Annotated in this window: 830 protein-coding genes, 7 tRNA genes, 2 other RNA genes, 9 pseudogenes and 2 riboswitches (2 of these 850 only partly in view); of the genes and pseudogenes, 504 read left to right on the top strand and 344 right to left on the bottom strand. The window is 67.9% G+C overall.

Features of this window, described 5'->3' with window-relative positions; genetic code table 11:
• Positions 1-423 carry the 5' end (the start) of a protein-methionine-sulfoxide reductase catalytic subunit MsrP gene (msrP, locus tag IAI54_RS09930; RefSeq protein ID WP_187972189.1) on the bottom strand. Its footprint begins 546 nt before the window's first position, so only the first 423 of its 969 coding nucleotides appear in the window; its start codon is at positions 421-423; its stop codon lies off the left edge, out of view.
• A 159-nt stretch (positions 424-582) separates the two neighbouring features.
• A complete protein-coding gene (locus IAI54_RS09925) occupies positions 583-1,470 on the bottom strand; it encodes a dihydrodipicolinate synthase family protein (protein ID WP_187972188.1) in 888 nt (295 codons plus the stop codon).
• Between the two features lie 333 nt (positions 1,471-1,803).
• Between IAI54_RS09925 and IAI54_RS09920 the strand changes: the two genes are divergently transcribed.
• Positions 1,804-2,196, top strand: a complete 393-nt coding sequence (locus tag IAI54_RS09920; RefSeq protein WP_235679314.1) for a DUF3307 domain-containing protein — start codon at positions 1,804-1,806, stop codon at positions 2,194-2,196.
• Positions 2,197-2,271: 75 nt separating this feature from the next.
• Here IAI54_RS09920 and IAI54_RS09915 read toward each other — a convergent pair whose 3' ends face one another.
• From IAI54_RS09915 to IAI54_RS09895, 5 genes are all read right to left on the bottom strand, one after another.
• Positions 2,272-3,891, bottom strand: a complete 1,620-nt coding sequence (locus IAI54_RS09915) for a TRAP transporter large permease (protein WP_187972186.1) — start codon at positions 3,889-3,891, stop codon at positions 2,272-2,274.
• 10 nt (positions 3,892-3,901) lie between these two features.
• A complete protein-coding gene (locus IAI54_RS09910; RefSeq protein WP_187972185.1) occupies positions 3,902-4,597 on the bottom strand; it encodes a TRAP transporter small permease in 696 nt (231 codons plus the stop codon).
• Positions 4,598-4,692: 95 nt separating this feature from the next.
• A complete protein-coding gene (locus IAI54_RS09905) occupies positions 4,693-5,706 on the bottom strand; it encodes a DctP family TRAP transporter solute-binding subunit (RefSeq protein WP_187972184.1) in 1,014 nt (337 codons plus the stop codon).
• Between the two features lie 338 nt (positions 5,707-6,044).
• The gene (locus IAI54_RS09900) at positions 6,045-7,394 is read right to left on the bottom strand and encodes a sigma-54-dependent transcriptional regulator (protein ID WP_187972183.1); all 1,350 of its coding nucleotides are present in this window, start codon (positions 7,392-7,394) and stop codon (positions 6,045-6,047) included.
• Positions 7,391-9,217 carry a sensor histidine kinase gene (locus tag IAI54_RS09895; RefSeq protein WP_187972182.1) on the bottom strand — a complete coding sequence of 609 codons (1,827 nt, stop codon included), beginning with the start codon at positions 9,215-9,217 and terminating at the stop codon, positions 7,391-7,393. Before IAI54_RS09895 ends, IAI54_RS09900 begins: the two co-directional genes overlap by 4 nt.
• Here IAI54_RS09895 and IAI54_RS09890 point away from each other — a divergent pair.
• The 8 genes from IAI54_RS09890 to IAI54_RS09855 all read left to right on the top strand — a co-directional run bounded on the left by IAI54_RS09890 (position 9,216) and on the right by IAI54_RS09855 (position 18,442).
• Positions 9,216-9,404 (top strand): helix-turn-helix domain-containing protein, encoded by a 189-nt coding sequence (locus IAI54_RS09890; protein ID WP_187972181.1) that lies wholly within the window; start codon positions 9,216-9,218, stop codon positions 9,402-9,404. The two genes, IAI54_RS09895 and IAI54_RS09890, sit on opposite strands and share 2 nt — an antisense overlap.
• A 232-nt stretch (positions 9,405-9,636) precedes the next feature.
• The gene (locus tag IAI54_RS09885) at positions 9,637-11,181 is read left to right on the top strand and encodes a benzoate-CoA ligase family protein (RefSeq protein WP_187972180.1); all 1,545 of its coding nucleotides are present in this window, start codon (positions 9,637-9,639) and stop codon (positions 11,179-11,181) included.
• A gap of 4 nt (positions 11,182-11,185) precedes the next feature.
• A complete protein-coding gene (locus tag IAI54_RS09880; RefSeq protein WP_187972179.1) occupies positions 11,186-12,001 on the top strand; it encodes an alpha/beta fold hydrolase in 816 nt (271 codons plus the stop codon).
• Positions 11,998-12,534 (top strand): DUF309 domain-containing protein, encoded by a 537-nt coding sequence (locus IAI54_RS09875; RefSeq protein WP_187972178.1) that lies wholly within the window; start codon positions 11,998-12,000, stop codon positions 12,532-12,534. The genes IAI54_RS09880 and IAI54_RS09875 overlap by 4 nt, the downstream gene beginning before the upstream one ends.
• A gap of 93 nt (positions 12,535-12,627) precedes the next feature.
• Entirely contained in the window at positions 12,628-14,322 is a 1,695-nt protein-coding gene (gene boxC, locus IAI54_RS09870) for a 2,3-epoxybenzoyl-CoA dihydrolase (protein ID WP_187972177.1), read from the top strand.
• Positions 14,323-14,471: 149 nt separating this feature from the next.
• The gene (gene boxB, locus IAI54_RS09865) at positions 14,472-15,923 is read left to right on the top strand and encodes a benzoyl-CoA 2,3-epoxidase subunit BoxB (protein ID WP_187972176.1); all 1,452 of its coding nucleotides are present in this window, start codon (positions 14,472-14,474) and stop codon (positions 15,921-15,923) included.
• Between the two features lie 293 nt (positions 15,924-16,216).
• Entirely contained in the window at positions 16,217-17,413 is a 1,197-nt protein-coding gene (gene boxA, locus IAI54_RS09860) for a benzoyl-CoA 2,3-epoxidase subunit BoxA (protein ID WP_187972175.1), read from the top strand.
• 156 nt (positions 17,414-17,569) lie between these two features.
• Positions 17,570-18,442, top strand: a complete 873-nt coding sequence (locus IAI54_RS09855; RefSeq protein WP_235679391.1) for a helix-turn-helix transcriptional regulator — start codon at positions 17,570-17,572, stop codon at positions 18,440-18,442.
• A gap of 560 nt (positions 18,443-19,002) precedes the next feature.
• On the opposite strand, the gene pbpC is transcribed toward IAI54_RS09855, so the two are convergent.
• The 9 genes from pbpC to IAI54_RS09810 form a co-directional block, all read right to left on the bottom strand.
• Positions 19,003-21,099, bottom strand: a complete 2,097-nt coding sequence (gene pbpC / locus IAI54_RS09850; protein ID WP_235679312.1) for a penicillin-binding protein 1C — start codon at positions 21,097-21,099, stop codon at positions 19,003-19,005.
• Between the two features lie 182 nt (positions 21,100-21,281).
• A complete protein-coding gene (locus IAI54_RS09845) occupies positions 21,282-26,744 on the bottom strand; it encodes an alpha-2-macroglobulin family protein (protein ID WP_187972173.1) in 5,463 nt (1,820 codons plus the stop codon).
• A 167-nt stretch (positions 26,745-26,911) separates the two neighbouring features.
• Positions 26,912-27,499, bottom strand: a complete 588-nt coding sequence (locus IAI54_RS09840; protein ID WP_187972172.1) for an NAD(P)H-dependent oxidoreductase — start codon at positions 27,497-27,499, stop codon at positions 26,912-26,914.
• Positions 27,500-27,508: 9 nt separating this feature from the next.
• The gene (locus IAI54_RS09835) at positions 27,509-28,090 is read right to left on the bottom strand and encodes an NAD(P)H-dependent oxidoreductase (protein WP_187972171.1); all 582 of its coding nucleotides are present in this window, start codon (positions 28,088-28,090) and stop codon (positions 27,509-27,511) included.
• A gap of 106 nt (positions 28,091-28,196) precedes the next feature.
• Positions 28,197-29,600, bottom strand: coding sequence for an FAD-binding oxidoreductase (locus IAI54_RS09830; RefSeq protein WP_187972170.1), 1,404 nt, complete (start codon positions 29,598-29,600; stop codon positions 28,197-28,199).
• Between the two features lie 4 nt (positions 29,601-29,604).
• On the bottom strand, positions 29,605-30,918 hold the full coding sequence (locus IAI54_RS09825; protein WP_187972169.1) for a cytosine deaminase: 1,314 nt from the start codon (positions 30,916-30,918) through the stop codon (positions 29,605-29,607).
• A 145-nt stretch (positions 30,919-31,063) separates the two neighbouring features.
• Complete coding sequence (locus IAI54_RS09820) at positions 31,064-31,918, bottom strand: ABC transporter permease (RefSeq protein WP_187972168.1); 855 nt, start codon at positions 31,916-31,918, stop codon at positions 31,064-31,066.
• The gene (locus tag IAI54_RS09815; protein WP_235679311.1) at positions 31,915-32,733 is read right to left on the bottom strand and encodes an ABC transporter ATP-binding protein; all 819 of its coding nucleotides are present in this window, start codon (positions 32,731-32,733) and stop codon (positions 31,915-31,917) included. The genes IAI54_RS09820 and IAI54_RS09815 overlap by 4 nt, the downstream gene beginning before the upstream one ends.
• A 74-nt stretch (positions 32,734-32,807) precedes the next feature.
• Positions 32,808-33,812 (bottom strand): ABC transporter substrate-binding protein, encoded by a 1,005-nt coding sequence (locus IAI54_RS09810; protein ID WP_187972167.1) that lies wholly within the window; start codon positions 33,810-33,812, stop codon positions 32,808-32,810.
• Between the two features lie 304 nt (positions 33,813-34,116).
• On the opposite strand from IAI54_RS09810, the gene IAI54_RS09805 reads away from it, so the two are divergent.
• The 5 genes from IAI54_RS09805 to IAI54_RS09785 all read left to right on the top strand — a co-directional run bounded on the left by IAI54_RS09805 (position 34,117) and on the right by IAI54_RS09785 (position 41,234).
• Positions 34,117-34,908, top strand: a complete 792-nt coding sequence (locus tag IAI54_RS09805) for a creatininase family protein (protein ID WP_187972166.1) — start codon at positions 34,117-34,119, stop codon at positions 34,906-34,908.
• A gap of 255 nt (positions 34,909-35,163) precedes the next feature.
• Positions 35,164-36,816 (top strand): ABC transporter substrate-binding protein, encoded by a 1,653-nt coding sequence (locus IAI54_RS09800; protein WP_187972165.1) that lies wholly within the window; start codon positions 35,164-35,166, stop codon positions 36,814-36,816.
• Positions 36,817-36,904: 88 nt separating this feature from the next.
• Positions 36,905-37,939, top strand: a complete 1,035-nt coding sequence (locus IAI54_RS09795; protein WP_187972164.1) for an ABC transporter permease — start codon at positions 36,905-36,907, stop codon at positions 37,937-37,939.
• A 12-nt stretch (positions 37,940-37,951) separates the two neighbouring features.
• Positions 37,952-39,106, top strand: a complete 1,155-nt coding sequence (locus IAI54_RS09790; RefSeq protein WP_187972163.1) for an ABC transporter permease — start codon at positions 37,952-37,954, stop codon at positions 39,104-39,106.
• Between the two features lie 10 nt (positions 39,107-39,116).
• On the top strand, positions 39,117-41,234 hold the full coding sequence (locus tag IAI54_RS09785; RefSeq protein ID WP_187972162.1) for a dipeptide ABC transporter ATP-binding protein: 2,118 nt from the start codon (positions 39,117-39,119) through the stop codon (positions 41,232-41,234).
• A gap of 313 nt (positions 41,235-41,547) precedes the next feature.
• Here the strand turns inward: IAI54_RS09785 and IAI54_RS09780 are convergent, their stop codons facing one another.
• The 4 genes from IAI54_RS09780 to IAI54_RS09765 form a co-directional block, all read right to left on the bottom strand.
• Entirely contained in the window at positions 41,548-41,706 is a 159-nt protein-coding gene (locus IAI54_RS09780) for a hypothetical protein (protein ID WP_187972161.1), read from the bottom strand.
• Positions 41,707-42,012: 306 nt separating this feature from the next.
• On the bottom strand, positions 42,013-42,699 hold the full coding sequence (locus IAI54_RS09775) for a L,D-transpeptidase (RefSeq protein ID WP_187972160.1): 687 nt from the start codon (positions 42,697-42,699) through the stop codon (positions 42,013-42,015).
• Positions 42,700-42,739: 40 nt separating this feature from the next.
• Positions 42,740-43,066, bottom strand: coding sequence for a hypothetical protein (locus tag IAI54_RS09770; protein ID WP_187972159.1), 327 nt, complete (start codon positions 43,064-43,066; stop codon positions 42,740-42,742).
• A gap of 58 nt (positions 43,067-43,124) precedes the next feature.
• Complete coding sequence (locus IAI54_RS09765) at positions 43,125-43,721, bottom strand: transglycosylase SLT domain-containing protein (RefSeq protein WP_187972158.1); 597 nt, start codon at positions 43,719-43,721, stop codon at positions 43,125-43,127.
• Positions 43,722-43,867: 146 nt separating this feature from the next.
• Between IAI54_RS09765 and IAI54_RS09760 the strand changes: the two genes are divergently transcribed.
• From IAI54_RS09760 to IAI54_RS09750, 3 genes are all read left to right on the top strand, one after another.
• Positions 43,868-44,113, top strand: coding sequence for a type II toxin-antitoxin system VapB family antitoxin (locus IAI54_RS09760; RefSeq protein ID WP_187972157.1), 246 nt, complete (start codon positions 43,868-43,870; stop codon positions 44,111-44,113).
• A complete protein-coding gene (locus IAI54_RS09755; protein ID WP_187972156.1) occupies positions 44,113-44,508 on the top strand; it encodes a type II toxin-antitoxin system VapC family toxin in 396 nt (131 codons plus the stop codon). Before IAI54_RS09760 ends, IAI54_RS09755 begins: the two co-directional genes overlap by 1 nt.
• A 200-nt stretch (positions 44,509-44,708) precedes the next feature.
• On the top strand, positions 44,709-46,067 hold the full coding sequence (locus IAI54_RS09750) for an NAD(P)-dependent oxidoreductase (protein WP_187972155.1): 1,359 nt from the start codon (positions 44,709-44,711) through the stop codon (positions 46,065-46,067).
• A gap of 183 nt (positions 46,068-46,250) precedes the next feature.
• Here IAI54_RS09750 and IAI54_RS09745 read toward each other — a convergent pair whose 3' ends face one another.
• Complete coding sequence (locus IAI54_RS09745; RefSeq protein ID WP_210321230.1) at positions 46,251-46,433, bottom strand: type II toxin-antitoxin system HicA family toxin; 183 nt, start codon at positions 46,431-46,433, stop codon at positions 46,251-46,253.
• Between the two features lie 51 nt (positions 46,434-46,484).
• Complete coding sequence (locus tag IAI54_RS09740; RefSeq protein ID WP_187972153.1) at positions 46,485-46,715, bottom strand: type II toxin-antitoxin system HicB family antitoxin; 231 nt, start codon at positions 46,713-46,715, stop codon at positions 46,485-46,487.
• Between the two features lie 84 nt (positions 46,716-46,799).
• Here IAI54_RS09740 and preA point away from each other — a divergent pair, with 84 nt between their 5' ends.
• Positions 46,800-48,113, top strand: coding sequence for an NAD-dependent dihydropyrimidine dehydrogenase subunit PreA (preA, locus tag IAI54_RS09735; protein ID WP_187972152.1), 1,314 nt, complete (start codon positions 46,800-46,802; stop codon positions 48,111-48,113).
• 486 nt (positions 48,114-48,599) lie between these two features.
• Here the strand turns inward: preA and IAI54_RS09730 are convergent, their stop codons facing one another.
• Together IAI54_RS09730 and IAI54_RS09725 are read right to left on the bottom strand one after the other, a co-directional pair.
• Positions 48,600-48,812, bottom strand: a complete 213-nt coding sequence (locus IAI54_RS09730) for an AbrB/MazE/SpoVT family DNA-binding domain-containing protein (protein WP_187972151.1) — start codon at positions 48,810-48,812, stop codon at positions 48,600-48,602.
• A gap of 71 nt (positions 48,813-48,883) precedes the next feature.
• Positions 48,884-49,516 carry a TetR family transcriptional regulator C-terminal domain-containing protein gene (locus IAI54_RS09725; RefSeq protein WP_187972150.1) on the bottom strand — a complete coding sequence of 211 codons (633 nt, stop codon included), beginning with the start codon at positions 49,514-49,516 and terminating at the stop codon, positions 48,884-48,886.
• A 231-nt stretch (positions 49,517-49,747) separates the two neighbouring features.
• Between IAI54_RS09725 and aptA the strand changes: the two genes are divergently transcribed.
• The 6 genes from aptA (at position 49,748) to IAI54_RS09695 (ending at position 55,895) form a co-directional block, all read left to right on the top strand.
• Positions 49,748-51,076, top strand: a complete 1,329-nt coding sequence (gene aptA, locus IAI54_RS09720; protein ID WP_187972149.1) for an omega-aminotransferase AptA — start codon at positions 49,748-49,750, stop codon at positions 51,074-51,076.
• A 199-nt stretch (positions 51,077-51,275) separates the two neighbouring features.
• Complete coding sequence (locus IAI54_RS09715) at positions 51,276-52,526, top strand: Zn-dependent hydrolase (RefSeq protein ID WP_187973093.1); 1,251 nt, start codon at positions 51,276-51,278, stop codon at positions 52,524-52,526.
• Between the two features lie 322 nt (positions 52,527-52,848).
• Entirely contained in the window at positions 52,849-53,286 is a 438-nt protein-coding gene (locus tag IAI54_RS09710; RefSeq protein WP_187973092.1) for an endonuclease domain-containing protein, read from the top strand.
• A complete protein-coding gene (locus IAI54_RS09705; protein WP_187972148.1) occupies positions 53,283-53,924 on the top strand; it encodes a LysE family translocator in 642 nt (213 codons plus the stop codon). Before IAI54_RS09710 ends, IAI54_RS09705 begins: the two co-directional genes overlap by 4 nt.
• Positions 53,925-54,037: 113 nt before the next feature.
• Positions 54,038-55,489, top strand: coding sequence for a dihydropyrimidinase (gene hydA / locus IAI54_RS09700; RefSeq protein ID WP_187972147.1), 1,452 nt, complete (start codon positions 54,038-54,040; stop codon positions 55,487-55,489).
• 7 nt (positions 55,490-55,496) lie between these two features.
• Positions 55,497-55,895, top strand: a complete 399-nt coding sequence (locus IAI54_RS09695) for a hypothetical protein (RefSeq protein WP_187972146.1) — start codon at positions 55,497-55,499, stop codon at positions 55,893-55,895.
• 121 nt (positions 55,896-56,016) lie between these two features.
• On the opposite strand, the gene IAI54_RS09690 is transcribed toward IAI54_RS09695, so the two are convergent.
• Positions 56,017-56,433, bottom strand: a complete 417-nt coding sequence (locus IAI54_RS09690; protein WP_187972145.1) for a cupin domain-containing protein — start codon at positions 56,431-56,433, stop codon at positions 56,017-56,019.
• A 60-nt stretch (positions 56,434-56,493) separates the two neighbouring features.
• Here IAI54_RS09690 and IAI54_RS09685 point away from each other — a divergent pair, with 60 nt between their 5' ends.
• From IAI54_RS09685 to IAI54_RS09650, 8 genes are all read left to right on the top strand, one after another.
• Positions 56,494-57,333 carry an ABC transporter ATP-binding protein gene (locus tag IAI54_RS09685; RefSeq protein WP_187973091.1) on the top strand — a complete coding sequence of 280 codons (840 nt, stop codon included), beginning with the start codon at positions 56,494-56,496 and terminating at the stop codon, positions 57,331-57,333.
• Positions 57,334-57,504: 171 nt separating this feature from the next.
• On the top strand, positions 57,505-57,936 hold the full coding sequence (locus IAI54_RS09680) for an endonuclease domain-containing protein (RefSeq protein WP_187972144.1): 432 nt from the start codon (positions 57,505-57,507) through the stop codon (positions 57,934-57,936).
• Entirely contained in the window at positions 57,933-58,814 is an 882-nt protein-coding gene (locus tag IAI54_RS09675; RefSeq protein ID WP_187972143.1) for an ABC transporter permease, read from the top strand. The genes IAI54_RS09680 and IAI54_RS09675 overlap by 4 nt, the downstream gene beginning before the upstream one ends.
• A 439-nt stretch (positions 58,815-59,253) precedes the next feature.
• Positions 59,254-60,378: an ABC transporter permease gene (locus IAI54_RS09670; protein WP_187972142.1), complete on the top strand. Its 1,125-nt coding sequence runs from the start codon at positions 59,254-59,256 to the stop codon at positions 60,376-60,378.
• A 23-nt stretch (positions 60,379-60,401) separates the two neighbouring features.
• Entirely contained in the window at positions 60,402-61,376 is a 975-nt protein-coding gene (locus IAI54_RS09665; RefSeq protein ID WP_187972141.1) for an ABC transporter substrate-binding protein, read from the top strand.
• A gap of 316 nt (positions 61,377-61,692) precedes the next feature.
• On the top strand, positions 61,693-62,238 hold the full coding sequence (locus IAI54_RS09660; RefSeq protein ID WP_187972140.1) for a hypothetical protein: 546 nt from the start codon (positions 61,693-61,695) through the stop codon (positions 62,236-62,238).
• 552 nt (positions 62,239-62,790) lie between these two features.
• On the top strand, positions 62,791-63,000 hold the full coding sequence (locus IAI54_RS09655; protein WP_187972139.1) for a cold-shock protein: 210 nt from the start codon (positions 62,791-62,793) through the stop codon (positions 62,998-63,000).
• Positions 63,001-63,212: 212 nt separating this feature from the next.
• A complete protein-coding gene (locus IAI54_RS09650; RefSeq protein WP_235679310.1) occupies positions 63,213-64,247 on the top strand; it encodes a fatty acid desaturase in 1,035 nt (344 codons plus the stop codon).
• 31 nt (positions 64,248-64,278) lie between these two features.
• On the opposite strand, the gene IAI54_RS09645 is transcribed toward IAI54_RS09650, so the two are convergent.
• A complete protein-coding gene (locus IAI54_RS09645) occupies positions 64,279-65,220 on the bottom strand; it encodes a helix-turn-helix domain-containing protein (RefSeq protein WP_235679309.1) in 942 nt (313 codons plus the stop codon).
• Between the two features lie 91 nt (positions 65,221-65,311).
• On the opposite strand from IAI54_RS09645, the gene pobA reads away from it, so the two are divergent.
• The gene (pobA, locus tag IAI54_RS09640) at positions 65,312-66,484 is read left to right on the top strand and encodes a 4-hydroxybenzoate 3-monooxygenase (RefSeq protein ID WP_187972137.1); all 1,173 of its coding nucleotides are present in this window, start codon (positions 65,312-65,314) and stop codon (positions 66,482-66,484) included.
• Here pobA and pcaQ read toward each other — a convergent pair.
• The gene (pcaQ, locus tag IAI54_RS09635) at positions 66,463-67,407 is read right to left on the bottom strand and encodes a pca operon transcription factor PcaQ (protein ID WP_187972136.1); all 945 of its coding nucleotides are present in this window, start codon (positions 67,405-67,407) and stop codon (positions 66,463-66,465) included. The genes pobA and pcaQ overlap by 22 nt on opposite strands.
• A 145-nt stretch (positions 67,408-67,552) precedes the next feature.
• Here pcaQ and pcaC point away from each other — a divergent pair, with 145 nt between their 5' ends.
• The 7 genes from pcaC (at position 67,553) to IAI54_RS09600 (ending at position 72,116) form a co-directional block, all read left to right on the top strand.
• Complete coding sequence (gene pcaC, locus IAI54_RS09630; protein WP_420838301.1) at positions 67,553-67,912, top strand: 4-carboxymuconolactone decarboxylase; 360 nt, start codon at positions 67,553-67,555, stop codon at positions 67,910-67,912.
• Entirely contained in the window at positions 67,909-68,667 is a 759-nt protein-coding gene (gene pcaH / locus IAI54_RS09625) for a protocatechuate 3,4-dioxygenase subunit beta (protein WP_187972134.1), read from the top strand. The genes pcaC and pcaH overlap by 4 nt, the downstream gene beginning before the upstream one ends.
• A gap of 62 nt (positions 68,668-68,729) precedes the next feature.
• On the top strand, positions 68,730-68,957 hold the full coding sequence (gene relB, locus IAI54_RS09620) for a type II toxin-antitoxin system RelB family antitoxin (RefSeq protein ID WP_187972133.1): 228 nt from the start codon (positions 68,730-68,732) through the stop codon (positions 68,955-68,957).
• Complete coding sequence (locus tag IAI54_RS09615) at positions 68,941-69,207, top strand: type II toxin-antitoxin system RelE family toxin (RefSeq protein ID WP_187972132.1); 267 nt, start codon at positions 68,941-68,943, stop codon at positions 69,205-69,207. Before relB ends, IAI54_RS09615 begins: the two co-directional genes overlap by 17 nt.
• A gap of 15 nt (positions 69,208-69,222) precedes the next feature.
• Positions 69,223-69,834, top strand: coding sequence for a protocatechuate 3,4-dioxygenase subunit alpha (gene pcaG / locus IAI54_RS09610; protein WP_187972131.1), 612 nt, complete (start codon positions 69,223-69,225; stop codon positions 69,832-69,834).
• Between the two features lie 15 nt (positions 69,835-69,849).
• On the top strand, positions 69,850-70,950 hold the full coding sequence (locus IAI54_RS09605; RefSeq protein ID WP_187973089.1) for a 3-carboxy-cis,cis-muconate cycloisomerase: 1,101 nt from the start codon (positions 69,850-69,852) through the stop codon (positions 70,948-70,950).
• Positions 70,947-72,116, top strand: a complete 1,170-nt coding sequence (locus tag IAI54_RS09600; RefSeq protein WP_187972130.1) for an MFS transporter — start codon at positions 70,947-70,949, stop codon at positions 72,114-72,116. The genes IAI54_RS09605 and IAI54_RS09600 overlap by 4 nt, the downstream gene beginning before the upstream one ends.
• On the opposite strand, the gene brnA is transcribed toward IAI54_RS09600, so the two are convergent.
• The 4 genes from brnA to IAI54_RS09580 all read right to left on the bottom strand — a co-directional run bounded on the left by brnA (position 72,117) and on the right by IAI54_RS09580 (position 76,117).
• Positions 72,117-72,341: a type II toxin-antitoxin system BrnA family antitoxin gene (brnA, locus tag IAI54_RS09595; RefSeq protein WP_210321229.1), complete on the bottom strand. Its 225-nt coding sequence runs from the start codon at positions 72,339-72,341 to the stop codon at positions 72,117-72,119.
• Positions 72,319-72,591 (bottom strand): BrnT family toxin, encoded by a 273-nt coding sequence (locus IAI54_RS09590; protein WP_187972129.1) that lies wholly within the window; start codon positions 72,589-72,591, stop codon positions 72,319-72,321. The genes brnA and IAI54_RS09590 overlap by 23 nt, the downstream gene beginning before the upstream one ends.
• Before the next feature lie 49 nt (positions 72,592-72,640).
• Entirely contained in the window at positions 72,641-74,665 is a 2,025-nt protein-coding gene (paaZ, locus tag IAI54_RS09585; protein WP_187972128.1) for a phenylacetic acid degradation bifunctional protein PaaZ, read from the bottom strand.
• Between the two features lie 231 nt (positions 74,666-74,896).
• Positions 74,897-76,117, bottom strand: a complete 1,221-nt coding sequence (locus IAI54_RS09580; protein WP_187972127.1) for a cytochrome P450 — start codon at positions 76,115-76,117, stop codon at positions 74,897-74,899.
• A 128-nt stretch (positions 76,118-76,245) separates the two neighbouring features.
• Between IAI54_RS09580 and paaI the strand changes: the two genes are divergently transcribed.
• The 5 genes from paaI to IAI54_RS09555 all read left to right on the top strand — a co-directional run bounded on the left by paaI (position 76,246) and on the right by IAI54_RS09555 (position 81,030).
• On the top strand, positions 76,246-76,686 hold the full coding sequence (gene paaI / locus IAI54_RS09575) for a hydroxyphenylacetyl-CoA thioesterase PaaI (protein WP_187972126.1): 441 nt from the start codon (positions 76,246-76,248) through the stop codon (positions 76,684-76,686).
• Positions 76,687-76,720: 34 nt separating this feature from the next.
• Positions 76,721-78,031, top strand: coding sequence for a phenylacetate--CoA ligase PaaK (gene paaK / locus IAI54_RS09570; protein WP_187972125.1), 1,311 nt, complete (start codon positions 76,721-76,723; stop codon positions 78,029-78,031).
• A 73-nt stretch (positions 78,032-78,104) separates the two neighbouring features.
• Positions 78,105-78,707 (top strand): TetR/AcrR family transcriptional regulator, encoded by a 603-nt coding sequence (locus IAI54_RS09565; RefSeq protein WP_187972124.1) that lies wholly within the window; start codon positions 78,105-78,107, stop codon positions 78,705-78,707.
• Between the two features lie 75 nt (positions 78,708-78,782).
• Positions 78,783-79,676 carry a PaaX family transcriptional regulator gene (locus tag IAI54_RS09560; RefSeq protein ID WP_187972123.1) on the top strand — a complete coding sequence of 298 codons (894 nt, stop codon included), beginning with the start codon at positions 78,783-78,785 and terminating at the stop codon, positions 79,674-79,676.
• A 247-nt stretch (positions 79,677-79,923) separates the two neighbouring features.
• Entirely contained in the window at positions 79,924-81,030 is a 1,107-nt protein-coding gene (locus IAI54_RS09555) for an IS4 family transposase (protein ID WP_187972122.1), read from the top strand.
• Positions 81,031-81,266: 236 nt separating this feature from the next.
• Here IAI54_RS09555 and IAI54_RS09550 read toward each other — a convergent pair whose 3' ends face one another.
• Genes IAI54_RS09550 through IAI54_RS09535 form a run of 4 tightly spaced genes read right to left on the bottom strand, consistent with a single transcriptional unit; the run spans position 81,267 to position 82,748 of the window.
• Positions 81,267-81,566 (bottom strand): nucleotidyltransferase family protein, encoded by a 300-nt coding sequence (locus IAI54_RS09550; RefSeq protein ID WP_187972121.1) that lies wholly within the window; start codon positions 81,564-81,566, stop codon positions 81,267-81,269.
• Positions 81,567-81,622: 56 nt separating this feature from the next.
• Positions 81,623-81,982, bottom strand: a complete 360-nt coding sequence (locus IAI54_RS09545) for a HepT-like ribonuclease domain-containing protein (RefSeq protein WP_187972120.1) — start codon at positions 81,980-81,982, stop codon at positions 81,623-81,625.
• Complete coding sequence (locus IAI54_RS09540) at positions 81,982-82,317, bottom strand: nucleotidyltransferase family protein (protein ID WP_235679308.1); 336 nt, start codon at positions 82,315-82,317, stop codon at positions 81,982-81,984. Before IAI54_RS09540 ends, IAI54_RS09545 begins: the two co-directional genes overlap by 1 nt.
• A gap of 14 nt (positions 82,318-82,331) precedes the next feature.
• On the bottom strand, positions 82,332-82,748 hold the full coding sequence (locus IAI54_RS09535) for a PaaI family thioesterase (RefSeq protein ID WP_235679307.1): 417 nt from the start codon (positions 82,746-82,748) through the stop codon (positions 82,332-82,334).
• Between the two features lie 107 nt (positions 82,749-82,855).
• On the opposite strand from IAI54_RS09535, the gene paaA reads away from it, so the two are divergent.
• The 5 genes from paaA (at position 82,856) to paaE (ending at position 86,716) form a co-directional block, all read left to right on the top strand.
• On the top strand, positions 82,856-83,851 hold the full coding sequence (gene paaA / locus IAI54_RS09530; RefSeq protein ID WP_187972119.1) for a 1,2-phenylacetyl-CoA epoxidase subunit PaaA: 996 nt from the start codon (positions 82,856-82,858) through the stop codon (positions 83,849-83,851).
• Positions 83,852-83,942: 91 nt separating this feature from the next.
• Positions 83,943-84,230, top strand: coding sequence for a 1,2-phenylacetyl-CoA epoxidase subunit PaaB (gene paaB, locus IAI54_RS09525; RefSeq protein ID WP_187972118.1), 288 nt, complete (start codon positions 83,943-83,945; stop codon positions 84,228-84,230).
• Positions 84,230-85,003, top strand: a complete 774-nt coding sequence (gene paaC / locus IAI54_RS28815; RefSeq protein ID WP_210321228.1) for a 1,2-phenylacetyl-CoA epoxidase subunit PaaC — start codon at positions 84,230-84,232, stop codon at positions 85,001-85,003. Before paaB ends, paaC begins: the two co-directional genes overlap by 1 nt.
• An 89-nt stretch (positions 85,004-85,092) precedes the next feature.
• Positions 85,093-85,626 (top strand): 1,2-phenylacetyl-CoA epoxidase subunit PaaD, encoded by a 534-nt coding sequence (gene paaD / locus IAI54_RS28810; RefSeq protein ID WP_210321271.1) that lies wholly within the window; start codon positions 85,093-85,095, stop codon positions 85,624-85,626.
• Positions 85,627-85,636: 10 nt separating this feature from the next.
• Positions 85,637-86,716, top strand: coding sequence for a 1,2-phenylacetyl-CoA epoxidase subunit PaaE (gene paaE / locus IAI54_RS09515; protein ID WP_187972116.1), 1,080 nt, complete (start codon positions 85,637-85,639; stop codon positions 86,714-86,716).
• 762 nt (positions 86,717-87,478) lie between these two features.
• Here paaE and IAI54_RS09505 read toward each other — a convergent pair.
• The 5 genes from IAI54_RS09505 to IAI54_RS09485 form a co-directional block, all read right to left on the bottom strand.
• Positions 87,479-89,161: an ArnT family glycosyltransferase gene (locus tag IAI54_RS09505; RefSeq protein ID WP_187972114.1), complete on the bottom strand. Its 1,683-nt coding sequence runs from the start codon at positions 89,159-89,161 to the stop codon at positions 87,479-87,481.
• Positions 89,162-89,168: 7 nt separating this feature from the next.
• Complete coding sequence (locus tag IAI54_RS09500) at positions 89,169-89,498, bottom strand: lipid-A-disaccharide synthase N-terminal domain-containing protein (RefSeq protein ID WP_187972113.1); 330 nt, start codon at positions 89,496-89,498, stop codon at positions 89,169-89,171.
• Positions 89,495-90,235, bottom strand: a complete 741-nt coding sequence (locus IAI54_RS09495) for a glycosyltransferase family 2 protein (RefSeq protein WP_187972112.1) — start codon at positions 90,233-90,235, stop codon at positions 89,495-89,497. Before IAI54_RS09495 ends, IAI54_RS09500 begins: the two co-directional genes overlap by 4 nt.
• Before the next feature lie 81 nt (positions 90,236-90,316).
• Positions 90,317-91,966, bottom strand: coding sequence for a thiamine pyrophosphate-binding protein (locus IAI54_RS09490; RefSeq protein WP_187972111.1), 1,650 nt, complete (start codon positions 91,964-91,966; stop codon positions 90,317-90,319).
• Positions 91,963-93,147 (bottom strand): CaiB/BaiF CoA transferase family protein, encoded by a 1,185-nt coding sequence (locus tag IAI54_RS09485; protein WP_187972110.1) that lies wholly within the window; start codon positions 93,145-93,147, stop codon positions 91,963-91,965. The genes IAI54_RS09490 and IAI54_RS09485 overlap by 4 nt, the downstream gene beginning before the upstream one ends.
• 189 nt (positions 93,148-93,336) lie before the next feature.
• On the opposite strand from IAI54_RS09485, the gene IAI54_RS09480 reads away from it, so the two are divergent.
• Positions 93,337-94,578, top strand: a complete 1,242-nt coding sequence (locus IAI54_RS09480; protein ID WP_187972109.1) for an nSTAND1 domain-containing NTPase — start codon at positions 93,337-93,339, stop codon at positions 94,576-94,578.
• A gap of 28 nt (positions 94,579-94,606) precedes the next feature.
• On the opposite strand, the gene IAI54_RS09475 is transcribed toward IAI54_RS09480, so the two are convergent.
• Genes IAI54_RS09475 through IAI54_RS09465 form a run of 3 tightly spaced genes read right to left on the bottom strand, consistent with a single transcriptional unit; the run spans position 94,607 to position 96,197 of the window.
• Positions 94,607-95,005: a DUF2442 domain-containing protein gene (locus IAI54_RS09475; protein ID WP_187972108.1), complete on the bottom strand. Its 399-nt coding sequence runs from the start codon at positions 95,003-95,005 to the stop codon at positions 94,607-94,609.
• Complete coding sequence (locus IAI54_RS09470) at positions 94,998-95,201, bottom strand: DUF4160 domain-containing protein (RefSeq protein ID WP_235679306.1); 204 nt, start codon at positions 95,199-95,201, stop codon at positions 94,998-95,000. Before IAI54_RS09470 ends, IAI54_RS09475 begins: the two co-directional genes overlap by 8 nt.
• 48 nt (positions 95,202-95,249) lie before the next feature.
• Positions 95,250-96,197, bottom strand: a complete 948-nt coding sequence (locus tag IAI54_RS09465) for an alpha/beta fold hydrolase (protein ID WP_187972106.1) — start codon at positions 96,195-96,197, stop codon at positions 95,250-95,252.
• 207 nt (positions 96,198-96,404) lie between these two features.
• On the opposite strand from IAI54_RS09465, the gene IAI54_RS09460 reads away from it, so the two are divergent.
• From IAI54_RS09460 to IAI54_RS09445, 4 genes are all read left to right on the top strand, one after another.
• Entirely contained in the window at positions 96,405-97,445 is a 1,041-nt protein-coding gene (locus IAI54_RS09460; protein WP_187972105.1) for an ABC transporter substrate-binding protein, read from the top strand.
• Positions 97,446-97,467: 22 nt separating this feature from the next.
• A complete protein-coding gene (locus IAI54_RS09455) occupies positions 97,468-98,256 on the top strand; it encodes an ABC transporter ATP-binding protein (RefSeq protein WP_187972104.1) in 789 nt (262 codons plus the stop codon).
• On the top strand, positions 98,253-99,035 hold the full coding sequence (locus IAI54_RS09450; RefSeq protein WP_187972103.1) for an ABC transporter permease: 783 nt from the start codon (positions 98,253-98,255) through the stop codon (positions 99,033-99,035). Before IAI54_RS09455 ends, IAI54_RS09450 begins: the two co-directional genes overlap by 4 nt.
• 143 nt (positions 99,036-99,178) lie before the next feature.
• On the top strand, positions 99,179-100,210 hold the full coding sequence (locus tag IAI54_RS09445; RefSeq protein ID WP_187972102.1) for a ribonuclease T2 family protein: 1,032 nt from the start codon (positions 99,179-99,181) through the stop codon (positions 100,208-100,210).
• A 283-nt stretch (positions 100,211-100,493) separates the two neighbouring features.
• On the opposite strand, the gene IAI54_RS09440 is transcribed toward IAI54_RS09445, so the two are convergent.
• Both IAI54_RS09440 and IAI54_RS09435 read right to left on the bottom strand, forming a co-directional pair.
• A complete protein-coding gene (locus IAI54_RS09440; protein ID WP_187972101.1) occupies positions 100,494-100,781 on the bottom strand; it encodes a GIY-YIG nuclease family protein in 288 nt (95 codons plus the stop codon).
• Positions 100,782-101,261: 480 nt separating this feature from the next.
• Complete coding sequence (locus IAI54_RS09435) at positions 101,262-103,289, bottom strand: DEAD/DEAH box helicase (RefSeq protein ID WP_187972100.1); 2,028 nt, start codon at positions 103,287-103,289, stop codon at positions 101,262-101,264.
• Positions 103,290-103,523: 234 nt separating this feature from the next.
• Between IAI54_RS09435 and ettA the strand changes: the two genes are divergently transcribed.
• From ettA to IAI54_RS09405, 6 genes are all read left to right on the top strand, one after another.
• Entirely contained in the window at positions 103,524-105,173 is a 1,650-nt protein-coding gene (ettA, locus tag IAI54_RS09430) for an energy-dependent translational throttle protein EttA (RefSeq protein WP_187972099.1), read from the top strand.
• Positions 105,174-105,342: 169 nt separating this feature from the next.
• Complete coding sequence (locus tag IAI54_RS09425; RefSeq protein ID WP_187972098.1) at positions 105,343-105,594, top strand: hypothetical protein; 252 nt, start codon at positions 105,343-105,345, stop codon at positions 105,592-105,594.
• Positions 105,591-105,857, top strand: coding sequence for a type II toxin-antitoxin system RelE family toxin (locus tag IAI54_RS09420; protein ID WP_187972097.1), 267 nt, complete (start codon positions 105,591-105,593; stop codon positions 105,855-105,857). The genes IAI54_RS09425 and IAI54_RS09420 overlap by 4 nt, the downstream gene beginning before the upstream one ends.
• A gap of 627 nt (positions 105,858-106,484) precedes the next feature.
• Positions 106,485-107,264, top strand: coding sequence for a trans-aconitate 2-methyltransferase (tam, locus tag IAI54_RS09415; protein ID WP_187972096.1), 780 nt, complete (start codon positions 106,485-106,487; stop codon positions 107,262-107,264).
• 171 nt (positions 107,265-107,435) lie between these two features.
• Positions 107,436-108,557 (top strand): beta-ketoacyl-ACP synthase III, encoded by a 1,122-nt coding sequence (locus tag IAI54_RS09410; protein WP_187972095.1) that lies wholly within the window; start codon positions 107,436-107,438, stop codon positions 108,555-108,557.
• Positions 108,558-108,564: 7 nt separating this feature from the next.
• Complete coding sequence (locus IAI54_RS09405; protein ID WP_187972094.1) at positions 108,565-109,182, top strand: MOSC domain-containing protein; 618 nt, start codon at positions 108,565-108,567, stop codon at positions 109,180-109,182.
• Positions 109,183-109,192: 10 nt separating this feature from the next.
• Here IAI54_RS09405 and IAI54_RS09400 read toward each other — a convergent pair whose 3' ends face one another.
• Positions 109,193-109,504, bottom strand: coding sequence for a DUF2293 domain-containing protein (locus IAI54_RS09400; protein WP_187972093.1), 312 nt, complete (start codon positions 109,502-109,504; stop codon positions 109,193-109,195).
• Positions 109,501-110,004, bottom strand: coding sequence for a tRNA (N6-threonylcarbamoyladenosine(37)-N6)-methyltransferase TrmO (gene tsaA, locus IAI54_RS09395; protein WP_187972092.1), 504 nt, complete (start codon positions 110,002-110,004; stop codon positions 109,501-109,503). The genes IAI54_RS09400 and tsaA overlap by 4 nt, the downstream gene beginning before the upstream one ends.
• Before the next feature lie 478 nt (positions 110,005-110,482).
• Here tsaA and IAI54_RS09390 point away from each other — a divergent pair, with 478 nt between their 5' ends.
• Both IAI54_RS09390 and metF read left to right on the top strand, forming a co-directional pair.
• Positions 110,483-111,496, top strand: a complete 1,014-nt coding sequence (locus tag IAI54_RS09390; protein WP_187972091.1) for an ArsR/SmtB family transcription factor — start codon at positions 110,483-110,485, stop codon at positions 111,494-111,496.
• Positions 111,493-112,410 carry a methylenetetrahydrofolate reductase [NAD(P)H] gene (gene metF, locus IAI54_RS09385; protein ID WP_187972090.1) on the top strand — a complete coding sequence of 306 codons (918 nt, stop codon included), beginning with the start codon at positions 111,493-111,495 and terminating at the stop codon, positions 112,408-112,410. The genes IAI54_RS09390 and metF overlap by 4 nt, the downstream gene beginning before the upstream one ends.
• Positions 112,411-113,589: 1,179 nt before the next feature.
• Here the strand turns inward: metF and IAI54_RS09380 are convergent.
• Positions 113,590-114,519 (bottom strand): DMT family transporter, encoded by a 930-nt coding sequence (locus IAI54_RS09380; RefSeq protein WP_187972089.1) that lies wholly within the window; start codon positions 114,517-114,519, stop codon positions 113,590-113,592.
• 264 nt (positions 114,520-114,783) lie between these two features.
• On the opposite strand from IAI54_RS09380, the gene IAI54_RS09375 reads away from it, so the two are divergent.
• The 3 genes from IAI54_RS09375 (at position 114,784) to IAI54_RS09365 (ending at position 117,116) form a co-directional block, all read left to right on the top strand.
• Positions 114,784-115,446, top strand: a complete 663-nt coding sequence (locus IAI54_RS09375; protein WP_187972088.1) for a hypothetical protein — start codon at positions 114,784-114,786, stop codon at positions 115,444-115,446.
• A 186-nt stretch (positions 115,447-115,632) separates the two neighbouring features.
• On the top strand, positions 115,633-116,862 hold the full coding sequence (locus IAI54_RS09370) for an alanine racemase (protein ID WP_187972087.1): 1,230 nt from the start codon (positions 115,633-115,635) through the stop codon (positions 116,860-116,862).
• The gene (locus IAI54_RS09365) at positions 116,859-117,116 is read left to right on the top strand and encodes a hypothetical protein (protein ID WP_187972086.1); all 258 of its coding nucleotides are present in this window, start codon (positions 116,859-116,861) and stop codon (positions 117,114-117,116) included. Before IAI54_RS09370 ends, IAI54_RS09365 begins: the two co-directional genes overlap by 4 nt.
• 256 nt (positions 117,117-117,372) lie before the next feature.
• Here IAI54_RS09365 and IAI54_RS09360 read toward each other — a convergent pair whose 3' ends face one another.
• Positions 117,373-118,188, bottom strand: coding sequence for a glycoside hydrolase family 25 protein (locus IAI54_RS09360; RefSeq protein WP_187972085.1), 816 nt, complete (start codon positions 118,186-118,188; stop codon positions 117,373-117,375).
• A gap of 226 nt (positions 118,189-118,414) precedes the next feature.
• On the opposite strand from IAI54_RS09360, the gene IAI54_RS09355 reads away from it, so the two are divergent.
• A complete protein-coding gene (locus IAI54_RS09355; protein ID WP_187972084.1) occupies positions 118,415-119,797 on the top strand; it encodes a serine hydrolase domain-containing protein in 1,383 nt (460 codons plus the stop codon).
• Between the two features lie 245 nt (positions 119,798-120,042).
• On the opposite strand, the gene IAI54_RS09350 is transcribed toward IAI54_RS09355, so the two are convergent.
• The 3 genes from IAI54_RS09350 to IAI54_RS09340 all read right to left on the bottom strand — a co-directional run bounded on the left by IAI54_RS09350 (position 120,043) and on the right by IAI54_RS09340 (position 123,136).
• Entirely contained in the window at positions 120,043-120,699 is a 657-nt protein-coding gene (locus IAI54_RS09350; RefSeq protein WP_187972083.1) for an SAM-dependent methyltransferase, read from the bottom strand.
• Between the two features lie 2 nt (positions 120,700-120,701).
• A complete protein-coding gene (locus IAI54_RS09345; RefSeq protein ID WP_187972082.1) occupies positions 120,702-121,940 on the bottom strand; it encodes a BtaA family protein in 1,239 nt (412 codons plus the stop codon).
• A gap of 254 nt (positions 121,941-122,194) precedes the next feature.
• The gene (locus tag IAI54_RS09340; RefSeq protein ID WP_187972081.1) at positions 122,195-123,136 is read right to left on the bottom strand and encodes an IS110 family RNA-guided transposase; all 942 of its coding nucleotides are present in this window, start codon (positions 123,134-123,136) and stop codon (positions 122,195-122,197) included.
• A gap of 1,628 nt (positions 123,137-124,764) precedes the next feature.
• Here IAI54_RS09340 and IAI54_RS09335 point away from each other — a divergent pair.
• On the top strand, positions 124,765-125,193 hold the full coding sequence (locus IAI54_RS09335) for a hypothetical protein (RefSeq protein WP_187972080.1): 429 nt from the start codon (positions 124,765-124,767) through the stop codon (positions 125,191-125,193).
• A gap of 273 nt (positions 125,194-125,466) precedes the next feature.
• Here IAI54_RS09335 and IAI54_RS09330 read toward each other — a convergent pair whose 3' ends face one another.
• Positions 125,467-129,135 (bottom strand): hydantoinase B/oxoprolinase family protein, encoded by a 3,669-nt coding sequence (locus IAI54_RS09330; RefSeq protein WP_187972079.1) that lies wholly within the window; start codon positions 129,133-129,135, stop codon positions 125,467-125,469.
• Between the two features lie 110 nt (positions 129,136-129,245).
• Here IAI54_RS09330 and IAI54_RS09325 point away from each other — a divergent pair, with 110 nt between their 5' ends.
• The 6 genes from IAI54_RS09325 (at position 129,246) to rnpB (ending at position 133,174) form a co-directional block, all read left to right on the top strand.
• A complete protein-coding gene (locus IAI54_RS09325) occupies positions 129,246-129,767 on the top strand; it encodes a winged helix DNA-binding protein (RefSeq protein ID WP_235679305.1) in 522 nt (173 codons plus the stop codon).
• Positions 129,768-129,892: 125 nt separating this feature from the next.
• Entirely contained in the window at positions 129,893-130,213 is a 321-nt protein-coding gene (locus tag IAI54_RS09320; protein ID WP_187973411.1) for a hypothetical protein, read from the top strand.
• 148 nt (positions 130,214-130,361) lie between these two features.
• Complete coding sequence (locus IAI54_RS09315) at positions 130,362-131,078, top strand: J domain-containing protein (RefSeq protein WP_187972077.1); 717 nt, start codon at positions 130,362-130,364, stop codon at positions 131,076-131,078.
• On the top strand, positions 131,075-131,839 hold the full coding sequence (locus IAI54_RS09310; RefSeq protein WP_187972076.1) for a peptidoglycan recognition protein family protein: 765 nt from the start codon (positions 131,075-131,077) through the stop codon (positions 131,837-131,839). Before IAI54_RS09315 ends, IAI54_RS09310 begins: the two co-directional genes overlap by 4 nt.
• A 191-nt stretch (positions 131,840-132,030) precedes the next feature.
• The gene (locus IAI54_RS09305; RefSeq protein ID WP_187972075.1) at positions 132,031-132,648 is read left to right on the top strand and encodes a lytic transglycosylase domain-containing protein; all 618 of its coding nucleotides are present in this window, start codon (positions 132,031-132,033) and stop codon (positions 132,646-132,648) included.
• A 90-nt stretch (positions 132,649-132,738) separates the two neighbouring features.
• Positions 132,739-133,174: RNase P RNA component class A (gene rnpB / locus IAI54_RS09300), an RNA gene on the top strand.
• Between the two features lie 42 nt (positions 133,175-133,216).
• Here the strand turns inward: rnpB and IAI54_RS09295 are convergent.
• Entirely contained in the window at positions 133,217-134,326 is a 1,110-nt protein-coding gene (locus tag IAI54_RS09295; RefSeq protein WP_187972074.1) for a cystathionine gamma-lyase, read from the bottom strand.
• A 383-nt stretch (positions 134,327-134,709) separates the two neighbouring features.
• Between IAI54_RS09295 and mraZ the strand changes: the two genes are divergently transcribed.
• From mraZ to rpoC, 32 genes are all read left to right on the top strand, one after another.
• Positions 134,710-135,177, top strand: coding sequence for a division/cell wall cluster transcriptional repressor MraZ (mraZ, locus tag IAI54_RS09290; RefSeq protein ID WP_187972073.1), 468 nt, complete (start codon positions 134,710-134,712; stop codon positions 135,175-135,177).
• Positions 135,174-136,196: a 16S rRNA (cytosine(1402)-N(4))-methyltransferase RsmH gene (gene rsmH / locus IAI54_RS09285; protein ID WP_187972072.1), complete on the top strand. Its 1,023-nt coding sequence runs from the start codon at positions 135,174-135,176 to the stop codon at positions 136,194-136,196. The genes mraZ and rsmH overlap by 4 nt, the downstream gene beginning before the upstream one ends.
• A gap of 1 nt (position 136,197) precedes the next feature.
• Complete coding sequence (ftsL, locus tag IAI54_RS09280) at positions 136,198-136,572, top strand: cell division protein FtsL (protein WP_187972071.1); 375 nt, start codon at positions 136,198-136,200, stop codon at positions 136,570-136,572.
• Positions 136,569-138,296 (top strand): peptidoglycan D,D-transpeptidase FtsI family protein, encoded by a 1,728-nt coding sequence (locus tag IAI54_RS09275; protein WP_187972070.1) that lies wholly within the window; start codon positions 136,569-136,571, stop codon positions 138,294-138,296. The genes ftsL and IAI54_RS09275 overlap by 4 nt, the downstream gene beginning before the upstream one ends.
• Before the next feature lie 57 nt (positions 138,297-138,353).
• Positions 138,354-139,808 (top strand): UDP-N-acetylmuramoyl-L-alanyl-D-glutamate--2,6-diaminopimelate ligase, encoded by a 1,455-nt coding sequence (locus IAI54_RS09270; protein ID WP_187972069.1) that lies wholly within the window; start codon positions 138,354-138,356, stop codon positions 139,806-139,808.
• The gene (locus IAI54_RS09265; RefSeq protein WP_187972068.1) at positions 139,805-141,247 is read left to right on the top strand and encodes a UDP-N-acetylmuramoylalanyl-D-glutamyl-2,6-diaminopimelate--D-alanyl-D-alanine ligase; all 1,443 of its coding nucleotides are present in this window, start codon (positions 139,805-139,807) and stop codon (positions 141,245-141,247) included. Before IAI54_RS09270 ends, IAI54_RS09265 begins: the two co-directional genes overlap by 4 nt.
• A 19-nt stretch (positions 141,248-141,266) precedes the next feature.
• On the top strand, positions 141,267-142,349 hold the full coding sequence (gene mraY / locus IAI54_RS09260) for a phospho-N-acetylmuramoyl-pentapeptide-transferase (protein ID WP_187972067.1): 1,083 nt from the start codon (positions 141,267-141,269) through the stop codon (positions 142,347-142,349).
• 1 nt (position 142,350) lies between these two features.
• Positions 142,351-143,751, top strand: coding sequence for a UDP-N-acetylmuramoyl-L-alanine--D-glutamate ligase (murD, locus tag IAI54_RS09255; RefSeq protein ID WP_187972066.1), 1,401 nt, complete (start codon positions 142,351-142,353; stop codon positions 143,749-143,751).
• On the top strand, positions 143,751-144,902 hold the full coding sequence (gene ftsW / locus IAI54_RS09250) for a putative lipid II flippase FtsW (protein WP_187972065.1): 1,152 nt from the start codon (positions 143,751-143,753) through the stop codon (positions 144,900-144,902). The genes murD and ftsW overlap by 1 nt, the downstream gene beginning before the upstream one ends.
• Positions 144,903-144,917: 15 nt before the next feature.
• Positions 144,918-146,060, top strand: coding sequence for an undecaprenyldiphospho-muramoylpentapeptide beta-N-acetylglucosaminyltransferase (murG, locus tag IAI54_RS09245; protein WP_187972064.1), 1,143 nt, complete (start codon positions 144,918-144,920; stop codon positions 146,058-146,060).
• Positions 146,057-147,460: a UDP-N-acetylmuramate--L-alanine ligase gene (gene murC / locus IAI54_RS09240; RefSeq protein ID WP_187972063.1), complete on the top strand. Its 1,404-nt coding sequence runs from the start codon at positions 146,057-146,059 to the stop codon at positions 147,458-147,460. The genes murG and murC overlap by 4 nt, the downstream gene beginning before the upstream one ends.
• On the top strand, positions 147,457-148,422 hold the full coding sequence (murB, locus tag IAI54_RS09235; RefSeq protein ID WP_187972062.1) for a UDP-N-acetylmuramate dehydrogenase: 966 nt from the start codon (positions 147,457-147,459) through the stop codon (positions 148,420-148,422). The genes murC and murB overlap by 4 nt, the downstream gene beginning before the upstream one ends.
• Positions 148,423-148,918: 496 nt before the next feature.
• Complete coding sequence (locus tag IAI54_RS29125; RefSeq protein WP_187973085.1) at positions 148,919-149,131, top strand: AbrB/MazE/SpoVT family DNA-binding domain-containing protein; 213 nt, start codon at positions 148,919-148,921, stop codon at positions 149,129-149,131.
• Between the two features lie 109 nt (positions 149,132-149,240).
• Positions 149,241-149,486, top strand: a complete 246-nt coding sequence (locus IAI54_RS09225; RefSeq protein WP_187972061.1) for a hypothetical protein — start codon at positions 149,241-149,243, stop codon at positions 149,484-149,486.
• Between the two features lie 142 nt (positions 149,487-149,628).
• Positions 149,629-150,555, top strand: a complete 927-nt coding sequence (locus IAI54_RS09220; RefSeq protein WP_187972060.1) for a D-alanine--D-alanine ligase — start codon at positions 149,629-149,631, stop codon at positions 150,553-150,555.
• On the top strand, positions 150,543-151,478 hold the full coding sequence (locus tag IAI54_RS09215) for a cell division protein FtsQ/DivIB (RefSeq protein WP_187972059.1): 936 nt from the start codon (positions 150,543-150,545) through the stop codon (positions 151,476-151,478). Before IAI54_RS09220 ends, IAI54_RS09215 begins: the two co-directional genes overlap by 13 nt.
• Positions 151,475-152,785, top strand: a complete 1,311-nt coding sequence (ftsA, locus tag IAI54_RS09210) for a cell division protein FtsA (RefSeq protein WP_187972058.1) — start codon at positions 151,475-151,477, stop codon at positions 152,783-152,785. Before IAI54_RS09215 ends, ftsA begins: the two co-directional genes overlap by 4 nt.
• Before the next feature lie 67 nt (positions 152,786-152,852).
• Positions 152,853-154,562, top strand: coding sequence for a cell division protein FtsZ (gene ftsZ, locus IAI54_RS09205; protein ID WP_187972057.1), 1,710 nt, complete (start codon positions 152,853-152,855; stop codon positions 154,560-154,562).
• Positions 154,563-154,855: 293 nt separating this feature from the next.
• Positions 154,856-155,806, top strand: a complete 951-nt coding sequence (gene lpxC / locus IAI54_RS09200; protein WP_187972056.1) for a UDP-3-O-acyl-N-acetylglucosamine deacetylase — start codon at positions 154,856-154,858, stop codon at positions 155,804-155,806.
• A 310-nt stretch (positions 155,807-156,116) separates the two neighbouring features.
• Positions 156,117-156,974, top strand: coding sequence for an outer membrane protein assembly factor BamD (locus tag IAI54_RS09195; RefSeq protein WP_187972055.1), 858 nt, complete (start codon positions 156,117-156,119; stop codon positions 156,972-156,974).
• Between the two features lie 16 nt (positions 156,975-156,990).
• A complete protein-coding gene (recN, locus tag IAI54_RS09190; protein WP_187972054.1) occupies positions 156,991-158,655 on the top strand; it encodes a DNA repair protein RecN in 1,665 nt (554 codons plus the stop codon).
• Between the two features lie 556 nt (positions 158,656-159,211).
• The gene (gene ligA / locus IAI54_RS09185; protein ID WP_187972053.1) at positions 159,212-161,389 is read left to right on the top strand and encodes an NAD-dependent DNA ligase LigA; all 2,178 of its coding nucleotides are present in this window, start codon (positions 159,212-159,214) and stop codon (positions 161,387-161,389) included.
• A 129-nt stretch (positions 161,390-161,518) separates the two neighbouring features.
• Positions 161,519-161,594, top strand: a tRNA-Trp gene (locus IAI54_RS09180).
• Between the two features lie 85 nt (positions 161,595-161,679).
• Positions 161,680-161,904: a hypothetical protein gene (locus tag IAI54_RS09175; protein ID WP_187972052.1), complete on the top strand. Its 225-nt coding sequence runs from the start codon at positions 161,680-161,682 to the stop codon at positions 161,902-161,904.
• A 14-nt stretch (positions 161,905-161,918) separates the two neighbouring features.
• Positions 161,919-162,122 carry a preprotein translocase subunit SecE gene (gene secE, locus IAI54_RS09170; protein ID WP_187972051.1) on the top strand — a complete coding sequence of 68 codons (204 nt, stop codon included), beginning with the start codon at positions 161,919-161,921 and terminating at the stop codon, positions 162,120-162,122.
• Positions 162,123-162,149: 27 nt separating this feature from the next.
• Positions 162,150-162,677, top strand: a complete 528-nt coding sequence (gene nusG, locus IAI54_RS09165) for a transcription termination/antitermination protein NusG (RefSeq protein ID WP_187972050.1) — start codon at positions 162,150-162,152, stop codon at positions 162,675-162,677.
• 157 nt (positions 162,678-162,834) lie between these two features.
• Complete coding sequence (rplK, locus tag IAI54_RS09160; protein ID WP_187972049.1) at positions 162,835-163,263, top strand: 50S ribosomal protein L11; 429 nt, start codon at positions 162,835-162,837, stop codon at positions 163,261-163,263.
• A gap of 4 nt (positions 163,264-163,267) precedes the next feature.
• Positions 163,268-163,972, top strand: coding sequence for a 50S ribosomal protein L1 (gene rplA / locus IAI54_RS09155; RefSeq protein ID WP_187972048.1), 705 nt, complete (start codon positions 163,268-163,270; stop codon positions 163,970-163,972).
• A 371-nt stretch (positions 163,973-164,343) separates the two neighbouring features.
• Positions 164,344-164,862: a 50S ribosomal protein L10 gene (gene rplJ, locus IAI54_RS09150; protein ID WP_187972047.1), complete on the top strand. Its 519-nt coding sequence runs from the start codon at positions 164,344-164,346 to the stop codon at positions 164,860-164,862.
• 60 nt (positions 164,863-164,922) lie between these two features.
• Complete coding sequence (rplL, locus tag IAI54_RS09145) at positions 164,923-165,300, top strand: 50S ribosomal protein L7/L12 (RefSeq protein WP_187972046.1); 378 nt, start codon at positions 164,923-164,925, stop codon at positions 165,298-165,300.
• A gap of 198 nt (positions 165,301-165,498) precedes the next feature.
• Positions 165,499-169,635 carry a DNA-directed RNA polymerase subunit beta gene (gene rpoB, locus IAI54_RS09140; RefSeq protein WP_187972045.1) on the top strand — a complete coding sequence of 1,379 codons (4,137 nt, stop codon included), beginning with the start codon at positions 165,499-165,501 and terminating at the stop codon, positions 169,633-169,635.
• Between the two features lie 168 nt (positions 169,636-169,803).
• Positions 169,804-174,003 carry a DNA-directed RNA polymerase subunit beta' gene (gene rpoC, locus IAI54_RS09135; RefSeq protein WP_187972044.1) on the top strand — a complete coding sequence of 1,400 codons (4,200 nt, stop codon included), beginning with the start codon at positions 169,804-169,806 and terminating at the stop codon, positions 174,001-174,003.
• Positions 174,004-174,383: 380 nt separating this feature from the next.
• Here rpoC and IAI54_RS09130 read toward each other — a convergent pair whose 3' ends face one another.
• Positions 174,384-174,665 (bottom strand): transcriptional regulator, encoded by a 282-nt coding sequence (locus tag IAI54_RS09130; RefSeq protein ID WP_187972043.1) that lies wholly within the window; start codon positions 174,663-174,665, stop codon positions 174,384-174,386.
• A gap of 475 nt (positions 174,666-175,140) precedes the next feature.
• Between IAI54_RS09130 and rpsL the strand changes: the two genes are divergently transcribed.
• The 33 genes from rpsL to IAI54_RS08965 all read left to right on the top strand — a co-directional run bounded on the left by rpsL (position 175,141) and on the right by IAI54_RS08965 (position 196,921).
• Positions 175,141-175,512 (top strand): 30S ribosomal protein S12, encoded by a 372-nt coding sequence (gene rpsL / locus IAI54_RS09125; RefSeq protein WP_187972042.1) that lies wholly within the window; start codon positions 175,141-175,143, stop codon positions 175,510-175,512.
• 27 nt (positions 175,513-175,539) lie between these two features.
• A complete protein-coding gene (rpsG, locus tag IAI54_RS09120) occupies positions 175,540-176,010 on the top strand; it encodes a 30S ribosomal protein S7 (RefSeq protein ID WP_187972041.1) in 471 nt (156 codons plus the stop codon).
• Between the two features lie 34 nt (positions 176,011-176,044).
• Positions 176,045-178,135 carry an elongation factor G gene (fusA, locus tag IAI54_RS09115; protein WP_187972040.1) on the top strand — a complete coding sequence of 697 codons (2,091 nt, stop codon included), beginning with the start codon at positions 176,045-176,047 and terminating at the stop codon, positions 178,133-178,135.
• 67 nt (positions 178,136-178,202) lie between these two features.
• The gene (tuf, locus tag IAI54_RS09110) at positions 178,203-179,378 is read left to right on the top strand and encodes an elongation factor Tu (RefSeq protein WP_187971225.1); all 1,176 of its coding nucleotides are present in this window, start codon (positions 178,203-178,205) and stop codon (positions 179,376-179,378) included.
• 70 nt (positions 179,379-179,448) lie between these two features.
• Entirely contained in the window at positions 179,449-179,757 is a 309-nt protein-coding gene (gene rpsJ / locus IAI54_RS09105) for a 30S ribosomal protein S10 (RefSeq protein WP_072606015.1), read from the top strand.
• A gap of 63 nt (positions 179,758-179,820) precedes the next feature.
• Positions 179,821-180,528 carry a 50S ribosomal protein L3 gene (gene rplC, locus IAI54_RS09100; protein ID WP_187972039.1) on the top strand — a complete coding sequence of 236 codons (708 nt, stop codon included), beginning with the start codon at positions 179,821-179,823 and terminating at the stop codon, positions 180,526-180,528.
• Entirely contained in the window at positions 180,528-181,148 is a 621-nt protein-coding gene (rplD, locus tag IAI54_RS09095; protein WP_187972038.1) for a 50S ribosomal protein L4, read from the top strand. Before rplC ends, rplD begins: the two co-directional genes overlap by 1 nt.
• On the top strand, positions 181,145-181,438 hold the full coding sequence (locus tag IAI54_RS09090; RefSeq protein WP_187972037.1) for a 50S ribosomal protein L23: 294 nt from the start codon (positions 181,145-181,147) through the stop codon (positions 181,436-181,438). Before rplD ends, IAI54_RS09090 begins: the two co-directional genes overlap by 4 nt.
• A gap of 18 nt (positions 181,439-181,456) precedes the next feature.
• Entirely contained in the window at positions 181,457-182,290 is an 834-nt protein-coding gene (gene rplB / locus IAI54_RS09085) for a 50S ribosomal protein L2 (RefSeq protein ID WP_187972036.1), read from the top strand.
• Between the two features lie 14 nt (positions 182,291-182,304).
• Positions 182,305-182,583 carry a 30S ribosomal protein S19 gene (rpsS, locus tag IAI54_RS09080; protein ID WP_126701534.1) on the top strand — a complete coding sequence of 93 codons (279 nt, stop codon included), beginning with the start codon at positions 182,305-182,307 and terminating at the stop codon, positions 182,581-182,583.
• Between the two features lie 2 nt (positions 182,584-182,585).
• Positions 182,586-182,975 (top strand): 50S ribosomal protein L22, encoded by a 390-nt coding sequence (gene rplV, locus IAI54_RS09075; protein ID WP_187972035.1) that lies wholly within the window; start codon positions 182,586-182,588, stop codon positions 182,973-182,975.
• Positions 182,975-183,691 carry a 30S ribosomal protein S3 gene (rpsC, locus tag IAI54_RS09070; RefSeq protein WP_187972034.1) on the top strand — a complete coding sequence of 239 codons (717 nt, stop codon included), beginning with the start codon at positions 182,975-182,977 and terminating at the stop codon, positions 183,689-183,691. The genes rplV and rpsC overlap by 1 nt, the downstream gene beginning before the upstream one ends.
• Before the next feature lie 33 nt (positions 183,692-183,724).
• Entirely contained in the window at positions 183,725-184,138 is a 414-nt protein-coding gene (rplP, locus tag IAI54_RS09065; protein ID WP_187972033.1) for a 50S ribosomal protein L16, read from the top strand.
• A gap of 13 nt (positions 184,139-184,151) precedes the next feature.
• Positions 184,152-184,352: a 50S ribosomal protein L29 gene (gene rpmC, locus IAI54_RS09060; protein WP_126701538.1), complete on the top strand. Its 201-nt coding sequence runs from the start codon at positions 184,152-184,154 to the stop codon at positions 184,350-184,352.
• Positions 184,353-184,362: 10 nt separating this feature from the next.
• Positions 184,363-184,614: a 30S ribosomal protein S17 gene (rpsQ, locus tag IAI54_RS09055; protein ID WP_126701539.1), complete on the top strand. Its 252-nt coding sequence runs from the start codon at positions 184,363-184,365 to the stop codon at positions 184,612-184,614.
• A 63-nt stretch (positions 184,615-184,677) separates the two neighbouring features.
• Positions 184,678-185,046, top strand: a complete 369-nt coding sequence (gene rplN, locus IAI54_RS09050) for a 50S ribosomal protein L14 (RefSeq protein WP_126701540.1) — start codon at positions 184,678-184,680, stop codon at positions 185,044-185,046.
• Between the two features lie 12 nt (positions 185,047-185,058).
• The gene (gene rplX, locus IAI54_RS09045; protein ID WP_187972032.1) at positions 185,059-185,370 is read left to right on the top strand and encodes a 50S ribosomal protein L24; all 312 of its coding nucleotides are present in this window, start codon (positions 185,059-185,061) and stop codon (positions 185,368-185,370) included.
• Entirely contained in the window at positions 185,363-185,920 is a 558-nt protein-coding gene (rplE, locus tag IAI54_RS09040; protein WP_187972031.1) for a 50S ribosomal protein L5, read from the top strand. Before rplX ends, rplE begins: the two co-directional genes overlap by 8 nt.
• 27 nt (positions 185,921-185,947) lie before the next feature.
• A complete protein-coding gene (gene rpsN / locus IAI54_RS09035) occupies positions 185,948-186,253 on the top strand; it encodes a 30S ribosomal protein S14 (RefSeq protein WP_187972030.1) in 306 nt (101 codons plus the stop codon).
• Between the two features lie 12 nt (positions 186,254-186,265).
• Positions 186,266-186,664, top strand: a complete 399-nt coding sequence (rpsH, locus tag IAI54_RS09030; RefSeq protein ID WP_187972029.1) for a 30S ribosomal protein S8 — start codon at positions 186,266-186,268, stop codon at positions 186,662-186,664.
• Between the two features lie 41 nt (positions 186,665-186,705).
• Positions 186,706-187,239, top strand: coding sequence for a 50S ribosomal protein L6 (rplF, locus tag IAI54_RS09025; protein WP_187972028.1), 534 nt, complete (start codon positions 186,706-186,708; stop codon positions 187,237-187,239).
• 80 nt (positions 187,240-187,319) lie between these two features.
• Positions 187,320-187,679: a 50S ribosomal protein L18 gene (gene rplR / locus IAI54_RS09020; RefSeq protein WP_187972027.1), complete on the top strand. Its 360-nt coding sequence runs from the start codon at positions 187,320-187,322 to the stop codon at positions 187,677-187,679.
• Between the two features lie 76 nt (positions 187,680-187,755).
• Positions 187,756-188,322, top strand: a complete 567-nt coding sequence (gene rpsE, locus IAI54_RS09015; protein ID WP_187972026.1) for a 30S ribosomal protein S5 — start codon at positions 187,756-187,758, stop codon at positions 188,320-188,322.
• 28 nt (positions 188,323-188,350) lie between these two features.
• Positions 188,351-188,545, top strand: coding sequence for a 50S ribosomal protein L30 (rpmD, locus tag IAI54_RS09010; RefSeq protein WP_187972025.1), 195 nt, complete (start codon positions 188,351-188,353; stop codon positions 188,543-188,545).
• Between the two features lie 19 nt (positions 188,546-188,564).
• Complete coding sequence (gene rplO / locus IAI54_RS09005) at positions 188,565-189,035, top strand: 50S ribosomal protein L15 (RefSeq protein WP_187972024.1); 471 nt, start codon at positions 188,565-188,567, stop codon at positions 189,033-189,035.
• A 121-nt stretch (positions 189,036-189,156) separates the two neighbouring features.
• On the top strand, positions 189,157-190,497 hold the full coding sequence (secY, locus tag IAI54_RS09000) for a preprotein translocase subunit SecY (protein WP_187972023.1): 1,341 nt from the start codon (positions 189,157-189,159) through the stop codon (positions 190,495-190,497).
• Positions 190,494-191,090: an adenylate kinase gene (locus IAI54_RS08995; protein WP_187972022.1), complete on the top strand. Its 597-nt coding sequence runs from the start codon at positions 190,494-190,496 to the stop codon at positions 191,088-191,090. The genes secY and IAI54_RS08995 overlap by 4 nt, the downstream gene beginning before the upstream one ends.
• A 183-nt stretch (positions 191,091-191,273) precedes the next feature.
• Positions 191,274-191,642, top strand: coding sequence for a 30S ribosomal protein S13 (gene rpsM / locus IAI54_RS08990; protein WP_187972021.1), 369 nt, complete (start codon positions 191,274-191,276; stop codon positions 191,640-191,642).
• Between the two features lie 135 nt (positions 191,643-191,777).
• On the top strand, positions 191,778-192,167 hold the full coding sequence (gene rpsK, locus IAI54_RS08985) for a 30S ribosomal protein S11 (protein WP_187972020.1): 390 nt from the start codon (positions 191,778-191,780) through the stop codon (positions 192,165-192,167).
• 103 nt (positions 192,168-192,270) lie between these two features.
• A complete protein-coding gene (locus IAI54_RS08980; protein ID WP_187972019.1) occupies positions 192,271-193,281 on the top strand; it encodes a DNA-directed RNA polymerase subunit alpha in 1,011 nt (336 codons plus the stop codon).
• Between the two features lie 104 nt (positions 193,282-193,385).
• Positions 193,386-193,814, top strand: coding sequence for a 50S ribosomal protein L17 (rplQ, locus tag IAI54_RS08975; RefSeq protein ID WP_187972018.1), 429 nt, complete (start codon positions 193,386-193,388; stop codon positions 193,812-193,814).
• Between the two features lie 187 nt (positions 193,815-194,001).
• Positions 194,002-195,555, top strand: coding sequence for a DegQ family serine endoprotease (locus IAI54_RS08970; protein ID WP_235679303.1), 1,554 nt, complete (start codon positions 194,002-194,004; stop codon positions 195,553-195,555).
• A gap of 13 nt (positions 195,556-195,568) precedes the next feature.
• Positions 195,569-196,921 (top strand): replication-associated recombination protein A, encoded by a 1,353-nt coding sequence (locus tag IAI54_RS08965; protein ID WP_187972017.1) that lies wholly within the window; start codon positions 195,569-195,571, stop codon positions 196,919-196,921.
• A gap of 18 nt (positions 196,922-196,939) precedes the next feature.
• Here the strand turns inward: IAI54_RS08965 and IAI54_RS08960 are convergent, their stop codons facing one another.
• Both IAI54_RS08960 and IAI54_RS08955 read right to left on the bottom strand, forming a co-directional pair.
• Complete coding sequence (locus IAI54_RS08960) at positions 196,940-197,962, bottom strand: AI-2E family transporter (protein ID WP_187972016.1); 1,023 nt, start codon at positions 197,960-197,962, stop codon at positions 196,940-196,942.
• A gap of 220 nt (positions 197,963-198,182) precedes the next feature.
• Positions 198,183-198,256, bottom strand: a tRNA-Gly gene (locus IAI54_RS08955).
• 156 nt (positions 198,257-198,412) lie between these two features.
• Between IAI54_RS08955 and IAI54_RS08950 the strand changes: the two genes are divergently transcribed.
• The 3 genes from IAI54_RS08950 to IAI54_RS08940 all read left to right on the top strand — a co-directional run bounded on the left by IAI54_RS08950 (position 198,413) and on the right by IAI54_RS08940 (position 200,996).
• Positions 198,413-199,189 carry a glycosyltransferase family 2 protein gene (locus IAI54_RS08950; protein ID WP_187972015.1) on the top strand — a complete coding sequence of 259 codons (777 nt, stop codon included), beginning with the start codon at positions 198,413-198,415 and terminating at the stop codon, positions 199,187-199,189.
• Between the two features lie 57 nt (positions 199,190-199,246).
• Positions 199,247-199,447: a hypothetical protein gene (locus IAI54_RS08945; RefSeq protein WP_187972014.1), complete on the top strand. Its 201-nt coding sequence runs from the start codon at positions 199,247-199,249 to the stop codon at positions 199,445-199,447.
• Positions 199,448-199,637: 190 nt separating this feature from the next.
• Positions 199,638-200,996, top strand: coding sequence for an aminotransferase family protein (locus tag IAI54_RS08940; RefSeq protein WP_187972013.1), 1,359 nt, complete (start codon positions 199,638-199,640; stop codon positions 200,994-200,996).
• Between the two features lie 87 nt (positions 200,997-201,083).
• On the opposite strand, the gene katG is transcribed toward IAI54_RS08940, so the two are convergent.
• Positions 201,084-203,300: a catalase/peroxidase HPI gene (katG, locus tag IAI54_RS08935; protein ID WP_187972012.1), complete on the bottom strand. Its 2,217-nt coding sequence runs from the start codon at positions 203,298-203,300 to the stop codon at positions 201,084-201,086.
• A gap of 439 nt (positions 203,301-203,739) precedes the next feature.
• Between katG and IAI54_RS08930 the strand changes: the two genes are divergently transcribed.
• Positions 203,740-204,978 (top strand): AGE family epimerase/isomerase, encoded by a 1,239-nt coding sequence (locus IAI54_RS08930; RefSeq protein ID WP_187972011.1) that lies wholly within the window; start codon positions 203,740-203,742, stop codon positions 204,976-204,978.
• 35 nt (positions 204,979-205,013) lie between these two features.
• On the opposite strand, the gene IAI54_RS08925 is transcribed toward IAI54_RS08930, so the two are convergent.
• Positions 205,014-205,856 (bottom strand): GNAT family N-acetyltransferase, encoded by an 843-nt coding sequence (locus IAI54_RS08925; RefSeq protein ID WP_187972010.1) that lies wholly within the window; start codon positions 205,854-205,856, stop codon positions 205,014-205,016.
• A gap of 132 nt (positions 205,857-205,988) precedes the next feature.
• Here IAI54_RS08925 and IAI54_RS08920 point away from each other — a divergent pair, with 132 nt between their 5' ends.
• The 8 genes from IAI54_RS08920 to IAI54_RS08885 all read left to right on the top strand — a co-directional run bounded on the left by IAI54_RS08920 (position 205,989) and on the right by IAI54_RS08885 (position 216,169).
• Positions 205,989-206,882 (top strand): LysR family transcriptional regulator, encoded by an 894-nt coding sequence (locus IAI54_RS08920; RefSeq protein ID WP_187972009.1) that lies wholly within the window; start codon positions 205,989-205,991, stop codon positions 206,880-206,882.
• Positions 206,883-206,981: 99 nt separating this feature from the next.
• Positions 206,982-207,455: a formate dehydrogenase subunit gamma gene (locus IAI54_RS08915; RefSeq protein ID WP_187972008.1), complete on the top strand. Its 474-nt coding sequence runs from the start codon at positions 206,982-206,984 to the stop codon at positions 207,453-207,455.
• On the top strand, positions 207,452-209,008 hold the full coding sequence (locus IAI54_RS08910; protein ID WP_187972007.1) for a formate dehydrogenase beta subunit: 1,557 nt from the start codon (positions 207,452-207,454) through the stop codon (positions 209,006-209,008). The genes IAI54_RS08915 and IAI54_RS08910 overlap by 4 nt, the downstream gene beginning before the upstream one ends.
• On the top strand, positions 209,005-209,217 hold the full coding sequence (locus IAI54_RS08905; RefSeq protein ID WP_187972006.1) for a DUF4287 domain-containing protein: 213 nt from the start codon (positions 209,005-209,007) through the stop codon (positions 209,215-209,217). The genes IAI54_RS08910 and IAI54_RS08905 overlap by 4 nt, the downstream gene beginning before the upstream one ends.
• Before the next feature lie 67 nt (positions 209,218-209,284).
• A complete protein-coding gene (fdhF, locus tag IAI54_RS08900; RefSeq protein WP_187972005.1) occupies positions 209,285-212,164 on the top strand; it encodes a formate dehydrogenase subunit alpha in 2,880 nt (959 codons plus the stop codon).
• Positions 212,161-212,991: a formate dehydrogenase accessory sulfurtransferase FdhD gene (gene fdhD, locus IAI54_RS08895; RefSeq protein ID WP_187972004.1), complete on the top strand. Its 831-nt coding sequence runs from the start codon at positions 212,161-212,163 to the stop codon at positions 212,989-212,991. Before fdhF ends, fdhD begins: the two co-directional genes overlap by 4 nt.
• Positions 212,981-213,211: a formate dehydrogenase subunit delta gene (locus tag IAI54_RS08890; RefSeq protein WP_187972003.1), complete on the top strand. Its 231-nt coding sequence runs from the start codon at positions 212,981-212,983 to the stop codon at positions 213,209-213,211. Before fdhD ends, IAI54_RS08890 begins: the two co-directional genes overlap by 11 nt.
• Positions 213,212-213,427: 216 nt before the next feature.
• Positions 213,428-216,169 carry a cation-transporting P-type ATPase gene (locus tag IAI54_RS08885; RefSeq protein ID WP_187972002.1) on the top strand — a complete coding sequence of 914 codons (2,742 nt, stop codon included), beginning with the start codon at positions 213,428-213,430 and terminating at the stop codon, positions 216,167-216,169.
• A 223-nt stretch (positions 216,170-216,392) separates the two neighbouring features.
• Here the strand turns inward: IAI54_RS08885 and IAI54_RS08880 are convergent, their stop codons facing one another.
• Positions 216,393-216,671: a nitrate reductase gene (locus tag IAI54_RS08880; RefSeq protein WP_187972001.1), complete on the bottom strand. Its 279-nt coding sequence runs from the start codon at positions 216,669-216,671 to the stop codon at positions 216,393-216,395.
• A gap of 339 nt (positions 216,672-217,010) precedes the next feature.
• On the opposite strand from IAI54_RS08880, the gene IAI54_RS08875 reads away from it, so the two are divergent.
• On the top strand, positions 217,011-217,448 hold the full coding sequence (locus IAI54_RS08875) for a YqaA family protein (RefSeq protein ID WP_187972000.1): 438 nt from the start codon (positions 217,011-217,013) through the stop codon (positions 217,446-217,448).
• 20 nt (positions 217,449-217,468) lie between these two features.
• On the opposite strand, the gene IAI54_RS08870 is transcribed toward IAI54_RS08875, so the two are convergent.
• Positions 217,469-218,419 (bottom strand): LysR family transcriptional regulator, encoded by a 951-nt coding sequence (locus tag IAI54_RS08870; protein WP_187971999.1) that lies wholly within the window; start codon positions 218,417-218,419, stop codon positions 217,469-217,471.
• Positions 218,420-218,507: 88 nt separating this feature from the next.
• On the opposite strand from IAI54_RS08870, the gene IAI54_RS08865 reads away from it, so the two are divergent.
• The 11 genes from IAI54_RS08865 to IAI54_RS08815 all read left to right on the top strand — a co-directional run bounded on the left by IAI54_RS08865 (position 218,508) and on the right by IAI54_RS08815 (position 229,533).
• A complete protein-coding gene (locus IAI54_RS08865; protein ID WP_420838270.1) occupies positions 218,508-219,407 on the top strand; it encodes a dioxygenase family protein in 900 nt (299 codons plus the stop codon).
• 18 nt (positions 219,408-219,425) lie between these two features.
• Positions 219,426-220,373, top strand: coding sequence for a VOC family protein (locus tag IAI54_RS08860; protein ID WP_187971997.1), 948 nt, complete (start codon positions 219,426-219,428; stop codon positions 220,371-220,373).
• Positions 220,374-220,398: 25 nt separating this feature from the next.
• Entirely contained in the window at positions 220,399-221,043 is a 645-nt protein-coding gene (locus IAI54_RS08855; RefSeq protein WP_235679302.1) for an alpha/beta hydrolase, read from the top strand.
• The gene (locus IAI54_RS08850; protein ID WP_187971996.1) at positions 221,040-222,107 is read left to right on the top strand and encodes a maleylacetate reductase; all 1,068 of its coding nucleotides are present in this window, start codon (positions 221,040-221,042) and stop codon (positions 222,105-222,107) included. The genes IAI54_RS08855 and IAI54_RS08850 overlap by 4 nt, the downstream gene beginning before the upstream one ends.
• A gap of 32 nt (positions 222,108-222,139) precedes the next feature.
• Positions 222,140-223,420 carry an ABC transporter substrate-binding protein gene (locus IAI54_RS08845; RefSeq protein ID WP_187971995.1) on the top strand — a complete coding sequence of 427 codons (1,281 nt, stop codon included), beginning with the start codon at positions 222,140-222,142 and terminating at the stop codon, positions 223,418-223,420.
• Between the two features lie 79 nt (positions 223,421-223,499).
• Positions 223,500-224,213 carry an ABC transporter ATP-binding protein gene (locus tag IAI54_RS08840; protein WP_420838300.1) on the top strand — a complete coding sequence of 238 codons (714 nt, stop codon included), beginning with the start codon at positions 223,500-223,502 and terminating at the stop codon, positions 224,211-224,213.
• Positions 224,210-224,920 carry an ABC transporter ATP-binding protein gene (locus IAI54_RS08835; RefSeq protein WP_187971993.1) on the top strand — a complete coding sequence of 237 codons (711 nt, stop codon included), beginning with the start codon at positions 224,210-224,212 and terminating at the stop codon, positions 224,918-224,920. The genes IAI54_RS08840 and IAI54_RS08835 overlap by 4 nt, the downstream gene beginning before the upstream one ends.
• The gene (locus tag IAI54_RS08830; protein ID WP_187971992.1) at positions 224,917-225,780 is read left to right on the top strand and encodes a branched-chain amino acid ABC transporter permease; all 864 of its coding nucleotides are present in this window, start codon (positions 224,917-224,919) and stop codon (positions 225,778-225,780) included. Before IAI54_RS08835 ends, IAI54_RS08830 begins: the two co-directional genes overlap by 4 nt.
• A 7-nt stretch (positions 225,781-225,787) precedes the next feature.
• Positions 225,788-226,882 carry a branched-chain amino acid ABC transporter permease gene (locus IAI54_RS08825; RefSeq protein WP_187971991.1) on the top strand — a complete coding sequence of 365 codons (1,095 nt, stop codon included), beginning with the start codon at positions 225,788-225,790 and terminating at the stop codon, positions 226,880-226,882.
• A complete protein-coding gene (locus tag IAI54_RS08820) occupies positions 226,875-228,629 on the top strand; it encodes an FAD-dependent oxidoreductase (protein WP_187971990.1) in 1,755 nt (584 codons plus the stop codon). Before IAI54_RS08825 ends, IAI54_RS08820 begins: the two co-directional genes overlap by 8 nt.
• Before the next feature lie 10 nt (positions 228,630-228,639).
• Positions 228,640-229,533: an intradiol ring-cleavage dioxygenase gene (locus tag IAI54_RS08815; protein WP_187971989.1), complete on the top strand. Its 894-nt coding sequence runs from the start codon at positions 228,640-228,642 to the stop codon at positions 229,531-229,533.
• Between the two features lie 63 nt (positions 229,534-229,596).
• Here IAI54_RS08815 and IAI54_RS08810 read toward each other — a convergent pair whose 3' ends face one another.
• From IAI54_RS08810 to IAI54_RS08800, 3 genes are all read right to left on the bottom strand, one after another.
• On the bottom strand, positions 229,597-229,983 hold the full coding sequence (locus tag IAI54_RS08810) for a PRC-barrel domain-containing protein (protein ID WP_187971988.1): 387 nt from the start codon (positions 229,981-229,983) through the stop codon (positions 229,597-229,599).
• Between the two features lie 141 nt (positions 229,984-230,124).
• Entirely contained in the window at positions 230,125-230,451 is a 327-nt protein-coding gene (locus tag IAI54_RS08805) for a hypothetical protein (protein ID WP_187971987.1), read from the bottom strand.
• 181 nt (positions 230,452-230,632) lie between these two features.
• Positions 230,633-230,708, bottom strand: a tRNA-Lys gene (locus tag IAI54_RS08800).
• Positions 230,709-231,024: 316 nt separating this feature from the next.
• On the opposite strand from IAI54_RS08800, the gene IAI54_RS08795 reads away from it, so the two are divergent.
• The gene (locus IAI54_RS08795) at positions 231,025-231,768 is read left to right on the top strand and encodes a TetR/AcrR family transcriptional regulator (protein ID WP_187971986.1); all 744 of its coding nucleotides are present in this window, start codon (positions 231,025-231,027) and stop codon (positions 231,766-231,768) included.
• A gap of 12 nt (positions 231,769-231,780) precedes the next feature.
• Here the strand turns inward: IAI54_RS08795 and IAI54_RS08790 are convergent, their stop codons facing one another.
• The 3 genes from IAI54_RS08790 to IAI54_RS08780 form a co-directional block, all read right to left on the bottom strand.
• On the bottom strand, positions 231,781-232,902 hold the full coding sequence (locus IAI54_RS08790; RefSeq protein WP_187971985.1) for a ribonucleotide-diphosphate reductase subunit beta: 1,122 nt from the start codon (positions 232,900-232,902) through the stop codon (positions 231,781-231,783).
• A gap of 102 nt (positions 232,903-233,004) precedes the next feature.
• Entirely contained in the window at positions 233,005-235,920 is a 2,916-nt protein-coding gene (locus tag IAI54_RS08785; protein WP_187971984.1) for a ribonucleoside-diphosphate reductase subunit alpha, read from the bottom strand.
• A gap of 106 nt (positions 235,921-236,026) precedes the next feature.
• Positions 236,027-236,224: riboswitch (cobalamin riboswitch) on the bottom strand.
• 66 nt (positions 236,225-236,290) lie between these two features.
• On the bottom strand, positions 236,291-236,743 hold the full coding sequence (locus tag IAI54_RS08780; protein WP_187971983.1) for a MarR family winged helix-turn-helix transcriptional regulator: 453 nt from the start codon (positions 236,741-236,743) through the stop codon (positions 236,291-236,293).
• Between the two features lie 47 nt (positions 236,744-236,790).
• On the opposite strand from IAI54_RS08780, the gene IAI54_RS08775 reads away from it, so the two are divergent.
• Positions 236,791-237,702, top strand: a complete 912-nt coding sequence (locus tag IAI54_RS08775) for an alpha/beta fold hydrolase (RefSeq protein ID WP_187971982.1) — start codon at positions 236,791-236,793, stop codon at positions 237,700-237,702.
• Between the two features lie 4 nt (positions 237,703-237,706).
• Here the strand turns inward: IAI54_RS08775 and IAI54_RS08770 are convergent, their stop codons facing one another.
• The 5 genes from IAI54_RS08770 to IAI54_RS08750 form a co-directional block, all read right to left on the bottom strand.
• Complete coding sequence (locus IAI54_RS08770; RefSeq protein WP_187971981.1) at positions 237,707-238,108, bottom strand: rhodanese-like domain-containing protein; 402 nt, start codon at positions 238,106-238,108, stop codon at positions 237,707-237,709.
• Between the two features lie 23 nt (positions 238,109-238,131).
• Positions 238,132-238,755 carry a L,D-transpeptidase gene (locus IAI54_RS08765; protein ID WP_235679300.1) on the bottom strand — a complete coding sequence of 208 codons (624 nt, stop codon included), beginning with the start codon at positions 238,753-238,755 and terminating at the stop codon, positions 238,132-238,134.
• 134 nt (positions 238,756-238,889) lie between these two features.
• Positions 238,890-240,509 carry a fumarate hydratase gene (locus IAI54_RS08760; RefSeq protein WP_187971980.1) on the bottom strand — a complete coding sequence of 540 codons (1,620 nt, stop codon included), beginning with the start codon at positions 240,507-240,509 and terminating at the stop codon, positions 238,890-238,892.
• A 101-nt stretch (positions 240,510-240,610) separates the two neighbouring features.
• Entirely contained in the window at positions 240,611-241,927 is a 1,317-nt protein-coding gene (locus IAI54_RS08755) for an alpha/beta hydrolase family protein (protein ID WP_187971979.1), read from the bottom strand.
• A gap of 139 nt (positions 241,928-242,066) precedes the next feature.
• On the bottom strand, positions 242,067-242,792 hold the full coding sequence (locus IAI54_RS08750; RefSeq protein WP_187971978.1) for an alpha/beta hydrolase: 726 nt from the start codon (positions 242,790-242,792) through the stop codon (positions 242,067-242,069).
• Positions 242,793-242,900: 108 nt separating this feature from the next.
• On the opposite strand from IAI54_RS08750, the gene IAI54_RS08745 reads away from it, so the two are divergent.
• Complete coding sequence (locus tag IAI54_RS08745; RefSeq protein WP_187971977.1) at positions 242,901-243,917, top strand: helix-turn-helix domain-containing protein; 1,017 nt, start codon at positions 242,901-242,903, stop codon at positions 243,915-243,917.
• Here the strand turns inward: IAI54_RS08745 and IAI54_RS08740 are convergent.
• Entirely contained in the window at positions 243,910-245,112 is a 1,203-nt protein-coding gene (locus IAI54_RS08740; RefSeq protein WP_187971976.1) for a pyridoxal phosphate-dependent aminotransferase, read from the bottom strand. The two genes, IAI54_RS08745 and IAI54_RS08740, sit on opposite strands and share 8 nt — an antisense overlap.
• A gap of 181 nt (positions 245,113-245,293) precedes the next feature.
• On the opposite strand from IAI54_RS08740, the gene IAI54_RS08735 reads away from it, so the two are divergent.
• Both IAI54_RS08735 and IAI54_RS08730 read left to right on the top strand, forming a co-directional pair.
• Entirely contained in the window at positions 245,294-246,205 is a 912-nt protein-coding gene (locus IAI54_RS08735; RefSeq protein ID WP_187971975.1) for an EAL domain-containing protein, read from the top strand.
• An 11-nt stretch (positions 246,206-246,216) separates the two neighbouring features.
• Positions 246,217-247,092: an EAL domain-containing protein gene (locus IAI54_RS08730; RefSeq protein WP_210321227.1), complete on the top strand. Its 876-nt coding sequence runs from the start codon at positions 246,217-246,219 to the stop codon at positions 247,090-247,092.
• Positions 247,093-247,098: 6 nt separating this feature from the next.
• Here IAI54_RS08730 and IAI54_RS08725 read toward each other — a convergent pair whose 3' ends face one another.
• Both IAI54_RS08725 and IAI54_RS08720 read right to left on the bottom strand, forming a co-directional pair.
• A complete protein-coding gene (locus tag IAI54_RS08725) occupies positions 247,099-248,001 on the bottom strand; it encodes an NAD(P)-dependent oxidoreductase (protein ID WP_187971973.1) in 903 nt (300 codons plus the stop codon).
• Between the two features lie 309 nt (positions 248,002-248,310).
• Positions 248,311-248,520, bottom strand: coding sequence for a cold-shock protein (locus tag IAI54_RS08720; RefSeq protein ID WP_187971972.1), 210 nt, complete (start codon positions 248,518-248,520; stop codon positions 248,311-248,313).
• A 341-nt stretch (positions 248,521-248,861) separates the two neighbouring features.
• Between IAI54_RS08720 and IAI54_RS08715 the strand changes: the two genes are divergently transcribed.
• Positions 248,862-249,182, top strand: coding sequence for a hypothetical protein (locus tag IAI54_RS08715; RefSeq protein WP_187971971.1), 321 nt, complete (start codon positions 248,862-248,864; stop codon positions 249,180-249,182).
• Between the two features lie 18 nt (positions 249,183-249,200).
• On the opposite strand, the gene IAI54_RS08710 is transcribed toward IAI54_RS08715, so the two are convergent.
• The 6 genes from IAI54_RS08710 to IAI54_RS08685 form a co-directional block, all read right to left on the bottom strand.
• A complete protein-coding gene (locus IAI54_RS08710; protein WP_187971970.1) occupies positions 249,201-249,797 on the bottom strand; it encodes a methylated-DNA--[protein]-cysteine S-methyltransferase in 597 nt (198 codons plus the stop codon).
• A 133-nt stretch (positions 249,798-249,930) separates the two neighbouring features.
• Positions 249,931-252,741, bottom strand: coding sequence for an aminomethyl-transferring glycine dehydrogenase (gene gcvP, locus IAI54_RS08705; RefSeq protein WP_187971969.1), 2,811 nt, complete (start codon positions 252,739-252,741; stop codon positions 249,931-249,933).
• A gap of 9 nt (positions 252,742-252,750) precedes the next feature.
• Positions 252,751-253,119 (bottom strand): glycine cleavage system protein GcvH, encoded by a 369-nt coding sequence (gene gcvH, locus IAI54_RS08700; RefSeq protein WP_187971968.1) that lies wholly within the window; start codon positions 253,117-253,119, stop codon positions 252,751-252,753.
• A gap of 5 nt (positions 253,120-253,124) precedes the next feature.
• Positions 253,125-254,237 carry a glycine cleavage system aminomethyltransferase GcvT gene (gene gcvT, locus IAI54_RS08695; protein ID WP_187971967.1) on the bottom strand — a complete coding sequence of 371 codons (1,113 nt, stop codon included), beginning with the start codon at positions 254,235-254,237 and terminating at the stop codon, positions 253,125-253,127.
• Positions 254,238-254,386: 149 nt separating this feature from the next.
• Positions 254,387-254,471: riboswitch (glycine riboswitch) on the bottom strand.
• Positions 254,472-254,591: 120 nt separating this feature from the next.
• Positions 254,592-254,666, bottom strand: a tRNA-Val gene (locus IAI54_RS08690).
• A 118-nt stretch (positions 254,667-254,784) separates the two neighbouring features.
• Positions 254,785-255,474: a phosphoglycolate phosphatase gene (locus IAI54_RS08685; protein WP_187971966.1), complete on the bottom strand. Its 690-nt coding sequence runs from the start codon at positions 255,472-255,474 to the stop codon at positions 254,785-254,787.
• 164 nt (positions 255,475-255,638) lie between these two features.
• On the opposite strand from IAI54_RS08685, the gene rpiA reads away from it, so the two are divergent.
• The 8 genes from rpiA (at position 255,639) to IAI54_RS08645 (ending at position 265,215) form a co-directional block, all read left to right on the top strand.
• A complete protein-coding gene (gene rpiA, locus IAI54_RS08680; protein ID WP_187971965.1) occupies positions 255,639-256,337 on the top strand; it encodes a ribose-5-phosphate isomerase RpiA in 699 nt (232 codons plus the stop codon).
• Positions 256,338-256,353: 16 nt separating this feature from the next.
• Positions 256,354-256,884 carry a DUF2059 domain-containing protein gene (locus tag IAI54_RS08675; RefSeq protein ID WP_187971964.1) on the top strand — a complete coding sequence of 177 codons (531 nt, stop codon included), beginning with the start codon at positions 256,354-256,356 and terminating at the stop codon, positions 256,882-256,884.
• Between the two features lie 220 nt (positions 256,885-257,104).
• Positions 257,105-258,496 (top strand): glutathione-disulfide reductase, encoded by a 1,392-nt coding sequence (gor, locus tag IAI54_RS08670; RefSeq protein WP_187971963.1) that lies wholly within the window; start codon positions 257,105-257,107, stop codon positions 258,494-258,496.
• Between the two features lie 19 nt (positions 258,497-258,515).
• Positions 258,516-259,175, top strand: a complete 660-nt coding sequence (locus IAI54_RS08665) for a gamma-glutamylcyclotransferase family protein (RefSeq protein WP_235679299.1) — start codon at positions 258,516-258,518, stop codon at positions 259,173-259,175.
• A gap of 91 nt (positions 259,176-259,266) precedes the next feature.
• Positions 259,267-260,646, top strand: coding sequence for a class II 3-deoxy-7-phosphoheptulonate synthase (locus IAI54_RS08660; RefSeq protein ID WP_187971962.1), 1,380 nt, complete (start codon positions 259,267-259,269; stop codon positions 260,644-260,646).
• Positions 260,647-261,024: 378 nt separating this feature from the next.
• On the top strand, positions 261,025-263,610 hold the full coding sequence (locus IAI54_RS08655; RefSeq protein WP_187971961.1) for a PAS domain S-box protein: 2,586 nt from the start codon (positions 261,025-261,027) through the stop codon (positions 263,608-263,610).
• 124 nt (positions 263,611-263,734) lie between these two features.
• A complete protein-coding gene (locus tag IAI54_RS08650; protein ID WP_187971960.1) occupies positions 263,735-264,532 on the top strand; it encodes a DODA-type extradiol aromatic ring-opening family dioxygenase in 798 nt (265 codons plus the stop codon).
• Between the two features lie 95 nt (positions 264,533-264,627).
• A complete protein-coding gene (locus IAI54_RS08645; protein WP_187971959.1) occupies positions 264,628-265,215 on the top strand; it encodes a hemerythrin domain-containing protein in 588 nt (195 codons plus the stop codon).
• On the opposite strand, the gene IAI54_RS08640 is transcribed toward IAI54_RS08645, so the two are convergent.
• Together IAI54_RS08640 and IAI54_RS08635 are read right to left on the bottom strand one after the other, a co-directional pair.
• The gene (locus IAI54_RS08640) at positions 265,166-265,786 is read right to left on the bottom strand and encodes a DedA family protein (RefSeq protein WP_187971958.1); all 621 of its coding nucleotides are present in this window, start codon (positions 265,784-265,786) and stop codon (positions 265,166-265,168) included. The genes IAI54_RS08645 and IAI54_RS08640 overlap by 50 nt on opposite strands.
• Positions 265,783-266,361, bottom strand: coding sequence for a DUF1003 domain-containing protein (locus tag IAI54_RS08635; RefSeq protein ID WP_187971957.1), 579 nt, complete (start codon positions 266,359-266,361; stop codon positions 265,783-265,785). The genes IAI54_RS08640 and IAI54_RS08635 overlap by 4 nt, the downstream gene beginning before the upstream one ends.
• Positions 266,362-266,456: 95 nt before the next feature.
• On the opposite strand from IAI54_RS08635, the gene IAI54_RS08630 reads away from it, so the two are divergent.
• From IAI54_RS08630 to IAI54_RS08610, 5 genes are all read left to right on the top strand, one after another.
• A complete protein-coding gene (locus tag IAI54_RS08630; protein WP_187971956.1) occupies positions 266,457-267,170 on the top strand; it encodes a DNA-3-methyladenine glycosylase I in 714 nt (237 codons plus the stop codon).
• 52 nt (positions 267,171-267,222) lie between these two features.
• Positions 267,223-268,896: an NAD+ synthase gene (locus IAI54_RS08625; protein ID WP_187971955.1), complete on the top strand. Its 1,674-nt coding sequence runs from the start codon at positions 267,223-267,225 to the stop codon at positions 268,894-268,896.
• A 653-nt stretch (positions 268,897-269,549) separates the two neighbouring features.
• Entirely contained in the window at positions 269,550-271,169 is a 1,620-nt protein-coding gene (locus tag IAI54_RS08620) for a methyl-accepting chemotaxis protein (protein WP_235679298.1), read from the top strand.
• Between the two features lie 338 nt (positions 271,170-271,507).
• Positions 271,508-272,554, top strand: a complete 1,047-nt coding sequence (locus IAI54_RS08615) for an ATP-binding cassette domain-containing protein (protein ID WP_187971953.1) — start codon at positions 271,508-271,510, stop codon at positions 272,552-272,554.
• Entirely contained in the window at positions 272,551-273,351 is an 801-nt protein-coding gene (locus IAI54_RS08610) for an ABC transporter permease (protein ID WP_187971952.1), read from the top strand. The genes IAI54_RS08615 and IAI54_RS08610 overlap by 4 nt, the downstream gene beginning before the upstream one ends.
• 232 nt (positions 273,352-273,583) lie before the next feature.
• Here the strand turns inward: IAI54_RS08610 and carB are convergent, their stop codons facing one another.
• Entirely contained in the window at positions 273,584-277,066 is a 3,483-nt protein-coding gene (gene carB, locus IAI54_RS08605; protein WP_187971951.1) for a carbamoyl-phosphate synthase large subunit, read from the bottom strand.
• A gap of 166 nt (positions 277,067-277,232) precedes the next feature.
• Between carB and IAI54_RS28805 the strand changes: the two genes are divergently transcribed.
• Positions 277,233-278,252, top strand: coding sequence for an SEC-C metal-binding domain-containing protein (locus IAI54_RS28805; protein ID WP_210321226.1), 1,020 nt, complete (start codon positions 277,233-277,235; stop codon positions 278,250-278,252).
• 403 nt (positions 278,253-278,655) lie between these two features.
• Here IAI54_RS28805 and IAI54_RS08595 read toward each other — a convergent pair whose 3' ends face one another.
• Positions 278,656-280,596 carry an SH3 domain-containing protein gene (locus IAI54_RS08595; protein WP_187971950.1) on the bottom strand — a complete coding sequence of 647 codons (1,941 nt, stop codon included), beginning with the start codon at positions 280,594-280,596 and terminating at the stop codon, positions 278,656-278,658.
• 117 nt (positions 280,597-280,713) lie between these two features.
• Positions 280,714-283,887 (bottom strand): caspase family protein, encoded by a 3,174-nt coding sequence (locus IAI54_RS08590; RefSeq protein WP_187971949.1) that lies wholly within the window; start codon positions 283,885-283,887, stop codon positions 280,714-280,716.
• A gap of 130 nt (positions 283,888-284,017) precedes the next feature.
• On the opposite strand from IAI54_RS08590, the gene IAI54_RS08585 reads away from it, so the two are divergent.
• From IAI54_RS08585 to IAI54_RS08575, 3 genes are all read left to right on the top strand, one after another.
• Positions 284,018-284,206: a hypothetical protein gene (locus tag IAI54_RS08585; protein WP_187971948.1), complete on the top strand. Its 189-nt coding sequence runs from the start codon at positions 284,018-284,020 to the stop codon at positions 284,204-284,206.
• A 282-nt stretch (positions 284,207-284,488) separates the two neighbouring features.
• Positions 284,489-285,400, top strand: a complete 912-nt coding sequence (gene ypfJ, locus IAI54_RS08580) for a KPN_02809 family neutral zinc metallopeptidase (RefSeq protein ID WP_187971947.1) — start codon at positions 284,489-284,491, stop codon at positions 285,398-285,400.
• A gap of 149 nt (positions 285,401-285,549) precedes the next feature.
• Complete coding sequence (locus IAI54_RS08575; protein WP_187971946.1) at positions 285,550-287,124, top strand: pilus assembly protein; 1,575 nt, start codon at positions 285,550-285,552, stop codon at positions 287,122-287,124.
• A 63-nt stretch (positions 287,125-287,187) separates the two neighbouring features.
• Here the strand turns inward: IAI54_RS08575 and carA are convergent, their stop codons facing one another.
• The gene (carA, locus tag IAI54_RS08570; protein WP_187971945.1) at positions 287,188-288,390 is read right to left on the bottom strand and encodes a glutamine-hydrolyzing carbamoyl-phosphate synthase small subunit; all 1,203 of its coding nucleotides are present in this window, start codon (positions 288,388-288,390) and stop codon (positions 287,188-287,190) included.
• Between the two features lie 298 nt (positions 288,391-288,688).
• Between carA and IAI54_RS08565 the strand changes: the two genes are divergently transcribed.
• From IAI54_RS08565 to alr, 4 genes are all read left to right on the top strand, one after another.
• Entirely contained in the window at positions 288,689-289,138 is a 450-nt protein-coding gene (locus tag IAI54_RS08565) for a GatB/YqeY domain-containing protein (RefSeq protein ID WP_187971944.1), read from the top strand.
• A 336-nt stretch (positions 289,139-289,474) separates the two neighbouring features.
• On the top strand, positions 289,475-289,639 hold the full coding sequence (locus IAI54_RS08560; protein WP_187971943.1) for a hypothetical protein: 165 nt from the start codon (positions 289,475-289,477) through the stop codon (positions 289,637-289,639).
• 168 nt (positions 289,640-289,807) lie between these two features.
• The gene (locus IAI54_RS08555; protein ID WP_187971942.1) at positions 289,808-291,061 is read left to right on the top strand and encodes a D-amino acid dehydrogenase; all 1,254 of its coding nucleotides are present in this window, start codon (positions 289,808-289,810) and stop codon (positions 291,059-291,061) included.
• A complete protein-coding gene (gene alr, locus IAI54_RS08550; protein ID WP_187971941.1) occupies positions 291,058-292,170 on the top strand; it encodes an alanine racemase in 1,113 nt (370 codons plus the stop codon). The genes IAI54_RS08555 and alr overlap by 4 nt, the downstream gene beginning before the upstream one ends.
• A 325-nt stretch (positions 292,171-292,495) precedes the next feature.
• Here alr and IAI54_RS08545 read toward each other — a convergent pair whose 3' ends face one another.
• The 4 genes from IAI54_RS08545 to IAI54_RS08530 all read right to left on the bottom strand — a co-directional run bounded on the left by IAI54_RS08545 (position 292,496) and on the right by IAI54_RS08530 (position 296,142).
• Positions 292,496-293,038, bottom strand: coding sequence for a GreA/GreB family elongation factor (locus IAI54_RS08545; protein WP_187971940.1), 543 nt, complete (start codon positions 293,036-293,038; stop codon positions 292,496-292,498).
• Positions 293,039-293,184: 146 nt separating this feature from the next.
• Positions 293,185-293,619 (bottom strand): nucleoside diphosphate kinase regulator, encoded by a 435-nt coding sequence (rnk, locus tag IAI54_RS08540; protein WP_187971939.1) that lies wholly within the window; start codon positions 293,617-293,619, stop codon positions 293,185-293,187.
• Positions 293,620-293,889: 270 nt separating this feature from the next.
• Complete coding sequence (locus tag IAI54_RS08535) at positions 293,890-294,417, bottom strand: hypothetical protein (RefSeq protein WP_187971938.1); 528 nt, start codon at positions 294,415-294,417, stop codon at positions 293,890-293,892.
• A gap of 66 nt (positions 294,418-294,483) precedes the next feature.
• Positions 294,484-296,142 (bottom strand): Na/Pi cotransporter family protein, encoded by a 1,659-nt coding sequence (locus IAI54_RS08530; RefSeq protein ID WP_187971937.1) that lies wholly within the window; start codon positions 296,140-296,142, stop codon positions 294,484-294,486.
• Positions 296,143-296,420: 278 nt separating this feature from the next.
• Between IAI54_RS08530 and dnaG the strand changes: the two genes are divergently transcribed.
• The 5 genes from dnaG (at position 296,421) to IAI54_RS08505 (ending at position 302,171) form a co-directional block, all read left to right on the top strand.
• Positions 296,421-298,352, top strand: a complete 1,932-nt coding sequence (gene dnaG, locus IAI54_RS08525; RefSeq protein ID WP_187971936.1) for a DNA primase — start codon at positions 296,421-296,423, stop codon at positions 298,350-298,352.
• Between the two features lie 295 nt (positions 298,353-298,647).
• Complete coding sequence (gene rpoD, locus IAI54_RS08520) at positions 298,648-300,666, top strand: RNA polymerase sigma factor RpoD (RefSeq protein ID WP_187971935.1); 2,019 nt, start codon at positions 298,648-298,650, stop codon at positions 300,664-300,666.
• 17 nt (positions 300,667-300,683) lie between these two features.
• Positions 300,684-301,079, top strand: coding sequence for a DUF4160 domain-containing protein (locus IAI54_RS08515; RefSeq protein WP_187971934.1), 396 nt, complete (start codon positions 300,684-300,686; stop codon positions 301,077-301,079).
• Complete coding sequence (locus IAI54_RS08510) at positions 301,076-301,450, top strand: hypothetical protein (RefSeq protein ID WP_187971933.1); 375 nt, start codon at positions 301,076-301,078, stop codon at positions 301,448-301,450. The genes IAI54_RS08515 and IAI54_RS08510 overlap by 4 nt, the downstream gene beginning before the upstream one ends.
• Positions 301,451-301,571: 121 nt before the next feature.
• Positions 301,572-302,171 carry a Uma2 family endonuclease gene (locus IAI54_RS08505; RefSeq protein WP_187971932.1) on the top strand — a complete coding sequence of 200 codons (600 nt, stop codon included), beginning with the start codon at positions 301,572-301,574 and terminating at the stop codon, positions 302,169-302,171.
• A gap of 17 nt (positions 302,172-302,188) precedes the next feature.
• On the opposite strand, the gene IAI54_RS08500 is transcribed toward IAI54_RS08505, so the two are convergent.
• Complete coding sequence (locus IAI54_RS08500; RefSeq protein ID WP_187971931.1) at positions 302,189-302,347, bottom strand: YqaE/Pmp3 family membrane protein; 159 nt, start codon at positions 302,345-302,347, stop codon at positions 302,189-302,191.
• Positions 302,348-302,537: 190 nt separating this feature from the next.
• The gene (locus IAI54_RS08495; RefSeq protein ID WP_187971930.1) at positions 302,538-303,314 is read right to left on the bottom strand and encodes an MBL fold metallo-hydrolase; all 777 of its coding nucleotides are present in this window, start codon (positions 303,312-303,314) and stop codon (positions 302,538-302,540) included.
• 325 nt (positions 303,315-303,639) lie between these two features.
• Between IAI54_RS08495 and IAI54_RS08490 the strand changes: the two genes are divergently transcribed.
• From IAI54_RS08490 to IAI54_RS08480, 3 genes are read left to right on the top strand one after another with little or no spacing between them, the layout of a single operon-like run.
• Entirely contained in the window at positions 303,640-304,941 is a 1,302-nt protein-coding gene (locus IAI54_RS08490) for an efflux RND transporter periplasmic adaptor subunit (RefSeq protein ID WP_187971929.1), read from the top strand.
• A complete protein-coding gene (locus IAI54_RS08485) occupies positions 304,938-305,642 on the top strand; it encodes an ABC transporter ATP-binding protein (protein ID WP_187971928.1) in 705 nt (234 codons plus the stop codon). The genes IAI54_RS08490 and IAI54_RS08485 overlap by 4 nt, the downstream gene beginning before the upstream one ends.
• Positions 305,639-306,847, top strand: coding sequence for an ABC transporter permease (locus IAI54_RS08480; protein WP_187971927.1), 1,209 nt, complete (start codon positions 305,639-305,641; stop codon positions 306,845-306,847). The genes IAI54_RS08485 and IAI54_RS08480 overlap by 4 nt, the downstream gene beginning before the upstream one ends.
• A gap of 4 nt (positions 306,848-306,851) precedes the next feature.
• Here the strand turns inward: IAI54_RS08480 and aztB are convergent, their stop codons facing one another.
• From aztB to IAI54_RS08465, 3 genes are all read right to left on the bottom strand, one after another.
• Positions 306,852-307,715, bottom strand: coding sequence for a zinc ABC transporter permease AztB (gene aztB / locus IAI54_RS08475; protein ID WP_187971926.1), 864 nt, complete (start codon positions 307,713-307,715; stop codon positions 306,852-306,854).
• Between the two features lie 8 nt (positions 307,716-307,723).
• Positions 307,724-308,566 (bottom strand): zinc ABC transporter ATP-binding protein AztA, encoded by an 843-nt coding sequence (gene aztA, locus IAI54_RS08470; protein ID WP_187971925.1) that lies wholly within the window; start codon positions 308,564-308,566, stop codon positions 307,724-307,726.
• Between the two features lie 124 nt (positions 308,567-308,690).
• Positions 308,691-310,010, bottom strand: coding sequence for a DNA polymerase IV (locus IAI54_RS08465; protein WP_187971924.1), 1,320 nt, complete (start codon positions 310,008-310,010; stop codon positions 308,691-308,693).
• An 80-nt stretch (positions 310,011-310,090) separates the two neighbouring features.
• Between IAI54_RS08465 and IAI54_RS08460 the strand changes: the two genes are divergently transcribed.
• Positions 310,091-310,681, top strand: a complete 591-nt coding sequence (locus IAI54_RS08460) for a GNAT family N-acetyltransferase (RefSeq protein ID WP_187971923.1) — start codon at positions 310,091-310,093, stop codon at positions 310,679-310,681.
• 37 nt (positions 310,682-310,718) lie between these two features.
• Here IAI54_RS08460 and IAI54_RS08455 read toward each other — a convergent pair whose 3' ends face one another.
• Both IAI54_RS08455 and IAI54_RS08450 read right to left on the bottom strand, forming a co-directional pair.
• Complete coding sequence (locus tag IAI54_RS08455; RefSeq protein WP_187971922.1) at positions 310,719-311,372, bottom strand: hypothetical protein; 654 nt, start codon at positions 311,370-311,372, stop codon at positions 310,719-310,721.
• Entirely contained in the window at positions 311,369-311,689 is a 321-nt protein-coding gene (locus IAI54_RS08450; protein WP_187973079.1) for a DUF3572 domain-containing protein, read from the bottom strand. Before IAI54_RS08450 ends, IAI54_RS08455 begins: the two co-directional genes overlap by 4 nt.
• Before the next feature lie 177 nt (positions 311,690-311,866).
• On the opposite strand from IAI54_RS08450, the gene IAI54_RS08445 reads away from it, so the two are divergent.
• Complete coding sequence (locus IAI54_RS08445) at positions 311,867-312,238, top strand: response regulator (protein ID WP_187971921.1); 372 nt, start codon at positions 311,867-311,869, stop codon at positions 312,236-312,238.
• A gap of 28 nt (positions 312,239-312,266) precedes the next feature.
• A complete protein-coding gene (locus IAI54_RS08440) occupies positions 312,267-313,634 on the top strand; it encodes a PleD family two-component system response regulator (RefSeq protein WP_187971920.1) in 1,368 nt (455 codons plus the stop codon).
• Between the two features lie 466 nt (positions 313,635-314,100).
• On the opposite strand, the gene rpmG is transcribed toward IAI54_RS08440, so the two are convergent.
• The 6 genes from rpmG to topA form a co-directional block, all read right to left on the bottom strand.
• Positions 314,101-314,268 (bottom strand): 50S ribosomal protein L33, encoded by a 168-nt coding sequence (gene rpmG, locus IAI54_RS08435; protein WP_040995604.1) that lies wholly within the window; start codon positions 314,266-314,268, stop codon positions 314,101-314,103.
• Positions 314,269-314,419: 151 nt separating this feature from the next.
• A complete protein-coding gene (locus tag IAI54_RS08430) occupies positions 314,420-315,613 on the bottom strand; it encodes an MFS transporter (RefSeq protein WP_187971919.1) in 1,194 nt (397 codons plus the stop codon).
• A gap of 16 nt (positions 315,614-315,629) precedes the next feature.
• Positions 315,630-316,370 carry an NUDIX hydrolase gene (locus IAI54_RS08425; protein ID WP_187971918.1) on the bottom strand — a complete coding sequence of 247 codons (741 nt, stop codon included), beginning with the start codon at positions 316,368-316,370 and terminating at the stop codon, positions 315,630-315,632.
• Between the two features lie 31 nt (positions 316,371-316,401).
• Complete coding sequence (locus tag IAI54_RS08420) at positions 316,402-316,836, bottom strand: DUF983 domain-containing protein (protein WP_187971917.1); 435 nt, start codon at positions 316,834-316,836, stop codon at positions 316,402-316,404.
• Complete coding sequence (rnr, locus tag IAI54_RS08415; protein WP_187971916.1) at positions 316,837-319,167, bottom strand: ribonuclease R; 2,331 nt, start codon at positions 319,165-319,167, stop codon at positions 316,837-316,839. It lies immediately after the preceding gene.
• A gap of 5 nt (positions 319,168-319,172) precedes the next feature.
• Complete coding sequence (gene topA / locus IAI54_RS08410; RefSeq protein ID WP_187971915.1) at positions 319,173-321,827, bottom strand: type I DNA topoisomerase; 2,655 nt, start codon at positions 321,825-321,827, stop codon at positions 319,173-319,175.
• A gap of 321 nt (positions 321,828-322,148) precedes the next feature.
• On the opposite strand from topA, the gene IAI54_RS08405 reads away from it, so the two are divergent.
• Entirely contained in the window at positions 322,149-322,382 is a 234-nt protein-coding gene (locus tag IAI54_RS08405) for a hypothetical protein (RefSeq protein WP_187973410.1), read from the top strand.
• A gap of 372 nt (positions 322,383-322,754) precedes the next feature.
• Positions 322,755-323,117 (top strand): DUF6481 family protein, encoded by a 363-nt coding sequence (locus IAI54_RS08400; protein ID WP_187973078.1) that lies wholly within the window; start codon positions 322,755-322,757, stop codon positions 323,115-323,117.
• 6 nt (positions 323,118-323,123) lie between these two features.
• Here IAI54_RS08400 and IAI54_RS08395 read toward each other — a convergent pair whose 3' ends face one another.
• Entirely contained in the window at positions 323,124-324,326 is a 1,203-nt protein-coding gene (locus IAI54_RS08395; RefSeq protein WP_187971914.1) for a winged helix-turn-helix domain-containing protein, read from the bottom strand.
• Positions 324,327-324,514: 188 nt separating this feature from the next.
• Here IAI54_RS08395 and IAI54_RS08390 point away from each other — a divergent pair, with 188 nt between their 5' ends.
• A complete protein-coding gene (locus tag IAI54_RS08390) occupies positions 324,515-325,003 on the top strand; it encodes a GyrI-like domain-containing protein (protein WP_187971913.1) in 489 nt (162 codons plus the stop codon).
• A 136-nt stretch (positions 325,004-325,139) separates the two neighbouring features.
• On the opposite strand, the gene IAI54_RS08385 is transcribed toward IAI54_RS08390, so the two are convergent.
• The 5 genes from IAI54_RS08385 to IAI54_RS08365 are packed head-to-tail and all read right to left on the bottom strand — an operon-like array spanning position 325,140 to position 329,021.
• On the bottom strand, positions 325,140-325,487 hold the full coding sequence (locus tag IAI54_RS08385) for a hypothetical protein (protein ID WP_187971912.1): 348 nt from the start codon (positions 325,485-325,487) through the stop codon (positions 325,140-325,142).
• A 15-nt stretch (positions 325,488-325,502) separates the two neighbouring features.
• Entirely contained in the window at positions 325,503-326,345 is an 843-nt protein-coding gene (locus IAI54_RS08380; RefSeq protein ID WP_187971911.1) for a metal ABC transporter permease, read from the bottom strand.
• Complete coding sequence (locus IAI54_RS08375; protein WP_275403617.1) at positions 326,342-327,163, bottom strand: metal ABC transporter permease; 822 nt, start codon at positions 327,161-327,163, stop codon at positions 326,342-326,344. Before IAI54_RS08375 ends, IAI54_RS08380 begins: the two co-directional genes overlap by 4 nt.
• A 38-nt stretch (positions 327,164-327,201) precedes the next feature.
• Entirely contained in the window at positions 327,202-328,140 is a 939-nt protein-coding gene (locus tag IAI54_RS08370; protein ID WP_187971909.1) for a manganese/iron ABC transporter ATP-binding protein, read from the bottom strand.
• Positions 328,137-329,021 carry a metal ABC transporter substrate-binding protein gene (locus IAI54_RS08365; RefSeq protein ID WP_187971908.1) on the bottom strand — a complete coding sequence of 295 codons (885 nt, stop codon included), beginning with the start codon at positions 329,019-329,021 and terminating at the stop codon, positions 328,137-328,139. The genes IAI54_RS08370 and IAI54_RS08365 overlap by 4 nt, the downstream gene beginning before the upstream one ends.
• A gap of 168 nt (positions 329,022-329,189) precedes the next feature.
• On the opposite strand from IAI54_RS08365, the gene IAI54_RS08360 reads away from it, so the two are divergent.
• Positions 329,190-329,621: a Fur family transcriptional regulator gene (locus tag IAI54_RS08360; RefSeq protein WP_187971907.1), complete on the top strand. Its 432-nt coding sequence runs from the start codon at positions 329,190-329,192 to the stop codon at positions 329,619-329,621.
• Between the two features lie 106 nt (positions 329,622-329,727).
• A complete protein-coding gene (locus IAI54_RS08355; RefSeq protein WP_187971906.1) occupies positions 329,728-330,378 on the top strand; it encodes a YiaD family glycine zipper/OmpA-like lipoprotein in 651 nt (216 codons plus the stop codon).
• A gap of 82 nt (positions 330,379-330,460) precedes the next feature.
• Here the strand turns inward: IAI54_RS08355 and IAI54_RS08350 are convergent, their stop codons facing one another.
• Positions 330,461-331,378: a pseudouridine-5'-phosphate glycosidase gene (locus IAI54_RS08350; RefSeq protein ID WP_187971905.1), complete on the bottom strand. Its 918-nt coding sequence runs from the start codon at positions 331,376-331,378 to the stop codon at positions 330,461-330,463.
• A 273-nt stretch (positions 331,379-331,651) separates the two neighbouring features.
• Here IAI54_RS08350 and recA point away from each other — a divergent pair, with 273 nt between their 5' ends.
• The 3 genes from recA (at position 331,652) to IAI54_RS08335 (ending at position 336,817) form a co-directional block, all read left to right on the top strand.
• On the top strand, positions 331,652-332,740 hold the full coding sequence (gene recA / locus IAI54_RS08345; protein WP_187971904.1) for a recombinase RecA: 1,089 nt from the start codon (positions 331,652-331,654) through the stop codon (positions 332,738-332,740).
• Between the two features lie 184 nt (positions 332,741-332,924).
• Positions 332,925-335,594 carry an alanine--tRNA ligase gene (alaS, locus tag IAI54_RS08340; protein WP_187971903.1) on the top strand — a complete coding sequence of 890 codons (2,670 nt, stop codon included), beginning with the start codon at positions 332,925-332,927 and terminating at the stop codon, positions 335,592-335,594.
• 8 nt (positions 335,595-335,602) lie between these two features.
• Complete coding sequence (locus IAI54_RS08335) at positions 335,603-336,817, top strand: cyclic nucleotide-gated ion channel (RefSeq protein ID WP_187971902.1); 1,215 nt, start codon at positions 335,603-335,605, stop codon at positions 336,815-336,817.
• Between the two features lie 69 nt (positions 336,818-336,886).
• Here IAI54_RS08335 and IAI54_RS08330 read toward each other — a convergent pair whose 3' ends face one another.
• On the bottom strand, positions 336,887-338,098 hold the full coding sequence (locus IAI54_RS08330; protein ID WP_187971901.1) for an NADP-dependent isocitrate dehydrogenase: 1,212 nt from the start codon (positions 338,096-338,098) through the stop codon (positions 336,887-336,889).
• 227 nt (positions 338,099-338,325) lie between these two features.
• On the opposite strand from IAI54_RS08330, the gene IAI54_RS08325 reads away from it, so the two are divergent.
• Positions 338,326-339,219 carry an alpha/beta fold hydrolase gene (locus IAI54_RS08325; RefSeq protein ID WP_187971900.1) on the top strand — a complete coding sequence of 298 codons (894 nt, stop codon included), beginning with the start codon at positions 338,326-338,328 and terminating at the stop codon, positions 339,217-339,219.
• Here the strand turns inward: IAI54_RS08325 and IAI54_RS08320 are convergent.
• On the bottom strand, positions 339,212-339,601 hold the full coding sequence (locus IAI54_RS08320) for a TfoX/Sxy family protein (RefSeq protein WP_187971899.1): 390 nt from the start codon (positions 339,599-339,601) through the stop codon (positions 339,212-339,214). The two genes, IAI54_RS08325 and IAI54_RS08320, sit on opposite strands and share 8 nt — an antisense overlap.
• Positions 339,602-339,786: 185 nt before the next feature.
• Here IAI54_RS08320 and IAI54_RS08315 point away from each other — a divergent pair, with 185 nt between their 5' ends.
• The 7 genes from IAI54_RS08315 to IAI54_RS08285 all read left to right on the top strand — a co-directional run bounded on the left by IAI54_RS08315 (position 339,787) and on the right by IAI54_RS08285 (position 346,895).
• The gene (locus tag IAI54_RS08315; RefSeq protein WP_187971898.1) at positions 339,787-341,400 is read left to right on the top strand and encodes a tannase/feruloyl esterase family alpha/beta hydrolase; all 1,614 of its coding nucleotides are present in this window, start codon (positions 339,787-339,789) and stop codon (positions 341,398-341,400) included.
• Positions 341,401-341,455: 55 nt separating this feature from the next.
• Positions 341,456-342,307: an RNA methyltransferase gene (locus tag IAI54_RS08310; protein ID WP_187971897.1), complete on the top strand. Its 852-nt coding sequence runs from the start codon at positions 341,456-341,458 to the stop codon at positions 342,305-342,307.
• Positions 342,300-343,121 carry a glutamate racemase gene (murI, locus tag IAI54_RS08305; RefSeq protein WP_187971896.1) on the top strand — a complete coding sequence of 274 codons (822 nt, stop codon included), beginning with the start codon at positions 342,300-342,302 and terminating at the stop codon, positions 343,119-343,121. Before IAI54_RS08310 ends, murI begins: the two co-directional genes overlap by 8 nt.
• A 302-nt stretch (positions 343,122-343,423) precedes the next feature.
• Positions 343,424-344,209: an SH3 domain-containing protein gene (locus IAI54_RS08300; RefSeq protein ID WP_187971895.1), complete on the top strand. Its 786-nt coding sequence runs from the start codon at positions 343,424-343,426 to the stop codon at positions 344,207-344,209.
• Positions 344,210-344,475: 266 nt separating this feature from the next.
• Positions 344,476-345,093, top strand: a complete 618-nt coding sequence (rpsD, locus tag IAI54_RS08295; protein ID WP_187971894.1) for a 30S ribosomal protein S4 — start codon at positions 344,476-344,478, stop codon at positions 345,091-345,093.
• Positions 345,094-345,202: 109 nt separating this feature from the next.
• Positions 345,203-346,078 carry a tRNA 2-thiocytidine(32) synthetase TtcA gene (ttcA, locus tag IAI54_RS08290; protein ID WP_187971893.1) on the top strand — a complete coding sequence of 292 codons (876 nt, stop codon included), beginning with the start codon at positions 345,203-345,205 and terminating at the stop codon, positions 346,076-346,078.
• Entirely contained in the window at positions 346,068-346,895 is an 828-nt protein-coding gene (locus tag IAI54_RS08285; protein ID WP_187971892.1) for an inositol monophosphatase family protein, read from the top strand. The genes ttcA and IAI54_RS08285 overlap by 11 nt, the downstream gene beginning before the upstream one ends.
• A gap of 16 nt (positions 346,896-346,911) precedes the next feature.
• Here IAI54_RS08285 and IAI54_RS08280 read toward each other — a convergent pair whose 3' ends face one another.
• The 5 genes from IAI54_RS08280 to IAI54_RS08255 form a co-directional block, all read right to left on the bottom strand.
• Complete coding sequence (locus IAI54_RS08280; protein WP_187971891.1) at positions 346,912-348,159, bottom strand: multidrug effflux MFS transporter; 1,248 nt, start codon at positions 348,157-348,159, stop codon at positions 346,912-346,914.
• Between the two features lie 128 nt (positions 348,160-348,287).
• A complete protein-coding gene (gene grxD, locus IAI54_RS08275; RefSeq protein WP_187971890.1) occupies positions 348,288-348,623 on the bottom strand; it encodes a Grx4 family monothiol glutaredoxin in 336 nt (111 codons plus the stop codon).
• A gap of 140 nt (positions 348,624-348,763) precedes the next feature.
• Positions 348,764-348,997, bottom strand: a complete 234-nt coding sequence (locus IAI54_RS08270; RefSeq protein WP_187971889.1) for a BolA/IbaG family iron-sulfur metabolism protein — start codon at positions 348,995-348,997, stop codon at positions 348,764-348,766.
• Complete coding sequence (gene purL, locus IAI54_RS28945) at positions 348,997-351,507, bottom strand: phosphoribosylformylglycinamidine synthase subunit PurL (RefSeq protein ID WP_420838269.1); 2,511 nt, start codon at positions 351,505-351,507, stop codon at positions 348,997-348,999. Before purL ends, IAI54_RS08270 begins: the two co-directional genes overlap by 1 nt.
• 44 nt (positions 351,508-351,551) lie before the next feature.
• Positions 351,552-352,961 carry an aminotransferase-like domain-containing protein gene (locus tag IAI54_RS08255; RefSeq protein ID WP_187973076.1) on the bottom strand — a complete coding sequence of 470 codons (1,410 nt, stop codon included), beginning with the start codon at positions 352,959-352,961 and terminating at the stop codon, positions 351,552-351,554.
• Positions 352,962-353,053: 92 nt separating this feature from the next.
• On the opposite strand from IAI54_RS08255, the gene IAI54_RS08250 reads away from it, so the two are divergent.
• Positions 353,054-353,284: a DUF1127 domain-containing protein gene (locus IAI54_RS08250; RefSeq protein ID WP_235679296.1), complete on the top strand. Its 231-nt coding sequence runs from the start codon at positions 353,054-353,056 to the stop codon at positions 353,282-353,284.
• Between the two features lie 134 nt (positions 353,285-353,418).
• The gene (locus IAI54_RS08245) at positions 353,419-354,678 is read left to right on the top strand and encodes a 3-phosphoshikimate 1-carboxyvinyltransferase (RefSeq protein WP_187971887.1); all 1,260 of its coding nucleotides are present in this window, start codon (positions 353,419-353,421) and stop codon (positions 354,676-354,678) included.
• A 7-nt stretch (positions 354,679-354,685) separates the two neighbouring features.
• Here IAI54_RS08245 and IAI54_RS08240 read toward each other — a convergent pair whose 3' ends face one another.
• From IAI54_RS08240 to purC, 6 genes are all read right to left on the bottom strand, one after another.
• On the bottom strand, positions 354,686-355,096 hold the full coding sequence (locus tag IAI54_RS08240; RefSeq protein WP_187971886.1) for a hypothetical protein: 411 nt from the start codon (positions 355,094-355,096) through the stop codon (positions 354,686-354,688).
• A gap of 122 nt (positions 355,097-355,218) precedes the next feature.
• Entirely contained in the window at positions 355,219-355,860 is a 642-nt protein-coding gene (locus tag IAI54_RS08235) for a hypothetical protein (protein ID WP_187971885.1), read from the bottom strand.
• Entirely contained in the window at positions 355,857-356,525 is a 669-nt protein-coding gene (gene purQ / locus IAI54_RS08230; RefSeq protein WP_187971884.1) for a phosphoribosylformylglycinamidine synthase subunit PurQ, read from the bottom strand. Before purQ ends, IAI54_RS08235 begins: the two co-directional genes overlap by 4 nt.
• A 34-nt stretch (positions 356,526-356,559) precedes the next feature.
• Positions 356,560-356,811 (bottom strand): hypothetical protein, encoded by a 252-nt coding sequence (locus IAI54_RS08225; RefSeq protein WP_187971883.1) that lies wholly within the window; start codon positions 356,809-356,811, stop codon positions 356,560-356,562.
• A gap of 16 nt (positions 356,812-356,827) precedes the next feature.
• Positions 356,828-357,070: a phosphoribosylformylglycinamidine synthase subunit PurS gene (purS, locus tag IAI54_RS08220; RefSeq protein WP_187971882.1), complete on the bottom strand. Its 243-nt coding sequence runs from the start codon at positions 357,068-357,070 to the stop codon at positions 356,828-356,830.
• Between the two features lie 40 nt (positions 357,071-357,110).
• Positions 357,111-357,908 carry a phosphoribosylaminoimidazolesuccinocarboxamide synthase gene (gene purC, locus IAI54_RS08215; RefSeq protein WP_187971881.1) on the bottom strand — a complete coding sequence of 266 codons (798 nt, stop codon included), beginning with the start codon at positions 357,906-357,908 and terminating at the stop codon, positions 357,111-357,113.
• Positions 357,909-358,163: 255 nt separating this feature from the next.
• Between purC and IAI54_RS08210 the strand changes: the two genes are divergently transcribed.
• A complete protein-coding gene (locus IAI54_RS08210; RefSeq protein ID WP_187971880.1) occupies positions 358,164-358,484 on the top strand; it encodes a DUF1476 domain-containing protein in 321 nt (106 codons plus the stop codon).
• A gap of 90 nt (positions 358,485-358,574) precedes the next feature.
• Entirely contained in the window at positions 358,575-359,348 is a 774-nt protein-coding gene (locus tag IAI54_RS08205; protein ID WP_187971879.1) for an HpcH/HpaI aldolase family protein, read from the top strand.
• 15 nt (positions 359,349-359,363) lie between these two features.
• Here IAI54_RS08205 and IAI54_RS08200 read toward each other — a convergent pair whose 3' ends face one another.
• The 3 genes from IAI54_RS08200 to IAI54_RS08190 form a co-directional block, all read right to left on the bottom strand.
• Entirely contained in the window at positions 359,364-360,113 is a 750-nt protein-coding gene (locus IAI54_RS08200; protein ID WP_187971878.1) for a sulfite exporter TauE/SafE family protein, read from the bottom strand.
• On the bottom strand, positions 360,110-360,703 hold the full coding sequence (locus IAI54_RS08195) for an NUDIX domain-containing protein (RefSeq protein ID WP_187971877.1): 594 nt from the start codon (positions 360,701-360,703) through the stop codon (positions 360,110-360,112). The genes IAI54_RS08200 and IAI54_RS08195 overlap by 4 nt, the downstream gene beginning before the upstream one ends.
• Before the next feature lie 114 nt (positions 360,704-360,817).
• Positions 360,818-362,869, bottom strand: a complete 2,052-nt coding sequence (locus tag IAI54_RS08190) for an elongation factor G (RefSeq protein ID WP_187971876.1) — start codon at positions 362,867-362,869, stop codon at positions 360,818-360,820.
• Positions 362,870-363,219: 350 nt separating this feature from the next.
• On the opposite strand from IAI54_RS08190, the gene IAI54_RS08185 reads away from it, so the two are divergent.
• The gene (locus IAI54_RS08185) at positions 363,220-365,076 is read left to right on the top strand and encodes a L,D-transpeptidase family protein (protein WP_187971875.1); all 1,857 of its coding nucleotides are present in this window, start codon (positions 363,220-363,222) and stop codon (positions 365,074-365,076) included.
• Positions 365,077-365,137: 61 nt separating this feature from the next.
• Here the strand turns inward: IAI54_RS08185 and IAI54_RS08180 are convergent, their stop codons facing one another.
• Entirely contained in the window at positions 365,138-365,764 is a 627-nt protein-coding gene (locus tag IAI54_RS08180) for an esterase (protein ID WP_187971874.1), read from the bottom strand.
• Positions 365,765-366,022: 258 nt separating this feature from the next.
• Between IAI54_RS08180 and IAI54_RS08175 the strand changes: the two genes are divergently transcribed.
• The 5 genes from IAI54_RS08175 to IAI54_RS08155 all read left to right on the top strand — a co-directional run bounded on the left by IAI54_RS08175 (position 366,023) and on the right by IAI54_RS08155 (position 371,228).
• On the top strand, positions 366,023-366,289 hold the full coding sequence (locus tag IAI54_RS08175) for a DUF4212 domain-containing protein (protein WP_235679295.1): 267 nt from the start codon (positions 366,023-366,025) through the stop codon (positions 366,287-366,289).
• 13 nt (positions 366,290-366,302) lie between these two features.
• The gene (locus IAI54_RS08170) at positions 366,303-368,159 is read left to right on the top strand and encodes a sodium:solute symporter family protein (protein WP_187971873.1); all 1,857 of its coding nucleotides are present in this window, start codon (positions 366,303-366,305) and stop codon (positions 368,157-368,159) included.
• A 70-nt stretch (positions 368,160-368,229) separates the two neighbouring features.
• Positions 368,230-368,634 (top strand): hypothetical protein, encoded by a 405-nt coding sequence (locus IAI54_RS08165; protein ID WP_187971872.1) that lies wholly within the window; start codon positions 368,230-368,232, stop codon positions 368,632-368,634.
• Positions 368,635-368,705: 71 nt separating this feature from the next.
• Complete coding sequence (locus IAI54_RS08160) at positions 368,706-369,077, top strand: hypothetical protein (RefSeq protein WP_187971871.1); 372 nt, start codon at positions 368,706-368,708, stop codon at positions 369,075-369,077.
• Between the two features lie 138 nt (positions 369,078-369,215).
• Positions 369,216-371,228: an acetyl-CoA carboxylase biotin carboxylase subunit gene (locus IAI54_RS08155; protein WP_187971870.1), complete on the top strand. Its 2,013-nt coding sequence runs from the start codon at positions 369,216-369,218 to the stop codon at positions 371,226-371,228.
• 362 nt (positions 371,229-371,590) lie between these two features.
• Here IAI54_RS08155 and IAI54_RS08150 read toward each other — a convergent pair whose 3' ends face one another.
• Positions 371,591-378,913 carry an apolipoprotein A-IV repeat region-like domain-containing protein gene (locus IAI54_RS08150; RefSeq protein WP_187971869.1) on the bottom strand — a complete coding sequence of 2,441 codons (7,323 nt, stop codon included), beginning with the start codon at positions 378,911-378,913 and terminating at the stop codon, positions 371,591-371,593.
• A gap of 291 nt (positions 378,914-379,204) precedes the next feature.
• Between IAI54_RS08150 and IAI54_RS08145 the strand changes: the two genes are divergently transcribed.
• Together IAI54_RS08145 and IAI54_RS08140 are read left to right on the top strand one after the other, a co-directional pair.
• Positions 379,205-379,570: an Hpt domain-containing protein gene (locus tag IAI54_RS08145; RefSeq protein WP_187971868.1), complete on the top strand. Its 366-nt coding sequence runs from the start codon at positions 379,205-379,207 to the stop codon at positions 379,568-379,570.
• A 97-nt stretch (positions 379,571-379,667) separates the two neighbouring features.
• Positions 379,668-379,988, top strand: coding sequence for a 2Fe-2S iron-sulfur cluster-binding protein (locus tag IAI54_RS08140; RefSeq protein WP_187971867.1), 321 nt, complete (start codon positions 379,668-379,670; stop codon positions 379,986-379,988).
• A gap of 52 nt (positions 379,989-380,040) precedes the next feature.
• On the opposite strand, the gene IAI54_RS08135 is transcribed toward IAI54_RS08140, so the two are convergent.
• Positions 380,041-380,658: a DUF922 domain-containing Zn-dependent protease gene (locus IAI54_RS08135; RefSeq protein ID WP_187971866.1), complete on the bottom strand. Its 618-nt coding sequence runs from the start codon at positions 380,656-380,658 to the stop codon at positions 380,041-380,043.
• Between the two features lie 92 nt (positions 380,659-380,750).
• Between IAI54_RS08135 and folP the strand changes: the two genes are divergently transcribed.
• From folP to folK, 3 genes are read left to right on the top strand one after another with little or no spacing between them, the layout of a single operon-like run.
• On the top strand, positions 380,751-381,626 hold the full coding sequence (gene folP, locus IAI54_RS08130) for a dihydropteroate synthase (protein WP_420838268.1): 876 nt from the start codon (positions 380,751-380,753) through the stop codon (positions 381,624-381,626).
• Positions 381,627-381,640: 14 nt separating this feature from the next.
• Positions 381,641-381,985 (top strand): dihydroneopterin aldolase, encoded by a 345-nt coding sequence (folB, locus tag IAI54_RS08125; RefSeq protein ID WP_187973074.1) that lies wholly within the window; start codon positions 381,641-381,643, stop codon positions 381,983-381,985.
• Positions 381,969-382,487: a 2-amino-4-hydroxy-6-hydroxymethyldihydropteridine diphosphokinase gene (folK, locus tag IAI54_RS08120; protein ID WP_235679294.1), complete on the top strand. Its 519-nt coding sequence runs from the start codon at positions 381,969-381,971 to the stop codon at positions 382,485-382,487. The genes folB and folK overlap by 17 nt, the downstream gene beginning before the upstream one ends.
• Before the next feature lie 41 nt (positions 382,488-382,528).
• Here the strand turns inward: folK and IAI54_RS08115 are convergent, their stop codons facing one another.
• From IAI54_RS08115 to IAI54_RS08100, 4 genes are all read right to left on the bottom strand, one after another.
• Entirely contained in the window at positions 382,529-383,038 is a 510-nt protein-coding gene (locus IAI54_RS08115; protein WP_235679388.1) for a hypothetical protein, read from the bottom strand.
• A 145-nt stretch (positions 383,039-383,183) separates the two neighbouring features.
• The gene (locus IAI54_RS08110) at positions 383,184-384,245 is read right to left on the bottom strand and encodes a YcjF family protein (RefSeq protein WP_187971862.1); all 1,062 of its coding nucleotides are present in this window, start codon (positions 384,243-384,245) and stop codon (positions 383,184-383,186) included.
• Positions 384,242-385,705, bottom strand: coding sequence for a YcjX family GTP-binding protein (locus tag IAI54_RS08105; protein ID WP_187971861.1), 1,464 nt, complete (start codon positions 385,703-385,705; stop codon positions 384,242-384,244). The genes IAI54_RS08110 and IAI54_RS08105 overlap by 4 nt, the downstream gene beginning before the upstream one ends.
• Positions 385,706-385,779: 74 nt before the next feature.
• A complete protein-coding gene (locus tag IAI54_RS08100; protein WP_187971860.1) occupies positions 385,780-386,289 on the bottom strand; it encodes a SixA phosphatase family protein in 510 nt (169 codons plus the stop codon).
• Between the two features lie 297 nt (positions 386,290-386,586).
• Here IAI54_RS08100 and dksA point away from each other — a divergent pair, with 297 nt between their 5' ends.
• Complete coding sequence (dksA, locus tag IAI54_RS08095; protein WP_420838299.1) at positions 386,587-386,988, top strand: RNA polymerase-binding protein DksA; 402 nt, start codon at positions 386,587-386,589, stop codon at positions 386,986-386,988.
• Between the two features lie 369 nt (positions 386,989-387,357).
• On the opposite strand, the gene IAI54_RS08090 is transcribed toward dksA, so the two are convergent.
• Positions 387,358-388,440: a flagellar biosynthetic protein FliO gene (locus IAI54_RS08090; protein ID WP_235679293.1), complete on the bottom strand. Its 1,083-nt coding sequence runs from the start codon at positions 388,438-388,440 to the stop codon at positions 387,358-387,360.
• Positions 388,441-388,683: 243 nt separating this feature from the next.
• On the opposite strand from IAI54_RS08090, the gene cckA reads away from it, so the two are divergent.
• From cckA to IAI54_RS08055, 7 genes are all read left to right on the top strand, one after another.
• On the top strand, positions 388,684-391,266 hold the full coding sequence (gene cckA / locus IAI54_RS08085) for a cell cycle histidine kinase CckA (RefSeq protein WP_187971858.1): 2,583 nt from the start codon (positions 388,684-388,686) through the stop codon (positions 391,264-391,266).
• Positions 391,267-391,589: 323 nt separating this feature from the next.
• Positions 391,590-392,891, top strand: a complete 1,302-nt coding sequence (gene urtA / locus IAI54_RS08080) for an urea ABC transporter substrate-binding protein (protein WP_187971857.1) — start codon at positions 391,590-391,592, stop codon at positions 392,889-392,891.
• Positions 392,892-393,017: 126 nt separating this feature from the next.
• Positions 393,018-394,634 (top strand): urea ABC transporter permease subunit UrtB, encoded by a 1,617-nt coding sequence (gene urtB, locus IAI54_RS08075; protein WP_187971856.1) that lies wholly within the window; start codon positions 393,018-393,020, stop codon positions 394,632-394,634.
• Positions 394,631-395,878 carry an urea ABC transporter permease subunit UrtC gene (gene urtC / locus IAI54_RS08070; RefSeq protein ID WP_187971855.1) on the top strand — a complete coding sequence of 416 codons (1,248 nt, stop codon included), beginning with the start codon at positions 394,631-394,633 and terminating at the stop codon, positions 395,876-395,878. The genes urtB and urtC overlap by 4 nt, the downstream gene beginning before the upstream one ends.
• Positions 395,879-395,882: 4 nt before the next feature.
• Positions 395,883-396,629, top strand: a complete 747-nt coding sequence (gene urtD, locus IAI54_RS08065; protein WP_187971854.1) for an urea ABC transporter ATP-binding protein UrtD — start codon at positions 395,883-395,885, stop codon at positions 396,627-396,629.
• A 4-nt stretch (positions 396,630-396,633) separates the two neighbouring features.
• Complete coding sequence (gene urtE / locus IAI54_RS08060) at positions 396,634-397,329, top strand: urea ABC transporter ATP-binding subunit UrtE (RefSeq protein WP_187971853.1); 696 nt, start codon at positions 396,634-396,636, stop codon at positions 397,327-397,329.
• Between the two features lie 93 nt (positions 397,330-397,422).
• Positions 397,423-397,641 (top strand): hypothetical protein, encoded by a 219-nt coding sequence (locus IAI54_RS08055; RefSeq protein WP_187971852.1) that lies wholly within the window; start codon positions 397,423-397,425, stop codon positions 397,639-397,641.
• Between the two features lie 30 nt (positions 397,642-397,671).
• On the opposite strand, the gene IAI54_RS08050 is transcribed toward IAI54_RS08055, so the two are convergent.
• Positions 397,672-398,301 carry a MarC family protein gene (locus IAI54_RS08050; RefSeq protein ID WP_187971851.1) on the bottom strand — a complete coding sequence of 210 codons (630 nt, stop codon included), beginning with the start codon at positions 398,299-398,301 and terminating at the stop codon, positions 397,672-397,674.
• A 425-nt stretch (positions 398,302-398,726) separates the two neighbouring features.
• Between IAI54_RS08050 and gyrA the strand changes: the two genes are divergently transcribed.
• Positions 398,727-401,537 (top strand): DNA gyrase subunit A, encoded by a 2,811-nt coding sequence (gene gyrA, locus IAI54_RS08045; protein ID WP_235679291.1) that lies wholly within the window; start codon positions 398,727-398,729, stop codon positions 401,535-401,537.
• Positions 401,538-401,630: 93 nt separating this feature from the next.
• On the opposite strand, the gene IAI54_RS08040 is transcribed toward gyrA, so the two are convergent.
• From IAI54_RS08040 to IAI54_RS08015, 6 genes are all read right to left on the bottom strand, one after another.
• Positions 401,631-401,771, bottom strand: coding sequence for a hypothetical protein (locus tag IAI54_RS08040; protein ID WP_187971850.1), 141 nt, complete (start codon positions 401,769-401,771; stop codon positions 401,631-401,633).
• Between the two features lie 399 nt (positions 401,772-402,170).
• Positions 402,171-403,478, bottom strand: coding sequence for an adenylosuccinate lyase (purB, locus tag IAI54_RS08035; protein WP_187971849.1), 1,308 nt, complete (start codon positions 403,476-403,478; stop codon positions 402,171-402,173).
• Positions 403,479-403,535: 57 nt separating this feature from the next.
• The gene (locus tag IAI54_RS08030) at positions 403,536-404,069 is read right to left on the bottom strand and encodes a hypothetical protein (protein WP_187971848.1); all 534 of its coding nucleotides are present in this window, start codon (positions 404,067-404,069) and stop codon (positions 403,536-403,538) included.
• A complete protein-coding gene (locus IAI54_RS08025; RefSeq protein WP_187971847.1) occupies positions 404,066-404,794 on the bottom strand; it encodes a DUF2259 domain-containing protein in 729 nt (242 codons plus the stop codon). The genes IAI54_RS08030 and IAI54_RS08025 overlap by 4 nt, the downstream gene beginning before the upstream one ends.
• A gap of 80 nt (positions 404,795-404,874) precedes the next feature.
• A complete protein-coding gene (locus tag IAI54_RS08020) occupies positions 404,875-405,891 on the bottom strand; it encodes a P1 family peptidase (RefSeq protein ID WP_187971846.1) in 1,017 nt (338 codons plus the stop codon).
• Between the two features lie 6 nt (positions 405,892-405,897).
• Entirely contained in the window at positions 405,898-406,971 is a 1,074-nt protein-coding gene (locus tag IAI54_RS08015; protein WP_187971845.1) for an ABC transporter substrate-binding protein, read from the bottom strand.
• Positions 406,972-407,134: 163 nt separating this feature from the next.
• On the opposite strand from IAI54_RS08015, the gene IAI54_RS08010 reads away from it, so the two are divergent.
• From IAI54_RS08010 to IAI54_RS07975, 8 genes are all read left to right on the top strand, one after another.
• Complete coding sequence (locus tag IAI54_RS08010) at positions 407,135-407,629, top strand: flavin reductase (protein ID WP_187971844.1); 495 nt, start codon at positions 407,135-407,137, stop codon at positions 407,627-407,629.
• 32 nt (positions 407,630-407,661) lie between these two features.
• Positions 407,662-408,591: an AAA family ATPase gene (locus IAI54_RS08005; RefSeq protein ID WP_187971843.1), complete on the top strand. Its 930-nt coding sequence runs from the start codon at positions 407,662-407,664 to the stop codon at positions 408,589-408,591.
• A gap of 94 nt (positions 408,592-408,685) precedes the next feature.
• Positions 408,686-409,960 (top strand): vWA domain-containing protein, encoded by a 1,275-nt coding sequence (locus tag IAI54_RS08000; protein WP_420838267.1) that lies wholly within the window; start codon positions 408,686-408,688, stop codon positions 409,958-409,960.
• A 26-nt stretch (positions 409,961-409,986) separates the two neighbouring features.
• Entirely contained in the window at positions 409,987-410,322 is a 336-nt protein-coding gene (locus tag IAI54_RS07995; protein ID WP_187971842.1) for an XdhC family protein, read from the top strand.
• Between the two features lie 12 nt (positions 410,323-410,334).
• Complete coding sequence (locus IAI54_RS07990) at positions 410,335-411,045, top strand: XdhC family protein (RefSeq protein ID WP_187971841.1); 711 nt, start codon at positions 410,335-410,337, stop codon at positions 411,043-411,045.
• Positions 411,042-412,652 carry an NTP transferase domain-containing protein gene (locus IAI54_RS07985; protein WP_187971840.1) on the top strand — a complete coding sequence of 537 codons (1,611 nt, stop codon included), beginning with the start codon at positions 411,042-411,044 and terminating at the stop codon, positions 412,650-412,652. Before IAI54_RS07990 ends, IAI54_RS07985 begins: the two co-directional genes overlap by 4 nt.
• Positions 412,653-412,719: 67 nt before the next feature.
• Complete coding sequence (locus tag IAI54_RS07980; RefSeq protein WP_235679290.1) at positions 412,720-413,598, top strand: alpha/beta hydrolase; 879 nt, start codon at positions 412,720-412,722, stop codon at positions 413,596-413,598.
• A 32-nt stretch (positions 413,599-413,630) separates the two neighbouring features.
• Complete coding sequence (locus IAI54_RS07975) at positions 413,631-414,050, top strand: DUF1330 domain-containing protein (RefSeq protein ID WP_187971839.1); 420 nt, start codon at positions 413,631-413,633, stop codon at positions 414,048-414,050.
• A gap of 24 nt (positions 414,051-414,074) precedes the next feature.
• On the opposite strand, the gene IAI54_RS07970 is transcribed toward IAI54_RS07975, so the two are convergent.
• Positions 414,075-414,740 (bottom strand): DUF1176 domain-containing protein, encoded by a 666-nt coding sequence (locus IAI54_RS07970; protein ID WP_187971838.1) that lies wholly within the window; start codon positions 414,738-414,740, stop codon positions 414,075-414,077.
• 99 nt (positions 414,741-414,839) lie between these two features.
• Positions 414,840-415,004, bottom strand: a complete 165-nt coding sequence (locus IAI54_RS07965; protein WP_187971837.1) for a hypothetical protein — start codon at positions 415,002-415,004, stop codon at positions 414,840-414,842.
• Between the two features lie 248 nt (positions 415,005-415,252).
• Here IAI54_RS07965 and IAI54_RS28940 point away from each other — a divergent pair, with 248 nt between their 5' ends.
• The 4 genes from IAI54_RS28940 to IAI54_RS07945 all read left to right on the top strand — a co-directional run bounded on the left by IAI54_RS28940 (position 415,253) and on the right by IAI54_RS07945 (position 418,733).
• Complete coding sequence (locus tag IAI54_RS28940) at positions 415,253-415,702, top strand: hypothetical protein (RefSeq protein ID WP_235679289.1); 450 nt, start codon at positions 415,253-415,255, stop codon at positions 415,700-415,702.
• A 97-nt stretch (positions 415,703-415,799) separates the two neighbouring features.
• The gene (locus IAI54_RS07955; RefSeq protein ID WP_187971836.1) at positions 415,800-416,096 is read left to right on the top strand and encodes a DUF2218 domain-containing protein; all 297 of its coding nucleotides are present in this window, start codon (positions 415,800-415,802) and stop codon (positions 416,094-416,096) included.
• 110 nt (positions 416,097-416,206) lie between these two features.
• Positions 416,207-417,256 carry an aldo/keto reductase gene (locus IAI54_RS07950; RefSeq protein ID WP_187971835.1) on the top strand — a complete coding sequence of 350 codons (1,050 nt, stop codon included), beginning with the start codon at positions 416,207-416,209 and terminating at the stop codon, positions 417,254-417,256.
• A 22-nt stretch (positions 417,257-417,278) separates the two neighbouring features.
• On the top strand, positions 417,279-418,733 hold the full coding sequence (locus IAI54_RS07945) for an amidase (RefSeq protein WP_187971834.1): 1,455 nt from the start codon (positions 417,279-417,281) through the stop codon (positions 418,731-418,733).
• 2 nt (positions 418,734-418,735) lie between these two features.
• Here IAI54_RS07945 and IAI54_RS07940 read toward each other — a convergent pair whose 3' ends face one another.
• The gene (locus tag IAI54_RS07940; protein WP_210321224.1) at positions 418,736-419,158 is read right to left on the bottom strand and encodes a TA system VapC family ribonuclease toxin; all 423 of its coding nucleotides are present in this window, start codon (positions 419,156-419,158) and stop codon (positions 418,736-418,738) included.
• A gap of 21 nt (positions 419,159-419,179) precedes the next feature.
• Between IAI54_RS07940 and IAI54_RS07935 the strand changes: the two genes are divergently transcribed.
• Positions 419,180-419,530 carry a hypothetical protein gene (locus IAI54_RS07935; protein ID WP_187971833.1) on the top strand — a complete coding sequence of 117 codons (351 nt, stop codon included), beginning with the start codon at positions 419,180-419,182 and terminating at the stop codon, positions 419,528-419,530.
• A gap of 9 nt (positions 419,531-419,539) precedes the next feature.
• Here IAI54_RS07935 and IAI54_RS07930 read toward each other — a convergent pair whose 3' ends face one another.
• The 3 genes from IAI54_RS07930 to IAI54_RS07920 form a co-directional block, all read right to left on the bottom strand.
• Positions 419,540-419,770, bottom strand: a complete 231-nt coding sequence (locus tag IAI54_RS07930) for a hypothetical protein (RefSeq protein WP_187971832.1) — start codon at positions 419,768-419,770, stop codon at positions 419,540-419,542.
• A 296-nt stretch (positions 419,771-420,066) separates the two neighbouring features.
• Complete coding sequence (locus IAI54_RS07925; protein WP_187971831.1) at positions 420,067-421,599, bottom strand: acyl-CoA carboxylase subunit beta; 1,533 nt, start codon at positions 421,597-421,599, stop codon at positions 420,067-420,069.
• Positions 421,600-421,752: 153 nt separating this feature from the next.
• Positions 421,753-422,193, bottom strand: coding sequence for a VOC family protein (locus IAI54_RS07920; protein ID WP_187971830.1), 441 nt, complete (start codon positions 422,191-422,193; stop codon positions 421,753-421,755).
• A gap of 225 nt (positions 422,194-422,418) precedes the next feature.
• Between IAI54_RS07920 and IAI54_RS07915 the strand changes: the two genes are divergently transcribed.
• The 8 genes from IAI54_RS07915 (at position 422,419) to IAI54_RS07880 (ending at position 429,488) form a co-directional block, all read left to right on the top strand.
• Entirely contained in the window at positions 422,419-423,015 is a 597-nt protein-coding gene (locus IAI54_RS07915; RefSeq protein WP_187971829.1) for a cold-shock protein, read from the top strand.
• A 13-nt stretch (positions 423,016-423,028) separates the two neighbouring features.
• Positions 423,029-423,529 carry a DUF192 domain-containing protein gene (locus tag IAI54_RS07910; protein ID WP_187971828.1) on the top strand — a complete coding sequence of 167 codons (501 nt, stop codon included), beginning with the start codon at positions 423,029-423,031 and terminating at the stop codon, positions 423,527-423,529.
• 21 nt (positions 423,530-423,550) lie between these two features.
• Positions 423,551-424,312: an alpha/beta fold hydrolase gene (locus IAI54_RS07905; RefSeq protein ID WP_187971827.1), complete on the top strand. Its 762-nt coding sequence runs from the start codon at positions 423,551-423,553 to the stop codon at positions 424,310-424,312.
• A gap of 104 nt (positions 424,313-424,416) precedes the next feature.
• Complete coding sequence (locus IAI54_RS07900; RefSeq protein WP_187971826.1) at positions 424,417-424,827, top strand: universal stress protein; 411 nt, start codon at positions 424,417-424,419, stop codon at positions 424,825-424,827.
• Between the two features lie 280 nt (positions 424,828-425,107).
• On the top strand, positions 425,108-426,310 hold the full coding sequence (locus tag IAI54_RS07895; protein ID WP_187971825.1) for a septal ring lytic transglycosylase RlpA family protein: 1,203 nt from the start codon (positions 425,108-425,110) through the stop codon (positions 426,308-426,310).
• Between the two features lie 217 nt (positions 426,311-426,527).
• Positions 426,528-427,682, top strand: a complete 1,155-nt coding sequence (locus IAI54_RS07890; RefSeq protein WP_187971824.1) for a D-alanyl-D-alanine carboxypeptidase family protein — start codon at positions 426,528-426,530, stop codon at positions 427,680-427,682.
• Positions 427,683-427,779: 97 nt separating this feature from the next.
• The gene (tmk, locus tag IAI54_RS07885) at positions 427,780-428,442 is read left to right on the top strand and encodes a dTMP kinase (RefSeq protein WP_187973068.1); all 663 of its coding nucleotides are present in this window, start codon (positions 427,780-427,782) and stop codon (positions 428,440-428,442) included.
• Complete coding sequence (locus IAI54_RS07880; protein ID WP_187971823.1) at positions 428,439-429,488, top strand: DNA polymerase III subunit delta'; 1,050 nt, start codon at positions 428,439-428,441, stop codon at positions 429,486-429,488. Before tmk ends, IAI54_RS07880 begins: the two co-directional genes overlap by 4 nt.
• A gap of 119 nt (positions 429,489-429,607) precedes the next feature.
• Here the strand turns inward: IAI54_RS07880 and rimO are convergent, their stop codons facing one another.
• Positions 429,608-430,921 carry a 30S ribosomal protein S12 methylthiotransferase RimO gene (gene rimO / locus IAI54_RS07875; protein ID WP_187971822.1) on the bottom strand — a complete coding sequence of 438 codons (1,314 nt, stop codon included), beginning with the start codon at positions 430,919-430,921 and terminating at the stop codon, positions 429,608-429,610.
• 254 nt (positions 430,922-431,175) lie between these two features.
• On the opposite strand from rimO, the gene IAI54_RS07870 reads away from it, so the two are divergent.
• Positions 431,176-432,420: an MFS transporter gene (locus IAI54_RS07870; protein WP_187971821.1), complete on the top strand. Its 1,245-nt coding sequence runs from the start codon at positions 431,176-431,178 to the stop codon at positions 432,418-432,420.
• On the top strand, positions 432,417-433,790 hold the full coding sequence (locus IAI54_RS07865) for a glutamate--tRNA ligase (RefSeq protein WP_187971820.1): 1,374 nt from the start codon (positions 432,417-432,419) through the stop codon (positions 433,788-433,790). The genes IAI54_RS07870 and IAI54_RS07865 overlap by 4 nt, the downstream gene beginning before the upstream one ends.
• Here the strand turns inward: IAI54_RS07865 and IAI54_RS07860 are convergent.
• From IAI54_RS07860 to IAI54_RS07845, 4 genes are all read right to left on the bottom strand, one after another.
• The gene (locus IAI54_RS07860; RefSeq protein WP_187971819.1) at positions 433,708-434,955 is read right to left on the bottom strand and encodes a DUF2865 domain-containing protein; all 1,248 of its coding nucleotides are present in this window, start codon (positions 434,953-434,955) and stop codon (positions 433,708-433,710) included. The two genes, IAI54_RS07865 and IAI54_RS07860, sit on opposite strands and share 83 nt — an antisense overlap.
• A gap of 43 nt (positions 434,956-434,998) precedes the next feature.
• Positions 434,999-437,335 (bottom strand): NADP-dependent malic enzyme, encoded by a 2,337-nt coding sequence (locus tag IAI54_RS07855; RefSeq protein ID WP_187971818.1) that lies wholly within the window; start codon positions 437,333-437,335, stop codon positions 434,999-435,001.
• Between the two features lie 113 nt (positions 437,336-437,448).
• Complete coding sequence (locus IAI54_RS07850; protein WP_187971817.1) at positions 437,449-438,252, bottom strand: DUF72 domain-containing protein; 804 nt, start codon at positions 438,250-438,252, stop codon at positions 437,449-437,451.
• An 883-nt stretch (positions 438,253-439,135) separates the two neighbouring features.
• Positions 439,136-440,029 (bottom strand): LysR family transcriptional regulator, encoded by an 894-nt coding sequence (locus IAI54_RS07845; RefSeq protein ID WP_187971816.1) that lies wholly within the window; start codon positions 440,027-440,029, stop codon positions 439,136-439,138.
• A 94-nt stretch (positions 440,030-440,123) separates the two neighbouring features.
• Between IAI54_RS07845 and styA the strand changes: the two genes are divergently transcribed.
• From styA to IAI54_RS07830, 3 genes are all read left to right on the top strand, one after another.
• Entirely contained in the window at positions 440,124-441,374 is a 1,251-nt protein-coding gene (styA, locus tag IAI54_RS07840) for a styrene monooxygenase subunit StyA (RefSeq protein WP_187971815.1), read from the top strand.
• A gap of 75 nt (positions 441,375-441,449) precedes the next feature.
• Positions 441,450-441,752, top strand: coding sequence for an EthD family reductase (locus IAI54_RS07835; RefSeq protein WP_187971814.1), 303 nt, complete (start codon positions 441,450-441,452; stop codon positions 441,750-441,752).
• On the top strand, positions 441,752-442,309 hold the full coding sequence (locus tag IAI54_RS07830; RefSeq protein WP_187971813.1) for a flavin reductase family protein: 558 nt from the start codon (positions 441,752-441,754) through the stop codon (positions 442,307-442,309). Before IAI54_RS07835 ends, IAI54_RS07830 begins: the two co-directional genes overlap by 1 nt.
• Before the next feature lie 174 nt (positions 442,310-442,483).
• Here the strand turns inward: IAI54_RS07830 and IAI54_RS07825 are convergent, their stop codons facing one another.
• Entirely contained in the window at positions 442,484-442,930 is a 447-nt protein-coding gene (locus tag IAI54_RS07825; RefSeq protein WP_187971812.1) for a cupin domain-containing protein, read from the bottom strand.
• A gap of 290 nt (positions 442,931-443,220) precedes the next feature.
• Between IAI54_RS07825 and IAI54_RS07820 the strand changes: the two genes are divergently transcribed.
• Positions 443,221-445,944 (top strand): pectate lyase, encoded by a 2,724-nt coding sequence (locus tag IAI54_RS07820; RefSeq protein ID WP_187971811.1) that lies wholly within the window; start codon positions 443,221-443,223, stop codon positions 445,942-445,944.
• Positions 445,945-446,114: 170 nt separating this feature from the next.
• Here the strand turns inward: IAI54_RS07820 and IAI54_RS07815 are convergent, their stop codons facing one another.
• The 10 genes from IAI54_RS07815 to soxR form a co-directional block, all read right to left on the bottom strand.
• Complete coding sequence (locus tag IAI54_RS07815; protein WP_210321223.1) at positions 446,115-446,321, bottom strand: hypothetical protein; 207 nt, start codon at positions 446,319-446,321, stop codon at positions 446,115-446,117.
• A 4-nt stretch (positions 446,322-446,325) separates the two neighbouring features.
• Complete coding sequence (locus IAI54_RS07810) at positions 446,326-446,649, bottom strand: DUF4258 domain-containing protein (RefSeq protein ID WP_187971809.1); 324 nt, start codon at positions 446,647-446,649, stop codon at positions 446,326-446,328.
• A gap of 1 nt (position 446,650) precedes the next feature.
• Positions 446,651-449,575 carry an excinuclease ABC subunit UvrA gene (gene uvrA / locus IAI54_RS07805; protein ID WP_187971808.1) on the bottom strand — a complete coding sequence of 975 codons (2,925 nt, stop codon included), beginning with the start codon at positions 449,573-449,575 and terminating at the stop codon, positions 446,651-446,653.
• Between the two features lie 258 nt (positions 449,576-449,833).
• Entirely contained in the window at positions 449,834-450,751 is a 918-nt protein-coding gene (locus IAI54_RS07800) for a helix-turn-helix transcriptional regulator (protein ID WP_187971807.1), read from the bottom strand.
• A gap of 1 nt (position 450,752) precedes the next feature.
• Positions 450,753-452,903 (bottom strand): xanthine dehydrogenase family protein molybdopterin-binding subunit, encoded by a 2,151-nt coding sequence (locus IAI54_RS07795; protein ID WP_187971806.1) that lies wholly within the window; start codon positions 452,901-452,903, stop codon positions 450,753-450,755.
• A complete protein-coding gene (locus tag IAI54_RS07790; protein WP_187971805.1) occupies positions 452,903-453,370 on the bottom strand; it encodes a (2Fe-2S)-binding protein in 468 nt (155 codons plus the stop codon). The genes IAI54_RS07795 and IAI54_RS07790 overlap by 1 nt, the downstream gene beginning before the upstream one ends.
• 183 nt (positions 453,371-453,553) lie before the next feature.
• On the bottom strand, positions 453,554-454,270 hold the full coding sequence (locus tag IAI54_RS07785; protein WP_187971804.1) for a Bax inhibitor-1/YccA family protein: 717 nt from the start codon (positions 454,268-454,270) through the stop codon (positions 453,554-453,556).
• Positions 454,271-454,305: 35 nt separating this feature from the next.
• The gene (locus IAI54_RS07780; RefSeq protein WP_187971803.1) at positions 454,306-455,079 is read right to left on the bottom strand and encodes an anti-sigma factor family protein; all 774 of its coding nucleotides are present in this window, start codon (positions 455,077-455,079) and stop codon (positions 454,306-454,308) included.
• On the bottom strand, positions 455,076-455,606 hold the full coding sequence (locus tag IAI54_RS07775; protein WP_187971802.1) for a sigma-70 family RNA polymerase sigma factor: 531 nt from the start codon (positions 455,604-455,606) through the stop codon (positions 455,076-455,078). Before IAI54_RS07775 ends, IAI54_RS07780 begins: the two co-directional genes overlap by 4 nt.
• Before the next feature lie 863 nt (positions 455,607-456,469).
• A complete protein-coding gene (gene soxR, locus IAI54_RS07770; protein ID WP_187971801.1) occupies positions 456,470-456,901 on the bottom strand; it encodes a redox-sensitive transcriptional activator SoxR in 432 nt (143 codons plus the stop codon).
• Between the two features lie 246 nt (positions 456,902-457,147).
• Here soxR and IAI54_RS29280 point away from each other — a divergent pair.
• The 10 genes and pseudogenes from IAI54_RS29280 to IAI54_RS07720 all read left to right on the top strand — a co-directional run.
• A pseudogene (locus tag IAI54_RS29280) lies at positions 457,148-458,209 on the top strand (MFS transporter); the annotation flags it as partial.
• A 397-nt stretch (positions 458,210-458,606) separates the two neighbouring features.
• A complete protein-coding gene (locus IAI54_RS07760; protein WP_187971800.1) occupies positions 458,607-458,933 on the top strand; it encodes a DUF1294 domain-containing protein in 327 nt (108 codons plus the stop codon).
• A 111-nt stretch (positions 458,934-459,044) separates the two neighbouring features.
• A complete protein-coding gene (locus tag IAI54_RS07755; RefSeq protein ID WP_187971799.1) occupies positions 459,045-460,193 on the top strand; it encodes a DUF7986 domain-containing protein in 1,149 nt (382 codons plus the stop codon).
• Between the two features lie 245 nt (positions 460,194-460,438).
• The gene (gene ssb / locus IAI54_RS07750; RefSeq protein WP_187971798.1) at positions 460,439-460,957 is read left to right on the top strand and encodes a single-stranded DNA-binding protein; all 519 of its coding nucleotides are present in this window, start codon (positions 460,439-460,441) and stop codon (positions 460,955-460,957) included.
• A gap of 590 nt (positions 460,958-461,547) precedes the next feature.
• Positions 461,548-461,913, top strand: a complete 366-nt coding sequence (locus IAI54_RS07745) for an NADH-quinone oxidoreductase subunit A (RefSeq protein WP_187971797.1) — start codon at positions 461,548-461,550, stop codon at positions 461,911-461,913.
• Positions 461,904-462,485 carry a NuoB/complex I 20 kDa subunit family protein gene (locus IAI54_RS07740; RefSeq protein ID WP_187971796.1) on the top strand — a complete coding sequence of 194 codons (582 nt, stop codon included), beginning with the start codon at positions 461,904-461,906 and terminating at the stop codon, positions 462,483-462,485. Before IAI54_RS07745 ends, IAI54_RS07740 begins: the two co-directional genes overlap by 10 nt.
• A 4-nt stretch (positions 462,486-462,489) precedes the next feature.
• Positions 462,490-462,741, top strand: coding sequence for a hypothetical protein (locus tag IAI54_RS07735; RefSeq protein ID WP_187971795.1), 252 nt, complete (start codon positions 462,490-462,492; stop codon positions 462,739-462,741).
• Positions 462,738-463,337: an NADH-quinone oxidoreductase subunit C gene (locus IAI54_RS07730; protein WP_187971794.1), complete on the top strand. Its 600-nt coding sequence runs from the start codon at positions 462,738-462,740 to the stop codon at positions 463,335-463,337. Before IAI54_RS07735 ends, IAI54_RS07730 begins: the two co-directional genes overlap by 4 nt.
• Before the next feature lie 15 nt (positions 463,338-463,352).
• Positions 463,353-463,535, top strand: a complete 183-nt coding sequence (locus IAI54_RS07725; RefSeq protein WP_187971793.1) for a hypothetical protein — start codon at positions 463,353-463,355, stop codon at positions 463,533-463,535.
• 76 nt (positions 463,536-463,611) lie between these two features.
• The gene (locus tag IAI54_RS07720) at positions 463,612-464,802 is read left to right on the top strand and encodes an NADH-quinone oxidoreductase subunit D (RefSeq protein ID WP_187971792.1); all 1,191 of its coding nucleotides are present in this window, start codon (positions 463,612-463,614) and stop codon (positions 464,800-464,802) included.
• Positions 464,803-465,902: 1,100 nt separating this feature from the next.
• Here the strand turns inward: IAI54_RS07720 and IAI54_RS07715 are convergent.
• Positions 465,903-467,594, bottom strand: coding sequence for a hydantoinase B/oxoprolinase family protein (locus tag IAI54_RS07715; RefSeq protein ID WP_187971791.1), 1,692 nt, complete (start codon positions 467,592-467,594; stop codon positions 465,903-465,905).
• Positions 467,591-469,669, bottom strand: coding sequence for a hydantoinase/oxoprolinase family protein (locus IAI54_RS07710; protein WP_187971790.1), 2,079 nt, complete (start codon positions 469,667-469,669; stop codon positions 467,591-467,593). Before IAI54_RS07710 ends, IAI54_RS07715 begins: the two co-directional genes overlap by 4 nt.
• 208 nt (positions 469,670-469,877) lie before the next feature.
• Here IAI54_RS07710 and IAI54_RS07705 point away from each other — a divergent pair, with 208 nt between their 5' ends.
• Positions 469,878-470,699, top strand: coding sequence for a ferredoxin--NADP reductase (locus tag IAI54_RS07705; RefSeq protein ID WP_187971789.1), 822 nt, complete (start codon positions 469,878-469,880; stop codon positions 470,697-470,699).
• 109 nt (positions 470,700-470,808) lie between these two features.
• Here IAI54_RS07705 and IAI54_RS07700 read toward each other — a convergent pair whose 3' ends face one another.
• Positions 470,809-471,363 (bottom strand): RBBP9/YdeN family alpha/beta hydrolase, encoded by a 555-nt coding sequence (locus IAI54_RS07700; RefSeq protein WP_187971788.1) that lies wholly within the window; start codon positions 471,361-471,363, stop codon positions 470,809-470,811.
• 103 nt (positions 471,364-471,466) lie between these two features.
• Between IAI54_RS07700 and IAI54_RS07695 the strand changes: the two genes are divergently transcribed.
• The 5 genes from IAI54_RS07695 (at position 471,467) to IAI54_RS07675 (ending at position 476,174) form a co-directional block, all read left to right on the top strand.
• Positions 471,467-471,832 (top strand): phasin family protein, encoded by a 366-nt coding sequence (locus IAI54_RS07695; RefSeq protein WP_210321222.1) that lies wholly within the window; start codon positions 471,467-471,469, stop codon positions 471,830-471,832.
• Between the two features lie 256 nt (positions 471,833-472,088).
• Entirely contained in the window at positions 472,089-472,439 is a 351-nt protein-coding gene (clpS, locus tag IAI54_RS07690; protein ID WP_187971786.1) for an ATP-dependent Clp protease adapter ClpS, read from the top strand.
• Between the two features lie 8 nt (positions 472,440-472,447).
• On the top strand, positions 472,448-474,922 hold the full coding sequence (gene clpA / locus IAI54_RS07685; RefSeq protein ID WP_187971785.1) for an ATP-dependent Clp protease ATP-binding subunit ClpA: 2,475 nt from the start codon (positions 472,448-472,450) through the stop codon (positions 474,920-474,922).
• A 155-nt stretch (positions 474,923-475,077) separates the two neighbouring features.
• Positions 475,078-475,827 (top strand): AzlC family ABC transporter permease, encoded by a 750-nt coding sequence (locus IAI54_RS07680; protein WP_187971784.1) that lies wholly within the window; start codon positions 475,078-475,080, stop codon positions 475,825-475,827.
• The gene (locus IAI54_RS07675) at positions 475,824-476,174 is read left to right on the top strand and encodes an AzlD domain-containing protein (RefSeq protein ID WP_187971783.1); all 351 of its coding nucleotides are present in this window, start codon (positions 475,824-475,826) and stop codon (positions 476,172-476,174) included. Before IAI54_RS07680 ends, IAI54_RS07675 begins: the two co-directional genes overlap by 4 nt.
• A gap of 28 nt (positions 476,175-476,202) precedes the next feature.
• On the opposite strand, the gene IAI54_RS07670 is transcribed toward IAI54_RS07675, so the two are convergent.
• Together IAI54_RS07670 and IAI54_RS07665 are read right to left on the bottom strand one after the other, a co-directional pair.
• Positions 476,203-476,631, bottom strand: coding sequence for an HIT family protein (locus tag IAI54_RS07670; protein ID WP_187971782.1), 429 nt, complete (start codon positions 476,629-476,631; stop codon positions 476,203-476,205).
• Positions 476,632-476,723: 92 nt separating this feature from the next.
• Complete coding sequence (locus IAI54_RS07665) at positions 476,724-477,866, bottom strand: extracellular catalytic domain type 1 short-chain-length polyhydroxyalkanoate depolymerase (protein WP_187971781.1); 1,143 nt, start codon at positions 477,864-477,866, stop codon at positions 476,724-476,726.
• 531 nt (positions 477,867-478,397) lie between these two features.
• On the opposite strand from IAI54_RS07665, the gene IAI54_RS29275 reads away from it, so the two are divergent.
• Complete coding sequence (locus tag IAI54_RS29275) at positions 478,398-478,820, top strand: PadR family transcriptional regulator (RefSeq protein WP_187971779.1); 423 nt, start codon at positions 478,398-478,400, stop codon at positions 478,818-478,820.
• Between the two features lie 218 nt (positions 478,821-479,038).
• Here IAI54_RS29275 and istB read toward each other — a convergent pair whose 3' ends face one another.
• The 6 genes and pseudogenes from istB to IAI54_RS07625 all read right to left on the bottom strand — a co-directional run bounded on the left by istB (position 479,039) and on the right by IAI54_RS07625 (position 484,419).
• Positions 479,039-479,773 carry an IS21-like element helper ATPase IstB gene (gene istB / locus IAI54_RS07650; RefSeq protein ID WP_187969608.1) on the bottom strand — a complete coding sequence of 245 codons (735 nt, stop codon included), beginning with the start codon at positions 479,771-479,773 and terminating at the stop codon, positions 479,039-479,041.
• A pseudogene (gene istA / locus IAI54_RS07645) lies at positions 479,703-481,272 on the bottom strand (IS21 family transposase). Before istA ends, istB begins: the two are co-directional and overlap by 71 nt.
• A gap of 351 nt (positions 481,273-481,623) precedes the next feature.
• Positions 481,624-481,767: a DUF2256 domain-containing protein gene (locus tag IAI54_RS07640; protein WP_235679384.1), complete on the bottom strand. Its 144-nt coding sequence runs from the start codon at positions 481,765-481,767 to the stop codon at positions 481,624-481,626.
• A gap of 62 nt (positions 481,768-481,829) precedes the next feature.
• Positions 481,830-483,005 carry a GNAT family N-acetyltransferase gene (locus IAI54_RS07635; protein WP_235679383.1) on the bottom strand — a complete coding sequence of 392 codons (1,176 nt, stop codon included), beginning with the start codon at positions 483,003-483,005 and terminating at the stop codon, positions 481,830-481,832.
• A 114-nt stretch (positions 483,006-483,119) separates the two neighbouring features.
• The gene (locus tag IAI54_RS07630; RefSeq protein WP_187971776.1) at positions 483,120-483,836 is read right to left on the bottom strand and encodes a glycerophosphodiester phosphodiesterase; all 717 of its coding nucleotides are present in this window, start codon (positions 483,834-483,836) and stop codon (positions 483,120-483,122) included.
• A 118-nt stretch (positions 483,837-483,954) separates the two neighbouring features.
• The gene (locus tag IAI54_RS07625) at positions 483,955-484,419 is read right to left on the bottom strand and encodes a RidA family protein (RefSeq protein WP_187971775.1); all 465 of its coding nucleotides are present in this window, start codon (positions 484,417-484,419) and stop codon (positions 483,955-483,957) included.
• Positions 484,420-484,564: 145 nt separating this feature from the next.
• Between IAI54_RS07625 and IAI54_RS07620 the strand changes: the two genes are divergently transcribed.
• Both IAI54_RS07620 and IAI54_RS07615 read left to right on the top strand, forming a co-directional pair.
• Positions 484,565-485,392, top strand: coding sequence for a cell envelope integrity EipB family protein (locus tag IAI54_RS07620; protein ID WP_187971774.1), 828 nt, complete (start codon positions 484,565-484,567; stop codon positions 485,390-485,392).
• A 4-nt stretch (positions 485,393-485,396) separates the two neighbouring features.
• Positions 485,397-485,681, top strand: coding sequence for a DUF4031 domain-containing protein (locus IAI54_RS07615; RefSeq protein WP_187971773.1), 285 nt, complete (start codon positions 485,397-485,399; stop codon positions 485,679-485,681).
• A gap of 97 nt (positions 485,682-485,778) precedes the next feature.
• On the opposite strand, the gene IAI54_RS07610 is transcribed toward IAI54_RS07615, so the two are convergent.
• Positions 485,779-486,936 (bottom strand): UDP-galactopyranose/dTDP-fucopyranose mutase family protein, encoded by a 1,158-nt coding sequence (locus IAI54_RS07610; protein WP_187971772.1) that lies wholly within the window; start codon positions 486,934-486,936, stop codon positions 485,779-485,781.
• A gap of 386 nt (positions 486,937-487,322) precedes the next feature.
• Here IAI54_RS07610 and rpsB point away from each other — a divergent pair, with 386 nt between their 5' ends.
• The 13 genes from rpsB (at position 487,323) to lpxB (ending at position 500,463) form a co-directional block, all read left to right on the top strand.
• Positions 487,323-488,084 carry a 30S ribosomal protein S2 gene (gene rpsB / locus IAI54_RS07605; protein WP_187971771.1) on the top strand — a complete coding sequence of 254 codons (762 nt, stop codon included), beginning with the start codon at positions 487,323-487,325 and terminating at the stop codon, positions 488,082-488,084.
• A gap of 158 nt (positions 488,085-488,242) precedes the next feature.
• Positions 488,243-489,166, top strand: coding sequence for a translation elongation factor Ts (gene tsf, locus IAI54_RS07600; RefSeq protein ID WP_187971770.1), 924 nt, complete (start codon positions 488,243-488,245; stop codon positions 489,164-489,166).
• A gap of 98 nt (positions 489,167-489,264) precedes the next feature.
• A complete protein-coding gene (pyrH, locus tag IAI54_RS07595) occupies positions 489,265-489,987 on the top strand; it encodes a UMP kinase (RefSeq protein ID WP_187971769.1) in 723 nt (240 codons plus the stop codon).
• 39 nt (positions 489,988-490,026) lie between these two features.
• Positions 490,027-490,587 carry a ribosome recycling factor gene (gene frr, locus IAI54_RS07590; RefSeq protein WP_187971768.1) on the top strand — a complete coding sequence of 187 codons (561 nt, stop codon included), beginning with the start codon at positions 490,027-490,029 and terminating at the stop codon, positions 490,585-490,587.
• A gap of 32 nt (positions 490,588-490,619) precedes the next feature.
• A complete protein-coding gene (locus tag IAI54_RS07585) occupies positions 490,620-491,339 on the top strand; it encodes an isoprenyl transferase (protein WP_187971767.1) in 720 nt (239 codons plus the stop codon).
• Positions 491,340-491,370: 31 nt separating this feature from the next.
• On the top strand, positions 491,371-492,186 hold the full coding sequence (locus IAI54_RS07580) for a phosphatidate cytidylyltransferase (RefSeq protein WP_187971766.1): 816 nt from the start codon (positions 491,371-491,373) through the stop codon (positions 492,184-492,186).
• A gap of 88 nt (positions 492,187-492,274) precedes the next feature.
• The gene (gene rseP, locus IAI54_RS07575; protein ID WP_187971765.1) at positions 492,275-493,417 is read left to right on the top strand and encodes an RIP metalloprotease RseP; all 1,143 of its coding nucleotides are present in this window, start codon (positions 492,275-492,277) and stop codon (positions 493,415-493,417) included.
• A 211-nt stretch (positions 493,418-493,628) separates the two neighbouring features.
• Positions 493,629-496,001 carry an outer membrane protein assembly factor BamA gene (gene bamA, locus IAI54_RS07570; protein WP_187971764.1) on the top strand — a complete coding sequence of 791 codons (2,373 nt, stop codon included), beginning with the start codon at positions 493,629-493,631 and terminating at the stop codon, positions 495,999-496,001.
• A 63-nt stretch (positions 496,002-496,064) separates the two neighbouring features.
• Positions 496,065-497,126, top strand: a complete 1,062-nt coding sequence (gene lpxD / locus IAI54_RS07565; protein ID WP_187971763.1) for a UDP-3-O-(3-hydroxymyristoyl)glucosamine N-acyltransferase — start codon at positions 496,065-496,067, stop codon at positions 497,124-497,126.
• A complete protein-coding gene (fabZ, locus tag IAI54_RS07560; RefSeq protein WP_187971762.1) occupies positions 497,119-497,589 on the top strand; it encodes a 3-hydroxyacyl-ACP dehydratase FabZ in 471 nt (156 codons plus the stop codon). The genes lpxD and fabZ overlap by 8 nt, the downstream gene beginning before the upstream one ends.
• 6 nt (positions 497,590-497,595) lie before the next feature.
• Positions 497,596-498,426 (top strand): acyl-ACP--UDP-N-acetylglucosamine O-acyltransferase, encoded by an 831-nt coding sequence (lpxA, locus tag IAI54_RS07555; protein ID WP_187971761.1) that lies wholly within the window; start codon positions 497,596-497,598, stop codon positions 498,424-498,426.
• Positions 498,410-499,291 carry an LpxI family protein gene (locus tag IAI54_RS07550; RefSeq protein WP_187971760.1) on the top strand — a complete coding sequence of 294 codons (882 nt, stop codon included), beginning with the start codon at positions 498,410-498,412 and terminating at the stop codon, positions 499,289-499,291. Before lpxA ends, IAI54_RS07550 begins: the two co-directional genes overlap by 17 nt.
• Positions 499,288-500,463, top strand: coding sequence for a lipid-A-disaccharide synthase (gene lpxB, locus IAI54_RS07545; protein ID WP_187971759.1), 1,176 nt, complete (start codon positions 499,288-499,290; stop codon positions 500,461-500,463). The genes IAI54_RS07550 and lpxB overlap by 4 nt, the downstream gene beginning before the upstream one ends.
• 55 nt (positions 500,464-500,518) lie before the next feature.
• On the opposite strand, the gene gltA is transcribed toward lpxB, so the two are convergent.
• Both gltA and gltX read right to left on the bottom strand, forming a co-directional pair.
• Positions 500,519-501,808 (bottom strand): citrate synthase, encoded by a 1,290-nt coding sequence (gltA, locus tag IAI54_RS07540; protein WP_187971758.1) that lies wholly within the window; start codon positions 501,806-501,808, stop codon positions 500,519-500,521.
• Between the two features lie 204 nt (positions 501,809-502,012).
• A complete protein-coding gene (gltX, locus tag IAI54_RS07535) occupies positions 502,013-503,434 on the bottom strand; it encodes a glutamate--tRNA ligase (protein WP_187971757.1) in 1,422 nt (473 codons plus the stop codon).
• Between the two features lie 144 nt (positions 503,435-503,578).
• On the opposite strand from gltX, the gene IAI54_RS07530 reads away from it, so the two are divergent.
• Positions 503,579-506,011 (top strand): ComEC/Rec2 family competence protein, encoded by a 2,433-nt coding sequence (locus IAI54_RS07530; protein WP_187971756.1) that lies wholly within the window; start codon positions 503,579-503,581, stop codon positions 506,009-506,011.
• On the opposite strand, the gene lexA is transcribed toward IAI54_RS07530, so the two are convergent.
• Positions 506,005-506,718, bottom strand: coding sequence for a transcriptional repressor LexA (lexA, locus tag IAI54_RS07525; protein WP_187971755.1), 714 nt, complete (start codon positions 506,716-506,718; stop codon positions 506,005-506,007). The two genes, IAI54_RS07530 and lexA, sit on opposite strands and share 7 nt — an antisense overlap.
• Positions 506,719-507,145: 427 nt before the next feature.
• Here lexA and IAI54_RS07520 point away from each other — a divergent pair, with 427 nt between their 5' ends.
• From IAI54_RS07520 to IAI54_RS29120, 3 genes are all read left to right on the top strand, one after another.
• Positions 507,146-509,062: a sensor histidine kinase gene (locus IAI54_RS07520; protein ID WP_187971754.1), complete on the top strand. Its 1,917-nt coding sequence runs from the start codon at positions 507,146-507,148 to the stop codon at positions 509,060-509,062.
• Positions 509,059-509,739: a response regulator transcription factor gene (locus tag IAI54_RS07515; protein WP_187971753.1), complete on the top strand. Its 681-nt coding sequence runs from the start codon at positions 509,059-509,061 to the stop codon at positions 509,737-509,739. The genes IAI54_RS07520 and IAI54_RS07515 overlap by 4 nt, the downstream gene beginning before the upstream one ends.
• Positions 509,740-509,878: 139 nt before the next feature.
• On the top strand, positions 509,879-515,164 hold the full coding sequence (locus tag IAI54_RS29120) for a beta strand repeat-containing protein (RefSeq protein WP_187971752.1): 5,286 nt from the start codon (positions 509,879-509,881) through the stop codon (positions 515,162-515,164).
• A gap of 125 nt (positions 515,165-515,289) precedes the next feature.
• Here the strand turns inward: IAI54_RS29120 and IAI54_RS07505 are convergent, their stop codons facing one another.
• From IAI54_RS07505 to IAI54_RS07485, 5 genes are read right to left on the bottom strand one after another with little or no spacing between them, the layout of a single operon-like run.
• Complete coding sequence (locus tag IAI54_RS07505; protein ID WP_187971751.1) at positions 515,290-516,501, bottom strand: molybdopterin molybdotransferase MoeA; 1,212 nt, start codon at positions 516,499-516,501, stop codon at positions 515,290-515,292.
• Positions 516,501-516,986 (bottom strand): cyclic pyranopterin monophosphate synthase MoaC, encoded by a 486-nt coding sequence (gene moaC / locus IAI54_RS07500; RefSeq protein ID WP_187971750.1) that lies wholly within the window; start codon positions 516,984-516,986, stop codon positions 516,501-516,503. Before moaC ends, IAI54_RS07505 begins: the two co-directional genes overlap by 1 nt.
• Before the next feature lie 3 nt (positions 516,987-516,989).
• Positions 516,990-517,808 carry an indole-3-glycerol phosphate synthase TrpC gene (gene trpC / locus IAI54_RS07495; protein ID WP_187971749.1) on the bottom strand — a complete coding sequence of 273 codons (819 nt, stop codon included), beginning with the start codon at positions 517,806-517,808 and terminating at the stop codon, positions 516,990-516,992.
• Positions 517,805-518,827, bottom strand: a complete 1,023-nt coding sequence (trpD, locus tag IAI54_RS07490; RefSeq protein WP_187971748.1) for an anthranilate phosphoribosyltransferase — start codon at positions 518,825-518,827, stop codon at positions 517,805-517,807. The genes trpC and trpD overlap by 4 nt, the downstream gene beginning before the upstream one ends.
• 11 nt (positions 518,828-518,838) lie before the next feature.
• Positions 518,839-520,728, bottom strand: coding sequence for a SurA N-terminal domain-containing protein (locus IAI54_RS07485; RefSeq protein WP_187971747.1), 1,890 nt, complete (start codon positions 520,726-520,728; stop codon positions 518,839-518,841).
• Positions 520,729-520,881: 153 nt separating this feature from the next.
• Between IAI54_RS07485 and tpiA the strand changes: the two genes are divergently transcribed.
• The 3 genes from tpiA to IAI54_RS07470 all read left to right on the top strand — a co-directional run bounded on the left by tpiA (position 520,882) and on the right by IAI54_RS07470 (position 523,291).
• The gene (gene tpiA / locus IAI54_RS07480; RefSeq protein WP_187971746.1) at positions 520,882-521,646 is read left to right on the top strand and encodes a triose-phosphate isomerase; all 765 of its coding nucleotides are present in this window, start codon (positions 520,882-520,884) and stop codon (positions 521,644-521,646) included.
• A 167-nt stretch (positions 521,647-521,813) separates the two neighbouring features.
• Positions 521,814-522,200, top strand: coding sequence for a preprotein translocase subunit SecG (secG, locus tag IAI54_RS07475; RefSeq protein WP_187971745.1), 387 nt, complete (start codon positions 521,814-521,816; stop codon positions 522,198-522,200).
• 263 nt (positions 522,201-522,463) lie between these two features.
• Positions 522,464-523,291: a L,D-transpeptidase gene (locus tag IAI54_RS07470; protein WP_187971744.1), complete on the top strand. Its 828-nt coding sequence runs from the start codon at positions 522,464-522,466 to the stop codon at positions 523,289-523,291.
• A gap of 93 nt (positions 523,292-523,384) precedes the next feature.
• Here IAI54_RS07470 and IAI54_RS07465 read toward each other — a convergent pair whose 3' ends face one another.
• On the bottom strand, positions 523,385-525,034 hold the full coding sequence (locus tag IAI54_RS07465; RefSeq protein WP_187971743.1) for an isovaleryl-CoA dehydrogenase: 1,650 nt from the start codon (positions 525,032-525,034) through the stop codon (positions 523,385-523,387).
• 220 nt (positions 525,035-525,254) lie between these two features.
• Here IAI54_RS07465 and IAI54_RS07460 point away from each other — a divergent pair, with 220 nt between their 5' ends.
• Together IAI54_RS07460 and IAI54_RS07455 are read left to right on the top strand one after the other, a co-directional pair.
• Positions 525,255-526,883: a CTP synthase gene (locus tag IAI54_RS07460; protein WP_187971742.1), complete on the top strand. Its 1,629-nt coding sequence runs from the start codon at positions 525,255-525,257 to the stop codon at positions 526,881-526,883.
• A 105-nt stretch (positions 526,884-526,988) separates the two neighbouring features.
• Positions 526,989-528,170 carry a TMEM43 family protein gene (locus IAI54_RS07455; protein ID WP_187971741.1) on the top strand — a complete coding sequence of 394 codons (1,182 nt, stop codon included), beginning with the start codon at positions 526,989-526,991 and terminating at the stop codon, positions 528,168-528,170.
• A gap of 55 nt (positions 528,171-528,225) precedes the next feature.
• Here IAI54_RS07455 and IAI54_RS07450 read toward each other — a convergent pair.
• A pseudogene (locus tag IAI54_RS07450) lies at positions 528,226-529,080 on the bottom strand (D-alanyl-D-alanine carboxypeptidase family protein); the annotation flags it as partial.
• A 228-nt stretch (positions 529,081-529,308) separates the two neighbouring features.
• Here IAI54_RS07450 and IAI54_RS07445 point away from each other — a divergent pair.
• Both IAI54_RS07445 and kdsA read left to right on the top strand, forming a co-directional pair.
• On the top strand, positions 529,309-530,178 hold the full coding sequence (locus tag IAI54_RS07445; RefSeq protein ID WP_187971739.1) for a VOC family protein: 870 nt from the start codon (positions 529,309-529,311) through the stop codon (positions 530,176-530,178).
• The gene (kdsA, locus tag IAI54_RS07440) at positions 530,175-531,011 is read left to right on the top strand and encodes a 3-deoxy-8-phosphooctulonate synthase (protein WP_187971738.1); all 837 of its coding nucleotides are present in this window, start codon (positions 530,175-530,177) and stop codon (positions 531,009-531,011) included. Before IAI54_RS07445 ends, kdsA begins: the two co-directional genes overlap by 4 nt.
• Positions 531,012-531,065: 54 nt before the next feature.
• Here the strand turns inward: kdsA and ilvA are convergent, their stop codons facing one another.
• Positions 531,066-532,340: a threonine ammonia-lyase IlvA gene (gene ilvA, locus IAI54_RS07435; RefSeq protein ID WP_187971737.1), complete on the bottom strand. Its 1,275-nt coding sequence runs from the start codon at positions 532,338-532,340 to the stop codon at positions 531,066-531,068.
• Between the two features lie 136 nt (positions 532,341-532,476).
• Here ilvA and IAI54_RS07430 point away from each other — a divergent pair, with 136 nt between their 5' ends.
• Positions 532,477-533,934 (top strand): TrkH family potassium uptake protein, encoded by a 1,458-nt coding sequence (locus tag IAI54_RS07430; RefSeq protein ID WP_187971736.1) that lies wholly within the window; start codon positions 532,477-532,479, stop codon positions 533,932-533,934.
• Between the two features lie 133 nt (positions 533,935-534,067).
• Positions 534,068-535,525, top strand: coding sequence for a TrkH family potassium uptake protein (locus tag IAI54_RS07425; RefSeq protein WP_187971735.1), 1,458 nt, complete (start codon positions 534,068-534,070; stop codon positions 535,523-535,525).
• A gap of 13 nt (positions 535,526-535,538) precedes the next feature.
• On the opposite strand, the gene ade is transcribed toward IAI54_RS07425, so the two are convergent.
• Positions 535,539-537,353, bottom strand: a complete 1,815-nt coding sequence (gene ade, locus IAI54_RS07420) for an adenine deaminase (protein WP_187971734.1) — start codon at positions 537,351-537,353, stop codon at positions 535,539-535,541.
• 84 nt (positions 537,354-537,437) lie between these two features.
• Positions 537,438-537,779: a hypothetical protein gene (locus IAI54_RS07415; protein ID WP_187971733.1), complete on the bottom strand. Its 342-nt coding sequence runs from the start codon at positions 537,777-537,779 to the stop codon at positions 537,438-537,440.
• 384 nt (positions 537,780-538,163) lie between these two features.
• Between IAI54_RS07415 and IAI54_RS07410 the strand changes: the two genes are divergently transcribed.
• Positions 538,164-539,066 (top strand): GGDEF domain-containing protein, encoded by a 903-nt coding sequence (locus IAI54_RS07410; RefSeq protein ID WP_187971732.1) that lies wholly within the window; start codon positions 538,164-538,166, stop codon positions 539,064-539,066.
• A 115-nt stretch (positions 539,067-539,181) separates the two neighbouring features.
• On the opposite strand, the gene IAI54_RS07405 is transcribed toward IAI54_RS07410, so the two are convergent.
• The 3 genes from IAI54_RS07405 to wrbA all read right to left on the bottom strand — a co-directional run bounded on the left by IAI54_RS07405 (position 539,182) and on the right by wrbA (position 541,168).
• Positions 539,182-539,266 (bottom strand) — tRNA-Leu (locus IAI54_RS07405).
• 113 nt (positions 539,267-539,379) lie between these two features.
• Positions 539,380-540,339 (bottom strand): alpha/beta fold hydrolase, encoded by a 960-nt coding sequence (locus tag IAI54_RS07400; protein WP_187971731.1) that lies wholly within the window; start codon positions 540,337-540,339, stop codon positions 539,380-539,382.
• Positions 540,340-540,568: 229 nt separating this feature from the next.
• Positions 540,569-541,168: an NAD(P)H:quinone oxidoreductase gene (wrbA, locus tag IAI54_RS07395; protein ID WP_187971730.1), complete on the bottom strand. Its 600-nt coding sequence runs from the start codon at positions 541,166-541,168 to the stop codon at positions 540,569-540,571.
• 197 nt (positions 541,169-541,365) lie between these two features.
• Between wrbA and IAI54_RS07390 the strand changes: the two genes are divergently transcribed.
• Positions 541,366-542,115 (top strand): competence/damage-inducible protein A, encoded by a 750-nt coding sequence (locus IAI54_RS07390; protein WP_187971729.1) that lies wholly within the window; start codon positions 541,366-541,368, stop codon positions 542,113-542,115.
• Positions 542,116-542,211: 96 nt separating this feature from the next.
• Positions 542,212-543,033, top strand: a complete 822-nt coding sequence (locus tag IAI54_RS07385; protein ID WP_187971728.1) for a universal stress protein — start codon at positions 542,212-542,214, stop codon at positions 543,031-543,033.
• A 46-nt stretch (positions 543,034-543,079) separates the two neighbouring features.
• Here IAI54_RS07385 and IAI54_RS07380 read toward each other — a convergent pair whose 3' ends face one another.
• Complete coding sequence (locus IAI54_RS07380) at positions 543,080-544,048, bottom strand: alpha/beta hydrolase (RefSeq protein ID WP_187973067.1); 969 nt, start codon at positions 544,046-544,048, stop codon at positions 543,080-543,082.
• A gap of 188 nt (positions 544,049-544,236) precedes the next feature.
• Here IAI54_RS07380 and IAI54_RS07375 point away from each other — a divergent pair, with 188 nt between their 5' ends.
• Positions 544,237-545,562 (top strand): MFS transporter, encoded by a 1,326-nt coding sequence (locus IAI54_RS07375; RefSeq protein WP_187971727.1) that lies wholly within the window; start codon positions 544,237-544,239, stop codon positions 545,560-545,562.
• Here IAI54_RS07375 and IAI54_RS07370 read toward each other — a convergent pair.
• Both IAI54_RS07370 and IAI54_RS07365 read right to left on the bottom strand, forming a co-directional pair.
• Complete coding sequence (locus tag IAI54_RS07370) at positions 545,552-546,352, bottom strand: SDR family NAD(P)-dependent oxidoreductase (RefSeq protein WP_187971726.1); 801 nt, start codon at positions 546,350-546,352, stop codon at positions 545,552-545,554. The genes IAI54_RS07375 and IAI54_RS07370 overlap by 11 nt on opposite strands.
• 54 nt (positions 546,353-546,406) lie before the next feature.
• Complete coding sequence (locus tag IAI54_RS07365) at positions 546,407-547,054, bottom strand: ChrR family anti-sigma-E factor (protein ID WP_187971725.1); 648 nt, start codon at positions 547,052-547,054, stop codon at positions 546,407-546,409.
• A 272-nt stretch (positions 547,055-547,326) separates the two neighbouring features.
• Here IAI54_RS07365 and IAI54_RS07360 point away from each other — a divergent pair, with 272 nt between their 5' ends.
• From IAI54_RS07360 to IAI54_RS07350, 3 genes are all read left to right on the top strand, one after another.
• Positions 547,327-548,364, top strand: a complete 1,038-nt coding sequence (locus IAI54_RS07360; RefSeq protein ID WP_187971724.1) for a cysteine synthase A — start codon at positions 547,327-547,329, stop codon at positions 548,362-548,364.
• Positions 548,364-549,107: an alanyl-tRNA editing protein gene (locus IAI54_RS07355; protein ID WP_187971723.1), complete on the top strand. Its 744-nt coding sequence runs from the start codon at positions 548,364-548,366 to the stop codon at positions 549,105-549,107. The genes IAI54_RS07360 and IAI54_RS07355 overlap by 1 nt, the downstream gene beginning before the upstream one ends.
• A 121-nt stretch (positions 549,108-549,228) precedes the next feature.
• Positions 549,229-549,615 carry a MerR family transcriptional regulator gene (locus IAI54_RS07350; protein WP_187971722.1) on the top strand — a complete coding sequence of 129 codons (387 nt, stop codon included), beginning with the start codon at positions 549,229-549,231 and terminating at the stop codon, positions 549,613-549,615.
• 28 nt (positions 549,616-549,643) lie between these two features.
• Here IAI54_RS07350 and IAI54_RS07345 read toward each other — a convergent pair whose 3' ends face one another.
• Both IAI54_RS07345 and IAI54_RS07340 read right to left on the bottom strand, forming a co-directional pair.
• Positions 549,644-550,120: a methyltransferase family protein gene (locus IAI54_RS07345; protein WP_235679287.1), complete on the bottom strand. Its 477-nt coding sequence runs from the start codon at positions 550,118-550,120 to the stop codon at positions 549,644-549,646.
• Positions 550,117-551,115 carry a heparan-alpha-glucosaminide N-acetyltransferase gene (locus tag IAI54_RS07340; protein WP_187971721.1) on the bottom strand — a complete coding sequence of 333 codons (999 nt, stop codon included), beginning with the start codon at positions 551,113-551,115 and terminating at the stop codon, positions 550,117-550,119. The genes IAI54_RS07345 and IAI54_RS07340 overlap by 4 nt, the downstream gene beginning before the upstream one ends.
• Before the next feature lie 207 nt (positions 551,116-551,322).
• Between IAI54_RS07340 and IAI54_RS07335 the strand changes: the two genes are divergently transcribed.
• Positions 551,323-552,522, top strand: a complete 1,200-nt coding sequence (locus tag IAI54_RS07335; RefSeq protein WP_187971720.1) for an MFS transporter — start codon at positions 551,323-551,325, stop codon at positions 552,520-552,522.
• Between the two features lie 3 nt (positions 552,523-552,525).
• Here IAI54_RS07335 and IAI54_RS07330 read toward each other — a convergent pair whose 3' ends face one another.
• The 4 genes from IAI54_RS07330 to IAI54_RS07315 form a co-directional block, all read right to left on the bottom strand.
• Positions 552,526-552,858 (bottom strand): YARHG domain-containing protein, encoded by a 333-nt coding sequence (locus IAI54_RS07330; RefSeq protein ID WP_187971719.1) that lies wholly within the window; start codon positions 552,856-552,858, stop codon positions 552,526-552,528.
• Between the two features lie 95 nt (positions 552,859-552,953).
• On the bottom strand, positions 552,954-554,114 hold the full coding sequence (locus IAI54_RS07325; protein WP_187971718.1) for an aromatic ring-hydroxylating oxygenase subunit alpha: 1,161 nt from the start codon (positions 554,112-554,114) through the stop codon (positions 552,954-552,956).
• 93 nt (positions 554,115-554,207) lie between these two features.
• A complete protein-coding gene (locus tag IAI54_RS07320; RefSeq protein WP_187971717.1) occupies positions 554,208-555,050 on the bottom strand; it encodes a fumarylacetoacetate hydrolase family protein in 843 nt (280 codons plus the stop codon).
• A 31-nt stretch (positions 555,051-555,081) separates the two neighbouring features.
• Positions 555,082-555,861 carry an SDR family oxidoreductase gene (locus IAI54_RS07315; protein ID WP_187971716.1) on the bottom strand — a complete coding sequence of 260 codons (780 nt, stop codon included), beginning with the start codon at positions 555,859-555,861 and terminating at the stop codon, positions 555,082-555,084.
• Positions 555,862-555,978: 117 nt separating this feature from the next.
• Here IAI54_RS07315 and IAI54_RS07310 point away from each other — a divergent pair, with 117 nt between their 5' ends.
• Both IAI54_RS07310 and IAI54_RS07305 read left to right on the top strand, forming a co-directional pair.
• Positions 555,979-556,797: a UDP-2,3-diacylglucosamine diphosphatase gene (locus IAI54_RS07310; RefSeq protein WP_187971715.1), complete on the top strand. Its 819-nt coding sequence runs from the start codon at positions 555,979-555,981 to the stop codon at positions 556,795-556,797.
• Between the two features lie 128 nt (positions 556,798-556,925).
• Positions 556,926-558,131 carry an MFS transporter gene (locus tag IAI54_RS07305; protein WP_187971714.1) on the top strand — a complete coding sequence of 402 codons (1,206 nt, stop codon included), beginning with the start codon at positions 556,926-556,928 and terminating at the stop codon, positions 558,129-558,131.
• On the opposite strand, the gene dgcA is transcribed toward IAI54_RS07305, so the two are convergent.
• Positions 558,128-559,111, bottom strand: a complete 984-nt coding sequence (gene dgcA, locus IAI54_RS07300) for an N-acetyl-D-Glu racemase DgcA (RefSeq protein WP_187971713.1) — start codon at positions 559,109-559,111, stop codon at positions 558,128-558,130. The two genes, IAI54_RS07305 and dgcA, sit on opposite strands and share 4 nt — an antisense overlap.
• Before the next feature lie 84 nt (positions 559,112-559,195).
• Between dgcA and IAI54_RS07295 the strand changes: the two genes are divergently transcribed.
• From IAI54_RS07295 to dnaE, 5 genes are all read left to right on the top strand, one after another.
• On the top strand, positions 559,196-560,371 hold the full coding sequence (locus IAI54_RS07295; protein WP_187971712.1) for an ABC transporter permease: 1,176 nt from the start codon (positions 559,196-559,198) through the stop codon (positions 560,369-560,371).
• Positions 560,372-560,397: 26 nt separating this feature from the next.
• Positions 560,398-561,234 carry an ABC transporter ATP-binding protein gene (locus IAI54_RS07290; protein WP_187971711.1) on the top strand — a complete coding sequence of 279 codons (837 nt, stop codon included), beginning with the start codon at positions 560,398-560,400 and terminating at the stop codon, positions 561,232-561,234.
• Positions 561,234-563,024 carry an MlaD family protein gene (locus tag IAI54_RS07285; RefSeq protein ID WP_187971710.1) on the top strand — a complete coding sequence of 597 codons (1,791 nt, stop codon included), beginning with the start codon at positions 561,234-561,236 and terminating at the stop codon, positions 563,022-563,024. Before IAI54_RS07290 ends, IAI54_RS07285 begins: the two co-directional genes overlap by 1 nt.
• An 83-nt stretch (positions 563,025-563,107) precedes the next feature.
• A complete protein-coding gene (locus IAI54_RS07280; RefSeq protein ID WP_235679286.1) occupies positions 563,108-563,710 on the top strand; it encodes an ABC-type transport auxiliary lipoprotein family protein in 603 nt (200 codons plus the stop codon).
• 127 nt (positions 563,711-563,837) lie between these two features.
• The gene (dnaE, locus tag IAI54_RS07275) at positions 563,838-567,371 is read left to right on the top strand and encodes a DNA polymerase III subunit alpha (RefSeq protein WP_187971708.1); all 3,534 of its coding nucleotides are present in this window, start codon (positions 563,838-563,840) and stop codon (positions 567,369-567,371) included.
• 24 nt (positions 567,372-567,395) lie between these two features.
• Here the strand turns inward: dnaE and hspQ are convergent, their stop codons facing one another.
• A complete protein-coding gene (hspQ, locus tag IAI54_RS07270) occupies positions 567,396-567,728 on the bottom strand; it encodes a heat shock protein HspQ (RefSeq protein WP_187971707.1) in 333 nt (110 codons plus the stop codon).
• 118 nt (positions 567,729-567,846) lie between these two features.
• Between hspQ and IAI54_RS07265 the strand changes: the two genes are divergently transcribed.
• Complete coding sequence (locus IAI54_RS07265) at positions 567,847-568,815, top strand: AEC family transporter (RefSeq protein WP_187971706.1); 969 nt, start codon at positions 567,847-567,849, stop codon at positions 568,813-568,815.
• On the opposite strand, the gene IAI54_RS07260 is transcribed toward IAI54_RS07265, so the two are convergent.
• A complete protein-coding gene (locus IAI54_RS07260; RefSeq protein ID WP_187971705.1) occupies positions 568,786-570,009 on the bottom strand; it encodes a UbiH/UbiF family hydroxylase in 1,224 nt (407 codons plus the stop codon). The genes IAI54_RS07265 and IAI54_RS07260 overlap by 30 nt on opposite strands.
• Before the next feature lie 270 nt (positions 570,010-570,279).
• On the opposite strand from IAI54_RS07260, the gene IAI54_RS07255 reads away from it, so the two are divergent.
• The 7 genes from IAI54_RS07255 to IAI54_RS07225 all read left to right on the top strand — a co-directional run bounded on the left by IAI54_RS07255 (position 570,280) and on the right by IAI54_RS07225 (position 577,523).
• Complete coding sequence (locus tag IAI54_RS07255; RefSeq protein WP_187971704.1) at positions 570,280-570,894, top strand: DUF1326 domain-containing protein; 615 nt, start codon at positions 570,280-570,282, stop codon at positions 570,892-570,894.
• Positions 570,895-570,896: 2 nt separating this feature from the next.
• Positions 570,897-571,664: a phosphatidylcholine synthase gene (gene pcsA, locus IAI54_RS07250; RefSeq protein ID WP_187973065.1), complete on the top strand. Its 768-nt coding sequence runs from the start codon at positions 570,897-570,899 to the stop codon at positions 571,662-571,664.
• Position 571,665: 1 nt separating this feature from the next.
• Positions 571,666-572,643 carry a quinone oxidoreductase family protein gene (locus tag IAI54_RS07245; protein ID WP_187971703.1) on the top strand — a complete coding sequence of 326 codons (978 nt, stop codon included), beginning with the start codon at positions 571,666-571,668 and terminating at the stop codon, positions 572,641-572,643.
• Positions 572,644-572,752: 109 nt separating this feature from the next.
• Positions 572,753-574,312: an ABC transporter ATP-binding protein gene (locus IAI54_RS07240; protein WP_187971702.1), complete on the top strand. Its 1,560-nt coding sequence runs from the start codon at positions 572,753-572,755 to the stop codon at positions 574,310-574,312.
• Positions 574,312-575,439 (top strand): ABC transporter permease, encoded by a 1,128-nt coding sequence (locus tag IAI54_RS07235; protein WP_187971701.1) that lies wholly within the window; start codon positions 574,312-574,314, stop codon positions 575,437-575,439. The genes IAI54_RS07240 and IAI54_RS07235 overlap by 1 nt, the downstream gene beginning before the upstream one ends.
• Positions 575,426-576,400 carry an ABC transporter permease gene (locus tag IAI54_RS07230; protein WP_187971700.1) on the top strand — a complete coding sequence of 325 codons (975 nt, stop codon included), beginning with the start codon at positions 575,426-575,428 and terminating at the stop codon, positions 576,398-576,400. Before IAI54_RS07235 ends, IAI54_RS07230 begins: the two co-directional genes overlap by 14 nt.
• Before the next feature lie 46 nt (positions 576,401-576,446).
• Positions 576,447-577,523 carry a BMP family ABC transporter substrate-binding protein gene (locus IAI54_RS07225; RefSeq protein WP_187971699.1) on the top strand — a complete coding sequence of 359 codons (1,077 nt, stop codon included), beginning with the start codon at positions 576,447-576,449 and terminating at the stop codon, positions 577,521-577,523.
• A gap of 88 nt (positions 577,524-577,611) precedes the next feature.
• Here the strand turns inward: IAI54_RS07225 and IAI54_RS07220 are convergent, their stop codons facing one another.
• A complete protein-coding gene (locus IAI54_RS07220) occupies positions 577,612-578,115 on the bottom strand; it encodes a DUF3833 family protein (protein ID WP_187971698.1) in 504 nt (167 codons plus the stop codon).
• A gap of 101 nt (positions 578,116-578,216) precedes the next feature.
• Entirely contained in the window at positions 578,217-579,035 is an 819-nt protein-coding gene (locus tag IAI54_RS07215) for an alpha/beta fold hydrolase (RefSeq protein ID WP_187971697.1), read from the bottom strand.
• Between the two features lie 197 nt (positions 579,036-579,232).
• Here IAI54_RS07215 and IAI54_RS07210 point away from each other — a divergent pair, with 197 nt between their 5' ends.
• From IAI54_RS07210 to IAI54_RS07190, 5 genes are read left to right on the top strand one after another with little or no spacing between them, the layout of a single operon-like run.
• Entirely contained in the window at positions 579,233-580,486 is a 1,254-nt protein-coding gene (locus tag IAI54_RS07210; RefSeq protein WP_187971696.1) for an ABC transporter substrate-binding protein, read from the top strand.
• 3 nt (positions 580,487-580,489) lie between these two features.
• Positions 580,490-581,227: an ABC transporter ATP-binding protein gene (locus tag IAI54_RS07205; protein WP_187971695.1), complete on the top strand. Its 738-nt coding sequence runs from the start codon at positions 580,490-580,492 to the stop codon at positions 581,225-581,227.
• The gene (locus IAI54_RS07200; RefSeq protein WP_187971694.1) at positions 581,224-581,940 is read left to right on the top strand and encodes an ABC transporter ATP-binding protein; all 717 of its coding nucleotides are present in this window, start codon (positions 581,224-581,226) and stop codon (positions 581,938-581,940) included. Before IAI54_RS07205 ends, IAI54_RS07200 begins: the two co-directional genes overlap by 4 nt.
• Positions 581,941-581,947: 7 nt before the next feature.
• Positions 581,948-582,823 (top strand): branched-chain amino acid ABC transporter permease, encoded by an 876-nt coding sequence (locus IAI54_RS07195; RefSeq protein WP_187971693.1) that lies wholly within the window; start codon positions 581,948-581,950, stop codon positions 582,821-582,823.
• Entirely contained in the window at positions 582,820-583,827 is a 1,008-nt protein-coding gene (locus tag IAI54_RS07190) for a branched-chain amino acid ABC transporter permease (protein ID WP_187971692.1), read from the top strand. The genes IAI54_RS07195 and IAI54_RS07190 overlap by 4 nt, the downstream gene beginning before the upstream one ends.
• A 163-nt stretch (positions 583,828-583,990) precedes the next feature.
• On the opposite strand, the gene IAI54_RS07185 is transcribed toward IAI54_RS07190, so the two are convergent.
• The 5 genes from IAI54_RS07185 to IAI54_RS07165 are packed head-to-tail and all read right to left on the bottom strand — an operon-like array spanning position 583,991 to position 589,019.
• Positions 583,991-585,307 (bottom strand): M20 family metallopeptidase, encoded by a 1,317-nt coding sequence (locus IAI54_RS07185; protein ID WP_187971691.1) that lies wholly within the window; start codon positions 585,305-585,307, stop codon positions 583,991-583,993.
• 46 nt (positions 585,308-585,353) lie between these two features.
• On the bottom strand, positions 585,354-586,100 hold the full coding sequence (locus IAI54_RS07180) for an N-formylglutamate amidohydrolase (protein WP_187971690.1): 747 nt from the start codon (positions 586,098-586,100) through the stop codon (positions 585,354-585,356).
• Positions 586,100-587,434 (bottom strand): type I glutamate--ammonia ligase, encoded by a 1,335-nt coding sequence (locus tag IAI54_RS07175; RefSeq protein WP_187971689.1) that lies wholly within the window; start codon positions 587,432-587,434, stop codon positions 586,100-586,102. The genes IAI54_RS07180 and IAI54_RS07175 overlap by 1 nt, the downstream gene beginning before the upstream one ends.
• Positions 587,431-588,084 carry a cysteine hydrolase family protein gene (locus IAI54_RS07170; protein WP_187971688.1) on the bottom strand — a complete coding sequence of 218 codons (654 nt, stop codon included), beginning with the start codon at positions 588,082-588,084 and terminating at the stop codon, positions 587,431-587,433. The genes IAI54_RS07175 and IAI54_RS07170 overlap by 4 nt, the downstream gene beginning before the upstream one ends.
• Positions 588,081-589,019 (bottom strand): MurR/RpiR family transcriptional regulator, encoded by a 939-nt coding sequence (locus IAI54_RS07165; RefSeq protein ID WP_187971687.1) that lies wholly within the window; start codon positions 589,017-589,019, stop codon positions 588,081-588,083. Before IAI54_RS07165 ends, IAI54_RS07170 begins: the two co-directional genes overlap by 4 nt.
• A gap of 451 nt (positions 589,020-589,470) precedes the next feature.
• Here IAI54_RS07165 and IAI54_RS07160 point away from each other — a divergent pair.
• Positions 589,471-589,560, top strand: a tRNA-Ser gene (locus IAI54_RS07160).
• Between the two features lie 213 nt (positions 589,561-589,773).
• Here IAI54_RS07160 and IAI54_RS07155 read toward each other — a convergent pair.
• The 3 genes from IAI54_RS07155 to IAI54_RS07145 all read right to left on the bottom strand — a co-directional run bounded on the left by IAI54_RS07155 (position 589,774) and on the right by IAI54_RS07145 (position 593,134).
• The gene (locus IAI54_RS07155; protein ID WP_187971686.1) at positions 589,774-589,992 is read right to left on the bottom strand and encodes a hypothetical protein; all 219 of its coding nucleotides are present in this window, start codon (positions 589,990-589,992) and stop codon (positions 589,774-589,776) included.
• A 632-nt stretch (positions 589,993-590,624) separates the two neighbouring features.
• The gene (locus IAI54_RS07150; RefSeq protein ID WP_187971685.1) at positions 590,625-591,461 is read right to left on the bottom strand and encodes an alpha/beta hydrolase; all 837 of its coding nucleotides are present in this window, start codon (positions 591,459-591,461) and stop codon (positions 590,625-590,627) included.
• Between the two features lie 284 nt (positions 591,462-591,745).
• Positions 591,746-593,134, bottom strand: coding sequence for a PAS domain-containing sensor histidine kinase (locus IAI54_RS07145; protein ID WP_187971684.1), 1,389 nt, complete (start codon positions 593,132-593,134; stop codon positions 591,746-591,748).
• 226 nt (positions 593,135-593,360) lie between these two features.
• On the opposite strand from IAI54_RS07145, the gene IAI54_RS07140 reads away from it, so the two are divergent.
• Positions 593,361-593,804 carry a response regulator transcription factor gene (locus tag IAI54_RS07140; protein ID WP_210321221.1) on the top strand — a complete coding sequence of 148 codons (444 nt, stop codon included), beginning with the start codon at positions 593,361-593,363 and terminating at the stop codon, positions 593,802-593,804.
• 17 nt (positions 593,805-593,821) lie between these two features.
• Here the strand turns inward: IAI54_RS07140 and IAI54_RS07135 are convergent, their stop codons facing one another.
• A complete protein-coding gene (locus IAI54_RS07135; RefSeq protein WP_187971683.1) occupies positions 593,822-594,445 on the bottom strand; it encodes a response regulator transcription factor in 624 nt (207 codons plus the stop codon).
• 172 nt (positions 594,446-594,617) lie between these two features.
• Between IAI54_RS07135 and IAI54_RS07130 the strand changes: the two genes are divergently transcribed.
• Positions 594,618-595,571 (top strand): helix-turn-helix domain-containing protein, encoded by a 954-nt coding sequence (locus tag IAI54_RS07130; protein WP_187971682.1) that lies wholly within the window; start codon positions 594,618-594,620, stop codon positions 595,569-595,571.
• 228 nt (positions 595,572-595,799) lie between these two features.
• On the opposite strand, the gene IAI54_RS07125 is transcribed toward IAI54_RS07130, so the two are convergent.
• On the bottom strand, positions 595,800-597,143 hold the full coding sequence (locus tag IAI54_RS07125; protein ID WP_187971681.1) for a hypothetical protein: 1,344 nt from the start codon (positions 597,141-597,143) through the stop codon (positions 595,800-595,802).
• 195 nt (positions 597,144-597,338) lie between these two features.
• Positions 597,339-598,343, bottom strand: coding sequence for a UDP-glucose 4-epimerase GalE (gene galE, locus IAI54_RS07120; RefSeq protein ID WP_187971680.1), 1,005 nt, complete (start codon positions 598,341-598,343; stop codon positions 597,339-597,341).
• Between the two features lie 125 nt (positions 598,344-598,468).
• Between galE and IAI54_RS07115 the strand changes: the two are divergent.
• The 12 genes and pseudogenes from IAI54_RS07115 to IAI54_RS07060 form a co-directional block, all read left to right on the top strand.
• Positions 598,469-598,669 (top strand): annotated as a pseudogene (locus tag IAI54_RS07115) (hypothetical protein); the annotation flags it as partial.
• A pseudogene (locus IAI54_RS29270) lies at positions 598,641-599,270 on the top strand (SWIM zinc finger family protein); the annotation flags it as partial. The pseudogenes IAI54_RS07115 and IAI54_RS29270, both read left to right, overlap by 29 nt.
• A 1,729-nt stretch (positions 599,271-600,999) precedes the next feature.
• The gene (locus tag IAI54_RS07105) at positions 601,000-602,367 is read left to right on the top strand and encodes a DEAD/DEAH box helicase (protein WP_187971679.1); all 1,368 of its coding nucleotides are present in this window, start codon (positions 601,000-601,002) and stop codon (positions 602,365-602,367) included.
• Positions 602,368-602,832: 465 nt separating this feature from the next.
• Positions 602,833-604,443, top strand: coding sequence for a winged helix-turn-helix domain-containing protein (locus IAI54_RS07100; RefSeq protein ID WP_187971678.1), 1,611 nt, complete (start codon positions 602,833-602,835; stop codon positions 604,441-604,443).
• Positions 604,444-604,891: 448 nt separating this feature from the next.
• The gene (locus IAI54_RS07095) at positions 604,892-606,151 is read left to right on the top strand and encodes a DUF1598 domain-containing protein (RefSeq protein ID WP_187971677.1); all 1,260 of its coding nucleotides are present in this window, start codon (positions 604,892-604,894) and stop codon (positions 606,149-606,151) included.
• Between the two features lie 294 nt (positions 606,152-606,445).
• Positions 606,446-607,528 carry a hypothetical protein gene (locus IAI54_RS07090; RefSeq protein ID WP_187971676.1) on the top strand — a complete coding sequence of 361 codons (1,083 nt, stop codon included), beginning with the start codon at positions 606,446-606,448 and terminating at the stop codon, positions 607,526-607,528.
• Positions 607,525-609,549: a VWA domain-containing protein gene (locus IAI54_RS07085; RefSeq protein ID WP_187971675.1), complete on the top strand. Its 2,025-nt coding sequence runs from the start codon at positions 607,525-607,527 to the stop codon at positions 609,547-609,549. The genes IAI54_RS07090 and IAI54_RS07085 overlap by 4 nt, the downstream gene beginning before the upstream one ends.
• Entirely contained in the window at positions 609,546-610,313 is a 768-nt protein-coding gene (locus IAI54_RS07080) for an ABC transporter ATP-binding protein (RefSeq protein ID WP_187971674.1), read from the top strand. The genes IAI54_RS07085 and IAI54_RS07080 overlap by 4 nt, the downstream gene beginning before the upstream one ends.
• A gap of 23 nt (positions 610,314-610,336) precedes the next feature.
• On the top strand, positions 610,337-612,190 hold the full coding sequence (locus IAI54_RS07075) for an ABC transporter permease (protein WP_187971673.1): 1,854 nt from the start codon (positions 610,337-610,339) through the stop codon (positions 612,188-612,190).
• Between the two features lie 32 nt (positions 612,191-612,222).
• Positions 612,223-615,318, top strand: coding sequence for an SUMF1/EgtB/PvdO family nonheme iron enzyme (locus tag IAI54_RS07070; RefSeq protein WP_187971672.1), 3,096 nt, complete (start codon positions 612,223-612,225; stop codon positions 615,316-615,318).
• 64 nt (positions 615,319-615,382) lie between these two features.
• Entirely contained in the window at positions 615,383-617,023 is a 1,641-nt protein-coding gene (locus tag IAI54_RS07065) for a hypothetical protein (RefSeq protein ID WP_187971671.1), read from the top strand.
• Positions 617,024-617,390: 367 nt separating this feature from the next.
• A complete protein-coding gene (locus tag IAI54_RS07060; protein ID WP_187971670.1) occupies positions 617,391-624,560 on the top strand; it encodes an AMP-binding protein in 7,170 nt (2,389 codons plus the stop codon).
• Positions 624,561-624,591: 31 nt separating this feature from the next.
• Here the strand turns inward: IAI54_RS07060 and IAI54_RS07055 are convergent, their stop codons facing one another.
• From IAI54_RS07055 to IAI54_RS07040, 4 genes are all read right to left on the bottom strand, one after another.
• Complete coding sequence (locus IAI54_RS07055) at positions 624,592-625,347, bottom strand: 4'-phosphopantetheinyl transferase family protein (protein ID WP_210321220.1); 756 nt, start codon at positions 625,345-625,347, stop codon at positions 624,592-624,594.
• On the bottom strand, positions 625,344-626,492 hold the full coding sequence (locus IAI54_RS07050; protein WP_187971669.1) for a thioesterase domain-containing protein: 1,149 nt from the start codon (positions 626,490-626,492) through the stop codon (positions 625,344-625,346). The genes IAI54_RS07055 and IAI54_RS07050 overlap by 4 nt, the downstream gene beginning before the upstream one ends.
• A gap of 487 nt (positions 626,493-626,979) precedes the next feature.
• Entirely contained in the window at positions 626,980-627,807 is an 828-nt protein-coding gene (locus IAI54_RS07045) for a transporter substrate-binding domain-containing protein (protein WP_187971668.1), read from the bottom strand.
• A 145-nt stretch (positions 627,808-627,952) separates the two neighbouring features.
• Positions 627,953-628,888 (bottom strand): LysR family transcriptional regulator, encoded by a 936-nt coding sequence (locus IAI54_RS07040; RefSeq protein WP_187971667.1) that lies wholly within the window; start codon positions 628,886-628,888, stop codon positions 627,953-627,955.
• Positions 628,889-629,021: 133 nt separating this feature from the next.
• Here IAI54_RS07040 and IAI54_RS07035 point away from each other — a divergent pair, with 133 nt between their 5' ends.
• The 35 genes from IAI54_RS07035 (at position 629,022) to IAI54_RS06865 (ending at position 666,695) form a co-directional block, all read left to right on the top strand.
• Complete coding sequence (locus IAI54_RS07035; RefSeq protein WP_187971666.1) at positions 629,022-630,194, top strand: NAD(P)/FAD-dependent oxidoreductase; 1,173 nt, start codon at positions 629,022-629,024, stop codon at positions 630,192-630,194.
• The gene (locus IAI54_RS07030) at positions 630,191-630,442 is read left to right on the top strand and encodes a 2Fe-2S iron-sulfur cluster-binding protein (RefSeq protein ID WP_187971665.1); all 252 of its coding nucleotides are present in this window, start codon (positions 630,191-630,193) and stop codon (positions 630,440-630,442) included. The genes IAI54_RS07035 and IAI54_RS07030 overlap by 4 nt, the downstream gene beginning before the upstream one ends.
• Entirely contained in the window at positions 630,435-631,760 is a 1,326-nt protein-coding gene (locus tag IAI54_RS07025; RefSeq protein WP_187971664.1) for an FAD-dependent oxidoreductase, read from the top strand. The genes IAI54_RS07030 and IAI54_RS07025 overlap by 8 nt, the downstream gene beginning before the upstream one ends.
• Positions 631,757-633,160: an aldehyde dehydrogenase family protein gene (locus IAI54_RS07020; protein WP_235679283.1), complete on the top strand. Its 1,404-nt coding sequence runs from the start codon at positions 631,757-631,759 to the stop codon at positions 633,158-633,160. Before IAI54_RS07025 ends, IAI54_RS07020 begins: the two co-directional genes overlap by 4 nt.
• Positions 633,161-633,274: 114 nt before the next feature.
• Positions 633,275-634,207 (top strand): 4-hydroxy-tetrahydrodipicolinate synthase, encoded by a 933-nt coding sequence (dapA, locus tag IAI54_RS07015; protein WP_187971663.1) that lies wholly within the window; start codon positions 633,275-633,277, stop codon positions 634,205-634,207.
• A 67-nt stretch (positions 634,208-634,274) separates the two neighbouring features.
• Positions 634,275-634,940, top strand: a complete 666-nt coding sequence (locus tag IAI54_RS07010; protein WP_187971662.1) for an amino acid ABC transporter permease — start codon at positions 634,275-634,277, stop codon at positions 634,938-634,940.
• Positions 634,941-634,959: 19 nt separating this feature from the next.
• The gene (locus IAI54_RS07005) at positions 634,960-635,736 is read left to right on the top strand and encodes an amino acid ABC transporter ATP-binding protein (RefSeq protein WP_187971661.1); all 777 of its coding nucleotides are present in this window, start codon (positions 634,960-634,962) and stop codon (positions 635,734-635,736) included.
• 10 nt (positions 635,737-635,746) lie between these two features.
• On the top strand, positions 635,747-636,826 hold the full coding sequence (locus IAI54_RS07000; protein WP_187971660.1) for a saccharopine dehydrogenase family protein: 1,080 nt from the start codon (positions 635,747-635,749) through the stop codon (positions 636,824-636,826).
• Between the two features lie 157 nt (positions 636,827-636,983).
• A complete protein-coding gene (locus IAI54_RS06995) occupies positions 636,984-638,240 on the top strand; it encodes an NADH-quinone oxidoreductase subunit E (protein ID WP_187971659.1) in 1,257 nt (418 codons plus the stop codon).
• Positions 638,240-638,494, top strand: coding sequence for a hypothetical protein (locus IAI54_RS06990; RefSeq protein WP_187971658.1), 255 nt, complete (start codon positions 638,240-638,242; stop codon positions 638,492-638,494). Before IAI54_RS06995 ends, IAI54_RS06990 begins: the two co-directional genes overlap by 1 nt.
• On the top strand, positions 638,484-639,788 hold the full coding sequence (gene nuoF, locus IAI54_RS06985; RefSeq protein ID WP_187971657.1) for an NADH-quinone oxidoreductase subunit NuoF: 1,305 nt from the start codon (positions 638,484-638,486) through the stop codon (positions 639,786-639,788). The genes IAI54_RS06990 and nuoF overlap by 11 nt, the downstream gene beginning before the upstream one ends.
• A gap of 72 nt (positions 639,789-639,860) precedes the next feature.
• Positions 639,861-640,442: a hypothetical protein gene (locus IAI54_RS06980; protein ID WP_187971656.1), complete on the top strand. Its 582-nt coding sequence runs from the start codon at positions 639,861-639,863 to the stop codon at positions 640,440-640,442.
• A 155-nt stretch (positions 640,443-640,597) separates the two neighbouring features.
• Complete coding sequence (nuoG, locus tag IAI54_RS06975; RefSeq protein ID WP_187971655.1) at positions 640,598-642,679, top strand: NADH-quinone oxidoreductase subunit NuoG; 2,082 nt, start codon at positions 640,598-640,600, stop codon at positions 642,677-642,679.
• A gap of 10 nt (positions 642,680-642,689) precedes the next feature.
• Entirely contained in the window at positions 642,690-643,736 is a 1,047-nt protein-coding gene (nuoH, locus tag IAI54_RS06970) for an NADH-quinone oxidoreductase subunit NuoH (RefSeq protein ID WP_187971654.1), read from the top strand.
• Positions 643,733-643,924 carry a hypothetical protein gene (locus tag IAI54_RS06965; protein WP_187971653.1) on the top strand — a complete coding sequence of 64 codons (192 nt, stop codon included), beginning with the start codon at positions 643,733-643,735 and terminating at the stop codon, positions 643,922-643,924. Before nuoH ends, IAI54_RS06965 begins: the two co-directional genes overlap by 4 nt.
• A gap of 2 nt (positions 643,925-643,926) precedes the next feature.
• On the top strand, positions 643,927-644,418 hold the full coding sequence (nuoI, locus tag IAI54_RS06960) for an NADH-quinone oxidoreductase subunit NuoI (protein ID WP_187971652.1): 492 nt from the start codon (positions 643,927-643,929) through the stop codon (positions 644,416-644,418).
• A gap of 122 nt (positions 644,419-644,540) precedes the next feature.
• Positions 644,541-645,161, top strand: coding sequence for an NADH-quinone oxidoreductase subunit J (locus IAI54_RS06955; protein ID WP_187971651.1), 621 nt, complete (start codon positions 644,541-644,543; stop codon positions 645,159-645,161).
• Positions 645,162-645,170: 9 nt separating this feature from the next.
• Positions 645,171-645,479 (top strand): NADH-quinone oxidoreductase subunit NuoK, encoded by a 309-nt coding sequence (nuoK, locus tag IAI54_RS06950; protein ID WP_187971650.1) that lies wholly within the window; start codon positions 645,171-645,173, stop codon positions 645,477-645,479.
• A gap of 10 nt (positions 645,480-645,489) precedes the next feature.
• On the top strand, positions 645,490-647,484 hold the full coding sequence (gene nuoL / locus IAI54_RS06945; RefSeq protein ID WP_187971649.1) for an NADH-quinone oxidoreductase subunit L: 1,995 nt from the start codon (positions 645,490-645,492) through the stop codon (positions 647,482-647,484).
• On the top strand, positions 647,484-649,001 hold the full coding sequence (locus IAI54_RS06940) for an NADH-quinone oxidoreductase subunit M (protein WP_187971648.1): 1,518 nt from the start codon (positions 647,484-647,486) through the stop codon (positions 648,999-649,001). The genes nuoL and IAI54_RS06940 overlap by 1 nt, the downstream gene beginning before the upstream one ends.
• A 16-nt stretch (positions 649,002-649,017) precedes the next feature.
• Positions 649,018-650,454 (top strand): NADH-quinone oxidoreductase subunit NuoN, encoded by a 1,437-nt coding sequence (gene nuoN / locus IAI54_RS06935; protein ID WP_187971647.1) that lies wholly within the window; start codon positions 649,018-649,020, stop codon positions 650,452-650,454.
• Between the two features lie 4 nt (positions 650,455-650,458).
• Positions 650,459-651,289, top strand: a complete 831-nt coding sequence (locus tag IAI54_RS06930; RefSeq protein WP_187971646.1) for a biotin--[acetyl-CoA-carboxylase] ligase — start codon at positions 650,459-650,461, stop codon at positions 651,287-651,289.
• Between the two features lie 8 nt (positions 651,290-651,297).
• Positions 651,298-652,971 carry a ribonuclease J gene (locus tag IAI54_RS06925; RefSeq protein ID WP_187971645.1) on the top strand — a complete coding sequence of 558 codons (1,674 nt, stop codon included), beginning with the start codon at positions 651,298-651,300 and terminating at the stop codon, positions 652,969-652,971.
• Between the two features lie 195 nt (positions 652,972-653,166).
• Entirely contained in the window at positions 653,167-653,571 is a 405-nt protein-coding gene (gene mce / locus IAI54_RS06920; RefSeq protein WP_187971644.1) for a methylmalonyl-CoA epimerase, read from the top strand.
• Positions 653,572-653,596: 25 nt separating this feature from the next.
• Complete coding sequence (locus IAI54_RS06915; protein ID WP_187971643.1) at positions 653,597-653,866, top strand: DUF1467 family protein; 270 nt, start codon at positions 653,597-653,599, stop codon at positions 653,864-653,866.
• Positions 653,867-654,433: 567 nt separating this feature from the next.
• The gene (proS, locus tag IAI54_RS06910) at positions 654,434-655,759 is read left to right on the top strand and encodes a proline--tRNA ligase (RefSeq protein ID WP_187971642.1); all 1,326 of its coding nucleotides are present in this window, start codon (positions 654,434-654,436) and stop codon (positions 655,757-655,759) included.
• The gene (locus IAI54_RS06905) at positions 655,759-657,042 is read left to right on the top strand and encodes a lipoprotein-releasing ABC transporter permease subunit (RefSeq protein ID WP_187971641.1); all 1,284 of its coding nucleotides are present in this window, start codon (positions 655,759-655,761) and stop codon (positions 657,040-657,042) included. Before proS ends, IAI54_RS06905 begins: the two co-directional genes overlap by 1 nt.
• The gene (locus tag IAI54_RS06900) at positions 657,042-657,725 is read left to right on the top strand and encodes an ABC transporter ATP-binding protein (protein WP_187971640.1); all 684 of its coding nucleotides are present in this window, start codon (positions 657,042-657,044) and stop codon (positions 657,723-657,725) included. Before IAI54_RS06905 ends, IAI54_RS06900 begins: the two co-directional genes overlap by 1 nt.
• 1,063 nt (positions 657,726-658,788) lie before the next feature.
• On the top strand, positions 658,789-660,318 hold the full coding sequence (gene glpD, locus IAI54_RS06895; protein ID WP_187971639.1) for a glycerol-3-phosphate dehydrogenase: 1,530 nt from the start codon (positions 658,789-658,791) through the stop codon (positions 660,316-660,318).
• 37 nt (positions 660,319-660,355) lie between these two features.
• On the top strand, positions 660,356-661,429 hold the full coding sequence (locus IAI54_RS06890; protein ID WP_187971638.1) for an ABC transporter ATP-binding protein: 1,074 nt from the start codon (positions 660,356-660,358) through the stop codon (positions 661,427-661,429).
• An 11-nt stretch (positions 661,430-661,440) separates the two neighbouring features.
• Positions 661,441-662,535, top strand: coding sequence for an ABC transporter ATP-binding protein (locus IAI54_RS06885; protein WP_187971637.1), 1,095 nt, complete (start codon positions 661,441-661,443; stop codon positions 662,533-662,535).
• The gene (locus IAI54_RS06880) at positions 662,532-663,398 is read left to right on the top strand and encodes a carbohydrate ABC transporter permease (RefSeq protein WP_187971636.1); all 867 of its coding nucleotides are present in this window, start codon (positions 662,532-662,534) and stop codon (positions 663,396-663,398) included. Before IAI54_RS06885 ends, IAI54_RS06880 begins: the two co-directional genes overlap by 4 nt.
• Before the next feature lie 40 nt (positions 663,399-663,438).
• Positions 663,439-664,317 (top strand): carbohydrate ABC transporter permease, encoded by an 879-nt coding sequence (locus IAI54_RS06875; RefSeq protein ID WP_420838298.1) that lies wholly within the window; start codon positions 663,439-663,441, stop codon positions 664,315-664,317.
• Positions 664,318-664,485: 168 nt separating this feature from the next.
• Positions 664,486-664,893, top strand: a complete 408-nt coding sequence (locus IAI54_RS06870) for a DUF2160 domain-containing protein (protein ID WP_187971635.1) — start codon at positions 664,486-664,488, stop codon at positions 664,891-664,893.
• Positions 664,894-664,967: 74 nt separating this feature from the next.
• Entirely contained in the window at positions 664,968-666,695 is a 1,728-nt protein-coding gene (locus IAI54_RS06865) for an ABC transporter substrate-binding protein (protein ID WP_187971634.1), read from the top strand.
• Between the two features lie 222 nt (positions 666,696-666,917).
• On the opposite strand, the gene IAI54_RS06860 is transcribed toward IAI54_RS06865, so the two are convergent.
• Both IAI54_RS06860 and IAI54_RS06855 read right to left on the bottom strand, forming a co-directional pair.
• Positions 666,918-667,685 (bottom strand): Stf0 family sulfotransferase, encoded by a 768-nt coding sequence (locus IAI54_RS06860; RefSeq protein WP_187971633.1) that lies wholly within the window; start codon positions 667,683-667,685, stop codon positions 666,918-666,920.
• Between the two features lie 141 nt (positions 667,686-667,826).
• Positions 667,827-668,900 carry a D-alanine--D-alanine ligase family protein gene (locus tag IAI54_RS06855; protein WP_187971632.1) on the bottom strand — a complete coding sequence of 358 codons (1,074 nt, stop codon included), beginning with the start codon at positions 668,898-668,900 and terminating at the stop codon, positions 667,827-667,829.
• 459 nt (positions 668,901-669,359) lie between these two features.
• Here IAI54_RS06855 and IAI54_RS29115 point away from each other — a divergent pair, with 459 nt between their 5' ends.
• Together IAI54_RS29115 and IAI54_RS06845 are read left to right on the top strand one after the other, a co-directional pair.
• Positions 669,360-674,699 (top strand): hypothetical protein, encoded by a 5,340-nt coding sequence (locus tag IAI54_RS29115; protein ID WP_187971631.1) that lies wholly within the window; start codon positions 669,360-669,362, stop codon positions 674,697-674,699.
• 706 nt (positions 674,700-675,405) lie between these two features.
• Entirely contained in the window at positions 675,406-677,469 is a 2,064-nt protein-coding gene (locus tag IAI54_RS06845; protein ID WP_187971630.1) for an ATP-binding protein, read from the top strand.
• Between the two features lie 344 nt (positions 677,470-677,813).
• On the opposite strand, the gene IAI54_RS06840 is transcribed toward IAI54_RS06845, so the two are convergent.
• Genes IAI54_RS06840 through IAI54_RS06825 form a run of 4 tightly spaced genes read right to left on the bottom strand, consistent with a single transcriptional unit; the run spans position 677,814 to position 682,600 of the window.
• The gene (locus tag IAI54_RS06840) at positions 677,814-678,476 is read right to left on the bottom strand and encodes a TniQ family protein (RefSeq protein WP_187971629.1); all 663 of its coding nucleotides are present in this window, start codon (positions 678,474-678,476) and stop codon (positions 677,814-677,816) included.
• Between the two features lie 9 nt (positions 678,477-678,485).
• Positions 678,486-679,487, bottom strand: coding sequence for an ATP-binding protein (locus tag IAI54_RS06835; protein WP_187971628.1), 1,002 nt, complete (start codon positions 679,485-679,487; stop codon positions 678,486-678,488).
• Positions 679,477-681,849 carry an integrase catalytic domain-containing protein gene (locus IAI54_RS06830; protein ID WP_187971627.1) on the bottom strand — a complete coding sequence of 791 codons (2,373 nt, stop codon included), beginning with the start codon at positions 681,847-681,849 and terminating at the stop codon, positions 679,477-679,479. Before IAI54_RS06830 ends, IAI54_RS06835 begins: the two co-directional genes overlap by 11 nt.
• A complete protein-coding gene (locus IAI54_RS06825; protein WP_187971626.1) occupies positions 681,833-682,600 on the bottom strand; it encodes a hypothetical protein in 768 nt (255 codons plus the stop codon). The genes IAI54_RS06830 and IAI54_RS06825 overlap by 17 nt, the downstream gene beginning before the upstream one ends.
• Positions 682,601-683,948: 1,348 nt before the next feature.
• On the opposite strand from IAI54_RS06825, the gene IAI54_RS29265 reads away from it, so the two are divergent.
• The gene (locus tag IAI54_RS29265) at positions 683,949-684,182 is read left to right on the top strand and encodes an ArsR/SmtB family transcription factor (protein ID WP_187971625.1); all 234 of its coding nucleotides are present in this window, start codon (positions 683,949-683,951) and stop codon (positions 684,180-684,182) included.
• Positions 684,183-684,322: 140 nt separating this feature from the next.
• Complete coding sequence (locus IAI54_RS06815; protein ID WP_187971624.1) at positions 684,323-686,353, top strand: AAA family ATPase; 2,031 nt, start codon at positions 684,323-684,325, stop codon at positions 686,351-686,353.
• A gap of 195 nt (positions 686,354-686,548) precedes the next feature.
• On the opposite strand, the gene IAI54_RS29110 is transcribed toward IAI54_RS06815, so the two are convergent.
• The 6 genes and pseudogenes from IAI54_RS29110 to IAI54_RS06790 all read right to left on the bottom strand — a co-directional run bounded on the left by IAI54_RS29110 (position 686,549) and on the right by IAI54_RS06790 (position 690,959).
• Positions 686,549-686,704: a helix-turn-helix domain-containing protein gene (locus tag IAI54_RS29110; protein ID WP_275403615.1), complete on the bottom strand. Its 156-nt coding sequence runs from the start codon at positions 686,702-686,704 to the stop codon at positions 686,549-686,551.
• An 89-nt stretch (positions 686,705-686,793) separates the two neighbouring features.
• Positions 686,794-686,901: pseudogene (locus IAI54_RS29365) on the bottom strand (hypothetical protein); the annotation flags it as partial.
• 235 nt (positions 686,902-687,136) lie between these two features.
• Complete coding sequence (locus IAI54_RS06805) at positions 687,137-687,682, bottom strand: hypothetical protein (protein WP_187971623.1); 546 nt, start codon at positions 687,680-687,682, stop codon at positions 687,137-687,139.
• A 45-nt stretch (positions 687,683-687,727) separates the two neighbouring features.
• Positions 687,728-688,432, bottom strand: coding sequence for a heparan-alpha-glucosaminide N-acetyltransferase (locus tag IAI54_RS06800; RefSeq protein WP_235679282.1), 705 nt, complete (start codon positions 688,430-688,432; stop codon positions 687,728-687,730).
• A gap of 212 nt (positions 688,433-688,644) precedes the next feature.
• Complete coding sequence (locus IAI54_RS06795) at positions 688,645-689,838, bottom strand: ZIP family metal transporter (RefSeq protein ID WP_420838266.1); 1,194 nt, start codon at positions 689,836-689,838, stop codon at positions 688,645-688,647.
• Positions 689,835-690,959: a multicopper oxidase domain-containing protein gene (locus IAI54_RS06790; RefSeq protein ID WP_187971621.1), complete on the bottom strand. Its 1,125-nt coding sequence runs from the start codon at positions 690,957-690,959 to the stop codon at positions 689,835-689,837. The genes IAI54_RS06795 and IAI54_RS06790 overlap by 4 nt, the downstream gene beginning before the upstream one ends.
• A gap of 158 nt (positions 690,960-691,117) precedes the next feature.
• Here IAI54_RS06790 and mntR point away from each other — a divergent pair, with 158 nt between their 5' ends.
• The 6 genes from mntR (at position 691,118) to IAI54_RS06760 (ending at position 696,623) form a co-directional block, all read left to right on the top strand.
• Positions 691,118-691,564 carry a manganese-binding transcriptional regulator MntR gene (gene mntR / locus IAI54_RS06785; protein WP_187971620.1) on the top strand — a complete coding sequence of 149 codons (447 nt, stop codon included), beginning with the start codon at positions 691,118-691,120 and terminating at the stop codon, positions 691,562-691,564.
• A gap of 120 nt (positions 691,565-691,684) precedes the next feature.
• A complete protein-coding gene (locus tag IAI54_RS06780; RefSeq protein ID WP_187971619.1) occupies positions 691,685-692,074 on the top strand; it encodes a hypothetical protein in 390 nt (129 codons plus the stop codon).
• A gap of 60 nt (positions 692,075-692,134) precedes the next feature.
• Complete coding sequence (locus tag IAI54_RS06775; RefSeq protein WP_187971618.1) at positions 692,135-692,641, top strand: copper chaperone PCu(A)C; 507 nt, start codon at positions 692,135-692,137, stop codon at positions 692,639-692,641.
• Positions 692,641-693,249 (top strand): SCO family protein, encoded by a 609-nt coding sequence (locus IAI54_RS06770; protein ID WP_187973059.1) that lies wholly within the window; start codon positions 692,641-692,643, stop codon positions 693,247-693,249. The genes IAI54_RS06775 and IAI54_RS06770 overlap by 1 nt, the downstream gene beginning before the upstream one ends.
• A gap of 93 nt (positions 693,250-693,342) precedes the next feature.
• On the top strand, positions 693,343-695,721 hold the full coding sequence (locus tag IAI54_RS06765) for a heavy metal translocating P-type ATPase (protein ID WP_187971617.1): 2,379 nt from the start codon (positions 693,343-693,345) through the stop codon (positions 695,719-695,721).
• 2 nt (positions 695,722-695,723) lie between these two features.
• Positions 695,724-696,623: a cation diffusion facilitator family transporter gene (locus tag IAI54_RS06760; RefSeq protein ID WP_187971616.1), complete on the top strand. Its 900-nt coding sequence runs from the start codon at positions 695,724-695,726 to the stop codon at positions 696,621-696,623.
• A 23-nt stretch (positions 696,624-696,646) separates the two neighbouring features.
• On the opposite strand, the gene IAI54_RS06755 is transcribed toward IAI54_RS06760, so the two are convergent.
• From IAI54_RS06755 to IAI54_RS06725, 7 genes are all read right to left on the bottom strand, one after another.
• The gene (locus IAI54_RS06755) at positions 696,647-697,264 is read right to left on the bottom strand and encodes a transglutaminase-like cysteine peptidase (RefSeq protein WP_187971615.1); all 618 of its coding nucleotides are present in this window, start codon (positions 697,262-697,264) and stop codon (positions 696,647-696,649) included.
• Between the two features lie 92 nt (positions 697,265-697,356).
• Positions 697,357-698,427: a flavin-containing monooxygenase gene (locus tag IAI54_RS06750; RefSeq protein WP_187971614.1), complete on the bottom strand. Its 1,071-nt coding sequence runs from the start codon at positions 698,425-698,427 to the stop codon at positions 697,357-697,359.
• The gene (locus IAI54_RS06745; RefSeq protein WP_187971613.1) at positions 698,424-698,981 is read right to left on the bottom strand and encodes a L,D-transpeptidase; all 558 of its coding nucleotides are present in this window, start codon (positions 698,979-698,981) and stop codon (positions 698,424-698,426) included. Before IAI54_RS06745 ends, IAI54_RS06750 begins: the two co-directional genes overlap by 4 nt.
• 11 nt (positions 698,982-698,992) lie before the next feature.
• Entirely contained in the window at positions 698,993-699,847 is an 855-nt protein-coding gene (locus IAI54_RS06740; RefSeq protein WP_187971612.1) for a peptidylprolyl isomerase, read from the bottom strand.
• Between the two features lie 4 nt (positions 699,848-699,851).
• Complete coding sequence (locus IAI54_RS06735; RefSeq protein WP_187971611.1) at positions 699,852-700,481, bottom strand: DsbA family protein; 630 nt, start codon at positions 700,479-700,481, stop codon at positions 699,852-699,854.
• 82 nt (positions 700,482-700,563) lie between these two features.
• Entirely contained in the window at positions 700,564-701,199 is a 636-nt protein-coding gene (locus IAI54_RS06730; RefSeq protein ID WP_187971610.1) for a L,D-transpeptidase, read from the bottom strand.
• 531 nt (positions 701,200-701,730) lie between these two features.
• Positions 701,731-702,705 (bottom strand): L,D-transpeptidase family protein, encoded by a 975-nt coding sequence (locus IAI54_RS06725; RefSeq protein ID WP_235679281.1) that lies wholly within the window; start codon positions 702,703-702,705, stop codon positions 701,731-701,733.
• Between the two features lie 465 nt (positions 702,706-703,170).
• Here IAI54_RS06725 and IAI54_RS06720 point away from each other — a divergent pair, with 465 nt between their 5' ends.
• Positions 703,171-703,362 carry a hypothetical protein gene (locus tag IAI54_RS06720; protein ID WP_187971609.1) on the top strand — a complete coding sequence of 64 codons (192 nt, stop codon included), beginning with the start codon at positions 703,171-703,173 and terminating at the stop codon, positions 703,360-703,362.
• Between the two features lie 2 nt (positions 703,363-703,364).
• Here IAI54_RS06720 and IAI54_RS06715 read toward each other — a convergent pair whose 3' ends face one another.
• Positions 703,365-703,955 (bottom strand): transglutaminase-like cysteine peptidase, encoded by a 591-nt coding sequence (locus tag IAI54_RS06715; protein WP_187971608.1) that lies wholly within the window; start codon positions 703,953-703,955, stop codon positions 703,365-703,367.
• Between the two features lie 156 nt (positions 703,956-704,111).
• Positions 704,112-704,621, bottom strand: a complete 510-nt coding sequence (locus IAI54_RS06710) for a copper chaperone PCu(A)C (protein WP_187971607.1) — start codon at positions 704,619-704,621, stop codon at positions 704,112-704,114.
• Positions 704,622-704,781: 160 nt separating this feature from the next.
• On the opposite strand from IAI54_RS06710, the gene IAI54_RS06705 reads away from it, so the two are divergent.
• The 9 genes from IAI54_RS06705 to IAI54_RS06665 all read left to right on the top strand — a co-directional run bounded on the left by IAI54_RS06705 (position 704,782) and on the right by IAI54_RS06665 (position 713,807).
• Complete coding sequence (locus tag IAI54_RS06705; RefSeq protein ID WP_187971606.1) at positions 704,782-705,195, top strand: MerR family transcriptional regulator; 414 nt, start codon at positions 704,782-704,784, stop codon at positions 705,193-705,195.
• Positions 705,196-705,426: 231 nt separating this feature from the next.
• A complete protein-coding gene (locus tag IAI54_RS06700) occupies positions 705,427-705,765 on the top strand; it encodes a hypothetical protein (RefSeq protein WP_210321219.1) in 339 nt (112 codons plus the stop codon).
• A gap of 122 nt (positions 705,766-705,887) precedes the next feature.
• Entirely contained in the window at positions 705,888-706,289 is a 402-nt protein-coding gene (locus IAI54_RS06695) for a FixH family protein (RefSeq protein ID WP_187971604.1), read from the top strand.
• Entirely contained in the window at positions 706,286-707,725 is a 1,440-nt protein-coding gene (locus IAI54_RS06690; RefSeq protein ID WP_235679280.1) for an efflux RND transporter periplasmic adaptor subunit, read from the top strand. Before IAI54_RS06695 ends, IAI54_RS06690 begins: the two co-directional genes overlap by 4 nt.
• Positions 707,722-710,880, top strand: a complete 3,159-nt coding sequence (locus tag IAI54_RS06685) for an efflux RND transporter permease subunit (RefSeq protein ID WP_187971603.1) — start codon at positions 707,722-707,724, stop codon at positions 710,878-710,880. Before IAI54_RS06690 ends, IAI54_RS06685 begins: the two co-directional genes overlap by 4 nt.
• 113 nt (positions 710,881-710,993) lie before the next feature.
• Entirely contained in the window at positions 710,994-711,716 is a 723-nt protein-coding gene (locus tag IAI54_RS06680; RefSeq protein WP_187971602.1) for a cytochrome c biogenesis CcdA family protein, read from the top strand.
• Positions 711,713-712,147: a disulfide bond formation protein B gene (locus tag IAI54_RS06675; RefSeq protein ID WP_187971601.1), complete on the top strand. Its 435-nt coding sequence runs from the start codon at positions 711,713-711,715 to the stop codon at positions 712,145-712,147. The genes IAI54_RS06680 and IAI54_RS06675 overlap by 4 nt, the downstream gene beginning before the upstream one ends.
• Positions 712,144-712,797, top strand: coding sequence for a DsbA family protein (locus IAI54_RS06670; RefSeq protein WP_187971600.1), 654 nt, complete (start codon positions 712,144-712,146; stop codon positions 712,795-712,797). The genes IAI54_RS06675 and IAI54_RS06670 overlap by 4 nt, the downstream gene beginning before the upstream one ends.
• Positions 712,798-712,835: 38 nt before the next feature.
• A complete protein-coding gene (locus IAI54_RS06665; protein WP_187971599.1) occupies positions 712,836-713,807 on the top strand; it encodes an arsenic resistance protein in 972 nt (323 codons plus the stop codon).
• 4 nt (positions 713,808-713,811) lie between these two features.
• Here the strand turns inward: IAI54_RS06665 and IAI54_RS06660 are convergent, their stop codons facing one another.
• From IAI54_RS06660 to IAI54_RS06645, 4 genes are all read right to left on the bottom strand, one after another.
• Positions 713,812-714,192 (bottom strand): MerR family DNA-binding protein, encoded by a 381-nt coding sequence (locus IAI54_RS06660; RefSeq protein ID WP_235679279.1) that lies wholly within the window; start codon positions 714,190-714,192, stop codon positions 713,812-713,814.
• Positions 714,193-714,967: 775 nt separating this feature from the next.
• Positions 714,968-715,465, bottom strand: coding sequence for a DUF305 domain-containing protein (locus IAI54_RS06655; RefSeq protein WP_187971597.1), 498 nt, complete (start codon positions 715,463-715,465; stop codon positions 714,968-714,970).
• Position 715,466: 1 nt separating this feature from the next.
• Complete coding sequence (locus IAI54_RS06650) at positions 715,467-716,228, bottom strand: glutaredoxin family protein (protein WP_210321218.1); 762 nt, start codon at positions 716,226-716,228, stop codon at positions 715,467-715,469.
• Between the two features lie 68 nt (positions 716,229-716,296).
• A complete protein-coding gene (locus tag IAI54_RS06645) occupies positions 716,297-716,491 on the bottom strand; it encodes a heavy-metal-associated domain-containing protein (RefSeq protein ID WP_187971596.1) in 195 nt (64 codons plus the stop codon).
• 157 nt (positions 716,492-716,648) lie between these two features.
• Here IAI54_RS06645 and IAI54_RS29260 point away from each other — a divergent pair.
• Positions 716,649-717,011 (top strand): annotated as a pseudogene (locus IAI54_RS29260) (copper ion binding protein); the annotation flags it as partial.
• 222 nt (positions 717,012-717,233) lie between these two features.
• Positions 717,234-717,644, top strand: a pseudogene (locus tag IAI54_RS29255) (HAD-IC family P-type ATPase); the annotation flags it as partial.
• On the opposite strand, the gene IAI54_RS06635 reads toward IAI54_RS29255, so the two are convergent.
• The 5 genes from IAI54_RS06635 to IAI54_RS06615 all read right to left on the bottom strand — a co-directional run bounded on the left by IAI54_RS06635 (position 717,635) and on the right by IAI54_RS06615 (position 721,938).
• Positions 717,635-718,090: a DUF411 domain-containing protein gene (locus tag IAI54_RS06635; protein WP_187971594.1), complete on the bottom strand. Its 456-nt coding sequence runs from the start codon at positions 718,088-718,090 to the stop codon at positions 717,635-717,637. The pseudogene IAI54_RS29255 and the gene IAI54_RS06635 overlap by 10 nt on opposite strands.
• A 179-nt stretch (positions 718,091-718,269) precedes the next feature.
• Positions 718,270-718,554 (bottom strand): copper-binding protein, encoded by a 285-nt coding sequence (locus IAI54_RS06630; protein WP_187971593.1) that lies wholly within the window; start codon positions 718,552-718,554, stop codon positions 718,270-718,272.
• An 18-nt stretch (positions 718,555-718,572) separates the two neighbouring features.
• A complete protein-coding gene (locus IAI54_RS06625) occupies positions 718,573-719,058 on the bottom strand; it encodes a cupredoxin domain-containing protein (protein WP_187973055.1) in 486 nt (161 codons plus the stop codon).
• Positions 719,059-719,111: 53 nt separating this feature from the next.
• Positions 719,112-720,473 carry a multicopper oxidase family protein gene (locus tag IAI54_RS06620; protein ID WP_187971592.1) on the bottom strand — a complete coding sequence of 454 codons (1,362 nt, stop codon included), beginning with the start codon at positions 720,471-720,473 and terminating at the stop codon, positions 719,112-719,114.
• A gap of 16 nt (positions 720,474-720,489) precedes the next feature.
• A complete protein-coding gene (locus IAI54_RS06615) occupies positions 720,490-721,938 on the bottom strand; it encodes a TolC family protein (protein ID WP_187971591.1) in 1,449 nt (482 codons plus the stop codon).
• A 490-nt stretch (positions 721,939-722,428) separates the two neighbouring features.
• Here IAI54_RS06615 and IAI54_RS06610 point away from each other — a divergent pair, with 490 nt between their 5' ends.
• The gene (locus IAI54_RS06610) at positions 722,429-722,710 is read left to right on the top strand and encodes a hypothetical protein (RefSeq protein WP_187971590.1); all 282 of its coding nucleotides are present in this window, start codon (positions 722,429-722,431) and stop codon (positions 722,708-722,710) included.
• Positions 722,711-722,740: 30 nt separating this feature from the next.
• Here IAI54_RS06610 and IAI54_RS06605 read toward each other — a convergent pair whose 3' ends face one another.
• The 4 genes from IAI54_RS06605 to IAI54_RS06590 are packed head-to-tail and all read right to left on the bottom strand — an operon-like array spanning position 722,741 to position 726,926.
• Positions 722,741-723,202 (bottom strand): hypothetical protein, encoded by a 462-nt coding sequence (locus IAI54_RS06605; protein ID WP_235679278.1) that lies wholly within the window; start codon positions 723,200-723,202, stop codon positions 722,741-722,743.
• A gap of 28 nt (positions 723,203-723,230) precedes the next feature.
• On the bottom strand, positions 723,231-723,977 hold the full coding sequence (locus IAI54_RS06600; protein ID WP_235679277.1) for a formyl transferase: 747 nt from the start codon (positions 723,975-723,977) through the stop codon (positions 723,231-723,233).
• A 47-nt stretch (positions 723,978-724,024) separates the two neighbouring features.
• Positions 724,025-724,423: a Cu(I)-responsive transcriptional regulator gene (cueR, locus tag IAI54_RS06595; protein WP_187971588.1), complete on the bottom strand. Its 399-nt coding sequence runs from the start codon at positions 724,421-724,423 to the stop codon at positions 724,025-724,027.
• A gap of 19 nt (positions 724,424-724,442) precedes the next feature.
• The gene (locus tag IAI54_RS06590) at positions 724,443-726,926 is read right to left on the bottom strand and encodes a heavy metal translocating P-type ATPase (RefSeq protein WP_187971587.1); all 2,484 of its coding nucleotides are present in this window, start codon (positions 726,924-726,926) and stop codon (positions 724,443-724,445) included.
• A gap of 192 nt (positions 726,927-727,118) precedes the next feature.
• Here IAI54_RS06590 and copM point away from each other — a divergent pair, with 192 nt between their 5' ends.
• The 3 genes from copM to IAI54_RS06575 are packed head-to-tail and all read left to right on the top strand — an operon-like array spanning position 727,119 to position 728,708.
• Complete coding sequence (copM, locus tag IAI54_RS06585) at positions 727,119-727,532, top strand: CopM family metallochaperone (protein ID WP_187971586.1); 414 nt, start codon at positions 727,119-727,121, stop codon at positions 727,530-727,532.
• Between the two features lie 11 nt (positions 727,533-727,543).
• Positions 727,544-728,170, top strand: coding sequence for a class I SAM-dependent methyltransferase (locus IAI54_RS06580; protein ID WP_187971585.1), 627 nt, complete (start codon positions 727,544-727,546; stop codon positions 728,168-728,170).
• Between the two features lie 58 nt (positions 728,171-728,228).
• Positions 728,229-728,708 (top strand): c-type cytochrome, encoded by a 480-nt coding sequence (locus IAI54_RS06575; RefSeq protein ID WP_187971584.1) that lies wholly within the window; start codon positions 728,229-728,231, stop codon positions 728,706-728,708.
• Here the strand turns inward: IAI54_RS06575 and IAI54_RS06570 are convergent.
• On the bottom strand, positions 728,677-729,183 hold the full coding sequence (locus IAI54_RS06570) for a cytochrome b (RefSeq protein ID WP_187971583.1): 507 nt from the start codon (positions 729,181-729,183) through the stop codon (positions 728,677-728,679). The two genes, IAI54_RS06575 and IAI54_RS06570, sit on opposite strands and share 32 nt — an antisense overlap.
• A 215-nt stretch (positions 729,184-729,398) precedes the next feature.
• On the opposite strand from IAI54_RS06570, the gene IAI54_RS06565 reads away from it, so the two are divergent.
• The 3 genes from IAI54_RS06565 to IAI54_RS06555 are packed head-to-tail and all read left to right on the top strand — an operon-like array spanning position 729,399 to position 733,028.
• On the top strand, positions 729,399-729,866 hold the full coding sequence (locus tag IAI54_RS06565) for a (2Fe-2S)-binding protein (protein ID WP_187971582.1): 468 nt from the start codon (positions 729,399-729,401) through the stop codon (positions 729,864-729,866).
• Positions 729,866-732,019, top strand: a complete 2,154-nt coding sequence (locus IAI54_RS06560) for a xanthine dehydrogenase family protein molybdopterin-binding subunit (RefSeq protein WP_187971581.1) — start codon at positions 729,866-729,868, stop codon at positions 732,017-732,019. The genes IAI54_RS06565 and IAI54_RS06560 overlap by 1 nt, the downstream gene beginning before the upstream one ends.
• Position 732,020: 1 nt before the next feature.
• A complete protein-coding gene (locus IAI54_RS06555) occupies positions 732,021-733,028 on the top strand; it encodes a helix-turn-helix transcriptional regulator (RefSeq protein WP_187971580.1) in 1,008 nt (335 codons plus the stop codon).
• Between the two features lie 11 nt (positions 733,029-733,039).
• Here IAI54_RS06555 and IAI54_RS06550 read toward each other — a convergent pair whose 3' ends face one another.
• Positions 733,040-733,339, bottom strand: coding sequence for a hypothetical protein (locus IAI54_RS06550; protein ID WP_187971579.1), 300 nt, complete (start codon positions 733,337-733,339; stop codon positions 733,040-733,042).
• 323 nt (positions 733,340-733,662) lie between these two features.
• Here IAI54_RS06550 and IAI54_RS06540 point away from each other — a divergent pair.
• Positions 733,663-734,171, top strand: a pseudogene (locus tag IAI54_RS06540) (chromate transporter); the annotation flags it as partial.
• Positions 734,172-734,295: 124 nt separating this feature from the next.
• On the opposite strand, the gene IAI54_RS06535 reads toward IAI54_RS06540, so the two are convergent.
• The 3 genes from IAI54_RS06535 to IAI54_RS06525 all read right to left on the bottom strand — a co-directional run bounded on the left by IAI54_RS06535 (position 734,296) and on the right by IAI54_RS06525 (position 737,886).
• The gene (locus IAI54_RS06535; protein ID WP_275403605.1) at positions 734,296-735,630 is read right to left on the bottom strand and encodes a sigma-54-dependent transcriptional regulator; all 1,335 of its coding nucleotides are present in this window, start codon (positions 735,628-735,630) and stop codon (positions 734,296-734,298) included.
• Entirely contained in the window at positions 735,608-737,002 is a 1,395-nt protein-coding gene (locus tag IAI54_RS06530) for a sensor histidine kinase (RefSeq protein ID WP_338021500.1), read from the bottom strand. The genes IAI54_RS06535 and IAI54_RS06530 overlap by 23 nt, the downstream gene beginning before the upstream one ends.
• A 65-nt stretch (positions 737,003-737,067) precedes the next feature.
• Positions 737,068-737,886 carry a substrate-binding domain-containing protein gene (locus IAI54_RS06525; RefSeq protein ID WP_235679276.1) on the bottom strand — a complete coding sequence of 273 codons (819 nt, stop codon included), beginning with the start codon at positions 737,884-737,886 and terminating at the stop codon, positions 737,068-737,070.
• 317 nt (positions 737,887-738,203) lie between these two features.
• Here IAI54_RS06525 and IAI54_RS06520 point away from each other — a divergent pair, with 317 nt between their 5' ends.
• The 13 genes from IAI54_RS06520 (at position 738,204) to IAI54_RS06460 (ending at position 750,507) form a co-directional block, all read left to right on the top strand.
• Positions 738,204-738,728, top strand: coding sequence for an arsenate reductase (azurin) small subunit (locus IAI54_RS06520; protein WP_187971577.1), 525 nt, complete (start codon positions 738,204-738,206; stop codon positions 738,726-738,728).
• A gap of 11 nt (positions 738,729-738,739) precedes the next feature.
• On the top strand, positions 738,740-741,208 hold the full coding sequence (locus tag IAI54_RS06515) for an arsenate reductase (azurin) large subunit (protein WP_187971576.1): 2,469 nt from the start codon (positions 738,740-738,742) through the stop codon (positions 741,206-741,208).
• An 83-nt stretch (positions 741,209-741,291) separates the two neighbouring features.
• The gene (locus tag IAI54_RS06510; protein ID WP_187973051.1) at positions 741,292-741,660 is read left to right on the top strand and encodes a c-type cytochrome; all 369 of its coding nucleotides are present in this window, start codon (positions 741,292-741,294) and stop codon (positions 741,658-741,660) included.
• A gap of 2 nt (positions 741,661-741,662) precedes the next feature.
• Positions 741,663-742,922, top strand: a complete 1,260-nt coding sequence (locus tag IAI54_RS06505; RefSeq protein ID WP_187973050.1) for a molybdopterin molybdotransferase MoeA — start codon at positions 741,663-741,665, stop codon at positions 742,920-742,922.
• A gap of 65 nt (positions 742,923-742,987) precedes the next feature.
• Complete coding sequence (locus IAI54_RS06500; protein WP_187971575.1) at positions 742,988-743,320, top strand: ArsR/SmtB family transcription factor; 333 nt, start codon at positions 742,988-742,990, stop codon at positions 743,318-743,320.
• An 11-nt stretch (positions 743,321-743,331) separates the two neighbouring features.
• A complete protein-coding gene (locus tag IAI54_RS06495) occupies positions 743,332-743,841 on the top strand; it encodes an arsenate reductase ArsC (protein WP_187971574.1) in 510 nt (169 codons plus the stop codon).
• Positions 743,841-744,530, top strand: coding sequence for an aquaporin (locus IAI54_RS06490; protein WP_187971573.1), 690 nt, complete (start codon positions 743,841-743,843; stop codon positions 744,528-744,530). The genes IAI54_RS06495 and IAI54_RS06490 overlap by 1 nt, the downstream gene beginning before the upstream one ends.
• Entirely contained in the window at positions 744,527-744,949 is a 423-nt protein-coding gene (gene arsC, locus IAI54_RS06485; RefSeq protein WP_187971572.1) for an arsenate reductase (glutaredoxin), read from the top strand. Before IAI54_RS06490 ends, arsC begins: the two co-directional genes overlap by 4 nt.
• Before the next feature lie 97 nt (positions 744,950-745,046).
• The gene (gene arsH / locus IAI54_RS06480; protein WP_187971571.1) at positions 745,047-745,778 is read left to right on the top strand and encodes an arsenical resistance protein ArsH; all 732 of its coding nucleotides are present in this window, start codon (positions 745,047-745,049) and stop codon (positions 745,776-745,778) included.
• A gap of 79 nt (positions 745,779-745,857) precedes the next feature.
• Positions 745,858-746,190 carry an ArsR/SmtB family transcription factor gene (locus tag IAI54_RS06475; RefSeq protein ID WP_187971570.1) on the top strand — a complete coding sequence of 111 codons (333 nt, stop codon included), beginning with the start codon at positions 745,858-745,860 and terminating at the stop codon, positions 746,188-746,190.
• Positions 746,191-746,241: 51 nt separating this feature from the next.
• On the top strand, positions 746,242-747,669 hold the full coding sequence (locus IAI54_RS06470) for an FAD-dependent oxidoreductase (protein ID WP_420838297.1): 1,428 nt from the start codon (positions 746,242-746,244) through the stop codon (positions 747,667-747,669).
• Entirely contained in the window at positions 747,666-748,874 is a 1,209-nt protein-coding gene (locus IAI54_RS06465; RefSeq protein ID WP_235679275.1) for an MFS transporter, read from the top strand. The genes IAI54_RS06470 and IAI54_RS06465 overlap by 4 nt, the downstream gene beginning before the upstream one ends.
• Positions 748,875-749,103: 229 nt before the next feature.
• Positions 749,104-750,507 (top strand): tyrosine-type recombinase/integrase, encoded by a 1,404-nt coding sequence (locus IAI54_RS06460; RefSeq protein ID WP_187971567.1) that lies wholly within the window; start codon positions 749,104-749,106, stop codon positions 750,505-750,507.
• Between the two features lie 316 nt (positions 750,508-750,823).
• Here the strand turns inward: IAI54_RS06460 and IAI54_RS06455 are convergent, their stop codons facing one another.
• The 4 genes from IAI54_RS06455 to metG are packed head-to-tail and all read right to left on the bottom strand — an operon-like array spanning position 750,824 to position 754,493.
• On the bottom strand, positions 750,824-751,294 hold the full coding sequence (locus IAI54_RS06455) for a YbaK/EbsC family protein (protein ID WP_187971566.1): 471 nt from the start codon (positions 751,292-751,294) through the stop codon (positions 750,824-750,826).
• Between the two features lie 25 nt (positions 751,295-751,319).
• Entirely contained in the window at positions 751,320-752,141 is an 822-nt protein-coding gene (locus IAI54_RS06450; protein ID WP_187971565.1) for an MBL fold metallo-hydrolase, read from the bottom strand.
• Positions 752,141-752,935, bottom strand: coding sequence for a TatD family hydrolase (locus IAI54_RS06445; RefSeq protein WP_187973049.1), 795 nt, complete (start codon positions 752,933-752,935; stop codon positions 752,141-752,143). The genes IAI54_RS06450 and IAI54_RS06445 overlap by 1 nt, the downstream gene beginning before the upstream one ends.
• Positions 752,936-752,939: 4 nt before the next feature.
• Positions 752,940-754,493 (bottom strand): methionine--tRNA ligase, encoded by a 1,554-nt coding sequence (gene metG, locus IAI54_RS06440; protein WP_187971564.1) that lies wholly within the window; start codon positions 754,491-754,493, stop codon positions 752,940-752,942.
• Between the two features lie 173 nt (positions 754,494-754,666).
• Here metG and IAI54_RS06435 point away from each other — a divergent pair, with 173 nt between their 5' ends.
• Complete coding sequence (locus tag IAI54_RS06435; protein WP_187971563.1) at positions 754,667-755,083, top strand: DUF6455 family protein; 417 nt, start codon at positions 754,667-754,669, stop codon at positions 755,081-755,083.
• A 6-nt stretch (positions 755,084-755,089) separates the two neighbouring features.
• Here the strand turns inward: IAI54_RS06435 and mgtE are convergent, their stop codons facing one another.
• From mgtE to IAI54_RS06420, 3 genes are all read right to left on the bottom strand, one after another.
• Complete coding sequence (gene mgtE / locus IAI54_RS06430; RefSeq protein ID WP_187973048.1) at positions 755,090-756,499, bottom strand: magnesium transporter; 1,410 nt, start codon at positions 756,497-756,499, stop codon at positions 755,090-755,092.
• A gap of 102 nt (positions 756,500-756,601) precedes the next feature.
• Positions 756,602-757,381 (bottom strand): hypothetical protein, encoded by a 780-nt coding sequence (locus tag IAI54_RS06425; protein ID WP_187971562.1) that lies wholly within the window; start codon positions 757,379-757,381, stop codon positions 756,602-756,604.
• 140 nt (positions 757,382-757,521) lie between these two features.
• Positions 757,522-757,710 (bottom strand): hypothetical protein, encoded by a 189-nt coding sequence (locus tag IAI54_RS06420; protein ID WP_187971561.1) that lies wholly within the window; start codon positions 757,708-757,710, stop codon positions 757,522-757,524.
• A 160-nt stretch (positions 757,711-757,870) separates the two neighbouring features.
• Between IAI54_RS06420 and IAI54_RS06415 the strand changes: the two genes are divergently transcribed.
• Both IAI54_RS06415 and IAI54_RS06410 read left to right on the top strand, forming a co-directional pair.
• Positions 757,871-758,341: a CesT family type III secretion system chaperone gene (locus IAI54_RS06415; protein WP_187971560.1), complete on the top strand. Its 471-nt coding sequence runs from the start codon at positions 757,871-757,873 to the stop codon at positions 758,339-758,341.
• 29 nt (positions 758,342-758,370) lie between these two features.
• Positions 758,371-759,165 (top strand): hypothetical protein, encoded by a 795-nt coding sequence (locus tag IAI54_RS06410; RefSeq protein WP_187971559.1) that lies wholly within the window; start codon positions 758,371-758,373, stop codon positions 759,163-759,165.
• A 263-nt stretch (positions 759,166-759,428) separates the two neighbouring features.
• On the opposite strand, the gene IAI54_RS06405 is transcribed toward IAI54_RS06410, so the two are convergent.
• Positions 759,429-759,513: transfer RNA gene (locus IAI54_RS06405), tRNA-Leu, on the bottom strand.
• A 175-nt stretch (positions 759,514-759,688) separates the two neighbouring features.
• On the opposite strand from IAI54_RS06405, the gene lipB reads away from it, so the two are divergent.
• Positions 759,689-760,405 carry a lipoyl(octanoyl) transferase LipB gene (gene lipB / locus IAI54_RS06400; protein ID WP_187971558.1) on the top strand — a complete coding sequence of 239 codons (717 nt, stop codon included), beginning with the start codon at positions 759,689-759,691 and terminating at the stop codon, positions 760,403-760,405.
• Between the two features lie 50 nt (positions 760,406-760,455).
• Entirely contained in the window at positions 760,456-762,222 is a 1,767-nt protein-coding gene (gene ggt / locus IAI54_RS06395; RefSeq protein WP_187971557.1) for a gamma-glutamyltransferase, read from the top strand.
• Between the two features lie 1,379 nt (positions 762,223-763,601).
• On the opposite strand, the gene IAI54_RS06390 is transcribed toward ggt, so the two are convergent.
• The 6 genes from IAI54_RS06390 to IAI54_RS06365 all read right to left on the bottom strand — a co-directional run bounded on the left by IAI54_RS06390 (position 763,602) and on the right by IAI54_RS06365 (position 771,155).
• Entirely contained in the window at positions 763,602-764,054 is a 453-nt protein-coding gene (locus IAI54_RS06390) for a MarR family winged helix-turn-helix transcriptional regulator (protein ID WP_187971556.1), read from the bottom strand.
• The gene (locus tag IAI54_RS06385) at positions 764,051-764,635 is read right to left on the bottom strand and encodes an amino acid synthesis family protein (RefSeq protein ID WP_187971555.1); all 585 of its coding nucleotides are present in this window, start codon (positions 764,633-764,635) and stop codon (positions 764,051-764,053) included. Before IAI54_RS06385 ends, IAI54_RS06390 begins: the two co-directional genes overlap by 4 nt.
• 11 nt (positions 764,636-764,646) lie before the next feature.
• Positions 764,647-765,588 carry a UPF0280 family protein gene (locus IAI54_RS06380; protein WP_187971554.1) on the bottom strand — a complete coding sequence of 314 codons (942 nt, stop codon included), beginning with the start codon at positions 765,586-765,588 and terminating at the stop codon, positions 764,647-764,649.
• Positions 765,585-767,111: a 6-hydroxynicotinate reductase gene (locus IAI54_RS06375; protein WP_187971553.1), complete on the bottom strand. Its 1,527-nt coding sequence runs from the start codon at positions 767,109-767,111 to the stop codon at positions 765,585-765,587. The genes IAI54_RS06380 and IAI54_RS06375 overlap by 4 nt, the downstream gene beginning before the upstream one ends.
• 445 nt (positions 767,112-767,556) lie before the next feature.
• On the bottom strand, positions 767,557-770,295 hold the full coding sequence (locus IAI54_RS06370; protein WP_187971552.1) for a molybdopterin-dependent oxidoreductase: 2,739 nt from the start codon (positions 770,293-770,295) through the stop codon (positions 767,557-767,559).
• Positions 770,292-771,155: an FAD binding domain-containing protein gene (locus IAI54_RS06365; protein ID WP_187971551.1), complete on the bottom strand. Its 864-nt coding sequence runs from the start codon at positions 771,153-771,155 to the stop codon at positions 770,292-770,294. Before IAI54_RS06365 ends, IAI54_RS06370 begins: the two co-directional genes overlap by 4 nt.
• 192 nt (positions 771,156-771,347) lie before the next feature.
• Between IAI54_RS06365 and pncA the strand changes: the two genes are divergently transcribed.
• The 3 genes from pncA to mazG all read left to right on the top strand — a co-directional run bounded on the left by pncA (position 771,348) and on the right by mazG (position 773,946).
• Complete coding sequence (gene pncA / locus IAI54_RS06360; RefSeq protein WP_187971550.1) at positions 771,348-771,947, top strand: bifunctional nicotinamidase/pyrazinamidase; 600 nt, start codon at positions 771,348-771,350, stop codon at positions 771,945-771,947.
• Between the two features lie 511 nt (positions 771,948-772,458).
• Entirely contained in the window at positions 772,459-772,932 is a 474-nt protein-coding gene (locus IAI54_RS06355) for a MarR family winged helix-turn-helix transcriptional regulator (protein ID WP_187971549.1), read from the top strand.
• 186 nt (positions 772,933-773,118) lie between these two features.
• On the top strand, positions 773,119-773,946 hold the full coding sequence (gene mazG, locus IAI54_RS06350) for a nucleoside triphosphate pyrophosphohydrolase (RefSeq protein WP_187971548.1): 828 nt from the start codon (positions 773,119-773,121) through the stop codon (positions 773,944-773,946).
• Positions 773,947-774,304: 358 nt separating this feature from the next.
• On the opposite strand, the gene IAI54_RS06345 is transcribed toward mazG, so the two are convergent.
• From IAI54_RS06345 to IAI54_RS29360, 4 genes are all read right to left on the bottom strand, one after another.
• Positions 774,305-774,463, bottom strand: coding sequence for a hypothetical protein (locus tag IAI54_RS06345; RefSeq protein WP_187971547.1), 159 nt, complete (start codon positions 774,461-774,463; stop codon positions 774,305-774,307).
• Between the two features lie 17 nt (positions 774,464-774,480).
• Positions 774,481-774,810 (bottom strand): DUF5615 family PIN-like protein, encoded by a 330-nt coding sequence (locus IAI54_RS06340; protein WP_187971546.1) that lies wholly within the window; start codon positions 774,808-774,810, stop codon positions 774,481-774,483.
• Entirely contained in the window at positions 774,810-775,034 is a 225-nt protein-coding gene (locus IAI54_RS06335; protein WP_187971545.1) for a DUF433 domain-containing protein, read from the bottom strand. The genes IAI54_RS06340 and IAI54_RS06335 overlap by 1 nt, the downstream gene beginning before the upstream one ends.
• Positions 775,035-775,104: 70 nt before the next feature.
• Entirely contained in the window at positions 775,105-775,356 is a 252-nt protein-coding gene (locus IAI54_RS29360) for a type I restriction-modification system subunit M N-terminal domain-containing protein (RefSeq protein WP_187971544.1), read from the bottom strand.
• A gap of 364 nt (positions 775,357-775,720) precedes the next feature.
• Between IAI54_RS29360 and IAI54_RS06325 the strand changes: the two genes are divergently transcribed.
• The 4 genes from IAI54_RS06325 (at position 775,721) to IAI54_RS06310 (ending at position 780,300) form a co-directional block, all read left to right on the top strand.
• Positions 775,721-776,743, top strand: a complete 1,023-nt coding sequence (locus IAI54_RS06325) for a sugar ABC transporter substrate-binding protein (RefSeq protein WP_187971543.1) — start codon at positions 775,721-775,723, stop codon at positions 776,741-776,743.
• Between the two features lie 70 nt (positions 776,744-776,813).
• Positions 776,814-777,830, top strand: a complete 1,017-nt coding sequence (locus IAI54_RS06320; RefSeq protein WP_187971542.1) for an ABC transporter permease — start codon at positions 776,814-776,816, stop codon at positions 777,828-777,830.
• On the top strand, positions 777,827-779,347 hold the full coding sequence (locus IAI54_RS06315) for a sugar ABC transporter ATP-binding protein (RefSeq protein WP_187971541.1): 1,521 nt from the start codon (positions 777,827-777,829) through the stop codon (positions 779,345-779,347). The genes IAI54_RS06320 and IAI54_RS06315 overlap by 4 nt, the downstream gene beginning before the upstream one ends.
• Positions 779,347-780,300, top strand: a complete 954-nt coding sequence (locus tag IAI54_RS06310; RefSeq protein WP_210321216.1) for an ABC transporter permease — start codon at positions 779,347-779,349, stop codon at positions 780,298-780,300. The genes IAI54_RS06315 and IAI54_RS06310 overlap by 1 nt, the downstream gene beginning before the upstream one ends.
• 11 nt (positions 780,301-780,311) lie before the next feature.
• Here IAI54_RS06310 and IAI54_RS06305 read toward each other — a convergent pair whose 3' ends face one another.
• Positions 780,312-781,202 (bottom strand): GntR family transcriptional regulator, encoded by an 891-nt coding sequence (locus IAI54_RS06305; RefSeq protein ID WP_187971540.1) that lies wholly within the window; start codon positions 781,200-781,202, stop codon positions 780,312-780,314.
• Between the two features lie 208 nt (positions 781,203-781,410).
• On the opposite strand from IAI54_RS06305, the gene IAI54_RS06300 reads away from it, so the two are divergent.
• The 5 genes from IAI54_RS06300 to IAI54_RS06280 all read left to right on the top strand — a co-directional run bounded on the left by IAI54_RS06300 (position 781,411) and on the right by IAI54_RS06280 (position 786,121).
• Positions 781,411-782,364 carry an ABC transporter permease gene (locus IAI54_RS06300; protein ID WP_420838296.1) on the top strand — a complete coding sequence of 318 codons (954 nt, stop codon included), beginning with the start codon at positions 781,411-781,413 and terminating at the stop codon, positions 782,362-782,364.
• Positions 782,361-783,113, top strand: coding sequence for an ATP-binding cassette domain-containing protein (locus tag IAI54_RS06295; protein ID WP_187971539.1), 753 nt, complete (start codon positions 782,361-782,363; stop codon positions 783,111-783,113). Before IAI54_RS06300 ends, IAI54_RS06295 begins: the two co-directional genes overlap by 4 nt.
• A gap of 106 nt (positions 783,114-783,219) precedes the next feature.
• Positions 783,220-784,107, top strand: a complete 888-nt coding sequence (locus IAI54_RS06290) for a sugar ABC transporter substrate-binding protein (RefSeq protein WP_420838295.1) — start codon at positions 783,220-783,222, stop codon at positions 784,105-784,107.
• Positions 784,108-784,194: 87 nt separating this feature from the next.
• Positions 784,195-785,205, top strand: a complete 1,011-nt coding sequence (locus IAI54_RS06285) for a zinc-binding alcohol dehydrogenase family protein (protein WP_187973045.1) — start codon at positions 784,195-784,197, stop codon at positions 785,203-785,205.
• A gap of 7 nt (positions 785,206-785,212) precedes the next feature.
• Positions 785,213-786,121 carry an SMP-30/gluconolactonase/LRE family protein gene (locus tag IAI54_RS06280; protein ID WP_187971537.1) on the top strand — a complete coding sequence of 303 codons (909 nt, stop codon included), beginning with the start codon at positions 785,213-785,215 and terminating at the stop codon, positions 786,119-786,121.
• Between the two features lie 143 nt (positions 786,122-786,264).
• Here IAI54_RS06280 and hflX read toward each other — a convergent pair whose 3' ends face one another.
• From hflX to dusB, 9 genes are all read right to left on the bottom strand, one after another.
• Complete coding sequence (gene hflX, locus IAI54_RS06275) at positions 786,265-787,563, bottom strand: GTPase HflX (protein WP_235679378.1); 1,299 nt, start codon at positions 787,561-787,563, stop codon at positions 786,265-786,267.
• A gap of 90 nt (positions 787,564-787,653) precedes the next feature.
• On the bottom strand, positions 787,654-787,902 hold the full coding sequence (gene hfq / locus IAI54_RS06270; RefSeq protein ID WP_187971535.1) for an RNA chaperone Hfq: 249 nt from the start codon (positions 787,900-787,902) through the stop codon (positions 787,654-787,656).
• A 141-nt stretch (positions 787,903-788,043) separates the two neighbouring features.
• Positions 788,044-788,904, bottom strand: a complete 861-nt coding sequence (locus tag IAI54_RS06265; RefSeq protein ID WP_187971534.1) for a D-amino-acid transaminase — start codon at positions 788,902-788,904, stop codon at positions 788,044-788,046.
• A gap of 53 nt (positions 788,905-788,957) precedes the next feature.
• The gene (gene trkA / locus IAI54_RS06260; protein WP_187971533.1) at positions 788,958-790,334 is read right to left on the bottom strand and encodes a Trk system potassium transporter TrkA; all 1,377 of its coding nucleotides are present in this window, start codon (positions 790,332-790,334) and stop codon (positions 788,958-788,960) included.
• Positions 790,335-790,356: 22 nt separating this feature from the next.
• The gene (gene ntrX / locus IAI54_RS06255; protein WP_187971532.1) at positions 790,357-791,718 is read right to left on the bottom strand and encodes a nitrogen assimilation response regulator NtrX; all 1,362 of its coding nucleotides are present in this window, start codon (positions 791,716-791,718) and stop codon (positions 790,357-790,359) included.
• Complete coding sequence (locus IAI54_RS06250; protein WP_187971531.1) at positions 791,708-794,044, bottom strand: sensor histidine kinase NtrY-like; 2,337 nt, start codon at positions 794,042-794,044, stop codon at positions 791,708-791,710. Before IAI54_RS06250 ends, ntrX begins: the two co-directional genes overlap by 11 nt.
• 63 nt (positions 794,045-794,107) lie before the next feature.
• A complete protein-coding gene (ntrC, locus tag IAI54_RS06245) occupies positions 794,108-795,565 on the bottom strand; it encodes a nitrogen regulation protein NR(I) (protein ID WP_187971530.1) in 1,458 nt (485 codons plus the stop codon).
• Positions 795,562-796,704, bottom strand: a complete 1,143-nt coding sequence (locus IAI54_RS06240) for a two-component system sensor histidine kinase NtrB (RefSeq protein WP_187971529.1) — start codon at positions 796,702-796,704, stop codon at positions 795,562-795,564. The genes ntrC and IAI54_RS06240 overlap by 4 nt, the downstream gene beginning before the upstream one ends.
• Positions 796,701-797,729: a tRNA dihydrouridine synthase DusB gene (dusB, locus tag IAI54_RS06235; RefSeq protein ID WP_187971528.1), complete on the bottom strand. Its 1,029-nt coding sequence runs from the start codon at positions 797,727-797,729 to the stop codon at positions 796,701-796,703. Before dusB ends, IAI54_RS06240 begins: the two co-directional genes overlap by 4 nt.
• A 163-nt stretch (positions 797,730-797,892) precedes the next feature.
• On the opposite strand from dusB, the gene IAI54_RS06230 reads away from it, so the two are divergent.
• Together IAI54_RS06230 and IAI54_RS06225 are read left to right on the top strand one after the other, a co-directional pair.
• Positions 797,893-799,104: a bifunctional 2-C-methyl-D-erythritol 4-phosphate cytidylyltransferase/2-C-methyl-D-erythritol 2,4-cyclodiphosphate synthase gene (locus tag IAI54_RS06230; protein WP_187971527.1), complete on the top strand. Its 1,212-nt coding sequence runs from the start codon at positions 797,893-797,895 to the stop codon at positions 799,102-799,104.
• The gene (locus tag IAI54_RS06225; RefSeq protein WP_187971526.1) at positions 799,101-799,592 is read left to right on the top strand and encodes a CinA family protein; all 492 of its coding nucleotides are present in this window, start codon (positions 799,101-799,103) and stop codon (positions 799,590-799,592) included. Before IAI54_RS06230 ends, IAI54_RS06225 begins: the two co-directional genes overlap by 4 nt.
• Here the strand turns inward: IAI54_RS06225 and IAI54_RS06220 are convergent.
• The 15 genes from IAI54_RS06220 to IAI54_RS06150 all read right to left on the bottom strand — a co-directional run bounded on the left by IAI54_RS06220 (position 799,564) and on the right by IAI54_RS06150 (position 814,125).
• Positions 799,564-800,052 (bottom strand): type II toxin-antitoxin system RatA family toxin, encoded by a 489-nt coding sequence (locus IAI54_RS06220; RefSeq protein ID WP_187971525.1) that lies wholly within the window; start codon positions 800,050-800,052, stop codon positions 799,564-799,566. The two genes, IAI54_RS06225 and IAI54_RS06220, sit on opposite strands and share 29 nt — an antisense overlap.
• Before the next feature lie 22 nt (positions 800,053-800,074).
• On the bottom strand, positions 800,075-801,037 hold the full coding sequence (lipA, locus tag IAI54_RS06215; protein WP_187971524.1) for a lipoyl synthase: 963 nt from the start codon (positions 801,035-801,037) through the stop codon (positions 800,075-800,077).
• A gap of 131 nt (positions 801,038-801,168) precedes the next feature.
• The gene (locus IAI54_RS06210) at positions 801,169-801,420 is read right to left on the bottom strand and encodes a GlsB/YeaQ/YmgE family stress response membrane protein (RefSeq protein ID WP_187971523.1); all 252 of its coding nucleotides are present in this window, start codon (positions 801,418-801,420) and stop codon (positions 801,169-801,171) included.
• Between the two features lie 396 nt (positions 801,421-801,816).
• Complete coding sequence (locus IAI54_RS06205; protein ID WP_187971522.1) at positions 801,817-802,245, bottom strand: hypothetical protein; 429 nt, start codon at positions 802,243-802,245, stop codon at positions 801,817-801,819.
• Positions 802,246-803,662: 1,417 nt separating this feature from the next.
• Positions 803,663-805,117, bottom strand: coding sequence for a dihydrolipoyl dehydrogenase (gene lpdA, locus IAI54_RS06200; RefSeq protein ID WP_187971521.1), 1,455 nt, complete (start codon positions 805,115-805,117; stop codon positions 803,663-803,665).
• A gap of 74 nt (positions 805,118-805,191) precedes the next feature.
• Positions 805,192-805,461, bottom strand: a complete 270-nt coding sequence (locus IAI54_RS06195; RefSeq protein WP_187971520.1) for an HP1242/YdcH family protein — start codon at positions 805,459-805,461, stop codon at positions 805,192-805,194.
• A gap of 93 nt (positions 805,462-805,554) precedes the next feature.
• Positions 805,555-806,193, bottom strand: coding sequence for an SGNH/GDSL hydrolase family protein (locus tag IAI54_RS06190; RefSeq protein WP_187971519.1), 639 nt, complete (start codon positions 806,191-806,193; stop codon positions 805,555-805,557).
• Positions 806,194-806,237: 44 nt separating this feature from the next.
• Positions 806,238-807,608 (bottom strand): pyruvate dehydrogenase complex dihydrolipoamide acetyltransferase, encoded by a 1,371-nt coding sequence (locus IAI54_RS06185; protein WP_420838294.1) that lies wholly within the window; start codon positions 807,606-807,608, stop codon positions 806,238-806,240.
• Positions 807,609-807,647: 39 nt separating this feature from the next.
• Positions 807,648-808,271, bottom strand: coding sequence for a Uma2 family endonuclease (locus IAI54_RS06180; protein WP_187971517.1), 624 nt, complete (start codon positions 808,269-808,271; stop codon positions 807,648-807,650).
• Between the two features lie 24 nt (positions 808,272-808,295).
• Entirely contained in the window at positions 808,296-809,732 is a 1,437-nt protein-coding gene (locus IAI54_RS06175) for a pyruvate dehydrogenase complex E1 component subunit beta (protein ID WP_187971516.1), read from the bottom strand.
• A gap of 30 nt (positions 809,733-809,762) precedes the next feature.
• Complete coding sequence (locus IAI54_RS06170; protein WP_187971515.1) at positions 809,763-810,038, bottom strand: hypothetical protein; 276 nt, start codon at positions 810,036-810,038, stop codon at positions 809,763-809,765.
• Positions 810,039-810,050: 12 nt separating this feature from the next.
• Entirely contained in the window at positions 810,051-811,094 is a 1,044-nt protein-coding gene (pdhA, locus tag IAI54_RS06165; protein ID WP_187971514.1) for a pyruvate dehydrogenase (acetyl-transferring) E1 component subunit alpha, read from the bottom strand.
• Between the two features lie 180 nt (positions 811,095-811,274).
• Positions 811,275-811,601: an FtsB family cell division protein gene (locus tag IAI54_RS06160; protein WP_187971513.1), complete on the bottom strand. Its 327-nt coding sequence runs from the start codon at positions 811,599-811,601 to the stop codon at positions 811,275-811,277.
• Positions 811,602-811,739: 138 nt separating this feature from the next.
• A complete protein-coding gene (eno, locus tag IAI54_RS06155) occupies positions 811,740-813,014 on the bottom strand; it encodes a phosphopyruvate hydratase (RefSeq protein ID WP_187971512.1) in 1,275 nt (424 codons plus the stop codon).
• Positions 813,015-813,141: 127 nt separating this feature from the next.
• Positions 813,142-814,125, bottom strand: a complete 984-nt coding sequence (locus tag IAI54_RS06150; protein ID WP_187971511.1) for an isopenicillin N synthase family dioxygenase — start codon at positions 814,123-814,125, stop codon at positions 813,142-813,144.
• A 409-nt stretch (positions 814,126-814,534) separates the two neighbouring features.
• Here IAI54_RS06150 and IAI54_RS06145 point away from each other — a divergent pair, with 409 nt between their 5' ends.
• From IAI54_RS06145 to gpt, 3 genes are all read left to right on the top strand, one after another.
• Entirely contained in the window at positions 814,535-816,175 is a 1,641-nt protein-coding gene (locus tag IAI54_RS06145; protein WP_420838293.1) for a DEAD/DEAH box helicase, read from the top strand.
• A 152-nt stretch (positions 816,176-816,327) separates the two neighbouring features.
• A complete protein-coding gene (locus tag IAI54_RS06140) occupies positions 816,328-817,515 on the top strand; it encodes an MFS transporter (RefSeq protein ID WP_187971510.1) in 1,188 nt (395 codons plus the stop codon).
• A 79-nt stretch (positions 817,516-817,594) separates the two neighbouring features.
• Positions 817,595-818,092 (top strand): xanthine phosphoribosyltransferase, encoded by a 498-nt coding sequence (gpt, locus tag IAI54_RS06135; RefSeq protein ID WP_187971509.1) that lies wholly within the window; start codon positions 817,595-817,597, stop codon positions 818,090-818,092.
• Between the two features lie 53 nt (positions 818,093-818,145).
• Here gpt and IAI54_RS06130 read toward each other — a convergent pair whose 3' ends face one another.
• Positions 818,146-818,454 carry a DUF2853 family protein gene (locus IAI54_RS06130; protein WP_187971508.1) on the bottom strand — a complete coding sequence of 103 codons (309 nt, stop codon included), beginning with the start codon at positions 818,452-818,454 and terminating at the stop codon, positions 818,146-818,148.
• A gap of 159 nt (positions 818,455-818,613) precedes the next feature.
• Between IAI54_RS06130 and ssrA the strand changes: the two genes are divergently transcribed.
• From ssrA to IAI54_RS06110, 4 genes are all read left to right on the top strand, one after another.
• Positions 818,614-818,973: a transfer-messenger RNA gene (gene ssrA, locus IAI54_RS06125) on the top strand.
• 275 nt (positions 818,974-819,248) lie between these two features.
• Complete coding sequence (locus tag IAI54_RS06120) at positions 819,249-819,779, top strand: SspB family protein (protein ID WP_187971507.1); 531 nt, start codon at positions 819,249-819,251, stop codon at positions 819,777-819,779.
• A 12-nt stretch (positions 819,780-819,791) separates the two neighbouring features.
• Positions 819,792-819,983: a DUF4169 family protein gene (locus IAI54_RS06115; protein WP_187971506.1), complete on the top strand. Its 192-nt coding sequence runs from the start codon at positions 819,792-819,794 to the stop codon at positions 819,981-819,983.
• Positions 819,980-820,210 carry a ribbon-helix-helix domain-containing protein gene (locus IAI54_RS06110; RefSeq protein ID WP_187973043.1) on the top strand — a complete coding sequence of 77 codons (231 nt, stop codon included), beginning with the start codon at positions 819,980-819,982 and terminating at the stop codon, positions 820,208-820,210. The genes IAI54_RS06115 and IAI54_RS06110 overlap by 4 nt, the downstream gene beginning before the upstream one ends.
• Positions 820,211-820,331: 121 nt before the next feature.
• Here IAI54_RS06110 and IAI54_RS06105 read toward each other — a convergent pair whose 3' ends face one another.
• From IAI54_RS06105 to IAI54_RS06085, 5 genes are all read right to left on the bottom strand, one after another.
• Positions 820,332-823,994: an AsmA family protein gene (locus IAI54_RS06105; protein ID WP_187971505.1), complete on the bottom strand. Its 3,663-nt coding sequence runs from the start codon at positions 823,992-823,994 to the stop codon at positions 820,332-820,334.
• A gap of 164 nt (positions 823,995-824,158) precedes the next feature.
• Positions 824,159-824,308, bottom strand: coding sequence for a DUF2474 family protein (locus tag IAI54_RS06100; protein ID WP_187971504.1), 150 nt, complete (start codon positions 824,306-824,308; stop codon positions 824,159-824,161).
• Complete coding sequence (gene cydB / locus IAI54_RS06095) at positions 824,308-825,321, bottom strand: cytochrome d ubiquinol oxidase subunit II (RefSeq protein ID WP_210321266.1); 1,014 nt, start codon at positions 825,319-825,321, stop codon at positions 824,308-824,310. Before cydB ends, IAI54_RS06100 begins: the two co-directional genes overlap by 1 nt.
• A gap of 17 nt (positions 825,322-825,338) precedes the next feature.
• The gene (locus IAI54_RS06090) at positions 825,339-826,787 is read right to left on the bottom strand and encodes a cytochrome ubiquinol oxidase subunit I (RefSeq protein ID WP_187971502.1); all 1,449 of its coding nucleotides are present in this window, start codon (positions 826,785-826,787) and stop codon (positions 825,339-825,341) included.
• Between the two features lie 275 nt (positions 826,788-827,062).
• A complete protein-coding gene (locus IAI54_RS06085) occupies positions 827,063-828,472 on the bottom strand; it encodes an FAD-binding oxidoreductase (RefSeq protein WP_187971501.1) in 1,410 nt (469 codons plus the stop codon).
• Positions 828,473-828,636: 164 nt separating this feature from the next.
• Between IAI54_RS06085 and IAI54_RS06080 the strand changes: the two genes are divergently transcribed.
• From IAI54_RS06080 to IAI54_RS06070, 3 genes are all read left to right on the top strand, one after another.
• Positions 828,637-829,119, top strand: a complete 483-nt coding sequence (locus IAI54_RS06080) for a thioesterase family protein (RefSeq protein ID WP_187971500.1) — start codon at positions 828,637-828,639, stop codon at positions 829,117-829,119.
• 15 nt (positions 829,120-829,134) lie between these two features.
• Positions 829,135-830,766, top strand: a complete 1,632-nt coding sequence (locus tag IAI54_RS06075; RefSeq protein WP_210321215.1) for a chloride channel protein — start codon at positions 829,135-829,137, stop codon at positions 830,764-830,766.
• Positions 830,767-830,941: 175 nt separating this feature from the next.
• Complete coding sequence (locus IAI54_RS06070) at positions 830,942-831,145, top strand: hypothetical protein (RefSeq protein WP_187971499.1); 204 nt, start codon at positions 830,942-830,944, stop codon at positions 831,143-831,145.
• Positions 831,146-831,163: 18 nt separating this feature from the next.
• Here IAI54_RS06070 and IAI54_RS06065 read toward each other — a convergent pair whose 3' ends face one another.
• Positions 831,164-832,039 carry a dienelactone hydrolase family protein gene (locus tag IAI54_RS06065; RefSeq protein WP_187971498.1) on the bottom strand — a complete coding sequence of 292 codons (876 nt, stop codon included), beginning with the start codon at positions 832,037-832,039 and terminating at the stop codon, positions 831,164-831,166.
• A 220-nt stretch (positions 832,040-832,259) separates the two neighbouring features.
• On the opposite strand from IAI54_RS06065, the gene IAI54_RS06060 reads away from it, so the two are divergent.
• Together IAI54_RS06060 and IAI54_RS06055 are read left to right on the top strand one after the other, a co-directional pair.
• Positions 832,260-832,910, top strand: coding sequence for a L,D-transpeptidase (locus tag IAI54_RS06060; RefSeq protein ID WP_187971497.1), 651 nt, complete (start codon positions 832,260-832,262; stop codon positions 832,908-832,910).
• An 11-nt stretch (positions 832,911-832,921) separates the two neighbouring features.
• Positions 832,922-833,440: an OmpA family protein gene (locus IAI54_RS06055; RefSeq protein WP_187971496.1), complete on the top strand. Its 519-nt coding sequence runs from the start codon at positions 832,922-832,924 to the stop codon at positions 833,438-833,440.
• A gap of 111 nt (positions 833,441-833,551) precedes the next feature.
• Here the strand turns inward: IAI54_RS06055 and IAI54_RS06050 are convergent, their stop codons facing one another.
• The 7 genes from IAI54_RS06050 to hemN form a co-directional block, all read right to left on the bottom strand.
• Entirely contained in the window at positions 833,552-834,067 is a 516-nt protein-coding gene (locus IAI54_RS06050; RefSeq protein ID WP_187971495.1) for a hypothetical protein, read from the bottom strand.
• Positions 834,068-834,223: 156 nt separating this feature from the next.
• Entirely contained in the window at positions 834,224-834,682 is a 459-nt protein-coding gene (locus IAI54_RS06045) for a cyclic nucleotide-binding domain-containing protein (RefSeq protein WP_187971494.1), read from the bottom strand.
• A gap of 13 nt (positions 834,683-834,695) precedes the next feature.
• The gene (locus IAI54_RS06040; RefSeq protein ID WP_187971493.1) at positions 834,696-837,461 is read right to left on the bottom strand and encodes an ABC transporter transmembrane domain-containing protein; all 2,766 of its coding nucleotides are present in this window, start codon (positions 837,459-837,461) and stop codon (positions 834,696-834,698) included.
• A 128-nt stretch (positions 837,462-837,589) separates the two neighbouring features.
• Positions 837,590-837,883 (bottom strand): HlyU family transcriptional regulator, encoded by a 294-nt coding sequence (locus IAI54_RS06035; RefSeq protein ID WP_187971492.1) that lies wholly within the window; start codon positions 837,881-837,883, stop codon positions 837,590-837,592.
• Positions 837,884-837,995: 112 nt separating this feature from the next.
• Positions 837,996-838,505 (bottom strand): GNAT family N-acetyltransferase, encoded by a 510-nt coding sequence (locus tag IAI54_RS06030; RefSeq protein WP_187971491.1) that lies wholly within the window; start codon positions 838,503-838,505, stop codon positions 837,996-837,998.
• Positions 838,502-838,924, bottom strand: a complete 423-nt coding sequence (locus IAI54_RS06025; RefSeq protein ID WP_187971490.1) for a secondary thiamine-phosphate synthase enzyme YjbQ — start codon at positions 838,922-838,924, stop codon at positions 838,502-838,504. Before IAI54_RS06025 ends, IAI54_RS06030 begins: the two co-directional genes overlap by 4 nt.
• A gap of 68 nt (positions 838,925-838,992) precedes the next feature.
• Positions 838,993-840,342, bottom strand: coding sequence for an oxygen-independent coproporphyrinogen III oxidase (hemN, locus tag IAI54_RS06020; RefSeq protein ID WP_187971489.1), 1,350 nt, complete (start codon positions 840,340-840,342; stop codon positions 838,993-838,995).
• A 148-nt stretch (positions 840,343-840,490) separates the two neighbouring features.
• Between hemN and IAI54_RS06015 the strand changes: the two genes are divergently transcribed.
• Positions 840,491-841,216, top strand: a complete 726-nt coding sequence (locus tag IAI54_RS06015; protein ID WP_187971488.1) for a Crp/Fnr family transcriptional regulator — start codon at positions 840,491-840,493, stop codon at positions 841,214-841,216.
• 114 nt (positions 841,217-841,330) lie between these two features.
• Positions 841,331-841,759: a DUF7282 domain-containing protein gene (locus tag IAI54_RS06010; RefSeq protein ID WP_187971487.1), complete on the top strand. Its 429-nt coding sequence runs from the start codon at positions 841,331-841,333 to the stop codon at positions 841,757-841,759.
• A 24-nt stretch (positions 841,760-841,783) separates the two neighbouring features.
• Here the strand turns inward: IAI54_RS06010 and IAI54_RS06005 are convergent, their stop codons facing one another.
• Positions 841,784-842,320, bottom strand: coding sequence for a hemerythrin domain-containing protein (locus IAI54_RS06005; protein ID WP_235679271.1), 537 nt, complete (start codon positions 842,318-842,320; stop codon positions 841,784-841,786).
• A 186-nt stretch (positions 842,321-842,506) separates the two neighbouring features.
• On the opposite strand from IAI54_RS06005, the gene ccoN reads away from it, so the two are divergent.
• The 4 genes from ccoN to ccoP are packed head-to-tail and all read left to right on the top strand — an operon-like array spanning position 842,507 to position 845,905.
• Positions 842,507-844,135 (top strand): cytochrome-c oxidase, cbb3-type subunit I, encoded by a 1,629-nt coding sequence (gene ccoN / locus IAI54_RS06000; protein WP_187971486.1) that lies wholly within the window; start codon positions 842,507-842,509, stop codon positions 844,133-844,135.
• Between the two features lie 12 nt (positions 844,136-844,147).
• Positions 844,148-844,879 (top strand): cytochrome-c oxidase, cbb3-type subunit II, encoded by a 732-nt coding sequence (ccoO, locus tag IAI54_RS05995; protein WP_187971485.1) that lies wholly within the window; start codon positions 844,148-844,150, stop codon positions 844,877-844,879.
• 11 nt (positions 844,880-844,890) lie between these two features.
• Positions 844,891-845,040 (top strand): cbb3-type cytochrome c oxidase subunit 3, encoded by a 150-nt coding sequence (locus IAI54_RS05990; RefSeq protein ID WP_187971484.1) that lies wholly within the window; start codon positions 844,891-844,893, stop codon positions 845,038-845,040.
• Position 845,041: 1 nt separating this feature from the next.
• Positions 845,042-845,905: a cytochrome-c oxidase, cbb3-type subunit III gene (gene ccoP, locus IAI54_RS05985; protein WP_187971483.1), complete on the top strand. Its 864-nt coding sequence runs from the start codon at positions 845,042-845,044 to the stop codon at positions 845,903-845,905.
• On the opposite strand, the gene IAI54_RS05980 is transcribed toward ccoP, so the two are convergent.
• The 3 genes from IAI54_RS05980 to IAI54_RS05970 form a co-directional block, all read right to left on the bottom strand.
• Positions 845,875-846,318 (bottom strand): type II toxin-antitoxin system VapC family toxin, encoded by a 444-nt coding sequence (locus tag IAI54_RS05980; RefSeq protein ID WP_187971482.1) that lies wholly within the window; start codon positions 846,316-846,318, stop codon positions 845,875-845,877. The two genes, ccoP and IAI54_RS05980, sit on opposite strands and share 31 nt — an antisense overlap.
• Positions 846,308-846,589: a ribbon-helix-helix protein, CopG family gene (locus tag IAI54_RS05975; RefSeq protein WP_187971481.1), complete on the bottom strand. Its 282-nt coding sequence runs from the start codon at positions 846,587-846,589 to the stop codon at positions 846,308-846,310. The genes IAI54_RS05980 and IAI54_RS05975 overlap by 11 nt, the downstream gene beginning before the upstream one ends.
• A 101-nt stretch (positions 846,590-846,690) precedes the next feature.
• A complete protein-coding gene (locus tag IAI54_RS05970) occupies positions 846,691-846,924 on the bottom strand; it encodes a ribbon-helix-helix protein, CopG family (RefSeq protein ID WP_187971480.1) in 234 nt (77 codons plus the stop codon).
• A gap of 248 nt (positions 846,925-847,172) precedes the next feature.
• On the opposite strand from IAI54_RS05970, the gene ccoG reads away from it, so the two are divergent.
• From ccoG to IAI54_RS05945, 5 genes are all read left to right on the top strand, one after another.
• Positions 847,173-848,750, top strand: coding sequence for a cytochrome c oxidase accessory protein CcoG (gene ccoG / locus IAI54_RS05965; RefSeq protein WP_187971479.1), 1,578 nt, complete (start codon positions 847,173-847,175; stop codon positions 848,748-848,750).
• Positions 848,747-849,247, top strand: coding sequence for a FixH family protein (locus IAI54_RS05960; RefSeq protein ID WP_338021491.1), 501 nt, complete (start codon positions 848,747-848,749; stop codon positions 849,245-849,247). Before ccoG ends, IAI54_RS05960 begins: the two co-directional genes overlap by 4 nt.
• Positions 849,244-851,517 carry a cation-translocating P-type ATPase gene (locus tag IAI54_RS05955; RefSeq protein ID WP_187971478.1) on the top strand — a complete coding sequence of 758 codons (2,274 nt, stop codon included), beginning with the start codon at positions 849,244-849,246 and terminating at the stop codon, positions 851,515-851,517. Before IAI54_RS05960 ends, IAI54_RS05955 begins: the two co-directional genes overlap by 4 nt.
• Positions 851,514-851,657 carry a cbb3-type cytochrome oxidase assembly protein CcoS gene (ccoS, locus tag IAI54_RS05950; RefSeq protein ID WP_187971477.1) on the top strand — a complete coding sequence of 48 codons (144 nt, stop codon included), beginning with the start codon at positions 851,514-851,516 and terminating at the stop codon, positions 851,655-851,657. Before IAI54_RS05955 ends, ccoS begins: the two co-directional genes overlap by 4 nt.
• A 67-nt stretch (positions 851,658-851,724) precedes the next feature.
• Entirely contained in the window at positions 851,725-851,943 is a 219-nt protein-coding gene (locus IAI54_RS05945) for a hypervirulence associated TUDOR domain-containing protein (protein WP_187971476.1), read from the top strand.
• A 17-nt stretch (positions 851,944-851,960) separates the two neighbouring features.
• Here IAI54_RS05945 and IAI54_RS29245 read toward each other — a convergent pair whose 3' ends face one another.
• Positions 851,961-852,743 carry a transglycosylase SLT domain-containing protein gene (locus IAI54_RS29245; RefSeq protein ID WP_187971475.1) on the bottom strand — a complete coding sequence of 261 codons (783 nt, stop codon included), beginning with the start codon at positions 852,741-852,743 and terminating at the stop codon, positions 851,961-851,963.
• A 250-nt stretch (positions 852,744-852,993) separates the two neighbouring features.
• On the opposite strand from IAI54_RS29245, the gene parE reads away from it, so the two are divergent.
• The 3 genes from parE to IAI54_RS05925 all read left to right on the top strand — a co-directional run bounded on the left by parE (position 852,994) and on the right by IAI54_RS05925 (position 856,246).
• On the top strand, positions 852,994-855,060 hold the full coding sequence (gene parE, locus IAI54_RS05935) for a DNA topoisomerase IV subunit B (RefSeq protein WP_187971474.1): 2,067 nt from the start codon (positions 852,994-852,996) through the stop codon (positions 855,058-855,060).
• An 84-nt stretch (positions 855,061-855,144) separates the two neighbouring features.
• Positions 855,145-855,810 carry a hypothetical protein gene (locus IAI54_RS05930; protein ID WP_187971473.1) on the top strand — a complete coding sequence of 222 codons (666 nt, stop codon included), beginning with the start codon at positions 855,145-855,147 and terminating at the stop codon, positions 855,808-855,810.
• Positions 855,761-856,246, top strand: a complete 486-nt coding sequence (locus IAI54_RS05925; RefSeq protein ID WP_187971472.1) for a hypothetical protein — start codon at positions 855,761-855,763, stop codon at positions 856,244-856,246. Before IAI54_RS05930 ends, IAI54_RS05925 begins: the two co-directional genes overlap by 50 nt.
• Positions 856,247-856,505: 259 nt before the next feature.
• On the opposite strand, the gene IAI54_RS05920 is transcribed toward IAI54_RS05925, so the two are convergent.
• The gene (locus tag IAI54_RS05920) at positions 856,506-857,303 is read right to left on the bottom strand and encodes a DUF533 domain-containing protein (protein ID WP_210321214.1); all 798 of its coding nucleotides are present in this window, start codon (positions 857,301-857,303) and stop codon (positions 856,506-856,508) included.
• 210 nt (positions 857,304-857,513) lie between these two features.
• Positions 857,514-858,656, bottom strand: a complete 1,143-nt coding sequence (locus tag IAI54_RS05915; RefSeq protein ID WP_187971470.1) for a DUF2336 domain-containing protein — start codon at positions 858,654-858,656, stop codon at positions 857,514-857,516.
• Between the two features lie 174 nt (positions 858,657-858,830).
• Between IAI54_RS05915 and IAI54_RS05910 the strand changes: the two genes are divergently transcribed.
• The gene (locus tag IAI54_RS05910) at positions 858,831-859,283 is read left to right on the top strand and encodes a MaoC family dehydratase (RefSeq protein ID WP_187971469.1); all 453 of its coding nucleotides are present in this window, start codon (positions 858,831-858,833) and stop codon (positions 859,281-859,283) included.
• Positions 859,283-860,149, top strand: a complete 867-nt coding sequence (locus IAI54_RS05905) for an HpcH/HpaI aldolase/citrate lyase family protein (RefSeq protein ID WP_187971468.1) — start codon at positions 859,283-859,285, stop codon at positions 860,147-860,149. The genes IAI54_RS05910 and IAI54_RS05905 overlap by 1 nt, the downstream gene beginning before the upstream one ends.
• A gap of 10 nt (positions 860,150-860,159) precedes the next feature.
• Here the strand turns inward: IAI54_RS05905 and IAI54_RS05900 are convergent, their stop codons facing one another.
• From IAI54_RS05900 to IAI54_RS05885, 4 genes are all read right to left on the bottom strand, one after another.
• Positions 860,160-860,456: an AzlD family protein gene (locus IAI54_RS05900; RefSeq protein ID WP_187971467.1), complete on the bottom strand. Its 297-nt coding sequence runs from the start codon at positions 860,454-860,456 to the stop codon at positions 860,160-860,162.
• Entirely contained in the window at positions 860,453-861,211 is a 759-nt protein-coding gene (locus tag IAI54_RS05895) for an AzlC family ABC transporter permease (protein ID WP_187971466.1), read from the bottom strand. The genes IAI54_RS05900 and IAI54_RS05895 overlap by 4 nt, the downstream gene beginning before the upstream one ends.
• Positions 861,212-861,328: 117 nt before the next feature.
• On the bottom strand, positions 861,329-861,940 hold the full coding sequence (locus IAI54_RS05890; protein WP_187971465.1) for a pyridoxamine 5'-phosphate oxidase family protein: 612 nt from the start codon (positions 861,938-861,940) through the stop codon (positions 861,329-861,331).
• Between the two features lie 121 nt (positions 861,941-862,061).
• On the bottom strand, positions 862,062-862,415 hold the full coding sequence (locus IAI54_RS05885) for a gamma-butyrobetaine hydroxylase family protein (protein WP_187971464.1): 354 nt from the start codon (positions 862,413-862,415) through the stop codon (positions 862,062-862,064).
• A gap of 168 nt (positions 862,416-862,583) precedes the next feature.
• Between IAI54_RS05885 and moaA the strand changes: the two genes are divergently transcribed.
• From moaA to IAI54_RS05830, 11 genes are all read left to right on the top strand, one after another.
• Complete coding sequence (gene moaA, locus IAI54_RS05880; protein WP_235679270.1) at positions 862,584-863,609, top strand: GTP 3',8-cyclase MoaA; 1,026 nt, start codon at positions 862,584-862,586, stop codon at positions 863,607-863,609.
• A gap of 136 nt (positions 863,610-863,745) precedes the next feature.
• Positions 863,746-864,666: a DMT family transporter gene (locus IAI54_RS05875; protein WP_187971463.1), complete on the top strand. Its 921-nt coding sequence runs from the start codon at positions 863,746-863,748 to the stop codon at positions 864,664-864,666.
• A gap of 10 nt (positions 864,667-864,676) precedes the next feature.
• Positions 864,677-865,924, top strand: coding sequence for a multidrug effflux MFS transporter (locus IAI54_RS05870; RefSeq protein ID WP_187971462.1), 1,248 nt, complete (start codon positions 864,677-864,679; stop codon positions 865,922-865,924).
• Positions 865,925-866,042: 118 nt separating this feature from the next.
• On the top strand, positions 866,043-866,549 hold the full coding sequence (gene mobB, locus IAI54_RS05865; protein ID WP_187971461.1) for a molybdopterin-guanine dinucleotide biosynthesis protein B: 507 nt from the start codon (positions 866,043-866,045) through the stop codon (positions 866,547-866,549).
• A 151-nt stretch (positions 866,550-866,700) separates the two neighbouring features.
• Positions 866,701-867,486, top strand: coding sequence for an ABC transporter substrate-binding protein (locus tag IAI54_RS05860; protein ID WP_187971460.1), 786 nt, complete (start codon positions 866,701-866,703; stop codon positions 867,484-867,486).
• Positions 867,487-867,574: 88 nt separating this feature from the next.
• A complete protein-coding gene (locus tag IAI54_RS05855) occupies positions 867,575-868,288 on the top strand; it encodes an ABC transporter permease (RefSeq protein ID WP_187971459.1) in 714 nt (237 codons plus the stop codon).
• A complete protein-coding gene (locus IAI54_RS05850; RefSeq protein WP_187971458.1) occupies positions 868,285-869,112 on the top strand; it encodes an ABC transporter permease in 828 nt (275 codons plus the stop codon). The genes IAI54_RS05855 and IAI54_RS05850 overlap by 4 nt, the downstream gene beginning before the upstream one ends.
• Before the next feature lie 64 nt (positions 869,113-869,176).
• Complete coding sequence (locus tag IAI54_RS05845; protein ID WP_187971457.1) at positions 869,177-869,392, top strand: ribbon-helix-helix protein, CopG family; 216 nt, start codon at positions 869,177-869,179, stop codon at positions 869,390-869,392.
• Positions 869,389-869,751, top strand: coding sequence for a type II toxin-antitoxin system VapC family toxin (locus IAI54_RS05840; protein WP_235679269.1), 363 nt, complete (start codon positions 869,389-869,391; stop codon positions 869,749-869,751). Before IAI54_RS05845 ends, IAI54_RS05840 begins: the two co-directional genes overlap by 4 nt.
• Positions 869,752-869,958: 207 nt before the next feature.
• Positions 869,959-870,828, top strand: a complete 870-nt coding sequence (locus IAI54_RS05835; RefSeq protein ID WP_187971455.1) for an NAD(P)-dependent oxidoreductase — start codon at positions 869,959-869,961, stop codon at positions 870,826-870,828.
• A 10-nt stretch (positions 870,829-870,838) separates the two neighbouring features.
• Positions 870,839-871,570: a DNA alkylation repair protein gene (locus IAI54_RS05830; protein ID WP_187971454.1), complete on the top strand. Its 732-nt coding sequence runs from the start codon at positions 870,839-870,841 to the stop codon at positions 871,568-871,570.
• Here IAI54_RS05830 and IAI54_RS05825 read toward each other — a convergent pair.
• The 4 genes from IAI54_RS05825 to IAI54_RS05810 form a co-directional block, all read right to left on the bottom strand.
• A complete protein-coding gene (locus IAI54_RS05825) occupies positions 871,560-872,468 on the bottom strand; it encodes a hypothetical protein (protein WP_235679268.1) in 909 nt (302 codons plus the stop codon). The genes IAI54_RS05830 and IAI54_RS05825 overlap by 11 nt on opposite strands.
• A gap of 114 nt (positions 872,469-872,582) precedes the next feature.
• On the bottom strand, positions 872,583-873,077 hold the full coding sequence (locus tag IAI54_RS05820; protein WP_187971452.1) for an Lrp/AsnC family transcriptional regulator: 495 nt from the start codon (positions 873,075-873,077) through the stop codon (positions 872,583-872,585).
• Between the two features lie 97 nt (positions 873,078-873,174).
• Positions 873,175-873,789, bottom strand: a complete 615-nt coding sequence (locus IAI54_RS05815; RefSeq protein WP_338021490.1) for a uracil-DNA glycosylase family protein — start codon at positions 873,787-873,789, stop codon at positions 873,175-873,177.
• A gap of 20 nt (positions 873,790-873,809) precedes the next feature.
• Entirely contained in the window at positions 873,810-874,421 is a 612-nt protein-coding gene (locus IAI54_RS05810; protein WP_187971450.1) for a glutathione S-transferase, read from the bottom strand.
• Positions 874,422-874,545: 124 nt separating this feature from the next.
• Here IAI54_RS05810 and IAI54_RS05805 point away from each other — a divergent pair, with 124 nt between their 5' ends.
• On the top strand, positions 874,546-876,060 hold the full coding sequence (locus IAI54_RS05805; protein WP_187971449.1) for a sensor histidine kinase: 1,515 nt from the start codon (positions 874,546-874,548) through the stop codon (positions 876,058-876,060).
• Positions 876,061-876,079: 19 nt separating this feature from the next.
• Here the strand turns inward: IAI54_RS05805 and IAI54_RS05800 are convergent, their stop codons facing one another.
• Entirely contained in the window at positions 876,080-877,069 is a 990-nt protein-coding gene (locus tag IAI54_RS05800) for a nicotinate-nucleotide--dimethylbenzimidazole phosphoribosyltransferase (RefSeq protein ID WP_187971448.1), read from the bottom strand.
• Positions 877,070-877,238: 169 nt separating this feature from the next.
• Between IAI54_RS05800 and IAI54_RS05795 the strand changes: the two genes are divergently transcribed.
• Together IAI54_RS05795 and IAI54_RS05790 are read left to right on the top strand one after the other, a co-directional pair.
• Positions 877,239-877,481: a DUF1289 domain-containing protein gene (locus tag IAI54_RS05795; protein WP_187971447.1), complete on the top strand. Its 243-nt coding sequence runs from the start codon at positions 877,239-877,241 to the stop codon at positions 877,479-877,481.
• Positions 877,482-877,498: 17 nt separating this feature from the next.
• Positions 877,499-878,179: a TIGR02281 family clan AA aspartic protease gene (locus IAI54_RS05790; protein ID WP_187973038.1), complete on the top strand. Its 681-nt coding sequence runs from the start codon at positions 877,499-877,501 to the stop codon at positions 878,177-878,179.
• Positions 878,180-878,186: 7 nt separating this feature from the next.
• On the opposite strand, the gene IAI54_RS05785 is transcribed toward IAI54_RS05790, so the two are convergent.
• The 4 genes from IAI54_RS05785 to IAI54_RS05770 form a co-directional block, all read right to left on the bottom strand.
• A complete protein-coding gene (locus IAI54_RS05785) occupies positions 878,187-879,020 on the bottom strand; it encodes a sulfite exporter TauE/SafE family protein (RefSeq protein ID WP_235679267.1) in 834 nt (277 codons plus the stop codon).
• Between the two features lie 169 nt (positions 879,021-879,189).
• Positions 879,190-881,097 carry a methyl-accepting chemotaxis protein gene (locus IAI54_RS05780; protein WP_187971446.1) on the bottom strand — a complete coding sequence of 636 codons (1,908 nt, stop codon included), beginning with the start codon at positions 881,095-881,097 and terminating at the stop codon, positions 879,190-879,192.
• A 134-nt stretch (positions 881,098-881,231) separates the two neighbouring features.
• Positions 881,232-882,188, bottom strand: coding sequence for a tRNA dihydrouridine(20/20a) synthase DusA (dusA, locus tag IAI54_RS05775; protein WP_235679377.1), 957 nt, complete (start codon positions 882,186-882,188; stop codon positions 881,232-881,234).
• A 430-nt stretch (positions 882,189-882,618) separates the two neighbouring features.
• A complete protein-coding gene (locus tag IAI54_RS05770; RefSeq protein WP_420838265.1) occupies positions 882,619-883,134 on the bottom strand; it encodes a MarR family winged helix-turn-helix transcriptional regulator in 516 nt (171 codons plus the stop codon).
• Positions 883,135-883,316: 182 nt separating this feature from the next.
• On the opposite strand from IAI54_RS05770, the gene IAI54_RS05765 reads away from it, so the two are divergent.
• The 9 genes from IAI54_RS05765 to IAI54_RS05725 all read left to right on the top strand — a co-directional run bounded on the left by IAI54_RS05765 (position 883,317) and on the right by IAI54_RS05725 (position 895,698).
• Entirely contained in the window at positions 883,317-884,342 is a 1,026-nt protein-coding gene (locus tag IAI54_RS05765) for an ABC transporter substrate-binding protein (RefSeq protein ID WP_187971444.1), read from the top strand.
• A 48-nt stretch (positions 884,343-884,390) separates the two neighbouring features.
• Positions 884,391-885,458, top strand: coding sequence for an ABC transporter ATP-binding protein (locus tag IAI54_RS05760; RefSeq protein WP_187971443.1), 1,068 nt, complete (start codon positions 884,391-884,393; stop codon positions 885,456-885,458).
• On the top strand, positions 885,455-886,306 hold the full coding sequence (locus IAI54_RS05755; protein WP_187971442.1) for an ABC transporter permease: 852 nt from the start codon (positions 885,455-885,457) through the stop codon (positions 886,304-886,306). The genes IAI54_RS05760 and IAI54_RS05755 overlap by 4 nt, the downstream gene beginning before the upstream one ends.
• The gene (locus IAI54_RS05750) at positions 886,303-887,091 is read left to right on the top strand and encodes an ABC transporter permease (RefSeq protein WP_187971441.1); all 789 of its coding nucleotides are present in this window, start codon (positions 886,303-886,305) and stop codon (positions 887,089-887,091) included. Before IAI54_RS05755 ends, IAI54_RS05750 begins: the two co-directional genes overlap by 4 nt.
• 13 nt (positions 887,092-887,104) lie before the next feature.
• Positions 887,105-887,926, top strand: a complete 822-nt coding sequence (locus IAI54_RS05745) for a polysaccharide deacetylase family protein (protein WP_187971440.1) — start codon at positions 887,105-887,107, stop codon at positions 887,924-887,926.
• Complete coding sequence (locus IAI54_RS05740; protein WP_187971439.1) at positions 887,923-888,672, top strand: SDR family NAD(P)-dependent oxidoreductase; 750 nt, start codon at positions 887,923-887,925, stop codon at positions 888,670-888,672. The genes IAI54_RS05745 and IAI54_RS05740 overlap by 4 nt, the downstream gene beginning before the upstream one ends.
• Positions 888,673-888,682: 10 nt before the next feature.
• Positions 888,683-889,438 (top strand): SDR family NAD(P)-dependent oxidoreductase, encoded by a 756-nt coding sequence (locus tag IAI54_RS05735; RefSeq protein WP_187971438.1) that lies wholly within the window; start codon positions 888,683-888,685, stop codon positions 889,436-889,438.
• A gap of 11 nt (positions 889,439-889,449) precedes the next feature.
• A complete protein-coding gene (locus IAI54_RS05730) occupies positions 889,450-890,829 on the top strand; it encodes an amidase (RefSeq protein WP_187971437.1) in 1,380 nt (459 codons plus the stop codon).
• Positions 890,830-890,967: 138 nt separating this feature from the next.
• Positions 890,968-895,698 carry an NACHT domain-containing protein gene (locus IAI54_RS05725; RefSeq protein ID WP_187971436.1) on the top strand — a complete coding sequence of 1,577 codons (4,731 nt, stop codon included), beginning with the start codon at positions 890,968-890,970 and terminating at the stop codon, positions 895,696-895,698.
• A 75-nt stretch (positions 895,699-895,773) separates the two neighbouring features.
• Here the strand turns inward: IAI54_RS05725 and dprA are convergent, their stop codons facing one another.
• The 7 genes from dprA to IAI54_RS05690 all read right to left on the bottom strand — a co-directional run.
• Complete coding sequence (dprA, locus tag IAI54_RS05720) at positions 895,774-896,913, bottom strand: DNA-processing protein DprA (RefSeq protein ID WP_187971435.1); 1,140 nt, start codon at positions 896,911-896,913, stop codon at positions 895,774-895,776.
• Entirely contained in the window at positions 896,910-897,524 is a 615-nt protein-coding gene (gene plsY / locus IAI54_RS05715; RefSeq protein WP_187971434.1) for a glycerol-3-phosphate 1-O-acyltransferase PlsY, read from the bottom strand. Before plsY ends, dprA begins: the two co-directional genes overlap by 4 nt.
• Before the next feature lie 40 nt (positions 897,525-897,564).
• The gene (locus IAI54_RS05710; RefSeq protein ID WP_187971433.1) at positions 897,565-898,869 is read right to left on the bottom strand and encodes a dihydroorotase; all 1,305 of its coding nucleotides are present in this window, start codon (positions 898,867-898,869) and stop codon (positions 897,565-897,567) included.
• The gene (locus IAI54_RS05705; RefSeq protein ID WP_187971432.1) at positions 898,866-899,828 is read right to left on the bottom strand and encodes an aspartate carbamoyltransferase catalytic subunit; all 963 of its coding nucleotides are present in this window, start codon (positions 899,826-899,828) and stop codon (positions 898,866-898,868) included. Before IAI54_RS05705 ends, IAI54_RS05710 begins: the two co-directional genes overlap by 4 nt.
• Positions 899,829-899,911: 83 nt before the next feature.
• A complete protein-coding gene (glpK, locus tag IAI54_RS05700) occupies positions 899,912-901,405 on the bottom strand; it encodes a glycerol kinase GlpK (protein ID WP_187971431.1) in 1,494 nt (497 codons plus the stop codon).
• Between the two features lie 164 nt (positions 901,406-901,569).
• On the bottom strand, positions 901,570-902,334 hold the full coding sequence (locus IAI54_RS05695; protein WP_187971430.1) for a DeoR/GlpR family DNA-binding transcription regulator: 765 nt from the start codon (positions 902,332-902,334) through the stop codon (positions 901,570-901,572).
• A gap of 85 nt (positions 902,335-902,419) precedes the next feature.
• A protein-coding gene (locus IAI54_RS05690) for a pyridoxal phosphate-dependent decarboxylase family protein (RefSeq protein ID WP_187971429.1) crosses the window boundary here: on the bottom strand, positions 902,420-903,732 show its 3' portion. 109 nt of this gene lie beyond the right edge of the window; only the last 1,313 of its 1,422 coding nucleotides appear in the window; the start codon falls outside the window, past its right edge; its stop codon occupies positions 902,420-902,422.

The following is a 903,732-nucleotide window of genomic DNA, read 5'->3' as shown; positions in this document are numbered from 1 at the left end:
GCGGTGGCGGTAGAGCCTTTCTTCGAGCGACATGGCGCGGATCAGTTCGTCGATTCCGATCTCGCGCTCCCGCTCCACCAGCCCGTCGATCCTCACGGTCCACGGACGTGTCTTCAGGCTTCGCGCGGCACCGGCGATCTGCTTGTGGGAGCCGAACTCGTAGAAATTGTTGTACCGGCCAGCGACGTCGGCCGGCGTCAGCGGGCGGTCGATCGTGTAGGCCGCGTTTCGCTTCGCCGGATAGAGGTCGAGCGTCTGGTCGCCCGCCTGCGCCCGCGCGGCGGGCACCGCACCGCCGAAGGCTGCCCCCGCGATCATGCCCCCGAATCCGGCGAGGAGCGCACGCCGGTCGACGAAGACGTGCTCCGGCGTCGCAGCACTCTCCGGCAGAGCCCAGTCTGCCCGTCTGACGATACCGACCATTCCGCCCGTCTCCCCTTGCCGCCGCGAGACCGCGACAGTCTAGCCGCGGCTTCAGGCTTGGCAACGCCCGCCCGTGCAGCGCGGATCAATTCCGCGTGCGGTCGGGGCGGGCAGTGCCCGCCGCGGCCGGGCGGACGGGCGCAGCGCGTGCATGCGTCGTCAGGCCCGCGCGATCGCCGCGAGATCGAGACCCGCCAGCGTCGCCTTCTGCGCCTCCGTCAGGGGCAGGTGCGGCGGCAGCAGCCGTTCGAAGGCTTCGTCGTCGTGCAGGCGTGCCACCATGTGCTTGACCGCGGGAATGAGCGGCACGGCGGAGATGGCCGCGCGTGCATCTCCCGCCGCCTTCAGCAGGGCGGTATCGGCTCGGTTCGCCCAGAGCTTCGCGACGAGCGGGGCGGTGACGCTGACGGTGGCCGAGATGCAGCCGGCATAGCCGTCGGCGTCCGCCTTCGCGAGCGCCGTCTCGCTGCTCGGGAAGACGTCGAAACCATCGATTCGGGCAATCTCGGCGGCATAGGCGAGGTCGCCCGAACTGTCCTTGGCGCCGACGATGCGATCGGGAAAGGCTGCACGCAGCCGTGCGCAGAGATCGGGCGAGAAGCGCAGGCCCGTCATCTGCGGGAAATTGTAGAGGTAGATCGGAGCCGGCGTATCGGCCGTCGCCGCCACCACGCGCTCGAACCAGGCGAAGAGACCGTCGTCGGCGACGCCCTTGTAGTAGTAGGGCGGCAGGATGAGGGCCGCGGCGAAACCGAGCGCGTGGGCGTGCCGCGTCAGCTCGACGGTGGTTGCGAGATCCGGCGTGCCGGTGCCGACCATCATCCTGGCGCGGTCGAGCCGCCCGGCGGCGGCGGCCATCACCGCCTTGCGCTGGGACGCGGAGAAGGAATTCGCCTCGCCGGTGGTGCCGAGCACGTTGAGCGCGTCGCAGCCGTGGTCGAGCGCCCACGCGGCATGGCGCAGGAAGCGGTCGAGATCGGGTTCGCCGCTCCCGGTGACCGGCGTGGGGACGGCGGCGATCACGCCCGTCAGTCTGGATGTCGGCATTTGCTGGTCGTTTCCCTGGTCTGATATGCTCTTGGTGGCCGGCCCGTCCGGCGCGACGGCCGCGGCCGTCGCGGCGACCTTACCGCGCCGGATGCGTGTGAAAGAAGTGTCGATTTGCGCCGGGTGCATTGCCGGGCCGGCATCGTTCGGCTTTCCGGTTTTCGCTGCGGAAGGTCGATTTCGAGGGGAAAAAACGCGCACGGCCGCCGGTTTCGGGGTTGTCGGCCGCCGGATTTGCACTTTCTCTCTTGGCAAGGGTGACGATCACGGCAAGATTGGACCGCAGTCGCGTGATCGCCCGCAATGGTGAGCGCCAAAGGTCGGGGGCATGGATTGAGTGACGTTCTCTTGCTGACGCTGGGCGTGGTGGCCTGCTTCCAGCTCAAGCATTTCGCAGCCGACTATCTGCTCCAGACCCCCTGGATCATCGCGGGCAAGGGACATCTCGACCGGCCCGGCGGCTACGTCCATGCCGGCATCCATGCCGTCCTTTCGGTGCCGGCACTCCTGCTGGCAGGACTGGACCTGCCGAAGGTGGCCGCGCTCTCGGCGGCGGAGTTCGTGGTCCATTTCCTGATCGATCACAGCAAGGCGCTGGTTTCGCGCGGCAGCCAGAAGGGACCGACGACGGCCGCCTACTGGGCGCTGCACGGCGGCGACCAGTGCATCCATCACCTGACCTACCTGGTGATGACGGCCGTCGCCATCGGCTGGGCCACAGCCTGAACATGTCTTCCCCCGAACGCAGAACGGCCGCCCCGACCGGGGCGGCCGCACGTCCTGCCGGTTTCGGCCGGGCCGTCAGCGGGTGACGATCTCCGGACCCATCAGGCTGTAGGGCAGCCAGGTCGACAGGATCGGCACGTAGGTCACGATGATCAGGAAGAGGAACAGCACCGCCACGAAGGGCAGGGCCGCGCGCACCACCTGGATCAGGCTCATGCCGGTGATGCCCGACGTGACGAACAGGTTCAGCCCGATCGGCGGCGTGATCATGCCGATCTCCATGTTGACCACCATGATGATGCCGAGATGCACCGGGTCCACGCCGAGTTCCATGGCGATCGGGAAGACCACGGGCGCGACGATCAGCAGCAGTCCGGACGGCTCCATGAACTGCCCGCCGAGCAGCAGCAGCAGGTTCACGGCGATCAGGAAGGTGAACCAGTTGAAGCCGTAGCCCAGCATCAGGTCGGTGATGGCGTCGGGGATGCGTTCGGACGTCAGGACGTGAGCGAAGAGCAACGCGTTGACGATGATGAACATCAGCATCACCGTCGTGCGCGAGGCATCGATCATCACCTTCCGCGTTTCCTCGTTGAAGAACATGGCGGGGAAGTTCCTGCCGATCAGGACGAGGTTGCGGCTCCAGATCGGCATGCCGGCGAGCACCCGGCCGGGAACCGCCGCCAGCCGCGCCTCCGGATCGCGCCGCAGCGTGTAGGCGGTCAGGACGACCAGCGACAGGACGAGGCCCACGACGGCGCGGCCGCGCCCGGTCACACCCTCCCATTCGGCAGTGACGAAGAAGGACAGGATCATCCAGACGAAGAAGAAGGCGACGGCATAGACCAGAGCCGAGAAGCCGACGCGGGCCTTCGTCGTGTCCTGTGGCTGGATCCAGCGAACGCCCTTCAGCGGCCCCATGTCGCGATAGACGAAGAGCGCGACGAAGAAGGCGTAGACGGCCGCGACAGCCGCTGCCTCCGTCGGCGTGAAGACGCCGCCATAGATGCCGCCCAGGATGATGACGATCAGGAACAGGCCCCAGCCTGCTTCCTTGCCGCCCGCCACGATCTCGCCGAAGCCTTTCCATGGCTCGGCCGGCAGGTTCTTCACCCGTGCCATGACCCAGATGGCGATCATCAGCATCAGTCCGGCCACGAGACCGGGAATGACGCCGGCAAGGAACATGCGGCCGACCGAGACGTCGGTGGCGGCCGAATAGACCACCATGACGATCGACGGCGGTATCAGGATTCCCAGCGTCCCGGCATTGGCGATGATGCCGGCGGCGAACTCCTTGGTGTAGCCGACCTGGCGCATGCCGGCGATGGCGATTGTGCCGATGGCCACGACGGTCGCCGGCGAGGAGCCGGACAGGGCGGCAAAGAGCATGCAGGCCAGGACCGAGGCGATCGCGAGGCCGCCGCGGATGTGGCCGACGCTGGCGATGGCGAAGCGGATGATGCGGCTCGCGACGCCGCCCGTCGACATGAAGGCCGAGGCCAGCACGAAGAAGGGGATGGCGAGGAGCGTGTAGTTCTGCGAGGCGGTGAAGAGCTGCAGCGCCACGGAGGACATGGAGTCCTGCGAGAACAGCGCGATGATCAGGATCGAGGCCAGCCCGAGCGAGACCGCGACCGGAACGCCGAGGAACAGGAGCCCGATGACGAGGACGAAGAGGATTGCGGATTCCATGGCCTGATCCTCAATCCTTCAGCGCGTCTTTGTTCTCGGCGACGAGGTCTTCCGCCTCGTGGCCCGCGATCACGAGTTCGCGTTCCCCGCGCCAGATGGCGCCCATCGCCTGGAGGCTTCGGAAGGCGAGCAGCGCGAGCCCGACCGGCAGCATGAGGTAGGCGATCCAGCGCTGCACGCGTTCCTGCAGGCCGAAGCTCTCCTGCATCCAGACGGGATAGCGCAGGTCGTCGAGCCCTGTGCCGCGGTCGAACATGAAGGTCCAGTAGCCGAGCGCGCCGGTCTGGCGCCAGTTGGTCTGGACGTCGACGCCGAGAAAGACGAGCCAGCCGGCATAGAGGAGAAGGAAGGCGTAGAAGAAGGTCGCGAAGGCGCCGAACAGCGCCACCATCCGGAACGGTCCCGGGGGCAGCAGGCGCACGAAGGCGTCGACGCCGAGATGCATGCCCTGCTTGATGCCGAAGCCCATGCCGAAAAGAATGAGCCAGGCGAACAGGATGCGGGTGAATTCGAGCGCACCGCTCCAGCCGGAATTGAAGCCGTAGCGGGCGATGACCTGGACGAAGGAGACCAGCGTGATGATCGCCAGCAGCGCGGCGAGGAGGTTTTCCTCGAGCCGCGTGACCCTTTCGGGCCATCGTCTTTCGGCGAGGAACAACAGGACGACGATCAGCGCCAAAGACAGCGCCGGCAGGATCAGCGGCATTTCGTGGACTCCCCCAGGAATGAACCGGGCGCGGCCCGCCGCGCCCGCGTCGACGTCCCGCGCGGCAGCGCGCCGCGCGGGACGTCGAGACCCGATCAGTTGCCGGCGCCGACGGCGACGGCGGCGTCGATGAGGTCCTTGCCGATGTCGCCCTCGAACTTCGCCCAGACCGGCTTCATGGCGTCGACCCAGGCCTGACGCTGCGTGGCGTCGAGCTCGCGGATCGTACCGCCGGCGTCGAGGATGTTCTGGCGGCAGGCCGCTTCCTTGTTGGCGACGTCGGCATTGGCGGCCGCGGTCTCGTCCTCGGCGATCGACAGGAACTGATCGCGGATCTCCGGATCGAGGCCCTCCAGCCATTCGGTCGAGGTCACCAGCAGGTAAGCCAGCGTCTGGTGGTTGGTCTCGGTGATGCCGTCCTGCACCTCGAAGAACTTCTGGGTGTAGATGTTGCACCAGGAATTCTCCTGGCCGTCCACGACGCCGGTCTGCAGCGCGCCGTAGACCTCCTTGAAGGCGAGCTTCTGGGCGGAGCCGCCGATGCCCGCGATCATCGCGTCGGCGACGTCGGAGGTCTGGATGCGGAACTTCAGGCCGTTGGCGTCGGCCGGCAGCAGCAGCGGCTTCTTGGCCGAGAACTGCTTCAGGCCCGAGAGCCAGTAGCCGAGGCCGGTATAGCCCTCGTCCTCCATCACCTTGAGCATGCTCTTGCCGGTGTCGGACGAACCGAAGGCTTCGACGTCGGCCAGGCTGGCGAAGAGGAAGGGCAGGTCGAACAGCCGGTACTTCAGCGTATAGGCCTCGAACTTCGACAGCGACGGCGCGGCGATCTGGACGTCGCCGAGCAGCAGCGCCTCCATCACCTTGTCGTCGTCGAACAGCGTCGAGTTCGGGAAGACCTCCATGCAGGCCTTGCCGTCCATCTCCTTGTTCACGCGCTGCGCGAACTTCACCGCGGCCTCGCCCTTGGGGTGGCCCTTTTCGGCGACGACGTGGCTGAACTTGATCACCATCTCGCCGGCGTCGCAGCCTTCGGGACCGGCAAGGGCCTGGCCGGCGAAGAGGGTGAGCGCGAAGGCGGATACGGTACCGAGCAGCAGTCTGTTCATTCTGGTTCCTCCGTGGCGGAGCATGCTTGCCCCGATTGCGATGAGGGAGGAACCGGTCCCGCGCAGCGCCGTCGTGGCGCCGCCGGTCCGTCCGTCTCCTCCCGGGTGGAAGCCGGCATGCCGGCCTTCGGAACATCTTTAGCAAGCGCCGTGCCAGCCCGCGCCGATGCGGCTGCAGCCCGCGAGCAGGCGCATCGGGAAGGCGATGGGGGCGGAAAGGGCGGCCGCGGAAGCCTGCCCGGAGGCGCGGACCGGTGTGCGGCACGCCCCGCGCCGCTGCCGCGCGGCAGAGGAGGGGTAGCATCCTACCCAGATGAGGGCCGTCGATGTGTCGCCGGCTACCCATCCTCCGGGATGGTCAGACCGAGTCGCTGCATCTTGTCGTAAAGGCCCTTGCGCGAAATCTGCAGCGCCTCGTAGACCGGGCGCATGCGTCCGCCGGAGCGGCGCAGTTCCGCCTCGATGACGGAGCGCTCGAAGGCCGCCACCCGGTCCGCCAGCGCGCCGCTCGCGGCCGCCCCCTGCGTTGCGCCTGCCGCCGTGCCGAAGCCGCGCCACAGGCCGAGCACGAAGCGGTCGGCGATGTTGCGCAGCTCCCGCACGTTGCCCGGCCAGTCGTGGGCGCGCAGTTCCGCTTCCAGTTCCGGCGACAGTTCCGGAATCTCGCGCCGGTACCGCGCCCGGGCCTCGCGCGCCAGATGGAAGAACAGGAGCGCCACGTCCTCGCGCCGCTCCCGGAGCGGAGGGATCGCGAGCGTCGCCACGTTCAGCCGGTAATAGAGGTCGGCGCGGAACCGGCCCTCGTTGCCCGCCTGGGCGAGGTCCGACTTGGTCGCGGCGATGAAGCGCACGTCGAGCGCGATCTGCCGGTTGGAGCCGAGCCGCTCCACGCTGCGCGTCTCGATGGCGCGCAGGAGCTTGGCCTGGAGGTCGAGCGGCATGGATTCGATCTCGTCGAGGAAGACCGTGCCGCCCTTGGCATATTCCAGCTTGCCGATGCGCTGGCGCTGTGCCCCGGTGAAGGCGCCGGCCTCGTGGCCGAACAATTCGGATTCGAAGATGTCGGCCGGCAGCGCCGCGCAGTTCAACGCGACGAAATTGCCCTTCGCGCGGTCGCCGAAATCGTGCAGCGCACGCGCCACCACTTCCTTGCCGGCGCCGGTCTCGCCGCGCACCAGCACGTCGATGCCGGTCGAGGCGATGGCCGAGATCTCCTCGCGCAGGCGCATGATCGCCGGCGTACGACCGACGAGCCTGCTCTCGAGGTCCGTCGAAGCGTCGAGCCGCTCGCGCAGCGCCCGGTTCTCCAGCACCAGCCGCCGCTTTTCGATGGCGCGTTTGATGACGGCCGCCAATGCGGAGACGGCAAAGGGTTTGGTGATGAAGTCGTAGGCACCCTCCCGCATCGCCTCCACCGCCAGCGTCACGTCGCCATGGCCGGTGATCAGCACGACCGGCAGGGCCGGGTCGATTTCCAGCGCCCGGCGAAGCATGGCCATGCCGTCGACCCGCGGCATGCGGATGTCCGACACCACCACGCCCGGGAAGTTGCGGTCGAGCCGGGCGAGGGCCGCATCCGCGCCCACGAAACTCTCGACCGCGAAGTCGTCGAGTTCCAGTCCCTGCGCCAGCGCATGGCGAAGGGCCTCGTCGTCCTCGACCAGCATGATCCTGCCTGCGTCGCTCATCGCCTGGCCCCGTCCTTTTCCGCAGCCTCCAACCGCTCCCCGTGCAGCGGCAGGTCGATGGTGAAGCAGGCGCCGCCATCCGGGTTCTGCGCGGCGCGGATCGAGCCGCCGAGATCGCGCACCAGATGCTCGACGATCGCGAGGCCGAGGCCGAGGCCTTCGCCGGCTTCCTTGGTGGTGTAGAAGGGCTCGAAAAGGCGCTCGATGGTGCCGTCGGCGAAGCCCGGCCCGTTGTCGGCGACCGTCAGCACCGCGCGATCGCCGTTGCGGTGCGCCGCGACACGGATGCGGGCCTCGGGCAGGCCGCCGCCCGGGCCCTCCAGCGCGTCGATGGCATTCCCGATCAGATTGACCAGCACCTGCGAGAGCCGCACGCGGCCGGTCGAGAGGATCAGGTCCGGCTCGACGTCGAAGTCGAGCGCCACGCCCGCCTTGCGCGCCCGCGGCGCAGTCAGCAGCGCCGCCTCGTCGGCGACGAGCTTCAGCGCCACCGGCGACAGCCGGGTGTCCGGCTTGCGCGAGAAGGTCAGCAGCGTGCGCGTCAGCGACGCCATGCGGTCGGCGAGGCCGGCGATGCGGGTCAGCGCGTCGCCCACCGCGTCGAGCCGGCTGCGGGCGAGGAACTGGCCGGCATTGTCGGCATAGGTGCGGATGGCGGCGATCGGCTGGTTGTACTCGTGGCTCAAGGCTGCCGACATCTGGCCGATGGTGGCGAGCTTGGCGGCATGCACCAGTTCGGCCTGCGCGGCGCGCAGCCGATCCTCGGCCTGCCGACGCTCCTCAATCTCGCTCGCCAGTTGCCGGTTGGTCGCCGTCAGCTCGGCGGTGCGGGCGCGCACCTGACGTTCGAGCCGGATCGCCTGCGCCCGGTCGCGGCGCTGTCGTCCGAGCAGTGCCTGGCGCCGCCGCAGCAGCAGGAAAACGCCGCCCGACAGGACGACCACCGCCAGACCCGCGATCGTACCCGCGCTCCAACGTGCCGACGCCAGCGGTCGCGCATCGGCCAGCACGTGCAGCGTCCAGCCCAGCAGCGGCATGTCGCGGTTGGCGTCGATCCAGAGGGCGCCGGCCGGACCGCGCACCAGACCGATGCGATCGGGCGAGAGAGGCGCCAGCGGCTCGCCTACCGTCAGGTCGTTGCTGCTCCATTCGCGCTGGCGCCATTCGCGGCGGTTGGACAGGAACACCCGGTCGTCCGCGCCGGTGACGAAGATCGGGTTCGACGACAGCGACCACTGCGCCTCGATCGGTTCGAAAGGCACGAAGACGGCGATCATGCCGAGTGCCGTATCGCCCTGGCGGACATTGGCCGCGAAGGCATAGGTGCGCGTGCCGTCTGTCAGCGTCACCGCCGCGCGGCCGAGCCGCCGCTGGCTCACGGGTTCCTGCAGCGCCGGCGACCTCGTGATCGCGGCGTCGACGAGACCGCGGGCGGCGGCGATCAGGGTACCGTCGGGCTTTACCAGCGCCACCTCGCGTGCGCCGGAGAAGCCGGTCAGTTCGACGAGCATGCGGCGGGTGTCCGCGTCGCGCAGCGGGCTTTCCTGCAGCGCGAAGGCGTCGATCACCTCGCGCCGCCGGGCGAGGATCGGCGGCAGCAGGCGGTACTTCTCGAGCAGTCCCGACAGCGCTTCCGACTGCAGCGCCAGAGCCTCGGTGGCGCGCGCCTTCAGCTCCGTCTCGGCGCGCCGCCCCGCCACCTCCTGCGCCATCCAGACGATCGCCACCGTCAGCACGAGCGACAGCAGCCCCAGCACGAGGCCGAACCGCCAGAACCGTCTCTGCAGCGCGCTGCCGTTCATCCGGTCAGGCGTATCGCGCATGGCCGCCTTCGACAAGTCGGGAGGGCGGGCGGGGGGGCAGCTCAACGGACGCGCACGGCGGCAGCGCGACCGTGGGCGCTTCACGATCGACCGGCTGATGGCGATCCTGTCGCGGCTCGACCAGAAGATCGAGATCACCGTTCGAATGGGACCGCGCGCCAGGAACCTCGATCCGCCTCCGCACTGAACGCACAGGCGCGCTCGTTGCGCGGCCCTCGCGACCGTCCGTGGCCGAGGCCCCTGCGCGTAGCATCGTGGCATCGGTCAGCCGAAGGTGATGCACAAAAATGCACGAGATTCGATTCCTCCGCGGCCGAGCCGCTTGCCTGCCTCGCGCGCATGATGCATGATATCGCATCGCGTCCGGGGAGGAGAGCCCGGGCGCGGCTGCAAGGACAGGCTTCATCGGGGAGGATGAGTTGAACCCAGCGAACGGCAATGCCGCGGCCCATTTCGTCGACCGCCACGCCGGGGAGGGGCGCGGCGACAAGCCTGCCTTCGTGGAATGCGGGCCGGGCGGGCGCAGCATCCGCTACGGCGAACTCGCCACCGAAGCGGGTCGCATGGCCGATCTCTACCGCCGCCACGGCGTCGCGCCGGAGGCGCGCGCGGCGATGATCGTGCTGGACCAGATCGAGTTCCCGGTCATCTTCTGGGGCAGCCTGAAGGCGGGCGTCATCCCGGTGCCGCTCAACACGCTGCTGTCGCCCGATTATTACGAGATCATCCTGAACGACAGCCGCGCCCGCGCGCTGTTCGTTTCGAAGGAACTGCTTCCGGCGGTGGCGCCGCTGCTGCCGCGGCTGAAGCACCTGAAGGCGGTCTTCGTCGTCGGCGGCGAATCCGGCGACCATCTCTGCTTCGCCGACGAGCTGGCGGCGAGCGACACCGGCGGCACGGTGGCGGCCGAGGCCGACGAATGCGCGTTCTGGCTTTATTCCTCCGGCTCCACCGGCCGGCCCAAGGGTGTCCGCCACGTCCACGGGAGCCTGAAGGCCACCGCGGACACGTTCGGCGCGCAAGTCCTCGGCATCCGCGAGGATGACACGGTGCTGTCGGCGGCCAAGCTGTTCTTCGCCTACGGGCTCGGCAACGCCATGACCTTCCCGATGGCCGCCGGCGCGACGGCCCTGCTGTTCCGCGGCCGCCCGACGCCGGCCGACATGTTCGCCGCCATGGCCGAACATCGGCCGACGATCTTCTGCGGCGTGCCGACGCTCTATGCCGGCATGGTCGCCCACATGGCGAAGGAGGCGCCCCCCGGGCTCGACCGGCTGCGGATTTGCGTGTCGGCCGGCGAGGCGCTGCCGGCCGAGATCGGCAACCGCTGGAAGGCGCAGACCGGCACCGACATCATCGACGGCGTCGGCTCCACCGAGATGCTGCACATCTTCCTGTCCAACGCGCCCGGCTCCATCGTCTACGGGACGTCGGGCGTCGCCGTGCCCGGCTACCAGGTGCGCCTCGTCGACGAGACCGGCCGCGAGGTCGGCGCAGGCGAGGTCGGCGAACTCCTGGTCAACGGCCCCTCGGCCGCCGACGGCTACTGGAACCAGCGCGACAAGAGCCGTTCGACCTTCGAGGGGCACTGGACGCGCACCGGCGACAAGTACGAGCGCACCGCCGACGGCCGCTTCGTCTACTGCGGCCGCACCGACGACATGTTCAAGGTCTCGGGCATCTGGGTTTCGCCCTTCGAGGTCGAGCAGGCGCTGGTCTCGCATCCCGACGTGCTGGAGGCTGCGGTCGTTGCCCACCGGGACGAGACCGGTCTCGAGAAACCGCGCGCCTTCGTGGTGCTGAAGAACGGCCATGCGCCCGACGGCCTCGCCGAGACGCTCAGGGAGCAGGTCAAGGCCAAGGTGGGCGCGTGGAAATATCCGCGCTGGATCGAGATCGTGCCGGACCTGCCGAAGACGGCCACCGGCAAGGTCCAGCGCTTCAAGCTCAGGGAAGGAGCATGACGCCATGTGGACAGACGGCCAAGGCCTGACGCTCGACATCGACGGTGTGACGCTGGAGGGACGCTGTTTCGGCCCGGCGCCTGACGCGGCACCGACCGTCGTTCTGCTGCATGAAGGGCTCGGCTGCGCTGCGCTGTGGCGGGATTTTCCCGAGAAGCTCGCCCGCGCCACGCGCTACGGCGTCTTCGCCTATTCCCGCCGCGGCTATGGCCAGTCTGCCCCGGCCGTCCTGCCGCGTCCGCTCGACTACATGACGCGCGAGGCGCTGGACGTGCTGCCCAAGGTGCTCGACGCGATCGGTTTCCGGCAGGGCGTGCTCGTCGGCCATTCCGACGGCGCCTCGATCGCGGCGATCCATGGCGGCTCGGTGCAGGACCACCGCGTGCGCGGCCTCGTCCTGATGGCGCCGCACTTCTTCACCGAGGCGCTGGGCCTCGCCGCGATCGCCAGGGCGCGCGAGGTCTACGAGACCGGCGATCTGCGGGCGCGACTCGGCAAGTATCATGCCGACGTCGACAATGCCTTCCGCGGCTGGAACGACGCCTGGCTCGACCCGGCCTTCAAGAGCTGGAACATCGAAGAGGTCATCGCCTACATCCGCGTGCCGGTGCTGGCGATCCAGGGCGTCGACGACCAGTACGGCACGCGCGCCCAGATCACCGCGCTGGAGACGCAGAGCTACAATCCGGTCGACGTCGCCATGCTCGACTCCTGCGGCCACGCGCCTCATGTCGAGCAGCCGGAGAAGACGCTGGCGCTTGTCGTCGACTATCTGGAGCGGCTCGACCGCATCGAGGCGGCGAAGGCCGAGGCGGCATGACGGCGCCGCTGCGGCCGCACCCGCCGGCGGCGGTCGCCGCCTGGCCGCTGCCCGCGCAGGCCTTCGTGCCCGGCCGCGACCCGCGGCCGGAGGAGGGGCTGTTCATCAGTGTCGCCGACCGCGCGCCGGCGCGCACCGATCCCGCCGCCTGGCGGGCCAACGAGGCGTGGCTCTACGGCTTCCGGCTCTATGGAGGCGGCTTCTTCTGGGAGGCGCACGAGGTCTGGGAGCCGGTCTGGATGGGGGCTGCGCCCAACAGCGCCGAGCGTCATCTCGTCCAGGGGCTGATCCAGCTCGCCAATGCCTGCCTGAAGATCAGGATGGAGCGCAAGCGCGCGGCGCTGCGGCTGGTGCGCGATGCCGGGCTGCGGCTCGCCGAGGCCGGTTCGGCGCCGCTGATGGGCGTGGCCCCGGGCACCGTGCTCGCGGCCGCCTGCGGCTATGCGCTGCGAATCGAAGCCTGGCAGGGCGACGGCCTCGCCCCGCTGCTGTCGCATCGACCTCAGCTTCGATGCACAGATAGTGCATTATAATGCATACAAGTTCCGCACATATGCGCCGAATCTGCGTGAAATCGCCGTTAAGGCGACAATTGAGACTAGGAAACGGCAGCATAGTGCACTAGGATGCATTCCTGTCGAGACCCCAGGGAGTTGGATGTGGCCAAGGTAATCGATTTCCAGACCGACCCGTCGAAGTACCGGCACTGGAAGATCCGCTACGAGGGCGAGGTCGCCCATCTGATGATGGACGTCGACGAGACCGGCGGCCTCTTCGAGGGCTATGAACTCAAGCTCAATTCCTACGATCTCGGCGTCGACATCGAGCTCGCCGACATCGTCCAGCGGATGCGCTTCGAGCATCCCGAGGTGAAGGCGGTCGTGCTGCAGTCGGGCAAGGAGCGCGTGTTCTGCGCCGGCGCCAACATCCGCATGCTGGGCGGCGCCACCCACGCCCACAAGGTCAATTTCTGCAAGTTCACCAACGAGACCCGCAACACCTTCGAGGCGGCGGGCGCCGAATCGGGCCAGTCCTACATCGCGGCGGTGCGCGGCGCCTGCGCCGGCGGCGGCTACGAACTCGCGCTCGCCTGCGACCACATCATCCTCACCGACGACGGTTCGTCCTCGGTGGCGCTGCCCGAGGTGCCGCTGCTCGCGGTGCTGCCCGGTACCGGCGGCCTCACCCGCGTCACCGACAAGCGCAAGGTGCGGCGCGACCATGCCGACGTGTTCTGTTCCATCGAGGAGGGCATCAAGGGCAAGCGCGCCAAGGACTGGAACCTCGTCGACGACGTCGTGCCGAACACGAAGTTCGACGAGCTCGTGGCGCAGCGCGCCCGCGAATTCGCGGCGAAGTCGAACCGCCCGGCGGGCGCGACCGGCATCGCGCTCACCCCGCTCGACCGCCGCTTCGGCGAGGACGGCTCGGTGACCTATTCGAGCGTCGAGGTCGAGATCGACCGCGCCAAGCGCGTCGGACGGATCACCGTGCACGGTCCGAAGGATGCCGGTCCCGACAGCGTCGAAGCGCTCCACGCGCAGGGCGCTTCGGCCTGGACTCTGCGCGTGGCGCGCGAGCTCGACGACGCGATCCTGCATCTCAGGAACAACGAGCTCGAGATCGGCGTGCTGGTCTTCCGCGCGCAGGGCGATCCGGTGCTCGTCGCCGCGCAGGAGGCCTTCCTCATCGCCAACCGGTCGGACTGGCTGGCCGGCGAGATCCTGCTCTACTGGAAGCGCGTCCTGAAGCGCGTCGACCTCACCTCGCGCTCGCTGGTGGCGCTGGTCGAGCCGGGCTCGTGCTTTGCGGGCATGCTGGCCGAACTGCTCTTTGCCGTCGACCGGTCCTACATGGCCGAGGGCGATTTCGAGGGCGACAACCGCCCGGTCGCGACGATCACGCTGACAGAGGGCAATTTCGGTCTCTACCCGATGTCGAACGACCTGACCCGCCTGCAGACCCGCTTCCTCGGCGCGCCGGGGAAGGTCGACGAGGCGAAGGCGCGCATCGGCGAGGCGCTGGAGGCCTTCGACGCCAACGAACTGGGCCTCGTCACCTTCTGCTTCGACGACATCGACTGGGAGGACGAGGTGCGCATCTTCCTGGAGGAACGCGCCTCCTTCTCGCCCGACGCCATGACCGGCATGGAGGCCAACCTCCGCTTCGCCGGCCCCGAAACCATGGAAACCCGCATCTTCGGCCGCCTCACCGCCTGGCAGAACTGGATCTTCCAGCGCCCCAACGCGGTCGGCGAGACCGGAGCGCTCAAGCGCTACGGCACCGGAGTGCGGGGAGAGTATGACATGAAGCGGGTGTAGGGGAGGGAGTGGGCAGTCGGCAGTAGGCAGTCGGGAAAACACTGATCGCCGCGCCGCCGCCGCGCCTCTTCTGAACCGACTGCCGACTGCCCACTGCCGACTGCCGCGCAACCCTTGCACCACCCGCCCACCCCCGGAGGACCCACCCCATGCTCGACCTGATCAACGTCTCCTACGACACCCAGATCCCGAACAATGTCGGGCTCTCCTCCGACAAGCGCGTGCTGAAGGCGCTGGAGAAGTGGCATCCGGGCTACATCAACTGGTGGAACGACCTGATCCCGCGGCAATTCCAGGACTCGCTCGTCTATCTGCGCACCGCGATCTCGGTCGATCCGAAAGGCTGGGCGAAGTTCGACTACGTTCGCATGCCGGAATACCGCTGGGGCATCCTGCTCGCGCCGCAGGTGGAGGACCGCCGCATCCCCAGCGGCGAGCACGCCGGCCAGCCCGCCTGGCAGGAGGTGCCAGGCGAGTACCGCAACATGCTGAAGCGGCTGATCGTCATCCAGGGCGACACAGAGCCGGCCTCGGTCGAGCAGCAGCGCTTTCTGGCGCTCACCGCCCCCTCGCTCTACGACATGCGCAACCTGTTCCAGGTCAATGTCGAGGAGGGCCGGCATCTCTGGGCCATGGTCTACCTGCTGCAGAAGTATTTCGGCGCCGACGGTCGCGAGGAGGCCGACGACCTGCTGCGCCGCTCCTCCGGCTCCGAAGAAGCGCCGCGCATGCTCGGCGCCTTCAACGAGGCGACGCCGGACTGGCTGTCCTTCTTCATGTTCACCTATTTCACCGACCGCGACGGCAAGATGCAGCTGGAATCGCTCGCCCAGTCGGGCTTCGACCCGCTGTCGCGCACCTGCCGCTTCATGCTGACGGAGGAGGCGCACCACATGTTCGTCGGCGAGACCGGCGTCGGCCGCGTCATCCAGCGCACCTGCGAGGCGATGAAGGAGGCCGGCATCGAGGATCCGTACGACATCGCCGCCGTGCGCAATCTCGGCGTCATCGACCTGCCGACGATCCAGAAGAAGCTCAACCTGCACTACACGCTGTCGCTCGACCTGTTCGGCCAGGAGGTCTCCACCAACGCCGCCAACGCCTTCAACGCCGGCATCAAGGGGCGCTACCAGGAGACGAAGATCGACGACGATCACCGGCTGCAGAACTCGACCTATCCGGTCGTCCAGCTGGTCGACGGCAAGGTGGTGACGGTCGACGTGCCGGCGCTCTCGGCCATCAACATGCGGCTGCGCGACGACTACATCACCGACGCCGCGGGCGGCCTCAAGCGCTGGAACGCGGCCATCGCCAAGATGGGCGTACCGTTCGAGCTGACGCTGCCGCATCCGGGCTTCCACCGCAACATCGGCGTGTTCTCGTCCGTCCGGATGACGCCGGCAGGCGATCTCGTCTCGGCGGAGGAGTTCGAGCGCCGCAGGGACGAGTGGCTGCCGTCGAAGGCCGACGGCGACTACATCGCCTCGCTGATGGTGCCGTGCTCGGAGCCCGGCAAATATGCCGGCTGGATCGCCCCGCCGCGGGTGGGCATCGACAACAAGCCGGGCGATTTCGAATACGTCCAGCTGCACATGGCGTGAGGGAGGGGATTTCGCGCAGATCGGCGGGATCCCGTCCTTTTCCGATGAGGCCAGCGCCCACCCCCACCCTTACCCTCCCCTCAAGGGGGAGGGGGCGCCAACGTCTCACGTCCCCCTCCCCCTTGAGGGGAGGGGTAAGGGGTGGGGGTATCGCCCGCCCCGCCGCACGAAGGGTGGGGTAGCCCCCCCGACCTCCGCATGAGGGGGCGGGGCCCGACCGGCGGCGGACGGGGAAGCCAGCCCCCGCATCCGCGCCTGCCGACCGCCGCCATCGACCAACACGAGCCAGTTCCATGAACGCACCCGTCAAGCAGCACCTGATCGATCCGGAAATCTGCATCCGCTGCCACACCTGCGAGGAGGCATGCCCGGTCGATGCCATCACCCATGACGAGAACAACGTCGTGGTCGACGCGTCGCTGTGCAATTTCTGCATGAACTGCATCGCGCCGTGCCCGACCGGCTCGATCGACAACTGGCGCGTGGTGGCGACGCCCTATTCGCTCGAGGAGCAGCTGTCCTGGATGGAACTGCCCGAGCAGGAGGACCTGCCGGCAGCAGGCGAGGGAACGTCGGGCACGATCGAGGCCTTCGACGACGAGGTCGCGGCGCTGCTCGCGGAGGCGCACAAGGGCGCCGGCGGTGCGGCGAAGGCGCCGGCCTCGGCGTCGAAGCCGAGCGTCAACCTGTTCACCAACGCCAACCCGGCCATCGCGACCGTTCAGGGCAACTACCGCCTGACCGCCGAGACCGCCGATGCCGACGTCCGCCACATCATCCTCGACCTCGGTTCCACGCCGTTTCCGGTGCTGGAGGGCCAGAGCGTCGGCATCGCGCCGCCTGGGCTCGGCGCGCAGGGCCGGCCGCACCGCATGCGGCTCTATTCGGTCTCTTCGCCGCGCGATGGCGAGCGGCCGAACACCAACAACCTCTCGCTCACGGTCAAACGCGAGCCGGGGGGGCTCGCCTCCAACTATGTCTGCGACCTCGCGCGCGGCGACCAGGTGCGGCTGACCGGTCCCTTCGGCTCGACCTTCCTGATGCCGAACGACCCGCAGGCCAACATCCTGATGATCTGCACCGGGACCGGCTCGGCGCCGTTCCGCGGCTTCACCATGCGCCGCCAGCGGGCGCTCGCCGGCCCCTCGGGCGGGATGACGCTGATCTTCGGCGCGCGCACGCCCGAGTCGCTGCCCTATTTCGGGCCGCTGAAGAAGGTGCCGGATGCACTGCTCGCCAAGCACCTCGTGTTCAGTCGCGTCGAGGGTCGGCCGAAGGAATATGTCCAGGACCGCATGCGCGCCGAGAAGGACAGGATCGCCGCGCTGATCGCCTCGGAAAACACCCATGTCTATGTCTGCGGGCTGAAGGCGATGGAGATCGGCGTCGAGAGCGCCTTCGAGGATATCGCGCGCGGGGCAGGGCTGAACTGGCGGACGATCCGCGACGGCATGCGCCATTCGGGACGCTACCATGTGGAGACATACTGAGCGGATTCCGTTGCATCTGCGGGCGGAATGTGCATTATAATGCATATTTCGTGATGATGCAGAGTGCAGATGGACGAAATCGTCAGCTTCGACGGCCGGGTCACACGGCCCGAAACCTTCCTTGCCGAGGACGCTGCCAACGCCACGCTGCTGGCGATGGTGGGGGAGCGCGTGCGCACGGCGCGAGCGCGCAAGGGCATTTCGCGGAAGCGCCTGGCGGAGATTTCCGGCGTCTCGCAGCGCTATCTGGCGCAGCTCGAGGGCGGCGAGGGCAACATCTCGATCGTGCTGTTGCGCCGCGTCGCCGAGGCGCTCGACCACCGCATCGAATGGCTGGTCGGTGCCGACGACCCATGGAACTCCGACGTCATGACGGTGATGGGGCTCTACCGCAGCGCCACGGCCGAGCAGCGCCAGAAGGTGCTGGAGATCCTCGATCCCGAGCATCCGTCGCTCCGGCGCGGGCGCCGCATCGCCTTCATCGGGCTGCGCGGCGCCGGCAAGTCGACGCTCGGGCGGCTGGCCGCCGACCGGCTCGGCGTGCCGTTCCTGGAACTCAACGTCGAGATCGAGCAGGCGAGCGGCATGCCCGTCAACGAGGTCATGGCGCTCTACGGTCAGGAAGGCTACCGTCGGCTGGAGCGCCAGTCTGTCGAGCGCATCGTCGCGACCAGCGATTCGCTGGTGCTGGCGGTGGCCGGCGGCATCGTCTCCGAGCCCGAGACCTTCACCTACCTGCTGCGCCACTACCACACCATCTGGCTGAAGGCTGAGCCCGAGGAGCACATGGGCCGCGTGCGCGCGCAGGGCGACACCCGCCCGATGGCCGGCAATCCCGCTGCCATGGAGGAACTGCGCACCATCCTCACCAGCCGCGAGGCGCTCTACCGCCAGGCGTCGATTCACGTCGACACCTCGGGCCGGTTGCTGGAGGAGAGCCTCGCCGACGTACTGGCCGCCATCCGCCAGCGGGGGATCCTGGGAGATAGGGCGGATCCTGCGGGGAGGGTGCAGCGCAAGGACGGCTGAACGGCTGCGTTCGGTGGCGAAGGGGCTGGTCCGGCGTGGCTGGTCCGGTGGGGTCACCCTTCCCCTTTGTCATCCCGGAAGACGTACCGCGCGGAGCGCGAAGCGTCTGTCCGGAATCCATTCCGTGACGCCGATGGTTTCGAGAACCCGTCCGCAGACGTCACGGAATGGATTCCGGATCCGGCCGCCTCCGCTGCGCTCGGCATCCGGTGCGGAATGACGCGGCGCGAGGGGGGTAGCGCTGCCGGGGTACCCCGCCGTCTCGCTCCGCTCGACGCCGCGTTCCGGGATGACGAAAGCGGGGGCCGGCGGCGTGCGAGTGCGGAGGCCGTCTCGGCCGGCCGCTACACCTGCGTCATTCCCGAAGACGTACCGCGCGGAGCGCGGAGCGTCTGTCCGGAAACCATTCCGTGACGCCGATGGTTTCGAGAACCCGTCCGCAGACGTCACGGAGTGGATTCCGGATCCGGCCGCCTCCGCTGCGCTCGCCGTCCGGTCCGGAATGACGCGGCGCGAGGGGGCAGCGCTGCCGGGGCACCCCGGCGCCGGCGCGCCTCGCGCTACTCCACGAATACCCGCACGCTCGCTGCCCGCCCCGCCGCGTCGATGACGGTCAGGGTCTGGAAGCCGGCGCCGTCGGGGGTCCAGGCGGCGGTGCGGCGGCGGCCGGGGACGTCGACGGGGCGGCCGTTGGCGAGCCAGCGGAAGGGCGCGCGGCCGCCGTTGAGCTTCAGCGCTAGCGGCATGGCGGTGCCCCCGCCGGCTCCCCCCAGGTCGACGCGGGCGCCCTGCGGCGGGTAGACGATCTCCGGCGCGGGCTCCGTCGGCGCGCCCGCCACGAGCGTCTGGCCCGGCGGCGCGAAGCGGCGCAGCGCATAGGGAAGCTCGGCGGCGGCCAGCCGCTGCGCGCCGGCGGGCGGCCGGGGCAGGGGCGTCAGCCCGACGCCGGCCTTCGAGAAGGCCGAAAACAGGATCGGCGCGGCGGCGCCGTAGCCGGTCAGCCCCGGTACGGAACCACCGTCGGGCCGGCCGACCCAGACGCCGAGCACGTGGCGGCCGTCATAACCGACCGACCAGGCGTCGCGGTAGCCGTAGGAGGTGCCGGTCTTGTAGGCGATGCCGAGGCGCGGCGCGCCCTGCGGCGTCGTCACGCCCGACAGCATGTCGGTGACCTGCCACACCGCCTGCGGCGACAGGATGCGCTCTGCGGCCGTGGCGGGCGCGTCGGGGAAGAGCCGCAGCGGCGCCACGCGTCCGCCATTGGCGAGACCGGTATAGAGCTGGACGAGCCCTTCGAGCGTCAGCCCCGCGCCGCCGAGGCCGATCGCCAGCCCCGGCGCCTCGCCGGCGGGCAAGCGGGGCGCCGCCCCGCCGCGCCGCATCCGCGCCATCAGCCGGATCGGTCCGACCGCTTCCAGCAGGCGGATCGCCGGGACGTTGAGCGACATCTGCAGCGCCTGGCGGACGGTCACGTCGCCCTGATAGTCCATGTCGAAATTCTTCGGCCGGTAGCCGGCGAAGTTCGCCGGCCGGTCCTCCACCAGGGTCTCCTGCATCACCAGCCCGTCTTCCAGCGCCAGCCCGTAGATGAAGGGCTTCAGCGTCGAGCCCGGGGAGCGCTCGGCCTTCGTCATGTCGATCCAGCCGGCGCTCGCCTGGTCGAAGGCCCCGGCCGAACCGACCCGGCCGAGGATCTCGCCGGTGGCGGCGTCGGCCATGACCATGGCGATCGAGACCTTCGGCCCGAGCCGCCCGGCGGCCTCGCGCGCGACGTCCTCCAGCGCGGACTGGACGCCGCGGTCGAGCGTCACGGCCTGGCGCTGCGCGCCGGGCGCCCGCCGCAGCGCCTCGTCGGCGGCGTGGGCGGCCAGCGCGGGCATGGGCCGGCGCGTGCCGCTCACCGGTTCGTCGGCGGCGCGCTCAACCTCGCCCGAGACGATCACCCCGGCCTGCGCCATGCGGGCGAGCACGCGGTCGCGCGCGGCCTGCGCACCTGCGCGGTTGCGGTCGGGGCGGCGCGCCTCCGGCGACTGCGGCAAGGCCACCAGCAGCGCCGCCTGCGGCAGCGTCAGGCGATTGGGCTCGCGGCCGAACCAGGCCAGGCTCGCCGCCCGCACGCCCTCGACATTGCCGCCATAGGGCGCCAGCGTCAGATAGCGCGTCAGGATCTCGTCTTTCGAAAGCCGCCGCTCGATCTGCAGCGCCCGCAGCGTCTGACGCAGCTTGGCCGGCAGGCTGCGCTCCTCGCGCGGCTCGATCAGCCGGGCGAGCTGCATGGTGATGGTCGAGCCGCCCGAGACGATCCGGCCATGCGTGACCAGCTGCCAGGCGGCGCGTCCGACGGCGAGCGGGTCGACGCCGTGGTGGTCGAAGAAGCGACGGTCCTCGTAGGCGACGAGCATGCGCAGGAACTGCGGGTCCACGGTCTTTATGTCGACCGGCAGCCGCCATCGGCCGTCGTCGGTGGCATAGGTCCGAAGCAGCGCGCCGTCGCGGTCGACCACCTCGCGGGAGAAATCCGTCGCCCGGTCGAGCGGCGGCGGATAGGCGCGGTCGAGCCTGTCGAGCGCGAGGAGGGACAGGCCGGCGAGCGCGGCGAGGGAGAGGGCGATGCGCCAGGCAACCCCCCTCTGGCCTGCCGGCCATCTCCCCCTCAAGGGGGGAGATCGGCTGTCGCGGGCGCTGCGTCCACTCGCCGACGTCGCAGGATGGGCGCCGACACCGGAGCTGCCGATCTCCCCCCTTGAGGGGGAGATGGCCGGCAGGCCAGAGGGGGGTATCGTTCGCTCCCCCGTCTCAGGCGATGCGCAGGTCGAGCCGTCCATCGTCGGCTTACCGCTCACTCGCCCCGCACCTCCATCAGCCCGCTCGCCGTGCGCGCCGACAGCTGCGGGCGGTACATGTCCTCCACGCTCGCCGCCGGGTGCGTGTAGACGCCGGGCGTCACCGCGCGGACCACGTAGGCCAGCGTGACGTCGCGATCGCTCCCGCCGCTGCGGTTGAAGGCAGCGATGAAGCGGTCGTCGCGGAACTCGGTGTGGACGGCGTCGGTCTGCGGCAGCCAGTCGAAATTCGCCAGCGCGGCGCTGTCGACGAGGCGCGGATTGTCGATCTCGAAGCCCGCCGGCAGGAGGTCCGAGACGAGGATGCGCGAAGGCCAGTCGTTGAACTCGCGAACCTTCAGCACCACCACGTAGCGCTCGTTCTGCCGTGCCTCGATGACGTTCGCCGCTTCGCCGTCGAGCGTGTAGTAGGCGCGCTCGATGGAGAAGCCTTCGCCGCCGGCGGGAAGCGGCTGTTCGGGTGCGGCCGAGACCGTGACGATGGCGTCGACGGGTTCCGCGCCGCGGTTGACGAGCGTGACCGGCGTCACCGTCGCCTCCATGCCGTCGAGGCGGCGGGCGAAGGCGCCCTGGTGGGCCGTCCCGTCGACCTCGAGCCGGATGTCGTCTCCGGACTGCTGGATCGCGCGGGCGGCGAGCAGCATCCAGGCCTCGTCCTGCGTGCTCGTCCAGGTCGTCTGGCGACGGGCGTCGGAGACGTAGCCGATCATGGCGGGCATCAGCGCGGGCGCGGGACGGCTCTCGGCCGCCAGCGCCAGCATGGCCGCGCCGTCGCGCAGCTTGGAGCCGTAGTCGGAGCGCGCCGTGTAGCCCGCAGGCACGGATTGGGCGAGCCGGTAGGCCGAGCCGAAGGTCGCCTCCGAACGGACCGCGTCGCCGTAGAGCGCGAGGCTCGCGGCCAGCTGGGCACGGGCCATCGGGCTCTCGAAGGCGTCGATCTGCGTGTCGGAATAGTAGCGCAGGTCGGCCGCCGATGCCTTGCGGTTGCGCGACAAGACGTAGAGCGCATAGGCGATCTCGTTGCCGCGCGAGGCGACGTCGGTGTCGTAGGCGAGCGCGTTCTGCAGGTTCGACAGCGCCTGGCTCATTGCCTGTTCCGGCACATCATAGCCCTGTTCGCGCGCCCGCGTCAGGAAGTCGGTGACGTAGGCGTCGAGCCAGAGATCGCCCGAGCTCGGCCGCCACAGGCCGAAGCTGCCCGACGAGGACTGGTAGGTGAGCACCCGGGCGATCGCCTCCTCGATGCGGCCGCGGATGGCGGGATCCTCCTCGAGGCCCGAGGCCTTCGACAGTTCGCTGACGTAGAGCAGCGGCAGCGCGCGGCTGGTGGTCTGCTCGGCGCAGCCATAGGGGTAGCGGTCGAGCGACATCAAGAGCGCCGGCACGTCGAAGGCGCTCATGCGCGAGACGTTGACGGCGACCGAGGCGCCCTGCGGCAGGGAGCCGGCGAAGAGTTCGCCGTCGAGCCGCAGGCTGCCGCCATTGGCGGCGAGCGTCACCGTGCGGCGCGTCGTCACCGGCATCACGCCGGGGCGGACGGGGACGGTGGCGGTGCGGTTGACGGAGAGGCCGCTCGCATGGGTCAGCGCCACCAGCACCTCGCCGGTGCCCGGAACGTCGGCCGTCAGCGGCACGGTCAGGCTCGTCTTGCCGCCCGCGGGCAGGGACACGGTCGCCGGCACGCCGCCCTCTGTCGGCAGCAGCGAGCCGCCGGTCGTGAGCGCCAGGCGGTATTCGCCGGCCGGGCCGTCGGTGTTGGCGATCTCCAGCAGGAGCCGCGCCTGGTCGCCGGGCGCCATGAAGCGCGGCTGGCTGGTGGTGACGACGACCGGATCGCGCACGATCACGTCGGCCGAAGCGTTGCCGGTGCCGTCCTTCGACCAGGCCACCGCCATGACGCGGACCGTGCCGTTGAACTGCGGGATGTCGAAGGCGACGCTGGCGCGACCCTCGTCGTCCACCCGCACGATGCCGGAGAAGAAGGCGACCAGCTTCTCGGTCGGCGGGTTGCCCTGCGGGGCCGCCGCGCCGCCGTCGCCGCCGGTCCTGAGACGGCCGAAGGCGCCCTGCGATCCGTCGATCAGCCGGCCGTAGATGTCGCGCATCTCCAGCCCGAGCATGCGCTGGCCGAAATACCAGGCCACCGGGTCCGGCGCCTCGTAGCGGGTGAGGTTGAGGATGCCGACGTCGACGGCTGCGACCGTCACATAGGCTTCCTCGCCGGGCGCCAGCCCTCCGACCGAGACCGGCAGGACGAGCGGCTGGCGCGGAAGCGTCTTCTCCGGCGCCTCGACGGCGACGGTGAGCCGGCGCTGGCCGGGATCGACCTTCAGCCATTTCAGGCCGATGGCACGGGCAGGCAGGCGCGATTCCTGCGCCTCGCCCGGACGGAACAGCGTCGCCATCACATAGGCGCCGGCGCCGAAGTTCTCCGTCACCGGGATGTCGATGGTGGCGCCGCCTTCCGGCACCGTGGTGGTGAAGGAGGACAGCACGCTCTCGGCGCCGATGGTGATCAGCGCCTCGCCGGCGAAGCGCGGCGAGAGCTTCAGCTTCGCCGTCTCGCCGACCGCATAGGCGTCCTTGTCGAAGGCCACCTCCAGCGCGTCGGGCGTCTCGGTCGACGAGGCCTCGACATACCAGCCGGCCTCGAAATCGATGCTGGTCGCGGGTCCGTCGGCATCGGCCGTCTCGATCTCCAGCCGGTAGCGGCCCCAGGTCACGGGCACGGCGATCGTCGGCTCGGCGGTCGCAGACGCGTCGACCGTGCCTTCCTGGATGAGGCTCGACGTGGTGATCGGCTCGTAGCTCCAGGAACTGCCGCTGCGGTACCACTGGTAATAGCGGTCGAGCTTCTTCAGCGTCCAGGACAGGTCCTTCAGGTCGATGCGCTGGCCGGTCGGGTCGACGGCGAGCACACGGAAGGAGGCGGTGCCGCCTTCCGAAACGGAGCCGTCGAACTCCGGCTTCAGGCCGAGCATGGCCGTCTGCGGCGTCACGTCGATGGCCACCGAGCGCTCGACGGCGCGGCCGCCGCCTTCCACCATGCGCACCGACACCGTCGCCTGCAGGAACTGCGTGGTGGAGGGCACCGAATCGATCGTCACGTCGAAGGAGGCCTTGCCGTCGCTATCCGTGCTCGGCAGGTCTTCCAGGGTGATGCGGGTGTCCTCGACGTCCTCCTCGTCCTCGAGGCCGAAGACGTAGCCGGGATGGTCCTCCCATTCGCGGACGCGGCCGACCGTGACCTGGCCTTCGAGCGCCAGCCCTTCGGCCGGCGCACCGTAGAGGTAGCGGCCGTCGACGGTCAGCGTCGCCGCCTCGCCGACCGCGACTTCCTCGGCCCGGCTCGCGAGGTCGAACTCGATCCGGTCGGGCACGAAATCCTCGACGAGGAAGCTCTTCTGGGCGATCGGATCGGCCTTCGGATCGGCGTGGACGCGCAGCGACCAGGTGCCGCGCATGGCGGTCGGCGCCAGCGCAAGCTCCACCGCATGGCCGCCGAGTTCGGCGCCGGACGAGACGACGCGTGTATCCTCGACCCCGTCCGGGCGCTGGAAGATGAAGGTCAGCGGCAGGTCGTCGACCGCGTCGGCGCGCGGATCGCGGTTCAGCGCCGCTGCATGCACGGTCTCGCCGGCGCGGTAGATGCCGCGCTCGGTCCACGCATAGACGTCCATCGCACCGGGCGAAGCGCGGCCCTCGACGCCGCGGTCCGACAGGTCGAAGCCGGCACGCGTCATGTCGAGGAACACGAAGTCCGCCGCGCCCTCGCTCGCCATGATCACGGCCGGCGCCATGCCGCCGGTGCCGCGGATCAGGCCGGCGTCGAAGCGGGCGCGGCCGTCGGCGTCGGTGGTGGCGGTGCCGAGCACCTCGTTGTTGCGGGCGACGAGCGACAGCGACAGGCCGGGCTTCGGCTTCGCCGTGTCGAGCGAGCGGGCGAAGACCGACAGGCCGTCCTCGCCGGAGAAGGTGACGAGGCCGATGTCGGAGACGAGGAACCACTGCGTGGCGCGCGCCTCCCAGCTGTCGCTCCGGTCGTTCTCGGGCACGGCGGTCATGACGTAGATGCCGGGCTTGCGGTCGGGCAGGGCCTCGTCGACCGGGAAGGCGGTGACGACCTCCTTGTTGAGTTCCGGCGCCATCTCCAGCGTGCCCTCGAACACCGGTTCGCCGAGTTCGTCGCCCAGCCGCGACACTTCGTAGCCGTCGAGCTGGCGCAGGAACTGCGATTCGGTGAGCAGGCGGGCGAGCGCACGCTCGCCGATGCGGTAGACGGCGATCTGCGCCTTGTCGGTGTTGACGGAGACCACCGGGATGCCGCGGCGCGCGCTGCCCGGCAGGATGAAGTTTTCGCCGGTGAAGCGCAGCGAGGGCGACCGGTCGCGGATGTAGATGTCGAGCGCGACGGGCTCGCCGATCACCTCGCCGATCGCCGAGGGCAGACCGGCACGCACGACGATGCGATACCGGCCGCCGTGGACGAGGCCCTCCACGCACAGTTCGCGATCGCCGCGTTCGACGGCGGTCGTGGGGGCATTGTCGACGCCGACGAAGGAGGCGTAGTCGACGCCAGTCTTCACGAGATCTTCGGAAAACTGCACGCAGACGCGCGGGCTGGCGCTGTCGGAATCGACCGTATGCTCGATGACGCGGAAGCCCTTGGCCCGCTTCAGTTCGGCGTAGAGCGTCTGGATCTGGGGCGAGGAGACGAGTTCGAGGCTCTTCTCGTAGGCGGTGATGGCCGGGCGGAACATCGCCCGCTTCTCCAGTCCGCCGGCGAGCGCGTTCAGCGCCGCGGCGCGCTCATTGGCCGTGCGCGACAGGAGGTAGCCGTTGATGGCCGAGCCGGTGCCGGCGCGCTGGTAGTAATAGGTGTTCTCGCCGCCGCCGGGGCGCACCGCGTTCGCGGCCTCGGCGAGCCCGGTCCACAGGCCGCCGTCGTCGGGCAGGATCGACAGCGCGTTGGTGAAGTTCAGCATGGCGGCGCGCGGATCGCCGTTCGCCATGGCATTGCGCGCGGCCTCCGTCAGCGCGACCAGACCGGCACCGCCGGCATCGGCGCGGGCGAGCGTCTCGTCGCGCCAGCGCCGGGCGTCGTCCACCACGTAGCTCGCGACATAGGTGAGTTCGGCCGGCGCGCCGATGTCGGGTTCGCCGATCATGTCGACCACCTTGCCGGCGACGGCGCCGGGGAAGGGGTTCAGGACGTTGTAGTCGGATTTCAGGAAGCACCAGCTCGCGCGGGTGTTGTAGGTGAAGGCCCGGCAGGACGGATCGCCGAGGCAGACGGCCTTGCACTGGTCGAGCGTCACGTTCTGCTCGGTGCGCAGGTCGAAGCCGAAATAGTCGCCGTCGGCGGAGGTCACGACCTGCCGCGCGGTCTGCGCGAGCCCCGGCGACGCATGGAAAAGAATGGCCGCGAGAGCGACCGCCACGAGACGAAACACGCGCATCCGAAATCCTCCAAAGCCCGTCTGCCGATCCTAGGTCCGGTCCCGCCGCGGGACTGTGACGTGTTCCACAGTTCCGCGACTTGCCGGCAAGCCTTCGGTCGTCCGCCCTTGGCCGCCGCCTCGTGGCGACGGCGTTGACCCGGCGGCAGGGAAATCCCGGATTGCGCCTAAAATGCGGACAGCCGCGCGCGGACTTTCGCGAGATAGGCCGATCGAGAGGCCGGCGTCGACGCGTCCATGCGGTAATGCGCCAGGAACAGGGTCCGGCAGCGCCAGCCGCACAGCGCGCGGATGCCGCGCAGCACCGTGCGGCGGCCGGGATGGCCCATCATGTGCGACCACAGGAAGGAGGCGCCGCAGGTCGTCACCACCGCCACCTTGCGGATGTGGGTCATCAGCGGACGGATGCGCCCGCCGTCCTTCGGCAGCTGGAAGACGATGTCGATCGCCCAGACCCGGTCGAGCCAGCCCTTCATCATGGCCGGCAGGCCGTACCACCAGGTCGGGTAGACGAAGACGAGGCCGTCGGCCCAGCGCAGCGCCTCGATGTGGGGCTGGAGCGCCGGGTCCGTCGGGGCGTGGTCGTTGTAGGTGCGCCGTTCGTCGGTTCCCATCACGGGGTCGAAGCCCATCGCGTAGAGATCGAGCAGCCGGGTCTCGTGGCCCGCCGAGGCGAGCGCCGCCAGCGTTTCGTCGCGCACTGCGGCGCAGAAGCTCTCGGGGACGGGATGGCAGTAGACGACGAGGACACGCACGGCGCTGCTCTAGAATCGATCCATGGCGGAGGATACCTTGTCCATGAAACGCTTTCGCGAGGCGTCCGTCGAGCGGTTCATGTCGTAATGGGCGAGGTACTCGACCTGGGCGCCGGGCTTCACGGTGCCCCAGAGCAGTCGCTTGACCAGCCGGCGCGGCGGGTCGCCAATCAGGACCGCGCGCCAGCGCGTGCCGCCATAGCTCGTCACCGCCGCCACCTTCGTGATGTTGTGCAGCGCGCCCTCGACCCTGCCGTCGACGATGCGGAACGAGACGCCGGGGAGGAACACCCGGTCGAAGAAGCCCTTCAGGATCGCCGGATAGCCGTAGTTCCAGACCGGATAGCACAGCACCAGCGCATCCGCCGCGCGCAGCCGGTCGACATAGGGCCGCACGTGTTCGATGCTCCGGTCGGGATCGTGGTAGTCGAGCCGCTCCTGCCGCGAGAGGCGCGGGTCGAAATCCTCCGCATAGAGGTCGCAGTCGTCGACCACGTGCCCCTTCGCCGTCAGCCGCTCCAGGATCAGCCGGTGCAGCGCGGCATTGAAGCTCGTCTCGACCGGATGGGCGTGGAGGAGGAGGATGTTCATCGCGCGGATCGCCACATCAAGGGCGGAAACCGCGCTCCGTCGCGCGCCCCGGCCGGCAGGCCAGAGGGGGGCGCCGCAAGGCGCCGGCGTCTCCTGACGTCCGACATCACCCGACCTGCTCCAACCCCCTGAACAGAAACGGCTTCGACGTCGAGAAATCGAAATCGGGGCTCTCCCAGGCGATCATCTTGCCGGGGTTGAGCAGGCCCCGCGGATCGGCCTCCTTCTTGAAGGCGAGCTGGACGGCATCCGTCTGCTTCATGCCGCCTTCCTCGAGCGTCACGCGGTGCGGGTTGAAGATCGGGCAACCGGTCTCCTCGTGAACGCGGATGATCTCGTCCAGCCGTTCCTCTGTCGTGTAGCGCACCATCGGCAGGCCGAAGCAGGTGACGTCGCCGTCGAAGCGGACGAATTCAAGGTGGCCGATCACCTCGTCGGGAAACAGGGCGTGCACCTTCTCCACCAGCTCGATCTGGTTCGGGAAGGGGTAGAGCACCTGCAGATAGGTGATCGCCGGGTCGATGCGGATGCCGCGCAGCGTGGTGTGGTTCCACGACAGCTCGGCCACCGGCGGCAGGCCCTTCACGTCCTCCGGGCTCGCGGTCGCGGCATCGAAGACGATGTCGGCGCCCTGCCTGCGGGTGAAGGCGCGGAAGGCGTCGAGCGCATGGGCGGCGACCATCACGAGGCAGACGCTCTGGCCTTCGCGCAGGAATTTCTGGTGGCGCTTGAAATAGTCGAAGGGCGCGGGGGCGGCGATCGGCGAGATCAGCTTGGTCAGGATCCCGTCCTGGCGCGCGAGCGCGTTGCCGTAGCGCGCGGCCGCCACGAAGTCGTCGAAGCCGACGATCACGTCGACCCAGTCGTAGGCCGCCGTCAGCGGCATCTCCACCTCGGTGATGATGCCGTTTGTGCCGTAGGCGTGGGTGACCTTGTGCAGGTCCTCGCCGGTCAGGTCCAGAACACGGGGCGTCTCCTCCATGGTCACGACCCGCAGGCGGATGATGTTGCCGAAGTCGCGCAGGCCGCCCCAGTTGATCGAGCCGATGCCGCCCGATCCCCCGGCGATGAAGCCGCCGATCGAGGCGGTGTGGAAGGTCGAGGGCAGCATGCGCAGTTCCTGGCCGGAATGCGCGCGCGTCTGCCGGTCGATGTCGGCCATCACCGCGCCCGGACCGCAGACGACGCGGCCCGGCGCGATCGTCCGCACGTCGTTCATCTCCGCGAGGCTGAGCAGCACGCCGCCCGACAGCGGCATCGCCTGGCCGTAATTGCCCGTGCCGGTGCCGCGCGGCGTGACCGGCACGCCGTGGCGGAAGCAGGCGGCGAGAACCCGCACGACCTCCGCCTCGTCCTTCGGCGTCACGACGATGTCGGCCGTCACGTCGTCGAGCTGCTTCTTCAGGATCGGCGAGTACCAGTAGAAGTCGCGGCTCTTCTGTTTGACGATGGCGGCGTTGTCCTCGATCCGGATGCCGTCGATGTCGCGTCTCAGCGCTGCGATGTCCATGCAATCACCTCAGGATCGGGTCGAGTTCGGCGTAGTCGGGCAAGGTGGCGTCGCTGCGGGCGCCGTTGCGCAGCACGATGCGGTCGCTCTCGGGGCGCGACAGGAGTTCGGTCCAGGAGCGGCCCCTGAAGATCACGAGATCCGCCGGCGCGCCGACGGCAATGCGGCCGGTCCCCTCCAGCCGCATCACGTCGCCCGGCGTCGCGGCGACCGTCTGCGGCCAGTCGGCCACCGGATGGTCGAAATGGAGGGTGCGGGTGGCCATGCGGTAGACCTCCAGCATGTCGAGGTCGCCATAGGCGTAGAAGGGATCGCGGGTGTTGTCGGAGGCCACCGCGACCGGGATGCCGCGCGCCTTCATCTCGTGCAGCAGCGTCACGCCGCGCCAGCGCGGCGTCGTGCCGTCGTGGCGCCGGTCCTGGAGATACATGTTGCACATCGGCAGCGACACGACCGCGAGGCCGGCGCGTGCCACCTTGTCCAGCGTGTCGAGCACGTCGTCGTCGGCCTGGCGGGCGAGCGAACAGCAGTGGCCGACGAGGATTTTGCCCTCGAAGCGGTGCTCGATCGCCTTCTCGGCGATCCGCTTCAGCGAGACCGCGGCGACGTCGTCGGTCTCGTCGGCGTGGAAATCGAGGTCGAGGCCGCGGTCGATCGCGGCACGGAAGACGGTGTCGAGCAGGTCGCCGAGATCGGGCACCATGTAGGTGACCGCGCCGAGGATGCCGCGCGCCTCGGCGACACGGTCGGCCAGCGCGGCGAAGAAGGCGCCGTCACGCACGCCGTCGATGCCGATCAGGCTCGCCGCCTGCAGCTCGATGCGGCCGGCCCAGCGCTCCCGCAGCGCCTGGAACACCGGCCACGAGATGGTCTCCTGCGGATGGATCGAATCAAGATGCGTGCGTATCGCCTTGGTTCCGTGCGCGAATGCGCTCTTCAGCCCGAACTCCATGCGGGCCTCGACGTCCGCCGCCGACCAGTTGGCCTCCCGGTCGGCGCCCACTGCCTGAAGCGCGCCGGGGAAGGAGCCGTCGGGGTTCGAGCGGCGCGGCCAGATGTGACCCTTGTCGAGATGGGTGTGGCAATCGACGAAGCAGGTCATGACGATCCGGCCGGCGAGGTCGACGCTGCGCGGCGGAACGGGCCGTCCCTCCGTCTTCGGCGCAATGCCCGAGATCGCACCGTCGGCGACGGCGATGTCGGCGAGGACGAAGCCGTCGGCGTCGGCCGGGCCGATCGGCGCGGCGGTCAGCGAGGCATGCACCCGGGCATTGGCGAGAACGTACCAGCCGGAGGAGGGGAGATCGAGCTCAGTCATCGCAACTTTCACCAGGAGAGTACCCCCGCCCCGGCAGGGTGAGGGGTGGGGGTATTGCCGCGATACGGTCTGAGGGACCCGCGACACGGTCCGAAGGAGTTGCCGCCTGCCACCACGCTGCCGAGGATGTCGCGCGCCTTCCCCATCACCGCTCCTGCTTCAGGGCGCTCTCGTGCCAGCGCCGCAGCATCAGGTGCGAGACGAGGGACAGCACGAGGAAGATGACGATGCCGGTGGCCGAGATCAGGATCAGCGCCGCGAAGAGCCGCGGCGCATTGAGGCGGTAGCCGGCTTCGATGATGCGCGAGGCGAGGCCGGAGGACTGGCCGGCGGCACCGGCCACGAACTCCGCCACCACCGCGCCGATCAGCGCCAGACCGCCGGCGATCTTCAGCCCGCCGAGGAAATAGGGCATCGCGGCGGGCAGCCGGAGCAGCCGCAGTTCCTGCCAGCGCGTCGCGCCGTTGAGCGCGAAGAGGTCGCGCAGGTTACGGTCGGCGGAGTTCAGCCCCAGCGTCGTGTTCGACAGGATCGGGAAGAAGGCGACGATCCAGGCGCAGAGCAGCAGCTTGGCCGTCTGGTTGTCGACATAGATGTTGATCAGCGGGAAGATCGCCACGATCGGCGTCACCTGCAGCACCACGGCGAAGGGGAAGAACGACATCTCCACCCATTTCGACTGCGCGAACAGCACCGCCAGCCCGACGCCGCCGACGACGGCGAGCGCCAGCCCGAGGAAGGTGATCCTGAGCGTCACCAGCAGCGAGGAGAACAGCAGCGGGGCGTCGGTCACCAGCGCCTGCAGCACCACGCCGGGACGCGGCAGGATGTAGTGCGGGATCTCGTTCCAGACGCAGATGCGATCCCAGGCCAGCACCGCCAGGCTCATGATGGTGAGCGGCAGCAGCCACCGGCCGATGCGCTCGGCGCGCTCGCGCCGGGCGCGGCGCGTTTCCTCGGCATCGACGCCGACGGATCCGGTCTGGTCGATCGCGGTCATGCACGCCCCCGCGACGAAGCGTGCGAGGCATTGATGGCGCCGAGCAGCGCCTCGGAGGCCTCGCGGCACAACGCCGCGTAGTCGGCCGAGGTCCGGAAGCGCTCGTCGCGCGGGTAGGGAGCGTCGACCATCAGCTCGCCATGCACGCGGCCGGGCCGGGCGGCCATGACGACGATGCGGTTCGACAGGAACACGCTCTCGAAGACGGAATGGGTGACGAAGACGATGGTCAGGCCGCGGTCGCGCCAGAGGTCGAGGATGTCGTCGTTGAGCTTGAAGCGGGTGATCTCGTCGAGTGCGGCGAAGGGCTCGTCCATGAGCAGGAGCTTCGGCCGCGTCACCAGGCTGCGGGCGATCGAGACGCGCATCTTCATGCCGCCCGAGAGTTCGCGCGGCACCGCCTGCTCGAAGCCGGTCAGGTGGACGCGTTCCAGCATCTCGGCGATCTGCGGCGCGGCATCGGTGCGCGAGACGCCGCGCAGCCGCAGTGGCAGCCAGACATTGTCGAAGACCGAGGCCCAGGGCATCAGCGTCGGCTCCTGGAAGACGAAGCCGAGGTCGCGCTGGCCGATCGGCTCGCCGTGCCAGTCGAGCGTTCCCGTCGTGGCCGACGAGAGCCCGGCGACGATCCGCAGCGCCGTCGACTTGCCGCAGCCGGACGGGCCGAGCAGGCTGACGAAGTCGCCCCGGCGTATGGTCATGTCGACACCCGACAGCGCCGTCACGCCGTTCGAGAACGCCTTGCCCACACCGCGCAGCGACAGCAGCGGCGCACCCGTCGCGGATCGTTCGGTCGACGTCTGGAAGGCAAGCACGTCCGGCTCGGTCCCTGGGAATTTGCCCTCCGGCACCGCGGCCGGAGGGACGTGGCTGACGGTCCCGGCGGGGATCACTTCTTCAGGTCGAGGCCGACGCCCTTGTTGACGAAGTCGAGCGTGTAGGACTTCTTGATGTCGAGCCCGTCGGCGACGACCTTGGCCTTCACCATGGAGGCATAGAAGCCGGCGATGCGCTCGTCGGTCATGGCGCCGATGCCCTTGGTCTCGGTGTCGCCGGAATCGACGATGCCGAACTCCTTCATGGTGGCGATCGAGAAGGCGATCTGGTCGTCCGTCATGTCCGGATTGTCCTTCTTGATCGCCTCGTTGGCGGCGGCGTTGTCGCCGTAGAGATAGTTGTACCAGCCCTTGGCCGAACCATCGACGAAGCACTGGACGACCTGCGGCCGCTCGTCGATCGTCTTCTGCATCGTCTCGATGGTGGTGGCATAGGTCTCGAAGCCGTAGTCGGCGAGCAGGAAGAGGTTCGGCTTGAAGCCCGCCTCGCGCTCCACCGCATAGGGCTCGGACGTGACGTAGCCCTGCTGCACCGACTTCGGGTTGGCGATGAAGGGGGCGGGGTTGAAGGTGTAGGGCACCCGCTTTGAGGCATCGAAGCCGAAGTCGGTGATCATCCACTGGAAATAGCTCTGAAAGCCCTCGTCGCCGAGGATGTACTGCTCGGCCTTCTTCAGATCCTCCCAGGTGTCGAGGCCCTGGCCGGGGTGGCTCATCAGCACCTGCGGCTCCTTCTGGAAGGAGGCGGCCACGACGCGCAGCGGGATGTTCTGCTCCACCGCCGAGAAGGCCTGCAGCATGTTGCCGCCCATGTAGAAGTCGATCTTGCCGGCGAGCAGGAGCGGCCGGCCGGACACCTGCGGGCCGCCCTGCATGATCTCGACGTCGAGACCGCAGGCGGCATAGGTGCCGTCGGCGACGGCCTGGTAGTAGCCGCCATGCTCGGCCTGGGCGAGCCAGTTGGTGGCGAAGACGACCTTGTCGGCGGCGTGCGCGGCGAAGGGCGAGACCGATGCGAGCAAGGCGGAGGCGGCTGCGATGCGGATTCCTGACGTCATGACACGACCCCTGTGCTTGGCCCGCCACGGCTGGCGCGGGCGCTGTGTTACCAATGGACGGGCGACGCAAGACGCATGCCACCGGTGCGATCGCCGGCCGGGATACGTCCGGGCGGCGGCGTCTGGATCACCATGTGCGAACGCTGCCGACACCTTGCGCAACCTGCCCATTTTTCCGCCACGAGTCCATCGTTCCGCCCGGCGCATGCGCATTCGCGGCGCGCATGTCTTGATGCGGTTCGCCGCACTGTCCTAGGTGTTCGGCGAGGCCGCGCGGCTGCGGCGACGAGCATGGGGCACGAGGATGCGCAGACTCTGGTGGGGTGACCATCGCACGATCGATTTCGAAGACCTGAATCCGGAGGCGGTAATCGCCGTCGTTCCTGTGGCGGCGATCGAGCAGCACGGACCGCATCTGCCGGTCTCCACCGACACCACGATCATGCAGGGCATGATCCAGACCGTGCTGCCGCTCGTGCCCGAGGATCTCGACGTCCGCTTCCTGCCGATCCAGGCGGTTGGCAAGTCCAACGAGCACCTCCACGCGCCCGGCACGCTGACGCTGCCGGCACCGCTCCTGATCGAGGCGTGGACGGAACTCGGCCTGTCGGTGGCGCGCGCCGGCGTCCGCAAGATCGTGTTCCTCAATTCCCACGGCGGAAATGAGGAGATCATGGGCATCGTGGCCAGGGAACTTCGGGTCAGGGCGCGGATGCTGGCGGTGAAGACCAGTTGGCAGCGATTCGGGCGCCCGGCCGGGATGTACACCGAGCAGGAGGAACGGCTCGGCATCCACGGCGGCGACGTCGAGACGTCGCTGATGCTGCATTTCCGTCCGGACCTCGTGGTCATGGACGAGGCGCGCGACTTCACGTCGGCGACCTCCCATGCGGATGCCGCCTTCGCGCTGCTGAAGCCGCAGGGAACCCATGCCTTCGCCTGGATCGCGAGCGACATCAATCCCGCCGGCGTGGCGGGGGACGCCTCGATCGCGACGGCGGAGAAGGGCCGCGCGACCGCCGCGCACCAGGCGGCCGGCTTCGTCGAACTGCTGAAGGACGTGCGCGCGCTGCGGCTGGACGACTGGCTCGCCTGAGAACCCGCAGATGCCCGCGTTTGGCCGGTCGCGGAGGGCCGAAGCGGGTGCCGGTTCATGCCGCCGGCGGATCGGGCGGGGTGCCACGATTGTCCCGCCTGCGGTCGATTCGGCATCAATCTTGTCGCAATCGCAGCATCTTGCGCGGCCGCAAAGTTGCACATTCCTCAACGATACCGGCGCGGGGCTGTTTTGACATCCCCGGCCGGATGGGGAATGCTAACGGGCGAAAAGCCATAGAAACGGGAGAAGGCAATGAGCTTTTACAGGAGCAACGGCGATCGGGTGCCCGGTCACGTGGAGGCGCTCGCCGAAATGGTGAACGCCGGCAAGGTCGATCGCCGCGAGTTCCTCGCGCTGGCGAGCGCCTTCGGTGCCACCACCGCGATGGCCTACGGCATGATCGGCCTCGCGGCGCCGACGGCCGCGATGGCCCAGGAGCCGAAGAAGGGCGGGGTGCTGAAGGTCGCGATGTGGATCAAGGATCCGAAGGATCCGCGCACGGCCGACTGGTCGGAGATCGCGACCGCGCAGCGCCAGACGCTCGAGCCGCTGGTCAAGTACACCAAGGACTACACGTTCGAGCCCTACCTGCTCGAGAGCTGGGAGGTCAATGAAGACGCCACCGAATACGTTCTCCACGTCCGGCCGGGCGTGACCTGGACGAACGGCGACACGTTCAACGCCGACGACGTGGTCTTCAACTTCACGCGCTGGGCCGACAAGAGCGCCGAGGGCAACTCGATGCCCGGCCGTCTCGGCACCATCGTCGACGAGGCCTCCGGCAAGCTGCGCGAGGGCGCGGTCACCAAGGTCGACGACATGACCGTTAAGATCAGCCTGACCAAGCCCGACATCGCGCTCATCCCCAGCCTGACCGACTATCCGGCGCTCGTCGTGCACCGCTCCTTCGACGAGACCGGCGCCAACTTCGCCAAGGACCCGATCGGCACCGGCCCGTTCGAGCTCGTCTCCTACGACGTCGGCCAGAAGGTGGTCTACAAGCGCCGCGAGAACGGCGCCTGGTGGGGCGGCGAGGCGCTGCTCGACGGCGTCGAGTTCATCGACTACGGCACCGATCCCTCGGCGATGGTCTCGGCCTTCGAGGCCGGCGAGGTGCATACCAATTTCGAGACCTCGGCCGACTACGTGCAGATCCTCGAGGGCGTCGGCGCCGTGACCTCCGAGGCGGTCACCGCCGCCACCATCGTCGCGCGCACCAACGTGGCCAACAAGCCCTACGACGACCAGAAGGTCCGCAACGCCATGCAGCTGGCGGTCGACAACGCCACGGTGCTGGCGCTCGGCTACGGCAATGCCGGCGAGCCGGCCGAAAACCATCACGTCTGCCCGATCCATCCCGAATACGTCGCGCTGCCGAAGGTGGAGCGCGACATCGCCAAGGCCAAGGCGATGATGGAAGAGGCCGGCCAGATGGACTTCGAGCACGAGCTGATCACCGTGGACGAGGACTGGCACAAGAACACCGGCGACGCCATCGCGGCGCAGCTGCGCGAGGCGGGCTTCAAGGTCAAGCGCACGGTGCTCCCGGGCTCGACCTTCTGGAACGACTGGACCAAGTATCCCTACTCGATGACCAACTGGAACATGCGCCCGCTCGGCATCCAGGTGCTGGCGATCGCCTATCGTTCCGGCGAGGCCTGGAACGAGTCGGCCTTCTCCAATCCCGAGTTCGACGCGCTCGTCGGCGAGGCGCTGTCGATCGCCGATGCAGAGAAGCGCAAGGTGGTGATGGAGAAGATCGAGAAGATCATGCAGGACTCCGGCATCCTCATCCAGCCCTACTGGCGCAAGCTCTACAACAGCTCGATGCCGTCGGTGAAGAACCACTTCATGCACCCGACCTTCGAGCACGACTTCGGCAAGGTCTGGCTCGACGAGGCGTGAGCCTGGGATGACGACGGGGAGGGGCCTGGGGCCCCTCCCTTCCTATCCGGAGGGTTAGACGCCCCAACCAGAAGCGGCAGGGGGACCGATGCTTGCTTTCGTCGTACGACGGCTGGGCACCATGGCGCTGACGATGCTGTGCCTCACGCTCGTCGTCTTCTTCATGGTCAATCTCGAACCCAACCTGCGCAAGCTGTCGATCAGCCAGCTCGACATGCGCTCGTCCGACCAACACATCGAAAGCTGGCTGCAGCGCAACGGCTACCGCGACAATTTCTTCGTCCGCTACGGCCGCTGGCTCGGGGTCGTCGAGAAACAGCCGAACGTCAACGCCGAGGGGCAGCCCGTCCCGCGCTTCTCCTACTGCAACGAACCGGCCGAGCCCTATTACGGTGGCATCCTCCAGGGCGATTTCGGCTGCTCGACCAAGTTCAAGACCACCGTCTCGGAAAAGCTCTTCCCGGCGCTCGGCGCGACCGGCATCCTGATGTTCTGGGTGATGGCGGTGATGGTGCCGATCTCGCTGCTGATCGGCATTCTCGCGGGGATGCGCGAGGGCTCGCGCACGGACCGGTCGCTGTCGGTCGCCTCGATCACCACGACGGCCACACCCGAATACGTCTCCGGCGTCATCTTCACCGTCGTCTTCGCTTCCTGGCTCGGCTGGCTGAACGGGTCGGCCGCGTCGGCGACGTCGCAGGGCGTGACCTTTTCCAACTTCACCCTGCCGGTGATGACCATGGCCATCTACGGCATCGGCTACATCGCCCGCATGACGCGCGCCTCGATGGTCGAGGTGATGACGCAGCAATATATCCGCACGGCGCGGCTGAAGGGGCTGAGCTTCGGCGCGGTCGTGGTCAAGCACGCGCTGCGCAACGCGCTGATCGCGCCCTTCACCGTCATCATGCTGCAGTTCCCCTGGCTGCTCACCGGCGTTGTCATCGTCGAGGTGATGTTCCGCTACCAGGGCTTCGGCTACACGCTCGTGGAAGCCGCCGGCAACAACGACATCGACCTCCTGCTCGGATGCTCTCTCGTCTCCGTCGCCGTCGTCCTGTCGACGCAGCTGATCTCCGACGTCGGCTACGCCTATCTCAATCCGCGCATCCGCGTTCAGTAGGGGGCGACACGCATGCAGCTCGAATATGTCGGCGCCTTCCAGATCGTCCTCGGCGTCCTCCATCGCTTCTGGCCGGTCTGGCTGGCCCTCGCCCTCGTGCTGGTGCTCAGCATCACCTACAAGAAGCGGCTCGGCCTCTACGGCCAGCTCTTCGACACCAATGTCGGCATCGCCGGCGTCGTCATCTGCCTGTTCTGGCTGTTCACCGCCATCTTCTCGGGCACCATCGCGCCCTTCGACCCGCTGGCCCAGAACGTGGTCATGAAGGACGCGCTGCCCGGCGCGCTGACGCCGGACGGCGGCGTGTACCTGTTCGGCGGCGACAAGCTTGCGCGCGACATCTTCTCGCGCATGGTTTACGGCAGCCGCATCGTGCTGATCATCGCGCCGGCGGCCACCGCCTTCGCGCTCATGGTGGGCATCACGCTCGGCCTGCCGGCCGGCTATTTCGGCGGGCGGATCGATTCGGTCCTGTCCTTCCTCGCCAATCTGGTGCTCGCCTTCCCGGTGATCCTGCTGTTCTACCTCCTGGTGACGCCGGGCATCATGGACACGCCGATCCCCTATGCCATGGCCGGCGTCTTCTTCCTGTTCCCGATCGTGTTCTTCTGCGTCCTGTTCTACACGCGCTTCAAGAACCGGTCCGACCGGCTCTATCCGCAGCTCGCGGTGACGCTGGTGCTCGGGCTGTGGATCTATTTCGGGCTGGTGTTCGACGCCGATCCGCTCGGCATCATCTCGATCCGGCCGAACGAGCTCAACATCTTCGTGGCGGTGGTCTTCGCCTCGTCGCCCGGTGTCTTCCGCATCGTGCGCGGCCTCGTGATGGACATCAAGACGCGGGACTACGTCGCCGCCGCGCAGACGCGCGGCGAGACGCCCTGGTACATCATGCTTTGGGAGATCCTGCCCAATGCCCGCGGGCCGCTGATCGTCGATGCCTGCCTCAGGATCGGCTACACGACGATCCTCCTCGGCACGCTCGGCTATTTCGGGCTGGGGCTCGCGCCCGAAAGCCCGGACTGGGGTACGGCCATCAAGGATTCGAGCCGGCTGCTGCGCGCCTTCATCCATCCCGCGCTCCCGCCGGTGATCGCGCTGATGTCCTTCGTGCTTGGGCTGAACCTGCTCGCCGACGCGCTGCGCGAACAGTCGCTGAAGGATTGAGGAGGCCATGATGTCCGCGCTTTCCGCCACCGCCCGGCCCGCCGCCGACACCCAGCCGATCCTCGAGATCGAGAACCTCTCGATCTCCTTCTTCACCCGCGCCGGCGAGATCCCCGCCGTGATGGACTTCTCCTGCAGGGTCATGCCGGGCGAAGCCATGGGCCTCGTCGGCGAATCGGGCTGCGGCAAGTCCACCGTCGCCCTCGGCATCATGCGCGACATGGGCAATCGCGGCCGCATCGTCGGCGGCCGCATCAAGTTCATGGGCCGCGACATGGGCGAGATGAGCGACAAGGAGCTGCGCGACATCCGCGGCAACAAGATCGCGATGATCTACCAGGAGCCGATGGCAAGCCTGAACCCGGCCATGAAGGTCGGACGGCAACTGATGGAAGTGCCGATCCTGCACGAGAAGGCGTCGAAGGCGGAGGCCTACAAGCGCGCGCTGGAAATGCTGGCGGCGGTGCGGCTGCCCGATCCCGAACGCATGATGGGCTCCTACCCGCACCAGCTGTCCGGCGGCCAGCAGCAGCGCGTGGTCATCGCCATGGCGCTCCTGTCGAAGCCGGCGCTGCTTTTGCTCGACGAGCCGACGACGGCGCTCGACGTGACGGTGGAGGCCGGCATCGTCGAACTGGTGCGCGACCTCGGCAAGAGGTTCGGCACGTCGATGCTGTTCATCTCGCACAATCTCGGCCTCATCCTGGAGACCTGCGACCGCATCACGGTCATGTATTCGGGCGAGGCGGTGGAGGAGGGCACGGTCGGCGACGTCTTCGACCGCATGCGCCATCCCTACACGCAGGGGCTGTTCCGCTCGATCCCGCTGCCCGGCGCCGACAAGAACGCGCGGCCGCTGATCGCCATTCCCGGCCAGCTGCCGCTGCCGCACGAGCGGCCGCGCGGCTGCAATTTCGGTCCGCGCTGCCAGCACTTCGTGCAGGGCCTGTGCGACGCCCGCGAGATTCCCATGTATCCGGTGAAGGGGCATCCGGACCACCTGTCGCGCTGCGTCCGGTTCGAGGACGTCGACTGGACCGCGCTGCCGGCGGGCATCCGGCGCAACGAGCCGGTGAAGCCGGGCGCGACGGTGCTCAGGATCGAGGACCTGCGGAAATACTACCGCGTCGCGGCCAACGAGATCTTCGGCGGCGCCGAGGCCCGCACGGTCAAGGCCAACGAATCGATCAGCTTCGAGGCGCGCGAGTCCGAGACGGTGGCGATCGTCGGCGAATCGGGCTGCGGCAAGTCGACGCTGGCCAAGGTTCTGCTCGGTCTGGAGACCGCGTCCTCCGGCAAGGTGATGCTGGGCAATTCCGAGATCCAGGACACGCCGATCGAGGATCGCGACGTCGACACCATTTCGTCGATCCAGATGGTGTTCCAGAACCCGTTCGACACGCTGAACCCCAGCCATTCGGTCGGCTCGCAGATCGTCCGCACGCTGGAGAAGTTCGGCGTCGGCAAGACGCAGGCCGATCGCGAGAAGCGGATGCTGGAACTGCTCGACCTCGTGAAGCTGCCGCGCGCTTTCGCCACCCGCATGCCGCGCCAGCTGTCGGGCGGCCAGAAGCAGCGCATCGGCGTGGCGCGCGCCTTTGCCGGCAATGCCCGTGTCGTCGTGGCCGACGAGCCGGTGTCGGCGCTCGACGTCTCGGTGCAGGCGGCTGTGACCGAGCTTCTGATGGACGTGCAGCGGCAGAACAAGACGACCATGCTGTTCATCAGCCACGACCTGTCGGTCGTTCGCTACCTCGCCGACCGGGTCGTCGTCATGTATCTCGGCTACATCGTCGAGCAGGGGACGACCGACCAGATCTTCGCGCCGCCCTACCACCCCTATACGGAGGCGCTGCTGTCGGCGATTCCGATCGCCGACACGAGCGTGGTCAAGAAGCACATCGTCCTCGACGGCGACATCCCGTCGGCGATGAACCCTCCGACCGGCTGTCCCTTCCAGACGCGCTGCCGCTGGAAGAGCCGGGTGCCGGACAATCTCTGCGAGACGAAGGTGCCGCCCCTGAAGAACCTCGGGAATGGCCACCAGAGCCTGTGCTGGCTCGACGATGCGGAACTCGCCACGATGGAGCCCGTGATCTCGTTCGCCAAACCCGAACCCGGGGCCTGACCCCCGACGGGGCGGACCCGGACGGCGGTAACGACCCGGATCGCGGCGACGACCGAGGCGGTCTCGGCATCCACACCTTCCTGCGCGAACGCCCCAACACGCTGCGTCGGCCAGGCACGGTGAGACGTCGGGCGGATCGGAACCGGTTCTTCAGACGGTGCACGGCCGCCATGGACGGGGTAGGGGAGGCCGCGTCGCAAAATGCAAGGGCACGCCCGTCATCTGACGACGTGGGAAACGCGCCGCCTTGTGGGGCGCTTGCCCCGCCCGGCCGCAGTGGGCCGCGCGGTGCGAGCAACCGATGCGCGGCGGTTCAGGAACTGACGGGATCGCTCTTCGATCCGTGGCAGCCGCCACTCGACTGATCCGACTGCGTGCAGTCGGCACCGGTGCAGCCGGTCGCCGAGGCGACGGAGGGGAGGGCGGAGGCCGCGACGGCGGCGGCGAGAAGAAGGCTCTTCACGAGGCGCATGCTGTGATCTCCCGGGGCCTGAATGACCCGAGGGAACCGTAGACGAGCGTCCCTTCGGTGAAAACTGCCGCGATGCTCCGGGCCGATCACACTTGCTTGTCCGCGGGCCGGGCGGACGACGCGCCCTGACCGCTCGCTTCGCACTGCCCTTGCCCCGCGGGCCTCGGCCTGCGTCACGGTGTTGCCACCTCGCGCGCCACGTCATTCCGGGTTCCGCTGCGCGGCCCCGGAATGACGCCGATGGGAGGTCGCGTGGCTGTGCAGTCTGTCCTCATCTCGAGATGCAACGCCCGCGCCGCGCGTCTCTCAGGCCAGTGTCGCCGGCATCGAGGACGGCCGTACCACGACTTTCGAACCGTCTCGGACACGGTCGTGCAGGTCGATGATGTCGTGGTTGAGGAGCCGGATGCAGCCGGAGGATACGGCCTGGCCGATGGAGTGGGCCTCCGGATTGCCATGGATGCGGTAGATCGTGTCCTCGCCGTTCTGGAAGAGATAGAGCGCGCGGGCACCGAGCGGGTTGTTCAGGCCGGGATCCATGCCGCCCGCCGCGACCGAATAGGGCGCGAGCTCCGGCTGCCGCGCCACCATCTCGTCGGGCGCCCTCCAGCGCGGCCAGCGGCGCTTGTACTGGACGACGGCGTCGCCGGACCAGGAGAAGCCCTGCCGGCCGACGCCGATGCCATAGCGCATGGCGGTTCCGTCGGCCTGAACGAGGTGGAGGTAGAAGGCGTTGGGATCGACGACGATGGTCCCCGGCGCATGCTCGGGGAAGGGATTTTCGACCTGCTGGCGCCAGTATTGCGGCGGCACCACGCCCCGGGGGACGGCCGGGATGGGGAAGGGCTCGTCGAGGATCGGACCGTAGAAGAACGGCATTTCCGGCGGGGGGGATGGTGGCGGGGCGGCGGGGCCGGCACGCCCGCCGATGCTGGTGCAGCCGGAAACGAAAGCGGCGGAGGCCGCGCCGAGGAAAGCGCGTCGGGTAAACATGGGGAATTCCTTGAATTGCTGATCTGCGGGTCGGGGTGGATCAGCAGGATCGGGGCGGTCCGAGCAGGCAGCCGGGCGATATGCCGGCCTTCGCGGGGGAGAAGGGTTCGAAGCCGTCAGCGGCGCCGGCGGCTGTCGCAAGAACGATGGTCACCGGCAGGCCGATGTCGGCGCTGCAGGAGAGCCACGGAAGCGCGCCCCTCATGCAGCGCTTGCTCACGCCCGCCGCGGCCGTCGCGGCAGCCGGTCCCGGCGCGGTCGCGACCGGCTGCCCGGCGGCCGGATGGAACGGCGCCCGCGGTCCGGCCAGAAGGCTGGTCGGCATCAGGACGAGCGCGAGGAAGACGGCGAGACAGCGAAACAACATGGTTCCGCCAGACCATCCAAATGCGGTGATTTGACGTCGGTCCAGTGTCTGAACCGGGTCACCGGCACCGCTGAAGCTGCGCCTCATAGCCGCGGGCCATGGCATCGGTCTCGCGCGCGTAGCGCTGGATGGCGGCATTGCCGCGCCACGAACCGCTGCGGTAGCCGCCCCAGCCCGAATAATAGGCGAGATAGAGATTGTAGGCGTCGTTGCGGGCAATGCCGAGCGTGTCGGCGGATCTGGCATGGAACCAGCCGACGAAGTCGACGGCGTCGCCGAAACTCGTCCGCCGGGCGGCGAAATTGCCTGTCTCCGCCTTGTACTGCGCCCAGGTTCCGTCGAGCGCCTGCGAGTAGCCATAGGCGGTAGACTGGTGCTTCCAGGGGATGATTCCGAGGAGCTTGGTGCGCGGCGGCCGCGCGTTCTGCCGGAAGCCGGACTCCTTGCGCACCGTGGCCATCAGGATGGCGACCGGAATGCCGTGTCTGCGCTCGGCGGCGCGCGCCTCGCGCTCCCAGTTCGTCAGCCAGCCATCGTTCTGGTCGAAGACGGCGCAGACGTCGTTGATCTGCCGAGGCGGAGACGCGCAGGACGAGAGGCCGAGCGCCAGGGGGATGCCGACGAGGACGACTTTACTCACACGCGACGCGAACATGGCTCTTGATTAGCGCGAAAGAGTTGAGCGAATCTTGAGGCCGCCGTTAACCCCTCGTCCGTGCCGCCCCCCGCCAGACCGCACTGTGTACCCTTCGCCCCGCTTGCGCTACCATGTGTCCGTCCGGGCTTGCGCGAGGTGAGGTGATGGGTATCCACATCCAGGACGAGGAGACCGCGCGGGTGGTGCGCGAATTCGCAGCCCGCCGCGGCCTCGACGTGACGGCGGCCATCCGCGCTGCGATCGCCGAGGCGGAGGCGGCTACCGCTCCCGCGGCGAGCAATATCGCCGCCAGGATCGAGCCCATCCTCGCCGAAATCCGGGCGCGGCGATCGAAGGAGCCGTTCGACGAAAAGGCTTTCATGGACGAGATGTGGGGCCAAGACGACTGATGTTCGTTGAAACCTCGGCCCTCGTCGCCATTCTGCTGCAGGAGCCGGAAAAGGACTTCTTCCTTCAGCGGATCGCGACTGCTGTCGTTCGAAAGACGTCGGTCGTCAATGCGTTCGAGGCAGCACTCGCGGTCGGACGCGTCATCAAAGACTATCGGCGGGCGAGCGAACTCGTGACGCGGTTCCTGCGCGAGGCCGGTATCGAGATGATCCCGCTCGACCGCGACAGCTACGAGATCGCCGTCGATGCCTTCGCGCGATTCGGACGTGGGACCACGCATCCGGCCAGGCTGAATTTTGGCGATTGCCTGTCTTACGCGGCAGCCCGGCGCACCGGCCTTCCCGTTCTGTTCAAGGGCAGCGATTTCGAGCGGACGGACATCGCGAAAGCCTGACCGGATCCTGGGCCCCGCTTGATCGATCAGCTTGATGGCTTTGACCCGCCTTCGTACCTCCTGTACCCGCCGCCTCTGGCAATAACATGACATTTATCGTCATATTTCCAATCACTTGCGCGTCGATTTGAAAAATTGACCAATTGATAAAAAAACTTTTCTGCGCTAGCGTTTCCCGAAACCAAGAATGGGGAACAGGAATGGCTGCAGGCCTTTTCAAGGATGGGATCGCCCCCGGCAGGCTCCCGGCGACGCAATATGCCGACAATTTCTCCGACCTGCATCCGCCGCTCGACCGGCACGAGGCGGTGGTCGAGGCCGATCGCTGCTATTTCTGCTACGACGCGCCCTGCATGCAGGCCTGTCCGACATCGATCGACATCCCGCTGTTCATCCGCCAGATCGCGACCGGCAATCCGCTCGGTTCGGCCAAGACGATCCTGGAGCAGAACATCCTCGGCGGCATGTGCGCCCGCGTCTGCCCGACAGAGACGCTCTGCGAGGAAGTCTGCGTGCGCGAGGTGGCGGAGGGCAAGCCGGTGCAGATCGGCCGCTTGCAGCGCTACGCCACCGACGTCGCCATGGCGCAGGGCAAGCAGTTCTTTCCACGCGCGGCGCCGACCGGTAAGCGGGTCGCCGTCGTCGGCGCCGGCCCGGCCGGCCTCGCCTGCGCGCATCGCCTGGCGGTGAAGGGCCACGACGTCACCATCTTCGAGGCGAAGCCGAAGTCCGGCGGCCTCAACGAATATGGCATCGCCGCCTACAAGGCGGTCGACGGCTTCGCCCAGGCGGAGGTCGACTACATCCTCGACGTCGGCGGCATCACGGTCGAGAACGGCAAGGCGCTCGGCCGCGATCTCTCGCTCTCCGAGCTCGCCTCGACCCATGACGCCGTGTTCCTCGGCATGGGACTTGCCGGCGTCAATGCGCTGGGCGGCGAGGGCGAGGAGGCCGAGGGCGTGCGCGACGCGGTCGATTTCATCGCCGAACTGCGCCAGGCGAGCGACCTCGCGTCGCTACCGGTCGGCCGGCGCGTCGTCGTGCTCGGCGGCGGCATGACTGCCATCGACGCGGCGGTGCAGGCCAAGCTGCTCGGCGCAGAGGAGGTGACGATCTGCTACCGCCGCGGCAAGGAGAGCATGAACGCCTCGACCTACGAGCAGGATCTGGCCGCCGCCAACGGCGTCACCATCCGCCACTGGCTGCAGCCGAAGCGCATCGTGGGCAGCGACGGCACGACCGTCGGCATCGAGCTCGAATACACGACCGTCTCGGACGGCAGGCTCGTCGGCACCGGCGAGACCGTGACGCTCGCCGCCGATCAGGTGTTCAAGGCGATCGGCCAGTCCTTCGACGCCGCGCCGCTGAACGGCTCGGGCGCGAAGATCGCCCTCGAGCGCGGCCGCATCAGGGTCGACGCCGAAGGCCGCACCTCGATGCCCAAGGTCTGGGCCGGCGGTGACTGCGTGGCCGACGCCCGCGAGGACCTGACGGTGGCAGCCGTCGCCGCAGGGCGAGATGCGGCGGAGAGCATGCACCGGGTGCTGGCGGGTGGCTGAATGGCCACGCAGACCAGAGCCCGGGCATGGGGCGTCGGCACGGACCTTGACGTCTCCGCGACAGTCATCGGTTGGAGAGAACCAACCATGGGTAGCCTTCGAGGCGACCGGACCGACCATGGTTCCACGAAGGCCAGCAATGCGGTCTCGTCTTCGAGTGCCGGCACGATCCGTCGCGCGGGCCTAAAGCAGGTCGACGAGGTCCTCGAGGGTGATTCCGGCCTGTTTGAGAATGCCGGCCACGGTCGCGCGCTTGAGTTCCTGATTGCCGTGCACCGGCACAGTGACGCTGCGGGGAGGCGGTCCGGGATGCTTGAGGATGTGGTGACTTCCGCTCGTGCGGTCGATCGTGAAACCAGCCCTCATCAGGGCTCTGACCAAGGCCTTCCCGCTCAGGGCCGGCGACTTGGCCATGCCTCACGCGGCGATGGTCAGTTGCACCGTTACGGTCGGCACGTCCTCCGGAATGGTCCGGCCCTCGGCCCGGTACATGTCGAGGACGAGTTCGATGGCGTCGCGCGCGTTGGCGAGCGCTTCCTCGCGGGTGTCGCCTTCGGTCACCACTTCCGGCAGCGCCGGGACGAGCACGGTAAAGCCACCTTCGGGCTGCGGGTGGAGATTGATCGTGAAGCTCCGTTCCGCTGCCATGGCGTCCGTCCCTATCACGTCCGTTTTCATCTTGTGGCAGCCTAGCAAATAGACATCCCGTCCTCAATCCTTGGAGGAACATCCATGGCAGACCTTTCCAGCACCTTCGTCGGCATCAAGTCGCCCAATCCCTTCTGGCTGGCCTCGGCGCCGCCGACCGACAAGGCCTACAATGTCGAGCGCGCCTTCAAGGCGGGCTGGGGCGGGGTCGTGTGGAAGACGCTCGGCGAGGAGGGGCCGCCCGTCGTCAACGTCAACGGCCCGCGCTACGGCGCGATCTGGGGCGCCGACCGGCGGCTGCTCGGCTTGAACAACATCGAGCTCATCACCGACCGCGACCTCTACGTGAACCTGCGCGAGATCAAGCAGGTCAAGAAGAACTGGCCCGACCGGGCGCTGGTCGTGTCGCTGATGGTGCCCTGCGTGGAGGAGGCCTGGAAGGCCATCCTGCCGCTGGTCGAGGAGACCGAGGCCGACGGCATCGAGCTCAATTTCGGCTGCCCGCACGGCATGAGCGAGCGCGGCATGGGGGCGGCGGTCGGCCAGGTGCCCGAATATGTCGAGATGGTCGTGCGCTGGTGCAAGGCCAACACGCGCATGCCGGTCATCACCAAGCTCACGCCCAACATCTCCGACATCCGCAAGCCCGCGCGCGCCGCCCATGCCGGCGGCACCGACGCGGTGTCGCTGATCAACACCATCAATTCCATCACCGGCGTCAATCTCGACACCTTCTCGCCGGAGCCGATGATCGACGGCAAGGGCACGCATGGCGGCTATTGCGGCCCGGCGGTGAAGCCGATCGCCATGAACATGGTGGCCGAGATCGCGCGCGATCCCGAAACCGCAGGCCTGCCGATCTCCGGCATCGGCGGCATCACCACCTGGCGCGACGCGGCCGAGTTCATGGCGCTCGGGGCGGGCAACGTGCAGGTGTGTACGGCGGCCATGACCTACGGCTTCAAGGTCGTGCAGGAGATGATCGCCGGTCTGGAAGCCTGGATGGACGCCAAGGGCCACCGCCGGCTCACCGACATCATCGGCCGGGCCACGCCCAACGTCACCGACTGGCAGTATCTCAACCTCAACTACGTCGCCAAGGCGAAGATCAACCAGGATCTCTGCATCAAGTGCGGCCGCTGCCACATCGCCTGCGAGGACACGTCCCACCAGGCGATCACGGCGCTGGTCGACGGCGCGCGGCATTTCGAGGTGATGGAGGAGGAGTGCGTCGGCTGCAACCTCTGCGTCAACGTCTGCCCGGTCGAGAACTGCATCACCATGGAGCCGCTGCCCGCCGGCACGCTCGACAAGCGCACGGGCGAGGTGGTCAAGCCCGTCTACGCCAACTGGACGACGCACCCCAACAACCCCTCGGCCCAGGTGGCGGCGGAGTAGGGGGCGCCGCGACGCCGTCGCCCAGCGCAGCAGCCTTGCGGGCGACGGCCTTCGTCATCCCGGAACGGCGTCCGAGCGCAGCGCAGGACGGCGCGCGGCGGATGAGCTGGCCGATCTCCGACAGCGGCAGCCAGTGCTTATCCCTGGCCGCCAGCCGCATGATCCTCCGCACGGCCTCGCCATCCTGCCGGGACGCTTCCGGTCCGGCTGCGGGCGGCTGCGGTCTGGCCGCTACCGGCTTGGGTGCCGGCGCCGCGGCGCGGAGCGCAATCGCCGTGTCGAGGTCGATGACGATGCACTGGGTCGAGAACGCGATCAGGCTTTTCGCAAGGTCCTGCGGCGCTTCCCGTGCGAGCCACTTGGCCAATTCGAACTGCACGATCGTCGGTACCACCCAGCGATCCTTCGGCGGAAACTCCGACCGGAGCCTCCCACGCCGCCCCCTGATGATCCCCTCGATCCGGGCGGACGTATCGACGACCCGCATCAATAGCGGTCGTTCCGGTCGCGATAGCCGGACGGGTCTGCGTCGGGAAGGATGCCGAGAAGATCGTCCAGTTCCGGCACCGGCACCAGCATGACGCCGCCGCCCTGGGGAACGAAGGCGAGCTTCTGGCCGGGCCGCCATCCCCGGGCGTCGCGCACGGCTTTGGGAATCGAGATCTGGAACTCGGTCGAGATCGTTGCTGTCGCGGACATGTCTTGCGGCTCCGGAGGCGATGCCGGCAATCTAGGATCTTCCGGCCGCTCCGACAATGTCTTCGGCGCCATCACCCCTTCACCCGCAACCCCTCCACGAACAGCTGCTCAAGGAATCGCGCCGCGTCCTCGAAGCGGCCCTCGCCGTCGCGGGCCGGCCCCAGCACGGCGCGGACCTGGACGTCGAAGTCGGCATAGTGCTGCGTCGTTGCCCAGATGGCGAAGATCAGGTGGTAGGGGTCGGTGCGGGCGATCTTTCCGGAGCGCATCCACCCCTTGATGACCTGCACCTTTTCGTCGACCAGCGTCTTCAGCTCGCCCTCCAGCATCGGCAGCACGCGCGGCGCGCCCTGCAGGATCTCGTTGGCGAAGAGGCGGCTTTCGCGCGGATAGTCGCGCGCCATCTCCAGCTTGCGGCGGATGTAGCTGCGCAGTTCGGTGACGGGGTCGCCGACGTCGTCGATCTCGCGCAGCGGCGCCAGCCAGGTGTCGAGCAGGCGCTGGATCAGCGTGCGGTGGATGTCGTCCTTGCTCCTGAAATAATAGAGCAGATTCGGCTTCGACATGCCGGCCGCCTCGGCGATCTGGTCGATGGTGGCGCCGCGGAAGCCGTGCTGGGCGAAGATCTCCAGCGCCGCCTCGAGGATGAGTTCGCGCTTCTCGATCTGGATGCGCGTGCGAGGCTTGCGGGCCGCCTGTTCCATTCCGCCGTCCTTTCGATGCTCACGTGTGGCCCAATCGGCTGGACCAGTTCGTGGCCCGCCCGTGGAGGGCACCCGGGACCGTGGCTTTAGGCTATTCTTCCCTTGACCGCTCATGTGGCGATGCTAACGTTTGTCCAATCGGTCAAAAATTGCAAGCGCTCAGGCGCGCAATCAACCAAGCGTTGGCCGGCACCGGGCGAGGGGAAACAAGCAAAAAGCGAAAGGCTTGGTATGTCGAACCGTCTCAATGTGGCGCCGAACGATCTGTCCGCGTTCTGGATGCCATTCACGTCCAACCGCCAGTTCAAGCAGGCGCCGCGCATGCTGGCGTCGGCCAAGGACATGCACTACACCACCACCGACGGCCGCAAGGTTCTCGACGGCACGGCCGGCCTGTGGTGCGTGAACGCCGGGCATTGCCGGCCCAAGATCACCGAAGCGATCCAGCACCAGGCGGCCGAGCTCGACTATGCGCCGGCCTTCCAGATGGGGCATCCGATCGTCTTCGAACTGGCCAACCGGCTGGTCGACGTGGCGCCGGAGGGCATGGATCACGTCTTCTTCACCAATTCGGGTTCGGAATCGGTCGAAACCGCGCTGAAAATGGCGATCGCCTATCACCGCGCCCGCGGCGAGGGCGCCCGCACGCGGCTGATCGGCCGTGAGCGCGGCTATCACGGGGTGAATTTCGGCGGCATCTCGGTCGGCGGCATCGTCACCAACCGCAAGATGTTCGGCACGCTGCTCGGCGGCGTCGACCACATGCCGCACACCCACCAGCCGGCGAAGAACGCCTTCACGAAGGGCGAGCCGGAGCATGGCGCGGAGCTCGCCGACGAGCTGGAGCGCATCGTCACGCTGCACGACGCCTCGACGATCGCCGCCGTCATCGTCGAGCCGGTCGCGGGCTCCACGGGCGTTCTCATCCCGCCGAAGGGCTACCTGAAGAAGCTGCGCGACATCTGCACCAAGCACGGCATCCTTTTGATCTTCGACGAGGTCATCACCGGTTTCGGACGTCTCGGCACGCCCTTCGCGGCCGATTATTTCGACGTCGTGCCGGACATCATGACCACCGCCAAGGGCGTCTCCAACGGCGTCATCCCGATGGGCGCGGTGTTCGTGAAGAAGGAGATCCACGACGCCTTCATGACCGGCCCCGAGCACATGATCGAGTTCTTCCACGGGTACACCTATTCGGGCAACCCGATCGCCTGCGCGGCCGCTCTCGCAACGCTCGACACCTACAGGGAGGAAGGGCTGCTCACCCGCGGCGCCGAGCTCGCGCCCTACTGGGAAGAGGCGCTGCACTCGCTGAAGGACGCGCCCAACGTCATCGACATCCGCAACATCGGCCTCGTCGGCGCCATCGAGCTCGCCCCGATCGCCGGCCAGCCCACCAAGCGCGCCTTCTCGGCCTTCGTGAAGGCCTTCGAGAAGGGCTGCCTGATCCGCACCACCGGCGACATCATCGCGCTGTCGCCGCCGCTGATCATCGAGAAGGGCCAGATCGACGAGCTGATCGACTGCGTGCGCACCGTGCTGCACGAGGTCGACTGACGCGCCTTACCCCTCCCCCTTGCGGGGAGGGGCCAGGGGTGGGGGTCGCCGCGCCGCGCGCCTCCGCCTCCGAACCAGCACTTGCGGCGTGACGGTGGTCGGACGGGCACAGAATACCGCGTCCCGCCGAGCCCGGCGGAACCACCCCCACCCCTGACCCCTCTCCGCAAGGGGGAGGGGAACTCCGGAGAGACTGATGATGCCCGCACCCGGCGAGAATCTGCGAATCAATCCCGATCGTTTGTGGGAATCCCTCATGGAGATGGCGAAGATCGGTCCGGGCGTCGCGGGCGGCAACAACCGCCAGACGCTGACCGACGAGGACGGCGAGGGGCGCCGCCTGTTCCAGTCCTGGTGCGAGGCGGCGGGGCTGTCGATGGGCGTCGACCAGATGGGCAACATGTTCGCCCGCCGCGAGGGCACCGACCCGGAGGCGCTGCCGGTCTATGTCGGCAGCCATCTCGACACCCAGCCGACGGGCGGCAAGTATGACGGCGTGCTCGGCGTGCTGGGCGGTCTGGAGGTCGTGCGCACGCTGAACGATCTCGGCATCCGGACGAAGCACCCGATCGTCGTCGCCAACTGGACGAACGAGGAGGGCACGCGCTTCGCCCCGGCCATGCTCGCCTCCGGCGTCTTCGCCGGCATGCACGAACTCGACTGGGCCTATGACCGCAAGGACGCCAGGGGCAAGCGCTTCGGCGACGAGCTGGAGCGCATCGGCTGGAAGGGCGAGGAGAAAGTCGGTGCGCGGAAGATGCACGCCTTCTTCGAGCTGCATATCGAGCAGGGTCCGATCCTGGAGGACGAGGGCGTCGACATCGGCGTCGTCACCCACGGCCAGGGCCTGTGGTGGCTGCAGGTGACGCTCACCGGCAAGGACGCCCACACCGGCTCGACGCCGATGCCCAAGCGCCGCAATGCCGGGCTCGGCATGGCCCGCGTCACCGAACTCGTCCACGAGATCGCCATGGAGTACCAGCCGGACGCCGTCGGCGCGGTCGGCCATGTCGAGGTCTATCCGAACTCGCGCAACGTCATCCCGGGCAAGGTCGTCTTCACCATCGACATCCGCTGCCCGCACAAGGACGTCCTCGACGAGATGCGGGCGCGCATCGAGGACGGCATCGCCACGATCTGCGAGGCGCTCGACATCTCCTTCGAGGTGGAGCCGGTCGGCCATTTCGACCCGGTGACCTTCGACGAGGGCTGCGTGAAGGCGGTGCGCGACGCTGCCGAGCGGCTCGGCTATTCGCACCGCGACATCGTCTCTGGCGCCGGCCACGACGCCTGCTGGATCAACCGCGTCGCCCCCACCGCCATGATCATGTGCCCCTGCGTCGACGGCCTGTCGCACAACGAAGCCGAGGAGATCTCGAAGGAATGGGCCGCCGCCGGCGCCGACGTGCTGTTCCACGCGGTGGTGGAGACGGCGGGGATCGTGGAGTAGGCGAAGGGCCGTGGACTTCGGCAACAGCGCGGGGCAGCCTTGCCCGATCTGAACAAAGGTGCGGCAACACAGGCAATTTATCTTTCTCCGACCCTGGCCATCTCCAAGTGCTGCAAAACCGGAACAACAACGAGGGGGCAATGATCAGAGGGACCGAAACCGTCCGCTTCACTCTCCTCCGTCCTTCTCGAGGCGATGCCACGCGGCGCCGCCTCGGAATCCCCCTCCCCCTTGAGGGGAGGGGTAAGGGGTGAAGGTAGCGACGTTGCCAAGCCTGGTGCCTCATTCAGCCATCGATCGCGCACGCCGCCTGCGCCGGACGATGACCGGCGGAGAGCGTCGATTGTGGTCCGAACTGAGGCAGTTTCGCCGTTGGTATGGCGTCCACGTACGCAGGCAGGCGCAGATCGGTCCCTACGTCGTCGATTTCGTCGTTCAGGAGCATCGGTTGATCATAGAGGTCGACGGCGAGCATCATTTCACGGCCGAGGGGAGGGCGCGGGACGCGCGCCGGGCCGCCTGGCTGGCGGGGGTCGGCTACAGGGTGCTACGGTCCGGCGAGCTCGTCGACAGTTTTGATGGGTGCATCGAAGAGATACTTGGAGTGCTGGGTCTGGCGGCATCACCCCCACCCCTTACCCCTCCCCTCAAGGGGGAGGGGGATTCTGATGCGTCTGCGCGCTCCTCCGCCTTGAGGGAAGTGATAAGAGGTGAGGGTAGCCTGACTTCAGCGATTTCCCAGAAGGACGGTGCCGCATGACCCTCGCCACCGTCCTCGCCTTCGCCGCCATGGCCGCGCTGCTGATCATGTCGCCCGGCCCGAACGGCGTGCTGATTGTCAGGACGGTGCCGACGTCGGGCCGCGCGGCGGGGTTTGCCACCATCGCGGGCTTCGTGGTCGCCTTCTTCGTCCACGGCAGCTTCGCGATCTTCGGCCTGTCGGTGCTGCTGCTGCAGTCGGCACACCTCTTCATGGCGGTGAAGCTCGTCGGTGCCGCCTATCTCGTCTGGATCGGCCTGAAGGCGCTGGTCGAGGCCTGGCGCGGCGCACCGGCGAAGCTGGCGCAGGTCGCGCCGGCAAGGCGGCGGCGCACGCTCGCCAGGGCCTTCGGCGAGGGGTTCCTCACCAATGCGCTCAACCCGAAAGTGGCGATGTTCTACGTCGCCGCCTTCCCGCAATTCGCACCGCCCGACGTCGTCTCCCCGCTCGCCGCCTACCTGCTCGTCCTCGTCCTCGTCCACGCCTGCCTGAACGTCGCCTGGTTCGGGCCGATCGTCCTCCTGTTCGACCGCCTCTCGGCGGCGGCCCGCGCCGGGCGCGTCCAGCGCGCGGTTAAGGCGGTTACCGGCGTGGTCTTCGTGGGCTTCGGCCTCAAGCTCGCGACGTGGCGACCGTGAGCCGGGCGGGAGTACGAGGCACCGGGATCCGAGCCGTCGCCGCGGGAGCGGACCGGCTGGTGCCGCCCGAAATTTCATCCAAGTCCTAGTCGACGCCAAACACGGGGAACACCATGTCCACAGTCATCAAGAACGGAACCATCGTCACCGCCGACCGCACCTTCAAGGCCGACGTGCTGATCAAGGGCGATACCATCGCCGCGATCGGCCAGAACCTCTCGGGCGACCACGTCATCGACGCCACCGGCTGCTACGTCATGCCCGGCGGTATCGATCCGCACACCCATCTCGAAATGCCCTTCATGGGCACCTATTCCTCGGATGATTTCGAGAGCGGCACGCGCGCGGCGCTGTCGGGCGGCACCACCATGGTGGTCGACTTCTGCCTGCCCAACCCGGGCCAGTCGCTGCTCCAGGCCATCGACATGTGGTCGAACAAGTCGACGCGCGCCTGCTGCGACTATTCCTACCACATGGCCATCACCTGGTGGGGCGAGCAGGTCTTCGACGAGATGCCGAAGGTGGTCGAGAAGGGCATCACCTCCTTCAAGCACTTCATGGCCTACAAGGGCGCGCTGATGGTCAACGACGACGAGATGCTGGCCTCCTTCCAGCGCTGCGCCGAGATCGGCGGCCTGCCGCTGGTCCATGCCGAGAACGGCGACGTGGTGGCCGCGCTGCAGCAGAAGCTGCTGGCCGAAGGCAATGACGGCCCCGAGGCGCATGCCTATTCGCGCCCGCCGGAAGTGGAAGGCGAGGCGACCAACCGCGCCATCATGATCGCCGACATGGCCGGCGTGCCGCTCTACGTCGTCCACACCTCCTGCGAGCAGAGCCACGAGGCGATCCGCCGGGCGCGGCAGAAGGGCATGCGCGTCTATGGCGAGCCGCTGGTGCAGCATCTGGTGCTCGACGAGAGCGAATACGCCAATCCCGACTGGGACCACGCGGCACGCCGCGTCATGAGCCCGCCCTTCCGCAACAAGCAGCACCAGGATTCGCTCTGGGCCGGCCTGTCTTCGGGCTCGCTGCAGGTCGTTGCGACCGACCACTGCGCCTTCACCACCGAGCAGAAACGTTTTGGCGTCGGCGACTTCACCAAGATCCCGAACGGCACGGGCGGGCTCGAAGACCGGCTGCCGGTGCTGTGGACCTACGGCGTCGGCACCGGCCGGCTGACCATGAACGAGTTCGTGGCCGTCACCTCCACCAACATCGCCAAGATCCTCAACATGTACCCGAAGAAGGGCGCGGTCGTCGAAGGCGCCGACGCCGATCTGATCGTCTGGGATCCGGAAGCGACCAAGACCATCTCGGCCGGCAGCCAGCAGTCGGCGATCGACTACAACGTCTTCGAGGGCATCACGGTGAAGGGCCTGCCGAAATACGTGCTGACCCGCGGCGCGGTCGCCGTCGACAACGGCGCGGTGCAGGCAAAGCCCGGGCACGGCCGGTTCGTCGGCCGCGAGCCCTTCATGGCGGCCAACAAGGCCCTGTCGACCTGGAAGGAACTGGTCGCGCCGCGCAAGGTGGAGCGGTCGGGGATTCCCGCCAGCGGCGTGTGATCGGCCGATGCGGCCGCTCCTCGCCGCGTTTCTCAGCCTCTCGACGTCGGCGGCCTGCACCGCCGACGGACCGGCCGTCGCGGCATCGGACGGCCCTTGGCTCACCGGCGTCTGGGGCAACGCAGCGGGCTGCGCCTACCACCAGGGCGGATCGCGCGACGCCGACGACACGCTCGTCGTGCTGCGGCCGGACGGGCTGGAGACCTATGTTTCGGACTGCGAATTCCTGTCGGTGCTGCGCGGCAGCGGAGCCTCGGTCGTCACGGCGCTCTGCGGCCACGAGGGCGAGGACGTGCTCACCGCCGAAACCTTCATCGTCCGCGATCCCTGGGAGCCGGAGGCGCGCACGAAGCGGATCACCGACGGCGACGGAAACCTGCGCGACGAGGTGGCGCCATGCGACTAGGCCGCGCGGTTCGGCAGGTCGATGGCGGTTCCACTCCGGCGCACGGCCATCGCGCGAGGCCGGCTGCCGCCAAGCCGGCATTGCGCGAGGGGAGGCGGCATTCTGCCGCGCGGCTGCCGCGTCAGACGGGAACCAGCGCCTCCAGCTCCGGCAGCAGCGTCACGCTTTCCTGCTCGCTGGGATCGGTGCGCGCGATCACCGCCGTGACCGGCTCGGACGAGCGGTTGACCGGGAGATGCGGCATGTTGGCGGGGATGTACACCATGTCGCCGGCCGCGGTTTCCATGCAGTTTTCCAGCCGCTCGCCCCAGTACATGACGGCGGTGCCCGACAGCACGTAGATGGCGGTCTCGTGGCTGTCGTGCTTGTGGGCCTTGGCTCGCCCGCCCGGCGGCACGGTCAGAAGGTGCATGCAGATGCCGGAAGAACCGACCGTCTCGCGCGCCACGCCCTCGAAATAGTCGAAGCCCTGCTTGCCGCCATAGGTCTTGCCGGGGCGAAGGCGGCGGCATCCGTCAGGGGCAATCGGCGTTGACATCGGTGTTCCTCCACATTTTTCGCATCGGCCTTGCTGCACAGCCGAAGAGTCCCTTCTATGATGACAGTGCAACGGGGGTACAGTCTTGAGACGTGTATTGGGGCAGAGGCGGATTTGACGGCGGATTCGGTGATCAGGGCCAAGGGGCTCAACCTGACCTTCCAGACCGGCGACGGTCCGGTTCATGCGCTCTCGAATGTCGATCTCGACATCGGCCGGGGCGAGTTCGTCTCCTTCATCGGCCCGTCGGGCTGCGGCAAGACGACGTTCCTGCGGGTCATCGCCGATCTGGAACGGCCGACGGGCGGCACCATCAGCGTCAACGGCATGAGCCCGGAGGAGGCGCGGCGCCGCCGCGCCTATGGCTACGTCTTCCAGGCCGCCGCGCTCTATCCCTGGCGCACGATCGAGAAGAACGTCGCCCTGCCGCTCGAGATCATGGGCATCCGGGCGGCCGAGCAGCGCGAGCGGGTGAAGCGCACGCTCGACCTCGTCAACCTCTCCGGGTTCGAGAAGAAGTTTCCCTGGCAGCTCTCCGGTGGCATGCAGCAGCGCGCCTCGATCGCCCGCGCGCTAGCCTTCGACGCCGACCTGCTCCTGATGGACGAGCCCTTCGGGGCGCTCGACGAGATCGTCCGCGACCACCTCAACGAGCAGCTGCTCGAACTCTGGGCGCGCACGAACAAGACGATCTGCTTCGTCACCCATTCGATACCCGAGGCCGTCTATCTCTCGACCAAGATCGTGGTGATGAGCCCGCGCCCCGGCCGCGTCACCGACGTCATCGTCTCGACGCTGCCGAAGGAGCGGCCGCTCGACATCCGCGAGACCCCCGAATTCCTGGCGATCGCGCACCGGGTGCGCGAAGGGCTGAGGGCAGGGCACAGCTATGAGGATTGAGCGAAGGATCCGACCCTCCCCGCAGCGCGCGCCTCGACCCTCCCCCTTGCGGAGAGGGTGGCCGCGCAGCGGCCGGGTGGGGGTGGCGGCGCGAGGCTGGATGTTGGAGACTGGTCGCGGCGTTTGCGTCCCCCTCCCCCTTGTGGGGAGGGGTGAGGGGTGGGGGTTCTGATGTCGCCGAGTTCGATCAATCCCATCACGAGGGTACGTGCGCGACGCCTGCGGCGAAACATGACCGAGGGCGAGCGGCGACTCTGGTCCGAGCTTCGCCAGTTTCGCAGGCTCTATGGCATCCACGTACGGCGTCAGGCTCCCCTTGGTCCGTTCATCGTCGATTTCGTCGTTCATGAGCATCGGCTGGTCGTCGAAATCGACGGCGAACACCATTTCACGCCGGAAGGTATCGACCGGGATCGCAAGCGCGACGCGTGGCTGGCGAGCCAAGGCTACCGGGTTGTTCATCTGAATACAGGTGAATTGGCATCGGCGTTCGACGGGTGCCTCGCGGAGATTCTGCGCGAACTCGGGCTCATGGACGACGCGCTGCTACCCCCACCCCTAACCCCTCCCCACAAGGGGGAGGGGGATCGGTGCCACCCATGACCGACCGTCTCATCGACAAGATCATCCCCGTCACCGCCATCCTCGCCGCCATCGTCGTGGCCTGGTATGTCGGCGCCTATGCCATGAACGCGCCGTTCCAGCGCGATCTCGACCGCCGGGCAGGCGAGACGCCGACGACGTGGGAATTCGTGGTCAAGACCATGTCCCAGCCCAAGCCGACCCTGCCGGCACCGCACCAGGTGGCGACGAACTTCGTCGAGAACACCTTCTTCCGGAAGGTCTCGTCGAGCCGCAGCCTCGTCTACCACGCCGCCGTGACGCTCTCGTCCACCGTGCTCGGCTTCGCCTTCGGCACCATCCTCGGAATCGCGATCGCGGTCGGCATCGTCCACGTCGTCACGCTCGACCGGTCGCTGATGCCCTGGATCATCACCTCGCAGACGATCCCGATCCTGGCGCTGGCGCCGATGATCATCGTGGTGCTCGCCGCCGTGGGCATCACCGGGCTGATCCCAAAGGCGCTGATCTCGACCTATCTGTCGTTCTTCCCCGTCGCCGTCGGCATGGTGAAGGGCCTGCGCTCGCCCGAGCTCACCCATCTCGATCTCATGCACACCTATCACGCCAGCCCATCGCAGGTGTTCTGGAAGCTGCGCGTGCCGGCCTCGGTCCCGTTCCTCTTCGCCTCGATGAAGGTCGCGGTGGCCGCGAGCCTCGTCGGCGCCATCGTCGGCGAACTGCCGACGGGTGCCGTCGCCGGCATCGGCTCCAAGCTCCTCAGCGGGTCCTACTACAGCCAGACCATCGACATGTTCGCCGCGCTGGTGGCCGGCTCGGTGGTCGCGGTGCTGCTGGTCAGCCTCGTGGGGGCGGCCGGTCGGATCACGGAGCGGATGATGGGAGGGCGGCCGGCATGAGCGGGGTGATGGCGCGTCTGGGCGGCAGGATAGTGGGAGTTGGCGGAGGGACGGTGGCTCTGGACGGTACGATGGTCAGCGCCGCTACCCCCACCCGTTACCCTGCAGGGGCGAGCCACTCGTCTCGCCCGTCCTTCGGACCCCCACAAGGGGGAGGGGGTCGCCGGCGTCTCACGTCCCCACAAAGGAGAACAAGGCGCAGGCGTCTCAAGTCCCCCTCCCCCTTGAGGGGGTCCGAAGGACGGGCGAGACGAGTGGCTCGCCCCTGCAGGGTAAGGGGTGGGGGTACGGCGCCAAGGCCTGAGAATGTGGCGCCAAGGCCTGAGGGCTCCGCTTCAGGATGTGGTGTATCAGCCGGCGCAAAGGCGACGTCTTCGGCAACGCCCGATTGTCCAGTGGGCAGGACCCCGCAATCCTCTCCCACCCCGAGCGTCACGTCATGACGTTCCTCCGCATCCTCCCCTGGCAGTCCATCCTCGCGCTCATCCTCTGCGCCGTGGCGCTGCTCAGCCTGCCGGTCGTCGTGACGGACGCGGGCGCCGCCTATGGCACGGCGTGGCCCATCCTCGCGCTCCTCGCGGCCGGCGCGCTCGTGCCGCTCCTGCGTCTCGCCGCGGTCCTCGAAGCCGCGCTGCTCTTCATCGCCGTGCATGCTGCCGCCTGGCTGCTGATCGCGGCGATCGCCGGCAACGAGGGCGGGGCGACGGCGTCGTTCTTCGCGTTGCTCTGCGCCGCCTGGCTCCTCGCCTGGCGGCTGGTGACCGTGCTGTCGCGGATGCGGCCCCGTGCCCGCGGCCTCGACATCCTCGTCCGGCTCCTCGTGCCGGCCCTCTTCGGCGTCTGGCTGCTGATCCTGTGGGAGGCGATCGTGCGCGGTGCCGGCATCCCGTTCATCCTGCTGCCGCCGCCGTCGCTGATCGGCCTTCGCATCGCCAGTTCGCTGCCGATCCTGGCGGCGGACGTGCAGCAGACGATTTTCAAGGCCGTGCTGGCGGGCTACGTGCTGGGATGCGGCGCCGGCTTCGCGGTCGCCATCCTCGCCGACCGCTACCTGTTCCTGCGACGCGGCCTGATGCCGATCGGCAACATGGTCTCGGCGCTGCCGATCATCGGCGTCGCGCCCATCATGGTGATGTGGTTCGGCTTCGACTGGCCGTCGAAGGCGGCGGTGGTCGTCATCATGACCTTCTTCCCGATGCTGGTGAACACCGTCGCGGGCCTCGCCGCCGCCGGCGCGATGGAGCGCGACCTGATGCGCACCTATGCGGCCGGCTATTGGCAGACGCTGTGGAAGCTGCGGCTGCCTGCCGCAGCCCCGTTCATCTTCAACGCGCTCAAAATCAACTCCACACTGGCGCTGATCGGCGCTATCGTCGCGGAATTCTTCGGCACGCCGGTGGTGGGAATGGGCTTCCGCATCTCCACCGAAGTCGGCAGGATGAACGTCGACATGGTGTGGGCGGAGATCGCCGTCGCCGCGCTGGCGGGGTCGATCTTCTACGGAGTTCTGGCCCTGATCGAAAGGGCCGCAACGTTCTGGCATCCGTCTGTCCGTGGTGGATAGACAAACTTCAGAGGGATAAAAACATGAAGAAGACGATCGTTTCCATGCTGGCCGGCGCGCTGTCGCTTGCCGCTTCGCACATGGCCATGGCCGCCGACGCGGTGACGCTGCAGCTGAAGTGGGTGACGCAGGCGCAGTTCGCCGGCTATTTCGTCGCGAAGGAGAAGGGCTTCTACGAGGAGGAGAACCTCGACGTGACGATCAAGCCGGGCGGTCCCGACATCGCGCCCGAGCAGGTGATCGCCGGCGGCGGCGCCGACGTGATCGTGACCTGGATGGCGGCGGCGCTCGCCGCGCGCGACAAGGGCGTGAACCTCGTCAACATCGCCCAGCCCTTCAAGAAGGCCGGCATGCAGCTCGTCTGTCCCGCCGACGGGCCGGTGAAGACCGAGGCCGACTTCAAGGGCCATACGCTCGGCGTCTGGTTCTTCGGCAACGAATATCCGTTCTACGCCTGGATGAACAAGCTCGGCCTGTCGACCGAAGGCGGCGCCGACGGCGTCACCGTGCTGAAGCAGAGCTTCGACGTGCAGCCGCTGATCCAGAAGCAGGCCGACTGCATCTCGGTCATGACCTACAACGAGTACTGGCAGCTGATCGACGCCGGGTACAAGCCGGAAGACCTGATCGTGTTCAACTACTCGGCCATGGGCAACGACCTGCTCGAGGACGGCCTCTACGTCCTGCAGGACAAGCTCGCCGACCCGGCCTTCGAGGACAAGATGGTCCGCTTCGTGCGCGCCTCCATGAAGGGCTGGAAATACGCCGCCGAAAACCCCGACGAAGCCGGCGAGATCGTGGTCGACAATGGCGGCCAGGACGAGAATCACCAGAAGCGCATGATGGGCGAGGTCGCCAAGCTCATCGACAATGCCGACGGCAAGCTGATCGTCGATGCCTACGAGCGCACCGCCAAGGCGCTCCTCGACCAGAAGATCATCTCCAAGCCGGCCGAAGGCGCCTACACCACCGCCATCACCGACAAGGCGATCCAGTAGGATCCTGCATCCTCGCGGACGGGAGGGGCGGGCGGTTGTCCGCCCCTTATTCTTTGACGTCGTGATGCCTTATTGAGATCGTAAGTACTATTTCCAAGACGGCTCCCACATGATATGAATATCATGTGCGTAATGATATCATGAGCACTCGCGACTAGTTGAAGACGGAGCTTTCATGTTGCGGGCGGTTTTCTTCTGCATTGGAATCGCAGTTTCATTAGATTTCGCTCATGCTGGGCCGGACAAGCCTATGAATGATATATGCATGACATGCCCTAATTGCTGTGGGGTCCAGGAGAAGTAGAGGCCGGTAGACATGGCGAACGAAAAAAAAGGTCCCGTGTCCCGGATCGCCTCCGGATTCCAATTTTTCGGGTCGATCGTTGCAACGATAGTGGTGGTCGTCGCGGCTTTCGAATACTTCTCGGGCGTGGCGATATTCTCTAATCTTTCTAAGAGTTTTGAGGCGCGATACGGTGGGGAGGTACTGCCGGCCATGACCCTTGCCCAGCAATACCAGTCTGAACATGGCATCGCGCTCAAGAGCAACAATTCCCTGCAATTTCACGCCGATCTCGTGAAGAAGTTCCTTGAAGAGAAATCGGCGCTCCCGACGATCGTTGTTGCAACCGAAATCCTTGATGACATGGTTAAGTGCCACGAAAGCATGTTGTGCCGAGTGGAGAATTTCTTTACCTATGAGCAGCGAATTCGTCGGTTCTGGTTCACCTTCCAGCCAGCTATCATCGATCTTCGGGCCAGCGAGCTCGTACCTGCGGATTTTGGCGCTGCCCTGCAAGCCAAGGCGATCGAGATACTTGAGGCTGAACGAGCCGAGAACCGACTGCCGCCGGCTGGCTAGCCGGCGAACAGGTCTCCACAGTGCTCCTGAAGCAATACAGAATTTTGACCTGCGACGACCCTTTCCTTGGCCTTCGGGCCGACGCTCGACTCCTCCGTGAAGGGGATTGCCGACGTCCGCTGGCGTATCGGATTCGGTTGGTTTTGGTGTCGTGCATCGCAGGCGCGACCAGTTTTGCGCTTGCATAATCTCCCTTGGGATCGGGACCTGGCAAGTCGCATGTTACCTTCGGCTGACCCCTGAACTATCAGCGCGCATCCCCCGACGCGGAGCGGGCGACCGCCTCTTTCCTCTTGTCGGACAAGGATTCTTTGGATCTCGTTTATGCCACTCGCAGGACGCCGGGCGAAATTTCTCGCGCTCGGTTCGGTCCTTGCCTTGTTTCGGACACCGATTGCCCCTATGTAGAGCCCATCGATCTTGTTGTTGAACTTTGTTTTTCGGTGCGGCGACGCACCACGGACGATCTTCCCGCTCAAAGTCGATCTCTGGACATTGCCGTGCATTCGGTGCGGCAAGTCTTCAAACGTGACCGATTGAAAGGAAATCGTCATGACCATTGGCACCGTAAAGTTCTTCAACGCCACCAAGGGCTTCGGCTTCATCCAGCCCGAGGACGGCGCTCAGGACGTGTTCGTCCATATCTCCGCCGTCGAGCGTGCCGGCATGCGCACGATCGTGGAAGGCCAGAAGCTCAGCTTCGAAGTCGTCCGCGACAAGCGCTCGGGCAAGAACGCCGCGGAAAATCTCCAGGCGGCATAAATCGCACTTCCGTTCCGTGACCACGGATGAACTGGCACGGAACGTCGAGGTGAACTGAGAGGTCGGGCTAGCGCCCGGCCTTTTTGCTATGGAGGGGCCGCCGGGAGTGATTCGGCGCGGCTCCGGGCATGGGCTCCCGCCATCGCTCCTCCCCGAATGCCGGCCTTCCGCGGTCGAGTGTTCGCCTTCCCTTTCGAGAATCCGGAGACAATGTGACTGCAATCCTTGCCGACGCCCCCGAACAGCAGAGCAGAAAGCCGTCCTGGAGCCTGCTCCTGGCGAAGTATCGCGAGCCGAGCGCATTGCGCAGCTGGTTCGAAATCGCGGTGACGGCCATCCCTTTTGTCGGGCTTTGGGCGCTCGCGGCTGTCGCGGTGCTCGACGGCCACTGGTGGGGCCTGGTTCTGACCATTCCCGCCGCCGGCCTCCTGGTGCGGCTGTTCATCCTGCAGCATGATTGCGGCCATGGAACGCTGTTTGCGCAGCGCGGCCTCAACGACTGGACCGGGCGAATCCTCGGCGTCTTCACCCTGACGCCCTATGATTACTGGCGCCGCACCCACGCCGTGCATCATGCGTCGGCCGGCAATCTCGACCGGCGCGGCATCGGCGACGTCGACACGCTGACGGTGCGGGAATATCAGGCGCTGTCCCGGTTCGGGCGCTTGCGCTACCGCCTCTACCGCCACCCGGTGGTGATGTTCGGTCTCGGCCCGGCCTGGCTGTTCCTGTGCCAGTACCGTCTGCCCATCGGCCTGATGCGCGCCGGCGCGCAGCCCTGGGTCTCGACCATCGCCACCAATCTCGCCATCGCCGTTCCGGTCGCGGCGATGATCTGGCTGGTCGGCCTGGTTCCGTTCCTCGTGGTGCAGGTGCCGATCACGCTGATGGCGGCGACGGCGGGCGTGTGGCTGTTCTACGTCCAGCACCAGTTCGAGGAAACGCACTGGTCGGAGGAGGGCGAGTGGAGCTTCCAGCACGCGGCCCTGCACGGCAGTTCGCATTATGATCTCCCGCCGGTGCTGCGCTGGTTCACCGGCAACATCGGCATCCACCACGTCCACCACCTCGCGGCGAAGATCCCGTTCTACCGCCTGCCCGAAGTGCTCCGCGACCATCCCGAACTGCGCGACATGGGCCGGATCACGCTGCTCGATAGCCTGAAATGCGTCCGGCTCGTTCTGTGGGACGAGAAGGCGCGGCGCCTTGTGTCGTTCAGGGACGCGCGCGGGCTCGCCATCGCGTGACGTCTCCGGCGCCGCGGCACGGGTCGCCCCGTCACAACCTCAGCCGCGCCCGTTCCCGCGCGCGGTAGGCCGACGGGCTCTCGCCCGTGTGCCGGGAGAAGAAACGGCTGAAATAGGCCGGATCGGAAAAGCCGAGGTCGTGCGCGATCGCCTGAGCCGGCAGGAAGGTGAAGACGAGGCTGCGGCGCGCTTCGTCCAGCAGGCGTGCCGCGATCAGGTCCTGCAGGCTGCGGCCGGTGCGCGCCCGGGCGATGCGGTTGAGATGAGCCGGCGAGATGCCGATCCGCTCGGCATAGAAGGCGGCAGGCCGGTGTTGTCGAAAATGCGCGTTGATCAGCGAGGCCAGCCGTTCGAGGCGCTGCTGGTCGCGGCTCTGCGGATCCGGAGCCGGGTCGGCGCGTGCGCCGCACGCCCGGGCGAGGTCGATCAGCGCCGCCGTCACCAGAGCCTCGGCGAGCATCATGCGGCCGATGCCGTGACCGGCGATCTCTGCGGCGATGCGGTGGAGCGAATCGACCGCCAGCCGCGCGCGCGCCTCGGCGTCCGCGACGATCCGCGGTTCGGCCGCGAAGGCCGCCAGATGCGGGCTCGCCCCGGCCGGCAGGTCGAGCCGCTCGCGCAGGACCGTGACGACGAGCCCGCCGATGTCGCGCGAGAACCGGAAGCCATGAACCACGCCGGGCGGGATGAAGATTACCGTGTCGGCACCGAAGCCGCGATAGGCGTCGCCCACCAGGACGTCTCCGGTTCCGTCCGAAATGTGCAACATCTGGAAGAAGGCGTCGTGCCGGTGCGGCCGGATTTCCCAGTCGTGCAGGCGGCTGCGCTCGGGAATCGTCTCGCAGTGCAGCCAGAAACGGCCTTCCCGCTCGATCTCCTCGCCGTAGAGCTGATAGGTCGGAACGTAGCGGTTCATCGGCGGCACGATGCCGGAGATGTTCGGATCGTGCAAGAGATTGCGCGAAGCGTCCATTGAGACGGGCCAGCGCGCGGGACAGATAGCAGAAGGACATCAACGCCGTGTCCGGCGAAGCCGCCGGGCGGGCATCACGCGGGAGGACACCATGCGCACCCAGGTCGTCATCATCGGGTCCGGGCCGTCCGGCCTGCTGCTCGGTCAGCTGCTCTCCAACGCCGGCATCGACAACGTCATCCTCGAGCGATCGACCCGGGACTACGTCCTGTCGCGCATCCGCGCCGGAGTGCTGGAGGAGGGCACCTGTGCCATGCTCGAGGAAGCCGGCGCGGCGCAGCGCATGCGGGCCGAGGGCCTGCCGCATGACGGCTTCGACCTGACCTTCGGCGGGCAGCGTCACCGGATCGACCTTTTCGGCCTGACCGGCGGCAAGCGCGTGATGGTCTACGGACAGACCGAGGTGACGCGCGACCTGATGGACCTGCGCGAGCGGACCGGCGGCAGGACCGTCTACGAGGCGGCCGACGTCGCACTGCATGATTTCGATCGCGACACGCCCTTCGTCACCTACCGGAAGGACGACGTGGAGCACCGGATCGACTGCGACTTCATCGCCGGCTGCGACGGCTTCCACGGCGCGTCGCGCAAGGCCGCTCCGGCCGCGCTGCTCAAGGTCTACGAAAAGATCTATCCCTTCGGCTGGCTGGGCATCATCGCCGAGGTTCCGCCGGTCAACCACGAGCTCATCTATGCCAACCATCCGCGCGGATTCGCGCTGTGCTCGATGCGCTCGCATACCCGCAGCCGCTACTACGTCCAGGTGCCGCTCGACGACAAGGTCGAGAACTGGTGCGACGATCGGTTCTGGGACGAAATCCGCCGCCGCCTGACGCCGGATGCCGCGGAGACGATGGTCACCGGTCCCTCGATCGAGAAGTCGATCGCGCCGCTGCGCTCCTTCGTGGCCGAGCCGCTGCGCTTCGGCCGCATGTTCCTCGTCGGCGACGCCGGCCACATCGTGCCGCCGACCGGGGCCAAGGGTTTGAACCTCGCCGCCAGCGACGTGCGCTACCTGTTCGACGCGCTGCGGGAGTTCTATGCAGAGAAGTCCATGGCCGGGATCGATGGCTATTCTGCCAGAGCGCTGCGCCGCATCTGGAAGGCGGAACGCTTTTCGTGGTGGATGACGTCGCTGATGCACCGGTTTCCCGACGACGGCGAGTTCGGCCAGAAGATCCAGGAGGCGGAACTCGACTACACGGTCAATTCGCGCGCGGCGTCGATGGCGCTGGCCGAGAACTATGTCGGTCTGCCGTACTGACCGTCGCTGCGCGGCGAGTCCCGCTCGCCGGCCGCGACCTCGCGCAGCACACGGGTGAAGCGGTCGAGGGCCGGGGAGGGGTCGCGGTCGGCCCGCAGCGTTATCCCGACGGCGCCGCGCGTCTCGGACGTGTCGATCGGCAGTCGGGCGAGGGTGCCCGCCGCGATCTCGTTGGCCACCACCCCCTCCGAGATGATCCAGATCGCGTCGGTCTCGCGCAGGAAGGCGCGGCCGAAGCTGTCGGAGACGCTTTCGATGCGGGCGCGCAGGTCGGCCAGCCCGTGCGCGACCAGCAGCCGGTCGACGAAGGGGCGGATGACGGCCGACCGCGTCGGCATCACCACCGGATATCCGCGCAGGTCCGGGAAGGCGAAGCTCGGCGCTTCGAGCAGCGGGTGGCCGCGCCGCACGACGAAGACCACCTGTTCCGAATAGAGGTGCTCGAAGGTCAGCCCCAGCATCCGCTCCGGCGCCGCCAGCCGGCCGACGACGACGTCGAGATCGCCGCGGGTGAGCTGGTCGAGCAGGACCGCGTTCTCGCCGGTGACGATCTTCAGCCGGACGTCGCTCGCCTGCAGCAGCGCGCGCACCGCTGTCGGCATGATCCGCGCCGAAACGGTCGGAAGCGCGCCGATGCGCAGCGGCGGGCTCTCGTCGGCGCCGACGCGGCGGACCGCGTCGACGCCCTTGCGCAGCGCGGCGAGGCTCGCGCCCGCGTGGCGTCGGAACTCCCGGCCCGCCGCCGTCAGCCGGATGCCGCGCCCGTCGCGCTCGACCAGGGCGCAGCCCAGTTCCTCTTCCAGCTCGCGCAGCGTCCGGGTCACCGCCGGCTGCGAGACGTGCAGCGTCTCGGCTGCACGGCCGACGCTGCCATGCCGGGCCACTTCCAGGAAGGTCGTCAGGTGGCGGGTCTTGACGTGCATGGCTGAACCATACCGGAAAAATTATCGGTTCCACCGAAATCCGGATTATTCTTAACAGCGGGCCCCTGCTATGTATACACTGACAGCCCCACGGGAGGATTCTGTGGCCGACGAAGAAGCAAAATCCGCGCGTTACCAGGAGGGCATGGCGACTCGCCGCAGCGTGCTGGGCAACGACCATGTCGACCGGGCGCAGGCGAAGAAGACTGCCTTCGACGAACCGTTCCAGGACCTCATCACGGAAGCGGCCTGGGGCCACGTCTGGTCGCGGCCGCACTGGACTAAGCGCGAGCGCTCGATGGTGACGCTCGCCCTGCTGGCAGCCCTCGGCCACCATGACGAGGTCGCGATGCATGTGCGGGCTACCGCCAACACCGGCGCGACGCCGGACGACATCCGCGAGGCGATGCTGCACGTCGCCATCTATGCCGGCGTCCCCGCCGCCAACCACGCGATCAAGATCGTGAAACAGACCCTTGCCGAGATGGAGGAGGCCAGCACATGACCGCAAGCAACGGCTTGTCCAACCAGAAGCCCGAGACGGGCTCGTTCTTCCAGCGCGACCGCGAGTGGCATCCGCCGGCATTCACGCCGCAGTACAAGACCTCGGTGCTGCGCTCGCCGCAGCGGGCGCTGATGTCGCTCGACAACACCATCAGCGAGATCACGGGACCGACCTTCGGCCACAACATTATCGGCGAGCTGGACAACGACCTGATCCTGAACTTCGCCAGGCCGGGCGAGAGCGCCATCGGCGAGCGCATCATCGTCTACGGGCGCGTGCTCGACGAGCGCGGCAGGGGCGTGCCGAACGTGCTGGTGGAGTTCTGGCAGGCCAATGCGGGCGGCCGCTACCGCCACAAGAAGGACGGCTATCTCGCGCCGCTCGACCCGAATTTCGGCGGCTGCGGCCGGACCATCACCGGCGAGGACGGCTCCTACTCGTTCCGCACCATCAAGCCGGGTCCCTATCCCTGGCCGAACGGCGTCAACGACTGGCGGCCGCGCCACATCCATTTCTCGGTCTTCGGCAACGGCTTCGCGCAGCGCCTGATCACGCAGATGTATTTCGAGGGCGACCCGCTGATCTGGAAGTGCCCGATCGTGTCGACCATCCCCAGCCGCGAGGCGATCGAGAGCCTGATCGCGCCGCTGGACATGGAGTACACGATCCCGATGGACGCCATGGCCTACAAGTTCGACCTCGTGCTGCGCGGCCGCCGCTCGACGATGTTCGAGAACCGCGTGGAAGGGAATTGATTCGCCATTCCGAACGGCGTTGAATACATAGACTACATGTATTCAACGCCGGAGACTTCGCCATGCCGACCTCGATCCGCCTCGAACCCGAAATCGAAGCCCGCCTGGATGCCCTCGCCGCCCGCACCGGACGGACAAAGGCCTATTATCTGCGGCAGCTGATCACCGAAGGGCTCGACGACCTGGAAGACTACTACACCGCGGTCGAGGTTTCGGAACGCATCCGCCGCGGCGAGGAGAGGACCTATCCACTCGAAGAAGTGATCCGCGACCTTGGCCTGGACGATTGAGCTTTCCGATACGGCGAAGAAGTCGCTGCGCAAGCTCGACCGTCAGGTCTCGAAGCGGATAGCGGAGTTTCTGCGCGGCCGTGTAGCGCTGCTCGACAATCCCCGTACCCTGGGGAAGGCGCTTCACGCGTCGCTCGAAAACTACTGGTCCTATCGCGTGGGCGACTATCGCCTCGTCTGCGAGATCAGGGACAAGACACTCGTCGTCCTGGTGGTCGAGATCGGCCACCGATCGGACATCTATCGCTAGCTCGGGAGAAGAACCATGCAATCGCTCGGCCGCCTCAAGGAAACCGCCTCGCAGACCGCGGGACCCTATGTCCACATCGGCCTGACGCCGAACTTCTGCGACATCGGCGGCGTCTATCCGGAGGACCTCGGCATCCGGATGGTCAACGACAAGACCAAGGGCGAGCGCATCACGGTCAAGGCACGCGTCATCGACGGTTCCGGCACGCCGCTGCGCGATTCGCTGATCGAGATCTGGCAGGCCGATGCCGACGGGCTCTACAATTCGCCGTCCGAGATGCGCGGCTCGGCGGATCCCAACTTCACCGGCTGGGGGCGCTGCGCGGCCGACATGGACAGCGGCGAGTTCGTCTTCCACACGATCAAGCCCGGCCGCGTGCCGTTCCGCGACGGCCGGCCGATGGCGCCGCACATCACCTTCTGGATCGTCGCGCGCGGCATCAACCTCGGCCTGCACACGCGCATGTATTTCGGCGACGAGGTGGAGGCGAACGCGCAGGATCCGATCCTGCAGCGGGTGGAGCACAAGGTGCGCGTGCCGACCCTGATCGCCCCGCGCGACGGCGACGTCTACACCTTCGACATCCACCTGCAGGGTGACCGCGAAACCATCTTCTTCGACATCTGAGACCGCGTGTCCTTCATGTCCGCATCGCCCTTCGAGCACCCATTCCTCAGCGGTCTGCTGGGCGATGCGGACATGGCGCCGTTCTTCTCCGTCGAGGCGGACGTCGGCGCGATGCTCGCCTTCGAGACGGCGCTCGCCAGGGCTGAAGCTGCCGAAGGCATCGTCCCCGCCGCGGCCGCGCACCGCATCATCGATGCGCTCGCGGGCTTCGAGCCCGACCTTGCGGCGCTCCAGGCCGGCGTCGCCCGCGACGGCGTGGTCATTCCCGACCTCGTGCGCCAGCTCCGGGCGGCGGTCGGCGACGAGGCGGCCGGCTTCGTCCATCTCGGCGCGACAAGTCAGGACGTCATCGACACCGGCCTCGCGCTGCGCCTGAAACCGGCGCTCGCCCTCCTGGGCCGCCGTCTCGACGCCGTCGTCGGTGCGCTCGACGCGCTGCAGGCGCGGGACGGCGCGATCGAGGTGATGGGTCACACCCGCATGCAGGCGGCGATCCCGGTGCCCGCGGCGCGCAAGATCGCGAGCTGGCGCGATCCGCTCGCCCGCCACCGCACGCGGCTCGATGCCGTCGCGGCCGGCGTCGCCATCCTGCATTTCGGCGGCGCGGCCGGAACGCTGGAAAAACTCGGCGACAAGGCCGGGGCCGTGACACGGCGGCTCGCGGATCTGCTCGACCTTGCCCCCGTCGACCGCCCACGCCACAGCGAGCGGGACGGCGTCGCGGAACTGGCGTCCTGGCTGTCGTTCGTCACCGGAAGTCTCGGCAAGATGGGCCAGGACGTCGCGCTCGCCGCGCAGAGCGAGGTGGGCGAGATCAGGCTGTCGGGCGGCGGCGGCTCGTCGGCGATGCCGCACAAGGTCAATCCGGTCGGCGCCGAGACGCTGGTCACGCTGGCGCGCTTCAACGCGACGCTGCTTTCGGGCATGCACCAGTCGCTGGTGCATGAGAACGAGCGTTCGGGTGCGGCCTGGACGCTGGAATGGATGCTGCTGCCGCAGATGGTGATGGCCGCGTCCACCGCGTTGCGGCATGCCCGGGCGCTGGTCGGGCAAGTCGCGTTCAGGCCCTTGGAGAACGGCGCCGTCGGTGCGCCCGCCAGGGACGCCCGCTCGTGAAGGAGCGCTGGATCGTCGCCTATTGCGGCGTGCTGATGTCGATCTCGTCCTTCTCGGTCGACATCACGCTGCCCTCCTTTCCTGCCATGGTGGGCGACCTCGGTACGCGGTTCGAGCTCGTGCAGTGGACGATCACGTCCTACATGATCGGCGCCGGCATCGGCCAGCTGTTCTGGGGATCGGCGTCCGACCGGTTCGGCAGGCGGCCGGTGCTCGCTTCCGGACTGGGGCTCTTCCTGCTCGGCTGTCTCGGCGCAGCCTTCGCCTCTTCGATCAGTCTCATGCTCGCCTGCCGGGTGCTGCAGGGGCTGGGCGCGGCTGCCGCGATCGTGTCGTCGCGCGCCATCATCCGCGACCGCTTCGCGGGCGAGGATCTGGCACGCAACCTCGCGCTTGCGACCGCCATCTTCGCCGTCGGCCCCATCTTCGCGCCGCTGCTCGGCGCCGGCGTCGCGGCGCTCGCCGGCTGGCGCTTCATCTTCCTCGGCCTGTCGGTCTTTGCCGCCGGGCTGCTGATCGTGCTCGTGCCGCTGCCCGAGACCCTGCGAACGCGGGCGCCCGATGCGATGCGGCTCACCGTCTTCGCGCAGCGGTCGCGGCGTCTGCTCGCGCATCCGCAATCGCGCTACTTCGTCTTTCTGTCGGCGGTCGTGATGGCCTCGATGCTGCTCATCCTGGCCTCGACGCCGCGTATCTACGAACATGCCTTCGGGCTGAGCGGGACGACCTTCGCCGTCTATTTCGCGTTCCACGGGCTCGGCATCGTCCTCGGGCAGGCGGCGAACCGCCGGCTGATCCGCAGCGTCGGCATCGTCAACGCGATGATCCTCGCCAATCTGGTCCTCGTTGCCTCGGTGGCGCTGATGCTCGGCTTCATCGTCGCCGGGATCATCAGCGCCGTCCTGATGACGGCGCTGATCACGCTCTTCGCCACCAGCTACCTGATCGTCTATTCCAACGCGGCCGCCATGGTGCTCGACCCTCATGGCGACATCGCCGGCTTCACCGCCGCCTTCTACGGCTTCGTCAGCCAGATCGGCTCGGCGCTGCTCGTCTCGGCTCTGGTGGTGCTGACGGGCGACAGCGTGGCGGGCTTCGCCACGGCGCTGCTGGCGATCTGCCTCGTCAGCCTGGCTGCCCTGCTGGCCTGGCGTCCGCGGGGCTGATCACTTCAGCTTTTCTTCCAGCCAGGTCCTGATCAGCGCCTGCCGGGTGATTCCCAGCCGCTGCGCTTCGATGTCGAGACCGTTCACCATCCAGGTCGGAAGCTCGACGTCGACAAGCGTGGGCTCGCGGTTCGGTCGTCGGGCGGTGGACCAGTCGAAGTATTCGGACACATCCTCGCCGTCGTCGAATTTCTTGTCGAGTTCAGTCGCTGATATTCGTTTCATAGGCCTTGACCTCTGTCGTCCGCGACCGGCGGACCGATATCAACCGCAACCGGCCGTTCCGGATCGTGCAAACCGCAGTCCAACTGACGCCGCCGATCCGGCCGATGGCAAAGAAGCGATTTTCCTCACCGGATCTAGCTTCGATCTCCAAAAGGTCATCGTCCTTCCCGAGAGCCTTCGCTTCCTCGAAGTCGATGCCGTGCTTGTCCTTGTTCGACGCGCTCTTGGCGGGATCGTACTCGAATTCCATGACGGCGAACCATACCATTGAGATGGTATGGCCGCCATCCGGCGTCCAGTCAGACCGCGTTCATCGTCAGCAGCTCGTAGGTCGCCACCTGCTCGCCGTTCTGGTTGGTCACTGCCACGTCCCAGCGCACCTCGCCATGGCCGGGGTTGCGCAGCGTCTTCTCCTTGGCCGTCAGCCGCACCTTGAGCGTGTCGCCGGGCGAGACCGGCTTGGTGAAGCGCAGGTTGTCGAGGCCGTAATTGGCGAGCACCGGCCCCGGCGCCGGGTCGACGAAGAGGCCGGCCGCGAAGGAGAGGATCAGGTAGCCATGCGCCACCCGGCCGGGGAAGAACGGGTTCGCCTTCGCCGCCTCCTCGTCCATGTGGGCATAGAAAGTGTCGCCGGTGAACTCGGCGAAGTGCTCGATGTCGGCCAGCGTCACCGCGCGCGTCGCGGTCTCCAGCGTGTGGCCGATCTCCAGTTCGCCGAAGGACATGCGGAACGGGTGAACGTCCTTCCTGAGCGTCGTCGAGCCCTTCACGAAGCTCCTGGTGATGCCGGCGAGCAGGTCCGGGCTCGCCTGGACCGCGGTGCGCTGCATGTAGTGCATCACGCCGCGGATGCCGCCCATCTCCTCGCCGCCACCGGCGCGGCCGGGGCCGCCATGCACGAGATGGGGCAGGGGGGAGCCGTGCCCGGTCGCTTCCTTGCCGGTGTCGCGGTTGGCGAAGTAGAGCCGTCCGTGGAAGGCGCCCGACGCGATCACCACCTGCCGCGCCACCGCCGGGTCTTGCGTGAACACCGAGGCGACCAGCGAGCCCGCGCCGCGGTTGGCGAGCGCCGTCGCATGGTCGAGGTCGCGATAGGCCATGACGGTCGAGACCGGGCCGAAGGCCTCCACCGAATGCACCTTCTCCGCGCCGTCCGGGTCGTCGCAGGCAAACAGCATCGGCGACACGAAGGCGCCGGCCTCGACGTCGACGCTCGCGGGCGCGAACCCGTCGCCGCCGAAGACGCAGCGCGCCTCGGTGCCGATCAGCCGCGCCTTCTCCAGCACGTCCTCGCGCTGCGCGAGGCTCGCCAGCGCGCCCATCCGCGTGCCTTCCGCGCGGGGATCGCCCACCGGCGTCTTCGCCAGCTTCTCGCTGATCGCAGCGATCACCGCCTCGCGGTGCGCCGCCGGCACCAGGATGCGGCGGATGGCCGTGCATTTTTGGCCGGCCTTGGCCGTCATCTCGCGATGCACCTCGCGCACGAAGGTGTCGAACTCGGGCGTGCCCGGTGCCGCGTCGGGGCCGAGGATCGTCGCGTTGAGCGAATCCTGCTCGGCCACGAAGCGCACCGCGTTGTCGAGCAGATTGCGGTTGCCGCGCAGCATGCCGGCGGTCGCCGCCGACCCGGTGAAGGAGACGACGTCCTGCGAGCCCAGCCGGTCGATCAGGTCGCCGGTGGAGCCGGCCACGAACTGCACGGCGCCCTCCGGCAGCAGGCCGGACTCGATCATCATGCGGAAGGCGGCCTCGGCCAGCCAGGCCGTCGCCGAAGCCGGCTTGACGATCGCGGGCACGCCGGCCAGCAGCGTCGGCGACAGCTTTTCCAGCATGCCCCAGACCGGGAAGTTGAAGGCGTTGATGTGGAGCGCCACGCCCTGCAGCGAGGTCGCCACGTGCTGGCCGAGGAAGCTGCCGGTCTTGCCGAACTGTTCGATCCCCGGCTCGACGTAAATCACGTCGTCGGGAAGCTCGCGCCTGCCCTTCGAGGCATAGACAAACATCGTGCCGATGCCGCCGTCGATGTCGATCATCGAATCGGCCTTGGTGGCGCCAGTGTCGTAGGACAGTTCGTAGAGCGCCTCGCGCCGCTCGTTGAGATACTGCGCCAGCCCCTTCAGCATCGCCGCGCGCTGATGGAAGGTCATCGCCCGCAGCGCCGGCCCGCCGACGCTCCGCGCATGCGCGGTCATCGCCGCGAAATCGAGCTCGGCGCCGAGCCGCGCCACGACACGGCCGTCGACGGCGCTCTTCAGGTCGGTCAGCCGTCCGGACGGGGCGACCCAGCGGCCGGCGGCATAGCTGTTCAGGGCGAGGATGGTCATGATGCGGCTCCTGGTATCTGGTGATTTGTGGCCCTACCGGGCCGTCTGCACTCCGTCGCACCCCCCTCTGCCCTGCCGGGCATCTCCCCCTCAAGGGGGGAGATCGGCAGCTTTGGCGTCACCGCCGCTCCTGCAATGGTGGCGATCGGGCGAAGCCGGTGGTGCGCGTGATCCCCCCTCTTGAGGGGGAGATGCCCGGCAGGGCAGAGGGGGGTGTCGTAGAGCACGGACCTAACCCTGTCCCACCCGCCCAGGCAGGCTCGCGAACCCGCGAAACCGCACCCGCCCCGTCCGCTTCGGCGTCCCCGCCAGCGCGAAATCCGGAAGCCGCGCGAGGAAGCGCGAAATCGCGATCCGCCCCTCCATCCGCGCCAGCGAGAAACCGGCGCAGAGATGCGGTCCCTGCGCGAAGGCGAGGTGGCGATTGGGCTTGCGCGACAGGTCGAGCCGGTCGGGATCGGCGAACTGGCGCGGGTCGCGGTTGGCGGCCCCGATCGCCAGGTGGATACGCGTGCCGGGCTCGATCGTCTCGCCGTGGAAGGCCGTGGCCTCCACGCTCATGCGGTTGCCGAGCTGGTTGGGGCTCTGGAAGCGCAGGACCTCGTCCACCGCCGTGTCGATCAGCGCGGGCTCGGCGATCAGCCGGCGCCGCTCGTCCGGCCACTGCGTCAATTCGTGCAGCGCGTTGCCGATCAGGTTGGTGGTCGTCTCGTGGCCGGCATTGAGGATGAAGATGCAGTTCTGAAGGAGCTCGGTGTGGGAGAGCAGTTCCCCGTCATTGCCGGCGATCAGCCGGGTCAGAACATCGGTGGCGGGATCGCCGGGCCTGGCCCTGCGGCGCGCCGCGAGGTCGCCGAGATAGGCCTTGAACTCGCTCACCGCGCGGTTGCCGCGCTCGACCTGCTGCGGGCTCAGCACCGGCTCCAGCGCGCCGAGGATCGCCAGCGACCAGTCGCGCAGCGGCCCGCGCTCCTCGTGCGGCATGACGAAGAGGTTGCCGATCACCTCGAGCGGGATCGCGGCGGCGAAATCCTCGATCAGGTCGGCCTCGCCCTTCTCCTCAAGACGGTCGAGCAGGCCGTCGACCAGCGCCACCAGCCCCGGCTCCATGGCCGCGATCGCCCGCGGCGTCAGCGCGCCCATCATGATCTTGCGCACCCGGGTGTGCAGCGGCGGGTCGTTGAAGACGAGGCTGGTCGTGTGGTGCTCGTAGAGCGGCGTGCGGCCGAATTTCGGCAGGAATTCCACCTTCTTGTCGGACGAGAAGGTCTTCGTGTCGCGGTAGACGCGGTCGAGGTCCTCGTGGCGCGACAGCATCACCGATCCGTCGGCGAAGCGCTTCAGCGGCGCGTGCTCGAGCAGCGCGCGATAGACCGGAAAGGGATCCTCCGCGAAGCCCGGCGGCATCGCGCCGATGTCGAACGCCTCGGCGAGGCTCCTGTCCGCCTGCATGTGCTCCGCTCCTCCCAGCGTGCGGAAACGCTGGCCGCGCTTCCACCGCGAGTATTATTGACCGGCCGGCCGGTTTATGCAAGTCTTCCCGCCATGCGCTCGGGAGGAGCGCGAGCGGGGAGGCTCCTATGGCATTGTCGGCAGACGAAATCGCCAGGCGCTCGGCAGACGCCATGTGGGCGCGCGACGACGCTTCGAAATGGCTCGGCGCCAGCCTCGATGCCGTCGGTCCTGGCACAGCCACGCTGTCGATGACGGTCGAGAAGCATCACACCAACGGCCACGACATCTGCCATGGCGGCTTCATCTTCACGCTGGCGGATTCGGCCTTCGCCTTCGCCTGCAATTCCTACAACCAGCTGGTCGTGGCGCAGCACAACGTGATCACCTTCCTCGCGCCCGGCCAACTCGGCGACCGACTCACGGCGACCGCCCGCGAGGTCGCTCGTTCCGGCCGTTCGGGCCTCTACGACGTCACGGTACAGAACCAGTCCGGCCGCCTGATCGCGGAGTTCCGCGGCGCGTCGCGCGCCATCGAAGGCCGGCATTTCGACGAGAACGCAGGTTGAGCGCGCCTCGCGGGGCCGCGCCGGGGAGGATGGGATGAAGGACCTGACACCGAGACGAGAGGACCTGGATCCGATCGAGATCGCCTCGCGCGACGAGATCGCCGCGCTCCAGCTCAACCGCCTGAAATGGTCGCTGAAGCACGCCTACGATAACGTGCCGCACTACCGCCGGGCCTTCGACGCGGCGGGCGTCCACCCGGACGACCTGAAGCAGCTCTCCGACCTGAAGAAGTTCCCCTTCACCACCAAGCACGACCTGCGCGCCAACTACCCCTTCGGCATGTTCGCCGTCCCGCGCGAACAGGTGGCGCGCATCCATGCCTCGTCGGGCACCACCGGCAAGCCCACCGTCGTCGGCTACACGAAGAACGATCTCGCCGTCTGGGCCGACTGCGTGGCGCGCTCGATGCGCGCGTCCGGCACGCGTCCCGGCGACATCGTCCACATCGCCTATGGCTACGGCCTGTTCACCGGCGGCCTCGGCGCGCATTACGGCGCCGAGCGGCTCGGCTGCACCGTCGTGCCCGTCTCGGGCGGGATGACCACGCGCCAGGTCACCCTCATCGAGGATTTCAAGCCGACCACCATCATGGTCACGCCGTCCTACATGCTGTCGATCCTCGACGAGTACCGCGCGCAGGGTCTCGACCCGCGCCAGAGCCCGCTTCAGGTCGGCATCTTCGGCGCCGAACCCTGGACCAACGCCATGCGCGCCGAGATCGAGGATGCCTTCGACATGCATGCCGTCGACATCTACGGCCTGTCGGAGGTGATGGGCCCCGGCGTCGCCAACGAATGCGTCGAGACCAAGGACGGGCTGCACATCTGGGAAGACCATTTCTATCCCGAGATCGTCGACCCGATCACCGGCGACCCGGTCGAGGATGGCGGGCAGGGCGAGCTCGTCTTCACCTCGCTCACCAAGGAAGCCTTCCCGATCATCCGCTACCGCACGCGCGACCTGACACGACTTCTACCCGGCACGGCGCGCAGCATGCGGCGCATGGAAAAGATCACCGGCCGCTCCGACGACATGATGATCCTGCGCGGCGTCAATGTCTTCCCGACCCAGATCGAGGAGCAGATCCTGGCGATCGAGGGGCTTGCGCCGCATTTCCAGGTCGAGCTGACGCGCGAGGGCCGCATGGACGAGATGACGGTGCATGTCGAGGCGACGATCACGCATGGGACGGACGATGCGCGCAAGGTCGCCGGCCATGCCCTGCGCGAGCGCATCAAGGACGTGGTCGGCGTGACCGTCCGGGTCAACGTCACGGCGCCGGAAACCGTCGCGCGCAGCCAGGGCAAGGCGCAGCGCATCGTCGACAACCGGCCGAAGGGTTGAGCGTGGCGCCGGCCATGCACTACCGCGCGGACAGCCGGGCAAGCGCGCTTTCCACCGTCGGGTCGGCGTCCTGATGGCGCGCACGCGGGCCAGGGACTACGACGAGAAGCGCCTGTCGCTGCTGCGCCAGGCCGCCGCCGTCTTCGCGCGCGACGGCTACGACCGCGCCTCGATGGCGGGTCTCGCCGCCGAATGCGGCGTGTCCAAGGCGCTGTTCTACCACTACTACGCCTCCAAGGAGGCGCTGCTCTTCGACATCATCAGCACCCATCTCGAAGAGCTCGTCGAGGCCGTGGAGGCGGCCGACGATGCCGGACTCGATCCCGAACTCCGGCTGGCGCGGCTGGTCGGCGCGCTGCTCGAGGCCTACCGCGATGCCGACGCCGAGCACAAGCTGCAGATCGGCACCATGCAGATCCTCCCCGAGGCCGAGCAGGCGCAGCTCAAGGCGCTGGAGCGCCAGCTCGTCGCCCGCTTCGCCGAGGCGATCCGCGCCGTGGCCCCCGAAGTCTTCGAGCACGCGCCGTTGCTCAAGCCCGTCACCATGAGCCTCTTCGGCATGACGAACTGGTTCTACATGTGGTTCCGCGAGGGCGGACCGGTCAGCCGGGCCGACTACGCCCGGCTGGCGACCTGGCTCCTCGTCGGCGGCGTGCGGGACCTCGCCGGCCGCTAGCCCGGGATGCGGCCCTGCCGCTCGGTGGCCGCAGCCGCCTTGCCATGGCCTTCGCCGCCATGGCATCTCAGGGCCATGGATGCCACCACCGACCCGGCCAGGACTGCGCTCGAGCGGATGATCGACCGCCTGCACGCGCGCGGACGGCTGCGCGTCTGGTCGCTGGTCGTCACCGTCTTCGGCGACGCGGTCGCGCCGCGCGGCGGCCAGGCGCCGCTGTCGCTGCTCCAGGACCTGTTGCTGCGGCTGCGGATCGAGCCCGGCGCGGTGCGCACCGCGATGTCGCGGCTCGCCGCCGACCATTGGGTGCTGCGCGAGAGGGAAGGGCGCAACAGCTTCTATCGGCTGGCCGAAGAGGGTCGCCATGCCTTCGATCTCGCCACGCGCCGCATCTACGCCGCCGGTCCGCCGGCATGGGACGGACGCTGGATCGTCGCCGTGTCGCCATCGGCCGGCGAGAGTGCGCGCCGCAGCGACCGCGACCGCACCATGCGTGATCTCGGCTTCGTGCCGACCGGAACAGACAGCTGGATCAAGCCGCACACGGAGGCTGGCGATCCCGCCACCGGCCTGCCGTCCGGCCTTCTGGTGATCGCGGGTGAGGCGCAGCGCATTCCCGAGGGCGTCACGCGGCTCTGGTCGCTCGACGGCTGCGCCGCCGGCTACCGCACGCTCTGCGCCGACCTGTCGCCGCTCGCCCGCGCGCTCGCCGGCGGTGCGGCGCTGTCGCCGCTCGACGCGACGGCCGCGCGCATCCTCGTCAACCACGGCTGGCGCCGCCTCGTGCTCCGCGATCCCGGCCTTCCCGCGGCGCTGCTGCCGCAGGACTGGCCGGGCGAGGAGGCGAGGGCGCTGGTGCGCGGACTCTACGGCCGCCTGGCAGCGCCCAGCGAAGCCTGGCTCGACGCCGCCGGCCTGCCCGCCCAGGCGCGGCCGGAGCGGTTCAGGGGGCGGTTCGGGGGGATCTGAGGGGAGGGCGGCGCGATCGCCGGTCGCATTTCGCGCGTCTTTCCCGCTCAGCGGGCGGGTGTGCCACCCGCGGCCGACATTCTCGGGCTTGTCCCGAGGATCTGCGGACCTTGGAGCCGGAGCATTGCCGACGTCGCATGCGGCAGTAAGACCTGCCTGACCTCGAACTCCGGCAGATCCTCGGGACAAGCCCCATACGCGCTAACATAGCGTTGACGGTGCATTCGGCGCGTGATTCGTTTGGCGCATGAATGATTCGCTGCACGCCATGAATTGGGACGAGCTGGTCGCGCGACTGGGCTCGGAGGAGGAGTTGACGAGGAGCGCGCGGGAGGCGGGTGCGCTGCTTCGAAAGCGGCAGGTGTCCAGCGCCACAATTCTGTTGCGGTTGTGTTTCGCCTATGTGCTGGGGCGGTTTTCGCTTCGCACGCTGGCGGCCTGGGCCGAGCAGCGAGGCCTGGCGTCGATGTCCGACGTGGCGATGCTCAGGCGGCTGAAGGCCAGTGCCGACTGGGTGGGCGACCTGGTCTCGGACCTGCTCGCCGAGCGCTGCCCCGAAGCCCTGGCCGGTTCGAGCGGCGGACTGCGGATAATGGCGGTCGACGCCACGGTGGTGGCGCCGCCCGGACCCAAGCGGGCCTATTGGATGGTGCATACGGTGTTCGACCTCTCGAGGCTCAGGCTGTGTTCGGTGGACGTGACCGATCGGCATGATGCCGAGCGGTTGTCGCGCGGCGTCGTCCAGGCCGGCGAATTGCGGATCGCCGATCGCGCCCACGCCAGGGCGGACGATCTGGCTCGGGTGGTCGAGGCTGGCGGCGCGTTCCTGGTTCGCGCCCCTTCGACCCATCCGCGCCTGCTGGATGGGGAGGGTCGGCTGCTGGATCGTCTGGCGCTGTGCCGCGAGGCGGGCGAGAAGGGCGTGCTCGATCGGCCGGTGAGGGTCCAGGACCGCAAGTCGAAGGTCGAGGTGGCCGCCCGGGTGGTGATCCTGCCCCTGCCGCCCGAGGCGGCGGCGAAGGCCAGGCGCGCGGCGCGCCGTCTGGCCGCCAAGGCGGGGTACGAGCCCAGCGAGGCCGGCATCGAGATGGCCGGTTGTCTGGTGCTGCTGACGTCGCTCCCGTCGGACGGCTGGCCGCCCGAACGGCTCGCCTCGACCTATCGGCTGCGATGGCAGGTCGAGCTGGCGTTCAAACGGATGAAGTCGCTGGTGGGCCTGGAAGACCTCCGCGCAAAAGATCCCAACCTGGCGCGCCTGTGGATCAACACCGCCCTTCTGGCCGCCCTGCTGACCGAAGACGACCTGCCGGCCCTCGGTCCCGAGGCGCCGGACTCTCTCCCCCTGGCCGCCTGAACCGGGCCGCCCTGCCGATCTGGCGTCTCGCAGCCATGGCGCTCGCCAACATCTCCCTGGCGGTCTTGCAGGGACCAACCAGACGGATCCCCATCGACCGTCTGCTCCACCGACTGCGCGAGCCACCGCGACGACGGCGCGCAATTGCACATCGGCAGCTATGTTAGCGCGTATGGGGACAAGCCCGAGGATGACGGCCCTGGAGCCGCGGCGGCTGCGGAGGTTGGCAGAGGTTGTCAGAAAACCAGGATCGCCGAATCCTCGATGTCGCAGCGGTAGCTGTCGACGAGCCGATCGTGCGTGCTGAAACCGATCTCGGTGCCGGGAAATGCGTCTTCTATGTCCTGGCACGGTCCGAGAAGATCCATGATGTCGTCATCGCGGCCGCGCTCGAAATCGGCAAGCAGATCGATGTCGCTGTCCGGCCGCGCCTCGTCGCGCGCATGGGAGCCGTAGAGATAGAGCGCCACGACCCCGCTGTCGCGCAGCGCGGGTTCGAGGCTCTTCAGGCGCGCGATGACGGCATCCCGGTTCATGGGCTCGACTTTAGGCGCATTTCCCCGTCGCGTCACGCCGCCTGCGCGCCGCGCTGTCACCGGGGAGCCTCCGCAAGGCGCCGCTCCATCCTGTCGATGGCGGGAAGCAGCCCGGGGAGGTGGACGCGCAGGATGCTCAGCATCGTGGTGTCGTCGATCCGGTAGTATTCGTGGCGAAGCAGGTTTCCGATCCCGATGATGTCCTTCCACGGCATGGTCGGTTCCGTCTCTCGAAGTCGGTCCGGCAACGACTTCGCTGCTTCCGATATGATCTCCACGGATCGTTCCAGGGCACGGCGGTGAACATGGCTCGCAAGAATCGCGTCGTCGCCGAGCCCCTCCACCGACGAAACTAGAGCGGTGATCTCATGCCTGATATGGCGAAGCCGAACGACCGGGGACTTCGCCGAAGCCATCAGAACACCCGGATCGCTTCGCTTTCGATCGTGGCCCGGTAGGCGGGAACGATGTTGTCGTGCGTCCCGTAGCCGATCGCCACGTCCGGCAGTTGCTGCTTGAGGATATGCAGGGGGGTCATGTAGCTGCCGAGGTCGCGCTGCCGTCCCGGCGCGAATTCGACGATGACGTCCAAGTCGCTGTCCGGCCGCGCTTCGTCGCGCGCATGGGAGCCGTAAAGATAGAGCGCCACGATGCCGCTGTCGCGCAATGCGGGCTCGAGGCTCTTCAGGCGCGCAATGACGGTATCCCGGTTCATGGGATCGACTATAGGCGCATCGTCCTTCGCCGTCACGCCGCTTTGCGCCCTCACTCCTCCAGATAGGCGAAGGCGCTCGTCGCCGTCACGGCAACCTTCGTCTCGCCCTTGGCCCGCATCTCCACCTTCGTGTAGGCCATGCGCTTGCCGTTGGAGAGCACGTCGACGCGGATCTCGACGTCGCCGGGCTTCAGCGGCCGGATGAAGTGGGTGGTCAGGTCCACCGTCGTGCAGATGCGGAAGCGGCCGTTCAGCGCCGCCAGCGCCACCACCGCGCAGGTGTCGGCAGCGGCCGCCGTCGCCTGGCCGCAGATGATGCCTCCGACATGCACCAGCGCCCGGTTCTCCGGCAGCAGGAAGTCGCCGCCCGCCGCGTCGAAGGCCACCGGCTTCAGCCCCATCTCGACGATCCATGGCGCAAACACCCGCGCCAGCGTCTCTTCCGCTTCCGTCACGCCGAATTGCACCGGACGCTCCTCCCTCTCGTGTTACGAAACATTGCCAATGACGTTCGATTTTGTTACATATGCCCCAAGGGGCGGATATGTTACGATCCGACCACGGAGGAGACGTCATGTACAGCCAGGGACTGATCGGCGCAAAGACCGAGACCAACGAGGACGAGGCTTTCCTCGCCGCCTTCCAGGCGCGCATCGACGCCGAGGAGAAGATCGAGCCGAACGACCCGATGCCGGAGGGCTACCGCCGCACGCTGATCCGCCAGATCGGCCAGCATGCGCATTCCGAGATCGTCGGCATGCTGCCCGAGGGCAACTGGATCACGCGCGCCCCGTCCCTGCGCCGCAAGGCGGCACTGCTCGCCAAGGTGCAGGACGAGGGCGGCCACGGTCTCTACCTTTATTCGGCCGCCGAGACGCTCGGCGTCTCCCGCGAGCAGATGACCGAGGAGCTTCTGGCCGGCAAGGCGAAGTATTCCTCGATCTTCAACTACCCGACGCTCACCTGGGCCGACATCGGCGCCATCGGCTGGCTCGTCGACGGCGCGGCGATCATGAACCAGATCCCGCTCTGCCGCTGCTCCTACGGCCCCTATGCGCGCGCCATGATCCGCGTCTGCAAGGAGGAAAGCTTCCACCAGCGCCAGGGCTACGAGATCATGATGACGCTGGCGCAGGGCACGCCGGAGCAGAAGGAGATGGCGCAGGATGCGCTGAACCGCTGGTGGTGGCCCTCGCTGATGATGTTCGGCCCGCACGACACCGAGAGCCAGCACGGCGACCAGTCGATGAAGTGGAAGATCAAGCGCTTCACCAATGACGAACTGCGCCAGAAGTTCGTCGACGCCACGGTGCCGCAGGGCACGTATCTCGGCCTGACCTTCCCCGATCCCGAGCTGAAGTGGAACGAGGAGCGCGGTTCCTACGATTTCGGCGCGATCGACTGGGACGAGTTCTGGCGCGTCGTCAAGGGCGGGGGCCCGATGAACCGCGAGCGCCTCGCTGCCCGCAGGAAGGCCTGGGACGACGGCGCCTGGGTGCGCGAGGCGGCGCTGGCGCATGCCGGCAAGCGCAAGGCCCGCAGGGAGGCTGCGCGGCTCGCGGCGGAATAGTCTTCGACGCACCGGCCGCGGGCTTGCGGCAATCGGATACATCGCAGGACGTGAATCTGTGCGGCCACGGCTGCGCGTGAGGAGAGTAACCATGGCAAAACACGAGATCCCGCTCTGGGAAGTCTTCATCCGGCCGCGCAACGGCCTGGCGCACAAGCATTGCGGCTCGGTGCACGCCGCCGACGAGGTGATGGCGCTGCAGGCCGCGCGCGACGTCTACACGCGCCGCGGCGAGGGCGTGTCGATCTGGGTCGTGCCGTCGGCGGCGATCGTCGCCTCCGATCCGGCGCAGAAGGAGGAGAATTTCGAGCCGACGGCCTCGAAGATCTACCGCCACCCGACCTTCTACACCGTGCCCGAAGACGTGGGGCACATGTGATGGCAACCGACGTCGCGATCGACCGCGAGACGCTGGTCACGCTGCTCGTCCGGCTGGCCGACGACCATCTGGTGCTCGGCCACCGCCTGTCGGAATGGTGCGGCCACGCGCCGATGCTGGAAGAAGACCTCGCCATGCCCAACATGGCGCTCGACCTGATCGGCCAGGCGCGCGCGCTCTATGCCCATGCCGCGGAGGTCGAGGGCCGGGGCCGCAGCGAGGACGACTTCGCCTATCTCCGGCGCGAACGCGAATACCTCAACTGCCTGCTCGTCGAGCGCCCCAACGGCGACTTCGCGCAGACCATGCTGCGCCAGCTCTACTTCGCGGCCTTCATGGAGCCGTTCTGGAAGGCAGCCTCCGGCTCGTCCGACGCCACGCTCGCCGGCATTGCCGCCAAGGCCGTCAAGGAGGTCGCCTACCACATCCGCCACGCCGGCGAATGGGTGGTGCGGCTGGGCGACGGCACGGAGGAGAGCCGGCGGCGCATGGAGGCCGCGATCGAGGACCTGGCGCCCTACATCGACGAGATGTTCGACGACGACGCGGTGACGGCGGCGGCCGCACGGGCCGGCGTCGCGCCGCAGCCCTCGTCGCTGCGCTCCGCCTTCGACCGCATCGTCGGGCCGATCTTCGCCGAGGCGGGGCTCACCTTCACGACGCCCCCCTACAGCCAGCGCGGCGGCCGCAAGGGCATGCATGGCGAGGCCATGGGCTTCCTGCTGGCCGACCTGCAGCACATGCAGCGCACTTATCCGGGGGCGACGTGGTGAACGAGCATCCGCTCCCTTCCTTCTCCCCGCTTGCGGGGAGAAGGTGGCCCGAAGGGGCGGATGAGGGGCAGCGCGAACCCGTCCGATCCCTGCACCGCCCCTCATCCACCTGCCGGGACCTTCTCCCCGCAAGCGGAGAGAAGGGGGAACGCCAGCACCGCGCCTGGGCTGCCGCCGCCGCCGTCCCCGACCCCGAAGTCCCCTGCGTGACCGTCGCCGATCTCGGCATCCTGCGCTCGGTCGAGATCATCGACGGCATCGCGGTGGCCAGGGTGACGCCCACCTATTCCGGCTGCCCCGCCGTGCTCGCCATCGAGCTCGCCGTCGAGGCGGCGCTGCGCGACGCCGGCTTCGAGGCGCGCGTCGAACGCGTCGTGTCGCCGGCCTGGACCACCGACTGGATCACGCCGGAAGGCCGCGACAAGCTGCGCGACTACGGCATCGCCCCGCCGGAAAAGACCTCGTCCTCGATCCGCTCGCTGTTCGGCGAGATCGAGGTCGCCTGTCCGCGCTGCGGCTCGTCTGACACCGAGCGCCTCTCCGAATTCGGGTCCACGGCCTGCAAGGCGCATTGGCGCTGCCTGGCCTGCCGCGAGCCCTTCGACTACTTCAAATGCATCTGAGGCATCCCGCATGGCGCCCCGCTTCCACGATCTCGTCGTCACCGACATCGAACGCCAGACGCCCGAGGCGGTGGCCGTCGCCTTCGCCGTCCCCGATGACTTGCGCGAGGCCTTCGCCTTCCGCCCCGGCCAGTACCTGACGCTCGCGGCCACCGTCGACGGACAGGACGTCCGCCGCTCCTATTCGATCTGCTCGGCCCCCGGCGATGCGGTGCTCAAGGTCGGCGTCAAGAAGGTCGCCGACGGCCGCTTCTCGCGCTTCGTCAACGAGATGCTGTCGGTGGGCGACACCATCCGCGTCATGCCCCCCGAAGGCCGCTTCACCGCGCTCACGGGCACCCGGCACGACTACCTGCTGATCGCGTCGGGCTCCGGCATCACGCCGATGCTGTCGATCGCCCGGACGGTGCTGTCGCACGAAAAGGACAGCACGGTCACCCTCGTCTACGGCAACCGCTCCACCGACACGATCATGTTCCGCGAGGATCTTCAGGACCTGAAGGACGCCCACATGCGGCGCTTCTCGCTGGTCAACCTCCTCTCGCGCGAGAAGCAGGACGTCGACCTCCTCAACGGCCGCGTCGACGGCGCGCGCATCCGCCGTATGGCCGATCTCGGGCTGATCGACCCGCTTTCCAGCGACGGCGTCTTCCTGTGCGGCCCGGGCGCCATGATCGACGACGTCGCGGCGATGCTGAAGGACTACGGCGTCGACGCCGACCGCATCCGCTACGAGCGCTTCACGCCGTCGGGCGAGGCGCCCGCACCGCGCGCGCCGTCGGAAGCCGCGCGTAAGGCGGTGGCCGAGGGTGTCGCCATCGAGGTCGTGCTCGACGGGGTGCGCCGCGCCTTCCCGATGGGCGAGGCGGCCGGCACCGTGCTCGACGCCGCCCATGCGGCGGGGCTGGAACTGCCCTATTCCTGCGCCGGCGGCATGTGCTGCACTTGCCGCTGCCGCGTCGTGGAGGGCCAGTCCGAAATGGCGGTGAACTTCTCGCTCGAACCCTGGGAGATCGAAGCCGGCTTCACCCTCGCCTGCCAGACCCGTCCGCTCTCGGACCGCCTGGTGCTCGACTTCGACGCGGCATAGGGGGCAGGCGCCGGACGGACGGACGGCGCACCACCCTACCGCTTCGTCATCCCGGAACGCCGTCCGAGCGCAGCGCAGGACGACGTATCCGGGATCCATGCCTCGGCTGCCTCGCCCCGCGATCCGGTGCTGGACGGGGCACGCGCCGTCACCGTTGGCGCCGTCCCTCCACCGCTCCCGTCGTCACCGTCGGCGCCGTATCCTCCAGCGTCGCGCCCCCCTCCGTCGTCGCTTCGCGACGCCACCTCCGCCCCCACTTCGTGGGGTGGAGGATAGCCCGCCGCCAGCGCTGACGCCCATCCTCCAACCCCACGAAGTGGGGGGGAGGTGCCGAGCGCAGCGAGGCGGAGGGGGGGACCCCGCTGCCCCGAGCCGGTACGGTCGAAGTCTGGCACGACCGGCATGGAGAGGTCTCACGCAATGCTTCCGCGCATCGACGGCCCGACGAGGCCCGGCACGTCCGGCACGGCCAGGCAGACCGCCACCCTCGCGCCGATCTGAAACCGGCGGGCTCGTAGCACCGCCGCCGTCGCGCCGTCCCAACCTTCGTCATCCCGGAACGGCGTTCGGGCGCAGCGCAGGACGACGTATCCGGGATCCATGCCTCGCCGTCCATGCCGGCGATCCGGTCCATGACGAGGCACGTGCTGCCGCCGCCATGTCTCAGCCGACCAGCCTCTCGACGTCGGCCGAGGCATGGATCCCGGATCTGCCCTTCCGCTGCGCTCCGGCCACGCCCGGGGCGACGGGCGGTCCCCTGCCTTACGGCTTCATCCGAAAAAACCGCAGGAACCGCTTGGTTCCCTTCGAGTAATTGATCCCCTCGACGGCGCCGACCTCCTCCACGCCTGCCAGCCCGCCGGGCAATGCGGCGGCGAAGCGTTCCATCGCCCGCTCGTCGATCATGGCGATCGTGCAGTCGGGGTTCGCGGCGAGTTGAGCGGCCGCATCGGCGGCATCGGTCAGCAGCGTGTTCGTCGCCGTCAGGAAGACGAGGCTCGGCTCGTGGTAGCCGACGGCGATGAGGCGCGACTCGGGGCAGGTCTTCACCCGGGCGAAGGTATCGGCCAGCTGCGGCGACAGCCAGACCGGCTTGAGGCCCGGAACCACGGCGACGGTGAGCACGGCGAAGGCTGCGGCCGAAGCCAGCGTCGCCGGCAGCACGGCGGTGCGGAAGCCGGCGCCGGCGCGCAGGCCCGAGCCGAACCAGGCGGCGGCGAGCAGCAGCACGGCGGCCAGCAGGCCCCAGACGGAGAACGCGCCGGTGAGATAGGGCGTCGCGCCGACGGAAATCGCAGCCAGCGCGAGCGCCACGAGCGCGAAGCCGGCGAGCGTCAGGCGCCAGAGCCAGACCTGCCAGCGCGGGAGATCGTCGGCCTGTGCGGTGGCGTCCGTCAGCGCCCAGCTCATGGCCAGCAGGATCGCCGGATAGGCCGGCAGGGCATAGTGCGGCAACTTGGTCGGGATCAGTTCGATCATCAGCCAGTAGGGAACGTACCAGCAGACGAGGAACAGGAGGGCGGGGTCGGCGCGCCGCCGGTTCAGGGCCTTCAGGCCGCTCCGGAGCGCCAGGGGGGCGAAGGGAAACAGGAAGAGCACGTAGATCGCCGCGTAGTAGCCGGGCGGGAAGCCGTGCGATTCCTGACCGGAGCCGACCTTCGAGATGAAGTCCTTTCCGAGCGATTCCTGCCAGAATTCGGCGCCGCTCTTCCAGGTGATCAGAAGCAGCCAGGGCGCGGCGATGGCGAGCATCAAAAGCACGCCGCGGCCGACACGCAGGCCCTTGAGCCAGGCGCGGTCGCGGTCGAAGAGGGAGAGCGAGGCGACCGTCAGGGCCGACAGCGCCGGCACGACCGGTCCCTTGATCAGGATCGAGGCGCCGAGTGCCGCCCAGAACACCCATGGCGCGGCGGCCGACGGCTCGAGGCGTCCCCGCGCGGTGAGATAGACGCGCGCCAGCGCCGCCTGCGCGACGACCGCCGTGGCGAGCAGCGTCGCGTCGGTCTTGGCGATGCGCCCCTCGAACAGGAGCATGACGATGCCGGCGAGCGCGGTGCCGGCGATCAGCCCGGCCAGGGGGCCGAACAGCGCAGCCCCCAGCCGCGCCGTCGCCAGAACCGCGATCGTGGCGGCCAGCACCGAGACGAGACGGTAGGCCCAGATCGGCGCGTCCGCGCCTTGCCCGGTCACGGCGAGGGCTGCCGACTGCAGCCAGTAGATGCCCGCGGGCTTCTTGTAGCGCGGCTCGTCCTGGAAGCGGATGTCGACATAGTCGCCGCTCGCCACCATCTGCTTCGTCGCCTGGACGAAGCGCGATTCGTCGCGGTCGGTCGGCGGCAGCGTCGATATTCCCGGAAGGAAGGCGAACAGGCAGAGCACGACCAGGAGAAGTTGCTGCAGGGCACCGAGGCGGCCCGCCGTGCCGCGGGGTCCCGTCACGCTCATGGCCTGCTCACTCCGTCCCGGCCGAAAGCCTGCGCCGCTCGTTGAAGATCAGCTTCAGGTTGCGGATGTAGATGAAGAGGCCCATGGCCTGGCCGGCAATGAAGACGGGGTCCTGCCGCTGGATGGCATAGACGAGCAGCAGGGTGCCGCCGCCGAGCGAGAAGAACCAGAAGGCGATGGGCACGACCGAGCGCTTCTCGCGCTCCGAGGCGAGCCACTGCACGACGAAGCGCATGGTGAACAGGGCCTGCGCCACGAAGCCCAGAATGATCCAGCCGTCGAACTGGGCCACGAAGACGTCATGCAGCCAGTCGCCGAGAGCCTGGAGCCAGATCATCGCTTCACCTCCGAGACGCGCGGAACCGTCCTGCGTCGCCGCCGCAGCCACCAGACGCCGAACAGGTCGAGCGCGCCGCGCAGGCCGCGGTCGAGGATGCCGTAATTGGACGTGCCGAAGCGCCGCGGCCGATCCGTGACGTCGATGTGGGTGACCGTGTAGCCCTCGCGCAGCACCAGCGCCGGCAGATAGCGGTGCCAGCCGTCGAAATAGGGCAGCTGCCGGAACAGCGCCGTCGGCACCGCCTTCAGGCCGCAGCCGGAATCGCGCGTGTCGTCGCGCAGAATCGCCTGGCGAAGCCCGTTGGCGAAGCGCGAGGAGAGCTGCTTGAGCTTCGTGTCCGTCCGCTTCAGCCGCTGGCCGGCCGCGATGCCGCAGCCGGGGCCGGCGGCGATCAGCGCATCGGCGAGATCCGGCAGGTAGGCCGGGTCGTTCTGGCCGTCGCCGTCCATGGTGACGACGACCGCCTTGGCCGCGTGCCAGACCCCGGAACGCACCGCTGCGCTCTGCCCGGCGGAGCGGTCATGCCGGACGAGGCGCAGCCGGCCGTCCACGCCGGCCATGCGGGCGGCGACGACGTCGGCGGTCCGGTCCGTCGATCCGTCGTCGACGACGATGATCTCGTAGTCGCGTCCGGCGAGCGCGCGGTCCACTTCCTCGAGGAGGAAAGCCAGGTTCTCGGCCTCGTTGCGGCAGGGGATGACGACCGAAACGGACGCCGTCGACGCGGAGTTCATGGGAGCGTTTCCAACAATCGCGGTCCCCTTATCATCGTCGCCGGTCGAGCGCCACTCGGCATGATGCGCTGCAGCGTGGCGTCAGCGCTTCTCCCGGATCTGCGTGAGCGTGCGGGTCGGCGTGATCGCCTCCGGGTCGAGCCGGATCTCCACGATCGCCGGGCGGCCGGCGGCCCGCGCACGCTCGAAGGCGGGCGCGAAGTCCGCCGTCTTCTCCACCGTCTCGCCATGGCCGCCATAGGCGCGGGCAAGCGCCGCGAAGTCGGGGTTGACGAGGTCGGTCGCGACCGGCCGGCCGGGATATTCCCGCTCCTGGTGCATGCGGATGGTGCCGTAGATGCCGTTGTTGACGACGATGACGACGATCGGCAGGCCGTACTGCACGGCGGTCGCGAATTCCTGGCCGTTCATCAGGAAGCAGCCGTCACCGGCGAAGGCCACCACCTCGCGGTCGGGGAACAGCGCCTTGGCAGCGACCGCGGCCGGCGTGCCGTAGCCCATCGAGCCCGACGTCGGCGCCCCCTGCGTGGCGAAGCGGCGGAAGCGGTGGAAGCGGTGAATCCAGGTGGCGTAGTTGCCGGCGCCGTTGGTCAGGATGGCGTCGTCCGGCAGTACGCTTTCGAGGTGGCGCATGATCGGCCCCATGTGGACGGCGCCGGGGCCGCTCTCGGGCGGCGTCGACCAGTCGAGATAGGCGCGGTGCAGCTCTTCGGTCCGGTCGGCCCAGGCGGGAAGCGCCTTCGGCCCGCGCCCCGCGAAGGCGGCGGCGAAGGCCTCGGGCGAGGCGTTGATGGCGATCGTCGGGCGGTAGACCCGGCCGAGTTCGCCGGCGTCCGGATGGACGTGGATCAGCGTCTGGTCGGGGTAGGGGCTCTTCAGCAGCGAATAGTCCGACGACGGCATCTCGCCGAACCGCCCGCCGATCAGGAGCACGACGTCGGCCTCCCGCACGGCCGCGGCGAGCTTCGGGTTCGGCCCGATGCCGATGTCGCCGGCATAGCAGGGGTGGAGATGGTCGAAGAGCATCTGGCGGCGGAAGGAGCAGCCGACCGGCAGCGACCAGCTTTCCGCCGAGCGCTGGAAATCGGCCACCGCGCGCTCGCTCCAGCGCGTGCCGCCGAGGATCGCGATCGGCCGCTCGGCCGCGGCGAGCAGGTCGACCGCCCGCTGCACCAGATGCGGATCGGGCGCGGTCTCCACCGGCGTCCAGGGGAGCGGCGCGACCGTCTCGCATTCCGCCGTCAGCATGTCCTCCGGCAGCGAGATCACCACCGGTCCCGGCCGGCCGGACGTGGCGACGGCAAAGGCGCGGGTGACGAATTCCGGCACCCGTGCGGGATCGTCGATCTCCACCACCCATTTGGCGATCGAGCCGTAGAAGGCCTTGTAGTCGACCTCCTGGAATGCCTCGCGCTCCAGGTTCCCGCGCGCCACCTGGCCGATGAACAGGATCATCGGGACCGAATCCTGTGCGGCGATATGGATGCCGGCCGAGGCGTTGGTGGCGCCCGGGCCGCGGGTGACGAAGCAGATGCCAGGCTTGCCGGTCAGCCGTCCGGCGCAGTCGGCCATCATCGCCGCGCCGCCTTCCTGGCGGCAGACGATGGTGCGGATGGCCGAATCGTGCAGCGCGTCGAGCACGGCGAGGTAGCTCTCGCCCGGCACGCAGAACACGGTCTCGACGCCGTTCGCCTCGAGGGCGTCGACGATCAGCTGGCCACCAGTCTTCATGACGTCTTCTTCTCCAGTCCATCCAGTTCGGCGAGGATTTCGGCCGTGTGCTCGCCGAGCCGCGGCGAGGGGCGTTCGTAGACGGGCGGCGTGGCCGACATCAGCATCGGCGCGCGCACCGAGGGCAGGCGCGTGCCGTGGCCGTCGTCGAGATCCATGCGCATGCCGCGCGCGACCGTCTGCGGATCGGAAAACATCTCGGCAATGTCGTTGATCGGCGAAGCCGGCACTGCCGCGGCATCGAGCTTCGGCAGCAGCTCGGCCTTCGTCCAGCCGGCGAGCGCGGCGATCAGCCGTTCGCGCAGGCGCACGCGGTTGCTCACACGCGCCGGGTTGGTCGCGAAGTCCGGGTCCGCCGGCAGCGCGTCGAGGCCCACCACCTTGCAGAAGCGCTGGAACTGGCCATCGTTTCCGGCCGCCAGGATGAAGTGCCCGTCCTTCAGCGGCAGCACCTCGTAGGGCGCGATGTTCATGTGGGCATTGCCCATCTGCACGGGCGGCACGCCGGAGACGAGATAGTTCAGGTTCTGGTTGCCGAGCACCGAGATCTGGGTGTCGTAGAGCGCCATGTCGATCCACTGGCCCTCGCCGGTCGCCTCGGCATGGCGCAGCGCCGCCTGGATGGCGATGACCGAATAGAGGCCGGTGAAGATGTCGGAGATCGCCACGCCCGCCTTCTGCGGCTCGCCGCCCGGCGCGCCGGTGATCGACATCATGCCGGCCATGCCCTGGATGATGAAGTCGTAGCCCGCGCGCGGCGCATAGGGTCCGGTCTGGCCGAAGCCGGTGATCGAGCAGTAGACCAGTTTCGGGTTGATCGCCTTCAGGCTCTCGTAGTCGAGACCGTACTTCTTCAGCCCGCCGAGCTTGAAGTTCTCGATCATCACGTCGCTGGAGGCGGCGATACGGCGCACGATGGCGGCGCCCTCCGGCGTCGAGAAGTCGATCGCGATGGAGCGCTTGCCGCGATTGGTGGAGTGGTAATAGGCGGCCGACAGGTTCTCGCCATCCGCGCCCTGCACGAAGGGCGGGCCCCATTTGCGCGTGTCGTCGCCGCCGTCCGGATTCTCCACCTTGATCACGTCGGCGCCGAGATCGGCCAGCAGCTGTCCGGCCCAGGGACCGGCCAGGATGCGGGCGAGCTCGAGGACGCGGATGCCGGCGAGCGGTGGCTGGGACATGGACAAGGCGGTTCCTGCGACGAAGTCGCCGGGTGCCTAGCAGATGGAGGCGGGTGGTGTCACGCGCGTGCAGTGGCAGGAAACTCCCGAATGAGCGGAACCCGCTCCGCACCTTTTTCCTATTTAGTCAGCCCTTCTGTCATGCTAGTCATATCTTTATGGGTAGATTTGCAGCGGAGATGACGCGGTATGGCAAAGGCGCCTGCAATGGATGCTGAAGACTGGCTGGTTCTGGAGTTCGAAGTACAGCGGCTTTTTGATGGCGCTCCGATTGACGAAGAACAGATGTTCGCCGGCAGATCGTCAGAAGTCACTAAAATGCTGCGTACCGTATTCGAGCGAGCGCGTCACGTCGTTCTTTTCGGCGAGCGTGGCGTCGGGAAGACTTCACTTTCCAACATATTCTGGAAGAGATATGGCAAAACCTTACAGAATTTCATAGTCGCTCGCGTCCAGTGTGGACCACATGACGACTTTTCCTCGATCTGGATCCGAGCGTTGGAGGAGCTACAAGCCACTGGTGTCTCGAAAGGGAAACCGGAATATGTTCCGTTTGAAGTGAACTTCGATTCCCTTACACCGTCTCAAATCAGAAGAGAACTTCAGAAAATTAACCCAAATGCGCTTCCAATAATAATTCTTGATGAGTATGACAAGATTGTTGATGCGAGCGCGAAAACCCTTACTGCAAATCTTATAAAAGAACTTTACGACTTCGCCGTTCATACGACTGTTATATTGGTCGGCGTTGCCGACAACATCTCCGAGCTTGTTGAAGATCACGCTTCGATTAGCCGTGCACTTGTAGACGTGCCGCTGGGCCGAATGTCCGAAAGTGAATTACGCGAGATAATCGAGCAGCGATTGCGGCAGACACGGATGAACTTCACCGCCGATGTCATTTGGACGATTGTAATCCTCTCGCGTGGACTTCCATTTTTTACTCAAACGCTCTCCAAGCTTGCAGCCATAAATGCGATCGAGAACCGAAGACTCACTGTCGACAATAGAGATGTTGAAGTCGCCATGAAACGGTTCGTTGAAGACACGGCGGTGGCGTTCCGGGACGCTTACCGAGCAGCGACACGTACAAATCAGAAAAGTAACCTTCAGGAGACGCTTCTCGCCTGCGCACTTGCGAAGTGTGACGATGAAGGCTTTTTCAAGGCGACCGATCTGGTGGAGCCGCTGAGCGCAATTATGAAAGACAAGCGGAGGATTGCCCATTTCGACAAGCATCTTCGACGCTTTAGTAGCGAAGATGGTGGGAACATCCTCGCCAAACGTGGAGGGGAGCGTCAGCAGATATTCCGCTTCAATGACCCAATGATGCAGCCTTATGTCATCATCCGTGGTATTCAGAGCGGAATGATAGACGAGAGTTCAAAGACTATACTTTTTCAGAAAGCTCAAAGAGAATTACCTATCTAAAGCGTATTCCCGCGTCGGCCGGCAGCCGTCACGCGCGCTTGCGCGGCCTTCCACCCTTCGCGCCGTTGGCCCGCGCCGCGTCGGCCTTCGCGGGAGAGGTCGCGCGGCCCGCCCGACGCGCCATCCACGCGGCGGTACCAAAGACGCCTGCAAGCAGCCCCTGAACCGAATAGTCGACGTCGAGCCGCTCCCAATGCAGGCCATAGCCGTCGCCGAGCGGTTCGACCTCGGCGAGTTCCGCGTCGTCGGCGTCCGCCAGACCCTCGACCAGGGAGACGGGAAAGGCGAAGGTGCAGCCGTTCGTCAGGTCCACGATCACCCGCCGCGTTCCGGCGTCGAATCGCGCAGTGGCCGCTCGCGGTTCCTGTGAAAGCGCCTTTCCCCGCTTCTCGGCGGCCGCAATGATGTCGTCGTCGATGTCATCCATGGATCGCCCACCACCGGGCCAGAAATTCGTCGCGGCGTTCAGATACGATCGCCATCGCCTTCCGAAGGTCACCTCGTTTGAATCCAGCGAAGGCGACGAGTTCCGGACGCCCTCCCGATCCGGAGAGATTGTTCTTGGCATGCCCATCGCCGAACACGTGAACATGGGCCGGCTCGTGGTCGTCGAGGAAGATCACGATCCTCAACCCTTCCGATGGGTATATCGTGACCATCCAAATAACCTATCAAGCTGGGTTTTTCAATCCGACGACCCCCTCCACCCAGGCCACGAAATCCGCCGTCACCGCGTCCCGGTTCACCTCGTTCAGGCTTTCGTGGCGGGTATCGGCGTAAACCCTTGATGTGAGATTCGAAAAGCCGAGCCGGCGCATCCTCGCCGCCAGCTGCTCGGTCGCCTTGCCGCCGTCCGTCGCCGGGTCCTTCTCCCCGCCGACGATGCTGACCGGCAGGTCAGGGCGGATGCGGGCGAGGTTGCCGTCGTCGGCGCCGAAAAAGATCATCCTGAACACGTCCTGCCACATCGACACCGAGGCGTCCCAGCCGCAGAGCGGGTCGGCGACGTAGGCGTCGACCTCGGCCGGGTCGCGCGACAGCCAGTCGAAGGGCGTGCGGGCCTGCGGCACCTGCTTCGCCCAGGTCTGGAAGGTGAGCTTCGGCACGATGCGCGAGGGCACGTCCGAGCCCAGCCGGAACCGTTCCCAGGCGAGCAGCCCCTGGCCGATGCGGCCGAGCAGCCCGGCGGAGAAATTGGCGTTCCAGATGGCCGCACCGGCGACCCGGTGCGAGGCGGAGAACAGCGCGTTCAGCGCGATCAGCCCGCCCATCGAGTGGCCGAAGAGGATGACCGGCACGCCCGGCCAGCGCTCCGCGAGGTGGTCATGCACCGCCAGCACGTCGGCCACGACCTTCGCCGCGCCGTCGCCCCGTGTCGAAAACGACCGCGCCGGCGCGTCGGGCGCGGTCGTGCGCCCATGGCCGCGGTGGTCGTGCGCCACGCAGGCGATGCCGTGCACCGCCAGCGCGTCGGCGAAACGGCCGTAGCGCGCCGCATGCTCGGCCAGGCCGTGGTTGATCTGGACCACGGCGCGGGGGCGGCCCTCCGGCTCGCGGACGTAGAGATTCAGCGCCGCGCCCGAAGACGCGACGAGACGGGTGCCGCCGTCGAATGGCATGTTTTTCTCTCCCATGGCGCGACGCCGACCATTCCGCCTCGTCGGGGGCAAGGTCAAGCGCCCATACCCGGGATCCTCCACTCGTCGTTGCACGTCACTTGGTCAGAGCGGAAAAATGCCGATGGATTGTGCAGTCCCGTCTTGCCAAGCGTCGGACGGCATAGTTTGATGACCGGCGTGCAACAATTCTTGCCGGAGAGAGCAACAATGCATCTGACCAGACGACTCTTCTCGCTTGCCGCGGCAGGCGCGATGTCCCTGGCCGCGTTCGGCGGTGCAGGCGTCGGGGCCGCCATGGCCGAGACCGACATCAAGTTCACGCTCGACTGGAAGTTCGAGGGACCCGCGGCGGGCTTCCTGCTCGCCATCGACAACGGCCATTTCGCCGCCGAGGGGCTGAACGTTACGATCGACACCGGTGCCGGTTCGCGCGAGTCGATCCCGCGGGTGGCCACCGGCGCCTACCAGATGGGTTTCGGCGACATCAACGCGCTGATCAAGTTCCTCGACGAGGATCCGGCCCAGAAGGTCAAGGCGGTCATGATGATCTACGACAAGCCGCCCTTCGCCGTCATCGGCCGCAAGGCGCAGGGCATCGCCGAAGACCCGAAGTCGCTCGAAGGCAAGAAGCTCGGTGCGCCGCCGCCGGACGCCGCCTTCGGCCAGTGGCCGGCCTTCGTGCAGGTCGCCGGCATCGACACCTCGAAGATCGTCATCGAGAACGTCGGCTTCCCGGTGCGCGAGCCGATGCTGGCACAGGGCGCGGTCGACGCGATCTTCGGCTTCTCCTTCTCCAGCGTCCTGAACCTGAAGGCACAGGGCATTCCCGCCGACGACATCGTCACCATCCTGATGGCCGATCACGGGCTCGACCTCTACGGCAACGCCATCATGGTCAACGAGGACTTCGCCGCCGCCAATCCCGACGCCGTCAAGGGCTTCGTGAAGGCGCTGGCCAAGGGCTTCGCCGATGCGGTGGCCGATCCGGAGGCGGGCGTCGCCGCCGTCATGAAGCGCAACGAGATCCTGACCAAGGAGATCGAGGTCGAGCGGCTGGGCATGGCGAATTCGATGAACATCAGGACGCCTTACGTCGTCGAGAACGGCTTCGGCGGCGTCGACGAGGCGAAGCTCGCCAAGTCGATCGACCTGCTCAAGGTGTCGATGGGGCTCAAGGGAGCGGTGACGGCCGCCGAGGTGTTCGACGCCTCCTATCTGCCGCCGAAGGAAGAGCGGATGCTGCCTTAGGCATCGGGGCGGGGGATCCACGATGCAGCCGCTCGTCACCATCAACAAGGTGGAGATGCGTTACGGGGGAGCGGAAGGCCTGCTGGCCGTCCGCGACCTCACGCTCTCCGTCGCCAAAGGCGAATTCGCCGCCGTGGTCGGCCCGTCCGGCTGCGGCAAGTCCACGCTGATGAAGCTGGTGACGGGGCTCTACATCCCGCAGCAGGGGGTCGTCACGGTGGCGGGCGCCCGCGTCACCAAGCCGGTCTCGATCGTCGGCATGGCCTTCCAGAACCCCACCATGCTGCCCTGGCGCACCACGCTCGACAACATCCTGCTGCCGCTCGAGGTGGTGGAACGCCACCGCGGGCGGCTCCGGGCCAACAAGGCCGAATACGTCGCCAAGGCCGAGGCGCTGCTCGAAACCGTCGGCCTCAAGGGCTTCGGGCAGAAATTCCCCTGGCAGCTCTCCGGCGGCATGCAGCAGCGCGCCAATCTCTGCCGGGCGCTGATCCACGAGCCCGACCTCCTGATGCTCGACGAACCGTTCGGCGCGCTCGATTCCTTCACCCGCGAGGAACTCTGGTGCGTCATCCGCGACCTCCATGCCGCGCAGGGCGTCACCATCGTGCTGGTCACGCACGATCTGCGCGAGGCCGTCTTCCTGGCCGACCGCATCTTCGTGATGAGTTCGCGGCCAGGCCGCATCATCGAGGAGCGGCACGTGCCCTTCGCGCGGCCGCGCGATCTCGAGATCATGTACGATGCCGCCTTCACCGACATCGTGCACGAACTGCGCAGTTCCATCGCCGACGCACGGAAGGCCGCATGAACACGCCCGCCAAAGGTTTCGACTGGGTGAAGGCCGCGCCCTGGCTCTACACCGCAGCCCTGTTCCTGCTGTGGGAAGGCGCGGCGCGCGGCTTCCAGCTGCCGCAATACATCCTGCCGGCGCCGACCGTCATCGCCCAGGCGATCGTCCAGTACTGGTCGGCGATCTGGAAGAACTCGCTGCAGACGCTCTACACCACGCTCGCCGGCTTCCTGCTCGCGGTCGTCGGCGGGCTGGCGCTCGGCATCCTCGTCGGCTGGTCGCGCTTCATCTATGCCGGTCTCTACCCGCTGATGGTCGGCTTCAACGCCATCCCCAAGGTGGCGCTCGTCCCGGTGCTGGTCATCTGGTTCGGCATCGGCACGGTGCCGGCGATCCTCACCGCCTTCCTCATCGCCTTCTTCCCGATCGTGGTGAACGTCGCCACCGGGCTCGCCACCATCGAGCCTGAGATGGAGGACGTGCTCAGGGCGCTGGGCGCGAAGAAGATGGACATCATGCTCAAGGTCGGCATTCCGCGCTCGATGCCCTATTTCTTCGGCTCGCTGAAGGTGGCGATCACGCTCGCCTTCGTCGGCTCGGTGATTTCCGAGACGGTTGCGGCCAATTCCGGCCTCGGCCACATGATGCTCGGCGCGCAGTCGCAGTTCAACGTGCCGCTGGTCTTTGCCGGGCTGGTGATGCTCGCCATCGAGGGCATCGTCATGTACGCCATCATGGCCTGGATCGAGATGCGCATGACCGGCTGGGCCCACCGCAGCCAGACCATGGCGGCCTAGGCGCCGCAGGGCAGCAGGCGGGGCGCGCCGCGGGGATCACCCGGCGCGCGCTCGCGGCACCCCTGAATGTGCGCCGCGTCACAGTTCCGACGGGCGAAGCGGGCTAGGATCGCAGCGATCCGTCGTCTCCGGGAGGAACCGCCATGCGCCTGACCGCCGTCCACGGCCTCGCTGCCGTTCTCGCTTCGCTCGCCGCCGTCCCCGCCGCCGCCGAGGTGCGGCTCGAAGGCTATTTCATCGCCAGGGACGAATGCGCCGCCACGCAGTCGATCCGCACCGGCGCCAATCCCGGCACCATCGTCACCGAGATCGGCCGGGCTTACGACATGCTCGCCGGCAACAAGCCGGCGCCGAGCCACTACCTCATCCGCGTCCCCGGCGCGACGCCCGACCGGCGCTGGGTCAGCACCGGCTGCGGCGTCCATGCGATGGACGCCGGCGGGACGCCCGCGCCGGTGACGCCGCCGGCTGGCGGTGGGCAGGGCGGCGGGGAGGCCACGGCGCCCTCCGGCCGGCCGGACCACGTGCTGGCCGCCAGCTGGCAGCCCGGCTTCTGCGAGACCAAGCCGAACAAGGCCGAATGCGTCAGCCAGACCGACGATCGCTTCGACGCCAGTCATTTCGCGCTGCACGGGCTGTGGCCGCAGCCGCGCAGCAACGTCTTCTGCCAGGTGTCGCCCGACATGGCGGCCGCCGACAAGGCCGGCCGCTGGGAGGACCTGCCGGAGGTCGTCCTGCCGGCCGAGCTTCGCGCCGACCTCGACCGCGTGATGCCGGGCACGGCCTCGCTGCTCGACCGCCACGAATGGATCAAGCACGGCACCTGCTACGGCGACACGATGGAGGAGTATTATTCGGATTCGCTCGCGGTGATGGCCGCGCTCAACGCGTCGGCGGTGCGCGACCTCTTCGCCGCCAGCATCGGCGCGACGCTGACCTCGGGCCAGATCCGCGACGCCTTCGATGCCGCCTTCGGCCCCGGCGCCGGCTCGCGCGTGCGGGTCGCCTGCGTCACCGATCCCTCGAACGGCCGCCGCCTGATCGGCGAACTCACCATCGGCCTGTCGGGCGAGATCGACGGCGAGACCAGCCTCGCCGACCTGATCTTCGCCGCCGCCCCCACCGCCGACGCCGGCTGTCCGCAAGGCATCGTGGATGCGGCGGGGTTGCAGTAGAGGCGTTACAATGGAACTTGGCCGCGACGGCAGCAGCCGATCTGCGGCGCCAGCCGGCCTGCGACGGGAGCCGGGGGCTGCAATGGCGCGGACGGTGGCGGCCGACCACGCGCACCCGCGTCATTCCGGAAGGCGAGACCGCGCGGAGCGCGGTGGCGCCTGTCCGGAATCCATTCCGTGACGTCGACGGTTTCCCCGTCGACCGCCGGTGTCGCGGAATGGATTCCGGCTCCGCCCGCCTCCGCTGCGCTCGGCGTCCGGTCCGGAATGACGCGGGGAGGGCTCACCAGCCCTGGCCGCTGTACAGTTCCCGCCACTCCGGGTTCATCTCCTCGATCAAAGCGATCTTCCAGGCTCGGTGCCATGTCTTCAACCGCTTCTCGAAGACGATCGCTTCGCCGATCTCGAAGAACTCACGATACCAGACGAGGCGGAGGGCGCCGTACTTTGCCGTGAAGCCTGGGGTCGACCGCTGCTTGTGCTGCCATACACGTCCGCCGAGATCGGACGTGACACCGACGTAAAGGGTCCCGTTCCGCTTCGACGCCAGGATGTAGACATATCCAGCCATAGCGCCCGATCATGCCACGCAACCGCGTCATTCCGGAAGGCGGGACCGCGCGGAGCGCGGTGGCGCCTGTCTGCAATCCATTCCGTGACGTCGACGGGTTTCCCGTCGACCGCCAGTGTCGAGGAATGGATTCCGGCTCCGCCCGCCTCCGCTGCGCTCGGCGTCCGGTCCGGAATGACGCGGGGAGGGTTCACCGGCAAGGTCAACCGCAAAGCCCCGGTTCCCGACGAATGTTCCGATCCGCGTCGATGCGGCCATGCCCTCGACGGCCGCCCACCACGCCTGCGTCATTCCGGAAGGCGAGACCGCGCGGAGCGCGGTGGCGCCTGTCCGGAATCCATTCCGTGACGTCGACGGTTTCCCCGTCGACCGCCGGTGTCGCGGAATGGATTCCGGCTCCGCCCGCCTCCGCTGCGCTCGGCGTCCGGTCCGGAATGACGCGGGGAGGAAGGGGCGCCCGCGTCCGCCGCCGCCCACCCCTCAGCCGTCGGTGTTCCTGCGCTTCGCCTTCTTCTCGGCCTTGCGGGCGAAGTCGGGCTTGCCCTTGTCCTTGGCGGGCTTCTTCGGACCCTTGCGGAACGGCGGCCGGTCCTCGCCGGGCCGTTCGGCGGGGGCGGCGTCGCGCCGCGCCCAGCTGCCCTCCGGCTTTGCCGGTTTTTCGGGCCGCTCGGTCCAGCCCGGGCGATCGGTCCGCTTCTTCCGGTCCGGACGGGCCGGCGCGTCGTCGCGGTCGGCCGGCGTGTCGGGCCTTGCGTCCCGCGCGGGCTTGTCCTGCCAGCCGCCATGCTCCTTGCGCGGCCGGTCGTCGAAGCTCTTGCGCGGACGCTCCGTCCGCGGCTCGCCGCTCCAGGCCTTGCGCGGCGACATGTCCGGCGTGCCGGACAGCCGCGTGACGCGGATGTTGTTCTGCAGCGTTCCCTTCGAACCGATCGCCGCGACCAGCGCATCGGCGTGGCTGGCGGCGATCTCCACGAAGGTCTCCTCCGGCTGCATCTTGATGGCGCCGATCTGCGACTTGGTGATGGCGTCCGACCGGCACAGCATCGGGATCAGCCAGCGCGGCTCGGCATTCTGCTTGCGGCCGACCGACAGCGAGAACCATACCGTCGCACCGATGTCGCGGTCGCGCGGGCGCGGGCCGTCGAGCGGTGCCCGCTCGTCGCGATCGCGCCTCGGACGCGCGTTCGGGTCCACCGGCACGTCGGCGAGTTCCTCGGGCGCCGAGCGGCCGGCGCGCCACAGCCGCAGGAAGGCGGCCGCCACCTGCGCGGGCGCATGGCCGGCGAGCAGCTTCTCCACCGTCTGGCCTTCCTCCTCGGTGACCGGCTCGGTCAGGGCCGCGTCCGACAGGAGCCGCTCCTCGTCGCGGGCGGCGACGTCGTCGGCGTTGGGGGCCGCGGCCCAGACCGCGGTGATGCCGGCCAATTGCAGCGTGCGCTCGATGCGGCGGCGCGCCGGCATCGGCACGATCAGCGCGCTGATGCCCTTGCGGCCGGCGCGGCCGGTGCGGCCCGAGCGGTGCAGCAGCGCTTCCGGGTTGGTCGGCAGGTCGGCATGGACGACGAGGTCGAGGTTCGGCAGGTCGATGCCGCGCGCAGCCACGTCGGTGGCGATGCAGACGCGGGCGCGGCCGTCGCGCATGGCCTGCAGCGCGTGCGTGCGCTCCGACTGGCTGAGCTCGCCCGACAGCGCCACGACCGAGAAGCCACGGTTGTTCAGCCGCGCCGTCAGGTGGTTCACCGCCGCGCGGGTGTTGCAGAAGACGATGGCGTTGCGCGCCTCGTGGAAGCGCAGCACGTTGACGATGGCGTTGTCGCGGTCCGGCACCGCGACCGGGTGGACGCGGTACTCGATGTCGGCATGCTGCTCGCGGCCGGTCTCCGTGGCGACGCGCACGGCGTTCTTCTGGTAGTTCTCCGCCAGCGTCGCGATCGGCTTCGACACGGTCGCCGAGAACATCAGCGTACGGCGGTCGGCGGGGGCGGCCTCCAGGATGAATTCGAGGTCCTCGCGGAAGCCGAGGTCGAGCATCTCGTCGGCCTCGTCGAGCACCACGGCGCGTAGCGCGCTCATGTCGAGCGCGTAGCGGGTGATGTGGTCGCGCAGTCGGCCGGGCGTGCCGACCACGATGTGGGCGCCGCGCTCCAGCGCACGCCGCTCGGTGCGGATGTCCATTCCGCCGACGCAGGAGGCGATCTGCGCGCCCGCCCCGGCATAGAGCCATTCCAGCTCGCGTTTCACCTGCAGGGCGAGCTCGCGGGTCGGCGCGATGACGAGGGCGAGGGGGGCTGCGGCCGGGCCGAAGCGCTCATCGTCGGGAAGCAGCGTCGGCGCCAGCGCCAGGCCGAAGGCCACCGTCTTGCCGGAACCGGTGCGGGCGGAGACCAGCGCGTCGGCGTCGCGCAGCGCCGGCGCCAGCATCGCCTCCTGCACCGGGGTCAGCGTGGTGTAGCCGCGTTCCTGCAACGCGGTGGCGAGCGCCGGGACGACGCCTTCGAATAGAGTCATGGTCAACTTTCGGGGTACTGTGTCGCTTGAACGCGGTCCGCCGGCCGGCCGCGTCGCCGCGGCGCTCGGCCATGCCGGTCCATCCTGCGCCTCTCCCTACCGCCTGGGAGGCCGAATGTACAGGCCGCGTCCGCGCATGGCTGCCCGGCGGCATTGCCCCGCGCGGCGGTTTCGCCTACATAGCGGCCACAATCACCGCCTTTCCCTCTCAGACGACGGAGTGCGACGCGCCCCATGGCACGCCAGTTCATCTATCACATGTCGGGCCTTTCGAAGGCCTACGGCGCCAAGAAGGTGCTCGACAACGTCCACCTCTCCTTCTACCCCGATGCCAAGATCGGCATCCTCGGCCCCAACGGCTCGGGCAAGTCGACGATCCTGCGCATCATGGCCGGGCTCGACAAGGAGTACCAGGGCGAAGCCTGGCTCGCGGAGGGTGCGACCGTCGGCTACCTGCCGCAGGAGCCGCAGCTCGATCCGGCCAAGACCGTCTTCGAGAACGTCATGCTGGGCGTGGCCAAGAAGACCGCCATCATTGAGCGCTACAACGAGCTGATGATGAACTATTCCGACGAGACGGCCGACGAGGGCGCCCGCCTCCAGGACGAGATGGACCGGCTCAATCTGTGGGATCTCGAGCAGCAGGTCGAGATGGCCATGGAGGCGCTGCAGTGCCCGCCGCCGGACGCCGACGTGAACCCGCTGTCAGGCGGCGAGCGGCGCCGCGTGGCGCTGTGCAAGCTTCTGCTCGAACAGCCCGACCTGCTGCTCCTCGACGAGCCGACCAACCATCTCGACGCCGAGACCACGTCGTGGCTCGAAAAGCACCTGCGCGACTATCCGGGCTCGGTGCTGATCATCACCCACGACCGCTACTTCCTCGACAACGTCACGGGCTGGATCCTCGAACTCGACCGCGGCCGCGGAATTCCCTACGAGGGCAACTACACCAAGTATCTCGACGCCAAGGCCAAGCGGCTGATCCAGGAGGGCCGCGAGGACGATGCCCGCCAGAAGGCGATCTGGCGCGAGCGCGAGTGGATCGGGTCGAGCCCCAAGGCGCGCCAGGCCAAGTCGAAGGCCCGCATCAAGGCCTATGAGGATCTCGTCGAGCAGGCGCAGAACCGCAAGCCGACCGACACCCAGATCGTCATCCCGGCCGGCGAGCGGCTGGGCAACGTGGTCATCGAGGTCGACGGCCTGACCAAGGGCTTCTCCGACGAGCTCCTGATCGAGGACCTGTCCTTCCGGCTGCCGCCCGGCGGCATCGTCGGCGTCATCGGCCCGAACGGCGCCGGCAAGACCACGCTGTTTCGCATGTTCACCGGCCAGGAGACGCCCGACAAGGGCTCGATCCGCATCGGCGAGACCGTCAAGCTCGGCTATGTCGACCAGAGCCGCGACGCGCTCGACCCGAACAAGACCGTCTGGGAGGAAATCTCGGGCGGTGCGGAGGTCATCAGGCTCGGCAAGCACGAGGTCAACAGCCGCGCCTACTGCTCGTCCTTCAACTTCCGCGGCGGCGACCAGCAGCAGAAGGTCGGCAATTTGTCGGGCGGCCAGCGCAACCGCGTGCACCTCGCCAAGATGCTGAAGAACGGCGGCAACGTGCTCCTCCTCGACGAGCCGACCAACGATCTCGACACCGAGACGCTGGGCGCGCTGGAAGACGCGCTCGAAGCCTATGCCGGCTGCGCCGTCATCATTTCGCACGACCGAATGTTCCTCGACCGCATGGCCACCCACATGCTCGCCTTCGAAGGCGAGGCCCATGTCGAGTGGTTCGAGGGCAATTTCGAGGAATACGAAAAGGACAAGATCCGCCGCATGGGCCCCGAAGCCGCCAAGCCGCACCGCATGACGCACAAGAAGCTGACGCGGTAGGGGGCGGCGCGGTTCCGGCGGGGCGGCGGGCGGGCGTTTCGCGGAGACGCTGCGGGCCGCCCGAAGACCTGACCTTGCTGAATGCCGGATGTCTGGGCCGGCGCTCAGCCTATACGGACGTCCCTGGTCTGGATGTGCTATGATCAACGGGCAGGATGAGGAGACGACGATGATAATCTCATTCGATTTGCCCGACGAGCTGCGCGATCTTCTCGCGGCGCTCTGCTGCGACGAGGATACGTCCGCGGAACAGCTCGCCCGCCGGCTGCTGCTCGACCGGCTGGAGGACTTCGAGGACGTTCGACTTGCCGAGGCTCGGCTCGAGGCGTCCGGTGGTCACGGCATCAAGCTGGAGGACGTGATGCGCGACTTCGGCCTCGTCGACGAGAAGGGGGAGCGGATCAGGCCGGCTGCCGAGTGAGCTGGGAGATCGAGATCGATCCGGAGGCGAGGCGCGATCTCGATCGGCTGTCGAAACGCGACAGCGAGTGCATCCTTGCCTTCCTCCACGGACGCGTCGCGCAACATCCCAATCCGCCCGACCTCGCCACCCGCCTGTCGGGTTCGAAGGAAGGGCTTTCCCGCTTCCGTGTCGGCGATTATCGGATCGTCGTGAAGTTCTACAAGAGCCGCCTCGTCGTCCTGGTGATCGAGATCGGCCACCGCCGCGAGGTCTATCGGTGAGTCGGCGATGCGGCCAGCATGTGTTGTGGCGGCCGATTACCCGTCGGCAGGTCGCAGGTGCGCTGGAACTCGCCTGCCGTAGCCGCGCGCCCCTTGCCTTCGTCATCAACGCTGCTGCACCGGCGGGTCGTCACGTCCGTCCAGGCTCTCCTTAGCCAGGCTCGCGATCGCGTTGCGGAGTCCGCCGAAGCGACAGCGCACCTCGGCGCCACACCCCCACCGCGTCATTCCGGACCGGATGCCGAGCGCAGTTGAGGCGTCCGGATCTGGAATCCATTCCGTCACGTCGGCCGGAAAGACCTGGACATGATCGGCGTCACGGAATGGATTCCGGACAGACGCTCCGCGCTTCGCGCGGTTTGTCTTCCGGAATGACGCGGGATTGGCGGCCGGCGTTGGCCGTCGGATATGGCGAGCGTGTCCTTGGCGCGACTGCCATCCCAGACGATGCGGTGCGACCGGCCCCGACATCACTGGCGGCAGCCTCGATCTGCGGTGTCGATCATCCAGGCCGCGTTTCGCTCTTCCCGTTTCGGTCCTCAGCGACTATCGGATCATCCTGACGGTCGGCGACCGTCGGCCATCGGCGCCGGCCATGGCGGTCGCCCAGCCCCGCGAGGTCCATCGATGAACCCCTCCCGCCCCGACTGGTCCGCCGCCCAGTACCTCAAGTTCGAGGACGAGCGCACGCGGCCGGCGCGGGATCTGCTCGCGCAGGTGCCGGTGGCCGCGCCCCGTCGCGTGGTCGACGTCGGCTGCGGGCCGGGCAACTCCACCGAGCTTCTGGCCGAGCGCTGGCCGAACGCCGACGTGTCCGGCTTCGACACCTCGCCCGACATGATCGAGAAGGCAAGGCTGCGCCTGCCGGGGCTCGCCTTCTCGCTCGCCGACGCGGCGACGTGGCAGCCGGATGGGCCGGTCGACGTGATCTTCGCCAATGCCGTGTTCCAGTGGCTGCCGGAGCATCCGGCGCTGCTCGCCCGCCTGATGGGGTTCCTCGCGCCGGGCGGCGTGCTCGCGGTGCAGATGCCCGACAACCTCGGCGAGCCGACGCACCGGCTGATGGTCGAGACGGCACAGGCGATGCCCTTCGCGGCGAAGATGGCGGGGGCCGCCCGCGCGCCGCTGCCGCCGGTCGGGCTTTATTATGACGTGCTGAAACCCGTCTCTTCGCGGGTCGACCTCTGGCACACGATCTACAATCATCCGCTGGCCGGCATCGACGCAATCGTCGAATGGCTCCGCTCCACCGGGCTGAAACCCTTCTTCGACCCGCTCGACGATGACGAGCAGGCGGCGTTCCTGGACGCCTATCGGACCCGAATCGCGGCCGCCCATCCGCCGATGGCCGACGGGCGGGTGCTGCTGCGCTTCCCGCGGCTGTTCATCGTCGCCACCAAGGGCTGACCGGTCCGGGCCAATATCGGCAGGTTCCAGGGTTTCTTCCATCCCACGCGGCTTTGTTGCGGCGCATGATCAGGTTTGCACCGCGCCGACGCGCGATATACGATGCCTGCGTTACTGCGCGAGAGGAATCCCGGTCCGCGGCAGTGCCCGAGGACAGGAAAGACGACAGGCATGAAGCGCGTCATCATCAGCGGGACGGGGGCGACCATCCCGCAGGCCGTCATCGGCAACGAGGAACTGGTCGAGAGCTACAACGCCTTCGTCGAGCGCGAGAACGTCGTGCGTGCGGCCGAGGGGCTCGAACCGCTGCCGTCCTCCAGCGCGAAGTTCATCGAGCACGCGTCGGGCATCCGTCGGCGCCACGTCCACACGCCCGACGGCATCCTCGACATCGACCGCATGGCGCCGCGCATTCCCGCGCGAGACGACGACGACCTGTCGGTGCTGGCCGAGTTCGGTGCGTCGGCCGCAAAGGCGGCCATCGACGACGCGGGCGTCGATCCGGCGAGCGTCGACCTCGTCGTCTGCGCCTCTTCGCACCTGCAGCGCATGTATCCGGCGATCGGCATCGAAATCCAGAAGGCGGTGGGTGCGGAGGGCGCGGCCTTCGATCTCAGCCTCGGCTGCTCGTCGGCGGCGAGCGGGCTGCACGTCGCGTTCAACCTGCTGCGCGCCGGCGCGCATCGCCGCGCGCTGGTGGTGACGCCGGAACTGATCACCGCGCATCTGAATTTCCGCGACCGGCAGACGCATTTCATCTTCGGCGATGCGGCCACCGCGCTGCTGCTCGAGGCCGTCGACGACGACCGGGACGTGGCCGGCCGCTTCGAACTGGTCGACACGCGCAACTGGACGCAGTTCTCCAACAACATCCGCTCCAATTTCGGCTATCTCAACCGCGCGGCGGAGGAGGATGCCAGCCGCGTCTCGATGGACGACAAGCTGATCAAGCAGCAGGGCAACAAGGTGTTCAAGGACGTGACGGTGGCGAGCCACCGCTTCATCGTCGACTTCCTGGCCGACCACGGCCACACGCCGCACACCATCCGCCGCTTCTGGCTGCACCAGGCCAACGGACGCATGAACGCGATGATCCTGAAACTCGCCTTCGGCGAGGAGGTGGGGCAGGATCGCGCGCCGATGGTGCTCGACGAACTCGGCAACACCGCCGCCGCCGGCGCTGTCGTGGCCATGCATCGCCACCACAAGGACATGAAGGCCGGCGAGTTCGGCCTTCTCTGCACCTATGGCGCGGGCTACTCGATCGGCGGCGCGCTGGTGCGGATGATGTAGGCCGCGAATGCAGCTCCCCCTGATGCGCCTCGACGACGAGCCGGAGATCCACCCGGCCCGCAAGCTGCTCGGCACGGTCGAGGCGGTGCTGGTGGCGGGCGGCCGCGACTTCGTCACCGCGCGCACCGATGCGCTCGACCTCGGCTTCGACGGCATCGCCGGCGATCACCATCGCGGCGCCACGCGGCGGTCGGGCGGCCGTGAGCCCTGGTATCCGCGCGGCACCGAGATGCGCAACGAGCGCCAGCTGTCGATCGTGGCGCCCGACGAACTCGCCGTCGTCGCCGGCCGGATGGATCTCGCCGAGGTCCGGCCGGAATGGATCGGCGCCAATCTGGTGCTCGGCGGCGTGCCGTCGCTGTCCATGCTGCCGGCCGGCACGCTGCTCTTCTTCGCGGGCGGCGTGACGCTCAAGGTCGACGGCCAGAACGTGCCCTGCCGCATCGCCGGCCGCTCGATCGCCGACCATGCCCGCATGCCCGACCGGGAGGCCGGCGCGCTGCTCTTCCCCAAGGTCGCGCGGCGCCTGCGCGGCCTCGTCGCCTGGGTGGAGAAGCCGGGCCGGATCGCAGCCGGCGAGAAGGTCTCGGTGCGGATTCCGGAGCAGTGGATCTACCGGCCCTGAGGGGCGGCCGTCATTCCTCGTCGTCGGGATCGAGCAGCCGCGTCGCACGCCAGCGCGTCAGCACCGCGTTGGTCTCGTCGATGACGAAGAAGCGCGCCGACTCGCGGTCGTAGCCCTCCGCCAGCAGGGCCTCGTAGCCGGTATGGGCGTGGCGGACATGGGCGACGGCGGCGAGCCAGACGGCGGTCGAGGCCGGCAGCGTCTTCATGTGCGGCTTCATGGCGTCGGCGCGGATCGCCTCGATGTCGGCATAGGGTGCTGCCGGCAGCAGCAGGGTCAGCGCCTTGGCTACGGCGCGGGCGCGGCCGGTGCGGGCGATCACGCGCCGCTTCGCTCCGACGGGCGCGTCGCCTCCGGAAAGGCGTCGATCGAGGCGAAATAGGGCTTCAGGTCGACGACCGGCGTGCCGTCGAGCACGTCGATGGCATCGATGGCGACGACACCCGAGGCGACGTCCACCGAGACGATCGCCGCCACGTGCAGGCCGATCGGGTTCGGCCGGGCAGGGGAGCGCAGCGCGAACGTGCCGCGCGGCGCGGCGGCATGGCGCGGGAACTGCACGATCAGGTCGCGGTCGGAACGGTCGAGCCAGGTCAGCACGACGACATGGCTGAAGCCCGAAAGGCCCTCGAGGCCGTCGCGATAGGCCGCGGCGATCTCGATCGTGGCCGGCCGGCCGCGCTCGCGGGCCTGCGCCATGTTCTTCGGGCAGTCGCTCCGCTCGGTCCAGGGCGAGCGCACCGAACCCACGAAGACGACGCCCGCATCGGCGGGCATTGCCGCCGGATCGAAAGGCAGCTGCCGCTCACCCTCGCGTCTCATGCTCTCGTCTCCAACGTTTCGAGCGGCGGCTCAGGGGAGGGATCGATCCGCCGCTCCGAAGACCGCCCGATCGCCTCTCTTTCGACCTTCCGCGGCCGGCAGGCAAGTGCGATGTGGTCCGGCCGTCGTCGGCTCCGCTGCATCACCGCCAGCGCCCTCACTCGCGCCGCGTCATTCCGGACCGGACGCCGAGCGCAGCGAAGGCGGCCGGATCCGGAATCCATTTTGTGAGGAATGCAGGGAAGCCCGACACTCGGTGACGTCTGCAGGAACGACCCCGACACGATCGTCATCGCGGAATGGAGTCCGGACAGCCGCTCCGCGCGGCCCGCCTTCCGGAATGACGCGGGCACGCCGTCACGGCCGCCGCGCCGGCCGGGCACCGGCACCCTCGGCACCGCGCACGGCGCTTGCGATGAGTGGTTGCATCGTCGCTTCGCTCGATATAAACATATCTTTATATCGTTTGGAGTTGCCGATGCTGTCCCGTCCCCTGACCGATCTCGCGGCCCTCGTCGATCGCCTGAAGGCGGTCGCCGAATCCAGCCGGCTGCGCATTCTCTACCTGCTGTCGCGGGGCGATCTCACGGTCTCCGACATCACTGAAATCCTCAACCAGTCGCAGCCGCGCGTCTCGCGCCATCTCAAGCTGCTGCTCGACGAGGGCCTGATCGGCCGCTACCAGGAGGGCTCCTGGGCCTATTTCCATCTTGCCGAAGAGGGGTTCGAGCGCGACCTCGTCGCCGGCCTCATCGCCCGCATCGATCCGGCACAGCCACCGGTCGACCGCGACCTGGAACGCCTCGCGGCGGTCAAGCACCGCCGTCAGGAGCGGGCGGCGGCCTATTTCGGTGCCAATGCCGAGAGCTGGGACCGCATCCGCTCGCTGCACGTGCCGGAGGAGGCGGTCGAGACGGCGATCGTCGAGCTCGTCGGCAGGCGTCCGTTCCGCAGCATGCTCGACCTCGGCACCGGCACCGGCCGCATGCTCGAGATCCTCGCGCCCTTCTACCAGCATGCGATCGGCGTCGACCTGTCGCGCGAGATGCTGGCGATCGCCCGCGCCAATCTGGAGCGGGCCGGCATCGGCCATGCGCAGATCCGCCAGGGCGACCTGCTCGCGCCGCCGGTCGAACGCGGCCAGTTCGACCTCGTCACCATCCACCAGGTGCTGCATTATCTGGAGCATCCCGGCGCCGCGATCGCCGAGGCCGCGCGCCTGCTGCGCCCGTCCGGGCAACTGCTGATCGTCGACTTCGCCGCTCATGCGCTCGAGTTCCTGCGCGACCAGCACGCCCATGTCCGCCTCGGCTTCTCCGACCGGCAGATCGCCGAGTGGTTCGACGAGGCGGGGCTCGATCTCGCAGAGCCGATCGAGTTCGAACCGAAGGGCGTCGAGGGCGAACACCTGACGGTCAAGCTCTGGCTCGGCCGCGACCGCCGCCTTCTCATCGCAGACACCGACACCACAGCCACGGAGCAGACCGCGTGAACCAGTTCCGCTTTTCCCGCCGTCCCGGCATCGGCGACCGCATCAAGGTGTCCTTCGAGTTCTTCCCGCCGAAGAACGACCTGATGGAGGCGCGGCTCTGGGAGACGACCGACCGGCTGCAGGCGCTGGCGCCCGACTTCGTGTCTGTCACCTACGGCGCCGGCGGCTCGACGCGCGAGCGCACGGCGCGCACCGTCGGGCGCCTGCTCCGCGAGACGAGCCTCGTCCCGGCGACGCACCTGACCTGCGTCGACGCCTCGCGCGAGGCGGTCGACGAGGTCATCGACGCCTTCATCGGCATGGGTGTCACGCGCTTCGTGGCGCTGCGCGGCGACCCGGCCGAGGGCGTCGGCGCCCGCTACCGGCCGCATCCGCAGGGCTACGCCAATGCCGCCGAACTCGTCGGCGCGCTGAAGGCGCGCGGGGCCACCGACATCTCGGTCTCGGCCTATCCGGAGAAGCATCCCGAGAGCCCGGACTTCGCCACCGACATCGACATGCTGAAGCGCAAGGTCGACGCCGGCGCGACGCGGGCCATCACCCAGTTCTTCTTCGACAACGACAGCTACGAGCGCTACGTCGAGCGCGTGCGGCGCGCCGGCCTCTACGTGCCGATCGTGCCGGGCATCCTGCCGATCCACAATTTCCGGCAGGTCGCGGGCTTCTCCGCCCGCTGCGGCGCCCATGTCCCGGCCTGGCTCGCCGAACGCTTCGAGGGGCTCGACGACGATCCGCAGACCCATGCGCTGGTGGCCGCCGCGGTCGCGGCCGAGCAGGTGCTCGACCTGATCGAGCGCGGCATCACCGACTTCCACTTCTACACCATGAACCGCGCCGACCTCGTCGTCGCCATCTGCCACATGATCGGTATCCGCAGCACCGCCGCCGCCGAGCCGCGGACGGTCGCGGCCTGACGGCGGGACGGCAAGGCGCCGGTTCCGGCCGCGATCCGGTCGATCGACCCCCGTAGCCGCCCCTCATCCCCCTGCCGGGACCTTCTCCCCGCATTGCGGGGAGAAGGGGCCATCATCGACGGTTCCGCTCATCGCAGACGGCGCCGATGAAAAACCGGCGTCGCGGCCAAGTCCTCTTCTCGCCGTTCACGGGGAGAAGATGCCGGCAGGCAGATGAGGGGCGGCGCCGACGCTCCAAGCCGGGCGCAACCGGCCGAAAGCGCACCGGGAGCAGGACACGCCGTGCGGACCGCCGTTTCGTCCGCTCGACCCTCCGCGCCGCCCCTCATCCCCCTGCCGGGACCTTCTCCCCGCAAGCGGGGAGAAGCGCGCCGTTACCGACGGCTCCGCTTGTCGCATATGTCGCAGACTTGGCGCCGGCGTCGCGGCCAGGTCCTCTTCTCCCCGTTCACGGGGAGAAGATGCCGGCAGGCAGATGAGGGGCGGCGCCGACGCTCGAAGCCGGGCGCAACCGGCCGAAAGCGCACCGGGGCAGGACACGCCGTGCGAACCGTCGGTTCGTCCGCTCGACCCTCTGCGCCGCCCCTCATCCCCCTGCCGGGACCTTCTCCCCGCAAGCGGGGATAAGAGGGCAGTCACCGACGGCTCCGCTTGTCGCATATGTCGCAGCCCTGGCGCCGGCGTCGCGGCCAGGTCCTCTTCTCCCCGTTCACGGGGAGAAGATGCCGGCAGGCAGATGAGGGGCGGCGCCGACGCTCGAAGCCAAGGCCCACCGGCCGAAAGCGCACCGGGAGCAGCGCGCGCGCGGAAAAAGCCCCCGAACGCAGAACGGCCGGGCGAGTGCCCGGCCGTCCGTTTGTCTCTGCTACCCGTCGGGCCGGCGGACCGGCCCCTGGCTCAGGGGATCACCCCGACGATGAGCGCTCCGATGAAGGCGAACGCACAACACACCATCAACGCGTTGATCGGTTTGGTCAGTCCCATGCCATAGCCTCCTCTGCAGACTATGCCAGAAGTGTAGGCGCATTTGTGCCACTGGCAAGCGAAATGTATGCTGCAGCGCACAGTGCGTGTGGAACTTCCATCGCCGGCCAAGGCATTTCCCGTTGAAAACATTCGCCGAAATTCCGCTGTCGCGCCGATCGCCTTGGTTAGCCGGCCGCCGGTCCGCGGCCCATCCTATCGCGTTGCGGCGCGGTTCCTGCGGCGGTGCGGCAGCCGCCCGTCGATCACCAGCAGTCCGCATGCGATGATGGCCATTCCCGCCAGTTCGAAAACGTCCAGCCGCTCGCCCAGAAAGACCGTGCCGAGCAGGACGGCGCTGGCCGGCACGATCAGCGTCACCAGCGAGGCGTTGCCGGCGCCCGCGGCCGCCACGATCCGGAAGAAGAGGATGTAGGCGAAGGCGGTCGCGACGAGCGCCAGCGAAAGCACCGCGCTCCAGGCGCCGCCCGAGGCTTCCGCCACGCCCCCGCCGCCATGCACCAGAAGCGCCACCGGCAGCATGATCAGCGTCGAGGCGGTGAGCTGCCCCGCGGCCATCAGCGGCGGCGCGAGGCCCTCGATGCGCTTCGCCACCACGAAGGCGAAGGCGTAGGAGAGCGACGCGCCGACGAGCAGCAGCTTCGCCCAGGCCGGCCCGCCGAGCCCGGCGACGAGCCCCGGCGCCAGCATCACCGCGGTGCCGGCGATGCCGACCAGCACGCCGGCGACCTTGCGGACGCTCAGCCGCTCGCCGGCGATCAGCCACGCCGCCACCAGCGCGGTCCAGAACGGAGTCGTGGCGTTGAGCACCGAGGCGAGCCCCGCGCCGAGTTCGGTCTGGCCCATGAAGATCAGCGAGAAGGGGATGGCGTTGTTCAGGAGCCCGAGCAGCAGAAGCCGCGGCGCCTGCGCCAGCGCCGGCCCGAACCGCGTCCCCGTCGCCGCCAGAAAGACGTGCAGGGCCATTGCCGCGATCGACACCCGCAGCAGCACCAGCATCAGCGGCGCGATCTCCTGCACCGCGATCCGCGCAAAGAAGAACGACCCGCCCCAGATCGCCCCCAGAAGCAGGACCTGCGCCCAGACGGCGGCCGTCATCGGGGCGGCGGGGGAGGGTGTTGTCATGGCGATTCGCTCGTCCTGGTCGCGGCGGGATGCGATAGGACGGGCGGGAGGAGGAAGCCACCCGATTTCGGGGGTTCGTCCCGTTTGCCGTCAGGCAGGATCACGAACACCCCGTCCCGGAACGAAAAAACCCGCCATCTCTGGCGGGTTTCTTCCGATGACGATGAGGGGGGACTTGCGCCCGCGTGTCTCAAGGCCTCTGATTGGTTAAATATCCATCACGGAAGAAATGTCAAGGTTGGCGCGGCTATCCAGGAGGCATCGTTGCCGTTCTCTTCGGTCGAGTTGAAGGACCTCCCGCACGTCATTTCAGCGCCACGGTTCGCAACCTACCTGCAAGCAAAAGGCAATCACAGAGCGGATGCTCTGGCCCTCTACCAGTGGAATCTCGAACTTTCGGCCGCTTTCATCGTGCCGCTGCAGGTCTGTGAAGTGGCGGCCCGCAACGGCGTCACCGAAGTGCTGGAAAAGGTTCATGGCGCCAACTGGCCGTGGTCGAACGGTTTCATCCGAAGCCTGCCGGTGGCCAGGACGAACTGGCACTACAATCCTCAGACCGATCTGCGAACCGTCGCAGCACGCATGCCGACTGCGGGCAAGGTGGTTGCGGAGCTGAAATTCGCCTTCTGGGAGAAGACGTTCACGGCGGGGCAGGACACCCGGCTGTGGATTCCCCACATGAACGCCGCCTTCCCGGGCATCCCTGCCGGCACACCCGTTCCAGCGGCGCGCGCCGATGCGTTCGCCGCCCTGCAAGCGATACGGCAGCTGCGCAACCGCATTGCGCACCACGAGCCGATCTTCACGCGCAACATAGCGGACGAGTATCGACGGCTCCACGACGTGATTGGCTGGCGCAATCCGACCGCGGCGACTTGGATGGACAGAGTGCAGAAGGTCACGGCGCTGATTCCGCTTCGACCGTGAAGCGGAGTTCTCAATTTCGGCCGTGAAGCGGAGTTCTCAATATCGTTTGGTGCGGCATCACGACTTCCTGTCCCGGAGGCTTACCCAACCGTCCGACCGGAATACGCCCCCACCCCCGCCCTCCGCATTTCCACATTCATGCCCTACTCTCCCCCCATCCGAATCGCCGGACACGGGAGCCGCGCCATGCAGACCTTCGAAAACGCCCGCGAGGCGGCGCTCAGCCTGCGGCCCGACGTTCCGGTCTATTGCTTCCGCCCGGCGGTGCTGAAGGCCGACGCGCGGCGGTTCATGGAGATGTTTCCGGGGCGCACCGCCTATGCGGTGAAGACCAATGGCGAGCCGATGGTGCTGCAGGCGCTGGCCGAGGCGGGGGTGACGGCCTTCGACGTCGCCTCGCCGGCCGAGTTCGCGGCGGTGCGCGCGGTCGCGCCGGAGGCGGAGATGCTCTACATGCACCCGGTCAAGGCGCAGTCCGACATCAGGCTGGCGCTCGAGACCTACGGCATCCGCGTCATCGCCGTCGACCACGAGGACGAGGTGACGAAGCTCGCCCGCGTCGTCCAGGCGCTCGACATCGATCCGGGCACGCTGACCGTCTTCGTGCGCATCCAGACCAAGGGCGGCGCCGCCTACGAACTGTCGAAGAAGTTCGGCGCCGGCCCGGCCCACGCGGTCGAACTCCTGCAGCGGCTGCACCGCAACGGCTACCGCGTCGGGATCTGCTTCCACGTCGGCAGCCAGATCACCGATCCCGACACCTACGAGCGGGCGCTGCGCAGCGCCGACTGGGTGCGCAACCGCGCCGCCGTGCCGCTCGCCGGCCTCGACGTCGGCGGCGGGTTTCCGGCCGAATACGGCCACGACCCCAACCGCAAGGCGCCGGAGATGCCGTCGCTCGGGCAGCTGATGTCGCGGCTCCGTGCCGACATCGTCGAATGGGGCTTCGGCGACGTGCCGCTGGTGGCCGAGCCCGGCCGCGTCATCTGCGCCCACGCCTTCTCGCTGATCGTGCGGGTGCTGCTGCGAAAAGGCCGGCGCATCTACATCAACGACGGCATCTGGTCGTCGCTGTCGGATTCGTGGACCGGCAAGATCACGCTGCCGGCCCGCTTCATCCCCGATCCGGCGATCCGCAGCCGCAACGGCGACGAGAAGACCATCGTGCCGTTCAAGGTCTGCGGCGCCACCTGCGATTCGGTCGACATCCTGTCGCGGCCGTTCTGGCTGCCGGAGACCGTCGACACCGGCGACTGGATCGAGATCGGCCACATCGGCGCCTATTCGCTGTCGCTGCGCTCGCGCTTCAACGGCTTCTATCCCGATACCTTCGTGGAGGTGACGACGCCCTTCGACGAGGGCGGCGCACCGGAAGGCTTCGCCAGCCTCGAGACCATGGCGGGAGCCGGCCAATGACCCCGCGCGTCCCCAGGCTCATCCGCTTCGTCGTCGTCAATTCCGCGGCCGGCGTCGTGATCGGCTGGCTGGTGGCGGCCGGGCTGATCTGGTTCAACGTCGGCGGCTTCGGCGAGCTCGTGTGGCATTCCAGCCAGCGCGGCGTCGCGCTGTTCATCCTGGCCCTGTCCTTCGGCGTCACCTTCGCCTTCGCCTTCCTCGCCACCGCGCTGATGCTGCTGCCCGGCGACAAGGACCATTTCGACCGGGTGTGAAACCAGGCCGGACTGGCCCCGGCCGCTCGGCCGGCGCGCCGTCGCGGGCGGCTCCAGCGCCGTCATCCTCGGGCTTGTCCCGAGGATCTGCCAAGCCTGGAGAGTCTGGCGCGGCCAGCCCACGGCGGACCCATACCAGTGCGTCGCAGATCCTCGGGACAAGCCCGAGGATGACGGCGAGGGCCTTCGGTCTGCCATCCCGCCGACCGACCACGGCCGGCACACGACGCGCGTTCCGCCCGTCTGGCCGCGTCGTTCAGCCCGCGGTGGCCTTCAGCCAGCGCTGCCAGGCCGACACGCTGCCGGAGAAGACGTTGATGTCTGCGTCGCCGCGGATGCCGGGCACGATGCCGGTGCCGGTGTACTGCCAGAACAGGAAGTTCTGCCGGCCGTAGCGGGTGTCGGGATGGTCGGCGACCGAGCGCAGCCACCAGTCGTAGCCGCTGAAGCCCGACAGGCCGTTGTCTTCCCAGAAGTCGATCGAGGTGTAGATGATCGGCCGCTTGCCGTAGTGTTTTTCCACCGCGTCGAGGAACACCTTCATCTCGGCGCGCACGGTGGCGGCGGGCGGCCTGAGCTTGCAGGACGGCGACAGGTGGTTCCATTCCATGTCGAGCACCGGGGGCAGGGCGGTCCGGTCGCGCGGCACGTGGCGGATGAACCATTGCGCCTGCTCGATCGCCGGCCGGCAGAAATAGAAGAAATGATAGGCCCCGCGCGGCACGCCGGCGAGCTTGGCCGCGTTCCAGTTGCGGTGGAAGAACTCGTCGACCCGGTCGCCGCCCTCCGTCGCCTTGATGAAGGCGAACGAGATGCCGCTCGCCCGCGCCTTCTCCCAGTCGACCGGCCCCTGGTATTTCGACACGTCGGTGCCGTGCACCGGATAGGCCCACGGCGCCCGGCCGGTCCAGGCATGCGGGTCGCGATCGCCGTAGCGCGGGTTGGTCACCGCCACGCCGGGCGCCGCACCGGACGTCGGCGCGAGGTCGGACAGCCGGATGCCGCCCGAGGTGCAGCCCGCCAGCATCGCCACGGCACAGGCCGCCAGGGTCGCCGCCGCCCATCGGCGCATCTCGTCCTCCTTCCGTCCGGGGCCCCGAATCGGGCCGCTCCGCGTGGAGCTGGATAGACCAGGCCTCCTGCCCGGTCATCGCGCGAAGGTCCGGCGGACGACCACGAATTGGTGATTGCCTTTCGCGCCGGCCCGCCCGATTGTGCCGGCCAGCAAGCGGGGGATGGCGGCAATTCCATGGCCGCGGCCGTCCCCGCCGCACCGACCGGACAGGACGACGCCGCCCATGCGCATTCTCGCAACCCTCGTGAAATGGCTCTTGATCCTCGTCGTCGTGGCGGTGGCGGGTCTCGCCGGCTGGCTGTTCCTGGCGCCGCCGGAGCTGATCCGCGTCGGCGCCGGCTACACCGCCAAGATCGTCTGCTCCAACGTCTTCGTCGCCGGCCGCGACGCCGACGCGGTGCTCGCCGTCGACGTCCAGGCGCCGGGGCACCCGCTGCTGCGCTGGCTCGAGGTCGACGTCGACCCCTCCGCCGGCACCGCGAAGGCTACGCTTCTCGGCCTGTTCGGCCCCGGCCTCGCCGCCCACCGCGACGGCCTCGGCTGCGCCTCCGTGCCCTCCGGCGACCGCGCAGCGCTCGCCGATCTCTCGGCGACGCCGGGCAGCCCGGCCGCCCGCCCCGGGCTCTGGCCTGCGGGCGACATGGTGGAGCCGGCGCAGGCGCAGGCGGTCGCTGCGATCCTCGCCGACGACGCGCTCACCGGTCCCGGCCTGCGCGCGGTCGTCGTCGTCAAGGACGGCCGCATCGTCGCCGAGCGCTACGGCGAGGGCTTCGACGCGACGTCGCCGCTGCTCGGCTGGTCGATGACCAAGACGGTGAACGCGGTCCTCGTCGGCACGCTGGTGCAGGAAGGCCTGCTCTCGCTCGACCAGTCGGGCCTGTTTCCCGCCTGGACCGACGCGCGCGCCCGCATCACGCTGTCGGACCTGATGGGGATGCAGAGCGGGCTTTCCTTCAACGAGGACTATGGCGACGTCACCGACGTCACCCGCATGCTCTATCTCGAGCCCGACATGGCGGGCTTCGCCGCGTCCAGGCCGCTCGCCGGGCCGCCCGGCACGATCTTCAGCTATTCGAGCGGCACCGCCGTCCTCCTGTCGCGGCTCTGGCAGGACACGCTGGGCGAGCCGCAGGCGGCGATGGACTGGCCGCGCGAGGCGCTGTTCGATCCGCTCCGCATGGAGAGCGCGGTGCTGGAGACCGACGCGTCCGGCACCTTCGTCGGCTCGTCCTACCTCTACGCCACCGCGCGCGACTGGGCCCGCTTCGGCCTGTTCATGCTGGGCGACGGCACGGCGGCCGGCCGGCAGGTCGTGCCGGCGGACTTTCTCGCCTGGATGCGCCAGCCGGCGCCGGCCTCGAACGGCGAATACGGCAACGGCCAGCTCTGGCTGCACGGTCCGCAGGGCGGCACGCCCGACGGACAGGACCCCGACGCCGGCTTCGACCTGCCCGCCGACGCGTTCTGGGCGCTCGGCCATGACGGCCAGTCGATGGCGATGATCCCCTCGAAGGGCCTCGTCGTGCTGCGGCTTGGGCTCACCCCGTCCAAGCTCGGCTGGAAGTCGCAGGGGCTGGTGGAAGCCGTGGCGAAGGCGCTGGAGTAGGGCGGGCGCTTGTTCATGCAGGCGGTCTTTTCGAGCGACGTCGGCGCTGCCCCTCATCTGCCTGCCGGCATCTTCTCCCCGTCAAACGGGGAGAAGAGAGCCTCAACCGAGAGCTTCGTCCATCGCAATGGTCGTAGGCTTCGCGCTGCCATCGCAGCCGCAGCCCCTTCTCCCCGCTTGCGGGGAGAAGGTCCCGGCAGGGGGATGAGGGGCGGCGCCGAGGCCCGAAGACGATCGCCGCCCGCTCAGCCCCTGTGCAGCACCGCATGCACCGCGTAGCCGCAGTAAAGCGAATCCATCGAAAGGCTTGCGCCGGTCCGTTCGCATTCCGATTCAAGCACGCGGCGCAGGTCGTCGCGCGGGCTGACGTGGAATTTCGCCAGCCACGCCCGCAGGACCGACCGGAACCAGTCGGGCAGCCGTTCCTGGCCGCCGAAGTCGACGATGTGCAGCGCGCCGCCCGGCGCCAGCGCGTCGAGGCCGAGCGCCACCGTCCGCTCCCCGCCGGGGATCATCGACAGCGCGTAGGAGACGAAGACGCGGTCGAAGCGGCCGGTGCCGAACAGGTCGCGCGGCTCGAAGCGGGTCGCGTCCGCCCGCGCCAGCGTCACCCGGCCCGCCAGGCCGGCGCGCTCCACCGAGGCCTGCGCGGTCGCCAGCATCTCGGCCGAAATGTCGAGGCCGAAGAACTGCGCGCGGGGATAACGCCGGGCGGCGAGCACGAGGTTGCGGCCGGTCCCGCAGCCGAGTTCCAGCACCGTGCCGCGGTCCGGCACGTCGAGGCCTTCGATCATAAGGTCGCGGCCGAGCAGGTAGTATTTGCGAGTCGCGTCGTAGACATGGCGCTGGAGGCGGTAGACGCCGTCCATCAGCGCGGCGTGGTCGGCTGCGGCGCGCTCCATCGTCAGCCCCGCTTCACGTAGAGGTGGAAGCCGCCATAGATCGCCGAGCGGTCGCGGGCGGTGAACTCGGCCGAGGCGTCGGCCTCGTAGCGCCACTGCGCCAGCGTTCCGTCGGAGACGCGGCCGGGCAGCAGCGTCGGCACCGCGGCGGTGCGGAAGATGACGCGGGCGCCCGGTGCGGCGGTGCGGGTGATCCCGGCCCACAGCGCGTTCAGCTGCGCGTCGCTCATCCAGTCCTGTGCGTCGAGCAGCACGTAGCGGTCGACCGAGGCGGCGGGCTTCTCCGACAGGAAGTCCGTGAAGTTCGTCTGGTGCACGGCCACGCGCGCGGCACCCGCGCGCACCGCGTCGAAGTTCCGGGGCTCGAGATAGGGCGGCAGCGCCGCTTCGCCGGGCTTCGGATAGCGGCGGGCGAAGGCCTGCCAGGCGAAATAGTTCGCCTTCAGCGGAAAGTCGCAGGCGAGCTTGCGCACGCGCTCCGCCAGCACGTCGGCCATGGTCTCGCCGCCGGCCAGCGCGTCGTACTGCGCGGGCGGGATGCCGAGGCCGAACAGCGAGGCCTTGTTGGACGCGGCCCAGCGGATCAGGCGGCGGCGAAACAGCGGCGCCAGCTGCTCGGAGAAGAAGATGCGCTGCGCGCGCAGGTCCTCCGCCTGCATGATCTCCTTCGGATCGACGCCGTGCAGCCGCGCCACGCCGTGCACCATCGAGATGCAGAGGCCGAGCAGGCCGGTGCGGTAGAAGTCGCGGTCGAAGACGGCGATGCGGCGCCGGCCGCGCCAGTCCCGCGCCTCCCAGTAGCGCCGCGCCGCGCGGTCGAGATGCGGGGCCACGAAGCGGTCGTAGGCCAGCGCGTTGTGGCCGGTGCGGGCGGCGCCGAAGAAGCGGAAATAGTCCTCCTGCGACGGCAGCCGCCGCGCCGCCTCGAGCTTCAGCCGGTTCAGCGCGACATGGGCGCGGTTGAGGTCGACCGCATCGATCCGGGCCGGGCCGCGGGTGAGGTACGAGAGCACGTTGCAGCCGCCGGAAGCGATCGTGACCACCCGGTGCCCGTCCCCCAGCGCCATCGCCTCCATGTCGATCTCGGGATCCTCCCAGATCTGCGGGTAGACCAGCCCGGAAAAAGCCAGCGCGAACAGCCGCTCCGACAGGCCGGCCGCCGAGAACGGCCCGTTCTGGTAGACGGCCTTCCGGATGTGGCGGCGGGGTTCGAGCGCGATGTCGGCGGACAGGTCGGTCATGATGGCGAATCCGTCACGGTTGGCGTTCCGGTCCGGGTAGTCGAGGGCGATGACAGGGCCGTGACAGGGGCGGGGCGAATGGCGAATGGCGAATGGCAGACTGGGAGAAGGGGGTAGAGAGTAGGGAGAAGGGAGAAGGGAGTAGGGAGAAGGGAGAAGGGAGAAGGGAGAAGGCAGAAGGAACTGGACGGTAGAGCGCGGGCAGCCGGAACCGCGCAGGCCTGCCTCGCCCGGCCTGCCCGCCACCTTCGTCATCAACTCTGAGCCGATTGTGCGTCTCTGAGCCTTGCATTGAGGGTGACGATGATCTTTCGCATGACTGCGGCGATTGCGACGATGGGGCGTTTTCCGTTGTCGACGAGGCGTTTGTAGAAGGATGCGAACTCGCCTCTGCCGGCGGCTGCGCGCAGGGCCGGCATGAACAGGGCTGTTCTGATCTGCGGCCTGCCGCCGCGTTGCCGCCGCTGGCCGGTTGCGGTTCCGCTCTCGTTGGGGTGGGGAGCTGTCCCGGCCAGGGCGGCGGCCTGCCTGCGCTGGAGGGAGCCGAGTTCGGGCATCTGGGCGATGAGGGTTGCGGCGCATGTGAGGCCGATGCCGTTCATGGCGGTGCACACGGCGATGCGTTGGCGCAGGCTCTGGCTGCGTGCGACGAGGGCGGCGATCGCCGCGTCGAGCTTGTCGATCTGTTGCTCGATGGCGGCCAGCATGGCCTTGAAGGAGGCTGCGAGTGCCTTGGCGCCGGGCGCCCTGGAGCGGTTGCGCTCGGCGACCCTGAAGGCGACGAGGTCGGCCCTACGCCGCACCAGGACCTGCAACTGCCTCTCGTCGGCGTCTTGCGCCTGCCATAAAGACAGCTTGGCCCAGCGCTCGCGCGCATAGGCGGCCATTTGGGCGGCGTCGATGGCATCGCTCTTGCCGAGCGTGCCAAAGGAGCGGATGAAGCTCTTGAGCTTCAGGGTGTCGGCACGGTGGCAGGCGATTCCGGCCTTGAGGCATTCCTCCAGAAGCAGCAGTTCGTAGCCGCCGGTAGGCTCGCAGACGACGAGGTCGGGCCGGGCTTTCTTGAGCATGGCGCGAATGGCGGATCGGCTGTTGTCGATGGTCGCGGCGGCCTGGCGGCCGTTGCTGACGGTGAGACTGTCCTTGGCGACATCGACGCCGAGGCAGCAGGCGGGCGGGTGGTGCAGAAAGGCCATGAGGGTGCTATCCTTTGCGGGCTTCGGATTGTTTGCGGGCGTGACGGCGCGTCAGGGGCCCGATCAACTCTCCAAGCGGTGGTGCAAAGGCGGCAGGGAGCCTTGATGACGTCGGGTGTCGGCCCGATCCCGGAAACGGTCGCCTGCCGCCGAGGCTGCGGGAGTTCGAGCCCGCAGCCTCATCCAACACTACCCCGTTCGGCTCAAACAATCCCGGAACGACGTCCAAGCGCAGCGCAGGACGACGTATCCGGGATCCATGCCTCGCCATCCGTCCCCGCGATCCGGTGCAGGACGAGGCACGCGCCGTCGCCCGCCAGTGCCGCTCCCGGTCGGTGCCGTCCCTCCGCCAGCGCCGCTTCCCTCCGCCGCCGTCGTCACGGTCGCCGCCGCATCCTCCGGCGCCGCGCCCCCCCCTCCGTCGTCGCTGCGCGACGCCACCTCCGCCCCCACTGCGTGGGGTGGAGGACAGCCCGCCCCAAGCGCCGCCGCCCATCCTCCAACCCCACGAAGTAGGGGGGAGGTGCCGAGCGAAGCGAGGCGGAGGGGGGGACCCCGCCGGACCAGTCCGGGACGACGGACGGTCGGCACGACGGACGTGGCCAGGCCGTCCATCACGCTCCCGCGCATCGACGGCCCGAGGATCCGACCCGTCGCGCCGTCCCCTCCACCTTCGTCATGCCGGAACGGCGTCCAAGCGCAGCGCAGGACGCCGTATCCGGGATCCATGCCTCGGAGCAGGTCATCGAGCGGGACGATGGAGAAGGACCGGTGGGTCGCCTGCACCGCCCCGCCTTTCGACGACCGCCGAGGCATGGATCCCGGGTCTGCGCCTCCGCTTCGCTCCGGCTTCGCCCGGGATGACGACGGTGAAAGCAGCGCTATCCCCTTCACCTTCGTCATCCCGGAACGACGTCCAAGCGCAGCGCAGGACGACGTATCCGGGATCCATGCCTCGCCGCAGGTCATCGAGCGGGACGATGGAGAAGGACCGGTGCGTCGTCTGCACCGCCCCGCCTTTCGACGACCGCCGAGGCATGGATCCCGGGTCTGCGCCTCCGCTTCGCTCCGGCTTCGCCCGGGATGACGACGGTGAAAGCAGCGCCATCCCCTTCACCTTCGTCATCCCGGAACGGCGTCCAAGCGCAGCGCAGGACGACGTATCCGGGATCCATGCCTCGGCGCAGGTCATCGAGCGGGACAATGGAGAAGGACCGGTGGGTCGCCTGCACCGCCCCGCCTTTCGACGACCGCCGAGGCATGGATCCCGGGTCTGCGCCTCCGCTTCGCTCCGGCTTCGCCCGGGATGACGACGGTGAAAACACTGCCGCCCCCCACCTTCGTCATCCCGGAACGGCGTCCGAGCGCAGCGCAGGACGACGTATCCGGGATCCACGCCTCGCCGGACATGCCCGCGATCCGGTCCACGACGAGGCACGTGCCGCCGCCGCCCCCGTCGCCGCTACATCCTGCGCTGCCACCCTCCGTCGTCGCTTCGCGACGCCACCTCCGCCCCCACGGCGTGGGGTGGAGGACGGGCCCTGCCGGCGAAATCAATGCCTTGCGAAAATTCTGTCCACACCCCTGCCGGTCCACAACAGACTGGCCGCAGCTGAAGGAGGGCGGATATGGGCGGGGCGGGACTGAACGGGCGGAAGCTGCGGGAGACGATCACGCTCCTGCTGTCGCTCGCCGCGCATGCCGACGCCGCCGCCGGCCGTTGCTTTGCCGTGCGCTGGCTGGTGCTGTTTTTCCTCCGCCGCGGCGAGCGGGCCGCGCGGGTCAGCGTCGCCGACGCGCTGCGGATCGACGTCGCCGTGATCGAGGACGAACTCGCGGCCGCCGCGGGACCGGACGACGCCAGCCCCTTCGATGCCGCGCTGGTCGCCTGGCGCTACCGCTGGTGCGCGGCCGTGCTCTCGGCGGTGCTGGCTGCCCTCGGCGGCACCGCCTGGGCGCCCGGCCGCGACGCGGTCCCCGGACGCCGCGCGTGCCGGGCCGGTGCTTGTCCCGTCCTGCCCGGCCTGCCGCTGCCGCAGGTTCACGACACGTCCTGACGCCGACGCCGCGCCGATCCCATCCCGATGTCCCGCAGGCCGGGCGGCAGCGCCGCTTCCCGGCCCGCCCGTGCTGGCGGAAGTGCGGGGACAGTCTGCTTCATTCGACCTGAAACCGACCGCGAAAGGGCGGCGACCGGTGCCGAATGACCGCCCCGGATTTCCGGCGGTCGCGCCCCTCGCGACAGCGCGGCGACCAGTGCCGAATCAGGGAAACCGTCCCCGGATCTCCCGTCTCCCGATTCCCGCTTCTTCGCCCGTTCTGCCCGGCGGTCAGCGCCGGCCGTATCCGCCGCTGGTCGGCGTCGTCACGATCACCGCCTCGCCCGCCTGCACCACCGTCTGGTCGCAGGCCTTCAGCGTCTCGACCGTGCCGTCGAGGCGGCGCACCTCGGTGCGGCCGACCTCGCCGTCGCCGCCGCCGTCGAGGCCTTTGGGCGGGCGGCCGCGATGCGACGACAGGATCGCGCATTCCATGGTCTCGAGGAAGCGGATGGTGCGGCGCGTGCCGTCGCCGGCGTTCCACCGCCCCTTGCCGCCGGAGCCTGCGCGGATATGGAAATCCTCCAGCAGCACCGGGAAGCGCAGCTCCAGGATCTCCGGGTCGGTCAGCCGCGAATTGGTCATGTGGACGTGGACGCCCGACGTGCCGGCAAAGCCGCGGCCGTCGTTCATGCGGCCGGCCGGCGAGCCCGAGCAGATCGTCTCGTAATACTGGTAGGTGGCGTTGCCGAAGGTCAGATTGTTCATCGTGCCCTGCGCGTTGGCGAGCGCCCCCAGCGCCCCGAACAGCGCGTTGGTGACGTGCTGCGAGGTCTCGACATTGCCGGCGACGACCGCGGCCGGGTAGCTCGGCCGCAGCATGCAGCCCTCGGGGATGACGATCTCGATCGGCCTGAGGCACCCCGCATTCATCGGGATCTGGCCCTCCACCATGACGCGGAAGGCGTAGAGCACGGCGGCGCGCGCGACCGGCTCCGGCGCGTTGAAATTGTTCTTCATCACCGGCGAGGTGCCGGTGAAGTCGACCTTCGCCGTGCGCGCCGCGCGGTCGACGGTTATCCTCACCCTGATCACCTGGCCGGTGTCGGTCGGGTATTCATAGGCGGATACGTCGGGCAGGCGCTCCAGCACGCGGCGCACGCTCTCGGCGGCGTTGTCCTGCACGTGGCCCATATAGGCCTCGACGACCGGCAGGCCGAAATGCGCGACCATCTTGCGCAACTCCGCCACGCCCTTCTCGTTGGCGGCGATCTGCGCCTTCAGGTCGGCGATGTTCTGGTGCGGGTTGCGCGCCGGCCAGGGATGGTCGGTCAGGAGATGGTGCAGCTCCGCCTCGCGGAAGCGGCCGCGCTCGACCAGCCGGAAATTGTCGAACAGCACGCCCTCCTCGTCGACGGTCGTGGCGAGCGGCGTCATCGAGCCGGGCGCCGTGCCGCCGACGTCGGCGTGATGGCCGCGCGAGGCGACCCAGAAGAGGATCCTCGGCGATCGGCCGATCTCCCCCACGAGGGGGGAGATCGGCAGTTCCACCGTCTCGAACACCGGCGTCACCACCGTGATGTCGGGCAGGTGCGTGCCGCCATTGTAGGGCGCGTTGAGCGCGAACACGTCGCCGGGATACACGTCGCCGGCGTTGAGCCGGATGATCGTCTCCACCGAGCGGTCCATCGAGCCGAGATGGACGGGCATGTGCGGGGCGTTGGCGACCAGCGCGCCCTCGGCGTCGAAGACGGCGCAGGAGAAGTCGAGCCGCTCCTTGATGTTGACCGAATAGGCGGTGTTCTGCAGCGTCACGCCCATCTGCTCGGCGATCGACATGAACAGGTTGTTGAAGACCTCCAGCATCACCGGGTCGGCCGCGGTGCCCAGCGCCGCCTGGCGCGCCTTGCGCTCGACGCGGCGCAGCAGCACGTGGTCCCTGGCGGTGATCTCGGCGCGCCAGCCGGGCTCGACCATGATGGTCTGGTGGCTCTCGACGATCAGCGCCGGGCCGGCGACGGTCGCGCCGGGGAACAGGCTCTCGCGGCGGAAGACGGCGGCGTCGCGCCATGCGCCCTCGCAGAAGACCGGCACGCTGCCGGCGGGTTCGGCGGTGCGGTCCTCGAGCGGCAGGTCGGCCTCGTCGCGGCCGGCGTCGCGCATGTCGATGCCTTCGACGCTGATCGCCTCGACGATCATGCGCTTGTTCTCGTAGACGAAGCCGAACTGCGCCCGGTGCGCGGCCTCGAAGGCGGCGACGGCGTCTTCCACCGAGAAATCGTCGAAATCCACCGGCAGCGCCGTGTCGGTGCCGTCGTAGCGGACCTGCAGCACCGGCCGCCAGGCGATCTCGGCGTCGGCGATGCCCTGGCCGTTCAGCTCGGCATAGACGGCCTGGCGCAGCCCCTCGGCGAGCATGCGGATCTCCGGCAGGGTCTCCTCGGCCAGCGGCTTCAGCAGCGCGTGCTGGCGCGAGGCGTAGACGGCGGCGAGACCGATGCCGTAGGCCGAGAGCAGGCCGGAGAAGGGGTGGACGAGCACGGCCTCCATGCCGAGCGCATCGGCCACCAGGCAGGCATGCTGGCCGCCGGCGCCGCCGAAGCAGTTCAGCAGATATTCGGTGACGTCGTAGCCGCGCTGCACCGAGATCTTCTTGATCGCGTTGGCCATGTTCTCCACGGCGATGGTGACGAAGCCTTCCGCCACCGCTTCGGCCGAGCGCCCGTCGCCGATCGCTTCCGCCATGGCGGCGAACTTCGCCTTCACCACGTCGCGGTCGAGCGGCTGGTCCTGGGCGGGGCCGAAGATCGCCGGGAAGAAGTCGGGCTGCAGCTTGCCCAGCATCACGTTGGCGTCGGTGACGGCGAGCGGCCCGCCGCGGCGGTAGCAGGCGGGGCCGGGATTGGCGCCGGCCGAATCGGGACCTGCCTGGAAGCGGCCGTCCTCGAAATGGAGGATCGAACCGCCGCCCGCCGCCACCGTGTGGATGCGCATCATCGGCGCGCGCACGCGCACGCCCGCCACCTCGGTGTCGAAGGCGCGCTCGTAGGCGCCGTCATAATGGGCGACGTCGGTCGACGTGCCGCCCATGTCGAAGCCGATCACCTTCTCGAAGCCGGCGAGCCTGGCCGTCTCGACCATGCCGACGACGCCGCCGGCCGGGCCCGACAGCAGCGCGTCCTTGCCCTGGAACAGTTCGGCCGCGGTCAGCCCGCCCGACGACATCATGAACATGAGGTTGGGGCCGTCCGGCTGCGCCGCCCCGGCCCCCAGCTCCGCCGCCACCCGGCTCACATAGCGCGACAGGATCGGCGAGAGGTAGGCGTCGACGACCGCCGTGTCGCCGCGGCCGACGAGCTTGATCAGCGGCGAGGTCTGGTGGCTGACCGAGATCTGGGTGAAGCCGGCATGGTGGCAGAGGCTCGCCGCCATCAGCTCGTGGTCCGGGTAGATCCAGGAATGCATGAAGACGACGGCGACCGCCTCGATGCCGTCGGCGCGCGCCTGCTCGATCAGCGGCTTCACGTCGTCGAGCCGGGGCATCGTCTCCACCGAGCCGTCGGCGCGGACGCGCTCCTCGACCTCGATCACCCGCTCGTAGAGCTGCTCGGGCAGCACGATCTCCTTGGCGAAGATGTCGGGCCGCGCCTGGTAGGCGATCTTCAGGGCGTCACGGAATCCCCTGGTGATGAGGAGAAGGACGCGGTCGCCCTTGCGCTCCAGCAGCGCGTTGGTGGCGACCGTCGTGCCCATCTTGACGTCGCCGATGCGGTGCGAGGGGATCGGTGCGCCGGCCGGAACGCCGAGCAGGTCGCGGATGCCCTGGACGGCGGCGTCGCGGTAGGCTTCGGGGTTCTCCGAGAGGAGCTTGCGGGGATGCAGGCTGCCGTCCGGATCGCGGCCGATGACGTCGGTGAAGGTGCCGCCGCGGTCGATCCAGAAATCCCACCGTCCGTCCATACGCCGTCACCTCCGGTCTCGTTTGAAGATTTGCGCGTTTCCGGCTATAAGGCAAACGAAGACAAAACGTCAACGAATCGTCGATATTTTGTCAATGAATGGAGGGCGGAGTGGAAGGCGAGGGGAAGGGGTTCGGACCGGTGGTCTCGGCGGCGCATCTGGCGGACGGCGCGATGCCGTCGCTGTCGGAGATGGAATTCGCAATGACCATCCTCAACAACGCCTTCCAGCGCTGGATGGTGCGCTGCATGGGGGCGGCCGGCATTCCGGGGCTCGGGCCACTGGACGTGCAGATCCTGCATTCGAGCAACCATCGCGGCCGCGAGAAGACGCTGGCCGACCTGTGCATGATGCTCAACATCGAGGACACACACGTGGTCTCCTACGCGCTGAAGAAGCTCGAAGGCGCCGGACTGATCGAAACCGGGCGGCGCGGCAAGGAGAAGACCGTCAGGGTCACGTCCGCGGGCGCGCAGGCCTGCGCGCGCTACCGGGAGGTGCGGGAGGCGCTGCTGGTCGGAAGCGTGAAGGCGCTGCACTTCGAGGACGGCCAGATCAGCGAGATCGCGGCGCTGATGCGGGCGCTGTCCGGCCAGTACGACCAGGCCTCTCGCAGCGCGGCCAGCCTCTGAGGCCGGGCGGCGGCTGACGCATTGTTGCGTCCGGTCATCCGAATTGAGGCAACTGCCGCAGCGTCCGCGCATTCATCTCCCGACGGTGCGCCGCAGCGGTGCACCCTGCAACAGGAGAGTGCATCATGAAGAAGATCATCATCGCTTCCGTGTCGTCGCTCGCTCTGCTCGGCCTCGCCGCCTGCAGCGACACCGACACCACCACGACCCAGAGCGTCGAGCCCGAAGTCCAGGAGACCGCTCCGGTCACCACCCCCGGCACCGATACCAACGTGATCGTGGTTCCGGAGACGGACGAGGCGACGCCGGCCGATGGCACGACGACGCAGAGCATCGCGCCGGAAAGCGACACGATGGGGACCGATGGCACGACGGGCGCAGCGCCCGACAGCACCGTCGGCACCGACGACGTCGAGCCGGCGGACGACGTTCCGGCGGTCCAGTAAGCGATCGTCTTCAGCATCCGCAGCGGAAGGCCGGGCTCGACCCGGCTTTCTGCGTTTTGGGGATGCTGCGGAAACCGGGGTTCGGCCGTGACCATCATTTGACACGGCCGTGCTCGCCTTTTCGCGCGAAGCGCTTTAGACAGGCAACATGTCGATCTGGGCCCGCATTGGCGAATTCGTCGCCCGCATCTCCGCAAGCGCGGCCAGTGGGGTCGCCGATCTCGTAGAAGCCGTGCGCACGGTGTTCGAGGGCGACCCGGACCTGCGCCGACGCGTGGCCTTCTCGGTCGCGATGATCGCCCTGTCGGCGAAGATGGCCAAGGCAGACGGCATCGTCACCCAGAACGAGATCCGTGCCTTCCACGACATCTTCGCGATGCCGCAGGAGGAACGGCGCAACGTCGAGCGGCTCTACCGCATCGCCATGGCCGACACCGCCGGCTACGAGGTCTATGCGGCCCGGCTCGCCGGCCTGTGCGGTTCGGGTCAGCCCGACTGCCGCATGCTGGAGGACATTCTCGACGGACTGTTCCACATCGCCAAGGCCGACGGGCTGATCCACGAGAAGGAACTGCGTTTCCTGCGCCGGATCGCCGAGATCTTCGCCATCGGCGAGCGGCGCTTCGAGGCGATACTGGCACGCCATGCCATCGGCGAGAAAGATCCCTGGGCGGTGCTCGGGATCGACCGCGGCACGGCCTTCGACGAGGTGCGGCGCCACTATCTGCGGCTGGTCTCCGACAACCATCCCGACCGGATGATGGCGCGGGGCGTGCCGGAGGAGTTCCTGGCGCTCGCCAACGACCGCATGGCGGCGTTGAACGCCGCCTACGAGACCATCGAGCGGGGACGCGTCGCCGCATGAGCGGTTTTCCCGCCGACCAGACCGGCGCGGCGATCAGGGTCTCGCCGAATTTCGGCCCCCGTGTCGGTGTGGCCGCACCCGACATGATCATCCTGCACTACACCGGCATGGACAGCGGCGCGGGCGCCGAGAACTGGCTCTGCGATCCGCGCAGCGAAGTCTCCTCCCATTACCTCGTGCACGAGGACGGCCGCATCGTGCAGATGGTGCGCGAGGCCGACCGGGCCTGGCACGCCGGACGCAGTTCGTGGAAGGGCGTGACCGACGTCAACTCGCGGTCCGTCGGCATCGAGATCGTCAACCCCGGCCATTTTCTCGGCTATCCGGCCTTTCCCGATGCGCAGATCGAGGCGGTGATCGCGCTCTGTGCCGGAATCCGGGGCCGGCACGGCATCCCCGCGGACCGAATCCTCGGACATTCGGATGTGGCACCCGGTCGCAAGATCGATCCGGGTGAAAAATTTCCGTGGGACCGGCTCGCGGCGGCGGGCCTCGCCGCGCGTCGACCGGAACCGGGGTCCGAAGGCGGGCCGTGGATCGGTCCCGGCGCTGCCGGCCAAACCGTCGAGGACCTGCAGGCGATGCTCGCGCTGCACGGCTACGGCGTTGATATCACGGGCCGTTTCGACCCTCTCACGCGGGTGGTGGTGGAGGCTTTCCAGCGCCGTTTTCGGCCGCGGCGGATCGACGGCATCGCCGATGCGGCAACCCGCTCGATCCTGCGACAGCTGGTGTCGAACGCCCGGAGTGACGCAGCGTAACTCAATCGGATCAAGCGGTTGATGTAACGGCCTGTCACCAAAGTTGAGGCGGTCGGCCATTTTGGCCTCCCATTCCGACGTCACATGCGGCCCCGTTCCACCACCGGCGCGCCGACCCAGGACGGTCGCCGGACTTATCGGGAAACCGCTGTCCGGGACGACCGGGCGCCCAGTAGAAGAACCAGGATCGAATGAAGAGAACTCTCCTCGTCGCGGCGGCGCTTGCCGCCGTCGCAGTGAATTCCGTTGCCCACGCCGAGAGCGACCGGAGGCAGGACGCCGGCAAGGCCGCCGCGACCGCGGCTCGAACCGAAGCCGAAGCGCTTCCCGGCGTCGACATGACCCGGACCGGGTCGATCGCCGGCGGAAGCGGCAAGGCGCTGATGGCAAGGCTCGGTGGCGGCAAGCCGGCCGGGGAGGTCGACCTGAAGGCGGTGAAGGGCGGGCTGCCGGCCATCGTGACGCGCTATGCCAAGGCCTACGGGGTGCCGGTGGCGCTGGCCCATGCCGTCGTGACCGTGGAGAGCAATTTCCGGCCGCACGTGACGGGCAGCGCCGGCGAGATCGGGCTGATGCAGATCAAGCCCGCGACCGCACGGATGATGGGCTATTCGGGCTCGGCGAAAGGGCTCTACGACCCCGAGACCAACGTCAAGTACGGCATGAAGTATCTCGCCAAGGCGCACGAGCTCGGCGGCGGCGACACCTGCGGCACGATCCTCAGGTACAATGCCGGCCACGCGGCCAAGCGCATGAACCGGATTTCGTCGGCCTACTGCACCAAGGTGAAGCGCGTCATCGGCAGCTGACGCATCAACTTCGGGCGGGCGGCGGATCCGTCGCCCGAAGGCCGCCGCCGAGGCTTGCGTTTTGTCGCGCGAAGGCCTTTATGCGTCCTGCCAGCTGGCCGGGCGGCCGCGGGCGCAAGCGTCGAAAGACCGCGTCCGAGGAAAGTCCGGGCTCCATGGAAACACGGTGCCGGTTAATGGCCGGCGGGGGCGACCCCAGGGACAGCGCCACAGAGAGCAGACCGCCCCGCCTGTCTTCCGGCCCGCCGAGCCTTCGGCGGACCGGAGCACCGGCGGGGTAAGGGTGAAAGGGTGGGGTAAGAGCCCACCGCGCGACCGGCAACGGAAGCGGCACGGCAAGCCCCACCGGGAGCAAGACCGAATAGGGATGGCGCGGGAGTTCGCTCCCGGGCAGTTTCCGGCCCAGCCATCCGGGTAGGTTGCACCAGGCGGACAGCAATGTCCGCCGCAGATGAATGGCCGCCACGTTCCGGAGCAGCGATGCGCCGGGGCCATACAGAACCCGGCTTACAGGCCGGCTGGCAGTTTTTGCTTCCGAGGCCGCAAACCTGCGACCCCGGAGTATGTGTCACCCAACCTTCTCCAGCGCTTCCTCCAGTGCCGACCACAGCTCTTCCGCCGGCTCGCAGCCGACCGAGAGGCGCACGAAGCCAGGCGCGACGGCGTCGCCCCAGCGGGCGCGGCGTTCGGCGGAGGAGTGGGTGCCGCCGAAGGAGGTGGCGGGCTGGATGAGGCGGCAGGCGTCGATGAAGGCCTCGGCCTTCTCGGCGCTCTCGAGCGTCAGGCCGATCAGGAAGCCGAAGCGGTCCATCTGCACGCGGGCGAGGTCGTGCGCGGGATCGTCGGGGAGACCGGGGAAGCGGACGGTCTGGACGGCCTTGTGGGCGCGCAGGCGCGGCGCCAGCAGCGCGGCGGTGGAGCACATGCGGTCGAAGCGCAGTTCCAGCGTCTCGAGGCCGCGATGCACCTGCCAGGCCTCGAAGGGGCCGGGGATGGCGCCCGACAGCTTGCGCCATTCGGCGATGGTCTTCATCAGCGTCTCGTCGCGGCTCGACACGTGGCCGAACAGGGCGTCGGAATGGCCGTTGGCGGCCTTGGTGTCGGCCGAGACGAGGATGTCGGCGCCGAGATCGAGCGGGCGCTGGCCGAAGGCGGTCATGGTGGTGTTGTCGACGACGACGAGCGCGCCCGCCGCATGCGCAGCGCTCGCGATCGCGGCGATGTCGCAGACGTCGAGGCCGGGGTTCGACGGCGTCTCGACATAGACGATGGAATAGCCCTCGAAGCCGCCTTCCATGAAGGAGGCGGTCGGGCGCCGGTCGGCGGCGATGCCGAGGCGCGACAGGAAGCGGTCGGCGAAGACGCGCACCGTGTAGTAGCCGTCCGAGGGCAGGAGGATGCGGTCACCCGCCTTCGACAGCGCGGTGAGCACGGCCGAGATCGCGCCCATGCCGGACGGAAAGGCGAGCGCGCGGCCGCCGTCGAGATGGCCGAGCGCCTCTTCGACCGCGTCCCAGGTGGCGTTGTCGAAGCGGCCGTACTGGGCGAAGCCGGCGGGATCGCCCGGCAGGTGGAACATCGACGTCATGGTCAGCGGCAGAGCCACCGGATCGCCCTTGGCCAGATGGCGGCGGCGCAGGTGCAGGAGGTCGGCGGCGCGGGCTGCAAGATCGGTCATGGCGAGGGTCCTTCTCGGTTGCGGCCCGTCTATTCGACATGCCGAAAGAACGCCAGAGGGTGCCCTCCGGCGGGGGCGATCTCAACTCTTCGTTAGGCCTAATGAACGATAAAGGAGGAATCGGTCGGCTTGCGGGACTCACCCGGCAATCCCGCCCGGTGGAGCTTCGTCCCGTTGACGCCCATGAGTGCCCATGTTATCCCTCAAACGTAATCACGTCTCCGTCAGACGGGCGCGTCATGCGTCCGATTTGGCCGCGGCCCCGGGGGTCGCGGAGCGATCGCCGTTCGGCCTCGCGGGGAGCGGATGGGTGCCGGCGCCGCGACACGTCGCGATCCGGAGAATGAACGATTGCGCTGCGGCGCGGGCGGCATTGGCGGGTGATGGATCGCTTCCTTTCCAGCGCGGTGAACCGGATCGACCAGAAGGGTCGTGTTTCCGTTCCCGCGCATTTCAGGGCGGTCCTGGCCAAACGCGGCGAGGGGGATCTCTACGCGCTGCGGGCGCTGGACATGCCGGCGCTCGACGTGGGCGGGCTCGACCTGCTCGACCGGTACGAGCAGCGGATCGCGCAGGAGGATCCCTTCACGCAGGCTGCCGACGACATGTCGTTCTTCTGCCACGGGGACGGGGCCTTTCTGAAGCTGGACGGAGACGGGCGCATCACCATGACGGACTTCATGCGCGAGCATACGGGGATCGAGGGCGAGGTGGCCTTCGTCGGCCGCGGACCCTTCTTCCAGATGTGGGAGCCGCAGCGTTTCCAGGCTTACCGGGACGAGGCGCGGGCACGGCTCTCGCGGCTGCGCGGGAACCAATCCGGCGCCCGGGCATTGGGAGCCACGGAATGATGGCGGGCAACGGCGGCCGCGAGGACGCCGGTGGCGGACCGGCCCGCCACATTCCGGTCCTTCTCGACGAGGTGATGACGGCGCTCGCGCCGGTGCCGGGCGACGTCGTCGTCGACGGCACCTTCGGCGCGGGCGGCTATACCCGTGCCATCCTGGATGCCGGGGCAAGCGTCGTCGCCGTCGACCGCGATCCGGACGCGATCCGCGACGGCCGCGCGCTGGAAACCGCGTCCGGCGGTCGGCTGCGGCTCGTGCAGGGCGCCTTCTCGCAGCTCGACATCCATGCCGGCGGGGGCGTCGACGGCGTCGTGCTCGACATCGGCGTCTCGTCGATGCAGCTCGACCAGGCGGCGCGCGGGTTCTCCTTCCGCTTCGACGGACCGCTCGACATGCGCATGGCGCAGGCCGGGCCGACGGCGGCCGACGTGGTCAACACGGTGAAGGCGGGGGACCTCACCCGCATCTTTGGCATCCTCGGCGAAGAGCGGCATGCCGGCCGCATCGCCCGCATGATCGAAAAGCGGCGCACCGCGCGGCCGTTCGAGCGCACGCTCGACCTCGCCAACGCCATCGAGGCGCTGGTGGGGCGCCATCCCAAGGACCGCATCCATCCGGCGACCCGCGTCTTCCAGGCGCTGCGCATCTTCGTCAACGACGAGCTCGGCGAACTGGCGCGGGCGCTGTCGTCGGCCGAGCGGGCGCTGAAGCCCGGCGGGCGGCTGGTGGTCGTCACCTTCCATTCGCTCGAGGACCGCATCGTCAAGCGCTTCATCGCCGATCGGTCGGGCACGAGCGGCGGCTCGCGCCACCTGCCGGAGGTCGTCGTGCAGGCGCCGACCTTCGAGCAGGCAGGCAAGGCGGTCGCCGCGTCGGAGGCGGAGGCGGAGCGCAATCCGCGCGCGCGCTCGGCCAAGCTGCGCGCCGCCATCCGCACCGGTGCGCCGGCCCGGCGCGAGGACCATTCGATCTTCGGATTTCCGCGGCTGCCGGACATCCGTTCAACAGGCGAGGAGCGCTGACGTGTTCCGTACCACCGACATCGTGCTGATCGCGGTCATGGTCTCGGCCGCCGCCTTCACCTACCAGACCAAGCATGCCGCGGAGGACGAGCTGCGTGCGCTGCGCCGTCTGGAGAGCCAGATCCGGTTCGAGGAGGAGACGGCCGACCTGCTGCGCGCCGACTGGAGCCTGCTCACCCAGCCGGCGCGCCTGCAGGCGCTGGTGACGACCTACCAGGCGGAACTCAACCTCCAGCCCATCGACGCGCGCCAGATCGCCGATCCGTCCGCCATCCCGATGCCGGCGGTCGATCTCGACGACCCGGCGCAGGCACCGCCCGACGGGCTCGCCGCCAGCGGCACCGACGCAACCATCACCGGGAGTACACCGCGATGAAAGGCTGGCTGAAGGCAGGGACGGCGCTCGGCCGTCTTCGGCGAACCAAATCGCAGGACGACGCGCAGCAGATCGTGGTCGAGGGCCGGCGCAAGGCGAATGGCGGGCGCTCGCGCGTGTTCATCACCATGGCGGTGTTCTTCGGGATCTACGCCACGATCACCGGGCGGCTGGTCTATCTGGGCATGCAGGAGCCGGAGACCGGGCAGTTCTTCGGCGGCGGCCGGATGGCCGCGTCGCGGCCCGACATCCTCGACCGCAACGGCCAGGTGCTGGCGACCGACATCAAGTCGGCTTCGCTGTTTGCGGAACCACGCCGCATCGTCGACCCCGACGAGGCGGTGGAACTGCTGTCCACCGTGCTGCCATCGCTCGACTACGAGCAGACCTATCGCAAGCTGACCAGCGGCTCCGGCTTCGCCTGGCTCAAGCGCGAGATCACGCCGCGGCAGCAGAACGAGATCATGCAGCTCGGCATTCCCGGGATCGGCTTCCGACCGGAGAAGCGGCGCTTCTACCCGGGCGGGCCGACCGCTTCGCACATCCTCGGCCTCGTCAACATCGACAACGAGGGCATCGCGGGGATGGAGAAGTACGTCGACGGGCAGGGGCTCGCCGACCTGCGCGCGACCGGGCTCGTCTCCGCGTCCTCGCTGGCGCCCGTGAAGCTGTCGATCGACCTGCGCGTCCAGCACATCGTGCGCGACGAGATCGCGTCCGCGATGGAGCGCTACCACGCGATCGCGGCCGGCGCGGTGGTGCTGGACGTCAACACCGGCGAGATCATGGCGATGGCCTCGGTGCCGGACTTCGACCCGAACAACCCGTTCAATGCGCACGAGAAGGATCGGCTGAACCGCATGTCGGCCGGCGTCTACGAGATGGGCTCGACGGTCAAGAGCTTCACCACGGCCATGGTTCTCGATGCCGGAAAGGCGACGCTCAACAGTTCCTACGACGCGTCGCGGCCGCTCTCGATGGGCCGCTTCACGATCCGCGACTTCCACGGCAAGGGCCGCGTGCTGACCGTGCCGGAAGTCTTCATCTATTCGTCGAACATCGCGTCGGCGCGCATGGCCATGGACGTCGGCATCGCCGGTCACCGCGACTTCCTGAAGCGGCTCGGTCTGCTCGACCGCATGCAGACGGAACTGCCCGAGGTGGCGTCGCCGACCGAGCCGAAGGAATGGAAGCAGCTGAACTCGATCACGATCTCCTTCGGCCATGGCTTCGCCACGACGCCGCTGCAGACAGCGGTCGCGGCGGCGGCGCTGATGAACGGCGGCAAGCTGATTCCCCCGACCTTCCTGCCGCGGACGCAGGAGGAAGCCGACCAGGTCGCGGTGCAGGTGCTGAACCCGCGCACGACCATGGACATGCGCTATCTCTACCGGCTCAATGCCGAAAAGGGATCGGGCAAGCGCGCCGAGGTGCCGGGCTACCGGGTCGGCGGCAAGACCGGCACCGCCGAGAAGGTTGTGAACGGGCGCTACGCCAAGGACAAGCGCTTCAACGCATTCCTGGCCGCCTTCCCGATCGAGAACCCGCAATACGTGGTCCTGTCGGTGATCGACGAGCCCAAGCCGGAAAAACCGGGCATGGGAGCGACGGCCGGCTCCAACGCGGCGCCGATCGTGGCCAACATCATCCGCCGCGCCGCGCCGCTGCTTGGCGTCAAGCCGGAATTCGGCCATGAAAGCGGGGCCCTCCTGGTCTCGAACTGATGATTCTGATCGACGCGCCGTGGGGATGGCGCGCCAAAACCCCGAAACAGTGAACGTATGAAGCTCCGCGATTTCGCAGATATCGTCCCCAACGGTCCCGCCGCTTCAGGCGAAATCTCCGTCGAGGGTATCACGTCGGATTCCCGCGCCGTCCGGCCGGGTTACGTCTTCGCGGCGCTGAAGGGCACCAGGAGCGACGGGATGGCCTTTGCGGCCGATGCCGTCGCGCGCGGTGCGGTCGCGGTGATCGCCGCCGAAGACGCGGACACCTCGGGGCTCTCCGTTCCAGTCCTGCGCTCCGGAGACCCTCGGCGGGCGCTGGCGCTGGCGGCCGCGCGGTTCCACGGCCGCCAGCCCGAGACCATGGTGGCGGTGACGGGGACCAGCGGCAAGACCTCGGTCGCCGCCTTCGTGCGCCAGATCTGGGCGCATGCCGGCAAGGCGGCCGCGAGCATCGGAACGACGGGCGTCGTTGCGCCGGGCCGCAGCGAATACGGGTCGCTGACGACGCCGGATCCCGTGGAACTGCACCGGCTTCTGGCCGAACTCGCCGCCGCCGGCGTGACCCATGCCTCCATGGAGGCGTCGAGCCACGGGCTCGACCAGCGCCGGCTCGATGGCGTGCGGCTCGCCGCCGCCGGCTTCACCAATCTCGGCCGCGACCACATGGACTACCACCCGACGGTCGAGGACTACCACGCCGCCAAGATGCGGCTGTTCACCGAACTGCTGCCGAAAGGAGCGCCGGCGGTCATCTTCGCCGACGATGCCTGGTCGGACGCGACGATCGCAGCGGCCTCAGGCGCCGGCCTCGACGTGCGCACCGTCGGCCGCAAGGGGACCTTCCTGTCGCTCAAGCGGGTCGAGCACGAGCGGCGGCGGCAGCGGGCGGAGATCGAGGCGGGCGGGGCCATCCACGAGATCGTGCTGCCGCTGGCGGGCGACTTCCAGATCGCCAATGCGCTCGTGGCCGCCGGCCTCGCGATCGCGACGGGGATCGACGCGGCGACGGCGCTGAAGGCGCTGGAGCACCTCGAAGGCGCTCCGGGCAGACTCGATCTGGTCGGCTCCACCGCCGCCGGCGCGCCGGTCTATGTCGACTATGCGCACAAGCCGGAGGCGCTGGAGAACGTGCTCGCCGCGGTGCGGCCCTTCACGACCGGCCGCGTCGTGGTGGTGTTCGGCTGCGGCGGCGACCGCGACACGGGCAAGAGGCCGATCATGGGCGAGATCGCCACGCGCCTCGCCGACGTCGCCATCGTCACCGACGACAATCCCCGCTCGGAGGTTCCGGCCGAGATTCGAGCCCAGATTCTGGCAGCCGCACCCGGCGCGATCGAGATCGGCGATCGCCGCCAGGCGATCCGCGCGGCCGTCGGCATGCTGGCCGCCGGGGATACGCTGGTGATCGCGGGCAAGGGACACGAAGTGGGCCAGACGGTCGCCGGCCGGACGCATCATTTTTCCGACCACGAGGAAGCGCTGGCGGCACTGGCGGAGGTCGGACGATGAACGCTTTGTGGACCAGCGAGGCGATGATCGCCGCGATGGGCGGGCGGCCGTTCGGCACCATGCCGCAGGGCGTGACCGGCATCTCGATCGACACCCGCACGCTGAAGCCGGGCGACGCCTTCTTCGCGATCAAGGGCGAGAATTTCGATGGGCACGACTTCGCCACCGCCGCGATGGCTGCGGGTGCGAGCCTGATGGTGGTGGCCGACAGCAAGCTGGCTGCGCTCGGCCGCCTGACGATGCCGATGATCGTGGTGGAGGACGTGCTGGCGGCGCTGGGCATGCTCGGCGCGGCCGCCCGGGCGCGTTCGAAGGCGAAGGTCATCGCCGTGACGGGCTCGGCCGGCAAGACCTCCACCAAGGAGGCGCTGCGGCTGGCGCTGTCGGCTTCCGGCACCGTGCATGCGGCGGAGAAATCCTTCAACAACCACTGGGGCGTGCCGCTGACGCTCGCCCGCCTGCCGTCGGACGTCGATTACGCGGTCTTCGAGATCGGCATGAATCACGCCAACGAGATCCGGCCGCTGGTGAAACTCGTGCGGCCGCACGTCGCCATCGTGACGCTCATCGCGGCCGCCCATCTCGGCAACTTCCATTCGCTCGACGACATCGCCCGCGCCAAGGCGGAGATATTCGAGGGCATCGTGCCCGGCGGCCACGCGCTGATCAACCGCGACGACCACCGCTGGCGCATCCTCGACAAGCGTGCGCGCGAGGCGGGCGTCGAGCACATCGTCGGTTTCGGCGAGCATTCGCGGTCGCAGGTCAAGCTGCTCGCCTGCACGCTGGCGGCCGATCATTCGACCGTTTCCATCAAGGTCGCCGGCGAGCCCTTCGAGGTCCGCATCGGGGCGCCGGGGCGGCACATGGTCCAGAACGTGCTGGCGGTGCTGGGGGCCGTGCATCTGGTCGGCGCCGACGTCGGGATGGGCGCCGAGGCGCTCGGCTCGCTGCAGGCCGAGCGCGGGCGGGGCGCGCGGGCCGTGCTGATGCATCCCGACGGACCCTTCACCCTGATCGACGAGAGCTACAACGCCAATCCGGCCTCGATGAAGGCAGCGCTCGACCTGCTGGCGCGGTCGCAGACGACCGGCGGCGGCCGGCGCATCGCCGTCCTCGGCGACATGCGCGAACTCGGCGCCCATTCCAACAAGCTGCATGCGGCGCTGGCCGAACCGCTGCGCGAAGCCGCGCCCGACCTGGTCTTCCTCGGAGGCGCCGAGATGGCCGCGCTCGAGGCGGCCCTCGGCGACGGCCTGCCGGTGGAGTATCGCGAGACGGGCGCAGACCTCATTCCGCTCCTCGCCGCCACGCTGAGGGCCGGGGACGTCGTCATGATCAAGTCGTCGAACGGAACCGGCTTCTCGAAGATCGTCGACGCTCTGACCGCACGCTTTCCGGCGGCGGGTGCAACGGGTCCGGCGGGGACCGACCAATGAACCAGGGGAATCCCATTTCATGCTGACCTGGCTTGCGGGCGCGGCCGACGACATCTCGGTCTTCAACGTCTTCCGCTACATCACCTTCCGCACCGGCGGTGCGCTGATCACGTCGGCGCTCATCGTCTTCATGTTCGGGCCGGCGATCATCAATTCGCTGCGCATCCGGCAGGGCAAGGGCCAGCCGATCCGGGCCGACGGCCCGCAGACGCACTTCAAGAAGGCCGGCACGCCGACGATGGGCGGCCTGATGATCATGACCGGCATCGTCGGTTCGACGCTGCTCTGGGCGAACCTGTCCAGCGTCTACGTCTGGGTGGTGCTGATGGTGACGCTCGGCTTCGGCGCGATCGGCTTCTACGACGACTACAAGAAGGTGACCAAGCAGAGCCATCTCGGCATTTCGGGCAGGACGCGGCTGGGGCTCGAATTCCTGATCGCGGGGCTGGCCTCCTACATCATCATGCAGAACGGCCAGGCGCCGTTCTCGTCGTCGCTGACGTTCCCCTTCGTCAAGGACCTGCTCATCAACCTGTCGATCTTCTTCGTGCCCTTCGCCGCCTTCGTGATCGTCGGCGCGGGCAATGCCGTCAACCTGACGGACGGGCTCGACGGGCTGGCGATCGTGCCGGTCATGATCGCCGCCTCCTCCTTCGGCGTGATCGCCTACCTGTCGGGCAATGCGGTGTTCGCCGACTACCTGCAGATCCACTTCACCCCAGGCACGGGCGAACTCGCCGTCGTGCTCGGCGCGGTGATCGGGGCGGGGCTCGGCTTCCTCTGGTTCAACGCGCCGCCGGCGGCGATCTTCATGGGCGACACCGGCTCGCTCGCACTCGGCGGGCTGATCGGCGCGGTCGCCGTCGCCACCAAGCACGAGATCGTGCTCGCCATCATCGGCGGACTGTTCGTGATGGAGGCGCTGTCGGTGATCATCCAGGTGGCGGTGTTCAAGATGACGGGCAAGCGGGTGTTCCTGATGGCGCCGATCCACCATCATTTCGAGAAGATGGGCTGGACCGAGAGCCAGATCGTCATCCGCTTCTGGATCATCGCCGTCATCCTCGCCCTCATCGGCCTCTCCACGCTGAAACTCCGCTGACATGATCCCCGCCAGCACCTTCTCCGGCAAGCGCGTCGCCCTGTTCGGTCTCGGCGGGTCGGGCATCGCCACGGCGCATGCGCTGATCGCCGGCGGCGCCGACGTGATCGCCTTCGACGACAATCCCGAGAGCGTGGCGCGTGCCGCCGCGCAGGGCGTGCCGACGGGAAACCTGCGCAGCGCGGACTGGGCCTCGCTCGCCTCCTTCGTGCTGTCGCCCGGGGTGCCGCTGACCCATCCCAAGCCGCACTGGACGGTGGAGCTGGCGCGGGCGGCCGGCGTCGAGGTGATCGGCGACATCGAGCTCTTCGTGCGCGAGCGTGCCGCCACGGCTCCGGAGGCGCCGCTGGTCGCCATCACCGGCACCAACGGCAAGTCGACGACGACGGCGCTGACGGCGCACATCCTCGCTTCGGCCGGCCGCGACGCGCAGATGGGCGGCAACATCGGCCGCGCGGTCATGACGCTCGAACCGCCGGCGCCGCGGCGGGTCTACGTCGTCGAATGCTCCTCCTACCAGATCGACCTCGCGCCCTCGATCGATCCGACCGCAGGGGTGCTGCTCAACCTGACGCCGGACCATCTCGACCGGCACGGCACCATGCAGCACTATGCCGAGATCAAGGAACGGCTTGTGGCCGGCAGCGGCACGGCGATCGTCGGCATCGACGACAGCTGGTGCGCGCAGATCGCCGACCGGCTGGAGCGGACCGGCAAGCCGGTGCTGCGCATCTCCAAGCGGCTGGCGCTGACGGACGGCCTGTTCGCGGAGGGCGGCACGCTGAAGCTCGCCAGGGCCGGCCGGACGAAGACGCTCGCCTCGCTCGACGGCATCGGCTCGCTGCGCGGCCAGCACAATGCCCAGAACGCGCTGGCGGCGGTGGCGGCCTGCCTGACCGTGGGGCTGAGCGCGGCGGAAATCCAGGCGGGACTGTCGAGCTTTCCCGGCCTCGTCCACCGCATGGAACAGGTGGGGCGCGTCGGCAAGGTGCTCTTCGTCAACGATTCCAAGGCCACCAATGCCGAGGCGGCGGCGCCGGCGCTGTCGAGCTTCGAACGCATCTACTGGATCGCCGGCGGCCTGCCGAAGGAGGGCGGCATCGAGCCGCTCCGGAACCTCTTCCCGCGGATCGCGCGGGCCTACCTGATCGGCGAGGCCGCCCCCGCTTTCGCGGCGACGCTGGGCGAGGACGCGCCCTACCAGATCTCGGGGACGCTGGAGGCGGCGGTGCGGCAGGCCGCGGCCGATGCCGCCCGCGATCCGGCAGCCGAGCCGGTCGTGCTGCTCTCGCCGGCCTGCGCGAGCTTCGACCAGTTCAAGAATTTCGAGGTGCGCGGCGAGGCCTTCCGGGCCGCCGTGAACGCGCTCGAGGGAATCCGACCGATCGGAGGGACGATCTGATGGCAAGCCGTGTCGACAGGGGACCGGTCGCGACGTGGTGGTGGACGGTCGACCGCTGGTACCTGGCCGCCTTCCTGAGCCTGATGGTGCTCGGCGTGGTGCTGTCCTTCGCCGCCAGCCCCGCCGTGGCCGAACGCATCGGTCTCGACAGCTTCCACTTCGTGGAGCGACAGATCCTGTTCATGATTCCCGCCCTCGCGGCCATGATCGGCGTATCGTTCCTGTCGGCGCGCAACGTGCGGCGGCTTGCGCTGCTGATCCTGGCCGGATCGCTGCTGCTGATGCTGGCCGCCCTTTTCATCGGCGTGGAGGTCAAGGGTGCGCGGCGCTGGGTGGCGCTGGCCGGCGTGTCGGTGCAGCCGTCGGAGTTCATGAAGCCCGCCTTCGTCATCATCTGCGCGTGGCTCTTCGCCGAGCACCGGCGCCAGCCCGAGATCCCGGGCAACCTGTTCGCCATGATCCTGCTGGTGCTGGTGCTGGCGCTTCTGGTAGCCCAGCCCGACCTCGGCCAGACCATGCTGGTGGCGGGCACCTGGTGCGTGATGTTCTTCATGGCCGGCATGCCGTGGCTCTGGATCCTGCTGCTCGGCGCGCTCGGAATCGCAGGCGCGCTCGCCGCCTATACGGTGTTCCCGCATGTCGCCGGCCGCATCGACCGCTTCCTCACCGGCGAGGGCGACACGTTCCAGGTCGACACCGGCCGCGAGGCGATCATCCGCGGCGGCTGGTGGGGGCAGGGTCCGGGCGAGGGCACCGTCAAGCGGATCCTGCCGGACAGCCATACCGACTTCATCTTCTCGGTCGCGGCCGAGGAGTTCGGGATCGTGCTCTGCTTCGTGGTGGTCGCGCTGTTCGCCTTCATCGTGCTCAAGGGCCTGCGCTTCGCGCTCCGGGAGGAGGACGACTTCACGCGCTATGCCGTCTCCGGCCTCGTCATCCTGATGGGCTTCCAGTCGGTCATCAACATGAGCGTGAACCTGCAGCTGATGCCGGCCAAGGGCATGACGCTGCCGTTCATCTCCTATGGCGGCTCGTCGCTGGTGGCCATGGCGATCTCGATGGGCATGGTGCTGGCGCTGACGACGCGGCGCCCCGAACGTCGCAGGACGTCGGACCTGATGTTCCCGCCGCGCATCCTGCCGGCTGAGTGATCGGAAGGCATTGCGATGGAGAGCGGCGGCACGACGAAGGGCATCATCCTGCTCGCGGCCGGGGGAACGGGCGGGCACGTGTTTCCGGCGGAGGCGCTGGCGCACGAACTGACCGCTCGCGGCTTCAGCATCCACCTCGTCACCGACGGGCGGGCGGAGCGCTATGCCGGAAGGTTTCCAGCCGATGCGATCCACACGGTGCCGTCGGCCACGATCGGCTCGCGCAACCCGGTCGCGCTCCTGCGCGCGGGATTGAGGATCTGGTCCGGCGTGCAGGCGTCGACGAAGCTGATCAACCGGCTGAAGCCTAAGGCGGTCGTGGGCTTCGGAGGCTATCCGACGCTGCCGCCGCTCTTCGCCGCGACGCGGCGCGGACTGCCGACGCTGATCCACGAGCAGAACGCGGTGATGGGCCGCGCCAACAAGGCGCTGGCGCGGCGGGTCACCGCGATCGCCGGCGGCTTCCTGCCGGAGGGCGGCAAGACGGTGGCGACCGGCAATCCGGTGCGCCCGGCCGTGATCGAGGCGGCGCGCACGCCCTATTTCGCGTCGATCCCCGACGCCCGCTTCAACCTGCTCGTCTTCGGCGGCAGCCAGGGTGCGCAATTCTTTTCGCAGGCGGTTCCGCCGGCGATCGCGGCGCTGCCCGAGAATGCCCGCAAGCGGCTGCAGATCACGCAGCAGGCGCGGCCGGAAGACGAGGATGCGGTGCGTAGCGCCTATGCCGGGCTCGGCGTCCAGGCCGAGATCGCGCCGTTCTTTTCCGACATGGCCGAGCGGATGGCAGCGGCGCATCTCGTCGTTTCGCGTGCCGGCGCCTCCACCGTTTCGGAAATCGCGGTGATCGGACGGCCGTCGCTGCTGGTGCCCTATCCGTATGCGCTCGACCACGACCAGGCGGCGAATGCCGCCGCACTCGCCTCGGCCGGGGGAGCAGAGGTCCATGCCCAGTCCACGCTCACGACGGACCGGCTGTCCGCGCTCATCCTGAAGGCCATGACCGAGCCCGATCGGCTGGTCGCCATGGCCGCAGCCGCGCAGAAGACGGGAAAACCCGACGCCGCGCGCGTGCTCGCCGATCTCGTGGAAGCACTTGCCTCGGGCAAGACCGCGGCAGCATCGTCGCGCCGACAAGAAGACATCAGGAGACTGCCATGAAGATGCCGGAGACGATCGGCCTCGTCCATTTCATCGGGATCGGCGGCATCGGGATGAGCGGTATCGCCGAGGCGCTGCACAGCCTCGGATACCGTGTCCAGGGTTCCGACCAGTCCGACGGCGCCAACGTGCAGCGGCTGCGCGACAAGGGCATCGCCGTCTTCGTGGGCCATGCTGCCGAGAATCTCGGCGAGGCGGAGGTGGTCGTGGTCTCGACCGCCATCCGCAAGACCAACCCCGAACTGCTCGCCGCCCGCGAGCGGCTGCTGCCGGTCGTCCGGCGGGCGGAGATGCTGGCCGAACTGATGCGCTTCCGCCAGGCGGTGGCGATCGGCGGAACCCACGGCAAGACCACGACCACCTCGATGGTAGCCGCGCTGCTCGACGCGGGCGGGCTCGATCCGACCGTCATCAACGGCGGCATCATCAACGCCTACGGCACCAATGCGCGAATGGGCGCGGGCGACTGGATGGTGGTGGAGGCCGACGAGAGCGACGGCACCTTCCTGAAGCTTCCCGCCGAGATCGCGGTCGTCACCAACATCGACCCGGAGCATCTCGATCACTACGGCAGCTTCGACAAGGTGCGCGAGGCCTTCCGCCAGTTCGTCGAGAACGTGCCGTTCTACGGCTTCGGCGTGATGTGCATCGATCATCCCGAGGTGCAGGCGCTGGTCTCCCGCATCGAGGACCGCCGCGTCGTCACCTATGGCGGCAATCCGCAGGCGGCGGTGCGCTTCCGCAACATCGAGACCGATGCCAGCGGCTGCCGGTTCGACGTGACGATCCGCGACCGCAAGACCGGCGCAGTGGCCGAGATCGAGGGCCTGAAGCTGCCGATGCCGGGGCACCACAACGTCTCCAACGCCACCGCCGCCATCGCCGTCGCCCATGAGCTGGGTATCTCGCCGGAGGCGATCCGCAAGGGGCTGCTCGCGTTCAGCGGCGTCAAGCGACGCTTCACGCCGACGGGCGAATGGAACGGCGTGCGCGTCTTCGACGACTACGGACACCATCCGGTGGAGATCAAGGCGGTGCTGCGGGCCGCCCGCGAATCGGCGCCCGGCCGCGTCATCGCGATCGCCCAGCCGCACAGGTATACGCGGCTGCGCGACCTGTTCGACGACTTCTCGTCGTGCTTCAACGAGGCAGACACGGTGATGGTCGCGCCGGTCTATGCCGCCGGCGAGGAGCCGATCGAAGGCGTCACGTCGGAAGCGCTGGTCTCGCGGATCCGCGCGGGCGGCCACCGCGACGCGCGCTTCATCGCCGGGCCGGAGGCGATCGCGCCGGCCGTTCGGGACATGGCGAAGGCGGGCGACTTCGTCGTGTTCCTCGGTGCCGGCAACATCACGCAGTGGGCCTATCAGCTGCCCGGGAACCTCGAGGCGGGGACATGAGGGGCGGGGCTTCGCTTCTCGATCGGCTGGGCGACCGGCTGTCGGGCCTGCGCGGCCGGCTGACACCGGACGCGGCGATGGACAAGATCACCTGGTTCCGCGCCGGCGGCACGGCGGACGTGCTGTTCCAGCCCGCCGACGAGGAGGATCTCGCCGGCTTCCTGCAGGCGGTGCCGGACGACGTGCCGCTGACGATCGTCGGCATCGGCTCGAACCTGCTCGTGCGCGAGGACGGCATCCGCGGCTTCGTGGTGCGGCTCTCGGCCAGGGGCTTCGGCGAGGCGGAAGCGATCTCGCCGACGCGGATCCGGGTCGGTGCATCGACGCCCGACAAGCGCGTGGCGCAGGTGGCGCTCGACACCGGGATCGGCGGCTTCCATTTCTATCACGGCATTCCCGGGTCGATCGGCGGCGCGCTGCGGATGAATGCCGGCGCCAACGGAGTCGAGACGCGCGAGCGCGTCGTGGAGGTGCGGGCGCTCGACCGTGCCGGCAAACTGCACGTGCTCGACAATGCGGCGATGGGCTATTCCTATCGGCATTCGGCGGCACCGAAGGACCTGATCTTCACCTCGGCGGTCTTCGAGGGCTTCCCGGCCGACCGCGACGAGATCCGCAAGGCGATGGACGAGGTGCAGCATCACCGCGAGACGGTGCAGCCGATCCGCGAGAAGACGGGCGGCTCGACGTTCAAGAACCCGCCCGGCACGTCGGCCTGGAAGGAGATCGACAAGGCCGGCTGCCGCGGCCTGATGATCGGCGGGGCGCAGATCTCGCCGATGCACTGCAACTTCATGATCAACACCGGCAATGCCACCGGCTACGATCTCGAATATCTCGGCGAGACGGTGCGGGCGCGGGTGCTGGAAACCTCGGGCATCCGGCTGGAATGGGAGATCAAGCGCATCGGTTCGTTCCGGACGGGACACGAGGTGCAGCCCTATCTGGGGCAGCTGCTTTAGTTCCATATTGAGCACCGTCGGGAAGACCGAGCAAACGGCGTATCTTTTTTCCTTCAGCCACCAGACCTGCCTGACCCATCCGGCCCGTGACGTCGCCTTCGTCGACGAGGCGCTCCCGGACCGGATGCCGTCGCGGCTCCGCCTCCGGCCGAAGCGGGCCTTCGCCGTGGCTGACGGTATCGCGACCTTCGCCGGCTCGGCCATCGCCACGAAGCGGCCGGAGCGACGTCTCGCCGACAGTCTCGCGGCGCCGACGGCCTGGCACGTGGGAAGGCCGACCTCGATCGATGTCGAGGGCAGGGCCTGCGGGCCAGGGACGAAGGTGTGGCCGTTGGCGCCGCCGTCGAGCGTCGCGAGCGGGATCGGGCCGTTTGAAGCGTCTTCACCGCCGCGAGGATGGCCTCGCGTTTCGAAGCCGTGCCGGTCGCCCTTCCTTCCGAGACGGTCTCACGCTAATTTCTTACCAGAACTGGATCGATCGAAAATGGCCAGGCCCATGTCCGATACAGCAACGCTCTCGGCAAAGTACCAGATCTCGATCCCAAAGGCCTTGCGCACCGAGCAGCAATGGAGCGCTGGTCAGGAATTCGTCTTCATTCCCAAGGGAAAGGGCGTCCTCCTGATGCCAGTTCCGAGCCTTGACGATCTGAAAGGACAGGCAGAAGACGCGGACCCCTCGGACTACCGAGACCGCAAGGACCGCTATTGATGCTGGTTGTCGACTCTTCGGCCTGGATCGAGTGGCTCATCGACGGGCCGTTGACCGCAGAGCTTGCTCTGAAAATGCCGCGGACGTCGATCGTATCGGCGGCGAGGTCGTGCCTGATCTCGAGTTCGACGCGGTCGACCTCGGACCCGACGCGCCGATCGAGGAAGGGCTCGGACCGGCCTTCGAGGCGGCAGTCTTCGATCGTGTCGATGGTCGCCGGCTCGGCCATCGCCAGCAGCACCTGACCGCGACCACCGCACCGCGGCAACGGCCTTTGCGGGTTGCAGGAGGGGTGGGGCGACAACCTCTCGCATCGACGGCACGTTCAGGGGTTGCCACGTTATCCATCCTCTGATTCCTATGGTGCCACAGCGTTTCCGGGTTTGATTCGTGCACGCGTCGATCGCGTAGCTCTGGGGCTTACGTATCCCCGGAGAGGAACGATTCATCCCGCGATACGCTCCTGTGCGGCCCGCGAGAGAGGGGAATTCGGGGCTATGTCGAAGAAGCATGTCGCCGTTCTGATGGGAGGATTCTCGTCCGAACGGCCCGTGTCGCTCTCCTCCGGGAATGCCTGCGCGGATGCGCTCGAAGCCGAAGGTTACCCCGTCACGCGCGTGGACGTCGGGCGCGACGTCGTGGAGGTTCTCTCGCGGCTGCGTCCCGACGTCGCGTTCAATGCCCTGCACGGCCCTTTCGGCGAGGACGGCACGATCCAGGGCGTGCTGGAATATCTGGAGATTCCCTACACCCATTCCGGCGTGCTGGCCTCCGCGCTCGCCATGGACAAGGAGCGGGCCAAGAAGGTCGCGCGCGCGGCGGGCATCCCGGTCGCCGAATCGCGGGTGATGAACCGGTTCGAGATCGGCCACGAGCATCCGATGAAGCCGCCCTACGTGGTCAAGCCGGTGCGGGAGGGGTCGAGCTTCGGCGTGGTGATCGTGAAGGAGGGGCAGGCCCATCCGCCGCAGGTCATCGGGTCCGCGGACTGGAAGTACGGCGACGTCGTGATGGCCGAGCGCTTCGTGCACGGCCGCGAGCTGACCTGCGCGGTGATGGGCGACGTGGCGCTCGGCGTGACCGAGATCGTGCCGCTCGGCCACGCCTTCTACGACTACGACGCAAAGTATGCGGCGGGCGGCTCAAAACACGAATGCCCGGCAAAAATTTCACCGAATATTTACCAAAAAATACAGACACTGTCCCTTAAGGCGCATCAAGCCATGGGCTGTCGCGGCGTGAGTCGATCCGATTTCCGATATGACGACCGCTTCTCCGAAAACGGGGAGGTGATCTGGCTGGAAATCAACACGCAGCCCGGGATGACGCCGACATCGCTGGTGCCCGAGATCGCCGCACATGCCGGCCATCGATTTGGTGAACTCTTGAGTTGGATGGTGGAGGACGCTTCGTGTTTGCGCTGAGAACCGGACGGGATCTGCAGGCACCGCTCGCGCGGTCGTCCGGTGCGGCGTCCGCACGGTCCGGCGCGGGCGTGCTGCCGCGCTTCCTGCGGCGGCCGGCGCGCCTGCTCGGCCGGCTGACCTCGGGAGAGGTCGAGGCGCCGCGCTTCGCCGGCCTGATCCTCTCCGGCGGCCTCTTCGCGGCGACGGCCCTCTACGGCATGGCGCTGGGCGGACATTATCCGCAGGTGGTGCAGACTTTCACGGCCCACAGCGGTTTCGCCGTCGACGACGTGCGTGTTTCGGGGAATCGGGAGGTGTCCGACATCGACGTCCTGCAGGTGCTGTCGCTCGACGGCTGGACGTCGCTGATCGGTCTCGGTGCCGACGAAGTGCGCGAGCGCGTCGTGGCGCTGCCCTGGGTCGAGAGCGCGACCGTCCGCAAGATCTATCCGACCACCCTGGAAATCGCGCTCGTGGAGAAGCAGCCGTTCGCGATCTGGCAGCACGGCGGCGAGTTGTCGGTGGTCGAGCGTTCCGGGGCGCCGATCGTTCCCTATACCAGCGAGCGCTTCGCGTCGCTGCCGCTGGTGGTGGGCGAGGGCGCGGCGCGGCAGGCGGGCGCCATCGTCGCGCTCGTGGCCGATCATCCGTCGCTCGCCAGCCGTGTGCGGGGCTACGTTCGCATCGCCGACCGTCGCTGGGACCTGCGTCTCGACAACGGCGTCGTGCTGAAGCTGCCGGAGACCGGCGAGGCGCGGGCGCTCGACTGGCTGATGTCCGTCGAGGAGAGCGATTCGCTGCTGTCGCGCGACATCGCGGCGGTGGACCTGAGGCTTTCGGACCGGCTCGTCGTCCAGCTGACGCCGGAAGGGCTGAAGCAGCGGGAAGCCGACGTCAAGGCGATGCAGAAGGCCGAGAAGGCAGCGGGGCGGCGCACATGAGCTGGCTTGGCGGAAACGGTCAGACGACGTCGCGGCGCTCCGGCATCGTGACGGTCCTCGACATCGGGTCGAGCAAGATCTGCTGCATCATCGGCAAGCTGAAGCCGATCGAGGCTGGCGAATCGCTGCGCGGCCGCACCCACCAGGTGCGCGTCATCGGCATCGGTCACCAGAAGTCGCAGGGCGTGAAGTCCGGCATGATCGTCGATCTCGACCGGGCCGAACAGGCGATCCGGCTGGCGGTCGACGCTGCGGAGCGGATGGCCGGGCTGACGGTCGATTCGCTGATCGTCAACCTGTCGGCCGGCCGGATGAAGAGCCAGATCTCGACGGCGACCATCAATCTCGGCGGCCATGAGGTGGACGCCTCCGACATCACCAAGGTGCTGGCGGCGGGCGCCAAGCAGGCCCTGCAGGTCGAGCGAGAGCTCGTGCATTCGCTGGCGACCGGTTTCTCGCTCGACGGCGAGAAGGGGATCCGCGACCCGCGCGGCATGCTGGGCGAGACGCTCGGTGTCGACATGCACGTGCTGACGGGCGACGCCGCGCCGATCCGCAACATGGAGCTCTGCATCAACCGGTCGCATCTGTCGGTGGAGCGCATGGTGGCGACGCCCTATGCGAGCGGGCTTGCCGCGCTCGTCGACGACGAGGCCGAACTCGGCGCCGCCTGCATCGATCTGGGCGGCGGAACCACGACCATCTCCGTCTTCTCCGAGGGCAAGTTCGTCCATGCCGATTCGCTGCCGGTGGGCGGCATCCACGTCACGCTCGATCTCGCGCGCGGGTTGTCGTCGAGCGTCGAGACGGCCGAGCGCTTCAAGGTAATGCACGGGTCGGCACTTCCGACGGGCGCCGACGACCGCGACGTCGTCAACGTCCCGCCGGTGGGTGCCGAAGACGGAGACATGCCGCTGCAGGTCCCGCGCGCGGTCATGACGCGCATCATCCGCGCCCGCGTCGAGGAGACGCTGGAACTGGTGCGGGACCGGCTGGCGCAGTCCGGCTTCGGGCCGACCGTGGGCAAGCGCGTCGTGCTGACGGGCGGCGCCAGCCAGCTGTCGGGCCTGCCGGATGCGGCGCGCCGGATCCTCGGCCGAAACGTGCGCGTCGGGCGTCCGCTCGGCGTCGCCGGGCTGCCCGAGGCGGCCAAGGGGCCGGCCTTCTCTTCGGCGGTGGGTCTGATGATCTATCCGCAGGTCGCTTCCTTCGAGAGCGGCCGCGTGACGGGTTTCCTGCGTATGCGCTCCACCGGCACGGGGGGACGGCTGGGGCGCGTGGGACAGTGGTTGAAAGACAGTTTCTAGAATCGAGGGGCTTGCCCCGGGCGGCCGCGGCGGCGTTGCGGCAAGACAAGGCGAAAAGGACGAGGACATGACGATCAATCTTCAGAAGCCGGACATCACCGAGCTCAAGCCGCGCATCACGGTCTTCGGCGTCGGCGGCGGCGGCGGCAATGCCGTCAACAACATGATCAACGCAGGGCTGCGCGGCGTCGAGTTCGTCGTCGCCAACACGGATGCGCAGGCGCTGACGATGTCGCGGGCGGAGCGGCTGATCCAGCTCGGCGCTCATGTGACGGAAGGTCTCGGTGCCGGCTCGCAGCCCGAGGTCGGACGCGCGGCGGCCGAGGAATGCATCGACGAGATCGTCGACCATCTGGCCGGCACGCACATGTGCTTCGTCACTGCGGGCATGGGCGGCGGCACCGGCACCGGCGCGGCGCCCGTCGTGGCGCGCGCGGCGCGCGAGAAGGGCATCCTCACGGTCGGCGTCGTCACCAAGCCCTTCCACTTCGAGGGTCAGCGCCGGATGAAGACGGCCGACATCGGCATCGAGGAACTGCAGAAGAACGTCGACACGCTGATCGTCATCCCGAACCAGAACCTGTTCCGCATCGCCAACGACAAGACCACCTTCGCCGACGCCTTCTCGATGGCCGACCAGGTGCTCTATTCGGGCGTCGCCTGCATCACCGACCTGATGGTCAAGGAAGGCCTCATCAACCTCGACTTCGCCGACGTGCGCTCGGTGATGCGCGAGATGGGCAAGGCGATGATGGGCACCGGCGAGGCCTCGGGCGAGGGCCGCGCGATGGCAGCCGCCGAGGCCGCGATCGCCAACCCGCTTCTCGACGAATCGTCGATGAAGGGCGCGCGGGGGCTGCTGATCTCGATCACCGGCGGCCGCGACCTGACCCTGTTCGAGGTCGACGAGGCGGCGACCCGCATCCGCGAGGAGGTCGACCAGGACGCCAACATCATCCTGGGCGCGACCTTCGACGAGGAACTGGAGGGCGTGATCCGCGTGTCGGTGGTCGCCACCGGCATCGACAAGAAGGCGCACGAGATCTCGGCCGCGCCGATCGAGATCCGCCAGGCACCGAAGCCGCAGCCGCGCCCGGTGCAGCAGGCCGAGATCCGGCCGGTTCCCGTGGCCGTTGCGCCCGCGCCGGCACCGGTGCAGCACTACGAGGCTCCGGCTGCCCCGCAGGCGATGGACAACGACCCGGTCGCGGAGGCGATTCGCGAGGCCGAGCGCACCAGCCTGCGCCCGGCGGCCCCGGCCGACGACTTCGTGCCGCAGAACCGGCTCTTCCGCGCCCCGGCTCCCGAGCCGCAGCCGCAGCCGCGGCCTCTGATGCAGCCGGCCGCCCAGGCGCCGGTGCAGCGTCCCGATCCGGTCATCCAGCAGCCGCGCATGCCGCGCGTCGAGGATTTTCCGCCGCTGGTGAAGGCCGAGATGGATGCGCAGCAGAACGCCCGTGCCGCCGCCGCCGCAGCAGCAGCTGCCGAGCCGGTGGAGGATCGCGGACCGATGAGCGGGCTTCTCAAGCGCCTGACCGCGGGCCTGTCGTCGCGCCGGGACGAGGACGCCGTCCGTGCCAAGCCGGCAGCGCCGCGCGAGCCGCAGTTCGTTCAGCCGCAGGCCGAATCGCGCCGCCTGTCGGGCCCGGACGCCCAGCTCTACGCGCCGCGCCGGGGCCAGCTCGACGATCATGGGCGGCTCGTTCCGGCCCAGCGTGCCGTCAACGAGGACGATCAGCTGGAGATTCCGGCTTTCCTGCGGCGCCAGGCCAACTGACGAGCGCGGGCGCTCGCCGGAATTGCGTTGTCGCGTGCGCGGAACGGCCGGAACACGGCCGTTCCGCTTCTGCATAAAGGCGCGTGAAATCATCGGCTTGCAGCTGGACGTTAGAGCGAGACAGGCGTAACAGAAGGTAAGAAACCGTGATTTGGCGACTCCCGACGGCATCTTTATCTTCGCGGCCAATCGAGAGCTTCCGGCGTGTGGGTTTGGGGATACCGGCAGCTCGTAACCTTGCGAGACAAGAACCGCAGCCGATCGGCACAAGCGGTCCTGAACGGGGCGGGATCATGGGGATAGAGTTGCACGACTATCAGACGACCCTCAACTCGCGTGCCACCCTTTCGGGCGTCGGCGTCCATAGCGGCAAGCCCGTCACCCTTCATCTCAATCCCGCCGATGCCGATACCGGCGTCATCTTCAACTGCAGCGTCGACGGCGAGGAGTATCGCGAGATCAGGGGTCTCGTGTCGGAGATCGGCGGAACCGATCTCTGCACCGTGCTGGGCGACACCGACGGCGTCCACGTAGCGACGGTCGAGCATCTGATGGCCGCCCTGTTCGCGCTGGGCGTGGACAACGTCAGCATCGACATCGACGGTTCGGAGGTTCCGATCCTCGACGGGTCGAGCGAGCTGTTCGTCGAGGCGATCGAGCAGGCCGGTCTGCGCCAGCTCGGCTCCAAACGCCGCTACATCCGCGTCATCAAGCCGATCCGCATCGAGAAGGGCGGTTCCTGGGCCGAGTTCCTGCCCTATACCGGCACGCGTTTCGAAGTGGAGATCGATTTCGAATCATCCTCCATCGGCCGCCAGCTCTATGCCGGCGACATCACGGCGGAAGCCTTCAAGCGCGACATCGCACGGGCTCGCACCTTCGGCTTCATGAAGGATGTCGAACGGCTGTGGGCGGCGGGGTATGCGCTCGGTTCGTCGCTCGAGAATTCCGTCGTGATCGGCGACGACGATCGGGTGATCAACCTCGAGGGCCTGCGCTACGAGGACGAGTTCGTCCGCCACAAGACGCTGGATGCGATGGGCGATCTCGCGCTGGCCGGCGCCCGTTTCATCGGCTGCTTCCGCTCCTATCGCGGCGGCCACAAGCTGAACGCCACGGCGCTCCGCCGCCTTCTCTCCGACCGCAGCGCCTTCGAGATCGTCGAGACGACCCGCCGCGAGCGCGGCCGCGCCGCCGAACTCATCGCCGTCAACGCTCCCGTCTTCGCGCCCTGGGCGCTCTGATCGCCGGAAGGCGCTCTGATCGCCTGAAGGCGCTCTGATCGCCTGTAGGCGCTCTGATCGCCGCCCGGCCGGACGTGCCGGGTACGATCCGTCTCGTTCTGCGGCCTCCGTCTACGCACGCCGCGACAGGCGCCGGCCCGTCCGGACGCGACCGATCCGAGCGCCGGCGCATCGTCGAATGTGACCTGACGGGGATGCCGTGCCACAAAAAAGCGCGAAAGAACCGTGATAGCGTTGTTCCTACGGGACGGGTATGATTTATGGCCACGGGTGCCCGCCAGCGCTCGCGCCAGAGGGAATTGAGCCAACGATGATCTACAAGCGGACTGCCGGACGGGCTCGATCGATCATGCTCGCAGCGCCGATGGTGGCGGCGGGACTTCTCATGTCGGGCTGCATGTCCGAGAAGGATCTCGACCTGACGAGCTACGTCGAGGACGTCGAGCCCGCGGACGTTCTCTACAACCAGGGCCTCGCCAACCTCGAAGCGGGGCGTCTGAAGGAAGCGGTCGCCAAGTTCCAGGCGATCGACCGGCAGCATCCCTATTCTGAATTCGCGCGGAAATCCCTGGTGATGACGGCCTTCGCCCAGTACCGCCAGGGCAATTACGAGGACTCGATCGCCAACGCATCGCGGTTCGTCAACCTGTACCCCTCGCATCCGGATGCCGCCTACGCGCAGTACATCGTCGGCCTGAGCTGGTTCCGCCAGATCCGCGACGTGACACAGGACCAGAAGGAGGCCCGTCGCACCGTCGAGGCGATGGAAGAGGTGATCACCCGCTGGCCCGATTCGCAGTATGTCGAGGATGCGAAGGCCAAGAAGCGCTTCGCCCGCGACCAGCTGGCCGGCAAGGAGATGCAGATCGGTCGCTACTACCTGGAGCGCCGCGAATATATCGCCGCCGTGAAGCGGTTCCGCTACGTCGTCGAGGTCTATTCCGACACCCGCCACGTCGAGGAGGCGCTGGCCCGCCTGACGGAGACGTATTACGCCATGGGCCTCGTCTCGGAGGCGCAGACGGCGGCGGCCGTGCTCGGCCACAATTATCCGGACAGCCAGTGGTACCGCGACTCCTACAAGCTGCTGCAGACGGGCGGTCTCGAGCCGCGCGAGAACCGGGGCTCGTGGATCTCCAAGGCCGGAGCCCTGCTGGTCGGCAGCTGACCGGCGCGGAACGCGCATGCTGGTCCAACTGTCGATCCGCGATATCGTCCTGATCGAGAAGCTGGACATCGAGTTCGCGCGCGGCCTGTCGGTGCTGACTGGCGAGACGGGCGCCGGCAAGTCCATCCTCCTCGATGCCCTTTCGCTCGCCCTCGGCGGGCGCGGCGACGCTTCGCTGGTCCGTCACGGTTCGGCTCAGGGGCAGGTGACGGCCGTCTTCGACGTGCCTCCCGGCCATCCGGCCCGCCGCCTGATCGCCGACAACGCCATCGAGGACGAGGGCGACATCCTGCTTCGCCGCGTCCAGAACGCCGACGGGCGGTCGCGGGTCTTCGTCAACGACCGGCCGGCGAGCGTGGCGCTGATGCGCGACATCGGCCGGGCGCTGGTCGAGATCCACGGCCAGCACGACGAGCGCGCCCTGGTGGACACGGATGCGCATCGCGACGTGCTGGACCAGTTCGGCGGCCATGGCTCTGCTGTCGCTGCGGTGCGCAAGGCTTTCGCCGACTGGCGGCATGCCGAGCAGGAACTCGCCCGGCACCGCGCCCGCGTCGAGGCCGCCGCCCGCGAGGCCGACTATCTGCGCGCTTCCGTGGCGGAGCTGACCAAGCTCGATCCCCGCGAGGGAGAAGAGACGGAACTCGCCGGCGTGCGCGGCCAGATGATGAAGGCCGAGAAGATCGCGTCCGACATCGGCGAGGCGCAGGAGGTGTTCTCCGGCAACCAGTCGCCGGTTCCGGTGCTGGCCGGCCTGTTGCGGCGGCTCGAGCGCAAGGCGCAGGAAGTGCCGGGTATGCTCGACGACGTGGTGAAGTCACTCGATGAGGCTCTCCTCTCGCTCGACGCCGCGCAGACGGGCATCGACGCTGCCATGCGCGCCTCCGAATACGATCCCCGCGTGCTGGAGCAGACCGAGGAGCGGCTGTTCGCGCTGCGCGCGGCCGCCCGCAAGCACAACGTCGCCGTCGACGCGCTGCCGGCGCTCCGCGACCGAATGACCGCGGACCTCGCTGATCTCGACGCGGGGGAGGAGCGGCTTGGCGGACTGGAGAAGGCTGCTCGGGAGACACGGTCGGCCTATGATGCGGCGGCCGCGTCGCTGTCGGCGCAGCGGCGCGAAGCCGCGGCGGCGCTGGCCGGCGCGGTGATGGCCGAGCTGCCGGCGCTGAAGCTCGAGCGCGCGGCCTTCCTCGTCGAGCTGGCCACCGAGCCGGACGACCGACGCGAGGAGGGGATCGACCAGGTGGAGTTCTGGGTCAGGACGAATCCGGGCTCGCGGCCCGGGCCGATGGCCAAGATCGCCTCCGGCGGCGAGCTGTCGCGCTTCCTGCTCGCGCTCAAGGTGGCGCTGGCCGACCGCGGCTCGGCGCCGACGCTGGTCTTCGACGAGATCGACACGGGTGTGGGCGGCGCCGTCGCGGACGCCATCGGCGCGCGGCTGGCGCGGCTCGCCGAGCGCGTGCAGGTCTTGTCGGTGACGCATGCGCCGCAGGTCGCCGCGCGCGCCGCGACGCATTTCCTGATCTCGAAGTCCGGAGGCACGGACCGCGTCGCCACCGGCGTGGCGCAGCTGCCGCGCCCGGCGCGGCAGGAGGAGATCGCCCGCATGCTCGCCGGCGCGACGATTACCGACGAGGCCCGCGCGGCAGCGGGGCGGCTGCTGGCGGAGACGGAGTAGGGGGGGCGGACCGAGACATTCTTCCGGCTCGTCGCGGGGCTGTGGCGCCAGAGGCCACCAAATAGGCGGGCCGCCGACGTACATCTCGAACGTCTGCGGGTTCCCCGGACAGGTCCGGGTGTGGCGAAGGTGAGGAGGCGCGAGAATCTCCAGCCCGTGGGCCTCAGCCTGCGTCACGATCCGGCCACCGCACGCGCCACGTCATTCCGGGGCCGCATAGCGGAACCCGGAATCCAGAGTTGCGACCGAGGCGGAAATGCGCGGCGCTCGCGCCCCACCTTGCGTCCCCGGCGCTCTGGATTCCGGGTTCCGCTGCGCGGCCCCGGAATGACGCCGACGAGGGGGGCGCTCGCAGGAGCCGGTCCCGTGCCATCCGACACCACTCGGACCGTTCGTATCCGGCGCAGCGGTGCCGACGATTCCATCTGCGTCCTTGTGCAGGCTGCCGCCGGGACGGAGAAGGAACCCGCTGGCAGCATCCTCCTTGCGGCCTCTTGAACCCATCGCCCGTGGCTGCACATAGTCGATCCCTCGCAGACAATCCGGATTCCCCGCCATGACCCTTTCCGCCAAGCCGGTCGAGACGCTGACGCTCGAAGAGGCCGCCGCCGAGGCGAAGCGGCTTACGGCCGAGGTGGCGCGCCACGACGCGCTCTATCACGGCAAGGACGCGCCGGAGATTTCGGACGCCGACTACGACGCGCTGCGCCGCCGTCTGCTTTCGCTGGAGGAGGCCTATCCGGAACTGGCGAGCGAGGCGTCTCCGACGCGGACCGTGGGTGCTGCGCCGTCCGGCACCTTCTCGGAAGTGCGGCACGCGCGGCCGATGCTGTCGCTGGACAACGTCTTCTCCGACGAGGACGTGGCGGATTTCGTCGGCTCCGTGCGGCGCTTCCTGTCGCTGTCGGCCGAAGCGGAACTCGTCTTCACGGCCGAGCCGAAGATCGACGGCCTGTCGATGTCGCTGCGTTACGAGAAGGGGCGGCTGGTGGCGGCGGCAACGCGCGGCGACGGCACCACGGGGGAGAACGTCACCGCCAACATCCGCACCATCGACGAGATTCCGGACGAACTGCCGGCCGGCGTGCCCGACGTGATCGAGGTGCGCGGCGAGGTCTACATGCGCCGCGACGATTTTCTGGCGCTCAACGCCCGCATGGTCGAGAACGGCCAGCCGGCCTTCGCCAATCCGCGCAACTCGGCCGCCGGCAGCCTGCGCCAGAAGAATCCGGAGGTGACGAAGTCGCGGCCGCTGAAGTTCTTCGCCTATGCCTGGGGCGAGACGAGCGCGCCGCTGGGGACGACGCAGTACGACGCCGTGCAGACTTTTCGCGACTGGGGTTTTCAGACCAACGACCGGATGGCGCGCTGCGCGTCGCTGGGGGAGATGCTGGTGCACTATCGCCGCATCGAGGCCGAGCGCGCGGCGCTGCCCTACGACATCGACGGCGTGGTCTACAAGGTCGACCGGCTCGACCTGCAGGAGCGGCTCGGCTTCCGTTCGCGCTCGCCGCGCTGGGCGACCGCGCACAAGTTCCCAGCCGAGAAGGCGACGACGGTGGTGGAGCGGATCGACATCCAGGTCGGCCGCACCGGGGCGATGACGCCGGTGGCGCGGCTGGCGCCGGTGACGGTCGGCGGCGTGGTCGTCACCAACGCCACGCTGCACAACGAGGACTACATCCGGGGGATCGGCAATTCCGGGGAGCGCATCCGTCCGGAGGGACACGACATCCGCGAGGGCGACACGGTGATCGTGCAGCGGGCGGGCGACGTGATCCCGCAGATCCTCGACGTGGTGACGGACAAGCCGCGCGGACCCGTTCCCTATGCCTTTCCGCACACATGCCCGGTCTGCGGCAGCCATGCCGTGCGCGAGGAAGGCGAGGCGGTCTGGCGCTGCACCGGCGGGCTGATCTGTCCGGCGCAGGCGACGGAGCGGCTGCGCCACTTCGTCTCGCGCAACGCCATGGACATCGAGGGGCTCGGCGAAAAGCAGATCGAGTATTTCTTCACCACCGACAAGGCGGCGCAGAAGATCGCGACGCCGGCCGACATCTTCACGCTGCGGAGGCGGCAGGAGGAACTGCCCGACACTCTGGAGGGCTCGCTGCAGCGGCTGGACAAGGTCGAGGGCTTTGGCGAGGTGTCGGTGCGCAAGCTCTTCGCGGCCATCGACGAACGGCGGCTGGTGGCGCTGTCGCGCTTCCTCTTCGCGCTCGGCATCCGCCATGTCGGCGAGACCAACGCCAAGCGGCTGGCGCGGCATTTCCTGTCCTTCGCCCGGCTGCGGGAAGCGGCGGAGAGGGCGGTGGCGCCGCAGGGCAAGGGCGACCCGGGCAGCGAGGACTGGCGCGAGATCGTCGGCGTCAACGGCATCGGCGACGTCGTCGCCCAGGCGCTGGTCGACTTCTTCGCCGAGGACCACAACAGGAAGGCGGTCGACGACCTGATCGGGGCCGGCGTGACGCCGCTCGACGAGGAACCGGTCGGTGCGGTGTCGTCGCCCGTCGCCGGCAAGACCGTGGTCTTCACCGGGGCGCTGGAACGGATGTCGCGCGACGAGGCCAAGGCGATGGCCGAGCGGCTGGGCGCCAAGGTCGCGGGCTCGGTATCGAAGAAGACCGACCTGGTGGTGGCCGGGCCCGGCGCCGGTTCGAAGCTCAAGCAGGCAACCGACCTCGGCATCGAGGTGATCGACGAAGACGCCTGGTTCGAACGCGTCGGCGGGTGAGGGGGAGAGGGCTCGTTCCGGACACTCGAGGGAGGAGCGGCGCGAGACGCCGGCGAATCGATCCGACCCGGACGGCAAAAAACGGCGTTGCACGCGGGCCGGCGACTGTGTATGAAGCCGCTCGCGCCTAGGGGTATAGCTCAGTTGGTAGAGCGGCGGTCTCCAAAACCGCAGGTCGCAGGTTCGAGCCCTGCTGCCCCTGCCAGCGCCAGGCGCCGGTTAGGTGGCCGTCGCCGGCACATGCGATCGTCCGGAATGCGAGCCGCATCGTCACGCTGAGCCGGGGCCGGATGTCGCTGCTGTCCGGGAACAATTTCCACATCCGCCCTTGCGTGCCGATGGAATCGGCTTTATATCGCGACATCCAGACAAGCGGTGCGTGGAGCCACGATCGGCTTTACGTGCCTTTATTGCATGGGCGGATGATCGCTTTCCGGCAAGTGGTTGTTCCTCATGAAAAGGCAGGTTTCCCGTTTCGCGGGACGATCGAGAAGACCCGGTCCACGGGTTCCTGAAAGCAGAGCGGCAGATGGCGTCGAAGACTTCGAATCCCTTCACCTTCCTCCAGCAGGTGCGTCAGGAGACGGCGAAGGTCACGTGGCCGTCGCGCCGCGAGACCCTCATTTCCACCATCATGGTCCTGGCATTCGCGTTCATCGCCGCGATCTTCTTCTTCGCCGCGGACCAGATCATGGCTCTGGGCGTCGAGCTGATACTCGGCATCGGTCGATAACGCCGGCGACTAAGGAGAGCACCTGACATGACTGCGCGGTGGTACATCGTCCACGCCTATTCGAATTTCGAGAAGAAGGTCGCCGAGGACATCGAGCATCAGGCCAAGCGCAAGGGCCTGTCCGACCAGATCGAGCAGATCGTGGTCCCGACCGAGAAGGTCGTCGAGGTCCGTCGTGGCCGCAAGGTCGATTCGGAGCGCAAGTTCTTCCCCGGCTACGTGCTGGTGCGGGCGAACCTGTCCGACGCCGTCTTCTCCCTGATCAAGAACACGCCGAAGGTCACCGGGTTCCTCGGCGATTCCCGTCCGGTGCCGATCACCGATGCGGAGGCCGACCGCATCCTGCACCAGGTGCAGGAGGGCGTGGAGCGGCCCAAGCCCTCGATCACCTTCGAGATCGGCGAGCAGGTGCGCGTCTCCGATGGCCCGTTCGCCTCGTTCAACGGCTTCGTCCAGGAAGTGGACGAGGAGCGTTCGCGCCTCAAGGTCGAGGTGTCCATTTTCGGCCGCGCCGTGCCGGTCGATCTGGAGTTCGGTCAGGTCGAGAAGGGCTGACCACAGGGATCCCGCCCGGCTGCCGCCGGCGGGTGAAGCGGGGCCTTCGCCCCGATTCGAATGGGTGGGAGGAAGACGGTGGCTGAAGCCGGCCCCGGATCCGCACCACCCGACTGCAACCGCCGGATGAGGCCGGCACAACAAGGGCAGAAGAGAAATGGCTAAGAAGATCGTGGGCCAGCTCAAGCTCCAGGTCAAAGCGGGATCGGCGACTCCGTCGCCCCCGATCGGCCCGGCGCTCGGTCAGCGTGGCATCAACATCATGGAGTTCTGCAAGGCGTTCAACGCCCAGACCCAGGAGATGGAAAAGGGTCAGCCGACCCCGGTGGTCATCACCTACTACCAGGACAAGTCGTTCACCTTCGTGATGAAGACGCCCCCGGTGAGCTACTTCCTCAAGAAGGCCGTCAATCTGCAGTCCGGCTCCAAGGAGCCCGGCAAGGTGAAGGCGGGCGAGATCTCGCGCGACAAGATCCGCGAGATCGCCGAGAAGAAGATGAAGGATCTGAACGCCAACGACGTCGATGCAGCGATGCGCATGGTCGAAGGTTCCGCCCGTTCGATGGGCCTCGAGGTGGTGGGGTAAGATCATGGCCAAGAAGATCGCCAAGCGCGTCGCCAAGTCCCGCGAGGGCGTCGACGTCAACAAGGCCTACGACCTCGCCGAAGCCGTGAAGATGCTCAAGGAGCGCGCCACGGCCAAGTTCGACGAGACCATCGAGGTCGCGATGAACCTCGGCGTCGATCCGCGCCACGCCGACCAGATGGTCCGCGGCGTCGTCAACCTGCCGAACGGCACCGGCCGCACCGTGCGCGTGGCCGTGTTCGCCCGCGGCGCCAAGGCCGAGGAAGCGACCAAGGCCGGTGCCGACGTGGTGGGTGCCGAGGACCTCGTCGAGATCGTGCAGAAGGGCGAGATCAATTTCGACCGCTGCATCGCGACCCCGGACATGATGCCGCTCGTCGGGCGCCTGGGCAAGGTGCTCGGCCCGCGCGGCATGATGCCGAACCCGAAGGTCGGCACCGTGACGATGGACGTCGCGGCGGCCGTCAAGGCGTCCAAGGGCGGCGCCGTCGAGTTCCGCGTCGAGAAGGCCGGCATCATCCATGGCGGCGTGGGCAAGGCCTCGTTCGAGATCGACAAGCTGGTCGAGAACGTTCGTGCCTTCGCTGACGCGGTGATCAAGGCCAAGCCGGCGGGCGCCAAGGGCAACTACGTCAAGCGCGTGGCCCTGTCCTCGACCATGGGCCCCGGCCTGAAGATCGATCCGGCGACGCTCACCGTCGCATCCTGACGGGTCGAGGGAGGCGGTACGGCCTCCGGCAAAGCGAATTCCGGGCCCCAGGGCCCGGATGCGCGGATGGAAAACCATCCGCATTCCTGTCCGAGATTGCAGGCGGACCGGTTCACGCCGGTCCTTAATCCGATCGGGTCTGCATGAGACGGGGTCGAGCCGACGAGAGAGCGAACGCGTCGCTTTCGAGAAGGTTTCGAACCGTGTGTGCCTTTTGTCAGCACGTGCGTCCGGATCACGGTCCGGCGGGCGAGGCGAAAGGGGACAGGATCCTCGAGCGCCGCTCGGGCGATCCTTCTGGATCGTCCCGGCCGGCAAAAGGCAACCCGGCAGTTCCTCCCCCCGGAGGGGCCGCCAACTGGAGATAGGCAGTGGACAGAGCGGAAAAACGCGAACTCGTCACGGACCTGAACGGAGTCTTCCAGACTTCCGGCTCGGTGGTCGTGGCCCACTATGCCGGCATCACCGTTGCGCAAATGAACGATCTTCGCACGAAGATGCGCGCAGCCGGCGGTACCGTCAAAGTCGCGAAGAACCGTCTCGCCAAAATCGCTCTTCAGGGCACGCCGTCAGAATCGATCCAGGGCCTGTTCACCGGACAGACCCTGATCGCCTATGCGGAAGATCCGGTCGTCGCGCCGAAGATCACATCCGAGTTCGCCAAGGGGAATGACAAGCTGGTCATTCTCGGTGGCGCGATGGGTGCGACCTCGCTCGACATCGAAGGCGTGAAGACGCTTGCGACGCTCCCGTCGCTCGACGAACTCCGCGCCAAGCTGGTGGGGATGATCTCCACGCCGGCAACCCGGATCGCCCAGGTCGTCAATGCGCCGGCAGCGCAGCTTGCCCGCGTGTTCGGCGCCTATGCCCGGAAGGACGAGGCGGCATGAGGCCGGTCCTCGGACATACAAACACACGTTCGAACACATTCTCACTGAAGGAACACAACAATGGCTGATCTCGCCAAGATCGTAGACGACCTTTCCAGCCTCACCGTCCTCGAGGCGGCCGAGCTGTCGAAGATGCTCGAAGAGAAGTGGGGCGTTTCCGCCGCCGCTCCGGTGGCCGTGGCGGCTGCCGGCGGTGCCGCCGCCGCTGCTGCTCCCGTCGAGGAGAAGACCGAATTCGACGTCGTGCTGGTCGAGGCCGGCGCGCAGAAGATCAACGTCATCAAGGAAGTCCGCGCCATCACCGGCCTGGGCCTCAAGGAAGCCAAGGATCTGGTCGAGGGCGCGCCGAAGCCCGTCAAGGAAGCCGTGTCCAAGGCCGACGCCGACAAGTTCAAGGCCCAGCTGGAAGCAGCCGGCGCCAAGGTCGACCTGAAGTAAGCGACCGCGTGAAGGCGGACGGGCCCGTCCCGTCCGCCGACCCCGCCCGAGGGGAACTCTCGTCGGGATGCGTCCGGGAACCCATTTCCTGACGGCCGGAAACCGGCCTTCCGGAAAAGGGTTTTCACCTGTTTAGACTACCGCCGCATCTTCGGCGCGGCGGCGAACGACAAGCCAGTATGGCAGCAAGGAGCGACGATGGCCCAGACCCACACGTTCAACGGTCGCAGGCGCGTACGCAAGTTCTTCGGAAAGATTCCGGAAGTTGCGGAAATGCCGAACCTCATCGAGGTTCAGAAAGCATCCTATGACCAGTTCCTCATGGTGGAGGAGCCGGAGGGCGGGCGGCCGGACGAGGGACTGCAGGCCGTCTTCAAGTCCGTGTTCCCGATCTCCGACTTCTCGGGCGCCTCGATGCTGGAATTCGTGAAGTACGAGTTCGAGCACCCGAAGTTCGACGTCGACGAGTGCCGCCAGCGCGACCTGACCTTCGCCGCGCCGCTGAAGGTGACGCTGCGCCTGATCGTGTTCGACATCGACGAGGACACGGGCGCGAAGTCGATCAAGGACATCAAGGAGCAGGACGTCTACATGGGCGACATGCCGCTCATGACGTCGAACGGCACCTTCATCGTCAACGGCACCGAGCGCGTCATCGTTTCGCAGATGCACCGGTCTCCTGGCGTGTTCTTCGACCATGACAAGGGCAAGTCGCATTCGTCGGGCAAGCTCCTGTTCGCCGCGCGCGTCATTCCCTACCGCGGGTCCTGGCTCGACATCGAGTTCGATTCCAAGGACGTCGTGCATGCGCGCATCGACCGCCGCCGCAAGATTCCGGTGTCGTCGCTCCTGATGGCGCTCGGCATGGACGGCGAGGAGATCCTGGCGACCTTCTACAACAAGATCGCCTTCGAGCGCGACGGCGACGGCTGGCGCGTTCCGTTCTCCGTGGACCGCTTCCGCGGCCGCAAGGCGGTGACTGAACTCGTCAACGCCGACACGGGCGAGGTCGTGGTCGAGGCCGGCAAGAAGATCACGGCGCGCCAGGCGCGGCAGCTCGCCGAGAAGGGCCTCAAGTTCATCCGCGCGACCGAAGACGACGTCTACGGCAGCTACCTGGCCGAGGACGTGGTCAATCCCGAGACGGGCGAGATCTTCCTCGAAGCCGGCGACGAGATCGACGAGAAGTCGCTGAAGGTCCTGCTGGGTGCCGGTCAGGACGAGATCCAGGTGCTCGACATCGACCACGTCAACGTGGGCGCCTACATCCGCAACACGCTCGCCGTCGACAAGAACGAGAGCCGCCAGGACGCGCTGTTCGACATCTACCGCGTGATGCGTCCCGGCGAGCCGCCCACGCTCGAGACCGCGGAGGCGATGTTCAACTCGCTGTTCTTCGATGCCGAGCGCTACGACCTGTCGGCCGTCGGCCGCGTCAAGATGAACATGCGCCTCGAACTCGACTGCCCGGACACCGTGCGCGTGCTGCGCAAGGAGGACATCCTGGCCGTCGTCCGCACCCTGGTGGAGCTGCGCGACGGCAAGGGCGAGATCGACGACATCGACAATCTCGGCAACCGCCGCGTCCGCTCGGTCGGCGAACTGATGGAGAACCAGTACCGCGTCGGCCTGCTGCGCATGGAGCGCGCGATCAAGGAGCGCATGTCGTCGATCGAGATCGACACCGTCATGCCGCAGGACCTGATCAACGCCAAGCCGGCGGCGGCTGCCGTGCGCGAGTTCTTCGGCTCCTCGCAGCTGTCGCAGTTCATGGACCAGACCAACCCGCTGTCGGAGATCACCCACAAGCGCCGCCTGTCGGCGCTCGGACCCGGCGGCCTCACCCGCGAGCGTGCCGGCTTCGAGGTGCGCGACGTGCACGTCACGCATTACGGCCGCATCTGCCCGATCGAGACGCCGGAAGGCCCGAACATCGGCCTGATCAACTCGCTCGCCACCTTCGCCCGGGTCAACAAGTACGGCTTCATCGAGAGCCCGTACCGCAAGATCATCGACGGCAAGGTGAGCCACGAGGTCGTCTACCTGTCGGCGATGGAGGAGGCCAAGCACTACGTCGCGCAGGCCAACGCCGTGCTCGACGCGGAGGGCAGCTTCACGGAAGAGTTCGTCATCTGCCGCCACGCCGGCGAGGTGATGATGACCCCGCGCGAGAACGTCGACCTGATGGACGTGTCGCCCAAGCAGATGGTGTCGGTGGCCGCCGCGCTGATCCCGTTCCTCGAGAACGACGACGCCAACCGCGCGCTGATGGGCTCGAACATGCAGCGCCAGGCGGTGCCGCTCGTCCGTGCCGAGGCGCCGTTCGTCGGCACCGGCATGGAGCCGATCGTGGCGCGCGATTCGGGCGCGGCGATCGCGGCGCGCCGCACCGGCATCGTCGACCAGGTGGACGCGACCCGTATCGTCATCCGCGCGACCGAGGATCTCGATCCCGGCAAGTCGGGCGTCGACATCTACCGGCTGATGAAGTTCCAGCGCTCGAACCAGAACACCTGCATCAACCAGCGTCCGCTGGTGCGCGTGGGCGACCGGATCGAGAAGGGCGACATCATCGCCGACGGTCCGTCGACGGATCTCGGCGATCTGGCGCTCGGCCGCAACGTGCTCGTCGCGTTCATGCCGTGGAACGGCTACAACTACGAGGATTCGATCCTGCTCTCCGAGCGGATCGTGTCGGACGACGTGTTCACCTCGATCCACATCGAGGAGTTCGAGGTCGCCGCACGTGACACCAAGCTCGGACCCGAGGAGATCACGCGCGACATCCCGAATGTGTCGGAAGAAGCGCTGAAGAACCTCGACGAGGCCGGCATCGTCTACATCGGCGCGGAAGTTCAGCCGGGCGACATCCTGGTCGGCAAGATCACGCCGAAGGGCGAGAGCCCGATGACGCCGGAAGAGAAGCTGCTGCGCGCGATCTTCGGCGAGAAGGCGTCGGACGTGCGCGATACCTCCATGCGCATGCCGCCCGGGACCTTCGGTACGGTCGTCGAGGTTCGCGTCTTCAACCGCCACGGCGTGGAGAAGGACGAGCGCGCGATGCAGATCGAGCGCGAGGAGATCGAACGCCTCGCCAAGGACCGCGACGACGAGCAGGCGATCCTCGACCGCAACGTCTATGCGCGCCTGGTCGACATGCTGAACGGCAAGGAAGCGATCGCCGGCCCGAAGGGTTTCAAGAAGGGCAGCGTCCTCTCGAAGGCGGTGCTCGACGACTATCCGCGGTCGCAGTGGTGGCAGTTCGCGCTGGAGGACGAGAAGCTCCAGGGCGAGCTCGAGGCGCTTCGGGCACAGTACGACGATTCCAAGAAGGCGCTCGAGCAGCGCTTCATGGACAAGGTCGAGAAGGTGCAGCGCGGCGACGAGATGCCCCCCGGCGTCATGAAGATGGTCAAGGTCTTCGTCGCCGTGAAGCGCAAGATCCAGCCGGGCGACAAGATGGCCGGCCGTCACGGCAACAAGGGCGTCGTGTCGCGGATCGTGCCGGTGGAGGACATGCCGTTCCTGGAGGACGGGACGCATGCCGACATCGTGCTCAATCCGCTCGGCGTGCCGTCGCGCATGAACGTGGGCCAGATCCTCGAGACCCATCTGGGATGGGCCTGCGCGGGCATGGGCCGCAAGGTCGGCGACCTGCTGGAGGCCTATCGCAGCGGCGGAGACATCAAGCCGCTGCGTGCGACGCTCGAGGAGCTGATCCCCGACAACGACCGCAACGAGCCGGTGCGCCGCTACGACGACGAGAGCGTCGTGCGTCTCGCCGACCAGATGAAGCGCGGCGTCTCGATCGCCACGCCGGTGTTCGACGGCGCCAACGAGGCCAACATCAACGCGATGCTGGAGCAGGCGGGCCTGCATTCGAGCGGCCAGTCCGTGCTCTATGACGGCCGCACCGGCGAGCCGTTCGACCGCAAGGTGACGATGGGCTACATCTACATGCTCAAGCTTCACCACCTCGTGGACGACAAGATCCACGCGCGTTCGATCGGGCCCTACTCGCTCGTCACCCAGCAGCCGCTGGGCGGCAAGGCGCAGTTCGGCGGCCAGCGCTTCGGCGAGATGGAGGTCTGGGCGCTCGAAGCCTACGGTGCGGCCTACACGCTGCAGGAGATGCTGACGGTCAAGTCGGACGACGTGGCCGGGCGCACCAAGGTGTACGAGGCGATCGTGCGCGGCGACGACACGTTCGAGGCCGGCATTCCGGAGAGCTTCAACGTTCTCGTCAAGGAAATGCGCTCGCTGGGCCTCAGCGTCGAGCTGGAGAACAGCCGGTTCGAGGACGGTCAGGCACGTCTGCCCGACGCCGCGGAGTAATTGCTCCGGGTGCGCCGGTCGCGGCGCACCTTCCCGCCGTCCATCGCGGGCGGCGGGCTGGGTTCAGGGTGACGAAGGGCCGCGGCCCTTCGTCCTACGGCAGTCCGGGCCTGACGCCCGGAGAATTTCGAAAAGGGGACCGGCGGCGGTTCCCAACAGGAGAACGGCATGAACCAAGAGGTCATGAATCTCTTCAACGCGCAGGTTCCGGCGCAGACGTTCGATTCCATCCGGATCTCGCTCGCGAGCCCGGACAAGATCCTGTCGTGGTCCTACGGCGAGATCAAGAAGCCCGAGACGATCAACTACCGCACGTTCAAGCCGGAGCGTGACGGGCTGTTCTGCGCCCGCATCTTCGGGCCGATCAAGGACTACGAATGCCTGTGCGGCAAGTACAAGCGCATGAAGTACAAGGGCATCATCTGCGAGAAGTGCGGCGTCGAGGTCACGCTGTCCCGGGTGCGCCGCGAGCGCATGGGCCACATCGAACTGGCGGCCCCCGTCGCGCATATCTGGTTCCTGAAGTCGCTTCCCTCGCGCATCGGCACGCTGCTCGACATGACGCTGAAGGACATCGAGCGCGTCCTCTATTTCGAGAACTACATCGTCACCGAGCCGGGCCTCACCGACCTGAAGCAGCACCAGCTGCTGTCGGAGGAGGACTACATGGCCGCCGTGGACAATTTCGGCGAGGATTCCTTCACCGCCATGATCGGTGCGGAGGCGATCCACGAGCTTCTGGCGTCGATGGAACTCGACAAGATCGCCGTGCAGCTGCGCGACGACCTCGCCACGACGACGTCCGACCTGAAGCAGAAGAAGCTTCTGAAGCGGCTGAAGGTGGTCGAGAACTTCATGGAATCCGGCAACCGTCCGGAGTGGATGATCATGAAGATCATCCCGGTCATCCCGCCGGACCTGCGCCCGCTGGTGCCGCTCGACGGCGGCCGTTTCGCGACGTCCGACCTGAACGACCTCTACCGCCGCGTCATCAACCGCAACAACCGCCTGAAGCGGCTGATCGAGCTGCGCGCGCCGGGCATCATCATCCGCAACGAGAAGCGCATGCTGCAGGAGGCCGTCGACGCGCTGTTCGACAACGGCCGCCGCGGCCGCGTCATCACGGGCGCCAACAAGCGTCCGCTGAAGTCGCTGTCCGACATGCTGAAGGGCAAGCAGGGCCGCTTCCGCCAGAACCTGCTCGGCAAGCGCGTCGACTATTCCGGCCGCTCGGTCATCGTGACCGGTCCGGAGCTCAAGCTGCACCAGTGCGGCCTACCCAAGAAGATGGCGCTCGAACTGTTCAAGCCCTTCATCTACGCCCGCCTCGACGCCAAGGGGTATTCCTCGACCGTCAAGCAGGCCAAGAAGCTGGTCGAGAAGGAGAAGCCGGAGGTCTGGGACATCCTCGACGAGGTGATCCGCGAGCATCCGGTGCTGCTCAACCGCGCGCCGACGCTGCACCGCCTCGGCATCCAGGCGTTCGAGCCCACCCTGATCGAGGGCAAGGCGATCCAGCTGCATCCGCTGGTCTGCACGGCCTTCAACGCGGACTTCGACGGCGACCAGATGGCGGTTCACGTGCCGCTGTCGCTCGAAGCCCAGCTCGAAGCCCGCGTGCTGATGATGTCGACCAACAACATCCTGCATCCGGCGAACGGCGCGCCGATCATCGTGCCGTCGCAGGACATGGTGCTGGGGCTCTACTACCTGTCGATCGTGAACCAGAACGAGCCGGGCGAGGGCATGGCCTTCGCCGACATGGGCGAACTGCATCATGCGCTCGAGACCAGGGCGGTGACGCTCCACACCAAGATCCGCGGCCGCTTCAAGTCGGTGGACGCGCAGGGCAAGCCGACCTCGAAGATCTACGAGACCACTCCCGGCCGCATGATCATCGGCGAACTCCTGCCGAAGAACGTCAACGTGCCGTTCGACATCTGCAATCAGGAGATGACGAAGAAGAACATCTCCCGCATGATCGACACGGTCTACCGCCACTGCGGCCAGAAGGAGACCGTGATCTTCTGCGACCGGATCATGCAGCTCGGCTTCGGCCACGCCTGCCGGGCCGGCATCTCGTTCGGCAAGGACGACATGCTGATCCCGGACGCGAAGGCCGATCTGGTCGCCAAGACAGAGGCGCTCGCCAAGGAATACGAGCAGCAGTACAATGACGGCCTGATCACGCAGGGCGAGAAGTACAACAAGGTGGTCGACGCCTGGGCGAAGTGCTCCGAGAAGGTCGCCGAGGAGATGATGGGCCGCATCAAGGCGGTCGAGTTCAACCCCGACGGGCGGCAGAAGCCGATGAACTCGATCTACATGATGTCGCACTCCGGCGCGCGCGGGTCTCCGACCCAGATGCGCCAGCTCGCCGGCATGCGCGGCCTGATGGCCAAGCCGTCGGGCGAGATCATCGAGACGCCGATCATCTCGAACTTCAAGGAAGGCCTGACCGTTCTTGAGTACTTCAACTCCACCCACGGCGCCCGCAAGGGCCTGGCCGACACCGCGCTGAAGACGGCGAATTCGGGCTACCTGACGCGCCGCCTCGTCGACGTGGCGCAGGACTGCATCGTCAACGCGGTCGACTGCGGCACCGACAAGGGCCTGACCATGCAGCCGATCGTGGATGCCGGCCAGGTGGTGGCCTCGCTCGGCCAGCGCGTGCTCGGCCGCACGGCGCTCGACGACATCAACCACCCGGTCTCCGGCGATCTCATCGTCAAGGCCGGCACGCTGATGGACGAGCGCGACGTGGAGGCGATCGAGAAGGCGGGCATCCAGACGATCCGCATCCGCTCGGCGCTCACCTGCGAGGTGAAGGTCGGCGTCTGCGCCGTCTGCTACGGCCGCGACCTGGCGCGGGGCACCCCCGTCAACCAGGGCGAGGCGGTGGGCGTCATCGCCGCGCAGTCGATCGGCGAGCCGGGCACCCAGCTCACCATGCGCACCTTCCACATGGGCGGCACCGCGCAGGTGGTCGACAGCTCGTTCCTCGAGGCCTCCTACGAGGGCACCGTGCAGATCCGCAACCGCAACGTGGTGCGCAACTCGGACGGCCATCTGGTCGTCATGGGCCGCAACATGGCCATCGTCATCCTCGACGAGGGCGGCAAGGAGCGGGCGGTCCACCGCGTCACCTATGGTTCGCGCATCTTCGTGGACGAGGGCGACAAGGTGAAGCGCGGCCAGCGCGTGGCCGAGTGGGACCCCTATACCCGTCCGATCCTCACCGAAATCGAGGGCCGGGTGGAGTTCGAGGACCTCGTCGACGGCATCTCCGTGCAGGAGACCACCGACGAATCGACCGGCATCACCAAGCGCGAGGTCATCGACTGGCGGTCGACGCCGCGCGGCTCGGACCTCAAGCCGGCGATCACCATCCTCGACGCAAAGGGCAAGGTCGGCAAGCTCGCCAAGGGCGGCGATGCCCGCTTCATGCTCTCGGTGGAGGCGGTGCTGTCCGTCGAGCCGGGCTCGCAGGTGCGGCCGGGCGACGTCGTGGCGCGTATCCCGATGGAAAGCGCCAAGACCAAGGACATCACGGGCGGTCTGCCGCGCGTGGCGGAACTGTTCGAGGCCCGTCGTCCGAAGGACCACGCCATCATCGCCGAGATCGACGGTACGGTGCGGTTCGGACGCGACTACAAGAACAAGCGCCGCATCATCATCGAGCCGCACGAGGAGGGCGCTGAGCCGGTCGAGTATCTCATCCCGAAGGGCAAGCCGTTCCATCTCCAGGACGGCGACGCGATCGAGAAGGGCGACTACATCCTGGACGGCAACCCGGCGCCGCACGACATCCTGGCGATCAAGGGCGTGGAGGCGCTGGCCTCCTACCTCGTCAACGAGATCCAGGAAGTCTACCGGCTCCAGGGCGTGTTGATCAACGACAAGCACATCGAGGTGATCGTCCGCCAGATGCTGCAGAAGATCGAGATCACGGAGCAGGGCGACTCGGTCTACATCCCGGGCGACCACGTCGACGTGATCGAGTTCGACGAGATCAACGAACGGCTGGTCGAGGACGGCAAGAAGCCGGCGCAGGGCCAGCCGGTGCTGCTCGGCATCACCAAGGCCTCGCTGCAGACGCCGTCCTTCATCTCGGCCGCCTCGTTCCAGGAGACGACCCGCGTGCTGACGGAGGCTGCCGTCGCCGGCAAGACCGACACGCTGCAGGGTCTGAAGGAGAACGTCATCGTCGGCCGCCTCATTCCGGCCGGCACCGGTGGCACGATGAGCCAGATCCGGCGCATCGCCAAGGCCCGCGACGAACTCATCCTCGACGAGCGCCGCAAGGCGTCCGGCGTGGAGATGGCCGAGCCGATGCTGGCCGACATGTCGCGGACGCCCGCCGAGTAGGCGGTCGATACCCATATACGGAAAAGGGCCGCCGGATCGCTCCGGCGGCCCTTTTCATGTCCGCAAGGACGGCAGGTCCGGGTGTGCAGGTCATCAGGTCTGCCGACGAAGGCCGGACCAGTCATGGTCGGAAGCCGAGCGGCTCCGGGCCGTTCGCGGCAGGCCGGTACGCTCGATGGAACGCTTTCGCTCTAAGTGAAGTAGCTCACATACGGCGTGACAACAGCCGCGCTAGAGAAGAAGCCGCGGCAGTCGATCGGGTCTATGACCTCCCAGCCGCATTCTGGCCGTCCGGACAATGCCCCGCCGGACGGCCTTTTTTTTATCCGGCGCGGGAGAAGGCGGGCCGATTCGCGAATCGGCGGAAGACGCGTGAGGCGTCAGGCCTGTTCGTCGAACGTCACCACGGAGACCTCGCCCTCGATCGCGCCCTGGTAGGCGGACAAATGCGGTTCGTCGTCCGGAATCCCGTCGAGGTCGCCGATCTGGTCGAACTCGGCTTCCGCGTAGCCCTCGCGTGCCAGCGATTCGAGCGCGATCCGTACCGCGGTGTCGTCGTCCGGCGCGACCAGCAGCACGTGGACGCCTTCAGAATCGCCACCCTTCCGTCGCCAGACCCGGCCGGTTATGATGGTTACGGGGCGAGCTTCGTTGTCGTTCATCTATATATGCTTCCGAATCGCTATGAGTATGAGGATCGATTGCCCCCTCATTGTTATATTCGCATCGATAAGGCCGGCGGGACAGGTCGCGGGCGGTCACATTCCGTTTCGTTGAGGCGCGATCACGTAAGAAACCGCCCTTGTCGGCCACCTGCGGCGTCCCGTCCCTGGCCTCGGAGCGAAAACTCACGCTGCGGGGTTGACGATGCCGGGCGTTGCAGGTAGAAGCCACCTCGTCTGAGCCGATGTGAGACTTGGCCTTTCGGAGCGACGCGCTCTGAAGTTCGTCTCAAACAGGGTTCGTTTTACGAGCGACGACATTTCCGGCGTGCACGAGGCGCATTGCGCTTCCTCTGCTTTTTGTTCGGGCAGGACCGCGATGGCGGTTTTTGGCCCGAAATTGCGTATGGAAGCGGCGCTTCTGACGGCCCCGAAACGGGCTTTGGACACGGATTTGAACAAGAGGGAAGGTTGAATGCCTACCGTAAACCAGCTGATCCGCAAGCCGCGCGTTGCGCCGGTGAAGCGCAACAAGGTTCCGGCCATGCAGGCCAACCCGCAGAAGCGGGGTGTCTGCACGCGCGTCTACACGACGACGCCGAAGAAGCCGAACTCGGCGCTCCGCAAGGTGGCGAAGATTCGCCTCGTGAACGGCTTCGAAGTGATCGGCTACATCCCCGGCGAGGGTCACAATCTTCAGGAGCACTCCGTGGTCATGATCCGCGGCGGTCGCGTGAAGGACCTTCCGGGCGTGCGTTACCACATCATCCGCGGCGTGCTCGATACCCAGGGCGTCAAGAACCGCAAGCAGCGCCGGTCGAAGTACGGCGCCAAGCGTCCGAAGTGACCAGAGCTTAGCGAGGCAGAGAGACCCATGTCCCGTCGTCACAGTGCAGAGAAGCGTGAGATCAACCCGGACCCGAAGTTCGGCGATCTGATCGTCACCAAGTTCATGAACGCCGTCATGTATCACGGCAAGAAGTCGGTCGCCGAGACGATCGTCTACGGCGCGCTGGACCAGGTCCAGGCCAAGACGAAGCAGGAGCCGGTCACGGTCTTCCATCAGGCGCTCGACAATGTCGCTCCGCACGTGGAAGTGCGTTCGCGCCGCGTCGGCGGCGCCACCTACCAGGTTCCGGTCGACGTGCGTCCGGAGCGCCGCCAGGCGCTGGCCATCCGCTGGCTGATCACGGCCGCCCGCGGCCGCAACGAGACCACCATGATCGACCGTCTGTCGGGCGAGCTCATGGATGCCGCCAACAACCGCGGCACCGCCGTCAAGAAGCGCGAAGACACGCACCGGATGGCGGAAGCCAACCGCGCCTTCGCTCACTACCGCTGGTAATCCCAGGTCGAATAGCAAGCGAGAGGCACCTCCCATGGCCCGCGAGTACAAGATCGAAGACTACCGAAATTTCGGTATCATGGCGCATATCGACGCCGGCAAGACCACGACGACCGAGCGCGTCCTCTACTACACCGGCAAGTCCCACAAGATCGGCGAAGTCCACGACGGCGCCGCGACCATGGACTGGATGGAGCAGGAGCAGGAGCGCGGCATCACGATCACCTCGGCCGCGACCACGACTTTCTGGAAGGGTCGTGACGGCACGATGCGCCGCTTCAACATCATCGACACGCCGGGTCACGTCGACTTCACCATCGAGGTCGAGCGCTCGCTTCGTGTCCTCGACGGCGCCATCGCGCTGCTCGATGCCAATGCCGGCGTCGAGCCGCAGACCGAGACCGTCTGGCGTCAGGCCGACAAGTACCGCGTGCCGCGTCTCATCTTCTGCAACAAGATGGACAAGATCGGCGCCGACTTCTACCGCTCCTACGAGATGATCGGTTCGCGCCTCGGTGCGCAGGCCGTCGTCATGCAGCTGCCGATCGGTGCGGAGAACGATTTCGCCGGCGTCATCGACCTGATCGAGATGAAGGCGCTGGTCTGGAAGTCCGAGAATCTCGGCGCCGAGTGGGACGTGCTGGAAATCCCGGCCGACCTCAAGGCGCGTGCCGAGGAGTTCCGCGAGAAGCTCATCGAGGCTGCGGTCGAGATGGACGAGGGTGCTCTCGAGCGCTACCTCGAAGGCGAGATGCCTGGCAACGACGAACTGCGCGCGCTGATCCGCAAGGGCACGATCGCGGTCAAGTTCTTCCCGATGTTCTGCGGCTCGGCCTTCAAGAACAAGGGCGTGCAGCCGCTGCTCGACGCCGTCGTCGACTATCTGCCGGCGCCGAACCAGGTTCCGGACATCAAGGGCGTCGATCCGAAGACGGAAGCCGAGATCACCCGCAAGTCGTCCGACGACGAGCCGCTGTCGATGCTCGCGTTCAAGATCATGAACGATCCTTTCGTCGGTTCGCTCACCTTCTGCCGCATCTATTCGGGCAAGCTCTCCAAGGGCATCTCGCTCGACAACACGGTGAAGGGCAAGAAGGAGCGCATCGGCCGCATGCTGCAGATGCACTCCAACTCGCGCGAGGACATAGAGGAGGCGTTCGCAGGCGACATCGTCGCGCTGGCCGGTCTCAAGGACACGACCACCGGCGACACGCTCTGCGACCCGCTGAAGCCGGTCATCCTGGAGCGGATGGAGTTCCCCGATCCGGTCATCCAGATCGCGATCGAGCCCAAGACCAAGGGCGACCAGGAGAAGATGGGCCTCGCGCTCAACCGCCTGGCCGCTGAGGATCCGTCCTTCCGCGTCAAGACCGACGAGGAGTCCGGCCAGACGATCATCGCGGGCATGGGTGAACTGCACCTCGACATCATCGTCGACCGCATGCGTCGCGAGTTCAAGGTCGAGGCGAACGTGGGCGCGCCGCAGGTGGCCTATCGCGAGACGATCACGCGTCCTGCGGAAATCGACTACACCCACAAGAAGCAGACCGGCGGCACGGGCCAGTTCGCCCGCGTCAAGATCATCTTCGAGCCGAACCCCGAGGGCGAGGACTTCGTGTTCGAGTCCAAGATCATCGGCGGTTCGGTGCCGAAGGAGTACATTCCGGGCGTCCAGAAGGGCATCCAGAGCGTCATGTCCTCGGGTCCGGTCGCCGGCTTCCCGATGCTGGGCGTGAAGGCCACGCTGATCGACGGCGCGTTCCACGACGTCGACTCCTCGGTTCTCGCCTTCGAGATCGCCTCCCGCGCGGCTTTCCGCGAGGGTGCACAGAAGGCGGGCGCGCAGCTGCTCGAGCCGATCATGAAGGTCGAGGTCGTGACGCCGGAGGATTACGTGGGCTCGGTCATCGGCGACCTGAACTCCCGCCGCGGCCAGATCCAGGGCCAGGAAGCGCGCGGCAACGCCACCGTCATCAACGCGATGGTGCCGCTCGCCAACATGTTCAAGTACGTCGACAACCTGCGCTCGATGTCGCAGGGCCGCGCCCAGTACACGATGCTGTTCGATCACTACGAACCGGTGCCGAACGCCGTGGCGCAGGAAATCCAGAAGAAATACGCATAAGATCCCGCGGGATTGGCAGTAAACCGAATTCAACGCCCCTCGCGGGCTCGAGAAATGGAGACCTCACATGGCAAAAGGTAAATTCGAGCGCACCAAGCCTCATGTGAACATCGGCACGATCGGTCACGTCGACCATGGCAAGACGTCCCTGACGGCTGCGATCACGAAGTACTTCGGCGAGTTCAAGGCGTACGACCAGATCGACGCCGCTCCGGAGGAGAAGGCGCGCGGCATCACGATCTCGACGGCGCACGTGGAATACGAGACGGCGGCGCGTCACTACGCCCACGTCGACTGCCCGGGCCACGCCGACTACGTGAAGAACATGATCACCGGTGCCGCACAGATGGACGGCGCGATCCTGGTGGTTTCGGCCGCCGACGGCCCGATGCCGCAGACGCGCGAGCACATCCTGCTCGCCCGCCAGGTCGGCGTTCCGTCGATCGTGGTGTTCCTCAACAAGGTCGACCTGGTCGACGATCCGGAGCTTCTGGAGCTGGTCGAGCTCGAGGTTCGCGAGCTCCTGTCGATGTACGAATTCCCGGGCGACGAGATCCCGATCGTTCCGGGCTCGGCCGTGTGCGCGCTCGAGGACAAGCAGAAGGAGATCGGCGAGGACGCGGTGCGCAAGCTGATGGAGGCGGTCGACGCCTACATCCCGACGCCCGAGCGCCCGGTCGACCAGCCCTTCCTGATGCCGATCGAGGACGTGTTCTCGATCTCTGGCCGCGGCACGGTGGTGACGGGCCGCGTCGAGCGCGGCATCGTGAAGGTCGGCGAGACGGTCGAGATCGTGGGCATCCGCCCGACGACGTCGACGACGGTGACGGGCGTGGAGATGTTCCGCAAGCTGCTCGACCAGGGCCAGGCGGGCGACAACATCGGCGCGCTGCTGCGCGGCGTGGACCGCGAGGGCGTGGAGCGCGGCCAAGTGCTGTGCAAGCCGGGCTCGGTGAAGCCGCACACCAAGTTCAAGGCCGAGGTCTACATCCTGACCAAGGACGAGGGCGGCCGCCACACGCCGTTCTTCACCAACTACCGTCCGCAGTTCTACTTCCGCACGACCGACGTGACGGGCGTGGTGACGCTGCCGGAAGGCACGGAGATGGTGATGCCGGGCGACAACCTGGCCGTGGACGTGACGCTGATCGTGCCGATCGCCATGGAGGAGAAGCTGCGCTTCGCCATCCGTGAAGGCGGCCGCACCGTCGGCTCGGGCATCGTCGCCACCATCGTCGAGTAACAAGAAGAAGAAACGGTCTGTCGCGGGCGGGCATCGCCCGCGCCCGCGAAAGATCTGAAGGAATTGACGCATGAACGGTCAGAACATCCGCATTCGCCTGAAAGCGTTCGACCATCGCGTTCTCGACGCTTCCACGCGCGAGATCGTCTCGACGGCCAAGCGTACCGGTGCCAGCGTCCGCGGCCCGGTGCCGCTGCCGACGCGGATCGAAAAATTCACGGTCAACCGCTCGCCGCACATCGACAAGAAGAGCCGCGAGCAGTTCGAGATGCGTACCCACAAGCGGCTCCTCGACATCGTCGATCCGACGCCGCAGACGGTGGACGCTCTCATGAAGCTCGACCTCGCCGCCGGCGTCGACGTCGAGATCAAGCTCTAAGCAGCGGGCAAAAGGCAGGCAGGGGTTACCCGGGCCTGGAACCCTGAAAAGGAATTCGAACCGATGCGTTCAGGTGTTATCGCACAGAAAATCGGGATGACGCGCATCTACAACGACGCGGGCGAACACGTGCCCGTCACGGTCCTCCGGATGGAGAGCTGCCAGGTCGTTGCACAGCGCACCCAGGAGAAGAACGGCTACACCGCCGTGCAGCTCGGCGTCGGGCTGGCCAAGGTGAAGAACACGTCGAAGTCGATGCGCGGCCATTTCGCCACCGCATCGGTCGAGCCGAAGTCGAAGGTCGCCGAGTTCCGCGTCTCCCCCGAGTACATGCTCGAGGTCGGCTCGGAGATCACCGTCGACCACTTCGTCGCGGGTCAGAAGGTCGACGTGACGGGAACCACCATCGGCAAGGGCTTCCAGGGCGTCATCAAGCGTCACAATTTCGGTGGCGGCCGCGCGACGCACGGCAACTCGGTGTCGCACCGCACGCACGGTTCGACCGGCCAGCGCCAGGACCCGGGCAAGGTGTTCAAGGGCAAGAAGATGGCCGGCCACATGGGCGACACCCGCGTCACCACGCAGAACGTCGAGATCGTCTCGACCGACGCGGATCGCGGCCTGATCCTCATCCGCGGCGCCGTTCCCGGTTCCAAGGGTGCCTGGATCCTCGTTCGCGACGCGGTCAAGGCCTCTCTGCCCGACAATGCGCCGAAGCCGGCTGCGCTGCGGGCCAAGAATGAAGCTCCGGCCGTCGAAGGAGCCGCGTGATGGACATCAAGATTACGACGCTGAGCGGCGGTGACGCCGGGCAGGTTTCGCTCTCCGACGAGATCTTCGGTCTCGACCCGCGTGAGGACATCCTGCAGCGCGTGGTGCGCTGGCAGCTCGCCAAGAAGCACCAGGGCACGCACAAGGCCAAGGGGCGTTCCGAAATCGCTCGCACCGGCGCCAAGATGTACAAGCAGAAGGGAACGGGCCGCGCCCGCCACCATTCCGCCCGCGCACCGCAGTTCCGCGGCGGCGGCAAGGCTCACGGCCCGGTCGTGCGCAGCCACGAGCATGATCTTCCCAAGAAGGTCCGCGCCCTCGGCCTCAAGCACGCGCTGTCGGCGAAGGCGAAGTCGTCGAGCCTGATCGTCGTCGACGAGCTGGCGCTGAGCGAGGCCAAGACGAAGGCGCTGATGCAGAGCCTGTCGTCGCTCGGCCTGTCGAACGCGCTGATGATCGGCGGTGCCGAAGTCGACGCCGGCTTCAAGCGCGCCGCGGCCAACATCCCGAACATCGACGTGCTGCCGATCCAGGGCATCAACGTCTACGACATTCTGCGCCGCGGCACGCTCGTCCTCTCGAAGGCGGCGGTCGAGGCACTCGAGGAGCGCTTCAAATGACTGACCTTCGCCACTACGACGTGATCGTCAGCCCGGCGATCACCGAAAAGTCCACGATGGCCTCCGAGTTCAACCAGGTGGTCTTCAACGTCGCCCGCAAGGCGACGAAGCCGGAGATCAAGGCCGCGGTCGAGGCGCTGTTCGGGGTCAAGGTGCGCGCCGTCAACACCCAGGTCCGCAAGGGCAAGGTGAAGCGCTTCCGCGGCACCGTCGGTCGTCTGAGCGACGTCAAGAAGGCGGTCGTGACGCTGGCCGAAGGCCACTCCATCGACGTCGCAACCGGTCTCTGAGAGGCTTGAGGTAACGATATGGCACTCAAGAAGTACAATCCGGTGACGCCCAGCCAGCGCCAGCTGGTGATCGTCGACCGCTCCGGCCTCTACAAGGGCAAGCCGGTCAAGGGCCTCACCGAGGGCCTGACCAAGTCCGGCGGGCGCAACAATTACGGCCGCGTGACCGCCCGCTTCATCGGCGGCGGTCACAAGCGCACCTACCGCATCATCGACTTCAAGCGCCGCAAGTTCGACATGGTGGCGACGGTGGAGCGGCTGGAATACGACCCGAACCGCACCGCCTTCATCGCGCTGATCCGCTACGAGGACGGCGAGCTCTCCTACATCCTGGCGCCGCAGCGCCTGGTGGCGGGCGACAAGGTGATCGCCGGCGAGAGCGCGGACGTGAAGCCCGGCAACGCGATGCCGCTGTCGGCGATGCCGGTCGGCACGATCGTCCACAATGTCGAGCTGAAGCCGGGCAAGGGCGGCCAGATCGCCCGTTCGGCCGGTGCCTACGTCCAGCTGGTCGGCCGCGACCAGGGCATGGCGATCCTGCGCCTGAACTCGGGCGAGCAGCGCATCGTCCACGGCTCGTGCATGGCGACCGTCGGCGCGGTGTCGAACCCCGACCACGGCAACATCAACGACGGCAAGGCGGGCCGCAGCCGCTGGCGCGGCAAGCGCCCGCACAACCGCGGCGTGTCGATGAACCCGGTCGACCATCCGCACGGCGGCGGCGAGGGCCGCACCTCCGGCGGTCGTCATCCTGTCTCCCCGTGGGGCAAGCCGACGAAGGGCAAGCGGACGCGGTCCAACAAGGCGACCGACAAGTTCATCATGCGCTCGCGCCACGCGCGCAAGAGCTAAGAAGAGGTAGAGACGTGACCCGTTCAGTCTGGAAAGGCCCGTTCATCGACGGCTATCTGCTGAAGAAGGCAGAGAAGGTCCGTGACAGCGGCCGCAACGAGGTGATCAAGATGTGGAGCCGCCGCTCCACCATCCTGCCGCAGTTCGTCGGCCTCACCTTCGGTGTCTACAACGGCCAGAAGCACATCCCCGTCAACGTGTCGGAAGACATGGTCGGGCACAAGTTCGGCGAGTTCTCGCCGACCCGGACCTATTACGGGCACGGCGCCGACAAGAAGTCGAAGAGGAAGTAATCATGGGCAAGGCCAAAGCTCCGCGCAGGCTTGCTGACAACGAAGCGCGCGCCGTGCTGCGCACGATCCGCGTCAGCCCGCAGAAGCTCAATCTCGTCGCCGCGCTCATCCGCGGCAAGAAGGTGGCGACCGCGCTCGCCGAACTGGAGTTCTCGCGCAAGCGCATCGCCGAGACCGTGCGCAAGACGCTCGAGTCGGCCATCGCCAACGCCGAGAACAACCATGACCTCGACGTCGATTCGCTGGTCGTCGCCGAGGCCTATGTCGGCAAGTCGATCGTCATGAAGCGCTTCCACGCCCGTGGCCGCGGCCGCGCCAGCCGTATCGAGAAGCCGTTCTCGCACCTGACCATCGTCGTGCGCGAAGTCGAAGAGCAAGTGGAGGCTGCCTGATGGGCCAGAAAGTCAACCCGATCGGCCTGCGCCTCGGGATCAACCGGACCTGGGACTCGCGCTGGTACGCCAACACCGGCGAGTACGGCAAGCTGCTCCACGAGGACATCAAGATCCGCAAGTATCTGATGAACGAGCTGAAGCAGGCGGCGATCTCGAAGGTCGTGATCGAGCGTCCGCACAAGAAGTGCCGCGTGACGATCCATGCCGCGCGTCCGGGCCTGATCATCGGCAAGAAGGGCGCCGACATCGAGAAGCTTCGCAAGAAGCTGATGGAGATGACGAAGTCCGAGACGCATCTGAACATCGTCGAGGTGCGCAAGCCCGAGATCGACGCCACGCTGATCGCGCAGTCGATCTCGCAGCAGCTCGAGCGCCGCATCGCCTTCCGCCGCGCCATGAAGCGCGCGGTGCAGTCGGCCATGCGTCTCGGCGCAGAAGGCATCCGCATCAACTGCTCGGGCCGCCTCGGCGGCGCGGAGATCGCGCGCATGGAGTGGTACCGCGAGGGTCGCGTTCCGCTGCACACGCTGCGCGCCGACGTCGACTACGGCACGTCCGAGGCGAACACCGCCTACGGCATCTGCGGCGTCAAGGTGTGGGTGTTCAAGGGCGAGATCCTCGAGCACGACCCGATGGCGTCGGAGCGGCGCGCGACCGAGGGCGAAGCGTCTTCGGGTGGCGGCGGTCGCCGTCGCGAGCGCGAGCACGCCTGAGCGGCAACTGGATTGAATTCGGAGTAGACAGAGATGCTGCAGCCAAAGCGCACGAAGTTCCGCAAGCAGTTCAAGGGCCGTATCCATGGCGCTGCGAAGGGCGGGACGAACCTGGATTTCGGCGCTTTCGGATTGAAGGCGCTGGAGCCCGAGCGCGTCACCGCGCGCCAGATCGAGGCGGCCCGCCGCGCGATCACGCGTGAGATGAAGCGCCAGGGCCGCGTCTGGATCCGCGTGTTCCCGGACGTTCCGGTGACCTCGAAGCCGACCGAAGTCCGCATGGGCAAGGGCAAGGGTTCGGTGGATTACTGGGCCTGCCGGGTGAAGCCGGGTCGCGTGATGTTCGAGATCGACGGGGTCTCCGAGGTCATCGCACGCGAGGCGCTGCGCCTCGGCGCCGCCAAGCTGCCGGTCAGGACGCGCTTCGTACAGCGCATTGCGGAATAGGGAAGGGCGACAGATGAAAGCCTCCGACGTCCGGGCCAAGTCGCCCGACCAGCTCAACGACGAACTCGCCAGCCTGAAGAAGGAGCAGTTCAACCTGCGCTTCCAGAAGGCCACCGGCCAGCTCGAGAAGACAGCGCGCGTGAAGGAAGTCCGCCGGGACATCGCGCGCATCAAGACCATCGCCGCCGAGAAGTCGGCCGGCAAGAAGGCTTAAGGACAAGACCATGCCAAAGCGCATCCTGCAGGGCACCGTCGTCAGCGACAAGAACGACAAGACGGTCGTCGTCAAGGTCGAACGCCGCTTCACGCATCCCGTGATGAAGAAGACCGTTCGCATGTCGAAGAAGTACAAGGCGCACGACGAGACCAACGCCCACAAGGTCGGCGACCAGGTGTTCATCCAGGAATCGAAGCCGATTTCGAAGGACAAGTGCTGGGTCGTCCTGACCGAGGCGCAGGCCGAAGCGCAGGCATAACGAAAACAATGGACGGCCGTCGGGCGGGCGCCCGCGAGCCGGTGAAGAAGAAGGCGGCCAGTCATGATTCAGATGCAGACTAACCTCGACGTTGCCGACAATTCCGGCGCACGTCGTGTCATGTGCATCAAGGTGCTCGGCGGTTCCAAGCGCAAGTACGCTTCGGTCGGCGACATCATCGTCGTGTCGATCAAGGAAGCCATTCCGCGGGGCAAGGTCAAGAAGGGCGACGTGATGAAGGCGGTGGTGGTTCGCACCGCCAAGGACATCCGCCGCGCCGACGGCAGCGTGATCCGGTTCGACAAGAATGCCGCGGTCCTCGTCGACAACAAGAAGGAGCCGGTCGGCACCCGTATCTTCGGACCGGTTCCGCGCGAGCTGCGCGCCAAGAACCACATGAAGATCATCTCGCTCGCGCCGGAAGTGCTGTAAGGAGCCCGACCAATGCAGAAGATTCGCAAGGGCGACAAGGTCGTCGTGCTCGCCGGCAAGGACAAGGGCCGCACCGGCGAGGTCCTGCGCATGATGCCGTCCGAGGACAAGGCGATCGTGCGCGGCATCAACATCATCCGTCGCCACCAGAGGCAGACCCAGACCACGGAAGGCGGCATCATTTCCAAGGAAGCGCCCATCCACGTCTCCAACATCGCGATCGCCGATCCCAAGGACGGCAAGCCGACCCGCATCGGCTTCGAGGTGAAGGACGGCAAGAAGGTGCGCGTTGCCAAGCGTTCGGGAGCCTCGATCGATGTCTAATACAGCCTACGAGCCGCGCCTGAAGGCCGTCTACCGCGACACCATCCGCAAGGCGCTGCAGGAGCAGTTCAAGTACGAGAACGAGATGCAGATCCCGCGTCTCGACAAGATCGTCATCAACATGGGCGTGGGCGAGGCGACGGCGGATTCGAAGAAGCCGTCCGTGGCGGCGGCCGATCTCGCCATGATCGCCGGCCAGAAGCCGGTGGTTACGCGTGCCCGCACGTCGATCGCCGGCTTCAAGGTTCGCGAGAACATGCCGATCGGCGCGAAGGTGACGCTTCGCAAGGAGCGCATGTACGAGTTCCTGGATCGCCTGATCACGATCGCGCTGCCGCGCGTTCGCGACTTCCGCGGTCTCAATCCGAAGAGCTTCGACGGCCGCGGCAATTTCGCCATGGGCGTCAAGGAGCACATCGTGTTCCCGGAGATCAACTACGACAAGGTCGATCAGATCTGGGGCATGGACATCATCGTTTGTACGACTGCCAGGACGGATGACGAGGCCCGGGCGCTGCTCAAGGCCTTCAACTTCCCCTTCCGGCAGTAACGGCGGCGATAGAAGGATTTAACGAGAATGGCAAAGACCAGCTCAGTCGAGAAGAACAACAAGCGGCGCAAGCTCGTGGACCGGTATGCCGCCAAGCGCAAGGCGCTGAAGGCGATCATCATGAACCAGGATCTTCCTCTCGAGGACCGGTTCCGCGCCCAGCTGAAGCTCGCCGCGCTGCCGCGCAATTCCGCGCGCAACCGCATCCGCAACCGCTGCGAGGTCACGGGTCGCCCGCGCGCCTATTATCGCAAGCTGAAGATGTCGCGTATCGCACTGCGCGAACTCGGCTCGCTCGGGCTGGTCCCGGGCCTGGTCAAGTCGAGCTGGTAAGGAGCACGAACCATGTCCATGAGCGATCCTCTCGGCGATATGCTGACCCGCATCCGCAACGCGATCGGCCGCCGCAAGACCAAGGTCTCGACCCCCGCGTCGAAGCTGCGCGCCCGCGTTCTCGAGGTGCTGAAGAGCGAAGGCTATATCCGCGACTACAGCCAGACCGACTTCGACAACGGCAAGTCGGAGATCGAGATCGAGCTGAAGTATTTCGACGGCGTGCCGGTGATCCGCGAGATCGCCCGCGTCTCGAAGCCGGGCCGTCGCGTCTACGTCTCGGCCAAGACCATTCCGCAGGTCGCGAACGGCCTCGGCATCTCGATCCTGTCGACGCCGAAGGGCGTGATGGCCGATCACGAGGCGCGCGAGCAGAACGTCGGCGGCGAAGTGCTCTGCCGGATCTTCTGATCCGGCGGGCATGAGATAGGAACAGGAACGAGGACAGGACCATGTCTCGTATTGGCAAGAAACCCGTATCGGTGCCGCAGGGCGTGACCGCCTCCGTCGACGGTCAGACCGTCACGGCGAAGGGCCCGAAGGGCGAGCTGAAATTCGTCGTCAACGACGAAGTGCTGGTGAAGATGGAAGACGGCTCGATCGCCGTCGATCCGCGCGACCAGTCGAAGCTGTCCCGCTCGAAGTGGGGCATGTCCCGCACGCAGATCGCCAACATCCTGGCGGGCGTGAAGGACGGCTTCGAGAAGAAGCTCGAGATCACCGGTGTCGGCTATCGCGCCAGCATGCAGGGAAAGAACCTGCAGTTGGCTCTTGGCTTCAGCCACGACGTCGTCTACCAGACGCCCGAAGGCATCACCATCGCGACGCCGAAGCCGACGGAGATCGTCGTGACCGGGATCGACAAGCAGAAGGTCGGCCAGGTGGCGGCGGAGATCCGCGAGTATCGCGGCCCCGAGCCCTACAAGGGCAAGGGCGTCCGCTATGCGGGCGAGAAGATCGTCCGCAAGGAAGGCAAGAAGAAGTAACGCCGCGGGCAGCGGTCGCGGGAGGCATGGGCCTACCGCACGGGGCCGCACCCGTCTTTTGAAGGCAAGGACGAAGACACATGGCTTCCAAGGATTCCACGACGCGGCGTGCCGCGCGCATCCGCAAGCAGATCAAGAAGGTCGCGAACGGCAGGCCGCGCCTGTCCGTGCATCGGTCGTCGAAGCACATCTACGCGCAGATCATCGACGACACGAAGGGCCATACCCTGGCCTCCGCCTCGTCGCTCGAGCCGGATCTGAAGGGTTCGCTGAAGACCGGCGCCGACACGTCGGCCGCCGCTGCCGTCGGCAAGCTCGTCGCCGAGCGTGCCGTCAAGGCCGGCGTGACCCAGGTCGTGTTCGACCGCGGCGCCTACATCTACCACGGCCGCGTCAAGGCGCTGGCCGATGCCGCCCGCGAAGGCGGTCTGAGCTTCTGATCTTTCGCCGCCGTCGGGCACAGATCCCGCGGCATTCATCAACCCGTGCTCCCGGAAAAGAACAAGGAACGAGGATATGGCACAGGAACGCAGGGACGGCGGCCGCGGCCGCGACCGCGAGCGTGAGGAACGCGACGACGGCATGGTGGACAAGCTCGTCCACATCAACCGCGTCGCCAAGGTCGTCAAGGGCGGCCGGCGATTCGGCTTCGCCGCACTCGTCGTCGTCGGCGACCAGAAGGGCCGCGTCGGTTTCGGCCACGGCAAGGCGCGCGAAGTGCCGGAGGCGATCCGCAAGGCCACCGAGGCGGCCAAGCGCGACATGATCTTCGTGCCGCTGCGCGGCGGTCGCACGCTGCATCACGACGTCGCCGGCCGCCATGGCGCGGGCCGCGTGCTGCTGCGCACGGCCAAGGCCGGTACCGGCATCATCGCGGGCGGCCCGATGCGTGCCGTCTTCGAGACGCTCGGCATGCACGACGTCGTGGCCAAGTCGATGGGGTCGTCGAACCCCTACAACATGGTGCGCGCGACCTTCGATGCCTTGAAGCACCAGATGCATCCGAAGGACATCGCGGCGCAGCGCGGCATCAAGTATTCCGCGATCCAGAGCCGCCGCGGCGCGGCCGTCGCCGACGAATAGTCCGCGGACGGCGAGAAGGAACACGCACATGGCTGAGAACAAGAAGACCGTCACGGTCGAGCAGATCGGCAGCCCGATCCGCCGCCCTTCCGAGCAGCGCGCGACGCTGGCCGGCCTGGGCCTGAACAAGATGCACCGCCGCCGGACTCTCGAGGACACTCCTTCGGTCCGCGGCATGATCGCGAAAGTGCAGCACCTCGTCCGCGTCGTGGACGAGGCTTGACTGACGCGGGAGAAAGATCATGAAACTCAACGAACTCCGCGACAAGGACGGGGCGACCCACGCCAGGAAGCGCCTGGGGCGCGGCATCGGCTCGGGCTCCGGCAAGACCGCAGGCCGCGGCGTCAAGGGTCAGAAGGCGCGTTCGGGCGTCGCCATCAACGGCTTCGAGGGCGGCCAGATGCCGCTCTATCGCCGCCTTCCCAAGCGCGGCTTCAAGAACGTCTTCGCGAAGGACTACAACGTCGTGTCGCTCGGTCGCGTTCAGGTCGCCATCGATGCCGGCAAGCTCGACGCGTCGGAGACCGTGACGGAAGCATCGCTGATCAAGGCCGGCGTCCTGCGCCGGGCGAAGGACGGCGTCCGCCTCCTGTCGGACGGCGAGCTGAAGGGGAAGGTCGCGTTCGACGTGGCCGGTGCCTCCAAGGCCGCCATCGAGAAGGTCGAGAAGGCCGGCGGGTCGGTGAAGGTTCCGCAGAAGGCCGCCGAGTAAGGTGGCTTCGCGGCTCTCGCCGTCGCTTGCATGATGGCGGGCCGGAGCCTATTTCCGGACTTCGCAGTTGCGCGCCGCCCCTTCGGGCGGCTCGTCTGCGTCACGAAGCGGAGAATTTTCCATGGCATCTGCTGCTGAGCAACTCGCCTCCAATCTGAATTTCTCGGCCTTCGCCAAGGCCGAGGATCTGAAGAAGCGGATCTGGTTCACGCTCGGCGCCCTGCTGGTCTACCGCCTCGGTACCTACATCCCCATCCCGGGCATCAATCCCGATGCCTTCGCGCAGGCCTTCTCGCAGCAGGCGGGCGGCGTGCTTGGCATGTTCAACATGTTCGCGGGCGGTGCCGTCGAGCGCATGGCGATCTTCGCGCTCGGCATCATGCCCTACATCTCCGCCTCCATCATCATGCAGCTCATGACGTCGGTGATCCCGACGCTCGAGCAGCTGAAGAAAGAGGGCGAGCAGGGCCGCAAGGTCATCAACCAGTACACCCGTTACGGAACGGTGCTGCTCGCGACCGTCCAGGCTTACGGTATCGCCGTCGGCCTCGAAAGCGGCGCCGGCATCGTCACGGATCCGGGCTGGTTCTTCAAGGTTTCAGCCGTCATCACGCTCGTGGGCGGCACGATGTTCCTGATGTGGCTCGGCGAGCAGATCACCGCGCGGGGCATCGGCAACGGCATCTCGCTCATCATCTTCGCCGGCATCGTGGCCGGCCTGCCGAAGGCGATCGGTGGAACGCTGGAACTCGGCCGCACCGGTGCGCTGTCGACCGGCATCATCCTGGCGATCATCATCATCGCCATCGCCTGCATCGGCTTCATCGTCTTCTTCGAGCGGGCCCAGCGTCGGCTGCTGATCCAGTATCCGAAGCGCCAGGTGGGCAACCGGATGTTCCAGGGCGACACCTCGCACCTGCCGCTGAAGCTCAACACGGCCGGCGTCATCCCCCCGATCTTCGCCTCGTCGCTTCTCCTCCTGCCCGCGACGCTCGCCGGATTCTCCGATTCAACGACGCTGCCGTCCTGGGCGAATTCCGTGCTCGCCACCCTCGGGCACGGCCAGCCGCTGTACATGATCCTGTATGCGTCGCTGATCGGGTTCTTCGCCTTCTTCTACACGGCGATCGTCTTCAACCCGAAGGACACCGCCGACCAGCTGAAGAAGCATTCCGGCTTCATTCCGGGCTACCGGCCGGGCGAGCGGACCGCGGAGTACATCGACTACGTCCTGACGCGCATCACCGTCGTCGGCGCGATCTACCTCATCCTCATCTGTCTGCTTCCGGAATTTCTCATCTCGGCGACTGGCGTTCCGTTCTACCTTGGTGGTACTTCGCTTCTGATCGTCGTCAGTGTTACCCTCGATACGGTGGCGCAGGTTCAGGGTCACCTGATCGCGCACCAGTACGAGGGGCTGATCAAGAAGTCGAAGCTCCGCGGAGGAAAGAGAGGGAAATGAGGCTGATACTGCTCGGCCCGCCGGGGGCGGGGAAGGGGACGCAGGCGCAGCGGCTGGTGGAGAGGCACGGGATACCGCAGCTTTCCACGGGTGACATGCTGCGTGCGGCAGTGAAGGCCGAGACCGATGTCGGCAAGCGCGCCAAGGCGGTGATGGATGCGGGCGAGCTCGTGTCCGACGACATCGTGAACGCGATCGTTTCGGAACGGATCGACGCGCCGGACTGCGCGAACGGCTTCATCCTGGACGGCTATCCGCGGACACTCGCCCAGGCGGACGCCGTCGAGGCGATGCTGTCGGCCAAGGGGATGGGCCTCGACATCGCGATCGAACTCGTCGTCGACGACAAGGCGCTGGTCGGGCGCATCGTCAAGCGTGCCGACGAGGCGAAGGCGGCCGGGCTGCCGGTGCGCAAGGACGACAATCCGGCGGTGTTCGAGGAACGCCTTCGCGAGTATTACAAGAAGACGGCGCCGCTGATCGGCTACTACCATGCGAAGGGGCTGCTCACCGGCGTCGACGGCATGGACGAGATGGACTCCGTCACGATGCAGATCGAGCGCCTGCTCGACGGCGTCGCCCGGAAAAACTGAGTTCGGCCCGTTGACGGGACGTGCGCGCTGGACTATAGCGCCACGTCTTCCGCTCGCACAGGCGTCCAGCCGGGCCGCACAGGCTCGGCTTCGTCGTTGGAAGACAACACCCGCAGGGGCCGGCCTCCACCGGACGCGGGGCAACAACAAAGCGCCGGTCCGCCGGCCCAGATGGAGAGAGACATGGCCCGTATCGCTGGCGTCAACATTCCGACCAACAAGCGCGTCGTCATCGCGCTGCAGTACATCCACGGCATCGGCGCCAAGTTCGCCCAGGAGATCGTGGAGAAGGTCGGTATCCCGGCCGAGCGCCGCGTCCATCAGCTGACCGACGCCGAGGTGCTGCAGATCCGCGAGACCATCGACCGCGACTATCGCGTCGAGGGCGACCTGCGCCGCGAGACGTCCATGAACATCAAGCGGCTGATGGATCTCGGCTGCTACCGCGGCCTGCGTCACCGCCGCTCGCTGCCGGTCCGCGGCCAGCGCACGCACACCAATGCCCGCACCCGCAAGGGTCCGGCCAAGGCGATCGCCGGCAAGAAGAAGTAATTCAGCGAGTAGCGAATGAGCGAATAGCGAATAGTTGGGCAGAGCCTTTCCATTCGCCATTCGCCAGCAATCATTCGCTCCTCTGGTGTAGCCGCTGGCATTACGGCGGCGTCGATATCGAGAGAAAGGACCAGCATGGCCAAGGAAGCCGCCCGCGTTCGTCGCCGCGAACGCAAGAACATCTCGTCGGGCGTTGCCCACGTGAATTCGACCTTCAACAACACGATGATCACGATCACCGACGCCCAGGGCAACGCGATCGCCTGGTCTTCGGCCGGGGCGCAGGGCTTCAAGGGCTCGCGCAAGTCGACCCCCTTCGCGGCCCAGATGGCTGCCGAGGACTGCGCCAAGAAGGCGCAGGAGCACGGCATGCGCCAGCTCGAGGTCGAGGTGTCGGGGCCCGGTTCGGGCCGTGAGTCGGCGCTGCGCGCGCTTCAGGCCGCAGGGTTCACGATCTCGTCGATCCGCGACGTGACGCCGATCCCGCACAATGGCTGCCGGCCGCGCAAGAAGCGCCGCGTCTAACGGTGTTTTTCGATTGCCGCAAGGGCGCCCTCCCGCGCCCCTCTACGGTTCTCCAGATCGCCCGCCACGATTGGATGGTGGCGGGGAAACGGAAGGACAGACCATGATCCAGAAAAACTGGCAGGAACTGATCAAGCCCAACAAGATCGAGTTCTCGTCCAAGAAGAAGACGCTCACCACGCTCGTCGCCGAGCCGCTGGAGCGTGGCTTCGGCCTGACGCTCGGCAACGCGCTGCGCCGCGTGCTCCTGTCGTCGCTGCGCGGCGCCGCCGTGACGGCGGTGCAGATCGATGGCGTCCTGCACGAATTCTCCTCGATCGCCGGCGTGCGCGAGGACGTGACCGACATCATCCTGAACATCAAGGAAATCGCCATCAAGATGGAAGGCGACGGGCCCAAGCGCATGGTCGTGCGCAAGCAGGGTCCGGGCGTCGTCACCGCCGGTGACATCCAGACGGTGGGCGACGTCGAGATCCTGAACCCCGACCACGTGATCTGCACGCTCGACGAGGGCGCCGAGATCCGCATGGAGTTCACGGTCGACACCGGCAAGGGCTACGTCCCTGCCGAGCGCAACCGCGCGGAGGACGCCCCGATCGGTCTCATTCCGGTCGACAGCCTGTATTCGCCGGTCAAGAAGGTCTCCTACAAGGTCGAGAACACCCGCGAGGGCCAGGTGCTTGACTACGACAAGCTGACCATGTCGATCGAGACTGACGGGTCGATTTCGGGCGAGGATGCGGTCGCGTTCGCGGCGCGGATCCTGCAGGACCAGCTCGGCCTCTTCGTCAACTTCGACGAGCCGCAGAAGGCCCAGCCCGAGGAGGCGGTCACCGAACTCGCCTTCAATCCGGCGCTGCTCAAGAAGGTGGACGAACTCGAACTCTCTGTCCGTTCGGCCAACTGCCTGAAGAACGACAACATCGTCTACATCGGCGACCTGATCCAGAAGACCGAGGCGGAGATGCTGCGCACCCCCAACTTCGGCCGCAAGTCGCTCAACGAGATCAAGGAAGTTCTCGCCGCGATGGGGCTCCATCTCGGCATGGAGGTCCAGGACTGGCCGCCGGAGAACATCGAAGATCTCGCCAAGCGTTACGAAGACCAGTATTGACCGCGAAGGGTGAGTAGCGGGTCGCGTCGAAGGATCGTCGCCCGCCGCTCACCATTCGCTTCCCAGACACTTGGCGCCGAGCGCCGAAACCCAGGAGACAAGCCATGCGCCATGGACGTTCCGGCCGCCGGCTGAACCGTACGTCGAGCCACCGCAAGGCCATGTTCACCAACATGGCCGCCTCGCTCATCGAGCACGAGCAGATCACGACCACGCTGCCCAAGGCAAAGGAGCTTCGTCCGATCGTGGAGAAGCTCGTTACGCTCGGCAAGCGCGGCGACCTTCATGCCCGCCGCCAGGCGATCTCGCAGGTCGGCAGCGCCGTGCTGGTCAAGCGCCTGTTCGACACGATCGCGCCGCGTTACGCCGAACGCAACGGCGGCTACCTGCGCATCATGAAGGCCGGCTTCCGCTTCGGCGACAACGCCGCGATGGCCGTGATCGAGTTCGTCGACCGCGACACGTCGGCCAAGGGCGCTGCTGACCGCGCCCGTGCGGAGGCCGAAGCGGCCGAGGCCGCCGAAGCAGCCTGATCGCTGCCTGCGATGTGATGCTCGAGAGGCCCCGCGGCGAAAGCCCGGGGCCTTTCGCCGTTCGGGGGAGCATTGGCGCGGCCCTGGCGTGCGCGCCGGTCCGGGAAGCAGGCGGCCGACGCCTTCCTATCCCCACAATGCTCGCCCTAAAGGACTATCGTTACCAGACGACGCGGAGAGAATCGCTATGGCAGCCATGGTTCCGGCTTTCGCACGCATCGCCCTTGCGGTGCTGTTGGTGGCGTCGCCAGTGACGGCGCCGCCGGCGATGGCCGAAGGCGGCCTGCGCGGATTCCTGGAAGACATCCTGCCGTTCGGCGGCAGCGACAGGCAGGCGCAACCGCCGCAGGCACCGGACGCGGTCGTGCCGCAGAGGGTTCCCGCGGCACCGGCGGCGCCGACGCAGACCGATGCCGTGCAGCGCCGCGTGCCCTTCGGGCAGGCGGAAGTACAGCTTTCCTTCGCGCCTCTCGTCCGCGAGACGGGTCCGGCCGTGGTCAACGTCTATGCCAAGCAACTCGTCCAGTCGCGCTCGCCCTTCGCCGGCGATCCCTTCTTCGAGCAGTTCTTCGGCCGCCAGCAGATGCCGCCACGGGTGCAGTCGTCACTGGGATCCGGCGTCCTCGTCGATCCCAGCGGAATCGTGGTCACCAATTTCCATGTCATTCGCGACGCGGACGAGGTGAGGGTGGCGCTGTCGGACGGGCGCGAGTTCGAGAGCGAGGTGCTGCTGAAGGACGAGTCGCTCGACCTCGCCGTGCTGAAGATCAACGGCAGCGAAGCCTTCCCGGTCGTGCCGATCGGTGATTCGGATGCGCTCGAGGTCGGCGACCTGGTGCTCGCCATCGGCAATCCCTTCGGCGTCGGGCAGACGACGACCAGCGGCATCGTCTCGGCGCTCGCCCGCAATCACATCGGCGTGTCGGACTTCGGGTTCTTCATCCAGACCGACGCGGCGATCAATCCCGGCAATTCCGGCGGCGCGCTGATCGACATGGCCGGGCGGCTCGTCGGCATCAACACCGCGATCTTCTCGCGCAGCGGCGGGTCGATCGGCATCGGCTTCGCTATACCGTCCAACATGGTCCGCGCCTTCGTGGAGGCCGCCAGGGCCGGCGAACAGAGCTTCGAGCGGCCGTTCCTCGGAGCGGAGTTCGACCAGGTGACACCGCAGATCGCCGAGGCGCTCGGCATGCCGCGGCCGCAGGGAGCGATCGTCACGGCCATCTATGCGGACGGTCCCGCGGAAGCGGCCGGCATCGAACCCGGCGACGTCGTGCTTGCGATGAACGGCGTGCCGATCCAGCACGTCGACGCGCTTGGCTACCGGCTGGCGACCCAGCCGCTCAACGCGACCGTCACCTTCGACGTCCTGTCGAAGGGCAGGCAGCGGGCGGTGTCGCTGACGCTCGTGCGCGCTCCGGAGGGGGCGTCCGCAGCAATGCTCGACATATCCGGCCAGAGCCCGTTCACCGGCGCGAAGGTCGCGGAGCTTTCGCCGCGACTCGCCCGCAAGCTCAGGCTGCGCGACGACACCCGCGGCGTCGTGATGGTGGAGGTACCGCGCAATTCGCCCGCGGCCGGCTTCGGCTTCCGCCCGGGCGACATCGTGCGCGAGGTCAACGGGACGGCGATCGACAGGCCCGAGACGCTGCAGAAGGCGGCCGCGGAGCGGACCCGGTGGTGGCGATTCACGGTCGATCGCAACGGCAACGTCATGCGACAGATGCTTCGCTACTGAACGGACGGGCGGGATGGCTGACCTCTTCGGCGGGAATGACGGACCCGCGGCACGACACCCTGCGCCGGGGGAGGCCGAGTCCTCTGCGCCGAGGCCGCTCGCCGAGACGCTGCGCCCCCGGCGCCTGTCGGAGGTCGTCGGGCAGGATCACCTGCTCGGAGCCGATTCGCCGATCAGCCGGATGATCGCGGCAAAGAAACTGTCGTCCTTCGTCCTGTGGGGTCCGCCCGGCACCGGCAAAACCACCATCGCGCGCCTGGTGGCAGCAGAAGCGGGGATCGAGTTCCTGCAGCTGTCGGCGGTCAATGCGGGCATCGCCGACCTCAGGAAGGTCATCGAGGCCGCGCGCCAGGTCCGGTCCGCGCTGGGGAAGCAGACGGCGCTCTTCATCGACGAGCTGCACCGCTTCAACCGCACGACGCAGGACGCGCTGCTGCCGCATGTCGAGGACGGCACGGTGGTGCTGATCGGCGCCACGACCGAGAATCCGAGCTTCAGCCTCGTGTCGGCGCTTCTGTCGCGGGCGCGGGTGCTGGTGGTCAACCGGCTGGAGCGCCAGGCGCTCGGCCTGCTGCTGGACCGCGCCGAGCGCCACCAGGACCGGCGGCTGCCGCTCGACGCGGACGCACGCGACGCTCTGATCGACATGGCCGACGGCGACGCGCGCTATCTGCTGAATCTCGCGGAGGACCTGCTCGGCCTGGCCGGCTCCGAAATCCTCGACGTCGCCGGGCTGGCGAGGACGGTCCAGAAGCGGGCGGCCGTCTACGACAAGGCGCAGGAGGGCCACTACAACCTGCTCAGCTGTTTCCACAAGACGCTGCGCGGCAGCGACGTTCAGGCGGCGCTCTACTGGGCCGCCCGGATGATCGCGGGCGGGGAAGATCCTGCAACCCTCTTTCGGCGCCTTGCCTGCGCGGCGTCCGAGGACGTGGGCATGGCCGATCCGCAGGCGATGCCGCAGGTCCTGTCGGCCTGGGATGCGTTCGAGCGGGTGGGCTGGCCCGAGGGACGGCTGTTTCTCGCCCAGGCGATCACCTATGTCGCCACGGCACCGAAGTCGAACGCAGCCTATCGCGGCTTCGATGCCGCGCTCGAACTGGCGCAGCGGACCGGGTCTCTTCCGCCGCCGAAGCACATTCTCAACGCGCCGACGAAGATGATGCGGGAACTCGGCTACGGCGCCGGATACCGGTACGACCACGACTTCCCGGATGCCTATTCGGGCCAGGAATATTTCCCGGACGAACTGACCGGCGCCGCGCGTCCGGAGTTCTATCGCCCGAACGAACGAGGCTTCGAACGCGACATCCGCAAGCGCCTCGATTTCTGGGAAAAGGCGCGGGCTCAGCGCAGGCGCGACTGACCGCGCGGGACGCGCGGACTACTTGCGCGCGTCCGCGGTCTCCGCCGGGCTCTCGCGCCCCAGGTAGTCCTCGACATAGGCGAGGCCGACGATCGTCATCAGGGCGGCGGCGATCGGTGTCGCCAGGGCGAGGCCGAGGATCCCGAAAAGCACGCCGAACAGCAGTTGCGCCGAGATGACGAGTGCGGGCGGCAGCGAGACCTTCTCCTGCTGGATCAGCGGCGTGACGACATAGCTCTCCAGGGCCTGCACGCCGAGATAGATCGCCAGCACGATCAGAACCATGGACAGACCGTCGGGGAGGGCGAGCAGCAGGGCCGGCGCGATGGCGAGCACCGGCCCGATGTTGGGTATGAAGGCCAGGAGGCCGGCGAGCAGCCCGAGCGCGAAGGCGAGCGGCACGCCGGCGAACCAGAGGCCGAATGCCGTCAGCACGCCGACCACGGTCATCGCCATCAGTTGTGCCGTGAGCCAGTTCCGCAGGGTCGCGGCCGTCGCGCGCAGGATCTCGTCGCCGCGCCTGCGGATCGAGGGCGCCAGCAGCAGCGTCAGCCCCTTGCGGTAGACCCCCGGATCGAGCGCGCCATAGAGCCCGATGAACAGAATGATCACGGCATTGCCGAGTGCGCCGAAAGTCGAGGAGACGGCCGTCAGGGCGGCACTGCGGCTTTCCGAAGAGGCGAGCGCCTCGGGTGACAGCCGGTCGAGAACGGCCGAACCCCACGAATAATCCGCCAGACGGTCGCGGAGCGTTTCGAAGGCCTGGGGTATCCGGCGGGTCAGTTCGTCGACCTGCGCGCCGATGGCGGGCGCCACCGCAAGCCCGAAGACCACGAGCGCCACCACGATGCAGAGCAGGAAGAGGCCGACCCCCCAGCCATCCGCAAGACCGAGCCTGGCGGCGAGCCAGTGGCCGCCGCCCTGGAGGAAGACGGCCAGCAGGATGCCTGCGAAGACTGTGAGGAGCACGTCGGGAACGAGCAGCAGCAGGATGGCAAGGACTGCGGCAAGCACGAGCAGCGAGATGGTCTGGCGCGACATGAAACCCCCCGTATCCTGCCGATAACGGGCGGCGGCGCCTCGGGTTGCTGCCCACCGGGAACAATCGCAGACGCGTCGCGCCTGCGCGCCGGGAGATTCCCGAAAGAGGAGCGGCGGCTGCGGATCGGGAGTTCGACGGCCTTTCGCCGGTCAGCCACCGCTTCGTGCCGCAGCCGGAATGCGAACGGCGGGGAGAAGGCTCTCGGAAGGTTCAGACGGCTGGAGCGGGTAGCGGGAATCGAACCCGCACCAAGAGCTTGGAAGGCTCATGTGATACCATTTCACCATACCCGCGGCGGCTGTTGTCCTACTCGACCCGTCGGGTGCGGTCAAGGACGGACATGGCTGCAGGCGCATCCTGGCGAAAGGCGGCAGCGCCGCCGGCAAAGAGAATCATTCCAATCCGCTCGTGGGTCGCGTTAGAGTGTTGGTCGAGGGCGGGTGGGGACCATGTCGGCACTGATCGCGATACCGACGCACGAGCGGGCGTCGCTCCTTCGGCACTGCCTGTCGACGGTCGCCGAGCTCGCGCTGCCGCCGGGCAGCGAAATCGTCGTCTTCGACGATGCGAGCCCGACCCTCGACGTGCCGGTGCTCCTGCGCGAGGCGGGGCTGCCTGCGCGATGCCGTCGCAGCGCGATGCGGGTCGGGCCGTCGCAGACGAGCTGCGCGATCTGGCGGCACTTCCTGGAAGGAGACCATCAGCATCTGCTGATCCTCGACAGCGACATGATCGCCAACCGGTCGGCCGTGATGGACGGGCTGAGGCTTCGCGATTCTTTCGGCGGACTCATCTCGCTCTACAATTCGCGAAATCATCCCGGCGTGCCTGACGGCGAGGACCGGCTGGCAAAGCGGACGGTCGGCAACGCCGGAACCTTGTGGACGCGGCCGCTCGCCGAACTGGTGATGGCCGAGCTGGGCAGCGACCCCGGGATCCTGAACGTCGACGACGCCTACAGCACCCTCTTCGGCCTTCGGAACGTGCCGATCGTCACGTTCGAACGCAGCCGGGTGCAGCACCTCGGGATCGTCGGGACCAACAACCGCTACTTCGGCGCGATGGAGCACGGTCTCTTCTTCCGGCCCGATTCGGAACGGCAATCTCTCGCCATCGTGGCGGTGTACGACGAGCTGATGAGCCGGCAGCAGCATTACGTCCGTCCGCCGCGGCAGTCGCTGTCGCCGGCGGCAAAGCTCGCACGCTGGCTCTCGCGGACCACCTAGTGTCGGCGGGGAGGGAGGAACGGACCGGGCGGACGCACGTTCATGGGCGAACCAACGATGGAGTTCGACATGCGCATGTTGCTTCTGGTGGCCGTGATCGCTCTGGGCGTCGATGCGGTGAAATTCGACGGAGCTTACTCGCAGACGGCCTGGCGGGAAATCAGCACGCAGTTCGCGAAGCTGCAGGCGCGGGTCGACGACGGCGACCTGCTCGACCGCAAGGTCACGGTCGAACGCACCGCAAACGTGTCGAACTGAGACTGCGGCCCTCGTCGCTCCGGGAGACCCGGGACAGGCTCCATGTCCCCTGCGGCTCCATGGCCCGGAGCCGCGCCGCGCCTCACGACGGCGCATGATCCAGCCGCGCCGGATCGTCCTTCAGGCCGTTGACAGCCGGGTCTGCCGGCGCGCTACTCGGCAGGCGCATGATGCGCGGCCGGGGGGATTCATGACGGGAAGCGATGCACGGGCCTCCAACCTCTTCTACCAGACGCGGCAACGGCGTCCGCTGGCAGCGGAGGCGCGCGGAATCTACATCCACGACGTCAACGGGAGACGCTACGTCGACGCCACGAGCGGCGCGATGGTGTCCAACATCGGCCATGGCAACGAGACCGTGCTCTCGGCCATGCGAGCGCAGATGGACAAGGCGACCTTCACCTACCGGCTGCATTTCGAAAACGAGCCGGCGGAGGAACTGGCGCGGCTGACGGCGTCGCGGATGCCGGAAGGGCTCGACCGGGTGTTCTTCGTGTCGGGCGGGTCCGAAGCGGTGGAGAGCGCCGCCAAGCTCGCGCGGCAATGGGCCGTCGCCACCGGGCAGCCGGAGCGCTGGAAGATCATCTCGCGCTATCCGTCCTATCATGGCTCGACGCTCGGCGCGCTGGCTCTGACCGGCATGGAGCTGATGAGCCGTCCGTTCGAGCCCATGCTGCGGGCCATGCCGAAGATCCCGGCTCCGACCTGCTACCTCGACCGCGACAATCACAGCCTCGAGGAGCGCGGCCTGCGCTATGCCGAGATGCTGCGCGAGGAGATCGAGCGGCAGGGGGCGGAGACCGTGCTCGCCTTCATCATGGAGCCTGTCGGCGGCGCCTCGACGGGGGCGCTGGTGGCGCCGGACGGCTATTATGCCCGCGTGGCCGAGATCTGCCGCGACTACGGCATCCTCCTGATCCTGGACGAGGTCATGACCGGTGCCGGCCGCACGGGGCGCTTCCTCGCCGCCGAGCACTGGGGCCTCGCGCCGGACATCGTCGTGATGTCGAAAGGGTTCGGCGCCGGCTATGTGCCGCTCGGGGCGATGGTCGCGCATCGCCGGCTGGTCGAGCCGGTGCTCGCGGCCGGCGGCTTCGTGCACGGCTTCACCTATGCCGGCAATCCGCTGGCCTGCGCGGCGGGGCTGGCGGTGCTCGGCGAGATCGACAGGCTCGACCTGTGCGGCAACGCGCGCGCCATGGGGGAGGTGCTGATGGCCGGTCTCTGCCGTCTGAAGGAGCGGTATCCCTTCGTCGGCGACGTGCGCGGCAAGGGCCTGCTCACGGCCTTCGAACTGGTCTGCGACCGGGAGACCATGACGCCGCTGCCGAAGGCGATGGACGCGCATGTGCACCTCGTCGAGGAAGCCTATGCGCGCGGGCTGATCCTCTATTCGCGGCGCACCCGCGGCGGGCTCGAAGGCGACCATTTCATGGTCTGCCCGCCGCTGATCGTCACCCGCGAGCAGATCGGCGAAATCATGGATCTTCTGGTGCAGAGCCTCGACGCCTTCGCTGACCGATTCGGCCTGCCGCGGCAGCGCGACTGAGGAGCGACCGAGCGCGCGGACGAGGAGCCACAAAAAAGAAAACGCGGCCGACGAGCGGCCGCGTTTCCAGGTTCGGATTAGTTCCGATCAGGCGAGATCGAAACGGTCGGCGTTCATGACCTTCGTCCAGGCGGAGACGAAGTCCTTCACGAACTTCTCGCCGCTGTCCTGCTGTGCATAGACCTCGGCCAGGGCGCGCAGGAGGGAGTTGGAGCCGAAGACGAGGTCGACGCGGGTGGCGGTCCACTTGACGTCACCGGTCTTGCGGTCGCGACCCTCGAACACGTCCGCATGCTCCGTCGTCGGCTTCCACGCCGTGCCCATGTCGAGCAGGTTGACGAAGAAGTCGTTGGTCAGCAGGCCCGGACGCTTCGTGAAGACGCCGTGCTGCGAACCGCCGACATTGCCGCCGAGCACCCGCAGCCCGCCGACCAGCACGGTCATCTCCGGCGCGGTCAGCGTCAGCAGCTGCGCCTTGTCGATCAGCAGTTCCTCGGGGGAGATCGTGTAGGCCCGCTTCTGGTAGTTGCGGAAGCCGTCCGACACGGGTTCGAGGAACTCGAAGGACTCGACGTCGGTCTGCTCCTGCGTGGCGTCGGCGCGGCCGGGCACGAAAGGCACGGTGACGTCGTGGCCGGCTGCCTTCGCGGCCTGCTCGATGGCGGCACAGCCGCCGAGCACGATCAGGTCGGCGAGGGAGACCTTCTTGCCGTCGGTCTGCTCGGCGTCGAAGGCGGCCTTGACGCCTTCCAGCGTCGCCAGGACCTTGGCCAGCTGTTCGGGCTGGTTGCCCTCCCAGCTCTTCTGCGGCTCGAGACGGATGCGCGCGCCGTTGGCACCGCCGCGCTTGTCCGAACCGCGGAAGGTCGATGCCGAGGCCCAGGCGGTCTGGATCAGCTCGGCCGGGGTGAGGCCGGCACCGAGCAGACGCGCCTTCAGCGCCTCGACGTCGGCGCCATCCACCAGCGGATGGTCGACGGCCGGGATCGGATCCTGCCAGATGAGGTCTTCGGCCGGGACCTCGGGGCCGAGGTAGCGCGACTTCGGACCCATGTCGCGGTGGGTGAGCTTGAACCAGGCGCGGGCGAAGGCGTCGGCGAACTGGTCAGGGTTCTCGTGGAAGCGCTTCGAGATCGCCCCGTAGATCGGGTCGAGCTTCATGGCCATGTCGGCGGTCGACATCATGATCGGGACCTTCTTGCCCGAACCATCGACTTCCGGTGCCATGTCCTGCTCTTCCAGGCCGATCGGCCGCCAGATCCAGGCGCCCGACGGGCTCTTGGTCTTCTCCCACTCATATTTGAACAGGACGTCGAAATAGCCCATGTCCCAGCGGGTGGGGTTCGGCGTCCACGCACCCTCGAGGCCCGAGGTGATCGTGTCGACGCCCTTGCCGCTCTTGTAGGTCGACAGCCAGCCGAAGCCCATCGCCTCGATCGGAGCGCCCTCGGGCTCGCGGCCGACGTGCTCGACCGGGCCGGCGCCGTGGGTCTTGCCGAAGGTGTGGCCGCCGGCGGTGAGCGCGACCGTCTCCTCGTCGTTCATCGCCATGCGGGCGAAGGTCTCGCGGATGTCCCGGGCCGAGGCCAGCGGATCGGGATTGCCGTCGGGACCTTCCGGATTGACGTAGATGAGGCCCATCTGCACCGCCGCCAGCGGGTTCTCCAGCTCACGGTCACCGGAGTAGCGGGCGAGGTCGTGGTCGCTGCGGGCGAGCCACTCGGTCTCGGAGCCCCAGTAGGTGTCCTCCTCCGGCTCCCAGACGTCGGCGCGGCCGCCGGCGAAGCCAAAGGTCTTGAAGCCCATCGATTCCATCGCGACGTTGCCGGCGAGGATCATCAGGTCCGCCCAGGAAATCTGGTTGCCGTATTTCTGCTTGATCGGCCACAGCAGCCGGCGGGCCTTGTCGAGATTGCCGTTGTCCGGCCAGGAGTTGAGCGGAGCGAAGCGCTGCTGGCCGGTGCCGCCGCCGCCGCGACCGTCGGCCGTGCGGTAGGTGCCGGCGGAGTGCCAGGCCATGCGGATGAAGAGACCGCCGTAGTGGCCGTAGTCGGCGGGCCACCAGTCCTGGCTGTCGGTCATCAGCGCGGTGAGGTCCTGCTTCAGAGCGGCGAGGTCGAGCTTCTTGAACTCCTCGGCATAGTCGAAGCCCTTGCCCATCGGATCCGACAGCGGCGAATTCTGATGCAGCATCCGCACGTTGAGCTGGTTGGGCCACCAGTCCCTGTTCGTGCGCATCGACATGTTGGTGGTGCCGTGTGCCACGGGGCATTTGCCCGTGCCTGAAACCTTAAATCCGTCCATTGCTCTCTCCGTTCGTGGCAGCGTTCTGCTTCGTAGGTGAAGTCGATGAAGGGCCGGCGACATGGGCAAACCCAAACGCCGGCACGAACCGCATCCGCATCAACGGAACCGTCGTCATCGCCCTTGTGGCTCATCGGCATGCCTACGGTTCCGCGCAGCGGCCGGCTCCCGGGGGAGACGATGCGCATCGCGGACGACCGGAGGCCGTTCCTCGAGCTTCTTCTTGTTGTCCCTTCCTACCGCACTGCGGCGATAGCAGAAAGTTGAAAGTTCCGATTGCGACGATAAGACCAGCCTATTGAAGCGGCTTGCCGGCGCAGGCATCCGAACGCCTTCAAGGTCAGGTCCGGAAGGCTGGCGGCGGCGGCCGCTTCGTGCTTTCGTGCCTCTACGGCCGCGCGCAGACGCGGACTGTAAAGCGGCATGACGGAGAACCGGAATGGCGGACCGCCTGGCGGAGGGAGCGAGCGGCGCGTGGCTCGGTGATCGGGCGCACCGGCAATGGCTGGCACGGGAGGCGTCCCGCCAGATCGGTTTCTTCCGGCGGAGCCTTCGCGCCGATGGCGGCTTCGACGTGCTCGACTACGACGGCTCGCGGCTGCCGCGGGGGGCGCAGGAACTCCACACGACGACCCGGCTCGTCCACTCCTTCGCGCTGGCCAAGGCTGCCGGCGCGAGCGGCTGCGACGAATTCATCGATGCGGGCTTGGCGTTCCTGTGGGACCGCCACCGCGACCCGGTCCACGGCGGCTACGCCTGGTCCGTGTCGGGGGAGGGCGCGGCCGACGCAACGAAGCTCGCCTATGGCCATGTCTTCGTGCTGCTCGCGGGGGCGAGCGCCCGACAGGTGGGGCATCCGCGCGCCGACCGGCTGATCGTCGACATCGCCGATGTCCTCGACCGTCATTTCTGGGACGAGGCGCATGGCCTCTTCAGCGACGAATTCGCCGCCGACTGGTCGCCGTTCTCGACCTATCGCGGCATGAACGCCAACATGCATGGCGTGGAGGCCCTGCTGGCGGCCTTCGAGGCGACCGGCGAGCCGCTTCATCTCGAACGGGCAGGGCGTATCCTCGACTTCTTCACCCTCCGGATCGCGCCGGCCACCGAGTGGCGCCTGCCGGAGCACTACACGGAGGCCTGGGCGGTCGATCCGGACTATGCCGGCAACCCGATGTTCCGGCCGGCCGGCACCACGCCCGGCCATTCGCTCGAACTCGGCCGGCTTCTCCTGCACTGGTGGGACCTTGCGGGCCGGCCGGCGGGTGACGCGCCCGTACGGGCGCGCCGGCTGATCGAACGGGCGCTTTCGGATGCGTGGCGCGAGGATGCAGGGCTGGTCTACACGCTCGACCAGCATGGCCGCCCGTCGGTGCGGGACCGCTACTGGTGGCCGGTGACGGAAGGCATCGGGGCGATGGCGGCGCTGCTCAAAATCGATCCGCAGCCCACGGACGAGGAATGGTACCGACGGCTCTGGCAGTTCGCCGACGCGCACTTCATCGATCACGCGTGGGGCGGCTGGTATCCCGAGATCGACGAGCAGGGCGTGCCGGTGGCCCGGCAGTTCCAGGGCAAGCCGGATCTCTACCACTCGCTGCAGGCCGCGCTGCTGCCGCTGGCACCGGGGCTCGCGCGGCCGTTCGACGGGCTGCGGGCGCTGCGGCCGCTGGCCTGACGCTGCGATCCGCCCGGCCAGCGCCGCGCCGCCGGTCAGCCCAATTCAAGCGTCGTGATGCCGAAGACGCGGCTCCTGTCGATGCGCGGCGCGGGGCCGCGGTACATGCGCGCGGTCCGGAAGCCGGGCACCAGGCCCGCCGCGAGAATCCGAGCCGTGAAGGACGGCTGGCTCGCCGGGACGTCGATGTGGACGGCGCCGTCGCAGGCGCCGGCGAGGGCGCGAACGATCCGAATCGCCGCCCCGTCGTCGTCAGCGAAGAGCGGGCCGATCTTCCAGCCTTCCCGGCAGGGGCGGACGACGCCGAAGCCGGTCAGCGTCTCTCCTGCCGTCGATGCCATCGCGATGTGCGGCCGGGCGAGCCATGTCCGCAGGAAACCGTCGCGCCTTGCGGGAAAGCAGCGGTGATCCAGCGCCACGGCCTGCTCGACGAGATCGGGCGTCAGCGGCCGGACGCCGGAGCGATCGTCATCGCATGCAGGCAGTCGGCCGCTGAACCGTACCGTCTCGTGGTCCGCGACGAATCCAGAGGCGCGATAGTTCGCCTGCTGCTCCGGAACGCCGTCGAGACCGATCGTCCGTCCGCCGAGACGTGCCATGCCCGCGTCCCAGACGGCCTTGCCGAGGCCGCGGCCGCGCAGGTCGGGCCGGCAGATGTAGAGCCCGACGAAGCTGAACGAATCATCATAGGCGACGGCGGCGATGCCGGCGGCCAGTTCGCCGTCGACGAAGCCGCCGAGCAGACCTTCCTGGTCGGCCGCGCGGAAGACCGCGGCGTCCGAGAGGCCGGGGTTCCAGCCTTCGGCCGCCGCCCAGTCGATCAGCGTTGCCGTTTCGCTGGCCGAAAGCGGCCGGATGACGGGCGGATGGTCGGGCATGGCAGAGAACCTCACGGTCGACGGGACGTGCGCGATGCACGATAGGTCGATCACCGGGTCCGGTCGAGCCATCACCAACCATTGCCGATGCCCGGGGAAAGGGCTTTAACTCGGTCGGAGGAGGGGCCGGATTTGCTCGACAAGCTCGAATGGTTCATCGCGCTGGCGCAGGCGCAGCATTTCGGCAGGGCGGCGGCGGAGTGCAACATCGCGCAGCCGACGCTCTCGGCCGCGATCCGCCAGCTCGAGGAGCAGCTCGGCGTCATGCTGGTCAAGCGCGGTTCGCGCTACCAGGGCCTGACGCCGGAGGGCCAGCGCGTGCTGGAATGGGCACGCCGCATCGTCGGCGACGCGCGCACCATGCGCGAGGAGATGCGCGCGGTGCGGCAGGGGCTCGCCGGGCACATCCGCATCGCGGCCATCCCGACGGCGCTGGCGATGGTGCCGGAGATCACGACGCCGTTCCGCGAGAAGCATCCGGAGGTGACCTTCTCGGTGCTGTCGCGCAATTCGATCGAGGTGCTGACGCTGCTCGACAATCTCGAGATCGACGTCGGCATCACCTATCTCGACAACGAGCCGCTGGGGCGCGTGACCGCCGTGCCGCTCTATTCGGAGCGCTACCAGCTGATCACGGCCGCCGGAAACCGCTTCGCCGACCGGGACAGCGTGACCTGGCGGGAGATTTCGGAACTGCCTCTCTGCCTGCTGACGCCGGACATGCAGAACCGCCGCATCATCAACCAGCATCTGCGCGAAGCCGGCGCCGAGGCGCGGCCGACGCTGGAATCGAACTCGATGATCGTGCTGTTCTCGCACATCCGCACCGGCAAATGGTCGAGCATCATGCCGGTCAACCTCGCCCAGACCCTGGGCTTCACCGATCCGATCCGCGCCATCCCGATCATCGAGCCGGACGCGCGCCATCTCGTGGGCATGGTCGCGACGCATCGCGACCCGCAGACGCCGCTGGTCTCTGCGCTGCTGCACCAGGCCGCCGCCATGGCGTTGGCGCACGAACGATAGAAGAATCCTATCGTCCGACGGAACACCGGTATTGAATCCGCGCCGCATTCCCGTGCATGGCTGCCGCCATAGGCCAAGTACGGAGGAGGCTGCGTTTCCATGCGGAACGATGCAGGCCGGACGGAAGAGCGACTGATCGACATCGTCAACGGCTGGAGCGCGCGGGAGGCGCCGCTCCTTCCGATCCTCAACGAGGTGCAGGCGAGTTTCGGCTACATGCCGGAGAATGCCGCCGAGGTGATCGGCCGCGCGCTCAACCTGTCGCGCGCCGAGGTGCACGGCGTCATCTCCTTCTACCACGATTTCCGCAAGGAGCCGGCCGGCCGCCACGTGCTGAAGGTCTGCCGCGCCGAAGCCTGCCAGGCCGTCGGCGGCCGCGAGATGGCCGACCATCTCAAGCGCCTGCTCGGGCTCGACTGGCACGAGACGGCGGCGGACGGCTCGGTGACGCTGGAGCCGGTCTACTGCCTCGGACTGTGCGCCTGCGCGCCCGCGGCCATGCTGGATGGCGAATTGATCGGACGGATCGACGCTGAACTGGTCGAGGACATCGCGCGCGAGGTGCGGACATGAGCGTCACCATCTGGGTTCCCGCCGATTCCGCTGCCAAGGCGGTCGGGGCCGACCGCGTCGCCCGGCGAATCGCCGAGGTGGCCGCCGCGCGCGGGCTCGACGTGACGGTGCGCCGCAACGGCTCGCGCGGCATGATGTGGCTTGAACCGCTGGTCGAGGTGGAGACCGCCGAGGGCCGCATCGGATACGGTCCGGTGAAGCCCTCCGACGTCGAAGGCCTGTTCGACGCGGGTCTGCTCGCCGGCGGCGCGCACGGGCTGTGCATCGGCCGGCCGGAGGGACATCCGTTCCTGGCGCGCCAGTCACGGCTCACCTTCGCCCGCTGCGGCATCATCGATCCGGTCGATCTCGACGGCTACCGGGCGCATGGCGGGCTCGCCGGGCTGGAGCGGGCGGCGGCGATGCCGGCCGCAGAGATCGTGCGTGAGGTCACCGAGTCCGGCCTGCGCGGCCGCGGCGGCGCCGGTTTCCCGACGGGCATCAAGTGGAAGACCGTGCTGGAGGCCGAGGGGCCGCAGAAATATATCGTCTGCAACGCCGACGAGGGCGACAGCGGCACCTTCGCCGACCGTATGATCATGGAGGGCGATCCCTTCGTGCTGATCGAGGGCATGGCGATCGCCGGTCTCGCGACGGGCGCGACCAAGGGCTACGTCTACACCCGTTCGGAATATCCCGATGCGGCGCGCGTGATGACCCAGGCGATCGACGTGGCGCGGTCGGCGGGCATCCTCGGCCGCTCGGTGCTGGGCTCGGGCAAGGCGTTCGACATGGAGGTGCGGATCGGGGCCGGCGCCTATGTCTGCGGCGAAGAGACGTCGCTGCTCAACAGCATGGAAGGCAAGCGCGCGGTGGTGCGCGCCAAGCCGCCGCTGCCGGCGCTGAAAGGCTTTCTCGGCCGCCCGACGGTGGTCAACAACGTGATCTCGCTCGCCTCCGTGCCGGTGATCCTGGCGAAGGGCGCCTCACATTACCGCGACTTCGGCATGGGCCGGTCGCGCGGCACGATCCCGATCCAGATCGCCGGCAACGTCCGCCATGGCGGCCTGTTCGAGACCGCCTTCGGCCTGACGCTGGGCGAGATCGTCGAGGAGATCGGCGGCGGCACGCTGACGGGCCGGCCGGTGAAGGCGGTGCAGGTGGGCGGGCCGCTCGGCGCCTATTTCCCGCCGTCGCTGTTTTCCACGCCCTTCGACTACGAGGCGTTCGCGGCCAAGGACGGGCTGGTCGGCCATGCCGGCGTCGTGGTCTTCGACGACACGGCCGACATGCTGGAGCAGGCGCGCTTCGCCTTTGAGTTCTGCGCGGTGGAATCCTGCGGCAAGTGCACGCCCTGCCGGATCGGCGCGGTGCGCGGCGCCGAAACGATCGACCGGATCGCGAAAGGCATCGAGCCGGAGAAGAACCGCGCCGTCGTCGCCGACCTCTGCCAGACGATGAAGTTCGGTTCGCTCTGCGCGCTGGGCGGCTTCACGCCCTATCCGGTGATGAGCGCCATGACGCATTTCTCCGCGGACTTCGCACCGCGCCCGGTGCGGGAGGCGGCCGAGTGAGCGCCGGGACGGTCAAGGGACCGGCCTCCTACTTCCCGTCGATCGAGAAGACCTACGGCCAGCCGATCGCACACTGGATGGCGCTGGTCGACGGACAGGCGGGGAAGAAGCACATGGAGATCGTCAACTGGCTGAAGGTCGAGCACGGGCTCGGCCACGGCCATGCGAACGCGCTGGTGGCGCATGCGCTGGCCGAGGTGGGACGGTGACGCCCTACAGGACAGAGGGGGGCGCGACGGGACGCGGCCTCTCAAATCATTTCAAGGGAGCCTTCTGATGTCGCTCGTCCATGAAATCGACTACGGCACGCCCGCTTCGAAGTCCGAGCGGATGGTGACGCTGACCGTCGACGGCTTCGAGGTATCGGTGCCGGAGGGCACGTCCATCATGCGGGCGGCGATGGAGGCGGAGATCTCCGTCCCGAAGCTCTGCGCGACCGACATGGTCGACGCCTTCGGCTCCTGCCGGCTCTGCCTCGTCGAGATCGAGGGCAGGGCGGGCACGCCGGCCTCCTGCACCACGCCGGTGGCGCCGGGCATGGTGGTGCACACGCAGACCTCGCGGCTGAAGCAGATCCGCAAGGGCGTCATGGAGCTCTACATCTCCGACCATCCGCTCGACTGCCTGACCTGCGCGGCCAATGGCGACTGCGAATTGCAGGACATGGCGGGCGTGGTCGGGCTGCGCGACGTGCGCTACGGCAGCGAGGTCGACAACCACTTCAAGCCGCGCGACGGCGTCGACGCGTTCAACGCGCGCTGGATGCCGAAGGACGAGTCCAACCCCTATTTCACCTACGACCCGGCCAAGTGCATCGTCTGCTCGCGCTGCGTCAGGGCCTGCGAGGAAGTGCAGGGCACCTTCGCGCTGACCATCGAGGGCCGCGGCTTCGACAGCCGCGTCTCGCCCGGCGCGCACGAGAGCTTCCTCGGGTCCGAATGCGTGTCCTGCGGCGCCTGCGTGCAGGCCTGCCCGACGGCGACGCTGCGCGAGAAGTCGGTGATCGAGATCGGCCAGCCGGATCGCTCCGTCGTGACGACCTGCGCCTATTGCGGCGTCGGCTGCTCGTTCAAGGCCGAGATGCGCGGCGACGAGCTGGTGCGCATGGTTCCCTACAAGGACGGCAAGGCCAATCGCGGCCATTCCTGCGTCAAGGGCCGCTTCGCCTGGGGCTACGCCTCGCATCGCGACCGCATCCTCAATCCGATGATCCGCGAGACGATCGACGAGCCGTGGCGCGAGGTGTCCTGGCAGGAGGCGCTGAGCTTTGCCGCCGACCGAATGCGCGGGATCCAGAAGAAGTACGGCAAGGAGTCGATCGGCGTCATCACGTCGTCGCGCTGCACCAACGAGGAGACCTACCTCGTCCAGAAGCTGGCGCGCGGCGTGTTCGGCAACAACAACACCGACACCTGCGCCCGCGTCTGCCACTCGCCGACCGGCTACGGGCTCGGCCAGACCTTCGGCACCTCGGCCGGCACGCAGGACTTCGATTCGGTGGAGGATACCGACGTCGTCATCGTCATCGGCGCCAACCCGACCGACGGGCATCCGGTCTTCGCCTCGCGGCTGAAGAAGCGGCTGCGGCAGGGTGCCAAGCTCATCGTCATCGATCCGCGCCGCATCGACCTCGTCCGCTCGCCCCACATCGAGGCGGCGCACCACCTGCCGCTCAGGCCCGGTACCAACGTCGCGGTCGTCACCGCGCTGGCGCATGTCATCGTCACCGAGGGCCTGTTCGACGAGGCCTTCATCCGCGAGCGCTGCGACTGGGACGAGTTCCAGGACTATGTCGAGTTCGTGTCCGACCCGATGCGCAGCCCCGAGGCGGTGGAACTACTCACCGGCGTCGACCCAGAGGAACTGCGGGCGGCGGCACGGCTCTATGCGACCGGCGGCAACGGTGCGATCTATTACGGCCTCGGCGTCACCGAGCACAGCCAGGGCTCGACCACCGTCATCGGCATCGCCAACCTCGCCATGCTGACCGGCAACATCGGCCGGCGCGGCGTCGGCGTGAACCCGCTGCGCGGCCAGAACAACGTGCAGGGCTCCTGCGACATGGGCTCGTTCCCGCACGAACTGCCGGGCTATCGCCACGTGAAGAACGCCGACGTGCGCCAGATCTTCGAAGACCTCTGGGGCGTCCAGATCTCCGACGAGCCGGGCCTGCGTATTCCCAACATGCTGGACGCGGCCGTCGACGGCACCTTCAAGGGCCTCTACTGCCAGGGCGAGGACATCCTCCAGTCCGATCCGGACACCAGGCACGTGTCGGCCGGTCTGGCGGCGATGGAGTGCGTCATCGTGCACGACCTGTTCCTGAACGAGACGGCCAACTACGCCCACGTCTTCCTGCCGGGCTCGACCTTCCTGGAGAAGGACGGCACCTTCACCAATGCCGAGCGACGCATCAACCGCGTCCGCAAGGTGATGGCGCCGCGGAACGGCTACGCCGACTGGGAGATCACCCAGATGCTCGCCAACGCCATGGGCGGCAACTGGAGCTACGCGCATCCCTCGGAGATCATGGCCGAGATCGCCATGACCACGCCGTCCTTCGCCAACGTCACCTACGAGCTGCTGGAGGAAAAGGGCTCGGTGCAGTGGCCCTGCAACGACCGGACGCCGGACGGCTCGCCGATCATGCATGTCGACGGCTTCGTGCGCGGCAAGGGCCGTTTCATCCGCACCGACTATGTGGCGACGGACGAGAAGACCGGCCCGCGCTTCCCGCTGCTGCTCACCACAGGCCGCATCCTGTCGCAGTACAATGTCGGCGCGCAGACCCGGCGCACGGCCAACGTGATGTGGCACGACGAGGACGTGCTGGAGATCCATCCGCACGATGCCGAGAATCGCGGCATCAAGGACGGCGACTGGGTCAAGCTCGCCAGCCGCTCCGGCGAGACGAGCCTGCGGGCCAAGATCACCGACCGGGTGTCGCCGGGTGTCGTCTACACCACCTTCCACCACCCGACGACGCAGGCCAACGTCATCACCACCGACTATTCGGACTGGGCGACCAACTGTCCCGAGTACAAGGTGACGGCGGTACAGATCTCGCCGTCGAACGGGCCGACCGACTGGCAGATGGAGTATGCCGAGCAGGCGCGGCAGTCGCGCCGGGTGGCGGTGCCCGAACCGGCCGAATGAGCGTGACGGCGTTCCCCTCCCGCCGGCTCGTCGACCGCGTCGCGCGGCGCGATGGCGCGCGGGTGGAGGACAGCCGCGCCGTCCCGGAGGAGACGCCGGTGGCATTTTCCTATGGCGGCTCGACCCATGCGGTGATGATGGCGACTCCGGACGATCTGGTTGATTTCGCATACGGCTTCAGCCTGACGGAAGGGATCATCGGTTCGGCCGGCGGCATCGACCGTGTGGAGGTCGTCGAGGCGGGAACGGGCATCGACCTGCAGATCCGGCTCGCGCAGGACGCGGGGGCCGCGCTCGCCGCCCGCAGGCGGCATCTGGCGGGACCGGTCGGCTGCGGGCTCTGCGGCATCGAGAGCATCGAGCAGGCCCTGCGCGAGCCGCGGCCCGTCGCCGATCCGGGCATCCGGATCGCTGCCGCCACCGTTTCGGCCGCAGTCGCCGCGCTGGAGGGCGAGCAGCCGCTCAATTCGGCGACACGCGCGGTGCATGCCGCCGGCTTCTACGCTTTCGACACCGGCATGGTCGCCGTTCGCGAGGACGTCGGCCGCCACAACGCGCTGGACAAGCTTGCCGGCGCGCTGCTGCGCGGCGGCGTCGATGCCGCGCGCGGCGCCGTCGTGGTGACCAGCCGCATCTCGGTCGAGATGGTGCAGAAGACGGCCGCGCTCGGCGCGTCCTTCCTGTTTGCCGTCTCCGCACCGACCGCGCTCGCCGTGCGCACGGCCGAAAGCGCCGGCATCACTCTGGTGGCCGTGGTGCGCGGTGCCGAGTTCGAAGTCTTCACCCATGCCGACCGAATTGCCGGAGGGATCGCCGATGTCGCCTGACAAGCTCGTCTACATGGCCAACCAGATCGCCACCTTCTTCCAGACGCGCAAGCATGAGGAAGCGGTCGCAGGCATCGCGGAGCACATCAACAATTTCTGGGAACCCCGCATGAGGGCACAGTTTTTCCAGCTTGTCGATGCAGGTGGCGGCGGGCTGAAGCCGCTGGTGATCGAAGCGGCGGCGCGGATCAGGCGGCCGAAGACCGCCCCCGTGGGCTGAGTCTCTTCGGCAGGGACCCAGCCGTTCCATCGTCGGGCCAAGACTGCGCCGAGTCCTCGCCACCATGGCGTCGGCCGATCCGCGGCTGCTCGCGCCAACCATGACGTAAACTGACGAGGATCAAGGCGCGCTCTGCGGTTGTGCTCCAATTGGCGACCTTGCCGCGGCGCGCGCCCATCGCCCGTTGCCGCGGCAGGACCGAGCATCGGAGACGCCATGATCCAGCCGACCACGCCGTTTCAAGCTGCGGATGCCCCCCTGGAACGCCTGCCTGCGGGTGCATGGCATGCCGAGGACGTGCAGGCGGCGCACGCGGCCCTGAAGGTCGCGCCTGACGGGCTTTCGGATTCCGAGGCGGCGCGGCGGCTTTCCGCCTTCGGCCCGAACCGGCTGCCGGAAGGCCGGCGGCGCGGCGCGCTGGTGCGGTTCCTCGCCCAGTTCCACAACCTTCTGATCTATGTGCTGATCGCGGCGGGAGTGATGGCGGCGGCGATCGGGCACGTGACGGATTCGCTGGTGATCCTAGCGGTGGTGCTGGCCAATGCGGTCATCGGTTTCGTCCAGGAGGGGCGGGCCGAAAATGCACTCGCGGCCGTGCGGGGCATGATCGACCCGCATGCCTCCGTGTTGCGCGGCGGCCGGCGGGTGACGATCGCGGCCGAAGACGTCGTTCCGGGCGACCTGGTGCTGCTCGAGGCCGGAGACCGCGTCCCGGCCGACCTCAGGCTGGTCAAGGCGCGCAATCTGCTGATCGACGAGGCGATCCTGACCGGCGAATCGGTCCCGACCGACAAGGCCACGCGGCCGGCCGGCCTGAACGCGTCGCTTGGCGACCGGACCTCGATGGCCTTCTCCGGGACATTCGTGGCGGCGGGGCAGGGCACCGGCATCGCCGTGGCGACCGGGCGTGCGACCGAACTCGGCCGCATCTCCTCGATGATCGGCGCGGTCGAGCAACTGGCGACGCCGCTGGTGCGGCAGATAAACCAGTTCGCGCGGCAGGTGACGATCGCGGTGCTCGCCGCATCGGTCCTCGTGTTCGCCTATGCGCTCTACGTGCAGGGCTATGCGATCGACGAGGCCTTCATGACCGTCGTCGGCCTCGCCGTCGCGGCCATCCCCGAAGGGCTGCCGGCCGTGATGACGATCACGCTCGCCGTGGGCGTGCAGCGCATGGCGCGCCGCAATGCCATCATCCGGCGGTTGCCCGCGGTGGAGACGCTGGGCTCCGTGTCGGTGATCTGCTCGGACAAGACGGGAACGCTGACACGCAACGAGATGATGGCCGGCGTGCTGGTGGTGGCGGACGGTAGCGTCGCGGTGAGCGGCGCCGGCTACGAACCGAGAGGCTCCTTCGAAGACGTCGAGGGCAAGGCGATGGCGCCGCTGGCGGATCCGGTCCTTGCCGAACTGATCCGCGCAGCGTTCCTGTGCAACGACGCCGCCTTGCGCGAGGCGGATGGCCGCTGGGCCGTCGACGGCGATCCGATGGAGGGAGCCCTGATCTCGCTGGCGCTCAAGGCAGGGCTCGATCCGGTCGAAGCGAGGGAGGCCTCGCCGCGCCGGGACGAGATCCCGTTCGATTCGCGTCACCGCTACATGGCGACCCTGCACCAGCCGGCCGAAGGCGACGCGCTGGTCTACGTCAAGGGCGCGCCTGAACGCATCATCCACATGTGCGGCGTCATCGCCACGCGGGACGGCGAGGCGCCGCTGGACCGGGCGACGTGGGACGATGCCGTGCACCGGCTGGCCGGAGACGGGCGCCGCATCATCGCGGTCGCGCGGCGACAGATGCCTGCCGGCGCGACCGACATCGAGCCCGCCGATGTCGGGGCCGGGCTCACGTTCCTCGGGCTCGTCGGGCTGATCGACCCGCCCCGTCCCGAGGCCGTGGCGGCAATCGCCGAATGCCGGCGCGCCGGGATCAGCGTCAAGATGATCACCGGCGACCATGCCGCGACGGCGCGCGCCATTGCCCGCGAACTGGGGCTCGCCGACGATCCCAAGGCGTATACGGGACAGGATCTCGACACGGTCGACGGCCCGCAGTTCGGCAGGCTGGCGCGTGAAGGTTCAGTGTTTGCGCGGACCAGTCCCGAGCACAAGCTGCGGCTCGTCGAATCGCTTCAGTCGACCGGCGACGTCATCGCCATGACCGGCGACGGGGTGAACGACGCGCCCGCGCTGAAACGCGCCGACGTCGGTGTCGCCATGGGCCGCAAGGGCACCGAGGCGGCGAAGGAGGCGAGCGAGATGGTGCTGGCCGACGACAACTTCGCCTCGATCGTGGCCGCCGTGCGCGAGGGCCGGACGGTCTACGACAATCTCACCAAGGTGATCGCCTGGACGCTGCCGACCAATGGCGGCGAGGCCTTCACCATCATCCTGGCCATCGCCTTCGGCCTGACCCTGCCGGTCACGCCGATCCAGATCCTGTGGATCAACATGGTCACCGCGGTGGCGCTGGGGCTGACGCTCGCTTTCGAGCCGACGGAGGAGGGCGCCATGGCGCGGCCGCCGCGGCGTTCGCGCGAGGCGCTCCTGTCCGGCCGGCTCCGGTGGCGGATCCTCTTCGTCTCGGCGCTGATGGTCGCCGGCACGATGGGGGTTTTCATGCTCGCACTCGCCGAGGGACATACGGTCGGCACGGCGCGGACCATGGCGGTCAACGCGATCGTTGTGATGGAGATCTTCTACCTGTTCAGCGTCCGCTACGTGCATGGACCGTCGCTGACGTGGCAGGGCGTGCTCGGCACGCCCGCGGTCCTGACGGGTGTGGCCATCGTGGTCGCGGCGCAGTTCGCGTTCACCTATGCGCCGCCGCTGCAGGCCATCTTCGGCTCCGAGGCTCTGCGGCTGAACGATGGACTCGTGGTGGTGGGAGCCGGGGTCGCGATGCTCCTCGTCGTGGAACTCGAAAAGCGCCTGGCAGCGCTCTGGCTGCGCCGGGGGTGACGATCGGTACCGCGGCGACGGGCGACTGCGGAAAACGGCGGCTGCCATGGAACCCGATGGGCTCTCGCACCTTCAGGCGGAAGACCTGTCGCGAACGAGGAGCCTTCGCCATGCTGCCTGCCGTCGTGGTTCTTTCGATCGGAGAAGACGTCGTCGGGCTCGGCCTGATCGCGTTCGCAGCGCTCGGCGCCATCCATTGGAGCCGGGCTTTCGGCGAAGAAGGCTAGGCTGAGGCCGGCGGTGTCGCGAGAGCGCGGCGCACGTCGGTTTCGGTGATCTCGGCGACCGGCTTCAGGACGCGATAGGTGGTGAAGTTGAAGCCGGGCTTCATCACGCCGATCACCGTCTCGAGGTCGGGGCATCCGGCTTCCCGGCAGGCCACCTGCGATACCGAGACGGGAACGTCGTCCGACAGGGCAAGCGCCGCGCGCGCCCAGCGCTTGATCGACGTGGTGTCGAGGCGGGGCTTCGGCGGCAGGGGATTGAAGAAGAAGCGGCTCATCTGGGGTCGGTCTCCGGGGCGGCGCAGGAAGCGGGGGCGCAGGCCGATCGCGATATGTAATAACATAACGACGGCAGGTTTAGCACGCCGCCGCGGCGGGTCAAGCAGAGTGCAGCGGCTTGCGCGAAATGGTCGCCAGAGGGACGCACGCCTCGCGGCCCGCGTCCGCCGATGAGGAGGGGACGGGCTGCCGAGTACGGGCGCCTTAAAACTTCCTTGTCCGGGCCGGGGCTATCACCTCTGCAGGCGCGCAATCGGGCGAGCGACGACGAGGCAGGGCGGCGCGGATGCGCATCGAGGATGGAGATCGGGGCTCAGGCCCGACAAGGCGCGGCGGACGTGGCTGACCTTGCCGTCTATGCCGGTCTCTTCGCCGTCGCCTTCGTCGCGGCGACCATCCTTCCGGCACAGTCGGAGGCAGCGCTCGTCGCGCTGCTCGTCGCCGATGCGCAGCCGGCGGCGCTGCTGGTTCTGGCAGCGAGCGCTGGCAACACCTTGGGCGCGGTCGTCAACTGGGCGCTTGGTCGCGGTGTCGAACGCTTCAGCGGCCGGCGCTGGTTCCCGGTCGAGCCCCGGCATCTCGACCAGGCGACCGGCTGGTACCGTCGCTGGGGCCGGTGGAGCCTGCTGTTCAGCTGGGCGCCGGTCGTCGGCGACGCGCTGACGGTGGCGGCGGGCGTCCTGCGCGAACCGTTCTGGAGCTTCCTCCTGCTTGTGGCCATCGCCAAGACAGGGCGTTATCTCGTGCTGGCTGCCGCCACGCTCGGCTTCGTCTGAGGACGGAGGCCCGTCGCGGGTCAGGCGCCCCAGACGACGGCCTGCTCGTGCCGCTTGATGAGATGACGCAGCGTGTCGAAGCTCTCCTTCACATGGCCGGCGAAGGCTTCCGCCGCCGGCGAGCGCGGCGCTTCGGCGAGCCTGAGCAGGCCGAGCGCGCGTTCGGGATGCGGCAGGCCGATCGGAAGGGCGGTGATCGCCTTCTCCTTGCGGAATGCGAAGACCACGCCATGCGGCAGCACGGTCAGGGCATCGGTGCCCTTCAGGTAGGTCATCGCGCTGGTGAGCGAGCCCCCCGAATAGCGGACCTTGATCTCGGTCGCGCCGAGCGAGAGCAGCAGGCTGCGCAGGTCGGCCAGCAGCGGGCTGCCGGGCGGCGGCGCGATCCAGGGGTAGTCGAGCAGGTCCGGCGCCCGGATCTTGCGCTTCAGCAGAAGCGGGTGGGTCGAACGACAGGCGACGACATTGCGGCCGGGCAGGATCTCCTGGAAGCGCAGCCCTGAGCCCTCGTCGAGGATGTCGACCGGGCAGACCGCGAGGTCGAGCCGGCCGGCGAGCAGTCCGGCCTGGAGTTCCGGCAGATAGCCGTAGCTCTGGTCGATGCGCACGTCGGGGAACTGGTTCTGGAACTCCGCGATCGTTCCGGAGATCAGCGCGTCCATGAAGAAGGGCGTGCCGCCGATGCGCACCAGCCCGCTCCTGCCGTGGTGGAAGCTGGTGACGAGGTCGGACGCCTTGCGCGAGGCGATCAGCATCGCCTGCCCATGCTCGGCCAGGGCACGGCCGAGCGGGGTGGGCTGCAGCGGGCGGCGTCCCTTGACGAAGAGCGGCTCGCCGAGCCGCTTTTCCAGCATCGCCAGCGTGCGCGAGACCGCCGGCTGCGCCAGGCCGAGCGAGGCGGCACCTTCGGTCACGCCGCCGCTCTGGACGACCGCTGCAAGCTGTATCAGGTGTCGCTCGTCGAGCTTCATAACCGATCGTTATACCGATCAGCGAAGAAATCATCAACCTCCGCGTCTGCGGCTGCTAGGCTGCAACTGTTCTGGGAGGAGCGTGATCGTGGGAAGCATCGCCTTCAGCGAGGGGAGTTCGTCCGACATCGTCGGCGAGCGCCTGTCGCGTTGCGGTCAGGACGATCTGATCCGGGGGTTGACCGCGGTGGTGACGCATCTGCACCAGGTGGTGCGGGACGTCCGGCCCAGTGCCGGGCAGTGGCGGGCCGCGGTGGATTTCCTGACCGAGGTCGGCCACGCCGCCGACGAGCGGCGCCAGGAATGGGTGCTCCTGTCCGATCTGCTCGGTGTGACGGCGCTCGTCGAGGAGATCAATTCGCAGCGGCCCAAAGGAGCGACGCCCAACACGCCGCGCGGGCCCTTCTACCGCGCCGACGCGCCGCGCCTGCCGCTGGGCGCCGACATCTGCCTCGACGGCAAGGGAGAGCCGCTCGGCGTCTCCGGCCAGATCCGCGATCTCGACGGACAGCCGATCGGCGGCGCGACGATCGAGACCTGGCAGGCCAATCCGCAGGGCTTCTACGAGAACCAGCAGCCCGACCTGCAGCCGGAGTTCAACCTGCGCGGCGTCTTCCAGACCGGGGCGGACGGGCGCTTCGCCTGGAGGACCGTCAAGCCCGCCGGCTACCGGGTGCCCGACGACGGTCCGGTCGGACAGTTGCTCGGCCGCATCGGCTACCCGCTGCGGCGCCCGGCGCATCTCCACTTCCTCGTCAGGGCCGCGGGCTTCGATACGGTCACCACGCAGGTCTACGATCCTGCCGATCCGGACGTCCACGAGGATGCGATCTTCGGGGTGAAGCCGGAGCTGATCGGCGATTTCCGCCCCCATCGCGACCCGGGCGGGTGCCACCTCTGGTCGCTCGAGTTCGACTTCGTCCTGGTCCGCACCCGGCCGGGCAACCGCCGTACCGGCGACGACACGACATGCATGCAGAAGCTCTGACATCACGGGAGGAACGAAATGGCACTGATCAGCGGATACCACCACGTCACCATGAGCGTCGACGGCGCCCAGGAGGATTTCGATTTCTTCACCGGCACGCTCGGCATGAAGTCGATCAAGAAGACCGTTCTCTTCGACGGCACCACGCCCGTCTACCACCTCTATTACGGCAACGACGCCGGCGATGCCTCCACCATCGTCACCACCTTCCCCTTCCGCAAGCCGGGCGTGTTCGGCCGACGCGGCACCAACCAGTCGAAGATCATCCAGCTCTCCGTCCCGCGCCAGAGCCTCGACTTCTGGGAGGACCGGCTCAATGCCGCCGGCTTCAAGGCCGGGCGGACCGAGCGCTTCGGCCTGCCCCGCGTCGCCTTCGCCCATCCGAGCGGCATCCCGCACGAACTGGTGGCGGCCGAGAAGGACGACCGACGGTCCATCGTCTCCGACGGCATTTCCGCCGAGAACGGCATCAAGGGCATCTACGGCGTCGGCATCGCGGTGTTCGACCGCACCTCGATGGACGACTTCATGAGCGTCGGCATGGGCATGGAGAAGCTCGGCGAGGACGGTGCGAACCTGAAGTTCACGCTGCCCGGCGCCGAGGCGACCACGGCCGTGGAGGTGCTGCACGAGCCCGACACGCCGCAGGGCACCTGGACGCTCGCCGGCGGCACGATCCACCACCTGGCGCTGGATACCGGGAACGAGGAGAACCAGCTGAAGCTGAAGGCGCATCTCGAAGGGCTCGGCTTCACCGACGTCTCCGACCAGAAGGACCGCAACTACTTCAAGTCCTGCTACGTCCGCTCGCCGGGCGGTGCCCTGTTCGAGATCGCCTGGACGGTGCCGCAGGGCTGGGCGATGGACGAGCCGGCCGGCCAGACCGGCCGCACGCTGGTCTTCCCGCCCTGGTTCGAGGATCGCAAGGCCGAGATGATCGCCGGGCTCGAAGAGTTCCGCTGGTAGGCGGGCAAGGCGGGAGGACCAGACCTTGGCGCAGCTCCACGACACGCCCCTGAGGTTCGGCGTCCCGGCCCGGGAAGCTGCGCGGCTGTGCGTGTTCGTCCATGGCCGCGGACAGACGCCGGAGGAGATGGTCGCCCATGTCCTCGGGCGCCTGCCCGACGACGACACGCACTTCATCCTTCCGCGCGCACCGGGCGGAGCCTGGTACGATGCCCGCGCCGTCGATCCGGCCTCCGCGACGACGCTGGCGCAGCTCGAGGCGGCGCTCGACGCCGTCGACGCCTGCATCGCGATGGCTTCGGCGGACGGCGTGCCGGCGGAGCGGCCGGTCCTCGCCGGCTTCTCGCAGGGTGCCTGCGTGGTCATCGAGCATGCCATGCGGCGCAACCGCCCGCTCGGAGCGCTGGCCGCGCTGACCGGCTGCCGGGTCGGACCGCCGACGGAAGCCTCGCCGCGGCGCCGGCTCGACGGCCTTCCCGTCTATCTGTCGGGCAGCGACGCCGACCCCTGGATCCCGGCTTCCGCGGCCTTCGCGGCGGCGGCCGATCTCGCCGCCTGCGGGGCGCGGCTGCGGGCCGAGAGTTTCCCGGGCCGCGACCATGCCGTGTGCGACGCCGAGATCGAGGCTTTCGCCGTGCTTCTGACACAAGTCGACGAGGCGATGCCATGACTCCGATCCGGCCCTTCGTCTTTCCCGGCCTGCGCTCGCGGGTGATCTTCGGCGCCGGCAGCATCGGGCAGGCTGCAGCCGAGGTGGAGCGGCTCGGCCGTTCGCGCGCCCTCGTGCTGTCGACGCCGAACCAGGAGGCCGACGCCGGCGCGCTCGCCGCGCGGCTCGGTCCGCTCGCGGCCGCGAGCTTCTGCGAGGCCGCCATGCACACGCCGGTCGAGGTCACAGAGCGGGCGCTCGCCGTCTTCGACGCGGCGAAGGCGGATTGCGTGGTTGCGCTCGGCGGCGGCTCGACGATCGGGCTCGGCAAGGCCATTGCGACGCGGACCGGCGCCGATCAGCTCGTCATTCCCACCACCTATGCCGGCTCCGAGATGACCGACATCCTGGGTGAGACCGCCGGGGGCGAGAAGATCACCCGCCGGGACCCCTCGATCTTGCCCGAGACCGTCATCTACGACGTCGACCTGACGCTGACGCTGCCCGTGGCCATGACGGTGACGTCCGGCCTCAATGCGCTCGCCCATGCCGCCGAGGCGCTTTACGCGGTCGACCGCAATCCGGTGATTTCGCTGATGTCGGCCGAGGCCGTCCGGGCGCTGGCCGAGGCGCTGCCCACCGTCCTGCGCGACCCGTCCGACGTGGAGGCCCGCGGTCGCGCGCAATACGGCGCATGGCTCTGCGGCATCGCGCTCGGCGGTTCGGCAATGGCGCTGCACCACAAGCTCTGCCACACGCTGGGCGGCAGCTTCGGGACGCCGCACGCCGAGACGCACGCGATCCTGCTGCCGCACACGGTCGGCTTCAACGCGGCCGCCGTCCCCGGACTGCTCGCTCCAATCGCCGACGCCTTCGGCGACACCGCCGGGCGCGGCCTGTTCGGCTTCGCGCAGGCGCTCGGCGCGCCGACGAGGCTCGCCGATCTCGGCCTTTCGGAGGCCGACCTCGACCGCGCGGCGGAGTTGGCGACCGAAAGACCTTATACCAATCCCCGGCCTTTCGACCGGCAGCAGATCCGATCGCTCCTCCAGGATGCCTGGGCGGGGCGGTCGCCGCCGCACTGACAATGCAGTCACGTCAACAGGGAGGAGACGACATGATCACCAGAAGAACATTGCTGCGAAATGCAGCCGCGACCGGGGTACTCGCCGGCACCTCCGGCCTCGCCATGCCGGCGCTGGCCCAGAACCGGGCGGTCCGGCTCGGCTATGTCAGTCCGCAGACCGGCCCGCTCGCCGCCTTCGCCGAGGCGGACAAGTTCGTCATCGACAGCTTCATGTCGGCCACGAAGGCTGCCGGTCTGAACATCGAGGTCATCGTCAAGGACAGCCAGTCCAACCCCAACCGCGCGGCCGAAGTGGCCAATGAACTCATCGTCAGCGACGAGATCGACCTGATGCTCGTCGCCTCGACGCCGGAGACCACCAACCCCGTCACCACCACCTGCGAGGCCGAGGAGATGCCCTGCATCTCGACCATGGCGCCGTGGCAGCCGTGGTTCATCGGCCAGCAGGGCAATCCCGGCGATCCCGCCTCCTGGCAGCCCTTCGAGAGTTCCTTCCACTTCTTCTGGGGACTGGAGGACGTCATCGCCGTCTTCACCAACATGTGGGCGCAGGTCGAGACCAACAAACAGGTCGGCGGCCTCTTCCCCAACGATGGCGACGGCAATGCCTGGGGCGATCCGAACGTCGGTTTCCCGCCGGTCCTCAAGGAGAAGGGCTACACGCTGACCGATCCGGGCCGCTACCAGAACCTGACGGACGACTTCTCGGCCCAGATCAACGCCTTCAAGGCCGGCGACATCCAGATCGTCACCGGCGTGATGATCCCGCCGGACTTCACGACCTTCTGGAACCAGGCCAAGCAGCAGGGCTTCACGCCGAAGGTCGCCTCGATGGGCAAGGCGATTCTCTTCCCGCAGGCGGTCGAGGCGCTCGGCAATGCCGGCCACAATCTGTCGTCGGAAGTCTGGTGGTCCCCCAGCCACCCGTTCACGTCGTCCCTCACCGGGGAGACTTCCGCGCAGGTCGCCGCAGGGTTCAGTGCGGCCACGAGCCGTCCCTGGACGCAGCCGATCGGCTTCATCCACGCGCTGTTCGAGGTCGCCGTCGACGTCGTCAAGCGGGCCGGCGATCCGACCGACCGCGACGCGGTGGTAGCGGCCATCGCGGCGACGAAACTCGACACGCTGGTCGGGCCGGTCACCTGGGACGGCGCCAACCTGCCGCCCTTCGCCCAGAAGAACGTCGCCAAGACGCCGCTGGTCGGCGGCCAGTGGCGGCTGAAGGACGGCGGCGGCTACGACCTCGTCGTCGTGGACAATGCGACCGCGCCGAACATTCCGACCGGCGGCCGCATGGAAGCGATTTCCTGATCGTTGCGGGGGCGGCCTTTGCCCGCCCCCTTCCTTTCTGAACCGGTTCGTGGCGAGGAGGCCCGTCGGCGTGCAGCCCGTGCTCGACATTACGGCCGTCAGCAAGCGCTTCGGCGCCCTGACGGTGGCCGACGGCGTGACGTTCTCGCTCGCGCCCGGCGAAGCGCTCGGCATCATCGGGCCGAACGGCGCCGGCAAGTCGACGCTGTTCAACCTGATCACCGGCAATCTGCGGGTCGATGGCGGGCGGATCGTCTTCGACGGCAGTGACGTCACGACTGCTCCGCCGATGCAGCGCTGCCTCATGGGGATCGGTCGCACCTTCCAGATCCCGCAGCCCTTCGTGAAGCTGACGGTGTTCGAGAACCTGCTCGTGGCCGGCGCCTTCGGCTCAAGCGCGCGGGAGACGGAGGTGGCGGCACGCTGCGCCGACATCCTCGAGAAGACCGGACTGATCGGCCGTGCCAACGTGCCTGCGGGCCAGCTCTCGCTGCTCGAGCGCAAGCGGCTGGAACTGGCCCGCGCGCTCGCCACCGATCCGAAGGTGCTGCTGCTCGACGAGATCGCCGGCGGCCTGACGGAGGGCGAATGCACGGCGCTGGTGGCCACCATCCGCGACATCCACGCCGCCGGCATGTCGATCATCTGGATCGAGCACGTGCTGCATGCGCTGACCTCGGTGGTCGAGCGGCTGCTCGTGCTCGATTTCGGCAAGGTGATCGGCATGGGCAGGCCGGACGACATCATGGCGTCGAAGGCGGTCCACGAGATCTATCTGGGGCTGGAGGCATGACCGCGCTGCTCGAGACCCGGGGGCTGACCGCGCGCTACGGCGACTTCCAGGCGCTGTTCGGCGTCGACCTCTCGCTCCAGGCCGGCGAGACCGTCGCCATCATCGGCGCCAACGGCGCGGGCAAGACGACGCTGATGCGCTCCATCGCAGGCGTGCTCTCCAATGGTCCGGACGAGGTGACGTTCGACGGCCTGCCGATCGGCGCGCTGCCGGCGGCGCAGGTGATGGCGCTGGGCATCGCCATGGTGCCGGAAGGGCGCAAGCTGTTTCCCTCGCTGTCGGTAGAGGAAAACCTGCTGATCGGCGCGTACGGGCGCAAGGTCGCGGGACACTGGCGGCTGGAAACGGTCTACGACCTCTTCCCGATCCTGAAGGAGCGCCGCAACAATCCCGGCACGGCCTTGTCAGGCGGCCAGCAGCAGATGGTGGCGATCGGCCGGGCGCTGATGTCGAACCCGCGCGTGCTGCTCTGCGACGAGATCAGCCTCGGGCTCGCGCCGGTCGTGATCCGCGACATCTATGCGGCGTTCCCGCAAATCCGCGCGGCCGGCGCATCGCTCGTCATCGTCGAGCAGGACATCGGCCAGGCGCTGAAGGTGGCCGACCGCGTCACCTGCATGATGGAAGGCCGCGTGACGCTGACCGGACGTCCTGCCGAACTCTCTCGGGAGGACATCCACGCCGCCTATTTCGGGGTGCTCGCATGATCTCAGTCGACACCATCGTCCAGGGCGTGCTGCTCGGCGGGCTCTACGCGCTGTTCGCGGCGGGCCTCAGCCTCGTCTTCGGGGTCATGCGGCTGGTCAACCTCGCCCATGGCGACCTGATCGTGCTCGGCGCCTTTCTCATCCTCGTCATCGTCTCGGCGCTCGGCCTGAACCCGTTCCTGGCCGCGCTGGTCGCCATGCCGGTGATGTTCTGCCTCGGCTGGGGGCTGCAATATGTGGTTCTCAACCGCACACTGGGCGACGACATCCTGCCGCCGCTGCTCGTCACCTTCGGGCTGTCGATCGTCATCCAGAACGCGCTGCTGGAAGGCTTTTCGGCCGACAGCCGCCGCATTCCGGTCGGCGGACTGGAAGCTGCCTCCGTCGACCTCGGGCCGGTCGCGGTCGGCGTCATGCCGCTCCTGACCTTCCTGTCGGCGGTCGCCGTCATCGTGGCACTGAACGCGCTGTTCTACGGCACCGCGCTCGGCCGTGCCTTCCGCGCGACCTCCGACGACCCCGTCACCGCCGGGCTGATGGGCGTCGATCCGAAACGGCTCTTCGCCACCGCGACCGGCATCGCCATGATCGTCGTGACCATTGCGGCGCTCTATCTCGGCACGCGGTCGAACATCGATCCGACCATCGGCCCGGCGCGGCTGATCTACGCTTTCGAAGCAGTGATCATCGGCGGGCTCGGCTCCTTCTGGGGCACGCTCGCCGGCGGCGTCATCATCGGGGTGGCGCAGACGCTCGGCGCCGCGATCAATCCCGAATGGCAGATTCTCGCCGGGCACGTCGCCTTCCTGCTGGTGCTCCTGTTCCGCCCGCGCGGGCTCTTCCCGCGCGCCAACGACTGAGGCCGCGATGTCGGACCCTGCTTCCTCCGTCTGGCGGGTCGAAACGCGCACGCGTGCCGCGACGGTTTTTCTCGCGGTCGCCGCGCTGGCCGTCGCGCTCGCCTTCGCGGCGCCGTTCTTCGTCTCGCGAAGCCTGCTGCAGGACCTGTTCCTGATCCTGACCATGCTGGTCCTGGCGCAGAACTGGAACCTGCTCGCCGGCTATGCCGGACTGGTCTCGGTCGGGCAGCAGGCCTTCGTCGGCTTCGGCGCCTATGCCATGTTCGCCTGCGTCAGCCTCGGCGGGCTCGATCCGATGCTGGCCATCCTGATCGCGGGGATCGCCGCGGCGCTGCTGTCGGTGGCCACCGGCTTCTTCGTCTTCCGCCTGCATGGCGCCTATTTCGCGATCGGCACCTGGGTGGTGGCGGAGGTCGTGCGACTCGTGCTCGCGCAGTGGCGGGCGCTCGGCGGCGGCACCGGCACGTCGCTGCCCAACGCCGCCATCCGCGACATGGCGGCGGTTCAATGGATCGCCGACGCCTTCTCGGTCCGCGCCTCCCAGGCGGCCGATATCCTGACCTACTGGCTGGCACTCGCCTTGTGCTGCGCCACGATCGGCTTCATCTACTGGCTCCTGCGGACCCGCCAGGGGCTCGGGCTCTCGGCGGTGCGCGACAACCAGGAGGCCGCGCGGTCGATCGGCGTCGACGCGCGGCGCATCAAATGGGCGGTCTATGTCTCCGTCGCCTTCGTCACCGGCATGGCCGGCGCGCTGATCTACGTCCAGAAGGCGCGCATCTCGCCGGATGCGGCCTTTTCGGTCATCGACTGGACCGCCTATGTCATCTTCATCGTGGTGATCGGCGGCATCGGCACGCTCGAAGGTCCCATCATCGGCGTCATCGTCTTCTTCCTGCTGCAGAAGTCGCTCGCCGATTTCGGCTCCTGGTACCTGCTGGTGCTCGGGCTGATCGGCATCGCCGTCATGCTGTTTGCGCCGCGCGGCCTGTGGGGCCTGTTTTCCGACCGCACCGGCATCCAGTTCTTTCCCGTCCGCCGCATCCTGAAGGGCGGACCATCCATCGATCGTCAAGGCACAAGGGGAGGGCCGCATGGCTGACATTACCACCGACGTTCTCATCATCGGCACCGGCCCCGCCGGCTCGGCGACGGCCGCGCTGCTCTCGACCTACGGCATCGAGAACATGGTCGTGAACCGTTACCGCTGGCTGGCCAACACGCCGCGCGCCCACATCACCAACCAACGCACCATGGAAGTGCTGCGCGACCTCGGTCCGGAAGTGGAGAAGGAGGCCTATCTCCATGCCACGCATCAGGACCTGATGGGCGAGAACATCTTCTGCACCTCGCTGGCGGGCGAGGAGATCGGCCGGATGAAGAGCTGGGGCAAGCATCCGCTGTCGCGTGCCGAGCACCAGCTGTCGTCGCCCTCGCACATGAACGACCTGCCGCAGACCTTCATGGAGCCGATCCTGTTCAAGACGGCCTGCTCGCGGGGAACCCAGGCGCGGATGTCGACGGAATACGTGTCGCACGAGCAGGATGCCGACGGCGTCACCACGACCTGTCTCGACCGGCTGACGAAGCGTATGTTCACGATCCGCTCGAAGTTCCTCGTCGGCGCCGACGGCGGCAATTCGCTGGTGGCCGAACATGCCGGCCTGCCCTTCGAGGGGAAGATGGGCGTCGCCGGCTCCATGAACATCCTGTTCAGGGCCGACCTGTCGAAATACGTCGCCCACCGTCCGTCGGTGCTCTACTGGGTGATGCAGCCGGGCTCCAACGTCGGCGGCATCGGCATGGGCCTGGTGCGCATGGTGCGGCCGTGGAACGAGTGGCTGATCGTCTGGGGCTACGACATCAACGAGCCGGCGCCGGCCGTCGATGCCGCGATGGCCACCAAGGTCGCGCGCGACCTCGTCGGCGACCCCGATCTCGAGATCGAGCTGATCTCGGCCAACACCTGGACCGTCAACAACATGTACGCGACGCACCTGCAGAACGGGCGCGTCTTCTGCATGGGCGACGCCGTGCACCGGCATCCGCCGTCGAACGGGCTCGGCTCCAACACCTCGATCCAGGACGGCTTCAACCTCGCCTGGAAGCTCGCCATGGTGGTGAAGGGGCAGGCCGGCCCGGGCCTGCTCGACAGCTACAGCGTCGAGCGCGCCCCCATCGCCAAGCAGATCGTGACCCGCGCCAACCGGTCGATCGAGGAATTCGGGCCGATCTTCAAGGCGCTCGGCCTGCTCGACTCGATCGATCCCGTGAAGATGCAGCAGAACATGGACGCGCGCTGCGACGACGGCGCAGAGGCCGAGGCGCAGCGCGAGGCGATCCGCCAGGCGATCGCCTTCAAGGTCTACGAGTTCGATGCGCACGGCGTCGAGATGAACCAGCGCTACGTCTCGGACGCGGTGGTCACGGATGGCGCAGCGGAGCCTGCCTTCGAGAAGGACCGCGAGCTGCACTACCAGCCGACCACCTGGCCCGGCGCCCGGCTGCCGCATGTCTGGCTCTACGACGATCACGGCGCCAGGGTCTCGTCGCTCGATCTGGCGGGGCAGGGGCGTTTCACGATCCTCACCGGCATCGGCGGACAGGGCTGGGTCGACGCGGCGAGAACAGTCGGTATGGAACTCGGAATCGAGATCGCCGCCCATGTCATTGGACCGCGCCAGCGGTGGCAGGACTTTACCGGCGACTGGGCACGCGCCCGCGAGGTGCGCGACTCAGGCGTGGTGCTGACCCGGCCCGACCAGCACGTCGCCTGGCGCAGCGAGACGATGGCGGCAGACCCGGCAGCCGAGATCCGTCGCGTCCTGACCCAGATCCTGGCGCGCTGAGGAGGCCGGCATGCACGAGCACGAGAAGGGCTACTTCACCGAGGAGAACTCGGTCGCCGTCGTCACCGGCCGCAATGCGCTGGCGAAGGACGAGCGGCTGAAGTTCGCCATGGAGGTGATCACCCGCAAGCTGCACGAGGCAGTAAAGGAAATCGAGCCGACGCAGGACGAATGGATGGAGGCGATCCAGTTCCTGACGAAGACGGGACAGCTGTGCAACGAATGGCGGCAGGAGTTCATCCTGCTGTCGGACGTGCTCGGCGTCTCGATGCTGGTCGATGCGATCAACAACCGCAAGCCTTCAGGCGCTTCCGAAAGCACCGTGCTCGGCCCCTTCCACGTCGCCAACGCGCCCGAACTGCCGATGGGCGCCAATATCTGCCTCGACGCCAAGGGCGAGGACATGGTGGTGTCGGGCCGCATCCTCGATACCGAGGGGCGGCCGGTCGCCGACGCCGTCATCGACGTCTGGCAGGCCAATGACGAGGGGTTCTACGACGTCCAGCAGAACGGGATCCAGCCCGACTTCAACCTGCGCGGCATCTTCCGCACCGGCGCCGACGGCCGCTACTGGTTCCGCGCGGTGAAGCCGAAATTCTATCCGATCCCAGACGACGGAACGGTGGGCAAGCTGCTCGGCCGCCTCGGCCGGCATCCGTTCCGGCCGGCGCACCTGCACTACATCGTCAAGGCGGGCGGCTTCGAGACGCTGACGACCCACATCTTCGATCCGCACGATCCCTATATCGGGACCGATGCGGTGTTCGGGGTCAAGGAGAGCCTGCTGGCCGATTTCGTCCGGGTCGACGATGCGGCGCGGGCGAAGGAGCTGGGCTTTTCCGGCTGGTTCTGGTCGGTCGAGCACGATTTCGTGCTGGCACGGGAAAGTCCCCCGGAACGCTGACCGCCCCGCCATCCCAGGCCTGCGGCGGCGCGTTCAGCCCAGACTCCCTATTCGGTCGCGCGATCAGTCTGCCCGGGCGGGCAGCGCCTCGATCTGCTCGCGCGTGCGGTCGAGGGTCAGCCGCAAGCCCTGGACCTCGATCTCGTCGAGGTTGATGACCACTTCGCGCTCGCCGACGCCGAGGAAGCCGCCGACCTCGAGCGTCACCGCGGAAGGCTGGCCTGCCGCGTCACCGAGCACGTCGTCGATCTCGCCGATCTCTTCGCCATTGGCGCCGTAGATGCGCATGTCCTCGAGTTCGCCGACCGAGATGCCGAGGCCTGGAACGGGAGTGGCATCGCGGTCGATCTCGACGAGGACGGCACCGGTCGCGGGGGCGGTCCCCTGCTGCGCGAGAGCCGGCGCGGCGACGAAGGTGGCGGCGATCAGGAGTGCGGCGGTGGACTTCATGCGGTCTTCTCCGTCAGGTTGAACGTTCCCCTCCAATTCCCAGGCCCCGCTGGAGGTTCCGACGGGCGAGAAGGCTCCGATGGCTCGGTGCGCCCTTTCCCGGCCACCGCGAGACGGGCAGCCGGGGCGGGCGCCGCGCCATCAGCGTGCCGGCTTCACCGGCGGGCGTTCATCCCCGTCACGCCGCGTCTGCCGCGCCAGCGCATCCGCCTGAGTCTCGGTCGCATAGGGCTGCGGATTGGCCTTGCCGAGGTCGCCGGGGTCGGCGACGCGCCCCGGCATACCGGTCGTCCCGCCGTCGGGACGCGGACTGGTCTGCGAATCGGCCCAGACTTCCTGCGGGTCGCGCAGGTCGCCTGCGTCAGGCTCGGCGCCGCGGCGCTCGTTGCGGTTCTCGGCGCCGCTGCCGGAGGAAATCGACGCGTGGTCGGAGGCGCGCGGCCCCGTCGTCCTTCGATCGTCCTGCATGATGCTGCTCCCTGGTCGGTGGTCCGGACGCAACCGACGGGATCGCGCAATGTTCCCGGTCCATGGCGAGGCGATGCCTTCTGACCTCGCGCGCGTTGCGACGACGTCATCCCGCCGCTCAGGTGCGACGGCGAGCAAAGGTTCCGGCAGCCGGATCAGGTCGGGAGGAAGGGGAGGAGGATGGTGGGTGATGTAGGGATCGAACCTACGACCCGCTGATTAAGAGTCAGCTGCTCTACCAACTGAGCTAATCACCCACGGGGTTCTCGGCCGGTCCGGGCCTCGAACGTGGCGGGTTCATAGCGGGTCGATCCGCGGCATGCAAGCCTTGATCGTGACAAAAACACGTCTGCCTTCCCGCCCTGCCGGCGCAGGCGCGTCGCTCCGGGGTCGGAGTCGATCGCTGCAGGTCACCGGGCCGGATGACCAGCCGGGGTGGTCCACCCGTCAGCCCCCCTGATCCCCCATGCGCGGGAAAGCCGCTGCAAGAATCTCTCCACGCATTCTCCATAATGTGAACAATTCGCCCCACATGCGTTATGCTGGCCTTGGACCGGAAGGAGAGGGGAAGACGTGGGTATCGACAAAGGACAGGGCGCCAAGGCGGAGAAGCGGCAGACGCGGGCCAGCCCGCGCACGCCGTCTCGCGGTCGCGGCATCCTGCGCTACGAGGGGTTGCTGGACAGTCTCGAGGCGTTGCTCGTGGATCACGACCTCGAAGACGTCGGCCTCTCGCAGATCGCCGAACACGCGCGCGTCCCTCCCGCTTCGGTCTATCACTTCTTTCCCACGAAGGAGGCGGCCTTCATGGCGCTCGTGCAGCGCTACGTGTGGGAAATCCGCAGCATGCAGAAGCGCCGGCCGGTGCCGCATTCGGCACTGCGCAGCTGGCAGGAATTCCTCGCCCAGGAACTGCGTGAGGCCGTCGACTTCTTCCGCACGACGCCACAGGCCATGAAGCTCTTCCTCGGCCGCTACGGCGGGATGGAGACCTGGCGGGCCGAACTCGCGCAGAACGCCGCTGCGGCGCATCTGCTGTTCCGGCGGCTGAACAGCGCCTTCCATCTGCCGCTGATCCGCGACGCAGAGGCAAAGTTCCTGACCTTCATCGAAGTGGTCGATGCCGTCCTGGGAATTTCCTACGCGCGCGACGGCGACATCACCGACGAGGCACTCGAGGAGGCGCACCGGGCGAGCGTGGCCTACTGCAAGCTGTTTCTCCCGGAACAGATGGAACTTCGGGAGGACGTCGCGGCGCGGGTGGCGCGCGGCGAGCCCGTCATCCTCGATCCAGGCGACGGCCCTCCCTGCGCGTGAGGCGTGCTGCGGTCAGTCCCAGGCGAGCGCGCCGCCGTTCTGGTATTCGATGACGCGGGTCTCGAAGAAGTTCTTCTCCTTCTTGAGATCCATCGCCTCGCTCATCCACGGGAACGGATTCTCGGTCGTGGCGAAGACGGGCGCCAGTCCCAGCTGCGCGCAGCGCCTGTTGGCGATGAAATGCATGTATTGCTCGCACAGCGCCGCGTTCAGCCCGAGGAAGCCGCGCGGCATCGTGTCCCGGCCGTAGGCGGCCTCCAGCCGGGCGCCTTCGGCCAGCATGCCGCGCACCTCGTCCTGGAACGATGCCGTCCACAGGTCCGGGTTCTCCACCTTGATCTGGTTGATGACGTCGATGCCGAAATTCAGGTGGATGCTCTCGTCGCGCAGGATGTACTGGTACTGCTCGGCGATGCCGACCATCTTGTTGCGCCGGCCGAGCGACAGGATCTGCGCGAAGCCGGTGTAGAACCACATGCCCTCGAAGACGACGTAGAAGGCGACGAGATCGCGCAGGAAGCGCTGGTCGGCGGCCTGCGTGCCGGTGCGGAAGTCCGGGTCGTCGAGGCTCTGCGTGTGCTGCAGCGCCCAGGCGGCCTTGTCGGTGATCGACGGCACCTCGCGGTACATGTTGAACAACTCGCCCTCGTCGAGGCCGAGGCTTTCGACGACGTACTGGAAAGTGTGGGTGTGCACCGCTTCCTCGAAGGCCTGGCGCAGCAGGTACTGCCGGCATTCCGGGTTGGTCAGATGGCGGTAGATTGCCAGGACGATGTTGTTGGCGACGAGCGATTCGGATGCGGCGAAGAAGCCGAGATTGCGCTTGATGGCGTGGCGTTCGTCCGGCGTCAGCCCGTCGCGCGATTTCCACAGGGCGATGTCGGCCTGCATGGAGACCTCGGTCGGCATCCAGTGGTTGTTGCAGGCCGAGAGATATTTCTCCCAGGCCCATCTGTACTTGAGCGGCAGGAGCTGGTTCACGTCGGCGCGGCAGTTGATCATCCGCTTCTCGTCGACGGAGACGCGGCCGCCGGCGCGGTCGATGTCGCCGAGGCCGGTGGGGTCGGCAGCAGGTGCGGGAGTGGTCTCGAGGGCGGCGAGGGGAGCGGATCTGGGTTCTGACCAGTCGAGCATGGTGGAAACTCCTGAAAAGGATTGTGGCGCGGGCGAGACAAGCGGCTCGACCTGGCAAGGTGGCGCGGGCGGAGCCATGGGTGTCGAGGGGGGCGGCGGTCTCTACTGGCAGGCCTCGCAATCGGGATCGTCGATGGCGCAGGCCTTGCCCCAGGCCGCCATCGCATCGCTCACGACCGCATCCGGGACCGGCCGCGCGGGCGCGGCGGTGACGGGTGGCGCCGAAACCACGGCCTTCACCGCGTTGAGCTTGCCGTCGGTGCCCTTCAGCGTCGACTTCTCGACATGCGTCGCCGACAGGGCGCGCAGGTAGTAGGTCGTCTTCAGACCCAGCCTCCAGGCGAGCCGGTAGGCCTCGTCGAGCTTCCGGCCGGAGGGTTCTGCCATATAGAGGTTCAGCGACTGCGCCTGGTCGATCCATTTCTGCCGGGCTGCCGCGGCGCGGATCAGCCATTGCGGCTCGATCTCGAAGGCGGTGGCGTAGAGCGCCTTCAGGTCGTCGGGCACGCGGTCGATCCCGCTGACCTTGCCGTCGAAATATTTCAGGTCCGACACCATCACCTCGTCCCAGAGGTCGCGCGCCTTGAGGTCGCGCACGAGATCGGTGTTCACCACGGTGAAGTCGCCCGACATGTTGGCCTTGACGTAGAGCTGGCTGTAGGCGGGCTCGATCGACTGCGAGACGCCGACGATGTTGGAGATGGTGGCGGTCGGCGCGATCGCCATGCAGTTGGAGTTGCGCATGCCGGTCGCCTTCACGCGCCGGCGCAGGGAATCCCAGTCCAGCGTCGACGACCGGTCGAAGACCACCGCGCCGTCGCGGGCGTCCTGCAGCAGGTCGAGCGAATCGATCGGCAGGATGCCCTTCGACCACAGCGAGCCCTCGAAGCTCGGATAGCGGCCGCGCTCGGCGGCGAGATCGACCGAGGCCGAAATCGCATGATAGCTCACCGCTTCCATCGAGGTGTCGGCAAAGGCGACGGCGCCCTCCGATGCCGCCGAAAGGCGCAGGGTCTGCAGCGCGTCCTGGAAGCCCATCAGCCCCAGCCCCACCGGGCGGTGGCGCAGGTTGGAGCGGCGCGCCTCGGGGATGGTGTAGAAGTTGATGTCGACGACGTTATCGAGCATGCGCATGGCGGTCGCCACCGTGCGCGCCAGACGCGCCTGGTCGATGCCGTCGGCGGTGACGTGGGCTGCGAGGTTGACCGATCCGAGATTGCAGACCGCAACCTCGTCGGCGCTCGTGTTCAGCGTGATCTCGGTGCACAGGTTGGAGGAGTGCACGACGCCCGCATGCTGCTGCGGCGAGCGCAGGTTGCAGGCGTCCTTGAAGGTGATCCAGGGATGTCCGGTCTCGAACAGCATGGTGAGCATGCGCCGCCACAGGTCGACCGCCGCCACCCGCCTGAACACCTTGATCTCGCCGCGATCGGCCTTCGCCTCGTAGGCCTCGTAGGCCGCCTTGAACGGCTTGCCGTAGAGATCGTGCAGGTCGGGCACCTCGTCGGGGGAAAACAGGGTCCACTGGGCGCCCGCCTCGACGCGCTGCATGAACAGGTCGGGGATCCAGTTCGCGGTGTTCATGTCATGGGTGCGGCGGCGATCGTCGCCGGTGTTCTTCCGCAGGTCGAGGAACTCCTCGATGTCGACGTGCCAGGTCTCGAGATAGGCGCAGACCGCGCCCTTGCGCTTGCCGCCCTGGTTGACCGCGATGGCGGTGTCGTTGGCCACCTTGAGAAACGGCACGATGCCCTGGCTCTCGCCGTTGGTGCCCCGGATGTGGGCGCCGAGGCCGCGCACCGGCGTCCAGTCGTTGCCGAGGCCGCCGGAGAACTTCGCCAGCAGCGCATTGTCCTTCACTGCCTTGAAGATGCCGTCGAGATCGTCGGCCACCGTCGTCAGGAAGCAGGACGAGAGCTGCGGGCGCAGCGTGCCCGAGTTGAACAGGGTCGGCGTCGAGGTCATGAAGTCGAAGGAGGAGATCAGGTCGTAGAACTCGATCGCCCGGGCCTCGCGGTCGATCTCGCGCAGCGAAAGCCCCATCGCCACGCGCATGAAGAAGGCCTGCGGCAGTTCGAAGCGATGGCCGCGGACATGCAGGACGTAGCGGTCGTAGAGCGTCTGGAAGCCGAGATAGTCGAACTTCAGGTCGCGCTCCGGCTTCAGCGCGGCGGCGATGCGGGCGAGGTCGAAGCGGGCAAGCTCCGGATCCAGCCGCTCGTTGGCGATGCCGGCCTTCACATAGGCGCGGAAATAGTCGCCGTAGCGTTCCGCCATCTCGGCCTGCGTGGCCTGCTCGGGCCGGCCGGCGACGAAGCTCAGCGCCTCGCGGCGCAGCTTGTCGAGCAGCAGCCGGGCGCTGACCTTGGAATAGTTCGGTTCGGTCTCGACGAGGGTCCGCGCGGCGAGGATCGGCGCCTGCGCCAGTTCGTCGAGCGAGATGCCGTCATAGAGGTTGCGGCGGGTCTCGACGAGGATCGCATCGGCCGCGACGCCTTCGAGACCGGCGCAGGCCTCGCCGATGACGGTCGCCAGGCGGGTTTCGTCCAGGGGCGCCCGCGTGCCGTCGGCCGTGGTCACGTGCAGCAGCGGGGCAGGGGCAGACTTCGCCGCCGAGGCGTCCGCGAGCCTGGCGCGTTCGCGCGCGCGCTCCTCGCGGTAGAGGACGTAGGCACGGGCGACCTTGTGGTGCTCGCCGCGCATCAGCGCCAGTTCCACCTGGTCCTGCACGTCCTCGATGTGGAAGACCCGTCCGGCATCGGCGCGGCGGGCGAGACCGGCGACGATCTGGGCCGTCAGGCCGGCGACGATGTCGTGGATGCGGCGCGAGGCGGCGGCGGACTGGCCTTCCACGGCCAGAAACGCCTTCGTCAGCGCTACCGCGATCTTCGAGGCATCGAACGGCGTGACCGAGCCGTTGCGCCGGATGAGGCGATAGCCCGGCTCGTGCGCCCGGGCTTCGGTGGCGGGAATCGGCGCGTGGGTCGCATAGGCTTGTCGTTCGGCAGTCGCAGTCATCATCATCCCCGATGGAGTTGGGGACGGAGAGCAGGCGGACGCATGCACGACGCCGATCGGCACGGGCCGACCGGAGCAAGCGAACCACCGGGACACCCCGCCCGTGGACGTTCATGATGTCGCGGCAGGTCTCCTGGCTCACAGGTCGCCGCTGCCGTCGGCCTTCCCAGCACACGATGGCGCCAGTGGCACTGCTTGACGGCAGCTCTCTGCTTACAGTTGCGGGGGCAGCGCCGGCTTTGAACCGGCTTCCCTCTTAGCCCTCGATCTTGCGATTCGAGAGACCGTGACCACCAAGTCTTGTGTCCTGGAGGGGGTGACTGTCAATCGCTTGCGTGCGTGCATCTGTGGATTGCACCCGGACGCGCCGTCAGTCCTCGGCGAGGATGGTCTCGATCCGGCGCATCTGCTCGCCGAGCATGTCGCAGTCGCGCGGCGAGGACTGCGCCATCACCTTGTCGATCAGTGCCGTGTAGACAGCGAGCGCCTCCATCAGCAGCGCCTCGCCCTCAGGCGTCAGCGTCAGCCGCATGACGCGCTTGTCGCTCGCGTCGTTCTCGCGCCGCAGCAGGCCCTGCTTCTCCAGCTGCGGCAGCAGCATGGTGATGTTCGACCGTCCGACCAGCAGCTTTCGCGCCAGATCGTGCTGCGACATGCCGGGGTGGCGGTAGAGATTCATCAGCATGTCGAGCTGCGCCAGCTTCAGGTCGAAGGGCGCCAGCGCCTTGGTCAGCGCGCGCACGACCGCCTTCTCGGCCCGCACCACGGCGATCCAGTTGCGAAAGCGCGGGTTGTCCCACGGCAGGTCTTGTTTTTTGTTCATGCTTGAACTAATAATGTTCACGGTTGAACGAATTTCGGATTCCCACCATGGCATCATTTCCCGCAAGTGTCATCCGCTCGACGTTCCGGCTGGCCGACCATCTGGCGCCCGTGCTCGCCGGCCGCGCCGCCTTCGAGCTGTTCTGCCGCACGCCCAACCCGGCAAAGCTTTCGGAGAAGGAGCGCGCGGCCGTCGCGCAGGCGGCCTCGTTCATGGCGGAGGCGCGGCACCACCGCCTGCCGATCCGGGCCGGCCACGTCATGGCGCATGATTTCCGGCCGCCGGAGGGCACGCCGTTCCGCCGCACCGTGCTCGTCCTGCATGGCTGGCGCTCGCGCACCGAGCACATGGCGGCGCTGGTCGACGCGCTGCGGCGCGGCGGCTCGCGCGTGGTGGCGCTCGACCTGCCGGGGCACGGCGCCTCGTCGGGGCGGCGGCTGACCATGGCCAACGCCGTCGAGGCGGTGAGTGCCGCGGGCGACTGGTTCGGTCCTTTCGCCGCGGTCGTCGGCCATTCCTTCGGCGGGGCGGTGGCGGTCAATGCCGTCACGGGTTCGATCCCGCGCTTCGCGCCGGTCGGCGCCGACCGGCTGGTGCTGATCTCCGCGCCGAACTCGCTGCCCGCCTTCTTCGCCGATTTCGGCCGCATGCTGTCGCTGGGGCCGCGGGCGCAGACGGCGCTGTTCGATCACGTCGAGCGGGTGGCCGGCCGACCGCTGGAGCGGTTCGTCGGTGCCAGCCAACTGGCCGAAGTCGAGGTTCCGACCCTCGTCATCCATGCGCCCGACGACAAGGAGGTCTCGGCCGAAGACGCGAAGGCCTATGCGGCGGCCGGACGGCACGTGCGGCTCGTCTGGGCGCCGGGGCTCGGCCACAGGAGGATCGTGGCGGGGCCGGGCGTGCTGGCGGAACTCGCCGGTTTCGTGGCCGGCGCGGCGGATGCGTCCGCCGTGCATTGAGATGTCAGGGCTTCGGCTTGCCCGGTTCGTGCGGCAGGCCGGCTTCCTTCCAGGCCGAGAAGCCGCCCTCGACGTGGCTGACGCGCTCGAGCCCCATCTCGAGCGCGGTCCTGGCGGCGAGCGCGGAGCGCCAGCCGCCGGCGCAGAAGAACACGAAGTGCTTGCCGGAGGAGAAGATCTCCTTGTGGTATGGGCTCTCCGGATCGATCCAGAACTCCAGCATGCCGCGCGGGCAGTGGACCGCGCCGGCCATGCGGCCCTCGCGGTCGAGTTCGCGCGGATCGCGCAGGTCGATGAAGGCGACGTCGTCGCGGCCGAGCAGGGCCGCGGCATCCGCGGGCGCCAGCGTCTCGACCATGGCGTTCGCCTCTGCCAGCAGATCCTTGTAGCCCTTCCTCGCCGTCATGCGTCTTCCCTTTCCGCGTCGCGTCAGTGGCGGACGACGACCCTCGTGCCCACGTTCACCTGGCCGTAGAGGTGGACGACGTCGTCGTTTGCCATGCGGATGCAGCCCGACGACATTGCCTGCCCGATCGTCCAGGGCTGGTTGGTGCCATGAATCCGGTACATCGTCGAGCCGATGTAGAGCGCCCGGGCGCCGAGCGGATTGTTGGGCCCGCCGGGCATGTAGGCCGGCAGCTTGCGACCCTTGGCGGCCTCGCGGCGGATCATCTGCGGGGGCGGCGTCCAGCCCGGCCACTCGGCCTTGCGCGTGATGCGGTTCGTGCCCGACCAGGTGAAGCCGTCGCGGCCGACGCCGACGCCGTACTTGATCGCCCGGCCATTGCCCAGCGTGTAGTAGAGGCGCCGCTCGGAGGTGTCGACGATGATGGTGTTGGGGCCGTGCGGACCGTCGTAGCGCACGGTCTGGCGCGGGATCGGCGACTGGTTCGACATGCGCTGCGTGCCCGCACCGGGGCGCTCGTGGCCGCCGCGGATCACCCGCTGCCAGAAGGTTTCGGCCTCAGCGGGTGCGACCGCCAGCGGCAGGCCGAGGCTCAGCGTCATGACCGCCGCGAAGACGGCGGCAAGTCGAAATCCGATCTGTCTCATTGTTTCCCTCTCTCGTCGTTGTCCGGAGATTATCAGTCGAGCGCGAACGCTCAACAGACATTAAACCCGGTAACGGAAGGGTTACTGCGAGATACTTCACGCGCTCGGTGTGCGGCCGTCCGGACCGCCGACTGTCAGCCGAGGTTCAGTTCCTTGAAGAAGTCGTTGCCCTTGTCGTCGATGACGATGAAGGCGGGGAAATCGACCACCTCGATCCGCCACACCGCCTCCATGCCGAGTTCGGGATATTCCAGCACCTCGACCTTCCTGATGCAGTCCTGCGCCAGCCGCGCGGCCGGGCCGCCGATCGAGCCGAGGTAGAAGCCGCCATGCGTCCCGCAGGCCTCGCGCACCTGGCGCGAGCGGTTGCCCTTGGCCAGCATCACCATCGACCCGCCGAAGGACTGGAACTGGTCGACATAGCTGTCCATCCGGCCGGCCGTCGTCGGCCCGAAGGAGCCGGAGGCGTAGCCGGCGGGCGTCTTGGCCGGGCCGGCATAGTAGACCGGATGGTTCTTCATGTAGTCGGGCATGCCTTCGCCGCGCTCCAGCCGCTCGCGGATCTTGGCATGGGCGATGTCGCGCGCCACGACGATGGTTCCCGTCAGCGACAGGCGCGTCTTCACCGGATGCTGCGACAGCGTGGCGAGGATCTCCGGCATCGGCCGGTTCAGGTCCACCTGGACGACGTGCGAGGTCAGCTTCTCCTCGTCGATGTCGGGCATGTAGCGCGCCGGATTGGTCTCCAGTTCCTCGATGTAGACGCCGTCCCTCGTGATCTTGCCCAGCGCCTGGCGGTCGGCGGAGCAGGAGACGCCGAGGCCGATCGGCAGCGAGGCGCCGTGGCGGGGCAGGCGGATGACGCGCACGTCGTGGCAGAAATACTTGCCGCCGAACTGCGCGCCGACGCCTATCTGCTGCGTCAGGCGATGGATTTCGGCCTCCATCGCCACGTCGCGGAAGGCGTGGCCGTTCTCCGACCCCTCGGTCGGCAGGCCGTCGAGGTAGCGGGTCGAGGCGAGCTTGACGGTCTTCAGGTTCATTTCGGCAGAGGTGCCGCCGATGACGATCGCGAGGTGGTAGGGCGGGCAGGCGGCGGTGCCGAGCGTCAGGATCTTCTCCTTCAGGAAGTCGATCATGCGGTCATGCGTCATCAGCGACGGCGTGCCCTGGTAGAGGAAGGTCTTGTTGGCCGAGCCGCCGCCCTTGGCCACGAACAGGAACTTGTAGGCGTCCTCGCCCTCCTCGTAGAGGTCGATCTGCGCCGGCAGATTGTTCCTCGTGTTCTTCTCCTGGAACATCGACAGCGGCGCGAGCTGCGAATAGCGCAGGTTCTTGCGCTCGTAGGCGTCGAGCACGCCCCGGCCGAGCGCCTCGGCATCGCCGCCCTCGGTCCAGACGCGCCGGCCCTTCTTGCCCATGATGATGGCCGTGCCGGTGTCCTGGCACATCGGCAGGATGCCGCCGGCGGCGATGTTGGCGTTCTTCAGGAGGTCGTAGGCAACGAAGCGGTCATTGTCGGTCGCCTCGGGATCTTCGAGGATCGAGGCCAGCTGCCGCAGGTGGCCGGGGCGCAGGAGGTGGTTGATGTCGGCGAAGGCGGTCTCGGACAGGAGCCGCAGCGCCTCCGGCTCGACCACCAGCATGTCCTCGCCCCTGAAGCGGTCGACGGCGACGAACTCGGAGGTGAGCTTGCGATAGGGCGTCTGGTCTGGCGCCAAGGGAAAGAGGTCGGCGAGAACCGGCTCGGTCACGTTCGGGCTCCTGGCTGGAACGAAAAGGCAGCGCCGTTGTAGCGGCGCTGCCTGAAAAGTCCATCAATAGGAGGCAGAACGCTCCGCCGCCGGTCGTAGCATCACTGCGCGGCCGGCTCCGCGTGCATGAGGCTCAGGCCCTTCGCCGTGCGGTTGCCGAAACCCTTCCAGTAGCTGTGCTCGGGCTTGAGGCTCTTGTCCTCGTTGACCGCCCAGACGCCGTCCTGCGCGTTCTCGACCAGGTCGAGATAGGGATCCATCGCCGCATCGCCCTTCAGGTGCCTGCCGAGGAAGGCGGTGGCGAAGTGCTGGGCGATGTTGTTCATGCGCACCGTGTCCCAGACCGGGTCGGCATAGTGGTCGAAGGGCGCCCAGCCGAGCTTCTCCGAGACGGTCCAGGATTCTGCCGGCGCCGGCATCGGGGCAGCGGCGTTGTGGTTGGCGTTCTCGAAGGTGAGCAGGTAGCGGTCGGCATTGACGGCGCCCTCGTAGATCGCCTTGACGCCCTTCTCGTAGCCCGACACGTCGTCCACGCTGCCGGCCACGAAGAACATCGGGATCTCGATGCCCTTCAGCCCTTCGGCGTCCCAGAAGCCGCGCTCCATGCCCCAGGGGGCGAAGGCGATGGCCGCCTTGTAGCGCGCGTCGGGCAGCGCCTCATGCGTCTCCGACCCGGCGCGGTGGATGCCGAGCGTGCCGTCGGGCGCGCCCCAGGCGAAGTCGACGGAGGCCTGCGTGACGCCGCCGCCGGCGGTGATGACCGCGCCGTAGCCGCCCATCGAATAGCCGACGAGGCCGGCATTGGAGGCATCGACGACGCCGGAGAGGAAGCTCGACGCGTCGGCCGACAGCCGCGCCATCTCGTTCAGCACGAAGATCTGGTCGAGCGAACGGTTGACCAGCGTCGAGCCGAACTTGCCCTGGTCGTTGTAGGTGGAATCGGTGTGGTCGATCGAGGCGACGACATAACCCTTGGTGGCAAGGTTCTCGGCCAAATGGCTGAGCAGGAATCGATTTCCCGGATAGCCGTGCGAGATGACCACCAGCGGCCAGGCGCCGCCGTCGGCCTTCTTCGGCGCGGCGTCGCGCACGGCGCGGCCCTTGAGCGAAACCTGCGTGACGCCATCGCGCAGGAACACGCCCTCGTAGGTCCCGCCGACCGCATCGCCTTCGGCCGGGTACCAGATCTCGACGGTCAGGGGCCGGTCGTAGCGCGGGTGGTCCTTCCCGGCCTCGACGTTGAGGATGTCGACCTGATCCTTGTGAACGAGATCGAGCGTGCGCACGCCGACGGCGTTCGGGCCCGGGGCGGCGAGTTCCGGCGCGTCGGGGCGCAGCTGATCGATTCGGTTGTCCTGTGCCATGGCGCCCGTGCCAAGCACGCAGGCGGCCGCTGCGGCAAGCCATATCGTCTTCATTGTTTCTTCTCCCGTTCGCCGAGGTGCGCAGTTGCCTATCGACGTGCGGGTAGCGTGCGTTTTCGACAGGTCGATGACAAGCCGGAAAACGCACGCCGTGCGGGGCAGGCGTGGCTGCGGCGCGCCGTCTCCGGCTTAATCAGTCGCGGCCGGCGATCATGATCGCCTGCGCCAGCCCCTCCGGATCCGAAAAGCACATTTCATGGCTGCCCGGCGTCTGTACGAGCCGGAACAGGCCGAGCTTTTCCGACAGGCGCGGATGCCAGCCGCGGCTCTGGGGCAGGGCGGTGTCCTCGGTCGCGTTGATGTAGGACTTCGCCACGGTCATCGCCGCGGGATTGGTCTTCAGGCTGATCCTGTCGGTGAAGGTCGCGTAGGGATGCGGGTTGAGCCTGTCATAGGACGACCGGGCGAGGTCGGCGTCGCCGTCGTTGATGAAGGCCTCGCGCCAGATCGGGTAGGGCAGCACCACGGAGTTGTCGCCGCTCTGAGCGCTCATGGCATCGAACAGCGCCACGTAGTGCGGCGGCACCATGTCATTGAGGCATTCGCCGTCGTTCGGCACGAAGGCGTTCCAGTAGATCAGCCGCCGGATGCGCTCGGGCACCGCGTCTGCCACGCCGGTGATGATCATGCCGCCGTAGGAATGGCCGAGCAGCACGACGTCCGACAGGTCGTTGGCGGCGAGATAGTCGACGATCGAGGCGATCGCCTCCGCCAACCCGGTGGACTTGACGTCGCCCGGGCGGTTGCCGGCGATGGTCGGCAGGTGGACGACGTGGCCGGCGATGCGCAGCGGCGCCGCGACGTCTTCGAAAAGTTCGCCCGTATGCCAGGCGCCGTGGACAAGCACGTATGTGGTCATGGTCTCCCCCGTGGGCTATGGTGACGCCTGGCAGTTGAGCGCGTGGGAGGGCTGCGGACCATGGCCCGGAGCGCACCATCGACTGCTCAGCGCGCACAGGGGAGGCTCATGCGCCAGCCCGTCCCGTCCCGACCGTCACCTGCGCCGAGTGCGGCTGCCGGCCGCGTGTGGGATACGCGCGACGTCGCGGCGCGCGAGGCCTTCGGCTACTATCGCGAGGGCATCTGCGAAGCCTTCATGGACCTGGTGCCGGAACTCGACGCGCCGGTTCGCGAGCGTTTCGCGGCCCGTGTCGAGCATCAGCAGCTCGGCGAGGGGGCGGTGAACCGCGTGCGCGCGACAGCGCATGAGGTGGTGCGCACGCGCGCCGAAATCGCGCATTCGCCGGAGGAGTGCTTCTACCTGAACTATCAGACGGAGGGGCTGTGCGAGATCGAGCAGGCCGGTGAACGGGTCTCGCTGCCGGCGGGAAGCGTCGCCATCTTCGCGTCCGGAGTGCCCTTCACCCTCGAGCACCGCCGCCGGCCGACGCTCGGCGTCGCATCCTTCTTCGTGCCCACGCGCCTTCTGGACGCGCGCGTGGCGGCGGGCGCCCCGCGGCGGCCCGTGGTGCTGTCGGCGGATCCCGCGGTCGGGCATCTGATCGTGGAGACCGCGCGCACGCTCGGCGGCGCGGCCGCGCTTGCACCGGCGACCTCTGCGCGGCTCTTCTCGATCCTGGTCGATCTGGCGGCGCTGGCGGTGGGCGGCCCGGCCGCCGCGTCGGTCGACCGAGTGTCGGCGCGAGGAGAAGCGGCCTTCCTGCGGCTGAAGAACCACGTCGCGCAGCACATGTGCGATCCGCGGCTGGACGTCGCAAGCGCTGCCCGCGCAACCGGGATCTCGCCGCGCTACCTGCACCGGCTGTTCGAGCGCGCGGGGACGAGTTTCGGTGCGCACCTGCTCGAGCAGCGGCTGCTGCTCGCCGCGTCGCTGCTGCGCGATCCGGGCAGAGCGGGCCTGACGGTCGCGAGCGTCGCCTTCGCCTGCGGCTTCCGCGACCTTTCCCATTTCGGCCGCGCCTTCAAGACGCGCTTCGCCGCGACGCCGGGAGAGTGGCGCCGCGGCGAGGCCGGTCTCAGCTGAGCGAGGCGGTGAAGCGCTGGATACGCATGCAGGACTCCTCCAGCAGTTCCTCCGACGTCGCATAGGAGATGCGGAAGTTGGGGCCGAGGCCGAAGGCCGAGCCGTGCACCACCGCCACGCCCTCGGCTTCGAGCAGTTCGGTGACGAAGTCCTGGTCGGTCTCGATCACCTTGCCCGAGGGTGCCTTGCGGCCGATCGTGCCCTGGCAGGACGGGTAGACGTAGAAGGCGCCTTCCGGCACGGGGCACTCGATGCCGCGGGCCTGGTTGAGCATCGAGACCACGAGGTCGCGACGGCCCTGGAAGATCGCCTTGTTCTTCATGACGAAGTCCTGCGGGCCGTTCAGCGCCTCCACCGAGGCCCACTGCGCGATGGTGCAGGCGCCCGAGGTCTGCTGGCTCTGGATGGTGTCCATCGCCTTGATGAGCGGCAGCGGTCCGGCGGCGTAGCCGATGCGCCAGCCGGTCATGGCATAGGCCTTCGAGACGCCGTTCATGGTCAGCGTCCGGTCCATCAGCGCCGGCTCCACCTCGGCGATCGTGCGGAAGACGAAGTCGCCATAGGTCAGGTGCTCGTACATGTCGTCGGTCAGGGTCCAGACATGCGGATGCTTCAGGAGGACGTCGGCGAGCGCGCGCAGCTCGTCCCAGGTATAGGCGGCACCCGACGGGTTGGACGGCGAGTTCATCACCAGCCACTTCGTCTTCGGCGTGATCGCCTTCTCCAGCGCCTCGGCGGTCAGCTTGAAGCCGTTCGCGATGGTCGTGTCGGCAAAGACCGGCGTGCCGCCGCAGAGCAGCACCATCTCGGGATAGCTCACCCAGTAGGGCGCCGGGATGACGACCTCGTCGCCGGGGTTCAGCGTCGCCATGAAGGCGTTGAACAGGATCTGCTTGCCGCCGGTGCCGACGATGGTGTGGGCGGCGGTGTAGTCGAGGTTGTTCTCGCGCTTGAACTTGGCGGCGATCGCCTCGCGCAGCGGCACGATGCCGGAGACCGGCGGATACTTGGTCTCGCCGCGGCGGATCGCCTCGATGGCGGCGTTCTTGATGTTGTCGGGCGTGTCGAAATCCGGCTCGCCGGCGCCCAGGCTGATCACGTCGCGTCCCTGCGCCTTCAGCTCGCGCGCTTTCTGGGCGACCGCGATCGTTGCGGAAGGCTTCACGCGGGACAGGGCGTCGGCAAGGAATGCCATGGTTCAGGTCTCCTGAGGTGACGATGGATCGCCGTTTCGGCGGCTTCCTAATGTCCGAACGGCGTGCGGATCGCAAGGGAAGTCGCGGCGGCGCGCGGCCGAATCCGGAAAAATTCGGTCGTTAACCCGCCACGAAACCTTTACTGGCATACCGGGAGCCGGGAAAACTTCGGGGTTATGAATGGCGCGCAGTGCGGGCCTGGCGCACATCGTTCGCAACGACGACGGAACGTCCACCGGCGTGTGGGGCGTCCACGCGCTGAAGAGCGCCTTTCAGCCCATCTTCGCCTTCGAGGAAGGACGGCTGCGCATCGCGGCCTTCGAGGGCCTGATCCGCGCCTTCCGCGACGGCGAGCCGGTGTCTCCCGGCAGCTTCTTCCACGGCGTACCGGCGGTCGACCGCTTCCACGTCGAGACGCTGACCCGGACGCTGCATCTCCTCAATGCCGGTGCCTGCCTCGATCCGAAGGCGCTGCTGTTCGTCAATTTCGACCCGTCGCTGTTCTCGGACCGGGCCGTGGTGGAGGTCGCGCTGCGCGACACGCGCCTCGTCATGCACGAGGCGGGCATCCAGCCTGCACGGGTCGTCTGCGAGATGACGGAGCAGAAGTCGGGATCGCGGGCGGCGCTCTTCCACTTCGTCGGCATGCTGCGCACGCACGGATTCCGCATCGCGGTCGACGATTATGGCGCGGATGATTCAGACATCGCCCGCATCGACGAGCTGCGCCCGGACATCGTCAAGTTCGACGCCAAGTGGATATCGCGGCTGATGCTGTCCGGGCCTGGCTTCGCGCTGCTCAGGACCATGGTCTCGACCTTCCGGGATCGCGGCATCGCAACCGTCTTCGAAGGGATCGAGGAGACCTGGCAGCTCGAGATCGCCGAGCGCTGCGGCGCCTCGATGGTGCAGGGCTTCGTGCTGGCGCGACCCGAACTTGCGCCCACCAGCTTCTCGGTCTTCTCCCGCCCGGCGGCGGCCGGGGCCATCGCTCCGGAGGACCCGGCCGTGCCGGCCGGTCGGCCGGTCGCACCTCCGGTCCGCCCGCAGCCGGCGCTGCGGCCCTTCGGCCGCCGCAGGTCATCCCGATGAGGCAGAAGCGCATGTCGAAGGGCACTGCACCGCTTCGAAAGATCGAGGCCGTGACGGCACCGGAGGAACCGGGTGCCGCGGCCGATACGGTCGTTCTGGAGTTCCTGGTCGACGAGGTCGGCATCGCCTATGGCCGCTACGGCGACATCGTGATGAAGAGCAGCTACCAGCCGCTCTATAGCCTGGAGGGAGACTGGCTCCAGCCGTTCGCCGTCGAGGCGCTGGTCACCGGCCTGCGCGACGGCGTCGGGGTGGGGGCAGAGGAGATCCTGGGCCGGGCGCGGGGCGGGAGGCGGGAGGCGCTGGAACGGCTGTGCCGGACCCTGCACGTGCGCAACCACCACGCCATGGGCCTGCCCGGCATGCAGCTCTTCTTCAACGCCGATCCGGGCTTCTCGCCCGCCGACGTCGAGCATCTCGCCTGGATGCTGGCGGAGGAGGGGATCGCTCCCGAACTCGTCACCTGCGAGATCACCGAGCAGGCCAGCGACGACGACCGCCTGCGCGCCCTTGCCGCCGATCTGCGGAGCATCGGGATCCGGCTTGCCGTCGACGACTTCGGCGCCGGCCATTCGACCGCCGGGCGGGTGCGCACCTTGCGCCCCGATACCGTCAAGGTGGACGCGGGCTGGTTCCGATCGGTGGTGGCGCGGCCCGACGCGCTGCGGCTGCTGCCGTCGCTGTTCGCGCAGCTCTCCGATCTCGGCTGCACCATCCTGGTGGAGGGCATCGAGACTCCACGGCACCTTCTCGCCGCCGTGGAGGCGGGGGCCGACCTGCTGCAGGGCTACCTGCTCGCGCGCCCCGCGCTGGCCGGCACCATCGTCGACGAGGCACCGCTCCAGATCCGCGACCTGGCGGCCGGCGGCGCGACGCGACGCGCCTGAGTCCTCCTACTCGCCCCGCTTCGCGGTGACCCCCGACAGGTCGGCGATGACGTCCGACAGCATCGGAACGTAATCCTCTCCGTGCCCCGTTCCGACGGCGAGCGCGAAGGAGTTGCGCACGGCCGCACCGACGGGATTGGGCGTCTGCGTGGCGTTGGCGAAGGCCGAGAGGTAGCTCAGGTCCTTGAGCCCGTTGGCGAGGGCGAAACGGTGGGCGTCGCGGTCGCGTTCGAGCACGTACTTGAAGAAGGTCTGGTAGAAGCCGCAGTCCATCCGGCCGCCGCGGATGACGCCGTCGAAGACCTGCGGCGTCAGCCCCGCCTTGGCGCCGAGCGCCAGCGCCTCCGCATAGATCGCGGCATAGCCGAGCGAGACGAAATTGTTGAGGAGCTTCATTGTGTGGCCGGAACCGACGGGCCCGGTGTGGACGATCTTCTGCGCGAAGGTGGCCAGCACCGGCCGCGCGCGGGCGAAGTCCGCCTCGCTGCCGCCGGCCATGACGTCCAGCGTGCCGGCCTCGGCCTCCTTCGGCGTGCGCGACAACGGCGCGTCGACCAGCGCGATTCCCTTGGCCGCCAGTTCGGTCGCCAGGCGAACCGTCGACGACGGATCGGAGGTCGAGCAGTCGCAGATCAGGATCGGCCGGCCGGCGCTCGCCAGCCCGTCCGGTCCATGCACGATGGCCTCCACCTGAGGGCTGCCGGTGACGCAGAGGACGACGACGTCGCAGCGCTCGGCGAGTTCGCGGGCCGAGGCGGCTTCGCTGGCGCCCAGCGCGACCAGTTCCTCGGCCGCCTCGCGGCGGCGGTGGGCGAGAATGGTCAGGTCGTAGCCCTTGGCGAGGACGTTCTTGGCCATGCCCCGCCCCATCAGTCCGATGCCGACGAAGCCTACTCGTTCCCGTGCCATGCTGCTTCTCCCTCTGGTCCGGATCGCAGGATAGCGCAGTCTTCCGGCTTTTGGGGAGGAAGTTCGCGTCGAGCACGCAAGCCGAGCGGACGACGGCAGTGCCGGGTCCCGGCCGGAGAGAATGCGATTCGCCCTTAGCCGGGCGATGGGCCGTCGCTCGCGTCGGCGCAGGACCCGAGCCTCTCTGGCGGGCCTACGCGAATCAAAAAAGGCGGGGACCAGCCCCGCCTTTCGATCCGCCGGAAGCGGAATGTCGTTCTGTCCGTCGCGGGGCCAGCCTGGTGGCGGCACGCGCCGGAAGGGTCGCGATCAGGCCGCGGCGAGCTTGCCGGCGGCGGACTTGCCGGTGCGGCGGTCCTGCTCGATCTCGAAAGAGACCTTCTGGCCTTCGTTGAGGCTGGTCATGCCGGCGCGCTCGACGGCCGAGATGTGGACGAACACGTCAGCGCCGCCATTGTCGGGCTGGATGAAGCCGTAGCCCTTGGTCGCGTTGAACCACTTTACGGTGCCAGTTGCCATGTGGATATTCCTTGCGTTTGCAACTTCGGTTGACCCCCACGAATGGCGGTCGGGGATATCGAGATTTTGGAGATAGAACCGAGCAAACGCGAAGATCGCGGGCAGCCAGATCGATCGGCCGAAAATTTCAACGGGGTAAACATATACGCTGCGGGCATTTGAGACAAGATACTGGAAGTGAGAGTTTTTTCGCAGCCTTCGGCGCGCTCGTGCGGCATCGTGCCGGCGGAACAGGACGGCGATCGGTTCGTTCGGCTCGCGGAAGGAAGGACGTGGAATGCCGCGAGCCCGCCGCAATCCCGGCGCTGGTGTTCCACCACGCCCCTGCCACAGGAGGAATCATGACGAGACTTCTGACGATCGCGCTGGCCGCCACGACGCTGGCCGCGCCGGCGCACGCCATCTCGCGCTACAATGCGCAAGGCATGAGCTGCAACGCCGTCCAGGCGGCCGTGCAGCGGGAAGGGGCTGTGATCCTGCGCTGGCGATCGCCACGCAACCCGAGCCTGCCACTCTACGACCGCTATGTCAGCGGCGGGCGCTTCTGCGCCGTGGGCGAGGTGGCCGTCGGTTCCTCGGTCCCGACCAGGGACGACCAGAGCTGCTACGTCCTCAAGTGCAGGTCCTACGAGCGGGAAAACGTCTTCCCGTTCCGCGACTAGCCGGAACGCCGCGCTGCCTCAGAAGCCGAAGCTCGCCTGCGCGGGATCGGCTGCCTCCAACCTGATTCCCTCCAGCGCGAGAAGGCGCATCTTGGTGTCTATCCCGCCGGGCGCCGAAAAGCCGCCCGGCTTGCGGTCGGCGGCCAGCACACGGTGGCAGGGCACCAGCAGCGGCACCGGGTTGGAGCCCATGGCGGATCCGGTCTCGCGATAGGCGCCCGCATGGCCGGCGCGGTCGGCCAGATCGCCGTAGCTCAGCACCTCGCCATGCGCGATCCGCCGCGCCGCGCGATAGATGTCGCGGCGGAAGTCCGACACGTGCGGCAGGTCGACCGGGATGGTCGCGAGATCGACCGGCTCGCCGGTCGCATAGCGGCGCAGCAGGTCGACGGCTGCGGCGATCTTCGGCGGCAGCAGCCGTTCAAGCCGCACCCGGGCGCTGACGGCGCATTCGGGTCGGGGAAAGCCGTTGCGGATCGCCGTCAGCAGGCGCTGCGTATCCGCCGGATCGCGACCGGGCAGCTGCAGCCGCGTGATCCCGCGCGGCGTCCACGCGATGCCGACGACGCCAAGCGCGGTCTCGAACAGGAAATGGCCTGCCGCGGTCGCTTCCATGATGGGTCCGCCACTATCCAATGCCGCCGGATGATACGGGACGACCTGGAACGTAGCAAGAACAACGCCGCCGCTTTCAGTCCTTTTCCACCGCCGCGAGCAAGCGCGCGACGAGGGACGAGAACCTGCCGCCTCAGCTCGCCAGCGCCTCGATCGGCGGACAGGCGCAGACGAGGTTGCGGTCGCCGGCGACGTTGTCGACGCGCGACACTGGCGGCCAGTATTTGGCGCCGGCGCCGTCTCCCGTTCCGAGCGGGAACGCGGCGATGCTGCGTGGATAGGGGTGCGGCCAGGCGTCGGCCATGGTCTCTTCGGCGGTGTGCGGAGCGTTGACCAGCGGGTTGTCGTCCTTTGGCCATTTCCCTGCCGCCACGGCTGCGGCTTCAGCGGCAATGGCGATCATCGCCGCGCAGAAGCGGTCGATCTCGGCCAGCGGCTCCGATTCGGTCGGCTCCACCATCAGCGTGCCCGCCACGGGCCAGGACATGGTCGGCGCGTGGAAGCCGTAGTCGATCAGGCGCTTGGCGATGTCCTCGACGCCGATGCCGGCCGTTTCCTTCAGCACCCGCGTGTCGAGGATGCATTCATGCGCGACACGGCCGTTGCGGCCCGAAAACAGCACCGGATAATGCTGCTTCAACCGCGCGGCGACGTAGTTGGCCGACAGGATCGCCGTCTCCGTGGCGTGCTTCAGGCCGGCCGCGCCCATCATGCGGACGTATATCCAGGTGATCGGCAGGATCGAGGCGCTGCCATAGGGCGCGCCCGCCACGGCATGGCCGCTGCCCCAGGCGACGTGGCCCGGAACGTGGGGCGCCAGATGGGCCTTCACCCCGATCGGTCCCACGCCCGGCCCGCCGCCGCCATGCGGGATGCAGAAGGTCTTGTGCAGGTTCATGTGGCAGACGTCGGCGCCGATGTCGCCCGGCCGGGCGAGGCCGACCATGGCGTTGAGGTTGGCGCCGTCGAGATAGACCTGGCCGCCCTGTGCGTGGACGATGGCGCACATCTCCTTCACCGCTTCCTCGAAGACGCCGTGCGTCGACGGATAGGTGATCATCAGCGCGGCCAGCCGGTCGGCATGCTCGGCCGCCCGGGCGCGCAGGTCTTCCACGTCGATGTCGCCCCCGTCGGTGCACTTCACCACGACGACTCGCATGCCGGCCATGGCCGCGCTCGCCGGATTGGTGCCGTGCGCCGACGACGGGATCAGGCAGACGGTACGGTCGGTCTGCCCATTCGCTTCGTGGAAGCGGCGGATCGCCAGCAGCCCGGCATATTCGCCCTGGCTGCCGGCATTGGGCTGCAGCGAGACGGCGTCGAAACCGGTGATCTCGGCGAGCCAGCGCTCCAGGTCGTCGGTCATCGCCTTGTATCCGGCGGAATGGGCAGCCGGGGCGAAGGGATGCAGGCCTGCCACGCTGCCCCACGACACCGGCATCATCTCGGCCGCCGCATTGAGCTTCATGGTGCAGGAGCCGAGCGGGATCATGGCCCGGTCGAGGGCGAGGTCCTTGTCGGCGAGCCGGCGCAGGAAGCGCATCATCTCGGTCTCGGACCGGCTCTGGTGGAACACCGGCTGCGTCATGAAGCCGTCGAGGGTTCGCTGCGCGGGCAGGGCGGTCGGTGCCGTCGAGGGCACCACGGCACCGAACAGCGCGCCGAGCGCGGCGAGTTCGGCGTCCGTCGTCGTCTCGTCGAAGGTCACGCCGATGCGGTCGGCATCGACGACGCGCAGCAGCATGCCGTGCGCCTGCGCCTTTGCTGCGATCGCCTCCGCCTGGCCGCGCGTGCGGACGGTGACGGTGTCGAAGAAGCGGTCGCCCGCCGTGCCGAGGCCTTCCGAGGACACCGCCGCGGCGAAGCGCGCCGCGAGGCCATGAATCCGCGCGGCGATGGCACGCAGGCCTTCCGGCCCGTGCCAGATCGCGTAGCTCGCGGCCATGTTGGCCAGCAGCGCCTGGGCGGTGCAGATGTTCGACGTCGCCTTGTCGCGGCGGATGTGCTGCTCGCGGGTCTGCAGCGCCAGGCGGTAGCCGGGACGGCCGTGGCGGTCGACGGACTGGCCGACGAGGCGGCCGGGCATCAGTCGGGTCAGCGGCTCGGACACGGCGAGATAGGCCGCATGCGGCCCCCCGAAACCCATCGGCACGCCGAAGCGCTGCATCGAGCCGGCGGCGATGTCGGCGCCGAGGCTCGCCGGCGAAGCGGTGATCGTCAATGCGAGCGGGTCGGCGACGAGGATCACCAGCGCGCCGGCCGCCTGCGCCGCGCGGATCGTCTCGCCGTGGTCGCGGTAGACGCCGTGGGTGTCGGGCCAGGGCACGATCAGCGCGGCCGTCGCCGCGTCGGCCTCGCCCGTCTCCACCGTCACGCCCAGCGCGGCGGCGCGGGTCTTCACCACGTCGAGCACCTGCGGATGCAGGGCGCCGGCGAGCGCGATGCGATGGCGCCTGTCGCGATGATGGCGCAAGGCCACGCCCACGGCCTCGGCCACCGCGGTCGCCTCGTCGAGCAGCGAGGCGGATGCGACCGGCAGCCCGGACAACTCCGCGACAAGGGTCTGGAAGTGGAACAGCAGTTCCAGCCGGCCCTGGCTGATCTCCGACTGGTAGGGCGTATAGGCCGTGTACCAGGCGGGATTCTCGAACAGGTTCCGCTGGATGACAGGCGGAACGAATGTGCCGTGGTAACCTTGGCCGAGGAAACTGCGGGCGACGGTGTTCTTCGCCATCATGGCCGACAGCTCGGCGAGAGCTTCGGCCTCGGAGGCCGGCGCGGGCAGGTCGAGCGGCCGGTCGAGCCGGATCGAGGCCGGGATCGCCTGGGCGACCAGCGTCTCGCGCGACGTCAGCCCGAGCGTCTTCAGCATGATGCGTTCGTCGTCGGGGCCGGGACCGATGTGCCGGTCGGCGAAGGGAAGAATGCGTTCAGCGGCGGTCATGGCGGGGTCCTAGGCGATGTGCTTGTCGTAGGCGGCGGCGTCCATCAGCCCGTCGAGCTGGGACGCGTCCGCGAGCTTCATCGTCCACAGCCAGCCGTCGCCGGTGGCCGCCGAATTGACCAGCGCGGGGGCGCCCGACAGCGCCTCGTTGACGGAGAGGATCTCGCCGTCGCAGGGCGCATAGACGTCCGACGCGGCCTTGACCGATTCCACCACGACGGCCGCATCGCCTTTGGCCAGGTTGCGCCCGACCTCCGGCAGTTCGACGAAGACCAGGTCGCCCAGCTGCTGCTGGGCATAGTCGGTGATGCCGACGGTGGCGGTGTCGCCCTCGACGCGGATCCATTCGTGGTCTTCGGTGAAGTAGGTGGCTGCCATGCTGGTCATCCTCTGCGGTAGCGATGCGGCGTGAAGGGAAGCGGGTGGACGGCGAGCGCGATGCGGTTGCCGCGGATGTCGGTGTGGAGCGCGGCCTCGGCGCGGCCGGCGCGCACATAGCCCATGGCGACGGGATGGCCGGCCGAGGGGCCGAAGCCGCCCGAGGTGACGATGCCGATCTCCGAGCCGTCCTCGTCGAGGATGACCGCGCCGGCGCGAACCGGCTGGCGGCCTTCGGGCTTCAGGCCGACGCGGCGGCGGGCGGGTCCCGCCGCCATCGCGGCCGCCAGCGCCTCGGCGCCGACGAAACCGCCGCGCTCGCGCACGGTTTTCGGGATCGCCCACGTCAGGCCGGCCTCGACCGGGTTCGTCTCCGGCGTGATGTCCTGCCCGTGCAGGCACAGCCCCGCCTCGAGCCGCAGCGAATCGCGCGCGGCAAGCCCGATCCAGGCCACCGAGGGGTCGGTCAGAAGCGCCGCCACCAGCGCGCGGGCGTCCGCCTCCGGCAGGCCGATCTCGAAGCCGTCCTCGCCGGTGTAGCCCGAGCGCGACAGGAACCAGTCCGCGCGGGGCTCGGTGCCCTGCATGAAGACGAGACCGTCGACCGGCAGGCCGGCGCGGATGGCGGCCGCTTCGGCGCCGGGGCCTTGCAGCGCCAGGAACACCCCGTCGAGCGGCTCGATGGCGACGGCGAGCCCGGCCGCGCGCGCCTTCAACTCGGCCTCGTCGGCCTGCGCGTTGCCGGCATTGGCGACCACCATGAAGGCGTCCGGCCCGAGCCGGGTGACGATCAGGTCGTCGACGATGCCGGCGCTCTCGTCGAGCAGCAGCGTGTATTTCGAATGGTTCTGCGCGATCGCATCCGGATCGAGCGGGCAGGCACGGGCGAGTGCCGCCGCCGCATCGGGTCCGGTCAGCCGGAAGAGCTTCATGTGGGAGATGTCGAAGAGGCCAGCCTGTTCCCGAGTGTGCAGGTGCTCCTTCATCACGCCGAGCGGGTAGGTGATGGGCATCGACCAGCCGGCGAAGCCGCCGAAGCGCGCGCCGGCCGTCTCGTGCAGGTCGCGAAGCGGAAGATCGCGAAGGGGGAGGGGGTTCAGCTCGTCCTTGCCGGTCATGACTTCTCCAGAGGCGCACGTCGTCGACCGCCGCGAAGCGGTCCCTGTCGTGCCCCTCTGTCTGAAGCCTGAGAGACTCGCGCGGCCAGACGATGGCGGCTGCGCTTACACCTTCGGCGCGGGGTTGCCCCCGACTTTCCAGAGCGTCCTTCCGGCAAGCGGTTCTTCTGCCTGAGAGATTTCGGGCGATTTCCCCTTCGGCGACCCTTTCGGGCTCTCTCCCGCGAACCGGTGGGCGATTGAGCCCCGGACGAGTCGGACCCTAGCGGAAGCGGCGGCGGTTGTCACGCGGGCATGCGAGGCATTCCCGGCGCGCGGTCGAAAGGGAAATGATTGCGGAGCTGAAGCCAGAAATGGTGGGCGCGACAGGGATTGAACCTGTGACCCTTCGCGTGTGAAGCGAATGCTCTCCCGCTGAGCTACGCGCCCGCCGGGGGCTGTGACGCCCCGGACAGTGGCGGCGATATACGGGCGGCTCCGGGCCGGTGTCAAGGACCGTTTCGGCCGTCGTCGCAGTTCCGCCGCTGCGGAGCGGCAAGCCGCGACCTCATCCCCGTGCCGCCCGCATCAGCCGTTCCGCGAGGTCGACCGTCAGGTCGTCCAGGTGGTCGATGACGATGCTGGGACCCAGCTCCTTCACCGGCACGTCGGAATAGCCGAAGGAGACGGCGACGACGGGGATGCCGGCGTTGCGGGCGGTGTCGACGTCGGTGCGCGAATCCCCGACCATCAGCGCGTGGCCGGGGTCGCCGCCGGCGCGCAGGATCGTCTCGGTCAGGTGGCGCGGGTCGGGCTTGCGGAAGGGGAAGGCGTCGGCGCCGCAGATCGCGGCGAAGCGTGGCGCGAGCCCCAGCGCGCCGATCAGACGGTCGGCGAAGGCCTGCGGCTTGTTGGTGCATATGGCGAGCCGCGCGCCGAAACCGGTGAGGCGGTCGAGCGCGGCCACCGCGCCGTCGTAGGGCCGCGACACGCCGGGAATGTTGTCGGCATAGTGGTCGAGGAAGAGCCGCACCAGCCGGTCGGTCGTCTCCGGCTTCAGGATGCGACGCTCGAGGGAAAAGACCCGCTCGATCATGGCTCTCCCGCCATGGCCGGCATAGGGCCTGAGCCAGGAGGAATCGGCCGGTCGCATGCCCTCGTCGGCCAGGGCATGGTTGATCGCGGCGATCAGATCGTCGGCGGTGTCGACGAGCGTTCCGTCGAGGTCGAAGACGATGGTCGGCGCTGTCCCCGTCATTCCGCGTTCCCGTCCGTTGAGCATTCCTGCCCCGGCGATAGGCTTTCGGGCGCCGGCCTGCAAGGCGCCCGCTTCCGAGAAAGCCTTTGCCGTGCCGGGCAGAAATGATAGGAGCAGCCGCGAAAAACGCAGGATGCGGGGCGAGGGAGGCTGACGGGCCGTTCATGGATGCCAGACTGCTGAAGATCGAAGCCGCGCGCGCCGCGCTTTCCCATGTCGAGAGCGGCACCGTGATCGGCATCGGCACGGGATCGACCGCCGAGGAGTTCGTGCGGCTGCTGGCGGCGGCGGTCGCAGGCGGCATGACGGTGACGGGCGTGCCGACGTCGGAGCGCACCGCCACGCTCTGCCGCGAGCTCGGCGTGCCGCTGACCACGCTCGACGAAAATCCGCATCTTTCGGTGACGATCGACGGCGCCGACGAGGTCGGTCCCGGACTGGCCCTGATCAAGGGCGGCGGCGGCGCGTTGCTGCGCGAGAAGATCGTGGCCGCGGCGTCCGACCGGATGATCGTCATCGCCGACGAGACCAAGCTGGTCGCCACGCTCGGCCGATACCCGCTGCCGATCGAGGTCAACCGCTTCGGTCTGGCCGCCACGCGCCGCGCCATCGACGCGGCCGCCGGAGCGCTCGGCCTCGCCGGCACGACGACCTTGCGCATGGCGGGCGGCGAACCTTTCGTCACCGATGGCGGACACCTCATCCTCGATGCATCTTTTGGCCTCATTCCCGATCCAAGAGCACTGTCGAATGCGCTCCATGCGATTCCAGGCGTGGTGGAGCACGGTCTTTTCCTCGATCTCGCGAGCGTCGCGATCATCGCCGGTCAGAACGGCATCACGACGCTTCCCGTCACCCGATAGAAGGGAGTTCTCTCGCATGTTCCTCACCCCGACCGCGCGGCGCCTCACGGCTGCCTTCGCCATGGCCGCCTTCATGGCCGGCGCTTCCTCCGCCGTGGCGCAGACCGTCCCCGACACGCATCTGAAGGCCGCGCGCGAGGCGATCGCCGCGCTGAACGCGACCGAACAGTACGACATCATCCTGCCGTCGGCGGCGGCCGCGCTGAAGAACGAGCTGATCCAGAAGGATCCCAACCTCGAGGAACTCATCAACACGACCGTCGACGAGAAGGCGCTCGAATTCGCCAGCCGCCGCGGCGACCTCGAGCGCGAGGCCGCGCTCGCCTATGCCCGCACCTTCTCGGAGGAGGACCTGAAGGCGATCGCGGCCTTCTACAATTCGGAGCCCGGCAAGGCGCTGCTGAAGAACGGCTCCAACATCATCCGCGAAGTGGCGCAGGCCGCCGAGATCTGGCAGCGCGGGCTGGCGCGCGACCTCGCGCAGGCCGTGGGCGCGGCGATCCAGGCCAAGGTTGCCGCGCAGCCGGCCCCGGCGCCCGCCCAGTAGCCTGTCCTCCGGTCACAACGTGGTGAAGGCCCGGCATTGCCCGGGCCTTCTGCCGTTCCGAAGGCCGGTGCAGCGCGGGCCGCGCTCGGACCGGCGGTTCGCGTTCTTCCGCCCCGGCCGTTCCTGTTCTAAGGAGAGCGCGCGGCGCCGCGCCCCGAGGCTTCTCGACGACCGGGCGCGCCGGCGCAGGCTCAAGGCAGGCAGGACGGGAGCGGACCACATGGCTCACTACGACTACGACCTCTTCGTGATCGGCGGCGGCTCCGGCGGGGTGCGAGCGGGCCGGGTGACGGCCGCCATGGGCAAGCGGGTCGGCATCGCCGAGGAGCACCGCTACGGCGGCACCTGCGTCATCCGCGGCTGCGTGCCGAAGAAGCTGCTCGTCTACGCCTCGCAGTTTCCCGAGCATTTCGAGGATGCGGCCGGCTACGGCTGGACGGTGCCTGCGGCCACCTTCGACTGGCGCACGATGATCGCCAACAAGGACGTCGAGATCGCGCGGCTGGAGGCGATCTACCGGCGCGGGCTGACGAATGCCGGTGCGGAGCTGTTCGACTGCCGCGCCGAACTGGTCGACCGCCACACCATCCGCCTCGTCGGGCAGGACCGCACGGTCACGGCCGACAAGATCCTCGTCGCCAGCGGCGGCCGGCCGAACCCGCACGCGGCCCTTCCCGGCCACGAGCTCTGCATCTCCTCCAACGAGGCCTTCTATCTCAACGACCTGCCGCGCTCGATCGTGATCGCCGGCGGCGGCTACATCGCGGTGGAATTCGCCAACATCTTCCACGGGCTCGGCGTCGAGACGACGCTGGTCTATCGCGGCCGCGAGATTCTCGGCCGCTTCGACATGGACCTGCGCCGCCAGCTGCACGAGACCATGGAGAAGAAGGGCATCCGCATCCTCTGCCACACGATCTTCGAGAAGATCGAGAAGCGCGCCGACGGACGCCTCGACGCGCATCTGTCCGATGGCAGCGTCATCGCCACCGACCATGTCATGCTGGCGCTCGGCCGCGATCCCAACACGGACGGGCTCGGGCTCGAAGCGGCCGGCGTCGAGCTCGGCCCCAAGGGGGAAATCAGGGTCGACGCCTATTCGCGTACGAACGTCGAGAACATCTATGCGGTCGGCGACGTCACCGACCGCGTCGCTCTGACGCCGGTGGCGATCCACGAGGCGATGTGCTTCGTCGAGACCGCCTTCAGGGACAACCCGACCGCGCCAGACCACGATTGCGTGGCAACGGCCGTGTTCTCACAGCCGGAGATCGGCACGGTCGGCCTGTCCGAGGACGACGCCGCCAAGCGCTATCCCGACGTCGAGATCTACCGCGCGCTGTTCCGGCCGATGCGGCACACGCTGTCGGGCCGTGACGAGAAGATGCTCATGAAGCTGGTGGTCGACGGCCAGTCGAAGCGTGTCGTCGGCGCGCACATCCTCGGTCCCGATGCGGGCGAGATGGCGCAGCTGCTCGGCATCGCGGTCAAGGCGAAGCTCACCAAGGCCGATTTCGACCGCACCATGGCCGTGCATCCGAGCGCGGCGGAGGAACTCGTGACCATGTACCAGCCGACCTACCGGCTGAAGGACGGCGAGCGCGTCTCCTAACCGGACGGAGGGGACCGACATGACGACCATGGCTCCCGGAGAACTCGCCTCGCTTCATGCACGGGGCGGGGTCGTCGCCTATTTCGGCTACGGCTCGCTGGTCAACCGCGCGACGCACCGCACCGCGATCCTGCATGCGGTGCCGGCGCGGCTGAAGGGCTGGCGCCGGGTCTGGCGGCCGCGGCCCGACATGCCGGGCTTTCCCGCCGCCCTGCTCAGCGTCCGGCCGGAGCCGCAGTCTGCATGCGACGGCCTGGTCGTCCTCGACCGGACGGAGAACCTCGCCGCCGTCGACGCGCGGGAGGCGCGCTACCGGCGCGTGGCGATCGCGCCCGGCAGTCTCGAGACGGCCGAGCCCCTGCCGGAGGGGCTGCCGCTCTACCTCTACGTCGCTCAGACCGACATCCCGCCGCATCGCGAGCCGCCGATGATCCTGCGCTCCTATCTCGATGCCGTGCTGCAGGGTTTCCTGGCCGAGCACGGGGAGGGGGGCGTGCGCCGCTTCGTGGCCGAGACCGAGGGTTTCGACACCCCCGTCCACGACGACCGGCCGCAGCCCATCTATCCGCGCGCGGTTGCGCTGGCCGCTCACGAAGCCGCGCTCTTCGATGCCCTCATTGCACGGCCGGGTGCCGCGAAAGCCTTGCGCCGCGCGCATCCGCCCGGGACGCAGGGGTAGAATCGGCCCCCTTGTTCCTGTATAGGACCGCATCCCGGACCTGCCGGGGGTGAAATCGCAAGATTTCAGCGAGCCATCATTGGGTGCTGTCATGTCGAAGAAGTGGTCACCGAACTCCTGGCGCAACCTGCCGATCAGCCAGGTCCCGTCCTATCCGGACCCGGCTGCCGTCGTGGCCGTCGAAAAGCAGCTCTCGACCTTTCCGCCGCTGGTTTTTGCAGGTGAGGCGCGCAAGCTGAAGAAGCAGCTCGCGGCCGTCGCCGAGGGCAAGGCCTTCCTGCTGCAGGGCGGCGACTGCGCCGAGAGCTTCGCCGAGCATGGCGCCGACAACATCCGCGACTTCTTCCGCGTCTTCCTGCAGATGTCGGTCGTGCTGACCTTCGCCGGTTCGCAGCCGGTGGTGAAGGTCGGGCGCATCGCGGGCCAGTTCGCCAAGCCGCGCTCGTCGGATTTCGAGACCAAGGACGGTACGACGCTGCCCAGCTATCGCGGCGACATCATCAACGGCATCGAGTTCGACGAGAAGTCGCGGCTGCCGGATCCGGCACGCCAGGAGATGGCCTATCGCCAGTCGGCGGCCACGCTCAACCTGCTGCGCGCCTTCGCGCAGGGCGGCTACGCCTCGCTGGAGAACGTGCACAAGTGGATGCTGGGCTTCGTCTCCGACAGCCCGCAGGCGGAGCGCTACGAGGCGCTGGCCAACCGCATCACCGAGACGATGGACTTCATGCGTGCCGTCGGCATCACCTCGGAAACGCATTACGCGCTGCGCGAGACCGATTTCTACACCAGCCACGAGGCGCTGCTGCTCGGCTACGAGGAGGCGCTGACCCGCGTCGATTCGACCTCGGGCGACTGGTACGCGACGTCCGGCCACATGATCTGGATCGGCGACCGCACGCGCCAGCCCGACCATGCGCACATCGAATACTGCCGCGGCATCAAGAACCCGCTCGGTCTCAAGTGCGGTCCCTCGCTGACCGCCGACGGCCTGCTCAACCTGATCGACCTGCTCAATCCCGAGAACGAGCCCGGCCGCCTGACGCTGATCGCCCGCTTCGGCGCCGAGAAGGTCGGCGACCATCTGCCGGCGCTGGTGCGCGCCGTCGAGAAGGAAGGCCGCAAGGTCGTCTGGTCCTGCGATCCCATGCACGGCAACACGATCACGGCGGCCGGCTACAAGACGCGGCCGTTCGACCGCATCCTCAAGGAAGTGCGCAGCTTCTTCGACATCCATCGCGCCGAGGGCACGCATCCGGGCGGCATCCACATCGAGATGACCGGCAAGAACGTCACCGAATGCACCGGCGGCGCCCGCGCCATCCGCGACGACGAGCTGCAGGATCGCTACCACACCCATTGCGATCCGCGACTCAATGCGGACCAGGCGATCGAACTCGCCTTCCTGGTCAGCGAACTCCTGAAGAACAGCGGCGTCGGCGGCGCGCAGAAGCAGGTTGTCAACGGCTGAACGGCCGGGCCTCGTCGAGGTCGCCTGATGGTCCCGCCCGGCGCTGCCGAAAGGAAGCGCCGGGCTTCTTCTTGCCGGCATGCGCCAGCCGGACGCGCGGGCGCCGGCGAAGACGGGGGACGGTTCCTGCACCCCGCGCCGGTGCGAGGCCAACTCCGGTCGGGCGCGGGTCGATGAGGAATTCCGTCTGCTTCGTCCAGCCGGCTCAGGGAGGCGACCAGAGCCCCCCGGGAACGAAAAGCGGCACGGCGTTAACCGCTTCTTTGCCCTTCGTCTCGCTTTGCCGTGAACGTCAACGGCAGCAATCGACCATTAATCTCCCCATGCGATCGTCCTCCGTCACGAGGATTGGGCACCGGAGCGGGGAGCGGGACTATCTTGACGACGTCGCCACGCCGATCGAGGGAGTGGACCCGGCCGTGGGTCGGCTACGTCCTCGCGGCGTGCGTCTCGCTCTGGTTCGGAAGCGGCGCGGACGCCCCGATCGGCATCTGGTTCGCGAATGCGCTCGCCCTGGTCCATTTCGGCCGCTCCGAAGCCCGCGGTGCCCTGCCTTTCGTGACGGTGCTGACGGCGGCGTTTCCCGTTCTTCTGATCGCCGGCGTGCCACCGCTTGCTTCGGCCGTGCTCGCATTCGCGCATGCGGCGCAGGTGTCTGCCTCGCTGTGGATGCTCCGGGTCTGGCTCGGGCCGGGACTGCCGCCGATCCATTCCCCGGAATGCCAGATCCAGTATTTCGTCCTCGCGGCGCTCGGCATCCCGCTCGCCTTCGTGCTCGCCTCGGTGCCCCTGGTCGCGCCGCTCGCCGGATGGGACATTTCCGCGACCATCCACGAATTCATCACCGGACAGCTGTTCGGCTCCGCAGTGGTCATGCCCGCGGCGGTCACCGGACCCCCGTTGCTCGCGCGCCTGCGCGCGCAGCGCGCCGGGCGGCTGGCTTTCGGCGAGGCCGTCGCTGGCCTGGCCTTCGCGACCTGCGTCGCCCTGACGACGCTCGACTATCCCGCCGCCCTCATCTGCCTCTGCCTGCTGGTCGTCGCCTTCGTGCGTCCGCTCGACGAGACGGCCGTCATCGCCTCGGTCAGCGGCGCCATCGCCGTCGTGCTCGCTTTCTTCGAGCTGGTGCCGGGTTTCGAAGGAGGCGGGACGATTTCGCCCGTCCTCCGCAGTTCGCTGGCTTTCGGGATCGTCCTGCCGATCTTCTTCGCCATCGTGCGCGAGCGTGCGGCCCTCGACCGGCTCGCCCGCGACGAAAGCGAAGCGGTCTTTCGCCGCTCGATGGAGGATTCGGCGATCGGCATGGCCATCCTCGACATCGGCGGCCGTATCCAGAAGGCGAACCAGGCGCTCGCAGACATGCTGGGCCATCCGATCGAGGATCTCCAGGGACGTATGCTCACCGATTTCGTCCATCAGGACGACCGGGCGCATGCCTTCGAGCAGGGGCGGCAGGCCATCCGGGACCGGCGGACCTCGGCACGCGTCGAAAAGCGCTACCTGCGCAAGGACGGCAGCCTGGTCTGGGGCCAGGGCTCGATATCGGCCGTGTTCGACCGGGCCACGAACCGTGCCACCCACCTGATCTGCCACATCGAGAACGTCGACGATCGCCGCTGCGCGATGGAAGCGGTCGCCGAAGCGGAGAACCGCTGGAACTTCGCGCTGTCGAGCGCGCGGCAGGGCGTGTGGGACATCGATCTTCGCAGGAACCGCGCCTACCATTCGGCGATCTGGAAGGAGATGCTCGGCTACGCCGAAACCGAGCTCGACGATGCCCCCGACCTCTGGCTGCAGCTCGTCCATCCCGACGACCTCGACATCGCGCAGGGGCTGGACCGCGCCAACCGCGAAGGCACGAACGCCTATTTCGAGGCCGAATTCCGGATGCGCCACAAGGACGGCCACTGGGTCTGGGTGCTCGACCGCGGCCGCATCCTCGAGCGCGGACCCGGCGGGTCGATCCTGCGGGCGATCGGCACCCACACCGACATCACGCGCCAGAAGGAAGCCCAGGAGCGGCTGGCGGAAACCGCGCGCGCGCTGCAGGCCGAGAAGGACCGTCTGCGCGTGATGCTGCGGTCGATCGGCGACGCCGTCATCTGCACCGACGCCGAGGGCCGTGTCGCCTTCATGAATCCGGTGGCCGAAACCCTGACGGGGCACCGGCTGGAGACGGCCATCGGCGTTCCCCTCGCCGGCGTCCACGCGCCGCTCGACGAGGACACCCGCGAGCCCATCGCTTCCACCTTCCGCGACGCGGGAGCGGAGGGCGATGCCGTCCAGCACCGGGCGATGCTGGTGCGCCAGGACGGCACGCGCAGCTTCATCCGGCAGGTCGCCTCGCCGATTCTCTCGTCCGAGGGAGAGTACGAGGGCACGGTCATCGTCTTCCAGGACATGTCGGATGCACGCGCCGTGCAGCGCCAGCTCGCCCACGCTGCCAGCCATGATTCGCTCACGGGTCTGGCGAACCGCAGCCGCTTCATGGAGGCGCTCCAGGATCTGACCCAGGGACGCGACGACGTCTTCGGGGAGGGCAACCATATGCTCTTCATCGACCTGGACCGTTTCAAGCTGGTCAACGACACGGCCGGCCACGTCGCCGGCGACGCTCTGCTGAAGCGGATCGCCGCGACCATGCAGGACTGTATCCGCTCGAGCGACATCCTCGCACGGCTCGGGGGCGACGAATTCGCAGTCATCCTGCGCGGATGCCGGTCGAGAGAAGCGGAAGCGATCGCCCGGCTGATCGTCCAGGCGATCGGCGGTCTCGCCTTCGAGTGGGAGGGCAGGGTGCACCGCGTCGGCGCGTCGATCGGCATCGCGGCGGTGGTCGCCGGACGCGATCCGGCGGACGTCGTGGCCGATGCCGACAAGGGCTGCTATGCCGCCAAGGCCAAGGGGCGCGGCATGGTCTGCGCGCATCGGCGCGCCGGCGACACGGCGCAGCTCAGCGCGTGACGTCTGCCTGGTCAGGCTGAACGGGACCGGAAAAGTCGTTCTCCTTTGCTGAACGCTCAGTCGCACGCACGGGCCCTGCCAAAGCTCGCCGGGTGGCCATATGTTACCGGCAAGGAGATCGCCGATGACAACGCTTCCCTCGCTCTTCATCTCGCATGGCGGACCCAACATCGTGCTCGACGACATGCCCGCGCGGCATTTCCTCGAGGGGCTCTCCGGACTCGTCGGGCGCCCCGAGGCCATCGTCATCATGTCGGCCCATTTCGAGACCCACGGCGTGACCGTCGTGACAGACCCCAGGCCCGCCATGATCTACGATTTCGGCGGCTTCGATCCGCAGCTCTACCGCATGGTCTATCCCGCCCCCGGCGAACCGCAGCTGGCAGAGCGCGTCGTGGCTCTGCTCGACGCGGCCGGCCTGTCGCCCGCGCGGCTCGGCCGGCGCGGCTACGATCATGGCACCTGGACGCCGCTGAAGCTCGCCTTCCCGCGGGGCGACATCCCGGTCGTGCAGATCTCGATCGATCCGAACCGTGACGCGCGCTGGCACTACGCCGTCGGCCGTGCGCTGGCGCCGCTGCGCGACGAAGGCATCCTGTTGATCGGCTCGGGCCACATCACCCACAATCTGCGTGCCGTCATCGGCGTGATGCGGTCGGGCGCGGCGATGCCGCCGGAGCTCGGCGCCCGGTTCGACGCCTTCGTCGCCTGGTTCGCGCAGAAGATGGAGGCAGGCGACGTCGAGGCGCTGCTGGACTGGCGCCGCCAGGCACCCTTCGTGGCGGAAAACCATCCGACGGACGAGCATCTCATGCCGATCTTCTTCGCGCTCGGTGCTGCCGGAGATGCGGCAAGGGCGGAGCGGGTGCACGACTCCCGGGAATTCGGCTTCTTCGCCTATGATTCCTATCTCTTCCAGTAGAAGCGGTTTCGCGAGCGTGACCGAGGCAGCCGGAAGTGCCTCCTTCCGCCCGGGACGGACGGACCTATATAGGGGGCGCACGAAGGACCTCCCCGATGACCGACCGATCCGATACCGACCTCAAGCTGCGCGCCGGCCTGCCCGACGATTTGCGCTTCCTCGTGGAAAAGTATCCGCGCAGCGACTGGAGCGTTCACGACAACATCGGCGGCATGGCCGGCTTCTGGCTGCAGCGGCACGGCATGTTCCGCGAGGTCGGCGCGATGCTGACGACCGGCATCGCCGACTACCGTGAAGGCCGCAAGTCGGCGTCCGACTTCGCGCAGTGGTTCGCGCCGCGGCTGAACTTCTTCCTCGGCAATCTCGACGGGCACCACAACGTGGAGGACCAGCACTATTTTCCGGCCTTCGCGAAGGCGGAGGCCCGGCTGAAGCGCGGCTTCGACATTCTCGACCGCGACCATCACCAGATCCACGAGGCGCTCGGCCTCAACGCCGAGACGGCGAATTTCTTCCTGCGGACCCTGCGGGAGAGCGAGGACCGGCAGCGCTTCGCCGCCGATGCCTATGCGGACGCCAACCAGTCGCTGGTGGCCATGCTCGCACGCCACCTCGACGACGAGGAGGATCTGATCATTCCGCTGATCCTCGACCGGGGAGACGCCGTGCTCGAGCCGCACTGATCCAGGCCGGGCGGTAGCGGACCACCAGGAACCGCGCCGCCACCAGCGTCACGACGCCGATGGCCAGTGCGACGAGGAGACGCTCATGCCGCGCGATCTCCTCGCCGAGGAGGCGTTGGGCGCCGAGGCCGAAGACGTAGCCGCCGCCGGCGAAGACGATCGCCCAGACGGCGGCCGATACCGCGTTGAGGACCAGGAACCGTCCGGTGCCGATCGAGGACAGGCCGGCCGCGACCCCTCCCGCGGTGCGGAACCCGTAGAGGAAGCGGCTGGCAAACACGAAGAGGTCCGGGTGCCGCTCGATCCAGGCGAGCGCCTTGCCGAAGCCCGCCGTCGACCGCAGCCTCTCCACCCGCGGATGGTCCGCGAAGCGGCGACCGATCACGAAGAAGACGAGGTCGCCGAAGAAGGAGCCCGCTCCCGCAGCGACGAGGACCTGCCAGACCGGAAACAGCGCCTGATGGGCGAAGAAGCCGCCGAGCACGGCCGCGGTCTCGCCCTCCGCCATGCTGCCGAGGAAGACCGCGGCGACGCCGTACTGCTCGATGAGGCCGTGGATCGTCTCGCTCATGCCGAAGGCCCCGCACCTGGCGCGCCTCTCGCATCGAGAAGGTCTCGCGCTGCACGCAGTTCGGCCGTCAGCAGCGCCACGTCCTCGCGCAGCAGCGCGATTTCGGTTCGGCGCAGATCGTCGAGCTTCTCGTGCAAGGCGAGGATCTCGATCTCCGCCTTCAGGTTGACCTCGTAGTCGTGCGCGGCGTCGATGCGGTCCCGCGCCGCCTGCCGGTTCTGCGCCATCATGATGATCGGCGCCTGCAGTGCGGCCACCATCGACAGCACGAGGTTGAGGAAGATGAAGGGGTAGGGATCGAAGACGTCCCTGCCGAGAAGCAGCGTGTTGCCCGCCGTCCAGAAGGCGAGGAAGGCGATGAAGCCGAGGATGAAGCTCCACGACCCCCCGATGCGGGCGATCCGGTCGGCCAGCCGGTCGCCCAGCCGGGCCTGGTCCGAGACCGCCGCGTTGACGTCGCGCGCAACCGTGCGACGCTCCACCGCGCTTTCCAGCACCCGGTTTTCGGCAGAGGAGAGCGTCTCCCTGCGCCGGCCTAGCCAGCGGTGCGCCAGTTCGGCTACGGTCCTGTTCATCGCTGCCTCCGTTGGCGCGGCATGTCCCGCCGCGCGCCGCCATTGAGCAGAGCCGGCGCCAAGTCGCAAGCGGGAGCGGACAGGGGAGGGAATGCATGACGCGCTTCGAGGAGATCCGGGCTCGCGCCGCCCGCCGCAAGGGCGGTGAGGCCGTGCTGGCGACGCTGCTGCCGGTCGCGCCTGACAATGCGGCGCTGGCGGACGTCCCGGACCACCGCGTCCTGTCGGCCATGGCGGCCCGCGTCTTCTCCGCCGGCTTCGTCTGGCGCGCGATCGAGCAGAAATGGCCGGGCTTCGAGGAGGCCTTCCTCGGCTTCGAGCCGAAGCGGCTCCTCTTCCAGCCGGACGAGTTCTGGGAAGGGCTGGCCAGCGACACACGCATCGTGCGCAACCCGCAGAAGATCCGTTCGGTGCGCGAGAATGCCGTGTTCGTCGACCGCGTCTCGGTCGGGCATGGCGGCTTCGGCCGCTTCCTGGCGACCTGGCCGGCGGACGACCAGGCGGGCCTCGTGGCCCTGCTTGGCAAGCAGGGCAGCCGCCTCGGCGGCGCGACCGGCCAGTACTTTCTCCGCTGGATCGGCTTCGACGCTTACGTCGTCTCGCCCGACATGGCCGCGGCGCTGCGCGACGCGGGGCTGTCCATCGCCGAGACGCCGACCTCGAAGAAGGACCTCGCCGCCATCCAGGCGCAGCTCAACGCCTGGCGCGCCGAGACCGGCCTTCCTTACGTCCACCTCTCGCGCATCCTCGCCATGTCGATCGGAGAAAACCGCGCTGCGGAGGATCTCAGGGCGTATGTGGGGGAGTAGCCGCACTCGCCACGCCATTGCCGCGCCCCAAGCCTCGCGCTAAACCGGCGCCATGACCACGCCCGACACGCTCCGCATCGCCGTCGCCCAGCTCAACCCCGTGATGGGCGACATCGCCGGCAATCTGGCGAAAGCCCGCGCCGCCCGCGCCGAGGCCGCGCGCCATGGGGCTGAGCTGGTGCTGTTCACCGAACTCTTCATCTCCGGCTATCCGCCGGAAGACCTCGTGCTGCGCGCCTCCTTCGTGGAGGCCTGCGAGGCGGCGGTGGCCGACCTCGTCGCCGACACCGCCGACGGCGGGCCCGGCGTCGTCATGGGCACGCCGCTGCGCCGCGCCAGCGGGCTGCACAATTCCGTCGTGGTCGCCGACCGAGGCAAGGTGCTTGCCGAGCGCTACAAGCTCGACCTGCCGAACTATGGCGAGTTCGACGAGAAGCGCGTCTTCCAGCCCGGTCCCGAGATCCAGGGTCCGGTCAGCTTCCGCGGCGTGCGGCTCGGCATTCCCGTCTGCGAGGACATCTGGGGCGAACTCGGCCTCTGCGAGACGCTGGCGGAGGCCGGCGCCGAGATCCTGCTCGTGCCCAACGGCTCGCCCTATTACCGCGGCAAGGTCGACGTGCGCCACCAGGTCGTCATCCGCCAGGTGATCGAGAGCGGGCTGCCGATCCTCTACGCCAACCAGCTCGGCGGCCAGGACGAGCTCGTCTTCGACGGCGCGTCCTTCGCCATCCAGGCCGACAAGTCGCTCGCCTTCCAGATGAGCCAGTTCGAGGAGGCGGTCGCCGTCTCCACCTGGACGCGCGGGGCCGACGGCTGGCGCTGCGCGGCCGGCCCGATGTCGCGCATCCCCGAGACCGAGGAAGCCGACTACCGCGCCTGCATGCTCGGCCTGCGCGACTACGTCAACAAGAACGGTTTCAGGGACGTGGTGCTCGGCCTGTCGGGCGGCATCGATTCCGCGCTCTGCGCGGCCCTGGCCGTCGATGCGCTCGGCGAGGAGCGGCTGCACGCCGTCATGCTGCCCTACCGCTACACCTCGAAGGAATCGCTGGCCGACGCGGAAGCCTGCGCGAGGGCGCTCGGCTGCCGTTACGACGTCATCCCGATCGCCGAGCCGGTGGAAGGCTTCATGGCCGCCCTCGGCCCGCTGTTCCAGGGCACGACCTCCGGCATCACCGAGGAAAACCTGCAGAGCCGCGCGCGCGGCACGCTGCTGATGGCGCTGTCCAACAAGTTCGGCTCGATGGTCGTCACCACCGGCAACAAGTCGGAGATGTCGGTCGGCTACGCCACGCTCTACGGCGACATGAACGGCGGCTTCAACCCGATCAAGGACCTCTACAAGATGCAGGTCTACAAGCTGTCGGCCTGGCGCAACACGACCGTCCCGCCCGGCGCGCTCGGCCCCTCGGGCGAGGTCATCCCGCAGTCGATCATCGACAAGGCGCCGTCCGCGGAGCTGCGCGAGAACCAGACCGACCAGGACTCGCTGCCGCCCTATCCGGTGCTCGACGACATCCTGGAATGCCTGGTGGAAAACGAGATGTCGGTCGACGCCATCGTCGCCCGCGGCCACGACGCCGCCACCGTCACCCGCATCGAGCACCTGCTCTACATCGCCGAATACAAGCGCCGCCAGGCCGCCCCGGGCGTGAAGATCACGCGCAAGAACTTCGGGCGCGACCGGCGGTATCCGATCACGAACAGGTATCGCGACGGGGCGTAGGGGGTAGAGTGCGGCGAATGGCGAGTGGCGAATAGTTGGTAGCAACCAGGGCCGCGGGTCGGGTTCCCGTCCGCAACCTCGGGCAGGGGGGCCGAAGGTCGGGCGAGACCGGCGGCTCGCCCCGGATCGGCATCACGCGAAGCGTGAGGAGAGGGAGGCATACCCGCGGCGCGATGGCTGCCGAGGCCAGACGCGCCGTTCCAGAACAGACCGACGCCCGCCGCCGGGCATCGCGCGGCCGAGCAGCGTGGCGATCGCCAGGGCCGGAGCATCACCCCCTCCAGACGATGTCCGCGAGTTTCTAGAGGAAAGTCGGTTCGTCCTGCCCCCACCCTCCAGGCCGGACCTGTCGTTTCTTGCCGGATTTTGCTGCCCGTTTCGGGAAGGATTATAACGATTCTGTGAGTGTAAGGTCCCGTTAACCTGCGGAATTGAGATATCTTGCTGCCTGCAGAAATGCGGGCGGGCATCGTTCTGCGCGCGAACGAGATGCGGCGGCTCCAGGGCCCCATGCTCGTCGATGGACCGGTTGCTCGATGCGACGTCCGTCCCGAATACATCCCGGGACTCGTTCTTCAACCTCCGAACGTGTGGTGCTGGAAGCCGATGGTTTCCAGGGCGGGAAGCACTTTGAATCCAAGGGGACCAAACGAATGAAGGATACCGAAATCTCGGCACTCCAGGACCGTCTGGAGTTCCTCGGCCTCGACGAGAAGGCGCGCGAATCGCTGCGGGGCGTGGCCCCTCTGATCGGCGAAGCGCTGGCGCCTGCGATGGCCTCATTCTACGCGAAGGTCAGGGCGACACCGTCGGTGTCGCGCTTCTTCGGCAACGGCCTGCAGATGGACAGCGCGCGCGCCCGGCAGGAAGAGCACTGGAAGCTCATCACCTCCGGAGCCTTCAGCCGTGAATACGCCCAGGCCGTCCAGACCGTCGGGCACACCCATGCGCGGATCGGGCTGGAGCCGCGCTGGTACATCGGCGGCTATGCCATCATCCTGGAGGAGCTGCTGGCGCAGGTCATCGCCCGCCGCTGGCCCGCTGCGCAGCGCGGCTTCTTCGGCCGCAGGCAGCCGGACGTCACCGCCGAGGCGCTGTCGGCCGAGGTCGGTGCTCTCGTCAAGGCTGCGATGCTCGACATGGAACTGGCGACGTCGATCTATCTCGAGACGCTGAGCGCGCGGCGGGCCGAGGCCGAGCGCGAGCAGGTGCGGTCTCTCGACCACATCGCCGCATGCCTCGACGAGATCGCCTCCGGCAACCTGACCGTCGAGGTCGACGCGTCCCTGGCAGAGAAGTCCGGCAAGCTGTCGGACGCCTTCGGCCGGGCGGTCGGGAGCCTGAAGGAGATCATCGGGGCCGTCCGCGAGGCGGCTTCGCAGGTCCAGCTCGGTGCCTCGGAGATCACCCGGGCGTCCGACGACATGTCGAAGCGGACCGAGCAGACGGCGGCGAGCATCGAGCAGACCGCGGCATCGCTGAACGAACTGACGGAAACGGTCCGCCAGACCGCCGACCGTGCGCGCCAGGCCGACGGCACCGTTTCGGCCATGCGTGCGGACGCCGAGAAGAGCGCGGACGTCGTGCGGCAGGCGGTCGCGGCGATGGACCAGATCGAGAAGTCGGCCGGCCAGATCGGCCAGATCATCGGCGTGATCGACGAGATCGCCTTCCAGACCAACCTGCTCGCGCTCAACGCCGGCGTCGAGGCGGCGCGCGCCGGCGAGGCCGGCAAGGGCTTCGCCGTCGTCGCCCAGGAGGTGCGTGCGCTCGCGCAGCGTTCGGCGGAGGCAGCCAAGGAGATCAAGTCGCTGATCTCGACCTCCTCGCAGCACGTCGAGACCGGCGTCGCGCTGGTCGGTGACACCGGCGCGGCGCTCTCGCGCATCACGGCGTCCTTCGCGGGCATCGGCCAGCTCGTCGGGGAGATCGCCGCCTCCGCCGCCACGCAGGCCACGGGCATCGCCCAGATCAACGTGGCCGTCGGGCAGATGGACCAGTCGACGCAGCAGAACGCCGCCATGGTCGAAGAATCCACGGCGTCGGCCTTCTCGCTGGAGAAGGAGGCCACGAGCCTCGCCACCATCGTCGGTCGCTTCCGCACCGGATCGGCTGCGAACGGCAATGACGGCCGGCGATCGGCGCGGTCTGTCGCCGCTCCGGCCGCGCCGCAGAGAATGCAGCCGCGCGGCGGCCGTGCCTATCCCACCAACGGCTCCGCTGCGCTGAAGGTCTCGCCGCAGGAGGATGCCGACGGCTGGGAGGAATTCTGAACCCGGACGCGCCGGCCTCGCCTCCGCGCGGTCCCGTCATCCAGGGGCCGCGCGGCGGCATCCGTCGCGCTCCCCTTGCCGGAACGCGTCGAGCAGCGGACGCGGGAGGAGTTCCGGACGGTCGCCGGCGCCGTTACGGTCTTACCTCCCGTCCAGGGGCAGCGGTTCTACCGGACGCTGCCGGCGGCGGCCATCATCGTCGGACCGCCTGCCACTCCGGGGACACCCGGGCGGCTGGCAGCGTCAAGCCCTTTGTCAGCATTCCTCCCGCCTCGACCTTCAACTCGCGCCCGAAATCCGCTATTGCGCGGCTCCCCGGGGGGGACAGGAAGGTTGCGATGAGCGAGACGGTCACGCGGGCGCACCCCGCGGTAGTCCTGGAGTCGACGGCGCCCGATCCGGCGCTCGCCATTTCCGCGCGCGGGCTCGTCCGCCGCTTCGGTGCCGTGAAGGCGGTCGACGGCATCGATCTCGACGTGCCGCGCGGCATGATCTTCGCCGTGCTCGGGCCGAACGGTGCCGGCAAGACGACGCTGATCCGGATGCTGGCGACGCTGCTTGCGCCCGATGCCGGCCGTGCCACCGTGATGGGCCACGACCTCGTCGCCGATCCGAAGGCCGTGCGCGCCTCGATCGCGCTCACCGGCCAGTTCGCCTCGCTGGACGAGGACCTGACGGGCCGCGAGAACCTGATCCTTCTGGCGCGCCTCTGGGGCTTCCGCGGGGGCGCCGCCCGGGCGCGCGCCGACGAACTGCTCGCCGCCTTCGATCTTTCCGATGCCGGCCGGCGCCAGGTGAAGCACTATTCCGGCGGCATGCGTCGCCGGCTCGACATCGCCGCCTCGCTGGTGGTGACGCCGGGCGTGCTGTTCCTCGACGAGCCCACCACCGGGCTCGACCCCAAGGCGCGCCAGGGCGTCTGGCGCCTGATCCGCGAGCTCGCGGCCGGCGGCGTCACCATCCTGCTCACCACGCAATATCTGGAAGAGGCGGACCAGCTCGCCGCGCGCATCGCCGTCATCGACCATGGCCGCAAGATCGCGGAGGGCACCAGCCGCGAACTCAAGGCGGCGGTGGGTTCCGGCTTCCTGCACGTGGCACCGGCCGATCCCGCCCGCCTCGACGAGGCTGCGGCTCTGCTCGCCGCCCGCCTCGGTGCCGTCGTCCAGCGGAATGCGGAAGGGGCGCAGCTCTCGGTGATGACCGCCTCGGCAGCCGAGGCCAGCGCGGCCGTCGCCGCGCTGATTGGCGCCGGCATCGAACTCAGCGACTTCTCGATGGGTTCGCCCAGCCTCGACGAGGTCTTCTTCGCGCTCACCGGCGCTCCGGCGGCCGAGGCACCGGGCGGCGAGGGCGGCGCCGCTTCCGGGGAGGACAACCGATGACCCCTTCGCCCGCAACGCTCACCACCGTACGCCGGCCGCCGCCGCCGGGCCCGCTCTCCGACGCGCTCGCTTTCGGCTGGCGCGCGGCGCTGAAGTTCCGCCACGTGCCCGAGCAGCTCTTCGACCTGATCATGACGCCGCTCATGTTCACGCTGCTCTTCACCTTCGTCTTCGGCGGCGCGCTCGCCGGCTCGCCGGGCGACTACCTGCAGTTCTTCCTGCCGGGTATCCTGGTGCAGACGGTCGTGTTCAACTCGGTCTATTCCGGCATGGGCCTGTCGACCGACCTGTCGAAGGGCCTGTTCGAACGCTTCCGCTCGCTGCCGATCTGGCAGCTTGCGCCGTTCGCCGGGCTGATGGTGGGCGACGTGCTGCGCCACTTCATCGCGGGGCTGATCGTCCTCGGCGTCGGCCTGGCGCTCGGCTACCGGCCGGAGGCGGGCCTCGTCGGCGTCGTCCTCTCCTTCCTGCTCCTCTTCGCCATCGGCTTCGGCACGGGGTGGATCTTCATCGTTCTCGGCCTACTGATCCGCACGCCCATGACCGTCATGACCATCGGCTTCACGGCGATCTTCCCGCTGGTCTTCGCTTCCAACATCATGGTCAGCCCCGAAACCATGCCGGCCTGGCTGGAAGGCTTCGTCGCCCGCAACCCCGTCTCCCACATGACGACGGCGCTGCGCGGGCTGATGGCGGGCACGGCGAGCGCGAGCGAGGTGCTCCTCGCGCTCACGGCCCCGGTGCTGCTGACCATCGTGCTGGCCCCGGTGACGCTCCGGCTCTACCGGAGGAACTGAGGGCAGGGCGAGGGGACTTGGTCTCTCCTCGCCGCACCGCTCCTGGCGCGAGCCCACACACGACGATGGCGGCGCGGTGCAACTCGAGCGGGCAACCCTTGGCGGACGCGTCCGCCGACCGCGACGGAACGCGACGCAGGTGCTTGCGCCACCGCCGACTTGCCGCGATCTTCTCCGACTGCCGACTGCCGACTGCCGACTGCCGACTGCCGACTGCCGACTGCCGACTGCCTTACGAGAAATACCCCTGCAGCGGCCGCACCTCGAGGCTCCCCGCCTTCAGCGCGGCGATCGCCTCGGCGACGGCTGCCGCGCCGGCCATGGTGGTGTAGTAGGGCACCTTCTGCATCAGGGTCGCGCGGCGCAGCGACTTGGAGTCCGAGACAGCCTTCTGGCCGTCGGTGGTGTTGAAGACGATCTGGACCTGACGGTTGCGGATCGCATCCTCGATGTGCGGGCGGCCTTCGAGAACCTTGTTGATCTTCTCGGCCTCCACCCCGTTCTCGCGCAGGAAGCGGGCGGTGCCGGAGGTCGCGAGCACCTTGAAGCCGAGATCGGCCAGCCGCCGCACGGAGGGCAGCACCGCGGCCTTGTCCTCGTCGCGCACGGAGACGAACAGCGTGCCCGAGCGCGGCAGGTCGACGCCGGCGCCGAGCTGTGCCTTGGCGAAGGCCAGCGCATAGTCGGTGTCGAGCCCCATCACCTCGCCGGTCGACTTCATCTCGGGGCCGAGCAGCGTGTCGACGCCGGGGAAGCGGGCGAAGGGGAAGACGGCTTCCTTGACCGCGATGTGGCCGAGCGCGCGCGGGTCTGGCTTCGTCCCGTACTGGCCGAAGGCATCGTCGAGGCTCTCGCCGGCCATGATGCGCGCGGCGATCTTGGCGATGGGACGCCCGATGGTCTTGGCCACGAAGGGCACGGTGCGCGAGGCGCGCGGATTGACCTCGAGCACGTAGACGTCGCCGTCCTTGATGGCGAACTGCACGTTCATCAGCCCGCCGACGTGCAGCGCGCGGGCGAGGGCCGCCGTCTGCCGCTCCAGTTCGTCGACCAGCGAGGGCGAGAGCGAGTGCACCGGCAGCGAGCAGGCACTGTCGCCCGAATGGATGCCGGCCTCCTCGATATGCTCCATGATGCCGGAGACATAGGTGGCCTGGCCGTCGCACAGGCAGTCGACGTCGACCTCGATCGCGCCCGACAGGTAGGTGTCGAACAAAAGCGGGTTCTTGCCGAGCAGCGTGTTGATCTGGCCGGTCTTGTCGTTGGGATATTTCTGCTTGATGTCCTCGGGCACCAGGCCCGGCACGGTGTCGAGCAGGTAGGACTGCAGCATGCCCTCGTTGTGGATGATCTGCATGGCCCGCCCGCCCAGCACGTAGGAGGGGCGCACGACGAGCGGGAAGCCGAGCTCGCCCGCCACCACACGGGCCTGTTCGACCGACCAGGCGATACCGTTCTTCGGCTGCATCAGGCCGAGCTTCGTCAGGAGCTTCTGGAAGCGGTCGCGGTCCTCGGCGAGGTCGATCATGTCCGGCGATGTGCCGAGGATCGGGATGCCGGCCTTCTCCAGCGCGTCGGCGAGTTTCAGCGGCGTCTGGCCGCCGAACTGCACGATGACGCCCATGAGCGTGCCCTTCGCCTGTTCGGCGCGCAGGATCTCCAGCACGTCCTCGGCCGTCAGCGGCTCGAAATACAGCCGGTCGGAGGTATCGTAGTCGGTCGACACGGTCTCGGGGTTGCAGTTGACCATGATCGATTCGTAGCCGGCGTCGGCCAGCGCGAAGGCGGCGTGGCAGCAGCAATAGTCGAACTCGATGCCCTGGCCGATGCGGTTCGGACCGCCGCCGAGGATGACCACCTTCTTCCGGTCCGAGACCTGCGCCTCGTCGGCCGGCGCGCCGGCGAACGGGCTCTCGTAGGTCGAGTACATGTAGGCCGTCGGCGAGGCGAACTCGGCCGCGCAGGTGTCGATGCGCTTGTAGACCGGGTGCACGCCGAGCCGCCGGCGCAGCGCCGCGACGTCGTCGGCGTCCTTGCGAACCAGCGAGGCGAGGCGGGCGTCGGAGAAGCCCATGGCCTTCAGCATCCGCAGGTTGGCCGCGTCCTGCGGCAGCCCGTGCTCGCGCACGCGCGCTTCCATGGCGATGATGGCGCCGATCTGCTCCAGGAACCAGGGGTCGATGGCGCACATGGCATGCACCTCTTCCAGCGAGGTGCCCATGCGGATCGCCTGTGCCACCATGCGCAGCCGGTCGGGCGTCGGCGTGCCGAGGGCGGCACGGATGGCGTTCTTGTCGTCGCCGGCACCGATGCCGGGGATCTCGATCTCGTCGAGACCGGTCAGCCCCGTCTCCAGACCGCGCAGCGCCTTCTGCAGCGATTCGGCGAAGGTGCGGCCGATCGCCATCACCTCGCCGACCGACTTCATCGCCGTCGTCAGCACCGGATCGGCGCCGGGGAACTTCTCGAAGGCGAAGCGCGGGATCTTGGTGACGACGTAGTCGATCGACGGCTCGAAGGCGGCGGGCGTCGCGCCGCCGGTGATGTCGTTCTCCAGTTCGTCCAGCGTGTAGCCGACGGCGAGACGCGCGGCGACCTTGGCGATCGGGAAGCCCGTCGCCTTGGAGGCGAGCGCCGAGGAGCGCGAGACGCGCGGATTCATCTCGATGACGACGAGGCGGCCGTCCTTCGGGTTGACCGCGAACTGGACGTTCGAGCCGCCGGTCTCCACCCCGATCTCGCGCAGCACCGCGATCGAGGCGTTGCGCATGATCTGGTATTCCTTGTCGGTCAGCGTCAGCGCCGGCGCCACCGTGATCGAATCGCCGGTGTGCACGCCCATCGGATCGAGGTTCTCGATCGAGCAGACGATGATGCAGTTGTCCGCCCTGTCGCGGACGACCTCCATCTCGTACTCCTTCCAGCCGAGCACGCTCTCCTCGATCAGCACTTCGGTGGTCGGCGAGGCGTCGAGGCCGGAGCGGACGATGTCGAAGAACTCCGCCTGGTTGTAGGCGATGCCGCCGCCGGTGCCGCCCATGGTGAAGGAGGGGCGGATGATGGCGGGGAGGCCGACCACGTCGAGCGCCTGGGCGGCGACGCCCATGGCGTGGCTCATGTAGCGCTGCTTGCGGTCGCCCTCGCCGAGGTTCCAGCGGGTCTCGAGCGCATCGAGCGCGGCGTCGAGGTCGTCGGGGTTCGACGCCTTCAGCGCCGCCCTCTCGGCTTCGTGGCGCTTGCGGTCCTCGTCCTTGACGGCGCTGGCATTGGCGAGCCAGGAGCGCGGCGTCTCCAGCCCGATTCGGGCCATCGCCTCGCGGAACAGCGAGCGGTCCTCGGCCATGTCGATGGCTTCGGCGTTCGCCCCGATCATCTCGACGCCGTAGCGCTCGAGCACGCCCATGCGGCGCAGCGAGAGCGCGGTGTTGAGCGCGGTCTGGCCGCCCATGGTGGGCAGGAGCGCGTCCGGCCGCTCGCGCGCGATGATCTTGGCCACCACCTCGGGCGTGATCGGCTCGATGTAGGTCGCGTCCGCCAGCTCCGGATCGGTCATGATCGTGGCCGGATTGGAATTGACCAGGATCACCCGGTACCCTTCCGCCTTCAGCGCCTTGCACGCCTGGGTACCGGAATAGTCGAACTCGCAGGCCTGGCCGATCACGATGGGTCCCGCGCCGATGATCAGGATGGAGGAGATATCGGTGCGTCTTGGCATGGTGGGTCCGCTCGTCGTGCTCTGCGCGAAGCGCCGGACGCGGGGCGAGGCCCGGCCGGTGCGCAAGGGAGAAGGGTATCTGGCTAGGCGGGCCTTATAGGGGAGGAAGACGGGGGAGGGAACCCCTGAAAACGGCCTTCGCCTTCAGCCCGGCGCGCGGAGGGATATGGCGCGCAACCTCGACGAGGCCCGTGTCGAAATAGTCTTGGATGACCTCTCGCGCGAGGTTGGCCGGCAAGGCCAAACGGTCCAGTCTGGCGGACCAGGGAGCAAGACCATGACGTTCGACGACATCATCAGGGACTTCGCGGAATCCGACACGGTTCCCGAAGCGGCCATCCGGGCGGCACTCGCGGAGCCGGCAGGCTTCGTCGATGCGGCAATCGCGCTGATGGAACGCGTCTCGGCTGCAGACGCGTCCGACAGCGAACTCGAGGCGCTCTGCGTGCTGGCCCACGTGCTCGGCGAGATCGGCGACCGGCGCGCATTCCTGCCTCTCTTGCGTCTGGTGGCGGATCGCACCCGCGTCGATCCGTTCGGCGACTCTCTCACCGAGACGATTCCCGCCGTCCTGAGTTCGCTGATGGGCGAGAATGCAGCGGCGCTCGAAGGGCCGATGCTGGATACCGACGTCAACCAGTTCGCGCGTCATGCCTGTTTTCGGGCGTGGACGCATGCGGCGGTGACGGGTGCGATCGACCGCGCGCACGCCCATGCGTTCCTCGCCGCCTACCTGGAGCGAACCCGGCTCCCGCGCGGCGACTACGGTTTCTCGTCCTGGGCCAATGCCGTGACGGCGCTGCGGTTCGGAGATCTGGAGGACCTCGCACGGCGTCATCTGCCAGTGCGTGTGCCCGGCAAGCCGGCATGGCTACAGCCGGGCACGACGTTCGGGGATTTCCAGGCGATGCTCGCAGACGCCGAGGCCAATCCGGAGAAGGCCGAAAAAGATGCGACCCTCCAACCGTTCGGATCGACCGTCGCCGAGCTGTCGACGTGGCACGGCTATTCGGAGGAGTTTCGGCGGAGACGCGCCGAGGCCAATCAGCGAAAGATCCTGGACCTGCTCGAGAGCACGCGGCCGGCGGTGCAGGCCGCACCGGAAACGTCGCACCGCCATGTCGGCCGCAACGATCTATGCCCCTGCGGCAGCGGCAAGAAGTACAAGAAGTGCTGCCTCCGATAAAGGCGGCGGTCTTGTCGCGGACCGAAGCGTCGCCCTCCGGAGCGGTATCGCGATCCGGGTGACCGCTCCGCTCGCCGAACTGCCAGCGACTGGCCGACCCAAGGGCCGGACGCGCGGGCCATGCTGCACCCTGGCCGCCAATGCCGAAGCGCGTCAGGCCGGACGGCCGAGGGCATCTGACGAGGGGCTTGCGCGCACGCCTGACGGCGCATCTTCCACCGGCGCTCCTGCCTCGGCCGCGGCTGCGCGAAGCGGCGTCTTCGCCATGGCGACCTTGCCGGCGCCCGCGTCATCCAGCTGATCTCCTGATGAACGCCCCGCTGCGCCGTGCAACCGCATACGGCGGCAGGCCGGGGCGCAGCGGCGTGAGGAAGCGGGTCGGAGGGTTCGACGATGCGGCCTGCTACTCGGAGAACGGCACGGCGTCGAGGATCTCGAAGCGTTCGCCGGAGCCGATGCGGATCAGGTTCAGCTCGGCCTCGCGGGTGAAGCGGAATTCGCCCCGCGTGTTGGTGCCGTCCGGCCGCCCGCCGCGGAAGCGGATCAGGCGCTCGCCGCCGTCGGGCCAGAATATGGTGATGTCGGCATCATTCGGGCCGAGGCGCAGGATGCGGACCTCGCACCGGGTCATCGGCTGGCCGACATAGCGGGCGCAGGGGACTTCGGCCGTCTCGCCCCCGGCAGGCGGGGGGGCGGGCTGCGTCGGCTCCACCGGCCGTGCCTGCGCGACCGTGTCGACACGCCGGGGTTCGTCGCCCGGCCGCGGCGCGATCGGCATCGGCGCGGGCACGGCGGCCGGCGGTTCGGCCGTCGCAGCCTCGGCGACAGCCGTCGCAGCGCCGTCGGAGGGCGGGGGGACGGCCGCGGCCTGATCGACGGCCGGCGGCGTGCCGGCGGCGTCTGCCTCGTCTCCGGAGCGAGCGGAGCCGGTTTCCGCGCCGGCTGCCGACGGTACCGCGGCGCCTGCGGACGGTTCAGCCGGTCGGACGGCTGCCATCTGGTCGGTGCTCTCGTCGGAGGCTGGTGCGGCGGCGGCCTCCGCGGTGTCGCCGTCGGATGCGGCCGCCGCCGGTCCGGCCGGAGTGGCGTCCCCGGGCTGCGTTTCCGGCACAGGCCCCGCGCCGTCGCCGGCGGGCGGGCGGCTCCAGGCGGGAAGGAGCGCGGCAAGCTGTTCGCGCAGCGTGCGCGGGGCTTCGCCGGTCTCGTCCGGACCGTCGGCGGGCTCGGAAGAAGCAGTCGCTGCGGGAGCCGGCGAGGTGCCGGCGGCTTCGGGCTCCGGGACGACCGGAGACGCGGGCGCGGGATCGCCGGGGGCGGCCGGCGGCAGCGCCAGTGCGGCGGCAGGCTGCTGCGCGGGAGCGGGAACCGCGGGCGGCTCGGCTGCGGGCGCCACATCCGGCGCCGCGGACGCGGCCGCCTCGGGCGCAGGAAGGGTGGCCGGCGGCTCGACCGCCACGGGCGCCTCCGGTTCGAGCGCCGCCGGGGCTGCCTGTCCCGCCGGCGCGGCGGGCTCCTCAGTCGTCGCCGTGTCGGCCGGCGAAAGGGCCGCGACCGCCTCGGCCGGCACAGCTTCCGTCTCGTCGGCGCGGGACGGACGGGGCGATGGCACCGGCACGGCGAGGGCCGTTTCGGAGGTCGTCCCCGCTGCCCCGGCGCCGGGCGCCGCTTCGGCTCCGTACGCGCTGTAGACTTCCGACGAAGCCGGGTCGGTGCGCGTCGCGAAGGCGAGGGCGAGTTCTGCGGCGGCGCCCTCGACCTTCGCCGCTTCGCGCGCGGCGTCGAGGGTCGGCGGCCCGCCCGGCGCCGGTGCGAGCAGCACCGTCTGGATGTCGGTCCCTCCCGCGAGGCCGCCCGAGGCAAGGTCGGCCAGAGGATCCTCCGGCATCGGCAGCGGATCGGGCAGGATGCCGATCGTGACCTGCGACGGGTCGACGACCACGGGACGGGGCGGCGCGGCCGGCGCCTCCACCACGTCCTCGTCGTCGCGCGGCGACAGGAGGTAGCGGGACGGCGCCCAGCCGACGAGCCCGTCGAGGTCCGGCACCTCGATGCGGCACCATTCGGCGCTGCGGGACATCGAGCATTCCAGCCGCGTCACGATGGTGCCGTTGGGAATGCGCGCGAGCACCAGGCCGATCGGAGACGCCGTCGCCCGCACGTTGAGGAGGTCGTTGGCCGACACGCCGTACACGACGGCGGCGACCGTCTCGATCACGTCGCTGCTCGCGGGCGTGGGCGCCGCGACGCCGCCGTCCTGGGCCTGCGCCGCAGCCAGGCCGAGGGCGAGCAGCGCGCCGGAGGCGAGGAGCGTTCTGGTCAGGGACTGGCGAAACCGGATCATCATGAGCCGCACTTGACGTCGAGCCGCTTCCTTAGGCGAGAGCGCCGGCCGAGAACAGGCCGAAAACGCCGCAGGCGGCGCCTCTGCCCCGCGACCGTCTCCGGCTCACCTGCGCAAGCCTCACCGGTCGAGGTCCAGCACGAGTGCGCCGGCGCGGGCCGCGCTGGCCTCTGCCACGGGGATCGCCGCGTCCTGTCCGGAGCGGGAAAGCAGGGCAAGCGCTGCACGACAGCGGTCGAGCGCGGCGCGTGCGAGCGAACGGTCGCCGGTCCGGCGCGCCCGCTCGGTGTCGATCTCGCATGCCGTGTTCTCCACATAGCCTTCGAAATCCGGCCACAACGCGATGCCCGCGCGTGCCGCGTCCACGAGCTTTTCGGCGCGCTCCAGCCGGTCCTGATCCTGCGTCTGCCGGGCCGAGAGCATCAGCACATAGGCGAGGCCGTTCGACGCGACTGCCGCTCCGGCCGCATGCCCCGATGCCTCGTAGAGCCCGAGCAGCCGCGCCTGCGCCTCGATCGCGGTCTCGATGTCGTCCGTCCCGCCCGCTTCGACCGCAAGGGCGGCCGCGGAGCCGGCATAGTCGCCGTAGACGTCGAGGAAGGGACCCGGATTGGCATCGTCGGAGCCCCATGCCTCCCACGCCTGCACGGCGTCGGCGAGCAGGCCCGTGCCTTCGCGCAGCAGGGCCGCGTCCCTGGCGGCCTCGCCCGCGGCGGCGAGCGACCGGCCGAGTTCCAGCCGGATGCGCTGCCCCTGCGGGTGCTCGGGCGGAAGCTGCGACTGCAGCGCGCGGAAGGCGGCTGCGGCTTCGCTCAGCGCGGACGCGTCCCGGGCCATCCGCGCCGCGATGGCCTTCGTCCGCGCCTGCTCGAACGCGACCTGCAGCGCGAGCTCCGGGGTCCCGGCGACGTGCGGATCGGCAGCGAGGCGGTCGAGGACGGTCGCTGCCTCGTCGAGTGCAGCCTCGTCCGCGGACCGGCGGCCGATGGCGATCAGCGTCAGTGCCAGATGCCACTCCGCATCGCGCGCGGCGGCGGCGTAGCCGGCCAGGCGGAAGACGTCCAGGGCGGCGCGCTGCATGTCCCGTGCAGCGGGAAGGGCGGAGGCGTCGCCAAATCGCTCCGCCCATTCGAGCGCGATCCGCGCGCGCAGGCTGCCGATCTCGGCGCCGATGAGCGGAAACCGGTCGGGGTCGAAGATCCCGGCGGCCATCTCGGCGATCTCGCCAGCCGCCGAGAGGGCGCCCGTCGTGTTCTGGCGCTGGGCGGCGTCGAAGGCGATGGCGACCGAGCGGACGACGTAGCGGGCGGCCAGCACGTCCGTCTCCGCGCGGTCCAGAGTGGCGATCATGGCGGCCAGATGGCCGACGAGTTCGGCCATCAGGGCCGGATCGGGCGCAGCCGCCCACATGAAGTAGAGCGCCTGGACCATGCGGAACCGCGCCTCCGCCTCGAGCGCCGCGTCGCCGGCCTGGCTCGCCAGTGCGCCCGCACGTTCGAAGGCTGCCTTCGCCGCACCGAGGTCTCCGACCCGGTTCGCCCGCAAGGCGGCTTCTCCCCGGGCGCGGCCGAGGTCGAGCGCCACCCGCGCAGCGATAGAAGGTTCGCGCCCGGCGTCGTCCGCCGCTGCCTGATCGAGCAGGGCGACCGCCTCGGCCAGCGGGGCGGCATCGCCTTCGCGCTCGGCCTTCAGCATCAGGACGAGGCCGAGCTTGTGGCGCAGGGACGCAAGCCCGCCCGAGGACCGCAGACCGCCGCCGGTCAGGGCAGCGCGGGCGAGTTCCTCCGCCTTGCGCAGCGAGCCGGGCGCGCCGGCGATCTCGGCGTGCACCAGCCAGGCGCCGATCTCCTCTTCGAGCAGGCGCCCGGCGCGCGCCGTATCGACCTCGCCGGCGATCTGTCGCGCCTCGCCGAAGTCGCGCGCGGCGTCGTCGAAGCGGAACAGCAGCTTGCGGGTCTCGGCGCTGCGGACGAAGACCTCCGCATCCTCCAGGATGCGCGCGCGCAGGGCGCGCAGCTGCTCCTGACGCGTCTCGCGCAGCCCCGCCACGCGGGCCTTGGCCTGGTCGCGAAACGCGCTGGCGGCATTGAGCGCGCCCTCGAGCTCGGCGGCGTCGGCGAGCGCCGAGAGGCGCCGGATCTCCGGATCGGGATCGTCGAGCGCCCGACGGTCGCGGCTGAGCGTCGCGAAGCGTTCGATCTCCGTCTTCAGGCGCGCTTCGACCCGGTCGGGATCGTCGGCGGGATCCACGCCTGCCGCCTGCAGCATGGCGTAGACGAGGCTCATAGGCACGTTGCCGGTATGCGCCAGGTTCTCCGCACGCGCGCGCTGCGGATCGGGCAGGTCGGCGATGGTCACCAGCAGCCGGCGGCGTTCGCCAAGCACCGCCGCCTCCGCGGCCTCGCGTTCCGGCGCGGGGGCGCCGAGATAGAGCAGGCGGCGCAGGCTCTCGTTGACCCAGGGACGCTGGCGCCCGCCTGTCCTGAGATAGACCTCCTCGGCGACCATGCGCATCACCGTGCCGAATTCCTCGCCCCCCATGGCGTCGATGTGGCGCAGCAGGGCTTCGGCATAGGGGCTGTGGCCGCCTTCGACGCCGTCGAGGGCCGGCCGGCCGGGTTCTGCGGCGAAGCCGATCACCATTCCCAGATTGTCGGCCGGGGCATCGCGGTCGCCGATGGCGCGGGCGCCCCGCGTTTCCGATAGGCCGCCGGCCGATACCGGTTGCGCCTGCGAACCCGGAGTTTTGCGCAGCACCGCGCCCGGCGGGAACGGGTTGTCGCGGCAGGCATCGAGCAGCAGGATCGTCACCGCGACCGACCGGCGCAGGCGCTCCAGCACCTCCGACAGGGGCACCAGGCGCTCGTCGGCAGCGTCGAGCGCCGCGAGATCGGCGTCGATGGGGACGAGGAAATTCTCGCCGCCGGCTTCGATGCCGTGGCCGGCATAGTAGAGCACGGCCACGTCGGCGCCTTCCACATCCTCGGCGAAGCGTTCGAGGTCGCGGCGCATGGAGCGGCCGTCGCGATCCGTGCGGCGGATCGAATCGAAACCGAGATCGGCGAGCAGGGCCTCGATGGCGTCGGCGTCGCGCATCGGATTGGCGAGCCGGGGCAGGGCCCGATACGCACCGTTGCCGATGACGAGGGCGACGCCGCGCAGCGTTTCCGGTTCCGCCGCCGCCGCCTGTCCCGGAAAGGCGAGGAGAGCCAGCAGAGGGAACAGCAGCCGCAGGGCGGCGCCGATGTCGTATGGCATGAGCGGCCGGAACGGCCCGCGCCGTCTCGGCGTCATGTCGTCGCTCCTTCGGCCCGAACGACCTTCACAAAGGATTCCGGCAAGATCAAGAGCGCCTGCGGCGGAACCCGGACGACGCGACGCACGTTTCCGTGGCCGGCGCCGGTGCGCCGAAGGAGGTGCGACCATGGATACCGACAGGACACCCGGCCATGCCGGCCGCGAAGCTGCTCGCGATCTGCACGAGAGCGCCAGACGCGAGGAGCGTCGGGTGGAGGAGCGCAAGGGCGACCAGCTGAAGAAGGGCGAGGAGCGCGTGGAGGAGCGATCGAGAAGCTCCGACGGCCGCAGCGTCGAGGACAAGCAGCGCGACTGACCCGCCGAACGCACGGCTTCGGCGGCGGCCTCCCCGTCGCCGCCGCCGCCGTGCACCGCAATGCGAGGCCGCCCGAATCCCCCTCGGACCTGCCTCAGCCGGAGCCCGTGCCCCGCCACGGACGAGGCTCTAGACCCTTTGCCGGCTCCTCGCCTTGCGCTCGATCAAAGCCGGCGGGACGGCGGAGATTCCCTGTGACACCCGGCGGGCGCCGGGCTATCTGTTTTTCAGGCTGGCCCGCCTCGGAGCGTCGGGGGGCGGCGGGCTCGAGGGAGAGGACCAATGCGCTGGAAGGGCAGGCGTCAGAGTTCGAACGTCGAGGACCGGCGGGGCGGAGGCGGCGGCATCGGCCGCGGCCCGACCTTCGGCCGCGGCGGCGGGATGCGGATACCGGTCGGGCGATCGGTCGGCGGCGGCGGACTGTCCGGGATCGTCATCCTGGTCGTCGTCTTCTTCGCACTGCGGGCCTGCGGCATCGATCCGCTCGAGATCCTGGCCCAGATGGACGAGGGCGGCGGCGCCGGCGGTGGCACGCAGGTGACCACCAGCCAGGGGTCGGACGAACTCGCGCAGTTCGCGGGGGTGGTGCTGGCGGAGACGGAGGACGTCTGGCACGGCATCTTCCAGGCCGGCGGTTCCACCTACAGGGAGCCGACGATGGTGCTGTTTTCGGGCCAGGTGCGCTCGGCCTGCGGTTTCGCCTCCGCCGCGAGCGGACCTTTCTACTGTCCGGGCGATTCCAGGCTCTATCTCGACCTCGATTTCTTCGGCGAACTCGAGCGCCGCTTCGGTGCCTCCGGCGATTTCGCCCAGGCCTACGTGATCGCCCACGAGGTCGGCCATCACGTCCAGAACCTCATCGGGGTGCTGCCGGAGTTCAACCGGCAGCGCCAGAGGATGAGCGAGGTGGAGGCCAACCGCATGTCGGTGCGGGTCGAACTTCAGGCCGACTGCTTTGCCGGCATCTGGGCGCACTACACCGAGCAGAAGGGCCTGCTGGAGAGCGGCGACATCGACGAGGCGCTCAACGCCGCCAACCAGATCGGCGACGATACGTTGCAGCGGAACTCCCAGGGCTACGTCGTGCCCGACAGTTTCAACCACGGGACCTCGGCCCAGCGCCGCGAATGGTTCGGTCGCGGCCTGGAATCGGGCCGGCTCGACGCCTGCGACACGTTCAATGCCGCTCTCTGACTGCGGCGGGTACCCGCCATCGCGTGGAGGGACAAGGCGGGCTGCAACCGCCATGACGTCTTCAACCTTCGTTAAGCCTGCGGTTTAGGCTGGGCTTAATCGGCTCGCGCTATGGTTTCTGCTGCCACGATACGGGCAGAGGGCATGGCATGATCCGAAATCTGCTGGCGCAGCTTCCAGCCGACGAGCGCGGGAACTTCGCGATCGTGGCGGCCGTCGCGATGGTCCCGCTCGTGCTCGCCGCCGGCGTCGCCATCGACTTCTCCTCGATCAGCAATCGCCACACGGAACTGCAGAACGCTCTCGATTCGGCCGCGCTCGCGGTGGCGCGCGAAGGCGACACGATCAGCGACGACGAGGCGATCGACATCGCGCGGTCCTTCCTGGCAGCGAACTTCCGCATCGAACATGGCGGCCTCAAGGTGTTCCGGACCGGCACGCGCGTCACCGTCGAGGCGACGGCGCGGCAGGACCTGCATTTTGCCGGCGTGCTCGGCTACGAGGACTGGCAGGTCACGGCGTCGTCGTCCGCCGACATCGCCTTCAACCGGTACGAGATCGCGCTGGTCCTCGACACCACGGGCTCCATGGCGGGCGGCAAGCTCTCCGCGATGAAGGACGCCGTGCTCGGGCTGGTGGACACCATGGCGTCGCAGATCAAGGACACGGAGAAGCTCAAATTCGCCGTCGTCCCCTTCGCCAACTTCGTCAACGTCGGCAGCCAGCATGGCCCGGCGTTCAGGAAGAACGGCAAGATGAAGAACAAGACCGGCGCCGACTGGCTCGACCTCAAGGGCAAGGCGGATTTTCCGCAGACCGAGCTTCCGACGGGCCTCAGCCGGTTCGAGCTTTTCCAGCATCTCGGCCAGACCTGGAAAGGCTGCGTCGAGACGCGTGCCTCCGACGGCGAGGATCTCGACGTCTCCGACGTCCCGCCCAATCCCAGGAAGCCGGAGACGCTGTTCGTGCCGGCGTTCTCGATCGACGAACCCGACGGGTGGGGATACTCGAACAGCTACATCGCCTCGTCGGCCGATCCGCTGGACAAGACGCCCGCCGGACAGCTCAAGAAACTGCAGAAATACGGCATTCCCGATGCCTCGCAGTTGGATCCGAAGGATCCCTCGGCGAACTGGCTGCCCGTCGCTCCCAGCACCTTCGGCGGCAAGGGGCCGAACAAGGACTGCCTCGCGCAGCCGATCCAGCCGCTCACCAACGACTATGATGCGATCAAGAAGATGGTGAAGGGGCTGCAGGCCAACGGCACCACCAACATCATGGAGGGTGTCGCCTGGGGCATGCGGGCGCTTTCGCCGGAGCCGCCGTTCACGGAAGGCACCGCCAAGGCGCCCGGGATCGAGAAGATCATGATCGTGCTGACGGACGGCTCGAACGTGTTCGGCAACAACGGCACCGTGTTCGGCTCGTCCTATTCCAGCAACGGCTACTTGGTCGACGGCCGGCTCGGCATCACCGCCGGCTCCTCCTCCGACACCAACAGGCTCATGAATGCCCGCACGCTCGCCGCCTGCGAGAACGCCAAGGCTGCCGGCACGGTGGTCTACACGATCCGGCTGGAGGAGCCGGACGTGAAGACGGGCATGATGCTGAAGGAATGCGCGACCAGCCTGAACCACTTCTTCGACGCGCCGTCGCGACGCCAGCTCGACGACGTGTTCAGATCGATCCGGGACGACGTCGTGCGGCTGCGCATCTCGTCCTGACGCCGGCTGTACGACGCGTGCGGGGATGCGCGGGCCTCGCGTGCGTGCGCGGCCCGCGACGGATCAGCGCTCGGCCAGGGCCGGCTCCCCCTTGCGCTCGCGGATCAGGTTGACGAAGCGCCGGAAGAGGTAGTGCGAATCCTGCGGACCGGGCGACGCCTCGGGATGGTGCTGGACGGAGAAGACCGGTTTACCCACGACCGAGATGCCGCAGTTCGACCCGTCGAACAGCGAGACGTGCGTCTCCTCCACGCCGTCGGGAAGCGAATCGCCGTCCACCGCGAAGCCGTGGTTCATCGAGACGATCTCGACCTTGCCGGTCGTGTGGTCCTTGACGGGATGGTTCGCGCCATGGTGGCCCTGATGCATCTTGACGGTGCGGCCGCCGAGCGCCAGCGCGAGCATCTGGTGGCCGAGGCAGATTCCGAACATCGGCACGTCCGCGTCGAGCAGGTCGCGGATCACCGGGACGGCATATTCGCCGGTCGCTGCGGGGTCGCCGGGACCGTTCGACAGGAAGACCCCGTCCGGGTTCATCGCCAGGATGTCTTCCGCCGGCGTCATGGCCGGTACGACCGTGACTTCGGCGCCGAGACCGGCAAGCAGCCGCAGGATGTTGCGCTTCACCCCGTAGTCGATCGCCACGACGTGCATGGACGGCTGGGTCTGCTCCGCGAAGCCCTCGCCCCAGGACCACGGGGTCTCCTTCCAGGTGGAACTCTGGCCGGAGGTCACCTCGCGGGCGAGGTCGAGGCCGACGAGGCCGGGCCAGGCCGCGGCCTCGCGCTTCAGCGCCTCGACGTCGAAGACGCCGTCGGGAGCATGGGCGATCACCGCATGCGGTGCGCCGAGATCGCGGATGCGGGCCGTCAGCGCACGCGTATCGATGCCGCTCATGGCGACGATCCCGCGGCGCTTCAGCCATTCGTCGAGGCCGCCGTCGGACCGGTAGTTGGACGGGCGCGTCACCTCGGCGCGGAAGACGGCTCCGACGGCGCCCGCGCGGGCCGCCGGCGTGAGGTCTTCGATATCCTCGGCATTGGCACCCACGTTGCCGATGTGCGGGAACGTGAAAGTAACGATCTGCCCGGCATAGGAGGGGTCGGTGAGGATCTCCTGATAGCCGGTGAGGGCGGTGTTGAAGCAGACTTCCGCGACTGCGTGGCCCGTGGCCCCGAGCCCGTGGCCCTCGATCACGGTGCCGTCGGCGAGCACGAGCAGGGCCGTGGCTTTTTCCGCGCCCCAGGGCGCCGTGTTTGCGATCATCAGGTCTCTCCGTCGGGTCGAGGGGCGCAGCGGTCTTGAAACTGCCCGGGCAAAGGGTCATATGCCCGTGCTGAAAACCGCGAACGGTCGGATTGGCGACCGGTTCCGCGCGCTCAATATATGTCCATGCAGGGACCGGACAATAGGAAAAACGCCAGGGGTGGTCAATCCGCCCGGCGGTGTCCGAAGAGAAAAGCTTTCGTGAACGAAAACAGCAGCTTGTCCCGGGAAAATTGGAATTGCGTCCGCAAATCCGCGGCGCTAAGGTCCGCCGGCTGCCAAGGGAGTCTCTATTCCGATGCGCGAGAAATTCGCGGAGACGCTGAAACAGGCGCTCAAATCGAACGACAAGCGGCGCGTTTCCACGGTGCGCCTGATCCAGACCGCCATCAACGATCGTGACATCGCCAATCGCAGTGCCGGGCGCGACCCGGTGAGCGAGGAGGAGATCGCGCTGATTCTGGTCAAGATGATCAAGCAGCGCCAGGAATCGGCGCGGCTCTACGAGGAGGGCAACCGCCTGGAACTGGCCGAGCAGGAACGCGAGGAAATCGGCATCATCCGCGATTTCCTGCCACGGCAGCTCGAGGAAGAGGCGGTCAAGCAGGCCTGCGCGCAGGTGATCTCCGAAGTGGGCGCCGACGGCCTGCGCGACATGGGCCGCTGCATGAACGCGCTGCGCGAGAAGTATCCCGGGCGGATGGACTTCGGCAAGGCGAGCGGCATCGTCAAGGGGCTGCTGCAGTAGCGGTCCGGAGGCGGCCTGTCGCGGAGTTCTCCCGCCACCTGCACGCCCGCGGCCACACCTTGCAGTTAACCTGGGCGAGGCACTTCGTCGAGGTCCGGTTTGCGGGAGGTCGAACGGATCGCGGAAGCGGTGCCGGCGAAGATGGCGTTCTGCGCGGTGGTTCGAGGGATTGATCGTGCCGCAGCCGAGGCTGGGGCTCGTGTAGCGACGGCCGGATACTGCACAGCGTCGCGGAAGTGAGCCGGCCTCGTGGAGGTGTCCGGTCCAGCCCGTTCAGTCCCGGACCGACGGCCTGATCCGGGTGGAAGCGCTTCGACCGGCTTTCGATCCCCGGACATGGTGGCCGCGGGTTTCGCCTTTGCAAAGCCGGGCCGCGCGCGCTATCTGTTGATCATCAACGCAGGCACCTTCGAATTGCTGTCGCATCCTGAAAGCCAGATCGTCGAGAGTTTCCGCGGGCGGTTCCTGAACCACGCGGGCTGCCTCATCGCGTGCATCTAGCCCTGGCGCGGCCATGAGCCGTCGACCGGGGGCCGGAAATCCAAAACCAGATCACGTTCGGTTCTGATTCCCGGGTCTGCCACCGCTGGCCCGGTGGAGATGCATGATGACAAGACGATTTTCGATGCTGCCCGCCGCTGCCTGTGACCGCCGCCTGAGGAGACACCCATGAGGGTCCTCATCCTGGGTAGCGGGGTCATCGGGGTGACGTGCGCCTGGTATCTCGCGCAGGCCGGACACGAGGCAACGGTCATCGACCGGCAGCCCGGTCCCGCCCTCGAAACCAGCTATGCCAATGCGGGAGAGATTTCGCCTGGATACTCCTCGCCATGGGCAGGACCGGGCGTACCGCTGAAGGCGATCAAGTGGTTGCTTATGAAGCACGGCCCGCTCGCGATCAGACCGCGGCTCGATCCGGCGATGTGGTCGTGGGTGGCGACGATGCTGCGCAACTGCACGTCGGCACGCTATGCCGTGAACAAATCGCGGATGGTGCCGATCGCGGAATACAGCCGCGATTGTCTGCGCGATCTGCGGGCCTCTACCGGGATCGCGTACGACGAGCGCATGCAGGGCACGCTGCAGCTGTTCCGCAGTCAACATCAGCTGGACGCTGTCGGCGGCGACGTGGAGGTCCTCGAGCAGTTCGGCGTACCGTTCGAAGTCCTCGACCGCAACGGTTGCGTCGAAGCGGAACCCGCGCTCGTCCGCGTTGCGGAGAAGTTCGTCGGCGGGCTGCGGCTTCCTGGCGACGAGACGGGCGACTGCCACACCTTCACGGCCAGGCTGACGGCGCTTTGCGCGCGAAGCGTCGAGTTCCGATATGGCGTCACCGTGCGGGACGTCCTGCGTGACGGACATCGGGTCCGTGGAGTCCGGACCGACGCGGGAGAATTCACAGCGGACGCTGTCGTCGTCGCGCTCGGAAGCTACTCGCCCTTCCTTCTCCGTCCGGTCGGCATCCGCGTGCCCGTCTACCCGGTGAAGGGGTATTCACTGACGCTCCCCATCGCCGACGAGACCGCGGCTCCGGTCTCTACGGTCATGGACGAGACCTACAAGATCGCGATCACCCGTCTCGGAGATCGCATCCGCGTCGGAGGGACGGCCGAGATCTCCGGCTACGACCTGTCCCTGAAGCCATCTCGGCGCGCTCCGCTCGAACATTCCGTCACCGACCTCTTCGGCGGCGCAGGGCGGCTGGAAGAAGCCACCTTCTGGGCCGGGCTGAGGCCGATGACGCCCGACGGCCCGCCGATCGTCGGGGGCACCCCGATACCAGGCCTCTACATCAATACCGGACACGGAACACTCGGCTGGACCATGGCCTGCGGCTCGGGACGCGTGCTCGCCGACATCGTCTCCGGACGGACGCCTGACATCGATGTCACGGACCTCGGCATCGGGCGGTATCGGACATGACGGGGAACGCGAGGCAGGTTGAGGCGGTCCTGACCGTCGATCTCGACGCGGTCGTGTCCAACTGGAGACTGCTTGCGGAAATGGCGGGACGCGCCGAGTGCGCGGCAGTCGTCAAGGCAGATGCCTATGGCCTCGGGGCCGTCCACGTCTCGGCTGCTCTCGAGGCGGCAGGATGCCGGACGTATTTCGTCGCGCACTCCAGGGAGGGGTTCGAACTGCGTCGGACGCTGCGACGGAACTCCCGCGTGTTCGTCCTGAACGGCGCCCCGGCCGGAATGGAACGCGAGCTTGCCGAGGCGGCGCTGACCCCTGTCGTCAACACGCTCGGGGATCTGGCAGTCTGGCGCTCATGCGCAGCAGCGACAGGCAAGCGGCTGGCCGTCGCGCTCCAGCTCGATTCAGGCATGGCCCGTCTGGGACTCGCCCCTGAGGACGTCGAGATGATCGCGGCTGACGAGGGCCTCCTTCACGGCCTCTCTGTCGAACTCGTCATGAGCCATCTTGCCTGCGCCGACGAGGAGGGCCATCCGGCCAACGAAGCGCAGCGTTCCACGTTCGAACGTCTCCGGGCACGACTCCCGGACGCGCCTGCTTCCCTTGCGAATTCGTCAGGAACGTTTCTCGGAAAAGGTTTTCATTTCGACGTCCTGCGGCCGGGCGCGGCGCTCTACGGAATCAACCCCACTCCATGGACGTCGAACCCCATGCGGCAGACGGTGGGCCTGCGCGCGCGAATCATTCAGACACGGAAGGTGAAAGCCGGGACCGCGGTGGGCTACGGGCACAGGGCGGTGGTCGACAGGGACACCACCCTCGCGACCATCTCCTTGGGCTATGCCGACGGCTGGCCCCGGAACGCCGGCGCCGCTGCGTTCCATCGTGGGCAGCCGGTGCCGTTCCTGGGCCGGGTGTCCATGGACAGCATCGTGCTCGACATGACCGGGTGCACCACCATGCCCCGCGAAGGCGATTTCGTCGACCTTCTCTGCCCTGGTCAGAACGTGGACGACATCGCCTGCGCGGCCGGGACCATCGGATATGAGATACTCAGCCGCCTCGGACGGCGCTTTCACCGGAACTACGTCGGACCCGGCGGGACTGGGCAGTGACGGCAGTCGCCGCTCGGGTGCCCGGCCTCGGCGCCCATTCCTCCGCATGGCGGCGGGAGAAGACTGGGTGCGTCGAGCTGCCAACGGAGGACCGCACGGCAACCGGGTCGCGGTGCCGGGCGGCAAGAGCGCGCGTCGAGATCACCCGCGGGACGCTCGTCATCCGCTCCCGCATCGCCGAAGCCACGCCCGTGCAGCCTAAGGGCGGCGAAGGTCAGGCCGTGCCTCCGCCCGCCAGCGTGTTCGGCATGGCTGCGAAGAAGACGGCCACGGCCAGCGGCAGATACGCGATCGTTCTGCGCATCCTGAGTTCACGATGCTGCCGTCATGCAGCCGAAGGGCCGGGATCGTCGACCCCGTCAGGGGATGCGGCGACGAGCGGCGCCCGATCGTAGAACGCGCCGCGGATCAACCTCAGCGAAGGTTTGCCGGGCGCTTGTCTCACCGAGTGTCGCTGCAGGGATTCCTTTTCGCGTCTGGCGGCCTCCGGCTGGTACTGGATCTTCTCGAGAAGGATCCGTTCCTCGACGCCGTCGCTGCCGGTGAGGACGAAATGCTCACCCTCGGCGAGCCCGAGAAGCGCCAGCCCGCGCAAGGTGGTGACGGGGAGGAACATGCCGACCATGGACGTCATCCTGTCGTGCGAGATGATCCGCGTGTCGGGATCGCGACCGTTCACGCTGAACGTGACGCGGCTGCTCATGGTGGCGACATCATCCGGGACCTCGTCGCGGAACATGACGATGGCAGATTCGATCTTTCGCTTGAGGATCGGCGCCATCGGGTCGCCCTGGCCGAGGCAGCGGTCGCGCATGACCTCGAGGATCGTGTAGTCCTTCGTGGTAAGGATGCAGGTTTCTTTCGACATCGCAGTTCTCCATTGCTCCGCCTGGGAGCGGTAAGTCGGGACGAGGTGGAGAACCCCTGTGCCGCATGCATGCGGCACAGGGGGCTACGATCCTGCGATGAGGCATCCTCCGTAAAGCGAGAGGCGGCTGAGCGGCATCGACATGGTCATGCGGTCCGGAACTCGGGCTGCGGCCGCGCGACATCGTTCTGTTCGACGTGCTCGACGGTCAGCCTGTGGACGCGGCCGTCGCGCGACGTCCAGTCGATGGACTGGGAGGCGGACAGGCCGATCAGGGCAGCACCGATGGGCGTCAGGATCGAGACCTTGCCGATGGCGATGTCGGCTTCCCCGGGGAACACGAGCGTGACGGTCCGGTCTTCGCCCGCATCGGTGGTGAACCGCAGCGTCGAGCCCATGCGGACGACGCCGGACGTCATCCGACCGTCCTCCACCACGCGCGCGCGGTCGAGTTCGGCGAAGAGCTGGTCGGACAGATCCGGATCACTGGCAGCCCGGGAATCGGCGAGGCGCGACAGGCTCTCATGGTCGGAGCGCATCATCGTGATGGCAGGCTTGCGCCCGCCGGAGGTGGTGGCCATTTTCAAGACTCGTCGAAGATTTCGGCCGCCGACACGACTCGGGCGCCAGCGGCTGAAGGATGGATCGGGTGGATTGTTGCGTCGCCGTTCCTGCAGGGCCGCGTATCGCAGTCCTCGTAGGCCTATGCCCCGCGGCCGGGGCGCGACGCGACCGGGCCGGGGGTCAGGTGCCCGCGATGGGGAACGCCCGTTCGAGCGGGAGGGTGCAACGGTCGGTCGACATGCAAGGGAACGTGGGACACCCCAGAGGCAAAGTCAAGGACGATCGGCTCAACGCCCGTCGCGCTTGGCTTGGGCGACGGCGCCGGCCTTGCGTTGACGCCCGAGCTCCATCGGCCGCACCAGACCGGCCCTGCGTTCACTGGCCTTCTTCCGCATCCCGTGATGCGCCGTGCGTGCGTTGAAGGCGGCGCCTGGCGCATCATCCTTTCCGGCCTTCTTGAGAATGAGCGCATTGCGGGCGTTCTCTGCCAGCGACACCCTGGCTGCCATCTGCCGGCGACGCTCGCTTTCGGCGTTGAGACGGCGCACAGCCATTGCCAGGACGTCGAGCTTCATCCGGGAACCATCGTCGGCGCGCGACGGAGCTGCTCCCTTCGCCGCACTCTTGCCGCGCATCTCTCGCCGACGTCGGCTTGCCTCCGTCCGGGCCTTGTCCCGACGCGCGCGAACGAGCTGGACGAGTTCGGAGAGTTCCTTGTCGGATAGATCCTGCACCATCGGATGATGCGACTTTTCGACCAGCTCGCGTTCGTCGGCGGCAAGCGCCCTTGCTTCATCCTTGCGTGTGATGGCCATTCGTTTCTCTCCGTTGCGGTTTTCGACGTGAGTCGCCTCAACGAAGCGTTCGGCCGGAGGGTTCCGTCAGCCGGTCCGGAGACGCGAACCCCGCAGCAATCCCTGTTCCTCCAGAACCGGATAGGCGATCGATGCCAGCAGCGAGTTGATCTGCTTCAGGTCGCGGATGGTGTCGAGGTGGATGGCACTCGTTTCCATGCTCTTGACGGTCCCGTCGCGCAGACGGGCGAAGTGGCTGCTGCTGGAGCGCTTCTCCATGTCGCGCAGGCGGTCCTTCTCCTCGACGATCTGCCGCGCGGTCGCGGCGTCCCGGGTGACCAGCAGGTTGAAGGCGAGGCGCGCATTGGACGTGACCGCCGCATGGAAGCTCGACAGTTCGCGCCAGCCCTCGTCGGTGAAGTCGAGCCCCCGGTCGTGTTTGCGCCGCACGTGGACGAGGAGGTTGCGCACGACGATGTCGCCGACCTGTTCGAGCTTGACGCAGGCACCGACGAGTTCCTGGCAGCGCAGTGCCTCCTTCTCCGACAGCGGGTGCGCCGACATGCGGGCGAGATAGAGCTTGATCGCGGCATGGCTGCGGTCGACGCGATCGTCGAGCGCGGCGAGCGACGTCATCGAGTCCTCGTCTGCGTCGACATACAGTTCTCCGATCCGCTTCAGCATGATCTCGACGGTCTCGCAGACGCGCATCACCTCGCGGGTGGCATTGGCGAGCGCCTGGGACGGCTTGTCGAGCGCGGCTTCCGACAGGGCGGTCAGTTCAGGCACTTCAAGTGCCCCGGCTGCGGGCCGTCCCCTCGTCACGAGGCGCGAGGCGAGGGCATGGATGGGGCCGGCGAGGGGCAGGCCGGCCACTGCCAGCGCCGCGTTGAACAGGATGTGGGCGTGGATCAGCTGCGCCGGTGCGGTGGAACCGAGAGCGTCGATGGGCGGAGCGATGACCATGACCGCGGCGAGTGCCACGACGGCGCCGCAGCCGCGAAGGAGGAGATTGCCGACCGGCACCACGCGTGAGGCGGGCGGCGCCGCGCGCGACAGCAGTGCGGCGATGACGGAGCCGCCGAGATTGGCGCCCAGCACCAGCACCACCCCGAGTTCGGGCGGCACGATACCGCGCGCCGCCAGCGCAGCCACGAGGAGAACGGCCGCGACCGAGGAGTGGAACAGCCAGGTGACGATCGCGGCGAGGAGGAAGGCACTTGCGGGGTCGACGGCGAGATAGCCGATCACGACCGGCAGCAAGGCGCTTTCCCGCAGCGGTTCGGACGCCTCGCCGATCATCCGCAGCGACAGGATGAGGAGACCGACGCCGATGAGGATGCGCCCCGCCTGGCGCCATTTGCGGGACAGGGTGGCGAGGAACATCGTGGTGCCGGCGACGAGACAGACGGGGACCAGAACGAACAGATCGAGTGACAGCAGCCTGACGACCAGCGCCGAACCGAGGTCGGCGCCGAAGACGGCCACCAGTCCCGACGTGCCCGAAACGATGCCGGTGCCGGCGAAGGAGCCGATCAGCAGGCTCACGGCGGTCGCGCTCTGCATCATCACGGCCAGAACGGCGCCGGCGAAAAGGGCGACGATCCGGCGGCGCAGCAGCGCGCGCAGCCTCAGCCGCAGCACGTCGCCATAGGCGCGCTCGACGCCTGTCCGCACCATCCGCGTCGCCCACAGCAGCAGCGCCACGGCACCTGCCAGGTGGAGAAGGACGAGGGATCCGCTCATGGCCGCACCGTCGGGCGTGCGGCCGCGGCCGGCCTGCAAGGGAGGATCATCATGCTCCGAACCGCCTGAATCGGCCAACGTTCCAGGGAAAAGTGATTAGCCAGATAATCAGTCGGGAGGCGGAGCGGGGACGCGCGCGGAACCGACGCGTCACGTCGCTTACGGACGACATGGCGTCGTGCGCGGCCTTTCGGGCTGTGGAAAGCGGGCAGGGCCGACGATTGGTGTCGTCCCGGAGGGATCGAACGACTATGGTGGACGAGAGAGAACCAGACCCCATGCGATTTGCGCCTTCCTTCCTCGACGAAATCCGCGATCGAGTGCCGATCTCGTCGATCATCGGCGCGCGCGTCTCGTGGGACAAGCGCAAGACCAACACGTCGCGTGGCGATTACTGGGCCTGCTGCCCTTTCCATGGCGAGAAGAGCCCGAGCTTCCACTGCGAGGACAGGAAGGGGCGCTACCACTGCTTCGGCTGCGGCGCCTCCGGCGACCATTTCAAATTCCTGACGGCGCTCGACGGGCTGAGCTTCCCCGAGGCGGTCGAGCGGATCGCGGAACTGGCCGGTGTGCCGATGCCGGCGCGCGACCCGGAGATGGAGCGGCGCGAGCAGCAGCGGGCGAGCCTGCACGACGTCATGGAGATGGCGACGCAGTTCTTCGAGGGGCAGCTCCAGGCCGCCGGCGGCGCGAAGGCGCGCGCCTATCTGCGCGAGCGCGGGCTGTCGTCGGCGACGCAGCAGGCCTTCCGGCTCGGCTATGCGCCGGAGAGCCGCAACGCGCTGAAGGAGTTTCTGGCGGCCCGGGGCGTGGCGAAGGACCAGATCGAGGCCTGCGGACTCGTGCGCCACGGCGACGACATTCCGGTCTCCTACGACTGGTTCCGCGACCGCGTCATGTTCCCGATCGAGGATTCGCGCGGGCGCGTGATCGCCTTCGGCGGGCGTGCGCTGTCGCCCGACGCGCCGGCCAAGTACATGAACTCGCCCGACACGGAACTCTTCCACAAGGGGGAGGTGCTCTACAACTTCGCCCGCGCCCGCAAGGGGCAGGGCAAGGACGGCGCGGTGATCGCCGTCGAGGGCTACATGGACGTGATCGCGCTGGCCCAGGCCGGCTTCGCCAACGTCGTGGCCCCACTCGGGACCGCGCTGACGGAGGCGCAGCTCGAACTCCTGTGGCGGATGGCGCCCGAACCGGTGCTGTGCTTCGACGGCGACAAGGCGGGCCTGAAGGCTGCGTGGCGGGCGGCCGACCTCGCGCTGCCCGCCATCCAGCCGGGCCGCACGGTGCGCTTCGCCATGCTGCCGGAGGGCCAGGATCCCGACGACCTCGTAAGGTCGGGCGGACCCGAGGCGTTCCGCAGCGTGCTCGCCGAGACCCGCGCGCTCGCCGAGATGATCTGGCTGCGCGAGACGCAGGGCGCGGTCTTCGAGACGCCGGAGCGGCGGGCGGAACTCGAAAAGTCGCTGCGCGAGGCGACGGGCCGCATCCGCGACGAGAACCTGCGCCGCCACTACCAGCAGGACATGCGCGAGCGCGTGCAGGCATTCTTCGGCACGAGCAGGCCAAGGCGCGACTGGCAGCCTGGCGAACGGGGCGGGGACAGGCGTACCGAGGGCTGGGGGCGGGGGCAGCGGCCGTCGGGCCGGCTCGCCGTCTCGGACAGCCTCGCCAGATCGGCGCTGGTGCGCACGTCGGCCGCCATCATGCCGGTGCGCGCGGCCGTGCTGATGGTCGCGCTGGTGAACCATCCGCCGCTGATCGACGAGTTCTTCGACCAGGTGGAGCGGCTGGATCTCGGCCATGCCGACCTGCAGCGCCTGCATGGCGGACTGCTCGACGCCGTGGCCCACGACGAGGCGGGCGATCGCGACGCGATCGTCGCCTGCCTCGTGCGCGCAGGCCTCGGCGCCGTCTGGGAAGCGGCCGTGGCGCTGGTGCGGCGCACGCGGCAGTGGCCCTCGCTGGAAGACGCGGCGCTCGACGATGCGCGCGACGCCTTCTCCCAGGCGATGCACTTGCACCAGAGCGCCGGCTTTCTACATAAGGAACTCAGAGCGGCCGAAGCCGCACTGGCGCTGGAGCCGACGGAGGAGAACTATCGGCAGTTGCTCGCCATCCAGACCCAGTTCCGCGACGTCCAGGCGACCGAAGCGCTGATCGAAGGCTTCGGGGTCTCCTCGGGACGGACGGGCGGCAAGGGTTGAGGGCGACGTTCGGGGCGACCTTTTTTCGACCGAATCGCATGCCAGCGGCTTGACCTCGCGGAGAATAGGCGGAATCAGGACGGTTCGGATTCGTTAACGGGTGTCGTGTCTTGCGCGATCGGGGAGGCTGGCGGAGTGCGGCACGCCTTCGCATGCCGGCGCGCCGCCATCGTGCCAGGGTTAATGATGAATTCACGCGATGCCGGTAGTCGCTGAGGCGAGCGACGCGGCGTCATCCGGTGCTGCGGGCGGTTCGCCACGGCCGCCCCACCGGACTTGTTGGAGACAGGAAAGCATGACGACAAAAGAAAAAGAAGAGGTCGAGACGGAGCGCGAAGGCGCAGTCGACGGTCCGCTTCTCGACCTTTCCGACGATGCCGTCAAGAAGATGATCAAGCTCGCCAAGAAGCGCGGCTACGTCACCATGGACGAACTGAACGCCGTGCTTCCGTCCGAGGAAGTGACGTCGGAGCAGATCGAAGACACCATGTCGATGCTTTCCGACATGGGCATCAACGTCGTCGAGGACGACGAGGCCGGCGAGGAGCCGGAGGGCGACCAGGCGGGCGACGCGGAGGAGGAATCCAACGAGATCGCCGAGCAGACGGGTACCGCCGTCGCAGCCGTCGCCAAGAAGGAGCCGACCGACCGCACCGACGATCCGGTCCGCATGTATCTGCGCGAGATGGGCTCGGTGGAACTCCTGTCGCGCGAGGGCGAGATCGCCATCGCCAAGCGGATCGAGGCCGGCCGCGAGACGATGATCGCGGGGCTCTGCGAGAGCCCGCTGACCTTCCAGGCCATCATCATCTGGCGCGACGAACTCAACGAGGCGCGCATCCTGCTGCGCGAGATCATCGACCTCGAGGCGACCTATGCCGGACCGGAGGCCAAGCAGGCGCCGGTGGTGGAACGCGTCGAGGAGGACGACAAGCCGAAGGCAGAGGAGACCCGCGGCCGACGGAGCCGCGAGGACGACGACGTCACCAATGTCGGTGCCGACACGCGCGGCGAGGAGGACGACGAGGAGGACGACGAGGCCAACCTGTCGCTCGCCGCGATGGAGGCCGAACTGCGTCCGCAGGTGATGGAGACGCTCGACTTCATCGCCGGCACGTACAAGAAGCTGCGCAAGCTGCAGGACCAGCAGGTCGAGGCACGGCTCGCCGCGGCCGGCGCGCTGTCGTCCAGCCAGGAGCGTTCCTACAAGAAGCTCAAGGACGAGCTGATCACGGCCGTGAAGTCGCTGTCGCTCAACCAGAACCGCATCGAGGCGCTGGTCGAGCAGCTCTACGACATCAACAAGCGGCTCGTGCAGAACGAGGGCCGTCTGCTGCGGCTCGCCGAGAGCTACGGCGTGCGCCGCGACGATTTCCTGCAGCACTACCAGGGCAGCGAGCTCGATCCGAACTGGATGAAGTCGATCGCCAACCTCGGCACGCGCGGCTGGAAGGAATTCGCGCGCAACGAGGGAAACACGATCGGCGCCCTGCGCAGCGAGATCCAGAACCTGGCGCAGGAGACGGCGATCTCGATCGCGGAGTTCCGCAAGATCGTCAACCAGGTGCAGAAGGGCGAGCGCGAGGCGGCCATCGCCAAGAAGGAGATGGTCGAGGCGAACCTCCGCCTCGTCATCTCCATCGCCAAGAAGTACACGAACCGCGGCCTGCAGTTCCTCGATCTGATCCAGGAAGGCAACATCGGCCTGATGAAGGCGGTGGACAAGTTCGAGTACCGCCGCGGCTACAAGTTCTCCACCTATGCGACGTGGTGGATCCGGCAGGCGATCACCCGGTCGATCGCCGACCAGGCCCGCACCATCCGCATTCCGGTCCACATGATCGAGACGATCAACAAGATCGTGCGGACGTCGCGGCAGATGCTGCACGAGATCGGCCGCGAGCCGACGCCCGAGGAACTGGCCGAAAAGCTCGCCATGCCGCTCGAGAAGGTGCGCAAGGTGCTGAAGATCGCCAAGGAGCCGATCTCGCTCGAGACGCCGGTCGGCGACGAGGAGGATTCGCATCTCGGCGACTTCATCGAGGACAAGAACGCGATCCTGCCGATCGACGCGGCGATCCAGGCCAATCTGCGCGAGACCACGACGCGCGTGCTCGCCTCGCTCACGCCGCGCGAGGAGCGGGTGCTGCGCATGCGTTTCGGCATCGGCATGAACACCGACCACACGCTGGAGGAAGTCGGCCAGCAGTTCTCGGTGACGCGCGAGCGCATCCGCCAGATCGAGGCCAAGGCGCTGCGCAAGCTCAAGCATCCGAGCCGCTCGCGCAAGCTCCGGAGTTTTCTGGACAGCTGAGGAACGCGCCTCTTCGGATGAAGCATCAGGACCCGGCGGCGACGCCGGGTTTTTCTTTGCTGTCTTTCCTGTGCTATTCAGGTGGTAAAACCATTGGATATCGAGGGTTGCAGGTGCCGACGATATCGTTGTTCTTCGGCATTGCCATCCGGATGTACATCCGCGATCACCCGCCGCTGCATATTCATGCCGTCTACGCGGACCAAGAAGCGCATGGCGCCATCGACACCGGCGGAGGCGGCGGAGTAGACGGCGGGCAGCCAGAACCGCACCTCTGTCGGCCCGAATCCCAACGCCAGATGAACGACCCCTTCGGCTCCGGTTCAGGCTCGCCCGCCTATCCTTCGCTCAATGGATCGGGACAGGCCCGGTCGGCCGGCCCCCCGGCAGAACGCGAAGGAAAAGAACAATGACCTCCCTCCTCAAGACCGCTCTCGTCGCCCTCTCGCTCGCCGCCGCCGGCCTCGGCGCTTCGGCCACCACGGCATCGGCGAGCGACGTGCGCTTCGGCATCGTCATCGGCGGCGGCGGCTATCACGGCGGCGGCTCCGGCTGGCATGGCGGCCACCACGGTGGTCCGGGCTGGCACGGCGGTCCGCGCTACGGCCGTGGCGTCTGCGCACCCGGTCACGCGCTGCAGAAGGCCCGCTCCATGGGCATCCGCCATGCCCGCATCGTCGACGTCAACCACCGCGTCGTGCGCGTCGACGGCCGCGACCGGGGCGGCTTCGTCCGCGCGGTCTTCGCGAACGACCGCGGCTGCCCGGTCGTGCGGGTCCGCTGATCCCGCAAGGGCGGATGCCCGCGGGTGGCGCCCGCGGGTTCGGGTTTTCTCCGAACTGGCTCTGGAACCCGGCGATGGCGCCGGGTTCTTTGCGTTTCAGGGCCGTGCTATGCTGCCTGCCATGAACGAGCGCTTCCTTCCCGTCGCGACGTCCGAACTGCGCACCACGCAGGCCGCCGAGGGCCTGCGCCGGCGCGCCTTCACCGTGGCCGAGATCGAGGCCATGGTCGCCGCCGGCATCATCGCGGAGAACGAACGCTTCGAGCTGATCGGCGGGGAGGTGGTGCCGATGTCGGCAAAGGGCCTGCGCCACGAGCGCCTGAAGACATGGGTGATGCGTCAACTGTTCAGGCAATTGCCCGACTCGATCGCCTTCACGCCCGAGACGACGTTCCGGCTGTCGCCCGACACCTTCCTCGAACCCGACTTCGTGCTCTACGACACCGCCGTCGGGCTGGAGGGGCTCGACGGCGCGACCTGCCTGCTCGCCATCGAGATCGCCGACACCAGCCTCGACTACGACAAGGGCCGCAAGGCGCTGATCTTCTCGGCCTTCGGCATTCCCGAGCTCTGGGTCATCGACGCCGTCACCCGGCTTGCCACCGTCTTCCGCGAGCCAAGTCCGGTCGGCTACCGCCGGGTGGTGGATGTCCGGCCGGAGAACACGCTGACGGCGCTGACGGTGGCGGGGCTGGATCTGCGGCTGGCCGACTTCACGTAGAACGCGTCATCCCCGCCTTACTTCTTCACCACCACCCACACCGCATGAATGATTCCAGGCACGTAGCCGAGGATCGTCAACAGGATGTTCAACCAGAAGTGCAGCCCGAGGCCGACCTGCAGGAAGACGCCGAGGGGCGGCAGGATGATGGCGGCGAGGATGCGGACGACGTCCATGGGGCGGGCTCCGGGTCATGGCTGAGAGAGGCGGGACAACGAAAAGCCGGCCGGAGGGTTCCGGCCGGCTTTGCGGTGACCGGTCTTTGCCGGTCAGTGATTCAGCCAGCGCCGGCCGGCCGGCATCGCGCGGCCGGCGGTTCGCGGCGCCGGCCAGGCGGTCGTGATCGCGCGGGGCCGCGCGGCGCGCTCAGCCGTACCACGGCCCCATCACCACCTCGGTCTCGGCGTCTGACGCCGCGACCTTGTCGGCAAAGGTCTGCGGGTCGCTGTCGCGGTAGTGGTAGGGATAGACGTAGGCCGGCTTGAATTCCGCCACGGCGGAAGCCGCCTGGTCGACGGTCATGGTGAAGGGCAGGTTCATCGGCAGGAAGGCGATGAAGATGTCCTCCAGCGCACGCATCTCCGGCGTATCCTCGGTGTCGCCGGCGATGTAGACGCGGCGGCCGCCGATCGTCAGCACGTAGCCATTGTCGCGGCCCTTGGGGTGGTACTTCAGACGCTCCTCGGTGGTGTTGTAGGCCGGGACCGCCTCGATCGCCATGCCGTCCACCGTCGTCGTCTCGCCATTGGCGATGGCGGTCGCCTTCGCCTTCAGGTCCTCGGCCAGCATGGCGAAGACGGCGGGATTGGTGACGAGCCTGGTGCTCTCGCCGACGAGGGCGGCCAGCGTGTCGGGCTTGTAGTGGTCGCCGTGCTCGTGGGTGATCAGGATCAGGTCGGGCGCGGCGTGCGCGGAATAGGCGGAGGCCTCGCCGACCGGGTCACAGTAGATCGTCATCGACGGCGTCGTCATGACGAAGGAGGCGTGCGCGATCGGGTGGATGGTGATGGTGCCGCCCTCGACCTCGTAGCCGTCGCCGCCGCCCGACTGGGCACGTGCTGCGAAGGGCATGACCGTGCCGAAGCCGAGGCTCGTAACGGCTGCCAGGCCCAGTCCGAGCGTTTCGCGTCGCGTGATCGTCATGTCGTGTTCCTCTTCGGGTTTTGCCGGATGTCCGTCCGCAGCACCTGCGGCGGGAAAGGGCAGGATAGGGCGCAGCCGTGGGACGACGACCGCACGTGCGATCAACTTTTGCGGAGATGGCGCCGGGCGCCGTCCCGTTCCGCGCTTGATCGTGGCTTTTCCGGATCGCCGCCGGCGCGCTGCGACCTGATCCGGCGCAAAGATGAGCAAGAATTAACTTGTATACGGAAACGGCCGGCCCGATCTCAATGCCGAACGGGACGTTCACGGCGTCGCTTGCCGGGCCGCCGGATCCGGGCGACGTCGCGGGGCAGAAGGGCCGGTCATGGACCAGATCGTCGAGAAGCCGAAACCGCCGCGGGCAGCGTCGATCGAACAGACGCTCGGCCTGCAGCCGGGCGGCAAGGCGCCGCGGCGCCGGTGGCGCTGGCTCGTCCTGGGCGCGCTCGTGCTTGCCGCAGGCATCGGCCTCTATGCCTGGTGGGGCGCGGGGCAGGCCACGCCGGTCGTGGCGTTCCAGACGGTGCCCGTCGCGCGCGGCAACCTCACCATCGAGGTCTCGGCCACCGGCACGCTGCAGCCGCTGACCCAGGTGGACGTCTCCAGCGAATTGTCGGGCGTAATCCGGTCGGTCGACGTGGTCGAGAACCAGGAGATCGCCCGGGGCGACGTCCTGGCCTCGCTCGACACGACCAGCCGGGCCGCGCAGGTCGAGCGCGCGAGGGCCTCCCTGAAGGCCGCCGAGGCGAGGCTCGCCGACGCCCGTACCACGCTGACCGAAAGCGAGCAGACGCTGACCCGGTCGCAGAGCCTGTCTGCGCGAGGCATGGTCGCGGATCAGGCGCTGGAGAGCGCCGTCGCCACCCGGGACAGGGCGCAGAGTGCGGTGGCCATCGCCGACGCCAACGTCGCCATCGCCGCCGCCGACCTGAAGATCCAGGAGACCGATCTCGCCAAGAGCACGATCTATGCGCCCATCGACGGCATCGTTTTGACGCGCGACGTCGATCCGGGCCAGACGGTGGCCTCGTCGCTGTCGGCGCCGGTGCTGTTCGTCATCGCGGAAGACCTGAAGACGATGGTGCTGGAGGCCGCCATCGACGAGGCCGACATCGGCGCGGTGAGGAAAGGCCAGAAGGCGCGCTTCACCGTCGACGCCTATCCCGACCGGAGCTTCGACGCGACCATCTCCGACATTTCCTTCGCCTCGGTCACGACCGACAACGTCGTGACCTACGACGCCAAGCTGTCGGTGGACAACCAGGACTTGTCGCTGCGGCCCGGCATGACGGCGACGGTGACGATCGTGACGCGCGAGGCAGCAGGCGTGCTGACGGTGCCGAGCGCCGCCTTCCGGTTCCGTCCGCCACCCACCGAGCAGTCCAGCGGCTGGAGCCTCGACAGCCTGTTCGGCGGCCGGCGCATGGGGCGGATGTTCGAACGGCGCAGCCCCACGGTCGCCAGCGACGGCAGCCGCATTCTCCACGTCCTGCGCGACGGGGCGCCGGTGGCGACCCGCGTCCGTACGGGCGCCACCGACGGCGAGGATACGGAGATCCTGTCGGGTCTCGACGAGGGCGATCCGGTCATCGTCGCGACCCGCAGCGGCTCGGACGCCGCCCGATGACGGCGCCGCTCCTCTCCTTCTCCGACGTCTGGAAGACCTACGGGCACGGCGAGGCGGCGGTGAATGCGCTGGCGGGCGTCGACCTCGAGATCGTGCGCGGCGACTTCGTCGCGATCATGGGGCCGTCGGGATCGGGCAAGTCGACCGCCATGAACATCATCGGCTGCCTCGACACGCCGACGCGCGGCGTCTACGGCTTCGAAGGCATCGATGCGGGGCGGCTCGACCGGGGGCGCCGGGCAATCCTGCGTAATCTCTACATCGGCTTCGTCTTCCAGGGCTACAACCTGCTGGCGCGCACCACCGCGGCGGAGAACGTCGAGCTGCCGCTGATCTATCGCGGCGTGCCCGCGCGCGAACGACGAAGCCGTGCGCTCGCCGCACTCGATCGGGTGGGGCTGGCGGGCCGGGCGAACCACACGCCGGGCGAACTCTCCGGCGGCCAGCAGCAGCGCGTCGCGATCGCCCGGGCGATCGTGTCGGAGCCGACACTGCTGCTCGCCGACGAGCCGACCGGCAATCTCGACACCGCGCGCAGTCACGAGATCATGGAACTGCTGATCGAACTCAACCGCGAGAACGGCCTGACGGTGGTGATGGTGACGCACGAGGCCGACATCGCCGCCTATGCCGAGCGCCAGCTGAAATTCGTCGACGGCAGGGTCGCCTCCGACACGCGTGTCGAGGAGATGGCGACGTGATCTGGGAAGCCGTCCGGCTGGCTCTCACCTCGGTGCGGCGCAATGCGCTGCGCTCCTTCCTGACGCTGCTCGGCATCGTGATCGGCGTGGCGGCCGTCATCGCCATGATCACCATCGGCTCGGGAACCACCGAGAAGGTGAAGGCCGACATCGGCAAGCTCGGCTCCAACCTGCTCGTGGTGCGATCGGGCGCCGACAGCGGACCGGGCGGGCCGCGCAACCAGGCGCGGCCGCTGTCGCAGAAGGATCACGAGATCCTCGCGACCAAGCTCGACGGGGTCGAGGCGGTGTCTGCCGCCTCGCAGTCGATGGTGCGCGTGGTCTACGGCACCGAGAGCCTGCTGTCGGCCGTGACCGGCACGGACGACGCCTACTTCACGGCGCGCAACTGGACGCTGAGCGCCGGCCGCGTCTTCAACGATTCGGAGCTGCGCGCAGGCACCAACGTCTGCATCATCGGCACGACCATTAGCCGGCAGTTCTTCGGCGCCGGCAATCCGGAGGGCGCCACGATCCGCGTCAGGCAGATGAGTTGCAAGGTGATCGGGCTTCTGGAGTCCAAGGGCTTCTCTGGGTTCGGGCAGGACCAGGACAACGTCGTGATGATGCCGCTCGCAGCCTTCCAGCGGCGGATCGCGGGCGACCGCGACATCGAGACGATCTATGTCGCCGGCCGCGACGGCGTCGCGACCTCGCAGATCCAGTCGGACATGGAGGACCTCCTGCGCGAGAGCCGCCGCGTGGCGCCCGATGCCGACGACGACTTCACGGTGCGCGACATGACGCAGGTGGCCGAGGCGATGGCCAGCGCGACGACAGCCATGACCGGCATGCTGGGCGCGGTTGCGGGCGTGTCGCTGCTCGTCGGCGGCATCGGCATAATGAACATCATGCTGGTGTCGGTGACCGAGCGGACGCGCGAGATCGGCATAAGGCTGGCCATCGGCGCGCACGAGAAGCACATCCTGCTGCAGTTCCTCGTGGAAGCGACCGTGCTCTCGGCGATCGGCGGGCTGACGGGCGTCCTGCTCGGCCTGGGGATCGCCGGCGCCGTCGCCTACGCGCTGTCGATCCCGTTCAGCCCGTCGCTGCTCATCGTGCTGATGGCCTTCGGCTTCTCGGCGATGATCGGCATGGTGTTCGGCTTCTTCCCGGCGCTGCGGGGCGCGCGTCTCGATCCGATCGAGGCGCTGCGGCACGAATAGACGGTCACGCAGCCTTGTGGCGGTGCCGGCTGCGCACGGCCATGATGCCGCGCGTGCCGAACAGGATCGACAGAAGATAGGCGGCGCCGGCCGACAGCACGATCGACGGCCCGGACGGCAGCGCGGCATGGTAGGAGAGGAGCAGGCCGGACAGGCTCGACGCCAGCCCGATCGCCACCGCCAGGACGCACATCGGTCCGACCCGCGTCGTCCAGAACCGGGCCGCCGCCGCGGGCAGCATCATCAGGCCGACCGACAGCAGGGTGCCGAGCGCCTGGAAGCCGCCGACGAGGTTCAGCACGACGAGCGCCAGGAAAGCGAAGTGGACCACCGTGCCGATGCGACTCACCGAGCGCAGGAAGAGCGGGTCGAGGCATTCGGCCACGAGGCCGCGCCAGAGAATGGCGAGCGTCACCAGCGTGATGCCGCAGATCGCGCCGATCAGCGTCAGCGCCTCGTCGTTGAGGGCGAGCACGGTGCCGAACAGCACGTGCATCAGGTCGACGCTCGACCCGCGCAGCGACACGATCATGACGCCGAGCGCCAGCGAGATCAGGTAGAAGGCGGCAAGCGAGGCGTCCTCCTTCTGCAGCGTGAAGCGCGATACCGCGCCGGCTCCCAGCGCCACGACGACGCCCGCGACGAGACCGCCGATGGTCATCGGAACGATCGCCAGGCCATAGAGCAGGAAGCCGACCGCGGCGCCCGGCAGGATGGCGTGAGCCATCGCGTCGCCGGCGAGGCTCATCCGCCGAAGCATCAGGAAGACGCCGACAGGGCAGGAGGCGAGCGACAGCATGACCGCGCCGAGCAGCGCGCGCTGCATGAAGGCGAATTCGAGGAAGGGGCCGACGAGGAAATCGATCATGTTCGGGATCACGACAGGCCGTGCGGACGCGCGCCGGTGCCGTGGCGCGAGACATGCCCATGCGGCTCTTCTCCATGGTGATGGTGCGCGTGCGGCTCGCCGTCTCCGGCATGCACATGGTCGGGCTCGCACCAGGGGGCGTCGTCGCTCCAGGCCTCGTCGAAATTGCGGGCGCGGGCGAGGTTTTCCGGGACCAGCACCTCCGACGTCGGCCCCCACGCCACCTTGCGCCGCGACAGGATCAGCGTCTGCGGGAAATGGCGCCGGACGAGATCGAGGTCGTGTGCGACGACCAGGATCGTTCGCTCCTCGCCATGCCAGAGGCGGATGAGCGCGACGAGATCGGCGACGGTGTTGGCGTCGATGGCGTTGAAGGGTTCGTCGAGCAGGATCAGGTCGGCGTCCTGGACGAGCACGCGGGCGAACAGCGCGCGCTGCAGCTGGCCACCGGACAGCGTGTCGAGCGGACGTTCCTGGAATCCTTCGAGCCCGACCGCCTGCAGCGCCTTGCGGCAATTGGCGTGGTCGGTCCGGTCGTAGCGGCCGAGCAGGCCGCGCTTGCCCCAGAGGCCCAGGCGCACGAGGTCGATGACGCGGGCGGGAAAGGAGCGGTCGATCTCGGACTGCTGGGCGAGATAGGCGATGCGCGTGCCGGGCGCGACGCCCACCTCGCCGCCCAGCGGCGCGAGAACGCCGACGATGCCCTTCATCAGCGTCGACTTGCCGGACCCGTTCGGTCCGACGACGGCCGTCAGCGAGCCGCGCGCCACGTCGCCCGTCAGATGGTGGACGGCGGGATGGCGATCATAGCCGAGCGTCAGGTCGCGGAAGGCGAGAACGGGTTCTGTCATGGCATCATCGGCCGGCGAAGCTGCGGCCCGGCATTCGATATGTTATGATGTTACGCCCGTCAACCTCGCGACGCTCGGGGATCCGGTCGTCGCCTCCGGATCGGCCGACGGCGGACGGGCTTCGTCAGCCGTCGCCCTGGCGCTGCGGGCGGGCGTTGCGGCCTCTTCCGAAAGTGTAGCCCGTCTCGACGGCCACCGTGCCGAACTTGTCGCGCAGCCTGTCGATGGCGCCCTCCGCGAGCGCTCGCTTGCGAGCGCTGACGTCGACGAGATCGGGCGGATCGGCGCGGTCGGCATCGGACAGGTCGCTGACGCCGATGCCGATCAGCCGGTAGCGGGTGCCGTCGGTCTCCTTGCGCAGCAGTTCGAGGCCGGTCGAGAAGATGCGGTCGGCGAGCCGCGTCGGGTCTGCCAGCTGGCGGTTGCGGGTGCGGATGCGAAAGTCGCTGGTCTTGAGCTTCAGCACGATCGTGCGCCCGGCGATGCCCGCCTTCTTCAGCCGGGAGGAGACCTTTTCCGACAGGGCGCGCAGCACGGGCACGAGATCGTCGGGCAAAGCGAGATCGGTGTCGAAGGTGGTTTCGGCCGATACGCTCTTGGTCTCGTGCTCCGCGTGGACCTTGCGCTCGTCCATGCCCCGCGACAGGTGGAAGAGCCGGTCGCCCATGGACCCGTAGCGCTTCATCAGGTCGCCGCGCTCCATCGTCTGCAACTGGCCGATCGTCCGGATGCCGTCGCGTTCCAGCACCTCGGCGAAGGCCTTGCCGACGCCCCAGATCATGGTCACAGGCCTGCCGGCGAGGAAGGTCACCGCTTCCTGCTCGCCGATGACGGAGAAGCCGCGCGGCTTCTGGAAATCAGAAGCGATCTTCGCAAGGAACTTGCAGTAGGACAGGCCGATCGACGCCGAGATGCCGATCTCCCGTTCCACGTCGCGCGAAAACCGTGCGAGCACGAGCGCCGGCGGCATGCCGTGCAGCCGCTCCGTTCCCGACAGGTCGAGAAAGGCTTCGTCGATGGAGATCGGCTCGACCAGCGGTGTCAGCGCCTGCATCATGGTGCGAACCTCGCGCCCGACGCGGGCGTATTTCTCCATGTCCGGCTTGATGACGACGGCTTCGGGACAGGCTTCGAGCGCCTTGAACATCGGCATCGCCGATCGAACACCGCTGATGCGCGCGATGTAGCACGCGGTCGACACGACACCGCGCTTGCCGCCGCCGATGATGACCGGGCGGTCGCGCAGTTCGGGCCGGTCGCGCTTCTCGACCGCCGCATAGAAGGCATCGCAGTCGATATGGGCGATGGAAAGAGCGAAAAGCTCCGCATGCCGCACGAGGCGGGGACTGCCGCAATGGCCGCAGCGGCGTGCGGCCCGATCCACCTGGGGGCTCAGGCAATCGCGGCAGAAACCGGCCGAGGGATCGTTGACAGCGCGCGGCATGAAGTGCGAACATAAAGTGAACGATGCGGATAGTAGTCGAGCTGCGGAACGGGAGCAAGACAGGCCATGGACAGCCCGCGATGACCGATGCCTCGACCGACGCGTCCATCCGGCCGCTGACGGCAGAGCTGTGGCCGGCGCTCGAGGACCTCTTCGGCCCTCAGGGCGCGTGCTACGGCTGCTGGTGCACCTATTTCCGCCTGCCGCCGGCTCGGCGCCGTGCCGGCACCCGCGAGACCAACAAGGCACACCTGATGAACCGGGTGGAAGCCGGCCCGCCGCCCGGGTTGATCGCGTTCCAGGACGGCGTGCCGGTGGGCTGGATGCAGGTCGGGCCGCGCGCGGACGTGCCGGAGTGGAACAATGCGCGCCGGGTCTCGGCGCCGCTCGAGGGCGAGGCGGTCGCCGATCCCGCGAACTGGGCCATTTCGTGCTTCTTCATCCGCTTGAAGGCGCGGGGCAGGGGACTGTCCCACCGTCTCGTGGCCGCCGGCATCGACTTCGCGCGCGACAACGGCGCGCGGCTGCTCGACGCCTGCCCGATCGACGAGGCGAAGCAGTCGAAATCCGTCGGGCTGTTCGTCGGCTCGACGCGGGTGTTCGAAGCGGCCGGCTTCCGGCCGGTCGCCCTGCGCAAGCCGGGGCGGCCGCTGATGCGGCTCGAACTCTGAGCCGCGACGTCGCCTGACGGGAGACGACGGTCGCGCGTCAGACGCCGAGCGCGGCGGCGATCTTCGGGCCGGCCTCGTGCCAGTCCTGCACGACGACGATGCCGTCCGGCGGCGGCGGCAGGAGGTCGCGCAGCGCGTTGTCCGCCATCAGGTGGAACAGATGCGTGTCGGGAACGCTCTCCTTCGCCGAGACGAGATTGCGCGGCTGGTCGTCGACGAAGGCGACAGGGCGCCCCGTCGGTCCGCGCAGGCTGCGGATCGCCGGGCCCTTGGCCATCTCCGTCGTCACCAGCGGGTAGGTCAGTCCCAGCCCGTCGAGATGCAGGCGGCGGGCGTCGCGGTGGCGGTGCGGCATCGCCGTCAGGAGCACGATCTCGACGTCGCGGGCGAAGCCGGCCAGCGTCTCGGCGGCGCCGTCGGTCAGCGTCTGCCAGTCGGCCTGGGCGACGAAGAAGGCGTCGAGGAGTTCGGTCACCAGCGCCTGTTCGGCGGCCACGCCGGTCTGCATGTGATGGATGTTGCCGGTCAGCCGGAACGAATCGAAGGTCAGTCGGTAGCCGAGACCTTCGAGATAGCGCGGGAAGGGCTGGACGAAATGCAGAAGCACGTCGTCGACGTCGAGGACGAGGAGCGGGCGGTCGTCCCGCGCCAGTTCGGCGATCTGGCGGGCGGTCTCGGGATCGTCGCTCACGTCGAGGCCTCGTAGTCGTCGGCGCCGCCGGGAAGCGCACGCCGGGCGCGGCCGACGGCCGCCGGATCGGTTCCGGTCGCCTCGCAGAACGCCATCAGGCTCGGCTCGTGACCGAGGAGGAAACCGAGGACCCCCGCAAGGAAGCCAGGTTCGGCCGCCGCACGGCGGATCTGTCCGGCATCGATGCCGCTCATCGCGAGGAAGCGCGGCATCAGCGCCGGGTCGGACGCGACGAAGCCGAGCGCCTCGATCGCGAGGGCTTCGGCATCGCTGCCGCCGACGGTCGGCGCGCCCGCGCCGGGAGGGATCTTCGACATCGCCATGGCCCGCTCATAGGCGGTCGCCGGCCCGCACGCAACGCCCTGCCGTGCCGCGGCATTGTAAGGCACGAGGCGATTTGCCTTTCGTCAATCATATGGCGCTAAGGTCTGCAGCAAGATGGGACGAGAACGCGGCGGGCGGCACGTGGACGGCCGCAGGCTGGGTGGGACAAGATGGCCAAGAAGGTGATGATCGTCGAGGACAACGAGCTCAACATGAAGCTCTTCCGCGACCTGATCGAGGCCAGCGGCTACGAGACGGTGCGCACGCGAAACGGCCTGGAAGCGCTCGATCTCGCACGCATGCATCATCCCGACCTCATCCTGATGGACATCCAGCTTCCGGAGGTGTCCGGCCTCGAGGTCACCAAATGGCTGAAGGAAGACGACGACCTCCACTCCATCCCCGTGATCGCGGTGACGGCCTTCGCGATGAAGGGCGACGAGGAGCGGATCCGCCAGGGCGGCTGCGAGGCCTACATCTCCAAGCCGATCTCCGTCGGCAAGTTCATCGAGACCATCAGATCCTACCTGGGCGACGCGTGAACCGCGCCCCGAACGACGGAATTCCGGCATGACCGCGCGCATCCTCGTCGTCGACGACGTTCCGGCCAATCTTCGGCTTCTCGAAGCGCGCCTGCTCGCCGAGTATTTCGAGGTCCTGACGGCGACGAGCGGTCGCGAGGCGCTGGATCTGTGCGAAAGCGGCCGCGTCGACGTCGTCCTGCTCGACATCATGATGCCCGGCATGGACGGCTTCGAGGTCTGCCGTCGCATCAAGGCCGATCCGGCGACCGCCCACATCCCGGTCGTGATGGTGACGGCGCTGGATCAGGTCGAGGACCGGGTGCGGGGGCTGGAGGTCGGGGCCGACGATTTTCTGACCAAGCCCGCCAACGACCTGCAGCTGATGACGCGCGTCAAGAGCCTCGTGCGGCTGAAGGTCCTGTCTGACGAACTGCGACTGCGCGCCTCCACGACCCGCGCCATCGGCGTCGAGGCGCTGATCACGGGCATGCGCGGCCCCGAGGGAGGATTGCCCCGCATCCTGCTGGTCGACGGAAAGGCCGGATCGGCCGAGGCCATCCGGGCGAAGTTCGGCGATGCAGCGCAGGTCGACGTCAGCCTCGATCCGCAGGACGGCCTGTTCCGAGCCGCGGAGGGTGCCTACGACACCATCGTCGTGACGACCGGCTTCGATGCCTTCGATCCGCTGCGTCTGTGCTCGCAACTGCGGTCGCTCGACCGCACGCGGTTCCTGCCGATCATCCTCGTCGTCGAGCAGGGCGAGGACCAGCGCATCGCCCGGGCGCTGGAACTCGGGGTCAACGACTACATCGTGCGTCCGCTCGACGGCCAGGAACTGATCGCCCGCATGCGCACGCAGGTGAAGCGCAAGCGCTACAACGACCATCTGCGGGCTTCGGTGACCGAGACGATCGAACTCGCGGTCACGGACGGCCTGACCGGGCTGCACAACCGCCGCTATCTCGACAGCCATCTCGACGCCCTGGTGAGCCGCGCCAAGTCGCGCCGGATGCCGCTGTCCTTGATGATCACCGACCTCGACCGCTTCAAGTCGATCAACGACACCTGGGGCCATGACGGCGGCGACGCCGTCCTGCACGAGTTCGCCACGCGGCTCCGGCGCAGCGTGCGCGGCGCCGATCTCGCCTGCCGCTTCGGCGGCGAGGAGTTCGTCATCGTGATGCCCGATACCGACGGGCGCACCGCCGAGAAGATCGCCGAACGGTTGCGCCAGGAGGTCGCCAGCGTCCCGTTCGACGTCGGCGGGCAGGCGGTCACGGTCACCATCAGCGTCGGCGTGGCGCAGATGCTGCACATCCACGACGATGCGGCCGCACTCCTCAAGCGCGCCGACCGCGCGCTGTACGAGGCCAAGAATGGCGGCCGGAACCGCGTGGTCGGCCGCGCGGCGTGAGGCGGACGCCGACGACGGAGCCCCGATCCGACCCAAAACGAGACATGTTCGGGGGTGCTGCGGCAGGAGTTTACCTTAACGTCACCTAAATCGCGCGCATGCTTAAGAAACTATTGATTTTTATCTGAGGTTGCGCAAATCTCGCGCCATAAGGACGCAATCGCGGGACACCAAAACCCCTTCCGTTGCGTCTGTCGCCGATACCCCATGATCCTCAGGTCCGCCGCATCTCCTGGGTTCCGTGGGGTTGGCCGGCCGGCACTGACGTATAGTGGCCTCCTCGTACCGCTGTCAGTTGCCGGCCGGCCCCCTTTCTCCTTTTCCGTACCCGCCCGATCCGACGCAGGCGCCTGTGTGCGCGCACCTGCCTGCCCATGCGCTTCAGCCGGTCGGCGCGGGGAGGGTCGCCGGAAACGCAAAACGCCGCCCGGAGGCGGCGTTCGGATCGGTCGACCGGATCGTCCGGTTACTTGATCTTGGTTTCCTTGAACTCGACGTGCTTCTTGGCGATCGGGTCGTACTTGCGGAACGACAGCTTGTCGGTCTTGGTACGGCTGTTCTTGCTCGTCACGTAGAAGAAGCCGGTGTCGGCGGTCGAGAGCAGCTTGATCTTGATGTTCGCGGCTTTGGCCATGGCAGATGTCCATCCTGAATGTTGGAGCTTCCGATCTCGCGCCAGGCAGGCGCGCGACGGTCCGACCGTCCGCGGAAAGTTCGCCGTGACATAAACGAGCCCGCCCGAATGTCAAGGGCATCGGCGGCCGAAACGGTCGGAGTCCGCCGGTTCAGGGGGCGCGGCGCAGCATCCGGCCGAAGGCCAGGACGAGGTAGGCCGCGAAGAAGAAGCTCAGCGACCAGGCGAAGCCGTGCATGCCGACGAGGTCCATGCCCGCGCCGATCACCTGCGGTCCCAGAATCATTCCCAGGCCGTAGCAGAAGACGAAGGCTGCGTTGGCCGAGGCAAGGTCCCGGCCGCTGAGCCGTGAGCCGAGATGGGCGAGGCCGATCGTGTAGAGCCCGGCGACGACGCCGCCCCAGACGAACAGGACGGCGGCCGTGGCATGCCAGTTGGACGCGAGCCAGGGCAGGGCCAGCATGCCGGCCAGCCCGACGAAGGCGCATCCCGCCAGGATGGTCCGCCGGTCGCGGGTCCGGTCGCTGACCATCCCCAGCGGAACCTGCAGCAGCACGTTGCCCAGCCCGATGGCTGTCAGCAGCAGCGCCGAATCGGCCTCGGTGTAGCCCAGGCGTGCGCCATAGACCGGAAACAGCGCGAAACCGCCGGTCTCCACCGCGCCGAAGACGAGGACGGCTGCGGTCGCCGTCGGCACGAGCAGGATGTAGTGCCAGAAGCGACGGCCGCCGGCTTCGCCCGAGCGGTTCGAGATGTCGGGGCTCTCGCGCCATGCGGCGATCACGGGCAGGGCGGCCAGGACGGTGATGGCGACGCCCGCTCCGAAGGGGGCGAAGCCGTCGCTGCCGATCCGCGCGAAGAGCCATGGACCGAAGGCGAAGCCGAGGGAGAGGACGGTGGCGTAGATGCCGAGCACCAGCCCGCGCCGGTGCGGCGGTGCCGAGGCGCTGATCCAGAACTCCGACAGGATGAACAGCAGCGTGATGCCGACGTGCATCAGCGCGCGCAGGACGATCCACATCCAGTAGTCCTGGGTGAAGTAGAATCCGGCGAAGCAGCTGGCCCCGAGCGCGATCGCGATCAGCATCGTGAGGGCGACGCCCAGCCGTGCGGCGATGGGAATCGCCAGCGGCGCCACCGCGATCGAGGCCAGTCCGGCCACGGCCGTGTTGAAGCCGATTGCGGTCGCGGAATGGCCGCGCTGCTCGAGGATGATCGACAGCAGCGGAACGCCGAGGCCGATCGCCACGCCGACTGCGGATATCGACGCGATGGCTGCGGCGAGCGAGAGCCACCTGACGCCCTCGGGCGCGGCGCCGCGATCGACCGGAAGAACGCCCGTCATGTGTCCTGGCCCACCCTCAGACGAGATCGCGCAGGAAGCGGTTGCGCGTCATCCTGTAGAAGGGAACGGGATGACCGGGCTTCAGGGCCGGGTCCTTGTCGAGGCGGGCCTTCAGTTCGTCGAGCACCGTGCGGGTGATCGCCGGGATCTCGGCCTTCTTGGCATCCTCGATCGACAGCCAACAGAGTTCTTCGAGTTCGTTCGTGGGGCCGCCTTCGGGCAGCTCGACCGCGACGTCGTCGCGCCATGCGGCGAGGAATCGGGTGTCGTAGCGACGCACGCGTCCGGGCGGCGTGATGGCGCGCGCCACGAAGCGCAGGCGGTCGAGCGCCGGCGAGACGCCGTGTTCGACGAAGCCCTGCCAGCCCGGTCGCGTGGTTCTGAAAGGAGCGGCGATGCCGATCAGGAGGCCGGCTTCCTCGTAGGTCTCGCGGACGGCCGAGAGCGCGATGGCGCGCGCCCGGGCGGCAGACGCGCGGGAGCCCGTTCCGGCGATGCGCATCTCCTCTTCGGCGGGCAGCGACGTCGCCGTCGGCACCCTGCTGTCGTGCGGATCGGTGCGGCCGCCCGGAAAGACGAATCGGCCCGGCATGAAGGCGTGGGCGCGATGGCGCCGGCCGATCAGAACCTTCACTTCGGGTCCCGAGCGGTCGAGAAGGATCAGCGTGGCGGCATCGCGCGGACGCATAGGCCGGCCGCCGAGCGCGAAATCCTTGTTCTCGGCCTTGTCGACCTCCGCCCGCGTCATGCCCTCCATGGAGCCTCCTCCCCCGTCTGTGCGGCCGCCGTCAGGCTTCCGGATGCGTCTCGAACTCATCGGCGTGGCCGCCGAAGCCGTGCATGTACAACGCCCACTGCAACCCGACAACGGCTCCCTTCACCGGTTGCAGCAGCGCAATCGACGAGACGATGGTGACGGGGACCCAGATCGCCAGATGCGTCCACATCGACAGGTCCGAGGTCGCCTCCATGCCCATGAAGGCGGCGACGACGACATGGCCGACGATGAAGATGACGAGATAGGCCGGCAGGTCGTCGGCCCGGTGGTGGTGGAACTCTTCGCCGCAGACCGCGCAGCTTTCGGCCGTGCGGGCGAAGCTCGAGAAGAGCCGGCCTTCGCCGCAATGCGGGCAGCGCCCCGTGAAGCCCCGCTTCATCGACTGCCAGAGGTTGCGCTGCGGCCGGCCGGAATGGCTCTCGCCGCCGAATTCGTGTCGCTCCATCTACTTGCTCCTTGCGCGACCGGGCCGTCCCCGTCGCGGTGCCTTGGACTGCAGCCGTCGCGTCTGGCCCTTCGCCTTGTGGAAGGACCGCGTCGCCGTCGGCAGCGGTCTGGGTTCGCTCAGCATCTCGAAGCGCATGGCTCCGGCAAGCGGCGCGATCTCGACCAGCTTCACTTCGACCGGATCGCCGAGGCGAAAGCCCTTGCCTTGCCTCTCACCCACCAGCGAGTGGGCCGCTTCGTCGTAGATATAGTAGTCATTGCCCAGCGTTGACACCGGCACGAAGCCATCTGCACCGAACTGCGGCAATCTGACGAACAGACCCGCCTTGGTGACCCCGCCGATGCGGGCCTCGAAGACGTCGCCCTTGCGGGTCGCGAGGTGCTCGGCGATCAGGCGGTCGACGGTGTCGCGCTCGGCGGCCATGGCACGTCGCTCGGCGGCCGAGATCAGCGCGGCGGTGTCTTCCAGCCGCGCCTCCTCGCCGGGCGTGAGACCGTCCCTGCCAAGGCCGAGGGCGGAAACAAGGGCGCGGTGCACGATCAGGTCGGCGTAGCGGCGGATCGGCGAGGTGAAATGGGCGTAGCGGCGCAGGTTCAGGCCGAAATGCCCGATGTTGGCGGGCGAGTATTCCGCCTGGCTCTGCGAGCGCAGCACCACCTCGTTGATCAGCGTCTCGTTCTCCTCGCCCCGGGCGCGCTGCAGGATCGCGTTGAACTGCGACGGGCGCAGCTGCGCGCCGCGGGCGAGCGACAGGCCGACGGTCTGCAGGAACTCGCGAAGCGATTCCTGCCTGGCGAGCGAGGGGGCGTCGTGGATGCGGTAGACGAGCGCCTGCTTCTTCCCCTCCAGCGTCTCGGCGGCCGCGACGTTGGCCTGGATCATGAACTCCTCGATCAGGCGATGGGCGGCGAGCCGCTCGGGAACGGTGACGCGGTCGACGGTGCCGTCCGGCTTGAGCAGGATCTTGCGCTCGGGCAGGTCGAGTTCCAGCGGCGCGCGCTGGTCGCGACCGCGCGACAGCACCGCATAGGCGTCCCACAGCGGCTTCAGCACGCCGTCGAGAAGCGGCGCGGTCTTCTCGTCGGGAGCGCCGTCGATGGCCGCCTGTGCCTGGGGGTAGGCAAGCTTGGCCACGGAGCGCATCATGATGCGGTGGAAGGAGTGCCGGATCTTTCGTCCGTCCGCCGCGAAGGTCATGCGGACGGCGAGGGCAGGGCGGTCCTCGCCTTCCCTCAGGGAGCAGAGGTCGTTCGATATCCGCTCGGGCAGCATCGGCACGACGCGGTCGGGAAAATAGACCGAGTTGCCGCGCTTCAGCGCCTCCCGGTCGAGCGCGGAACCCGGCCTGACATAGGCCGCGACGTCGGCGATGGCGACCGTGACGACGACCCCGCCCGGATTGGCCGGATCGGTGTCGGTCTCGGCGAAGACGGCGTCGTCATGGTCCTTGGCGTCGGCGGGATCGATCGTGACGAGCGGGACCTCGCGCCAGTCCTCGCGGCCGTCCATCGTGGCGGGCTTCGCATCGTTGGCTTCGCCGAGCGCGTCGCGCGGAAAGACGTGCGGGATCTCGTGCGCGTGGATGGCGATCATCGAGACCGCCTTCTCGCTCGTCAGGGAACCTATGACGGCGACGACCTTGCCGCGCGGCAGGCCGTAGCGGGTCGGGCGGAGCGGCTCCAGTTCGACGAGGTCGCCCACCTTGCCGTCACCCAGATTTTCGGTATCGATCAGCATCTCCGGCTGGCGCCGGTCGACCGCCTCGGTGCGCAGCGTTCCGTCGGAAAGCCTGCGGATCACGCCGAGCACGGTGTCGCGGCGCTTGTCGATGACCTTCATCACCCGGGCGGTGTAGTCCGGACCATCGGCGTCCCCGCCGGGGAAGACGCGGGCGAGCACGCGGTCGCCGATGCCGGGCGTAGGCCCCTTGCCGAGCTTCGACGCACGGATGGCGACCACGACGTTCCCGTCGACGTCCACGCGGGCTTCGGCCGGCCGGGCGAGCAGGCCGCCGTCACCGTCGCGCCCGTAGATGTCGAGCACGGTCACGTGCGGCAGCGCGCCGGGCTTGTGCAGCCGCTTTGCCCGCTTTTCCAGCAGTCCCTCGTCCTGCAGGTCGCTGAGCAGGTCCTTCAGCCAGATGCGGTCGTCGCCGCGCAGATTGAAGGCCCTGGCGATGTCGCGTTTGGAGGCGCGGTCCGGATTTTCCGCGACGAAGGTCAGCACCTGGTCGCGCGTCGGGCGGAAGGCGTTGGGTTCATGCTCCTCGGCGGACGTCTTCCCGGCTTTGCCGCGGGATTTCTTGATGCCGGGAATCCGTCTCGCCAACAGCTTCAGCCCTTCTTTCCGGCGCTCGCCGCCGCTGGTTTCTTCGACGCTGCCTTGGCCGGCGCCTTCTTGGCGGCTGCCTTCTTCGGCGCAGCCTTCTTGGCGGTTGCGCTCTTGCCCGCACCCGATTTCCCGGTGCCCGACTTTCCAGCCTTCTCGGCAATCAGCGCGAGCGCCTCCTCGACCGTGACCGCCAGCGGCTCGGTGCCTTTCGGCAGCGTCGCGTTGACCTTGCCGTAGTTGACGTAGGGACCGTACTTGCCGTCGCGCACGGTGATCTTGCCGCCGCCGTCGGGATGGTCGCCGAGATCCTTCAGCGCCGCCGCCGTGCCGCCGCGGCGTCCGCCTGCCGCCCGCGCCGCGATCTTCTCCGCCAGCACCGAGACCGCACGGTTGATGCCGACCGAGAACACGTCCTCGATCGAATCGAGGTTGGCGTAGACGCCGTCATGCAGGAGGAACGGGCCATAGCGCCCGAGCCCGGCGGAGATCATCTTGCCGCTTTCGGGATGCTGGCCGACGTTGCGCGGCAGCGAGAGCAGCGCCAGTGCCTTCTCGTGGTCGATCGTGTCCGGCGTCCAGCCCTTCGGCAGGCTGGCGCGCTTGGCCTCCTTGCCTTCGCCGCGCTGGACGTAGGGGCCGAAGCGGCCGCTCTTCAGGGCGATCTCCTCGCCGGTGTGCGGATCGGTTCCCAGCGCCTTGTCGCCGCCGTCGGCGGACTGCTCGCCATTGCCGCCGGCGTCGCCGAGCTGGCGGGTGAAGCCGCATTCGGGATAGTTGGAGCAGCCGACGAAGGCGCCGTAGCGGCCGAGCTTGAGCGAGAGCTGGCCGTCGCCGCATTTCGGGCAGGAGCGGGGCTCGCTGCCGTCCTCGCGGGCCGGAAACACCAGCGGTGCCAGTTCCTCGTTCAGCGCCTCCAGGACGTCGGTGACGCGCAGTTCCTTGATCTCCTCGACGGAGCCGGAGAACTGGCGCCAGAAATCGCGCAGCACGTCCTTCCAGGCGAGCCGCCCGTCGGAGATCTCGTCGAGCTTCTCCTCGAGCGCGGCCGTGAAGTCGTATTCGACGTAGCGCCGGAAGAAGTTCTCGAGGAAGGCCGTCACCAGCCGTCCCTTGGCTTCCGGGATCAGCCTGCGCTTGTCGACCTTGACGTAGTCGCGGTCCTCCAGCGTCTTCAGCGTCGCCGCATAGGTCGAGGGGCGGCCGATGCCGAGCTCTTCCATCTTCTTGATCAGGGAGGCTTCCGAATAGCGCGGCGGCGGCTCGGTCGAGTGCCTGACGGCATCGATCTTCTCGCGCTTCAGCGTCTCGCCCACGCGGATCTCGGGAAGCCGGCGCTCGTCCTCGTCGTCGGCGTCCTCTTCCTTCTGGTCCGTGTAGGCAGCGATGAAGCCGTCGAAGCGGACGACGGATCCGACGGCGCGCAGATTCGCCGTCCTGCCGCCATTGACGGCTTCGATCTCGACGGTGGTCCGCTCGATCTCGGCCGGCTGCATCTGACTGGCGATCGCGCGCTTCCAGATCAGCTCGTAGAGGCGAGCCTGGTCGGAATCGAGATGGCTGCGGACGGATGCCGGGGTACGCGAGAAGTCGGTCGGCCGGACCGCCTCGTGCGCCTCCTGGGCGTTTTTCGCCTTGGCCGAATACTGACGCGGCTTGTCGGGCAGGTAACGGTCGCCGAACTCCCTGGAGATGGTCGCGCGGGCCGCCGACAGCGCCTCGGGGGCCATCTGCACGCCGTCCGTCCGCATATAGGTGATGAGACCGGTCGTCTCGCCGCCCATGTCGATGCCCTCGTAGAGGCGCTGCGCGACCTGCATGGTGCGGGAGGCGGAGAAGCCGAGGCGCGACGACGCGGCCTGCTGCAGCGTCGAGGTGGTGAAGGGAGGCGCGGGATTGCGCCTGGTGGGCTTGGCCTCGACGGTCAGGGTCCTGAAGCTCGCCCCCTCCAGCATGGTCTTGATGGCGGTGGCCTGCTCCTCGTCCTTGATGTCGAGCTTCTGCAGCTTCCTGCCGTCGAAGGCGGTCAGGCGCGCTTCGAAGCTCTCCGACCGCGGGGTGCCGAGAAGGGCCCCGATCAGCCAGTACTCCTCGCGGACGAAACGTTCGATCTCGGCTTCGCGGTCGCAGACCAGCCGGAGCGCCACGGACTGCACGCGGCCGGCCGAGCGGGCGCCCGGCAGCTTGCGCCACAGGACGGGAGAGAGGGTGAAGCCGACGAGATAGTCGAGCGCCCGCCGCGCCAGATAGGCGTCGACCAGCGGCACGTCGATGGCGCGCGGATTGGCCATGGCGTCGAGCACGGACTGCTTGGTGATGGCGTTGAAGACGACCCGGCTGACGGACTTGTCCTTGATGGCCTTCTTCTGGCGAAGAACCTCCAGCACGTGCCAGGAAATCGCCTCGCCTTCGCGGTCGGGGTCGGTGGCGAGAATGAGCCCGTCGGCATCCTTCATCGCCTTGACGATGTCGCCCAGGCGCTTCGACGAAGGCCCGTCCACCTCCCAGGACATGGCGAAGTCCTCGTCGGGCCGCACCGAGCCGTCCTTGGCCGGCAGGTCGCGGACATGACCGAAGGATGCAAGAACCTTGTAGTTCTTGCCCAGATACTTGTTGATGGTCTTCGCCTTTGCTGGCGATTCGACGACGACGACGTCCATATGGTCTGGTGCTTCCCTGTGCGCCGGAATGCCGGATCCGATCCGCACCCGCCGCCAATGTTGGAATTCTTCCGTCACATGGCGGGCTAAATCGCCAGGGTCAAGCCCTCGATCCGGAGCACGTCCCGCCTAAGCACAACCTGTAATTGGTTGTTGCTGCCATTTGTTGCAACTAATAATAAGTCATCGCCCGATACGCGGGGTTGCAGGCGGCGCGGGCGGGACGACCGGCAGGCGGGCGCCGGCCGCTTGGAGAGCATGCGCAGGCAGAGGGAAGGAACCGGCCGCAAGCGCCCGGTTCGGGGAGACGCCGCTAACGCCATGAACCAGTCCCACGGCAAGCAGACACAGTCAGGACAGTCCGGCAACGCGGACCGCGAAGCCATGCTGGAATATGTCCATGCGATGCTCGGCCAGCTGCGCGGCATGGCGGAGACAGAGAAGCTGGACATGCTGGCCTATCTGATCGACATGGCCAGGGTCGAGGTCAGCGAGATCCTGCGCACGCAGCTGCCGCCGAGGACGCGGCCACGGCGGGGGAGCATTCACCGCTGATCCCGTCGACCCGCGCTATCGTCGGAGATATCCTTCGCATCCATGGCTTTGCTGCATCATTCGCGCTTCTTCAGCGGTGGAGACTTGACCTTACGGTGCTCAGCCATTAGATCGCGGGCGTCGCTCGTGCGATTCATCCGTGTTCCCGGCGTGACTCGCTTACCTGAGAGGCCTGTCCCTGCAAGGCGAGAAGCGACTGTTTCCAATGCGGCTCGAGAGGGTCGCTCCCATACCGGCGCATGCCCACGCCGCCGTCGGCCCCGCGCCGGCCGGCTCCAGTACCGGTCCGTGCGACCGACATATACGCATTGAAAAGGTTGAAGGTCAGAATTGAAGTACCGCGATAACTTTGCCGACAGGCGTCAGGACGCCATGGCCGCGAAGGCCGCCCTCCTGGAGAAGTTCAAGCAGCGCCCGGACGAGAACGACCCTGAGTATCAGGCTCGCATGGCCGAGCGCCGCGCCATCGCCGAGGCCCGTGCCGAACGCGAGAAGGAGAAGGAAGCGCGTCGTCAGGCGAAGCTCGCCGAGGAAGCGCGGCTGAAGGCCGAGCGCGAGGCGCAGCGCGAAGCCGAGCGGCTGCAGCGCGAGGAAGAAGAGCGTCGCGCGGCCGAACTGCGTGCGCAGGAAGAAGAAGCGCGCATCGCGGCGGAAATCGCCGAGGAAGCCGCGCGCAAGGCGCGGCGCGACGCCCGCTACGCTGCCCGCAAGGCGCGCGTCCGCAAGATCGGCTGACGCGCCTCAGGCCGTCTTCAGCGCCCCGGCCAGCGCAGGGGCGAAATCGCCTCTCTCTGCGACGGTCACGTCGTCGAGGCCGAGCCAGCCCGCCATGCTCCGCAGGTCGCCCGCAAGCGCCTCTGCGGCATGCGCCCGCACGTCTCCTTCGGCGAAGGCCGCGTTGACCCGCAGGACCCCGGCGGCGCGGTCGGCCTTCAGGTCGAGCCGGGCCGCGATGGCCTCGTCGAGCAGCCACGGCATGACGTAGTACCCGTGCGTTCGCCTGTGCGCCGGCGTGTAGATTTCGATGCGGTAGCGGAAACCGAACAGCCGCTCGGTGCGGCCCCGTTCCCAGACCAGCGGATCGAAGGGCGCGAGCAGCGCGCTGCCGCTCACCTTGCGCGGCACCCTGGCGCCGGCAGCGAGGTAGGCCTTCTGGCTCCATCCCTCCACCCTCGTCTGCACGAGGTCGCCGTTCTCCACCAGTTCGGCGATGCGGGCATCGGCCTCGCGCGGCGACAGGCGGAAATAGTCGCGAAGGTCGGCGGCCGTCGCGATGCCGAGAGCGCGGGCGGAGATCAGCAGGAGCTCGCGGATCGCGTCGGCGGGCGCGGGAGAGGGGCGGTCGTGGATCGCCTTCGGTATCACCCGCTCCGGCAGGTCGTAGAGCCGCTCGAAGCCGCGCCGGCTGGCGGTGGTGATGCGGCCGGCCCAGAACAGCCACTCGAAGGCATGCTTGGCGTCGCTCCAGCCCCACCATCCGCCTTCGCCCTTCTGGCCCTCGATCGCCGAAGCCGCGATGGGACCGTCCGCCTCGACCCTGCGGAAGATGTCCTCGATGTAATCCGCCCGCTCGCGGCCGAACGTGGCGAGCCGGCCGTAGATGCCGCGGTTGTCGCGTGCATTGTGCATGCGCCATTGCAGCAGCGGCCAGGTCTCGACGGGGAGGTAGGAGGCCTCGTGCGCCCAGTACTCGAACAGGCGGCGCGGCCGGCGCATGGCCGCCTCGTCGATCAGGGTCATCGGGTAGGCGCCGAGGCGCGAGAAGGCCGGCATGTAGTGCGCCCGCACCACGGCGCTGACCGAATCGATCTGGAACAGTCCCGTGCGGGCGAGCACCGCGCTCACGTGCCGCCAGGTGCGCGGGGCACCCGACCGCTTCTCGGCGAAGCCCTGCGCGGCCAGCGCGATGCGGCGGGCGGCCGCGAGCGAAATCGTGTCGGTCATGGAATGCGTCGTCCGGTCGGTCGCGAAGCGTGGCTCGAACGGAACGATAAGTCGCGGTGGAACGGCCGCGTCAACCCGAAAGCGTGGCGGCTCCTGACGGTGCCTGTCGGCATCCGCGCCCACCGGGCTGGCCATCGGCGCGGTCCTTGGGCTAGGCAGGGGTCATCGGTCGAGCTTCAGGACAGTCGATGTGCCAGCTTTGTGACGAGAACGTCCGGACACGCTCCGATTTCGCCGTGATCGAGCGGCCGGCCGAGACGCTGGTCGGGCTCGACTGGGAGGGACGCTACGGGGAGGCCGCGGCGGGTGCGGTGCGCGCGACGCTCAGGTCCCTGCAGACCCGTGTCGGGAAGGGCGATCTGTGGAGCGGTCCGCTCGTCGGCCTGTCCTTCAACGACAGGCCTGACGGCTTCCGCTATTTCGTGGGCGCCGCGGCCGGAGAGGTCGGCGATGCAGAAGGTCTGGTCAGGATCGACCTGCCGGCGCGCCGCCACGTCGCCTCCTGGCACGGCGAGGCGGACGGCGACGTGGTTGCGCATTACGGCCGCATGATCGGCTGGCTCGCGTCGCAAGGGCTGAAACGGGCGGAAACGGGGCCGCACCACCGCGAGGAGTATCCCCGCGACGGCGATTTCGACGGCCCGCCGATCCTCAGGCTGATGCTTCCCCTGGCGTGACGCGCGCTGGGCCGCCCGAGCGATCCTCGCTCCCCGCGGCGTCTCGCGATCCGCCGGAACCGCCCCCTCCGACACCGGCGCCGGTCTCGCCTCGAGGCCGTCTCCCGACGACCGGCGGCGCTTTCCGGGTCGCGCGTCAGCGGCAGTTCGCCGGGCCGGCGCTTCCGTAGGTCGACGAGGTGCATGACGGCTTCATCACCGGTACCTCGAGCCGGTCCGGGCGATAGCGGGTGGCATCGCGGTCCTGCTGCCGCTGGAGCTGCTGGAGCTGCTGGTAAGCCTCCCGCCGGGCGATGCTCTCCTGGATCTGTCTGTCGACCAGAGGCGCGGTGACCCTCGGCGCGGCGCCCGTGATGGCCGGAGCCTGCACGGTCTGGGCGGACCCGGCACCGGCAAGCAGGAAGGGCGCCGGCGCGGCGAGCAGGATCATGACGGCCAGGCGGGGCAGGGTGGTCTTCATCCCGCCGATATAGGGAGGCGACACCGCCGCCGCCATGCCTCAGGGCGTCGCGGCACGCGCCGCCGTGCGGGCGGCGGACATGCGCGCGCGGATGAAGGCCAGCACGAAGGCGGCGGTCATCAGGAGGACGATGGTCGGCGCGGGCGCGCTGTCGATGAAGAAGGACAGGTAGACGCCGAGGAAGGAGGCCGTGAGCGAGACGACAAGCGAGATCGCCATCATCGTCTCGAAGCGGCGGGCGATCAGGAAGGCGGTGGCGCCCGGCGTGATCAGCATGGCGATGGCGAGGATGATGCCGACGGCCTTGAGCGCGCCGACGATCGTCAGCGACAGGATCGCCAGCAGGCCGTAATGCAGCAGCCTGACCGGCAGCCCGATGGCACGGGCATGCTGGGGGTCGAAGGCCAGCACGAGCAGGTCGCGCCTGCGCAGCAGGAGGAGACCCGACACGAGGGCGGCGATGACGCCGCTTTCGGCGACGTCGCGCCAGGTGACGCCCAGCATGTCACCGAACAGGATGTGGTCGAGATGCACCGAGGTCTGGATGCCGACATAGAGCACGAGCCCGAGCCCGAACATGCCGGAGAAGACGACCCCCATCACCGTGTCTTCCTTGACCCGGCTGTTCTCCTTGAGGAATCCGGTCCCCAGGGCACAGATCATTCCCGCCGCGAAGGCGCCGACCGCAAGCGGGATGCCGACGATGTAGGCGATGACGATGCCCGGCAGCACGGCATGGCTGATGGCGTCGCCCATCAGCGACCAGCCCTTGAGCACCAGGAAGGTCGACAGCAATGCCATGGGTGCTGCGACCAGAAGCGCGATCGCGAAGGCCTGCTGCATGAAGGGGAACGCGAAAGGCAGGAGCAGCTGGTCGATCATGCGCCCTCCGCCAGGGTCGCGCGGGCCTTGCGGCGGGCAGCCAGCATGCCGTGCTTGGGCGCGAAGACGAAGGCCGCGAGAAAGACCAGCGTCTGCAGCACCACGATGATGCCGCCGGTCGCGCCGTCCAGGAAATAGGACAGGTAGGCTCCCGCGAAGCTCGAGATGGAACCGACGGCGACCGACACCGCGATCAGCCGCGGAAACCGGTCGGTCAGCAGATAGGCCGTCGCGCCCGGCGTCACCACCATCGCGATGACGAGGAAGGCGCCGACCGTCTGGAGGGCGGCGACGGTGCAGGCCGACAGCAGCGTGAAGAAGACGGCCTTGAGCACGAAGGGGTTGAGGCCGATGGACCGCGCATGCGTCTCGTCGAAGAAGACCACCATCAGGTCCTTCCACTTGGCGAGCAGCACGACCAGCGAGACGCCGGCGATGATGACGAGCTGAAGCGTGTCCTCGGGCGTGATCGCGAGGATGTTGCCGAGCACGATGGTCTGGATGTTCACCGAGGTCGGCGACAGCGACACCATGAACAGGCCCAGCCCGAAGAAGGAGGTGAAGATCAGGCCGATCACGGCGTCCTCGCGCAGCTTGGTGCGCTGGTTGAGGAACAGCATGGCGCCGGCCGCCAGCCCGCCCGACAGGAAGGCACCGAGCGAGAAGGGCAGGCCCAGCATGTAGGCGCCCGCGACGCCCGGCACGATGGAATGGGACAGCGCGTCGCCGATCAGCGACCAGCCCTTGAGCATCAGGTAGGCCGACAGAAAGGCGCAGACGCCGCCGACCAGCGCGCTGACCCAGATCGCGTTGACCATGTAACCGTAGGAGAAGGGCTCGAGCAGCAGGTCCACGGTCAGCCCCGTTCCTCGGGTGCCGAGGGCCTCGCGTCGCCCGGGGCCTGCGCCGACCGGCTCGCCGCCGCACCGTCGACGCCTTCCTCGCCGTAGAACACGAAGGGCCGTTCGTCGTCGGTGATGACGGTGACCTGGCGCCTGTCGGCGTCGTCGTGCAGGTCGGCGCCCCCGAGCACGAAGTGGCGCAGCACGCCGCCGAAGGCGACTTCCAGATTGGCGCGGGTGAAGACTTCGCTCGTCGGGCCGGCCGCCAGCACGGTGCGGTTGACGAGGATGGCGCGGTCGCAGAACTCCGGCACGCTGCCGAGGTTGTGCGTGGAGACCAGCATGACGCGCCCCTCCGCGCGCAGATCGCGCAGCAGCGTGACGATCGCTTCCTCGGTGGTGACGTCGACGCCGGTGAAGGGCTCGTCGAGGAGGATGACACGGCCCTCCTGGGCCAGCGCGCGGGCGAGGAAGACGCGCTTCTTCTGTCCCCCCGAGAGTTCGCCGATCTGGCGCTTGCGGAATGCCGTCATGCCGACCCGGTCGAGCGCGGCGGCCACCTTGTCCTTGTCGGCGCGACGGGGAATGCGCAGGAAATTCATGTGGCCGTAGCGGCCCATCATCACCACGTCCTCGACCAGGACGGGGAAGTTCCAGTCGACCTCCTCGGCCTGGGGAACATAGGCGACGGCGTTGCGGTCGCGGGCGCGGCCGGCCGGCTGGCCCAGGATGGAGACCGAGCCCCGCGACAGCGGCACGAAGCCCATGATGGCCTTGAAGAGGGTCGACTTGCCGCTGCCGTTGACCCCGACCAGCGCCGTGATCGACCCCTGCGGGATGGAGAAACTGACGTCGGAAAGCGCCGTGTGCCCGTTCCGGTAGGTCACGGCGATGTCGCTGGCTACGATCCCGGGCGGCGCTTCGTCTGCCTGGACCCTGGCTGGTGCGTTCACTCGGTGAGGCCTTTCGCGATGGTTTCTGCCGTTATGCGCAGCAGGTCGAGATAGGTCGGCACCGGGCCGTCGGCTTCCGAAAGCGAATCGACGTAGAGAACGCCGCCATAGGCCGCGCCGGTCTCGCGGGCGACCTGCCGTGCCGGCTTGTCGGATACGGTGTTCTCGCTGAAGATCGCCGGCACCCGCTCGGCGCGCATCACGTCGATGACGCGGCGGATCTGCTGCGGCGTGCCTTGGCTGTCGGCGTTGATCGGCCAGAGATAGAGTTCCTTCAGCCCGAAATCGCGCGCCAGGTAGCTGAAGGCGCCTTCGCTGGTGGCGAGCCAGCGCCGCTCCTCGGGAATGGCCGCCAGCTGCGCGCGGATCGGCGTGATCGCCGCCTCGATACGGGCACGGTAGGCCGCCGCATTCGCCTCGTAGGTCGCCGCATTGGCCGGATCGGCGGAGGCAAGCGCCTTGGCGATGTTGTCGACGTAGATCAGCGCGTCCGACGGCGACATCCAGGCATGCGGGTTGGGTTTTCCCGCGTAGGGGCCGTCGCCGATGGACATGGGCACCACGCCTTCCGACACGACCGCGGAGGGGACGTCGCGGAGATTGGTGAAGAAGCGCTCGAACCAGAGTTCGAGGTTCAACCCGTTCCAGAGGATCAGGTCGGCATCCTGCGCCTTCAGGATGTCGCCGGGCGTCGGCTGATAGTTGTGGATTTCCGCGCCGGGGCGGGTGATCGATTCCACCGTGGCCGCATCGCCTGCGACGTTGCGCGCCATGTCGGCGATGACGGTGAAGGTGGTGACGACCTTGAGCCGGTCGTCCGCGGCGGCGGCTCCGAAGCTCGTGACGAGGGCGAGGACGGCAATGGCAAGCGTTCGCAGCATGGGTCTCGGGATCCGTTGCTTCCGGCGGCGGCCGATCCGCCGCGGGGCGCTTTCTCCCAGGGAAGATAGATCGATTTTCCGCGATGTCAACGCAAATGCAAATCATTTGCAATTAGAGGCCGCGCACGGCCATTTGCAAACGGTTGTCATCTGGACCATAGTCCGCCCATGACGTCGGAACAGAAGCACAAGGTGGACTACGAGGCGGAACTCCGGCGTGCGGGGGTCCGCATCACGCGTCCGCGGCGGACCATCCTGGAGATCCTGTCGGGGACGGAAGACCATCCGGACGCCTACGAGATCTTTCGCCGGGCCGCGGCGCTGGACCCCAGCATCTCGCTGTCGACCGTCTATCGGACGATGAAGCTGCTCGAGGAGCACGGCGCGATACAGAGGCATGCCTTCGCCGGCGGACCCTCCAGGTTCGAGCATGCCGGCGAGGAACATCACGACCATCTGATCGACGTCGAGACGGGGGACGTCATCGAGTTCCGTTCCGACAAGATCGAGAAGCTGCAGGACGAGATCGCCCGCGAGCTCGGTTACGACATCCTGCATCACCGACTCGAGCTCTACGGGCGCAGACGGCGCAAGAAGTGAGGCCGCACGCGCCGCGATCCGCTTTTCGCCGCAATTCGCGACAATAGACGGCCATCGAGGCTACCGGGGGGCCGCGCCCACCCGCGCACCAAGGAGAGGGATTTCGATGAACAAGACCATGATGGCCGCCGTCTGCGTGGCCAGCTTCGGGCTCGCCGCCTGCACGACCGACCCCTATACCGGCCAGCAGAAGATCTCGAACACGGCCGGCGGCGCGGCCCTCGGCGCGCTCGCAGGTGCCGGCCTCGGCGTGCTGGCCGGAGGCGACGACCGCCGCAACGCGCTGATCGGCGCCGGCATCGGCGCGCTCGCCGGCGGCGCGATCGGCGGCTACATGGACCAGCAGGAGGCGCAGTTGCGCCAGCAGCTGCAGGGGACCGGCGTCAGCGTCACCCGCCAGGGCGACCAGATCATCCTCAACATGCCCTCCAACATCACCTTCGACACCGACCAGGATGCGATCAAGGGCTCCTTCTACGGAACCCTGAACTCGGTGGCACTGGTGCTCACCAAGTTCAACCGGACCATCGTGGACGTCTACGGCCACACGGATTCCACGGGCGACGACAACTACAATCTCGGCCTGTCGCAGCGCCGCGCGCTTTCGGTCGCCAACTATCTCGGCGCGCAGGGTGTCGACCAGCGCCGCTTCTCCATCCTCGGTCTGGGCGAGACCCAGCCGATCGCCTCGAACGCCACGCCCGACGGACGGGCGGCCAACCGCCGCGTCGAGATCCGGCTCGCACCGATCACCTGATCGGGGAGCCTTCATCCACGAGGGAAATCCCGCCCCGCCGGCGGGATTTTTCGTTGGAAGACATGTCGTCGACGGCCGCGTGTCAGGCCAGCGCGGCGGCGATGCGGGCCGCCAGGCGGGCATTGTTCTCGACGAGCGCGATGTTGGTTTCGAGACTCCGCCCCTGCGTCAGTTCGAGGATCCGGGCGAGCAGGAAGGGCGTGACGGCCTTGCCGGAGACGCGCCGTTCCACGGCATCGCGTTGCGCGGCCTCGATATGGACCGCCATCTCGGCCTCGGGGATTTCCGACGCCGCCGGCACCGGATTGGCGATGAGCATGCCGCCCGCGACGCCGAGCGCCGTCCGCGTTCTCTGGAAGCGGGCGATCGCCTCGGCGCTGTCGAGACGCAGCGGTGCCCCGAAGCGCGATCCGCGCGACCAGAAGGCGGGCATCACGTCCGTACCGTAGCCCACCACCGGAACGCCGCGCGTCTCCAGAACCTCCAGCGTCTTCTCGATGTCGAGGATCGCCTTGGCACCCGCCGAGACAACGATCACCGGCGTGCGGGCGAGTTCGTCGAGATCGGCCGAGATGTCGAAGCTCGTCTCCGCGCCCTTGTGGACGCCGCCGATTCCGCCCGTCGCGAAGACGCGGATGCCGGCGGCTGCGGCCGCGATCATGGTGGCGGCGACCGTCGTTCCGCCGGTGCGTCCTTCGGCCACGGCGAAGGCGAGGTCGGCACGCGACAGCTTCATGGCGCCCGAAACGCGGGCCAGGCTCACGAGCTCCGAGGCCGAGAGGCCGACCTTGAGCCTGCCTTCGACGACCACGATCGTCGCCGGGACGGCGCCCTCGTCGCGGATGATCGCCTCCACCCGCGCGGCCATTTCCGCGTTCTGCGGAAAAGGCATGCCGTGGGTGACGATCGTGCTCTCGAGCGCCACGACGGGACGGCCCTCGGCGAGGGCGGCGGCCACGGGCGCGGAGACGTCGGTGAAGGGCCGGGCGATATCGGTCATGAGCCTGAAACTCCTTTGTCCGCCCGCGTCTTGCCACCCCGCCGGCGGTGCGTGCAAGGGGAGCCCGCCGATTCGCCCGGCGCCGCGGCCCCGGCCCGGCCCTGCCTGGAATGCCCCTCGGAGCCGGGCGATGGGAACATCACGCGAACCTCATGGTCAAGTCTCTGAAATCGCTGGAGCGACGAGCGCTTGCAAAAGGAGAACAAAAAGAGTACATAGGATCTCAGGCGGCAAGGCGGCCGGACTTCATTGACGATCGAGGGGTAATGTATCATGGCTCAGAACTCATTGCGGCTGGTCGAGGAAAAATCGGTGGACAAAAGCAAGGCTCTGGACGCGGCGCTGTCGCAGATCGAGCGCGCCTTCGGGAAGGGCTCGATCATGCGGCTCGGCCGCAACGAGCAGATCGTGGAGATCGAGACGGTGTCGACCGGATCGCTCAGTCTCGACATCGCGCTCGGCGTCGGCGGACTTCCCAAGGGGCGCATCATCGAGATCTACGGTCCGGAAAGCTCGGGCAAGACGACGCTTGCGCTGCACACGGTGGCCGAAGCTCAGAAGAAGGGCGGCATCTGCGCCTTCGTCGATGCCGAGCATGCGCTCGATCCCGTCTATGCCCGCAAGCTCGGCGTCGACCTGGAGAACCTCCTGATCTCGCAGCCGGACACGGGCGAGCAGGCGCTCGAGATCTGCGACACCCTGGTGCGTTCCGGCGCGATCGACGTGCTGGTGGTCGATTCGGTGGCGGCGCTGACGCCGCGCGCCGAGATCGAGGGCGAGATGGGCGATTCGCTGCCGGGCCTGCAGGCCCGTCTGATGAGCCAGGCGCTGCGCAAGCTCACCGCGTCGATCTCGCGCTCCAACACGATGGTCATCTTCATCAACCAGATCCGCATGAAGATCGGCGTCATGTTCGGGTCGCCCGAGACGACCACCGGAGGCAATGCGCTCAAGTTCTACGCCTCGGTGCGTCTCGACATCCGCCGCATCGGTTCGGTCAAGGAGCGCGGCGAGGTCACCGGCAACCAGACCCGCGTCAAGGTGGTCAAGAACAAGCTGGCGCCGCCCTTCAAGCAGGTCGAGTTCGACATCGTCTACGGGTCCGGCATCTCCAAGACGGGCGAACTGGTCGATCTGGGCGTCACCTCGGGCATCGTCGAGAAGTCGGGTGCCTGGTTCTCCTACAATTCCCAGCGTCTCGGCCAGGGGCGCGAGAACGCCAAGCAGTTCCTGAAGGACAATCCGGAACTCGCCAACGAGATCGAGAAGGCGCTGCGGCAGAGCGCCGGGCTCATCGCCGAGAAGCTGCTCGACGGTGGTCCGGAAGACGACGACGGCGGGGACATGGCCGAGGAGGCCTGATCCGCGAACGAGCCCCCATTGCAGTCTTCGGGCCGCCGGTCTTCCCCCGGCGGCCCGTTTTCGTTGGCGCGGGGGCGACGCAGGCGGCGGGAGGGCGCGCCGTCTTTCTGGACACTCGCGCGGCCAGCCGATAAGAAGCCGTTCGGCTGCCGGGCACCCCGGTTTTCCTTGAGAAGGCATCGAAATGAGTGGCGTCAACGCAATCCGGTCGGCTTTCCTCGACTATTTCCGGAAGAACGGTCACGAGATCGTCGCGTCGAGCCCGCTGGTACCGCGCAACGACCCGACGCTGATGTTCACGAATGCCGGCATGGTGCAGTTCAAGAACGTCTTCACCGGCATCGAGCAGCGGCCCTATTCGCGGGCGACCACCTCGCAGAAATGCGTGCGCGCCGGCGGCAAGCACAACGACCTCGACAACGTCGGCTACACCGCGCGCCATCACACCTTCTTCGAGATGCTCGGCAATTTCTCCTTCGGCGACTATTTCAAGGACGTCGCCATCGAACTCGCCTGGAACCTCATCACCAAGGAGTTCGGCCTCGACCCCGGTCGCCTCCTGGTGACCGTCTACCATACCGACGACGAGGCGGCGGGCCACTGGAAGAAGATCGCCGGACTCTCCGACGACCGCATCATCCGCATCGCCACCTCGGACAATTTCTGGGCGATGGGCGATACCGGCCCGTGCGGCCCTTGCTCGGAAATCTTCTACGACCACGGCGAGGGCATCCCCGGTGGTCCGCCCGGCAGCCCTAACGAGGACGGCGACCGCTTCATCGAGATCTGGAACCTCGTCTTCATGCAGTTCGAGCAGGTGACGAAGGAGGAGCGCGTGGCGCTGCCGCGGCCCTCGATCGACACGGGCATGGGGCTGGAGCGCATCGCTGCGGTGCTTCAGGGCGAGCACGACAATTACGACATCGACCTGTTCAAGGCGCTGATCCGCGCGTCGGTCGAGTCGACGGGCGTGCCGGCGGAAGGAAAGAACCGGGCGAGCCACCGCGTCATCGCCGATCACCTGCGCGCCGCGAGCTTCCTCATCGCGGACGGCGTGCTGCCCTCCAACGAGGGGCGCGGCTACGTGCTCAGGCGCATCATGCGGCGCGCCATGCGCCATGCCCAGCTGCTCGGAGCGGCCGAGCCGCTGATGTGGCGGCTGGTGCCGGCGCTGGTGCGCGAGATGGGCCAGGCCTATCCGGAACTCGTGCGCGGCGAGGCGCTGATCACCGAGACGCTGAAGCTCGAGGAGAAGCGCTTCCGCACGACGCTGACACGCGGGCTCGGCCTCCTGTCGGATGCCACCGAGGGCATGGTCGCGGGCGCGAGGCTCGACGGCGAGACCGCCTTCAAGCTCTACGATACCTACGGTTTTCCTCTCGACCTGACGCAGGACGCGCTGCGTCAGCGCGGCATCTCGGTCGATACCGACGGCTTCAGCGCGGCCATGGAACGCCAGAAGGCCGAGGCCCGGGCGAGCTGGGCGGGATCCGGCGAGGCCGCCGCCGAGACGATCTGGTATTCGGTGAAGGACAAGGCTGGCGCCACCGAGTTTCTCGGCTACGACACCGAGAAGGCCGAAGGCGTGATCGCGGCCATCGTTCGCGAAGGGTCGCTCGTCGACAGCGCCGGCGAGGGCGAAACGGTGCAGATCGTCGTCAACCAGACGCCGTTCTACGGCGAATCCGGCGGCCAGCAGGGCGATACGGGGACTTTCCACGGCGAGGGTTTCGCGGTCACGATCACCGACACGCAGAAGAAGGTCGACGGCCTCTTCGTGCATTCCGGCATCGTGCGCAGCGGCACCGTGCGGCCCGGTGCAGCGGTTTCGATGGAAGTCGACCATGCGAGACGTGCCAGGCTGCGGGCCAACCATTCGGCGACGCATCTCCTGCACGAGGCGCTGCGCGAAAAGCTCGGGACCCACATCGCGCAGAAGGGCTCGCTCGTCGCGCCGGACCGGCTCCGTTTCGATTTCTCGCACCCGAAGCCGATCGCGGCCGAGGAACTCGAGGCGGTCGAGGCTCTGGCGAACGCGATCGTCTTCCAGAACAGTCCGGTGACCACGCGCCTGATGGCCGTCGACGACGCGATCGCCGAGGGTGCCATGGCGCTGTTCGGCGAGAAATACGGCGACGAGGTGAGGGTCGTGTCGATGGGCACGGCAATCGACGGCGAAAAGGCCGGTAAATCCTATTCCACCGAACTCTGCGGCGGCACGCATGTCGGCGCGACCGGCGAGATCGGGCTGGTGCGCGTGGTATCCGAGGGCGCGGTCGCGGCCGGGGTGCGGCGACTGGAAGCCGTGACCGGCGAGGCGGCGAGGCGTCATCTCGACGAGCAGGATCGCCGTCTGAAGGCGATCGCCTCGACATTGAAGGTTTCGCCCGCCGACGCGGCAGCTCGCGTCGAGGCGCTCGTGGAGGAGCGTCGCAGGCTCGAGAAGGAACTGGCGGACGCCCGCAAGAAGCTCGCGCTCGGGGGCGGTTCGGGCGGCAATGCCGGGCAGGGCGCCGAGACCGTCAATGGTGTAGGCTTCGTCGGAAAGGTCGTCGACGGCGTCGGCGCCCGCGATCTGAAGCCTCTCGCCGACGAGGCGAGGACGTCGCTCGGCTCCGGGGTGGTCGTGTTCGTCAGCGCCGACGACGAGGGCAAGGCGAGCGTCGTCGTCGCCCTGACACCCGACCTGGTCGGCCGATTCAGCGCCGTGGACCTGGTTCGCGCGGCGTCCGAGGCGCTCGGTGGCAAGGGCGGTGGCGGGCGGCCCGACATGGCGCAGGCCGGCGGCCCCGACGGCAGCCGTGGCGCGGACGCCGTCGATGCGGTAAGGAAGGCTCTCGCGAAGGGGGACTGATCGGTGTCATGATCGCATCCGCGCCGCGTCCGGGAAAACTCTCGCGCGGTGCGGGAGCGAGCGCACCGGGAGGCCGCAGGTCGCGCGCCCGCGCGACGATCCACGCGCTGCTCGAAAACGGAACGCAGCTGCGCGCAGGCCTCGTCCTGCAGCGCGCCATCATGGCGCTGATCGTCGTCTCCGTGCTGGCCTCGGTGCTGGAAACGGTGCCTGGGCTGGGCCGCACATGGCACGTCCTGTTCGAAGCGATCGAGTTTGCTTCCGTCTTCTGCTTCACGACGGAATATCTGCTTCGTCTCTGGAGCGTGGTCGAGGATCTGCCCTACCGGCACCTGTCGCCCTGGCGGGCCCGGCTCCGATGGATGGCATCGCCCGGCGCGATCATCGATCTGGCGGCGGTCGCGCCGTTCTATCTCAACCTGCTCGGGCTCATCGACGTCAGGACTTTGCTGGCGTTGCGCATTCTCCGCTTCTTCAAGCTGACGCGCTATTCGCCGGGCGCGCGATCGCTGATCGATGCGATCCGCAGCGAGCGGGCGGCCCTGCTGACCTGCCTCATGCTGATCGTCACGGTCGCGCTGGTCAGCGCCACGCTCATGCACCTGCTGGAGCGAGACGTCCAGCCCGACAAGTTCGGCACAGTGCCCGACGCTCTCTATTGGGCGATGATCACCCTCACGACGGTCGGCTACGGCGACGCCGTTCCCGTGACGCCGGTGGGAAAGATCGTCGCCACGATCTCTGCGCTCGCCGGCATCGTCATGCTGGCGCTGCCGATCGGAATTCTCGCGACATCCTTCGCGCAGGTCATCCAGCGCCGGGAGTTCGTCGTGACCTGGGGAATGGTGGCGCGTGTGCCGCTGTTCGATCGGCTGAACGCGTCCGAGATCCTCGACATCATGCAGTATCTCAGTTCGGTCTCGGCCGAACCCGGCGAAGTGATCGTGCGCAAGGGTGATCCGGCCACCACCATGTTCTTCATCGCGTCCGGCCGGGTGGCAGTGGAACTGCCCGGCAGGGAGGTCTCGCTCGGCGAGCACCAGTTCTTCGGCGAATCCGCCATGCTGAAGGACGGTGCGCGCAGCGCCACCGTCCGGGCCATCCAGCACACCAAGCTTCTCGTCCTCGACGCGTCGGACCTGCGCGGCCTGATGGAGAGACGCCCCGACATCGCCGACTCGATCGCGGCCGTCGCCCGGGAGCGGCGGGACGCTGCGGGCTGAGCCGTGCGGCCCTCATGAAAACGGGCCCGCTTGCGCGAGCCCGCTCCGCGAGATGGGGAGACGCGGGTCTCAGCCCATCGCCTTCTGCAGGTTCTCGTCGATCTTGTCGAGGAAGCCGGTGGTCGACAGCCAGGGCTGGTCGGGGCCGATCAGCAGCGCCAGATCCTTGGTCATGAAGCCGGATTCGACCGTCTGCACGCACACCTTCTCCAGCGTGTCGGCGAAGCGCTTCAGTTCGGCATTGTCGTCGAGCTTGGCCCGGTGGGCGAGGCCGCGGGTCCAGGCGAAGATCGACGCGATCGAGTTGGTCGAGGTCTCCTCGCCCTTCTGGTGCTGGCGGTAGTGGCGCGTCACCGTGCCGTGCGCGGCCTCGGCCTCCACCGTCTTGCCGTCCGGCGTCATCAGCACCGAGGTCATCAGGCCGAGCGAGCCGAAGCCCTGCGCCACGGTGTCGGACTGCACGTCGCCGTCGTAGTTCTTGCAGGCCCAGATGTAGCCGCCCGACCATTTCAGGCTCGCCGCCACCATGTCGTCGATCAGGCGGTGCTCGTACCAGATCTTCCTGGCCTTGAATTCCGCCTCGAACTCCTTCTCGTAGATCTCCTGGAAGATGTCCTTGAAGCGGCCGTCATAGGCCTTGAGGATGGTGTTCTTGGTCGACAGGTACACTGGCCAGCCGCGCAGCAGGCCGTAGTTCAGCGAGGCGCGGGCGAAGTCGCGGATCGACTCGTCGAGGTTGTACATCGCCATGGCGACGCCCGAGCCCGGCGCGTCGAACACCTCGTGCTCGATCGTGGTGCCGTCGTCGCCGACGAACTTGATCGTCAGCTTGCCCTTGCCGGGGAACTTGAAGTCGGTGGCGCGGTACTGGTCGCCGAAGGCGTGGCGGCCCACCACGATCGGCTTCGTCCAGCCCGGCACCAGCCGCGGCACGTTCTTCATGATGATCGGCTCGCGGAAGATGGTGCCGCCGAGGATGTTGCGGATCGTGCCGTTGGGCGAGCGCCACATCTTCTTCAGCCCGAACTCTTCCACCCGTGCCTCGTCGGGCGTGATCGTCGCGCATTTCACGCCGACGCCGTACTGTGCGATCGCGTTGGCGGAATCGATCGTCACCTGGTCGTTGGTCGCGTCGCGGTGCTCGATGCCGAGATCGTAGTACTTCAGGTCGACGTCGAGATAGGGGTGGATCAGCTTGTCCTTGATGTACTGCCAGATGATGCGGGTCATCTCGTCGCCATCGAGTTCGACGACGGGATTGGCCACCTTGATTTTCGACATCGGGAAAAGCCTCGCGTTCGGGGAGGCGGGACGGTCGTCTGGCCCCGCGGTTGAAGGAATGCGGCACGCTATAGCAAAGGCGACCGGGGGGCGCAAACGCTACCAAAAGTGAAGCGGCGCAAGCCTTTCGACGGCATCGGAGCCGGAATTGGACAGCGTGCGAAGCGTTGCGCATAGTGGTCCGGCGACGGGACGGCAGCGGATTCGACCGCACGGGAGGACGATCCATGGCGATGTTCGATTTCGGCTCCTTCGATACGGGCGAGGGGCGCCTGCACTATGCCGCGGCCGGCGATCCGTCCCGGCCACTGATCCTCTGCCTGCACGGCTTTCCGGAGTACTGGGCGGCGTGGAGCGGAGTCATGGCGGAACTCGCCGACGCGTTCTTCCTCGTCGCGCCGGACCAGCGCGGCTTCAACCTCTCCTTCAAGCCGAAGGGGGAGGAGGCCTATCGCACCCGCAACATGGTGGCCGACCTGGCGGCCCTCGCCGACCATCTGTCCCCCGACCGGCCCTTCGTCCTTGCCGGTCACGACTGGGGTGCTTCCGTCGCCTATGCCTATGCCTTTTCACATCCCCTGCGCCTCACCCATCTCGTCATCGCCAACGGCGCGCATCCGGTCTGCTTCCAGCGCGCGATCCTGGAGGACGAGGGCCAGCGGTCCGCCAGCCAGTATTTCCATACGTTGCGCGCCCCTGGCGCGGCCGCGCGGATGGCGCAGAACGATTTCGCCCGCACCATGAAGATGCTCGCCGGCTTCTCGCGCACCGACTGGCTGACGCCCGAGAGCGCAGCCGGATATCGCGCCGCCTGGGCGCAACCGGGCGCGATGGAGGCGATGCTGCATTGGTACACATCCTCGCCCATCCTCGTGCCGCGTCCGGACGAGCCGGCCGGCGACGCGCCGCTGCTGACGGTACCGGCCGAGCGCGTCACGGTTTCAATGCCGCATCTCGTCGTCTGGGGCGAGGCCGACGAGGCGCTGCGGCCTGCGTGCCTCGGAGGCCTCGACCGCTTCGCGCCCGACCTGACGGTGAAGCGCGTCGCGGGCGCCGGCCACTGGATCCTGCACGAGAAGCCGGCCGACGTCGCCCGCGCGATTGCCGATTTCGTCAGCTGACGGGCGTCTTGCGCCGAGCGGGCTTCCGCGCAGCCGGTCGCTTCTCCGCCGCCTTCTTCTCTTTCGGCGGCAAGGGCTCGACGAAGGCGAGGCTGGTCGACAGCCAGTCGTCGAGGGCGTCGTCGTCGAGCGCGTCGGCGGCCACCACCACGAAGCCCTTCATCGCGCGCCCTGTGAAGAGCATCGCGCCTGCGCCCGGCCGCGCCAGCGCCGCCGCATGGCCCTCGGGTCCGACGCGCGCCAGGAGATCGCCGTTCTTCATCGTGCCGACCAGCATGTTGCCGTGCAGCAGGAAGCACAGCCCGCCCATCATGCGCACCTCCGACACGCCGTTGCGGTGGCCGAGGCGTTCGCGGACGCGGTCTGCGAGGTCGTTCGTCATGACGGGGGCTCCGGATCCTGCCGTGGCGCGCGGGATTCGTGGCATGCAGCCCCGACCCGCGCAAGCCCGCGCACCGTCGCTCCGGACACTGGCGGCCACACCGTGGAAAAGAGGTTGACAGGGACCCTGATGATTGGCGGAATCCCGCCGCCGGCCGCGCCGGCACGATGGAGGAGATGAACCACATGACCACGAGATCGATGACGTGCCGGGCCGCAGCCGCTACGCGCGCCGGCACGGCCGCCGCGCTGCGCGCCGGCACGGCCGCCGCGCTGCGCGCCGGCACGGCCGCCGCGCTGCGCGCCGGCGTCGCCGCATTCGCGCTGCCCGCCCGGGCCGAGGGCGCGGCGGATTGCGCGGCGGCGGCCGGCCTGTCGCTGTCCGGCTACGACCTGACGATCGACGGCGCGACCCACGTCGCCGACGGCCCGGTGCCGCACTGCCTGGTGCAGGGATCCTTCGAGCACCGCACCGGCGCCGACGGCAAACCCTACGCCATCGGTTTCGCCATCGCGCTGCCCGACGAGTGGCAGGGCCGCTTCCTGGTCCAGGGCGGCGGCGGCCTGAACGGCGTCGTGCGGCCACCGGCGGGCGACACGGCGGCCGGCGACCGCCCCGCGCTGGCGCGCGGCTTCGCCGTGCTCTCGCACGACAGCGGCCACAAGGGCGAGGTCTGGGACGGCTCCTTCAAGGCCGACCAGATCGCCACGCTGAATTTCGCCGGGTGGTCGGTGGAGAAGGCGACCGGTCTCGGCAAGGCGATCGTGGAGGCTTACTACGGCCGTCCCGCCGACCATTCCTATTTCGCCGGCTGCTCCACCGGCGGGCGCGAGGGGCTCGCCTCCGCGCAGCGCTTCCCGACACTCTTCGACGGCATCATCTCGGGCGCGCCCGCCATGCGCACCAGCCGCTCCAACATGGCGCTCGCCGCCAAGGCGGTGGCCATGAACCGGATTTCGCCGGCCGGCGCCGACGGCGCACCGGACAAGTCCGCCGCCTTCTCCGATGCCGACCGCACGCTTGTGCTCGACGGCATCCTGAAGGCCTGCGACGGCCTCGACGGTCTTGAGGACGGAATGATCCAGAACACCCAGGCCTGCAGCTTCGACCCCGCGACGCTGGTCTGCCGGGGCACCGCGACGGAGGGCTGCCTCACGGCCGAGCAGGCGGAGGTGGTGGCCATGACCTTCGCGCCGACGCTCGACGCCTCGGGCAGGGCGGCCTATGTCGGCTTTCCCTTCGACACCGGGGTGATGAGCACGACCGACCCGATCCCCGGCCTGCTGCGCTTCGACGACGAGCGCAATCGCCAGTTCAAGAACGCGGCGACGGACTTCGACGTCGACGCCGCTGTCGAGAAGGCCGACATCGCCGATCCGCAGCAGCGCCTGATCAATGTCGACCAGTGGACCGACCTGAGTTCTTTTGCCGCCGACGGCCGCAAGATCATGGTCTTCCACGGCATGAGCGATCCCTGGTTTTCCGCCAACGACACGATCGACTTCTTCGGCCGCGTGAAGGCCGGCACGAAGACCACGGTGCCGATGGAGGACTGGGCGCAGCTCTACCTCGTGCCGGGAATGGGCCATTGCCGCGGTGGCCCGGCCGGGCTCGACCGCTTCGACCTGCTCTCACCGCTCGTCGAATGGGTGGAGAATGGCGCGGCGCCGGCGACCGTCGTCGCCTCCGGTCCGGCCTTCGACGGGCGCACGCGCCCGCTCTGCCCGTACCCGACCCATGCCCGCTACACAGGCTCTGGCGACCCGCAGGACGCGGCCAATTTCGTGTGCCAGCCCTAGCCGCCGCACGAAAGCCATTCCGTTCGGCGGCCGGTCGTGGCATGGGTCCGTTCCCATGAGCGACCATGCAACGACCCCGTCCGAGCCGGGAGGCGACGCCTCCCCGTCCCCCGCCATCATTCTCGTCGAGCCGCAGCTCGGCGAGAACATCGGCATGGTCGCGCGCGCCATGGCCAATTTCGGGCTGACCAACCTGCGGCTGGTCAACCCGCGCGACGGCTGGCCGAACGAGAAGGCCATCGCCACGGCGAGCCGCGCCGATCACGTCATCCGCGCCACGCAGGTGTTCGACAAGCTCGAACACGCGATCGGCGACCTGTCCTTCCTCTACGCGACCACGGCGCGGCCGCGCGACGGGTTCAAGCCGGTGCACGGACCGGTGGAGGCCGGACGCGAGCTTCGCGGACGCGAGCGGCTCGGACAACAGACGGGCATCCTCTTCGGCCGCGAGAAATTCGGCCTGTCGAACGAAGAGGTGGCGCTCGCGGACGTCATCGTGACCTTCCCGGTCGATCCTGCCTTCTCGTCGCTGAACATCGCGCAGGCCGTCCTGCTGATGTCCTACGAGTGGATGAAGGCCGGGCTGGAGCGCGAGACGGACACCAACTTCCGCGGACCGGAGATGCAGCCGGCTTCCAAGGAGCATCTCCACTCCTTCATCGGCCACCTCGAGCGGGCGCTCGACGAACGCGGCTACTTCCGGCCGCCGGAAAAGAAGGCGAAGATGCTCGACAACCTGCGTGCCGTCTTCACCCGCCCCGCTTTCGCCGAGGCCGAGATCAAGGTCCTGCGCGGGGTCGTGTCCTCGCTGGACTACTTCTCGCCGAAGCAGCCGCGCGGCGCCGGCTACCCGGAGCGCAAGGCGCAGGCCGATCGCAACGCCCTGCCGGACGACCCCGATGCATGAACGTCCGGTGCTGGTCTTCGATTCGGGCATCGGCGGGCTCACCGTTCTGCGCGAGGCGCGCGTTCTGATGCCCGACCGGCGCTTCGTCTACGTCGCCGACGATGCCGGATTTCCCTATGGCGCCTGGGAAGAGCGCGCGCTTCGGGATCGGATCGTCGACCTGTTCGGACGGCTGCTCGCGGAGCACGATCCGGTAATCGTCGTGATCGCCTGCAACACGGCTTCCACGCTGGTGCTGCCCGACCTGCGCGCGGCCTATCCGGACTGGCCCTTCGTCGGCACGGTGCCGGCGATCAAGCCGGCGGCCGAGCGCACCGTCAGCGGTCTCGTTTCGGTGCTGGCAACGCCGGGCACGGTCAAGCGACAGTACACCCGCGATCTGATCCGCGAATGGGCGACGAAGTGCCATGTCCGCCTGGTCGGCAGCGACCGGCTCGCCTCGCTGGCGGAGACTTACATGCGCGAGGGCTTCGTGGACGAGGACGCGGTCCGGGCCGAGATCGAACCCTGCTTCGTCGAACAGGACGGCCGGCGCACCGACATCGTCGTGCTCGCCTGCACCCACTATCCATTCCTCGTGAACCGGATGCGCAAGACGGCACCCTGGCCGGTGGACTGGCTGGATCCCGCCGAAGCCATCGCCCGTCGGGCGCTGTCGCTGCTCCCCCGCGACGATGCTGCGGCCGAATCGTCCGGACAGGACGAGCCGCAGGATGTCGATGTCGCCGTCTTCACGTCCGGCGCACCCGACAATGCATCGCGGCGTCTCATGCAAGGCTTCGGCCTTGCGACCAGGCGAACAGCTTCCGCATAACCGACTGGTCTGGCTCTTCTTTTCACGACACGTCACAGGTCGACACAATAAGTGTTGGCTGTAACTTCCGAAAGACGATGTGGCGGCGGTCGCGGCGCCACGTTAACAAATCATCGCCACATTCGGCTCCCAGACAAGGGGCTCGGCATGGCGGTGTTTCGTCATGCCGTCCGGCGGGGGCCGGACATCAACCTGACGACGCTGGCTGGGGCGCTGCGGATCGGAGTGTCGACAAGCTTGCCTGGAGAGGGCACGTGACTGGTCAAACGGACGAACGAGGCGACAGCGGTCGCCAGCTATTCATGACGGAACAGGAAAAACCTGTTGCGATCTTCCTGCCGCAGCACCGCCCCGGAAGGAGCGTCGGGCCATCGAAGCCTGCCCTTGCCGCGGTGGTGGCGACGGTCACCATCCTCGGCGGAAGCCTCTTCTTCATGATGCCGCGCGGCGATATCGCTACGGCACCCGTGGCGGCGGCCGCTCCGGAAGTCACGACGCCGGTGCGAAGCGTCGCGGTCGAGAAGGAGGCCGGAGCCGACGCGGCCGGCGCGGTGGCGCCCGACAGGTCGGAGGCCATGGCGACAGAGGCATCCGGAGTGGCGGAACCGGCGGCGAAGGCCGACCCCGCTCCCGTTGCGGTCGCAAAGGCCGCGAAAGTGGTCGACATCCCCCGCAAGGACGACCCCCGCTGGGCGCGAACCGAAGCCCGGCACGGGTCTCCGGCGCTCGAAGCGATGCGCAAGCTGATCGTCGAGAAGGCCGCGCCGGTCGACGAAAACGCTTCCGGCCTTCTCGCCTATGCGGGTGGGGTGGAACGTTCGGATTTCGCTCCGGCCGAGGAACCGCGCCGCCCGATGCAGATCGTGCTGCCGGCCGAATTGCCCGAGCAGCCCGATGACGCGGCGCGGACGGCGTCGGTGAACGCCCCGGTCAACATGCGCAAGGGGCCGGGCAGCAAGCACGGCGTGATGATGGTGATTCCGCGCCGCGCCAAGGTCGATGTCTACGACTGCGATCTCTGGTGCAAGGTCGGCTACGAAGGCCGCACCGGATACATCTACAAGAGCTTCGTGAGCAACCGGTCCTGACCGATCCGGCGCGGTTGCCGGCCGCTTCCCGGCTCCGCGCCCGGCCGTTCCGTTCGCGGCGCGGCATTGACACCATACTGCAATCCGCCTAAAGACCCGCCAGCACCGGTCCGAAAGGGCCGGTGTCTTCATTGACGTGTCCCGTGGATCGCCCGCTTCGCCGCGTGGTGATCCTGTCAGGCTCCGAAAACGGGAGCCAGAGGAGGGCGCGTTTCCTTCGTCCGGCACGGCGACGTTCCGGACTGTTTCATTCGAAAGGGAATGCGATGAGCAAGCGCGAATCCGCAAAGTACAAGATCGACCGCCGTCTCGGCGAAAACATCTGGGGCCGGCCGAAGTCGCCGGTCAACAAGCGTGAATACGGCCCCGGCCAGCATGGTCAGCGCCGCAAGGGCAAGATGTCGGACTTCGGTCTGCAGCTGCGCGCCAAGCAGAAGCTCAAGGGCCATTACGGCGACATTTCCGAAAAGCAGTTCCGCAAGGTCTACGAGGAAGCCAACCGCATGCGCGGCGACACCTCCGAGAACCTGATCGGCCTGCTCGAGTCGCGTCTCGACGCGGTGGTGTACCGCGCCAAGTTCGTGCCGACGATCTTCGCGGCGCGCCAGTTCATCAACCATGGCCACGTCAACGTGAACGGCCGCCGCGTCAACATCGGCTCCTACCGCTGCCGCGCGGGCGACGTGATCGAGGTTCGCGAGAAGTCCAAGCAGCTCGTCATCGTGCTCGAGTCCGTGCAGCTCGTCGAGCGTGACGTTCCGGATTACATCGAAGCCGATCATTCGAAGATGACGGCCAAGTATGCGCGCGTGCCCGGCCTCGGCGACGTGCCCTACGCGGTGCAGATGGAACCGAACCTGGTGGTCGAGTTCTACTCGCGCTGACCGGTTTCAGCCCGCCATCCGAGAGGCCGCCCCCGAGGCGGCCTTTTCTTTGGCGAAGACCTCGCCTAAAGCTTCGTGCGAACTGCGCCGCATCGGTCCGTCATCCGCCATGAACATCCAGTCGCCCGCCATCTCCGTGGAGGAGGACGAATGCCACCCGCTCTTCAGGGCGGTGCCGTCGACGGTCGAGTTCAACCGGCTGCGCAAGCGCCTCCTGCGCAATGCGCGTCAGGCGATGGAGGATTGCGCCATGGTCCGGCCGGGCGAGCGCTGGCTGGTGGCGCTCTCGGGCGGCAAGGATTCCTACGGCCTGCTGGCCCTGCTGCTCGACCTGAAATGGCGCGGCCTGCTGCCCGTCGAGCTGCTCGCCTGCAATCTCGACCAGGGCCAGCCCAACTTTCCCAAGCACGTGCTGCCTGACTATCTCGCGTCGCTCGGCGTGCCGCATCGCATCGAATACCAGGACACCTATTCGGTGGTCACCGACAAGATCGCGAAGGGGAAGACCTACTGCTCCCTGTGCTCGCGGCTGCGGCGCGGACATCTCTACCGGATCGCGCGCGAGGAGGGCTGCGCGGCGCTGGTGCTCGGTCACCACCGCGACGACATTCTCGAGACCTTCTTCATGAATCTCTTCCACGGCGGGCGGCTGGCCGCCATGCCGCCGAAGCTGCTCAACGACGAGGGTGACGTGATGGTGCTGCGGCCGCTCGCCTATTGCGACGAGAGCGATCTCGCCCGGTTCGCCGAGGCGATGTGCTTCCCCATCATCCCCTGCGACCTGTGCGGCAGCCAGGACGGACTGCAGCGCAACGCCATGAAGGCGATGCTCGACGGCATCGAGAGCAGGATGCCCGGGCGCAAGGACACGATGATCCGGGCGCTGGCCAACGTGCGGCCGAGCCATCTCCTGGATACCAAGCTGTTCGATTTCGCCGGTCTCGACGCCAGGCGCGGCCACGGGGAGCTGGACGTTGCGTTTTGACGAGAGCGACGTCGACTGGCTGGCGGACCTGCTCGACGAGGCGGCGCGGCGCGAGATCATGCCGCGGTTCAGGCGGCTCGGTTCCGGCGACGTGCGGCGCAAGTCGAGCGCGATCGACCTCGTCACCGATGCCGACGTCGAGGCCGAACGCTTCCTCACGGCGCGTCTGACCTCGCGATATCCGGGCGCCCTGGTGATCGGCGAGGAAGCCTGCGCGGAGGATCCCCGCCTGCTGGACGGCCTGGCGAAGGCCGATCTCGCCTTCGTGCTCGATCCCGTGGACGGCACCTACAACTTTGCCTCCGGCGTGCCGCTCTTCGGCGTCATCCTGGCGGTGGTGGCGAGAGGCGAGACGGTTGCCGGGCTGATCCATGATCCGCTCGGGCGCGACTGCATGATCGGCGTGAGGGGCGGGGGCAGCCGGCTTCGCCACGAGGGCGGCCGGGAGACGGCCGTGCGGGTGGCGCCCGCCGTGCCGCTGGCGGAGATGACCGGCAGCGCGTCGTGGCAGTATTTCGCCGAACCCGACCGGGCGCGGCTCGCGCGCAACCAGGCCAAGGCGCTCTCGCAGATCGCCTACCGCTGCTCGGCGCACGAGTATCGCCTCATCGCAAGCGGCCACGCGCATTTCGTCGTCTACAACAAGCTGATGCCGTGGGATCACCTGGCCGGCACGCTGATCCAGACCGAGGCGGGCGGCCATGTCGCGCGGCTCGACGGCAGCGCCTACCGGCCCGAGCATCTCGACGGCGGACTGCTCGTGGCGCCCGACCGGGAGAGCTGGTCGGAGCTGCGTCGCGAATTGTGGGCCGACTGACCGGCCGGCGCGCGGTTCAGACCCGCGGGTTCTGCGACCGGAAGAGCCGCCCCTTCTCCGCGATCAGCGTCATGACGAGCGCGATCGCGGCCGCCACGAAGTAGCCGCCTGCCAGCGGCGCCACGGTGCCGTCATAGGCCTGTCCGATCAGCGCGCCGACCACGCCGCCGCCTACCGTCTGCAGGAAGCCCTGCACCGAGGAAGCCGTCCCCGCGACATGGCCGAGCGGCTCCATGGCGAGCGCGTTGAAATTCGAGCCGATCCAGGCGAACTGAACCATCGCGACCGCGAACAGCGTCAGGAAGAGCCAGAACGGGATGGGACCGGCCAGCGCCAGGACGAAGGAGACGGCCGTGACCGCAAGGAAGCCGAGGAGGGCGCCGTGGGCCAGCCTCCGCATGCCGAAGCGCCCGACCATCTGTGCGTTGAGGAAGGACGACACGGCCATGAGGCCGGCCACCAACGCGAAGTAGAACGGGAACATCTCGCCGACGCCGTAGATGCCGACATAGACCTGCTGCGCCGAATTGATGAAGCCGAACAGCGCGCCGATGATGGCCGTCATGGCGATCGTGTAGCAGATCGCTACGCGTTCGGTGAGGACGATACGGAAAGCATCCAGGATGACGGCGGCGGTGAAGGGCCGGCGCTGGCTCGGCGGCAGCGTTTCGGGAAGCCGCAGCGCCGTCCAGACCGTGAAGGCGAGGGACATCACGCCGATGAAGATGAAGATGGTCGGCCATTCCGAAAACAGCATGATGAACTGGCCGATGCCGGGCGCGACGACCGGAATGACCATGAACACCATGAACACCAGCGACATCACTTCGGCCATGGCCCGGCCGCCGTAGACGTCGCGCACCAGCGAGACGGAGATGACGCGCGTGGAAGCCGCGCCGAGACCCTGGATGAAGCGCAGGACCAGCAGGATCGTGAAGGACGGTGCGAAGGCGCAGGCGAAGCCCGCGACGACGTAGATGCCGAGCCCGACCAGCAGAGGAATGCGCCGGCCGAAGCGGTCCGAAACGGGGCCGAACACGAGCTGCGCAAGCCCGAAGCCGATGACATAGGCGGTCACGACCAGCTGTCTGGAATTCTCGTCCTCGACGGCGAGGCTCATGCCGATCTGCTGCAGCGCGACCAGCATGATGTCGATCGCCAGGGCGTTCAGGGCCATGAGGCCCGCCGCGATGGCGATGAACTCCCAGCGGGGGATCGTCAGCAAAGGCGGCTTGCGCGGGGAGGGGGCGACCGTCGGGTCCATGGCAATGCGTCCGATCTACACACAAACAAAAAGGAAACGCGCCGCGGACGGCGCATTTCCGGCATCGGTCCCGGGTAATGGTCCCGGGATCCCGTCTTTTCAGATCGCGGCGGTGCCGGGCAGGTGTCTCAGGCGGCGCCCTTGACGCTCACGCCCTTCTCGTCGAGGAAAGCCTGCAACTCGCCGGCCTGGAACATCTCGCGGACGATGTCGCATCCGCCGACGAACTCGCCCTTGACGTAGAGCTGCGGGATCGTCGGCCACTGCGAGAATTCCTTGATCCCCTGGCGCAGCTCATCGGACGTCAGCACGTTGATCCCCTTGTAGTCGACGCCGACATAGTCGAGAATCTGCACGACCTGGCCGGAAAATCCGCACTGCGGGAAGCCGGGCGTCCCCTTCATGAAGAGGACCACGTCGTTGCCCTTGACTTCGCTGGCAATGAAATCGGTGATGGCGCTCATGGCTGTCCTTCCTTCTTCGTCCGGTTCAAGGCCGGAGATGAAATGCGTGTATTGGCTAAGCCTTAGATAGAAGATCGTCCGGTGCTTGTCGAGGCGCGGGCGTCGCCCCCGCATCGGCAAGGAGCGCCGATCCGGACCGGTCAGTCCGGTACGCTCGTCTGCAGGGCCAACGCATGCAGCACCCCGCCCATGTTGCCCTTCAGCGCGTTGTAGACCATCTGGTGCTGCTGCACGCGCGACTTGCCGCGGAAGCTCTCCGCCACGACCTCGGCCGCATAATGGTCGCCGTCGCCGGCAAGATCGCGGATCGTCACCCGGGCGTCGGGGATCGATTCCTTGATGAGCGTCTCGATGTCGCGGGCGTCCATTGGCATCAGTGTGCTCCATCCATGAATTTCGGGAACCAGCCTTCGTGGGCGGCGGCAAGATCGGCGAGCGGAACGGCCCGGCCGTCGCCGAGCATCAGGGAATCGCCGCCGGTGGTGCCCACCCAGGGCGCGAATATACCGAGCGACTTCGCTTCGTTCCACAGGTCGACCATCTCCTCGCCCTGCGGATCGAGGTCGATCTCGACCAGATAGCGTCCCTGGTCCTCGCCGAAGAAGAAGGGAATCGCGTCCACCTCGGCCGGACCGGGCAGCGTGCCGCCGATGCCGCCCGCCATCGCCATTTCGGCGAAGGCGACGGCGACGCCGCCGTCCGAAACGTCGTGCACGGCGTTCGCCGTCCCGCGCCGGATCAGCGAGCGCACGAAATCGCCGACGCGCCGCTCGGCGGCCAGGTCGACCGGCGGCGGCGTCCCCTCCGCGCTCGCGAAGACGGTCCGCAGATAGGCCGACTGGCCGAGATGGCCGTTGGCGAAGTCCTTGCGCGAGCCGACGAGCAGCACGGCCCGGCCGGGCGTCTTGAAGCCGACGGTCGCCATCGTCGTCCAGTCGTCGATCAGGCCGACGCCGGCGATGGTGGGCGTGGGCAGGATCGCCTTGCCGCTGGTCTCGTTGTAGAGCGAGACGTTGCCGGACACGATCGGGAAGTCGAGCGCGCGGCAGGCCTCGCCGATGCCTTTGATCGCCTGGACGAGCTGGCCCATGATCTCCGGACGCTCGGGATTGCCGAAGTTCAAATTGTCGGTCGCCGCCAGCGGCAGGGCGCCGGTGGCGGTGAGGTTGCGCCAGCATTCCGCCACCGCCTGCTTGCCGCCCTCGAACGGGTCGGCCTGGCAGTAGCGCGGGTTGACGTCGGACGAGAAGGCGAGCGCCTTGGACGGATGCGTGTCGATGCGCACGACGCCGGCGTCGCCGCCCGGCCGCTGCAGCGAATTGCCCTGGATCAGCGTGTCGTACTGCTCCCACACCCAGCGGCGGGAGGAGAGGTCCGGCGAGCCGAGAAGCGCCAGCAGCGCGTCGGCGGGATCGAAGGGATCGCCCGCGAATCCGGGAGCCGGAGCGCGGTCGCCGACCCAGGGGCGGGTGATGCGGCGGCTGCTTTCGGTCAGCGCCGCCATTCGCTCTCCGGCGTCCGCGTCGCCATCCAGCACGCGCGAGACGAGGTCGAGCATCTCGTCGCTCGCATCCGCCGCCGGTTCGCCCTGCGGCAGCGCCGCGGGCAGGGGAGGCACCACCCAGGGCCGGTCGTATTCGGGCGCCTGGTCGCCGAGATCCTTGATCGGCAGGTTCGCGACCTCCTCGCCCTGGTGGAAGACGCGGAAGCGGAGATCGTCCGTGGTCTCGCCGACGATCGCGAAGTCGAGGCCCCACTTGCGGAAGATCGCTTCCGCCGTGTCGCGCAGTTCGGGCTTCAGCACCATGAGCATGCGCTCCTGGCTCTCCGACAGCATCATCTCGTAGGCAGACATGCGCTCCTCGCGCACGGGCACCCTGTCGAGGTCGAGGCGGATGCCGAGATCGCCCTTGGCGCCCATCTCGACGGCGGAGCAGGTCAGCCCTGCCGCACCCATGTCCTGGATGGCGATGACGGCGCCCGAGGCCATCAGTTCCAGACAGGCTTCGAGCAGGCATTTCTCGGTGAAGGGGTCGCCCACCTGCACGGTCGGACGCTTCTCCTCGATCTGGTCGTCGAACTCGGCTGACGCCATCGTCGCGCCGCCGACGCCGTCGCGGCCGGTCTTGGCGCCGAGATAGACGACCGGAAGCCCGACGCCCTTGGCCTGCGACAGGAAGATGCCGTCCGTCCTGGCGATACCCGCGGCAAAGGCATTGACGAGGATGTTGCCGTTGTAGGCCGCGTCGAACTGCACCTCGCCGCCGACCGTCGGCACGCCGAAGGAATTGCCGTAGCCGCCGACGCCCGAGATGACTCCCGCCACGAGATGGCGTGTCTTGGGGTGTCCGGGCTCGCCGAAACGCAGCGCGTTCATCGCCGCGATCGGCCGCGCGCCCATGGTGAAGACGTCGCGCAGGATGCCGCCGACGCCGGTCGCTGCCCCCTGGTAGGGCTCGATGTAGGAGGGATGGTTGTGGCTCTCCATCTTGAAGATGACGCAGTCGCCGTCGCCGATGTCGACGACGCCCGCATTCTCGCCCGGTCCCTGGATGACCTGCGGACCCGTCGTCGGCAGGGTGCGCAGCCATTTCTTGGAAGACTTGTACGAGCAGTGCTCGTTCCACATGGCCGAGAAGATCCCAAGTTCGGTGAAGGACGGCTCGCGCCCGATCAGGTCGAGGATGCGCCGGTACTCGTCCGGCTTCAGCCCGTGCGCGGCCACGAGTTCGGGCGTGATCGGGACGGTGTTGGGAATGGTCATGGCGGGCCCTGTCGTGCGGTGGCGCGGTCTGAGCGCTCCATAGCGCAAGCGGGCGGAGGATGACACGGGGGGCGCGTCGGAAAATCGGCTCCGCTGCCCGACATGGAGCCATGGCGGCATCGGCTCTGCCGGCGCCCGTCTGCCCACGCGCAGGCCGACGCCCGTCAGCCGAAGCTGTCGTGGCCCGCGATGCCGCCTTCCAGCACGCGGCGGATGGTGTCGAAGCCGCGCAACACATCGTCGCGCGATCCGGCGGAGGAAAAGCCGACGCGGATGCGGTGATGGTTGCGCTCGGTCCGGACCGGCTTGTACTCGTCCTCCTCGTCGACGAGGACGCCCTCGTCGGCCACCGCGCGGCGGAACAGGCCCGACAGCCAGGGTTCCGGGAGTTTCATCCAAAGGAACGGGATGTCGGGCCGCGACGAGAACTCGCTTCCGGCGAGGATCGTCCTGGCCATCGCCTCGCGCGCCGCGGTTTCGGCCCGCACGCTCCGGCGGATCGCTTCGGCCTCTCCCGACAGGACGAGGCGTGCCGCCGTTTCCGACATCAGGAACGTCGGCAGGCTGCCTGCGACCATCCGGCTCGCGGTATGCACGCGCTGGGCGGTGTGCGGCGGGCAGGCGACCCAGCCGGTGCGCAGTCCCGCCGCGACGCTCTTTGACAGGCTCCCGACATGGAAGGTGCGCTCGGGTGCCAGCGACACCAGCAGCCCGGAGGCGTCGTCGACGAGATTGCCAAAGACCATGTCCTCGATGAGCCAGACATTGTGGCGCCGCGCGATGGCGACGATCTCGTTCAGCCGCCTGTCCGGCAGGGTCGCGAGCGTCGGGTTGTGAAGACTGGGCATCAGGAAGGTGAGCTTGGGGTGCTGCTGGGCGCAGACGTGGTCGAAATCCTCCGGGATCATGCCGTCGGCGTCGATCTCGACCATGACGGGGCGGCGCCCGATCAGCGCGGCGCTGCGGGCGATCGAGGAATAGGTGAGGGCCTCGAACACGATCCGGTCGCCCGGAACCGTCATCGCCGCGATCACGGCCATGATGGCGGCATGAGCGCCTGCGGTCGGCACGATCGATTCGGGCGACGGCTGCCAGCCGGTGCGCGAGAGCCACACGCGCCCGGCATCGAGCCAGGCGGGCAGGGGCTGACGGACGTAGTCGAGCATGTCGGCCGCGTGGTCGCGAGCGATCCGGGTGACGAGTTCGGAGATCAGGCGCGTCTGTCCGACGTCCGGAGCCGCGGTCGAGTCCATTCGCAGCTTGCCGGAGGTCAGGGGGAAGCGCGTGCCGCCGAAGACTTCCGGCTGCGGCTGCCGGGCCGGCTCGTCGCTGCTTCCGAGCACGAAGGTGCCGCGCCCGACCTCGCCCGACACCAGCCCCCGCTCGCGCACCAGGGCATAGGCGCGACCGACCGTCCCGATGGTCACGCCGAGGTCGAAGGCGAGATTGCGCTGCGGTGGCAATTTGGCGCCGGGCGCGAGCGCTCCGGCGGCAATGTCGGCCTCGATCCGGTCGGCGAGCCGCACGTAGATGGGTCCTTCGCCGTCCGAGAGGGTAGGCATCCAATTTGTCATCATGACAATTCGTTAGATTGTCACCGTCTGCATGTCAATGCATACCGTCCTTACAGGCGATGGCACACACCAGACGGATGGGATTGCTAGTGATGGGTACAATCGATACATTTGCCGGGCGGGCGCGGCCGGGGGCGCGCCGCCAGCCGGTCCGCATCTCCTTTCTTGCCGCTTGTACCTGGCTGGTGCGCTGGCTGCGACTGTCCGCGGAGCGTCGGCGCCAGAGGCGGGACCTCACGGAGCTCACCGACGATCAGCTGCGCGACATCGGCGTGTCGCGGGGGGAAGCCCGCCGGGAAGCGGCGCGTCCCTTCTGGAACTGACGCGTCGTCCGATCCGGCGTCGTCTCTCCTCCTCGCCGCGGCGCCCGCCTGCTTGCCAAGGTGACGTGCCGTGCGGTACCGCACCCGGGCACGATGCTCGAAACGGCAAGGGGGCAGCGCCCCGGCAGGACCGCATGTCGACCACGGACAGACTGACCATCCACCCGGTTGCCGGCCCCTTGCGCGGACGCGTGGCGCCGCCGGGATCGAAGTCGATCACCAACCGTGCCCTTCTCCTGGCCGGCCTCGCGCGCGGCGTCAGCCGCCTGACCGGGGCGCTGAAGAGCGACGACACCCGCTACATGGCCGACGCGCTCAGGGGGATGGGCGTCACCGTCGACGAGCCCGACGAGACGAGCTTCGAGGTGACGTCGGACGGCGTTCTCCATCCGCCGGCCGGGCCGCTCTTCCTGGGCAATGCCGGCACGGCGACGCGCTTCCTCACCGCTGCGGTGGCGCTGGGGCAGGGCCGCTACGTGATCGACGGCGACCAGCACATGCGCAAGCGGCCGATCCAGCCGCTCGTGGAGGCGCTGCGTCGCCTCGGCGTCGCCGTGGAGGCGCCGACCGGCTGCCCGCCGGTGACGATCGACGCCACGGGCCGTTTCTCCACCAGCCGCGTGATCATCGACGCAGGGCTGTCGAGCCAGTATGTCTCGGCGCTCCTGATGGCCGGCGCCTGCGGCCGGGAGCCCTTCGAGATCGAACTCGCAGGTGCCGAGATCGGCGCGCGCGGCTATGTCGACCTGACGCTCGCCGCCATGCGCGCCTTCGGGGGCCGGATCGGTCAGCCGTCGTCGTCCGTCTGGCGTGTCGAGCCGACGGGCTACGTCGCGACCGACTTCCACATCGAGCCGGACGCCTCGGCCGCGACCTATCTCTGGGGTGCCGAGGAGCTGACGGGCGGAGCGATCGACATCGGAACGCCCGCCGCGTCCTTCACGCAGCCCGACGCCATGGCGCACGCCGTCATCTCGTCCTTTCCGCGGATGCCGGCGGTCATCGACGGATCGCAGATGCAGGACGCCGTGCCGACGCTCGCCGTGCTCGCGGCCTTCAACGAGACGCCCGTGCGGTTCGTCGGGATCGCAAACCTGCGCGTCAAGGAATGCGACCGCATCCGCGCGCTCTCCACCGGGCTGAACGCGATCCGGTCCGGCCTCGCCACGGAACTCGGCGACGATCTCCTCGTCGCCGCCGACCCGACGCTGGCCGGTCAGCGCCTGCCGGCGGCCATCGACACCTTCGCCGATCATCGCATCGCGATGAGCTTCGCGCTCGCCGGGCTCAGGATCGACGGGATCACGATCCTCGATCCGGACTGCGTGGCCAAGACCTACCCCGGCTACTGGGACGCGCTGTCCTCGCTCGGCGTCTCTCTCGATCGCAGCTGAGGCCCGCTCAGGCCGTACAGCTCGTGGCGCCCGCGGCCCAACGCGAGACGTCGTTCTCGATGCGCGGCGCGAGCGGCGAGGCGGCGAGCGGGCCATAGATCTGAGGGGTCGCACCCACCGCCGTCACGACCAGCTGCGGCAGGGACTGCGGCTTCCCGCGCGGAATGACGAGGAGCCTCGGCGTCCCCGTGGTGTTGAGTTCCGGAACGATGCCGTAGGCCTTGAAGGCCGCGTCGGGCAGCCAGCACCGATGCGCCTGGGTGTTGATTCGCTGCAGGGTCGAGACCAGAACCGGGCCGCCGCTGGTCGGAACCGGCTTTTCGGTCGCGGTGCAGGCTGCCGCCGACAGGCCGGCGGCGACGACCGCCGCGAGGCGGGGCACGACCGGCTTGCGGCGCGAAGGCGATGCGGGAGACATGGTTCGCTTCCATCCATTGGCTGATGCGGAGACCGGCCGGCCCCCGAAGATGAGAATGTCACTACCGGGCGGAGGTTGCGCGGACCTGTCCCGGCGGAGACCGTCGGCCACCGGGCGAAACCCTACTGGCGGCGGCCGACCTGCCGGCGGATCGCCGCCAGGATTTCCTTCTGCAGCGCCTTGTTGGCGGTGACGGTCCAGTGGTCGTCGCCGGCTCCGGCGATGTCCTTGCGCTTCGACATGTCGATGTTGGTGATGCGCGTGCCGAGCTTCGGCGAGGTCAGCGCGACCCCGAGATTGTTCCCGGCGAAATGATAGTTCACGTAGCGGCGGACGTTGGCCGTCAGCGGCCCGTTCACGGTCGGGTCGATCGTGATGACCAGGTCGACCGGAATGCCGTCGGCCGCGAGCAGCGACGACACCGACAAGGCGGCATTGGCGCCGAAGGAGTGCCCGACGATCACGACCGGGTTCGGACGCTTGCCCGCTTTGTTGGCATCGGCCAGAAGCTGCGCCCGCACCGCGCTGCCCGACAAATGTCCGTGGACGACCGACTTGACGCCTGCCTTCGCCAGCTGGGCGGACATGTCGTCGAGACCGGTCGAGAACACGTTCAGGAAGCCCCGGATGAAGTAGACGTGGGTGACGGGATCGGCCTTCGCCTTCGGCGCGATCGTCGTCTGCGCGCCTGCGGGAAGCGCAGCGAAGAATGCCAGTGCAAACGCCAGGACCCGGCCTGCGCGTGCAAGGGCAGCTCGTGTCATGCGGCGATCCCCAGCACGCTCTCGAAGATCGGCCGCCCGTCGGCGCCCCCATGCGCGGCCTCGATGAGGTTCTCCGGATGCGGCATCAGTCCGAGCACGTTGCCTTCGCGCGACACGATGCCGGCGATGTCGTTGATCGATCCATTGGGGTTCGTGCCCTCGGCATAGCGGAAGGCGACCTGGCCCTCGCCCTCGATGCGCGCCAGCGTCTCGGCGTCGGCGAAGTAATTGCCGTCGTGATGGGCGACGGGGCAGCGGATGATCTGGCCCTGCCGGTAGTTGCGGGTGAACGCGGTCCCTGCATTCGCCACCTCGAGCTTCACCTCGCGGCAGACGAACTTCAGCGACGTGTTGCGCATCAGCGCGCCCGGCAGCAGCCCGGCCTCGAGCAGGATCTGGAAACCGTTGCAGACGCCGAGGACCTTCACCCCCTGGCGCGCCTTCTCGGCCACCGCGCGCATCACCGGCATCCGGGCCGCGATGGCACCGCAGCGCAGGTAGTCGCCATAGGAGAAGCCGCCGGGGATGACGATGAGGTCGACGTCGGGGATCTCCGTCTCGGTCTGCCAGACGGTGCGCGGCGCCGTCCCCGAAATCTTGGTCAGCGCCGCGATCATGTCGCGGTCGCGGTTGAGGCCGGGAAGCAGGACGACGGCGGATTTCATGTGCGAAGGATCCTGGAACGCGTGCGGCGGGTGGTCAGGGCCGGATCGGCCGCTGCGGCTCGGCGAATTCGCGCAGATCGAGCCGGCGCTCGATGCGGTCGAACCGCTCGTCGTGGCGGGCGAGAATGCCGTAGATGTTGTGGATGTCGGTCTGGATACCGATGAGGTGTCCGCGAACGACGTTGAGTTCGGTCTTGATCTCGGAGAAGTCCCGGCGCATTTCGGTGAACCCATGGTTCATCCGCTTCAGCAGCTCGTACATCAACTCGTTCGTCGCTTCGGCCATCCGGCCCTCCGCAACCTCAGGTCATGGCGATACTATAGTTCTCGATGACGGTGTTCGCCAGAAGCTTTTCACACATCGCCTTCAGGTCTGCCTCCGCCTTTACCCGATCGGAACTCTGGATCTCGACGTCGAAGACCTTGCCCTGGCGCACGGAGCCGACGCCTTCGAAGCCGAGGGCGCCGAGCGCGCCTTCGATCGCCTTGCCCTGCGGGTCGAGGACGCCGTTCTTCAGCGTCACGGTGATTCGCGCCCTGATCACGAGGCGGTACTCCTGTTCGATGAAACCGGTGCGGCGGCCGTCAGTGCGGCCGGCCGCGACCCTTGCCGTTGCCGGAGGTGACGAGGACGGGACCGCTCGGCTTCGGCGGCTCGTTCTCGTTCATGATCCCCAGCCGGCGCGCGACCTCCTGGTAGGCCTCGACGAGCCCGCCCATGTCGCGGCGGAAGCGGTCCTTGTCGAGCTTGTCGTTGGTGGCGATATCCCACAGCCGGCAGGAGTCCGGCGAGATCTCGTCGGCCACGACCACGCGCATCATGTCGCCTTCGTAGAGGCGGCCGCACTCCATCTTGAAGTCGACGAGCTGGATGCCGACGCCGAGGAAGAGGCCGGAGAGGAAGTCGTTGACGCGGATGGCGAGCGCCATGATGTCGTCGATTTCCTGCGGCGAGGCCCAGCCGAAGGCCGTGATGTGCTCTTCCGACACCATCGGGTCGTCCAGCGCGTCCGCCTTGTAGTAGAATTCGATGATCGAGCGCGGCAGCACGGTGCCTTCCTCGAGACCGAGCCGCTTGGCCAGGGATCCGGCGGCGATATTGCGCACCACCACCTCGAGCGGGATGATCTCGACTTCCTTGATCAGCTGCTCGCGCATGTTGAGCCGGCGGATGAAGTGAGTCGGGATGCCGATCCGGTTCAGGTGCGTGAAGATGTGCTCCGAGATGCGGTTGTTGATGACGCCCTTGCCATCGATCACCTCGTGCTTCTTCTTGTTGAAGGCGGTGGCGTCGTCCTTGAAGAACTGCACGAGCGTGCCGGGTTCCGGCCCCTCGTACAGGATCTTGGCCTTCCCTTCGTATATGCGGCGGCGGCGGTTCATCTGGTTTGGAGGTCCTTGCGAACGGAGGGGACCGGGTCGGTGTCGACGGCAGCGGCCGGGTATGGTGTTTCTGCCGCGGTCTGTATCGCAACTGCGCCATCTTCTCAACGTGCAATCGCCGCGCCCGCGGCGCTTTGCGCCGATCGCGGCGCGACAGTTTGTGCACCGCGTTCGATGCGGCCCTGATTCCCTTTGATTTCACTGCGGAGCCACCATATTGAACCACCGGGATCATCCTTTTCCGGAGGCGACGCCATGACCAACATGAACGACCGCAGGGACGCGTTCGAGAGCAAGTTCGCGCATGACGAGGAACTGAAGTTCAAGGCGACGGCGCGGCGCAACAAGCTGCTCGGTCTGTGGGCCGCAGAGAAGCTCGGCAAGACGGGCGACGCGGCCGATGCCTATGCCAGGGAGGTCATCGCGTCCGATTTCGAGGAAGCCGGCGACAACGACGTGTTCCGCAAGGTCCGCAAGGATTTCGATGCCGCCGGCGTCGAGCAGTCCGACCACCAGATTCGCCGCACCATGGACGAACTCCTCGTGGTCGCCGCCGAACAGCTGAGCAAGGCCTGACGTCGCATGGGGAGGCGGGCGAGTGCCGCAGCCGGCCTCGCCCGATACGGAACGTTGAAGGGCGCACGCGCCGGTCGGGGAGAAGACGACATGACCACGCTTATCTCGCGGCTCGCCGCCGGCGAAACCCTGTTTACGGCGTGGTCGAGCATCCCCGACGCCCTGACGGTCGAGATCATGGCCGGCCAGGGCTACGATGCGGTGACGCTCGACATGCAGCATGGCGGGCATCACGAGGACAGCGTGCTCCGGTCGATCCCGGGCATCCTCCGGTCGGGCGCACATCCGGTCGTGCGCATCCCGGTCGGGCGTTTCGACATGGCGAGCCGCGCGCTTGACTTCGGAGCCGAGGCCGTCATCGCGCCGATGATCAATTCCGTCGCCGACGCCCGCGCCTTCGGTGCGGCGATGAAGTATCCGCCGCTCGGCGAGCGGTCATGGGGGCCGACCTTCGCGCTGCCGCGCAGCGGCAACCGCGACAGCCAGGACTGGCTCCTCAATTCCAATGCCCGCACGCTCGCCTTCGCCATGGTCGAGACGCGGGCGGCGCTCGATGCCCTCGACGGCATTCTCGAAGCGCCGGGCGTCGACGGCATCTTCGTCGGACCGGCCGATTTCTCCATCGCCTGGACCGGGGGCACTGCGGTCGATCCGGTCCGCGAGGACATGATGGAGGTCATCGCCGACATCGCCGGCCGCACGCTGGCGGCCGGGAAGGTCGGCGGCATCTATCTCACCAACGTCGCCATGGCCGGCCGCTTCGCCGCCATGGGATACCGCTTCCAGGCGGTGTCGTCCGAGATCCGGGCCATCGCGGCCGGATCCGCGGCGCTCCTCGGCGAGGCGCGCGGAAGCCTGACGTAACGCCCGGCGACCCCGTCAGAACACGGCTTCCGCGAGCAGCTTCGCCGACAGGGCGGCCAGGATCGCCAGGATCACGCGGTCCAGGACCTGCGGCGACACCCGCGCCGCGAGTGCCGCACCGAGCGGCATGGCGAGCGACACCGGCACGAGCGCGAACAGGCTGTAGAAGATCTCGTTCTCGCGGATGAGACCGTTGGTCGAGGCAATCGCGAGCTGAACCACGGAAAAGGCCACGAACAGCGCCGAGATCGTCGCGATGAAGGTCTCGCGCGGCAGCCGGAGCGCGTTGAGGAAGGTGATGCTCACCGGTGCCGACAGGCCGGCCCCGCCCTGGAGCATGCCGGCCAGCAGTCCCGCCGGCGCCGACAGCCAGTGCGCCGGTCCCATCGGAAGGATCCAGTGCGGCCGCGCCAGACGCAGGACGACGTAGAGCATGACGGCGACCGCCACGCAAAAGGACAGGACATCCGGGTCCAGGGCCTTCAGCGCCATCGTCCCCAGCCCCGCGCCGGCGAAGCCGCCGGCCAGCAGCGGCAGCATGAAGCGCCAGCCGAGCACGTGCGCGCGAAAGCGCACCGCCTGCCACAGGTTGGTCAGCAGGTTGGGCATGAGCATCACGATGACGGCGAAGCGCACGTCGAAGAAGGCGGCGAGCGCCGGAACCGCCAGGATGGGAGCGCCCGCACCGGTCGCGCCCTTCAGGAGGCCGCCGCCGGCCAGGCAGATCACGATGACGGCGATCTCGGCTGCGAAAGTCGCGCTCATGCCGTCGGCAGCCCGTCGGCGGCGATGGAGAGCATGAGATGCTGGATCAGCATGATGGTCTTGGCATCGATGATCCGGCCGTCCGAGACCGCGGCGAAGGCGTCGCGCAGCGACAGTTCCACGACCTCGATGTCCTCGCCTTCGCTCGCCGCGCCGCCACCTGCCGATATGCGGTCGGCGGGTGAATAGCGCGCCGTGAAGCACCACAGCCTTTCGCTGACGCTGCCCGGGCTCATGTAGGGGGAGAATGCCAGCGAGACGCGATCCAGCCGGTAGCCGAGTTCCTCTTCGGCCTCCTTTCGGATGCAGGTCACGGGGTCGTCCTCCTCGAGGAGACCCGCGCAGACCTCGAGCAGGGGGTGCGTGTGTCCTGTGAGGAAAGCCGGCAGCCGGAACTGCCGGACGAGAAGAACAGTGCCGCGGGCGGGATCATGGGGCAGGATCGCGGCGCCGTGGCCGCGGTCGTAGACTTCCCGGGTCTGCCGCTCCCACGCGCCATCGCGACGCCGGTAGTCGAAGACGTGCTTCGTCAGAACGCCCCAGTTGTCCGACAGCAATTCCTCGCCGACGAGGCGGACAGAATCGTTCACGCTTGCGCTCCCATTCGGTTCGCGCAGAGCAGTAGTCGGCCGGCCGGCCCCCTGCAATGGTGCAGCGGCCGCTGCCGCCGGGCCAGCGGCGCCCGGGGTACCGAGCCGAAGTCGTCAGGCGGCCTTGCTGGCCCTGGCGCTGGCGACCTCCTCCGCCTGCCGTCCCGTGAGTTCGGCCATATGGTCGAACGTCGCCCGGTAGGTCGCGACGCCGGCCGTTGCCGACCGCAGTTCGACGATCAGATCGCCGATCTCGGCCTGCGGCATCATCGCTTCCACCACGTCCCAGCCATCCCAGCCGGGGCGGGCGTCGAAGCCGAGAATCTGGCCGCGCCGCTGCGGCAGGATGGCGGTGACGCGGGCCGTGGCCTCGGACGGGGTGAAGACCTCGATGCGCATGACCGGTTCGAGAATCACCGGGGAGCAGGAGGAGATCGCCTCTCGCATGGCGAGCCGCGCCGCCATCTGGAACGCCATGTCGGAGGAATCGACCGCGTGGAAGGAGCCGTCGGAGAGGTTCACGGCAAGATCCACGAGGGGAAAGCCGAAGGACCCGGACCTGAGGAATTCGCGGACGCCGGCCTCGACCGACGGGATGTACTGCTTGGGCACGACACCGCCCGCAATGGTGTCGGTGAACTCGAAGCCCGCGCCGCGGGGCAGGGGCCGGATCTCGAGCACGACGTCGCCGAACTGTCCGTGGCCGCCCGACTGCTTCCTGTAACGCCCGCGCTGGGTGGCCGCCTTCCGGATCGTCTCGGCATAGGGGACACCGGGCCGTCCGGTCTCGGCGACGATCTGGTACTTGCTGTCGAGCCGCTCGACCGTGACGCGCAGGTGCATCTCGCCATGGCCGGAGATCACCGTCTCGCCGGTGTCCCTGTGGTCGATGGAGAGCGACGGATCCTCCTCCGCGATCCTGTGGAGGGCGACCGACATCTTCACCTCGTCCTTGCGGTCCTTCGGACGCAGCGCCAGCGCATAGACCGGCTCGGGAGCCGGTTGCGGCCGCAGGGCCCCCGGAGGGAGCGACTTGCCGGCAGCCGCCGTGTCGCCGGTCCGCAGATCGTCGAGCTTTCCCAGCGCCACGGTCGCTCCTTCCTCGGCCGACGCCATCTTGGCCTGGTCGCGACCGAGCAGTCGGTAGAGGCCCGAGATGCGTCCGGTTCGTCCGCCGGAGGCGGTGACGTCGGCACCGTCGGCGACCGCGCCCGCAAGCAGGCGCACCACCGAAAGCTTGCCGCCATGCGGCGTATGGATGGTCTTCATGACCTGGAGGAGGGAGCCTTCGCTTCCGAGACCGAGGCGGCTTCGGGTCTCCGACACGTCCGGCGCGTCGTGCCGGATCGCCTTGAGCAGGCGAAGGATGCCGTTGCCGTGCTCGGCCGAGCCGATCAGCACCGGCACGACGGCGCCCCCGCGCAGGTCGGCGGCGAGGTCGTCGAAGATCTCGGCGCGCGGCGGGTCGATCTCCTCGAGGAGCTGTTCCATCAGCACGTCGTCGTGGTCGGCGAGCCGCTCCAGCATCGAGAAGCGGGCTTCGACCTCGCGCGCCCGGTCGTCGTCCGGGATGGGGGCGATCTCGCTCTCGGCATGCTCGCGCCAGACGTAGGCCCGTTCCAGCGCGAGATCGATGGCGCCCACGACGATCCCGTTCTTCCGGATCGGGATCTGGCGCAAGAGCAGCGGCGCGCTGCTGGCGGGCTGCAGCATCTTCAGCGTGTCCCTGACGCCCTCCGCCGACTTGTCCACCTTGTTGAGGAAGAGCATGCGCGGGAGGCCCGCCTCGTCGAGCCTGCGCATGATGAGCTGCAGCGCCGGTATCTTCTTCGGGTCCGGCTCGGCGACGACGATGGCAAGGTCGCAGGCCGCCAGCACCGGATCCGCTTCGTGCGCGAACTCGATCGAGCCCGGGCAGTCCACGAACGTCATGCTCTCGCCCATGAACTCGGTGGTGGCGAAGGTCGCCTCGACGCTCATCTGGTGCGCGCGCGCTTCCGGCGAGGCGTCACCGACCGTGCTTCCGGACGTGACCGTGGCCTGGCGCTGGATGGCTCCCGTCCGGGCGAGCAATGCTTCAAGAAGCGTCGTCTTGCCGCTGGCGAAGGGACCGACGATGGCGATGCATTTCGGTCCCGTACGTCTTCCTCCGGCGCGATTTCCCATGGTGAACGGCCTCCTCCTCACACTTTTTTGTGAGCGGCGGCCGGCCTCCCGGCCGTCGCGCGCCGGGCCGTATTGCCCGGCTGGACGGCATCGTCCCACGGCTCCTGCCCGGTGGCAAGGCGATTTGGCCCGTATCGGCGCCACGGCGGCAGGGATCGGTTGGACGGTCAGCGCGCGCTTCGGCCTCTCCCGGCGGCCACAGGCTTTATGAAAACTTAACCTCGGCGCCTCATTTGATTATAGTGGGCCGCAAGGGCTTGCTGTCACGTGCCGACCGCGTCGGCAGCGGCCGACACCGGGCGGGCCGGCATCCGAAGAGGCCGCAGGGCGGCGGAAACGATGGACATTCGATGACCCCTACTTCCCGCATGACGATCGTCCCGGCGCTCATCCTCGGCAGCCTGATCGGCGCCGCGCCCCCGGCCCATGCCGAGAACCTGTTCAAGATGCTGTTCGGTGGCGGCATCCAGCAGCGCGAGGCGCGCGAGCGGCGCGCCGAAGAGCAGCGTCCGCAGGCGGCTCCGGCTCCGGCACCGGTCGCCAGGATCTCGGCCCCGAGCTATCGCACCTACAAGGCGGACCGTCTCGTCCCCGTGTCGTTCAAGGCCCTGCTCGAGGCGCCACGGACCGTCTCGTTCGAGCCGTCGCTCGACGGCGCCTCGTTCGCCGAGGCCCTAGCGGGTCTGGACGGATACGAGCTTGCCGCGGAAAAGCCGGTGGCCCGGGCGATCGAAGCCCACTATCTCGCCCACGATGACTTCATCTGGGTCAGCGGCACCAGCGTCAACACGCGTGCGGTCGAGGCGATGCGCGTGCTCGGGGAAGCGGGAAGCTATGGTCTCGATCCCGCCGACTATGCGGTCAGGCCGCCGTCGCCGGGCTTCGACATGACCGACATGCCGGCTCGTCACCGCGACCTCATCCGCTTCGAGATGGCGCTCTCGGCGCGGGTCCTGCGCTATGTCCGGGACGCCTTCGGCGGCAGGATCGACCCGAACCGCATCTCCGGCTACTATGACTTTCCCGAGAAGCCGCTCGATCTCGAGGCGGTCCTCGCCACGCTCTCGCGCACCCGGGACGTCCGTCCCTATCTCGAATCGCGTCATCCGCAGAACGAGCGGTACCAGGCGCTGAGGGCGGAACTGGAGGTTCTCCGGGCCAGCCGGGAGAACGACATCGTGGTCGATGCCCGGCTCTTCCTGAAACCCGGCGGCTCCAGCCCCGAATTGCCGAAGCTGCTGCAGCTGTTCGCCCGGGAGACCGACGATGCGTTCCGTGCCGAGCACGGCGCTGTCCTCGCGGCGAATGCGGCGACGGAAGCCTACGGCCCTGAACTCGTCGCGGTCGTGAAGGCGGCGCAGGCCTTCAAGGGACTGTCGGCCGACGGCATCGTCGGTCCCCGCACGGTCGCCGCCTTCGCCGGCGTCTCGAAGGCCGACCGGATCGCCAAGGTGGAGATCGCGCTCGAGCAGCTGCGCTGGCATCCGTCGGATCTCGGCAGTCCGCGCGTGTTCATCAACCAGCCTGCCTATACGGCGACCTATAACGAAGGCGGCGAGGATCGGCTCTCGATGCGGGTGGTCGTCGGCAAGGTGTCGAACCAGACGAGCTTCTTCTTCGACGAGATCGAGCAGATCGACTACAATCCCTACTGGGGCGTGCCGCAGTCGATCCTGGTCAACGAGATGCTGCCGAGACTGCGCCAGGATCCGGGCTATCTCGACCGGTCGGGGTACGAGATCACCGACGCCAAGGGACGACGCATCTCCTCCTCGTCGATCAACTGGTATCAGTATGGCGGCAAGGTGCCTTACAGCGTGCGCCAGACGCCCAGCGAGGCGAATGCGCTCGGCGAACTGAAGATCCTGTTCCCCAACAAGCACGCCATCTACATGCACGACACGCCGTCGAAGAGCCTCTTCCAGCGCGACGTGCGCGCCTTCAGCCATGGCTGCGTGCGCCTGTCGGATCCGCGCGCGATGGCGGCCGCCGTGCTGGGCAAGCCCGTGGAGCACGTGGCCGACAAGATCCGGCAGGGCCATTCGACCGAGAAGGTGACGCGGAAGATTCCGGTCTATGTCGCCTATTTCACGGCCTGGCCCGACCAGAGCGGCAAGGTCGAGTATTTCGACGACGTCTACGATCGCGATTCGCGCCTCCTGAAGGCGCTGGAAGCGACGGCAGAGGTGCGCGCGCCGACCAGCTGAACCGGAGCGGACGCGAAACGCGCGCCGTCCATGCGCGGCCGGAAGGCTGCCGGCGTGCCCTTCAGCCCGCGGCCGTCATCCGGTCCGTCAGCTGGGCCGCGAAGGCCGCGAGGTCCAGCTGCTTGCGCAGCGTCGCCTGGCAGTCGATGAAGCGGAACGCGACGTTGTTGACCACCATCATCCTGTCGGCCTCGCGCACGCCGTCGTCGATCGGCGCGTGGTCGAGGATGGTCAGTGCCGTGGCGATGGAGATGGCGTCCGGCTTCAGGGGCGGCTTCTCCATGTAGACGGCGAGCCGCGCGTCGAAGGCGCCGACGACGTCGCCCCAGCCCTTCGTCTTTCTGTGTTCGGGGATCTCCTCGCTGGCGAGGACTTCCCTGTAGAGGGCGGCCAGCCCGGCGGCGCGCAGCGCCGGATCGGCGGGAAGGGCAGGGCGCATCTCGGCCTCGAGGATGAGAATCAGGTCCTGCACGGCGACCGCGAAGGCCTCCCATTTGCAGATCTGCAGCGCGAAGCCGAAATCGGCGTCGGCGAACAACTTCGGTCCTGCGAGCAGCGTGCGCGCGCGCAGGTAGGAAAAGCTCGAACCCTGCGCCAGGAACGCCGCTCCCGCGCGGATCGCCTCCACGAAGGAAGGCCAGTCCGAGGTCCGGCGCCTGGGCAGTATCGATCCGATGAGGTCAAGCACGCGTTCACTCCCTTCGCCGGTGCGTCGCGGTCCGACGAACGGCTTAGCCTTTAGGATTAAGGCATCCATTCACATTTGACTAAACAGGTCCTCTGCGCAACTATCCGTTCGGAGCATTTCCTCGACACATATCCGCAGGCAAGCTTGCGAAGGCCTGCCGTTTCACGGCCGGCCTTGCGAGGAGGCTGTTCCCGATGGTGTTCGTTCCGACGGCGCCAGTATTACGGATCTCGGTTTGCTTTTTTGGGAGGGAAGGAAGTGTCCGACAAGCTGCCACGTGAAGTGGCGGAAGCGCACTGGGGCAAGACGCGCAATCTCATGATTGTCACTCTCGTCATCTGGGCGATCTTCAGCTTCTTCATCCACATGTTCGTGACGGCGCTGAACGGCGTCGTCATCCTGGGATTCCCGCTCGGCTACTACATGGCCGCGCAGGGCTCGCTCATCATCTTCGTCGTCCTGATCTTCTGGTTCGCCTATCGCCAGAACTCGATCGACGAGGAATTCGGCGTGGCCGAGGATTGAGGGGAGAACCACCATGGCAATGACTATGAAAGGTGACTTCACCGACAACCTCGGCAAGATCTATTCGATCTATGTCGGCGGCTTTGCCGGTTTCGTGGTCCTGATGGCGGTCCTGGACCAGCTCGGCATTCCGGACCGCTTCATCCTGTGGTCCTACATGGCGGCGACGATCGCGATCTATGCCTTCATCGGCATCATGTCGCGGACGGCGCAGGTCTCGGAGTACTACGTCGCCGGGCGTTCCGTGCCCGCCGTCTACAACGGCATGGCCACCGGCGCGGACTGGATGTCGGGCGCGAGCTTCGTCGGCATGGCCGGCACGCTCTTCGTGCTCGGCTACGACGGCCTCGCCTTCGTGCTGGGCTGGACGGGCGGCTACGTGCTCGTCGCCGTGCTTCTCGCGCCCTACCTGCGCAAGTTCGGCGCCTATACGGTGCCCGACTTCCTCGGCACCCGCTACGGCGGCAACGCCGCGCGTCTGGTCGGCATCATCGTGCTGTTCGCCTGCTCCTTCACCTACATCACGGCGCAGCTCTATGCGTCGGGCATCATCGCCTCGCAGTTCCTCGGCATCGCCTTCGAATGGGCGGTCTTCGCGGGCCTCGCGGGCATTCTCGTCTGCTCCATGCTGGGCGGCATGAAGGCCGTGACCTGGACGCAGGTGGCGCAGTACATCGTGCTGATCGTCGCCTACCTGCTACCGGCGATCTGGATGTCGACCGTCAAGTTCGGCATCCCGGTTCCGCAGCTCACCTATGGCGGCGCGCTGAGCCAGATTGCCCAGTACGAACAGGTGCTCGGCGTGGTGAAGAGCCACGTGGCGCCGTTCCAGACCTACACGCCGCGCGACTATTTCTTCCTGATCTTCTGCCTGATGGTCGGCACTGCGTCCCTGCCGCACATCCTGATGCGCTTCTTCACGACCCCCACGGTCCGCGAGGCGCGCAAGTCCGTCGGCTGGTCGCTGTTCTTCATCTTCCTGCTGTACTTCACGGCACCGGCCTACGCGGCCTTCTCGAAGATGAACCTGATGGAACTGTTCGCCTCCTCGACGGCGGGCGGCGGTCTGCTCGCCTTCAGCGAGATTCCGCAGTGGATGCTGAACTGGGGGTCCATCGCCGGGCACCAGCTGGTGACGATCTGCGGCGTCAAGGCCGAGACGGTCGCCGCCATCCAGGCTGCCTGCGAGGCCAAGGGCTTCGCGGCCGGCTTTCCCTATGCCGAACTCAAGCTCAACAACGACATGATCGTGCTTTCGACTCCGTCGATCGCCGGCATGCCGATCTGGGTCGTGGGTCTGGTGGGGGCGGGCGGCTTCGCCGCGGCGCTCTCGACGGCGGACGGCCTGCTGCTGGCCATCTCCAACGCGCTGTCGCACGACGTCTACTACAAGATGGTCGACCCCAAGGCCGACGCCAAGCGGCGCCTCCTCGTGTCGAAGATCCTGCTGGTCGTCGTCGCGCTGGCTGCGGCGTTCCTGGCGCGCACCAAGCCGTCGGACATCCTGTCGATGGTCTCCTGGGCCTTCTCGATCGCGGCGGCCGGCCTGTTCGCGCCGCTGGTGCTCGGCGTATGGTGGAAGCGTGCGACCAATCTCGGCGGCATCGCCGGCATGGCGGCGGGCTTCCTCGTCACGATGTACTACCTGATCGGCAACGTCTACGGCTTCGATCTGGTCAAGGGCACCGGCGACGAGATCTCGTGGTTCGGCGTGCAGTCGATTTCCTCGGGCATCTTCGGCGTCCCGGTCGCCTTCGTCGTGACCTATGTGGTGTCGCTGATGACGCCGGCGCCGAGTGCGGAGATGCAGGATTTCGTCGACCGTCTGCGCCTGCCCAAGGGCGGCACGATGATGGTCGCCGGACACTGACGAAACCGCTATGAACCTCGCGCAGGGCCTCCGGGCCCTGCGTTTCTTTTGAACTCACGGACAGTCCAACATGAATCAGGCGTCGGCCCTCACCGGGCTCCTCATCCTGGCGGCGACCTACCTCGCCGCGGTGGTGACCTTCATCCTCGGCGGCGCACCGCAGGCGGTCGCGATCTACCTCGGCGGCACCTATGCGCTGACCGCGCTCGCGGCGTTCCTCTTCTCGCGCGGCGTCCTCGAATTCATCGTCGGGGTCGACCGCGACATCGTCTTCTTCGTGGTGCTGCGGCGGGTGACCGATCCCCTGCTGGCGCTGACCGCGCCGATCACGCCGGGCTTCCTGATGCCCTTCGCGGTCTCGCTCTACGCGGCCTTCCTCTTCTTCTTCCTGAAGCTCTTCCTGTTCGGAGACGCCTATCTCGGCGTGCCGCCTCTGTTCATCCCGCTCTATCTGTCGGTCGTCACGCTGTTTTGAACGGCCGTCCTGCGCCGGCGACGGCACGCCATGCTAATCTGGGGACCTCGGCGGCATGACGGAGACTGCCTTTGGACAAGATCACGCGCCTGGCGCGGTTCGCAGTTCTCCGGGCGTCCGGGTTCACCGGTATCGCCATCCTGATGGTGATGATGGGAACCGCACACGACCTGGCGCTCAGCTTTCGTCTCGGCGCGGCCGGCTTTTTCGTGCTTTCCTTCGCGATGGCGACCGCCGCCCGGCTGTATCCCCGGCGCAGGCGCGTCGAGGAGACCGAGGTCTGGATCATGCTTGCGGAGGCGGAACGGCCGGCCAAGCCGGTCGCACGGATGCTCATCGTCGACGCCATGCGCCAGCAGCTTGCCCAGAAGGCCTTGTGGTGGCTCGGCACGGCCCTCGGGCTCTGGGCCGCATCGGCAATCATTGCCGCCGTCCGCGGCTGAGATCCGCCATACCACCGCATCCGCGGGAGACGGCCTGCGCACAGCCGGTTTCCCCGTCCGCGCGCCGTGCTATGGCACCTTGAGCGACGCCGCCGATATCCATAAGAAGAGGCTCAGTCGTCCCGGGGGGAGCAGTCCATGTTCAAGAAGATCCTCATCGCCAACCGCGGCGAGATCGCGTGCCGTGTCATCAAGACCGCCCGCAGGATGGGGATCGCCACCGTCGCGGTCTATTCGGATGCGGATCGCGACGCCGTCCATGTCGAAATGGCCGACGAAGCGGTGCATATCGGTCCGGCTGCAGCCGCCCAGAGCTATCTCGTCGCGGAACGCATCATCGCGGCCTGCAAGGAGACCGGCGCCGAGGCGGTGCATCCCGGCTACGGCTTCCTGTCGGAGCGCGCATCCTTCTGCGCGGCGCTGGAAAAGGAAGGCATCGTCTTCATCGGTCCGAAGCCCAGGGCCATCGAGGCGATGGGCGACAAGATCGAGTCCAAGAAGTTCGCCAATGCGGCGAAGGTCTCCACGGTTCCGGGTTACCTCGGCGTGATCGAGGACGCCGACCATGCCGTCCGGATCGCGTCCGATATCGGCTACCCCGTCATGATCAAGGCTTCGGCCGGCGGCGGCGGGAAGGGCATGCGCATCGCCTGGAACGAGGCCGAGACGCGTGAGGGCTTCCAGTCGTCGAAGAACGAGGCGAAATCCTCCTTCGGCGACGACCGCGTCTTCATCGAGAAATTCGTGGTGGATCCGCGGCACATCGAGATCCAGGTTCTGGGCGACGCGCACGGCAACGTCATCTATCTGGGCGAACGCGAATGTTCGATCCAGCGGCGCAATCAGAAGGTGGTTGAGGAAGCGCCGTCGCCCTTCCTCGATGCGGCGACGCGGCGGGCCATGGGCGAGCAGTCCGTGGCGCTCGCCAGGGCCGTCGACTACCAGAGCGCCGGCACCGTCGAGTTCATCGTCGACAAGGACCGCAATTTCTACTTCCTGGAGATGAACACGCGGCTGCAGGTCGAGCACCCGGTGACGGAACTCGTGACCGGGATCGACCTCGTCGAGCAGATGATCCGTGTTGCCGCCGGCGAGGCGCTCGCCATCCGCCAGGACGACGTAAAGCTGAACGGCTGGGCCGTCGAGAGCCGGCTCTACGCCGAGGATCCCTACCGCAACTTCCTGCCCTCGATCGGCCGCCTGTCGCGCTACCGGCCGCCGGCGGAGGGCCGGTTCGGCGATGTCGTCGTCCGCAACGACACGGGCGTCACCGAGGGCGCCGAAATCTCGATGTACTACGATCCGATGATCGCCAAGCTCTGCACCTGGGCGCCTACCCGGCTGGTGGCGATCGACGCCATGTCGGACGCGCTCGACAGTTTCGTGGTGGACGGGATCGAGCACAACATTCCCTTCCTTGCGGCGCTGATGCAGCATCCGCGCTGGCGCGAGGGCAGGCTGTCGACGGCCTTCATCGCGGAGGAGTATCCGGAGGGGTTCGCCCCGGTCGTGCCGTCGGGCGAGGACAAGCAGGTGCTGGCAGCAATCGCGCTCGCCGTGGAACTGCTGCGCAGGGACCGCCTGGACCGTCTGCCCGGGCGGCTGGCGCCGCATTCGGGCGTGCTGAAGCCGGACTGGGTGGTGCGGATCGGCGACGACTACCTCCCGATGACGGTGACGGCCGGCATGATCTCGATTCCGCTGGAGATGGACGTCGCGGTCGGCGGGGCCGAGCCGATCACGGTCGCGTCCGACTGGCGGCCCGGCGAGCCGGTCTGGAAGGGCACGATCGGCGGGCGCGCGGTCTCTGCGCAGCTCCGGCCTGTGCCCAATGCGCTGCGGATCGCGTGGAAGGGCATGTCCGTGACGGCCCGCGCGATGCTGCCCGATACGGCGGCGCTCGACCGGCTGATGCCGGTGAAGCTGCCGCCGGACACGTCGAAGCTTCTCCTGTGCCCCATGCCGGGCATGGTGGTCTCCATCGCGGTGACGGAGGGGCAGGAGGTCAAGGCGGGCGAGACGCTCGCCGTCGTCGAGGCCATGAAGATGGAGAACGTGCTGCGCGCCGACCGCGACCTCACGGTCTCCAGGATCAATGCCAAACCCGGCGAGAGCCTCGCGGTCGATGCGGTGATCATGGAGTTTGCCTGAACGCGGCATGCTGCTGCCGGGTGGTCGCTCCGCCGGGTGGCGGCTTCACCGCGGACAGGCCGGCCGCACCTCCTTCCGGAACGACAAACCCCGGGCTTCTGCCCGGGGTTTTTCGTTCTGCGGGCGGCCGTGGCCGCCGTCCGTGATCGGCATGATCGAACGCCGGCATGCGCCGGCACGCAGCAGACCTTCCCGGTGTCCGACGTCAGGGAGATCCGCGTCGCGGTCCGGTCGCGGCCGTCGCGGGCTCCGTCCCTGCCGCAGACAGGGCGGCAGCGCTTTTCGCGCGGCATGAAAAAACCCCGGGTCCTGCCCGGGGTCTTCTGTTCTCGCGAGCGGCCGCGACCGCCGGTCGTCAAAGATCAGCGAAGGCGACCGCTGGCATGGGCCAGCATGGTGTAGACCTTGCCGGTGTCCGACGTCAGGTAGGTCTGCGTCACCGTCTGGTCGCGGTCGTTGCGGGCCACGTCCTGAAGCAGCTTCTCGAAATCCTCGCAGTAGCGGTCCACCGCCGTCCGGAAGTCTGCGTCTGACTGATACTTCCGGCGGATTTCGTCGAAGGTCTGCTGACCTTTCAGCGTATACAGCCGGCGGCTGAAGACGTTGCGCTCGCCGCGGCGGTATCGCTGCCACAGTTCGACCGAAGCCTCGTGGTCGATGGCCCGCGCGATGTCGCCCGACAGCGTGTTCAGCGATTCCACCACGCTGGACTGCGGCCGGCGGGGCTGTGCGGGGGCTGCCGGCGTGGCCGGTGCGGCCTGCGAAGCGGCGGGAGCCTCGTCCTGCGAGGCCCTGCGCAGCAGGTTCTGGACCCAGCCGTCCTGCTGCCCCGCATCGCGTGCGGCAGGCGCCGGGGCGGCGGCGGGCTCCACCGTACCGCGCAGCGCAGGTGCAGCCGCGGGCTGCGGCTCGGGAGCGCGGGCCTGCGGCTCCGCCGCCTGACGCACGGGCTGTTGCGGCTGCGGCTGCGGCTGCGGTGCCGCGGCACGGGCGGGCTGCGGGGCCACGGCGGCCGGCTGCGGGGCAGGGGCTGCAGGTCGCGGAGCCGGCGTGGCGTCGTACATCCGCCCGGACTTGGCGACGATGTCGGCGAGTTCCTTCAGCGCCGCGATCTGCTCGCCGACCGCCCGGCGGATGGCTCCCGTCGATTCGCGCGCCTCTTCCGGCAGCTGCAGGACGCCGCGCTTCAGTTCGGTGCGCGTGTCCTCCAGTTCGCTGCGGATGGCGCCAGCAGTCCGGCGGATCTCCTCGGTGGCGCCCGCGAACCGGTCCGTCGCCGCTTCGATGACGTCGGTGATGGCGTCGCGAATCTGCTGCGTCGACGCCATGGTGCGGCCCTCGACCTTCTCCATCGCCTTGCTGACGATGCCTTCGAAGGAGCGCATCATGCGCTCGATGTCCTCGGACTTCTTGACGAGGCCGACCGAGAGCTGCTCCAGCGCCTGCTGTCTCTCCTCCATCGTGGTGGAGAGGCTGGACTGCGCCGAGCCGAGCATGTCGCGCGCCTGGGCCAGCAGGCGGCCATGCTCGTCGAAGCGACTGGCGATGGCCGCCACCTCGCGGAGCGTCTGCGAGGAGATCTCCGTCAGGCGGTTGGCATTGGTGTCGATCATCCGGGCCGAACTGCTGAAGGTTTCCGACGCCTTCTCGGCCGAGGCGCTGAAGCTGCGCGTGGTGTCGACGAGGCGGCCGTCGATCGCGCCGAGGTTTCTTTCGGCGAGCCCCACAAGCTCTCCCAGCTGGACGTTCGAACGGGTCAGCCGGTCGAGCAGCTCGTTGACGTTGCCCGACAGGGAGACGCGCGCGCCCTCCATCGCCGCAAGCGTCTCCGCGGTGCGGGACGCCAGGGCGTTGACCAGCGCCGCATTCTCGGCGCGCAGCGTGTCGGTGGCCTTCTGCGTGGCGGCCTCGAGGCCCTTCTGCAGATCGCCGCCGCTCTCGACGAACTTCTCGATGAGCGGGCGTCCCTTCTCGTCGATGACGCGGCCGATGTCGGAAGCACGGCTGGCCAGCATCTCGTTGAACTCGCGGGTGCGGCCGTCGAGGGTCGCTGCCGCTTCCGAGGTGCTCTGCTCGATGTGCTGGTTCACGGCCGAGAAGGTCTCGGCGATGACGTTGGCGCGCGAGACGAGCTGCGTCTCGGTCCGGGCGACCTGCTCCACGAGCGCCTGGCCCATCCGTTCGGAGCTCGCCGCCAGCATGCCCTCGACATTCGCGACCTGCTCGTTGATGCGGCCGGCGACCACTTCGGCGCTCGCCTCGAGGCGTGCCTCGACGTTGGACATAGAGGCCTCGATCTGGGCTGCGCGCTCGCGCAGCTCCTCGGCACTGAGCTGTGCCCGGGCGGCGATGCGGCGATCGGCATCCGCGAAGATGTCGGCCACGGCTCCGGCACGCTGGGCGAGCGAGTCCACCGTCGTTTCCGCACGCTGAACCACGAGGCGGCTGGATTCGTCGAAGATGCCCGCGAGCGCACTCGCCCGTTCGGTGAGCGAGTCGACCGACGCTTCCACCCGCTGGATCACGGCCCTGCCGGATTCGTCGAAGACCCCCGCCAGCGCGTTCGCGCGCTCGGTGAGCGCCTCGGCGGATGTTTCGGCCCGCTGGAGCACGACGCGGCTCGACTCGTCGAAGACGCCGGCGATGGCGGCGGCACGCTCGGTGAGCGCTTCCGCCGTGCTCTGCGCCCGCTGGACGAGGACGCGGCTTGATTCGTCGAAGATGCCGGAAATCGCGCTGGCGCGTTCCGTCAGCGCCTCGGTCGTGGTCTCCGCCCGCTGGACGAGGACGCGGCTTGATTCGTCGAAGATGCCGGAAATCGCGCCGGCGCGTTCGGTCAGCGCCTCGACGGTGGTCTCCGCACGCTGGACGACGACGCGGCTCGACTCGTCGAAGATGCCGGCGATCGCGCTCGCCCTTTCGGTCAGCGCTTCGACGGTGCTCTCGGCCTTCTGCATCACGATGCGGCTGGATTCGTCGAAGATGTCGGCCACCGCACCGGCCCGCTCGGTGAGGGCGTCGACCGTGGTCTGCGCCCGCTGGAACAGCACGCGGCTGGAATCGTCGAAGATGCCCGTGACGGCTTTGGTGCGGTCGATCAGGTTCGTGGCGGTCTGGTCGATCCGGGCAGAGAGATCCTCCTCGGCCTGTGCATAGGCCTCGATGATCTCCTTGGAGCGGTCGATCAGCGTGCCCGTCGTGCGGTCGGCCCGCTTGACCAGGCTGTCCTCGACTTCGGAGAAGGCATAGACGACTTCCTTCGCCTTGTCGGACAGGGCGGCCGACGTCTCGCCGACCCGCGCCATCAGACGCTCCTCGGCCTCGTCGAACACGCCGACGATGTCGCGCGAGCGGGCGGCGATCGTGCCGGCGCTCTCCTCGGCGCGCGAGAACATCCGGCTCTCGGCTTCCTCGAAGGCCACGGCGATGGTGGCGGAGCGTTCGGTGAGGCGCGCGGCCGTCTCGTCGGCGCGCTCGATCATGCGCCGTTCGGCCTGCTCGTAGGCCCCGGCGATGCCCTTGGAATGTTCGAGCAGCGACTGCGTGGTCTCCTCGGCGCGCGCATAGATGCGGCGTTCGGCGTCGTCGAAGGCGTTCGCGATGCCCTGCGAACGTTCCTCCAGCGTGCGCGCCGTGCTCTCGGCACGGGCGAGCAGGCGATGATCGGCCTCCTCGAAGCTGCGCGCGATCTCCTCGGCGCGGGTGGTGAGCACGATCGCGGTCTGGCCGGCCCGATCGGCGAGCCGGCGGTCGGCTTCGTCGAACACGCCCGACAGTTCCGTCGCACGCTGCGTCAGGTTCTCGCCGGTCAGGTTGACGCGCTCGGCCAGACGGCGTTCGGCCTCGTCGAAGGTCGAGGCGAAGTCGGTCGCCCGCTCGGCCAGGACGTTGGAGGTGAGGTCGATCCGGTTCGCGAACTGCTGGTCGGCCTCGGAGAAGATGCGCCCGGCCTCGTCGGTGAGCCTGGAGGTGACCTCGGCCATCTTGTCGCGCAGCGACCCCGCGACCACGATCGCGCTGTTCTCGATCGCGCTGCGCACGTTCTCGATGCCCGCGTTGAGCGCCCGCTGCATGGTTTCGGTGCGCTCCTCGATGACGCCGGTCTGCCTGCGGAACGCCTCGTCGATACGCTCGACGTCGCTCGACAGGGCGTCGGTGAGTTCGCTGCGGCTCGATGCCAGGAGGCCCAGATGAGCCTGCAGGGCCGCGTCGATCGCCGCGCGCGTTTCGCCGAGCTTCAGCATGTCCTGCTCGAGCGCGCGCGTCATGATGTTGCGCGCTTCGGCGAGCTTGCTCACCTGTGCGGTCACGGAGCCGTCGATGGCCTCGCTCGCACCGGAGATCTGGGCGAGGTCCGCACCCAGCGCCGCCGTCAGTTCCTGCCTGCGGTTGGCGAAGGTCTCGATGTGTTCGCGCACGACCGAATCGATCATCGCGCGGGTGTCGGCGAGCTTGGACAGGTCCTCGTCCAGGGCGCTGGTCAGGATGCCGCGGCTGTCGGCGAGGCGGCCGATCTGCTCCGCCACGGCGCGGTCCAGCAGATCCCTGGTCTCGCCCAGGCGGTTGAGATCGGCCTCCATGGCGCGGGTGAGTTCGTCGCGTCCCTGCGAAATTCGCGCGAGCTGGTCCGACACGATGGTTTCGATCCCGGAGCGGGCGTCATGGATCTGCCGCAGATCGGTGTCGAGCGCCTGGGACAGCGTCGACCGCCCTTCCGCGAGCTTCGCCACGTGACCGGCGACCACGTCGTCGATCTCGGTGCGGGCGCCGGCGAGCCTGCCCAGGTCCTCGTCGAGCGCCTTCTTGAAGAGCTTGCGCCCCTCGGCGAGCTTGCCGATGTGGCCGATGACCAGCCCGTCAAGTTCGGAGCGTGCCTGCTCCAGCCGTTCCATGTCCTCGCTCAGGGCGCCCTTGAGCATGCCGCGGCCCTCGGCGATCTTGTCGACGTGCTGCGACAGCGCGGCGGAGATATTGGCGAGGTCGCCTTCGAGCGCCTGGGTCAGCAGGCTGCGGTTCTCCGTGAGCTTGCCGATCTGGCGGTCCACCGAACCCTCGATCTCGGCGATGCTGCCGGTAATCGATTCGTTCAGCGTGGAACGGGCATCGGCCATGCGGTCGAGATGCTGCGCGATGGCGCCGGCCACCTGAGACAGGTCGCTCTGCAGCGCGTCGGCCAGGGTGATGCGGCCTTCGGAGATCTTCTCGATCTGCCGCGCCACGACTTCCTCGATTGTGACGATGTCTTCCTTGACGGAGGCCGAGAGGCTCGTGCGCCCGTCCGCCATCCGGTCGAGATGGTCGGCGACGGACTGGGCGACTTCCGCCAGCTCGTTCTTCAGCGCCTGCGTGAGCGATCCGCGGCTCGCCGCGAGGCGCTCCAGATGTGCGGCGGCGGCGGCGTCGATCTCGGCGCGGGTCTCACCGAGGCGGCGGAGATCCTCCTGGTAGGCTGCATTCAGCGTGGTGCGGCCTTCGTCGAGCTTGGCGATCTGGTTGGCGACGAACTCGCCCACCGTCGCAAGGTCCTTCTCGAGCGCGGTGGTCAGCGTCGACCGCCCGTCGGCCAGCTTGCCGACGTGGTTGGCGATGACCTCGTCGATCTCCGATCGCGTCTGGGCCAGGTGACCGAGATCCTCCTCGAGCGCCTTGCGGAAGAGCTTGCGGCCTTCGGCGAGCTTGCCGATGTGGCCGACGACGGAGTCGTCGATCTCGCCGCGCGCGGTCTGGAGGTTCTGCAGGTCGGCGTTGAGCGCCGAGGTGAGGGCGCTGCGGCCCTCCACGAGCTTGTTGAGGCTTGCCGAGAAGGCTTCCTCGACGTTGGCGATCTCGCCCTGCATCGCCTTGACGACGTTGCCGCGGCCCTGCGACAGCCGGTCGAGGCTGGAGGCCACCAGCGTGTCGATGCCGGCCATTTCGCGCTCCAGAGAACGCGAGAACGCCTCGCGGCTGACGGAGAGCTTGTCGACCTGCGTGCTCAGGGCGCTGTCGAGGGCGCTGATGTCCCCTTCCAGGGTACGCGTGAGTTCGCCGCGCGCGTCCTGCAGGTGGCGCAGGTCGACGTCCAGCTGTTCGGTCAGGCGGCTGCGGCCCTCCTCCAGGCGATCGCCGAACTCGTTGGCGCGCGCCTCCAGGATCGTCGACGTCGACGTGACCAGTTCGCTCATCTGCGATTCGATCTTCGTGCGGCTCTGGTCGGCGGCGGTGGAGATCTCGTGGACGCCCGAGCGGAACACGTCCGCGATCTCGCGGGTCCGTTCGGCGAGCGCCTCGTTGATCTGGCGCGACCGTGCTTCCAGCGCCGCGTTCAGCTTCTCGGTACCCGTGTCAAGTGCTTCGGCGCGGGTCTCGAACTCGCTGATCAGCGACTGGCCGCGTTCCGCCAGCGTGCGCTCGATGGCGTCGATGCGCACGTCGAAGGCGCGCGTGAAGGTCTCGGTGGCGCCGCCGAGCAGCGACACCATGCCCCGCGTGCGCTGGTCGAGCAGCTGCGACAGCGTCCCGGTCGCCGAATCGGTGCTTTCGACCAGCTTGGCGATGCGCGTGTCGAGCAGGCTGGCGAAGGCTTCGCCGGAGGTCGACAGGCGGCCGGTGATGCTCTCGACGCGCTCGTCGATCGCGCCGTAGATCGCGCTGCCGCTCTCGTTGAAGCGCTCGATCAGCGATTCGCCGGCATTGGTGATCGTATAGGTCAGGTGGCCGGACGCACCCGTGACCATCTCCTGGATCACGCCGGTCGCCGAATTCAGTTCGTCGCGGATGAGTTCGTGGGCACCGGCGATCGAGGCGCGGACGCGCTCGGCGTGGCTCACCACGGCCTCGCGCTCGCTGCCGAGGCCGTCGACCAGGGTGCGGATGCGGCGCTCGTTCTCCGTGTAGGCGCGTTCGAGCTCGTTCACCTCCGAATGCACCAGCGTCTCGAGTTCGACGGCCCGCGCCAGGGTCCGCTCGATGCCTTCGCCCATGGCGTTGACCTCGCGCCGGACGGCCTGGCCGATCGACATCACGCGGTCCTGGGCGATGACCTCGGGCTCGCTGAGGTGGTAGGCGATCGCCGTCATCGACTGGGCCGCCAGGCGCATTTCCTGCGCGCGGCGGATCATCAGCGCGAAGGCCCAGAAGAGGATGACGGGGATGACGACGCCGGCCGCGATGCCGAGGATGCCGGGCGTGGTGACGATCTCGGAGAACGTGACCGCACGCGCGATCGTGGGACCATAGAGCCCGTTGGCCAGCACGAGGCCGCCGACGATCCACACCACGGAGGCGACGGCGACGATCCAGTATATCGAGTTCGAGCCGCCGCGGTTCAGCGCCGCGAGCAGGGCGCCGAAATCCTTCTGGCGGTCGTCATTGGCCGGCGCGAAGGCGGGCGAGGCGCCGCGTGCGGCGGAATCGTTGGACGCGGGACGGAACTCCGACTTGCGCTCCGGCGCCGGGCGGGCCGGGCGGGGAGCGACCGCGGGGCGGGGATCGGGCCGGGCCGCCTGCGGCTGCCTCGCACGTGCCTGGGTACCGCGGCCTTCGCGCGCCAGTTCGTCCGCGGCGAGCGAGATCTGCGCCTCGAGTTCCTCCATCGAGGAGGTGAGATCGATTTCCCCGTCGCCGAAGGACACGTCGAGAGCCTCTTCGAGCTCCTTGTCGACGTCTGTTTCGAGGTTCCTGGTCGTCGTCGGTTTGCGAGCCATGCCTTCAAAACCCTGTACTAACGCGTCGTTCAGACTCTAGCGGAGCCCCATGCGAAGACCGCCACTTGCGCGGCGTGCTCCCGGTTCGCGTATCGTAGTGACACACCCGGGTAAAGGAAACATGCATTCGGCGAGATGCGTAAAAGTTTAAACAGAAGGTTAACGTGCGTTGGGATTTTGCGCCCGAATTCCGCCACATAGGAGAGGTTTCCCGTTAACTCGCCGTCCACCCGGTGCGGGTATCGGTGGAGCGGCAGGCATTTTGAAGGCGAGTGCAGCGTGATGGCGTCGATGAGTGTGGAAAACATGGCTTTCGCCATGCCCGGTGGCGAAACCTGCGGCCATTCGCGCGCGCGCCCGGTCGATCTCGCCCACCTGTCGCGGCAGACCATGGGCGACCGCGATCTCGAGCGCGAGGTGCTGTCTCTGTTCCTGCACCAGGCGCAGGTGGTCGGCGACCGCCTCGAAGGCGCGACCGTCCAGGAGCGGGTGCTTCTGGCGCATGGCCTCAAGGGCTCGGCCCGCGGCATCGGAGCTTTCCGGGTCGCCGACATCGCCGACAGGCTCGAGTCCGAGCCGGCGAGCGGCAGCCATGTCAGGAGCCTCGCGGAGGCGATCGTCGACGTCCGCGATTTCGTCTCGGCCATCAGCCGCTGACGCCGGCGCGCCAGCGTGCCGCGGTCGCCGCTGCGTGCGGGCGGTTGACTCGGGCGTCGGAACGGATAATTCGGCAGGACAATCCGAGGCGCTCCGAATGACCAAGATCACCTACATCGCTTTCGACGGCACGAGGTTCGAGGTGAATGCCGAGAACGGCTCGACCGTGATGGAGAACGCGATCCGCAACTCCGTTCCCGGCATCGAGGCGGAGTGCGGCGGAGCCTGCGCCTGCGCCACCTGTCACGTCTATGTCGACGACGCCTGGACCGCGCTGACGGGAGAGCCGGAAGCGATGGAAGAGGACATGCTCGACTTCGCCTTCGACGTGCGGCCGACCTCGCGTCTCTCCTGCCAGATCAGGGTGCGTGACGAACTGGACGGTCTCGTCGTCCGCGTTCCGGAGCGGCAGGCCTGACGGCCGCGACGACCCGGTTCGCCAACCAGTGGCGGACGGACGCCCCCGAGCTTCAGTCCGGTAGACGCCCCGCCTCGATCTGCTGCATGCGGTAGGTCATGAGACGCGTGATCCGGCTCTCGAAATTGATGCTCTCGATGCGGTCGAAGCGGTCCTGCGCGGCGTCGTGTTCGGCCAGGATGCGGGCGCTGACGGTGCCGGCCGCCGCCTTCACGGCTTCGCAGTCATCGCGGCGGCCGATCGCCTCCAGCGCCTCCTCCAGCTTGCGGGCGTGGCTCTTGGCGATCTGCACGTGCGATTCCTCGTGACGGCGGATGTCGGAACTCAGCGTGTCCCAGATCAGGCGGGTATCGGGATCGGAACGGCCGCGGGCGCGCCAGCGCGGCAGGATCATCGTCGCCTTCACGTTCACCGCCGCCTTCTGGATACGGCACCATTCCGTCGTGCTGGCGAAGGTGTAGCGGGTCGCGAACTGCATCTGCGTCGCGCCGGGATGCCGCTTGCCGGTGGAGGCCACCCTGGGCCCGCGCCGCGAGAGTTCCTCGTCGATCTCCTGCAGCGTGATCCCGCCGATCGTGAAGTAGGAATAGCTGCGCGAGACGGTCTGGGCGGAGCCCGCTCCCGCCCACACCACAAGGCCAGCACAGACGAAAAGAAGCGTTCTCTTCATGGACGTTTCCCGTTAAGGCCAGCATGCGCCAGACGACGAAAAGCCGCAACGGCAATCGCGCCCGCGCAGGCACGGACGACAGAGTACCGGAAATGACGATGAGTGGAATGCGCAGGCGGGAACGGACGTGGCGGCTCGCCCATGGACGCACCCTCGATCTCGGCCGACGCGCCGTCGTCATGGGCATCCTCAACGTCACGCCGGACAGTTTCTCCGACGGCGGCCGCTTCCTCGATCCCGGCCGTGCCTGCGCGCAGGCGGCGTCGATGCTGGAGGACGGTGCCCGCATCATCGACATCGGCGGGGAATCGACCCGCCCCGGCGGGACGCCCGTCACGGCGGAGGACGAGCAGGCCCGCATCCTTCCCGTCATCGCCGCGGTCGCCGCGCGCACCGGCGCGCTGATCTCGGTCGACACCTATCGCGCAGAGACCGCCCGTCTGGCGATCGAAGCCGGTGCCCACGTCGTCAACGACGTGTGGGGGCTGCAGCGCGATCCGGACATGGCCGGGGTGGTGGCGCGGACCGGCGCCGGCGTGGTCGTCATGCATACCGGGCGCGGCCGCGACGCCGATCCCGATCCCGTCCGCGACCAGCATCTCTTCCTGGACCGGTCTCTCGAGATCGCCCGCTCCGCGGGCATCGCCGACGATGCCATCGTCCTCGATCCGGGCTTCGGGTTCGGAAAGGAGAGCGCGGAACTGAACTTCGCGCTGATGCGGCGGTTCGGGGAACTGCACACGCTCGGCTTGCCGCTGCTCGTCGGCACGTCGCGCAAGCGCTTCATCGGCCACGTGACGGGACGCGACGCACCCGACCGCGATGCCGGCACGGCGGCCACGAGCGTGATCCTGCGATTGAGCGGGGCCGACATTTTTCGCGTCCACGATGTCGCTTTGAACGCCGACGCGCTCAAGGTGGTCGATGCTATGGTCGCAGGCGGAATGGCAGAGGAGACCGCGTCTTGACGTACCAGATCCGGATGAAGAACTGCGCCTTCTTCGCGCGTCACGGCGTGCTCGACGAAGAAGAGACGCTCGGGCAGCGGTTCTATGTCGATGCGGTGCTGACCGTCGAGCCCGCCACGGCGCTCGAGGCCGATTCGATCGAATCCACCGTCGACTACGGCGTCGCCTTCAAGGTCATAGAGCGGATCGTCACCGGCGAGAGGCGCTATCTCATCGAGTCTCTGGCGCTCGAGGTCGCCAAGGCGCTTGCGGACCGGTTTCCGCAGATCCGCCGGTCCGAGATCACCGTGCGCAAGCCCAACGCGCCCGTCGCCGGCGTGCTCGACCATGTGGAGGTCACGGTTGCCTGGCCTGATTGAGGCGAACGCCTACCTCGGCCTGGGCGGGAACCTCGGCGATCCGCGGGCGGCGATGGCGGCTGCGCTGCGAATCATCGACGCACATGCGCGCTGCCGCGTCGCGGCAGTCTCGTCGATCTATCGCACGCCGCCCTGGGGCGACGTGGTGCAGCCGGATTTCCTGAACTGCGTGGCGGGAATCCGCACGACTCTGCCGCCGAAGGATCTGCTCGACCTCTGTCTTGCGACCGAGAACGTGCTGAAACGTGTGCGCAAGGAACCCGGCGGGCCGCGGGTGATCGACGTCGACGTCCTCACCTATGAGGCGCTGACGCTGAAGGAGCCGGGGCTGGAGATACCGCATCCGCGCATGACGCTGCGGGCTTTCGTGCTTCTGCCGCTGCGCGAAATCGCGCCCGGTCTGATGCCGGGGGGCCGCACGCTCGACGCGCTGCTGCGCGATGTCGACCGCGAGGGAATCTCGGTCGTGGAGCCGGGTGACGGCTGGTGGCGCGCGGCCTGATCGCGGGGCGCGCGCCGGCTGCGGCTTTCGCCGCGCCTGCCTCAGTCGCGTGCGATGGCGCCCACCGCCGCGGTGTCGACGCGCTTGAGGTTCATGCCGATGACCGGCACGAGTTCCTTGTTCACCCGCACCGAGACGGTGACGCTCATGGTGTCGTCACCCTTCATGCTGGCGAGCATCGCGCCGTTGAGGTCGTTGCGGTTGAGCGCCATGACGACCTTGGACTTGCTGACGTTGCCGGAGACGATGTCGAGGCCTTCGCCGGTGGCGCCGTCGAGGAACGTGCCCTTGTAGGAGCGACCCTTGCGCTCGATGCGGGCCGACATCTTCTGCGAGAACAGGCCGACGCGGCAGCTGCCCTCGAGCGCCATTCCGACTTTCCCGGTCGGCGTGTCGCCGGTCAGCGAGCAGGTGAACTTCGTTCCCTTGTACTTGCCGGCGACGATCTCGCCGGGCCCGGACCACTCGCCGCGCACGCTCTGGAAAAACTGCTGGTCGCCATCGGCGGCGAAGGCCGACGGCGCATCCGACACGAACGGCACGCTCGCCATCAGCGGAAGGATAGCGGAACGACATACACTCTTGATCATGGCACCGACCGATAAGCTCTACCTGCCCGACCTTGTAGAAGATTGGTTAATGCTTCGTCTAGATGCGGCATCGGCTCTCCCCCGAATCCGGCCCCCCGGGTGACGTTCACCTGGAAGGTGTGTCCTTTGCGCCATCCTGCGCACCCGCGAAGCGGGCCAGTGCGCCGATGAAGTCGCCCATGCGCGGCTTGCGGACCGCGTCGAAGGGCAGGGGGCGGACGGTGTCCATCGCCGCCATGCCGATCCGGACGGTCATCATGCCGTTGACCACGCCTTCTCCGAGCTTGGCCGAGAGGCGGGCGGCCAGGCCGTGGCCGACCAGTTGCTGGACCAGGGTGTCGCCGGCCGCCATCGAACCGGTCACCGCCAGGTGGGCCAGCACGCCGCGGGCCAGGCGCAGGAAGCCGAGCGTTCCCGGCCGGGCGCCGTAGAGTTCGGCCAACCGCCGGACCAGCCGGCTGGCCTCGTAGAGGACGTAGAACAGGTCCACCGCCGCGCGGGGGCTCACGGCCGTGACCATCGACACGCGCTTGCCCGCGTCCAGGATCAGGCGCCGCGCTTCCGCGTCGAGGGGGGCGAGAAGCTCGGTCTCGGCCAGCCGGATCAGGTCGGGGCCGTCGATCACGTCGTGCCGGAGCTCGTCAAGCGTCCGGCGCCCGGCAGCCGTCTGCGGGCGCGACGCGAGGAACCCGGACAGATCGTCCACCAGCGCGCGCGCCGCCTTCGGGTCGTTGCGCGCGCGCGCATCGGTTGCCCGGCGGCTCAGCGTCTCGACCGAAGACAGCCGCGCCAGCGCCGCAGCCTCGCGAATCAGGATCGCGAGCAGGGCGGCCGCGGCGACCGCGGCGAGGCCCGCGCCGAGCCAGCCCAGCCAGTCGGCGCGGGCGAAGAGAGAGCGGATCAGTTCGTCGACCGACAGTCCGATCGCCAGCGACACGAGAATGCCGGCGGCGCCGAAGAAGATCGTTCCGAGCCGGGACCGCCGCCGGGGTGCGGGCGGCGGGGGCACGTCGGTCTCGGCCGCCTCGGCCTCGAAGACGTCGACGGCCGCCGGCGTCACCACCGACATCTCGGCACCGTGCAGCGCACGCGGCTCGCGCTCGGGCTGGGCGACGGCCTTGCGGTCGGGCGGAAGACGGAACGCCTTCGGTTCGCGCGTTTCGCTCATGACAGCCGGTCTCCGATCAGGAACTGCAGCGCCCTGTCGAGGCGGATGTGCGGCAGCGAGAGCGTCACGCCGTCGGCGCTGCGCTCCAGCCGGGGCGGACGGAAGCGGACGAAACGGATGGCGCGCGTCTGGCCGGCGAGCGCACCGGCGTCGAACAGCGCATCGGGGGAGGTCGGCAGATCGCCGGGAAAGACCGCTGTCTCGGTGTCGCCGTCGAAGGTCTCGCCGCCGATCGTCTCGCCCGCGAGCGGTGTTCCGATGATCACCGGCAGTTCCTCGCGCCGCTGCGTCACCGTGCCCTCGCGCGTGGCGCGAACGGCTGCCAGCGCCAGCACGTCGACCGCCGCTCCCGAAACGTCGGCGCGCGCCGCCGCCCGCTCGGTCAGCCGGCGCACGATGGCCTGCAGCCGATCGTGGCTGGTGTGGTGGATCTGATCCGCCTTGGTCGCCGCGATCAGGATGCGGTCGATGCGGCGCGACAGCAGGTTCGACAGGAGGCCGCCGGAGCCGGGGCGGAAGCAGCCCAGGATCTCGGTCAGGGCGCGCTCGAGGTCGGCGAGCGCCGCGGGACCCGCATTCATCGCCTGCATGACGTCGATCAACACGATCTGCCGGTCGAGCCGGGCGACGTGCTCGCGGAAGAAGGGTTTCACGACATGCGTCTTGTAGGCCTCGAAGCGGCGCTCCATCATGGCGCGCAGCGAGCCCGGCCGCGCGCGGCCCTCGCGCAGCTTCGGCAGGGGCGTGAACGTCAGGGCGGGCGACCCCTCGAGGTCGCCGGGCATCAGGAACCGTCCCGGCGGCAGGGTGGACAGGGCTCGCGAATCCTGGCGGCAGGCGCGCAGATAGGCGGTGAAGGCCTCGGCGAGGCGGCGCGCCGTCATCTCGTCGGCGTCGCCGTCCGGATCGACGGTGGCGGCGAGCGCGGTCCAGTCGGCCGCGAGGTCGGCCCGGACCGGCAGCGCGGCGAGCTGGAAGGAGTCGGCCGAGAAGGCGGCGAAATCCTTGCCGAGCAGCGGCAGGTCGAGCAGCCACTCGCCCGGATAATCGACGATGTCGATCGAGATGCGCCCGCGCGACAGCATGCGCCCCCAGGCGGAGGCCGACTCGTAGTCGATGGTCAGCCGCAGCTCGGAGATCGCGCGGGTGGATTCCGGCCATGTGCGGGAGTCGAGAAGCGCCGCCACGTGATCCTCGTACTGGAACCGAGGCACCGCATCGTCGGGCTGCTCCTCGAGATAGGCGCGGGCGAGCCGGCCCGACTTCTGCGCCTCGAACATCGGCAGCCGGCCGCCATGGATCAGGTTGTGGACGAAGGCGGAGATGAACACCGTCTTGCCCGCGCGCGACAGCCCGGTCACGCCCAGCCGGAGGGAGGGTGCGACGAGGTTCGCGGCCCGGCCGGCGAGCGTGTCGAGCGCGATGACCGCCTCGTCGGTGAAAGTCGTGAGAGACGCCAACGCCATCCTCGCCTGCGGAACCAACGCGCCGGATATAGGCCGGCGGCCGGCGGTTTGTAATCCCGCGCCGGCGTTCAGTGGTCGGAAGGCATGAAGAAGGCCTCGAGCGTGCCGACGCCGGGCATCGCTTCCGAAAGGTCGCCCTCGAACGCCAGCACCGCCAGTCCGCCCGTCGGGAAGCCCTTGTCGAGATCGTCGCGGGCCGAACCGACGCCGGCTGCGGAGAGCCCCAGCGCAAGGTCCTCGATCGTCGGGTTGTGGCCGACGATCAGCAGCGATCCGCCGGCACCGTTGTTGCGCACGATGGTCAGGTAACCCGCCGCGTCTGCGGCGTAGAGCGTCTCCGACAGGAGCGCCTCGGAGGGTTTCATGTCGAGAACGGCGGCGACGCCGCGCCATGTATCGAGGGCACGCCGGGCCGGAGAACAGATGACCCGGTCCGGCCGATAGCCGTTGGCGAGCATCATCTCGCCGACGATGCGGCTCTCGCTGCGCCCTTCCTCCGTCAACGGACGGTCGAAGTCGCGGTCCCCCGGCTCGGCCCAGGCGGCACGCGCGTGGCGCAGAAGGAAAAGGCGGCTCATCTGACATCCTCCTCGGGGGCAGGCGCCCTCGTGCCTGCGCGGAGCATTACCGGGCGGCATCGTGCAACGCAACTCGCATGCTCGGTCCCGATGCCGTCGCGGCCTTCGCAACCCCGGGCGGAGCCCTGCGGACCGGCGTCCGCCCGCGCTGGCGCGGCTTGCGGAGGGCCGCGGACGGCTTCGGTGCATGGCTAACAAACGCGTGACATTGCTTACCTTTTGGCTTGTACCGGGTCTGCCGCCCGAATATATAGGCGCCGGTTCATAGCTATGGGGGAGACTCAGGTGAGCGAAACCATGGAAGACTACGTGCCCAGCGAGAGCGAGCCGTTCATGAACGAGCGGCAGAAGGCCTACTTCCGCGCCAAGCTCATGACCTGGAAGAACGACATTCTGCGCGAAGCTCGCGAAACACTCGAAATCCTACAGCAGGAAAACGCCAACCACCCCGACCTCGCCGACCGTGCCTCCTCCGAAACCGACCGAGCCATCGAACTGCGGGCCCGCGACCGGCAGCGCAAGCTGATCTCCAAGATCGACGCGGCGCTGATGCGGATCGAGGATGGGACCTACGGCTACTGCGAGGAGACGGGCGAGCAGATTTCGCTGAAACGGCTCGACGCACGGCCGATCGCGACGCTGTCGATCGAGGCCCAGGAACGCCACGAGCGCCGCGAGAAGGTCTATCGCGACGACTGACCGGAACCCTGCTTCGGCAGGAACGTCGGACGGTAGTTCTCGCGGCCCCTGGGGCCGCTTTTTTTGCGCTTTTTCGTCTCGCGCCTTCCCGTCCGACAACCTCCCTCGTCCGGCGGCGGCGACGGGCGCACCCCATCCGAAACAGGGCAGCCGTCCGGCGCGGCCGGGCAGCCTCGGGCGGGGCGCGTCGTCCGGGGCCTCATCGCCGCGTCCTGCTGAGACTGTCGTGAAGTCCGGCGGCGGACGTCTGGCGAGGGGTTCTTCGCCGTACGGCCGGAGCCGAAGACGGCCGACGCCAGGCGCATCGTGGACGAACCAGCGGCAGTCAGGACCCGCCGCACCGATCCGTCCGGGTTACACGACCGTCTTTCAGCGGCGGTCGCGCGACATCTCGCCCAGAAGCTTGTTCATTTCCTCGTCGATGTCTGCGGCCTTGGCGCGATTGCGCTCGCGCGCCGGGTAGCGGAGCGACGTCTCGAGTTCCTGCAGCAGAGCGTCGTCGAGATCGTTCTCGACCGGCGCGGCGGCAGGCTGGGGTTGCTGCTGCTGGGCCCTGCGCGTCGCCTGCGCGCGCGCCGGATGGGGGGTTACCCGCGCGACCACGGGCGGATCGCGCCGCTCTTCCGCCGGCTGCGCGAAGTTCGGCTGCGTCGCGGCCGGCAAGGTGACGCGCGGCAGGACCGGACGGATCGTCCGCTGCTGGCGCGGCGCGGCGGGCATCTGCTGCGGCGCGGCGGGCGCCTGCGTCTGCTGCGCCACGGGCGCGAGCGGCTGGCGGGCAGGCACCGGTGCGACCGGGCGGGTGGCGACCTGCTGGTGTGCGGCGATCGGCGGCGCTGGAGGCGGCGGCGCGGGCGTCGGTGCCGGCGCAGGGGCGGGTTCTGCGTTCACGGGGCGCGATGCGACCGGCGCCTGCCGGACCGGCGGCCTCTCGGGGGCGCGGCGCACCTCCCGCTGAGGAGCGGGTGCGGCCTGGCGCTGCGGAGCGGGCGCAGCCTGGCGTTGCGGGGCGGCCGGAACGGGGCGCGGCGGCGGCGGCGGGACGGGGTTCGGCTGAAGCGCCTCGTCGCCGTGGTCGTAGGCGTCGAGCGCGAGGTCGGGATCGGCCGCCAGCGCGACGGCGGGTTCTGCGGCCTGGGCACGGGGCGCGCGGACGCCGATGCGGATGTCCTGCTCGACCACCACGTCGGTCGGCCCGCCGATCAGGATGAGATGTTCGACGTCGTCGCGGCGGATGAGGACGAGGCGGCGCCTGTCGTCCACGGCCGCGGCGTCGAGCACGGCCAGCCTCGTGCGGCGGTTGCGGCCGCCGGCGATGTAGGTCCCCGCGGTCAGCATGCGAACGATGCGGAAGGCCGCATAGCCGATGATCGCCACGATCACGCCGATGATCAGCCAGGTGACCACCGGTATCAGCCGGGAATCCATCAAGCCATCCAGCAAGCTGGTCATCGAACTCTCCTTTGAGGTGCCGCGACACGATTGACACGCGAATTGCTGCGCCGCAAGCAGATGAGCATGCTACCGTGTGAGAAATATGGTCGCCTCTGGAAAAGGCGGCCACGCGGGGCGATCCGACGCCCTGCGAAGCGGGATGCTCTGGAGAATGGACCCGGCGGGCTTTCGCGTCCGGGCATTATGTGATTCATACCGGGCACGGGCAGCATGGCAGGATTCGGGCAGGACGGACAGCGGATGGAGGGGAAGGGCGAAGGCGAATTCTATCCGGCGCCCATCGTCGACCAGAACTCGCGGCCGGGCACGATCGTCAGGCTGATCATCTTCATCATCGTCCTCGTCGGGGCGGCCTTCGTGTTCGCCGTGATGCGCGACCAGCTCGGCGATCCCTTCCTGCTCGGCCTCCTCGGCATCCTGGCCATGATCGGCGTCGGCTATCTGTTCGCCTCGGCCATCGGGTTCGTGCAGGTCGCTCCGCGGTCCTCCGGAGACGAGCTCGCGAAGGCCTACATCGACACGATGGGTCAGGGGCTCGTGGTATCGGACATGCGGGCCCGCGTCCTCTACGCCAACCAGGCCTATGCCCGGCTGACCGGCGCGACGTCGGCCGCCGACGTGCGGTCGCTCGACGTGCACCTCGCCGACAACATCGAGGCCTCTCCGACGGTGGAGCGCATCGCGCTCGGCCTGCGCGACGGGCGCGGCGGCGACGGCGAGTTCCGCGTCTCGCAATCCATCCGCCCCGGTGCCGAGCCCGGCGCGCACTGGTACCGGGTGCGGGCCCGCAGTTTCCGGGCGGCAGGCCAGCGCCAGCCGCTGCTGGCGTGGCAGATCGAGGACATTTCGGGCGAGCGCGCCGAACAGGAGCGGTTCTTCCTCGACCTCCAGCAGGCCATCGATCATCTCGACCACGCGCCGGCCGGCTTCTTCTCGGCCGATCCCGCCGGACGGATCACCTATCTCAATGCAACGCTGGCGGAATGGCTCGGCATCGACCTGGCGAGCTTCTCGCCGGGCTCGGTCGCGCTCGCGGAGGTCGTTGCGGGCGACGGGATGGCGCTCATCCGTTCGGTGAAGGCCGATCCCGGCGCCACCCGCAACGCGGTGATCGACCTCGACCTCTCCACGGTGAAGGGCGAGGCGCTTCCCGTGCGGTTCATGCATCGTGCGACGGCCAGCCGGGACGGCGCTCCGGGGCCGACCCGCACCATCGTCCTCAACCGGGCGCAGGGAGAGGATGCCTCGGCCGATCTGCGCGCGTCGGAAGTCCGCTTCACGCGCTTCTTCAACTCGACGCCGATGGCGATCGCCGGCATCGACGGCGCCGGCCGGATCCTGCGCACCAACGCACCGTTCCTGTCGCTGTTTTCCAGCGTCGTCGATCGCGATGCCGTCGACCGACGCGCGCGGCTCGACACTGTCATCCACGAACGCGACCGCGAGAGCTTCGCCGGAGCGCTGGAGAAGGCCAAGCAGCACCAGGCCGACATCGCCCCGATCGACACCATCCTTCCGACCGACGAGGAGCGGCACATCCGCTTCTACGTCAGCGCCGTCGCCGATGCCAGCGACGGAGAAGACGCGGAAGAGGCCGCGATCGTCTACGCGGTCGACACGACCGAGCAGAAGGCGCTCGAGGCCCAGATGGCGCAGGGCCAGAAGATGCAGGCGGTCGGCCAGCTCGCCGGCGGCATCGCGCATGACTTCAACAACGTGCTCACCGCCATCATCATGGCGTCGGACCTGCTTCTGGCGAGCCACCGACCGTCGGACCCCTCTTTCGCCGACATCATGAACATCAAGCAGAACGCCAACCGCGCCGCGTCGCTGGTGCGTCAGCTGCTTGCGTTCTCGCGCCGCCAGACGCTGCGCCCGGAGGTGCTCAATCTGACGGACGTCCTGGCGGACCTGCGCATGCTGCTGACCCGGCTGGCGGGCAGCGACATGCGTCTGCGCATCGACCATGGCCGCGACATCTGGCCGGTGAAGGTCGATCTCGGCCAGTTCGAGCAGGTCATCGTCAACCTCACCGTCAATGCCCGCGACGCGATGCCGGGCGGCGGGGATCTCGTCGTCCGCACCAAGAACGTGCCGGCCGAGGCATGCGCGCAGTTCGGCTACCGCGAACTTGCGCCGGGCGACTACGTGCTGATCGACGTCGAGGACACCGGAACCGGCATCCCGCCGGACATCCTCAAGAAGATCTTCGAGCCCTTCTTCACGACCAAGGAGGTGGGGAAAGGCACGGGCCTCGGCCTTTCCATGGTCTACGGCATCATCAAGCAGACCGGCGGCTTCATCTTCTGCGACTCCCAGGTGGGCGTCGGCACGACGTTCCGCATCTTCCTGCCCCGCCACGTCGTGCAGGAGAAGGAAGGTCCCGATGCGGCCAGGGCCGAGACCGCCGCTCCTCCGCCCAAGCCGGAAGCCAGCAAGGACCTCTCCGGCTCCGCGACGGTGCTGCTCGTCGAGGACGAGGATGCCGTTCGGATGGGCGGCGTGCGGGCGCTCCGCTCGCGCGGCTATACGGTGCACGAGGCCTCGTCGGGCGTCGAGGCGCTCGAGATCTTCGACGAACTGGACGGAGCGATCGACATCGTCGTTTCGGACGTGGTGATGCCCGAGATGGACGGGCCGACGCTGCTCGGCGAGTTGCGCAAGCGCCAGTCCGACGTGAAGTTCGTCTTCGTCTCGGGCTATGCCGAGGATGCCTTCGCCAAAAACCTGCCTGCCGACGCCAAGTTCGGCTTCCTTCCGAAACCCTTCTCGCTCAAACAGCTGGCCACGGTCGTGAAGGACATGCTGGAAGGCGAGGCGTAGAGCGGCGCCGGACGGTCCGATCCGCGCGCGGCGCCGGTCGGCGCCGATGCGGCGAAAGCCGGATCCTTTGGCATGTGGCGGTTATTTGGGCGGACTTCCGAAGGTGCCTAAATTTTGCCCAGGCCCTGCTGCCCGTTGCGCAAAGAAGTCTCAACGAAGTTTTAACTCGTGTGGCAATGCCACTGACCGTCCGGCGGCCTGGCATGCTCCGCCTCTTTGTTCGCAAGGCTTTCCGGCTTTTTATGACGGCCCGATGAGGTTTGGCACAGCCGTTGCATTGTTCTTATCGGTGCAACAACCAACCCTTATCGGAGGTTCTCAATATGAGGGGAATGATCGCAACACTGGCGAAGCGGGTCACGGGGGCAGCGCTTGCCGGCCTGATGATGGCCGGAGCCGCTGCCGCGCAGGAAGACACCATCAAGGTGGGCATCCTGCATTCGCTTTCGGGGACGATGGCGATTTCGGAGACCACGCTGAAGGACGTGATGCTGATGCTCGTCGAGCAGCAGAACGCCAAGGGCGGGCTGCTCGGCAAGAAGCTCGAGGCGGTCGTCGTCGATCCGGCCTCGGACTGGCCGCTCTTCGCCGAGAAGGCGCGTGAGCTCATTTCGGTCAACAAGGTCTCGGCCGTGTTCGGCTGCTGGACCTCGGTGTCCCGCAAGTCGGTCCTGCCGGTCTTCGAGGAGCTGAACTCGATCCTGTTCTACCCCGTGCAGTACGAGGGCGAGGAAAGCCAGCGCAACGTCTTCTACACGGGTGCTGCGCCCAACCAGCAGGCGATCCCGGCCGTCGACTATCTGATGAACGAGGAAGGTGTGGAGCGCTGGGTGCTCGCCGGCACCGACTACGTCTATCCGCGCACGACCAACAAGATCCTCGAAGCCTACCTCCAGTCCAAGGGCGTCGCCGCCGAGGACATCATGATCAACTACACGCCTTTCGGTCATTCCGACTGGCAGACGATCGTGTCCGACATCAAGACCTTCGGTTCGGCCGGCAAGAAGACCGCCGTGGTCTCCACCATCAACGGCGACGCCAACGTTCCCTTCTACAAGGAACTCGGCAACCAGGGCGTCAAGGCCGAGGACATCCCGGTCGTTGCCTTCTCTGTCGGTGAGGAAGAGCTCGCCGGCCTCGACACCGCGCCGCTCGTCGGTCATCTGACGGCCTGGAACTACTTCCAGTCGGTCGACACGCCGGAGAACGCGGAATTCATCGCGGCATGGAAGGAGTTCACCAAGAACCCCGACCGCGTCACCAACGACCCGATGGAAGCACACGTGATCGGCTTCAACATGTGGGTCAAGGCGGTCGAGAAGGCCGGCACCACCGACACCGATGCCGTCATCGACGCCATCATCGGCGTCTCCGTGCCGAACCTCACCGGCGGCTATTCGGCGATGATGCCGAACCACCACATCACCAAGCCGGTGCTGATCGGCGAGATTCAGGCCGACGGCCAGATGGAGACCGTGTGGGAGACCACCGGCCTCGTGGTCGGCGACGAGTGGTCGGACTACCTGCCGGACTCGAAGGACCTCATCGCCGACTGGCGCGCTCCGATGTCCTGCGGCAACTTCAACGTCGCCACCGGCAAGTGCGGCGGCAAGGGCGTGAACTGACGCGTGCATGACAGGCCCCGGCGGCGCCCGCCGCCGGGCCGCCATGACCGCGACGCCTCCGGGCGGGCACCTCCTCCCGTCCGCCCGGAAGCCTCGACAACCCCATCGAGAAAGTCCGCTCTGCCCATGACCGTCCTGCGCGTTCTGCTCGTCCTGATCGGCCTCGTCCTGTCCGGCATCTCCGGCGCCTTCGCGGACGACGATGCGATCCGAGCCACCATCGGCAAATTCGCCGAAAGCAAGAATTTCCGGGAGACCGAAGAGGTCGTGCGCGAGCTCGGCGCCAGCGGGGACGTCCGCGTCGAACGCGCGCTCTCGGCGCTGTCGGAAGGCAATCTAAGTTTCCGCAAGACCGACAAGACGGTCTTCATCGCCCTGGAAAAGGGCCAGTCCGCCGCGCTCTTCGATCCCCTGACCGGCGATGCCGCGGGCGAGGAGCCCAAGGGCGGCTTCACCAAGATCAAGGTCAACAATTCGCTGCGGCGCACGATCCGCGACGTCATATCCGGCCTGACGCTCGCGTCGCCCGATCCCGTCGTGCGGCTCGCTGCCGCACGCACCATGTTCGTCGCGCCCGACGCGGGCAATCTCGAAGCGCTCGACGCAGCCATCGCCAGGGAGACGGTCGCCAGCGTGAAGGCGGCACTGGAGGCCGCGCGCGCATCCACCATCCTGGTGTCGGACGCCGCCGACGCCGCCAAGCTCGATGCCATCGCCTTCCTGGGGCAGCGCGGCGACCGCGACACGCTCTCGCTGCTGACCGGCTTCGCGGCGCGGGCGCAGGGCGAGGTCCAGGCGGCGGCGCAACGCGCCGTCGACGACATCAACGACACGCTGGCGCTGTGGGATCTCGGGCAGAACGTCTGGTACGGCATTTCGCTCGGCTCGGTGCTGCTGCTCGCCGCGATCGGGCTTGCGATCACCTTCGGCGTCATGGGCGTCATCAACATGGCGCATGGCGAGATGGTGATGATCGGCGCCTACACGACCTTCGTCGTGCAGTCCGTCATCCGCACCTCCTATCCATGGCTGTTCGACTGGTCGCTCGCCATCGCCCTGCCGCTCGCCTTCCTCGTCGCGGGCGCGGTCGGGCTCGCGCTGGAGCGCGGCATCATCCGCTTCCTCTACGGCCGGCCGCTCGAGACGCTGCTCGCCACCTGGGGCGTCTCGCTCATCCTGCAGCAGGCCGTTCGCACGATCTTCGGGCCGACCAACCAGGAGGTCGGCAATCCATCCTGGATGTCCGGCGGGTTCCAGATCGGCCAGCTGGCGCTGACCTGGAACCGGCTCTGGATCGTCGTCTTCGCCCTCGCCGTGTTCGGGCTGCTCCTCTACGTCTTCAAGCGGACGGCCTGGGGCCTGCAGATGCGGGCCGTGACGGCGAACCGCCGCATGGCCTCCTCGATGGGCATCCGCACGCCCTGGATCGACGCCTTCACCTTCGCGCTCGGCTCGGGCATCGCCGGGATCGCGGGCGTCGCGCTGTCGCAGATCGACAACGTCTCGCCCAACCTCGGCCAGGGCTACATCATCGACAGCTTCATGGTCGTGGTCTTCGGCGGGGTCGGCAATCTCTGGGGAACGCTGGTCGGCGCCTTCTCGCTCGGCATCGTCAACAAGTTCCTCGAGCCCTATGCGGGTGCGGTGCTGGGCAAGATCCTCGTGCTGGTGCTCATCATCCTGTTCATCCAGAAGCGCCCGCGCGGGCTGTTCGCCCTCAAGGGAAGGTCGGTCGAGGCATGATCACCCAGCGCTTGTTCACGGGCGGATCCGGCGGCCGGATCCTCGTCGTCGCCCTCATCCTGGCGGCGGTCGCGGTTCTGGTTCCGGTGCTGCATCTCGCGGTTCCGCCGTCGAGCCCGTACCACGTCCCGGCCTACATCGTCGCGCTCACGGGAAAGTACCTGACCTATGCGCTGCTCGCGCTGGCGCTCGATCTCGTCTGGGGCTACTGCGGCATCCTCTCGCTCGGCCACGGCGCCTTCTTCGCGCTGGGCGGCTATGCGATGGGCATGTACCTGATGCGCCAGATCGGCGACCGCGGCGTCTACGGCAATCCGATCCTTCCCGACTTCATGGTGTTCCTGAACTGGAAGGAACTGCCGTGGTTCTGGTACGGCTTCGACCAGTTCTGGTTCGCCGCGATCATGATCGTGCTGGCCCCAGGCGCGCTCGCCTTCGTGTTCGGCTGGTTCGCCTTCCGCAGCCGCGTCACCGGCGTCTACCTGTCGATCATCACGCAAGCTCTGACCTATGCGCTGCTGCTCGCCTTCTTCCGCAACGACATGGGCTTCGGCGGCAACAACGGCCTGACCGACTTCAAGGACATCCTCGGCTTCAACGTCCAGGCGCCCGAGACGCGCGCGGGGCTGTTCGCCGCCAGCGCTCTGGCTCTGGCACTGGCGCTTCTCGTCACCTCCGCCATCACCCGGTCGAAATACGGCATGCTGATGATCGCCGTGCGCGACGCCGAGAGCCGCACGCGCTTCATCGGCTGGCGGCCGGAGAACGTGAAGGTGTTCGCCTTCACCGTCTCGGCGGTGATGGCCGGAATCGCGGGCGCGCTCTACGTGCCGCAGGTCGGCATCATCAATCCGGGCGAGTTCGCCCCGGCCAATTCCATCGAGGTGGTCGTGTGGACCGCGGTCGGCGGCCGCGGCACGCTGGTCGGCCCGATCATCGGGGCGCTGCTGGTCAACGGCGGCAAGAGCTGGTTCACCGGCGTCCTGCCGGAATACTGGCTCTTCGCGCTCGGCGGGCTGTTCATCGCGGTGACCCTGTTCCTGCCGAAAGGCATCGTCGGCACCTACGATTCCTGGCGTGCCGCGCGCAGGGATGCGGCGGAGCGCGCCCGGACGAAAGCGCAGGAGGACGCCGCGCCGCCGCCCGTCGATCCGGTCACCGGCCGTCCCGCCCGCGCCGAGGACACGGCAAGGACGCCGTCGCCCGACATTGCCGGCGGCCCGGCGCCGCAGCCTGCGGAGTAGAGCGATGTCGAAGAGCGGAACCATCCTCTATCTCGATGGCGTGTCGGTCTCCTTCGACGGATTCCGCGCCATCAACAACCTGTCGCTGGTGCTCGACAAGGGCGAGATGCGGGCGATCATCGGTCCGAACGGTGCCGGCAAGACCACGATGATGGACATCATCACGGGCAAGACCCGCCCCGACGCGGGCGAGGTCTTCTTCGACGGCACGGTGGATCTCACCAAGCACGACGAGGCCGACATCGCGATGATGGGCATCGGCCGCAAGTTCCAGAAGCCGACGGTGTTCGAGAGCCATACGGTCGAGGACAATCTCGTGCTCGCGCTCGCCGGGCCGCGATCGATCTTTCCGGCCCTCTTTCACCGCAGATCGAAGGAGGAGGGCAGGCGCATCGACGAGATCCTCGCCACGATCCGCCTGGAGGCACGCCGCAACGATCTGGCAGCCAACCTCAGCCATGGCCAGAAGCAGTGGCTGGAGATCGGCATGCTGCTGGCGCAGGACCCCAAGCTTCTCCTCGTCGACGAGCCGGTGGCCGGCATGACCGACGCCGAGACCGAGGAGACCGCGCGGCTGCTGAAGGACATCGCCAAGACCCATTCGGTGGTCGTGGTCGAGCACGACATGCATTTCGTGCGCGAGCTCGGCGTCAAGGTGACCTGCCTGCACGAGGGGTCGGTCCTGTCGGAGGGTACGCTCGACAGCGTCTCGGCCGACGAGCGCGTCATCGAAGTCTATCTGGGGAGGTGAGGGCATGCTGACCGTCAAGGACGCCACCCTCCACTACGGCGCCGCGCAGGCGCTGCGCGGCGTGTCGCTCACGGCAAAAGAGGCGAAGATCACCTGCGTGCTCGGCCGCAACGGCGTCGGCAAGACCAGTCTCATGAGAGCCATCGTCGGCCATCACCGGCTGTCGAGCGGAGAAATAGCCTTCGAGGGGAAGGCGCTCGACCGGAGCGCGGCGTACGATCGCGCCCGGTCGGGCATCGCATTCGTGCCGCAGGGGCGGGAAATCTTCCCGCTCCTGTCGGTCAGGGAGAACCTGGAGACCGGTTTCGCGCCGCTGAAGCGCGCCGATCGTCACGTCCCGGACCACGTCTTCGAACTGTTCCCGGTGCTGAAGAGCATGCTGTCGCGGCGCGGCGGCGACCTGTCCGGCGGCCAGCAGCAGCAGCTCGCCATCGGCCGCGCGCTGGTGATGCGGCCCAAGCTGCTCGTCCTCGACGAGCCGACCGAGGGCATCCAGCCCTCGATCATCAAGGATATCGGCCGGGCGATCCGCTTCCTGCGCGACACGGCCGGCATCGGCATCCTTCTGGTGGAGCAGTATCTCGACTTCTGCCGGGAACTGGCGGACGAGGTGAACATCATGGACCGCGGCCAGATCGTCCATTGCGGCCCGGCGGAGGATCTCGACGATCCGCACGTGCGCAAGTTCCTGACGGTCTGACGCGCGCCGCTTCGCCGGACGGGACGGCTGGAACCCATCGCGCGGCGGGGGCGTTTCCCCGGCAATCGATCCGCGATCCCGAGGAGTTTCCAGATGTCGACCAGACCGTCCTCCGCGCCGCAGCCGCCGCGCACCTCCGAACCGGCCGAAGCCTTCCGCAAGGAGCGTGCCCGCCAGGGTTCGGCCCAGCCCGACCAGGAGGACGAACTGCAGGAAGGCCTGGAGGACACTTTTCCGGCCAGCGATCCGGTGTCGCATGATTCCGCCGGCGTCCCCGGAAAGCCGCCGAAGGACCGACACTCGCAGGACTGACGACGTGCTCCTTGCGCCCGCCTCCGCCCCTCAGGCGGCGGCGAGTGCCTTGATGCCGTCGGCGACGAACTGGACCGCGAGTGCGGCCAGGATGACGCCCAGGAGCCGCGTCAGGATCGACCGGCCCGTCTGGCCGAGATAGCGGTCGACGCGCTCCGCCAGCACGAAGACGAGATAGGTGATCGCGATCGCCAGCGCGATGACCAGAAGCAGCACGGCGGTCGAGGCCGGTCCGCCGAACGATCCCGACAGGAGCACCGTCGCCGAGATCGCCCCCGGTCCGGCGATCAGCGGGATCGCCAGCGGGAAGGCGGCGATGTTGTGGATGTGGTCGCGCGTGATGGCGACGTCGGCGGTCTTCTCCTTCCGCTCGGTGCGCCGCTCGAAGATCATCTCGAAGGCGATGAAGAACAGGAGCAGCCCGCCCGCCACGCGGAAGGCGGGCAGGGTGATGCCGAACACCGACAGGATCGCCGCACCCGCCACCGCAAACAGCGCAAGCACCACGAGGCCGATGACCGAGGCGCGCAGCCCGACCTGATGGCGCTGCGACCGGTCCATGCCGCGCGTCAGCGCCAGGAACAGCGGTGCCAGCCCCGGCGGGTCGATCGTGACGAGGATCGTCACGAAGGCGTTGAAGACGAGGTCGAAGCTCGGCACGGGAACCTCTTGGCGGTCCGGCAGAGCGGCGGCGCCTCTGCGCCAGCCCTGCATCCTTCCCCATCCTGAACGCTCGGCGCGCGCGGGGCAACAGCATCGTCGAGCCGGTGGCGGTCGCGATCGTTTCGGCGGCTCTCCGAAGCGTTGCTTCGGGCACGGTCGGCAGCAGCACCGAGGCACGCCGAAGGCTCATGCCGACCACATCCGGCAGGGTCCCGGCCTCCACCTCGCGGGGAAGAGTACCGCGCGGATTCCGGCCCAGCGCGGCCCTTTCTCGGCGACTTTTCCGTCATGCTGCGGAGGCGCTTTCCAAGTGCCTGATTAAATTGAGGAAAGCGGCCATGACAATCGGCCCCCGAAGTTGGAGAATCACGCCGGCTTCCTATATAAGGATGCATTGATTCCAGCGACGAACGTGGCCCATCTTGTCTGATTTAACCAAACCGCCCGCCGGGGGTTCGAACGGCATCGAGCCGATCTCCATCATCGAGGAGATGCAGCGCAGCTACCTCGACTACGCGATGAGCGTGATCGTCAGCCGTGCTCTGCCCGACGTCCGCGACGGACTGAAGCCGGTGCATCGGCGCATCCTCTATGCCTCGCACGAGAGCGGCTATCACTGGAACCGCAAGCACGTGAAGTCGGCGCGCCCGGTGTCGGACGTGATGGGTAAGTACCACCCGCACGGCGACGCCTCGATCTACGACGCCCTGGTCCGCATGGCGCAGGACTGGTCGATGCGCCTGCCGCTGATCGACGGGCAGGGCAATTTCGGCTCGATCGACGGCGATCCGCCCGCGGCGATGCGCTACACCGAGGCGCGGCTGACCAAGGGCGCGCACGAGATCCTGGAGGACATCGACAAGGAGACCGTCGACTTCCAGGACAATTACGACGGCTCGTCGCGCGAGCCGAAGGTGCTGCCGGCCCGCTATCCGAACCTGCTCGTCAACGGGTCGGGCGGCATCGCCGTCGGCATGGCGACCAACATCCCGCCACACAACCTCGTCGAGGTGGTGAATGCGGCCATCGCCATCGTCGACAATCCGGCGATCGATCTTCCGGCGCTGATGGAGATCATCCCCGGACCGGATTTCCCGACGGGCGGACTGATCCTCGGCCGCGCCGGCATCTACAGCGCTTATCTGACCGGCCGCGGCTCCGTCATGATGCGCGGCAAGGTCGACATCGAACCGATGCGCGGCGATCGCGAGGCGATCATCATCACCGAGGTGCCCTACCAGGTCAACAAGGCCACGATGATCGAGAAGATGGCCGAACTCGTGCGAGACAAGCGCATCGAGGGCATCTCCGACATCCGCGACGAGAGCGACCGCCAGGGCTACCGGGTGGTGATCGAGCTGAAGCGCGACGCCAATGCCGAAGTCGTGCTCAACCAGCTCTATCGCTACACGCCGCTGCAGACCTCCTTCGGCGCCAACATGGTGGCGCTCAACGGCGGCAAGCCGGAACTGATGAACCTCGTCGACATCCTGAAGGCCTTCGTGTCCTTCCGGGAGGAGGTCGTCAGTCGGCGCACCAAGTACCTGCTCAAGAAGGCCCGCGAACGCGCTCACGTGCTCGTCGGCCTGGCCATCGCGGTCGCCAACATCGACGAGGTCATCAAGCTCATCCGCAATGCGCCCGATCCGCAGACGGCGCGCGAGCAGCTGATGGAGCGGCGCTGGCCGGCGGCGGACGTGGAAGCGCTGATCCGCCTGATCGACGACCCGCGCCACCGCATCAACGAGGACGGCACCTACAACCTCTCCGAGGAGCAGGCCCGCGCGATCCTCGAACTGCGCCTGCAGCGCCTCACCGCGCTCGGGCGCGACGAGATCGCCGACGAGCTCAACAAGATCGGCGAGGAGATCAAGGACTACCTCGACATCCTCGGATCCCGCGCGCGCATCCAGACCATCGTCAAGGACGAGCTTGCCGCCGTGCGCGACGAGTTCGGCACGCCGCGCCGCACCGAGATCGTCGACGGCGGCGCCGACATGGAGGACGAGGACCTCATCCAGCGCGAGGACATGGTCGTCACGGTCACGCACGAAGGCTACATCAAGCGCGTGCCGCTCTCGATCTACCGGGCTCAGGCGCGGGGCGGCAAGGGCCGCTCCGGCATGGCCACGAAGGACACCGACTTCGTCACGCGGCTGTTCGTGGCCAACACGCACACGCCGATCCTGTTCTTCTCCTCGCGCGGCATCGTCTACAAGGAAAAGGTCTGGCGGCTGCCCATCGGCACGCCGCAGTCGAAGGGCAAGTTCCTGCGCAACCTTCTGCCGCTCGACGCCGGGGACCGGATCACCGCGATCCTGCCGCTGCCGGAGAACGAGGAGAGCTGGGCCGAGCTCGACGTGATGTTCGCGACGACGCGCGGCACCGTGCGGCGCAACAAGCTGTCGGACTTCGCCGACGTGAAGCGCAATGGCAAGATCGCCATGAAGTTCGAGGAGGAGGGCGACGCCATCCTCGCCGTCGAGACCTGCACCGAGAACGACGACGTGCTGCTGACCGCCGACAGCGGCCAGTGCATCCGCTTCGCCGTCAGCGACGTGCGCGTCTTCGCCGGACGCTCCTCGCAGGGCGTGCGCGGCATTGCGCTGGGGCAGGGCGATCGCGCCATCTCCATGACCATCCTCGAGCACGTCGAGGCGACGGCGCCAGAGCGGGCGGCCTATCTCAAGCGGTCCGTTGCCGAACGGCGCGCAGCGTCGAGCGAGATCGGCGAAAGCGAGGAAGAGGTCGCGCTGACCAACGAGGAGGTCGGCGAGGAGGCGGATCTGAACGACGAGCGCTACGAGCATCTCAAGGCGCACGAGCAGTTCGTGCTCACCGTCACCGAGTTCGGTTACGGCAAGCGGTCTTCGTCCTACGACTTCCGGCTGATCGGACGCGGCGGCAAGGGCATCAGGGCTACGGATACGTCCAAGACCGGCGAGATCGGCAAGCTCGTGGCCGTGTTCCCCGTTGAGAAGGACGACCAGATCATGCTGGTCACGGACGCGGGCAAGGTCATCCGCGTGCCGATCGGCGGCATCCGTTTCGCCGGCCGCGCTACCAAGGGGGTCACGATCTTCCGCACGGGCGACGGCGAGAAGGTCGTGTCGGTCGAGCGGATTTCCGAACCGCAGTCGGAAGACGAGGTGGAGGCGGCCGTCGAGCAGGCTCCCGACGCTCCGGCGGGCGATGCGCCGCCTGCCGCTCCCGAAACGCCCCTCGACGAGTGAGGGGCGATTTGCCGGACTGAAAACAGAAACGGCCGCCCAGAGAGGCGGCCGATCTGCTTTGGGAGGTCAGGCCCAGGGTAATTCTCGTTGGTCTCAGCGGCGCATGTTCGCGAACGGGTTCCGGCGCGTCGCGCGCACGTCCTGCCGTGCGCGCTGCGCTTCCTCGTAGAAGCCGAACGCAGTCGCAATCAGCATGGCAATGGTCATGGCCGCAGCAAGCATCGTGATCAGCATGGCATCGTTCTCCTTGGCCGATGAACGCGTTAGACACCGAAGGGTTTCGACCGTCTGTGAGTTTTTTGGCACAGCAAGCTTGAACGAAGACTGAGGCCGCCGTTCATGTGCGGTTCATCTTGGGCCGAGGGTGAACGGACGGTTAGCCGGGCGTGCCGGGCGTGGGGCGGGGCCGTCCGCCCGCGACAGCTGCCGGCGGCGGCGCGACGCTGCGCCGACCGGGGCGCGAAGACGCAGATGGCGCGACTCGCGTGAAGACGGCTCCGGAGACTCGTGACCTCGCCATCGCCGGAGCATCCGGCACCAGGCCCACGACCGCGCTGATGTCCCGTACGCCGTGGTTTTCGCCCCGCCACGTCAGGCCGGGCGGAAATGCCGGAGCGGCCGGCAGTCTTGGCGTCAGGCGGCGCCGAAGACGCGGGCGAAGATCGTGTCGACGTGCTTGGTGTGATAGGCGAGGTCGAACTTCTCGCGCAGGTCGTCTTCCGACAGCGCGGCGCGCACCTCGGCATCCGCCAGAAGTTCCTCGAGGAAGTCCGCGCCGTGTTCCCAGGCCTTCATGGCGTTGCGCTGGACGAGCCGGTAGGCATCTTCCCGCGAGACGCCCGCCTGGGTCAGCGCCAGGAGAACGCGCTGCGAATGAACCAGACCGCGGAACCTGTTCATGTTCCGCAGCATGTTCTCGGGGTAGATCACCAGCTTCTCGATGACGCCGGCCAGCCGGTTGAGCGCGAAGTCGAGCGTGATCGTCGCGTCCGGGCCGATGCCGCGTTCGACGCTCGAATGCGAGATGTCGCGCTCGTGCCAGAGCGCCACGTTCTCCAGCGCCGGAACCACGGCCATGCGCACGAGGCGGGCGAGACCGGTCAGATTCTCCGTCAGCACCGGGTTGCGCTTGTGCGGCATGGCCGACGAGCCCTTCTGGCCGGGCGAGAAGAACTCCTCCGCCTCCAGCACCTCGGTGCGCTGCATGTGGCGGATCTCGATGGCGACGTTCTCGATCGAGGAGGCGATGACACCCAGCGTGGCGAAGAACATGGCGTGCCTGTCGCGCGGGATGACCTGCGTCGAGACCGGCTCCGCAAGCAGGCCGAGCTTGGCGCAGACATGCTCCTCCACGCGGGGGTCGATGTTGGCGAAGGTGCCGACGGCACCCGAGATGGCGCCGGTGGCGATTTCGGCGCGTGCATTCACCAGCCGGGCGCGGTTGCGGCTCATCTCGGCAAAGAAGCGCGCGAAGGTCAACCCCATGGTCGTCGGCTCGGCATGTATGCCGTGCGAGCGGCCGATCCGCACCGTGTCCTTGTGCTCGTAGGCGCGGGTCTTCAGGGCGGCGAGCAGCCGGTCCATGCCCGCGAGCAGGATGTCACAGGCGCGCACGAGCTGGATGTTCAGCGTCGTGTCGAGCACGTCGGACGAGGTCATGCCCTGGTGGACGAAGCGCGAGTCGGGGCCGATGAATTCGGCCAGATGCGTCAGGAAGGCGATGACGTCATGCTTGGTCACGGCCTCGATCTCGTCGATCCGCGCGACGTCGAACGTCGCCGCGCCACCCTTCTCCCAGATGGTCCGCGCGGCTTCTTTGGGGATGACGCCCAGCTCCGCGAGCGCGTCGCAGGCATGCGCCTCGATCTCGAACCAGATGCGGAACTTGGTCTCCGGAGACCAGATGGCGACCATCTCGGGCCGCGAGTAGCGCGGGATCATGCGTGTGTCCTCGTCGGGAAAGCCTTGCCGACCCCCTAGCAGAGGCTGCCGCTGCCCTCAACGGCGGGTCCTTGCGAGGACGAGGGAAAATGCCAGCAGCGCCGGCAGCCCGACCGGCAGATACATCCGCAGGCCGAGCACCAGGAAATGATAGCAGGCCGCCGCCACGGTGAAGATGAACTGGAAGATCCAGCCGATGGTCAGGGCCGGCTCGTGCCAGTGGGCATAGTAGAGGCGGTACCACAGGCCGAAGAGGAAGGCCGTGATGCCGATCGTGGCGCCGGCCAGGAGCACCATGGCGGCCGCGAAGCGCGTCTCCGCCCGGTGCCCGCCGAAGCGATCCGCGAGCAGGACGGCGGGCGCGTAGGCGAGCAGGGCTCCGAACCAGAAAAGCAGGATGACGGCGGCCTGCGCGTCTGCATTCTGCCACGCGCGCGCCAGAAGCGAGGCGGCGCACGAGGCGACGATGGCGAGGGACCAGGCGATCGAACCGGCGAGCAGCCGCAGGGCAGGGCGGATTCGGGTCCGACGGCCCGGACCGATGGACCGCCGCGCCGGAGCGGGGGCGTCGGAAGCGGACCGCTCCGTCACAGGCGCCCGGTGACCGCGATCCAGCGGTAGTCGGGCCCTTCGAAGCCGAAGGACCGCACCGCCACAAGCACGGCGAAGGACGGCGCGCCGCCGTCCGGGTGGATCGTCTGGACCGCGCCGATCCGGTAGCCGAGCGGACAGCCGCGGCTGGAGGGAACGCGGTCGTCCTCATGCAGCAGGTCGACGGTGCCGCCGGCCCTGAGGTCGATGCGCAGCAGCCGGAAGCCCATGGTCGGGCCGAGGTTCTCGCAACCGGCCACATCGAGCGCGTATTCCTCGATCCGGAACTCGATCGCCTCGTCGACCGGCGGAATGACGGGGCGAGGGTTCACCGCCATGCGGAACGGATCCGCGGAAAGCTCGGTGATCGCGTTGATCCCGGCGGTGTGGCCGCGGTTCTGCGCCAGGATCGCGTCGGAGACGATCGCCTGGCCCGGCGCCCTTGCCTGATCCCTGGCCTGGTGGAGCGGCGCGCTCTCGTCGTCGATCCGGATGCGGATGGGCGTGCCCGGGACGAAGCGGTCCGTCGCCACGTCGATGTAGTATCGGTTGGCGTAAGGAAAGCCGGAGCCGTCCTGGACGCCGTATTCCTCGAAGGCAAAGATGGAGGCATCGGCGCTGAAGCCGAGGATTTCGAGATCGGCCACGCTGCCAGCGGTTGCAGAACCGGCGGCGAAGGCGATTGCGAAGGCCAGGACGGTGGCCGCGACAGGCTGCCGGATCATGACGATTCTCCCTGTTCCCGCCCCGACCGCATTCTGCCATCGATCGGCCGCGGCGATCCACCGGGAATCGGTGGTGCGGGTCACCGCGCCCAGCGCGCCCGCCAGGCGGGGAAGAAGTCGCCGGCCGCCGGCTCGGCGGCGAAGACGCCGCGGGCGATCGCGCGCGCCATCGTCGCCGCCGCCGCCGCACCCAGTTCGATCGCCGCGTCGCCTTCGGGAACGACGCCGCTGCCGCCGGTCGCCAGCGCGAAGACCAGATCGCCGTCGGCAGGGGTATGGGCAGGCCAGATCGCACGGGCGAAGCCGTCATGCGCCGACATCGCCAGCCGTTTGGCGCCGGCCTTGCTCAGCACGGCGTCGGTTGCGATCACCGCGATGGTGGTATTGGCGCCGGGCGCATTCCCGCTCCGGAACTTCAACGCGACGTCCGTCGCGTCGGCCGGCGCCGAGGCCGGCATCCCGCGTGCGCCGAACTCGTAGCCGATCTCGAAGGGCGCTGCCCAGAAATGCGGCGTGTCGCCGACCGTGGCCGACCCGACCGCATTGACCGCGACGAGCGCGGACACTGTGATGCCGTTCGACAGGACCGTCGACGCCGAGCCGAGCCCGCCCTTCAGCCCGGCCGTCAGCGCTCCGAACCCGGCGCCCGCCGATCCCATCTCGAAGGTCTCGGAAGCGACCTCGGCCGCTTCGTAGCCGAGGTCGCGGTAGGGCGGATAGCGGCCCCAGTCCTTGTCGCCGCCGTTGACGAGGTCGAACAGGATCGCCGCTGGAACGATCGGGATCGACAGGTCGTGCACCTTCACGCCGACGCCGCGCTCGCGCAGGTATGCCTGCACGCCCGATGCCGAATCCAGCCCGAAAGCCGAGCCGCCCGACAGGACGATCGCGTCCACCTTCTCAACCGCGTTGTGCGGCTCGAGGAGGTCGGTCTCGCGCGTGCCCGGCGCGCCGCCGAGCACCTGGACCGCGGCGATCGCCGGCCGGTCGCAGAGCACCACGGAGACGCCCGAACGGATGCGTGCGTCCACGGCATTGCCCACACGCAGGCCGGCGACGTCGGTCAGGAGATTGCGGGAGCCCGCTCTGAAAGCCATGGGAGTTCAGTCCATCGGTTGGAAGGCGCCGCCGTCGTAGCGGAACAGCCGGTAATGCTCGCCCGCCCAGTCGCCCTTCTCGTCGAAGCGGACGGGTCCAAGGACGGTCTGGAACGTGTCGCCTGAAAGGGCGGCCGCGACCGAAGACGTTCCGTCGGGACGCGGCTTCGATGCCTGGAGCGCGATCTCGACGGCCGCGTAGGTCGGGAGAACGTAGCCTGCCGGCAGCACCTCCCGCCGGGCGAGCGTCTCCAGCACCGACGGCTCGGCCGTGTCGGCCCATTCCGCCGGCGCGATCATCAGGGTCCCCGGCGCAAGGTCGACGGCGTCGGGTGCCGCCCGCAGGGCTTCCCCGCCGGCGATGACGAGGTCGTAGCCCAGTTCCCGCGCATCGCGACCGAGAATGGCGAGGTCGGACCTGTCGCCGCCTGCGAAGACATGCGTCGCACCCGACTTGCGCAGGCGGCCGGCCAGCGCGATCTGGTTGTCGAGCTGCGGCCTGAACGTGTCGGTGAAGACCGGCTTCAGGCCGGCCTCCTCGGCGGCGAGACGGAAACCTTCGGCGAGCTCGCGGCCGTAGATGGTGCCGTCGTCGATGATGGCGAAGAGTTCGCCGCGCCAGAGGTCCGTCAGGATGCGTGAGACGGCAGCGAGTTCGGCATCGGCGCGCGGCGCCAGCCGGTAGACGGGCCATCCGGTCTTCTCGCGACGATCGGTCAGGCTGGTGACGCGCACGCCGGTCGTGATGACGGGAATACCTGCCCTGGAGAGGATCGGCATCGCGGCCTCGATCGCCTCGATGCAGAGGAAACCCGTCACCGCCTCCACCTCGGCCACGACGAAGAATTCTGCCGCGGTGCTGCCGCCTTCGGCCGAGCACTGCGTGTCGACGATCTCGATGGTGCTGCCGTCCGCAGCCGCGGCGACCGCTGCCTCGGCGCCGGCGCGCATCTGCAGTCCGAGGATCTCCGCCGATCCGGACAGGGGCGCGGCCAGACCGAGGGCAGCCGCGCCGGCCGTCGGTATCGGGGCGCCGGCCATGGCGAGGATCACCAGCGCTGTGAAGGCTGCCTGCTGCATCGTGTTCGGGTCGGACCGGTCCTCGCGCAGGCCGGAAGGGCCTGGTCGGTTCAACTGGTAAAGAACGAAGCGTTCATGTGCAATGCACGCGAACCGCTTGTGACCCCGCGGGTCGGCCCTATATTGGCGCCGAGATCGGGAACGGGCGCAGAGGCATGGCCGGGTGTTGAACAGGAACGAGATCGAGCCGGCCCGCTACCGCGACGCCATGGCCAACTTCGCCGGTGCCGTGCATCTGGTGACGACAGACGGCGCCGCCGGCCGGCGCGGCGTGACGGTCATCGCGGCCTGTTCGGTGTCCGACGACCCGCCGACGATCCTCGTCTGTCTCAACCGGGAGAACACCAGGAACGACGTCTTCCGCGACAACGGCGTCTTCGCGCTGAACACGCTGGCGGCCGAGCATCAGGCCCTCTCGGCGGACTTCGCCGGCCTGACGGGCAAGCCGCCGGAGGCGCGATTCGGCGCTGACGACTGGGAGACGATCGCGACCGGTGCGCCGACGCTGAAGACCGCGCTCGCCGTGTTCGACTGCGAACTGTTGGAGGCGAAGGACGTCGCCACGCATCGCGTGCTGTTCGGCCGCGTGACAGGATTGCGGGTCGGCGGTAACCTGTCGCCGCTGCTCTATCACCGCCGCGCCTACCGCGTCTTCTGACGCGCCTTCGCCACTCATTCCCAGGAGACGGCATGTCCGACGAATCCAGCCACGCGCTCCCGCAGTCGATCGACGAGACGATGGCGCTGCTCGAAAGTGCGGACTACGTGGCGGACCGGGCGCTGGCGACCGTGCTGTTCCTGTCGCTGCGCATGAAGCGGCCGCTCTTCCTGGAGGGCGAGGCGGGTGTCGGCAAGACCGAGATCGCCAAGGTTCTGGCCAGCGCGCTCGGCCGCAAGCTGATCCGCCTGCAGTGCTACGAGGGCCTCGACGTCTCCTCGGCGGTCTACGAGTGGAACTACGCCGCGCAGATGATCGAGATCCGGATGGACGAGGCTGCCGGGCAGACCGACCGCGACCGGATGGAGAAGAACGTCTTCTCGGAGAAATACCTGATCCGCCGGCCGATCCTCGAGGCGCTCGAGGGAACGGACGGCCGCGCGCCGGTGCTGCTGATCGACGAGCTCGACCGCACCGACGAGGCGTTCGAGGCCTTCCTGCTCGAAATCCTGTCCGACTTCCAGGTGACGGTGCCCGAACTCGGCACGATCAGGGCCAAGGAGCCGCCGATCGTCATCATCACCACCAACCGCACCCGCGAGATCCACGACGCGCTGAAGCGGCGCTGCCTCTATCACTGGGTCGACTACCCGAATGCCGAGCGCGAGCTCGACATCGTCGCGCGCAAGGTGCCGCAGGCAAACAGGCGGCTCTCGGCCGAGCTCGTCCGATTCATCCAGAAGCTGCGCGAGATCGACCTGTTCAAGGTCCCGGGCGTCGCCGAGACCATCGACTGGGCGAGCGCGCTGACGGAACTCGACAAGATCGCGCTCGACCCCGAAACCGTGTCCGACACGATCGGCGTGATCCTCAAATACCAGGACGACATCGCCCGGATCGAGCAGGGCGAGGGCCGGCGACTGCTGAAGGAAGTGCAGGCGGATCTGGCGACGGCGGAGTAGGGGCGGTGGTGCGGCGCGGTTTCTTGCGGGCGCGGGGTCACGACGCGGTGTGGGTTCGTGAGATCGCCTCGTCCGCCGTCAGGGAGCGGCGGACGTGAGCGCCGCGGCGGACAGCGAGCCGGCCCGGCAGCAAACCTTCCCCAATGCCGCCAAGCCCGACGGCCGGCTGGCCGACAACATCGTCTATTTCGCCCGCGCGCTGCGCAAGGCCGGCATGCGGGTGGGGCCGGCCTCGGTGAAGGATGCGATCGAGGCGGTTCTCGCGGCCGGCATCGGCAGCCGCGAGGATTTCTACTGGGTGCTCCACTCCGTCCTGGTGAAGCGGCACGAGGATCACGCGACCTTCGACGAGGCCTTCCGCCTGTTCTGGAAGTCGCGCGAGCTGGTGGAGAAGATGCTCGCCATGTTCTCGCCCAAGGCGCCCGACACGCGCGAGCGCCAGAAGCCGCGCGCCGCTGAAAGCCGCGTCGCCGACGCCATGTTCGAAGGGCACGACAAGAACCGCAAGCCGCAGGAGATCCCGGAGATCGAGGTCGACGCCCGGCTGACCTTCTCGGGCAGCGAGGTGCTGCGCGGCAAGGACTTCGCGCAGATGACCGCACGCGAGATCGCCGAGGCGAAACGGGCGATCGCCGACCTGAAGCTGCCATTCGACCTCGTCCGCACCCGCCGCTACCGGCCTGATCCGCGCGGGCGGCGGACCGACGCGCGCGCGATGCTGCGGTCGGGCCTGCGCACCGGCGGCGACCTCATCCTGCCCAAGTTCCGCTCGCCGCGCGAGATCCATCCGCCGCTCGTCGTGCTCGCCGACATTTCCGGCTCGATGAGCCAGTACACCCGCGTCTTCCTGCACTTCCTGCACGCGCTGGCGGAGAAGCGCAGGCGGGTGCACACCTTTGTCTTCGGCACGCGGCTCACCAACCTGACGCGCCAGATGCGTCACCGCGATCCCGACGCGGCGCTGGCCGACAGCTCGCTGGCGGTGCGGGACTGGTCGGGCGGCACGCGGATCGGCGAGACGCTGCACGAGTTCAACCGCGTCTGGTCGCGGCGCGTGCTGGGGCAGGGCGCGATCGTGCTGCTCATCACCGACGGGCTGGAGCGCGACGACGTCGATGGACTGACCGCCGAGATGGAGCGCCTGCACAAATCGTGTCGGCGGCTGGTCTGGCTCAACCCGCTGCTGCGCTTCGACGGTTTCGAGGCGAAGGCGCGGGGCGTGAAGGCCATGCTGCCGCATGTCGACGAGTTCCGCCCCGTCCACACGCTGAACGCGCTTGCAGACCTCTGCGCTTCGCTCTCCGAGAAACGCGCCGGCGAGGCCGATCCGCGCCGCTTCATGGGTCTTGGCAAGCGCCGGGCCGCGTGACCATATTCAGGGCGGGAGAACACGCCATGCACGATCCGACGCTCGACGAGACCCGCGACCCGCTGCTGATCGCGGAAGGCTGGATGAACGATGGCCGCAGCGTCGCCGTTGCGACGGTGGTCGAAACCTGGGGCTCGGCGCCGCGGCCCGTCGGCAGCCATCTCGTCATCGATGAGGAGGGCAATTTCCACGGCTCCGTCTCCGGTGGTTGCGTGGAAGGCGCGGTCGTGGCCGAAGCCGTCGACATCATCGAGACCGGCAAGCCGCGCATGCTGGAATTCGGCGTCGCCGACGAGACCGCCTGGCAGGTCGGACTCTCGTGCGGGGGGCGCATCAAGGTCTATGTCGAGCGGCTGGGCTGAGCGGAGACGTCGATGGATCCCCTGTCGCTGAAGAAGATCAACGCCGAGCGCAGGGCGCGCCGCGCCGCGATCCTGGTGACCGACCTGTCGGACGGGCGCGACCGGGTCGTGCGCGAGGGCGATGCCGTGGCCGGCGAACTCGGAGGTGCGGTCCTGAAGGCCTTCCGGTCGGGCCGGTCCGGCACGGTGGAAGCCGAGGGCCGGCTCTTCTTCCTCAACGTCCACCTGCCGCCGCCGCGCCTGGTGGTCATCGGTGCCGTGCACATCAGCCAGGCGCTGGCCCCGATGGCGAAGATCGCCGGCTACGACATGGAGATCGTCGATCCGCGCACGGCCTTCGCCACGCCGGAGCGCTTCCCCGACGTGCGGCTGTTCGCGGACTGGCCGGAGACGGTGCTGAAGGACCGGCCGTTCGACGCCTATACGGCGGTCGCCGCGGTGACGCATGATCCCAAGATCGACGACTTCGCGCTGAAGGCCGCGCTCGATGCCGACTGCTTCTATATTGGCGCCCTGGGCAGCCGGAAGACGCATGCGAAGCGGATCGAGCGGCTGGCCGCGATGGGCGCGAGCGAGGCCGCCATCGCGCGCATCCATTCGCCGATCGGCCTCGACATCGGTGCCTCTAGCCCGGCCGAAATCGCCGTCGCCGTGCTGGCGGAAGTCATCGCGGCCTTCCGTTCGCGCGGCCTTGCGCAAGAGGCCGAGAGCCGCGCGGCATGAGGTTCGGGCCGGTTCCGGTGACCCAGGCGCAGGGCACGCTGCTCGCTCACGCCACATCGGCGGGAAACAGGCGCCTGAAGAAGGGTTATCTGCTGACGGGCGAAGACGTCGCGGCGCTGGCCGATTCCGGTGTTTCCACCGTGGTGGTCGCCTCGCTCGATGACGGCGACCTCGTCGAGGACGAAGCCGCGCGCCGGATCGCGGCCGCATTGCGGACGCGCAACGTCGAGGTGAAGGCGCCGGCCACCGGCCGCGTCAACCTCCACGCCGCAGCCGCGGGCGTATTCACGGTCGACCGGGCGCTCATCGACGCCATCAACGCAGTCGACCCGTCGATCACGATCGCCACCGTCGCCGAACACGCCGCCGTCGGCGCCGGCCAGATGGTCGCGACCGTGAAGATCATTCCTTTCGCCGTCGGCGCCGGCCTGGTCGACGGCATTGCCGCCCTGTGTGCCGGCGGCGAAGCCCTGGCCGTCGCGCCTTACCGGCCGAAACGGGTCGGTCTGGTGCAGACCGTGCTGCCGGTGGTCAAGGCGAGCGTGCTCGACAAGACGCGGCGGGTCACAGAGACGCGCCTTGCCCGTTCGGGCAGCCAGGTGACGGTCGAGAAGCGGACCGCCCACGACGAGGCGGACCTCGCGGATGCCATCCGGACCATGGCCGCAGGCAACGACCTCGTCCTTGTGTTCGGCGCGTCGGCGGTCAGCGACGCCGGCGACGTGATTCCCGCCGCGATCCGCCGCGCCGGCGGCACGGTCGAGCGCTTCGGCATGCCCGTCGATCCCGGCAATCTCCTGGTGCTCGGCCGTGTCGGCGACGTGCCGGTTCTCGGCGCGCCCGGTTGCGCGCGCAGCCCGAAGGAAAACGGCTTCGACTGGATCCTCGACCGGCTGGTGGCCGGGGTGGCCGTCGATGCGGCGGCGATCGCCGGCATGGGCGTCGGCGGCCTCCTGATGGAGATCCCGACCCGGCCGCAGCCGCGCGAGCGGCCCGCCCGGCCACACGGGCCGGCGGTCCACGCGGTTCTACTCGGCGCCGGGCGGTCGAGCCGCATGGGTGGACCCAACAAGCTGATGGCCGATTTCGAAGGCGAGCCGCTGTTGCGCCGCACCGCGCGCCAGGTGCTGGCCAGCCGGGTGGGCTGGACGGTCGTCGTGCTCGGCCACCAGGCCGACCGTGCGACTGCCGCCCTGGAGGGGCTCGACGTCCGGATCGTCGCGAACCCGGACTACGCTTCCGGCCTGTCCTCCTCGCTGAAGGCCGGCATCGCCGCCTTGCCCACGGAAGCGGCAGGTGCGCTCGTGGTGCTGGGCGACATGCCCGGCGTGACCGCCGAGGATCTGGATCGCCTCGTCGCCGCCTTCGAAACAGCGGGCGGTCTGTCGATCGTGCGCGCCACGTTCGACGGCAAGCGCGGCAACCCGGTGATCCTGCCGCGATCGCTCTTTGCCGCCGTCGGGGGGCTGTCGGGCGACACCGGTGCGCGACACATCGTCGAGAGCGGCGCTGCCGAGATCGTCGACGTCGAGATCGGCGCGGGCGCCTTCCTCGACGTCGACACGCCCGAAGCCATGCGCGCTGCCGGCGGGGTGCTGCAGGGGTGACCGGCGGGCCGGCCCGATGCTCCTGCGCGGGTTGCGTCGCCCGTCCCGAACCGTCTAATCATCGTCCATGACTCTCTTGCCCCCAGGCGTCCGCCGACTTCTCATTGCTGCCTGCGCTTCTCTTGCGGCGACCGTCGCCGTTTCGGCGGAGCCGCTCAAGCCCCACAAGGACGACCTCTTCGCCTATCCGGGCATCCTGGAGAGCCGCGACGACGGCGCCTACCGGATCGTCGACTACCGCGAGATGCGCGACATCAACGGCCGCGACGAGGTTCCGGAGCGCCGCGCGCATGCCCGGTACGTTTCGCTTGCCGTGCGCCGCCAGCAGCAGAATCTGTCGTTCGACGGGACCGGCCATGTCGCGGTCGGCCGAACCGAGGGGGCGCGGTTCATCACCATCTATCTCCACGGCCAGGGCGGCAGCCGCAAGCAGGGCGTCGACGACTTCACGTTCGGCGGCAACTTCAACCGGATCAAGAACCTGATGGTCGACAATGGCGGGCTTTATCTCTCGCCCGACTTTCCGGATTTCGGAGAGGCCGGCGCGGCGGCGGTTGCAGGTCTGATCAATCATTACGCGAGAAATTCGCCACAAGCCCCCGTCTTCATTGCCTGTGGATCGGCAGGCGGCGCGCTCTGCCATCGGCTGGCGAAGGACGCGGATCTGGCCGGTCGCCTGGGCGGCCTGCTGCTTCTCGGCTCGCTCTGGGACGACGGCTATGTCCGCAGCGCCGCCTTCAGGGCGAAGGTGCCCTTGTTCATCGGCCAGGGAAGCCGCGACACGGTCTTTCCGGTGGACCGGATGGAAGCCTTCTACCGGGCGGTGCGCGCCGCAGCGCCGGGCTATCCGGTGCGTATGGTGCGCTTCGAGAGCGGTACGCACGGGACGCCCATCCGCATGACGGACTGGCGCGAGACGCTGAACTGGATGCTGTCTGCGCGGTAGGGCGCGGCGGCGATCGTCGAGGAGGAGACTTCATGAGCGGGTTCATCGATCCGACGCGCGAGACGTTCGGCGACTTCCGGCGCCTGCCGGAGGAGGGGCCGATCCACATGCTGAACCTCGTGCGCCTGCGCGAGGATGCGGCCTATCCGGACGGGCGCAAGGCTTCAGGCGCGGAAGCCTACGCCGCCTATGGCCGCGAGAGCGGTCCGGTCTTCCGCCGGGTCGGCGGGCGCATCGCCTGGTCGGGCGATTTCCGCCTGATGCTGATCGGGCCTTCGGACGAACGCTGGGACCGCTGCTTCATCGCCGAGTACCCCTCGGGTGCTGCCTTCGTCGAAATGGTCAAGGATCCCGAATACCAGAAGGCGGTCGTGCACCGGCAGGCCGCCGTCCTCGATTCACGGCTGATCCGCCTTTCGCCGCGTCCGTCGGGCGCCGGGTTCGGCGAGTAGGCGCGTCAAGGGCCGGGGGGCGGTCTACGGCGCCGAGTAATAGTCCAGAACGGTCTGCGGGTTGATCTCGCCGTCATAGGTCGGATCGACCTCGTATCTGACCAGCGAGAAGTCGCCATCGCGGAAAAGCCAGAGCCCGGTCGCGGACGCGTCGCCGGGGCCGCGCCATTTCGCGTGCGACAGGATCGCGTGTTCTTCGGCAACGAATTCGGAATTCACCAGCACCGGCTGTGCGGTGAAGCCGATGATGCGCATCTCCTCCACCGGCTTTTCCGAATCCTCGTCCTCGTGCCGGATCTGGAGTTCGGGTTCTGCGAAGGCGAGCCGGCGCAGCCCGTCGAACGCGGTGTGCAGGAAATAGGCATGCGTCTCGTTGTAGGCGCCGGCCCCGCAGAAGAAGCGAAACAGCGTCGCCTCCTCGAGCGGCGCTTCGTCGTCCGCGTATGAGGGGCGAAAGCTTATCGTATGGATTTCGGGTGGCGGATCCTCGCCGAAAGCCGAGCCGTCGCAGGTGTCGCCGCGCGTCGCCTCGAAAAGCTCCCGCGCCTGGCGCAGCAGGTCGTTCTGCGAAGTCGCAGCCGGCGCGACCTCGGACGGTCCGCTCGCCGCGCCCTCCTGCTGCGCGGCTGCGGGCATGCCGAAGAGCGTGGTGCCCGCAAGCATCATCAAGGCAAAGCGCGTCGGACCCATGGCGAATCTCCCCTCGGCGGGAAGATCATACTCCGGATGCTTTGCGGCGCATCTGTGGAAGGCCACGTGAAGCGGATCGCGGAAGATCCGCGGGGCCGCTCAGCGCCGGGCCATCTGGCGGGCGATGCGCGGGAAGTCGGCCGGCTTGATGTTGATGTCTGCCCGTTCCGCGCCGCTCATGGCACCGAGCAGGACCATCGCGGAGCGGTAGCGCTGTTCTTCCGAAGGACGGGGACGGGCGAAGAGTTCGGTCATGAAACCCATGTGGATGCTCCAGGTCGTCTCCTCCCGGACACTGCGAATATCGGAGATTCGTGACGATTTTGCAGTGCAGCATTCCGCATGGCTGATATGCGCGCGGCATCCTGCGGCGCCTCCGCCGGGCCCGATAGGCTGCACGGGACGGGCGTCTCAATTTCGACGCGTTTGCAGACCGGATTGTTAATCGGTTCCGCCGTAGCGTCGGCAACCTATTCGAGTATCCCCGCGTTGATGGGCGCAGGACCCAGGGCATGACCGGTTTCACCACCAGCGAGTTCACAACTCTTCTCGACGAACTCCTCGCGCGCGGGGAACGCGAGGATGATGCGCCGTCGCGTCCGTCGGTTCCGTTCGGCTTCGTCACGCCCGACGCGGCCGTGGAAGAACTCTGGAAAAGCGTGCCGTCGGATTTCGTCGCCAAGGTCTATGGCGAAGCCAGCGAGCGCGAGACCGTGCGGTCCGCGCCCGGCATCGAGACGCCGGAACCGCTGCCGTCGACGGATCCCGACGACATCGCGGCGGAACTGCGCATGGCCAATGCCCGCTGGCCGAAGGATTTCGACCGGATCCGCCGCGAGTTCGCGCTGGCCAATCATCCGGACCGGGTGGCGCCACACCTGCGCGACCGCGCCGTCGTGCGCATGCAGATCGCCAACATGATGATCGACCGCGAGAAGCGGAAGGCCGCGGCACGGGTCTGACCACCGGACCGGAAAAGTTTCAGTTCGAACTCAGCTTTTTGCTTGCCTTCACTCCGGACTTGGCCGATCTCTCCCCCTGCAACGGAGAAGAGATCGCATGAGTGAAGCTCCCTACGCCCTGTCGTCCCACGCCGACGTGCACACGCAGTCGGCCAGCCGCTACCTGCAGCAACTGTGCAAGCATTTCGGGCACAAGATTCCCGCCGAGTTCACACCCGAGGAAGGCACGATCCGCTTTCCCTTCGGCACCTGCGCGCTGAAGGCGGCGGGCGACGTGCTCGCGCTGGACGTCTCGGCCTCGACCGAAGGAGACCTCGAGCGCATGCGCGGCGTCATCGGCAGCCATCTCGAACGCTTCGCCTTCCGCGACACGCCCACGATCGCCTGGAGCTGAAGCGTGCGGATGCGTCGGGCGCGGTTGTCTCCCGGGTCATCCGTCGTTAGGAAAGGCCACCTGCCTGCGGGGTCCGGCCCCGCCTCGACCCAATCCTGACGGAGTCTCGCATGCAACAGCGCCCGCTCGGTCGCACCGGCCTGTCCGTGTCCGCCATCTGTCTCGGCACCATGACCTGGGGCGAGCAGAACAGCGAGGCCGAGGGCTTCGCGCAGATGGACATGGCCGTCGCGCGCGGCGTCAATTTCTTCGACACGGCCGAGATGTATCCCATCCCGCCCAGGGCGGAGACGCAGGGGCGCACGGAAACGATCATCGGCAACTGGTTCAGGCGCAGCGGGAAGCGCGATAACATCGTGCTCGCCACCAAGGTGGTGGGTCGCACGGCGATGGACTGGTTCCGCGGCGGACGTCCCTCGAAGCTCGTCCGGGCCGACATTCTCGACGCCGTCGAGAAGTCACTGGCAAAGCTGCAGACCGACCGGATCGACCTCTACCAGATCCATTTCCCCGAGCGGCCGATTCCGTGGGGCGCCAACCCGACCCGCGTCACCAGCCCGCCCGCGCCGCTCGCCGACGAGACTCCCATCGCCGAGACGCTCGCGGTCTTCGACGAACTGGTGAAGGCCGGTAAGATCCGCCATTTCGGTCTGTCGAACGAAAGCGCCTGGGGCGTCATGCGCTATGTCGCCGAGAGCGAGAAGGGCGGCGGGCCGCGCGTCGCTTCGCTGCAGAACGCCTACAATCTCGTCAACCGCACCTTCGAGGTGAACCTGGCGGAAGTCTGCCGGCGCGAGGACGTGAGCCTGCTCGCCTATTCGCCGCTCGCCCAGGGCTACCTGTCGGGCAAGTACGATCACGGCGCGCTTCCCGAAGGCTCGCGCAAGAAGCTGTTCGACCGGCTGCAGCGCTACGAGACGCCCGGAGCGGCGGAAGCCTATGTCGCCTATGGCGAACTGGCGCGGCGCTTCGGCATGAAGCCCGCGCTCTTCGCCAATGCCTTCGTCACCCATCGGCCGTTCATGACGTCGAACATCATCGGGGCGACGACGATCGAACAGTTGCGCATCGCCCTCGATTCGGCCGATGTTTCCTGGACGGACGAGATGCAGGAGGGTGTGGACGAGGTCCACCAGCGGGTCGGCAATCCCTGTCCGTAGGCCGCGACGGGGAGGAGAGGGCATGACCGATATTCCAGTGCCGGGACTGGGTCGCTTCGCAGCGCCCGGTGACATCTGCAGGCTCGGCGTCACCGACCTCGCCGGCGCCATACGCACGCGGCAGGTCTCGGTGGTCGAGGTCATGGCAGCCTTCATGGACCGCATCGCAGCGGTCAACCCGCACGTCAATGCGATCGTGTCGCTGCGCGACCGCGAGGAGCTGCAGGACGAGGCAGCGGCGGCGGATGCCGTGCTCGCCCGCGGAGAGCCCGCCGGCGCCCTGTTCGGCGTGCCGATGGCGATCAAGGATCTGGCGCAGACCAGGGGCCTGCGCACCACCTTCGGCTCGCCGCTCTTCGCCACCAACGTCCCCGACGTCGACGACATCTTCGTCGAGCGCATCCGCGCCGGCGGTGCCATCCTGATCGGCAAGACAAACGTGCCGGAATTCGGCTTCGGCTCGAACACCTACAATCCCGTCTTCGGCCCGACCTTCAATGCCTATGGCCATGGTCTGACGGCGGGCGGGTCGAGCGGCGGCGCGGCGGTGTCGCTGGCACTGCACATGCTGCCGGTGGCCGACGGTTCGGACATGGGCGGTTCGCTGCGCAATCCCGGTGCCTTCAACAACGTCTACGGGTTCCGGCCGAGCCAGGGGCGCGTGCCGGCCGGCCCGTCACCCGAGAGCTTCGTGGCGCAGATGGGCGTGGAGGGGCCGATGGGCCGCAGCGTGCGCGACATGGCGCTCCTGCTGTCGGTCCAGGCGGGCTACGACGCCCGCGCGCCGCTGTCGCTCGACGGCCGGCCCGATTTCGCCGCGAACCTCACGCCCGCCATCCGCGGCGCTCGCATCGCCTGGCTCGGCGACCTCGGCGGCAAGCTCGCCATGGAGGCGGGCATCCTCGACCTGTGCGAAGCCGCGCTTCGCCGCATGGAAGGCGCGGGCGCGGCGGTCGAGCCGCATGTTCCGGCGTTCGACATGGAGGCGCTCTGGCAGGCCTTCGTCACGCTGCGCCACTTCACCTCCGGCAGCGCGCTGAAGCCGTTCTACGACGATCCCGAGAAGCGCGCGCTGCTGAAGCCGGAAGCGGTCTTCGAGGTGGAGGGCGGGCTGGAGCTCAAAGCGGCGGCGATCTTTGCCGCGTCGCAGCAGCGCACCGCCTGGCACCGCCACCTTCTGTCGCTGTTCGAACGCTTCGACTGTCTCGCCATCCCGACCGCGCAGGTGTTCCCGTTCCCGGTCGAGCGGCACTGGCCCGACACCATCGCCGGCAGGACCATGGACAGCTACCATCGCTGGATGGAGGTCTCGGCGCTCGCCACCATGGCCGGCTGCCCGGCGGTCAACGTGCCCGTCGGCTTCAGCCCCGACGGCCGGCCGATGGGCATGCAGCTGATCGGCCCGCCCCGCGCCGACCAGGCGGTGCTGAACCTTGCGGCCGCGTACGAAGAGGTGACGCCGTTCGGGGTGCGGTAGGGTTACGGGTCGGTGTTCTGCTTCAGAACGAGCAGATGCTTCGCTTCCGCGCCGATCGCCGGCGCAGCGGAGATGTGCCCGTCGAACGTCACGAGCCGGCCTTCGTTCGCGACCGCGAGAGCAAGCAGGTAGACGTCGGTCAACTGCTTCGGGCCGCGGATCGACGAGAAGTCGAAACGAGCGGCATCGGTCAGTGAAATCGTGTCCTGCCAGAACGCGTGGCTGGCAGTATCGGTCTGCCGCGAGAGAAGCATCTGCGCGTCCGAAAGCGGGATTGGACTCGGAGAGTTCGGGCTGGAAATCACCCGCAGGAAACCGTTCTGCGTGATGGGGCATGTCGCCCGGCCGTCGTCGGCATCGCTCGACCACCACCGATGTGCCCGTTCTTGATGGATGTGTATCGGATCGAAGAGCGCCAGCAGCACGTCACGTCGAGCAGCGAACGCATGGCCTCATTCCTCGGACAGGTCGGACAAGTCGCTTTCCAGCAGGAGATCGTTAACCATTTCGGGAGTTGCACGCCCTGGCCGACGCGACAGAACGATCCAGCCGTTGCGCTCGGCCGTCGCGACCGGCCGCTGATTGCCGGGTTCTGGCGTGTCGCTCAGACCTCTCCGGGCGAGATCGGACAGGACTTTTCCGGCACTGGTACGCTCGGCGTCCGCTATGCGCTTCGCCGCTTCAAGCACGTCATCGTCGATTTCCAGTGTCGCGCGCATGCTGCAAACCTAGATCACCTGCCCGAAACCATCAATGCGGCCGCGTACGAAGCGGTGATGCCGTTCGGGGTGTGGTGAGAGGCGGGACTACTCCGCCGCAACGCCGTTCTTCTGCGACTCGAGCACCACGGCAACGCATTCGTGCCACTCCTCCGTCAGAGCGGGGTCCGCAGGCGAACCGTCCTCCAGAAGGGAGGCACTTCCCGGAAGAAGGGCGATATCGTCCGACGCGGTGCGATTATGCCGTCGCCCGATAAACCTGAGCATCAGGTCATACGCCTGCCGTTCGGCAAGAATTTTCCGGTCAATCCGCGTCATTGCTTTTCTCCGGCCTGGAAACGCCGGTCAGAGCGTGGAATTGCCTTGGGACCGCGTTGACCCCGCCATTTCCGATCCGGCCACCGCGGCATTGAATCCACACCTGTCTTCCGTCCGGAAGGATCCGAGCATACCGCGAATTGCCGAACCGGTCCTGCCCCGGAAAATGGTCGGGGCTACGGGCCTACGACAGCGGGTCGCTGTTCCCGGGAGTATCCGGAACAAGTCCGTCCGGGCGACGGAAGACATGCGCTGCATCCTTCTCGTCGATGTCGTCGGTCGCGCGGATATGGTCCCTACAGCGGGATGTTGTCGTGCTTCTTCCAGGGGTTCTGCAGGTCCTTGTTGCGCAGCATCCTGAGCGCGCGGGCGATGCGGCGGCGGGTCGAGTGGGGCATGATCACCTCGTCGACATAGCCGCGCTCGGCGGCCACGAAGGGCGACAGGAAGCGGTCCTCGTAGGCCTTGGTGTGGGCGGCGATCTTGTCGGGGTCGGCGATGTCCTTGCGGTAGATGATCTCGACCGCGCCCTTGGCGCCCATCACTGCGATCTGCGCCGACGGCCAGGCATAGTTCATGTCGCCGCGCAGATGCTTCGAGGCCATCACGTCGTAGGCGCCGCCATAGGCCTTTCGCGTGATGACGGTGATCTTCGGAACGGTCGCCTCGGCATAGGCGAAGAGCAGCTTGGCGCCGTGCTTGATCAGTCCGCCATATTCCTGCGCGGTGCCCGGCAGGAAGCCCGGCACGTCGACGAAGGTGACGATGGGGATGTTGAAGCAGTCGCAGAAGCGCACGAAGCGAGCCGCCTTGCGCGAGGCGTCCGAATCCAGCACGCCGGCCAGCACCATCGGCTGGTTGGCGACGAAGCCGACCGTGCGACCCTCGACGCGGCCGAAGCCGGTGACGATGTTCTTCGCGAAGCTCTCCTGGATCTCGAAGAAGTCGCCCTCGTCGCAGGTCTTCAGGATCAGTTCCTTGATGTCGTAGGGCTTGTTGGCGCTGTCGGGCACGAGGCGGTCGAGCGACATGTCGACCTCGTCGACCGGCTGGAAGCACTCGATCTCGGGAATTTCGGCCGTGTTGGAGGCCGGCAGGAAGTCGATCAGCCGGCGCATCTGCAGCAGCGCCTCGACGTCGTTGTCGTAGGCGCCGTCGGCGATCGAGGACTTGGTCGTGTGGATCGAGGCGCCGCCGAGCTGTTCGGCCGTCACCGTCTCGTTGGTGACGGTCTTCACCACGTCCGGGCCGGTGACGAACATGTAGGACGTGTCGCGGACCATGAAGATGAAGTCGGTCATGGCCGGCGAATAGACGTCGCCGCCGGCGCAGGGGCCCATGATCAGCGAGATCTGCGGGATGACGCCGGAGGCCAGCACGTTGCGCTGGAAGATTTCGGCATAGCCGCCGAGAGCGGCCACGCCCTCCTGGATTCGGGCGCCGCCGGCATCGTAGAGGCCGATGATCGGCGCGCGGTTGCGCAGCGCCATCTCCTGCACCTTCACGACCTTCTCGGCATGGGCTTCCGAGAGCGAGCCGCCGAAGACGGTGAAGTCCTTGGCGAAGAGGAAGACGGTGCGGCCGTTGACCGTGCCCCAGCCGGTGACGACGCCGTCGCCGGCATATTTCGTCTTCTCCATGCCGAAATCGGTCGAGCGGTGCTCGACGAACATGTCGAACTCCTCGAAGGAGCCTTCGTCGAGGAAGACGGCGATGCGCTCGCGCGCCGTCAGCTTGCCTCTGCCGTGCTGGGCGGCGATGCGCTCGGCGCCGCCACCCTGACGCGCGATCGATCGCCGCCGCTCCAGTTCGACCAGCACTTCCTTCATGCGATGCACCCCCCAACCGTTGCGCCGTGCGTATGGCACCGTGTTAGCACGCGCAAGGCCGAGCGCAATCCCCACCTCCGCCGCACGCCGGGATCGGCGGTGCAAGCCCGACGTGCGCGGGGGCAGGGGCTCCGCGCCGCCGCCCGCTCGGGTCTACCAGCTGCCCGTGTTCGGCATCGATGCCCAGGGCTCGCGCGGCGCCAGCGCGGCGCCCTCCTGGAGCAGTTCGATCGAGATGCCGTCGGGAGACTTGACGAAGGCCATGTAGCCGTCGCGCGGCGGCCGGTTGATCGTCACGCCCTTGTCCATCAGGCTCTGGCAGGTCGCGTAGATGTCGTCGACCTTGTAGGCGAGGTGCCCGAAGTTGCGGCCGCCCGTGTAGTCCTCCGGATCCCAGTTGTAGGTCAGTTCCAGTTCCGGGGCGCGGCTGGCGGCAGAGGTCGCCTTGTCCTTCGGCGCGGCCAGGAAGATCAGCGTGAACCGGCCCTTCTCGTTGTCGATCCGCCGGACCTCCTCCAGCCCAAGCTTGTTGCAGTAGAAGTCGAGCGAGGCGTCCACGTCCGTGACGCGAACCATGGTGTGGAGATAACGCATATGTTGATATCCTGACGTTCTCGGTGTGGAAATCGGCCCGCTCCATATGGCGCTGTGCGGGCCGATTGGCAACGAAAGCCGCGCTAAGCTTTCCGAAGCTTGCGCGAGCCTTGAATTGGTGGCCTTACCAAGGCAAAAAAATGTCGGTCGCCTGCTGACAGGGGCAGGCAGGGTGGTATCCTGCCTTCGGGAATGAGTCGAGTTTGCGACGGAAGGTGCGTTCGGATGGGGGAAAGATCCTCTTCGGAAGGGCGAGATCTGATCAGGGCAGGGTTCGTGAACGCTGGCGGCAGCAACGAGGCCGAGGATCTCACCGAGATAGCAGGCGCCATCAAGTGGTTTGACGTGGCCAAGGGCTACGGCTTCATCCTTCCCGACGAGCCGGGCTATGGCGACGTCCTGCTGCACGTCACCTGCCTGCGCCGCGATGGTTTCCAGACCGCGATGGAGGGTGCGCGTATCGTCTGTCTGGTGCGGCGTGGCGACCGCGGGTTCCAGTGCTTCAAGGTCCTGTCGATGGACCTCAGCACCGCCACGCACCCCAAGGAACTTCCCGCGCAGCGCACCCATGTCAGCGTGCGGCCGGAGAGCGGCCTCGAGCGCGCGCTGGTCAAATGGTTCAACCGGACCAAGGGTTTCGGCTTCCTCAGCCGCGGCGAGGGCACCGAGGACATCTTCATCCACATGGAGACGCTGCGCCAGTTCGGTATCGCGGAGCTTCGGCCGGGCCAGGTCGTGCTGGTCCGCTTCGGACGCGGCGACAAGGGCCTTATGGCTGCCGAAATTCACCCCGATGTTGGGACGCTGCCGTTCTCCAACTGACAAGGTGCGTCACATGCCTCGCTTGACCGGGCTGGCCCTCGCTCCAGCCCTTCTTCTTTTCGCCTTTCTCCTGCCGGCCGCAGCCGTCCTTGCCCAGGAGAGCGGCAGCCCGATGATCCTGCCGGTCGATCCGGCGCCACTGGTGGCCACGACGGGCGAGGGCGACGTCCGGTTCCAGATCGAAGTGGCCGACACGCCGGAGGAGCGGAGCCGGGGGCTGATGTTCCGCGAGCGGATGCCGGAGAACCAGGGCATGCTCTTCGTCTTTCCGCAGAGCCTCCCGGTCGGGTTCTGGATGAAGAACACCATCCTGCCGCTCGATCTGCTCTTCGTCTCCGACAAGGGCGAGGTGCGCGCGATCCTGCAGGGGGTGCCGTTCTCCACCGACACCATCTCGCCGGGCGAAGCGGTCCGCTTCGTCCTCGAGCTCAATGCCGGCACCGCCGAGCGCCAGGGCATCTCCGTCGGCGACCGCCTGTCCCACCCCATCATCGACGCCGTTGGCGGCGGCTGATCGCAGGACGGTGTCGACCGCATGCCAAGCTTCCATCACGACGGCCTCGACCTCGCCTATCTCGACGAGGGCGAGGGCGACCCGGTCCTGCTGATCCACGGCTTCGCCTCGAGCATCCGGGTGAACTGGGTCGCCCCTGGCTGGGTAAAGACCCTGCGCGACGCCGGCTACCGCGTCGTCGCCATCGACAACCGGGGGCATGGCCAGTCGCAGAAGAGCTACGAGCCGGAGGATTACCGGCCAGCGCGGATGGCGGCCGACGCGGCGGCGCTGCTCGACCATCTGGGCATCGCCCGGGCCCACCTGATGGGCTATTCCATGGGCGCACGCATCTGCGCCTTCACCGCACTGCTGCATCCGCACAAGGTCGCGACGCTCGTCTTCGGCGGGCTCGGCATCGGCATGGTCGAAGGCGTCGGCGACTGGGATCCGATCGCCGCGGCGCTGCTGGCCGACGATCCGGCCGCCATACCGGATGCGCGCGGGCGGATGTTCCGGGCCTTCGCCGACCAGACCGGCAGCGACCGCAAGGCGCTCGCCGCCTGCATCGCCACCTCGCGCGACCTCGTCACCGAGGCGGATGCGGCGCGGATCGCCCAGCCGACGCTGGTGGCGGTGGGCACGACCGACGACATCGCCGGCTCGCCCGACCTCCTCGCCGGCCTGATGCCCGACGCCGAGGCCTTCGCGATCGAGGGCCGGGACCACATGCTGTCCGTCGGCGACCGCAGCTTCAAGAAGCGGGTCCTGGCGTTCCTGGCGGCCCATCCGCTCGACGGTTGACCGGCCTCGTCCGATCGGGCCGCGGCCGTTGATCCAGCGCAAGGACGGCCGCCGCCGCCTGCCGCACGGTCCCCTCCAGCCCATGACAGCCGGAGGATATGGCCATGTACTCGCGAATTCTCGTTCCGATCGACCTGCACGACGACGCCAGGGCGAAGGCGATGATCGACGCGGCGCGGCATCTCGGCGATCCGGCGGGGCAGATCGTGCTGCTGCACGTCGTCGAGGACATCCCAAGCTACGTCGCCGTCGAACTGCCGGGCGGCATCCTGGCCGGCCGGCAGGACGAGTCGGTCCGCCGGCTGGAGGATCTGTCGCAGCGCGAGAGCCTGAAGGCGACCGTCGACGTCAGGATCGGCCAGCCGGCCTCCGCCATCCTGGCCGCGGCCGAGGAGCACGGCTCCGACGTCATCGTCATCGCCTCGCATCGCCCGGGCTTCCAGGATTACCTGATCGGCTCGACCGCCGCCCGCGTCGTCCGTCACGCGCGCTGCTCGGTGCTGGTCATCCGGTGACGACGCCTGCGGCCCGTCGGGGCCGGGAAGAAACCCGGCCGGTTCCACCGGCGCGGTCGCCTGCGGCGCCCGGCACCCCGGTGCCCTGGACGCCGGAACGTGACGGCGGCCGATGTCACAATCTCGCCCCGTTTCGGTCACAGAAAGTTAAGAAGTCGCTAAGCATTGGCTCGCTAGAGCTTGTCGGACGGCGGGATCGCGGGGGCGTCCGGCCAGGCATGATGACGAGGCTCGCTGCCGTTTCCTGGCGCGACAGAGGGTGAACCGGGGAAGAGACTGCATGTTGCAAGGGATGCGCGCGCGCAAGGGACGTCTTCTGTCCCTCGCATCGGTGGCCGTATGCGGCGTCGTGCTGGCCTCCTGCGCAGGCCAGTCGCCGGTCTCCACCGCAAAGCTATCGAAGCGGTCCAAGGAATATTTCCCCGAATCCGTCTACGGCGTGAAGGCGAGCCCCCTCGTCGTGGCCGACAAGACCGCGCGCGTCCCGCGCGGCGGCGGTCGCGACCAGCTCGGCAAGCCCTACAAGGTCAGGGGCAAGTGGTACAAGCCGAAGGAAGACCCCGACTACGTCAAGGTCGGCGCGGCATCCTGGTACGGCGACGCCTTCCACGGCCGGCTGACGGCCAATGGCGAAGTCTACGACATGACGCATCTGACGGCCGCACATCCGACCATGCCGCTGCCGAGCTATGCCCGGGTGACCAACACCACCAACGGCAGTTCGGTCATCGTGCGCGTCAACGACCGCGGGCCCTATGCCAACGACCGCATCATCGACCTGTCGAAACGGGCGGCCGAGCTGCTCGACTACCAGCATGCGGGCGTCGCGAAGGTGAAGGTCGAATATGTCGGCCGCGCGCCGCTGCATGGCCAGGACGACCAGTATCTGATGGCCTCCTACCGTCCGGGCAAGGGCGGCAGCCCGTTCGACCTGCCGGGCGAGATCGCCACGGGCGTCATGATCGCCATGAACGGGCCGACGCCGACCGCCCGCGCCGGTGCGGCCGACGCCTTCGCCTCGACGGGGCTCCTCGCGTCCGCGGGCGACCTCGCACTGCCCGCATTCGGACCGGCCGTTCCCGAGCGCCCCGAGATCGCCTTCGAGGGCACCGGCATGCGGCTTGCCTCGCTGTCCTATGCCGACCAGCGCATCGCCCGTTCGGCCGATCCCTTCGCCGCCTTCGGGACCGGCATGACGCCGTCGCAGATCGTTTCCGCCTGGGAACGCAGCCGTGGCGCTTCCGCCGCTGCCTCCCCGTCCGCGCCCTACGTCGCGGTCGGCACCTTCGACGACCGCGACGAGGCCGAGGCGCTCGCGCGGGTTCTTGCCGCGCAGGGCGCCGTCGAGTTCGCGGTCGAGCCGGCCGAGGGGACGAACTGGTACACGGTCGCCCTCCGGTCCGACGGGCGCTCCGACATCGATTCGATGCTGCAGGCGGCCTGGGCCGCAGGCGCCTCGGAGGCGATGATCGTTCGCGAGTAGCCGCGCCGCGCCAGTTTTTCCAGCGCCAGTTTTTCCCGCGCTTGACACCGCGCCGCCAAGAAACCGCGGCGTCGGACGCCTTGCCGATGGGCACGGCTGCGGTTGATGCATGGCGCGTTCCTTAGTATTCTTTTCGCGCGTGCTGCGGTTCGGCCGCATTCTGCCGTCATGTTTCGTCGTCCCCTGGCGGGCGACGACTGCAACGGGAACCGGTCTCATGTTCCGTCTCTTGAAGATGCTGGCGACGTCGATCGTCGTGCTGCTTTCGGCGCTCCAGGCGCAGGCGCAGCTGTTCGAGACGCGAGCCGGCCAGGCCTTCATGATCGACGCCGAGACCGGGACCGTTCTCTTCTCGAAGGACGCCGACACGCTCATCCCGCCCGCATCGCTGGCCAAGCTGATGACCATGGAGGTCGTCTTCAACGCCCTGAAGGCGGGGCGCCTGACCATGGACGACGCGTTCCAGGTCAGCGAGCACGCCTGGCGGACGGGGGGCGCTCCGTCCGGCACCTCCACCATGTTCGCCGCGCTGAAGTCGTCGATCCGGCTCGAGGACCTGATCCAGGGCGTCATCGTCCAGTCGGCCAATGACGGGTGCATCATCATCGCCGAAGGCATGGCCGGGTCGGAGGAGAATTTCGCCCAGCTGATGACCGAACGGGCGCGCCAGATCGGCCTCACGAAGTCGGTCTTCAAGAACGCGACCGGCCTGCCGGCGGAAGGCCAGCTGGTGACGGTGCGCGAACTCGCCATGCTGGCCCTCCACATCTGGCGGGAGTATCCGGAGTACTACAAGTACTATTCCCAGCCGGATTTCACCTGGAACCGGATCCGGCAGACCAACCGCAATCCGCTGCTCAAGATGGACATCGGAGCCGACGGGCTGAAGACCGGCTTCACCGAGGGATCGGGCTATGCCATCGTCGGTTCCGTCGACCGCCAGGGCCGCCGCCTGTTCGTGGCGCTGAGCGGCCTCGCCAGCGAGAACGCCCGCGCCGAGGAGGCGCGCAAGATCCTCGACTGGGGCGTGCGCGCCTTCGAGACGCACGAGGTCTTCGCCGCCGACGAGGTGGTCGGGCAGGCGCAGCTGTTCGGCGGCGCGAAGGGCAGCGTGGCACTGAAGGCCCGGGCGCCGGTTTCGATCCTCGTGCCGATCACCAACAGGGACCGGCTCGTCGCCCGGATCGTCTACCAGGGGCCGCTGCGGGCACCGGTCGAGGCGGGCATGCCGGCGGGTACGCTGAAGGTCTGGATCGGCGACACGCTCAGCCAGGAGACGCCGCTCTTCACCGCCGAGAGCGTCGGCACCGGCTCGCTGCACAGCCGCGCGATGGATGCCATCGGCGAACTGCTGGTCGGCTGGATGCGCTGAGCGAGGTTCGCCGCGTCCGGCACACGCGGTGCGGCGTGGACGTGGCCCGGCTGCGGGACTATGGAGACGGATGAATGCGCGATCGGGATCGGCCTTGCTGAACGGCGGACTGTTCATCACCTTCGAAGGCGGCGAGGGGGCCGGCAAGTCGACGCAGATCCGTCGGCTGGCCGACCGGCTGCGCGGGCTCGGCCATGACGTTCTGGTCACCCGGGAGCCCGGCGGTTCGCCCGGCGCCGAGGCCGTGCGCCACGTCCTCCTGTCGGGCGCGGCGGAGCCTTTCGGCCCGCGCATGGAGGCGCTGCTCTTCGCGGCGGCCCGGTCCGACCACGTCGAGCAGGTGATCCGCCCCGCCGTCGAGCGCGGCGCCATCGTTCTGTGCGACCGCTTCCTCGATTCAACCCGCGTCTACCAGGGCGTGACCGGCGGTCTGGCCCCGGATTTCGTCGCCGGGCTGGAGCGGATCGTCGTCAACGGCATGATGCCCGACCTCACGCTGATCCTCGACCTCAGCCCGGTCGAAGGTCTGCGGCGGGCGGGCGTGCGGCGCGGCGCCGGTGCCGCGGCCGACCGCTTCGAGAAGGAGACGATCGCCATCCACGAACGCCGGCGCGAAGCCTTCCTCGACATCGCCATGCGCGAACCCTATCGCTGCGTGCTCGTCGATGCCTCCGGCGGCGAGGACGAGGTCGCCGCACGGATCGATACGGCGGTCGACCGCCTGCTGTCCGACCGCGAAGGCAAGGCGGCGGCCGAATGAGCTTCGAGAGACTTGCGCCCGAGCAGCACGACACGCTGGAGGGCATCCCCGAGCCCGCTGAAAACCCGCTGCTGGTCGCCCACGGGGCGGAGGCCGACCGTCTCGCGGCTGCCTACCGTAGCGGCAAGATGCATCATGCACTGATCCTGTCGGGGCCGCGCGGGGTCGGCAAGGCGACCTTCGCCTTCCACCTCGCGCACCATCTGCTGAAGCATCCCGACCCGTCGGCGGCGCCCGACCGGCTGGCCGTGCCGGAGCCGGGCTCGGCGCTGCACCGCATGATCGCCTCGGGCGCGCATCCGGGCGTGCTCTACCTGACACGGCCGATGAACGAGAAGACCAAGGCCTTCCGGTCGGCGGTCACCGTGGAGGAGATCCGCCGGGTCAACCGCTTCCTGTCGATGACCTCGCATGACGGCGGCTACCGCATCGTCATCATCGATCCGGCCGACGACATGAACGCCAACGCGGCCAACGCGCTCCTGAAGAACCTCGAGGAGCCGCCGTCGCGCACGCTCTTCGTCCTGATCTCACATGCGGCCGGCGGGCTCCTGCCGACGATCCGCTCGCGCTGCCAGACCGTGCGCCTGCACGGGCTGCAGCCCGACGAGCTGTCGCGCGTGCTCTCGAGCTTCGACACGGCGGTGCCGGACGCCGCCGCGCTCGCCGCGCGGGCCGGCGGAAGCGTGCGCGAGGCAATTCTGCTCACCGAATATGGCGGGCTGGAGATCGCCGGCGCGCTGGACGCGCTGGTCGAGGCCGGCCGCTTCGATCCGGCGGCGGCCGGCAAGCTCGCCGACGCGGTGGCCGGGCGCGATCAGGCGATCCCGTTCGCGCTGTTCAACGCCCATGTGCTCGACCGGGTGGGCGCGCAGGCGACGGCGGCCGCACTCGAAGGCGATCTCGCCCGCGCCGAAGCCCTGTCGGCGCTGTGGCAGGAGACCAGCCGGACGATCGCCGAGACGGAGACCTACAATCTCGACAAGCGCCAGCACGTGCTCGGGCTGGTGCGGCGCATCCAGGGCGCTCTGGCCAGGGCGGCCTGAGAGGATGTGAAAGAACGCCCGTTTCCGCTCAGCCGAGGGCAGGAATCTCAAGGATCCCAGTGCGCATTCCTTCGCATCCTCGATTGATTCAGACCCTCTGAGCGGCCGCGTCAGCCCGGTCAGACGGCCTGGCCGTAGAGATCATAGGCGTCCGCCTCGTCGATCTTGACGGTGACGATATCGCCGACGCGCAGCGGCCGGCGCGACTGGACGTGGACGGCGCCGTCGATCTCCGGCGCGTCGTACTTGGTGCGGCCCTTGGCGGCGAGGCCGTTCGCCTCGTCGATGATGACGGGCAGGCGCTTGCCGACCTTCTTCTTCAGGAGACCCGCCGAAATCTTCTGCTGGCGCGCCATGAAGCGGTTCCAGCGGACGTCCTTCACCTCCTCCGGCACCGGCTCCAGCCCGAGGTCGTTCGCCTTCGCGCCCCCGACCGGCTCGTACTTGAAGCAGCCGGCGCGTTCGATCTTCGCCTCGTCCAGCCAGTCGAGCAGCATCTCGAAATCCTCCTCCGTCTCGCCGGGGAAGCCGACGATGAAGGTCGAGCGCAGCGCGAGGTCAGGGCAGGTCTCGCGCCAGCGGCCGATGCGCTCGAGCGTCTTTTCCTGATGCGCCGGACGCCGCATGGCCTTCAGCACGCGCGGCGAGGCGTGCTGGAAGGGGATGTCGAGATAGGGCAGCACCTTGTGCTCGGCCATCAGCGGAATGACCTCGTCGACATGCGGGTAGGGGTAGACGTAGTGCATCCGCACCCAGGCGCCGAGCTCGCCGAGTTCCCGAGACAGGTCGAGGAAGCGCGTGCGCACCTCGCGGTCGCGCCACAGGCTCGGCGCATATTTCAGGTCGACGCCATAGGCGCTGGTGTCCTGCGAGATGACGAGGAGTTCCTTGACGCCGGCGGCGACCAGGCGCTCGGCCTCGCGCAGCACGTCGCCGACCGGGCGCGAGGCGAGGTCGCCGCGCAGGGCCGGGATGATGCAGAAGGAGCAGCGGTTGTTGCAGCCCTCCGAAATCTTCAGATAGGCGTAGTGGCGCGGGGTCAGCTTGACGCCCTGCGGCGGGATCAGGTCGACGAAGGGCTCGTGGGCGGGCGGGGCCGCCTCGTGCACGGCCGCCATCACGCTTTCATAGGCCTGCGGCCCGGTGATCGCCAGCACGTTGGGATGCTTCTCGCGGATCAGTTCCGGCGTCGCGCCCATGCAGCCCGTGACGATGACCTTGCCGTTCTCGGCCATCGCCTCGCCGATGGCGGCGAGCGATTCGTCGCGCGCGGAGTCCAGAAATCCGCAGGTGTTGACCACGACGAGGTCGGCGCCGTCATGCTTGCGCGCGATCTCGTAGCCCTCGGCGCGCAGGCGGGTGAGGATGCGCTCGGAATCGACCAGCGCCTTGGGGCAACCGAGACTGACGAAGGAGACGCGCGGAGCGGTCATTGCGGAACTTTCGATAGCGGAACGGGAGGTTGCGGCGCCCATAGCACAGTTTGCGGGCCGCGGTCATCCCGCCGTTTGTCAGCCATGGCCCGGCCTGGCCTTGCGGCAAGGTCGGGAAGGCGGTGGTCCAAGCCCGGGTTGGCCTGTTCATCGCGGCGCGCCGGGCATAGAAGCTGGGGACACGACGTCCGCCGTGCAAGAACACCTCGCCATGCCGGGGCCGGAAATACCGCTTCTCCATCGATCGTGAGCCGATGTCCTTCCTCGTCTTTCTACGCGACAATATGCGCTGGCTCGCCGGCGGCTTCCTGCTCACCTTCTTCTCCTCCTTCGGCCAGACCTTCTTCATCTCGCTCTCGGCCGGCGAGGTCCGGCGCGAGTACGGGCTGTCGCACGGGGATTTCGGCCTGATCTACATGCTGGCGACGCTCGGCAGTGCGCTGACGCTGCCGAAGCTCGGGCAGGTGGTGGATCGGCACTCGGCCCGGACGGTTGCGCTCTTCGTCATGCCGATGCTGGCCTTGGCCTCGGTGATGATGTCCCTCTCGCACCACGTCGTCCTTCTGGCACTCAGCATCTACATGCTGCGGCTGTTCGGGCAGGGCATGATGACGCACAACGCGATGACGGCGATGGCGCGGTGGTTCGCGGCGCAGCGCGGCCGCGCCGTGTCGGTCACGACCCTCGGCCACAATGCCGGCGAGGCGATCTTTCCGCTGCTGTTCGTTCTCGTCGCGGGCCTCGTCGGCTGGCGGAACTCGTGGCTGGCGGCTGCGGCCGTGCTCATGCTCGTGGCGCTGCCGGCCGTCGCGGGGCTGATCGCGGTCGAGCGGGCGCCGCGCGCCTCCGACCCGACGTCGACCAGACCTGCCGCGCGGGACTGGACGCGGGCTGAAGTGCTCGGCGACCCTCTGTTCTACCTGCTGCTGATGGGGGTGATGGCGCCCGGCTTCATCGGAACCACGATCTTCTTCCACCAGGTCTACCTCGTGGAGCTGCGCGGCTGGTCGATCGAGTTCTTCGCCGGGTCCTTCACCTTCATGGCGGCGATGACCATCACCTTCGCGCTGATCGCCGGGCAGCTGATCGACCGCTTCTCGGCGGTTTCGCTGCTGCCGAGCTTCCTCGTGCCGCTCGGGCTGTCCTGCCTGGTGCTCGGCCTGATGGATGCGCAGTGGAGCGTCTTCGTCTTCATGGCTCTGCTCGGCGTCTCCTACGGTTTCTCCTCGACGCTGTTCGGTTCGCTGTGGCCGGAGATCTACGGGCTGAAGCATCTCGGATCGATCCGGGCGGTGATGGTGGCCATTCTCGTCTTCGCGACGGCCATGGGTCCGGGCCTGACCGGATACCTGATCGACGCCGGCATCGCGCTGCCGGCGCAGGTCGTCGCCATGGGCCTCTACTGCCTCGCAATGGTTGTGGTGATGAGCCTCGTGACGCGCAGGCTGCATCGGCGTAGCTTGCAAGGGAATCATGCTTCGGATACCTCGCGCCCATGACAGTCACCGTCCGCTTCGCCCCTTCGCCGACCGGCCAGATCCACATCGGCAACGCCCGAACGGCACTGTTCAACTGGCTGTTCGCGCTGAAGAATCGCGGGCGTTTCATCCTGCGCTTCGACGACACGGACGTGGAGCGGTCCAGGCAGGAATATGCCGATCAGACGCTCTATGATCTCCACTGGCTCAACATCTTTCCCGACGCGGTGGAGTACCAGTCGCGGCGCGGCGCTTCACACGCGCGGGCGGTGGAGCGGTTGAAGCAGAGCGGGGTGCTCTATCCCTGCTACGAGACGCCCGAGGAACTCGACCTCAAGCGCAAGATCCGCCTGTCGCGGAAGCTTCCGCCGATCTACGGCCGGGAGGGGCTCGCCTACTCGGCGAAGGACAGGGCCGCCTTCGAGGCGGAGGGCCGGCGGGCGCACTGGCGGTTCCGGCTGCCGAACTTCCGCCGCGACCCCTTCGATCCGGTGCGCACCCTGGTGAGCTGGACCGACGTGGTGCGGGGACCGGAGACGGTGGACATCGGTTCGCTGTCCGACCCGATCCTGGTGCGCGAGGACGGGACCTATCTCTACACGCTGCCCTCCGTCGTCGACGACATCGAACTCGGCGTCACCCACGTGATCCGCGGCGACGACCATGTGACCAACACCGGCGTGCAGATCGCCCTGTTCCAGGCGCTCGGCGCCACCGTGCCGGACTTCGGGCACCACAACCTCCTGACGACGGCGAGCGGCGAGGGGCTGTCGAAGCGGACGGGCGCGCTGTCGATCCGCAGCCTGCGCGAGAGCGGGCTGGAACCGATGTCGATCGCGTCGCTGGCCGTACTGACGGGGACTTCGGAGAACGTGGTTCCGGAGGGCGACATGATGAAGCTCGCCGAGCGCTTCGAGCCGACGGCGACGTCGCGCTCGGCGGCCAAGTTCGATCCGGACGACCTGACGGGCCTCAACCGCGCCCTCCTGCAGGCGATGACGTTCGAAAAGGTCAGCAACCGGCTCGTCGCCTATGGCGTCATGGGCGAGAAGGCCGAGGCCTTCTGGACGGCGATCCGGGGCAATCTCGACCGGCTGCAGGACGTGACGGCGTGGTGGAAGATCGTGACGGTGAAGCCGGAACCCGGCCCCGGGTTCGGCGCGGAGGACGTCGCCTTCCTGCGCGAGGCCTTCGACCTCCTGCCCGAGGAGCCTTGGGACGGGGGCACGTTCAAGGCCTGGACGACGGCCGTGCGCGAGAAGACGGGACGCAAGGGCAAGGCGCTGTTCATGCCGCTGCGCCTGGCGCTCACCGGACGAGACCAGGGGCCGGAGCTTGCAGACCTGCTTCCGCTTCTTGGTCGGGAAGGAACGCTGGCCCGACGACCCTGATGCGCCGCTCGCCGGCGGGCGCGGCCGCACCGGTCGACGCCGTCGACCGATCTTCGGTCGACGCCGCCGGCGCGGGGTCGGGCGTCGATGCCGCGACGATGGCGAGAATGGCGGCGCGGTCGAGGCCGCCGTCGCTGTTGGCGAGGCTCTCCGGATCCATGGCCGGGTCGGGGCGAGGCCGCGGCAGCGGGACCATCGCCGTCTCCGGCGGGGTCTCGCCGGCGGGATCGGCCGGGGCCGAATGGTCGCCGGCGATGACGGCGAAGTTGCGCGGCGCGCCGCAGCCGCAGGTTTCGGGACGGACGTAGCCGGCCTGGCGGTAGCGGAAGGCGGTCGGCAGGGCGGTGTAAGGAACGCCCGACAGCGAGACCATCCGGTCCGCCTCCTCGTCCGGAGTCCGGTGGACGTAGAGTTCGACCTCCGTTCCCGGGCACTGCGCCTGGCAGGCCGCCGCGTCGCGGCCGAGTTCGTCGGCCGAGCTGGAATAGGCGACCGGGAAGAAATAGCCGTCGCAGGTGCGCACGCAGAGCGTCCTGAACGTTCCCGCAAAGCGCGGCCGGATCTCGATGCGGCTGCCGTTCTGGATGACGATGCGCTGGCGCTCGCGATCCTCGTCGGCGGGTGCGCGGACGAAGTCGTCGGGCCGCCGCTGCTCGATACCGCCGCCGAACAGGCGGTCGAGGAAGGAGGGGCCGCCCCGCGCCCGCGCGGCGCCGTCGCGGACGTCTGCCCTCGTGTCGCGGCAGCCATTGGCGTCGAGCGAGGCCATGATGCGCGCCCGCGCGGCGGAGCCGTCACGGCCGCCGCCGGAAACCTGGCGGGACTTGCGCTGCAGGCTGGCCAGGTTGGCGTTCATGCGCTGCAGGGTGGAGCGGAGCGACGGGCAGGCCTGGCCGGACCCATTGCCGAAGAAGCCCGAGCAGCCCGCACGGCGCAGCTGTGTCTCGACGCGGTCGATCTGGCGCAGCTGGTCGCCGATCGCCTTCTCGTACTGGCGCGCCCGGGCGGGCGAACCGCCGGTGCTTCCGGCGCGGGCGAGCTGGCCCTCGAGGTCGCGGCAGAGGCGCGACGATGCGGCGGCGTCCGAGACGGCAAGAGGGCCTAAGGCCGCAAGGACGACGGCGAGCATCGTGCCGCGCAACGCCCTCCGTGCCGTCGCTGCCATCGCCATCCTCGCCGATCCCGTCCGTCCCGAAGCGCTCCGTACTCTAGCCCGCCATGGTTAAACCTTCGTTCGCCGGCTGCGCCGAAGCCGACTGGGAGGCTTCGACGACCGACAGCGCCGTCATGTTGACGACGCCGCGCGAGGTCACCGACGGGGTGAGGATGTGGGCGGGCCGGGCGGTGCCGAGCAGGATCGGGCCGACATGCAGCGCCTCCGTCAGCGCCTTGACCGTGGTCAGCGCGATGTTGGCGGCGTCGAGGGTCGGGAAGACGAGCAGGTTGGCCTCGTCCTTGAGCTTGGAATGCGGGTAGACCCGGTTGCGCAGCACGGCCGACAGCGCCGAATCGCCGTGCATCTCGCCATCGGCCTCGAGGTCGGGCGCCATCTGCGCGAGGAGGGCGGCGGCGCGGCGCATCTTCAGCGTGCTCGGCGTGTCGCGCGAGCCGAAATTGGAGAGCGACAGCAGGGCGGCCCTGGGCTCGATGCCGAAGCGGCGGATCTCTTCGGCGGCGAGCAGCGTCATCTCGGCGATCTCCTCGGCGGTCGGATCGACCGAGACGTAGGTATCGGTGAAGAAGGTGACGCCGCGCTGCATGATCAGCATCGACAGGGCGGAGAGGTCGCGCACGCCCGCGCGCCGACCGACGATCAGGTCGACGTTGCGCAGGTGCCGCTCGAACCGGCCCTCGAGCCCGCAGATCATCGCGTCGGCCTCGCCGCGCACCAGCGCCAGTGCCGCGATGACGGTGGTGTTGGTGCGCACCATGGTGCGGGCCGCCTCCTGGGTGACGCCGCGGCGGCCGGCAAGCTGGATCAGGTGGTCGACATAGCCGCGGTAGCGCGGATCGTCTTCCGGATTGACCAGGTCGAAGTCGACGCCCGGCCGGACCTTGAGGCCGTAGCGGCGCAGGCGGGTCTCCACGACGCTCGGCCGGCCGATCAGGATCGGGCGGGCGATCCCTTCCTCCAGCACCACCTGGGCGGCGCGCAGCACGCGCTCGTCCTCGCCGTCGGCATAGATGACGCGGCGGGCCGTGGCGGTTCGGGCGGCCGAGAAGACCGGCTTCATGACGAGCCCCGAGCGGAAGACGAAGCGGGTCAGCCGGTCGATGTAGTGGGCCATGTCGGCGATCGGCCGGGTGGCGACGCCGCTGTCGCAGGCGGCCTTGGCGACGGCCGGCGCGATGCGCAGGATCAGCCGCGGGTCGAAGGGCGAGGGGATCAGGAAGTCCGGGCCGAAGGTCGGCGTCTCGGTGGCGTAGGCGCGGGCCGCGACGTCGGACGGTTCCTCGCGGGCAAGGGCTGCGATGGCGCGCACGGCGGCCATCTTCATCTCCTCGTTGATCGCGGTGGCGCCGACGTCGAGCGCGCCGCGGAAGATGTAGGGGAAGCAGAGCACGTTGTTGACCTGGTTGGGGAAATCCGACCGGCCGGTGCAGATCATCGCGTCGGGACGGGCCGCGCGCGCAAGCTCGGGCATGATCTCTGGCACCGGGTTGGCGAGCGCCAGGATCAGCGGGTTCTGCGCCATGTCGGCGAGCAGTTCGGGCTTCAGCACGCCCGCCGCGGACAGGCCGAGAAAGACGTCGGCGCCGCCGATGACGTCGGCCAGCGTGCGGGCGTTGGTGTCCTTGACGTAGGGGTCCTTCCAGCGGTCCATCTCGTCGACGCGGCCCTTGTGGGCGACGCCGAAGCGGTCGGTGACCCAGATGTTCTCGCGCCTTGCGCCGAGGGAGACGAGCAGGTTGAGGCAGGCGAGGGCGGCGGCGCCCGCGCCCGAGGTGACGATCTTGACCTCGCCCAGATCCTTGCCCGCCAGTTCCATCGCGTTCAGCACGGCGGCGGCGACGATGATGGCGGTGCCGTGCTGGTCGTCGTGGAAGACGGGGATGTTCATCGTCGCCTTCAGCCGCTCCTCGACCTCGAAGCATTCGGGCGCCTTGATGTCCTCCAGGTTGATGCCGCCGAAGGTGGGCTCGAGGGCGGCCACGGTGGAGACCATGGCCTCGATGCCGGGGGCATCGATCTCGATGTCGAAGACGTCGATGCCGGCGAACTTCTTGAACAGCACCGCCTTGCCCTCCATCACCGGCTTCGACGCCAGCGGGCCGATGTTGCCGAGGCCGAGCACGGCCGAGCCGTTGGAGACGACGCCGACGAGATTGGCGCGGGCGGTGTAGAGCGCGGCCGCAGCCGGATCGTCGGCGATGGCCAGGCATGGTGCCGCGACGCCCGGGGAGTAAGCCAGCGCCAGGTCGCGCTGGTTGCCGAGCGGCTTGGTGGCCTGGATCTCCAGCTTGCCGGGCTCCGGATAGCGGTGGAAGAAGAGCGCGGCCTCGTCGAGATCGGAGAGGGCGGGCTTGGGCGACTGGTGATCCATGGTGAACGGTTCCGCATCCTGGCCTGGCGAGTGGACCGGTTTAGCATGGCGGCCGCGGATTTCGAGGCCGTGACGGCGGAAACTGTTTCGCCCGCGCGCGCATCCGCGGCCGGTCAGCCATCGGCGAGCCGCTGCAGTGCGATGGCGCCGTGAGGCGCGCGGATCTTGCCCTCGTGGATGACGTAGACGAAGACGTCGCGCGGCCGCTTTTCCACCCGTGCCGCCGGATCGGCGAGCGGCAGGTCGTCGGGCACGCCGCCCTTGGCCCAGATGCGGGCGCGGCGCGCCCAGGCCTCGAGTTCGTCCGGCGGGTAGGCGGTGGGCACGTCGTCATCGCCGCGCTGCAGCCGCGCATAGACGAAACCGGCGGTGACGTCGGCGATCTCGGGATAGTCGAAATGATGCGCGTAGCAGATCGCGGCACCGTGCTTTCGGGCCAGCGCGACGAAGGCCGGGTCGACGAAACTTGCGTGGCGCACCTCCAGCACGTGGCGCAGCTCGAGGCCGGCATGGGTCTGCGGCAGGAGGGCGAGAAAGGCTTCGAAATCCTCCGGCTCGAACTTTTTCGTCGGGGCGAACTGCCAGACGATCGGCCCGAGCTTCGGCCCCAGCTCCTCGATGCCCTGGGCGAAGAACTTTTCCATCGACTCGCCCGCCGAGGCGAGAACCTTCTTGTTGGTGACGAAGCGGTTGCCCTTGAGGGAAAAGACGAAGCCGTCGGGCGCCTCTGCCGCCCATTTGGCGAAGGTTTCCGGCGTCTGGCCGCGGTAGTAGGTGCCGTTGACCTCGATGGTCGGCACCTGGCGCGAAGCGAATTCGAGCTGCTTCTTCTTCGGCAGGTCGGCCGGATAGAAGCTGCCCTCCCAGGGCTCGAAGGTCCAGCCGCCGAAGCCGGCGCGGATGGTTCCGGACTGCATGGGGTCGTCTCCTGGTTGAACCGGGCCAGCCTGCGCGGCCGGCCGGCGCTTGTCCACCCGATCGCGGCGGGCTGCTGACAGGCGCAAGGGCATGCGGATGCGACCGCCGGCGGACGGGATCCGGGCGATGCGTGGCGACGGCGCCGTGGCGGAGGTTCGCGCCGACCCCCTCACTATCTCGGGCTTCGCCCGGGCCACATCTCCCCCCCGATGGGGGAGAGGAAACACGCTCGGGGGGCGTCATCCGGGCCGATTGAAGCTGCATGCGCCGCCGCCCCCTCCCGTCGTCATCCCGGAACGGCGTCCGCGCGCAGCGCAGGACGACGTATCCGGGATCCATGCCTCGGCGCCGGTCGTCGAGCGAGACGATGGAGAAGGAAACGACCGGGTCGTCTGCGTCGTCCCGTCTTTCGGCGACCGGCGAGGCATGGATCCCGGATACGCGTCGCCTCGCTTCGCTCGACGGCGCGTTCCGGGATGACGAAGGCGAGGGGAACGGCCTCCAGCCCCTCGTAATCAGCGCCCGTCCCGATTCGGCCAGCCCGCGTGACACGTCATTCCGGGGCCGCGCAGCGGAACCCGGAATCCAGAGTGGTGACCGAGGCGGAAACGCGCGTGGCTCGTGCCCCGCCATCGGGCGTCGGCGCGCTGGAATCCGGGTTCCGCCGCGCGGCCCCGGAATGACGCCGATGAGGGAGTTCGCGCGCTTGCCAGCCTGCAGTCGCCCGAACCCAACGGAGTTGTTGACGAAGGCGAGGGGTGCCGGCGGAGACGAGGACCCTCGGGCGCCGTCGCAGCGGTTCGCGCCCACCCCCTCACCGTCGCGGACACGCCCGGGCCACCTGTCCCCGCGCCGGGGGGCGAGGATTAGCGCTCGGGCGGCTCAGGACAGGGCGAAGACGTCCGCGCGCTCGACGAGGAGGTCGCGGAAGAGCTGGGCGCGGCGGGAGAGCCAGCGGGCGTCGGGGTAGACGACGTGGATGGGCAGCGACGGCACCGGGTGGTCGGGCAGAAGGCGCACGAGGCGGCCCTCGGCGAGAGGCGCGGCGGCGCACCAGTCGGGCAGGACGGCGATGCCCAGACCCTCCAGCGCCGCGAGCGTCATGACGTCGGCATCGTCGCAGGTCATGGCGGGCACGAGGTCGACGACGTGGCGGCCGGTCTCGGCCTCGAAGGTCCACTGGTTCTTCTGCGACAGCCGCGAATAGGTGATGCAGGGCAGGCGGCGCAGGTCGTCGGGCAGCATGGGCGCGGCGTGGCGGGCAAGCAGCGACGGCGCGGCGACGAGCAGCCGCCGCGTGGTGCCGACGCGGCGCGCCACCAGCGAGCTCGGGCTCAGCACGCCGATGCGGATGGCGAGTTCCATGCCGGTCTCGACCAGATCGGCGAACTGCTCCGAATAGTTCACGTCCAGCCGCACGTCCGGATAGCGGCGGACATATTCGGCGAATATCGGCGCGAAGAAATGGCGGCCGAAGGAGGTGGGCACCGACATGCGCAGCGTGCCGGAGGGCTTGCCGACGCGGTCGGGACCCGCGCCGGCGCTCTGGTAGAGGGCGACGACCTCGCGAGCGAGCTTCAGCACGCGGTCGGCCTCCGGTGTCGGGCGGACCCTGCGGGTGGTGCGCACGAAGAGGCGGCAGCCGAACTCAGCCTCCAGCAGCGCGATGCGCTTCGAGATGGCCGGCTGGCCGAGGCCCATGTCGTCAGCGGCCTGGGTGAAGGAGCCCGCCTCCATGACGCGGATGAAGGTCTGCAGCGCGTCGATGCGGTCCATCATTCCTCGCTGGAATGGGTCATATTCCGTTCATTCCGTATACGAGCTGCCGCGGCCGGTCTAGCCTGCGCATGCTCTGGGAGGAGGAACGGACATGGAGAAGTCTATCGGCATCGTGGGCGCCGGCATCGGCGGCCTGCACCTGGCCCTGTATCTGCAGAAGAACGGCATCGACGCCACGGTGCTGACCGACCGCGCGCCGGAACAGTATGCGTCGTCGCGGCTGATGAACACGGTGGCGCATCACGCGGTGACCATCGCACGGGAGGACGAACTCGGCGTCAACCACTGGGACGACCCGGCGGTGATCTACCACCACCACGACCATTTCTTCAATTTTCCGGATGGCGGGCTTCTGTTTCGCGGCACCTTCGAGCGGCCGAGCCGGGCGGTCGACTACCGGCTCTACCTGCCGGCGCTGATGAAGGATTTCGTGGATCGCGGCGGGCGCATCGAATATGTCAGCATCCAGGACGACGACGTGCCGGCGCTGGTGTCGCGTTTCGACCTCCTGGTGGTCTCGACCGGCAAGGGCGCGCTCGGGCGGATGTTCGAGCACCGGCCGGAACTGTCGCCCTACAGCCAGCCGCAGCGGCTGCTCTGCGTGGGGCTCTACGACGGTGTCGACCATGGCAGCCCCGACGGCGCCGACCCGCGCGGCGTGACGCTGTCGGTCTCGCCGGGCCATGGCGAGATGATCGTGATCCCGACGCTCTCCTTCGGCGGCATGAAGACCGCGCTCCTGATGGAGAACGTGCCCGGCGGCGAGATGGCGGGGCTCGCCTCGTTGAACCACGACGCCGACCCGGCGGCGTTCCGCCAGACGATCCTCGACACGCTGGAGAAGCACCATCCGCACACCTACGACCGGATCGACACGCACCGCTTCGGCCTGGCGCAGCCGCTCGACCTGCTGCAGGGCGCGGTGGTGCCGACGGTGCGCAGGAGCGCGGTGGCCTTCGACGGCGACCGGTTCGCGATCGCGCTCGGCGACGTGCACGCCGTGGTGGACCCGCTGATGGGGCAGGGCGCCAACATGGCCTCCTTCGCCGCCTTCGAACTCGGCAAGGCGATCGTCGAGGCGGTGGCCTTCGACGCGCGCTTCGTGGAGGCGGTGGACCGGGCGCGCGAGAACCGGGTGCTGGCGGCCTCGTCCTGGACCAATCTGATGCTGCGGCCGCCCTCGGAGGCGATGGGCCGGCTGATCTTTTCCATGGCGCAGGACCGGGCGCTGTGCGACGAATTCACCGACAATTTCAACTATCCGGAACGGCAGTGGGACCGGCTGGCGAGCGACCGGCGCATCCATGCCTGGATCGACGAGCGCAGCCGCATCGCCGCCTGACCGGGCACCGTCTCCCGCCGCCGCCACGGCGGCGGGGAGGCGGCACGACCCCGCAGAGCCTCAAAGGAAAAGACCATGCACTGCCTGACCGTCCTCTATCCCGCTCCCGCCGACCCGCAGGCCTTCAAGGCCTATTACGAGGGAACGCACCTGCCGCTGGCCGCCGGGCTGCCCGGCCTGCTGCGCAGCCACCACGCCTTTCCCGAGCAGATGGGGCCGGGCGAGGCGCCGTTCTGCATCTTCCAGGCCTATTTCGCCGATGAAGCCGCGATGGGCGCCGCGCTCGGCTCCGAGCTCGGGGCGAAGGTGGCGGCGGACGTGCCGAACTATTCGCCGCGCGGCGCCACGCTCTGCCATTTCGCGGTGGACGCCGGCTGATGCGGGCGGACCCGGCAGCCTTCCGGGCGGCGGCGGCGCGCTTCGCCACCGGCGTGACCGTGGTGGCGAGCCTGGGTCCGGACGCGGCGCCGGTGGCGATGACGGCCAACAGCTTCACCACCGTCTCGACCCGCCCGCCGACCGTGCTCGTTTCGCTGATGCCCGGCCGGACCTTCCAGGCCGTGAAGGAGACCGGGCGCTACGCCGTCAGCGTGCTGGCGGCGCAGGACCTGGCCGTGTGCAGCCACTTCGCCGGACGGGCGATGGCCGGGCGCGGGCCGCAGGCGAGCGAGGCGCTGAAAGCGCCTGGGGCGACCGACCTCGTGGAGCGCGACGGGTTCTTCGTGCTGCCGCAGGCGCTGGCGCAGTTCGCCTGCGAGGTGGTGCGGATGATCGAGGTGGCCGACCACGCGCTGTTCGTGGCCGAGGTGGCCTGGTGCCGACACAGCGACGGAGCACCGCTCGCCTTCCATGCCAGCCGCTTTCGCCACGGGCTGGGCGCGGAGATCCGGCCCGTCGAAGTGGCGGCCTATCCGGCGGATGCGTGGGCGATCTGACGAGGCGGGGGACGGTGGCGCGACCTTCGAGGCAGACCCGCCGAGGTCGACGGTCCGTCGTCGAACGTCGTGCGGGCTCGCGCCTCGGGATGAGCAACGCGGGTGCCCGGCGACGAGGATCGGGCTACCCCGGATGGAAGGCCGGGAGGCTCGGCGGACCGGCGCGGCGGCGGATCAGGGCGCCTTGGCGCGCAACAGCGTGTTCTGGACGTCGCCCTCGACCTGGTCGATCACCACGAGCCGCACCGGCCCGGTGCCGACGGCGCTGCCCTGGTGCCAGGTGTCGATCATCTCGACGATGAAGTCGCCGGCACGGTAGGTGGTGGCGGCGCCGGTCTCGACATTGGTGACGAGGAGTTCGCCCGCGAGCACGTAGGCGTAGCGCGCGGACGGATGCTTGTGGACGGGCAGCGTCGCCCCGGGCGCGATCTCGAACAGCGAAGCGACGACGCGCGCGTCCGTGCGCGGCAGCACGATCGGCTGGCCGGCCGCCGTGACGTTCGTGCTGGCGAGCGGCGTGACGACGACCGGCGGACGGGCCGCGTCGTCGAGGGCGCGGGCCGGGCCGCAGGCAAGCGCGGCTGCGGCGAGGACGCCGAGCGCGGTCGTGAGTTTTCGCATGTCTTCCTCCGTCCCGATTCGGGCTCGGACCATGCTGCGCGCTGGTCGCCGGGGCTGCAACGGGCGGGTGACCGGAATGGTTGACGAGAGGTTGCGGCGGTTCGCCCGCGCCGGCGCCGGGCGAGCCGCCAGGCGCGGGCGCAGAGGGTTCCGTCGCGGGCGGATAGAGGTTCGGAGCGCGTGTTTGCAAGCCACGGGTCCCTGCGGTAACGAGCTGGGGCGCGAGGCGGAGCGGGGCGGATCGGCCGCGGTCGGCACGTCGCGGATGACCGCCCGGAGCCGCCCGACGCATGCCCGCATCCATGTTCAGCAGCCCGATGCTCCAGCAGGTCGTCCTCGCCGCGCTGCTGGCGGGCGTGCTGGCGCTGCTCGGCCCCTGGTGGGCGGTCTACGACCTGCATGTCGACGAAGGCTTCAACCTCGCCAAGGCGGCGGCGGTAGCGGAAGGCCATGCCCTCTACCGGGAGGTCTGGAACGACCAGCCGCCGCTCCTGACCTACGTCCTGAGCGCGGTCCACCGGCTTGTCCCGCATTCGGTCGCGGCCGCGCGCATCGTCGTGCTGCTCTTTTCGCTGGTGCTGGTGACGAGCCTGTTCCGGGTCGTGCTGCGCGCGGAGGGCCGCTTCGCGGCCTGGACGGCAGCGCTGCTGCTCACGAGCTGCGGCTTCTTCCTCCAGCTCGGCGTTTCGGTCCTGATCGGGCTGCCGGCCATCGCGCTGGCGATGCTCTCCATCGACCTCGCGACGGCAGGCGGACGGCGGCGTCGGTTGCTCGCCTTCCTGGCCGGGGCGGCCTTCGCGGCGGCGGTGTTCACCAAGGCCTTCGCGATGATCGCGCTGCCGGCGCTGGTGGCGGCGCTCTGGCAGGCCCGGCGGCGCGACGGCGCCGATGCGCCGGCGCCGTGGGCCCATGCGATCGGCGGCAGCGCCCTGGTGTCGGCTGCGATGCTTGCCGGCATGGGCGGGTTCGCGGCCGACCAGCTTCTCGGAACGCATGTCGACGCGCGGGGTCTTGAAGCGCTGCGGCACCAGGGCGGTCCGTCGCGGCTGGTCTCGCTGGCATGGAAACTGGCACCGGCGCCTCTCGCCTTCGCGCTCCTGTTCGGGCTCGGCGCGTTCCGGATGCGCCCCGGCTCGTCGCTGCTGCTGCCGGTGATCTGGATCGCCTCGGCGGCGCTGCTCCTGTCCACCCACAACCCGCTGCGCGATCACCAGGTGCTCATCCTGATCGTGCCGCTCTGCTGGCTCGGCGGCATCGGCTTCAAGAGCCTGTTTCGTCCGGGCGAACGGCTGCCGCTCGGCGATTTCATGCTCGGCAATCGCGACCGACGCATCGTGGCCGCGTCGGCGGCGCTGCTCCTGGCCGGCGGGGCGGTGCTCGCGGTCGAGGTGGCGCGGGATCTCGCCGCGGCGCAGCGCTATCTCGACCCGGCGCCGACGCTCGGCGAGCAGATGGCGCGCGAGAGGCTGGGGCTGCTCGCCGGCACGACGCGGACGCTGGTGACCGACCGGCCGATCGACGCCTACCGGCACGGGCTGTCGGTACCGCCGGAGCTGGCGGTCTGGTCGCTGAAGCGCCTGCAGACGGGCGCTGTGACCGACGACGACGTGATCGCCGCGATCGCCGCCCATCCCGGCGCGGCGGTGTTGCTGCGCCGCTTCGCCCATTCACCGGACTTCTTGCGGCGGATCGGTGCCCTCGTGCCGCCGGTGACGACGGCGAGCGACCGCCTGTCGTCGTCCTCGTTCCACTATTTCCAGTCCGTGCACGCGGTGGGGCCGCTCGAGCAGGCGATCCTGCCGGGGCTGCCCATGCTGATGGCCGACGGGATCGGCGGGCTCGATGGCCCGGGCGGCGGACGCGTGTCGCGGCCGTCCTCCGACCACAGGCTGCCGCCGGGCGCGATCGTCGCCCGGCCGCCCGGCTCGGCCCAGGAACTCGGCGCCTGTCTCGTCGCCGCGGCACGCGCGGCCGACAGCGCGACGCTCGCCGCCGAGGCGCTCGGCGTCGGGCGGGCGCTCGCCTGTGCGCAGACCCAAGGCGGCGGCTGGCAGGAGGCGACGGGCGGCACAGCGCTCTGCGACAGCGCCGACTTCCGGCGGCCAGACGACGCGCATGCCACGTTCGACGACGGAACCGTTCCCTCGGCGCTGCTCTTCGCCTTCGCGCTCGAAGACCTGCTCGCCGAGCGGGGCGTCGCGCCGCCGCGCTGGCTGACGATGATGGTCGACCGCGCGCTCGGCTTCGTCCTCGGCACGCAGCGCCCGGACGGAAGCTGGCCGCAGTCGCTCGAAGCGGGGCGCTACCACGGCCATGCGACGCTCAACGACGACGCCATGACCGGCCTGGTCCGCATCCTGCTCGTCGGCCATGAACGGCGGGGCGGGGAGCGCTACCGCGCGGCGGCGATGCGCGGCGGCGATTTCCTGCTCGCGGTGCAGGGCGATGCGCGCCAGCCGGCCTTCGCGCAGCAGTATCGCGACGGGCTGCCGACCGCGGCGCGCCGCTTCGAACCCGCGGCCTATTCGACGCTGGAGACGGCGTTTGCGGTCAACACGCTGATCGACCTCCATCTGACGACCGGCGAGATGCGCTTTCGCGACGGGGCCGCGGCGGCGGCAGGGTGGCTGGCCGACAGCGCCGTGGCGCCGGCGACCTGGGCGCGGCTGCATGCGATCGGCACCAACCGTCCCGTCTATGCGCGGCGCGACGGGACGGTCGTGGAGAGGCTGGAGGACCTGCCTGCCGAGGAGCGGGCGAGCTATCGCTGGCAGGGCGGGCGCGACGTCTTTCCCGAGATCGGCCACGCCCTCGACCGGATCGCGCTGCTGGCTGAGGGCGCGGAGGCGGTGCGCGCCTACGACCGCCGCCTCCGCGCCTCGGCGCTGCTGGCCGACGCGCCGACGGCGCGGCTGTGGCTCGACCCGGCCGCAGCGGCCGGCTCCCCGGGCGAAGACGGCTCGACCCGCGCCTTCGCGCAGCGCTGCGCGGGGCTGGTGGCGGCGGAGAAGTAGGGAGACGACAGCAGGGGTTCGTCTGCTCGTCCCCCGACGCCTGGCACGACATGGTGCGCGGCGGCGGGGTGATCAGCGGTCTTCTCGATCGACCTTCGGCTGCGCGACGGTCGAAAGCGAGGCCAGTCGTATGAGCTCACCGTCCCCGCAGGGGCCGGGCGGGTTGCCCGTCAAGACACCCTGGTCATCTCGAACACGTCCCCGTGCTGCGCCGCGCCCACGATGTCGCGTCGGCGCAGGGCCTGTCGGACCTCGTCGAGCTTGAGCGCGTCCGCGGCCGAGAGGTACGGACCCCAGCCGGTCCGGTCGTCGGGCTCGTAGATGAGTTCGACCGGAACCCTGGCGACGAGGCCGTCTTCCTCGACGAGTCTCGTCACCCGTTCACGCCTCGCGTCGGCTCGTGGAGTGCTCATCCCACTTGTCCTTGTCGGGCAGGTACACCGTCACGAGGACGGCATGGACCGCAGTGTCGTCCATCATACCCCAAACGGCATGGATGGTGCCAGCCGACAGGACGTGCCGGGCGAGAAATGACGGTCCCATGCGTCCCGTCACATAGATTTCGACGACGGTCCATGCCGGAACGCTCGCCAGAACGTCCGAAAACAGGATGCCTCGTTCGCTCAACCGTCCCTGTGCATGATCGGAAACCCTGACCCTGCCGGCCTCGATACGCGCGCGTATCCGGTCGGCGAGGTCGTCCATCTCACTCGGCCGCCGCCTTCTTTCCCACCGGCCGGCGCTCGAGCAGCTCCTTCAGGAACGCGCCGGTGTGGCTGCGCGGCTCCTTCACGACGTCCTCCGGCCGTCCGACGGCGACGAGTTCCCCGCCGCCGTCGCCGCCTTCGGGGCCGAGGTCGAGGATCCAGTCGGCGGTCTTGATGACTTCGAGATTGTGCTCGATGACGACGACGGTGTTGCCCTGGTCGACCAGTTCGTGGAGCACTTCGAGGAGCTTGGCGACGTCGTGGAAGTGCAGGCCGGTGGTGGGCTCGTCGAGGATGTAGAGGGTCTTGCCGGTGGCTTTTCGCGACAGTTCCTTGGCGAGCTTGATGCGCTGCGCCTCGCCGCCCGACAGCGTGGTGGCCTGCTGGCCGACGTGGATGTAGCCGAGGCCGACCTTGGCCAGCGTCTCCAGCTTGTCGCGCACGGCAGGGACGGCGGCGAAGAACTCCGCACCTTCCTCGACGGTCATGTCCAGCACGTCGGCGATCGACTTGCCCTTGAAGGTGACGTCGAGCGTCTCGCGGTTGTAGCGCTTGCCGTGGCAGACGTCGCAGGTGACGTAGACGTCGGGCAGGAAGTGCATCTCGATCTTGATGACGCCGTCGCCCTGGCAGGCCTCGCAGCGGCCGCCCTTGACGTTGAAGGAGAAGCGGCCGGGCTGGTAGCCGCGCGCCTTCGCCTCCGGCAGGCCGGCGAACCAGTCGCGGATGGGCGTGAAGGCGCCGGTGTAGGTGGCGGGGTTGGAGCGCGGCGTTCTGCCGATCGGCGACTGGTCGATGTCGATGACCTTGTCGAGGAATTCGAGCCCGTCGATGCGGTCGTGCTCGGCCGGATGCTCGCGCGCGCCCATGATGCGGCGCGAGGCGGCCTTGAACAGGGTCTCGATCAGGAAGGTGGACTTGCCGCCGCCCGAGACGCCGGTGACGCAGGTGAAGGTGCCGAGCGGGATCTCGGCGGTGACGCCGCGCAGATTGTTGCCGCGGGCATTGACGACCTTGAGCCGGCGGCCCTTCTTCATCGGCCGGCGCTCGGCCGGCAGCGGGATCGACAGCGCGCCGGAGAGATATTGCCCGGTGAGCGATTTCGGATTGGCCATGATCTCGGCCGGCGTGCCCTCGGCGACCACCCGGCCGCCATGGATGCCCGCCGCCGGCCCCATGTCGACGACGTAGTCGGCGGTGCGGACGGCGTCCTCGTCGTGCTCGACGACGATCACCGTGTTGCCGATGTCGCGCAGGTGCTTCAGCGTGTCGAGCAGGCGGGCATTGTCGCGCTGGTGCAGGCCGATCGACGGCTCGTCCAGCACGTAGAGCACGCCGGTCAGGCCGGAGCCGATCTGCGAGGCGAGCCGGATGCGCTGGCTCTCGCCGCCCGACAGCGTGCCGGAATTGCGCGACAGGGCCAGGTAGTCGAGCCCGACGTCGTTGAGGAAGCGCAGCCGCTCGCGGATCTCCTTCAGGATGCGCACCGCGATCTCGTTCTGCTTGGCGTTCATCTGCGCGGGCAGCGCCTCGAACCAGGCGCCGGCATTGCGGATCGACAGCGCCGTGACTTCGCCGATGTGCTTTCCCGCGATCTTCACCGCAAGCGCCTCGGGCTTAAGGCGGTAGCCGTTGCAGGCCGGGCAGGGGGTGGCCGACATGTAGCGCTCGATCTCCTCGCGGCTCCAGGCCGACTCGGTCTCCTTCCAGCGCCGCTCGAGATTGGGGATCACACCCTCGAAGGTCTTCGAGGTCTTGTAGGAGCGCATGCCGTCGTCATAGGCGAAGGCGATCTGCTTCGACCCGGTGCCGTGGAGGATGGCGTTGCGCGCCGGCTCGGGCAGGTCGCTCCAGCGGTCGCCGAGCTTGAAGCCGTAGGCCCTGCCGAGCGCCTCCAGCGTCTGCACGTAATAGGGCGAGGAGGAGCGCGCCCAGGGGGCGACCGCGCCGTCGCGCAGGGACAGGGTCTCGTCGGGGATGACGAGGGCCGGATCGATGGCGCGCTGGCTGCCGAGCCCGTCGCAGGTGGGGCAGGCGCCGAAGGGATTGTTGAAGGAGAAGAGTCGCGGCTCGATCTCGGAGATGGTGAAGCCGGAGACCGGGCAGGCGAATTTCTCCGAGAAGAGAATGCGCTCGTGGGTGTCGTTGAGCGACTTGTTGGCGCCGCCGCCCTCCGCGGTCTCCTCCGGCGGCAGCGGCCGGTCGGCGAACTCGGCCACCGCGAGCCCCTCGGCCAGCCGGAGCGCCGTCTCCAGCGAATCGGCGAGGCGGGCGGCGATGTCGCCGCGGACGACGAGGCGGTCGACGACGATGTCGATGTCGTGCTTGTACTTCTTGTCGAGCGCCGGGGCCTCGGCGATCTCGTAAAACTGGCCGTCGATCTTGACGCGCTGGAACCCCTTGCGCTGCAGTTCGGCGAGTTCCTTGCGGTATTCGCCCTTGCGGCCGCGCACGATGGGCGCGAGCACGTAGAGGCGGGTGCCTTCCTCCAGCGCCAGCACCCGGTCGACCATCTGCGACACGGTCTGGCTCTCGATCGGCAGGCCGGTGGCCGGCGAATAGGGCACGCCGACGCGGGCGAAGAGCAGGCGCATGTAGTCGTAGATCTCGGTGACCGTGCCGACCGTGGAGCGCGGGTTCTTCGACGTCGTCTTCTGCTCGATGGAGATGGCCGGCGACAGGCCGTCGATCTGGTCGACGTCGGGCTTCTGCATCATCTCCAGGAACTGGCGCGCATAGGCCGACAGGCTTTCGACATAGCGACGCTGCCCCTCGGCATAGATCGTGTCGAAGGCGAGCGAGGATTTTCCCGAGCCCGACAGGCCGGTCATCACCGTGAGACTGTCGCGCGGGATGTCGAGGTCGACGTTCTTGAGATTGTGCTCGCGCGCGCCGCGGATCGAAATGAACTTGTGGTCGGCCATGGCCGGTTCGCCGCCTCGTGCTCGATGGGGGAGGGCGCTGGGACAACTGTCCGCGCCGTCCACATGTAGGATCGATCGCCGCCGCGTCGAGGGGCGCGCATGCGATGCGGCATCGAGTTAGACGCCAATGGCCGGGCGGAGCAAGCACAAAGAACAAAGAGGAAACGGGTTCCTGACAGCCGGGCTGTGGATAAGTGGCGGCGGAGGGCTGCGCCGGGAGAAGGGCGGTGACGGCCGTCTCAACCGGATGGCCCGTCGTCAGGCGGGCCTCGCCAGGCGGCGGTATTCGGCGGGCGTCGGGCCGACAGCGGCGCGAAAGGCGCGCTGGAAATGCGGCTGGTCGCTGTAGCCGGCGAAGAGACCGACGAGCGCGAGCGGCGTGTCGGTGGCGGCGAGGAGGCGCGTGGCGTGGTGGACCCGGGCGGAAGCGACGACCTCGCCGAGGGTCCAGCCCGTCTCGGCGAGCCGCCGCTGCAGTGTGCGCAGGCTGAGGCCGCAGGCCCGGGCGACCGCCGCAGCCGGCCGGCGCGCATGCGGCACGGCGACCCGCGCCGCGAAGAGCCGCGCCACGAGGGGATCGGACAGCGACCGGCCCGCGACGTCGAAAGCGGGCGGCGGATCGTCTGCGGGTGAGGCCGGGGGATCGAACCGGCTCCACGAGAACCTCCAGCGCTGCGCGGGCCCGGACGGCGGTCCATGCCCGGCGGACGCATGCCCGTCGCCGAAGACGAGCGAAGCATCCCGGGCGCCCCGCCAGCGCAGGATGCCGAGGAGGATTCCGGCCACGGCGAGGCTGTCGCCGGCCGCGACGGGCGACCCGCGCAGGTCGTAGTGCTCCATCTCGACGGAGCCGGCCGCGTCGGCGACGAGACGGGTGCGATGGCGCGAGTGGAAGTAGCGCTCGACGGCGAACCAGCTCGCCAGGACGTCGCCGGGAGTGCGGCCCCCGGCGAAGACGCCGGCGACGGGGTGGGCGGCGAAGTCCGGAACCACGTCCGCGACGCGCAGGATCGCCTCCGGGCCGTGGGCCGAGAGCGCGGCATCGAGGAGGGCCCGCTTGTCGGCCAGGCCGACGGTGCGCCCGCGCGGCGGCGGCGGGAGGTCGAGCCCGATCGACTGGCGTTCGAGTGAACGGCGCAGCATCGTCAGGACGAGCGCGCCCGCGAAATCCTCCATCTCAGGACCGCCCGACCGGCAGGGCGGCGACCGTGCGGCTCGTCATCGCCGCGATGGCGTTGGTGACGGCGGCGGTGCCGCAGACGATGGCGGTCTCGCCGGCACCGGCCGGCTGCGGAGCGCCCTCGATCAGGCGCACCTCGATGGCAGGCACGTCGGAAAATGCCGGCAGCGGATAGTCGAAGAAGCTCTCCGGCACGATCCGGCCGCCGGCGACCGCGAGTTCCTCCTTCAGCGCCATGCCGATCCCCCAGACGAGATTGCCTTCGACCTGCGCGCGCACCTGATCGGGGTTCACGACGAGGCCGCAATCATGGGCGCACCACAGACCCGTCACCTTGTACCCGGCGGCCGCCCTTGTCACGCGTGCGACGGCGGCCGCGTAGGCCATGTCCTTGTAGATGCCGCAGGCGATGCCCCAGCCTTCGTCCGCCCGGTCCTTGGGGCGTGCTTTCCAGCCGGCCATGCCGGCCGCCGCTTCGAGCACGCCGCGCAGGCGCGCATGCTGCGGCGCGATCGAGCGCAGGCGCAGGTCGAGGGGATCGAGGCCCTTCGCCCGGGCGAGCGCGTCGACGGCGGTCTCGACCGCCCAGGAGTTCGCCGCCGCGCCGAGCCCGCGCCAGGGACCGGTCATGACCGGCAGCCGGACGTCCTCGAACTCGACCCGCACGGCCGGCGCCGCATAGGCGGGAACCGCGCCGCGCGCCACGCCCGGATCGGCGACGAAGCCGGTCGCGAACTGCAGGCCGGGACCCATCGCCGCCGAGGTGAAGATGACGTGGCCGGACCGGAAGGCGTGGTGCCAGCGGACGATGCGGCCGTCCGCGTCCGCCGAGACGCGGATGCGGTGGGAGGAGGGCGGGCGGTGGAAGCCGGCCCGGAACTCGTCGCCGCGGCTCCATTGCACCTTGACCGGCCGTCCGGAGAGCTTAGCCAGTCGCGCCGCTTCCAGTTCGGCGGCGACGATGGTGCGGGCGCCGAAGGCGCCGCCGATGCGCATGGCGTGGACGACGACCGCCGTGCGGGGCAGGCCGAAGGCGTCGGCCAGGCTGTCGCGGACGAAGAAGGGGTCCTGGGTGCCGGTCCAGACCTCGAGGCCGCCGTCGTCGCCGAAGCGGGCGACCGCGGTGCGCGGTTCGATCGAGGCATGCGCGGCGAGCGGCACGGCGAGGGTGAGGTCGACGTCGAAGGGCTCGGCGCCGAGGTCGCCTTCGTCGAGGAGACCATGTTCCAAAGCGCCGGCAGCGGCACCGACGTCGACCCGCGCGGCGAGGCCGGCGGTATCGACTGCCGGACCGTCCTCCTCGTCGACGGCCAGGAGCTCCATCGCCCTGGCGAGCGCCCCGCGCCGCGACGCGACCAGCCCGGCGAAGGCGCCGTCGCGATGGAGGCCGAGGAAGCCCGGGACGGCGGTGCAGGCGGAGGCGTCGATGTCGCGGATCGTCCCGCCGAGCGTCCGCGGCCGGACGACGGCGCCGAAGACCATGCCGGGCAGGCGGATGTCGTCGGTGTAGAGCGCATGGCTGCCGGTAACGATCGCCTCGACGTCGTGCGCCGGACGGGCACGGCCGACCTCGCGCCGGGCGGACGGGTCGGCGACGAGCCGGGGCGTCGCGGCCGCGACCTCGGCCTGCGTGACGAGCAGCGGTGCGCCGGCGCCCAGATCGGCGAAGGAGAGGACGGTCTTGCCGCCGGCCTCGACCCCGTCAGGTCCGAGCCGCAGGTCGCCCGCCGGGAGATCGAGCCGCCGCGCCGCCTCGCGCCGGATCGCGGCTTCGAGCGCGGCGGCCGCGCGCGCCACCAGCGGGCCGGTCTCGCGCATGGCGTCGGACCCGACGGTGGAGCGCGCGACGGGAATCCGGCTCGTGTCGGCGTGGACGAGGCGGATGCGGCCGATGCCGACGCCGAGCTCGTCGGCGGCGATCTGGCGCAGGCCGGTGGAGATGCCCTGGCCCATTTCGGCGCGGCTGGAGAGGAGTTCGAAGACGCCGTCCGGCCGCAGGCTGAGCCAGGCGGCGGCGTCGGCGGGCGTCGGTGCGCGGCGCGGCGGCAGCGTCGGCAGCAGCGCGAAGGCGCCGCCGGCCGCGGCGGTGATGGCGGCCGCGCCCCAGCCGAGGGCGGCGAGGAGGCGGCGTCGCGACAGGCGCGGCATCACGCGCCTCCCGCCATCAGCGCGCGTGCCCGCGTGATGGCCCGCCGGATGCGCGGCTGGGTGCCGCAGCGGCAGAGGACGCCGTCCATCGCCGCCTCGATCTCGGAGGCTCCCGCGTCGGGTCGCGCGGCGAGCAGCGCGAAGGCGGTCATGATCTGGCCGTTCTGGCAGTAGCCGCATTGCGGCACGCTCTCCTCGATCCAGGCCCGCTGCAGCGGATGCAGCCCGTCCGCCTCGGCGAGGCCTTCCAGCGTCAGCACGTCGCGTCCCTCTGCAGCGGCGGCGGGCTGGACGCAGGATCGCTCGGGCTGCCCGTCGACGACGACGGTGCAGGCGCCGCACGAGCCGACGCCGCAGCCGAAGCGCGGCCCGTTCAGACCGAGATGGTCGCGGAGCAGGAAGAGCAGGGGTTCATCGGCAAGCTCGTCGGGGACGTCGACCGGCCGGCGGTTGAGAGTGAAGCGCATGGGGACCTCCGTTCGTCCCCGCAGAATGGGCGGCGGGGCGGCCGGGGTCTTGAACGATCGCGCCAAACCGGCAGCCGGACCGCGCCGGAGGCGGCGCCGCGCACGAAAAAGGCCGCGCCCTGCGGCGCGGCCTCGTTCCCGAAAGGCGGCCCGGTCGTGCCGGGCAGGCCGGGCCCGCCTGAGCTACTCGCGTTCGCCCGTGAAGTGGAGCAGCAGCTGGAAGATGTTGACGAAGTTCAGGTAGAGCGAGAACGCGCCCCAGACCGCCATCTTCTGCCGCGACTCCTGGTCGATGTTCTCGGCATACTGCTCCTTGATGGTCTGCGTGTCCCAGGCGGTCAGGCCGAGGAAGACGACGATGCCGATGACCGAGATGGCGAACTGCAGCGCCGACGAGCCGAGGAAGATGTTGACGATGCTGGCGACGACCACGCCGATCAGGCCCATGATCAGGAAGGACGAGAACTTGGTCAGGTCGCTCTTGGTCGTGTAGCCGTAGAGGCTGGTGGCGCCGAACATGGTGGCGGCGATGAAGAAGGTGCGCGCGATCGAGGTGCCGGTGAAGACGAGGAACACCGAGGCAAGCGAGAGGCCCATGACGGCGCAGAAGGCCCAGAACATGCCCTGCGCGCCAGACGCCGACATGGTCTGGATGCGGAAGGAGAACAGGAAGACGAAGGCGAGCGGCGCCAGCATCACCACCCACTTGAGCGGCGTGGAGAAGATCGGCACGTAGAGCGCCGGCACCGAGGAGACGGTGAAGGCGACGAGGCCCGTCACCACGAGGCCGAGCGCCATGTAGTTGTAGACGGACAGCATGTGCTGGCGCAGGCCCTCGTCGAAGAGCGCGGCGCTGCGCTGGTCGAAGCCGGCGCTGGACTGGTAGTTGGGGGTGTTCATCCCGGTTTCTCCTGCTTGAAGCGGATGGTTGCGGATCAGTAGAGGGTGGCGGACAGCTTTCCGGCGGCGCGGTCGAGCTGCTCGACGTCGGCGGAAGCGACGAGGGCATAGGCGACCTCGCCGATCTGGAAATAGGCCGAGGCGACGTCGCCGGCGGGTGCCAGCGTCGGCTGCACGACGTCGAAGGTCCCGGGGCGCACCGCAAAGAGCGAGACGTATCCGAGATCGCCGGCGTCGAGGGTCATCTCCACGCTGGGGCCGAAGCGCGAGGGATAGATCTGGACGTCGCGGACGCCCCAGTCCGACGGCAGCGCGGGCATCACGATCGCCGTCGCGGCGCGGATCTCCTCGGCGCTGTAGACCGGCACCTCGGGCTGCGAGGCCATGGAGGCGCGCAGCATGGAGGTCCCGTGGGCGCGCATGGCGTCCTCGACATAGGCCGGCGGCGGCGTGGAGGCGACGACTTCGGTGATCCGGAACGGCCCGAGCGCGTCGTTGGCGAACCAGCCGGCGGCGACGAAGACCGTCACGGCCGCCGCCCGCTGCAGCATCCCGAACACCCGGCCGCGCACGAGGCCGCGTTCGAGCCTGCGGGCGGCGTCGGCGGTGGCGGGGCGCGGGGCGCCCGCGGCGCCGGCCATGGCCAGGCGCAGCTCGTCGCGATTTCGCAGATCGGCCATCACGCGGGCGGCCGTCTCCGGTCGCGCCGCGAGATAGGACTCGACCTCGATCCGGCGGGCGACGTCGAGCTGGTCGTCGACATAGGCGTCGAGATCGGTGTCGGTGACGGGATCGGCGATAGCGTTCATTGCGGGCCTCCGACGATCTTCAGGTGGCTCCCCCGGGCGGGTACTCCGTCCTCCATCGCGCGCAGGGCGGCGCGCGCGCGACCGATGCGCGACATCAGCGTGCCGAGCGGGATGGCGAGCGCGTCGGCCGCTTCCTGGTAGGACAGGCCCTCGATGGCGACGAGGTGGAGGGCGGCGCGCTGCTCTTCCGGCAGGGCCATGAAGGCATCGCGGACCTGCGCCAGGCGCACAGAATGCTCCTGCGGCGCGGGAAGCGCCGTCTCGCCCAGGCGCACGCTCTCGGCGGCGCGGGCAGCCTCGGCGCTGCGGCTGCGGACGCGGTCGACGAAGGCGTTGTGCAGGATCGACAGCAGCCAGGCACGCATATTGCCGCCCGACCGGAAGCTCGAGCGGCGCTCGTAGGCCCGCACCAGCGCGTCGTGCACGAGGTCTTCCGCCTCGCTCGCATCGCGGCTGAGCGACCGCGCGTAGCGTCGCAGCGCACCGAGCTGTCCAAGCACGTCGAAACGGGTCGTTCGAGGGTTCATACCGCATATACGGCGCCCGGCGGCATTTCATCCCGGCGGTTGGAAAAAAAGTCAAGGGCTCGCGTCGCGGAACCGCGAGATGGTTTGACGATCACGTTTGGTGACGCGGGCCGATCCGGCCTTGACCATCCGGAGGAGGGGGCGCAGACTTCTTTCGTCGGCTGCGAAACGGATGTGCCGGTGCCCGAGCGAACGTCGCGAGAGGGCGACCGGCATGGATGCTGCCGACGCGGCGAAACAGGCAGAGGAGGGAGGCATGACTCCACCGGACTGTTCCCCAGGGTCCCGCTCCTGACGGGACCGCGGCAGGCGCGGCGCCACCGCCGTCCGTGACGCTGCCGTACACCCTGACAATCAGAGACTGTGGTCGGGCCGTCGGTCGAACCGCGTTGCGCCCGAAGAACAACGGAGAGCATTCTCCGCCAGGCCGGAAGTGTCCGGACCCGACAGAGCCCTGACCGCGAGACGCGGCAGGGCTTTTTTCGGGGGGAGCGGAGGAGGCGAGGGCACTCTCGGCGGTCGGCCGAGGGAAAGCGCGACCGTTCCAGCCGATGGCGGACGGCCGGCCGTGACAGGCGTGCCGTCATCCCGGAACCACGGCCGAGCGCAGCACAGAACGACGCATCCCCGATCCATGCCTCGACGTCTGCCGCCGGGCGGGATGATGGAGAAACCGGTGCGTCGTCTGCACCGTCCCGCCTTTCGACGACTTCCGAGGCATGGATCCCGGCTCTGCGCCTCCGCTGCGCTCCGGCTTCGCCCGGGATGACGACGGTGAAAGGGGTGCCGCGCGTGATACGCGTCATCCCGAACAGCCGGCCGACCGCCACCGATCCCGAGGGCAGGGGGGCATGCCTGCATGCCTAGAGCAGTCGCGCGCCGGGGCCGTCTTTCGCCAAGGCATCATCTGCATTGACCAGCGGGCAGCGCTGGACGCTCAGGCAGCCGCAGCCGATGCATACGGCCATCTTGTCGCGCAGCGCCGTGAGGAGCTCGATCCGCCGCGTGAGATCGCCATGCCAGTCTTCTGCGATGCGCTCCCAGTCATGCGTGTCGGGAGCGGTGTCGCGCGGCAGGCGCGAGAGGGCCGTGGCTATCTCGGCCAGCGGAATGCCGGCGCTCTGGGCGATCCTGATGACGGTGACGCGTCTCAGGATCTCGCGCCGATAGACCCGATGATTGGCCGACGTCCTCTCGGAGGCGATCAGCCCCCTGCGTTCGTAGAAATGCAGCGTGGAGACGGGCAGACCACTGCGGCGCGAGACTTCGCCGACGGACAATTCCTTCTTCGCCATCGCGAAACTCCTTGACCTCAACCAATGTTGAGGGCCTAGCAGCCTGTCCGTCAAGAGGCGTGACGGGACTTGTCGGACAAGGACGTGGCGGAGAACAGCGTGGCAGATGAGGGCGCCGGTACGGGCGAGGACACGGAGCGTTTCGTGTCATGGAGGGAGTTTCTGGCAAGTCCCTACGCCGGATCGCTGACCCTGGTCTGCCTGGCGGTCTGGCTGCACGCGGCCGACAGCCTGATCGTCGCCACCATGCTCCCATCCATCGTGGCGGAGATCGGCGGGGCCGCCCTGGTGGGTTGGTCCGTCTCGCTCTACGAGATCGGCTCGATCGTCGCGGGAGCGGCCGCCGCCTTGCTGACCATGCGGTTCGGCCTGGGCCGGTCGATGGGCGCGGCCGCCTGCCTGTTCGGGATCGGCTGTCTCCTCAGTGCCGTCAGCCCGAGCATGGTCCTGCTCCTGGCTGGTCGCGCCCTGCAGGGTGTCGGCGGAGGTGGTCTGGTGGCGATGTGCTTCGTCGCGGTCGGGTTGATCTTCCCGCGCCGCTATACCGCACGTGCGATGGCGGCCGTTTCGACCGTCTGGGGCGTCTCTGCCTTCGCCGGGCCGCTCGTCGGCGGGTTCTTCGTGCAGGCCGCGACCTGGCGCTGGGGCTTCGCCTTCTTCGCCTGCCAGGCGTTCGCGCTGGCCCTCTGGATCGTCCTGCGACGCGGCGCGAGCATGGCACCATCCACGGCCAAGGCTCCCGTGTTCCCCGTCGGGCGTCTGGCGCTGCTGTGTCTCGGCGTCGTTCTGATCGCCTTCGGTGGCGTCGAGGTGTCGATCCCGCGAACGGTTCCGTCGCTCGCAGCCGGCTTGTTCTGTCTGATCGCCTTTCTGCGGCTGGACGGGCACGCCGGCGACGCCCGGCTTCTCCCGCGCCGCCCGTTCGATCCGCGGCGGCCCGCCGGCGCCGCGATGCTCATGATCCTGTCGATGTGCATGGCGACCATCGCCGTCACGGCATTCGGGCCTCTCCTGGTGACGGCCATCCACGGCGTTTCCGCGCTGACCGCCGGATACATCGCCGCCTGTTCGTCCATCGGCTGGACGGTCATGGCCGTCATGGTCAGCGGTTTGCCGGAGCGGTTCGATCGGCCGATGATCGCCCTCGGGATGACGGTCGTCACCCTCAGCATCCTGGGTTTTCTCCACGCGGTTCCCAATGGTCCCGTCTGGCTGATCGCCGTCTTCGCGGCCCTGGAGGGCGGCGGCTTCGGGATGGCGTGGACATTCGTGCTCCGGCGAACGATGCAACTCGCCGGTGCGGACGAGGCCCGGCGCGTTTCCGGAGCTATCCCCACGGTTCAGCGGCTCGGCTACGCGCTCGGCGCGGCCTATGTCGGGATCGTGGCGAACGGCTCGGGTCTGCTGGGAATCGAGACGGCCGCAGACGCCGAGACGGTCGCCCCGGTGGGTCTTCGCGTCGTGCCTGCCCTTCGCGGTGATCGGGCTGATCGCCATGCGGCGGATGGTGAGCGATCGCAAACGCCTGTCCGGGCAATAGCTGCCGCAGGCGGAGAGCTTCGTCCGAAGGGCGGCGGTCGGCTCCGTCACGGCGGATGGCGGCCGCCGTTCATCCGGACATTCAAGGTGATCGGCGGCCGGAATACGGGGTCCGTTCGCATTGGCTTAACCGCCGTCCATCATGCTTGCGCCGGATGGAGGCGGCATGTCGGGGCAGATGATGATCGGGGTGGCCGGCTATGCGCTGGCGGTGAACCTCCTGGCCTATGCGGCGATGGTTCTCGACAAGGCGAAGGCCGAGGCGGGGTCGCGGCGAATCTCCGAGGCAACGCTTCTGAACCTCGCCATCGCCGGCGGAAGCATCGGAACCATCGCAGCACAGGGGACGATCCGTCACAAGACGCGCAAGGAACCGTTCCGCACGCAGCTGCTCGTGATCGTCCTGATCCAGTGTCTCGTCCTGGTGGCCCTGACCGTCGGGCTGATCGTGACGGGTTCGCCCGAAGGGCTCTGGCGGGCGCTCGTCGCCTGACCTGTGCGGGCGCGGCTGCTGCAGGCGCGACGGTCCCTCCGAACCCTTGCGCCGGGCATCGGAAAAGCCTAGCCGGAAGCCACCGGCATCGACGGAACGAGGCAGGACGGCATGAGCAGGCGACAGGGGCTCGACGGGCTCGCACGGTGGGCGAACCGGGACGACTGGACGGATCTGCTCGACGAGGTGTTCGACCGGCATTTCGGCGACGTTCTCGACGAGCACGATCTCGATTTCGATGCGCTGGACGATCTCATCGGCGCCGACGCGGCCGACATGCTCTGGGCCTGGTGCTTCGAGGACTTCGCCACGGTGCCGCGCGAGACCGACGGGGTGACCGTCGTCGACGACTATCTCAAGCGGCGCGGATGGAAGGAGAGCACGACCCGACGGCGCCATCTCGAGGCGCTCAAGGCCTCCGTCGTCGGCCTCTACGCCGTCGACGGGATCGCGACGCGCCGGTCGGTGACGCTCGTCGATCTGCTTTCGGCGCGCCCGCCGATCGTCATCGAGGATCCGGCCGTGGCCGACGTGCTTCGCCCCGGCGACCGCCTCGCCGCACGCCTCGTCGAGATCTCGGGCAGAATGCGCGTGACCGGCGCCATGCTCGTGTTCCCCGAGCCGATGCCAGGCCTCATCATCGGCACCCTGGCCGCGCTGAAGGAGCGCTACCGCGAAGAGCTGCTGAGCGCCGCGGACGCCCCCGGCGCCATCGACGACGAAGCCATTGATCGGTCTTTCATGCGGGAGTTCGCTCCGGCCTTCTTCGGCGGTGCCTGGCTGGGCAGCGTTCTGTCGGAGCAGGCGGACGACGAGACGGCGGTCGCGATCAACCTCGACGGCGAGCCGGTCCTCTTCCATACCCTGTCCCTGCCGCTGACCCAGCGGTCTGCCATTCAGCGGCTGCGGGCGAGGCTCGACGACGTCGACGGGCTGATGCGGGACGGCCCGGATCGCTGGCTCTGGACGCTGCCGGCGGGTGCCGTGCCCCAGACGGAGCAGATGGTCTACGCCGCCTATGCCGGCGACGGCCGGGAGGTGGCCGGGCGGCTGGAGCTGAAGGCCGGAACGCTGACGCTGACGGTCAATTCCGCCGGCCGGGCAGTGCGGGCAGAAAGCCTCTTGCGGGGCGCGGCCGCGGATCTGCTCGGCGGGACCGAGACGACGAGCCAGACGCTGGAGCAGCATCTGGAGGCCAATCCGGCCGCCGTCGCGCATTTGATCGGCATCGCGCGGTCCGGCGACTCTTCCTCGGACTGAGCCGTCGGCGCGTGCCGGGCGCCGTTCAAGTGGCCTGCGCGGCGAGCCCGCTGGCGGTTCCGCCCGATTCGGCGGCACATCTTGCGTCGGCCGGTGCTTCGGTGTAGAACATTCCGGGAACGAACTTGATGTGGACAGGGTCTGCATTCGTCGTCCGTGGTCCTGCGGGCGCGCGGGGTTTGCTGTATAGGGGGCGCAGGCTTCGCTTCGGCGGAGGATTTGTCGGGAAGCGTGGAGATTTCGAGATGGCAGGCAGCGTGAACAAGGTCATTCTGATCGGAAACCTGGGGGCCGATCCCGAGATCCGTCGTCTCGGCTCGGGCGAGCCGGTCGTCAACATGCGCATCGCGACCTCCGAGACCTGGCGCGACAAGCAGTCGGGCGAACGGCGCGAGAAGACCGAGTGGCACCAGGTGGTGATCTTCAACGAACAGCTCGCCAAGGTCGCCGAGCAGTACCTGAAGAAGGGCATGAAGGTCTATATCGAGGGCCAGTTGCAGACCCGGAAGTGGGAGAAGGACGGCGTCGAGCGCTATTCGACCGAGATCGTCCTGCAGCGCTTCCGCGGCGAACTGCAGATGCTGGACGGCCGCGGCGACCGCGAGGGCTCCTCGATCGGCTATTCGGGCGGCCAATCCTCCGGCCGCGGCGGTTCCGATTTCGGCTCGTCGGGTCCGATGGACGATCGCGGCGACCGGGATCGCGGCAGCCGTGGCGGCGGAGGCGGCTTCTCGCGCGATCTCGACGACGAGATTCCGTTCTGAGCGAGGTCGAGGGCGGCGGCAGCGGCTGGCCGACGCATCGCCATCATGGGCGGCCGGTCGACGCAGCATATCCGCCCGGGGCGGGAACGAGGCGGTGATCGAGCGGTGCCGGCTGCAGCGGGGCGGCTGTGTCGTCCGCGGGCCCTGTGAGCGCCTTGTGGATGAATCCTGACGTGACCGCGCCGGCCCCCGGCCGATCGCCGAAACCCGCGTGGCGGCAGTCCGGCGAGAACGATCGGCCGGTCCCCCGACGCAACCGCGTGCCACTCCGAGCGCGGCAGGCCGGGGAACGACGGTGGCATTCGGCGATCGTCCGCCCACCCCGGCGCGGGATCCACGATGGCGCGGTCCTGGCGGCGGGAATCCTGTGCGTCCGTTCGGGTGCCGGAGCATGCGTGGGCCTGCCGGCACGCGGGCTGGGCCGAGGGTGGCAATTCCCCAAGCTTTGGCTTGCACAGACCGGTGGGCTGCGCTAACCCTCGCCGCATTGCAACACGGGCAGGCCGCACGCATTCCCCGCCCTGACGCTTCGGTCCCGGTCCGGGGCGCACCGGGCGCGGATCGGGCGGCACGTCACGGAAGGCTCAGGCATGGACGAACTCCTCGTTTCGTATCTACCCATCGTGATCTTCATCGGCGTGGCGCTGGTTGTCGGTATCGCGCTGATCGCGGCACCCTTCCTGATCGCCTACAAGAACCCGGATCCGGAAAAGCTGTCGGCCTACGAGTGCGGCTTCAACGCCTTCGACGACGCGCGCATGAAGTTCGACATCCGCTTCTACCTGGTCTCGATCCTGTTCATCATCTTCGACCTGGAAGTGGCGTTCCTGTTCCCCTGGGCGGTGTCGTTCGGCGAGATCGGCATGCTGGGCTTCTGGTCGATGATGGTCTTCCTTGGCGTCCTGACGATCGGCTTCATATATGAGTGGAAGAAGGGAGCGCTGGAATGGGACTGAACGATGGTTCGCAGACCCTGATCGCGCCGAAGCCGAAGGGGATCATCGATCCCGCGACCGGCAAGCCGATCGGGGCGGATGACCGCTTCTATGGCGAGATCAATTCGGAACTGGCCGACAAGGGTTTTCTCGTCACGTCGTCGGAGGCGTTGATCACCTGGGCGCGCACCGGCTCGCTGATGTGGATGACCTTCGGGCTGGCCTGCTGCGCGGTGGAGATGATGCACATCTCGATGCCGCGCTACGACGCCGAGCGCTTCGGCATCGCGCCGCGCGCCTCGCCGCGCCAGTCCGACGTGATGATCGTCGCCGGCACGCTGACCAACAAGATGGCGCCGGCGCTGCGCAAGGTCTACGACCAGATGCCAGAGCCGCGCTACGTCATCTCGATGGGCTCCTGCGCCAACGGCGGCGGCTACTATCATTATTCCTATTCGGTGGTGCGCGGCTGCGACCGGGTGGTGCCGGTGGACATCTACGTGCCAGGCTGCCCGCCGACCGCCGAGGCGCTGCTCTACGGCATCCTGCTGCTGCAGAAGAAGATCAGGCGCACGGGCACGATCGAGAGGTAGGACGATGGCGGAGCCGGCCGACATGATCATTCCCTTGCTCAAGGAGATGCGGGCGGAGATCGGCGGTCGGTTCGACGGCGTCGAGGGCCGGCTCGACCGGATTGAGCAGCGGATACGAAAACTTGAGGAAGCGCGGGTCTCGTTTCGCCAGGCTCTCGCGGGCGACAGCCTGATGAGCAAGCTCCTTGCCGGCGAATTCGAGGAACGGATCGAAGCCATCGAACAGAGGCTCCGAGAACTGGAAGAGCAAAAATGAGCGAAGCGCTGAGAGATCTCGCCGGCTACATCGAAGAGCGGCTCGACGGCCGGATCGGGACGGCCGTCGTGGCGCATGGCGAGCTGACGCTGACCGTGGCGGCGGGCGACATCCTCGAGGTGCTGTCGTTCCTGAAGCGGGACGTGCAGTGCCAGTTCATCTCCTTCATCGACATCTGCGGCGCCGACTATCCGATGCGCGAGAAGCGCTTCGAGGTGGTGTACCACCTCCTGTCGCCGCGCCAGAACATGCGCATCCGCGTCAAGGTTTCGACCGACGAGGACACGCCGGTGCCGTCGGCGACGGCGGTGTTCCCGGGCGCCGACTGGTTCGAGCGCGAGGCCTACGATCTCTACGGCATCCTGTTCACCGGCCATCCGGAGCTGCGCCGCATCCTTACCGATTACGGTTTCGAGGGGCATCCGCTGCGCAAGGATTTCCCGGTGACCGGCTTCGTGGAACTGCGCTACGACGACGAGGTCAAGCGCGTCGTCTACGAGCCGGTGGAACTGAAGCAGGAATTTCGCAACTTCGACTTCCTCAGCCCCTGGGAAGGCACGGACTACGTGCTGCCGGGGGACGAGAAGGCGAAGTGAGCCGGCCGTCGGCGCGTGGTGCGGTTCGTCTTCTTCGTCCTGGCGGCCGCGCTGGCCGTGGCGGCGATCTGGTTCGTGGTGTCGAGGCTCGGCGGCCGGCCCTTCGCCAGCGACACGACGGGCAAGGTGCTGGTGGCGCTGATCATCGCCGCGCTGGCCTTCTGGCTGTTCGGCGGCGGGGCGCTGCTGTCGGGATGATCGGGACGGGGGACGCCGCGGCGTCGTAATTCTTCATCGGCGCCGTGGCGCCGGAGCGGGTTCGGGAAGCAGGACAATGACCGAGCACAACGTACGCAACTTCAACATCAACTTCGGCCCGCAGCATCCGGCCGCACACGGCGTGCTGCGTCTGGTGCTGGAGCTCGACGGCGAGGTGGTGACGCGCGTCGATCCGCATATCGGGCTGCTTCACCGCGGCACGGAGAAGCTGATCGAACAGAAGACCTTCCTGCAGGCGGTGCCTTATTTCGACCGGCTGGACTATGTCGCGCCGATGAACCAGGAGCACGCCTTCGCGCTGGCCACCGAGCGGCTGCTCGGCATCGATGTGCCGATCCGCGGCCAGCTGATCCGGGTGCTCTATTCCGAGATCGGCCGCATCCTGTCGCATCTGCTCAACGTGACCACGCAGGCGCTCGACATCGGCGCGCTGACGCCGCCGCTGTGGGGCTTCGAGGAACGCGAGAAGCTGATGGTGTTCTACGAGCGGGCGTCGGGTGCGCGCATGCATGCGGCCTATTTCCGTCCGGGCGGGGTGCACCAGGACATTCCCGACAGCCTGGTCGAGGACATCGGCAAGTGGATCGACCCGTTCCTGCAGACGGTGAAGGACCTCGACGATCTTCTGACCGAGAACCGCATCTTCAAGCAGCGCAACGTCGACATCGGCGTCGTCAGCCTGGAGGACGCCTGGGCCTGGGGGTTCTCGGGCGTGATGGTGCGCGGCTCCGGCGCGCGCTGGGACCTGCGCAAGTCGCAGCCCTACGAATGCTATTCCGAAATGGACTTCCAGATCCCGATCGGAAAGAATGGCGACTGCTACGACCGCTATCTGATCCGCATGGAGGAGATGCGGCAGTCGGCGGCGATCATGCGGCAGTGCGTGAACCGGCTGCTTTCGACGGAACGAACCGGCCCGGTGTCGAACACCGACGGCAAGGTCGTGCCGCCGAAGCGCGGCGCCATGAAGCGCTCGATGGAATCGCTGATCCATCATTTCAAGCTCTACACCGAAGGCTACCGCGTGCCGGCCGGCGAGGTCTATGCCGCCGTCGAGGCACCGAAGGGCGAATTCGGCGTCTATCTCGTCTCCGACGGCACCAACAAGCCCTATCGCTGCAAACTGCGCGCGCCGGGCTTCGCGCATCTCCAGGCCATGGACTTCATGTGCCGCGGCCACATGCTGGCCGACGTCTCGGCCGTGCTGGGCTCGCTCGACATCGTCTTCGGCGAGGTCGACCGGTAGTCGACGCGGGAGTTTCATCCTCCACCCGACGCAGGGGCGGGACCGGGATCGGCGCGGCGGCGACGACACGCGGCAGCGTCGCGTTCCTGGATGACGAAGCGGAGGGGCGGCGCCCCTCTCACCGTCGTCATCCCGGGCGAAGCCGGAGCGGAGGCGCAGACCCGGGATCCATGCCTCGGCGGTCGTCGAAAGGCGGGCCGGTGCAGACGACGCACCGGACCTTCTCCATCGGCCCGCTCGATGACCTGCGCCGAGGCATGGATCCCGGATACGTCGTCCTTCGCTGCGCTCGGACGTCGTTCCGGGATGACGAAGGCGGGGGGCAGGCCTCCAGCCCCTTGTTCTCGGCGTCCGTCCCGATGCGGCCAGCCCGCGTGACGCGTCATTCCGAGGCCGCGCGGGCGGCCTTCGATGCCGCCTGCAGGTGCTCATATGCAGCTGAGTCGATGACGAAGCGGAGGGGCGGCGCCCCTCTCACCGTCGTCATCCCGGGCGAAGCCGGAGCGGAGCGGAGGCGCAGACCCGGGATCCATGCCTCGGCGGTCGTCGAAAGGCGGGCCGGTGCAGACGACGCACCGGACCTTCTCCATCGGCCCGCTCGATGACCTGCGCCGAGGCATGGATCCCGGAACGTCGTCCTCCGCTGCGCTCGGACGTCGTTCCGGGATGACGAAGGCGGGGGGGCAGGCTTCCAGCCCCTCGTTCTCGGCGTCCGTCCCGATGCGGCAGCCCGCTTGGCACGTCATTCCGGGGCCGCGCAGCGGAACCCGGAATCGAGAGCGCCGGCGCCCCGGACAGGGGCACGAGCGCCGCGCCTTTCCGCCTCGGTCACCACCCTGGATTCCGGGTTCCGCTGCGCGGCCCCGGAATGACGCCGCTGAGGGAGGCCGCGCGGGTGGGTTTCGATGCCGCCTGCAGGTGCTCAAGTGCAGCTGAGTCGATGACGAAGGTGGGGCGCGCACCTGGAGGGGCGTTGCATCTGCCTGCGCCGCCGTTGCGTCCCCCTGCCTCGCCTTTGCCGCGGCCCTCCTTCACCTTCGTCATCCCGGGCGAAGCCGGAGGCGCAGACCCGGGATGACGAAAGCGTGGCCGTGGGGGCGTCAGCCGCGGGCGCCGAACTTTTCCGCTGCTTCCTCGGCGGAGTAGTACCCCATTTCCACGTCGCGCCTCACCAGCGCCGGGTCGCGCTTTGCGGGATTGCCGTAGCCGCCGCCGCCGGGCGTGCCGACGCTGACGCGGTCGCCGGGTTTCATCGGGATGTCCTGTTCCTTGGACAGGTGCTCGGGCACGTGCGCGATGCCGCTGCGCCAGACGGTGACGGTGTTGACCGCACCGTCCTGGCCGCCGAGCGCGCCCTGCGGGCCGAAGCGGCCATGGTCCATGACGAAGGACGCCCGCGCCTCGCCGCGCAGAAGCTCGATCTCGTAGGAGAGGCCGAAGCCGCCGCGGTGCTCGCCCGCCCCGCCCGAGCCCTCGCGCAGGGCGTAATGGCGGTAGAGGATCGGATAGGCCTGTTCCATCACCTCGATCGGCGGCGACTTGGAGATGCCGATGGTGGAGCAGCCGTTGGTCAGGCCGTCGTGCCGCGCATTGCCGCCATAGCCGCCGCCGGAGAGCTGGTAGAGCACGAAGCCGCGGCCGCGCGCCGGGTCGAAGCCGCCGAGCGCGAAATTGCCCGACGAGCCGGCGGGTGCGGCCGTGACCTTGTCGGGGACCGCCTGCACCATGGCGGCGAAGACGGCCTCGGCGATGCGCTGGGAGACTTCCGCCGCGCAGCCCGAGACCGGACGCGGGTAACGGGCATCGAGGAAGGTGCCCTCCGGCCGCTTCACGATCAGCGGCTCGAAGGCGCCGGCGCTGATCGGCACGTCGGGGAAGATGTGGCGGATCGCCAGATAGACCGACGACAGCGTCGTGGCGAGAACCGAGTTCATCGGCCCCGTGCAGGGCGCGCTGGAGCCGGAAAAATCGAAGGTGAGCGTGTCGCCCGCCTTCTCGATGGCGAGCGCGATGGTGAGAGGCTCGTTCACGACGCCGTCGGAATCGACGAAGGCGGTCGAGCGCCAGGTGCCGTCCGGGATTTCGGCGATGCGGGCGCGCATCTGGTCGGCGGCGCGGCGGCGCAGTTCGGCGATCGCTTGGGTGATCGTGTCGTCGCCGTAGCGGTCGAGGATGCCGGCGAGGCGCTCGGCGCCGACCATCAGGGCGGCGGCCTGCGCCTTGATATCGCCGATCCGCTGGTCGGCGACGCGGATGTTCGACGCGATGATGGCGTGAATCTCGGGATCGAGTCTTCCGCGCTTGAACAGCTTGACCGGCGGCAGGCGCAGCCCCTCCTGCTCGACGGCGGTGGCGGAGGCCGAGAAGCCGCCCGGCACCGAGCCGCCGATGTCGGGCCAGTGGCCGGTGTTGGAGAGCCAGCAGAAGATCTTTCCCGCCCGCCAGACCGGCATGGCGAAGCGCACGTCCATCAGGTGGGTGCCGCCGAGATAGGGGTCGTTGACGATGTAGATGTCGCCTTCCTCCGGTGGCTGGCAGCGGCCGTCGGCGATCATCTCGGTGATGGTCTTCGTGGAATACTGCATGACGCCGACGAAGACCGGCAGGCCGCCGATCCCTTGCGCGATCAGCGAGCCGTCCTGGGCCGAATAGATGCCGTCGGAGCGGTCGTTGGCCTCGGCGATGACGGGCGAGAAGGCGGCGCGCGAGAAGGTCAGGTCCATCTCGTCGCAGACCTGGGCGAGCGAGGCCTGGATGACGGAGAGCGTGATGGCGTCGAGGGGCTTGGTCATTCGGCTGCGCCTGCGATCGTGATGATCAGATTGCCGTCCGGGTCGCCGGCGAGGGTGTCGCCGGGCGGCAGCACCGTGGTGGCGTCCATCTGCTCGAGGATCGCCGGGCCGTCGAGCGCGGCGTCGAGCGGCAGCCGCTCGCGGGCATAGACCGGCGTGTCGATCCAGCGGCCGTCGAACCAGACCGGGCGGACCTCGTTCAGGGCGCCGTCGAGGGTCGCGGCGCGTCCGGCGGGGTCGATCAGGGTCGACAGGTCGAGCGGCGCGCGCAGGCCGATGACCGAGGTGTTGAGGTTGACGAGATTGGCGCGGATCTCGGGCAGCTCGACCTTGAAGCGGGCGAAATAGGCGGTCTCGAACAAGGATTGCAGCGCCGCACGGTCGACCGCGGCGGAGGGCAGGGGAACGTTGAGGAGATGCGTCTGGCCGACGAACTGCATGTCGGCCGAATGCAGGATCTGCACACGCTGCGGCTTCACCACCTCGGCGTCGATCAGCGCCCGGCCGTCGTCCGCCTGCGCGGCGAGGATTGCCTGCATGGCGCTCTCGTCGAGGCCGGCGACCGGCTGGTTGACGGTGCGGACGAAATCGTGCCGCAGGTCGGCCACCACGCAGCCGAGGGCGTTGGTGATGCCCGGCCGCGCCGGGATGATCACCCGGGGGATGCCGAGCTCGCGGGCGAGCGCCGCGGCATGCAGCGGCCCGGCGCCGCCGAAGGCGAAGAGGGCGACGTCGCGCGGGTCGTTGCCCCTGGCGATCGAGACCATGCGGATGGCGCCCGCCATCTTCATGTTGGCGATGGTGAGCACCGCGCCCGCCGCGTCGACCGCGCCGACGCCGAGACGCCGACCCAGCTTCTCGGCGAAGATCGCGCCGATCGTCTCGATGCTGGCGGCATTCGCCACCGACAGGAGCTTCTTCGGGTTCAGCCGCCCGAGCAGAAGGTTGGCGTCGGAGATGGTGGGTTCGGTGCCGCCGCGGCCGTAGCAGATCGGGCCGGGCGAAGCTCCCGCGCTCTCCGGGCCGACCTGCAGCAGGCCGGCATCGTCGACGCGGGCGATCGAGCCGCCGCCGGCGCCGACCGTGTGGACGTCGACCATCGGCACGTGGATCGGCATGGCATACTCGATCTCGATCTCGTTGGAGACCGCCGGCCGCGCGCCGCGGATCAGCGCGACGTCGGTGGAGGTGCCCCCCATGTCGTAGGTGACGAGGTCGTCGAAACCCGCGCGGCGACCGGTATAGGCGGCGGCCATGACGCCCGAGGCCGGGCCCGACATCACCGTCTTGGCGGCCTCGCGGCTGACCAGCGCCGCCGAGATCATGCCGCCATTGCCGTTCATGATCAGGAACTCGCGCCGGTAGCCGCGCGACTGCAGTTCGTGACGCAGGCGCTCGACATAGCGCTTCAGGATCGGCTGCACCGAGGCGTTGACGGCGGCGGTGACGCCACGCTCGAACTCGCGCGCCTCCGACAGGAGCGCATGGCCCGTGGTGACATGGTCGTTCGGCCAGAGCTCGGCGGCGATCTCGGCGGCGCGGATCTCGTGCGCCGGGTTGGCATAGGCGTGCAGGAAGTGGATGACCAGCGATTCGCAGCCGGCCTCGAGGAGCTGCCGGACGGCGGCGCGCACGCCGTCCTCGTCGAGCGGGACGCGGACCGCGCCCGAGGCTTCCAGCCGCTCGGCGACCTCCAGCCTGAGATTGCGCTGGATCAAGGGCACGAAGGTGCCGGTCATGCCATAGGCTTGCGGGCGCGTGCGCCGCCCGAGCTCGATCACGTCGCGGAAGCCGGCGGTGGTGATCATGCCGGTGCGGGCAAGCCGCCGTTCGAGCACCGCATTGGTGGTGGTGGTCGTGCCGTGGACGAGGAGGTCGATGTCGGGGATCGGAAAGCCGGTCGCTTCGAGTGCGGCGATGACGCCGAAGGCCTGGTTGTCGAGCGTCGTCGGCGTCTTGGCGAGGCGGACCTTGCCGCCGCCGCGGCCGTCGATCAGGATCAGGTCGGTGAAGGTTCCGCCGACGTCGACACCGGCGACGACGCCGTCGATGGCTGCGCCGTTTTTCTCGTCCATGCCCGAATCCCGCAACCACGACCTCAGGGGCGGGCGCAGTTTGGAACGGGAGACTACCCGTGCGCCTTGACCCGAAAATCATTTGTATACTAATAATTCGGAGGTTCAAGAGCGCGGTTCTGAGCCGGTTTTTGCCACCCATGGGCATCCAGCGCCGCTTCGTGCTATGGAGCCCCGCGCGCAACACAAGCCCGAAAGAGTTGAGCCGATGACCGCGGTTCCCGCCACCGAAAACGCAGCGCCGCTTCGCTTCCCGATCCCGGCCAACGTGCATGTGCAGACCGTCGTGTCGGTGACGCACTACACCGACCGGCTGTTTTCCTTCCGCATCACCCGGCCGCAGAGCTTCCGCTTCCGCTCCGGCGAGTTCGTGATGATCGGCCTGCCCAACGCCGAGAAGCCGGTCTTCCGTGCCTATTCGATCGCCAGCCCGGCCTGGGACGAGGAACTGGAGTTCTACTCGATCAAGGTGCCGGACGGCCCGCTGACCTCGGAACTGCAGAAGATCGTGCCGGGCGACACGATCCTCCTGCGCCAGAAGTCGACCGGGACGCTGGTGCTCGACGCGCTGAAGCCCGGCCGGCGGCTGTGGATGATCGCCACCGGCACCGGCATCGCGCCCTTCGCCAGCCTGATCCGCGATCCCGAGACCTACGACAAGTTCGAGCAGGTGGTGCTGACCAACACCTGCCGCGGCGTGGCAGAATTGCAGTACGGCGACCAGCTGGTGGCGGCCGTATCCGAGGATCCGCTGATCGGCGAACTCACCACCGGCCGGCTGACCTACTACGCCACCACGACGCGCGACGCGTCGCCCCGGATGGGCCGCATCACCGACCTGATCGCGTCGGGCAGGCTGTTTTCCGACCTCGGCTTCGAGGCCTTCGATCCCGCCACCGACCGGGTGATGATCTGCGGCTCGATCGACATGATCCGCGACGTGTCGAAGCTGGTCGAGGAGGCGGGTCTCGTGGAAGGCTCGAACGCCGCGCCGGCGGACTTCGTGGTGGAGCGCGCCTTCGTCGGCTGATCGGCCCCGGACATATCGTCCGCCATACACCCGGACGTATCGTCCGTCATGCAGGGGCGGCGGCCGGACCGGCCGCCGCTTTCTTTCGGTCGCGGCAGTCGCGCGAAGTTCAGCCCGGCAGACGCGTCAGGAACTGCGCGAACACCATGGTTCCTTCGGGCCACGGGCCGTAGCCGGCTTCGGCGTTGAGGTGGCCCGCCTCGCCGGCGTCCAGAAGCACCGAGCCCCAGGCCGCGGCGATGTCCTCGGCCACGGCGAAGTCGCAGAACTCGTCGTTGCGGCTGGCCACGAGGATCGAAGGGAAGGGCAGTGGATCGCGCGGGTAGGGGCCGAAGGTCATGAGATGCCGAGGCCTGATCTTCGGATTGGCGACGTCCGGCGGCGCGACGAGGAAGGCGCCGGCGATCGTCCGCTCGATGGCGGGCAGCGCATGGATGGCCGTGGGGATGCCCAGCGAGTGGGCAACCAGCACCAGCGGCTTCTCGGCCGCATTGGCAGCCTTCGCCACCGCCGCCGTCCAGTCCTCGCGCACCGGCTTGGACCACTCGGCCTGTTCGACCCGCCGCGCGGTCGACAGCTTCTTCTCCCACCGGCTCTGCCAGTGGTCCGGCCCCGAATTGGTGTAGCCCGGGATGATCAGTATGTCGGCGTCCTTGATCTTCATGGCGCCCATGTAGCGAGGCGGTACGGCGCCCGCAAGCCGCGGACCCGGCGGCGAACTTGACGCCTTGTGCAGCGCATCCTAGCTTTTGCCGCAGTGCGGCCGCGTGGCCGTGCAGTCGTCCACCCGAAAGGCGCAGTGCATGGTGAACTCGATCGCCGACATGAACAGGCTCGGCCGGGAACTGGTCGACTCCGGCCTCCGCAGCGCCGTGGCGGTGTCCGCAGGGGCGCAGGCGATCGCCGCGGAGGCGACCGACTATGGCCGCAGGACGGCCGAGACCGGTACCGCGACCTTCGAAAAGCTCATCGCGTCGAATTCTCTCGACAAGGTGATCGCGCTGCAGGCGGAGTACGCGCGCACCGCCTACGAATCCCTCGTGGCCGAAGGGGCCCGCATGAACGAGCTTCTGGCGGACATGTCGCGCGATGCCCTCAAACCCTTCGAATCAGTCCTGTACAGGGCCAGGTGAGGCCCGGCGGCCGGAATTGACGGGACAGGCGCGCCGCCGCGCGCTAGAAGGCCCGGCTGCGCAACTGCAGCCGGGTATCTTCGTTGGTCGGGGGAAGCGTGGCGCGTCGTCGCCGAAATTTCCAGGGTGCCGCCGGCTCACCATATTGTCAGCACGAAAGAAGGCCTTAAAATCCTCCGATGATCGCCTACATTGAGAAGACTCTCCGAGTGACCGGAACGCGGGAAGGCAGGACTTGAAGACGGGTGGGCATGCCATGGGAAACCAGCCAGGGCGGATGCAGGGCAACGACGAAAGGTCCAACACACCCGGACGCGGCACCGCCGTCATCACGCGGACCAAGCCGAAGACCAAGAAGCCCAGCCTCTATCGCGTCCTGATCCTCAACGACGACTACACACCCATGGAGTTCGTCGTCCACATCCTGGAACGGTTCTTCCAGAAGGACAGAGAGGCGGCGACCCGGATCATGCTTCACGTCCACAATCACGGCGTGGGCGAGTGCGGCGTCTACACCTTCGAGGTCGCCGAGACGAAAGTGTCGCAAGTCATGGATTTTGCCCGTCAGCATCAGCATCCCCTGCAATGCGTGATGGAGAAAAAGTGAGGTACTGAATGCCGGCTTTCTCCCAAGGCCTGGAACGCGCCCTTCACCAGGCGCTGACCTTCGCGAACGAGCGACACCACGAATACGCGACGCTCGAACACCTGCTGCTCTCGCTGATCGACGACACCGATGCCGCCGCTGTCATGCGCGCCTGCAACGTCGATCTGGACGAACTGAAGAAGACGGTCGTCAATTACATCGACACGGAACTCGACAATCTGGTCACCGGCTACGACGAGGATTCCAAGCCGACCGCCGGCTTCCAGCGCGTCATCCAGCGCGCCGTGATCCACGTCCAGTCGTCCGGCCGCGAGGAAGTTTCCGGCGCCAACGTGCTCGTGGCGATCTTCGCCGAGCGCGAGAGCCACGCCGCCTATTTCCTGCAGGAACAGCAGATGACCCGCTACGACGCGGTCAACTACATCTCGCACGGCATCGCCAAGCGTCCCGGCGCCACCGAGACGCGCGCGCCGCGCGGAGCCGAGGAGGACCAGCCCGGTCAGCCCGGAGCCGAACCGGAGGAAGGCGTGAAGAAGAAGCAGCAGGACGCACTGACGGCCTACTGCGTCAACCTGAACGCCAAGGCCAAGTCCGGCAAGATCGATCCGCTGATCGGCCGCGCCAACGAGATCAACCGCACGATCCAGGTTCTGTGCCGCCGCTCCAAGAACAACCCGCTCTATGTGGGTGATCCGGGCGTCGGCAAGACGGCGATCGCCGAAGGGCTGGCCAAGCGCATCGTCGAGGGCGACGTGCCGGGCGTGCTGCTCAACGCCACGATCTTCGCGCTCGACATGGGCACGCTTCTGGCCGGCACCCGCTACCGCGGCGATTTCGAGGAGCGGCTGAAGCAGGTCGTCAAGGAACTCGAGGACTATCCGGGCGCCGTGCTGTTCATCGACGAGATCCACACGGTGATCGGCGCGGGTGCGACCTCGGGAGGCGCGATGGACGCGTCGAACCTGCTCAAGCCGGCGCTGTCGTCGGGGGCGATCCGCTGCATCGGCTCCACCACCTACAAGGAGTTCCGCCAGTTCTTCGAGAAGGACCGCGCGCTGGTGCGGCGCTTCCAGAAGATCGACGTCAACGAACCGTCGCTCGACGACGCGATCGAGATCATGAAGGGGCTGAAGCCCTATTACGAGGACTTCCACAAGGTTAAGTTCACCAACGACGCCATCAAGGCGGCGGTGGAACTGTCGTCGCGCTACATCAACGACCGCAAGCTGCCGGACAAGGCGATCGATGTGATCGACGAGACCGGGGCTTCGCAGATGCTTCTGCCGGAGAACAAGCGCAAGAAGACGATCGGCGTGAAGGAGATCGAGGCGACCATCGCCACGATGGCCCGCATTCCGCCGAAGACCGTGTCGGCCGACGACGAGAAGGTGCTGGCCACGCTGGAGCAGGAACTGCGCAGCGTCGTCTACGGCCAGGACACCGCGATCACGGCGCTCGCCTCGGCCATCAAGCTCGCCCGCGCGGGGCTGCGCGAACCGGAGAAGCCGATCGGCTCCTACCTGTTCTCGGGTCCGACGGGCGTCGGCAAGACCGAGGTCGCCAAGCAGCTGGCCGCCTCGCTCGGCGTCGAGCTGCTGCGCTTCGACATGTCGGAGTACATGGAACGCCACACGGTCTCGCGGCTGATCGGCGCGCCTCCCGGCTATGTCGGCTTCGACCAGGGCGGCCTGCTCACCGACGGCGTCGACCAGCATCCGCACTGCGTGCTCCTGCTCGACGAGGTGGAGAAGGCGCATCCGGACCTGTTCAACATCCTCTTGCAGGTGATGGACCACGGCAAGCTGACCGACCACAACGGCAAGCAGATCGACTTCCGCAACGTCATCCTGATCATGACCACCAATGCGGGCGCGGCCGACGCGCAGCGCGCGGCGATCGGCTTCGGCTCGTCGAAGCGCGAGGGCGACGACGTGGAGGCGATCAACCGCCTGTTCACGCCGGAGTTCCGCAACCGCCTGGACGCGATCATCCCCTTCGGATCGCTGCCGGTGCCGGTGGTGCACCAGGTCGTGCAGAAGTTCGTCATGCAGCTCGAGGCGCAGCTGTCGGAGCGGGGCGTCACCTTCGATCTGTCGCCCGAGGCGATCGCCTGGCTGGCCGACAAGGGCTATGACGAGCGCATGGGCGCGCGGCCGCTCGGCCGCGTCATCCAGGAGCACATCAAGAAGCCGCTCGCCGAGGAAGTGCTGTTCGGCAAGCTGAAGAAGGGCGGCACCGTGCGGGTGACGGTCGAGACCAAGGAGACCGGCGCCACCGGCCTGAAGCTCGACACCATCGCCGACGAGACGCCGGTGAAGCCGAGGCGGGAGGATCCGGAGGGCGAGACCGTCCGCAAGCCGAAGGTCAGGCGCGTCAGGCAGGCCAAGGTGGCGGCGGCTGCGAAGCCCAAGGGCAAGACGCCGCCGAAGGACAACGAGCCGCCGAAGCGCAGCCTGGTGCCACAGCTGCCGCGCAAGAGCTGACGCTTCCGCGACTTCGCTTCGCGGGATCAGGGGCCCGGGACCGCAAGGTTCCGGGCCTCTCGCATGGGGCTGCCGACAGCGGCAGGCGCCCCTGGCGCAACGGCTTTCGTCCGATTGGCGTCGTCAGCGCCGTGCGCCTGTGCTAAGCGCGCGGAATGGACGAGCAGCATCCGCAGACCGCCCCGGGTGATCCAGGTTCCGCGCGGCGGTGGTTCCTGCGCGGCGTCGCGACCGCCTATTCCATCCCAGGACTGATCCTCGTCTCCGCCTTCGTCGGCTTTGCCGGTCTCGCCAAGGAGACCGGCCTCACCATGGTCGAGACCGTGTTCATGGTGGCCGTGGTCTGGGCGCTGCCGGCCAAGGTGGTGCTGATCGGCGCGATCCTGTCGAAGGCCTCGATCTTCGCCGCCGCCTTCGCGGTGGCGCTGTCGTCGATCCGGCTGATGCCGATGGTGGTGGCGCTGGTGCCGGAGATGCGCACCGAGAAGACGCGGCCGTGGGTGCTCTACCTGCTGTCGCATTTCGTGGCGGTGACGAGCTGGGTGCTGGCGCTGGAGCGCTTCCGCCACGTGCCGCCGCAGATGCGCACCACCTTCTATGCCGGGCTCGGCGGCACGCTGGTCGCCAACAACATGGTCGTCGTGGCCGTCGTCTACATGCTGGCCGAGCAGTTGCCGCCGGTGGCGTCGGCGGCGCTGTTCCTGCTGACGCCGATGTACTTTCTGACCTCGCTTTGGGGTTCGGCCCGGGAGCGCGCCGCCCACGTGGCGATGGTGCTGGGCCTGTGCCTGGGGCCGGTGTTCCACATCCTGCTGCCGGGCTTCGACCTCCTGGCGGCCGGGCTGATCGGCGGCGCTGCGGCCTATGGCTGGCACAGGGTCGGGAAGCGGAGGGCGGGCGCTTGAGTTTCGACGCGATCGACGCCTGGTGGTGGCCGTTCCTGTTCATCCTGGTGGCGGGCTGGCTCGCCACCGACAGCTGGCGCTTCCTCGGCGTCTATCTCGGCGGGCGGCTGTCGGAGGAGTCCGACCTGCTGGTGCTGGTGCGCGCGGTGGCGACCGCGCTGGTGGCGGCCGTCATCGCCAACCTGATATTCTTCCCCGGCGGCGCGCTCGCTGCTTCGCCGCTGGCGCTGAGGCTCGGCGCAGCCATCGCCGGCTTCGGCGCCTATATCCTGTTCGGCAAGCGCGTACTGGTGGGGATTGCGGTTGCGGAAGCCGTCTTCGTCGGCGGGTGGTTCGCGCTGGGCTGAGGGCGCGCCGTCGGCAGCGCCGCCAGCCTCAACCCGCCAGAACAGCCCTGATCTTCTGCGCGTTCGCCTCCAGCACCGCCTTGTCGGCCATCTGGCCGGTGTGCGGCTTCAGCGCCACGCCCGCATGGCGGGGCAGGACGTGGACGTGGAGGTGGAAGACCACCTGGCCGCCGGCGCTCTCGTTGAACTGCTGGATCGTCACGCCGTCGGCGGCGAAGGCCTTCATCACGGCGTGCGACAGCTTCTGCACCGTGCGCATCACCGCCGCAAGGCTGTCGGCATCGACGTCGAGGATGTTGCGGGCCGGCGTCTTCGGAATCACCAGGCAGTGGCCGTCGGCGCGGGGCATGATGTCCATGAAGGCCAGCGTCTCGTCGTCCTCGTAGAGCCGGAAGCACGGCATCTCGCCGCGCAGGATCTTGGCGAACACGTTCTGGTCGTCATAGGTCTCGGTCATCGGGGGCCTCGTGCGGTGGATCGTTGGCGGCGATGTTTCGTCCCTCCCGGCGGCGGCGTCAACCGCCGCGGGCCGGGAGACCGCCCGAAGGCTCAGCGCATCAGGCCGGCGGCCCGCAGCGCGTCCTCGATGGTCTTCTGGATGCCGGACGTTCCCGGTGACGACGAGGAAGACGTCTGGTCGGCGCCATGCCGCGGCGGCGCGTCCGTCGTCCGCGCGATTTCGCCCGCCCCGACCGCCTGTGATCCGACGAACCGGCGCGGCGATTCCGCGGCCGCCTGCGCCTCCGCGATGCCGAAGAAGCCGGCGATCGCCCGGGTCGACGAGATGCCGACGTCGAGCATGTAGGGGCCCGGCGCGCCGAGGCCCGGCGCGAGCGGCGTGCCATGGCCCATGCCGGCGATCATGTTGATCTCGAGCACCGCGTCGCCCGCCGGATCGCTCCAGACATCCCTGGCCAGCGCGCCCGACGTGCGGGAGAAGGCCGGCTCTTCGTCGAGCCCGTGAACGCCCCGCCACTGGACGGCGAGGGCCTGGGCGTTGGTGGCGGCGACGGTCTGGTCGGCGGTACCCTGCCAGATGGTGATTCTCGGCCATGGGCCCCGGTGGTCGGAGGCCTCGCGCAGCAGACGCTGGAGGCCCGCCTCCGAGGGCAGCCCGTGGCCGCGCATCCGGTCGAAGGCTTCCGGCACCGTCCGCGCCATGCCGTGGGCGAGACCGGCGATGATGGCGCCGCCGGAAAAGATTTCCGGATGGGTCGCGAGCATGGTGGCGGCCATGGCCCCGCCGGCCGACAGGCCGGTGACGAAGATGCGGTCGCGGTCGATGCCGTGCCGTGCCACCATGGCGTCGATCATCTGCCGGATCGACAGCGTCTCGCCGGCGTCGCGCCGCGTGTCGCCGGGCAGGAACCAGTTGAAGCAGAGGTTCGGATTGTTGGCGCGCTGCTGCTCGGCATAGAGCAGCGCGAAGCCGGCTTCGTCGGCAAGCTGCGACCAGCCCGAATGACGGTCGTAGCCGGCGGCCGTCTGCGTACAGCCGTGCAGCACCACCACGAGGGGCGATCCGGACCGATGGCCGGTCGGGAGGCGGTAGCGGGCCTCAAGGGCGCCCGGGTTGGTGCCGAAGCCGGTAAGACGCGGAAGGCTGTCGGGTGCGCTTTCGGTGGTGGAGTGGCGTCCGTGCAGCGTCTTCAGCGCCGCGAGCCGGGCGATGGTGTCGGAAATCTTGCGCAAGGGATTCATCCTCGTTGTGCCGCCGGAGGGGCGTGCAGCGGGTCGAACGCTCTCCCGGAGATATGGTTGCTGCACTGCACAATAACAGGGGTTCTTAGCGAGAACCCTGGGAGGCTACGCTGCAATATGATGTCGCTCCACCTTTTCCGTTACGTCCACGAGAGGCTAGGCGGCAACGGCGCTCTGCGCGACGTCGTTGATAAGCCATCATGGAAGGCAGGCGGAATTTCCTACCACTTTTCCCTTGACGATTATCCTACCATTTAATAGTGTGTGCCTGCGGACAAATGGTCCGCAGAGAGAGGAATCGATGATGAGCGTTCCCCGACACCCATCATCGATCAAACCAACCTGGAAAGGACACGAAAATGGGAATCCTTCATGTTGCAGAGGAGTTGCGACTGACGCCGCGCGCCGCTCCCAAGTCGGCCGTCTTCACGATCGAGCACTGGCGCATCGGCGAGACGGGCCAAGGCGATCTTCCCTTCGACTCCGCCGACTCCGCCGAACGAGGAAAGGGATGATCGTGACATGCCTTTTTCTGTTTTTGGCCTCGGTAGGCCGAGCGCCGAGGCACCGAACAAAGTTGGACCAGTCCAAGCGGAAGTCCTCCGGATCATCCGCGATAACCCTGGTTCAGCATATGGTGCGGGTATCGCACAGCGTCTTCGTGAACGTTGCGGAGACGAAGTCAGCGACGCTCAGACTTACATCGCGCTACGGCGGCTTCTCGCTCGTGGCTTCATAGCTGAGCGAGATCCGCACGCAAGAACACCGAATACGCCCTCCGACAGTCGGAGAGGGCGCCCCCACAAGCACTATGCTCTGACAGCGTCAGGCAAGAGGGCGTTGCACGAAGGTGGGGACGCCAGTTACTCAAAGGCTGGATCTGACGCGCAAATGGAAGGACAGTTCCATGGCGCGAAAGGGTACCCCGCTCCCGTGGTGGGTTAGAATGCCACTCTACGTGGCAACATGGCCGTCAGAAGACTGCGCGGAATGGCGTGTATCGCTGCATCGGCAGTATTTGAGTGTCAATCGGCGCGCAAAGTTGACCCCGGATCGGCGTCCAATATTGACCCCCTCGTAGTGCGCGACGGTGAGCGCCCGACCGGGTGGAGCTGGTCTGGGTTGCGCAGCCCGGTCGGGCGTGTCGGAGAGGCTTTCCGGCTTTAGCTTTGAGTGCGGTTCTTGAAGCGCCAGGATTCGTTGCCGGTCTCGATGATCTCGCAGTGGTGGGTGAGGCGGTCGAGCAGAGCGGTGGTCATCTTGGCGTCGCCAAAGACGGCAGGCCATTCCCCGAAGGCGAGGTTGGTGGTCACGATGATGGAGGTCCGCTCGTAGAGCCGGCTGATCAGGTGGAAGAGGAGCTGGCCGCCCGCCTGGGCGAAGGGGAGATAGCCGAGTTCGTCGAGCACAACGAAGTCGAGCCGGGTGAGGTAGTCGGCGATGCGTCCCTGCTTGCCGGAGCGGTGCTCGGTCTCCAGCCGGTTGACCAGATCGACGACGTTGAAGAAGCGGCCGCGGGCGCCACTGCGTATGAGGGCGCGGGCGATCGCGATGGCCAGATGCGACTTGCCCGTGCCGGTGCCGCCGATGAGCACGGCGTTGCGCTGGTCGGCGACGAAGGCGCCGGTGGCGAGGTCGCGCACGAGCGTCTCGTTGACGGGCGTGCCGGCGAAGTCGAAGTCGTCGATGTCCTTGGCCAGCGGCAGCTTGGCGACGGTGAGCTGGTACTTGATGGAGCGCGCCTGCTTCTCGGCGATCTCGACCGACAGCAGATCGCCGACGACCCTCGGCGGCTCGTGCTGACGCTTGATGGCGGTCGTCATGATCTCATCGTAGGCGCTGCGCATGCCGTAGAGCTTCAGCGTTCCCATCAGGTCCAGAACCTGGGTGCGTTCCATCAGCTTGCCCTCCTGAGGCTGTCGTAACGGGCGCAGTCGGCCTGCGGCTCGATCGCCAAGCGCAGCGCGTCGGGTGTGAGGATGGTCACGGCCGGCGCCGGATCGCGCCGGCGGGCCAGGATGTTGAGAATGACGGCGGACGAGCAGACGTTCTCGGCAAGCGCCTGCTGGCAGGCGATCTCGACGGCATCGAGCCCATCCGACAGCACCGCCGTCAGGATCGACACCATCTGCCGGTCGCCGTCGTCGGCAGCCTTCAGCCGGCGCCTGACCCGCTCCATCGCCGATGGCAGTTCCCAGCCCTGGAACGGCGCACCGTTGCGCAGCGCGCCGGGCTTGCGCGCCAGCACAGGGACGTAGTGCCACGGATCGTAGACCGTCTGGTTGCGACCGAACGAACGGGCATGCTCGCCCACGATCGTGCCGTCCTGGCGCACGACGATGCGATCGGCATAGGCCTGGATCTCGACTGGGCGGCCGACTGCGGTCGAGAGCACCGAGTATTTGTTGTTGTCGAACCGCACGGTGCAGGTCTTCGTGACCGAGGCGGGAACCGTGTGGAAGCCGTCGAAACGGCCGCGATACTCGACCAGCTTGCCGCGCTCCTCCTCGAACACGTCCCAGATGGTGCGCTCCGGCTGGTCGACATGGCGATGGGCCTTGGCGTAGGCCACGCACTTGTCGAGCAACCAGGCGTTCAGCTCCTCGTAGCTCCTGAAGCGCAGCCGAGGCGTGAAGAAGCGCTCCCTCACCAGGCCAACTTGGTTCTCGACCTGCCCCTTCTCCCAGCCCGAGGCCGGCGTGCAGGCAACCGGCTGGACCAGATAGTGGCTGCACATCTGCAGGAAGCGACGGTTGTACTGCCGCTCCTTGCCGACGAAGACCGTCTCCACCGCCGTCTTCATGTTGTCGTAGATGCCGCGCGTGCAGGCGCCGCCGAAGAAGGCGAAGGCCCGGTCGTGGGCGTCGAACACCATCTCCTGCGTCTCGCGCGGATAGGCCCGCACGAACATCATGCGGCTGTGGCAGAGCCGGACGTGGGCGACCTTCACGGTCACCGTCACGCCGGCGAGCAGGACGATCTCGTGGCTCCAGTCGAACTGGTAGGCTTCGCCCGGCGCGAAGAGCAGCGGCACGTAGGCCTCGGCCGTCGCCGATCCTCTCGTCTTCGCCCAGCTCTTCGCATACCGGCGCACCGCGTCGTAGCCGCCCTCATAACCAAGCGCGCGCAGTTCCTCATAGATCCGGATCAGCGTCAGTTGCTCGCGCGCCGCCTTGCCGAGATTGCCGTTCAGGAGCCCGTCGAGCTGATCCTTCCACGGTCCGATCTTCGGCTTCGGTTGCAGCTCGCGCTCGTAGGAGAACGAGGTCTCGTCGGACCTGAGGATCTTGCGGACCGTGTTGCGCGACACGTGCAGCTCGCGGCAGATCCGCTTGAGCGACCACCCCTGCACATGAAAGGCACGCCGAACCCGGGCAATCGTGTCCACTGTCTTCATCCCCTCTCCACCCGCTCGCCAAAACGAACGGATGGTCGCAGATCGACTTCACGAGGGGGGTCAAAATTGGACGCCGATCCTCCCGTCTAGGGGGTCAAAATTGCATGCCGATTCACAATTTGAGGGCCCTAAAGACTGGTGGTCGACATGCTGCCACCAGAATCGCACGCCGAGAGGCGTGGGACTATACGAAAGCTGCCGCCTTGCGGGTTGCGTGGTGGGTAGCCAGAATCATCCGCCTATGGAGTGTGTCTGGTTAGAAGTCACCCTTTTCACCATAGGGCTTTCCTGCCGGTACGTCCTCCCACAAAAAATTCGGGGTCCACGTGGCCCCGATTTTTTTGTGTTCAACTACCGCTTCCGCCGGCACGCGTCCGAACAGTACTTCACCTGATCCCAGTCCTTGCGCCACTTCTTGCGCCACACGAAGGGGCGCCCGCAGGCGGCGCAGGTTTTGGCGGGAAGGTCGGCTTTGGCGGTCTTCTTCGTCTTCACGCCCGGCACCTGCGGCTCCGAATCCTTCCCGCGCGGCACAGGCGGGCGAATGGCGGGGTCTGTCATTCCTCCTCGTCCGGCCGGGCGCCTTTCCGGTACGGTCCGCGCTCCCCGAGATACTCGCCGACGGCCGCCACCTCGGCGCGTTCTCGCACGAGGTAGTCGGCGACCGCGCGGCGCAGGCCGGGATGCGAGAGATAGTGGGCGGAATGGGTGGTGACGGGCAGGTAGCCGCGCGCGAGCTTGTGCTCGCCCTGCGCGCCGGCTTCCACGACCTTGAGACCACGCTCGATGGCGAAGTCGATCGCCTGGTGGTAGCAGACCTCGAAATGCAGGAAGGGGTGGTCCTCGACACAGCCCCAGTTGCGGCCGAACAGCGTGTCGGCGCCGATGAAGTTGATCGCGCCCGCGACGTAGCGGCCGCCGCGGCGCGCCATCACCAGGAGAATGTCGTCGGCCATGCGCTCGCCGATCAGCGAGAAGAAGCGCCGGTTGAGATAGGGCCGGCCCCATTTGCGGCTGCCGGTGTCCATGTAGAAGCGGTGGAAATCGTCCCACACCGCTTCCGTCAGATCCCTGCCGGTCAGCCGGTCGATCGCGATGTCGTTGTCGAGCGCCGCACGGCGTTCCTTCCTGAGCGCCTTGCGCTTGCGCGAGGCGAGCGTGTCGAGGAAGTCCTCGTAGCTGCCGTAGCCCTCGTTGAAGAAATGGAACTGCTGGTCGTTGCGGTGCAGGAACCCCGCCGCCACCAGCACCTCGACTTCCGCCTCCGGTGCGAAGGTGACGTGTGCGGAGGAGACGCCCAGCCGGTCGGCCAGCATCTTCAGCCCGGCGGCGAGCGCCCGGCGCACCGCCGGACCGTCCTGACCGCGCGCCACCAGCAGGCGCGGCCCGGTGGCGGGCGTGAACGGGACGGCGGTCTGGAGCTTTGGATAATAGTCGCCGCCGGCGCGCTGGAAGGCGTCGGCCCAGCCATGGTCGAAGACGTATTCGCCCTGGCTGTGCGACTTGAGATAGCAGGGGGCAGCCCCCAGCAGCGTGCCGTCCGGCGCCTCCAACCGCAGGTGCTGGCCTTGCCAGCCGGTGCGCGCGGTGGCGCAGCCGGCCTCCTCGACGGATGCCAGAAAATCCCACGACACGAAAGGGTTGTAAGGCGTTTCGCACTCGATGCGCGAAGTGCCGGACAGGCGGCTCCATTCGTCGCGCGAAAAGCCGGTCAGCGACGGCACGACCTTGATGACGAACTCGTCCCTGCTCACCGCGCCGCCGTTCCTTCCGCCTTCATGCCGTCCAAGATATGGCCGGCGCGCCGTCTTGCAAGGCACGGCCTTCGCGATGCAGCCTATCGGCGCTCACGCGTCGGGATCGAAGCCCTCGAAGGTCATCTGGTCGGCTTCCGCCCGGGTCTGGGCCACCTCCGCGGGCTTGCGCACGGTCCAGGTGATGACGGGCATGGAGAGCTTGTCCCGCACGAAGCGGATGAAGGGGTTGGGCAGGTCGAAGACGCCGTAGGAGACGAAGGAGATGCCGTTGCCGAGCATCGAGAAATGCGCCTCGATCTCGCTCGGCTTCTGGCCGCAGGCGGTCAGCCCCGCCGGGATGCCGGCGGCCTCGGTCGGAAATCGGCGGATCAGCCAGTGGTCGAAGGACATGATGGCGGCCGGCCCGCGATAGGCGCGAAGCAGTTCGGCGACCTTCGCCACCAGCCCGTCGTCATGGCCCGGAATGCCCTTGAGCTCGATGACCAGCGGCACGCGGCCGGCGACCCTGCCCAGCATTTCGGACAGGGTCGGCGCGTGATCGCCGGTGCCGCCGATCGACAGCGCCGCCATCTCGGCCGCGGTGCGCTGCCAGACGTAGCCGTCGCGCCCGGCGAGGCGCAGAAGGTCGTCGTCGTGGAAGACGACCGGCACGCCGTCGGCGGTGAGGTGCACGTCGCATTCGATGGCGAAGTGCCGCGCCATCGCCGCGTCGAAGGCCGGGAGCGTGTTCTCCCAGCGCGTCCGGTTCATGTCGTGATAGCCGCGATGAGCGATCGGCCGCGCGGTCAGCCAGGAAAGGTCCGTCATGGAGGGATCCGTATGGGTCAAAGCGTGTGAATCAATCGAGGACGCGAAAGAATACCCACTGAAATCCTTCAGATTTTTGACTTGAGCTGCGCGGAAGCGGGCATTCCTTCACATCCTCTCAGGCGATTTCGAAGACGGCTTCGACTTCCACCGGCGCGTTGAGCGGCAGCGAGGCCACGCCGACGGCGGAGCGCGCATGCCGCCCCTTGTCGCCCAGCGCTTCGGCCAGAAGGTCGGAGGCGCCGTTGGCGACGAGGTGCTGTTCGGTGAAGTCGGCCGTGGAGGCGACGAAGACGGTGATCTTGACCAGCCGCGCGATGGCCTCGAGGTCTCCGGTCGCGGCCTTGGCCTGGGCGAGCACGTTGATGGCGCAGAGCCTGGCCGAGGCCTTGCCGGCCGCCGTGTCGAGGTCGCGGCCGAGCAGCCCGGTCGCGGCGAGCCGGCCGCCTTCGAGCGGAAGCTGGCCGGCGGTGTAGAGCAGCTTGCCCGAGAGGACGAAGGGCACGTAGTTCGCGGCGGGGGCGGCCGCTGCCGGCAGCGTGACGCCCAGTGCGGCAAGGCGGGACTCGACGGTTCCGGTCATCGGCTGGCTCCGTTCGGCAATGATACGGTGGGTTGGCGGCGCAATCTGCAATTTTCGCCTCGCAAACGCCACGGATTTTTCTCTATCGTAGACGGGACGGATCGCGTGCGCCGCGTCGGCACCGGATCCCCGAGGGAGTCTCGCCATGCGCCTCAAGCGCTTCATCGCCGCCGTCGCCGTCGTGGGCGGCAGTTCCGCCGCCGTTTTTCCGGCGCGGGCCCAGCCGATCCTGACCCCGCACCGCGCGGTCTACGACGTCGTCCTCGGCAAGGCTTCGGACCGGTCGGGAATCACCTCGATCAGCGGCCGCATGGTCTACGAGTTCGATGGTTCGGCCTGTGACGGCTACACGGTCACCTTCCGGTTCGTGTCGCAGATCGACACCTCCGAGGCGTCGCGGATCACCGACCAGCAGACCACCACCTACGAGGGCCCGCGCGGCGATACCTTCGACTTCGTCACGAAGTCCTATGTCGACCAGCAGCTCGACCGGGAGGTGAAGGGGTCGGCCCGCCGCGAGCAGGGGACGACCATCGTCGACGTGGACCAGCCCGTGCCGGCCGAGATCGAACTGGCTGAGACGCATTTTCCGACCCAGCACCTCGTCGAACTGATCGAGAAGGCGAAGGCCGGCGAGAGCTTCTACGAGACCAGCCTGTTCGACGGCTCGGAAGATGCCGACCGCATCATGACGACCACCGTCATCATCGGGAAAAAGGAAACGGCGCGGATGCCCGCCGAGGAGTTCCCTGCCGCCGAGGCCATCGCCACGCAGGCCTACTGGCCTGTCTCCATCGCCTATTTCGACCTGTCCGACGTCGAGGGCGAGGAGGTTCCCGACTACCGCATCGACTTCAAGCTGCACGAGAACGGCATCACGCGCGACCTCGTGATGGACTATGGCGAATTCTCGATGAACGGGAAGCTCGTCGACCTGACGATCTTCGACAGGCCGGCGACCTGCTCCAACTGAGCGCATGGCCGTCTACGTCGACAGCCCGATCTGGTACTGGGCCGGTCGGAAATGGTGCCATCTGATGGCCGACGACGAAGCCGAACTGCACCGCTTCGCGGCGCGGCTCGGCCTGACGCGGCATCTCTACCAGGGGCCTCCGCGCACCTCCGCGCCGCACTACGACATCACCGGCTTCGAGCGCGACCGCGCACTTCGCCTCGGGGCGGTGAGCGCGACGCGCCAGGAGATCGTGGCCGTTTTCCGAAGGGTGCGGGTTAAGGGCGGCAAGCGGCCGAAGGCCGGCTGAACCGCGACCGGCGGGATGCGCAAGACGAAAGCTCCCGGCCGGAGCGCGCGGACCGCGTCGCGGTCGATCGAGCGGAGCCGTGTCCGGCATCGCGGGCTCAGACCAGCGGATTCCTTTGGAAGACCGGCATGCGCCCGCCTTGCCGCACGACGGCACCGAACGCCCGGGCGGCGTCGAGTGCCTCGCGGATCGTCACGTCCATGTCGATGTAGCGGTAGGTGCCGAGGCGCCCGACGAAGGTCATCCGCTCTTCCTCTCCGGCAAGCTCGACGTAGGCGGACAGCATGCGCTTCTCCGTCACGAGCCGGATGGGATAGAAGGGGATGTCGCCCGGGCCGCCGGGCCGCGACCGCTCCTCGGTGACGACGGAGTGGGAATGGCTTTCCCATGGCGCGAAATGCTTGTGCTCGGTCACGCGCGTGAAGGGCACGTCCTCGTCGCCGTAGTTCATCTGCGCGCAGCCCTGGTGATCGCCCCTGCAGGTAAACGTCCTGAAGTCGAGGGTGCGGTAGCCGAGGCGACCGAGCCGATGGCCGAACCATTCGTCGAGCGGCCCGGAGTTGAAGACGTGATCGTAGCCGTTCGTCTCGCCGCGGCGGACCCGGGTGCCGAGCCTCAGATCAATGGACGGATGATCCAGAATGGCCCGCACCATGGCCGTATAGCCTTCGGCCGGAATGCCCTGGAAGCGATGGTCGAAGTAGACGTCCTCGTAGGTGAAGCGCAGCGGAAGGCGCTTGAGGATCGAGGCCGGCAGGTCGCGCGGGTGGCAGCCCCACTGCTTGATGGTGTAGCCTTTCAGGAACGCTTCGTAGAGCTCCCGTCCGACGAAGCGCAGTGCCTGATCCTCGAAGGTGACGGGCTCGGACGTGGCCCCTTCGACCCGCGCGCCGACGAAGCGCTTGGCCTCGTCGGGGCCATGGGCGGTGCGGAAGAACTGGTTGATCGTGTGCAGATTGATCGGGAGGGAATAGACCTCGCCGCGAACGGTCGCCTTGACGCGATGGCGGTAAGGCATCATCTGCGCGAACGCGTTCACGTAGTCCCAGACCTCGGCATCGTCGGTGTGGAAGATGTGGGGACCGTAGACGTGCACCATGATGCCGGTGTCCGCATCGCGTTCGGTATGACAGTTTCCCGCCACGTGGGACCGCTGGTCGACGACGGTGACCGCATGACCGTCCTGCGCCAGCGCGCGGGCGATGACGGCACCGGACAGCCCTGCGCCGATGACGAGGATCCGCTTCGCCGTCACGGGCGCGAACCCGTGTCGCGCGGCCTGCGGCTCTCCGGCGGACGCAGCCGCAAGACGTTCACTGCATCCGTCATGCCGCTCCCCCAAGCCAGCCGCCGACTGCGTTATGTGCCCCGTCTGTTGCTACCATGTCGTGCAGGCCGATGTCGCGCCATTTCCTGCGCCGCACGCCCGGGCATCGCGGCCCGCAGCAGAGAGCGCGCGACGGCGACCGCGAGATTCGGGTTGCAGCTTGCATCCGCCGCCGAAATCCCGTAAGGCGCGCCCATTCCACACACGGGCCTTGGTGTCTGTCCGGGAGAAATCCGGCTGAGACCTCCGGTGGCGTTCCCGAAACCTCGGGACGTCGAGGGTCCGTGGAGGCATGAACCGGAAAGGAAAAGACGATGGCATTGCCCGATTACAGCATGCGCCAGCTCCTCGAGGCTGGCGTCCACTTCGGCCACCAGACGCACCGCTGGAACCCGAAGATGGCGCCCTACATCTTCGGCGCCCGTAACAACATCCACATCATCGACCTGTCGCAGACGGTTCCGCTGCTCGGCCAGGCGCTCAAGGTGGTGTCCGACACCGTGGCCGGTGGCGGCCGCGTGCTCTTCGTCGGCACCAAGCGGGCGGCGTCCGAGATCGTGGCCGATGCCGCGCAGCGCTCGGCGCAGTACTACGTCAACTCGCGCTGGCTCGGCGGCATGCTGACCAACTGGAAGACGATCTCGCATTCGATCCAGCGCCTGCGCAAGCTCGACGAGCTGCTGGCCGGCGAGGCCCAGGGCTTCACCAAGAAGGAGCGCCTGAACCTCGAGCGCGAGCGCGAGAAGCTCGACAAGGCCCTCGGCGGCATCAAGGACATGGGCTCGACCCCGGACCTGATGTTCGTGATCGACACCAACAAGGAAGCGATCGCGATCCAGGAAGCCAAGCGTCTGGGCATCCCGGTCGTCGCGATCATCGATTCCAACTGCGACCCGGACAAGATCGACTACCCGATCCCGGGCAACGACGACGCCGCGCGCGCCATCTCGCTCTACTGCGAGCTGATCGCGAAGGCGGCGATCGACGGCATCGCCCGTCAGCAGGGCTCGCTCGGCATGGACATCGGCGCCTCCGAGGAGGCTCCCGTCGAGCCGGTGCTGGAAGGGAATGCCTGAGGCGCCCGCCTTCGGTAACATCCGCGTCGCAATGATCTGCGACGCGGTGGGGCGCGGTCCCGCACCGCGCCCGATTCGCTAGGAAATTCTGCCGGACCGGCCGGCGTCGCCGATCGAGCGCGCGCGAAGGCTCCCCCGGAAATGGACGAGAGGTTGAGATGAGCATTTCGGCTGCACAGGTCAAGGAACTCCGCGACAAGACCGGCGCGGGCATGATGGACTGCAAGACGGCGCTGAACGAGACCAATGGCGACATGGAGGCGGCGATCGACTGGCTGCGCGCCAAGGGCATCGCCAAGGCCGACAAGAAGGCCGGCCGCACCGCCGCCGAGGGCCTGATCGGCGTCAACTCGGAAGCCGGCAAGGGCGTGGTCGTCGAGGTGAACTCCGAGACGGACTTCGTGGCCCGCAACGACGCCTTCCAGGACATCGTCCGCAACATCGCGCAGGTCGCGCTGGCGACCGACGGTTCGGTCGAGGCGCTGGCCGCCAGCACCTATCCGGGATCGGCCAAGACCGTGTCGGACACCATCAAGGACGCGATCGGCACGATCGGCGAGAACATGAACCTGCGCCGCTCGGCCATGCTGACGGTGGAGGCGGGCGCCGTCGCGACCTACATCCACAACGCGGTCAATGACGGCCTGGGCAAGCTCGGCGTGCTCGTCGCGGTGGAGACGACCGGCGACGCGGAAGCGGCGCGCGCTTTCGGCCGGCAGGTCGCCATGCACGTCGCCGCGACCAATCCGATGGCACTGACGGCCGAGCAGGTCGACGCCGCCGCGGTGGCGCGCGAGAAGGCGATCTTCACCGAACAGGCCCGCGGCTCCGGCAAGCCCGACGCCATCATCGAGAAGATGGTCGAAGGCCGCCTGCGCAAGTTCTACGAGGAGGTCGTCCTCCTGAAGCAGGCCTTCGTGATCAACCCCGATCTGACGGTCGAGGCGGCGCTGAAGGCTGCGGAGAAGGACATCGGCGCCCCGGCAAAGATCACCGGCTTCGTGCGTTTCGCGCTCGGCGAAGGCATCGAGAAGGAAGAGACGGATTTCGCTGCCGAGGTGGCGGCGGCCGTCAAGAAGTAAGACCCGAAGACATCGGCCTGCAGGCGAGGGCGCCGCGTGACATCGCGGCGCCCTTCGTGTATCGCAGACCCGCCCCAGCCGGAACGATCGAGGTGAAGATGCCCGCCAAGCCACAGTATCGCCGCGTGGTCCTGAAAGCTTCCGGCGAAGCGCTGATGGGCAGGCAGGGGTTCGGTATCGACGTCTCGGTGGTGGACCGCATCGCCTCCGACATTGCCGAAGCCCGCTCGCTGGGCGTCGAGGTGGGCGTGGTGATCGGCGGCGGCAACATCTTCCGCGGCGTGGCGGTGGCCTCCAAGGGCGGCGACCGGGTCACCGGCGATCACATGGGGATGCTCGCCACCGTCATCAATTCGCTGGCCCTGCGGACCTCGCTCTCCAAGCTCGGCGTCGAGGCGATCGTCCTGTCGGCCATCGCCATGCCCGAACTCTGCGAGAGCTTTTCGCAGCGCCAGGCCACCGCCTACATGAACGCCGGCAAGGTCGTGATCTTCGCGGGCGGCACGGGCAATCCGTTCTTCACCACCGATTCGGCCGCCGCGCTGCGCGCCGCCGAGATCGGTGCCGACGCGCTGTTCAAGGGCACGCAGGTCGACGGCGTCTACTCGGCCGATCCGAAGAAGGATCCCTCCGCCGTGCGCTTCGAGCGCCTGACCCACACCGAGGTGATCGAGCGCGGGCTGGCCATCATGGACACCGCGGCGATAGCGCTTGCGCGCGAAAACAACATTCCGATAATCGTCTATTCGATCCACGAACAAGGCGGATTCGGCGCGATTCTGAAAGGACAAGGCCGCTGCACGACCGTGGCGGATGCGTGACGCGTTCGCCCGCTGCCGGCCCGAGCATGGAGCCAGACGATGAGTACTGCCTACGACCAGAAAGATCTGCAGCGCCGCATGGACGGCGCCGTCAGCGCCTTCAAGCACGATCTCGCCTCGCTGCGGACCGGACGCGCCTCGTCCAACCTGCTCGATACGGTGATGGTCAACGCCTACGGGACGACGATGCCGATCAACCAGGTGGCCAACGTCTCGGTGCCTGAGCCGCGCATGATTTCGGTCTCGGTCTGGGACAAGCAGATGGTGGGGGCCGTCGACCGGGCGATCCGCGAATCGAACCTCGGCTTCAACCCGATCATGGACGGCACGACGCTGCGCATCCCCCTGCCGGAACTGAACGAGCAGCGGCGCAAGGAACTCGTCAAGATCGCGCACCAGTATGCCGAGCAGGCGCGGGTGGCCGCCCGCCACGTCCGGCGCGACGGCATGGACGCGCTGAAAAAGGCGGAAAAGGACGGCGACCTCGCGCAGGACGACGTGCGCAGCCGCTCCGACAAGGTCCAGAAGATGACCGATGAGACCATCTCGGCGATCGACGCCGCGCTCGCCGAGAAAGAGGCGGAGATCATGCAGGTCTGAGCGGCCGTCCGCTGCCGCGCACGAGGAACAGCATGCCGAAGCCCGAGCACATCGCCTTCATCATGGACGGTAACGGTCGCTGGGCGACGGCGCGCGGCATGCCCCGCGCCGTCGGCCATCGGTCGGGGGTGGAAACGCTGCGACGCACCGTCAGGGCCGTGGGTGACCGCGGCATCCGCTGGATGACGGTCTATGCCTTCTCCTCCGAGAACTGGTCGCGTCCGCCGTCGGAAGTCAGCGACCTGATGGGCCTTCTGAAGCTCTTCATCCGCCGCGACCTCGCGGAACTGCACCAGAACGGCGTGCGCGTGCGCGTGATCGGCGAGCGCAAGGGCCTCAAGCCGGACATCAGGCTCCTGCTCGAGGAGGCAGAGGCGCTGACGGCCGACAACGTGTCGATGAACCTGGTGATCGCCTTCAACTACGGCGCCCGCGACGAGATCGCCCGCGCGGCAGCCAAGATCGCGCGCATGGCCGCGGCCGGCGAGATCTCGTCGGGACAGGTGACGGCCGAGACCTTCGGCGCGTTCCTCGACACCGCGGGCATGCCCGATCCGGACCTGATCGTTCGCACGGGCGGCGACCAGCGCCTGTCGAACTTCCTGCTGTGGCAGGCCGCCTATGCGGAGTTCTTCTTCCTCGACTGTTTCTGGCCGGATTTCGGCGAAGACCACCTCGACGGGGCCATCGCCGCCTTCGAGGGCCGCGACCGACGTTTCGGCGGCGTGACGGCCAGGGACGTCGCTTCGTGAGCGCCGGCATCGCCAGAGCGTTCGTCCCGCGATGAGCAATCTGCGCCTGCGCATCCTGTCCGCGCTCGTGATGGCGCCCGTGGTCCTGGTGCTGACGTGGCTCGGCGGCCTGCCGTTCCGTCTGCTGGTGACGGTCGCGGGTTTCGCGATCTTCTACGAATGGGCACGCATGGCCGGTCTCGGGCGGCGGCGGCTGGCATGGGCGGCCTATGTGCTGCTGCTGGCCGTGCCCCTCGGAATGACCGCAGCCGGCGTGCCGGCGGACGTTGCGCTGGTGGCGACCCTGCCGGTCCTGCTCGCCGCCCTGGCGGTCGGCTCCTTCGCCGGGCACGGGGCATGGGGCGCGTCGGGCATCGCCTATGCGGCAATTCCCTGCATCGCCTTCGCGGCCCTGCGCGGCACGGGTGCGGCGGGGCTGGCGGCGATCGGCTTTCTCTTCGCCGTGGTCTGGGCGACCGACGTGTTCGCCTATTTCGTCGGCCGCTCGATCGGCGGTCCCAAGCTCGCTCCCGCGATATCGCCGGGCAAGACCTGGAGCGGAGCGGTGGGCGGCGCGGTCTTCGGGGTGGCTGCCGGCCTCGCCCTCGCGATCGCCCTGGGAGCGGCTCACTGGCAGGTGCTCGCGGTCGCCGCGCTGTTCCTGTCGGTCGCCTCCCAGATCGGCGACCTGTTCGAATCCTGGATCAAGCGGCGCTTCGGCGCCAAGGACTCCTCGCGCCTCATCCCCGGCCATGGCGGCGTCATGGACCGGGTCGACGGGCTTGTCGCTGCCGCAACGGCCCTGTACGTCGTCGGGTGGCTCATGTCGGGCGCGGCGAGACCGGCGGCCGGTCTGTTCGCTTTCTGATCCGCCCGGGCGGCGCCGTCATCCTGTCGCCCGGATTGTCCATCCATCTTCCCGCGACACGGGGCCAAACAAGAGGCGAGAATCGAGCTTGGGCGAGATCGCACTATCCATCTTCGGGACGGACGGACTGCTCATCGGCACGATCGTGCCTTTCCTGTTCGTGCTCACGATCGTCGTCTTCGTGCACGAGATGGGCCACTACCTCGTCGGCCGCCTGTGCGGCATCGGCGTGCAGGCCTTCTCGATCGGCTTCGGGCCGGAACTCTTCGGCTTCGACGACCGCCACGGCACGCGCTGGAAGCTGTCGCTGATCCCGCTCGGCGGCTACGTCAAGTTCGTCGGCGACATGAACGCGACGAGCACGCCGCCCGGGGCGGAGGAGATGGCCGGGCTCTCCGAGGCCGACCGAAGACGCGCCTTCCACGTCCAGCCGGTCTGGAAGCGCGCGGCGACCGTCGTCGCCGGCCCGCTCTTCAACTTCCTGCTCACGATCGCCGTCTTCGCCGTGATGTTCGGCCTCTACGGCCGCTTCGTCTCCGATCCGATGGTGGCGGAGGTGCGTCCGGGGAGTCCCGCCGAGGCGGCCGGCTTCCAGCCCGGGGACCGGTTCCTGATGGTCGACGGCAACCGGGTCGAGACCTTCTCCGACGTCCAGCGCCACGTCACCGGTCGCGCCGGCGATTCCCTGACCTTCGTGATGCTGCGCGGCGATCGGGAGATCGAACTCGTCGCGACGCCCGAACTGAGCGAGCAGACCGATGCGCTCGGCAACACGATCCGCGTGGGCGTGATCGGGGTGGTGAACAATCAGGAGGTCGGGCAGCCGCGAGTCGTCGAATACGGGCCGCTCGAGGCGCTGGGTCAGGCGGTCGCAGAGACAGGCGACGTCATCCTCCGAACCGGTCAATTCTTGAAACGTTTTGTCGCAGGTCGTGAAGACAAGTGTCAGCTCGGGGGACCGGTGAAGATCGCGGACATGGCCGGAAAGGCGGCCGCAAAGGGCTTCGAATGGCTGATCCAGCTCGTCGCCATGCTGTCGGTCGGCATCGGCGTCCTCAACCTTCTGCCGGTGCCACCGCTGGACGGCGGGCATCTTCTCTTCTATGCCATTGAAGCGGCGAGTGGCCGACCGGTGTCCGAGCGAGTCATGGACCTGGTCTACCGCGCCGGGGTGCTTCTGGTGCTTGCCTTTATGGGGTTCGTGTTCTGGAACGACCTGTTTGGGTGCTGAGCGGGCGAGGGCTTTTGGGGGACGGAAATTCACGGTTGATTCACCATGCGGTGGGATTTACGTGACCCGAACGACACGCCGCCGGGATTAGTAAACACAAATTAACCAGGAGCCTTGCGTGTATGGGAAATACGGGTCATACGGTATGCGGTTTCGACCGGCCGTCCGGTATCTCGACGTGGGGACTACGAGAGCAAGGTATACAAGCCCGATGAAGGCAGGCAGACATTTCGTGAGCGCCGTTTCGGCACTCGCCCTTTCGACCGGCTTGGTCGCGTCCGGTGCGTTCGCCGTCCAGTTCGCGGCGGTCGCCGCGGCCGAGGCGGCGGTGGTGAGCAGCATCGACGTGCGGGGCAATCGCAGGGTCGACGACGCGACCATCCGCGAGTATGTCGGGATCCAGCCCGGCCGCAATTTCGGACCCGTCGACATCGACGAGGGCGTGAAGCGCCTCTTCGGGACCGGGCTTTTCGCCGACGTGCGCATCAACCAGGTCGGATCGACGCTCGTGGTCGAGGTCGACGAATATGCCATCGTCAACCAGGTGATCTTCCAGGGCAACAAGAAGATCAAGGACGCGAACCTGTCGCAGGCCGTGCAGCTCAAGCCGCGCGGCACCTATTCCGACGCCGCGCTCGAGGCTGACTCCGAATCGATCCGGCAGGCGTACAGCGCCATCGGCCGCGACGATGCGACGGTGAGCGGGCGCACGATCGATCTCGGCGACAACCGGGTCAACGTCGTCTTCGAGATCAACGAGGGCGACCGCACCAAGATCGCTGCGATCAACTTCGTCGGCAACAACGCCTTCAATGCCCGCCGCCTGAAGGAAGTCATCACGACGAAGTCGTCGAACGTTCTGTCCTTCCTGTTCCGGGACGACCTCTACAGCGAGGATCGCCTGCGCGCGGACGAAGAGGCGCTGCGCCGCTTCTACTACAATCGCGGCTATGCCGATTTCCGCGTCATCTCGTCCTATGCCGAGCTCGACGAGACCCGCAACGAGTACACGGTGTCCTTCACCATCGAGGAAGGCGAACGCTACACCTTCGGCGACGTCACCATCGAGAGCACGCTCGACGGCATCGACACGGCGTCCGTCGGCAGGCTCATCGAGAGCGAGAAGGGCGAAGTCTACAGCGCCAAGGCCGTCGAGGACACCATCATCGCGCTGACCGAGACCGTGGTGGACAAGGGCTATGCCTTCGCCCAGGTGACGCCGCGCGGCGATCGCGATTTCGAGAACCGCACGATCTCGGTCACCTATTCGATCGACCAGGGTGCGCGCACCTACATCGAGCGCATCGAGATCCGCGGCAACTCCCGGACCCGCGACTACGTGATCCGCCGCGAGTTCGACATCAGCGAGGGCGATGCCTTCAACCAGGTCATGGTGCAGCGGGCGAAGCGCCGTCTCGAAGGTCTGAACTACTTCACCTCGGTGAACGTCTCGACGGTGCCCGGCTCGCAGCCCGACCAGGTCTACCTCGTCATCGACGTGGTGGAGAAGTCGACGGGCGAGTTCTCGATCGGCGCCGGCTACTCGACGTCCGGCGAAACGAGCGCAACCGGCGGCATCTCCGTCGAAGGTTCGATCAGCGAGCGCAACTTCCTCGGACGTGGCCAGTACATCAAGGTGTCGGCCGGCGGCGGAAAGAACTCGCGCGATTACGGACTGTCCTTCACCGAACCCTACTTCCTCGGGCGTCGCATCTCGGCGGGCTTCGACGTGTTCCGCCGCACGCGCAACTACACCAACTACAATTCGGAAGAGACCGGAGCGACCGTTCGCCTGGGTCTGCCGATCACGCGCGCGCTGTCGACGCAGGTCGCCTACAACTACTCGGTCCAGGAATATTCCTTCTCCAGCAGGTGCGACGAAGACGGCAACGGTGTCGCCGATCCCGGCTGCGATATCGGCTCGGCCTATATCGACGCCATCGCCCAGGGCGCCTGGACGAAGTCGTCGGTGAGCGGCACGCTGCTGTTCAACACCATCGACAACATGAACAACCCGCGCTCCGGCATCTATGCCACCTTCACCGGCGAGTATGCCGGCCTCGGCGGCGACGCGGAGTGGGTGAAGCTGACCGGCCGTGCGACTTACTACCATACGCTGCTCGAGGAGCAGGACGTGGTGGCGCTGCTGTCGGTCGGCGGCGGACACATCATCGAGACCGGTGCGCCGCTCCGGCTGTTCGACTACTTCCAGAACAGCACGCGCATCATCCGCGGCTTCGAATCGAGCGGCATCGGTCCGGTGGATTCGGCGAATGGCAAGGATCATCTGGGCGGCACGACCTATTTCAACGCCACCGCTGAAGCCCAGTTCCCGCTGCCGCTGGTGCCTGACAGCCTTGGCCTGAAGGGTGCGGTCTTCGCCGATGCCGCCACGCTCTACGGCAACTCGCTGACGCAGGTCGCGGCGGGCTCGGACGCCATGAACTGGCGTGCGTCGGTCGGCGCTTCGCTGCTGTGGGCGTCGCCTTTCGGTCCGCTGCGCGTCGACTACGCCGTGCCGGTCGTGAAGGAGGAGACCGACCAGGTCCAGCACTTCAACATCGGCATTTCGACCCGCTTCTGATCGGAGCGGCTCGCCGGGCGGGTCTTTCCCGCCCGGTCCGGGATTCAAGGATCCTTTCACGCGATGGGTGATCCCGTTTTCTTTCCGCCGGCGCGGCGTCTGACCGTCGGCGAGGCTGCCGCGATGGCGGGCGGCACACTTCGGTATCCTTCGACGGCAGGCATCGAGATCCACGGACTGGCCGCCGCCGCGCAGGGCGGCGAAGGCCGCCTCGTCTTCGTCGACGGGCGCAAGAACGCGGCTCTCCTCGATGGCCTGGTCGCAGCCGCCGTGCTCTGTCCCGAGGACCTGGCCGATCGCGTTCCGGACGGCATCGCCGTCATCGTCGCGCGCCATCCGGCCGTGGCCTTCGCGCGCATCGGCCGCGCACTCTATCCCGACGCCGTCCGCAGCATGCGGCTGGCCGCCGTTCCGCCGGCGATCGCCGGGAGCGCCATCGTCTCGCCGCTCGCCAGCATCGAAGACGGCGTGTCGATCGGCTCGGGTGTCGTCGTGGGCGACGGTGCCGAGATCGGCCGGGGCAGCATCATCGCGCCCAATGCGGTCATCGGCGCCGACTGCCGCATCGGCCGGGACTGTTACGTCGGCCCCGGCGCGACCATCCTGGCCGCCCTGATCGGCAATCGCGTGACCATCCATGGCGGCGCACGCATCGGCCAGGACGGTTTCGGTTTCCATCCCGGTCAGGCCGGGCTGGAGAAGATCCCGCAGATCGGCCGCGTCGTGATCCAGGACGACGTCGAGATCGGCGCCAACACCACCATCGATCGCGGCGCCCTCGACGATACCGTGGTGGGCGAGGGCAGCAAGATCGACAATCTCGTCCAGATCGGTCACAACGTGCGCATCGGCAGGCATTGCGCCATTGCGGCGCAGGCGGGGATCTCCGGCTCGGTGATCATCGGCGACGGCGTGCTCCTGGGTGGCCGGGCGGGCATCTCCGACCATGTCACCATCGGCGACGGCGCCCAGATCGCGGCGGGCAGCGGCCTGATGCACGACGTTCCGGCAGGCGAGAGATGGGCCGGCTTCCCGGCCAAGGTGGCAGCGGAGTTCTTCCGCGAGGTCTATGCGGTGAAGAAGCTCGCGGGCGACAGGAAACGAAAGGGAACCGGGAATGGCTGAGGGTGCTGGATCGACTCTGGATGCCGTCGACATCGTCGCGCTCCTGAAGCTCCTGCCGCATCGCTATCCGTTCCTCCTCGTGGATCGGCTGGTCGAGATCGCCGGCAATGATTCGGCCGTCGGCATCAAGAACGTCTCGATGAACGAGCCGCACTTCCAGGGCCATTTTCCGGGGCAGCCGGTGATGCCGGGCGTGCTGATCGTCGAAGCCATGGCGCAGACGGCCGGCGCCATCTGCATCCGCAAGAGCGGCATGGAGACGCCGAGCCTCGTCTATTTCATGGCCATCGACGGCGCCAAGTTCCGCAAGCCCGTGACCCCGGGGGACCAGCTGCGCATCCATGTCCGCAAGGAGAAGGAACGCGGCGGCATCTTCCGCTATGCCTGCGAGGCGACGGTGGACGGCGTCAAGGTCGCCGAAGCCCAGCTGACGGCGATGATGACGCCCAAGCAGCCCGGCTGACCCGCAATGAGCGATTCCTTCATTCACCCGGCGGCCGTGGTCGAGGCGGGGGCCGTGGTCGGCGCGGGCGTGCGCGTCGGTCCCTTCTGCCACGTCGGCCCGGACGCCGTGCTCGGGGACGGCGTCGAACTCGTCAGCCACGTCAGCGTCATCGGCGTGACCTCGGTCGGCGCCGGAACGAAGGTCTATCCCCACGCGGTGCTTGGCGGACCGCCGCAGGACATGAAGCACAAGGGCGGCCGTACCACGCTGACGATCGGCAGCAACTGCACCATCCGCGAATACGTCACGATGCACACCGGGACGGACGGCGGGCGGGGCGCGACCGTGGTCGGAAACAACGGCTTCTTCCTCGTTGCCGCCCATGTCGCGCATGACTGCATCGTCGGCAACAACGTCACCCTCACGAATCAGGCCACTCTCGGGGGCCATTGCGAAGTGGGCGACCACGTCATCATCGGTGGCCTGACGGCCGTGCACCAGAACGTGCGCATCGGCCGGCGCGCCTTTCTCGGCGGCGGTTCGGCCGTGGTGGGCGACGTGATTCCCTTCGCGATGGCGGTGGGCAACCGCGCGCGCCTGCGGGGCTTCAACCTGATCGGCATGCGCCGCGCGGGCATGGCCCGTGCGCAGGTGCTGGCGATGCGGGAGGCCTATCGCCGCATCTTCGATCCGGCCCGAACCGTGGCGCAGAACCTCGAAAGCGTCGCCGTCGACTTCGCGGCGACGCCGGAGGTGATGGAGATCGTCGACTTCATGACCAAGCGTGGCAAGCGGCACATGTGCGTGCCGCCTTATGCCGATGCCGGAGACGCCGGCGATGGCAGCGACGGCTGACCGCCCGCTCTCGATCGACCTCGCTCCGACCGATCGCATCGCGGTGATCGCCGGCGGGGGAGACCTCCCGCGCGAGCTCGTCCGCGGTCTCACGGCCGCCGGTCGCCCGCCCTTCGTGATCGTCGTGGGCGGCGAGGACCGCGCCGGGCTGACGGACGGCGACCACACGGTGCTCGAACTCGAGGAATACGGACGCCTCCTGCCGGTGCTGCGCGCCGCCCGCGCCACCCATGTGGTGATGGCAGGCAGCGTGTCGCGGCGGCCGCGGCTGCGCGCCATCCGGTTCAGCCTCGGCCTGCTGAAGCTGCTGCCCGGCATCGTCCGGGGTCTCGGACGCGGCGACGACGCGCTGCTGAGGGTCGTGGTCAGCCACATCGAGGCGGCCGGCATCAAGGTCGTCGGTTCGCACCAGATCCTGCCCGACATCCTGGCTGGGCCTGGCGCGCTCACGCGCACCAGGCCTGCCGCCGCGCATCAGGCCGGCATCGCCGCCGGCCTGGCGGCGGCCCGCGCGATCGGTGCGCTCGACATCGGCCAGGCGGCGGTGGCCGTGGGCCGGAGGGTCGTGGCAGTGGAGGGCGTGGAGGGCACCGCCGGCATGCTGGCGCGGGTGCGCGACCTGCGCGCGTCCGGCCGCATTTCGATGCCGGGCGGCGTTCTGGTGAAATGCGCCAAGCCGGGGCAGGAACTGCGCGCCGATCTGCCCGCCATCGGTCCAGACACGGTCGCGCAGGTGCACGAGGCGGGACTTGCCGGCATCGCGGTGGAGGCCGGCCGTGCGATCGTGCTGCGTCAGGCCGACGTGATCGCGACAGCCGACCGCCTCGGACTGTTCGTCGTCGGCATCGACGGGCCGGCGTCGTGACGGATCGCCCGCTGCGCATCGCCATCGTGGCAGGAGAGGAGTCCGGCGATCTGCTCGGGGCCGATCTCGTTGCCGCGCTGCGGGCCGCGACCGGGCGCGCAGTCGAGCTGGTGGGTGTCGGCGGGCCGCATCTCCAGGCGCTCGGGCTGAAGACGCTGTTCGACCCCGGCGAGATCTCGCTGATGGGCATCGCCGCCGTGGTGACGCGGCTGCCGCAGCTCTTCCGTCGCATCGGCCAGGCGGCGGCGGCCGTGGTGGCGGCGCGCCCCGACTGCCTGATCACCATCGACGTGCCCGATTTCAGTCTCCGGGTCGCCCGAAAGGTCCGCGACGTCGCGCCGGACCTGCCGACCATCCACTATGTCTGTCCGAGCGTCTGGGCCTGGCGGCCGGAGCGCGCGCCGCGCATGGCCTCCTCTATCGACCACGTGCTCTGCCTGCTGCCCTTCGAGGTGGGCGAACTCGCGCGGCTGAGCGGGCCGCCGGCCACCTATGTCGGCCACCGCCTCTCGCACGAGCCGCGCCTGATCGAAGCGGCCGCGCGCCAGAGGACGAGGCCGCCGCGCGATCCCGCCGCACCGGCGACGCTTCTCGTCCTGCCCGGCTCGCGTCGCGGCGAGGTTTCGCGCCTGCTCGAGCCGTTTCGCGAGACGATCGACATCCTGGCTGCCCGCGGCACGGCGGCGCGGATCCTCCTGCCGACCGTTTCGCATGTCGAGGCGACGGTCCGCGCCGCGACCGCGGGCTGGAGGGTGGCGCCGGAGATCCTGACGACCGTCGACGCCAAGTATAAGGCCTTCGGCGAAGCGGATGCGGCACTCGCCGCCTCCGGCACGGTGACGCTGGAGCTGGCGCTCGGGCGGGTGCCGACGCTCGCCTGCTACAAGGCCGACCGCCTGATGCGGGCGGCCTATTCGATGATCGGCATCTGGACGGCGTCGCTGCCGAATCTCGTCGCGGACGGTCCGGTGGTGCCGGAGTTCTACGATCACTTCGTGCGGCCGGGCATGCTGGCGCGCCATCTCGAGCTTCTGCTGGCCGAAACGCCGGCACGGGCGGCCCAGCTCGCCGGCTTCGACAGGATCGCCCACGCCATGGCGACGGACAGGCCATCGGGTGTCATCGCCGCCGAAGCGGTTCTCTCCACCATCGAGGCCCGTCGAAACGGCTGACGGCGCCCGAAGGCGCCGCCGATCCGTCTCATGATGTGGGAGCGACCGCCGCGCGTCAGCGCTTGGCGATCGGCAGATAGTCGCGTGCGGGCGCGCCCGTGTAGAGCTGGCGCGGGCGGCCGATCTTCTGGTGCGGGTCCTCGATCATCTCCTTCCACTGCGCCACCCAGCCGACCGTGCGCGCAACGGCGAACAGCACGGTGAACATGGTGGTGGGGAAGCCGAGCGCCTTCAGCGTGATGCCGGAATAGAAGTCGATGTTCGGGTAGAGCTTCTTCTCGATGAAGTATTCGTCGGTCAGCGCGATCTTCTCGAGTTCCATCGCCACGTCGAGCAGCGGATCGTCCTTGATGCCGAGTTCGCCCAGCACCTCATGCGTGGTCTTCTGCATGATCTTGGCGCGCGGGTCGTAGTTCTTGTAGACGCGGTGGCCGAAGCCCATCAGGCGGAACGGATCGTTCTTGTCCTTGGCGCGGGCGATGAACTCGGGGATACGGTCGACCGAGCCGATCTCCGACAGCATGTTGAGCGCCGCCTCGTTGGCGCCGCCATGCGCGGGACCCCACAGGCAGGCGATGCCGGCCGCGATGCAGGCGAAGGGGTTGGCGCCCGACGAGCCGGCGAGGCGGACCGTCGAGGTCGACGCGTTCTGCTCGTGGTCGGCGTGCAGGATGAAGATGCGGTCCATGGCGCGGGCAAGCACCGGATTGACCTTGTACTCCTCGCAGGGCACCGCGAAGCACATGTTGAGGAAGTTGGCCGCGTAGTCGAGGTCGTTCTTCGGGTAAACGAAGGGCTGGCCGATGTGGTACTTGTAGGCCATGGCCGCGATCGTCGGGGTCTTGGCGATCAGCCGCATCGACGCGACCATGCGCTGGTAGGGGTCGGAGATGTCGGTCGAGTCGTGGTAGAAGGCCGAGAGCGCGCCGACCACGCCGCACATGACGGCCATCGGATGCGCGTCGCGACGGAAGCCGGTGAAGAAGCGCGACATCTGCTCGTGCACCATGGTGTGGCGCGTCACGCGGTAGTCGAAGTCCTCCTTCTGCGACTTGGTCGGCAGTTCCCCGTACAGCAGCAGGTAGCAGACCTCGAGGAAGTCGCCATGCTCGGCCAGCTGCTCGATCGGGTAGCCGCGGTGCAGGAGCACGCCCTGGTCACCATCGATGAAGGTGATCTCGGACTCGCAACTGGCGGTGGAGGTGAAACCGGGATCATACGTGAAGGCGCCGGTCTGGGCGTAGAGCTTGCCGATGTCGATCACGTCGGGTCCCACGGAACCCTTTCGCACGGCCAGATCGATCGTCTTGCCGCCAAAATCGAGTTTTGCGGTTGAATCGGTCATCGCGGGCTCCTTCGTCGGAATGGCAGCGTGGGGAGGGGCTCGACGACGGGAAATCGCGAGCAAGAACGGCCTTGTAGCTATCCTATTTCCCCCCCGATGCCAAGTTGCCACAGGGGGAATGTTGCGTTGCACCAGCCGCGCGGAGGGCGGGGATCGCCATCCGCCGATTGGATCGATTTAGGTGGGCTGCCGCAGCCGGAACGCTCAGAGCAGGTCGTCGATGCGGCCCAGACTTTCGTCGCGGCCGAGCACCGCCAGAACGTCGAAGACGCCCGGAGACGTAGCACGACCGGTGAGCGCGGCGCGCAGCGGCTGCGCCACGGCGCCGAGTTTCAGGCCCGAGGCAGCGACGTGGGCGCGGATGGCCGCCTCCGTCGATGCGGCGGTCCAGTCGCCGTCGATGGCGCCGAGCGCCGCTCTCGCACCGGCCAGAATGGCCCGGGGCGGTTCGCCCACCAGTTGCGTGGCCTTCTCGTCGAGCGCCAGAGGGCGCGTGGCGAAGAGGTAGCCGGCGCTGTCGGCGAGTTCCACCAGCGTCCTGGCGCGTTCCTTCAGCCCCGGCATGGCGGCGAGCAGCATGGCGCGGCGCCTCTCGTCGAGCGAGTCCAGAAGGGACTTGCCGTTCTCGATGTAGGGCAGGGTATCCACGAGGATGCCGAGCAGCTCCTCGTCGGGCGTGTTGCGCATGTGGACGCCGTTCAGCGCCTCGAGCTTCTGGAAGTCGAAGCGGGCCGCGCCCTTGTTGACGTCCTCGATCTCGAACCAGGAGACCATGTCGGCCGTCGACATCACCTCGTCGTCGCCATGGCTCCAGCCGAGACGGGCGAGGTAGTTGCGCAGCGCCGCGGGCAGATAGCCCATGGCGCGGTAGGCCTCGACGCCGAGGGCGCCGTGGCGCTTCGACAGCTTCGCGCCGTCCGCCCCATGGATCAGCGGGATATGCGCCATCACCGGCACGTCCCATCCCATCGCCCTGTAGATCACCGTCTGGCGCGCCGCATTGGTGAGATGGTCGTCGCCGCGGATGATGTGGGTCACGCCCATGTCGTGATCGTCGACCACGACCGCGTGCATGTAGGTTGGCGTGCCGTCGGACCGCAGGATGATGAAATCATCGAGGTCCTTGTTGGGAAAGCGCACCTCGCCCTGTACGCGATCCTGCACCACCGTCTCGCCGTCCCGCGGCGCCTTGATGCGGATCACCGGCCGCACGCCCGCCGGCGCCTGGGAGGCGTCGCGATCGCGCCAGCTTCCGTCGTAGCGCGGCGGCCGGCCCTCGGCCCGGGCCTTCTCGCGCATGGCGTCCAGTTCCTCGGCGGTTTCGTAGGCATAGTAGGCCTGCCCGATGCGGACGAGTTCCTCGGCCACCTCCCGGTGCCGCTCGGCACGCGAGGCCTGCGAGATCGGGTCGCCGTCCCAGGTGAGCCCGAGCCAGGCGAGGCCCTCGAGGATGGCGACCGTCGCCTCCTCCGTCGACCGCTCGCGATCCGTGTCCTCGATGCGCAGCAGCATCGTGCCGCCGGTGTGCTTCGCGTAGAGCCAGTTGAACAAGGCGGTGCGCGCACCGCCGATGTGGAGGAATCCGGTGGGCGAAGGCGCGAAGCGCGTGACGACGGGTGCGGTCATGGCGGATCCAGGGGACTGGCGCGTGCGCAGGGTCTGCATGTCGCGCGGGTGTTTTGGGTCGCGTTCATGTAGCATAGGCTCATTCGGGCGCAAGCGTTTCGGGGAAGGGCGTCGGCTTGGAAGCTCCGGGCGGGGACGATGGCGATGGCGACGGGTGAGCCGGACGCCGACGAGCGGCGCATGCTGCCCGCCCCGGCGGGGGCGTCTCTGCCCGACCGCGCGGATGGGATCGGGCGAGCATCACGCGCCGGCTTCGCGCTGCCGGCATCATCGGGCATGGCGGGACGGATCCGGCGCGCCGCCCGCGACGCCGTCGCCGTGGAGCGCGATCGCGGCGCGGGGTTCCTGTCCCTGCCGGTTCTCCTCGCCGCAGGGGCTGCGCTCTACTGGACGCTCCCGTTCGAGCCCGGCTTTCCTCTCCTCGGGTCGCTGGTGGGGGCTGCGATCGCGCTGCGCCTCGCGGCGGCGGAGGGCGGCATGGCAAGGCTGGCCGCGACCGCGGCGCTGATGGTGGCGCTGGGTGCGCTGGCCGGCAAGGCCGAGACCTGGCGCGCGAGCACGCCGATGCTGGGCGCCGAGATCCCCACCATGGTGACCGGACGCGTCGCCGCCATCGAGCGGCAGGCGAGCGGGCGGGTGCGGCTGACGATCGACGTGTCGGCCACGGCGCGGCCGACATTGCGCCATGCGCCTCGCCGCGTCCGGCTCTCGGCCCGCGCGATCCCCGCGACGCTCGTGCCCGGAGACGGCGTTTCCGGCTATGCCCGGCTGTTTCCCCCGTCGGGCCCCGCGCGTCCGCATGGCTACGACTTCGCCTTCGAAAGCTACATGGACGGGATCGGCGCGACCGGCTTCTTCCTGACCAACCCGGTGGAGACGGACCTCCCGGCGGCGGCGGGGTGGCGGCAGGAGCTGCTCGCCCGCGTCGGCCGCATGCGCGAGGCGATTTCGGCGCGCATCGTCGAGCGTGTCGGTGGGGCGGAAGGCGCCATCGCCGCGGCCCTGATCGCCGGGACGCGCGCCGGCATTCCCGAAGAGGTCAACGAGGACCTGCGCAAGACCGGTCTCGCGCATGTGCTGTCGATCTCCGGCCTGCACATGGCCCTGGTGGCGGGCACGGTGATGCTGACGCTGCGTTTCCTCTTCGCGCTGGCACCCGGTTTCGCATCGCGCCGGCCCGTCAAGAAATACGCCGCCGTCGCCGCGCTCCTGGCCGCGTCCTACTATCTCGTGATCTGCGGCGCGGCGGTGGCGGCGCAGCGATCCTTCATCATGATCGCGGTGATGCTGGTGGCGCTGCTGTTCGATCGCGCCGCGCTGACGATGCGCAACCTGGCGATCTCGGCGCTGATCGTCGTCGCCGTCGCCCCGCACGAGGTGGTGGGACCGAGTTTCCAGATGTCCTTCGCCGCGACGGGAGCCCTGATCGCCGCCTATGCCGCCTGGTCGGAGCGGCGCCTTCGCCACCCGCCGGGCGGCGGGCGGAACCACGACCGCGCGCTGCCGCGGGCCCTGCTCGGGAAGGGCCTCGCCTATGCCGGCGGCATCGCGGCGACCTCGCTGATCGCCGGGACGGCGACGGCGCTCTACGGCGTGTGGCACTTCCACCGGGCCTCGCCGCTCGGTCTCGTGGCGAACCTGCTCGCCATGCCCGTGGTGTCGCTCGTCGTCATGCCGTCGGCGGTGCTCGCCGGCGTGCTGATGCCGTTCGGGCTCGACGGGCCGGCGCTCGACCTGATGGGCTGGGGCATCGGCGTGATGCTGGCGGTCGCGCGCCGGCTGGCGGAGCTGACGCCGATCGACGCCGTCGGCGCCATCCCGGCGGCAGCAGTGCTGACGCTGACGGTGGCCCTCGTGCTGGCGACCGTGCTGACCACATGGCTGCGCCTGCTCGCCCTGCCGCTGCTCGTCGCCGGCCTCGCCATCATCGCGGGCCGCGACCTGCCGGATCTGTTCGTATCGGACGACGGCCGCCTGGTCGCCATGCGCATGGGCAACGGCGACCTCTCCGTCAGTCGGCCGCGACCGAGCGACTTCGTCACCGGGATATGGATGGATGCGGCCATGGCCGGCGCAGTCGTCCGGCCGGTGATGACTTCGGGCGGAGCCGAGCAGGCATCCGGCGTGCCGCAGCCGTTCTCGCCGCCGGAGCCCGACACGCCGTTCACCTGCACCGGCGGAGCCTGTGCTGCCCGCCATGCCAGCGGCGCGTTGGTCGTCTGGGTGAGCGAGGGGGTGTCGGCATCAGGGCATTGCGGTACCGCCGCCCTCATGGTGATCGAGGATGCGACGGTCGCTGCCCCCTGTCCCGCCGGCAGTTCCACGACCGTGCTCACGAGGCGCGATCTCGCCCGCCGCGGCAGTGCGGAAGGACGATTCACGGCGGCCGGCGAGGGGAGGGGAGCAAACGTCGCGCTCCGCCGCGCCATACGCGAACCCTTCAGACCCTGGCATGCGCACCGGAGCTTTTCGCGCGAGGCGCGCGGCATGCCGCCCTATGAGCCCGAAAGGCGGAAGCCGGACGAAAGCAGCGCAGGTGCTCCGGCCGGCAGGAGCCCGGACGCGCCGGCTCAGTAACGCCGGATGAGGCCGACCAGTTTGCCCTGGACGCTGACGCGGTCGGGTCCGAAGATCCGCGTCTCGTAGGCGGGGTTGGCCGCTTCGAGCGCAATCGACGCGCCCTTGCGGCGGAAGCGCTTCAGCGTCGCCTCTTCGCCGTCGACGAGCGCCACCACGATGTCCCCGGGCGTGGCACTGGAAGTATTGCGGATGATGACCGTATCGCCGTCGAGGATGCCGGCCTCGATCATCGAATCGCCCTTCACCTCCAGCGCGTAGTGGTCGCCGCCCGCCAGCATGTCCGGCGGCACCACGACCGAATGGGTCTGGTGCTGGATGGCGTCGATCGGAACGCCGGCGGCGATGCGGCCCATCACCGGGATCGAAACACCGTTCGCGTTGTCGTCGTTGCTGGCCGTGCGCGCGGGACTCGCTTCCGGCTTCCTGCCTAGTCCGCCCTCCACGACGCTGGGCGAGAACTTCCGCGGCGCGCCGAGGCCGGGCGCAATCGAATCGGGCAGCCGCAGCACTTCCAGCGCGCGGGCGCGGTTGGGCAGCCGCCGGATGAAACCGCGTTCCTCCAGCGCCGTGATCAGGCGGTGGATGCCCGACTTGGAGGCGAGATCGAGCGCCTCCTTCATCTCGTCGAAGGACGGCGGTATGCCCGTCTCCTTCAGACGCTCGTGGATATAGAGCAGCAGTTCGTGTTGCTTGCGGGTCAGCATGGGTCCACCCCCGGAAGGAATCGTGCGAAAAACAAAACCGGAACAAACCTATCTGTTCCAGTCTTGTTCCGCAATCGCTTTGTTCGGATCCGGTCACCGCGCATGCGCAGAAACCGGCCAGCGCCGCTTCCCGCTGCCACGCCCGCCTGACCGGCGCGATGGGCGAGCCGCGGCGCCGGGGATGGAAGCGCCGACGGCTGGGGACGAAGGTCGGTCAACCGCTGGTAAATTCTCCGCGTGCGTTGCATAGGTTGGCAGGCGGGGCGTGGCGTGGAAGTCGCAGGGGAATTCCGGTGTCGCCCGGCTCTTACGAGAGGGGCGTCTGTCGGGGCTCATGGAATTCTCACCGAGGCGGGCTGCCGAGCCGGTCGCATCTCATCTGAAGACGGCGAGCATTCGCTCGCGTGTCGCCGACTATGGAAGCGAGTTGCTGCTGCCATTGCTCGCGGTCATCGGGATCGTCATCACCATCCTGGGTGCCGCCTCGCTCGTCTCGCTGCATCCGGGGTCCGACCACGTCGTCGAGCGAGCGGTGCTCGAGGACCCGTCGGCGCGGCTGGGCGTCGAGGATGTGGTCGGGATGCAGTTCGCGCCGGTGAAGAAGCTCTTCTCGGAAGGCTTCACGCCGTCGGCTCACTGGTTCCGCCTGCGCGTGCGACCGCAGGCCGATGGCCGGCCGCTCGTCCTCTACATCAGGCCGACCTTTCTCGACAGGGTCACGCTGTTCGAGCCGGATTCCTCCGGAGCGGGCTGGCAGCGACGGGAAACCGGCGATCTTCTGCCTTTCCGGCAGCGCGAGGCCGCCACGGTGGCCCTGACCTTCGAGATCCGTCCGGCCGCGCCCGACACCGTCTACTTCCTGCGGCTGGAGACGACCAGTTCATCGCTCTTCGGGGTGGAGGCGATCGACTGGCGCGACGTACGCCAGGCCGAACTGGCCTCGGACGCCCTGCTCGTCCTCTTCCTGGCCATCGCGGCGTGCATCCTGTTCTGGTCGATCGGCGATTTCGTGCGCCGGCCGGCGCCGATCACCGTCCTCTTCATCGCTTCGCAACTCTGCTACATCGTCTCGATGCTGGCGGTGATGGGCTATATCGCCGCCCTGATGCCCGAAGCACCGGCCGGCCGGGTGAGCGGTCTGACCAGCGCCCTGGTCTGTCTGGCGCCTGCCCTCGGAGTGATGCTGCATCGCCAGGTCTTCCTGCTCTACGCCCCCGCAACGCTCGTCTCCACCGTCAGCTGGATGATGTTGGGCTGCTCGGCCGTCCTGATTGCGATTCTGATGGCGGGGCATGCGCAATTCGCGCTTCGGTTGAATTCCATGCTCCTCTTCGCCAGTTCCGCGTTCTATTTCGCGATGGCGGTCTGGCCATGGAGGGACGGGGTCCGGTCACCGCTGCTGCGCACGCTCTACGGGGTTCAGGCCGTCGCATTCGCCGTGACGGTGGTCCCGCTGCTGGGGATCGGCAATCTCGGCGAGTGGACCTACCATTATCCCTACATCCTCGTCCTGATGTACGGGGCGCAGATGTTCTTCCTGATCCAGCGCCGGGCGCGGGAGAGAGATGCACGCGCCGCCGAGAACCGTGCGCGGCTGGACCTGGTGACCCAGGCGCTGGACGCCGCGCGGCGGCAGCGCGACGTCCAGGACCGCTTCGCCGCCATGCTGGTGCACGAGATCCGCAATCCGCTCGCCGCCATCCAGCTCTCGATCGATCCCGCCCGCCTCGGTCCGGAGCGATACCGCGACATCCGCGCGGCACTGTGCGAGATCGACGCCATCGTGCGGCGCAGCAGTCAGCCGGAGGAGGCCGATCCCAAAGGGGGGGCGACACGCTTCGACCTCGCCGAAGCGCTGCGCGGGGTCGTGGCAAGCCACTCGCCGGTCAATCCGCTGGAAATGCAGGCACGGGAGCCGGTCCTGGTCGCAAGCGACCGGCAGATGGTCGACATGGTCCTGTCGAACCTCGTCGAGAATGCCATCAAACATGCGCCGGCGGGTTCGCGGATCGTCCTCGCATGCCGAAGGCTCGCGCGCGGTGGCGCCGACGGAGCGGTCGTCACCATCGAGAACGCGTTGCTGCCCGACATGGCACCCGACCCCGCGCGCGTGTTCGACAAGTTCTACCGCGCGCCCGGCTCGCGCGGGGTGCCCGGTTCCGGCCTCGGTCTCTACATCGTTCAGGGCGTCACCGAGATGCTCGCCGGCCGGGTCGGCTGCACGGTGGCCCAGGGACGAATTCGTCTCGAGTTCTGGCTTCCGGCCGTTCCGCCGGACCGCGACCCGCGGCACGCGCTTTCCGGAGAGGCCGATCGGCTGCGGGAGAGGCCGGGCCGTCGATGAACATCGTCGTGATCCAGAGCGATGACGGCCTGCGCCGCGCCTTCACGCGCTCCCTCTCCGACGTCGGCTATCGCGTCAGCGCCTTCGGCTGTGCCGAGGATTTCATCGAGGCAACCCGCCCGATCAACCCGGACATGCTGCTCGTCGACGTGAATCTGCCCGGCGAGAGCGGCTTGAGCCTGACCGCGCGCATGCGCCGACTGCAGCCGCGCATCGGCATCATCCTCCTGTCCGAACGCGACAGACCGTCGGACCGGCGCGACGGCTACGAGATGGGGGCGGACATCTATCTCACCACGCCGGTCGCCGCGGACGAACTGACCGCGGTCGTGGGCGCGCTGCGCCGCCGGGTCGCGGCGCCCGCGGCATCCGTTCCCGACTTCCGCGTCGACCTCAACACCCGGCAGCTGCACGGTCCCGAGCGCAGTCTTCCCCTGACCGCGTCCGAACTCGCGGTGCTCGTGGCTCTGGCGCGCGCCCCGGAGCGCCGGTTCGAAGCCTGGCAGATCGGTGCGGTGCTCGGCGGCGACGAAAGCATCGCCAGCCGGAACACGATCAACGTGACGATCTTCCGGATCAACCAGAAGATCAAGGAAGCCGGCGCCGGGGAGCGCGGCATCCGCGCCATCCGCAACTGGGGCTACGAGCTGACGATCCCTTTCGGCATCGACGGCTGACGCCCGCCCGTCGCGGCGGTCACGCCGATGTAATTAACGTTAATTTTCCGTAAGGAGCGAGTGGTAGCGATGTGCGAGATTCGCCGGCCGTGATGATTCCGAACGCCGGAAAGTAGAGTTGCCAGGAGACTTCCGGTCCATGAACCGTTCCACCGAAAACCGCCGGAATCCGATCAGCGGCGCCCAGGTTTCTTCGACGACAGGCCCTTCGACGACCAGGCGACGCTTCCGCCAGCGGGCGCTCGCCACCACCTCGATGATGGCGATGACGCTTGTCGTCGCCGGCTATGCCGGACATGCGGGGGCAACGGAATTCCTCGCCGGCACCAACACCGTCACCAGCACCACGATCACCGGCCAGACGGCGCAGGGCAGCGACGGCAGCGGCGGCGGCGCGGGCATGGGCGGCGGCATCTTCGTCGGCAGCGGCGCCACCGTGACCATCGATTCGGTCGATTTCATCGGCAACACCGCGATCGGCGGCGATGGCGGCGTGGGCGCGACGGGCGGCGGGCTGAACGGGCGGGGGACCGGGACCGCGGGTTCGACGGGTGCCGACGGCCGGGATGGACCGACGGAGTCCTCCTATTTCGCCGGCAACGGCAACGGCGTCGGTGGCCAGAACGGCTTCAACGGCGGCGACGGGAGCGATGGTGTCGGAGGCGCCGGCGGCAAGGGCGGCGATGGTGCTTCGGGCGCCGCGTCGACCGTGCAGACGGTGAAGGCGCTGGCCGATCAGGTCTACGCCATCTATACGTCCGGCTCCGAATCCGTCGAGGTGACGCAGCTTACGGCGCTGGCCGCCGCGTTCACGGCCGCGGCCACCGCTTCCGCGCAGCCGCTCGACGCCGCACTGACGGCGCAGCTGACGGCGGCGGCGGCTGCATTCACGGCGCTGACCACGGACAAGACGGGCGACGCCGCCGCAGCGGTGACGAAGGCCGCTGCCGAGGGAGCCTTCCTGCTCGCCATCGAAGTGACCGCCTATGGGACGGGCGTTTCGGGTGCCGGCGGCAGCGGCGCAAGCGGCGGCGCGGGCGGCGGCGGCAGCTTCGGCTATGGCGGCGGTGCCGGCGGCGATGGCGGTGACGGTGGCAATGCCGTCGCCATTTCCGCCGCAGCCGGAGGCAGCGGCGGCAGCGGCGGCAGCGGCGGTTCCGGTGGATTCGGCGCTGGTGGCGGCATCGGCGGCAATGGCGGCGACGACGGCGATGATGGCGGGGCTGCCAATCACGGCCCGAATGAAGGTTCCGGCGGTTCCGGCGGCGCGGCCGGTTTCGGCGGCGGCGTGGGCTCCACCGCCGACGGAACCCCCAACGGCACGGGCGGCGGCGGCGGCTCGGCCTATGGCGGCGCGATCTTCGTGCAGTCGGGCGGCAGTCTCACCATCACCGGCAACGCGACCTTCGATGGCAACAACGTCTATGCCGGCTCCAGCCAGAACGGCGGCGAGGCAGGACAGGCGGCCGGTACCGACCTGTTCATGATGAAGGGGTCGTCCGTGACGCTCGATCCGGGCGACGGCAAGACGATCACCTTCAACGGCACGATCGCCGACGACAGTGCCGGCAGCATCTCCGGCACCTCGATCGCCAGCGGCAAGGGCGCCGGCATCGACATCCGCAGCGGCCTCGTCGTCTTCAACGGCGTCAACACCTATACCGGCCAGACGAAGATCTCCGGCGGGGTGCTGGACGCCGACGACGGCACCGGCATCCACGATGACAGCAACATCAACCTGGCCGGCGGCGTGCTGCAGACCAACGGCACCTTCGACCGCCACCTCGGCACGGCGTCCGGCCGCGTCCAGTGGACCGGCTCGGGCGGCTTCGCCGCTGTCGACGGCGACCTGACGGTGCGCCTTAACAATGGCCAGACCGTGACCTGGGCGTCGGCGAGCTTCGTCACCGACGGATCCGCGCTGCTGTTCGGCTCCGACAGTGCCGATTCCGACGTCCACTTCAAGAACGCCATCAACCTGGCCGGCGGCACGCGGACCATCATCGCCAATGGCGGGGCCCTCGGCGAGAACGTCGCCTATCTGGACGGCGCGCTGACGAACGGCTCCGTGATCCTCGGCGACGGCACGACCGTCGGCACGATCACCATGACGGCCGACAACGGCTATGCCGGCACCACCGAGGTGAAGGACGGGACGACGCTCGTGCTCAAGGGCGCCGCCGACATCTCGGAATCGTCCCAGGTGACGATCGACGGAAAGCTCGACCTTTCGGGCGCCAATGGCGACCGCAGCCTGACGACGCTGGCGGGCGCCGGCGACCTCGCGCTGGGTGCCAACACGATCACGGTCTCGAACGGTTCGACGACCTTTGCCGGCGTCATCACCGGATCGGGCGGGCTGACGGTCGCGGCCGGAACGCAGACGCTGTCGGGAACCAACACCTACACCGGCGACACCACGATCAATGCGGGGGCCGAGCTGGCGCTGTCGGGCAACGGCAGCATCGAGGATTCGGCCGAGGTGAAGGTCGCCGGCGAATTCGACATCGCCGCCACGACGGCGGGCGCCACGATCGTCACGCTGTCGGGGAGCGGCAACGTCACGCTCGGGGCACAGACGCTCGTGATCTCCGACGGCTCCACGACCTTCTCCGGCGTCATCGCCGGAAGCGGCGGCTTCACGGTCGACGGCGGCATCCAGACGCTCACGGGCATCAACACCTACTCGGGCGCCACGTCGATTGCGGACGGCGCCGAACTGGTCCTGTCGGGTGCCGGCAGCATCGAGAACTCGGCGGAGGTGAAGGTCGAGGGCGAGTTCGACATCGCCGCGACGACGTCAGGCGCCCGGGTCGTCACCCTGTCCGGCGGCGGCGACGTGACCCTCGGCACCCGAACCCTCGTCGTCTCCAACGGCTCGACCGGGTTTTCGGGCGTGATCGCCGGCAGCGGCGGCTTCACGGTCGAGGGCGGTACGCAGACGCTGTCGGGCGCCAACAGCTACACCGGCGGGACCAGCGTCTCCTCGGGCGCCAAGCTCGTGCTCGACGGCGCAGGCAGCATTGGGGCATCCGCGGTGGTCACCGTCGATGGCGAACTCGATATCGCCGGCAACGACGCCGACGCCTCGATCGTCACGCTCGCAGGTGGCGGCACCGTGACGCTCGGCGCCAACGACCTCATCCTCACGCAGGCCTCGACCACCTTCTCGGGCGTCATCGCCGGCAATGGCGGACTGAAGGTTGCGAGCGGCTCGCAGACGCTGTCGGGCGTGAACATCTATACCGGTGCGACGACCATCGACGGGGGAACGACGCTGTTCATCGCCGCGGGCGGATCGATCGCCGCATCCTCGTCGATCGACGTGGCGGGCACCTTCGACATCGCATCGGCGCTGGCGGGCATCGACGTCGTGACGCTGTCGGGCGCCGGCGCGGTGGAACTGGGCACGAACCGCCTGAAGCTCACCAACGCCTCGACCACCTTCTCGGGTGCCATCAACGGTTCGGGCGGCTTCGAAGTGGCCGGCGGCAGCCTCACGCTCGACGGCGTCGCTTCGCAGACCGGCGTGATCGCTTCGAACGGCGGGACGATCGAGGTGGAAGGCGGCTCGATCGCGGGCGGAGCCAATCTCTCCGCGCTCTCGGTCGTCAACGGCGGCTCGATCACCACCAAGGGAGTCAGCCTGTCCACGGACAAGTCGCTGGCCTACGCCTATTTCGACCAGAGCGGCGGCATCGCCAACATCACGCTCGGCGCCGGCACGACGATCACCGGCAACGACGGAACGCTGCTTCTGGTCGAACGCGACGGCGCGGGATCCGACGGCATCGTCAACTTCGTCATCGACAGCGACACGGTCGTCGTCGGCAACATCTTCGACAACGACACCAAGACCGGGTCGGGCGCCACGAAGGTGACCGTGGCGGCTGGCACCAGCTGGTCGGGCCTCACCACCGGTGCCGGTTTCTACATCCAGCAAGGCGCGAACGCCGACTTCGCCAACGGCTCGACGATCGTCGGCGGCCTGACGGCCGAAGCCGGCTCGACCGTGCTCGGCGGAACGCTCGGCGGACAGCTTCAGGTGACCGGCGACGCCGTGATCACCAATGGCACCATCACGGGCAACGTCTTCATCATCGGCGATCTCGCCTTCAGCGGCCTTCTGTCCCCGGGCTATTCGCCGGGCGTGGTCAACGTCAGCGGCAATCTAAATCTCGACACGGCCGATTCGCTCTTCGAGATCGTCTACGGACAGGGAACCTACGCGGCCGCCGTCGACTACGACCAGACCAACATCGGCGGCGACGCCACGGGCTCGCTGGCGGTGACGCTGGCGCGGCACAACTCCAACCGCGGCGATGCGCTCGGCGACCTCAGCACCATCGAACTGATCCGCATCGGCGGCAGCGATACCGCCGCCAACGTCTACCGGGCCGAGCGTTTCACGCAGAACGGCCGCGAGGTCGTGCTGACCCGGTCGGTCCGCACCGCCAACGCGGTCGCGACGGTCGAAGGCACGGGCGGCTGGACCGAGGAACAGCTCTTCGGGGCCGGCGACGTGATCGTCTACGGTGTCGGCTCGATCATCCAGGACGAGACCTACGGCCTCTCGGTGCTGGAGAAGAGCATTCGTGCAGCATCGCTCGACATCCTGGGCAGCAAGGTGGATCGCCGTGGCCTCGGCACCGGTGACGACATGCAGACGTCCTTCATGCGGGCCGGCGGCAGCCGCACCGAGATTAAGGACGCCACCTCGCATACGCAGCAGACCTACTACACGCAGTTCGGCACCGACGTGATCGGCAGCGGCAACTTCCGCGCCGGCTTCGTCGCCTCCTACGGCCGGTCCGTGAGCGACGTGACCACCGAGACAGGCATCGCCGATCTCAGCGGCAACCTCTATGCCGCAGGCGTCACGGCGAACTGGTCGAACGAGCGGGCCTATGTCGACGCCGTCGCCCAGTACGGCGCGAGCAACTGGACGTTCAATCCGACGGCGGCGAGCGCCACCACCGTCGACGCCCAGACCGCGACCATGGTGGTCGAAGCCGGCGTCACCTTCGGCAGCGAGACCATCCGGGTCACGCCATGGGGTCAGTTCGCCTATCAGAACACGACCGTGAGCGATCTCTCGAGCGACTGGGTCGACCAGGTCCGCTTCGGGACGGGCGACGCGATGAGCGTCCGCGGCGGCCTGCGCGCCGAGGGGCATTTCGAAAGCGTCTCGACCTTCGCCAATGTCGCCGTGGCACACGACCTGACCGCGGACGAGACGGTGACCGTCGACAACTTCGCCTACACCACCGGCACCGGCGGAACCGCACTCGAACTGGCACTCGGCATCGAAACCGCCCTGAACGACAATGTCAGCCTGTCGTCGAGCGTCTCGGGCCGATACGGCGTCCAGGAGATCGAACTCAAGGGCTACCAGGGCCAGGCGCGCCTCACCGTCGCCTGGTAGAGGCAGGTCCGGTCAATCCCGGCCTGTCCGTGTCGACACAGCTCACATGAAGGCCGGAGCCCTGCGGTTCCGGCCTTCATGCATCGACAGGATCGGATCTGCTCTCCGCCGGGATCGGCGGCGCGTCAACGCAGCATCAGGAGCCGGCAGGGATCTCCGGCGACGGCCGCAGGCGCGAAGGGTTCGCGGATGACGAGCGCGCCGGCCTCTGCCAGGATGCGCAGCATCGATGAGTCCTGGACCGGGGAGGGCGTGGCGACGAGCACGCCGTCGGTCTCGACCACGCGGGCGCGCATATAGTCCTGCCGCAGGTCGTTGGCCGCGACAGGTCCGCCGAAGACGCCGGTGCGCACGTCGGCGACATGGGCGCGGCCGGCGAGCCTTGCCACCAGAGGCTTCAGGAACACGTGGCTGCACACGAGGCTGGCGACCGGATTGCCGGGCAGGCCGAGGATGCGGCGGCCGGCGAGCGTCCCCGCCATCAGCGGCTTGCCGGGCCGCATCGCGATCTTCCAGAAATCGAGTTCGCCGCCCTTCGCCGAAAGCACGTCGCGGACGAGATCATGGTCGCCGACCGAGGCTCCACCCGACGTGACGATGATTTCGGCGCCGGCGTCGAGCGCGCGGTCGATGGCGGCCCCGATCGCCTCGCGGTCGTCGGGCGCGATGCCGAGGTCGAGCGTGCGGGCGCCGGCCTGGCGCGCGATCAGCGCGACGCCGAAGGTGTTGGACGAGACGATCTGACCTTCGCCGACGGCGCTCCCCGGTGCCAGCAGCTCGTCGCCGGTGGCCAGCACGGCCACGAGCGGACGGCGCACCACGTCGAGTTCGGCGTGATTGGCGGAAGCGGCGAGCGCCAGCGCCGAGGCGTCGACGAGCCGGCCCGCCTCGAGCAGCGGCTCGCCCTCGGTGAAGTCGAGGCCGCGGCGGCGGATATTGGCGCCCGTGCGCACCGGCTCCAGCGCCTCGACGACGCCGGGCGCGACGATGCGCGTGTTTTCCTGGATCAGCACGCTGTCGGCGCCCGCCGGCACCGGCGCGCCGGTGAAGATGCGCACGGCTTCGCCCGGACCGATGGCGCCCGCAAACGGCCTGCCGGCGGGGGCGATGCCGACCACGGCGAGCCGGGCAGGGGGGGCGGCGACATCCTCGCCGCGGATGGCGTAGCCGTCCATGGCGGAGGCATCGAAGGGCGGCTGCGTGCGCAGCGCCCGGACGGGACGGGCGAGGATCCGGCCCCCCGCCTCGTCGATTCCGACGCGTTCGGAGCCGAGCGGCGCGACACCCGCCAGCAGACGCGAAAGCGCCTCCTCGATGGGGAGCAGCCCAGCTGCCATCACCGGCCCGCGACGCGCCAGTCGCCCGACTTGCCGCCGGATTTCTCCAGAACGCGGATGCCGGTGATCGTCATGCCGCGGTCGACGGCCTTGGCCATGTCGTAGATCGTCAGGCAGGCGACGGAGGCCGCCGTCAGCGCCTCCATCTCGACACCGGTCCGGCCGGCGACCGAGACCGTCGCGGTGACACGCAGGCCCGGCAGCGCCTCGTCGGGCTCGATCTCGACGGCGACCTTGTTCAGCATCAGCGGATGGCAGAGCGGGATCAGCTCGTGCGTCTTCTTGGCCGCCATGATGCCGGCGATGCGCGCTGTGGCGAGCACGTCGCCCTTCTTCGCATTGCCCTCGAGGATCATCGTCAGCGTCTCCGGCTTCATGACGACGACCCCCTCGGCGACGGCGATGCGCTTCGTCTCGTCCTTGGCGCCGACGTCGACCATATGGGCCTCGCCGGAGGCCTTGATGTGGGTGAGGGCGCCGGCCATGGCTCAGGCCGTCCGGCGCAGGCCCTCGGCCTCGCCCGAGAGGAGAGCGCGTGTGGCGGCGGCGACGTCGGCCTGCCGCATCAGGCTCTCGCCGACGAGGAAGGTGCCGATGCCGTGTTCGGCAAGGCGCAGGCAGTCGGCATGCGTGAAGATGCCGCTCTCGCCGACCAGCAGCCGGTCGTCCGGCACCATCGCCGCCAGCCGCTCGGAGGTCGCGAGGTCGACCTCGAAGCTGCGCAGGTTGCGGTTGTTGACGCCGACCAGCGGCGAGGCGAGCCGCAGCGCCCGCTCCATCTCGGCTTCGTCGTGCACCTCGACCAGCACGTCCATGCCGGTCTCGAAGGCGGCGTCCTCCAGCGCCTTCGCCTCGTCGTCGGAGAGGCTCGCCATGATGACGAGGACGGCGTCGGCGCCCCAGCTGCGCGCCTCGAAGACCTGATAGGGCTCGAACAGGAAATCCTTGCGCAGCGCGGGCAGCGCGCAGGCGGCACGCGCGGCGGTCAGGAATTCGGGCGCCCCCTGGAAGGAGGGCGCATCGGTCAGCACCGACAGGCAGGCGGCACCGCCCGCCTCGTAGGCGGCGGCGAGCGCCGGCGGATCGAAATCGGCGCGGATCAGGCCCTTGGACGGGCTCGCCTTCTTGATCTCGGCGATCAGGGCGAAGGAACCGGCCTCGCGCTTCCGGCGCAGGGCGGCGGCAAAGCCGCGCGGCCGGTCGGCATCCTTGGCCCGCGCCCTCATCTCCTCGAAGGACACCGCGGCCTTGGCGGCGGCGATCTCCCTGCGCTTGTAGGCCTCGATGGTCTTCAGGATGTCGCTCATGCGCCCGCCTTGCGGTTCGAGACCTCGACGAGGCGCTCGAGCGCCCGTTCCGCCTTGCCGCCGTCGATCGACCGGGCAGCGATGTCCACACCGTCGGCGAGCGACGTGACACGGCTGGCGACCAGCAGGGCGGCCGCCGCATTCATCAGCACGATGTCGCGGTAGGGCGATCTCTCCCCGGCCAGCACCGAGCGCAGCGCGAGCGCGTTGTGCGCCGCATCGCCGCCGCGCAGGTCGGCGAAATCGGCGCGTGACAGCCCGGCTTCTTCGGGCGTGACGGTGAAGAGCTCGATGTCGCCGTCGCGGAGCTGCGCGACCTTGGTGCTGCCGGCGGTCGTCACCTCGTCCAGCCCGTCGCCATGCACGACCCAGGCCGCTTCCGCACCGAGAGCCTTCAGCACGCGGGCGACCGGCTCGACCCATTCGGGCGAGAAGACGCCGACCATCAGCCGCTTCACGCCGGCCGGGTTGGACAGCGGGCCGAGCAGATTGAAGATCGTGCGGGTTCCGAGTTCCACCCGCGCCGGGCCGACATGTTTCATCGCCGAGTGATGACGCGGCGCGAACATGAAGCCGACGCCGGCCTCCCGGATGCAGGTTGCGATCTCCTTCGGGCCGATGTCGATGTCGATGCCCAGCGCCATCAGCGTGTCGGCCGCACCCGACTTCGACGAGAGCGCCCGGTTGCCGTGCTTGGCCACCGGCACGCCGGCACCCGCCAGCACGAAGGCGGAGCAGGTGGAGATGTTGTAGGAGCCCGAGACGTCGCCGCCCGTGCCGACGATGTCGATCGCGTCGGCGGGCGCCTCCACCGGCAGCATCTTGGCCCGCATGGTCGCGACGGCGCCGGAGATCTCGTCCACCGTCTCGCCGCGTACCCGCATGGCCATCAGGAAGCCGCCGATCTGCGCAGGCGTCGCCTCGCCGGACATCACGATGTCGAAGGCTTGGCGCGCTTCCTCGAAGCTCAGCGACTGGCCTGACGCGACCCTGGCGATGAAGGGTTTGAAGTCGCTCATCGCCGGTTCCGTCAGAAGCTCAGGGCCTGGTCGATGGCCGTCCGGTTGACGGTCACCTCGTATCGCTGCTGCAGTTCGGCGACCAGCTGGTCGAGCAGATCGTCGGACCAGCCGGACCGGAAGGCCTGGCGCATGTCGGGGGCGACGGACTCGGCGCTGGCACCGGCCGGCTCGAAGACCTCCGTCACCTCGAACACGATCCGGCCGTCGCCCGACGGCGTCGGCACGAGGCCGGTCCCGCCTTCGGTGACGCCGTAGACGGCTGCCACGCCCGCCTCGCCGAGGTCGGGGTCGGTCGCGCCGCGGCGCACGCCGCGCTTGACCTGCTTCTCGTAGCCGAGTTCGGCGGCGATCTCGTCGAGCGTCGCGCCGTCCTTCAGCCGCTTCTCGATCGCGCCGGCACGCTCGGCGAGCCGCGCGGCGACCTGCGCGGCCGTCCAGTCCGCGACGACACGGTCGCGGACCTCGTCCAGCGTTCGGTCGCGCGCGGGCGTCACGCTGCGAACCTCATAGTAGACGAAGCCATCGGAGCCGATGCTGATCGGCGGGTTCTCCACGTCGATCTCGGTCTCGAACGCCTGGCGCAGGAGCTCGGCCGTCTCGGGGATGTCGCGCAGAACCGCACCAGAGGGGTCCTGGCCGGCGCGACTGACGGACTCGACGGTCGTGACGGTCAGTCCGAGCGACGCCGCCGCTTCCTGAATCGTGCTGCCGGCAGCGCGCGCGTCCTCGTAGCGGTCGTGCACGTCGAGAAGGATGCGGTTGGCTTCCGCCAGCGCCAGGTCGCGGCGGATCTGCTCCTGCACGTCCGCCAGCGGCTTGACCGTCTCGGGAATGATCTCGGTCACGCGCACGATGGCGGGGCCGAAGGCGCCCTGCACGATGCCGCTGACCTCGTCCTTGGCGAGACCGAAGGCGGCCTCCGCGATCGCCGGATCGGGCACCCGCGACTTTTCGACCGTACCGAGCCGCACGTCGTCCATGCTGCGGCCGTCGGCTTCCACCATCTGCTCGAAGGTCGCGCCTCCCAGCAGACGGTCGGCGGCGATCTTGGCCGCGTCCTCGTTGAGGAAGACGATCTGGTCGATGGTGCGGCGCTCGGGGGTCGTGAAGGCTGCGATCGAGCGCTGATAATCCTCCGCGACCTGCTCGTCGGTGATGGCCGCCGGATCGGCGATGTCCTCCGGCTGCAGCCTCACATAGTCGATCTTGCGATACTCGGGAGCCGCGTAGCGCGCCTTGTTCTCCTCGAAATAGGTCCCGAGCTGCGCGTCCGTCGGCGCCTCGACCGGCTCGACGAGGGCCGGCGGCAGGACGAGATACTCCACCGTGCGGTCCTCGCCCTGGTAGAGGGCGACGGCGCGCAGGAAGGTGTCCGGCACGGACATCCCGTCCGAGATCGCCTCGACGATCTGCTGGCGGATCGCGACCTGCTCGCGGTTCTTCAGATAGTCTTCGGGACGCATCCCGATCTGGCGCAGCACGAACTCGAACTGGCGGCGGTCGAAGCTGCCGCCGGGTCCCTGGAATGCGGGATCCTCCGCAGTCAGCACGGCCACCCTGTCCTTGGAGACGCCGAGGTTCATGACGCGCGCCTGCTCGTCGAGGACGGCGCCGGCGACGAGCTGCGACAGCACCTGCTGGTCCACGCCCAGCGCAACCGCCTGCTCGCGCGTCACGCGCGTGCCGAAGCGCTGCGACAGCACGGAGATCTGACGGTCATAGGCCAGCCGGTACTCGATCGGCGTCACGGTCGTCTCGCCCGCGGTGATGACGGCATTGCCGCCGAATCCGTTGGCGATCTGTCCGGAAATCCCCCAGACGGCGAAGCTCAGGACAAGGAGCAGAAGCAGCAGCTTCGCTACCCACGTGCCGGCCGCCGAACGCAATGAATCGAGCATGTCCTACCCAGAATTTGCCATTTGCCCCGCCCCTGTGCGGTGGGGCCACGCAGCACAGCAAATAGACTCCTTCATGGCGGGTGTCGATTGCTTTATGGGTGCGGTTTGGTAGGAAACGCCCGCATCACATCGCCTTCGATGGAGAATTTCGACATGACCAAGGGCATCAAGCCGCTCGTCGCGGGCAACTGGAAGATGAACGGCACCAGCGCTTCGCTGCCCGAGGTGCGCGCCATTGCCAACGGCTTCATGCGGGGGCTGGACGCGGAGTGTGACGCGCTTCTGTGCTTTCCCTCCACGCTGCTCTGGCGGGCGCAGCAGCTTCTCGCTTCGACGCCGGTCAAGGCCGGCGGGCAGGACTGCCACGTCCGCGCCAGCGGCGCCCACACCGGCGACGTCTCGGCGGAGATGCTGAAGGACGCCGGCGCGAGCCACGTCATCGTCGGCCATTCCGAGCGCCGTGCGGATCACGGCGAAGACGATGCGACGGTGCGGGCGAAGGCGCAGGCCGCATGGTCGGCGGGTCTCGTGGCCATCGTCTGCGTGGGCGAGACGCGTGCCGAGCGCGACGCGGGCGAGACGCTGGCCGTGCTCTCGCGCCAGCTGGCGGGATCGATCCCCGACGGCGCCAGCGCCAGAACCATGATCGTCGCCTACGAGCCGGTCTGGGCGATCGGCACCGGACTTACCCCGTCGCCGCAGGACGTTGCAGCCGCCCATGCGCATATCCGTGCCGAACTGCACCGGATCGTCGGCGATGCGGCAGCGACCATGCGCATTCTCTATGGCGGCTCGGTGAAGCCGTCGAACGCGGTCGAACTGCTCGGCATCGACAATGTCGACGGCGCCCTCGTCGGCGGCGCCAGCCTCAAGGCCGCCGACTTCCTCGGCATCGCCGAGGCCTATCGCGCGATCTGACGGATCGCAGCGCCCGGAACCGTTTGCATTCCCGCGTTCGGTCCCCATATCGGGGCCAGACGTCACATCGGCGGCGTTCGGGCTTGGAAACGTCGGCAAAGGCGTGTAATGAGCCGCGTCTCCTTCCCAGGGCACCGCATGCCCGGACACACCCGCGGAATTGTTCAATGGAAACCGTCCTCATCGTCATTCACCTGATGATCGTGCTCGCGCTGGTCGGCGTCGTGCTGCTTCAGCGCTCGGAGGGCGGCGGCCTCGGCATCGGTGGCGGCTCCGGCTTCATGACGGCCCGCGGCGCGGCCAACGCGCTGACGCGTGCCACCGCCATCCTGGCGGCGGCCTTCTTCGTCACCTCGCTCGGCCTGTCGCTGATCGCCCGCTACGGCGAGCAGCCGATCGACATTCTCGATCGCCTGCCGGCCGGACAGCAGCAGGGCGAGGGCACCGGCACGGGCGGCGGCGGCGTGCTGGACCAGCTCGGCGGAAGCGATACGCCCGCCGCACCGGCTCCGGCGCCGGCTCCGGCGGGTCCGCAGGTTCCGAGCGGCCAGTAACGGGCAGCGCGGCCGGCAGCAAAGCCGTCCGTCAAGACTTCGTCCATGCACGCCAGGCGGCCGCTTCTGCGGCCGTCCTCTCGTCGCGCGTTCAGACCGCACTGTGGTCGATCTGCAACCGCACTGGTCGAACGGCGTGAAGTGCTCGAACAGCCAGACGATTGCACTTGAGCGTTCGTGCTGCGATGCGGTATTGTTGGCCGGCTTTGGAGGGATGAAACCCCGGAGCTCTCGCACAACATCACGGCAGGTCGCGGAACACCATGCGGATCACACGTCTCCTCGTCGCGGCGCTCGGCGTCGCCATCTCTCTGGGAATCGCATCGCCGGCCGCGGCGGAGCGGGATCGCGCCGACCCTGGTGCGGCGGAGACGATCAAGGGGACGCAGAAGCCGCGCGCGGACGTGAAGACGAAGACGAAGACCGCCAAGGCAGCCGAGAAGCCGCAGCCGCCCACCGTCTCCGAGGTGATCGCCGCAGGCAACAATGGCGAACTCCGCTCCGAAACGCGGCCGGCGGATCCGGTCTTCAGCCTGTTCGGCGCCCAGTCGTCGAAGCTTCTGCCGCAGACCCAGGCGCTCGACTCGGTGCTGGAGAAGCGCCAGAAGGGCAGGACCTTCGCGGTGAAGAACGAGTTCGTGCCGCAGACCGTGCCCTTCTCCGGCTATCCGCGCGGCACCATCGTCATCAACACGTCCGAGCGTTTCCTCTATCTCGTGGAATCCTCCAACAGCGCACGCCGCTACGCTATCGCGGTCGGCCGCGAGGGACTGGAGTTCAAGGGCACGGCCAAGGTCGGCGACAAGCAGGAATGGCCGCGCTGGATCCCGACGCTCGACATGCAGAAGCGTGAGCCGAAGAAGTACGGCCAGTACAAGGACGGCATGCCCGGCGGCCCCGACAATCCGCTCGGCGCCCGCGCCATCTACCTGCACCAGAACAACAAGGACACGCATATCCGCATCCACGGGACGAACGCGCCCCAGACCATCGGCACCAACTCGTCGAACGGCTGCTTCCGGATGATCAACGAACACGTCATGGACCTCTACGGTCGCGTGCCGATGGGCGCCAACGTCGTCGTGCTCTGACGAACGTCCCGATGACCTGAACGAAGAAGGCCCGCGAAGCTGCGCTCGCGGGCCTTCGTGCTTTGAGGGGGACGGCGCGGCGGCGTCCGGGGACTATGCCGGCCGCGCCCGGTCGACGATCGCCCGCGCGTCGACGCCGGCCGGCAGCGTGCCGAAGGCATGGCCCCAGTCGCCGGCGAGACGGCTGGCGCAGAAGGCGTCGGCCACGGCCGCCGGCGCATGGCGGACGAGCAGCGCGCCCTGGAGCACCGTCATCATCCGCTCCACCAGCCGCCGCGCGCGATGCTCCATGCCGCCCTTCTGCGCGAAATCCGCCTCGAGCGCGCGCGCCGCGGCGTCGAGACGGCTGTCGGCGCCGCGCACGGCTCGGATCTCGGCCAGATAGGCGCCGAAGGTGTCGGGGGATTTCTGCAGCGCCCGCAGCACGTCGAGGCACATGACGTTGCCGGAGCCTTCCCAGATCGAGTTGAGCGGGATCTCCTTGTAGAGGAGACCGAGCGGCCCCTCTTCGACATAGCCGTTGCCGCCCAGCACCTCCATCGCCTCGACGACGCCGTTCGGCGCGCGCTTGCAGACCCAGTACTTCACCGCCGGGGTGCACAGCCGCACGAAGGCGGCGTCCTCGGCGCTGCCTGCCGCCATGCCGTCGAAGGCGCGGGCGAGCCGCAGCGCAAGCAGCGTCGCCGCCTCCGATTCGACGGCGAGGTCGGCGACGACGTTGGTCATCAGCGGCTGGTCGATCAGGTGGCGCTGGAAGGCGCGGCGGTGGAAGACGTGATGCAGCGCCTGCGCCACGGCACCGCGCAGCAGGCCGGCCGAGCCCAGCGCGCAGTCGAGCCGCGTGAAGGTGCCCATCTCGAGGATGGTCGGGATGCCGCGGCCTTCCTCGCCGACGAGCCAGCCATGGGCGTTCTGGAATTCGACCTCGGACGAGGCGTTCGACCTGTTGCCGACCTTGTCCTTCAGGCGCTGGATGCGCACCGCGTTCTTCGTCCCGTCCGGCAGCCGGCGCGGCACGAGGAAGCAGGACAGCCCGCCCGGCGCCTGCGCGAGCACGAGATGCGCGTCGATCTGCGGGCAGGAGAAGAACCATTTGTGGCCGGTGAGCAGGAAGCCGCCGTCCGTGCCTGCGGCCACGGCGATTGTGGTGTTGGAGCGCACGTCCGATCCGCCCTGCTTCTCGGTCATGCCCATGCCGACCAGCGCGCCCGTCTTGTCGGCGACCGCGATGTCGCGCGGGTCGTAGCTGCGGGTGCCGATACGGTCGAGAATTGTTTCGGCGAGGCCGCCCTGGCCGCGCAGGGCCGGCACGCTGCCATAGGTCATGGTCGTCGGGCACTGGCTGCCGGGCTCCACCTGCGCATGCATGATGTAGGCCGCGGCGCGCGCCGTATGGGCGCCGGGTCCGGGTTGCGCCCACGGACCGGAATGGAGGCCTTCGCCGACGATGAGGCTCATGATCCGGTGCCAGGACGGGTGGAACTCGACCTGGTCCACCCGGTTGCCGAAGCGGTCGAAGCTCTTCAGCTCCGGCGGGAACCGGTGCGCCAGCCGTCCGGCTTCGATCGTTTCCGCGCGCCCGAGCTCGGCGCCGTAGGCGGTCAGCCTGTCGGTCGCATGCCCGGCGCCCATGGCGGCTGCGGCATTGGTCAGCGCCCGGTCCGTGGAGAACAGGTTGAAATCCTCCAGCGCCGGCGGCTGGTTCAGCACTTCGTGCGTCTTGAAGGCGGGCAGGGCGGTCATGGCGATCCTCCGGTTTCGATCCGCCCGCCGCCTGCGGGGCGGGGCGGACCCTCCTACGAGCGTTGTGGACCAGAGGACGGACGGACCGCAACCGGTTCGGTCGGCGGCTGCCCTTCCGCGTTCGCCTCACCCTGCGTCATGGCGCGCCGGGGGATAACGCGCAGCCGCGGGTGCTTTTTCGCTGGCGGAATCGGACCGGCGGCGATAAGCCCTGACTCCCATGGCGCGATATGTATTCATCACCGGCGGCGTGGTTTCCTCCCTTGGCAAAGGCATTGCCGCAGCGGCTCTCGGAGCCCTGCTGCAGGCGCGCGGCTATCGCGCGCGCATCAAGAAGCTCGATCCCTACCTCAACGTCGATCCGGGAACGATGTCGCCCTACCAGCACGGCGAGGTCTTCGTGACCGACGACGGCGCCGAGACCGATCTCGATCTCGGTCACTACGAGCGCTTCACCGGCCGGTCGGCGAACCAGCAGGACAACATCACGACCGGGCGCATCTACAAAAACATCATCGAGAAGGAACGCCGCGGCGACTATCTCGGCGCGACCGTCCAGGTGATCCCGCACGTCACCGACGAGATCAAGAACTTCGTGCTGGAAGGCAATGACGACTACGACTTCGTGCTCTGCGAGATCGGCGGCACGGTGGGCGACATTGAGGCGATGCCGTTCCTGGAGGCGATCCGCCAGCTCGGCAACGACCTGCCGCGCAATGCCGCCGTCTACATCCACCTGACGCTGATGCCGTGGATTCCGGCGGCAGGCGAGCTGAAGACCAAGCCGACGCAGCATTCGGTGAAGGAACTGCGCTCGATCGGCATCGCGCCCGACATCCTGCTGGTGCGTGCCGACCGCCCGATTCCGAAGGACGAGCGCCGCAAGCTGTCGCTGTTCTGCAACGTGCGCGAATCCGCCGTCATCCAGGCGCTCGACGTCGCCCATATCTACGACGTGCCGATGGCCTATCACCGGGAAGGGCTCGACGGCGAGGTGCTGGCCGCCTTCGGCATCGACCCGGCGCCCAAGCCGCGCATGGAACGCTGGCAGGAGGTCTCGACCCGGATCCACAATCCGGAGGGCGAGGTGACCATCGCCATCGTCGGCAAGTACACGGGCCTGAAGGACGCCTACAAGTCGCTCATGGAGGCGCTGACGCATGGCGGCATCGCCAACCGCGTCAAGGTGAAGCTCGACTGGATCGAGAGCGAGATCTTCGAGAAGGAGGATCCCGCGCCCTGGCTGGAGAAGGTGCACGGCATCCTGGTGCCCGGCGGCTTCGGCGAGCGCGGCTCGGAAGGCAAGATCCTGGCGGCGAAATTCGCCCGCGAGCGCAAGGTGCCCTATTTCGGCATCTGCTTCGGCATGCAGATGGCCTGCATCGAGGCGGCGCGGTCGCTGGCCGGCATCGAGGGCGCCTCCTCGACGGAGTTTGGCCCGGCCCGGGAGCCGGTGGTCGGCCTGATGACGGAATGGCTGAAGGGCAACATGCTGGAGAAGCGCCGCGAGACCGACGATCTCGGCGGCACGATGCGGCTCGGCGCCTATGAAGCACGGCTGGCCGAGGGATCGAAGATCGCGGCCGTCTATGGCGACACCAAGATCCACGAACGCCACCGCCACCGCTACGAAGTCAACATCGACTACAAGGAGCGGCTGGAGGACTGCGGTCTCGTCTTCGCCGGCATGTCGCCCGACGGCGTGCTGCCCGAGACGGTCGAGTATCCCGACCATCCCTGGTTCATCGGCGTGCAGTACCACCCCGAGCTGAAGTCGCGTCCCTTCGAGCCGCACCCGCTCTTCGCGAGCTTCATCGGCGCGGCGGTGGACCAGTCGCGGCTGGTCTGATCCACCGGCCACTGGTCCGTTGCGGGACTCAGGCAAATCGCCAATACAATTTCGCGGGGCGTCGACCCGCGGAGCCGTTCCGCGGGTGCGTGAGAGGGTTCGGCAATGAGCGACAGCATTCGCGAAGTCACGTCCGTCTCCTGGTTCGGCCGTCTGACACGGTCGGCCGGCGGCATCGTCTTCGGCCTTCTGCTTCTCGTGGCGATGGTCATCGGGCTGTTCTGGAACGAGGGCAGGGCGGTGACCACCGCCCGCTCGCTCGAAGAGGGCGCCGGGCTCGTCCAGACCGTTCCGTCCGACCGGATCGATCCGGCGCTCGAGGGTCGCCTCGTGCACGTCGCCGGTCCTGTGGCGGCGACCGCGGAACCTCGGGACGACCTGTTCGGCGTCGTTGCGGCCGGTATCCGGCTGGAGCGCTCCGTCGAGATGTACCAGTGGGTCGAGCGCCAGAAGTCGGAGACGAAAACCAAGCTCGGCGGCGGCGAGGAGACGGTCACCACCTATTCCTACGAGAAGGCGTGGTCCACGGACGCGATCGATTCCGGACGTTTCAAGCAGCCGGAGGGCCATGCCAATCCCGGAATGAACTATTCCAGTGAGAGCTTCCAGATCCCGCAGGCCTCGCTGGGCGCGTTCCGGCTGGACACGCCGGTGCTCGACAGGATCGGCGGCGCCGAAAAGCTGTCGCTCGACCAGGGAATGATCGATGCCGTAAAGGCGAGCTACACCGGCCCGCGCGGCCTGCACGTCGCGTCCAGCGGTGCCTACATGGGCTTCGACCCGTCCTCGCCGCGCATCGGCGACTACCGCCTGAGCTGGCAGGTCGTGCCGCTCGGCCCGGTGAGCGTTGTCGGCCGGCAGACCGGTGACGGCTTCGCGGCCTACCAGACGGTCGCCGGCAACCGGCTGCTGATGGTCGAGAGCGGCGTCGTCGCGGCGGATCAGATGTTCGCGGACGCCATGACCGGCAACACGATCCTGACCTGGGCGCTGCGCGCCGGCGGCCTGCTGCTGCTGATGTTCGCTTTCTCGATGATCATGGGACCGGTGGGCGTGCTGGCCGACGTGATCCCCTTCCTCGGCAGCCTGGTGCGGCTGGGCACGGGCGCCATCGCCTTCGTGCTGGCGGTACTCGTCGGCAGCGTGACGATCGCTCTCGCCTGGTTCTGGTACCGGCCGCTGCTGGCCATCGGCATCGTCGTCGCAGCCGTCGCCATCGCCGTTCTGGTCAGCCGCTTCGGCCGGAAGGCGGCAGCCGAGCCCAGCACGCCAGCGCCCGCCGCCTGAGCGGCGGCGCGTCCGGGTCCTCGTGCGGAAGCGGCCCGGCCGCCTCTCAGCGGCCCGACGCCTTGGGCAGGAAGGTCTCGATCAGCTGGGCCATCAGCGCGTCGCGCTGGCCGGCACTGTCGCCGCCCATCACCACGGCGACAATGGACTTGCCGTCACGCCGCACGGACGTCGCCAGGTTGAAGCCGGACGCGCGCGTGTAGCCGGTCTTGATGCCGTCGGCGCCGCGCACGGTCTCCAGCACCTTGTTGTGGCCCTTCACCGTCCGGCCGCGGAAGGCGAAGCTCGTGCGACCGAAATAGCCGTACTGCGCCGGAAACTGCCTCCGCAGCGCAAGGCTCAGCGTCGCCATGTCGCGCGCCGTCGTCACCTGGCCGGCATCGGGCAGGCCGGATGCGTTCCTGAAGACGGTCGATCCCATGCCGAGCTGCCGCGCCCTGGCGGTCATCATCGACGCGAACCGCTCCTCGCTGCCGCCGAGATGCTCTGCCACAGCGGTCGCGACGTCGTTGGCCGATTTCGTCACCAGCGCCCGGATCGCCGTGTCGACGTCGATCGTCTGGCCGGCCTTGAAATGCAGCTTCGTCGGCGGCCGGCCGGCCGCATAGGCGGAGACGGGAATCTGCGTGGCGGGACCGGTCCGGCCCTGCTGCAGCGCCTCGAGCAGCATGTAGACCGTCATCATCTTGGTCAGCGAGGCGGGAAATCGGCGCGCATCGGCCTGATCGGCATGCAGCACGCGCCCGGTGTTCGCATCGACCACGATGGCGGCATATTTGGCTGATGCGGAGGTGGGAATGGGGCGGGACGTGCTGCGCAGCACGTCCGACGTGCTGCACGCCGTCACGAAGGCCGCGATCAGCAGGCAAAGGATGCTCCTGACCAGGCCCGACCGGGCACCGCTGCTGATTCGCGGCCGCGCCTCCGCCGGCGCCGCGCGGTCTTTCGACAATGAACTGAATGACATAGGTCTCCGCCCGTGGTCCGCCCGGCCGTCCGGAAGCGCCTCGTGCCGCCCGCATCGCCGGAGGCCGGGAGCCTATCCAAGCAAGTCGCGAATGCAACCGCCCCAGGTCCGGCCGTCGCGACCACCGGCGCGGTGCTTGCGCGGCCGGACGTCTTGCGGCACATGGGCACCATGTCGAACACCCTCCCGAACGCAGCCCTCGACCACCTCGTCCTGCCGACGGCCTCGCTGGAGACCGCGCGCGGTCGTCTCGGCGCACTCGGCTTTACGGTGGCGCCCACGGGCGTGCACCCCTTCGGAACGGCCAATTGCTGCGTCTACATGGCGGACGGCACGTTTCTCGAACCCCTTGCCATCGCCGATGCCGATGCCTGTGCTGCGGCCGCCGCCGCTGGCAACGTCTTCGTCGGCCGCGACCGCGCCTTCCGCTCCACCGGGCGCCACGAAGGGTTTTCGGCCATCGTGCTGGCCAGCGACGACGCCGATGCCGATCATGGGACGTTCGTCGGAGCAGGGCTGTCGGCCGGCGACGTCCTGTCCTTTTCGCGTCCCTTTCAGGACGCGTCCGGCCGCAGCGACACGGCATCCTTCAAACTCGCCTTCGCTGCGGCACCTCGCACGCTGCCCTTCGTCTTCTCGTGTCAGCGCTTGAACGCGCCGGCGGTCGACCGCAGCGCGCTGCAGCACCATGCGAACGGCGTGACGCGTCTTTTGTCGATCATGGTCGTGGCGGCCGATCCGGCCGCTGCATCCCGCTTCTTCGCGACCGTGACCGGCGTTGCCGGCGAGGCGGGCGCAACGGCCACCCGCTATGCCCTGGCCAATGGCGACATCCTGGTGCGTCCGGCCACCTCCGGCGACGGAGCGTTGCCGACCGGGCTGTTCGACTTCCGCGCCGTGACCTTCGGCGTATCCGACCTGTCCGCCACGCGGCGCGTGCTGTCTGCGAACGGCATCGCTTTCGAAACCACCGACCAGCGCATCACCGTGCCCCCCGCACCGGGACAGGGCGCAGGCTTCATCTTCGAGGAACGGGCATGACCCAGCCGAACACCACCGTCACCGCCGGCAGCGCGGTGTTTTCCAATGACGCGCCGCTGACGCTGATCGCCGGGCCGTGCCAGCTCGAATCGCGGGGCCACGCCTTCGACATGGCCGGCGCGCTGAAGGAGATGACGGAGGCGCTCGGAATCGGGCTCGTGTACAAGACCAGCTTCGACAAGGCCAACCGCACCTCGCTCTCCGGCAAGCGCGGCGCCGGCCTGGACGAGGCGCTGCCGATCTTCGCCGACATCCGCAGCCAGCTCGGCCTGCCGGTCCTGACCGACGTCCACACCGAGGAACAGTGCGGCATCGTGGCGGAAGCGGTCGACATCCTGCAGATCCCGGCCTTCCTCTGCCGCCAGACAGACCTGCTCGTCGCGGCGGCGAAGACCGGCAGGGTCGTCAACGTCAAGAAGGGGCAGTTCCTCGCGCCCTGGGACATGAAGAACGTGGTCGCCAAGATCACGGGCTCGGGCAACGCCAACGTGCTGGTGACCGAGCGCGGCGCGTCCTTCGGCTACAACACGCTCGTCTCCGACATGCGCGCGCTGCCGGTGATGGCCGAGACCGGCGCCCCGGTGATCTTCGACGCCACGCATTCGGTCCAGCAGCCCGGCGGGCAGGGCGCATCGAGCGGCGGCGAGCGGCGCTTCGTGGAGACGCTGTCGCGGGCGGCCGTCGCCGTGGGCATCGCCGGTGTGTTCATCGAGACGCACGAGGATCCCGACAATGCGCCATCGGACGGACCGAACATGGTGCCGCTGGCAGACATGCCGCGGCTCCTCGGGACGCTGATGGCCTTCGATGCGGTGGCCAAGCGGAAAGGCTGAGGCCAAGCGGAAGGGCTGACGCCACGACGCGCAATTCGGCCGCCTCCCGGGCGGTCAGATGATCAGTCCGGCCAGCACGTCGTTGTCGGTGATGTCCTGATAGGACCAGCCGGCTTCGCGGAACTTCTTCTCCAGCCGGTCGAAGTTCCTGGCGCTCTTCGTCTCGATGCCGATCAGGACGGAGCCGAAATTGCGCGCTGACTTCTTCAGATATTCGAAGCGGGCGATGTCGTCCTCCGGGCCGAGCAGGTCGAGGAAGTCGCGCAGCGCGCCGGGACGCTGCGGGAAGCGGAAGACGAAGTACTTCTTCAGCCGCTCGAAGCGCAGCGCCCGCTCCTTGACGTCGGGCAGGCGCTCGAAGTCGAAATTGCCGCCCGAGACGACGAGCACGATCGTCCTGCCCTTCAGTTCGGATTTGGGAAAGTCCTTGAGCGCGTCGATCGCCAGCGCGCCGGCGGGCTCCAGCACGACTCCCTCGACGTTGAGCATCTCGATCATGGTCGCGCAGAGCCGGTTCTCGGGGACGAGGTGGACGTCCTCCGGCCGGAATGCCTTCAGGTGGCGCAGCGGCTCGCGGCCGATCTCCGCCACGGCCGCGCCGTCGACGAAATTGTCGACCTTCGCGAGCTTCACCCGCCGGCCTTCGGCGAGGCTCTGCCTCAGGCTCGGCGCACCGACGGGCTCGGCGAAGGCGAAGCGCGTCGGCCAGCCCTTCGCCGTCAGATATTGCGTCACGCCCGCGGCAAGCCCGCCGCCGCCGACCGGCAGGATCGTCAGGTCTGGCACGACGCCGTCGGGCATCTGCGACACGAGTTCGGCGGCAACCGTCGCCTGGCCGTCGATGATGTCGCGGTGGTCGAAGGGCGGCACCATCAGCGCGCCCGTCTCCTCGGCATAGGCGAGGGCTGCCTCCAGGCAGGCATCGAAGAAGTCGCCCGTCAGTCGGATCTCGACATATTTTCCGCCGAAGGTCACGGTCTTGTCGATCTTCTGCTGCGGCGTCGTGACGGGCATGAAGATCACGCCGCGCTGGCCGAGATTGCGACAGGCGAAGGCGAAGCCCTGCGCATGGTTTCCGGCCGAGGCGCAGACGAAGCTCTTCGCCGGCGTCTTCGCCTTCAGCGCCTTGCGGAAGAAGGTGTAGGCGCCGCGGATCTTGTAGGAGCGCACCGGCGACAGGTCCTCCCGCTTCAGCCAGATGCGCGCGCCATAGCGGCGCGACAGATGATCGTTGAGCTGCAGCGGCGTCTCGGCGAACAGGTCGCGAAGGGCAAGCGCGGCCGCGTCGACGCGTTCGATGAAGCCTGGGGCCGGGGACGTGACGGACATGGATGTCTCCCGCTGGGCGTGATTGCCGCGGCCCGGCCTATTGCACAATCGGCCGCCTGCCGCCACTGTCCGGCCGCGGGACGGGCCGGGCGGCCTTGGCTCCCGCGTCGGGGTCGAAGAGCCGGGGCGGAGGATCGTGCAGACATTTTCGCTTCGCGCCGCGATCCACATCTCCGCGATCTTCGCCGTCTACATGTCGCTCGCGATGCTGATCCCGGCCTTCGTCGACCTCTACTACGGCAACAGCGACTGGCGCATCTTCGCGCTGTCGGCCTTCTTCACCGGCGGTCTGGCGCTGGCCGTGGCGCTGGCCACGCAGGGCCGGCCGCCCGGCGTCTCCTCCCGCTTCGCCTTCCTGCTGGTCAACCTGCTGTGGCTGACGACGGCGGCGACCGGCACGATCCCGTTCCTGGCCTCGTCGCTCGACATGACCGTCTCCGATGCCGTCTTCGAATCGGTCTCGGCCATCACCACGACGGGGGCGACGGCCATCGTCGGGCTGGATTCGCTGCCGCCGGGGATGCTCCTGTGGCGGTCGCTGCTGCAGTGGATGGGCGGCCTCGGCGTCATCGCGCTCGGGCTCTTCATCCTGCCGTTCCTGAACGTGGGCGGCGTCTCCTACTTCAAGATCGAGTCGACCGACATCGAGGATCGGCCCTTCGCGCGGCTGTCGACCTTCACGATCAGCATGGTCGCGATCTACGGCCTGCTCACGCTCACCTGCGCCATCGCCTATGCCGCGGCCGGCATGTCCGGCTTCGACGCGATCAACCATGCGATGACGACCATCGCCACGGCCGGCTTCTCGACCCACGACGATTCCTTCGGCCACTACGTCGACACGCCGGCGATCCTGTGGATCGCGATCGTGTTCATGTGCATCGGCGCGCTGCCGTTCTCGATCCTGATCCTGCTCGCCGTGCGCGGCCGCATCGATGCGCTGCGCGATCCGCAACTGCGCGCCTTCCTGGGCTACACCTTCGCCTTCTGCGCCGTGACCACCATCTACCTGCGCATCGAGACCGAGATGGCCTTCTTCGACGCGCTGACGCACGCGACCTTCAACTTCGTCTCGCTGATCACCACCACGGGCTTTGCCACCCACGACTACTCGGCCTGGGGACCCTTCGCGGTCGCGCTCGCCTTCATCGCCACCTTTCCCGGCGGATGCTCGGGGTCGACCACCGGCGGCATCAAGGCCTACCGCTTCATCATCCTGTTCGAACTGATGGCCAACGGCCTGCGCAGGCTGGTCTATCCGAGTTCGGTGCAGCCCGTGCGCTATGGCGACCGGCCGGTCGACGACGACATGCAGCGCGCCGTGGTGCTGTTCATCGCTTCGTTCTTCGTGCTCTGGGCAATCGCGACCCTGCTGCTGGCCGCCACCGGGCTCGATCTGGTGACGGCACTGACCGGCGCGCTGACCGCGCTGACGAATGTCGGCCCCGGTCTCGGCGACTTCATCGGCCCGAAGGGCAGCTTCGCTCTGGTGCCCGACTTCGCCAAGTGGGTGATGGCACTGGCCATGTTGTTCGGCCGCCTGGAGATTCTGGCCGTTCTGGTGATCTTCACGCCGGTGTTCTGGCGCCGCTGAACTGGCAGTCTTTGCGAGGAAGGTCGCGCAGGATTGCGCGCGGACCCGGGGTCGGCTAAATGCAGCGCCGCGCCGGACGGGACCCGAGCGGCCGAAGCCGAGCCCCGCCGCCGGGCGAACCGGGTAACACTCCTTGAACAGCCAGTCCGTCCGCGCCGCCATCCACATCGCCGCGATCTTCGCCATCTACCTGTCGCTGGCAATGCTGTTCCCGGCCTTCTTCGACTTCTACCACGGCAACGCCGACTGGCAGGTGTTCGCACTCTCGGCCTTCTTCACGGGCGGACTGTCGCTAGCCACCGCGCTCGCCACACAGGGCCCGAGGGTCGTAGCGACCCCACGCTTCGGCTTCCTGATCGTCAATCTCCTGTGGGCGACCACGGTGGTCGTCGGCGCGGTGCCGCTAATCGCCTCATCGATCGATCTGACCATCGCCGACGCGATCTTCGAATCGACCTCGGCGCTCACCACCACCGGCTCGACCGTCATCGTCGGACTCGACTCGCTGCCGCCCGGGATCCTGCTGTGGCGCTCGCTGCTCAACTGGATCGGCGGGATGGGCGTCATCGTGCTCGGCCTGCTCATCCTGCCCTATCTGAACATCGGCGGCGTGTCCTACTTCAAGCTCGAATCCTCCGACATCGAGGATCGGCCCTTCGAGCGGCTGTCGATCTTCCTCCTGAGCATTCTCGGCATCTATTCTTCGCTGACCTTCGCCTGCGCCCTGTCCTATGCGGCGGCCGGCATGTCGGGCTTCGACGCGATCAACCATGCCATGGCGACGCTGGCGACCGGCGGCTTCTCAACCCATGACGCTTCGTTCGGCTTCTGGGGCGAGAACCTGCCGCTCCTGTGGGTCTCTTCCTTCTTCATGTTCGTCGGCGCCTTGCCGTTCTCGATCCTGGCGCTGCTCGCCTTCCGCGGCCGGATCGACGCCGCCCGCGACCCACAGATCCGTGTCTTCGCGCTCTACGTGCTGTTCTTCGCGCTGGCGACGGCGATCTACGTGACGGTGAACACCGGGCGGCCGTTCCTCAGCGCGTTCACGCACTCCACGTTCAATTTCGTTTCAATCATCACGACGACCGGTTTCGCCAGCCAGGACTACTCGACCTGGGGACCTTTCGTCGTGGCCTGCGCCTTCATCGCGACGTTCCTCGGCGGCTGTTCGGGCTCGACGGCCGGCGGCATCAAGGCCTACCGCTTCATCATCCTGTTCGCCCTGATGGCCAACGGCCTGCGCCGGCTGGTCTACCCCAATTCCGTCCACACGGTTCGTTACGGCGACCGGCCGGTCGACGATGCCATGCAGCGCGCCGTCGTGCTGTTCATCGCCTCGTTCTTCGTCATCTGGGGTGCAGGAACGGTGCTGCTGGCCGGAACGGGCCTGGACTTCGTGACGTCGATGACAGGTGTTCTGACCGCCATGACCAATGTGGGTCCCGGCCTCGGCGACGTGATCGGGCCGGCCGGAAACTTCGCGCCGCTCCCCGACTCGGCGAAATGGATCCTGTCGCTGGCCATGCTGCTTGGCCGGATGGAGATCCTGACCGTGCTCGTCATCTTCACGCCGTTCTTCTGGCGCCGCTGAGCCGTGACCGCGCTCAGACGAACAGATCAACCTTCTCGAACGTTCGCACGTCGATCAGGCCCTGGTCGGAGATCCGCAGTTCGGGGATCACCACCAGCGCCAGCAGGGAATGCTGCATGTAGGCGTTGTTGAGCGAGCAGCCCATGGCGCGCATCGCCGCCGTCAGCTTCTCGGCCTTTGCGGCGACGATCTCGGCCCGTTCGTCCGACATCAGCCCGGCAATCGGCATCTCGACGATGGCGAGTTCCTTGCCCTTGGAGAAGATCACGACGCCGCCGCCCACTTCGCCCAGCCGGTTGGCCGCCGCCGCCATGTCGGCCTTGCTGGTGCCCACGACGATCATGTGGTGGGAGTCATGGGCCACCGTCGAGGCGATCGCGCAGTCCTCCAGATAGCCGAAGCCCGAGACGAAGCCGTTGACCACCGCGCCGGTTCCGCGGTGCCGCTCGACCAGCGCGATCTGGCAGACGTCGGCGGTGCGGTCCATCGCCACCAGCCCGTCCTCGACCGCCAGATCGGCCTCCAGCGCCCGCGTCGGCGCCTGGTTCTCGATGACGCCGATGACGCGCGCGCGGACCTCGTTGGCTCCGGCCGGCGCCGCGATGTCGAAATCCCGTGCCGCGAGCACCTTGCCCAGCCGCACGGTCTGCCGGGCACTCGCCGGGTAGTCGCGGGCCGGGATGTCGGCCTCCAGGCGCCCGCCGGTGGCGAGACGCACGCCGCGCGCCCAGACCTCGTCGATTTCGAGCGCGGCCAGATCCGACACGATCAGGAAGTCGGCGAGCCGCCCCGGCGCGATCGACCCCAGTTCCCGCTCCAGCCGGAAATGCTGGGCCGGGTTGATGGTGGCCATCTGGATCGCGGTCACCGGCTTCAGCCCCTGCGCGATCGCGTGGCGCACGACGCGGTTCATGTGGCCCTCGTTGACCAGCGTGCCGGAATGGCTGTCGTCGGTGCACAGGATGAAGTTGCGCGGATCGAGCCCGCGCTCCGTCACCGCCTTGATCTGGGTGGCGACGTCGTACCAGGCCGAGCCGAGCCGGAGCATCGCCTTCATGCCCTGCCGCACGCGGGCCACGGCGTCCTCGACGCGCGTGCCCTCGTGATCGTCCTCCGGTCCGCCGGCGACGTAGCCGTGGAAGGGCAGGCCGAGGTCGGGCGAGGCATAGTGTCCGCCGACGGTCTTGCCGGCGGCGACGGTGGCGTCGATCTCGCCGCGCATCTTGGCGTCGTTGGCTGCGACGCCGGGGAAATTCATCACCTCGCCGAGCCCGACGATGTTCTCCCAGCCCATCGCCTCGGCCACCTCGGCCGGGCCGATCAGCGCCCCGGGGGTCTCGAGCCCCGGCGCGGAGGGGACGCAGGACGGCATCTGCACGTGCACGCTGACCGGCATCTCGAGGGCCTCGTCATGCATCAGCCGCACGCCCTCCAGTCCCAGCACGTTGGCGATCTCGTGCGGATCGATGAACATCGCGGTGGTGCCGTGCGGGATGACCGCGCGGCAGAACTCGGTCACCGTCACCATGCCGCTCTCGACATGCATGTGCGCATCGCAGAGGCCGGGGACGAGATAGCGGCCGCCGGCCTCCACCACGACGGTGTTGCCGCCGATGCAGTGGCCGGCATCCGGTCCGCAATAGGCGAACCGGCCCTCGACGACGGCGATATCCGTTCCGGGGATGATCTCGCCCGAATGGACGTTGACCCAGCGCCCATCGCGCACGACGAGATCGGCGGGGCGCCGGCCCATCGCGACGTCGACGAGTGCGGGTGCCGCCTCCGTCCAGGTCTTCGGCTTGCGGAAAGGGGATGGCGTGGCGGTCATGGTCGGGTCTCCGGTCTTGGGCCGACCATGCCAAGACCGGGGCGCTTTGACCAGTTGAGAGCGCACGAATCCCGTGGAACGCGCTCAGCGCCGCATCAGGAGAACGGCCGCCAGGCCGAGCGCAGCGAGGCCGACGAGCGCGACGGTCTTGGGGTGGTCGCTGACGACCGCGCCGGCCATGCGGGCCTGGCGTTCGATGTCGCGGCGGCTCGGGCGGCGCTTCGACAGGCGTGCGACGAGATCCGAGACGATGTCGGCGACGTCGTCATAGGCATGTGCGCCGCGCTCGGCGACTTCGCCATAGAGATGCGAGCCCTGCGCGGCGGCGGTGCGCCGCAGCCCCGACAGTTCGCGCCTGAGCGCCGTCATCTGGCGCTCGAGATCGTCGATCGCGTCGTCGCGCGTGCGGCTGAAGGAAAAGGCCATGGGAGTCCCCGTCATTGCGTTGAATGCACGGGAAACGCCGGGGGCGTGCCTTCGTTCCGTAACCTGCGGCACACGATCGAGGCGACGTCGAAGCGAAGGGATGGCCGGGCCGGGCGGGACAGACGTGCGCGTGGCGTTTCGCTGCCCAGGGCCAGAAACCGGGAAAATCAGCCCTGTACGTCCTTGCCGCCGAGCCCGGTTGTCGCGGCCCGGCCATCCTCGGGGAGACGAACGGCCGGAGCCGGCGGTTGTTCCGTCCCGGTCCGCCCGGCGCGGAGAAATATTGTATATCACTAATTTAGAAGTCCTTCACGGCTTCCTGCGATGCAGGCTCCCGCCGGGCGGCGGCCGGGGCGGCAGCGTTTCGAAACGAAAGGGATCGTCTTGAACCTCATCCGCGGAAGATTTCTCGTCAGGATCATGCTCACCTGCTTCGTCGGCATCCACACGCCGCTGATCGGCATCCTCGTGCTGTGGCTGATGACCGACGAGCACGTCGACTGGATCGCCCTCGGCGCGGTGCTGGCGGCCACCCTGGTCGCGACCGCCGGGACCCTTTTGCTGCTGCGGCGCGAGATGGCGCCCGTCCTGCGCATCTCCCATGCGCTCGAAAGCTTCGCCGATCGGCGCGAGATCGTGCCGATCGAGCATGTCGCGCCGGACGAGATCGGCGCGCTTGCGCGCTCCGCCGCCTGGGCCATCGAGACCGCCGATCACCTGCTGCGGGAGACGGAACGCCAGGCGCGCACCGATGGCCTCACCGGCCTCGCCAACCGGCGCGCCTTCCTCGAAAGGGCTGAGCGTTCTCCCGGCGGCAGCGTCGCCATCGTCGACGTCGATAAGTTCAAGGCGATCAACGACACCCACGGCCATCAGGCGGGCGACGACGTGCTGAGGGCAGTCGCCGGCATCCTGCGCGACGCCGTGGGAGAGTCCGGCTGCGCGGCGCGGCTGGGCGGCGAGGAGTTCGGCATCCTCCTGCCCGCCGCCACACCCGAGGAGGCGGTGCGGCTGATCGAGCAGGCCCGCTCAGCACTCGCGGCCGCACCGGTCCTGCGCGACCGCATCGTGAGCTTCTCGGCCGGCGTCGCCGGCCGCACCGACGACATCGCCGCCGATCTCGCCCGCGCCGACGGCGCGATGTACCGGGCCAAGCGGGCCGGCCGCAACCGGATCGAGCGGTCCGCCGAACCGCGCGACCGCCGACGCATTCACGCGCCCGCGCTGGACGACGATGCGGAGACGGGCCTCGAGCATGCAGGACCGGTGGGGATCGGGCAGGACTGATCGAGCCGAGGGATGCGAAAGAGCGTCCGCATGCGCGCGGCAGGGGCTATCGAACCTGAGCGGTATCAAAGCCGCTCATGATGACGGGACAAAGAGCGGACTTGACGACGGTCGATGGTGCCCCCTGCCGGGATCGAACCGGCATGGCCGAAGCCGAGGGATTTTAAGTCCCTTGCGTCTACCTGTTCCGCCAAGGGGGCAGCCGGTTCAGGGGTAGCGGGTCGACGGAGCCGGATCAAGCGGCGAAACGCGTGCAGGCGATGGGCGCGGCGGGTCGTGCCCGGCGCGTCCGGATCGGCCGCGGGGGCGCGCCTCAGCCGCCGAACGCCTTGGCCGCCATGCGCTTCACGAAGCCGGCGACTTTTCCGGCTTCGACGAATTGCGGCATGTGGCCGATGCCTTCGAGGATCTCGATGTCGATGCCCTCCACCTTGCCCTCCATCGCCAGGCCGTGGCGGGTGTGGTGCAGCACGCGGTCGCGGCTGCCGAAGAGGATGCCGACGGGCATCGCGATCTCGCCATAGCGCTCCATCTGGGCGGGCAGGTCCTGTTCGACCGCCACGATGTCGGAGGAGGTGGCGTAGAAATGGCTGGGGCGCAGGCCGAGATAGCCGCCGCCGCCGATCGCATAGTCTTCCGGCACCGGCTGCGGACCGAAGACGAAGTCGAGCGTCTGCTGCGCCGTCTTCAGCCCGGCGGGCACGGCAAGCGTCGAGGCGACGATGCGCCGCATCAGCGGCGAACGGATGTAGAGGCCGCCGAACTCCTTCGGCGCCGCCGGCACGTGGTGGGTGAGGGGGGAGATCAGCGCCAGGCCTGAAATCTTCTCGGGGTGGTCGAGCGCGACGCGCAGCGCGATGGCGCCGCCCAGCGAATGGCCGACGAGCAGCGGCTTCTCCAGTCCGACCGCGTCGATGAAGCGCGCGATCGCTTCGGCCTGCTCCGGCAGACGCGCGCCGCTCGACACGCGGGTGGAATAGCCCGACCCCGGGCGATCCATCGCCACGAGGCGGAAGCCGTCGCCCATGGCGGGGAACAGCGTCTGGCGGAAATGGTGCAGCTGGCCGCCGAGACCATGCACGAAGAGGATCGGCCGGCCGGATCCCTGGTCGACGTAATGGATCGTATCGCCGCCGACCCCGATCGTCCTGCCGACCCGCGGAATGCGCCGCTCGGCGTCGGCGGCGAGGCGGCGGGTGACGAGCGCGTTCCAGCCGAGCCAGCCGGCGGGTACGAGAAGCGCGAGGGCGACGATCCAGATCAGCACGGCCATCGGCGGGTCTCCCGTTTCGTTGGGGCCGTGTCGCCCGGAGGGCGTCGGCAGACGAAGGTCTGCCCCGCCGCGCGGCGGAGATCAATGGGCCTGCCCGCCGTGCCATGCGAAGCGGGGCGACCCGAAGGCCGCCCCGCCGGCGATGCGTGATGGAGGGACGCGCTCCGGCCGGGCCGTGCAGCGCGACGCGGCCGCACGGCAGCGCGGCGAGCGAAGCCGCGCCGCGGACTCAGCCGTGCAGCTTCGCCGCGATCTCCGCGACGCGCTTGCCCTGGAACTTCGCGCCTTCGATCTCCTGCTCGGAGGGCATGCGCGAGCCGTCGGTGTTCGACGTCGTGGTCATGCCGTAGGGCGCGCCGCCGCGGACGACGTCGTTGCCGGACTGGCCCTGGTAGGCATAGGAGAGCGGCACGATGATCATGCCGTGGTGCTGCAGCGAGACCTGGGTGGAGATGATGGCGAACTCGGCGCCGCCATGCTGCGTGGCGGTCGACACCATGACCGAGGCGACCTTGTTGATCAGCGCGCCCTTGGCCCAGAGCGGACCGGTCTGGTCGATGAAGTTCTTCATCTGCGAGGACATCGCGCCATAGCGCGTCGAGATGCCGAAGATGATGGCGTCATAGTTCTCGAGCTCCAGCGGATCGGCGATCGGCGCCTCCTGGTCGAGCTTGTAGTAGGCGGCCTTGGCGACCTCCTCGGGAACGAGTTCGGGAACGCGCTTCACGGTCACGGTCGCGCCGGCTTCCGCCGCACCCTCGGCGGCGGCCTTCGCCATCGCTTCCATGTGGCCCCAGCTCGAATAATAGAGGACGAGTACCTTCGCCATGTCTGTCTCCTTCGGTTTCGCCTGCCGGGCTCCCCGCATCCGTCGGTTGCAGCCTCATCCCGGTCTCCTCTCAATCTAGGGCGCAGTCATCGTCTACGGAACAGCCGGATCGCAGCACGGTTCGTTCACCGATACAACGCCATTGCTGCGGACCCGGCCGGGCGCTATGTCGATTTCACGTTTGCCGGAGAGCCCCGATGCCAGAAATCGTCACTGCCGCCATGGTCGTCATCGGCGACGAAATCCTCTCCGGCCGGACCAAGGACAGGAACATCGGCCACCTCGCCGACATCATGACGGCGATCGGCATCGACCTGAAGGAAGTCCGGATCGTCCCCGACGAGGAGGACGAGATCGTGGCGGCCATCAACGCGGTTCGCGCGCGATACACCTACGTCTTCACCACCGGGGGCATCGGTCCGACGCATGACGACATCACCGCCGATTCGGTCTCGAAGGCCTTCGGCGTTCCCTGCGGCTACGACGCGCGCGCCTATGCCATGCTCGAGGCACATTACGCGGCCCGCGAGATGGAGTTCACCGAAGCGCGCAAGCGGATGGCGCGGATGCCGCGGGGCGCCGACCACATCGACAACCCGATCTCGATGGCGCCGGGCTTCCGCATCGGCAACGTGCACGTCATGGCGGGCGTGCCGTCGATCTTCCAGGCCATGCTCGACAACGTCGTGCCGACGCTGAAGACCGGCACGAAGCTGATCTCCGCCACCGTCCAGTGTCCCTTTGGCGAAGGCACGATCGGCGATGCGCTGGGCGCCATCCAGAAGGCGCATCCCGACACGATCATCGGTTCCTATCCGAAATATCTCGACGGCAGGTTCTGGACCGAGCTCGTCGTGCGCGCCCGCTCGGAGGCGGCACTCGCGCCGGCCGTCGCCGCCGTCGAAGCCATGGTCGCCGGAAAGGCGCAGGCCGCGCATCCGGGCTGAGGCATCCGCGGACCGCGCGGACCGCAGCGAAAGCGCAGCACCGTTCGCTCCGGCTGTGCTAGTCTCCCGCCGTCCATTCGGGAGAGGAGCGGTCCCATGACCTACAAGACCATCGTCGCCGTGCTGCAGGACGAGGCCGGAGCGCCGGCCGCGCTCGATGCCGCCGTGGCGCTCGCAACGCGTTTCGGCGCGGTGCTCGTCGGCGTGCATGCCGAGGCCCTGCCGATGCCGATCGCTTCGCCGATGGGCTTTCCGGATGCCACGCTGATCGGCGCCAGCGAGGACATCAACCGCGCCCGCGAGAAGCGGCTCGGCGACCTGTTTTCTGCACGGATGGCCGCGACCGACCTGTCCTTCGAGTGGCGACCGCTGCGCAGTTTCTCGGGCGACAGCGCGCTGTCGGCGCTGGAAAGCGCGCGCTGCGGCGACGTCGTCGTGACCGGGTCGGGCGGGGAGGGAGGCTCGCCCGACATCGATACCCTGATCCAGGGTGCCGGGCGGCCGGTGCTGCTGCTCCCCAGGGAGCGGCCCATCCGGGCCGAGGTGAAGCGCGCGGTCGTGGCCTGGAACGGCTCGCGCGAAGCTGCCCGCGCCGCCTTCGACGCGCTTCCCTTCCTGGTCGCGGCCGAGGAGACGACGCTGCTCACCATCGATCCCATCGCGGGCGAGGGCGTACCGCTTCCCGGCGCGGATATAGCGGCCGCCCTGGCGCGCCATGGCGTCCGGGTCGCGGTCGAGGCGGCGACCTCGGGAGACTGGTCACGTGCGCAGGTGATGGAGCGGACCGTGCGCGGCAAGAACGCCGACCTTCTGGTCCTCGGCGCCTTCAGCCATTCGCGGCTGCGCGAGATGATCTTCGGCGGCACGACGCGTTCCATCATCGAGAACCCGCCCTGCCTGACGCTGATGGCGCGCTGAGGAAAGGGCGGACCGCCGCTGCGAGGGTCGGCGGCGGTCGTCGTGGTCACTGCGGCAGGGCATGGATCCATTCGGTGACCGCTGCGGCGAGGCGGTCGGTGGTGCCGGGCGACAGCGCGTCGCCGGCGATGACGTGGTTCGACGTATCTCCGGAGTCCTCCACGGCGACCAGCGCATGCGGCGCGCCCCAGCGCGCAGCGACCGCCCGCGTCAGATCCGGACGAACCACCGCGTCGGCATCCGAGAACACGAACAGCGCCGGCACCGCGGCGCGTTCCACCGGCGCCTCGGCGGCCATCGCCACCACGGCGCTCATCGGCATCACTGCCTCGATCGGATAGCGCGTCGTCCAGAACCGGCCCTGGCTTTCGTTGGCGGGCTCGAAGCTGCGCTCGTCGCCGGCCACCAGGCGCGCGATCTGCAGGCCCCACGGGCCGGCGAGCAGGCCCGCCCCGCCGGCCTGGACGCCGTAGTTGGGCGACACCAGCACCACGCCGGCCATCCGCTCGGCGAAGCCGGGTTCGGTGGCCGCCCAGCTGGCGATGGAAGCGCCGGTGGACGTGGCGACGACCACCACCCTTTCGCCCAGCCGCTCGCCGACGGCGATCGCTTCGGCGAAATCGTTGACCCAGGCATTCACGGTGGCGGTCGCCATCGCCGCGCCGTCCTGTCCGTGGCCTGTCAGGCGCGTGTAGAACAGGTTGGCGCCGAGCGCCTCGGCGACCTGGTCGGGCAGCGGCCGGATCTCCTGCTTGGAGGCGGAGAAGCCGTGGACGTAGACGATAGCCAGCGGCGTCCGCGCCTTGGAGGCGGGGAAGGCCCAGACGATCTCCTTCTCCAGTCCCGGCCGGATGCCCGGAACGCGAGCCTCCCGTTCGGCGAGCCAGGTGTCGAGATCCGTTCCGATCGTCGCAGGATCGAAGGTGAGGGTCGTGTCGCGGGCGACGCGCGGCCCCGTGTACCAGACGATTGCAGCGGCGGCGATCAGCACCGCCGCCAGTCCCAGGAAAAGCATCATGCGCCGCACGGATTCGGTCCTCGTCCCTCTGCGTCTGCCTTAGCGCCTCGGCTGCCGCGTTGGAACGGGCAAACGGCCGATCGGCGGCGGCGGGCCGCACGGCCCAGAGGCCTGCCGCCGTCGGCGCAACCGATCCGCACTGTCCTGCGTACAGGTCAGGCACGTCCACATGCGCCGGAACCGCCATGCCCATCCGCCTGCTTCTCTTCTATGCCCTCCCGGCCGTCCCGCTCGCCGCGCTCACCCTGCCGCTCTACATCATCGTCCCGACCTATTACACGGAAACGCTTGGACTTTCGCTCGGTGCGGTCGGCGCAGCCCTGCTCGTCGTGCGCATCTTCGACGCGGTGAACGACCCGCTGGTCGGCTGGCTCGCCGACCGCTGGCGGCCGGCGATGGGGCGCCGGCGCGCCGTCTTCGCGCTGTCGCTGCCCGTGTGCGGACTGGCGGCGCTGATGCTGTTCTGGCCGTCGGCCGACGCCGGGGTCGTCCACCTCGCCGGCTGGGGGATGGTCCTGTCGCTCGGCTTCACCGGCGCGATGCTGTCCTATACCGCCTGGGGTGCCGAACTCGCCGGCGACTATGCCGAGCGGGCGCGAATTGCCGGCATGCGCGAGAGTCTCACGCTCGCCGGCACACTGATCGCCATCGCGCTGCCCTTCGCGATCGGCTTCGGGCAGGCCGGCGGGCTGGGGGGACTGGCGGTGCTCGGATTGTCGGTCGCGGCCGGCCTCGCCCTCTTCGGTGCGCTCGCCGTGCGCCTCGTCCCCGAACCGGTCGACCACACCGTGTCGAGCATCCCGCTCGGGGCCGGTCTCGCCCGGATGGCGGGCAACGCCCCGTTCCGCCGCCTCATCGCGGCCTATTTCCTCAACGGACTGGCCAACGGCATCCCGGCGACACTTTTCCTCTATTTCGTCGCCGCCCGCATCGGCGAGCCCGACATGCGCGGGCCGCTGCTCTTCCTCTATTTCCTCGCGGGCATCGGCGGCGTGCCGCTGGCGCTCTGGGCGGCGCGGCGGACGAGCAAGCATCGCGCCTGGTGCGTCGCCATGCTCGCGAACTGCGCGATCTTCTCGCTCGTGCCGCTGCTCGGCACCGGCGACGTGGCGGGGTTCGCGGCGATCTGCGTGGCGACCGGCCTGCTGCTCGGCTTCGACCTGTCGCTGCCGCCGGCGATCCAGGCCGACGTGATCGACGTCGATACGGCGACCTCGGGAGAGCAGCGCTCGGGCGCCTATTTCGCCGCCTGGAGCCTCGCCACCAAGCTTTCGCTGGCGGCAGGCGTCGGCATGGTCTTTCCGCTGCTGGGTCTCGCCGGCTTCAATGCGGCGGCGGGCGCGGCGAACGACGAGGCATCGATCGGCGCACTGGTGGCGCTCTACGTCTGGCCGCCGGTCGCGCTCAAGCTGGCAGCGATCGCTCTGATGTGGGGTTTTCCGCTGGACCGGCTCGAGCAGGCTTCGCTGCGGCGGACGATCGAGGAGCGCTCGTCCGCGCTCAGGGCCTGAGGGGCCGCTTGTCCCAGCCCATCGCCCGCTTCATCAGCGGGAAATAGAGCGCGTGCGGCAGGAGGTTCACGAGCTTCAGCGTCCAGGCCAGCCGGCGCGGGAAGCAGACCTCGAAGCCGCCGTTCGCCAGACCGTCGGCCAGCCGGCGCGTCGCGTCCTCGACCTTCATCAGCCCGGGCATCGGAAAGGTGTTCTTCTCGGTCAGCGGGGTGTCGACGAAGCCGGGATTGATGACCTGGATGCGGATGTTCATCTTGTCGAAGTCGAACTTCAGCGCCTGCGCCATGTTGTTCACGGCCGCCTTCGATGCGCCGTAGGCCGAGGCGAGCGGCAGCCCGCCATAGCCGGACACCGAGCCGACGATGGCCACCTGGCCGAAGCCGCGTGGCTTCATCGCGTCGACCGCCGGCACGAGGCCGTTGACCACGCCGAAAAGGTTGATCTCGTAGGTCTTGACGAAGTTGTCGACCGACAGCCGCTCGCCCTTGGTGGGGAAGTAGTTGCCGGCATTGAACACGGCGAGCGCGATGGGACCGAGCTCCGCTTCGATCGCCGCCACGGTGGCCGCCATGCGCGTCTGGTCGGTGACGTCGCACGGAAACGGCACCACGCGGCCGCCGCGTGCGGCTGCCTCGCCGGCGAGGGAGGCGAGCTTGTCCTCGCCGCGCGCGGTCGCCGCCACGACCCAGCCGCGCCGAACGAGCTCGAGCGCCAGTGCCCGGCCGATCCCGGTGCTCGCTCCCGTGATCCAGGCAATACCGTCAGACGGCTTGGCGCGGTAGAGCGTCATGCTTCGTGCTCCGTCGAAGGGAGAAAGGGGGCGCCGGGCCGACCCGGCGCGCCGTCAGCCGCCGATGATGTCCATCAGGCGGCGGGGGATGGAGCCCGTCAGCCTCAGCGGCGCGTCGGTGATCGCCATGCCGATGCACGGGCGATCCATCTCGGCCGTCGGACGATGCTCCACGGTCTCGTCGGCGATGGAGATGTCGCCGCGGCCGTAGCGGCCATGGACGTCGGTGAAGGCGCCGTCCAGAACCAGCGAGAGTTCAACGCCGCCATGCGTGTGGGTGGGGATCCGGCGACCCGGCCTGATCCAGAACAGGGAGACGTGAAAACCTTCGATGTCGCCGAGCTCGTGCTCGCGGAAGCCGGGCATCTTGGTGCGCCAGGGGGTCTCGTCGGCGTCGAAACCGACGAAATCGCGCAGGGCGCGCGGAAACACCGCATTGCGGGGCTGCTGCGGCAGCACGATCGGAGCGGGAGCATCGCTGTCGAGGATGGCCGCGAGCCGGCTGGCGCGATCGGACAGCGGCCTTGGCTGTTCATGCTCGAGCTCCTCGCCCGCCATGACCTCGAGGCCGCGCGCCAGCGCACGGCTGCGCGGCTTCAGCTCCAGGTGCGAGGCGACGAGCACGCGCGCGGGCGTGGGCAGGTTGCCCGCGACGTAGCGCGCGATCAGCGTGTCGATCGTGTCGGTGGCGTCCGATGTCATCTCGCCTCGTCTCTGTTGTGCCATCGCCCTTCTGCTCTGCAATCTATTCGGTTTTTCGTCCTTGCGCCACATACGACCGCGGCGCGCGACTGGATCATCGAAGGTTTTTCCCGCTCCGGCGGACCGCCGGACGAATATCGCGTCGATCCCCGGCTCGGCGAAAAATCCCTTCTTGAAAGCGCCTGTCGTGCTTCGTAGACCAGAAAACAAATCCGCGGACGGCCCAAAGCTCGGAATTCTGGACGCGAACCCGACAGGAAGGAAGACACCCCATGTATCGTTCCGTCATCGAGGCGATCGGAAACACGCCACTGATCCGCCTGCGGCGCGCGTCGGAGGAAACCGGCTGCGAGATTCTCGGCAAGGCCGAATTCATGAACCCCGGCCAGTCGGTGAAGGATCGTGCCGGCCTGTTCATCATCCGCGACGCCGAGAAGAAGGGCCTGCTGCGGCCGGGGGGCGTGATCGTCGAGGGCACGGCGGGCAACACCGGCATCGGCCTGACCGTCGTCGCCAAGGCGCTCGGCTACCGGACCGTCATCGTCATTCCCGACACGCAGAGCCAGGAGAAGAAGGACGCTCTCCGGCTGCTCGGGGCCGAACTGATCGAGGTTCCGGCCGTGCCCTACAAGAACCCCAACAACTACGTGAAGCTGTCGGGCCGGCTGGCCGAAGAGCTTGCCCGCACCGAGCCGAACGGCGCGATCTGGGCCAACCAGTTCGACAACACCGCCAACCGCGAGGGCCACATCGAGACGACGGCGCAGGAGATCTGGCGCCAGACCGACGGCAAGGTCGACGGCTTCGTCTCGGCGGTCGGCACCGGCGGAACGCTAGCCGGCACCGCCATGGGCCTGCAGGGCAGGGGCCGGGACGTGAAGATCGCGCTCGCCGATCCGCTCGGCGCGGCGCTGCATTCCTTCTACACCGACGGCGTGCTGAAGTCGGAGGGCTCGTCGATCACCGAGGGCATCGGCCAGGGCCGCATCACCGCCAATCTGGACGGCTTCACGCCCGACTTCTCCTTCCAGGTGCCGGACGAGGAGGCGCTGCCGATCGTCTTCGACCTCGTGCAGGAAGAGGGGCTCTGCCTCGGCGGCTCGTCAGGCATCAACATCGCCGGCGCGATCCGCCTGGCGAAGGAGATGGGTCCGGGCCACACCATCGTGACCATCCTGTGCGACTACGGCACCCGCTACCAGTCCAAGCTCTTCAACCCCGCCTTCCTGCGGGGCAAGAACCTGCCTGTGCCCGGATGGATGGAGAAGGCGGTCGACATTCCGGTCCCCTACGAGAAGGTCGACGCCTGATGGGCCACTCCACCGAGATCCTGTTTCGCGAGGACGCGTATCTGTCCACCGCCGAGGGGACGGTCGTGGCCGTCGACGAGCGCGGCGGCATCGTCCTGGACCGGACCAACTTCTATGCCACCTCCGGCGGCCAGCCCGGCGACACGGGCTTCTTCGAGCGCGCCGACGGCTCGCGGATCGTCATCGCCGGCACCGTGACCGGCGAGACGAAGGAGGAGATCATCCATGTCCCTGCGCCCGACCAGCCGGTACCCTCGGTCGGCGAGATTCTCGTGCTCCACATCGACTGGGACCGCCGCTACAGGCTGATGCGCATGCACACGGCCTGCCACCTGCTCAGCGTCGTCTGTCCCTTTCCGATCACCGGCGCCTCGGTCGGCGAGGAGGAATCGCGCGTCGATCTCGACATTCCCGACGCGGGCGTGACCCGCGAGGGCATCACGCAGGCGATGATGGACCTCGTCGACGCGAACCATCCGATCTTCAACCGCTGGATCAGCGCCGAGGAACTCGCCGCCAATCCCGGCCTCGTGAAGTCGAAGAACGTTCGCCCGCCCACGGGTGCCGGCCGCATCCGCCTCGTCTGCATCGGCGAGGACTCGTCGGTCGACAGCCAGCCCTGCGGCGGCACCCATGTCTCGGAGACGCAGGAAGTCGGCGCGATCCACATCGCCAAGATCGAGAAGAAGGGGCGAGAGAACCGCCGCTTCAGGATCAGGTTCGGGCCGCTTCCGGCGGCATGAGCGCTGCAGCGATCCTCGCGGCGATCAGCATCGCCTGCCCGGCCATGGCCTGCGGAATTGACTTTTACGTAAATGCCGTGCCAAGGATTTCAGCACTGAAATCGCTTTAGGCGGGCATGGCATGCGGGAATACTACACGATCACGGAGCTGACCCGGGAGTTCGAGATCTCCACCCGCACCCTGCGCTTCTACGAGGACGAGGGGCTGATCCAGCCGGTCCGGCGCGGTCGCACCCGGCTGTTCCGTCCTTCCGACCGACATCTCGTCAAGCAGATCATGCGCGGCAAGCGGCTCGGCTTCTCGATCTCGGAGATCCGCGAGATCATCCAGATGTACAAGACGCCGCCCGGCGAGGTCGGCCAGCTGAAGCTGATGATCAAGCGCATCGAGGAGAAGCGTTCCGACCTGCGCCAGAAGCGCCGCGACCTGGAAGAGACGCTGGCAGAGCTGGACCAGGCCGAGGAATCCTGCGTCGAGCGGCTCGTGGAACTCGGCGTCAACACCTGAGCGGGCGGGCCTCCTCGCCGGGTGCCGCTCAGATCCAGCGCCGCACCTTCTTGCGATAGTCCCGGTACTTCTTTCCGAAGCGCGCCTCGAGATGCTTCTCCTCGCGCTCGATGGCGAGTTTCTGGGTCGCGAAGGCCGCCGTGAGCCCGAGCAGCAGGAACCAGACGCTGCCCGCGATGAGCCCGATGCCGAAGGTGAGCATCGTGTTGGCGAGATAGATCGGGTTGCGCGAGAAGGAGAACGGACCCGAAGAGACCAGGTGCTCGGAGCCGCGATGCGGCATGATCGTGGTTCGCGCCCTGTGCAGGGTGCGCATGGCGGAAACGTCGATGGCCACGACACCTGCGATCATGACGATTCCGACGGCGAACAGGATGTCCGACAGCGGGCGCGGGATCCAGGGCAGGGGGACCGTCCAGGAGAGCAGGGCAGCGAGCACGATCGCGAAAACATAGATCATCGGCGGCCAGGGCAGCCGGTTCGGACGTGCTTCGTAGGCGTTCACTGGTTCCCTCCCGTCGCAGGCGCGGTCTCGGTCTCGTCCGTGCAGATGGCGGCGACTGCGGCCACCGTCTGCCGCTCGGATTCATTCTGGCGACCCGAGAACAGTCCGTCGAGCATGTTCTCGCTCTCCAGCGCATCGAGCACGCAGACGCAGTAGGCGCTGCAGAATTCCTCGTCGCGCTCGGCCGAGCATGTGCGCTCGCAGGCCTGGCGGAACTGCACCTGCGGCGTCTCGACCTGCGGCGGAACCACCTGTGCGAACAGGAAGACGCAGCCGATCAGCACCGGCTGGTGGATCAGGTAGAAGGCAAGGCTGTGCCGGCCGAGGAAGCCGAGCGGCGCGGTCCAGGCCGGCACTGTCAGGCGCGACAGCCTGTCGAAGAGGCCGATGCGCTCGGCGATCATGGCTGCGGCAATGCCGCCCAGCACCGCACCGAACCACGGAAACAGCGGCACGAAATCGTTGGAGCGCGGCCGCGTCTCGGACAAGCCCGTCCACCACCACCAGGCGGGATCGAAGACGGGCGAGGTGAGCCAGGCCGGCGCGGCGATGACGCCGGCGGCCAGCACGAGCACGAGCCACCAGGGAAGCCGCAGGAAGGCGAGCCCGAGCAGGCTCGCCAGCGCGATCTGGTGCAGGATGCCGAAGAAGATGAAGGTCTCGGGCATGGCGACATAGGTCGCGACGCTGATGGCCAGCGCCGCACCCGCCACCATCGCGATGCGGATGCCGAAACCGCGCCAGCGCACGCCCTGCGCATGCGCCAGGAACAGGCTGGCGCCGACGAGGAACAGGAAGGACGAGGCGATCGAGCGGGCAAACAGCTTCCACCCGCCGACCGTCGTCAGGCCCGGTTCGACATAGCCGAAGAATTCGAGGTCCCAGGTGAAATGATAGATCGCCATCGCGATCAGCGCCACGCCGCGGGCGAGGTCGATCGCTTCGATTCGCCGGTGGCGGACAGGAGATGGCATGGGTGTGTCGGGCTCGGTCATGGCGTTTCCGTCGATGCGATAGCAGGAAACGCGCAAGGCCGGTATCCGACGCAGACGGGGCCGACGTTTTGGGCGAACCCCACACGCTGGGCCAGTGGCGGGCTTTGCGTGGGCCGACCGGTTTTGCGTCATGGACGCGTCGCATTCCTGTCATCGGCGGCGACGGGGCGCCTGCCAGATGTCGCTCTGGCGAAACTTCGGGACATCATGGCGACTCAGGTCCGGCATCCAATCTGGCTTCCGGCGCTGAAGACGCCGGGCGCACACACTTTCGCGATCCTCTACGCGGTGGAGTCCTTCGCCCGCGCCTCGGTGTCGAGCGTCATCCCGATCCAGGTCTACGACGTTCTGCGCGACGAGCAGGCGGTGTCGCTCGTCTACACCGCGGTGGCGCTGGCCGGCATCTCGGTCACGCTGTTCATGCCGCTGCTCATCGAGCGGTTCGCGCGGCGCTGGGTCTACACGGCGGGCGTCGGCGGGCTGATCCTGGGCGCGCTGCTCTTCCTGACGCCATGGCTGTGGAGCCAGATGGCCGGCATGCTCTGCCGCGTGATGGGCGCCAGCGCGCTGTCGATCACGCTCAACCTCTACATCATGGACCACATCCGCAAGACGCAGTTCATGCGCTCCGAATCGCTGCGGATGGCCTGGTCGACCTTCGCCTGGACCGGCGGGCCGACGCTCGGCGTCGTGCTTTACGTCAACCACGGCATCCTCGCCGCGCAGGCGGTGCCGATCGTGACCGGGCTGGTGCTGCTCTGCCTGTTCTGGTTCTTCCGCCTGAGCGACAATGCGATGATCCGTCCCGGCACGACCCGGCCGGCGAGCCCGCTGGCCAACATCGGCCGCTTCATCCGCCAGCCGCGGCTGCGCCTCGCCTGGCTGATCGCCTTCGGCCGTTCGTGCTTCTGGACCACTTTCTTCGTCTATGCGCCGATCCTGATGGTCACCTCCGGCCAGGGCGAACTGGCCGGCGGGATGATCGTGTCGGCCGGCAACGCGCTCTTGTTCTCGGCGCTGATCTGGGGCTGGGCCGGCCGCCGCTTCGGCGCGCGCAAGGTGATGTCGATGGCCTTCTTCGTCACCGGCGCCATGCTGGTCGCGGCCGGTACCGCCGGGAGCGAGGCGCCGATCGCCGCGGCCGTGTTCCTGCTGCTCGCCGCCTTCTTCTGCATCGCGCTCGACGCGCTCGGCTCGACCGCCTTCATGCGCAGCGTCCGCGTGTGGGAACGAGCCCGGATGACGGCTGTCTACCGCACCTATCTCGACCTGTCGGAACTCCTGCCGCCGCTGGTCTATTCGGTCACGCTCGCCTTCTTCGGCCTCGGCTCGGTCTTCGTCACGCTCGGCCTCTTCGTGGCGTCGTGCGGCGTGGTGACCTTCGTCTACCTGCCGAAACGGATGTGAGCCTCAGCGCGGGCAGGATTTCTGGCGCTCGACCTTCTGGATGCGGGCGACGTTCTGGCGCTCGTAGGAATTGAGCTTCACCCGGCCCATCTCCTGCACGTAGCAGTCGGCGTTCTCGAACACCGACTGCGCCCTCTTCGTGCGGAAGCAGAAGCCGTTGTCGTCGTAGACCGAATTCCGGACGTACCAGAGGTTCTCGCAGGAGAGGCGGCGAAGTTCCGCTTCGGAGAACAGAGAATCGTTGGTGCAGCCGGTTCCGCCGAGATCCTCGAAGCAGCCGGCGCCTGCGGGAGCCGAGGAGACGGCAAGGACGAAGGCGACGAGGGCGTAACGCATCGGGGGGGCGCTCCGTGTGACGGCGCCAGGATAGCACCGGCGAGGCGCCGCGCAAATCCTCGAAGAACCGGGTTTTGGCGCAGCCGATTCGCGCCTCAGCCCGTCCGCGCCGCCACCCAGCCGTGGAAGCGGGCGATCTCGTATTCCTCCGGCATCAGCGTGCCGTGCCGGTGCGGCAGGGCGGAAAGCCCGCGCTGGTTGACCTCGCAGATCGCGGCGTCCTGGTCGAGCACCAGCGTGCCGAAGGCGACGACGTTGTCGAGCGCCTCGGCCGTTTCGGGCCGGGTCTCCTCGGCGAAGTACCATTCGGCGGTGAGTTCGGTGCGCGATGGCCCGAGCGGGCGCAGGCTGACGCTGCGGACATAGTCGGCATGGCCGACGACGAAGAAGGAGGGCAGGTGGGTGACGTAGCTCTGCCCGGCCCGCCGGTCCGCTTCCGTCAGGCCGGCGAAGGCGCGGCCCTGCGCGCTGCCGTCGCGCGACCACGTCTCGGCACCGTCGCGCAGCCGGCCGGAAAATTGCGGTGCGTCGTCGTCGGCATGCGCCTGCCAGGCGGGATCGTCGCGCCGCTCCATCAGGCCGCGGCCGTAGATCGGCACCAGCGCCGAGAGCTCCGGGTGGACGCCCGGGCAGTGCAGGCACTCGTTGAAGTTCTCCCAGAAGACCTTCCAGTTGCAGGCGATCTCCTTGCGGTAGACGGGGCCGCGCTCCAGCCGCTCCAGTGGCCAGCTGGCAAGCGTCCCCGGATCGCCGTCGAAGCCGTCGACGGCCGCGCCCGGTCCGGCGGCGAGGTTGACGAAGACGAAGCCGCGCCATTCGGAGACCGCCACCGGGTAAAGCCCGTGCGCCGCCTTGTCGAAACCCGCGGGGAGGACCTTGCTCGACGTGCGCACCAGCGCGCCGTCCATCGAATAGGACCAGGCATGGTAGGGGCAGACGATCAGCCGGCCGGCGAGCCGCCCGCATTCCTCGCTCTTCAGTGCCGCACCCCGATGCCGGCAGCTGTTGTGGAAGGCGCGCAGGCCGCCGTCCTCGTGGCGCAGGAGGAGGATCTCCTGGTCGCCGATGCGGGTGAGGCGGAACGCGCGCGGCTCGGCGAGGTCGCTCGACCGGCAGACGTGGATCCAGTGCCTGTACCAGATGGCGTCGAGATCGCGGCGGAAGGCTTCGTCGGAGAGATAGGCGCTCGACGGCAGCGTCGGCCGCGTTTCGGTGAGGCCGTTCCAGGATGGCTTCGTCGGCGGATGGAGCGTCATCGCAGCCTCGCGCAGGAGAGGATGCGCGAGCCTAGACCGGCCGAGATGCCGCGTCGAGACCGCCGGGAGCGCTCGCGACGCGGCCGGCGCCGCCTACCGCGTGATGACCGTCTGGCGCTGCTCGCCCAGCCCCTCGATGCCGAGATGCATCGTGTCGCCGGCCTTCAGGAAGCGCGGCGGCTTCATGCCGAGGCCGACGCCGGGCGGCGTGCCGGTGGTGATGACGTCGCCGGGTTCCAGCACCATGAATTCCGAGAGGTAGGAGACGATCTCGGCGCAAGTGAAGATCATCGTCGCCGTCGAGCCGGTCTGGGCGCGCTGCCCGTTCACGTCGAGGAACATCGACAGCGCCTGCGGATCGGGGATCTCGTCGGCGGTGACGATCCAGGGGCCGAGCGGGCCGAAGGTCGGCGCGCTCTTGCCCTTGATCCACTGGCCGCCGCGCTCGGCCTGGTATTCGCGCTCCGACACGTCGTTGCAGAGCGCGTAGCCGAACACCTTCGACAGCGCATCCTCCTTCGAGACGTAGTCGCAGCGCTCGCCGATGACGATGGCCAGTTCGACCTCCCAGTCGAGCTTGACCGAGCCCTTCGGCATCAGGACGTCGTCGTTGGGCCCCGACAGGCAGCTCGGCGCCTTGGAGAAGACGATCGGCTCCTTGGGGATCGGCGCGCCTGTTTCGGCGGCGTGATCGGCATAGTTGAGACCGATGGCGATGAAGTGGCCGATGCGGCTCACCGGCGCGCCGATGCGCGCACCTTCGGGCGCGGCCGGCAGCGACGCCGGGTCGATCCCGGCGAGCTTGTCCTTCAGGGCAGGCGAGATCGTCTCCGGGCCGAAATCGGCCACGATGGAGGAGACGTCGCGGATAATGCCGCCGGCATCGACGATGCCGGGCTTCTCGTGGCCCGCGGGGCCGAATCTGACGAGCTTCAAGGGTTCCTCCGGGGAAGGGTGCGACAGGGATTCAGAAGGCGCTGTTGAACAGGCCGCCGTCCAGGATGACGTTCTGGCCGGTGATGTAGCCGGCATGGGCGGAGCACAGGAAGGCGCAAGTGCGGCCGAATTCCTCGGGCCGTCCGAGCCGGCCGGCGGGGATGGCCTGCGCGGTGCGCTTCGTCTGCTCCTCGAGGCTCAGGCCCGATTTCTCGGCCGCGTAGACGACGGTCTTGCGGATGCGGTCGGTGTCGAACTTGCCGGGCAGGATGGCGTTGATGGTGACGTTGCGGTCCGCCACCGTGCGGGCGATGCCGGCGAGGAAGGCGGTCAGGCCGGCACGCGCGCCCGACGACAGGTCGAGCCCGGGGATGGGCTGGTAGACCGACAGCGAGGTGATGTTGACGATGCGGCCGAAGCCGCGCTCGGCCATGCCGTCGAGGACGGCCTGTATCAGCTCGATCGGCGTGACCATGTTCTGGGTGACGCCGTCGAGCATGGCCGCGCGGTCGAGCTGGCGGAAATCCTTCAGCGGCGGGCCGCCATTGTTGTTGACCAGGATGTCGGGGGCAGGGCAGGCGGTGAGCAGCGCCTTCTGCACCTGCGGCGCCGAGACGTCGCCCGCGACCTCCTCGACGGCGACGCCGTAGCGCTCGCGCAATTCGCGTGCGGTCGCCGCCAGCGCATCGGTGTTGCGGCCGTTGAGCACGAGATCGCAGCCGGCCTCGGCCAGTGCGGCCGCGCAGGCACGTCCCAGGCCCCTGCTCGAGGCGCACACGATGGCCTTGCGACCCTTGATGCCGAGATCCATTGCCGTTCCTCCGTTCGTGCGAACGGTCTAGCGGCGGTCGCCGGAATCCACAACCGTCATAAGCCTGTGACATGAATCGTGTCTTGGCTCTGGCGCAGCCGGAGCCTGGATCAGACGATGAATAGCGAGCCGACACGCCATTTCCGTACGCTGTTCCTGTCCGACGTGCATCTGGGGTCGAAGCCCGCCAAGGCCGAGTTCCTGATCGATTTCCTGCGCTTCCACGAAGCGGAGACGATCTATCTGGTCGGCGACATCGTCGACGGCTGGCGGCTCAGGCGTTCCTGGCACTGGCCGCAGGCCCACAACGACGTCGTCCAGAAGCTCCTGCGCAAGGCGCGCAAGGGGGCCGAGATCATCTACATCGCCGGCAACCACGACGAATTCCTGCGCGGCTTCCAGGGCGTGCATTTCGGCGGCATCGTGGTTGCCGACCGCGCCATCCACGAAGCCGCCGACGGCCGCCGCTTCCTGGTCATCCACGGCGACCAGTTCGACGCGATCGTCCACAACGTCCGCTGGCTCGCCACTCTCGGCGACAAGGCCTACGACGTCGCGATCCTGGTGAACCGGGCCGTCCATCTCGTGCGCCGCAGGCTCGGCATGCCCTACTGGTCCTTCTCCTCCTGGGCCAAGGTCAAGGTGAAGCGCGCGGTCAACTTCATCGGCTCTTTCCAGCAGGTCGTGGCCGAGGAAGCGCGGCGCTCCCGCGTCGACGGCATCATCTGCGGCCACATCCACCATGCCGCGATCGAGCGCTTCGGTGACGTCGACTACATCAACACCGGCGACTGGGTGGAAAGCTGCACGGCGGTGGCGGAACGCCATGACGGCAGCTTCGAGATCCTCACCTGGGCCAAGGTGACGGAAGCCGAGGGCGAGGCAACCGAGCCGGCAGTCGCGCTGGCCGCCTCCAGGTCCGCCGAAGCGGCCTGAGCCGCGGGCGGCTGCACCAACCGCAAGCTGCGGGGCGGCTGCTTCGCACTGCCGGACACGCATGCTAGGGGAGGTCGTGCTGCCGGCCCGCGGGCCGATCCGGGCGGCCTCACAAGCGAAGCTCCACCATGCAACTGCCGCCGCTCTCGCCGGAACAAGCCGTCAAGCCGCCACGCTACGAACTGCGCATGTCGCTGCTGTTCGGCGCGATGTTCCTGCCCATGGGCATCCATTTGCCCTATTTCCCGCTCTGGCTCGCCGACCGCGGGTTTACCGCCAGCGAAGTGGCGATGATCCTGTCGATGCCGATCTTCGTGCGCATCGTCGCCGCGCCGCTCGTCACCATGCTGGCCGACCGGGCGCCGGAGCGGGCGAACGTGCTGATCGGCGTGGCCGCCGCCGCCCTTCTCCTGTCGCTCGGCTACTTCCTGCCGGGCGATGCGGCCTTCGTGCTCGCGGTCTCTCTCGCCCTCATCGTCGTCTGGAGCCCGCACGGGCCGCTCGCCGATTCGCTGGCGCTCTCGGGCGTGCGCCGCTACGGCGCGGACTATTCGCGCATGCGGATCTGGGGCACGATCTCGTTCCTCACCGCCAATCTCGTCGGCGGCGCCGTCCTCGAGCGCCACGGCCCCGGCGTGGTGCCGGCGCTTCTGACGGGCGGTCTCGCCTGCATGGCGCTGGTCAGCCTGCTGTCGCCGCGGCTCGGCCGCCCGCGCAAGGCTTCCCAGCTTTCTGCGGCCGACTTTCCGGGTGCCGGACGCGTCCTGTCGGATCCGGCCTTCCTCGCCATCGTCGGCGGCGGCGCGCTGCTCATCGCCAGCCACGGTTTCCTCTATGCCTTCGGCTCGATCTACTGGCGCTCGCTGGGGATCGCCGCCGATACGGCCGGCGTGCTGTGGGCGCTGATGGTGGTCGCCGAAGTGGTGGTGTTCTTCCTGTTCCGCCGCCATTTCGGCCATCTGTCGCCGGCCACCATCCTCGGTATTTCGGCTGCCGCCGGCGTTGTCCGCTGGGCGGCGATGCCGCTGATCTGGCCCCTCGGCCTCGGTCTCGCAGGCTTTGCCGCGACGCAGGCGCTGCATGGTCTGTCGACGGGACTCGCGATGCTCGGACTGCAGAAGATGATCGCGCAGTCGGTGCCGGAGGAACGTACCGGCGCGGCGCAGGGCATCGCCTTTGCCGCCAACAGCACCGGCATGGCCATCGTCACGCTCGGCTCCGGCTCGCTGTTCGATGCCCTCGGCGCCCGCGGCTTCCTCGTCATGGCCGTCATCGCGACGGGCGCTTTCGTGCTCGCCCTCGTCGCCCTGCGGCTTGAGCTGCGCGGAGGCTAGCCCCAGACGTCGGCGGTCGGGGGCGAGACGATCGAGCCGGTGTAGGTGAGGCCGGGGCTGCGGTCGCGGGCAAGCAGCAGCGGCCCGTCGAGGTCGACGTAGTCGGCGTCCTGCGCCAGGAGAACGGCCGGTGCCATCGCCAGCGACGTGCCGACCATGCAGCCGACCATCACGCCGAAGCCCGCCTCGCGCGCCCTGTCGCGCAGGGCGAGCGCCGCCGTCAGGCCCCCGGCCTTGTCGAGCTTGATGTTGACGAAATCGTAGAGGCCGGCCAGCGCGTCGACATCCTCCGCGACGTGGACGCTCTCGTCGGCGCAGATCGGCACGGGGTGCGGGATGTCGCGCAGGATCGCGTCCTGCCCGGCCGGCAGCGGCTGCTCGATCAGCGCGACGTGGAATTCCGCCGCCGCCATGAGGTTCTCGCGGATGTTGTCCTCCGTCCAGCCCTCGTTGGCGTCGAGGATGATGCGGCTGTTGGGCGCCGCGCTCGCCACCGCGTGGATGCGCGCGGCGTCGTTGGTCGATCCGACCTTGATCTTCAGGAGCGGGCGGTGCGCCGCCGCACGGGCCTGGGCGGCCATCTCCTGCGGGTCGCCGAGCGAGATCGTCAGCGCGGTGACGACCGGGCGCGGCAGCATGCGGCAGACGCGCTGGTGCGCGTCGTGGCCCATCGTCTTCGCCTCGATGTCCCAGAGCGCGCAGTCGATGGCGTTGCGCGCGGCACCCGGACCCATTGCCCGGATGAGATCCTCGCGCGACAGCCCCGCCTCGACGTGTCGGCGCATCAGTTCGATCGCCTCGACGACGCTCTCCACCGTCTCGCCGTAGCGACGATAGGGCACGCATTCGCCGCGGCCGGCGTGCCCGTCCCGCGACAGCGTGCAGGTCACCACCTCCGCCTCGGTCTTCGATCCGCGCGCGATGGTGAAACTGCCGGCGATCGGGAACCGCTCGGTTTCGACATGGAGGGAGAAGGACATCGCTTCGGCTTTCTCGATCGGGCGGCGCACACGGCAGCATCAAGAAATCGACACGCCGTGCCGCAGCCGCTAAGAGTGCCAGTCATGTTGACCAAAGACCGAGACGATGCAAGCCCGCACGACATGGCGGCCGAACCGCGCCCGCAGGCGCAGGGGAAGGCCGAGGGCGGCAGGCTCACCGTCATGCTTTCCGGCAACTGGACGACGCGAAGCGTGAGCCTCGTCGACCGCGACATGCGGGCGCTGGAAGAGCAGTCCGGGCTGCACACGATCGCGCTGGACCTGTCGGGCATCCGCGACATGGACACCGCCGGCGCCTGGGTGATCAAGCGGCTGGCCGTGGCACAGGGCCGCAAGGGTGCGGCCGTCGAGTTCACGGGAGAGCGGGAGGCGTTCGGGGTCCTGCTCTCGGCCGTCGAGGACGCGGCGCTGCAGGACCTTCCGGCGCGCGACATCCGGCCTTTCGGCGTGGTGCCCTTTCTCGAGGCGATCGGCCGCAGCGTCGTCAACGCCTGGGGCGAGTTCCTGCTGGCCATGCATATCCTCGGCGCCACGCTGAGCGGCAACAAGCGCCGCCGCGGCCGCCGGATCAACCTCGCGCCGCTCGCCATGCAGATCGACCGGATGGGCATCGGCGCCATCCCGGTGGTGGTGCTGATGTCGACGATCGTCGGGGCGATCGTCGCCCAGCAGGGCGCCTTCCAGCTGCGCTATTTCGGTGCCGAGATCTTCGTCGTCGACCTCGTCGGCATCCTCGTGCTGCGCGAGATGGGCGTGCTCCTGACCGCCATCATGATCGCCGGCCGCTCCGGCAGCGCCATCACCGCCGAGATCGGCTCGATGAAGATGCGCGAGGAAGTGGACGCGCTCACCGTCATCGGGCTGAACCCGATCGGCGTGCTGGTCTTCCCGCGCCTCATCGCGCTCGCCATCATCATGCCGCTGCTGACGGTGATCGCCAACATCGCCGCCATCGTCGGCGCCATGGCCATCGCCTGGGTCTATTCGGGCATCACGCCCGAAGCCTTCTTCGACCGCATGACGGCGGCCATCGACGAGTCGAGTTTGCTGTCCGGCCTTTTCAAGGCCCCAATCATGGGGTTCATCATCGGCATCATCGCTTCGGTCGAAGGCATGAAGGTCGGCGGAAGCGCGGAGTCGCTCGGCCGGCACGTCACATCGTCGGTGGTCAAGTCCATCTTCGTGGTGATCGTGGTCGACGGGTTGTTCGCGATCTTCTATGCGGCGATCGACTTCTGAATGGCGAAGGGTGGGCCCGGGCATTGATGGCGACGACGGCGGCCAGCGAAGGACTGGGCGACAGCTCCGGCGACGTGATTCTCTCCGTGCGCGACGTCAGCGTCGCGTTCGGCGAGCAGGTCGTCCTCGACAAGCTCTCGCTCGACGTCTACCGCGGCGAGATCCTCGGCTTCGTCGGCGCTTCGGGTTCCGGCAAGTCCGTGCTGCTGCGCACCGTGCTGGGCCTCAACCGCAAGCAGGGCGGCACGATCCGCCTCTTCGGCATCGACACGGACAAGGTCACCGATGCCCAGCGCATCGACATCGACATGCGGCTCGGCATGCTGTTCCAGCACGGCGCGCTGTTCTCGGGCCTCTCCGTGCTGGAGAACGTCCAGGTGCCGATGCGCGAATATCTCGACCTGCCGCGCAAGCTGATGGACGAACTCGCCCGGCTGAAGATCGAGCTGGTCGGCCTGCCCGCCAATGCGGCGAACAAGTTTCCCTCGCAGCTGTCCGGCGGCATGATCAAGCGCGCGGCGCTCGCCCGCGCGCTCGCTCTCGATCCGGCCATCGTCTTCCTCGACGAGCCGACATCGGGGCTCGACCCGATCGGCGCGGCGGAGTTCGACGAACTCGTCGCCAAGCTGCGAGACACGATGGGTCTCACGGTCTACATGGTCACGCACGACCTTGACAGCCTGTTCTCGGTCTGCGACCGCGTCGCGGTTCTCGGCCAGAAAAAGGTCCTCGTCGAAGGATCCATCAGCTATATGCTCACCGTCGAGGAGCCCTGGGTGAAGTCCTACTTCCGCGGCAAGCGGGCACGGCAGATCGATCCCGCCACCCACAACAGCAACGCGTCGGCCGGAGCCATTCGCTGATGGACACGAAAGCCAACTACGTCGCCGTCGGCCTCTTCGTCGTTCTGGCGTTGCTGACCACGTTCGCCTCGCTCTACTGGGCCTACGGCGTCGACAACACGACCGAGACCGCCACGCTGCGCATCCGCATCCCGGGTTCGGCCGCCGGCCTCGGGCGCGGCAGCGCGGTGCTGTTCAACGGCGTCAAGGTCGGCGACGTGCAGCGCGTCTACATCGACATCAACAATCCCAAGGCGGCCGTCGCCGATGCCAAGATCGACCGGCTCACGCCCATCACGCAGTCGACCCGGGCCGACATCGGCATCGCCGGCCTGACCGGACAGGCCAACATCGAACTCAAGGGCGGCGACCCGGCCGAGCCCAACCTGCTGAAGCAGGCAGAGGCGGACGGGACGATCGCGGAGATTTCGGCCAATCCGTCGGCCGTCACCGACCTGCTCCAGACCGCGCAGGACATCTTTTCGCGGGCCGACCGCGCCGTCACCAATTTCGAGGGCTTCGTGGAGGACGTGCGCGGCCCGCTGACGAGCACGGTCAACAACGTCGAGACCTTCTCGCAGGCGCTCTCCAGCAATGCCGAGGGGGTCGACGATTTCCTGGCGAGCTTCGCCGAACTGTCGAAGACGCTCGGCACCGTCTCCGGCCGCCTCGATTCCACGCTCGCCGCCGCGGAGGATCTCATCCGTGCGGTCGACCAGGACAAGGTGGCCAACATCGTCGGCAACGTCGAGACCTTCACCGAGACGCTGAAGACGGCCTCCGCCGACATCGACCGGATCGTGGCCAACGTGGAGCGGACGTCCGACTCGGTGCGGACCTTCGCCGACAACGCCAACGGCACGCTCGGCCGCGTCGACGGCATCCTGGACGAGGTCCGGACGGGGGTCGATACGGCCGTGGCCTCCCTCGACCGGCTGTCGACACAGGCCTCCGGAACCCTGACCAAGGTGGACGGGGTCCTCGACAGCGCCAGGGGCGGCATCGACCAGGCCGCCGGGTCGATCACCCGCCTGGCCGACGGCGCCTCGGGCACGCTCGCCCGCGCCGACGAGATTCTCGCCAGCGTCGACCCTGCCAAGGTCGAGAGTGCGCTGACGTCGATCGAAGGGGCCGCGACGGATGCCCGCAAGGCAGCCAGCGACGTCTCCGCCCTGACCGGCCGCTTCACGGCCCGCGGCGAGGACATCGAACAGATCATCACCAATGCGCGCAGCATCACCGACGACTTCGCCCAGGCCTCGACCCGCGTCGACGGGGTGCTGAAGAAGGTCGACACGATCCTGGCCGAGATCGACGCCGAGACCGTCAACAGGGCGATCGGCGATTTCTCGGGCGCTGCTGCCGATGCGCGCAAGGCCGCCGGCGACGTCGCCGCCTTCACCGACCGGATCTCGGCACGGACCGAGGACGTCGACGCCATCATCTCCGATGCGAAAGCGATGGCCGAGAATCTGCGGCAGGCGTCGACGCGCGTCGAGGGCGTGCTGGTCAAGGTGGACGACCTGCTGGGATCCGGCGAGGCGGAGGGTCTCTTCGCCGACGCGTCCGCGACGTTCAAGTCCTTCCGGACCGTCGCCGACACGCTGAACGCGCGCCTCGGCGTCATCCTCGACAACTTCTCGCGCTTCAGCGGCAACGGGTTGCGCGACGCCGAGGCCCTGATCCAGGACAGCCGTCGCTCCATCAACCGGATCGAAGAGGCCATCACCTCCTTCGAGCGCAATCCGCAGCGCATCATCACCGGCGGCGAAGGCGCCGTACGCGAGTATGACGGGCGGGTGCGCCGTTGACTTTGCCACCCGATCCCCGCAAGACAGGTCGCGGTGCGGAAGATCCGCGCCCGCCATGTCGAATGCGTACCGGGAATTGCGGCGTGAACAGTGGTCGTGTCTTTGCAGTCTTGCTGGGTGTCGCGGCCGCCGTCTCGGGCTGCGCGGCGCTCCCGGGCGGCGGTCCGGCGCCCCTGGACACCTACGAGCTGACGACGCCGTCCTTCGATGCGGTCGGGCGGGCCAACGGCCGCCGGCAGATCCTGATCGCCGAGCCCACCGCGCTGAAGTCGCTCGACGGACAGAACATCGTCGTCAAGCCCACGCCCGCGTCGATCGAGTTCCTCGGCGGCGCGCAGTGGGGCGACCGGCTGCCGAAGGTCGTGCAGGCGCGGCTCGCCGAGGCGTTCCAGAAGTCGGGCAAGTTCGGCGGCGTCGGACGTCCCGGCGATGGCCTGGCGATCGACTACCAGATCTCCGTCGACATCCGCGCCTTCGAGATCCGCGCGACCGGCGCGCAGACCGCGCATGTCGCGTTCTTCGTCCGCATCCTGAACGACCGCAACGGCGTCGTGCGCGCCTCGCGCGGCTTCGAGGCGACGGCACCGGTGACCGGCACGGGCAACGACGCCTTCGTCGCGGCCCTCGACCGTGCCTTCGCCGACGCGACCGCCGCACTCGTCAACTGGGCGGTCTCGGCCATCTGATCGCCGGGTTCCCGGCCTTTTCCACAGGCTCGAGCCGCGCGGTCGCGGCACCGCCCGTTCGGCGGTGGACGCCGCGCCCGGCAACGCCGACAATGGCGGCCGACTCGAAGACCCGGCAGAACACGTCATGGCAGACCGTCCCCCCCGCGACCCGCTGAAGCGAGAGGCCGCCGCCGCGCGTGCGCCGGCCCCGGCCGCCGTGCGCACCTTCGTGCATCTGCGCGTTCATTCCGCCTATTCGCTGCTCGAAGGCGCGCTGCCGCTCAAGAAGATCGTCGCGCATGCCGTCAAGGACGGCGCTCCGGCGATCGCGGTCGCCGACACGTCGAACCTGTTCGGCGCGCTCGAGTTCGCGCAGTACGCCACGAAGGACGGAATCCAGCCCATCATCGCCTGCCAGCTGGAGGTCGTCTTCGAGGGCGAGGCGCCGCAGTCGGCCCGCACGGGCGGGCGCGGGAACGGTGGCCGCGAGCGCGCGGCCGTGGTGCTGATCGCCGCCACCGAGGCGGGCTACGCCAATCTCGTGCGGCTGGTCAGCCGCAGCTATCTGGAGACGGCGGCGGGCGAGGGGCCGCATGTCCGCGACGGCTGGATGGCGGAACTCGCCGAAGGGGTCATTTGTCTCACCGGCGGCGAAGGGGGGCCGATCGGCCGGCCGCTGAAGGCGGATCGGGCCGCGCTGGCGGAAGAGCGCCTGCTTGGGCTGCGCCGCATCTATGGCGACCGGCTCTACGTCGAGCTGCAGCGCCCGCGCGGCTACGACCGGCATGTCGAGGCGGCGGCGATCGAACTCGCCTACCGGCACGACCTGCCGCTGGTGGCCACGAACGAGGCCTTCTTTCCCGGCCGCGAGGACTACGAGGCGCATGACGCGCTGATCGCGATCGCGGAAGGCACCGTCATCGGCGACGACAACCGCCGCCGCCTGACGCCCGACAACCACCTGCGCACCCAGGCCGAGATGTCGGCCCTCTTCGCCGACCTGCCGGAGGCGATCGACCACACGGTCGAGATCGCCATGCGCTGTTCCTACTATCCGAAGAACCGCAGCCCGATCCTGCCCCGCTTCACGTCCGGGTCGAACGACGACCCCCAGGCGGCCGAGCGCGCGGAATCGGAGGAGCTGAAGCGCCAGGCGCGCGAGGGCCTGGCCATGCGGCTCGCCACGATCGGGCTGTCGGAGGGCTACACGCAGGAGCAGTACGCCGAGCGGCTCGAGTACGAACTCGGCATCATCGAGCGCATGAAGTATCCCGGCTACTTCCTGATCGTGTCCGACTTCATCAAGTGGGCCAAGGCGCACGACATTCCCGTCGGTCCGGGCCGCGGCTCGGGTGCCGGCTCGCTCGTCGCCTATGCGCTCACCATCACCGACGTCGACCCGCTGCGCTTCTCGCTGCTGTTCGAGCGCTTCCTCAACCCCGACCGCGTGTCGATGCCCGACTTCGACATCGACTTCTGCCAGGACCGCCGCGACGAGGTGATCCGCTACGTGCAGGAGCGCTACGGCCGCGACCAGGTGGCGCAGATCATCACCTTCGGTACGCTGCAGGCCCGCGCCGTGCTGCGCGACGTCGGACGCGTGCTGCAGATGCCCTACGGTCAGGTCGACCGGCTCTGCAAGATGGTGCCGGCCAATCCCGCCAACCCCGTCAAGCTCGCCGACGCCATCGCGGCGGAGCCGCGCTTCCAGGAGGAAGTCGAGAAGGAGCCGATCGTCGAACAGCTGCTCGACATCGCCCAGAAGCTCGAGGGCCTCTACCGCCATGCCTCGACGCATGCGGCGGGCATCGTGATCGGCGACCGGCCGCTGTCCGAGCTCGTCCCGATGTACCGCGATCCGCGATCGGACATGCCGGTCACCCAGTTCAACATGAAGAAGGTCGAGGATGCCGGCCTCGTCAAGTTCGACTTCCTCGGCCTGAAGACGCTGACCGTGCTCGACAAGGCGGTGAAGCTGGTGGCCCGCCGCGGCATCGACATCGACCTCGCCAAGCTGCCGCTCGACGACGAGAAGACCTACAGGATGCTGTCGCGCGGCGAGGTGGTCGGCGTGTTCCAGGTGGAATCGGCGGGCATGCGCAAGGCGCTGATCGGCATGAAGCCCGACCGCATCGAGGACATCATCGCGCTGGTCGCGCTCTACCGTCCCGGCCCGATGGAGAACATCCCGACCTACAATGCCCGCAAGCACGGCGAGGAGGAGATCGCCTCGATCCATCCCAAGATCGACCACCTGGTGAAGGAGACGCAGGGCGTCATCGTCTACCAGGAGCAGGTGATGCAGATCGCGCAGGAACTGTCGGGCTATTCGCTCGGCGAAGCCGACCTGCTGCGCCGCGCCATGGGCAAGAAGATCCGCGCCGAGATGGACAAGCAGCGCGTCCGCTTCGTCGAGGGCGCGGTGGAGCGCGGCGTTTCCAGGCAGCAGTCCGACTTCATCTTCGACCTGCTGGCGAAGTTCGCCGACTACGGATTCAACAAGTCGCACGCCGCCGCCTACGCCATCGTCTCTTACCAGACCGCCTACATGAAGGCGCACTACCCGGTCGAATTCCTGGCCGCGTCGATGACGCTCGACATGAACAACACCGACAAGCTCGCCGACTTCCGCCAGGATGCGCTGAGGCTCGGCATCGAGGTTCAGCCGCCCTCCGTGAAGACGTCGTTCCGGCCGTTCGAAGTGGGCGAGAACCGGATCTACTACGCGCTCGCCGCCATCAAGGGCGTGGGTGAGGCCGCCGTCGACCACATCGTCGAGAAGCGCAAGGAGAAGCAGTTCGAGAGTCTCGAGGATTTCTGCGAGCGGATCGACCCGCGCATCGTCGGCAAGCGCGTGCTGGAGAGCCTGATCCAGGCGGGCGCGCTCGACTGCTTCCAGCGCGACCGCGCCGAGCTGTTTGCAGGGGTGGAACTGATGATGGGGCTCGCCCACAGCGCGGCCGAGGAGGCGAATTCGGGACAGGGCAACATGTTCGGCATGGCGCTCGCCGGCCCGCGCGAAAGGCTGCGGCTGCCGGCGGTCGCCCTCTGGGAACCATCCGAAAGGCTGCACCGGGAGTTCCAGGCTGTTGGCTTCTACCTCTCAGCCCACCCTCTCGACGAGTACAAGACCGTTCTGGAACGCCTCCGGGTCCAGAGCTGGGCCGACTTCTCGATCGCCGTCAAGCGCGGCGCGACGGCCGGCCGGCTGGCGGGCACCGTCGCCTCCAAGCAGGAGCGCAAGACGCGCACCGGCAACAAGATGGGCGTGGTCATTTTCTCCGACACATCCGGTCAGTTCGAGGCGGTGATGTTCTCCGAGACGCTGGCGCAATACCGAGACATGCTGGAGCCGGGCCGCTCGGTCGTCATCACCGTGCAGGCGGAGGACCGTCCGGAAGGCGTCAACCTGCGCATCCAGACCGTCCAGTCGCTGGAGGAGGAGGCCAGCCGGATCAAGCAGGCGCTGCGCGTCTATCTGCGCGACGCCGCTCCCCTCGAGGCGGTCGCCACCCGGCTGACGCAGCGCGGCGAGGGGCAGGTCAGCCTCGTGGTGATCAAGGACGGCGGGAAGGGCGAGGTCGAGATCGAGCTGCCGGAGCGCTACCGCATCTCGCCGCAGATCGCGTCCGCCATGCGCGGACTGCCGGGCGTGGTCGAGGTGGAACTGGTCTCGTAGCGGGACCGGCCGAGGCCTGGCGCGTCAGTTCATCACCGTCGGCTTCGGCTCGTAGCGTCCGTCGGGCGTGGTGACGAAGAATTCGGCGATCTGCGGGTGGCGCACCGGCTCGCCGGTCTCGTCCGGCACGAGGTTCTGCTCGGAGACGTAGGCCACGTATTCGCTCTCGGCGTTCTCGGCCAGAAGGTGATAGAAGGGCTGGTCCTTGCGCGGCCGCACTTGTTCGGGAATGGCCTGGTACCATTCCTCCGTGTTTGCGAACTCCGGATCGACGTCAAAAATGACGCCCCGGAACGGGAACAGCCGGTGGCAGACCACCTGGCCGATCTGGAATTTGGCTTCGCGAATTGTTTTCATGGTGACACCCTCGGCGATAAGTGGCGCAACCTGAACGACAATTCAAGAGTCCCCGCGCTTGACGGTCCGTCCGCCAACCGCTAGCGCCTCGCTCGATCGGGGAACGGAGAGAAAGACATTGGCGGAGATCCTCGGCCTCGTCCTGCCCTTCTTCGGGCTGATCTTCCTCGGCTTCGTCGTCGCCCGGCTGGTGCGCCAGCCGCTGGAGGCGCTCGGATGGATGAACGTCTTCATCATCTATGTCGCCCTGCCGGCCCTGTTCTTCCAGCTGCTCTCGCGCACGCCGATCGAGCGGCTGACGGAGTGGGGCTACATCTTCGGCACCGTCTTCTCGACCTACGTCATGTTCGCGCTGATGTTTGCCGGCTCCGCCGTGCTGTCGCGCGGCGAGATCGCGGAGAGCACGATCAAGGGGCTCGCCGCCGCCTATGGCAACATCGGCTATATGGGGCCGGGCATCGCGCTCCTTGCCTTCGGGGAGGACGCGGCGGTTCCCGTGGCGCTGATCTTCTGTTTCGAGAACATCATGCATTTCGCCATCGCCCCGACCATGATGGCGCTGTCGGGCGGCGACCGGCGCTCGCCCGGTGCGCTGGCGCTGGAGGTGGCGCGCAAGATCGTGCTCCACCCCTTCATCATCGCGACCGCCTTCGGCGTGTCGGCCGCCGCGCTGCACGTCGTGCCGCCCGAACCGCTCGCCCGGCTCCTGGAGATGCTGGCGCGCGCTTCGGCGCCCTGTGCGCTTTTCGCCATGGGTGTAACGCTGTCGCTCAGGCCGCTGAAACGGGTGCCGACGGCCATGGCACCGATCGCCGGCATGAAGCTCGTGCTGCATCCGATCGTCTGCTGGGTCATGCTGAGCATCGTCGGCGACTTCGATCCGGTCTGGGTCTATACCGCCGTGCTGCTCGCCGGCCTGCCCAGCGCCACCAACGTCTTCGTCATCGCACAGCAGTACGGCGTCTGGGTCGAACGCGCCTCGGCGAGCGTGCTCATCACCACGCTGCTCTCCGTCTTCACGGTCACGGGCCTGCTCTACCTGATCAAGAGCGGGATCCTACCGCCCGATCTGTTTCCGGGCGCCTGAGAAGATCGAGGCGAAGCCGCTGCCCGGCTCCAGGCCCTCGCGCATGAAGAAGGCGCGCAGCGGCGAGAACGTGCCGAGCAGGCCGAGGCCGGCCATCCGCGCCAGCTGCGCCGGCAGCATGTCGGAGAGCAGCGAGCGGTTGAGCGCGTGGACTGCGCCGGTGCGGGCGAGGATGTCGGGCCGCCGGCGCCGCGAATAGGCGTCGAGCACGGCCGGCGCGCCGGGATCGGCGGCATGCCTGACCGCGATGTCGACCAGATCGCGGACGTCCCGGATGCCGAGGTTCAGTCCCTGCGCGCCGATCGGCGGGAAGACGTGCGCCGCCTCGCCGACGAGGGCGACCCGGTCGCGGGCGAAGCTCACCGGCATCGCCGCCGACAGCGGATAGACCTGTCGGCCCGGCTCGACCGTCACCTTGCCCAGCGCCGACTGCATCCGCTCCTCGACCAGCGTCGACAGGTCCTCGTCCGAAAGCGCGGCGAGTTCCTCCGCGCGCGCGGGCCGCAGCACCCAGACGAGGCTCGATCGGCGGCCTGGAAGCGGCACCTGCGTGAACGGTCCCGTCTCGGTGTGGAACTCCGTCGACACGAAGCCGTGCTCGCGCGCATGGGTGAAGTTGAAGACGAGCGCCGCCTGATCGTAGGCATGGCGCAGCACGCGGATGCCGGCGGCCTCGCGTGCCGGCGAGGCGCGGCCGTCGGCGGCCACCGCGAGGCGGGCCGAGACCGGCGGCAAGCCTTCCGGCACGGCCACGACGGCGTCGCCGCCGACCTGCCAGTCGCCGATGGCGGCCTTCGTCCAGGTGATCGACGGGTGCGCCGAAACCGCTGCCTGCAGTTCGCGTGCCAGAACGGCGTTCGGAACGTTCCAGCCGAAGGCGTCTTCGCCGATCTCCGAGGCGTGGAAGGAGACGGGACCGCTGCGCACGAGCCGGCGCGTCACGTCGACGATGCGCATGGTGCGCAGCGGCGCGGCTTCGACGGACACCGCGTCGCGCACGCCGAGCCGGTCGAGGAATGCCATCGAGGGCGCCATCAGCGCAGTCGTGCGCCGGTCCTGTGCGCCCGCTTCCGGGCCGATGAGCCGCACGCCGAAACCCGCCTGCGCGAAGGCCAGGGCGGCGATCAGTCCGGCCGGTCCGGCTCCCGCGACGACCACCTCCGCGCCGTCGGGGCTGCGATCGTCAGTGTCCATGTCCACGCGCTCCTGCTGCACCCTTACCGGCCCGCCACGTATATGGCACCGCGCAGGGGCCGATCAACGTGGCGCCGTGCGCCAGCCTGACGCATGGACCCGCGTCCGCCGAGGATACACCCGACCCTGCGGCTTGCCTTTTGGCCGACAGTCGTGGAGAAGCGGTCCTGATCGGCCGTGCCGTCGCGGACGCGCGGCCGTATTCGGCTTGTGCGGGCAGCAAGGCTGACTGTAGTGTCCCTCTGGCCTCGTCAGGGGAGGAGGGTGCCGATGGCTGCGCAGAGCTGGACGTTGAAGGGCGAGATCGTGCTCTCCTGCAGCTGTGACGTCTTCTGCGCCGGCATTCTGTCCTTCGGCGATCAGGCGTCCTGCGAAAGTGCCTGCCAGAAGTGGGCGGCCCTGCGCGTCGATACGGGCCATTTCGGCGACGTCGATCTCTCCGGCCTGCAGGCCGGTTTCGTCATTGACAGTCCCGGGCCGATGAGCCGCGGAAACTGGACGACGGCACTGTTCGTCGACCGGCGCGCCTCCATCTATGCCTTCAAGGCGTTCCAGAAGATCTTCACCGGCAGGGCGGGCGGAACGACGGGGATGCTTTCGTATCTGGTCGGACGGTTCCTGGGCGTCGATCGGACGCGGATGGTCTGGGAGACGGAGGGCGAGACGCGCATCGTTAGGATCGGAGACATCATCGACGGCGCGATCACGCCCGTCACCGGCAGGGACGGCGTGAACGGCGTCGTCATCGCCAACGTCGACTACTGGGTCGGCTCCGACGTCACCGTGGCGCGGGCCGACCGCAGCCGCATGCGCGCCTTCGGCCGCGACTGGAATTTCGATGGCCGCTCGGCCGAAATCTGCAAGCTGGACTGGCGCGGACCTTGAACCTGAACAAGAACGTCATTGGCCGGAAGATCGCAGAACGGCTGCCGCTGAACCGCAAGAAGGTGACGTGGCCGCAGGCGCGTGCCTTCTCGGTTCATCTCCTCACCGCTTCGGGCTCGTTCCTGGCCTTCCTGTCGCTGGTGGCAGCGAGCGAGCAGCGCTGGACGGCGATGTTCTGGTGGCTGGGCCTCGCCCTCTTCGTGGACGGCATCGACGGGCCGATCGCCCGCAAGCTGCAGGTGAAGACGGTGCTGCCGACATGGTCTGGCGACATGCTCGACAACATCATCGACTACGTCACCTACGTGCTGATCCCCGCCTTCGCACTTTACCAGCGCGGCTTCATGGGCGAGGGACTGTCCTTCTTGTCGGCGGCCATCATCGTGGTGTCGAGCGCGATCTACTATGCCGACACGGGCATGAAGACGAAGGAGAACTTCTTCAAGGGGTTCCCGGTCGTCTGGAACATGGTGGTGTTCACGCTCTTCGTCATCGAGCCGGGCGAATGGGTGTCCTTCGCCGTCGTCGTCTTCGCCGGCATCCTCACCTTCCTGCCGATCCATTTCCTGCATCCCGTCCGCGTCCACCGGCTGCGCGGACTCAACCTGCCGGTCTTCTTCGTCTGGTGCGGGCTCGCCGTCGTTGCGCTCGTCCAGGACATGGACGCTTCGGCCTGGGTCAGGATCGCCATCGCCGTCACCGGGCTCTATCTGTTCGTGATCGGCGGAATCATGCAACTGTTTCCGAAACTTGGTGCGAGGAGTTCCTGAAATGCCGAAAGCGGTTCGCATTCATGCGCATGGCGGTCCCGAGGTTCTGACCTTCGAGGACGTCGACATCGGCACGCCCGGAGCCGGCGAGGCGCTCGTGCGCCACACGGCCATCGGGGTGAACTACCTCGACACCTATTTCCGCACCGGCCTCTACCCGGCCCCGGGCGGCCTGCCGCTGACCGCCGGCAACGAGGCGGCGGGCGTGGTGGAAGCGGTCGGGCCCGGCGTCGACTGGCTGAAGGAAGGCGACCGCGTCGCCTATGCGAGCCCCATCGGCGCCTATTGCGAGGCGCGCGTGATGCCGGTCGCGACCCTGGTCAGGCTCCCCGACAGCGTGTCCGACGAGCAGGCGGCCGGGATGATGCTGAAGGGCATGACCGCGGAGTACCTGCTGCGCCGCACCTTCGCGGTGAAGCCGGGCGATACCATCCTCTACCACGCGGCGGCGGGCGGCGTCGGCCTGCTCGTCGGCCAGTGGGCGAAGCACCTCGGCGCCACTGTCATCGGCACCGCCAGCAACGCCGACAAGATCGCGCTCGCCAGGGCGCATGGCTACGACCACGTAATCGACTACTCCTCGAAGGACTTCGTGGCCGAGGTGCGCGAGATCACGGGCGGGAAGATGTGCGACGTGGTCTACGATTCGGTCGGCAAGGAAACGTTCCCGGCCTCCCTCGACTGCCTGAAGCCGCGCGGCCTCTTCGCCTCCTTCGGCCAGTCGTCTGGTCCGATCCCGCCCTTCAACCTCGGCATCCTGTCGCAGAAGGGTTCGCTCTACGCCACGCGTCCGACGCTCTTCGCCTATGTCGCCACCCGCAAGGATCTCGAGGACTGCGCGGGCGCGCTGTTCGACGTCGTCGGCAGGGGCGTCGTGACGGTCGAGGTGAACCAGCGCTATGCGCTGAAGGACGCGGCCCAGGCCCATGCCGATCTCGAAGGCCGCAGGACCACCGGGACCAGCATCCTGCTGCCCTGAGATTGCGCGGGTTCTCGTGAAGCTCTTTCAATGAGCATATCGCTTTGCGTTGCGCGCAGCGCGCGCCTACGATGCGTGCGGGGAAACAAGAACAACCACGGGGTCTGATTTGGCGGGAGGAGAAACCCTTCTCGACGTGCGCGGCCTGACCAAGGTCTTCGGCACGCTCCGGGCGTGCGACGGCGTCGACCTCGACATCGCCCGCGGCGAGATCCACGCGCTGCTGGGCGAGAACGGCGCCGGCAAGTCGACCCTGGTGAAGATGCTGTTCGGTTCGCTGGAGCCCAATGCGGGCGAGATCCGCTGGAACGGCGAGCCGGTGCGGATTGCCAGCCCGAGCGAGGCCCGCCGCCTCGGCATCGGCATGGTGTTCCAGCATTTCTCGCTGTTCGAGGCGCTGACGGCGGCCGAGAACATCGCGCTCTCGCTGGATGCCAGAACCCCGATCTCCACCATCGCCGCCAAGGCGCAGGCGCTGTCCTACAGCTACGGCCTGCCGCTCGACCCTTACGCGCTCGTCGGCGACCTGTCGGTGGGCGAGCGCCAGCGCATCGAGATCATCCGCTGCCTCTTGCAGACGCCGCAGCTGATCATCCTCGACGAGCCGACCTCGGTGCTCACCCCGCAGGAGGCCGACAAGCTGTTCGAGACGCTGGAGCGGCTGCGGGCCGAGGGCAAGTCGATCCTCTATATCTCGCACCGCCTGGAAGAAGTGAAGCGCATGTGCGACCGCGCCACCGTGCTGCGGCACGGCAAGGTGGTCGGCCACTGCGACCCGCGCCAGGAAACGGCGTCCTCGCTTGCCCGTATGATGGTGGGCTCGGAGGTGCATGCCGTGGTCCGAACGGCAGAGAGCGCCGCAGGCGCCGACGTGCTGCTGCGCGTCGACCGGCTGAGCCGTCCGCCGGCGACGCCCTTTTCGATCCCGCTGCGCGACGTCTCGCTCGAGGTCCGCGCCGGCGAGGTGATCGGCATCGCCGGCGTCGCCGGCAACGGGCAGGGCGAGTTCTTCGAGGCGATCTCCGGCGAGGTGCTGCAGGACCGCGCCGACGCCGTGACGATCCGCGGCAAGGGTGCCGGCCGCGAGGGCATTTCGGGCCGCCGCCGCATGGGCGCCGCCTTCGTGCCGGAGGAGCGGCTCGGCCATGGCGCGGCACCCGCCATGAAGCTGTCGGAGAATCTCCTGCTCTCCCGGCATGCGACCGATCCGGGCGTCTATGTCGGCGCGCTCGGCATCATCCGCAGCGGTGCCATCGCGGCTGCGGCCAAGCGCATCAACCAGATGATGGACGTGCGCAAGAGCGCCGAGGACCCGGCCGCCAACGCGCTGTCGGGCGGCAATCTGCAGAAGTTCATCATCGGCCGCGAACTCGACCGGCAGCCCGCCGTGATGGTCGTCAACCAACCCACATGGGGCGTGGACGCGGGGGCGGCCGCGCGCATCCGCCAGTCGCTGATCGAACTCGCGCGGTCGGGCTCGGCCGTGCTCGTGATCAGCCAGGACCTCGACGAGCTGTTCGAGATTTCCGACCGCATCGCCGTCATGCACAATGGCGAGCTGTCGAAGCCGATGCCGAGGGCGGACGCGACCTACGAGAAGGTCGGCCTCCTGATGGGCGGCGCCGAACCCGGCCACGTCCATCACCACGATCCGGCGGAGGTTGCGTGATGCGGCTCGAACTGGTCAAGCGGCCGCAGCAGTCGGCGCTGTTTTCGGCGCTGTCGCCCTTCCTCGCCTTCGCGCTGATGGTGGTGGCCGGCGGGCTGATCTTCCTGGCGCTCGGCAAGGATCCGATCGACGGGCTCCACGCCTATTTCATCGGCCCGCTGACCGAGGTCTGGTCGCTGCACGAACTCGCCATCAAGGCGGCGCCGCTGATCCTGATCGCCGTCGGCCTGTCGGTCTGCTTCCTGTCGTCGAACTGGAACATCGGCGCGGAGGGCCAGTTCACCATCGGCGCGATCGTCGGCTCGGCCATCCCGCTCTACTTCCCCGACCTGCAGAACGGCGCCGTGCTGCCGATGATGCTCGTCTGCGGCGCGATCGGCGGAGCGGCCTGGGCGGCCATTCCCGCGATCCTCAAGGCGCGCTTCAACACCAACGAGATCCTGACGTCGCTGATGCTGGTCTACGTCGCCCAGCTGATCCTCGACTGGCTGGTACGCGGTCCCTGGCGCGACCCGGCCGCGATGAGCTTCCCGCAGGCGCCAGCCTTCCATTCCTGGGCGATCGTGCCCGAACTCATGCCGATGTCGGGCCGCGCCAACTGGGGTATCGTCTTCGCGATCGTCGCGGCGGTCGTCGTCTGGTTCATGCTGTCGCGCACGCTCAAGGGCTTCGAGGTCAAGGTGATCGGCCAGAGCCCGCGGGCAGGGCGCTTCGGCGGCTTCTCCGCCGCGCGCACCATCGTCTTCGCCTTCCTGGTCTCGGGCGCGCTCGCCGGCCTCGCCGGCATCACCGAGGTGTCGGGCGCCATCGGCCGGCTGCAGCCGCAGATCTCGCCCGGCTACGGCTTCGCGGCCATCATCGTGGCCTTTCTCGGCCGGCTGAACCCGCTCGGCATCGTGGCTGCGGGCTTCGTGCTGGCGCTGTCCTATCTCGGCGGCGAGGCCGCGCAGATCGAAATCGGCGTCACCGACAAGACCGTGCGCGCCTTCCAGGGCATGCTGCTGTTCTTCGTGCTCGCCTGCGACACGCTGATCCACTACCGGGTCCGCCTCGTGCGGCCGGCGCCCGCCGCCGCGCCCGCGGCCGCCCCGACACCCGCGACGGAGGCCGCCCATGGGCATGGCTGAGGCAATATTGCTGACGATTGCCACGGCGGCGACGCCGCTCCTGCTCGCCGCCATCGGCGAACTCGTGGTCGAGCGCTCCGGCGTGCTCAATCTCGGCGTCGAGGGCATGATGCTGATGGGCGCGGTCGTCGCCTTCGGCACGGCGCTCGCCACCGGCAATCCCTGGCTCGGCGTCGCGGCCGGCGCGCTGGCCGGCCTGGCGTTCTCGCTGCTCTTTGCGGTGCTCGCGCTGACGCTTGTCACCAACCAGGTCGCCACCGGGCTGGCGCTGACGCTGCTCGGCATCGGACTGTCGGGCATGATCGGCGTCGCCTTCGTCGGGCAGCCGGGCGTCAAGCTGGAGGCGATCGCCATTCCCGGCCTGACGGACCTGCCGTTCGTCGGGCGGCTGCTTTTCGGCCAGGACCCGATGTTCTACATCTCGATCCTGCTGACGGCCGCCGTCATGTGGTTCCTGTTCCGCACCCGGGCGGGGCTGACGCTGCGCTCGGTCGGCGACAGCCATTCCTCGGCCCATGCGCTCGGCATCAAGGTCATCGCCATCCGCTACATGGCGGTGATGTTCGGCGGCGCCTGTGCCGGCCTCGCCGGAGCCCAGCTGTCGCTCGTCTACACCACGCAATGGATCGAGAACATGACGGCCGGCCGCGGCTGGATCGCGCTGGCGCTGGTCGTCTTCGCCTCCTGGCGGCCCTGGCGGGTGCTGGCCGGCGCCTATCTCTTCGGCGCCATCACCATCGCGCAGCTGCACATCCAGGCCACCAACCTCGCCGATCTCGCCGGCCTGCCCGGGCCCCTCTACTGGCTCGCCGGGGCCGTCAAATCGGTGCCCTCGCAGTTCCTGTCGGCGCTTCCTTATCTGGCTACCGTCGTCGTGCTCGTCCTGATATCGAGAAACAGACGGCTGACGATGATGAACACGCCGGCATCGCTCGGACGGCCCTTCGTGCCGGACCGCTGACTCCCGCAGACGACGCAAGCATCCGAAACCACAGAGGAAACCAACGATGAAAAAGACACTCTTCGCACTCGCGGCCACGACGGCGATGCTGGTCGCCGGCGCAGCGTCCGCACAGGACAAGGCCAAGGCCTGCTTCATCTATGTCGGCCCGATCGGCGATTTCGGCTGGTCGTACCAGCACCACCAGGGCGCGCTGGAGATGCAGGAAGCGCTGGGCGGCGCCGAGAAGGTCGAGATCGCCTATCTCGAGAGCGTGCCGGAAGGTGCGGATGCCGAGCGCGCCATCGAGCGCTTCGCCCGCTCGGGCTGCGGCATCGTCTTCACCACCTCCTTCGGCTACATGGACGCCACCAACAAGGTCGCGGCCAAGTTCCCGGACGTGAAGTTCGAGCACGCCACCGGCTTCAAGCGCGAGCACCCGAACGTCGCGACCTACAATTCGAAGTTCCACGAGGGCCGCTACGTCCAGGGCGTGATCGCCGCCAAGATGTCGGAAAAGGGCGTCGCCGGCTACATCGCCTCCTTCCCGATCCCCGAGGTCGTGATGGGCATCAACGCCTTCGTGCTCGGCGCGCAGTCGGTCAATCCCGACTTCAAGGTGAAGGTGGTGTGGGCCAACACCTGGTTCGACCCGGGCAAGGAGGCCGACGCGGCCAAGGTGCTGATCGACCAGGGCGTCGACATCATCACCCAGCACACCGACTCGACCGCGCCGATGCAGGTGGCGTCGGAACGCGGCATCAAGGCCTTCGGCCAGGCCTCCGACATGATCAAGTTCGGTCCGGAGACCCAGCTCACCTCGATCATCGACGACTGGGGTCCGTACTACATCGAACGCGTCAAGGCGGTCATGGACGGCAGCTGGCAGCAGCATGACGTCTGGCACGGCATGAAGGAAGGCCACGTCGTCATGGCGCCCTACACCAACATGCCCGACGACGTGAAGGCGGCCGCAGAGGCGACCGAGGCCAAGATCAAGTCCGGCGAGTTCAACCCCTTCACCGGCCCGATCATGAAGCAGGACGGTACGGAATGGCTGAAGGCCGGCGAGGTCGCCGAGGATGGCGTGCTGCTCGGCCTGAACTTCTACGTCGCCGGCGTCGACGACAAGCTGCCGCAGTAAGCGTCCGCAGAGCCGAAATGGAAAAGGGCGCCGGAAGGGCGCCCTTTTTCGTCCTCCGCCCGGCGACGACTGCCGCGGCACGCCGGCTTCACCGCTCGAAATCCACCCGGACGCGGGCCACCGGCAGCGGTCCCTTGAAGACGATTGCCGTGTTGGTCAGGCTCCGCCCGTCGGCCGACAGCTGCAGCGTGTCGTAGAAGCGCACGACGTTGCGGCCTTCGCCCGGATCGAGATCGACCAGATAATTGAAATAGGCCCTGTCGCCCGCCAGCACGACCCGGGTCTGCCCGATCACGTCGTCGCGGGTTCCGCTGTAGGTGTTCCAGCCGGTCTTCTCGAAGCGCCATGTCTTGGTGTCGGTCTCGCCGTCGGCGTAGCGGAAGTCCTCCCGCAGCACGAGCACCTTGCCGTCCCAGCCGCCATGCAGGGCGACCTCGAAGGTCCGCGACGTGCCGTCGATCGCCTTGAAGCTTCCGGTGGCGCTGGTGCGCCCCTTGAAGAATTCTTCCAGCCGCAGGTCGCGGGCCGCCGCCGGACCGGCCGCCATCAATCCGATCACTGCGCCCGCGAGCGCCGTCCTGAACCAAGCCATGGATGCCTCCTGTTTGCCGGCATCCTACGCATCGCCGCCGTTTCCGGATCAGGAACGGCGGCGACGGCACGTACGGCGCGGAGGCCGGAGCGCGGAATGTCTCAGGCCTTGCCCATGTCGTCGACGAAGCGCTCGAAGATGGGGTCGAAGCGGTCGGGCGAATCCCAGAACGGGGCGTGACCCGACTTCTCCAGCACGTGCTTCTTGCCTTCCCACAGGTTCGAAAAGACGACCGTCTCGACGAAGTCGGTGTTCACGAAAGGCTCGTCGAGCCCGTTCAGCACGGCGATCGGCGGGGTCCTGCCGGCCACCAGCGCGTTCTGGTCGCGGCCGACCCCCATCGCCAGCTTCTCGAACATCATCCGGCGGGCGCGCCCGTCGGTCCGCGCGACGGTGTCGAGCATGAAGGGCTCGAACGGCTCGCCGGCCGTGCTGCGGGCGTAGTTCTCGACGTCTTCGGCGGAAAACACCTCCTGTCCGGCGAGCGCCATGTGCGGGCTCGGCTTGAAGCCCTCGCCGATCTGGGCCGGCGACACCGGCGGCGTGCCGGTGATCATCAATCCGAGAAGGCCGGGATAGCGGTCGATCATCTCCAGCCCGATATGGCCGCCGAGCGACCAGCCGAAGACGACGGCCTTGTCGATGCCGAGCACCTTCAGCACTTCGGTCATCGCATCGGCATAGCCGACCATGTTGTAGGTCCTGTCTGGATCGACCGCGTCGGCCGAATCGCCGTGGCCGGGGAGATCGGCCGCGATCAGCCGGAAGCGTTCGCCAAGGCGACCGGTCAGCTGGTTGCGGAACACCGCACCCGAGGAGGAATTGCCGTGGATGAGCAGGACCGGCGTCCCGCTGCCGCTGCTCTGCCGCACGGCGATCCTGCCGTGGCTCGTCTCGATCGTCGTCTGCGTCATCGTCATGGGCACCCCCTTCTGCGCTGCCATCCGTCCCGCCGGGGGCATCTGCACGTTCGTGAGGGCACGGTCGCCGTGCCGCCTGCCACGTGCGCGAATATGTTCGCCCACCGATGAAACCATCTTTTCAAGGAAGAACGCTTGTGCGTAAATTGTCAATCTTTCAACTCCCGGCTCGCGGGAAAGACAGGGGCACTGAAACCATGACGCACAGATCCGCACAACGCCGCATCCGCCAGATTCTCCTCGGGACGGCGCTGGCCGCCGTGTTCTCCGCGGCCAGCGTTCCAGCCTTCGCGGACGTCGTCAAGATCGGCCTGCTCGCGCCGCTGACGGGGCCTGCCGCCGCCGACGGCCAGGAGTTCCAGCGCGGCGCGCAGATGGCGATCGACGAGATGAACGCAGCCGGCGGCATCGACGGCAACACGTTCGAGCTCGTGGTCGGCGACGTCAAGGACCAGTCGGCCGGCAACGTCACCAGCGCGGTCGAGCGCCTGCTCGGCGATCCGGACGTGCATTTCATGCTGACCGGCTATGCCAGCCTGACGAACTTCGAGATCGAAAACATGGCGGAAGCCGGCATGCCCTACATGCTGGCGGCGACCTCGCAGCAGACCAAGGACATCATCGCGCCCGCACCCGACGACTACATGTGCTGCTGGTCGATGACGCCGTCCTTCGACGCCTACAACACCGACGTGACGCTGTTCGTCGAGAAGCTGGCGGCCGAGGGCAAGATCACGCTCAAGGACAAGAAGGTCGCCATCATCTCGTCCGACAACGCCTATTCGAAGACCATCTCGGAAGGCATGAAGAAGACCTTCAGCGAGAACGGCTGGACCATCACCGTCGACGAGATCGTGCCTTTCGGCGAGGTCACCGACTGGCGCTCGATTCTCGCCAAGGTGCGCGAGAACGTGCCGGACGTCGTCATCAACACCGACTACCTGCCCGGCAATTCGGCCTCGTTCCTCAACCAGTTCATGGAGCAGCCGACCAAGAGCCTCGTCTTCCTGCAGTATGCGCCGAGCGTGCCGGAATTCGTGGAACTGACCGGCAAGAATTCGAACGGCATCGTCTACAACCTGCTCGGCGGGGCGCTGACCACGCCGAAGAACCCGCGCGCGGAGGAAGTGGCGACCAAGTTCAAGACCAAGTACGGCGCCGAGAGCGGCACCTACGGCATCGGCCTCTACGAGATGGTCCACGTCTATTTCGACGCGCTGAAGAAGGCCGGCGACCCGGCCGATCACGAAGCGGTCATGAAGGCGATCAGCGAGACCGACAAGCAGGTCGCGGCCGGCCGCCTCAAGTTCGACCCCGAGACGCATCTCGCCATGCAGGGCGACGACTTCATCCCGATCACCTTCTTCCAGATCTGGGACGGCCAGCGCACGCTGATCTCGCCGGCCAAGTACGCCACCGGCGAGTTCAAGCTTCAGCCCTGGATGGAGTAGGGCGTGGCCCTGCTTCAGGTCGAGGGCGTCTGCAAGGCGTTCGGCTCGCTGAAGGCGGTGGACGAGGTGTCGTTCACGGTGGCGCCGGGAGAGATCTTCGGCATCGCCGGGCCGAACGGCAGCGGCAAGAGCACGCTGTTCAACCTCATCACCGGCATCCCGTTCGGCCCCGACCGGGGCCGGATCGTCTTCGACGGCACCGACGTCCACGGCCTGTCCGGCCACGCCATCGCGCGGCTTGGCCTCGCCCGTACCTTCCAGCGCGAGACGAGCTTCGACGGACTGACCGTGTTCGAGAACGTCCTGATCGGCGCGAGCTACGGCAAGCCCGACAGGCCGGCCGCCCGTGCGCGCGACATTGCCGCCGAGGCGATCGAATTCGTCGGCCTGCCGGCCGGCTCGTTCGGGCGCCTGGCCGGCGAACTGTCGGTGTTCGACCGCAAGTGCCTGATGCTGGCGACCGCGATCGCGATGGAGCCGAAGATGCTGCTTCTGGACGAACCGGCGTCGAGCCTGACGCGGCCGGAGATCGAGACCTCGATCGGGCTCATCCGCCGCACCGCTGCGCGCGGCATCACCATCGTGCTCATCGAGCACGTCCTGACCTTCCTGATGAGCCTGTCGCAGCACCTCCTGGTGCTGAACCAGGGGCGGGTGCTGGCGGCCGGCGACCCCGCCGCGGTGATCGCCGACGAACGGGTCGTGGAAGCCTATCTCGGCACGCGGAGAGCGGCGGCGTGACACCCATCCTGACGGTCGAAGGGGTCACGGCCGGCTATGGCCGCGTGACCGTGCTGAACGACATCTCGCTGGAGGCCGGCCGCCACGGCAATGTCGGCTTCTTCGGGCCGAACGGGCACGGCAAGACGACGCTGCTGCGCGTCGTGTCGGGCCTGCTGAAGCCGAAGGCCGGGCGCATCGTGTTCGACGGCGAGGACATCACCGGCCGCAGCGCCCGCGCTATCGTCGGCGCCGGCCTGATCCACGTGCCGCAGGGCAACCGGATCTTCCCCGACCTGACGATCGCCGACTGCCTGGCGCTCGGCGCCTATTCGGCCCGCGCGCGGCCGCACGAGGCGGAGAACCGCGAGAAGGTCGTGGCGCTGTTCCCGAAGATCGGCGAGCGCTGGCGCCAGCGCGTGCGCACGCTGTCGGGCGGCGAGCGGCAGATGGTGTCGATCGGCACCGCGCTGATGAGCCATCCGCGGCTGCTCATCCTCGACGAACCGACGCTCGGGCTCGCGCCGCGCATCAAGGACGAGCTCTGCGCCTCGGTCATGGACATTTCGAAGGGCGGCGTGCCGCTGATCGTGGTCGAGCAGGACATCGAGTTCCTGCTGGAGCTCAGCCGCCAGCTCTATCTGATCAACCATGGCACGGTCGCCACCGAGATCAAGCCCGGCGAGAGCATCGCTCACGCCGAAATCATGTCGATGTATTTCGGTCAGCACTAGGAAGACGATGGGCGCACTCGCGGAAATCCTGTTCGGAGGCCTGTTCCAGGGCTCGCTCTACGCCATGATGGCGGTGGGGCTGGCGCTGGTCTGGACGACCATCGGCGTGTTCAACTTCAGCCATGGCGTGTTCATGATGCTCGGCGCCTATCTCGCCTGGCAGCTGGTCGAGACCGGCCTGCATCCGGCCGCGGCCTTCCCGCTCGCCGTGCTGGCGACGGCAGCCGTCGGCTGGCTGCTGCAGGCCACCGTGGTGCGGCCGCTGATCGGCCGCGCCAACCTCGTCCTCGTCGTCGTCATCACCACGCTTGCGGCCGGCTCGCTGATCGAGAACGGGGTGCTCACGATCTGGGGGCCGCGCTCCAAGCAGCTGCCGCCGCTGGTCGACGGCAACACCATGATCGGCAGCATCGGCGTGTCGCTGCACCAGATCGCCATCATCGTGGTGACGCCGCTGATCCTCGGCGCGCTGTGGATGTTTCTCACGCGCACGCGGCTCGGGCTGGCGCTGCGCGCCGTGGCGCAGAACGAGGACGCGAGCCAGCTCGTCGGGCTGAACGTCACGGCGCTCTACGGGCTTGCCTTCGCGATCGCCGCCGCGCTCGCCTGCCTCGCCGGCATCTTCATGGGCGGCTATCGCTTCATGTCGCCGGTGATGGGCGCCGATCCGCTGCTGAAGGCGCTGATCGTCGTCGTCTTCGGCGGCATTTCGAGCATCTCCGGCCCGATCTTCGCGGCCTATCTGATCGGCTTCTTCGAAGCGGCCTGCAGCTATTATTTCGGCCTCTACTGGACGCCGGCGCTGCTCTTCGCCGTTCTGATCCTGACGCTGATGGTGCGTCCGGAGGGCATCTTCTCGAGCCGCAGCCGGGGACTGGCATGATGGATACGGCCGGCCGCAACCTCCGTTCGCCGGGGCGCACCCCGTGGCAGCGCGAAGCCGCGGGCTTCGTGCTCGGCCTCGCGGTGCTGGCGCTCATGCCCTTCGTCTTCGCCGACAGCTACAGCCGCCACATCCTTATCATGGCCTTCATCTATGCCATCGTGGCCTCGAACTGGGATCTCAGCCTCGGCTATGGCGGGGTGTTCAACTTCGGCCACCTCGCGCTGTTCGGCATCGGCGTCTACGCCTATGCGCTCCTGACCAAGCTCGCGGGCCTCGACCCGTGGCTGGCGCTGGCCGCGAGCGGCGTCGTGGCGACGCTGGCTGCCGTCCTCGTCACGATCCCGATCCTGCGGCTGAAGGGCATCTACATCATCCTGGTGACCTTCGGCTTCGCCCAGCTGGTGATGCAGGTGATCATCAGCCAGTCGGAGATCACCGGCGGCACGCAGGGGATCGTGCGCATCCCCGGCCTCTACCTGTTCGACCACAACATGGTGCGCGACGGAAAGATCGGCTACTTCGGCATCGCGCTCGCGCTGCTGGCCGCAAGCACGATCTTCCTGCGCGTGCTGGTGCGCTCGCGGACCGGCGCCAGCATCGTGGCGCTGCGCGACAACGAGGAATATGCGATCAGCCGCGGCGTCTCGCTGGTGCGCCAGCGCCTGATCACGCTGGCGGCGAGCGCCTTCTTCACCGGCGTCGCGGGCGCCTTCTACGCCGCCTACCAGCGCAACGCCTCGATCGACGTCTTCGGCATGAGCCTGGCGACGATCGTGCTGTCGATGGTGCTGCTCGGCGGCACCGGCACGATCTACGGCGCGATCATCGCGTCCTTCGTGCTGACCATCTTCGCCGAGGCGATGGCGGACTTCGGCGCCTGGCGGCCGATGATCACCGCCGTCCTCATCATCGTCGTGATGCTGGTCTATCCGAGCGGTCTCGTGGGCATGATCCAGGCGGCCTGGGCCGGGCTGACCGGGCGGCTGAAGCGCCCGGCCTGAGGCATCCGCCCGGCGGATGCCGAACCAACCGAGGTCCAGGCATCCGCAGGGCGGATGCCGAACCAACCCTAGGTCAAGGCATCCGCCCTGCGGATGCCGAACCAGTTCCAAACTCGGGCATCCACGCCGCAGATGCCGAACCGGGGGATGGCGAGACGTCCGCTCAGCGGACGCCGCACCAGTCGATGATGCTCGCGGCGATGACCTTGGTCGTCTCGACGAGCGATTCGACGTCGACATACTCGTCGATCCCGTGGAATCCGTCGCCGCTCGCGCCGAAGATGACGCCGTCGGCGCCGGCGCCGGCATAGTGGGCGGCGTCGCAGACGGCGACGAAGCCCTTGATGGCGGGCCGCTTGCCGATGGCGCTCTTGCGCGCCACGAGCGACCCGACGAGCGGATGGTCCACGGGCGTGTTCATCGGCGGGAAGTGCAGCCCGCCGAGTTCCCACTGGACCGTCGGCGGGGTGGTCCGCATCCAGGCGTCGGTCTGGGCGAAATGATGCACGAAGGCCTCGAAGTCGCGGCGGATTTCGGCCGCGCTCTCGTTCGGCAGGAATTTCATGTCGAGATCGATCACCGCGACGTCCGGGATGATCGCCGGGTTCGTCATGATGTTCGGCAGGCCATTCGCGCCCAGTCCGGCGCCGCCGTGGATCACGCCTGGATTGATCGTGTTGACGCCGAGCGGCACCAGCGGATGCGAGCGGGCGCGGGCGCGGTCGAGTTCGTAGTGGCGCAGCGCCGTGAGGAAGCGCGATGCGAGCTCGATCGCGTTGACGCCCGGTTCGAGCCGGCCGGCCTCGTGCGCCTGCGGGTAGATCTCGTTGTAGCGCCATCCCGCGTGCGCCGTGCGGCCACGGATGGTGACGCGCACCCATTCGAGGCCGCCTTCGGCGGGCAGCACGTCGCCCCAGGTCGGTTCTGCGACGAGGACGGCCTTCGCCAGCTTGCCGCGTCTGACCGCGTCCATGGCGCCGAAGCCGCCGGATTCCTCGTCGACGACGGAGTGGATCGCCAGCCGCCCGTCGAGCGTGATGCCGGCCTGACGGATCGCGCGGGCGGCCGCGATGCAGGCGGCGACACCGCTCTTCATGTCGATGGCGCCCCGGCCGTAGAGCCGCCCGTCGACGATCTCGCCGCCGAAGGGATCGACCGACCAGTCCTTCAGTGCGCCGACAGGCACCACGTCGATGTGGCCGCAGAGGATCAGGCTCTTCTCCTCCGAGCCGGCCCATTCGCCGACGAGGTTCGGCCGTCCCGGCAGGGCGTCCCACTGTTCGGTGGCAAAGCCCTGCTCCCCGAGGATCGGCTCCAGCAGGGCCTGGACGTCGGCCTCGCGGTTGATCTGCGGATCTGGCTCGAACTTCGGGTTGACCGAGGGAATGCGGACCATGTCGCGGGTCAGGCCGATCACCCAGTCGCTGTCACGCTCGATGGCGGCCTGCACGCCGGCGATGAGGTCTTCGGTGTTCGCCATGTCTTGGTCCTTCTCCATTGCCTCGCGGGCGTGGGCGGTCCCGTCGTCAGAGCACCGCGGTCAGGCGGCGGGTCCAGTCGCGGATGCCCTCGGCATCCGATATCAGGTCGTTGCGGATCTCGATCAGCAGCGCCGGGCTGCCCCGATCGGTGCCGTGCACGGGGATCGCATAGTCGCTCTCCCGGTCGATCTGGTAGGGCACGTTCTCGCCGACGATCAGCGCCGGATCGCGCGCCAGCCCCTGCATCACCCGTCCGGCATAGGCGGGTTCGTCGTCGTGCAGGATCCCGACGTGCCAGGGCCGCGAAATGCCGAGGAAGACCGGCGTGAAGGAATGGATGGCGGCGATGCGCGAACGCCGCCCCTCCGTCTCGCGCGCATCGAGAAAGGCCGCGACCGCCGCGTGGAACGGCTCGAACACCCGGCGGCGGCGGCGCTCGATCTCGGACGGCCCGAGATCCTGGTTGCCGGGGATGCGGGTAGCCTCCGACAGGACCGGCATGCTGGTCGGGCTGCCGAACGGCCGGTTCAAGTCGACCAGCAGCCGCGAATAGGTGCCGAGGAAGGCCGGCGCACCGAGCCGCCGGGCGAGCGCCCGGGTGAGGGCGGCAGCACCGACGTCCCAGGCGATGTGACGCGTGAGATCCGCCTCGCCGACGCCGAGGTTCCGGTACTCGGCCGGAATGTGGTTGGAGGCGTGGTCGCAGATCAGCACCAGCTCCGTCTCCGAGCCGGGATTGAGGATCTCGACCGGTTCGGGCCAGTCCAGCGCGGGAAGGGCGGCCGCCAGCATCAGTAGCGCGCGCCGTAGGCCGCGCAGACCGCGGCACGGTCGAGCCCGGCCATCAGGCCGATCTCCGACCGCTTGACGGCGACGAAGCTGGCGAGAAGCTCGGGCGGGAACCACGCCATGACGGCGGGGTCTGCCGCCATCGCGTCGAGCGCGTCCTCCAGCGTCTCCGGCAGCCGCCGCAGGCCGAGGCGTTCGCGCTCGTCCGCGCTCATGACGGACGGATCGCGGCCGACGATGGGCGGCGCGGCGAGATCCGCCTCGATCCCGGCCAGCCCCGCACGCACGATCGCGGCGAGCGCCAGATAGGGATTGGCGGTCGCGTCGGCGGCCCGGTACTCGACGTTGAACTGGCGCTCAGGCTCGCGTCCGCCGATCGTCACGGTCGGGCAGATCCGGAGCGTCGCCTCGCGGTCGCGCTCGCCGAGCCAGGTGTAGGACGAACTCCAGTTGTGCGGCGCCAGCCGGTAGTAGGACGGCACGCCGGACGCCGTCAGCGCCACGATGCCCGACAGGTGCTTCACGATGCCGGCGCAGAAGGCGCCCGCGGCCTGCGACAGGCGGCCGGGTCGCGCGGCGTCGAAGGTCGCGGGCTGCCCCGACGCGTCGCGCAGGCTGAAATGGATGTGCACGCCGTTGCCGACCTGGTCGAGCGCGGGCTTCGGCGCGAAGCTCGCGCGGGCGCCGGCGGTGCGGGCGACCTCGCGGGTGATCTCGCGGATGGCCACCGCCCGGTCAGCGGCGGTCAGCGCATCCGTCGGCGCGTGCGTGATCTCGAACTGGTTGGCGCCATATTCGGCGAGCACCATCTCCGGCTCCACCCCCGCCTGTTCGAGACAGGCGGCCAGCCGCGGCGCGAAGGGATCGAAATGGCGCAGCGCCTCGACCGAGAAGGCATGCAGCGGCACGGCCGGCGCGCCGGCGGCACCCGGCAGCAGCGTGAACTCCTGCTCGAAGGTGGCGACGAGGCCGAGCCCGGTCGCCGCCTCGAGGGCGCGCAGCGCGGCGCGCAGCTGCGTGCGGGGGCAGGCCGTCCAGGGCGAGCCGTCGAGTTCGACGATGTCGCCGATCACCATGTCGAAGCGCGTCGCCGTCCCCGTCGCCGCCGTGGTGAAGCGCGCGGCCTCGTCCGGCAGGATGCGCAGGTCGCCCGATGAACCCCACGGGTTGGGATCGGCGATGGTGTTGAAGGCGGTCAGGCACTGGTTGGCGGGCACCCAGCCGATGCCGGTCTCCAGAGCCTTGCGGAAGCGGGCCTCGGTGAGCGGCCGTCCGCGCGTGACCGCGGCGAGATCGGTCGTCACGATGCTGACCAGCGGGGCGAGGGCGGCGCTCATGCGGCGTCCGCCCGACGGAGCGACCGGAAGCGCGCCTCGACGGTGGCGGTGTCGGCGACCCAGCAGTAGCCGCCGAAGGCCTTCAGCGCCGTCTCGTGCCGCTCCTGCGTCGGCGCCGCGCAGGCATCCGCCACGCAGGTGACCAGATAGCCGCGATCGGCCCCGTCGCGCACCGTCATGTCGACGCACTGGTCGGTCAGCACGCCCGCCACGACGAGATGGCGGATGCCGAGGTTGCGCAGGAGGTAGTCGACATTGGTGGAATTGAAGATGCCGGACGAGGTCTTTGGCAGCAGGATCTCGTCGCCGACCGGTGCGAGCTCCTTGGGCGGCAGGCCTTCGGGCAGGCTCGGCGGGATGTGGATCGGCGTCAGCTTGTGGTCGAGCGAGCGGTCGCGGCCGTCCTCGGTCAGGCTCTGGATGATGGTGTGCATCACCTCCACCCCGCTCTGCCGGGCGGCGGCGAGCAGGCGCACCTGGTTGGGGATCACCACCTCGCGCGTCTGGCGATAGAAATAGTGGTCCGCGCCCCAGTCCGGGTGGCCGGGATCGAGCCCGGGCTCCAGCCAGATGCGCTGCATGTCGACGAGGAGCAGTGCGGTCTGGCCGGGCGAGAAGGGCGCGTCGCGGCGGGGCAGGGGGTCGGTCATGCGGGTTTCGTCCGTCTTGAAGGGGAGGGCGTGCCGGCGGTGCCGCCGGCTTCGGCGACGCGGTCCGCCGGCGAGGGCGTGACCGCGTCGAGCGTGACCGCATTGGCGCGGCGGATGCCTTCGATCTCCTCCATCCGCTTGCGCATGTCGCCGCCATGCAGCGCCAGCGCGTGCGCCAGCACCGCCTCCATCTGGGCCACCGCGGTGGCCAGCGTGTCGAAGGGCGAATTGGCCTCGATGGCGGCGACCATGGTCTGGTCGGCGTAGTCGGCGATCGGCGACAGCCAGCCGTCGGTGAAGAGCAGGATGGAGACGCCGCGCTCATGCGCCTGGCGCGCGAAGCGCACGACGTCGGACTGGTAGCGCCGGTAGTCGAACACGACGAGAAGGTCGCGTCTGCCGAGATCGATCAGCAGGTCGAAATCGGGCGGCGCCAGTTCGCCCATGTCGCGCACGCCGGCGCGGAACTGCATCAGATAGCCTGCGAACATCGAGGCGATGTGGCGGCTGAAGCGGCCGCCGAGCAGCAGCACCTCGCCCTTGCCTTCGAGCAGCATCCGGACGACCCGCGTATAGGCCTGCGCGGCCACCGCGGTGCGGGTCCGCTCCAGACTGTCGGCGACGGAGCGGAAATAGTCGAGCGCGGAGGCGGCGTCCGAACCGTCCGGCCGCTTGGCCTCCATCATCAGCAGCGGCGAATGCAGCCGCGATTCGACCTCGGCCAGCACACGCTGCTGGAAGTCGGCGAAGCCCGAATAGCCGAGCTTGATCATCAGCCGCGTGACGGTGGGATCGCTGACGCCTGCGAGCTTGGCCAGCCGCGTGGCGGTGCCGAGGCCCGACATCGGAAAGTCGGCCAGCAGCACCTGCACGATCTTCGCCTCCGAGGCCGTCAGCACGTGACGCGTATGCGCCAGATCTTCGCGAATCGACATCGGACTTCCGGTTGCGCGGGCGGTTGACGCATTTCTTACATTGTGGCCGCCTACTGTCAATTTCTGGAAGAAAACCTACAGGTGGCGTTCGCGGCGTCCGGTCCTCCGCCGGCTGGACCCCCGCCCGTCGGACGGACATCCGCGGCTGCGCCATCGGGCCGGGAGCGGGCGAAGTGCGGCTCATCGCCGGCGCGCCGGTTTCCGCCTGGAGCGGTCGATCGTCGGGAACCATGGCGGGCACGCTCCCCGGTCCTCTGCACCGTGCCCTTCCCCTCCTCGGCGGCCATGCCCGGGCTCTGCGACCGATGGCGGCGACGGAGACAGAGGAGGAACGCGCCGTACAGGTTGACGCTGCGAACCGGCGCGCTGTAAATGCCACCGCGCGCAGCGCCGGTCGCAGCGGGCACGTCCGGCCCGCTGGATGACCGGAAGGCGCACGAATTCAGCGTCCGGAGGGATGGCCGAGCGGTTTAAGGCACCGGTCTTGAAAACCGGCGTGGGTGCAAGCCCACCGTGGGTTCGAATCCCACTCCCTCCGCCACTTCTCCTCTCAATTTACTGAAATATCCGAATAAAACTCCTGGCTCGAGGAGGAGGGCCGATGCCCCGGCGGGGAGGTCGGACGTCAAGGCCTTCGGCAAACCCCGGCGGTTCCTTCGGCTTCATCCCTGCCATCGGCAGGCACCCCGCGCCGGTTCCGGGCCGCGATCGGATGATTCGAAACGGCCGAAATGGCGTCGGACGCCGCGTTTCCTCACGAACGCAGGTTGCGCAGGGTCGCTTCCGTTTCCTGGTAGATCCTGAGGATGTCCGCTTCGGCAGGGCCATTGCGCGCGGTTCCGGCTTCATTCGCGAAGTGGCGGAGCATGGGCGTGACGACGGCCGTCGGGGGGTCGCTTTCGGATATGCCGAAGTCACCCGCCGGTTTCTCAGCGCTCATGCGCCCGATCAGACGTTTCAGGAAGGAAATCATTCCGACACCTCTTCTCACGAGGTGAAAGAACACCTTTCCGGCGGCCCTGGCTTCACCCGAAAGGGTGAGGCGTGACGCTCGCGAGGACTGATCAGCCTGGAGCGACGCTTCGACAAGGGGCCGGTGGACGACGCCGGCCAGGCGATCCTCGATCCCCTGCGCCCGCATCTCGCGCGCGCCAGCCTCCTCTCGGCACGGTTTCGCCTGGAGCGGGCGCGCGCGACGGTTCAGAGCCGGGAGATGGCGGGCTGGCGGCTGCCGCGAGCACCGTCGACGGAAAGGCGGTCGCGGCTAGCGGGCGGCTCGCGGCGATGGCGGACATGGTGGTTCCGCGCGCCTTCCGGCGCTTCCCGCCCGCCGACCCGGCCGCGCAGAAGAGGCCGGTCCAGGCTCTCGAACGGCCAAGGCGGCCGGCCCAGGGAACCAGCCGCGACACTATGCTTCCCCGCACGGCGGCCGGAAGAGCAGCCGAGGATCGTGCACATCCTGCCGCTCGGGGCTTCGGCGCGCGACGTCTTCCGACAGGGCGATGGCCCGATGATCGGAGCGGGGATCGGCACAGGCGCCAGGCCGGGCGCCAGCCTGCCCGAGGCGCTTTTCGACCGCGCCGGTCGAGCCGTGCATGCGTCCCGCTAGGCGGCCGACTTCGGCAGGCGCGCGGCGATCCAGGACGAGATGTCGGCGATCACCTCCTCGCGGCCCACGTCGGCGAGCAGGTCGTGGACATGGCCGTCGTAGATCTTCAGCGTCTTGTCGGGCGAGCCGGCGTGATCGTGGAAGAACCGGCTGCCCTCGCAGTTGGTCGCCCTGTCGGCACTCCCGTGCAGGATCAGCACTGGCAGGGTGATCTGCCCGAAGGAAGCGTGCAGCCGTTCGTCCGCCCGGACCAGGGCCGCGACGGTCGCCGCCGGCTGGGTCTCGTGGAGGGTGAGCGGGTCGGCGTCCAGCGCGGCCAGCACGTGCGGGTCGCGGGTGAAGTCCTTCATCTTCAGGGACAGGACGCCGAGGCGCGGCGCGACGTGGCTGACGCCCTTGATCGCGGCCAGCACGATCCCAGGCGCCGGAACCTGATAGGCGAAGCTTTCGCAGATCAGGCCCGCGATCTCGTCCTGGAAGTCGAGGCAGTAGGTGCAGGACACGACGCCGCCCGCGCTGTGACCGAGCAGGAAGATCGGCAGGCCGGGCAGCCGCTGCCGCGCGATGGCAATCAGGCCGCGCAGGTCTTCCACATAGCGGGCGACGTCTTCGACATAGAAGCGCTCGCCGTCGGACAGGCCGCGTCCGCGCAGGTCGAGCGCCAGAACCTCGAGGCCCTGCGCGGCGAACCGGCCGGCGACCCAGCGGTATTGTCCGCTGTGCGAGTTCAGGCCGTGGCAGATCACGACGACGCCGCGAGGCGCCGTCGCCGCCGTCCAGGTCCGCATGTGGATGCGGGTTCCGTCGGCGCTGTGGAAATCGTCTTCGATCATTGCCGTGCTCCATGGATCGGCGTGGGTGGGGGGGCGTCGGCGAAGGGGACGGGCACTGATCCGGTCCGGACGGAGGGGCGGCGGCCGACCTCCGTCCGGAAGCGGCGGTCAGCCGCGGATGAACGCCAGGAGATCGGCATCAACGAGCGCGGCGCCGATCGTCGCTCTGCGGGAGAGGGGCTGGTCGGGAAGCGTCATCGGTGTCTCCTCCGCGTGGTGGGGCGCGGCAGGAAGACGGTAGCAGCCGCGCCGGCGGCGGGGACCTATGCGAAGGGTTGGAGAGCCTATTCCTTGGCAGGGGAGGGGATGGGCGCGCGGGACGCCGCGGGGAGATCGAACTGGAAGATCGCGCCGCCGCCGTCGGCGGACTGTGCCGTGATGCGGCCGCCATGGGCCTCGATGCAGCTCTTGCAGATCGCCAGCCCCATGCCCATTCCCCCCTGACGGGTCGAATAGAAGGGCTGGAAGATGAGCTGCAGGTCGTCCTCCCGCAGTCCGGGGCCATCATCCCGGATGGTCACGACGACCCTGTCGCCGCGCTCCCGCGCCGAGATCGACAGGTCGCGCGCGCCGCTCGCCGTCGCAGCGGGCGGTTCCGCCATCGCCTGCGCCCCGTTCATCATCAGGTTGACGATGACCTGCTGGATGTTCACCTCTTCCGCCAGGAGCGGCGGCAGGCCGTCCGGCACGTCGATGTGGACGGAGACGCCGTGCATCCGCAACTCGCGGTCGATCAGAAGCACGCTGTCCTGCACGATGGTCGCGAGGTCGCTTTCGGCGGAAGGCGCGGGGGCATTGGCGATGAACGCCCGGGTGCGGTCCACCACCGCCGTCGCGCGCGTCGCCGCGGCCAGCGTGTTCTGCAGGGCGGCGGTCGCCTCGTCGAGGTCGGGCGTCCCGCGCGACAGCCAGCGCAGCGCCGCCTCGCTGCTCGAGACGATGGCGGCGAGGGACGAGTTCACCTCATGCGCGATCGATGCGGTCAGCGCGCCGACCGTGCTGATCCGCGCCGCCCGCGCCAGATCCCGCTCGGCGCGGGCGAGACGCGCCTGGGTCGCCTTGTAGTCGGTGATGTCGATGTCGCTGACGAGGATGTCCTCGAAATCCTTCATGTTCGCGGGCAGGCCGGCGAAGAACAGCGTGTCGACCTCCTTGCCGTCCGGCATCGTGATGTGGGTCTCGGACCGATAGATCGTCGCCCCTTCCGCGAAGGCGACCAGCCACTGGATGAAGGTATGGTCGGTGTCCGGCAGCAGTGCCTCGAGCGACCCCAGCATTTCATGCTTGCCCGAGGCCCCGGCCCGCTGCACGGCGTGGTCGTTGACGTCGGTGATGGTCACACTGCGCCGGATGGCCCGCAATTCGTCGGGGTGCTGCGCGAAATGGGACTGCATGTCGGTGACGCCGCTCTCGAGCAGGCGCATCACGGCATCCCGCGCCGCCGACCAGTCCTCGCGCCAGAGCGAGACGCCGGCGCGCTGGAACAGGATGTCGGTCCAGCGCTGCGCTTCGGCCAACCGGTCCTCGAGCCGCTCGCGCGCCGCGCGACAGAGACCGATCGCCAGGGCCTGCAGCGCGATGGCCAGAAGACACAGCGCCGGGACGGTCGCGGACGGCGGGCCGGGATGGAGCAGAGCCAGGCCGACGACCGGGAGGGCGAGAAGGACCAGCATCAGGCTGTCCGTCCCCGTCCAGCGCGACCGCTTCCGCCTGGGACCGGGGTCGCGCGCCCAGGCCGGAAATCCGTCCGGTGCACGCCGTGGCCGTGGTTTTGCGGCACCCTCGCTCGGCCAGAGGGTGAAGACCTGACGCATGATTCCCCGGAAGCTGAGCGGACGACCGCGACGGAGCGGCAGAATAGCACGTACGGTGCGGCCGATCTTCTGAACCTTCGCATAGTTGCCGGGCGGGTCCGGTGCGGCCAGTCTGGCGCACCCTGATGCTCGGTACTGCGGGAGGCGGGACATCGAACGGACAAGCGGGCGGCCTCTCGTCGCCATCGTCGACGACGACTCCAAGGTCCGCAGCGGGCTGTCGAGCCTGCTGCGGTCCGAAGGCTTTCGGGTCGATCAGTACGAGCATGCGGAGGCCTTCCTGGCAGCTCTGCCCGAGAAAATGCCCGACTGCCTCCTGACCGACATCCAGTTGCCGGGAGCCGACGGGCTGGACCTGCAGCTGGAAATGAGCCGGCAGTTCCCGGCGCTGCCCATCGTCGTGATGACCGCCTATCCCAGCGCCGCGCTGCGCGACCGGGCCATCCGTCAGGGGGCCCTGCGGTTTCTCAGCAAGCCGTTTTCCCACGACGAACTCCTGAGCTCCATCCTGCAGGCGGTCGAAAGGTGAGGCCAGTGGCGGCGCATCTACGTCTCTTCGTCGAGCCCCAGCTGCCCGGCCATGCGGACCAGTTCCGCCAGGCTGCGGGCACCCATCTTCCGCATTGCCGCGGCGCGGTGGAACTTGATGGTGATCTCGCTGAGCCCCAGTTCGAACGCCGCCTGCTTGTTCATCATGCCGTCGGTGACGAGGCGCATCACCTGTCGCTCCCGGTCGGACAGGGTGCGGTAGCGATCGACCAGCGCGGCACGTTCGCCGTCCTGCATCCGTCGCCGGCTTTCGCGGGCGAGCGTGGTGGTGACGGCGTCCAGCAGGTCCTGGTCGCGAAAGGGCTTGGTCAGGAAATCGACCGCCCCCGCCTTCATCGCGCGCACCGACATCGGGATGTCGCCATAGCCGGTCATGACGATCACCGGGACGGTGATGCCGCGCGTGGCGAGATCGGCCTGGAAGTCCAGCCCGCTCGCCCCCTTCAGACGCACGTCGAGCAGAAGGCAGGATGGCCCGTTCTCGCGCGGGGCCGCCAGGTAGCTGTCGGTGGTCTCGTGCGTGCAGACCTCGAAGCCGACCGAGCGCAGAAGCGAATTCAGCGCCTGGCGCACCAGCGCGTCGTCGTCGATGACGTGGACTGCAGCATTCGCTTCCGTCATTGCCGGATCGGCCCCGCCGAAGATCAGGTTTCAATCTCCGGGAGAATATCACCGTGTCGTGCACTTGTCTTTGCCGCAGGTGACTTCGGTTTACCTCCGCGTGCCGTTCCGGACGCGCAGGGGCTGGATCCGGTCGCCTTGCGCCACCCTGCATCCATCAGGAGGAACGATCGTGGACGCGCCATCGCTTCGTGATTTCGGAGCCAGGAAATTTCAGCGGACCGGGCTCCTCGTCGCCTCGCACGACCGCCCATGGCGCAATCTCTGCGCAGAGTTGCGCAGTCACACGCCGGGCGAGATAGTGCCGCCGGAGCCCTCGCAACTCGAAGTCACCATGATCGTCCGGGGATCGGCCTGTGTCGTCCGTCGCCGTACCGGGCGCTGGCAGCAGAACGTCGCGCGCGACAGGACCGTCTGGTTCTGCCCGATCGGCGTGCAGGAGGAGGAGATCAACCTGTCGGCCGACATTCCCGAGGTGCTGCACGTCTATCTCCCCCGGGACCAGTTTTCGCAGCTCTCGACCCTGGATGGCCTGGCCGGCGCATCGCCGATGCAGATCGCCTATCTGGCGGGAGTCGAGGACGAACTGGTCCGGCAGATCTGCTTCCGCATCCTGCAGGAACTCATCAACGAGACGGCCGGCGGGCAGATGCTGGTGGAAAGCCTGGCGCAGAGCCTGGCCGCGCATCTGGCCGCATCCTACGGTTCGGCATCACCCGGATCGCCGCATCCTGAGCGTCCCGGGCTCGATCCGCGTCGCTTGAACCGGGTCATCGAATTCATGAACGCCAACGTCGCCACGGCGATATCCGTCGCCGATCTGGCCGAGGTCGCCTGTCTGAGCCGCCATCACTTTTCCCGCGCCTTTCAGGCGGCGACCGGCCTGCCGCCGCACCGCTACATGAGCGAACTGCGCCTCGATCGCGCGCGCCGCATGCTCGGCGAGACCGACACGCCGATCGCGCGCATCAGCGAGGACTGCCAGTTCTCGTCCCAGGCCGCTTTCTCGCGCGCTTTCCTGCGCGGCACGGGCACGACCCCGTCGGACTACCGCCGTGAGCGGAAGTCCCTGGATCAGACGCGGATCGTCCATCTGACGGGCATGCCGAAGGAGGATGCGCGGTAAGCCCCGGTCGCGCGCTCGGCCGGAGCCGGACCAACGGCGGCACCGACCGGTCCGTCTGGTCGCGCGGCGGCAGTTTCGGCCGCGTGCCCCCCATGCGATGCGCGCGAAGGCGCCGCCCGGGGCATGAGGTGCGGATGGCGCCTCGCGATCGGGCCGGCGTCTCCGCAGCCGACCAAGGACGGTCCGGCGTCGGGCTCATCCTCCGCCGTCCCGGCCCCAGGGCAGGGATCACGCCCGCCAGCAGCCGGGCTTCGGCCAGCGCTGGTCGTTGAAGAGGAGCGAGAGATCGTGCCGTTCGAAGAAATAGCGGTAGAGGAACGCCGGATGGAAGGGGTTCTCCTCCGCCGGGAGGTCCGAACGCATGCGTTCGCGGTCGCGCTCGATGAGCGATTTCGCGAATTTCGCCTGCGCCTTCGGCACGACGTCGTATCCGCCGTCGGAATGATAGGGGTCGATCAGGCTCACCCTGTCCTCGCTCGGCACACGGCCGTAGAAGTTGTAGGCGTGGATGCGCTGCACATCGGGCGCCCTGATCCCGTCCCTCAGCAGGGCGAGCAGGGAGAGCTGCGACATGAACGGTTTCTGCATGTGCCAGAAGGCCGGCGGCCGGTCGTTGATGTAGTCCGTCCCGTCCGTCCGCCTGTAGCGCATCGGCGTCGCGATCCTGTTCAGGCTCCGGGTCTCGACGAAATTGTAGAGGCGCGGCAAGAGGTGCGGCTGCGGAACGATCCAGAAGGGGAACGTGTCGTCGAGCTCGTCCTGGGGGAGGGCGCCGGTCTCGATCAGGAACTTCGCGAAATACTCTTCCGGGCTCGTCTCGAATGCGCGCGGGTCGGCAAGCTTCACGACCGCATCGCCTCCGGCCGCGCTGCGATCCTCCTCCCGATCCCCGGGCCCGCTTCGCCGGGCCGTGAGCCAGCCGGGCCGTGAGACCGCCGCGAAGGCGGCATCGATCGCGGTGCGGGCGCGGTCGCCCAGGCGTCGCGGTCGGCCCTCGTCCGGCGTATCGTCCGCGGCGTGGGGAGGACCCGCCAGACTCCTCCCGAGGGCCGGCCGCGGGTCCCGTTCCAGCCGTGCGAGCCCCTCCGCCCATGCCTTGAACCAGTCGGGGTTCGAGATCGATGCGAAGGCGGTGCTGGTCGCCGTCCGGGTGATTCCCCGGAACGCCCTGGACAGGCTGTCGAGCGGAACGTTGTGCAGGATGTCGCCGTCATAGCAGAGAACCGGCGCCCCCCCGAACAGTCGCTCGATCAGCAGCCAGCGCATGAAGGCGAAGGTGAATATCTGATATCTTCCGCCGAAGGCCTGGACGATCGAGGGGAAGCAATCGCAGATCTGCTCGTAGAGCAGCGTCTCGATGCGGACGGTGAAGCTGTCGCCGAGTTCCTCGATCATGCTTTTCGGGATGCCGTCGGTGTGGCCCACCAGCACCACGCACAGCTTCTCGCCGGTGCCGAAGCGCTTCACGTGGCGGGCGTTCTCCAGCAGCCACGTCGAGCGCCTGAACTGCTGCAGGGGCGCGGGCCTGTCGGGCGCGGGGGGCGGCACGAAATTCACGCTGACATGATGCACGGGGGCGTCCTGTGGTTTTCGGGTTGTCGTCCGGCAGGGCGAGGCACTCTGTCCAGGCCCAGTTCGTCCCGCATCGTCGGGCCATTCCGCGGACAGGCCGGTCCAGGCGGTCCGCGAACGGGAGGAGCGGCGGCTCCGGGTGCCGGGCGGTGGTCGGCGACCCACCCGCAGCCCAGCGACCCGGCGAGGGCATCGTCAACCGGCGCCGGCCGGCGCGGCGGCGCGCCTGTGCCAGGCCCATGCCGTCCGCACGATCTCGTCGAGATCGGGGAATTCCGGCTTCCAGCCCAGCGCCACGCGGGCGCGGGAGGCGTCGCTCACCAGGGCCGCCGGATCGCCCGCGCGCCGCGGGCCGACGACGAAGGGAACGCGGGTGCCCGTGATGCGCTCGACCGCGCGGACGACCTCCAGGATCGACGCTCCCTCGCCGCGACCGAGATTGAGGGCACCACCGGGATGGCCTTCCTCCAGACGCATCAGCGCCGCCACATGCGCGGCGGCGAGGTCGCTCACATGCACGTAGTCGCGGATGCATGTTCCGTCCGGGGTATCGAAATCCATGCCGTTGATGCGCAGGTCCGCTCCGCCGGCGGCGGCCGCGAGCAGAAGCGGAATGAGGTGCGTCTCCGGCGCGTGATCCTCGCCGATCTCGCCGTCCGGGTCCGCCCCGGCGGCGTTGAAGTATCGGAGCGCGAAGGCGCGCATCCCGTGGGCCGCGCAGAAATCCGCCGTCATGCGCTCGGCCGAAAGCTTGGAGGCGCCATAGGGATTGATCGGACGCTGCGGCATGTCCTCGTCGATCGGCAGGCGGTCCGGCGTGCCGTAGGTGGCGCAGGTGCTCGACAGCACGAACCGCCCAACGCCATGATCCCTCGCCGCCTCCAGGAGGTTCAGCGAGCCCGCGGCATTGATGCGGTGGTAGCGGCCGGGATCCGCCACCGATTCCGCCACGTCGGCGACCGCGGCGAAGTGCAGGACGGCGGAGGGTCCGTAACGGGACATGACCTCGTCGAGCCGGCCGCGGTCGAGGATGTCGCCCCGCTCGAGAGGCCCCCATCGGACAGCCGCCACGTGGCCCTGGCTGAGATCGTCGAAGGCGACGGGCAGGTAGCCGGCGCGCGCCAGGGCCTTGCATGCATGCGCACCGATATAGCCGGCGCCTCCCGTCACCAGGACTCTGCCCCGGTCCCCCCCGTTCATGGACGTCACTTCGCCATCCCCGCTCGGCCAGCTTCCGTCCGCCCCCGGACGACGCTCTCATAAGTTGTTTTCCGACGGTGTAAAGCCGTCTTCGACATCGGCGGCGGCCAGCCGGCGAGGCGGCGGGCTTCCTGCCGGTGGGGCTCGCCCGGTCCACCAGCGGCGAGTATGCGGGAAACATCTTCCGGGTCGTCGGGATCGCCCTGATCGTGTCGTGGTTCGTCGCGGTCATCGTTACCCCGTATCCGGGGCTGAAGCTGCTGCCGCTGCCGAAACCCGGTTCGCATCACGGCAGCTATGACGGGCTGCTCTACCGGAAGCTTCGCGCCGGATCCGCAAGCCCCGCAGCGCTGCCGCTGCGGCTGGCCGGCGAGTGAACCTGTTCGCCTCCGTCGGCCGAGGCTACCGAAATCCTGCCTTGACGGCGCCCGGCGACGGGCCCGGCGCGCGCCGCCGGGACGTTCGAAGCGAGGGCATCCGACGCCGAAGGGTGGGTCGGACGGTTCGCTCCTCCGTCGAACCTGTCGAAGCGCTGCAGGGAGGAGGGGATCGGTCGCCGGATCCTGCCGCCCCCTGTGGACGGGTCGACCCGATCCGCCCCGACCCCTTGACCTCGCCCCCCGACGGGGCATGGATCGGGGGCGGCGGGGTGCGCGTGCGTCGGCCTGGCGGAAGACGCCCGTTCGTCGGCGGCAGCGGCAGTTGGACATCATGCAGATTCGGCTCGGCGACCACTTCGATCACGCCACCCTGATCAGGGGGGAAGAGTACGCGCAGCGCGGTCTCGTCCTCTCCGTTTCGGCGAACGAGGACGGCACGATCCGCAGCCTGGTTTCGAACGGGCGACGGGACCGCTACCGGCAGACGATCCGCTTCGGGAATGACACCCTCGCGGGCGACTGCACGTGCCCCGTCGGCTTCAACTGCAAGCACGTCGCGGCGGTCCTCGTCTCGATCGCCGGTCGCCAGGGGAAGGCACCGGCGCTCGCCGGGCCGGTGCTCGGCTGGCTCACGCAGGTCCGGGAGCGTTCGGAGACCCCGCCCGCGCCGCCCCCGCCGTCTTCCGATGCCTATCCGGCCAAGGTGAAGGAGCGTCTGGTCTTCGTGCTGTCGCCGAACGGCCCGCAGCTGAAAATCGACCTCTGCAAGGCGCGCCTCAACGCCGCGGGAACCGCGCTCAACAATGGCATCCGGCGCTACGACATCCTCAATTCGCTGCGCGGCGGCGCCCCCGCGGGCTTCGTCCGGGCGACGGACCTGGAACTCCTGGCCGGGCTTGCGCAGGCGCGGATCTGGGAGCCCTACTACGGCACGGGTCTGCCCGACCTTTTTCGGCCGCGGGGGGAGAACGCCTTCGCGCTGCTGCGCCGGCTCTGCGAGACCGGCCGGTTCCTGCATGCCGATGCGCCGGAGGCGGTGCTGTCCTGGTCCAATACGCGTATCGAGCCCCGGCTCGCCTGGCGCCTGTCGGAGCGGGGCGGCCAGAGGCTGGGCTTCCAGGATGCCGACGGCCGGCCGCTCGATATGCGCGGGCTGCCCGGCGCCACGCTCTGGATCGACCGGGAGAAGGGACTGATCGGTGCGATGGAGGTTGCCCTGGCCGACGACGCGCTCAGGCTCGTCGACATAGCCCCCGAGATCGCTCCGGACGAGGTGAAGGCGGTCGCCGAAGCCCTGCCGGACAGGCTCGCCGGCCTGTCCCTGCCGCCCCCCGGCAGGGTGCGGCGAACCCGGAAGGTCGCGACCCGCCGTCTCGTCCGGCTCGTCCTCGGCGCCGAAACTGCACGCGTGGGGGAGCGCTACTGGTCCGATTCGGTGCAACTGCCGACGCTCGTCCTGCGCTACGTCTATGACGGGGAGGAGGTCGGCGCGGACGATCCCGAGCCGCGCATGGTCGTCGACGGCGAGATCGTGACGATCGGGCGGGATCGGGGCTGGGAGGAGGCCTGCGCCGGGCGGCTGATCGAGGCGGGCGCCATGCAGGTCCGCGACCTCGAGTTCCACCGGCCGAGCGCGGCCATGACGAAGTGCGATTTCGTCTTCGCCGACGGAGAATTCAATCCGGAATCGCAAGAACCGTCCGACCTCCAGTCCGCGATCGACTTCGCCTTCCGCGTCGTGCCGGGCCTGCGCGCCGAGGGTTGGGACATCGTCGAGACGCCGAAATGGCCCTACCGCGCGAGCGCGGAAAAGGCGTCGCTGTCGGTCGAGACGCGCGCCGAATCGGGCGAGGCGTTCCAGGGCGCCGACTGGTTCTCGCTGGGGTTCCAGGTCGAGGTCGGCGGCCGGCCGGTGGACGTGGCGCCGTTTATCGCCGCGTTCCTGCAGCAGATGCGCGGCGCCTGGGAATCCGTCCCGGACGAGGCGACGCTCGCCGGGCATCTGGCGCGCCGCCCGATCTATCTGGACCGCGGCCGGCAGGGATTCCTCGCGGTGGACCTCAGCCCGCTGGCGCGGCTGTTCCACCTCGTGCTCGCCCACCACGCCGAACTGGGCGCGCTGCATCCCTCCGATGCCGGCGTCGCCCGACTCGCAGAGGAGGCGCTGGCGGGCAGCTCCGTCCGCTTCTCCGACAAGGCCGGGATCCTGCCGCTGGCCCGCAGCCTGCGGGCTCGACGCGACGCTGCGCGGCTATCAGGCCTACGGCGTCGCCTGGATGAGCCGCCTCCTCGAACTGGGCTTCGGCGGCGTGCTGGCCGACGACATGGGGCTCGGCAAGACGGTGCAGACGCTGGCGCTGCTGCAGGCGCGGCGCAACGCCGGCGGCGACGGGCCGGCCCTGCTGATCGTGCCCACCAGCCTGCTGCACGGATGGCAGGCGCAGGCCGCGCAGTTCACGCCGGGGCTGCGGCTCGCGGTCCTGCACGGCACGGCCCGTGCGGCCATGCGCGAGAAGGCGCTGACGGCCGATCTCGTCGTCACGACCTACCCGCTGCTGTCGCGCGACCGGGACTGGCTGACCGCCCGGGACTGGCCGCTGGTCATCCTCGACGAGGCGCAGGTTCTGAAGAACCCGGCCTCGCAGATGGCCAAGACCCTGCGCGAGATCCCGGCCCAGGGGCGCCTGGCGCTCACCGGGACACCGCTCGAGAATTCGCTGCAGGATCTCTGGACGCTGTTCGACTGGATCAATCCCGGCCTGCTCGGCGACCGCAAGCGCTTCCAGACGCTGTTTCGAACGCCGATCGAGAAGCACGGCGACGCCGCCGCGCAGGCCCGACTGCGGCGCCGACTGCGGCCCTTCCTCCTGCGCCGCACGAAGGAGGAGGTGGCCTCCGAACTGCCGCCGAAGACGGAAATCCTCGAGCGCGTCGACCTGCCGAAGGCGCAGCAGTTGCTCTACGAGACCGTGCGCAGCGCCATGGACGCCCGCGTGCGCGAAGCCATCGCCGCGCGCGGCCTCGCCGGCGCGCGGATCACGGTTCTGGATGCGCTGCTGAAGCTGCGCCAGGTCTGCTGCGACCCCGCTCTGGTGAAGACCACGGCCGCGAGGGCCGTCTCCGACAGCGCCAAACGCACGCGGCTTCTCGACCTGCTCGGCGAACTGGTCGCCGAGGGGCGCCGCGTGCTGGTGTTCTCGCAATTCGTCGAGATGCTGCGCCTGATCGAGGCCGATCTGGCCGAGGCGGGCATCGGAAGCCTGTCCCTGACCGGCAGTACGACAAATCGCGCCGAGGTGCTCGACGCCTTCGCGCAGGGCGACGCCCCGGTCTTCCTCCTCAGCCTCAAGGCGGGCGGCGTCGGCCTCACCCTGACCGAAGCCGACACGGTGATCCTCTACGATCCGTGGTGGAACCCGGCGGTGGAGCGGCAGGCGATGGACCGGACGCACCGGATTGGGCAGACGAAGCCCGTCTTCGTGCACCGGCTGGTCGCGGCGGGCACCGTCGAGGAGAAGATCCTCGACATGCAGGCCCGCAAGCAGGCCCTGGCCGATGCGCTGTTCGATGACGATGGCGGCGCGACCGACGACCTCCTGGACGAGGCGACGCTACAGGATCTCTTCGCGCCGCTCTCGGCCTGAGCCAACGGCGCGCTGCTTCGACCCCTCGTCGCGTCCGGGCCCCCGGCCACCGTGATCATGCCGACCGCGTGGCCGACGGTCATCCTCCGCCAATCGGCGCGAGGAGCGGCCGGATCCGGCAGGGCCGGTGGCCACCGTGTCCGGTCTGCGCGTCGTGCCGGTCGCGGAAGCACCCGGGAGACGCGGCACCCGGCTGCAACCGGAAAACGCGATCGTGTTCCGGCACAATCCTTCGTCGCGGAGGCGGCAGGGCGTCTGGGCATTTGTCGGGAAACGAGCATTCGCTTGCTGCGGCGAGTGACCAATCGCACAGACCGCCCTCCCGAACCCCGTCCAGAATGCGAGGGATCGCGGGCCGCCGGCGTCCAGGCGTGTCCGACCGCGTCTCGGCACGCCGGACAGGCAGGATGGACGTCGCGTCCCGCGGAAGCGGCGCGAAGGACGAGAGGACATGGGAGAGGGGACGTGAACGATCCTTCGGACCTTCGGTTCCGCTTCGGGGAAGTCGTCGTGGACCTGCAGCTCGGCCGGCTTTTCTGCGCCGGGGAGGAGGTCCTGCTGCGGCCGAAATCCTTCGAGGTTCTCGCCCATCTGGTGCGTCATGCCGGTCGGGTGGTGTCGCGGGAGGAACTGGTCCAGACGGTCTGGCCCCGGGTGATCGTGACCGAGGATTCGCTGACGCAGTGCATCCACGACATCCGGCAGGCCCTTGCCCGCGAAGGGCGAACGCTGCTGCGTACGCTTCCGCGGCGCGGCTACGTGTTCGACGGCGTGCAGTCCGCCTCCGCGGCCCCGACGTCTGCGTCGGCCGGCCTCTCCGCCGCAACGGGGCGGCGGCCGGCGGGTGAAGCGGAAGCCGGCGTCGCTGCGGTGCCGCGCCTGCGCCGGGACGGCATCGCCGTCCTTCCCTTCGCCCTGGCCGGGCCGGGCCATCCGGGCGACCTGCTGCTTGTCGACGGGCTCGCCCATGACGTCATCGGCCGGCTCGCCTGCATGCGCGGCTTCCACGTCATCGCCCGCGGCAGCGCCTTCGCGCTGCGCCAGCTCCATGCCGATCCGCGCGCCGTCGGCCGGGCGCTGGGCGTCCTCCACGTGGTCACGGGAACGGCGGCGGTCCGCGACGGCCGCCTGCGGCTGGTCGTGGAGATCGTCGAGGCCGACGGCGCGGGGATCCTGTGGACGGGCGAGTTCGTGGAGGACCTGCACGCCTATGCCGGGCTGATCGGGGCGCTGACAGACCGGATCGCCAATGCGGTCCAGCGCCAGATCAGCCTCGCGGAGACGCGCCGCGCGCTCGCGCTTCCCGAGGAATCGCTCGGCGCCTGGGAGCATTTCCACGCCGGGCTCGCGGGGGTCTACAGCAACGATCCCGCGCGCATCGGCGCCGCTCTCGATCATTTCCGCGCCGCGACCCGGCTTGCGCCGCATTTCGCCCGGGCCCATGCGGGCCAGTCGGTGTGTCACTGGGTGCTGGCCTTCTCCGGCCTCTCGTCCGACCTGGCGGCCGACGTCGCCGCCGCCCGCCGCACGGCCGAGGCGGGAATGGAGGCCGACGACGAGGATCCCTACACGCTCTGGTCCTACGGGCGGGCGCTCGGGCTCGAGGGCGACCAGCCTGCCTGCCTGCGCCATGCCGAACGGGCGGTCGCCCTCAGCCCGTGCTTCGCGCACGGCCATTTCGAGATCGGTCTCGCCCACGCGCTGTACGGCGAGCCCTTGCGGGGCCTCGAGCACATCGACCTCCTCCTCGCGCTCAGCCCCCTCGAACCCGCCCTCTACTCCGCCCAGCTGGCGCTCGCCCATGCCGAGTTCCGTCTGGGCCGCGCGGCGGCCGCGGCGGATTGGGCGCGCGCGTCCGCGGCTCACCCGGAGAATTTCGCCACCGTCCTCGCACCGGCCGCCCTGATCCTCGCCGGATGCGGCGACCTGGAGGGGGCGCGGGCGGTTGTCGCCCGGCTGCGCGCCCTGGCGGCCGACCGCGGCATGGCGCCGGCGGCCCGGTCTGCTGCGGCTCTGTCTCCCGAACTCGCCACCCTCTGCGGGAGGTTCGGTCCGCTGCTCGGGCTCGAGGGGTGAACATTCGAGCCCGACGTCCGCGGAATTCGGAGAAATTTCGTCCGACTTTCAGGACCGGTGCCGGCGGAATGGGTCATTCTCGTCGGACGCTTCACCAACGGAGGCCGACGTCCTCATGGGTCCGCATCGCACGATCTGCAGCCGGAGAGGATACCTGACCGAGATCGCGTTCGACGGCGCGACCGGCCGCTTCGTCGAAACCCCCTTTCCGCCGAAAGCGCCACGGCCGCGACGACGCCGCCCGCGTCCATCGGATCAGTTCCGGGACGAGGCGCGTCAGCAGCCCGCCGGTATCCCGGCCGATGCACAGCCCGCACCGGTTCGGTTGCCGCCAGGCGGGCAGGCCGACCCTTCCGCGCTCGAAAATCGCTTTGTCGCGCACGCCGCCCGTGGTTAGATCGCCGCACCCCCCGGGTGCGGCATCATCACGACACGGTCCTCGTACGGCATGACGGAGATTTCGAGACGGCGACTGCTGGGAACGGGCGGGGCCGCGCTGGCGACGGCGGCGCTGCCCTGGGGCAGCCGGATCGTGCGGGCCGGGGAGCCGGTCTGCGGCTTCGAGCCGTCGCGCTTCGACGCCGACCCGCAGGTCGCCGTGTCGCTCGGGCAGCTGATCGCCTCCCTGCACGAGTGCAAGTCGACGTCGAAGACCTTCTCGCGTGCCCGCTGCTCGCGGATCAGGCGCTTCGGCGGCATGACCCGTCTCGACGGCTTCGTCGCGGATCCCGCCACGAAGGACGTCGTGCTGTGGGGCCAGAAGGAACCCGATGCTCCGCCGCTGTTCCTCGACGATTTCGTCATCGCGATGCGTGCGGCCATGGGCCGCTACATCGGCAAGCCGGGCGAGCCGGGCTACAATCTTGCGCCGGGCATCTCGATCGATCCCGATCCCGAAGTCTACCGGCGGCTGCGGGCGATCGATGCCGACGATCCGGATTTCGACCGTCGCGTCGAAGAGGTCTGCGCTTCGCCGCAGAAGGTGCGCGTCGACGGCATGCCGCGGCACACCCGCGTCGCCTACGTGCTGGTCGATGCCGACTACCGGATGAAGCAGGTGGGGCAGGGGACCATGAAACTGCCCATCGACTCGCCGTTCCCCTCGCACACCGAGGTCTCCCGGACCTATTCGAAGATCGCCCGCAAGCGCGGCGAGACGCTGGGACCCACCAACACGCGATTCTGGTTCGCGCCGGGCCGCTTCGACTACCAGGTAACGCCCGCCGCCGATGCCGGCTTCCTGGAGACCGCGCAGGTGGTGCTCCAGGACGAGGACGAGAAGCTGACGCATGACGGACTTGCGGCGTCGGGCGCCGTCAACCCGATGACGCGCGCCTTCACCTGCGCCTGGACCGAGCGCATGGAGGACACCTACCGCGCCGAGCCGATCTGGCGCGACATGCACAACATCTTCCGCCATTTCGCGCTCGCGCGCATCATCGTCCGGCACGGCGTGCTGGAGGCCGTGCGGTTTCCGGTCCGCGAACATCTCGACGCCTATGTCGTGCAGCCGGTCAAGCTCTGGGACACCCTCCCGGGCAAGAGCCTGGTCTACCGCGACGGCGGCTACACCTCCTGGGTGTGCGGCGGCGTTTCGCTCGGTTTCGACGAAGCGAATTCCCGGCGCCGGACGTCGGGGGCGAGTGCCGCGTCGAGGATCCTGGCGAGGCGCCCGCAGCGCGACGCCGTCGTCTGGGACGTCGGCTGAGCGGGACGCTCGCCTCGGTCGAGCCGGAGGTTAATCGACATCGATCGCACCTCCCTTCGTGAACCGGGCACGCGGGCCGGCTTCGTTGCTTTCGCGCGAAAGTAGATGTCACCGGTCTAAAGTATCGAGCGTTGCCTTTGTTGCACAATATTGCGCTCCAGACAGAAAAACATGTCTTTTTGCTCTGTCACCGTCATCCTCGACCGATGCCGGGTGCGGTCCGGCCTTGACATCCCCTTGCGGAAACGTCGATCTTGCCGCAGGGGAACTCCGGGATCGGGTGGGGTAGTCGGAATGCGGCGACAGTGGGTGGCGTGCCTCGCGGCCTGGGCGGCGCTCGTCGCAGCGCCTGCCGGCGCCGCCGAAACCGGCCGCAGCACCAGTGCCTTCCTCGATGCCGACCAGCCGCTGTCCTGCGACGTCAATCTCGCCGACGACCTCGACGTGACCGAAATCGCCGCCGCCCCGGCCGAACAGCTGCCGGAGGCCACCCGCGCCGCCTTCCTGCGCATGAAGATCCTGCGCTATCCCGCCGCCGCACCGGAAGAGCGCCGCGTCGGCGACACGACCTATCTGCGCGTCTTCGACGACCACCTCTTCCTCTATCACTGGCCGGAGGAGGAACTGCTTCTGGAACTCCAGGACGCGATGGCGGATGCCGCGCCCGGCGCGCTGCTGCGCGAGGCGCGGGACTGCTCCTTCGAACGTGCCGGCCTCGTGGCCTTTCACGCGCCCTTCTTCTCGAAGGCGTCAAAGGGGCGTCTCAACCAGGGAACGCCGGTGCTGCACGTCGAGCGGCGCATCTTCATCGCCGCCGACGAGGTTCCCGCGGGCGTCGGCGCACCGGCGCAGGCCGCCCGGTCCCGCGACGTTCCCGGACGCATCGTCGCTGTCGACCGCGCGGACGGCACACCCGCCGTGTGGACGCAGAACGACTATCCCTGGATCGACCTCGCGGCGGCGCGGACGGTCAAGCCGGGCGACACCGTCTTTGCCGTCGAGCGGACGACATGCGAGGCCGACGGGAACTTCATCCTGGGATCCGTCGGCGTCGTCAGCGACGGGGACACGGGCGCGATCATGCGCCAGGAGATGATCGCCTCCAACAATTACTACGGCGCCAGCGGCGATCCGCTCGACGCGTCCACCGTCGCCGGCAGCGTCGACGACCGTGCCTACTGGTGCATCCCCAAGCGGGAGTTCTGCTACCAGCAGGTTCCGTTCGGTGATTTCGGCGTGAAGGCGAAGAAGGGCGAGACCGCCCGTTTCGCGCCGGACCGCATCTACTCCATGGAACAGGGCCTGCTGCCGGCGCTCCAGGCGGCGGTGGTCGGCGCCTGTCCCCAGCGGATCATGAAAGTCAGGACCTACAGATGATGTTGCGAACGCCCGCCGACCTTTTCCGCACCCTCGCGTGCCTGCTCCCGGTCCTGCTGGCCGCGCCGGCCTCCGCGCAGGACGCCGACGTCGACTGCCGCGCTCCCGAGGAATTCTGCATCGTCACGACGACCGGTCTGCCGCTGCGGCTGCTGACCAAGCCGCAGTCGAACATCTACACCGAGATGGACGTCAACAGCCATCAGAGCGAGGCGAACCTGCCGGCCTTCGAGGCGCTCTTCGCCTTCGAGATGTTCGACGTGAAGTACGACCAGGCGAACTTCACCGCCGAGGGCTGGTTCGTCGTCGGCCGCAACACGCGTGACATCCTGGGCTACATGCGGGCCGAGGACGTGGTGATGTGGAAGCAGGCGCTCGCACTGGCCTACGTCAACCCCGGCGTCTCGGAACGCAAGCCGGTGCTGATGTTCGAGAACCAGGAATCGCTCGACATCGCGCTGGAGGAGATCGACAGCGGAACGATCGCCGGCGACAAGCTCTACGCCGACATCGCCGCCGGTACGCCCCCCCCGGGCGTCATCTCGCGCGAGCCGAGCGCCTGGGTCGACATCAACCAGCAGTTCTACCTGCTGCCGATCCTGCAGTTCGAGGATCTGAGCGCGCTTTCGCCCAGCGGCGACATGCGCGCCCTGCAGACCGCCGCCCTGACCGCGCAGGCGCGCTCCCAGCAGGTCGACGCCTGCGACATCCGCCAAGCCGGTTCCTCCGACTGCTTCCGCGAGCAGACCGGCGGCGGCGTCAGTTCGATCGCGGCCGACGTGGTCTTCGTGATCGACATGACGGTGTCGATGGACCCCTACATCAAGGCGGTCGAATCGGCGATGCGCGAGGCGTCCCAGGCGCTGTCGCAGAAGCTCGCCGATCCTTCGGCGCTGAAGTTCGGCCTCGTGGGCTACCGCGATTCCCCCGAGCAGAGCCCCGGCATCGAATGGGCCGCCAAGAATTTCACGCCCGACCTGCTGCCGGCCGCCGAGTTCCGCGATCTTCTCGGCTCCGGTGTGGTGCAGGTGGCGACCGTCGGCAGCGGCGACCACGAGGAGGAGGTGTTCGCGGGCGTCCAGACGGCCATCGCCTCCAACTGGTCCGCGCAATCCGCGCGCACCATCGTGCTCATCGGCGACGCGAGCTCGCACCCGCTCGGCCACGAGAAGAACACCACGGGCCTCAGCGAACAGGCGGTGCGGGCACTGGCCGACCAGGAGCAGGTCTACATCGCCTCGATCTACGTCGGCGGCGAGGGCTCGTCGGACTATCCGAAGGCCAAGCCGCAATTCGAGGCCATGGCGGCCGGCGACGGCGAATCCAACATCGCCTTCGCGGTGATCGGCGGCGGCGAGACCGAACTCGAGGAAAGCCTGCGCAACACGATCGGCAAGGTCATCGACTTCATGAGCGCCGGCCGCTTCACCAGCATCTCCAGCGACAGCGCGGGAAGCGATAGCACCTCAGCCGCGATCCTGGGCGCCGTCCGCGCGGCTTTCGTCGAGTACATCGGTTCAAACGCGACGCCCCCCTCCAACATCACCGCCTGGGTGGTCGACCGCGACCTGACCGATTTCGAGAAGCGCGCCTTCGAGATCAAGGTGATGGTCCGCAAGGGCGAGCTGCAGGGGCTGATGAGCACGCTGAACGAGCTGCTCGAAGCCGTGAAGGACAATCAGACGAGCACTGCCGACTTCTTCGGAGCGGTGCAGACCAGTTCGACGTCGCAGGCCCTCGACATCACGGCGCAGCTGCGCAACCAGCCGACCAGCCAGCTGATGAGCGTCGTTCCCCGCTGGATCCAGTCGCTGCCCTACAAGAGCGAGATCCTCGCCCTGACGCTCGACGAGTTCCGCCAGTCGTCGCCGGCCGACCGCACCCGCTTCGAGGAACGGCTGAAGAGCCTGGCCGAGCTCTACGACGACGTGCTGAACCGGCCGGACGCCTGGGCCAGCCTGAACTCGGAGGACACCGCCGAGGAGCGCGTCTACATGCTCGACCTGGCGAACCTGCCGTGAGCCAGGCCGTGCGGACGGTCGACGCGGACGACGCGGCGGTGCTGCGCATCGAGGCGCTCACGAAGGTGCTGGAGAGCGGCGGCGCGCGCTTCGAGCTGCAGGTGCCGAGCCTGTCCTTCCGGCGCGGCCGCTTCTATGCGCTCGTGGGCCGCAGTGGCAGCGGCAAGAGTTCCATGCTCGATCTGCTCGCGATGGTGTCGAGCCCCACGACCGTCGGCGCCTACAGTCTCGTCGCGGACGGCGAGGTGCTGGATCTCGCCGCCATCGTGCGCAAGGGCGACGACCGCGAGATCAGCCGCGTGCGGCTGCGCAACTTCGGCTACATCCTGCAGTCCGGCGGTCTTTTCTCTTTCCTCACGGTGCGCGAGAACCTCGAACTGCCCTTCATGCTGGCGGGGCGGCAGCCGGATCACGAGGCCACGCGCCGGCTCATCGAGCTCGTCGACATGACCGCGCAGCTGGACAAGAAACCGTCCGAACTGTCGGGCGGTCAGCGCCAGCGCGTCAGCATCCTGCGCGCGTTGACGCTCGGTCCGCAGATCGTGCTCGCCGACGAGCCGACCGCGGCGGTGGACGAGAACCTCGCCGCCACCATCGTGGGCGAGCTGAAGCGCCTGGCGCAGTCGCGGGGGGTGACCGTCATCATGGTCTCGCACGATCTCGACCTCGTCCGCAGCTTCGCCGACGAGATCATCACGCTGCGCCCCGAGACGGTGGGTCCGCAGGCCTCGCGCACGGTCGTGCGCCAGGGGGTGGCGGTATGAGCGGCGCGGCGCGGGAAGGCAGCGTGCATCGCAGCGTCGGCTTCGTGGCCTGGCGCGACCTCGTCAACGAAAAGCTCATCACGCTCTGCCTGATCCTGTCGGTGGTGGCCGTGGTGGCGCCGATCCTCCTGCTCGCCTCGGTCAAGGTCGGCTTCATCGACCGGCTCCGCGAGGAGTTCATCCAGGATCCGAGCTTCCGCGAGGTGCGTCCGCAGGATCCGGATCTGCGGCAGGAGAGCTTCTTCGCAGAGCTCGCCGGCTGGCCGGACGTCGCCTTCGTGGCGCCGTCGGTGATGCTGGTGCCGCGCGAGGTCGACTATGTCGTCGAGGGGAGCCGGAGCCGCGAGGAGGCACGGCTCTGGCCTTCGGGTCCGAGCGACCCGCTGTTCGAGCGGCTCGACGGGCGCCCGCCGTCGGGCGACGCGGTCGTCGTGTCGTCCGACATCGCGGAGAAGTCGAAGATCGGCATCGGAGCCTCGATGGTGCTGAGGGTCAGCCGCATCGAGCGCGACAAGCGGCAGACCGTGGAAGTGCCGGTGACGGTGGCCGGCATCGTTCCGGGCCAGTTGCTGCCGCAGCCGACCATCCTCGCCGATCCGGCGCTCGACCGGCAGGTCGAGAGCTACCGCGCCGGCATTGCCGTGCCGGAGCGCGGCTGGAAGGGCGTCGCCCTGCCGCCCCGACAGGTCTTCCAGAAGCTTGTCGTCGCAGCCGAGCAGGACATCGGCGACACCGTCCTGTCAGACCTGCGCATCCGCGTCGGTGCGACCGCGCTCACGCAGGTGAGCGCGCAGGAGGCCGCCGCGCTGGCCGGCACCGTGGCGGTCCCGCTCGCCGGTCCGCCTGACGGCCGCAGGTTCTACGTGCTGGAGAATGCAGGACGCTCCTATTCGGGCGGCGACGTGGACGAGGCGATGGCGGTGCTCGCCAACACGCGGGCGGCCGTCATCGGCATCGGCGCGCCGGTGTCGGTGCGCCTGCTCGGCACCGCCACGGAACTGTCCGGCCTCGACCCGCGGCTCTTTCCGGGCGTCGGCGGAGGCGCAGGCTGGGCCATTCGCAACGGCGCGCCCTACATGCTCAACAATGCCGTCTACCTGCCCGGGGACGCCCGGCCCGCATGGGAAGGGGCGGGACGGCCGGCGACGGTCGATCTGGAGATCGTGCCGCCGGCCGGCTGGAGCAGCAAGGCCTTCACCATCGTGGTCCGCGTCGCGGGCTTTCTCGACGTGGACGCCGTGGTGGCCAGCCCCGCCCTGCTCGGCATGGTCCGGCGCGGCGAGAGCGTCCCGCTCGCCTTCGACGCCGCCAACAGCAACATCGTGGAGCAGTCCGCCGGCTTCCGCGGCTTCCGTCTGGTCGCTGCAACCATCGACGCGGTGCCCGGCATCGTCGACCGTTTCCAGCAGATGGGCATGACCGTGCGCGCCAAGTCCGACGAGATCCGCAAGCTGCAGCAGCTGGAGCGCAGTCTCGACACCCTGATCCTCGTGGTCGCCAGCGTGGCGCTGGCCGGCGGCTTCGCGATCCTGTCGTCGAGCTTCTTCGCAAACGTGCAGCGCAAGCGCGTCGACTACGCCACCATGCGTCTGATCGGCATGCAGAAGCGGAGCGTCTTCCTGATCCCGGTCACGCAGGCCGTCATCGTCGGCGCGCTCGGCGTCGCCGGTTCGGTCGTGGTCTACCTCATGGTTTCGGGCTTCCTCAACTCCGTCATCGGACCGCAGCTCGGCTTCGACGGGCAGCTGTCGAAGCTCTACGTCGCGCATTTCGTCCTGTCGGGCGCCTTCGTGCTGGTCGGATCCTGCATCGCCTCGCTCGCGGCCTCGCGCGAGGCGACCCGCATCGATCCGGCACAGGCGATCAGGTCGCATTGAAGCCGCGCGTCGCTGGGAAAGGAGCGGAAGGGATGACGAACATGCTGCTCAGGACGGTCGCTGCGGCCCTTGCCCTGCTCGCGCCCGCGACGGCCGCGCTGGCCCAGTCCTGCCCGGCGGTCTCGCTGACCAGCGAAATCTTCGCGTCCTGGTCGAACCCGCATCCGGACGGCGACGACTTCATCCTGCCGGGGCCCGGGGGAATGCCCCTTGTGTTCACCCGCGTGGGGCTGGGGACCGGTGACCTCTACGGCGACGAGAAGACGACCTACACGATGGGGTCGTCGCGGAAGGTGGTCTTCGAGACGCCGCTCGCCGTGCGTGTGGCGTCGCCGATCACCGACGGCGTCCGCAACTCGTCGCTCTACATCGGCAAATACGAACTGACCAAGGGGCAGTATGCCTTCATTCTCGGCAACGGCCAGCTGCGGCGAGGAGTCGAGGCCCTCTACGCCCGCACGAAGGACGAACGCGTCCTGCGCGCCATCTCGGACTATGCCAACGCGAACGGCAGCTGCGCGGGCGTGCTGACCAAGCCGATCGCCGATCTGCTGGCAGAGCCGATCACCTATCTGAGCTATCGCGACTACGTCGAGGCACTCGACCTGTTCAATCTCTTCTGCATCGGCAACAAGGCCTGCGGCGACAAGCTCATCTCGCTGTCGCGCAACCCGGACTATCCGGCCTTCGTGCGTCTGCCGACGGAGCACGAATGGGAGTTCGTCGCGCGCGGCGGCGGCGAGTTCGTGGCCGGACGGATCACGCGCGAGGCGCTGCAGGGCGACATTCCGCTCCTGCCGGCCGGCCGGACGCTCAAGGATTTCGCCCATCTCGGCAACGACCCGCAGCGGCTCCTGGCGATCGGCTCGAAGGACAGGCTCTTCGGCGTCTACGACATGATGGGCAATGCCGGCGAACTGATGCTCAATCCCTTCACCGCGGAGAACGGCTTCGGTGCCGTCGGCGCCTACGTCTCGCGCGGGGCGAGCTACCGGCTCCCGGTTGACCAGTACCGCGTCTCCATGCGCGACGAGCAGCCGGCCTTCCGCCGTGACGACGCCGACGGCAGGCTCCTCGTCCAGAATTTCCCCTATGTCGGCGTGCGGCTGGCGGTCGGACTTCCGGTGGCGGGCAGCACCGAGCGCACCGGGTCGTCCGAGCTGCAGGAGGAATTCGCCTCCAAGTACAAGTCGATCGACGAGACGGGCGACCAGGCCGGCAACAGCTTCGGCGACGCGCGCAAGCTCGGCGCTCTGACGCAGCGCGAGATCCAGGTCTCGGAGAGGCTTTCGGCGGCAGACACGGTCGACTTCTTCGAGATCGGGCTGGCCGAGTTCGCCGCCGTCGAGGTGCAGCTCGAGGCCGAGGGCGATCTGCAGCTCGCCATTCTCGACGAGGCCGACACGATCCACGCCTCGGGCGTGTCCTCGAAGGCGAAGTCGGTGGTCAGGTCGAACGACCTCATACCCGGCCGCTACTTCGTGCGCGCGACCGCGGTGAACCCGGGAAGCGAGGAAAAATCCTACTCGCTGGTCATCCGCAAGACGCCGGCGGCCGATACAGGCATCCCGCGGCCGGAATCGGCGGCGCTGGCCCAGGCCGCGCCGGTGGGGAAGGGGATCGACGTCAAGGGCTTCGTCGGTGCCGGCGACCGCGCCGACACCTACCCGGTCCACATGGACGACGTCCGCGCGGGGCTGCTGGTCACCGTCGCCGAGCTCAAGGCCCCCGTCACGGTCGCGCTCCTCGACGACCGGCAGCAGACGGTCATGCGCGCGACGTCCGAGGCCGGCAAGGATGCGGTCGATCTCACCGTTCCGCTGGCGCAGGGGGCCAGAGGTTTCCTCCAGGTCAGCGCGGAAGGAAACGGCTCCACCACCTACCGGATGAAGGTGACACCCGAACGGCTCTTCGACGAGGCTTTCGGCAAGACGATCGCCGACGCGCGGCGCAGCACGATGGCCCGGAAGTCCTATCCTGGTCTGCTGACGGCGCGCGACAGCCGGCTCTTCCTTCCGATCAAGCTGAAGGATCCGGCCAAGCTGCGCGTCGAACTCACCGGACTGAAGGACGCCGCCGACATGGAGATCGTCGATTCGCGCGGGCAGGCGGTCCAGTCCGACCACAAGCGGCCCGGCACCAGCGACGAAGTCTTCGCGCGCGATCTGCAGGCCGGCGACTACCACGCCCGGGTCACCCTCGGCGCGGGCGCCCGCTACACGCCGTTCCGGCTCTACTACGTGACCGAACAGCCATCGACCCCTGCCGTGACCCGTATCGATCCCGCCATCGCGAGGGCACGCGCGAAGGTGACCAGCGGCTTCGAGAGCGAGACGCTGAAGCAGGCCGAGACGCGCTACTACAAGCTGGAGGTGACGTCGGAACGGGGCGTCGTCGTGGCCGACCTGTTCGGTTTCGTCGCCGCATCCGACCTCGACCTCTACCTCGAGGACCAGTTCGGCGCCATCATCGCCAAGTCGAACAAGAGCGGTGCCGAGCAGGAGGCGATCAAGGAGACCGTCGAGCGCGGCACCTATTTCCTGCGCATCGTTCCGACGGGTACGGCCACGACCAGCTATTTCAGCCTCACCACCGACGTCATCTCCGGCATGCGCGACGTCGATCTGAGCTGGATGGGCGCCGTCGTGGAGCAGAACGGCGACTGGACCGTCTATCGGACCGGCGACCGCTGCTACATGGCCACGGTGGCGATGTCGGTCTATCCGGACCTCGGCTGGCGGACCGAAAAGCCCTATTTCTACATCGGCGTCGAGCGCGGCGATCCCAACATCTGGATTTCGCTCGACCGTTCCAGCGAAGACGGCGGCACGGACTACTACCAGGGCGGCAAGGCGGAGCTCTACATCGACGGTCGCCGCGGCGTGACCGGTACCTTCGAAGGGCAGAACATGAAACCGCTGACGACCAGGAACTGCCCCTCCGGGAGCTGCATCGATTCGGATGCGGTGCGCGGTTTCCGCCGCGGCACGTCCATGGACGTTCGCGGACGTTCGTCCAAGGGCGGCGACGATACCGAGATCAACTACAGTCTCAGGGGCTATACCAAGTCGGCGCAGCGCATCAACCAGATCTGCGGTGCAAAGGCGAACTGGATATGGAACAAGTGAGTGCTTCGATTGCATTCCGGGGCGGTTCAACTATAGTGGGAAACAGCGCAACGGAGGGCGTGTCGTGAAGACGTGGAAGTCGAGGCATGCGCTCGTCGGCGGCATTCTGTTCGCTCTCTGGTCGTTTCCGGCCGGCGCCGATCCGTTCTGCGGGCCGGGGCTGAAGCTGGGCGCCGAGAACGATTGCCCCGGCTGCTCCTGGCTCTGCATTCTCGATCCCAGTCCGCAGCCGATGTCATCGGTCCGACCGGCGCCGGGCGGTGCGGCGGGCCTTCTGCAGCAGGCCCTGTCCCAGCTCGAACCGAGCGACGGACTGTCGAACGCCGGCGCGGATCCGTCCGGCAACGGGATCAGGAGCCGCGAGTTCAACCGCAGCGCCCTCGCGGCCGTCCGGGACGGCCGTTTCATGCATGCTGCCTTGCGCTTCCGGCTGGCGGCGGGTTTCGCCCGGGACGCCGGCAACGCGCGCGAGGAGTACCTCAATCGTCGCAACGCGCTGCTGCTGCAGCTGGCAGGCAAGCTGAAGACCGGCATCGAGGCGGAAGACGCCGGCCGGGCGACGCAGGCGCAGGTCGCCTACCGCGAGGCCAGGATCATCGCCACGCAGGTCGCCGCCATGCCGCTGCACCCCGCACCGGCCACGACCGCCGCGGCAGCGCCGCCGGCCGCAACGCCGAACCGGGCGGCTCTCGATCCGTCGACGGCTCCTGCGGCGCCGGCTTCCACCGTTTCGGGTCTCGGCAATGCCCCCGCTGCCGCGCCGCGCGCCGCCAGGACCCCGGCGTATCAGGCCGCCCCCGCACCGTTCGTGGCGCGGACGCAGCCGGCTCCGTCGCCGGCCGTGATCGGTCAGGTCGTCGCTCCGCTGCTGCAGGCGGCACGGCAGCCGCAGCGCGCGCCGGCCGTGGTGCAGGCGCCTGCGCCCGTGGCGAGGCAGGCTCCGGTCGCCGCCGCGCCGCCCAACAGCACGATCAGCCCGCGCACACCGTCACCCGTGCCGGTCGCCAGGGCACCGGTCCAGCCCGTTCCCGTCGCGCCGACCCCGGCACCCGTCCTGGCTGCGCCCCAGCCGGCGCCCCAGCCGGTGCCCGCCGCCCAGCCGGTCGTGGTCCAGGCGCCACCGCCCGCCCGTCCGGTCCTCGTCCAGCCGGTCATCATGCAGATGCCCGCCGCGCCGGCGCCCGGCGGCGGCATCGATCCGCAGCCGGTGGCGGCGGTTCCCGATCCGGACATCGATTATTCGGGGATGGATCCTGACGCCCTGGTCAACGCCTACGGAACGCAGGATCCCGACTATTCCGGGCGCAACCCCTACAACCCGGATCCCAACGCCGGGTATGATCCAGGAGGAACGGCCGACCCTGATCCGGCACCGCAGTTCGGCGGGACCGATCCCGGCGGGTCGCCGGATCCGTCGTCTCAGTACAGCGCCACCGCGCCGGTCGCGGCCGTCCGCGATCCCGACATCGTCTGCGCGGGTGGACCGTGCACCGGCGGCGCCGGCGGCGGCTATCAGGGCGGACCTGCGGCGGTCGATCCCGGTACCGGATCGCTGGGAGGACCCGGGGCGGCCATCGTCGTTCCAGGCGCCGATCCGGACGGCGGCGACGACCTCGGCGGCGTGTCCATCCACGTCGATCCGACGTCCAGGCCTTGGGCTGCCGGCGGGGACCTGCGCAGCAAGGTTCTGAAGCTCACCCGCTGACGGATCTGGGCGCCGCGACCGGCCGCAGCAAGGTCGCGCGCCGTATCGCCGTTGCCGCCGGTCGCAATGTCGATGCGGCCGGCCGGCGGGTCTCGACGTCGGGATGATCCCGGCGGCGGCCAGGGCGGCGATCTCGCCCGAAAGGTGTGAGGAGTGCCGGCCCCGCGTGCCGTGGCAGCCGTGAGGAGGCGCTTTTTCGACCCTCGCCGCGATCCGCATCTTCTGTCGATCGAAGAGCGGAACACTTGCCGACCCAAGCACAACCGCCGTATATCGATTGGTCACCATGCGCCTTCAGGACGTGTGGCGGCGGTCTTCGTTGATTTCGTAACCGGCGCCGCCCGGGTGACTTGAGGTCGGGCGAACGATGCTTGAAACACTGCAGAGAAAACAGGATGCGACTGTCTCTGACCGGGAAGACCTCGTCGCGACGCTTGCATCGTCGATCCTGCAGCAGCCGGTCGATACGCAACTGACGCTGGTGGCGCAGGGCCTCGATTCCCTGGGCGCGGTGGACCTGCTGGAGGCGCTGGAGGAGAACGGCTATCGCGCCGACTACGAGCTCATCCTCGGCGGCGCCACCGTCGCCTCGCTGGCCGCGTCGCTGCGCGAAGTCGCGCACGAGGCGACGGCCGACGTTCCGGCGGAACCCGTGGCCGGGCCGGTGGCGCTGACGGGGCCTCAGGCCGTCTGGGTCGAGCTGGAGCGGCTGGGCTGGGGGAGCTGGTCCAATGTCAGCCTCTGCCTGTCCATGCCGGCATCCGCCCTGCCGGCCGCTTTCCTGCCGGCCATGGCGCAGTCGCTGTGCGATGCCAACGATGCGATGCGACTGGTCCTCGTCGACGGGGAGGAAGGAGGCGTCCTGCAGCAGGCGGTCGAGGGCTTCCAGCTGCCGGTTCGCTTCGCCGCGGCCCCCGCCTCCGAACGCGACGCGATGCGCCTGATCGAGGCCTTCGAGGGCGAGGAAGCCTCGCCCTTCGCCCCGTCGACCCGCGCGCTCGTCCTCGCGTCCGCCGACCGGGACGGGCGGCACTGGCTGTGCATCACCATGCACCACGTCTTCACCGACCGGATCAGCATGCAGAGCCTGGCGCGACAGCTTCGCTCGATGATCGCGCGTGGCGAGTTCCGCGCCGCGCAAGCCGCATCGATCACGTTCGTGGACCACGTGGTCCGGCAGCAGGGCACCGCGCATCCGGTCGCGGACGCGGCGGCGGGACCGGAGCTTCGCACGCTTCTCGCCGGTGCCGACGTTTCGGCCGGCCGACCCGTCCCACGCCTCGCCGATCCGGACGCCCTCGATCTCGGCGAGCGCCCGGCGAGCGCGTCGACCCTGCGGGCAGCCGAATGCGACGCGCTCGAGGCCATGGCCTCCGCGCTGGACACCACCTTGCCGCTCATGCTGCACGCTCTCTTCTCGGCTCTGGCCGCCCGCCTTTGCGGGGACGCGGGCGCCCTGTCGGGCGAGGCCGACATGCTCCTGTGCCACGTCGTGTCCAATCGCGAGCGCGGCGGGTACCTGAAGAGCCTGGTCGGCTGCCTCGACACGTCGGTTCCCGTCGCGGTGCGCCTGCGCGAGGGCGAGACGCTCCGGTCGCTCTGTCTGCGCACTCGGGAGGCCTTCGCCGACACCTATCGCGCGGCCTCGCACCTGCCCCGGGGCGGATGGCTGGACGGGGAAGAGGCCGTCGCCGGACCCGACCGGGCGGCCGCCCTGTTCGAGCGTGTCGCGCACATCAACATCCTCCGTGCCCCGGGCGTGGAAGCGGCAGGCGAGGGCGTTGCCGACATCCGCGAGCATTCCGTCAGGCGACCCCAGAAGACGCGCTGGGGCCTCCTCCTGCGTGTCACGCTGCCGCCGTCTGGCGGCGACGCGCGGGCGAGCGACCCGGACGGGCGCGACGGGATGCGGATCACCGCCTATGCCGAGCACCGGCCCCTGGCTGTCGCGGCCGAGTACTGTCTGGTCGCCTTGCTGCGCGATCTTCTCGGCCAGCCGGCAGGGCGCGCAGGAGACCTTCCCGTCCTCGACTGCGTCGACCGCGCCGTCGGTCGCGCCGCGTTCGCAGCCGGCCAGCTACGCCGCACCGGAGCCCTCGTTCCCCGAAGCGGCGGACCGGCCTTCATCTACGAGAAGCTCGTGGCCCGGCAGAAGCGCTGGTATGCGCATGACGAGCGCTTCGCGCTGCGTCGCGACGCGCACAACCGCTTCGTCGGCACGACCGCCAATCCGTTTCCGTTCACCCAGCTCGACAAGCTGGAGGAGCGCCGTTATCTCGAATCGCTCGGCGTCCCGTTGCCCCGCCTGCTCCACGTCCTGCCGAAGGAGGGTCTGCGGGAGACGCTGCCCATTCTCGCGCCGACCCTGCCGGAAAGCTTCGTCGTCAAGCCGGTCGGCGCTGGCCATTCCTTCGGCGTGACCATCGTCCGCGACGGCCTCGACCTCACCCGCAACGGCGCACCCTTCGATGCCGCCGTCGTCGCCGCCGAACTCGCCGAAATGGCGGCACGCGGCTATTGCCGTCACGAGGGGCATGTCTTCCCCTTCAACTTCTCGTCGTTTCTCGTGGAAGAACTCGTGGACGACGAGCTGGGGTTCGCGGCGGCGACGGACTACAAGTTCTTCCACGTCGGCGGGAAGCTCCTGTGGATCCAGCTCCACTTCCGGGACGCCGGGCAGGGCTGGGTCGCCTTCGTGGACGAAAGGTTCGACCTGCTTGCGCAGCCCGCCTGGGATCCGGCGACGTGCTGGCGCACGCACGGGGTCCTCGTCTGCACCGACCAGGCCATGGTGGCCGCCCGGAAGCCGGCCTGCCTCTCGCGCATGCTGGCGGAATCGCAGCGGCTCGCCGGACGGATGGGCATTTTCGTGCGTCTCGACTGGTACGCGGACCGTGCGCGCGGGCCGCTGATGGGCGAGATCACCCTGTTCCCCCACATGCTGCAGCCCCGCTCGTTCTACTCCGCCTGGGCGAACGGCGTCGTCGCCGACGCCTGGCGCGGCCCCGACGGCGTCGCCGTCGCGGCAGCCGACGCGTCGGGCGCGGTCGAACGCTTCGACCGGATCGAGGCGATGCTCGGCCCGGACGCGACCGACGGCCCGGGCCTGGAAGACCTCCTGCCGCCGACACCTGAGGCGCCGTGGTCCGTCGGCGAGGACGTCTCCTTCGGCGAGCTGTGCCGCTACGCGGCGGGATTCGATCTCGCTCCCTGGGCCGCCGCCGCCGGCGACCGCGTGGCCCTCTTCGTCGGCAACGGCGTCGAACTCGCGGCCCTGCTGCTGGCCACCATGAACCGCTACGTCGCCGTCCCCATCGGCAGCGCAGCGCCGGTCGAAATGCTGCTGTCCCATCTCGGGGAGAGCCAGGCGCGCACGCTGCTGGTGGTCGCCGGCACCGAGGAGGCACGGAAGGCGCGGGAAGCCGCGGCGCGGATGCCCGGCCTCGTCGTGGTCGAACTGGTGCGCGGCGGTTCCTGCGCACTCGCCGCCCTGCCGCAGCCGCCCGCCTCTCCGGCCGGCGCCGTGCCGACGCCGAAGCGGGGTCCCGCCGACGACGTGCTGATCCTGCGCACGTCCGGTTCCACCGGCGCACCGAAGAGCGTCTGCTTTACGCTGGCAGGGCTGGTCCGGTCCGGGGCGCTGATCGGCCGGTCGCTGGAACTCGGCGCCTCCGATCGCGGCATCTCCATGCTCCCGCTCCACCACGTCGGCGGGATCGCCTGCAATCTCGTCGCGCCGATGCTCGCGGGCACGCCGATGCGCTTCTTCAAGGCCTTCGATCCGAAGGCGTTCTTCGATGCCCTCGCGGACGGGCAGGGCGCCAGCTGGTGCTACCTGGTCCCCACGATGTGGGACATGGTCCTCGACTATGCCCGCGCCCACCCGGAACTCGAGGCCGTGCGGCCGTGGCCGCGCCTGCGCGTGCTGCGCAGTGCCGGAGCCGATCTGCCGCACGACACCGCGCGCGCGCTGGCGGACCTCTTCGGCGACGCGGTCAGCATCGTTCCGACCTACGGCATGACCGAGGCCATGCCCATCGCCGCGCCGCCGCTGCCCTACCGCCTCGAACTCCCGGGCAGCGTCGGCCGCGTGCTGCCGACCGTCGAGGTCGAGATCGTGGACGCTTCGCCGGCCGGCGGGCTGATGCCGGTTGCCGACGGTGTCGTCGGCGAGGTCACGGTGAAGGGACCGACCGTCGCCAGGCGCATCGACGCCGGCGGAGCGGATGCGGTCGGCGACCTCACGCCGCGCGGCTTTTTCCGCACCGGCGACCTCGGCCGGCTGGCGGCCGACGGCTCCGGCTGGCTGTCCATCAGCGGCCGCATCAAGGACGCGATCAACCGTGGCGGCGAGACGATCGCGCCCGGCGAGGTGGAAGCCATGCTGCGGGGCTACCCCGGCTTCCGGAACGGCGGGGAGACCGTGCAGATCATGGCCTTCGCCAGGAGGCACCGGGAGCTCGGCGAGGACGTCGCGATCGCCGTCGCGCCCCTGTCGGCCAGGATCGATCTCGCAGAACTCAATGCCTGGGCCGACCGGCATCTTCCCGCCGCCATGCAGCCGAAGACCCTCATCCGCGCGGCGAGGCTCCCGGTTTCGGACGGCGGCAAGCTCTTGCGTGCGCGCTTTGCCGCGCGCGTCGACGCGGCGCTGGCGCCGGGCGAGCTCGGATCGCTGCAGACCTGGGTCCTCGACGGCGACGCTGCCGCCCCGAGGCTCGAGAATGAGGTCCGGGCCGCCACCCTGCCTGCGGCGCCGCGGAGCGGTGGGACGACCGTCACGCTCGCCGACGTTGTCGACGTCGTGCGCAGCCTGGCACCTTCGGGCGTCCGGATCGAGCCCGACAGCCGGCTCGACGACGTCGGCATCAACTCGCTGGCCGCAGTGGAGCTCTCGACACGGCTGAACGAGCGGTTCGGCAGCCGTCTGCCGGTCTGGGCGGCCAGCGACCACCCGACGCCGCGGGCGCTCCATGGGCAGATCGCCGCCGCCTTCGACGCGGCCACGAACGAAACGCCCGACGGGACGAGCAGACCGGACGAGGAACCGGCGGAACCGGCGGAAACGGGCGCCCCGCCCGCCGCAAGGCCCCTGCGCATGCTCTTCCTGCATGGCGAGGGCGCCGATTCCGACCTCATGGAACTGAGCCTGCTGGCGACGCAATGGATGGGACGGCTCGAATCGCGGATCGAGTTCGTGTTTCTCGACGCACCGCACCGCTGCCCGCCCAAGCCGGAGTTCCATGCCGCCGCCGTCGAGGCGGGTCTCTACGACCGGTCCGAGTACCGCAGCTGGGGAGCGGCGACCGAGGAGGGGCTGGCCGAAAGCATCGCGGCCGTTCAGGCCAGGCTCGACGAGCTCGCGCCCGTCGACGCGATCGGCGGCATCTGCGACGGCGGCCTCGTCGCCGCCCTGGTGGCGTCGCGACGGCCGGAGCTTGGGCTCTACCTCAACGTCTCGTCGTCACCCCTCTCGCGCTTCCCGAAAGCGGTGGCCGAAGCCGACTGGCAGATCACCTGTCCCTCCGTCCACCTGATCTCGGCGCGCGACGAGCTCCATACCCTGCAGGAGCAGCTGGGCATCCCGCAGCGCTGCCTGAAGGCGCTGCTTTTGCAGCACGACCGCGGCCACGCCGTGCCGACGCTCGACGAGCGGCTGAAGGCCGAGATGCTGGCGGTCCTCGACGGCGTCGCCGCTTCGGGGCCGTCAGCCGCTCCGGCCCGGCGCCCTGCCGGCCATGCCGACCACGCGGTATCGGAGGCGGGAGGGGGTTCTTCCTCGTCCGCTCCCGCGCCGCGGCCTGACACGGCATCGGCTCCAGACCGTTTCTCCGCCGAGACGCTGTCGGAGATCGAATCCGTCATCGCCGGCCAGGAGGGCGTGGAGAGCGTCGCCGTCCTTGACGTTGAAGAGGAGGCCGGCGGCCGGCGGCTCCATGCCTTCGTCGTGCTCGACCAGTATGCCGACGCGCGGACGCCCGGACTGAAGGCCGCGCTGCAGTCCCGTCTGCCCGCCGGCCGGATGCCCGAGCGGTTCGTGCCGCTCGACGCCCTTCCGCGCACGGCCGCGGGCGATCTCGACCATGCCGCGCTCGTCGAGCGGCTGCCGCGGGCGAGCGGCGCCCCCGTCTCCCCGCGAACGCCGCTGGAACGCGAACTCGCCGCCATCTGGCGGGACGTCCTGATGGCGAATGCCGAACCGGGTATCGACGACGACTTCTTCGACCTCGGCGGCTATTCGCTGCTCTCGGTGGTGCTGATCCGCGAGACCGAGGCGCGGCTCGGTCGGCCGCTGCCGCGCAAGGCCCTCATGCATCTCGGCACCATCCGGCGGATGGCTGCCATCCTGGAGGAAACCGACCAGCCGGATGGGGCTGACGCCGTCCATGCGTCGGATGCCGCAGGCGCTGCGGCGTCCAGGCTCGATCCGCAGATTCTCGACGGGCTGCTCGGCCACCTCGCAGGCTGGAGAGGCACACGCCACCGGCCTGATTCGCTGGTCTTCGGCAGGAACACGGAAGGCGCCGGCACGCCGATCTTCTGGTGTTTCCAGGGCTATGCCGAATTCTCCGAACTCGCCCGGTTCCTGGGTCCCGACCAGCCGCTCTACGGCATGCGGTCGGGCCATCTCGTCATGGACAACACCCCGCAGAACGTCGACAGGCTCGCCGCCTGTTACGCCGACGAATTGATCGAGATCCGCCGCGCGGGCTCCTTCATCGTCGGGGGCCACTGCCAGGCCGCCAGGATCGCCTTCCAGATCGCCCGCCGGCTCGAGGAGGAGGGCAGGGCGGTGTCGCTCCTCTGTCTCCAGGAGCAGACGGTGCCGATGGCCTATTCCGGCCGCACGGCGCTCTTTCTCGGCGAACGCAGCCTCGTCAGCGCCACCCACTATTTCGACGACGTCGACCGCTGCTGGCAGCCTTTCCTGACGGGACCGGTCTCGGTCAACGCGATCCCCGGCGACGACGGTCGCTTCTTCAAGCAGCCGAACGTCAAGCCTCTGGCCGCGATGATCCGGGCGGAGGTCGCCGCGGCCGTGTCTGCCGGTGCGGCCGGCAACCCCGCAGGATCCTCCTTCCGCCAACCGATCCTTCCCGCCGGGATGCGCCGCGCGGCGATCCGCGTTCCCGAACGGCTGCCGCCCGCGAATGGCGGGGGCATCGCACGCATCGAGGTGGAGGTGACCAATGCCAGCGGCGCGCCCTGGCCGGGCGACGTCGAGGACGGCCTCGCCGTCGGCTACTGGCTCCATGCCGAAGGCGCCGAACCTCCGGTCTTCTACGGTCTGGGCGGACGGCTTCCCGCGAACCTCGCGCCCGGTGCCAGCGTCTCCGTTCCGCTGGAGGTCTCCATTCCGCGCAAGGCCGGTCTCTACCGCGTCGAAGTCGACGTGGTCGACAACCGGACCGCCTGGTTCCGCCATGACGGCTCCCCCGTCGCCACCATCGATCTCGATACCCGGCCCGCCAGCGCGCCGCAGCCGGTCTCGCGCGGTTTCCTGTCGCGTCTGCTCGGGCGGGCTCGCTCCGCTTAGGGCGGAGCGGCACGCGACGGCACCGGAGCGGTCAGCGCGGGGGGCCCCGGCCGGTCTCGATGCAGACGGAAGCCGCGATCATGCCCGCGGCCGCCGCCCACCGGCCGGCTCCGATCCGCAGGTCTGCCCGGGGAAAGGCGGGCGGATCGCGCAGGACGGCGGTCCATGATCCGTCGTCGCCGACGTCGACCACCGCATCCAGGAAGCCGAAGAAGCCGAGCGTGATCGGATAGACCGCCTTGAACAGGGCCTCCTTCGCGGCGAAAGTCACCTTGCAGCGTGGCACGCCTGCGACCATCGGCACGGCCGCCCGCCGGCGGAGCTCCGTTGGCGTCAGGACGCAGCCGCACAGATCGTCCCGGAGCGGCGCGGCGGCCTCGATGTCGAGCCCGACCCCCGCCACGTCTCGGTCCCGGGCAGCGACGGCCGCCGCGAAACCGGCCGCGTGGCTGATGCTGCCGACGAGCCCCGCCGGCCAGATCGGCCGGCGGTCGTGGGCGCGGGGGATCGGCGTCGGCGCCACGCCCAGCATTGCGAGTGCCTGGCGCGCTGCTTCCCGGCCGGCGGCGAACTCGCGGCGGCGACCGTCGACCGCATCGGCGACGGCGCGCGCCTCGATCCCGAACAGGTCGTACGTGCCGTCGATCGGCACGACCCGCGATGCGAGCGGGCCGGGCGTCACGTCGGCGAGCGCCACCGCGAGGTCTCGAAGCGCCGCCTCGCCGGGGATGCGCGGCGCGCCCGATCCGCCGGATGTCGAAGCGGGCGCGCGGGCGGCGTCGCTCAAGCGTGGTCGCCGTCGACCAGGCGCTGGATGAGCTGCGCGGTCTCGCGCGACGAGACGGCATCCTCGTGCGACTCTCCCGAGATGACCACGTTCCGGTTCGGCAGCAGCCGGTTGATGGGATAATCCGGATCGCCGAAGGCGGCCGATCTGCGCGTGCTGACGATGAAGGAGAAGGGGAAGTCGCTCGGAGCCGGCACGTAGGCACGATAGGCGCGCCGGAGCAGGGTGGTCGTCAGCGCCGCCGCCTCGCTGCCGAAGATGCCGTCGAGCGCATCGGCCTCCTGCGCCAATGCCGCGCTTTCCGCGCCCTCCGCGAAGACCTTCGTCCGCTTCGTGCCGCGCTGCCTGTTGTGGCGCTGCATGTCCGACACCAGCCGGCGCCGGATCGCGGGGTCCTCGAAGGCCTCCGGGTCGTGCACGTCCTTGAACCGGCCGGTCTTGAGGAAGAGCTTCATCCGGCGCACCAGGCCGTACGATCCCTTGATCATGCCGACGATCGGATCCGGAAGTGCCGGGAGCCGGATGCCGCCGACGTGGATCCGCTTCAGGCTGTAGTCCTTGCGCATCCCCGACGGCAGGTTGGTGTCCACGAGGACGACCGTCGCCGGCGTGCGGCCTTCGAGCTGCATCTGCCGGACGATGTCGACCGCGATCCAGCCGCCGGCGCAGAAGGACGCGAGGTGCCAGGGCGGCTCCGGCTGGACCTTGAGGATCGATTGCAGATAGCCGGCCGCGATCGCCTCGACGGTGTCGAGCGGCGGCGCAGCGCCGTCGTAGCCCTGCGCCTGGAAGATGTAGACCGGCTGGTCGGGATGGAGCGCGTCGCGGAATCGCGGCTTGAGGAAGACGATGCCTGCTGCGCCGTGGATCAGGAAGATCGGCGCACGCCGCCCGTCGGGATTGATGGCGACCACGTTGCTCGGCAGCGCCGCACGGGCTGGTCCGGCGTGATCGGAAACCAGCGTCAGAAGCCGTCGCGGCGTGTTCAGTTCGGGGATCTGGCTCTCGCGCATCTCCGTCGCGAAACCCGCCTTGACCGCGGCGACCAGCGTGGCCGCCACGAGCGAATCCCCGCCGAGTTCAAAGAAGTCGTCGTCGAGCCCGACCGTGTCCACGTCCAGGACCTCCGCCCAGAGGCGCGTCATCCGCCGTTCCGCGTCCGATGACGGCGCCGCATACGGCGCCGTCAGTTCCAGCAATGCGCGACTCATGACGTCCCCCATATCCCGCCGCGAGCGCCACGGTCCGATGCCCCCCGGTCCGCGTCCCGCACCCGCGTCGCACCACCCGTCCAACCGAGCTCGGTGCGAATTCCCGTCAATTCTTCATGTTGTTCCCAAATGCGCTAACATGGCTTTGATGTCTTCGGCAACGGACCTGCCGGACTTGCATTTGCAGTATTGCAGGACCGTTGCTTTCGGGAGACGCCATGAACGGCATCGAACCTTCGAAGAATATCCCTCGACGCTCGATCACGGGACGGCTGCAGACGGAACGGGTTGCGGTCCGGGTGCCTTCACCTCGGTCCGCCGGCGGCCGATCCGTCGGATCCGGAACAGGGATCGGTCCCCGCAAACGCCGACGGCCGCCCCGGAGGGCGGCCGTCTCGCAATCCTCGTCGTTTCGCCTGCGTCAGCCGCCGAAGCCGAAGCCTTCCGGCATGTCGTCGAGGGTGATGCCGAAGGGCTCCAGGCTCTTGACGATCCAGGTCTGGTTGTTGCCGATGCGGCGGTTGTAGGCGGCCCAGCCCGACACGAAGCTCTTCCACACCTCGTCCGCACCGTAATTGACCGCGACGACGGAGGGCGTCGACAGCACCGGCGTCGGCACCATGACCTTGCCCAGATCGGCGGTCTTCTTGGTCATCACAAGGCCGTTCAGCATCGTGTTGACGAGGCCGTCGGCCTTGCCGGTCGCCACAGCAACGATCGCTTCGTCGCGGGTCTTGAACCGCAGCATGTTGGCCTTCGGCAGGTACTGCGTGGCGATCAGGTCCTGCGCGGAGCCGAGATCGACGGCGAAGGTGTATTGCGGGTCGTTGAGTTCGGCCCAGGTCTTGCCCTCCAGCTCGGCCTTGGCCGACACCAGCACGAAGGAATTGAAATAGGTCGGCTCTGAGAACCACACCGACAGCGCCCGCGTCGGCGTCGCCGTGACCGCGAAGGCCATGTCGACCTTGCCGCTCTGCACGTCCAGGATGGCGTTGGCCCAGCTCGATTCCACCACCTCCAGCTTGACGTCCAGCGTCTTGGCGATGTCGCCCGCCATGTCGATGACGAAGCCCTTCCATTCGCCCGTGCGCGGGTCCTTGGAGAAGTAGGGCACCTCGTTCAGGATGCCCGGCACGCGCAGCACGCCGCGCGCCTTGATCTCGTCGACGGTGCTCTGCGCCTGCGCCGCTCCGCCCATCAGTCCGAGCGCGATCGCCGCGCCCGCCAGTATCGTCCTGAGGATCTTCATTCGACAAACCCCTTGTTGTTCCCCGGTCCGCTTGCGCGGTGGATCGCCATTCCTGCACATCCGGACGCAGCGTAACCCCGGGTGGGGCAGGGACAATGCTAGACAATAGCGGGGACTTATCTCGATTTTTGTAGGTTGGGGTTGCTCAGAGACCGTCCGCGCCGGGTTCGTCCAGCTCCCGACCGACCAGTTGCTGGCGGCAGACGTCGAACAGTTCCCGCACCGCCGGATGGTTCTGCAAGAACTCGGCATTGCCGAAATAGACCCCGACCGCCGGCAGGTTGGTCAGCCTGACGCTCGAAATCCCCTGGTCGTCGTCGCGGATGCACCAGGAGGGGATGATGGCGAAGCCGAGGCCGGTCTCCACGCAGCGCTTGACCGACGAACTGCCCGAAGTCGAGATCGCCGGCTGCGCGGCTGGCCCGTCGCGGCCGAGGAAGTCGAGGGCCAGGTTGCGCAGCGTCTGGCCGGGCTCGTAGGTGACGAAAGGCCGGCCGATGCTCCAGCCGGGCACGTCCTCGGGCGCGGGTGCGGCGCCCCAGGCGCTCGGATAGACGAGGCTCAGCCGGTAGGAACCGAGCAGCTTCTGCGGCACCACCGGATCGCCGAAATGGCGCTCCGACAGGCAGATGTCGAGACTGCCGTTCTTGACCATCTCGGCCAGCACCGTGTCGCGCTCGGCCACCGCGATCTCCATGTCCGGATGCCGCTCGCGGAAGATCCTGAGCACGTCGGGGAAGAGATAGAAGAAGATCGCCTGCGGCATGCCCACCCTGAGCGCGGAGCGCTGGTTCTCCAGGAGCTTCGACAGCCGCGCCAGCATGATGTCGAATTCGGGCTGCAGCAGGTTGAACAGCGCCCGGCCGCGCGGCGTCAGCTGGATGCGCTTGGCGCCCTGTTCGGACTCGATCAGCTTCGCCTTCAGGATCTGCTCCAGCCGGCGCACGTGGTTGGCCGCAGACTGGTAGCTGATGTTGAGTTCGCGCGCCGCCCCTGAAAACGAGCCGTGGCTGCCCACCTCGTAGAAGGTCTGGATCAGCGTCAGGTTGACGCCGCCCCTGCCTTTCGCCGCCTTGCTCATCCCCTGTCCCTACAAATTTGCTGCGCAGCCAAGGCCGCCTTCTTGCATCGACAGCAAGAGGCGCGCCGCTGAAAATCCCCGTCGCCAGAGATGGCTTCAACACAAGTCTGGCACGAAAGGGTGACGGCAGTCGATGGATGGCAGGGGCGGCAGATCGGTGGTGGTGGTGGGGGCTGGCATCGTCGGCGCCGCATCCGCCTACTTCCTGGCGCAGCGCGGCTTCCGCGTCCGGCTGATCGAGGCTGAGGCGCCCGCCGCCGCCGCCAGCGGCGCGGCCGACGGCGCCGTCTCGGTCGCCAGCAAGCGCCCCGGCCCGATGATGACGACGGCGCTGGCCGGCATCGCGCTCTACCGGCAGCTCGAGAGGGAAGGGCTGTTCTCCGGCCTGTTCAAGCCGCGCCCGACCGTGATGGTGGCCGAGGACGAGAGCGAGGTCGAAAGCCTCACCGGCCACGCCGACGCCCTGGCCGGCGAAGGCATGGCGCTCCGCCGCATCGAAGGCGAGGCGCTCCGGCGCTATCTGCCCGACGTTTCCACCGGCGTGCGGCTCGCCATCGAGGTCGGCAACGAGGGCCACGCCATCGGCTACGAGATCGTGCGGCGGCTCATCGCGGCGAGCGGCGTCGCCGTCGAGCGCGACACCACGGTGCTCGGCCTCGTCGCCGGCGCCTCGGGCCGCTCGGTCGCCGCCGTCGCCACGTCGCGCGGCCCGGTCGAGGCCGACCAGTTCGTCATCGCCGCCGGCGGGGGCACGGCCGACCTCATCGGCCTGTCCGGCGTCGTGCGGCCGCGCAAGGGCCAGCTCGCCGTCACCGAGCGCGCATCGGCGCTCAACGCCGCGCTGCCGGGCGCGCTGATGTCGTGCCGCTACCTGCTCAGCAAGGACGCCATCGCCGGTGCGGCCGGCACCGCCGCGCGCCGCTTCGGCCTCGTGGTCGACCCGCTGCGCACCGGCCAGTTCCTCATCGGCGGCACGCGCGAGGAGACCGCCGACACCGGCAACGACCTCGCCGCCATCCGCCACATGCTGGGGAGCGCGGTGCGTCTCCTGCCGCCGCTCGCGCGACTGCGCGTCATCCGCGTCTTCTCCGGCGTGCGCTCGGCCACGCGCGACGGCCTGCCCCTCATCGGGCGCATGCCCGGCCGCGACAACCTCTTCGTGGCGACCGGCTTCGAAGGCGACGGCATCTGCCTCGGTCCGCTCGTCGGCCAGGCGGTCGGCCGCATCGTCGCCGGCGAGCCGTCCGATCTCGACCTGCAGCCCTTCGCCCCCGGCCGCTTCGCGCAGCGGAGCCTGGTGGCATGAGCGGCGGACAGTTTCTCTGGCGCGGCGCGCCCGTTGCCTTTGCCGAGGGCGAAAGCATCGCGATCGCGCTCGCGAAAGCCGGCACGCGCGCGTTCGGGGCGGGAGAAGGGGGCACGCGGCGCTATTTCTGCGGCATCGGCGCCTGCCAGAACTGCCTCGTGGCCATCGACGGCGCCCTGGTCGAGGCCTGCCTGACGCCTGCCCGCGACGGTCTCCGCGTCGATGCGACGGAAGCCGGCCATGACTGAGCGGCAGGTCTCGCGATGCGACGTGCTGGTGATCGGCGGCGGCGCGGCCGGCGTGGCGGCGGCGGTCGAACTGGCAGGTGCCGGCCTGTCGGTCGAGCTGGCCGAGCAGCGCGCCGCACTCGGCGGAGCCTATCATCGCCAGCCGGCCGGACGGGCCTCGAAGGTCCACGCACGAGGGCGCAGGCAATGGTCGCGGCTCGTCGACGCTCTTGAACGCAACGGCGTCGCGCCGCGACTGCGCCACGTCTTCCTCGGCGTCGACAGCAACGGACTGGCGATGCTCGACGACCGCGCCGGAAGCCGCGTCGTCGCGGTCCGGCCCCGCGCGCTGGTCATCGCGGTCGGCGCGGTCGAGCGCGTGCTGCCCCGTCCCGGCTGGCAGCTGCCCGGAATCATGACCGCCGGCGGCCTGCAGATGATCCTCAAGGAAGGCGGCAGTCCGCCGCCCGGCGACATCCTGATTGCCGGCAACGGCCCTCTGACGGTCGCGCTGGCCTCCGATCTGGCCCGTCTCGGCCGCCCGCCGGTGGCGCTGGTCGAGGCCGGCGATCCCTTCGCGCGACCGGCGGCGGCCATGCGCCTCGCGTCCCATCCCGGGCTCGCCGTCGAAGCGGCCGGCCATTTGGCGCATGTGCTCGCCGGCCGCGTCCCGTGGCTGCGCGGCACCCGCCTCACGGCGATCGAGCCGCGCGACGGCCGGCTCGCCGCCACGCTTCGCGACCGCCGGGGCAACGCACGAACCATAGCGGCCGACATCGTCGCACTGCACGACGGCATCCGGCCGAACGATTTCGGCCTGCCCGCCGCCTCGGGGGACGAGCCGGTCGTGATCCGCGCCGGCGATTGCCGCGAGGCGCTCGGCATCCGCGCCGCGGTCGCCGACGGACGCCATGCGGCGCGGCAGGTCATCGCCCGCCTCGCGCCCGGCAGACCCGCCCGCGTCGACGGTACAGTGGCACGGCAACGCGGGGCGCAGTCGATCCTCGGCGACCTGTTCCGGCCGGTCGACGGCGCCGATCCGCTTGCCGCGCTGCCTGACGAGACGGTGCTGTGCCGCTGCGAGGGGCGCACCGCGGGCGAGCTGCGCGCCATGCTGGCGGAAGGCGACCTCAGCCCGCGCGAGATCCGGCTCAACGGCCGTTTCGGCATGGGCCTCTGCCAGGGCCGCTTCTGCGCCGACAACGTGCTGCACCTCGTCGCCGCGTCGCGGCCCGGCGGTCCCGTCGAGCCCGCGCTCCGGCTCGGCCGCGACCGCTGGCCCGCCCGTCCGGTGTCGATCGCCGCGCTTGCCGCCGACGACGAACCAAGAGGATCATGATGACCCTGACCGCTCCGAAGATCACGCCCGCCGCGCCTCCGCCGATCCGCGTCCGCAATCCCTTCGACGGCACGCTCGTGGCCGAGATCGCGGCCAGCACACCCGCCGGCATCACGCAGGCCGTTGCCGTCGCACGCCAGGCGCAGGCCGGGTTCCGCCGTTCGACGCCCTTCGAGCGCCGCACCCTCCTCGACGCGCTGGCGGGCCGCATCGCCGCCCATGCCGAGGACCTGGCGCAGACGCTCTGCAGCGAGGTCGGCAAGACCATCGCCGAGGCGCGCAACGAGGTTCGCCGGGCGCAGAACACGCTGCGGCTCGCAGGCGACGCGGCGACCTTCCTCGACGGCGAGGTGCTGCATTGCGGCATCGTGTCGGGCGGCGTCGACCGCCGCGCCACCATCACCTGCGAGCCGACGGGCGTGGTGGCCGCCATCACGCCCTTCAACTACCCGCTCAATCTCCTCTGCCACAAGCTCGGCCCGGCCATCGCCGCCGGCAACGCGGTGGTGGCGAAGCCCTCGCCGAAGGCGCCGCTGGCGGCAGCCCGGCTGGCGGAGCTCGCGCTGGAGGCCGGTTTTCCGGACGGCCTGTTCCAGGTCGTGCACGGCGGGGCCGAGGCCGCGCTGTCGCTCGCCCGCGCGCCGATCGACCTCCTGTCCTTCACCGGTGGCCCGGCGGCGGGTCTGGCGCTGAAGAACGCCTCGGGCCTCGTGCGCTGCCTCATGGAACTCGGCGGCAATGATCCGCTGTTCGTCTTCCCCGACGCCGATCTCGACCGCGCCGTGGCGACGGCGGTCGCGCACCGCTTCGAGATCGCCGGCCAGAGCTGCGCGGCGGTGAAGCGGCTCTATCTGCACCGCGACGTCGAAGCCGCCTTCACCGAACGACTGCTGGCGGTGGTCGCCGCCGTCCGCACCGGCGATCCGTCCTCGGTTGAGACCGACATGGGCCCGGTGATCGACGCGCAAGCCGCAGGCCTCGTCCGGCACCGCATCGAGGCAACCGTCGAAGGCGGCGCGCGGCTTCTCGCCGGCGGCGGCGGCCAGGGCACGCTGGTCGAGCCGACCGTCCTTGCCGGCGTCGATCCGCGGTCGCCCGTCATCGCCGAAGAGACCTTCGGCCCGGTCATCGCGGTCCGCTCCTTCAGCGATGCGGCCGAGGCCATCGCCGAGGTCAATGCCGGCGCCTACGGGCTGCAGGCCGGTGTCTTCACCAATGACCACGCGCTGGTGAAACGCTTCTCGCGCGATCTCCTGGTCGGCGGCGTGATGGTCAACGAAGGCCCCGACTTCCGCGCCGAGCACGTCCCCTTCGGCGGCATCAAGTCGAGCGGCCTCGGCCGCGAGGGCGTGCGCATCGCGATCCGCGAGATGTCTGAAACGCGCGTGGTGATCGACTGAGAGGATGTGGAAGAATGCCCGCTTCCGCGCAGATCAAGCCAGGAACCGCAGCGACTTCAACGGGCATTGTTTCGCATCTTCGATCGATCCACACGCTCTGAGAGGGAGACGACGATGACATTCGACGCAAAGAGGCTCGACGGCGTGTTCACGGCGCTGGTGACGCCGTTCCGGGACGGCCGGGTCGACGCCGCCGCCTTCGAGGCGCTGGTCGAGCGCCAGATCGCGGCCGGGGTCGCCGGACTGGTGACGGCCGGCACCACCGGAGAGGCAGCGACCCTGCACCAGGACGAGATCGACGACCTCGTCACCCGCACGGTCCGGATCGCCCGCGGGCGGGCGATGGTGATCGCCGGGGCAGGCACCAACGACACGCTGGCGACGCTGGACAAGGTGCGCCGTGCCGAGGCAGCGGGCGCCGACGGTCTCCTGATCGTGACGCCCTACTACAACCGGCCATCGCAGCGCGGGCTCATCCAGCACTACGGCGCGGTGGCCGATTCGACCGGCCTGCCGATCATGCTCTACAGCGTGCCTGGCCGCTGCGGCGTCGAGATCGCGGTGGACACCTGCGCGGCGCTGCGCGACCGCCACGACAACGTCGTCGCCATCAAGGAGGCCGGCGGGTCGGTCGAACGGGTGACGCGGCTGCGCCGCGCCTGCGGCGCCGACTTCCCGATCCATTCCGGCGACGACGGGCTGACGCTGGCCTTCCTCGCCGCCGGCGCGGTCGGCGTGACCAGCGTCGTCTCCAACGTCGCGCCGGAGGGAATGGTGGCGCTCGTGCGGGCCTGGCAGGCCGGCGACGCGGCACGGGCGCTTGCCTTGCACGAGCAGCTGGCGGAACTGTCGGATGCGCTGTTCGTCGAGCCGAACCCGGTTCCCGCGAAGGCGGCACTCGCGCTCGACGGCCATGCCGAACCCGACCTGCGCCTGCCGCTGACGCCGATGGAGCCGAAGAACCTTCGCCTGCTCGAAGCGGCGCTGCGCCGCTACCGCGCGGCCGGCCCCGCGCCGCAGCGGCAGCACGCGGTCAGCGTCGGGTGAGGGCGCCCGCGACGGAAGCACGTCACGCAATTCGGTCTGCGGCTGCGGCCCGCGAACAAGGGGGATCATGATGTACAGATGGGATTTCGACGTCCTGTGGCAGTACTGGGACCTGTTCATGTACGGGCTGTGGCTGACGGTGGTCTACACCTTCGGCTCCATCCTGTTCGGCGTGCTGATCGGGCTGCTCGTCTGCGCCGCCCGGCTGTCGGGCTGGATGGTGCTGTCGCTGATCGCGCGGACCTACCAGGAGATCTTCCGCTGCTCGCCGCTCCTGGTGCAGCTCCTCTGGTTCTACTACGCCTTCCCGCTGCTCGTCGGCATCTCGATCGACAACCGCGTGGCGGCGATGCTGACGCTGTCGCTCTATGTCGGGGCCTTCTACGCCGAGATCTTCCGCGGCGGCATCCTGTCGATCGAGAAGGGCCAGCGCGAGGCCGCCGCCGCCATCGGCATGAGCCCGTGGCAGGCGATGACCCGCATCGTCATGCCGCAGGCCTTCAAGCGCATGCTGCCCTCCTTCATCAACCAGTCGGTCATCCAGTTCAAGAACACCTCGCTGGTCTCGGTCATCTCGGTCGCCGACCTCGCCTACATGGCGGCGGTCGTGAACGGCCAGACCTACCGGCCGCTGGAATCCTACACCGTCATGGCCGCGCTCTACATCGCGGTGCTTTTCCCGCTCACCCAGATCGCCGACTGGATCGAACGGCGCCTGCGCGTCAGCGACTAGAGAGAATGGAGCGCACAGGATGACCACTGCATCAGAAACCGGCGCACCGACCGTCCTGGAGGCGCGCGGCATCCGCAAGTCCTTCGGCGGGCTGGACGTGCTGAAGGGCGTCGACCTGTTGCTGGCGCGCGGCGAAGTCGTCGGCCTGATCGGACCGTCGGGTTCCGGCAAGTCGACGCTGATCCGCTGCCTCAACATGATGGAGAAGCCGACCGGCGGTTCCGTGATCTTCCGCGGCCACGCGATCGGCAAGTCCTTCCGCGACAAGGACGGCACCACCGGCATCGGCACGCTGCGTCGCCATGTCGGCATGGTCTTCCAGCACTTCAACCTGTTCCCGCACAAGACCGTGCTGCAGAACGTCACCGAGGGTCCGGTCGTGGTCTGCAGGACGCCGCGGGCGGAAGCCGAGGAGCGCGCCATGGCGCTGCTGGCCGAAGTGGGCCTCGCCGAGAAGCGCGACGCCTATCCGAGCCACCTGTCGGGCGGCCAGAAACAGCGCGTGGCGATTGCCCGCGCGCTCGCCATGCAGCCCGAGGTGCTGCTGCTCGACGAGGTGACCAGCGCGCTCGACCCGGAACTCGTGGGCGAGGTGCTCACCGTCATCCGGCGGCTGGCCGATGGCGGCATGACCATGGCCATCGTCACCCACGAGATGGCCTTCGCCGCCGACGTCGCCGACCGCATCCTGTTCCTCGACGAAGGGCGGATCGTGGTGGAGGGCAAGCCCTCCGAGACGATCCGCAATCCCGCCAACGAGCGGCTGGCGGCCTTCGTCGCCCGCTTCAACCATTGAGGATCGACCGATGACGGAGCCCGGGCGCGCGGGCAGGGTGGCGATCTTCGGTGCGGGCCGGGTCGGCCTGTGCCTGGCCGACCTTCTCGCCTCGGACTGGGACGTGACGCTGGCCGACTGCACCGAGGAGGCGCTGGCGGCGGCCGCCGCCGCCGGCCATGCCGCCGTGCACGCCGATGCGTCGCGCGGCGACGACATCGGCAGGGTGCTGTCTGCGACCGATCTCGTCGTCGCCGCCGTGCCAGACCGTCTGGTGCCGCGGCTGGCCGCCGCCGCGGCCGGCGCCGGGCTCCACTATCTCGATTTCAGCGACCCCGGAGACGAGGTCCGCGACGCCGCGGACCGGGCCGCATCCGACCGCGCCTTCCTCCCTGGCTGCGGCGTCTCGCCGGGCCTCGTCGATTCGGTCGCGCTCGGCCTCGCGGCCCGCCTCGACCCCGGCTGCGACCTCGACATCCGCGTCGGTGCGATCCCCGCCAGCCGCACCAACCGGCTCGGCTACGGACTGATCTGGAATCTCGACGGTCTGCTCTCCGAATACACCCGCCCCTGCGCGGCCATCGTCGAAGGCGAGCGCGTCTTCCTGCCGCCGCTGTCTGGCCGCGAGGACTTCGCCTTCGGCGAGAAGCCCTACGAGGCCTTCCTGACGGCCGGCAGCATCGGCGGTCTGGCGCCACTCGTCGCCCCGCGGGCGCGCAACCTCGTCTTCCGGACGATCCGCCATCCCGGCCATCTCGACTACATGCTGCTGCTGCTCGACGATCTGGGGCTTCGGTCGCGCCGCGACCTCCTCGCCACCGTCCTGCGCAACGGGCTGCCGGCGGGCGGCGCAGACATGGTTCTCATCGAAGTGCGCGCAGACGGTCGCCGCTCGGGGCACCCGGCGCAGGAGCGCTTCGCGATGCGGCTCGCGCCGCCGACCGCCGCAGCGCCGCACGGCGCCCTCGCCGTGGCGAGCGCCGCTCATGCCGCCGCGCTCATGGACGTGCTGCGTGACGGAGGACTGGCGGGGCAAGCCTCGCGCGCGCCGGCGCTGGTTCCGCACGAGGCGATTCTCGCCAGCCGCTTCTTCGCGGACCTGCGCGGGTGAACGATCCGCGGCCATCGTTCACCTGCCGTCCGGGAAGCCCGCGAACCGGTCGCGGGACGGGCGTTTTCGTGTTCAATATGCGGCGTCGAAGCACTGGCCTTTTGCCGTGCGTGTGTTAGAACGCGCCGCAACATAAGCAGCAAAAACATGGGGCGCCATGTCCGTCCGCCGTCTCGCAGAGCCAGCCGTCCAGCCAGCATCTTTCGCCTTCGACGCGGCGAAAGCGGCTGAAGTCCGGACCTGGATCGCCAAGTACCCCAAGGGCCGTGAACAGTCCGCAGTGATCCCGCTCCTCATGCTGGCGCAGGATCAGGAAGGCTGGGTGACCAAGGCCGCCATCGAGCACGTCGCCGAGATGCTGGCCATGCCCTACATCCGCGTCCTCGAGGTCGCGACCTTCTATACCCAGTTCCAGCTGAAGCCGGTCGGAACCCGCGCCCATATCCAGGTCTGCGGCACCACGCCCTGCATGCTGCGCGGCTCCGAAGCGCTGATGGACGTCTGCCGCTCGAAGATCCATCACGATCCGTTCCACACCAACGCCGACGGCACGCTGTCCTGGGAAGAGGTCGAGTGCCTCGGCGCCTGCGTCAACGCGCCGATGGTGATGATCTTCAAGGACACCTACGAGGACCTGACTCCGGAACGCCTCGCCGCCATCATCGACGAGTTCGAGGCCGGCCGCGGCGACATGGTCAAGACCGGCCCGCAGACCGACCGCTGGTTCTCGGCGCCGGCATCCGGCTTCACGGCGCTGAAGGACGAGAAGAACGTGCTGAAGGCGACGCGCGCCGCGCCGTCGACGCCCCCCGCGGCCCAGCCGAAGGCCGACGCCGCTTCGCCTTCGCCGTCACAGGCGGCCCGGCCGAAGACGGACGCTGCGGAAACCAATCCGGCGATCAAGTCGCCATCCGACGTCAAGGTCAGCCCGACCGTCGAGAAGGCTGCGAGCGTGGAAACTCCCAGGGAGGATGCCGCCGCCGCCAACAAGGCCGAGCCGCTGGTCGAGGGCGTCGCCAAGGAGCGTTCCGCGCGCACGCCTTCGGATGTCGAGGTTTCGTCGGCCGAAGGCCTGAAGGCGCAGGACCAGGCGGCGCAGGCCGGCCCGGACGTCGCGTCCGCGCCGTCGCTCGACGATCCGGACCGCCCCGCCGCCGTCGAGCGTCCGGCGACGCCAGACGATCTGCAGATGATCTCCGGCATCGGTCCCCGGATCGAGTCCACCCTGCATTCGATCGGTGTCTTCACCTTCGCGCAGATCGCGGTGTGGACAGCCGAGGAGCGGGCCTGGGTCGACGGCTACCTTCGGTTCCGCGGGCGCATCGACCGCGAAAACTGGGTCGCCCAGGCCAAGGCCCTCGCAGAAGGCGGCGAAGATGAATATATGCGGGTCTTCGGCAGGAAGCCCCGCTGATGGCGAACTGCTCCGCCAGTTCCTGCGACGGGCGCTTCGGGCTCACCGAGTGCGCCCGCATGACGGTTCTCAAGACGTCGGTCGCGCTCGCCGTGTTCCTGGGCGCAGGTCTCGTCACCGGCGACGGCGGCTGGTATGCGCTCGCCGCCGTCCTCGTCTCGTTCTCGACACTCGTCGTCGGCCTGCAGGTGCTCCTGACCGGCAGCCGTTCCTCCGACGACACGAAACCTTCGGTGAATAGCCATGCTCGCTGACAAGGATCGCATCTTCACCAACATCTACGGCCGCTTCGACAAGTCGCTGAAGGGCGCGCAGGCGCGCGGCCACTGGGACGACACGGCCGGGATTATCGCCAAGGGCCGCGACTGGATCATCAACGAGATGAAGGCATCGGGCCTGCGCGGTCGCGGCGGCGCCGGCTTCCCGACCGGTCTCAAATGGTCGTTCATGCCCAAGCAGAGCGACGGCCGTCCGTCGTATCTTGTCGTCAATGCCGACGAATCGGAGCCCGGCACCTGCAAGGACCGCGAGATCCTGCGGCACGATCCGCACACCCTCGTCGAGGGCTGCCTGATCGCCGGCTTCGCCATGGGTGCCATCGCCGCCTACATCTACGTGCGCGGCGAATTCATCCGCGAGCGCGAGGCGCTGCAGCGGGCGATCGACGAGGCCTATGATGCCGGCCTGATCGGCAAGGGCAACAAGAACGGCTACGACTTCGACATCTACGTCCACCACGGCGCCGGCGCCTATATCTGCGGCGAGGAGACCGCGCTGCTCGAGAGCCTGGAGGGCAAGAAGGGCCAGCCGCGCCTCAAGCCGCCGTTCCCGGCCAATGTCGGCCTCTACGGCTGCCCGACCACCGTCAACAACGTCGAATCGATCGCTGTGGCGCCGACCATCCTGCGCCGCGGCGCCGCCTGGTTCTCCTCGATCGGCCGGCCGAACAACGTCGGCACCAAGCTCTTCATGCTGGTCGGCCACGTCAATACGCCCTGCACGGTGGAAGAAGAGATGGGCATCTCCTTCCGCGAGCTGGTCGAGAAGCACGGCGGCGGCATCCGCGGCGGCTGGGACAATCTGCTCGCCGTCATCCCCGGCGGCGCGTCCTGCCCGGTCGTCAAGGCCGAGGACATCATCGACTGCCCGATGGACTTCGACGGCCTGCGCGAGCGGAAGTCGTCCTTCGGCACGGCGGCGGTCATCGTCATGGACAAGTCGACCGACATCGTGAAGGCCATTGCCCGGCTCTCCTACTTCTTCAAGCACGAGAGCTGCGGCCAGTGCACGCCCTGCCGCGAAGGCACCGGCTGGATGTGGCGCGTGATGGAGCGGCTGGTGCGCGGCGAGGCGCACAAGCGCGAGATCGACATGCTGCTCGACGTCACCAAGCAGGTCGAGGGCCACACGATCTGCGCGCTGGGCGACGCCGCCGCTTGGCCGATCCAGGGACTGATCCGCAACTTCCGGCCCGAGATCGAGCGCCGCATCGACGAGTTCAGCCGCAACGCGCACCGCCACGAACCGGTGCTGGTGGCGGCCGAGTAGTGAGAACAGGCCGAACGGCCGCGTAAGAGGAGACGACCGGGGCGAGACGTCAGCGCGACGAGGAGACCTGCCATGTCGATCCGTTCGGCACCACCCGAGCGACCCGAGACCACGATGATGGACGCGAAGCTTCAGGATATCGGCCGCGATCTGGCCGCAGCATTTCCGTCGGCCTTCGGCGGCGACGCCGAGGCGGTGAAGCGCAGCATCGCGACGTCGGCTGCCATGGCGGCCTTCGGCGCGGGCATGGCGGGACACGCCTTCGGCGTCTGGTTGAGCGCGGTGTCGAGTTCGCTCGAAGTGGCGCAGCGCCTGACGGCGCTGACGGCCGGCGTCGCAGAGCCCGAGGCTCGGCCGGACGTTCGGCAGCCGGCCGCGCCGGGTGTCGACCAACCGGCGCCGGCCGCTGCGGCCCCGGCCCGGCGGACGGACGGGGAAGGATCGGACGCGCGGGACGACCTCAAGGCGATCGGCGGCATCGGTCCGAAGCTGGAAAAGGTGCTGAACGGGCTCGGCATCCGGACCTACGCGCAACTCGCCGCGCTGACGGAAGCCGAGGTCCTTCGGCTCGACGAGCAGTTGGGCTTTCGCGGCCGGATCGCGCGCGACGAATGGCTGAAGCAGGCTGCCGCGCTCGCCGCGGCGAAGGCCTGAGGGGACGACGAGACGGGGGTCGGTCCGGCGGGACGGATGGCGGGCGGCGCGCGCCATGTTGCGCTGCGGCGGACATCCGGCGTATGGGACCGGTCGAGAGACTGTGAAGACGAGAATGCGGCGTCGCTGGAGCGCCGCGGAGATCGGAAGACGGCATGGCTAAGATCAAGGTCGACGGGAAAGAGATCGAGGTACCCGACCACTTCACGCTGCTGCAGGCGGCGGAGGAGGCCGGTGCGGAGGTCCCCCGCTTCTGTTTCCACGAGCGGCTGTCGATCGCCGGCAACTGCCGCATGTGCCTGGTCGAGGTGAAGGGCGGCCCGCCGAAGCCCGCTGCCTCCTGCGCCATGGGCGTGCGCGATTTGCGCCCCGGCCCCAACGGCGAGGCACCCGAGATCTTCACCAACACGCCGATGGTCAAGAAGGCGCGCGAGGGGGTGATGGAGTTCCTCCTCATCAACCATCCGCTCGACTGCCCGATCTGCGACCAGGGCGGCGAGTGCGACCTGCAGGACCAGGCGATGGCCTTCGGCGTCGACGCCTCGCGCTACCACGAGAACAAGCGCGCGGTCGAAGACAAGTACATCGGCCCGCTGGTCAAGACCATCATGACGCGCTGCATCCACTGCACGCGCTGCGTGAGGTTCACGACGGAAGTGGCTGGAATCTCCGAACTCGGCCTGATCGGCCGCGGCGAGGATGCCGAGATCACCACCTATCTCGAACAGGCGATGACCTCGGAACTCCAGGGCAACGTCATCGACCTCTGCCCGGTCGGTGCACTGACCTCGAAGCCCTACGCCTTCCAGGCCCGGCCCTGGGAGCTGACCAAGACCGAATCGATCGACGTCATGGACGCCGTCGGCTCCGCGATCCGCGTCGACACGCGCGGCCGCGAGGTTATGCGCATCCTGCCGCGCGTCAACGACCAGGTGAACGAGGAGTGGATCTCCGACAAGACCCGCTTCGTCTGGGACGGCCTGCGCGCGCAGCGGCTCGACCGGCCCTACGTCCGCCGCAACGGCCGGCTGGCCCCCGCCTCCTGGGCCGAAGCCTTCGCTGCCATCAAGGAGAAGGTCGCGGCCGCGAAGCCGGACCGCATCGGCGCGATCGCCGGCGATCTCGCCAGCGTCGAGGAGATGTACGCTCTGAAGGCGCTGATGACGGCGCTCGGGTCGGCGAACGTCGACTGCCGCCAGGACGGCGCCGCTCTCGATCCGTCGTTCGGGCGCGCCTCCTATCTCTTCAACCCCACCATCGAGGGCATCGAGAGCGCAGACGCGCTGCTGATCATCGGCTCCAACCCGCGCTTCGAGGCATCGGTCCTCAATGCGCGGATCCGCAAGCGCTGGCGCATGGGCAACTTCCCGATCGGCGTCATCGGGGAGGCGGCCGATCTGCGCTACGACCACGAGATGCTCGGCGCCGGTACCGAGACCCTGAAGGACCTGGCCGCCGGCAGCCTGTCCTTCCTCGACGCGCTGAAGAAGGCCGCGCGGCCGATGGTCATCGTCGGCCAGGGCTCGCTCGCCCGTCCCGACGGCGCGGCCGTGCTGTCGCTGGCGGCGAAGATCGCCTCCGACGTCGGCGCTGTCGCCGACGGCTGGAACGGCTTCGGCGTGCTGCACACGGCGGCGGCACGCGTCGGCGGCCTCGACATCGGCTTCGTGCCGGGCGAAGGTGGCCTCAGCGTGGCCGGCATGATGGGCGCGCTCGACGTGCTCTTCCTGCTCGGCGCCGACGAGATCGACACGGCGGCCATCGGCCAGGCCTTCACGGTCTATGTCGGCAGCCATGGCGACCGGGGCGCGCACCGCGCCGACGTCATCCTGCCGGGAGCCACCTACACCGAGAAGTCGGGCACCTACGTCAACACCGAAGGCCGAGTCCAGATGACCACCCGCGCCGGCTTCGCGCCGGGCGAGGCGAAGGAGGACTGGGCGATCCTGCGTGCGCTGTCGGACGTTCTGGGCAGGAAGCTGCCCTACGATTCGCTGGCGCAGCTGCGCGCGAAGCTCTACGCGGAACACCCGCATCTCGCCGGAATCGACGACATCGCCGCCGGCGATCCGGCCGACGTCGCGAGGCTGGGGGCCATGGGCGGCGAGATCGGCAATGCGCGCTTCGTGCCGGCGATCGGCGACTTCTATCTGACCAATCCGATCGCGCGCGCCTCGGCGGTGATGGCCGAATGCTCGGCTCTCGCCCGCGACGGGTTCAAGCAGGCAGCGGAGTAGGGCAGGGACCATGGAAGACTTCTTCTCGATCTACGTCCTGCCGGCGCTGATCATCCTGCTCAAGTCGGTCGTCCTGATCGTCGTGCTGCTGATCCTGGTGGCCTATCTGCTCTATGCCGACCGCAAGATCTGGGCTGCCGTGCAGCGCCGCCGCGGCCCCAACGTCGTCGGCCCCTGGGGCCTTTTCCAGGCCTTCGCCGATCTCCTGAAGTTCGTCTTCAAGGAGCCGGTCATTCCGTCGGGTGCCAACAAGGGCGTCTTCCTGCTGGCGCCGCTCGTTTCGGCGGTGCTGGCCATCTCGGCCTGGGCGGTCATCCCGGTCGCACCGGGATGGGCCATCGCCGACATCAACGTCGGCATCCTGTTCGTCTTCGCCATCTCCTCGCTCGAGGTCTATGGCGTGATCATGGGCGGATGGGCGTCGAACTCGAAGTACCCCTTCCTCGGTGCCCTGCGGTCCGCCGCGCAGATGGTGTCCTACGAGGTCTCGATCGGCTTCGTCATCGTCACCGTCCTGCTCTGCGTCGGTTCGCTGAACCTGTCGGCGATCGTGCTGTCGCAGGTCGACGGCCTCGGCACCATGCTCGGTCTGCCCAACAGCTTCCTCGACTGGCACTGGCTCGGGCTGTTCCCGATGTTCGTGATCTTCTTCATCTCGGCGCTGGCCGAGACGAACCGTCCGCCCTTCGACCTCGTGGAGGCCGAATCGGAGCTCGTCGCCGGCCACATGCTGGAATATTCCTCGACGCCGTTCCTGCTGTTCTTCCTCGGCGAATACGTGGCGATCGTGCTGATGTGCGCGCTCACCACCATTCTGTTCCTCGGCGGATGGCTGCCGCCCTTCGACTTCGCCCCCTTCACCTGGGTGCCGGGCGTCATCTGGTTCGTGCTCAAGGTCTGCTTCGTCTTCTTCATGTTCGCCATGGTGAAGGCCTTCGTGCCGCGCTACCGCTACGACCAGCTGATGCGGCTGGGCTGGAAGGTGTTCCTGCCGATCTCGCTGTTCATGGTCGTCGCCACGGCGGCCTTCCTCAAGATTACGGGGCTGTCGGCATGACTGCGGGCGTCGTCGGCGCCCTGGCCGGTCTGGCGATTGCCATCGCCGACTTCGCGCTGCTGCGCCTGCTCGCCAGCCGCGTCGAGCTTCCCGAGACGAAACGCGTCCTCACCATCACGGGCATGAGCCAGCTGGTGCTCCTGCCCATCGTGGGCTTCTTCGTGGCCCCCCTGTTTGCCGGAGAATAGCCATGTCGGCCCTTGCACAAGCCGCCAAGTCACTGCTCCTGAAGGAATTCGTCGGCGCCTTCTTCCTGTCGATGCGGCAGCTGTTCGCGCCGAAATACACGATCAACTATCCGCACGAGAAGGGTCCGCTCAGCCCGCGCTTCCGCGGCGAGCACGCGCTGCGCCGCTATCCCAACGGCGAGGAACGCTGCATCGCCTGCAAGCTTTGCGAGGCGATCTGTCCGGCACAGGCCATCACCATCGAGGCCGGACCGCGCCGCAACGACGGCACGCGCCGCACGGTGCGCTACGACATCGACATGGTGAAGTGCATCTATTGCGGCTTCTGCCAGGAGGCCTGCCCGGTCGACGCGATCGTGGAGGGACCGAATTTCGAGTTCTCGACCGAGACGCGCGAGGAACTCTACTACGACAAGGAAAAGCTGCTCGCCAACGGCGACCGCTGGGAGCGCGAGATCGCGCGCAACATCGCTCTGGATTCGCCCTACAGGTGATCCGCCAATGATGGACGAGCAGGGCCTGCTCGTCTAAGGGACAACGCGGTTCCGGACCGGCACGATCCGGGGGCCGCTCAAGGACACAGCGCAGGCTGTGCCGCCGAAACCGGGGGAAACCCATGCTGACAGGACTAGAGGCGATCTTCTTCTACGTGTTCGCCTTCATCGCGGTGGCGAGCGCCTTCATGGTGATCGCGGCCCGCAACCCCGTGCATTCCGTGCTCTGGCTGATCCTGACCTTCTTCAACGCCGCCGGGCTCTTCCTGCTCACGGGCGCGGAGTTCCTGGCGATGATCCTGCTCGTCGTCTATGTCGGCGCCGTGGCAGTGCTGTTCCTCTTCGTCGTCATGATGCTCGACGTCGACTTCGCCGAACTGAAGCAGGGTGCGCTGCAATATGCGCCGATCGGGGCGCTGGTCGGGCTGATCCTCGCGGCCGAACTCATCGTCGTCGTCGGCGGCTACACGCTGGCACCGCAGCTCGCCGGCGAGATCACGCGGCCGATCCCGCCCATGGAAGTCCGCTCCAACACCGCGGCGCTCGGCGACGTGCTCTACACCGACTTCCTTTTCTTCTTCCAGATCGCCGGCATGGTGCTGCTGGTGGCGATGATCGGCGCCATCGTGCTCACGCTGCGCCACAAGGAAGGCGTCAGGCGCCAGTCGATTCCCGCCCAGGTGGCCCGCACGCCGGCCACCGCCATCGAGGTGGTCGACGTCGAGACCGGCAAGGGAATCTGAGGTAGGACCATGGAAATCGGAATCGCGCATTTCCTCACCGTCTCGGCGATCCTGTTCACGCTCGGCGTGTTCGGCATCTTCCTGAACCGCAAGAACGTCATCATCATCCTGATGTCGGTCGAGCTCATCCTGCTCGCGGTCAACATCAACTTCGTCGCCTTCTCCGCGGAGCTCGGCGACCTCGTCGGACAGGTCTTCGCCCTGTTCGTGCTCACCGTCGCCGCCGCCGAGGCCGCGATCGGGCTCGCCATTCTCGTCGTCTTCTTCCGCAACCGCGGCTCGATCGACGTCGAAGACGTCAACATGATGAAGGGCTGATCGGCAGACCATGTATCACGCGATCGTCTTCCTCCCGCTCCTCGGCTTCCTGATCGCCGGCCTGTTCGGCAACGCGATCGGCGCGAAGGCTGCGGAATACGTCACCTCGGGCCTGCTCGTGGTCGCCGCGCTGCTGTCGTGGGTGGCCTTCTTCACCGTCGGCTTCGGCGAGGGCGAGGCCTTCACCGTGCCGGTGCTGCGCTTCATCGAGACCGCCGGCCTCAGCGTCTCGTGGGCCTTCCGCATCGACACGCTGACGGTGGTCATGCTGGTCGTGGTGAACTCCGTCTCCGCGCTCGTCCACATCTACTCGATCGGCTACATGCACCACGATCCGCATCGGCCGCGCTTCTTCGCCTACCTGTCGCTCTTTACCTTCGCCATGCTGATGCTGGTGACGTCGGACAACCTCGTCCAGATGTTCTTCGGCTGGGAGGGCGTCGGCCTCGCGTCCTACCTGCTGATCGGTTTCTGGTACAAGAAGCCTTCGGCCAATGCGGCCGCCATGAAGGCCTTCATCGTCAACCGCGTCGGCGACTTCGGCTTCGCGCTCGGCATCTTCGGCGTCTTCGTGCTGTTCGGCTCGATCGAATTCGGCACCATCTTCGCCAGCACCCAGGCCTTCATCCCGGCCGAGGGCGCGGAAGCGGCCGCGCATGGCCCCGCGGTGCTGAACTTCCTCGGCTACGAACTCGACCGCCATGCCGCGATCACCGTCGTCTGCCTGCTGCTCTTCATGGGCGCCATGGGCAAGTCGGCGCAGGTGCCGCTGCACACCTGGCTGCCTGACGCCATGGAGGGCCCGACCCCCGTGTCGGCGCTGATCCATGCCGCGACCATGGTCACGGCGGGCGTCTTCATGGTCGCGCGCCTGTCGCCGATCTTCGAACTGTCGCACACGGCGCTTCTCGTCGTCACCGTCATCGGTGCCTTCACCGCCTTCTTCGCGGCGACGGTCGGCCTCGTCCAGAACGACATCAAGCGCGTCATCGCCTATTCGACCTGCTCGCAGCTCGGCTACATGTTCGTTGCCATCGGGCTCGGCTTCTATTCGGCGGCCATCTTCCACCTGTTCACGCACGCCTTCTTCAAGGCGCTGCTGTTCCTCGGCTCCGGCTCGGTCATCCATGCCGTGTCGGACGAGCAGGACATGCGGCGCATGGGCGGACTGCGCAAGCTGATCCCGTGGACCTACTGGATGATGGTCATCGGCACGCTTGCGCTCACCGGCGTCGGCATCCCCGTAACCATCATCGGCACGGCCGGCTTCTTCTCCAAGGACGCCATCATCGAGGGCGCCTTCGCCGCCCACTCGGCCGCCGCACCCTTCGCCTTCGTGCTGCTCGTCGTGGCGGCCATGTTCACCAGCTTCTACTCCTGGCGGCTGATCTTCATGACCTTCCACGGCAAGCCGCGCGCCACCGCCGACGTCATGCATCACGTGCACGAATCGCCGATGGTCATGCTGGTGCCTCTCTTCGTGCTGGCCTTCGGCGCGCTGTTCGCCGGTATCGTCTTCCATGATTTCTTCATCGGCCACGGCTATGACGAATTCTGGAAGGGCGCGCTGTTCATCCTCCCCGAGAACCACATCCTGCACGAGTTCCACGACGTGCCGCTGTGGGTGAAGCTCGCGCCGCTGGCGGCCATGCTCGCCGGCTTCGCCGTCGCCTTCCAGTTCTACATCCGCTCGCCGGAGACGCCGAAGCGGCTTGCCGCCCAGCATCGCGGGCTCTACGCCTTCCTGCTCAACAAGTGGTACTTCGACGAGCTGTACGACGTCCTGTTCGTGCGGCCCGCCAAGCGCCTCGGCCACTTCCTGTGGAAGACCGGCGACGGCCGCGTCATCGACGGGCTCGGCCCCGACGGTATCTCGGCCCGCGTCGGCGACGTCACCGCCCGCGTGGTCAAGCTGCAGAGCGGTTTCCTCTACCACTACGCCTTCGCCATGCTCATCGGCGTCGCCGCGCTCGTGACCTGGATGATGCTGGGGAGCAATTTCTGATGTCTGAGTGGCCCATCCTCTCCACGGTCACCTTCCTGCCGCTGGTCGGCGCCTTCCTCATCCTGATGATCCGGGACGAGGGCGCGGCGGCGCGCCGCAACATCCGCAACGTCGCGCTGTTCACCACCGCCTTCACCTTCGTCCTGTCGCTGTTCATCTGGGCGGCGTTCGATCCGGGCACGGCCGGCTTCCAGTTCGTCGAGAAGACCGAGTGGCTCGGCTCCGGCATCGCCTACCACATGGGCGTCGACGGCATCTCGATGCTGTTCGTCATCCTGACGACCTTCCTGATGCCGCTCTGCATCCTCGCCTCCTGGGAGGCGGTGGAGAAGCGCGTCAAGGAATACATGATCGCCTTCCTGGTGCTCGAGACGCTGATGATCGGCGTGTTCTGCGCGCTCGACATCGTGCTGTTCTACGTCTTCTTCGAGGCCGGCCTGATCCCGATGTTCATCATCATCGGCGTGTGGGGCGGCAAGCGGCGCGTGTATGCCTCGTTCAAGTTCTTCCTCTATACGCTGCTCGGCTCGGTGCTGATGATGCTGGCCATCATGGCCATGTACTGGCAGGCCGGCACCACCGACATCCCGACGCTGCTCGCCCATGATTTCCCGGCGAACATGCAGACCTGGCTGTGGCTTGCCTTCTTCGCCTCCTTCGCGGTGAAGATGCCGATGTGGCCGGTGCACACCTGGCTGCCCGACGCGCACGTGGAGGCCCCGACGGCCGGCTCCGTCATCCTCGCCGGCATCCTGCTCAAGATGGGTGGCTACGGCTTCCTGCGCTTCTCGCTGCCGATGTTCCCGCTCGCCTCGGCCGACTTCGCGCCCTTCGTCTTCGCGCTGTCGGTCATCGCCATCATCTACACCTCGCTGGTGGCGCTGATGCAGGAGGACATCAAGAAGCTGATCGCCTATTCGTCCGTCGCCCACATGGGCTTCGTCACCATGGGCATCTTCACGATGAACGAGATCGGCATCCAGGGCGCGGTGTTCCAGATGCTGTCGCACGGCCTCGTCTCCGGCGCGCTGTTCCTGTGCGTCGGCGTCGTCTACGACCGCATGCACACCCGCGAGATCGCCGCCTATGGCGGCCTCGTCAACAACATGCCGAAATACGCGGTGGTGTTCCTGATCCTCACCATGGCCAATGTCGGCCTGCCGGGCACGTCCGGCTTCGTGGGCGAGTTCATGACGCTGCTCGGCGCCTTCCAGGCCAACACCTGGGTCGCCTTCTTCGCCACCACCGGCGTCATCCTCTCGGCCGCCTACGCGCTGTGGCTCTACCGCCGCGTGGTCTTCGGTGCCCTGACCAAGGACAGCCTGAAGGGGCTCCTCGACCTGTCTGTCCGGGAAAAGGCGGTGATCTATCCGCTGGTCGCCCTGGTGATCTTCTTCGGCGTCTATCCGTCGCCGATCCTCGACGCGACGGCCGCCTCGGTCGAAGCGCTCGTCAGCAACGTCACTGCCTCGATCGACGCCGGGCGGGCCACCGCCGCGGCCGCTCTGGCGCAGTAAAAGGTTTGGTGGGACGATGACGCCTGAACTCTCCTTCAGCCTGGCACTGGCCACACCCGAACTGATGCTGGCCGTCGGCGCGATGGCCATGCTGATGGTCGGCGTGTTTTCCGGCGAGCGGTCGACGACCTTGGTCAATGGCCTGTCGGTCGCCATTCTCGTCGCTGCCGGCGCCTGGATGCTGTTCTTCGGCGAGAACGGCCTCGGCTTCAACGGCGTCTTCGTCAGCGATCCCTTCGCCCGCTTCATGAAGATGCTGACGCTGATCGGGTCGATCGTCACGCTCGTCATGTCGGTCGGCTTCGCCAAGGCCGAGAAATTCGACAAGTTCGAGTTCCCGGTGCTGATCCTGCTTTCGACGCTCGGCATGCTGCTGATGGTGTCGGCCAACGACATGATCACGCTCTACATGGGCCTCGAGCTGCAGTCGCTGGCCGCCTACGTCATCGCCGCCATCAACCGCGATTCCGTCCGTTCGACGGAGGCCGGCCTCAAGTATTTCGTCCTCGGCGCGCTTTCGTCGGGCATGCTGCTCTACGGCATCAGCCTCGTCTACGGCTACACAGGCAACACCGGCTTCGACGAGATCGCCGCGGTTCTGGCGGGCGGCGAGCGTCAGCTCGGCCTCGTCTTCGGCCTGGTCTTCGTGCTCGCCGGTCTCGCCTTCAAGATCTCGGCCGTGCCCTTCCACATGTGGACGCCCGACGTCTACGAGGGCGCGCCGACGCCGGTCACCGCCTTCTTCGCCGCCGCGCCCAAGATGGCCGCCATGGCGCTGATCGTTCGCGTCACCATGGGCGCCTTCGAGCCGATCGCCTTCGACTGGCAGCAGATCGTCGTCTTCATTTCCATCGCATCGATGCTGCTCGGCGCCTTCGCTGCGATCGGCCAGCGCAACATCAAGCGGCTGATGGCCTATTCGTCCATCGGCCACATGGGCTACGCGATGGTCGGCCTCGCCGCCAATTCGCAGGCGGGCGTGCGCGGCGTCGCGCTCTACATGCTGATCTACCTGATCATGACGCTGGGCACCTTCGCCTTCATCCTGGCGATGCGCCGCAAGGAGGGGAACGTCGAGCAGATCGACGATCTCGCAGGCCTGTCGTCCACCAACCCGATGATGGCGACCATCCTCACCATCATGATGTTCTCGCTGGCCGGCATCCCCTGGCTCGCCGGCTTCTGGGCCAAGTGGTACGTCTTCCTCGCCGCGATCGACTCCGGCCTCTATGCGCTCGCCGTCATCGGCGTTCTGGCCTCGGTCGTTGGCGCCTACTACTATCTGCGCGTCATCAAGATCATGTGGTTCGACGAGGCGACCGGCGGCTTCCAGCCCATGGCCGGCGAACTGCGTCTGGTCATGACGGTCGCGGGCGCCTTCGTCTTCTTCTATGTGCTGATCGGCGGTCCGATCGAGTCCATGGCGGAAGCCGCTGCCGGCACGTTCTTCTGAGCCGATGGGATTTGTCCTCGCGCCGACTGCCCTGAGCGAAGGCTACCGTCTCGAAGCCTTCGACAGCATCGGCTCGACCAACGCGGAGGCGATCGACCGCGCGCGGGCGGGCGATCCCGGGCGTCTCTGGCTCGCCGCGAGGCGCCAGGAGACCGGCCGCGGCCGGCGCGGCCGCGTCTGGGAAACCCCGTCCGGCAATCTCGCCGCCACGCTCATGCTCGTCGACTGCTGCCCGCTGCCGCAGGCCGCTACGCTGGGCTTCGTCGCCGGCCTCGCCCTGTCCGACGCGCTGTCGGCCGTGGCACCGGGCACGCACATCGCCGTCGCTCCCGACGGCGGGCAGGGGCGCGGGGGCGCCGGCCGCTACGAACTCAAATGGCCGAACGACGTGCTTGCGCACGGCGCCAAGCTCGCCGGGATCCTGCTGGAATCGGTCGTGCTGCCGGAGGGACGCTTCGCCGTGGCGATCGGCATCGGCGTCAACGTCGTGGCGCACCCGCAGGACCTGCCTTATCCGGCGACCTCGCTCGCGGCATTGGGCGCCGACTGCACTGCCGAGACGCTCTTTCTCGCCCTCACGGATGCCTGGCTGCGCCACGAGCGCAGCTGGAACGGGGGCAGGGGACTGTCTGCCATACGCACCGCCTGGCTTGCGCGCGCCGCCGGCCTCGGTGCCGGCGTCGCCGTCAGGATCGGGGACGCGGTGGTGCGGGGCACATTCGAGACGATCGACGAGGAGTGCCGCTTCCTCGTCCGCGACGAGGCGGGCCGCATCTGGCCCGTGGCGGCAGGTGACGTCCATTTCGGAGCCGTGGCATCGGTCGCGGCGATCTAGGAGAGAACATGGCGAAGAACACGAGCGACGAACTGGTCTTCGCGCCGCTCGGCGGCGTCGGCGAAATCGGCATGAACCTCGCGCTCTACGGCTTCGGGCCGCGCGAGCGGCGCGAGTGGATCATCGTCGACTGCGGCGTGACGTTCCCGGGTCCCGATCTGCCGGGCGTCGATCTCGTGCTGCCGGACATCCGCTTCATCGTGTCCGAGAAGAAGAACCTGCGCGGCATGATCATCACCCATGCCCACGAGGATCACTACGGCGCGCTGCTCGACCTGTGGCCGGAACTCGGCTGCCCCGTCTGGATGACGCCCTTCACCGCCGGCCTTCTGGAGGCCAAGCGTCAGTCGGAGCCCGGGTCGAAGCCGAAGATCCCGGTCGAGATCTACCGCGCGGGCGACCGCTTCGAGGTGGGTCCCTTCGCGATCGAGGCCATCGCCGTCACGCATTCCATTCCCGAGCCCGTCTCGCTCGCCATCGCCACGCCCGTCGGCAAGATCATCCACACCGGCGACTGGAAGATCGATCCGGCGCCCGAGATCGGGCCGATGACCGACGAGGCCCGGTTCCGCGCTCTCGGGGCGGAGGGCATCACGGCGCTGATCTGCGATTCCACGAATGCCATGCGCGATGGCGAATCACCGTCCGAGCAGGCGGTGGGGCAGGGGCTGCGTCAGGTGATCGAGGCCGCGCCCGGCCGCGTCGCCGTCACCACCTTCTCGTCCAATGTCGGGCGCATCCGCTCGATCGCCGAGGCCGCGCGCGACGCCGGACGGCAGTGTCTCGTGCTCGGACGGTCGCTGAAGCGCGTCATCGACGTCGCCACCGAACTCGGCTACATGGACGGCCTGCCGGAGTTCATCGCCGAGGAGGATTTCGGCTTCATCCCGCGCGAGAACCTCGTCGTCATCTGCACCGGCAGCCAGGGCGAGCCGAGGGCGGCGCTGGCCAAGCTCGCCCGCGACGAGATGAAGAGCGTCGCGCTGACGGCCGGCGACATCGTCGTCTTCTCGTCGCGCACCATTCCCGGCAACGAGAAGGGCATCCTCGAGATCAAGAACCAGCTGATCGAGCAGGGCATCCGCATCGTCGAGGACAACGAGGCGCTGGTGCACGTCTCCGGCCATCCGCGCCGCGCGGAACTGCGCCGCATGTACGAATGGGTTCGGCCGCAGATCCTCGTGCCGGTGCATGGCGAGGCCGCGCATCTGGTCGCGCAAGGCGCGCTCGGCGCCGCCGCCGGCATCCCGCATATCGGCCGCGTCCGCAACGGCGACGTGTTCCGGATCGCGCCCGGCGAGCCGGAGGTCGTCGATCAGGTGCCCTTCGGCCGCGTCTTCAAGGACGGCATGATCATCGGCAACGAGGAAGAGGTCGGCGTCAAGGACCGCCGCAAGCTCTCCTATGTCGGCCACGTCGCGGTCAACGTCGTCATGGACGAGAAGTACGACCTCGCCGGCGACCCCGACCTGATCGCCATCGGCCTGCCGAAGAACGACCGCGCCGGAGAGAACTTCGAGGACCTTCTCCTGGATGCGGCGATCGGCGCCGTTGAAAGCATCCCCCGTGTCAGGCGAAAAGACCTGGACCTCGTGCTCGAGGCCGTGCGGCGCGCGGTGCGCAACTCAGCCAACCAGGCCTGGGGCAAGAAGCCGATCGTCACGGTGTTCGTGACGCGGTGACGGGGAGGGCGAATAGCGAATGGCGAATGGCGAATGGCGAATGGCGAATGGTGCGGTCGCGGATCGTCCGGTCGCAATGGCCACGTGCTGTGGACTTAAGCAGATCGGCAAAAGATCGGCCATCCACGCCACTCCCTACTCCCTACTCCCTACTCGCTATTCGCTATTCCCTATTCGCCCTTGCCGGAGGACCCCATGCTCGGACGCCTGAACCACGTCGCCATCGCCGTTCCCGACCTCGCCGCCGCGGCGGCCATGTATCGCGACACGCTGGGTGCCACCGTGACGGCGCCGCAGCCGCTGCCGGAGCACGGGGTCACCGTCGTCTTCATCGAGCTCGGCAACACCAAGGTGGAACTGCTGGAGCCGCTGGGGGAAGCATCGACGATCGCCGCCTTCCTGGCCAAGAACCCCGCCGGCGGCATGCACCACGTCTGCTACGAGGTCGACGACATCATCGCCGCCCGCGACCGGCTGAAGGCTGCCGGTGCGCGGGTGCTGGGCGACGGCGAGCCGAAGATCGGCGCCCACGGCAAGCCGGTGCTGTTCCTGCACCCCAAGGATTTTCAGGGCACGCTGGTCGAGCTCGAGCAGGTCTGACCGCCCTCCAGGAGGAGATCGTCCCGTGACGTGGGTATCCTATTTCGCCGTCTTCTTCCTGATCTGGTGGGTGACGCTGTTCGCCATCCTGCCCTTCAGCCTGCGCACGCAGGACGAGGACGGAAACGTCACGCTCGGCACCACGGCCAGCGCCCCGCGGGGATCGCATGTCCGCCGCGCCGCCCTGCGCACCACCATCGTCTCGCTGATCATCTTCGCGACGCTCTGGGTACTCACAAACCAGCTTGGTTTCAGCTTCGACGACATCCCGCGCATCGCCCCGGTCATCGACTGACTGCGGGTCCGGCCGCTTACCCACGCCCCGCCCGCCATCCTCCGTCGCGTCCCGTCGAGCGCGCAGCCCATTGCCACGCGCCGGTCCCGCCGGCACAAGGAGGGCAGGCGACCTCAATGCCTGGATCGGGTGGGCGCACCGCATGACGCCTGCGGGACGATGTCTGCACAAAAAAAAAGCAAGGCCGAAGCCTTGCAATGTTTAACGCGTCCGATCCGTATCCGGTTACCGGCGGCTGCGAGTGACCGCGCCTGGATCGCATCCTCCCAAGACTTTGACCGCGTGAGGAAAACGGTGCGTTGCTCCGTCTTCTCGTTTATGGCGGCACACTAGCGCAAGCTTCACATGCCTGTCACGATCTTTTTCGCGTTCGTGGCCTCAAAGATGTGCTGCGCTGCACAAAAAAACAGCAAGGTTTCCTTATAGTTATACCTTCGAACCTTCTTTTGCCGGGCCGCCGCGGTCGGGTTTCCATCCGGCCTCGAAATGGCTATGAAGCGCGTGCACAGACCCTGCCGAAAGCCCGATTCCTGCGGGCGTCACCTTTCATTCTCGACGGACATCCCCATGCGATTGTCGCGCTACTTCCTGCCCATCCTGAAAGAGAATCCGCGCGAGGCGGAGATCGTCTCGCACCGGCTGATGCTGCGGGCGGGCATGATCAAGCAGCAGGCCCTGGGCAGCTTTTCCTGGCTGCCGCTCGGCAAGCGCGTGCTCGACAAGGTCTGCCGGATCATCCGCGAGGAGCAGGACCGCGCCGGCGCGCTCGAGATCATGATGCCGACCATCCAGTCGGCCGAACTGTGGCGCGAGAGCGGACGCTACGACGCCTACGGCCCCGAGATGCTGCGGCTGCAGGACCGGCATGATCGCGAGATGCTCTACGGCCCGACCAACGAGGAGATGGTCACCGACATCTTCCGCTCCTACGTGAAGTCCTACAAGGACCTGCCGCTGAACCTCTACCACATCCAGTGGAAGTTCCGCGACGAGATGCGGCCGCGTTTCGGCGTCATGCGCTCGCGTGAATTCCTGATGAAGGACGCCTATTCCTTCGACCTGAACTACGAGGGCGCGAAAGCGGCCTACAACCGCATGTTCGTCTCCTATCTGCGCACCTTCACGCGGATGGGCCTGCAGGCGATCCCGATGCGCGCCGACACCGGCCCGATCGGCGGCGACCTCTCCCACGAGTTCATCATCCTCGCCGACACCGGCGAAAGCCAGGTCTACTGCCACCGCGACTATCTCGCCCTGCCGGTGCCGGGCGCCGACACCGACTTCGGCAACGATTCCGAGATCGCCGGCATCGTCAAGGACTGGACGACGCCCTATGCGGCGACCGATGAGATGCATGACGAGGATGCCTGGGCGGCGGTCGCGCCCGAGGCGCAGGTCTCGGCGCGCGGCATCGAGGTGGGCCACATCTTCCACTTCGGCGAGAAGTACTCCAAGCCCTTCGGCGCCAGCGTCACGGGACCCGACGGCAAGGAACATCTCGTCTCGATGGGCTCCTACGGCATCGGCCCGTCGCGGCTGATCGCGGCCATCATCGAGGCCTTCCACGACGAGGCCGGGATCATCTGGCCGGAGAGCGTCGCGCCGTTCGACGTCGCGCTGATCAACATGAAGCCTGGCGACCAGGGATGCGACACCGTCTGCGAAGACCTTTACGCGAAGCTGTCGGCGGCGGGCAGGGACGTGCTCTACGACGACACCGACCAGCGCGCCGGCGGCAAGTTCGCCACCGCCGACCTGATCGGCCTGCCCTGGCAGGTCATCGTCGGGCCGCGCGGCGTGGCGGCGGGCGAGGTCGAGATCAAGAACCGCCGCACCGGCGCGCGCGAGACCCTGTCCCCGGCAGACCTTCTCGGCCGGTTCGGCGCACGCTGATGGCCGAGGCGGCGGCGACCCCGGGCGGCGCCGGGCCCTTTTCGGCCTTCGAGCGCATGGTGGCCTGGCGCTACCTGCGCTCGCGGCGCAAGGAAGCCTTCATCTCGGTCATCGCCTCGATCTCCTTCATCGGCATCATGCTGGGCGTAGCCACCCTCATCATCGTCATGGCGGTGATGAACGGCTTCCGCGCCGAGCTGCTCACCCGCATCCTCGGCATCAACGGCCACCTCGTCCTCCAGGCGGTTGACACGCCGCTCGACGACTATGCCGCCGTCGCCGACCGCATCAACGGCATCCAGGGCGTGCGCTACGCTATCCCGCTGGTCGAGGGCCAGGTGCTGGCCACCGGCAATGTCGGCTCGGGTGCCGGCGCGCTGGTGCGCGGCATGCGCGAGGAGGACCTGCGCAAGGTCGAGCTCGTCGCCGGCAACATCCGCGAAGGCTCGCTCGACGGCTTCGCGTCGGGGCAGGGGGTGGCCATCGGCCAGCGCATGGCCGAGAATCTCGGCCTGATGCTCGGCGACGTGATCACGCTGACCTCGCCCGACGGGGACGTGACACCCTTCGGCACCACCGCGCGGCAGAAGGGCTATCCGGTCACCGCCATCTTCCAGGTCGGCATGTCGGAATACGACGCCTCGATCATCTTCATGGCGCTGCCGGAAGCCCAGCTCTATTTCAACTCCGAGGGCCGGGCGCAGACCATCGAGGTCTTCGTCGACAATCCCGACGCCGTCGACGAGCTGCGGCCGCTGGTCGAGGTCGCCGCGCAGCGGCCGCTGTTCATGGCCGACTGGCGCCAGCGCAACCACACTTTCTTCGCCGCGCTGGAGGTCGAGCGCAACGTGATGTTCATGATCCTGACGCTGATCGTCGTCGTCGCGGCGCTGAACATCATCTCGGGTCTCTTCATGCTGGTGAAGGACAAGGGCCGCGACATCGCCATCCTGCGCACCATGGGGGCGACGCGCGCCGCGATCCTGCGCATCTTCGTCATGACGGGTGCCGCCATCGGCGTCACCGGAACGGTGGCCGGCGTGGTGCTCGGCATCATCGTCTGCCTCAACGTCGAATCGATCCGGCAGTTCTTCTCCTGGCTCTCGGGCGAGATGCTGTTCAACCCGGAGCTCTATTTCCTGAGCCAGCTTCCCGCCAAGATCGACGTCAGCGAAACCACGTCGGTCGTGCTGATGGCGCTGGCGCTCTCCTTCCTCGCCACGCTGTTTCCCGCCTGGCGGGCCGCCAGCCTCGATCCCGTCGAAGCGCTGAGGTACGAGTGATGGCGGCCGAACTCGCTCTCCAGCTGGTCGGCGTGGAGCGGCGCTACAAGCAGGGCGCGCGGGATCTCGTCATCCTGGACGGCGCCGATTTCGTGCTCGGCCGCGGCGAGACCGTCGCGCTCGTGGCGCCTTCGGGCGCCGGCAAGTCCACCCTGCTGCACACGGCCGGCCTGCTCGAGCGGCCGGATGCGGGCGAGGTCCTGCTCAGCGGCGTTCCCTGCAGCGGCCTGTCCGACGACCGGCGCACGGCGATCCGCCGCAACGAGGTCGGCTTCGTCTACCAGTTCCACCATCTGCTGCCGGAATTCTCCGCACTGGAGAACATCGTCCTGCCGCAGCTGGTGCGCGGCCTGTCGCGCGCCGAGGCGGAAGAGCGGGCGCGCCAGCTGCTCGACTACATGAAGATCGGTCCGCGCGCCGACCACCGCCCGGCGGAGCTCTCCGGCGGCGAACAGCAGCGCGTGGCGATCGCGCGTGCGGTGGCCAACGCGCCGCTGGTGCTTCTGGCCGACGAGCCGACCGGCAACCTCGATCCGCAGACCGCCTCCTACGTCTTCGACGCCATGGAGGCGCTGGTGCGCCATTCCGGCCTCGCCGCCCTGATCGCCACCCACAACCACGACCTCGCCGCCCGTATGGACCGCCGGGTGACGCTCAAGGCCGGCAAGATCGTCGAGATCTGACGGGCGGCAGCGGCAGCGCTGCCGCCCGTCCGAAGGACCGTCGAGGGGCTGCACGTGCCGCCATGGCCGCGGCAACCGTCACATCCTGCATCGCCCCCCCTCCGTCGTCGCTTCGCGACGCCACCTCCGCCCCCACTTCGTGGGGTGGAGGACGAGTGGCCAGCCGCAGCGCCTATTCTCCAACCCCACGAAGTGGGGGGAGGTGCCGAGCGCAGCGAGGCGGAGGGGGGACCCCGCCGGGCCAGTTCGGGACGGTGGACGTCCGGGACGACGGACGTGGCCGGGCAGACCGCCACCGTCTCGCCCTCAGCGGCCGGCAGGTCCGCGACCCCGTCGCTGTCGCGCCGCCTCCATCTTCGTCATCCCGGAACGACGTCCGAGCACAGCGAAGGACGCCGTATCCGGGATCCATGTCTCGGCGTAGGTCGTCGGGCGGGACGATGGAGAAGGGCCGGTGCGTCGTCTGCACCGCCCCGCCTTTCGACGATCGCCGAGGCATGGATCCCGGGTCTGCGCCTCCGCTTCGCTCCGGCTTCCCCCGGGATGACGACGGCGAAAGCAGCGCCATCCCTTCCACCCTCGTCATCCCGGAACGGCGTCCAAGCGCAGCGCAGGACGACGTATCCGGGATCCATGCCTCGCCGCCCGTCCCCGCGATCCGGCCCACGACGAGGCACGTGCCGCCCGGTCGCCGCCCCCCGCCGCCACATCCTGCGCCCCCTCCGTCGTTGCTTCGCGCCGCCACCTCCGCCCCCCACTTCGTGGCGTTGGAGGACGAGCGTCGAGCCGCAGCGCCGATCCTCCATCCCCACGAAGTGGGGGGAGGTGCCGAACGAAGCGAGGCGGAGGGGGGACCACTCTGCCCCGAACCGGAGCCCGTCGCAGGCCTGCCTCGCACGGCCTGGACCTCCACCTTCGTCATCCCAAAACGCCGGACGGGCGGCGTTCGACCTTCGTCCACAGCACCGGTTTTTCGTTTGACATTCATCTAAAGTTCGCTTTACCCTCTCAATCAGGGCGAACGAAAGTCCAACAAAGGCAAGACGAAGCCCGGGAGAGACGCTTGGACGGCGGAGCGATCTACGACATCCTGATCATCGGCGGCGGCATCAACGGATGTGGCGTCGCGCGGGATGCCGCCGGTCGCGGGTATTCGGTTTTCCTCGCCGAGATGAAGGATCTCGCCAGCGGCACCTCGTCCTGGTCGACGAAGCTGATCCATGGCGGGCTGCGCTATCTCGAGCACTACGAATTCAGACTGGTGCGCGAGGCGCTGATGGAGCGCGAGGTCTTGTGGCGCATGGCGCCGAGCATCATCTGGCCGATGCGCTTCGTGCTTCCCCACCACGAGGGCCTGCGTCCGGCCTGGCTGCTCAGGCTCGGCCTGTTCCTCTACGACCACATCGGCGGCCGCAAGCTGCTGCCGGCGACGCGCACGCTGGACATGCGCAGCGACCCCGCCGGCAAGCCGCTGAAGCCGCTGTTCTCGCGCGCCTTCGAATATTCCGACTGCTGGGTCAACGATGCCCGCCTCGTCGTGCTCAATGCCCGCGATGCCGCCGACCGCGGCGCCGTCATCCGCACCCGCACCCGCGTGACCTCGGCCCGGCGCGACGGCGCGGTCTGGACCGTCACCGTCGAGGATTCCCGCAGCCGCCGCACCGAGACGGTGCGGGCGAAGCTCCTCGTCAATGCCGCCGGCCCCTGGGTCGACGAGGTGCTCGGCGCGACGCTCGGCAAGAACGACGTCCACAACGTGCGGCTCGTCCAGGGCAGCCACATCGTGGTGAAACGCAAGTTCGACGATCCGCGCGCCTATTTCTTCCAGAACCGCGACGGCCGCATCATCTTCGCGATCCCCTACGAGGAAGACTACACGCTGATCGGCACCACCGATCGCGATTACGAGGGAGAGCCGGGCGCGGTCGCGATCACCGACGTGGAGATCGACTATCTGTGCGAGGCGGCGAGCGAGTATTTCGCAGAACCGGTCCGCCGCAGCGACATCGTCTGGACCTATTCCGGCGTGCGGCCGCTGTTCGACGACGGCGCGTCGAAGGCGCAGGAGGCGACCCGCGACTACGTGCTGACCGCCGAGGGCGGCGGCGGCCAGGCTCCGCTCGTCAACGTCTTCGGCGGCAAGATCACCACCTACCGGCGGCTTGCCGAGGCGATGCTGGAGAAGATCGGCGGCCTGATCGGACGCCGCGGCGCCCCCTGGACGGGCGATGCATCGCTGCCCGGTGGCGACTTTCCGGTGAACGGCTTCGACCGCGAGGTGGGAAAACTCTCGGCCGCCTATCCCTTCCTCGACACGGGACATGCGCGCCGTCTCGTCAGGCTGTATGGTACCAAGGTGCCGGCCATGCTCGGCGCGGCGCGGTCAACCGCCGATCTCGGCCAGCATTTCGGGGCGGACCTCTGGGAGGCGGAGGTACGCTACCTGATCGAACACGAATGGGCGCTGTCGGCGGAAGACGTGCTGTGGCGCCGCACCAAGCGGGGCTTGCGTCTGACGGCGGTAGAAGCGGCCGCGCTCGACGACTTCATGCGGGGCGCGACGGGCCGATCGGAGACGGCAGCCGCCGAGTAGTGGCGGCAGGACGGCAGCACCTCTGGGAGGAGGCGACATGCTCGAACTGAGAAACGTGTCGAAGGTGGTGGGCGGCGAAGCGCATCTGCGCGATGTCTCGCTGACGCTTCAGCACGGCTCGCTGAACGTCCTGCTCGGCCCGACGCTGTCGGGCAAGACCAGCCTGATGCGCCTGATGGCGGGGCTCGACCAGCCGACCTCCGGCACGGTCTTCTTCGACGGCACGGACGTCACCGGCCAGCCGGTGCAGAAACGCAACGTCGCGATGGTCTACCAGCAGTTCATCAACTACCCGGCCATGACGGTGTACGAGAACATCGCCTCGCCGCTGCGCGTGGCGGGCCGAGACCGCGAGACGATCGACCGCCAGGTGCGGCGCGCCGCCGAACTCCTGCGGCTGACGCCCTATCTCGACCGGACGCCGCTCAACCTGTCCGGCGGCCAGCAGCAGCGCACGGCGCTCGCCCGGGCCATGGTCAAGAACGCGGGGCTGGTGCTGCTCGACGAGCCGCTCGCCAATCTCGACTACAAGCTGCGCGAGGAACTGCGGGCCGAACTGCCGCGCATCTTCGCCGAATCGGGTGCGATCTTCGTCTATGCGACCACCGAGCCGCACGAGGCGCTGCTCCTCGGCGGGCACACCGCGACGCTGAGCGAAGGGCGCGTCACGCAGTTCGGCCCGACCGTCGAAGTGTTCCGGCGGCCGGCCGACCTCGTCACCGCGCGCACCTTCTCCGACCCGCCGCTGAACACGGTTGAAGCCGACCTGTCGGGCGGCGCCTTCCATCTCCATGGCGGTGCCGTCGTGCCTGCGCCGCAAGGCGTCCCAGACGGCCGCTACACCATCGGCTTCCAGCCCCATCATCTGTCGCTGTCGAGGCCGGGACCGGCCGCGGCCGGTCTGCGGGCGCGCGTGGGCGTCAGCGAGATCACCGGTTCGGAGACCTTCGTCCATCTCGCCCATGCCGGCGAGCGCTGGGTGCTGCTCGCGCACGGGATCCATCATCTCGAGACCGGCGCGGAGATCGAGGTCTTCGTCGACACGCGTCATCTCATGCTGTTCGACGCCGCCGGGCGCGCCGTGGCTGCACCGGCGATGGCTTCGGCATAGGGGAGGGCGGCATGGCGCAGATCGAACTCGACCACATCCGTCACGCCTACGGGCCGGCGCCGAAGTCCGATGCGGACTACGCGCTGAAGGAGGTGCACCACACGTTCAAGGACGGTGGCGCCTATGCGCTGCTGGGGCCGTCGGGATGCGGCAAGACCACGCTGCTCAACATCATCTCGGGCCTGCTGCACGCCTCGGAAGGGCGGCTGCTGTTCGACGGACGGGACGTCTCGTCCCTGTCGACGCAGGAGCGCAACATCGCGCAGGTGTTCCAGTTCCCGGTCGTCTACGACACGATGACCGTCTACGACAATCTGGCCTTCCCGCTGCGCAACCGCGGCGTTGCCGAACCCGAGGTCGACCGCCAGGTGCGCGAGATCCTGGCGATGATCGATCTCGGCGACTGGGCGAAGCGGAAGGCACGCGGTCTCACCGCCGACCAGAAGCAGAAGATCTCGCTCGGCCGCGGCCTCGTGCGCTCCGACGTCAATGCGATCCTGTTCGACGAGCCGCTGACGGTCATCGACCCGCACATGAAATGGGTGCTGCGCTCGCAGTTGAAGGAGCTCCACCGGCGTTTCGGCCACACCATGGTCTACGTCACCCACGACCAGACCGAGGCGCTCACCTTCGCCGACGACGTGGTGGTGATGTATGAGGGCGAGGTGGTGCAGATCGGCACGCCGGACGACCTCTTCGCCCGGCCGAAGCACACCTTCGTCGGCTATTTCATCGGTTCGCCGGGCATGAACGTGCTGCCGGTATCGGTCGAAGGCGCGCGGGCGCGGTTCGGGGATGCCTGGATCGAGCTGCCGGACCGGCCGCGCGGGCCGATGGGCGGCGCGATCGAGCTCGGCATCCGGCCGGAATTCGTTCGCCTCGGCCGCGACGAGGGCATCCCCGCACAGATCGTCAAGGTCGAGGACGTCGGCCGCCACAAGATCGTGCGGGCGAGACTGCAGGACCACGCGATCGCGGCGATCCTGCGCGAGGACGAGGAGGTGCCGTCCGAGCCGCGCGTCAGCTTCGCGCGGGACGCCATCGGCATCTATGCCGGATCCTGGCGGGTCGACTACGAGACCGAAGGCGAGGGGGTGTCGGCATGAACAGGACCTGGAACAACCGCGCCTGGTTCATGGTGCTGCCGGTGCTGGTGCTGGTCGCCTTCTCGGCGGTGATCCCGCTGATGACGGTGGTCAACTATTCGGTGCAGGACACTTTCGGCAACAACCAGTTCTTCTGGGCCGGCACCGAATGGTACGAGGAGGTGCTGTCCTCGGACCGGTTCTGGAACTCGATGGCGCGCAACCTCGCCTTCTCGGCCATCATCCTGTTGATCGAGGTGCCGCTCGGTATCTTCGTGGCGCTCAACATGCCGCGCAAGGGCTGGGGGGTGCCGGTGTGCCTCGTCCTGATGGCACTGCCGCTCTTGATCCCGTGGAACGTCGTCGGCACGATCTGGCAGGTCTTCGGCCGCGTCGACATCGGCCTCCTCGGCTACGTCGCCAATGCGCTCGGCCTGGACTACAACTACGTCAGCGACCCGTTCGACGCCTGGGTGACGGTCGTCGTCATGGACGTCTGGCACTGGACGAGCCTCGTCGTGCTGCTCTGCTATGCCGGGCTGGTGTCGATCCCCGACGCCTATTACCAGGCCGCCCGCATCGACGGCGCCTCGCGGTTCGCGATCTTCCGCTTCATCCAGCTGCCGAAGATGAACCGGGTGCTGCTGATCGCCGTGCTCCTGCGCTTCATGGACTCCTTCATGATCTACACCGAGCCCTTCGTGGTCACCGGCGGCGGGCCGGGCAACACGACCACCTTCCTGTCGATCGACCTGGTGAAGCTCGCCATCGGCGAGTTCAACCTCGGCGAGGCAGCGGCCATGTCGATCATCTACTTCCTGATCGTCCTGCTCCTGTCCTGGGTCTTCTACACGGTCATGACCAATGTCGGGCAGGAGAAGTGACATGGCGATCGAGGCGGCCGGTGGGCGGAGAGACGTGCTGATGCGCAGCGGAGCCGGGCAGGGCGGTGTCGCAGGTGCCGGTCCGGACGTGGCGCGGATGATGAAGCGGCGCGGCGAGCCGTCGCGCTTCTGGTGGCTGGTGCCCACTCTCTACATCCTGTTCCTCATGCTGCCGATCTACTGGCTGGTCAACATGAGCTTCAAGACCAACCAGGAGATCCTGTCGACGCTCACCTTCTGGCCGCACGAGCCGACGCTGCGCAACTACCAGGTCATCCTCACGGATCCCTCCTGGTACAAGGGCTACATCAACTCGATCATCTACGTGGTCATGAACACGGTGATCTCGGTGGCGGTGGCGCTGCCGGCGGCCTATGCCTTCTCGCGCTACCGCTTCCTCGGCGACAAGCACCTGTTCTTCTGGCTGCTCACCAACCGCATGGCGCCGCCGGCCGTCTTCGCGCTGCCCTTCTTCCAGCTCTATTCGGCCTTCGGGCTGATCGACACCCACATCGCGGTGGCGCTGGCGCACTGCCTGTTCAACGTGCCGCTGGCGGTGTGGATCCTCGAGGGCTTCATGTCGGGGGTGCCGAAGGAAATCGACGAGACCGCCTATATCGACGGCTATTCCTTCCCGAAATTCTTCCTGAAGATCTTCATGCCGCTGATCGCGTCGGGCATCGGCGTCGCCGCCTTCTTCTGCTTCATGTTCTCCTGGGTCGAACTGCTGATCGCGCGCACGCTCACCACCACCGACGCCAAGCCGATCGCCGCCATCATGACCCGCACCGTGTCGGCGTCGGGCCTCGACTGGGGCGTGCTGGCGGCGGCCGGCGTGCTCACCATCATCCCCGGCGCGCTGGTGATCTGGTTCGTGCGCAACTACATCGCCAAGGGCTTCGCCCTGGGGAGGGTGTGATGAGGGTGCTCGCTTCCACCCGGATTGGCCCCCGCGCGCTGCGTCATCCTCGGGCTTGTCCCGAGGATCTGCGACCGTTGCGGGTTTGCGTCGCCACCCTGCCGCAGACATCCGCAGATCCTCGGGACAAGCCCGAGGATGACGGCCGCGGGACGGAGGAGTGACATCATGACCGCGACCCGACGCTGGCAGATACCGCTGTTGCTCGTCCTCGCCGTGTACTCCATCGCGGCCTTAAGCCTGATGTCGATGCTGCCGCTCAAGGACGGCGCACGGGACTGGTTTGCGCCGCTGGTCAAGGGCGGCTGGATGGCCTGGTCGTTCCCGACCGCGATGTTCTTCCTCACCATTCTCGCGCTTTTGGCGCTGATGGCGGTCTGGGAATACGCGCGGCCCGGCGGGCATCCCCGCGTCGGCATCCTGCGCTTCGAGACGACGCGCGGCGACCGGCTCTTCGTTTCGCTGCTCGGCAGCGCCTTCATCACTCTCGCCTGGCTGGGGCTCGTCGGCCCCGGCCTCTGGTGGGCACTCGCTCTCTGCGTGGTCTACGCCATCGGCGTGTTCCGCTACGTCTAGAGGGAGAACTGACGGAGCCGCGGCGTGCCGGCCGCGGCTCCGAATCGCACTCGCAACCTTAGGGAGGACTACGCATGCGACGGCACTTTCTAACGACCACAACGGCGCTTGTCTTGTGTCTGGGCGCCGGTCATGCCTTTGCCGGCATGGACGAGGCCAAGGCATTCCTCGACGCCGAGATCGGCGACATGTCGGTGCTCGACCGCGCCGCTCAGGAAGCCGAAATGCAGTGGTTCATCGATGCGGCGAAGCCTTTCGCCGGCATGGAGATCAAGGTGGTCTCCGAGACCATCACCACGCACGAATATGAATCCAAGACGCTGGCCAAGGCGTTTTCGGACATCACCGGCATCAAGGTCACGCACGACCTGATCGGCGAGGGCGACGTCGTCGAGAAGCTGCAGACGCAGATGCAGTCCGGCGAGAACATCTACGACGCCTACATCAACGACTCCGACCTCATCGGCACCCACTGGCGCTATCAGCAGGCCCGCAACCTGACCGACTGGATGGCCAACGCCGGCAAGGACGTCACCAACCCCAATCTCGACATCGACGACTTCATCGGCAAGTCCTTCACCACCGCGCCGGACGGCAATCTCTACCAGCTGCCCGACCAGCAGTTCGCCAACCTCTACTTCTTCCGCTACGACTGGTTCAACGACGAGAAGAACAAGGCCGACTTCAAGGCGAAGTACGGCTACGATCTCGGCGTGCCGGTCAACTGGTCGGCCTACGAGGACATCGCCGAGTTCTTCACCGGCCGCGAGATCGACGGCAAGAAGGTCTACGGCCACATGGACTACGGCAAGAAGGACCCGTCGCTCGGCTGGCGCTTCACCGATGCCTGGCTGTCGATGGCCGGCAATGGCGACAGGGGCATCCCGAACGGCAAGCCGGTCGACGAATGGGGCATCAAGGTCGACGAGAACGATCGCCCCGTCGGCTCCTGCGTGGCGCGCGGCGGCGACACCAACGGACCGGCCGCCGTCTACTCGATCGAGAAGTACCTCGAGTGGATGAAGAAATATGCCCCGGCCGCGGCGCAGGGCATGACCTTCGGCGAATCCGGCCCGGTGCCGTCGCAGGGCGAGATCGCCCAGCAGATGTTCACCTACACCGCCTTCACCGCCGACTTCGTGAAGGAGGGCCTGCCCGTGGTGAACGCCGACGGCACGCCGAAGTGGCGTTTCGCGCCGTCGCCGCACGGCGTCTACTGGAAGGAGGGCATGAAGCTCGGCTACCAGGACGCCGGTTCGTGGACGCTGATGAAGTCGACCCCGGACGATCGCGCCAAGGCGGCCTGGCTCTACGCCCAGTTCGTCACCTCCAAGACCGTCGACGTGAAGAAGAGCCATGTCGGCTTGACCTTCATCCGCCAGTCGACGCTCGATCACCAGTCCTTCACCGATCGCGCGCCGAAGCTCGGCGGCCTCGTCGAGTTCTACCGCTCGCCGGCCCGCCTGCAGTGGTCGCCGACGGGCACCAACGTGCCGGACTATCCGAAGCTGGCACAGCTGTGGTGGCAGGCGATCGGTGACGCCTCGTCGGGCGCAAAGACGGCGCAGGAGGCGATGGACTCGCTCTGCGCCGAGCAGGAAAAGGTGCTGGAGCGGCTCGAGCGCGCCGGCGTCCAGGGTGACATCGGCCCGAAGCTCGCCGAGGAGAAGACCCTCGAAGAGTGGAACGCCGATGCCGTTGCCAAGGGCAACCTCGCGCCGCAGCTGAAGATCGAGAACGAGAAGGAACAGGGCCAGACCGTCAGCTACGACGAACTGGTCAAGAGCTGGACCAAGAACTGACGCAGGTCTCCCGAAGATCCTTTCGGGAGGAGGACATGCGCGCGGACGGTCGCCTGAGGCGGATGGAGCGGATCTGAAGGATCGCGCCATGCTTCGGAACCGGATCGCAGGATCCGATCGGGGAGGCGGCAGCGATGCCGCCTCCTTTCTTGGTCGTTCCGACGGGCTTCGGGCGAAGGTGGCCGCGCCCCCTCCGTGTCGCCGGCCGCCACCGTCCCCGCGTCATTCCGGAAGGTGCGGCCGCGCGGAGCGGAATCGCTCCACCCAGTCTCGGTTCGTGGCGTCGGCGAGCCTGGCCGTGCCCGGCTTGACGCCGCGGGCCGCCGCGCGCGGCAGGCCGAGGGCTTCGAGGACCGTCGCGAGCGTGCCGGCGGGATCGGCAGACAGTGCATCGTAGGTGAGCCGGAGCGGCGAGGCTCCCTCCCGGTCGAACCATTCCGCCCATTCCCGGTCGTAGCCCGTCAGTTCCGCCACGGCGGCGGCAATCGCCGCGCCGTCATAGACCGGCTCGCGCGGCGGTGCGGTACGCTCCAGTTCGGATCCGTCGGCGGCCCGGTGCCAGAGGCCGGTCTGCCCGGCCCGCACCAGCGAGACCGCCTGGTCGACCTTGTCGGCGCGGGTCAGGTGGATGAACAGGGTGCGGCCGAAGGCTGCCTCCATGCGCGCGGCGTCGCCGGCCGGGCCGGGATGAAGCAGGGCGAGCTTCTCGGAAAAGAAGGCGAAGCTGCGCCGCTGCAGGCGCAGGCCGAAGACGGGCGTGCCGCCGCGGCCGCGCCCGATCGCCGCGGCGAAGACGGTCGCGACGGTGTCGCGTTCGTCCCGGCCCGGCACCTCCGGCAGCTCGTGGTCCGCCAGCCATTCGGCGAGCGAGGGCTCGTGGAAATGCGAGCCGGGATTACCGGCGATCCCGGTGGCGGCGAGCAGCCTGCACAGAAGCGTGCTGCCGCTGCGCGGCGCGGTGCAGAGCACGTAGGCATCGTATGGCGGCATGGCGAATTCCCTCCGATCGGCGGGCAAGCGGTGTGACCGCCCGCTTACGCCGGTTCGCCGTCGCCGCCCAACGACGAATCCGGCGAAGCCATCGGAAGACCCGCGGGCGTTGCACGGGCGCAACAGCGGCAACCCGCCGCGTCAGTCGGCGGCCGCCCGCGCCAGCCCGTGCTCCACCAGCCGGTCGAGCAGGTCGGGATAGCTCACGCCGCTCGCCGCCATCGCTTTCGGATACATGCTGATGTCGGTGAAGCCCGGGATGGTGTTGATCTCGTTCACCAGGAGGTCCAACCCGGCCGTGACGAAGAAGTCGACACGGGCCATGCCGTCGCAGCCGACGGCGCGAAAGGCCTGCGCGGCGATCGCCCGCATGCGCGCCTCGACCTCGTCGGGCAGGGCGGCCGGCACCATGATCGCCGCCCCCGCCGCGTCGGTGTACTTGGCATCGTAGGTGTAGAAGCCGTGGCTCTCGGCGGGCGCGATCTCGCCGGGGCGCGACACGAACAGGCTGCCGTCCGGCGCCTCCAGCACGGCGCATTCGATTTCCCGCCCGTCGACGAAGGCTTCGACGAGCAGCTTGCGGTCGTGCCGGAAGCCTTCCTGGAGGGCGGCGCGATAGGCATCTTCCGTGGCAGCCTTCGAAACGCCGACCGAAGAGCCCTGGCGCGCCGGCTTCACGAAGACCGGCAGGCCGAGCGTGGCCTCGACCGCGGCGAAGGACGGCGCGTCGTCGGCCTGGACGGTGAGCGACCGCGCCACCGCGATGCCGGCCTGCGCCAGGAGGCGCTTTGCGATATCCTTGTCGAGCGCGGCGGCCGAGCCGAGGATGCCGCAGCCCACGAGCGGCACGCGCGCCACCTCGGCCAGGCCCTGGACGGACCCGTCCTCGCCGGCGAGCCCGTGCAGCACCGGAAACAGGATGTCGATCGGCGGCAGCTCGTGCGGCGCGCCATCCGCCGGGATCGCCAGCAGCCGCCCGCGGCCGCCCGGCACGAGGCAGAGTTCGTCTCCGGATGCCGACGTCGACAACACGCCGACCTCGACCGAGCCGAGCCACCAGCGCCCGTCGCGCGACACGAAGACCGGCACCACGTCGTAGCGCTCCGGCCGCAGCGCCCGCACGACATTGGTGGCCGACATCAGCGACACCTCATGCTCGGACGAGCGGCCGCCATAGAGGATGCCGATGCGCAGGCGGGGGGGCGACGTCGTCATGCAGGGCTCCGTTCGTCGGTCATCGCGTCTCGTTGGCCGAGCACTGTGACGCGGCGGCGGGATTGGCAATGCGCCAGCCTGGACGACGGGTAGCCCAGGCGGCGGGCGAGGCGCCTGCATCCGGAGCACAACGGGAAAACGTGGTCGACGCGCGCTCGCGATGCATGGCGGGAGAAATCTACACGCCCGGCGATAGGCGCGGATAGCCGATGCCATCACAACGCGTACCAGGTGTGACTAATTTACAATTCGTTCACGAATTCCTCCTGCGATTCTGGAAAACAGCATCCGGTCGAACAAAAACCATGTTACCCGAAGTTGTCGCTTGCTGTTTTAAGTTGACGCTTGGGGGTTAGTTTGCGGTTTGAAGTGTGTGGTCGTGCGCGCCGTTCGAGCGTCGCGCGCAGTGTGATGTTCTGCGTCACCTTTCTCGCCGCCGGCGGAGCGTCGGCACAGACCATGACCAGCGTGGTTTCCCAGACCGAGACCGTCGTCGGTTCCACGGACGTCGCCGTCGTCCCGCCAGCGGGATTGAACGGCCAGAACGGCGGGACGGGGTACTATACCTGTTCCGACATGACCTGGGGCAGCGCCTGCGCCCGGCTCGGCTATTCCTTCCCCAGCGCGACCGTTCAGGCCCCCGGCAACGGCGGAGCCGCGCCGTCGAGCGGGACGGTCACCCTGCTCGAGTCCAGCGACACGGGCGTGGCGCAGATCGCCGACTACGATGCGAGTTCATCGGCCTATTCGTTCCTGTCCTCGGCTTCGACGGTGGTGGTGACGCAGGAGGGATACAATTCCGAGACCTCCGTCCTGGCGACGGTGAACACCGGCGTATCGGCGACGGACTGGGTCAATGGCGGAGCGGCCTTCGTGCTCAGCGGCGAGATCGACAACGGGTCGGATCCGGCCACGGTGTTCTCGGTGTCCTTCGGCGAAACCGTCGACGGGCTCAACCAGCCGATCGATGGCTGGACCCTCGCCGAGATCGCCGCAGAGTTCAACGCGCAGTCGACCACCAGTTCCTGGGGGCTGACGGCGACGGTCTTCGACGACGGCACGGACTACTATCTGAAGATCATCGCCAGCACGGAAGGCGACGACCGCGAGGTCACCGTTTCCGTCACCGGTTCGGCGACCGCGACGGCGGTCGGCGCCGGGTCCGGGAATCCGGTCACCGATCTCGACTTCGGCGGCACGCTGGCGACCGGCTACGTGGCCACCAGCGGCAGCCAGATCCAGAGCTATCCGTGGCTTTACACGGTGGATGGCGGAGCGCCGCAGAGTTCGGAATCGCCCTACATCGTCATCGACGGCGTCAGCATGAAGCTCGTCGGCGCAGGCTCGACCGATATCGGCGGCACAGTCGAGAACGGAACCGTGCCCGGCGGCACGGCCGGTAACGCCGGCCTCGCCGGAACCGACATCACCATCGCCGATGCCTGGGCGTCGGTGACGCTGGGCGGCACCGCCTATACGCTGACCACCACCGGCGGCGCGGCCGGCCAGGCCGGCATCGGCGGAACGGGCGGGCGGGGCGGCACGGGCGGCGAAGGGTACACCGATACCGCGCCGGTGATCATGTTCATGCCCTTCCCGCCGCTGACCATCCCGAACACGCAGTTGCTCAGCGCCCAGGGCGGCATCGGCGGCACGGGGGCGATCGGCGGCGTCGGCGGCACGGGCGCTGCCGGCGGCACCGGCGGGGCGATCGATTACACGCTCGCGACGCCGCTGCTCACGGCCGGACAGATCGTCGACGCCACCTCGATCGGCGGCATGGGCGGGCAGGGCGGCCAGGGCGGCAGCGGCGGCCAGGGCGGCGATGGCGGCGACGGCATGGCCTCCGTGGAGTCGAGCAGCCTGCTTCCGGCCATCGCGGTCGCTTCCGGCAACATCGGCGGCATCGGCGGCATGGGTGGAACCGGCGGCATCGGCGGCGCCGGCGGCGCGGGTGGCGCGGTCGACCTGAACCTCTCGCTCGGCATCGCCACGGTCGACGACGGCATGGCGGCGCGCAGCCGCGGCGGCGTGGGCGGCATCGGCGGTACCGGCGGGACGGGCGGCCAGGGCGGGCAGGGCGGCGATGCCGTCTCCTTCGATCCCGAGATCCTCGGCAAGGAGGGCCGCGACGGTTTCACCGGCGGTCTGGCCGGCATCGGCGGCGTGGGCGGCATCGGCGGCATCGGCGGAGCCGGCGGTTCGGTGCTGGTCACCAGCGAGACGACCCAGCTCACCGCCGCCGGCTTCGGAATCTTCGCCGAAAGCGCGGGCGGGCAGGGCGGAACGGGCGGCGCGGGCGGCGTCGGCGGCACCGGCGGCCTCGGCGGCAATGGCGCGTCCGACCGGGAGGCCACCTTCACGTCCGACATCGCCAACGCGGCCGGCAATGGCGGCGCGGGCGCGATCGGCGGGGTGGGCGGTCGCGGTGGCCGCGGCGGGGACGGCGGGCTGGTGCATGTCGACAATCTCGGCGCCGGCAACCGCATCGACGCGGGCGAGGTCGGCATCGTCGCCCGCAGCCTCGGCGGCGTCGGCGGAACGGGGGGCGTGGGCGGCATCGGCGGTCTCGGCGGGACGGCCGGAGCCGTCGGCTACCAGTCCCCGGTCTTCCTGGTCCTCTATGGCGGAACGGCGGGCGGTGCCGGCGATGGCGGCGATGGCGCCGGCGGCGGCGCGGGCGGCGACGGCGGCAATGGCGGCAATGGCGGTGTCGTCGAGGTGGTCAACGAGGGCATCGTCAGCGTCGCGGCGACCGACGACGGTTCGGCCATTCGCGCCGAGAGCCTCGGCGGCATCGGCGGTCTGGCCGGCGCCGGCGGCGCCGTCGGCGCCGGCGGGTCGGGAAGTGCGGCTGGCTCCGCCTTCGACGCCTGCACGCTCGGCGAGATTCCCTGCCTGGGTTATGCCCTCGGCACCGGCGGCCAGCGCGGCCTGCTGCTCGAATGGAACGCCGGCTTGGACGGCGCGGCCGGGACGGTCACCGGACTGGCCGGCGAAGCGAGTATCGTGGGTGGCGCCGGCGGTGCGGTCGACGTCGAGAACTCGGGAACGCTTCTCACGCGCGGCGGCAGGGCCGACGGCATCCTGGCGGTCAGCGTCGGCGGCGTGAACGGCCTCAACGAGCGCTTCGGCGCCGGCACCTACAATTCGAACCTGCTCTACTGGACCGGTCTGCCGATCGGCACCCAGATGGGCGGGGCAGGCGATGTCGACGTCGCGAATTCGGGCGGCATCGGCACCAGCGGCAACCGCTCAGCCGGCATGACCGGCCTGTCCTACGCGTCCGGCCAGGTTTCCGGCGACGTCACGATGCTGAACGACGGCGGCGTGATCGAAACGACCGGCGACGAAGCGCACGGCATCATCGCAAGGAGCCATGTCGCCACCATCGACGGATTTGCCGAATCGGCCTCCGGCGACGTCACGGCCTCCAACAATGACGGCTCGATCACCGTCACCGGCACAGGCAGCTCGGCCGTGGTGGCGCGCAGCGATTCGGCAATCGGCGACGCCGGCGCGGTCACCGTGGACAATGCCGACGGGTCGATGCTCGGCTTCGGCGGGCCGGGCGTGTTCACCGTGACCGCCGCCAGCATCTCCGACGTCGGAGACGCAGGCCTGGTCAGCCTCGACAACACCGCCGGCTCGATCGTCGGCCATTCCAACGACGGCGCCGTGCTGCTCGAAAGCCGCGCCGCGACCGGGTTCGCATCCGGCGGCGTCTTCGTGACCACGAGCGGTGTCGTCGCGGCGACCGGCGCGGAGGCTTTCGGCCTGCGCCTCATCTCCAGCAGCGGCGACATCGACGTCGCCAACACCGGCCTGATGCAGGGCGGCTCGGGCGGCACGGCCATGGCCATCCTGGGCGGGACGACGAACACGCTGACCAATGGCGGCGCCGGCGAGATCTTCACCCTCGGCGGCCTGGCGGACGTCGTCATCACCGGCGGCGCAGCCTCCGAAGCCGTCACCAACCAGGCCGGCGGCTGGATGCTCGGCTCCATCGATCTCGATTTCGACAATTCGGGAGGAACCGGCAACACCGTCGAAAACAGGGCAGGGGCCACTTTCGTGATGGGCACGGATGTCGACCTCGGCCACGCGACGGACGGCTCCAACCTGTTCACCAATGCCGGCGTCATCTCGATCGGGCTTGCCGGAAATCCGAACGGCAACCTCCAGCTCGAGCCCACCGTCAGCGTCGCGGCTGCACAGCCCGCGGCCCTCCCGCCGAGCCTGTTCGCCGCCTTCTTCGCCACGCCGGCGGAGTTCGCACCGACGCTCGACGGGCTTCAGTTGACCAAGGTCACCGGCAACTTCGCGCAGGCCGCCGACGGCAACGTGATCGCCGACGTCGCCTTCGACCGCAACGACCAGGGCGTTCCGGGCATCGACGAGATGGACCGCATCTTCGTCACGGGCACCGCGAGCCTCGCCGGAACCCTGCAGCTCAGCCCGATCACCGGCGCCGGATCGGCCGGCACCTACCTGATCCCGTTCCTCTATGCCGAGGGGGGCGTCAGCGATGCGGGAATGACCGTCCACCCGACGTTCCTGAACGGCACGTCCTCGACCACGGCGACCTTCTCGGCGACGGTCGATTTCTCCGACCCGAACCTCGCGCAGCTGTCATACACGATCGACTATTGCCCGGGCGGGCTCACGGTCAACCAGGGTTCCTATTGCGGCGCCGTCACCGCCATCCAGGCCTATGGCTGGGCCGATTACGAGACGGTCGCGGCCAACATCCTGCGCGTCGTCGACCTCGCCGATCTGAAGACGGTCTATGATTCTCTCGACGGCGAGGGAATGGTCGGCGCGGCCGAGGCCCAGCACGGCGCGACCCGGCAGATGGGCGACTCCATGCACGGCATGGCCGCCCAGGCCGTCGACTGCGCGCTCGACCCCGAGAAGAATCCGGCGCTGCGCTGCGACGACGGCCTCCGCTTCTGGAGCAGTTCCGCCTACGGCTTCGAGAAGGCCGCGGGCGACGGCAACAGTGCGTCCTATCGCGGCTACGACCTGTCGGGCTCGCTCGGCGCCATCATCGCGCGCGAAAACGCCTTCGTGACGCTCGGCCTCGGCACCAGCGCGGTCGACTTCAAGATCCGCGATCGCTGGATGGGCGGCGACGGCATGGGCGCATGGGCCGGCGTCGGCGCCGGGTTCGTCAGCGACGACGGTCTCTACATCGAGGCCAATCTCGGTGCGGGCATGACCGAGAGCGACTATCAGCGCACCGCCTGGGGCTACACGCTCGACGGCGAACTCGATCCCCATACCGTTGGCGGCGACTTCCGCACCGCCTTGCTGCATGGCGGCGTCAAGGCGGGCTTCCAGACCGACCTGGGACTGCTCGGCCGCATCCATCTCTTCGGCGCCTACGACGTCTCCTCGACGCGGCGCGAGGATTTCCGCGAGGACGACGGCGTCTGGGGCAACCACTATCTGGCCGACACCGTGACCGACCAGTACGGAACGGTCGGCGCGACGCTGTCGAACCGCTTCACGCTCGGCGGCGCGATCATCGTCGAACCGAGCGTCACCGCGGCCTGGAAGGAAGCGCTGGTGCTCGACGACCGCACGATCCGCGCGCGCTCGCTGGCGGCGGACGCCTACGGCTTCGGCTGGGAGGCGATCGGGGCGACGCCGGACTATTCCCGGCTGGAACTCGGCCTCGGCCTGCGGCTGCGCACGATCGACGGCCTCGTCTGGGACGTCTCCGCCACCACCTGGGAAAGCGAAGGCCTCGGCCGCAGCTCGGACGTCGACATGAGCCTGTCCTTCCGGTTCTGACCCGTTCTTCCGCGCGGCCGCGGGAGATCGGATCCCGCACATCGATCGGAACGTCCGGACGCCGTGCCGGACCATCCGCCCACGGCGTGCGGCGGCATTCGGCGATCGCCATCGGCGTCGGAAAGCGTCGAATCTTCCTCCGCTGTCGGGCAGGGCGAACGCCAGTGCGCGACGGGCCGATGGAGCGCGCTGCGGACTTGTACATACAGTTCCTATCTGAATCTGCCGTCGTAGAATTCGTAATCAATTCAACGCCACTATTGAATTCGTATCGGAATCCTGAGAGGGCCTATCTGAATCTTTGTGCTGGCTGAAGTTCCTATCTGAATCTCGCTTTCTTGCCCGTGATCACTGCCGGTAGGTGTCACAACCTCTGATTGCTGCTTATAGGCTGGCAGAGCTGCTGATCGACAGAACGCACTCGCCCCGTTCGTCGGGGTTCAACGTTTCGATACGTCACACGAAACGGCGGACTTATTCGAGGCTCACGGGTGCTGCCATAAATCGACAGCATCCGGAATGGGGCCGACATCGGACTGACAGCTTCTATGTGGTCGTATACCAACGGAAACGTGCGATGCCGTTTTCCACCCAAAGACATCACCTTCCTAGCTAGAACTGTTCTGATGTGATGGTAGCATTGCGGTGCGCCTTACGAGCGGGATGCGGAGCGCTAGCGGATCAAGTTGCAGATTGGCGGAACCCAATGAACCAGATTATCGCCCTGCAGCCGGGAATGCTTCGGACCAACCTCAGGGGGCAGATCCGACAGACACAGCTTCCGAAATGGAAGGCGCTACTTCCGCTATTCGAGGCGGTGATGAACTCTTTCCAAGCAATTCAGGACGCGAAGTCCGACAGGCGGCATCGCGTCACGATCGTCGTGGAGCGCGCCGAAAATCTGCTCGGCCAGGACGACGCTCCTATTGTCGGTTTCGAAATCAGCGATACCGGCATCGGCTTCACCGACGAGAACTTCGATTCGTTCAACACAGCGTATTCTGAACACAAGTACCAGCGAGGCGGAAAAGGTCTCGGCCGATTCATGTGGCTCAAAGCCTTCGAGACGGTCCATGTGAGAACTACGTTCCAGGCGCAGGACGGGGATGACGAGCCAAGTCATTGGCTGCGGGATTTTGAGTTCGGCTTCGACTACGACCCGGACGCGGCCAGCGCGGCGCAGATCGACAGTGGGGCGTCAGGAACGACGGTCAGACTCGCGGGCTTCCTTTCGCCTTATTGCGAGGAGTGTCCGACCGACATTGAGATACTGGCGCAGCGCCTGGCCGAGCATTTCATCCTCATCCTGATGCAACCAGAGTGCCCCGAGGTCGAGATCCAGGACGGTGGCATCAAGCTGTCCCTCAACAAAGTGTTTAACGAGAATTTCCAGCGCGGCGGGCACAGCGGGAACTTCGAGTTAGCCGGGCGTAGTTTCCGCATCCACGGGTTCCGCCTCCACTCGCCCCGCGCATCGAAACATCGCCTGATCTACGCGGCAAACTCGCGCGCAGTGATCACGGAAAGGCTTGACCAGTTCATCCCCAACTTCATTGGGCGGCTGCAAGACGAGGAGGGAGGCAGTTTCGTCTACCTCGCGGTGGTCCAAGGGGACTACCTCAACGACAGGGTCAATAATTTCCGCACAGACTTCGACATACGCGAGGAACTGGAGGACGGACAAGATGATATGCTCCAAGTGGAAGACCTACGGCGGTCCGACATCCGGACGGAATGCCTTGAGTTCGTTCAACAGGATCTCGCCGAATTGATTGATAGCCTCAACACCGCAAAAGCTAAGCGGGTCCGGGACTACGTCAGAACGGAAGCCCCACAGTATAAACCTCTCCTTCGCTACCTGGATCAGTTCATCGGCTCAATCTCGCCAAATGCCTCCAAATTGGACATGGAGTTGGCACTACACAGGGAGCTCCATCAACGCGAGGTCAGCCTTAAGAGGGAAGGGTCCCGCATATTGACCGAAGCGGCCAGGCAAGAAGACTACGAAGGGTACCGTCAGCGCCTATCGGAGTTTATGGAGCGTTCGAACGAACTCGGCGTGTCAGCCCTCGCCCAATACGTATCCCACCGCAAGATCATTATCGAGCTGTTGGAGAAAGCGCTCTCCAACGACAAACGGACGGCCAAATATCCGCTTGAGGAGGCAGTCCACAGTATCCTCTTCCCGATGAGGGCAACAGACCAGGATATCCTCTATTCGCAACAGAACCTTTGGATCATCGACGAACGACTCAACTTCCATTCTTTCATCGCTTCCGACCGGCCGCTCAACTCTCACACCCATTTCACTTCGGAATCGCGGAAGCGGCCTGACCTTTTCATCTTCGATCGGAAAATTGCATTCTCTGAAAAGCCCGAAGACGGCATGCCTCTCAATAGCATCACCGTTATCGAGTTCAAACGACCGCAGCGGGACGACTACACCGGCGACGACAATCCGCTCAGACAAGTGTTCGAGCAGATACAACTCATTCGCGGTGGCCAGTTTAAGGACGACAACGGGCGGCCGTTGTCGGTTGCGGGGGAAAAGATACCAGCTTTCGCTTACGTCGTGTGCGACATTACACCGAGCATGCACGCCGAGCTGAAGATGTCGGACGCGATGCCTACGCCGGATCAGCGGTCCTACTACGGATATCACCGGACCTTCGGGATCTATTTTGAGGTAATCGACTACGGCCGACTTCTTGCCGATGCCAAGCGTCGCAACCGCGTCTTCTTCGATCGCCTGAACCTCATGGACGCTTAGCACCCCTTGAGCCGACCGAAAGGGGTCTCGTAGAGCATCGACATGTCGCCCCAAATGTCGCGTGCTGCGGCGAAGACGGAGGTGTTTGGACCTGGTCAGAAAATGAATCGAACGTCCGCTCTCAGGAGGCCCTCACAAGTAGGCGAATGGCACGAATGGGGGCGCATTGCGGACACATGCGCGTGTTGAATCTTCGCATGATGGCCGGGAATTCAGTAACTGACGTGGCTCATCGATGTATCGAGACCCAACGAAGCCATGGAGGTCTCTTTCGTCGAGGACAGAAGCTTCTCCACTAGTGCGTCATGTTACGCCAGATGTGTCGCGGCCAGCGTCACGGCCCGTTAGCCCAGCGAATGGTGCCAAATGGCTGCTAAGCTAAGGTCTTGTAACTCGGGGGGAAGTCCCTTTCTCGACTTCTGCGCCACGCCGGGCTTCGCGGAGAGCAATCCTGCCCACACACGACTTCGATAAATTTCCTCGTCGGTTCCGACCTCCGGTGAAATCTCACTGAGATCCTGATCGCAACGGCAGCATTTCCATGGGGTGCGAAGCGTCACCCAAAGTTGCGGGTGTCCGCATGTGCACTTCTCCCGCAACCTTTCACCTGTCGTTGGGTCACAGGTGATACCCCGAACAAGCCACAGGTTGCGATGGAACCCCGCGCCGGATGCAAAACGACCCGGAGCGAAACGGAGGCGGATGGGATCGATCATTACTCGCGGCGTAGCGTGGCCGTTCATCGACACCACATGCGGCGACAACCAACACAGCTGGCGAGCGACGATATCCGATTCTTCAACACCGGTCGCACATGCCAAGGGGAGGGCCCAGACCTGGCTCAAGAGAACGGCCGGCCAAGCTTGTGCCCCCATCCCCAGTTCCGCGCTGGCGAGTACATCCGGCGTGACGCCGTTGGCCGCAGCAATCCGGGCGGTAAAGCTCAGCAGGCTTTCGCCGTCGTGCAGCTTCGGAACCTGCGAAAGGCGACGGTAGCGTGGTGGCATGACGCAAGCCTAGTTCCGCTGGTAGGAGAAGAGATCGTCATTCGTACCGACCTGCCGCTTCTTGCCAGCTTCGCTGTGGCTCCAAGCGGTAATGATCTCCTTGATGCCGGGCGGTTCGTCCCGAACGAAAGGATTGAAATTGAACGGGCGGGGCATCTCCTTGCGAAGCGCTTCTGCGAGGATCCGGCGGTTCAGGACCGGGTCCTTGGCTCCAGCCAAAACGGCGAGGGCGCGCTTCAGCAGCCGGACGAAGAAGCCGACATTACCCCCCGTCGCCATAAGGAGGCGGCGGGTCTCGTTGTCGGTCCAGAGGTTGTCAATTCCAATACCGGCCGTATCGAACTCGGCGATGATGTCGCCGCAGAACACTTCAATGAAGCCGGCGAAGCGGCCGACGTCTTCGGTCGTCTGGAAGGGAAAGGAGGGAAGGGCAAGCTTCTCGGGCGCGATCGGGAGGACGTGTCCAAGAATACGCGTGACGGCGGTGGGCGCCTCTCGGCCCACAAGGAGAAGTGAGATGCCCCCGCGCATTGCAATGCGCGCGAGCAAGCCCGCTGCGAAGTCGATCTCGTCTGCCTTCGCCCTATCCAGGAGATGAGCATGGTCCAGCACGATCGATGAAACGCTACCATCGCGCAGAATGTCGTGCAGCACATCACCAGCGCGTGACGCATTGCGCTTCGGGATCGAGGCGCGACCCAGCAACCTGGCCAAGATGTGATCAAGGTCGCGGGCGTCGCTTGCGGCCTCCAGTCCGCAGTAGAGCGTCCGCCCCTGGAGGGGGCGGATAAAATCGCTCCTCACCAAGTTCGCGAGGATCTTCACCACGCGGGTTTTCCCCACCTGCGGATCGCCCTCGATCTGGATCACTGCCCCGGGTCCGGTCGCGGCGGCGAGAACCGTTTCGTGAATCGCCGTGGAGCACTCGTTCATGAAAGGGGTATCGACATTCGTACGATCCATCACCTCGCTCAGGTGGCGGACGACCGGTGCTTCAAGTTTAGTAGTCATCTTCCTGCTCCAGTTCCTCATCGCCGCTGGCGACCTTCAACTTCGAAAGGGCACCAGGGAAAGCGGGGTCGCCCTCGCTCATCTCATCCCCGATCGATACGACCGGCTCGATCGAAGGCACTGTTTCGAGACCAAGCATCCGTCGGCGCGCTGCTGACGGATCCGGACGCTGCGGCTCCGGGGAAATGCGGTCAGAAGCAATCGTCTTCGACGGCAAGTCGCGCGGCGGGCGCAGCGTCGGCGTGTATCCGTGTGCGATGGCTCGCTCGACCTGATGGAATGGATTCGACCCGACGGTGGCCGGCAGGTCTGCATCGGAGATTTCGAGGAGAGCCGGGCTGATCGAGCCGGTGAAGAAGCGCATCGCGTCCTTCTGACCCCTTGCCTTGGCGCGCTTCCCCGTCTTGTAGAACGCGATGACGAGTTCTTCATGAGCGCGACGGAGGAAGTCGCCGTTCGTCTCGTCCTTGCCGCGCGTCAGGGCTCGGCTCGCCGCGCTGACAATGAGATGAGCTTCGAGATCTTTCCCGCGCGCATACTCACCTTCCATGCAGGCCACCGGCTGTACTTCACCGGTCCTTGGATGTTCGACATAGGCGATCTGAACTGTGTCCGGCCTGATAAAAATCCGGACTTCCGGGTTTCTATCCGAGAGATCGACGCGCGCGTCGGAGCGAATTTTGCGGATCCATTCCCCGTTGAAAGTTAGGTTGTGGAACCGAACGCCCTCCGTGGATGCGGTCCGCCGGTGCTCCAATGTCAGCTTACGATGCACCGCTTGAATGCTTATCCCGGGGTTGGGGCACCATCCGGGGTTGTCAAGCCTGTACAACCGCAACGCGTCGTGGGGAGCGAGCGCCTTGCTGTTCGGGCCTCTCGTATTGTGCGTGTCGACGATGTGTTGTTCGAGTTTTTCCGCGAACTCCTCGATCGTCAGCAGCTCCTCTGGCTCCCAGGTGCGTCCGCCATTCGCGAACTTTCCATAGTAGCCGGGCAGGCGGGCAAAGAAGTTCTTTTCCAGCGCAGTCCAGATACCCTCAACCTGTCCCTTGTCCTGCGGCATAAAGGCATCGGGTCGGCACATCGTTATGCCGAGACGCTTGGCCGCATTGATGGTCTTGGGGGAGGTGAGTTCGACACCTCGATCCGATACGATCTCTGACGGCAGCCCATAGAGCAACCAGTCAAATGTGCAGGACTCGCCGGCAGTGCGCTGGAGCACCACCGACTTCAGCGACTTCAGAAAAAATGCCGAGCTGGGGTGCCGGAATGAACATGTGTTGGAAACGATGGCGCCAGTGAATGCATCGACGTAAAGCGCAACCCATGCGGATCCGACGCCGCGTGCCTCGGGATCAAGAAATGCGATCCCTGGCGATGTCCGCAGTTTGACCGGCGGCGGCGTATAGTCGAAGATCAGCCTTTCCATCGGATGCCGAACCGAGGACGATTTTCCGGTGAGGCGATAATATTTTACAAGCTTTTTGCTCGATCCTTGCGCAATAAGGACCTCCATCCCCGGAATTTTCTTCAGATACGCTTCGATTGTAGGCAAGCAGGGTCTACGAAGTTGCTGATCAGGAGGTCGAGTAATGTTCTCTTGATCGATGCGCGCTCCGACCAAAGTCCATATGGACTTCGCGCTTTGACCATCCGGTATCAGATGGAATTCCTTGATTACCGTATCGATGACGGTCCGCACGAGAGGGTTGAGGGACGATGGCTGCGGCTTGCCTACACGGCGGTCGAGGAGGCAATGAGGATTGGACACCTGATTTGCCCGTTCCCCGTTCTCCATCGTTGAATCGTTGAGTTTTTTCCTTACGGACTGCCAGCTGGGCGGCTTGGCGATGCCGAGGCGATCAGCCTCGTTCGCGACCAGCTCGGCCAGATTCCGCGGCGGATAGTGGGGCCGCGCGCGCGAGCCGTCCCCGGGACCGGACATGGGAAGCCGCCCAAGTCCACTCTCGGCGCGACGCAGATTTTCAGCGTCGAAGGCGTTAATCATCGTCCAGTACAGTTCGAGCTTCTCCCAAACCGCTGGAGAGGCTCTATTCTTGGCTGCTTCGGCGTCGCCGGACTGCCCGTTTCCGCCATTGACACTGGGGGGATCGTGCCGCGAACTCCGGACGATTATTCCGAGGTTGAATTCCTGACGGATGCGCCACCCCGAACGACAGAGCGGCGAGGCACCGTCAAGGGAATTGAACACAAACTGTCCATCTGTTGCGCGGACAGCGAAGACGTATGGCCTACCGGAAAAATGCAGCGTTTCGCCGGCGTAGAGGGGTATGGTCGGCGGCTGCTGGTCCGGGCCGGGGTCCCCTGGGAAACTTTCGTAAAGGTCAGGCGTCGCCGGCATGTTCTTCCTCCCAGAACAAGATACCGGCCGTTCCTCCCGGAATGACGATCGAATGGTCCGAGAGGCGCTGGGAAAGATCGATGGTAATCGACCGAACAAGGTGCAGGCGGTAAAGCGGTCCGACGAACCCGTTCGGGAGCAACCGCCGAAGGTCGCCCAGACGTGCTGGTCCCTCGGACAGCGCCTTCAGGATTGTTTCGGCATGTTCAGGATCGCACTCGCGATTGCGCTCACAAAAGATCGCAGTCGCGTTGCAATTGATGATGTCTCGACGCCACGCGGCCGCCTTCACGACCCTGTAGATGCGGTCGATCGAGGTATAGGCTCGGCGCGTTGCGTCTAGTTGGAGGTCGAGCCAGGGCTTCTTCAGGTAGGCAGAGGCGCCCTTGACCTCCACGATGTAAGGAGGTCTGTCTCCTACAATCCCCTCAAAATCGGGAACGTGCCGAACGAAATGCCCATCGATTTCGTATGTTATTGATTCGGGCTGATGCCTCAGAAGCGTCGGCCGGTTGAACACCGCTTCGGTCTTCAAGAATGCGCCTTCGTTGATGCCGTGCCCGTGCGCCTCACCGAAATTCGGGGACACGACGTCGAACTCGCAGTCCCTGTTGGATCCAGGACCAGAAGGACGCACGGCGGACCCATCTGAGTACACCGATATCACCCGCACCTCCCCGCTCCAGTCGATGCGGGCGTCGCGCGAGAGGTGGCTTTTGGAAGCCGTCGGTTTCTTCGACAATTTGGGCATTCGCGGCGATTTCTATCGAGCCGCTGGGGCATGACTCTTGACGAAGAATCCTTGTCATGAGAATCTGCCCACGCAGCGGCGAGGTTCTTGCTTCACAGGCTGTGCTCTTGCTGCATGGGTGCTTTCGACGGCTTCAGACCATGCATCAAGTCGGGACTGACGAGACTTTATTGCCTCGATGTCCTCCGGTTCACTTCGATTGCGCTCGGCAAAAGCGCTCTCAGAAATGATCCTCAAAGGGACGGCTTCGTCATTAGAGGCCGCCCCTTTTTCTTTTTTGCGCTACTCCATACGCATACCCCTTTGATTCAACAGACTGGGCTAAGGCGCTGTTTTGACTCTTGGTTCTAGGGATTAGAGTTTGTTCGAGAGGTTGCAATCGTCAAGGATAAATCGACATTCGGGGACTTAGGGAGGCGAAACGCGTGTGCCGAGCGGCTCGTTCTGTCGCGCCGAGTTTTCGTGACCGTCGCCGTTTGAACGCGTTAAATCGCTGAGCGACGCCAAGATCTGTCGATGATAATCAACCGCGCGAGACGCGAGCGAGCCGATATCGAGGCCGTCTGCCTGCGTGTTCGGCGGGGGGAAGAGCGGCATCTGCGGCGACGTAGCGGTTCCGGGTGAAACTACTGCTGTTCCCTCGGCGACCATTGCGAAAATCACATCGAAAGCAGGCGCTGACGTTGCACGGATCAGCTTAGCAAGTTCTTTTAATGATATGCCATCTCGCTGGGTCAGGAGAGCTTCCTGCACCCGCATTCGGTCACCCCGATCGATGGCGGTTGTTCGACAGGTCCATATGCGTCGTGCGCTGCTGAACCAGGGCTCCAACTTGATGTTCGCCCTGCATAACAAAATTGCGGGTTGAGGCAGTAGGAACCGTGTGTCCCCTGGAGCGTCCATATAACATACCAGAAGCCTGTGGCTTTGGACGTGCGCGTAGATTGCAAACGGAATGTCCGGGGGATGCAGCTCGGGCGCGATGGATTCAAGAGCGGAGATCCGTCGGTCCAACGTAAGTTGGATCAAGAGATCTCGATTTATTCGATTGGGGTACTCGATGGCCCCAATCGTCTTGTAGGAACGAAACCCACGACTTCCTCCCATGAGACCTGCCCATCCGCCTACACGAGACGCAAATAGTAGCGTCGGATCATGAACACTGGTGGGGCCGGACCTCGTCGGCGCGATTAGAGCCTACCAGCAGAAACTTATATGTCAATATCTCTAGAACTATTGAGCAATGCAATGCGCTTGACGAAGCGCGCGGCGGTGGCAATTTAGAGGTTTCAACGGGAGAGGTTTTCTGGCCGAGTCCCTGGCATCCGCGGTTCGCCGCTTTTCCGCCTTGTCTCAAGCGTCAAGGCTTGGCGCCGTTCGCGCACTCGCCAACGAAGCGGAATTATCGGTAGGCGAATTGGCAGCGAAGCTTTCCATCCCGACCAATACGATGTCCACACACTTGGCAATTTTGCGAGATGCGGGGCTTCTTCACGCACGTCGTGACGGTCGCACCGTGCATTATTCTCTCAAGCCCGAGGCTCTGGAAGAGCTAGTTGTCTGGCTGAAGAAATCTGCCTGACGTACGCGAATTCAGGTTGCGTGTGTTCTTGTTTTGTTCTATGCCTGCCTGACGCGTAAGAGGCACGCTCCGGGCCGATAGGGCCATCTCCAACACTACTGTTGTTTTCGCCGGCCCAAGCGGTCCGGCCGGAGGTGCTTATGCGTAATTCCAAAAAGAGGCAGGGTACGAAAGATGCTGCCGAACATCAATTGTTCAGCGCAATGCTGCGTATCCTGGGCACGACCATCGGTGGCACCGTGGGGGCTGTCGCGAAACCCGATGCATACGATGAAGTAGCGCTAGGCTTCGCGGAGGTTTCCACCAAAATCAGCGGGCGCAGCCTGCGCCCCGACATGGCTTGGGCTGCCGTCCAGTTGGCGAGGACGATCGAGACCGAGGGCCTGTTTGACCGGCTTAGCGTCGGGTCGATTACCGGCATCGTCCGCGTTTCCAAGCCTGAACATGTAGATCTTGTGGCGGACACCATCGACCTCTGTCTCTACGGCGCGTCGAGGCGCACATCCAAGAAGTCCGGCCGAGCGCTTGTGCTTGCATGCAGTGGCAAGTCACGAACGCATGTGCCCGAAGCCAGGCGTGATGAGGTTCTTCTAGCAATTCAGCAAGGTCAGGCGGTCATTGGCGTATCGGCGAGCCCGGAGACATTCTTGCCGAGTGCGTTGATGCGAGCCGCCGAATTTGATGTGGCGCTTCCATCGACGGACGCACACTGCGTCGCACTCGTCATTGGAGCCGTTCTTGGGATGTCGGTCTCAACTGACCTTATCCAGTTTCATGTTGACGGTGTTGAACCTGACGATCTGGCGATTGCGGTTCGACCCGGCAGACCGGTGCAGGACTGCCTGGAGCGGTTGGCTCACCTTACGGCAAAGAGCCGGCACCGTATTCAAGTGGGACCGCCGCTGCACGTCGTTGCCGAAGACGAAGTTCTGGCGTGGGGTCAGTCGTGCAGCGCTGATCTAGTGGCCTTTCAGAAAGGACAGATTCCTTGGTCGGAATGCGACCATCGTCGCCTTTTGCTGTCCGGGGCTCCCGGCACCGGGAAGACTGCTTTTGCGGCCGCCCTTGCACGGCATGCTGACGTACCCCTTGTGGCAGCGTCTGTCGCTGACTGGTCCGCGGCGCCATACTTGTCGGGGACGCTCGATGCCATGAAGAAATCGTTCCAGTTGGCAGCGGCCAATGCGCCATGTGTATTTTTGGTGGACGAAATCGACGGGATCAGCAATCGCAGTCATGCGTCCGGGGAGTTCGCAGAATATTGGATCCAAATCGTAAATCTGATGCTCGAACTACTGAACGCTGATATGCCGGGCGTCGTAGTAATCGGGTGCACCAACTATCCTGATCGAATTGACCCCGCCATACGAAGAGCGGGTAGGCTTGACTGCCACTTAGAGACTTCGCGTCCATCACCGAAAGCAATTGCTCGGATCATCGAGTACTATCTTGCCGGCGAGATAAACGAGGATCGCTCAAAAATCGCTCGCGCAGCTATCGGGGCGACAGGCGCCGAGATCGAGAGTGCTATTCGGACAGCACGCGGAACAGCAAGAAGGAACGGTGCCGCCTTGGACGAGAGCACCGTGATCAAGGCGATCTCAAGCGTTTCCGGGCCGCAAAACGAAGTCAACCAACAGAACTTTGCGGTGCACGAAGCAGGACATATTGTGGTCAATCAGCTGCTCGACTTGGGACCCGTTCGCAATGCCGTCGTCCATGCGCGGGGAGGTGAGGCCATCTTCGACATAGCTCCCTCGTTCCTGTTGGACTCTGCAACTTGCGAGGCGATGATTACCGCTCTCCTAGCCGGTCGGGCAGCCGAAGAAGTTCTCCTAGGTCACGCAAGCGCTGGGGCAGGGCTCTCGGACGTCTCTGATCTCAGCCGGGCAACCAGGCTTGCGAAACTGATGGAGCTTCAGTTCGGCTATGGTTCATTGGGTTTGGCGTACGAAGATGTGGATCGCGTACCGCTCCGAACAGACGCCGAGCTACGCAAGTCTGTTGGTGAGCGGCTCGCCAGATCCTATGATACTGCGCTGCAACTCGTCCGCCAACATGCCCAGACCGTCCGGGCCCTGGCTGACGCCCTTGCAGAATCCGGCTTTCTTGACGCGACGACTATTGAGGCAATCATGGAGGGCGGGCCGGTTGCTCGTAAAGCAGCGTGAGGCGCGATTATGATACGGAACGTTCGCACATCCGCACTGATTTGCCGCTCGTAGATGCCGTCGATGCTTATGCAGAGGCAACAGGGTTTGAGCCATGTCAGGTCGAGCGGGCGCTCAGTGTTCACCTTCAAAAGCTTGCAGAGGTTGAACGGCTCAAGGAGGCTTTGAGACACCTTAGGTAGTCTGAGGTTTATTTTAGCCTCTGGCCCCCAGCCGCTTCATCTTTTCCCACAGCGTCGAGCGGCCGATGCCGAGTAGTTCGGCGGTCTTGATGACCTGGCCGTCGGTCTGTTCGAGCGCCCGTTCGATCTGCCGGCGCTCTGCCGCGTCGCGGACATCGGCAAGTGGCAGAAACCGGGCCTGGCCTGGGTTCCGGGACGATCAGGGAAGAGATCGCCCGGCATGATCCATTCCGACGACGTGAGCGCTACGGCCCGGTCGACGCGGTTGCTCAGTTCGCGCATATTGCCGGGCCATGGATGCGCGAGGGCTGCTTCCTCCGTCGGGGCGCTAGAGTCGCGGATGCGCGTCCTAACGTGAGGCGGCATTCTCCAGGGAGCGGTCGGGCAGCCAGACGATGTCCTCCGGCCGCTGCCTGAGCGGCAGGACGTCAACCGGGAGCACGGCGAGCCGGAAGTAGAGGTCTTCGCGGAAGCCGGATGGCGTCCTTCAGCGTTTAATGTGCCGATCTCTGGAGGATCGCTTCTCAATACTTCGGCGGGAGAAAGCTCATATCACCCGTAGGAACGCGCTGCCCGAATGCCCGCACCAAACGAATACGAGCTAAATGTCGACACCTTGGTCAAATCGACAGAAAAAGGTCGTTCGATCGGATTTTCCTGTAGCAGAAGGGACGTCTTTCAGAACGACCGTTACCACGGAACTGTCCATGGGTACGTTGATGTAGCCCAGGATAACCGTGTCAGGGTGATCGGACGGACGTAGTTCGAACTGCGCGCGCCCGTTATCGGTCGCGGTCCAAGTGACGGATCCGGTGTCATAGTCGCCCTCGGCCGAGTACGTCGTCTCCATGTCGTGCTGGCGCACGAAGAGATAGAATTCGGGTTCGTTGTCCGGATTGTTCGGCACGCGCCCCCATAGCCAATCCTCGGCCTTCTCCACCGAGGGCCGCGTATTTCGGACGAGATCGCGGCAGTCGGAGTCGGAAGGAGCGGTTCCCTTCTGCGGATACCAGAGATAGACGCCTGTAGGCGGGTCGATCCTGGACGCCGCCCCTACCGGGAAGACCGGGATGGCGGACAGCATGACAAACGAGGCGATGCGGGCTGCTCGCCGGCATCGTTCAGGTCGTTGATCCCGAGCAAACACGAATCCTTCTCCATCATGCGTCGGAGCAGAGCCCTCAGCGCGAGCTTATCGTGCGGCGAGAACCCACGACAGCGGAACAATGATCGCCAGGAGTATGGGCTGATGCAGAAGATAGATGAGAAGGCTCTTGCGTCCCATCCACGCGAGCCCTTTGGCTAGCTTCCCACTGCTTCGAACCGCCGCGAGCCTCTCGCCGCCGCCGCCGCGCAGCATCCACGCGGTCGTCGCCATGCCTATCAAGGTGAGACCGCTCCAGGGGAAGATCGGCACGAAGTCATTGCTCGGCGGTACATTCGAGGCGAATCCTATCCATGCCAGCCAGCGCGTGTCGAAGATCTCCGAGCTTGTTACGAAGGGCAGGGCAAACACCGCAATACCTGCGGCCGCACTTGCCCACGCCGGAGCACGGATGAAACACAACCCGATCAAGGACGTCGCCGTGATCGCGTGAAGGATGCCGAAGTAGACGAAACTTTGAGGAAAGGCGAACCACGTGACAGCCGATATTGCCGCTGCCGACAGGGCGATCAACACCAGGCGTTTCAAGAACGGCCTAGTCCGAAACCCGGATCGATGAGCGAGCACGAGACTGACGCCGACCAGGAGCATGAAACTGCCTGCCAGACAACGTCCGAACAACAGCCAGACCGGATGCCTCGCTACGCCGGAAATGAAGCCTGCGAACTCAAGATCCCAGACGATGTGAAAGAGAACCACACCTGCGATGGCCAGGCCGCGGACGATGTCCACGGCATCAAAACGTCCGGATATCACAGGCTTTCTCGGCATCTCATATCGCGGCAAGGTGCCGCTCGTTCTTCGGGTTCAAGGATGGCCGCATCGCTGAGGGTGTCGAGGATCGGGGACATACCCGACAGGAACCAGGGCCTACTCCCCGGCTGATCCCGCATCGAGCGGCGATCTGTGTGCTTCGCGAAGCGACGACCAGACGGCGTTGGTCGTCAGATTTTCACCAGCATCGCGGTGACGTACATGAAAACCACGCCAAAAGCGATCCCGCTGAGCACCGGAAGGGACGCGATCCGTGCCCATGTGCGGTCACTACGTACAAGCAGTGCGACCACTTCGACGATGACCTGGAGGATCGCGCCCGCGCCGATCGAGAGCGCGAGCGCCGACCAGTGCGGTGCATAGGCGAGGCTGCCTAGCCACATGCCGAGCACCGCTGGGCCTCCGGCGAGGAGGGCCAGTCCGGCAAACACATGAAGGGGCGGACGGACCTTGAGGATGGGTGCCGCGATACCTATGCCCTCAGTGATATTGTGCAGCGTGAATCCGATGACGAGGAAGGTGCCGAGCCCGGCGGCGCCGGCCGCAAATGCCGCACCTATGGCGAGGCCTTCCCCAAGATTGTGCAACCCTATGCCGAGCGCGATATAGGCGGCGAGTGACACGCCGGTTGGGACGCCGCGTCGCCTGGCGATGGCCATGAGGAGCAGAAAGCTTGCTCCCGCCGTGAGCACTACCATGGTCGGTCCCTGGAAAATCGCGGCTGCCTCGCCGGCGAATTCGAACGCGTCCTCCAGGGTGTCGACGAGCAGGAAGCCAAGTAGTCCAATGGTCAGAGCGAGCAGGAAATCGATAACCGTTGGCCCCGCGTTTCGCAGCGCGGGGTAGAATGCAAGTCCGATGACCACCGGCAATATCCCGACGAACGCACCCAGAACGGCCTGCGCGACAAGATTGCCGGATGTAGCCACCGGTGTCGCCACGGCAACCGGAATCGGATGATCGAAGGTTGCGCCCGTATTGGTGACGAACGTCACCGAATGGCCTTCGCCGACAATCCATGGGAAAGGAATCGTGATCCAGGCGGTGCTGCCGCGCGCTATCGGACCGGGCGGGGTCTGCACGAACTCCCAGTACGCCGCGTCCACCTGGATCTGAGCGATGCGCATGGATTCCGAACCGCCGGCCCGCACGAGCATCCGGAGGCCGTCATTATCAAGGATTGTTCGCTCGACCGTCAGCGACTCGACGGGTGGCGCGCCATTGCGGAAGGCCGACAACGGATCGGTCGCAACCAGCCACCATATGGCAGCGCCAAGCAGAAGAACGGGCACAAGGAGCCAAATCGCCGTGGCCAGCGGGCGATGCAATGCCTCGGATTTTGTACCTGTGCCACTCTCGTTCACGACACCGCCTCCACGACCTCGAACATTCCCATCCATCCGAGTTCGGTGAACTCTGACTGGTGGGCGTGGAACATGTAGAGGCCTGGCTCGTGGTCAGCGAAGGTGAACTCAAGGATCCCACGCTCCGCCTGGCATTGGACGATCAGGTCGACGGTCTTCAGCGTGGGAGTCAGGGTCGTGCCCTGGTTGTAGTAGTCGAAGAAATTGGCGTGCAGATGAAACGAATTGATGGGGTCGAACTCTGTCACATTGGCAAGGTAGATGCGAACTGGGCGGTGTCTTTCCACGCGGATCGGCTTTTTGGCGTAGCAGTGCGCGACCGTGTTGACAGCGTAGAACTCGTTTTCGCCATCGAATGTGGTGTCGAAGGCATTCATCACCATCGCCATCTCTTGCCAGACGGCGTTCTCCGGGGTTCCCAGGAGACGCGAGCGAGCGACGTCGGCGAAGTCAGGATGCCGGGTCGGGTCAGGATCGATGATGAAAAGCCCGTACATGCCCTTGTGGATATGGCGGGCGAGCGGCAGCGCGTGGCAGTGGTAGAGATGACAGCCGAAAGGTCTGGCATCGAATTCGTAGACGAACTCTTCGCCGGGATCGATCTGGCCGGCGCCCGGAATGCCATCCATGCGCGCAGCGTGAATGCCGTGGAAGTGCATCGTGTGGGGGTGCGAGCCGTAGTTCTTGAATACGATGCGCAGTTTCTCGCCTTCGACCGCTCTAAGGGCCGGGCCGGGGACTCGACCGTTGTAGGTCCACGCCGGGAACATCACGCCGGGCGCGATCTCAATCTCTTTGTCCTCGACATAGACCTCGAAGGTGCGCAGTCTTCGGCCGTCGGGCAACGTCGAAACTTCACCGGTATACCAGTCGGTCAGCATCGCGGTCGGATCGAAGCCGTTGCGAACGTCGTCGACATCGCCAACCGTGATCATCGCTCCGTGCGCTTGACGGTGCGGCGACGGAGGAGCTTCACCAGGCGCAGAAGCCGCGCCGTGGCCAGCATGGCCAGCCGGTTGCCCTGAGGCAGATCGACCGGACACGACCGCGGCTGCCGCTGTGAGCAGTCCGCCGCCAAGGAAACTACGTCTGCCAAAGTCGATCGGGAGCCAGCGTCTCATGTCCATCCTTGGCGAACCTGTATGGGCAATTTGAGCACAGCGCCATCATTATAGCAATCGCTATAAAGAAATCCATTTGCTATTTCGGTTGGAATGAGTCTTAGCCACGGGCTATACATCTTTGACGCATGGCAGACCGGAAGGAACCGAACGAACCGATGCCCGCCAGAAAGATGAACCAGGCCGCTACCCTTCCGGACGCCGAGTCGCACGTGGAAGGATTCCGACAGGTCCGGCACAACCGCCGGACGGAACTCGCGGAGGACTACGTCGAACTGATTGCCGATCTGATCGATCATGGAGGCGAGGCGCGGCAGGTTGATATCGCCCAGCGCCTTGGCGTGGCACAGCCCACTGTCGCGAAGATGTTGAAGCGTCTCGTGGGAGACGGTCTGGTTCAGCAGAAGCCGTATCGAGGCGTATTTCTCACCACATCGGGACGCGACCTTGCCGCCACGAGTCGGGAGCGGCACCGTGTGGTGGAGGCCTTCCTGCTCGCGCTCGGGATCAGCGAGGAAACCGCCAGGGTCGATGCGGAAGGAATCGAGCACCACGTGAGTGCCGAGACCCTCGACGCCTTCCGGAAGTTCACAATGGGTCGGTGATCGTTTCCCAACTTGGGGAGCGCACGAGAACCGCTATTCTGGATGCCGTCCTTGGCTCCGGGCCCGTTGGAAGTCTTGTCGCAGTGACACAGACGCAGCAGGGATGCCATGACGTGCGGGATGCGGCAGTTCCGGCTTCTTCTCGATGATCGCCTGTCCGCCTGGCTGGTCGCCGGGCTCGCCGCCTATGTACTGCTGCTCCAGGGACTGACGACGGCCTACGCAAAAGGCGCGATGGCCGACATTGGTGCAGTCCTTGTTATCTGCGCGCCGTCCGGAGAACGGCCGCAAACTGATGTTCCTCTCGACGTACTGGCCAAGGAATGCTGCGGCGCGCTTTGCAAGTCCGCCTGTGCGACGCCGCCGGGGTTGGCAGGGTCCGTTCAGGCTCAGCTCGCAGCGCCCGTCACAGAGCGTGGCGCGCGGCATCAGGATGGCGGGCCGCGCGCGACGCCGCGCCAAACAGGACATGGCGGAGGCGCGCGTGCGCCCCCGATGCTCTCCATCTGACGCATGAACCCGCGGACGCCTCATCAGCGGTCGCGATCTCGCATTTGGAGAAGACAGATCATGAGACTTTCAACCTGCATCCTCGCGGCGGGCCTCGCCGTGGCCGCTATTCCCGCAATCGCCCATGACTTTCGAGCCGGCGACATCGCCATCGGTCATCCCTGGACTCGCGCCACTCCGCCGGGAGCGAAAGTCGGCGGAGGCTATCTGACGCTCAGCAATGAGGGCGACGCGACTGACCGAATCCTCGGCGGAACGTCCGCCGCCGCAGGCAGGGTCGAAATCCACCTGATGGAAATGACCGACGGCATAATGAAGATGCGCCCGGTCATCGGCGGGGTCGAGATTGCGACCGGCCAGACTGTGGAGTTCGCGCCCGGCGGCTACCATCTGATGCTGATGGAACTGGCTCAGCCGATCGCGGACGGGGCCAGAATTCCGCTGACCCTCGAATTCCAGAAGGCCGGGAAGGTAGAGATAGAACTCGCCGCCGGACCGCTCGGCGGGCCCGCGCCCGGACTGGGAACTGAGGCAGGCGGGGTGTCCGGACATGGGGGGCATGATTGATGCGCCTCCGTCTTTGGGTATGGACGATCTGCGCGGTTCTGGCGCTGATCATGAGCGGTCTGGTCGGGTGGACACTCGTCAATCCGCGGCAGCAGTTCGCCGCGCAGCAGACCACTGGCGTCGCCACTGTTGGCGGCCCGTTCACGCTGATAGGCACCAACGGAAAGACGGTGACTGAAAAGGCGTTCCTGGGAAAGCCCACCGCCTATTTCTTCGGATTCACCTACTGCCCCGAAGTGTGCCCGACCACGCTCTATGAACTGACCGGGAGGATCGCCGAACTCGGCGAAGACGCAGACAAGATGAACTACGTTTTCGTCTCCGTGGATTCCGGCCGTGACGGCCCTGAGGAGATCAAGAAATACCTCTCCTCGTTCGATAGGCGCATCGTCGGCCTGACGGGTTCAGAAGCGCAGATCGACGCGGCCGCGAAGGCGTTCCGAATCTACTACAAGCGTGTGCCCGTCGAAGGCGGCGACTATACGATGGACCATACCGCGTCGGTCCTGCTGATGGATGCCGAAGGCAAATTTTTTGGAACCGTCGACTACGAGGAGTCGCCGGAGATCATGCTTGCCAAGCTCAAACGCCTCGCCGAGGAGGGGTAGCTGCCTCACGCGGAAAACAACAAGATGAACCCCTTGAACCTCTAGCCCCTAGAGCAACTATCATCACCGCAGAACGCTTACAGAGGTGCGGTGATGGAACAGGATTCGACGAAAACGAGGTTCCGGATTGACGGAATGGACTGCGCGGCGTGCGCGGCCAAGATCGAAAAGGTCGCGCGGAGCGCATCCGGAGTCCGGGACGTCAGCGTCTCCGCTACCGCAGGCACGATGCTGTTGGAGCATGACGCATCGGCGAACCTCGATAGCATCGTCGCCGGTGTCGACAGGCTGGGCTACAAGGTTCTTGGCATCGCGCCTGCCGGTGTCACGGGCAAGGCAGAGAGAAGGGTTGCCTCCGAATCCCGTGGCCATAGTTCGGAACCTGACCGGAATCATCTGAACCACGATCATGGCGGCCACGATCACAAGGGCGAAGATATCGGATCAGACGATCACTCGGGTCATGACCATGACAGCCATGAGCCGGCATCCCAGACGATAGCGCACGGCGAGGACAAAGCCACACCGAATTCGCGAGCCACCATAGCGACAGCGGACGCTGCTGCGTCTGCCGGACTGCATGGTCACGATCACGGCGGGGCCGATGGTCCGTGGTGGGCGTCTCACAAGGCCCGGCTGACCATCGTCTGCGGTGTTGCGCTCGGCGCGGCATTCGTGCTCGCCCAGGTGTTCCCGCAGACGGAACCATGGGTGTTTATCCTCGCCATGGCGGTTGGCCTGATACCGATAGCGAGGCGCGCCGTCGCGGCAGCTCGCATCGGGATGCCCTTCACCATCGAGACGCTGATGACGATCGCAGCCGTGGGTGCGGTATTCATCGATGCCAGCGAAGAGGCGGCGGCGGTCGTGTTCCTTTTTCTTGTCGGCGAGTTGCTTGAGGGCGTGGCCGCCGGTCGCGCCCGCGCTTCGATCCGTGCGCTGGCGACGCTCGTGCCCAAGACTGCATTGGTCGAGAAGGATGGCAAGACCACCGAGGTGCCCGCCGAACAGCTCTCCGCTGGCACGATCATCCTCGTGCGGCCGGGTGATCGAATTCCGGCCGACGGCACCATCCTTTCCGGCGAGACGTCCGTCGACGAGTCGCCGGTGACGGGTGAATCGGTCCCGAAGAGAAAAGGTCCCGAGGACGATGTGTTCGCCGGCACCATCAACCAGGATGCGGCGATCCGTGTCTCAGTCACAGCGGAGGCCGAGGACAACACGATTTCTCGTATCATCCGGCTCGTCGAAGAGGCACAGGAGTCCAAGGCGCCGACCGAGCGCTTCATCGATTCCTTCTCGAAATACTACACGCCCGGCGTGATGATCGTCGCCACGCTCATTGCTGTCGTGCCACCCCTCGTGGCGGGCGGTGCCTGGGGTGAATGGATCTACAAGGGCCTTGCGGTCCTGCTGATCGGGTGCCCTTGCGCCCTGGTCATCTCGACGCCCGCCGCGATCGCCGCGAGCCTGTCCGCGGGTGCTCGCCGCGGCATGCTGATGAAGGGTGGTGCGGTGCTGGAATCCTTGGGCAAGATCACCAAGGTGGCGTTTGACAAGACCGGCACTCTGACAGCGGGCAAGCCTGTCGTAACCGACCTGATAGGCGTTTCGAGGAGCGACGACGAAACCTTGCGGCTCGCAGCCGACCTGGAAGTCGGCTCATCCCACCCTCTGGCACTGGCCATTCTCAATGAGGCGAAGAAGCGTCGTATCGAACCGACATCGGCGAAGGATGCTCGCGCGATCGGCGGCGAAGGCGTCGTCGGCAGCGTAGGCGGACTGGATCTGTTCCTTGGCTCGCCGCAGGCTGCCGCAAAGCGCGCGTCGCTGCCGGACGGTCTGGACGGACGGATCGCAGCATTGAACGACGAGGGAAAGACCGTTTCGCTCTTGTTGGTGGGCAAGGAGGTCGCCGGCCTGATCGCCATGCGGGACGAGCCGCGGGAGGACGCGAAGAGAGGCGTGCAGGCGCTGTCCGAACTCGGTATCTCTTCGGTGATGCTGACGGGCGACAATCGCCGTACAGCAGCCGCCATCGCCGCCACCCTCGGCCTGGAGCCGCGCGCGGAACTCCTGCCGCAGGATAAGCAGCGCATAGTGGGCGAGATGCGAGACGCAGGCGAACGTGTCGCCAAGGTCGGCGACGGCATCAATGACGCGCCTGCGCTGGCCGCCGCTGATGTCGGCATTGCCATGGGCGGTGGCACCGATGTTGCGCTGGAGACAGCGGACGCTGCTGTCCTGAACGGTCGTGTGGTCGACGTGGCGGGCATGGTGCTGCTGTCACGCGCGACGATGTCGAACATCTGGCAGAACATCACGATCGCTCTCGGCCTGAAAGCCGTGTTCCTCGTGACCACGGTGCTTGGCGTGACGGGCCTGTGGCCGGCCATTCTTGCCGATACCGGCGCAACTGTTCTCGTAACGGCCAATGCGATGCGGCTTCTCCGGTGGAAGGGAAGCAGCTGACGATGGCCCATTCGCACGGAGACGTAGATACGGGCGACAGGCGGATCGGCTGGGCGGTAGCAGTGAATGTCGCCCTGACATTCGCGCAGATCGCCGGGGGAATCCTGTCGGGCAGCCTGTCGCTGATCGCGGATGCGATACACAACTTTTCGGACGCAGCATCCCTGGGCATCGCATTCGTGGCTCGGCGCATATCGCGACGGCCGGCGGACGACCGCATGACGTTCGGGTATGCACGCGCGGAGATCGTAGCAGCGCTGATCAACTACACGACGTTGATCGTGATCGGCCTCTACCTCGTCTACGAGGCGGTAATGCGGTTCATCACGCCCGAACCTATCGAGGGCTGGCTTGTCGTGTGGATCGCAGGGATTGCGCTCGTCATCGACACCGTGACCGCCGTGCTGGTGTACTCGATGTCGCGAAGCAGCATGAACATCCGGGCGGCCTTCCTGCACAACATCGCCGATGCGCTGGGGTCGATAGGCGTTATTCTCGGAGGCACCGCGATCATCGTGTTTGGCTGGCTCTGGATTGACCCAGCCATCACGCTCATGATCGCGGGATATATCCTGTGGCAGGCATTCCGCGAGATCGGTGGCTCGATCCGCATCCTCATGCAGGGTACTCCGGAGGGAGTGGATGCAACCCGGATAAGAAATGATATCGAGCGTCTGGACGGTGTCGCGGCGGTAACGCATTTCCACATCTGGTCGATCGACGAAGACCATGCCTCGGTCGAGGCACATGTGGCGCGCACGCCATCCAAGGATGGCGATCCGGCGCTGCTAATCAGCATCCGAAAGGTGCTGCGCGAGCAGCATGGCATCGGACATTCGACGATCGAACTCAGGCCAGTTGAGCCAGCGGCGGTAGACGAGAACGGCCCCCGCACTCACTGAGATCGATTCCGACGAGCGGGCAGTCAGCGAATTGAAGCCACGAGCGGCTCGCCATGGCCGTCCTCGATGGTGACCCAGCGCCCGGTGTGGTCTGAGGCCTGGCGCTTGAGATAGGTGTAGCCGGTCTCGTCCCAGGGCTTCACCTCGTCGTTGAGATTGTCCAAGACGAAGTCACCGCCGGTCGTTCGCACGGTGAGGATGGCATGCCCTTCGCCGTCGGGCTTGCGGAGGACCGTGATCAACAGGTTCGCACGCGATATCCCCTTCGCGGCAAGGATTCTCTGTTTCTGCAGAACGTAGTCTTCACAGTCGCCAGCTCCGTACGGAAGCGTCCAGAATTCGTCGACGCCGTAGAGGTCGCTGTCGCTGACTGGCCTTATGGCAAGATTGACGGCAACGGTGACGTCCCTGAGCGTCCGCAGGAATTCGAGTGATGCCGAGTGGGGCTGCCTGATCTCGGGCCGGATCGCGCATTCGCCAAGGAATCGCTGGCAATAGTTGTAGTGGCCGATGGGTTGGGAGGTGATGCCTCCCGTCAGCATGACACTCGGGTGAGCCGAGGAAGAGCCAGAGCCGAGCGCCGTGGCGCCTGTCACAACGACCGCAATCGTGATCGCCTGCCAAAAAGTAGCCAATGCCATGCCGTCGTCGCTTGTTTCGCTTCTTAACGGGACGTTAACGTCGGAGATACTCGTGTCAATGACCGGAAGGCAACACCCTCCGAGCGGACGAGTTAGCGATCCGTCGGTGCAGCAGCCGAATTGGAGATCCGGTTCACGATCTGCTCGGCGTCAGGCCCGGCTCCCATCACGAGGGCCGAAGCACGGTTGCGTTGCCAAGGTCGACCGACGAAGTACAGGCCTTCGACAGGCGACACGCCCTGACTATGAACGAAGCTGCCGGTTGCGTCGGTCGCCCCAGGCAGATCGAGCCAAGAGCTGTCGTCGCGATAACCCACGGCCCAGATGACCGTGGCAACCTCCATCGACTTCCCGTCCTCAAAGGTGACCGTTGAACCGGAGGCTGCGACGAGGCGTGGGACAACGATAACGCCCAGCCGCCTCAGGCTTTCGATGGAGCGGTTGCGATCCGGAAAGGCGTCGGCAGCTCGAATGCGTCGCCCTATCCTCGTCTCGGGGCCCGCTCGCAAAACCCCTGACAAGCTCAGCCACCACCAGATACTCTTGCCGAAGATGCGCTCAGGGAAAAGGCGTCGGGGTTTTCCTGTGGCCAGTAGCGTCCGGTGGGTGCCAGCCAGTTCCACTGCGATGTCGCGCCCGCTAGCACCGTCGCCGACGACGAGCACGCTACCCGGTGGAACCTGTGAGGGGTCCCGATAGGTATCTGCGGTCAGTCGGAGGACGCTCTTCCCGAGACCACGGTCCAAGACGGGTATGAACGGTTGCTGAAAGCCGCCGGTGGCAATGATCACACTGCGCGAGGCGATTACGCTACCGTCAGCGAGACGCGCTTCGAAAAGCCCACCATCGATTCTGCGCATCGCCGAAACTCTCGCGCCGAGCCGGATATTGAGTTTGAAATGGTCGGCATAGCGGTCGAGGTAGTCCGCGAACTCGTCCCGTGTCGGGTAGGCTTCGCGATTGCCGACGAGGTCGAGTCGCGGCAGGGAGCTAAACTGCCTCGGAGTAAAGAGGGTGAGAGACCGGTAGCGCTTTCGCCAGCTATCGCCGATCCGGTCCGAAGCCTCGACCACCAGATAGTCAATATTCGACTTCCGCAGGTGATAGGCGGAAGCCAGGCCAGCCTGGCCCCCACCGATCACCAACGCGCCGATCGGGATCATTGCAGAACCACCACCTGTGCTCCAACGGGCACTCGTTCGAAGAGATCCTCCACATGCTCGTTCAACATTCGAATGCAGCCATTCGAGACTGCCTTGCCGATCGTCCACGGCTCCGTCGTACCGTGGATGCGGTAAAGCGTGTCGCGACCATCGCGGTAAAGATAGAGCGCACGCGACCCCAAGGGATTGCCGGGTCCGCCCTTCATGCCCGCGGCGTAACGGCTGTATTTCTTTGGATTTCGCCGGATCATGTTGTCGGTGGGCCGCCAACTGGGCCACTTTGCCTTGCGGCCCACCTCCGCCGTCCCCCTGAAGGCGAGACCCGCCCGTCCAACGCCTATCCCATAGCGTCGGGCCACGCCTGTGGCTTCCACCAGGTACAGAAACCGCTTTGCCGGGTCGATGAGTATCGTCCCGATAGCGACGTCCGCATCGACGTCGACAAGCTGCGGCATGTACTCCTCGGCTAGCACGAACTTCTTGTTCGCAGCCTCCGCGCGAGCAAAAGCCAAGGGCGCGGTTGCCAGCGTAAGGAGAACCCAACGTCTGTCCATCGCGCTGCTCCTCAGTGATCGTGTCCGTCGTCGGGCTGGGGTGGCCGTACGTCGGGAACCAGTTTCTCGACATTCGTCTCTGTTCGAAGCTCGGCCATGATCGCCTGAGCGGCTCGCGCTTCGAGTGCCTGGCGTATCTGAGGTGCCATGGCTTCGAAGGCGGGAGCCGGCCGCGTTCTGCCTTCTTCGAGCCGAACGACATGGTATCCGAACGGGCTCTGGACGGGGGCCGGGGCGATTTCGCCTGGCGACAATGCCACCAGGGAAGCTTCGATCTCCGGCAGGATTGTGCCCTTCGCGTTGAAACCGAGATCCCCGCCCTTGCCCTTCGAGGCCTCGTCGAGGGAACGGTCGCGGGCGAGCGCAGAAAAATCGCCCCCGGACTTGAGTTCTTCGATCACCGCCATCGCATCGGCCTCTGACGAAAGGAGGATATGGCTCGCGCGGAACTCGTCGACCGGAGGCATTTGCGCGGCCTGTTCCTCATAGGCCTTGCGCACTGCGTCATCGTCGACGCGCTTCGCGATCTCGGCTTCCATGTAAGCCGTTCGGAGGGTCTGTCCCTCGTAGAAAGCCATCCTGCGTTTATGCCCTTCCTGGTCGTCCAGATCGGCTGCGCGGGCCGCATCCTTGGCCAATTGCATGTCGATGAGCGCGTCGACCAGAACGGAGCGCCTGGCGTCTTCGGGCATCGATCCGAGTTGTTCTCCATACATCTCCGTCGCAACGGCGAGATCGGCTTCGGTTATGACCGTCTCACCGACACGAGCCACGGCTTTGCTTTCTTGAGCCTGGAGAGGGACCGCAAGGATCAGCAGCGAGAGTACGCTTGCTGTCAGCAGGCGCGTATTGGGTGACCTGTACATGGACCTATTCTCCTGCCTTGATCAGCGGATCGACGATCGAGCTGAACTGTTCGACGGTAAGCGCGCCTGCCGTCTTTTCACCGTTGATGAAGAAGGTGGGGGTTGAGTCGACGCCGTAGGCCTTGCCTGCCTCGGTCACCGCAGTGACCTTTTCCAGGAGAGCCTGGTCACTCAGACAGGCCTCAACCTGCTCGCCAGTCATCCCGGTCATGCCCATGAGCGACTTTAATGCCGCGACACCATCCGGAACCCGAGCCCACGCATCCTGGCTCCGATAGAGCAGATCAACGACCGGATACCATTTGTCGGGTCCGGCACAGCGGGCAAGCATGAAGCCGCCGGATGCCCGCGGATCGAACGGAAACTCGCGCATGATGAATCGCACCTTGCCCGTGTCCACATACTTCTCTTTCACGGCCGGCCACGCGGTCACATGAAAGGTTCGGCAATGCGGGCACGTGAGCGACGCGTATTCGATGACCGTGACTGGCGCATCGGCAGAGCCGAAGGATATCTCCGGCAGTGGACCGGGCTTGAGAAGTTCCTCTGGCGTGGCGGATGCGGCCCTTCCGCTCATGAGCGGGAAGGTGGCGGCCGCAACGAGACTGGCGGCAATGAAACTGCGGCGCTTCATGGTTATTCTCCATCGGTTTGAACTGGAGGTTCTGCGACCTCCAGCGGCATGAGGTTCAAGCGTTTTGTTGAAAGGACGCCTGTCATCGAACGAGGATTGGAGTGGGCGTAGCGACGCGATCGAACAGGTCGATCACGTCTTGATTGATCATCCGGACGCACCCGCTCGAAACCGACTTGCCGATGGTCCACCATTCCGGGGAGCCGTGGATACGGTAGAGCGTGTCCACATCGTCCTCGAAGATGTAGAGGGCGCGTGCGCCCAGCGGGTTTTCGAGACCAGGCGGCATGCCGCCGTTGTCTGCGCTCCATTTGGCGAGTTCTGGCTGCCTCGCGATCATCTCGTCTGGAGGTGTCCACTTCGGCCAGGCCTGTTTCCAGAGAACCTGTGCTCGGCCGGACCATTCGAAGCCCGCACGACCCAGGCCCACCCCATAGCGCATGGCTTTTCCGCCCGGCCTCACGAGGTAGAGAAAGAACGACCGTGTATCCACCACGATCGTCCCAGGCCTCTCACCAGTCGGGTCGTCTACCAGCCGGCGATAGAACTTGGGCTTGATCTTGTTCAGGTCCACCGCCGGTAGCGGAAACCGTTCTTCCGGCATTGCGCGATACATGGACGTGAATGACGCTTCCACCTGCGGCGGTGCCGCGACTTGCTCTGGTAAAGGTTCGCGCGCCGTCGTGCAGCCGGCGAGGACGCCCGCTGCAGATGCCATGGCTCCGGACAGGAAGGTCCGGCGTGAAGGATCGAAGGATGAAAACGCTGACAAGGCAACACTCTGATGACCGACAGGAATGATGCGCCAGCCCCGGTAGGGCGGCGTGAGAACATTCGGGAGGCGAGCCGATGCGTGGACGCATCGACGCGCGTCGGCATCATTGGGGAGGTGGGCTTACGGCGCCGGGATCGATAGGCGCGGGATCGACTTCTGCCAACAGGGAGAACTGTCGATCTGGTGACCGGGTCATGCCATCTATATCGGGCATGATTGTCTTGCAGTGATCCTGGCATGGCGACGCGTGATCTTGCTTCGCCGGGACTGGGCCATCACCGTCTCCGGTACCACCCGACACGCCGGTCTCGCCGGAGATCATGGCGCACTGATCGATCGACAGGCCGTTGCAAGGATTCGCTGCGGCCAGAAGCAGATGACCAGTGAAAAGAAGACACAGGAGCGCGGACGCCAGCAATCTGATCGTGCGAATGCCCCATCTCGGGCGCGAAAACCCTGGTGCTGCCCGCTTCGTCACTGCTCAGCCTTCGGATCGTGAGGATCGGCAAGGGCCGCATCCGGCCGCGACACGGGGACGGACGAGAGGGAAGTCGTCTTCGCAAGGACCTGAGCGCCACGACGCTCCAGCTGGCTTCGGAAAAGCGGGTGCATGCCGCCGTCCGAATAGGCATGCGCTCGCAGTGCAGTCCCAGCAGATACCAACTGTTCGACCATCCGCTCATCGTCCTTCTGCCTTGCGGCAACAAGGGGATCGCCAGCCATGAAAGCTGGCGGACAGGCGGCCAAAGGCTCGGACGGCATTCCTTGGGTGCCCGCAGCGGCGAAGGCGTAGTCGCGACCGCAATACCCGACTTGCGGAGGCTGCCTCGTAACGTTGAAGAGGTCATGGCCGACCTTCAAATTCTGCCAGAAAGCGTAATTCGGATCGTTCCGGTTCTTGGCCATGTTCTGCGGGGTCATTCGGAACGGGAAGGCTTGCACCTGGAACACACGCTGACCGCCCCTAAGCGCATCGCGTGCGACCGCGAAGATCTCGGCAACACCCTCGTCGGTCAGGGCGTAGCATCCGGATGAGGAACATGCGCCGTGCACCATCAAGGCTTCGCCCGAATAGCCGAGAGCTTCCTCCAGCCTGTTGGGGTAGCCGAGATTGAAGGAGAGGTAATACTGGGACTTCGGGTTCAACATACCCGCATCGACGTGATAAAATCCCTCCGGAGCCTGCCTGTCACCGTCTCTGGTCTTCGGCCCTAGTTTACCCGACCATCGGCACATCGGATACGTCTTGAGCAGCGCATATCGCCCGGTCCTGTCTCGCTTCCAGATTTCAAGCTCGCTCTCCTGCTTGAAGATTCGCACCACGATCGGGTCGGCAGGCGACATGGCGCGGCTGCGCATCTCAGAGACCAGCTTGATCGGAATCGGCTGGGACGCCCTTTGATCGACGTCGAGGACATTCGAGACGCAACCGCCTACCGACAGCGCCATTGCGCAAACTGCGAATATCCTGCGTAGACTTCTGATCACGACAATTCCATTTCAGGCGGACTTTCAGCACGGTCCGTTCGAGGCGCGGTCCCGTGCCACACAATCTGGCGCTTTGTGGTTAACACAATCCTTGCCATGCAGGCTTTGCTGAACCATGGCATCAGGTAACAAACAGGTGAGGCGGCGCAAGCGCTGCGACCGCTCCGGAGACTGAAACATATGGCCGAGACCTTGATGAGATTGTCTGCTAGCGAATCGCAGGCTCTGGCCCGGCAGCGTCGCAGGAGGAACTACCTCTTGCTCGGGGTCCTTCTAGTCGCCGTAGCCGGTGTACTCACCCTCAGCGCCTGGCACGTCAGCCTGGAAATGCAACAGAAGATCGCTTCTCCTGCCAGCCTCTCGGGACAGTGAATGGCTATTTATCTCTGATATCGCAAGGATAGGCGTCTTCTGGGCAGGAGAGCCATGGTGAGAAGGGCATTGCTATTTTCCGTGACGTCATCGGCGTCCTACCTGCTCATTGCGACCGTATTCGCCATCTTCTGCATGGCGGCCGGCCACAACACGATGGAGATGATTTACGGCGGAGCAGCAACGATTGTCCTGCCCCTGGTGACTGGTATCGAAGTCGCGTGGCTGTGGAACGACCGAAGCTAGGACTATCCGGCGGTCAAACTGACCCAGTCGTTCGGATCTTCCTGTGACTGCCGCTTCAGATAGGTAAGCTCAGCGTCGCGCCAGAGAAGAACCCGGGGTTCCTGATTGTCGAGGATGAAGTCGCCCATGTCGGTCACCACCGTGAGCACGGCGTGACCGCCTCCGTCCGCGTCGCGACCCACGGTCATCAGCAGCGCGCCGAGCGGATATCCCATATCATTCAACCGTCGCCGCTTTTCCAATGCGTAGTCCTCGCAGTCGCCTGCAGATTGTGGATAGTCCCAACGCTCTTCGACGCCGAACAATTCTGAATCGGTAACGGGGGCGACAGTCGTGTTTACCGTGTTGTTGACCCGGATGATTTCCTTCCAGCGTTCGCGGGTCAGCGAGACGGATGTGCCATCCGCCGGCCTGGCGCAGCGATCGCCGTAGCGTCTGCAGTACTCGTAGTAACCCACGGGCATAGAGGTCCGTCCGAAGGTCTCCATATTCGAGATGGAGGCAGGCTGTGCCGGATTGAGATGCACTGCGTCGGCGTTTGCACCCACGCAGGACGCCATCAGCGCCGAGGCGCAAAGCAAAGTCTTGATCATGTCTGACCCTCTCCCCAGAGAATGCGGGAAAGCATGTCAGATACAGATCAAAATCGAGCAAAATCAGATAGTTAGATTTGATTCAAGTTGTCTCGAAAGTCTAAACGGGTATGTAGCGCCGATATTCGAGCGCAGCAGACGGTGCGACCGTGGATATCAGTCGCTACCGCTGCCGTCGCCCTCGCCGTGATGATGATCGGTGACCGGGCTGCCGTCCGGGAGAACCTTGGCCTTGGCGCCGACACTCGTGCCGTCTGCCAGGTCCACAAGAATGTCCACCGAGGCCAGATCCGACACAGACGGTGTCGGCTGATTGAACAGGACGTGCACGCCGTCCGGCTTCATCACGAGTTCCGAGTGTGGAGGGATCACCATTGCGCCCGTTACCGTCCGGATACGACTGACGCCGTCGGCGTGGACCGTCGCCCTCAGCGAGGCGCGGCCTAACGAGTTGCTGGCGATCGACACGATATCGATCGAGCTAGACGTGCCATTCCAGATCGAAACGAAGGCACGGGGAGGGTGGCTCTCATTCGCGCCCAGGACGATTTCGGCATGCTCGATCACGATACCTTCTGGTCGCGCGTCGTGATCGCCGGGCTGCCCCCTGGCGGCGCCTCCCAGGATGAAAACCGACAACAGGCCGAGGATCAACGTCCGATGCATGCTCGCCTCCCGATTCGCGATTCTCGAACTCTACGGTCTCTAGCAGGGTGAGGTTCAACCCGATCTTCGAGCGGCCCGTCTCCATGCGTCAACACGCCCGGTGGCCGGATCGCGAAACCGACAGTATAGCTCTACAAACTAGAGGTATATGGAGGAGATAATGCTCACGATAGGCGATCTCGCGCGGCGAACTGGCGTCAAGGTGCCCACGATACGGTACTATGAACAGATGGGGCTATTGGAGCCCGCCGAGCGCTCCGAAGGCAACCAACGACGTTATGACAGGCAGGGGCGTGAACGTCTGTCCTTCATCAAGCACGCCAGAGACTTGGGCCTGACGATCGAATCCATCCGGGAGCTTCTCGATCTCAGCGCACATCCGGAACGCCCCTGCGATGGGGCGGATCGCATTGCTGCGGAACAGCTGAAAGCGGTGCGCGGTCGTATCGAGAAGCTGAAACGGCTCGAAAGCGAACTCGAACGCATCGCTTCCTGCTGTACAAGCGACCATGTCCGCGACTGCTATGTCATCCGGGCGCTGGCCAATCATGACATGTGCGACAGCGAGCACTGACACGAGGTCAGCGAGGCAACGTTTCGAATCCTATTCATGCGCTTGCGCTTGTGCGTTGTCTTTGATGCCGAGATCGCTCCTGAAACCTGAGACGATCCAAGACCCATCGTCTGCCATGCACTGCAGAAAGCAAATGCTACGGCTGCATACGTGGGATCAGCCGTTCCAAGTTCACGGCAATTTGGCTGGGCATACGGACAGGGACATGCAAGAGGTTCCGACATGTTGTCCTTGGCGTTCCTGACACGGCTGATAGCAATCCTGGCGTTTGCCGGGCTCGTTTTCGCGCCTGTCGCGCCGTCGATCGCATCGTCGGCGATTGCAATGTCCACGATGGCCGAAATGCCCGACGGCATGCCGTGCTGTCCGGATGATCAGCCAGCGATCCCAGACTGCGCGAAGGATTGCCCGTTCGCCGTGGTCTGCACCGCCGTGTTCGTGAGTGCGACGACGCAGGAGTCCTCTCCACTCGCTCTGCGCATGCTTTTTCAGGACCGCTTCCCCATACCTGGAGACGCGGTCCTGTCGTCGCTCATCGGCGACCCTCCCCCAAGACCTCCCAAAGCCTGACTGTCATCGGCGCTCGGAGCGCCGGAATCCGCGCGGAAGTCCGCTCGGATGCAATCGCATGGCATCTGCCATGCCGAACGCCGTGCGCAAGCGCGGTCCACTGACAGTCGGAACCACCCAACATGAAATCGAATCCTTCGCTTCGCGCCGCGATGCTGGCGCTCGCCTTCGTCATCGCAGTTGCTCCCGCCGTACAGGCCGGACCAGAGGACTACGAGTTCCAGCTTCTCGAAAGCGAAATCGAGCAAGGCGACGACGCCACCGTGGCCGTGAAACTCGTCGACAGACGCACCGGCCAAGCGGTCGAGAACGCGGTCATCTTCGCCACCCGGATGGACATGGCTCCTGATGCGATGGAGGCCATGACCTCGCCAGTCGAGGCCATGCCTTCCGACGAGCCGGGGGTGTATCGCTTCCGCACGAACCTGACGATGGCGGGCGGCTGGCGATTTTCCATCGCGGCCAAGGTGCAGGGCGAACCGGCGACGATCGAGAGCCGGCTGGTGTTCAGGGCGGTCGAATGAAGCGCCTCGTCCTGACCGCAACCCTCGTCGCGGCCGCGTCGGCTGTTGGCTTCGTAGGCTATATGGTCGGCACCGGCGACCTGCGTCTTCCGCCCTTGCCGGCGGCGGCTCAAGCCTACTTGCCCTCGTCAATGAGAGCCGCGTCGACGTCCGAAGTCGCGCCGGCTTCAGGGCCCATCATCTACTACCGTCACCCTGACGGAGAGCCGGTCTATTCCGCTATCCCGAGGCAGACCGACGACGGCCGAGCGTTCGTGGCTGTTCTGGCGAGCGAGGACTTGAGCTTCGACAAGCCTGCCGAAACGGCGATGCCGGCCTCCGACGCCGGAACCGGAGAACGCGTGATCCTGTACTACCGCAATCCGATGGGTCTGCCGGACACCTCGCCGGTTCCGAAGCTCGACTCGATGGGCATGGACTACACCCCCGTCTACGCGGGCGAAGACGATGACGGTTCGACCGTGACGGTGTCGGCGGGAAAGCTTCAACGCACTGGCGTCAAGACGATCCTTGCGACGAGAAGCGCCATTGTCAGGCCGGTCAACGTACCTGGAACGGTCATCCTCGACGAACGACGCGTCAGCGTCGTGTCGATCCGAACCGAAGCATTCATCGAGGAGGTGTCGGACGTCACCAGCGGTTCCACGATCGCTCAAGGCCAGCCTCTGGTGCGGTTCTACGCCAAGGAGATTGCAGCCGCCGGGGCGCTCTACGCCGCCGACGTGAAAAGCGGAGGCGGGCCAGCTGCGCGCGGCAGCCTTCAGCGCCTCGAAAATCTCGGCGTGCCGAAGGAGGCCATCGCCGAAATCGAGAGGACTGGCAAGGTTCCGATCTCCGTCACGCTCATGGCTCCGCGTTCCGGCGTCGTTCTGGAGCGCATGGCGGTTGACGGCATGATGAGCGAAGCTGGCGAGACGCTGTTCAGGATCGCCGACATCTCAACCGTTTGGGTAGAGGCGAACGTCCCGGAGTTCGAACTGGACGCAATCCGCGTGGGAGCGGAAGCGACCGTCCGCATCCGTAGCCTTCCCGGCAAAGTCTTCAAAGGCAAGGTCGGGCTGATCCGTCCCGAAATAGAGGTCCAGACGCGGACCGCAAGGATTCGGATCGAGCTTGCGAACCCCGAAGGCGCACTGTTCGCCAACATGTATGCCGACGTCGAGATTGTCACCGGATCGCCCGAGCCGGTCGTCACCGTGCCCGACAGTGCGGTGATCGACACGGGCGACCGGCAGGTCGTCATTCTCGACAAGGGGGAAGGCCGCTTCGAACCTCGTGACGTGACCATCGGTGTTCGCGGCGCCGGCATGACGGAAATCATGGACGGGGTGGCGGAAGGGGACCGCGTAGTCGTTTCGGCCAACTTCCTGATCGACGCCGAGAGCAACCTAAAGGCCGCGCTTTCTGCCCTTGTTGCGCCGGAGGCTCAGCCATGATCGCGCGGGTCATTGCCTGGTCGGCGCGCAATCTCGTCCTGGTCTTCTTCGTGGCCGGACTTGCGGCGGCAGCGGGCGTCTATGCGGTCAGGACACTGCCGCTTGACGCCATTCCCGACCTGTCGGACGTACAGGTCATCGTCTTCACCGACTATCCGGGCCAGGCGCCGCAGGTGGTCGAGGATCAGGTCACCTATCCGCTGACGACCGCGATGCTGACCGTACCGCGATCGAAGGTGGTGCGGGGCTTTTCCTTCTTCGGCGTATCCTTCGTCTATGTGATCTTCGAAGACGGCGTCGACCCATACTGGGCCCGCAGTCGCGTGCTGGAGTACTTGAACGCCGCCGCGAGCCGCCTGCCGGAGGGTGTGGCACCTGCCTTGGGACCCGACGCAACCGGTGTCGGTTGGGTCTATCAGTATGCCGTCGTCGCCAAGGAACTGTCGCTGGCCGAACTGCGATCGCTGCAGGACTGGGTGGTGCGCTTTGCGGTCTCCAAGGCCGAGGGCGTTTCGGAGGTCGCGAGCGTCGGCGGTTTCGTCAAGCAGTATTCCATCATCGTCGATCCGGCGCGCATGCGCGCGCAGGGCGTCACGCTCGCCGAAATCGGCGACGCGGTCCGCCAGAGCAACATGGACACCGGTGGGCGCACCGTCGAAATCTCGGAATTCGAGTTCATGGTGCGTGGACGCGGCTACCTGAAAAGCACCGCCGACATCGAAAGCATCACACTGAAGACTGTCGGCGGCGTGCCGCTCCGGCTCGGGGATGTGGCTAGGGTTGAGATCGTTCCGGACGAACGACGCGGCATCGCTGAACTGAACGGCGAAGGGGAGGTGGCGAGCGGCATCGTGCTGCAGCGGGTCGGTTCGAACGCGCTGACCGTCATCGACAACGCGAAGGCGCAACTCGCAGACATCGAAAAGAGCCTGCCTGGCGGCGCGGAGATCATCCCGGTCTACGATCGCTCGGAACTGATCGGCGCTGCGATCGAAACTCTCAAGATTACGCTGATCGAGGAAAGCGTCATCGTCGCGCTCGTCACCATCGTGTTCCTGCTTCACGTCCGAAGCGCGCTGGTTGCCATCATCATGCTGCCTGTCGGCATCCTGATGGCGTTCGCTGCGATGAAGCTGCTCGGCCTCGGCTCCAACATCATGAGCCTCGGCGGCATCGCGATCGCCATCGGCGCGATGATCGACGCGGCCATCGTCATGATCGAAAACGCTCACAAGCATCTGGAGCGGGCCCCGCCGGAAAAGTCCCGGGTCGAGGTGCTAATCGAGGCGGCTAGCGAGGTCGGCCCGGCGCTATTTTTCAGCCTGCTGATCATCACCGTGTCGTTCCTGCCGATCTTCACGCTTGAGAGCCAGGAGGGTCGTCTGTTCGGACCGCTCGCCTTCACTAAGACGTTCGCGATGGCTGCGGCCGCATTGCTGTCGGTGACCCTGGTTCCGGCGCTGATGGTGGTGTTCGTGCGCGGGCGGATCGTGCCTGAGCACAGGAACCCGCTCAACCGGCTGCTGATCGCGCTCTATCGGCCGGTCATCACAGGCGTGCTGAAGGCCAAGACCTTCACCATCCTGCTCGCGATCCTGGCCCTGGCCGCCACGGTCTGGCCGGCGCGGCAACTCGGCTCCGAGTTCATGCCGGCGCTCGATGAGGGCACGCTGATGTACATGCCGACGACGCTGCCCGGCCTGTCAGTGACCAAGGCTGCGGAACTGATGCAGATGCAGGATCGCATCATCAAGTCATTTCCGGAGGTCGAGAGCGTCTTCGGCAAGGCTGGAAGGGCGCAGACCGCGACCGATCCGGCGCCCACGGAAATGTTCGAGACGATCATCAATCTGAAGCCGAAGGAGGAGTGGCGCGACGGCGTCACGTCCGACAGCCTGAAGGCCGAGATGGACGCGGCGCTGCAGTTCCCAGGCGTGTCGAATGCTTGGACCATGCCCATCCGCGCTCGGATCGATATGCTGTCGACAGGCATCCGCACGCCAGTTGGCGTAAAGGTCTACGGGAGCGATCTCAACGAGATGGAACAGGTCGCCCGACAGGTCGAGGCGGTGCTGCGGGACGTTCCCGGCACCTCAAGCGCCTACGCCGAGCGCGTCATTGGCGGCTACTTCCTCGACATCGTGCCTGATCGTACTGCGCTCGGGCGCTACGGTTTGTCGGTCGGCGATGTCCAGGACGTGATCTCAATGGCCCTCGGCGCTGAAGTGATCACCTCGACGGTGGAGGGCCGCGAGCGCTACGGCGTCGCCATTCGTTATCCCCGTGCCCTAAGAAGCGACCCGCAGGCGATCGCGCGCGAGGTGCAGGTGGCACTGCCCGGCGGCGGCTCAGTTCCGCTCGGCGAGGTCGCCAAGATCGAACTGACGCGCGGCGCGACTTCCATCCGGACGGAAAACGGCCAGTTGGCCGTTTACATCTTCGTCGACATCACGGGCCGCGATCTGGGCGGCTATGTTTCCGACGCGCAGGCAGCGGTGGCGGCCGGAGTCACGCTGCCACCTGGATACTCGCTCGGCTGGAGTGGCCAGTTCGAATATCTGGAGCGCGCCGAGGCGCGGCTGAAAATCGTGGTGCCCCTGACGATCGCGCTGATCTTCCTGCTGCTCTATCTCAATTTCCGGCGGCTGACCGAAACGCTGATCGTTATGTTGTCGCTGCCTTTCGCGCTGGTCGGCGGAATCTGGCTGATGTGGTGGCTGGGGTTCAACCTGTCGGTGGCGGTCGCCGTCGGGTTCATCGCACTCGCAGGCGTAGCCGCCGAGACAGGCGTGATCATGCTGATCTATCTCGACCACGGGCTCGCCGACGCGAAGGCCAGGTGCGTTTCGGAAAACCGCAAGTTCAGTCGCGGCGACCTGCACGCTGCCATCATGCACGGCGCGGTCGAGCGCGTGCGCCCCAAGATGATGACGGTCGTCGCCATCACAGCGGGCCTGTTGCCCATCCTGTGGAGCACGGGAGCGGGTTCGGAGGTCATGCAGCGCATTGCAGTGCCGATGATCGGCGGGATGATGTCGTCGACCGTTCTCACGTTGATCGTCATCCCGGCGGTCTACGGCCTCGTTAAGGGATGGAGCCTGCCACGCGAGGCAGGGGTGGAATCGTTCAGGGAGGCAGCCGCTACGGGGGCGTGAAAAATTGGATGGTTGCCGTTCCCAATGCGGATTGGAGGCAGGTTCCGGCTTGCTGCAGCAAGAACCAGACGTATTGACCCTCTAGCCCCTTCAGGGTGCATTGTTCGTTCTGCATGGAGTTTGAGATATCCAACATAGGCATCGCGGCAGCGGTCGCGGCGGGGACGGTTTCGTTCCTGTCGCCCTGTGTGCTGCCGCTCGTTCCTGGATATGTCTCGTTCATCGCCGGACGGAACGCACAGGCCCGAAACAAGGCAGCGGTCATGCTGTCGAGCATAGCCTTCGTCCTCGGCTTCTCGACCGTTTTCGTCGCGCTCGGCGCGAGTGCCACTGCGGTCAGCCGTCTCCTTCGGGCCTATAGCTACGAGGCGGGCATATTCGGCGGGGCGATGATCGTGTTCTTCGGGCTCGTGACGGCCGGGCTGATCCGCATTCCCTTGATGCAGAGGGACGCGCGATATCACGGGACGCTTCCTGGTGGCGGCCCGGGCGGAGCCTACCTGCTCGGCCTCGCATTCGCGTTCGGATGGACGCCCTGCATCGGCCCCGTGCTAGGAGCGATTCTGACCGTCAGCGCGGTCTCCGCCACTGCCGCAGACGGCATTGTGCTTCTTTCGCTGTACTCGCTCGGGCTTGGCGTGCCGTTCGTACTCGCCGCCCTGTTCACCCAGACGTTGATGGGAAAGCTGCCGCGAATGCGTAAGGCCGGAAGGTATCTCCAGATCGGCGCCGGCGGGGTCATGGTCGTCATGGGTATCGCCATGATGACGGGACAGATGACACGGTTCGCCTTTTGGCTCCTAGAAACCTTCCCCGCATTCGGGAGCATCGGATGACCGCCGATCCGAACCAGGCTGGCTGGCCGACATTGTTTGCCGCATTCGCGATCGCGCTCGTCTCGTCACTCTCGGTTCTCTTCGTCGGCGAGGTCATGGGGCAGGTTCCCTGCAATCTCTGCTGGTTCCAGAGAGCCTTCATGTTCCCTTTGACGGTCGTGCTCGGCATTGCGGCGCTGCGCGCGGACACAGGAGCATGGCTGTACGGTATCGCGCTCGCTAAATGCGGCTGGCTCATTGCGGGGTTCCACACGCTCCTCTACGCGGGCATCGTACCGGAGCGGATACAGCCCTGCACCGCCGGCGGCCCGTCGTGCTCAGGCTCCGACATGACGGTGCTCGGCGTCGTGCCGCTGCCCGGTCTTTCACTGCTGGCGTTTAGCGCCATCATCGTCCTTCTTTTCTTCTCGCGCCGGAGGCCTGCGCCATGAACCGCCGTAACGTCCTCGTAGGAACCGTGGTTGTCGCGCTTGCGGCGTTTGCTGGGGCAGCAGCGTATTATCCGTCCGCAACCGTCCCGACCGCGCCGCAGGAAGAGAGCAACCTGGTCCGCGCGCATTCGCCGGTGATCGGCCCTGCCAACGCGCCCGTCACGATCGTTGAGTTCTTAGATCCTTCCTGCGAGGCCTGTCGCGCCTTCTACCCGATCGTGAAGCAGATCATGGCGGAGTTCCCCGAGAAGACGCGGCTGGTGATCCGCTATGCGCCTCTGCATGATGGCTCAGACGAAGCGGTCGGAATTCTTGAGGCGGCCCGCGTGCAGGGGAAATTCGAGCCGGTCCTTGAGAAGCTTCTCTTCGAGCAGCCCAAGTGGGCGGTCCACGGAGCACCCGACATTGAGGCCGCGTGGCGCATCGCGGGGGAAGCGGGCCTGGACGTCGAAATGGCTCGCGGCGACGCGAAGGCTCCTGCCGTTGTCGCCGTGCTGAACCAGGACATCACCGACATGAAGGCGATCAACCTGCAGGGTACGCCCACGTTCTTCGTGAACGGGAAGCCGCTGACGGAATTCGGATCCCAGCAGCTTTACGACCTCGTTGCCGCCGAGGTGAAGGAGGTTGAAGACATGGCGACGCAGTAGTCACCTGCAAGCGTTCTCGCGACAACAGGACCTGGTTGATGAAAGAAACGCTCGAACGCGAGCAGGTCTGGATCTACTTCGGCAGCGTTGTCGCAGGCGCGGCTGGTGGGGCCGCTGTTTCGGGAACCGAGCGCCTGGAGGCGCTGGTCAACCCGGCGCTGGCGCTGATGCTCTTCGTCACCTTCCTGCAGGTGCCGCTCGCCGAAATCGGCAAGGCGTTCCGCGAGACGCGCTTCCTGTCCGCGCTGCTGGCCTCGAACTTCTTCGCCGTGCCCGTGCTGGTGCTGCTGCTGCTTGCCTTCGCGCCTGACGACCCGCTCGTGCGTATCGGCGTGCTGATGGTGCTGCTGACACCCTGCATCGACTACGTGATCACGTTCTCGCAACTGGGTCGCGCCGACGCGCGGCTGCTGCTCGCCTCGACGCCGCTCCTGCTCGTCGTGCAGATGGCGCTCCTGCCGCTCTACCTAGGAGCTTTCCTCGGCGAGGAGGCTTTCGGCCTTGTGCGCCCGGGACCGTTCCTGCACGCCTTCGTCTGGCTGATCGCCTTGCCTCTCGCCCTCGCGGGCCTTGCCCAGCTCGGGGCGTCGCGGAGCGCGTCCGGCAGGAGAGCGGCAGACGGACTCGGCTACCTCCCGGTGCCTTCAACCGCGCTCGTGCTCTTCCTGGTCGTCGCTGCGACCGTGCCGCTGCTTGGCAGCGCCGCCGGGAAAGCCATAGCCGTCGTTCCGGTCTACGTCGCCTTCGCGGTGCTGGCCCCGATCGTCGGGCTGGCGGTTGGACGCGCGTTTAGTCTAGGTGCCGAAGCGGCGCGCTCGGTCGCCTTCTCCAGCGCCACACGCAACTCGCTCGTCGTGCTGCCGCTCGCGCTTGCCGTTCCCGGAGCGGTGCCTGTCCTACCCGCCGTCATCGTCACGCAGACGCTGGTGGAGCTTGTTTCCCAGCTTGTCTACATCCGGCTCCTGCCGATGTTCGGTCGCGGCCGGGAGGCTGGCGCAGCGTCGTCCTGACAGGTCAGCAGGCGCAGCCCCTACGGTCTTCGGCGAGATCTTCCAGGATCACGCATTCGGCCGCGGGGCCTCCCGCGCACTGGATGTCGCAGCGCTCCACGAACTCCTCAAGGCTGCGCTCCAGCGCTTTCATCTCGACGATTTTTTCGCGCACGCTTTTCAGGTGGCTACCAGCCAGATCCCTGGCCTCGAAGCAGTTCCGCTCGCTGCTCGTCGACAACGCCACCAGGTCTCGGACCTGCTCGACCGGGAAGCCGAAGTCGCGGCAGCGGCGGATGAAGGTCAGGAGCTTTGCGTCGCCGTCGCCGTAGGTTCGCCTGCCTCCCTCGGTGCGCGCTGCCTGCGGGATGAGGCCGATCTCCTTGTAGAAGCGGATCGTCGGCACCGAACATCCGCTCCGCTCGGAGAGCTGGCCGATCGTCAGCGCTCGGGCCCTCACGACTTTGTGTCGCATTTCGTTCTTGCTCCTCAAGTTACTTGAGGAAGTAGCCTTCGGTCATTGATCTATCAAGACCGGAGAATCGACCATGAGACCCATGACAGCCGCGCTTGCGCTTGGAGGCGCCTGCGCCGCCTGCTGCGCCCTTCCGCTCGCTGCAGGGGCAAGCATGCTGGCCGCCGCCGAAGGCGGAGCCTATCTGGGCGGCGCGGCCGGCCTTGCGGTTGCCGTCGGCGGAGGGGCATTCGCGTGGTATGCCCTGCGCCGCCGCGCTCCCGCCGCCGCCTCCATCCCCGCCGTGAGGGCATCCTCGTGCGGCTGCGCGCCATCGACCTCGAAGAAGGACTCGAAGGTCGAGGAAGCCATCGCCGGCACCCTGCAGGGTGACGACTTCCGCAGCCGTACCGCCTGGATCAGGAGCATCGCTGAGCGGCACCTGAGGAAGTCCATGCGGTCGCCGCTGACGCTCTACCTCGTCTATGCGAAGGAGGCCGCGGACGATGTCCGCGAGATGGTCCGCAAGGAACAGGACTGCTGCGCCTTCCTGCACTTTGACCTCTCGGTCGGCAAAGACGAGGTCCACCTGATGATCACCGCCCCGAGGCTGCCCGAGAGGCCGCCGACATGCTGTTCGACCACGCGACGCCGCGCCCGCGGCCTTCGCCGGCCCCGCAAACAACAGCTCTGGGTAGTTTCAGAGAATATGATCTGTGACCAACACCTAGCGCAGCCGCGATGCGATCGCCTCCATCTGGTCGATCTCTTCGCGCTGAGCCTCCGTGATCTCGTCACAGAGCGTCACGAGTTCCGGATCGGAAAGGCTGGCCTCCCGGCACATCAGGATCGCGCCGGAGTGATGCGGAATCATCGAGGCGATGAACTGGCGGTCGTCGATCAAGGCCTGCGCGCGCGTCGCCCAGAAGGAGCCTACCGTCAGGAGCGCGAAGGCGACGTAAAGCGCGACGTTCGCCTGTCGGTTCGGGAACATGCCGGGCATGGTCGCCAGCATGAAGATGCCCATCGGCGCCCACATGGTCACCGCCATGTAGAACATGTTCAGGTTGTTCCTGAAGTCGCCCGTGCCGTCTATCATCGTGAACATCACGACGTACATGACGACGAGCCCGAGGATCATGTTCACCCAGAACATTAGATACGGGCGGCCGTGGCCGCGGTTTTCGTGTTTCCGGTGATCGTGCTCCACTTCAATCTTCTCCATGTCAGTGCCCCAGGCCGGCGGGCTTGAGGATCATCCAGATGGCCATGCCGACCATCATCAGGTTTTCGGTCAGCGATACGAACCCGAGGGGAACGTTGCTGTCGCCGCCGACGCAGGCGCACTTCAGTTCGCGCTTGTCGACATAGACGGCCTTGAAGACCGATACCGCGCCGATGCCGCCGATGAAGAGCGCGACTGGGACCGATACCCACATCAACGCGCCGGAGACCATGAGCACGCCTGCCAGCCCCTCGGCGAAAGGGTAGACCCGTCCGTAGGGAACCCAGCGCTGCGCAAGCAGGTCGTAGTTGAGGAACATCGTCGCGAAGCCGTCGACGTCCTTCAGCTTCTGGAGTGCGAGCAGACACATGGCGAAGGCCACGAACCACTCGGCAGCAGCTACGGTAAAGAAGCTGCCGTACGCCGACCAACTGGCTGCCAGGGCCATGGCGAGCGCCATGCCGAAGAGCGCGATGACGGGTGTATAGGTGATTGCGTTCTTGGCCTTCACCTCCTTCCCGAGCCAAGCGCGCAGGTCGTCATAGCCTCCGACGCGGCGGCCACCGATGAAGGTCTGGGGCGTGGTGTCCACCTTGTGCTCCGCCTTGAAGGCGTCGGTCTCGGCGCGGGACGTCAGGTGATGGTCCTCGACCTCGAATCCTTCGCGCTTCAGGAGGTCGAGCGCCTTGAGCCCCCATGGGCAAGTGTGCTCCGGCGTGACCATCCGGTAGAGATCGGCCTTGCGTGCGGCAGCGGATGACATTCAGATATCCTTTCGTGTTGAAACCGTCCCGCCGCGACGATGGTTCCCGGCGGGGCGGCGGTCGGCGGTCACGCCGCTGACGCGGGATAGCCGGCGTTGGCGAGCGCCCTGGAGATGGAGTCGGTCGATGCGGAGGATTCGACTGTCACCGTCTTCGTGACGGGATCGGCGTCGACCCTCGCTTTCGGGTCGACGCTTTCGACGGCCTTTGTGACGCTCCGGGCGCAGCCGCCGCAGTTCATGTTCTCGATGTGGAATCGCATCCGGGTCTCCTTCGTGGTTTGAGCGGATGCGTCCTTCATCCGCCTTCCAGCCTCTGGAAGGTCAAGCAGCTTTTTTCATCGCCTTGCCCTTGACCCTCCAGAGGCTGGAAGGCCCATCTGTCGCGGCCGCAACGGAATCCGACCGGAAGGAACGTCGATGAACGCGCCGCTTCGCCTGACCGAGGACGTCAGAACTCATACCATCGCCATCGAGGGCATGACCTGCGCGTCTTGCGTCGGCCGCGTCGAACGGGCGTTGAAAGCCGTCGATGGGGTCGTCCAGGCCCGGGTGAACCTCGCCACCGAAACGGCGGAGGTCGAGGCAGCGCCGTCGGTCAGCAGCACCAAGTTGGTGCAGACCGTCGAAGAGGTCGGCTATGGCGTACCCTCTGCGACCGTCGAGCTTGCCGTGGGAGGCATGACCTGCGCGTCCTGCGTCAGCAGGGTCGAACGGGCGCTTGCTGCCGTCCCGGGCGTGACCACCGCCAGTGTGAACTTGGCGACGGAACGGGCGACGGTCACGGGCAGCGCGGACGCTGCCTCACTGCGGAAAGCGGTCGAGGACGTCGGCTACGACGCAAGGGTCATCGGGGCCGCGCCGGGCAGCGGTTCGGACGAGACGGAGGCCCGGCGCGATGTCGAAACCTCGGCGCTTCGCCGGGATCTCCTCGTCGCGGGAAGCCTGACCGCCCCGCTCTTTGTCCTGGAAATGGGTTCGCACCTCTTCCAGTCCGTCCATGACCTGAAGGTCGAACACGGGGCCGTCGCCTTCGTCGGCGACGGCATCAACGACGCGCCCGCGCTCGCCGAGGCCGATCTCGGGATCGCGATCGGCACGGGCACCGACATCGCCATCGAGGCGGCCGACGTCGTGCTGATGTCGGGAAGCCTGGAGGGCGTGCCTGCGGCTCTGGCGCTCTCGCGGGCCACGATCCGCAACATCCGCCAGAACCTGTTCTGGGCCTTCGCCTACAACGCGGCGCTGATCCCCGTGGCGGCAGGGGCGCTCTACCCGGCCTACGGTGTCCTGCTTTCACCCGCGCTGGCTGCGGGTGCTATGGCGCTTTCCAGCGTGTTTGTGCTCGGCAACGCACTGAGGCTCAGGGCGCATGGCCGCCCGGCGGGGGCGGTTTGGCTCCCGCCTCAGCGATAGCTGGCGTAGATTTCCGTCGAGCCGTCCCGCTTGAGAAGGAGCACGTCGTACGGATCGGCATCGGCCATGTCGCCCATGCCCGGCGAACCGTATGGCATGTCGGGAACAGTCAGCCCGATCGCATCCGGCCGCTCTTCGAGCAGGCGCTTGACCTCGCGCGCGGGCACATGGCCTTCGATGACGTAGCCGTCGATCGTTCCTGTGTGGCAGGATGTCTGGCCCGGCTTCAGTCCGGCTTCCACCTTGGCGGCGTTGAGGTCCGCCAGGGGCAGGTTTCTTTCGGCGACGGTGAAGCCCGCCTCCCGCATGTGATTGCCCCACGCTATGCAACATCCGCACGAAGCCGACTTCAGGACCTCGATCGATCCCGCGGCCCAGGCCGCCTGGCTGATCAGCGCCAGGGCCGTGAAGGCCGCGGCACGGGCCAGCCTGTTGAATGTCTTCATCGTCCGTCTCCTATCTGAAGAACACGTATTTCACGAGAGCGGCGATCACGAGCGCGGTGACCACGAGGCCGACGAGGCCCCACAGTCCCATGCCCCACATCATGCCGCCATCCATTCCGTTCTCCATCATTGGTTCACCTCCGAGACGGGCGCGGGCGTCGCAGCCCGCGCCTGACATCCTACCTGATGTCGGTGACCGTGATGCGGCCGTTGACCCGATCCGCGGTGAACTCGATCTTCTGGCCCACCTCGACCTCCTCGATCATCGAATCCTCGGCCACCACGAAGACCATCGTCATCGCGGGCATGTCGAGGTTCGCGAGTTCGCCGTGCTTGATGGTAAGCTTCTTCTGCGCGGCGTCGATCTTCGTAACCTCGCCGGATGTATATTCCTGGGCAGAGGCCCCGCCAGCCAGCCCTAGGGCAGTGCTTAGCACAAGCGCGTATCTCGTGATGGTTTTCATGGTTCTTCCTTTCTTCAGTTAATCTTGGACGACCTCGATGTTGCCTTTCATCCCGGATTCGTAGTGTCCCGGGATCAAGCAGGCAAACACGAAGTCCCCGGCATTTGAGAACGTCCAAACGATCTCCCCGCTCTCGCCAGGGGCCAATCGAATCGAGTTCGCGTCGTCATGTTCCATATCGGGAAACCTGGCCATGACGGCCTTGTGCTCCAATACGGTGGGTTCTTCGTCCATGACGTATTCGTGGTCAGCTTCGCCCTTGTTCGTGAAGCGCAGGCGAATGGTCTCTCCCGCCTTGACCTTGATGGTCGCAGGCTCGAAGAGCATTGCGCCATCCTCCTTTTCAGCCATCGTGATGGATACTGTGCGCTTTACTTTTCCTTTCTGGCCGGGCTCGCCGATTGCCATCTTTTCAGTCTCGTGGCCGCCGGAGTGCGCTCCTGCGGCATAGGCTGGGGCGAGACCGATCGTCAGAATGATTGCTAGAGTTACTGCAAGTTTCATGGGCTCTTTCTCTGTTGTTGCTGGTTGAAAGGATTTGAGGAGTTTGGTGTAGATCACCCCCCCTGTTCGTGAGCGCCGTGCTTCAATGCCGGAGCCATCGTTCTTGCGTCGTCCGAGGTTGCTGACGGCGGTGTCTCTCCAGACCATTCGTAGGCGACCGTGCCCGCGGGGTGCTGATACCAGCCCGGATCGTTGTAATTGTTCGCTGCGAGCCCCTGCCGTACCTTGACCACCGAGAACATCGAGCCCATTTCGATTGGCCCGTACTGCCCCCACCCGGTCATCATCGGGATCGTGTTGTCGGGAAGCGCCATCTCCATTTCACCCATGTCCGCCATGCCACGGTTGCCCATCGCCATATACTCTGGCTGAACCCGCCTGATTTTCTTCGTGACCTCGGTCTTGTCCGCGCCGATGAAGGTCGGGACGTCATGGCCCATGGCGTTCATCGTATGGTGCGACTTGTGACAATGGATTGCCCAGTCGCCCTCGTATTTTGCGTCGAACTCGTAGGCGCGCATCGCGCCGACCGGAATGTCGATCGAGACTTCCGGCCAACGCGCTTCGGGACGCGTCCATCCGCCATCGGTGCAGGTCACTTCGAAGTCGTATCCGTGCATATGAATCGGGTGATTGGTCATGGTAAGGTTTCCCACCCTGACGCGAACCCTGTCGTTCTTGGAAACCACAAGCGGGCTGATCGCCGGAAAGAGCCGGCTGTTCCAGCACCATAGATTGAAGTCGGTCATCGTCATGACCTTTGGAACGTAGGATCCGGGTTCGATATCGTAGGCATTCAGGAGAAAGACGAAATCGCGGTCGACCCGATGCAGCTTCGGGTCCTTGGGATGGATGACGAAGAAACCCATCATGCCCATCGCCATCTGGACCATCTCGTCGGCGTGCGGGTGATACATGAAGGTCCCGCTCTTCACGAGATCGAACTCATAGACAAAGGTCTTGCCGGGCTGAATGTGGGGCTGCGTCAATCCCCCAACCCCGTCCATTCCGTTCGGCAGGATCATTCCATGCCAGTGGATGGTGGTGTGTTCGGGAAGCTTGTTGGTGACGAAAATGCGCACCCGGTCTCCTTCCACCGCCTCTATCGTCGGTCCGGGCGACTGTCCGTTGTAGCCCCAGAGGTATGCCGTCATGCCAGGAGCCAGTTCGCGTTCGACAGGCTCGGCGACGAGATGGAATTCCTTCACGCCGTTGACGACCCGATGGGGCGCTGTCCAACCGTTCAACGTGACGACTGGCTGATAATCCGGCCCACTGGACGGAAAGATCGGCGGCTGCATGTCCGGCGATTCCATCACGGGCGCGTCCGGCAGTCCCATGGCCGAAGTCTTCGACCATGCGGCGGCGCTCGCCAGGAACGCGCCGCCTCCGAGGATCTGTCTCCTGGTAATCATTGTCTCGTTCTCCTGGTCAGTGGCCGCCGCCATCTTCGGCGGCCGCGGTCTCGGCGCCGCCTCCGGAGGGAGCGCTGCCGCCCCCGCCATGGACTGCGGTGCCGAGGTTGACGTCGGCCAGCCAGAACTGGCGCTTGGCGTTGAGGGAAAGCATGATCGAGTTCACCTTCGCCCGCGTGTCGGCGAGGAGTTCAAAGGTATTGGTGATCATGCCGTTGTAAGTGAGGACGGACTCCTCCTCGATCGTCGTGCGGAGCGGAACCACGTTGGCACGGTAGTGCCGTGCGATGTCGTGCGTGGAGCGGTAGCCGTCATACGCGCTGCGGGCTTCGGAGCGGACGTTGACCGCGCGCTCGGCCAGCAGGTTGGCGGCCTGCATGTAGGCCAGTTCCGCCTTGCGCATGCGGGCCTGCCCGCTGTCGAAGATCGGAATGACGAACTCAAGTTCGGCGTTCAGCAAGACCTTCGTCTCGGTGCCGCCGTCCTCGGTTTCCTCACGTTCGATCTCGGCCCCGGTCACGAGTTCGAGGTCCGACACGTAGCGGGTCGCCTCGGTGAGCCCGTAGGAGAGCGCGAGCGCCTCCAGTTCGAGCTTCGCGACCTCCAGGTCCACACGGTTCCTGAGTGCCTGCGCCTCGATGTCCTTGCGCGCCAGCGGGTTGGCGGGAAGCGATGGAAGTGCGTTGGGCACCTGGTAGTCAACGTCGAAACCCCACAGGCCCATCAAGCGCGTCAGCGTCTCCTTGGCCATCCGTGCCTGCAATCGGGCTTCGGCCGTCTGACCCGCAAGCTCGGCATAGAAGACGTGCTCGCGGGCCTGCCCGGTCTTCGTGAAAGCTCCCGTCTGTCCGAGCTTCTCTGCCAGCGTCGACGCGGCGTCGGCGGCCGCCTGGGCTCGGTTGAGGTAAGCGACCCGTTCCCAGGCTGCTACGGCATCGATCCAGGCCCGCCGTGTGTCCGCGGCGAGCCGCAGCGTCGCCTCGGCGGCACGCAGCTGCGCCTGTCTGAAGCGGGCGTCCACGACCGCCATGCGGCGGGGCCTTGTCGCCAGCGCGAGGATGTTCGAGACGACGGCGGTTTCCACCGTGCGTCCAGCGTTGATCCCCATGATGCCGACCGAGACGCGCGGATTGACCAGCAGAGATTCCTGCCAGAGTTCGACCGAAGACATGCCGACGTCAGCGTAAGCGGCCTGCAGCCCCTTGTTGTTGAGGAGGGCGACCTGAACCGCTAGGTCCGGTCCGAGCGTCTTTCCTCTGACCAGCCCGGTCACCCGCTCCGCCAGGGCGCGCGCCTCGCCGCTTGACTGGACCCATACGGTCGCCTTGCCCGTCACGGAAGCAGTCTTGGCCGAAACGGTCTGGAAGCCGGCGAGCGGATCGTCGAGGCCGTCGGCGGTGGTGACGCAGGCAGAGACGAAGAGGGGCGCCGCGAGCGCGGCGATACTACGTACCGCGTGCTTCATGAGCCGGCCCCTCGGTTCGCTGGCGACAGGTTGTCGTTCAGCCGCCGCCAGTTCTCTGGACCGGTCGGAAGTCTCGGGTGGAAGTCGCCGAGAACCGGGGAATACCGGGCATCCCGCAACCCCATGACCGGGTCGGCAGGATTGAATCCGGGCAGCGGGTCAGGCGGCAAAGACGCCGCGCAGCCTGCCGCGAAGAGCGACGCCGCAAGCGTCGCGATAGCTGGAATTCGCATGTTGAACCTTGGAACTGACAGGGAAGGATGGCCCGCGCGCGGACGCACGGGTGCCTCAGCGCCACACGGCGCTCCGGGTCAGGTCAGGTTCGGGGAGGACGAATAAGCCCGTGCGTCTCGCCTGGCGTCAAAGCACCGGATGCGACACGGCCGAATGCTCCGGCGGGCGGATGAGAAAGATCGGACGAGCAGGGCGGCACTCCGGTCGCGGGCATGCAGTGCATGTCGCAGCAGAGATCTGCGGTCGACGCGCCTCCATGATGGCTCGCGTCGATTGCGGAAGATGGCTGCTCAACGGCATGATCGCCGTGAGCGGCCTCGTGATCGTGAACTTCGATCTGTTGAAGCGTTTCGGCCTGAGCGGGATGCATCGCCGACTTGGCCATCGCGACCATGCCGGGCTGAAGCGAGGCAACGACAAGCATGGCGACGGCGAAAAGGGCACGCACGAGGGCACCCTTTATCCTTCCGTGTCTGCCCAAATCCTTCATATCCGCACTACCGCCATATCCGGTAGCCGCAAGTCAAGAGTTGGCTGACAAAGTGATCGCGAACATGACCAAACGTGATCATCGGCCGTTCAACTCCGAAGCGCCTCCCAGGTGACGTCGTGTAAGCCAAAGAACGACTGGGGGAATCGCGATCCATTGGAGGAGCGGGCTCAGGCCCGTCCCGAATGGCGGCACGAGCGGCATCAGATCCGAGTAGGTCCAGCGGTAGACAATCTCGGTGTAGTAGAATTCGAAGCCGACGGTCAGCGCGATCCCCGTTGCGAGGAAGACGAGGACCGGAAGCGCGACCTGGTCGCCGATCCAGTGACGCGTCCTCGCAACGAGACTGGCAGTCCAGAACGCGGTCAGGGCGAAGCCGACATCGCCGATCGTCGCGGCTGTGCACAACTTGATACCCTGCCAGTGTGCCATTTCCGCCATGCCCGCATAAGTCGGCACCTGCAGGAACTCCCACACAAAGTGCAGCAGGAAGGAAAACAGGGCCACCGGAATTTCCGGCAGCGCAGGGTGGTCACTCAAGAGCATCCTTCGGTGGGACGAATCCATTTCACCACACCCCTTTAGACATGCCAGTTCGCAAATATTGCCAGAGCGAAGGGTGATACCATTGTCGGGAAATGGCCTCGGATTGCACGTTCGAAACCAAAGGACGGGTCGTGGCGAGGATCAGTGCGTCGACGCACATCTGTCGCGAGGCCGCTGCCTGTGTATAAGCGTAAGTCATGATCGTGTCGCCATCGCGGGGAGCGCATCGCACCTGGGCGATCACCGGGCCGGTATCAACGCCCGGGTCCACAAGGTGCACCGTCGAGCCGAAATTGCCTCCGTCGCCTGTGGCCAGTGCCCAATAGCCGCCATTCATACCCCGATACTGGGGAGTGATCCCGGCATGGTAGTTCAACACCGGACAACTGATGCGTGCGAGTGTTTTCGCAGCCATCATTCGGCACCCGACAAGCAGGATAGCGGCCGGCTTGATGTCATCGAGGATGCTCAGGAAGGCGTCGGAATTGACGGAGCCGAGTTTGACCATCTGCTGATCTGGCGACGGCGATGTCATCAGGCCATCCGATGCGATAATTCGCCTGATGCGACCCGCTAGAACCAGCTTGCCGGCCCTGATGACCATCATCGTCGCGAACTGGCCAAGCACTGCGACCCAGCCGAGGCGACGCGCGCGGCGCCGAAGGAACGCCATGCGGCCCTCCGGCTCCTCAACGACGACCTTAAGGTTGGGAAAGGTCTGTTTCAGCGCATTGATGATAATCCATGGATGCGGGCCACCGGCCGTCACGACGCATATCGCACCCGCATTTACAGTTTGTCCGGCCACCATAGTTGCTACTGAACCAGGCTTCTGCCCGAAAGTCCCTCGATGATCGGGCACTCAGGTCGGTCGTCTCCATGGCAGTTAGCCACCAGATGTCTGAGCATGTTGCGCAGCCCCTGCAACTCCACGATCTTGCGCTCGATCTCGCCGAGCTTTGCGGTGGCGATCGCCTTCACTTCGGCGCTTTCGCGGGCCGTGTCGCCGTAAAGAGATAACAGCTGACGGCATTCCTCGACAGAAAAGCCCAGGCTGCGCGAGCGCTGTAGAAAGCGCAGGCGGTGCACGTCCTCATTTGAGTAATCACGATAGCCGTTGTCGCGGCGATCGGGCGATATGAGCCCGATGTCCTCGTAGTAGCGGATCGTCTTGGCAGGGAGGCCGGACTTCTCTGAAACGGAACCAATGTTCATGGGACTATCTCCTCTTCGCTCAGCCAAGCCGCACGGTACGCAGCCTCAGCGCGTTGGCGATGACGGACACCGATGAGAGGCTCATCGCGGCTGCAGCGATCATGGGCGACAGCAGAGTGCCGAATACAGGATAAAGCACGCCCGCAGCCACCGGCACGCCCAGCGCATTGTAGACGAAGGCAAAGAACAGGTTCTCCTTGATGTTGCGGATCGTGGCTTGAGACAGGGTGCGCGCCCGCACGATGCCGTTGAGGTCGCCCTTTACCAGGGTAATGCCCGCGCTCTCGACCGCGACGTCCGCGCCCGTGCCCATGGCAATGCCGACATCGGCCTCCACGAGCGCCGGCGCGTCGTTTACACCGTCGCCGGCCATTGCGACCTTCGCTCCCTGGGCCCGTAGTTCCTCGATGAATTTTTGCTTGCCATCCGGAAGCATGTCGGCGCGAACCTCATCGATGCCGAGCTTCTCCGCTACGGCCCTTGCAGTCCGTTCATCGTCGCCGGTGGCCATGATGATGCGCAGGCCCGTTTCGTGCAGGGCGCGGATCGCCTGCGCGGTCGTTGCCTTGACCGGATCGGCGACAGCGACGAAGCCGGCGATCGATCCGTCGATAGCGACGAACATCGCCGTCTTGCCTTCGGCGCGCAGGGCGTCGGCCTGTTCGGCAAGGCGGTCGATGCCGACGCCAAGCTCTGCCATCATGGCAGCATTCCCCAGCGCTACCTTGCGGCCCTCCACGATTCCGCTGACGCCCTTGCCCGTGACCGCTTCGAACTCGGATGCTGTCTGCACCGCCGCACCGCGTTCCGCAGCGCCTTCGACGATCGCCTCGGCCAGCGGATGTTCCGAACCGCGTTCCAGTGAGGCTGCAAGCGAAAGAAGCTGTCCGGCATCGAAGCCTTCGGCCGGAACGACGTCTGTCAGTCTCGGACGGCCTTCCGTCAGCGTGCCCGTTTTGTCGACGATGAGCGTGTCGACGCTGGAGAAGCGCTCCAGCGCCTCCGCGTCCTTGATCAGGACGCCCGCCTGGGCACCGCGTCCGGTCGCGGTCATGATGGACATCGGCGTGGCGAGCCCGAGAGCACAGGGACAGGCAATGATGAGGACGGACACGGCAGACACGATCGCAAAGACCATGCTGGGCTCGGGTCCGAATAGTGCCCAGGCGACGAAGGCGAGGATGGCGACCAGAACCACGGTTGGGACGAAGTAGTAGGAGACGCGATCGGCGAGCCCCTGAATGGGAGCGCGGGATCGCTGGGCCTTGGCAACCATCTCGACGATCCGCGACAGCATGGTCTCCGACCCGACGCGCTCAGCGGTGATGACGAGCGTTCCGTTGCGATTGAGCGTTCCTCCGGTCACCGCGTCGCCTGGCGTCTTCTCGACAGGGACTGGTTCACCTGTGATCATGGATTCGTCGATTGACGTGCGGCCCTCGACGACGATGCCGTCGACGGGAACGCTGTCGCCAGGACGAACGCGCAGACGGTCACCCTGCTTGACCTCGTCCAGCGGCACGTCGGCTTCCGAGCCGTCTGCTGCGATCCGGCGCGCAGTCTTCGGCGCGAGGTCGAGTAGGGCGCGGATCGCAGACCCGGTCCGTTCGCGCGCCTGCAGTTCCAGCACCTGGCCGAGAAAGACCAGCGCGACGATGACCGCTGCTGCCTCGAAATAGACCGGGACCGACCCGCCGTGGCCCCGGAACTGATGCGGAAAGAGATCAGGGAAGAAGGTGGCGACCACGCTGTAGAGATAGGCGGTGCCGACGCCGATCGAGATCAGCGTCCACATGTTCGGGCTGCGGTTGACGAAGGATTCGTAACCACGGCGGAAGAAGGGGATCGCAGCCCACAGCACCACGGGGGTCGCAAGTGCGAGTTCAAGCCATGTTGCCAGCGGATCGCCGACCCACTCTCGTACGGCCAGGCCGACCATTGGACCCATGGCGATGACGAGCAGCGGCAATGAGAGGATGCCGGAAACCCAGAGTCTGCGCGTGAAGTCGACCAGTTCCGGGTTAGGACCTTCGTCGCCCGTCGGTACCCCCATCGGTTCGAGCGCCATGCCGCAGATCGGGCAGGAGCCGGGCTTGTCGCGCACGATCTCCGGGTGCATCGGGCAAGTATATTGGGTGCCCTTCGGCACCGGCGCCGGGGTGGGCCGATCGCCGAGATATCGCCCTGGATCGGCCTCGAACTTGCTCTTGCAGCCCGCGGAACAGAAGTAGAACTTGTCCCCTTCGTGGCGGTGGAAGTGTCTCGCGGACGCGCGGTCCACGTCCATGCCGCAGACTGGATCGGTAGCGGACAGGTAGGATTCAGTTTCGGCCATGAACTTGGCGCGGCAGCCAGCGCTGCAGAAGTGAAGCATGCGTCCACGGTGCTCGGCGCGGGGCTTGCCTGCCTCCGGGGCGACGGTCATCCCGCATACAGGGTCGCGCACAATCTCCCCTTCGGCGTCCTTCGCCGGTGCGTGATGGGGATGATCATGAGAGGGCATCGTCGTGGACTCCGGTTCGGGATGGCGTATCGTTCGCACCTCCAGTTACTGGAAGGTCAAGCACTTTCTTGCGCTTGACCTTCCACCAGGTGGAAGGCGGATATTGGACACATGCCGTTCCTATGGACGGAGTTCCCGGCCCGCCGCGCGTGTTCGCCGACGGTCCCCGGCAAGATGTCGAAGGAGCTTACCATGAAGACGTTGAAGACGATCGCGGCGGCAGCCGCGCTGACTACGGTGGCAGCAGTCGCCTGGGCGCAGATGAACCATGGTGCCCATGGCGGCGGCATGATGATGAACATGGACCAGATGCAGTCCATGATGGAATCGATGATGCCCGCCGAGGGCGACTCCGAATCCACCAAAGCCTACAAGCAGGCCGACATGGACATGATGCAGGGCATGGCCGTCGAATATACGGGCAACGCAGACGTCGACTTCCGTCTCAAGATGATCCCCCATCACCAGGGCGCGATCGACATGGCGAAGGTCGCACTCGAACATGGCACTGATCCCGATACAAAACTCTTGGCGGGGGCGATCATCGCCGCGCAGGAACGCGAGATCGCGGAGATGCAGGCCTGGCTGGAGAAGAACCGCAAATAGGAGGACTCGGTGTGAACGCCAGCGATCCCGTCGACCGCCGACATTGGGACGAGGCCTATGTCCAGAAAGGCGAGGCCGGCGTCAGCTGGTTCGAGGAGACGCCGACGGTCTCGCTGGATCTGATCAAGGCCGTGCCGGGACCGAAGGATTCATTGATCGACGTGGGTGGCGGGGCGTCACGCCTCGTCGCCCATGCTCTTCGGCTGGGGTTCGGGCACGTCGCGGTGCTCGACCTGTCGGGGGAGGCGATTGCCCGGTCCCAGGCTGCGATGGGCAGCGAGGCCGATTGCGTCGAGTGGATCGTTGCCGACGTGACGACCTGGAAGGCCCGACGGCGATATGACGTCTGGCATGACCGCGCTGCCTTCCACTTCCTCACCGACATGGCGGACCGCGCCGCCTATGTCGAGACGCTCGACGCTGCGCTTTCAGATACCGGACACGCAATCATTGCGACCTTCGCCCTTGACGGCCCGGAACGCTGCAGCGGGCTGCGAGTGCAACGCTACAGCCCTGAAGCCCTTTCCGAGACGCTGGGGCCACGGTTCAGGCTCGTGAACGGTTTGCGTCATGAGCATCAGACCCCCTGGGGGTGGACGCAGGCGTTCCAGTTCAGCGTGCTGGCGAGGGCGCCTTGACCTTCTCGGGCGACAGAAGCGCTGCATACTGGAGCACGAGCGATCCTGGATGCGTCGAATGAGGCTCCGTGCCGTCGGATTGATCGCTGCGGGTTTGGCGATCGCTGTCGCTCTTGGCGTGTGGTGGATGGCCCGATCCTCGCCACCCGGTATCCTGAAGCCGGACGATGCCTCGGTCGTTGCCACGGGTTCGAAGCTGTACGGCATTCACTGCGCATCGTGTCACGGCGCATCGCTGGAGGGTCAGGCAGAGGACTGGCAGCGCCGCGACGCGGAAGGATTCGCTCTCGCACCACCACACGACGCCACCGGGCACACCTGGCATCACCCCGATCGCCTTCTGTTTGACATCACGAAGGTTGGCGTGGGGGCCGCGGCGAACTTGCCTGACTACGAGACGCGGATGCCTGCGTTCGATGGGGTGTTGGACGACCACGAGATCATCGCCGTGCTTTCCTTCATCAAGGCGCAATGGCCAGATGTAATCCGTCGACGCCACGGCCTCCTCAACGAACGGGACGCTGAAGCTCGCCGCTGATCGTTCGCGTCCGCAAAGGCAGCATCCGGCCGACCACGCCGTCGCGCCGAAAGCCATGCCAGGCAGCAGCCGTCACGTGCAGAGCGATCAGAACGAGGGTGACGTTCCAGATCGCCCGGTGGACACCCGCGGCCGGCCCCCAGAGATACGAGGCGATCAACCCCGTCGCGGCCTGTGCGGCCAGGGAGGCGTAAATGCCCCAGTGAACCGCGAGTGCTGCCAGCTCCATCGGAGTTCGGCGAGCCTGTGAGCGGTCTGTGCTCCGCGACAACCGCAGCGCAATCCGGACGAGGACGAGACAACCGATCGCCATCCCATTGTAGTTGTGGACCATATGCAGAAGCAGGTCAGAGGGCGATGGGGGAAGCAGCGGATTGTGGGTGCGTGGGATAGCGCCAGACGTTGCCCACTGGGCGGCGATCATCGCGACGACTGCCCAGTGAACGCCAATCTGAAGTTTCGAGTATCCGGTCATCGGTTGAGCCTCATGTTGGCAGACGAAATTGCCATGAACGCCTTGCGGAGCGGTAAACCGATTGCAGGACACCCGAGTAGTCAGTTTGGACTGGGAGAGCGCATCACTCCTCCTTCCTCCCAGCACCTGTCTCGTCCAATTCCGTAGTATTGGCGCGATCGTTCAATACGATCTTCCCCTGATGGCCGAACCTTCGCCGATCAACGGAGGTCCAGATGCGCATCACGCTCAATCGCCAGTCGGTGGAAATCCCCGACGAGCATTCCGACGAACCACTGCTCTTCGTGCTTCGAGACCATTTCGGGCTGAATGGACCGCGTTTCGGCTGTGGTGTCGGCTCCTGCGGAGCCTGCACGGTCGTCATCGACGGCGAGTCGCAGCGCTCATGCGTCTACCCAACGGCGGCGGCAGACGGGCGACAGGTGCTGACGCTGGAAGGACTTGCAGATGGCGACAGACTGCATCCGGTCCAGCAGGCCTGGATAGATGAGAGCGTACCTCAGTGCGGCTACTGCCAGAACGGCCAGATCATAACCGCGTTCGCATTGCTGACCGCCCGACCGGATGCCAAAGTCGCCGAAGTCGAGGCAGCGATGGACAGCGTGCTCTGTCGGTGCGGGACCCATTCGCGCATCCGCAAGGCGATCGCGCGGGCGCAAGCCGCAATGTCGGGAGACGCGTGATGTCGACACTGTCGCGACGTCGCTTTCTCATCGCGCTCGGCTGGGGCGCGGCCGGCATCACAGCCGTCGCCGGCGGGGCGGCATGGGCGCTGATGCCGACACTGCCGCCGCGCAATGCGCCGACTCATGCAGATGCCGCGGCCTGGCTCAGCCTTCGGCCGGACGGGGTCTTCGAGCTCTATTCCAGCCGCGCCGAGATGGGGCAGGGGATCTCGATGGGCCTCCGCCAGGTCGCTGCCGACGAACTGGGCGTAGGGGTGGATCGGGTCCGGCTCGTGCAGCCTGATACGAGCCTCGTTCCGGTCGCCCGCTCGACCGTCGGCTCGGACGCGATGCGTGAGACCGGGGTGCTGGTGGCGCGTTCGGCGGCGGCTCTTGCCAGCGCGGTCCTGCGTGAAGCGGCGCATCGGCTCGGCCGTCCGGTTGCGGACCTGCAACTGGCGTCGGATGGTGTCGTCTCCGGTACTGAGACCGTGCTCACTTTCGCGGAACTGGGGATTGGCGCGCCGCTGCTTGTATCCGCCGAGGATGTCGAGACCGGGTCACCTAGGCTGCTTGCAGGACTGGACGGTCGTCGCGAGGTCGGTCGCGCCCACCCAACCGAAGACATCGATGCCATCGTCACCGGAAGCCGCCCGCTCTACGCCGACGACATCCGCCTGCCCGGCATGGTGTTCGGCTCGGTCGTCCGACCGCAGACGCTTGGGGGGCGAATCCTCGGCATCGACGCGTCGGCATGCAGGTCGGTCACAGGATTCATCGGTCTCTATCGCGATAGCGATTTCGCCGGCCTCGTCGCCTCCCGCCGCGGAGCGCTGGCGCAAGCAATGAGCGTCCTGGTCGTCGAAGAGACGGAAGGTCCGGACACTGATTCAGACGCCGTTGCGGCAATGGTACACTTCCGTAGTACGACCCCCGCGCTTGAGCACAGCGTCGTCGATTCAGGCATCGCGAATGACGAGCCGTTTGACGTCGACCTGACGCTCACGGTGCCTCTTGCCGCGCACGCCTCGATCGAACCCCGCACGGCCGTCGCCCGGTTCGACGAGAATGGCGGCCTGGAGGTCTGGACAGGGACCCAGGATCCGTTCTTCGTCCGCAACAGCCTCGCCGACGCGTTCGGTCTCAGCCGGGACAGGGTGGTGGTCCACGGAATGCGCATTGGTGGCGGTTTTGGCGGCCGCACCATCGTCGCCGCGGAAATGGATGCGGCACGGTTGGCGAAGCTCTGCGGACACCCGGTCAAGGTGCAGTGGAGCCGGAGCGACGAATTCCGGGCGGGCTTCCATCGCCATCCATCGTCGCACCGCCTTCGGCTTTCCGCGGACGCAAGCGGGCGGATCATCCACTGGCATCATGCCTTCCGGTCCGGGCACGTCATTTTCACCTCGGCGGCGATGGGCCCCGGCCTGCAATTTGCGACCAGCTTCGTTGCCGATCCGGGCGTCGCGCGCGGCTCCGTACCGCCCTACGCGGCGGCTGCCACCCGCGTCGAATTCGAGGACGTTCGCCTGCCGGTCAAGACGGGTCCGTGGCGCGGGCTGGGTGCCGCGGCCAACAGTTGGGCGGTCGAGACCGCCATCGACGCGCTTGCGCGGGCAAAGGGCATCGACCCGCTGGATATGCGCCTGAGGTCGATTGCGCCGCAGCACGCGAGGCTGAGCGTGGCGCTCTCGGCAGCCGCCGAGATGGCCGGCTGGACCTCGCGGCCGAAGGATTCGCCCCACGAAGGCTGGGGTCTCGCCTGCGGCATCTACAAGGACATGTCCTACGCAGCCGCGGTCGCCCGCGTGACAAGGAGCGAGGCCGGATACAAAGTGACGGGCCTGTGGTGTGCGCATGATTGCGGCCTGGTCGTAAATCCCGATCAAGTGCGGGCGCAGGTCGAAGGCAATCTCGTGTGGGGGATCGGCATGGCATTGAAGGAGGATCTGCTTGTGGACGGCGGTCGCATCCTGCCCGAGAGCTTCTTCGACTATCCGCTGCCCCTGCTTTCGGACGTGCCGCAGATCGAAATCCGCGTGATTGAGGGTAGTGCGGCGCCGACGGGCGCCGGAGAGACCGCGATGGTCTGTGGGACGGCCGCCGTCACCAACGCTATCGCAGCCATGACTGGGCAGACCGTGACGACGCTCCCGGTGAGGGCGGCCTGACGTGGAGGACTTCGCCAGCGCGCTGGTTCTGGCCATGGTGCGCCGCTCGCTTTCCCGGCAGTCCATTGCGGTGCCGTCGTCGACGGCCGTGGGTGAGCGGACCATAAGCCCTGCCGAGAAGCGGACACTGCTCGATGGGGTGCTCGACGCCCACGGTCCGGAGGCAATCCTGCGCGTCGCCGACGTCGTTCCGGAATTCTCGGACCATCCCGTTGCAGGCGTGTTCGCCGGATGCCAGGGACCCTACGATGTGATCGCAAGCTGGCTCGCGATCGAACGCTATTTCCATTCGCGGCACCGCACCCGTGTCGTCGACCGCGACCCGCACCGGATCGGCATGGAGCATTTCGACACGCGCGGATCGCCGATTTCGGCTGGCGAGAACCTTGCCGTGGCGGGACTGATCCTGGGCATTCTCAGGTGGTGCGGCGCGCGCGACACGGTGTTGAGGTTCGACGGGACGTCCACGCTGGCCGATCCGCCCCCGACGGTGGAGCAGACACATCGCTGGTCTATCTCCTGGAAAGTATTTGAGCCTTTGGCATTTGCCCCTCTGGAGCAGGACGCGAATCTGATCCCCGCCGTCGACTTCTCGGGACGAGCCATCTCCGATCCTCTCGTTGCGCGGCTGTTCGCCGAGCAGCTTGGCGCTCCGCATGCACGCCGGGCAGCGGCTGATGTCGCCAGCGCGAAGGGGCTCAGCCTGCGAACCCTTCAGCGGCGGCTGGCCGGGGCTGGCTGGTCACTGGGAGACATTGTGGCATCCGCACGCGTGCACAGTGCCACACGCCTGCTTGCCACAACGGGCACACCGCTTGCGCTGGTGGGGCTGCTCGCAGGCTACAGCGACCAGCCCCACTTCCAACGCGCCTTCCGCGCCGCGGTCGGGCCGACGCCGGCGGAATACCGAAAACTGGCCCGCCCCCACGACCCGCTTGATTTCGGGAGGGAGGCGTCGTCCCTCGACGAGGCGACTGCCGCGGAAAAATCAACCTCCGCTGCAGTGTAGCTGCCCGAACCTCAGTCGGGTTTCAGTTCGGGGGCGTCGGGCTCGAAGTCATCGAGAGCCAGCAGGATCGCCCGTTTGTTCGGGGTCGACTTTCCATCAGCGCCCCGCTCGACCAATGTGAACGTCTCGATACGGTGCTGAGCGACCCAGGCATCCTCGATGTCGTGCATCGGCAGGCGCTTGCGGACAAAGGATTCGAGCCTGCGGATCACGTTGGGATCCTCGAACCGCTTGCCGTTCGGCGGGACGACGATGAATGCGCCCGGCGGGTCGGATCCGCCGGAACGCATGGGACGGTCGGCTTTCGCCATCGCCGCCTACATCATCCGCTTGATGTCCGAGTAGGCGCCGCTGGTCTTCAGCGTCACGGTGACGGGCTCCTCGGTGAGGTTGCGCCAAAACCAGCCGTGGTTGTCGTCAAAGGCAGCTTCAAGCACGCCCTCGTCCTCGGCGACGCCGCGGCCCTTATCGTAGGAGACATTCTCGCCGCCCCTATCACCATGGTGTCGAAGTTCACCACGGCGCCATTGACGGTCCAGGCATAGTTCGCCTGCGCGCCCTTGACGATGACGAGCTTGATCTCTGCGCCTTCACGCGGTGCCAGCGTCACCGACATTCGTCGGTACGCGTCTCCTGGCCACGACCCGGCGAGATGCTCGACGGGCCCGGCATGGCCGAGACGACACCGGGACCGCTCATCATGGCCGTCCAGTTCTTCGGCTTCCTCGGCGCCTACCGGGACGCCGGCGGCCTCGACCCGCTGCTGGCCGCGACGCTAGGCGCCCGTGATCACGACTTGGGTGACCTTCGTGCCCTGCTTCCTCTGGATCTTCGTCAGTGCGCCCTTCATCGAGCGCCTGCGCGGCAATGCGGCGCTGTCAGGCGCACTGTCGGCGATCACCGCCGCGGTCGTCGGCGTGATCCTCAACCTCGCGATCTGGTTCGCCCTGCACGTGCTGTTGGACACGGTCGTGGAGACCGGCATCCTCGGCCTGACGCTCGACGTGCCTGTCCTTTCCAGCGAACTGGGCCGCGATCGTGCTGACGGCGGCGGCTATGCTGGCGATATTCAGGTTCGGCGTATCGATGGGCTGGGTGCTGGTCGCCTGCGCACTGGCGGGAGTTGGTCTCATATTGATCTGATGGTGCGCCCTGCAGCATTTGCAGGCTTATGGGAATGTCGGCTTAGGCCAGATCGGAATCTAAACCGGACAGTCAGCACACGGCCCGATCTTGCCTTCAGCTCGGCGTCCGATGGGTAGCATTTCTACCCTCGCACCCCCAGCCGCGTCATCTTTTCCCACAGCGTCGAACGGCCGATGCCGAGCAGCTCGGCGGCCTTGATGACCTGGCCTTCGGTCTGTTCGAGCGCCCGCTCGATCTGCCGGCGTTCTGCCGCGTCGCGGACGTCTGCCAGAGGGAGGAACCCGGGCCTGGCCTGGGTTCCGGGACGATCCGGGAAGAGATCGCCCGGCATGATCCATTCCGACGCCGTCAGCGCCACGGCCCGGTCGACGCGATTGCGCAGTTCGCGCACGTTGCCGGGCCATGGATGCGCGAGTGCCGCTTCCTCCGTCAGGGCGCTGAAGCCGCGGATGCGCGCGTCTGAGCGTGCGGCGGCATTCTCCAGGAAGCGGTCGAGCAGCCAGACGATGTCCTCCGGCCGCTGCCTGAGTGGCGGGATGTCGACCGGGAGCACGGCGAGACGGAAGTAGAGGTCTTCGCGGAAGCCGGATGCCTGCCCCGGCGCCAGGGCGCGGTGCGTGGCCGCGACGATCCGGGCGCGGAAGGGGACGGCCGCCTCGCCGCCGAGCCGCGTGAAGGATTCGCTCTCGATCAGGCGCAGCAGCTTGGCCTGCAGGGAAGGGGGCATGTCGCCGATCTCGTCGAGGAAGAGCGTGCCGCCCCTGGCGCGTTCGGCGTAGCCGAGATGGCGTTGGTGGGCGCCGGTGAAGGCGCCCTTCTCGTGACCGAAGAGTTCGCTTTCCAGGAGATCGCCGGGGATCGCCGCGCAATTCACCGCGACGAAGGGCTGTTCCGTGCGCGCCGAGACCTGATGCAAAAGCCGCGCTGCGACCTCCTTGCCGGATCCGGTCTCGCCTGTGATCAGCACCGGGAGGTCATGCGCCGCATAGCGATGGATGAGGTCCTCTGCGTGCTGGATCGCTGGTGACAGGCCCAGCACGTATTCCTTCAACCGCATGCCGGCGCGCGTGCTCCGCCGGCCGGCGGCGATCCGCTTCAGGAAATCATCCATCGCGAAGGGCTTGGTCATGAAGTCGACCGCACCCGAGCGCATCAGGCGGACGGCCTGGTCGATCTCGGCGAAGCCCGTGACGAACAGGAAGGGCGGAGCATTCGGCTGCCGCGCCAATTCCTCGAACACCGCCTCGCCGGACATGTCCGGCAGTCGGATGTCGCAGATCACGAGGTCGAGGGAGCCGGCGACGCGGCCGAGACCCGCTATGGCCTCTCCTCCAGTCTGCCACCAGGTCACGTCCCAGCCCTCAAGCTCCAGCCGCTGGACGATGGAACCACCCATGACGGGATCGTCTTCGACCAGCCCGACGCGGGCGCGCTCAGGCAGCATGGCTCCGCTCATTCCGTGTTTCCTCCGGGATCGGCAGGATCAGGGTGACGATCGATCCTCCCGTCGATCTTCCTTCGACGGCGGCCTTGCCTCCGCAGGCGTCGACCATGCGGCGTACCATCCAGAGCCCCAGCCCTCGTCCGGCGCGCACGGCCGGGCCGGGATCGTCGTCGCTCAGCATGGCGATCGAATCCCTGGGCAGGCCCGGGCCTTCGTCGGAGACCGAGATCTTCAGATGGTCCGTCGTCCGATCGACGGTCAGACCGATTGAGCCACCCTCGGGGGTGGCGGCACTGGCGTTGAGCAGCAGGTTCAGGACTGCCTGCCGCACCGGGCCGCCGGGGATCGACGCGGCGAACCCAGCCGGCCAGTCTACCTGCAAATCCAGTCTCTGCCGGCGTCGGCGTAACTCGGGTTTCATCAGCACCCTCACGTCCTCCAGGTCGTCAGCGCTAAGCGGCCGGGCGGATCGTTCGGGGCGGTAGGTCGCGAGCGCCGCCTCGACAACCTCGCGGATGCCGTTCAATCCGCGCTCGATCAGGCTGATCGAGGTGTCGCGCACGCCGGGCGTCCGCCCATGCGTCTTCAGTGTATCGATAGCGTTGAACAGCCCGCCAAGCGGATTGTTGATCTCGTGCGCCATTCCGGAGGCTAGCCGCCCCAGGCTCGCCAGTTTCTCCTCCTCGGCCAGTTGCATCGCGAAATTGGCGCGCTCCCGTTCGGCATGGACGAGCGCGTTGTAGCCATTGAACAGGCTCGCGACCTCGCCGCCGCGTGACGGAACGGCGCGCGACGAAATCGGCTCCGCGACTCCGTTGGCCGCAGCGCGCATGTGATCCTCCAGCACCCGCATCGGTTCGATCATGCGGCGCACCAGCAGGAAGCCGCCGAGCGAGAATATCGCGGCGAGGATGCCGTTGGTGACGAGCAGGGTCGCCAGGATCTCGCGGCGCTCGGCGAAGATGTGCGAAGCGTCGAAGGCGGTGTGGATCGCGCCGATCTTCTGGCCTTGATAGACGAGGTCGCGGAACGCGAAGCCCGTGTCCGCCTCGCGGTCGAAGGTCACCGTGCGAGCGCCGTAGCGTGACGCGTAGGCCTCCGGAAGCTCCGAGAAGGACGGGATTCGGGTGGGGTCCGTGGCCGCCAGGACTTTGCCGTCGGCACTGGTGACGACCGCCTCGATAGGCGACAGCGCCTGGTAGGATTTCTGGGAGCGGTCGAGCGCGTCGAAGACCTCCCACACGTCAGCGCGCAGAACGGCCGGCAGGACGGCTGCGGTCAGTCCGTCGAGATAGCTGCCGGCGAGACCGTCGATAAAGGATTCCTGGGTGCGCGACAGCCGGTCGAGCACCCGCTCCGAGATCACCGCGCTGATCGCCACCATCAGGAGCGCGACCAGGATCGGCACGCGGTAGGAGACCGGAATGGCGCGGAGGCGACGGAGCATGCTCATCCTAACCGCCTCACCGTATCGACCTTGGCGGCGATCGTGTCGAAGAGCGCCGGCTCGGTCGCGACGAAGCCGTCGAGCCGCAGCAGCGCCAGGACTTTGCGGCCATCCTCATGCCGGTTCATCGCCGTCAGAGCATTCCTGAGACGGACGATGCGCGGGTCGCTTGCCAGAGCTCTTGGCGAGGCCACAGGCGGAAAGCCGAGCCACTCGGACCGGCGGACGATCCGCGTCTGGTTGACGAGGTCCGGCTCCATCTCGCGCATGACGTCCCAGACATAGCCGTCGACGCTGCCGGACTGGGCAAGGCCGGACGCCACGGCGCGGATCACGTTGCGGTGGCCATAGGTGTAGAAGGTGCGGGCGAAGAACCCCTCGGGCTTCAACCCGCTCTCGGCCAGGAGCGCACGGGTCACGAGGAATCCGGAATTGGAGTCCGGGTCGGAAAAGGCGTGGATGTCGCCCTTCAGATCCTCCCACCGCTCGGTCGGCCTGTCGGCAGCGGTGATCAGATAGGATTGGTAGAGCGGCTCGCCATGCCAGGACGGCGTGGCCACGAGATCAAGATCCGACTTGAACTGGACATAGGGATAGCCGCAGATCCACGCCGCATGGAGCTGGCCCGCGACGAGCAGCGCCGTGATCTCCTGATAGGTCCGACGGCTTACCAGTTCGACCGGCTCGCCAATAGCTTCGGTGAGGTAGGCGCGCAGAAGTGCCAGAAGTTCGAGGTCGTTGGACAGGAAGACCGGCGTCAGGCCGAACTTGAACCCTTCCTGGGCGGAGGCCGTGCCGGGCACAAGCGCTAGCGAAACCACGGCGCCGCCGCAAATCGCAAGCGCCGAACGGCGGTCGAGTACCTGGCTCGTGGCTGGGTACCTTAGATTCAAGAATTCGATCCTCCCTGCCGGACAGACTAGCGCCCCAGGGCATCGAAATCGACCTGAATCCTGCACTCCTGGGCTTCGTCCGGGTTTCCGGACCAACGGCAGCGCAGCATGTCCGGAAATCCGGACATGACGAATTCGCGCGTTCTGCAAGACGCTGGATTTGCAGGGTGCCGGCCCGTTCCCAGCCACTGGCACCCTCCTTGCAACAGTCTTTGCGTACCCAGTCGCGAACCAGGGAGGATGGAATGGATAGGTGCACCAAATTGGTCGATGTCGGCCGCCGACAGTTCCTGCGCGGCGGCGCGCTTGCCGCTGCCGCCACCGCCACTTCGGTTGCTCTTCCGGCAGCGCCGGCCAGGGCCCAGGTGGCCCTTGCGCGCCTCGACTATCCGTCGAACCGCCTCGGAAACGTCGCCGACCTCAAGCTGAACGAGACCTTCGACGTGACCTATCCCGACGAGAACGCCCCTGGCGTGCTCCTGAAGCTCGGCACGCGGGTCGAAGGCGGTACCGGTCCTGACGGCGACATCGTCGGCTTCTCGACGATCTGTCCGCACAAGGGCTTCCCGCTCAACTACGTCGCCGCCGACCGGACGCTGAATTGCCCCGGACACTATTCCCGCTTCGACTGCGAAGCCGGCGGCCAGCAGATCTGGGGCCAGGCCACGCAGAACCTGCCGCAATATGCGCTGAGGGTGGACGAGAAGGGAGACATCTACGCCGAGGGCGTGGACGAGCTTCTCTACGGCCGCCTGTCGAACGTGCTCTGAGGGAGGGAACAATGGCTTACAAGCGACACATCGACCGCCTGCCGATCATTCCGGCGGATGCGAAGAAGCACAATGTCACCTGCCACTACTGCATCGTCGGCTGCGGCTACCATGCCTACACTTGGCCGGTGAACAAGCAGGGGGGCACCGACGCCGCCGCCAACGCCTTCGGCGTGAACCTGGCCGAGCAGCAGCCGGCCGATACCGAGGCCTGGTATGCGCCGTCGATGTACAACATCGTCAGGCAGGACGGTAAGGACGTCCATCTGGTCATCAAGCCGGACCACGCCTGCGTGGTGAATTCCGGCCTCGGTTCCGTGCGCGGCGCCCGCATGGCCGAGAACCGGCGCTCCGACAAGACCGGCACGCAGCAGCAACGTCTGACCGAGCCGATGGTCTGGCGCTACGGCACCTGGCAGCCGACGAGCTGGAACGACGCGCTCGATCTGGTCGCGCGCGTCACCGCCCGCGTGATCGACAAGGACGACGAGAACGACCTGTTCGTCTCGATGTTCGACCATGGCGGATCTGCCGGCGGCTACGAGAACACCTGGGGCACCGGCAAGCTCTATTTCGGCTCGATGAAGGTCAAGAACTGCCGCATCCACAACCGCCCGGCCTACAATTCGGAAGTCCACTCGACCCGCGACATGGGCGTCGACGAGCTGAACTACGCCTATGAGGACTACACGCTGACCGACACGATCATGCTTGTCGGCACCAACCCGCTCGAATGCCAGACCAACCTCTTCCTGAACCACATGGTGCCCGGCATCAGGAACGGGGCCAAGGTGATCATAGTCGATCCCCGCCGCACGGTGACGGCCAATGCCTGCGAGGTGGAAGCCGGGGCGGAGAACGTGCTGCACCTGGCGATCAAGACCGGAACGGACCTGGCGCTGTTCAACACGCTGTTCACCTACATCGCCGACCAGGGCTGGGTGGACAAGGACTTCATCGCCGCGTCGACACTCGGCGGAGACGTCGCGGTGCCGCAGGACGAAGCGCATCCGGCCGCTCTCGGCTCGTTCGAGATGGCGCGCGCGAAGTGCAAGATGTCGCTCGCCGAGGGCGCGTCGATCACCGGGCTTGCCGAGGCAGACATCGTCAAGGCGGCCGAGTGGATCGCCAAGCCGAAGGAGGACGGCTCGCGCCGCAAGTGCGCCACCGGCTACGAGAAGGGCATCATCTGGGGCAACGACAACTATCGCGTCATCGGCGCGCTGGTGAACATCGGCCTGGCGACAGGCAATATCGGCCGCGAGGGCGGTGGTGTCTGCCGTCTCGGTGGCCACCAGGAAGGCTACTTCCGTCCCTCCGACGCGCATGTCGGTCGGCCTGCGCCCTATATCGACCAGCTGATCATCGCCGGCCACGGCCAGGTGCATCACATCTGGGCCAACGATCACTACAAGACGACGCTCAATGCGACCGAGTTCAAGCGCGAATACAACCGCCGGACCAACATGGTTAAGGACGCCATGGATGCACATGCGGGAGCGACCCGGGAAGAACTGGTCGAGGCCATCGTCGGCGCGATCCACGCGGGCGGGTTGTTCTCGGTCAATGTCGACATCATCCACAGCCAGATCGGCCAGGCCGCGCATGTCATCCTGCCAGCGGTCGAATCCGGCGAGATGAACCTGACCTCGATGAACGGCGAGCGCCGGCTACGCCTCGTCGAGAAATACATGGACGGCCCGGGCAACGCCAAGCCGGACTGCCTGATCGCAGCCGGCCTCGCTCAGCACCTTGAGCGTGTCCTGCGAGAAGATGGCCGCGAGGCCTATGCCGACCAGTTCAAGGGTTATGACTGGAAGACCGAGGAAGACGCTTTCATGGACGGCTATCACTCCGGCAATCCGGAAGTGACCTACGACCGGCTGCGCGCCATGGGTAACAATGGCGTGCAGGAACCGGTCGTCGGCTTCGAGAATGGTCAACTGGTCGGGACGAAGCGCCTCTACACGGACGGAAAGTTTACCCGTCATGGCCGCGAGGACGGCAAGGCGCTGTTCTGCGGCGGCGAATGGCGAGGTATGCAGGCGCCCGGCAAGGCCTACCAGAGGGACAATTTTGCGTTCCTCATCAACAATGGCCGCGCCAACGTCATCTGGCAGAACTGGTTCCTGGACAAGGCCAACGACTTCGTCTCCGACCGCTTCCCGATCCCGTATATCGAGATCAACCCGGAGGACATGGCCGAACTCGGGGTCAAGGCCGGCGATCTGGTCGAGGTCTTCAACGATGTCGGCGCCACGCAGGCGCTGGTCTATCCGACGCCGACTGCGCGCCGGAAGGAGACCTTCATGGTGTTCGGCGCTCCCAACGGCGCGCAGGGCAACATCGTCAATGCCGGGACGAACGAACTGATCCTTCCGAACTACAAGCACACCTGGGCCAACATCCGAAAAATCTCGGATGCGCCGGCCTCGGCGGCGGATCTCTCGTTCAAGTCCATGGAATACAGCGCGGGTTGACCACCGCGCTTCGCGCCGCCGGGCCACACCAACCCGGCGGCGCCTTCAGCATCAGACCGGAGTACATCGTGACATCATCGACCATGAAAGTCGTGACGACGGGAGCTTTTGTCCTCGTCGCATCCATGGCCCAAGCCCAGGATATCGAGGCCGGCAAGGTCATCTTCAGGAAATGCGTCGCCTGCCATGCCACCGATACGACCACCAACAAGGTCGGCCCGCATCTCGGCGACGTGATCGGTCGAACGGCCGGCACCGTCGAAGGATACAACTACTCGAAGGCGATGAAAGAGGCGGGTGCCGCCGGTCTCGTCTGGGACGACGCCCATCTGACCGAATATCTTGTCGCGCCGAAGGCCAAGGTTCCCGGTACGAAGATGGCATTCGCCGGCATCAAGAAGCCGGACGAACTCGCCGATCTCGTAGCCTATCTGAAGACGCTGCCAGAGTGACCATGACCCCGTCCGCCCTCGCTCTTCCGGACCATTGCGAAGCGTGCGCGTCCGGGGCGGTCATCCCCGTAGACATCGCCGCGGCGAAAGCGATCGCCACGGCGACTCCGGTGACGGAAACAGAAACGCTGGACCTGCTCGACGCGATCGGGCGCGTGACGGCAACGGGAGTGGTCGCGAGCCTGAACCTGCCGCCGTTCAACGCCTCCGCGATGGATGGATATGCGGTCAAGTCGGACCGCTTCACTGGACAGGGTCCGTGGCGTCTCAAGGTGACGGGCCGCATCGCGGCAGGCGATGCTCTCAGGCAATCCTTTGAAGGTTCGGTCCGCATCCTGACCGGGGCGCCGGTCCCGCAAGGATTTGACACCGTTGTCATGCAGGAGAAGTGCAGTCTGGAAGGCGACGCCATCGTCATCGACCAGAAGCCGCGAACGGGCCAGAACGTGCGGATCTCGGGAGAGGACGTGCGGCGGGGAGAGTCGCTGCTGGAGGTTGGCGAAACGCTGAAAGCCCAGCATCTCGCGCTCCTCGCCGGTCAGGGAATGGCCGCGGTCGAGGTTCGCCGGAAGGTTCGCGTCGGACTGATCTCGACAGGCACCGAGCTGCGCGAGCCGGGTCAGCCGCTTCATCCCGGCCAGATCTTCAACTCGAACCGCGTGATGCTGCGCGCCAGTCTCGATGCATGCCGCTGGGCGGAAGTGCTCGACTTCGGCATCGTGCCCGATACGCGAGAGGCGATCGCCGCGGCGCTGGCCGAGGCGGCCACGCAATGCGATGCGATCATCACCACGGGCGGGGTCTCGTCGGGAGAGGAAGACCACGTCACCTGGGCGGTTGGGTCCGGGGGCGGCGTGCTAGACGTCATGAAGGTCGCTATGCGACCCGGCAAGCCAGTGAAGGTAGGGCGGCTGGGTCCAGCGCTGTTCCTCGGGCTCCCCGGCAATCCCAACGCCACTCTCGTCACCTTTCGCATGATCGCGCTGCCGGCGCTCCGCAAGCTGGCAGGCCTGTCGATCCCGGCGCCGACGTGGACGCAGGCGGTTGCCGATTTCGCCTACGAGAAGCGTCCCGACCGCACCGAGTTCGTTCCGGTGCGCATCGGGGCCGCAGGCTCCGATGGATTGCCGCGCCTGGCCATGCTCGGCCGCGGCTCCTCCGCGAGCCTGCGGGCGATCTCGCAGGCCGACGGGATTGCGCTTCTGCCGCCCGGCGTGGACCGTGTCGAGCCCGGGATGCGGCTCGCGTTCGAGGCGATTTAGACCTTTCCGTCATCGTCCTGTCATGTCAGCTAACGATAACTCGATTCATCGAGAAAGGCAGATGTATGGACAAGAAAACATCGCTCGCCGCTTTGGCCGCGCTCGGTCAGGAGACCCGGCTCGACATCTTCCGCCTTCTGGTTCGCGCAGGCGCTGAAGGTATCCCGGCCGGCGAGATCGCGACCGGAGTGGGCGCGGTACAGAATACGACCTCGTCTCATCTGAAGATCTTGACCCATGCCGGGCTGATCCGTCCCGAGCGCGACGGACGCATCGTCCGCTATGTCGCCGACATGACCGGCTTCCGCGACCTTCTCGCCTACCTGATGGAGGACTGTTGCAACGGTTCTCCCGAACTCTGCCGCCCCGTCATCAACGCCGTCACCTGTGATTGCTAGGAGGAACGATCATGTCCGACATACCGCACAACGTCCTTTTCCTGTGCACCGGCAACTCCGCTCGCTCGATACTTGCCGAAGCGATCGTAAACCGCGTCGGGCAAGGGAGGTTCAAGGGCTTTTCCGCCGGTTCCCAGCCGAAGGGCCAAGTCCACCCCTATGCGCTGGACCTGCTGAAGAGCCTCAACCACGACACGTCCTTCGCGCGCTCGAAGGACTGGCAGGAATTCGCCGAGCCCGGCGCGCCGGAGATGAATTTCGTCTTTACCGTCTGCGACAACGCAGCCAATGAATCCTGCCCGATCTGGCCCGGGCAGCCGATGACCGCGCACTGGGGCGTCCCCGATCCGGCGGCCGCCGAAGGCACGGAGGCCGAGAAGCGACTCGCCTTTGCGGACGCGTATCGGATGCTCAACAACCGGATATCGATCTTCACCAGCCTGCCGATGAACACGCTCGACAAACTCGCGCTGCAGAAGCGGCTTGACGAGATCGGTCGCAACCTACCGAAGGCCGGCTGATGCAGGCCGACCTGCCGCGCCGGCTCGCCGCAGAAGCTCTTGGGACCGGCATACTGGTCGCTACCGTCATCGGCTCCGGCATCATGGCCGACCGGCTGACCGACGACGTCGCGCTGGCGCTGCTCGGCAACACGCTGCCCACCGGTGCCATCCTGGTGGTGCTGATCACCATTCTCGGGCCTTTATCGGGCGCTCATTTCAACCCGGCGGTGACGCTGGTGTTTGCGCTGCGGCGGGAGATCGAGACATACGCCGCGATGACTTACGTAGCGGCACAGATCGCCGGCGGCATACTGGGAGCGCTGCTCGCCCACGCAATGTTCGAACTACCGATCTTGCAGGCGTCGACGACGGTGCGCAGCGGAGCGGCTCAATGGCTGGCGGAGGGCGTGGCTTCATTCGGGCTGGTGTTCACGATCCTGGCCGGGCTTCGCTTCAGGTCGGACGCAATTCCATGGCTTGTGGGCCTCTATATCACCGCAGCCTATTGGTTCACGGCGTCGACGTCTTTTGCTAATCCGGCCGTCGCGATCGCACGCGCCTTCACCGACACCTTCGCCGGCATTCGGCCTGTCGACCTGCCGGGCTTTATCGTCGCCGAATTGATCGGTGCGTTGCTGGCTATGGTAGTGGCCGGCTGGATGCTCGCCGCTCCGAAATCCATGCTCGAAACGAGGCCCGCAGAATGACGATTACGATCTACCACAATCCTGACTGCGGCACTTCGCGCAACACGCTCGCCATGATCCGGCAATCCGGCGAAGAGCCCGAGGTAATCGAGTATTTGAAGACGCCGCCGTCGCGCGACAGGCTGGTCGAGCTGATCGCAGCCATGGGGATGACGCCGCGCGACCTGCTGCGCGAGAAGGGGACGCCGTATGGCGAACTTGGCCTTGGCGACACGAAGTGGAGCGATGACGAGCTCGTCGACTTCATGATGGCGCATCCGATCCTCATCAACCGCCCGATCGTCGTCACGCCGCTCGGCACGAGGCTGTGCCGCCCGTCGGAAGCCGTTCTCGACATCCTTACGAACCCGCATATCGGGCCGTTCACAAAGGATGACGGTGAGGTGGTGATTGACGCGGATGGCCGGCGCTTGAGGTAACTCAGGAGTCATTCGTGGGTTGACGTGCTCAAAGATCCGTCCATATTTCTAATTAAATCGAAATTCTAGCGTCGTAGCCCCGGCGGGCAGGAGCCACATGACCGAAGCCACCGCGCTGATCGACACGCTGCCGAATCTTGAAGAAGACAGTTTTCGGCAAATCGATGAAGCCGCCTTGCTGGACGCGCCCCGATCGTCGCACCCGGCTCGGATCCTGATGCTCTACGGCTCGCTGCGCGAGCGCTCCTATTCGCGGCTGGCGACAGAGGAAGCGGCGCGGGTCCTTCGCCGGCTGGGCGCGGAGGTACGCATTTTCAATCCCGCGGGCTTGCCGCTTCCGGACTCTGTCCCGGCCGATCATCCCAAGGTCAAGGAACTGCGCGACCTGTCGACATGGTCGGAAGGGCAGGTCTGGTGCTCTCCCGAGCGGCACGGTTCGATGACCGGGATCATGAAGGCGCAGATCGACTGGCTTCCGCTGTCGCTCGGCGGAGTGCGACCGACTCAGGGACGGACCTTGGCGGTCATGCAGGTCTGCGGCGGTTCGCAGAGCTTCAACGCGGTCAACCAGCTGCGCGTTCTTGGCCGCTGGATGCGCATGGTCACCATCCCGAACCAGTCGTCGGTGGCGAAGGCCTTCAACGAGTTCGACGCCGAGGGCCGGATGAAGCCGTCGCCCTACTACAACCGCATCGTCGACGTGATGGAGGAACTGATGAAGTTCACGCTGCTCCTCCGCGACAGGACCGACTACCTGACCGACCGCTATTCAGAGCGCGTGGAAAGCGCCGAGGAGGTGTCAAAGCGGGTGAACCAGCGGTCGATCTGACGGTTCACTCAGGATTCCTTATTTCTACGATCATCGAAATTGAATTGACCGGCGCCTTGGCCGCGGCTACGCTCCTCGCATGAAGCTTGAACAGGCAGCATCGCAGCTCGAAGCGCTCGGCAACCCGACGCGCCTGAACATCTATCGAATCCTTGTGCGCGCAGGCGAGGAGGGACTGCCAGTTGGCAGCATCCAGGAGAGGCTCGGTATCCCGGCGTCCACCCTGTCGCATCACTGCAAGCGGCTGATCGAGACGGGGCTGGTGAGCCAAGAGAGGCAGGCGACGACGCTCATCTGCCGCGCCGAGTATCCGTCGATGCAGGCTCTGATCGGCTACCTCGCAGACGAATGCTGTGCGGACGGAAGCTGTCCGCCGGAGCCGGCACGACGGAAGGCGAGGGAACGCGCGTAGCGATCCCCCTTTTTTGACCCTTTAATTCGAATATTCGGGAAGGATCGAATGATGGCCATCTCTCATCCGGAACTGCCGGTTGCCGTGATCGGAGCTGGCCCCGTGGGTCTCGCCGCAGCCGCGCGCCTGGCGGAGCGCGGCCTGCGCCCCGTGCTCTTCGAAAAAGGAACGAGCGTCGGCGCGGCGCTCCTTGATTGGGGCCATGTGCGCGTCTTTTCGCCCTGGGACTACAACGTCGATGCGGCCGCGCGGACACTGCTTGCCGACGACGGCGTCACGGCACCGTCCGGTGATTACCTGCCGACAGGCAGGGAGATCGTGACGAAGTATCTTGAGCCACTCTCCCGGTTGCCGGCCATTGCGGCGGGCCTTAGTCTCGGAGCGGAGGTGACCGGGATCACGCGGCAAGGCCATGACCTGATGTCGAATGATGGCCGCGCCGACGCGCCCTTCGTCGTGCGCTATCGCGATCACGAGGGCGAACATCGCCTGCTGGCGCGCGCGGTCATCGACGCATCGGGAACGTGGTCGCGGCCAAACCCGATGGGCGCAGACGGTCTTGGCGTTCCCGGTGAAGCGGGGGCCGCAGACCTGATCGCCTACGGGATCCCCGATGTCGATGGCGCCGAGCGCGAGTCCTATGCGGGTAAGCGCACGCTTGTGCTCGGCAGCGGCCACTCCGCCATCAATGTGGCGCTCTCGCTGCTCGACCTGCAGCAGAAGGCGCCGGGTACGGAAGTGCTGTGGGCGCTCCGGCGTGATCGCATCGCGCGCCTGCTCGGCGGCGGTCTGAACGACCAGTTGCCCGGGCGCGGCGCGCTTGGTCTCGCCGCGAAGCAAGCGATCGACGAGCGCAGACTAAAGATGCTGGCCCCCTTCGTCGTCGACCGCGTCGCGCGCTCGGGTGATAGGCTCCGCGTGGAGGCAACGCTTGGCGTGCGTCCCGTCGCCGAAGTTGTCGATCGCATCGTCGTCGCGACCGGCTTCCGCCCCGACTTCTCGTTCCTGCGGGAATTGCGCCTCGGCCTTGATCCGGCTGTCGAGGCGACGCCGGCGCTCGCACCGCTGATCGACCCGAACGTTCATTCCTGCGGCACAGTGCCGCCGCACGGCGTCGATGAACTGGCCCATCCGGAGCCGGGCTTCTACATCGTCGGCTCAAAATCCTACGGGCGCGCGCCGACCTTCCTGATGGCGACCGGCTACGAGCAGGTCCGATCCATCGTCGCCGAGATCGCGGGCGATCCTGTCGCGGCCCGCCAGGTCCAGCTTGTTCTTCCGGAAACGGGCGTCTGCGGCGTGCCGCAAGCCAGTGCCGCCGAGCCGTCATGCTGCGGCGGCCCGGCGCCGGCTGACATTGATGCGTGCTGCGCCGCCGATGCAGCCGCCAAGGCAAGCGGCGACGCAGGATGTGGGTGTGCTTCGACGACGGTCGCGCCCGTCGTGGCGAAGACATCCTGCTGCCAGGCTGCCGCGTGAAGGCTTCGCCGGCAGCCTCAGCGCCGGGCTGGTTCATCAGCGCGCTCGGCGCCGCTCAGATCTGCTCATGGGGGACGCTGTTCTATGGCTTCCCTCTGATCGCGGAGGCGATGCGCACCGATCTGGGCTGGTCGAAGCCAACGCTTTATGGTGCGGCGACGCTCGGCATGCTTCTGGCGGGACTGGCGGCCTATCCTGTGGGCGCCGCGATCGACCGCGGCCATGGACGGCTGCTGATGTCCGGCGCCTCGGTGCTTGCCGGAATTCTGCTCGCGGCGTGGTCTCAGATAGAAGGGCTGATCGCCTTCTACATCGTGCTCGCCGGGCTGGGCTGCATGCAGGCCGCGACGCTCTATGAACCCGCCTTCGCCGTCATCGCGCGCCGCGTCGGTCCGCTCAATGCGCGCAAGGGCATCACCGCGCTGACGCTGTGGGGCGGCTTCGCCAGCACCGTCTTCATTCCCGTCATCCAGTTCCTGATCGAGACGCAGGGCTGGCGCGGGGCGCTGCTCGTCATGGCCGGGGTGAACATCGTCGTCTGCGGCGGGCTCTATCTCCTCGCCATCGATCCGTCGCGGGACGCGCCGGTCCGGGCGGCCGAGCCCGACGAGATCCCGCCAGCCGTCGGCCGCGCGGCCGTGGCCGCTGCCATGCGCCGGCCGTCCTACTGGGGCCTCATGCTGGCCTGGGTCTCATATGCCTTCGCCTTCTCGTCGCTGACCTACCATTTCTTCCCGCTGCTGCTCGAACGCGGCCTGGACTCGGCCGGAGCCGTGCTGGTGCTGACAGTCATCGGCCCGGCGCAGGTGGCAGGCCGCATCCTGATCCGCGCCTTCGCCGCCGAAGCTCCGGTAAGGTCGGTCGGCTCGGCGATCGTCATCGTGTTTCCTCTGGCGGTAATCGGCTTCGCCTTCGCACCGCCGCAGGTTCTCGTCATCGCAGCGGTCGCAGCTTTCTACGGCGCTGCGAACGGCATGATCACCATCGTGCGCGGCATGGCGGTGCCGGAGATGGTCACGCGTGACGGCTATGGCGCGGTCAACGGCTCCCTCGTCGCGCCGATGAACATCATGACCGCGCTCGCACCGCTCGGCGCGGCGCTGCTCTGGCAGGCGAGCGGCGGCTACGGCGCGGTGCTCGCGGCCATCTTCATCGGCTCGCTGACGCTATGCGCCGGGTTCTGGTTCGCTGCATCAAAGATCTGAAAGAGATGGCCTGAAAAAATGCGTAATGGTCGTAAATGTGGTCGCTTCTCCTTCGCGCGATAGACGCTAGGGGTAACTCCTGAGATGCACGAGTGGAGCGTTCGCATCGTTTGGACGAAGTTGGGGAACTACAACATATCCATTTGACTCTTTCATCAGGCGGCAACAGCGTTACGTGTGTTTAATCGCCTGGCCGAACTTCGGCTGGCGCGTTGAGTAGGGTGCGTTGGTGTTGGGAACTGCAGGAGATATTGACGCGGCGCAAGCGATCTTCCGGGACGTTGATCTGTCGCGTAGGGAAGGGGAGGGCAAGCTCCCTATCGACAGAATGCCGGAGCCGTTGCGTCGAGCGGCCCGCGAATGGCTCGACGAAAAATCCTCCGCCACGTCGCGCGCGACCTATAGCGCCGGATTCCTCGCGATGTCCGTATGGCTGTGCGGCAGGTTGGGACGGAGCGACCTTCTGCTTTTCAGTGCGCTGACCCCAGAACTGCTTGAAGAGTATGACGAAGCTCTGGTTAGGAGCGGTGTATCCTACGCGCTAAGACTACGAAATTTTGATGCTACCAAGAGCTTTGCAACTTGGCTTTCGCGGAAAATTTCTACAACTAACATCAATCCTTTCATCATCTTTCGCCCACGACGCGCGCCAAAGGGCGCAAAGGTAGTGGAAGAGGCAACCCGCGATTACGTCGAGATCCTTTCAAGGATTCCGCCTCATATTCGCGTCGATCTGGAAGCTTGGGGCTCGACCGTGTCGCGGGCGAAAACGCGTACCGTATACCTCACGGATTGCATGCACATGCTGGAAGCGATCATGCGCAGAACAGGGCAGGGGTATAGCGACCGCATTTTCTCCTCTGTGGACGCTGCCCTGATCGAGTCCATCTCCTCAGAGCTTTCCGCAACCTGCGCGAATACGTCGATTGAAAGGCGTTGGGCTGCTCTTAGGAGCTTCGTGAAATATCTGGCGAGCGAGAGCCCGACACTGAATTTCGGCGATGTGCTCACTGCGAAGGTCAGCGTGCAGAGAGTGCGACAAGCGACAAGAATTGCGAACTTGGATGATATGCTGGACGCCATCGAAGTGGCCATTGCGACTGGGTTCTATGACGAGGGGTGGGTCGTCCACCGAGATCGCGCTGTCCTGCGTCTGATTGTCGACTGTGGAGCAAAGGCGAGTGAGATATCACTGCTGGATCTCGATCATATCGACGATGCGAAGCGACACGGAAACGCGCTCTTGATACCAGGGCGGACATATCGGAACCAGCTCTCCGATGAAACGCTGGACGCAATAGACAGGTACCTCTCTGCTACGCCGCGCCCCATGTTCGGTGAGCCTGCGCTATTCATAACGTCAAAGGATCGTCGGCTGCAGCCAACAATTGCCCAGCGGCAACTCCGACATCTGGCAGACGTCTCCGGCTTGGATGACGCAACGACTTTCTTGGGCCTTGTTGCCGACCACATGGTCCGAGAGTTTCGTAAAGGCATCCCTGAAACCGTCATCGCACGGCGCCTAGACCTCAACGTGGCATATGTCGCTCAGACGCTTGAGCGAGCGGGATGCTTTGAAAAGTGGGGCATCGTGTCAGAACCGGCGCAAGCGCCTACAGATACCGCGCCCTAAATTGTCCGGAAAAGCTTGGGTTCGGTCCGCTTCCAATCTGCAACTTGAGGATGCATCTGTAGGAATGACCACGTCAGGGATTCAGATACGGTGTTCGGAGATTCAACTAGGTCCTGTCTCAACAGACTGCCATGGCGGCGTCAATCTATGCCGCATAAGATAGATTATGGAACTTTCTGATATGCGGCGTGCGACGTACTTGCAGGAATGCGGCCCGTGCAGCCGCGCGGTGCTCGGCAATCCATCGGCCCCACAAGTGCCTCTGCAGGATAAGGTGCATCCGCGCGACGTCGACGGAGACGTCGCTCTGCGACGCCTACGCAGCCACGTCCGCCACCGTCGCGCCCGCTGCGGCGAGCAGCGCGTTCGGCTCGGCCGAGAACACTGCGTCGTGGGCGCCGGCGGCGGCCCAGACGATGTCGTAGCCGGTCAGCGTTTCGTCGGCATAGGCGTCGATCGGCTCCAGGTGGCCGAGCGGCGAGACGCCGCCGATGGCGAAGCCGGTGCGGTCGCGGATCTCGCGCGGGTCGGCGCGGCCGAGCGTTTCGCCGGTCAGCGCCGCGGCCCGGGCGGCGTCGAGCCGCTTGTCGCCGGAGACCAGGAAGAGATACAGCTTGCCGCTCGTTTCGCCCTTGAAGATCAGCGACTTGACGATCTGGCCGACCGATACGCCGCATTGCGCGGCGGCTTCTTCGGCGGTCCGCGTGGATTCACCCATGCGGCGAATCTCGACCGGCAGGCCCGCCGCTGCGGCCGCCTGGCGGACCCGTTCGATGCTCTTGCTCATGGCGTCACCCGAAAATCCATTGTTTTCAATATTCTCCGAGCGCCTGTTCGATCACCATGCCATCATAGGCCGGCTCCACATGAGCAGGCGTCTCTCGCATCGTCGCCTCGTAGTCGAGCGGAATGTGCATGTGGGTCAGCACGGCGCGGCGGGGTGCCAGCCGTTCGATCCAGCCCAACGCCTGGGTGAGCGACAGATGCGAGGGATGCGGCTTGTGCTGCAGCGCGTCGACCACCAGCGTGTCGACGCCGGCCAGCCGCGCGACGGTTCCGGGCGGGAAATCCGACACGTCGGGACAATAGGCGATGCCGCCGATGCGGTAGCCGAGCGAGAGGATGTCGCCATGGATCTGCGGCAGCGGCTCGAAGGTGAGGGGACCCCCCTCCCCGTCGATCGTGAACGGCGTGTCGTGGTCGATGGCGCGCGCGTTGAGGATCGGCGGGTAGGAACTGCCGGGCGGCGTGCGGAAGCAGTAGCCGAAGGCGTCGTGCAGGCGGTCGAGCGTCGGCTTGTCGGCATAGACGTCCATCAGCCGGCGCTGCTCCAGCGCATAGCCGCGCAGATCGTCGATGCCGTGGATGTGGTCGGCATGCGGGTGGGTGAAGACGGCGGCGTCGAGCCGGCGCGTTGCCGAGCGGATCATCTGCTCGCGGAAGTCCGGCCCGGTGTCGATGACCACCGTGGTGCGCCGCCCGTCGGCCGCGATGCGCTCCACCAGGGCGGCCGCGCGGGTGCGCAGGTTCTTCGGATTGGCCGGGTCGCAATTGCCCCAGTCGCCGGTGATCCGCGGCACGCCCGGCGACGAGCCGCAGCCGAGGATGGTCAGGCGGACGACGTCGCCCGGCATCAGGCGGCAGATCCCGCGGGCGGCCCGACCTTGGAGAACAGCCGCAGGAAGTTCGCGGTCGTCTGCCGCGCGATCGCGTCTTCCGTCAGCCCCAGCGTCCCGGCGAGCACCCGGGCGGTGTGGGCGACATAGGCCGGCTCGTTGCGCTGGCCGCGGTGCGGCATCGGCGCGAGATAGGGCGAATCGGTCTCGACCAGCAGCCGGTCGAGCGGGATTTTCTTTGCAATGTCGCGCAGTTCGTCGGATTTCCTGAAGGTCAGGATGCCCGAGAAGGAGACGTAGCCGCCGAGCTTCACCCCGGTCTCGGCCAGCGCCGCGCCGGAGGAAAAACAGTGCAGCACGAAGGGGAAGGTCCCCTTCCCCGTCTCCTCGGTCAGGATCCTGGCCATGTCCTCGTCGGCGTCGCGCGAATGGATCACCAGCGGCAGGCCGGTCTGCCGCGCCGCCGCGATGTGGCGGCGCAGGCCCTCAGCCTGCGCATCGCGCGGCGCCTTGTCGTAGAAATAGTCGAGCCCGGCCTCCCCGATCGCCACGACCTTGCGGTGCGCCGACAGCCGCACCAGGTCCTCGGTGGTGATCTCGGTCTCCTCGCCGGCATTGTGCGGATGGGTGCCGACCGAGCACCAGACGTTCTCGTAGGCCTCGGCGATGGCGCGGATCTCGTCGAAGCGTTTCACGCGGGTCGAGATCGTCACCATCATGCCGACGCCGGCCGCCTTCGCGCGTGCCACGACGGCGTCGCGTTCCGCGGAAAAATCCGGGAAGTCGAGGTGGCAGTGGCTGTCGACCAGCATGGCGTCAGCCACCCGCCGCCTCCTGCTCGACATAGCGCGGGAAGACGCCCGACGGCGCCGGCAGCGGCGTGCCGGGCACGAGCGCGTCGGCGTCGCCGGCATGGGCGAACAGGCGCCGGTCGGCGGGCACCGCGAGCAGGTCGAGCAGCTTCGCCGAGGAGCCCGGCACGTAGGGTTGCAGCATCAGCGCGATGCGGCGCACCACCTCGGCCGTCGTCCACAGCACCGTCTCCATGCGCGCCGGATCGGTCTTCTTCAGGCCCCAGGGCGCCTGGCCGGCGAAATAGCGGTCGGCCTCGGCCACCACGGCGATGACCGCCGCCAGCGCCTGGTGGATCGCCTGCCCCGCCATCGCCTTGCGCGCGGTCTCCAGCGCCTCGGCGGCGGCGGCCAGCACCGCCTCGTCCTCGGCCGTCAGCGTGCCCTTGCCCGGCACCACGCCGCCGCAGTTCTTGGCGATCATCGACAGCGAGCGCTGCGCCAGATTGCCGATGCCGTTGGCGAGGTCGGCATTGGTGCGCGTGACGATGCCCTCGTGGCTGTAGTTGCCGTCCTGGCCGAACGGGATGTCGCGCAGCAGGAAGTAGCGCAGCTGGTCGAGCCCGTAATGCTCGGCGAGCGCGAAGGGGTCGATGACGTTGCCGACCGACTTCGACATCTTCTCGCCGCGGTTGAACACGAAGCCATGGCCGAAGACGCGCCTGGGCAGCTCCACGCCCGCCGACATCAGGAAGGCCGGCCAGTAGATGGCATGGAAACGCACGATGTCCTTGCCGATGACGTGGATGTCGGCCGGCCAGCGGTGCCACAGCGGCGCGTCCGCATCGGGATAGCCGACGCCGGTGATGTAGTTGGTCAGGGCGTCGACCCAGACATACATCACGTGCTTCTCGTCGCCGGGCACCGGCACGCCCCAGTCGAAGGTGGTGCGCGACACCGACAGGTCCTTCAGCCCCTGCTTCACGAAGCTCACCACCTCGTTGCGGCGCTCCGGCGGGGCGATGAAGTCGGGATGTTCGTCGTAGAGCTTCAGCAGTCGGTCGCCATAGGCCGAGAGGCGGAAGAAGTAGCTCTCCTCCTCCACCCATTCCACCGGGGTGCCCTGCGGTCCGTAGCGCACGCCGTCGTCGCGCACCTCGGTCTCCTCCTCGCCGTAATAGGCCTCGTCGCGCACCGAGTACCAGCCGGCATAGCTGTCCTTGTAGATGTCGCCATTGGCCGCCATCGCCGACCAGATCGCCTGGCTGGAGCGATAGTGCCGCTCCTCGGTGGTGCGGATGAAGTCGTCGTTGGAGATGTCGAGCGCGGCAGCCATGCGCTTGAACTCGGCCGCGTTGCGGTCGGCGAGTTCGCGCGGGGTCAGGCCCTCCTTGCGCGCCGTCTGCAGCATCTTGATGCCGTGCTCGTCGGTGCCGGTGAGGAAGTAGACGTCCCTGCCGTCGCAGCGCTGGAAGCGTGCGATCGCATCCGTCGCGATCATCTCGTAGGCGTGGCCGATATGCGGCTTGCCGTTGGGATAGGAGATCGCGGTCGTGATGTAGAACGTGTCCTTGGCCATGAAGCTCGGATTCCGGGATGTGCGCGAAAATTGTGCGGTGCAGATAGCGCATCGTGCCGGTGAATGCCATCCCCGCGCAACCCTCCGCTCGCCGGGAGGGTCGACGGGCCTTGATCTCGATCAAGGCGCGGGCGCGCCGGTTTCCTAGCATCGGCGTCAACAGGAGGATCGCCATGTCCGCACAGGCCGCCGTCACCACAGGAATCCGCCATATGCTCGAATCCGTCGCCCGGCGATGGCGTGACCACCGCGACGCGGTCGCCTCGCTGCGCGAGATCGACCGGATGGATCCGGCCATGGCCGGCGAGATCGCCGCGGAGGCCGGCCTCACGGTCGCCGACCTCAAGGAGGTGATCTCGCACGGTGCCGGCGCCAACCGTCTCATGCAGCGGATGATGGACGCCTACGGCGTGGACGTGCGCGAACTCGCCGAGGACGGCCTGCTGCGCGACGTCTCCGTGCTGTGCTCGCGCTGCCAGTCCAGAGGCCGCTGCGCCGAGGAACTGGAGGCCGGCACGGCGCGCGAGAACGCGCATCTGTTCTGCCCCAATGCCGAGACCTTCGAGAGCTTCGGCCTCGCCGCGAGCTGACGCGCTTCAGCCGAAGCCGAACCAGAGCGTGGCGAGGCCGAGGAAGGCGAAGAAGCCGACGACGTCGGTGACGGTCGTCACGAAGACGGCCGAGGCGACGGCGGGATCGATCTTGAAGCGGTCGAGCATCAGCGGGATCAGGATGCCGCCGAGTGCCGCGACGAACATGTTGACGATCATCGCCGCGCCGATGATGACGCCGATCGAGACCGACTGGAACCAGGTACCGGCGACGGCGCCGATCAGCACGGCGAAGATCGCGCCGTTGATCAGGCCGACCAGCATCTCGCGGCGGATGATGCGCCAGGCGTTGTAGATGTCGAGGTCGCGGGTGGCGAGCGCGCGCACGGTCACGGTCATGGTCTGCGAGCCGGCATTGCCGCCCATGCCGGCCACGATCGGCATCAGCACGGCCAGCGCCACCACCTTCTCGATGGTCGCGTCGAACAGGCTGATGACGGATGCCGCCAGGAAGGCGGTCACCAGATTGACCAGCAGCCAGGGCACGCGCGAGCGCGAGGTCGACAGGACGCTGTCCGACAGTTCCTCGTCGCCGACGCCGCCCATGCGCAAGAGATCCTCTTCCGCCTCCTGCTGGATCACGTCCACCACGTCGTCGATGGTGAGCACGCCGACCAGCCGCTCGTTCTCGTCGACGACGGCGGCCGACAGAAGGTCGTACTGCTCGAACTCCCGCGCGGCCTCCTCCTGGTCCATCGTGGCCGGGATCGCATGGCGCGTCTCGTGCATAACCTCCTCGATCTTCACCGCGCGCTGGGTGCGCAGGATCTTGTCGAGGTCGACCGAGCCGAGCAGCTTGAAGGTCGGGTCGATGACGAAGATCTGGAAGAAATGCTCGGGAAGGTTCTGGTCCTCGCGCATGTAGTCGATGGTCTGGCCGACCGTCCAGAACGGCGGCACGGCAACGAATTCGGTCTGCATGCGCCGGCCGGCCGATTCCTCCGGATAGCCGAGCGACCGGCGCAGCCGGATGCGCTCGGTGAAGGGCAGCTGCGCCAGGATCTCGTTCTGGTCGTCCTCGTCGAGATCTTCCAGAATGTAGACCGCATCGTCGGAATCGAGCTCCTGGACGCCCTGCGCGATCTGCGCATTGGGCATCGCGTCGACGATCTGCATGCGGACCGCTTCGTCGACTTCGGTCAGCGCGGTGAAGTCGAAATCGCTGCCGAGCAGTTCCACCAGTGCCCGGCGCTGCTCGGGAAGCAGCGTTTCCAGGAGATCGCCAAGTTCGGACTGGTGCAGGTTCGCGACGTCCTGCTTCAGGGTCAGGATGTCGCGGTCGGCGATCGCGGCGCCGATATGGGCAACGTAGGAGGGACGGATGACGCCTTCTTCGTCGTAGATGTCGGCGTGATCCACGGTCTGATCGATGCCGCCGGCGGCGTCTTCGTCCAGTTCGGCCAATGCGACCTCCAAGCCAGCGAGCGATCGGTTTCCCGACCGGTCTAGCCCGCCCGTCCGGCGAACTCAAAGCCTATTGCAGCGCAGCATGCGGTTTCATTCCTTGACACGGCGGAGGATGGTGAGCCCCTCTTCGCGGTCCAGTGCGTCCCGCACACCCGTGGGAATGCCGCCCTTCCCGGCCGGGGCGTCGTTCAGGGCCACGTCGCGAACCGTCACGCTCAGCCAGTGCGTCAGTTTCCTCGCCCCGCCCAGCGACAGGTCGCCGCCGATCAGCGTGAAACCCGACGTCGCCAGCGAGATCGTCGGCCGTGCGCGGGCATCGCGCGTGACGTCGAAGCTGACCTCGTAGGAATAGGCGGCCGGCGTCTCGTGCACGTTGATCAGCGCCACCGTGGTGTTGAGAACCCACTCCTTGAGCCCGAGCCCGCCGGCGATCCGCTCGGGCGGATTGGCGATCTGGCCGGAGCATTCCAGTTCCGCGAAGGGATAGTAGACCGAGACGGTCGTCCGCACGGCGTTCACCCGGCTGCTCGAGCCGCCGAGCCCGAGCCCGGCACTGCCATGGTTGACGGGGATGACGAAGCTCGAATTGCCGGCGGCGTCGAGCACCTTCACGAGTTCCAGGCCGGCCGTCACCTTGGCGTACTGTCCCTCGATCGCGATGCCGGCCTCGCGCAGCCTGGCCGACACGCCGGGCTCGCTCTTGATCAGGGACAGCGATTCGCAGAGTTCCTGCTCGACCGTGTAGAACAGCGATTCCATCTTGACGTAGTCGCTCTCGGCGAAGTCCGGCAGCGTCGTGCAGCCTGCGAGCATCACTGCGATGAGCGCGGCGCTCCCCGTTCGCGCCAACTGGCTCCTGCCCTTCGCCATCGTCCGTCCCCTTCCCTGCCCCCGGGAAGAGCTTCGCGTCTCGGCGCGGTTCGCACAAGTGGTAATTCAGCGGGGTCGAACAGACCGGCGCGGCGGGAGACGTTCCCCTCTCCGCCACGCCGGTGCCGCGAGACCTTCCGTCAACCCTCGGCCTTGAAGCGCTTGGCTTCCTTCTCGAGTTCGGGACTGTCGATCCCGTGCTTCTCGATCAGTTCGCGCGCCTGGCCCTGCGACAGGTCCGTCGTCTCGGCCAGCTTCAGGGCCTTGCGGTCCTTGGCGTCCTCGGGGAGCGCCCGGCGCTCGTTCCCGGTTGCGGTCGGTTTCGACATGTCGGCCTCCGTTTCCGCAGCAACGGCCGGCACGACGCCTCGTTCCCATCGCACCCGCGCCTGTGTCGTCCGACGCACCGGGCCGGTGCCGCTCGGCACAGGACGGCCCGGATGCCCTGCCTAGTCTCGGCCTTGTCTCACCCACGGACCCGGAGCGACCATGGCCGACCTTCACCAGCGTTTTCGCGGCAGCGACACGATCCTTGCCGACTACGGGCTTTCGATCGGACTGCCCGATCTCGCCTTCGATTCCGATGGCGAGGTGGTCATCGAAATGGGCGACGTTCCCGTCTGCCTGGTCGCCGGCGACCAGGAAGCGGGATACGTCGTGAAGGCCCACGTCAATGTTCCGGACGGCGTTCCGCAGGAAACCTTCGCCGGCTACGCGGCCATGCGCAACGGCGTCATGATGGGCCACGGCATGGGCATCGTCGCGCTCGACGGCGCGGACGGCGGCTGGGTCTGGACCGACCGCATCGAACCGGCGCAGCTCACGCCCGAGCGCCTGCATGAGCGCCTGCTGCGCGCGACGCGCAACGTCGCCTACTGGCAGGCGGCAATCGATCTGCTCGCGCCCGCCGCCGAAGAGGCGCCGGCCGTCGGCGACCCCTCCCTGATCATCCGCGCCTGACGCAACCACGCACAATCCGGAACACGACCATGAGCAAGATCACCGACCGCCAGCTCACCACGATCCTCGACACGACCAATCTCAAGGCCGGCATCGGCAAGAGCCGCGACGAGGAGGGTGGCGTTCGCGTCCGCTCCGGCTCGCCGGGCATCGCCTGGCTGAAGTCGAAATTCTCCACGACCGCTCAGAAGCAGAACATCCAGGCGCGCGAAAACTTCGTTGCCAGGGTGTCGAAGGACCTCGGGCTGACGAGCGCGCTTGCGAAACGGCTCCACAACGAGATCGTCGGCACCCACACGGTGACGGGCGTCAAGAAGATGCCGCTGACGGTCGGCAAGGCGCAGGATGCCATCAAGCTGATCATGGAGCTCGCCAGGAACGTCAGGGACAACGTCGACTATGACCCGATGAGCCGCTTTCAGAAGCAACTGGCCCGCGAAGGTGTGGGCAACCAGCAGAACGTCCCGGTCATGCCTGAGCCGAAGAAGATCGAGGTGCAGGAGGAAATCGGCCTCGACGAGCTCCTCGATGACGAGCCGGTCACGGACAAGGATCGGCCGAGCCTCTCCGATCCCGAACTGCAGGACGTGCTGGGCATGCTGGCGCAGGGCACGGAGAAGACGGAGCGGACCGAGCACACGCCGTCCGGGCTCCAGAGCGACCTCGCTCTCCTCGACACGCTCGACGAGATGCTCGACGACATGGACCGCAAGACCGACAAGCCGACCGGCGGCGGCCAGAAGCCGGGGACGATCGACGAGAACGCGCTCTTCTCGGACCTCGACGGCCTCGTGGACGAGATCGGGAAGAAGCAGGACAACTGATCCCTTCCGCTTGCGGACGAACCGCGGGCAAGCCAGCCCCGGTTCGGTCTGCCGGTTGCCGGAGCGTAACCGCCAGCAAGACCGGCGGCGCCGTGATCGCGGCAGACGGGTATCACATTCCGACGCATGAAGCAGTGACCTAGACCCCGGTTGCCAGGCCGGCGGACCGGACGGAGGCCGGCGTGAGGAGCCGCGATCCGCGGACACCAGATCACGAACGAATCCGGTATTATCGGGGGAAGAGTTCAGCCTCTGGCTGAGAATGGTGCGGTCGAGAAGACTCGAACTTCCACGGGTTGCCCCACAGCGACCTCAACGCTGCGCGTCTACCAATTCCGCCACGACCGCACGTGGTAGGGCCGGTCCTGACCGGCTCGCGGCGTTTAGCAAATCACCTGTCGGGAAACAAGAGCGCCGAACCGAATAAATGTGGCTTTCGACAGCCGCATGACGAAAGGCCACCGGCCCTGTCTGGACGGCGCCCCGCCGAGCCGCCATATCTGGTCCAGAAGGACTGTCTCAGATGCTCCAGCGCAACCAGCTCGGCTTCGATTTCCACCCCTCCGCCGGCAGCCCGCCGGTCGAGTGGCGCATCGAACCCGGTCTCGTGCCCTACTCCGACGCGCTCGCCGTGATGGACGCGCGGTCCACCGCCATACGGGACGGCCCGGCACGCGAGATGGTCTGGCTTGTCGAGCACCCGCCGCTCTACACCGCCGGCACCAGCGCCCGGCCGGGCGACCTCCTGGAGCCCGACCGTTTTCCCGTCTTTGCCGCCGGACGCGGTGGCGAATACACCTATCACGGCCCCGGCCAGCGCGTGGTCTACGTCATGCTCGATCTGAAGCGGCGGCGCGAGGACGTGCGCGTCTTCGTCGGCGCGCTGGAGGAATGGATCATCCGCACTCTCGACCGCTTCAACGTGAAAGGCGAGCGGCGCGAGGACCGCGTCGGCGTCTGGGTGGTGCGGCCCGACCGGCCGCCGCTGGCGCCGGGCGTGCCGGCCGAAGACAAGATCGCCGCCATCGGCATCCGGTTGCGGCGCTGGGTCTCCTTCCACGGCATCGCCATCAACGTCGAGCCCGACCTGTCGCATTTTTCCGGTATCGTCCCCTGCGGCATCGCGGGATACGGCGTCACCAGCCTTGTCGATCTCGGATTGCCGGTTACCATGGCCGACGTGGACGTGGCGCTGAAGCAGGGATTCGAACAGGTGTTCGGGCCAGCCGCCACGGACTGAGGCCGGCCGGCGGACGTTATCGGTGCCGGCTGCCTTTAAGGGAGGCTGGGATGAGCCTGCGGACGAATCGACTGGGCGCGGCGTTCTTTGCGCTGCTGGCCGCCCTCCCCGCCGGCGCACTGGCGCAGCAGGCGACCGATGCCGTCGCGCCGGAGGCGCCGACCAGCGTCGAGGTCAAGGCGGCCGTCAGGGCCCGCAGCCAGATGGTGGTGGCCGCCAACCCGATCGCCGCGGAAGCCGGCCTCGCGGTGCTGCGCGACGGTGGCAGCGCGGCCGACGCGCTGGTGGTGGTGCAGACCGTGCTCGGCCTCGTCGAACCGCAGTCGTCGGGTCTCGGCGGCGGCGGATTCCTGGTCTTCCTCGACGGCGCGACCGGCCGGCTCACAACCATCGACGGCCGCGAGACCGCGCCGCTCGCAGCCACGCCGGAACTCTTCCTCGGCGCCGACGGCAAGCCGCTGAATTTCTTCGAGGCCGTCGTCGGCGGCCGCTCGGTCGGAACGCCGGGCATCGTGCGGCTGATGGAAAAGATCCACGCCTCGCATGGCCGCAAGCCGTGGTCCGAACTGTTCGAACCGGCGGCGCGGCTGGCCGATTCGGGCTTTGCCGTCTCGCCGCGTCTCGCCGCGCTGATCGCCGAGGACGGCGAAAGGCTGGCCGGCCAGCCGACCACCCGCGCCTATTTCTTCGACGCTGCCGGGGCGCCGCTGGCCGAGGGCGCCCGGCTCGCCAATCCCGACTATGCCGACACGCTGCGCCTGATCGGCCGCGAGGGTCCGGACGCCTTCTACGAGGGGCCGGTCGCCGAGGCGATCGTCGCGGCCGTGACGTCCCATCCGACCAATCCGGGCCAACTCGCGCTCGAAGACCTCGGCGCCTACGAGGCGAAGGAACGGCCGGCCGTCTGCGCGCCCTATCGCGGCTACGACGTCTGCGGCATGGGGCCGCCCTCCTCCGGCTCGCTGGCGATCGGCCAGATCCTCGGCATGCTGTCGGGCTTCGACCTCGGCACGCTCGGGCCGTCGGACCCGCAGAGTTGGCGCCTGTTCGGCGACGCGACCCGGCTCGCCTTCGCCGACCGCGGCCGCTACGTCGCCGACGAGGATTTCGTGGACATTCCCGAAGGTCTGCTCGACACGGACTATCTCGCCACCCGCGCCGCGCTCCTGAAGCGCGAGACCGCCCTGCCCGCCGATCTCGCCGGCCCCGGCGATCCGCCCTGGGACAAGGCGCAGCTGCGGATCGATGGCGGGAGCCCCGAGGTTCCGGCCACGACTCATTTCGTCATCGTCGATGCGTTCGGCAACGTCGCCTCGATGACCAGTTCCGTCGAGAACGCCTTCGGCGCCCGGCTGATGGCGGCCGGCATCCTGCTCAACAACCAGCTGACCGACTTCTCGTTCGCGCCGCAGGAGAACGGCACCGCCGTGGCCAACCGCGTCGAGCCCGGCAAGCGGCCCCGCTCGTCGATGTCGCCCACCATCGTGATGAAGGACGGCCGGCCCGCCTTCGCGCTCGGCTCCCCGGGCGGCAGCACGATCATCCCCTATGTCGCGCAGGCGCTGATCGCGCTGATCGACTGGCGCATGGACATGCAGGAGGCGGTGGCGCTGCCGCATCTGGCCAACCGCTTCGGCCGCTACGAGGTGGAAGCCGGCACGGGCGCCGAGGCGCTCGCCGACGATCTCGCCGCGCTCGGCTACGAGGTCAAGGCGACCGCCATGAATTCCGGCCTGCACGGCGTCGCCTTCCTCGACGACGGCACGCTCGCGGGCGGCGCCGATCCCCGCCGCGAGGGAGTTGCCGTCGGCGACTGACGTCCGGGCGAGTATCCGCGACGCCCCGCGGCGGCGATGCCGCTCCGGACGCCCGCGTGTCGGGTGCAATCGTGCCGCGCGCCCGCGGAACGCGACCGCCCGCCGGGCGCTCCGCCGAATGCACGACGCGCGGCGCCGATCCGGCGGTGTCCACATCGGACCGGCGGCCAGCGTGACGCCACCGCCGCGGAGGCGAACGGGAGAGCGCAACGCAGGTCGCAATGGGACCCAGGCACCCGGGCGACGCGACGCAAGCCGGCGTCAGTCGGACGTCAGGGCGCCGAACTCCAACGCACGCGCCGGTACCGACCGTCGTCCCGGCGGGCGGGATCCCGCGACCATCCACCCGTGCCGCGGAGGCAAGCCGCAGCACGCAGGGCTGGCCCGACGGTGCCCGAGCATGGCTTCGCCGACCGCGACAGGACCGAGCCGTCATCGGCGGGACAGGAATCGCAGGGCAGTTCCCGGGCGGATCGGTGGTCCGGCGGGGGAACCGGAACGACGCCGGGGGCTAGGCGCGGGGACGGGCCGCCTGGCGGGAACTGCCCTGCCTCCCGAACCGCGCGGGGCAGCCGCGGCACGGGAAAGTCAAATACGGGATCGCCGGAACAGATGCGCCGACCGGCGACGCTCCTCCTCAGTACGCGCCGATCCACATCGCCATCGAGACGATGAACAGGCTGACCGCGACGAGCGAAGCGACATCTTGAAGAAGGTCGGACATGAATCTCTCCCGTTTCTGTCTATGGAACCATCATGTTCTTGTTTTGTTCCGGCGGCAAGCAGAAAAGACCCTGTCCACGCCCCGCACTGACGGCTGCTGACACGACGGTAAACAAAAGGTTGCACCTGACCGGCGAGCAAGCCGGCCCCGTCGCCGTCGGCGCCCCCCGGAAGCCATGCCTCGCGATCGCTGAAAGGATCCATTCCCCGCTGCCGCTGGCAGGCGTGACGGCGCTGGAGATTCCCGGATGCCGCCGCCTTCATCGTCGTCCTGCCTTCCGGCGACTTCCGAGGCATGCACCCCGGGTCTGCGCTCCGCTCCGGCTTCACGCCGGATGACGAAGCTGAAGGGTGCGCCCCTGATACTCGTCATCACCTCTGCTGCACCCGAGCGTCTGCAGGCGGGCATCGAAGCCCAGCCGCGCGGCCCCGCAATGACGCGTCACGCGGGCTGGCCGCACTTGGCCGGCGCTGAGGACGAGGGGCTGGAGGCCGGCGCCCCCGCCTTCGTCATCCCGGAACGGCGCCCGAGCGCAGCGAAAGACGACATGTCCGGGCTTCACAACTCGGCGCAGGTCATCGAGCGAGACCACGGAGAAGGTGTGACCGGTCCGCCCTCCGATCCTTCCGGTCGCGGGTGGCGGCCGGACGGCGTGCTACGCCAGTTTCGCCAGGAGCCGCAGCAGCGTCGCGGCCTCGCGCGTCGTCAGCGGGGCCAGCGTCTCCTCGGTCACCTTGCGCGCGACCGGCACCAGACGGTCCACCGCCTCGCGGCCCGCCGGCGTCAGCGACACCATGAGGCGGCGCCGGTCCTCGCCGTGGGCGCCGAGTTCCACCAGCCCGCGCCCCTTCAGCCGGTCGATCACGCCCTTGATCGTGGCGGCGTCCATGGCCACCAGCGCGCCGAGCTGGTTCTGCGACGTCTCGCCCACCTCGGCGAGCTTGGCGAGTGCGGCGAACTGCGGCGGCGTCAGGTCGCCGATATGGGCCGAAAAGATCGAAAGGTGCCGCTGGTTGGCCTTGCGCAGAACGAAGCCGACCTGCTCCTGGAGCCGGTAGCCATCGCCCGCCTCGGGCGCGACCAGCGCCAGACGCTTGGCCGCGCTCATCGCAGCCCGTCCTCGCCCTTCACCTGGAAGGCCTCCAGCCCGCCCATGCGCGAATGGACGCGGCCGCCGCAGCTCATCGCCAGGCAGAACAGGATCTCGTCCGGCCGCGGCCCGTCGGGCGCCGTCACCGTGATGGCGTCGAAATGGCTCCTCACATAGGCGGCGTTGACGTGGCCGAGCGGCACGTCGAGGCTCGCGCCGAAGGCGCCGACCTTCATCGCCGAGGGCACGATCGCCTTCGACGGCTGGATGCGCCCGCGCATGGCATAGCCGCCCGGCACGTGCCACAGGGCGCCATGTTCGATCTCGCCCGCGGTGCCGACGATCGCACCCTTGCCATAGGCGTCGATGCGCTGTGCTGCGTCGCCGAAGGCGGCGATCAGCCTGTCGGTCAGGAGCAGGCCGAGCGGCTCCAGATCCTTCATCGCCGGCTGCAGGTCTGGCTCGTGGCGGCCGGCGAAGGGGTTCTTCACCAGCGCCATCGCCGCCCCCCGTCGCCGGGGCGTATCCACCGCCGGGCCGCCGTCGTGAAAAATGTCCTCGATGGTGAGGATGATCTTGCGGATGGAGAATTCAGGCATGCGAGGTTTCCTTACGATCCGTGTCCCTGCTGTGGAGGACGCGCTCGACGACACCCCCCTCTGGCCTGCCGGGCAGGGCAGAGGGGGGTATCTCGGAGCGGAAGCCTTTCCGAAACGCCCCCGCACACCCGCCCTACCCCCGCCAGAAACAACCCCGCTCCCTCGATCCACTTGCGCCGGCAAAAATCCTCCGCCACCGCCACTCCCCGCCCCAGCGCCGCGTCCACCTCGCCCGCCGAAAGCACCCCGACCGACACCGTCACCAGCCGCGCGCCCAGGTCGCTGTCCGGCGCAAGCTCGCGCGCCGGCCGTCGCCCGATCGCCGCATGCCCCGGCAGGTCGACCGCATTGGCGATCAGCGTCGCGGCGACGTCCGCGCTCGCCGCATCGCGCGCCAGGACCGTCACCGCGTCGGCGATGCCGAGCGAATGGCTGCGGCCGCGCCAGCCCGAGGTCGCCACCCCGCGCACGGCGTCCTCGGCACGCACCGTCACCCGGTCGGCGAGCGTCGCGTCCTTGCCGCCGATGGCGAGCCGGAGCGACTGGCCTGGCGCCAGATGCAGCGCGATGTCGCCGCCGTCATTGACATAGGCGCGGTCGAGCCGGCGTCCGGCGACCATCGCGGCGAGAACGGCATCGGCAACCGCGCCCGCCACCCCCGCCATCGGCGTCACGAAGACCGCGCCGTCCTGCGAGAAACGGCATGCCGCCGCCTCCATCGACTGCGCGGCAGCGCCCGCAAAGCGCCGCTCCGGCGCGCCGGCCGGCCGCCGCAGTGCGGGCAGTTCCGCCACCAGTTCCTCCAGGATCGTCGCGAACCGCGCCGCGGCCTGTCGATACGACGCCTGCCGCTCGGCCTCGTCGCCGAAAGCCTCCACGATCAGGTCGATCGGGCCGTGATTCATGTGCAGCCGGCGTCCGTCCGGCAGCCAGGCGATGACCGGTCCGGTCACGATGCCGCGTCCCGGTGCAGCTGCGCCAGCGGCGGCCAGAGGTTTCCGGCCGGTGCGGCGGCCTGCCGGCGCGGGCTGGCGTACTCGCCGCCCCTCTCCAGCACGTCCGCGACGGTGCGGATTTCGCCCGCGTAGCCGCCGAGGCGCAGATAGTCGTCGCGCCGGAGCGTGAACTCGATCGGCGCCACCAGCGCGGGCGTCGGGACGGACCCGAAGGCGTTTTCGGGTGTCCGCGTCACGTCCACCATCAGCGTGATGCCGCCGCCCGGCCAGACATAGACCGGCGCGCCGCCGCAGGTGACATAGGTCTTCAGCCCCTGCACCGAGCGCGTCAGGTTGACCGGGTTCTCCGTCACGCCGGCCCGGAGCGACCCGCCCGCGCCGGCCATGAACAGCACCGTGCACAGCGCCGGCTCGCAATTGTCCTCAATGAGTTCGACCGATTTTCGCAACCTCTGCGGGAACGGCTTCTCGACCGGTCTCAGCGCGTCGTCGAGCTCGAAATAGGCGAACTGTTCCCCTGTCGTCGACACCATCAGCAGCGACAGGCCGGGCCGCGCGCCCTTCTTCGCGTTCCAGTCGCCGAGGATCTGCAGCGGATCGGTGATGGTCGTGCCGCCCCAGCCGAGCCCCGGCTCCGACACCTTGAAATAGCGTCCCGGCGTCGAGCGCCGGCCGAGGATCTTGATGCCGGTGTCCTCCCAGCCGAGCACCTTGCCCGCCTGGTGTTCGGAGACGACGCCGGTGATGTGGTCGTCCACCACCACCACCTCGTCAACCAGCCCGCGCCACTGCGTGGCGAACATGCCGATCGTGGCCGAGCCGCAGCCGACCCGCATGCGGTGCTCCGTCTTGCCGTCGATCACCGGCGCCTTGCCGGCCTCGACGATGACGGTCGCGCCGCCGTCGATGGTCAGTTCCACCGGCTTCCTGTTGCACAGGTCGAGCATGGCCTCGCAGGTGGCGCGCCCCTCCGCCTTCGAGCCGCCGGTCAGGTGGTGGACGCCGCCGATGGACAGCATCTGCGAGCCGTACTCCGCCGTCGTCACATGGCCGATCGCCTCGCCCTTCGCCCTTACGATCGCCGTTTCCGGGCCGACATGGCGGTCTGTGTCGATCTTCACCTTGACGCCGCAATAGGAGAAGATGCCTTCCGTCACCACCGTCACGAGGTCGACGCCCTCGACCTCCTGGGCGACGATGAAGGGCGCCGGCTTGTAATCGGGATAGGTCGTGCCCGCGCCGATCGCCGTCACGAAGGGCCGCGCGCCGACCAGGCTGCCGTCCCAGTCCTCCGCGTCCGCTGCAAAGGGGATCGCTTTGCCCCCGGTTTCGGCGGCATGGTGCAGGATCGTCACGGGGTCGAGCCGCACGATACGGCCGTCGCGATTGCCGTAGCGGTCGCAGGCGCCGGTGCGGCCCTCGGCGATGTAGCACATCACCGGACAGGCATCGCAGCGGATCTTCTCGCCGGCGGGCTTCGGGGGTTCGGCGGGGGTGAAGCGTTCGGAGAGTTCGTTCATGGGGATACGCTCCGGCCGGCTGCAGGACAGGCGCGAGGAATATTCCAGCACACGCGCGAGGCACCTCCCGGTTGGAGCGCTTGCGGGGGAAACCTCCAGCGTATGCGCGAGGCACCCCCACCCCTTACCCCTCCCCTCGAGAGGGAGGGGGACCCCAGCCGCGCATCTCGTCCTTGCAAGCAGTGCCTGGCACGACGCGGGCCATCCCCCTCCCCCTTGAGGGGGTCCGAAGGACGGGCGAGACAAGCGGCTCGCCCCGGCAGGGTAAGGGGTGGGGGTAGCCTCGCGCCGACATCTGCCAAGGTCGGCCTTGCGCCACCATTCGGCGCGAGCACCCTCACAGTACAATCTGACAAAAGCACATTCGCGCCACCCTCGAACACCAGCACCTTCATGCCGATATCCGGCAATGCCAGCCTCGCACCACAAACCGCAGCGCCCCCCCTCATCCCCGCCCCCCGATCGCCTCGAGCACCCGCGAGGGCGTCGCCGGCAGGCGCGTCACCAGGACGCCGGTGGCGTCGCGGATGGCGTTGAGGATCGCCGGGGCGGTCGGGATCAGCACGTGCTCGCCGAGCCCCTTGGCCCCGAGCGGCCCTTCCAGGTCCGGCACCTCGACCAGGATGGTGTCGATCGGCGGCACGTCGCCGATGGTCGGAATCAGGTAGTCGTGCAAATTCTCCGTCCGCCCCGGCACGTAGTCCTCCATCAGGGCCATGCCGATGCCCTGCGCGATGCCGCCCTCGATCTGGCCCTCGGCGAGCAGCGGGTTGATGGCGCGGCCGACGTCGTGGGCGGCCGTGATGCGCGCCAGCCTGACGGTGCCCAGCGCCGTGTCGACGTCGAGTTCGACGATCTGCGCGCCGTAGCCATAGACCGCATAGGGCTTGCCCTGCCCGTTCGCGTCGAGCGGCACCGTCGGCGGGTCGTAGCTCTCCTGGGCCATCAGCACATAGCCGAAACCGTTCTCGGGCAGCGCCGACAGATCGATGCGCCGCTGGGCCTCGCCCTCGGCCACCACGATCACCCCGGCCTGCAGCGACAGGGTTGCTGCGTCGGAGACGTTGGCGGCGCGCAGGATGGTCTCCCGCAGCGCCCTGCCCGACTTCTCGGCCGCCTTGCCGGTGATGTAGGTCTGGCGCGAGCCCGACGTCTTGCCGGCATCGGGCGTGAGCGCGGTGTCGGCACCCTCGACGCGGATCGATCCCAGCGGCACGCCCAGCGCATCGGCACAGATCTGCGTGATCACCGTGTTCGACCCCTGGCCGATGTCCACCGCGCCCTGGTGCAGCACCAGTTCGCCCGCCCGCGTGATTCCGAGCCGGATGGTCGAGGGGTTCGGAATGCCGGTGTTACCGCAGCCATACCAGCACGAGGCGACGCCGATGCCGCGCCGCGTCCGGCCCTCCTGCGCATTGAGCCGCGCCGCCTCGCCCAGCGCCCGGTCCCAGGCGGGCTTCAGCGCCTGCAGGCAGTCGACGATGCCGACGCCGCTGTCCATCCGCTGTCCAGCCACCGTGGTCTGGCCATCGCGCAGCGCGTTGGTCAGGCGGAACGCCAGCCGGTCGATGCCGAGCTTCACCGCGAGTTCGTCGTAGAGCGTCTCCTGCATCACCGCCGCCTGCGGCACGCCGAAGCCGCGGAAGGCGCCCGAGATCGGGCCGTTGGTGTGGATCGCCCGTCCGATGGCGCGGTAGTGGGGCGTGAAATAGGGTCCCGACGCGTGCACCGGCACGCGCACCGCCACGGTCGGGCCCCAGCTGGCATAGGCGCCGGTGTTGAAGTCGCCCTCGAACACCATGCCGGTGATGCGTCCGTCCGCATCCGCGCCGATCGAGGCCCGCATCGAGCCGGGATGGCGCTTCGTGGTCGACATCATCGATTCGGCGCGGCTGTAGGTCAGCGCCGCCGGCCGGACCGTCTTCAGCGCCACCAGCCCGATCAGCGGCTGCACCGACAGGTCGAGCTTGGAGCCGAAGCCGCCGCCGGTCGCCGTCGGCACGATCCGCACCCGTTCCGGTTCCAGCCCGAGCACCTTCGCCGTGTCGTCGCGGTCCATGAAGGGCGACTGCGTGCAGGCGGTGATGACCAGCGTGTCGCCGTCCATCGCCGCGAACCCCGCCTCCGGCTCGATATAGGCGTGCTCGACATAGGCCGTCTCGATCGTGCCGGCCACCACCGCGTGCGAGGCTGCCAGCGCCGCCTCCGCGTCGCCGCGCTCCACCCGCCCCGCCACCAGCACATTGCCGGGGCGGCCGGCATGGACGGGCTCGCCGGCGAGCGCCGAGGCGACGTCGAGCACGTGCGGCAATTCGGTCCAGACCACCGGGAAATCGCGCAGGTCGAGCGCCTCGATGGCGGCTCTCTCGCCCGCCACCAGTGCCACCGCCTCGCCGCGGAACCGCGCGACGCCCTCGGCAAGTGCGGGCTGGTCGGCATAGGCGGGAATGACCCCGAACCGGTTCTCGCCGGGAATATCGGCGGCCGTGAAGACCGCGACCAGGCCCGGATGAGCGGCCACGTAGCCCGCGAGATCGCCGAAGGCGAACGCCGCGTGCCAGTGCGGCGAGCGGATCACCGCCACCGCCAGCGCATCGGCCGGGCGGACGTCCGCCCCGAAACGTTCCTCGCCCGTCACCTTCGGCCGCCCGTCGAGCCGCGGCAACGCCGCGCCGACGGCACGGCCGGCCTCGGGCATCGGCCGGTCGTGGTGGCGGTCGGGCAGCCGCGCATCCATCACCGCCGCGACGATCTTCCTGTAGCCGGTGCAGCGGCACAGCACGCCGCCGAGCGCGTCCTCCACCTCGGTCTCGCTCGGCGCCGGATCGCGCTCCAGCAGCGCCGTTGCCGCCATCAGGAAGCCCGGCGTGCAGATGCCGCACTGCGCCGCGCCGTGGCGCAGGAACGCATCCTGCAGGGCCGAGAGCGTGTCGCCGGCTAGTCCTTCCACCGTGGTGATGCGGCGATTGCCGGCCTGGACCGCGGGCGTCAGGCAGGCGCAGACCGGCGCGCCGTCGACGAGCACGGTGCAGGCGCCGCAGTCGCCCGCGTCGCAGCCCACCTTGGTGCCGGTGCGCCCGAGATCGTCGCGCAGGACGGTCGACAGGCGCGCCACCGGAGAGGCTTCGACCGACACGGGGACGCCGTCGAGTTCGAAGGCGATCGGAACGGGAGCGAAACTCATGCCGCCACCCCCTGCCCCGCCGCCGTCCCGAAGGCGTCGAGCAGCGCCCGGCCGACGATCTCGCGCGCCGCCGCCAGCCGGTATGCCGCCGTCCCGCGTACGTCGTCGATCGGTGATAGCCCGTCGAAATGCCGCGCGTCGACGACGCCGAGCGCGGTGGCGTCGGCCGGCTTGCCGACGAGGTCGGCTTCCAGCCGCTCCAGCCGCCGGGCAACCGCCGAACATGCGCCGACGGCGATGGCGCACCGCGCGATACGCCCCTGACCGTCCGTCTCCACGCGGACCGCCGCCATGGCGATCGAGATCACCAGATAGCGCCGCGCGCCGAGCTTGAAGAAGCGCGACCGTCCCGCGCCCGATGCCGCCGGCACGCGGATCGCGGTCAGCAGTTCGTCGGGCGTGCGTGCCGTCCTGCGGTTGCCGAGCACGAAATCCTGCAGCGGCAGGCGCCGGGTGCCGCGTACGGAGGCGAGTTCCACCTCCGCGTCGAGCACGAGCAGTGCCGGCACGCCGTCGGCCGCGGGCGACGCGTTGCAGATGTTGCCGGCGATCGTCCCGGCGTTCTGGATCTGCACCGACCCCACCTCCCGCGCGGCCAGTTTCAGCGCGTCGAAGCCCGCAGGCAGGCGCGCCCGCACGACGTCGCTCCAGGTCGTCGCCGCGCCGATGCATATGTCCGCACCGTCATGGCGGATGCCGCGCAGGGCCTCGATGGCGCCGATGTCGAGGATGTCGCTTCCGATCGGCCGGATGCTCTGCGCGGGGTAGAAATCCGTTCCGCCCGCCAGCACGGTCCATGTTCCGTCGGCGAGGCGGGCGATGGCTTCGTCGGGCGTCGTCGGCCTTGCGTAGCGCGGCATGCGTGGGTCCCCTCGCGCGGCCCGAGCCAGCCCGACGGCACGGTCGCGGGCACGGAAGGCGTTGCGAAAATTCATTCGCATACAAATGATATCAGCACGGTGGCGCTTGTCAAAGCCGGGTCACCTTTGCAACCATGCGACCTCATCGAGGCCGGCGCAGGGGGCACGGCCGCCAGAAAACGGAGTTCGCCCATGGCGCAGCGCGCCTTGATCGTCATCGACGTCCAGAACGATTTCTGCCCCGGCGGGGCGCTGGCAGTCGCCGATGGCGACGCGATCCTGCCCCTCGTCAACCGCATGATCGCGCAGGCGGACCATGTCGTGCTGACGCAGGACTGGCATCCGGCCGGGCATTCGAGCTTCGCCTCGTCCCATGCCGGCCGGGCCCCCTTCGAGACCGTCGCCATGGCCTATGGCGACCAGACGCTGTGGCCCGACCACTGCATCCAGGGCACCGACGGCGCCGCCTTCCACCCGGCGCTCGACTGGACGAAGGCCGAACTCCTCGTCCGCAAGGGATTCCGGCCCGCCATCGACAGCTATTCCGCCTTCTACGAGAACGACCACGCCACGCCGACCGGCCTCGCCGGCTACCTGCGCGAGCGCGGCATCACGGAGCTGACGCTCTGTGGCCTCGCCACCGACTACTGCGTCGCCTATTCGGCGCTCGACGCCGTGCGCCAGGGCTTCTCGGTCACGGTCGCGATGGATGCCTGCCGCGCGATCGATCTCGGCGGCTCGCTCGGCGCGATGACGCAACGGATGCGCGAGGCCGGCGTCCGGCTGGCTTGAGGCGCCGCGCCGGTCCTCTCCCCGGCGCGGACGTGCGTCCACTCGCTCACCTCCCCCGGGCGCCACGCAAGGCGCCGGTGCCGCGCCATCCCCTTGCGCGCCGGCAAACGTGCCCCTGCAACCTTTTTGCCCTCCAACCGTTCCATGGGACCGCGATCGGCTGGAGCGGCCAGGGCGCAGGCGGGGCCGAGGGCCATCGCCCGCCGTCGACGGAATCTCGCGGGACGGGGCGGCCCGGATCCGGGAACGCAGGCAGGGCGCCGAGCCGGACCTGCATGGCCCGCAACCCGAGCGATGACGACGGGGACGCCCATGACGACCAAAGGCCGAAACGGCAGTTGCAAAATTGAGACCGCCGCGCTCAAGATTGTGCCATAAATGAATGTCTGATGCACGAGCGAAAGCCCGGGCCTGTCGGCGCTTTGATCCGAAAGAGCTGAAATTGACGCTTGCGTCAAGACGGGTTCCTGTCTAACCTATTGATATAGAATGTTTTGAGGCAGCGATGTTGGTGAGTGAAGAGACCGCAAACGATGGCGCGCAGCCGCTCGACCAGGGCATCCTGCATGGTCTCCTCGGCCGGCAGCTGCGCGTGACGCATCTTGCCGTGTTCCGCACCATCGAGGATCAGCTCGCCGGAATCGGCATCACGCCGCAACAATTCGGCCTCCTCGTCATCGTCGATCGCAACCCTGGCGCGCGTCAGACCCTCATCGCCAAGGCGCGCGGTCTGGACAAGTCGACCCTCGTTCCGATGATCGACCGGCTCGAGCGCGACAATCTCCTCGAGCGGCGGCCGCTCGCCACCGATCGCCGTATCCGGGCAATCTGGATCACCGAGCGCGGCCGCGAGGTCCTGCGCCAGGCCGAGCCCATCGTCCAGAAGGGCGACGATCTGATCCGCGCGCAGCTGAGCGACGCCGAACTGGCAGAGCTTGTCCGCCTCATGGGCAAGGTCCGCAAGGGGCTCGGCGTTCCCGACTGATTCGGCACGCCGCAGGCGGGGCGCGATCGCCGCATTCCGCTCCGTAAGGTCTCGGTCATCGGTCTCGCGCATGTCTTTCGCCCGAAACCGGTGCCCCCTTCCGGGAGACATGCGTCAGCCTGTGGATAGCCGTGGCCGTCCGGAATGCCGGGTTGGCCCGCGCCCGGCGCGGCGATAGGTTCGACCATGCTTCCCGCCAAGGACATCTCCCGCCTCATCGAGATCATGGCCGCCCTGCGCACGCCGGTGACCGGCTGCCCGTGGGATCTGGAGCAGGATTTCGCCAGCATCGCGCCCTACACGCTGGAGGAGGCCTACGAGGTCGCCGACGCCATCGAACGCGGGGACATGGACGATCTACGCGAGGAACTGGGCGACCTGCTGCTGCAGGTCGTCTACCACGCCCGCATGGCCGAGGAGGCCGGCGACTTCGCGTTCGGCGACGTGGTCGAGGCGATCACGAAGAAGATGATCCGTCGCCACCCGCACGTCTTCGGGAACGCCGAGGCCCGCGCGGCCGGCTCCGCCAAGGGCATGTGGGACGCCATCAAGGCCGAGGAGAAGGCGGACAAGCGTGCCGCACGGACCGCGCGCGGCCTTCCCGCCGAGGACCATGGCCACGGCTTTCTGGACAGCGTCCCCGTCGCCCTCCCCGCCCTGGTGCGCGCCCGCAAGCTCCAGGACAAGGCGGCGAAGGTCGGATTCGACTGGAAGGAGGCCGCACCGATCCTCGACAAGATCGAGGAGGAGATCGCCGAGCTGCGCCAGGCCATGGCCGAAGGCGACAAGGCCGCCACCTCCGACGAATTCGGCGACGTCCTCTTCGCGCTGGTCAATTTCGGCCGCCACGTCGACGCCGACGCCGAAACGGCCCTCCAGGGCACCAACGCCAAGTTCCGCCGCCGCTTCCACTTCATCGAGCGGGAACTGGCCTCCAGCGGCAGGCGCCTCGGCGAGGCGACGCTGGACGAGATGGAGGCGCTGTGGCAGCGGGCGAAGGGGGTGGAGGGATAGGGAGCGGGTTCACCCGATGGCTTTCCTCCCGAAAAGCCCGTCGTCACGGACAAGGCGGGCAAGCGCCTTTCGTCATGGGCAAGGAACTTCTGTCGCGCCGGGCTGTCGTCGTCGAGATCGAGCGCGGCGACCAGAGACGGCTGCGTCGCGCTGATGAAGGCACGATGCTGCACGAGATCGACCGTCCAGACGCGGTCGTAATCCTTCGGGTTGCCGAGCAGCCAGTGGTGCAGGCCGACGAAGGGTTCGGGGACCTCGGAAAATCCGCTCGCCGACGGCGCCCCCGCAACGTCGATCCGGCGGCCCGTCAGTGCGGCGACGATCAGGGCCTCGAGGCCCTTCTCCGAGGTGTCGGTCTTCATGCCGCCGCCAGCCACCCCTGCGCACGACGGGTTTCGAAGGCGATGCCGATCTGGCGCGGCGAAAGGCGCTTCTTGCTGTCTTTCCAGGCATGAACCCTGGCGACGGCGTCTTCGGCGCGCGTCGCGTTCTCGCGGCTGGCGTCGGCCGTGTCCATCGTCGCTTCCTCCGCCATCACGTCACCTCGATCAGGTTCTCGCCGCGTTCGATCGCGGCGAGAACGCTCGGCAGCACGGTCTCGAACCAGGCAAGCAGGTCGCGCCGACGCGTGTTGGGCAACCGGATCCAGATCACCACCGGCCCTCGATCGGCAAGTATCCTGCGCTGTGCGAAATCCTCGTCCTTGGTCACGATCGCGGCGGATGACGCCAGTGCGTGGTTCCAGATCGCGTCGTCGGAGGATGCCTGCATCCCGAGGTCGCCGACGTGGGCCGCCTCATGTCCCCGGGCGACGAGCCAGCGACCGAGGGCCGGCGGCAGTTGCGCGTCGACCAGGAAGCGCATCAGGCCACGCGCAGGACGGGATGATCGCTCTGCCTGGCCGCGTACTCCAGCGCTGCGGTGATGTCGCCATCCTCCAGCAGCGGATGATCTTCCAGAATTTCCGAACGGTCGGCGCCGGCGGCCAGCAGGTCCAGCACGTCGCGGACGCGTATCCGCAGACCTCGCAGGCACGGCCGACCGCCGCACTGGCCGGGATCGACGGTGATGCGATGGATTTCGGTCATCTCTTGCGTCCTGAGCGGGAACTGATCGCCTTCCCGGCATCGATAGCAGAATTCGCAGCCATGCGCATCGTCAGGCGGCGACCTCCTCGCTCATGCCATCGTCGACGGCGTCGTCCTGGACGTCTGCCTTTATCGGCTCCAGCACCGCGTCGAGACGGCGCAGGACCATCATCGGCAGGATCACGTCGCGGTACTTGCCGCGCACGTAGAGATGGAGCGTGTCCACACCCGACCCGTCGATGGACGCCCGGGGTGCCCGCGCCGCCGCGCTCCTGCCCCGCGCGAGGCAGCGCATCGGCTCGGTCGCCACGTCGGCGGTCACGGCCCATAGGCGCGTTCCGCGCGGCGCTTCAAGCCCTTTCCGTCGACCCTGCCGGGCTGCCGAAGCAATCGACCGGATCGTAACCGGATCAGGCTTATATCACCGTTTCATCAAGTCGTATGGCAGGGCCAGAGGCATCCTCCGCGCCGCCGCGTCGCCAACATTCGCGCATTCGTTTCCCGCGTCCGCTCCGCCGTGGGATCGGTCCCGCATACGCTCCTCGGTATGCGTATTATCCATAAAAAACAATTTGAAGGCCGGCTTCCATTGCGCTTCTATGGATAAAAGTGCGATCCGCCCGCCGTCGACGGCGCCCCGGCGGGTTGCGCGAATGGGGTGGGCATTCCAGGGAGGAACGGGAATCATGGACGACAGGACCAACGACAGGCGCAGTTTTCTGAAGGCGATGGCGGTCGGCTCCGCGGCGGTCGCGGGCGCGGCGGCCGGCATGCTGGGGGTCCCCGGCGCCGAGACCGGGTTCGCCGGCGTCGCACGGGCCCGCGCCGAGGGCACGCGCTACAGGATGGCGTTCATCCAGTGGCAGCCGCACACCGTGCCGGCCGCATGGTCGAAGGGCATAGAGGAGGTCCTGACGCCGCAGCAGATCGTCGACTACGAACTGCTGGACGGCCAGAACAAGGTCGAGGTGCAGGCGAGCCTGATGGACACGCTGATCAGCCAGGGGGCGTCCGCCATCTTCCTGCAGCCGATCGATTCCGTGGCGCTCGCGCCCTCCATCGCCAAGGCGAAGCGGGCCGGCATTCCGGTCATCACGCTGAACATCGACGCGACCGAGGCGCATGCCGCGCATGTCGAGATGAACCATTACTATGGCGCCATGGACATCGCGAAGGCCATGGGCGACGCGATGGGCGGCAAGGGCAAGGTCGCCATCCTGAACGCTCCGCCCGGCATCATCATCCGCGACCAGCGCACCAACGGCTTCGTCGAAGGCATGAAGCAGCATCATCCGGGCATCCAGATCGTCGCCGACCAGGTCGCCGACTGGGACCGCAAGAAGGCGCAGGACGTGCTCAACACGATCCTCGCGGCCAATCCCGATCTCGGCGGCGCCTACGGCGTCAACGATTCGATGGCGCTGGGCGCCGTCGACGTGGCCAAGGAGAAGGGCCTGCTCGGCAGGTTCGTCGTCTTCGGAAACGACGGCGAGACCGCGGCGCTCGAATCCATCGAGGCGGGGGAACTGACGGGCACCCAGTACACCGACGTCTACCAGCAGGGCCGGCTGGCCGCCGCCGCGGCGACGGTGCTCGCCACGGGCGGGGTCACCGCGGGCGCCTTCGCCCAGCAGTCGCGGCTGCTCATGCCCTACGTCATCGCCACCAAGGCGAACGCGGGTTCGATCCAACCCTCCCAGCGCTGGTAGCCTCGGCGCCCTTCGGGACTGCGGCACGCCCCATGCTGCAGTCTCCTTTTTTTGCTGGCAGTTCGCCGACGTGAAGATTCGTCTCGCCTCAGCCGCGCTCGTGCTGTTCTTCGCAGGCACGGTCGCCTTCTTCAGCGTGAGCGCGCCGCGCTTCGCGACGGCGTCGACCGTGGAGAACCTGATGTCGGGCTTCTCCTTCATGGCCATCCTCGCCATGGGCCAGGCCTTTCCGATTCTCGTGCGCGGCATCGACCTGTCGATCGGGGCGATCGTCGGACTGGTGGGAATGGTCGTCTTCGACCTCTCCCTGCTCTTCGGCATGCCCGGATACGGCATCATACCCCTGGCGCTGCTGGCAGGCACCCTCGCCGGAGCGCTGAACGGCGTCCTGATCGTCCATCTGAGGCTCCAGCCCTTCATCGCCACGCTGGCGACGCTCGCCGCGTACCGCGGCCTCACCTACACGATCTCGGGCCGCCAGCTGGTGCCGGGCCTTTCGACCACGCCGATTCGCGATCCGTGGATCACCGGCATCGAGAGCTATTTCGACGTCGGCGGCTGGCTCGGGCTCTCGCGTCTCGTCACCATGCCCTGGGTGCCGCTCTCCTTCTTCATCATGCTCGCGGTCTTCGCGGCACTCCAGATCCTGCTGCTCGCCGCGCGCTTTGGCCGCGACATCTACGCCACGGGCGGCAATCATGAAGCGGCGCGGCTGGCCGGTATCCAGGTCAAGTCAGTCACCATCGCCGCCTATGCCGTCTCCGGCTTCTGCGCGGCCATCGCGGCGCTGATCATGGTTGCCCGCTTCACCACCGCCACCGAGGCTCTCGGCACCGGGGTGGAGCTGACGGCGATAGCGGCGGCCGTCATCGGCGGGGTGAGCCTCGCCGGCGGCATCGGCTCGATGTTCGGTCCCGCGCTCGGCGCCTTCCTGCTCGGCGCGATCCTGATCGGGCTGACGCTCCAGGGCGTACCGCAATTCGTGCAGCAGATCATCACCGGCCTCATCCTGCTCGCCGCCGTCGGCTACGACCGGCTTCTGGTCCTGCGTCGCCGGCGCAGGCTCGCGATGGCCGCGGCGTCATGACGGCGACCGAAGTTCCCCTTCTGCGCGGCAGAGGCCTGAGCAAGACCTACGGCGCCTTCGCCGCGCTGCAGGACGCGGATTTCAGCGTGCAGGCCGGCGAGGTGCGCGCGCTGATCGGATCGAACGGCGCGGGCAAGTCGACCCTGATCAAGATCCTCACCGGCGCCATCGCGCCGACCGGGGGAAGCGTCGAGATCGGCGGCGAGCCCGCGCCGCCCGGCGATCCGCTGGGCATGATCCGGCGCGGCGTCGCCTGCATCTACCAGCATTCCAACCTGGCGCCGGCCATGTCGGTCCTGGACAACATCTATCTCGGCCGTCAGCCCACGCGTCGGTTCGGCTTCGTCGACACGCGACGGCAGCGCAGGGAGGCGACGGCGCTGCTCGACCGCCACGGCATCGCCATCGACCTCGACGCGCCGGTCGGCAGCCTGCCGACCGTCAAGCAGAAGGAGGTCGAGATCCTGAAGGCGCTGGCGCTCGACGCGCGCGTGATCCTGATGGACGAGCCCACCGGCTGGCTGGCCAGCGCCGACATGGCGCGGCTGCACGGGACGATCCGGGCCCTGAAATCGCGCGGCGTCGGCATCGTCTACATCAGCCACGTGCTCGACGAGATCTTCGCGGTCTGCGACACCGTCACCGTCATGCGCGACGGCAGGGTCGTCGCCGAGAGTGCGGTCCCCGACACCGACCGGGCGCGCCTCGTGCACCTCATGGTCGGCGAGAAGCTCGCGCGCGACGCCTCCGACGCCGCGCTGCAGACGCGTCATCCGCGCGGAACCGGCGAGGTGCGGCTCAGCGCCCGCGCGCTGACGAAGCGCGGGGTTTTCGCCGACGTCTCCTTCGACCTGCATGCCGGCGAGATCTTTTGCCTGACCGGACTGATCGGCGCGAAGCGGACCGAACTCGTGCGCACGATCTTCGGCTCCGACCGTTTCGATTTGGGATCGCTGGAGATCGGGGGAAAACCGGCGGCGCCGCGCAGCCCGGCGGCAGGCATCCGCCGCGGCATCGGTTTCGTGCCGGAGGACCGGCATCACGAGGGCCTCATGCTCGACATGACCGTCACCGAAAACCTCGCCATGGCGACGCTCGACCGCTTCCGGAGCGGTCCGATGCTCGATCGCGCCGGGATGGTCCGGGCCGGACGCCGTGCCATCGAAGACCTGTCGGTTAGGCCGCCCGACGGCGGCACGGCCGTCCGGCGGCTCTCCGGGGGCAACCAGCAGAAGGTGCTCGTCGGCAAGTGGCTCGCGCGGCGTCCGCGCATCCTCATCCTCGACGAGCCCACGGTGGGTGTCGACGTGGGAGCGAAGGCCGAGATCTACGCCCTCCTGCGCCGGGAACGCGCGCTGGGCGCGGCGATCCTGATCGTGTCCTCCGACCTCGAGGAGGTGATGACGGTGGCGGACCGCATCGGCGTGATGGTCTCGGGGCGGCTGGTGGCGGTGCACGATGCCGGCGCCGTCGGCATGGCCGATATCGTGTATGCGATCGGTGGGGGACAGGCCTGATGCCGGCAGCGTCGACCGTATCCGCGGCCCTGGCGCGCCACGCGGCGCCGAACGCGCTTCCGATCGCCATGGCCGTCATCGCCGTCGCGATCACGCTGCTCGAACCGGCCTTCATGAGCACCGACAATCTCGTCGGCATCGTGCGGCAGGTGGCCATCATCGGCATCATGGCGACCTGCATGACCTTCGTCATCATGACCGGGGGCATCGACCTCTCGGTCGGCCCGGTGCTGGCCCTTGCGGGGCTGGTATCGTTCTACTGCCTGCAGGCCGAGCTTCCGCTGGTGGTGGTCATTGCCGCCGGCCTGTCGGTGGGCCTCATCGTCGGGCTGACGAACGGGCTGATCATCGCCTTCCTCGGCCTGCCGCCGATCATCGTGACGCTCGCCATGCTCGGCATCGTGCGCGGCACGGCGCTGATCGTCGGCGGGCCGGAGCAGCACCTGATCCGCAACGAGCCCGCCTACAGCTTCATCGGCACCGGCACCCTGCTCGGCCTGCCCTTCGCCGTCTACGTCTTCGCCGCGGTCGCCGTGCTGATGATCCTGGTGCAGCGTCGCACGCCGCTCGGCCTTCTCGTCGCCGCCATCGGCGACAACGAGCGTGCCGCCTGGCTGAGCGGCCACCGCATCCGCCTCACGAAGACCGCCGTCTATGCCATCTCCGGCACCGGGGCGGCGCTCGCCGGCATCATCCTGTCGTCGCAGGTCCACACGGCGCTGGCCACCTACGGCCCTTTCGGCACCGAGCTCGACGTGATCGCCGCCGTCGTCCTCGGCGGCACCAGCATCATGGGCGGCAATGGATCGGTTGCGCGAACGCTGCTCGGCGTCTTCTTCCTCGGCCTCCTCAACAACGGCATGAACATCCTGAACGTGCCGATCGACATCCAGCTCATCGCCAAGGGCGCGATCATCGTCGCGGCCCTCGCCGTTGCCGCCCGGCGCGGCTGAAGTGCCGGCGTCTATTGCGGCGAGGTCGACCGCAGCAGCGTCTCGCGCGCCGAGGCCAGATGCGCGCGGCAGGCCAGCTCCACCATGGCGACGTTCCGGCTGACGAGGGCGTCGATGTAGGTCAGGTGCTCGCGGATCGCCACCTCGTTGCGCTGCCGCTCGTCGTGCTTGTTCCACTGGTAGTGGTAGTGGAAGATCACGGTGATGATGTCGTAGAAGCTGTCGATGAAGCGGTTCGGCGCGGCCAGGCTGATCAGCCGGTGGAAGCGGCTGTCGAGATCGGAAAAGTCGTGGAACCGCGTATCGATCTCCGCGAGCAGCTGGAGATGCTCCCGGCGCATCGCCTCCAGAAGCGACCAGTGCGGCGACGTTTCCGGCATCGCCGCGAGGGCGCGCGAGGACCGGAGTTCGAACATTTCCCGGATCTCGAACAGTTCCAGTGCGAAGCTGGTGGTGAAGCCCTTGAACACCCAGCCCGCATTGGGCCGCTTCTCGATCAGCCCGAAACGCTGGAAACGATTGAGGAACTCGCGGATGCCGGTGGTTGCGACGCCGAACTTGCGCGCAAGCTCGAGTTCGTTGATCGCCGTGCCGGGCCTGGCATTGTCGCGCAGCATCCACTCCATGAAGCGCTCCTCGACCTGCGCTGCCATCGGAACCGTCTCGGAAATCGGATAGCGCCGGATGGCGTCGCCCGGCAGGCTGACGCTGCGGTTGCGCCCGCTGCCGCTGACGAGGCCCTGGGCCTTCAGCGCGCCGATGACCTTGCGTGCCGTGGTCCGGCTGACGCCGAGCGCGCGGCTCAGCGTGTTTTCGGGCGGCAGCGGGGCGTCCGGCGGCAGACGCGAGACGAGGTCGATCGCGTCGTTGAAGGCCCGCTTGAACACGGTATCGGTCTTCATGGAACACTCCCCGCGGTTAAATGAGTCTTTTAATCGATAAAAAACAAATTGACGAGCCCTCTTGTTCGGGTTTTTGTCTATAAGAAACATTCGTGGGAAGGATGCCTCCGTGGTCCAGGCGACCAAGCAGCCGGACATCGCGTCCGGCGCCGATGCGCAGCCGCGCCCGCGCCACGGCGCGCCGGCCGTCGCGTTCGGTCTGCGGCTGCTGAACGTCGGCCCGGTCCTCATTCTCGTCCTGCTGATCGCCGGCATCAGCCTGCTGACCCCGAACTTTCTCAAGCCGGGCAACATCGGCAACATTCTCGCCCAGACGGCGGTGATCGCCATCGTGGCGATCGGCCAGCATCTGGTGATCCTGACGCGGGGTATCGACCTCTCCGTCGGCGCCAATCTGGCGCTCGCCACGGTGGTCGGCGGCCTCGTCTACCGATGGGTGGACTCCTCCACGCTGGTCATTCTGGCGATGCTGGCGAGCGGCGTGCTGGTCGGCTTCGTCAACGGCGCCGTCTACGTGTTCGGCCGGCTGCCGCATCCCTTCATCATCACGCTGGCGACGCTCAGCATCTGCAAGGGCCTGGCGCTCGAACTCGCCGTCAACCACACGACCATGCGCGGCATGCCGGGGGCGGTGGCCGCTCTCGGGGAGACGTCGTCGCTCGGCGTTCCCAACTCGTTCTTCGTCGTCGTCGGCGTGGCCCTCGTCGTGCTGGTTCTCACCAAGGCGATGGTGTGGGGCCGCTGGACCTACGCCGTCGGCGGCAACCCGAAGGCGGCCGTCGAGATGGGCATCCCGGTCAAGTGGGTGCTGGTGGTCACCTACGTGATCGCCGGCCTCTGCGCCGGCATCGGCGCCGTGGTGCTCGCCGGGCGGACAGGCGCCGGCTCGCCGCTCTACGGCAACCTGCTGGAGCTCGACACCATCGCCGCCGTCATCATCGGCGGGGCGAGCTTCCTCGGCGGGCGCGGCCATCTCGGCCATGCGCTGGTCGGAGCGGTCATGATCGGCGTCATCCGCAACGCGCTCAACCTGCTCAACGTCGACGTGTTCTACCAGATGATCGCCATCGGGCTGATCATCGTGCTGGCGGTCGAGGCGGACGTGCTGCGCAACCATCTCGAGGCGCGCGCGCGGGTCAGCCAGGCGAGGGCCGCCCCATGAGCGCCCCGGTCCTCAGCGTCCGCGGCGCGCACAAGCGCTTCGGCGCGGTGCATGCCCTGAAGGGGGTGGGGCTCGACGCCTGGCGCGGCGAGGTGCTGGCGCTGCTCGGCGACAACGGCGCGGGCAAGTCGACGCTCGTGCGCTGCATCAGCGGCGTCCATGCGCTCGACGAGGGCGAGATCCTGCTCGACGGCGAAGCCGCCGCGATCGGCACGCCGGCACTCGCCCGCCTGGCGGGCATCGAGACCGTCTACCAGGACCTCGCGCTCTTCGACAATCTGACGCCGTCGCAGAATTTCTACTGCGGCCGCGAGATCAGCTGGCCGACCTGGCTGCCGCGCGCGCTGCGGTTTCTCGGCGCCAGGGCCATGGACCGCGAGGCGGCGGCCGTCATCGACCGGCTCAAGGTCCGTCTGCCCCGGTTCGACGCTCCGGTCGCGGTGATGTCGGGCGGGCAGCGGCAGGCCATCGCGGTGGCGCGCGCCACGGTCTTTGCCCGCAAGGTGGTGATCCTCGACGAGCCGACGGCGGCGCTCGGCCTGCGCGAATCGCGCAAGGTCCTCGACCTCGTGCGCCAGCTTCGCGACGAGGGGAACGCGGTGATCCTCATCACCCACAACATGGAACAGGTCATCGAACTGGCCGACCGGGCCGTGGTGCTGCGGCAGGGCCGCAAGGTCGGCGAGCTCAAGCCCGAGCGCGCGAACCAGCAGGAACTGGTGTCGCTGATCGTCGGCGCCGAGGGGTGACGGGAATTCGCCGCGCGCAAGCGTCGGCGGAGGGAGGATCGCTCAAGGGGAGCGATCGCGACAGGAGGAGGACCACGACGTGAGGTTCCGAACAGTGCTCGGCGGGGTGGCCATCGCCCTTGGCCTGGCCTTACCCGCAGCGGCAGCCGATGCCGTCAAGATCGGCTTCATCACCAAGTTCCCGGTGCCGTTCTTCGCCACCATGGAAAACGCGGCCAAGGACTATGCGGCCGCCAATCCGGGCGTCGAGATCATCTACGGCCAGGGCGCCTCGGCCACCGACATCGAGGGCCAGATCGGCCTCATCGAATCGATGGTCACCCAGGGGGTGCAGGGCATCGCCCTGACGCCGGTCGATCCGACCGTCGCGACCGCCCTCGACAAGGCGATCGCGGCGGGCGTGAAGGTCGTGCTGATGGACAACGACATTCCCGGCTGGAACGGCCGCACGGCGCTTGCGACCACCGACAACTACGCCGCCGGAAAGATCGCCGGCGAGTATCTCAAGTCGGTGCTCCAGGCGGGCGACACGATGGGCATCCTCGAGGGTGTGCCCGGCGTTCCGGCGCTCGACGATCGCGTCAACGGCATGATCGAGGGCCTCGGCGGGCTCGACGTGAAGATCGTCGGACGCGGAGCGACCGGCTGTACCGAAGAGCAGGGCATCAGCCTGGCGGAAGACATCCTCACGGCGAACCCCGACCTGAAGTCCATCTATGCGGCCTGCGGTCCTCCGGCGGCGGGTGCCGCGCAGGCGATCAAGAACGCCAACCTCGCCGGCAAGGTTCTGCTGGTCGGCTTCGACTTCTGCTGCGGCGAGGAAGAGGCGATCGCGGCCGGCATCGAGAACGCCACCGTCGCGCAGTTCCCCACCAGGATGGCATCGCTCGGCGTCGACGCGCTGGTCCGCGCGATCCGCGGCGAGACGGTCGGGTCGCTCATCGATTCGGGCGCGGCGCTGGTGACCAAGGCCAACATGGCCGAGTTCAAGTAAACCCGCGGGGCCGGCCACCGGCCGGCCCCGCCTGGCCTCCGCGGCGTGGCGCCGCGCATCGAGAGAAAGCCGCAAGCCGTGCAGTCCATGCAAGCCCTCGTCTGCCTCGAACCGGGCACGTTGCGGATCGAGCAGAGGCCGATCCCGGCGGCCGGTCCAGGCCATGTCCTCGTTCGTCCCCGGCGGGTCGGCGTCTGCGGCACCGATTACCACATCGTCGAGGGCAAGCACCCGTTCCTGCACTATCCACGCGTCATGGGGCACGAACTGGCCGTCGAAGCCGTCGAGGCCCCGGCCGGCTTGGGTATCAGCCCCGGGGAGATTTTCGCCGTCAATCCCTACATGTCGTGCGGTCGCTGCATCGCCTGCCGGCGCGGCAAGCCGAACTGCTGCGTTCGGGTCTCGGTGCTCGGCGTTCATGAGGACGGCGGCATGGCCGGCATGCTGGCGGTGCCGCCGGGCAATCTCGTGCGCGCCCCCGGGCTCACCCTCGATCAATGCGCCATGATCGAGTTCCTGGCCATCGGCGCGCATGCCGTGCGGCGCGGCGCGGTCTCGAAGGAGGACCGCGTACTGGTCGTGGGAGCCGGCCCGATCGGCCTCGGCGTGGCGATTTTCGCGCGGCTGTCGGGCGCATCGGTGGCCGTGCTCGACCAGGACGAGGCCCGGGCGAAAACTGCCGCGACCTTCGCCGCCGCCTCACCCTTCGTGGCCGATCCGGCCGGCCTCGCGGCCCTCCTCTCGCACACGGGCGAAGAAGGCTTCGACGTCGTCTTCGACGCGACGGGCAGCGCTCCTGCCATGCACAAGGGGTTCGACCACGTCGCCCATGGCGGGCGCTACGTGCTCGTCAGCGTGGTCAAGGATGCGATCAGCTTCATGGATCCGGACTTCCATCGCAAGGAACTGACGCTGCTGGGAAGCCGCAACGCGACGGCGCAGGATTTCGAACGGGTGATCTCCGCCATCGGCGACGATCCGGCGTCGTTCGACCGGCTGATCACCCACCGCACCGATCTTGCCGGTGCGGTGCGCGACATTCCCCTCTGGGCAACGCAGAAGACCGGGCTTATCAAGGCGATGATCGAGATCGGGTGAGGCGGACATGGCGGCCAGCGACTACGAGATCCACGACGCGCGCTTCGCCGGGATGATCTTCGAGAATGCCGGCATCGACGTGCTGTGGAGCGGCGGACGCTGGTGCGAGGGACCGACCTATTTTCCGGCCGGCCGCTACCTCGTCTGGTCGGACATTCCCAACGACCGCGTCCTGCGCTGGGACGAAGCGAGCGGGCACGTCGCCACCTTCGAGCAGCCATGCCGCAACCAGAACGGCCACACCCGGGACCGCCAGGGCCGGCTGGTCGCGTGCGAACACCGCAGCCGCAGCGTCACGCGCATCGAGCACGACGGCACGCGCACCGTCGTCGCCGACGGTTTCGGCGGCCGCAGACTGAACTCGCCGAACGACGTCATCGTCCGCTCGGACGATTCGATCTGGTTCACCGATCCGTCCTACGGCATCGACAGCGACTACGAAGGCGATGCCGCGCCGATGGAGCAGGATGGCCGGCACGTCTATCGCGTCGATCCGTCCGGCGCGCTGACGCGTGTCGTCAGCGACATGGTCCAGCCCAACGGCCTCGCCTTCTCGCCCGACGAGACGCTGCTCTACGTCACCGACACCGGCCGGACCCATGTCCCGGACTGCGCGCCCAGGATCAGGCAATACCGGGTGGCGGCGGACGGTCGGTCCGTCGCGGACGGGACGGACTTCGTGTTCTGCGACGCCGGTCTCTTCGACGGCCTGCGGGTCGATGCCGCCGGCAACGTCTGGTCCTCTGCCGGCGACGGGGTGCATTGCTTCGCGCCGGACGGCACCCTGCTCGGAAAGATCAGGACCGGCGAGCCCGTCGCGAACCTGTGCTTCGGCGGCCCGAAGCGCAACCGCCTGTTCCTCTGCGCGACGTCGACGCTGCTGTCGGTCTACGTGAACGCGCGCGGCGTCTCGTAGAGCGCTGCGGTCGGGCCCGACGCCTCCGCCCGGGCAGGTCTCGCCCGAACGGGGAAATTCGCGGACGGAGCGGACGCGGGCCGTCGGACGAATTGGCTACGGCATCGGGCTGACCGCGCGGCACGACCGCGCCACCGGACCCCTCACCTGCCGCCGGCGAGCCGCTCCTCGACCTCGTCCCGCATCGTCCGCGTCACGCGCAGCCTGAGTTCGGCGCTGCCGTCCTCGCGGTCCTCGCGGGAGAGCACGTCGGCATTGCGGTAGAGCCAGTCGATCAGCTTCATGCGGTCGGGCGTCAGGTGGACCGTCAACTCGGCGAGGTCGCCGGAGAGCCGGCCCTCCACATGGCGCAGCAAGGCGTCGATGCCCTCGCCGGTGATCGCCGAGACGACGATGGGCGCGGGTGCGCCGTCGGCGGCGCCGGACAGCACCAGCCGCTCGCGGGTGTCGGCGTCGAGCCGGTCGACCTTGTTCCAGACCTCGACCACCTTGCCGCCGGGCGAGGCCTCGACGCCGAGGTCGGCCAGGATGCGCTCGACGTCCTCCGCCTGCGCGGCCGTGTCGGGATCCGAAATGTCGCGCAGATGGATGACGAGGTCGGCCTCGACCACCTCTTCCAGCGTCGCGCGGAAGGCCGCCACCAGATGGGTCGGCAGGTCGGAGATGAAGCCCACCGTGTCGGACAGGATGACGATGGTGCCGTGTGGCAGCTTCACCCGGCGCAGCGTCGGGTCGAGCGTGGCGAACAGCATGTTTTCCGCCAGCACGTCCGCGCCGGTCAGCCGGTTGAACAGGGTCGACTTGCCGGCATTGGTGTAGCCGACGATCGCCACCACCGGAAACGGCACCTTCTTGCGCTTGGCGCGATGCAGTTCGCGGGTGCGCTTCACCGTCTCCAGTTCGCGCTTCAGCTTGGTGATCTTGTCCTGCAGGATGCGCCGGTCGGCCTCGATCTGCGTCTCGCCGGGGCCGCCGAGGAAGCCCGCGCCGCCGCGCTGCCGCTCGAGATGGGTCCAGCTGCGCACCAGCCGGCCCTTCTGGTAATTCAGATGCGCCAGTTCGACCTGCAGCGTGCCTTCCTTGGTGCGGGCGCGTTCGCCGAAGATCTCCAGGATGATGCCGGTGCGGTCGAGCACCTTGGCGTTCAGGCCCTTCTCGAGATTGCGCTGCTGCACCGGCGTCAGCGGATGGTCGACGACGACCAGCGCGGCGCCCGTCTCCTTGATCCTCTCGGCCAGTTCCTCGATCTTGCCGGTGCCGATCAGCGTCGCGGGACGCGGATCGTTGACGGTGACGATCTCGGTATGGACGGGCTGGAGGTCGATGGCACGCGCAAGCCCGACCGCCTCGTCGTGACGAGCCTCCGGCGACCGCGTCAGACGCGGCCGGCCGGTGTTCTCGTCATCGTCGCGGTGGAAGCGCGGCAGGACCGGAACGATGATGACGGCGCGCGTGGCGACGGGCTGCGGCTGGCCGTCGGCCTGCCGATCCTTCGCCCCCTGCTGGCGCCCGCCCGGGCTCGTTGCGTCCAATCAATTATCCCGGCCGGCATCCTCACCATCGAACATCTGAACCGGCTGGCTCGGCATGATGGTGGAGATGGCGTGCTTGTAGACGAGCTGCGAATGCCCGTCGCGGCGCAAAAGGACGCAGAAATTGTCGAAGGACGTGACAACTCCCGTCAGCTTGACGCCGTTGATCAGAAATATCGTGAGAGGGTTCTTGCTCTTCCGGACCGAGTTGAGAAACAGGTCCTGAAGGTTCTGCGATCGTTCCGCCATTTTTCTTGTCTTCCGCCGTTCCCCGAAACCGTGCACGACGGCGCCCAAACAACGACGCGCGATCCAAGCGCACGGAAATGACCCGCCTCCGGAACATGTGCGCGCTTTCGTGCGCAACATTCCCCTAGTCAGAAGCGGTTATCAGGCTTGGCATTTTTCCGCAATGTCAAAAAAAGCGCCGCGCAAGGAAAGCACGACGCTGCCCGGATGACTGTTGGCGATAGGCGCGCCGTCGATCTCCACCACGGGCATGGCGATCGTCGTGGCCGAGCTGATGAAGGCCTCGCGTGCGGCCTTCGCCTCGGCCACCGTGAAGCCGCGTTCCTCGATGGTCAGGCCGAGCGCGGCCGCCACCTCGAACATCGTCGTGCGGGTGATGCCGCGCAGGATGCCGTGCTCTGCCGGCCGCGTGACGAGGCGACCGTCGGCCGTCACGATCCAGGCGTTGGAGGACCCGCCCTCCTTCACCGTGCCGTCGGCGTCGACGAACCAGGCCTCCTGCGCGCCCGCCGCGCGGGCCGCCTCCTTGGCCAGCACGTTGGGCAGGAGGCCGACGGTCTTGATGTCGACGCGGTCCCAGCGGGTCTCGGGCACGGTGATCACCTTGATGCCGGTTTCCGCGCGCTTCTCGGCCCGGGCCGGATCGGCCTTGCGCGCCGTCACCACCAGCGCGGGCGCCACCGCCTGCGGGAACAGGAAATCGCGCGGCGCCACCCCGCGCGTCACCTGCAGATAGACCAGACCGTCGTGCACGCCGTTGCGACGCACCACCTCGCGGATCACCAGTTCGAGCGCGCGGCGGTGCATGGGCCAGGCCATCGACAGTTCGCGCAGCGAACGGTCGAGACGGTCGAGATGGCGCGTCATGTCGACGACGTAGCCCCGCTTCACCTCGCAGACCTCGTAGACGCCGTCGGCGAACTGGTAGCCGCGGTCCTCGACGTGCACGAAGGCATCGGCGTGGCGCAGGTAGCGGCCGTTGACATAGGTGATACGCGGCATGGGTTCCCCGCAGGCTGTCTGGCCGGAGCGCTGGCGCAGGCCGGCCGGGTTGATCAGAAGAATTCGAGACTGACCCGGAACATCTGCTCCACCTGGCGCACGGCCGTGTCCATGGCGAAGATGATGACGCGGTCCTTCGGGCGGATCAGCGTGGCGCCGCTCGGCTTGATGGCGGTGCCGTCGCGATAGATCATGCCGAGCCGCATGCCGTCGGGCAGGTTCAGGTCGCGCAGCGGCGAACCGACCAGCGGCGAGGTCTCCAGCGCCTCGGCCTCGATGATCTCGGCCGTGCCGCGCTGGACGCTGTGGACGGCGCGGATGCGGCCGCGGCGCACGTGCTGCAGCACGCGGCTGATCGTCACCGAGCGCGGGTTGACGTGGGCGTCGATGCCGAGCGTGCGGGTGAAGTCGTGATAGGTCGGGTTGTTGATCAGCGCCAGGTTCGACTTGCAGCCGAGCCGCTTGGCCATGACGCTCGACAGGATGTTCACCTGGTCGTTGTTGGTCAGCGCCACCATCAGGTCGGCGTCCTGGATGTCGGCCTCCAGCAGCAGCTTCTGGTCGAGCGCGCTGCCATGCAGCACCACCGTGCGGCGCAGCTTGTCGGCGATGGCGATGGCACGCTCGCGCGTGTCCTCGATGATCTTCACCTTGGTGCGCGACTGGCGCGCCTCCAGCGCCTTGGCGACGTAGAGCCCGATGTTGCCGCCGCCGCCGATGACGATGCGCAGCGCCTCGGTCTCCTCGTGGCCGAACAGGCCCAGCGTGCGGCGCACCTGGTCCTTGGTCGTTACGACATAGGCGAGATCGCCGGCCACGAGCTGGTCGGCCGAATGGGGAATGAACAGGCGGTTGTTGCGCCACACGCCGACCACCGTCGAGGGCAGGTCCGGGAACAGGTCGGAGAGCTGCGACAGCGGCGTGTTGATGACCGGGCATTCCTCCAGGCACTCGATCGCCACCATCGCCACCTTGTCGTCGGCGAATCGCACCACGTCGGTGGCGCCCGGGATGGCGATGCGGCGCAGCACCATCTCGCCCACCTCGATCTCGGGCGAGATGACCACGTCGATCGGCAGGTTCTCGCGCGAGAACAGGTTCTGGTAGTGCGGCTGGAGGTAGGACTGGGCGCGGATGCGGGCGATCTTGGTGGGGATGTTGAACAGCGAATGCGCCACCTGGCAGGCCGTCATGTTCACCTCGTCATAGAGGGTGACGGCGATGAACATGTCCGCCTGCTGCGCGCCGGCGAGTTCCAGCACGTCGGGATGGGCGCCGTGGCCGACGAAGCCGCGCACGTCGAGCTGGTCGCGGATGGTGCGGATCAGTTCCGGCGACGTGTCGATGACGGAGACGTCGTTCTGTTCCGCCGCCAGCCGCTCGGCGATGCCGTAGCCGACCTGGCCGGCGCCACAGATGATCACGCGCATGATGGACTCCGATCCGCCGCCGCTACACGCCGAGCGATTTCAGCTTCCTGTGCAGGGCGGATCGTTCCATACCAATGAACTCGGCCGTGCGCGAGATGTTGCCGCCGAAGCGATTGATCTGGGCGATCAGATATTCCTTCTCGAAGAGCTCGCGCGCCTCCCGCAGCGGCAGCGCCATGATGTGCTGGTCGGACTGGCTCGGCGCGCGCGGCATCACGTCGCCGATCTCGGCCGGCAGGAGGTCGGCGGTGATCGGCGAATCGACGTCGTCGCCGCGCGACAGAATCATCAGCCGCTCGACGTTGTTGCGAAGCTGGCGCACGTTGCCCGGCCAGTTGTGCGCCTGCAGCACCGCCAGCACGTCGTCGCCGATGCGCCGGTTCCTGATGCCCGACTGGCGCACGATCTGCTTCATGAAGTGGTCGACGAGGTAGGGAATGTCCTCGCGCCGCTCCGACAGCGGCGGCACCAGCACCGGCACCACGGCCAGCCGGTGGTAGAGGTCCTCGCGGAACCGGCCCTCGGCGATCATCGCCTCGAGGTTCTGGGCCGTGGACGAGATGATCCGCACGTCCACCTTCACGCGCTTGGCGCCGCCCACCCGCTCGAACTGCTGGTCGACGAGCACGCGCATGATCTTGTTCTGCGTCTCGCGCGGCATGTCGGCCACCTCGTCGAGATAGAGCGTGCCGCGATGGGCCTCCTCCAGCGCCCCGACCTTGCGCTCCGCGCCGTTGGGTTCGGTCCCGAACAGCTCGATCTCCATCCGGTCGGGCGTGATCGAGGCCGCGTTGATCGACACGAAGGGCCCGTCCCGGCGCGCCGAGACCGCATGGATGGCGCGCGCCGCCGATTCCTTGCCCGAGCCGGACGGACCGATGATCATCACCCGGCTGTTTGTCGGCGCGATGCGCTCGATGGCCTGGCGCAGGTGGTTCATCGCCGCGGAATTGCCGATCAGGTCGAAGGTGTCGGCGGTGCGCTTCTTCAGCTCCGTCACCTCGCGCTTCAGCTTGGAGATCTCCAGCGCCCGCTCGCAGATCAGGAGCAGCCGGTCGGCCTTGAACGGCTTCTCGATGAAGTCGTAGGCGCCGCGCCGGATCGCCGATACGGCGGTCTCGATGGTGCCGTGACCCGAGATCATCACCACCGGAACGTGCGGGTGGATGGTCTTGATCTCGTCCAGCAGCGCCAGGCCGTCCATGCGCGAACCCTGCAGCCAGATGTCGAGCAGGATCAGCCGCGGCACCCGGTCGGCGATCGCCGCCAGCGCGCTGTCGCTGTCGAAGGCCGTGCGGGTCTCGTGGCCCTCGTCGCTCAGGATGCCGGCGACGAGTTCGCGGATGTCCTCCTCATCGTCGACGACGAGAATGTCAGACGCCATGGTTCACCTGCTCTTCTTGCTTTTCTTGTTTCGTGGCTTCCGCGCCTGCAGACACGTCCTCCGCCGCCGTCGAGGGCAGGACGACGCGGATCATCGCACCGCGGCCACCGTAGAAGTCGGGCGGCGCGTCGTGAAGCTCGATGCGGCCGCCATGCTCCTCGACGATTTTCTTGACGATGGCGAGGCCGAGGCCCGTGCCCTTGGCACGGGTTGTCATGTAGGGCTCGAGCAGCCGCTGCCGGTTCTCCGCCGGCAGGCCCTTGCCGTTGTCCTTGATGTCGACGCTGATCCAGCCGCCGTCGCAATGCGCCTCGATCTCGATCACGCCGCGGACGTCGTCCGTCCGTTCGGCCGATTCGATCGCCTCGGCGGCATTCTTGATCAGGTTGCCGAAGGCCTGGCTCATCAGCCGGCTGTCGAAGCGTCCCTTGAGCGGCGTGGCCCCGAAGTCGCGGCGGAACTCGATCTCGGCCTTCGAGACCTCGACGAGGAACGAGGCCTCGCGCAGCGCCTCGCGCAGGTCCATCACTTCCAGCGTCGGCTTGGGCATGCGCGCGAAGGCGGAGAACTCGTCGACCATGCGGCCGATGTCGCCGACCTGGCGGATGATGGTGTCCGTGCACTGGTCGAAGACCTCGCGATCCTCGGTGATCACCTTGCCGTAGCGGCGGCGGATGCGCTCGGCCGAGAGCTGGATCGGCGTCAGCGGGTTCTTGATCTCGTGGGCGATGCGGCGGGCGACGTCCGCCCAGGCCGAGGAGCGCTGCGCCTGCACCAGATCGGTGATGTCGTCGATCGTCACCACGTAGGACGGCAGCTCGGCTTCGCCCTTCCCCTCCTCGATCGTCACCTGCACGTTGAAGGTGCGTTCCACGCCGCGGCGCGTGAAAACCACCTGCTCGCGGTAGACGGGGCGGTCCGACGAACGCGCGATCTCGAAGACGCGGCCGAAATGCGGCAGCACCGCCGAAAGCGTCTGGCCCTCCGACTGGTGCGCGTCGATCGACAGCATCGTCTCGGCCGAGCGGTTGACGATGGTGATCGCGCCGTCGGCGTCGACGCCGACGATGCCGGCGCTGACGCTGGCGAGCACCGCTTCGGAGAAGCGCCGCCGCTCGTCGATCTGGTCCTTCGCCGAGAGGATCTCGTTTCGCTGCGACTTCAGCTGCAGCAGCATCTTGTTGAACGTGTCCGACAGCGAGGCGACGTCGCCGTCGGAATTGCGCACCGGAACGGCGACGTCGAGGTTGCCGGTCGCCACCTCGTCGGCCGCGCCGATCAGCCGCCGGATCGGCCGCACCAGCCGGTCGGCCACCGCGATGCCGGTCCAGATCGCCGACAGCACGATGATCAGCGTCAGGCCGAGATAGATGACCGCGAAGGCGATCTGCACGGTCGTGCGGCTGCTCTCCAGATCCGTGTAGTCGTCGGCATTCACCTGCACGATCTGGCGCGCCCGGATCACCTCGGGATCGACGAGCCGCAGCGTGTAGAGATAGGCGTCCTCGATGTCGCGCAGGCGGATGATGGCGCCGACGATGTTGCGCGTGCGCGGCTCGATCAGGATCGGCGTCCCGTCCGCTGCATCGCGCAGAGCGCCCGGCGGCGGCGCGGGCAGCGGGAAGTCGGCCCGCGTCTCGGCCTGCATGATCACCGTGCCGTCGATCCGCACCAGGGCCGCATGGGCGAGCGCGCGGCCGACGGCCTGCTGGGTCAGCATCTGCTGGAAGCCGGTGCGGTCGAGGCCGTAGAGCGTCCTGCGCTGGTCCAGATCGATCGCCATCGACAGGCTGGTGCCCTGCAGATTGCGGGCGTTCTCCTGCACGTAGGCCTCGGCGATCGACAGCGATGAACTGACGATCGCCTTGGTCTTGAGTTCGAACCAGCGGTCGAGGCCGATGTCGAGGGTAATCGACGCCACGACGGCGATGATGATCGCCGGCACGGCCGCGATCGCCGAAAAGAGGCCCACGATGCGCACGTGCAGCCGCGAGGCCGCCTTGCCGCGCCGCCGCGCCTGGAAGATCTGGTGCACCTCGCGGCCGATCAGGAAGCAGAGCAGCAGGATGAGCGCGACGTTGATCGCGATCAGCCCCAGCATCACCTCGTTCGTCGGCGAGACGGGACCGAGTCCCACCAGAATGACGAAGGAGATGGCCGCGCACAGAAGGGCCGCGACGACGGCGACGACGCCCGGCAGGGCGGCGAGCCGCCGCCCCTCGTAGGGTGTCTCGGGCTCGCTCAGCCCCAGGCCGTCGAGAAGTTCCGTGCGTGCCGTCATTGCGTTGCGATTCGCCACCATGTCCGTTGCATGCTTGCAACGCATTGTGGCTATTCTGCAACAAAAACGCGACGGTACAAGCCTGCAGCCGTCGCGTCGGACCTTCGGTCAGGAGCCGCGGGAGGTGCGGTAGACGTTGACGCCGAGCTCGCGAATCTTCTTGCGCAGCGTGTTGCGGTTGAGGCCGAGAAGCTCGGCGGCACGGATCTGGTTGCCGCGCGTGGCGGTCATGGACGCGAGCACCAGCGGATACTCGACCTCGGCCAGGATGCGCTGGTAGAGGCCGGACGGCGGCAGGTCCTCGCCGAAGGAGGTGAAGTAGCGCTGGAGATAGTGCTCGACCGCCTGGCCGATGGTCAGGTTCTCCGGCACCAGCGAGTTCTCCGGCGACGAGGGCGAGCGTCCCGCCGTCTGCAGCTCGTTCTCGATCACTTCGGCCGAGATCTCGTCCTGCGGATAGAGCGCGGCCAGCCGGCGCACCAGGTTCTCCAGCTCGCGCACGTTGCCCGGCCAGGGATAGCGCTTCATGAGGTCGAGACCGGCCGTCGAGATACGCTTCGACTGAAGGCCCTCGGCCTCGCCGAGCTTGAAGAAGTGCCGCACGAGATCCGGCACGTCCTCGGCCCGCTCGCGCAGCGCAGGCAGCCGAAGCGGCACCACGTTGAGACGGTAGAACAGATCCTCCCGGAACAGGCCCTGGTTGATCAGCGTGCGCAGGTCCTTGTTGGTCGCCGCCACGATGCGCACGTCTGTGCGGATCGGCGTGCGGCCGCCCACGGTGGTGTATTCGCCCTGCTGCAGCACGCGCAGCAGCCGGGTCTGTGCCTCCATCGGCATGTCGCCGATCTCGTCGAGGAACAGCGTGCCGCCCTCGGCCTGCTCGAAACGGCCGCTCGACCGGTTCTGCGCGCCGGTGAAGGCGCCCTTCTCGTGGCCGAACAGTTCCGATTCGATCAGGTCGCGCGGGATGGCGGCCATGTTGATGGCGACGAAGGGGCCGTTGCGGCGGCGGCCGTACTCGTGCAGCGCCCGCGCCACGAGTTCCTTGCCGGTGCCCGATTCGCCCGAGATCATCACCGTCAGATCGGTCTGCATCATGCGCGCCAGCATGCGGTAGATGTCCTGCATGGCGGCGGAGCGGCCGACGAGCGGCATCGATTCCAGCTGTTCTTCGGTCCGATGCTCGACCGTCGGCTTCTTCGGCTCCGAGAGCGCCCGATTGACGATGTTGAGCAGTTCGGTCAGGTCGAAGGGCTTCGGCAGATATTCGTAGGCGCCCTTCTCCGAGGCGCGGATGGCCGTCATGAAGGTGTTCTGCGCACTCATCACGATGACGGGCAGCTGCGGCCGCGCCTTCTTGATGCGCGGCAGCATGTCGAAGGCGTTCTCGTCGGGCATCACCACGTCGGTGATGACGAGGTCCCCCTCGCCCGCCGCCACCCAGCGCCACAGCGTGGCGGCGTTGGAGGTGACGCGCACGTCGTGGCCGACGCGCGACAGGGCCTGGTTCAGAACGGTGCGGATCGCGGCGTCGTCGTCCGCGACCAGGATGCTGCCACGGTTCATCGATGGGCTCCTTCCAGTCCGCCGGCCGGCGCGGCGTAGTCTTCCTTCCAGGCGGGCATCAGGATGCGGAAGCTCGTGCCGCGCGGCGACGAATCGCACTCGATGACGCCGCCGTGCTCGCCGACGATCTTGGCGACCAGCGCCAGACCGAGGCCGGAGCCGTTCGGCTTGGTGGTGATGAAGGGATCGAACAGGATCGGCCGGATGTCCTCCGGCACGCCGCCGCCATTGTCGTGGACGATGAACTGCAGCGGCAGCGACACGCGGTCCTGCGTGCCTGGCACCGAGAGCCGGATGCCCGGGCGGAAGGCCGTGGACAGCGTGATCTCGCCGGACGGGTCGCCGGCGATGGCCTCCGCCGCGTTCTTCACGAGATTGAGGAAGACCTGCACGAGCTGGTCGCGGTTGGCATAGACCGGCGGCAGCGACGGGTCGTAATCCTCGATGATTCGGATGCCCTGCGCGAAGCCGTTGCGCGCGATCGCCTTCACGTGGTCGAGCACGACATGGATGTTGACCGGCATGCGGTCGATCGGTCGCTCGTCGGAAAACACCTCCATGCGGTCGACCAGCGAGACGATGCGGTCGGTCTCGTCCGTGATCAGCCGGGTCAGCGAGCGGTCCTCGTCGGAGACGACGCTCTCCAGCAGCTGGGCCGCACCGCGGATGCCCGACAGCGGGTTCTTGATCTCGTGCGCGAGCATGGCGGCAAGCCCGGTCACCGAGCGGGCGGCGCCGCGATGCGTCATCTGGCGGTCGATCTTGTCGGCCATCGAGCGCTCCTGCAGCATCACCACCACGGATCCGGGCAGTTCCGGCACCGGCGCGACGTAGATGTCCACCAGCTTGTCGGGGCCGAGCCGGGGCGAAGAGATGTCGACCCGGTATTCGTTGACCGGCGACTGCCGCTCCCGCACCTGGTCGATCAGGGTCAGCAACGGGCTGCCGAAGGGCACGAAGTGACCGATCGTGTTGCGCGACAGGATGACGGCGCTCGAGCGGAAGAACACTTCCGCATCGGCATTGGCATAGGTCAGGCGACCGTCGTGGTCGACCATGATGACCGGGTGTCGGATCGTGTTGAGCACGATCTGCGCCGGGTCGAAGGCCGGCGGCTTTGGCATTGGACTGGCGCTCATGCGGCTTTCCTCATCGCGTGGACGCCGGTCCCTTCGACCAGCGCCCCGCGCAGCTGTTGGATGACTGTCTTGGGATCGGTGGAGGTCATGACGGCGAGCCTCGCCGCGTCTCCGACCGCCGGGGCGTGGCGCTCCAGGTACCAGCCGAGATGCTTGCGCGCATGGCGCAGCCCGGGCTCCGCGCCGTAGAGCGACAGCATGTCCTCGTAGTGGGCGACGGCATAGTCGGCGAGCGCCTGTGGCGTCGCAGGCACGCCCGGCGCCGGCAGCCCGGCCGCTTCGGCGACGATGCCGCCCGCCGTCCAGGGCGCGCCGCAATGGGCGCGGCCGATCATGACGGCATCGGCACCCGACTGTTCCAGCGCCTCGACGGCGCCGGCCGCGTCGCGGATGTCGCCATTGACGACGACGGGAATCGCCACCGCCTGCTTCACCGCCGCGACCGCCCGCCAGTCGGCTTCGCCCTTGTAGAACTGGCAGCGCGTCCGGCCGTGCACCGTCACCATCGCCACGCCGGCCGCCTCGGCGCGCCGCGCGAGCTGGGGTGCGACCAGTTCGGTCTCGTCCCAGCCGAGCCGCATCTTGACGGTCACCGGCACGTCGACGGCTTCCACCACCGCCTCGATCAGCGACTGCGCCAGATCGAGGTCGCGCATCAGCGCCGAGCCGCAATAGCCGCCGGTCACCTTCTTGGCCGGGCAGCCCATGTTGATGTCGACGATGTCGGCCCCCTCGCCCGCCGCGATCCGCGCGCCCTCGGCCATCCAGCGCGCCTCGCGGCCGGCCAGCTGGACGACGTGGATCTGGTCGCCGGCGCGGCCGATGCGGCGCGCCGAATCCAGCCGTCCGCGCGCGAGCTCGCCGCTCGCCACCATTTCGGAGACCACCATGCCGGCGCCGTGTGCGAAGGCGCGGCTGCGGAACGCGCTGTCGGTGATGCCCGAGAGCGGCGCCAGGAAGACCCGGTTGCGAAGGACGGCACGGCCGACGGTAAGGGGGTCGGTCAGCCTGCGAAGGTCACACATGCACAAAAACCGCGCAGATACCTGCTTTGCTTATTCACTAGACATGTCCGACCGCGGTTGCAACGCATAAATCGGCGCCCGCGCGGCTGCTAGCACAAAAAGGCTGGCAACGGTTAAGCCGTCTCGCTAGATCGGAGCCATTCCAGCGGAGCGATCGTCGGAAATGCCCACAAGCCACCCAAGCCAGTGCCGAACGGCCGCCGTGATCGTCGCGGCAGGCCGGGGCGAGCGCGCGGGCCAGGCCGACGGGCCCAAGCAGTACCGGCCGATCGGCGGGCTGCCGGTCATCCGCCGCACGGTCGACGCCTTCCTCGCCAGTCCCGCCATCTGCACCATCGTCGTGGCGATCCATCGCGACGACGAAGCGCTGTTCGACGCCGCCCTGCCCGCCCGCGACCCGCGGGTGCGGGTGGTCTTCGGCGGCGCCACGCGTCAGGCTTCCACCCGGCTGGCGCTGGAGGCGCTGGCGCCGGACGCGCCGGACAACGTCCTGATCCATGACGGGGTGCGTCCCTTCGTCGACGCCGCGCTTCTCGACCGCGTCGTCGCCGGCCTCGGTACCACGGCGGGCGTTCTGCCCGCGCTGCCCGTCTCCGATACGCTGAAACGCGGCGCGGACGGACAGGTCGAAGCCACCGTGCCGCGGGCCGGCCTGTTTTCCGCCCAGACCCCGCAGGGTTTTCGCTATGCCGCAATCCTGGAAGCGCATCGCCGGGCGGCCGCGGAGGGCCGCGAGGATTTCACCGACGATTCGGCCATCGCCGAATGGGCGGGCATCCCCGTGCGGCTGGTCGACGGCTCTCCCGACAATTCCAAGCTCACCTATGCCCGGGAGATCGCCATGGCCGACGAGAAGCTCGCGCGCGCCGCACCGAGTTTTCCGGACGTGCGGACCGGCAACGGCTACGATGTGCATTCCTTCGAGCCCGGCGACCACGTCACGCTCTGCGGCGTCGCCATCCCGCACGAGGCCGGGCTCAACGGCCATTCGGACGCCGACGTCGGCCTGCACGCGCTGACGGACGCCCTGCTCGCCACCTGCGGGGCGGGCGACATCGGCGTCCATTTCCCGCCGTCCGACCCGCAATGGAGGGGCGCGGCGTCGCGGCGCTTCGTCGAGCACGCCGCCGGCATCGTGCGGTCGCGCGGCGGCCGAATCGCCAATGCCGACGTCACCCTGATCTGCGAAGCGCCGAAGGTCGGCCCGCACCGGCCGGCCATGGTGGCCGCCATGGCCGCGATGCTGGGGATTTCACCGGAGCGCATCTCGATTAAGGCCACCACCAACGAAAAACTGGGCTTCGTCGGCCGCCGCGAGGGCATCGCCGCCATCGCCACCGCCACCGTCGTCTTCCCCGGAGACCTGCCCGCATGAGCCCGCATGCCGACCTCGCCCGCGCCCTGATCGAGGCCTGCGCCGCGGAGGGCGTGCTGATCGCGACCGCGGAATCCTGCACCGGCGGCCTGATCTCGGCCGCGCTGACCGACATCGCCGGTTCCTCGATCGTCGTCGACCGCGGCTTCGTCACCTATTCGAACGAAGCGAAGGCCGAGATGCTCGGCGTCCCGGCGGCGACGCTGGCGGCACACGGCGCCGTCTCGCCCGAGACGGCCAAGGAGATGGCGGCGGGCGCGCTCGCGCGGTCGCGCGCGACGATGACCATCGCCGTCACCGGCATCGCCGGTCCGGGCGGCGGCTCGGACGAGAAGCCGGTGGGGCTGGTCTGGTTCGGCCTCGCCGCCCGCGGCGCCGAGCCGGTGGCCGTGCAGCGGCTGTTCGAGGCGCGCAGCCGCGATCATGTCCGCCAGCAGACGGTGCGCGCGGCGCTCGAGCTCATGCTCGCGAAGGTGACGCATCCGTGAAATCGGCGGAGGGCGCGCCGTAGACGGCATCCGCCCGCTTCTCGAAAGCGCCTGCGAAGAGCCGGAAGGCGCGGTCGAACATCGCCCCCATCAGCGCGCCGAGCATGCGGCTCCTGAACTCGTACTCGATGAAGAAATGGATCTTCGTGCCGCCCTTGCCGTCCGGTTCGAAGCGCCAGCGGTTCTCGAGATAGCGGAACGGACCGTCGAGATACTTCACGTCGATCGCGCGTTCGTCCTCGCGCGCCACCACCTGGCTGGTGAAGGTCTCGCGGATGGCCTTGTAGCCCACCGTCATGTCGGCCACCAGCACCTCCACGCCCTCGCGCTCCTTGCGCGAGCGGACGCTGAGCGCCTCGCACATCGGCAGGAACTGCGGATAGCGCTCGACGTCCATGACCAAGGCGTACATGCGCTCGGGTGCGTGACGGACGGGGTGGACGGTCTCGTATTTCGGCATGGCGCTTCGTCGCGTGCTGCGGTCAGGCGGTGGCCGCGAGCTTGCGGTCGCGCGCGGCCTTCAGCCGGGCGAAATCGTCGCCGGCATGGTGCGAGGAGCGCGTCAGCGGCGAGGCCGAGACCATCAGGAAGCCCTTGGTGTAGGCGACCGTCTCGTAGGAGCGGAACTCCTCGGGCGTCACGAAGGCCTTGACCGGATGGTGCTTCTTCGTCGGCTGCAGATATTGCCCGATGGTCAGGAAGTCGACGTCGGCGACGCGCAGGTCGTCCATCAGCTGCAGCACCTCGTTGCGCTCCTCGCCGAGCCCCACCATGATGCCCGACTTGGTGAACATGCCCGGGTCGAGCTCCTTCACCCGCTGCAGCAGCCGGATCGAGTGGAAATAGCGCGCGCCGGGGCGCACCGTCAGGTAGTTCGACGGCACGGTCTCCAGATTGTGGTTGAACACGTCGGGCCTCGCCGCCACCACCACCTCCAGCGCCCCGTCCTTGCGCAGGAAGTCGGGCGTCAGGATCTCGATCGTGGTGCCCGGCGACAGCGCGCGGATGGCGTGGATCACCTCGGCGAAATGCCGGGCGCCGCCGTCGTCGAGGTCGTCGCGGTCGACCGACGTGATCACGACGTGGGCGAGCCCCATCTGACGCACGGCCTTCGCCACGCTCTCCGGCTCGGCGCGGTCGAGCGCCTCGGGGCGGCCGGTCGCGACGTTGCAGAAGGCACAGGCGCGGGTGCAGATCTCGCCCATGATCATGAAGGTGGCGTGCTTCTTGTCCCAGCATTCGCCGATGTTGGGGCAGCCGGCCTCCTCGCACACCGTAACCAGCTTGTGCGACCGCACGATCTCGCGCGTTTCCGCATAGCCCTTCGAGACGGGCGCGCGCACGCGGATCCAGTCCGGCTTGCGCAGCACCTCCTGATCCGGCCGGTGCGCCTTCTCGGGATGGCGCTGGCGGGGACGGGCTGTCGTGTCGAGGACGGTGACCATTGTGCTCCCGGCGGCTGTTCGCGGCGGCCGGGCCTCACCGGCGCCTGTGGTTATCTAGGCCTTCCGGGGACAAAACGAAAGGCCGCCGGGCGAATGCCACGGCGGCCTTTCCTGCATGGGTGCCTTGCGGATCAGCGTCTGAACAGCCGCGCGATGGCGATCAGGATGCAGGCGCCGATGAAGCCGGCGATCAGATAGCCGATCCAGCCGCCGAGCGCGATGCCGAACACACCGAGCAGCGCGTTGGCGACGATGGCGCCGACGATGCCGAGGATGATGTTCATCAGCACGCCCATGCTGCTCTTCATGAACTTTTCGGCCAGCCAGCCGGCGATGCCGCCGATGATGATGGCTGCGATCCAGCCGACGCCTGCGTCTTCCATGTGGTTCTCTCCGTTGCCTGTACGATTTGATCGTGCCTGACAACGCGGCCGTAACCCGGAGGTTCCGCCGTCTGCGGCCGGCATTGCCGGATCATGCGCGCGCCGCGCATCGGCTGGCGATGCCGGGCAGAGAGGGCGACGAGGCGAAAATCGGGGGGACGAAATCCGGGGACGGTTTCCCTGATTCGGCATTGGTCGCCGCGCTGTCGCGAGGGGCGCGACCGGGAAATCCGGGGCGGTCATCCGGCACCGGTCGCCGCCCTTTCGCGATCGGTTTCAGGTCGAACGACGGAAACTGTCCCCGCATGTCCGCCAGCACGTGCGGGCCGGGAGGCGGTTGTGCCGCCCGGCCTTGCTGGGTCTCGGGATGGGGATTTGCGCGCCGCAGGCGCGGCGTCAGGAGGTGTCGTGGACCTGCGGCAGCGGCAGGCCGGGCAGGACGGGGCAGGCGACGGCCCGGCAGGCGCGGCGTCTGGGGATCGCGTCGCGGCCGGGCGCCCAGGCGGTGCCGCCCATGCTGGCCAGCACCGCGGAGAGCATCGCCGCGCACCAGCGGTAGCGCCAGGCGACCAGCGCGGCGTCGAAGGGGCTGTCGTCATCCGGCCCGGCGGCGGCCGCCAGTTCGTCCTCGATCGCGGCGACGTCGATCCGCAGCGCGTCGGCGACGCTGACCCGCGCGGCCCGCTCGCCGCGGCGGAGGAAGAACAGCACCAGCCAGCGCACGGCAAAGCAACGGCCGGCGGCGGCGTCGGCGTGGGAGGCGAGCGACAGCAGGAGCGTGATCGTCTCCCGCAGCTTCCGCCCGTTCAGTCCCGCCCCGCCCATCTCCGCCCTCCTTCAGCTGCGGCCAGTCTGTCGTGGACCGGCAGGGCGTGGACAGAATTTTCGCAAGGCATTGATTTCGCTGGGAGAGCCCGTCCTCCACCCCACGCAGTGGGGGCGGAGGTGGCGTCGCGCAGCGACGACGGAGGGGGGGCGCAGGATGTGGCGGCGACGGGGGCGGCGGCGGCACGTGCCTCGTCGTGCACCGGATCGCGGGGACGGACGGCGAGGCATGGATCCCGGATACGGCGTCCTGCGCTGCGCTTGGACGCCGTATCCGGGATGACGAAGGTGGGGGGGATGGCGCTATTTTCGCCTTCGTCATCCCGGGCGAAGCCGGAGCGAAGCGGAGGCGCAGACCCGGGATCCATGCCTCGGCGGTTGTCGAAAGGCGGGGCGGTGCAGACGACGCACCGGTCCTTCTCCATCGTCCTGCTCGATGACCTGCGCCGAGGCATGGATCCCGGATACGTCGTCCTTCGCTGCGCTTGGACGCCGTTCCGGGATGACGAAGCGGAGGGGGCGGCGCTATTCTCACCGTCGTCATCCCGGGCGAAGCCGGAGCGGAGCGGAGGCGCAGACCCGGGATCCATGCCTCGGCGGTCGTCGAAAGGCGGGCCGGTGCAGACGACGCACCGGACCTTCTCCATCGTCCTGCTCGATGACCTGCTCCGAGGCATGGATCCCGGATACGGCGTCCTGCGCTGCGCTCGGACGTCGTTCCGGGATGACGAAGGTGGAGGGCAACGATGGCTCCGATCCTCGGGCCTTCGATGCGCGGGAGCGTGATGGACGGCCTGGCCACGTCCGTCGTGCCGACCGTCCACCGTCGCGGACTGGTCCGGCGGGGTCCCCCCCTCCGCCTCGCTTCGCTCGGCACCTCCCCCCCACTTCGTGGGGTTGGAGGATGGGCGGCGGCGCTTGGGGCGGGCTTCCTCCACCCCACGTGGGGGCGGAGGTGGCGAGCGAAGCGACAACGGAGGGGGGTGGTGCAGGATGTGGCGCTCGCAGCGGCGACCGGGCGGCGCGGGCCTCGTCGTGGGCCGGATCGGGGGGACGGACGGCGAGGCATGGATCCCGGATACGTCGTCCTGCGCTGCGCTTGGACGTCGTTCCGGGATGACGAAGCGGAGGGGGCGGCGCTATTTTCACCTTCGTCATCCCGGGCGAAGCCGGAGCGGAGCGGAGGCGCAGACCCGGGATCCATGCCTCGGCGGTCGTCGAAAGGCGGGGCGGTGCAGGCGACGCACCGGTCCTTCTCCATCGTCCCGCTCGATGACCTGCTCCGAGGCATGGATCCCGGATACGGCGTCCTGCGCTGCGCTTGGACGCCGTTCCGGGATGACGAAGCGGAGGGGTGGCGCGACGTTTTTCGCCCCTGCAGCCGGGCGCCGGGCGGCGCGGCGCCGTACGCGGCGGGTCAGGCGTTCAGGGCGCGGCCGTAGGCGTCGAGCACGCTCTCCTTCATCATTTCCGACAGCGTCGGGTGCGGGAAGACGGCGTGCATGAGGTCTTCCTCGGTGGTCTCGAGGTTCATGGCGACGACGAAGCCCTGGATCAGTTCGGTGACCTCCGCGCCGACCATGTGGGCGCCGAGGAGCTGGCCGGTCTTCGCGTCGAACACGGTCTTGACCAGCCCCTGGTCCTCGCCCAGCGCCACCGCCTTGCCGTTGGCCACGAAGGGGAAGCGGCCGACGCGGACGTCGTGGCCGGCCTCCTTCGCCCTTGCCTCGGTGAGGCCGACCGACGCCACCTGTGGGTGGCAGTAGGTGCAGCCGGGGATCAGCGCCTTGTCGAGCGGATGCGGATGGAGACCGGCGATCTTCTCGACGCAGATGACGCCCTCGTGCTCGGCCTTGTGGGCGAGCATCGGCGGGCCGGCGACGTCGCCGATGGCATAGATGCCGGGCACCGAGGTGCGGCACCACTCGTCGATGACGATCGTGCCGCGTTCGGTCTTCACGCCGACCGCCTCCAGGCCGATGCCCTCGACGTTGCCGACGACGCCGACGGCCGAGATCATGCGGTCGGCAGTGATCTTCTCCACCGTGCCGCCCTTCATCTCGACATGGGCGGTGACCGAGTCGGCGCCCTTCTCGACCTTCACCACCTTGGCCTCGAGATGGATCTTCATGCCCTGCTTCTCGAAGCGCCTGCGCGCGAGTTCCGAGATCTCGGCGTCCTCGACCGGCATCACCTGCTTCATCACCTCGACGACGGTGACGTCGACGCCCATGGTCCGGTAGAAGGAGGCGAATTCGATGCCGATGGCGCCGGAGCCCATGACCAGCAGCGACTTCGGCATCTTCTCGGGCACCATGGCCTCGAAATAGGTCCAGATGAGCCTGCCGTCGGGCTCGATGCCGGGCAGCGCGCGCGGGCGGGCGCCGGTGGCCACGATCAGGTGCTTCGCCGCGTAGGTGCCCTCGCCCTTCGTGTTCTTCGGCGCCGGATGCTGCGGCTGCATGGGCTTCTTCGACGGCTTCGACACGACGATCTCGGCGGCGCCCTTGCCGGCCTTCGTGATCTTCGCCTCGCCCCAGATGACGTCGACCTTGTTCTTCTTCATCAGGAAGGCGACGCCGGAATTCATGCGGCCGGCGACGCCGCGCGAACGCTCGACGACCGCCTTCAGGTCGGGCGAGATGCGGCCTTCGAGCGAGAGCCCGTAGTCCTTCGCGTGTTCGGCCAGATGCAGCACCTCGGCCGAGCGCAAGAGCGCCTTGGTGGGGATGCAGCCCCAGTTGGAGCAGATGCCGCCGAGATGCTCGCGCTCGACGACGGCGGTCTTCAGGCCGAGCTGGGCGGCGCGAACCGCGGTGACATAGCCGCCGGGGCCGCCGCCGATGATGATGACGTCATAGGTCTCGGACATGCGCTTCGCTCCTCAAAGGTCGGCGGCGCAGGGGTTGCCCTGCCGCCGGTCTCGGGAGGAGCGGAGCCCTGCCCTCACCCCTCCGTCACGGGTGCCGGCGACGGCTCGTGCCGCACCAGCATGGTGTAGATCTCGTCCTTCAGCCGCATCCGCCGCTTGCGCAGCTCGGCGACGTGCAGGTCGTCCATCGGCTCGACGTCGGTCTCGGCGCGGTGAATCTCGCGGTTCACCTCATGATACGCGTTGGCCAGCCGGTGGAAATGGCCATCGGTCAGGCGCATGTGGTGGATCAGCGCGCCGTGCTGCGGAAACTCCTCGGCCAGTTCGTGCGGTGTGTGCGACATCTGTTGGTCTCCCGTTTCGATGTCGTCAGGCTATCGCCGCACGGTCGCCGCTCCTTGATTTCGATCAACGGTCCTTTCGCAGGTGGTCGTGTTCTACAGTCCGAGCATCATGCGCACGATCGGTTCCAGCGCCTTGCCGAGCGCGCGCGTGGCCTGCGCATCGAGGTGGACGCCGTCGAGCGGCGTCGTCTCGACGATCGAGGCGGCGTCGAAGAAGCCGCACTGCGTGTCGTCGGCGAGATCGCCGTAAAGGCTCGCCAGCATCCCGGACTGCTCGATGCCGCCCTCGAACATCGCCGCGAAATCGGGATCGGCGGTCTCGGAGAGCGGCGGCGGCGCGACGATCAGGATCTCGGGCGGCGGGGCGCCGAGCGGATAGGCGGTGCCGCGCACGATGTCGATCAGCCGCCGCATGCCCTGCTTGGCGCCGATGGCGCGGCCGCAGACGAAGGGCTTCATGTCGTTGGTGCCGAGCAGCAGGATCACGAGGTCGAGCGGGCCGTGGCTGACCAGCGAGACGGGCAGCGCGCGCGCGCCGTTGCGGTCGGCCCCGCCCAGATGATCGTCGAAGGCGGTGGTGCGGCCGTTCAGCCCCTCCGCGATGACCACCGCCTGGTGCCCGAGTGCGGCCTGCAGCACGCTCGGCCAGCGGTCGGCATAAGCGTGGCGGGACGGGCCTTCGGCGTTGTAGCCCCAGGTGAGGGAATCGCCGTAGCAGAGGACGGTTTTCATGGATGACTCCGATGCTCTCCTCCCCCTTGCGGGGAGGGTTACAGCTAAACCAGCATCCCCATCGGCTTCTCGATGTGGCGCTGGAAGGCGGCCGCGAGTTCCGCGCCCAGCGCGCCGTCGATGACGCGGTGGTCGAAGGCGAAGGTGGCGGTCATGATGGTGGCGATGGCGACCGCGCCCTTCTTCACCACCGGCTTCTCGACGCCTGCGCCGATCGAGACGATCGAGGCGTGCGGCGGGTTGATGATGGAGGTGAAGTTCGAGACGCCGAACATGCCGAGGTTCGACACGGCCGTCGTGCCGCCCTGGTATTCCTGCGGCTTCAGCTTCTTGTCGCGGGCGCGTCTGGCGAGGTCCTTCATCTCGTTGGAGATGACGGAGAGCGTCTTCTGTTCGGCCTTGCGGATGATCGGCGTGATCAGCCCGTCGGGGATCGCCACCGCGACGCCGACGTCGGAGTGCTTGTGGCGGACGCGGGCCGTCGAGGTCCAGGAGGCGTTGGCCATCGGCACGTCGCGCAGCGCCAGCGCCATCGCCTTGATGATGAAGTCGTTGACGGAGAGCTTGTAGGCCGGAACCTCGCCCTTCTCGGTCTTCAGCATCGGCGAGGCGGCGTTGATCTCGGCGCGCAGCTTCAGGAGCGCGTCGATCTCGCAGTCCATCGAGACGAAATAGGACGGCACCGTCTGGTGCGATTCGGTCAGCCGCGCGGCGATCGTCCGGCGCATGCCGTCATGCGGGATGAGGTCGTAGGACCCCTCCTCGAAGAGCTTCAGCACGGTGTCGTCGGACATGGGCCTGGCGGCGGGTGCGGCGGCGGGGGCTTCTGCGGCGGCGGGGGCTGCCTTCTGCGCCGGGGCTGCGGCCTTGGCACCACCGGCGACCGCCTTCTCGACGTCGGCCTTCACCACGCGGCCATGCGGGCCGGAGCCCTCGATGGCGGAGAGGTCCACGCCGGCATCCTTGGCGATGCGGCGGGCGAGCGGGGACGCGAAGATGCGGGATTGGCTGATCTCCCCCCTCGTGGGGGAGATGCCCGGCAGGGCAGAGGGGGGCGTGACGGACGGAGAGGTCGGCGGGGCAGCGCCCCCCTCTGTCGGCTTCGCCGACATCTCCCCCACGGGTGGGGAGATAGGCGCCTCGTCCTGCTTCGCCTCGGCCTTGGCGGGCGCGGCTTCGCCGCCGCCCTTGGCGGCATCCCCCGCATCCTCGCCCTCGGCGGCCAGGATCGCGATCACCGCGTTGACCTTGACGCCTTCGGTGCCGGCCGGGACGACGAGCTTCGCCACCGTGCCCTCGTCGACGGCCTCCACTTCCATGGTCGCCTTGTCGGTCTCGATCTCGGCGATGACGTCGCCGGGCGCGACGTGGTCGCCTTCCTTGACCAGCCACTTGGCGAGGTTGCCCTCCTCCATCGTGGGCGAGAGGGCCGGCATGGTGATGTTGATCGGCATCTATCTGTCTCCGGCGTAGTAGGGTGTCGGGTCTTCGTTCATGCCGAGCGGCGGGTCGAATGGCCACAGGTCGGCGAGCGAGAAGGCAATGGCGTCGAAGGGCGGCGCGCGGACTTCGTCGTCGGAGTTCCACGTTCCACGAAGCACCCACGCACCGTCCACCAGTGCGAATGCTTCGAGCATCTGCTGGCGCGGGTCGACCAGCCAGAGGAACGATACACCGTGCCGCGCATAGATTTTCCGCTTCACGGTCCGATCCCGCCGTTCCGTCGACCCCGACAGGACTTCGCAAATCCAATCCGGAGCTACGGTAAAAAAGTTCGTTTCCGGGTGGTCCACAAGACGGTCCCGCCGCCACCCGGCGAGATCAGGCACCACGACGTCGTCGCGGAGATGAATCTCGGGCTCGTCGAGGATCAACCAGCCACCAGGTCCCCCGCGCCCCTTTTGAAAGGGGCCAACGAGTTCGTCTCCGAGCGAACTCGCGGCGGCGACATGCCTGCGCGACGGCCGCGGGTGCGTCCGCAGCACGCCGTCGATGATCTCCGCGACCAGATGCTCCGGCACGGCCTCGAGGTCGGCATAGGTCGCCGGCTTCTTCCTGTCCGTTGCGGATGCGCTCACTTCGCGGTCCCTCCCGACCTTCGATCAGCGACGGTAGCACACCGCCTTCACCGCCTCGACCACCTCGCCGACGTTCGGCAGCGCGAGCTTTTCGAGGTTGGCGGCGTAGGGCATCGGGACGTCCTTGCCGCAGATGGTGATGACGGGCGCGTCGAGATGGTCGAAGGCGCGCTGCATCACCTGGCTGGCGATGTGGTCGCCGACGGACGACTGCGGAAAGCCTTCCTCGACCGTGACGAGGCGGTTGGTCTTCTTCACGCTCTCGATCACGGTGTCGAGGTCCATCGGACGGATGGTCCTGAGGTCGACGATCTCGACGTCGATGCCTTCCTCGGCCAGCCTGTCGGCGGCCTTCACGGCATAGGTCATGCCGATGCCGAAGGAGACGATCGTGGCATCCCTGCCCTTGCGGTGGATGCGCGCCTTGCCGATCGGCAGCACGAAATCGTCGAGCTTCGGCACGTCGAAGGTCTGGCCGTAGAGGATCTCGTTCTCGAGGAAGATCACCGGATTGGGGTCGCGGATCGCCGCCTTGAGCAGGCCCTTGGCATCGGCGGCGGTGTAGGGCTGGATCACCTTGAGGCCCGGAATGTGGCCGTACCAGGCGGCATAGTCCTGGCTGTGCTGGGCGGCGACGCGCGCGGCGGCACCGTTGGGACCGCGGAAGACGATCGGCGCGCCCATCTGGCCGCCGGACATGTAGAGGGTCTTGGCGGCGGAGTTGACGATCTGGTCGATCGCCTGCATGGCGAAGTTGAAGGTCATGAACTCGACGATCGGCTTCAGCCCGGCCATCGCCGCGCCGACGCCGACGCCGGCAAAGCCATGCTCGGTGATCGGCGTGTCGACGACGCGCTTGGCGCCGAACTCCTGCAGCAGGCCCTGCGTGATCTTGTAGGCGCCCTGATACTCGGCCACTTCCTCGCCCATGATGAAGACGTCGCCGTCGCGGCGCATCTCCTCGGCCATGGCGTCGCGCAGCGCCTCGCGGACGGTGGTCGGCACCATCTCGGTGCCGGCCGGAATGTCGGGATCGGCGGCGACCGCCTCCTTCGGCTGGGCGGGAACGGACAGCGCCTCCTTGGCGGCCGGCTCGTCGGTGGCCTTGCGCGCCTTGCCGCCGGCATCGTCGGCCGCGGCCTTCGGCGCTTCGGCGGCGGGCTTCGAGGCCGCCTCGGACGCCGCGGGCCTGGCCTCGGCGGCAGCGCCGGCGCTCTCGCCCTCAGCCAGCAGCACGGCGATCGGCGTGTTGACCTTGACGTTCTCGGTGCCTGCCGGGACGAGGATCTTTCCCAGCGTCCCCTCGTCGACGGCTTCGACCTCCATGGTCGCCTTGTCGGTCTCGATCTCGGCGATCACGTCGCCGGGGGCGACGCTGTCGCCCTCCTTCTTCAGCCATTTCGACAGCGTGCCCTCTTCCATCGTGGGCGAGAGGGCCGGCATCAGGATGTCCACGGGCATGGGGTCCTCACCTATGATAATCGTCCGCCTTCAGCGGATCTGGAACTTGCCTGCGAGCTGGTAGGCCAGGAGACCGGCCAGCGTGGCGACGAGAATGACGCGGATCGCGGTCAGCCAGAGCGGCGCCGGCCGCGTGACCGGCCCGGCGATGGCGGCGCGCTGCCGTGCGGACCGGTCGTCGAGCATCCGCGAGATGTGACGCACGGTGCCGAACATCCTGGCGATCACGAACCAGAAAAACCATCCGAACAGCGCGGCGACGCCGGCTGCCAGCAGAAGGACGGTCGGGTCCGGGATCGCGCTCATCGAACGGAAACGTCAGCGCAGGATGTCGGTGTAGAGTTCCGAGACATCCGGCTCCGGGTCGGTCTGCGCGAAGTCGGCGGAGTCGGCCACGATGTCGCGCACCTCCTTGTCGATCGCCTTCAGATCCTCCTCGCTCGCCCACTTCTTCTCGACGAGCCGCGCCCTGACCTGCTCGATCGGATCGTGCTCGGAGCGCATCTTCTGGACCTCGTCCTTGGAGCGGTACTTCGCCGGATCGGACATGGAGTGGCCGCGGTAGCGGTAGGTCTGCATCTCGAGGATGATCGGCCCCTTGCCGGAGCGGCACCAGTCGAGCGCCAGATCGCCCGCCGCCTTCACGGCGCGCACGTCCATGCCGTCGACCTGGATGCCGGGGATCCTGAAGGAGATGCCGCGATGCGAGAAGTCGGTCTCGGCCGACGAGCGCGTCACCGACGTGCCCATGGCGTAGCGGTTGTTCTCGATGACGTAGATCACCGGCAGCTTCCACAGCGAGGCCATGTTGAAGCTCTCGTAGACCTGGCCCTGGTTGGCCGCGCCGTCGCCGAAGAAGGTCAGCGACACGAAGTCGTTGCCGCGGTAGCGGTTGGCGAAGGCGAGCCCGGTGCCGAGCGAGACCTGCGCGCCGACGATGCCGTGGCCGCCGTAGAAATTCTTCTCCTTGGAGAACATGTGCATGGAGCCGCCCTTGCCGCGGGAGTAGCCTCCCCGGCGGCCGGTCAGCTCGGCCATCACGCCGCGCGGCGACATGTCCATGGCCAGCATGTGGCCGTGGTCGCGATAGGCGGTGATCATCTGGTCGCCGTCCTTCATCGCCATGCGCAGGCCGGTCACCACCGCCTCCTGGCCGATGTAGAGATGGCAGAAGCCGCCGATGAAGCCCATGCCGTAGAGCTGGCCGGCCTTCTCCTCGAAGCGGCGGATGAGCAGCATGCCGCGATAGGCGGAGAGTTCCTGCTCCTTGTCGAACTCGACGGGCTTCGGGGTCTTCACCGCGCCGACGCCCTCGGCATCGGTCCGGGGTTTCGGGGACGTCTTCTTCGCCGCCGCCTTCATGCGCTGCTCCCTGATCCTGTCTTCTTCGCGGACACGGGAAGGCGAGCCTTGTCTCTCCCCTCCCTGGATGAAGGAAAGCTAGCATGCACGAACGGTTTCGGCCACGCGGAAAACTGCATGGCTGTCATGCGGGTAAATCGCGGAAATCGCTCGACTTATCTGGAATTAACCGAAATCTGGTCAATTCTGTTCAGCGAAGGTCCGCATGATGGTGATCTCGTCGGGGCCCGACAGATTGAGCGCGCGGCGGGCCTGCTCGTCGAGCATGTCCTTCTCGATCGTGCCGTCGCGCAGCAGCTGGACGCGCTGCTCGAGCTCCTCGCGGATCGCCCGCTTGCGGTCGAGCTCGGCGATCAGGACCGCCTTGCGCTCCTCCAGCCGGAGCTTCGAGGAGATCCCGTATTCGCCATGGAAGGCGTGGAAGCCGAAATAGCCGAGGAACAGCGTCGCCAGGGCAGGCACGATGTACCGGCCGGTGTTCCGTTTCTTGTACTGACGCGTCCACATGAGGCAGTCTTCATCCTTTGCCTCCTTCTAGCGCGGCGTGCTTAACGGGCGGTTACGGGGCCCTTCGCGGCGACCGTCCCGAAACGAAGAAGGGCCGCCTGCGGCGACCCTTCGAGACGTCGGAACGGCGGTGACGGATCAGCCCTTGAAGATGGACCTGCCGGCGTAGCGCGCCTGCCGGCCGAGCTCCTCCTCGATGCGGATGAGCTGGTTGTACTTGGCGAGCCGGTCGGAGCGCGCGAGCGAGCCGGTCTTGATCTGCCCGCAATTGGTGGCCACCGCGAGGTCGGCGATGGTCGAATCCTCGGTCTCGCCCGAGCGGTGGGACATGACCGCGGTGTAGGCCGCCTTGTGCGCCGTCTCGACCGCGTCCAGCGTCTCCGTGAGGGAGCCGATCTGGTTGACCTTGACGAGGATCGAGTTGGCCACCCCCATGCGGATGCCGTCGCGCAGCCGCGACGAGTTGGTGACGAAGAGGTCGTCGCCGACCAGCTGGCACGACTTGCCGACGAGGTCGGTCAGGACCTTCCAGCCCTCCCAGTCGTCCTCGGCCATGCCGTCCTCGATGGAGATGATCGGGTAGTCGGCGGCGAGCTTCGCCAGGTACTTCGCCTGCGCCTTCGGGTCGCGGGTCTTGCGCTCGCCCTCGTAGACGTAGTTGCCGTCCTTGAAGAACTCGGTCGCGGCGCAGTCGAGGCCGATCGCCACGTCCTCGCCGGGCTTGTAGCCGGCCTTCTCGATCGAGCCCATGATGAAGTCGAGCGCGGCGGTGGCGCTCTTCAGGTTCGGCGCGAAACCGCCCTCGTCGCCGACGTTGGTGTTGTGGCCGGCGTCCTTCAGACCCTTCTTCAGGGTGTGGAAGATTTCCGAGCCCCAGCGCACGGCATCGCGGAAGGTCGGCGCGCCGAGCGGGATGATCATGAATTCCTGGAAGTCGATCGGGTTGTCGGCATGGGCGCCGCCGTTGATGATGTTCATCATCGGGACCGGCAGCACGTGGGCGGAGGCGCCGCCGACATAGCGGTAGAGCGGCAGGCCGGACGCCTCGGCCGCGGCCTTGGCGACCGCCAGCGACACGCCGAGGATGGCGTTGGCGCCGAGGCGGCTCTTGTTGGCGGTGCCGTCGAGCTCGATCATCGTCCGGTCGATGTGGATCTGGCTCTCGGCCTCCATGCCGCCGATGGCCTCGAAGATCTCGCCGTTGACCGCCTCGACGGCGCGCTCGACGCCCTTGCCGAGATAGCGCGGGCCGCCGTCGCGCAGCTCCACGGCCTCGTGCGCGCCGGTCGAGGCGCCCGACGGCACCGCGGCACGGCCCATCGAGCCGTCCTCCAGCACCACGTCGACCTCGACGGTCGGATTGCCGCGGCTGTCGAGAATTTCGCGGCCGATGATGTCGACGATGGCGGTCATGGGAGGCTCCCTCGAGAAATGTCCGGAAAGGTCGCGTTTCTCTTAGCGGAAGGCCGGGAAAAGGCAATCCGGGAGGGCGCAGGCGCGCGGCTGCGCCGCCCGCATGCCCCTGTCGGGCGCCGACCGATCAGCCGGCCTTCACCGTCGACTGGAACTTGCCCATCAGATAGGGGCCGGACAACACCGGCTGATACTTCGGCGTCTCGCCGGGCGCGAGGCAGGACGGCAGGCAGGCGATCTCCTGGTGCCAGTTCGGCTGATGGAAGAAGGCGAAGGACTGGCGCCGCGTCGATCCGTCGGGCTTCGGCGCCGGGTTGACGACGCGGTGCAGCGTCGAGACCCAGCGATCGTTGGTCCACAGCGCCATCAGGTCGCCGATGTTGATGACGAAGGCGCCCGGCACGGGGGGCACGGCACGCCAGGCGCCGTCCGGCGCCAGGATCTCGAGCCCGCCGGAGCCCGGCTCGGGCAGCAGGATGGTCAGGCTGCCATAGTCGGTGTGGGCGCCGGCCCGCAGCTGTCCCGGCTTCGGCGGGACGGACTGTTCGGGATAGTTCAGCGCCCTCAACGCGCTGATCGGCCGGTCGATGGTAGGCGCGAAGAAGTCCTCGTCGAGCGTCAGCGCCACCGCGAAGACGCGCATGATGCGGGCCGCGAGGTCTTCCATGGCCCGGTAATAGGCTTCCCAGGCGGGACGGAAACCGTCGGGCGCCTCCGGCCAGATGGTGGGCGCGTAGCAGAAGGCCAGCGCCTGCGGATCGTCGAGGCCTGCGGGAATGCCGAGCGGCCCGCCGTTGAAGCTCTCCTTCAGGTCGGGCGGCGTGTCCTGCCCCTTCGACTTCGCCAGCGCTTCCGATTCGGGACCGAGATAGCCGTAGGGATAACCGGGGAAAGGCGCCCTCGCCTTCTGCTTCTCGTCGGCCGGCAGGTCGAAGAAGGCCCGCGCCATGGTCCAGGCGCTGTCGATGACGGTCTGCGGGACGCCGTGGCAGCTGATCGCGAGGAAGCCGGTTGAGCGGCAGATGTCGTCCACTTCGGCGCCCAGCGCGGCGCGCTCGCTGCGGCCGGCGCGCTCGAAGCGGGACAGATCGAAGACGGGAAAGTCGGGCATTGAAGGAATCTCCGGCACGGCAGTCGTCCCATCCTAGCCGGATCGGCTGCCGATTCACGCCTGCGAACGGGCTGGACCAGAAATTTACCGGGCCCGGGGTGCCATGGCGTGACATCGCAATTACACTCGGTGCCGCGCGGGGCGAAACGAAAGGAGTTTCGCCATGACCAACGTAGCCGGTATCGTGAGTATCCTCTTCATCGCCGCAGCGTTCTGGACCTCGGTCGGCGGCGCAACCCGGGAACAGTCCGTGCTGATCCTGTCCTCGGGCGAATGAGACGAGCCGGCGGCGCGCGTTGCCGCGTCGCCGGCCTTCCCGGGCCGCCGGCCGCGACCGGTGCCGCCCGCCGAATGTCCTTGCATTGTCCAGCATTATCGCCCATATGCCGCGACAGGCGCTTGGGCCGGCATTGCCGGTTCGTCGGAAATCGACCTGGTTGCGTCTGGCCTTCCCCCTCACCGGTCGCGTCTCTCACGGAGACGATACGGTCAGGCGGCGAGGGAATTCCGCGGGCATGAGGCACGCGGTAACGACAGCGCAGCCGGCCACGGCCCGTTTCGGGCGCGCCGCCTCGTCGTTCAAACAAGAAGAGTGCCACGGCAGGTTGCGCCCGCCGGGCCGCAGCGCGGGCGTCGCCCGCCGAAAGAGACGAACTTGACCAATCAAACCACCCCCGAAGCCGATGGCGGCTTCGAGGCCCTCGGCATCACCGGCGCCCTCCTCAAGGGCACGCTCGCCGCAGGCCTGACCACGCCCAAGCCGATCCAGACCCAGGCGATCCCGCATTATCTCGCCGGCCGCGACGTGCTCGGCATCGCCCAGACCGGCTCCGGCAAGACGGCGGCCTTCGCGCTGCCGATCCTCACCCGCATCACCGCACTCGGCGCCAAGCGCCGCCCCAAGACCCCGCATGCGCTGATTCTCGCGCCGACGCGCGAACTCGCCGTGCAGATCGACGAGACCATCCGGCTCCTGTCCAAGGGCATGCACATCACCACCTGCCAGGTGCTCGGCGGCGTGTCGCGCAACATGCAGGTGAAGCGCCTGCGCGACGGCGTCGACATCCTGATCGCCACGCCCGGACGGCTCGTCGACCTGGTGCGCGAAGGCGACGTCAAGCTCGACCAGACGCGCTGGCTCGTGCTCGACGAGGCCGACCGCATGCTCGACATGGGCTTCATCAACGACGTCAAGAAGCTCGCCCGCGCGACGCATCCCGACCGCCAGACGACGCTGTTCTCGGCCACCATGCCGGACGAGATCGAGAAGCTCGCCATGGGCCTGATGAAGGATCCCGTCCGCGTCTCGGTCGCGCCGCAGAGCACGACGGTCGCCGAGATCACGCAGGGCCTCGTCAAGGCGCGCACCAAGCAGAAGCGCAACGTGCTGGCCGACATCCTGCGCGCCGAAGGCGACGGGCCGGTGATCATCTTCGCCCGCACCAAGCACGGCGCCGACAAGGTGACGCGCCAGCTCGAGCAGGACGGTTTTTCGGCCGACGTCATCCATGGCAACAAGTCGCAGAACGCCCGCCAGCGCGCGCTGAACGGGTTTCGCGACGGTTCGGTGAAGATTCTCGTGGCGACCGACATCGCCGCCCGCGGCATCGACGTGCCCGGCATCGCGCTCGTCGTGAACTACGACCTGCCCGACGAGCCGGAAACCTACGTCCACCGCATCGGCCGCACCGGCCGCAACGGCGCCGACGGCAAGTCGCTGACCTTGTGCGATCCCGAAGAGGTGTCGAAGCTGCGCGCGGTCGAGAAGGTGATCCGCAAGGCGATCCCGCTGGTGGCGGACCACACCGGCCAGCCCGATCCGTTCCAGAAGCCGCTGCCCGCGGGTTCGCGTCCCGAGCGGACGGAACGGCAGGGCCGGCCGCAGGGCAAGCCCCAGGGACGCCCGGCCCGTGCCGCCCAGGCGCCGCAGCGCGCCGGCGGCAAGCCGGCCGGCGGCCACCACGAAGCGGGCCGCGCCGACGAGCGCAACGGTCCGCCGCGTCGCCGCCGGCGGCGCGGCAATGGCGGCGGCGCCGCGCGGGCGGCCTGACGTCCACGTTCGAGACGACGGTCCGCTGGTCCATGACTGGCCAGCGGACTGGCAATTGCCCGAAGCACGTGCAGCGCGTAGGCGGACGGCACGGGTCTTCCTGACGGAAGGCGTCCGCGGCGCAGGCCGCCCCTCGCATTCGGGATCAGACGATGGCCGGAATCACGGCGCTCGCCTTCGCCTATTTCCTTTCCCAGTTCTACCGGTCGTTCCTGGCGGTGCTGACGCCGGCGCTCGAAGCCGAGCTCGGCGCCACCAAGGCCGACTTCTCGCAGGCCTCCGGCGCCTGGTTCGTGGCCTTCGCGCTGATGCAGTTCGCCGTCGGCGTGTCGCTCGACCGTTTCGGTCCGCGCCGCACGGCGGCCGTGATGCTGGCGATCGGCGGCGGCGGCGGTGCGGCGGTCTTCGGGCTGGCGACCACGCCCGGCATGCTGGTCGTCGCCATGACGCTGATCGGGATCGGCTGCGCGCCGGTGCTGATGGCGTCGCTGTTCATCTTCGCCAAGACCTTCAAGGCCGCGCGCTTCGCGGTGGCGACCTCGTGGTTCGTGGCGCTCGGCTCGCTCGGCAACGTGTTCGGCGCGACGCCGCTCGCCGCCGCGGCCGAGAGCTTCGGCTGGCGGCCGGTGATCCTGGCCATCGCGGCACTGACGCTCGTGGTGGCGGTGGCGCTCATGGTCTTCGTGAAGGACCCGGAACGGTCGCCGGACGAGCCGGCCGCCGGCGTCGGTTTCGGCGGCTTCGGCGAGCTTCTGCGGCTCAGGGTGCTGTGGCCGATCATCCCGCTGACGGCGATCAACTATGCGCCTGCCGTCGGCATCCGCGGCCTGTGGGCCGGGCCCTATCTCACCGACGTCTTCGGCGCCGACGCGCTGTCGATCGGCAACGTGACGCTGTTCATGGCCTTCGCGATGGTGGCGGGCAGCTTCCTCTACGGTCCGCTCGACACGGTCTTCCGGACGCGCAAATGGGTCGCGGTCGCGGGCAACACGATCAGCGTCGCGGCGATCGGCGTGCTGGCGATGATGCCGCAGGCCTCGCTTGCGGCCGCCACGATCCTGCTGGTGCTGATCGGCGTGTCCGGATCGAGCTACGGCCTCCTGATGGCGCATGCCCGTGCCTTCGTGCCGGCGCACCTGATCGGCCGCGGCGTGACGCTGATGAACTTCTTCTCGATCGGCGGCGTCGGCGTCATGCAGTTCGCCACCGGCGCCGTGGTCACGCAGGCGACGGTACCGGGCGATCCGGTCGCAGCCTACCAGACGCTGTTCACCTTCTATGCCGTCGTGCTGGCCCTGTCGGTCCTCGTCTATCTGAAGGCCCGCGACGCGCGGCCGTGAGCGGCGGTAGGCAGCGGCTCTTGCGTTTCGGCACGGTTTGCGCTTAAGCCACGCATCCCTCCCAAGCGCGAGCCCTGCGATGTCTCTTCCCGAAAAGGCCTTTCCGGTGTCCTGGGACCAGTTCCACCGCGACGCGCGCGCGCTCGCCTGGCGGCTGGCGGGAGTAAACGGCAAGTGGAAGGCGATCGTGTGCATCACCCGCGGCGGCCTGGTGCCGGCCGCGATCATCTCGCGCGAGCTCGGCATCCGGGTCATCGAGACGGTCTCGATCGCCTCCTACCACGACTACACCTCGCAGGGCGAACTGGCGGTCCTCAAGCAGGTGACGCCGACGCTGCTCGAAAACGACGGCGAGAACGTGCTGATCGTCGACGACCTGACCGACACCGGCAAGACGGCCGCCATCGTGCGCGCCATGATGCCGAAGGCGCATTTCGCGACGGTCTACGCGAAGCCGAAAGGTCGGCCGCTGGTCGACACCTTCGTCACGGAGGTGTCGCAGGACACCTGGATCTATTTCCCCTGGGACATGGGCTTCACCTACCAGCGGCCGATCGCCGAAGACCACCAGGGCTGAAGCATGACCGGCGCAGGCGCCATGTACCGTTGCCGGCGCAAGCCGGCCGGGCGTCAGAGCGCGTCGAGGGTGCCGAGTTCCTTCGCCACCAGATAGTAGAAGGTGACGCGGCTCTTCGAGTTGTCGCCCTTCATCGCCGCACAGACAGCCTCGATGGCGGCCATTCCCGCGTCTTCGGCGACGCCGAACTTCTTGGCGCACCATTTCTCCTGCACCCGGGCGAGTTCCTTCGGATCGCTGCACGACACCATCGAGGAATCGCGGTTGCGCAGCGCGATGCCGAGATGCTTCACGATCTTCGCGACCTTCGCCTCGTCGGCGCCCGCGTCGTACTTCTTCACATCGGCAAGATAATCAGCCATGGACGTCTTCCCCCTGGTCTCGGACTGTTCATTCAACCCGCACGCGAATTGCGGTCCATGCCTGCCGGATGTTTCCTCCCGCCCTGCTCCGCGAGTATAGAGAACTCCCGCCACGCACGAACAACTTCCGCGCTGAATCTCGCCTTGTCAATGGCCGACGGTCTTCCAATCCGCGCCGCTCCTCCCTATATTCGTCCCGTCAGCTCGTCTGACTATGGCAATAAACGGCCGATGGAATAAGCCTTTCGGACCCGGGGGCGGTACCCGGCGCCTCCACCACATGCCGCACGACCCGCGAGGGCGGCATCTGATGGGGGCGAAATAGGATCGACGAGGGTGTAAAGATCGGACTTTTGCCCGGCATGGTACCACCGTCATCGGGCTAAACTTATAGTTGCCAACGACAACTATGCGGAAGCACGTCTCGCCGCGTAAGCAGCGCGACAGCTTCAATTCAAGTCCTAGCGGTTCGCACTTCTAGGCGGGGTTCGGAGGTACCTGGCAACAGAAACCTCCACTTCCCTTTCCACGGAGACTGCCGGAATCCGTAGCCGATCGCTCCAGGGGAGCCGTCGGTTCGTCGCCGGGCGCCGCCGCGGGGTTGCGGCACTCCTCCCGGGCATGCGCCGCCCGCCCGTGCGCCGGAGGCCGGTCGGCCCCCGCCCGATCCCCGGGCGGCGATTTTTGCCCCTGCGGAAACGGTCACGATCGTCTCATGGGCCCTTATTCGGTTTACGCGCGCGCCCGGCTTCATTACATCTACCCGGATCGAGACTCACTCCAGACGGAACCTCATGTCCGACGACCACATACGCTACGACATTCTCGCCCAGGAGGCCCTCCGCGGCGTCATGCGCAAGGTGCTGAGCGAAGTCGCGCGGACCGGGCTTCCCGGAAACCACCACTTCTTCATCACCTTCCTGACGGGTGCGCCCGGCGTGCGCGTGTCGACGCGTCTGCGCGAGCGCTATCCGGAGCAGATGACGATCGTGCTGCAGTACCAGTTCTGGGACCTGAAGGTATCGGAGACCGGTTTCGAGATCGGCCTCTCCTTCTCCGACATCCCGGAGAAGCTGGAAGTTCCCTTCGCAGCCGTGCGCGGCTTCTACGACCCATCGGTGAATTTCGAGCTCGAGTTCGACGTGAAGGCCGAACCCGCGGCGGCGGAGATCGCCGAGATCGAGGACGCCGCGCCCGTGCTGCCGACCCCGGCACGCCGGACCGAGAGGCTGAAACCGGAGCCTGCGGCCCCGACGGCCGACAGCGACGACGATGCCGCAAAGAGCGCGCAGGTCGTCTCGCTCGACGCCTTTCGCAAAAAATGAGCTGAGACGGCGATGGGCGAGGTCGTGAACCTGCGGCTTTTCCGCAAGCGCACCGCCCGCGCCGAAAAGGACCGCGTCGCCGCCGAGAACCGCGCGCTGCACGGACGCAGCAAGGCCGACCGCGAGGCGGACGCGGCGGAGCGCCAGCGGACCGCCGCGCTGCTCGACGGCCACCGACGCGACGAGCCCGACGGGTCGCGCTGACGGTGCAGATCAAGCGCTCGGTGACGATCCGCGGCCATCGCACCAGCTTCTCGCTCGAAAAGCCCTTCCTCGACGAACTGCAGGCGATGGCGCAGGCGCGCGGCATATCGCTCGCAGCGCTCGTCGGCGAAGTCGACGAAGCGCGGCCGCGCATGACCAACCTGTCGTCGGCGTTGCGCATCCACGTCCTCGCCCATGTCAAGGCGCTGGCCGCACGCACCGGCTGACGCGTCGCGACCGGCGACGTTCAGAGAGTGTGAATCCATCGGGAATGCGGAAGAATGCCCACCGGAATCCCCGAGATTTCCGGCCCAGGTCGCGCGCAACCGGGCCTTCTTTCACATCCTCTCAGGGCCGCTCCGGCAGGTCCTGGAGGATTCGGCCGATGGCGTCGAGGCTGAACTCGGGCGTGGCCGGAGCGGGACGCTGTGCCCGCGTGGGCAGCGGCGGCTCGAGCGGCTCGACCGTTTCCGTGTCGGGCTCGACCGGCGTCACGGCCGCCTGGCGCGCGCGTTCCTCCTCCTGCCTGATCCTTTCGCCCTCGCGCGCGGCCCGTTCGGCGGCTTCCAGACGCGTGCGGGCAGCGTCGTCGGCCAGGGCGGCGTAGTAGCGGACCTCCCGGCGCAGCCTCTGCCGCTCGAGGAGACCGGCCTGCATGGCCTCGACCCGCGCCTGCTCGCGTTCGAGGGCGCGCTGGGTCAGGTACTGGGTCAGCGGCGCGGTCTCGAAGCGCGCCGTCGTGCCGCCGAACGGCCCCTGCACGGTGATCCCCAGGGACGGTTCGGACCCGACCAGGGCGTCCGGCCCGGGATCGTAGTCGATGTCGCCGGACGCCTCGATTCCGCCCGTCGTCAGGTCCGCCTGCACCTCCAGCGACATCGTGGCGCCCTCGGTCTCCAGAAAGAAGGCCGGGGTGCGCAGCGATCCGGTCGCGACGGTGAACGGCACCTCCACGTCGCGGGCGGAGAAACGACCGGCGCCGGCAACCTCGCCTGCGAAGGCCGCGACCTTCGCGTCGTCGATATCGCGGCCAATCTCGTCGGCCTTGGCGAGAATGCCGCCCAATGCGCCCGGATCGATCCCCGGAAGCACCAGATCACGAAAGCGGGCGGTGCCGGACCCGGCGAGCGACGCGACCAGCGCCTCGACCGACTTGCCGCTCGCCGTCACCGAGGCGCTGACGTCGGCGCGGCCTGCCGCGTCGTCGGCACCGAGCACGGCGGCCGCATCGGCGCCCGCGACGGATATCTGCCCGGAGAAGAGGCCCGTGCCGCCATTGTTGGAGAGTTCAGCGAGAGCCTTCACGGTTCCGCCGAGCATCCGGCCGGTCAGGTTGGACACCCGAATGCCTTCACGGTCGAGGTCGACGGAGAGAGTGACGTCGTCCGCCAGGGGCCGCAGCGCGGCGTCGAGAGCATCGACGGAGAGCGCGAGTTCGGCGGTGAAGGGCAGGCGCAGCGTCTCGCTGAAGGGAGCGGACGGCCAGCCCTCGCCTTGCTCCTGCAGGGCCTCTTCTCCCAGAACCAGCGCCGCGGCATCGACGAGGTCGAGGCCGGCGAGCTTCAGGCCGCCCTCCACATGCGGCCGGCCGTCGGGCCATATCGCCGAGAGGTCGCCGGACAGCGCCATGCCGGCGACGGTGCCATCCAGACCGTCCAGTCGAAGCGTGTCGGTACCGGCCAAGACCGCCGCCTTCAGTTCCACGGGAAGGCCGATGCCCATGCCGGGCAGCATGGTCCCGGTCGTCATCAGCCATGGCTCGAGATCGGTGGCCGAGAGCCGCGCCGCGCCCTCGGCGAGGTAGGCCACGCCGTCCGGTTCCCCCGACCGGCGCAGCGTGCCGTCGAAGCGCGCCGTCGCGGCGGGTGCGGTGAAGGCGAGCGCGAGCGCGGCACCGTCGGCCGGAACGCCGGACAGCGAGAGCATCGTCGTGCCCTGCGGGGTGACCCCGAGATCGAAGGCGGGAAGACCATAGAGCGACAGCAGCTGCGCGCTGTCCTGCGCCTCCACGTTCAGTTCGACGGAGAGACGGGCCTTGCCGAGATCGTCCGTATAGCCGGCGGCACCTGCCTGCAGGTCGAAGACGTTCCCGCCGGTCCGGCCTTTCGCCGTCAGCGCCACGTCCGAGCCGTCGTTCTTGCGGGCGACCGACGCGACGACGTCGATCGTCGCGTCGCGGGTCATCTCCGGGAAGGCCCGGACGCGCCGCAGCAGGCCCTGCGCGACCGGATCGTCGGGAAAGCGCGCGGCAGCGAGCTCGACCAGCGGTCCGAGGTCGGCCGCCAGGACCGTCGCGTCGACCTTGCCCGAAGGATCGGCGCCGATGTCGGCGATGCTGGCCGTGGCGCTGATGTTGGCGCCGGCCAGCCCGCCGATCGCCAGACGGTCGATCTCGAGTTGATCCTCGCGCAGCCGCATGGCGACGTCGAGCGTGTCGGCGGTGAGACCGGCGACGCGAACGGGGCCCGCATCGAGGTCGAAATCGATGTCGTGGCCGCCGAAATGCGTCACGCCCGCATCGCTGACGAAGAGCGAGGCGAAGGCCGAAAGACCGTCGACGTCGAGGGCCCGGCCGCTCAGCCTGGCGATCAACGCCGGCCGCAGCGCTTCGCGCACGATGCGCTCGAGCGACCCTTCGAAGCGTGTTTCGCCGAGGACGAGTTCGACGTTGCGAAAGCTTTGCCGCAGTTCGCCCAGCGCCACGTCGGCCGAGAAACCGGCGCCCGGCAGGCGGCGGATGGCGTCGTCGACGTCGCGGGCGACCCAGGCGGCGAAGCCCGACGGCTGGGCGACGGCGAGGAGCAGCTTGCCCTCGAAACCGAATTCCTGCGTCAGATCGAGCCGACCGCTGGCCTCGAGCGTGGTTCGGCCGGGCAGCGTCGCCGACAGCCTGTCGACCGTCCATCCCGATGCCGCCGGCTCGGCCGACAGACGGACGTCGCGGATGGTGGTGTCGCCGGCCACGATGGCGGGGAGGTCGAGGTCGATGGTGCCGGGGATCGTCGGTCGCGGCAGGTCCTGGAGGAACGCCTTCAGGGCCGAGAAGCGTTGTGCGAAGGTGGCGCCGGAGAAGGCGGGAGCGGCGGCGGCGGCGTCCTCCAGGCGCACCTGCGCGCCCGTTGCCTGTACCAGGAAGCGCGGGTCGGCGCCGAGGTGGAAGAGCGCCGTTCCGTCGGCGGTGTAGGGATTGTCGCGGGGTCCGGTCTCGATGCGGAATTCCGGAACGTCCAGCCGGCGGTGGTCCAGCGCGAAACGGCCGGAAAAGCGATAGTCGGGAATGCCCGGTTTCGCCTCCGGCTCGGCGGCTGCCGGCACCGGCCCGGCGGCGTTGCGGGCGTTCAGCCTGAAGGTCCCCGCGTAGAGGCCCGCCGCCTCGTCGAAGCGCGCGAGACCATCCGTCTCCAGTTCGACCGGGTAGCGTTCGGGCGCGGCACGGAGCCGGATCCGCATGCCGCCCTCGGGCGTGACGGTGCCCGTCGAGACGGAGACGGCCGTGCGCATGCCGTCGAGCCGCAGCGAGCCTTCCATGCGCCAAGGCCCGGCCAGCGTCGTGGCCGACACGTCGGCGTTGATCTCGGTCAGCCTGTGCGTCCGGCCGCTGTTGGCATGGACCAGCGTGACCTTGCCCTCGGTCACGCGCACCTTCTCCAGCCGGATCTGCGACGGATCAAGCAGATTGGACGGGCGCGACGCCCAGTCGATCGAGCCGTCCGCATCGACGTTGAAGAAGGCTTCGGGCCGCACGAGCCGCATGTCGAAGATCAGGAGTTCGCCGCGCATGAAGGGCGCGAGCTCTGCGTCCATCGAGAACTCCTCGATGGTCATCGCGGCCCGGGCGGGATCGGCGCCGGCCACCCGCACGTCGCCGAAGGTCACCGACGGAAACGGCAGCAGGCGGGCGCGGACGTCGCCCTCGACCGTGACGGTTCGGCCGAGGATGCGGCTCGCCTCGCTCTCGAAGGCGGTCCGGTAGCCCGTCCAGTTGACGAAATACGGGCCGACCAGCGCCACGACGAGTGCCAGCAGAAGAAGGCCGCCGAAGAGGACGAAGAGACGTGCCAGTGTCTGGCTCCCCGCAGGACGTTGCGCGACGGTGTACGTGCGTCAGTCTATTCCTATCCCCATGGCCATAAAGTGGCGGCGGCACGAGGGCAACCTCCGCGCCCCGAGCTGCGTCAGCCGACCAGCCAGAAGCGGATGATCCAGGCGACGGCCCCGAGCGCGGCGATGCTCGCCAGCCAGATGCCCACGAACCAAGCGATCCGGATGCCCCAGGCGCGCGGCGTCGCCCGCCCGCCGGACCCCTGCCCTGCCTCCCGCCCCATCAGTGATAGCCCGCGTCGGGATCGATCTTGCCGCGGAAGATCCAGTAGGCATAGGCTGTATAACCCAGGATCAGCGGGATCAGCACCACGGCGCCGATGAGCATGAAGACCTGGCTCTTCTCGGGCGCGGCGGCATCCCAGATCGTCACTTCGACCGGCACCACGTAGGGCCACATGGCGATGCCGAGCCCGACGAAACAGAGCGCGAACAGCGCGATCGCCTGGAGAAAGGGCCGGTATTCGTGGCGGTGGACCGTCAGGCTCGTGAACATCCCCCAGGCGACGAGGAGGACGGCGGCGCCGACCCCGACCGCCAGCGCGAGACCCCAGCCGGTGAACCAGCGATTGTAGTAGCCGTCCTGCAGGAAGGGCGTCCACAGGCTGACGATGCCGATGAAGCCGAGCGTGGCGAGGCCGAAGGGCCAGGCGAGACGGCGCATGCGGTCCTGCAGGTCGCCCTCTGTCTTCATGACCAGCCAGGTCGCGCCGAGCAGGCAGTAGCCGGCCATGACCGCGATGCCGGTGACGATCGAGAAGGGCGTCAGCCAGTCGAACCAGCCGCCGGCATAGCTGCGCGCCGTCATGTCGACCTCGATGCCCTGCAGCAGCGCGCCGAGGGCCACGCCCTGCGCGAAAGAGGCCATGGCGGAGCCCGAGATGAACGCGAAGTCCCAGACACCGCGCCAGCGCTCGGTCCGCCAGCGGAATTCGAAGGCGACGCCGCGGAAGATCAGCGCCAGCAGCATGGCGATGATCGGCGCGTAGAGGGCCGGCAGAACCAGCGCATAGGCGAGCGGAAAGGCGGCGAACAGCCCTCCCCCGCCGAGGACGAGCCAGGTCTCGTTGCCGTCCCAGACCGGCGCGACGGAGTTCATCATGACGTCGCGGTCGCGCCTCTCGGGCGCGACCGCGAACAGCATGCCGAGCCCGAGGTCGAAGCCGTCGAGGACGACGTAGGCGAAGACCGCGAAGGCGATCAGGAAGGCCCAGACCACCGTCAGGTCGACGTTCACACCGAGACCGAGTTCCATCAGCGTGTCTCCTCCTCGATCTTCGGACCGTGCTCGGTCGGCGTGCCCTGCGCAGGTCCGGGCGCGATGCCGGCGGTGCGGATCGGGGCCCGCGTCTCCCAGTCGTCGGGGCCGCCGGTGAACGGCGCCTTGGCCATCAGCCGCAGCACGTAGAAGGTGCCGGCGCCGAAGACGATGAAGTAGACGACGACGAAGGCGATCAGCGAGGCGCCGACGGCGGACGCGTCGAGCGGGGCGGCCGAATCGGCCGTCCTGAGCAGGCCCCAGATCGTGTAGGGCTGGCGCCCCACCTCGGTGGTGACCCAGCCGGCCAGCACGGCGACCAGTCCGGACGGTCCCATCGCGACCGCGAAGCGGTGCAGCGGGCGGCTGGTGTAGAGCGTACCGCGCCAGCGGGCGAAGAGCGACCAGATGCCGACCGCGACCATCAGCAGGCCGAGCCCGACCATGATGCGGAAGGACCAGAAGACGATGGCGACCGGCGGCTGCTCGTCGTCGGGAATCGTGTCGAGGCCGGCCAGCGGCGCCGAGAGGCTGTGGCCGAGGATCAGGGACGACGCCCCGGGGATGCCGAAGGCATAGTCGAGCCGCTGCTCCGCGTCGTTGGGGATGCCGAAGAGGTAGAGCGGCGCCCAGCCTTCGGGGTGGCTTTCGTAATGGCCTTCCATCGCCATGACCTTCTGCGGCTGGTGCTCCATGGTGTTGAGGCCGTGGAGATCGCCGATGAAGACCTGGATCGGCGCGACGAAGGCGGCCATCCACATGGCCATGGAGAACATCCGCCGCGCGCCCGGATTGTCTCCCGCGGTGCGGCGCAGCAGGTGCCAGGCGCCGACGCCGCCAACGATGAAGGCGGTGGTCAGGTAGGCGGCGGTCACCGTGTGGGCGAGCCGGTAGGGGAAGGACGGATTGAAGATCGATTCCCAGAAGTTCGTGGGCAGGAACTGCCCCGTGACGGCGTCGATGGTGAAACCCGCCGGCGTGTGCATCCAGGAGTTCACCGACAGTATCCAGAAGGCCGAGAGCAGCGTTCCGACGGCGACGACGGCGGTCGCCACCATGTGCAGCGCGTTGCCCACGCGTTCGCGGCCGAAGAGCATGATGCCGAGGAAGCCGGCCTCGAGGAAGAAGGCCGACAGCACCTCGTATGCCATCGGCGCGCCGATGACCGGACCCGCCTTGTCGGAGAAGACGCTCCAATTGGTGCCGAACTGGTAGCTCATGACGATGCCGGACACGACGCCCATGGCGAAGACCAGCGCGAAGATCTTCTTCCAGTAGTCGAACAGGACCCGGTAGACCTGGCCGTAGCCCGCGAGCCACAGCCCGTTCAGGACCGCCAGATAGCTGGCGAGCCCGATGGAGAAAGCCGGGAAGAGGAAATGGAACGAGACCGTGAAGGCGAACTGGATACGGGCCAGGAGAACCGCGTCGGCATGATCGAACATCGGGATCGTGAGCCTCGCAGGCGCGAGGCCTCCTCTTTCGCGTCAGACTCCTATGTATCCGTCTCACGCCGCAGGACAACCGACCTGCGCTGCGTCACATGGACTGCGCCGTCGCAACGAAGCGTCCCGCGGCAGCTCTTGGCGCCGCGCGAAATGCGGGAAATGCGGGCACGAAATACGGGGACAGTTTACTTAATTCGGATCGCGGACAGCTTCATGACGCACGGTCTTCTGACCGAATTGAGTAAACTGTCCCCGCATTTCCCGCATTCTGGTCAGAGGCTGAAGATCTTGCCCGGGTTCATGATGTTGAGCGGGTCGAGCGAGCGCTTGATCGCGCGCATGACGTCGACGCCGGCACCGAGTTCCTTCTCCAGGAAACCCATCTTGCCCTGGCCGATGCCGTGCTCGCCGGTGCAGGTGCCGTCCATGGCGAGCGCGCGCGCGTTCAGCCGCGCGATGAAGGCTTCGAGTTTTTCGATGTCACGCGGGTCATTGGCGTCGATCAACGGCGAGACGTGAAAGTTGCCGTCGCCGACATGGCCGACGATCGGCGCGACGAGGCCCGACTCGGCGATGTCCCGCTCGGTCTCGACGATGCATTCCGCGAGCCGCGAGATCGGCACGCAGACGTCGGTCGCCACCGCCTGGTAGCCGGGACGCAGCGCCTTGACGGCGTGGTAGGCATTGTGCCGCGCGCTCCACAGCCGCGTCCGCTCCTCCGCCTCGCGGGTCCACAGGAACGGACCGCCTCCGAGCTCGGTCGCGATCTCGCCGAACAGTTCGGACTGCTCCGCCACGCCGGCATCGGTGCCGTGGAATTCGAGGAACAGGCAGGGGCTCTCGGGATAGGAGAGCTTTGCGTAGGCGTTGATCGCCTGCATCTGCAACTGGTTGACGAGTTCGATCCGCGCCACCGGGATGCCCATCTGGATGGTGGCGATGACGGCGTTGCAGGCCGCCTCGACGCTCGGGAACGGGCAGACGCCGCCCGCGATCGCCTGGGGGATGCCCTGCAGCCGCAGCGTCAGCGAGGTGATGATGCCGAGCGTTCCCTCCGAGCCGACGATCAGCCGAGTCAGGTCGTAGCCGGCCGAGGTTTTTCGCGCGCGCGTGGCCGTCGTGACCGCGCGGCCGTCGGCCATCACCGCCGTCAGGGCGAGCACGTTGTCGCGCATGGTGCCGTAGCGCACCGCATTGGTGCCCGAGGCCCGCGTCGAGGCCATGCCGCCGAGGCTCGCATTGGCGCCGGGATCGATCGGGAAGAACAGGCCGGTGTCGCGCAGGTGCGTGTTCAGCGCCTCGCGGGTGACGCCCGGTTCGATCACACAGTCGAGGTCTTCGGCATTGACGGCGAGGATCCGGTTCATGCCCGCCAGGTCGATGGAGATGCCTCCGGCCGGTGCGTTCACCTGGCCTTCCAGCGACGTGCCGGTGCCGAACGGAACGACGGGCACGCGATGTTCGGCGCAGACGCGCACGACGTCCTGGACGTCCTCGGTGCTCCTGGCGAAGACCACGGCATCCGGAACCTGCGACGGCAGATAGGTCGTGGTGTGCGCGTGCTGTTCGCGTATCGACCGGCCGGTCACCAGGCTTTCGCCGAAACGCTGCTTCAGGATGCCGAGAACGGTCGCGATCCCGCTCTCGTTGCGGTCCATGCGCAAGAGATCAGCCAGTGCCATCCGATGCTCCTCCCCCGCAGGCTTGTGATCGGCGCCCGCTTGCTTCATCTGTTGGCGCCGAGCGGTGCCAGCCTGTTTCATCGGCTGGCGCCGTCCGGCGCCAGCCGGCGCATGCTTAAACCGTCCGCCCCAACGATCAAGCCACCCGCAGCAAGGATTCTCCCATGACCGACAGCGCTCCGTTCCTTTCCGGCACCATGGACATCGAGGAGAGCTGGATCGACTACAACGGCCACCTGAACATGGCCTACTACAACGTGCTGTTCGACCGCTGCGCGGACGAGGCCTTCGCCCTCCTGGGGATGGGCCCCGACTACGCGGCGACGCGGCGGCTGACCGTCTATACCGCGGAGGTGCACGTCTGCTACGTGCGCGAACTGCATCTGGGCGACAGGGTGCGCGGCACGTTCCAGCTGATCGACCACGACGAGAAGCGACTGCGCTCCTACCAGGAGATCCGTCACGTGGATGGCTGGCTCGCCGCGACCTCGGAAACACTGACGCTGCACATCGACATGGCCGGGCCGAAGGTGGCGCCCTTCCCTGCCGACATCATGGCGCGGGTGGAGGCCATGGCGGCCGCACATGGCGGGCTGCCGATGCCCGAGCGCGCCGGACGGTCGATCGGCATCCGTCGCAAGTCCTGACCGCCCGCCGGAGCGATGCCGGTGCCGACGCGCATGCGATCGCAGCTGACGCGCCGGCTCGGCTGGCTCGCCGCCAACCTGCGCGACTTCCGGGCGGAGCGGCAGCACGTGCTGTGGGCGCTGGCGCTGGCGGTGGGCGTGGCGGCGGGCATCGTGGCCGTGCTGTTTTGCGAGCTGATCGGCCTGGTCCAGCTGCTGTGGATCGGCTCGTCGTCGGAAAACACGCTGACGGCGGCCCGTTCGGCCGCGTGGTGGCTGGTGCCGCTCGGACCCCTGCTCGCGGGCGTGGCCGTCGGGATGCTTCTCACCCGGATTTCCTCGCGCCGGGCGGGCGGCGTCGCCGACGTCATCGAGGCGCGCGCCTATTCCGGTCGCACGCTCGGCCTGCGCGACGGGCTGTGGTCGGCGCTGGTCTCGGCCATCACGGTGGGCGGCGGCGGCAGTGCCGGCCGCGAGGGACCGATCGTCCATCTCGGCGCGACGCTCGGCGAGACGATCGCACGGCGCGCGGCACCGCCGGAATGGTGCCGCCGCACCCTGCTGTCGGCCGGCGTGGCGAGCGCGGTGGCCGCCTCCTTCAACGCCCCCTTCGCCGGCGTGCTCTTCGCCCACGAGGTGGTGCTCGGCCATTATGCGCTGCGCTCCTTCGTGCCGATCATGCTCGCGGCCACCGCCGGCAGCCTGATCGCGCGGCAGTGGTTCGGACCGGACGCGGCCTTCACCATGCCCGACTACGCCGTCGTCTCGTACTGGGAGTTTCCCGCCTTCGTGCTGCTCGGCATCGTCTGCGCGGCCGTCGCACTGCTGTTCCAGCTCGCCCTGCGGATCGCCGACGACGGCGCGCGGCACATCGACGTGCCGCTCTGGCTGCGCCCGGTGATCGGCGGGGCGATCGTGGGCCTGATCGGCCTGGCCTTTCCGCAGGTGCTCGGGGTGGGGTACGAGACCACCAATCTCGCCCTGTCGGGACAGTTGTCGCTGGGGCTTATGCTGACGCTCGTCGTGGTCAAGACGGTCGCGACCGCGATCACGCTCGGATCGCGATTCGGCGGCGGGATCTTCTCGCCGGCCCTCGTCGTGGGCGGGCTGACGGGCGCGGCCTTCGGGTCCATGGCGCAGTCGGTCTTTCCCGACCTCGCCTCCAGCGGCGGGCTCTATGCCATCCTCGGGATGGGCGCGGTGGCCGGCGCCGTGTTCGGCGCGCCGATCTCCACCGCCATGATCGTGTTCGAACTCACCGGCGGCTACCGCCTCTCCATCGCGCTCCTGCTGACGGTCGCCGTGGCGCAGGGCATCGTGCAGGCGCTGCACGGCTATTCCTGGTTCCAGTGGCAGCTGCGCCTGCGCGGACTGGACCTGCGGGAGGGACCGCACAAGCCCATCGGCGCCAATGCCCGGGTCATGGATTTCATGGAGCCGCTGCAGGACGGCACCGAGCCGGACCGGCCCGACGGCGGCGGCCCGGTGCTGCGACCGACCGACACGCTGGCGGCCGCGCTGCGCGCCTTCGACGCCGGCGGCCACGACCGGCTGCCCGTCGTCGATCCAGCGAACGATCAGACCTTGGTCGGATGGGCGAGCCATCTCGCCGCGCTCCAGCATTTCAACCGGGCGCTTGTGCAGAGCTCGGTCGAGGAGCATCGCTGAGGGGACCGGAACCCGGAACGCGGCCTCGCCGGGCCGGTTCCTCTCCGGTCCGGCGAACGGTTCTCCGTTAACCATTCCGCGCTGACGGCGTGAAGCAGCTGCAAGAGACGGTTGCTTGATAACGCGCGAACGGCAACTATGCAGAGCAGACGAACCGGCCTGCGCGAGATTCGAAATGCCCAACGATATCAACCGTCTGTCCCGCCGCTTGGCGCAGAGCCCGCTGGTCACGGACTATGACTTCTGGCGCGCGCTGCGCGACCTGAACGACGAGATCTACGCCCTGGCCAAGAGGGCCGAGCCGGTGCCGATCGAGATCCTGCGGCTGCGCGCGACCTTGCGCCGCGAGCGGGCCGCGCGGCTGCAACCGATCGACTGAATTACACGCTCCGCGTGATCAGGCGAGGTGTTCCCGGAAGAACGCCAGCGTACGCTCCCAGGCCAGCTTCGCCGCCGCCGCGTCGTAGCGCGCCTCGGAGGTGTCGTTGTTGAAGGCGTGCTGGACCCCGTCGTAGACGTGGATAGTGAAGACCTTTCCGGCGGTTTCGAGCGCCGCCCGGTAGGCGTCGATGCCGGCATTGATGCGCTCGTCCTGCCCGGCATAGTGCAGCAACAGAGGCGCCTCGATCTTCGCCACCTCGGCCGTGTCGGCCTGGCGGCCGTAATAGGCCACGCCCGCGTCGAGGGCTGGCGATGCGACGGCGAGGTCGTTGACCGCTCCGCCGCCCCAGCAGAAACCGACCGCCCCGACCTTGCCGCTTGCGCGCGCGTGCGCTTCCAGGAAGGCCACCGTCGCGACGCCGTCGGCGGCGACCGCCGCGCGGTCGAGCTGGCCGAACATTCCGCGCGCCTTCTCTTCGTCGTCCGGCGTTCCGCCGAGCGGCGAGAGGAAATCGGGGGCCAGCGCCACGAAGCCCTCGAGCGCCAGACGCCGGGCGACGTCGCGGATGTGCGGATTGAGACCGCGGTTCTCGTGGATCACGATGATGGCGGGCAGCCTGCCTTCGGCGCCGGCGGGACGGACGAGGTAGCCCTTCATCTCGCCGCCGGCACCCGGATAGGTGACATCCTCCGCGACGACCCGGGCGTCGTCGGGTGCGACCATGGCGGCTTTCGCCGCGTTGGCGGCAAGCATGGGCGCGATCGCGGCCGCCGCCGCACCCGAGCCGGCGAGCCTGGTCAGCCTGGCCATGAAGCCGCGCCGGTCGAGCGTCAGGTGGGTGTATTCGTCGTAGGCGTCGATCATCGCCTGGGTGATCTTCGTGTCCGCCATCGCCGTCTCCTCCGCATCCGGTTCGTGCGCGGAGGCTAGGGAGGACGGTCGGGCGGGTCGAATCACGGCTGCTTGATCGCCAAAGCGCAGCGCCGCCTTGAACGGGCGACGGTCGCGGCGAAACGTGCACCGCGAGCACCCCGACTGTGAAGTTCATCATATTGGAGGCGGGTGGTTTCTCATCTATAGTTCCGCCGCGTCACATTGGAGGATGAGCAAGATGGAGTTCACGCGTCGCGACCTTCTGGCCGGCGGGGCGGCAATGGCTGCCGGAACGGCGCTCGGCGGGCCGGCCGCGGCCGCGGCCAAGAAATCCTGGTTCGCCGGTACCGCCGTCGACAACAACGTGACCTGGAAGCGCACGAATTTCGAGGCGATCGACCCGGCCTGGCGGCGGCAGATCGTCAAGTACTATTCGTCCGAGCCGGCCGGCACCGTCGTCGTCGACACGATGCACCACTTTCTCTACCTGATCGTCGAGAACCAGACCGCGGTGCGCTACGGCGTGGGCGTCGGCAAGGAAGGTTTCAAATGGTACGGCCGCGCCAACGTCGCCCGCAAGGCGCTGTGGCCGCGCTGGACGCCGCCGCCGGAGATGCACGAGCGCAAGCCGGGCCTGCCGCAGTACATCGAGGGCGGGGCGCCGGACAATCCGCTCGGACCGCGCGCCCTGTATCTCTACCGCGACGGCGCGGACACCGGCTACCGCTTTCACGGGACGCTGGAGCCCTGGAGCATCGGCACGGACGCCTCCTCGGGCTGCATCCGCATGTTCAACGAAGACGTCATGGACCTCTATCAGCGCTGCCCGATCGGGACTGCGGTGCAGGTTCTGCCGCATATCGCCGACAACGCGCCGAAGAAGGGCTGAGCGAGATCGTCATGACATCGAGGATGCACGGCCTTCGCGCACTTGCCTTCGGAGCCCTCGCGCTGGGAGTCAGCGCCTGTTCGACGACGGCGCTCGAGCCGCCGGTGCCGGACGTCACCAATGCGCCCGCCACCGGCTTCGCCAACATTCAGCCGGGGTCGGAGGAGGACTTCATCCTCAACGTCGGCCGCCGCACCTACTTCGCCGAAGGATCGGCGGCGCTGGATTCGGTCGCCAAGACGACCATCGACAACCAGATCGCCTGGCTGAAGAAACATCCGCGCTGGCTGGTCAAGCTGCAGGGCTTCGCCGACGATCCCGGCGGCGACGCGGCGATGAACGAGCTGTCGCGCAAGCGTGCCGAAGCGGTGATGAACTACATGATCGCCGGCGGTATCGATGCCAACCGCCTTTGGGCCAAGGGCTACGGCAAGGAACGCGTCGTGCGCGACTGCACCGATACGTCCTGCCGGGTGCAGAACCGTCGCGTGATTTCCAACCTGCGCGAGGAGAAGGACGGCGCCGCCTGAGGGCGGCCGGCCATCACCCGCGCATCCGCTCCTGCGCCGAATCGCCAGACCGCACCCGGCGGGAGGCGGTCTCGACGTGAGGTCAACCGCCTCCCGACGCGTCTTCGCGCGTCACTGCACCCTGAAGACTTCCGCGCAGCGCGACAGGCTGAAGCCGGCGCCCGTGGTGTCGCGGCTCGCCTCGATGTTGCCGATCACGCCCGACCGGTCCACCGTGATCTGCGCCTCGCAGAACAGCTGCTCGATGCGCTCCGGCCGCACCAGCACGTGCTGAGGCTGTGCCTGCAGGCCGAGGTTGAGGTTCGTCGTGCGCGTCTCGGTCACCGTCGTGCCGGGATCCGGCCTGGTGACGGTCGTCACCGTGCTGCTGGACGAGGCGAGCGGCGTCGCCGGCTGGATCGTGCGGTACTCGGCGGGGATGACCTGCGTGGTCTCGCCGCCGCGCCAAGTGTAGACGATTCCGCCGTTGTTGAGCGGGAAGGAGCGGACGGGCGGGCCGTACTGAGCAAAGAAGCTGTCGCTCGGCTGGCCGATCCAGCGCGACTTGATGGCCTTGTTGGCCTCTTCCGTCGTCGTACAGCCGGCCAGCGCCGTCCCCAGAATTCCAAGCAGGATCAGTCGTTTCATGAAAGGCGCCCCTTGAAGCTCGATATTGCAACGGCCTAGCGAGGGGCGCGCGGCGAGGCAAGCGGGATTGGCCCCGCGCGGGGACGCGTCCCCAGGGCGGCCGGATGGCCATCCGCCGTACTCGAAGAGAAGACGCCGTCTGCCCGACTCGGCGGGTCAGTGACGGGCGGCGCGTTCGCTAGCAGCGAGGTCGGCCGTCGTCTTGGCCAGGCGGAAGGCCAGTTCGCGGATGATGCGTGTGGCGAGTTCGGGAAACTCCTTGATCAGGTCGAGCAGGTAGCCCTTGCCGATCTTGAGCGCCACGAGGCGCCCGTTGGCGCGCACCGTGGCAGAGCGCGGGATGTCGCAGAACACCGACATCTCCCCGAGCAGCGCATGATCGCGCAGCTGGGCGACGACCACTTCCGTCCCGCCGGTCTCCGACACGATGTCGGCGACGCCGCTGAGCACGATGAAGGCCGCGTCGCCCTGGTCGCCCTGGCGGAACAGCAGCTGGCCGTCCTCGTACTCGACCTTGTCGGACGCATAGGCGAGCAGCTTCAGCTTGGAAGGATCCATCGCGGCAAAGAGCGGTATCTTGCGCAGAACCTCCACTTCGTCCTTGAGCGTACTCATCGAAGATGTTCCTTCATTTCGCCGCATCCTGCATCGCATGCGGCTGCGGTTCGCGGGTCGGGCGCTCCGTCTCGACGAAGGCGCCGTTGGTGTAAGTCAGCACGCGATCGAACCGTTCCGCAAGCTCGTCGTCGAGCAGCACGACCACGAAGCCCGGGCGGACGTCGGCCCCGCCGGGCGCGGCGCCGTCGACGAGGCGCGCCATGATCTCGCGGCGGCCGGGCGCGTCCATGGCGCCGAGCACCTCGTTGAGGACGATGATGTCCGGCTTCTTCAGGAGCACGCGCGCGACATGGAGCTTCTGGCGCTGCTGATCGGAGAGGCGGCGCCCGCCATTGCCCATCTCGAAGTTCAGGCCCGCCTGCAGCAGGCCATCCGAGATACCGGTCCGCGCGACGAGCACCTGGACGGCCGCCAGCACCTTCTCGCGGCCGTCGACCACGGTGGACGAGATACGACCGAGCAGGATGTTGTCGAGGACGGACGCCGTCGGATTGTAGCGGTCCGGATCGTGGAAGAAGACGGGGGCCACCTCCATGCCGGCGATCTCGCGGCGCAGATCGTCGCGCGCGGCGAGGATCTTGGCCTCGGTCTCGGCGTCGAGCACGCCGAAGCGGCTCTGGGCCTCGCAATAGTCGAAGGCGAGCCGGAACACTTCGTCGCGGTCCGAGAGTTTCTGCGGCCCCTTCTTGCCCTTCGGCGCGGCTTCCTGCCGCTGCGGCTCCTGCCGCTCGGCCATCTTGAGCCGGCCGACGATCTCCTTCAACCGGACAATCTCTTCATAGGTGACGTCGGCCACGGTCTCGAAGATCTTCGAATCGGGGGCGAGGTCGCCGAACAGTTCGATCCGCGCCTCGGCGATCCGCTGGCCCATCTCCTGGAAGGCCGATCGCAGGCCGTTGCGCTCGAGGATCGCGAGGATCGTCGGATTGCGCGGCAGTTCGGCGGGCGCCCAGGCCGGATCGAGCGCCGTTCCGAAGAGCAGGTTCTCGCCGACGGTTGCCTGCGAATTGTAGAGTTCCGGATGGAAGGACTGGACGATGCCTTCCACCCCGAGCGAGGCCGCATTCTCGCGGAATTCGTGCCGGACCTCGACGATCTTGTCGGAAAACTCCTTGTTCTTCACCGGATCGACGGTGCCGCGCAGGCCGAGGTCCTGGATCTGCCGGGTCAGGCCCGCGATCTCCAGCACGCCCGCGACGTGCGCGTCGAGCCCGGCCTTCCCCTCGACGCCGAGATCGGCGTAGTCGATCCATTCCGAATCGGCCGAGGGCGGCACGTGATTGAGCATGCCGGCCGTCGTCGGACGCTTCGCCGTGGAGCCGCGCTGGCTCTCGTCCACCGGGCGATTCTTCAGGACCATCAGAAGGTTGTCCCGAATGGTTCCGGCCGGGAAATAGGTGTTGCCGTCGGCATAGCCGATGCGCCGGCCGGTCAGGCTCTCGGGGTGTTCGTCGAGCGGCCTGTCGTCGAGCAGGATCGAGCCGGACGCCGGCAGGACGAGCCGCACCAGTGCGCCCGCAAAGACGCTCGCCGCCGTGCGCGCCGCGTCGTTGCCGCGCGTCACGATCGCGATGCGGTCGCCGGGACGGATGTGCAGCCGGACGTTCTCGAGCACGGTCCGCCCGGTCTCGTCGTCGAGCTTGACGTGGTCGAGCTCGTAACCCTTCTGGAGGCGCGGGATGGCCTGCTGCGGCATCGCCTGGAGTTCGGGCGCGATCAGGCCGTCGTCGCGGAAGGAATCGATCGTCTGCTCGTAGCGCGCCTCGTTCATCAGGCGGATCTGGTCGTAGTCGATCAGGCCCTTGATCGGCCCCGGAAGATCCTTGTAGGCGGCGATCACGGCGACGAGCTGGCCGATGTCGAGCCGTCCGGTGATCACGAAATAGCCGCCGATCAGATAGAACAGGAACGACAGGAACTGCATCAGAAGGTTGTTCACGTATTTGACCGTGAACTTGCGCTGGTAGAGTTCGAAGCGGATGTCGAGGATGTTCTGCAGCAGGCCGTAATGGCGCGCGCGGGTGTAGTTCGACATGTCGTTGACGTGGATGTCGGGGGCCATGTCCACCGTCTCGGCGACCTGGCCGGCGAGCCTGCGCGCCTGGATCTGCCGCTGCCGCCCGAGCAGGATCAGCTTGCGGCGCATGCGCGGGATGAGCCAGATCTGGAAGGCGACGATGGCGATCGTCAGCAGGCCGAAATAGACGCTCTGCAGGAACAGGAAGAGCAGGCCGGTGATGGCCTGGCCGCCCAGGAACAGCGGCAGCGAATAGGCGTCGCCGACGAATTCGCCGAGCGGCTCGACCTCGTCCTTGATCACCGAGGCGACTTCGGCGCCCTTCAGATTGCGGAAGCGGGCAACGCGGTAGCGCAGCACGCGGTCGAGCAGCGTGTAGCGGAGCTGCCGCAGAACCTCCTCGCCGAGCTTGCCCTTGTAGGTGTTGGTGTAGAGCTTGAACCAGCCGTTCAGGAACACGAAGCCCATGAACAGGATGCAGAGCGCGAACAGCATCTCGATGCGGTCGAGCTGGAGGCCGCCGAACAGCTCGATCTCGCGGCCGAAAAGCGTTTCGCCGTAAGGCAGGGTCAGCCGCAGGAAGGGCTGGGTCGCATCGATCGCGTCGAAGTCGCGGCCCTGGATCGGGCCGTTGACGATCTGCTTGGGAAGCTCGAGCGACAGGAAGTAGAACGGCATCGACGCGATGATCACGAAGAGCAGCCAGACCTGCTTCAGCCGCGAGTTCTTCCAGATGAATTTGAGTAGGTTGCGTTCCAAGGCCGACGGCGACCCCCTCGCCAACTCGCTTCGACGCCCTAGTGTGCACGTTGGCCGGGCGAGTTCAACCGTGTGCCGAAAAAACCGTTGCGAACCAACCGACAAGCCGGCGGCCGGGCCGCGCGCGATCAGCCGAAGAGGCGGTCGCCCTGCTCGTCGATCATCTGGCGCGCCTTGCGGAACGAGATCTCGACGGCCGTGTCGAGAGCGGCGAAACGGTCCGCGCGGATCAGCCGGTGCTCCTTCATGGCGCCGCCGACCTCCTTCGTGATGACGGCGCAGGTCTGGTACTGGCCGTCGGACTTGAACGGCGTCGCGCGGATGGTGAAGCCCTGGTATTCCTGTGCCTCGGACGACTGCGGCTCCGCGCCGCCCGGGTCGTCGCCGCCACCGAGGCCGAAGAGTTTTTTCAGGAAGGACATCGTCTCGTCTCCAAGGTCCGGCGGCCGCCGTCGCGCCGTCATTCCGTACGCAACCTAGCCGCCTGCCGACGCCTCGGCCAGTCCCGAATCGCCGCTGGTTGCCTGCGGCCGCTCAGCCCTGCGGGCCGAGGTGTCGTTCGCCCTCGTCTGCGAGCGCCTCGAAGGGGGCGAGCGTCAGGGCGAAGACCGTGGAGGGGACGCGCACGTTGGCGATGGTGCGGTACCATTTCTCCGCCCTCTCGTTGGCGCCGTCCACGCCCCACCACAGATGCTGCCGCCCGGCCCGCCGGGTCTCGGCCGCCATGGCGGCGAGCAGCGCCCGGCCGAGCCCGGCGCGGCGGCGGCCGGCGTCGACATGCAGGTCGCTGAGGTAGAAACCCTGGGACGCGTACCCCGATTCGTGCGTGGGAGAGGCCGCCGCATAGCCGGCCACAGCGCCGTCCGGCGACGAGGCCACGAGCACGACCATCGGCAGACCCGGGGCGAGAAAGTGCGCGGCCACGTTCTGCGGCGTGATCGAGCCCGGATCGTAGCCGTGATGGGTCGCGAGCGCCCTCACCTGCCGGCACAGTTCGTCGCGGTCGCGCGGCTCGGCCCTTCGGATGGTGACGGTTGCGGTCATGGCGAAAGGTGCAGCACGATCTCGCGCCGGTGCGGGCGCCGGCGGTGCTCGAAGAGATAGAGGCCCTGCCACGTGCCGAGCAGCATCCGACCGCCCGCCACCGGCACCGACAGCGACGTGGCCGTCAGTGCCGACTTGATGTGCGCGGGCATGTCGTCGGGACCTTCGGTCGTATGGACGATCCAGTCCATCCCGGGCTGATCGGCGGGCGGCACGAGCCGCGCGAAGAAGGCGTCGAGGTCGCGGCGCACGTCGGGGTCCGCGTTCTCCTGGATCAGCAGCGAGCAGGAGGTGTGGCGCACGAAGACGGTCAGAAGCCCCTCGTCCGTGCCGCAACCGCGCACGAATTCGCCAGCGCGGCCGGTGAATTCGGTGAGCCCCGGGCCGTGGGTATCGATCGTCAGGCGCGTCTGCGGCATCTCGGTTCCCGTTCGCGGGCCGTCTTGCACGCTCCCCGCGAGACCTGTCAACGCCGGTGCAGTCCTCCTCAGACGGCAGCCGAGTGCCGGGCCTGTCCGGTTTCGAGATAGGCGTCGAAGCGCGCGGCGATGGTGCGCACCAGCGGGCGGTGATCCTCCGGAACGACGAACAGGTCGTCCTCCCGCCGCAGGACGGGATCGGGTCTAGCCTGGGCCAGTCCGGCGGCGATGGCCACCAGCGGAGCCGCGAGCGCGCCGAAACGCTGCCTCGCCTCCCGTGCATCGAAGGCGAAGTTGCACATCAGATTTTCGATCACCCAGCCGCGGGCATGGTCGTCTGCGGTGAAGGCCACGCCGCGGACGGTGGCGAGCCCGCCGTCGTCGACCATGCGGTGGTAGACGCCGGTCGCCGGCTGGTTCTGCGCATGTCCCTGGCGGAAGCGGCTGATCGAGGATGCACCGAGGCCGATGAGCGTCTCGCAGGCATCCTCGGTGTAGCCCTGGAAGTTGCGCCGGAGGCGTCCGTCGCGCGCGGCGACCGCCATGGCGTCGTCCGGTCGGGCGAAATGGTCGAGGCCGATGCGCTCATTTCCCGCAGCCTCGATCAACGCGGCGGCCATCAGAGCCTGCGCGTAGCGATCCTGCGCGCCGGGCAGCGCCTCTTCGGGGATCATCGTCTGGTGCTTCTTGAACCAGGGCACATGCGCATAGCCGAACAGCGCGATGCGGTCCGGCGACAGGCCGAGCGCTTGTCGTACCGTTGCGGCGAGCGTGTCGCAGGTCTGGTGCGGCAGGCCGTAGAGCAGATCGAGGTTGACGGAGCCGACGCCGCGCGCGCGCAGCCCCTCCACCACGCCGCGGGTGCTCTCGAAGCTCTGCTCCCGGTTGATTGCCGCCTGCACCTTCGGATCGAAATCCTGCACGCCGAGGCTCGCCCGCGTCATGCCGATGGCGGCGAGCGCGTCGAGGCGGTCGTCCGTCATGTCGTTGGGATCGATCTCGACACTGATCTCGGCATCGGGCGCGAGGTTGAAACTGCCGCGCAGCGCATCGCCCAGCCGGTGCATGTCGGCCGGAGAGAGCATCGTCGGCGAGCCGCCGCCGAAGTGGATCGCGCTGACGCTCGCCCGGGCCGAGACGAGCGCGCCGACGGTCTCGATCTCGCGGCAGAGCGATCCGACATAGGCCGCCACCGGATCGTACTGGCGGGTCTGCTTGGTGTGGCAGGCGCAGAACCAGCACAGCCGGTCGCAGAACGGCACGTGGAGATAGAGAGACAGGCGATCGCCATCCGGGATGGCATCGATCCAGCTCCGCACGGTCGCGCCCGTCACGCCGGCATGGAAATGCGGCGCCGTCGGATAGCTCGTGTAGCGCGGTACCGCCTCGTCGAGGCGGACGGTCTTGCGGTCTTCCATGTGCGGCTCCCACCCGATGCGTCGAAGAAGACTGGCAGTGGGCGATCCCGCAGGCCTTGATTTCGGTCAAGACGGTTGCGGATGAGACAATCTGGCGCGAGATTGGGCCGGCGATCTCCGCTATGGAGACCGCGGATCGGGCGGGGACATGACGGACAGGCAGGACATCCACACCAGCGGCATCCCCGCGCTCTGCGCCGCCTGCGAGGCGCGGCATCGCGGCGTCTGCGGCGCGCTGGAGCCCGAGCAGCTGCTTGCGCTGTCGAAGACCTCCTCCAAGCAGCGGGTTCAGCCGGGCGCCGAGCTGGTGGGCGACGCGGAGGCGGTCGACCATTACTCCAACATCCTGTCGGGCGTGGTGAAGCTGACCAAGACCCTGTCCGACGGACGCCAGCAGATCGTCGGGCTGCAGTTCGCGCCGGACTTCCTCGGGCGGCCGTTCAGGACGGAGAGCGCGGCCAATGCGGAGGCCGCCACCGAGGTCTCGCTCTGCTCCTTCCCGCGCGCGACGATCGAGCGGATGCTGCGGGAGAGCCCGCAGCTCGAGCACCGAATCCTGACCCAGACGCTGAAGGAACTCGACGAGGCGCGCGACTGGATGGTCACGCTCGGCCGCAAGACGGCGGCGGAAAAGGTGGCGAGCTTCCTTTTGCTGATCGCCCGCAACATCGACCCCGGACGCGCGTCCGGCCGGACGGTGAGCTTCGACCTGCCGCTGACGCGCGCCGACATCGCCGACTTCCTCGGCCTCACGATCGAGACGGTGAGCAGGCAGCTGACGCGCCTGCGCACCGACGGGGTGATCGCGATCGAGCACAACCGGCACGTCACAGTCGGCAATCTCGCGCGGCTCGAGGCGCGATCCGGAATCTGACCATTTCGAGATGGATCACCCCCGTCCCGTCACGACAACGTGTCGGATCGCCCTGCCGCGGGCACCGTTGTCCTCCCAGCCATGCGGCTAACCACATGAAAGGGAGAAACATCCATGAAGATTCACATTCTCGCCGCCACCGCACTGATCGGCATCGCAGGCGCCGCGCACGCCCAGAACAATGCGAACTCCTCGGCCCAGACCGGCCCGCTGATCGATGCGGTCGACGCCATGATCGAAGGCAACCGGATCACCAACGTGACGGCCGAGATCGACCGTCCCGGCTATCTCGTCATCCACAACGACGGCGCCGGCGCGCCGCCGGCATCACTCGGCCACATCGCGCTGCCCCAGGGGCGCACCGGCAACATCAGCATCGAGGCCGATGGACCGCTGGACCCGGCGAGCAACCTGACGCTCATGCTGCACTACGAGACCAACGACAATCAGACCTATGATTTCGGTCCCGGCAGCACCGACGTCGACACCCCGGTGATGAACGGCGACGCGCCCGTGGTCGTGTCGGTCAAGCCGGCGACGTGACCGGGACCCGCCACGCGTGGATTGCTACGGGCGCCTTCGGGCGCCCGTTCTCACGTCTGCGGGCCACTCGTCCGTGAGAACGCCGATGGCCGGCAGGACGTGGTCGCGCTCGAAGGCGACGTGGCGACGGACGGCCTCGAAGAAGGCCCGCAGCATGAAGCCGACCGCTTCGGGGTTGCGTACCGCCTCGCCGTGCCCGATCGACAGCAGCACCTCCGAGAGATCCTGCGCGGCGCACTCGTCCTCCACGTGCTCGGCCCTGAGCCGGCTGACGGTGGCGAGGGATCCGGCCGCGCGGGCATGGGCGGCCTCGAAGGCCGGATAGACCACCTCCTCCTCGTAGTCGTGGCAGCGCCTGAGGAGCGGCACCAGCGCGCTGGCGATCTCGAGGCAGCGGAACCGGTCGACGTCGCCCGGAAGCCGGTCGGCGATGTCTTCGAGCGCCTCGCAAAGCCGCAGCTTCGAATGGTGGGCCTTCGTCATCTCGACGCAGGGCACCAGTCCGTCGCGCCCGCACGCGCCCGACACCGGGCAGGTCTGCGGAACCTCGCATGCATCCATGGCAGGCCTCCTCTCCTCCCGGAGTGACGTCCGGTCTCGCGTCTGAAGCATGGCGCGATCCTGTCAGAGCAGCCGCCCGTCGGTCTTGACCTGGATCAAGGCACCTCGACCCTCGAATGCGCGAAACGGAAGGCGGAGCGGCTCGAAGGAGTCGCATGTCCGTCAATAGCGCAAGCGGGGATCGAAATGAGATACGGCGCGGAAATCGTGGGGATAGGCGTCTTTGCCTTCCTGGCGTTGCTGGGCGCGGCCTTTGCGGCCGACGTCGCCTTTCAGCAACATATGTGGGTGTTGTTCGCCGTGCTGGTCATCAGCGCCGCGATCCTGATGCGGAACACGACCTTCGCGCCGAAGGCGGCTGCCAGCATTCCCTTCCGGGACGGCGACACGGCCTACATGGACGACGTGGTGCGCTACGGCGCCATCGCGACCATGTTCTGGGGCGTGGTCGGCCTGCTCGTCGGCGTCGTCGTGGCGCTGCAACTGGCCTGGCCCGATCTCAACATCGAGCCCTGGTTCAATTTCGGCCGCATGCGGCCGCTGCACACCTCCGCCGTCATCTTCGCCTTCGGCGGCAATGCGCTGATCGCCACCTCCTTCTACGTCGTCCAGCGGACGTCCCGGGCCCGGCTCTTCGGGGGAAACCTGGCCTGGTTCGTCTTCTGGGGCTACCAGCTGTTCATCGTGATGGCCGCGACGGGCTACCTTCTCGGCATCACGCAGAGCCGCGAATATGCCGAGCCCGAATGGTATGTCGATCTCTGGCTGACGGTCGTCTGGGTCGCCTACCTGCTGGTCTTCCTCGGCACGATCATCAAGCGCAAGGAACCCCACATCTACGTCGCCAACTGGTTCTACCTGTCCTTCATCGTGACCATCGCGATGCTGCACGTGGTCAACAACCTGGCGATGCCGGTGTCCTTCGTCGGCTCGCAGAGCTACTCGGCCTTCGCCGGCGTGCAGGACGCGCTGACGCAGTGGTGGTACGGCCATAACGCGGTGGGCTTCTTCCTGACCGCCGGCTTCCTCGGCATGATGTACTACTTCGTGCCGAAGCAGGCCGGGCGTCCGGTCTACTCCTACCGGCTGTCGATCATCCACTTCTGGGCGCTGATCTTCCTCTACATCTGGGCCGGCCCGCACCATCTGCACTACACCGCCCTGCCCGACTGGGCGCAGACGCTGGGCATGGTGTTCTCCATCATGCTGTGGATGCCCTCCTGGGGCGGCATGATCAACGGCCTGATGACGCTCTCGGGCGCCTGGGACAAGCTCAGGACCGACCCCATCATCCGCATGATGGTGCTGGCCATCGCCTTCTACGGCATGTCGACCTTCGAAGGCCCGATGATGTCGATCAAGGCGGTCAACTCGCTCAGCCACTACACGGAATGGACCATCGGCCACGTGCACTCTGGCGCGCTCGGCTGGGTCGGCATGATCTCCTTCGGCGCGATCTACTACATGGTGCCGAAGCTGTGGCAGCGCGAACGGCTCTATTCGCTGCGGCTCGTCACCTGGCACTTCTGGCTCGCCACCCTCGGCATCGTGGTCTACGCGGCCGTGATGTGGGTCGCCGGCATCCAGCAGGGGCTGATGTGGCGCGAATACGACGATCAGGGCTTCCTGGTCTACTCCTTCGCCGAGTCCGTCGCCGCGATGAAGCCCTACTACATCGTCCGCGCCATCGGCGGCCTGATGTACCTCGCCGGAGCCATCGTCATGGCCTGGAACGTCTACATGACCATCCGCGGCTACCAGCGCGAGGAAGAGCCGATCGGCGGCTACGTTCCCGCTGCCCAGCCGGCCGAATAAGGAGAAGCGACAATGGCATTGCTCGACAAGCATGCGATCCTCGAGCGGAACGCGACCCTGCTGCTGGCAGGGTCCTTCCTGGTGGTCACCATCGGCGGCATCGTGGAGATCGCGCCGCTCTTCTACCTGGAGAACGTGATCGAGAAGGTCGACGGGATGCGGCCCTACTCGCCGCTCGAACTGGCCGGCCGCAAGATCTACGTCCGGGAAGGCTGCTACGTCTGCCATTCGCAGATGATCCGCCCGTTCCGCGACGAGGTCGAACGCTACGGCCACTACAGCCTGGCGGCGGAATCCATGTACGACCACTCCTTCCAGTGGGGCTCGAAGCGGACGGGACCGGACCTCGCCCGCGTCGGTGACCGCTACTCCAACGAATGGCACGTCCAGCACCTGACCGAGCCGCGCTCGGTGGTGCCGGAATCGATCATGCCCAGCTATGCCTTCCTGAAGGCCACGCCGCTGGCCGTGAACGAGTTCGAGACGCACCTGGCCGCCAACGTCAGCGTGGGCGTTCCCTATACCGAGGACATGCTCGCGAACGCCCGCGCCGACCTTCTGGCGCAGGCCGACGTCAACGCAGACACGTCCGCGCTCCTCGAGCGCTATCCCAAGGCGAAGGTCGGCGACTTCGACGGCAATCCCGCCGCGCTGACCGAAATGGACGCGCTCGTGGCCTATCTCCAGATGCTCGGCACGCTGGTCGATTTCTCGACCTACGACGAAGCCGCCGGCTACCGCTGAGGAGAGGCGCCATGGACTATCACACGATGCGTGAATTCGCCGACAGCTGGGGGCTGCTCTTCCTCGCCCTGTTCTTCGTCGGCGTCGTGCTCTTCGCCTTCCGGCCGGGCAGCCGCAGGCTCGCCGACGAGGCCGCCCAGATCCCACTCAAGGACGACTGACATGAGCAAGGAACATATCGACGAAGTCTCCGGCGTCGCGACGACCGGACACGAGTGGGACGGGATCAAGGAGCTCAACAATCCGCTGCCGCGGTGGTGGGTGTGGACCTTCTACGCCACCATCGCCTGGGCACTGGTCTACACGATCTTCTACCCCGCCTGGCCGCTCCTCTCCTCCGCCACCACCGGCGTGCTCGGCTATTCCAGCCGCGCCGAGGTGCGGGCGGAACTCGGCGCCGCCGAGGCGGCGAAGGGAGACTACGTGGCGGCGATCCAGTCCAAGGACCTGGCCACGATCATGGCCGACGACAATCTGCGCCAGTTCGCCACGGCGGCAGGTGCTGCGGCCTTCAAGGTGAACTGCATCCAGTGCCACGGCTCCGGTGCCGAGGGCTCGGCCGGCTATCCGAACCTCAACGACGACGAATGGCTGTGGGGCGGCGACATCGAGGCGATCCACCAGACCATCACGCACGGCATCCGCTTCGCTGCCGATCCCGACACCCGCTTCTCGGAGATGCCCGCCTTCGCGGACATCCTGGAACCGGACCAGATCAGGCAGGCGGCCGCCTACGTCGTGTCGCTCACGGGCACGCCGTCGGACGCAGCGCTGGCCGAAGCCGGAGCGACGGTGTTCGCGGAGAACTGCGCGGCCTGCCATGGCGACGATGCCAAGGGCATGCGCGACCTCGGCGCGCCGAACCTCGCCGACGCGATCTGGCTCTACGGCGGCAGCGAAGCGCAGGTGGCGCAGCAGATCCGGGCGCCGAAGCATGGCGTCATGCCCGGCTGGACCGCCCGCCTCGGCGACGCGACGGTCAAGGAACTCGCCGTCTACGTCCACTCGCTGGGCGGCGGGGAGTAGAGCTCCTCCGAACAATGACGCACTTCGATACCGGCCGGGGCGCGAATGCCCCGGTCGTTCGTCAGCAGGACCTCGCACCGGAGCGCTTCCGCAGTCGCGACGTGGAGAGCATCGACCAGCTTCATCTTGAAATCTGCTCCGATTTCGGCGGCACGCCGCACGAGCGGGCGCGTTACGTCCGCCACCTCCAGCAGTTCCGTCCGGTCAAACAGATCGAGATAGGTCTCAGCAAACCTTCGATCCTGCCGCAGAGCGCCTGCAAGGCATTCACCGACCGTCAGTTCGCTCGTCACCAGCACATGCCCTTCCCGAATCAACCGCTCGAGCGCTGAAGCCGCACGCGTCTTCAGAGGTGCCACGCCCTCGATGATGTAGATGATGACGTTGCTGTCGACGTAGGCTCTACTGCCCATGGCCGCGGTCGTCCCGGATGGCGGCCAGGTCCGCGTCGATGTCGACCTGCTTTCGTTGCCGTCCGAGTTTCTCGGCTCGCTCCACCACCGCGTCGAGGACGGCGAGGCGCCTTTCGATGGCAGAGGCGTCGGCCGAAGACTCCCGCGGCAAGTGACCTTCGAGGGCATCGATGACGACCTTTCCGCGCGACCGGCCGGTCCGTGCAGCGGCACGGTCGACCCGCGACAGAAGGTCATCGTTCAGTTCGATCTCCAGCCGGCGCGCGCACATGGACGTCTCCTTCACCGGCCAGGATAGCTCATCTGCGGCCAGGGAGCCAGAATGTGCCCGACACCGGGCCTGACAGTGGATTTCAACTGCGGGACCGGGCGCTATTCGCGATCCGGCCCGCGATCGTCCCGATCCAGACGGTCGAGAACGGCGAGCGCGGCAGGAACGTCGGCAGCGGCGGCCAGGGCACGAAACCGCGACTCGGTGTCGAACGAGGCGATCGCCTCGCAGGCCATGCGTTCGACCAGCTCGTTCACGCTCATACCCCGCTGCTTCGCCAGGCCTTTCAGCCGTTCCGCAGCGTCGTGGGGAAGTCGGATGGTCAGAGCGATCACCTCATATCCTCCAGAAGCGTGAGACGACCTCTTCCGGGCTCCGGCCGGAAACGCAGACGCCAGCGCGCAGCATGACGTCCATCGCTTCACGATGGCACTCATGCTGGCCCTGGGTAAAGGTCCGCCGAAAGACCGGGGATCCATCCGCCAGCGACATCCGCACCCTCCCCCGTTTGATACCGATCAAGGCCCGGTCCCGGAACGCATGGGAGAAGCCGATCGAACAGGCCAGCTCAGAGTGCCCGCCGATGAACGTGATCGCGAAGAATCCCGCCTCGCCCGAGGCGATCGAACGGCTCGACGCCGAGGCCGTCAATTCGGCGAAGGTGCGCCAGCCGCTCTATGCGCCGCGCAAGAAGATCTTCCCCAAGCGGGCGTCGGGCGCGTTCCGCCGCTTCAAGTGGCTGGTCATGCTGGTGACGCTGGGCATCTATTACGTGACGCCCTGGCTGCGCTGGGACCGTGGCCCCTATGCGCCCGACCAGGCGGTCCTGGTCGACCTCGCCAACCGCCGCTTCTACTTCTTCTTCATCGAGATCTGGCCGCAGGAATTCATCTACGTGGCCGGCCTGCTCGTGATGGCGGGGATCGGCCTCTTCCTCATCACCTCCACGGTCGGGCGCGCCTGGTGCGGCTATACCTGCCCCCAGACCGTGTGGGTCGATCTCTTCCTCGTCGTGGAACGCGCGATCGAGGGCGACCGCAACGCCCGCATCAAGCTCGACGCAGCGCCCTATTCGCTGGACAAGATCGGCAAGCGCGTGGCCAAGCACGCGATCTGGATCGCCATCGCGGTGGCGACAGGCGGCGCCTGGATCTTCTACTTCGCCGACGCGCCGACGCTGCTGGTCGACGTCGTGACCGGGCAGGCCGCGCCGATCGCCTACATGACCGTCGCGGTCCTCACCGCGACCACCTACGTGTTCGGCGGGCTGATGCGCGAGCAGGTCTGCACCTACATGTGCCCCTGGCCGCGCATCCAGGCGGCGATGCTCGACGAACATTCGCTCACCGTGACCTACAACGACTGGCGCGGGGAGCCGCGGTCGCGCCATTCCAAGAAGGCCGCCGCGGCCGGCGAGGTGGTCGGCGACTGCGTGGACTGCAACGCCTGCGTGGCGGTCTGCCCGATGGGCATCGACATCCGCGACGGCCAGCAGCTCGAATGCATCACCTGCGCGCTCTGCATCGATGCCTGCGACGCCGTCATGGACAAGACCGGCAAGGAGCGCGGGCTGATCTCCTACGCCACGCTCAGCGACTACAACGCCAACATGGCCATCGCCACTGCGGGCGGCAGCGCCCCGATCAATCCCAGGCTCGTCCGCAACGCGGCGGGGCGGCTCGGCGATGGCATCGCCCATTTTCACCTGCGCAAGATCTTCCGTCCCCGCACCTTCGTCTATTTCGGGGCCTGGGCGCTGATCGGCATCGGCCTCGTGACAGCGCTGCTGTCGCGCGACAGGCTGGAGGTCAACGTGCTGCACGACCGCAACCCGCAGTTCGTGACGCTTTCGGACGGCTCGATCCGCAACGGCTACACGGTCAAGCTGCTCAACATGATCCCCGAGCCGCGCGTCATCTTCGTGTCGATCGACGGGCTGCCGGGTGCGGTGATGACGGCCACCGGGATCGACCAGCCGGAAGGCCGCTCGATGGCGATCCCGGTCGAGCCGGACCGGCTGCGCACCCTCAAGGTCTTCGTCACCCAGCCGGCCGGCCATGTCGACGGCACGGCCCAGTCCTTCCGCTTCGTGGTCGAGGACAAGTCGAGCTTCGAGGCCGACACCTACACCGCGAACTTCTACGCACCGGAGGCGAAATGATGCGGCAGTCCTCTCCTTCGTCCGGCGAGTTCACCGGACGCCACATGCTCCTGGTGATGCTCGCCTTCTTCGGCGTGATCATCGCCGTGAACGTCACCATGGCGACGCTCGCCAACACCAGCTGGTCCGGCCTCATCGTCAAGAACTCCTACGTCGCCAGCCAGCATTTCAACGCGCAGGCCAGGGCCGCACGCGCCCAGACGGCCCTGGGATGGACGGGGACCATGGGCTACGCGGACGGCACCTTCCGCTACACGCTCGCCGACGCCGGCGGCGCCCCGGTGCGGCTCGACGCCTCGCAGGCCTTCTTCCGCCGTCCGGTCGACGACCGGCACGACGAGACGATCCCGATGGAGCCGGCGGGCCGGGGCACGGTCTCCGGAGCCGTCGATCTCAAGGACGGGATCTGGATCGTCGAGATCGCGGCTGCGGCCGGGCTCGACGCGCCGTATCGCGAGGTGAAGCGCATTTCGGTTCGCGGGGGTGTCCTGCAATGAGCTGCTGCGCGCCCGGGACGGAGGCCGCCGGCGAGATCGACCGTGCCGAAAGCGCCGGTCCGTCGGCGGAAGAGGTGATGCTGGCCAGCCGCGAGATCGGCCAGGGCCTGCGGCAGACCGACCTGTCGGTGCCCGGCGTCCACTGCGGCGCCTGCATCCATGCGATCGAGACGGCACTGGGAAGGCTCGACGGGGTGGAGTCGGCGCGGGTGAACCTGTCGGCCAAGCGCGTCGCGATCCGCTGGCGCGACGGCACGCTGCCGCCGCTGGTCGAGACGCTGAACCGGCTCGGCTACGCCGCACACCTCTTCGACGGCTTCGGCGAGGACAAGGACCGCGAGTTCTCCCGTCTCGTGCGTGCCACCGCAGTGGCCGGCTTCGCGGCGGCCAACATCATGCTGCTCTCGGTCTCCGTCTGGTCGGGCGCCGAGGACGCCACGCGCGACCTGTTCCACTGGATATCGGCGCTGATCGCGATCCCGGCGCTCGTGCTCGCCGGCGGCATCTTCTACCGCTCGGCCTGGAACGCGCTGAAGCACGGCACCATGAACATGGACGTGCCGATCGCGCTCGGCGTGACGCTCGCCTACGGACTCAGCCTCTACGAGACGATCAACCACGGCCACCACGCCTATTTCGACGCTGCCGTGTCGCTCCTCTTCTTCCTCCTGATCGGACGCACGCTCGACCACGCGATGCGCGAGAGAGCCCGGACGGCCGTCACCGGCCTGGCGCGGCTGGCACCGCGCGGAGCGATGGTGATCCGCGGCGACGGAAGCCGGGACTACCTGCCGGTGGGCGAGATCGAGCCGGGCATGCGGCTGCAGGTCGCGGCCGGCGAACGCATCCCGGTCGACGGCGACGTCGAGAGCGGCGTGTCCGATCTCGACTGCTCGCTGGTGACGGGCGAGAGCGCGCCGCAGCCGGTCCGGGCGGGTGAGCCGCTGCGCGCCGGCATGCTGAACCTCACCGGGCCGCTCGTCATGACGGTGACCGCGCGGGCGCAGGATTCCTTCCTCGCCGAGATGATCCGGCTGATGGGCGTGGCCGAAGGCGGACGCGCGCGCTATCGGCGCATCGCCGACCGGGCGTCGGCGATGTACTCCCCGGTCGTCCACCTGACGGCACTGGTCGCCTTCGCCGGCTGGCTGGCGGTTTCGGGCGACCTGCACCGCGCCACGACCATCGCCATCGCCGTCCTGATCATCACCTGCCCCTGCGCGCTCGGGCTGGCGGTGCCGATCGTGCAGGTGGTGGCTGCGCGGCGGCTGTTCGAGGCCGGCATCATGGTCAAGGACGGATCCGCGATGGAGCGGCTGGCCGAGATCGACCGCGTGGCCTTCGACAAGACCGGGACGCTGACGATGGGCCGCGCGCGCCTTGCGAACCGGGCCGAGATCCAGCCGGCGACGCTGGCGATCGCGGCCGCGATCGCCGCGCATTCGCGGCATCCGCTGTCGAAGGCGATCGTTTCGGCCGCGGCCGGGCTGCCCGCCTCGACCCCGGCCTTCGACAGGATCGCGGAGGTTCCGGGCTGCGGCGTGGAAGCCAGCGACGCCACCGGGACGTGGCGGCTCGGACGCGCCGCCTGGGCGCTGGACGGCGCCGTCGACGGCGATCCCGCAGGCCCGACGATCCTCGCCTTCGGCGGGCGGGCGCTCGCCTCGTTCCGCTTCGACGACCAGACACGGCCGGACGCCCAGCAGGCGGTGGACGATCTGGCGGCGGCCGGTTGCGGCATGGAGATCCTGTCGGGCGACGCCGAGGGACCGGTCGCCGGCCTCGCCGCACGTCTCGGCATCGACACCTTCCATGCCCGCATGATGCCTGCGCAGAAGGCCGAGCGGCTGGCCGAACTGGCCGCCGAGGGGCACAAGGTGCTGATGGTGGGCGATGGCCTGAACGATACGGCCGCGCTGGCGGCCGCACACGTGTCGATGGCGCCGTCGACGGCCGCCGACGTCGGCCGGAACGCCGCCGATTTCGTGTTCCTGCGCGACAGCCTCGGCTCGGTCCCGCATGCGCTGACGATGTCGCGGCGGGCGGGCGTGCTGATCCGGCAGAACCTGTGGCTCGCGGTCGTCTACAACGCGATCGCGGTGCCGATCGCCATCCTCGGCCACGTCACGCCGCTGGTGGCGGCGATCGCCATGTCCGCTTCGTCGATCCTGGTCATCGCCAACGCCATGCGCCTCAACGCGGGCTCGACGGGCTTCTCCCTGCGGCCCGCCCTCCCCGCCGCCACGCCGCTGTCCGCGAGGACCGCATGACCGGGCTCGTCTACCTCATCCCGATCGCGCTGTTCCTCGGCGGTCTCGGCCTCGCGGGGTTTCTCTGGAGCATCCGGAGCGGCCAGTATGACGACATGGACGGTGCGGCCGAACGCATCCTGCACGACGACGACGCCTGAGGCTGCTGCCGGCAACGGAACGTTCCAGCGTCCGGAGGCTTACTGCTGGAAACCGGCAGGAGCCATCATGGACCGATACGACGAAGGGACGCGCGTTTCCTGGCGCTGGGGCGCCCACACCGCCAAAGGCCGGATCGCCCGCGTCTTCGAGCACGACGTTTCGCGCACCATCAAGGGAACGGAGGTGAAGCGGCACGCTTCGGCCGACGAACCCGCCTACATGATCGAGCAGGAGGACGGCGCGCGCGTCCTCAAGAGCCATTCGGAAATCAGAAAGCTGACCTGACGGCCCGACGGTCCGCGTCAGCCGGGCTGGCGGCGGCGGACCCGGTCGCGGCCGAGGCCGGTCTCGTCGAGCAGGCCGGCGCGCTTGGCGTCGTAGTAGTAGCCGCGCTGATAGAGGCGGATGGCGTGATCCTTGTCGCCGCCGGCGACGATGTAGGCCCCGCGCAGGTAGCGGACGGCGTAGCGGAGGTTGGTTTCGGGATCCAGCAGTCCCTCCGCCTTGCCGTCGTAGCCGAGGCCTCTGGCGGTCGCATGGCGGATCTGCATCAGGCCCCAGTTTCCGCTGTTGTAGGCGGTGGGGCGATAGTTGCTCTCGCGCCGGACGACGCGGTGCACGAGGTCCTTGGGCACGTCGTAGGCATCGGCATAATGCGAGATCAGGCGGTCGAGCTTTGCCCGTTCGTCAGGCAGGTGCGCGCTCTTCGGGGCGAAGGCGACCTCCACCGCGGCGGCGGCCGGTGCGGGTTCCACGAAGGCGTTGGCGGCGGGATCCGGCGCGGCTTCCTTCGTCGGCGCCGGTGCGGGCGCTTCGGCGACGCCCTTCACCGCCTCGACCGCGGCCTTCGCCGCATCGGAGGCCAGTCTGGCGGCATCGGAGCCGACGGCGGCGAGCGATACCGGCGGGGCCGGCTCGTCGGCGGGGACTTCGGGCTGTTCGGCCGCGACCGCCATCTGCTGCGGCGTCTCGACCGGCGCGAGCGTCAGCATGTCGGAGGCACTGATGCCGGACGTGGAACAGGCGCCGAGCGCCGTCGCGGCAAGGAAACAGGCGCTGAGCGCGGCAAGTCGCGATGGCGTCATCGCCCATCAAACCTCGTGTTTCGCGTCCCCGCGACGTGCTTAGCGGACGCATGGGCGTCGGGCAAGAAGAGCCGTTTCGCCCGTGGATCGGATCGACGCCTCCTCATGGCGCCGGACCGGTCAGCGGATCGTCACCACAATGACATGAAATGTCGGGGACAAGAAGCCGAACGGAACAGGAACCGATTTCGTCGTCCGGGCTGTCCGTGGCAGTATTGAATGTGATTCGCTGACCGGATATCTGCACAGCATGAACGACAGCACAGACCTCTTCGCCGCGCTCGAACGGGCGCAGCCTCAGGACAAGGCGGCCGTCGAACGCCGGCCTGCCGCGCCGCGGCCCGCCGCCACCCGCCAGCAGACGGTGGCGCCGAAGGATGCGAGCGAAAGCTACAGCGCCGCCGACATCGAGGTGCTGGAGGGGCTGGAGCCGGTCCGGCGGCGCCCGGGCATGTATATCGGCGGCACCGACGACAAGGCCATGCACCACCTCTTCGCCGAGGTGATCGACAATTCCATGGACGAGGCGGTCGCCGGCCACGCCACCTTCATCGACGTCGAACTGTCCGCCGACGGCTATCTCACCGTCACGGACAACGGCCGCGGCATCCCGGTCGACCCGCACCCGAAATTCAGGGACAAGTCGGCTCTCGAGGTCATTATGACCACGCTGCATGCGGGCGGCAAGTTCGATTCGAAGGTCTACGAGACCTCCGGTGGCCTGCACGGCGTCGGCGTCTCGGTGGTGAACGCGCTGTCCGACGACCTCGAGGTGGAGGTGGCGCGCGGGAGAAAGCTCTACCGGCAGCGTTTTTCGCGCGGCGTTCCGCAGGGCGGGCTGGAACTGCTGGGCGACGTGCAGAACCGTCGCGGCACGCGGGTGCGCTTCCACCCCGACGGCCAGATCTTCGGCGAGGGCGCGAAGTTCGAGCCCGAACGTCTCTACCGCATGGCGCGGTCCAAGGCCTATCTGTTCGGCGGTGTCGAGATCCGCTGGTCCTGCGCGCCGGAGCTGATCACCGGGAAGGACAAGACGCCCGACAGGGCGGTGTTCCATTTCCCGGGCGGCCTCAAGGACTACCTGCAGGCCTCGCTCGGCGACGAGTTCCAGGTGACGCGGGAAATCTTCGCCGGCAGGACGGAGAAGACCGGCGGCCACGGCGCGCTCGAATGGGCGGTCACCTGGTTCGGCGGCGACGGTTTCGTCAGTTCCTACTGCAACACCATCCCGACGCCCGAGGGCGGCACGCACGAGGCGGGCTTCCGCGGCGTGCTGACGCGCGGCCTGCGCGCCTATGCCGAGCTGACGGGCAACAAGCGCGGCGCCATCATCACCTCCGAGGACGTGATGATCTCGGCGGCCGGCATGCTGTCGGTGTTCATCCGCGAGCCCGAGTTCGTCGGCCAGACCAAGGACCGGCTGGCGACGATCGAGGCGCAGCGCATCGTCGAGAACGCCATCCGCGATCCCTTCGACCACTGGCTGGCCGCCAATCCGCAGGAAGCCTCCAAGCTGCTCGACTGGGTGATCGCGCGCGCCGACGACCGCGTGCGCCGGCGCCAGGAGAAGGAGGTGTCGCGCAAGAGCGCGGTGCGCAAGCTGCGCCTGCCGGGCAAGCTCGCCGACTGCTCGCAGAACGCGGCCGCCGGTGCGGAGATCTTCATCGTCGAGGGCGATTCGGCCGGCGGCTCGGCCAAGCAGGCACGCGACCGCGCCAGCCAGGCCGTGCTGCCGCTGCGCGGCAAGATCCTCAACGTCGCCTCGGCGGGCTCCGACAAGCTCGCCGCCAACCAGCAGATCTCAGACCTCGTCCAGGCGCTCGGCTGCGGCACGCGGTCGAAATACCGCGACGACGACCTGCGCTACGACCGCGTGATCATCATGACGGACGCCGACGTCGACGGCGCCCACATCGCCTCGCTGCTGATCACCTTCTTCTACCAGGAGATGCCCGATCTGATCCGCGGCGGCCACCTCTATCTCGCCGTGCCGCCGCTCTACCGCATCAGCCAGGGCGGCAAGGTCGCCTATGCACGCGACGACGCGCACAAGGACGAACTGCTGCGCAGCTTCTTCACCGGCAAGGGCAAGATCGAGATCGGCCGGTTCAAGGGTCTCGGCGAGATGATGGCCGCCCAGCTCAAGGAGACCACCATGGACAAGAAGAAGCGCACGCTTCTGCGCGTCGAGGTGATCGACGACGCGGCGGCGACGAAATCGATGGTCGACGCGCTGATGGGCACCAAGCCGGAAGCGCGGTTCCGGTTCATCCAGGAGCGGGCGGAGTTCGCGCAGGAAGAGGCGCTGGATATCTGAGGGACCAGGCGTTCTTCACGGACGTATGCGCTTTGGTCGGAGGCCGCGTCGGCGTTGAGGCGCTTGCGCAACCGGTGGGGATCCATGAAGGTCGAACTCGCCCGGCACGACATGGAGGCCGCCTTCGATCTCCTGGGGAAGCTGGCGCTCGATCGGGGGCTGTCCGTGGAGATCGCCGTCTTCGGCGGCTCATGCCTCGTCCTGGCGAGCGACATCCGAAATTCCTCCGGAGACGTCGACGCGGTTTTCCGCGGCCATGAACCCGAGATCTACGCGATGCTCGAAGCGGTCGCCATCGCGCAGCAGCTTCCGCACAACTGGCTGAACCAGGGTGTCAAGAGGCTGGCTCCGCCGATCGGCAACCCAGAGCCGAACCTCATTCCACACGGACACTATCCGCGGGAAGCCTTGCCTGCATCGGGCCTCGCGGGGCTGCGGGTGTTGTTGCCGACGCCGGCCTATCTGCTGGCCATGAAACTGCTGGCCAACCGAGGGTCCGAAGACGTCGACAAGATCCAGACGGATACGACGGACGCGGTGGCACTGATGAAGGTGACCGGCATCGTGTCGCGCGATCAGATCGTCGAACTTCTGCAAGAGTGCTATCCTCACGTTCCCGGCGTCGCAACGCCGGGCCTCAGCCCGCGCATGGCAGCGAAGATCGACGCGATCCTCGACGCCTACGAAGGAAGCAGCAAAGATGATCATCCGGCCTGGAACGCTGGCAGAGGTCCTGCAACTCGTCCGTGACGGAGAGCCGTTCAGGCTCTGCCTGGTCGGATTTCTCGACGCTTTCTACACCAGCGGCAGCGACGCGGAACGCCGGCGGCGGCTCGAAGACGATCCCGGGCTGGCCGGCGACGCGAAGACGGACGCGCTGATCGGTGCGGTTGCCGAACATCTCTCTCAGAGGTGGAGCCTGGGGCGCCCTCCGCACTGGGTGGAGCAGCCGGAGCGCTTCCTCGATCGCCCGTGGTTCATGGGCGCCGAGCGCATGAAGGGATTTCTTCTCGCCGAGAGTCCCAGCGCCTTCCGGCGCCGGTTCATCTTCACGGAACTGGAGCCCCTGCGCAGGGCGACGATGCCCAAGGACCGGATCTGGTGGGAACTGGAAGGCGTCCGGACAGGGCTGCAGCCGGTGTCGGCGCAGGACGTCGAGGATATGTACGGCCGCGTCCCGTCCTGACTTCCCGACGGACCGCGCCCGTCGAGAGCATATCGCCTCCCCCACTACGCCGCCGCAATCGCCAGCGCGTGTTCCCGCGCAGCGCGCCGAGGTGGATCGACTTGAGCAGTGCGGCGAGCGCGCCGTCCTCGTCGGCGACCATGCCCGTGCGGACTGCCGCGTCGGATCGCGCGGCATCAGGATGGCGCCTTCCTGTGGCCCGGCGACGCGGCGGCCGGTCGGACGGGCCGGGACCGCTTCGCCGTGGTGGCGTGGTCGATCACGCCGGTCCTGACGCCAACGCGTCGATTTCTGCTGCGTCCTGTTGGGCCAAACCGAGCCGGTCGCGCAGGCTGGCGAGATAGGCGCGGTTGGCACCGGTCTCGCCATCGACGGCCATGCGGGAGGAGAGGTAGAATTCCTCCGCCGTCTCCCGGTCGCGGACCTGGCCGAGCAGTTCTTCGAGCGGCCGTGGCGCGGCAAGCTCGCGTTCGAGCGTCCGGCGGTCGTCGCCGTCCTCCGCCTGGCTCAGGATCCGCGACCGTTCGTCGGACGTGATCTGACCATCGGCATTGGCGGCCGTGATCATCGCGCGCAGGAGAAGCAGCGCCTTGTCTTCGCCGAGCGCCTCGGCCGCGCGTTCGTCCTCGGCCGTGAAAGCCTGCGCCGCGGGAGGCTCAGCGAAGGGGGACGCGCCGCCTCCACGGGTCTCGTCGCGCGTGCCGGTGCCGCCGAGAGCGTCGCCGACGGATTTCATCACGCCGCCGATCAGGTCACCGAGGCCACCCGCCGCAGCGCCGCTTCCGGAGGCACTGCCGCCCGCTGCGCCCGCACGCGCGCGGTCCTGCGACGCGCCCTGCGTTCCGGCCGCCGTCCTTGACTGGTGGTCCTGGTAGGCGCGGTAGGCCATGTAGCCCAGCGCCGCCAGGCCCGCCTTGCGGCCGAGACCACCGCGCCGCCCGCCGAGAAGACCGGCCGCAGCCAGCGTGCCGAGGCCGCCGCCTGCAAGACCGCCGCGGCCGCGCATGCCGCGTCCCGCCATGCGGCTCGCCAACATCATTCCCAGAATGCGCTTCATGCTCATAGGATCGTCCCTGCTCGTGACACCGAGCCGGACAAACGCCCTCGCCCCCGCGCCGTTCCATCGGGGCACACGCTGACCGCCGGCGCGGCGACGGCCGCGAAGAGGCGGGCCGGACGAAGGGCTGCGCCTTGCCTGGCGGCGGATGACCGGTCCCGAGCAAGGGCGGACCCGGGCCTCGACGGCAGGAGGGTTCCGACCGGCCGCCTAAGCCGCCGCGATCGCCAGCGCGTGACCGCGCGCGTTCTCGCGCAGCGCTTCGAGGTGGATCGACTTGATGAGGGCGGCCAGAGCACCCTCCTCGTCGGCGACCTCGCCGGCCCGGACCGCCGCCTCGAGATCGCGCAGCATCAGGTAGGAGACTTCCTGCGTGCCGGCGACGCGGCGGCCGTTGGCGACGTCGCGCCATACGGTCAGCGCACGCAGGATGACACGGCCGGCGGCCTGGGGGAGACCGGCCTGGCGGAACAGGGCGGCGAGCGCGACGTCGCGGCCGGACGACAGCAGCGAACGCACCCGGGTCCGGTCGAGCCCCGACAACGCCACCAGGGCGGCGCCGAAGAAGTCGATGCGGCCGTGCGCGACGACCCGCACCAGAAAGCCGGTCGTCAGTTCGCCGCGCAGGCGCAGGTGTTCGACCAGGGCTGCGTGCTCGTCGGCACCGGTGTGTTCGATCAGCGTCAGCGAGGCCTTCAGGCAGGCCTCGCGCAACATCCTGTCGGCACGCGCCCGGCTCATCAGCGCCCGCACCAGCGGAGATTCGCGCAGCGCCTCCCCGACCTTGAGGAGCAGCGTGTGGCGGATGTCGCAAGGCAGGCGCCGGTCGGCGATCAGCGCCTCGCGCACGTCCGCGTCGTGGCCCAGCCGCTCTGCCATGCGGCGAAGACTGATGGAGGCGATCTCGGCGCCCGCATTGCCGAGCAGTGCCGCGCAGGCGGCCGGCGACGCGACCTCGGCGATGGCGGCCGCCAGCGCCATCGAAACCGTGGTGCGGGTGGCGATCAGCACCTGCGCATCCGTCTCGCCCGCGGCCATGTGCCCGATCAGATCGTGATCGGTGAGCAGCGGCGACAGTGCCAGCACGGGCGCGGCGACTTCGGGCTGGTCGGCGGCGAGCGCGGCCACGATCTGCTGCGGCGCGCGGGCGGACAGCGAGAAGGGCTCGGCCATCGCCAGCCGGACCTTGGGCGAAGGATCATCGAGCAGCATGGTGAGCGCGGCCTCTGCCGCACAGCGATCCTCGAAGTCCATCGGGGAGAGGATGTAGGCGCGGGCCAGGGCATTGGCCGCGGCGGCCCGCTCCGCCACCTTTGCCGTCGCGACCCACCGGATGAAATGCTCGACTATCATGACGCCCCGCACGCTTCTACTGCCCCGAACCTAGCGGCAACTGGTTTACGAACGGTTCACCATGACCGTTAGCCGGCCGCTAACCATGCCGCCTCGCCGCCTGGCGCATTCGGGCGCTTGCGGTGCCCTGTCCGGACTTCTATCAACGGCCGGTCCATCAGGCGGGAGGTTGCGTTGGCCGGGCTCTATCTCGAGGAATTCCAGCCGGGCATGGTGATCCGGCACGCGCTGACCAAGACGGTCACCGAAAGCGACAACATGCTGTTCTCGGTGATGACGCTCAATCCGCAGCCGCTGCACATCGATTTCGACTTCGCCTCGAAGAGCGAGTGGGGCAGGCCGCTGGTCAACTCGCTGTTCACGCTGGGGCTGATGATCGGCATCTCGGTGCACGACACGACGCTCGGCACCACCATCGGCAATCTCGGCATGACCGACACCACCTTCCCGCATCCGCTCTTCCACGGCGACACCGTGCGGGTGGAGACGGAAGTGAAGTCGGTGCGCGAATCGAAGTCGAAGCCCGACCGCGGCGTGGTCGAGTTCGAGCACCGCGCCTTCAACCAGAACGGGGTGCTGGTGGCGCGCTGCGTGCGCCAGGCGATGATGCTGAAGAGGCCGGCCTGATGCGCTCGCTGCTGTTCGTGCCGGGCGACTCGGAGCGCAAGCTGGACAAGGGCCTGGCCTCGGGTGCCGACGTGCTGATCGTCGACCTGGAGGATTCGGTGGCGCCGGCACGCAAGGCGGCGGCGCGGGAGATGGCCGCGGCGTTCCTGGCGGCGCGCGGGGGCAAGGCCGGTCCCTTGCTCTACGTCCGCGTCAACGACTTCTCGACCGGCCTGACCGACGAAGACCTCGCCGCCGTCGTGAAGGCCGCGCCGCACGGCATCATGCTGCCCAAGGCGTCCGGCGGCGCCGACGTCGAGCGCCTGTCGGCGAAGCTCAGGGTGAACGAGGCCGAGGCCGGGCTCGAGGACGGGGCGATCCGCATCCTGCCGATCATCACCGAGACGGCCACCGGCCTCCTTGCCGCCGGCAGCTACTCCGCCGCCCTCCCCCGGCTCGCCGGCGTCACCTGGGGCGCCGAAGACCTGTCGGCCGACATCGGCGCCCGCGCCGCGCGCGACGCGGCCGGCCGCTACACCGACGTCTTCCGCCTCGCCCGCGCCATGACCGTCCTTGCCGCTGCGAAGGCAGAGACCGCGGCGGTCGACACGGTGTTCGTCGACTTCCGCGACATGGAGGCGCTGCGACGCGAATGCCTGGAGGCCGAGCGCGATGGGTTCACGGGCAAGATGGCGATCCATCCGGCGCAGGTGCCGGTGATCAACGAGGCCTTCACGCCCTCCCCCGAGGCGATCGCCGAGGCGCGTGCGGTCGCGGCCGCCTTCGCGGGGGCCGGCGACGTCGGCGTGGTGGGGATCGACGGCCGCATGTATGACCGGCCGCATCTCAGGCGCGCGGAACGGCTGCTCGCGCGGGCCGGCGGCTGACGGACGGCCGTCAGCCGAGCAGATAGCGGCCGGCGATCAGGACCAGCCCGCCGCCCAGAAAGACGGAGAACATGCCGCCGCGGAGGCCGAGCAGGGCCGCAACGACGAGCGCCAGCGCTTCGGCCGGAGTGGCGTTCATGGCGGCCGGCGCCACCAGCGTGGTGAAGACGGCGGCCGGCACCGCGTTCAGCCCGGCCTCGACGCGCGGGTGGATCCGCCGGAACCGCGACAGGACGAGGTGCCCGCCGGCGCGCGTGAGGTAGGTCATCACGGCGGCGGCAAGCACGATCCAGCCGATCTCGCTCATGACCGGCCTCCCGTTCCCTCGCGCTCCGCGGCGTAGGCGGTGCGAGCCTCCTCGCCGACGGGCATGGCGGCGGCGAGCAGGACACCGGCGAGCGCGCCGATCGAGACGTGCCAGGGGGATCCGACGTAGACGTGGGCGACCATGGCGGCCGCGCCGCTGGCGATGACCACAGGCAGCCAGAGCGGCCGCTTGCGGAAGCCCATCAGCAGTCCGACGAAGTAGATCGGCAGCAGGAAGTCGAGCCCGAGCGCGTGGGTATCGGGGATCAGCCGCCCGAACAGCGCGCCGAGCCAGGCGTCGAGCACCCAGACCAGGTACATCGGCAGTCCGATGCCGAGATACCAGGCAAAGCCGATCGTCTCGCCGGCTTCGGCCATGCGCTCGGTCTCGGCATATTGCGGATCGGCAAGGAAGAAGAAGCCGAGTGCCCGCTGCCAGGCGGACCAGTGGCCGGTGCGACGGCCGAAGGAGGCCGAATAGAGGACATGGCGGAAGTTCACGGCGAAGACCGAAAGCACGATCATCCAGGCGGGGATCGCCTTGCCGAACAGTTCGATGCCGACCATCTGGCTGGCGCCGGCGAACACGGTGGCGCTCATCATCACGGCTTCGCCGACGGTGAAGCCGTTCTGCACCGCCAGCGCGCCGAACAGCACGCCGAAGGGCGCGGATGCCACGATGACCGGAATGCCCCTACGCGTGCCGCGCCAGAATTGCGATGCGAAAGCCCTGCGGGCGAATGGGGCGACGGACAACCGGACCTCCTCGGGAAGGCCGGTCTATAGGTCAGGCTCCCTGCCCTGTCAGTTCAATTCGGTTGAGCCACGTCGAGGAGGATCGTCCTCATGCCATGACGCAGGCCGCCGCCCGCCTCACCACATCGTCGCCTTCGCCCGCGACGGCCACTCGGCGTCGTAGGCCTCGCCGTCGATGCCGCGGCGGCTCGTGGTCTCGAGGATCCGGCCCGGCGTCGGCAGGCTCTTCGGGTCGACCTGCCGGTCGGGGTTCCACAGTTCGGAGCGGACGATGGCGCGGGCGCACTGGAAGTAGACCGCCTCGATCGCGATCACCAGCACCGAGCGGGCCGGCCGGCCCTCCATGGCGAAGGAGGCGCAGAGATCCGGTTCGACCGAAATGGTGGCGCGGCCGTTGACCCTGAGCGTCGTCCCGGATCCCGGGATGAGGAACAGCAGGCCGACGCGGTCATCGCGCAGCACGTTCTTCAGCGAATCGGCGCGGTTGTTGCCCCGCCGGTCCGGCAACAGCAGCGTGCGGTCGTCGCGCACCCGCACGAAGCCCGGTACGTCGCCGCGCGGCGAGCAGTCGAGCCCTTCGGGGCCTGCAGTGGCGAGCGCGACGAAGGGCGAGGCCGCGATCAGCGTCTCGTATTCGGGTATCAGATGGTCGAGTTCCTTGACGAGCGACGTCTCGCCCGGAAGGCCGTACAGCGCCTCGAGTTCGGAGACGCTGGTCAGGGTGGTCATGGCGCGGTCTCCGCTGAAACGTTGAGTCGGCGCAGCCGGGCGGAGCCGTGCGTCCGGCAGATGACAGCGCGAATGCCGGCGGCGATCAAGCCCCGATCGACACCGGACGGGAGCCTCGCCGTCACCGGTCCCGGCTCAGCCCCTGGGCGTCGAGTTCCGCCAGATAGGCTGCCCAGCGCGTCTCGCGCTCGTCTCCGAGCTGGCACAGATAGGCCCAGGTGAAGATGCCGGTGTCGTGCCGGTCGTCGAAGGTTATCCGCACCGCGTAGTTGCCGACCGGCTCCATCTTGAGGATCGCGACGTTCCGCTTGCCCGGCACCGTCACGCGCTGCTCGGGCGAATGGCCCTGCACCTCGGCCGAGGGCGACGTTATCCGCAGATACTCGGCGTCGAGCGCGATCGGATCGCGTCCGGCGAAGGTGACGGTGAGAAGCCGGCGGTCCTTCGACACGCGCAGTTCGGTGGGGGCGGTCATGCAAGGTGTCCTGCGTCGGATGTGAAGCGGTCCATTCTAGCGGCGATATGTTGCCGCGACTATAGCGACGGTGCTAGTTTCGCCCCATTGCCTTGACGATGCCGGTCACGGGCACGACATTCGGCCCGCAAGCGCCGCGGCCAGACGGTGCGCAGAAGGAAGAGCGCGATGACTTTCTCGGAGCAGATGCCGGACGGGACGCAGATGATCGACCCCTTCGGCCGGTCGATCGAGTATCTGCGCGTGTCCGTCACCGACCGCTGCGACTTCCGCTGCACCTACTGCATGGCCGAGGACATGACCTTCCTGCCGAAGAAGGACCTGCTGTCGCTGGAGGAACTGGACCGGCTCTGCACCGCCTTCGTCGAAAAGGGCGTGCGCAAGCTGCGGCTGACCGGCGGCGAGCCGCTGGTGCGCAAGAACGTGATGCACCTCGTGCGCCAGCTTTCGCGCCATCTCAGAAGCGGGGCGCTGAAGGAACTGACGCTGACCACGAACGGCTCGCAGCTGGCCCGCTTCGCGGACGAACTCGCCGATTGCGGCGTGCGGCGGATCAACGTCTCGCTCGACACGCTCGATCCGGACAAGTTCAAGACCATCACGCGCTGGGGCGAGCTGTCGCGGGTCATGGCGGGCCTCGACGCCGCGCAGGCCGCCGGCATTGCCGTCAAGATCAACGCGGTGGCGCTGAAGGGCTTCAACGACCAGGAGATTCCGGACCTGCTGCGCTGGGCCAACGGGCGCGGCATGGATCTGACCGTCATCGAGACCATGCCGATGGGCGAGATCGATGCCGACCGGACCGACCAGTACATGCCGCTGTCACTGCTCAGGTCCCAGCTCGAGCGCCAGTTCACGCTGACCGAAATCCCCTATCGCACCGGCGGGCCGGCGCGCTACGTCGAGGTGGCCGAGACCGGCGGACGGCTCGGCTTCATCACGCCGATGACGCATAATTTCTGCGAGAGCTGCAACCGCGTGCGGCTGACCTGCACGGGCACCCTCTACATGTGCCTTGGCCAGGAGGACGCGGCCGACCTGCGCGCGCCGCTGCGGGCCTCGGAAGGAAACGACCTCTTGTCGCAGGCCATAGACGAAGCGATCGGCCGCAAACCGAAGGGGCACGACTTCGTCATCGACCGGCGCACCAACCGTCCGTCCGTCTCGCGCCACATGAGCGTCACGGGCGGCTGACGGCGCCGGCGCACGATGTCCTGATCTTGCGCCGCGGGACCGCCAGGCGCCGCGTCCTGCGCAACTGGCCCAGCGGTTTCGCGTTGCCTCGGCCGGTTTCGGTGCTACATCCGGTCGAAAAACAACCGGATCCGCCTTGGCCCTTTCCAACAATCTCCGCGGTGCGCTGTTCATGGCCGTCTCGATGGCCGGCTTCACCATGAACGACGCCATCTCCAAATTCGTCGGCGAGGCGCTGACGATGGCGCAGATCATGTTCATCCGCGGCGGCTTCGCCACGCTTCTGGTGGGTGCCATCGCGTGGCACCGCGGCGCGCTGAAGCTGCCGGCGGGCGCGCTCGACCTGATGATCGTGCTGCGGGTCGGCGGCGAGGTGCTGGCGACGCTCTGCTTCCTGACGGCGCTCGCACATCTGCCGCTCGCCAACGTCTCGGCCATCCTGCAGGCGCTGCCGCTCGGCGTGACGATGGGCGCCGCACTGTTCTTCTCCGAACCCGTCGGCTGGCGCCGCTGGCTCGCGATCGCCGCCGGGTTCGGCGGGGTCATGATCATCGTCAGGCCGGGACTCGACGGCTTCGACGCCTATTCGCTCTACGCGCTCGGCTGCGTGTTCTTCTGCGTGGTGCGAGACCTGGCGACCAAGCGGGTCAGCGCCGAGATTCCTTCGCTCTTCATCACCACGGTCACGGCTGGCGCGGTGACGGTGGTGGGCGGCGCGCTGATCGTTCCCTATGGCGGCTGGCAACCCGTGGGCGCAGACCATGCGCTGCTTCTCCTCGGTGCGGCCGTGCTCGTGGTGATCGGCTACCAGTTCATCATCATGTCGATGCGGACCGGCGACATCTCCTACATCGCGCCGTTCCGCTACACGGCGCTTCTTTGGGCGATCCTGCTCGGCTATCTCGTCTTCGGCAACGTGCCGGACACGGCCATGACCGTCGGGGCCTTCGTCGTCATCGGGTCCGGACTGTACACGCTCTACCGGGAGCAGATCGTCGGCCGAACCCGCCCGGTCACCAGCAGCACCGCGCCGGGCATGGCGCCGGACGGATTGTGAGAGCGGCACGATGACGACGTCCCGAGATGCCGCCGGAAAGCCAGCGCGTCCGCGCTCGCCGCACATCCTGACGCTGGTGATCGCGACCGCGTCGAGCGCGCTCGCCATGAACGTCTTCCTGCCGTCGCTGCCGTCCATCGCCCGCGACCTGGACACCGACTATGCAGTGGTCCAGCTGATGGTGTCGATCTACCTGTTCGCGACAGCGGGGCTGCAGCTCTTCATCGGCCCGGCCTCCGATCGGCTGGGGCGCCGTCCCGTGCTGCTGGCCTGCCTCGCCATCTTCGTCGCCAGCAGCCTGCTCGCCGTGTTCGTGCAGACGATCGAGACGCTTCTGGTGCTGCGCTTCTTCCAGGCCTTCGCGGCCGGCGGCATGGTGATCTCGCGGGCGGTCGTGCGCGACACGGTCGACAGCGACGAGGCGGCGAGCCGCATCGGCTACATCACCATGGGCATGGCGCTCGTGCCGATGATCGCGCCCGCCTTCGGCGGCGTCCTCGACGAGTATTACGGCTGGCGGGCGACCTTCATCCTGACCCTCGTCTACGGCGTGGTCGCGGTCCTCGTGGTCTGGCTCGATCTCAACGAGACCAACCAGTCGCCGACCCGGAGCATCGGGGCGCAGTTCCGGGTCTATCCCGAACTCGTCGGCTCGCGCCGCTTCTGGTCCTACACGCTCACCGCCGCCTTCACCGCCGGCGCCTTCTTCGCCTTTCTCGGCGGGGGCCCCTACGTGGCGAGCGCGATGCTCGGCATCGGGCCGTCCGCCTACGGCTTCTATTTCGTCCTCGTTTCGATCGGCTACATGGCGGGAAACTACATGACCGCACGGTTCTCGACGCGCATCGGCCGCAACACGCTGATGATCGCCGGCAACGTGGCCGCGACGGCCGGGGGATTCATCGGGGTGGCGCTCTTCGCGCTCGGCTTCGACCACCCCGTCAGCCTGTTCCTGCCGACGGGACTGGTCGGCATCGGCAACGGCATGTCGCTGCCCACCGCCTATGCCGGCATCGTCAGCGTGCGCCCGAAGCTCGCCGGCTCGGCGTCGGGGCTCGGCGGCGCCATCCAGATGGGCGGCGGCGCTCTGCTGTCGATCCTCGCCGGCGCGCTGCTTTCCCCGACAAGCGGCCCCTACCCGCTCTTCGCCGTCATGATCGCATCGTCGTCGCTGGCGATCTGCGCCACGCTCTACGGCATGCGCATCGAACGGATCGCCGGTCCGTCCGGTGGCTCCGGCGGGCGCTCCTCGCCCTGAGGCGGCGAAGGCTGGACCGAAAGGCTTTCGGGCCGCCCCTCGCGATGATAGGCGCATCCTGCAGTGTTCCGGTGCAGAACCCGGCACGCGGCAACCGGCGCAGAAGAAAGCAGTGGCCATGCAGAAGCGCATTTTCGGCATCACCGGCTGGAAGAACTCCGGCAAGACGACGCTCACGGAGCGGCTCGTCGCCGAATTCCGTCGCCGCGGGAAGCGGGTCGCCACCGTCAAGCACGCGCACCACGACTTCGACATCGATCACGCCGGGACGGACTCCTTCCGGCATCGTGCCGCGGGCGCGAGCGAGGTGGCGATCGTATCGGGCCGGCGCTGGGCGCTGATGCACGAACTCGACGGCGCCGCCGAGCCGACGCTCGACGAGGTGATCGCCAGGCTCGCCCCCTGCGACATCGTCCTCGTCGAGGGCTACAAGCTGGACGACCACATGAAGATCGAGGTGCGGCGGCTCGGCGCCCGCGAGACGAGGCCGCTCGCGGGCTTCGTCCCGAACGTCGTCGCGATCGCGGCCGACCATCCGCTCCCGGGAGAGGCCCTGCCGACCTTCGGCCTCGACGACGCCGGGGCGATCGCGGACTTCATCGCCGCAACGGCCGGCCTCGCCTGAGCTGCCCGGAAAATTGGCACCGCAGACGACTGCTTTGCAGTTGCGTTTCGCGCGGAAACAGTGGGAGTATCGTTGCAAGGCCAGCGAAAACGCCGGCCTCGAGGGAACGGGCGAAATCGCCTTGGAACACGAGAACGATACGAGGAGACCCATGAAGATCCACAAGCGTCTGGCGCTCGCCCTGTCGGCTGCAGCGCTCGCCCTGTCGGTCGGCGCCGCCGATGCGCAGGAAAGGATGAAGCTGAAGATCGGCACGGAGGGCGCCTATCCGCCCTTCAACAACCTCACGTCCGACGGCAAGCTGGAAGGGTTCGACATCGACATCGCGCGTGCGCTCTGCGAGGAAATGCAGGCCGACTGCGAATTCGTCACGCAGGACTGGGATGGTATCATCCCGGCGCTCCAGGCCGGCAAGTTCGACGCCATCATCGCGTCCATGTCGATCACGCCGGAACGCGCCGAGAAGGTCGACTTCACAAACAAGTACTACAACACGCCGCCCGCGATCGCGGTGCCGAAGGACAGCGAGATCGCGGGTGTGACGAAGGACGACCTCGCCGGCAAGACCATCGGCGTGCAGGGCTCGACCACGCATTTCAACTATTCGGAGGCCACCTACACGGACAGCGAGATCCGGGCCTACCCGACCGCGCAGGAGTATCAGCTCGATCTGGCGAACGGACGGCTCGACGCCGTCAACGACGACATCGTCGTCATCTCCGAATGGCTCGCGACGCCGGAAGGCGAGTGCTGCAAGATCGCCGGAACGATCACGCCCGTGGAAGCGATCCACGGCAAGGGGGCAGGCATCGCGGTGCGCAAGGGCGAGTCCGACCTGGCCGCCAAGTTCAACGCCGCCATCGACGCCATCCGCGCCAACGGCAAGTACAAGGCGATCAACGAGAAGTATTTCGACTTCGACGTCTATGGCGGCTGACGCACCCGCTGCGGCCATCCTATCGCCCGGCGGCGCGAACCGCCGCCGGTGCGAGCCGCCCGTGCCCGGCGCGGACGGTTCCTGACCGATGCAGAACGCGTGGACCCTGCTGAGCTGGGGGCCCGAGGGCTGGCTCGACGAGATCGCATCCGGCGTGCAGGTGACGATCCTGCTCGCACTCGCAACGCTGCCGCTGGGGCTCCTCGCCGGCTTCTTCGTCGCGGTCGCGAAACGGTCGGGGGAGCCGATGCTGCGGCTGGCCGGCAGCATCTACACCACGATCTTCCGCGGCCTGCCCGAACTCCTGACCCTGTTCGTGGTCTTCTATGGCGCCCAGATCGGCGTGCAGCAGGTGGTGCGCTTCTTCAGCCCGGATGCCACTGTCGAGATCAACAGCTTCGTGGCCGGCATGATCGCGCTCGGGGTGGTGTTCTCGTCCTATGCGAGCGAGGTCTTCCTGTCGGCCTTCAAGGCCATTCCACAGGGCCAGTACGAGGGCGGCTACTCGGTCGGCCTGTCGAAGGGCCAGACCATGCGGCTGGTGGTGCTGCCGCAGCTGATCCGCATCGCCCTGCCCGGCCTGTCCAACCTCTGGCTGATCCTGCTCAAGGACACCGCCCTGGTGTCGGCGATCGGCCTGTCGGACATCCTGCGCCAGGCCGGCATTGCGGCGAGGGTGACCAAGGAGGCATTCCTGTTCTTCGCCGTCGCCTGCCTGATCTATCTCGTGCTGGCGATCATCTCCTCCTTCGGCATCGGCGCGATCGAACGCCGGGTCGGGAGACGGGAGACCGCCCGATGAACGGAGGGATCGACGCGGCCGCAGTGCAGAAACCGCCGGCGCTGCCGCGGCCCTGGACAGGCGAACGCATCGCCGGTGCCGTCCTGCTCGGGTTCTGGATTCTCTGCGGGATCGGGCTCGTCGTCTACCTCACCGCCGCGTGGAACCCGGAGCTGTTCCAGAAGTACCTGCCGTACTACCTGTCGGGGCTCGGGGTGACGCTGACGCTGGTCGGGGTTTCGATCGTGCTCGGCGCGCTGCTCTCGATCCCGGTGGCCTGGATGCGGCTGTCCCGGAACCCGATCGTGGCGGGCATCGCCTACGGTTACGTCTACTTCTTCCGCGGCACCCCCCTGCTGGCGCAGACCTTCCTCATCTATTACGGACTCGGCTCCTTCCGGCCCGAACTCCAGGCGCTGGGACTGTGGACCTTCTTCCGCGAGGCCTGGTACTGCGCCATCCTCGCCTTCACCCTCAACACCGCCGCCTACCAGGCCGAGATCCTGCGCGGCGCCATCGCCAGCGTGCCGCGCGGCCAGTGGGAGGCGGGCGCCGCGCTCGGCCTGTCGAAGCTGCAGACGCTGTGGACAATCGTGCTGCCGCAGGCGCTGGTCGTGGCGCTGCGGCCCTACGGCAACGAAATCATCCTGATGATCAAGGGCTCCGCGATCGTGGCCATCATCACCGTCTACGACCTGATGGGCGAGACGCGCCGGGCCTACTCGCGCACCTTCGATTTCCAGACCTATATCTGGGCGGCCGTGATCTACCTCGCGATCGTGGAACTGCTGCGCAACGTCGTCGACTGGATCGAGCGGCGCATCACGGTGCACCTGAAGCGGTGAGGGAAGTTTCCCACCGGTCCGCGAAGCGGTATAGTCCTGGTCCGATCATCGGCAGGATGTCAGGATGGGCTCGCTCGTCGAAATCAAGGAAGAGCAGTTGCAGGAACTCGACCGCATTGCCCGGGAAACGGACCGGACGCGGTCGGCACTCATCGAGGATGCGCTCGCCGAGTACCTGAACCGGCGGAAAGCCAGCCATCGCGACCGCGCATTCGGTCTCTGGCGCGAGCGGAACATCGACGGCCTCGCGTACCAGGAGGAGATCCGGAAGGAGTGGTGAAGGTCGTCCTCGATACGAACATTCTCATCGACTTCCTCGGCGGTGTTCAGCAGGCGCGGGACGAAATCGCACGGCATAGTGAGCCGGCGATCAGCGTCATGAGCTGGATGGAAGTGCTGGTGGGCGTCGATCCAGCTTCGTCCGAGCCGACCCGCCTGTTCCTCGACAGTTTTTTCATCAAACAGCTCGATGAAGTGGTCGCGACACGCGCGGTCGCCCTTCGCCGGTTTCACCGGCTGAAAATGCCCGACGCGATCATCCGGGCATCCGCAGACGCGCATTCAGCGCTGCTGGTCACGCGCAACACCAAAGATTTTCCTGAAGGCTCGCCGGGAGTTCACATTCCCTACAAGGTCTGACGAAGCAGGGTCCAGGCTTCGGCGATTTGCGCCCGTCTTGCCCTTCAGCCATGCCAAGCAAGCATTCCTCCCCGCTCGTCGGACGGCCCCGAACAATCCGTACGCTGAGCCTTGCCGGGACAGCCCTTCCCGAACGCCGCTTGACCTTCGCCTTCCTTCCCTTAGACGTTCTCCGCCGAACGAGGCAGATCAACGGGAGGCTCTCCGATGGCCGACATCGCATTCCTGGGGCTGGGCGTCATGGGCTATCCCATGGCCGCGCACCTGAAGCACAAGGGCGGCCACGCCGTCACCGTCTACAACCGGACGGCCGCCAAGGCGGCGAAGTGGGTGGAACAGCATGGCGGGGCCATGGCCTCGACGCCGGCGGAGGCCGCACGCGGCAAGGATTTCGTGTTCTCATGCGTCGGCAACGACGACGACCTGAGATCGGTCACCACCGGACCGGACGGCGCCTTCTCGACGATGAAGGCGGGCGCGGTCTTCGTCGACAACACGACCGCCTCGGCCGAGGTCGCGCGCGAACTCGACGCCGCGGCCCGAGCCGCCGGCTTCGGCTTCATCGACGCGCCGGTGTCTGGCGGCCAGGCGGGTGCGGAGAACGGCGTGCTCACCGTCATGTGCGGCGGCGAGCCCGAGACGTTCGGGAAGGCCCGCCCGGTGATCGAGGCCTATGCCCGCATGGTCGGGCTGATGGGGCCGGCAGGCAGCGGCCAGCTGACCAAGATGGTCAACCAGATCTGCATCGCGGGCCTCGTCCAGGGACTGGCCGAGGGCATCCATTTCGGCATGAAGGCCGGACTCGACATGGAGAAAGTCGTCGAGGTGATCTCCAAGGGTGCCGCCGGATCCTGGCAGATGGAGAACCGGCACAAGACCATGATCGCCGGCACCTATGATTTCGGCTTTGCCGTGGACTGGATGCGCAAGGACCTCGGCATCGTGCTCGACGAGGGCGACCGCAACGGCGCGAAGCTGCCGGTCACCGCGCTCGTCGACCAGTTCTACAAGGACGTGCAGGCGATGGGCGGTCGACGCTGGGACACGTCCTCGCTGCTGGCACGGCTCGAGAAATAGGGCAGCAGCCTTGCCCGCGCCCGCACCCGGCTGGAGCGTCGCGGACATCCTCGATCATCTGCGTTCGCTCGGCAGCGCGGAGAACCGCGCCGGCATGGCGCGGTTCGGTATCGTGACGGATCGCGCCTTCGGGGTCGGCAACACGCTCCTGCGGCCCCTCGCCCGCCGCCTGAAGCGCGATCACGAACGGGCGCTGGCGCTGTGGGAAACGGGCTGGCGGGAAGCCCGCCTGCTTGCCGCCTTCACGGACGAACCGAAGCAGGTGACGCGCGACCAGGCGCGCCGCTGGGCTCAGGACTTCGATTCCTGGGAGATCGTCGATTCCGTCTGCGATCTCTTCGTCGAGGCGGGCCATCTCGACCTGATCCCGGTCTTCGCCGAAGACGAGCGGGAGTTCGTCCGCCGGACCGCCTTCGCGATGATGGCCTGGGCAGCGGTGCATCGGAAGTCCGAGCCGGACGCGACCTTCCTCTGCTGGCTCGACCTGATCGAACGCCACGCGACGGACCCGCGCAACTTCGTGCGCAAGGCCGTCAACTGGGCGCTGCGCCAGATCGGCAAGCGATCCGCCGCCCTGCACGGACCGTCGCTTTCGCTGGCCGGGCGTCTGGCGGAACGGGATGACCGCACCGCACGCTGGATCGGCCGGGACGCCATGCGCGAGTTGTCCGACCCGAAGACGCTGGCGCGGATGGAGAAGCGGACGGCCCGGCGGGTGGCGGGCGGGGCGATCAGCCGGTGAGCTTCCGGCGCAGAGGATCGAGCCAGACCCGCGGATCGAGCTTCGCCTGGACGGCGGTCGCGTCCGCCAACGGCCCGAGCGTCTCCAGCCAATGCCGCAGGCGCGCGGCATCGCGAACCTCGCGCCAGTCGCGGACGATGGCCACCGGCAGCCTGCGATAGAGCGGGTCGAGCGACGAGGTCTTCACGATCGGGATGCCGCCGACGCAGAGGACCTCCCAGGTCCGGTGGCAGTCGAGGCCGTTGCCATGCGCCGACATCACGAAGGGATAGGAGGCGTAGCGACGCCAGATCTCGATCTGCGAGACCCGCGTCGCGGCGAGATCGACATGCATGCAGCCTTCGACCGCAGCGTGCGCCTCGCGGCGCGACCCGGTGACGGCGAAACCGAGGTCGCTGAAGACGCGCAGCGGCCGCGACGCGGCATGGGGAGCTTCGCGGCCGATCCGCATGAGCGTCGCCAGAAGGCGCGCCGCCGTGGTCCAGTATCGAGGCGTATGGAGGTCGAGGCCGATCGGAAAGGGCAGCACGGATCGGTCCGTTCCGTCCGCGTTCTGGCTGTACCAGGCAGCCAGCATCGGGTGCCGCTTCAGAGCGGCGACGGTCTGCGGGCGCAGTTGCGAGGGCACCGACAGGTCGCCGTCCGTCGTGATCAGGACGAACGGCCTGTCGATGGTCGGCAGAACCGTCTCGGCGAATGTGTCGAGGTCGCAGGCACGTCCTTCCCGCGCGACGGTGCCGAGCCTCACCCAGACCAGACCGTGCGCCCCGGCATAGGTGCGGGCGAAGAATTCGGCCGGCTGCGTCGATTCGGTCCCGGCGATGCGGTAGGCGCGCGTTCCGGCGAAGTCGCAGAAATCACCGATTCCCTTGGACCAGAGGATGTCCGCGGGGCTCATCCACCGCAGGCTCAACCGATGCGCGAGCCCGCGGATCCGCCTGCGCGACACCAGTCCGGCCAAACCTCTTCCCCCTCCGTCCGTTGCGCTCCGGCCCGCCGGTGCACCGTCCGGTCAGCTTCCTGCACCGGCACTGCCGTCCTTGTCGAGCACCATGTAGTCGAGTGGAAGCTGCGTGGTGTACTTGATCTGCTCCATGGCGAAGGCGGACGACACGTCGCGGATCTCGATCCTGGCGATCAGCTTCTTGTAGAAGGCATCATAGGCGGCGATGTCGGGCACGACGACGCGGATCAGGTAGTCGACGTCGCCGCTCATGCGGTAGAATTCGACCACCTCGGGAAACTCCTGAACCACCTCCGAAAAACGCTTCAGCCACTCCAGGCTGTGGGAACTGGTGCGGATGGAGATGAAGACGTTGACCCTCGTGTTGACCTTCTCGGGATTCAGGACCGCCACCCGGCGCTGGATGACGCCCTCCTCCTCCAGCTTCTGGATGCGCCGCCAGCACGGCGTCGTCGACAGCCCCACCTTCTTGGCGACGTCGGCGACGGCGAGCGTGGCGTCTTCCTGCAGCAGGCGCAGGATCTTCTTGTCGAGGCGGTCCATCAGGCGGGCTCCGGAACGGTTTTGCGGAATCTAGCGGCAAGCCGGCAGGCTGCAAGAAACATTTTCTCCCGCAAAGCTTGGGCCGGCTTCACGCGTGCTAAGTCTGCGGCCGGATGCGGATGGCGATTTCATGCCGCAGCACCGGCAGCAGTTCTGCCTCGAACCAGGGATTCCGACGGAGCCAGCCGCTGTTGCGCCAGGAGGGGTGCGGCAGGGGCAGTTGCCGCGGCTGTCCTGGCGTCTCGAAGATCGTCCGCCAGCCGGCGACCGTCTGCGTCAGCGACGCCGCACGTGCGCCGCCGAGATGCCAAGCCTGCGCATACTGGCCGATCGTCAGCACGAGTTCGACCTGCGTCATCGCCGCCAGGAGCGACGCGCGCCAGGCCGGCGCGCATTCGCGGCGCGGCGGCAGGTCCGATCCCTTCGCGTCATATCCCGGGAAGCAGAAGCCCATCGGCACGATGGCGAAGTTGCCGGGGTCGTAGAAGGTCTCGCGCGTGACGCCGAGCCAGTCGCGCAGCCGGTCGCCGGACCGATCGTCGAAGGGGATGCCGGACTGGTGAACGCGCAGCCCCGGCGCCTGCCCGGCAATCAGCACCCGCGCGGTGGACGACGCCACCACGACCGGGCGCGGCTCGTGCGGCAGGGGCTGCGCCAGGGGTGCGTCGCGGCAGATCCGGCAGGCGCGGATTGCCGCGACGCGTTCGTCCAAGCCCGCGTTCAATGTTCCGGTCAGGCGCCGGCGCTCGGCCGCGCCGAGACGGCAGCGTACCAGCGCCTGACATGGGTGAGGTCGTCGGGCATGGCGATGCGCGCAGGCTTCATGAAGTCGACGCCGATCATGCCGGTGATATCGGCGATGGAGAACGCGTCGCCGGCGACGAACTCGCGGTCGGCCAGTTCGCGGTCGAGGATGCGCAGGAACTCGACGGCGCGCGGCTTGTTGGCCTCTCCCCATTCGGGCACCTGCGGCACTTCCCATTCCTTCATCGCCGGATGGATGTGGCGGAAGGCGTTGCCGACGGTGCCGAGGAAGTTCAGCTCCATGCGACGCTGCCACATCTCGACCTGCGCCCGCCCGAGCGCCCCGGTGCCGAACAACGGCGGCTGCGGATAGAGTTCCTCGAAATAGCGGCAGATGGCGACCGACTCCGTCAGGATCGTGCCGTCGTCGAGCTCGAGAACCGGCAGCCGCTGCAGCGGATTTCGGCGGGTGATCTCGGGATCGCGATGACCGAGCGCCGTCATGTCGACCGGCACGAGCGGGACCTCGATGCCCTTCTCCGCCAGGAAGATGCGCACCCGGCGCGGATTGGGCGCCTTGCCGCCGTCGAACAGCTTCATGATCGTCCTCCCGGTTGGCAGGCGGTCGCCGAGCGCTTCGACGAGGGGTCGCCTGAAGGGTCTCTTAACCAATCGGAAGTAATTTTCCACCCGAACCTTTTGCTCCAACGCGCTCCCGGCCCGGATGGCTCCCAGACGCTCCACCTCGGCGGACAAGAACATCGTGGACCGCACGAAGACGCGTCGCAATCCGGACGTGTCGCGCACCGTGCGCGAAGCGCGCGACCGGCTGGCACAGCAGCCCGGCAATCCCGTCTTCGACCGCGAGATGCTGCGGCTGCACGCCCGAGCGCTGACGGGCGGCGCCGTGGTGGTGCCGCTGTTCACGGTCGCGGTCGCGCTCGGCGGGCTCTTCGCGGGAATGGGCGTCACCGTCATCGTCTGGGCGACCACCGCGGCCCTGATCTACGCGGGGCTGGCCGCCTATGCGCATCACGTGGGCCGAGCGGCCGAACCGGACGAGACCTCCGTGCGCCGCCGCTTCCTGGCGCTGCACGCGGCGACCGGACTGTGCTGGGCCTGGTTCGCCAGTCTCGACTGCGAAACCTGCCAGATCGATCAGTTCCCCATCATCCAGGCGGTGATCCTGCTGCTCGCCATCGCCGCGACCGCGATCCTGGCCTATTCGCTGCGCGGGGCGCTGCTGGCCACCTTCGCCGTGCCCGTGATGGTGTCGCTGTTCCTCGCGGTGCGGCTGGGCGAACCGGGCCAGATCGTGATGGCCGGCCTGCTCGCCGCCTCGCTGCCCTTCTTCGCCTATGTTTCGTCCCACCTGCACCGTTCCACGATCATGCTGCTGTCCTTCCGCACCGAAAAGGACGGACTGATCGCCGAACTCGAAACGGCCAACGCGATTTCCGACGAAGCCCGCCGCCGTGCGGAGGAGGCCAACCTCGCCAAGTCCCGCTTCCTCGCCTCGATGAGCCACGAGCTCAGGACGCCGCTCAACGCCATCCTCGGCTTCTCGGAGGTCATGGCGGACGAGGTGCTGGGACCGATGCAGAACGCCACCTACAAGGACTATGCGCGCGACATCCACGCATCCGGCAAGCACCTGCTCGACCTGATCAACGAGATCCTCGACATCTCGCGGATCGAGGCCGGGCGCTACCAGATCAACGCGGCGCCGATGCTGCTCGCCGACGTGGTCGAGGAATGCTGCCACCTGGTGGCGCTGCGCGCCCGCAACAAGGACATCCACGTCACGCAGGATTTCGAGCCCGACCTGCCGCCGCTGCTGGCCGACGAGCGCGCGGTGCGCCAGATCACGCTCAATCTCCTGTCGAATGCGCTGAAATTCGCGCCCACGGGAGGCTCCGTGCGGGTGTGCGTGGGATGGACGGCGGGCGGCGGCCAGTATGTTTCGGTCAAGGACAACGGGCCGGGCATCCCCGCCGACGAGATCCCGGTCGTCCTGTCGGCCTTCGGCCAGGGTTCGATCGCCATCAAGAGCGCCGAACAGGGCACCGGGCTCGGACTGCCGATCGTCCAGGGGCTGATCGACCTGCATGGCGGGAAGTTCGATCTCCGATCCAAGCTGCGCGAGGGCACGGAAGCCTTCGCGATCTTCCCGGCTTCGAGGGTGCTCGAACCCGCCCGCGCGCCCGTGGTTCCCGTCAAGCTCGCCGCGGCGGGCTGAGGGACCGGCGCCGCTGCGGCTACTGAAGCGGGACCGGCAGCGGCTGGACTCCGGCGAGGCACAGTGCGGCGGCCCGCACGGTGGCCACTGCGAGCGCGGCCGCCGCCCCCTCCCCGAGATCGACGTCGAGCGAGAGCACGGTGCGCAGGCCGAGCCTGTCGGCCGCCCGGGCGAGGGCCGCATCCGCCGGCCGCGCCGCCAGACGGCAGTGAGCGAGCGCGGCGGGGTTGGCCGCATGCAGGAGGCTTGCGGCCGCGAGCGCCTGGTCGCCGTCGAGAAGGACGGGAATCTTCTGCACCCGCGCGGCCAGAATGGCGCCGACGATGGCCGCGATCTCGCGTCCGCCGAGGCGCCGAAGGGTCTCCATCGGGTCGGCGAGGTGGCCGCGATGCGCAGCCAGCGCCCTCGCCGCCAAAGCCGCGCGTTCGCCGGCCAGCGCGTCCGTGCCTGCGGTCCAGTCGGCGGCCGTGCCGCCCGCCGTCGCGGCGAGAACCGCGGTTGCCGCGATCTCGCCGCCGACGCCGACCGAGCCGATGCACAGGAGATCGGTACCGCCCGCGGTCGCCTCCATGCCGAAGGCCATGGTGGCCGCACAGCCGCGCTCGTCCAGCGCCGGCCCGGTGCTGATGTCGCCCGTGGGCATGTCGAGGGCGAGGTCGTAAACCTTCAGCCCGACGTCGTTGGCCACGCAGATCTGGTTCACCGGCATGCCGCCGGCCGCACAGTGCTCGACGATCGCCGCGGTGGCCGAGGCCGGCCGCAGCGTCGCGCCGTGCCGCGCCACGCCATGGTTGCCGGCGAAGACGACGAGCTGCGGCCGATTGACCGACGGCGGGGTGCGGCCGCTCCAGTCGGCCAGCCAGACGGCGAGGTCGCCCAGCAGGCCGAGCCCGGTGTCCGGGGCGATGCGCGCAAGACGCCGGCGCGCGGCCGCGCCGGCGGCCTCGTCGGGTTCCGGAAGCCGCGCCAGAAGCGCGCGGTAGTCGTCGAAGGGCAGTCCGGTGGTCATCGCATCATCCGTTCGAGGAGCTCGCCCGCAGCGCAGGCCATTCGTGGGCGGAAATAGACCGATGCGGCGGCCGCCACAACGGTTACGATCTCGTCATGAGGCCGCGGGCATCCGTCCCTTGCGCGGGAGACCGGCTTTCACCATCTGAAGCCGTGGCCGGAAGGACGACATGAACGCGATCGAATCTCCCTGCATCCTCGTCTGCTCGATCGACCGGACCACCGGCTACTGCTTCGGCTGCGGCCGCACGCAGGCGGAGATCGGCCGGTGGATCGTCATGACGCCGGCCGAACGGCGCACGGTGATGGCCGAGCTTCCCGCGCGGCTGGAAACGGTGGAGCGCCGGCCGCGCCGCGAGACGAGGCGGGCGCGGATGGCGCGGGAACGCGGAACGGCGGAGCCTGACCGGTGAAGCTCTTCTGGATCGCCATGATCATCCTCGCCGGCGGGCTGGTGCTGCTGGTGGTCAATCATGACGCGGGCACGGTGGCGGGGCTGGACAGCGACGCCTTCGCCGGGCTGATCCAGCTCGGCGCCATCGCCCTGCTGGTCGGCTCGGGCATCGTCTATTCGCGGACCGCCTGGGGCAGCGGCTTGAAGATGGCTGCCGGATGGCTGGCGGTGCTGCTCGTGCTCGTCGGCGGCTACCAGTACCGCTACGAGATCCAGGATGTCGCGCACCGCGTCACGGCCGGCCTCGTGCCCGGCAGCCCGCTGTCGATGAGCTTCGGCGAGGACGGCGCGGCGGTGCGCCTCGACATGCTCGCCAACGGCCATTTCGGCGCGAGGGCCGTCGTCGACGGCGTCCCGGTCGACTTCATCGTCGATACCGGCGCCACGTCGACCGTGCTGTCGGCCGAGGATGCGCGGCGCGTCGGCATCGATCCGCAGGCCCTCGACTACGCCATCCCGATCTCGACGGCCAACGGCGTGGCGCGGGCGGCGCGCGCCACCGTCGACGAGATCGGCGTCGGCCCGATCGTGCGGCGCAGGCTGCCGGTGCTCGTCGCCGCGCCGGGCGCGCTCGGCCAGAGCCTGCTCGGCATGAACTTCATCGGCTCGCTGTCCGGCTTCGACATGCGCCGCGACGTGATGATCCTGCGCGACTGACCGCCGATCAGCCGTAGAGGCTCCAGAAGAACCGGGCGGAGACGAAGAGCAGGAACGCGCCGAAGGCGATTTCCAGGTGCCGCTTCTTCATGGCATGGGCGAGCTTGACGCCGAAGGGCGTCACCAGCAGCGTGATCGGCAGGATCAGCGCCACCGCGATCCAGTTGACGTAGCCGGTCGAGGCCACCGGCAGCCGCGGATCGCCCCAGCCGGCCCAGACGTAGCCGATCGTCCCGGGAATGGCGATCAGGACGCCGACGCCGGCCGACGTCGCGACCGCCTGGTGCATCGGCCGGCCGAACAGCGTCATGAAGGTGTTGTTCATCACCCCGCCGCCGATCCCCATCAGCGCCGAAAGCAGTCCGATGACGAAGCCGATCGCCGCGCGCCAGGGGTTTTTCGGTATCTCCGTCCCCAGCCGCCAGGAGTCCCGGTTGAAGGCGAGGCGAAGGCCGACGGCCAGTGCGATGATCGCGAAGATCAGCCGCAATCCGTCGCCGGAGATCGATGCGGCGATCAGCGTGGCGGCGATCACGCCGAGCGGCACCGGCACGAGGAAGCTGCGCAGCAACGCCATGTCGACGACGCCGCGGGCGTGGTGCCCCTGGAACGACCGCAGCGAGGTGGGGATGATGATGGCGAGCGAGGACGCCACGGCGACGTGCATCCGCACGGCTTCGTCGACCCCGAGCGCGGTCATGGCCTGGTAGAAGACCGGGACCATCACCGCCCCGCCGCCGATGCCGAACACGCCTGCGAGCACGCCGGACACGGCACCCGCCACGGCGACGCCGGCGGCGAAACTGGCGATCTCGCCCAGCGGCATCTCGGTCGGAAGCATGCGGTATCCTCTCGGCCGGCTGGCTAGCGGATCGGCCCATAGAAGTAAACGACGCGCGGCGGCGGTCGGCGGATCATCGGGAACCCCTGCGGCCGACGCGGCGTGCCCGAATGCGGAACGGCCGGGCGGAGCGCCCGGCCGTCGGCATGTCCCGGTGAGACCGGAGCGGTCAGAACTCTTCCCAGTCGTCCGTTTCCTGCGCGACCTGGACCTTGCGGGCGGCATTGCCATCGGAGGTGTAGGACACGCTGACGGCCGGCCGGACCGCGCGCGGAGCGAAGGCGGCGGTCGTCGCCTGCCCCTGCCCGGCAATCCTGAACCTGCCCACCAGCGCGGCGAGCTGTTCGGCCTCGCGGGCGAGCTGGTGGCTCGCGGCCGTCGTCTCCTCCACCATGGCGGCGTTCTGCTGGGTGACCTTGTCCATCTGGTCGACGGTGGTGTTGATCTCGCCGATACCGTTCGCCTGCTCGCGGGCCGAGGAGGCGATGTCGGAGACGATGCCGTTGACCTTGCGGACCTGCTCGGCGATCCGCGTCAGCGCCTGGCCGGTCTCGCCGACGAAGTCGACGCCGCGGTTGACCTGTTCGGTCGACGACGAGATCAGCGACTTGATCTCCTTGGCGGCCTCCGCCGAGCGCTGGGCGAGCGCGCGCACTTCCTGGGCCACGACCGCGAAACCGCGCCCCGCCTCGCCCGCCCGCGCCGCCTCGACGCCGGCGTTCAGCGCGAGCAGGTTGGTCTGGAAGGCGATCTCGTCGATGACGCCGATGATCTGGCCGATCGAACCGGACGACTTCTCGATGCCGCTCATGGCTTCGACCGCCTGACGGACGATCTCGCCGCTGCGGTCGACCTCGCCGGTGGCGCTGCGCACCGAATCATGCGCCTGCTGCGCGCCGGCCGACGTGCGGTTCACGGTTTCGGTGATCTCGCCGATGGCGGCCGCCGCTTCCTCGAGGCCGCTCGCCTGCTGCTGCGTGCGCAGCGACAGGTCGTCGGCGGCACGGGAAATCTCGCCGGAGCTGCTGCGGATCGCGGCGACGGAGACGAGGATCGCCGAAATGGTTTCCGACAAGGAGCCGACCGTGGCGTTGAAGTCGTGGCGGAGCTTCTCGTAGGAGGTCGGGAAGGCCTGATCGAGCCGTATGGTGAAGTCGCCGCGCGACAGGCCGGCGAGCCCGTTGGCGATCGCGGTGACGACCTGCGTCTGCGCCTGCTCGGCCTCCGCGCGCAGCTGCTCGTTGCGGGCCCGCTCCGCCTCCAGCGCCTCGCGCTGGTCGGCGGCCTGAAGCTCGGCCTGGCGCGCCACCACGGCCTTGTGGAAGGCCTCCAGCGCGTGGTTCATCCTGCCGATCTCGTCGCTGCGCTCCGCCTTGGGAGGCTGCGCCGACAGATCGCCCTTCGACAGGCGATCGAGAACCTCGGTGACGTCCATCAGCGGCTTGACCACCTGCCGGCGCGACGTCAGCGCGATGGCGCCGCACAGCAGCACACCGAGAGCGAGCAGGCCGAGCATGGTGTACTGGCCGAGCACCGACCCCTCGACGGCTGCCTGCGCCTCGCGGTTCGCCGCCGCCTGGATCTTGTCATAGGCTTCGCCCATGGCCACTTCGAGCGTGTCGAACTGCGCCTTGAAGGCAGGATACATTTCCTGCGCACCGAAATTCGAACGCCCGGTCTCGTCGAAGATCTTCGCCGCAAGTTCCTGATACGCCTTCAGCGGCTCGGTGACCTGATCGAGCGCGGCGATGGCTTCCGGATCCCTGGCGAGCCGGCGGGCGGTCTCGATTGCCTCCGTGAAGGCCGCGGAATGATCGAGGAACTCCTGCTTGATCTCCTTGGCGTCGAAGCCGATGCTGATCGAGGATGCCTGGATGGCGGAAACCACGTCGCCGCGCAAGGCGTCGTGCATCATGTCCGCCTGCATGTGGTGGCGCAGCACCTCGGCCGACTGCAGGGCGCCGTTCAGTTCGGCGCCGAGATTGCTGGCGACATACAGGCCGGTTCCCGCCGTCAGGGCGCACAACAGTCCCGACAGCGCGACGCCGCCCGTGATCTTCGTGTTCAGCGAAGCCATTCGATCCCCTTCCAGACTCACCGTATCCCCGGTCGTCTCAGGGTTGCCGGACTTTCGTTAACGTCCGGTTCCCGCTCCCGCGGATCGGGAAGGTTGGACCACGAATGTTCAACCGTGAGGGTGACGAAAAGGGTTCAGGCGGCCGACCGGACCGGACCCTCCGCGACCGCAGCGAAGGCCTCGCACAGCACCTCGGGACCGGCGCCGGGGCGGGTCGCCTCGGTGGAGAGAATCTGGCGCCAGCGCCGCGCGCCGGGCATGCCGTGGAAGAGACCGACCATATGCCGTGTCACGTGGGAGAGCCGGCCGCCCGCAGCAATGTGGCGCGCGCAATAGGCAGCCATGGCCTCGACGACCTCGACCAAGGTCGGTTCGCCTTCCTGCCCCTGCGTCAGCAGCCGGTCGACCCCGGCCAGCAATCCGGGCGTGTGATAGGCGGCGCGGCCGAGCATGACGCCGTCGACACGGCCGAGATGGGTCGCCGCTTCATCCAGGGAATTGATTCCGCCGTTCAAGCCGATGGACCAGTTGGGATAACGTGCCTTCAGCCGGTACACCCGGTCATAGTCGAGCGGCGGGATGTCGCGGTTTTCCTTCGGGCTCAGCCCCGCGAGCCAGGCTTTTCTCGCATGGACCCACAAGGCGTCGGCGCCGCGGGCGAAGACACCGTCCGCCAGTTCGTCCAGGGCGGTCTCGATGTCCTGATCGTCCACGCCGAGCCGGCATTTGACCGTTACCGGAATCACGACGGCCTGCTTCATCGCGTCGACGCAGTCGGCGACCAGCGCCGGCGTCTTCATCAGGCAGGCCCCGAAGGTGCCCGACTGGACGCGGTCGGACGGGCAGCCGACGTTGAGGTTGATCTCGTCATAGCCGAAGTCGGCCGCGATCGAGGCCGCCTGCGCGAGCTTCGCCGGATCGCTGCCGCCGAGCTGCAGCGCGACGGGATGTTCGGCCGGATCGAAGCCGAGCAGCCGCGACCGGTCGCCATGGATGACCGCGTCGGCCACCACCATCTCGGTATAGAGCAGCGCCCGCCGGGAGAGCTGCCGGTGAAAGAACCGGCAGTGGCGATCCGTCCAGTCCATCATGGGGGCGACGGCGAACACCTTGTTCACGTAGATCCCGCACCCAGTTGTCTTTTCCTGATTGCTCACCGTCGTCCTGCCGCCCGTTTCGTCGATGGGGATCTGTGGCACCGATGGGAACCATCACGGTCTGCCAAACAGCAAATGAGAAGGCGGTATACCGCGCGAATCCGGATAAAGCGAGGCGGTTGGATCGTCCACACCGGGTCGAGGACATTCGAACGCGAGCGGGCCGCAGAAAGCCTGGGTCCGGCGGAGAGAAATGGAGCTTTCCGAACCATGGCGTGATCGAGCGGGAAACACTCCCGACACCATATCGTCGCAGGCTGTCGACCGGTACGTTGGCGTATCGCGCAAGAAAGGCCGGCTGGACGAGAGAGCAGGCGCGGAAAGTCGTCGGGCATTGCGACTGCGCGTCAATGGGGGGCGACCCTCAACGCTCGGCCGCCGCAGTCATCAGCGACAGCGCGCGGGCCACGGACTCCTGCAGCTCCGGCGAAAGGCAGTTCACGAGATGGCGTTCGGCGGCGGCGTGGTCGGCCATGCTGGCGTCGGCGACCGCGATGCCCTTTTCGGTCAGTTCCACGATCACGCCGCGCCCGTCGCGCTTGTCGGCCATGCGCTTGATGTAGCCGTCGGCCTCCATCCGCCGCAGCAGGTTCGACAGCCCGCCGGACGTGACCAGCAGCGAGGACAGCAGTTCCGTCGGCGACATGCGGTAGGGCGCGCCGGACACGCGGATCGTCGCCAGGACGGCATAGACCGGATACTTCACGCCATGCCGGGCGAGCACCTTGTCCACGGCGCGCATGATGATGTCGTTGAGATGCAGGATGCGGCCGACGACGGCCTTGCCGCTGCCGTCGATGTCCGGCCTTTCGCGACGCCAGGCCGCCATGCCGCGACCGACCCGATCCAGTTCCCAATACTTCAGGGGTGCTTCGTCCAATGCTTCCATGTCCCGACCGCTGCGTTCACCGTCTAGTCCGGCCAGCGGCCGCGGACAAGGTGACGGGTAAGGGAGTTTACCTTTCAATTTTCTTTCTTGAAAGGTAATTCACCCGATGCTAGCGTGATCCCCGATGGCGTCCTTCAGAGATGCCCGGGGCCTTCGGAAATGGGAGAAAGTCAATGAAATCTCGTATCAAGCTGCTCACCGCCGCCACCATGCTGGCCGGCGTCGCCGTTTCGTCCGCCTCGGCGCAGGAGCTCGTGCTCGGCGAGTTCGGCGGCTCCTTCGCCGACAACGTGAAGGCCTGCTACATCGACGTCTTCGAGAAGGAGACCGGCGCGACCGTCGTGACCAAGTTCGCCAATTCGGCCCAGCAGGCGGCCGCCATCCGTGCCACCGCCGGCCAGTCGGACATGGACGTGGTCTTCGCCGACGACGCCTTCGCCGTCCAGATGGCGAACGAAGGCCTGCTGGTCACGCTCGATCGCGCCAAGCTCGGCAACGCGCCGGAAATCATCGACGGCGCCTGGGGCAAGGACGACGCCTATGTCGCGGCCATGCTCGGCTCGACGACCATCATCTACAACAAGGACAAGATCACCACGCCGCCGACCTCCTGGAACGATCTCTTCGACGAGGCCTACAAGGGGCGGGTGACGATCGGCGACATCTCCGGCACCACCGGCTGGCAGTTCCTCGCCGCGGTCAACAAGATGGCCGGCGGCTCGCTCGACGACATCACGCCCGGCATCGAGAAGATCAAGCCGCTGGCGAAGGATGCGGTGCTCCTCTACACCCAGGCCGACCAGGTGGTCTCGCTGTTCGAGCGCGGCGAGATCGACATCGCGGTCTGGTATCCGGACCGCGCCGGCGTGCAGATCGGCAACGGCCTTCCGCTCGCCGTCGCCTATCCCAAGGAAGGCGCGGTCGGCATCCGTCCGTCCATCATGATCCCCAAGGGGACCGAGCAGGAAGATCTGGCGCTCAAATTCATCGACACGGTCCTCGACGCCGACAACCAGAAGTGCTTTTCGGAGCGCCAGTTCATCGGCTCGGTGAACAAGAACGTCAGCCTGTCCGATGCCGTGTCGGCCGTGGTACCGACGGGAGAGGCGCTGGACGACATGATGTTCCTCGATCCGAGCGAGATGGCAACGAAGCTGCCCGAATGGACGCGGCGCTGGCAGCGTGAAGTCCTGCGCTGATCAAGAACCGGGTATCCGGGAGGAACCCACGGCTTCGATTGGGGCACGATGAGCAACCTTACCCTGGACCATGTGGTCAAGCGCTACAGCAGCGTGACCGTCGTGAAGGACGTGTCGCTCGCGATCGACGAGGGCGAGTTCGTGTCGCTGCTCGGGCCGTCGGGATGCGGCAAGACGACGATCCTGCGCATGGTGGCAGGGCTCATCGATCCGAGCGGCGGCACGATCCGCATCGGCGACCGGGACGTGACCCGGTTGCCGCCCAACAAGCGCAACATCGGCTTGGTCTTCCAGTCCTATGCGCTGTTTCCGCATCTCACCGTCCATGAGAACGTCGCCTTCGGCCTGCGCCGCAAGGGGCAGTCCGGTGCCGCGCTCGACGCACGCGTCGGCGAGGCGCTGGCCATGGTGCGGCTCGCCGGCTATGGCGAGCGCTATCCGCGCCAGCTCTCCGGCGGGCAGCAGCAGCGCGTCGCCATGGCGCGTGCGATCGCCCCGCGTCCGAACGTCCTGCTCTTCGACGAGCCGCTGTCCAACCTCGACGCCAAGCTTCGCGACGAGATGCAGATCGAACTGAAGCGCCTGCAGCGCGAACTGGGCATCACCACGCTCTTCGTGACACACGACCAGGCCGAGGCGCTCAGTCTGTCCGACCGCGTCTGCGTGATGCAGGACGGCGTGATCCAGCAGTTCGCCGAGCCCGAGACGATCTACCGACGTCCGGCGACGTCCTTCGTCGCGAGCTTCATCGGCAAGCCCAACCGGCTCGCGGGCACCATCCGCGGCGGGCGCGTGGCGCTGCACGAGCAACTCGAACTGCGTTCGGAGAGCGATCTGAGCGGCGACGGCAGGCCGGTCGAAGTCTTCATCCGCCAGGAGGCGATCAGCCTGGCGGCGACCGGCGACGAGAGCGTCAACCGGATTGCGGGGACGGTGGCGCTGCGATCCTTCTCCGGTCCCCAGGTCAAGTATGTCGTGCGGATCGGCAGCGACCAGGAACTCGTGGTCGAAGCCCCGTCCTCGGGGCCGGCCGGCGACCTCGCCCCGGGGCAGGCGGTGATGCTGGAGGTGCATCCGCAGGACGTGCTGGTGCTTTCGCGGGAGACCGCGCCATGAGATCGTGGCGGACGGGCGTGCTGCTGTTCTCGCCGCTGCTCCTGGTGCTTGCAGGCGCCTTCATCGTCCCGCTGATCCTGCTCGCGCCGACCAGCTTCCGCGAATACCAGCCGGGAATGGGCATCGTCGCCGGGTCGTTCACGCTGCAGAACTACGTCCGCATCGTCGCCGACGATTATTATCGCGAGGTCGTGCTGCGCACACTGGGGCTCGGCGTCGGCGTGACCGTCGCCTGCCTGCTGCTCGGCTATCCGGTCGCCTACCTCATCGTGCGCGGCCGGCCCGGCTGGCGACTGCCGCTGACGCTGCTCGTCATCTTTCCGCTGATGCTGAACCTCGTGGTTCGCTCCTTCGGCTGGATCGTGCTGCTCACCAACCGGGGCGTGGTGAACAACCTCCTGATCGACGTCGGGCTGATCGAGGCGCCGCTGAAGCTGATGTTCAACGTGACCGGGGTGACGATCGGGCTCACCCACATCTACCTTCCGTTCATGGTCCTGATGCTCGTCGCGGCGCTGCAGAACGTGCCGCGCGACCTGGAGGCCGCGGCCGCCACACTGGGCTCGAGCCGGTTCCATGTCTTCCGGGCCGTGACCCTGCCCCTGACGGCGCCCGGCATCATCGCCGGATCGATCCTGGTGTTCGTGCTCACCATCAGCGCGCTGGTCACGCCGCGGATGCTCGGCGGGCCGACCTACCAGGTGATGGCGACGCTCATCTATGACGAGTACATGCAACTGCTCGACTGGCCGAGCGGCTCGGCGCTGTCCTTCGCGCTCGCCCTGGCGACGCTCCTCATCATCTGGATCTCGAGCCGCATGACCAAGCGCTGGGCGGGCCTAGCATGAACGACCAGCGCCCCACCCTCCCCGTCACGACGATCGCGCTCCTGGTGGTCGTGTTCCTGCAGATCCCGGTCATCGTGGTCGTGCTGGCCTCCGTCAGCGAAACCTCCTACCTGACGATCCCGCCGCAGGGCCTCACGCTGAAATGGTTCCAGGCGGTGCTCACCGACAGTGCCTATCTCGGCGCCATCCGCAACAGCCTCGTTCTGGCGATCGGCGCGACGGCGATCTCGCTGGTGCTGGGGGTGGCCGCGTCCTACGCGCTGTTCCGCAGGATGCTGCCGGGGTCGGAGGCGCTGACCGCGCTGCTGATGTCGCCGCTGATCATCCCTTCGGTCGTCATCGGCGTGGCGCTGCTGCAGTACTTCACGCTGGTGGGGCTGCGCGGCGGCTTCGTGGTGCTGCTGCTCGCCCATATCGTGATCACGGTCCCCTATATCGTGCGCTCGGCGCTGGCGAGCCTGTCGGGCATCGACCTCTCCGTCGAGGAGGCCGCGCGCTGCCTGGGAGCGGACGGCTTCACCGCCTTCCGGCTGGTGACGCTGCCGCTGATCAAGCCCGGCCTGGTGGCGGGCGCCCTGTTCTCCTTCGTCACCTCGATGGAGAATGTTCCGGTGACGATCTTCCTGGCCGGGCCGCGGCAGACCACGCTGCCGATCCTCATCTTCACCTCGGTGGAGATGGGCGTCGACCCCAGCGTCGCCGCCGTCTCGACCCTGCTCATCATCGCCACCGTGCTGGTGCTCTTCTTCGCGGAGCGCTGGACCGGCTTCCACCGCTTCGTCTGATCGGAACCTCCGCATGCATCTCACCAGCCGGGGCTTTCCCCTGTTCCTGACCTTCGATCTCGATGCCGAGACGATGTGGACGGCGCGGGACCCTTCCTATGCGAACCGGCCTGTCCTGATGTCGCAGGGCGCCTATGGCTGGAAGGTCGGCACCGATCGCGTCCTGAAGCTGCTGGCGCGCTACGGGCTGAAGACGACCTTCTTCATCCCTGGCCTGGTGATCGACCAGCGTCCGGAGCTGATGGAGCGCATTCTCGAGGGCGGCCACGAGATAGCCCACCACAGCTATACGCATTCCTGGATTCTCAACCTCACGCCCGAACAGGAACGCGAGGAGATGCAGAAGGGCTACGACTCGATCAGACGCGTGACGGGCCGCGCGCCGCGCGGCTGGCGCTCGCCCGCCGCCGAAATCAGTCCGATCACCATGCCGATGCTGGTCGAATACGGCTTCGACTATTCCTCGAACTTCTTCGACGACGATTCGCCCTATCTCCACACGGTGGACGGCAAGAAGACGAAGATCGTGGAACTGCCGTTCCGCTGGGTGCTCGATGACGCGCCCTTCTTCCAGTACTCGATCGTCCTGCCGGGCCGCACGATGCAGGCGCCGTCGGCGCTGTCGGAGGCCTGGACCGCCGAGTTCGACGTGCTCTACGCCGAAAAGCGCATGATGATGGTCGGCATGCATCCGCAGATCATCGGCCAGCCGTCGCGCATCGGCGTCCTGGAACGGCTGATCGAGCGTGCGCTCAAGCACGGCGACGTGTGGATCGGCCGCTGTGACGAGATGGTCGAGGCGATGCGCCCAGGCCTCGAGAAGGCAGCGGCATGAGCGGCGACTTCACCGGCCGGCGCATCCTGGTGACGGGCAGCGCCCGCGGCATCGGCCGGGCGAGCGTGGAGCGCTTCCTGGCTGGTGGCGCACGGGTCGCCTGCCTCGACCGTGACGAAGCGGCGCTCGCCGCACTGGCGCGGCGGGACGAGCTGTATCCGATCGTCGCCGATCTCGCCGACGCCGGCAGCGTCCGCGATGCGGTCGACCGCGCGGCCGATGTGCTCGGAGGGCTCGACGGCATCGTCAATTCGGCCGGCATCGACCTCGAATGCCCGATCGAGGCCATGGAGGACGAGCAATGGCAGCACCTGATGGCCGTCAACCTGACCGGGCCGATGCTGGTCTGCCGCCAGGCCGTCCCGCATCTGCGCGCGGCGGGACAGGGATCGATCGTCAACGTGTCGTCGGGCGCGGGCCTGCAACCGCTGCGGCATCGCACCGCCTACGGTGCTTCCAAGGCCGGCCTGCAGATGTTTTCCAAGGCGCTCGCCATCGAAGCGGCGGATTACGGAGTTCGCGTCAACATCGTGTGCCCCGGCGCCGTCGACACGGAGCTGTTTCGCGGTTCGCTGCCATCGAGCGATCCGGAGCCCGCGCTGCAGGCGGTGCGGGACCGATATGCGCTGGCGCGCATCGCCGATCCGGACGAGATCGCCGCCGTGATCGCCTTCCTGACCAGTCGCGACGCGTCCTACATCACCGGGGCGACGATCGCGGTGGATGGCGGGCGGACCTTCCACTGAGGACCCCGGGATGATCGCCGTCCAGCGCTTCAGGGACCGTGTCGTGATCGTCAGCGGCGGCGGCGCAGGCATCGGCGCGGCCATCGCCAGGCGCTTCCTGGCCGAGGGCGCCCGCGTCGGCGTTCTCGACCTCGCGACCGCGGCTCTGACCGTCGACATGGACGCAGCGGAGGCGGAAAGACTGTTTGCCATCGACGGCGACTGCACCGATGGCGAGGTGCTCGAAAGCTTCCATGCCGGGACCGTGGCGCGGTTCGGACGGGTGGAAATCCTCGTCAACAATGTCGGGCAGAGCGGGCGCGAACGCTCGGCCCCGTTCCACGCATCGAGCGAAGAGGTCTGGCGCTTCGTCATGGAAGTGTCCCTGTTCAGCGCCATGCGGCTGTCGCGCCTCGTCGTCGGCGCCATGCGCGCGCATGGCGGGCGGATCGTCAACATGGCGAGCGACGCGGCCTTCGCGGGCGATGCCGGGCTCGCCGACTATGCGGCCGCCAAGATGGGCATCGTCGGCTTCACGCGCTCGCTGGCGCGCGAACTCGCGCCGCATAGCGTGACCGTCAACGCCGTCGCGCCGGGCGCGATTCGCACCCGCGCGCACGACCGCGTGCCGGCCGCCGTCATCGACAGGATCAAGGCGGCCACGCCGGCGGGCTTCGTCGGCGAACCCGAGGACGTCGCCGCCGCCGTGGCCTTCCTCGCCAGCGACGAGGCGCGCTTCATCACGGGCCAGAGCCTGCTGATCGACGGCGGCCGGTGGATGATCTGAGAGCGGAGACCATGACCGACATCGCCGATCTCACCGCCACCGAACTCGCCGCAAGGTATCGCCGCAAGGCGCTGTCGCCCGTCGAGGTGACCGAAGCCGTGCTCGGGCGGATCGAGGCGCGCGCCGACCTCAACGCCTTCATCACCGTCACGGGCCGGGAAGCGCGAGCCGAGGCGCGCGCCGCGGAGGCCGCGATGACGGCCGGCGAGGACTTGCCGCCGCTGTTCGGCATCCCCTACTCGGTCAAGGACCTGATCAACACGGCGGGCGTGCGCACCACCATGGGCTCGCGCCTGTTCGAAACCAACGTGCCCAAGGACGATGCGGTCTCGGTGGCGCGCGCGCGCAAGGCCGGCGCGATCCTGATCGGCAAGAGCACCACGCCGGAGTTCGGCCACGTGCAGTCGCCGACCTCGCCGCTGTTCGGCCGCACGCTCAATCCGATCGATGCCGGCGTCACACCCGGCGCTTCGAGTTCCGGCGCGGCGGTCGCGGTTGCGGCTGGCATGGGGCCGCTGGCGCTCGGCACAGACGGGGGCGGCTCGATCCGCATTCCGGCCGCCTGTTGCGGCGTCGTCGGTTTCAAGCCGACGCTCGGGGTCGTGCCGCATCTGCAACTGCCCGACCTCTTCGGCGCCAATTCCTTCGTCGGTCCGATGGCGCGCACCGTGGCCGACGCCGAACTGCTGTTTGCGGCGATCGCCGGGGCCGATCCGCGCGATCCCTACGGCCAGGCGGCGGTGATGCTGCACGAGCCCGGCCGTCCCTCGCTCGAGGGGCTGCGGATTGCCTGGATCGCGCAGGGCGGCGCCCGGGTGGAGGGCGAGGTCGCGTCGATCACCGGGCGGGCGGTCCGGGCGCTGGAAGCCGAAGGCGCGCGGGTCGAAACGACGGAGATCGACTTCAAGTCCCATGAGGCGGCGTTCCTCACCCTGCTGCGCGTCGGGCTCGCCGCCCGCACCGGCCCGCTGACGAAGGGGCGCGAGGCGCTGGTGTCCCAGTCCCTGCTCGACACGATCGCGCTCGGCGAGGCCTGCTCCGGCGTCGACCTCGCCCGGGCAACCGCGGCGCGGACCGTGCTGTTCCAGGCGATGCAGTCGCTGTTCGAACGGTTCGATCTCGTCGTCTCGCCCACGCTCACGGCGCCGCCGCTGCCGATCGACGTCGATCCGACCGGCGACATCATGATCGACGGCCACAACGAGGGCACCGTGCGCGGCGCCTGGTATCCCTTCACCTTTCCGCAGAACCTGACGGGCCACCCGGCCATCTCGCTGCCTTGCGGCCGGACGTCGAAGGGACTTCCCGTCGGCCTGCAGCTCTGCGCGCCATGGTATCGCGACCGGGCGCTGCTTGCGATCGCTTCGACCATCGAGGCGATGTTCGGCTGACCGGACGATCTGATCGGGCATGACAGAGGGTCCCGTCGGGCTTAACTCGCGGGGCGAACGGCGCCGGAGACGTAGCGAAAAACTCACGATTTGCATTTTTGTGAGTTTCGTGATCTTCTTGACGCAAGGAGATCCGCCATGACCGTCCTCGCCCGCCTGCGCAGCCTGATCGAGCCGCTCCTCGGGCCGGCGCCGCTGAAGCTCTACGACGCGGTGGCCGCGCACGCGAATCCCGGCGATGGCGACGATCTGTTCGCCGCGAAGGCGGACGTGCATGGGCGGCTGCAGGCGGGCGAAGGCGGGCTGCCGGAGGCTGCGGCGCTGCGCCAGCGGATCGTGCAGATCAACGGCGCGCTGAAGGCACATGGCGTGCGGCTGCGCTCCGGCAAGGCGGGCTACACGGTCACGTTCGAGCCGGGCTCGCTTGGGGGTGCCGCCCGCGACGCCGCCCGCGCGGCCGTCACGGAATCGACGGACGAGGACACGAAGCTGCCGCCCGGCTTCGCGCAGGAGCCGCGCGTCCTGCGCATCCCGGAATACGTCGTCGCGATCTCGCATGGCTGGGAGAGCAAGGAGATCGAGAAGGCGATCGACCATCTGGTCGACGAACTGGATCGGCTTCTCGGCACCCTGCCGCCCCCCTGGCATGGCCGGATCAAGGTCAGGCTGTTCTTCGACCGCAAGAGCATTTCCGCGACCGTGCCGAGCTTCGAGCACGCAACGGACCCGGTGTTCGAGACGGCGGATTTCTGCATCTTCCTGCTGTCGGACAGGTTCTATGCGAGCAAGGCCTGCCGGCGGGAAGCCTCCTTCTTCATCGTGGACGGTGTGCTGAAACCGGGCCGGACGCTGCGCATCCAGTCGAGCGGCCACCGCCGGGATGGATTGGAGCTTTTCACCAGAGGCCCTGTCCTGCCGGAACAGTGGAACGAGAGGTGGTCCAACTGGCTCGAGCTGTTCACGGTCGGGAACGCGCATGATCGCGACGAGTTCGTCCGCCATGTCCGCGACGAAATCCTGAAGGCGCTGCCGCTTCCTCCGAACGAGGGCGATGCTGCGCCGGCGACCGATCCCACAGCGACACCTCAGGCCGACAAGCGCAAGGGCCGGCCGGCCGATCCGCGCGACCTGCTGCGGCAGGCGAGCAGATGGGAGTTCGACGAGCACGTCCGCGACGGGTCCGTGGAGGAGCCGCAGGCCACCATGGCGGAAGGCGCGGACGGTGCCACGCCGATTCTGCCTCTGCTGGAGGAGTGGGCGACGTCGCCCTCGACCGCGAACCGCCTGTCGGTGCTGCTCGGCAGCTTCGGCTCGGGCAAGACGACCACCAGCCAGCTGCTCGCGCAGCGGCTCCTGGCGCGGCGCGAGGCGGATCCGGCGGCGCCTTTTCCGGTCTATCTCGATTTCCGGCGGTTGAACGACGCCTATGGCGACAGGAACCCGCCCTCGCTGGTCGATCTGATCGTCGGCTCGCTCGCGCCTGCCTATCGCGACCGGATCGACGCGGCGACGATCCTGCCGCTGCTGCGCGGCGAGCCCTGCGTGATCATTTTCGACGGGCTAGACGAGATCGGCACCCGCATCGGGCACGAGCGCGCGTCCCAGATCTATCGCCAGTTGCTGGAGATCGTCCCGCGCGAGGCCTGGAATGCCGATATGGCCAAGCACCGGGACACGCCCGACTGGACGGCCTGCCCGGTGCGGCTGCTGGTCACCTGCCGGACGCATTTCTTCCGGTCGCATATCGAGGAGGAGAGCACGTTCTCGGGGCGCGCACGCCAGGACATCCGGCCCGGCACGCTGTCCCGGCCGCGCATCGCGGTCTGGTACATGGCGCCGTTTTCGCCCGACCAGATCCGCTCCTTCTTCGTGCGGTCGCTCGGTGCCAAGCGGGGCGCGCAGACCTTCGCGGCGATCGCGCGTATCGGCGATCTCGACGATCTGGCCGCCAAGCCGATCATGACGCGCTACATCACCGAGATCGCGCCGGCGCTTCTCGATGATCACGCGGCGGGGCGGCCGATCAACGCTGCCCGTATCTACCGCCATCTCTTCGACAGCGCGCTGGAGCGCGACCGGGACAAGCGCCTGCTGCTCACGCCCGACGACCGGCTGCGGCTGCTGCAGAGCCTCGCCCTGAAGCTCTGGCGGGACCGGAGGCCCGTCATCCGCATCGACGAACTGGAACGGTGGTTCGACGCCTATGCGATCGACGACCCGGGGTTGAAGCTGATCGCGGCGAGCGGCCGGGAGGCGCGCCACCTGCTGCATCTCGAACTGCGCAATGCCAGCCTGCTGGTGCGCGGGCAGGACGACGGCTTCCGCTTCGTCCACACCTCCTTCGGCGAGTATTTTCTCGCCCGCGGCCTGTTCGAAACCTTGATGAACCGCGCCTATTCCGACCTCGGCGACATGGCGCCGGTCAGCGAGGAAACCTTAGGCTTCCTGCTCGACCTGGCCGAGATCGAGAGCGCAGGCGAGCGGCTCCGCGCGGAAACCCACGCCCTGCTCTGCTCGGACGATGCCGCCGCCCGACGCCAGTTCGCGGAACGGCTGCGGCGGGGGATCAACGGACGCTTCGGCTGGCGCGACATGGCCGCGGGCGCCAACCTCTCCGATTTGGATTGCAGCGAAATGCATTTCGTGTCGCCGACGGGCGGCCAGACGTTCTCGCGCGTGCGGTTCGACCGGGCGCATCTCTTCAAGGCGCGCTTCACCGACGCGTCGTTCGAAGACTGTTCCTTCGACGGCGCCGTGCTGGCGCAGGCCGAATTCGACCGCTGCCGCCTCGTCGCCTGCACCGGCGCGCCGCGGGAACTCGGCTCGGTGCGGATGCACCGGTCGGACGTTTCGGCCTCACCGGGCCTCGATTTTCGCGCGGTCGTGCTTCGAACGAATGGGCGGCTAATGATTCGGCCGGGAAGGTCGAGAATCACGCTTGGACATGGCAACACTGTCAACGCCGTCGCCTTCGCGCCAGACGGCAGGACCGTCATCACCGGCTCCTGGGACAACACCGCACGCCTCTGGGACGCCGCAACAGGTACCGAAATCAAACGCTTCGAAGGACATGGCGACAAAGTCACCGCCGTCGCCTTCGCGCCAGATGGAAAGACCGTCATCACAGGCTCATACGACGAAACCGCACGCCTCTGGGACGCCGCAACAGGTACCGAAATCAAACGCTTCGAAGGACATGGCGACAAAGTCACCGCCGTCGCCTTCGCGCCAGATGGAAAGACCGTCATCACAGGCTCATCCGACGACACCGCACGCCTCTGGGACGCCAAAACCGGAGCCGAGATCAGACATTTCGAAGGACATGGCAACACAGTCACCGCCGTCGCCTTCGCGCCAGATGGAAAGACCGTCATCACAGGCTCATACGACGAAACCGCACGCCTCTGGGACGCCGCAACAGGTACCGAAATCAGACGCTTCGAAGGACATGGCAACCCGGTCACCGCCGTCGCCTTCGCGCCAGACGGCAGGGCAATCCTCACAGGATCAGAGGGCACCACAACACGCCTCTGGGACACGGCGACCGGAACCGAAATCAGACGCTTCGAAGGTCATGGCAACACGGTCACCGCCGTCGCCTTCGCGCCCAACGGAAGCACCATCATCACCGGCTCCTGGGACAACACCGCACGTCTCTGGGACGCCGCAACTGGAACCGAAATCAGACGCTTCGAAGGTCATGGCTCCAGGGTCACCGCCGTCGCCTTCGCGCCAGACGGCAGAACCGTCATGACAGGCTCCTGGGACGACACCGCACGCCTCTGGGACGCGGCAACTGGAACCGAAATCAGACGCTTCGAAGGTCATGGCTCCAGGGTCACCGCCGTCGCCTTCGCGCCAGACGGAAAGACCGTCATCACCGGCTCCTGGGACAACACCGCACGCCTCTGGGACGCCGCAACTGGAACCGAAATCAGACGCTTCGAAGGTCATGGCTCCAGGGTCACCGCCGTCGCCTTCGCGCCGGACGGCAGAACTGTCATCACCGGCTCCTGGGACAAAACCGCACGCCTCTGGGACGCCGCAACTGGAACCGAAATCAGACGCTTCCAAGGAGATGGCAACTTGGTCAACGCCGTCGCCTTCGCGCCGGACGGCACGACCGTCACTACCGGCTCCTGGGACAAAACCGCACGCCTCTGGGACGCCGCGACAGGGACCGAAATCAGACGCTTCCAAGGGCATGGCAGCCGGGTCACCGCCGTCGCCTTCGCCCCGGACGGAAGCACCGTCATCACAGGCTCATGGGACAACACCGCACGCCTCTGGGACGCCGCGACAGGGACCAAAATCAGACGCTTCGAAGGGATTGGCAGCCCGGTTACCGCCGTCGCCTTCGCGCCAGACGGAAGCACCGTCATCACAGGCTCATCCGACAACACCGCACGCCTCTGGGACGCCGCGACAGAGACCGAAATCAGACGCTTCGAAGGGCATGGCAACACGGTCACCGCCGTCGCTTTCGCGCCCGACGGACGCACCGTCATCACTGGCTCATCCGACAAAACCGCACGCCTCTGGGACGCCGCGACAGGAACCGAAATCAGACGCTTCGAAGGACATGGCGGCACGGTCGCCGCCGTCGCCTTCGCGCCTGACGGCAGGAAAATCCTCACAGGGTCAGACGACAACACCGCACGCTTCTGGGACGCCGCAACCGGCAAGGTGCTGCGGATCATGCTCGCGCTGCCGGACTCCTGGGCGGTGCTCGGCGAGGATATGACGGTGACCGACATCGGCCCCAATGCCTGGCGCTATCTCTACGAGGTCGGGACCGGGCCGGATGGGAGGCCCGTCGTGATGCCGCCCGAGTGCGACGAGGGCGCGGAGCCCGGCGCGGCCGGGTGATGGAGGCAGAGGCCTCCGCGCGGCGGGCTCACGTGTCGGATACGTGCTTCACCCTCGTCGGGTTCCCCTCCCCGCTCAATCCCCGAACAGCAGCGATACCTTGCCGCCCGCATGCCGCTCCAGGCGGACAGCGAGGTCGAGTTCGAGGAGGACCATGAAGACCTGCGCGGGGTGCAGGCCGGTGTGGCGGATGATTTCGTCGATGGCGGTGGGGGTGGTGCCGAGGCATTCGACGACGCGGGCGCGGTCGCCGTCGTCGGGCTGACGCGTGGCGGTGAAGTCGGGCGGCTCTTCGAGCGAGGTCGCCGGCGGCAGCGGGGCGCCGATCAGCGGGGCGACCTGTTCGAGGATGTCGCGGGCTTCCGTGACCAGCGTCGCGCCGTCCTTGAGCAGACCGTTGGTGCCGGCCGCGCGCGGGTCGAGCGGCGAGCCGGGGACGGCGAAGACCAGCCGGCCCATCTCGGCCGCCAGCCGCGCCGAGATCAGCGAGCCGGAGCGCAGCGCGGCCTCCACCACGACCAGCCCGTGCGACAGGCCGGCGATGATGCGGTTGCGGCGCGGGAAATCGCGCGCGCGCGGCTCCCAGCCGAGCGGCATTTCCGAAATGGCCGCACCGCCGCGGCGGGTGATCTCGGTCAGAAGCGGCAGGTTCTCGGGCGGATAGGGCCGGTCGATGCCGCCGGCGAGCACCGCGACGGTTCCGGTCGAGAGGCTGCCCTCGTGGGCGGCGGTGTCGATGCCGCGCGCCAGCCCGGAGACCACGGCAAAACCCTCGCGGCCGAGCTCGGCGGCGAAGCTGCGGGCGAGCTTGATGCCGGCGAGCGAGGCGTTACGCGCCCCGACGATCGCCACCGGCGGCAGCTGGAACACGGCGGGTTCTCCCAGCACAGTCACCAGCGGCGGCGGCAGGTCCATCATCCGCAGCAGCGGCGGATAGTCCGGCTCGCCGAGCGCGATCAGTCGCGCGCCGAGCCCGGCCAGCGCGTCGAGCTCGGCCTGCGCCTCCTCGACGCTGCAAATGCGCGGCAGGCGCTGGGCGCCGCCCGCGCGGATCAGTTCCGGCAGGCGCTCGATCGCCTTTTCGGCCGAGCCGAAGCGGTTGATCAGGTCGCGGAAGGTCGCGGGGCCGACATTGTCGGTGCGGATCAGGCGCAGCCAGTGGAGGCGCTGCCGGTCTCCGAGCAGCCGCTGCCCAGAGACCGGCCGGGAGGTCATCCCTTGGCCCCGATCCGGGATTCGGTTCCCGACAGGAGCCGGCGGATGTTGGCGCGGTGCTTGACGAAGACGATCAGGCTCAACAGCACGAAAAGCTCCGCGGCGCGGCCGAAGCCGAGGAGATGGAGCGCCACCGGCACGGCCACCGCCGCCACCAGCGCGGCGAGCGAGGAGTAGCGGGTGAGGAAGGCGACCGCGAGCCAGGCGGCGGCGAAGACCAGCGCCCCCTGCCAGGCCACAGCGACCAGCACGCCGAGATAGGTGGCGACACCCTTGCCGCCCCTGAAGCCGAGCCAGACCGGATAGAGATGGCCGAGGAAGGCGCCGAGGCCGGCGATCAGCGCATGGTCGGGTCCGAGATAGCCGGCGAGAAGCACGGCCGCCGTGCCCTTCAGCGCGTCGAGCAGCAGCGTCAGGGCGGCGAGCTTCTTGTTGCCGGTGCGCAGCACGTTCGTGGCGCCGATGTTGCCCGAGCCGATCTTGCGCACGTCGCCGAGACCCGCCGCCCGCGTCAGCAGCAGGCCGAAGGGAATGGAGCCAAGCAGATAGCCGAAGACGAGGGCTGCGAGGAGCGTGGGCAAGGCGAGCTGCCAGCTGTTCGGATCGGGCATCGGCACTCCTGCGCCGGCCGAGGGCGACCCTCGCCGGCCTCTATGCTGCGGTGAAGATTGTGCGGCCCGCCACCAGCGTTTGCAAGACCCGTCCCTGCAGGCGCGCGCCTTCGAAACAGGTGTTTTTCGAGCGCGAGCGGATGTCGGCCTCGCGCACCACCCAGGGTTCGTCGAGGTCGACCAGGACGAGATCGGCCGGGCTGCCGGGTTTCAGCGTGCCGCCCGGCAGGCCGAAGAGCTTCGCCGGGGCCGTCGAGAGGAGTTCGACCAGCCGCAGCAGCGGGACGTCGCCATTGTGGTGGAGGCGAAGCGCGACCGAAAGCAGCGTCTCCAGCCCGATCGCGCCGTCGGCGGCATCGGCGAAGGGCAGGCGCTTGGTGTCCACGTCCTGCGGGTCGTGCGAGGAGACGATGACGTCGATCGTGCCGTCGCGGATCGCCTCGACCATGGCCAGCCTGTCCTCCTCCGCACGCAGCGGCGGCGAGAGGCGGAAGAAGGTGCGGTATTCGCCGACGTCGTTCTCGTTGAGCGACAGGTGGTTGATCGAGATGCCGGCGGTGACCTTGGCGCCGTCGTTCTTGGCGCGGGAGACCGCACCCGCCGACAGCGCGGTCGAGATTTTCGCCGCGTGGTAGGCGCTGCCGGTGAGGCGCGCGAGCAAAAGGTCGCGCTCGAGCGGGATCGCCTCGGCCTCGCGCGGGATGCCGGGCAGGCCGAGCCAGCTGGCGAACAGGCCCTCGTTCATCACGCCGGCCCCGGCAAGCTCCGCGTCGTGCGTCTCGTTGGCGACGACGGCGCCGAAATCGCGCGCATAGGTCAGCGCGCGGCGCATGACGAGCGGGCTGCGGATCGAATGGCGGCCGTCGGTGAAGGCCACGGCGCCCGCCTCCCGCATCAGGCCGAACTCGGTCAGTTCCTGGCCTTCGAGGCGGCGCGTGACGGCGGCGGCCGGATGGATGTTGATCGACGCCGTGTCGCGCGCGGTGCGCAGCACGAATTCGACCAGCGACACCTCGTCGATGACCGGATTGGTGTCGGGCATCATCACCAGCGCGGTGACGCCCCCGGCCGCTGCTGCCGCGCTGGCGGAAGCGATGGTCTCGCGGTGCTCGCCGCCCGGCTCGCCGATGAAGACGCGGCCATCGACGAGGCCGGGCAGCACCGCCCTGCCCCGGCAGTCGACGACGGTCGCGCCTTCCGGCACGCCCTGGTTCAGGGCGGAGGCGCCGGCCGCGGCGATGACGCCGTCGGTCACGATCACCGTGCCGCGCTCGTCCAGCCCGCGCGACGGGTCGACCACGCGCGCATCGGCGAAGACGGTGGTGCCCTTGCCAGGCGTCCTCATGCGGAGGCTCCCGGGTTGCGGCGCGGATCGAGCAGTGCCTCCATCACGGCCATGCGCACGGCCACGCCCATCTCCACCTGCTCCTGGATGACGCTCTGCGGCCCGTCGGCGATCTCCGACGCGATCTCGACGCCGCGGTTCATCGGGCCCGGATGCATCACCAGCGCGCCGTCATTGGCCGCCTTCAGCTTCTCGGCGTCGAGGCCGAAATAGCGGAAGTATTCGCGCACCGAGGGCACCATGGCGCCGGTCATGCGCTCGCGCTGCAGGCGCAGCATCATGACGACGTCGGCGCCCTTCAGGCCTTCGGCCATCGAATTGTGGACGGTGACGCCCATGTCGCGGATGCCGGACGGCAGCAGCGTCGACGGCGCCACGACGCGCACGGCGGCGCCCAGCGCGTTGAGCAGGATGATGTTCGACCGCGCCACGCGCGAATGCAGGATGTCGCCGCAGATCGCCACCGTCAGCCGGCCGATCCGGCCCTTCGCGCGGCGGATGGTCAGCGCATCGAGCAGCGCCTGGGTCGGGTGCTCATGCGCACCGTCGCCGGCATTGACAACCGAACAGCCGACCTTCTGGGCAAGCAGCGCCGCCGCCCCGGCGGAGGAATGGCGGATGATCAGGATGTCGGGCCGCATGGCGTTGAGCGTCATCGCCGTGTCGATCAGCGTCTCGCCCTTCTTCACCGAGGAACTCGCCACCGACATGTTCATCACGTCGGCGCCGAGCCGCTTTCCCGCGAGTTCGAAGGAGGACTGGGTGCGGGTGGAGGCTTCGTAGAAGAGGTTGATCTGCGTGCGGCCGCGCAGCGTCGACGTCTTCTTTTCGGGCTGGCGCGAGATCGCCACCGCCTTCTCGGCCCGGTCGAGCAACAGCTCGATGTCGCCCGGCGACAGGTCCTTGATGCCGAGCAGGTGGCGGTGCGGATAGATCGGGAAGGCCGGATCGGATGTCATGTCGGGACGGTGTCTTAGGCGCAGCGCGCCTGCCCCGCAAGCGCCGCAAGACGCGCGATGCGTTTCTCCCCGGTCGAATTCCGTCAGGTCGTCGACAGCGTCCGCCGCACGGCGTCCTTCCAGCCCTTGACCTTGCGCTTGCGCTCGGCGGCTTCCATCACCGGCTCGAAGCGGCGGTCGAGCGCCCAGCGGCGCGAGAACTCGGCCGCGTCGGGCCAGACGCGGGCCTTCGAGCCGGCGAGCCAGGCGGCGCCGAGCGCCGTCGTCTCCAGGATCTTCGGCCGGTCGACCGGCGCATCGATGATGTCGGCCAGCCGCTGCATGGCCCAGTCGGAGCCGACCATGCCGCCGTCGACGCGCAGCACCGTGCTCGCCGCGACGCCCCTGGCGTCCTTGCCCATGGCGTCGAGCAGGTCGCGGGTCTGGAAGGCGACCGATTCGAGCGCCGCGCGGGCGAACTCCGCCGGGCCGGTGTTGCGGGTCAGCCCGAACATCGCGCCGCGGGCGTCGGGGTCCCAGTGCGGCGCGCCGAGCCCGACGAAGGCCGGCACCAGATAGACTTCCTGGCCGTCGTCGGCCTGGGCCGCCAGTTCGCCGCTGTGCTCGGCCTTGCCGATCACCTTGATGCCGTCGCGCAGCCACTGCACGGCGGCGCCCGCCACGAAGATCGAGCCCTCCAGCGCATAGGTGGTCTTTCCGTCGAGCCGATAGGCGATGGTCGAGAGCAGCCGGTTCTTCGAGCGGACGAGGTCCGCGCCGGTGTTGAGAACGGCGAAGCAGCCGGTGCCGTAGGTCGACTTGATCATGCCCGGCGCAAAGCAGGCCTGGCCGATGGTGGCCGCCTGCTGGTCGCCGGCGACGCCGAGGATCGGGATCGCGGCGCCGAACAGGGCCGGGTCGGTCGCGCCGAAATCGTCGGCGCAGTCCTTCACCTCGGGCAGCATGGCGGCCGGGATGTCGAGGATCTTCAGAAGCTCGGCGTCCCACCGGTTCTTCGCGATGTTGTAGACCAGCGTGCGGGAGGCGTTGGTGGCGTCGGTGACGTGGCTGGCGCCACCCGTCAGCCGCCAGATCAGGAAGCTGTCGATCGTGCCGGCCAGCAGTTCGCCCTTCGCCGCGCGATTGCGGGCGCCCTTCACGGTGTCGAGCAGCCAGGCGAGCTTGGTGCCGGAGAAATACGGATCGAGCAGCAGGCCCGTCTTCTTCGAGAAGGTCTCCTCGTGCCCCGCCTTCCTGAGCTTCTGGCACATCGCGGCGGTGCGGCGGTCCTGCCAGACGATGGCATTGTGGATCGGCGCGCCGGTCGCCTTGTCCCACACCACCACCGTCTCGCGCTGGTTGGTGATGCCGATGGCGGCGATGTCGGCGGCCGTCAGCTTCGCCTTCTTCAGCGCGCTCTTCACGGTCGAGACGACGCTGTCCCAGATCGCTTCCGGATCGTGCTCCACCCAGCCGGATGCCGGATAGATCTGCGGGAATTCCTGCTGGCCGACGGCCACGACCGTCATGTCGGCATTGAAGACGATCGCCCGCGACGAGGTTGTGCCCTGGTCGATCGCCAGGATGAAGGAACCCATGTCGTCATGCCTCCCTGTCACGTCGCGGGCGACGGACGGTCCCCCGCCGCTCGGGCCGCAGCCGACGGTCCGCTCACCGCGCCGTCGCCGCACCTCCCGCGCAAAGGACTAAAGTGAAAACCAACCGAATGTCAAACGCGCGCAAAGGAACTGGTCCGTTTCCGTCACCGTCCGGTTTCGATCAGCCGCACCTCCGCCTCCGCGCAGATCGTGCGGACCGGCTCGACGTCGCAGCGGTCGGTGATGAAGGTGTTGACCTGCGACAGGTGGCCGATCCGGACCGTCGCGGTCCGCTCGAACTTGGTGCCGTCGGCCACCAGGATCACGTGCCGCGCATTGGCGATGATCGCCTGCGCCACCTTCACCTCGCGGAAGTCGAAATCCAGCAGCGCGCCGTCATGATCGATCGCCGAGGCGCCGATGACGGCATAGTCGACCTTGAACTGCCGGATGAAGTCGACGGCCGCCTCGCCGACGATGCCGCCGTCGGAGCCGCGCACCACGCCGCCGGCGATCACCACCTCGATCGAGGGGTAGATCCGCATCCGGTTCGCGACGTTGATGTTGTTCGTGATGACCATCAGCCCGTTGTGATCGAGCAGCGCCTTCGACACCGCCTCGGTGGTGGTGCCGATGTTGATGAACAGCGAGGCATTGTCGGGGATCAGCCGGGCCGCCGCCCGGCCGATCGCGTCCTTCTCCTCGGAGGCGATCTTGCGACGTGCCTCGTACTCCATGTTCTCGATCCCCGAAGGGAACAGGGCACCGCCATGGATACGCGTCAGCAGGCGCTGGTCGCAGAGGTCGTTCAGGTCCTTCCGGATGGTCTGCGGCGTCACGCCGAAATGCTGGGCGAGGTCCTCGACGAGCACTCGCCCCTGTTCCTTCGCCATTTCGATGATGGCCGAATGCCGCGGCGACAGGAACATGCACCCCCCTTTCGTTTTTCTTTCTTCTACAGAAAAACGAAAGACGCGGCTTGGCAAGTCGTTTTTTCGGCGGTGGTTGGGGTCCTCACCGTTGCGGCGGCATGCCGCGGGCCGCTGCCCGAATGGCGTCGAACGCCTCGGCGACGTCGGCCTCGGTCGCGTCGAACTGGCCGGCCTGGAAGCGGATCGCAACGGCCCCGTCGACACGTGTCTGGGTGAGATAGATGCGGCCTTCGTCGTTGATGCGGCTGACGAGGTCGATGTTGTGGCGGTCGAGATCGACCACACCCGCGGGACAGTGCCGGAAACTGAACAGCGACAGCATCGGCTCGGTCACCAGTTCGAACTCCGGCTCTTCACCGATACGGCGCGCGAGGTCGTGAGACCAGGAGACATGGTTGCGGATCATGCCGCGCAGCCCTTCAAGCCCATGCGCCCGCATCAGGAACCACAGTTTCAGCGCGCGGAACCGGCGGCCGAGCGGCACCGTCCATTCGGAATAGTTGATGAGGCCGTCCTTGCCGTGTGTCTTCAGATATTCCGGCTGTATCGCCAGTGTCCGTACCAGGCTGTCGGGATCGCGCAGGAAATGGGTCGAACAGTCGAACTGCGCACCCAGCCATTTGTGCGGGTTGAGCACGACGGAATCGGCTTGCTCGATGCCCGTCCAGAAGCGGCGGAACTCCGGGCAGATCATGGCCGACCCGGCCCAGGCGGCGTCGACATGCACGTAGAGGCCGTGCCGCCTCGCCACCGCGCAGATCGCGAGGAGGTCGTCGGTGGCGCCGATGCTCGTTCCGCCCACGCAGGCGATGATTCCCGCCGGCAGGTGGCCGGCCGCCCTGTCGGCGTCGATGGCGCGTTCGAGCGCGTCGGCATCCATGCCGCGCGCAGTGCCCCGGGTCGGAATGCGCACGAGGTTCTCCTGGCCGACGCCGGAGACCCAGATTGCACGGTCGATGGAGGTGTGGACCTGATCGGAGGAATAGATCCGGATCCGCTTCTGCCCGGGCAGGCCCTGGCTGTTGCCCTTCCAGTCGAGCGCGCGCTCGCGCATGACGAGAACCGCCGACAGCGTCGCCGACGAGGCGGAATCCTGGATCACGCCGACGAAGCCGTCCGGCAGGCCGAGCGCCTGGCGCAGCCAGTCGAGCACCTTCGTCTCGAGCTCGGTCGCCGCCGGCGAGGTCTGCCAAAGCATGCATTGTGCGGCCATCGCCGTGACCAGATACTCGGCCACGACGCAGACCGGCGCGGCATTGGCGGGGAAATAGGCGAAGAAGCGCGGGTGCTGCCAGTGCGTCATGCCCGGCACGATCGTCGTCTCGAAGTCGGAAAAGATCCTGTCCATCGCTTCCGGCTGCTCCGGCGGCGCGGCGGGAATGGCTGAGGCGATCT

The organism is Aquibium microcysteis (genome assembly GCF_014495845.1).
In the GTDB taxonomy this organism is placed as follows: Bacteria; Pseudomonadota; Alphaproteobacteria; order Rhizobiales; family Rhizobiaceae; genus Aquibium; species Aquibium microcysteis.
The sequence above is the reverse complement of the archived record's forward strand: the minus strand, read 5'-3'. Positions and strand labels throughout refer to the sequence as shown.

Excerpts from the sequence above, each read along its gene's own strand:
- IAI54_RS08950 (WP_187972015.1), top strand. The coding sequence starts at position 198,413 with ATGTCGGCACTGATCGCGATACCGACGCACGAGCGGGCGTCGCTCCTT.
- IAI54_RS09450 (WP_187972103.1), top strand. The coding sequence starts at position 98,253 with ATGAACACGCCCGCCAAAGGTTTCGACTGGGTGAAGGCCGCGCCCTGG.
- IAI54_RS07735 (WP_187971795.1), top strand. The coding sequence starts at position 462,490 with ATGGCGGAGCCGGCCGACATGATCATTCCCTTGCTCAAGGAGATGCGG.
- IAI54_RS07930 (WP_187971832.1), bottom strand. The coding sequence starts at position 419,770 with ATGACGCGGATTGACCGGAAAATTCTTGCCGAACGGCAGGCGTATGAC.
- hfq (WP_187971535.1), bottom strand. The coding sequence starts at position 787,902 with ATGGCGGAACGATCGCAGAACCTTCAGGACCTGTTTCTCAACTCGGTC.
- IAI54_RS09910 (WP_187972185.1), bottom strand. The coding sequence starts at position 4,597 with ATGCCGCTGATCCTGCCGGCGCTGTCTTTGGCGCTGATCGTCGTCCTG.
- IAI54_RS08225 (WP_187971883.1), bottom strand. The coding sequence starts at position 356,811 with ATGGCCGAAGCGACGAACGAGTTGATGTACGAGCTGCTGAAGCGGATG.
- IAI54_RS05785 (WP_235679267.1), bottom strand. The coding sequence starts at position 879,020 with ATGCTTCCGACCGAGATGCCGCTGGGCGAGATCGCCAGTTTCGCCGCC.
- bamA (WP_187971764.1), top strand. The coding sequence starts at position 493,629 with ATGAAGGCAGGCAGACATTTCGTGAGCGCCGTTTCGGCACTCGCCCTT.
- IAI54_RS09895 (WP_187972182.1), bottom strand. The coding sequence starts at position 9,217 with ATGCGCGATACGCCTGACCGGATGAACGGCAGCGCGCTGCAGAGACGG.
- IAI54_RS05800 (WP_187971448.1), bottom strand. The coding sequence starts at position 877,069 with ATGACCACCGGACTGCCCTTCGACGACTACCGCGCGCTTCTGGCGCGG.
- gcvH (WP_187971968.1), bottom strand. The coding sequence starts at position 253,119 with ATGGCAGCCACCTACTTCACCGAAGACCACGAATGGATCCGCGTCGAG.
- rpsN (WP_187972030.1), top strand. The coding sequence starts at position 185,948 with ATGGCAAAGACCAGCTCAGTCGAGAAGAACAACAAGCGGCGCAAGCTC.
- IAI54_RS06565 (WP_187971582.1), top strand. The coding sequence starts at position 729,399 with ATGCGCATCACGCTCAATCGCCAGTCGGTGGAAATCCCCGACGAGCAT.
- IAI54_RS05850 (WP_187971458.1), top strand. The coding sequence starts at position 868,285 with ATGAACGGAGGGATCGACGCGGCCGCAGTGCAGAAACCGCCGGCGCTG.
- IAI54_RS29245 (WP_187971475.1), bottom strand. The coding sequence starts at position 852,743 with ATGACGCCATCGCGACTTGCCGCGCTCAGCGCCTGTTTCCTTGCCGCG.
- IAI54_RS08315 (WP_187971898.1), top strand. The coding sequence starts at position 339,787 with ATGACCACGAGATCGATGACGTGCCGGGCCGCAGCCGCTACGCGCGCC.
- IAI54_RS07830 (WP_187971813.1), top strand. The coding sequence starts at position 441,752 with ATGCGGGCGGACCCGGCAGCCTTCCGGGCGGCGGCGGCGCGCTTCGCC.
- IAI54_RS07780 (WP_187971803.1), bottom strand. The coding sequence starts at position 455,079 with ATGAACGCTATCGCCGATCCCGTCACCGACACCGATCTCGACGCCTAT.
- nuoH (WP_187971654.1), top strand. The coding sequence starts at position 642,690 with ATGGAAGACTTCTTCTCGATCTACGTCCTGCCGGCGCTGATCATCCTG.
- fdhD (WP_187972004.1), top strand. The coding sequence starts at position 212,161 with ATGAGCGTGACGGCGTTCCCCTCCCGCCGGCTCGTCGACCGCGTCGCG.
- IAI54_RS05885 (WP_187971464.1), bottom strand. The coding sequence starts at position 862,415 with ATGACCGCCCCCACCGAACTGCGCGTGTCGAAGGACCGCCGGCTTCTC.
- IAI54_RS07910 (WP_187971828.1), top strand. The coding sequence starts at position 423,029 with ATGCCTCGCTTGACCGGGCTGGCCCTCGCTCCAGCCCTTCTTCTTTTC.
- parE (WP_187971474.1), top strand. The coding sequence starts at position 852,994 with ATGAACGACAGCACAGACCTCTTCGCCGCGCTCGAACGGGCGCAGCCT.
- purB (WP_187971849.1), bottom strand. The coding sequence starts at position 403,478 with ATGATCCCGCGCTACTCGCGGCCCGAGATGGTCGCCATCTGGTCTCCG.
- IAI54_RS08595 (WP_187971950.1), bottom strand. The coding sequence starts at position 280,596 with ATGATGATCCGGTTTCGCCAGTCCCTGACCAGAACGCTCCTCGCCTCC.
- IAI54_RS06940 (WP_187971648.1), top strand. The coding sequence starts at position 647,484 with ATGTCTGAGTGGCCCATCCTCTCCACGGTCACCTTCCTGCCGCTGGTC.
- IAI54_RS09675 (WP_187972143.1), top strand. The coding sequence starts at position 57,933 with ATGACCGACCGTCTCATCGACAAGATCATCCCCGTCACCGCCATCCTC.
- gor (WP_187971963.1), top strand. The coding sequence starts at position 257,105 with ATGGCTCACTACGACTACGACCTCTTCGTGATCGGCGGCGGCTCCGGC.
- IAI54_RS06990 (WP_187971658.1), top strand. The coding sequence starts at position 638,240 with ATGGCGAACTGCTCCGCCAGTTCCTGCGACGGGCGCTTCGGGCTCACC.
- tsf (WP_187971770.1), top strand. The coding sequence starts at position 488,243 with ATGAGCATTTCGGCTGCACAGGTCAAGGAACTCCGCGACAAGACCGGC.
- IAI54_RS06570 (WP_187971583.1), bottom strand. The coding sequence starts at position 729,183 with ATGACCGGATACTCGAAACTTCAGATTGGCGTTCACTGGGCAGTCGTC.
- katG (WP_187972012.1), bottom strand. The coding sequence starts at position 203,300 with ATGGACGGATTTAAGGTTTCAGGCACGGGCAAATGCCCCGTGGCACAC.
- IAI54_RS08190 (WP_187971876.1), bottom strand. The coding sequence starts at position 362,869 with ATGGGAAATCGCGCCGGAGGAAGACGTACGGGACCGAAATGCATCGCC.
- IAI54_RS08980 (WP_187972019.1), top strand. The coding sequence starts at position 192,271 with ATGATCCAGAAAAACTGGCAGGAACTGATCAAGCCCAACAAGATCGAG.
- IAI54_RS09175 (WP_187972052.1), top strand. The coding sequence starts at position 161,680 with ATGTCGCTGCTGTCCGGGAACAATTTCCACATCCGCCCTTGCGTGCCG.
- IAI54_RS06840 (WP_187971629.1), bottom strand. The coding sequence starts at position 678,476 with ATGCCACCACGCTACCGTCGCCTTTCGCAGGTTCCGAAGCTGCACGAC.
- IAI54_RS07385 (WP_187971728.1), top strand. The coding sequence starts at position 542,212 with ATGACCTACAAGACCATCGTCGCCGTGCTGCAGGACGAGGCCGGAGCG.
- IAI54_RS08585 (WP_187971948.1), top strand. The coding sequence starts at position 284,018 with ATGGATACCGACAGGACACCCGGCCATGCCGGCCGCGAAGCTGCTCGC.
- IAI54_RS08025 (WP_187971847.1), bottom strand. The coding sequence starts at position 404,794 with ATGATCCGGCAGCCTGTCGCGGCCACCGTCCTGGCCTTCGCAATCGCC.
- IAI54_RS06615 (WP_187971591.1), bottom strand. The coding sequence starts at position 721,938 with ATGAAGCACGCGGTACGTAGTATCGCCGCGCTCGCGGCGCCCCTCTTC.
- IAI54_RS06190 (WP_187971519.1), bottom strand. The coding sequence starts at position 806,193 with ATGAAAACCGTCCTCTGCTACGGCGATTCCCTCACCTGGGGCTACAAC.
- IAI54_RS09905 (WP_187972184.1), bottom strand. The coding sequence starts at position 5,706 with ATGAACAGACTGCTGCTCGGTACCGTATCCGCCTTCGCGCTCACCCTC.
- ftsA (WP_187972058.1), top strand. The coding sequence starts at position 151,475 with ATGAGCTGGCTTGGCGGAAACGGTCAGACGACGTCGCGGCGCTCCGGC.
- IAI54_RS06025 (WP_187971490.1), bottom strand. The coding sequence starts at position 838,924 with ATGCCGCAGACGCGCCTGACGATCGATACCCACGGCCCGGGGCTCACC.
- IAI54_RS07580 (WP_187971766.1), top strand. The coding sequence starts at position 491,371 with ATGAGCAATCTGCGCCTGCGCATCCTGTCCGCGCTCGTGATGGCGCCC.
- IAI54_RS06705 (WP_187971606.1), top strand. The coding sequence starts at position 704,782 with ATGCTCACGATAGGCGATCTCGCGCGGCGAACTGGCGTCAAGGTGCCC.
- IAI54_RS06690 (WP_235679280.1), top strand. The coding sequence starts at position 706,286 with ATGAAGCGCCTCGTCCTGACCGCAACCCTCGTCGCGGCCGCGTCGGCT.
- IAI54_RS06340 (WP_187971546.1), bottom strand. The coding sequence starts at position 774,810 with ATGCGCTTCCTGGTCGACGCGCAACTGCCGCCGGCCCTCGGTCGCTGG.
- urtC (WP_187971855.1), top strand. The coding sequence starts at position 394,631 with ATGATCACCCAGCGCTTGTTCACGGGCGGATCCGGCGGCCGGATCCTC.
- IAI54_RS08890 (WP_187972003.1), top strand. The coding sequence starts at position 212,981 with ATGTCGCCTGACAAGCTCGTCTACATGGCCAACCAGATCGCCACCTTC.
- IAI54_RS07990 (WP_187971841.1), top strand. The coding sequence starts at position 410,335 with ATGGATCCCCTGTCGCTGAAGAAGATCAACGCCGAGCGCAGGGCGCGC.
- mraZ (WP_187972073.1), top strand. The coding sequence starts at position 134,710 with ATGGATCGCTTCCTTTCCAGCGCGGTGAACCGGATCGACCAGAAGGGT.
- IAI54_RS07935 (WP_187971833.1), top strand. The coding sequence starts at position 419,180 with ATGGCCTCATTCCTCGGACAGGTCGGACAAGTCGCTTTCCAGCAGGAG.
- IAI54_RS08730 (WP_210321227.1), top strand. The coding sequence starts at position 246,217 with ATGTCGAAGGGCACTGCACCGCTTCGAAAGATCGAGGCCGTGACGGCA.
- IAI54_RS07310 (WP_187971715.1), top strand. The coding sequence starts at position 555,979 with ATGAATAGCGAGCCGACACGCCATTTCCGTACGCTGTTCCTGTCCGAC.
- IAI54_RS06450 (WP_187971565.1), bottom strand. The coding sequence starts at position 752,141 with ATGCCGGGCGACGTCGTCCGCCTGACCATCCTCGGCTGCGGCTCGTCG.
- IAI54_RS05915 (WP_187971470.1), bottom strand. The coding sequence starts at position 858,656 with ATGATAGTCGAGCATTTCATCCGGTGGGTCGCGACGGCAAAGGTGGCG.
- IAI54_RS08040 (WP_187971850.1), bottom strand. The coding sequence starts at position 401,771 with ATGCTGATCACGATGCTTGCTGCGGCCATGACCATTGCCATGCTGATT.
- IAI54_RS06420 (WP_187971561.1), bottom strand. The coding sequence starts at position 757,710 with ATGTCGAAACCGACCGCAACCGGGAACGAGCGCCGGGCGCTCCCCGAG.
- IAI54_RS08925 (WP_187972010.1), bottom strand. The coding sequence starts at position 205,856 with ATGCCCGACCATCCGCCCGTCATCCGGCCGCTTTCGGCCAGCGAAACG.
- IAI54_RS07190 (WP_187971692.1), top strand. The coding sequence starts at position 582,820 with ATGATGGATACGGCCGGCCGCAACCTCCGTTCGCCGGGGCGCACCCCG.
- IAI54_RS07530 (WP_187971756.1), top strand. The coding sequence starts at position 503,579 with ATGGCGACGGGTGAGCCGGACGCCGACGAGCGGCGCATGCTGCCCGCC.
- murG (WP_187972064.1), top strand. The coding sequence starts at position 144,918 with ATGGAGAGCGGCGGCACGACGAAGGGCATCATCCTGCTCGCGGCCGGG.
- tpiA (WP_187971746.1), top strand. The coding sequence starts at position 520,882 with ATGACCAAGGGCATCAAGCCGCTCGTCGCGGGCAACTGGAAGATGAAC.
- IAI54_RS09315 (WP_187972077.1), top strand. The coding sequence starts at position 130,362 with ATGTCGATCTGGGCCCGCATTGGCGAATTCGTCGCCCGCATCTCCGCA.
- IAI54_RS06035 (WP_187971492.1), bottom strand. The coding sequence starts at position 837,883 with ATGTCCTTCCTGAAAAAACTCTTCGGCCTCGGTGGCGGCGACGACCCG.
- IAI54_RS09695 (WP_187972146.1), top strand. The coding sequence starts at position 55,497 with ATGCGGCCGCTCCTCGCCGCGTTTCTCAGCCTCTCGACGTCGGCGGCC.
- IAI54_RS09900 (WP_187972183.1), bottom strand. The coding sequence starts at position 7,394 with ATGAGCGACGCAGGCAGGATCATGCTGGTCGAGGACGACGAGGCCCTT.
- IAI54_RS06205 (WP_187971522.1), bottom strand. The coding sequence starts at position 802,245 with ATGGGCGGGGCGGGACTGAACGGGCGGAAGCTGCGGGAGACGATCACG.
- IAI54_RS07195 (WP_187971693.1), top strand. The coding sequence starts at position 581,948 with ATGGGCGCACTCGCGGAAATCCTGTTCGGAGGCCTGTTCCAGGGCTCG.
- IAI54_RS06225 (WP_187971526.1), top strand. The coding sequence starts at position 799,101 with ATGAGCCCGCATGCCGACCTCGCCCGCGCCCTGATCGAGGCCTGCGCC.
- moaC (WP_187971750.1), bottom strand. The coding sequence starts at position 516,986 with ATGGCCGGCGCCCTCACCCACATCAAGGCCTCCGGCGAGGCCCATATG.
- IAI54_RS08145 (WP_187971868.1), top strand. The coding sequence starts at position 379,205 with ATGAGTGTGGAAAACATGGCTTTCGCCATGCCCGGTGGCGAAACCTGC.
- nuoL (WP_187971649.1), top strand. The coding sequence starts at position 645,490 with ATGTATCACGCGATCGTCTTCCTCCCGCTCCTCGGCTTCCTGATCGCC.
- IAI54_RS07375 (WP_187971727.1), top strand. The coding sequence starts at position 544,237 with ATGCCCATCCGCCTGCTTCTCTTCTATGCCCTCCCGGCCGTCCCGCTC.
- nuoF (WP_187971657.1), top strand. The coding sequence starts at position 638,484 with ATGCTCGCTGACAAGGATCGCATCTTCACCAACATCTACGGCCGCTTC.
- IAI54_RS06720 (WP_187971609.1), top strand. The coding sequence starts at position 703,171 with ATGGTGAGAAGGGCATTGCTATTTTCCGTGACGTCATCGGCGTCCTAC.
- IAI54_RS08445 (WP_187971921.1), top strand. The coding sequence starts at position 311,867 with ATGGCCAAGAAGGTGATGATCGTCGAGGACAACGAGCTCAACATGAAG.
- IAI54_RS08530 (WP_187971937.1), bottom strand. The coding sequence starts at position 296,142 with ATGAGCGGATCCCTCGTCCTTCTCCACCTGGCAGGTGCCGTGGCGCTG.
- IAI54_RS28805 (WP_210321226.1), top strand. The coding sequence starts at position 277,233 with ATGGCGCGCAACCTCGACGAGGCCCGTGTCGAAATAGTCTTGGATGAC.
- IAI54_RS06530 (WP_338021500.1), bottom strand. The coding sequence starts at position 737,002 with ATGGTGGCGATCAGCGCGGTGATCTCGGAGCGGGTGCTCGACCGGCTG.
- IAI54_RS07330 (WP_187971719.1), bottom strand. The coding sequence starts at position 552,858 with ATGCGTTACGCCCTCGTCGCCTTCGTCCTTGCCGTCTCCTCGGCTCCC.
- rpmD (WP_187972025.1), top strand. The coding sequence starts at position 188,351 with ATGGCTGAGAACAAGAAGACCGTCACGGTCGAGCAGATCGGCAGCCCG.
- IAI54_RS08675 (WP_187971964.1), top strand. The coding sequence starts at position 256,354 with ATGTTCCTCACCCCGACCGCGCGGCGCCTCACGGCTGCCTTCGCCATG.
- rpsE (WP_187972026.1), top strand. The coding sequence starts at position 187,756 with ATGGCACAGGAACGCAGGGACGGCGGCCGCGGCCGCGACCGCGAGCGT.
- IAI54_RS08615 (WP_187971953.1), top strand. The coding sequence starts at position 271,508 with ATGAGCGAGACGGTCACGCGGGCGCACCCCGCGGTAGTCCTGGAGTCG.
- IAI54_RS06325 (WP_187971543.1), top strand. The coding sequence starts at position 775,721 with ATGGACGACAGGACCAACGACAGGCGCAGTTTTCTGAAGGCGATGGCG.
- IAI54_RS08810 (WP_187971988.1), bottom strand. The coding sequence starts at position 229,983 with ATGAAGTCCACCGCCGCACTCCTGATCGCCGCCACCTTCGTCGCCGCG.
- clpS (WP_187971786.1), top strand. The coding sequence starts at position 472,089 with ATGGGAAACCAGCCAGGGCGGATGCAGGGCAACGACGAAAGGTCCAAC.
- IAI54_RS07360 (WP_187971724.1), top strand. The coding sequence starts at position 547,327 with ATGTATCGTTCCGTCATCGAGGCGATCGGAAACACGCCACTGATCCGC.
- IAI54_RS07825 (WP_187971812.1), bottom strand. The coding sequence starts at position 442,930 with ATGCGAAAACTCACGACCGCGCTCGGCGTCCTCGCCGCAGCCGCGCTT.
- purQ (WP_187971884.1), bottom strand. The coding sequence starts at position 356,525 with ATGAAATCCGCCGTCGTCCTGCTTCCCGGCCTCAACCGCGACCGCGAC.
- rplR (WP_187972027.1), top strand. The coding sequence starts at position 187,320 with ATGGCTTCCAAGGATTCCACGACGCGGCGTGCCGCGCGCATCCGCAAG.
- rplN (WP_126701540.1), top strand. The coding sequence starts at position 184,678 with ATGATTCAGATGCAGACTAACCTCGACGTTGCCGACAATTCCGGCGCA.
- IAI54_RS08505 (WP_187971932.1), top strand. The coding sequence starts at position 301,572 with ATGAACGAGCGCTTCCTTCCCGTCGCGACGTCCGAACTGCGCACCACG.
- IAI54_RS05695 (WP_187971430.1), bottom strand. The coding sequence starts at position 902,334 with ATGTTCCTGTCGCCGCGGCATTCGGCCATCATCGAAATGGCGAAGGAA.
- IAI54_RS09370 (WP_187972087.1), top strand. The coding sequence starts at position 115,633 with ATGCAGACCTTCGAAAACGCCCGCGAGGCGGCGCTCAGCCTGCGGCCC.
- IAI54_RS09545 (WP_187972120.1), bottom strand. The coding sequence starts at position 81,982 with ATGGCTTCGGCGAAGTCCCCGGTCGTTCGGCTTCGCCATATCAGGCAT.
- ntrC (WP_187971530.1), bottom strand. The coding sequence starts at position 795,565 with ATGAACCGTGGCAGCATCCTGGTCGCGGACGACGACGCCGCGATCCGC.
- IAI54_RS07785 (WP_187971804.1), bottom strand. The coding sequence starts at position 454,270 with ATGAACACCCCCAACTACCAGTCCAGCGCCGGCTTCGACCAGCGCAGC.
- IAI54_RS05705 (WP_187971432.1), bottom strand. The coding sequence starts at position 899,828 with ATGACATCCGATCCGGCCTTCCCGATCTATCCGCACCGCCACCTGCTC.
- tsaA (WP_187972092.1), bottom strand. The coding sequence starts at position 110,004 with ATGAGACGCGAGGGTGAGCGGCAGCTGCCTTTCGATCCGGCGGCAATG.
- IAI54_RS08205 (WP_187971879.1), top strand. The coding sequence starts at position 358,575 with ATGACCACGCTTATCTCGCGGCTCGCCGCCGGCGAAACCCTGTTTACG.
- pcaH (WP_187972134.1), top strand. The coding sequence starts at position 67,909 with ATGACCGCAAGCAACGGCTTGTCCAACCAGAAGCCCGAGACGGGCTCG.
- IAI54_RS09925 (WP_187972188.1), bottom strand. The coding sequence starts at position 1,470 with ATGCCGACATCCAGACTGACGGGCGTGATCGCCGCCGTCCCCACGCCG.
- cckA (WP_187971858.1), top strand. The coding sequence starts at position 388,684 with ATGGAGGGGAAGGGCGAAGGCGAATTCTATCCGGCGCCCATCGTCGAC.
- IAI54_RS08860 (WP_187971997.1), top strand. The coding sequence starts at position 219,426 with ATGGCACTGATCAGCGGATACCACCACGTCACCATGAGCGTCGACGGC.
- IAI54_RS05740 (WP_187971439.1), top strand. The coding sequence starts at position 887,923 with ATGAGCGGCGACTTCACCGGCCGGCGCATCCTGGTGACGGGCAGCGCC.
- IAI54_RS06390 (WP_187971556.1), bottom strand. The coding sequence starts at position 764,054 with ATGAGCGCGGCCAAGCGTCTGGCGCTGGTCGCGCCCGAGGCGGGCGAT.
- IAI54_RS07060 (WP_187971670.1), top strand. The coding sequence starts at position 617,391 with ATGCTTGAAACACTGCAGAGAAAACAGGATGCGACTGTCTCTGACCGG.
- dusA (WP_235679377.1), bottom strand. The coding sequence starts at position 882,188 with ATGATGGACTGGACGGATCGCCACTGCCGGTTCTTTCACCGGCAGCTC.
- IAI54_RS08460 (WP_187971923.1), top strand. The coding sequence starts at position 310,091 with ATGACCGATGCCTCGACCGACGCGTCCATCCGGCCGCTGACGGCAGAG.
- eno (WP_187971512.1), bottom strand. The coding sequence starts at position 813,014 with ATGACCGCCATCGTCGACATCATCGGCCGCGAAATTCTCGACAGCCGC.
- ntrX (WP_187971532.1), bottom strand. The coding sequence starts at position 791,718 with ATGGCGTCTGACATTCTCGTCGTCGACGATGAGGAGGACATCCGCGAA.
- IAI54_RS07170 (WP_187971688.1), bottom strand. The coding sequence starts at position 588,084 with ATGACCGACCCCCTGCCCCGCCGCGACGCGCCCTTCTCGCCCGGCCAG.
- IAI54_RS07965 (WP_187971837.1), bottom strand. The coding sequence starts at position 415,004 with ATGGGTTTCATGACCGAACTCTTCGCCCGTCCCCGTCCTTCGGAAGAA.
- ilvA (WP_187971737.1), bottom strand. The coding sequence starts at position 532,340 with ATGTCCGTCACGTCCCCGGCCCCAGGCTTCATCGAACGCGTCGACGCG.
- IAI54_RS06680 (WP_187971602.1), top strand. The coding sequence starts at position 710,994 with ATGGAGTTTGAGATATCCAACATAGGCATCGCGGCAGCGGTCGCGGCG.
- IAI54_RS09785 (WP_187972162.1), top strand. The coding sequence starts at position 39,117 with ATGTCCGCGCTTTCCGCCACCGCCCGGCCCGCCGCCGACACCCAGCCG.
- IAI54_RS07715 (WP_187971791.1), bottom strand. The coding sequence starts at position 467,594 with ATGACCAAGCCCCTCGACGCCATCACGCTCTCCGTCATCCAGGCCTCG.
- IAI54_RS06115 (WP_187971506.1), top strand. The coding sequence starts at position 819,792 with ATGGGCGAGGTCGTGAACCTGCGGCTTTTCCGCAAGCGCACCGCCCGC.
- IAI54_RS06885 (WP_187971637.1), top strand. The coding sequence starts at position 661,441 with ATGGCGCAGATCGAACTCGACCACATCCGTCACGCCTACGGGCCGGCG.
- pcaC (WP_420838301.1), top strand. The coding sequence starts at position 67,553 with ATGGCGACTCGCCGCAGCGTGCTGGGCAACGACCATGTCGACCGGGCG.
- IAI54_RS08495 (WP_187971930.1), bottom strand. The coding sequence starts at position 303,314 with ATGACGATCACGCGACGCGAAACGCTCGGACTGGGCCTGGCAGCCGTT.
- IAI54_RS06005 (WP_235679271.1), bottom strand. The coding sequence starts at position 842,320 with ATGGATGCATGCGAGGTTCCGCAGACCTGCCCGGTGTCGGGCGCGTGC.
- IAI54_RS05730 (WP_187971437.1), top strand. The coding sequence starts at position 889,450 with ATGACCGACATCGCCGATCTCACCGCCACCGAACTCGCCGCAAGGTAT.
- IAI54_RS06335 (WP_187971545.1), bottom strand. The coding sequence starts at position 775,034 with ATGACCGAAATCCATCGCATCACCGTCGATCCCGGCCAGTGCGGCGGT.
- murB (WP_187972062.1), top strand. The coding sequence starts at position 147,457 with ATGAGGGGCGGGGCTTCGCTTCTCGATCGGCTGGGCGACCGGCTGTCG.
- IAI54_RS07050 (WP_187971669.1), bottom strand. The coding sequence starts at position 626,492 with ATGACGCGCCTCTGGGCGGAGGTCCTGGACGTGGACACGGTCGGGCTC.
- IAI54_RS06860 (WP_187971633.1), bottom strand. The coding sequence starts at position 667,685 with ATGCCGCCATACGATGCCTACGTGCTCTGCACCGCGCCGCGCAGCGGC.
- copM (WP_187971586.1), top strand. The coding sequence starts at position 727,119 with ATGAAGACGTTGAAGACGATCGCGGCGGCAGCCGCGCTGACTACGGTG.
- ttcA (WP_187971893.1), top strand. The coding sequence starts at position 345,203 with ATGAACATCCAGTCGCCCGCCATCTCCGTGGAGGAGGACGAATGCCAC.
- gltX (WP_187971757.1), bottom strand. The coding sequence starts at position 503,434 with ATGACCGCACCCGTCGTCACGCGCTTCGCGCCTTCGCCCACCGGATTC.
- IAI54_RS07000 (WP_187971660.1), top strand. The coding sequence starts at position 635,747 with ATGACGGAGCCCGGGCGCGCGGGCAGGGTGGCGATCTTCGGTGCGGGC.
- IAI54_RS07070 (WP_187971672.1), top strand. The coding sequence starts at position 612,223 with ATGACGAACATGCTGCTCAGGACGGTCGCTGCGGCCCTTGCCCTGCTC.
- rpsH (WP_187972029.1), top strand. The coding sequence starts at position 186,266 with ATGTCCATGAGCGATCCTCTCGGCGATATGCTGACCCGCATCCGCAAC.
- IAI54_RS06500 (WP_187971575.1), top strand. The coding sequence starts at position 742,988 with ATGGACAAGAAAACATCGCTCGCCGCTTTGGCCGCGCTCGGTCAGGAG.
- IAI54_RS07515 (WP_187971753.1), top strand. The coding sequence starts at position 509,059 with ATGAACATCGTCGTGATCCAGAGCGATGACGGCCTGCGCCGCGCCTTC.
- IAI54_RS09480 (WP_187972109.1), top strand. The coding sequence starts at position 93,337 with ATGGCAAAGGCGCCTGCAATGGATGCTGAAGACTGGCTGGTTCTGGAG.
- IAI54_RS06385 (WP_187971555.1), bottom strand. The coding sequence starts at position 764,635 with ATGCCTGAATTCTCCATCCGCAAGATCATCCTCACCATCGAGGACATT.
- IAI54_RS08015 (WP_187971845.1), bottom strand. The coding sequence starts at position 406,971 with ATGCAGCAGGCAGCCTTCACAGCGCTGGTGATCCTCGCCATGGCCGGC.
- IAI54_RS08425 (WP_187971918.1), bottom strand. The coding sequence starts at position 316,370 with ATGGAGGGCATGACGCGGGCGGAGGTCGACAAGGCCGAGAACAAGGAT.
- IAI54_RS08770 (WP_187971981.1), bottom strand. The coding sequence starts at position 238,108 with ATGACGGCGAGGAAGGGCTACAAGGATCTGCTGGCAGAGGCGAACGCC.
- IAI54_RS07030 (WP_187971665.1), top strand. The coding sequence starts at position 630,191 with ATGAGCGGCGGACAGTTTCTCTGGCGCGGCGCGCCCGTTGCCTTTGCC.
- IAI54_RS09690 (WP_187972145.1), bottom strand. The coding sequence starts at position 56,433 with ATGTCAACGCCGATTGCCCCTGACGGATGCCGCCGCCTTCGCCCCGGC.
- IAI54_RS07390 (WP_187971729.1), top strand. The coding sequence starts at position 541,366 with ATGCCAGAAATCGTCACTGCCGCCATGGTCGTCATCGGCGACGAAATC.
- ccoG (WP_187971479.1), top strand. The coding sequence starts at position 847,173 with ATGAACGTGATCGCGAAGAATCCCGCCTCGCCCGAGGCGATCGAACGG.
- IAI54_RS08280 (WP_187971891.1), bottom strand. The coding sequence starts at position 348,159 with ATGGACCCGACGGTCGCCCCCTCCCCGCGCAAGCCGCCTTTGCTGACG.
- IAI54_RS08055 (WP_187971852.1), top strand. The coding sequence starts at position 397,423 with ATGTCGACCAGACCGTCCTCCGCGCCGCAGCCGCCGCGCACCTCCGAA.
- IAI54_RS06185 (WP_420838294.1), bottom strand. The coding sequence starts at position 807,608 with ATGGAGGAGGGCAACCTCGCCAAGTGGCTGGTCAAGGAAGGCGACCAC.
- IAI54_RS06750 (WP_187971614.1), bottom strand. The coding sequence starts at position 698,427 with ATGATCCCGATCGGCGCGTTGGTGATCGGTGGGGGCCAGGCTGGCCTG.
- IAI54_RS09800 (WP_187972165.1), top strand. The coding sequence starts at position 35,164 with ATGAGCTTTTACAGGAGCAACGGCGATCGGGTGCCCGGTCACGTGGAG.
- IAI54_RS07465 (WP_187971743.1), bottom strand. The coding sequence starts at position 525,034 with ATGACCGCCCTGCCCGCCTTCAAGACGCACGAAGTGCTGAACCAGCCG.
- folB (WP_187973074.1), top strand. The coding sequence starts at position 381,641 with ATGAAGAACTGCGCCTTCTTCGCGCGTCACGGCGTGCTCGACGAAGAA.
- IAI54_RS08995 (WP_187972022.1), top strand. The coding sequence starts at position 190,494 with ATGAGGCTGATACTGCTCGGCCCGCCGGGGGCGGGGAAGGGGACGCAG.
- IAI54_RS06930 (WP_187971646.1), top strand. The coding sequence starts at position 650,459 with ATGGGATTTGTCCTCGCGCCGACTGCCCTGAGCGAAGGCTACCGTCTC.
- IAI54_RS05930 (WP_187971473.1), top strand. The coding sequence starts at position 855,145 with ATGAAGGTCGAACTCGCCCGGCACGACATGGAGGCCGCCTTCGATCTC.
- IAI54_RS09745 (WP_210321230.1), bottom strand. The coding sequence starts at position 46,433 with ATGAGGGCTGGTTTCACGATCGACCGCACGAGCGGAAGTCACCACATC.
- IAI54_RS06755 (WP_187971615.1), bottom strand. The coding sequence starts at position 697,264 with ATGGCATTGGCTACTTTTTGGCAGGCGATCACGATTGCGGTCGTTGTG.
- IAI54_RS08880 (WP_187972001.1), bottom strand. The coding sequence starts at position 216,671 with ATGAGCCGCTTCTTCTTCAATCCCCTGCCGCCGAAGCCCCGCCTCGAC.
- IAI54_RS08685 (WP_187971966.1), bottom strand. The coding sequence starts at position 255,474 with ATGACGGGGACAGCGCCGACCATCGTCTTCGACCTCGACGGAACGCTC.
- IAI54_RS06055 (WP_187971496.1), top strand. The coding sequence starts at position 832,922 with ATGACATCGAGGATGCACGGCCTTCGCGCACTTGCCTTCGGAGCCCTC.
- lpxA (WP_187971761.1), top strand. The coding sequence starts at position 497,596 with ATGAGCGATTCCTTCATTCACCCGGCGGCCGTGGTCGAGGCGGGGGCC.
- IAI54_RS07880 (WP_187971823.1), top strand. The coding sequence starts at position 428,439 with ATGAGCTTCGAGAGACTTGCGCCCGAGCAGCACGACACGCTGGAGGGC.
- IAI54_RS09195 (WP_187972055.1), top strand. The coding sequence starts at position 156,117 with ATGATCTACAAGCGGACTGCCGGACGGGCTCGATCGATCATGCTCGCA.
- rpiA (WP_187971965.1), top strand. The coding sequence starts at position 255,639 with ATGGATGCCAGACTGCTGAAGATCGAAGCCGCGCGCGCCGCGCTTTCC.
- IAI54_RS07795 (WP_187971806.1), bottom strand. The coding sequence starts at position 452,903 with ATGCCGCGCCTGTCGCGACGCCGCCTCCTCGCCGCCCTCGGCTGGGGC.
- IAI54_RS07220 (WP_187971698.1), bottom strand. The coding sequence starts at position 578,115 with ATGGCTTGGTTCAGGACGGCGCTCGCGGGCGCAGTGATCGGATTGATG.
- IAI54_RS05890 (WP_187971465.1), bottom strand. The coding sequence starts at position 861,940 with ATGACCACCCTGACCAGCGTCTCCGAACTCGAGGCGCTGTACGGCCTT.
- IAI54_RS07865 (WP_187971820.1), top strand. The coding sequence starts at position 432,417 with ATGACAGTCACCGTCCGCTTCGCCCCTTCGCCGACCGGCCAGATCCAC.
- IAI54_RS08515 (WP_187971934.1), top strand. The coding sequence starts at position 300,684 with ATGAAGCATCAGGACCCGGCGGCGACGCCGGGTTTTTCTTTGCTGTCT.
- IAI54_RS09495 (WP_187972112.1), bottom strand. The coding sequence starts at position 90,235 with ATGAACTCCGCGTCGACGGCGTCCGTTTCGGTCGTCATCCCCTGCCGC.
- IAI54_RS05750 (WP_187971441.1), top strand. The coding sequence starts at position 886,303 with ATGAACGACCAGCGCCCCACCCTCCCCGTCACGACGATCGCGCTCCTG.
- IAI54_RS07335 (WP_187971720.1), top strand. The coding sequence starts at position 551,323 with ATGGCGACTCAGGTCCGGCATCCAATCTGGCTTCCGGCGCTGAAGACG.
- lipA (WP_187971524.1), bottom strand. The coding sequence starts at position 801,037 with ATGGTCACCGTCCTCGACACGACAGCCCGTCCCCGCCAGCGCCATCCC.
- IAI54_RS06010 (WP_187971487.1), top strand. The coding sequence starts at position 841,331 with ATGAAGATTCACATTCTCGCCGCCACCGCACTGATCGGCATCGCAGGC.
- IAI54_RS09705 (WP_187972148.1), top strand. The coding sequence starts at position 53,283 with ATGACCCTCGCCACCGTCCTCGCCTTCGCCGCCATGGCCGCGCTGCTG.
- IAI54_RS08560 (WP_187971943.1), top strand. The coding sequence starts at position 289,475 with ATGGTGGCCGCGGGTTTCGCCTTTGCAAAGCCGGGCCGCGCGCGCTAT.
- IAI54_RS07040 (WP_187971667.1), bottom strand. The coding sequence starts at position 628,888 with ATGAGCAAGGCGGCGAAAGGCAGGGGCGGCGTCAACCTGACGCTGATC.
- IAI54_RS09890 (WP_187972181.1), top strand. The coding sequence starts at position 9,216 with ATGGCCGCCTTCGACAAGTCGGGAGGGCGGGCGGGGGGGCAGCTCAAC.
- IAI54_RS07025 (WP_187971664.1), top strand. The coding sequence starts at position 630,435 with ATGACTGAGCGGCAGGTCTCGCGATGCGACGTGCTGGTGATCGGCGGC.
- IAI54_RS05960 (WP_338021491.1), top strand. The coding sequence starts at position 848,747 with ATGATGCGGCAGTCCTCTCCTTCGTCCGGCGAGTTCACCGGACGCCAC.
- IAI54_RS06505 (WP_187973050.1), top strand. The coding sequence starts at position 741,663 with ATGACCCCGTCCGCCCTCGCTCTTCCGGACCATTGCGAAGCGTGCGCG.
- IAI54_RS05835 (WP_187971455.1), top strand. The coding sequence starts at position 869,959 with ATGGCCGACATCGCATTCCTGGGGCTGGGCGTCATGGGCTATCCCATG.
- IAI54_RS08765 (WP_235679300.1), bottom strand. The coding sequence starts at position 238,755 with ATGAGACAGATCGGATTTCGACTTGCCGCCGTCTTCGCGGCGGTCATG.
- IAI54_RS09440 (WP_187972101.1), bottom strand. The coding sequence starts at position 100,781 with ATGGCTGGATATGTCTACATCCTGGCGTCGAAGCGGAACGGGACCCTT.
- IAI54_RS07175 (WP_187971689.1), bottom strand. The coding sequence starts at position 587,434 with ATGAGCGCCGCCCTCGCCCCGCTGGTCAGCATCGTGACGACCGATCTC.
- IAI54_RS06590 (WP_187971587.1), bottom strand. The coding sequence starts at position 726,926 with ATGCCCTCTCATGATCATCCCCATCACGCACCGGCGAAGGACGCCGAA.
- IAI54_RS06150 (WP_187971511.1), bottom strand. The coding sequence starts at position 814,125 with ATGCCCGACTTTCCCGTCTTCGATCTGTCCCGCTTCGAGCGCGCCGGC.
- IAI54_RS09350 (WP_187972083.1), bottom strand. The coding sequence starts at position 120,699 with ATGGAGCGCGCCGCAGCCGACCACGCCGCGCTGATGGACGGCGTCTAC.
- IAI54_RS08555 (WP_187971942.1), top strand. The coding sequence starts at position 289,808 with ATGAGGGTCCTCATCCTGGGTAGCGGGGTCATCGGGGTGACGTGCGCC.
- IAI54_RS08970 (WP_235679303.1), top strand. The coding sequence starts at position 194,002 with ATGGCAGCCATGGTTCCGGCTTTCGCACGCATCGCCCTTGCGGTGCTG.
- IAI54_RS29275 (WP_187971779.1), top strand. The coding sequence starts at position 478,398 with ATGCCTTTTTCTGTTTTTGGCCTCGGTAGGCCGAGCGCCGAGGCACCG.
- IAI54_RS07355 (WP_187971723.1), top strand. The coding sequence starts at position 548,364 with ATGGGCCACTCCACCGAGATCCTGTTTCGCGAGGACGCGTATCTGTCC.
- galE (WP_187971680.1), bottom strand. The coding sequence starts at position 598,343 with ATGAACGGGGGGGACCGGGGCAGAGTCCTGGTGACGGGAGGCGCCGGC.
- rplE (WP_187972031.1), top strand. The coding sequence starts at position 185,363 with ATGTCTAATACAGCCTACGAGCCGCGCCTGAAGGCCGTCTACCGCGAC.
- secG (WP_187971745.1), top strand. The coding sequence starts at position 521,814 with ATGGAAACCGTCCTCATCGTCATTCACCTGATGATCGTGCTCGCGCTG.
- rpoD (WP_187971935.1), top strand. The coding sequence starts at position 298,648 with ATGACGACAAAAGAAAAAGAAGAGGTCGAGACGGAGCGCGAAGGCGCA.
- IAI54_RS07215 (WP_187971697.1), bottom strand. The coding sequence starts at position 579,035 with ATGACGATGACGCAGACGACGATCGAGACGAGCCACGGCAGGATCGCC.
- IAI54_RS09500 (WP_187972113.1), bottom strand. The coding sequence starts at position 89,498 with ATGATCTGGCTCCAGGCTCTCGGCGACTGGCTGCATGACGTCTTCGTG.
- IAI54_RS07630 (WP_187971776.1), bottom strand. The coding sequence starts at position 483,836 with ATGACGGACCTTTCCTGGCTGACCGCGCGGCCGATCGCTCATCGCGGC.
- IAI54_RS09770 (WP_187972159.1), bottom strand. The coding sequence starts at position 43,066 with ATGTTGTTTCGCTGTCTCGCCGTCTTCCTCGCGCTCGTCCTGATGCCG.
- mazG (WP_187971548.1), top strand. The coding sequence starts at position 773,119 with ATGCTTCCCGCCAAGGACATCTCCCGCCTCATCGAGATCATGGCCGCC.
- trpD (WP_187971748.1), bottom strand. The coding sequence starts at position 518,827 with ATGAGCGACTTCAAACCCTTCATCGCCAGGGTCGCGTCAGGCCAGTCG.
- IAI54_RS06765 (WP_187971617.1), top strand. The coding sequence starts at position 693,343 with ATGGAACAGGATTCGACGAAAACGAGGTTCCGGATTGACGGAATGGAC.
- IAI54_RS09710 (WP_187973092.1), top strand. The coding sequence starts at position 52,849 with ATGACCGGCGGAGAGCGTCGATTGTGGTCCGAACTGAGGCAGTTTCGC.
- hydA (WP_187972147.1), top strand. The coding sequence starts at position 54,038 with ATGTCCACAGTCATCAAGAACGGAACCATCGTCACCGCCGACCGCACC.
- IAI54_RS08250 (WP_235679296.1), top strand. The coding sequence starts at position 353,054 with ATGGGTACAATCGATACATTTGCCGGGCGGGCGCGGCCGGGGGCGCGC.
- dprA (WP_187971435.1), bottom strand. The coding sequence starts at position 896,913 with ATGACCTCCCGGCCGGTCTCTGGGCAGCGGCTGCTCGGAGACCGGCAG.
- dgcA (WP_187971713.1), bottom strand. The coding sequence starts at position 559,111 with ATGTCCTTCTCCCTCCATGTCGAAACCGAGCGGTTCCCGATCGCCGGC.
- IAI54_RS08610 (WP_187971952.1), top strand. The coding sequence starts at position 272,551 with ATGACCCCTTCGCCCGCAACGCTCACCACCGTACGCCGGCCGCCGCCG.
- IAI54_RS07800 (WP_187971807.1), bottom strand. The coding sequence starts at position 450,751 with ATGGAGGATTTCGCGGGCGCGCTCGTCCTGACGATGCTGCGCCGTTCA.
- urtD (WP_187971854.1), top strand. The coding sequence starts at position 395,883 with ATGTCGAAGAGCGGAACCATCCTCTATCTCGATGGCGTGTCGGTCTCC.
- IAI54_RS08110 (WP_187971862.1), bottom strand. The coding sequence starts at position 384,245 with ATGAGCGAAACGCGCGAACCGAAGGCGTTCCGTCTTCCGCCCGACCGC.
- IAI54_RS08330 (WP_187971901.1), bottom strand. The coding sequence starts at position 338,098 with ATGTCGAAAATCAAGGTGGCCAATCCCGTCGTCGAACTCGATGGCGAC.
- IAI54_RS06675 (WP_187971601.1), top strand. The coding sequence starts at position 711,713 with ATGACCGCCGATCCGAACCAGGCTGGCTGGCCGACATTGTTTGCCGCA.
- IAI54_RS06475 (WP_187971570.1), top strand. The coding sequence starts at position 745,858 with ATGAAGCTTGAACAGGCAGCATCGCAGCTCGAAGCGCTCGGCAACCCG.
- IAI54_RS08535 (WP_187971938.1), bottom strand. The coding sequence starts at position 294,417 with ATGGCCATCACACGCAAGGATGAAGCAAGGGCGCTTGCCGCCGACGAA.
- IAI54_RS09305 (WP_187972075.1), top strand. The coding sequence starts at position 132,031 with ATGAAGAGAACTCTCCTCGTCGCGGCGGCGCTTGCCGCCGTCGCAGTG.
- IAI54_RS08775 (WP_187971982.1), top strand. The coding sequence starts at position 236,791 with ATGGCATCATTTCCCGCAAGTGTCATCCGCTCGACGTTCCGGCTGGCC.
- IAI54_RS06625 (WP_187973055.1), bottom strand. The coding sequence starts at position 719,058 with ATGAAACTTGCAGTAACTCTAGCAATCATTCTGACGATCGGTCTCGCC.
- ccoO (WP_187971485.1), top strand. The coding sequence starts at position 844,148 with ATGGCATTGCTCGACAAGCATGCGATCCTCGAGCGGAACGCGACCCTG.
- IAI54_RS07860 (WP_187971819.1), bottom strand. The coding sequence starts at position 434,955 with ATGGCAGCGACGGCACGGAGGGCGTTGCGCGGCACGATGCTCGCCGTC.
- IAI54_RS08940 (WP_187972013.1), top strand. The coding sequence starts at position 199,638 with ATGACGGGAAGCGATGCACGGGCCTCCAACCTCTTCTACCAGACGCGG.
- IAI54_RS09740 (WP_187972153.1), bottom strand. The coding sequence starts at position 46,715 with ATGGCAGCGGAACGGAGCTTCACGATCAATCTCCACCCGCAGCCCGAA.
- IAI54_RS09790 (WP_187972163.1), top strand. The coding sequence starts at position 37,952 with ATGCAGCTCGAATATGTCGGCGCCTTCCAGATCGTCCTCGGCGTCCTC.
- IAI54_RS07225 (WP_187971699.1), top strand. The coding sequence starts at position 576,447 with ATGAAAAAGACACTCTTCGCACTCGCGGCCACGACGGCGATGCTGGTC.
- urtA (WP_187971857.1), top strand. The coding sequence starts at position 391,590 with ATGAGGGGAATGATCGCAACACTGGCGAAGCGGGTCACGGGGGCAGCG.
- IAI54_RS08510 (WP_187971933.1), top strand. The coding sequence starts at position 301,076 with ATGACCTCCCTCCTCAAGACCGCTCTCGTCGCCCTCTCGCTCGCCGCC.
- IAI54_RS05710 (WP_187971433.1), bottom strand. The coding sequence starts at position 898,869 with ATGAGGACGCCTGGCAAGGGCACCACCGTCTTCGCCGATGCGCGCGTG.
- IAI54_RS07470 (WP_187971744.1), top strand. The coding sequence starts at position 522,464 with ATGCGGATCACACGTCTCCTCGTCGCGGCGCTCGGCGTCGCCATCTCT.
- IAI54_RS06855 (WP_187971632.1), bottom strand. The coding sequence starts at position 668,900 with ATGACGACGTCGCCCCCCCGCCTGCGCATCGGCATCCTCTATGGCGGC.
- IAI54_RS09265 (WP_187972068.1), top strand. The coding sequence starts at position 139,805 with ATGAACGCTTTGTGGACCAGCGAGGCGATGATCGCCGCGATGGGCGGG.
- IAI54_RS07895 (WP_187971825.1), top strand. The coding sequence starts at position 425,108 with ATGTTGCAAGGGATGCGCGCGCGCAAGGGACGTCTTCTGTCCCTCGCA.
- fdhF (WP_187972005.1), top strand. The coding sequence starts at position 209,285 with ATGTCGCTCGTCCATGAAATCGACTACGGCACGCCCGCTTCGAAGTCC.
- IAI54_RS08945 (WP_187972014.1), top strand. The coding sequence starts at position 199,247 with ATGGAGTTCGACATGCGCATGTTGCTTCTGGTGGCCGTGATCGCTCTG.
- IAI54_RS09465 (WP_187972106.1), bottom strand. The coding sequence starts at position 96,197 with ATGCCATTCGACGGCGGCACCCGTCTCGTCGCGTCTTCGGGCGCGGCG.
- IAI54_RS09410 (WP_187972095.1), top strand. The coding sequence starts at position 107,436 with ATGAAGCGCGTCATCATCAGCGGGACGGGGGCGACCATCCCGCAGGCC.
- IAI54_RS08245 (WP_187971887.1), top strand. The coding sequence starts at position 353,419 with ATGTCGACCACGGACAGACTGACCATCCACCCGGTTGCCGGCCCCTTG.
- IAI54_RS06835 (WP_187971628.1), bottom strand. The coding sequence starts at position 679,487 with ATGACTACTAAACTTGAAGCACCGGTCGTCCGCCACCTGAGCGAGGTG.
- IAI54_RS09275 (WP_187972070.1), top strand. The coding sequence starts at position 136,569 with ATGAAAGGCTGGCTGAAGGCAGGGACGGCGCTCGGCCGTCTTCGGCGA.
- IAI54_RS09605 (WP_187973089.1), top strand. The coding sequence starts at position 69,850 with ATGTCCGCATCGCCCTTCGAGCACCCATTCCTCAGCGGTCTGCTGGGC.
- IAI54_RS07710 (WP_187971790.1), bottom strand. The coding sequence starts at position 469,669 with ATGGACGAGAAAAACGGCGCAGCCATCGACGGCGTCGTCGCCGGTGTC.
- IAI54_RS08310 (WP_187971897.1), top strand. The coding sequence starts at position 341,456 with ATGAGCGACCATGCAACGACCCCGTCCGAGCCGGGAGGCGACGCCTCC.
- IAI54_RS08380 (WP_187971911.1), bottom strand. The coding sequence starts at position 326,345 with ATGATCGACCAGCTGCTCCTGCCTTTCGCGTTCCCCTTCATGCAGCAG.
- rplO (WP_187972024.1), top strand. The coding sequence starts at position 188,565 with ATGAAACTCAACGAACTCCGCGACAAGGACGGGGCGACCCACGCCAGG.
- IAI54_RS09830 (WP_187972170.1), bottom strand. The coding sequence starts at position 29,600 with ATGGACATCGCAGCGCTGAGACGCGACATCGACGGCATCCGGATCGAG.
- rimO (WP_187971822.1), bottom strand. The coding sequence starts at position 430,921 with ATGACCGCTCCGCGCGTCTCCTTCGTCAGTCTCGGTTGCCCCAAGGCG.
- IAI54_RS09380 (WP_187972089.1), bottom strand. The coding sequence starts at position 114,519 with ATGACAACACCCTCCCCCGCCGCCCCGATGACGGCCGCCGTCTGGGCG.
- IAI54_RS09835 (WP_187972171.1), bottom strand. The coding sequence starts at position 28,090 with ATGAACATCCTCCTCCTCCACGCCCATCCGGTCGAGACGAGCTTCAAT.
- IAI54_RS09750 (WP_187972155.1), top strand. The coding sequence starts at position 44,709 with ATGGCTGCAGGCCTTTTCAAGGATGGGATCGCCCCCGGCAGGCTCCCG.
- dapA (WP_187971663.1), top strand. The coding sequence starts at position 633,275 with ATGACATTCGACGCAAAGAGGCTCGACGGCGTGTTCACGGCGCTGGTG.
- IAI54_RS08155 (WP_187971870.1), top strand. The coding sequence starts at position 369,216 with ATGTTCAAGAAGATCCTCATCGCCAACCGCGGCGAGATCGCGTGCCGT.
- IAI54_RS09505 (WP_187972114.1), bottom strand. The coding sequence starts at position 89,161 with ATGAGCGTGACGGGACCCCGCGGCACGGCGGGCCGCCTCGGTGCCCTG.
- IAI54_RS08915 (WP_187972008.1), top strand. The coding sequence starts at position 206,982 with ATGCGGAACGATGCAGGCCGGACGGAAGAGCGACTGATCGACATCGTC.
- IAI54_RS05825 (WP_235679268.1), bottom strand. The coding sequence starts at position 872,468 with ATGAGCCCCGCGGACATCCTCTGGTCCAAGGGAATCGGTGATTTCTGC.
- IAI54_RS07855 (WP_187971818.1), bottom strand. The coding sequence starts at position 437,335 with ATGGATCACCAGTCGCCCAAGCCCGCCCTCTCCGATCTCGACGAGGCC.
- IAI54_RS09550 (WP_187972121.1), bottom strand. The coding sequence starts at position 81,566 with ATGAACCGGGATGCCGTCATCGCGCGCCTGAAGAGCCTCGAACCCGCG.
- paaC (WP_210321228.1), top strand. The coding sequence starts at position 84,230 with ATGGCAACCGACGTCGCGATCGACCGCGAGACGCTGGTCACGCTGCTC.
- grxD (WP_187971890.1), bottom strand. The coding sequence starts at position 348,623 with ATGAGCGCCATCACCGATTTCATTGCCAGCGAAGTCAAGGGCAACGAC.
- IAI54_RS09655 (WP_187972139.1), top strand. The coding sequence starts at position 62,791 with ATGACCATTGGCACCGTAAAGTTCTTCAACGCCACCAAGGGCTTCGGC.
- IAI54_RS06175 (WP_187971516.1), bottom strand. The coding sequence starts at position 809,732 with ATGCCCGTGGACATCCTGATGCCGGCCCTCTCGCCCACGATGGAAGAG.
- IAI54_RS08830 (WP_187971992.1), top strand. The coding sequence starts at position 224,917 with ATGATCTCAGTCGACACCATCGTCCAGGGCGTGCTGCTCGGCGGGCTC.
- IAI54_RS07890 (WP_187971824.1), top strand. The coding sequence starts at position 426,528 with ATGTTCCGTCTCTTGAAGATGCTGGCGACGTCGATCGTCGTGCTGCTT.
- IAI54_RS09825 (WP_187972169.1), bottom strand. The coding sequence starts at position 30,918 with ATGACTGAGCTCGATCTCCCCTCCTCCGGCTGGTACGTTCTCGCCAAT.
- IAI54_RS08255 (WP_187973076.1), bottom strand. The coding sequence starts at position 352,961 with ATGACAAATTGGATGCCTACCCTCTCGGACGGCGAAGGACCCATCTAC.
- IAI54_RS06610 (WP_187971590.1), top strand. The coding sequence starts at position 722,429 with ATGATGGCTCGCGTCGATTGCGGAAGATGGCTGCTCAACGGCATGATC.
- IAI54_RS08565 (WP_187971944.1), top strand. The coding sequence starts at position 288,689 with ATGCGCGAGAAATTCGCGGAGACGCTGAAACAGGCGCTCAAATCGAAC.
- IAI54_RS06470 (WP_420838297.1), top strand. The coding sequence starts at position 746,242 with ATGGCCATCTCTCATCCGGAACTGCCGGTTGCCGTGATCGGAGCTGGC.
- IAI54_RS05735 (WP_187971438.1), top strand. The coding sequence starts at position 888,683 with ATGATCGCCGTCCAGCGCTTCAGGGACCGTGTCGTGATCGTCAGCGGC.
- IAI54_RS06740 (WP_187971612.1), bottom strand. The coding sequence starts at position 699,847 with ATGTACAGGTCACCCAATACGCGCCTGCTGACAGCAAGCGTACTCTCG.
- IAI54_RS06030 (WP_187971491.1), bottom strand. The coding sequence starts at position 838,505 with ATGACCGCAACCGTCACCATCCGAAGGGCCGAGCCGCGCGACCGCGAC.
- paaZ (WP_187972128.1), bottom strand. The coding sequence starts at position 74,665 with ATGACCATCCTCGCCCTGAACAGCTATGCCGCCGGCCGCTGGGTCGCC.
- urtE (WP_187971853.1), top strand. The coding sequence starts at position 396,634 with ATGCTGACCGTCAAGGACGCCACCCTCCACTACGGCGCCGCGCAGGCG.
- IAI54_RS09775 (WP_187972160.1), bottom strand. The coding sequence starts at position 42,699 with ATGTTTACCCGACGCGCTTTCCTCGGCGCGGCCTCCGCCGCTTTCGTT.
- IAI54_RS08185 (WP_187971875.1), top strand. The coding sequence starts at position 363,220 with ATGACCCCTACTTCCCGCATGACGATCGTCCCGGCGCTCATCCTCGGC.
- alaS (WP_187971903.1), top strand. The coding sequence starts at position 332,925 with ATGAGTGGCGTCAACGCAATCCGGTCGGCTTTCCTCGACTATTTCCGG.
- IAI54_RS07955 (WP_187971836.1), top strand. The coding sequence starts at position 415,800 with ATGAGTGAAGCTCCCTACGCCCTGTCGTCCCACGCCGACGTGCACACG.
- IAI54_RS08870 (WP_187971999.1), bottom strand. The coding sequence starts at position 218,419 with ATGAAGCTCGACGAGCGACACCTGATACAGCTTGCAGCGGTCGTCCAG.
- IAI54_RS06060 (WP_187971497.1), top strand. The coding sequence starts at position 832,260 with ATGGAGTTCACGCGTCGCGACCTTCTGGCCGGCGGGGCGGCAATGGCT.
- rplV (WP_187972035.1), top strand. The coding sequence starts at position 182,586 with ATGGGCAAGGCCAAAGCTCCGCGCAGGCTTGCTGACAACGAAGCGCGC.
- IAI54_RS09455 (WP_187972104.1), top strand. The coding sequence starts at position 97,468 with ATGCAGCCGCTCGTCACCATCAACAAGGTGGAGATGCGTTACGGGGGA.
- IAI54_RS08020 (WP_187971846.1), bottom strand. The coding sequence starts at position 405,891 with ATGGCTTTCAGAGCGGGCTCCCGCAATCTCCTGACCGACGTCGCCGGC.
- IAI54_RS09685 (WP_187973091.1), top strand. The coding sequence starts at position 56,494 with ATGACAGTGCAACGGGGGTACAGTCTTGAGACGTGTATTGGGGCAGAG.
- IAI54_RS29115 (WP_187971631.1), top strand. The coding sequence starts at position 669,360 with ATGACCAGCGTGGTTTCCCAGACCGAGACCGTCGTCGGTTCCACGGAC.
- IAI54_RS06695 (WP_187971604.1), top strand. The coding sequence starts at position 705,888 with ATGAAATCGAATCCTTCGCTTCGCGCCGCGATGCTGGCGCTCGCCTTC.
- dnaE (WP_187971708.1), top strand. The coding sequence starts at position 563,838 with ATGGCAGACCGTCCCCCCCGCGACCCGCTGAAGCGAGAGGCCGCCGCC.
- secE (WP_187972051.1), top strand. The coding sequence starts at position 161,919 with ATGGCGTCGAAGACTTCGAATCCCTTCACCTTCCTCCAGCAGGTGCGT.
- IAI54_RS09390 (WP_187972091.1), top strand. The coding sequence starts at position 110,483 with ATGCTGTCCCGTCCCCTGACCGATCTCGCGGCCCTCGTCGATCGCCTG.
- IAI54_RS06665 (WP_187971599.1), top strand. The coding sequence starts at position 712,836 with ATGAAAGAAACGCTCGAACGCGAGCAGGTCTGGATCTACTTCGGCAGC.
- IAI54_RS08715 (WP_187971971.1), top strand. The coding sequence starts at position 248,862 with ATGACGAGACTTCTGACGATCGCGCTGGCCGCCACGACGCTGGCCGCG.
- alr (WP_187971941.1), top strand. The coding sequence starts at position 291,058 with ATGACGGGGAACGCGAGGCAGGTTGAGGCGGTCCTGACCGTCGATCTC.
- IAI54_RS06100 (WP_187971504.1), bottom strand. The coding sequence starts at position 824,308 with ATGGGGCGGGAGGCAGGGCAGGGGTCCGGCGGGCGGGCGACGCCGCGC.
- IAI54_RS09310 (WP_187972076.1), top strand. The coding sequence starts at position 131,075 with ATGAGCGGTTTTCCCGCCGACCAGACCGGCGCGGCGATCAGGGTCTCG.
- IAI54_RS09780 (WP_187972161.1), bottom strand. The coding sequence starts at position 41,706 with ATGCGCCTCGTGAAGAGCCTTCTTCTCGCCGCCGCCGTCGCGGCCTCC.
- urtB (WP_187971856.1), top strand. The coding sequence starts at position 393,018 with ATGACCGTCCTGCGCGTTCTGCTCGTCCTGATCGGCCTCGTCCTGTCC.
- rpsQ (WP_126701539.1), top strand. The coding sequence starts at position 184,363 with ATGCCAAAGCGCATCCTGCAGGGCACCGTCGTCAGCGACAAGAACGAC.
- IAI54_RS07845 (WP_187971816.1), bottom strand. The coding sequence starts at position 440,029 with ATGGACCGCATCGACGCGCTGCAGACCTTCATCCGCGTCATGGAGGCG.
- IAI54_RS08725 (WP_187971973.1), bottom strand. The coding sequence starts at position 248,001 with ATGGCACGGGAACGAGTAGGCTTCGTCGGCATCGGACTGATGGGGCGG.
- IAI54_RS06645 (WP_187971596.1), bottom strand. The coding sequence starts at position 716,491 with ATGCGATTCCACATCGAGAACATGAACTGCGGCGGCTGCGCCCGGAGC.
- IAI54_RS07550 (WP_187971760.1), top strand. The coding sequence starts at position 498,410 with ATGGCAGCGACGGCTGACCGCCCGCTCTCGATCGACCTCGCTCCGACC.
- metG (WP_187971564.1), bottom strand. The coding sequence starts at position 754,493 with ATGGCCAAGGACACGTTCTACATCACGACCGCGATCTCCTATCCCAAC.
- rnk (WP_187971939.1), bottom strand. The coding sequence starts at position 293,619 with ATGGCCACCACCTCCGGCGGGCGCAAGCCTGCCATCACGATGATGCGC.
- IAI54_RS07245 (WP_187971703.1), top strand. The coding sequence starts at position 571,666 with ATGCCGAAAGCGGTTCGCATTCATGCGCATGGCGGTCCCGAGGTTCTG.
- pdhA (WP_187971514.1), bottom strand. The coding sequence starts at position 811,094 with ATGAAGGCGGCGGCGAAGAAGACGTCCCCGAAACCCCGGACCGATGCC.
- gcvT (WP_187971967.1), bottom strand. The coding sequence starts at position 254,237 with ATGACCGGCAAGGACGAGCTGAACCCCCTCCCCCTTCGCGATCTTCCG.
- IAI54_RS08490 (WP_187971929.1), top strand. The coding sequence starts at position 303,640 with ATGGACCAGATCGTCGAGAAGCCGAAACCGCCGCGGGCAGCGTCGATC.
- rplK (WP_187972049.1), top strand. The coding sequence starts at position 162,835 with ATGGCTAAGAAGATCGTGGGCCAGCTCAAGCTCCAGGTCAAAGCGGGA.
- IAI54_RS08355 (WP_187971906.1), top strand. The coding sequence starts at position 329,728 with ATGAACAAGACCATGATGGCCGCCGTCTGCGTGGCCAGCTTCGGGCTC.
- recN (WP_187972054.1), top strand. The coding sequence starts at position 156,991 with ATGCTGGTCCAACTGTCGATCCGCGATATCGTCCTGATCGAGAAGCTG.
- IAI54_RS06305 (WP_187971540.1), bottom strand. The coding sequence starts at position 781,202 with ATGAAGACCGATACCGTGTTCAAGCGGGCCTTCAACGACGCGATCGAC.
- IAI54_RS07870 (WP_187971821.1), top strand. The coding sequence starts at position 431,176 with ATGTCCTTCCTCGTCTTTCTACGCGACAATATGCGCTGGCTCGCCGGC.
- IAI54_RS08485 (WP_187971928.1), top strand. The coding sequence starts at position 304,938 with ATGACGGCGCCGCTCCTCTCCTTCTCCGACGTCTGGAAGACCTACGGG.
- trkA (WP_187971533.1), bottom strand. The coding sequence starts at position 790,334 with ATGCGCGTGATCATCTGTGGCGCCGGCCAGGTCGGCTACGGCATCGCC.
- IAI54_RS07145 (WP_187971684.1), bottom strand. The coding sequence starts at position 593,134 with ATGCTGGTCCTTCTCGCCCTCCCGGTCGTCGGCCTGGCTCTGCTCCAT.
- IAI54_RS07920 (WP_187971830.1), bottom strand. The coding sequence starts at position 422,193 with ATGCGTTATCTCCACACCATGGTTCGCGTCACGGACGTGGACGCCTCG.
- IAI54_RS06925 (WP_187971645.1), top strand. The coding sequence starts at position 651,298 with ATGGCGAAGAACACGAGCGACGAACTGGTCTTCGCGCCGCTCGGCGGC.
- ade (WP_187971734.1), bottom strand. The coding sequence starts at position 537,353 with ATGACCGCCACGCCATCCCCTTTCCGCAAGCCGAAGACCTGGACGGAG.
- IAI54_RS06230 (WP_187971527.1), top strand. The coding sequence starts at position 797,893 with ATGCCCACAAGCCACCCAAGCCAGTGCCGAACGGCCGCCGTGATCGTC.
- IAI54_RS07925 (WP_187971831.1), bottom strand. The coding sequence starts at position 421,599 with ATGAAGGAAGTGCTGGTCGAACTGGAGCGGCGGCGATCGATCGCGCGT.
- ccoP (WP_187971483.1), top strand. The coding sequence starts at position 845,042 with ATGAGCAAGGAACATATCGACGAAGTCTCCGGCGTCGCGACGACCGGA.
- IAI54_RS08450 (WP_187973079.1), bottom strand. The coding sequence starts at position 311,689 with ATGTCGAAGATCCCTCCCGGCGCGGGCGCGCCGACCGTCGGCGGCAGC.
- carB (WP_187971951.1), bottom strand. The coding sequence starts at position 277,066 with ATGCCAAGACGCACCGATATCTCCTCCATCCTGATCATCGGCGCGGGA.
- rsmH (WP_187972072.1), top strand. The coding sequence starts at position 135,174 with ATGATGGCGGGCAACGGCGGCCGCGAGGACGCCGGTGGCGGACCGGCC.
- IAI54_RS08210 (WP_187971880.1), top strand. The coding sequence starts at position 358,164 with ATGACCAACATGAACGACCGCAGGGACGCGTTCGAGAGCAAGTTCGCG.
- IAI54_RS07045 (WP_187971668.1), bottom strand. The coding sequence starts at position 627,807 with ATGAAGATCCTCAGGACGATACTGGCGGGCGCGGCGATCGCGCTCGGA.
- IAI54_RS08115 (WP_235679388.1), bottom strand. The coding sequence starts at position 383,038 with ATGGCGAGCGTGCCGTTCGTGTCGGATGCGCCGTCGGCCTTCGCCGCC.
- rplD (WP_187972038.1), top strand. The coding sequence starts at position 180,528 with ATGGACATCAAGATTACGACGCTGAGCGGCGGTGACGCCGGGCAGGTT.
- IAI54_RS05820 (WP_187971452.1), bottom strand. The coding sequence starts at position 873,077 with ATGGACCGCCTCGACAAGAAGATCCTGCGCCTGCTGCAGGAAGACGCC.
- IAI54_RS06815 (WP_187971624.1), top strand. The coding sequence starts at position 684,323 with ATGCGTAATTCCAAAAAGAGGCAGGGTACGAAAGATGCTGCCGAACAT.
- IAI54_RS07620 (WP_187971774.1), top strand. The coding sequence starts at position 484,565 with ATGCGCCTCAAGCGCTTCATCGCCGCCGTCGCCGTCGTGGGCGGCAGT.
- IAI54_RS08405 (WP_187973410.1), top strand. The coding sequence starts at position 322,149 with ATGAACCAGTCCCACGGCAAGCAGACACAGTCAGGACAGTCCGGCAAC.
- rpsM (WP_187972021.1), top strand. The coding sequence starts at position 191,274 with ATGGCCCGTATCGCTGGCGTCAACATTCCGACCAACAAGCGCGTCGTC.
- IAI54_RS06710 (WP_187971607.1), bottom strand. The coding sequence starts at position 704,621 with ATGCATCGGACGTTGATCCTCGGCCTGTTGTCGGTTTTCATCCTGGGA.
- IAI54_RS08320 (WP_187971899.1), bottom strand. The coding sequence starts at position 339,601 with ATGACGAACGACCTCGCAGACCGCGTCCGCGAACGCCTCGGCCACCGC.
- mraY (WP_187972067.1), top strand. The coding sequence starts at position 141,267 with ATGCTGACCTGGCTTGCGGGCGCGGCCGACGACATCTCGGTCTTCAAC.
- dksA (WP_420838299.1), top strand. The coding sequence starts at position 386,587 with ATGGAAGACTACGTGCCCAGCGAGAGCGAGCCGTTCATGAACGAGCGG.
- mobB (WP_187971461.1), top strand. The coding sequence starts at position 866,043 with ATGCAGAAGCGCATTTTCGGCATCACCGGCTGGAAGAACTCCGGCAAG.
- styA (WP_187971815.1), top strand. The coding sequence starts at position 440,124 with ATGGAGAAGTCTATCGGCATCGTGGGCGCCGGCATCGGCGGCCTGCAC.
- IAI54_RS08825 (WP_187971991.1), top strand. The coding sequence starts at position 225,788 with ATGTCGGACCCTGCTTCCTCCGTCTGGCGGGTCGAAACGCGCACGCGT.
- IAI54_RS06120 (WP_187971507.1), top strand. The coding sequence starts at position 819,249 with ATGTCCGACGACCACATACGCTACGACATTCTCGCCCAGGAGGCCCTC.
- IAI54_RS06790 (WP_187971621.1), bottom strand. The coding sequence starts at position 690,959 with ATGAGACGCTGGCTCCCGATCGACTTTGGCAGACGTAGTTTCCTTGGC.
- IAI54_RS09340 (WP_187972081.1), bottom strand. The coding sequence starts at position 123,136 with ATGGCCTTTCTGCACCACCCGCCCGCCTGCTGCCTCGGCGTCGATGTC.
- IAI54_RS07835 (WP_187971814.1), top strand. The coding sequence starts at position 441,450 with ATGCACTGCCTGACCGTCCTCTATCCCGCTCCCGCCGACCCGCAGGCC.
- IAI54_RS08650 (WP_187971960.1), top strand. The coding sequence starts at position 263,735 with ATGACAACGCTTCCCTCGCTCTTCATCTCGCATGGCGGACCCAACATC.
- IAI54_RS05805 (WP_187971449.1), top strand. The coding sequence starts at position 874,546 with ATGGCTCCCAGACGCTCCACCTCGGCGGACAAGAACATCGTGGACCGC.
- IAI54_RS08420 (WP_187971917.1), bottom strand. The coding sequence starts at position 316,836 with ATGGAGCGACACGAATTCGGCGGCGAGAGCCATTCCGGCCGGCCGCAG.
- IAI54_RS08630 (WP_187971956.1), top strand. The coding sequence starts at position 266,457 with ATGACGCGCTTCGAGGAGATCCGGGCTCGCGCCGCCCGCCGCAAGGGC.
- lpdA (WP_187971521.1), bottom strand. The coding sequence starts at position 805,117 with ATGTCCGAGACCTATGACGTCATCATCATCGGCGGCGGCCCCGGCGGC.
- IAI54_RS08135 (WP_187971866.1), bottom strand. The coding sequence starts at position 380,658 with ATGAAGAGAACGCTTCTTTTCGTCTGTGCTGGCCTTGTGGTGTGGGCG.
- IAI54_RS08165 (WP_187971872.1), top strand. The coding sequence starts at position 368,230 with ATGAATCAGGCGTCGGCCCTCACCGGGCTCCTCATCCTGGCGGCGACC.
- IAI54_RS08170 (WP_187971873.1), top strand. The coding sequence starts at position 366,303 with ATGGCAATGACTATGAAAGGTGACTTCACCGACAACCTCGGCAAGATC.
- IAI54_RS06725 (WP_235679281.1), bottom strand. The coding sequence starts at position 702,705 with ATGGCGCTGTCGGTAGGCGGTTGCGTCTCGAATGTCCTCGACGTCGAT.
- mce (WP_187971644.1), top strand. The coding sequence starts at position 653,167 with ATGCTCGGACGCCTGAACCACGTCGCCATCGCCGTTCCCGACCTCGCC.
- IAI54_RS09760 (WP_187972157.1), top strand. The coding sequence starts at position 43,868 with ATGGGTATCCACATCCAGGACGAGGAGACCGCGCGGGTGGTGCGCGAA.
- IAI54_RS08090 (WP_235679293.1), bottom strand. The coding sequence starts at position 388,440 with ATGACCAGCTTGCTGGATGGCTTGATGGATTCCCGGCTGATACCGGTG.
- IAI54_RS06220 (WP_187971525.1), bottom strand. The coding sequence starts at position 800,052 with ATGCCGAAATACGAGACCGTCCACCCCGTCCGTCACGCACCCGAGCGC.
- IAI54_RS06520 (WP_187971577.1), top strand. The coding sequence starts at position 738,204 with ATGGATAGGTGCACCAAATTGGTCGATGTCGGCCGCCGACAGTTCCTG.
- IAI54_RS07760 (WP_187971800.1), top strand. The coding sequence starts at position 458,607 with ATGTCGGGGCAGATGATGATCGGGGTGGCCGGCTATGCGCTGGCGGTG.
- IAI54_RS09360 (WP_187972085.1), bottom strand. The coding sequence starts at position 118,188 with ATGCGCCGATGGGCGGCGGCGACCCTGGCGGCCTGTGCCGTGGCGATG.
- IAI54_RS09320 (WP_187973411.1), top strand. The coding sequence starts at position 129,893 with ATGAAGAAGATCATCATCGCTTCCGTGTCGTCGCTCGCTCTGCTCGGC.
- IAI54_RS06015 (WP_187971488.1), top strand. The coding sequence starts at position 840,491 with ATGACGGACAGGCAGGACATCCACACCAGCGGCATCCCCGCGCTCTGC.
- IAI54_RS05725 (WP_187971436.1), top strand. The coding sequence starts at position 890,968 with ATGACCGTCCTCGCCCGCCTGCGCAGCCTGATCGAGCCGCTCCTCGGG.
- IAI54_RS06375 (WP_187971553.1), bottom strand. The coding sequence starts at position 767,111 with ATGAACGAACTCTCCGAACGCTTCACCCCCGCCGAACCCCCGAAGCCC.
- IAI54_RS08645 (WP_187971959.1), top strand. The coding sequence starts at position 264,628 with ATGACCGACCGATCCGATACCGACCTCAAGCTGCGCGCCGGCCTGCCC.
- IAI54_RS08660 (WP_187971962.1), top strand. The coding sequence starts at position 259,267 with ATGTCGAAGAAGTGGTCACCGAACTCCTGGCGCAACCTGCCGATCAGC.
- istB (WP_187969608.1), bottom strand. The coding sequence starts at position 479,773 with ATGGAACGCACCCAGGTTCTGGACCTGATGGGAACGCTGAAGCTCTAC.
- IAI54_RS07150 (WP_187971685.1), bottom strand. The coding sequence starts at position 591,461 with ATGATCGAAGACGATTTCCACAGCGCCGACGGAACCCGCATCCACATG.
- IAI54_RS06900 (WP_187971640.1), top strand. The coding sequence starts at position 657,042 with ATGGCGGCCGAACTCGCTCTCCAGCTGGTCGGCGTGGAGCGGCGCTAC.
- carA (WP_187971945.1), bottom strand. The coding sequence starts at position 288,390 with ATGATCGCAAACACGGCGCCCTGGGGCGCGGAAAAAGCCACGGCCCTG.
- IAI54_RS06955 (WP_187971651.1), top strand. The coding sequence starts at position 644,541 with ATGCTGACAGGACTAGAGGCGATCTTCTTCTACGTGTTCGCCTTCATC.
- IAI54_RS09330 (WP_187972079.1), bottom strand. The coding sequence starts at position 129,135 with ATGGACGGACGGTGGGATTTCTGGATCGACCGCGGCGGCACCTTCACC.
- IAI54_RS07775 (WP_187971802.1), bottom strand. The coding sequence starts at position 455,606 with ATGAACCCTCGAACGACCCGTTTCGACGTGCTTGGACAGCTCGGTGCG.
- plsY (WP_187971434.1), bottom strand. The coding sequence starts at position 897,524 with ATGCCCGATCCGAACAGCTGGCAGCTCGCCTTGCCCACGCTCCTCGCA.
- IAI54_RS06515 (WP_187971576.1), top strand. The coding sequence starts at position 738,740 with ATGGCTTACAAGCGACACATCGACCGCCTGCCGATCATTCCGGCGGAT.
- IAI54_RS05755 (WP_187971442.1), top strand. The coding sequence starts at position 885,455 with ATGAGATCGTGGCGGACGGGCGTGCTGCTGTTCTCGCCGCTGCTCCTG.
- IAI54_RS08780 (WP_187971983.1), bottom strand. The coding sequence starts at position 236,743 with ATGAACAAAAAACAAGACCTGCCGTGGGACAACCCGCGCTTTCGCAAC.
- IAI54_RS09295 (WP_187972074.1), bottom strand. The coding sequence starts at position 134,326 with ATGACCGATCTTGCAGCCCGCGCCGCCGACCTCCTGCACCTGCGCCGC.
- IAI54_RS09435 (WP_187972100.1), bottom strand. The coding sequence starts at position 103,289 with ATGACTCTATTCGAAGGCGTCGTCCCGGCGCTCGCCACCGCGTTGCAG.
- IAI54_RS06280 (WP_187971537.1), top strand. The coding sequence starts at position 785,213 with ATGGCGGCCAGCGACTACGAGATCCACGACGCGCGCTTCGCCGGGATG.
- ettA (WP_187972099.1), top strand. The coding sequence starts at position 103,524 with ATGGCACGCCAGTTCATCTATCACATGTCGGGCCTTTCGAAGGCCTAC.
- IAI54_RS06550 (WP_187971579.1), bottom strand. The coding sequence starts at position 733,339 with ATGGCGAAAGCCGACCGTCCCATGCGTTCCGGCGGATCCGACCCGCCG.
- ligA (WP_187972053.1), top strand. The coding sequence starts at position 159,212 with ATGACCCTTTCCGCCAAGCCGGTCGAGACGCTGACGCTCGAAGAGGCC.
- IAI54_RS07445 (WP_187971739.1), top strand. The coding sequence starts at position 529,309 with ATGTCGAACACCCTCCCGAACGCAGCCCTCGACCACCTCGTCCTGCCG.
- IAI54_RS09670 (WP_187972142.1), top strand. The coding sequence starts at position 59,254 with ATGACGTTCCTCCGCATCCTCCCCTGGCAGTCCATCCTCGCGCTCATC.
- topA (WP_187971915.1), bottom strand. The coding sequence starts at position 321,827 with ATGGACGTCGTCGTCGTCGAATCGCCAGCAAAGGCGAAGACCATCAAC.
- IAI54_RS06510 (WP_187973051.1), top strand. The coding sequence starts at position 741,292 with ATGAAAGTCGTGACGACGGGAGCTTTTGTCCTCGTCGCATCCATGGCC.
- IAI54_RS08930 (WP_187972011.1), top strand. The coding sequence starts at position 203,740 with ATGGCGGACCGCCTGGCGGAGGGAGCGAGCGGCGCGTGGCTCGGTGAT.
- IAI54_RS06435 (WP_187971563.1), top strand. The coding sequence starts at position 754,667 with ATGTCCGCACAGGCCGCCGTCACCACAGGAATCCGCCATATGCTCGAA.
- IAI54_RS09810 (WP_187972167.1), bottom strand. The coding sequence starts at position 33,812 with ATGACGTCAGGAATCCGCATCGCAGCCGCCTCCGCCTTGCTCGCATCG.
- IAI54_RS07350 (WP_187971722.1), top strand. The coding sequence starts at position 549,229 with ATGCGGGAATACTACACGATCACGGAGCTGACCCGGGAGTTCGAGATC.
- IAI54_RS09425 (WP_187972098.1), top strand. The coding sequence starts at position 105,343 with ATGATAATCTCATTCGATTTGCCCGACGAGCTGCGCGATCTTCTCGCG.
- IAI54_RS07980 (WP_235679290.1), top strand. The coding sequence starts at position 412,720 with ATGACTCTCTTGCCCCCAGGCGTCCGCCGACTTCTCATTGCTGCCTGC.
- IAI54_RS06495 (WP_187971574.1), top strand. The coding sequence starts at position 743,332 with ATGTCCGACATACCGCACAACGTCCTTTTCCTGTGCACCGGCAACTCC.
- IAI54_RS07290 (WP_187971711.1), top strand. The coding sequence starts at position 560,398 with ATGGCGACGACGGCGGCCAGCGAAGGACTGGGCGACAGCTCCGGCGAC.
- gltA (WP_187971758.1), bottom strand. The coding sequence starts at position 501,808 with ATGACCGATTCAACCGCAAAACTCGATTTTGGCGGCAAGACGATCGAT.
- IAI54_RS06370 (WP_187971552.1), bottom strand. The coding sequence starts at position 770,295 with ATGAGTTTCGCTCCCGTTCCGATCGCCTTCGAACTCGACGGCGTCCCC.
- IAI54_RS09805 (WP_187972166.1), top strand. The coding sequence starts at position 34,117 with ATGCGCAGACTCTGGTGGGGTGACCATCGCACGATCGATTTCGAAGAC.
- IAI54_RS06560 (WP_187971581.1), top strand. The coding sequence starts at position 729,866 with ATGTCGACACTGTCGCGACGTCGCTTTCTCATCGCGCTCGGCTGGGGC.
- IAI54_RS09565 (WP_187972124.1), top strand. The coding sequence starts at position 78,105 with ATGGCGCGCACGCGGGCCAGGGACTACGACGAGAAGCGCCTGTCGCTG.
- IAI54_RS08805 (WP_187971987.1), bottom strand. The coding sequence starts at position 230,451 with ATGCAGGACGATCGAAGGACGACGGGGCCGCGCGCCTCCGACCACGCG.
- IAI54_RS08910 (WP_187972007.1), top strand. The coding sequence starts at position 207,452 with ATGAGCGTCACCATCTGGGTTCCCGCCGATTCCGCTGCCAAGGCGGTC.
- IAI54_RS08590 (WP_187971949.1), bottom strand. The coding sequence starts at position 283,887 with ATGACGCCGAGACGGCGCGGGCCGTTCCGGCCGCTCATGCCATACGAC.
- IAI54_RS06575 (WP_187971584.1), top strand. The coding sequence starts at position 728,229 with ATGAGGCTCCGTGCCGTCGGATTGATCGCTGCGGGTTTGGCGATCGCT.
- IAI54_RS07185 (WP_187971691.1), bottom strand. The coding sequence starts at position 585,307 with ATGGCGAACACCGAAGACCTCATCGCCGGCGTGCAGGCCGCCATCGAG.
- pncA (WP_187971550.1), top strand. The coding sequence starts at position 771,348 with ATGGCGCAGCGCGCCTTGATCGTCATCGACGTCCAGAACGATTTCTGC.
- IAI54_RS05900 (WP_187971467.1), bottom strand. The coding sequence starts at position 860,456 with ATGAGCGAGATCGGCTGGATCGTGCTTGCCGCCGCCGTGATGACCTAC.
- IAI54_RS06965 (WP_187971653.1), top strand. The coding sequence starts at position 643,733 with ATGACTGCGGGCGTCGTCGGCGCCCTGGCCGGTCTGGCGATTGCCATC.
- IAI54_RS06865 (WP_187971634.1), top strand. The coding sequence starts at position 664,968 with ATGCGACGGCACTTTCTAACGACCACAACGGCGCTTGTCTTGTGTCTG.
- IAI54_RS09880 (WP_187972179.1), top strand. The coding sequence starts at position 11,186 with ATGTGGACAGACGGCCAAGGCCTGACGCTCGACATCGACGGTGTGACG.
- rpsC (WP_187972034.1), top strand. The coding sequence starts at position 182,975 with ATGGGCCAGAAAGTCAACCCGATCGGCCTGCGCCTCGGGATCAACCGG.
- IAI54_RS06080 (WP_187971500.1), top strand. The coding sequence starts at position 828,637 with ATGACCGACAGCGCTCCGTTCCTTTCCGGCACCATGGACATCGAGGAG.
- IAI54_RS08440 (WP_187971920.1), top strand. The coding sequence starts at position 312,267 with ATGACCGCGCGCATCCTCGTCGTCGACGACGTTCCGGCCAATCTTCGG.
- IAI54_RS06365 (WP_187971551.1), bottom strand. The coding sequence starts at position 771,155 with ATGCCGCGCTACGCAAGGCCGACGACGCCCGACGAAGCCATCGCCCGC.
- rplA (WP_187972048.1), top strand. The coding sequence starts at position 163,268 with ATGGCCAAGAAGATCGCCAAGCGCGTCGCCAAGTCCCGCGAGGGCGTC.
- IAI54_RS07625 (WP_187971775.1), bottom strand. The coding sequence starts at position 484,419 with ATGACCGGAACCGTCGAGTCCCGCCTTGCCGCACTGGGCGTCACGCTG.
- IAI54_RS08965 (WP_187972017.1), top strand. The coding sequence starts at position 195,569 with ATGGCTGACCTCTTCGGCGGGAATGACGGACCCGCGGCACGACACCCT.
- rpsB (WP_187971771.1), top strand. The coding sequence starts at position 487,323 with ATGGCATTGCCCGATTACAGCATGCGCCAGCTCCTCGAGGCTGGCGTC.
- IAI54_RS06995 (WP_187971659.1), top strand. The coding sequence starts at position 636,984 with ATGTCCGTCCGCCGTCTCGCAGAGCCAGCCGTCCAGCCAGCATCTTTC.
- IAI54_RS07315 (WP_187971716.1), bottom strand. The coding sequence starts at position 555,861 with ATGGATCTCGGCATCAAGGGTCGCAAGGCCATCGTGTGCGCCTCGAGC.
- murC (WP_187972063.1), top strand. The coding sequence starts at position 146,057 with ATGAAGATGCCGGAGACGATCGGCCTCGTCCATTTCATCGGGATCGGC.
- aztB (WP_187971926.1), bottom strand. The coding sequence starts at position 307,715 with ATGATCGATTTCCTCGTCGGCCCCTTCCTCGAATTCGCCTTCATGCAG.
- IAI54_RS08270 (WP_187971889.1), bottom strand. The coding sequence starts at position 348,997 with ATGCCAATGGACGCCCGCGACATCGAGACGCTCATCAAGGAATCGATC.
- IAI54_RS07365 (WP_187971725.1), bottom strand. The coding sequence starts at position 547,054 with ATGACATCGGACGCCACCGACACGATCGACACGCTGATCGCGCGCTAC.
- recA (WP_187971904.1), top strand. The coding sequence starts at position 331,652 with ATGGCTCAGAACTCATTGCGGCTGGTCGAGGAAAAATCGGTGGACAAA.
- rpmG (WP_040995604.1), bottom strand. The coding sequence starts at position 314,268 with ATGGCCAAAGCCGCGAACATCAAGATCAAGCTGCTCTCGACCGCCGAC.
- rpsL (WP_187972042.1), top strand. The coding sequence starts at position 175,141 with ATGCCTACCGTAAACCAGCTGATCCGCAAGCCGCGCGTTGCGCCGGTG.
- IAI54_RS07730 (WP_187971794.1), top strand. The coding sequence starts at position 462,738 with ATGAGCGAAGCGCTGAGAGATCTCGCCGGCTACATCGAAGAGCGGCTC.
- IAI54_RS05990 (WP_187971484.1), top strand. The coding sequence starts at position 844,891 with ATGGACTATCACACGATGCGTGAATTCGCCGACAGCTGGGGGCTGCTC.
- IAI54_RS05745 (WP_187971440.1), top strand. The coding sequence starts at position 887,105 with ATGCATCTCACCAGCCGGGGCTTTCCCCTGTTCCTGACCTTCGATCTC.
- uvrA (WP_187971808.1), bottom strand. The coding sequence starts at position 449,575 with ATGGCCGACCACAAGTTCATTTCGATCCGCGGCGCGCGCGAGCACAAT.
- pyrH (WP_187971769.1), top strand. The coding sequence starts at position 489,265 with ATGCCCGCCAAGCCACAGTATCGCCGCGTGGTCCTGAAAGCTTCCGGC.
- preA (WP_187972152.1), top strand. The coding sequence starts at position 46,800 with ATGGCAGACCTTTCCAGCACCTTCGTCGGCATCAAGTCGCCCAATCCC.
- IAI54_RS08665 (WP_235679299.1), top strand. The coding sequence starts at position 258,516 with ATGACGACCATGGCTCCCGGAGAACTCGCCTCGCTTCATGCACGGGGC.
- IAI54_RS08365 (WP_187971908.1), bottom strand. The coding sequence starts at position 329,021 with ATGCTGCGAACGCTTGCCATTGCCGTCCTCGCCCTCGTCACGAGCTTC.
- IAI54_RS09915 (WP_187972186.1), bottom strand. The coding sequence starts at position 3,891 with ATGGAATCCGCAATCCTCTTCGTCCTCGTCATCGGGCTCCTGTTCCTC.
- IAI54_RS08140 (WP_187971867.1), top strand. The coding sequence starts at position 379,668 with ATGACCAAGATCACCTACATCGCTTTCGACGGCACGAGGTTCGAGGTG.
- paaK (WP_187972125.1), top strand. The coding sequence starts at position 76,721 with ATGAAGGACCTGACACCGAGACGAGAGGACCTGGATCCGATCGAGATC.
- IAI54_RS06425 (WP_187971562.1), bottom strand. The coding sequence starts at position 757,381 with ATGGCGAAGGGCAGGAGCCAGTTGGCGCGAACGGGGAGCGCCGCGCTC.
- IAI54_RS06770 (WP_187973059.1), top strand. The coding sequence starts at position 692,641 with ATGCGCCTCCGTCTTTGGGTATGGACGATCTGCGCGGTTCTGGCGCTG.
- nuoG (WP_187971655.1), top strand. The coding sequence starts at position 640,598 with ATGGCTAAGATCAAGGTCGACGGGAAAGAGATCGAGGTACCCGACCAC.
- IAI54_RS07900 (WP_187971826.1), top strand. The coding sequence starts at position 424,417 with ATGTACTCGCGAATTCTCGTTCCGATCGACCTGCACGACGACGCCAGG.
- IAI54_RS06890 (WP_187971638.1), top strand. The coding sequence starts at position 660,356 with ATGCTCGAACTGAGAAACGTGTCGAAGGTGGTGGGCGGCGAAGCGCAT.
- IAI54_RS05845 (WP_187971457.1), top strand. The coding sequence starts at position 869,177 with ATGGGCTCGCTCGTCGAAATCAAGGAAGAGCAGTTGCAGGAACTCGAC.
- IAI54_RS07705 (WP_187971789.1), top strand. The coding sequence starts at position 469,878 with ATGACCGCGGTTCCCGCCACCGAAAACGCAGCGCCGCTTCGCTTCCCG.
- IAI54_RS09855 (WP_235679391.1), top strand. The coding sequence starts at position 17,570 with ATGGTGGGGGAGCGCGTGCGCACGGCGCGAGCGCGCAAGGGCATTTCG.
- IAI54_RS06745 (WP_187971613.1), bottom strand. The coding sequence starts at position 698,981 with ATGGACAGACGTTGGGTTCTCCTTACGCTGGCAACCGCGCCCTTGGCT.
- IAI54_RS05795 (WP_187971447.1), top strand. The coding sequence starts at position 877,239 with ATGAACGCGATCGAATCTCCCTGCATCCTCGTCTGCTCGATCGACCGG.
- IAI54_RS08815 (WP_187971989.1), top strand. The coding sequence starts at position 228,640 with ATGCACGAGCACGAGAAGGGCTACTTCACCGAGGAGAACTCGGTCGCC.
- soxR (WP_187971801.1), bottom strand. The coding sequence starts at position 456,901 with ATGGCGAAGAAGGAATTGTCCGTCGGCGAAGTCTCGCGCCGCAGTGGT.
- IAI54_RS06130 (WP_187971508.1), bottom strand. The coding sequence starts at position 818,454 with ATGGCTGATTATCTTGCCGATGTGAAGAAGTACGACGCGGGCGCCGAC.
- IAI54_RS08575 (WP_187971946.1), top strand. The coding sequence starts at position 285,550 with ATGATCCGAAATCTGCTGGCGCAGCTTCCAGCCGACGAGCGCGGGAAC.
- fusA (WP_187972040.1), top strand. The coding sequence starts at position 176,045 with ATGGCCCGCGAGTACAAGATCGAAGACTACCGAAATTTCGGTATCATG.
- IAI54_RS07380 (WP_187973067.1), bottom strand. The coding sequence starts at position 544,048 with ATGCTTTTCCTGGGACTGGCGGCGGTGCTGATCGCCGCCGCTGCAATC.
- nuoI (WP_187971652.1), top strand. The coding sequence starts at position 643,927 with ATGTCGGCCCTTGCACAAGCCGCCAAGTCACTGCTCCTGAAGGAATTC.
- IAI54_RS07035 (WP_187971666.1), top strand. The coding sequence starts at position 629,022 with ATGGATGGCAGGGGCGGCAGATCGGTGGTGGTGGTGGGGGCTGGCATC.
- IAI54_RS08835 (WP_187971993.1), top strand. The coding sequence starts at position 224,210 with ATGACCGCGCTGCTCGAGACCCGGGGGCTGACCGCGCGCTACGGCGAC.
- IAI54_RS08850 (WP_187971996.1), top strand. The coding sequence starts at position 221,040 with ATGACTCCGATCCGGCCCTTCGTCTTTCCCGGCCTGCGCTCGCGGGTG.
- IAI54_RS07905 (WP_187971827.1), top strand. The coding sequence starts at position 423,551 with ATGCCAAGCTTCCATCACGACGGCCTCGACCTCGCCTATCTCGACGAG.
- nusG (WP_187972050.1), top strand. The coding sequence starts at position 162,150 with ATGACTGCGCGGTGGTACATCGTCCACGCCTATTCGAATTTCGAGAAG.
- IAI54_RS07790 (WP_187971805.1), bottom strand. The coding sequence starts at position 453,370 with ATGCGCTTCACTCTCAACCGCCGGCCGGTCGACGTCCCCGACGAGCTT.
- IAI54_RS07235 (WP_187971701.1), top strand. The coding sequence starts at position 574,312 with ATGCGGCTCGAACTGGTCAAGCGGCCGCAGCAGTCGGCGCTGTTTTCG.
- IAI54_RS08750 (WP_187971978.1), bottom strand. The coding sequence starts at position 242,792 with ATGACCACATACGTGCTTGTCCACGGCGCCTGGCATACGGGCGAACTT.
- IAI54_RS07720 (WP_187971792.1), top strand. The coding sequence starts at position 463,612 with ATGACCGAGCACAACGTACGCAACTTCAACATCAACTTCGGCCCGCAG.
- IAI54_RS06825 (WP_187971626.1), bottom strand. The coding sequence starts at position 682,600 with ATGCCCAAATTGTCGAAGAAACCGACGGCTTCCAAAAGCCACCTCTCG.
- IAI54_RS05955 (WP_187971478.1), top strand. The coding sequence starts at position 849,244 with ATGAGCTGCTGCGCGCCCGGGACGGAGGCCGCCGGCGAGATCGACCGT.
- IAI54_RS08960 (WP_187972016.1), bottom strand. The coding sequence starts at position 197,962 with ATGTCGCGCCAGACCATCTCGCTGCTCGTGCTTGCCGCAGTCCTTGCC.
- wrbA (WP_187971730.1), bottom strand. The coding sequence starts at position 541,168 with ATGGCGAAGGTACTCGTCCTCTATTATTCGAGCTGGGGCCACATGGAA.
- purC (WP_187971881.1), bottom strand. The coding sequence starts at position 357,908 with ATGAACCGCCGCCGCCGCATATACGAAGGGAAGGCCAAGATCCTGTAC.
- rplX (WP_187972032.1), top strand. The coding sequence starts at position 185,059 with ATGCAGAAGATTCGCAAGGGCGACAAGGTCGTCGTGCTCGCCGGCAAG.
- IAI54_RS09715 (WP_187973093.1), top strand. The coding sequence starts at position 51,276 with ATGCCCGCACCCGGCGAGAATCTGCGAATCAATCCCGATCGTTTGTGG.
- IAI54_RS06240 (WP_187971529.1), bottom strand. The coding sequence starts at position 796,704 with ATGAGCGCCAGTCCAATGCCAAAGCCGCCGGCCTTCGACCCGGCGCAG.
- boxA (WP_187972175.1), top strand. The coding sequence starts at position 16,217 with ATGAACGCACCCGTCAAGCAGCACCTGATCGATCCGGAAATCTGCATC.
- IAI54_RS07455 (WP_187971741.1), top strand. The coding sequence starts at position 526,989 with ATGAGCGACAGCATTCGCGAAGTCACGTCCGTCTCCTGGTTCGGCCGT.
- IAI54_RS08360 (WP_187971907.1), top strand. The coding sequence starts at position 329,190 with ATGACGTCGGAACAGAAGCACAAGGTGGACTACGAGGCGGAACTCCGG.
- secY (WP_187972023.1), top strand. The coding sequence starts at position 189,157 with ATGGCATCTGCTGCTGAGCAACTCGCCTCCAATCTGAATTTCTCGGCC.
- IAI54_RS07010 (WP_187971662.1), top strand. The coding sequence starts at position 634,275 with ATGATGTACAGATGGGATTTCGACGTCCTGTGGCAGTACTGGGACCTG.
- IAI54_RS07740 (WP_187971796.1), top strand. The coding sequence starts at position 461,904 with ATGGGACTGAACGATGGTTCGCAGACCCTGATCGCGCCGAAGCCGAAG.
- IAI54_RS07105 (WP_187971679.1), top strand. The coding sequence starts at position 601,000 with ATGAGCCGCCTCCTCGAACTGGGCTTCGGCGGCGTGCTGGCCGACGAC.
- pcaQ (WP_187972136.1), bottom strand. The coding sequence starts at position 67,407 with ATGCACGTCAAGACCCGCCACCTGACGACCTTCCTGGAAGTGGCCCGG.
- IAI54_RS05980 (WP_187971482.1), bottom strand. The coding sequence starts at position 846,318 with ATGGGCAGTAGAGCCTACGTCGACAGCAACGTCATCATCTACATCATC.
- IAI54_RS07020 (WP_235679283.1), top strand. The coding sequence starts at position 631,757 with ATGATGACCCTGACCGCTCCGAAGATCACGCCCGCCGCGCCTCCGCCG.
- IAI54_RS09445 (WP_187972102.1), top strand. The coding sequence starts at position 99,179 with ATGCGCCTGACCGCCGTCCACGGCCTCGCTGCCGTTCTCGCTTCGCTC.
- IAI54_RS07945 (WP_187971834.1), top strand. The coding sequence starts at position 417,279 with ATGACCGATATTCCAGTGCCGGGACTGGGTCGCTTCGCAGCGCCCGGT.
- IAI54_RS07180 (WP_187971690.1), bottom strand. The coding sequence starts at position 586,100 with ATGCTGGCGGCCGCCCTTCCCGCGCTGGACTGGCCCGAACCGGTCGAG.
- IAI54_RS06760 (WP_187971616.1), top strand. The coding sequence starts at position 695,724 with ATGGCCCATTCGCACGGAGACGTAGATACGGGCGACAGGCGGATCGGC.
- IAI54_RS06070 (WP_187971499.1), top strand. The coding sequence starts at position 830,942 with ATGCCCAACGATATCAACCGTCTGTCCCGCCGCTTGGCGCAGAGCCCG.
- IAI54_RS07850 (WP_187971817.1), bottom strand. The coding sequence starts at position 438,252 with ATGCAGTCCGGAACCATCCGCGCCGGCTTCGGCGGCTGGACCTTCGAG.
- relB (WP_187972133.1), top strand. The coding sequence starts at position 68,730 with ATGCCGACCTCGATCCGCCTCGAACCCGAAATCGAAGCCCGCCTGGAT.
- ssb (WP_187971798.1), top strand. The coding sequence starts at position 460,439 with ATGGCAGGCAGCGTGAACAAGGTCATTCTGATCGGAAACCTGGGGGCC.
- IAI54_RS08620 (WP_235679298.1), top strand. The coding sequence starts at position 269,550 with ATGAAGGATACCGAAATCTCGGCACTCCAGGACCGTCTGGAGTTCCTC.
- pcaG (WP_187972131.1), top strand. The coding sequence starts at position 69,223 with ATGCAATCGCTCGGCCGCCTCAAGGAAACCGCCTCGCAGACCGCGGGA.
- fabZ (WP_187971762.1), top strand. The coding sequence starts at position 497,119 with ATGGCTGAGGGTGCTGGATCGACTCTGGATGCCGTCGACATCGTCGCG.
- IAI54_RS06870 (WP_187971635.1), top strand. The coding sequence starts at position 664,486 with ATGACCGCGACCCGACGCTGGCAGATACCGCTGTTGCTCGTCCTCGCC.
- rpsK (WP_187972020.1), top strand. The coding sequence starts at position 191,778 with ATGGCCAAGGAAGCCGCCCGCGTTCGTCGCCGCGAACGCAAGAACATC.
- IAI54_RS09795 (WP_187972164.1), top strand. The coding sequence starts at position 36,905 with ATGCTTGCTTTCGTCGTACGACGGCTGGGCACCATGGCGCTGACGATG.
- IAI54_RS09130 (WP_187972043.1), bottom strand. The coding sequence starts at position 174,665 with ATGAACGACAACGAAGCTCGCCCCGTAACCATCATAACCGGCCGGGTC.
- IAI54_RS07820 (WP_187971811.1), top strand. The coding sequence starts at position 443,221 with ATGCCCGCATCCATGTTCAGCAGCCCGATGCTCCAGCAGGTCGTCCTC.
- IAI54_RS06905 (WP_187971641.1), top strand. The coding sequence starts at position 655,759 with ATGGCCGAGGCGGCGGCGACCCCGGGCGGCGCCGGGCCCTTTTCGGCC.
- rpsJ (WP_072606015.1), top strand. The coding sequence starts at position 179,449 with ATGAACGGTCAGAACATCCGCATTCGCCTGAAAGCGTTCGACCATCGC.
- paaA (WP_187972119.1), top strand. The coding sequence starts at position 82,856 with ATGTACAGCCAGGGACTGATCGGCGCAAAGACCGAGACCAACGAGGAC.
- IAI54_RS07325 (WP_187971718.1), bottom strand. The coding sequence starts at position 554,114 with ATGACGCTCCATCCGCCGACGAAGCCATCCTGGAACGGCCTCACCGAA.
- IAI54_RS07985 (WP_187971840.1), top strand. The coding sequence starts at position 411,042 with ATGAGGTTCGGGCCGGTTCCGGTGACCCAGGCGCAGGGCACGCTGCTC.
- rpmC (WP_126701538.1), top strand. The coding sequence starts at position 184,152 with ATGAAAGCCTCCGACGTCCGGGCCAAGTCGCCCGACCAGCTCAACGAC.
- IAI54_RS08100 (WP_187971860.1), bottom strand. The coding sequence starts at position 386,289 with ATGAGCCGCCTTTTCCTTCTGCGCCACGCGCGTGCCGCCTGGGCCGAG.
- rpoC (WP_187972044.1), top strand. The coding sequence starts at position 169,804 with ATGAACCAAGAGGTCATGAATCTCTTCAACGCGCAGGTTCCGGCGCAG.
- IAI54_RS06085 (WP_187971501.1), bottom strand. The coding sequence starts at position 828,472 with ATGGCACTGGCTGATCTCTTGCGCATGGACCGCAACGAGAGCGGGATC.
- lpxC (WP_187972056.1), top strand. The coding sequence starts at position 154,856 with ATGGGGATAGAGTTGCACGACTATCAGACGACCCTCAACTCGCGTGCC.
- murD (WP_187972066.1), top strand. The coding sequence starts at position 142,351 with ATGATCCCCGCCAGCACCTTCTCCGGCAAGCGCGTCGCCCTGTTCGGT.
- IAI54_RS07210 (WP_187971696.1), top strand. The coding sequence starts at position 579,233 with ATGACGCACAGATCCGCACAACGCCGCATCCGCCAGATTCTCCTCGGG.
- IAI54_RS06285 (WP_187973045.1), top strand. The coding sequence starts at position 784,195 with ATGCAAGCCCTCGTCTGCCTCGAACCGGGCACGTTGCGGATCGAGCAG.
- gpt (WP_187971509.1), top strand. The coding sequence starts at position 817,595 with ATGTCTCTTCCCGAAAAGGCCTTTCCGGTGTCCTGGGACCAGTTCCAC.
- IAI54_RS09755 (WP_187972156.1), top strand. The coding sequence starts at position 44,113 with ATGTTCGTTGAAACCTCGGCCCTCGTCGCCATTCTGCTGCAGGAGCCG.
- lexA (WP_187971755.1), bottom strand. The coding sequence starts at position 506,718 with ATGCTGACCCGCAAGCAACACGAACTGCTGCTCTATATCCACGAGCGT.
- nuoN (WP_187971647.1), top strand. The coding sequence starts at position 649,018 with ATGACGCCTGAACTCTCCTTCAGCCTGGCACTGGCCACACCCGAACTG.
- IAI54_RS08335 (WP_187971902.1), top strand. The coding sequence starts at position 335,603 with ATGATCGCATCCGCGCCGCGTCCGGGAAAACTCTCGCGCGGTGCGGGA.
- IAI54_RS08235 (WP_187971885.1), bottom strand. The coding sequence starts at position 355,860 with ATGACACGAGCTGCCCTTGCACGCGCAGGCCGGGTCCTGGCGTTTGCA.
- moaA (WP_235679270.1), top strand. The coding sequence starts at position 862,584 with ATGACTTTCTCGGAGCAGATGCCGGACGGGACGCAGATGATCGACCCC.
- IAI54_RS06140 (WP_187971510.1), top strand. The coding sequence starts at position 816,328 with ATGGCCGGAATCACGGCGCTCGCCTTCGCCTATTTCCTTTCCCAGTTC.
- rpsD (WP_187971894.1), top strand. The coding sequence starts at position 344,476 with ATGAGCAAGCGCGAATCCGCAAAGTACAAGATCGACCGCCGTCTCGGC.
- cueR (WP_187971588.1), bottom strand. The coding sequence starts at position 724,423 with ATGAACATTGGTTCCGTTTCAGAGAAGTCCGGCCTCCCTGCCAAGACG.
- paaI (WP_187972126.1), top strand. The coding sequence starts at position 76,246 with ATGGCATTGTCGGCAGACGAAATCGCCAGGCGCTCGGCAGACGCCATG.
- IAI54_RS08710 (WP_187971970.1), bottom strand. The coding sequence starts at position 249,797 with ATGGAAGCGACCGCGGCAGGCCATTTCCTGTTCGAGACCGCGCTTGGC.
- aztA (WP_187971925.1), bottom strand. The coding sequence starts at position 308,566 with ATGACAGAACCCGTTCTCGCCTTCCGCGACCTGACGCTCGGCTATGAT.
- IAI54_RS08720 (WP_187971972.1), bottom strand. The coding sequence starts at position 248,520 with ATGGCAACTGGCACCGTAAAGTGGTTCAACGCGACCAAGGGCTACGGC.
- IAI54_RS28940 (WP_235679289.1), top strand. The coding sequence starts at position 415,253 with ATGACCGGTTTCACCACCAGCGAGTTCACAACTCTTCTCGACGAACTC.
- IAI54_RS08465 (WP_187971924.1), bottom strand. The coding sequence starts at position 310,010 with ATGCCGCGCGCTGTCAACGATCCCTCGGCCGGTTTCTGCCGCGATTGC.
- IAI54_RS09475 (WP_187972108.1), bottom strand. The coding sequence starts at position 95,005 with ATGGATGACATCGACGACGACATCATTGCGGCCGCCGAGAAGCGGGGA.
- IAI54_RS08150 (WP_187971869.1), bottom strand. The coding sequence starts at position 378,913 with ATGGCTCGCAAACCGACGACGACCAGGAACCTCGAAACAGACGTCGAC.
- IAI54_RS09365 (WP_187972086.1), top strand. The coding sequence starts at position 116,859 with ATGACCCCGCGCGTCCCCAGGCTCATCCGCTTCGTCGTCGTCAATTCC.
- IAI54_RS06880 (WP_187971636.1), top strand. The coding sequence starts at position 662,532 with ATGAACAGGACCTGGAACAACCGCGCCTGGTTCATGGTGCTGCCGGTG.
- arsC (WP_187971572.1), top strand. The coding sequence starts at position 744,527 with ATGACGATTACGATCTACCACAATCCTGACTGCGGCACTTCGCGCAAC.
- IAI54_RS07400 (WP_187971731.1), bottom strand. The coding sequence starts at position 540,339 with ATGGCCGTGCTGATCTGGATCGTCGCCCTCGCGCTTCTCGTACCCGCC.
- IAI54_RS07915 (WP_187971829.1), top strand. The coding sequence starts at position 422,419 with ATGGGGGAAAGATCCTCTTCGGAAGGGCGAGATCTGATCAGGGCAGGG.
- paaE (WP_187972116.1), top strand. The coding sequence starts at position 85,637 with ATGGCGCCCCGCTTCCACGATCTCGTCGTCACCGACATCGAACGCCAG.
- IAI54_RS05810 (WP_187971450.1), bottom strand. The coding sequence starts at position 874,421 with ATGAAGCTGTTCGACGGCGGCAAGGCGCCCAATCCGCGCCGGGTGCGC.
- IAI54_RS07255 (WP_187971704.1), top strand. The coding sequence starts at position 570,280 with ATGGCTGCGCAGAGCTGGACGTTGAAGGGCGAGATCGTGCTCTCCTGC.
- glpK (WP_187971431.1), bottom strand. The coding sequence starts at position 901,405 with ATGGGTTCCTTCATCCTGGCGATCGACCAGGGCACAACCTCGTCGCGG.
- IAI54_RS05925 (WP_187971472.1), top strand. The coding sequence starts at position 855,761 with ATGATCATCCGGCCTGGAACGCTGGCAGAGGTCCTGCAACTCGTCCGT.
- murI (WP_187971896.1), top strand. The coding sequence starts at position 342,300 with ATGCATGAACGTCCGGTGCTGGTCTTCGATTCGGGCATCGGCGGGCTC.
- IAI54_RS06655 (WP_187971597.1), bottom strand. The coding sequence starts at position 715,465 with ATGGAGAAGATTGAAGTGGAGCACGATCACCGGAAACACGAAAACCGC.
- IAI54_RS05760 (WP_187971443.1), top strand. The coding sequence starts at position 884,391 with ATGAGCAACCTTACCCTGGACCATGTGGTCAAGCGCTACAGCAGCGTG.
- IAI54_RS06050 (WP_187971495.1), bottom strand. The coding sequence starts at position 834,067 with ATGAAACGACTGATCCTGCTTGGAATTCTGGGGACGGCGCTGGCCGGC.
- IAI54_RS08240 (WP_187971886.1), bottom strand. The coding sequence starts at position 355,096 with ATGTCTCCCGCATCGCCTTCGCGCCGCAAGCCGGTCGTGCCCCGCCTC.
- IAI54_RS08740 (WP_187971976.1), bottom strand. The coding sequence starts at position 245,112 with ATGGCATTCCTTGCCGACGCCCTGTCCCGCGTGAAGCCTTCCGCAACG.
- IAI54_RS07090 (WP_187971676.1), top strand. The coding sequence starts at position 606,446 with ATGCGGCGACAGTGGGTGGCGTGCCTCGCGGCCTGGGCGGCGCTCGTC.
- IAI54_RS07165 (WP_187971687.1), bottom strand. The coding sequence starts at position 589,019 with ATGTCGATTCGCGAAGATCTGGCGCATACGCGTCACGTGCTGACGGCC.
- IAI54_RS08200 (WP_187971878.1), bottom strand. The coding sequence starts at position 360,113 with ATGAGCGCGACTTTCGCAGCCGAGATCGCCGTCATCGTGATCTGCCTG.
- IAI54_RS07950 (WP_187971835.1), top strand. The coding sequence starts at position 416,207 with ATGCAACAGCGCCCGCTCGGTCGCACCGGCCTGTCCGTGTCCGCCATC.
- IAI54_RS06410 (WP_187971559.1), top strand. The coding sequence starts at position 758,371 with ATGAGCAAGATCACCGACCGCCAGCTCACCACGATCCTCGACACGACC.
- IAI54_RS06090 (WP_187971502.1), bottom strand. The coding sequence starts at position 826,787 with ATGTTCGATCATGCCGACGCGGTTCTCCTGGCCCGTATCCAGTTCGCC.
- IAI54_RS06730 (WP_187971610.1), bottom strand. The coding sequence starts at position 701,199 with ATGGCATCTGCAGCGGGCGTCCTCGCCGGCTGCACGACGGCGCGCGAA.
- IAI54_RS09090 (WP_187972037.1), top strand. The coding sequence starts at position 181,145 with ATGACTGACCTTCGCCACTACGACGTGATCGTCAGCCCGGCGATCACC.
- IAI54_RS08625 (WP_187971955.1), top strand. The coding sequence starts at position 267,223 with ATGACCACGCCCGACACGCTCCGCATCGCCGTCGCCCAGCTCAACCCC.
- IAI54_RS07085 (WP_187971675.1), top strand. The coding sequence starts at position 607,525 with ATGATGTTGCGAACGCCCGCCGACCTTTTCCGCACCCTCGCGTGCCTG.
- IAI54_RS06670 (WP_187971600.1), top strand. The coding sequence starts at position 712,144 with ATGAACCGCCGTAACGTCCTCGTAGGAACCGTGGTTGTCGCGCTTGCG.
- IAI54_RS09460 (WP_187972105.1), top strand. The coding sequence starts at position 96,405 with ATGCATCTGACCAGACGACTCTTCTCGCTTGCCGCGGCAGGCGCGATG.
- IAI54_RS09490 (WP_187972111.1), bottom strand. The coding sequence starts at position 91,966 with ATGAAGACTGGTGGCCAGCTGATCGTCGACGCCCTCGAGGCGAACGGC.
- arsH (WP_187971571.1), top strand. The coding sequence starts at position 745,047 with ATGACCGAAGCCACCGCGCTGATCGACACGCTGCCGAATCTTGAAGAA.
- IAI54_RS06980 (WP_187971656.1), top strand. The coding sequence starts at position 639,861 with ATGTCGATCCGTTCGGCACCACCCGAGCGACCCGAGACCACGATGATG.
- IAI54_RS09560 (WP_187972123.1), top strand. The coding sequence starts at position 78,783 with ATGGATGCCACCACCGACCCGGCCAGGACTGCGCTCGAGCGGATGATC.
- IAI54_RS09765 (WP_187972158.1), bottom strand. The coding sequence starts at position 43,721 with ATGTTCGCGTCGCGTGTGAGTAAAGTCGTCCTCGTCGGCATCCCCCTG.
- IAI54_RS29125 (WP_187973085.1), top strand. The coding sequence starts at position 148,919 with ATGTCCGATACAGCAACGCTCTCGGCAAAGTACCAGATCTCGATCCCA.
- IAI54_RS06445 (WP_187973049.1), bottom strand. The coding sequence starts at position 752,935 with ATGCTGGTCGACAGCCACTGCCACCTCGACTTCCCGGATTTTTCCGCG.
- dnaG (WP_187971936.1), top strand. The coding sequence starts at position 296,421 with ATGCGATTTGCGCCTTCCTTCCTCGACGAAATCCGCGATCGAGTGCCG.
- IAI54_RS06455 (WP_187971566.1), bottom strand. The coding sequence starts at position 751,294 with ATGAGCAAGAGCATCGAACGGGTCCGCCAGGCGGCCGCAGCGGCGGGC.
- gcvP (WP_187971969.1), bottom strand. The coding sequence starts at position 252,741 with ATGACCGCCGCTGAACGCATTCTTCCCTTCGCCGACCGGCACATCGGT.
- IAI54_RS07670 (WP_187971782.1), bottom strand. The coding sequence starts at position 476,631 with ATGACCGAGACCTATGACGACCAGAACGTGTTCGCCAAGATCCTGCGC.
- IAI54_RS06775 (WP_187971618.1), top strand. The coding sequence starts at position 692,135 with ATGAGACTTTCAACCTGCATCCTCGCGGCGGGCCTCGCCGTGGCCGCT.
- IAI54_RS07340 (WP_187971721.1), bottom strand. The coding sequence starts at position 551,115 with ATGACCGAGCCCGACACACCCATGCCATCTCCTGTCCGCCACCGGCGA.
- IAI54_RS09580 (WP_187972127.1), bottom strand. The coding sequence starts at position 76,117 with ATGCAGGCGGACAGGAGCCTCGCCGAGGCGTTCGACATCGGCGCGATG.
- IAI54_RS05780 (WP_187971446.1), bottom strand. The coding sequence starts at position 881,097 with ATGGCTTCGCTGAACACGAAGATCACGGGCGGCGTCGCGCTGTCGGGA.
- IAI54_RS09485 (WP_187972110.1), bottom strand. The coding sequence starts at position 93,147 with ATGTCCCAGCCACCGCTCGCCGGCATCCGCGTCCTCGAGCTCGCCCGC.
- IAI54_RS06650 (WP_210321218.1), bottom strand. The coding sequence starts at position 716,228 with ATGTCATCCGCTGCCGCACGCAAGGCCGATCTCTACCGGATGGTCACG.
- tuf (WP_187971225.1), top strand. The coding sequence starts at position 178,203 with ATGGCAAAAGGTAAATTCGAGCGCACCAAGCCTCATGTGAACATCGGC.
- IAI54_RS09345 (WP_187972082.1), bottom strand. The coding sequence starts at position 121,940 with ATGACCGACCTGTCCGCCGACATCGCGCTCGAACCCCGCCGCCACATC.
- IAI54_RS09335 (WP_187972080.1), top strand. The coding sequence starts at position 124,765 with ATGGGCGGGGCGGGACTGAACGGGCGGAAGCTGCGGGAGACGATCACG.
- rpsG (WP_187972041.1), top strand. The coding sequence starts at position 175,540 with ATGTCCCGTCGTCACAGTGCAGAGAAGCGTGAGATCAACCCGGACCCG.
- IAI54_RS07485 (WP_187971747.1), bottom strand. The coding sequence starts at position 520,728 with ATGCTCGATTCATTGCGTTCGGCGGCCGGCACGTGGGTAGCGAAGCTG.
- IAI54_RS09220 (WP_187972060.1), top strand. The coding sequence starts at position 149,629 with ATGTCGAAGAAGCATGTCGCCGTTCTGATGGGAGGATTCTCGTCCGAA.
- mntR (WP_187971620.1), top strand. The coding sequence starts at position 691,118 with ATGCCCGCCAGAAAGATGAACCAGGCCGCTACCCTTCCGGACGCCGAG.
- IAI54_RS06250 (WP_187971531.1), bottom strand. The coding sequence starts at position 794,044 with ATGCGTTGCAAGCATGCAACGGACATGGTGGCGAATCGCAACGCAATG.
- boxB (WP_187972176.1), top strand. The coding sequence starts at position 14,472 with ATGCTCGACCTGATCAACGTCTCCTACGACACCCAGATCCCGAACAAT.
- IAI54_RS06780 (WP_187971619.1), top strand. The coding sequence starts at position 691,685 with ATGCGGCAGTTCCGGCTTCTTCTCGATGATCGCCTGTCCGCCTGGCTG.
- IAI54_RS06620 (WP_187971592.1), bottom strand. The coding sequence starts at position 720,473 with ATGATTACCAGGAGACAGATCCTCGGAGGCGGCGCGTTCCTGGCGAGC.
- IAI54_RS08755 (WP_187971979.1), bottom strand. The coding sequence starts at position 241,927 with ATGAAGACGATATGGCTTGCCGCAGCGGCCGCCTGCGTGCTTGGCACG.
- IAI54_RS05975 (WP_187971481.1), bottom strand. The coding sequence starts at position 846,589 with ATGTGCGCGCGCCGGCTGGAGATCGAACTGAACGATGACCTTCTGTCG.
- IAI54_RS07810 (WP_187971809.1), bottom strand. The coding sequence starts at position 446,649 with ATGGACGACCTCGCCGACCGGATACGCGCGCGTATCGAGGCCGGCAGG.
- IAI54_RS08885 (WP_187972002.1), top strand. The coding sequence starts at position 213,428 with ATGATCCAGCCGACCACGCCGTTTCAAGCTGCGGATGCCCCCCTGGAA.
- ccoS (WP_187971477.1), top strand. The coding sequence starts at position 851,514 with ATGACCGGGCTCGTCTACCTCATCCCGATCGCGCTGTTCCTCGGCGGT.
- IAI54_RS08545 (WP_187971940.1), bottom strand. The coding sequence starts at position 293,038 with ATGTCGAAAGAAACCTGCATCCTTACCACGAAGGACTACACGATCCTC.
- IAI54_RS09665 (WP_187972141.1), top strand. The coding sequence starts at position 60,402 with ATGAAGAAGACGATCGTTTCCATGCTGGCCGGCGCGCTGTCGCTTGCC.
- IAI54_RS06735 (WP_187971611.1), bottom strand. The coding sequence starts at position 700,481 with ATGAAGCGCCGCAGTTTCATTGCCGCCAGTCTCGTTGCGGCCGCCACC.
- IAI54_RS09845 (WP_187972173.1), bottom strand. The coding sequence starts at position 26,744 with ATGCGCGTGTTTCGTCTCGTGGCGGTCGCTCTCGCGGCCATTCTTTTC.
- IAI54_RS09590 (WP_187972129.1), bottom strand. The coding sequence starts at position 72,591 with ATGGAATTCGAGTACGATCCCGCCAAGAGCGCGTCGAACAAGGACAAG.
- IAI54_RS06630 (WP_187971593.1), bottom strand. The coding sequence starts at position 718,554 with ATGAAAACCATCACGAGATACGCGCTTGTGCTAAGCACTGCCCTAGGG.
- ypfJ (WP_187971947.1), top strand. The coding sequence starts at position 284,489 with ATGCGCTGGAAGGGCAGGCGTCAGAGTTCGAACGTCGAGGACCGGCGG.
- IAI54_RS07745 (WP_187971797.1), top strand. The coding sequence starts at position 461,548 with ATGGACGAACTCCTCGTTTCGTATCTACCCATCGTGATCTTCATCGGC.
- IAI54_RS08350 (WP_187971905.1), bottom strand. The coding sequence starts at position 331,378 with ATGACCGATATCGCCCGGCCCTTCACCGACGTCTCCGCGCCCGTGGCC.
- IAI54_RS08300 (WP_187971895.1), top strand. The coding sequence starts at position 343,424 with ATGACGGAACAGGAAAAACCTGTTGCGATCTTCCTGCCGCAGCACCGC.
- IAI54_RS09875 (WP_187972178.1), top strand. The coding sequence starts at position 11,998 with ATGACGGCGCCGCTGCGGCCGCACCCGCCGGCGGCGGTCGCCGCCTGG.
- IAI54_RS07975 (WP_187971839.1), top strand. The coding sequence starts at position 413,631 with ATGAGCGGGTTCATCGATCCGACGCGCGAGACGTTCGGCGACTTCCGG.
- IAI54_RS06160 (WP_187971513.1), bottom strand. The coding sequence starts at position 811,601 with ATGTGGACGCGTCAGTACAAGAAACGGAACACCGGCCGGTACATCGTG.
- IAI54_RS06310 (WP_210321216.1), top strand. The coding sequence starts at position 779,347 with ATGCCGGCAGCGTCGACCGTATCCGCGGCCCTGGCGCGCCACGCGGCG.
- IAI54_RS07970 (WP_187971838.1), bottom strand. The coding sequence starts at position 414,740 with ATGGGTCCGACGCGCTTTGCCTTGATGATGCTTGCGGGCACCACGCTC.
- IAI54_RS06065 (WP_187971498.1), bottom strand. The coding sequence starts at position 832,039 with ATGGCGGACACGAAGATCACCCAGGCGATGATCGACGCCTACGACGAA.
- IAI54_RS06715 (WP_187971608.1), bottom strand. The coding sequence starts at position 703,955 with ATGATCAAGACTTTGCTTTGCGCCTCGGCGCTGATGGCGTCCTGCGTG.
- IAI54_RS08005 (WP_187971843.1), top strand. The coding sequence starts at position 407,662 with ATGTCCGACGAATCCAGCCACGCGCTCCCGCAGTCGATCGACGAGACG.
- IAI54_RS07995 (WP_187971842.1), top strand. The coding sequence starts at position 409,987 with ATGCACGATCCGACGCTCGACGAGACCCGCGACCCGCTGCTGATCGCG.
- clpA (WP_187971785.1), top strand. The coding sequence starts at position 472,448 with ATGCCGGCTTTCTCCCAAGGCCTGGAACGCGCCCTTCACCAGGCGCTG.
- IAI54_RS07415 (WP_187971733.1), bottom strand. The coding sequence starts at position 537,779 with ATGGCCTTTTCCTTCAGCCGCACGCGCGACGACGCGATCGACGATCTC.
- IAI54_RS07285 (WP_187971710.1), top strand. The coding sequence starts at position 561,234 with ATGGACACGAAAGCCAACTACGTCGCCGTCGGCCTCTTCGTCGTTCTG.
- IAI54_RS08395 (WP_187971914.1), bottom strand. The coding sequence starts at position 324,326 with ATGACCGACACGATTTCGCTCGCGGCCGCCCGCCGCATCGCGCTGGCC.
- IAI54_RS06265 (WP_187971534.1), bottom strand. The coding sequence starts at position 788,904 with ATGCCGCGTATCACCTATGTCAACGGCCGCTACCTGCGCCACGCCGAT.
- brnA (WP_210321229.1), bottom strand. The coding sequence starts at position 72,341 with ATGAAACGAATATCAGCGACTGAACTCGACAAGAAATTCGACGACGGC.
- nuoK (WP_187971650.1), top strand. The coding sequence starts at position 645,171 with ATGGAAATCGGAATCGCGCATTTCCTCACCGTCTCGGCGATCCTGTTC.
- IAI54_RS06345 (WP_187971547.1), bottom strand. The coding sequence starts at position 774,463 with ATGGACACGGCCGACGCCAGCCGCGAGAACGCGACGCGCGCCGAAGAC.
- rpoB (WP_187972045.1), top strand. The coding sequence starts at position 165,499 with ATGGCCCAGACCCACACGTTCAACGGTCGCAGGCGCGTACGCAAGTTC.
- paaB (WP_187972118.1), top strand. The coding sequence starts at position 83,943 with ATGGCAAAACACGAGATCCCGCTCTGGGAAGTCTTCATCCGGCCGCGC.
- IAI54_RS08845 (WP_187971995.1), top strand. The coding sequence starts at position 222,140 with ATGATCACCAGAAGAACATTGCTGCGAAATGCAGCCGCGACCGGGGTA.
- IAI54_RS05945 (WP_187971476.1), top strand. The coding sequence starts at position 851,725 with ATGGACCGATACGACGAAGGGACGCGCGTTTCCTGGCGCTGGGGCGCC.
- purL (WP_420838269.1), bottom strand. The coding sequence starts at position 351,507 with ATGCCGCCATGGCTCCATGTCGGGCAGCGGAGCCGATTTTCCGACGCG.
- IAI54_RS07755 (WP_187971799.1), top strand. The coding sequence starts at position 459,045 with ATGAGCAGGCGACAGGGGCTCGACGGGCTCGCACGGTGGGCGAACCGG.
- IAI54_RS08325 (WP_187971900.1), top strand. The coding sequence starts at position 338,326 with ATGGCGATGTTCGATTTCGGCTCCTTCGATACGGGCGAGGGGCGCCTG.
- hemN (WP_187971489.1), bottom strand. The coding sequence starts at position 840,342 with ATGGAAGACCGCAAGACCGTCCGCCTCGACGAGGCGGTACCGCGCTAC.
- IAI54_RS09405 (WP_187972094.1), top strand. The coding sequence starts at position 108,565 with ATGCAGCTCCCCCTGATGCGCCTCGACGACGAGCCGGAGATCCACCCG.
- IAI54_RS07305 (WP_187971714.1), top strand. The coding sequence starts at position 556,926 with ATGCAACTGCCGCCGCTCTCGCCGGAACAAGCCGTCAAGCCGCCACGC.
- IAI54_RS08785 (WP_187971984.1), bottom strand. The coding sequence starts at position 235,920 with ATGACTGCGACTGCCGAACGACAAGCCTATGCGACCCACGCGCCGATT.
- IAI54_RS09730 (WP_187972151.1), bottom strand. The coding sequence starts at position 48,812 with ATGTCCGCGACAGCAACGATCTCGACCGAGTTCCAGATCTCGATTCCC.
- IAI54_RS08375 (WP_275403617.1), bottom strand. The coding sequence starts at position 327,163 with ATGGTCAACGCGATCTGGGTCAGCGCGCTGGTCGGCGGCGTCTGCGCC.
- IAI54_RS07585 (WP_187971767.1), top strand. The coding sequence starts at position 490,620 with ATGCCGAAGCCCGAGCACATCGCCTTCATCATGGACGGTAACGGTCGC.
- IAI54_RS08790 (WP_187971985.1), bottom strand. The coding sequence starts at position 232,902 with ATGCTCGACTGGTCAGAACCCAGATCCGCTCCCCTCGCCGCCCTCGAG.
- IAI54_RS07095 (WP_187971677.1), top strand. The coding sequence starts at position 604,892 with ATGACGGAGATTTCGAGACGGCGACTGCTGGGAACGGGCGGGGCCGCG.
- IAI54_RS06195 (WP_187971520.1), bottom strand. The coding sequence starts at position 805,461 with ATGTCGCACACACCGCACGAACTGGCCGAGGAGTTTCCGCAGCACGGC.
- IAI54_RS06845 (WP_187971630.1), top strand. The coding sequence starts at position 675,406 with ATGAACCAGATTATCGCCCTGCAGCCGGGAATGCTTCGGACCAACCTC.
- IAI54_RS07505 (WP_187971751.1), bottom strand. The coding sequence starts at position 516,501 with ATGGCAGCTGGGCTGCTCCCCATCGAGGAGGCGCTTTCGCGTCTGCTG.
- IAI54_RS07230 (WP_187971700.1), top strand. The coding sequence starts at position 575,426 with ATGGGCATGGCTGAGGCAATATTGCTGACGATTGCCACGGCGGCGACG.
- IAI54_RS06685 (WP_187971603.1), top strand. The coding sequence starts at position 707,722 with ATGATCGCGCGGGTCATTGCCTGGTCGGCGCGCAATCTCGTCCTGGTC.
- IAI54_RS08635 (WP_187971957.1), bottom strand. The coding sequence starts at position 266,361 with ATGAACAGGACCGTAGCCGAACTGGCGCACCGCTGGCTAGGCCGGCGC.
- rplP (WP_187972033.1), top strand. The coding sequence starts at position 183,725 with ATGCTGCAGCCAAAGCGCACGAAGTTCCGCAAGCAGTTCAAGGGCCGT.
- IAI54_RS07700 (WP_187971788.1), bottom strand. The coding sequence starts at position 471,363 with ATGAAGATCAAGGACGCCGACATACTGATCATCCCGGGCTACACCAAT.
- IAI54_RS07370 (WP_187971726.1), bottom strand. The coding sequence starts at position 546,352 with ATGACGCTCTACCGCGCCAAGCCGTCTGACGGTATTGCCTGGATCACG.
- IAI54_RS06210 (WP_187971523.1), bottom strand. The coding sequence starts at position 801,420 with ATGGAAGACGCAGGCGTCGGCTGGATCGCAGCCATCATCATCGGCGGC.
- frr (WP_187971768.1), top strand. The coding sequence starts at position 490,027 with ATGAGTACTGCCTACGACCAGAAAGATCTGCAGCGCCGCATGGACGGC.
- IAI54_RS05920 (WP_210321214.1), bottom strand. The coding sequence starts at position 857,303 with ATGAAGCGCATTCTGGGAATGATGTTGGCGAGCCGCATGGCGGGACGC.
- IAI54_RS08400 (WP_187973078.1), top strand. The coding sequence starts at position 322,755 with ATGGCCGCGAAGGCCGCCCTCCTGGAGAAGTTCAAGCAGCGCCCGGAC.
- IAI54_RS06535 (WP_275403605.1), bottom strand. The coding sequence starts at position 735,630 with ATGAGCGGAGCCATGCTGCCTGAGCGCGCCCGCGTCGGGCTGGTCGAA.
- IAI54_RS09355 (WP_187972084.1), top strand. The coding sequence starts at position 118,415 with ATGCGCATTCTCGCAACCCTCGTGAAATGGCTCTTGATCCTCGTCGTC.
- boxC (WP_187972177.1), top strand. The coding sequence starts at position 12,628 with ATGCATTCCTGTCGAGACCCCAGGGAGTTGGATGTGGCCAAGGTAATC.
- rplF (WP_187972028.1), top strand. The coding sequence starts at position 186,706 with ATGTCTCGTATTGGCAAGAAACCCGTATCGGTGCCGCAGGGCGTGACC.
- IAI54_RS06075 (WP_210321215.1), top strand. The coding sequence starts at position 829,135 with ATGCCGGTGCCGACGCGCATGCGATCGCAGCTGACGCGCCGGCTCGGC.
- IAI54_RS06875 (WP_420838298.1), top strand. The coding sequence starts at position 663,439 with ATGCGCAGCGGAGCCGGGCAGGGCGGTGTCGCAGGTGCCGGTCCGGAC.
- IAI54_RS05870 (WP_187971462.1), top strand. The coding sequence starts at position 864,677 with ATGACGACGTCCCGAGATGCCGCCGGAAAGCCAGCGCGTCCGCGCTCG.
- IAI54_RS05855 (WP_187971459.1), top strand. The coding sequence starts at position 867,575 with ATGCAGAACGCGTGGACCCTGCTGAGCTGGGGGCCCGAGGGCTGGCTC.
- IAI54_RS06415 (WP_187971560.1), top strand. The coding sequence starts at position 757,871 with ATGGCCGACCTTCACCAGCGTTTTCGCGGCAGCGACACGATCCTTGCC.
- kdsA (WP_187971738.1), top strand. The coding sequence starts at position 530,175 with ATGACCCAGCCGAACACCACCGTCACCGCCGGCAGCGCGGTGTTTTCC.
- rplQ (WP_187972018.1), top strand. The coding sequence starts at position 193,386 with ATGCGCCATGGACGTTCCGGCCGCCGGCTGAACCGTACGTCGAGCCAC.
- IAI54_RS05905 (WP_187971468.1), top strand. The coding sequence starts at position 859,283 with ATGCGCTCGCTGCTGTTCGTGCCGGGCGACTCGGAGCGCAAGCTGGAC.
- IAI54_RS05765 (WP_187971444.1), top strand. The coding sequence starts at position 883,317 with ATGAAATCTCGTATCAAGCTGCTCACCGCCGCCACCATGCTGGCCGGC.
- IAI54_RS09645 (WP_235679309.1), bottom strand. The coding sequence starts at position 65,220 with ATGGACGCTTCGCGCAATCTCTTGCACGATCCGAACATCTCCGGCATC.
- IAI54_RS09555 (WP_187972122.1), top strand. The coding sequence starts at position 79,924 with ATGAATGATTCGCTGCACGCCATGAATTGGGACGAGCTGGTCGCGCGA.
- IAI54_RS09820 (WP_187972168.1), bottom strand. The coding sequence starts at position 31,918 with ATGACCGCGATCGACCAGACCGGATCCGTCGGCGTCGATGCCGAGGAA.
- lipB (WP_187971558.1), top strand. The coding sequence starts at position 759,689 with ATGCTCCAGCGCAACCAGCTCGGCTTCGATTTCCACCCCTCCGCCGGC.
- IAI54_RS06830 (WP_187971627.1), bottom strand. The coding sequence starts at position 681,849 with ATGCCGGCGACGCCTGACCTTTACGAAAGTTTCCCAGGGGACCCCGGC.
- IAI54_RS07005 (WP_187971661.1), top strand. The coding sequence starts at position 634,960 with ATGACCACTGCATCAGAAACCGGCGCACCGACCGTCCTGGAGGCGCGC.
- IAI54_RS06635 (WP_187971594.1), bottom strand. The coding sequence starts at position 718,090 with ATGAAGACATTCAACAGGCTGGCCCGTGCCGCGGCCTTCACGGCCCTG.
- ftsZ (WP_187972057.1), top strand. The coding sequence starts at position 152,853 with ATGACGATCAATCTTCAGAAGCCGGACATCACCGAGCTCAAGCCGCGC.
- IAI54_RS07680 (WP_187971784.1), top strand. The coding sequence starts at position 475,078 with ATGGACGAGCAGCATCCGCAGACCGCCCCGGGTGATCCAGGTTCCGCG.
- IAI54_RS07260 (WP_187971705.1), bottom strand. The coding sequence starts at position 570,009 with ATGGACACTGACGATCGCAGCCCCGACGGCGCGGAGGTGGTCGTCGCG.
- trpC (WP_187971749.1), bottom strand. The coding sequence starts at position 517,808 with ATGAGCGACATCCTGAAGACCATCGAGGCCTACAAGCGCAGGGAGATC.
- IAI54_RS07155 (WP_187971686.1), bottom strand. The coding sequence starts at position 589,992 with ATGATTTCCTTCCTGAAACGTCTGATCGGGCGCATGAGCGCTGAGAAA.
- IAI54_RS07615 (WP_187971773.1), top strand. The coding sequence starts at position 485,397 with ATGGCCGTCTACGTCGACAGCCCGATCTGGTACTGGGCCGGTCGGAAA.
- rplB (WP_187972036.1), top strand. The coding sequence starts at position 181,457 with ATGGCACTCAAGAAGTACAATCCGGTGACGCCCAGCCAGCGCCAGCTG.
- IAI54_RS08640 (WP_187971958.1), bottom strand. The coding sequence starts at position 265,786 with ATGAGCGAGACGATCCACGGCCTCATCGAGCAGTACGGCGTCGCCGCG.
- lpxD (WP_187971763.1), top strand. The coding sequence starts at position 496,065 with ATGGGTGATCCCGTTTTCTTTCCGCCGGCGCGGCGTCTGACCGTCGGC.
- IAI54_RS08390 (WP_187971913.1), top strand. The coding sequence starts at position 324,515 with ATGTGCCAGCTTTGTGACGAGAACGTCCGGACACGCTCCGATTTCGCC.
- IAI54_RS06490 (WP_187971573.1), top strand. The coding sequence starts at position 743,841 with ATGCAGGCCGACCTGCCGCGCCGGCTCGCCGCAGAAGCTCTTGGGACC.
- IAI54_RS08745 (WP_187971977.1), top strand. The coding sequence starts at position 242,901 with ATGCGCCAGCCCGTCCCGTCCCGACCGTCACCTGCGCCGAGTGCGGCT.
- folP (WP_420838268.1), top strand. The coding sequence starts at position 380,751 with ATGACGATGAGTGGAATGCGCAGGCGGGAACGGACGTGGCGGCTCGCC.
- rplC (WP_187972039.1), top strand. The coding sequence starts at position 179,821 with ATGCGTTCAGGTGTTATCGCACAGAAAATCGGGATGACGCGCATCTAC.
- IAI54_RS08820 (WP_187971990.1), top strand. The coding sequence starts at position 226,875 with ATGGCTGACATTACCACCGACGTTCTCATCATCGGCACCGGCCCCGCC.
- IAI54_RS08430 (WP_187971919.1), bottom strand. The coding sequence starts at position 315,613 with ATGACGGGCGTTCTTCCGGTCGATCGCGGCGCCGCGCCCGAGGGCGTC.
- IAI54_RS08735 (WP_187971975.1), top strand. The coding sequence starts at position 245,294 with ATGGCGCGCAGTGCGGGCCTGGCGCACATCGTTCGCAACGACGACGGA.
- IAI54_RS06315 (WP_187971541.1), top strand. The coding sequence starts at position 777,827 with ATGACGGCGACCGAAGTTCCCCTTCTGCGCGGCAGAGGCCTGAGCAAG.
- IAI54_RS09680 (WP_187972144.1), top strand. The coding sequence starts at position 57,505 with ATGTCGCCGAGTTCGATCAATCCCATCACGAGGGTACGTGCGCGACGC.
- ftsW (WP_187972065.1), top strand. The coding sequence starts at position 143,751 with ATGGCAAGCCGTGTCGACAGGGGACCGGTCGCGACGTGGTGGTGGACG.
- IAI54_RS05860 (WP_187971460.1), top strand. The coding sequence starts at position 866,701 with ATGAAGATCCACAAGCGTCTGGCGCTCGCCCTGTCGGCTGCAGCGCTC.
- proS (WP_187971642.1), top strand. The coding sequence starts at position 654,434 with ATGCGATTGTCGCGCTACTTCCTGCCCATCCTGAAAGAGAATCCGCGC.
- IAI54_RS07295 (WP_187971712.1), top strand. The coding sequence starts at position 559,196 with ATGTTGACCAAAGACCGAGACGATGCAAGCCCGCACGACATGGCGGCC.
- tam (WP_187972096.1), top strand. The coding sequence starts at position 106,485 with ATGAACCCCTCCCGCCCCGACTGGTCCGCCGCCCAGTACCTCAAGTTC.
- IAI54_RS07135 (WP_187971683.1), bottom strand. The coding sequence starts at position 594,445 with ATGACGGAAGCGAATGCTGCAGTCCACGTCATCGACGACGACGCGCTG.
- IAI54_RS09270 (WP_187972069.1), top strand. The coding sequence starts at position 138,354 with ATGAAGCTCCGCGATTTCGCAGATATCGTCCCCAACGGTCCCGCCGCT.
- rplL (WP_187972046.1), top strand. The coding sequence starts at position 164,923 with ATGGCTGATCTCGCCAAGATCGTAGACGACCTTTCCAGCCTCACCGTC.
- IAI54_RS29120 (WP_187971752.1), top strand. The coding sequence starts at position 509,879 with ATGAACCGTTCCACCGAAAACCGCCGGAATCCGATCAGCGGCGCCCAG.
- hspQ (WP_187971707.1), bottom strand. The coding sequence starts at position 567,728 with ATGAAAACAATTCGCGAAGCCAAATTCCAGATCGGCCAGGTGGTCTGC.
- IAI54_RS06045 (WP_187971494.1), bottom strand. The coding sequence starts at position 834,682 with ATGAGTACGCTCAAGGACGAAGTGGAGGTTCTGCGCAAGATACCGCTC.
- ggt (WP_187971557.1), top strand. The coding sequence starts at position 760,456 with ATGAGCCTGCGGACGAATCGACTGGGCGCGGCGTTCTTTGCGCTGCTG.
- IAI54_RS06295 (WP_187971539.1), top strand. The coding sequence starts at position 782,361 with ATGAGCGCCCCGGTCCTCAGCGTCCGCGGCGCGCACAAGCGCTTCGGC.
- IAI54_RS08500 (WP_187971931.1), bottom strand. The coding sequence starts at position 302,347 with ATGGACGTCGTCCGCATCCTCGCCGCCATCATCCTGCCGCCCCTCGGC.
- ccoN (WP_187971486.1), top strand. The coding sequence starts at position 842,507 with ATGAGATACGGCGCGGAAATCGTGGGGATAGGCGTCTTTGCCTTCCTG.
- IAI54_RS06170 (WP_187971515.1), bottom strand. The coding sequence starts at position 810,038 with ATGAGCGCGATCCCGGACCCGACCGTCCTTCTGCTGGCAGCCGGCGTC.
- dusB (WP_187971528.1), bottom strand. The coding sequence starts at position 797,729 with ATGTGTGACCTTCGCAGGCTGACCGACCCCCTTACCGTCGGCCGTGCC.
- aptA (WP_187972149.1), top strand. The coding sequence starts at position 49,748 with ATGTCGAACCGTCTCAATGTGGCGCCGAACGATCTGTCCGCGTTCTGG.
- IAI54_RS05790 (WP_187973038.1), top strand. The coding sequence starts at position 877,499 with ATGATCATCCTCGCCGGCGGGCTGGTGCTGCTGGTGGTCAATCATGAC.
- IAI54_RS09660 (WP_187972140.1), top strand. The coding sequence starts at position 61,693 with ATGGCGAACGAAAAAAAAGGTCCCGTGTCCCGGATCGCCTCCGGATTC.
- pobA (WP_187972137.1), top strand. The coding sequence starts at position 65,312 with ATGCGCACCCAGGTCGTCATCATCGGGTCCGGGCCGTCCGGCCTGCTG.
- IAI54_RS07460 (WP_187971742.1), top strand. The coding sequence starts at position 525,255 with ATGGCGCGATATGTATTCATCACCGGCGGCGTGGTTTCCTCCCTTGGC.
- IAI54_RS09725 (WP_187972150.1), bottom strand. The coding sequence starts at position 49,516 with ATGGAACAGGCGGCCCGCAAGCCTCGCACGCGCATCCAGATCGAGAAG.